We start from the raw sequence: 922,746 nt of genomic DNA, 5'->3' as shown, positions 1-922,746 counted from the left end.
AGGTAGGTCGGGTAGCTGAATTCCGGGGCCTTGGGCACTTGCTCCAGCACGCCGTTTTCAAGGTAACTGTGCACGACGCGGGTACGGAAATAGCCACTGCCGCCGTTTTCCAGAATGTACTGCAAGGCCAGCGGGCCCAGATTGAAACTCAGCGCAGCCTTGGCTTTTTCCGGGAGCGCGGCATCGTGCTGGCGTCGGAAGTCCGGCCCCCAGTCGATATACACATAGGGATCAGGCCGCGTCGGATGGCGGACGAGGATGAGTTTTTCTTCGAGAATCTGCTCGACTTGCAGACGCGGCCAATATTCGGGTTGATAGACCAGCGCCGCATCCAGCACCCCCAGTTCCAATTGGCGCAGCAGGTTTTCGCCGTCGCGAATCTCCATGCGAAGGGCATGGCTGGAGATCTTCTCGCGCAACTCGCCGGCCCAACTCAGCATCAGCGGGTTGCACAGGCTGACTTCACCGCCGATGTGCAGTACATCGTGATAACCCTCGGGCAACGGCAAGTCCCGGCGCGCGGCTTCCCAGGTTTCCACCAGTTGATTGGCGTACACCACGAAGGCTTCGCCATTGGGCGTCAGGCGCGCTCCGGCACGGTTGCGCACGAACAGGGTGCTGCCCAACTGGCTTTCGAGTTTCTGTACTCGGGCGGTGATTGCAGTTTGAGTGACGTGGAGTTTTTCGGCGGCGGCGGCAAGGCTGCCGTGGCGGACGATTTCCAGGAAGGTGCGGGCGAGATCGATGTCCATGGGGCGGCCAGAGCGGAGAATGCTGGCATTGTAAGAGCGCTATCCCTTGCAGGCTACAGGCGCTTGAAACGACGAATCCCGCCACAAGGGCGGGATTCGTATCAAGCCAGTCGCACTCCCGAAAGTCGGGAGCACTGTGCTTAGCTTGGGAACAGCTCGGAAAGTTTCATTGCCAGCATCATGTCGCCTTCAGCGCGCAGTTTGCCGCCCATGAACGCTTGCATGCCGTCAGTCGAACCATCGACGATGCCTTGCAGGGTTTCGCCGTCCATCACCAGGGTCACCTGGGCGTCCGGGTTCTCGCCTTCCTGCAGCTCGCAGGTGCTGTCCTTGACGATCAGCGAGAAGTTCTTGGTGTCGTCGATGCGGAAACCGAAGACCAGGTCCAGGCCGGCGGCAGCGGCTGGGTTGAACTTGGCTTTCATTGCTTGTACTGCATCTGCTACGGAGGTCATGGTTCGATCCTTTTTCTGGTATTAAAAGCAGGGTAATGAGAGCTGGGTGAATACAGCCAGGGTCACAATAGTCCGGACTCAACGGAAAGTGATGAGTTCCGGGGCCTTCAGCAGTTGCAGGTGCGCATGACTGTTGAAGGAAGCCAGAGCCACCTCGCGACCGCGAAACTTCAGCTGGTTGAGCGAGGTGTTGACGATTTGCCAGTTCAATTCAAAAGCCTGTTTGGCAGGCATTTGCGTAATGAGGTGGAGCAGGGCAGTGATGGTGCCGCCGGAAGTGAACACGGCGATCTTCTGCGTATTGTCGGCCTGTTCGAGGATCCGGTGCAGACCAGCCTGCACACGTTCGACAAAGCCCAGCCAGCTTTCCAGGCCTGGTGTGTCATAGGTGCCGGCCAGCCAGCGCTCGATGATCAACGCGAAGATGCGCTGGAACTCGCCACGGTTTTGCGCGGCATTGCGCAGGATGTCCAGGGCTTCAGGTTCGTCCGGCAGCATGGCGGGCAGCAGCGCGCGAATCACCGCATCGGCATCGAATTCATTGAAAGCGGAATCAGTCTCGAGGATGGGAACCGGCAGCCCTACCGCCGCAAATTGTTCCAGTGCACTGTTGGCCGTGTGCTGCTGGCGACGCAGGTCGCCGGCAAGGCAGCGATCGAAGCTGATGCCGAGACCGGCCAGATGCTGGCCGAGGATTTGCGCTTGACGAATACCGGTCGGCGACAGGACGTCATAGTCGTCTGCACCAAAGGAGGCTTGGCCATGTCGAATCAAATAGATACTGCCCACGTCCGCGTCATCCCGGTACGTTGAAGTTCTGGCGAGGTTATGAGGATGGCGGTGAGCTGTCAATGAAAAAACATACGCTTGTTTGAAATGCCCGTTACAGGCATGTTGCCAGAGGTTTCACGGCTGGTCGCAAGGCCGGCGCATGGGTATGCTGGAGGCATCCCGCGCGCGTAGATGTCGCGCATCGTTTGAGGAGTCCCTGTGGAGTTTTTTTCCGAGTACGCCGTTTTTCTGGCCAAGACTGTGACCCTGGTGATCGCCATTCTGGTGGTCCTGGCCAGTTTTGCGGCATTGCGCAGTAAGGGTCGCCGTAAAACGGCCGGCCAGTTGCAGGTCAGCAAGCTCAATGATTTCTACAAAGGACTGCGTGAACGCCTGGAGCAAACCTTGCTCGACAAGGATCAGCTCAAGGCCCTGCGCAAGTCCCAGGTCAAGACCGAGAAAAAACAGAAGAAAAAGCCCGAGGCCAAACCACGGGTTTTCGTGCTGGATTTCGACGGTGACATCAAGGCGTCCGCCACTGAAAGCCTGCGTCACGAAATCACTGCACTGCTGACGCTCGCCACACCGAAAGACGAAGTGGTGCTGCGCCTGGAAAGCGGCGGCGGCATGGTCCACAGCTACGGCCTGGCGTCCTCGCAACTGGCGCGTATCCGCGAAGCCGGCGTGCCGTTGACCGTGTGCATCGACAAGGTGGCGGCGAGCGGCGGCTACATGATGGCGTGCATCGGCGAGAAGATCATCAGCGCACCGTTCGCGATCCTCGGTTCGATCGGCGTGGTTGCGCAGCTGCCCAACGTCAACCGACTGCTGAAAAAACACGATATCGACTTCGAAGTGCTGACCGCCGGCGAGTACAAGCGCACCCTGACCGTGTTTGGCGAAAACACCGAGAAGGGCCGGGAGAAGTTCCAGGAAGACCTGGACATCACCCATCAATTGTTCAAGAACTTCGTGGCCCGCTATCGCCCGCAATTGGCCATCGACGAAGTGGCTACCGGCGAAATCTGGCTGGGTATCGCGGCGCTGGACAAGCAACTGGTGGACGAGCTCAAGACCAGCGACGAATACCTCGCGGAGCGCGCCAAGCAGTCCGAGTTGTATCACCTGCACTACGCCGAGCGTAAAAGCCTGCAAGAGCGCATCGGCATGGCGGCCAGTAGTTCAGTCGATCGCGTGCTGATGAACTGGTGGGGGCGCCTGACACAAAATCGTTTCTGGTGACGCTTGAGACGCAACTGTACTAAACGAAACCGCAGCAGACGCTGCGGTTTTTTTATGAGATAAAAGTTGAATGGCTTAAATAAAAAACACACGACTACGAAGTTTGATAAATATTTTGTGCTTATTAAAGATGTTTATTTTTCAGAGGGTTTGATTAGAATCGGCTTTCCCTAATCAGCAGCAAGGAAGTTGCACAATGGAAATGATCGCTCACTACAATGTTAATCCGGATGACTTCGCTCTTTTTGTAAAGTTACTACCGCAAAAGCTCATGTTTCTTGTCGATTCACGGCCCGACAGGGATCACAAGGTTGTCCATCGATCCGCGAATGATGAGATATTGATCACCTTTATCAGGCGCCATCAGCCCAGTGCGTGGAAGCCGGAGTTCAAGGTTTTCATCGAAGGCGAAAACTGGGGAAGTTTGAACGGTACGTTGTTTGATGATGTCGCTGCACTGGCATATGCCATTCAAAAAAGAGGACTCCAGCAAGTCGAGTTTTAATCCGTTCTTATAAGCGAAAGTGTATTGCAGATGTAAAAAAGCCTTGATGACCAAAGTCATCAAGGCTTTGTTTTATTAACGACGACGGAACAGCGGTAGCGGCTCGTCGGTGGCGGCCTGATAGGTCACCGAGAAGTCCTTGAGACCTTCCAGCGCTTCATACGGGTCCTTGTCGGCGCGTACAGCGAACGCATCGAAACCGCAGCGGTGCATGTAGAACAACTGATCGCGCAGCACATCGCCAATCGCCCGCAGTTCGCCTTTGAAACCGTAACGGTCACGCAGCAGGCGGGCGTTGGAGTAGTTGCGGCCATCGGTGAAGGCCGGGAAGTTCAAGGCGATAACCTGGAAATTCGCCACGTCTTCGCCAATTTCTTCGGCTTCTTCATCGGCATCCAGCCAGATGCCCAGGCCGCCGTCGCGGGCCAGAAGCATGCGGCTGTGTTCGCGCCACAATTGCAGCGGGACAATGTAGTCGTCGCAGTTGCTGATCTCGTCGATGTTGAAATCCTTGGGCAGCAGGTGCCAGGTTTCGTCGACGACGGCGTTGTTCTTAATGATTCGCTGCATAGACGCGTTCCTTGAAGAGGTCGATGCCAATACGCTGATAGGTGTCGATGAAACGCTCGTCTTCGGTACGTTGTTCGATGTACACGTCGATCAGCTTCTCGATCACGTCCGGCATGGCTTCCTGGGCGAAGGACGGGCCGAGGATCTTGCCCAGGCTGGCGTCACGGCTGGCGCTGCCGCCGAGGGAAACCTGGTAGAACTCTTCACCTTTCTTGTCCACCCCGAGAATGCCGATGTGGCCGACGTGGTGGTGACCGCAGGCGTTCATGCAACCGGAGATGTTCAGGTCCAGTTCGCCGATGTCGAACAGGTAGTCCAGGTCGTCGAAACGGCGCTGGATCGATTCGGCAATCGGGATCGACTTGGCGTTGGCCAGGGAGCAGAAATCGCCGCCCGGGCAGCAGATGATGTCGGTCAGCAGGCCGATGTTCGGCGTGGCGAAACCTTGCTCGCGCAACTCGCCCCACAGGGTGAACAGCTTGTCCTGCTCGACGTCGGCCAGGATGATGTTCTGTTCGTGGGAGGTGCGCAGTTGACCGAAGCTGTAGCGGTCGGCCAGGTCGGCGACAGCGTCGAGCTGCTTGTCGGTGATGTCGCCCGGTGCAACACCGGTCGGTTTCAGGGACAGGGTCACGGCAACATAGCCCGGCTTTTTGTGGGCCAGGGTGTTGCGCACGCGCCAGCGAGCGAAGCCCGGGTTTTGCTGGTCGAGCTCGGCCAGTGCGGCGTTCTGGTTTTCCAGGGCCTTGTAGTCCGGGTCGACGAAATGCTTGGCAACGCGATGCACTTCGGCTTCGGTCAGTGTGGTCTGGCCACCGCGCAGGTGTTCCATTTCCGCATCGACTTTCTGGGCGAAGACTTCAGGCGTCAGCGCTTTTACCAGAATCTTGATCCGCGCCTTGTACTTGTTGTCACGACGGCCATAGCGGTTGTAAACACGCAGGATGGCGTCGAGGTAGCTCAACAGGTCTTGCCACGGCAGGAATTCGTTGATGAACGCGCCAACCACCGGGGTACGGCCCAGACCACCGCCAACCAGTACACGGAAGCCCAGTTCGCCGGCGGCGTTGTGCACCGGCTCAAGGCCGATGTCGTGGACTTCGATGGCGGCACGGTCGGAGGTCGAACCATTCACGGCGATCTTGAACTTGCGCGGCAGGTAGGCGAATTCCGGGTGGAACGTAGTCCACTGGCGGACGATCTCGCACCATGGGCGCGGGTCGATCAGTTCGTCGGCAGCGACACCGGCGAACTGGTCGGTGGTGACGTTGCGCAGGCAGTTGCCGCTGGTCTGGATCGCGTGCATCTGCACGGTGGCCAGTTCAGCGAGGATGTCCGGGATGTCTTCCACCGCCGGCCAGTTGAACTGCACGTTCTGCCGGGTACTGATGTGGGCGTAGCCCTTGTCGTAGTCGCGGGCAATCTTGGCCATCATTCGCATCTGGCGCGAAGTCAGTTGGCCGTAAGGCACCGCCACTCGCAACATCGGTGCGAAACGCTGGATATAGAGGCCATTTTGCAGGCGCAGGGGGCGGAACTCTTCTTCGCTCAGCTCACCTGCCAGATAGCGTCGGGTCTGATCACGGAACTGCTTGACGCGGTCCTCGATGATCCGCTGATCGTATTCGTCGTATACGTACATATAAGTCCTGTTCTCAGGCTTGGGTCGCTCGGATACAGCTGCGTTTTTTGCTTGCCGCAGTCCAAGAGCCTCTGCAATTCTGCGCGCACGGCCGCGCACTCCTTATGGAGCCGGGGCAAGATACCAGTTTGCAGTTATGCGCAAAAGTGATGTTTGAGTATATGTAAAGAACCAAATCGCCTAACGATGACTGTTATTAGCTAATCCACATTTGTCGTGCGGACAATCATCGTCTTAACTGTGGTCGAGTCCTTATGCAATCACCGATAAAACCGACAAGAGGCGATGCAATGAGCAACCCAACCAAAGCAAGGAAAAGCGATAGCTCCGTCGATGCCTGGGCGATTCTGTTCCTGATCATTCTGGTCGTCGGCACCGCTGTATTCTGGGTGAGTCACCAGTAAACGACACGACCGGGCCTCGGTCCGACGATTGTCGGACAAAAACCGGAATAATCGCCGTTTTGCGGACGTTCGCTGGCTATAATGCGCAGCGAATTTCCGGGGCCTGGTCGACAAAATGTTGAAGTTTCTAAGTGGTGTGGTGCTGGCGCTGGGCATGGTCGCGGGACCGTGCGCTCAAGCAGCGTCGGTATTGTTCCTGAACCCGGGAACCACCAGGGAAGCTTTTTGGGTCAGTTACTCGCAGTTCATGCAGGCCGCCGCCAGGGATCTGGGCATGGACCTGCGCATCCTGTATTCCGATCGGGTGCCTGAAAACATCATCAAACAGGCGCGCGAAGCGCTTCAGGGACCCAATCGTCCCGACTACCTGGTGTTCGTCAACGAGCAATCCGTCGCCCCCGAAGTGCTGCGCCTGGCACACGGCAGCGGCGTGAAACTGTTTATGGTCAACAACGCCCTGACCGTGGATCAGATAAAATTGCTCGGTGCCCAACCCGACAAGTACCCCGACTGGATCGGCAGCCTGGTGCCCAACGACGAGGAAGGTGGCTACCTGATGCTCAAGGAGTTGATTCGGTCGCATGCGCCAGTAGCGCCAGGCCAGACAATTGACCTGCTGGCTTTCTCCGGTTTGAAAATCACGCCGTCGGCGCAGTTGCGCGAGCAAGGCATGCGCCGGGCGCTGGCCGAACATCCAGAAGTGCGTTTGCGGCAATTGGTGTATGGCGGCTGGACACGTCAGCGCGCTTACGAACAAGCCAAACTGCTATTCAAGCGTTATCCGCAAACCTCACTGGTGTGGGTCGCCAACGACGAAATGGCGTTTGGTGTCATGCAGGCGTATGTCGAAGCGGGAGGGGTTCCCGGCAAGGATGCGTTGTTCGGCACCATCAACAATTCACCCGCGGCATTGCAAGCGTTACTCGACAATCGCCTGAGCGTGTTGCTGGGCGGGCATTTCAGCCTGGGTGGCTGGGCGATGGTTGAGTTGCATGACTATGACGAGGGCGTCGACATCAGCCAATACGGCGGCCGGGACCGAGAGATTCCGCTGTTGCAACTGATTAACCGAACGCAAGCCAGGCGACTGTTGGCGTTGAGCAACGCACAGGACTTCGGGGTGGACTTCCACAAGCTATCGGCCAAGGGGCGGCCAACGTCCTATCGCTACCCGTTCAGCCTGCAAACCCTGATGCACTGAGCCGTTTCAGATCCCTGCCAGCAGCAGCACCAGTTTGACGATGCCAAACAGGGTCAGGGCAAACACCGTGGTGAACAAAATCCCGAGGACCACGAAATGACTCGGCTTGCCGTGGGTGAAGTCCCGCGCCCGGTTCTTGCCGCTCTGCACCCCGAACGCTGCCGCCATGACGCTGTGCAGCATCTGCCAGAAGGTCGGCGGTTTGTTGTCGACTGGATCGTCCATAAATCCCTCGCCTGTCAGTAAGTCCTCAAAGCATAGACAATCTGCCGGCCTGCGGATCGACGCAGTTTGAAATCAGTCTGGGCCGATGCGGTAATTATCTACCGCCAATACGGTTCACTGAAATGTTGTCCTGTCGTTCCATTTTCAGGAGCGACACCATGTCTAGCCATCCCCCCTCTGTGCCCCGTGAGCCTCTGATTGCGGGCCGAAGCAGCATTCATAGCGAACTTGTCGAACAGCTGACGCCTGATTGGTTGATCGACGCCACGCCGCAGCGGCGGGCAGCCATAAAAGCCAGCGGCTCGCTCCCGCCGCCGTGGTACTCGCGAGCATCCAGCGCGCAACAGCAGGCGCTGCAAGAGCGCTTCAACGACAGCTTCGTGTCCCAGTCCCGGCTCGACAAAACCGTGTCGTCGCTACCAGACGCCGAAAGCTTTGCCGAGCCGATACTGCGCAAGGCGCTGAAGGATCAGTTCGGGGTCGAAGCCGACGTCAACAAAACCTTCATATGTCTGAGGCGAGCGCTGGAAGTCAGCGATTTTCAAATTGAGATCAACTCGTTCGAGGTGTTGAAGCTTTCGTTGTTGCAGGCGGCACTGCATAACTTCGAAGCGGCCGAATGTGAGCCAGGCGCCTTTCATCGCGGGTCGGGGTTTGTGGTCGAGACGTCGACGCCTGGTACGTTCGAGGTCGAGGCCCTCAACGTGTCGGTCACGCAATTCCTCTCGCTCTGCCGCCAACTGGATATCGGCGCGCAGTATCAAACCCGCGTGGAGGGCTTTTTTCAGACAACGGATGCGCAGAAGGACACGACCCTGACCGAGCAATTCGTTGCCAGCCAGAAAGCGGCAATGAGAGCGGCCGCCGAATGGGCGCTGCTGAAAAACGACATCGAACCCGACGATTACACAATGATCCTTTCGGTGATTGATGACGAAATCCATCCCCGGGTTGGCAACCGGCCGGTCTGGTTTCGTGACCTGAGCCTGATGAAGCGCAGGATGACCGGCTGCGTGGTGTTCAGCATCAGTGAACAGTATCGCTATACCAGCGATTTCATCGTCTACATTCCCCACGATCCCGAGCACCCGCTCAAACGCTACACCTCCCAACAGATGCGCGAAGAGTTCAAGCGCCAGTTCACCGCCCGCGACGCGTTGCCCGCCAGTGACAGCGGGCCGACCGCCCACCAGCGCTTCTTCAGCCAGTTTGTGGCCTACGCCGATCGACCTTATTACTTCAGTCAGTTCACCCGCAAGGCTACCGACCCTGCGACCGACCCTTTGCATTCATTCTGGTTGAAGGTCGCTCAGTACGTGCCCCCGTTTTCGGCCGTCGCCCGGATCAAGGAACTGCCGCCAGAGCCTGCGGGTAAACGTGAGCCGGTCGACGATCCTTATCTCAATCCTTTAGGGATCGTTCGCGAAGGTGTGGCGGGCATCTGGTCCGCCAACAGCAACCTGTGGACTTATCTCTACCAGCAAAACCGCAAAAAAGTCATTGCCGACGCCCGCAGCCACGCGGTGCCCACGGCAGACGTCGATGCGCGAGTGCGGGCGGAAAAGCTCAATCATCTGCTGGAAATCGGCTTGCTGGGCCTGAACATGGTGTCGATGTTCGTGCCGGTGCTGGGGGAGGTCATGCTGACGGTCATGGCCGGTCAACTGCTGTACGAGTCGTTCGAAGGCGCGATCGAGTGGAGTGAGGGTGATCGCACGGCGGCCAAGGCGCATCTGGTCGATGTGGCTGAGAATCTGGCGCTGATCGCGGTGATGGCCGGGGCGGGCAAAGGCTTGGCCAAGCTGGGGGCGGTCAAACCCGAACCGGTGGTCGAGCGTCTGGAGCCCGTCAAGCGCGCCGACGGCGAGGCCCGCTTGTGGAAGCCGGACCTGAGCGCCTATGAAAGTAAAATCGAGCTCGATCGCGATTCAGTTCCTGATGGGGCGGGGCAGCATCGGGTCAATGGCAAAGCCTTCATCCGGCAGGGTGGCAAGGTCTATGAAACTGTCTTTGATCCGGCACTGAAGAAGTGGCGCATCAAACATCCTGTCGACGATCAGGCGTGGCAACCCATCCTTGAACACAACGGGCTTGGCGCCTGGCGTCACACGCTGGAGCGTCCCCGCACATGGAATCGCCTGACACTGCTGCGGCGCATGGGGCATATCACCGAGGCATTTACCGATGAGCAACTGCTCGACATCGCCGAGGCCTGTGCCGTCGAAGACAATGCCTTGCGCAAAATGCACATGGATCACTTTTCGCCCCCGCCGGCACTGGCCGATGCCTTGCGGCTGTTCGAAGGCGAGCCTGGCATTGGCGCAGCCCTGCTTGAAAAACTGCAACGTGCCTGTCCGGGGCTGAGTAATGCCGCCGGCCGCAGGGTTCTGTTGGATGCCAATGCCGAAGAGCTCTCTCGTCTGAGAAAGACGCGTCGAATTCCACTGAAAATGCTGGAGGAGGCGCGTTGGTATGTGCGACAGGGGCGTCAGGCCCCGGCGTTCACTGGCCAATTATCGCCAGTGCTGGAACAGCGCAGCGGCCGCGACAAGGCATTCAAGCCACCCGTACGCGTAACGGAACGCAGGGTGGGCTATTACGCCAGCGGGCGCGGGCAGGGCATGAATCCTTCGCTGGTGACCCGGGTTCAGGACGTCTATCCGGCGTTGAGTGATCAGCAAGCCAATGGATTTATCCTGGCGCAACTGCGCGCGGGCAAAACCGACGCACAGATTTATAACCTGTTGCAGGCGCGTTTGCGCGAGTGGGAAGTACTCGAGTCGACCCTCGATCAATGGGTCGGCGAACCCGTCCCGGCATCTGAATTGCAGTTCATGTTGGGGGGCAAGGCGTCGGTCGCGCAGAACATCAAGCAATGTTGGCGCAACTCACCGTTGGCAGAGGAGCAGGCCCGGTACAGGTTGCTGGAACTGGTTTGTGACGATCCAATACCGCCGTTGACCGCGCAATTTTCCCATGTGAGTGATCTGTATGTCCGCGGTCGGTGTATCACGGACGCCAATGCCGATGGGCTTCTGGCCACGTTTCCCAATCTGAAAAGACTGCGAATCAATGCCACGGGAGATGAGTTCAGCAACGTACCCATGGCCTTGAGCACCATGCCGGCGCTCAAGGACCTGAACCTGTATGCCGTCGCTCCGTACGCCGCCGACATGCCCGCAAGGTTGAACAGACTGACCACACTTGAGGCGCTGAGTGTCAGTTCCTCCGGTTATTCGCCGATGGCCCTCGATGTCACTGGCTTGCGCGAATTGCGCCGACTGGAAGTGCTCGCGCCTGCGATGGTGGAGTGGCCCGCCGGAGTGTTCGAGCTACCCCGTCTGGAGCGATTGAACCTCAAGGGAACGGGAATCAGAACGTTGCCTGACGGTATCTTCAAAGGGCATGAAAAACTCTGGTCCGGGCTGTCGCTGGATTGGTCGATCTTCCTGCGTGAGCACTTCAAACCGGCCTACGAGTATGTGAAAAATCACCCCTTGCACCTGGTTGATCTGGAAGAAATGGTCAGGGATTACAGCAAGGGTGAACTGCGACGACTTGGCGAAGGCATCAACGATTCCTTCGAGGGTTTGTTCAATCAGTTTGTCGAGCAATGGCCGAGCGCCAAGGCAAGGTTCGACGCGGTCGAGGCCTTGAGTCAGGAGTATGCGGTGCTCGACCGACGACTCGACAACTGGTCCCATCGCGCCGCGCAGTCACCGATCGATGTCAAAGAGGTGATGGGGCGCATCTGGGCGGCAAACACCCTCAGGGCCAGTTGGCGTGACGGGGTGTTCAAGCGCTATGGCGCGACCGTCGACGCGTCGATACTCGACCTGCCGAACCTGGAACTCAGTGCATTTCCCGACCTGCCGGCCGGCGCGTTCCAGCATGTGCAAACGTTGTATCTGAAGGGGAATAAAGCGGCGGCGGAACAGATTCAGGCGTTCCTCGCCGGTTTCACTGAAGTTGAAAGGCTGGAGTTGAGTCACAACAATCTGACGCAGGTACCGATTGCGCCGGGTGACCTCGGGAAGCTGACCCACCTGAATCTTTCCGACAATCGCATCCTCGACAGTTCTGCGGTGCGGCAGAGTTTCAATGGGCTTCAAAAGCTCGAATTCCTCGACCTGCATAACAACCCGCTGAGCGCACTGGATGTCAGTGCCATGACTCGCCTCAAGGCGCTGAGTTTGCGGGCGACAGACCTCCAGGTATGGCCGGTAGGCGTGCAAGATCTGCCGGACTTGACCTGGCTGGATTTGCGCGACAGCAAAATCGCCTCGATGCCTGCGCAGATTCCGGATGAGATGTTGCTCAAGACCGACCTGGCCGGCAGCCCTTTATCCGATCCCGCGCTCGCCGCGATCAAGTCGGCTCGGCAGCGACTGGAGATTGCCAAAGTCCTGCCGGACGGGGTTCTGCAACGATTCAGCCGGGAAGAAGTGCCGGCGCTGTTCCCACCGCTGGAAAGTGGGTTTTCGATTGCACGGCATCTGCTGGCGTTCTCGGAAATCCCGTCGGGGGAAGGCGTTGCGAACCTGACGCACCGTTTGCGACGGCTCAAACCGGCACTCGCCGATGATGACGCTTTGGAGCTGATCGAACAGTTGCGCCGAAGCGGGTCGACGGATGTGCACATCAGCGAGCAGCTTGCCGGATGGGAGCAAACCTATGAGGCGCTCACCCGGCAACTGAATGGCTGGTTGTATACGCGCGGCGTTCGCGGCGCTGGCTGGATCCTGTCGTCCAGCACCCGCAGGCAGGGTGCCTTGCGGATTCTGGAATGCTGGCGCGCAGGCTTGACCGGCAACGAAGGGGTTGCGGACACGGTACTGAATCTCAATGGCCTGCAACTGGGCGATCTTCCTGCGTTGCCGGCAGCGTTCGAGCATGTCACCCGACTGAACCTGACCAGCGTGAAACTGAGCGGTCGGGGCTCTGACGAGTTCCTCAACGCGTTCACGCAATTGCAGACGCTGGAACTCAATGGCAATGATCTGGAGATCATCCCCGAGCCGGTCAGGCACATGGACAAGCTCGAACGCCTGGAGCTGTCCTCGAACCGGCTGGACGATAGCGAACACTTGCATGCCGCGCTCAGTCCCCTGCAGCGCCTGCAATGGCTGGACCTGAGCTACAACGAACTGGAGGCCTTTGATGTCACGGATTTCGAGGCATTGGAGACGCTTGATCTGCGCAACAACGATTTGACCGAGTGGCCGCAAGGCGTGCTCGATGCCAGTCGCCTGAGGACGCTGAATCTGAGCGGCAACGGCATCGTTTCCATTGCGCCGCAAGCGCTGGATGGCAGTCATGACCTGCTCATGGCCGGCACCGACCTCACCGACAACGACGACATGTTGTTAGAAAGTCTTGAGCGGTTGCGGGCTTACCGCGATGCGGGCGCTCACGAGACCGTGCTGGGCTTTTCACGTGCGGATCTGGACCTGATGATTGATGACGCACACAACTTCGGGGAAAGCAGCACGGAAAGCATCGAATCGGATGAAGAGCTACCTGAAGACGAGCCGGACTCAGAACAAAAAACACCCTGGCTCGCCAATGCCCTCCCTGAGGAGCTGGCCACCAAAAGCGAAATCTGGAGTCAACTGGCGGCAGAGCCGGACAATGCGGCGTTCTTTCATTTGCTCTCGCGATTGCAGGATACGCGGGAGTTCCGGGTGGCAAATGCCGACCTGACTCGGCGAGTGTGGACTGTGATGGAGGCCGCTGTCGGCAACACCGAGCTTCGAGAGGTCCTGTTCGCCAGCTCCGCCACCCATGGCACCTGTGTCGACGGTCGAATCCTGACGTTCAGTGGGCTGGAAAGCAAAGTGTTCACGCACAATGCCTTGCTCGAGATTCCTGCCGGACGCGTGGGCGTCAAAGCCGAGGCACTGTTGAAGTTGTCCCGGCAGTTGTTCCGGCTCGATAAGGTCGACGAGTTGGCAACGAAAGCGGCGAGTCATAGCGGTCGGGATGAAGCCGAGGTACGCCTGGGCTATCGAATTGGCCTTACCGATGGTTGGGACGATGGCTTGAGCCTCCCCGGGCAACCGAAACACATGACCTATGCGTCAGGCGTCACCCCCCAACAACTGGCGGCCGCACGCCTGGAAGTCGTCGCTGCCGAGCGGTCCGATGGCTTTTTTGAGGAATTGATCCAGCGCGATTACTGGGTGGCTTACCTCAAGGAGAAACACCCTGACGTGTTCAAGGCGCTCGATGAGGTGGAGGTTATGGATGTGGATCAGGATGCGGGCGCTGATGACCCTGCTTTCTTGAGTCAGCTCTTTGATCACGCCGCAGCGCGCAATGCGAAGTTGATAGAGCTTTCTCGCAAAGAGGTGGCTGACATTGAGTCGTCCACCCGCGGTGCCGGTTCATCCGTGAGTGCGTAAAACGCTCTCCAGGCGCCCTCGCCAGCAAGCTGGCTCCTACAGGAAATACGTATTTCTGCAGGAGCCGGCTTGCTGGCGATAGTGGTTAACGCTTACGCGTACAGGCTGGCAACACGCGATGCACCGATCAGTTGTCGTAACCGAGATTGGGTGCCAGCCAGCGCTCGGTCACGCTCAATTCCTGGCCTTTGCGCGACGCATAGCTCTGCACCTGATCCTTGTCGATCTTGCCCACGGCGAAGTATTGCGCCTGCGGGTGAGCGAAGTACCAGCCGCTGACGGCAGCGGCCGGGAACATTGCGTAGTGCTCGGTGAGGAACACGCCGCTGCGGCCGGCACGCATTTCCTCGGCTTCCGGATCGAGCAGGGCGAACAGCTGGGCTTTCTCGGTGTGATCCGGACAGGCCGGGTAGCCCGGGGCAGGGCGGATACCGCTGTACTGTTCCTTGATCAGTGCTTCGTTATCCAGTGCTTCATCCTTGGCATAACCCCAGTAGTCTTTGCGCACCTGCTGGTGCAACCATTCGGCGCAGGCCTCGGCCAGACGGTCGGCGAGGGCCTTGACCATGATCGAGTTGTAGTCGTCGCCAGCGTCCTGATAGGCCTTGGCCACTTCTTCGGCACCGATGCCGGCGGTGGTGATGAATCCACCCACGTAGTCGGTGAGTTCGCTGTCCTTGGGCGCGACGAAGTCGGCCAGGGAGAAGTTCGGCTTGCCGTCGGTCTTGATGATCTGCTGACGCAGGTGATGCAGCTTGGCTAAAGGCTTGCCGTCATCGCCGTAGAGTTCGATGTCGTCATCGCGCACCTGATTGGCCGGCCAGAAACCGAACACCGCACGGGCGCTGATCAGCTTCTCGTCGATCAGTTTGGCGAGCATTTCCTGGGCGTCGGCATAGAGCGACGTAGCCGCTTCACCCACCACTTCGTCCTGCAGAATGCGCGGGAACTTGCCGGCCAGGTCCCAGGAAATGAAGAACGGCGTCCAGTCGATGTATTCGGCCAGGACCTTCAGATCGATGTTATCCAGCACCTTGGTGCCGGTGAATGTCGGTTTGACCGGCGCGTAGGTGCTCCAGTCGAACTGCGGCTTCTTCGCGATCGCCGCCGCGTAGCTCAAGCGTTCGGTGCGGGCACTGCGGTTGGCGGTGCGCTCGCGGACATCGATGTAATCCAGGCGGGTTTTCTCGACGAAACCGGCCTTGAGTTCCTTGGACAGCAGCTGGGTGGCCACACCGACCGCACGGGAGGCGTCGGTGACGTAGATCACCGCATCGTTGCTGTACTTGGGTTCGATCTTCACCGCGGTGTGCGCCTTGGAGGTGGTGGCACCACCGATCATCAACGGCAGGTGGAAGTCCTGGCGTTGCATCTCGCGCGCCACGTGGACCATTTCATCCAGTGACGGTGTGATCAACCCGGACAGGCCGATGATGTCGCATTTTTCTTCCTTGGCCACCTGGAGGATTTTCTCCGCCGGGACCATCACGCCGAGGTCGACGATGTCATAGCCGTTGCAACCCAGTACCACGCCCACGATGTTCTTGCCGATGTCGTGTACGTCGCCTTTTACGGTGGCCATGAGAATCTTGCCCTTGGCTTCCGGTTTGTCGCCTTTTTCCAGTTCGATGAACGGGATCAAGTGGGCCACGGCCTGCTTCATTACACGGGCGGATTTCACCACCTGCGGCAGGAACATTTTGCCGGCGCCGAACAGGTCGCCGACGATGTTCATGCCGGACATCAACGGCCCTTCGATCACTTCGATCGGGCGCGCGAACGACTGCCGCGACTCTTCGGTGTCTTCGACGATGTGGGTGGTGATGCCTTTGACCAGCGCGTGTTCCAGACGCTTGTTGACGTCCCAGTTGCGCCACTCTTCGGTTTCCGCTTCCTTGACGCTGCCGTCGCCCTTGTACTTGTCGGCGATGGCGAGGAGGGCGTCGGTGCCCTCCGGGGTGCGGTTGAGGATCACGTCTTCCACGGCATCGCGCAGTTCTGCCGGGATCTGGTCGTAGATCTCCAGTTGACCGGCGTTGACGATACCCATGGTCAGGCCGGCGCGGATCGCGTACAGCAGGAACACCGAGTGGATCGCCTCGCGCACCGGGTTGTTGCCGCGGAACGAGAACGACACGTTGGACACGCCACCCGAGGTCAGCGCGTACGGCAGCTCGTCGCGGATGTAGGCACAGGCATTGATGAAGTCCACAGCGTAGTTGTTGTGTTCTTCGATGCCGGTGGCCACGGCGAAGATGTTCGGGTCGAAGATGATGTCTTCCGGCGGGAAGCCGACTTCGTTGACCAGGATGTCGTAGGAGCGTTTGCAGATTTCTTTCTTGCGCGCTTCAGTGTCGGCCTGGCCGGCTTCGTCAAACGCCATCACCACGACTGCGGCGCCGTAGCGCTTGCACAGTCTGGCGTGATGAATGAACTGCTCGACGCCTTCTTTCATGCTGATCGAGTTGACGATGCCCTTGCCCTGGATGCATTTCAGGCCGGCTTCGATCACTTCCCACTTGGAGGAGTCGATCATGATCGGTACGCGAGAGATGTCCGGTTCACCGGCGATCAGATTGAGGAAGGTCACCATGGCCTTCTTCGAATCGAGCATCCCTTCGTCCATGTTGATGTCGATCACCTGGGCGCCGGCTTCGACCTGCTGCAGGGCGACTTCCAGGGCTTCGGTGTAATTGTCTTCACGGATCAGGCGGGCGAATTTGGCGGAACCGGTGATGTTGGTACGCTCGCCGACGTTCACGAACAGCGAGTTGCGATCAATGGTGAACGGTTCCAGGCCCGACAGGCGGCAGGCCTTTGGGATGTCCGGAATCTCACGCGGCGCATAACCGGCCACGGCTTTGGCGATGGCTTCAATGTGGCCCGGCGTGGTGCCGCAGCAGCCGCCGACGATGTTGAGGAAGCCGCTTTGGGCGAATTCTTCGATGACCTTGGCGGTTTGCGACGGCAGTTCGTCGTACTCACCGAATTCGTTCGGCAGGCCGGCGTTCGGGTGCGCGGAAACGTGGGTGCTGGCCTTGTTCGACAGTTCTTCCAGGTACGGGCGCAATTCGCTGGCACCGAGGGCGCAGTTCAGGCCGACCGAGATAGGTTTGGCGTGGGCCACGGAGTTCCAGAACGCTTCGGTGGTCTGGCCGGACAGCGTGCGGCCGGAGGCGTCGGTGATGGTGCCGGAAATCATGATCGGCAATTCGACGCCCAGCTCTTCGAACACCCCTTGCACGGCGAAGATTGCCGCTTTGGCGTTGAGGGTGTCGAAGATGGTTTCGATCAGGATCAGGTCGGCGCCGCCTTCGATCAGGCCTTTGGTGGCTTCGGTGTAGTTCTCCACCAACTCATCAAAGGTGACGTTGCGGTAGCCAGGGTTGTTGACATCCGGCGACAGCGAGCAGGTGCGGCTGGTCGGGCCGAGTACGCCGGCGACAAAGCGCGGCTTGTCCGGGTTCTCGAGGGTTTTCGCATCGGCGACCTTGCGCGCCAGGCGAGCGCCTTCTACGTTCAATTCGTAGGCCAGTTCTTCCATGCCGTAATCGGCCATGGAGATCCGGGTGGCGTTGAAGGTGTTGGTTTCCAGAATGTCGGCGCCGGCATCCAGGTAGGCTTTCTCGATGCCGCCAATCACGTCAGGACGGGTCAGCACCAGCAGGTCGTTGTTGCCTTTGACATCGCTCGGCCAGTCGGCGAAGCGTTTGCCACGGTAATCCTGCTCCTCGAGCTTGTAGCTCTGGATCATCGTGCCCATACCGCCATCGAGAATCAGGATGCGCTCTTTGAGGGCGTGCTTGAGAGCTTGAAGGCGAACACTGCGATCGGACATTAGGACTACTCGGAAAGACCATGACGAAGGGCCGGGATAATAGCAAACCTGTGCGGATTTAGAGCATGTCCGGGTTTTGCATGAATATCGTTCATGTTGAGGTGGGTGCCAGACCGGTAGAATCGCGGCGTTTTTTAAAGGATCGGGACCAGGGACATGTCGTATCGCGTTGTCATCAGCAGTGTATTGCTGTTTTTAAGCTGGGGCGCCGTGGCGCAAGGTCCGGGGATATCCTCTGGCAGTTCTTCTTCCATTTCCTACACCCGCGACATCCAACCGATCTTCACCGAGAAGTGTGTAGCCTGCCATGCCTGCAATGACGCAGCCTGCCAGCTCAACCTCGGCAGTGGCGAAGGTGCCGCGCGCGGTGCGACCAAAGTCCCGGTGTATGACGGTGATCGCAGCCAGGCCGTGGCACCGACCCGATTGTTTTATGACGCGAGCGGCAAACAGGGCTGGCAGAAAATGGGCTTTTACTCAGTGCTCGATGCCCAGAGCAATCAGGCTGCCCTGATGGCGCGGATGCTTGAGCTGGGTCACCGAACGCCGCTGCAACCCAATGCCAAATTGCCCGAAGACATCGTCCTGGGCTTGAACCGGGAAAACATGTGCGCGATGCCGGCCGAGTTTGATGGCTACGCGGGTGCCCACCCTAGGGAAGGCATGCCGCTGGCGGTCACCGGCCTCACCGATCAGCAATACCAGACGCTGCAACGCTGGCTGGCCTCCGGTGCACCGATCGATGAGCAGGGCCTGGTGCCGAGCGCGAAAGAAGCGTTGCAGGTGGTGCAGTGGGAGAACCTGCTCAACTCGCCGGGTGCCCGGCAGAGCCTCGTAGGGCGCTGGCTGTACGAGCACTGGTTTCTCGCGCACATCTATTTCAAGGATGGCGAGCCGGGGCATTTCTTTCAGTGGGTGAGATCGCGCACGCCGACCGGGCAGCCGATCGACATGGTCAAGACCCGTCGTCCGAACGATGATCCGGGCAGTCAGTTCTACTACCGTCTGTGGCCGGTGCAGGGCGTGATCGTCCATAAAACCCACATTACCTACCCGTTGAGCGCGGCGAAGATGGCCCGGGTCAAGAGCCTGTTCTACAGCGGTAACTGGCAGGCCACTGCGCTGCCGGGCTATGGGCCGCAAAGCCGGGCCAACCCGTTTGCGACCTTTGAAGCGATCCCGGCCCAGGCGCGTTATCAGTTCATGCTCGATAACGCCGAGTATTTCGTGCGCACCTTTATTCGCGGCCCGGTTTGCCGGGGGCAGATCGCCACTGACGTGATCCGTGACAACTTCTGGGCACTGTTCCAGGCGCCGGAGCACGACCTCTACGTCACCGACCCGAACTATCGCGGCCAAGCCACGCCGTTGCTGGCGATGCCGGGGCAGAACGACGATGTCGGCAGCGTCTTGAGCCTGTGGCACGACTACCGCGACAAGCGAAACGAGTACGAAGCCCTGCGCCGCGACAGCTACGCCGATGTGCCGGCGCCGAGCTGGTCGACGCTGTGGGCCGGCAACGACAATGCGTTGCTGAGCATTTTCCGCCATTTCGACAGCGCCGCCGTGACCAAAGGCTTGATCGGCGAAGTGCCGCAAACCCTGTGGTTGTTCGATTACCCGTTGCTGGAGCGTACGTATTACCAGTTGGCAGTGAATTTCGACGTGTTCGGCAACGTCTCCCATCAAGCGCAGACGCGCCTGTATTTCGACCTGATCCGCAATGGCGCCGAGCAGAACTTCCTGCGCCTGATGCCGGCGGATTCGCGCGAGGGTTATCTTGACGACTGGTACCAGAACAGCGGCAAATTCAAGATGTGGCTGGACTACGAGACCATCGACAACGACAAGCCGACCGCGCTGAAACTGGACGAAAAAGACCCCAAGCGTGATTTCGCCATGCAGTTGCTGGCGCGTTACGGCGATCTCAACGCCAATCCTGACCCGATCAATCGCTGTGACGGCGCCTATTGTTCGCGGCCTAACATTGATCCCGAGCTGCAAAATGCCGAACAAGCCTTGAGCACGCTCACGGCGCGACCGGCAGCCGGGCTCAGGGTCATCGATCAACTGCCGGAAGCCACAATGTTGCGTATCGAAACGTCGAGCGGAACCCGTGTGGTCTACAGCCTGCTGCGCAACCGCGCCCACAGCAACGTGGCTTTCCTGCTCGGCGAATCACTGCGTTATCAGCCGGGGTTGGACACCCTGACGATTTTCCCGGGCGTACTGAGCAGCTATCCGAATTTCATGTTCAACATCCCGGCCGGAGAGGTTCCGGCGTTTGTGGCAGCGATGGAAAATGCCAAGGACGTCGATCGTTTGGAGAAAATCGTCGAACGCTGGGGGATTCGTCGCAGTCATCCGCAGTTCTGGCAGTACTTTCATGATTTAAGCCGCTACATCCACGAAACCGAACCGGTGGAAGAGGGCGTGCTGGACATGAATCGCTACGAAAACCTGTGAAAAACCACCGATCCTCCGGCAGCGCGTGCTGGGGGATCGTGGCAATCTTTCCCGACAAAAATACTAGGACTTTGTCCGCGGCGATGATTGGCGTAAACTGCGCCCAAGCCTGCGAGGAGTTTCCATGACCGCTATTACCATTACCGACGCCGCCCACGATTACCTGGCCGATCTGCTTTCCAAGCAGAACACCCCGGGCATCGGCATCCGCGTCTTCATCACCCAGCCTGGCACCCAGTATGCAGAAACCTGCATTGCCTACTGCAAACCAGGCGAAGAAAAACCTGAAGACACCGCTTTGGGGCTGAAAAGCTTCACGGCCTACATCGATTCGTTCAGCGAAGCGTTCCTGGACGACGCGGTTGTCGACTACGCCACCGACCGCATGGGCGGCCAACTGACCATCAAGGCGCCAAACGCCAAAGTACCGATGGTCAACGCTGATAGCCCGGTCAACGAGCGCATCAACTACTACCTGCAAACCGAGATCAACCCGGGGCTGGCCAGCCACGGCGGTCAGGTCAGCCTGATCGATGTGGTCGAGGACGGCATTGCCGTTCTGCAGTTCGGTGGCGGTTGCCAGGGCTGCGGCCAGGCAGACGTGACCTTGAAGGAAGGCATCGAGCGTACCTTGCTCGAGCGCATCCCGGAGCTCAAAGGCGTCCGTGACGTAACCGACCACACGCAGAAAGAAAACGCCTACTACTAAGGTGTTCGCTGCGACCTAAAAAACGGCGCTGTGGCGAGGGAGCTTGCTCCCGCTTGATGGTGTAGCCATCACAATACAGCCGATGCATTTCCCGTGATGAGTGCGTTGGCTGATGTTGGGACCGCTTTGCGGTCCAGCGGGAGCAAGCTCCCTCGCCACAAGTGTTTCAGGGTCTATAAAGATGCGCATGTCCCGCGCGATACAGTGACGACTCGCTGAACTGATCACTGCCCAATACTCGACCTACCAATATCAACGCCGTGCGTCGAAACCCTTTTTCTTCAACCTTCCCGGCAATGTCCTCAAGCGTCCCCACCACCCAGTCCTGATCCGACCAGCTCGCGCGATGAACCACCGCAATCGGGCAATCGGCGCCATAATGCGGCAGCAGCTCCTCGACAATCTTCGCCAGATGATTAACCCCTAAATGAATCGCCATGGTCGCCCCGTGCTGCGCCAGACTGGAAAATTCCTCGCCTTTTGGCATCGTGGTTTTGTCGGCGTAGCGAGTCAGGATTACGCTCTGTGACACGTCCGGCAACGTCAATTCCGCCCCCAGCAGCGCGGCGCAGGCGGCGGTTGCGGTCACGCCGGGGATGATCTCGAAAGGAATGCCGAGTTCGCGTAGAGGGCGGATCTGCTCACCGATGGCGCCATACAGGCTCGGATCTCCCGAGTGCACCCGCGCCACATCCTGGCCGTTGGCGTGGGCAGTCTTGATCAGTTCGATGATCTGTTCCAGATGCAATTCGGCGCTGTTAACCACGGTTTCGGCCTGATGGCCTTCAAGCACCGCAGCAGGCACCAATGAGCCGGCATAGATAATCACCGGACAGCTGCGAATCAGCCGCTGGCCTTTGACGGTGATCAGTTCCGGGTCGCCGGGACCTGCGCCAATGAAGTAGACGGTCATCGTCGATTCCTGTGGGTAAAAAGGGGCTGGGCAAGGCTTCAGATGAAGATTGCTCATGATCGGATACGTGGATTATCGGGGATTTTACGCAGGGCAGGCCAATGCCAGAGTGGCCTGGGCATACTTTTGTCGCGAGATCAGCAGTTTTGCCGGTGCATTGGTCAATTGTTCGGCCAGCGCGAGGGCGGCACTTTCTGCCACGCCGTAGCATCCGGTGCGCTCGAAAGCGATCTGCGAATGGTGACTGAGTTGTGGCTGATAAGCGGCCAGTTGTTCACTGCTGAAATACATGAGCGGTAGCGCCAGTTGAGCGGCCAACTCGCTCAGCGCCGGTTCGTCGCGTTTCAAGTCGATGCTGGCCAGGGCCATGATGTCATGCAGTTCGATTTGATGCGCTTGCAGTGCCTGATCCAGCAGCGCCCGCAACGTATTGACGGGGCAGCCGCGCTGGCAGCCCAGGCCGACCACCAGGGTCGGCGCTGTGCGGGGATCCATCATGCGTGGTATTGGCCATCGCTTTTGCGGCGGAACAACCAGGCGCTGATCAGGCCCAGGGCCAGCCAGAACGCGACGTTGGTCAACTGCGAAGCGATTTTGAACCGGGTTTCCAGTGCTTCGGGTGCCAGCATCGAATGCACTTCCGGTTGCGGGGCGCCAATCACGTGGGGAACGGCAATGATCGCCGCGCCGAGGATTTTCATCAGCCAGTGACGGCTGAACACGATCAGCGCGATACCGACTGCAGTGGAGGCCGCAGTACCGACCCACCAGAACTGCCGTTGCGCCAGATCGGCGGCAGCGGTGCCTGGCAACTCAGGCGGCAGGCCGAGTGTCGGCGCGAGCACGAAGGTTGCGTAGCCGGCCAGACCCCAGAGCAAACCCTGGGACGTTTTGGTCGGCGCACGCAAGGTGTACAGGCCGGCCAGCATCAGGGCGAAACCGACGGCCACCACCAGGTTGCCGCCGGTGGTCGACAGCACGCGCTGCCAGCCGTCTTCCGGCTCCCAGGCTTCGCCATCGTGGGTGTGAGCGGCGACGGCGCCTTCGCTGTGTGCGTGTTCGTGGACTTCAACAGCGGCCGGTTCGGATTTCTCGTAAGTCTCGGCCTGCAAAATCAGCGGGGAAACCCAGAAGCTTTGCAGCAGGGTGAGCAGCAGGGCGGCGAGCAGCCCGGTGAAACCTGCGGTTTGCGCAATACGCTTGATCATCTCGGCGGGTCTCAATGGCACGGGAACGCGGCGCTGTGACGGGTATCGTGGGCGGCGTTGTGCACCGCTTCGATGTGCGAGAAACCGGCGAAGTACACCAGGCACGCGCCGAGGATCGACGCAAAAACGGCGGCGGTCAGGCGTTGAGTCAGGGTGGTGGTGGCGCTGGCGGAGCTGCTGTGGCCGGTGCTGCTGATGGTCGACATGGCGTTTCCCTCTGGTCTGTCAGCGGGGAATCTAAAGCGCATGCAAGATCCTGCACACGAACGGGCGCGCAGGGATTCGAACAGCGCCCGCCCACCGCGGGTTTGTCATTCAGTGATTGTGTTTTCACTTTGTGTTGCGGGCCGGTCTCCGGGCTCACGAGGGGCACAGGCTTTCGCCTTGACCTGCAAACGTCACCTTCCCATGCCGGATGGGCACAGTGGATCTGACGCTTCGCTCGCTTACCGTTGCGGGGGCAGCACCGGACTGACATGGCCTTGAGTAAAGCACATGATTCACCGGTTTCCCGTTTCACCCTGTGAAGGGCACCCGTAACAAGATGCGTAGGAGAGCATGGGCGAGGGCTGGGCGTCAATTGGCAAGGGTTCTCGTTTGAGGTACCACATCCCCTGTGGCGAGGGAGCTTGCGCCCGCCGGGTTGCGAAGCGACCCCCGGCATTCTTTCTGGAATACCTCGTCAGCAGGTATTACGACGGCTTCGCCGCCGAGCGGGAGCAAGCTCCCTCGCCACAGACGACCGTGATGCACGGCGGACATTGACCCGCCCCAATACCATGCGTAGCCTTGCGCTTTCGAGGTTCTTCGGCATCTGTCGAAGCTAAGAAGGGAACGCGGTCAATGCCGCGGCTGCCCCCGCAACTGTGAACGGTGATGTTCGCTGCCACGCCACTGCACGCTCAACCCTTGAGCCCGCGGGAAGGCGCAGTAAACGCCAGTCAAGCGACTGGCACACCGTCAGCCAGGAGACCTGCCTCGATACAGATTCTCACTACAACCGGGCGGGGTGATCCGGTGGCGAACGCTTCCGGCGCGCATGTGCGTTGCCGGTTCTCGTCCCGTATGCCCGCCACCTTGCCAAAGGGCATCCGATGAAAACACTGGCCAAACTCCCTGTCACCATCGTTACCGGCTTCCTCGGCTCGGGCAAAACCACGTTGCTGCGGCACATGCTCGACAACGCTCAGGGGCGCCGCATCGCGGTGATCGTCAACGAGTTCGGCGAACTGGGCATCGACGGCGAAATCCTCAAGCAGTGTTCCATCGGTTGCACCGAAGAAGAAGCCAGCGGTCGTGTGTACGAACTGGCCAACGGCTGCCTGTGCTGCACCGTTCAGGAAGAGTTCTTCCCGGTGATGCGCGAACTGGTCGCCCGTCGCGGCGACCTCGATCACATCTTGATCGAAACCTCGGGCCTGGCACTGCCAAAACCACTGGTGCAAGCCTTCCAGTGGCCGGAAATCCGCAGTGCCTGCACCGTCGATGCGGTCATCACCGTGGTCGACAGCCCGGCCGTGGCGGCTGGCACCTTCGCCGCATTCCCGGATCAGGTCGACGCCCAGCGCAAACTCGACCCGAACCTGGATCACGAATCGCCACTGCACGAACTGTTCGCTGACCAACTGTCCAGCGCCGACCTGGTGATCCTCAACAAGGCCGACCTGATCAGCCCGGAAGACCTGGCCCGCGTACGCCTGGAAGTTGCCGAAGAGCTGCCGCCCGCGGTAAAAGTCATCGAAGCCAGCAGCGGTCGCCTGCCGCTGGACGTGCTGATCGGCCTCGGCGCCGGTTCCGAAGAGCACATCGATAGCCGTCACAGTCACCACGATCACCATCACGATGATGACGATCATGACGACCACGATCACGACGCTTTCGACTCCATCTCCATCGAATTGCCGGCATCCGATGAAAGCCTGCTGATGGACGCGCTGACGCAACTGGTGGTCCAGCACGGCATCCTGCGCGTCAAAGGCTTCGCCGCGATCCCGAACAAACCGATGCGCTTGCTGATCCAGGGCGTGGGCACGCGTTTCGACAAGCACTTCGACCGTCAGTGGGGCGCTGAAGAAGCTCGCACCACGCGTCTGGTGCTGATCGGCCAGGCGCTGGATGCCGCCTTGCTCGAAGCGCAATTGCGCGCCGCGCTCAGCGTATAAGCCATGCACCTGCTCAGGACCCAGCCCGGCGGTTTCGTGTCGGATGACAACATTGCCGACCTTGGACAAACCCCCGCCGAGCTGGTGATCCTGTGCAGCGGCGATTCCAGTCTGGCGCTGCTCGCCGAAGCGGCGCAGCAGTTGCCCGACGATTACCCGAGCGTGCGCCTGGCCAACCCGATGCAGGTGCAGAACCATGCGTCGGTTGATCTGTATGTCGATGAAGTCTTGCGCCACGCCAAGGTCATTCTGATCTCGCTGCACGGCGGCATTGCCTATTGGCGTTACGGCGTCGAGCGGCTGGTGGAGTTGTCGCAGCGTGGTGTGCAGTTGATTCTGGTGCCGGGGGATGATCGCCCGGACCCGGAGCTCAGTGACCTGAGCACTGTCGATGCCGAAGATCGAGACCGACTTTGGCAGTTTCTGCGCCAGGGCGGCATGGGCAACGCGCTGGACTTCTTCCGCTGCCTGGCCAACCGTTGGCTGGCGCGGGATTACGCCTGGGACGAGCCGCAAGCATTGCCGCGCACGGCGATTTACCATCCGCAAAAACACACCCCCGCATTGAGCGACTGGCAGGCCGATTGGCAGGCCGGTCAACCGGTGGCGGCGGTGCTGTTTTACCGCTCGCATTTGCAAGCGGCGAATACTGGTTTCATCGATGTTTTTTGCCAGCGGTTGCAGGCAGCGGGGTTGAATCCGTTGCCGATTGCCCTGGCCAGTTTGAAAGAGCCCGGCTGTCTGGCGGCAGTCGAGGATTGGCTGGATGAAGCAGAAGCCGGAGTGATCCTTAATACCACCGGTTTTGCCCAATCGAGCCCCGAAGCGCCGCATTTGCGTCCGTTTCGCCGCAACATCCCGGTGATTCAGGCCATTTGCGCCCAGGACAACGAACCGGGCTGGCGCGCCAGCGATCAAGGCCTCGGCCCGCGGGATCTGGCAATGCACATTGCCTTGCCGGAACTGGACGGGCGGATCATCAGCCGGCCGATCAGTTTCAAGGATCTGGCGTGGCGCAGTGAGCGCAGTCAATCGGATGTGGTGTGCTACCGGCCGCAACCCGAGCGCATGGACTTTGTCGCCGAACTGGCGCGGCGCTGGATCGATCTGGCGCGCCTGCCCAATGCGCAAAAGCGCGTGGCGCTGATCCTCGCCAATTACCCGACCCGCGACGGCCGCATCGGCAACGGCGTGGGCCTGGACACGCCAGCGGCGGCGCTGAACATTCTCCGCGCGCTGCACACCGAAGGCTATCCGCTCCCCGCCGAACTGCCGGACAGTGGCACCGCGTTGATCCAGCAACTGCTCGGCGGCGTCAGCAATGATCTGGACACCCTCGACCAGCGTCCTTGCCAGCAAAGCCTGGGCATGGATGAATACCTGACGATGTTCAACGCGCTGCCCCAAGCCAATCGCGCCGCAGTGATGGAGCGTTGGGGCACGCCGGAAAACGATCCGATGTGCCGCAGCGGCCGGATGATGATCGCCGGGTTGCGTTTCGGCCTGACCTTTGTCGGCATTCAACCGGCGCGCGGTTATCAAGTGGACCCGAGCGCGGTGTATCACGACCCGGACCTGGTGCCGCCCCACGGCTATCTGGCGTTCTACTTCTGGCTGCGCAACACCTATGGCGCCCACGCGCTGATCCACGTCGGCAAGCACGGCAACCTCGAATGGCTGCCGGGCAAAGGCGTCGGCCTCTCGGAAAACTGCTGGCCGGATGCATTGCTCGGACCGTTGCCGAACATTTATCCGTTCATCGTCAACGATCCGGGTGAGGGCGCCCAGGCCAAGCGGCGGACTCAGGCGGTGATCATCGATCACTTGATGCCGCCGCTGACCCGCGCTGAAACCTACGGTCCGCTGCGCAATCTCGAATTGCTCGCCGACGAATATTACGAAGCGCAATTGCTCGATCCACGCCGCGCCCGGGAGTTGCAGCGCGACATACTGCAACTGGTGCGCGAGACCCACATCGACCGCGAACTGCAACTGGACGAAAAGCTCGACAGTGACGCAGACGCGGCGATCTGGTTGCCGCGTCTGGACACCTACCTGTGTGACCTGAAGGAATCGCAGATCCGCGATGGCTTGCATGTGTTTGGCGAGTCACCGGTGGGGCGTTTGCGCATCGACACCTTGCTTGCGTTGTTGCGCATTCCCCGGGGTGATGGGCGTGGCGCGCAATCGAGTTTGCTGCGGGCGCTGGCCAAAGCGTTCGCGCCGGGCTTCGATCCGCTCGATTGTGCGCTGGCCGAGCCGTGGACCGGGGCGCGGCCGGAGGCCTTGTTGTCAATCAGCGATGACCCTTGGCGCACCACCGGCGATACCCGCGAACGCCTCGAACTGTTTGCCACGCAACTGATCTCGCGAGTGTTGGAAGGCCCCTGTGGGAGCGAGCCTGCTCGCGATGGAAAAATATCAACTGACACAGCGCTTTCGCGAACAGGCTCGCTCCCACAGGAGGCGAACTGGTCTGAAGTGAGCGCCATTCTCGACAACTTGCGCGAAGTCGTCGCGCCGCGACTGGACGCCTGCGGTCCCGCCGAAATGTGCGGTCTGCTCGACGCCCTCGGCGGCCGTTTCGTCCCGGCCGGCCCCAGCGGCGCACCCAGCCGTGGACGCCTGGACGTGCTGCCCACCGGCCGCAACTTCTATTCGGTGGACGTGCGCAACCTGCCGACCACCACCGCCTGGCGCATCGGTTTCCAGTCAGCCAACCTGATTCTGGAACGCCATCTGCAAGACCACGGCGATCATCTGCGTCAGCTCGGCCTGTCCGTTTGGGGCACTGCGACCATGCGCACCGGTGGCGACGATATCGCTCAGGCCATGGCGCTGATGGGCGTGCGCCCGGTGTGGGCCACCGGCAGTCAGCGCGTCGACGATTTTGAAATCCTGCCACTGAGTTTGCTCGACCGTCCGCGAGTGGACGTGACCTTGCGCGTGTCCGGTTTTTTCCGCGATGCCTTCGCCAATCTGATTCGCCTGTTCGACGCGGCCGTGCAAGCGGTCGCCGCGCTGGACGAACCGGCCGATCTCAACCCGTTGGCGGCCAAGGTTCGCGCCGAGCGTGAAGCGCTGCTGCAATCCGGGCTGGATGCAGAAGCGGCCCGGCGTCAGGCCGGGTGGCGGATTTTCGGGGCCAAACCCGGCGCGTATGGTGCAGGCGTGCAGGGCGCTATCGACGGCCGGCTGTGGCAGAGCCGCGAGGATCTGGCCGAGGTTTATCTGAACTGGGGCGGTTACGCGTATGGCGGTTCCGATGAAGGCACTGCAGCCCGTGAGCAATTCGCCCAGCGCCTGAACCAGGTGCAGGCAGTGCTGCAAAATCAGGACAACCGCGAGCACGACTTGCTTGATTCCAATGACTACTACCAGTTTCAGGGCGGTATGCTCGCGGCGGTGGAAAGCCTCAGCGGCGCGGCGGCAGCCAGTTATCACGGCGATCACAGCCAACCGGACTTGCCAAAAATCCGCACGCTGAAGGAAGAGTTGAACCGGGTCATCCGCTCACGGGCGGCCAATCCCAAGTGGCTCGACGGGGTCAAGCGGCATGGCTATAAAGGCGCCTTCGAAATGGCTGCGACCGTGGATAACCTGTTCGCCTTCGACGCCACCACGCAGTTGATCGACGATCACCAGTACGCCTTGCTGGCCGATGCCTACTTGCTCGACCCGGCGACTCGCGAGTTTGTTCGCGAGCATAATCCACATGCCTTGCGCGACATGACTGAACGGATGCTGGAAGCGCAGCAACGGGGGATGTGGAAGGAGCCGGGCGAGTACCGCGAGGCGCTGGAAAACCTGTTGCTGGATATAGAAGAAGACAGCTGAGACTGCGCAACCTGTGGCGAGGGAGCTTGCTCCCGCTCGGCTGCGAAGCAGTCGTAAACCAGGCAATGTAGTGTGTCTGAAAAAATGTGCATTTTGAGTTGGGGGCTGCTGCGCAGCCCAGCGGGAGCAAGCTCCCTCGCCACAAAGTAAATACCGACCATGATGAGAACCCTGACATGACCGATACCCCGCATTTCCCCCTCTCCGCCGTGGTCGGCGCTGACGATTTGAAGCTGGCGCTGTACCTGACCGCCATCGACCCGAAGATCGGCGGCGTGCTGATCGAAGGCCCGCGTGGCATGGCCAAGTCGACCCTGGCCCGTGGCCTGGCGGATTTGCTTGCCAGCGGTCAGTTCGTCACCTTGCCCCTGGGCGCCACTGAAGAACGCCTGGTCGGCACCCTCGACCTGGATGCCGCACTGAGCGAGGGTCGCGCGCAGTTTTCCCCCGGTGTGCTGGCCAAGGCTGACGGCGGCGTGCTCTACGTCGATGAAGTCAATCTGTTGCCTGACCATCTCGTCGATCTGTTGCTCGACGTCGCCGCCAGCGGTACCAACCTGGTCGAGCGTGACGGCATTTCCCATCGGCATTCGGCGAAGTTCGTGTTGATCGGCACCATGAACCCGGAAGAGGGCGAGTTGCGTCCGCAGCTGCTTGACCGCTTTGGCTTGAACGTGACCCTCGGCGGCCACACCGCACCGGCAGAGCGTGGCCAGATCATCCGTCGGCGTCTGGATTTCGACAGTGATCCCCACGGCTTTTGCACCGAGTGGGAGCGCCAGCAAGCGGACCTGCGCGAGCGCTGCCAGAAGGCGCGCAGCGCTTTAGCGACCATTCCCCTCGACGATGCAACGCTGGCGCAAATCACCGAACGTTGCTTTGCCGCCGGCGTCGACGGCATGCGCGCCGATCTGGTCTGGTTGCGCGCGGCACGTGCTCATGCGGCCTGGCGTGGCGCTACCGCCATCAGCATCGAAGATATCGACGCAGTCGCCGAATTCGCCTTGCGCCATCGTCGCCGTGCACTTCCCCCGCCGACACCACAATCGGCACCAACGCCGCAGTCGTCTTCGCCCCAGACTGCCAACCCGGGCGAAGGCCAGGGCCAGTGGGGTGAAATGCCTGCTCAGGCATTGCCCGTCGGTGCCCGCCGTGAAGTGCCGAGCTGGCCAAAAAAGCCTTAGGCATTCGCCCCCGATCTGATGCGGGGGCGAATGCCAGACCCCGCGCCGGACGGCTCGATCACGGCAAACAGGGCAAGCGTCATGCCGCCCGCAGCGGCTCGGTCAATTGGCCCGGCACCTTGCTCAATGGTCGCCCACGCGTACGTCAGGATCTGTTGTTCCACCTGCGCACACGCTCGGCGCATGAGCTGTGGCTGGTGATTGTCGATGCGTCGGCGTCGACCCGTCGGCATCACGCCTTGAGCGATGCCAAGGGGTTGCTCGCGCAACTGTTCGATGACGCCTATCGCCAACGCGCCCGGCTGGCCTTGCTGACTGCCAGTGGTGCCGCGCCAAAGTGGCAGGTTCAAGGCTTGAAGGCCTCCGGCGGATTGCGTCATTGGCTTGATGAGCTCGGCGCAGGAGGTGGGACACCGTTGCTGGCAGCGCTGGCCGAAGCGGGGCGATGGTTGAGTGTGCGGCAGAAGCGTTTCCCGGCGGAGCAGCAACGCTTGCTGGTGGTGACCGATGGACGGCTCAAGGACGGGGCCGCTCTGGCGCCACTGGATTGTCCGGGGTTGCTGATTGATATCGAGCGTGGGCCGATTCGACTCGGACGCAGCAAAACACTGGCGGCGCAGTTGCAGTCCGAGTATCGGCATATCGACGAATTGCGTTGACGCGTAAAGATCAGGCGACCGATGTCGTCGGCCGATGGGTGTTGATCGCAGGAATCGGATGACGCATCAACGTCCCCACCACCAGCGCAGCCACCAATCCCGCCAACCCCGCGACCCACAGCAACAGACTGAAGCCACCGACAAAGGCATCGCGAGCCAGTGGCTCGACCACCGGCCGTGCGTCCTGAGGCAACAGTTCCAGCGCCGCCGGCATGTCGCCGGCAACCACCCGCGATGCCACCGCCTGGGTATGTTCCAGCCATTGGCTGCCTTGGGCCGACAGGCTGTCGTGCAGCAACTGTTCGCTATGGCCCGACAGCAACGCACCGTAGATGCCGACGCCGAGCATCACCGCGCTGAAGCGCATCGTGGTGCTCATGCCCGAGGCCATACCAGTGCGCTCGCGGGGTACGCAGGCCATGATGTTCTTCTGCGTGTCGCCGTTCAGCAGTCCTGCACCAGCACCGGTAACGGCAATCGCCAGGGCGAACGGGAGATAGCCGCCACTGTTGACCGCCCAGGCGCTGAGCAGATTGCCGCAGCCCACCAGCGTCAAACCGATCGCCATCAGGTTGGCCGGGGTGATGCGCCCGGTCAGTCGAGCACCGATGCGCGGGAAAATCAGCATTGTGATGGCGAACGGCAACATACCGAGTCCCGCCGCGATCGCGGTAAAACCCAGGCCGTTCTGTAAGTAGAACGGCAGCATCGTCATCATCACCTGGGCGCACGCAGCGTAAGCGAACATGCCGAGCAGGGCGCCGATGAAGCGCGGGTGACGGAACAGTTGCAAGTCAACCATTGGCCGCTGTTGCAGCCGTTCGATCACCACGAACAAGCCCAACAATAGCGCGCCGCCGACTAGCCGCGCATAGGTCATCGGGTTGTCCCAGCCAATCCGGTTGGCTTCGATCAATCCCCAGATCAAACACAGCAGGCTGGCGCTGAAGGCCAGGCTGCCCCATGGATCAAGGCGTGCCGCTTGCGCATCGCGTGATTCCGGCACCGCACGCCAGACCATGTACATCAGAAACAGGCCGACTGGCAGGTTGAGGTAGAAAATCCAGCGCCAGCCGACGTATTCGGTGATCAACCCGCCCAGGGTCGGCGCGGCGGTCATGGCGACGCCCATGCAGCCACCCCAGAATGCCCAGGCCTTGGCCCGTTCGGCTTCATCGTGAAAGGTGTGGCCAATGGACGCCAACGCCGAGGTCAATAGCAATGCGGCACCAACCCCTTTGATCGCGCGAGCGATATCGAGAAACAGCGCGTTCGGTGCCGCACCGCAGCCCAGCGAGGCGAGGATGAAAATGCCCAGGCCCCACATCAGGGTTTTCTGCCGGCCAAAACGGTCAGCCAGGCTGCCGGCCGGCAACAGCAACGCGGCGAACGCCAGCATGTAGGCACTCACTACCCATTCGATGTCGGCGAAATTGGCACCCAGATCACGGGCAATGCTGGGCAAGGTAACGGCGACAATGTTGGTGTCGAGCACGATCAGCGAGCACACCGCTGATGCGGTGAGCAAAGTCAGACGCGGACTTGCCTTGGGTTTGACGGACATGGCCAGGGTTCTCTACTGTGACGGTCGGTGCAGCTTATCGCTGGCTGTCGGTGTCTTTGTTAGGCGCGCCTCATCACTTCATTACCTTTGAGCTAATGCATCATGGACATCCGCCACTTCCGCTATTTCCTCGCCGTCGCCCGGCAGCGCAATTTCACCCGCGCTGCCGAGCAATTGGGCATCGCGCCGCCGACCCTGACCCGGCAGATTCAGGACATGGAAGCGGAACTGGGGACACGCCTGTTTTTGCGTCAGTCGCGGGATGTCAGCCTGACCGAGGCGGGTGCGGCGCTGATGATCGAAGCCGAAGCCACGGTTCGACAATTCGAGTCTGCGCAACGCAATGCCCAGCGCGCCGGTCGCGGCGAAGTCGGGCATATCGAGCTGGGTTACGTGGCTTCGGCGGTGTACTCCGCAATGCTGCAAAAACAGGTACAGGGTTTTGCCGGCGAATTCCCGGATGTCACCCTCAATGTGCGGGAAAGCCCCATGGCCAGCCTGCCGAACATGATCCTTGAGGGGCGTTTCGATCTGGGCTACGTCCGCTGCCCGTTGGCTTTGCCCGACGGTATCGAAAGTGTCCGGCTCAATGAAGAAGGCTTTGTGTTGGCGCTACCGGTCGATTCGTGGCTCAACCGGTTGCCGATGATCACGTCGGTGCACCTGCAAAACGAAAACTTCATCCTCCCGGAGCAAATGGCCGGTACCTTGCAAGTGGCCGCGCAGGGTGGGTTTGTACCGAAGCTGGGGGCGCAGCCGGGTGGACTGGTCGCGGTGATCGCGTTGGTTTCGCTGGGGCAGGGCGTGGCGGTGGTGCCGGCGTCGGTGGTTGGGCATGTCTGTTTGCCGAATGTGGTGTATCGGCAGATCGCGGATTGCCAGGCGATATCGTGGTTGGCGTTGATTCATCGGCGGTTCGAGAAGTCGCCAGCCGTAAACCGGTATATCGAGCGGATCAAACATTCGGCTTAACCTGGTCTTCTACAGATCTTGAAATGATTTCAGGCTGTAGGATTTGTCACTTTCACCTGTACGATTCAAGTTCTTTTTTCCTTTCAGGACTTGCATGAACACCCTCACGGAGCCTCCCAGTTATCCTTTCCCCACGTGCCATTACGCGGTTTTGACGCACGCTAAATCCCCGGTCTTTCGGCTTCCGCTATCCCCTGACATTGCAGCTCAACGGCCTCTGCGCCGCGCTTTGCCGTGCCCGGCATTCTGAATTCACTGAAGAGATCGAGACGTTTTTATGGAATGGTTAGCTGACCCCACCGCTTGGCTGGGCTTGTTGACACTGATTGTGCTGGAACTGGTACTGGGCATCGACAACCTGGTGTTTATCGCGATCCTCGCGGACAAATTACCGCCGCACCAACGCGATCGTGCGCGGATCATCGGTTTGTCCCTCGCGTTGCTGATGCGCCTGGGCCTGCTGGCGAGTATTTCCTGGCTGGTGACCCTGACCCAGCCGCTGTTCGAGGTGTTCGACAAGAGCTTCTCCGGACGTGACCTGATCATGCTGTTCGGTGGTGTGTTCCTGTTGTTCAAGGCCACCATGGAATTGCACGAACGGCTGGAAGGCCATGTCGGCCAGCGTTCGTCGAATACGGCGTATGCGCTGTTCTGGCACATCGTTGCGCAAATCGTGGTGCTGGACGCGGTGTTCTCCCTCGACGCGGTGATTACCGCCGTGGGCATGGTCGATGAGCTGTCGGTGATGATGATCGCGGTGATCATTTCCATTGGCTTGATGATCGTTGCCAGCAAGCCGCTGACCCGATTCGTCAACGCGCACCCGACGGTGATCATGCTCTGTCTGGGCTTCCTGATGATGATCGGCTTTGCGCTGACCGCCGAAGGCCTGGGCTTCCATATTCCGAAGGGCTATCTGTATGCGGCCATCGGTTTCTCGATCCTGATCGAAGTGTTCAATCAGATCGCCCGGGCCCGGCGCAAGCGCTCGATGCAGGGCGTGCGACCGATGCGCGAACGTACCGCCCACGCAGTCATGCGCCTGTTGGGCGGGCGCAAACTGGCGGCGGAAGAAGTCGGTGAGGAAATCGCCGACATGCTCGACAACGGCGAGGCGCCGAACGAAGAGCTGTTCGACCGCCGTGAGCGGGTGATGATCAGCGGTGTGCTGCAACTGGCTGAACGGCCGATCCGCACGTTGATGACGGTGCGCGCCGATGTCGATCTTATCGACCTGGCCGACAACGCCGAGGCCATTCGCACGCGGCTGATGCATTCGTCTTACTCGCGCTTGCCGCTGATTCGCGACGGTGCCGTCGATGAACCGCTTGGCTTCGTGCACAAGAAGGAGCTGTTGAAGGAGTTTTTGGCCGGTAATGAACCGGATCTTGCGCACCTGGCGCGCCAGACCATCAACCTGCTGGAGAGCTATTCGATCCTTAATGCCCTGGAGCAGATGCGCAAGGCGTCGACGCACATTGCGTTCGTGGTCAATGAATTCGGTGACTTCGTCGGCGTGTTGACCATGACCGACATTCTCGAGTCGATTGCCGGTGAATTGCCCGACGCCAGTGAAATCGAAGGCCCGGACGTGGTCGAGGAGAAGGGTGGGTTTGTGGTCAGCGGCGCATTGAACCTGGCGCGGGTTCGACAGCGCACCGGGTTTGCTGCCGAGCCTACAGAGGACTATCAGACCCTCGCCGGTTTGGTAGTGAGCTTGCTCGATCGCCTGCCGATGATCGGTGACAGCCATGAGTGGGAAGGCTGGCGGATGACGGTCCTCAAGGTTGAAGAACGGCGGGTGACGCGGGTGCTTTTGGCGCGCATCGGCGGGTGATTCCGCGGTGGGGTTGAGGGCCTCATCGCTGGCAAGCAAGCTCCTGCAGGGGGATCGCAGTGGGGCTAGCGATGCTGGGAGTAACCGGGGCCGCCACGAACATCGTAGTGACGGTCATGGTGGCCGCCGCCGTGGGGGAATACGATGCAGCCGCTCAGGGACAGCAGGGCCAGCAGGGGAATCAGCAGTGTGATTCGACGCAACATTTGTAACTCCTCATGGTTAACGCCGCAGTGAAGCCAAAACGCTTCATCGGCTGTAACATGAGACCCCGTTTGCAGCGCCCCATCCCCTGAAAACGGTAAGGGCTTGGCATGCATTCGGATACAAAGTGGATACATTTATTCAGATTCAGGAACTGCTAATGACCCAGTCGCAACGTTTGAAATATTCGATTCTGATCTCCCTGGTGGTGCTGGCGATCATGTTTGGCCTGTCGTATTTGCAGAACACCGGCGTCATCAGCGAAAAACTGTTCCAGTACATCGCCATTGGCGTGGCGGTGGTCGTGGTGGTTGTCAATGGCGTGATGCGCCGCAAGGTCAAGCCCTGAGCCGCGAGGCCCCGGGCCAGGCTTGATCAATCGATGTGCAGCGCGGCAGCGGCCCGAGGGTCGAGGCTGTAGCTTTTGTCCGGGTTGAGGACAATCACGCCTTCGCTGCACAGACGTTTCAACACTTCGCGCACGCTCAGAAAGGACAAGGGAATATCCAGCTCCAGCAGATGACTGTGCACGCCGCGCACGCCAAGACTGCGCTCGCTTTCGGCAGCTGTCAGAAGGGCGTCGATGACTTTCAGGCGAATCAGACTGGTTCGCAAGCCAAAGCTTTTGAGCAGGAAGCGAATCCGCTCGTTGCCATGGCGCTCGGTACGCTGGTCGAAAACACCGACCCCAATGGAAGATCCCTTTGGCGCGTTGCTACCGTCCGTTGGCAGATGCGAGTTGTACATTGCAAAACTCCTTTTCAGAGCCTGATCAGGAAAAATGGGGCGCTCTTACATAACAAGACGTATGAGCGACCCGAATCATGAAGACTTAGATGTAGAAATTTCGTCGTCATTACGTCACCGGTCTGTCAGACGCCTGTAAATGGCGGTTCAATCTCCTAAATATTTGTCGTTTGCTTCGTCCTTAAAAGGATGCGCGGCCTGCGTGTCAGTACGCAGAACTGTGACCATCGTTTTTCGATCAGGAGCGAGTGTGATTATTTCCAGCCAGTTAACCAGGTTGAGCCTGGCGGGTTTGTTTGTCGGGCTTAGTCTTGCGGCCAATGCGCGCAGCCAGCCCGAGCAGGCGAGTGCCGAGATCCGCCGGACCAGTTTCGGCGTCCCGCACATTCGTGCGCAGGACGAGCGCGGGCTCGGTTACGGCATCGGCTATGCCTATGCTCAGGATAACCTGTGTTTGTTGGCCAATGAGATCGCCACGGTGAACGGTCAACGGTCGCGTTATTTCGGTCCGGACCAGTTCACGCTGGAAGAACGTGAAAACCTGGTCAGCGACCTGTTTTTCAATTGGTTGAACACCCCAGAGGCTGTCTATGCATTCTGGCGGGCTCAAACCCCGGACGTGCGCGAACTGATGGAAGGTTATGTGGCCGGCTACAACCGTTCCCTGACGGAGCGTCGGGAGCAGGGACTGCCGGCGCAATGTCAGGGCGACTGGGTGCGTGATATCTCCAGCACGGATCTGGTCAAGTTAACCCGCCGTTTGTTGGTCGAAGGCGGTGTCGGGCAGTTTGCCGAAGCGCTGGCGGGTGCGACGCCTCCGGCCACCGTTGCCGGTAAAGCCGGTCATCAAGCGTCCTATCAACTGGCCGCTTCGCGCATCCAGCGTTTCGCTCTCGATCGCGGCAGTAATGCGGTGGCGGTGGGCAGCGATCGTTCCTTTAATGGCCGCGGCATGTTGTTGGCCAACCCTCATTTTCCGTGGGTCGGCGGCATGCGTTTTTATCAGATGCACCTGACCATTCCCGGCAAGCTGGACGTGATGGGTGCCGCGTTGCCTGGGCTGCCGTTGATCAATATCGGCTTCAACCAGCACTTGGCCTGGACCCACACCGTGGACTCGTCCAAGCATTTCACTTTGTATCGCCTGCAACTCGATCCAAAGGATTCGACGCGCTATATAGTCGACGGCAAGTCGCTGCCGATGCACAAGCAAACGCTTATGGTCGACGTGAAACAGTCCGATGGTACGGTCAAGGCCATTTCCCATGTGGTGTACAGCTCGCAGTTCGGTCCGATCGTGCAGTGGCCTGGCAAACTGGACTGGGACAACCAGTTTGCCTACAGCCTGCGTGACGCCAACCTGGAAAACGATCGGGTGTTGGCGCAGTGGTACGCGATGAACCGCGCCGACAGCCTTGAAGCGTTTCAGGACAGTGTCCACAGGATCCAGGGCATCCCCTGGGTCAACACGCTGGCGGCGGACGACAAGGGGCAAACGCTGTACATGAACCTGTCGGTGGTGCCTAACGTCAGCGCCGAGAAGCTGGCGAAGTGCAGCGATCCGCGCATCGGCCTGCAAATGATCGTTCTCGATGGGTCCAACAGTGCTTGCGCCTGGGACATCGACCCACAGGCCGCGCAAAAGGGCATTTATGCGGCGGGTAAACTGCCGCAACTGTTGCGTAAGGACTTTGTTCAGCATTCCAATGATTCGGCATGGATGGCCAACCCGGCGCAACCCTTGACCGGTTTTTCGCCGCTGATCAGCCAGGACAGCCAACCATTGGGCCTGCGTTCGCGTTTCGCCCTGGACCGATTGAACACACTGGCCAAGGCGGGCACCCTCGGCGCGGCGGACCTGCAGCACATGGTGATGGATGATCAGGTCTATCAGGCGGCACAAGTCATGCCCGACCTTCTGCAATTTTGCGCCACCGAGCTGGGGGCCGATGTGAAAACGCTGGCGCCGCTGTGCGCCAGTTTCAAGGCTTGGGATCGCAAGGCGAATCTCGACAGCGGCCTGGGCTTTGTGCATTTTCAGAATGTCATGGAGCCTCTTGAGCAAGCGCCGGATGTCTGGCGTGTAGCGTTCGATGCCAAGGATCCGCAACACACACCCCGCGGGCTGGCGATCGATCGTCCGCAAGTGGCGCAAGCGCTGCGCCAGGCGATGTTGGCCTCGGTCGAACAGGTCAACGCATCCGGCCTGAAGCAGGACAGTCGCTGGGGCGATATTCAGGTCGTCAGCAGCGGTGGCCAGCAAACACCGATTCACGGTGGACCGGGTTCACTGGGTGTCTATAACGCGATCCAGAGTGTGCCCCGAAGCGATGGCAAGCGTGAAGTCGTCAGTGGTACCAGCTATCTGCAAGTGGTGACGTTCGATGAGAAAGGACCGCAGGCCAAGGGATTGTTGGCGTTTTCGCTGTCCAGTGACCCGGCGTCGAAATATTCCCGGGACCAGACCGAGGCATTTTCCAGGAAGCAACTGAGTGTGCTGCCGTTCACCGAGCAACAGATCAAGGCTGATCCGCATTATCAGGCCCGGACAATTCGCGAGCAGGATGAAAAAGCCGGGAAGGTAGCTGCCCAATAAACACAGCAGACGTTGCTGCAGCAATAAAAGAAGGCCGCGCCCCGCAAGGGTCGCGGCCTTTTAGCTTTTTGGTGGTTGTTGCGGGATCGAGTTGAGGACCGGGTTGCCCTCTTTGTTGCGAGTCAGGTAGACCGGCAGCACCTTGGGCAGGGTCGCTACCAGGGTGTTGAGTTCCTTGATGTTGTAAATGCCACCGATGCGGATCGTGCCAGTGTTGTGGTCGGCAACCATCAACGGGGTTTCCAGGTAACGGTTGATCAATGGCAGCGCATCGTTCAGCGCCAGGTCATCGAGTACCAGTTTGCCGTTGAGCCAGGCCAGCGAATTGTCGTTTTCGTAGGTCTGACTGATTTGTGGAATGTAGTCGCCATGACGATAGCTCGCCTGCATCGACGGGCCGAGTCGCAAGCCGTCCCCCGGCAAATCATCATTGCTGCTGACCAGCACCGAGCCTTCGATCAGGTTCACTTTCACCTGATCTTCATACATCCAGACGTTGAATTTGGTCCCGGTGACGCGGATCTTGCCTTCGGCCGCCTTGACGACGAAAGGGTGCCTGCTGTCGTGGCTGACGCTGAAAAACGCCTCGCCTTTTTTCAGGGTGACCTGGCGATGATCCTTGTAATTGCTGTAGACCAGCTCGCTGCCCAGGTTCAGTTCGACTTTGCTGCCGTCATTCAGAGTTACCTGGCGTACGTTATGGGTCGCTTCGAAGTGCTGGTACGAGTTGGGCAGCCATCCCAGATTCCAGCCGCTGTAGGCTGCCATCGGCAGTGCCAGTGCACAAACCGCGGCGGCCATGCCGAAGGTGCGCCATGGTGTCTGCGCTTTATCCGCCACCATCGGCACGACCACGGGCTCCGGACGAGGCAGATCGCCGGCGACATCCCAGATTTCCAGCATGGCCTCGTACTCGAACGCATGAAGCGGGTGCGCATCCCGCCACTGCTCGAACGCCAGACGCTCCTGCGCGGTGCAGTCTTCGGCGTGCAGACGCATGCACCACTGCGCGGCGGCATCGGTGATAGCGTCATATTCGGCTTGCGAGAGAGAATTATCGGTCATTGACTCATCCTGATTTCCCGCATTCTAACCTTTGGCGGAACGCCGAGAGAACATCGGTCATGGCAATTACCCATCAACGTGTATTTTTTTTATCGGAACAGGCTGTAAACAGCGCATTGCCGAGGTGTATTCATTGCCAGTGTGAAAACACTTTCATGCGCAGATCAACGGATCTGCGCATGTTTTTTGGAGACTCAGGCCGATGAAGTGGATGCAACCGGCACCGGGTCCAGTTGCCGGCCCATCTCGCAGATCAGAAAAGCAATCGAGTCGGCATTGCGCAAAATGACGTCGATGCGTTTTTCCGCGTTCTGCGGGTTGAGAAACGCATTGCGGGCGGCTTCCATGGTCTTGGTGCCGGTGACCTTGAGGATTTCTTTGCCAACGTGCGTCGACCCCGGAATCAAATCCAGGCTCAGCCATGACTGCAATTCGTTGTCCCAGCGCGCGAACAGTTCTTCCCTTGGCGTCTGCAGGGACAAAGCTTCGCGCTGAAAAGCCATCTGACTTTGCTTCATTGCCCGACCATAACCGGTGATGGGTGAGACCAGGTCACTGAAAGGCCGCCTGGCCTCCAGGGACGCTATATCCACGGTTTTTGAGAAAAGGTGTGAAAACTCATGGATCAGCGTGGCTGCCTGGCTGTGGCCTTCGATATCGAAGGGTTCTGTCAGACAAGGCTCGTAACATTCGAGTTGCTGATCAAAGAACTTCTCGGTGAAATGCACATTCTTCTTTGAATCGCCCGAAACGACGAAGGCGATGATGCTGGCTTGCTGGTTTTTGTTCGATCCGACGACAAAACGCTCCGTGTTCATCAAATCTTCATCGGGATCCACCAGCGCCGTGCAGATGGGCAGGATGGTCTGCTTGATTTTGTCGAGCAGGGCCGCGTCGACACCGCTGACATCAAAAAAACGCTTGAACAAGCCATCCAGTCGCGTTCCGGGGGTGAGCTTTCTTTGCTGCGCCAGATTGTGCAGGCTGTTGAAGGCGTAATAGCGTGCCATATCGATGGCCTGCACAATCATGCGAGCCTTTTCCGGGTGGTTGGCGCGGATGTTTTCCATGCCGCGTGCTTCGATGTTCAAAACCCGGTTGGCTTCGTAGCGGGTGATGTACTCATTACGCATTTTTGACAGGGCTTTTCCGTAGTGCACGGTGTGCACATCGGGGTCGATGACCATTTGCTTTGTCGATGTGGTGGCGAGCGTAGGGCCATCCTGTTCGGCGTTGAGGATTTGCCACGCAGCACCGGGTTTGGCGACGCGATAAACCTTGCCGGCGACAGGCGCGTAACGTTGTTGACTGACCGAATCGAGGTAGGTGCCATCGTCTGCATTCCTGGTCAGATCTTTCAAATTGACGGTCGGTGCTTCAAAGGATTGCAATGACGTGCGTAACGGCGCCGTCGGTTTTAACTCAGACCATTTCGGTTGCGTCACGGGGGTTGCGACCGGCTCTGTTGTGGTCGTTGCCTGCGATGTCACGAGCTCGTCCTCCAGCGACAATCGCCCCAGTGAGACCATCTGCGCCGCGCCGGCAATGAATTCCTGCATGGCCCGTTTCCAATGGTGGTCCTGCAACGCTTCGGCGGAGGCTTCGAAGTCCTTGAAGCTGTGCCATAAAAACTGCAGGTAGGCGAGTTTGCCCGGCAACAGCCCGGAAGCCAGTTTGATGCCGGAGCTGAACAGGTGCTTGACGGCCTCCCAATCGGACTGGGCAGTCGCCTTGGCTCGACTGCCGAGCATCCGCTCGATAAGACTGGCATTGTCGCTGTACAAACGCCCCAACAGGTTGCCGTCAATGGGAGACGAGGCGAGGGTGATTTCGCTGACTTGGCCGACCGTGCTCTTGAGCAGATGACTGAAGGTCGACTGTTGTGTGTCGGGGAGTCGTCGAATAACGAGATCCTGCAGCGCCCCCGGGGTATTGATCGCCGCAACAACACTGGCCTCGTTCTCGAATTCGCTGAAAACCGGGCCGGGGAAATAAGGCGCATACAGAATGTGCGGCCCCTGTTTACCGGCACCGGGACTGATCAGATACAGGCCCAGGGTTTTGACGGCGGCGGATCCGGCTGTCTTGATCAACTCAAGCGGTCGGACGATAGCGTGCGCACCTTCCACGGTCGCCCGAGCAGTGGCATCGGGCATATCAAGCACTTGGCTGATCAGGTCGAACGCATGGGTGGAAAGACGCTGCTGCAACTTCAAGGCATGGGCGTGTTGTAGCAACTGCCAGGGCAGTTGCTGAGCAAAGCGCCGCTTGCGAATGTCAGTGTCAGTGCCGGTCAACTTTTCGAACACCAACTTTGCAAAGTCGCTGTCAATGTTCAGTGACTGCAATAGCTGTTGGACGGCGTCTCGATTCAGGCCTTCTGGCAGGGTTTTGGTGGTAGTCGAGGTGATCTTGAAACCCGTGCCCTGGGCAATATTGATGTGATTCAGTGCAAACTCAGTCAAGGTCCGGGCCGGACCGACCAAGGCCAGATTGGGGGTGATTTCGATTTCGTCGGGGGCGAGTGAGTCCTTGGGGAAGCGGCTGGCAAGCAACGACTTCAATCGATTATGGGTGTAGTCCGACAGCGTCTGTATGCCGTGCAGGTAGTCTTTGTCATCGGTAACGCTGTGGCGGTATTGCTCCAGCAGTTCGATGTGTAACTGCTGCTCTTCGATCGGCGCCATGCCAAGCCAGGCGGGTAGCGACTGCTGTCGGGACATTGCCTTGGCGATGCGTGAGGCTCTGCGCAAGTTGGTGTCGATAGCGCGCTGGCTCAGTTCGTTAAGCGCTTTGTTCTGTTTGGCGTGCGCAAGCTCGCGCGACCGTATGTGCTCGCAGGCAGCCAGAAAGTGCTCGATGGACCATTGCGAGAGGTGCTGCAAAACATTGCCCTCGATCAACCGCAACGAGTTGATTGAGTAGTGTTGATGAAAGTAACGCCCGGACGGGGGCAGGTTTTCCAGCAGCTCCAGGCGTTTGCGAGCGTCGAGCAGGCGGCGATTCAGTGCCTGCTTCGCTCGGTTGAGCGAATCGAAGACCTCAAGCCCGGTTGCGGGAGTCCATAAAATAACCCGCCCCGAATGCTGGTTATCCAGCCCGCCCCGTTCAGTCAGCAGCACGCAATTGGCCAAAGGCAGCACGTCTTTCTGTCCCGTGCATTCAAGAATCAGCCTATAAGCGTCAGGCCGGAATCCGTTGAGTGCGAGGCGACGATGGCGATCCGGATGATCCGAATTCAACACCGTATCGACGATCGCCTTGTCAGCGCCCCGTAAGCTGGTGTCCAGCACTCGCAGGCTGGCTTCCCCACGAATACCGACGGAGAGGGAATGGGTCAGTTGGGCTGTCATCCTCTCCAGGTAGACCCGTTGCAGAGCCAGTGAGGTGAGCGGTTGGGCGGCGAAGTCCGCGTTGATCAGTGCTTCAATATCGCCGAAGGTTTTCACGTAGGCCGCCGCGGTGTCGGCTCGCACGGCGGAGGGTTGTTGATTGCCGACCAGTACAGGGCGTGTGCCCCAGCGGCCATGGGCATCCAGCGAGAGCATGCGTTCGCTGATCATCGAGCGGATATCCAGCGCTTTGTCGAACAAGGCATGGATGTTCACCGTGCCATCGCTGTGGCGAAAAACCTGCAGGGCGTATTCGATGTTTTGCCGTTGTTTGGTGATGATCGCCTCGAACAGCACGGCAAATATCGGGCCGGAGATAACCTCTCCGGAGACGTGCGGCTGATTGAAACCGATGAAACGGTTGCGTTCATCCAGACTCAGCAGGCCGTAGAGTTCGTCCTCGTGACCGCTGGCGCTGAACTTGCTCAGCAACGTTGCTTTCAAGTCCTGATAGTCCTTCAGCACCTGCAATCCCTGAGTGGGGGTGTAGAGACAGGCGTTGGTGTGACTGATCATCAGCGAGCCTGCCAACGACACGTAATTGGCTTGCTGTTCCCACAGGCGCACCGTCTCCAGGGTAGGGCGCCGGGTGGAAAGGGCCGTCTCTTCGAACAACGACTGCAAGGCTTGGCTTTGTTCGGGGCTGATGATCTGCGCCTCGCGTTTGAGCAGAATCTCTGCTCGCGCCTGCTCACGGATCGCTCGACTGAAAAACGCCCGACGCGAAGCGCCGTCGCCGGTTGTCGGTGCCTCCCAGTACGACTCCAGACGCCGGAACAGCAGAGGAACCAGTTTGCTGGAGGCGCTTTTTATCGCGGTCTCCCAGTGTTGCTGGTCGGTGCTGGCGGGTGTTCGTTTCGGATGGGTGAAGGCGTGGGTCTGTCCGATGGGCCATCGCTGATGACGGTAATACTGCAAAACCGCGTCGCGCAATGACATTGAACTGTGCCAGCGTCGTGTCGGTTCACTGTCCTTATCGACGTTATCGCTGACCATCGTCGTGTAGAAATTAACCTGGGTCTTGCTTTGATCCAGACCTGGAAACGTCGGCTGCAGCAATTCATCGAGTATTCCATCGAGCAGGGACGCGAGGGTTGGCAACGCTGCCAATTCATCGAGTATGGCCTGATGATTCAATTGCTGATTATTGGCGACGACCTTGCGCAGGTCGTCAAACACGTCACCCTCAATGACTTCATAGGTCACGCGGACATTGTCGCTGGCGGCGAGGTTTTTACGCGCGGCCAGCGACATCAGCGCCAGCAGCTCGTCGTCCTCGCCGGCATTGTTCAGTGTCTGGACGAGTTGCTCGCTCAACGCCGAACGACTGTCGAACTTCTGAATTCCGCCATAGGGGGTATAGACAATGACCCCGTTGGTTTCCGGGGTGGGACTCAATACGAAACTGCCGGCCAGAGGGATCGGCGCTTGATCAGCCGTCGTCAGCAGGATTTTTTCGGCAATCATTGGTGGCTTTTGCTCGCCGCGTAGCGATTGGCTGGCCAACTCCACGTGGCTGAACCATTGAAAGTCGCGTTGCGTGAGCCCGTGCGTTTTACCCAGTTCGGTCCAGCGACCGGGCGAGTTCAGGGCTTCGGAAAAAAACAGTCGGGCAGGCGGTGTGGGCATCGTCGGGTCTCGTTCGAGGCGCCACTGAAGGCGCCTGTTGATGGAGCAACGAGACTAAAAGCCGTCGCCTTGGCGCAGGCGGTAGATAGTTAATGCACGGGCTATGGGTATTCGTGCAAACACGCGCAATCGAAGGGTTGACAGCCTACCCGCGGCGCGTGGTTAATCGGCGGTCTACGTACGCTGTAGCCCCCTCCAATAATTAGTCTGGAGCTTCAGATGTCTGCGCCACACGATCATGTGTCTACTGTTGTCTCGCAAACCCTGTCCCTCGAAGAGCTGACGGCATTGCTTGAGAAGATATTCCTGCGCCATGGCACTTCGCCCGACGTCGCACAGGTGCTGGCGCAAAACTGCGCCGGTGCCGAGCGTGACGGCGCTCACAGCCACGGCGTGTTCCGTATTCCCGGTTATGTGTCGACGCTCAACAGCGGTTGGGTCAACGGCCAGGCTGTGCCGCTGGTCGAGGACGTGGCCTCGGGGTTCGTCCGGGTCGACGCCAACAATGGTTTTGCGCAACCGGCGCTGGCGGCTGCCCGGCCCTTGTTGGTAGAGAAGGCTCGCAGCGCCGGCATCGCGGTATTGGCGATTCGTAACTCCCATCATTTCGCCGCGCTATGGCCGGACGTTGAGCCTTTTGCCTATGAAGGCCTGGTGGCGCTCAGTGTGGTTAATAGCATGACGTGCGTGGTGCCCCATGGTGCGGATCGGCCGTTGTTCGGCACCAACCCGATTGCCTTCGCCGCCCCTCGGGCCGACGGTGAGCCGATCGTTTTCGACCTGGCCACCAGCGCCATTGCCCATGGCGACGTGCAGATTGCCGCGCGCAAGGGCGAACGCCTGGCACCGGGCATGGGCGTGGACGGTCTCGGCCAGCCGACCCAGGACCCGAAGGCGATTCTTGAAGGTGGCGCGTTGCTGCCATTTGGCGGGCACAAGGGCTCGGCGTTGTCGATGATGGTGGAATTGCTGGCGGCGGCGCTGACCGGGGGTAATTTTTCTTTCGAGTTCGACTGGAAAAACCACCCGGGAGCCAAGACGCCCTGGACCGGTCAACTGTTGATCGTTATCGACCCGAGCAAAGCCGCCGGGCAAAGCTTCGCCGAGCGCAGCCAGGAGCTCGTGCGGCAGATGCATGGCGTGGGGCTCAAGCGGTTGCCGGGGGATCGTCGTCATCATCAGCGCGCCAAGTCGCATTCCAGTGGCATTGCGCTGGATGAGCGGACGCTTGCGGATTTGCGGGAGTTGGCGGGGGGCTGACGCTGCGCAGGCAATTCTCACTCTGTGGCAGCCGGCTTCCTGGCGATGGCGCTCTTGAAGGCGCCATCCCAGCCAGCCGGATCCTGCCCGTGTGTTTAACGGCGTGCCAGCAGCAACCCGACCACCAGGCCGAAACCGGCCGATACCGCCACGGTTTGCCAAGGATGCCCGCCGATGTAGCTTTCGGTGGCTTCGACCGCCGGTTTGGTCCGGTCGCGTACGCTGGTCACCGAATCCCGGGCCTGCTGTAGTTTCAAGGCAATCTGTCCCCGCAGGGTCTCCGCTTCCTCCCCGACCAGTGAAGCGCTGCTTTTGAGTAGTTTTTCCGATTCTTCGATCAGCGCCTGAAGCTCGCTGAAGGCTTGGTCCTTGATTTGATCTTCGGCAGCCTGTGCGGCGGTTTTCCGGGCCATTGAAGTACTCCTTGCAGTTAGTTGAACAGTGAACAGTGGAGTCCGCTGCACGGGAAAAAGTTGCAGCGATTTCTCACGTCAGCCCGATTCCGAAGAAATCCAGAGCAGGACGTTTCGTCCTACAGTGTAAGATGTCGCCTATTTTACGCAGCAGGAAAATCCCATGAGCTTCAATCTGGCCGACAAATCCCTTGCCGAGCGCGCTGCGCTTGAAGATGAAAAATCCCGTCTGTTCGAACTCTGGCAAAACAACCTGGGCAAAGCCAAGGGTGAGGCTGCCCGGTTGTTCGGCGAGCGTGCCAAGCGCAAAGGCAAGTGGGCCGAGTGGGTTCGCGCCGAGCTGGACGGTATGTCGCCACCTGAGTACTCGAACATGGTGCGCAGTGAAGTCAATCGCCTGATGGCTGCCAGCAAGTAAATCCCTAGGCAAAACTCGCCACAATCGCCTCGCGCACTTTCAGCATCATCGGGTCGAGCTGGGTGCTGGTACGCCAGCCCAGTTCGATCGGGTAGCGCGGCAAATCCAAAGGGCAGGGCAGCAGCGCCAAACCACTGAGTGCCGCAATACTGCGGGCCGCATGCGCTGGAATGGTCGCCACGGCCTGACTGCCCTTGAGCAAATGCGGCAGCGCGGCAAAGTGTGTGGTCGAGGCGCAGACCCGGCGACTCAAGCCCAACGCCGCCAGCCCCTCGTCAGTGATACCGATAAAGCCGCCTGAGGAGACAAGGATGTGCTCGCGGCCGACGAATTCCTCCAGGCTGATGGTCTGCTGCCCTTCGGCCAGACTGAGCGGGTCGACCAGACACAAGTAATTTCCTTCCCCCAGTACCTGACGGCTCAGCAAGCGTTCAGCGAAGCCGCCAGCGGTAATCGCCAGGTCAATGCTGCGTTCCATCAAGGCCTGGGCGACGATCTGGCTGTGGGTCTGGCGAAAGATCAGCCGCAGTTTCGGCGCGCAGCGAGCGATTTCTTCGATCATCCGGCGCCCGTAGGCAATCTCGAAATCATCCGACAAGCCAATGCTGACCGAGCGTCCTTCGTAATGTTGGGTCGTCGGATCGACCATCGCCAGGCTCTGCCGACATTTGTTCAGTGCATCGCTGACCACCGGTTTGAGCTGATTGGCCTTGAGCGTCGGCGCCAGACCCCGACCGGTCCGGACAAACAGCTGATCGCCATACACCTCGCGCAAGCGGCGTAGTGCGGCGCTGACCGCCGATTGCGTGACACCCAGGCGCAACGCCGCTCGACTGGCGCTGGATTCTTCGTGCAGGGCTTCAAAGACTTTCAGCAGGTTGAGATCGATGTCTGCGATATTCATTTGGTTCATATCATTTAGCAGTTAACTGGGCTTTTTTCATGATCCTGTGTCGCCGCAAAATCAGCAACATCTGACCCAACTGGAGTTACCGCGATGCCCAAGTCAATCGTTGCTGCACTGCAAATTGGCGCCTTGCCCGGCGGCAAGGCCGACACGCTGGAGCAGATTTTGTCGTATGAAGGCGCAATCATCGAATCCGCGGCGGCACTGGTGGTCATGCCCGAAGCGTTGCTCGGCGGATATCCGAAGGGTGAAGGTTTCGGTACTCAGTTGGGCTATCGCCTGCCGGAAGGGCGCGAAGCCTTTGCCCGTTACTTTGACAATGCCATTGATGTGCCGGGTCCGGAAACCGACGCATTGGCCGGGCTTGGCGCGCGTACTGGCGCCAACCTGGTGATCGGCGTCATCGAGCGCTCCGGCAGCACGCTGTACTGCACTGCTCTGTATTTCGATCCGCAGGCAGGGCTGGTCGGCAAGCACCGTAAATTGATGCCGACCGGCACCGAACGGCTGATCTGGGGCAAGGGCGATGGTTCGACGTTACCGGTGATCGACAGCCAGGTGGGGCGGATCGGGGCGGTGGTGTGCTGGGAAAACATGATGCCGCTGCTGCGCACGGCGATGTACGCCAAAGGTGTGGAGGTGTGGTGCGCGCCGACGGTCGACGAGCGGGAGATGTGGCAGGTCAGCATGCGGCACATTGCTCACGAGGGGCGTTGCTTTGTGGTCAGCGCCTGTCAGGTCCAGGAATCGCCACAGGCTTTGGGCATCGACATCGCCAATTGGCCATCGGATCGGCCGTTGATTGCGGGCGGCAGTGTCATTGTCGGGCCGATGGGCGACGTTTTGGCTGGCCCCCTGCGAAAGGGTCCCGGTTTGCTGACGGCAGAAATTGACACCGATGACCTGATCCGCGCCCGATACGACTACGACGTGGTCGGCCATTACGCACGCCCGGACATCTTCGAATTGACAGTGGACGAACGGACCAAACCCGGCGTTCGATTTAACTCATAACCCGCTGCATGAATCAGGGTTGCCGGCTGCCAGTTGTCGGTCCTGGCAGGCTAAGTTTGCCACTGTCGACGAAACGCATCGTGCCGAACAAGCCTCCCGCCAGTTTGCCGCGCAGGATGTAGGGCATGTTGTTGAGGGTTTGCGTCCGACTCAGGCCTACGGTCTGGCGCAGTACCGAGAATGCCGAGACGCTGACCGGAACCGTCAGCACCGTTTCGGAGAAACGCGCAATCGAACCTGACTGATCGCTGACGCCCGCGGCGAAGGGTTGGCCGTTGATGTCCAGGTCCAGGGCCACACCGTTGAAGTTGATCGAGCTTTCATTGGGGTTCTGCACGCGAATCTTCACGGCGAAGCGGATCTCCATGTCCTGGCTTGGCAGCGGTTCGATGCCCACCACATTGATGTTCAGCGGATCATGCTGGGGAAGCAGGGCGCAGCCGCTTAGCGAAAGCAGCAGCAGCGAGAGGGTAAAAGCAAGCAGTCTGCGCATGATGGAAAACACTCGACAGAAAAAGGGACCGAGCCGCCGACGGCTCAGCCTTGAGCAAAGTTCGGCGGCTCTACTGTGCGACCATACACCCTGAGAGGGGTTCGCCCCATACTGTCCTGATCACCATCAAAAGTAATCTGTAGCCGCTGCCGAAGGCTGCGCCAACTGCTACAGAAGCAGGTTTAGCGGTTGACCAGTTTTGCCGGCAGGGCGATCACCAGGAAGCTGCTGAGGATCAGGCAGCCGGCGAAGAACCACAGGGCGCCGGCGCTGCTGCCGGTGACGTCGATGGCGACGCCCATCAGCGAGTTGCTCACCAGCCCGGCGATGTTCGCCACCGAGCAGGCGAGGGCGAAGCCGGTCGCGGCGGCCGTACCTTTGAGGAAGGTTGCCGGCAGGCTGAAAAACACGGGCACGGCGCCGATGATGGCTGCCGAGGCAATGGCGAACAACGCCACGGTCGCTACCACGTTGTGCACAAAGAACGGCGCGCTGGCCATTGCGGCGGCACCGACGAGGAACGGCACGATGATGTGCCAGCGACGTTCGCGGTGTTTGTCGGAACTGGCGCCGATCAACAGCATGCCCAGTAGCGCGGCGATGCTCGGCAATGCGGTCAGCATGCCAATGTTGAAGGTGTCGACAATGCCGGCGTTGCGGATGAATGTCGGCATCCAGAAACCCATGGCATAGGCGCTGAGCAGAATCGAGAAGTCGATACCGCCGAGCATCCACACTTTCAGGTTGAAGAAACCGTCACGGAAGCTGTGCTTGCTGCCGGAGGCGTCGGCATCGTCGGCGCGCAATTCCTGTTCCAGCAGGTTTTTCTCGTCATCGTTGAGCCATTTGGCCTGGCGGTAATTGTTGGGCAGCGCCCAGAAGGTCAGGATGCCGAGCAGTACGCTGGGGATCGCTTCCAGCAGAAACAGCCATTGCCAGCCACGCAGGCCACCGGCGTTGTCGAAGTGGCCCATAATCCAGCCGGACAGCGGGCCGCCGATCACGCTGGACAGCGGCAGGCCGATCATAAACAGGGCAATGATGCGCCCGCGCCGATAGGTCGGGAACCACGTGGTCAGGTAATACAGCACGCCCGGCAGAAAGCCCGCTTCAGCGGCACCGAGCAGAAAACGCAGGATGTAGAACTGGGTGGTGGAGGTCACCAGCATGGTGCAGGCCGAGAGCAGGCCCCAGGTGATCATGATGCGGGCGATCCAGATTTTTGCGCCGACTTTTTCCAGCACCAGGTTGCTTGGTACTTCGAACAAAATGTAGCCGACAAAGAAAAGCCCGGCACCGAGGCCGAACGCGGTTTCGCTGAATTGCAGTTGGTCGAGCATCTGCAATTTGGCGAAGCCGATGTTGATCCGGTCGAGGTACGCGGCCAGATAGCAAAAGCACAGGAACGGGATCAGCTTCCAGGTGATCTTGCGGTAAAGCGCTTGAGTCGGGTCGGCGACGGTGGTCGCGGTTGTTGCATTCGCAATGGGCATCGGGTGTCTCCTGGCGGTGACTTATGGTTTTTATACAGCCGCTTTTTCCAGCACTCTGGCGTGCTGAATAGCGACGTCCAAAGGCAGTGACAGAAGATGCAGAGCGAGCAGGCTCGCTCTTACAGGGTTTTCAAGACCACGCTCTGTGTCGTGGTTCTTTGTGTAGCCTTATTGCTCCTTGAAATGCGCGATGGCCTCCTGCTTGCTGACGACATCGCCATATTTGCTGTTGATGTCGAACAGATTCGCTTCATGGGGCGCCGGGTGCCGGTCCCCGACGCACTCGCGCACGACGATGGTGCGAAAGCCGTGCTGCACTGCATCGACGGCGGATGCCCGAATGCAGCCGCTGGTGGAGCACCCGGCCAACACCACGGTATCGATGCCCTGGGAATGCAGCATCGAGGCCAGGCTGCTGCCGAAAAAAGCGCTGGCGTATTGTTTGCTGATCACCACTTCATCGTCCTGTGGCAGTACTTGCGGGCAAAACGCAGCCAGGGGATTGCCTTCGACCATGTCCTTCATCACCGGGGCTTTTTTAACCCAGATCCCGCCATCGGCGAAATGGCCGGGATGGTAGCGGATATTGGTGTGCACCACCGCTATGCCGTGCTCGCGGGCGCTGGCCAGCAAGTCGACACTTTCCGCCACGGCGCTGACCACGCCGGGGGCAAACAGGGGCGCGCCTTCGGTGGTGTAGCCGCGCATGAAGTCAATCATCAGCAAGGCGGATTTTCGGCCGAAGCCAATGCGCTGCCCCCACACACCCTGATAGTTATCGTTGACGCTTTGTTCACTCATGTCACGTACCTCAATAGGCGCCGGAGAGCAGGGCGCCAGCGCCGGGAACGATCGGTTCCAGGTCCAGCGCCTTGAGCATGGCGTAGGTCGTGGCGATGGCGGCGGTGAGCACCGGTTTGCCGGTTTGCGCTTCAACTTGCGCCACCACCGGCAGCGACTGCATCTGCACGCAGGCCGACAGCACGATCACATCGACACCATCCAGGTTCATCCCGGCAACGATGGCCGGCAGGTTGGCCGGGTCGTGGCGGGCAACGGCGAGGTTGTCGGGAATCTCCAGGGCGCGCCAGTCCACCACTTCAAAGCCTTCTTCGCGGATGTAATCCACCACCAGTTCGGTCAGCGGCTTCATATACGGCGCGACGATAGCGATGCGTTTGGCGCCCATCACTTTCAGGCCTTCGATCAAGGCGCCGGCACTGGTGATGACCGGGGCATTGGCGTCGTTATCGGCGGTGGCCTTGCGCAGCCGCTGTTCGGATTTTCGGTGGTAACCCAGACCCATCGCCATGATCGCCACCAGGCAGGCGTAACCGAGCACGTCGACTTTCGCGTCGCTCAACTCCACGGCGCAACGGTCGGATTCACCGTCCATGGCTTCCAGTTCCTCCTTGCGCACTTGCTTCATACGCATGCGGCTGGAGTGAAAGGTGAAGCGTTCCGGGCGGATCATCTGGCGCGCGGTGAGCATCGCCGGGATCTCGGTTTCCATTGTGGTGTTAGAACTCGGCACGATCTGGCCGATGCGGTAAGGCTTGAGCATAAAAATCTCCAGATGCGTTGCTTAAAGGCGTGGGCCGAGGAAATCACCGAAGGCGCTGAAGAAGCCTTCGAGGTCATCCCAGGGAATCATGTGTCCGGCGTTTTCCACGTGGACGGTGCGAATGGTCGGTTGCAGGGCAAGTATTTCTGCTTCGTCCTCAGCCGTGATTACACCGCCGCGCCCCGCGATCATCAGCAGCGCCGGGGCTTCCAGCCGTGGCAGGTCCTGATGGAAATCCACGTCATGGAAATCGTTGAACGCCCTGACGATGGCCGGCTCGTAACAGGTGTGCAGCCACTCGGCGCGCAGTTGCAATTGTTCATCGGTCCAGGTCGCGCAAAAGCTGCGCATCGCTTCGGCGTCCATGCCCAGCAATGACTGACGGATCGAATCGACGTACCACGGCAGTTTGCTTGGGTACTCACGCCGTCCCGGCCCGGAAACGGGCGGGTCGATCAGCACCAGGCGCTCGACACCGGCCGGATGCAATACGGCGCTGCGCACGGCAAAGCGTGCGCCCATCGAGTGGCCGACCAAATGGTAGAGGTCGAGCTTCATGGCTTTGGCGAAAGCGCTGATGTCGTGGGCGCAGGTCTCGGCGCTGTAATCGAGTTCCGGCCCGGTCGAAGACAAACCGCGACCGCGAACATCGAGTACATACGTGTCGAAGTGCTCGCCCAGGCGTTCGGCCACGAAGCCCCAGGTGATGGCCGGGCTGGTGATGCCGGGAATCAGGATCAACGCCGGACCTTTGCCACCATAGCGCAGGTAATGCTGGCGGATGCCATTGGCCTGGACGTTGCCGCCGTGGACAAAAGTACTCACGCCGCCACCCCCGATTTCAATTGCTGGGCGTACAGGTCATAGCCATAGACCCAGGCCGGATCTTCCTGGGTGCGCAGCCAGGTGTTGGCGTTGGACACGGCTTGCACCCGCGAGGCGCGTTCCTTGCGGTTGGCTTCATACAGTTCGAATGCGGTGCGGTAGTCGCTAAGGCCGGTTTCCTGCAGGCAGCGGGTCAGCATCGCGGCATCTTCGATGGCCATGCCTGCACCTTGGGCCATGTGCGGTTTCATCGGGTGGCAAGCATCGCCCAGCAATACCAAGCGGCCACGGCTCCACAGCGGCAACGGGTTGCGGTTGCGCAATGGCCATTTGGTGACGCTTTCGGTTGACTCGATCAGGGCCTGGACCGTCGGGTGATAACCCTGGAAGGCTTCGAACATTTCTTCACGGCTGCTATCGACGAACGCGCCCTGGAAATCCCATTCCGGGTGTGGCACGCCGGTCACGTAGTAGTACTCGTCACGCTTGCCGGTGGTGTAGTAGACCATCATGTGCCGGTCCTCGGTCCACCACTTGATGCAGTCTTCGAACTTCAGGTCGTACTTGGCCAGTTGATCGCCACGGATCAACGCGCGGTGCGCCACCCAGCCGCTGTACAGCGGTTTTTCCGCGCCGAGCAGTTCTTCGCGAATCTTCGAATTGATGCCGTCTGCACCGATGACGATGTCAGCGTAGGTCACCTCGCCGTCGCTGAACGTCAGGCGTACCTGGTTATCGGTTTCTTCGAGGGTTTCCAGGCGTTTGTTGAAATGTACGGTGCCAGGTTTGATCGTCGACATTTGCAACGCGTGCAGATCGCCACGATGCACCGTGATGTAGGACGCGCCGTACTCCCTGCGAGCGAAATCACCCAATGGAATGCGCGACAGATAGTCGCCGCTCAAACCGTCACGACTGAACCAGTGATCCGGGTGCGAGCCCATCAGGTCGAGCTGCTGCTCGATGCCCATGCGCCGGAAAATTTTCATGATGTTGGGACCCATGTGAATCCCGGCGCCGAGGCGGGAGAACTCGGGTGCCTGTTCGTAGATGTCCACCTCAAACCCGGCTTGTTGCAGCAGCGTCGCGGCAGCTGCACCGCCCAGACCGGCACCGACGATGGCGATTTTTTGTTTGCTTGCCATGGGGGTAGTTCCTCTTTTTCGAATGGTCACTGGCGATGTCGTCGCAAGGTTTTTAAAGTGTATACGCTATAAAATTGAAATGAAAAGAGCCTTTCAGAAAAAATAATTTTCAACCGTTTTTATCGATGGTTACCAAATGTAGCCCGTAAATACGCTGTTTGTGTGAGTTGGTAACGTTGTGATCTGGCTCTTGCGGTCCGCCGTGTTTTGAGGTCTCATCGTGATTAAGTGGTGTGTACGCTACAAATATGCACTGACAAGAGGCGCGACGCCTCGACTTGGTGCGCAGCTGACGATTGAGGAGAAAGGAAAATGCCGGTAAGCGATTGCGAACTGACCCAGATGTTCGAACACGTGCTGAAACTGTCGAAGGTCGACCCGACCCAGAGTGTCGCCGTGCTCAAGAGCCACTATTCCGACCCGCGTACCGTGCGTGCCGCGATGGATGCTGCCCAGCGCCTGGGGGCCAAGGTTTACGCAGTGGAATTGCCGTCGTTCAACCACCCGACGGCGATGGGCAATGACATGACCGCTTACTGCGGCGACACCGCGCTGACCGGCAATATTGCGGCGCAGCGGGCGCTCGAAGCGGCGGACTTGATCGTCGATACCATGATGCTGCTGCACTCACCGGAACAGGAGCAGATCCTCAAGACCGGCACGCGGATTCTGTTGGCGGTCGAGCCGCCGGAAGTGCTGGCGCGGATGCTGCCGACCGAAGCCGACAAAGTGCGGGTGCTGGCGGCGGAAAAGCTGCTCAAGCAGGCACGCTCGATACACGTCAAATCCCGCGCGGGCAGTGATTTCCGAGCGGCTCTGGGCCAGTACCCGGCGGTGACCGAGTACGGTTTCGCCGATGAGCCGGGGCGCTGGGATCACTGGCCCAGCGGCTTTCTGTTTTCATGGCCCAATGAAGAAACCGCCGAAGGCGTGCTGGTGCTGGATGTCGGCGATATTGTGCTGCCCTTCAAGAACTACACCCGGGAGAAAATCACCCTGGAGATCGAGAAGGGCTTCATCACCTCGATCCACGGTGGCTTCGAGGCTGAGTATCTGCGCGACTACATGAAGTACTTCAACGATCCGGAGGTGTACGGCATCTCCCACATCGGTTGGGGCCTGCAACCCCGGGCGCAGTGGACCGCCATGGGCCTGCACGACAAGAACGACGGCATGTGCATGGACGCGCGAGCGTTCTACGGCAATTTCCTGTTCTCGACCGGGCCGAACACCGAAGTCGGCGGCACCCGCAAAACCCCGTGCCACCTGGATATCCCGCTGCGTCATTGCGACGTGTACCTGGATGATCAGGCGGTTGTAATAGGTGGGGATGTGGTGGCGCCGGAGGCCTCGCGGGTTTATTAAACCCGCATGATCGCCCCGTAGGAGTTGCTGAAGGCTGCGATCTTTTGATCTGGATTCTGAAAAAACAAAGTCAAAAGATCGCAGCCTTCGACAGCTCCTACGGGGGCGGGACGCCAGCAGGTCTCTCGTCACTTGAGTCCGTTAACCAATCTGTCCATCATGCTCTCCAACCTTTCATCGTCTTTCGAGTCTGTCGTGTCAGAAATTCCTGATTCTTCCTACGTTTTTTCCGAACAAGTCGGGCATTTGCTGCGCAAGGCCTACCAGCGGCACATGGCGATCTTTCAGCAAAATGTCGGTGACTCCCAACTCACCGCCGTGCAGTTCGTCACCCTGTGTGCCATACGCGATCACGGTCCCAGCTCCCTGACCGAACTGGTCAAGGCCACGGCCGTGGACCAGGCGACCATTCGCGGCATCGTCGAGCGGCTCAAGGCGCGCGATTTGATCACCCTGGAACCCGATCCTCAGGACCGGCGCAAAGTCGTTGTAGGTTTGTCCGCGGATGGCGACCGCCTTGTCCAGCAAACCGTACCGTGCGCTGCCCGTATCAGCGAACTGACCATGAGCAATCTCAACCCGGCGGAACAGGTCGCGGTGCTGTTTTTGCTGCGCAAGATGATCGACGACCCACAGGATTGAATTCTGTTTTAAGCGCCCGGATTTGCTGCTGGCATCGTTCTTGCTCTCTTTTCATGTAGTAGCCACTTCACCATTTGAGTGTGTCGCGACGCCACACACCTGGTAATGACCAGGTCGACCTCGCGACTTTTTCTTTGCTCTTTTGGTGTAGTGGGCACTTCATAAAATGACGCGGACGAAGTGAATGACAAGCCAGGAAATTACCGTAGCGCTTGAGGTCAACGGCCAAACCACGACTGTTACCGCCATGGCGGATACCCCGTTATTGCTGATCCTGCGCAATGACCTGCAACTCAACGGCCCCAAATATGGCTGCGGCCTGGGCGAGTGCGGCGCCTGCACGGTGATCATCGATGGCGTCGCCGCGCGATCGTGCGTATTCCCGCTGGCGGGCGCCGCCGATCGGCAGATCGTCACCCTGGAAGGCCTCGGCACTCGTGCCGAACCGCACCCGGTGCAACAAGCCTTCATCGACGAGCAGGCAGCGCAATGCGGCTACTGCCTCAACGGCATGATCATGACCGCCAAGGCATTGCTCGACCGCATCCCCGACCCCAGCGAAACCCAGATCCGCAATGAGCTTTCGGCCAATCTCTGCCGTTGCGGCACCCATATCGAAATCCTTCGCGCGGTGCTGCGTGCCGCCCGTCAAACGCCTTGAACGTGGATCGATGAACATGACCGACGCAATCCCAACCCGCGACCAACTGCTGGCCAAGACCGGCGTTTTGCTGATTGTCGACGATGTGCTGCCGCCGTCCGGGCCGGTGGCCAAGGGCGGTATACCGACGATCAAGCCCAAAGAACTGGCGATTTTCATTGCCGTCAGCGAAGACGGTCGAGTGTATGCCTTTAACGGCCATGTCGACCTCGGCACTGGCATCCGCACCTCATTGGCCCAGATCGTTGCCGAAGAACTGGACCTGAACATTGAGCAGGTCTGCATGGTGCTGGGCGACACCGAGCGCGTGCCGAATCAGGGCGCAACCATTGCCAGCGCCACCCTGCAGATTTCGGCGATCCCGCTGCGCAATGCGGCAGCAGAAGCACGGCGCTTTTTGCTGGCGCGCGCGGCAGGGTGCTGGGCAGTCGAGGTGGCGGGTCTGAAGGTCGAGGCTGGGGTGATAACGGCCACCGACGGACGCACCACCACCTACGCCGACCTGGTGCGCTCCGAGCACTGGGAACTGCGCATCTCCGGCGACGCGCCGCTCAAAGACGCCAGCGACTATCGATGGGTGGGCAAGGGTGCCGCGCGGGTGGATATTCCGGCCAAGGCAACCGGCGAGCTGACTTATGTCCATGACATGCGAGTGCCGGACATGCTCCACGGTCGGGTGGTTCGCCCGCCCTATGCCGGGCTCGATTGCGGAAACTTTGTCGGCAACAGCCTGTTGGCGGTCGATGAAGCGTCCATCGCCCATATTCCGGGGATTGTCGCGGTGGTGGTGATCCGTGATTTTGTCGGTGTGGTGGCGCTGCGTGAGGAGCAGGCGATCAAGGCCGCACGGGAACTTCGGGTCAGTTGGAAAGCCTGGGACCAGGCATTGCCGGACATGAGCAATGTCGAGCAGGCGATCCGCGACAATCCTCGGGTGCAGCGAGTGGTGCTGGATCAAGGCAATGTGGATGAAGCGTTGGCCGGTGCCAGCCAGCGTCTGTCGCGCAGCTATTTATGGCCTTATCAGATGCACGGCTCGATCGGTCCTTCCTGCGGCGTGGCGGATTACCAACCTTCGGGTTCGCGGGTGTGGTCCGGCACGCAGAATCCGCATTTGTTGCGTGCTGATCTGGCCTGGTTGCTGGAGTGCGCGGAGGAGTCGATCGAGATCATTCGCATGGAAGCCTCCGGTTGCTACGGACGCAACTGCGCTGACGATGTCTGCGCCGATGCCTTGCTGTTGTCTCGGGCGGTGGGCAAACCGGTGCGCGTGCAGTTGACTCGCGAGCAAGAGCACGCCTGGGAACCCAAAGGCACCGCGCAACTGATGGACGTCGACGGCGGGTTAAACGCCGATGGCAGCATCGCCGCCTATGACTTTCAGACCAGCTATCCCTCTAACGGCGCCCCGACACTGGCCCTGCTGCTGACCGGGCGGGTCGAGCCGGTTGCCGCGATGTTCGAGATGGGCGATCGCACCTCGATCCCGCCCTATGACATCGAACACATGCGCGTGACCATCAACGACATGGCACCACTGGTGCGCGCCTCGTGGATGCGCGGCGTATCGGCGTTGCCCAATACCTTTGCCCACGAGTCCTACATCGATGAATTGGCCTTCGCCGCCGGTGTCGATCCGGTCGAGTACCGGTTGCGCTATTTGCGTGACGAGCGCGCCATTGACCTGGTCAAGTCCACCGCCGAGCGCGCTGCCTGGAGCCCGCGCACGGCGCCGATGCAAACGGCGAACGAAGATCAGTTTTTGCGCGGTCGCGGCTTCGCTTACGCGCGCTACATCCACAGCAAGTTCCCCGGCTTCGGTGCCGCGTGGGCAGCGTGGGTAGCGGATGTGGCGGTGGATCGCCAGACCGGCGATGTCTCGGTCACGCGTGTGGTGATCGGGCATGACTCGGGGATGATGATCAACCCTGCAGGCGTGCAGCATCAGATCCACGGCAACGTCATTCAGTCCACCAGCCGAGTGCTCAAGGAACGGGTGACCTTCGAGGAGTCCACGGTGGCGAGCAAGGAGTGGGGCGGTTATCCGATCCTGACCTTTCCCGAGGTGCCGCAGATCGACGTGATGATGATGCCGCGTCAGGACCAGCCGCCCATGGGCGCCGGTGAATCCGCGTCGGTACCGAGTGCGGCGGCGATTGCCAATGCGATCTACGACGCCACCGGGATACGCTTTCGTGAACTGCCGATCACCCCGGAGCGGGTACTGGCGGCACTCAACGCCGGCACCGAGGCTGATCCGCCGAAATCCCCGGCCAAGCGTTCGAAGTGGTTGTTCGGCTCACTGTTTGCCGCATTCGGCGCGGTGCTCGGTATGGCGGCGACGGCATGGCCGTTTCACGCTGAAATAGCGCCGATTGCGCCACCGAGTGCCGGCACCTGGTCGGCGGCGACCCTGGAGCGCGGGCGTCTGCTCGCTGCGGTTGGCGATTGTGCGGTCTGCCACACCGCGCCCGGTGGTGCGACCAATGCCGGTGGGTTGGCGATGGAAACACCGTTCGGCACGTTGTACAGCAGCAACATCACCCCGGACGTGAAAACCGGGATTGGCAATTGGTCGTACCCCGCCTTCGAGCGGGCGATGCGCGATGGCATCGGCAGGGATGGGCGCAATCTGTACCCGGCGTTTCCGTACACGGCGTTTCGCAACATCAATGATGCGGACATGCAGGCGCTGTATGCCTACCTCATGTCACAGGCGCCGGTCAGCCAGGAACCCAGGGCCAACGACATGCGTTTCCCGTTCAATCTGCGGCCGTTGATGGCCGGCTGGAATGCCTTGTTTTTGCGACGCGGCGAGATCAGCGCGCAGCCACAGCGTAGCGAGCAATGGAATCGCGGCGCCTATCTGGTCAACGGGCTCGGCCATTGCGCGGCCTGCCATTCGCCGCGCAACGTGCTGGGGGCCGAGAAGGGCGGTGCCGCGTTTCTGGCGGGTGGCATGGTCGATGGCTGGGAAGCGCCGGCGCTCAACGGGTTGTCGAAAGCGCCGACGCCCTGGACGGAAAACCAACTGTTCGACTACCTCAGCACCGGTTATTCCGACGCCCATGGCGTGGCGACAGGCCCGATGGGCCCGGTGGTCAGTGAGTTGGCAAAATTGCCGAAGACGGACATCCGGGCGATGGCGGTGTACCTCGCTTCACTCAACGAAGCGCAGGCCGATTCGCCAATGGTTGAACCCGCCGCGCAACCTGCCCCGACGTTGTCATTGAGCAACGGCCAGCGTGTGTTCGAAGGTTCGTGCAAGGCCTGTCACGCCGATGGTCTCGGTCCGAAGCTGTTTGGCGTAAGCCCGTCGCTGGCCAGCAACACCAATGTCCACAGCGATCAACCGGACAACCTGATCAAGGTCATTTTGCAGGGCATCAATGCCCCGGCCACCAAAGACCTGGGCTACATGCCCGGTTTCAAGGACAGTCTGTCCAACACCCAGGTAGCGGAACTGGCGGCGTATCTGCGCAGCCGGTTTGCGTCATCGGCACCGCAGTGGCAAGGCCTGGAACAGAAAGTGGCGCACCTGCGGGCCAAACCGGGGAGTCATTGAACGTATCGCGGGGAGTCAACCTGGCAGTTGCATAACGCCCCGCACTACCAGGTCCTTGATAAACCCCAACCAATCCTGCTGTTGCGATTTAGCCGCCAGATCCTCACCGAGAAACGAGCTGAGGGTATGGCGGTTGGAGTTATAGAAGTAGCACAGCGAGGCAATCATCAAATACACGTGTTTGATGTCCAGGTCCTGGCGAAACAACCCCTGCGCCTGACCCGCTTCGATGATCGGCTGCAGGACACCGACCGCTTCACCGGACAGCCGCCGCAATTCACTCGATTGTTGTGCATGCTTGCCGTTGTGCAGGTTTTCGTTGCTGAGGATGGCGACGAACTCCGGGTGCGCGATGTAGTAGTTCCAGACGAAAGCCACCAGATCCTGTAGCGCCACCAGCGGTTGCATCAGGTCCAGTTTGAGGCGGCTTTCGGCTTTGTTGAACTGCTCGTAGGTGTGTTCCAGCACGCAGATAAACAGCTGCTCTTTACTGCCGAAGTAGTAATAGAGCATGCGGTCGTTGGAATCGGCCTCGCGGGAAATACTCTCGACCCGCCCGCCGGAGTAACCGTCGCGGGTAAACACTTTCACCGCGGCTTCGAGAATCCGCGAGCGGGTCTGTTGGGCCTGTGCAGCCCGGATGCCGGTTTTCTTGTTCAACGCGCTCAACCTTGTGCCAAACCGAGTCGCAGCGAATGTAGCACGGTAGCTTCAGCGATTGAGCGGTGCGACGGGTTCCGTCACCTGTGGATTTTCCATGACCTGCAAAATCGACGCTTCAGGATCGAAATCGTCTTCCTCCAGCTCGATGAATTCTTCCGGCAGGAAGATGTTCAGCACAATGGCGCACAACGCGCCGACGGTGATCGGCGATTCGAAAATGTTGTGCAGCGCCTTCGGCAGCTCACGCAACACTTCCGGCACCGCCGCCACGCCAAGACCCATGCCTATGGAAATCGCCACGATCAGCATGTTGCGCCGGTGCAGGCCGGCTTCGGCGAGGATCTTGATTCCAGCCACGGCGACCGTGCCGAACATCACCAGTTCGGCGCCACCGAGCACCGGTTTCGGCATCAGTTGCAGCACCGCGCCAATCATTGGAAACAGCCCCAGCACCACCAGCAAACCGGCGATGAAAAACGCCACGTAACGGCTGGCCACGCCGGTCAACTGGATGACGCCGTTATTCTGCGCGAAGGTCACCATTGGCATGCTGTTGAACACCGCCGCCATCGCTGAGTTTAGGCCGTCGGCCAGCAATCCGGATTTGATTCGGCGGATGTAGACCGGGCCTTTGACCGGTTGCCGGGAAATCATCGAGTTAGCGGTCAGATCGCCGGCCGCTTCCAGTGGCGACACCAGGAAAATCACCGCCACCGGCACGAACGCCACCCAATCGAAGGAGAAACCGTACTTGAAAGGTACCGGTACGCTCATCAGCGGCACGGCGGGCAGGCTGGCGAAATCAACGTGGCCCAGGAGCCAGGCGACGACATAGCCAAGGGTCAGGCCGATGACGATTGCCCCGAGGCGAAGGAACGGCACGTCCACGCGGTTCAGAACCACGATCGTGCCCAGCACCAGTGCGGCCAGGCCCAGATGGCTGGCGGCGCCGAGGTCAGGCGCGCCGAAGCCGCCGGCAATGTCGGTCATCGCGACCTTGATCAGCGACAACCCCATGAGCGTGATGATGGTGCCGGTCACCACCGGGGTGATCAGCATGCGCAGTTTGCCGATGAACTGGCTCAACACGACTTCGATGAACGCGGCGAAGAAGCACACGCCGAAGATCGTCGAGAGGATCTCATCGGTGCCGCCGCCCCGGGCCTTGACCATGAAGCCGGCACTGAGGATCACGCTGATGAACGAGAAACTGGTGCCTTGCAGGCACAGCAACCCTGAGCCGACCGGCCCGAAGCGTCGCGCTTGAACAAAAGTGCCCAGGCCGGAAACGAACAGCGCCATGCTGATCAGGTACGGCACTTCGCTTTGCAGACCGAGGGCGCTGCCCATGATCAGCGTTGGCGTGATGATGCCGACGAAACTCGCCAGCACATGTTGCAGGGCCGCGAACACGGTAGCCGTCAGATGAGGGCGGTCGTTGAGGCCGTAGATCAGGTCGTTATTGCGCGGGGCAGGCGATTTTTCAGAGACGGTCATGGTGATGTGCGGGCCAAAGGGCAGGCCGGGTCGGAAAATGGAGGCGCAGGATGCCAGAACAGTCTGGCTACAGCAAAAGAACAGATCAAACACTGCGAGCCAATCCTCGTTGCCTGACTCGCAGCCATCGCCAGCAAGGCGGCGCCTACACGACTAGTCAGGCCACCGGGATTATCGGCAGGTCCAGGGTTTCCCCGCCGCTGAACCGCGAAAACGAGCCGGAAATGCTTTCATGCGGTACACCTTTGGCCACGTCACTGACACGCTCCAGACGCGCCAATTGTTCTGCACTCAATTGCAGATTCAACGCACCCAGCGTCGCATCCAGTTGCTCCCGTGTCCGCGAGCCGAGGATTGGGATCAACGCCGTGGTCGAGCGCTTGGCCTTGTCCCGAAGCCAGGCAATCGCCACATGGGTCGGGCTGCTGCCCAATTCCGCAGCAACGGCCAGCAAGGTGTCGAGGAGGGCGGTTTCACGGGCGCTTTTCTCGGCGTGAACCAGCATGCCCAGCTTGCTCGCGCGGTTATCGCCCTCGCTGTTGCGGTATTTGCCGGTGAGGAAGCCGCCGCCCAGTGGCGACCACAACGTCGCCGCCAGGCCCAGCGCTTCGGCCATCGGCAATTGTTCGCGCTCGGCGGTGCGTTCGGCGAGGCTGTATTCCACCTGAATTGCAGCAATCGGCGCAAAACCGCGCACTTCTGCCATGAGGTCGGCACGCGCGATGCGCCATGCCGGGAAATTTGACAGCCCGGCGTAATGGATCTTCCCGGCCCGTACCAGATCGTCGAAGCCACGCAGAATCTCTTCCATCGGCGTCACGCCATCGCTCATGTGCGCCCAGAACAGATCGAGGTGATCGGTTTTCAGTCGCGTCAAACTCTCTTCAACGGCGCGAACCATGTTTTTGCGGTTGTTGCCGGTATGGGAAATGCCGTCGGCCGGCGTAGTCCCGAGTGTGTATTTGGTCGCGATGACCAACCGATCACGTTCGGATGCAATGAACTCACTGAGCATGGCTTCGGATTGGCCACCCTGATAACCGTTGGCGGTATCGATGAAATTGCCGCCTGCCTCCAGGTAACCGTCAAAAATGGCTTTGGCTTCGTCACGCTCCGCACCATGCCCCCAGCCAGTGCCGAAATTGCCGGCACCCAAGGCCAGTTCGGAAACGCGCAAGCCGGTTTTACGGCCAAAGACCTTGTAATGCATGGGGCAGACTCCTGAAGAAAGCATTGCGGTTTATATTATTAAGACCATCTATTAAATATGATGCGAATAATTTTAAACGTCAACACGCTTTTCCCTGAGGCGCAAAGCCTTCGATCAATGGTTGTGTGCTACTGCCAGTTTCTGACAGGGGCCTCTGCTAAGTTCCGACGAATTTCCCTACAGAGTGGCCGATCGTGTCGCGAACCACCCGCCTGTTGACTTTGCTGCAAGTACTTCGCGGTAAGAGCCGTCCGGTGACGGCAGCAACGCTGGCCGGTGAGCTGGAGATCTCCGAACGCACGCTCTACCGCGACATTGCTGAACTCACCGCGCTCGGCGCACCGATCTATGGCGAGGCGGGAATCGGCTACGTGTTACGCAGCGGTCTGTTTCTGCCGCCGTTGATGCTCAATGCCGATGAAACCGAAGCCATCGTACTGGGCTTGCGTTATGTCGATCAGCGAGGGGATGAGGTATTGAGCAAAGCCGCCGCCGATGCCCTGGCCAAGATTGCCGCAGTGCTGGCGCCGGAAGCGCTGGACGCGCTGCACAACCCGACTGTGATGCCGGGGCCGTCCGGTTATGGTTTTGCGCCGAATGCGGTGCCGCTGAACGTATTCCGTCAGGCTATTCGCACTCAGGCCAAATTGCACATCGATTATGCTGATGCCCGGCAAGTGCCCAGCCAGCGGCTGATCTGGCCGTTGGCTTTGGGCTTTCTCAATGAGGTGCGCATCATCGTCGCCTGGTGCGAATTGCGCGGCGCCTATCGCACCTTTCGCACCGACCGGATTTCGGCGGCGAGCGAGCAGGGCGAGCGCTATCCGGGGCGGCGCAGCGACCTTTTGCGCACTTGGCGCAAGCAAATGCAACTGGACGATTCCGGGCGTTTCACTCCTGACAAGAACTGACACTCACCTGTTCTAGCATGGCTCCAGAATCAACCAACAAGGAGTCGTACCATGTCCCATTCAGCCTCTGCACTGGCGCCGGCCATCGCAGCCTACATAGATGCCGCCAACGCTCGTGACACATCGCGTGTCGGCAGTTTTTTCGCTGAAGATGCCAATGTGTTCGATGAGGGCCAGCACCAGATCGGCACCCAGGCCATCGCCCAATGGATGCAGGACACTGCCGAACGCTACCAGCCTCGGGTTGAAGTGCTGGGAGTGCAGCAGCGCACCGGCAAAGTGCTGGTCAATGGCCTGATCTCCGGCACGTTTCCAGGCAGTCCACTGGAATTGCGCTACATGTTCCGCCTGAATGACCAGGGCAAGATTGCCCGGCTGGACATTTCACTTTAGCTGTCGCGATCTGGTGGCATACTGCCGAGCATGAATGTCGACTCTCCCCTCAGCGCCTGGCAACACGCCATCGAACAGAAGGGCTTCGTCCAGGACGAAGCCCAGGAACACGCCGTCTGGGCCTTGCAGAAGTGCCATGAAGCGCTGCATGAAGGGCGCAAACCGGTCATGGGTGTTTACCTGTGGGGGCCGGTCGGGCGTGGCAAAACCTGGTTGATGGACCAGTTTTACCAGCACTTGCGGGTGCCGGCCCGGCGTCAGCATTTTCACCATTTCATGGGCTGGGTGCACCAGCGCTCGTTTCAGCTGACAGGCACGGCTGATCCGCTCATGGCGCTGGCCCGTGAACTGAGCGAAGAAGTGCGAGTGCTGTGTTTCGATGAGTTGTTCGTCAACGACATCGGTGACGCAATCATTCTCGGGCGCTTGTTCCAGGTGATGTTCGAACTGGGCGTGGTGGTGGTCTGCACCTCTAACCTGCCGCCGGATCAACTCTACGCCGATGGCTTCAATCGCGACCGGTTCACGCCGGCCATCGCCGCGATCAAACAGCACATGCAGGTGGTGGCGGTGGACGGCGGCGAGGATCATCGCCTGCATCCTGGCCAGGGGCTGCAACGTTACTGGGTTGCCGAACCCGGCCAACCCAGCGCGCTCGCGGATGTGTTCAAGGTCTTGACCCTTGGCCAGGCCGTCTCCAGCGAACCGATCAACGTCGGTTACCGTTCGCTGGCTGTGGTGCAAGCCAGTCAAACCGTGCTTTGGTGCCGTTACGCTGACCTCTGCGAACAGCCGTTCGCCGCCATGGATTTCATGGCTTTGTGCGACACCTTCAGCACTATTCTGTTAAGCGACGTGCCCAACCTCAGCGCGCAAAAGCGTGCCGGACGAATCGCCCGGGGCACCGAAGACGCGGCCGAGCGCGTGGAGGCGGGCGATCGCGAACTGCCGCAGTTATCGGTGCACGACGATGGCGTCCGGCGGTTCATTGCCCTGGTGGATGAATGCTACGACCGAAAAGTGCCGTTGTACCTCGAAGCGCAGGTACCCATGGAGGCGTTGTATACCGAGGGCTATCTGGAATTCCCGTTCCGCCGCACGCTCAGTCGTTTGCAGGAAATGCAGCTGGAACGTTTCGCCGAGTCATGAGACCCAGGAGGAATGACCATGAATCAACCGCTTTCGCATCATTTGCTGACCATGGCGTATCAGAACGCCTGGGCCAATCACCGGCTGGCCAAGGCCTGGAGCCAATTGAGCGAAGATGATCTGCAGGCGCGCCGCGTCAGTTTCTTTCCCGGTATCCGCATCACCCTGAACCACATCCTGACCTGCGACTGGTTTTACGTGGACGCCCTGGAGCGGGAACTGCGCGGCGATGATCCGCATCCCGAGTGCTATGTGTTTTTCCAGGAAGACGAGCCATTCACCACAGCTGACGACCTCAAGCGTGAACAGGCTCACGTCGACCGACGCCTGGTCGCCTATTGCGAACAGATGCGCGATGCCGATCTAAGCAAGGTGGTCACCATTGCCCGCGATACGCCGCAGTACGACAGCCGTTTGCGCTTGCTGTCACATCTGTTTGAGCACCAGATCCATCATCGTGGGCAGGTTCACGCGATGCTCAGCGGAACGTGGGTCAAGCCGCCGCAACTGGACGAGTTTTTCTGTGCGGGTGAGGCTCGGTTGCGGGCAGAGGACTTTGCAGAGTTGGGATGGACCGAAGCTTTGATTTGGGGGCATCAGGGTTAAAAGATCGCAGCCTGCGGCCGCTTCTGCAGGGGCTGCGATCTTTGATCTTGCGCCCGCATAGCGCTCGCGATAGGGTCGCTGTCCGTTGCCAATTGCGCACCGGGAATACTTTATGTAATCGAGGATGGAAATGGATTCCGCAGAAATTCTTGTACTGCAAGCCAGCTACACCAACCCGGTGCATGCCGAGGCCATCGGGCTGGTGCTCAACAGTTACGCTCAGGACCCAATGGGCGGCGGTCATGCTTTGCCCGCCAGTGTGCTGGAGCATCTGCCGGGCGAGCTGGCCAAGCGAGCCCATGCGTTTAGCGTGCTGGCGTTCGTCAGCGGCGAACCGGCCGGGCTGATCAATTGTTTTGAAGGCTTCTCCACTTTTGCCTGCCGGCCCTTGGTCAATGTCCATGATGTGGCGGTGGTGCCGAAATTTCGCGGGTTGGGCTTGAGCCAGCGGATGCTGCAAAAGGTCGAAGAAATCGCCCGCCAGCGCGGTTGCTGCAAAATCACCCTGGAAGTACTGGAAGGCAATGCGGTGGCGCAGGCTTCGTACGGCAAGTTCGGCTTTGCTCCCGGCGAGTTCGACCCGGCCCACGGGCGCATGATGTTCTGGATCAAGCCACTTTAATCCGCACGAAAAAAAGGGCGTCCATCGGGACGCCCAACAGGTCTTATCTGACTGAAGAGCAAGCAGTCAGCGGTGGAACAATCATTTCGGCTTGTAGTTCTCGGTCATTTGCGCGGTCTGGTCGTCCGGGACCCGCAGTTCACGGGCCTGGCTTTGCGTGATATTGTCCAGCGCCAGTTGCTGGTTGTAGCGCAGCGTTTCGAAGTAGTACCTCATGCGCTCGGCGCCGCCTTCAGCAAAAGCGCTGGCGGAGCCGAATGTCATGAGTGCGGCGAGAATGAATGTTGTGCGTTTCATGGTGTGCCTCCCACTTACAGATGTCGGATGCCTGTCGTCCATGAGTCAATGAATCAAAGTCGAGCGCTCATTATCCGCCGATTTCGTTAAATGGGAATGAATAACCCCTGGCGTTTGTAGTCCAGGTTCGCAGCACTCAGGCGTTTGTGACGAGGAGGCTTGTCGGAACGCCGCACCGTCCCGCCGGGGGGGGTACGAAGCGGCCGCAAATGGGTCTGCTGCGCAGTCCAGCGGGAGCAAGCTCCCTCGCCACAGGTACAGTGTTCGTCCTTAACCGAACAGCATTGATCTGCTACAGGGTTTAAAGGTTTATTTCTGGACGACTTCCGCGACTGCCGCCTTTGGCTTGATCAGGCTGAAATCAATCAACGGCCGCTGTTGGCGTTCGTACGGGTTGCCGATCATCAAGGGGCGTGGTTTGAAGCTGTCGCTGACCAGGCTCTTGCTGTGATCGAGTTCATCGAAACTCAGGCCCGCCAGGTCTGCCCAGGTGTGGATCAGATGGGAACTGCTGTACGGCCGACCCAGATCACCGGCAAAGCTCCAGTCGTGGGTTTCACGCCATTTTGGCGAGGCCCAGGCCATGAACGGAATGGTGTACATCGGCGCTGTCGGTTTGCTTTCGTTGCGCCCGAGCGTGCCGTGGCCCGGAGAATCGAAGACGTCTTCACCGTGGTCGGAGAGGTACAGCAAGAAGCCGTTCGGATCGGTCTTGGCGTAGTCCTTGATCAGGCTCGATACCACGAAGTCGTTGTACAGCACCGCGTTGTCGTAGCTGTTGTACGTCGGCAACTGATCGTCACGCACCCCGGCCGGCACGCCGTTGCGGTCCTTGAACTTGTCGAAGGTCGAAGGGTAGCGGTACTGGTAACTCATGTGTGTGCCGAGCAAGTGCACGACGATCAGCTTGCGCGGCGCCGCGTCGGCCAGGGCCTTGTTGAACGGCTCGATCACATCACCGTCGTACTGGGCGGCGTTCTGGTTGCGATTGTTGTTCAGGTACACCTGCTCGTCGGCCTGTTGGGAGAACGTCGTGAGCATGGTGTTGCGCTTGGTCATGGTCTGCTGGTTGGTGATCCAGAAGGTCTTGTACCCGGCCTGTTTCATCATGCTGACCAGCGACGGCGTGGTCAGGTACAGGTCTGGGTTGTCTTCGTCGGCGAAGGTCAAAACCTGCTGCAGCGCCTCGATGGTGTAGGGGCGCGGTGTGATGACGTTATCGAAGACCGCCAGTTGATCCTTCAGCTTGTCCAGTTCCGGCGTGGTTTCCCGCGGGTAGCCGTACAGGCTCATGCGCTGGCGGTTGGTGGATTCACCGATCACCAACACCAGGGTCGACGGCTGGTTGGCCATCGAGTCCTTGAGGTTGTGCAGTGGCGGGATGGTGCTGGCGCTGTTGAGCATTTCCTGCATGCCGGCCAGGGTGTCCAGATAGCGGTGGTAAGCCACGGCCATCTGCCAGGGCACTGCCGGCTCGATGCGGGTTTCGAATTTTTCGAAGCCGCTGGCAAAGCTGCCGGTGCGCAGGGTCTGCTTGACCAATGGGTAACCGATGACCGCCACCAGAATCGCGGTGGCGGCCACGAGTGCCTTGCCGCGGGGCAGGTACACCGGGCGCAGGCGCGTCCACAGGAAGTAACCGAATGCGGTGTGGGCGAGGAAGGCCGGGACCATCCACCAGGCAAAGTATTGCGTCATGTACTCGCCGGCTTCAGACACGTTCGATTCGAACATGATGAAGATGACGCTTTGCGAAAACTCCTGCTGATAGATGAAGAAGTAGCCGAGGCTGGCCATGGAGCACGCCCACAGCACCACGCCGATCACGGCAGCCATGACGCGGGTCTGGCGAGGGAACAGCAACATGGGCGCGAGCCAGATGGCGCTCATCACGAACGCCTGGCGGAAGCCGGAAAAACCGGAAGTGCCGGTCAACTGGATCAGCAGTTGGGTGATGCCGGAAAAATACCAGAAGAACACAAACAGCCAGAGGAAACCTGCCCAATCGAAACCGTTCGCAGACTTTTCGCTGCGTTTAAACCAAGACATTCACCGCTCCATCAACAATTCACTTCCACCGCCGAGCCACTGCAAAGTCGCCGACGAACGGGCGGCGCGCGCATACCGAGCGGCCACAATGAACGCGAGTATCAACAAGGGGATGTGAAAAGTTTGTGAGTTGCCAGGGCTGGCGAAGGGCTATGACGTGTCGGAAGCAGGGCAGTGCTGCTTCCGATGCAGCGAGGGATCAGGCGTGTGGGGCGCGTTGCGTTACAGGTAAGGGTTGTTGCCCCTGGATCAGCAAGCGCAATTGCGCCAGCTCCTGCTTCATTTGCTCGTGCTCGTCTTTCAACTGACGCAATTCATCGCGACGAATTGTGACGTAGAGGGTTTGTACTGGCAGTGCGGTATGTACTGTGCCCATTGCTCACCTCGCAAATGGCGTGTCTCAACTGTAGGTCCCGCCTGAAATCAGCGGCTGATCTACTATCGGCGCCAATTTTGATTTCTTTTGCCCGTGAAGGGAACTTTTTTATTTTTCATGGTCGGTGTGTCTTCGGCATGATTCCCGACGTTATCAATCAGGATCGGGCACAATGCCCGGAAACTTCACGCCTCCTCGCTGGACTAAACCGAATGAGTCGCGTTGGGCTATAACCTTTGACACACATTTATTTGTAGTAGGGAGCATCAGCACATGCAACTCGGGATTATTGGACTGGGCCGCATGGGCGGTAATATTTCGCGGCGCCTGATGCTCAACGGACATACCACCGTTGTGTACGACCGCAATACCGCTTTTGTCGAAACCCTGGCCGAAGAGGGTGCCACCGGCGTAGCCGATCTGCCGGCCCTGGTTGCTGGCCTGGCCAAACCGCGCGCGGTGTGGGTCATGTTGCCGGCCGGCGCACCGACCGAAGACACCATCGACACCCTGAGCACCTTGCTCGAAGCCGGCGATACCATCATCGACGGCGGCAACACCTTCTATAAGGACGATATTCGCCGGGCGAAAGCCCTCGCCGAAAAAGGCCTGCACTACATCGACGTCGGTACTTCCGGCGGCGTCTGGGGCCTCGAGCGTGGCTACTGCATGATGATCGGCGGCGATACCGAAACCGTTAAGCGTCTCGATCCGTTGTTCGAAAGCCTGGCACCGGGCATGGGCGATATCCCGCGCACCAAGGATCGCAAGTCCGATGACGACCGTGCCGAGCGCGGTTACATCCACGCCGGCCCTGCGGGTGCCGGGCATTTCGTCAAGATGATCCATAACGGCATCGAGTACGGAATGATGCAGGCCTTCGCCGAGGGCTTCGACATCCTCAAGACCAAAAACAGCGAGAGCCTGCCGCAAGACCAGCGTTTCGACCTGAACGTCGCCGACATCGCCGAAGTCTGGCGTCGCGGCAGCGTGGTGTCCTCCTGGCTGCTCGACCTGACTGCAGACGCGCTGGCCAGCGATCCAAAACTCGAAGGCTTCTCTGGCTCCGTAGCCGACAGCGGTGAAGGTCAATGGACCATCGAAGCGGCCATGGAGCAAGCGGTGCCGGTACCGGTGCTGTCGAACTCGCTGTTCTCTCGCTACCGTTCGCGCGGGCAGGGCACCTTTGGCGACAAGGTCCTTTCGGCGCAGCGCTTCGGTTTCGGCGGCCACGTGGAGACCTCGAAAAAATGACCCATGCGATCCGCAGGAAATCCAAGACTGAACCCGCACCACCCACCACGCTGTTTCTGTTTGGCGCGCACGGTGATCTGGTCAAGCGTCTGCTGATGCCGGCGCTGTATAACCTCAAACGTGACGGTTTACTCGGGGATGGACTGCGGATCATCGGGGTTGACCACAACGCCATCAGCGATGAAGGCTTCGCAAAAAAGCTCGAGGACTTTATCCGCAACGAGGTGGCCAACAAGGTCGGCAAGGGCAGTCAGTCTCTTGATCCGCAATTGTGGGCGCAACTCGCAAGCAACATCAGCTACGTCCAGGGCGACTTCCTGGACGACAGCACCTATCAAGCGCTGGCGGCAAAAATCGCCGACAGCGGCACAGGCAATGCGGTGTTCTACCTGGCGACCGCGCCGCGTTTCTTCAGTGAAGTCGTTCGCCGCCTCGGCGCTTCCGGCCTTCTGGAAGAAAGCCCCGAAGCGTTCAGAAGGGTGGTCATCGAAAAACCGTTCGGCTCCGACCTGCAAACCGCCGAAGCCCTGAACGCCTGCTTGCTCAAGGTCATGAGCGAAAAGCAGATCTACCGCATCGATCATTACCTGGGCAAAGAGACCGTACAGAACATTCTCGTCAGCCGCTTTTCCAACAGCCTGTTCGAAGCGTTCTGGAACAACCATTACATCGACCACGTGCAAATCACCGCCGCCGAAACCGTCGGCGTGGAAACCCGTGGCAGTTTCTACGAACACACCGGCGCCTTGCGTGACATGGTGCCCAATCACTTGTTCCAGTTGCTGGCCATGGTCGCCATGGAACCGCCGGCCGCGTTTGGCGCTGATGCGGTCCGGGGCGAGAAGGCCAAGGTGGTGGGTGCGATTCGTCCGTGGACGGTTGAGGAGGCCCGGGCCAATTCCGTGCGCGGCCAGTACACCGCCGGCGAAGTCGACGGTATCGCGCTGCCGGGCTATCGCGATGAGGACCGGGTGGCGCCCGACAGCACTACCGAGACCTATGTTGCCCTCAAGGTCATGATCGACAACTGGCGCTGGGTTGGCGTGCCGTTCTACCTGCGCACCGGTAAACGCATGAGCGTGCGCGACACCGAGATCGTCATTTGCTTCAAACCGGCGCCCTATGCGCAGTTCCGGGACACCGAAGTCGATGAGCTGGCGCCGACGTACCTGCGGATCCAGATCCAGCCCAACGAAGGCATGTGGTTCGACCTGCTGGCCAAACGGCCGGGACAGGCCCTGAAGATGGACAACATCGAGCTGGGTTTCGCCTACAAGGACTTCTTCGAAATGCAGCCGTCCACCGGTTACGAAACGCTTATCTACGATTGCCTGACCGGCGATCAGACCTTGTTCCAGCGTGCCGACAACATCGAGAATGGCTGGCGTGCGGTGCAACCGTTCCTGGATGCCTGGCAGCAGGACTCCACGGTCCAGAGTTATGCCGCCGGTGAAGATGGGCCGTCATCCGCCGAAGAACTGCTGACTCGCGATGGCCGCGTCTGGCACGGTCTGGGATGAGCCAACCGACGCAACAACCCATCCGCTTTTTGCTCAGTGACATGGACGGCACGTTGTTGCTGCCCGATCACACACTCAGCCAGCGCACCATCGAAGCCGTCCGCGCACTGCGCGAGGCCGGCGTGCTGTTCAGCTTGGCCACGGGGCGTCCACCCAAAGCAATGCTGCAGACGATTGAAGCCCTCGGCGTCGATCTGCCCACGGCGGCGTTCAATGGCGGCACCATCGTTCATCCGGATGGCAGCCTGCTGGTTGCACATTATCTACCTGCCACAGCGGCGCTGACGACATTGGCGCTGTTCGCCGATCAGCCGGGCATCGAGGTGTGGGTGTTCAGCGGCGGCGACTGGCTGCTGAAAGACCCGAATGGCCCCATGGTGCCGCGTGAACAGCACGGGTTGGGGTATCCGCCGGTGGTGGTCGAGAGCTTCGAGCCTTATCTGACGCGCATCGACAAGATCGTCGCCACCAGTAACAACCATGAGTTGTTAATTGAACTGGAAGCCCGGTTGCTACCCATGGTCGAGGGCCAGGCTCAGGTTTCGCGTTCCCAACCGGTATTTCTCGACGTGACTGCGATGCAAGCCAACAAGGGCGCAGCGCTGGCGACCCTCGCCGAGTTTCTCGGTATAGCGCTGGAGCAGACGGCCGCGATGGGCGATGGCGGTAACGATCCGGCGATGTTTCAGCGTGCCGGGTTATCGATTGCCATGGGGCAGGCGGAGGAAGCGGTGAGGCGTCAGGCCGATGTGGTGACTGGAGCCAATACCGAAGACGGTGCGGCCCAGGCCATTGAACGTCACATCCTTCCTCGATAACAACACAAAACAAAGTGGGAGCGAGCCTGCTCGCTCCCACATTTGCCTCGTGCTTACAGCCAGTAGCTCACGGCGTACCAGCCCAGTACACCCATGACCACGGTATACGGAAAGGCCATCCACACCATCCGCCCGTAGGACAGCCGAATCAGTGGCGCAATGGCCAGCGTTTCGAAATGCTCGCGGCTCATGTGTCCGGAGATGAACGCTTGCTTCACTTCGGTGATGTAAATGGTCGCGACAAACACGTTGTCACTGATGGCCGACAACTGGCTGATCAGCAGTTTTGCGGTTCACCCACCAGCGTACAAACACCACCAGCGGCGTACCCACTGCGGCTTGCATCAGCAGGCTGCGCAGGAATGCGCGGAACTGTTCCAGGTCGCCATGATGAAGGGTAGGTAAATTCTGGTCATTGCCGTATTCGCTGTCCTGACGCGGATCCTTGCCCGACGCGACGCGGTGATACACCGAGTAAAACCCCACGCCGGCACTGATGATCACGGCGGTCACCGTCAACGCATCAAGAAAGGCCGACAAAAACGCGGAGTGGAAACAGAACATCAACGCCAGCAAGACCTTGGAGCGAACCCCGAGCAGCAAGCGCGAAAACAGGAACAGCAGCAGGTCTTTCATGAAGTAGATGCCGGCCACCATGCACATCAGTAGAAAGCCTGAGCCATGGAACCGGACATCGGCTACTCCTTGTATAAAGAAGCGCGCAAATTGTCGTAAGCGGAGAAGAAGATCATGTGTAGGAAAACGACCTGTGGACTACGCCAAATACCGTGCGACAACGGCCCGATAGTTGCCATCCAATGAGTAACCGCCAACAACGATGTTGCCATCGTCCTGCACCGCAATCGACGTGGCCATGTCCAGGCTGCGGCCCAGACGCGTGCGGACCCATCCAGTGCGGTCGCCAAAGTGCGGATCGAGCTGCCCGTCAGGCTTGTATCGCGCCACAATAAAGTCGGCTTCGATACCGCCAATCGTGGCCCCGGCAGCCAGCACACTGCCATCGGGATTCAGGTGGGCGGCAGTCCATTGACAGCCGCAGCGGCCGATTTCCAATAATTGCGGCACGCCGCCGTTGCAGTGAATGTCCGGGCGGCCATTGCTGTGCACTTTCAGGGCCAGGCAATGCATCGGGTCGCGGCTGCTGCCAAAACAGTGAATAGCGCCGTTGCGATGCTGGACGATCTGGCTGATCTGGGCACTGCGCTCCTGCGTCTTGAAACTCATGAAGCCATCTACGGCAAAACTTTCATCAAGACTGCCATCGGTGTAATAGCGGGCCAGCAGCCCTTCCTCGGGAAAGTTGATCGAGCCGCCGACAATGATTCGACCATCGGACTGTAACTTCAGCGTACTGAGCCAGGTGTTCATCAGCAAATGCCTGACGATCACGAAACCCCGGCCATTGAACGATTTGTCTAGCGTGCCATTGGATTCGAGTCGTATCAGAATGCCGGCGTGGTCAGCCAGTTCGAAATGGTGATTGGCCACCAGCAGAATCCGGCCATCCTCCTGGACATTGACATCGCAGGCTTCGGCACCCGGTACGCCAGGCGGCAGCCAGGCATCGCGCACGCCATGGGACAGATTGCCCGGCAGTCGAACGACGCAATGGCCATTGTCGCCAAATTCCTGGACGGGATGACCCTGGGAGTCGAACATCGCCAGGGCCGGAAGCGAGCGATGGGCGTTTTCGTAATGCAGGCCAACCACTAACAGTCGGCCATCCGCCAGAACCTGAACCTTGCCAGCCATGGCCTCGAAGCCAGGCTCGAACTGGCCGATGACGCTGCCTTGATTGCCGAAGCCCAGATCCGCCGAGCCATCCTTCAGCAAGCGCGCCAGACCAAAACGGCTGCCGTGCGCCATGCCGACTTTCGCTGCGACCAGCAAGCGGCCACTGGAATCGATCGCGACCCCGTTGGTCATGCTTGAAAGACTGTCGGCGAAATACACTTGAGCTCTGCCGTGTGCGGCAAAGCGTGTGTCGAGGTGCCCCGCCGTAGGGGCGAGCGTCGGGAGCGCTATAACGGACTGGATTGACATGCACGCATCTCCTTGCGAGTCGTCCTTATCCGGGTTGGGGTGGCGACCGTCTAGGGAGTTCATTCAATCCCTGAATGGCTGGATGCACAACTGGTAGAACTTACAGATGGAGGGTCGTTGTGCGCCACAACAGTGTCTTTTCGAACCAAACGCCAGCCTGCAAAGAATTCAGGCGTGTTCAAGTTCAAATAAAGAAGGCTCGTAAGTGTTGATGGCTGTGCTCAACCAGGCAACTAACGAGGGGGGAAGAGGGCGCGGATTACTCAATGAGTAATCCGCAAAACGATTAGTGTGGCATCGACCACGATTGCAGCGTGTAACCTTCTTCGCTCAACTCGGCTCGGGCCTGCTCAAGCAAACGTTCGAGTTGCGCAGGATCGGTGTAGGCGCTGCTGGGAATCTGCTTGCGGCCTATACTGGTGTTGGTCCGGTCGATAACGGTCAGGCTGAGTTCGCCGTTGCCGTCCTGTGGCGCCCAGGCCACGCACTTGAAAGGTTTAAATGCGCGGTCGGCAATCAAAAGAGCTTCGTTGATACGGAGCGGGGCGTTCATAGAATGTTCTCTCAGTATGCCCAATCAAGTGATGTGCCGACGGTTGGGCTTACCGTTCGGCAGGTTACTTGTACTGATGCCCGCAACCGGGGTTCAGGTCACACACAAACAAAAGAAATTTCAACTTTCTTTCGTAAGTCCAATTCAAAGTCGCGTTTTGAAAGCTGATTGAAAGGTTGGAGTTCGTTAGGTAACTAAGCAAGTAGTTTCTTATAACTAATAACGCAACAACCCTATAGTCAAACGGTACAAGGCTACGTCAAATTCTTGCTAATGTTACAGCCAGGTCCGCCAAATGACTGTTTTTTAATAAATTTCTTAAATTTGGCGCCAAGGAACAGTCATGAGCGAAGCGCCTGCATTACGACGTTTATTAGTGGTGGACCCCTGCGACGACTGTCATCGTTTATTGCCGGGGTTGCGCTCTGTGGGGTGGGATGTTGACAGCTGTTCGCTGGAAAACGCCACGGACCGAACCTGTGATGTAGGGCTGTTGCGCTTGCAGCCGTTTCACCTCGAGCGGCCGGAAGCCGTCAAAGAACTTATAAGCCGCAGTGGTACCGAGTGGATTGCCGTTCTGAACCAGGAAGTCCTGCGATTGCAGAACGTTGGCGATTTTGTCTGCGAGTGGTTTTTCGATTTCCATACCTTGCCGTTCGACGTGTCCCGGGTCCAGGTCACACTGGGGCGGGCGTTCGGCATGGCGCGCCTGCGCGGACAAGGCACGGTCCACATCGATCAGCCTGAACATGAACTGCTTGGCGACAGCAAGCCCATACGTGAACTGCGCAAACTACTGAGCAAACTGGCGCCCACCGAATCTCCGGTGCTAATCCGGGGCGAAAGCGGAACCGGCAAAGAGTTGGTCGCACGCACGCTGCATCGACAATCCCAACGTCACAGCAAACCTTTTGTAGCGATCAACTGCGGGGCGATTCCCGAGCACTTGATCCAGTCCGAACTGTTCGGCCACGAAAAAGGTGCCTTTACCGGGGCCCACCAACGCAAGGTCGGGCGCATCGAAGCCGCCAATGGCGGGACGCTGTTCCTCGATGAAATCGGGGACCTGCCATTGGAACTGCAGGCCAACTTGTTGCGGTTCCTCCAGGAAAAACACATCGAGCGGGTGGGTGGCAGTCAGCCGATTCCCGTCGACGTGCGGGTTCTGGCGGCGACCCACGTTGATCTCGAAGCGGCGATCGAGAAGAAACGCTTTCGCGAAGACCTGTATTACCGATTGAATGTGCTACAGGTCGTGACAGCTCCGCTGCGTGAACGCCATGGCGACCTGTCGATGCTGGCTAACCATTTTTCCCATTTCTACAGCCATGAAACCGGGCGCCGCCCTCGCAGTTTCAGCGAAGACGCGTTGATTGCCATGGGCAAACATGACTGGCCGGGCAATGTTCGAGAGCTGGCCAACCGGGTTCGGCGCGGATTGGTGCTGGCCGAAGGACGGCAGATCGAAGCACGGGATTTGGGGTTGATGAGCCAGCAGGCGATTGCCACGCCAATGGGCACGCTCGAAGACTACAAAACCCGGGCCGAGCGCCAGGCGCTGTGCGATGTGTTGAATCGCCATAGCGACAACCTGAGTGTCGCCGCGCGGGTGCTGGGGGTATCGCGGCCAACCTTCTACCGGTTGCTGCACAAACATCAGATCCGCTGAACAGCAGCATCAATAGATCGCCGCGGTCGGCAGCTCAACGTACAAGGGCTACCGCCGGCGGCGATCTTTTGTTCTGCACGGTGCACAACGTAAAAGCCTGACGGCGATCGGGATCGCGGCCAGGCTTTAGGTTGTGGATCAGAAGTAGTACGGGAATTTCAGGCTGAACTGGAAGTCCGGGGCATCGTCCGTCATGCCGATAGACAGGTTCGGAACGATGGTCAGGTTGTCGGTGGCCGCAATGGTCATACCGATGTTGAAATAGCCGGCGTTAGCGTCGCTGGACGTAACCGACTCCCAATCCCCGCCATCCTGTTTGATTTTACTTTTGCGCTGCACCACATCAGACACCGAGAACGACATACTCATCTTCTCGTTCAGGGCGAATGCAATACCGGCACCGATCTGGAAGCTGTCGCCGATGTCCACTTTGCCCGGGTTTTCCTGGCCGACCGTCGAGCTGATGTCGTCGAAGGACTCCTCGAAGTTATGGGTATACGACAGGCTACCGAACAGCACGGCCGGGTCGTAGGTCTTGACCAGCGAGATACCTGGCGTGATCGACCAGACGCCGTTGCCGGTTGGCAGCGAATCAGGTACGAACAGGTTGGAGTTGGCGTCCACCTGGCGCAACTTGATGCCAAACGGATCCTTGCCGGTAGGCGCCTTGACGCGCAAGGTAACCACGGCATCGGGCGTGTTGACCGACTCGTCGAGGAACTTGTAGGCGATACCGAAGTTGACGTCGCCGATCTCCGGATCACGGGTCACGGTTTCTTCGGTTGTCACGCCTGCGGAGCCACCATTGCCGCCGCCTGACTGGTAAGTGGATTCGCGGTAAACCACCGGCACGTTCAGATCGAACTGCCAGCGGTTGTTGAAGTTGTAGCGGCCGGTGAGGTCAAACGTCCAGGTATCCGACTTGATCCGGTCAAGGTTGATGTTGCCCAGAAAGATCGAGTCCAGAGCAAGGAATCCGTTAAGGATCAGCTGGCGGGTGTCGTACCGGGAGTAGGTCAACCCGGTTTCCACACTGAATTTGCCGCCGCCGAAGAATCCGCTGGCCTCGTCATAGAGGTTGGAAACGCTTTGGGCCGGTTGCGAATCGTCTGCGAGCGACTGCCCGTAGGAACTGCCGCCCCCGGCTGCGCCCCCTGATGCGGCGGCTGCACCGGTGCCGACTGCGACTTGCGAATTGCCTTTCATGTCTGCCGGCGATTTGGCCAGGCGTTTAGGGGCGGGGGATGCCGGTTGTTCTTCTACCTGGCGGACCCGTTGTTCGAGTACCGCCAGGGCTTTTTGTTGTACTTCGTATCGTTGCTTCAACTCCAGAAGTTCCTGTTTCAGAAGCTCTACATCCGCGTCAGGTGCTGCCTGCACCATCACCGCCGGAAACAGAGTGCTCAAACACACGACTGCACGCAGTGATACTGATCGATACATGAATTAAGCCGTCCCTTGTAATGCCCATGGTCGAGAGTCAGCGTAGTTCAATATCCAAGGGAGCGAAGGGCGGTAAGTTGATTCAAGTTGCAGTCCAAAGCACCGACAGTCGGGCCATTATTATTGAGTACCACGTTGAGCTGAGTCAGGTTGCTGACCATGTTGCTGTTGCCCAGCAATCGGGTGTTTTGCAGCAGGCCGCCCTGGGCGACTTGCTGTATGGCCGAACCTTGATTGTTATTGGCCTGAATGGCCATTTGCACGCCACCGTTAGTTGCGGAAACCGCAATGCTGCCTGCGGCGCTACTACCGGTAATGGTTTGGCCTGCCATCAGCGCCTGACCTTGAGTCGGTACCAGTGCCGGTGCACGGCTGGCTTCTTTCACATCAATGGCGATGTTGTTGTAAGCGCTGTTGCCATCGCCGGCGGCGCGCACGCTCTGGTTAATGCCCTGAGTGCTGGCAAGGCCTGCGCCGCCCACCACGCTGCCGCTACCCTGTTCAGCAGGACCACCGTTACCGCTATGGCTGTAGGTTGAAACATAGAATTGGGGTTTGACCGTTGCGGCCTGTATCTGCATCGAAGTCGACGCCCCGATCAGATCGCCACTGGCGTTGCGCCAGGTACTGCTCATGACCACACCGAAGCTGATGATTCGTCCGGGCATTACGTATCGACCACGTAGCTCGGCCAGCTCCTGATCCTTTATCTCGATGGGTTTGAATCCGTTGGCAAAACCTGAGGTGCTTGCTACCAGGCAGGCAGCAGCCACCCAATATGAGGTTTTCATTTGGTGCTCCCGGAGCATCCTGCCCCAATCTTCTTGTTGGCGATTAAAAGAAGTCGCTCTGTATGAAACCAAAATCCATCAATTCAGCATCTTTGACCGGGTTGAAGTTATCCAGCTTGTTCTTGGCTGTCAGGGGTACCGGAGGGCTACGAAGTGCATTGGTTTTCTCGTAACCGGAACCAACGATAGCGAAGACAATGCCGTTCCAACCTTTGACAAAGTCATCATGGGTGTAGCGCTTGTGACCGAGTACCGGGTCGCCGATATAGACCCAGTCCTTGTCTGCACGCTGCAACACCACGAAATGCTTGTAGCCGCGAGTTTCCGTCAGTACCACCACCGGGATAGTGACTGCGTCGAGCTTTTCCGGTGGGATCTTGTAGCCACGGGCGCGCATGCCGATGCTTTCTATGTAGCGCTTCATGTCCAGCATGGAGAAACCCTGGGTGCGGACCAGGTCCTGGTCTGCATTGACCAGCATGCCTTTGATGACGTGCTCTTCATCGACGTCGAGCCAATAGGCCTGGCGCAAAATCGTTGCCAGTGCGGCGGCGCCGCAGCTGAAATCGGTCTTCTGTTCGACAATGTTGCTGAACTTGCGCTCACGCAGACTCTGTACCTGCTTGTAGATGAGTGTGCCGCCAGGAAGGGCGGCCACTGACATCTGAGCGGCCTGGGTCAGGCCACACTGGCCAGATAGGCCAGACAGGCAGAGGAAGGCGATGAGGGCAGTCTTACGCATGGTCGATACGCCTTGGGGCTGTTGGAAAAGCCCCGTTGCCGGGGCTTTCATTGCTATCGCGATTACAGGCAGGCTCTGCAGCCAGCAGCGATGGACAGCGAGTTGCTTTGTTGGTTGCCAACACCGGAAGCGTTGTTTACGCCTGAGTTACCGGAGAAGTTGTTGCCGACGTTACTGACATTAGCAGTATTGGTGACAGGGTTTTTCCATCCGTTTGGAGTCATCACTTGTTGAGTGGTTACACCAGCCAGACCGAATACACCCACGGCTACGAAATCAGACGTGGTGTCGCCGTTGCCACCGTGACCGCCACCATGGCCGCCACCATGGCCGCCACCATGGCCGCCACCGTTGCCGCCACGATCATTGTTGCGTGGGCCACCGTGACCACCGCCGTTGCCTTCGGTTGTTGCCTTGCCTGCTGCCACGAATACACCGGCAGCGTTAAAGGTGCCTGTGAGGGTATCTTTCGAGTAAGCCTGGTCAGCGTTGTTGGTAACAGTCAGGCCAGTGGAGCTTTGGTTAGCCGCAGCAGCCGCTTGTGCTACACGGCCGCCCGATACGGCGATGGCCAGGTTGTTTTTCTGTTGGTTGAAGTTGCCGGCAGCGTTGTTGACCCCCATGTTGCCGGAACCGCCATTACCAACGTTGTCGAGGCTTGCGCGAGTAGTGCTCGAGTAGTTGGCGACGGTGTTGCCACCGTTCAGTTGAGTCGCGCTGGAAGCAGCCACTGCGGTGCCGAAGATGAAGCTTTCGTCAGCAGTAGCCAGGGCAGCGGCGTTGTCTTGTTGGTTGCCGTCGCCAGCAGCGTTGTTGAGGCCCATGTTGCCGTTTGAGCCATTTGCCGAGTTTTCGACAGTGGCACGGTTAGTGGTGCCCTGGTTCAGAACTGCGTTGCCGCTGCTGCTTTGTTGATCCATGACGGTGGCCCCGGCACCGGCGGTGATCTGCAGAATTTGTTCCAGAGTCGGGCCTTTAGGCTGGTTATTGCCATGCCCGTTGCCGTGACCATTGCCATGACCGCGATCATCATCACGGCCGCCTGCTTGTGCTGCGATTGCCATCACTGCTGCGAGAGCGAAAACCAGTGGTTTTAAGGCCATTGTAGGTTTCATGGTGTTTCTCCGTGCTTATTAGTTGGTTAAGTGTTGGTACTTTCTAATCGCACTGCGTTTGGGTCAGTCAGCGACCCGGATGCTCAGGGTGTTAGCCATACGGTTTCCCACCCCGGCACTCTGGTTCACCTGAATCACCCCTCGGCTGCCGGTGAAGGCCTGGTCGCTTGTCACGACCTGGCGACTGCCGGTTGGGGTGCCAGTTGCTCCTGAGCTTGGTAGCAACGCCACGTTCTGTTGAGAAAGGGCGCTATCGTCAATCGCCTGCGGAGCAGCACTGATGCTGATGCGCATGACGTTGGCCATCTGGTTATTGGCCCCGGCGCTCTGGTTGACGCCCAGTACACCGTTGCCGTTGCTGAAAGAGGTGCCGCCGATCGTGGCCGTCGCGTTCATCGACGGATTGGCGGGGGTATTGAGTCGTTGATTGACGATGGTGGTCGCGCCGGCCTCTGTGCCGATGGCGATGGCCCGAACGTTGGTCTGTTGCTGTTGGTCACCGGCCGCCTGGTTGACGTTGAAGTTGCCTCTGTATTGCGTGCCGGAATCTTGAATGTCTGCGTTATTGAGAGACTTCACGCTGGAGTCGGCAATGGCGCTGGCGCAGCCGAGCAGTGCGAGGAGAAGGAGATTGCGATTCATGTCATTGACCTCCAGCCAGTCTGCCCAGTGGGGCGAGGCCGGAACTCATGGCGCGGTTGATGGTGCCCGAAATCGCATTGCCGCTGCCGCCCTGATGGCCGGCGCTCATGCCAGGCATGCCGTTGGGGTTGGTAACAGTGTTCAGGCCCTGCATGCCGCCCATTGCCTGGTTGTTGGCACCGCGGAATGAGGTGCCACTGGCGACGTTGGCGAAGTCGCCGTCGCTCAATTCACCGGTGATGCGTGCGGAAGGGTTGGTATTGACGGTGATCGGGTTTGGATCCTTGCCCTGATTGCGGCCAATGTGCACCGGCTGGACGGTACGTTGAAGGACAATGACGCCATCGCCTTCGGCCTGGGCAGTGAAGCTGAGCACTGAACTGGCAGCGCTTGCGATCAGCAGGAGGCAGGTCAAGCCTTTCTTGTAAGTCCCCACGATGCAATTCCTTCTTGTTGTGGGCTGGCCCTAGTCAGCGTTGTGAAGGAGAGAGCGAAAGCTGTGCCTGTTTTGGATTTTTGTTGTGATTCAAGAACTTGTGACTTTTGTCCGGGCGAGGCGCAATCAAGTTGTTTCAACCGTGAGACAACAAACGGTGCCCGCAGCAGGCTAAAGCGCTTGCGATGCTCTGGAACAGTGGTTTGCGGGAGGGTGTATCAACGGCTTAACAAACGGATCAGCAAAGGGGGGAGGGTGCTGAAACGGGCCTTTTGCGGGGAAGCGGGTGTTTCACGAATGGACACTTTTGACCCAAAACAGGGGAAAACGCTGGGTAAATACCCCCGGAATCAGGGGGTGAGGCCGAGCAACATCGCGACGGCAGTCAATGCCTGAGCTCGTCGCTCGGACCAGTCGCCGCTTAGCACTTGTACGAGTTGCCCATGCTGTTCCAGCCATGCCCGGATGTCGTTGAAGAACACCTGTCGCTCAACGAGTTCAGGTTGGCAACGCTGACCATCATCGGTCCACTCGACATTCTCGGGTGACAACAACAAGTGCAGGTCATATTGCCTGGCCAGCAATGCTTGCTCGATCCAGCCAGGGCAGTCACCGAAGAGTGTCTGGCTCCAGAGGATGTTGCTGAGCAAGTGGGTGTCGAGGATCAGCAGTGGCGGTTGCAAGGCGCGGGCTTCATCTTCCCACTGCAACTGGCCACGGGCGATGGTCGGGATATCCGCCAGGGAGGTATCTCGCGGGTTCTGTTCAATGAACCGGCGCACATATTCACCCACCAAAATCCCGCCGAAATGAGCTTGCAGCTCGGCCGACAGCCAGCTCTTGCCACTGGACTCGGGCCCCGTCAGTACCAGCACCTTCATGTGCGCAACGCCGGGGCCGCGCGCCATTCGCGCCAACCTTGTACGGCCAGCAGCAGAAACAAGCCGTACAGCGCAGCCGTCAAATACAGGTCTTTGTAGATAAACAACCCGACGAAGATCACATCCACGGCGATCCAGAGCGGCCAGCATTGAACGCGTTTTTGCGCCATCCACACTTGCGCCACCAGGCTGAAACCGGTCAGTGCCGCGTCGAGCCAGGGTTGGGCCGCGTCGGTCCAGTGCGCCATCGCGGCGCCGAGCAATAGACTGCCATTGGCACCGATGATCAATCCGATCGTCACTGATCGGCTGTCCAGCCGACTGACTTCACGACCATGACTGGCCTCACCCGCACGGGTCCATTGCCACCAGCCATACAGCTGCAGGGCGGCGTAGATCACTTGCAGGAGCATGTCCGAATACAGCTTCACTTCGAAGAAGATCCAGCTATAGATAAGCACCATGACCAGGCCGATCGGCCAGCACCAAGGGTTCTGCTTGACCGTCAACCAGACGGCAATGACACCGAGGGTGGCGGCAAACAGTTCAAGCCCGGACATGGAGGTTCCTTGAGGAAAATCGAAGAGGGTGCGGATTGTACCCGCAGAGAACAAAAGATCGCAGCCTTCGGCAGCACCTGCAGAGCAGAGGGGCTGCCTGAAGCTGCGATCTGTCGAGTGTTACACCCTGAACTGCCTCAGCAACCCGTTCAACTGCTCACTCAGCCCCTTGAGCCGCACGCTCGCCGCACTGGACTGCTCAGCCGCCAGCGCGGTGCTGTGGGACAACCCGGCGGCTTGCGTCACGTTCTGATTGATGTCCTCGACCACGTGCGCCTGCTGCAGGGTGGCGCTGGCAATCGACGCGTTCAGACCGTTCAGATTGCGCAATGCCTGGCCAATTGCATTCAGGCTCGCACCGGCAAGGCCTGCCTGTTCAATCGTCAGTTGCGAGGCGCGGCTGCTGTCGCTGATCACCTTGACCGCTGCTTCGGAATGACTTTGCAGGCGCTCGATCATCGTCTGGATCTCCGCCGTCGATTTCTGGGTACGCTGGGCCAACAGTCGAACCTCGTCGGCCACCACGGCAAACCCTCGACCTTGTTCCCCGGCGCGGGCCGCCTCGATGGCCGCGTTCAGGGCCAGCAGATTGGTCTGTTCGGCGATGGAACGGATCACTTCCAGAACGCTGCCAATCTGCGTGCTCTCGGTGGCCAGGGTGCGAATGACTTCCACGGCCTGATTGATGGTCGAGGACAAGGTATCGATCTGCTGCAGGCTGCCGTTGATGTTGATCTGGCCTTGCTGGGCCTGGGCTTCGGCGTCGCGCATTTCACTGGCGGCATGTTCGGCGTTCTTCGCCACATCCTGCACGCCATAGGTCACTTCATTGATGGCCGTGGCCACCAGTTCCATTTGTTGCGACTGTTGCTGACTGCGCTGCTGGGCCTGGGTGGCGTCGTTGCCCAGTTCGCTGGACGATTGGCCCAAGGCACTGGCGGACACCTGCAACTCGCCGATCACCTGGCGAAGCTTGGCGGTAAAGGCATTGAAGTGCCTTGCCAGCTGCGTGACTTCATCCTGGCCGTGGGTGTCGAGACTGCGGGTCAGGTCGCTTTCCCCGCTGGCAATATTGGCCATCGCGTTCACGGTGTCCTGCAGTGGGCGCACGATGCTGCGGGCGATCAGGATCACCAGCGCAACCATGATCAGCGCAATCGCCAGGCCAATAAACGCTGCTTCCCAGACTTGCCCGTAAAACTCGGCTTGCATGTCATCGATGTACACCCCGGAGCCGAGGACCCAGCCCCAGGGTTCGAACAGTTTGACGTAGGAAGTTTTCTCGACCGGCGCGCTGGCGCCCGGCTTTGGCCAACGATAGTTGATGATCCCGGCGCCTTTGCTCTTGGCCACGGCGACCATTTCGTTGAACACGGCAAAGCCATCCGGATCGCGGATGGCCGAGAGGTTCTGGCCGTCGAGTTTCGGGTTGGCCGGGTGCATGACCATCACCGGCGTCAGATCGTTGATCCAGAAGTAGTCGTTCTGGTCGTAGCGCAAGCCGCGCACGGCAGTCAGCGCCTGTTTCTGGGCAGCGTCACGCGTGAGGGTGCCGGCGGTTTCCAGGCCGTGGTAGTAACTCAGAATGCCGCTGGCCGTCTCCACCACATGCTGGGTTTTCTGAGCCTTGGCGTCGTACAGGTCATCGTGAATCTGCTTGAGCATCAAGACGCCCAAGGCCAACAGCATCATGACGGCCACGATCAAGATGAGCCACAACCGCCGGCTGATCGACATATTGCGCAAGCTGTTCATAACGCGGTGCTCCGGTTTCTTGTTTTTGTAAAGTGATCGCCTGCATCCTGTCAGGCCTGATAACGCGGCAGCGCTTTTCAGGCTTGTCTGATAGGATTTCGGCCCGGTGCGCAAAAACCTGAATCCAAAATGATTTTCACGCAATTTTCGGGGTCAGGAGGGGGCTTTGTGCACGCGGACTTCAACTACGCTGATCGCAGTGAACGCTTGGATAATACTGACGGGGCATGCGCACACGCATAGCCTTTTGGGGGATTGATGGATTTTTGGACTGCCTTTCAGGCTTTGATTCTTGGCGTTGTAGAAGGACTGACGGAGTTTTTGCCCATTTCCAGTACCGGGCACCAGATCATTGTTGCAGACTTGCTCGACTTCGGTGGTGAACGCGCCATGGCGTTCAACATCATCATCCAGCTCGGGGCGATCCTGGCGGTAGTCTGGGAGTTTCGCCGCAAGATTTTCGACGTGGTCATCGGCTTGCCAACCCAGCCAAGTGCACGTCGCTTCACGGCGAACCTGCTGATTGCCTTCCTGCCGGCCGTGGTGTTGGGGGTGATTTTCGCCGACTTGATTCACCACTACCTGTTCAACCCGATCACCGTGGCCACGGCCTTGGTGGTGGGCGGGGTGATCATGCTGTGGGCCGAAAAACGCCAGCATGAAGTTCATGCCGAAACGGTCGACGAGATCACCTGGAAAGATGCACTCAAGGTGGGCTTCGCCCAGTGCCTGGCGATGATTCCGGGCACTTCGCGTTCTGGCTCGACGATCATCGGTGGCCTGTTGTTCGGCCTGTCGCGCAAGACCGCCACCGAGTTCTCGTTCTTCCTGGCCATGCCGACCATGGTCGGTGCAGCGGTGTATTCGGGCTACAAGTACCACGAGCTGTTTGTGCCGGCTGACTTCCCGGTGTTCGCCATCGGTTTCGTTACGGCGTTCATCTTCGCGATGATCGCCGTGCGTGGCTTGCTCAAGTTTATCGCCAGTCACAGCTATGCGGCATTCGCCTGGTATCGCATCGCCTTCGGTCTGTTGATTTTGGCGACTTGGCAGTTCGGTTGGGTCGACTGGACAGCCGCCCAGCCATGAGTGATTCCAGCGCACGCAACAACCGCGGCCGTCCACCCGGAGGCGGGATTCAGAACCTTCGCTTGAAATGGCTGGTGTTTGCGACGCTGTGTGCGCTGCCACTGTCTGGTTCGATGTCGTTATGGCTGCAAGGAGTGTCGATGATTCCTCTGGCGGCCTACGGCATCGTCAGTGTGCTGGCGTTTTTGCTGTATTGGAGCGACAAGCGCAAGGCCCGCGCCGAGCAGTGGCGAACCCCGGAAAACGTGCTGCATGCGTTGGAGTTCGCTGGTGGCTGGCCGGGCGCACTGCTGGCTCAGCAGGTGTTTCGGCACAAGACGCGCAAGGTTTCGTTTCAGGTGGTGTTCTGGTTCATCGTGCTGCTGCACCAGGTGTTCTGGATCGACATGCTGTTTCTTGGCGCCCGCCTGTTTGCATTGTTTTAAAGCAGTAAGCCGATCCGGGTCCGCTTGGGCAATTTGCTGACCACCAGTTGGTGGGAGCGTTGCAACAGGCCTTGCAATTCCTCGGCGCCCAGCGGGTAGGGCGTGTTCATGATGATCCATTGGGCGCGCGCCAGATAAGGCGCCGGGTGAATGCCTGGTCGGTCGCAATGACCAAGAAACAAATCCTTGTCGACCTTGAATGCGAGGGACTCCCCCCGCAGGTTCTGCAAGGCGAACATCTTGTTCCCGGCAATCGAAAATACCCGCACGCCGCCCCATTTGTAGTCTTCCCGCGCACCCGGCAATGCAAGACAGAATGCCGCGACCTGCGCTTCGCTCATGCGTCCAGCCTTCATATCAAACGATCCCCACAGGCATTGAATGTTTCAATCAGATGGTCGAGCCAGGCGCGCACGGCCGGCATCACGCCGCGTCGATGAGGGTAGACCGCTTGCAACCAGCCACCCGGCAACGACCATTCAGGCAGCAACTGCACCAGCGAGCCGTTTGCCAATTCCTGTTCGCAGTACATCATCGGCAAAGTGGTGAAGCCCTGGCCGGCGAGGGCGCAAGTCTTGCGCACGATGAAGTCGTCTATGCCCAATCGCGCTTCAAGGGCCAGGTCATAATGCTTGCCCTGGCGGTCGACCAGACGAATGTGCACCATTCGATCGGGTTCCAGGGCGCCGAGCACGGGAAGGCTTTTCAGGTCGTCCGGGTGATTGATGTCATGCCCCTTGAGGAACGCGGGGCTGGCCACCATCAGCATCTGTGCCTGACGGAGTCTTCGGGTTACCAGCAACGGGTCTTCGTCGCCCGGTTCTCGTACGCGCAAAGCAACATCGACGCCTTCGGTCACCAGATCGACGCGACGGTTGACCAGCATGACCTCCAGCTGTACTTGCGGATATTTCTCCAGAAAACTGCTGATCACCCCCGGCAGCATTTCGTGGGCCAATCCGACGGGAGAGGACACCCGCAAGCGACCGCGTGGTTCGCTGGACATGCTGGCCACGGCTTCATCGGCCATTTCGGCTTCCAGCAACATCGCCTGGCAATGCCGCAGGTAGCGTTCACCCACGGCCGTCAGCTTGAGCTGGCGGGTGGTGCGTTGCAGCAGACGCGCGCCGAGACGCTCCTCCAGTTCGGCGATGCGCCGCGACAGGCGCGACTTGGGAATCCCCAGCAAACGCCCAGCCGCCGCGAAACCGCCGGCCTCCACGACTTTGGCAAAGTAATAAAGGTCATTGAGGTCTTGCATGAACGTCTTCTCGATTGTTCTACCAGTGAGACAAACTATCGCATTGTTGCATGCTAATCAGCTATTGGTTTCGTCGGTAGGATGGTCCCCATCAGATCGCCCTTGTGGGCGATCCTCACCTGGAGATCCCACATGAAACTGCTGCATATCGATTCGAGCATTCTCGGCGACAACTCGGCTTCCCGCCTGCTGAGTGGCGAAGTGGTCAAAGCCTGGCAAACCGCCGAGCCGTCGGCGGTGGTGACTTACCGTGACCTGGCCGCTGACGCCATCAGCCACTTCTCCGCTACCACCCTGGTTGCCGCCGGCACCAGCGCCGAACTGCGCAACGCTGCACAACAGCACGAAGCCGAGCTGAGCGCCCAGACCCTGGCTGAATTCCTTGCCGCCGACGCCGTGGTCATTGCCGCGCCGATGTATAACTTCACCATTCCAACCCAACTCAAGGCCTGGATCGACCGCATCGCCGTTGCCGGTCAGACCTTCCGCTACACCGAAGCTGGCCCAGAAGGCCTGTGCGGTGGCAAGAAAGTGGTGATCGTTTCGACCTCCGGCGGTCTGCACCATGGCCAAGCGACCGGTGTTGCTCACGAAGAGTACTTGAAAGTGTTGTTTGGCTTCATCGGTATCACCGATATCGAATTCGTTCGCGCCCACGGCCTGGCCTACGGTGACGAAGTGCGCACCAAAGCCATGAGCGACGCACAGACGCAAATCAGCGAGCAACTGTTCGCCGCAGCGTAAGGCTTGCGTAAAAGCATCAAAGCCGTTCGGGTGAAGCCCCAAAAAACTCTGTATTCTGGATACGCAAGTACCAGGTACGGAGTTTTTTGTTTCTGGTCGTTTCAGATTGTGGCCCAAGTTATGCAATCGAGGGGTCACGTCTCTTAGTCCGGTAACAAGGTGGGGCATCTCATGGTGCGTCTTTGTGCAACTTTACTGATTTGCCTGCTCAGCAGCCTGAATTCAGTGCACGCCGCGCCTGCGCCGCATCCTCACTGGAGCGTCGGCTACCATGAGATGAGCTTTCTCGATCCGCTCGACTTGCAGCCGATGCGCGCCATCGCTTTTTATCCCTCCAGCGAAAAAGAGCACACCAGCCAGTTGGAGGGCTATACGGTCGAGGCTGGTGAAGACACCAAAGTCGCCATGGGCCGTTTTCCGATGCTGATGCTTTCCCACGGCAACACCGGCACCCCGTTGGCCTTGCATGACCTGGCCACGTCGCTGGCTCGCAAGGGGTTCGTGGTGGTGGCGGTGATTCATCCCGGGGACAACTCCAAGGATCACAGTCGGCTCGGCACCTTGAGCAACCTGTACGGTCGGCCGATCCAGATTTCCGAAGCCATTACCGCCACCTTGGGCGACCGCATGCTGGCGCCGTTTGTGAATGCCGACCAGGTGGGCGTCATCGGTTATTCAGCGGGCGGGGAGACAGCGTTGATCCTCTCCGGCGCGACGCCGGATCTGGATCGTCTGCGTCGTTATTGCCAGGAACGCCCGGATGACCGCGATGCCTGTAACACCCAGGGCGAATTGATTGTCGACCGTGACGACCTGCAACCGGTAGCAGATCCGCGCGTCCATGCGTTGATGCTGATGGCACCGTTAAGCCTGAAGTTCGGTCGTCATACCCTGGCCGATGTTCATGTGCCGGTTCTGCTTTACAGCGGTGACGGCGACAAACTGGTGGCGGTCGACAAAAATGCCGCGGCGTTGGCGCGCAAGTTGCCCGTCGCACCGGATTTCAAATTACTGGCCGGGGCAGGGCACTTCGTTTTCATGGCGCCGTGCAATGACGAACAAATCGTCATCATGCCGGCCCTGTGCACCGACGCCGATGGAGTCGATCGCGAAGACATTCACCGCAATCTCAGCACCGAAGCCGGGCGCTTTTTCTCCCGTACGTTGGGCAAAGCGACGCGGGCCGGAATGCAAACCGCAGATCAATAAAGGTTTACTAATTCCTGTAGGAGCCGGCTTGCCGGTGATCCGGCCTTGAGCCATGCACCGATCTTCAGAACGCCATCGCCAGCAAGCCGGCTCCTGCAGGGTTGTAGGCATCAAGTCATGGCGCGGTGTTTCAGTAATAAGGTCAAAGCCAAGGCACCCACCGACAACACCGCCGCACTGAAGAAAATCCACACATACCCTAGATTCAACGCCACGGCGCCCATCAACGGGCCGGCAATCGCCAGTGCCAGATCGAAAAACACCGCATAGGCACTTAACCCGGCACCACGGCTGGAGTTGGGCACTTGCTTGATCGCTTCTACACCCAGCGCCGGGTACACCAGCGACAAGCCGAATCCGGTCAGCCCGGCGCCGATCAACGCATAACCGGTCGAAGGCGCCAGCCACAGCAGTATCAGGCCCACCGTTTCAATGGTCATGCAGGCAATGGCCGAGGTGAACCCGCCAAAACGGCTGATGCTGGAAATGAACATCAACCGCGCCAGGATGAAGCACACGCCAAAAACGGTCAGGCAGTAAGCTGCGCCGCTCCAGCCACGGTTGATGTAATACAAGGTGATGAAGGTGGTCAGGGTGCCGTAGCCGATGGACGCCAGACTCAGGCTCGCACCAAAGGGCGCAATGCGCCCGAACACCGCCCAGAACGCCAAGCGTTCACCGCGCACCACAGGCACCGACGGCTTGTTGCGGATCAACAGTAACGCCATCAATGCCAGCGCAGAGAGCGCGATCCCCAGGCTGGTGAAGCCCAGTTGCCCGACCATCACCACCCCCAGCGGCGCGCCAATGGCGATTGCGCCGTAGGAGGCGATACCGTTCCAGGAGATCGACCGCGCCGTGTGCTCGGCGCCGACCTGGCCCATGCACCAACTGATGGTGCCGACGCCGATCAGTCCTTGGGCGATCCCCAGCAGCAAGCGCCCGGCGATCAGGATCAACAGGCTCAATAAAGGAAAACTTTGCAACAGGGTCGACAACAAGGTCAAACCGCCGCTCAGCACAATCCCGATCAACCCGTAAACGATGGCGCGCTTGGTGCCGATGTTGTCGGACATGCGCCCGGCCATGGGCCGGCTGAGCAGGGTGGCCAGGTACTGGGAGCCAATGGTCAGCCCGGCGACAACGGCGCTGAAGCCTAGCTGTTCATGCACATAGCCCGGCAACACCGCAATCGGCAGGCCGATACAGAGGAAGGCAATAAAGGTATAGAAAACGATGGAGACGATCTGCAGGGTGATCGCCATGGAGCTTTGCGTTGGCTGTTGCTGCGCAGACATGAGGGCTCATTCGCGGGCGGCGGCGGGAGAACTGCATGATGGCGCGGCTTTGGAATAAAAGGAAGCTGGCTAACGATCTTTTGATTTTCAAAAACAGAAAAGCCCCGTCACACGGACATAATGCTGTTCATTTAAGGACGAACACTGTACCTGTGGCGAGGGAGCTTGCTCCCGCTGGGGAGCGAAGCGCCCCCAAAAATGGGACTGCTACGCAGTCCAGCGGGAGCAAGCTCCCTCGCCACAGGTTACTGATTGCTCGCTCTATCTCTTAACTGAACAGCATTACGTCACACGGACAGGGCTTTTAACGTGAAGCTTGCAGCTAAAAGCTTGAGCTGCCTTAGAACACCACACCCTGGCTACGCAGGTAATCGTCATAAGTACCGCTGAAGTCGGTCACGCCATTCGGGCTCAGCTCGATGATGCGAGTGGCCAGGGACGATACGAATTCACGGTCGTGGCTGACGAAGATCAGCGTGCCCGGATAGTTTTCCAGCGCCAGGTTCAGCGCCTCGATGGATTCCATGTCCAAGTGGTTGGTCGGTTCGTCCATGACCAGCACGTTCGGCTTTTGCAGGATCAGCTTGCCGAACAGCATGCGACCTTGTTCACCACCGGAGATGACCTTGACCGACTTGAGGATCTCGTCGTTGGAGAACAGCATGCGGCCCAAAGTACCGCGAATCATCTGCTCGCCCTGGGTCCACTGACCCATCCAGTCGAACAGCGTCACGTCGTCTTCGAAGTCGTGCGCGTGATCCTGGGCGTAATAGCCCAGCTCGGCGGCGTCGGTCCACTTGACGCTACCGGCATCCGGTGTCAGTTCGTTGACCAGGGTGCGCAGCAGGGTGGTTTTGCCGATACCGTTCGGGCCAATGATCGCCACGCGCTCGCCAGCTTCAACCTGGAAGCTGAAGTCCTTGAACAGCGTCTTGCCGTCGAAGCCTTTGGCCATGCGCTCGACGATGACCGCCTGACGGTGCAACTTCTTGTTTTGCTCGAAACGGATGAACGGGCTCACACGGCTCGAAGGCTTGACCTCGGCCAGCTGGATCTTGTCGATTGCCTTGGCGCGGGAGGTGGCCTGCTTGGCTTTCGAGGCGTTGGCCGAGAAACGGCTGACGAACGATTGCAGTTCCGAAATCTGCGCTTTCTTCTTGGCGTTGTCCGACAGCAGTTGCTCGCGGGACTGGGTCGCCACGGTCATGTACTCGTCGTAGTTGCCCGGGAACAGGCGCAGCTCGCCGTAATCCAGGTCAGCCATGTGGGTGCACACGCTGTTCAGGAAGTGACGGTCGTGAGAGATGATGATCATCAGGCTGGAGCGCTGGGTCAGCACGTTTTCCAGCCAGCGGATGGTGTTGATGTCCAAGTGGTTGGTCGGTTCGTCGAGCAACAGCACTTCAGGATCGGAGAACAGCGCCTGGGCCAGCAATACACGCAGTTTCCAGCCTGGGGAAACTTCGCTCATCGGACCGAAATGCTGCTCGATGCCGATACCCAGGCCCAGCAACAGTTCGCCGGCACGGGACTCAGCGGTGTAACCGTCCATTTCAGCGAATTCGGTTTCCAGCTCGGCAACGGCCATGCCGTCTTCTTCGGTCATTTCCGGCAGCGAGTAAATGCGGTCGCGCTCGGCCTTGACCTTCCACAGCTCTTCATGACCCATGATCACGGTATCGATCACGGTGAATTCTTCGTAGGCGAACTGGTCCTGGCGCAATTTACCCAGACGCACGTTCGGTTCAAGCATGACCTGGCCACCGGACGGATCAAGATCGCTACCGAGGATTTTCATGAAGGTCGACTTGCCGCAACCGTTGGCGCCGATCAGGCCGTAGCGGTTGCCCGCGCCGAACTTGACCGAAACGTTTTCGAATAGCGGCTTGGCGCCGAACTGCATCGTGATGTTAGCTGTAGAGATCAAAGGTTTTTCCTGCGAAGCATTCAGAGTAGCCAGGGTGGCGGCTGGACCGCGCTTGACCCGAGTCAAAGTGCGCTGAAACGGGGTTTTTCCGTCATCAACGTGGTGGCGCGTAAAGTTTGGCGGCGATTGTACTGGTCTGGCACTTCAAACGATAGGGAAATGAGGCCACACCGTCGCTTTGACGGTAGCCGTGCACAGATTTTCACTGTTATAGGTTAACTATTGGTTACAAAGTGTGGCTAAAATGCCATCTCTCACCGAGGCCGACATACGGCCTGGCTCAAACGCGGGCCAGTGGAGCTGTTGTTTCGAATTCAGACGCTGCACAAGACCCTAGAGCCGATGGCTGGCAGGGGGCGCAGTTTGTTCACTTCTGACGTGTGACGATTTCCGTGAAACTGATCATTGCCGCTATTTATGTAGTATCCATCGCGTATGTCCACCTGCGCGGTCGCGTGCGCCACAAGCTGGGTCGCCAATTGAGCGATCACTCGACGTTCCTGGCGCCGATCAATTGCTTCCTTTATATGTTCTCGAAAATCCCTAACAAGCCTTACCTCAATCCGGCGGACTTCCCGGACCTGAGCCCATTGCAGACCCATTGGGAAGAAATCCGCGCCGAAGGCCAGAACCTGCTGCGGGCCGGCGAGATCAAGCGTTCCAACCAATACGACGACGTCGGCTTCAACTCGTTCTTCAAGACCGGCTGGAAGCGTTTCTACCTCAAGTGGTACGGCGACAGCCACCCGTCGGCCATGAAGTTGTGCCCGCGCACCACTGAGCTGGTACAGAGCATCGGCTCAATCAAGGCCGCGATGTTCGCCGAACTGCCGCCGGGCTCCAAACTGGTGCGTCACCGTGACCCGTATGCCGGTTCCTACCGTTATCATTTGGGGCTGGAAACGCCGAATGATGCCGGTTGCTACATCAACGTCGATGGCGAGAACTACCACTGGCGTGATGGCGAAGCGGTGATGTTCGATGAGACCTTCATTCATTACGCCGAAAACACCACGCAGCAGAACCGCATCATTCTGTTTTGCGATGTCGAGCGTCCGATGAAGTATCGCTGGGCTGCGGCGTTCAACGGCTGGTTCAGCCGCACGGTGATGTCGGCTGCCGGCGCGCCGAACGAGGCGGGGGACAAGACCGGTGGCATCAACCGTCTGTTCGGCAAGATCTACAAAATTCGTTTGCGTGCCAAGGAACTGAAGAAGCGTAATCGCAAGCTGTATTACTTGCAGAAGTGGGCGTTCTTCGGCGGGTTGCTGGCGATTTTTGTTCTGGTTTGATTCATTCGTGTGTCAAGCCGACGCCATCGCGGGCAAGCCCGCGATGAGGCCAGTACTCCAGCCCATCACTTGCTGACTTTTTTCCGCGCTGCCGGCTTACTCGCCGCCTTGCTTTTTGCCGGCGCCTTATCGGCGCTCTTGCCCCCCAGACTGCGTTTGAGCAACTCGGTCAAATCAATGACATCCGCCGTCTTGCGAGCTTCTTCGCCGGTATCCGTTTCGACATCCTCGATCTTGCCTTCATGGGCCTTCTTGTCCACCAGCGCCATGATCTTCTCTTCAAAACCGTCGCGATAATCTTCCGGTGTCCATTCGGCGCTCATGTCCTCTACCAGGCGCTTGGCCATGTCCAGTTCACCTTTGGCCAGTTCCGCCTTGGTGACGTCCGGCCCCAACGCCAGTTCATCCAGGCTGCGGACTTCCGCCGGCCAGCGCAGCTTGACCAGCACCAAGGCCGATTCCAATGGCATCAAAGCAGCAAGGTACTGGCGGGTATGCAACACCACGCGCGCCAACGCGACCTTCTTGGTTTTGGTCAGGGTCTCGCGCAATAACGCATAGACCTTGCCACCGCGCTTATCCGGTGCCAGGTAATAAGGGGTGTCGATGTTTTGCAGCGGAATCTGGTCGCCGTCGACAAAGGCAAAAATATCAATGGTCTGAGTCGACAGCGGATGCGCCGAGCGGATTTCTTCCTCGCTGAGCACAACGTATCGACCTTTTTCATAAGCGACACCTTTGACGATGTGCTCCTTGGTCACTTCCTTGCCGGTGACTTTGTTGACCCGTTTATAGCCCACCGGGTCCATGCTGCGACTGTCGAGCCAGTCGAAATCCACCCCTTGGGAGGACGTCGCCGAGACCAGCGCCACAGGGATGTGCACCAACCCGAAACTGATCGCGCCTTTCCAGATTGCCCGTGCCATGGTCGTGTACTCGCGAGTGATGATCAGGTGACCGTGGGCTTCAAGAAAAAGTTTCAGCGGCCTGCGGCCCGTCCCAAGCGGCCGATCAACTTCGTGTTACATCTTGTTGTTGAGGTTTTGGTTAACAAATCCGAACCCGGGGCGTAGCGTGCTATCGAAGTCCTTACACGCGGGCGTCCAGAGGCAACCCATGAACAGATGCATCTTCGGCTTCATCCTGTTGGCCTTGAGCGCCATTCTTGGCCCTCTGGCCCAGGCGCAAGCCCCGTCGCTTCGTGCTCCGTTGCTGGTGGCGCAGAACCTGCCGAACAGCGGCAACAACAATCCGTATAACAGTCCGATTCGACGGGCCAATCCCAACAGCATGCAGGGCACGCAGCCCAGCGCCCCGGCCATCCGCGGACCGAATACCGTGCCCGTGCCGCGCCCACCGACGCTTGATAACGGCGGCATCGGCAATCGCTCCCGGCAGACGCCGAGTGCGCCCGCCAGTCAACCCAAATTCATACCCAATCCACCTGCTCGGGACTCGGGCCCCTCCACTCGTTAAATGGCAGGCCGCTCATTCCTGCTCACCATTCTCATGACAAAAGGAATCGTGCATGTTACGTAAATCCATTCTGAGTGCTCTCTGTGCCAGTGCAATGTTGACGGCCACGCTGCCGGTTTTGGCCGCGTCCGCGCAGGAAATGAAAAGTGAACAAGGCGCCCTTGAGGTCACGTCAATCGCCAAGGGGCTGGAGCATCCATGGTCCGTGGCGTTTCTGCCCGATCGGCAGGGCATGTTGGTGACAGAGCGGCCCGGCAACCTGCGGCTGGTCAGCCCGCAAGGCAAGGTATCGGCGCCGATCAGCGGCGTTCCCAAGGTCTGGGCCAAGGGGCAGGGCGGTTTGCTGGATGTGGTGTTATCACCGGACTTCAAGCAGGACCGCTTGATTTACCTGTCCTACGCCGAGGGTGGCGGTCAGGGTGACAAGGCCGGCACGGCTGTCGGTCGCGGGCGGTTGTCCGAGGACCTGACGAACCTCAAGGATTTCACGGTGATTTTCCGTCAGGAACCAAAGCTCTCCGTTGGCAACCATTTTGGTTCGCGGCTGGTCTTTGACCGTGACGGTTATCTGTTCATCACCCTGGGGGAAAACAACGACCGCCCGACCGCACAGGACCTCGACAAACTTCAAGGCAAGGTCGTTCGGATCTATCCCGACGGTAAAGTACCGGACGACAACCCATTTGTCGGTCAGTCCGGTGCGCGCCCCGAGATCTGGTCCTACGGTGTGCGCAACCCGCAAGGTGCGGCGCTCAATCCATGGACCGGCACCCTGTGGGAAAACGAACACGGCCCTCGGGGCGGCGACGAGTTGAACGTCATCGAACGCGGCAAGAATTACGGATGGCCGTTGGCAACCCACGGCATCAACTATTCCGGCCTGCCCATCCCTGAAGCGCAGGGCAAAACCGCCGAAGGCACCGTCGGGCCAAGGCATTTCTGGGAGAAATCACCCGGCTTGAGTGGCATGGCGTTTTACGATGGCGATCGTTTCAAGGCGTGGCAGCACAACGTCTTCATCGGCGCGTTGGTGACCCAGGAGCTCATTCGTCTGCAGTTCGACGGCGACAAGGTGGTTCACGAAGAGCGCCTGCTGGGTGAACTCGACAAGCGTATCCGTGATGTGCGGCAGGGGCCGGATGGTTACTTGTATGTGCTGACCGACGAAGAGGACGGCGGACTCTACAAGGTAGGCCTCAAATAACAGATCGCACCTGCGGCAACCCCTGCAGGAGCTGCCGCAGGCTTCGATTTTTTCAGTTTCACCGGGAATACAGAATCACCGCCGCCCGTAACTTGTCCCGCCCAAAACTGCACATCTTCTCAAATTCCCCATGGCTGACCGGCACATGCTGGCAGTCCATGGCTTGGCGATGCTGGCTATGGTCCACATCGGGATCGTGCAGATAGACGAACTCGTCATCGCAATCGGTAACGATCACCCAGTGCGGTGATTTCGAACGCGTCAGGCGATAACTGCTGATCAGCACCAAAGGCTGCCCCCCTTGTTCCAGAAGTTGCGGCAGCTTCAGCGGCCCACCGATCTCGCACTCGACATCGCTGGCCAGCAGCTGCTGCGTGAACGCCTCGTGCACCAGGCGCATTACGTCTTTTTTATGTTCGTCGCGCACACCGTCGAGGAACAATGGCCCGGCCATGCTCAACTGCAGACGCACCCGAAACCCACGGCGCCAGGCGGCCAATGCCAAACCTTGAGGGCTGCAGCCGCCGTGGCCGGAGGTCATGAACACGGTGGTTGCCTCGCGCCAAATCTGCAGTTCTTCGCGTCGCTCCAGGACATCTTTGCGTTGCAGTGCGGCCATGGCCATGATCAGGCAAGCCGGACCGCAGGTGAACTCGGTGGTTTGCGGGTAGTAGGGCACTTGAATGTTGCGCGACTCGCGGTGCTGGAGAATGCGTTTCTCCAGGCGCAGTGCATCGGCATGGTCCTGGTAGTAGTCGTGAATCACGGCAAAGCGTCGGTAGCCGTTGCGCTCATACAGGGCAATCGCCGCTGGATTGTCGATACGCACCTCCAGCCGCAAATAGGCACAATCGTGCTCCAGGGCGCAGGCCTCGACGCGATCGAGTAGCTTTTTGCCCAATCCGTTGCCTCGCGCCTGGGCGGCGATGGCGATCGAATAGAGACGTGCCAGGGACGTGCCCCGATGAAAAAGCACCACGGCGTAACCCAGCAAATGCTCACCGGCCTGCGCCACCAGCAGTTGCCCGTGGGCACGCGTAATCATCCATTGAAAGCTGCGACTGTTTAGCCGATCGGTGGTGAAACACTGCGCCTCCAGTTGCAACAACTCGGGTAAGTCTTCCAACACCGCCAAACGAAAAAATGTATTCATATGACCGCCGTAAAAGTTGCGTAACGAAACGGGACTTTCGAAAAACTTCGTGCTTAATAGAAACGGTCTTGTTCACCAAAACGGATCGATACTATGTCAGCGGTACAAGGTCATTGGCGCGAAGTATCCGAGCAAAGTTTGCCGGCGGCAATCACTTCTGAAACATATTTAAATGGCCATTTACATGAGTCAGGCAGAACTTCCAGTCAGTTGATTATCATCGTCGAGCGCAAGGAAGACTGGGCTTCTTACTTTCCCAGCGAGGACATCGTCACGGCCCAGGAGTACCTGGAGCAAACCCGTGAGAACGAACAGGGCAAGCGTGTTCAGGTCATCAATCTGTGTCGCAGCTACAAGTATCTGGGGCACGGCTATTACTGTTCACTGTTGGCTGAAGCCCGTGGGCACAAGGTTATTCCGTCGGTGCGAACCATCAGCGAGCTGACCCGTAAATCCTTGTACGGTTTAGCGCTGGATGACCTCGATAAAACCCTGGAGAAAGCCCTGAGTCACCATGCTTACAGTGATACCGAAGGCTTTACCCTGACCCTTTATTTCGGCAGGACTAATATCGAGCCGCTGCAGGATTTGGCGCGACAGTTATTTGAAGTGTTTGCTTGTCCGATCTTGTTAGTTGAGTTTCGTAGAACTAATGGTTGGCACATCGAAGGCATCAAGTCCGGCGCGCTGCACAAGTTGCGCGAAGATCAGGAAGATCAGTTTGCGCATTCCCTCGACAGTTTCAGTCGCAAGATCTGGCGTCAGCCCCGGTCCCGGCGATTGGCCCGATACGACCTGGCCATCCTGCATGATCCCCAGGAAGCCTTGCCGCCCTCCAATGCCAAGGCGCTGGATAATTTTGTCAGGGTCGGCAGGACGCTGGGCATCGACGTCGAACTGATCGAGCGCAAGGATTATTCGCGGATCGCTGAATACGACGGCTTGCTCATACGCGAGACCACCAGCGTCGACAACCACACGTACCGATTCGCCAAGAAGGCCGAGAGCGAAGGATTGGTGGTGATGGACGACCCGGCGTCGATCCTGCGCTGCACCAACAAGGTGTACCTGACCGACTTGCTCAAGAGTCACCAACTGGGCATGCCCGCGACCGAAATCCTCTACAAGGAACGACCGGAAGATTTCGAGCGGGTGGGCGAACGCCTTGGCTTTCCATTGGTGCTGAAGATCCCCGACGGATGTTTTTCCCGGGGGGTGATCAAAGTCGAAAGTCAGCAAGCGCTGCTCGAAGCCACCGCCGAACTGTTCGAACACTCGGTGCTGTTGCTGGCACAGGAATTTTTCTACACCGAATACGACTGGCGCATTGGCGTACTCAACCGCAAACCGATCTTTGCCTGCCAGTACTTCATGTCCAAGGGGCATTGGCAAATCTATAACCACAAAGCCAAAGGCCAGGACATCAACGGTGAGTGCCGGACCCTGGCCGTTCACGAAGCGCCGCGAGCGGTGGTGGAACTGGCGGTGAAGACCGCGAACCTGATCGGTGATGGCTTGTACGGCGTTGACCTGAAACAGTCGGGTGACAAAGTGGTGGTGATCGAGGTGAACGACAACCCGAACATGGACGCCGGTATCGAAGATGCCTACTTGCAGGACGATCTGTACTCGCTGGTGCTTGAGGAGTTTGTGCGACGCCTGGAACTGAAGCGACGCGGCCAGGCCTGGTGATCAGGCGATGATCAAGAGCTTTGAATTGACCCATGGCGCGTTGCACGCCGTCGACCGGCTGGACGCCCCGGTCATGCTGTTCAGCAATCCCGATGCGGCCGAGCGCGATTTGCTGCATAGCCATTTCAAACTCGATGCACACGCTCTGGCGTCGGCACTGGACCCTGACGAGGTGTCGCGTATCGAGTTTCACCCCGACAACCTGTTCCTGATCTGGAAGCACCCGGAAAGCTACTCCGGAGCCGACAGCCTGGCGTTTGAGGTGTCATCCTGTGGGTTGCTGTTCAGTCCGGATCGTCTCTTGGTCATTGCCATCGATGACGCGCCGCTTGGCGGGTTGGGCAAGCGGCAGGCCTTGAACACGCCGCTGGATGTATTGCTCGACTTGCTGTTCAACAACATCCACCACTATTTGGGGCACCTCAAAGTCATCAAGCTGGTTGCCCGGGAGTTGCAACAGAAATTCAACGCATCGATGCAGAACCAGCACCTGATCCAGATGTTCAATCTCAGCGAAAGCCTGATCTATTACATCAACGCGATCCACAGCAATGGCGCGGTACTCACCCGGCTGCGCAACCACGCGGAAAAGGAACACTTTGGCGCCCATGCCCTCGGCCTGATCGACGACCTGATCATCGAAAACAACCAATGCTACAAACAGGCGGAAATCTACTCGACAGTGTTCTCCGGGCTGATCGATGCGCGGGGCAACCTGATGAACAACAGTATGAACAACCTGTTGCGCAAACTGACGTTGATCAACGTGGTGTTCCTGCCGCTGAACCTGATCGCCAGCATCGGCGGCATGTCCGAGTTCAGCATGATGACCGCTGGAACACCGTGGTGGGTGTCGTACCCGTTGTTTTTGACGGCGATGATGCTTGGGGCGGGAGTGATGGTGATGGGGCTCAAGCGCTTGGCGAAATGAATCGGGTGAGTGTTATGTCGTGATCGCTGGCAGCGGGCTCCCACAGTGTTGTTGCGACGTCAGCAAACCTGCAGGAGCGGGCCTGCTCGCGATGTCATCTTGGAATCGACGGCGACTTACCATTGACTTGGCCCGCGCGCCCGGCTAATTTCCGGCCATGACTTCCACTGTATTGCGCTGCCAGCCAAGCATTATTACCGCCATTCCTCATTTGGCGGGCTAGCTCACGACTGCAGCACCCAACCCGCCCTAGAGGCGGGTTTTCACTTTCTGTCTCAGGGCTTTATCAGCAAGGTCGCCGACCCTGCATACCGGAGACAGCCATGAGCTACACCGCCCAACAACAAGCCTTGCTTGAACACTACGTGAAAAAAATCCTCGCGGCGCCCGTCTATGAATTGGCGGTGCGAACGCCGTTGCAAGCGGCGCCTGCGTTGTCCGAAGCACTGGGAAATCAAATTCTGTTGAAGCGCGAAGACTTGCAACCGACCTTTTCCTTCAAGATCCGTGGCGCCTACAACAAACTGGTGCAATTGACTGATGAGCAGAAGGCGCGGGGTGTCATCACCGCTTCCGCTGGCAATCATGCCCAGGGCGTGGCGCATGCCGCACGCGAGCTGGGCATTGCCGCAACCATTGTCATGCCGGCCATGACACCGGAGCTGAAGGTGCTCGGCGTTCGCAGCCGTGGCGCTGAGGCGGTGCTGCACGGTGAAAGCTTTCCGTTTGCCCTGGCCAGAGCGCTGGAGCTGGCAGAACAAAGCGGCAGGACGTTCGTGTCGCCGTTTGATGATCCGGATGTGATTGCCGGGCAAGGTACTGTGGCGATGGAGATACTGCGTCAGCACCAGGGGGCGCTCGACGCAATCTTTATACCGGTTGGGGGTGGCGGCTTGATCGCCGGCATCGCCGCGTACGTTAAATACCTTCGACCGCAGGTGCGCATCATCGGAGTTGAGTCGGAACACTCCGCCTGTTTGCAGGCCGCCTTAGAGGCTGATGAGCGCGTGGTGCTGCCCAACGTCGGGACCTTTGCCGACGGCGTGGCGGTTGCGCAAATCGGCGCTCACGGGTTTGAGGTGTGTCGGTTTTGCGTGGATGAAGTGCAGACGGTGAGTAACGATGAGCTATGTGCCGCGATCAAGCATATCTACGACGACACCCGCTCGATCACTGAGCCATCCGGCGCCTTGGCCGTGGCCGGCATCAAGAAATACGTGGCCCGCACGGGTATCCGCGGGCAGACGCTGGTGGCCATCGACTCGGGTGCCAATATCAATTTCGACAGCCTGCGCCATGTCGCCGAGCGCGCCGCGATCAGCGTCGCCTCGGCGTGAAGCGGGCAGGTTACTCGTTGACGGCCTTTTCGACCGTGCTCGATGCCGACCAGACCCGATAGCGGACTTCGATGTCCTTGGGCACATAAAGCACGACCGGCAATTTGCTGTTGTAGCGCAGCATGAAGCCGTCACCGACAACGGGCACGAAATCCTGCTTGCTCTTGCCGTCGGGGCAGGCCATCAAGGTGCTCATGGGACCGATAACCTTTTCCAGGCGGTAGAACGGATAGCCCCAGCCTTCGAGGTTCTTTTCTTCGAGCATGCCGCCCAGGCGTTGGCGATTACAGTCGACGGTGAGGGTCTTACCCGCGAGAATTTCAACCCGGAAATCGTCTTCCCGGGGTTGTGGTGCCAGGTGTATGACCTGGCGGCTGAAGCCATTTTCGGCTTTAGGAAAGGGCGCGATTTTTTCCAGGGACGCCGAGTGGGCTACGCTCGACACGGCTGCGACGAAAATGGCGAGGGATGTGCGAAAGATCGAGGGATTCATGATGCCTCCTTGCGTGTAAGACAGAGGGCGAACGCTCGCCTGCGCGCATTCTCCCTGTCGCAGGCAACCGATGCAAACGCACTATGTGAGTGCAAATTGCAGGGCCGCATGAGGCCTTTGTTGCAAAATGCATGACCGCTGTTACCTGTTGTTAAACTAAACCGTTGATTTACCGATGAGCTGCAAAGCTAAATTCAAGGCATGTTTTATGCTGTAGCTGTTCTCAAGCTGACCGGGATTTCACATGAGCCAGCCTCGATAGTTGTTTGGCAATCTCACAAAGGAGAGGGTCGCCATGTTTCTTTCTGCCTTGGAACTTCGCAACATCATTGAAAGCAGTTTTTTGCCCAAACGTTGTCAATGCTCGCTATCTCCGGAGCTGAAGATGACCGTCAAGGTTTACGCCGACGGTGGCACCGATACCCTCGATCTCTTGAGAACAGATATCGATGCCCAACATCTGAATAGTTGTCGGGAAATCCACGAATTGATTGCAGACTTGCGCACCGATCTCGGAAACCATCACGTGCAAAGCGAGCATCGTCGCGTGGTCGGCAAAGCGTTCTAACGCTCGATTTCAATGTCTTGCGAGAGCTGGGCCTGGAAAAAAACGCCAGGCCCAGCGCCAGTGCGACCGTCAGTTCTGATAACTGCAAGCGTCCGACAGTTTTCGGTAGGCCAGTTCGGCGGGTCTACCCGACTGTTCATCGATATACGTCATCTTTGCCGTGACCACTTGGCATTCCAGCGTGGTGGGCTCGGTCAGGGCTATCACTTTGCCCACATGCAGTGGCATGCCGTAATGATACGAAGCCACAGGTTGAGCGGAGGTGGTGTCAGCCAGGGCGAAACCTGAAAAGGCGACACAGACAAAGGCTGAAGAAACGAGCAAGACGCGCGTGTTCATAGGGGCGATCTCCAGTGCAGACGGAAGTCAGCTCGACGTATCGTCGAACCTGCCGCACTGGGCGTCAGAGGGCTCTGAGGGCGTGCGGTCCAGTTATTGTTGGACTGCACGATTAAGCATTGGTTAATTCACCTGAACGCCACCTGTCGCTTTGCCACTACCGTTCGGCGGATCCACCCCCGCGAATTCAGTCAATAACCAACTGTTGCCGATAAGGCAAATCCGGCCCGGTCTTGCTGCACGTCAGCGCCGCCGCCTGAACCGCAAACCGCAACATCGTCTCGATCTGCTCGCGACTCAGCTCACGCAACCCTTCAACTGAATCCAGTTGCTGCTCGGTCAGCCAGGTGATCAATGCCGCCTGAAAGGTATCGCCCGCGCCCACGGTGTCGGCAATCTTGACCGCGCAGGCCGGAACCGACCACGAACCATGCGCTCGACTGAACACCGTGGCACCCTCGCCACCACGGGTCAGGAACACCAACTGACAACGATGCTGCAACCAGCCATCAATGACCCGCGCAGGATCCTGTTCGGGATACAACAGGCTTAAATCTTCATCGCTGACCTTGATCAGGTCGGCGTGCTCGACCAGCGTGGCAATCCGCGAACGCCACAACTCGATGTTGGGCTCAGGGTTGAGGCGCACGTTCGGATCGAGGCTGATCAAGCGTTTGCCGCTTTCCCGGCGTACCAACGCCAACAGGGTGTCGGCAATCGGTTGTACCACCAGCGAAAACGAACCGATGTGCAAGCCGCGCACCTGCGGACCCAACGCCGGCAGGTGTTCCGGTTTCAACTGACGGTCAGCACAGCCTTCGCCACGGAAGCTGTAGTGTGGCGAGCCATTGGCGCCGACGGCGACCATGGCCAGTGTCGTCGGCGCGGCGAAGTCCACCAGGTAGTCGGTTTGTACGCCTTCATCCTGCAGCACTTGCAGCAGTCGCCGGCCGAGGTAGTCGGTAGACAGCCCGGCCAACAACGCCGCGTCCACTCCCAGACGGCGCAAGCCTACCGCGACATTGAACGGCGAACCGCCGGCAATCGCCTTGAAATTCACTTTGGAAGCCAGACCGCTGGCGTCGTCTTCACTGAAGAAATCGAACAGCGCTTCGCCACACACCAGATACATAATTGTTCGCTCTTTAAAGGGTTGCGACATGCTGTTGATAGCGTTCGTAGGCCTGCTGCGAGGCGACGACGTTTTCTGCAATTGGCAGGGTTTCACTGGCCAGATCGAGCTTGACGCAGCGCTCGCACAGATCCGCCAGGCTGTCCTCGTGCCCGTTTGCCCAGGACTTGCACCACGCCGCCTGAATCGCCGCCCCGAGGGCCGCGGCTTCGCTTTGTTCGGTGCAGATCACCGGCGTGTTCATGATGTCGGCGACCACTTGCCGCCATACCGGACTTTTCGAGCCGCCGCCGATCAGGCAGATGCTGCGGCTTTGTAAGCCATTTTGCCGCAACAGGTCCAGCCCGAAACGCAATCCGAAGGTGGTGCCTTCGACTACCGCGCGACACAGGTTGGCCTGGGTCAGGTTGGTCATGGTCAGGCCCAGCACACTGCCGGTGGCGTGGGGCAGGGCGGGGACGCGTTCACCATTGAGAAACGGCAGCATACACACGCCTTCCGCGCCGATGGGGGCTTGGGCAACCAGCGCGTTGAAGCGCTCGATATCAAGGTCGAACAATTCGCGAATAACCCCGGTGGCATTGGTCAGGTTCATGGTACAGATCAACGGTAACCAGCCGCCGCTGGAAGAACAGAACGTGGCGACTGCCGCGTCCGGGCTGACGGTCGGTCGATCGGCATAGGCGTATACCGTGCCGGACGACCCGAGGCTCATGGTAATGGCCCCCGGGCGAATGTTGCCGGTGCCGATGGCGCCCATCATATTGTCGCCACCACCGCTGGAGACCAGCGCCTTCGGATTGATACCCAACTGTTCGGCGATTGCCGGCAGGATCGTGCCGACCGCGGCGTGCGCGTCGATCAGTTCCGGCAGCGCCGCTTGCAGGCGTCCGCCGGGATCGATGTCGCGCAGTATCTGCAAATCCCATTGGCGGGTGCGCACGTTGAAGTAGCCCGTGCCTGAAGCATCGCCATACTCGCTGCAACTGCGGCCGGTGAGCCAGAAATTCAGGTAATCGTGGGGCAGCAGGATGTGGGCGATTCGGGCAAACACCGCTGGGTGCTGCTCCTTGGTCCACAGCAGTTTGGACACGGTATAGCCCGGTGCGATGACTACGCCCAGGCGCTCCAGCGAACCTTTCTCGCCGCCCAGATGCTCGAGCAGACGATCATTCTCTGCGCTGGTTTCGGTGTCGCACCAGAGTTTGGCCGGGCGCAGCACTTGGCCCTGATCATCGAGCAAGACCAAGCCATGTTGCTGGCCGGAGACACCGATGCCGAGGATGTCCTGGCCATCGACGTCGGCTGCGAGCAAGGCGCGGCGGGTGGCGAGGGCAAAGGCTTCCAGCCATTGAGTGGTGTCTTGCTCGCGACGGCCGTTGGCGCCGCTGATCATCGTGTGAGAGGCGGCACCGAGGCCCAGTACCTCACCGCTGACGGCGTCGAGGATGATGGCTTTGGTGCCTTGGGTGCCGCAGTCGATGCCGAGGAATAATTGTTGATTTGCCATGGCAGATCCTTAGTGTGTCAGGTCGATCCCGGTTGGCCTGATCGCGAGCAAGTTTGCTCCTGGGTGCGCGTCGAGTCACCTATCAACAAACGACACAAAACCTGTAGGAGCAAGCTTGTTCGCGATGACGGCAGTCAATTCATCGCGGCACTCAAACCAGCACCCGCTCCAGCGTCCGCGTCACCCCCACCTCGCGCAAACTGTTGCAGCACCACTCGAACGCTGCGACAAACTCCGCAGAACGCGGGATCGCCGTGCCGAATATCTCCTCGACCTCCAGCAAACGCTGGGTGATCAACACATCATCGGCCACCAACGCCTGACAGAACGCCGCTCGCGGGTCCGGTATCGAATAGGTGTCGCCATTCTCATCCACCCCCTTCAAATACAAGGCCCACGCCGCCACCACCAGTGCAGCACGTTTGGTCTCCTGGCCATCGGCGATCAGGCGGTTGATGGTCGGAATGGTGAACTTGGGAAACTTCGACGAACCGTCCGAGCACACCCGCTCCAGTTGATCGGCAATCGCCTGATTGGAGAAACGCGCCACCAGTGTGTTCTTGTAATCAGTCAGGTCAATGCCCGGCACCGGCGCCAGTTGCGGGGTGACGTCGAGGTCCATGTAGGCACGCATGTAGCGTACGAACAGTGGGTCGTTCATGGTTTCGTGGACGAAGCGATAGCCCTTCAAAAAGCCGAGATACGTCAGCGCGAGATGGCTGCCGTTGAGCAGCTTGATTTTCATGTCTTCATAAGGCGTGACGTCGTCGGTGAACTGCACGCCGACCTGTTCCCAGGCCGGGCGACCATTGACGAACTTGTCTTCCAGCACCCATTGTACAAACGGTTCGCAGACCACCGGCCAGGCGTCGTCCACCCCGTGCTTGTCCGCCAGTTGCAGGCGGTGCGCAGTGCTGGTCATCGGCGTGATGCGGTCGACCATGGCATTGGGGAAGCTGACATTGCTCGCTATCCAGTCGCGCAAACCGGCGTCACGCAGCCCGGCGAAGGCCAGCAATGCCTTGCGGGTCACCGCGCCGTTGTGCGGCAGGTTATCGCAGGACATCAAGGTGAACGCAGGCGTACCCGCGGCCCGGCGCTTGGCCAGTGCGGCGCATAGAAAACCGAATACGGTTTTCGGTGCGTCCGGGTTGGCCAGATCGTGCTGGATCTGCGGCAAATGGGCCATGAATTCGCCGTTGCTGTCGTCGATGCAGTACCCGCCCTCGGTGATCGTCAGGGATACGATGCGAATCTGCGGGTCGGCGAGTTTGTCGATCAGCGCTGCCGCACCGTCCTCGGCCAGCAACATATCGCGGATGGCACCAATGACCCGGACTTCGGTGTCATCGGTGTCACCCAACTCAAACAGGGTGAACAAGTAATCCTGTTCTTTGAGGTCTTCGCGGGCACGACGGTCTTCGGCGCGCAAGCCGACCCCGCAAATGGCCCAGTCCAGGCCTTCGCCGGTGTTCATCAGGGCGTCGGTGTAATACGCCTGATGGGCGCGATGGAAACCGCCGACGCCGATGTGGGCGATGCCTTGGCGCGTGTCGCTCAGGGCGTAGGCGGGCAGGGTCACTTCGGGGGCGAGGCGGTTGAGGTTCTGTTTATTCAGTTTCATCGCAAACTCTCGGAAATCAGGCGGCAACGCGCAGAGGACGGGTCAGCGCCACGCCGTCGGCATCGAATAAATGGCAGTGCCCGGCGTCCAGGTGCAGGCTCAGGGTTTCGCCGTAGCGGCTCGCCAGGTCGCCGCGCACGCGCATGGTCAGTGCTTCGCCGGAGGCCGCACGCACATGGCAGAAGGTGTCGCTGCCCAGGCGTTCGCTGACGTCGGCGGTGACTTGCAACGTGCAGTCGCCGGGTTTGGCCAGCTCCAGGTGTTCCGGACGAATACCCAGCGTCACCGCGCCACCGACGCTCAGGTTGGCGCCGTTCAGCGGCAAGCTGATGCGGGTACCGGCATCAAGTTGTACTTCGCAACCCTGGCCGTCGACCCGGGTGATCCGGCCTTTGAGGAAACCCATTTTCGGCGTGCCGAGAAAACCGGCGACGAACAGGTTGGCCGGCTGGTGATACAGATCCAGTGGCGAGCCCACTTGCTCGATCTTGCCGCCGTTGAGTACCACGACTTTGTCGGCCATGGTCATGGCCTCGACCTGGTCGTGCGTCACGTAGATCATCGTCGCTTGCAGGTCTTTGTGCAGGCGCAGTAACTCCAGACGCATCTGCACCCGCAGCGCCGCGTCAAGGTTGGAGAGCGGTTCGTCGAACAGGAAAATTTTCGGGTTGCGCACAATGGCCCGGCCGATCGCCACGCGCTGGCGCTGGCCGCCGGACAATTGCTTGGGCTTGCGCTCGAGCATCGGCCCCAGTTCAAGAATGCGCGCGGCTTCGCCGACTTTCTTTTCCACCTCGGCCTTGGGCACGCCGGCCAGATCGAGGGCGAACGACATGTTCTTGCGCACGCTCATGTGCGGGTACAGCGCGTAGGTCTGGAACACCATCGCCAGGTCACGTTTGGCCGGGCTGACTTCGGTGATGTCGCGGCCATCGAGTTCGATGGTGCCGCCGCTGACTTCCTCCAGGCCGGCGATCAACCGTAGCAAAGTGGATTTGCCGCAGCCTGACGGGCCGACGAAGACTACGAATTCCTTGTCGTTCACTTCAAGGTCGATGCCCTTGATGATGGAAAAACCTTCGAAGCCTTTTTGCAGATTCTTGATTTTCAGGTTGGCCATGGTGGCGCTCCTTTTGTACTTGTTCTTTGAGGGCTATTTCACGGCACCGAACGACAGGCCGCGGACCAATTGCTTCTGGCTGATCCAGCCAAAGATCAGGATCGGCGCACACGCCAGGGTTGAGACCGCCGACAACTTGGCCCAGAACAACCCCTCGGGGCTTGAGTACGAAGCGATCAACGCAGTCAGCGGCGCGGCCTTCGACGAGGTCAGGTTCAGCGACCAGAACGCCTCGTTCCAGCACAGAATCAGCGACAACAGCACCGTGGAGGCCAGGCCACCTTTGGCAATCGGCAGCAGCACCCGGACCATTTCCTGCCACAGCGTGGCGCCATCGAGGCGGGCGGCTTCGAGGATGTCCTTGGGAATGTCTTTGAAGTAGGTGTAAATCATCCAGACCACGATTGGCAGGTTGATCAGGGTGTAGATCACGATCAGCGCGATACGCGTGTCGAGCAGGCCGAAACTCTTGGCCAGCAGGTAGATCGGCATCAGTACGCCCACCGGCGGCAACATCTTGGTCGAGAGCATCCACAGCAGCGTGCCCTTGGTACGCTGGGTTTCGTAGAACGCCATGGAGTAAGCGGCCGGCACCGCGATCAGCAGCGACAGGGCCGTGGCGCTGAAGGAAATCACCACCGAGTTCCAGGCGAAGCTGAAGTAATCGCTGCGCTCGTTGATGTGCAGGTAGTTTTCCAGCGTCGGCGTGAAGATGAATTGTGGAGGCGTGGCGAACGCGTCGATTTCGGTTTTGAAACTGGTCAGCACCATCCAGAAGATCGGGAAGAAAATCACGATCGCAATGGCCCAGGCCAGGGTGCCGAGCAGCAGGCTTTGCAGGCGGCGGGATTGTTGAAGAGTCATGGCAGGCCTCAGGCTTTATCTGTCAGGTTTTTGCCGATCATCCGCACCAGCACGATGGCCGCGATGTTGGCGATCACCACCGCAATCAACCCGCCCGCCGAGGCCATGCCGACGTCGAACTGCACCAGCGCCTGGTTGTAGATCAGGTAGGCGAGGTTGGTCGAGGCGTAGCCGGGGCCGCCGTTGGTGGTGGTGAAGATTTCGGCGAACACCGAGAGCAGGAAGATGGTTTCGATCATCACCACCACCGCAATCGGCCGTGCCAGGTGCGGCAGGGTCAGGTGCCAGAAAATCGCGATGGGGCCGGCGCCGTCGAGGCGCGCGGCTTCTTTCTGTTCCTGGTCGAGGGACTGCATGGCGGTCATCAGGATCAGGATCGCGAAGGGCAGCCATTGCCAGGAGACAATGATGATGATCGACAGCAACGGGTAGTGCGCCAGCCAGTCCACCGGTTGCGCGCCGAACAGTTTCCAGACGTAGGCGAGAATCCCCGACACCGGATGGAAAATCAGGTTCTTCCAGATCAGCGCACCGACCGTGGGCATGATGAAGAACGGCGAGATCAGCATCACCCGCACAATGCCGCGACCGAGAAATTCACTGGCCTCCAGCAGTGCACTGATCAACACGCCGAACACCACGCTGATCAGCAGCACGCTGCCCACCAGCAACAGCGTGTTGGTAGCGCCGGGCAGGAAGCCGGAATCGGTGAGGAAGTAGGTGAAGTTTTCCAGCCCGACGAACTCGTTCTCGCCGGGATTGAGCAAGTTGTAGCGAATGGTCGAGAAGTAGACCGTCATGCCCAACGGCACGATCATCCATAGCAGCAACAGGGCCACCGAAGGACTGACCAGGAACCAGCCGGGGTTGGCCAGGCGACTTTTGCGCAGCGGTTGGGGGATGTCCATGTGAGCTTTGGCAGTTGAAGTATTCATGGTGATCAAACCGATTGGCTACAGGCGAATGAGATCAGCTGTAGGAGCAAGCTTGCTCGCGATTGCCACGATGCGGTCCCTCAGGTGGACCGCGTTATCGTTCATCGCCAGCAAGCCGGCTCCTACAGAGATTCGGGGTTACTTGGGGTAACCGGCGCGCTTCATCTCACGTTCGGTGGTTTGCTGGGCCGCGGCGAGGGCCTGGTCGACCGTGGTCTGGCCGATCAGCGCCGCCGAGAAGGATTTGCCGACCTGGGTGCCGATGCCCTGGAACTCAGGAATCGTCACCAATTGAATGCCGATATACGGCACCGGTTTGGCGCTCGGTTTGCTCGGGTCCGCCGCCTTCAGCGATTCAAGTGTCACCTTGGCAAACGGCGCAGCGCTCATGTAAGCGTCGCTGTAGGTCGAAGCGCGGGTGCCTGGCGGCACGTTGGCAATGCCGTCTTTCTCGGCGACCAGCGCGCCATATTCCTTGGAAGTGGCCCAGGCACTGAACGTTTTCGCTGCGTCTTTCGCCTTGGAGCTGGTCGGGATCGCCAGCGCCCAGGAATACAACCAGGCCGAACCCTTATCGGTGACTTCATGGGGCGCGTAGGTGAAGCCGACGTGATCGCTGACCTTGCTCTGGGTCTTGTCGGTGACGAACGAACCCGCGACGCTGGCATCAACCCAGATGGCGCATTTGCCGCTGTTGAACAAGGCGAGGTTTTCGTTGAAGCCGTTGCTCGATGCACCCGGCGGGCCGGATTTTTTCATGGTGTCGACGTAGAAGTTCAGCGCGTTTTTCCATTCAGGGCCGTTGAATTCCGGTTGCCACTTCTCATCGAACCAACGCGCGCCGTAGGCGTTGGCCACGGTGGTAATCAGCGCCATGTTCTCGCCCCAACCGGCCTTGCCGCGCAGGCAGATGCCGTACTGTTCCTTATCCTTGTGGGTGAGTTTGCTGGCGAACTCGCTGATCTGGGTCCAGGTCGGGCGCTCGGGCATGGTCAGGCCGGCGTCTTTGAACAGATCGGTGCGGTAGTAGGTAATCGAACTTTCAGCGTAGAACGGCAATGCATACAGCGAGCCTTTCACCGAAAGGCCTTCACGTACCGACGGGAACACGTCGTCGAGGTCATAACTGGCGGGCAAATCCTTCATGGGCTCCAGCCAACCCTTGGTACCCCACAATGCCGCTTCGTACATGCCGATGGTCAGCACGTCGAACTGCCCGCCCTGGGTGGCGATGTCGGTGGTCAGGCGCTGACGCAAGACGTTTTCTTCAAGCACCACCCAGTTGAGCTTGATGTCCGGGTGCTCGGCCTCGAAGGTTTTCGAGAGCTTCTGCATACGGATCATGTCGCTGTTGTTGACGGTGGCGATGGTCAGGGTCTGGGCGCCAAGGCTGACGCTGCTGAGGGTCATGCAGGTGAGGGCAAGCAGAGCTTTTACAGAAGGTTGCATCGTGCACTCCTTTTCTGCACCCGGCGGGTTACAGAAGGACAGTTATTGTTTTTGTGTCTTCCGAAGGCAGGAAGAATCTGTGCTGATTACAGCCTTCAATCGCGGGCGAGACAAATCATCAGTCGCACTTTAATCGATACTTTTTTGCACTGGAGTTTGAAGGCGTAGACGCAGGGAAGGGGTTTACAGCGCGGGGGCGATATCGAATACGTACAGGTTTGAAGCTTAAACACCGTACCTGCAAGAACGATTTGCGCCCACAGGTTATTCAGGTATCAGCCCAGGTTTTGTTCGGTCAATCGCTGCACCACCAATCGTCGGTAGTGCGAAGGCGTCATGCCCTTGAGTTGCTGAAAGCGCCGGTTGAAATTGGAAATGTTGTTGAAACCTGACTCGAAGCAGACATCGGTCACCGGTTTATCGCCATCCGCCAACAATTCGCAGGACTTGCTGATACGCAGCCGATTGACGAATTCGATGAAGTTGCGTCCGGTCGCCTGCTTGAATACCCGGCTGAAATAGGTCGGTTTCATGCCCAGATGCTCGGCGACTTCTTCCAGCGTCAAGTCCCGGGCGTAATGGGCAAAAATGTAATCCACCGCGCGGTTAGTGCGGTCGATGTTGTGTTCATCCGCCAGTTGCGGCGTGGTTGCGCCGGACAGCAATTGATAGTCATCAGATGCAGCAAGCACCTCCAGCAAAATGAAAAAGTGCCCGAGCCGGGTCACGCCGCTGCTATCGGCGATGCGTTGCATCAGGTCCATCGCCCTGCGAATCGTGTGCTTGCCACGAAACTCGATGCCGTACTTCGCGCGCTCCAGTAGCGGGGCCAGGGTCTTGAGTTCGGCGAACACCTGATAGCCGCTGTCGAACAACTCGTCGGTGAAGTTGACCAGCATGTCGCGCTTGGGCACGACTTCGTCTTCGGCCACCTGACTGATCCAGTTGTGGGGCAGGTTGGGGCCGGTGAGAAACAGGCTTTCGGGGTAAAAATTGCCAATGTAATCGCCGATGAACACCTTGCCCGAACTGGCGACGATCAAGTGCAGTTCGTACTCCTTGTGAAAATGCCAGCGCACCAACGGACAGGGGAAACCGTGCTGGCGATAGATGATGGACAACCCGTTGTGGTCGTCCATCAATTCATACGAAGGGTCGGTGACTCTGGCGATTCGGGTCATGGCAGGTCGCTTTTTTTTGTTTCTGCCTGTTGATCATGCCTCTTTCGACGCCGCAAATACCAGTTCGCAGTCGCCCGAAAACTTACTGCCGGTCTTGCGGCTCATGCAGGGCGTGGCCGTACACGGCTTTCATGCTGGTGGCGCTCCAGCAATAACGAACGATGTCGGACTCGTCGAAAAAGTCGGTGCTGATGATGCTGCACCGGGTGACCCAGCCACCCGTGGTGCTGAACCAATGATTGAGCTGACGCTTGATATTCGCAGGACCGCCGAGCAAGGAGTAGCAAGTCGCCGACAGTGACCAGAGAAACGTCTCGTAAGGGGCATCCTCCAGCGTCCTGGCAATGTGACGTTGCAGTTCGCCCGCATCGGTGAATGTGCTGTCGTGCCATTTGTGGGGGATGCGTGGCCAGAAATAGTCACGGTCCATGCCGGAGTGGAAAGGCGCCGCCAGGATAATCCTGCGAAGTCGGCTCGTTCGTTTGAGCTCTCCGACCGTTTTAACGGCGTCGGCGGGATGGATGGCGCGCAACCCGAGTCGACGCACCAGCCGATCACTGAGTTTCTTATGGTCGAATGAATCATCACCATCCCCCAATTGATGGAAGTCCAACACGATGAATTCGTCCGGATTTCGATCGAGAAACTGCAGCACCGCGTCGATCAACTCATCGAGGTCACGACCGGAGCGAAAGCCATTGTGGTGAAAGTAGAACTGCGGTTCCGGGCTTTGCGTGTAACCGAGACGGATATCAAAAGCCCGGGCGCCGTTAGCCAGTTGCCAGGCAAACGTATCGTTCTGGCAGCTTGTCCAGTGACCGACCACGGCATCCTGGCTGGATGCCTTTTTGTCCACACCGGCATTGTGTGCACCGGGCCAGACAATATCGGTCAGTTTTAGCTTGTCGATATCAAGGACAAGACTCATCCAGGTTTGTTTATTGAGCATTCCGCTGCCTGAAGTTGGCATGGCGATTCCTTTGTCAGAGTAAGCCCACTCCCAAGTAAAAGTGGCTTCACGTTATATGAAGCCAAACATTAGCCTGTCGAACTAACGCAGCGGTGCTATTTATTTATCGCGTTGCTGCGCCCGGATTATGTTAGCGGTGCGGCAGTTCTGCACGAGGCGCGACTCTTCGAAGAAATCCGCATTGATAATGCTGCACGAGTGGACCCAACTGTTGTCAGGATGGAACCACCGATCGAGGTGCTCCTTGATATCCAGCGGCCCCATAGCAATCGTATAGCTGGTTGCAGAGAGCGACCATGGCATTGAGCTGAAGTAAGGCGCCCGTAACACGTTTGCGATGTGAGCCTGCAACTCGCTGATGCTGGTGGTGCCAATCCCGCTCCAGAAATGCTCGATATCCGGCAGGAAAAATTCTCTGTCCAGGGCCGGGTGGCGTGCAGCAGCCAACCATACGCGCTGGACACGACTTTCCTTTTTCAATTGATCAAGAGTGAGGTGGCGATTGCTTGAGGGAATGACCCTTGGTCCCAGATGCACGGTCAAAAAGCGGTTGAATTCCCGATAGTCGAATGCGCTATTGCCGGCTGCCAGTTCGTGAAAGTCCAGCAGCACGAACTCGTCGGGGTTTGCCTCGAGGAACCGGATTAACTGCATGATCAGGTTTTCCAGCGAGCGCGATGACCGTATGCCGCTGTGCTGGAACCAGAAGGTGCCGACCCCTCTGGAGTCAATGTCGTACTCCAATCGCAGGTCCAGTGCGCGGGCGCCGTTTTGTAACTGTTCAAGAAAGGAGTTGTTCTGGCACGCAGCCCAGTGAGCAATGGCGGGGGCTGCATAAGTGGCTTTCTTGTCCACGCCACTGTTATGGGCGCCAGGTAAAATCAACTCGCCAAGTACCATCGAATCAATACTTGGAGTGGCGGCCATCCACTGGCTGTTTTTAAGGTTTTCTAACGGTACGTTATTCATGAATGCTTCCTTGCATTGGGAAAGACACACTCTCTTTCGTGTGTGTCAGGTTGATTTTGAAAGTTCGAGAAAGTTATAAATCAGCGCAACTAAAATGCCAAACGCCGACTTGATACTTAACGTATCTTGTCGGCGTTATGGGTATGGCTGAAGCTGAGTCTGATGGCGTGCCAGTTATATAACTTCGAGCGGATTTCGATTTTTTGCCTCAATCCATTGCGCCATATATTGGGTACTTTTGTGATGATGATGGCGCAACATGCTGCCGGTAAAATTATCCCGTCTTATATTCGCCAGATTTTCCTGGCATTCCTTCAGTTTTTGAATCAACGCCGGACCATGCAGGGATTGCCGATAGCGATTGGCGAGCAAGGTATTGCCATGCGCCTGTGCTGCCTGCCATCGCGCCTTGTCGGTGTGGAGTTGCACAGCGTGATCGGCGAATTCGCGAGCTGTATTTACCACGGCGCCGGGCCAGGCTTCCTCGCCGTGCATCGCTTCCGCGCCCACTGGCGTCGTCACATTAGGCGTGCCACAGAGCATCGCATCGACAATTTTGCCCTTGATACCGGCACCGAAACGTAGGGGTGCCATGCACACACGGGCCGCCGACATGACCTGCAAGGCATCTTCCGCCCAGTTCATGATGTGAAAGCCTTGGGCCGGATTATGCAGCGCTGTCGCCTTGGGCGGTGTATAGGCGCCATAGATGTGCAACTGAGCGCCGGGCAACTGCTCGCGAATCAGTGGCCAGATCGCGGTTTTCAACCACAGCACCGCATCCCAGTTGGGGGCGTGGCGAAAGTTGCCGATATGGAGAAAATGCGCGCGTTCTTCGAACGGAACGGGCGAACAGGCTGGAAGGTCGACCATCAGCGGACACCAGTGCAGCAGATTGCGCGCAAATCTGAACTGCTCGACCAGCAGTTCGATTTCCACTTGCGAAACCATCAGTGTCAGATCACAGCGATAAAAAGCCGCAATCTCGCGTTTGGCCAGGTCGGTATCGGCCATGTGCTCAAACTCTTCGCGCAACGCCGGGGCGAACAGTTCGCGAAAATCATTGTTGTCGTCACTGGCCTTCAAACGCTCCTTGAGCCGCTGATGACGGCTATGCCTGAGGCTTTGCAAGTCGCAACTTTCAAGTACGCGCAAGGCAGCGGGGCAGTGTTTTTCGACGCGCCAGCCGAACTGTTCTTCCATCATGAATTGGTCGAACAACACGATGTCGGGTTGCAGTTCGCTGATAAAGGTGTCGAAGCTGCTGTTGTTCAGCTCGATCGGCACTTCATGAATACCCAATGCCGTCAGGTCTGCGCGCTGCTCCCCGAAGCCGGCCGGGCTGCTGAAGGTGATATCCCAGCCTTGCTGCAGGAAAACCTCGAGAATTTGCATCACATGCCCGCTGGCCGCCGAAGAACGGGGCTCGGGCCAGACGTAGCCGATCACCAGGACCTTGGTTGCGGAGGGTTGAATCATTGAGGGGGGATTCCTTGATACAAACAGGACAGTAAGGGAAAGGATGAACGAGGCGGGATTAGAACATTAATGGCAAGCTGGCGCCCCGATCAAGGGCGCCATGTATCTGGCATCGGAATCCGACGCCGGTTTTTACAATCAATCAGGAAACCGGCGTTTTCTCTGCATTGAGAATATCGTTGATCCACTCTGCATCGGTCGAACCCTCCCAGACCATACCTCCGTTGGCATCAGGTCCCAACAGCATTCTTCCTTCCGATTTCCATACCATCATTTCTAATTCAAGCCTTACGGTAAACATGTATGCGGGGCAACTGATACCTCCCCACGGGTCCACGACCCAGGCATCTTTGAAAGCAGGCTCGCTGAAGTCGACGGTTTTGGCAATCGTCCCACGAGGCACGCCTACCACAGTGAACGCATGGCCCGGCATTGTCCAAACGTCGGCAATGCCTCCACTCTCATCAATGATTTTTTTGGCAGTCCAGGCCACTTGGTCACAGTTTCCCGCGCCTGTCCTTAATATCAGATCCTCAGCTTCTGGTGACTCGATCCTATTATAGGACCATATCACCACAGGATCGGCGAGCACCTGACGCTGCATATCGATCGGATCGTTCGCAACAACCTTATTAGCCGATCCCAAACCCGTAGCCTTGAACTGTGCGTCCACTTGGGATTTTGCCATTTCGGCATAGAATTGGTTTTGATCCGCGGCTGGAAGCTGGTCGAAGCCGGGCGCCTTGGTTATTGGTTCGACTCTTATGGCTTGGGCGGCGACTTCGACGTTTCCTCCGTTGCCTTTATTCCATACGGCAAGAACGAATTCACGTTTCTTTTCCTCCGTAAACAGTGCGATTTTTGCCTTCAAATTCTCGATTTTTTGCGGCGTGTAACCTTTATGCAGCACGAAATCCATATACATGGACGCCAGTGGAGGCAACGCGACAAAATCATTGTTGATTGGCCGACCCACTGCTGTGAGGTATTGATCTTTAAGTTTGCCATGTTGTTTTATCAGGCCAGTATCGAGGGAATCAGCGAAACGATAGTCTATCTTTTTGAGTTCGAGGTTGTTGACAGTCGCAGGATCGTATTCGCTATAGTAAAAGAGCGCGGCATCTGACTCCACGACCAAATAGGTTTTCATTCCCCCGTTCTGGTAGTCGTAATTGACCAGAAGCCCTCTGACGTCTCGTTGGTCGTCTATTCCGTGGACAATTCCGTCGACCCTGACCACCCGGGTCTTGCTTTCAAGCTGGGCATCAACTTGTTTTGACGGCAGCCCAAAATATTGGTCGTTGATAATGTTGCCTTTTGTTTTGGATCTGAACTGCAAAGGTTCTGTCATCGGTGCTGGAACAAGCGTTAGAGTATTTCCATTGTTAGCGATGGTAAATATCCGGCGTTCATGTACCACCATACGAGTTCCGCCACCTGTTGCACTCGATGGATACAAGCGCTTGTGTTCGATGGATTGCAGTTGTTTCTCGGCGCGGGTTGATCGCTTCTGGACTATTTTCGAAAAGCAAGTATGAGGGCTACGCTTGGCTCTGTTTCCTATACTGCAAACATCTTCAAAATCTGACAGCTCTTTGTTGTACGTGGGCGACGTTAAATCTTCGAGTACAGTGGGTCGAGCCGGATCAAAGCGAAAAACATTTTTTCCGACCACTACATCGGTGAATAACGAGTGCGGGAACGTGTGCGAGTCTTCGTTAAAGAGGCGTGAGTTGGAGAAGGCGGTTGAACCGTCCCTGAACGTTGTCCGCTCCAGCGCGATGGCGCTGTCCGGGGTGAAGTTTTCGAGTGGCGGGCCGTAGGCCTCGTTCTTGACGGGGTTGAAGTCATACCATTTGCCGCCCTTGAAAACGGCTTTGACTTTTTCAGCCTGGGCGCCGACCGACGCGGCACCGACAGTTCCTTCGGCAATATCCGCCCGTTTTGAGACGAACACCGGATCAACAGCCTGTGACGTGCCATACAGGTTTCTGAGTTGCTCAATTCCGTTGTTGGCTGCGCTATAAGCTCGGGCTCCCAGTTTGCCCACTACATTGGCCCCGGCTTTCAACAGATCGCCAACACCGTCGAGTGGATTGGCATTTTTCACTAAGTTGCTGCTAGTGAGCCAAAATATTTTTGCAGCCTTATGAGTGAACTTTGCGCCAGACTTCGCGACCTGGGCGACTTTGCCTGCGACACCGATGCCGGGGATAACAAAACCCGCTGCATCGAGCGTACAGTCCACTATTGCATCTTCGACGTCACCACTCTGAATGTTGTCAACACATGTTTTAAAAGGTACTAAATTAAAGAAAAAATTCGCGACCTTCCGCTGATGTTCCTGTTCTGCTTCCCACGTTGTTTGACCTTTTGCCAGGTCGCGTAATTGTTCCCGTCCCGTAATAAAGTGTTCATTTACGGCGACGGAGGCGATATGGCTTATCCAGGAGTCGCGTGCAAATGCATTGGGCACGACACCATCGGTATAACCGAATCCAGTGAATTTGGTTCGCATCGTTTTCGGGACTATTTCGTCAATGATCACCTTTGAATTTACATTATCCAGGGGGGAGGTGCCGTTTTTATATGCGTTCCAGTCAAAAGGTAGCAAACGAGCTCGTTCTACCTGAATGAGCCGATTGCTGTTGTCTGGATCATTTTCACGGCGAACTATTCCCCCAACAGGAAGTGCGTCAGGGAATTTTTGACGTTTGCGGATTAGCATAGATGAAGGGATTACTTCGTAGTAATCGACTTTGTTCTGGTATTCGGAACGAATCAATAATCCCTGATGACCTTTATAGTCATCCTTTATCTCCGGTGTCAGTACATCAATATCGACGATCGCCTCGCTACGCAACGAATAAAATTTTTGCGTTCCATACTCCAGGCTCCGGCGGTCTTCTATAGGTAATTGCGATACGAGGTGTTTGAATATCGACTGTGATCCGGTTTGCAAGTCGTTGTAATAATTGTTGAATTCGCGCTCAAATAGTTGGGCAGCATTCTCTAACCGCGGCAGCTTCGTTTCTACTGTTGCAATGGGTATTTCGCTATTCGATGACCTCCATTTCCCCGACTCAAATCGACCTGTGATGTAAATATCCAATAGCGAATAGCCCGGTGCCGTACTGGGCATCTGTGCAGTCCTGAAACACGGCGCTTCGAAGGGCACATTTTTACCGAAAACACGCTCCAGCTCAGCCTTCGCCAGTGCTTCTCGGGTGGGAACCGGTGCTGTCAGATAACCCCCGGCCCTTGCGAGTTCTTCCCTGACACTCTGGAACTTCTCACCGGCGATCTTCAGCTGCTCCGGTGTATATGAATCGCTGGCGTTTTTTACGATAACCCCGTTGGCGATAGCCCAATCGATGAGCGGGTTTACCGAAAGCGATTGAGCGGCGATCTCCTGGCCTACGGTAATAGGCTCCAGGTCGCCATATTTCATTATGTCCGCAAACTTCATTCCGAGAGACGCACCCGGGGACAGTTGCTCTATTTGCGATACAGCGATCCTGAACATTGTCCATGTGTGTGTGTTATAGATCAGGTTTTCCGGTATGCCTTCAACCAGAAGCTCGGGAGCAGTGCCTGCCAACAAGTGATACGCGGCGACAGGCGCTGTTCTGGCGGTTACTTTGCCTTGCGCCACAAGGTACTTCTCGAAATCCGAAACCACTTCTGAGGGTTTTCTGCCCAGGTTGGCTTCTTGCGTCAAGTCATACCCGGCAACATGGTTGCGCGGCTGGCCTGGGGTAGGATCAAGATCGAGTAGTAGCGCTGCCGACGTGTAGTCAAGCTTACTGTGTTTCGTGGGTAGAGCATCGAGTTTCACCCGCACCGTCACGTCGAGCGTGCCTGCCTCTTCAGAGTTCAGCGCGAGCTTCAGGCCCTGGGCCGGTGTGGTGAATGACTTGTCCTCCAACAGGTATTCAAGTAGCCCCCTGACTTCACTACTACCCAAGAAGTGGCTCGTTTCACGGGTGATGATATTGAGTTGACTGGGTGTCAAGGAACGCGGGTAACCCAATGCCCCCTGGAAGTTCCCTGTCTCCGGGCTAGCGGGAACAGGCGTGGTCAGGACTTCCACCAGATTACGTGCCTGGGCGACGTTCGTTGGCACTGTCCAGCCACTGGCAGTGATATACCGACGTGCAGTGACCATCTTTTGGGCTTCTACCGGGTGCTTGAGCGCGAACGTTGAATCAGGCGAAGCACCTATCGAAACATCATCGAGTTTTACGCGGGCATCATCGGACTTCCCCTGAATGAGACTGTTCAAGCCCGTCACCAATTGGTGATGGCTGTAAAGATCCCCGAGATGTTGTTTTAAGCTTTTAACGGCAGCTTCGGATCTAAGCTCTGCGGGCCTGAGAGGGTCATCAGCCGGGAGCTGGAAAAACGCCCCGTTTGCGATCAGCTCTTTGGCACGCCATTGAGCACTGGCCTTGTCCGGCAGTTCGCGTTCTCCATAAAAGCCCGCTACTTGCTGGATTGGCACGGCCCCACCGGGAAGGGGGTATTTCACGGTGTGATGCGTGGGGCTGATGACTCTGGCTGCCTTGAATATCGGGCCAGACACTTTGTCCAAGCCGGAACCGTCCGTCAGGGTGAATTGCGTCCGATGCCCATTGGCCCTGCCGGAGATTCTATGGGTGTCGAGGTGAACCTTCACCGTCGCCAGGTCCAGTCCGACCTTGGCAGCCCACTCTTTAAAGAACGGGTTCGTGATCGCCATTTTAAAGTTCAGGTAGGGCTGACCGAATGTGGAGTGTGTCGGCACCACGACAGTGGCGTCCGTCATCGGGAACTCCTGGGACGCGAGTACCTTTTCGGTGTATCGGGTCAACAATTCCTTGTCACCGGCTGCCCGCGAAGCGTCCGCCCAGAGGGCATTGCGCCTGCCACGTAACAACACGATCACATCGCGTGCGACGCTCAGAGCGGGGTCATCAGCGGTGCCGATATCATTTTCGATCTCCAGATCAGGAGCGACCTCAGGATTTTGCAGCGCAGCCATTGTTGCCAGGTACTGATTGAGGCGCGTTTCGTCACTGGCGGTGCTTTCCGTGGCGTCAACATTTTCAGCGACTAACATTGCCGCCCAGTGAGTCAATGGAGGGGAGGAGGCAATAAACGTTGCTGCACGCTTGACTTTTTTTGGCCCGAGCGCGTGGCGTGGCGTGGATTGAGTCGTCGTCTGCGACTCAGGAGGCTGAGTCTGTACCGGCAAACCTGCCTCGGCCGCCAGGATCAAATCTACGTAGGTTTTTCCGGGGTCGCTTTGGGTGTGTTGGTTCAGCAGTAATGCCACCTCGTGAAGCAGGCCTTCGTCTCTGAGCAAGTTTTGCGCGGTTGACCGGTACATCCGTTCAAGAATGGTTTTTGACAGGGGCGGCTGGCCCTTGGCGAGCGGGGTGTCGACGATCCTCTCGATATTGTCATCGACCCGTTCTTGATGTGATGCAGCGGTTTCGACGATGGCGGGTTCAGCGTCCGGCATGGAATCGGCTGTTACAACGGTCGTTTCTTCATCTACTCGCTCCTGAGGGAGAGTCGTACTGTCGCGGGGCGTTGTGACTTCGCCAGACTCTGCAGTGACGGTGGTATCAACCGTTGTCTTGCGCCCGTCAGTCGTCGGGATTGCGATGGGTGTTGAATGAGTATCGACGGAAGTGGCTGTGTCCAATTCGAATTCATCATCAATCTGTTGTTGAGTCGGCGCGGGGGCTTCTTCCTGAGGCGGTGGAGTATTGGTCAACTCTTTATCAGTGGCCGGCTGTTGCGGGAGTTGCTCTTTGAAAAAAGTAAGGTAAGTCCCCAGCGCGGTGAGGATTCCTCCCGTTCCGATTAAACCCACGGTAGCGGTTGTCCCTGGATTGTTCCTGGCCAATTGATAGCCGGAAGCGGCAGCCCCGACAGCGTATCCACCAAAGGTGTTGAGCACCGAGGCTAGCTGGGAGACCAACTGATTGATTGCAGGGGCAAGGGTCTCTCGCCATGTTGGGGAAGGTTCAACGGTAGTGGCATAGGGGCCGGGAGCGTTGAGAGGATCATATTCCTCACCTTTTTCCATGGACTCCAATAGCCCACTTAAGCCCCGCTCCCCCAACGGTATGCTTTCAGGAGGCGAAGCCGAAGCCCCCGGAAATGTCAGCATACGATCGATTTCGGTTACCACTTCACTCGCCAATTGCGACAAATGTTCCAGTATCTCAATAACTGTCTCTGATGCTGATGCTGATGCTGATGCTGATGCTGATGCTGATGCCGGAGCAGGGCTCGGGTCATTGCTGATCGTTTCCTCTGAACCGGTTCCGGTTGAGGACTTTATGGACGCTATAAAGTCATTGATTTCAGCTTCCAGGCCCACCACCTGTTCCATTAATGAGCGAGGGGAGACTTGGCTTTGTTTGGGCTGTGGCTGTGGCTGTGGCTGGGGCTGCGGCCGAGGAGAGGGAGACGGAGCAGGGCTCGGATCATTGCTGATCGTTTCCTCTGAACCGGTGCCGGCTGGGGGCTTTATGGACGCTATAAAGTCGGTTCCGTCTTGTTGTGACGGCTGATTTAACCCATCCGTACCGCTAGCGTCTGTGTTCTGGTCCCTTATGTTCGATTGGCCTGTATAGGTATGAAATGAGGGGTTCAAACATTGCGTTGCGTTTTCCAGAGGGAAACCAACAGCTGTAAAAGGAAGGGGGGTTGGCTTGCTGATCCGCGCAGCTGACAGTACCTCACCGCCAATCGTACCGAACGCGTTGGCTACAAACGTCAACTTTCCCCCTAGACCTCCGGTGTATCGAGGCCCTGTAGTGTCGACTTCGCTAAAAAAACTGGCCTTGCTGTCGATTTCTTGTAACAACGACAGTAGTTCTGAGATCCCCAGCTTGTTCTGCGTATCTTGTGTAGAGGTCGAATCAGTTGGTGAGCCAAACAAGAAGTAACGAGGTGCATTTGCGGAGCGGGTTGCTCTCTGAGATTCAGTGGCATTAATTACTTCATGCAAACTACGTTCTGCGGTGTCGCCGGTCTGAATCGCGTTAATCTGGTCGCTGAGTTTCTGCGCTGTGGCAAAACCCGTGCCCCAAGGGTCAAGCTCATTCGCACCAGGCTTGCACATGGCACGGAGAAATCTATCCACCAGCATCTTGGCGTCTTTCTGGGGTGGCCGGACGTCGATATAGTCTTCAAGTAGACTCAAGGTTTCATTGAGTTGTCCGGCACTCGCAGGACGAATGAAGATTCGCGCTTGTTGAGTGAAATCACGCAGTGCTTTCCACGTGTCGTTGTCGAGCAATTCACCTGCGGTGATCTGCTGTTCTCTATGCGCTCGCGCGGTTGTCAATTCCGACTGTATATATCCATGCAGACCGCCGCTGGGAAAGTAGGTGTCTTCTCCTAAAGTATCTAACCAGTGTTCCGACGGAATGTTACAGATGCAGTCTGCAAACTCTCGCAATCGTTCGGGCGTAATTCCTGCGAGCGGCTTGATCGAGCGCATGATTGCCTCGATGAACAGATGTGCAAGCGCTTTACCAGTCGGCGTCTGAAGAATACCGGACTTGAGTGTTAGTAAAACATCCCGTTCCGTCATTGGCTGGGTCCGCAATCGACCCTCAATTGACGCCCATGCCTTGTTAAGGGAGGCTTGATCAAAAATCATCCCTTCTTCAGATCCGAACAAATTGGCGCAAAGCGCCGGAGGTGGAACCGGTGCTTGTGCGTCTAGACATGCCAGACTGTTCATTGATAAGACTTGATTAGGTAACACCTGAAAATATACGGGCGACGAACTATTGCGCGCTTGCACACTGGAAAGTTTATTGGCCGGTGACGACATAGCTGTCTGGTTTGGGTTTGGAACCGTAGGGAAGGCTGTTGCAGTAGCGTTGACGGGCGGCATGGGGACTCTTATCGATTCGCAAGACGAAGTTAATCCTGGCCCCCCACGAAATCGGGCGACCAAGGCATCAAGCGCAGAAAGGTAAGCGATCCACTTTTTTGAAAGTTGATGAGACTATTTGTAAATTCTCGTGTGTCAGGCAGGCATGCTGTTTTCAGTGGCCAAGAATCCCTTTGACCTTGTCCCGCAACTGATCAATGGAAAACGGTTTGCCAATGATATGCATGCCCACGGGCGCATCGATATTTTCGGCATAACCACTGGCAAACAGGATGGGCAATGCTGGCCGCAGCAGGCGCGCCTGAACTGCCAGCTCACGACCATCCATCACCGGAAGGCCGACGTCGGTCATCATCAAATCGATGTGCTGGTCTTCGTCATTGAGAAACTCCAGCGCCTTTTCGCTGCCGTCGGCCTCAAGCACCCTGAACTCCAGCTCCTCCAGCACATCGACGATCAGCATGCGAACGATGGCATCGTCTTCAACTACCAGGATGATGGACGCGTCGGAGGACATAGTAAGGGTTCCCAAAAAATGAAATTCGCGGTTGCCGGCCAATCGAAAACGCCGGTCTCTTGCATGAGTAAGTGGCGGCTCCCGACAAGTTCCCAAGGAAAGGAAAAAGAATGGCCGCGCAAGTCAGGCAAGGATAACCCGCGCCCACGAACTGGAGCAGCGGAATGTAGGACCTTGGGCTAAAACATGTGAGAAAAATGGATCCATGGACCACTTTTGGGGCAAACTCGCGCAATTCTGATAGTTCGAAAGGCCTGCCCCATGACCTCAGCGTCTTTGGTTGATGAACAACGATTCCGCAAGCTCCTGAGCCGCAACATCGGCCTTCCGCTGGGTGTTGGCGCCATCAGTGCTGTTTTCTTCGTGTCGCTGATTACCTATTTGCTCTCGACGATCCAATGGGTCGAGCACACCGACCGGGTGATCAATAACGCCAATGAGGCGGTCAAGTTGACGGTCGACCTGGAAACCGGGATGCGCGGGTATCTGCTCAGTGGCGACGAAAAATTTCTCGAACCCTATGAAACGGCCAAGCCCCGCGTTGAAGTCGTGCTCAACACGTTGCTCGAATTGACGGCTGATAATCCGGTTCAGACCGACCGTCTGCATCGCCTGCAATCCTTACAGCAGGAGTGGGCCAGCTACGCGCAAACCATGATCGACTTGCAGCGAACCAGCGGCGACTACCGCAGCGCGGTCCGGGCCGGGAAGGGCAAGCGCTTGACCGACGAGGTCCGCAAGCAGTTCGAAGACGTGATCGACATGGAGCAGCAGCTGCGTGCCACGCGTAACGAAGAGGTGCGGCGCACCACGATCTGGAGCATCGGCCTTTATTTGGTGTTCATTGCCGCCATCAGCGCTTTGCTGGCCTATATCGGTCGCCGCGACCTGATGAACCTGTCGCAAAGCTACGCCGCCACACTGGCTGCGCAGCAGGCCAGTGCCCTGCGCCTGGAACAGCAAGCCTGGCTGCGCAATGGCCAGACAGAACTGGCCGAGCAAGTGTTGGGGCAACTGTCGCTTAATTTGCTGGGGCGCAACATCCTGCAATTTTGTGCGCAGTACCTCGGCAGCGCTGTGGCGGCCATCTATGTTCGCGAAGAACACGGTGGCTTGCGGCGCGTAGCGTCTTACGGTTTCTCCCGTGAACAGGAGTCCCTTGAGCAACATATTTATAGCGATGAAGGCATCGTCGGCCAGGTGGCGCAACAGGCACGCCTGATTCGACTCGACAATGTGCCAAGCGACTATTTCAAGGTCAGCTCCGGCCTCGGCGAAGGCCTGCCTCGCAGCGTGCTGGTGGTGCCGACCAGCGAAGATGACCGGGTCAACGGCGTTATCGAACTGGGTTTCCTGCGCCCGTTGATTGATCGGGACATTGAACTGCTTGAACTGATTGCCGGTAACATCGGCACGTCGATTGAGGCGGCGCGCTATCGCCAGCGTTTGCAGGAGGTGCTGGCCGAAACCCAGCAGCTCAACGAAGAGCTGCAAGTGCAGCAGGAAGAGCTGAAAACCGCCAACGAAGAACTGGAAGAGCAGTCGCGGATTCTCAAGGAATCCCAGGCCCACCTGGAAACCCAGCAGGTCGAGCTGGAACAAACCAACGAGCAACTCGCCGAACAGGCCGAAGTGTTGGCCGCACAACGCGACGCCATGGACCTGAAGAATACCGAGCTCAATCAGGCCCAGAGTCAGCTTGAGGAGCGCGCCGAAGAGTTGCAGCGCTCCAGCAAGTACAAGTCCGAATTCCTCGCCAACATGTCCCACGAACTGCGAACGCCGCTGAATAGCTCGTTGATCCTGGCCAAGTTGCTGGCGGAAAACCCCCAGGAAAACCTCAGCGCCGAGCAGGTGAAATTCGCCGAATCGATTTACTCCGCCGGCAATGACCTGCTCAACCTGATCAACGACATTCTCGACATCTCCAAGGTCGAGGCCGGCAAACTGGAGATCCGCCCGGAGAACACCAGCGTTGCGCGTCTGGTGGAAGGTCTGAGCGGGATGTTCCAGCCATTGGCGGCGGACAAGCAGCTCGCGTTCCATGTCGAGTTGCAAGACGGTGCGCCCGCCATGATGTTCACCGACCGCCAGCGTCTGGAACAGGTGATCAAGAACCTGCTGTCCAACGCGGTGAAATTCACCGAGAAAGGCAGCGTCAGCCTGAGCGTCGCCGCAGCGCCGAACGACGGGATTGCCTTCAGCGTCCGCGACTCCGGGATCGGCATCGCCAACGATCAGCACGAAAGCATTTTCGAAGCGTTCCGCCAGGCCGACGGCACCACCAACCGGCGTTACGGTGGCACCGGTCTGGGGCTGTCGATTTCCCGCGATCTGGCCGCACTGCTGGGCGGTTCCATCAGCGTGACCAGCACGCCGGGGCAGGGCAGTGTGTTTACCCTGGTGTTGCCGCAACAGTACGTTGAACAGGGCGAAGAAGCCGTGGTGCCGATGCGGGCCATACCGGTGGCGACGCCAACTTATGTGGCACCCATCGCATTGGCGCCGTTGATGAACGAAGAGATTCCACGCTTCGACGATGACCGCGGCAAGGCACCGTTCACCAGTCGCTGCATCTTGGTGGTGGAAGACGAACCGAATTTCGCGCATATCCTCTACGACCTGGCCCATGAATTGGGCTATCACTGCCTGGTGGCCCACGGTGCCGACGAAGGTTATGACCTGGCCCGGCAGTTCATTCCTGACGCTATCCTGCTGGACATGCGCCTGCCGGACCATTCCGGTCTGACCGTGCTGCAGCGCCTGAAGGAACATGCCGAAACCCGGCACATTCCGGTGCACGTGATTTCGGTCGAGGACCGGGTCGAAGCGGCCATGCACATGGGCGCGATTGGTTATGCGGTCAAACCGACCACCCGCGAAGAACTCAAGGATGTATTCGCGCGTCTGGAAGCCAAACTGACCCAGAAGGTCAAACGCGTGTTGCTGGTCGAAGACGATGACCTGCAGCGAGACAGTATTTCCCGGTTGATTGGCGACGATGACATCGAAATCACCGCCGTCGGTCTTGCCCAGGATGCACTGGAGTTGCTGCGTACGACGATCTTCGATTGCATGATCATCGACCTCAAGTTGCCGGACATGCTCGGTAATGACTTGCTCAAGCGCATGTCCACCGAGGATATCTGCTCGTTCCCGCCCGTGATCGTCTACACCGGCCGCAACCTCACTCGGGATGAGGAAGCCGAGCTGCGCAAGTATTCGCGCTCGATCATCATCAAGGGCGCGCGTTCGCCCGAGCGTTTGCTGGATGAGGTGACACTATTTCTGCACAAAGTCGAATCACGGTTGTCCCATGAGCGACAGAAGATGCTCAAGACCGCCCGCAGCCGCGACAAGGTCTTCGAGGGTCGCAAAGTGCTGTTGGTGGACGACGATGTACGTAACATCTTCGCCCTCACCAGTGCACTGGAGCAAAAGGGCGCAGTCGTGGTCATTGGCCGTAATGGCCGGGAAGCGATTGAACGATTGAATGAAGTCGAAGACATCGATCTGGTGTTGATGGATGTGATGATGCCGGAGATGGATGGTTTTGAAGCCACCATCGAGATCCGCAAGGACCCGCGCTGGCGCAAGCTGCCAATCATCGCGGTGACGGCCAAGGCCATGAAGGACGATCAGGAGCGCTGCCTGCAGGCGGGTTCCAATGATTACCTGGCCAAACCCATCGACCTGGACCGGTTGTTTTCGCTGATTCGTGTGTGGTTACCGAAGATGGAACGTATCTAGTGGAACGCAATTATTCAGGGGAGCGAAGCAGCGAAATCGAATTGCGCCTGTTGATTGAGGCTATCTACCTCAAATACAGCTACGATTTTCGTGATTACTCCGGTGCATCGATCAAGCGTCGGGTGAGCCATGCGCTGACGCAGTTCGAATGCAGCACCATTTCGGCATTGCAGGAAAAAGTCCTGCATGACCCGACGGCGTTCATGCAGCTCCTGCAATTGCTGACGATTCCGGTCAGCGAGATGTTCCGCGACCCCTCGCACTTCCTGGCCATTCGTGAGGAAGTGGTGCCGCTGCTCAAGACTTACCCCTCGATCAAGATCTGGATCGCCGGGTGCAGCACCGGGGAAGAGGTCTATTCGATGGCCATCCTCCTGCGTGAAGAGGGACTGCTGGACCGCACGATCATTTACGCCACGGACATCAACCCGCGCTCGCTGGACAAGGCCAAGCAAGGCATCTTCTCGATGGAGAATGTCCGCGCCTACACGTCCAACTACCAGCAGGCCGGAGGCAAGCGCTCGTTCGCCGACTACTACACGGCGGCCTATGGTTACGCGATATTCGACAAGTCGCTGTGCGAGAACGTGACCTTTGCCGATCACAGCCTGGCGACCGACAGTGTCTTTTCAGAAACTCAGTTAATTTCATGTCGCAACGTATTGATCTATTTCAATAAAAAACTTCAAGATCGGGCTTTCGGCTTGTTTCATGAGTCGCTGTGTCATCGCGGTTTCCTGGTGCTGGGCAGCAAGGAAACCCCGGATTTTTCAGCCTTCGGCAACCAGTTCGAACCGCTGGTCAAACAAGAACGGATCTATCGCAAGTCATGAACACTGCAACGGATTTGCCTTCTGTGGAAGCCATTGTGATCGGCGCCTCGGCCGGTGGCGTCGAAGCGTTGATCAACATCCTCGGCCCGCTGCGTGAAGGCTTCGTGTTGCCGATCATTGTCGTGTTGCACCTGCCTGGTGAACGCCGCAGCCATCTGGCCGAAGTGTTCGCCCGGCGTGTGTCGATGCCGGTTCTGGAGGCCGGGGACAAGACGCCGGTCGAGGCCGGCACCCTGTATTTCGCCGCACCGGGTTATCACCTGTCGGTGGAGCACGACCGCAGTTTTTCCCTGAGCCTTGAAGACCGCGTGCACCATTCGCGGCCAGCCATCGATTATCTCTTTGAGTCTGCCGCCGACGCGTACGGTCCCTCCTTGGCGGCCGTTTTGCTGACTGGCGCCAATCGTGACGGTGCCAGCGGGCTGGCGCAGGTAAAACAGCGCGGCGGGCTGACCATCGTGCAAGACCCGCAGGAAGCGCAGGTCGCAACCATGCCCCAGGCAGCGCTGGATATTCACCAGCCTGACCACATTCTCCCTATCCGCGGCATCGGCCGTCTGCTTGTCGAGCTGGAACGAATCGCATGCTAAGTAATATCCAGGCCAAACTGCTGATCGTCGACGATCTGCCGGAGAATCTGTTGGCACTCGAAGCGCTGATCAAGCGCGAAGACCGAACCGTGTACAAGGCGCAGTCTGCCGACGAGGCCCTGTCGCTGTTGCTGCAGCACGAATTCGCCATGGCCATCCTCGACGTACAGATGCCCGGCATGAACGGCTTTGAACTGGCCGAATTGATGCGCGGCACGGAAAAGACCAAGAACATTCCGATTGTGTTTGTCAGTGCCGCCGGCCGTGAGCTCAATTACGCGTTCAAGGGCTACGAAAGCGGCGCCGTGGATTTCCTGCACAAACCGCTGGATATCCACGCGGTCAAGAGCAAGGTCAACGTCTTCGTCGAACTGTTCCGCCAGAGCAAGGCGATGAAGCAGCAGGTTGAACAACTGGAACAAAGTCGCCGCGAGCAGGAAGCGCTGCTCAATCAATTGCAGAGCACCCAACTGGAGTTGCAACAGGCGGTACGCATGCGCGATGACTTCATGTCGATTGTCGCCCACGAAGTGCGCACGCCGCTCAACGGCCTGATTCTCGAAACCCAACTGCGCAAGATGCACCTGGCCCGGGATAACGCCGCCGCCTTCACCCTCGATAAAATGCACGCGATGGTCGATCGCGACGAGCGGCAGATCAAAAGCCTGATCCGCCTGATCGAAGACATGCTCGATGTGTCACGCATCCGCACCGGTAAGCTGTCGATCCGCACGTCGATGTTCGATCTTTCAGCCCTGGTCCGCGGCTTGTTGCAGAATTTCGCGCAACAGATTGATGCTGCCGAAGCGTCCGTATCCCTCGAAGCCGAGCAACCGGTGATCGGGAATTGGGACGAGTTTCGCATTGAACAGGTGATTTCCAACCTGCTGACCAACGCCTTGCGCTACGGTGCCAAGAGTCCGATCAGTGTGAAGGTATACAGTGAGCGCGGCGAGGCGCGGGTTGAAGTCCGTGATAGCGGCATCGGTATCAGCGAAGAAAACCAGCAACGGATTTTCCAGCAGTTCGAGCGGGTATCGGCCAAACACGCCGTCGCCGGGCTGGGTTTGGGATTGTTTATTTCTGAACAGATTGTGACCGCCCATGGCGGTACCATTACCGTCGAAAGCCGGATTGGCGAAGGCGCCCTGTTTCGCGTTTGTCTGCCGCTGTAGGAAAACAGCCAGATAAACGCAACCTCTGATCGACCCCACGGTCGTATCAGCAGCTATTGACCGAACAAAGGCTTCCCATGAGTGAAGATGCACAAGACGTCGTATTGATCGTCGAAGATGACCCCTCGATTCTGATGGTGCTGTCGGCCTATCTGTCGGGGGAGGGCTACCGGGTGTTGCAGGCCGAAAACGGCGAGCAGGCTTTTGCAATCCTCGCCAGCAAGCCGCACCTGGACATGATGATCACAGACTTCCGCCTGCCGGGCGGGATCTCCGGCGTGCAGATCGCCGAACCCGCGGTAAAACTGCGACCCGAGCTCAAGGTGATTTTCATCAGCGGTTACCCGCAGGAAATCCGCGAGACAGACAGCCCGATCACCCGCACGGCACCGATTTTGGCCAAGCCGTTCGACCTGGATGTGTTACAGGAAATCATGCAAGACATGCTCTCCTGATCCCTGAAGGCGCTGCCTGAGGCTGCGCCTGCAGGGTTGGGTTTCAGGCGCTGATCATTTCCCGCACCTTGGCCGTCAACAGGTCGAACGTGAACGGTTTGGTGATCATCTGCATGCCCGGATCAAGGAAGCCGCCGCGCACCGCCGCGTGCTCGGCATAACCGGTGATGAACAGGACCTTGAGGCCAGGGCGATACTGCCGACCGATTTCCGCCAATTGCCGGCCGTTCATCCCGGGCAGGCCGACGTCGCTGATCAACAGGTCGATGCGTTGCGCGGAATCGAAGATCGGCACCGCGCTGTCGGCATCGCAGGCTTCGACAAAGGCATACCCCAGATCACTCAGCACCGTGCTGACAAGTGCCCGCACGGCCGGGTCGTCTTCAACAATCAGAACGGTTTCGCCATTTTGTGCGAACAGTGGATGGTGACTGTCCGTCGGCTGATCTTGCGGCAGGTCGCCACCGTAGCGCGGCAGGTAAAGGCTCACCGTGGTGCCTTCGCCCACTTCGCTTTGAATGGCGACATGGCCCCGTGATTGTTTGCTGAAGCCATAGATCATCGACAAACCAAGGCCCGTGCCCTGGCCAATCGGCTTGGTGGTGAAGAACGGGTCAAAGGCGCGGTTGATGGTGCTTTGCGGCATGCCACAGCCATTATCGCTAACGCTGAGTGTGACGTAATCACCGGGGGTGAGATTACTGTGCAGGTCGGTGAAGGGCTTTTCCAGGCGTTGGTTCGACGTGGTCACGACTAATTTGCCGCCATCGGGCATGGCGTCGCGGGCATTGATGACCAGGTTGAGCAGGGCGCTTTCCAGTTGATTGGGGTCGGCTTCTGCCACCCACAGTTGATCGTTCAACTGCATATCCAGGCGAATGCTTTCATTGATGCTGCGTTGCAACAGCTCACCCATGGAAACCACCAGCGTATTCATTTCAACGGGTTTGGAATCGAGCGACTGACGTCGCGAAAACGCCAGCAGGCGATGGGTCAAGCCGGCCGCACGATTGGCTGAGGTCACACCGAGATCGATCAGGCTGTCCAGGTCGTCGATACGACCACGGGCCAGACGCCGGCGCAGCAGTTCCAGGCTGCCGATGATACCGGTCAGCATGTTGTTGAAGTCGTGGGCGATACCGCCGGTGAGTTGGCCGACCGCCTCCATTTTTTGCGACTGACGCAACACTTCTTCGTTGTGGCGCAACTGCGCGGTGCGCTCTTCGACCTGTTGTTCAAGGGTTTCCAGGGTGTTTTGCAGGCGAAGTTCGCTTTGACTCAAGTCGACCAGCCGATCCCTGGCTTCGTACTGTCGTCGACGCCCACGCAGGGCGGTGGTCACCAGACTGATCAACGTCTCCGGATGAAACGGTCGCTCGAGGAAGGTCACATTGCCCAGTTGCGGGCCGAAGCGTGAAGCGGGGTTCTGTTCCGGGCCACCGTGGTGCGTCAGCAGGACGATCGGCAAGTCCGACCATGCCGGCTGTTGATCGATCAGCGCCAACAGCGGTCCTAAATCACTGCGCAACAAGGCTTCGGAAGAGATCAGCAGCAGGCCGGCACCTTGTTCCAGTTCGCTGCACAGGTGCGGCAAGTCCGCGCTGATGACCCCGTCGTAGCCTGCCTCATTGAGCAACATCATTGCGATCTGACTGTCACGCCCCAGCGGCGCGAGAATGAGTGCGCGTTCGGATGTCGCCGGCTGGATCATCACTGGCCTTCATCCCCAAGCAATGGAATGGTCGCGCCCATATAAGTGGGTACACCGCGCAGCACACCCTGGAAGGCTTCCAGCGGTTCGCCGATGGTCATGCCATTGGCGCTGATGCGGTATTCGCGGATGGTCGATTCATGGCTGCCGGTGCGCTTCTTGATGATCGAAATGGCCCGGCGGACCTTGCCCAAGGCTTCGAAGTAACGCAACAGAATCACCGTATCGGCCAGGTAGGTGATGTCCACCGGGGCCTGCATGTCGCCGACGAGGCCATGCTGGGCGACGGTCATGAAGGTCGCTGCGCCTTTGCGGTTGAGATAAAGCAGCAACTCGTGCATGTGCAGCACCAGGGCATTTTCCTCTGGCATCGCCGCTTGATAGCCGTTGATGCTGTCGATCACCACGGTCTTGATGTTGCCCTCATCAACGCAGCGGCGCACTCGGTGGGAAAACTCGCCAGGGGACAATTCGGCGGCATCCACCTGCTCGATCATCAGGTTTCCACCCTCCTGCAACGCCTGCAGGTCGATGCCGATGTTTTTCATGCGCTCGAACAGCAAGCCCAGCTCTTCGTCGAAGATGAACAGCGCGGCTTTCTCGCCCCGGGCCACAGCAGCGGCGGCAAAGATCATCGTGATCAGCGACTTGCCCGTACCGGCCGGGCCGAGAATCAGCGTGCTGGACCCGGTCTCGATACCGCCACCCAGTAAGGCATCCATTTCCGCAATGCCACTGGTCAATTGCTGCCGGAGGTAGGTGCCGCGATGTTCGGCAGCCACCAATCGCGGGAACACGTGCACGCCATCGGCCATGATGGTGAAGTCGTGGAAGCCGCCGCGGTATTTCTGACCGCGATACTTCACCACGCGGATGCGACGACGCTCGGCGCCGTAGTTGGGCGTCAGCTCCTCCAGCCGAATCACGCCGTGGGCCACACTGTGCACGGTCTTATCCAGGGATTCGGTAGTCAGGTCGTCAAGCAGCAGCACGGTGGCTTCATAACGCACGAAGTAATGCTTGATCGCCAGAATCTGCCGACGGTAGCGCAGCGAGCTTTGCGCCAGCAGGCGAATTTCGGAGAGGCTATCGAGGATCACGCGGGTTGGTTTGACTCGCTCGACCACTTCGAAAATCTGCCTCGTGGCTTCACCCAGTTCGAGGTCGGAAGAGTAGAGCAGCGATTGCTGGTGCTCGGCATTGAGCACGCTTTCAGGGGGGGTGAGTTCGAAGATGTGGACATTTTCTCCCAGCTCCCAGCCGTGGGAGCGGGCGCCCTGACGCAACTCACGCTCGGTTTCAGACAGAGTGATGTACAACGAACGCTCGCCGGCTTCAGCGCCGGCCATGAGAAAGTGCAATGCGACGGTGGTCTTGCCGGTTCCCGGCTCACCCTCGAGCAAGAACACATGGCCGCGGGACAGTCCGCCATCGAGGATGTCATCCAGACCCACGATACCGGTTGCAGCTTTTTCGCTGATGAACACGTTAGATGTAGACAAAAAATGCCCTCTCTTGACTAGGGGAAGCGAGGCAGGTGACACGATTGCCACTATGGGCTGCCTGTTTCACTTGACCGCTGGCCGAGACGACGGTTCAACCATTTATGCTTCAGGTGCTTGATGCACATGAAAACAATAGCAAAAGATCGCGGCCTTACAGACCCTGCTGCAAGGCCGGATCGTCCGGATTCAGTTGTTCGAGTTGCGCCAACAGAATCTGCACGTTTTGCAGTTGGCCGCTTTCTTTCCAGTAATTGATTAGCAGCACCCGCGCCCGGCGATCGTTGGGGTGACGCTGGACGATTTCCTGCAATTGATTTTGCGCCGCCTGCAACTCCTGTTCACCGTGCAGCGTGGTGGCCAGGTCATAGCGGTAATCCTTGTTGTCCGGCTCAAGTTCCACGGCTTTGGACAAGCCGAGCAGGGCGAATTCGCTTTGGCCGTGGTGCAGCAGCCACAGCCCCAATGCGTGTTGCAAATAGGCCGAATCCGGCTGAGCCTTGAGTTGTTTGGCCAGCAGTTGGCGGGCGGCATCGTTCTGCCCGAGTTTGTCCAGCACCTCGATCTGCATCACCAGCGCCAGCAGGTTGTCCGGAGCAAGCCGCAAGGTGTTTTCCAGGGCCTGCTGCGCCTCTTTGAACTCGGCATTGTGCAGGTACAAGCGGGCCAGCTGATACTGGTTTTCGGCGCTCTGCGGTTCACGTTTGAGCGTTTGCTGCCAGGCATCGATGGCTTGCTCCAGCGGGCCGAAATACAAGCCAAGATCATCCGGCGAAAGCCCGAGCAACGCGTTGACGGCGGCCAGGCGCACACCCTGTTCGGCGTCATCGAGCAACGGCCCCAACAGCAGACTGCGTTGCCCACTGGGGACCAAGCCGCTGATGCTTTTGATCGCGGCAATGCGCACGTCTGGTGTTTCATGCTGCAAATCCGCATCGGCCAGTTTCAGCGCGACAGAACTTGGATAGTTGGGCAGCTCGGCATGCAGCCACACCCGTCGTTTCGGCGAAATGTCAGGCCGGGCCAGTTGCTGATAAAGCACCCGTGCCGCGCCCGGTTGGCCGGCACGAGCCTTCGCCAGCGCTTCGCTGTAACCACGCTTGATGGCCTCCGGTATGACGGGCGTCGAACTGCGCAGGAACGTCCACGCAAGGACGATGGCGAACAGGGCACAGAGGCTGATTAGCAGATAACGGTGGGACTTGGGCATGCAGAATCCGGGCTGGCAAGCTTTTGCAAAGTGATCAGCTTCGGTCAGGGAAGGCTGTGAGTCAAACCTTGGGCTGTTTTTGAAAGAGGATATTACGGCGGCCAAGTAAGGTGACCAGATTTGCCCCTGACGGATATGAAACAAATGCAACCTGCTTTTAACGTGAGCTCTGCAAGCAGTTCAACGCCGACGTTGTCGTTCAACCCTGAATCAAAAAATCAAAACGCGCTTTCTGTAGGCCTTTTAGGCACTCGGCAAGGCACGTATTGCATGCAAAACGTTAATGTCAGTCCGTCGACGGTTCGCGATACGCAGCTTGGCGTCGCCCCTCCGGTGCTTGATTGCTCTTCGTTTGAGCACACTCCAAAATTTTGTAACCAGGCAGAACTTGACCAGCAGTGGACGGCACTCATTGAGTACTTAAGCGGTGCAAGGCTTTGCGAGCAGGAAATAGTTGAAGTCTTAAGTTCCGGCATTCTTCAGAAAGAAACTGGAAAGGCTGTCCGCGATATATTTGCCGATGCAATGCTGCGATCGATCAAGCGCGGCGGGACGCCTTCCGGATCAAGGCTGAAAGAGATTGTGGATGTAGTTTGCCATCTGCCGCACGGCCAATGGCAAGCTGCGCTGGGAGAGCAGGTTCTGTTTACGGCCAGGCCAGACGCCAAAGGTGTCATGGCGTTCATCCAGTCCGCCCTCGATGGTCAGCGTGCAGAACGAGAGCAGAAAATCAGCGACAAGCAGTTGGTATCCAATGCCCAGTGGGATGCAATCAAGGGCATAGCCCAGGACACCAGGAAGTTCGTTCGTCAAAGCCATGCCGCTCTTGACGATGCATGGCAGATGCTCAATGAGAACTGCGAAGTGCGACCCGCTCCCAAGGAAGCACAAAAGCATGTGGCGCAAGTGATTGCTGCGCTACGCAATCCATCACCTGATGAACGAGTTCGTTGGACTGACCACTTAATCGATAAGCTCGAGGCCGTCCACAAGCAGCTAGATCCGGAGTATCAATGGGCGCCGCCAATGGCGGTGGAGACTAAGCCAGAGGTGATTTCGCTAAAGTTTTTCAATCCGCCGACATCGCAAGATCCGACTCTATTGGCACAATTGACGGACTTTGAGCGATACGCAAATTTCTATTCGAGCGTCGACACCGCGGGACCGATTATTCCAGACAGTTTTTTCGGCAAGGTGTTGTACGTCTGTAACGCTCTGGACACCGTCGGCGCCTTGAAACTGGACAGTAGCCACATAACAACCCGCCCCGTTCCACCGCCAAACAGTGATGCGTGGAAAAATGGAGCGTCGGATTTTTCACGAGTGCCGTTAGAGGTTGCTTCGCAACGACCGCAAACCGCCGATACAGAACCACTCGCCACTTGGTGGGAGTTCGCTACCCAAGTGGACGAGATTCTTAACCAGATCACCCGCAAAGTTGTGCCTTGGGACAGCGTTTCTGCTGTCGATGAACTTGAACTGCAGGAAATTCTGCAGAGTGTTCGGGTGGACCAACCTTTAAATCCAGGAGACGAACCAAATGAACACCCGCAGCACTTGATGAATGATGTCGGCGTCCAATTGAGTAGCTGGTTGGCCCGAATGAGCGGCCGTCTAGTCAGCGCTGGCGTAGCTGTTGTGGGCCGCACGGGGGATTTGTTAGAGCGAAATCCGGGTAAGGCAGCCGGTCTGTTTGCTACCTACATGGCTGTCAGCACCTTTTACACCCACTGGTTTCTGCCTGAACCCGAACGCATGATTGATCCTTTGCGAGGCTTGGAACTCACTCCCGATGCCACGCCAGATGAAAGCTCGCTGGTTGATGAAGACGTCGTCGGGGGCATTGAAGATCTATTTGAAATTCAGCCGGATTTTGCAAGTGAAGTAGAAGCACTGATCAGCGAATCCGATTATCCAGATCCCGTAGACGATCCCCAGCTGATCGAGAAACTTGAGACACTTTTGCGGCAGCCAGTACCGTCCAGCCAATATCTGACCTACCAGGATTACCTCGATGAAATCGCCGAATTGTCGGAGTTAGAAGTAGAAGCAGGTGATGAACTCGAAGACGATGGGGTGAATGGATCGACCACCGAGCCAACCCCTACCACGGAGCGCGACCGGTCGATAGCCGCTATGTCCGTAAACATTCGTCCCAAGCGCAGCGTTGATGGCCATGGGGCGTCACTGATTGATGTTCAAGGTTCTGCAGGCGGCGTATCTGCACACGCTTGCGTCCGCTTGCTGATTCGGGCGGCACAACGTTCAGCAGATGAAAAAAGCTCTATCCGACCGGGCGAAGTCATCGCACCGGGAGTCACCATAAGTCAGGCCGCAGATCTGTTTATCAAGGACTTTGTCGAGTTGCAGACTGTACTGAATCCGACATTATTCATTTTGTCGTCTGTAGAACAGATGATCACCGACTCGGATTTGCCTGCTGATCTTAAAGCACAGTTAACGTATAAAACATCTATCAGAGTCGATTACGACCTACCGCCCCCGAATGGAAAGCATGGTGGATATTTTCAACACACCAGCAGGTATGAAATGTTCACCTTGGCCGATCTGGTAATGGGTCAGCATGAAAAAAAGAAAAAATCACGCGAGGAGGTAAAAATCAGTTGGCCTTCCTCATATACAAGCGACTTCAGGGCGTCGTTGGAAGGGGCAAACCTTTGGGCGGATTATAAAACCCTGTCGGAAAAGGTTTTTTCCAAGCCTCAGACGTACGAATTATGGAAAAGCAATGTCGACTTCAAACTGAAGCATTTGATCAGTGATTATCTCGGAGGAAATAGTACTTCGAAAGAAGGTAAAGAGGTCGCTGGAAAATTTTTGGCTGGGGAAATTCGGGTTAGGCCTATCAGCATCAAACAGGGCAAATACAGCGATATGTTTCGGGTGTCAAATGCTGTGTTTTTAACCAAAAATCGTGGGCCTGAGGGGTTGTTTGTTTTCCTGGGCGGGAACGAGACTGTTATCGAGAGCCCTGTGGAGCTGTTTCAGAAAGATGGAAAGTCAATAGAGCAGTTTCCTGAGTTAAGAAACGAGTTGTCAAACCGCATACCGCTCAAAGACCTTTTGGCTCGTAACGATGATGATTTCAATTATAGTCAGGGGAAATTCGAATGGGGATGGAGCCCCGTTGATATGTTCAATGACTATAAATGGCCATATACCCCTATTATATTTGGTCGTAAAGACGGCCCCACTTACTATGGGGAGGAGCATGACGCTTTTAAAGTCATGTTCGAGGACGCAGTTGATAAAGCCAAATCCGATATGGACACATTGACCTCAACCTGGGGTGAACGCACTGTTGACAAGCTATTGGAGGTGTTAACCAATTCGTTGACGGGGCTGGCGATGATTCTTGCGCTGCCAGGAGCACCCACCGCCGCGCTTGCCTTTATGATGGGGGCAAGTTCTTCGTCAGTGCAGTATTTGCGGGGGCAGTTAAACGAGGACCCCCTCGAGTCCAATCGACATAAATCCAATGCGGTAATAGGTATGGTTGCCCAGATTGCCGGTCCGCACATCGGGAAAGTACTCGGAAAAGCATTTTCCAAAACCATAGATTCGCGCGTCGTGGGTAAGATTTTTGAGCGACTTCGGTATTCTGGTTACTTTCCCGAGGCCATTTCCAAACATTTTCCGAAATACGGGCATGTCGCCTCGCCGATGGCTACTACTGCTGGAAAAATAGAAAAATGGATTGCGCCCAGGGTTAGAAATCCCTGGACTATTCAAGATAAAGTAAACCGAAAACTGTCCAATAATGTGCTCGCGAGTCGATTGAGGTCTCTGGATAAAGGGCCGCAAATTGCTCAAAAACTCATGGATCGCTCCCGGGTTTTATACTTTGCCGGGCCTAAGGAGGGTTACGTACATCGGGGCTTCGTGATGCGTGGAGATGTGCGATCCCCACAAGACGTTTTTACGAGTGGCTTCAAATCCCATGGGCCAGTAAACAATATCAATAACATTAACGGCGTTAACCCCAAGAGTGGGGCGGACGCCGGTGTGCAAACGTCAGGTTATTACGATAACAACGGGATGGGTGCGTTTTACCAAGGAGGAAAGCAGGGGGGATACACCTATTTGATTGATGGCAGAAGTGTCAATGGCTATGACGTACTGAGGAATAAAAACTGGATGGCTGCATCGGGAGCAAGATTAGGCTCTAATCCATATCAAATTAATTATGCGAACGATATTCCGGGTTCAAAGGTGCTTGGTGCCTACGACAGCGCTGGTCAGTTCATCCCCAATCCGAAAGCGCTGAATCGCGCCATTGAAAAGAGCATTCCAAATCCTTTTGTAGAAGCAGTGCCTTTTCCATTAAAGAAATTTGTCCAAAATCAAAACGCAACTCTAGCGTCGGGCGGGTTGCCCCAGTAAAGGATTGGCTGATCAGCCAGATAAGCCATTGTCAGTCTCCGTCCCGGCATTTCACGGCTTGCGGACGGAGTTGCAGACAAAACCTTCCATCAATCCATGCAGTGTCTACGCTTGCTGAACATAAGTCAGCGAGCACTACATGCAAGCGCTACTGCAATACTTCAAAGCCATCCTCCACCCCGGCCCCGGGGTGTTGCTGTTTGCTTTGCGGACCATTGCCGCCGGGCTGCTCACGTTGTACCTGGCATTTGTGTTTGACCTTGAGCAACCCAAGTGGTCGATCATGGCTGTGGTCATCATCAGTCAGCCCTTGGCCGGCATGGTGTTGGCCCGCAGCTTTGGCCAGGTCATCGGCACTACCCTGGGGGCGGCTGTGGCGGTGGTGATCATGGCGATCTTTCCCCAAGCGCCGGTGCCGTTCCTCATCACGCTGTCCCTGTGGCTGGCGTTGTGTACCGCAGGCGGCACCTTGTTGCGCTACACCAGTTCCCAGGCGTTCGTGCTCAGCGGTTATACGGCGGTGGTGGTGGGGCTGCTGGCCGTGCCGGAACCGGACGGCACGTTCTTGCTGGCCGTGACCCGGGTCACCGAAACACTGCTGGCGGTGGCTTGCGTTTGTGTCGTCAGCCTGTTGACCGCACGCCCGGAGGCCGTGGCCAAGGATTACTTCGCCCGGATCGATCAGGTGATCAAGCTGCTGGCCACCCATGCCAGCGCCGTGATTCGTACCGAGGAAAGCGAGGCCGAGTTCCACCGTCGACAAATGCAGCTGCTTGGGCAGATTGGCGCGCTGGAAGGCGTACGTCGGCATCTGTATTACGACGCGCCGCGTTTGCGCAGTGCCGATGATCTGGTGCAATTGCTGGGCAACCAACTGGTGCTGTTGACGGCACGGCTCACCGCGTTGCGCCATCAGCGCGAACTACTGCTGGAACGCTGGGAGGGGGAGATCCCTCTGGAGATTCGTGAGCTGCTCACGGAAGAACTGGAATTTCTCGATGAATTGGCCCGGCAAGGGCGTGCGCTTCCGGCGGAGCAACGGCGACAGTTTGCAGTCCTGCAAAAGCGCTTCGATGCGCTGGCCTACCGTTCGGAACAGCTCACCGAACCGTTGAAGGCCACATTGCGCTCGCTGTCGTGGTCTTTACGTTGGGAACAGGCGCGAATGCTGCAGCAGATGGAAACCATTCTGGAATTGAGTGACGCGATCCAGAGCGGACGCGGTGCCAGCAGTATGTTTCGCGGTCAGAAGAACCCCTTGCATCTTGATTACACGCTGGCGGCAATGAACGCCATCCGCGCCTACAGCGCATTGATGGTCGCTGGCCTGATCTGGATCGAAACCGGCTGGGACGGCGCCCGGGGCGGGATGATCGTGACCGGCATCCTCTGTTCGTTGATGGCGACGTTTCCCCGGCCATTGCTGGCGGTCCAGAGTTACGCCCGGGGGCTGGGACTGGCGCTGGTGGTGTCGGCGCTGCTGCAGTTCGCCCTGGTGCCGATGATCAGCAGTTTCGAAATGCTCGCATTGCTGCTGGTGCCCTTGCTGTATGCGGTCGCAGTGGGGTTGTCCAGTCCAGCCACCACAGGGACCGGGATTGGTCTGGGGCTGACGACGTTTTTGCTGTTGGGTCCGCAAAACACCGGGTTGGGGCAGAACACCGCGATGCAATGGTTCGAATTTGCCGGTGCTTACGTATGCGCCGCCGCACTGGCCTTGAGTGTCTATGCGTTGATTTTCCCTTTCAGACCCGGCCTGCGCCTTCGGCGGTTACACCAGGAAAACTGCGAGCAGGTTTACGCCTTGCTGAAAATGCCGGCCACCGATGAAAACCAGTTCGCCTTTGAAAGCCGCATGGTCGATCGCCTCACGATGATGCTGGGTCTGCTGCCAGCCATTGAAGACACGTCTGCGCGAGATCTGTTTGAAGTCAGTCTCGGCAGCATGGCCCTGGGCATCGCTTTGAATCAACTCAGGCAGCAGGCGCAGAACAACAGCCTGTTGAGTCCGGACACGCAAAGTCGCGTGCTCGCCACGGTACGCGAAACCGGGCGCTTGGTCGCAGCCCGGCCCGACATCGAAGTCGACAGCCTGCTCGACAAGTTGCGTGCCTTGGGCGATGAACTGGACGCGTTGCATTCAAGTGTCCATGAACATCTGTGGTCGGTGTTTCGCATGCGCGTGGCGTTGTTGATCGTAGTGTCATTCCTGGAGCGCCACCGTGGCCACTTTGAATCCCCGCAACCCCAAGGAGCGCCAGCACTTGCCCATTGATCTGGAAATAGGCGGTGTCTACCTGCCGCCGATTGCCCAGGCGCTGTTGCTGGGCGTGCCCATTTTTTTGCTGCTGGACTGGATCCTGCGGCGCCTCGGCGTGCTGCGGTTCGTCTGGCATGAAGCCTTGTTCGAAGGTGCGTTGTACGCCTGCGTGTGCGCGACCTTGATTTTGTTGATGGGAGCCTGATGCCTTGAAGACGATTCTTGCCCGACTCTCGACGGTAGCCGTGGTGGTGCTGGCGTTTGTGCTCGGCTGGTTTGCCTGGGAGCACTACACTCGCGCGCCATGGACCCGGGACGCGCGGGTGCGCGCCGATGTGGTGACGTTGTCCGCCGATGTCGCCGGACGCATTGTCAAACTCTACGTGCAAGATAACCAGCACGTGGACAAGGGCCAGTTGTTGCTTGAAATCGATCCCTCGCGCTACAGACTGGCGGTGGAACACGCCAGGCGTGCGGTGGAAGTGTCCAAGGCGTCATTGGGGCAATCGCAAGCGACGATTGTCGCCAGCCAGGCATTGCTCAAACAGCGGCAAAGCGAGGAACGCCGCCGGCGGACCCTCAAGGAACGTTCGGCGATTTCCGGCGAAGAGTGGGAGAAAGCCAATACCGACGTGTCGGTGGCCGAAGCCGACTTGCTGCGCAACCAGGCCAACCTGGGGTTTGCCCAGGCCAACGTGCAACTGGCGATTGCCGCGCTGGCCGAGGCTGAACATGATCTTGAACGCACCCGGGTGCAATCGCCGATCAGTGGCTTTGTCACCAATCTGCTGACCCGCCAGGGCGACTACGCGACTGCCGGTGGTCCGCTGGTGGCGTTGGTGGACAGCGACTCGTTTTATGTCAGCGGCTACTTTGAAGAAACCAAATTGCCAAGAATCGGGGAGGGTGACCGGGTCGACATCGAGTTGATGAGTGGCGAACGATTTGGCGGCACCGTGCAAAGCATCGCCTTCGCCATCGCCGATCGGGAAAACCTGCCCGGCGGACGCTTGCTGGCCAACATCAACCCCAGCTACACCTGGGTCAAACTGGCGCAGCGGGTGCCGGTGCGGATCAAGATTGACGACGAATACCCCGGCAAAGACAAATTGCGCGCCGGTACCACGGCGACCGTGACGGTGCAGGAAAACCACCCGTCTGAAGAGCACCGCTAACCCTGTGGGAGCGGCGGTGAGTTCAACATTTCGTGCAGGCAAAAAAAGCCCCGCGACCGAATGATACGCGGGGCAAAAAAATTGGTTGGTTGCGGCCAACCAAAGGAGCTCTTTAGAAAACCGTGTTACTTGCTGGCCACCGTCTCCGGCTGCCAACCGCCACCAAGGGCCTTGTAGATCGCGACGATGCCGCGATACAGATCAACTTCGGCCTGGGCCTGGGTATCTTCAGCCGCCAGACGTTCGCGCTGCGCATCCAGCAGCACCAGGAAATCGGCGGTGCCTTCGCGGTAACGGATCTCGGCGAGATCGGCCGCAGAACGGCTCGATTCACTCTGGCGAATCAGCGAGATCAGCCGCTGCTGGCGTTTGCCGTAGTCGCTGAAAGCGTTCTCCGACTCTTCAAGCGCTAACAGCACTTGTTGCTCGTAGCTCGCCAGCGCGCCTTCGGCATCGGCATCGGCACCACGCAAACGGGCACGCACGCTGCCCAGATCAAACGCGGCCCACGTGATGCTCGGGCCGAGCGCCCAGGCGTTGGCCGCCGAGGAACCGATCTGCGAACCACGCCCGGCGGTGAAACCGAGGAAACCGCTGAGGCTCACCCGAGGGAACAGATCCGCCTTGGCCACGCCGATCCGCGCCGTGGCCGAAGCCAGTTTGCGTTCGGCGCTGAGAATGTCCGGACGACGTTGCAGCAGTTCACCCGGGTCACCGATCGGCAGCGCCTTGGCAATCGCCGGCAAGTCTTTCGGGCTCAAGTCCACGGTCAACTTGTCCGGGCGTTCACCCAAGAGCGTAGCGATGCGGTTTTTCTGCCGCACCTGCTCCGCCTGCAATTGCGGCACGCTGGCTTCAACCGAGGCCAGACGTGCGTCCGCGCGCTCCACATCGAGCTGATCGCCAACACCGGCATCACGCAGGCTGATGGTGATCTTGCGCGATTCCTGCTGGTTGTTCAGGTTGGCCAGGGCAATTTTTTCCCGCAACTGAGCGCCGCGCAGTTGACCGTAAGCGTCCACCAGTTCGGCAATCATGGTCACTTGCAGCTGATACAAATCAGCCTCAATCGCCTGCTGCTCGGCGTCGGCCGATTCCAGGTTGCGCTGGATGCGGCCGAACAGATCGATCTCCCAGGCCATGTCCAGACCCAAGTCGTAGCGCTCGCTATTGACCCGTTTGGTGGTCTCGCCGGGAATCTGCCCTTTGCCCAGATCACTGCTGGCCCGGCTGGTGATGGTCGGCATGGCGTCATTGCTGACATCGTCACGGATGGCCCGCGCCGCTTTCCAGCGGGCGAAGGCGACGCGCAAATCACGGTTGCCTTTGAGCGATTCGGTTACCAACTGGTTGAGCGTCGGGTCTTCGAACTGCTGCCACCAGATGCCTTCGAATCGCGAACGGTCAAAGTTCTTCTGACCGGCCGCACCCTCGGTGGCGGTGGTGATGTTGGCCGGGGCAGTGGCTGGGGTCTTGTAGTCGGGGCCAACGGCACAGGCGCTCAGTGCCAGTACCAGCAGGCTCGGCAGGAAAGCTTTCAAACTCATCAATGCGACTCCAGCTGATTTTGCAGTTTCAGCGCTTTGGCGGCCTTGCGTGCCTCACCGCGTTCGACGAAGTTACGAATCAGTACGTAGAACACCGGCGTCAGCAACAGACCGAAGAAGGTCACCCCGAGCATCCCGGAGAACACCGCCACACCCATCGCATGACGCATCTCGGCACCGGCACCGCTGGAGAACACCAGTGGCACCACCCCCATGATGAACGCGAAGGAGGTCATCAGGATCGGCCGCAGACGCAGACGGCAAGCTTCCAGTACCGCAGCCAGCGGACTCATGCCTTCTTCCTGTTTGTCCTTGGCAAACTCGACGATCAGAATCGCGTTCTTACAGGCAAGCCCCACGAGTACGATCAAGCCGATCTGGGTAAAGATGTTGTTGTCGCCACCGGAGGCAATCACCCCGGTAATGGCCGACAGCAGAGTCATCGGTACGATCAGGATCACCGCCAATGGCAGGCTCCAGCTTTCGTACTGAGCCGCCAGTACCAGGAACGCCAGCAGTACGCAGAGCGGGAACACGAACAGCGCGGTGTTGCCGGACAGAATCTGCTGGTAGGTCAGGTCGGTCCATTCGTAGGTCATGCCGTTCGGAAGTTCTTCCTTGAGCAGTTTCTCGATGGCTTTTTCGGCCTGGCCGGAGCTGTAGCCGGGGGCTGCGGCACCGTTGATTTCCGCGGTGACGAAACCGTTGTAATGCGAGACGCGATCCGGGCCCGAGGTGTCGCTGACCTTGATAAAGGTCGCCAGCGGGATCATTTCGCCCTTGTTGTTACGCACTTTCAGCTGACCGATCTGGTCGGATTCGAGGCGGAATTGTTGCTCGGCCTGAACGTTGACCTGATAGGTGCGACCGAAGCGGTTGAAGTCGTTGGCATACAGCGAACCCAGGTAGATCTGCAGGGTGTCGAAGATGTCGCTGACGGCCACGCCGTGGGTCTTGGCTTTCTCGCGGTCGATGGCGGCATCGACTTGCGGCACGTTCACGGTGTAGCTGGTGAACAGGTTGGCCAGTTCCGGAACGTTATGGCTCTTGGCGATGACGTTCATGGTTTCCTTGTACAGCTCTTCGTAGCCCAGGTTGCCCCGGTCTTCGATCTGCAGGCGGAAACCGCCAATGGTGCCCAGGCCTTGTACCGGCGGCGGCGGGAAGATCGCCATGTAGGCTTCCTGAATCCCGGCGTACTGGCCGTTCAAGGCACCGGCAATCGCCCCGGCGGACATGCTCGGGTCTTTACGCTCGTCGAACGGTTTCAATGTCACGAACACGATGCCGGCGTTCGGGCTGTTGGTGAAGCCGTTGATCGACAGGCCAGGGAAGGCCACGGCACTTTCCACGCCAGGCTGTTTCAGGGCCAGGTCGGACATGCGCTTGATCACGTCTTCGGTGCGGTCCAGGCTCGCCGCATCCGGCAATTGCGCGAAGGCCACCAGGTATTGCTTGTCCTGGCCGGGTACGAAACCGGTCGGGGTGCTGGAGAAACCGAAGAAGGTCAGGACCATCAGGCCGGCGTACAGCAGCAGGGCGATACCGCTTGAGCGGATCACACGGGCAACGGTGCCGACATAACCGTGGCTGGCTTTTTCAAAGAAGCGGTTGAACGGACGGAACAACCAGCCGCCAAACAGCTTGTCCAGCACTTTGGAGAAGCGGTCTTTCGGCGCGTCGTGGCTTTTGAGCAATACCGCCGCCAGGGCCGGCGACAGGGTCAGCGAGTTGAAGGCCGAGATCACCGTCGAAATCGCAATGGTCAGGGCGAACTGCTTGTAGAACTGCCCCGTCAGGCCAGAGATGAACGCTGCCGGGATGAAGACCGCACAGAGCACCAGCGCCGTGGCGATGATCGGGCCGGTTACTTCGCCCATGGCTTTTTTGGTCGCTTCGACCGGTGTCAGTCCGAGCTCGATGTTGCGCTCGACGTTCTCCACCACCACGATCGCATCGTCCACCACGATACCGATCGCCAATACCAGGCCGAACAGCGACAGGGCGTTCAACGAGAAGCCAAACAAATGCATTACCGCAAACGTACCGATCAACGAAACCGGCACCGCCACCAACGGAATGATCGACGCACGCCAGGTTTGCAGGAACAGGATCACCACCAGCACCACGAGGATCAGCGCTTCGAAGAGGGTGTGAACCACCGCCTCGATGGAACCGCGCACGAAGATCGTCGGGTCATAGACGATGCTGTAGTCCATGCCCTGCGGGAAGTTTTTCTTCAGCTCATCCATCTTGCCCCGAACCTGGTTCGAGATGTCGATGGCATTGGAGCCAGGACGCTGGAAGATCGGGATCGCCACCGCCGGCTGGTTGTTCAGCAGCGAGCGCAGGGCGTACTGGCTGGAGCCCAGCTCGACCCGGGCGATATCTTTCAGACGAGTGATTTCACCGTCGTCGCCGGAGCGAATGATGATGTTTTCAAACTCTTCCTCGGAAACCAGTCGACCTTGAGTGTTGACCGACAGCTGGAAACTTTGGGCATTCGGGGCAGGGGGCGCTCCCAGTGCACCGGCAGCCACTTGACGGTTCTGTTCACGAATCGCGGACACCACATCCGTCGCCGTCAGGTTGCGCGAAGCGGTCTTGTTCGGATCGAGCCACACTCGCAGCGAGTAATCGCCCATACCGAACAGTTGCACGTCACCGACACCGCCCAGGCGCGCCAGCTCATCCTTGATGTTGAGCAGGGCGTAGTTGGACAGATAGAGCATGTCGTAGCGTTTGTCCGGCGAGGTCAAGTGCACCACCATGGTCAGGTCGGGCGACGCCTTGTCCACGGTGATACCGATGCGCGTCACTTCCTCGGGGAGTTTCGGCTCCGTCCGGGTCACGCGGTTCTGCACCTGCACCTGAGCGTTATCCAGGTCAGTGCCCAGCGCAAAGGTGATGGTCAGGGTGATCTTGCCGTCAGCCGTCGACTGCGAGGACATATAAAGCATGTTCTCGACGCCGGTGATCGCCTGCTCCAACGGAGCGGCCACGGTTTCACCGATGACTTTTGGGTTGGCACCCGGGAAGTTGGCGCGGACCACAACGGTCGGCGGCACAACTTCCGGGTATTCGCTGATCGGCAACTGGAACAGCGAGATCGCGCCGGCGATCAGGATCAACAGCGAAAGCACCGCTGCGAAGATCGGCCGTGAAATGAAGAATTGGGAGAAATTCATCGGAGTCGTTATCCCTTAACCGCGTGGGTTCGCTGCAGCCAGTTTCACAGCCGTACCCGGCGCGACCTTGGCAGGCGCGACTTGGGGCAGGTTGCTGGCTTCCAGCGCTTGTCGTTGTTGTGCAAGGGCCGCGAGGGTTTGTTCGCTGGCCATCGGGATGACTTCAGGGGTGACTGGCGAGCCAGGACGCACTCGTTGCAGACCCTTGACGATGATGGTGTCGTCCTTGTTCAGGCCATTGCGCACGATGCGCAGACCTTCGATTTTCGGACCCAGCTCGACCGCGCGATAAGCAGTTTTGTTGTCGGCATCCATCACCAGTACGAACTTCTTGCCCAGGTCAGTGCCGACGGCTTCGTCATTGATCAGCATGGCGTTGTAGGTGCCGCTGCCCACCAGTTTCAGGCGTGCATACAGGCCCGGGGTGTAGCTGCCGTCGCTGTTATCGAACACGGCGCGACCACGGATGGTGCCGGTTTTCGGGTTGACCTGGTTGTCGATGAAGTTCATCACGCCCTGGTGCGGGTTGCCGTCTTCATTCGACAGGCCCATGTAAACCGGTGTTGTGGCACCGCGTTTGCCCTGGCGGGCGAGCTGGGTGTACTTGAGGAACACGCGCTCGTCAGCATCGAAATAGGCGTAGACCTTGTCGGTGGACACCACGCTGGTCAGCGGGGTGGTATCGGCGGTCACCAGGTTGCCGGCGGTGATTTCGGCACGGCTGACGCGGCCGCTGATGGGCGAGGTGACGCGGGTGAAGCTCAGGTTCAGCTTGGCGAGGTCCAGTTGCGCTTGCAGTGCGCCGACAGCGGCACGGGCTTCTTGCGATGCGCTGGTCCGCGAATCGGCCAGCTCGGCGGAAATCGCGTTGCTGGTGCGCAGGCGCTCACCGCGCTGGGCTTCGTTTTCGCTGCGAGTGGCGTTGGCACGAGCCTGGGCGACCAGCGCTTCGAGGCGGCGGACCTCGGCCTGGAACGGACGCGGGTCGATCTGGAACAGCAAGTCGCCTTTCTTGACCAATGCACCTTCAGTGAAAGCCACTTCATCGATCTGGCCGGAGACCCGTGGACGAATCTCTACCGTTTCCGGCGCTTCAAGGCGCCCGGTGAACTCGTCCCACTCATTGACCGGTTGCTCCAGCACCTTGGCCACGCTGACTTTCGCCGCCGGCATCGTGGCGGCAGTTTCGGGCGCCTTGCCGCAAGCGCTGATCACCACCATGGCCAATAAAGCCAACGGGAAGCGCAAATGTTTGAATGACTGTTCCATGGATGCATCCGCCAATGTGTTGAGATTGGCGAATGATGCTCGGCAGGGTGGTATCGCACGAATCGAATGAGCCGAAGGTAACTATCATCCGGAATGATATAAGACCCGACTCAGCCCTCTAGCCTGCACCTCTGGTTAGCGGGCTATCAATTGGCTTGATGTTAATTCTGTGTTGCCGAAAACGCATTAATAAGGCTTGAGGCCGAGGTGCGTCCATCGCTGGCAGGCTAGCTCCCAGTGTCTATGTCGCGTTCACTAATCCCTTGTGGGAACTAGCCTGCTAGCGATGGGCCATTCGAGTCAATGCTCATTCCGGATCAGGCCAGCCTTCACTGATAACACGATTCTGAACGGCCCCCAATGGTTCTCCCCCGTCCTGTGGCTTTTTGGTAGATAAGTCCAGTAAGTTGTGGCTAAAGTCAGAAATCAAGTGTTAAGCCACAGATTCAGGGAATAACGTCGCTTGATAGGGATCTACGTTAATTCTATAATTTTGGGAATTAACTGGCACAAAATGGGCTGGATACACACTATGTTGGATTTAAGCTTCAGCAAGCCAAGTGAGGTCGTCAAGCGCCTCTGCGATCGCTTGCGCACAGAGCGCTTGGCGCTGGACATGACACAAGCCGACTTGGCCGGGCGCGCCGGCATCGGTACCAACACCGTGTCCAACCTTGAAGCCGGGCGCAACGTCGGGTTCGAGAACGTGGTCCGGGTGGCGATGGCCCTTGGCCGAACCAAGGAACTCGAAGGCCTGTTCCTGCCAAAGCTGGACAGCATCGAGGATATTCGGCGCTATGAAAACAGCGCCAATCGTCTTCGTATAAAGAGGAAGTCCGGCAATGCTTGAGCAGGTGAACATCTTCTACGAAGGCTGGGGTGAGCGATGGCAATGGGGCACGCTGGTCTCCACGACCGCCCTGACCGGTCGCCCGTTGATCGTGTTCGAGTACAGCAATGAAGCCAGGCAAAGGGGCTTGGAACTGTCCTCCTACACGCTGCCGCTGGAGGGGGCTCAGTTGCGCCGAAATTTTCCAGACCACCAACTGTACTTGCCGGGGCCTGTTTACGACTCGTTGCCGGATGGGTGGGGCATGTTGCTGATGGACCGTATGTTCAGGCGCCGCGGGCTCACCACGGCGCGCATCGGGTCACTGGAACGGCTAGCCTACATCGGTAGCAATGCGATGGGTGCCTTGACGTTTGAGCCCGTGGCGCCCGAAGGTCAGGAATCTGAAGTCCACATCCCGCTCGAACAGCTTGCTGCCGAAGTACGGGAAGTGCTCCATGGAGACGGTGGCGAGTTCCTGCAGACGTTGCTGCTGGTGGGCGGCTCGCCTCAAGGTGCAAGGCCTAAGGCCCTCGTCTATCGCGATCCCGAAACTGGCGGGTTTACCACTGCCGTTACGCCGGGCTTTGAAGCATGGTTAATTAAGTTCCCGGCCAAAGAAGAACATGCCGAGGTGTGCGCTATCGAAATGGTCTACGCCGAGTGCCTGCGCATGTGCGGTATCGAGACCCCTGACACGCAGTACTTAAGTCTGCCTAATGGGTTGGCAGCGTTTGCCAGTAAGCGATTTGACCGCCGGGATGGTCTGCGCGTACCCATGCAAAGCCTCGCGGCCTTTACGGGGGCAAATTACCGATCTCCGGGGGTGTTGGACTACGTCAACTTCTTGCGGGCAACACAGATGTGTACCAATGACGTGCGAGGGATGGCGGTGGCCTTCGAACGTGCCGTCTTCAATGTTGCATTCAACAACAGAGACGATCATCCCAAGAATTTTGCCTACATCATGTCGCAAGAGGGGCAGTGGCGACTGTCGCCGGCTTACGACGTGACCTTTTGCGAGGGGCCAGGTGGATACCACCAGATGGATGTGATGGGAGAGGCGCTGGCAATTTCCCGCGCGCAAATGCTTCGGCTTGCCGAGGAAGCGGAGGTGCCCCGGGACGCTGCAGGCAGAGTGATTGACGGCATTTGTGATGTGGCGAGCCAATTTGCAACCATCGCCGAGAGTCTGTACCCACAGGTTATTACTCGAGACACCTTGCGAACGATCCAAGACCGCATCGATCAGAACGTAGCCCGGTTACACGACGGTCACGCGGACAGCGGTCGCCGTTGAAGATTGGCAGGACGGGGCTGACGGACCTCAGGCTGGGGGCATCCTTTTCAAACCATCCAAAGCATGCCCTCAGATGTGCCCCCAATGTAGCAATCCACTGGAAGTGGATGGAGCTCCATGGTTTGTGGAAAGGCAAAAATGAGCAGCTAAACAGCCTGCCCGACGACGCCTAAAGACTGTCAGGATCCCCGAAAAACATCTGAATCCGCGAGCGTAACCATCGCTCGCCCGGATCGTTATCCTGCGACCCGCGCCACGCCATGTGCAATTCAAAACTGCGCACCGGCAACGGCGGTTCTTCTGCGCGTACACCGCCAGCTGCCGTGAGGGCTTCGGCTGTGTAGTCGGGCACGGTGGCAACAATGTCGGTGCCGCTCAACAGCGTACTCAGCCCGTTGAACTGCGGTACTGCGAGGACTACGTGGCGTTTGCGCCCGAGTTTTTCCAGCTCTTCATCAATAAAACCGCTGAGGTCACCGGCGAACGACACCAGCGCATGGGGCCGTGCGCAGAAGTCATCCAGGCTCAACGGCCCCGGTACGGTATCGGCGCGCAGCAGTTTGGGCAAACTGCGGCGCAGGACTTTGCGCTTGGCGTTCGCCGGCAGGTCGGTGGTGTAGCTGACGCCGATGGAGATTTCGCCGGACGCCAGCAATCCCGGCATCAGGATGTAGTTGACGCGCCGCACCACCAGTACGATCCCCGGGGATTCAGCGCGCAGGCGCTTGAGCAGCATCGGCAGCAGGGCGAACTCGACGTCGTCTGACAAACCGATACGGAACACCGCGGTGCTGGTGGCGGGGTCGAACTCGGCGGCACGACTCACGGCGGTGGAAATCGAATCCAGCGCCGGAGAGAGCAGGGCGAAGATCTCCACGGCCCGGGCAGACGGTTCCATGCTGCGGCCGGTGCGCACAAACAACGGATCATCGAACAATCCGCGCAGGCGCGAGAGCGCCGCACTGATGGCTGGCTGGCCGAGGAAAAGCTTCTCTGCAGCGCGGGTCACGCTGCGCTCGTGCATCAGGGTTTCGAAAACGATCAACAGGTTGAGGTCGACACGACGCAGGTCATTACGATTCATCTGGAGTCCTGGCGGAGTCAGTAAACTTGACGTGAGCGGCCATATGAGAACAATGGCCAGCAGGAATATTACGGGGAAAGGCTGGTACTCTGCACCGAGTAATTCAGATTTCCTACAAATGCTGCTGCGGTTTCTTACGACATTTGACGATGTTGCCGCTCATGCGGAATCAATGACAGGCATGTCGACTATTAATAGCCACAGATAGTGTTGGGTTGAAAGCCCAGCTAGAGTTCATGGCATTAGAGGTTCAATTGGCGAGGTTTGCGATGTCCCGCACGATCCGTTTTCACAAGTTTGGTCCGGCCGAGGTGCTCAAATGCGAAGAGCATGCGGCCGCTCTGCCTGCACCGGGTGAAGTGCAAGTGCGCGTCGAAGCCATTGGTATCAGCTGGTATGACACGCTCTGGCGTCAAAACCTGGCGTCGTCCCGCGCTCAACTGCCATCCGGCCTTGGTCAGGAAATGGCCGGTATCGTCACCGCTGTCGGTGACGGTGTCGAAGACTTGGCTGTTGGTGACAAGGTCGCCAGCTTCCCGGCTCAAAGCCCGAACGATTATCCGGTGTATGGCGAGTTGATTGTGCTGCCGCGCTCGTCGCTGACCCGCTACCCGGACGTGCTCAGCCCGATTGAAGCCAGCGTGCATTACACGCCGCTGTTGATTGCCTATTTCGCCTACGCCGATCTCGCACGGGTCAAACCCGGGCAATTTGCCCTGGTCACTGACGCCAGCCACTGCGCCGGCCCTTCGTTCGTGCAATTGGGTAAAGCCTTGGGTGTACGGGTGATTGCCGCGACCAAGTCGGCGGATGAACGTGAGTACCTGTTGTCGCTGGGTGCCGAGAAAGTGATTGTCACCGAGGAGGAAGATCTGCTGATGCGGATCAACAAAATCACCGACAATCGCGGCGTGGATGTGGTGTTCGATGGCCTTGGCGGCCCACAGATGTCGCTGTTGGGCGACGTCCTTGCACCGCGCGGCAGCCTGGTTCTGTACGGTCTGCAAGGCGGTAACCAGACGCCATTCCCGGCCTGTGCGGCATTCCAGAAGAACATTCAGTTCTTCGTGCACTGTATCGGTAACTTCACCGGCAAGCCGGAACTGGGCATCATCCAGGACCAGGTCGCGCTGCAACGTGCCTTGCGTGACATCAACCAGCTGACCGCCGACCGTGTGCTGCTGCCGCTCAAGACTCGGGTGTTTCCGTTTACCGAGTTTGTCGAAGCTCACCGCTACATGGACGAATGCCCATGCCGCGAAAGGGTTGCGCTCCAGGTCGAGCCAGCCTGACGTTCTTAAAGAGTCCGTGCCATCACGGACTCTTTTGCTATCAGTACTTTCCTACATGAGACCTTCCATTGATCTATCAGTGGAGCCGTTCAGCAACTGAACTGGTTTTTGCTCTCAATCTGTAGCTTCTAATCAGCATCTAAGCCCTGATAATTGAATGATTACTTTCATCTCAAGGAATGAGCTATGGGCCGCATTCAGGCTGATACTTTTCAATGCTCGCTGCTGATAAATATCCAACAATTAACGGGCGCTTGTGCAGTTGCCGGACAATTGTTGGTTACTTCTTTCTTTATTTCTTGTGTTAAACGTCTGTGGGACGCTGTCGGACATTTCCTAGGACATCGAAGGTCGTCCAGAAAGCCCCAGTCAATGCGGGCTACAAGGCTGGTCGACGGTGTGCAGTGTCAGCATGGCCACCCACGTGCCCAAGTGTTGATATGAACATTTAAGTGCTAGCATTTCCCCATATAACCAGTATTCAAACCATGTTCAGGTCAATCTCCTGCGCTGCGCGTTCAGCTATGTGCGCGATATTGAACTACGAGTATCAGGTACATAAAGATGACCAATATCCATGAACAAGCCATGAGCAATGTCTACCAACAAGTGCTGCAGCGATTGTTGAGTTTCTTTTCCCGGGCTGAACGCACGGCACTGCAGTTGTTGATTCAACGCATGGGGGTGGCCGCTGGCGGCATGGAGCAAATCGGTGACTTCAAGGTATTGGCGATTCAGACCGGCTCTCGCGACAGTTGCTTCTCCCTGGCGTTGCTGCGTGCCGCACAATTGACCATCGCCAGTCGGTCGCCGGCAACGTTCCAGCTACGCGTGGCGACCTTGCGCCTGAGCAGCACCAGCCCGGTAGCCCTGGAAAACATTCATCGCACCTACAGCGCCTTGTTCGTCTACGACGATCCGCGGGTTGAAGTGTTGATGGTCGATAACCGCGAGGTCCTGCCGTTTGACCCCCTGGCGCCGATGACCATGGAGGGCCGTGAGGCCGACCGCACTCACCTGCTGATGATCGGCCATGTGCGGCCCATGGATGGACCACTTGACCTGTGGGACAGCGGCTACCTGGCCACCGGCGAGTTCTATGGTCAGATTACTCGCTGGAAACATGGCGTCGACGCCTTTATCAGCCACGACGCACCTCGCCAGGAGAAGCGATTTATCGAAGCCCTGAAACGGGCTGCTGCAAAGGCCGGTCATGACACTTCCAGGCATCACGCCCCCGGCTATGAAGGATTGTTCCCCCTGCTTGACGACCTTGGCGCTCATGGCTATCAGCGCTTTTATTCGGAAGCGGGCCGTCAACCCTGGCGCCCGGCGGAAGACTTTGAAACCTGCCGCCGCGCAACGCTGATTGATATTCACGACCTGCTGGTCAGCAAACTGGAGGAACGATGGCCGCTGCTGACCGAGTTTCTCGGTTACCAGGCGGACGATCTGGCAGCTCACCTCTGTGACAATTACTACAGCAGTCTCCCGGTCAGCGCACACATGCGAGGGCTGCACGCCTGTTTCGTGCAAGGGCGCACCTATGAAGAGGGTGTTGGCGTATACCTGCAACGGGCCTTGGTGATGATGCGCCGTAAGCAACTGCCGGAACGCTGGTGCGATCTGGCGGTGGAAACATTTGGCAGCCCGTTGGCATTTACTGAGCGACGGGCAGGGACTGCCATTGAACTGCAACGCAACATGGGTTTGAGCGAGGCCCAGTTGGTGTGCCTGCTGTTTGCGCCTTTTGTCGACAACGGCGCCAGCCTCGAGCGTTTCCTGCGCCAGTGCCACCCGGGGATGATGGTGGCGTTGCCTGATTTGCATCGGGCCATGCAGGGGCATCAGGTTGCAGATCAGATCCTGCAATGGCTGACCGAGGTCAGTGGTCTGCCGGTCAATCTGGTCAGCGCGCTGTATCGCATGAAGTCCGTGGCTGTGAATGGGGGCAGGGTGGCCGGACCGACAATCGGCGATGCCGACCCAGATACAGCCAAAGATCACTCGTCCGTGCCGGGTGAGTCGTCAGCCGGTGGTTGAAAGTGATCCTTCGTCACCACGTATGCGGCCGTCGCCCATGAAAAGGCCGCGTGAAACCGACTTCGCATACCAGGCTGTGTATCGTTACCTGACCCACCTCATCGGCGAAACATCCAGCGATGCACGTTTACGTCTGCCTTCGTTGCGGCAACTGGCGGAGCGGCTGAATGTGTCGATCTCGACCATTCAGTACGCCTACGCACTGCTGGAAAAAGAAGGCCGCGTGTACTCAGTGGCCAAATCCGGCTATTTCGCGAAGCCGGTGCCCGCTGCGAACACCCTATACAGCGGTAATGACTTGCTCGAGAGCCTCTACGTCAACGCGCGCCGCCCCGGCATGCTGGTGCTGAGTGCCGACGATCCGGCGATGTTGCAGCCTATCGACAGCCCGCTGTTGCTGTTGGAAAGAGAGTTACTGCGTCAGTATCCACGCCAGCCGCAAGCGCACTTGCAACCCTGGGGCGAACTCGAGCTGCGCATGGCATTGGCCGCGCGCTACACCACTTCGCCGCTACGTTGCTGGCACGCTGACGACATCTACATCGGGGCGGACCTGCGGGGTGTGCTGGAAATTCTGATTGCGGTGCTGGACCTCAAGGAAGAGACGATCGTGGTCGAATCACCCTGCGACTGGGGGATTCTGCGTTTGCTGGAAGCGGCAAGCGTTCGGGTCATCGAGTGGCCGGTCATGGCCGATGGCGGCCTGAACCATGATCTTCTCAAGGACCTGCTGGAAATCGAGTCCGTACGCCTGGTGATGGTTTCATCCGGCCTGAATATGCCCAGGGGCAGCCAGGCGCCGGATGACAATCGTGAGGCCATCGCGAAGCTGTTGAAGGGGCATGACTGCTGGGTCCTGGAGAACGACTGCTATGGCGAACTTGAATTCGAACCCGTTGGGCCAAGATTCCGGGAGCTGCTGACACCGGAACGTCTGATCGTGTTTTCCACGTTCGAAAAAATCATGGGGCCGGAAGCGCCCTTTGGTTACCTGCTTTCGCGCCACATGAGCATGGAGTTGCAGCGACATTTTCTGCTGCGCGCGTTTCGTTTGTCTGCCATTCGCCAGAAAGCCATTGCCCGCTTGTACAGCAACGGACGCATCGACCAACACCTGCAATTGCTGCGGCGTCGTCTCAAGGACGGCAAGGTGCAGATGATTCAGTTACTGCAAGAGCGGCTGTCCGATGCCTTGCATTTCGTCGAGCCACAAGGGGGTGGAACCATCTGGGTACGCCCGTTGCGACGGGTCAACGTACGCAACGTGTTTCAGCGCCTGCTCAAGCAGCAAGTGGTCATCGCGCCGGGAGAACTGTTCAGTCTTCAGGGTTTACATGCTCAACACCTGCGTTTGAGTCATAGCGTCGGCGCTGAACAGGATCTGGCGAACGCCCTCGGGCTGCTGGCGGATGCGCTGCGTTTGGAGGCGGTCGAGTGAGTGCCGCTCTCTGTCTGGCGCAATGCTCGACTTTTATAACGTTGTGCTTGGGCCTGGGACGGGATCGATAACGTCGCGCGGCGGTCAAACTGCCAGTAAACTGCGTTCCAACTCCTGAACCCTTCTATTCCAGAGGTTTTGCATGACACTCAGTCAATATGCGGGCAAACCGGCACCGGCAGAATTGTTGGTCGACATCCCGCGACTGGTTACGGCGTATTACACCGGCCAGCCAGATGCCGCCATTTCGACCCAGCGCGTGGCGTTCGGTACGTCAGGGCACCGAGGCAGCTCCTTCGACCTGAGTTTCAACGAATGGCACGTTCTGGCCATTAGCCAGGCCATCTGTCTGTATCGCGAAGCCCAGGGCATCGACGGCCCGCTGTTCGTCGGCATCGACACCCATGCGCTGTCCACTCCAGCCGGCGCCAGCGCCCTGGAAGTGCTGGCCGCCAATGGCGTGAACGTGATGATTGCCGAAGGCGACGAGTACACCCCGACGCCGGCAATTTCCCACGCGATTCTCTGCTACAACCGCGGGCGCACCACGGGCCTGGCCGACGGCATCGTCATCACGCCGTCCCATAACCCGCCGCAAAGCGGTGGCTACAAATACAACCCAACCAACGGCGGTCCGGCCGATACCCACATCACCAAGTGGATCGAAGCCAAGGCCAACGAACTGCTGGGCAACAAGCTCGCCGGCGTCAAGCGCATCAGCTATGAACAAGCGCTGAAGGCCAGCACCACCCATCGTCACGATTATCTGAACACCTACGTTGCCGACCTGATCAACGTCATCGATTTTGACGCGATTCGCGATGCCAAGCTGCGTCTGGGCGTTGATCCGTTGGGCGGAGCAGGGGTGCGCTACTGGTCGGCGATTGCCGAACATTACCGCCTGGACCTGGACGTAGTGAACAAAGAGGTCGACCCGACTTTCCGCTTCATGACCGTCGACTGGGATGGCCAGATTCGTATGGACCCGTCGTCGACCCACGCCATGCAGGGCCTTATCGGCCTCAAGGAACGCTACGACGTGGCATTCGCCTGCGACCCTGATCACGATCGTCACGGCATCGTTACGCCGTCCGGTGGCTTGCTGGCGCCGAACAACTACCTCGCGGTGTCCATTGATTACCTGTTCCAGAACCGTCCGCAGTGGCGCGCCGATGCCGCCGTCGGCAAAACCGTGGTCAGCAGCGGCCTGATCGATCGTGTGGCCAAGCGCCTGGGTCGTCGCCTGTACGAAGTGCCGGTCGGCTTCAAGTGGTTTGCCGATGGCCTGTTCGATGGTTCGTTGGGCTTTGGTGGCGAAGAGAGCGCCGGCGCATCGTTCCTGCGCAAGGACGGTGGCGTCTGGAGTACCGACAAGGACGGGTTGATCCCGGCATTGTTGGCCGCCGAGATGACCGCTCGCACCGGCCGCGATCCAAGCCAGGCCTATCGTGCGTTGACCGATGAGCTGGGCGAGCCGTTCTCGGTGCGCGTCGACGCCAAGGCCAACCCGGAGCAGAAAGCCCTGCTGAGCAAGCTGTCGCCGGCACAGGTTACTTCGACCGAACTGGCAGGCGAGGCAATCCAGAGCATTCTCAGCCACGCGCCAGGTAACGACCAGGCGATCGGCGGCTTGAAGGTCATGACCGAGAACGGCTGGTTCGCGGCGCGTCCGTCGGGTACCGAAGACATCTACAAAATCTATGCGGAAAGCTTTGTCAGCGACGATCACCTCAAGCAGTTGGTGGCCGAAGCGCAGACATTGGTGGATGGCGCCATCTCCACTAAATAACTGTAGGAGCCGGCTTGCTGGCGATAGGTGGCCCGCGTTTGGTCAGGTGCTGGGCGTCATCATTAACGACCATCGCCAACAAGCCGGCTCCTACAGATTGCGTGCAGCACAGAAAAGGGGCGACCAGAATGGGTCGCCTCTTTTTTTGCCCCGCAGTTATCAATCAAGCCAGATCCACCAACACGATTTCGCTGTCCTCGATCGCCGTTACCCGCAATACCTGTTCATCGGCAACCGCAACACCGTCGCGAGCTTGTGCACGCAAGCCATTGACGTCAATGACGCCAGTGGCCGGAACCAGGTACGCGCGACGGCCGCTGTCCAGTTGGTATTCAGCCGTTTCGCCGGCCTTCAGGTTCGCTGCCACCAGCCGCGCATCGGCGCGAATACGCAGGCTTTGATCATCGCCGGCCTTGCCGCTGGCCAGGGTGACGAAACCTTCGCGCTGGCCAGCGGGGAACGGCTTGGCGCCCCAGGACGGTGCCAGGCCGGATTCATTGGGAATGATCCAGATCTGGAAAATCTTGGTCGGCGTCGCTTCCAGGTTGTATTCGCTGTGGGCGATTCCGGTGCCTGCGCTCATGACCTGAACGTCACCGGCTTCAGTGCGACCCTTGTTGCCCAGGTTGTCCTGATGAGTAATCGCGCCTTCACGTACGTAAGTGATGATCTCCATGTCCCGGTGCGGATGCTGGGGGAATCCGGTGCCGGGGGCGATCACGTCGTCGTTCCATACCCGCAGGTTGCCCCAGTTCATGCGTTTGGGGTCATAGTACTCGGCGAACGAAAAGTGATGATGGGCATCCAGCCAGCCGTGGTGGGCGCCGCCCAGCGAGTTGAAAGGCCTGAGTTCAAGCATGATCGTCTCCTGAAAGGTTCGTCATGGCGCTTGATGCGCGAGCCATGAAGCGAGACCGGTGGTTGATGACGGTCATCATCCAGCAGGCAACCATCGATAAAAAGCGTAAAAAATGCCTCATAACAATCGAAAGGCTTGATATGAAAACCGCTAAAACGTTCTCATACAGCCTTCACTTCATCGCATAAGCCAATGACTCATAAGCATTTGACTAGAACTCAACGGCAAATGCAGACACCATAGCCCTCAACAGTCTCAGACCCTGGAGTCCGTCCGCGTGGCGCAACACACCCCCGATCTTCCACCTGAACTTCGTCCTCTGGCCGAGATGCCGCTGCTCAAACGCCTGGCCGCCCGGTTTTTTGGCCATGGCTTGACCCGCTTGCGCGCACAGCACCGCGCGTCCTGGCTGCACGGCCAGGCGGACGGTTTCCGCAGCGGACACAGTGCCGGGGTGGATTACGGCTACAAGGAAGGCAAGCTGGAAGGGCTGGAAGAAGGCCGTCAGGTGTTGCTGATACGTGACTCGCGAAGCACCGAGCATCGGCCGCCCAACATTGATGACCACTTGTTCGATGATTGGCGCTTGCCGCTGACCGCCGAGCTTAAAAAGCGCATGAAGGCCGACGTTGCCCGACTCCTGCCGCCGCACGCTCAACCGAGCACTGCGCAATGGAAGATGATTTTCAGTGATACGCCGTCTACATCGGTGATTGCCGGCGCCGGTGCGGGCAAGTCGACAACGCTGGTGCTACGCATTGTGTTGCTGACGCAGTACCTGGGGTTCGAGCTGAGTTCGATGACGGTGGTGACCTTCACCCGCGAATCGCGCAAAGACTTCATCAATAAACTGATCGAGTTGTTCGCGCTCTGGGGGCGTGCGCTCAGCTTCAAGGAAGCCCGTGACCTGGTGCGAACCTTCCACTCGCGAATCCTGCCCTTGGTGCGCAGCCTGCCGGGTTTTGAGCGTTTGCAAGCCTTCGAGAACCTCAGCCACAGAGCTCAAGGCACCGACGAAGAGGTGGACAGCAATCCCTTCGACCTGCGCATCAACGATGCCCAGCGCCAGCAACTCAATGCCTGTTATCACGCGTTGCACACCCGCGACGAACGCTTTCGCGAGCTGATCAAGCCATTATCGCGCCATGCCTTGCAACTCAAGGAACTGGAGCGCGATCACCCGGATGTGCAGAAACGCGTGGCGGTGACCGAGTTGGCCGCCAAGCGTGATGAGGAACTGTGCGACACGATCGAGGACTTGTGGTTGCGAGCCAAAGCCTGGCCGATCAAGGGGATAGAGCCTAATCGTCAGACGTTTGATATCAATGGGTCGACGTTCCATTGCCACGGCTATATTCCGTCGCTGGACGCCTGGGTGGTGCTGGGCTTTGATCCCCGGGAAAACCCGCAGGTGACGCGTCCCAATGCCAAATTGAGCGTGCGCGCGGAATGGGCGGTAAAACGCACCCTGTTTCAAGCTTTCTGTCGTAAGCCATTGATATGGCTGGATAGTTACGAGTCGTCAAAGCGTGTTCTGGCTTCGCTGGCAGGGGATGCGAGTGCCGGGCCGGGCTTCGATTACAAGGTCAAGGGTGAACTCGCCTCCGCACCGTTGCTCGACTGTTTCGTCGCCGCCGCCGGGTTTATCGAGAACCTCGGCCTGGATGTACCGACCGCCGTGGGCCAGATGAGTTTTGGCAAGGACGACCCGGACCGGTTCTTCTTCGAAGCCTTGAGCCTGTACTGGCGAGCGCTGGAAGATCACTTGCTCGACCAGAAGCCACCGATCATGACGTACAACCGGATGTTCGCCCTGTTCAGCGAGCACTCGCCAGAAAACCTCAAGTTGCTCAGTGATGAACTGCTGCGGCCACTGTCGCATTTGATGATCGACGAATTCCAGGACGTATCACCGCAGATCGTCTCGTGGATCCGCGCCAGCCTGACGGAAATACGCAGTCGCGGCCCGGCCATGCACGTCGGGCGTGGCGCGCAACGCTCGTCATTGCTTTGCGTAGGGGACGACTGGCAGTCGATCTACGGATGGCGGGGCAGTTCGCCGAGTTACTTCATGGAGTTCAACAAGGAGTTTTCGTCACCGAGCACCACCAAAGTCATGCTCAGCGATAACTACCGCAGTCATCAACACATCATCGACGCCGCCGAACACATCGTGCGTGCCGCGCCGGCGATCCCCGGCAAGAAGGCCAAGGCCAGTGGTGAGTCGAAGCCGTTACTGCCGGTCAACGTACTGGACCGGGATGACCAAGGCATGGCGCAAAGGCTGATGGAGCATTACCGAAAAGGCGATTCAATCTTGATGCTCTATCGAAAAAGTAGCGATAAGTCATTGATTGAGGAGCATATTCAATCGGTAGTTAATGTTGATTCTAGCTTGCCGTATGAAGCCAGGCGCTTGAAACAGCTAACCTATCACAGCGCCAAGGGGCTGCAGGCCGACGCGGTGTTCCTGCTCGGCGATTGCCAGCACTTGACCAGTTCGCCCTACAAGAATCAGGTGTACCGCATGGCGGGCCTGGGCAAGGCTGGCGACAGCGAACCGTACGACAATGCGCAGAAAGACGAAATCCTGCGCCTGGCTTACGTGGGCATTACCCGGGCAGTGAGCCATTGCTATTGGTATGTCGATGGGCAGGATACCCAGGCGGTGAATATGCCGAAGGCTTCGGACCGGATCGGTAAGGGCAAGCCCTTCTTTGTCGATCATCGCCAAGGGAAGGCTGCGACCCTTTGATTCACCCAACAAAAAGCCCACATCAAGTGGGCTTTTTCATGACTATCTACCTTCAGGCTACCTTCAGGCATAACTCCTGAGGGCCACCGGGGGAATGAATGCCTCAAGCTCATCCTCCACGGCTTCGATTATTCGTTCCACATCGGCGGCATTCATCACCGTCGCACAGGGGATACCGGCAATGGCGATCATGGTTTCGCCAGTGGCTCGATCAAACAAACGGGCGATCATGCTACCCGGCGCATCCATGCTCGCCTCGAAACCCATGGGATGAAAATGCCAGCGCATCAGCTGGCAGGCGTTTGGAAAGGTGACTTTACTGAACCCTTTATTCATGTGTTGCCCGCCTTCTTCATCGAGCGCTTCCGTTAGCTCACGTTAGGAGGGAAGAGCCTTCAATGGCTCAACCGATGACAGACCTTAAAAGTAGCAGCTTGATGTGAAAATAATGTGTAATTTTCAGGCCATTTGGCGATTGCTTCTCATTTTTTATTCACACCCGGCTGCGCAAACGTTTTCGAAATGCCGGCGCGGTTTGTTTAGTCATTGATGCACCAGCCGAAGTTGGGCAAGCTCGGCTTTTTCACGTCGAGACCTTTATGCACGCCGAGGATGATGGCCCGCAGCAAACCCAGGCCACGGGCGAGACGGTCATGCGTTATCACTTGCGCTGGAAACACCGGGATCTGGAGGGCGTCATGGCGCTGTATCACCCCGATGTCCAGTACAACGACTTTTTCCAGAACCGCGTCATGGGCCTTGAACAGTTGCGCGAGTACGTGCGCAGCAGCATGCCCCGCGATCCGGACGAAGCGCTGGAGCATTCGGACCGCATCCGCCTGGATGGCAACACGGCGTTCATTCAGTACCGCATCACCCTGCGCGGCGGCGAGGGGCTGGTGTCGTTTCGTGCCAGTGAAGCGATCACCGTCAAGGACGGGCTGATCTGGCGGGTCAACGAATATGCCTCGCTGGTGCATGAGCAACCCAGCAGTAAAAGCAGCGGCACTCAGCGGCCGGCGGTCAGTCGACTCGGCTTGTCACCGCGCCAGTTGAGTTTCATGGCCGATGACCTGCAACAGTATTTCCAGCGCCAGCAACCCTATCTCGACCCTGAGCTCGACCTGCAACGGGTGGCGAAGGAGTGTGGCTACAGCCGCAACCAGATTTCCTACTTGCTCAATCAGGTGCTGGGGCAGAGCTTCTATCGCTACGTGAACCAGGCGCGCCTGCAACACCTGCTCGCAGCCCTGGACCAGGCTGCGCCGCCGCTGCGCATCGATGAACTGGCGTTCGCTGCCGGATTCAATTCGCTGTCGGCGTTCTACAGCTGTTTCCGCCAACACACCGGGCAGTCGCCCAAGGCCTACGCCAAACAAATTTCTTTGCGTGCACGCGCGCAAGACAACGCCTGAGCCCTCGCACTAGGATCAGCGCCAACGAAGTTTGATTGGCGGAGTCTTGCATGCCGGCGTGGCGCACTATCAGTTTGTGGATGGACCAACTCGACGAGCCGTTGCTGGCGCGTCCGGCACTGGAACAGGATCTGGACATCGACGTCGCGATCATCGGTGCCGGGTACACCGGCCTGTGGACGGCGTATTACCTCAAGCGTCAGGCCCCTGACCTGAACATCGCCATCATCGAGGCGCAAACCGCCGGATTTGGCGCATCGGGTCGCAATGGCGGCTGGTTGATGGGCAATTTGCTGGGCGAGGATCGGCTTCTGGCTGGCCTGTCACCCGAGCAACGACGGGCCTCTTACGATCTGTTGCACGCCATTCCGGATGAAGTAGAGATTGTCCTGGAGCGTGAAGGCATCGACTGCGATTACCGCAAAGGGGGCGCGCTGTACTGCGCTGCCCGCTATCCGGAGCAGGAAGCCAGCCTGCGCCAGTATCTGGACAAGCTCTACAAGCAAGGGCTCAACGAAAGCGATTACCGCTGGCTCAGCCCGGAGCAATTGGCGCAGCAGATCCGGGTCGCAAGACCCTTCGGCGGCATTTACGCCCCCCACGTGGCGACCATTCACCCCGCCAAACTGGTACGCGGGTTGGCGCGGACGGTGGAGCGCATGGGCGTGCGCATCTATGAGAACAGCGCGGTGACCCAATGGCAGTCTGGCAGCCTGCGCACGGCGAAAGCCTCGGTGCGCAGCCGTTGGATTGTGCCGGCGGTAGAAGGCTACTCGGTGACGCTGCCACCGTTGGGACGTTATCAGTTACCGGTGCAAAGCCTGATCGTCGCCACCGAACCCCTGTCCGCCGCCACTTGGGACGAAATCGGCCTGAGTCGTGGCCAGGCGTTCAGTGAAAGCAGCCGCCAGGTCACGTACGGCCAGCGCACCGCGGACAACCGGCTGATCTTTGGCGCCCGGGGCGGTTATCAGTTTGCCGGCCAGTTGCGCCATGACTTCGACCTGACGCGCAGCGAAATCGAGCTGCGGCGCTATCTGTTCGGTGAATTGTTCCCGCAACTGAAGAACGTACAAATCACCCACGGCTGGGGCGGCAACCTTGGCATGTCCCGACGCTTCAAGCCGCACATGCTGTGCGACCGGGCCAGTGGCATCGCCCTGTCCGGCGGTTATGGCGGGGAGGGCGTCGGCGCCAGCAACCTGGGCGGACGGACCCTGGCCGACCTGATCCTGCAACGCGATACCGAGCGGGTGCATCAGCCGTGGGTCATTGCCCAAGGCGGTCTCGATGCACTGCGGGCCTGGGAGCCCGAACCCTGCCGCTGGCTCGGTTACAACGCGATCATCCGCAGCTTTGTCCACGAAGACCAGACCCTCGCCAACCCGGCCACTGCCCCTTGGCGGCGCAAACTTGCCAGCGGGGTGGCGGGGTTCATGGAAGGTTTCATGCAGTAAACGGCGCGTTTCACAACCACAGGTATTCCCATGAGCATCACGCAATTCAAAAACACCGCAAATCTGAAGCTGGAAGAGTCGAACCCGGTCGCCGTGCCACTCGGTACGCCGGTGGCTGTGGCTTCGACCACCAGTGTCGAGCGCGACGACGGCGTCGAAACCGGCGTCTGGGAATGCACCCCCGGTCGCTGGCGGCGGCAGATCGTCGCCCAGGAGTTCTGTCACTTCATCCAGGGGCGCTGCACCTTCACCCCGGACGATGGCGAAACCCTGCACATAGAAGCGGGGGACGCACTGATGTTGCCAGCCAACAGCCTCGGCATCTGGGACATCCAGGAAACCGTGCGAAAGACTTACGTTTTGATTTTTTGATCCCTTGATTGCCTGCCAACAAAAACAACCCCTACAGGAATCGACTCATGATCCGAAAGACACTGACACTGGCCCCGCTGATGCTGGTCGCCGCCATCAGCCAGGCGGCTGAGACCGTCAAAATCTATAACTGGTCGGACTACATCGCGCCGGACACCACGAAAAACTTCCAGAAAGAAACCGGCATCGACTTCACCTACGACGTCTACGACAGCAACGAAACCCTCGATGGCAAGCTGATGACCGGCAAATCCGGTTACGACGTGGTGTTTCCGTCCAACCACTTCATGGCGCGGCAGATCGAAGGCGGGGCGCTGAAGAAACTCGACAAGTCCCAGCTGCCGAACTGGAAGAACCTCAATCCGGTGCTGCTCAAGGCCCTGCAAACCAACGATCCGGGCAACGAGCACGGCTTCCCGTACCTGTGGGGCAGCACCGGCATTGGCTACAACATTGCCAAAGTCAAAGCAGTACTGGGTGATAACGCGCCGGTGGATTCCTGGGACTTGATCTTCAAGCCGGAAAACATGCAAAAGCTGCAAAAGTGCGGCGTCGCCATCCTCGACAACGGCCCCGAATTGTTACCCGCGGCGCTGAATTACCTGGGCCTGCCGCATCACAGTAAAAACCCGGACGACTATAAAAAGGCCGAGGCCTTGCTGATGAAGGTCCGGCCTTATATCAGCTACTTCCATTCGTCCAAGTACACCAGCGACCTGGCCAACGGTGATATCTGCGTGGCTGTCGGCTTCTCCGGCGACATCCTGCAGGCGGAAAACCGCGCCAAGGAAGCCAAGAATGGCATCGACATCGGGTACTCGATTCCCAAGGAAGGCGCTGCGATCTGGTTCGACATGGTCGCCATGCCTGTCGATGCGCCGGACGAGAAGGCCGGTTACGCCTTCATGAACTACCTGCTGCGCCCGGACGTCATGGCCAGCATCAGCAATTACGTGCATTACGCCAACGGCAACGAACAGGCAGACAGCCTGATCGACCCAGCCATCAAGAACGACACCAAGGTCTACCCGAGTCCGGAAATGATGGGCAAATTGTTCGCCCTGGAAGCCATGCCACTGAACATCGACCGGATTCGGACGCGGGTCTGGAACAAGATTCGTACCGGTAGCTGATCAGGTCTGACGGTAGCGACTATCAAGGTCCCCTCGCGAGCAGTCTCCCCCCTGGAATTGAAAAACCTTGCGGAGCGAGACTGCTCGCGATGAACGAAAACTCGGTCTTCAGTCTTCCTCGCGAACGGTCGCCACTTCGTCAGCCTTGACCTTGACCTTCGCCCCGGAAATATCCTCGAACTCGTAGAAGCCATCCTTGGTCTTGGTTTTCGGCATGTCCTTGGTCAAATACTGGGTGCCGTTCTGCAGGGTTACCACGGTTGGCGTCGAGCAACCGGCGAGGGCCAGAAAGGCTGCTGCTGCCAGGGGCAATCCCAGAGTCTTGATATTCATAACCACCTCTTAATCAAAAAAAAGCTGCGACGGTTGCGCACGACAGCACCTGTAACGCGGTTGGTTCCATGGATCGGCGGAAAGTTCTGCGCGCCCAAAAAAATAACCTGTCAGCGCCGCCGCTTATCCTTTTCCGTTTGCGCCAGGCGGGTAGTTGCTGGTATCTGTACGCATAACCAGTACTCGCTTGCCATGGCCTTTATTTCCTGTGACTGCAAATCCCCTCGACGATCCGTTCTATTACTTGAATAACTTCATGCAAGTCATTGATTGGCTTGAGCATCGTTATGCAGACGTGCTGAGCGACGAGGAGCAATGCTTCATTCGCGACTTCAAAGGCTTGCCACGCGAGTCCCGGGCATTACTGGTCCGCATGATCATGCGCAAGGGTATTCACTTCAGGGCTGGCAAACTGCATTACACCGAGATCGGCGACATCGCCATCGCTGCCAGTCCGTTGCTGGTCCTGGGGTGGGTTGATGAACAGATGCCTCTGACGCTGGAGGAACTGTTCGAGGTGCTGCTCAAGGCCGAGATTCTCCAGTGCCTGGGCTCGGCCATCGATCAACCCAAAGGGAAAAAGACCGACTGGCTGCCGGTACTGAGTGAGCAATTCCCCGAGGCGCGTAGTTTCAACCAGTGGAGCCCGGCGCTCAACGACCGCTTGCTCAGCCTGACCATCATGGGCCTGTGCGATCGCCTGCGCTTGATGTTTTTCGGCAACCTTTACCAGGACTGGTCGGAGTTCGTGCTGGCGGACCTCGGCATCTTTACCTACGAAAAAGTCGATTTCTGCGCCGAATCCCGAGGCCTGCGCAGCCGTGAGGACGTGGACGCCTGCATGTTCCTGCACCAATGCCAGCAACTGTTCGAGGCCGGTGAGGCGCTGGCCGATGTGGTCGGGCTGGTCAACGGGCTGACATTGAGCAATCCATGGCTGCAAAGGCGCCGGGACAAACTGCTGTTCCAGATCGCCCAGCATTGCGAACGCATCGCCGATTTCGCGTCTGCGCTGGCGCTTTATCGCCAGTGCAAATATCCCGGCGCGAGACTGCGGTTAATCCGCGTGCTGGAGCGCTGCAGTGAATTTGAATTGGCGCTGGAACTGGCCATCCAGGCCGAACAAACGCCAGAAAGTGCCGCCGAACGACAAGTGCTGATGCGGATGCTGCCAAGGCTGCGGCGCAAGCTCGGCGGGCCGCCGATGAAACGCCCATCGCCCCGGGAAATGCTGCGCCTTGACTTGCACTTGCCGCGCAGCGACCTGGAGTTATCGGTCGAGCAGTACGTCCAGGCCCATCTCTCGGAAGACGAGGCACCGGTCCATTACGTCGAAAACACGTTGATCAACTCGTTGTTCGGCCTGTTGTGCTGGCCTGCGATTTTCGCGCCGTTGCCCGGCGCCTTTTTCCACCCGTTCCAGCGTGGACCGGTGGATCTGCTCAACGAGGATTTCCATGAGCGTCGGGCAGATCTGTTCCAGGCATGCCTGGCAGAACTCGACGACGGTCGTTATCGGCAGACCATCCGTGAACGCTTTATCGATAAATGGGGCGTGCAGTCGCCGTTCGTATTCTGGGGCGTGCTCAACGAGGCGTTGCTCGAGCAGGCGCTCGACTGTTTGCCGGCAGAGCATCTCAAGCACTGGTTCCACCGGTTGTTGCTCGACATCAAGGCCAATCGCGCCGGCATGCCCGACCTGATCCAGTTCTGGCCGCAGCAAAAGACCTACCGCATGATCGAAGTCAAAGGGCCGGGGGACCGCTTGCAGGATAACCAGCTGCGCTGGCTGGAATTCTGCCATGAGCACCGCATGCCGATTGCCGTTTGCTACGTGCAATGGGCGGAGCAAGAGGCTTGAGCTACAGCATTGCCGTGCGGGCGCTGTGTGAGTTCACCGCCAAGGTCGGGGACCTTGACCTGCGCTTCACACCGTCGCCAACGGCGCTGGAAGGTATTGTCGGCCATCGCACGGTGGCATCCCGGCGCAGCCAGGGCTACCAAAGTGAAGTCGCCCTCGAAGGGCTGTTCAAAAGCCTGAAGGTCAAGGGCAGGGCGGACGGCTACGATCCGGCGCAAAACTGCCTGGAGGAAGTCAAAACCTACCGTGGCGACTTGAGCAAGCAACCGGCCAACCACCGTCAACTGCATTGGGCGCAAGCAAAGGTCTACGGCTGGCTGATGTGCCAGAAACTGCAGCTTGAGCAGATCAATCTGGCGCTGGTCTACTTCGACATCGTCAGCGAAAAAGAAACCTGCCTGGTCGAGTGCTTCAGCGCCGGGCAACTGCAGGCGTTTTTCGAGCAGCATTGCCTGCTGTTTTTGCACTGGGCCGAACAGGAAATGCTCCATCGCGAAAGGCGTAATCGCGCGGCGCAGCAACTGAAATTTCCCCATGCCGGTTTCCGGCCGGGCCAGCGTCATCTCGCCGAATCAGTGTTCAAGGCAGTCAGTACCGGCCGTTGCCTGATGGCCCAGGCCCCGACCGGAATCGGCAAAACCGTCGGTACCTTGTTCCCGATGCTCAAAGCCCTGGCGCCGCAGCAACTGGACAAGGTGTTTTTCCTCACCGCTAAAACACCGGGACGCAAACTGGCACTCGACGCCGCGCAGGTGATTCTCGACAGCACCGATGCGCCGCCCCTGCGGTTTCTGGAGATGATCGCTCGGGACAAAGCCTGCGAGCATCCGGACAAGGCTTGCCACGGCGAATCCTGCCCGCTGGCCCAAGGTTTCTACGATCGCTTGCCAGCGGCGCGTCAGGCGGCCAGTGAAGTGAGCCTGTTGAACCAGAGTGCACTGCGCCAGATTGCTCTGGAACATGGGGTTTGCCCGTATTACCTGAGCCAGGAAATGGCCCGCTGGGCCGACGTGGTGGTCGCCGATTACAACTATTACTTCGACTTCAGCGCCTTGTTGTTTGGACTGGCCCAGGCCAATAACTGGAAAATCGCGGCGCTGGTGGACGAAGCCCACAATCTGGTGGAGCGTGGCCGTCAGATGTACAGCGCCAGCCTCGACCAATCGACCCTCAATGGCGTAAGAAAAACCGCCCCCGAAGCATTGAAAAAGCCATTGCAACGGGTCAACCGCGAATGGAATGCCCTGCACAATCAGCAGGCGGGCGCTTATCAGGCCTATGACAAGCCACCGGACAAGCTGCTGCAGGCGTTGTCGTCGTGCAGTGCGAGCATCGGCGACTATCTGAACGATCACCCACAAGGACTGGACAGCGCGCTACAGAGCTTCTATTTCGAGATGCTGCAGTTTTGCCGGGTGGGCGAGCTCTTCGATGAGCAGTTTCTGTTCGATATCAACAAACGCGACCTCGATCGCAAAAAAAGCCTTTCGCAGGTCTGCCTGCGCAACGTGGTGCCCGCCGGCTTCATTGGGCCGCGTTTGACGGCTGCACGCAGCACCGTGCTGTTTTCCGCGACGCTCAGCCCTCGGCACTATTACGCTGATTTGCTGGGAACGCCGGCAAGCACTGTGTGGATTGACGTGGAATCACCGTTTCACGCCGACCAGTTACAGGTGCACATCGTCAACCGGATCTCCACGCGGTTCGTCCACCGGCAGGCGTCGCTGGCGCCGATCGTCGAGCTGATCGCGCAACAATTCAGCCGGCGACCCGGCAATTACCTCGCGTTCTTCAGCAGTTTCGATTACTTGCAGCAAGTCGCGCAGCTATTGGCCGAGCGCTATCCGCAGATCAATCTGTGGTCGCAATCGCGCGGGATGGCAGAGGAGCAGCGTCAGCAGTTTCTCGATCAATTCACCGCCGAAAGCCAGGGAGTTGGCTTTGCCGTATTGGGCGGGGCGTTTGGCGAAGGCATCGATTTGCCCGGTGCACGCCTGATTGGCGCGTTTATCGCCACACTTGGGCTGGCACAACTCAATCCCGTCAATGAACAAATGAAACGACGCATGGCGGCGATTTTCGGGGCGGGCTACGACTACACCTATCTGTATCCCGGCGTACAGAAAGTGGTGCAGGCCGCGGGCCGAGTGATTCGCACCCAGCAGGATCAAGGGGTGGTGATGTTGATCGATGACCGCTTCGGCGAGGGCAAGGTCAGGCAATTGCTGCCTCGCTGGTGGTCAATAGAACCGACGCTTTTTCACCCCGCCCAGTAGGATTTATTACCTTTCAAATCATGGACATAAGTTGAATCAAACCGCGGTTTGAACAATCACTGGAAACGCACTTTATTGAAATGGCCGGGTATCACTTTCACCGGCTCTTCGATAAGGAAGTCGAGCGATGTCAGAAGCACCGAAATACAGGGTCAAGGAATGTCACCAGTCGTTGCTCAAGACCGGAACCCATGCCAGGGAGGTACCTGATTTTGTCTATAACGACCTGTATGCCTACATCGTGAAGTACGTTTACCGTTAACCGCTCGTTTGGTGGTTTTACGCCTTTCCAAATTTCTGGTTTGTCGCATACTCCCCACATAAACCAACACAGAGGGATCAATGAGCGAAGATCAAACCCATACCACGGCTTTCGAGGACAAGCGCTTTCGTTTGTTGATCGATGCGGTGATTGACTACGCGATTTACATGATTGATCCCGACGGCATCATCATCAGCTGGAATGCTGGTGCGCGGCGTTTTAAAGGGTATGAAGAAGCCGAGATCATCGGTCAGCACTTTTCGCGCTTTTACACCGATGACGATCGCCGTGTCGGCAAGCCGCAAAAGGCCCTGGACACGGCGATCCGCGAGGGGCGTTTCGAAGGCGAGGGCTGGCGTGTGCGCAAGGACGGCACGCATTTCTGGTCCCACGTGGTGATCGACCCGATATACGACCCTTCGGGCCAATTGCTCGGTTTTGCCAAGATCACGCGGGATTTGACCGACCGTAAGATGGCGGAGGAAGTCCTCAAGCAAAGCGAACAACAATTCCGCCTGCTGGTGCAAAGTGTCACCGACTACGCGATCTACATGCTTGCCCCGGATGGACGCCTGACCAACTGGAACCCGGGCGCTCAGCGCATCAAGGGCTATGCGCCCGAAGAGGTCATCGGCCAGCATTTTTCGATGTTCTACACCCCTGAAGACCGCGTGGCCGGCGAACCCCAACGAACTCTCGATATCGCTGTGCGTGAGGGCCGGTTTGAAAACAAAGGCTGGCGCGTGCGCAAGGACGGCACCCGTTTCTTCGCTCATGTGGTGGTGGACCCGATCTGGGGCGAGACGGGCACCTTGCTCGGGTTTGCCAAGATCACCCGCGATATCACTGAGGTCACGCAAGCGCAGCAAGCCCTGGAACAAACCCGTGAAGCGCTGTTCCAGGCGCAGAAGATGCAGGCTATCGGCCAGCTCAGCGGCGGTATCGCCCACGACTTCAACAACTTGCTGACCGTTATCCTCGGTAATCTGGAAATCGTCCGTAAGCGAATTACAGACGACCCGAAAATTACCCGGCTGCTCGACAACGCCACTCAGGGCGCCTTGCGAGGCGTCTCCCTGACCCAGCGCATGCTGGCCTTTGCCAGACGTCAGGAGCTCAAATCCGAACCCGTCGAGATACCGGCACTGGTGCAAGGTATCTCCGGGCTGTTGCGCAGCTCGCTCGGGCCTTCAGTGATCCTCGAGACCCGTTTTCCCCCAGCGCTCGAACCGGTGCTGGCCGACGTCAACCAGCTTGAGTTGGCCGTACTGAACCTGGCAACCAATGCCCGTGATGCCATGCCTCACGGTGGAAAAATCGTTATCAGTACCCGGACAGAAGACGTTTGTGATGACGTTCGACCACCTATGGCGGCTGGTCAGTATGTGTGCCTGTCTGTCACCGATACGGGAGAGGGCATGGATGACGCGACGCTGGCATCGGCAATGGACCCGTTTTTCACGACAAAGGGGCTGGGCAAAGGTACCGGGCTGGGGTTATCGATGGTCCACGGTTTTATCGAGCAATTGGGAGGGCGGTTCGTCCTCAAAAGCAAGAAGGACCACGGAACAACCGCAGAGCTATGGTTGCCCGTCGCGAGCAGTAACGCGCCCCGCAACGCTGTTATCGATGAGCCGGTCACGCCGGAGGTGCCTCGGCTGAGCGTGCTGGTGGTGGATGACGATAGTCTGGTGCTGACCAGCACCTGTTTGTTGCTTGAGGATCTCGGCCATCGGGTGATCGCGGCGACATCGGGCGTACAAGCACTGGAGATGTTGGAAGGCGATCAAGCCATCGACCTGGTCATCACCGATATGGCGATGCCGCAGATGAGTGGCGCGCAACTGGCGGATGCCATCCGTAGGCTCAAACCGGACATGCCGATTATCCTGGCCACCGGGTATGCAGAGCGTCTTGAAAATTTTGAGGCCGGGTTGCCAAGGTTGTCGAAGCCGTTTACCCAACTCAACCTGGTGGAGATCATTGCGTCGGCAATGAAGTAATTGCGAATTACAGCTGTTCTTGTGGCGAGGGAGCTTGCTCCCTCGCCACAGGTTTTCGTCAAGCAGCCATGTTAGGCGAACCGAGCTCTTTCTTCAGTTGAGCTTTCAGCGTTTCCATTTGCGCTCCAAGCGCTTCCAGTTCAGCTTTGCCGAGCAGTTTTTTCGCCTGAGGAAACATCTCTGTCTCCTCTTCCTCGATGTGGTGTTCAAGTAACTCTTTGACCACTTTGACGCGACCGGCGAATTCGGGGGTCGACGGATCAGTGACTTTCAGGTCCGGCAACACCAGTGAATCAACGGTGCGGTGTTCTTCCTTGGCTTCGTAATACATGACGTCCTGTTCTTTGCCGCCAGCTTTTTTATAGGCCGGGTACAAGACTTCTTCTTCCAGGCGGGTGTGGATGGAAATTTCCATTTCCAGCTTGGCGAGTAACTCAGTGCGTTTTTTAACACCGCGTTCGGTGGATTCGCTCAGTTGGCTCAGGATGCCTTTCACGCGTTCATGATCGGCTTTCAACAGGTCTATGGCGTTCATGGTGAGGTCTCTCAAGTCGTCACGGATGGGTGGGGCGCGATCGGTCTCGATGCCGAAATTCGCTCATGGGACTTGAGCATTTGTCGTGCCGTTTTTGATTGGCCGGCAAATCACCGCAATATCAGAGACATACGTTAAATGCTGGCGAAAAGAGGTCATGCAGGGTGCATGAGTTGGAAAATTGACTCATGCAGTTCGCGGATCAACGTTTGGCTTTTTACGCTGCGCATAACGGGCGAGGACAGGTTGGGTGCTGATGCCGTGGACCAGAATGCTCAGCGCCACCACGGAGAGCGTCAGGTCAGTACACAGGGTCGCCACCGAGGGGGCCAACCCATGGTTGAGAACATAGAACAGGTAAAATAAGCTGCCGATCCCGCGAATGCCGAACCAGCCGATCAGCAGTCGTTGCCGACCGTCGAGCAAACCACCCCATGGAATGAGCATCACGCTCATGGGGCGAATCAGGCAAAACAATACGCCGCCGATGGCGAGGGCGCGCCAGTCCCAGTGTTCCATCAGCACGACGCCGAGCAGCGTCACCAAAAACACTTCCATGGCCCGTTCCACCAGGCTGCCAAACGACAGCATGTCGCCGATCATAATCCCGGCGGCAACCTGTGTGTCTTGCAAATGCTCCACATCGCCATGCACCGCAGCGTCGGGCTCAACGTTCTGGTGGCCAACCACCGCTTGCACCAGATGTTCCGCCGGTGGCTGGGCATTTCCCGTGGACTTGACCTCGGCACCGCGCAAGCCCAGCGCTGCGGCGAATACCGAGAGAAACCCATAGCCGTGAACCGCCTCAGCCGCGACATAAGCCAGTGCGATCAGCGCGAAGGTCAGGTAATCGTTGGGGGAGAGCGTGCTGTCGGCGTTTCTGATGCGCATCGACAAGGTCAGGCGCCCGATGCCACGGCCCATGAAATAGCCGACCAGCAAGCCCGCAGGCACTGCCCACAACAGCCGTTTGAGCGCCCAGTCATCGAGCCAGGCCGTTGAAGAGGCTTCGCCCTGTTGAATGAACAACAGACCGAGAATGACAAAGGGAAACGCGATCCCGTCGTTCAGGCCGGCTTCACCAGAGAGCCCAAAGCGGACTGGGTCGTCATCCTTGGCATCATTGACCTGAACCAGCGAAGCCAGTACCGGGTCGGTCGGCGCCAGTATGGCGCCGATCAGCAGCGACGGCCCCCAGGCCAGGTCGAAGGCAAAATGCAACAACAGGCACACGCCGGTGATGCTCAGGAGCATCACCGGTCCCGCGAGCCCGTACGCCACGCGCCATTTGCGATCCTTGAGCGGCAGCCGCAACTTGAGTCCGCAGACGAACAAAGAAAAGAGCACCGCGACTTCAGTCAGGTGCTCCATCCAGAACGATGCGTCTTTGATATCCAGCCTGAGCCAGCCGAGCCCCGCCGGCCCGATGGCCACGCCCAGCACCAGGCAAACCGCCGAGGTGGTCACCGGCATCCAGCGCAGGTACGACGAGGTGAGCGCCAGCGTCAGCAGCACGGCACCCAGCACGGCGACCCAGGCGATGAAGCTCATGGCCTGGTTAATCAACCGACTGTGGCGCGTAAATACTCAGGCGTCAGGACGTTGAACCACACCAGGATCATTTCCACCAGAATCGTGACCAGCACCAGCAGCCCGACACCCCAGACGCAAGCAGCGTTGAGCAGGCCCTGTTCCTTGCGCTCATGCATGAACGTCGGCAAACCCACGAACAGCAGGAAGGTCGAGTATGCCGACGCTGCGCCTAGCACCAGAATGGCCAGCCAGCGGCTCGGGTACAGCCCCGCAAGGCCGGCGAGGAAAAACGGGGTGACGGTGTAGGCAGCGAAACCGATGCATTGGTTGACGGTGGGCCGTGAATCGAAGGTGCGCGACATCCAGCGAATGAACAGCCCCATCAATGCGACGCCCACCAGAGTGCTGATGTAAAGCAGTACGCAGAGTTGCAGCGCACTGGCGGCGCTGAGTTTGACCGTTTCGTTTTCCGCCAGGCTCCAGCCGACGTAGGTGGTCCCGATGAACAGACACACCGGCGGGATCAGGGCGAGTAACAGCAAATGGGCCAGGTAATGGCGTGGATGCGCTTCCTCCTCTTTGCGGATATCCGTCCAGGCGAAGTTGGGTTGGGTAAACAGCTTGACGATAGGTGCGGACATGGCGACCTCCAGATATCGAAAGGCCCGCCAGTGGAGGGCCCTATAAAGTGTTGAGCGCAGCCAATGTCCACGGGTTCATTTTTTTCCGCGGCAGCTCAAAGGATCGGTTTACCGCCGGTCACGCCAAAGCGCTGGCCGGTGATGTAGCTGCCTTCATCTGAGGCCAGCAACACATAGATCGGCGCCACTTCCACGGGCTGACCCGGACGGCCAAGGGGGGTGTTGGCGCCGAAGTTCTGCACGGTTTCCTCGGGCATGGTGGAAACGATCAGCGGTGTCCAGATCGGACCGGGGGCGACGCTGTTTACCCGGATGTTCTTCGGCCCCAGCATCTGGGCAAGGCCGGCGGAAAAGTTGGCAATGGCGCCCTTGGTCGTGGCGTATGCCAGCAGTGTCGGGTTAGGGAAGTCCGAGTTGACTGAACTGGTGTTGATGATCGAACTGCCCGGCTGCATGTGTTTCAACGCGGCCTGACAAATCCTGAAGATGGCGGTGATGTTGACGTCGAAGGTCATCACCCATTCTTCGTCGGGGATCTCTTCGAGGGTTTCGTGGGTCATCTGGAACGCGGCGTTGTTGACCAGCACATCGATGCGCCCGAAGCGCTCAACGGTTTTCTCTACCAGTGCCTGGCAATGCACCTTGTGCGCCAGGTCGCCGGGCAGCAGCAGGCATTGGCGGCCGGCCTGTTCGACCCAACGGGCGGTTTCTTGCGCGTCTTCCTGTTCATCGAGGTAGGCGATGGCCACGTCCGCGCCTTCACGGGCGAAGGCAATCGCCACCGCGCGGCCGATGCCGCTGTCACCACCGGTGATCAGCGCGATCTTGCCCTCCAAACGCCCCGAGCCTTTGTAGCTTTGCTCGCCGCAGTCCGGGTAGGGGTCCATTTTGCGTTGAGAGCCGGGGACGGGTTGTTGTTGCTTGGGGAAGGGTGGTTTTGGGTAGTCGTTCATCATCAATCTCCGAACAGCGGGTCGTGTTCGGGGTTGACTGTGGGGCTTTGGCTGGAGTTCGCTTGGATTTCAGATGTCTTGCTGTACGCAAAACACTGTGGGCGGGCAAGCCCGCTCCCACAGGGATAACGATTGCCTTAGGCCATATCAGCCCTTGAGGTGCCGCAAACTGCGCTCCATCCGCGCAATGCCTTCTTCCAGCAGTGACCGTGGGCAGCCGAAGTTCAGGCGCACGAATTGCTGGCCGTCATCACCGAAGTCCAGGCCTGGGCTCAAACCGACCTTGGCTTGTTCGAGGAAGAACTGGTGCGGGTTGTCCAGCCCCAGCGCCGTGCAATCGAGCCAGGCCAGATACGTGCTTTGCGGCACGTTCATGGTGATGCCCGGCAGGCGCGTGCGCACGGCGTCGACCAGATAATCACGGTTGCTTTGCAGGTAGTCCTTCAGCGCGGCCAGCCAGGGCCCGGCTTCGCTGTAGGCGACACGAGTGGCTTCCATGCCCAGCGGATTGACGCTGTCGACCATGCCGCAGCGGGCGTGGTTGACCTTCTCGCGCAGGTGGCGATCCTGAATGATCATGAACGAGGTTTTCAGCCCGGCGATGTTATAGGCCTTGCTCGCCGACATCAGCGTGATGGTGCGCTGGGCAATTTGCGGGCTGAGGGAAGCCATCGGGACGTGCTGGCGGCCGTCGAAGCACAATTCGGCGTGGATCTCGTCTGAGATGATCCAGGCGTCGTGCTCCAGGCAGAGGTCGGCGATCGCTTGCAGTTCGGAACGGGGAAACGCCTTGCCCAGCGGATTGTGCGGGTTGCTCAGCAGCAGGGCGCCGCCACCTTGCAACGACTGGCTCAAGGCAGCCAGTGGCGTGGTGTAGGTGCCGTCGGGTTGCGGGTCGAAATTCAACTCGACCTTGTTCAGGCCCCAATGCCCCGGTGCATGGCGCAGCGGCGGGTAGTTCGGCACTTGCACGACCACGTTCTGTGGCGGCTGGACCAAGGCCTTGAGGGCCATGTTGACGCCCGATTCGACACCCGGAAGGAAGATCAGCTCTTGTGGCTCGATACGCCAGGCGTACTTGTTCCACACATCGGCAACGATGGCCTCGCGCAGACTGTCCGGCGCCACGCTGTAGCCGACCATCGGGTGTTCCAGCCGTTTTTGCAGGGCCTGGATGATCATTGGCGGCGCAGCGAAATCCATGTCGGCAACCCACATCGGCAACACGTCGGCCGGGTAGCGGCTCCATTTGGTGCTGCCGGTGTTGTGGCGGTCGAACACCTGATCAAAATCGAAAGTCATGCGCGGTCTCGTAACAGCGGGTGGGTGATGATCGCCATGATAATCGCCAATCCCTGTGGGAGCGAGCGTGTGGTTGGGTTGATGACCGCGTGTGTCCAACGGTCGGCTGTCATGGTGATTTCGACAGCCTTGTCTAGAATGCAGATGTCGGCAGCCCGGCTGCCGCAACCGTGTTTGTCCAGAAGAATCCGGCAACGCACCGGATTTCCACCTGATCAGGAGTGCACGATGGACCTCAGCCGTCGTCAGTTCTTCAAGGTCGCTGGTATCGGCCTTGCGGGCTCGAGCCTGGGCGCGTTGGGCATGGCCCCGACGCAGGCCTTCGCCGAGCAGGTGCGCCACTTCAAGCTTGCCCACACCCGTGAAACCCGCAACACCTGCCCGTATTGCTCGGTCGGTTGTGGGTTGATCATGTACAGCCAGGGCGATGCAGCGAAGAACGTTGCGCAAAACATCATCCACATCGAAGGTGACGCTGACCACCCGGTCAACCGCGGCACCCTGTGCCCCAAAGGCGCAGGCCTGCTGGACTTCATACACAGCCCCGGTCGCCTGCAATACCCGCAGGTGCGCAAGCCCGGCAGCACGGAGTGGACGCGAATCTCCTGGGATGAAGCGCTCGATCGCGTTGCCGACCTGATGAAGGCCGACCGCGACGCCAACTTCATCGAGAAGAATGCCAACGGCCAAACGGTGAATCGCTGGGTGACCACCGGTTTCCTCGCGGCATCGGCGGCGTCCAACGAAGCGGGTTACATCACCCACAAGGTCATTCGCAGTCTCGGCATGCTGGGGTTTGATAACCAGGCGCGTGTCTGACACGGCCCGACGGTGGCAAGTCTTGCCCCGACGTACGGCCGTGGTGCCATGACCAACCACTGGACCGATATCGCCAACGCGAATCTGGTTCTGGTGATGGGCGGCAACGCAGCAGAAGCGCATCCGTGCGGCTTCAAATGGGTGACTGAGGCCAAGGCGCACAATAAAGCGCGCTTGATCGTGGTCGATCCGCGTTTTACCCGGACCGCCTCGGTGGCCGACTATTACGCTCCCATTCGCACCGGCACCGACATCGCCTTCATGGGCGGGCTGATCAATTACCTGCTGACCGAGGACAAGATCCAGCACGAATACGTGCGCAACTACACCGACGTGTCCTTCATCGTCAAAGCCGGCTATGGCTTCGAAGACGGTATTTTCAGTGGCTATGATGCGGCCAAGCGTCTGTACACCGACAAGTCCGGCTGGGGCTATGAGCTCGGCGAAGACGGCTTCGTCAAGGTTGATCCAACCTTGCAAGACCCGCGGTGCGTCTATCAATTGATGAAGCAGCACTACAGCCGCTACAACATCGAACTGGCGAGCCAGATTTGCGGTATGCCGGTCGATGCCATGCAGAAAATCTGGGAGGAAATCGCCACTTGCTCGCAACCGGGCAAGACCATGACCATCCTCTATGCCTTGGGCTGGACCCAGCATTCTATCGGCGCGCAAATCATCCGCAGCGCGGCCATGGTGCAATTGCTGCTGGGCAATGTCGGCATGCCGGGCGGGGGCGTCAATGCCTTGCGCGGGCACTCCAATATCCAGGGCCTGACGGACCTTGGCCTGCTGTCCAACTCGCTGCCCGGTTACCTGACGTTGCCCGGCGACGCCGAGCAGGAATACGCAGCCTTCATTACCAAACGCACGCAAACGCCGTTGCGGCCGGGGCAGTTGTCCTACTGGCAGAACTACAGCAAGTTCCACGTGAGCTTGATGAAGTCGTGGTACGGCGCCAACGCCACGGTTGAAAACAACTGGGCTTACGACTATTTGCCGAAACTTGACATCCCGCAGTACGACATCCTCAAGGTGTTCGATCTGATGGGCCAGGGCAAGGTCAACGGCTACATGTGCCAGGGTTTCAACCCCATCGCCGCGTTGCCCGATAAAAACCGGGTCATGGCGGCGCTGGCCAAGCTCAAGTGGCTGGTGGTGATGGACCCGCTGGCGACTGAAACGTCTGAGTTCTGGCAAAAGGTCGGGCCGTTTAACGACGTCAACAGCGCCGAGATCCAGACTGAAGTGATTCGCCTGCCCACCACCTGTTTTGCCGAGGAGGACGGTTCGCTGGTCAACAGCAGTCGCTGGCTGCAATGGCACTGGAAAGGCGCCGACGGCCCCGGCGAGGCGCGCACCGACGTGCGCATCATGAGTGAACTGTTTCTGCGTCTGCGCCAGCGTTACCAGGCCAATGGCGGCAAGTTCCCCGATCCGCTGCTCAAACTGTCGTGGCCGTACAAGATTGCCGACGAACCTTCGCCGGAGGAACTGGCCAAGGAAATCAACGGATCAGCCACCATCGACTTCACCGACGCCACTGGCGCGGCGATCAAGGCGAATGCGCAACTGGCCGGTTTCGGCCAACTGAAGGACGACGGCAGCACCGCGTCCGGTTGCTGGATTTTCTGTGGCAGCTGGACGGAAATGGGCAACCAGATGGCCCGCCGCGACAACAACGACCCGTTCGGCATGCATCAGCATCAAGGCTGGGCGTGGGCCTGGCCGGCCAACCGGCGGATTCTCTACAACCGCGCTTCCTCCGACTTGCAAGGCAAGCCATGGGACCCGAATAAACGCCTGGTGTGGTGGAACGGCAAGGCCTGGGGCGGTACCGATGTGCCGGACTACAAGGCGGATGTGCCGCCGGAAGCCGGGATGAATCCGTTCATCATGAACCCCGAGGGCGTGGCGCGGTTCTTCGCCGTCGACAAGATGAACGAGGGGCCATTCCCCGAGCATTACGAACCGTTCGAAACGCCGATCGGCATCAACCCGTTGCACCCGAACAACAAAAAAGCCACCAGCAACCCGGCGGCGCGGATCTTCGATTCGGTGTGGGACACACTTGGCGTGGCCAAGGACTACCCGTATGCCGCCACCAGTTACCGGCTGACCGAGCATTTCCACTTCTGGAGCAAGCACTGCAAGCTCAATGCGATTACCCAGCCTGAGCAGTTTGTGGAAATCGGCGAAGTGCTGGCCAAGGAGAAAGGCATTGTTGCCGGTGATCGGGTGCGGGTCAGCAGCAAGCGCGGCTTTATCGAAGCAGTGGCGGTGGTGACCAAGCGGATTCGGCCGCTGCAGGTCAACAATCAGGTGGTGCATCAGATCGGCATCCCGCTGCACTGGGGGTTTACCGGCCTCACGCGTCACGGTTACCTGACCAACACCCTGGTGCCGTTCCTCGGCGATGGCAACACACAGACCCCGGAATCCAAGTCATTCCTGGTCAACGTGGAGAAAGTCTAAATGGCCAGCCAAGACATCATTGCCCGCTCGGCCACCACCACACCCGCGCCGTCGGTGCGCGGCGTGGAGGAAGTCGCCAAGCTGATCGACACCACCAAATGCATCGGCTGCAAGGCCTGCCAGGTTGCCTGCTCGGAATGGAACGAGCTGCGTGATGAGGTTGGTCACAACCTTGGCACCTACGACAACCCCCATGACCTGACCGCCGACACCTGGACGCTGATGCGCTTCACCGAGCATGAAACCGATGCCGGCAACCTGGAATGGCTGATTCGCAAGGACGGTTGCATGCATTGCGCCGAGCCCGGTTGCCTGGCGGCATGCCCTAGCCCCGGGGCGATCATCAAGCACGCCAACGGCATCGTCGACTTCGACCAAGACCATTGCATTGGTTGCGGCTATTGCATCACCGGTTGCCCGTTCAACATTCCGCGCATCTCGCAAAAAGACCACAAAGCCTACAAGTGCACGCTGTGTTCGGACCGGGTCTCGGTAGGGCTGGAGCCGGCCTGCGTGAAAACCTGTCCGACCGGTGCCATCGTGTTCGGCACCAAGGAAGACATGAAGGAACACGCCGCCGAGCGCATCGTCGACCTGAAAAGTCGCGGCTTTGACAATGCCGGCCTGTACGACCCCGAGGGGGTCGGCGGCACCCACGTGATGTACGTGCTGCACCACGCCGACACACCAAGGCTGTATGCCGGGTTACCCAATCATCCGGCAATCAGTCCGTTGGTGGGGTTGTGGAAAGGCATCAGCAAACCCCTGGCGCTACTCGCCATGGGCGCGGCGGTGCTGGCCGGGTTCTTCCACTATGTGCGTATCGGACCGAACCGGGTCGAGGAAGACGAGCACCCGCAACCGCCGGATACGTCGGTGCATCAGGTCGATCCGGCGGTGCACACCTTTGATCCACGCGGGGAGGGCAGGCCATGAACAAGACGATCCTGCGCTACACCAGTAACCAGCGTACCAATCACTGGCTGGTGGCGATTCTGTTCCTCATGGCCGGCCTGTCCGGACTCGCGTTGTTCCATCCGGCCATGTTCTGGCTGACCAACCTGTTCGGCGGCGGCCCGTGGACGCGCATCCTGCACCCCTTCATGGGCGTGCTCATGTTCGTGTTTTTCCTCGGTCTGGTGTTCAGCTTCTGGCGCGCCAACTTTTTCATTGGCAATGATCGGCTGTGGCTGAAGCGCATCAATCGAGTGATGGCCAACAATGAGGAAGAGGTTCCTCCGGTGGGCAAATACAACGCCGGGCAGAAGCTGCTGTTCTGGACTTTACTGCTGTGCATGCTGGTGTTGCTGTTCAGCGGCCTGGTGATCTGGCGTGCTTATTTCAGTGAGTACTTCGGCATTACCAGCATTCGCTGGGCCATGCTGCTGCACGCGGTGGCGGGTTTTGTGCTGATCCTGAGCATCATCGTGCACATCTACGCCGGCATCTGGATCAAGGGTTCGGTGAGCGCCATGATGCACGGCTGGGTCAGCCGCGCCTGGGCGAAGAAACACCACGAACTCTGGTATCGCCAAGTGACGCAGGACGCGCCGCGCGACGAAACTCCCGAGCGACCGATCACTAAAAAGGGCTGACCCTTGCCAACCATTCTTGAACCCGGACAAATCGAAGCGGCGGCCAGTTCGCCGCCGTTTCTGTACCTGCCGCCACCTAATCTGTTCAGCCTGCGTGCACAACGCCTTGAGCTACTGGCCGTGGATCATCCGTTGGCCGATTACCTGTGGTTGATCGCAGGCTTGTGCCGGGTACAGCAACAGCTTCTGGACGACCCGCCGCCAGGTGCACCACTGGACATGCAGCGCATCGAACTGTGCCAGCAACATGGCTTGCCACCGTTCGCCGCCGACAGCCTGACCCGCGAGGACGACTGGCAACCGTATCTGGACGCGTTGTTGCAGCGTTACGCGCCGCCCGCTCAACCGGCCGTGATCGAGGCGTTGGCAACGTTGCGCGCAGCCAGCTCCGGCCAACGTCGTGCCTGGGCTGTGGCGCTGGTCAGCGGCCAATATTCACTGGTGCCGGCGGCGTTGGTGCCGTTTCTCGGCGCCGCCCTGCAAGCGGCCTGGAGCCATTGGCTGTTGAGCACGCCCAACCTGCAACTCAAGCCCGGTGACAGCCTCAGCCAGTGCCCGTGTTGCGGTTCGCCGGCCATGGCCGGGGTGATCCGCAATCGCGGCAAACACAACGGTTTGCGCTATCTGGTCTGTTCGTTGTGTGCCTGCGAGTGGCATGTGGTGCGGGTTAAATGCGTGTATTGCGAGCAGAGCAAAGGCCTGGAATACCTGAGCCTGGAAGACGATCGCCACGCCGCCAATCAGGCACCGCTGCGCGCCGAGGTGTGCCCCGGCTGCAACAGTTATCTGAAATTGATCTACCTGGAAAATGATGCGGCCGCTGAAGCGTTGTCGGCGGATCTCGGCAGCCTGATGCTGGACATGCGCCTGGCCCAGGACGGCTACCAGCGTCTGGCGCCGAATCTGTTGCTGGCTCCCGGAGACGAATGACCACAGCGTCTACACTCTGGCGCGACGGTCTTTCGATTTCAGGAGTGCCAGATGTCCGCCAGCGGTGCCAGCCCCCACCTGCGTTTGCCTTCCATCGACAGCCTGTTGCGTCATCCGGCGTGTCAGCCTTTGGCCGAGCGCTATGGGCGCGACGCGTTGCTGAAGACGTTGCGGCAGTTACTCGATGAATTGCGCGAAGCCGTGCAACAGGGTTTGGTCCAGGCGATTGAAGTCAGCCCTGAAGTGCTGGCGGGTCGTGTGGGCGAACGTCTGCAGGTTCAACACCGCAGCCATGTGCGCCGGGTGTTCAACCTCACCGGCACGGTGCTGCATACCAACCTTGGGCGGGCATTGTTACCGGATGAGGCGATAGAAGCGGTGCAAATGGCTGCGCGCTATCCACTGAATCTGGAGTTCGACCTTGACAGTGGCAAGCGCGGGGACCGCGACGATCTGATCGAAGGCTTGATCCGCGAACTGACCGGCGCCGAAGCGGTGACCGTGGTCAACAACAATGCCGCCGCCGTGCTGCTGAGCCTTAACAGCCTGGGTGCACGCAAGGAAGGCATCATCTCCCGGGGCGAGCTGATCGAAATCGGCGGAGCCTTTCGCATCCCCGACATCATGGCCCGTGCCGGGGTCAAACTGCATGAAGTCGGCACCACCAACCGCACCCACGCCCGCGACTATGAAGCCGCCATCGGACCGCGCAGCGGTTTGATCATGCGGGTGCACGCGAGCAACTACAGCATTCAAGGCTTCACCACCTGCGTACCGACCGCCGAGCTGGCGCAACTGGCGCATCAGCACGGTTTGCCGCTGCTCGAAGACCTCGGCAGCGGCAGCCTGCTGGATTTGACCCGATGGGGTTTGCCCGCTGAGCCGACGGTGCACCAGGCACTGCTTGATGGCGCGGATATCGTCACCTTCAGCGGCGACAAATTGCTCGGTGGCCCGCAAGCCGGGTTGATTGTCGGGCGCAAGGAACTGATCGGTAAAATCAAGAAGAACCCGCTCAAACGCGCCTTGCGCGTCGACAAGCTGACCCTCGCCGCCCTTGAAGCGGTGCTCGGCCTGTACCGTAATCCGGACCGTCTGGCCGAACGTCTGCCCAGCCTGCGCCTGCTGACCCGACCACAGGCCGACATCCTTGCTCAGGCCCAACGCCTGCAATCAACCTTGGCCAGACAATTGGGCGAAGGCTGGAGCGTCAGCGCGTTGCCGGCGCAGGGCATGATCGGCAGTGGCAGCCAACCGGTGGCGCGTTTGCCAAGCGCTGCGTTGTGCTTGCGCCCCAACACCAGCAAACGCCTGCGGGGCCGATCGCTGCTGGCGCTGGAGTCGGCACTGCGAGGGTTGCCGATTCCGGTGCTTGGCCGCATCGATGACGACGCGCTGTGGCTGGACTTGCGGCAACTCGACGACGAACCGGCATGGCTGGCGCAGCTCGATCAATTGAAGGTGGAGGGCCGGGCAGGGTGATTGTCGGCACGGCGGGGCACATCGACCACGGCAAGACAGCGTTGCTGCAGGCCTTGACCGGCCAGGCGGGTGATCGGCGCCGGGAAGAGCGCGAGCGCGGTATGACCATCGACCTCGGCTATCTCTACGCCGAGCTGGAGCCAGGCGCGCCCCTGACCGGTTTCATCGACGTGCCGGGGCACGAGCGCTTCACCCACAACATGCTGGCCGGGGCGCAAGGCATTGATCTGGTGTTGCTGGTGGTGGCCGCCGATGACGGCGTGATGCCGCAGACACGAGAGCATCTGGCGATTGTCGAGCTGCTGGGTATTCCTCGTGCCGTTGTGGCGATCACCAAGTGCGACCGGGTCGAGCCACCCCAAGTGGACGCCGTGCGCGAGCAAGTCACTGCATTGCTGGCACCCGGGCCTTACGCCGCTGCGCCATTGATTGCGCTGTCGAGCGTAACCGGGCAGGGCGTCGACACCTTGCGTGAGGCGCTGCTGCAAGCTCAGCACGAGGTCGAACAACGCCGTCTCGAGGGGGGGTTCCGGCTCTCTATCGATCGCGCATTCAGCGTGGCTGGCGCCGGTATCGTGGTCACCGGCACGGCCGTGTCCGGGCAGGTTGCGGTGGGCGATACGTTGGTCCTCGGCCCGCTCGGCAAATCCGTGCGCGTGCGCGGCCTGCATGCGCAGAACCAGGCCGCTGAAGTCGCGAGTGCCGGGCAGCGTGTGGCGTTGAACCTCAGCGGTGAACGCCTGGCGCTGGAGCAGATACATCGAGGTCAGTGGCTCGCGGCAGAGTGGCTGTACGCGCCGACTCAACGCCTGGACATCGACTTTCAATTACTGCCCGGTGAGTCGCGCGCGTTTGAACATTTTCAGCCGGTTCACGTGCACATCGGTACGCAAGATGTCACCGGCCGCGTGGCGCTGCTGGAGGGGGCGACCCTGGCACCGGGCGAGCGGATGATCGCGCAGATCCTGCTCAATTCACCGGTGCAGGCGGTGAAGGATGATCCGCTGATCCTGCGCGACCAGAGTGCTCAACGAACCCTGGGCGGTGGCCGCGTCCTCGATCCGTTCGCCCCGAGCCGACATCGCCGTAGCCCGGAGCGCTTGGCCCAGCTACAGGCGTTGGCGGCGAGCAGTCGCCTGGAAGACGTGCTGTCGGCGTTGCTGGCCAACAGCGAAACCGGGCTCGATCCGCAACGCCTGGAACGTCAGTTCAATCACCCGCGAGCGAATTGGTTACTGCCTGAAGACGTGTGCCTGATTGAAACCCGGCAGGCGCCGGTGTTGTTCAGTAGCCTGCGGTGGCAAACGTTGCAGGATGAACTGTTGCAGCACCTGGCGCGCTTTCACCAATTGGAACCGGATCAAATGGGGCCGGACCGCGATCGCTTGCGCCGTTTCACCGGGAGCGCGCTTGAACGCTCAACGTTCATGAGTCTGCTCGACCTTCTACTCGCCAAGGGTGCGATTGCCGCCAACGGGGCATGGTTGCATTTGCCAGAACATCAGGTGCGTCTGAGCGAGGCGGATGAAGCGCTGTGGCAGCAACTGCAACCGCTGTTCGACGCGGCGGGCTTTGATCCGCCGTGGGTACGCGAGCTAGGCCACGACGAGGTGGCTGTGCGTTCGTTGCTGCGCAAGATGGCCAGGCTCGGGTTGGCGCATCAGGTGGTCCGTGACCTGTTTTATCCCGACGCAACGATCCAGCGTTTGGCGGCTATGCTGTTGCAACTGGCCGATGATAATCCGGTGATACAGGTTTCGGCGTTTCGTGATGCCGTGGGGCTGGGCCGCAAGCGCAGCATCCAGATTCTCGAATACTTCGACCGGCTCGGCCTGACAAGGCGCTTTGGCGATCGCCGCCAGATACGCCTGGACAACGCCTTGGCCCGGCAATCCGGGCACTGAATTCAAGGAAGGTAATCGCGCCCGGTGGCGCGGCCGGGCTTCAAACCCGGTTGGGGACGGCATCCGTTCCCGGGCAGGTTCGACTCCGGCTACCTTCCGCCATTTTCCTGTGCTGAATATTGACGCTTACACGAGCATCACGTTTGCCGATGTGCGTCTATGCTGGGCAAACGACTTCCTACCTTCGCAGTGCACTGTAAGGAGATTTCCATGGTGCCTATACCGCTGTCAGAGAAGGCCTTGTCCCGCGGATTGCTGGATGTGCTGATCCGCGCCGGACTGATTGTTGTGCTGGTGTTGTTCTGTTTCGAGATATTCAGCCCGTTCCGTGACTTGATGCTGTGGTCGGTGATCCTGGCGATCACGTTGTATCCGCTGCAACAGCGACTCAGAGGGCCATTGGGGCACAAGGACGGCCGCATTGCGACGGTGATCGTGCTGGTGGCGATCATCATTCTCATGGTGCCGATCTATCTGTTGGGCACGTCGATTGCCGACTCCGTGGAAGGCGCGATGAGCGTCGTCAAGGAGGAGGGGGTGCGTATTCCGGCGCCGGCGGAGTCTGTGGCGCAATGGCCACTGATCGGCGACAAGGTGTATGCGCTGTGGCAACAGGCGGCCACCGATCTTCCCGGGCTTACAGCCAAATACATCCCGCAAATCAAAGGCTTCAGCCTCGGCTTGCTGGGCAAACTGGCCGGTGTCGGCATGGGTTTCCTGACCTTTATCTTTTCGTTGATCATCGCCGGGATTTTCATGGCCTACGGTGAAGCCGGCAGCCGTGCTTCGGTACAGATTGCCTCGCGGATCAGCGGGCCGGACAGAGGCCCCAGCATCGCGGCCTTGTGCACGGCAACCATCCGTGCGGTAGCGCTTGGCGTGGTGGGTATCGCCTTCATTCAAATGCTCCTGGTCGGGCTCGGCTTTGTCCTGAAGGGCGTTCCCGGCGCTGGCCTGCTGGCACTGGCGGTGCTGTTGCTGGGCATCATGCAACTGCCGGCGACGCTGATCACCGTGCCGGTGATTGCCTATGTCTTCGCCACCGAAGGCCCCAGCACCGTCACCATTGTGTTCGCCATTTTCGTGTTCGTTGCCGGCCTGGTGGACAACGTGCTCAAGCCATTGCTGCTGGGGCGTGGTGTGGACGTGCCGATGCCGGTGGTGTTGATTGGCGCGCTGGGTGGCATGGTCACCAGCGGCATCATTGGTTTGTTCATTGGCCCGGTGATACTGGCGGTCGGTTATCAACTGTTTTGGCAGTGGGTACGGGATACACCGCCAGCCGCATTGTGATCAACGTGCGTTGGCTGAGCCGTACGGCCTGAACTTCAGCCCGTCGGCTCAGCCGTGCAGTTGAGCATTCCCGAGCCGGGCTTCTGGAACAGGACGGCATTGCCGTCTTGCCGGAAGCTGTAGCTTCCCTGCGCATCCTTGCCGATGTATTGCGTACCGACATCACTCGGCACCTGGGTCAGCGTGATCGAGCTATTCGCCCATGCCAGGTAAACCACACCTGGTTGCGTGGTGAAGAACGTCGCGGCAACCAGAGCATTCAGCCCAGTGCAGCGAAATGCCAGGGGGCCTTCGGTGAGTCTGTACGGGTCTTTGGTCCTGACAATGGCCGAGCCTTGGCGCAGTTGGTGCGCGCGCTTGGCATAACTGCTGATCGTGCAGCCTCGGGGATCAGACCCGGAGGCACACTGGTTACGGGCATCCATCCAGAACTGTTGGTCGATCAGCACTTTATCCGGGCGCGGGACGGAATGCTCATCCGTCAGCGCCAGGCGATAAAGGCGCATCAGCTCGATATCCATCTGTGCCAGTTGCGAGTCGCGACAGATGAGCTTTTCTACAGTCGCTGTTGCCTGGTTGCAGTCGTAGCTGGTGGTGAAGGACGCAGCGTGTGCGCAAGGAAGCGTCACCAGGCAGGCGCTGGCAGCGAATAAAGAGATGAAACAGGCCATGACCGTTTTCATGTTGGCGTCACACAGATCACCGGAGTGGCTGGGGTGTATCGCAGTGTAAGTCAGTGTTCAGAACTTGCCACGTCGGCTGACGGCTGGGTGGCAGGAAAGGGCTATCCTGAATGGGCGGATCCAGGTCCGCGGCAGTGTGGTGATCATTGGCCCGAGCGGGAGATACCTGATGTTGTCCTTGTTCACTGAAAGCCCGTTAATGGGCGGCCTGGTCTTGATCCTGATCGACATGGTGATGTGGCGAGTGGTCGCTTCCCAGCGCTACAACTGGAAAGTGCTGGCGCGGGTGGTCATTTTTTCGTTGTACAGCGCGCTGTTGTTCCACCAAGGCCTGAGCCCGTGGGAGCCGGCCCCCCCGGTCAGTGACACAACGCTGCAGATTGCGACCACGTTGCTGCAGATTATGTGGTGGCTGTTCGGCGCACGTACCCTCACGGTGATAATCGGCGCGGTCATGATGTACCGGGTAGGGCACACCGGGCGTTTGCTCCAGGACCTGCTCGGCGCGGTGATTTTCCTGGTCGCGGTGATCGCCGCTCTGGCCTATGTGCTCAATCTGCCGGTCAAGGGCGTGCTGGCGACATCCGGCGCCCTGGCGATCATTGTCGGTCTGGCCCTGCAAAGCACCCTCAGCGATGTGTTTTCCGGGATCGTCCTCAATACCACCAAGCCCTATCAAATCGATGACTGGATCGCGATCGACGGCACCGAAGGCCGGGTGACCGATATCGATTGGCGCGCAACGTTCCTGCAGACCTCCCAAGGCAACATGATCGTGATCCCCAATTCAATGGCAGCCAAGGCCAAGATCACCAACTTCAGTCGGCCCACCGACATGTTCGGGGTCTCGATCAGCTTGCTCATCAGCCCCCTGGTGCGCCCGAACCGGGTGTTCGATGCCCTTGAACGGGCAGCCCAGGGGTGCCGCATCCTGCTGACCAAACCGGCCCCCAAAGTGACAATCAAAAGCACCGGCGGAAATGGCGTGGAATACGAAGTCAGCGGTTTCGTGGTGTCGATGGATCAGAAACGCTCGGTGCGCAACCAGCTCTACGATCTGGCGTATCGGCATTTGCAGGCGGCCGGCATCAACTGGTTGTCGACCGTTGAATCGAGCTTGCCACCCGTGCAGTCAAAAGCACGGGGATTGCTGGACAACGCGAGCATTTTCGCGACGACCTTGAGCGAGGAAGAAAAGGACGATGTCAGCCAGGCCATGACCCGGCAGATCTTTCAGCCGGGTGAAGTGATTTTGCCCGCCGGACAGGTCAGCGAGCACCTGTACATTATCGAATCAGGGGTGGTGACGGTGGCCCTGAGCCGGGCCGGCGTGAAGTTCGAAGCCGGGCGCATGGGGCCGGGCGAGGTGATTGGCGAAGGCGGGATCGTCTCGGGCACGGCGTTACCGGCGGAGTTCGCCGCGCTGACATTCTGCAATCTGTACCGGATCGAAAAGGAATTCTTCAGACCGTGCGTGGAAGCCCGCCATGACATTGGTGAAGCGATGAAAGCGTTGCTGGATTTCCGTTTGCAGATTGCGCACACGATGACTCAGGAAGAGCCGAAAGCTATTGAGAAGAGGGGGTTCCTGCAGTGGTTGCGTCGGCGGGTTTGATTGGAAACGCGCTTATGACCTGAACAAAACAGGGGCCTTCGAGGCCCCTTTTGCCGACTGTCAGCCGCGTACAAACGCCAAGATATCAGCATTGATTTCAGCCGCATTCGTCGTCGGCATGCCGTGTGGAAAACCGGCGTACGTTTTCAGGGTACCGTTCTTCAACAACTTGACGGATAGAGGCGCAGAGTCCGCGTATGGCACGATCTGGTCATCATCACCGTGCATGACCAGCGTCGGAACCTCGATGCTCTTCAAGTCCTCGGTGAAGTCTGTTTCAGAAAACACCTTGATACAGTCATATTGGGCTTTGGCTCCACCCATCATGCCCTGGCGCCACCAGTTCTCAATAGTGCCTTGCGAGACCTTGGCGCCTGGACGATTGAAACCGTAGAACGGGCCGGTTGGAACGTCCAAATAGAACTGCGCGCGGTTTTCAAGCAATGCCTTACGAAGTCCATCGAAGACCTCGATGCCGAGTCCCCCTGGATTCTTATCCGACTTGACCATGATCGGAGGCACGGCACTGACAAGCACCGCTTTGGCAACACGACCCGGCTTGGCGCGGGCGACATAGCGAGCCACTTCGCCGCCACCGGTGGAGTGGCCGACATGAATCGCACCTTTAAGGTCCAGTGCATCGGTCAACTCGGCGACATCGGCGGCGTAGGTGTCCATGTCATTACCTGTCCACGCCTGCGTCGAGCGTCCGTGACCGCGACGATCGTGCGCAATGACGCGAAAGCCTTTTTCCAGGAAAAACATCATCTGGTTGTCCCAGTCATCGGCACTGAGTGGCCAGCCGTGGTGAAACATGATCGGGGTCGCATCTTTTGGGCCCCAGTCTTTGTAAAAGATCTCGGTGCCGTCTTTTGTTGTGATCGAGGTCATGGTGTCATTCCCTGCTGTTGGTGGTTGAGCTTTGTTTTGCGCGGCAGCCAACATTCCGCAAGTAAATGTTGGCGAGTCAGGTGGTTAAAACGGCCCAAACTTGATCGGGTATTCGATCACGATATAGATCCTGTCGATGTCATCACCGCCTTGAGCGCTGTTTGCCCGATGTGTCACATGGGAGAGTTGGAGCGACAAGTCCTTGGCCGCCCCCGACTGCACAACGTAGCGTAGATCGATATCGCGCTCCCAATGGCGCCCTCCATCGCCTTGTTGGGGCACGTACTGTCCCAGTGCTTCATCGAAAGGGTTATAGCCACCCCCTTGTGGCGCGTGGGTTCCGTCGATACCGCGCCCGGTGACGTAGCGGGTCATGAATTTCAACCCGGGCGCGCCAAGGCTGCTCAGGTCAAGGTCATAGCGCACCTGCCAGGAACGCTCGCGCGGGCCATTGAAGTCGGCGTACTTGATGGAGTTGGCCAGGTAAATGGAGTCGCCACCCACGAAGTCAAACGGCGTGTCGCCGTTGATCTTTTGATAGGCGAGGGTGAAGGCATGAGCCCCGGCGGTGTACTTTCCGGACAGGCTGTAGGCGGTATTATCGATGGCCCCGGCGACGGCATCGCCATAATCGGTTGTGTGATAAACGTTGCTGTCCAACAACACCCCGGACTGCTTCATGTGCAGGTTGGCGTAGTACTGGCGCCATGTGTCGCTCAGTTGTGAAGCGTAAAGGGCGCCGCCCAGCGGGCGCTCTTCAAAAAGATTGGCGCCGATGAAATCGATACTCCCGGTTTCGGTACTGACACCGTAGCCGGAGAAGTTGCCTTTGCTGGTCGAAGCGTTCTGATTCTTGAAGGCGGTGAAGTGGCCTGCGAGCCAATGCACGTCATTGCTTTCACGGCTATCCACCAGAAAACCAGTGGCGTACTCGGGCTGCAGGCGTTTGTCCGCGGTGTCGAACACTGGGGTTTCCACCATCATTTCGCCGAACGCCAAGGTGGTACGGGAGGCGCGCAACTTAAGGGCGCCTCCTGCGCTGGAGTAATCGTCTTCGCTTCGACCCTCCTGATCGAGGGGCAGCAGTCCCGTTCCGGAATGCCCCTTCCCACCGTCCAGTTTCAACCCCAAAAAAGCATGGGCATCCAATCCGACACCAACGGTGCCGCCGGTAAAACCGGATTCAAATGAGCTGATGAAACCCTGGGCCCATTCTCGGGTGTAGTTCTTGCCTGAAGGCGAGGGGGCTCGAAAGTCATTGTTGAGGTAGAAATTTCGGCTGAGTACTTCAAATGACGAGCCGTCCCGAAACCCTGGCGAGCTTTCAGTGGTGTCGGAGGCCAAGGCTGTTCCGCTGCGGGCGCAGATGGACAAAAGCAGGCAACACGTGACGCTTCGAACAATCACTTGTTGCCCGCCGAGTCATTCATCGTTTGCATGGCCATCGTCTCCTGGTAGTCCGAAAAATGGTCGCGCATCGTGTACATCAAGAATTGAGCAGACGTGCTGTTTTTTAGGGGGGGCGCAATCACTTCATTTGGGCAGCGTTTAGCGCATGTAAATGCGAATACGTATCAAAGGCTGATGAGTTGGTATACCATGCGCCGCATTTCATTGGCACGAATGCCGTCCCATTTGGCTCTTATCACAAGGTTTTTTCGATGCGTCGTACTTTGGTCTCTGTCTGTGTGCTTCAGGCGTTTTCCGCGGCTTCTTGGGCGGAGCAGGTGACAACCGATAAAGCCAGTCTGGAGCTGCAAGCGACCGACATCGTTGGTGTTGCGGACTTTGAAACAGCGTTAGGGCCGGTGGATGGCTATCGGGCGACGCGTTCGGCCAGTGCGACTCGTACCGACACGTCGATCCATGAAACACCGCAATCGATCACGGTGGTGCCCAAGGATGTCGTGGAGGACATCAGTGCCACCCGTTTGCAGGACGCGCTCGACTACGCTGGCGGGGTGGGGCGGGCCAACAACTTTGGCGGCCAGGGCCTGACGACTTTCACCGTGCGTGGGTTTACCACCGGCGAGTTCTATCGCAACGGCTTTCCGATCAATCGCGGTTATCCGAACATGCCTGATGCGAACACCATCGAGCGACTCGAAGTGCTGCGAGGGCCGGCGACCATGCTCTACGGCCGAGGTGATCCGGGTGGCACCTTCAACGTCATCTCCAAGCAACCACTGGCCGTGCCCACGGTCACGCTGGGCAGCCAACTCGATGACCAAGGCATGAAGCGGGGCACGCTGGATGCTTCCGGCCCGCTGGATGAAGAAGGTCGCCTGGCTTATCGCCTGAATGTGGTGGGTGAGGGCGGTGATACCTTCCGCGATCATGTTGAAACCGAACGCTATGGCGTGACACCGGTTATTTCCTGGCAGGCCAACGACGCCACCAAGGTGATCTTCGAGGGCGATTTCATGCGCAATAATCACCCGCTGGATCGTGGCGTGACGCGCTATCCGAATCAGATCGGCACCGCGTCGCGTGACACGTTCTTTGGTGAAAAAGACGTTGGCAAATTGCACAACGACAACAACATGGCGCAGTTACGTTTCGAGCATCTGCTGAGCGATAACTGGACCTTGGGCGGTGGTTTCCAATGGCTCGATGGCACCCTTGAAGGTAATGCCGTAGAGGCCAATGGGGTTGCGGCCGACGGACGCACCCTGGGCCGCAACTTCAACTACAGGAAGCTTGAGTGGACGGACAAGGACACTCAACTGAACCTCACGGGGCATTTCTCCATCGGTGGGTTTGATCACACCCTGTTGACCGGTGTCGAATACGAAGATTACGACTACAAGTCGATCATCCAGCGTTCCAGTGGCGCGGTCAGTGCCTACCCGATTGATATCTTCAACCCGGTCTATGGCCAGCCTCGTCCAGCCCTGACCCGCACGCCCACCCACGACAAGGAAAACCTCAAGACCTACGCGGCCTTCGTCCAGGATCAGGTGGCGTTGACTGAGCGTCTGAAAGTCCTGGTAGGCGCCCGTTTCGAGCGTTTCGAGCATGACTACCAAACCTTTGTGCCGGGTGGTCGAAGCTGGGAGGCGAGCGACAATGCGGTGACGCCGCGACTCGGGGTGGTTTATGACCTGACCGATACCGTGGCGGTCTATGCCGATACAGCGCGTTCCTTCAAACCCAATACCGGAGCCAGCCGAGAGGGTGGTGGCTTTGATCCGGAAGAGGGCAAGTCCTATGAAATGGGGATCAAATGGGAAGCGCTGGATAGCCAGCTGAGTGTTGACGCGGCGATCTACCAGATTGAAAAACGCAACGTCCTGACTACCGATCCGGTGGACTCGACCTTCAGCGTGGCCGCTGGCGAGGTCCGTAGCCGTGGCTTTGATCTGAACGTGGCAGGTAATCTGACCCCGCAGTGGCGGGTGATTGGTGGCTACGCGTATGTCGACGCCGAGGTCACCAAAGACAACGTGATCCAGTCGGGCACCCGATTGATGAACATTCCGAAGAACAGCTTCAGCTTGCTCAACGTTTACGAATTCCAGGATGGCAATCTGAAAGGACTGGGATTGGGCGTGGGCGGCAAGTACGTCGATGAGCGTGCAGGCCAGACGGCTAACACGGCGTTTTCGATGGGCAGCTACACCGTTGTCGACTTGCTCGGCTTCTACAAAGTAAACGACAAGGTCAGGCTTAATCTGGATGTGAAGAACGTGTTCGACCGAGACTATGAAGAAGGCGCCTTTGGTAATGTCTACGCTTACCCCGGTGAGCCGAGAACAGTTCAAGTCGGTATTTCTTACACCTTATAAGGCCTGTCACAGCCTTTTGCGGTGGGTGTTATGGGGCGGGGTGGACTGCGTAATCGAACAAAAAAACCGGCCTTGCGCCCAATGCTGCTCAGTTAAGAGATAGAGCGAGCAATCAGTAACCTGTGGCGAGGGAGCTTGCTCCCGCTGGACTGCGTAGCCGTCCCATTTTGGGGGCCGCTTCGCGCCCCAGCGGGAGCAAGCTCCCTCGCCACAGTTACAATGTTCGTCCTTGACTGAGCAGCATTAGGCCTTGCGCCGGTTTTCCTGTTTCTTTGAGGCTTCCTTGATCGAGATTCAGAGCGCGGCTTTCACCTGCAAACCGAGCACCAACGCATTGTCGATGTCTTGCCCGGAAAACGCGCCGGGTTCGATGATGTATTGCACATTCGGGCGCAACGTCAGCCAAGGCGTAGCCTGGTAGCCGTAGCCAAACTCGATCAGTTGTTCGGCACTGTCCAGATTCGGCAATGCTGTGCCATTGGCGAGCGCGGCGTCCTGCTGCACATCCCGGCTGCGCGGATTGGGCACGGCCCGGCCATAGCCCAGAGCAACGGTGTCACGCGGGCGACCTTCGAACGGTTTGTACAGAACCATGCCGGCGCCGTACCACTTGCTGAACGGTGAAGCCGCTTCGCTGGCCGCCGAGTATTGACCGAAGGCATGCAGACTGCGGCCCTCGGAGGATTGCGAGCTCCAAACGGCCTGATCAATCAGCAGGTAATGACCGCCGCGGCCGGACACTTCTTTATCGCTGCCGATACGTTTCACGTCGGAACTGTCGTAGTAGTAGCCCACCTTGTACTCGCCGGGTAACTCACCCGCGTGCTTGTACACCAGTTCGATCGGCACCACGGTGCCGGTGGTATGTTTCGGGCCCAGATGCCAGGCACGGCTGGAATTGCCGTTGCTTTCAGGATCGACATTGAAGGCCGCCACACGCAGTTGCCAGGACGACGACAGGTCGTACTTCACGCGTACGCCCAAGTGGGCGTTGGGGTAGTTGGTCCAGCCACTCCCGCCGGACATGTTCAGCGGATGACCGCAGAAACCGGCGTTCATGAAGTTGCAGAGAATGCCACTGTCCAGGCCACCGAGGTCGTTGCCCATGGCCATGTAACCGAGCTTCACGTTAAGCGCCGGGGTGAACAGGCTGCGCTCGTAACTCAGTTCAGTCAGCCGAGTGTAGAGACCGCCGTAGTTTTCCTGAATGGGCAGACGGTTGCCAACCAGATCCTCGGAGGCGCTGTTGCCGCGTCGGTCGTTGATGGTCAGCTGAATCTTGCCCGCGTTATCCACGCCATACAGTTTGCTCAGGTCGAACTGCGCGCCGAGCTTGATGTTCTGCGAGTAACGGGCCGAACGGTGCAGCCCGCCATCGGCGTTGTAGGCGGTTTCGCCGCTGTAATCGCCGGTGAATTTAATGCCTTCCTGATCCATCTGGTGGCGGAGGCCACCCCAATCACCGGTCAGCGTATGGCGGGTCAATAGATTCGAGTCGGTATCGGCGAAGGCGGGAAGGGTGGTGCTGCAGGTCAGGCCCAATAGCAAGCCGTTAAGCCAGCCTGCATGAGAAAAGCGGACAGCCAAAAACATGTGAATCGTCCTGGTGGAATCTTGAATGATTTCGCAAAGCGGCGCGGCACCCGCAGGTGCCGCGCCCGGGGAGAATGCCCGCCAGCGAGGCGGGCACCGCGGCTTACGGCAAGGCGTAAGCCATGACGTAGTCGCCGCGATCGGTCGACTGGCGCGCACCACCGGCAGTGATGACGACATATTGCTTGCCGGTCTTCGGTGAAACGTAGGTCATCGGGCCGCCCTGGCTGCCGACGGGCAGGCGGGCTTTCCATACCTCTTCACCGTTACCGCTGTTGAAGGCGCGCAGGTAGAAATCCTGAGTACCGGCGATGAAGATCAAGCCACCTTGAGTCGAGAGGGTGCCGCCGAGGGTCGGCAGACCAATCTTGATCGGCAGGTGCATGCGGATACCCAGGGGACCGGTGTCTTCAACGGTGCCGACCGGAACCTGCCAGGCGACTTTCTGTGTCTTCATGTCGATGGCGGTCAGTGTGCCGAACGGTGGTGCCTGACAAGGAATGCCGGCCACCGACAGGAAGCGGTTTTTGTTCACGGCGTAAGGCGTGCCCTTGAGTGGAACGGCGCCCATGCCAGTGTTCAACGCTTCGCCACCGGAAGTGGCCTGGCCTTTGTTTTGCGACGGGATCATCTGAATCCACAGACCCAGACGCATGTCGTTGACGAAGATGAAACCGTGCACCGGGTCAGTGGAGATGCTGCCCCAGTTCATGCCACCCAGCGACCCCGGGAAACTCAGCGACTTATCGGTGCCCGGCGCGGTGTAGAGACCGTCATAACGCATCGATTTGAAATCGATACGGCACAACAGCTGGTCGTACGGCGTTGCACCCCACATGTCGGATTCGGTCAGGTGCTGGGCACCGATCTGCGGCATGCCCACCGATTTCGGTTGGGTTGGCGAGTATGGTTCGTCTGGGATGTTTGCCGCTTTGACCGGTACTTCTTTAACGTCGGTCAGCGGTTTGCCGGTCGCACGATCGAGCACATAGATCTGCCCGGCCTTGGTGCCGATGACCAGCGCCGGTACGGTTTTGCCGTCCTTGGCGAAGTCGATCAGGCTTGGCTGCATCGGCAGGTCGAAGTCCCAGAGGTCGTTGTGAACGGTCTGGAACACCCAGCGCTCTTCACCGCTGGTGGCGTCCAGCGCCAGGATCGAGGCGCCGTAGGTGTGATCGAGCTTGCTGCGTTCAACACCATAGATGTCGGTGGACGAACTGCCCATCGGCAAGAATACGGTGTTGGTCGCCGGGTCGTAGGACATCGGCGCCCAGCTGTTCGGCGTGCTGCGCGCATAAGTGCTGCCGTCGGCCGGTGCATTGCGATCCTGCGGGTTGCCCGGGTCAAACGCCCAACGCATGGCGCCGGTGATCACATCAAACCCACGGATCACGCCGCCCGGCATGTCGGTTTGCACGTTGTCGGCCACGCGACCGCCAACCACTACGGTGGTGCCCGCCATCAGCGGTGCGGAAGACAACTGATAATAGCTGTCCGGCACATCACCCAGGCCTGCCTTCAGGTCGACCTGACCGTTGTTGCCGAACCCCTGGCAGAACTCGCCGGTGTCGGCATCGACTGCGATCAGGCGAGCATCAATGGTATTGGTCAGCAGTCGGCGCTGGCAGTTGGCTGCCGGGGCAGGTTTGGCTTCGATGATGCTCGAATTGCCTGGCTGAGCGATTGCCTTAGTGGCATCGAAATAGGCCATGCCACGGCAACGCTGCCAGACTTTTGACTTTGCGTTGATCGCGTTTTTCCAGAGTTCCTTGCCGGTGTCGGCATCCAGTGCGATCAGGTTGTTGTGCGGGGTGCAGATGAACACCTTGTTGCCGACCTGCAGCGGGGTGAGCTGGTCTTCGGCGCCATTGCCATCGCTCTCGGCGACGTCACCGGTGTGGTAGGTCCACGCGACCTGCAACTTGTCGACGTTGTTGCGGTTGATCTGATCCAGCGCAGCAAAGCGGCTACCGCCCTCGGTATTGCCGTAGTGAGCCCAGTCCTTTTGCGCGTTGGCTGGCTCGACGGGCGTCAGGCCCGGGCCAGTGCCGGTGGCGGCGACCGTCGGGTGCGCAACAAACATGTTGCCAGCGGCCACCGCCAGCGCAATCGCCAACACAGCAGCGATGCCATAGGCGCCGCGGCCAGGGACGCCACCATCGGCGCGCTTGAGCAGCGGGTAGACCAGCGTGACCGCCAGGCCAACGGCGCTGAACATGAACAGGCGCGAGAAGACCGGCCAGAACTCCAGCCCGGCATCACTCACAGCCCAGATCGCCGTGCCCACCAAAAACGCAGCGAACAGCCACGCGCCGGCTGTTTTGAAGCGGGCGATCAGCAGACCGGAAATGGTCATCACCAGCCCACCCACCAGGAAGTACCACGACCCTCCCAGGCTAACCAGTTTCACGCCACCTGCAGCCAGTGCCAAGCCGAGGAGGGCGATGATCACGCCCAGCCCGACCAGAATGAATTTTGATATGCCCGAGAGGCGTTGACTCTGCTTCACGTTAAATGTCCCGTTGAAATGATGGGTGCATTATATAGATAGCTAACTACCTAGTTAAATCATAAATTATGATTCAAGCGTAGTTCGCTGCTCAATTTCGCGCCTGAGCGAAGACCCGCGCGCCTCACGGATTTGCGCGATCATTGAAACGTTAGCAAAAGGCTTTGTTATGTCAGAGATTTGCGGATTTGTGACAGGTATGGATCGAGTAGTACTGCGCGATCCAGCCCTGGACGTTGAGACTCGTTAGCCAGAAACCGGGTTAGACTGGTCATCAATGTCTGCTCATAAGCTCCCTTCACTCGATTCACGTAGCCGCGCCACGCAGTCTCAGCGAACGAACAGGGCAAAAAAACCGTATCTCTATCGTTATGTGAAAAATGAATCGTCCGCTGTTTGTTTCTCTGGATGGGCCCAAGGGCGCTGGCAAAACCACACTGTTGGAGGCCGTTACGAAAGCACTAAGGGCCGACAACAAAATGGTGATCCGGCTATGCGAGAGAAAAAGCGATCCCCATAGGGGTGAAACAATGGCCCTCGTAAACAAACTCGTCAGAAATCCCACCCGCAATCTGGAATTGGAGATTTGTCAGCGCCTTGCTGATAGCCGCAGCTGGATTTCCCGGCACGTGCTACCTAAACAGCCACCAGGCAGCATCATCTTGATTGATCGCTGGTACCCGTCTGATGCCGCGTTTCGCCGGATAGTCCCGTTTGCTGAGATTCTACAATTGAACATTGATCGAAACGTGCGCGTGCCAGACCTGCATGTCGGGGTGGTTACCGCCCCTGAAATTTCATGGGCGAGGGCAGCGGCACGACGGCGTGGGCTAAGCAGCACGGTGATGCACACGCTGGAGGAACATGTCGCTTGTACCACGGCGTTCGAGCAAGCGACTTCGGATAACGGCTGGTTTTTATGCCGTAATGAAGGAACGATCGAAGACGCAACGATGCAGGTGGTTTCGGAAATCCATAGGGTCCTTCGATGCCACGCAGGCGAGTCTGGCTGCGCAGGTGTAGATGCAGTGAGAGTGCCGTAGATCCCAATCACCGTTCATCCACTGCGCTGCACTTGTACCGCTTGGCCGTTTCTCATGTACAAGCACGGACATCCCGCGCATGAGTACGGAGGTTCAGCATGGACATTGACGAGAACGCACCTGGCAACAAATCTCAGCAGCCCGAAACGCGCACGACAGACAACGAAACCGGCCATGACCCAAGGCGGGATGCGGCCGAAGTTCCGCTGCCGCCGGATGACGAGGCGCCTGTCGCCGAAGACATGACTGACGTGGATGCAAATAACTCGGTATCGAGTGAGCATCCAGAAGCTGGACGCAGCGGTCGAGTCGATAACCCTGACGCCGACCCACAGATGAACGATCAGGACGAAACCGATTCGGAGGTTCGCGGTATGCCTGCGAGTGACCCTGAATCAGGTGCCTGAAAAAGTACGGGTACGGCCCTATTGGGTAGGCATCACACCCCTGGGTTGGACAAACTCGCTTGGGAGGATTCGTGCATTCATAACAGTTATCTGATTAGCTCATGAATGCTCTCCGAGCGAGGGCAGTAGCATTACTTCGCTAATAACCATCAGAGAACTATCAATGCGGAAATCAGCCCTGCACGTCACTGTTGTCATGAGTTTTCTTTGGGTGGGATCAGTGCTTGCCGCACCGCCGCCAGAAAAGGTCGTGCGGATTGCGCAACTGGTGATTGATCCGGCGCAACTGGCGGCCTATCAGGTTGCAGTCAAAGAGGAAATGGCCGACTCCGTTCGTCTTGAGCCGGGTGTTCTGGCGATTTATTCGGTTGCGGAAAAAGAACACCCAAATCGGCTGCACTTCTTTGAAATCTACGCAGATGAGGCCGCGTATCGAAGCCATATCGCGTCTGCGCATTTTCAGAAGTACGTGAAAACGACCCAGTCGATGATCATTTCGAGAGTGTTAGTCGAAACCGAACCTGTTCAACTCAGCACTCAGCCCGGTCGATGATCGATTGCCCGGAAGTGGCTGGCGGGTAGGAGACTTCCGCGCTGTTCAAGCTGGTTTTCAACGGAAGAAAGTGATGAAGAATGTGAAGGTAATGGCGATTGCGAGGGCGGGCCTGGTGCTTTTTTGAACGCAGCCATCAAGAAATCGATAGCACTTTTCACTCTCACCTTCCTCCAATGACATGTGCGTTTCTCCTGACAACCTGGAGGTCTATATGTCGACTCGCAAGATCGTTCTACTTTCCTGTCTGGGTTTGGCACTCGCTGGGTGCGCTGGCTCAAGCCAGGAACCCCCTCCCACCACCATGCAAGTCGACCTGAAAAAATACCAGGGCACCTGGTACGAGCAGGCCAGATTGCCGATGTTCTTTCAGCGCAATTGCCAGCAGTCAGAAGCGCATTATGGTCTACGTGATGATGGCCGCATTGACGTCACCAATCGTTGCAGGGAACAGGATGGTGACTGGAAAGAGGTACAGGGAATTGCCGAATCCCAGCAGCCAGGAAAGACTGACAAACTGTGGGTGCAATTTGATAACTGGTTCAGCCGCATTGCACCGGGAGTAACCAAAGGTGAGTATTGGGTGCTTTACCACGACCCCGCCTACCAGTACGCACTGGTCGGCCACCCGAACCGGGAATATCTATGGGTGCTTTCACGCGCATCTGAGATTGACGGCGTCAACCGCGAACAGCTGCTAAAGATTGCTCAGCGACAGGGGTATGACATCAGCAAACTAATCTGGCGTCCGGCAGCTCCGACCAAGCCCTAGTCAACTTGTAATGGTGCTCAGGCAGCAGTCTGCCGATTGCTGCCTGACGTGGGGCAAGTCGGTGAAATACCCGCCTCAGTTCAGCGCCTCCAACAAAAAAGGAGCGGCCTGTTCTTCGCATCGAAGGGGACAATAAACGAATATTTAGAGCGAGAAAGCCACCCGTAAAATACCCTCAAGATCTTCCGGCTTGCGACCCAACAGTTTTTCAAGCGCATCACTGCTCTCGTCAAAAGCACCTTTATCAATGGCATTACCCCAGCCGCTGAGGAACTTCGCGACTGCGGACGGCCAGCCGTCACTTTCGCGAGCAGCGATGAATGCTTCAACGGAAACGGGTTGGTAACCGATCGGTTTGCCCGTTATCCGAGCCAACGCGTCAGCGATGTCCTGAAATGACCAGGTCTGTCCGGCATTCAGCAGGCAAGTGCGATTTTCATACCCTGTTTGGGTTAGCAGTGCAGCTCCTGCCTCTGCAAGCTCTGCATAAGTGGCGAAGCTGGCTCGACCTTTACCTGTAGGGGCGCTGAAGGTTTGATTTGCAGCATTTGCACCAATGAGGAGTGGCAAATCGTTGGCGTACAGCGGATGTTGAACAATCGTATACGTGAGGCCTGACTTCTCAAGGAATCGCTCCGTAGCGATATCGCTCTCCGTCACCCCTTCGATAGGTGCCAGCTCATCGTTGATCCGTTGAATGCTGGTGTACACCACATGGCGAACGCCCGCCCGGCCGGCAGCAGTGATCACGTTTTTATGCTGGGCAAGACGATCACTGAACGCTACGGCAGACACCAAGTAGACTTTTTCCACCCCTTCGAACGCCGCCACCAGCGAGTCGTAGTCGGTGTAATCCCCTTGGCGCACTTCTATACCCAATGCGGCCAGAGGCTCAGCCTTTTCAGTATCTCGTGCCATCGCCACTACATCTGATGCCGGGATTTTTTCTACCAGTGAACGCAACACAGCAGTGCCCAATCTGCCTGTCGCGCCCGTAACGAGAATTTTTGCCATGATGTTTTGCTTTCCAGTCTTGATATCAGGAGGAAGCCCATCATGACCAAAGCATCAAGGTTTAATTAGTCTTCAATAGGTAGAATCATCTTCAACCAAAAGTTGGAGGTGATCATGGAAACTCTGGGCAATCTTGAATCCTTTGTTCGTGCTGCAGAATCCAGGAGCTTTTCCGAAGCCGCACGGCGCATGGGGATTTCTGCTGCCGCCGTCAGTAAAAATGTGGCGCGACTTGAAGCCAATCTGGGTACGCGATTGTTCCACCGCAGCACTCGAAGTCTCACCCTCACCGAGGCTGGAGAGTTGTTTTACCAAGAAGTCGCGCGAGGCCTGGATACCATCCAGGGGGCCATTAACCAGTTAGGCGATACTCGAGAAGCCCCGGCGGGCCGACTGCGGGTAAATTTGGCACCGTCTTTCGCTTACGATTATGTCTTGCCACTGCTCAAGGAGTTCAAGCAGCGTTACCCCGCTGTGGTGCCGGATTGGCACTTGGAAATCCGTCGCGTGGATTTGATAGGTGAGGGTTTTGATGTCGCTATCGGTGGCGGCATGGAGTTGTCACCAGGCGTCGTGGCACGAGAATTGGCCAAACTGCATCTCGTGGCTGTCGCTGCTCCGTCATGGCTGGAAGGCAAGCCGCTCCCCACTACGCCCAGCGAGTTGCAGGGGGCTGATGGCATCGTAATGCGTTCGACCAACTCAGGGCGTTTGCTGAACTGGACGCTTCGGGATTCCGGGGAAGGGCGGTGCGACCTCAATCTAAAACCTGCAGCCATCATGAACGATCCAGAAGCGCTGTGTAGCTGTGCCGTGATGGGGCTAGGTGTCGCGCTGCTACCCCTGGATCGCGCCTGGCCTCGATTGCAACGCGGTGAGTTGGTTCGATTGTTACCTGACTGGTATGTAGACTTGGGGGTGGTCTCGATTTACTACTCTTCGAAAAAATCGTTGCCTGCGAAAACACGGGTGTTCGTCGATTTTCTATTGGCGCATTTTCAAGAATCGCTCTGCCAACACTTCCGTGCCGATTGACGCATAGCGTAAGAGAACCCATCGGCCCAAGGTGATCGGCCCGTTTTGGTTAATCAGTCAATCGTCATTCCGGTCCACTGTTCTGATATGGACCAAAGGCGTTCGGCAAAATGCGGATTGCTTGCCCATTTGGCAACGCCGTGGCGTCCGGAGTCCGGTTCGTTAACAGGCGCGATATTACTGTCTTCGCAATAGACACCGCCCAAGCCGTTCAGCGTAGTGCTGGTCGCGCACCAGAGGCCGGTCGCAGCGCCTTGCTCAAGCGATTTCAATCCCGTCTCGGGCGATACTCGTGGTCGACCGTGTTCATCCAGCACATCAAATGCGGCAATTTCTTCGACACTCAAGTGGCGTGCAAGATCAGTCAGAATTTGACCTGGATGCAGCGAAAAAGCCCTCACGCCTTGCGCACAGGCGCGTCGGTCCAGTGCCATTGCAAACAGCGCGTTGGCAGTCTTTGATTGGCCATATGCTACCCACTTGTCATAGGGGCGATGTATGAAATCAATGTCTTCGAAATCGAGCCCTGCGATCTGGTGTCCTCGCGACGAGACTGACACAACTCTCGCGGCACCCGCCGCAGTCAGGGCAGGCCATAGGCCGCAGGTCAGGCGGTAGTGACCAAGATGATTAATAGCGAACTGCCCCTCGTGTCCTTCGCTGTCGCGTTTGAGTGGGGTCGCCATCACCCCTGCGCAATTGATCAAGAGTGAGACAGGGTAACCGCGACTGACGATGCTTTGGCTAAACGCTTGAACCGAATCGGGCTTGATCAAATCCATGTCCTGCACGGCAACGCCCTCAATACCAGCGAGGGCGGTGAGGGCGCGTACCGGATCCCGGGCCGGCACGATAACTTGCGCACCGGCCTTGGCCAGGCTTTTCGTGGTGATCAGACCGATTCCAGAATAACCACCAGTGACGATGGCGAGTTGCCCGGTCAGATCTACGCCTGCCATGACGTCCGCTGCGGTACTGGCGGCGTTGAATGGCGTATGAATGGGTTTTTGGGGACTGGCCATGAGAAGTATCCTTGGTGGGTATCGGAGGACACCATTCTTCTCTAAGCTCAGCGGACGAAACAGGTCAATTAATCCGGATTTCTATCTTGATCATCCAAAATCCCACCTCCGATCCGTTATCCGATGTGTTAGCCCTGGCGGGCTTGCGCACTGCTTGTTCCGTGCGTTTAGAAGCCGGCGGAGACTGGGCCTTACGTTTTCGTCCTATCGAGTTGAAATTCAACGTAGTACGCCGTGGCGAGTGTTGGCTGATCATGCCCGACATGCCGCCCTGTCTTTTGCGTACAGGTGACTGCTTCGTGGTCACTCGAACCCCATTCATATTGGCCAGCGCGCCGGGAGTCGAACCTATAGACGCCGCTGAGATCTTTTCTCACGCGGGTGCCTCAGCAACATTTGGTGCGGGTGACACTGTAGAGCTACTGGGCGGCAGCGTTTCTCTTTGCAATCCAGGGGCCGTCGACCTGATCGATCTGTTGCCGTCAGTAGTCATCATCCAGGCCAAGTCTGGAGCTGCATCCTCTTTTGCCTGGTTGCTCGATGAACTTGATCGCGAGTGGCAGTCCAGTCAGGTGGGCGCGTACGCAATGTGCAATGATCTTCTGCGGCTGATCTTTGTGCACGCGCTACGACATCACATCACGACCGCCGATGCGGCTTCTCTGAATTGGTTAAGTGGCCTGCGAGAACCCGCTACCGCGGTGGTGCTTCGAGCAATTCACAACCAGCCCGAAAAAATATGGCGCCTCGATGAAATGGCGAACATCGCCTGTATGTCCCGCTCCAGCTTTGCGGCGTTGTTCAAGACGCGAGTGGGTCAGTCTCCCGTGGAATATGCCACTCGTTGGCGGATGCGGGTGGCGGCGTCTCGCTTGCGCAACAGTGTCGATAGCGTCTCGACGATTGCCGCCTCGCTAGGTTATCTGTCCGATGCCGCCTTCGGCGTCGCGTTCCGACGCGTTCATGGCACATCGCCGGGAAGATACCGGCGCGATTGTGAGTAATTCGTCGACCACATTGTCGAGGGGCTGCAAGTGCATCCGGCCTTTCGACCGGATGCTCGTCGAACGATTACCGTGACCGCCCCAATGACGGTTGCAAGCATTCGTCATTGGGCAGTGGCAGCCGCTTCAATCAAGCTGGCAACAACCTTCGGATTGGATACCATCACGACATGGGATGCGCCTTTGACCGCGACGGTCTTTTTGGCGTGTGCACGTTCAGCCATGAACACCTGAGCTTGCGCAGGGATGTTCTTGTCCTTGTCGCCGTAAACGAACCATGAAGGAATGGTTTTCCACGCGGGCTCACTCGACTTTTCGTTGAGCGCCTCTGCGGTCACAGGACGTTGGGTCGCAGCCATCAACTTGGCGTCGGCGTACGACACGTCTGCGGCGAACTGATCGTGAAACTTGTCTTGTTGGATGTAGAGGTCCTTGCCACCATCGGCCAACTCAACCGGAGGTGCCAGGGTTGGGCCCAGTGTGTTACCGAGGAAGCGACCCGCCAGGTCAGCAGTGGATTCACCTGCATCGGGTGCAATCGCAGCGACGTAGACCAAGGCTTTGACGTTGGCATTTCCGTAGGCAGCTTCACTGATGACCGGACCGCCATAGGAGTGCCCGACCAAGACAACCGGGGTCTTGATGCTCGCCAACACATCAGCGACAGACTGTGCGTCGCCCTTGAGCGAGCGAAGCGGGTTAGAGGCTGCGATCACCGGATAGCCGTCCTTTTCCAGAATCTTGACCACACCGTTCCAACTGCTGGAGTCGGCGAAAGCGCCGTGCACCAACACAACGGTTGGTTTGACCGGAGCGGCCATTGCAGCTGTCGAACCGATCATGGTTGCTGCGAGAGCAAGGCCTGCAAATAACTGTTTCATCGAATGTTCCTGTGTATAGAAGATTGACGCAGTCAGGCTAATTTGAAACGGGTGCGGAAGGGTCTGCGCTTTGATCGGCAGGGAGTTGGCGCAACGTCTATAGAGCGTTTCAGAACCTTTTTTGCGCCGTCAAGAAGCCCATGGGTCATCGAGCATAGACATCCGTTACCTGTTACGAATCGATCGACTGCGGGGGCCATGGTCTTCTTGTATCAATTGCGTGAGAACGGCCAAAAAGGACAATCTAATATTTCACCGTGTGAAATGCCCGGGGCTTGGGCCAAAGGGATACGCTAAATTTCGCGACGCAGTTTCCCCGGCGCTTCCCCGTAAAACGCCTTGAATTTCTTGCTGAAGGCCGACTGCGACTGGTAACCGACGTGTAAGGCAATATCGCTCAACCCCAGATGGGAGTGGCTCAGCAGATTGAACGCCAACTCCATGCGGACCTGGGTCAACAGCACCCAGGGTGATGCACCGGCCACCCGTGCGAAGGCGCGCAGGAAAGTTGCCCGGGACATGCTCGCCATTTCTGCCAGACCTTCAATGGTCCACTCGAATGCGGGGTCGGCCAGCATCGCCTGCCAGGCGCGTCCGAGGCGTTTATCGCTGAGCAAGGCCAATGAGCCGGTGGTCTGGCCATCGCTTGCCAGGTGTGCTCGCAGGATGAGGGTGAACAGCGCCTGGGATAGCGCGTCGAGCATGAATCTGGAGCAGACCTGGCCGCCATCCGCTTCGCCACGCAGCATCTCTACCAGCGCAGGCAACTGCCCATTGGCGGTGGACGGGATGAACAAATACTCGGGCAGCGCGGCAAACAGCAGTGACGTGCGATTGAAGTGAAACCCGCCACAGAGCATGTCGAAGTCGCGACTTGCCCCGCCGATACGATGAATCGGCACCCCACCATCACCACCACCGGTGACTGTCGGCACGGTCGGCGCTACCGTTTTACCGGGACTGTGCATCACATGCGGCACGCCTCGTGGAAGCAGCAGAATATCTCCGGGCTTCATGGGTACGCGCTGACCATCAGGAAAATCTACCCGGCACTCACCCGCCAGCACAATGTGATAGGGCGCCTTGCCCAAAGCTTCTTGCTCATGCTCGCGTGCCCATTCCCCCTCGAATTGGCAGCGCAAATCCAGGCTCCCGCGAACATTGGCCAAGCTGATGAGTTTATCGATTGAGTTCATGTTGAGTCTTTCGCAATAAAAGCCGAGCCGATTGAACAAACCCGGATCGCGCCACTGGAGAAGCATTCGATACGTTGAAAAAAAGGAGTCCGATATTGCGTTCACAATAAGCCCCGGCCCCGTAAAGCGCCGGGTTTTTTATGTCATTGAACCGAAGTCACGTTGAGATGATCAAGCAACAACTTGAGCATGACGAACAAAAGCACCGTTCGCCAAACCCGCAGACTGGCTCCCACATTCAATGTACTGGAGAAGTCTCATGCTCACCTCATTTGCAACCTGGTTACGGTTCCTCAGTAAAGTGGATACCTTTGGCGCTTCGCTCATGCGGCTGGCAATTGGCATCGTTTTCCTGTGGATCGGCGCACTCAAATTCGTCCCGTACGAGGCCGATAGCATCACACCATTTGTCGCCAACAGCCCCTTCATGTCGTTCTTCTACGAACACCCGCAAGAGTACAAGGCGCACCTGACCCATGAAGGCGAACTGAACGCGGACAAGCGCGCCTGGCAGACAGCCAACAACACCTACGGGTTTTCGACCGGTCTGGGCATTGTCGAACTTCTGATTGGGCTGTTGGTGCTGTCCAACCCGATCTCACGACGCACCGGCTTGCTCGGTGGTGCGTTGGCTTTCGGTACGCCGCTGGTGACTTTGAGCTTTCTGATCACCACGCCCGAAGCCTGGGTGGGTGCCCTGGGCGACGCTCAGCACGGTTTTCCCTACCTGTCCGGTGGCGGTCGCCTGGTGCTTAAAGACGTATTGATGCTGGCAGGTTCTCTGACTGTGATGGCCGACTCCGCCCGCCATCTGCTCAGGGAAAGGCGCGCATGAGCCATCAACGCCTCGCTGGATAATTTCACTCAGCACAATTAAGTCATGACATCCCTGCTGGTTCTCTAATTGCCCATAGATGGTGAGACTGAACCCAGAAGCCTTTACCCATTTCGGGTTAATGCAGTGTCCATTCGGGGAGTCTCCACATGATTGATGTTGCTCATTCCTGCGACGGTAACCCTTGGCTGGAGACTTCAGCCATGACCCCTGGCGAATACGAAGGTGGTTTTTTGCTGCCCCAATTGATGGGCGCGCTGGCCAGCGAATCCAGAGCCGCGCCTGTCATGCACAGATCCAATACCCACCAGAACAAGGTTTCGGTCTTGAAACGCTGTGTGCCGATTTTGCGTGCATTGAAACTTCGTTTTTCTGCCCTTTAACGATGGTTGGCCACACCTGTGCTGTGCGACCTTGCAGAGAATTGAGATGACCTACGACTTTGATTTATTTGTGATTGGTGCAGGTTCCGGCGGTGTCCGTGCCGCGCGTTTTGCCTCAGGGTTCGGCGCGAAAGTGGCGGTTGCCGAAAGTCGCTACCTCGGTGGTACCTGCGTGAATGTCGGTTGCGTGCCAAAGAAACTAATGGTCTACGGCTCCCATTTTGCCGACGACTTCGAACAGGCCGAGGGTTTTGGCTGGACGCCCGGCAAGGCGCAATTCGACTGGGGAAAATTGATCTCCAATAAGAACCGCGAGATCGAACGACTCAACGGGGTTTACCGCACATTGCTGATCAACAGCGGCGTGACCTTGCTCGAAGGTCATGCACGGCTGACCGATGCCCATCACGTCGAAATCAACGGCCTTCGTTACAGTGCCGAACGCATCCTGATCGCCACCGGTGGCTGGCCACAGATTCCGGATATTCCGGGTCGCGAGCATGCCATCACCTCCAATGAAGCCTTTTTTCTCACGCAACTGCCCAAACGGGTTTTGGTGGTCGGTGGCGGATACATCGCCGTCGAATTTGCCGGGATCTTTAATGGCCTGGGTGCCGACACCAGTCTTCTGTATCGCGGTGATCTATTCCTGCGCGGGTTTGATAAATCGGTTCGTACGCACCTTGTGCAAGAGCTGACCAAACGCGGTCTGCAATTGCAGTTCAACACCGATATCGTGCAAATCGACAAACAGGCGGATGGCAGTCTGCTGGCGACGCTCAACGACGGTCGTCAACTGGAGACCGACAGCATTTTCTACGCCACTGGCCGGCGGCCGATGCTTGACAATCTGGGGCTGGAAAATACCCGTGTCGAACTCAATGACAAAGGTTACATAGACGTCAACGACAACTTCGAAACCCGCGAGCCATCGATTCTGGCATTGGGTGATGTGATAGGGCGGGTGCAATTGACCCCGGTCGCCACGGCGGAAGGCATGGCGGTCGCGCGTCGCCTGTTCAAACCTGAAGACTATCGCCCGGTGGATTACCGCCACATACCCACGGCGGTATTCAGCCAGCCCAACATTGGCACCGTAGGATTGACTGAGGAACAAGCGCTGCAAAATGGCCATAAAATATTGGTATTCGAGAGCCGATTCAAACCGATGAAACTAACCCTCACGCAGTCGTCCGAGCAGACGCTGATGAAGCTGGTGGTGGATGCCCGGACGGATCGCGTGTTGGGCGCGCACATGGTCGGCCCCGATGCTGGAGACATCATTCAAGGGCTGGCCATCGCGCTCAAAGCGGGGGCCACCAAGCGCCTGTTTGACGAAACCATCGGTGTGCACCCAACCTCGGCGGAAGAATTTGTGACGCTGCGAACACCTGTCACCGACAGATAACGGCAGCCGGCCACTCTTGTGTCGTTGGTTCGATAGCGACCAAGACCGATATACAATGCAGCGCATAAGCAGGGCCTATTGAGGGGGGGGAATCCCATGCTGCTCCGACACTTGCGATATTTGTTGGCGGTCGCCGATAACGGCGGCTTTACCCGCGCTGCCGAGGCGTTGCATGTTTCCCAACCCACCTTGTCGCAACAGATCCGGCAGCTGGAAGATACGCTTGGCGTTGTGCTGTTCGACCGGACCTCACGCACGGTCAAACCGACTGATGCGGGGCAAGCCTACATCGAATGCGCCCGTCGCGTATTGGTAGAGCTGGAAGCTGGCAAGCGCGCACTGCACGATGTGAAGGATCTGTCACGCGGCACCCTGCGCCTGGCCATGACACCCACCTTCATGGCGTATCTGGCAGGACCGCTGATGCGCGACTACCTGGCACTCTATCCCAATATCCATCTGGAGATCTCTGAACTCTCCATGGCCGATATCGAAACCGGCCTGGCGGAGGATTCACTGGATATCGCCATTGCGTTTGATGAGGTGAGAAACCCGGACATCGAAACCATCCCGGCTTTTGTTGAAATCCTGGGGCTTGTGGTGGGGCGCGATCACCCGTTATACGACTGGAAGAAACCCCTGACCGCCGAGCAGGTCGCGCAACTGAACTTCGCGTTGCTGACTCCCGACTTCGCCACCCGGGTCTGTATTGACGAATACTTCGCCAAGACGCAGATCACCCCTAACGTGGTGATCGAGGTCAACTCGGTCAACACTTTGCTGGAAGTCATGCGGCACACGGCGGTCGCCACGATGCTTCCAGAACCCATCGCTACCCAGGACCGCGCCCTGCGCAGGATCGCGCTGCTGGACAAGGGGCCACAGCGTGGAGCCGCCTTGTTGCGGCGCAAAAACAACTACCACAGCGCAGCGTCAGTTGCCTTTATGGAGTTGATGCTGGGTGAATCGGTGCCTCGCTAGGCTCGAAAAAAAGCGATGATCATTACATGCAATGAAATGCTGGATTGTAATTGGTGGTCATTCCGCTGTTTATGAGAGGAGGGCAAGATGACTCCATCGACGCGATGACCGGGTCGAACTCAAAAACAATCGGAGTACGTCATGTCCCAGCAAGCGATCAAACTTTATCGTCACCCGCTGTCTGGTCACTCTCATCGGGTCGAATTGATGCTGTCCCTGCTCGGCCTGCCGACGGAATTGGTATTTGTAGATCTGATGAAAGGCGCACACAAAGCGCCTGAGTTCCTGGCCCTGAACCGCTTTGGCCAAGTGCCGGTGCTCGATGATAGCGGCACCGTCTTGGCGGACTCCAACGCCATCGTGGTTTATCTCGCCACCAAATATGGCAAGGGACAATGGCTGCCGACCGATCCGGTAGAGCAAGCCAAGGTTCAACGCTGGTTGTCGGTGGCCGCCGGTCAAATCAGTTCGGGCCCAGCCACCGCGCGATTGATCACCGTGTTCGGTGCCGGTTATGACGCCGAAGAAGCGATCAAACGTTCCCATGCCCTGCTTAACGTCATGGAAGAGGAACTGGGTCAAAGCAGATTCCTGGCCGGCGACAAGCCGACCGTCGCCGATGTTGCCGCCTACACGTACGTGGCCCACGCTCCAGAAGGTAACGTGGCGCTGACTGACTACCCGAATGTACGTGCCTGGTTGAGCAGCATCGAAGCGTTGCCGAACTTCGTTGGCATGCAACGTACCGCCGTAGGCCTACAGGAGGCTTGATTCGATCCTGAAGGAGCTTGCCGGGAGAATACTTCCGGCAAGCTCTTTTTCATGGGTTGCGCAGGTCGCTCAGGATTACTGTCGGTACGTACATCCAGCCCGACGGCGCGTGCGAAAGTCGCTTTGGCCGACGATACTGGCAACCAGGTCTTACCGTCTGAGCGGCCAGACTCGTTGCTGTCCTCTCATAAAGACAGGGTCGACTATGGATCGCTTTCAAGAAATGCAGATATTCATGGCAGTAGCCGAGGAAGAAGGCTTTGCCGCAGCCGCCCGCCGCTTGAACATCTCTCCCCCCAGCGTGACTCGTGCCATCGCCGCGATGGAAGAGCGTATCGGCACACAGCTCCTTTCTCGAACCACTCGCAGCCTGCATCTCACCGAAGCGGGTCAACGCTACCTTGAGGATTGCCGGCGTATCCTCAGTGACATCGACGAAGCGGAAGAGGCGGCGGCTGGCAGTTATTCGATACCGTGCGGGCATTTGACCGTGACCTCGTCGGTGCTGTTTGGCGAGTTGTTCATCGCGCCGCTGCTGGCCGACTACGTGGACCAGTTTCCTTCGGTGCACCTCAATGCCTTGCTGGTGGATCGTGTCGTGAATATGGCTGACGAGGGAATCGATGTGGCTATACGCATCGGCCATTTGCATGAGACTAATCAGCACGCCATCAAAGTCGGGGAAGTACGCCAGGTGATCTGCGGTACCCCCGACTATTTCGAACGCAACGGCAGGCCGCGTCATCCCGGTGAGCTCAGTACCGCCAACATCGTCATGTCTTCGGCCAGCCATTTGCTAAGCGACTGGCAATTCGTCAACGACGGCAACGCACTGAGCTTTCGATTCGAACCGCGATTGGTGGTCACCGCCAATCAGGCCGCGATCAATATCGCCAGCCTGGGCTGGGGCGTTACGCGTGTCCTGTCCTATCAAGTGGCCAACCAGGTGGCGGCAGGCGAACTGGAATTGGTGCTGGAAGACTTCGAACCGCCTGCGCTGCCCATTCAAGTGGTCTACCTCAAGAGCACCCGAATACCGGCGAAGATTCATACCTTCGTGGATTTTCTCGCGGATCGACTCGGCAAGGATTCGGCGCTCAAGGCTGTGGTGAAGGGTTCCAACTGATGGATCGCTACCATGAAATGCTGATGTTCGAAGCATTATCGGAGCGACCCAGCCTGGCTGCTGCGGCCCGTCGTTTGAACGTGTCAGGACCTACGGTCATGCGCGCCATTGCACGGCTGGAGGAGCGTCTCGGCGTTCCGCTGTTGCTTCGAAGTACCCGCGGGGTCTCGCTGACTGAGGCCGGCGCCGGCTTCATGGCCGATTGTTCACGCATTCTCAACGCCATCGAAGACGCAGAGGCTTCGGCCAAGGGCTTGCACGTCCAGGCCAAAGGCAATCTCACGGTGCTGATGCCTTTGCTGTTCAGCCGTTACGTCATGACCTCGATTCTGACGGACTACATGAGTCTTTATCCCGAGGTAAAAGTCTTTGCGCATTACCATGATCATTTTCCGAACATGAATGAAGAGGGCATCGATGTGGCGGTGCTGGTCGGCCATCTGCCCAGTTCGTCATTGATCGCACGACAGGTGGGCCATGTGCGCTCGATGGTATGCAGCAGTCCTGCGTATCTGGCTACTCACGGTGAGCCTGGCGTACCGGAGGATCTGCGTAATCATCGCCTGGTTGCCACCCACGCTTATCGAGATACGGTCCAATGGGACTTTCACCTGAACGGCGAGGTGAATCACTTGAAAGCCCGGACACGGATAAGTTGCGCGACAGTGCAGGCGGCCATCGATGCGACTGCACATGGGGCCGGCATTACCCGCTGCCTGAGCTATCCGTTGTACGAGTATTTGAACACCGGGCGATTGCGCCGTGTATTGCAGCCCTATGAATTACCGGCGCTGCCGGTGCATGTGGTGTACCGCGAGGGACGCAAGGCCTCGATGCGGGTACGCAGTTTCGTCGACCACATCGTCGAGGCCCTGCGCGAGCATCCAGCCATGCAGCCGGATGCTCTCTGAATGTTCACAGCGAATGCAGCAGCGAAGGTCGCTGCTGGGCATACCTGGCAGTCTTCATCACACTGATACAGATGCCTATCGAGCATTTCAGTGAGCGAAATAGTGGATTGTATTTTGTGGTCGTTCTTTGTACGGCGGTTAAGGCAGAGCATAAGCACACACTCTCTCCCATGCTGTACAGCAGAGGTTCATGACCGATGAAACGCGTGCTTATGTTACTGGCCAACGGCGTAGAGCCCTTGGAAATGGCCGCTTTTACCGATGTGCTTGGCTGGGCCAACCTGCTGGGGGATCACCCTGTGGAGCTGCTCAACGCCGGCCTTCGCAGAAAGATCGTGACCACCTTCGGTCTCACGCTCAATCCGAGGTTTTTATTGAGCGATCTGGACGTGGGCAGCTTCGATGCCTTGGCATTGCCAGGTGGTTTTGAGCCGTCGGGTTTTTACGAGGAAGCCCTGAGCGAACCCTTCCTGGCGACCATCCGGCATTTCGTCGAAGCCGGTAAACCCGTTGCCAGCGTATGCGTGTCTTCCGTGTGCCTGGGCGTGGCCGGCGTGCTGCGTAACAGGAACGCCACGACCTACCACCAGGAGGGGGGCAAGCGTAAAAACCAACTACTGGAAACCGGTGCACGCTTTGTCGATCGGCCGGTGGTTGTCGATGACCAGATCATCACTTCAAGTGGGCCAGGCACCGCCACCGAAGTTGCCTTCGCGCTGCTCGAAAAAATAACCAGCGTCGAAAATGCCGCTTTTATTCGCAAGAAAATGCGCTTCGCCACCCCCGACCGTGATTGGTACGAAACGCCGCAAGTGCCCTGAAATGATCCACCCAACTGGAACGGCACTTGAGCGACACCAGCTTGCTCAAGTGCGGGCAGGGGCTGTCTTTGGCTTCATGAGGTTGCAAAGCACAGCGTTGATGAATCCCGGCAATTGCGAATCAGCCCCGGCTACCCGGGATTCAACCATTGCTCGCCGGGCGGCGGGTGAAGGCCACCTGTTCACAAATGCGTAGAGGTGATCATGAATCAATCGGACGCGCCAGGGGCATCCCCTTGGCATGCGGGTGAGCGAGAATTGCAGGAACGCGTCGGCGTCGCCGATCAAATGGAGATATTCGGACGCAAGGTCGTACGTGACCACATGCCTGATCAGCATCGATTGTTTTATAACCAGTTGCCTTACCTGGTGGTGGGCGCTGTCGATGAACAAGGGATGCCTTGGGCCACATTGATCGAAGGCCCACCGGGCTTCATCCATTCACCCGATCCGCGAGTGCTGCAGATCGACCGCCTGCCCGCCGCGGGTGATCCGGTCAGGGCGGCCCTTAAACAGGACGCTGCGGTGGGGCTGCTGGGCATTGACCTGAAGACCCGAAGGCGCAATCGCATGAACGGCAACATCAGTACCGCCTCGTCAGGCGGTTTTGCCGTTTCTGTGGTGCACGCTTTCGGCAACTGCCCGCAATATATTCAGTTACGAGGCGTTGAACCGGTCAGCCTTGGCCAAGCCTCATCGGATGTCGCGGCCGAATGTCTCAGCGAACTCGATGAAGCCGCCAAGGCAGCCATCAGCAAGGCCGATACCTTTTTTATCGCCAGCTACGTCGACCTGGATGGTGATGCATCCCGACGCTCGGTGGACGTTTCGCACCGGGGTGGCAATTCAGGTTTCGTCAGGATCGAAGGCAACGTGCTGACGATTCCCGATTTCGCTGGCAACCTGCATTTCAACACCTTGGGTAATTGCCTGCTCAACCCGCGCGCGGGGCTGGCATTCATCGATTTTGAAACCGGCGACATGCTGCAAGTCAGCGGGCGCACCGAGATCGTTCTCGAAGGGCCGCAGATTGCTGCCTTTCAGGGGGCCGAGCGGCTCTGGACGCTGACCGTGGAACAGGTGGTTCGACGTCAGGCCGTGTTGGCCCTGCGTTGGCGGTTTGAAGGTTTCTCGCCTAACAGCCTGATGACGGGCAGTTGGGAGCAAGCTGAAGGCCGATTGCAAGCCGATAGCCTGCGTGATCAATGGCGGCCGCTGAGGGTGACGCGGATCGTTGACGAGAGCAGTACCATTCGCTCCTTCTACTTTGAACCGGCCGATGGCGCGGGCGTACCTCGGTTCGAGGCTGGCCAACATCTGCCGGTGCGCTTTTGCCTTGCGCAAGGACAGGCGCCTCTGGTCAGGACCTACAGCCTGTCGAGCGCGCCGTCGGACAGTTTTTTCCGCATCAGCGTCAAGCGTGACGGACTTGTCTCGTCCCATCTGCATGACCGCATTCAGGTCGGGGATCTGGTTGAAGCCCGTGCCCCTCAAGGGCGCTTCACGGTGCAAGCCGATGAGTATCGACCGTTGGTTTTACTGGCCGCAGGCGTGGGTGTGACCCCGCTGCTGTCGATGCTGCGTGAAGTGATTTATGAAGGCGAACGGATCCGTCGCACTCGTCCCACCTGGTTCATCCAAAGTGCGCGCAGCCTGGGGGAGCTCGGGTTTCGCGATGAGCTCTACGAACTGGCGACCCGTGCCAAGGATAAAATTCGCGCGCTGCGTCTGCTCAGTCAGCCGGAAACGCATGCTCGCGTTGGTGAGGATTTTGAGGTGGCGGGGCGGGTGGATGTCGAACTGCTCAAGGCATTGCTGCCCCTGGACGATTACGACTTTTACCTGTGTGGCCCTGGTGCTTTTACCCAGGCGCTGTACGACGGCCTGCGTCAGTTGCGTATAGGCGATGATCGTATTCACGCGGAGACTTTCGGTCCTTCGACCCTGGTCCGCCAACGGGATCATTTAACCCCGGCGGTCGAGCAGATACCCGCGGCAAGCAGCCCGGTCAAAGTGCTGTTTTCGGCGTCGGCGAAGGAAGCTCGTTGGGAGCCGGGTGGCGGGAGTTTACTGGAACTGGCCGAGAGCCGTGGCCTGAACCCGGACTTCAGTTGCCGGGGCGGATCCTGCGGTACATGCCGGACCCGGTTAGTCAGTGGTCAAGTGCATTATCTGAACCTGCCGGCTGAGATGCCGGCCGAAGGGGAGGTACTGATTTGCTGTGCGGTGCCAGCGCAAGCCAAGGAGGGCGAGGCCCCCCTGGTGCTGGATTTGTGATTTGGCGTCATCGGTACTCATCCCGCCATGCGCGGGCTGAGTACCACGTCGATGCCGCCTTCGCTTTCAAGTTGAGTCAGGTCATCGAAGCCACCAACGAGCCTATTGCCGAAGAAAATCTGCGGGACCGTACGGCGACCGCTTCGGCTGACCATTTCGTTCTTCACGCCGAGCGGGCGCACATCGATTTCTTTGTACGCAATCCCTTTGCCGTCTAGCAAGCGCTTGGCCTTGCGGCAGTAGGGGCATGTCGTGGTGGTGTACATAGTGACTTCCAGCATGTTCAGTACTCCTGAAAATGACAGGCTGATTCAGGCAACAGCTTTGGCTGGACGGGCATGAACGGCAACGGTGTTCGGATGCTTGACCAGAGACTTGAACGTCTTGTTGTCGGCGTCCAGGGCGTCGATTGAACCGGTCCCGATGTCGTAGACCCAGCCATGCAGATTCACCTGACCTTTTTCCTGAGCCAGTCGCACGCTCGGATGAGTCTGAATGTTGGCCAACTGGGCGATGACGTTTTCACGCACCATCGAACTGACTTTGGCGGCTTCACTGGTGTGAGGACGCGATTCGTTGATGACTTTCGCCGACTCGGCATGTTGCAACCAGCCGGCGACCGCAGGCAGGTGATCCATGCACGTGCACTTGGCGACAGCGGTCATGGCACCGCAATCGGAATGGCCGCAGATCACGATATCGGTCACGCCCAGTACGGCGACAGCGTATTCGACAGTGGCAGACACACCACCGGAATGTGGGCTGTAGGACGGCACGATGTTGCCGGCGTTACGGATCACGAACAGCTCGCCTGGCTCTTGCTGCGTCAGCAGTTCCGGAACAACCCGGCTGTCGGAACAGGTAATGAATAACGTGCCTGGATGTTGTGTGGTGGCCAGGTGTTTGAACAGGTCAGTGCGTTGTGGGAATGCTTCTTTCTGGAACTTCAAGAAACCTTCGATGAGCGCTTTCATGGTGTGTACCTTCAATAAGTTGTGTTTTGGTAACGATCAGTTGGTGCAGCCGCTGCCGATCACGGTGTATTCCAGAACATGGGTTTCACCATGGGAATCGCGGTAGGTCATTTGCACCGGTGTCGGGCCGCAGACATCCGCCGCCGACGTGATATTGACGACCTTGGCGATATCCAGATGCATGCCGTACGCAAATGGAACGGCCTCGGGTGCGACCACGGCTGGCTGGGCGTAGGCCGACAGCGAAGCGGTCAGAGACAGGGCCAGCGACAGAATTTTTCTCATGATGAATCCTCCATTCAAATGTGGTGATTGATCGAAAGGGCTTAGTCGTGTTTTGAAGCAGGCCCGCAAGGCTGCGGGCCGATTTACAGCTGTGGTTGCATCCTTAGAAAGGACGCAGTGGCAGGAACTTGCCGTCGAGGGTGATCACTGCGCGGTGGCCGCCTTCAGGGTCTTCGACTTTCTTCATGTCGAGCTTGAAGTTGATTGCGCTGATAATGCCGTCGCCGAACTGCTCGTGAACCAGGGCTTTCAACGTGGTGCCGTAGATCTGGATCATTTCGTAAAAACGGTAGATGGTCGGGTCGGTCGGGACACCATTGAGGCTGCCACGCAGCGGGATGATTTGCAGGCGGGCCACCGAATCGGCATCCAGCTCCAGTTTTTCACCGATCACTTTGGCAGCGGCTTCAGGCAGCGGGTGCTGGCCGAGGAGGGCGGCGGTGACGTAAGCGAGGCCGAGGCCGGTGCCTTCAGTCACTTGTTCGAAGGACAGATTCTTGCGCGCCTTAGCGTCGAGTATTTTCGCGGTCAGTTCGAGGCTGGTGTCGTTGTAAGCGTGGGACTGTTGCATGGTGTTTCTCCTATCCGGTTTGTTCGGTTGATGTTGCTTGGGTGTGAAGCAATCTTCTGCCGTTTGATCAATAGCGTCCAAGACCGATAAACAATCCTTCGCATAAGTCCTACCTATAGGTGCATCCCGGAGTGCTCACAAACGTTGAAGACTCAGAAACGCTACCGTTGACCTTCAACGGCTACCCGGTTCGGATTGACGTGGCTGAGGAAAGCGTCACCACGCACTCATCGGACCCGAAACGACCACCAGCAATCATTCCTGCGAATCGACACAAGTTCGACGCAAGCCTCAAATATGAAAGTGAATGACTCGACAGCGCAATGACACTCGGCTGTTCCCAGGAGCAAGCGACGCAGGAGGCGGGTTTATATGGGGTATTACAGTTATGTTCGACGATACAAGGGGGCATAAAAATCAACCCACCGTGGGCCGCAACTTCTGCGCCAGTTCAATCAGTGCGCGCAATCGCGCTGGTACGAAGCGATGGCCCGAGTAGTAGAGCCTCAACCCGCCAAATGAAGGGCACCACGGCATCAACACCGGCACCAGTGCGCCGCTTGCCAGTTCATCGACGATGAACCACTCGGAAATAAATCCAATGCCAAGGCCCAACAACACGGCCTGTTTGATGGCCAGCAACTCGTTGGAGGCGAAGCGCACCGGCAGATCCATCTGCAACTTTTGGCCATCACGCTCCAATTCCCACTGGTAGAGGCCACCATGGGCCATGCGCATGCCGATGCTCCGGTGGGTGAGCAGGTCTCGCGGATGCTCGGGTACGCCGTGGCGTTCGAGGTACTCGGGCGTTGCCACCACGAGCATCCGGATGTCACCTGACAGTGCCACGGCGATCATGTCTTGCGGCACAGACTCTGCCAGGCGAATCCCGGCGTCGAAGCCACCGGCGATGATGTCGACCATGCTTGATTCGCTGACGATGTCGATGCGCACTTCGGGATAGCGCTGAGCGTACTGCTTGAGCAGCGGCTCCAGCAGCAGGTAGGCCGCGCCATGCGGCGCATTGATGCGCAATGTGCCGCTGGGTTCATCGGGGCCGACGCTGGCTTCTTCGTCGGCACTTTTGATCTGGGCCAACGCAGGTGCGATGCGTGCCACATAGCGTTGCCCGATGTCGGTGAGGGCAACGCTGCGCGTGGAGCGATTGAACAGGCGAACTTTCAGGCGTGCTTCCAGGCCGGCCACCGCGCTGCTCACGGCGGTAGTGGACATGCCCAACTCCTGTGCTGCGCCGCGAAAACTGCTGCGGCGCGCAACGGCCAGAACCACTTCCAGCTCGGTCATTCCTGTTCTGTGCATGGATAGTCCTGAATATAGGGATTCTTCATAAGCCAAAAGATGGCTTATCGGAATAATGAACCCTTCTTAGACTTCATCACAGAGGCTCGCTTCGGGCGAGTCATTTTGAGCGAGGAGTCGCCATGCAACGCGTTGAACATATCTACATCAACGGTGAGTTCGTCATTCCACACGGTCAGGAGTGGTTCGACCTTCATAACCCGAGCACCGAAGAAGTTATCGGGCAGGTTCGGCTGGGCGATGCACTTGACGCACAGCGTGCGATCGCCGCCGCCAAGGTTGCGTTCCCGGCGTGGGCTCGTACTGGCCGGGAGGAGCGCATTGCGGCACTGCAACGGATGCACCGGGCCATGGCGGCAAGGGAGGAAGAACTGCTGGAGGCCATCCTCGTGGAATACGGCGCACCGTCGGTTCGCGGGCGGTGGATGGCGACTTATCCGGCTGATGTGATCGCCCAAGCAATCGATGCACTGGAAACGTTCGATTTCGAGGAACAGGTCGGCATGGCCAGGGTGATTCTGACGCCCGTGGGCGTGACCGGTCTGATCACACCCTGGAACAGCAATGCGGGCTTCATTTGCAACAAACTGGCCACCGCGCTGGCGGCAGGCTGCACTGCCGTCATCAAACCCAGCGAGATGAGCGCGCTACAGACGCAAGTCGTGGTCAGGGCGTTGCACGAAGCGGGGCTGCCACCGGGTGTTTTCAATATCGTCAACGGACGGGGTGATGTGGTTGGCGAGGAGATCGCCCGACATCCCGACGTTGCCAAGATCTCGTTCACGGGGTCGTCCGCTATCGGCCAACATCTGGTAAAAGCCGGTGCTGACACCATGAAGCGCGTGACGCTTGAACTCGGCGGAAAGTCGCCCACCGTGGTGCTTGATGATGCGGATTTTCAGGCCGTCATGCCGCTGGTGCTGCAAGCGGGATTTCTCAACAGCGGCCAGGCTTGCATCGCAGGCACTCGCATTCTCGTGCCGCGCAGTCGGTTGGCAGAGTTCGAGCGGATTGCGAAGGAGGGTGTCGCACAGATTCAATCGGGCGATCCACGCAACGCCGACACTGACATCGGTCCGATGGTGAGCCAGAAACAATGGGAACGGGTGCAGCGCTACATCCGTATCGGCCAGGAAGAAGGCGCGAGGTTGCTGGCGGGTGGCGAAGGTCGCCCGGAAGGCTTGCACGCCGGATGGTTCGTGAAGCCCACGATCTTCACTGATGCCAACAACCGGATGCGCATCGCGCGTGAGGAAATCTTCGGCCCCGTGCTGACGATCATCCCCTACGAGGATGATGCTGATGCGATCAGCATTGCCAACGATACGGACTATGGACTGAGCGCCCTGGTGCTGGGAAAAAGCTCCCAACGTTGTATGAACGTCGCCCGGCAGATCGATTCGGGGCGCGTGCTCATCAACACGCTGGCCCACGAACCACGTGCCCCCTTCGGTGGATTCAAGCATTCAGGCCTTGGGCGCGAAATGGGCAGGTGGGGGATGAGCGCGTATTTGGAGCCGAAGACGTTGATCAGGTATGACCCGTTGAAATGACTGGGTCAGGTCCCTGTCTGGGAGCACTAGATGGGGATGGGCAGTTAGCGTCCGCTAATGGCCGATTGCTATCCGTCGCGAAAGGCTGAAAACGGCCAGGAACTGCTACTCAGATCACCATTAAGACTGTTTTACACGTTAACCAAGCACCCCAGAACAGACTGCTGAAAAGCGGGTAGCGTCCCCAAAAACCGCATCATGCAAAAGCTTCTGAACAGCCGCCTCAGAATGTGGAGGGTCAGCGCCTTGAAGAATTTTTCCAAGTTTGACTTTCACTTCATCCGGACTAGCTCCGTGCCGCCGCCAACGTTGCGTATAGACATCGAGGAGACCGGCTGAGTGGCATAGGCATATTAATCAAAAACAATAAGCCAAGTGGATCGACTTATTTTTCCTTTGGGTGGATGCATAAAAGATACCTGAATAAACCCGGATGGTATCCGGGTTTATTTAAGCGTTAATCCGCGTGCAATATGTGGCCACCCTTAAAATATTTCATTTCATGTTGCCTCCTGCCGGTTTGCCGAAGCGGGTTCGAGTATGATGTCCTGAGTCACCAACTTTGGCTTTTCGGGCATGAACCATATAACGCATGCCGAGACGAAAAAAAATCCGGCGCAAACCATCAAACCAGCCGCCAAACTGTAGTATGTTGCGATACCGCTTAGCAATAACGGCGCAAGAGCGGCCAAGCCGCGCCCGGCGTTGAAGCAAAACCCGGCGCCCAGCGTTCGAACGTGAGTAGGATACAATTCGCTGAAATATGCACCGAACAAACCCGCGAAGGCGATGAAAAATGCATACAGGGCACCAAGCCAGAGCAGTGTGTTTGCCTGGGAGGCATAAATATAAACTGGTAACATTACCGTGGTGCATACGAGGGAAATGATGATAACTTTTCGCTTTCCAATAATGTCCGCCAAGTATCCGAAGAAATTCAGACCAATAAAGTTGCCAATATTTAGTATGGCCATGAAGGTTGCCATGGAACTCAAACTCAAGCCTCGTTCTTGGACTAGATAGGTAGGTAGCCACGTATTGGCACCCCAGTAGCCGAGCAGGGCAAAACTGGCTGCTGTAGTACCCAGTAGAGTCGATTTTATGAGCGCCGGTGAGAAAATCTCAGTAATCGTAGCGCTTTTTTTGAGGCTAAGATTCTGCGCCTTGGCTGCCTTCCATGCAGGTGTTTCTGGAACCCAGAAATAGATGTAAAGCACAGGAATAACGACCATGCCGCCTGCGTAAACAAACATGGTCCGCCATTCGGGTAGCATGTATTTTGCCGCTAATGACGCCGCGATAGCACCAATGGCAAACGCGCTGATTGCAAGTGACGTCGCTCTGGCCCGTTGATGTGATGGCCAACTTTCAGCGATGTATACTGCGACAATTCCCCACAGGCCGCCCAGCCCAAGTCCGGAAAGAAAGCGCAGACCCATGAATACATAAAGATTTTCAATGCTCGAGAGTATCGCTGTTAATGAACCAAACAGTAGCAAACAGGTAAGCATAGCCTTTCTTCGCCCAAAGGTGTCTGCGTACCAGCCAGCAATAACACTACTTACTCCAATACCTAAAAGAGTGGCGGTTGCCAAGAGTCCCCCTTGGTTAATATTGAGGTCCATGTCCTGCCTGATCACTGGCAGTGAAAGTGAAAGCATTACAATTTCGATCGCATCAAAGAAATATGCTATAAAGCAACCTATCAATACATGCCATTTCGATATTTTATTCATTTTTATTTTCCTATCTGTTTGGATGTGGCGATTGACATATTTATGCATTGGTAGATTGGCAATGGTCAATGTGACACGTTGCCTAATGCAATCAATCATAGAGCCGAGAGTTTTTATTTTGGCGTTGAAGGGATGTGGAACGTTAATGAGTTTTACTTTTTGGGAAGATGAGTTTTCAAATCTAGCGCAAGTGCCATTTTAATGTGAGGTTTGGATGATCGGGCTCTAATAATCTGCGTCAGCGGATCTAGATGTGTGGAATAGTCATATTCAAGCCTTATTTTTAATTATTATGTGCAAAAGTAGATCTGCTTTGAGGACAAACTAGAGGCTAAGGAAGCTGGAAACAAATAATCTGGTTTATGCTTATGAATAAATCTCGTTTATAGGATGAATGCGAAGGTACATGCGGAGACTGCCTCCTTGGTCAATGCGTTATAAAACGGCCACTTAGCGCATTTTCTGAGCCTTGTGGGAGTGCTGACGTCCTTCAGGAGCGGTCACGGAAATTGGTAACTGAATGTGTAATATTTGATGGTGACCCGAAAGGTCGCGGTTTCAAACCAGACAAACGTCACTCCAAGCGTGAGAGGCGAGATTTTAGCTGCCCTTCCATACTCGTCTTCCCAAGATGAGTTGGCTGACTCTCGTTAAACGGGCTGAGCCAATCTCATAACTGAACGTGTTTCAGCCTGGCATTCACACCATTGGCCAAGTCGGCTAGAGCGTCGCTGGCCCTGCAGGTCTGAAAGGAACGCACCGCTGATTGTGCGGATAAGTCGCGGATGCGTACCAAATTGCTGTCCACCTCATGCGCCACTTGCACCTGTTCTTCATAAGCGCTGGCAATCACGGTGTTGCGCTCGTCAATGGCCATCACCGAACTTGCGACCAAGGCTGTAACTGCTGAGCATCAACGCGCTCATTTCGTGGGTGGCCGAGGACAGCTGGTTGGCGGGATCACCCGCATGAATCAGGGTGCCGCGAAGGATTTTCCGCATGCGCTCCATGGATTTCAGCAACAGGGCCGCCCGTCGCTGCCGGTGATGTGGATACGAGAAGGGCGCAGGTCACCGCCGGCGACCGTTTCCGATGCAGTCAGTGTCTGGCTGATGGGCAGGCCAAACTCAGGGTCAATCGCAAGGCCAGCAACAGAGTGGTCCGTTTGGCATTCAGGTAAAACTGCGTGGCTTCGGTGCTGGACTTGATTTTCGACGCGTCGTGAAGTTGTTCAAGCTTTTCCAGTTGATCGATCATGGTCCGAGCGACCTTGTCCATGTCGGCCCACGCCAACTGAAGACCTGCATCGCCTCGGCCGTTTTTGATCAGTTCATGAATCACATCCGCCTGGCTGACGCAGCGTTGGTAAGTGATTTTGAATCCCTCGATCAGCGCCCGTTCCTCCGGCTAGGTCACCAGCAGTAGGTTGTTTCCAGGGCTTTGTTCCGCGAGCAAGCTAGCTCCTGCAGGTTTTATTTTAGCAGGAGCGAGCCGGCTGGCGATGGACTCTAGCGGATGATAGGCCAAACGGTGGCGCCGTTCGCTTAGCCTTTGGCCGCCATGAAACTACCCAGCAGGTTGCCATAGAATGGCAGGTGTAAGCCCATGATCTGGGCCAGTGTTTCGCCGGTGACGTTACGCCAGTCCGCTTGCAACTCGGCGGCTACTGCGACCCATGTCATCGGAACGACACCTGCCTGGACCATGCGGGCGAGGGCGACTTCCTGCACCAGCTTGTTCCAGGTACCCGATGCATCAATCACCGCGTACACGTCATAACCGGCCTTGATCGCCGACAACGCGACGAAGGTGACGCAGACTTCGGTGGAAACGCCCGCCACGATCAGTTTCTTGCGGCCGGTTTTCTCGATAGCCTCGACAAAGGCCGGGTTACCCCACGCATTGATTTCACCCGGGCGGTGAATGATTGGAGCATCGGGCAGCGTCTGGGTGATGATTGGCAGCACCGGACCGTTGGGGCCATCTGCGGCGCTGGTGGTGATGATTGCGGGCAGGTTGAAGGCCTTGGTCAGCTTTGCCAAGGCGGCCACCGCAGTCATGTATTCGGGCAGGCTTTGGTCCTGCACGCCGTTGGACAGGCCGGTCTGGTGATCGACAAACACGACGGCGGCGTTGTCAGCTGACAGACGATCGTAGCTCATGGGGTTTCTCCTGGGTTTTCAGTCGGCTTGCAGCCGGTGATGCGGCCATGGAATCCATGGCCGTTGCGACGATTCGTGGATCGCCGGGATGATTTCAGTGAGGTTCAGAGGGGAGGCAGTTTGCCCATCTTTCCTTCCACGTAGCGGGAGTAGGCGGCCTGGAGTCCGGCCTGATCGTTCATGATGAATGGGCCGTACACCGCCACCGGCTCTTGTGGGTCGAAGCCGGAAAGAATCAGCACATGGGCGTCTTGGTCAGGGACAAGGTGTACATCTTCCGGCTGCGACAGACTTCGGGCGGCAATCGCTTGATGTGCCGTTAATGATCGTTGTTCGCTAAAGGCGCTAAGAGTGAGAGCACCCGACAGCACGTAGATCAGGACGTTTTGCCCGTTGGGTACCGAGTAGGTGAAGCTGGCGCTTAGGGTCACATCCAAGAAAGTAAACGGCTCAACCGGCGCGATGGGCCCTTCGATTTCATTGAAGCACCCCGTCAAAATCCGTACCCGCGCTCCTTGCCCGGTGACCACGGTCGGAACCTGGTCTGCGGATGCATGGATCACGCGCGGCGGCAGATTTTTGTGCGACCGGGACAGGTTGACGAACAGTTGCAGTCCGTGTACTTCCTCGCCGTTGACGGCAGGGTGCTCATCGTGGACCACGCCGTGGGCAGCTTGGGTCCAGACCATGGCGCCGGGCTCGATGACCAAGTCGTGGCCAAGGGAGTCTCGGTTTCGCAGGCCGCCAGTGGAGTCTTCGAAGAGATATGACACGGCGGAAAAACCGGCATGGGGGTGCGGTGCAAAGGTCGGGCCGCTCGCACGGAAATGATCAAATCCCATGATTGGGGCGCTGAACCCCGTCAGTGCGTCCAAATCAAGGCGATGTGCGGAAAATTGAGCACCCAGTTCAGCCTTTTTGGCTTCAGCTATTGGGGAAAACTTGATCGACATCTTTGTCATCCTTCGCACGTATTTATAGCGCTGTTTTCATGCGATGAACTGTAAACTAGGCATTAATCATCGATAAGATGGTCAAATCACCCAAGACTGTTGCAGGGCAGCACCAATGATTGATGACCTCAATGACCTTCAATACTTCGTCCTCGTGGTGCGCCATAAAGGCTTTACCGCTGCCTCAAAAATCTCGGGTGTTGAAAAAACGCGTTTAAGCCGCAGGGTGGCTATCCTCGAGTCGCGTCTGGGTGTACGCCTGCTAAACAGAACTACCCGTCAAATTGCCTTGACTGAGGCAGGCTCGCACTTTTATGCGCAATGCCTGACCGTGGTCGAAGGGGCCAATACGGCGTTCGACAGCATTGCCAACCTGCAAATCGAGCCGGCGGGTATGGTCCGGCTCAGTTGCCCGCAAGTGATGGCGGAGACGTATTTGTCGCCGATTCTGCCGGGCTATCTGTTGATGCATCCCAAGGTACGCCTGGAACTCAATGCAACGGATCGCGAGGTCAACTTGATCGAGGAGGGCTTCGACCTCGCGCTCAGGGCCCGCCCGCAAATCGAAGATTCGGCCGGACTGGTTGCGCGAAAACTCGGCGTGGCTCGGCGTGTGCTGGTGGCCAGCCCTGCATTTATCGCACGTTGTGGCCAGTTGGAGTCGCCAGAAGATCTCAAGCAAGTAGACACACTTTGCCGTCCGGGAGACGTTCAGGATGGTAAGGGGAGATGGTTGCTGGAAAATGGGGGAAGCAGTTGTCTGGCTGCTCACACGCCGCGGTTATTATCGGATGACTTGAGGATGCAACTTGAGGCGTCGATTCATGGTCTCGGTGTAGCGCTCCTTCCAGAACCCATCGCTTCATCAGCTGTTGCACGCAATCAAGTGGAGTTGGTACTTCGTGGCTGGACAGGTGCGGAACATATTATTCACTTGTTGTTTCCAAAGCCGAAGGGAATGCTGCCATCGGTAAGGAGCTTGATTGACTACCTTTCCATCCATTTGCCCGCGAGCATTCAAGAACACAGCGTCGTTATCTGAGTTGAATATTATTCAATGACCAACGTTCAGGTCATTGAAGATGAACGCCTGGACTCTTTTAGTCTTGGGTTATTTCCACGTCCTGCTGCGATCACGCTGACACGAACGCGATGGGGTGTCAGCGACTGGGTCAAGGCTCGGCTCATGCGGATCAGGCTACTGTTGGGCCGCAGACATGGATTGGGTTCGCTTATGGCGCTCGGTGGCGGCTCAATGGTCACAATACTGCCGCCATGTTCGCTATTCATCATGTGTAAATTGGTGCAGTGGACGATGTGATCGTTCAGTGGAGTGTATTCGTGTTCGCCGCTGTTGTTGATCAGTACATCGACGTTGCCCAAGCACTCTTGAATCGTTGCCAGCGCTGCCTCCACACTGACACGGCATTCGCTGTTTAGGCTGACGGTCAACACCACGGCGCCTTCGCAGCGCAGATCCGCCGCCAGTTGAACCAGTTGCCAGGAATGCTGTGCACCAATGGCCACCTGCGCTCCGGCGCGGGCGATGAGGCGAGCGAAACGCGCACCCAACCGGGTTGAGGCATCTACGACCCATACGACTTTTCCTTCCATGGAAAACGATTGCTGCGGGTCGGTCATCGGCATAGTTCCCTTGGCACGACTCTTCGAGTAATGGAAGGTCGGCGGTCTGGTACACCGGCCACAGCGACTAGAGTGGGGCTGAGCATTCTCATCACCAGTTCGGAGTAATGTCGGATCACCTCATCGATGCCCCAGCGTTCATCGGCCTGATACCAGACACAAGCGTGGGTCAGCATATTGAGCAAGGTGCGCGCCATCTGCTTTGAATCGGCGCAAACGAAAGCCCCCTCCCTCGCGCCCTGCTCGAGTAAGTCCTGCAAGGTTTTCAGGTATATCTGTCGAGCCTGGCAAACCTGTGATAACGATTCCTCGTCCAGGCTTCGGAGTTCGAGGTTGCCTAACATCGCTTGGTCTTGATGTTCCAGGTGGTAGCGTATATGGCACGAAATAAAGGAGCGCAGTTGTATGCTGGCGCTGACATTAGCGGCGGGGCAGTTGCGATTCCACTCGTGACCCAGACTCTGGAGGTACTCCAGGATTAGTTCCAGCAGTAACTCACTTTTGCTTTTGTAATACAGATAGAGCGTCGAGACATTGACCCCGGACTCAGCCGCCAGTTGACGAAGACTCATCGACTCATAGCCGTTACGGGAAATCAGTTTGATGGCAGCCAAGCGAATGGTGCTTTCAGTCCTGTTCATGATGTGATCCTGCGGTCATCCAATTCAACCAGTATCGTTTCGCCAACAATCGCTTCGTCATGAGCAGTCGGGGAGTGGTGCGCGCCATACTTGGCAGTTTTGAATAACTTAATCAGCCCTTCCATCATTGAAAGAGCTGATTCGGTCGCGTGTTACAGGCTCAGGCAGAGGTATTTGATTTCCAGGTAATCTTCGATGCCGTACTTGGAGCCTTCACGCCCCAGGCCCGACGCCTTGATGCCGCCGAACGGCGCGACTTCGTTGGAGATCAACCCGGTGTTGACGCCGACCATGCCGTATTCCAGGGCTTCGGCCACACGGAACACACGGCCCAGGTCGCGAGCGTAGAAGTACGAGGCCAGACCGAACTCGGTGTCGTTCGACATCGCGATCACATCGGCTTCATCTTTGAAACGGAACAGCGGCGCCAATGGGCCGAAGGTTTCTTCCTTGGCGACGGCAGCGTTGTTCGGCACGTTGGTCAGGATGGTCGGCTCGAAGAAGTTACCTTCCATCGGCTTGCCGCCGGACAGCACGGTGGCGCCTTTGTCAACGGCGTCAGCGATGTGCTCTTGAACTTTGGCGACCGCTTTTTCGTCGATCAGCGGACCGGTGGTGGTGCCGGCTTCCAGACCGTTGCCGATCTTCAGCTTGGCGACTGCCACTTTCAGCTTCTCGGCGAATGCGTCGTAGACCGAATCCTGAATGTACAGACGGTTCGCGCAGACGCAGGTCTGGCCGTTGTTGCGGTATTTGGAAATGATCGCGCCTTCGACGGCCTTATCCAGGTCCGCGTCGTCGAACACGATGAACGGCGCGTTACCGCCCAGTTCCAGGGACACTTTCTTGATGTCCTTGGCGCATTCCGACATCAGTTGACGACCGATCTCGGTCGAACCGGTGAAGGACAGTTTGCGTACGATCGGGTTGCTGGTCAGCTCGCTGCCGATGTCGCCGGCACTGCCGGAAACAACGCTGAACACACCAGCAGGAATGCCGGCACGCTGGGCCAGTTCGGCCAGGGCGAAAGCGGAAAACGGAGTTTGCGAAGCAGGCTTGAGTACCATGGTGCAACCGGCGGCCAGGGCCGGGCCGGCTTTACGGGTGATCATCGCGGCCGGGAAGTTCCACGGGGTGATGGCAGCGGTCACGCCGATCGGCTGCTTGATCACGATCAGGCGCTTGTCTGGCTGGTGGCCCGGAATCACGTCACCGTAGATGCGCTTGGCTTCTTCAGCGAACCACTCGATGAAGGAAGCGGCGTAAACGATTTCACCCTTGGCTTCGGCCAATGGCTTGCCTTGTTCCAGGGTCATCAGGCGAGCCAGGTCGTCCTGGTTCTCGATGATCAATTCGAACCAGCGACGCAGTTTGCCCGCACGTTCTTTGGCGGTCAGTGCACGCCAGGCCGGCAGCGCCTTGTCAGCGGCTTCGATCGCACGGCGGGTTTCGGCAGCGCCCATTTTCGGCACGGTGCCCAGAATTTCGCCCGTTGCCGGGTTGTTGACCTTGATCGTCTGACCATTGTCCGCATCGACCCAAGCGCCATCGATGAAGGCTTGCTGGCGGAACAACTGGGTGTCTTTAAGCTGCATCATGAACTCCAGTGTTGTCATTGAACGCGGGCGGCACGGCATCGCGGCACCGCCCCTGAGATTGAATGATGATAGAAGGATCAGACCAACGCGCTTCTTCTCTTGAGTTCGCTGTTGAGAATGAAATCATTCTCCGAGTAGTCCACGGGGCAATCGATCACGTGCACACCCGGCTCACTGATGCAGCTCTCCAGCAGTGGAAGGAAGCCTTCGGCGCTTTCTACCCGGTGGCCTTTAGCGCCATAGCTTTGTGCATACATGACAAAGTCCGGGTTGCCATAGTCCAGACCGAAGTCGGTGAAGCCCATGTTCGACTGCTTCCAGCGGATCATGCCGTAGCCGTCGTCGCGCAGGATGATGACCGTGAGGTTCATCTTCAAACGCACGGCCGTTTCCAGTTCCTGGCTATTCATCATGAAACCACCGTCACCGCACACGGCGACTACCGGGCGGTCCGGGTAGACAAGATGCGAGGCCATGGCCGACGGCAGGCCCGCGCCCATGGTCGCCAGGGCGTTGTCCAGCAGCACGGTATTGGGCTTGTGGGCCTTGTAGTTACGCGCGAACCAGATCTTGTAGATGCCATTGTCCAGGGCGACGATGCCTTCTGACGGTAAGGCGCGACGCACGTCAGCAACGAAACGCTGCGGGTAAATCGGGAAACGCTTGTCGTCCGCGCCCTCGATGATCTGTGCTTCGTTGGCTTCGCGGATCGCCATGAGGCGACTGAAATCCCAATGAGTCTGGATCTGCAGCGCTTCACCGATCTGCCACACGGCGTTGGCAATGTCGCCCACCACCTCGATTTGCGGGAAGTACACAGGATCGACTTCGGCAGAACGGAAGTTGATGTGGATCACTTCGGTACCGCCACGGACCATGAAAAATGGCGGCTTTTCAATGACATCGTGGCCGATATTGACGATCAGATCGGCGGCTTCGACAGCGCGGTGCACGAAGTCTCCAGCGGAAAGGGCAGCGTTGCCGAGAAAGCGTGGATGACGCTCATCCACCACGCCCTTGCCCATTTGCGTGGTGACAAAGGGGATGCCGGTGCTGTCAATCAATTGCTTGAGCACCTTGGCCGTCATCTTGCGATTGGCACCTGCACCGATAACCAGAATCGGGCTACGGGCCGCCTGCAGTTTCTGAACGGCTGCTTCGATGGATTTGTGCTCGGCCAAAGGGCGTCGATGCAAGCTCGGCGGGACAGGCAGGCTATCCGTCTGCTCGGCGGCGATGTCTTCTGGCAACTCCAGGTGCACGGCACCGGGCTTTTCTTCCTCCGCCAAGCGAAACGCTTCGCGTACACGGGACGGAATGTTGTCGGCAGAAGCGAGCTGGTGGGTGTACTTGGTCAGTGGCTGCATCATGCCGACCACATCGAGGATCTGGAAGCGACCCTGTTTGGACTTTTTGATCGGTTTCTGGCCGGTGATCATTAGCATCGGCATGCCGCCCAGGTAGGCGTAGGCTCCGGCGGTGACCAGGTTGGTGGCCCCTGGACCAAGAGTCGACAGACTCACACCAGTCTTGCCTGTCAGCCTTCCATAGGTGGCAGCCATGAAGCCGGCGGACTGTTCGTGGCGAGTCAGTACCAGCTTGATTTTCGATTTTCGCAGGGACTCAAGCAGATCGAGATTTTCCTCGCCAGGAATGCCGAATACAAACTCGACACCTTCATTTTCCAGACATTGCACAACGACATCGGCAGCCTTGGCCATTTTATTGATCTCGAATTAAGGGGCAGCGGATTGAGGTTCCATTAAAGACTCGCGAAGCTGAAAAACGGTTAAGTGGGTAACACCATTGTCCTCCAGCATCTGCCACATGATCCCTGCAATCGGACCGGCGAACGGTTTTCCACTTAAACGAACCTCAACATACAACGAGGATTTAACTCATTTTTATGGGGGGAATAATCCTCGCGCCGCCGCATAAATAATAAAAGCGAATTGTACGCATTGATACTATTTGCTTTTGTTATATATATTAAGAGGCCCGATTCAACCCTCTGGTCATTCCTGATATTTAAACCAGCGAAACCATTTCGGGCACAGCTTCAAACAGATCAGTCACCAGCCCGTAATCGGCCACCTGGAAGATCGGCGCTTCTTCGTCCTTGTTGATCGCCACGATCACTTTGGAGTCTTTCATGCCGGCCAGGTGCTGGATCGCGCCGGAGATACCGACCGCGATGTACAGCTGTGGAGCAACGATCTTGCCGGTCTGACCGACCTGCATGTCGTTGGGTACGAAACCTGCGTCGACCGCGGCGCGCGAAGCACCGACGGCAGCGCCCAGCTTGTCGGCCAGGGCGTACAGGTGTTTGAAGTTGTCGCCGTTCTGCATGCCGCGGCCGCCGGAAACGACGATCTTGGCAGCGGTCAGTTCAGGACGATCGGACTTGGCCAGTTCTTCGCCAACGAAGCTCGAGGTGCCAGCGTTGTGCGCAGCAGCAACCGCTTCAACAGCAGCCGAACCACCTTCAGCAGCCACCGGGTCGAAACCGGTGGCACGCACGGTGATCACTTTGACCGCAGCGTTCGACTGAACGGTAGCGATGGCGTTACCGGCGTAGATCGGGCGCTTGAAGGTATCAGCGCTTTCCACCGAGATGATCTCGGAGATCTGGTCAACTTCCAGCTGAGCGGCAACGCGCGGCAGGATGTTTTTGCCGTTGGAAGTCGCGGCAGCCAGGATGTGGCTGTAGCCAGCGCCCAGCTCGGCTACCAGCGGCGCTACGTTTTCCGGCAACTGGTGAGCGTAGGCAGCGTTGTCGGCCACCAGCACTTTGGCCACGCCAGCGATTTTCGCAGCGGCTTCAGCCACGGCGCCAGCGCCCTGGCCAGCGACCAGAACGTGGATGTCGCCGCCGATTTTGGCAGCGGCAGCCACGGTGTTCAGGGTGGCCGGAGCCACTACCTTGTTGTCGTGTTCAGCGATTACCAAGATAGTCATGATTAGATTACCTTCGCTTCGTTTTTCAGTTTCTCGACCAGTTCAGCCACCGACTTGACCTTGATACCCGCGCTGCGTGCAGCAGGCGCTTCGACTTTCACGGTCTTGTTGGTGGAGGCGGTGGAAACGCCCAAAGCGTCCGGAGTCAGCACTTCGAGAGGCTTCTTCTTGGCTTTCATGATGTTTGGCAGGGACGCATAACGCGGCTCGTTCAAACGCAGGTCGGTGGTGACGATGGCCGGCAGTTTCAGGGAAACGGTCTGTGCGCCGCCGTCGATTTCGCGGGTCACGGCAACGCTGTCGCCGGACACTTCGACTTTCGAAGCGAAGGTGCCCTGACCGTAACCGCTCAGTGCAGCGAGCATCTGGCCAGTCTGGTTGTTGTCGCTGTCGATGGCTTGTTTGCCAAGGATTACCAGCTGAGGCTGTTCCTTGTCGACAACAGCTTTGAGCAGCTTGGCAACGGCCAGGGAAGTCAGATCTTCAGCGGATTCGACGAGGATGGCGCGGTCGGCACCCAGAGCCAGCGCGGTGCGCAGTTGCTCTTGAGCGGTGGACGGGCCGACGGAAACGACGACGATTTCAGTCGCAACACCTTTCTCCTTCAGGCGTACGGCTTCTTCCACTGCGATTTCGCAGAACGGGTTCATCGACATCTTGACGTTGGCGAGGTCGACGCCGGAGTTGTCCGCTTTCACGCGGATCTTGACGTTATAGTCGACCACACGCTTGATCGATACCAAAACTCTCATAGCAGGGGGCCTCCAAACAAATTTCATGCGCAGTATCAGTGGGCGATATCGGTGTCGGCCATGGAGCCCGCGTTGCTGGGCTCACAGACCGCGTGAATACCTCCTGAGTTACCGCCGCCGGTGGGCGTCGTGGGCGTACCGGCGGAGGCAACTCTTTATGGGTGTCTTTTAAATCGGGTGTATTCGGACGTATCAGCGATCAGCGTCAGGCTTCGTCGGTGTGGTCCATGCACTCAGGGACAGAAATTGCCTAGCGCGCGCCATCACCGGGGCATCGATCATTTCGCCATCGAGTCTGAAGGCGCCTCGGCCATCGGCCGCATCGAGGACGTGGCGGGCCCAAACCAGTTCTTCCTCCGTCGGTGCCAGGGCGGTGTGAACCACGGCAACCTGTTTCGGATGAATACACAGCATCCCGGCGAAGCCCATATTGCCAGCGGTGCGGGCGTAATGTTGCAGACGCTCGCTGTCTTCGATGTTCGAGAACACGCTTTCCAGCGGAGCGGCCAGGCCGGACAGACGAGTCTGCAACAGCAAGGAGTACCGAACTTGATCGAACATGCGTTCTGCGCCATAGCTGGTCACGTCCAGGCCCAGATCCAGCCCAAGGTCCAATCGGCCGTAGGTCAGGCGCACGACACCGGGTACGCGTGCCATAGCCGGTAGCGCATCAAGGCCCAGGGCACTCTCAACGATAGGAATCATCATCTTGCCCGTCGCAGATACCCGCAGCAGTTGCTCCGCCGTTTCAGCCTTGGGTAAAAAGATGCCTTCGACGCCTGGGTGACAACACATTTCCAGGTCGGCTTGATGTTCGGCATGGCCGGCCATATTTACCCGAACCCAGACGCGGGCAGTGGTGTTGGTGTCAAGGAACGCGCTCAGGTTGGCGCGCGCCTTGGCTTTTTGTTCTTCTTCGACCGCGTCTTCGAAATCAACGATAACGATATCTGCGCCGCTGATCAGCGCCTTCGTAAAGCGCTCCGGGCGATTCCCCGGAACGAAGAGGGCAGAACGCAATGTTGGGTTATGCATCGGCATCTTCCCTCAGAACGAGCGGGGCAACTCGAGCAGATGCTCGGCCACGTACGACAGGATCAGGTTGGTTGAGATCGGTGCAACCTGGTACAGACGGGTTTCGCGGAATTTTCGCTCTACGTCGTACTCGCAGGCGAAACCGAAGCCACCGTGGGTTTGCAAGCAAGCATTAGCCGCTTCCCAGGACGCCTTGGCTGCGAGGTACTTGGCCATGTTGGCGCTTGCGCCGGCGTTGATTCCGCTGTCGTATTCTTCGCAGGCGCGCCAACGCATCAGGTCAGCCGCTTCGATTTCGATGTGGGCTTCCGCGATCGGGAACTGCACGCCCTGGTTTTGTCCGATCGGACGGCCGAATACCACACGGTCGCGGGCATAGGCGCTGGATTTCTCGGTGAACCAGCGTCCATCGCCGATGCACTCGGCAGCGATCAGGGTACGCTCTGCATTGAGGCCATCAAGGATGTAGCGGAAGCCTTTGCCTTCTTCACCGATCAGGCTGTCGGCCGGCAACTCAAGGTTGTCAAAGAACAATTCGTTGGTTTCGTGATTGACCATGTTGGCAATCGGCTGCACGGTCAGGCCCTTGCCGATGGTCTCGCGCAGATCGACGAGGAAAATCGACATGCCTTCAGACTTCTTCTTCACCTCCGCTAGCGGTGTGGTGCGGGCGAGGAGGATCATCAGGTCGGAATGTTGGATACGCGAGATCCACACCTTCTGGCCGTTGATCACGTACTTGTCGCCCCTGCGCACGGCGGTGGTCTTGATCTTGGTGGTGTCGGTACCAGTGGTAGGCTCGGTCACACCCATCGATTGCAGGCGCAGTTCGCCACTGGCCAGTTTCGGCAGGTAGTAGGTCTTCTGCGCGTCGCTGCCATGACGTAGCAGCGTAAACATGTTGTACATCTGGCCGTGAATGGTGCCGGAGTTGCCGCCACAGTAATTCACTTCTTCCAGGATCACCGAGGCTTCGGCCAGGCCCAGGCCGGAACCGCCGTACTCTTCGGGGATCATTGCCGACAACCACCCGGCCTGGGTCATGGCGCTGACGAAGGCTTCAGGAAAACCTTTTTCTTCATCGATCTTGCGCCAGTAGGCAGCGTCGAACTCGGCACACAGGGCGCGGACGCCTTCACGGATGGATTTGATGTCTTCGCTGTTACGGTGGCTCATGGAGCGTTCCTCGAATTGGGCGTCCGCGACCAAGGCGGGCGCATTTTTTATAGAGTCAGTCGAAATGCACTTCGGCTTGCTGGCAAAGGCCGCTCGCATTGCTTGCCCACAGTTCGGCGGTGCCGGAACCCGTGTGTCGTCCACCGAGTTGGAAGTCGTCCGGGGCAATCAGCGGACGCAGCCCGCGGAAACTAAAGCGGCGCACGCGGGCCAGGGGATTGGCGCGCACGAAAGCAGTCATGCTCAGGGTGGCGGTCAATGGGCCATGAACTACCAAGTTGGGGTAGCCTTCGGTCTCTGTGACGTAGGGCCAGTCGAAGTGAATGCGGTGGGCATTGAAGGTCAATGCGGAATAGCGGAACAGCAACACCGGAGTGGGGCTAAAGTTCTCCCTCCACTCGGATTCAGGCACTGGCTCACCTTGCCCCAGCTTGGGTGGGCTAGGCTCGCGGTAGACAATGTCTTGTTCTTCCGAGATGCATAGCTGGCCGTCCTGCCAATACTCATGCTTGAGTGTCACGAACAGCAGCGAGCCCGTGTGACCGGTCTTTTCCGCGATCTTTTCGATCCGGGTCTTGCGGGTGGCTTGCAACCCCACGCGCAACGGCTCGATGAAATCCAGGCGCCCGCCAGCCCACATCCGGTTGCGACCATGAGCCGGCGGCATGAAAGTGCCGAGTGCCGGGTGCCCGTCCGTACCCAGATCGCTGCTGTCGGCTGGCTCCGTAAAGAAGCACCAGTGCCAGAGCCACGGAAGTTCTTCACCCTGACCAGGAACATTCACGTTGAAAGTCGCGGCAATGCGCTGGATCAGGTTACGGCTGAACTGGTCGTGGGCTTCCTGGGTACGTCCCAGCCATTGGGATGGATCGAAACTGAGCATGTCTGGCATCCGCTGATGTTGTGCGATGCATGATGCTAGGAGCGTGGCGAGAGGGGGAATTAGCTTTTGCGGAAGAGGGGGTCAACTAATGGCTAAGGAGGTAGGCCATTCAGTTTTAGCGGTGAGGGTTTTAGCGGTGAGGGTTTGAGCGGCAAGGCAAACGCATCCGCTGGATCACAGGCACAACTCAGGAGCTTAAGCCAGGCGAAACGCGGGCTTTCGCGATGCAAAATTGCCGGCGCGTTCGTTGACCGCCCATGCTGTGCGCATTGCCCCCATTGAGGTTGAGCTGCAATGAAAAACGCGCTGATCGTTTCGCCCCTTCGCACACCCATCGGCAAGTTTGGCGGCGCGCTGGCTCCGCTCACAGCCGAGCATTTGGCCTCGTTCATGATTAGCCAGGTGATGGCGCGCACGGGAGTGCCGGGACACTCACTGGACGAGGTGATCGTCGCACAGTCCTACGCCTCCAGTGAGGCACCGTGCATCGGTCGATACGCTGCGTTGTCCGCGGGCCTACCTGTTGAGGTGCCGGGCTACACGCTGGATCGTCGTTGCGGCTCGGGCCTGCAGGCGGTGATCGATGCTTCCATGATGGTCAAAACTGGCAATGCCGAAGCGGTGCTGGTGGTTGGTGTAGAGAGCATGAGCAACATTGAGTACTACAGCACCGACATGCGCTGGGGCGCGCGAGCTGGCAGCGTGCGCTTTCATGACCGCCTGGAGCGCGGTCGCGAGCGTTCGCAGCCTTCCGAGCGATTCGGGCACATTTCCGGGATGCCGGAAACCGCCGATAACCTGGCCCTGGACTATGGCATTAGCCGCGAGGAAGCGGATAGCTTCTCCGTGCGCAGCCACCAGAATGCCGCGGCTGCCTGGCGAGAAGGGCGCTTCGCCGATGAAGTGGTCGCGGTAGATGTGCCCGGCAAGCGCGGCGCCGTCACGCGGGTAACAATAGACGAGGGCATTCGTGAGGACGCCAGCCTCGAAAGCATGAAGGCCCTCCGCCTCATTCGCCCCGAAGGCGTGTGCACGGCGGGCAATTCCAGCCAGCAGAACGACGCGGCAGCGGGCTGTCTGGTGGTGTCGCCGGAGTACGCCGCGCGTCACGGATTGACGCCAATGGCGCGTCTGGTGGACTGGGCCGCCGCGGGTTGCGAACCCTCGCGTATGGGCATCGGGCCAGTACCTGCCACGCAAAAGCTGTTGATGCGAACCGGGTTGAGCCTGGCCGAACTGGACTTGATCGAGCTCAACGAAGCCTTCGCTGCCCAGGCCCTGGCGGTGCTCAAGGCCTGGGGCCTGGACGACTTGTCCCGGGTGAACGTCAACGGTTCGGGGATTTCGTTGGGCCACCCCATTGGGGCCACGGGTGTGCGCATTATGACCACGCTGTTGCACGAAATGCGTCGGCGCGAGGCACGCTATGGCTTGGAAACCATGTGCATCGGTGGCGGCCAGGGACTGGCGGCGTTGTTCGAGCGCGTTTGATCGACCGATGCCGTTTGCGCGGCTGTACACTCGCCTTAAGCGCTTCTTAAGGTGCTGTTAACGAGATATCAACTGCGCAGTCGGTACCGGCAACGGATAATCCGGAAAAACCAGCGGCACAGCCGCGAACTAACAAAAACCGTTGAGGTACAAAGCCATGATGCAGTCCCGCATGATCGGAGACATTAAAGTTACCCGTATTCTTGAATACGCGGGCCCGACCCATGATCCCGCGTTCCTGTTTCCGGGCATGGAGGAGGGTGTACTGCAACAGCACCGTGACCTGATGGCGCCAAATCACTGGATCGAGCACATGAACAAGTTGCTGGTCACTATCCAGTTCTGGATCGTGCACGTGGGCAGCAACATCATTGTGATCGACACCGGCGTCGGTAACTTTAAGCCGCGGCCGGGCATTGCGCGCATGAACATGCTCAACACCCTGGTCAAGGAGTGGATGATCGCCGCTGGCGCACCGCCCGAGAAAGTCACACACGTGGTCATCACCCACCTTCACTCCGACCATGTGGGCTGGAACACCACCTGGCAGGACGGCCGCTGGGTGCCGACGTTCCCCAATGCGCGTTACTACCTGCCCAAGGACGACTTCGATTTCTGTCACCAGGGCAAGAACAAGGAAGCCGGCGTGATTGACGTGTTCGGAGAGTCGTTTTTCGACAGCGTGATGCCGATCGTCAACGAAGGCCTTGCAGAAATGATGTTGCCAGGTGAAGAAATCGCCGATTGCCTGGTGGTCGAAGCTGCGCCGGGGCACAGTCCTGGTCAGGTGGCTTTCCGTGTGCGATCTCAAGGGCAAGAAGGTATTTTCTGTGGCGACATCCTGCACAGCCCGATCCAGATCGTGCGCCCGGACATCAACTCCGGTTACTGCATCTGGGAAGACATCGCTCGCCGCACCCGTCTGGAATTTCTCAATAACGCGGCCGACCGCGAAGCGCTGATCATGCCGGTGCACTTTGGTGAGCCGCATTGCGGTTTCATCCGTCGCCAGGGCAACGGCTTCGTGTTCGAGCCGTCGCACTGGGTTTGATACCGGCTTGTTTGCCGTGCTTGTAGTTTGCCGTGCTTGTAAAGTAGCCGCGACCGCGCCGGTCGTGGCTATGTTGAATGCCACTAGGCAGACTCAATGTACTGTGAGTACAGTAAGTCTCACTTGGCAGGAACCGTCCGACCATGGCGATGCATTTCGATATCACCGATTTCCGTCTGTTCATCAACATCGCGGAAACCAGCAGTCTTACCCGCGGCTCCGAGCGCTCGTTCCTTTCGGTGCCCGCAACAAGCAACCGTATCAAAAACCTGGAAGAAAACCTCGGCGTGCGCTTGCTCGAGCGCTCGCCTCAGGGTGTGACCCTGACCAACGCCGGCAAGACCTATTTACAGCACGCGCGGGTGATCCTATCCCAGCTGGAAATGCTCACCGGCGATCTACAGCAATACACCGACGGCCTCAAGGGGCAGTTGCGCCTGCAAGCCAACACCACCGCGATTACCGAATACCTGCCGCCGGTGGTGGGTGAGTATCTGATCAGTCATCCGGATGTGCACATCGACATGCGCGAGCGTCTCAGTGACGACATCGTGCGTGCCGTTCGCGAGGGCAGCACCGATCTGGGCATCGTGTCCGGGAGCGTGGTCACCGACGGCTTGCAGAGTGTGCCGCTGGTATCCAGCCGTTTGATGGTCATCGCGCCGCTGGATCACCCAATTCTGTTGCGCGGTGATGTGTTTTTTAAGGAAACCCTGCAATACGCCTTTGTATCGTTGCTCGAGGGCAGCGCAATCAATGTGTTCCTCAGCCGCGCCGCCGCCGCGTTGCACCTGCCGCTGACCATTCGGGTACAGGTTGCCAGTTCCGACGCCATCTTCCGTATGGTCGAAGCAGGGGCCGGTATTGCCATCGTGCCTCAGGCCAGTTACGACCGGCTCAAGGGGCGGCAGGGTATCGGTGCCTGTCAGTTGCTTGATCCCTGGGCGGTGCGGACCTTCCAGCTCTGTTCCCAGGATTTCGACGGCCTCTCGACCTTCGCCCGCGAATTCGCCGACGCGCTCATCGAGCGTTACCGCACGGTCTAGATCCGCCTGAATTGCCTCCCCATAGATGCAGAAATCCACTGTAGGAGCTGCCGCAGGCTGCGATCTTTTGATTTTGTTTTTAAAAATCAAAAGATCGCAGCCTCGTTGCACTCGATAGCTTCTACAGGGTTTCGCGCATGTTACGCAGGCAGCCATTAATCGATCGTTAATTCGCCCTTTCGAAGTCCGAAATTGTGGGCCTCGGGCCGCACTGGCAAGCTGATTCAAACGCGGGGTAGCGCCTTGCACTGCTTGCCAGACTCCGGCCTGGCCCCAAGAACGAGAAAGGATGTATAGCGATGATCAACAAGCTGTTGCCTAGCGCCATTGAAGCGCTGGCGGACATTCCCGACGGGGCTGTGGTGGCCGTGGGCGGCTTCGGCGGCGCTGGCATGCCCGACGACCTGATTCAGGCATTGATCGCTCAGGGCGCGACCGACCTGACTCTGGTCAGCAACAACGCCGGCCAGGGCGATACCGGTTTGGCCGCGCTGCTCAAGGCGGGCCGCGTTCGCCGGATCCTTTGCTCCTACCCGCGAATGAACGGTTCTCATGTGTTCGAGACCCTCTACCGTGCCGGAAAAATCGAACTGGAGATCGTCCCTCAGGGCAACTTGGCCGAGCGCCTGCGGGCCGCCGGCTGCGGCATCGGTGGTTTTTACACGCCGACTGGCTTTGGCACCTTGTTGGCCAAAGGCAAGGAATCGCGCACCATCGACGGCCGCAACTACGTGCTCGAATACCCCATCCACGTTGACTTCGCCTTGATCAATGCTGAGGAGGGCGATCGCTGGGGCAACCTGGTGTACCGCAAAACCGCGCGCAATTTCGCCCCGATCATGGCCATGGCCGCGCACAACACCATTGCTTCGGTCGGTCGCGTGGTGGAGTTGGGTGAGCTTGATCCGGAGCGGGTAATCACCCCCGGTATCTTCGTCAAACACATTGTCCAGCGCACCGATGTTGCGCCGGCACAGCAGCAGGTGGGATGAACAAAAATGGACAAAAACATTCGCAACGCAATGGCGGCTCGCGTCGCCCGCGACATCCCTGAAGGCGCCTACGTCAACCTGGGCATCGGCCTGCCAACCCTGGTGGCCAACCACCTGCCACAGGAGAAGGACATTTTCCTGCACAGTGAAAACGGCGTACTGGGGCGCTGGGTGGCCGCGCTTCCCGGTCAGGAAGATTGGGACATGATCAACGCCGGCAAAGAGCCGATCCAGCCGCTACCGGGCGTCGCATTCTTTCACCATGCCGACTCCTTCGGGATGATGCGCGGGGGCCATCTGGACATCTGCGTCCTTGGCGCATTCCAGGTCGCAGCCAACGGCGACCTGGCCAACTGGCATACCGGCGCTAAGGATGCCATTCCCGCAGTAGGCGGTGCGATGGACCTGGCGATCGGCGCCAAGCGCATCTTTGTGATGATGGATCACCTGGGCAAGGACGGTCAGAGCAAGTTTTTGTCCGCCTGCACCTACCCATTGACCGGGCTGGGCTGCGTCAGTCGGGTCTACACCGACATGGCCACCCTGGAACTGACCGATGACGGTGTGTTGGTGCTGGAGCTGATTGGCGATGTCACTGCCGAACGTCTGCAGGAGCTGACACCCGTGCCACTGGACTTTTCCATCCTCAACTTAGCATCAATGGCTAAGATATAAGGCGCCGGTCATGGAGCTGCATACCTCTGGACAGTACTGGGATCAGCGGGACCTGACCGAATTGCTTGCGCTGGATCTGGATGGGCAAAACCGATACCGCAGCCATACCAGTGACGTCGACAACCACGGACATGTCTATGGCGGACAATTGATCGCCCAAACGCTTTGGGCGGCGGCGCAAGGCTTGGAAGGGCGCAGCCCCAGTCTGTTGCAAATGACCTTTCTCAATGATGCCAGCCCGCTGGACACCATTGAGTACAGCGTGGAGTTGCTGCAGGACGGCCGATGCTTCTCCAACCGGCATATCTATGGCGTGCAGGGCACCGGCCTGGTGTTGAGCGCCAACGCGTCATTCCAGAAAACCAGCACTGACAGTGGCAGGGTCTATCACTTGGACCGCCTGCTGCCGACACCCGAAAGCCTGCCGACTCTCGCCGAATCGGCCGCCAGTCAGATGCATCAGGGCCACGCTCTTCGTTTGCGCTTAATTGACCGGCCTGTTCTTGACGTGCGGCCAATCCACGCTGAAAGAGCGGGCGGGCGACCAGACGATCAGCCCGAGGTCGGCTACTGGGTGCGTTTGAACCAGCCGCTGCCGAACGAAGGTTGTCTGCACCCTGCGGCGCTGGCCTATATGTCCGACTGCTGGCTCAACCGATGTCTGGTGCCGTCGCCTTCGATGCCTGATCCGTGGCAGCACGGCCGCGTCAGTCAGCTCAATCACAGTCTGTGGTTCCACAGCTCGTTAATCGATGCCAACGACTGGCTGCTTTTTCTGAGCGAGCCTGTTCGTAGCCTGGCCGGTCGCGGTTTGGTCACGACCCACATTTATCAGCGTTATGGCCGGCTTGTCGCGAGCATGACTCAAGACATGTTGCTGTCGCCGTTGGTTGCGTGAATGAGATGGTCTTAGCTATTGCGAAAGAGGGACTTCCACAACGGCAAATGGGCAGAAGCAACGAACTCCCTCATGCTGCGAATGCGGATTGCGCATCGGTAACAGAAACACCCATGGCGTTGCTCTGAGGCCATGAGCAGTTCACCAATAACAATAAGGAAGGTCATCATGTTCGATTGGTACAGGAAAGGCTCGCCTCGTGAACGCAAGACATTCTGGGCCTGCTACTCCGGCTGGGCGCTGGATTCCTACGACATGCAGATGTTCAGCTTTCTGCTGCCAACGATCATTGCCCTGTGGGGGCTGACCAAGGCCGAAGCCGGCATGGTCGGCACTGCCGCATTGCTGTCGGCGGCCATTGGCGGTTGGGCCGCCGGTATTCTCAGCGACCGCCACGGTCGTGTGCGCATCCTGATCTTCTCGATTCTCTGGTTCACTTTTTTTGGTGTGGTAGCCGGCTTCGCGCAAAACTTCGAACAGTTGCTGATCGCCCGGACCTTGCAAGGTTTCGGCTTCGGCGGTGAATGGGCGGTAGGTGCTGCGCTGATGGCTGAAGTGATCAACCCGAGTAATCGCGGTCGCGCGATGGGCTTTGTGCAGTCGGGCTTCGCACTGGGTTGGGCAGGCGCGGTAATTATCATCACCGTCATCCTCAGCCAGTTCCCGGCGGAACTGGCTTGGCGTGTCGCGTTCTGGTTCGGGGTCATCCCGGCACTGATGGTGTTGTTTATCCGCCGTCACGTCAAAGACTCCGATGCGTTTGTTCAGGCCGTTGCAAGCAAGGCGCCCAAAGCCTCTTTCTCGACCGTGTTCAAACCGCAGTACCGGCGGCTGACAATGCTATCGAGCATTCTGGTGGTCGGTCTGCAAGCGGGCAGCTACGTGATTCTGGTGTGGATACCGTCGTTGCTCAAGGACCGTGGTGTGGAGTCCGGTTCGTTGATCGCTACCATCCTGGTCATGGCGCTGGGCTGCTTTGCCGGTTTCGCCAGTACTGCTTATCTGGCGGACAAACTGGGACGGCGTCCGACGCTGATCGTGCTGTCGCTGATGTCGTGGATCGTGACCGTCACCTACATGATGATCCCGCTCAATCCACTGGTCACCCACGTCATGGGTTTCCTGGTGGGCTTCGCCGCCATTGGCATGTACGCGGCGCTGGGGCCGTTTCTCAGTGAATTGTTTCCCACCCATGTGCGCACCACCTGCATGGGCTTTTCCTACAATGTCGGCAAGTCGGTCGGTGCCACGGCGATCACAGGCGTCGGTGTGCTCTCGGTGCATGTCGGCCTGGCGCAAGCGATCGGCCTTTTTTGCCTGTGTGCTTATGCAATCTCCGTGGTGGCCTTGTTGCTGCTACCGGAAACCAAGGGCATCAGCATTGAAGTGCTGGATGCACAAGACCCGGCCGCTGACGCTGCCGCCCCTACAAATTCCACAACGCCGAAGACCGCCTGAGCGCCGTTCTTTAGCCATTCATCGAGGTCCCCATGATTCGTATCCTTTATCTGTTGGTTAAACCGGAAAGCATGAGCCACGAGCAGTTTCGAAAAGAGTGCGTGGTGCATTTCCAGATGTCCGCCGGAATGCCGGGGCTGCACAAATACGAAGTGCGACTGGTTGCCGGTAATCCTACGGATACCCACGTGCCGTATCTGGACGTAGGCCGTATCGATGCGATCGGTGAATGCTGGTTTGCCAGTGAGGAGCAGTATCAGGTCTACATGGAATCCGATATCCGCAAGGCCTGGTTCGAACATGGTAAGTATTTCATCGGCCAGCTTAAGCCCTTCGTCACTGAAGAGCTGGTTTGAGGTTTCGCGCCGCCGCTGGCAGGGGGCGCTCGTTCAACAACAATATCTGGAGTTCAACATGCTGTATTGCGTAGAAATGACCGTCAGTATTCCCCGTGACATTCCGCTGGACGAAGTGGAGCGGATCAAGGCGTCGGAGAAGGAAAGGGCCATCGACATCCAGGAGTCGGGCAAGTGGCCCCACCTGTGGCGCGTCGTGGGCGAGTACTCCAACATCAGCATCTTTGACGTCGAAGGTAACGATGAACTGCACAGCCTGCTGTCGAGTCTGCCTCTGTTCCCTTTCATGAAGATCAAAGTCACCCCGCTGGCCAAGCACCCGTCGTCGATTTTCTGATTGTCGCGGCGGCCCGCAACGGGCCGCCATTTTCCATTTGAGCCCTGTCTGCCTTGGGTCCTGTACCACAGGGCCCGGCTCGCTATTGCCAGGGTTTTGCCATGCCTCTCGAATTACAAGCCAATGCACCGGACCTCTCCAGCCTGATCCGACCCGGGGACACCGTGTTATGGGGACAGGCGAACGCCGAGCCGCTGACCCTGACCCGTGCGCTCATGGCACAGCGTCATGATTTCAAGCGCATCCGGGTGCTGCTGGGCATTGCCAACAGTGACACCTGCCGGCCCGAGCATGCCGATGCCGTGGACTTTCTCGCCTATTGCGGTGCCGGCGCAAATCGTGCGCTGGCTGACGCCGGTGTGCTGGACATTCTTGCTTGCCACTACTCTGAAATGGCGTCGCAGTTGAGTTCTGGGCAATTGCGCGTCGATGTTCTGATGCTGCAGCTTTCGCCGGCGGATGCCAACGGCCGGCACAGCCTCAGTCTGGCCAGCGAATACTTGCTCTGTGCGCTGGAACAGGCGGCCGTGGTGATCGGGGAGGTCAATCAACAGGCTCCCTGGACCTATGGTGAGCGTACCCTGGGTCTGGATGAACTGGACGCTGTGGTCTACACCGACCGTGCGCCCCTGGCGAGCGAAAGCGCGAGCATTCGCGAGGTAGACATGAAAATCGCCAGGAACATCGCCGACTTGGTCGAAGACGGATCGACCCTGCAGACGGGCATCGGTGCCATACCGGATGCAGTGCTCAGCGCCTTAAATGACCACCACAATCTGGGTGTGCATTCGGGCAGCATCGGCGACGGCGTCATGCGGCTCATGCAAAGCGGCGTGGTCAATAATTCACGCAAGAGCAGGGACGCCTGGCTCAGCGTGGGCGGCGTGCTGATTGGCAGCCAGGCATTGGCGCAGTTCGCCCATCGCAACCGGTCAGTGCATATGCGTTCCAGCGCCTATACCCACGACGCTCAGGTGCTGGCCAGTCTGGATCGTCTGGTGGCGATCAACTCCGCGGTGGAGGTCGATCTCACCGGGCAAGTGAACTCTGAGGTCGCGGCAGGCAGTTACCTGGGCGCGGTAGGGGGATCACTGGACTTCATCCGCGGCGCCCATCGTTCACGGGGCGGTCTGCCGATCATCGCACTGCCGTCCAGCGCACGGAGCAACAGTCGAATCGTTGCCCGCCTCAATGGTCCAACGACCATTCCCCGCAGTGATGCCGGGCTCATCGTCACCGAGTTTGGCGTCGCCGACCTGCGTGGACTGACCATGAAGCAAAGGGTCGACAAAATGCTCAGCATCGCCGCCCCGCAGCACCGAGCCGATCTGGAGGCGGCGTGGGCGCGGGGAGGGCTCGCAGGATCCTGACGGTACCGACAGTCCCGAGCGAGGGCGGAGTCAGTCGTCGAAAACCACTTCCTTTCCTGGCAGATCGTGGGGCAGCGCGGCGCTGACACCCGGTTGGTCGTTCTCGAACAAGGTACGCACGGTCTGGCGAATCCATTGGTGACGCGGGTCGTTCTGAAACCGCGCATGCCAGTACTGCTTGATGTCGTAAACCGGAAAGCCGTCGGGCAATTCGACGCTGCGAACATTGGCGTATTTCGCGTAAAGGCTGGCGACGGTCCGGGGCAGCACGACCACTAGGTTCGACCGCTCGATAATTGAAGCCGTACTCATGTAGTGACCCATCTGCAAAACGATATTTCGCTTAACACCGGCCTTAGCCAGGTAGCTCTCATACATCTCCTGATTACGCCCGCCATCGCGCACTTGTACATGTTCCAGGGTGCAGAATTCATCCAGGGTCAATTGTTCGTGCCGGATCTTGTGCCCCCCTCGGATCAGGCAGACCAGGTCATGGGAGAACAATCTTTGCTGATAGATGTTCGCCGCGCCGAGGTCAGGAAAGTAACCCATGACCAGGTCGACCTTGCCTTCGCGCAGATGCTCGTCCACGTCCTTGGCGGCCAGACTCAGGCTGCAAATCTGCGCAAGCGGCGCGACGCTGCGAAGGTGCCCGAGCAGCATCGGTAGAAAGGCGATTTCGCCAATCTCGCTCAAACAGAACATGAAGGGGGCGGTGCTGGTGGATGGGTCGAACACCGGATTGCTGAGGATGTCGCGGTCGATGATGTCGATCACCTCCCGCGTGCGATCAATGATGCTTTGGGCTCGTGGCGTTGCGGCCATTGTCTGACCCGAACGTACGAACAGCGCGTCTCCCAGTGACCGCCGCAAACGGGCCAGTGCCGCGCTGGCGGCTGGTTGACTCATGCCTAGACGTTGTGCCGCGGCGGTCACGTTGCCGGCTTCATGGACGGCCAGAAGCACTCTGAGAAGATTCAGATCGGTTTTCATGGGTATAACCAAAACAAATAAAATGAATAAAGATAATTTGCTATTTTTATTTTTGCCGCGACGCGAGGATTAAGTCCACATAAAAATAACGTTCGAGGCCGCTTCATGATCAATCTTCACGACATCCGCTATGTCCGTCTGGGGACGCCGGATCTGGAACAAACCCGCCTCTATGCCACCCAGATTCTGGGTCTGGAAGTGGCCCGGGTTGCCAATGGCGCCATCTATTTCCGATCCGATGATCGCGACCACACTTTGTGTTACTACGAAGGTGACCCGCAGGAGGCCACCGCGGCTTTCGAAGTGAGCACGCCCGAGGAGATGGACCATGCCGCGCAGGTGCTCGAAGATAATGGCTTTGCTGTTCGTCATGGCACTCGCGAAGACATCGAGTTGCGTGCGGTCAATGACCTGATCCAGTTCCGCGACCCGAGTGGCAACCGCATCGAATTGGTGCTCGGCCCTCATGCCAGTGGCGTGCGGCATTTCCCCTCGCGGGATGCCGGCAATACCGGTTTCAACCACATCGGCCTGCGTACCACCAACGCAAAACGCGACGAAGCGTTCTGGACACGCCTGTGCAACGCCAGGGTCAGTGACCGCATCGGCGAGGCGGCGCTGCTGCGCATCGATGAGGTGCATCACAAGATTGCGCTGTTTCCGTCCTCGCATGCGGGCGTGCAGCACATCAACCATCAGGTCGAAACCGTCGATGACATCATGCGCGCCTGGTACTTCCTTCGCGAGCGTGGCATTCGGATTCTCTTCGGCCCCGGTCGCCATCCGACTTCGGGCGCCTACTTCCTGTATTTCGAAGGGCCCGATGGCATGACATATGAGTACTCCTCGGGGGTCAGGCACATCAGCGCCGAGGAGGAAGCCGGTTACCGGCCACGGCAGTTCCCGGCGGTCCCTACGTCGTATTGCTGCTGGGGGTCGAAACCCGATATTGCGGAATTCCGTTCGTGAGTGGCGTGACCGCCACGGCCGCCCAGCAACGAGAAGTGCGGCTAGCGGCACGGGCATTGGCTCGGGCGGGCCTGGTGCATGCCTATGGTCATTGCAGCCTGCGCCTGGACGCGCATCACTTCCTGGTGTGCGCAGCCAAACCGATGGGGCTGATCGGCCCGGGAGAACCCGGTGTGGTGGTCCCCGTCGAGGGCCCGTTGCCGGAAGGCGTGCTGGGTGAGGTGCGAATCCATCAGCAGATCTATCAGCGTCGTGCCGATGTCGGTGCAGTGATTCGCAGCATGCCCGATCAGGTCATGACGTTGTCCTGCGCCGGTATTACGCCAAAGTCACGGCATGGCGCTGGCGCCTATTTTCACTCGTCCATACCTCTATGGGATGACCCGCAACTGTTGCGCGATGACGTTCAGGCGGCGGCGCTGGCCGAGCAACTGGCGGACGGTCCGGCATTGGTGATGCGCGGCAACGGCGCCGTTGTGGCCGGTGCCTCGCTGGTCGAGGCGCTGACGCTCAACTGGTACTTGGAGGATGCCGCTCATATCGAGTTGCAGCTGCATGCCGCGGGGCTGGCTGACCGGGTGCCGCCACTTGACGATGAGCAAACACGACAACGAGCGACTTACTCCGGTCGGATCTTCGAACGTATGTGGGATTACCTCACTGCCGGTGACATCGAGGCGGTCGAGCTCACACAGCAAGGAAACTGAACATGGCCACACTGCCTCTTAATGAGTTCCGCAATTTCATTGATAACCAATGGTGCGAGGGCGTTCGCACGTTCGATAACCGCAACCCCGTGGACAATAGCCTGATCGGCAAGGTCCACGAAGCCGGCCAGGCACAAGTGGACGCGGCGGTCCAGGCAGCCCGGGGCGCCTTGCAGGGCCCCTGGGGCAGTATGACCGCTGCGCAACGCATCGCTATTTTGCACAAGGTCGCCGAAGGTATTGAAAGTCGTTTCCAGGAATTCGTCGCCGCGGAAATCGCCGATACCGGTAAGCCTTACGATCTGGCCAGTCACCTGGACATTCCCCGTGGCGCGGCGAATTTCAGGGTGTTTGCAGACCTGCTGAAAAATGTCCCGAACGAATGTTTCACCATGGACACCCCCGATGGTGGCAAGGCGGTCAATTACGCCGTACGTGCACCGCGCGGCGTCATCGGGGTGATCTGTCCGTGGAATCTGCCGCTGTTGTTGATGACCTGGAAAGTCGGCCCCGCGCTGGCCTGCGGCAATACCGTCGTGGTCAAACCGTCCGAAGAGACGCCGGCGACCGCCACTTTGTTGGGTGAAGTCATGCTCGAGGCGGGGGTCCCGGCGGGTGTCTACAACGTCGTGCACGGCTTTGGTGAAAACTCGGCCGGTGCGTTTCTGACCGCTCACCCGGACGTCAACGGCATCACCTTCACCGGTGAAACCGGCACCGGCGAAGTGATCATGAGGGCAGCGGCCAAGGGCCTGCGTCCGGTGTCCCTGGAGCTGGGCGGCAAGAATGCGGCCGTGGTATTTGCCGATGCCGATCTGGAAAAAGCCGCCGCGGGCGTCGCTCGTTCGGCCTTTGAGAACAGCGGCCAGGTCTGTTTGGGCACCGAGCGCGTGTATGTCCAGCGTCCAGTGTTCGAACGTTTTGTCGCAGCGCTCAAGACAAAAGCTGAATCCCTGCGCGTGGGCATCCCCTACGAACGGGGGGTGAACATGGGCCCGCTCATTTCTCTGGGCCACCGTGAAAAAGTGCTGGGTTACTACCGTCAGGCCGTCGCCGATGGCGCTACCGTGGTCACCGGCGGAGGCGTTCCTGAGTTCAATTCCGAGTTGGCAGAAGGTGCCTGGGTACAGCCCACCATCTGGACCGACTTGCCGGAAAACTCAGCGGTGATCCGTGAGGAGATTTTCGGCCCGTGTTGTCACATCGCCCCCTTCGACGAAGAAGACGAGGTGGTGCGTCTCGTCAATGACACGCCGTACGGCCTGGCGGCCAGCGTCTGGACCTCCAACCTGCAAGTGGCCCACCGCATGGGCTCGGTTCTCAACGTCGGTGTCTGCTGGATCAATTCGTGGTTCCTGCGCGATCTGCGCACCGCTTTTGGCGGTGCGAAGCAGTCGGGTATCGGCCGAGAGGGCGGAGTGCATTCCCTGGAGTTCTACACCGAATTACGCAACGTTTGCGTGCGCCTGTGAGGTCTTTCATGAATACCCAGACACTGCATGCCTTGGGCAGCGAGTTGCACAATGCACTGACCAGCCGTGAGGCGATCGATCCCCTGAGTGAACGGTATCCGCAGCTGACGATTGAAGACGCCTACCAGATCCAGCTGGGCATGATCCAGGCGCGACTGGATGCCGGTCAGACCATCATCGGCAAGAAGATTGGGGCCACCAGTAAGGTCGTGATGGACATGCTGGGTGTGGATCAACCGGACTTCGGCCACCTGCTCAGCGGGATGTTGTACAGCGACGGTGCGGCGATCGAATGCGCCGGACTGATCGCCCCCAAGGCTGAAGGGGAAATCGCATTCGTGCTCAAACACGATTTGACCGGCCCCGGTGTCACGGTGGCGGATGTCATTCGGGCCACGGACTTTGTCATGCCTTGTTTCGAGATTGTCGATTCGCGCATTCGAGACTGGAAAATCCGCATTCAGGACACCGTCGCCGATAACGCTTCGGCCGGTGCATTCGTGCTGGGCAGCGAGTGCGTCGATCCACGGGATGTCGACCTGGCCTGTGTCGGCATGACACTGGAAAAAAATGGCGAACTGATTGCGACGGGCGCTGGCGCTGCGGCACTGGGTCACCCAGCCAATGCCGTCGCGTGGCTGGCCAATACGCTGGGGCGCTTGGGTATCGGCCTGAAGAAAGGCGAGGTGATCCTGTCCGGCTCACTGGCCGCCATGGTGCCGGTCAAGGCCGGTGATCAATTGCGCATAAGCCTGGGCGGTATCGGCTCTGCGTCCGTTCGTTTTGTTTGAGGGGATCCCATGAAACTGACACACGAGACGGTCATCGAGCTGGCCCTGCATCTGGAAAGAGCTGAGTTGACAGGTGTGGCCGTGACCAAAATAACTGACAAATTCCCTGATATGGACTGGGAGGACGCGTATGCCATTCAAGACACGATTCGCCGCCACAAAGAGCAGCGAGGTGTGCGCATCGTCGGGCTAAAGATGGGGTTGACCTCGTTCGCAAAAATGAAACAGATGGGCGTCAGTGAACCGGTCTACGGCTTTCTGACGGACTACGGTTCGTGCATGGATGGCTCGGCTATCGATGTCGATCATTTGATCCACCCCAAGATCGAGGCGGAAATTGCCTTTGTCCTCAAGCACCCATTGAAGGGCCCAGGCTGTCATGTGGGCGATGTGCTGGCCGCCACCGACTTCATTATTCCCGCCGTGGAAGTGATCGACTCGCGGTACGAAAACTTTCGCTTCGACCTCAAGAGTGTGATCGCCGATAACACCTCGGCGGCGCGCTTTGTTGTGGGCGGCAACGCCCTCGACCCCAAAGGGATCGACCTCAAATGCCTCGGCGTGGTGCTGGAAAAAAACGGCGAGGTGGTGGCAACCGCCGCAGGCGCGGCGGTGCTGGGGCATCCGGCGCAAAGCGTGGCCATGTTGGCCAACATGCTGGGCGCGCGGGGCCGTGAGCTGCCCGCGGGCACTTTCATCATGACTGGAGGCATGACCGAAGCGATCGCCGTTCAGGCGGGCGATCAGATCAATGTGCGGTATCAACATCTGGGCAGCGTTTCGATGCGCTTTCAGTCCAGCCTTCTGTGAGAACAGTCCCATGCCAATCATGCAGGTATTTCTGGTCGAAGGCCGCAGCGAGGAACAGAAGGCTCGATTGATAGCCGCACTGACCGACGCGGCCGTGAGCTCGCTGCAGGCGCCCATCGAATCGGTGCGCGTCATCATCAACGAAATGCCGAAGACAGATTTCGGTATTGCTGGCAAAACCGCCAAGGCGCTCGGGCGTTAGGTGCGAGGAAACCGTTATGAATACAAACAAGAAGAAAGTCGCGATTTTGGGTTCGGGCAATATCGGCACGGACTTGATGATCAAGATACTGCGCCAGAGTCAGCACTTGCAGATTTCGGTGCTAGTGGGCATCGATGCAGCTTCGGACGGCCTGGCGCGAGCCAGAAAAATGGGGGTGGCGGTGTCCCACGAAGGCGTCGAAGGCTTGATCGGCATGCCTGAGTTCGCCGACATCGAATTTGTCTTCGATGCCACCTCTGCCAGTGCCCATCTGGACAATGAAACCTTGCTGCGTCGACATAAACCCGACATCCGGATCATCGATCTGACACCGGCGGCGATCGGTCCGCTCTGCGTTCCGGTGGTGAATCTGGAACAGAACCTCAGCGCCACCAACGTCAATATGGTGACCTGCGGCGGCCAGGCGACCATTCCCATGGTGGCAGCCGTGTCTAGGGTAGCCGAGGTTCATTACGCGGAAATCGTGGCCTCGATCAGCAGCAAATCGGCTGGGCCCGGTACCCGTGCCAATATCGATGAGTTCACCGAAACCACCTCCAGGGCCATCGAAAAAGTCGGTGGCGCAGCCAAGGGCAAGGCCATCATTGTGCTCAATCCGGCCGAGCCGCCGTTGATCATGCGCGACACCGTCTACGTGTTGTCCGCGATGGCCAATGAGGACGAGGTCAGGAGATCCGTGGAGGAGATGGTCCGTGCCGTCAACGACTATGTTCCGGGTTATCGGCTCAAGCAGCGTGTGCAGTTCGAGCAGATTCCAGTCGACGCACCCGTGAACATCCCTGGGCATGGACGTTTCAGCGGGTTGAAAACGTCGATCTTTCTCGAAGTCGAGGGTGCCGCACATTACCTGCCGGCCTATGCGGGCAACCTCGACATCATGACTTGCGCCGCTTTGGCCACCGCAGAGCGCATCGCGCGTTCGATGGTTAACTAAAGGAACACACCATGACGTTCAATCCCGGAAAAAAACTCTACATTTCTGACGTTACGTTGCGTGACGGCAGCCATGCGATTCGTCATCAGTACTCCATCGACAACGTCCAGACCATTGCCCGTGCACTGGACAAGGCACGTGTGGACAGCATCGAAGTGGCGCATGGCGATGGCCTGCAGGGCTCCAGTTTCAACTACGGCTTTGGCGCGCACACCGACCTTGAGTGGATCGAAGCGGTCAGCGATGTGATTTCTCACGCGAAGGTCGCCACGCTGCTGTTGCCCGGCATCGGCACCGTTCACGACCTCAAGGCAGCGTACAACGCCGGCGCACGAATTGTCAGGGTCGCCACCCATTGCACCGAAGCGGACGTTTCGCGCCAACACATCGAATATGCGCGCGAACTGGGAATGGACACCGTAGGTTTTCTGATGATGAGCCACCTGACCAGCCCGCAGAATCTCGCGACCCAGGCCAAGATCATGGAGACCTATGGTGCCACCTGTATCTATGTGGTGGACTCCGGTGGCGCGATGAGCATGCAGGACATTCGCGAGCGGTTCCGCGCGCTCAAGGAAGTGCTCGACCCTACGACACACACCGGCATGCACGCTCACCATAATTTGTCGCTAGGCGTAGCCAACTCGATCGTCGCCGTGGAGGAGGGCTGCGACCGCATCGACGCTAGCCTCGCAGGCATGGGCGCCGGCGCTGGAAACGCGCCGCTGGAGGTCTTTATCGCCGCCGCCGATAGGATGGGTTGGCATCATGGCACCGACCTCTACACCCTGATGGACGCCGCCGATGACATCGTCCGTCCGCTGCAGGACCGGCCGGTGCGCGTCGATCGCGAAACCCTGGCGCTGGGGTATGCCGGCGTCTATTCGAGCTTCCTGCGCCATGCTGAAGTCGCCGCCAGGCGATATGGTCTCAAGACTGTGGACATTCTGGTGGAGCTCGGCCAGCGGCGCATGGTGGGTGGCCAGGAAGACATGATTGTCGATGTGGCGCTGGACTTGCTCAATTGTCCGAAGATCTACCCGACCTGAACCCCGGGCTTGATTGGTGCACTGGCGCAACAGGCTTTGGTGATTTTGCTGTATTGCGGTATCAGGGCGCGGAAAATAAAGTCGGGTGAAAGAAAACAACAACAAAAACGAGGATTGCTGGATGAATTACGCAATGAAAGCGATGTTTGACTGTGTCGACAGCAAAAACATCGAAGGCTTCCTGAGCTACCTGGCGGATGACGTCGAATTCCGCTTTGGCAACGCACCGAAACTGGTGGGCAAGGTGGCGATCAAGGACGGTGTGGGCGCCTTTTACTCGCAGATCCAGGGCCTTGAGCATGTCATGACCGGCGTGTGGGAACTCGATCACGTGACTATTATCGAGTTCGACAGCTACTACACCAAACACACGGGCGTCACCGTTGGCGTGCCGTGTTGTGTTGTCCTGCGTTTCAATGCCGATCGACTGATCAACGATTACCGGATCAACATCGACCTGTCCCCGGTGTTCGCTAGTGTGCCCGACAGTCATCTGATCCGCGCCACCGCCTGACCTTCGTTCCAGGTTCCCCTGCCAGTGACCTGCCAGCTGCCTCTCTCGAGGCCGGCAGGTCGCCGGCGTTCTGGAAAGACGTGATCAAGGCACCGTGATGAAAGATCTGAATTTGCTGTACATCTTCGAAGCGCTTTGGCGGGATCATTCGACGTCAATCGCAGCGCAGAACCTGGGCGTCACTCAGTCGGCCGTCAGCAGTAGTCTCAAGCGCCTGCGCCAGACCTACAGCGACCGGTTGTTTACGCTGGTCGGCCGGCGGATGGAACCTACACCTTTTTGCGCTCAAATCGCGCCGCGCCTGTTGCAGTCACTAGCCCTGATCCGGGCTGCGGAAAGCCAGATGCTCGAGTTCGATCCGGGACTTTGCCGCAAGTCGTTTACCGTTAGAATGCTCGATGTGGGGGAAGTGGTGTGCCTACCGCCGATTCTGAAAAAGCTGGCCGCCGATGCCCCCCTGGCGCGCATGAACACCGTCGGAGGCGGCGTGGAGGAAACCCTCAACGGCTTGGCCACCGGCAGGATCGATCTGGCAATGGGCTTCATGCCGACTTTGCAAACCGACATACATCGATTGCCGGTGTTTTCCCAGCACTACGTGTGTGCCATGCGCCGCGACCATCCCTTGGCCAACAAGGTAATGTCCCTGGACGAGTTCATCGCTTGCGACCATCTACTGGTGGAGGCGGGCGGTACCGGCCATCAGGCGCTGGAGCGTGCCTTGATCGATGCGGGGGGCGCGGACTGCGTCAAGATGCGCGTGCCTCATCATCTGTCCAGTCCGCACCTACTGCTGGACAGTGACCTAATCTGGACGCTGCCATGTGCGCTCGGCAAGACGCTGGCGCGCTTTTACCCGTTGGCTATCCAGCCCTTGCCGCTGCAGATTCCTTCGTTCGAGATTGATCTGTACTGGCACGATCGCTTTCATCGAGACCCACAGAATAAATGGCTGCGCGAAATGATGGGCCGGGTTTTGAAGAGTCAGCAGGCGCAGTGGCAATAACTCAATCGGACGCTTTGCCGCTCAGCGTGCCATCGAGTATGAGCTGCGGCAGATGTAGGCTCAGGTAGTCGATCACACTGCGCACCGAGGGCAACATGCCCTTGGGTTTCGGATACAGCAGATGAATCAGGTGGGGCGGTCCGGCCCACGAGGGCATCACCACCTCAAGCGCACCGCTGCGCACCCACCCTACGACGATCGGCTCCGGCAACATCGCAATGCCTAGGCCATTGAGCGCGGCGTCCAGCTGCATGCTCAAATCGTCGGAAATCAGGCAGGGCAGATGGGGCATCAGTCGTTCTTCGTGAACGCCGTTGTGCAGCAGCCAGCGGCCGAAACCATCGTGCATGTCCGCTGGCAGGCACAGGGTCGGCAGGCCCGATAAGGCCTTGAGGGTGTCGGGGCGGCCCACGCGATCGAGCAGCGTCGGGCTTGCGACCATTAATCGCCTGGCGCTGCCCAGGGTTTTCGCCACCAGCCCGGCGGTTTCGTCGATATGGGTGCGGGCACGCAGAGCGATATCGAGTCGCTCCTCATACAAATCGACCTCGCGGTCTACCGCGCTCAGCTCCAAGCGAACCTTTGGGTACTTCGCCATGTAGCTGGGCAGGAGCGGTGACACGTAGGTCTTGGCCATGACCTGAGGGCAACTCAAGCGCACCAGACCTACGGGTTCACGGCGCATGTGCTCGACGCTCTCATAGGCGGTCTGCGCGCCCTCGACCACAGCCTGGCTCAGTGCAAAGAAATGTTGGCCGGCTTCCGTCAGCGACACCTGGCGCGTGGTGCGGTGCAACAGGCGCGCACCAATGCGTTTCTCCAGAAGGGCAATGTGCCGGCTGAGCAGGGTTTTCTCGATGCCCGTGGCCCTGGCCGCGGGTGAAAACCCTCCATGCCTGACGACAAGGACGAAGTAGTGCAGATCGTTCAGGTCATTCATGCAACGTCCCCCCTTTTTCGGAACCAATAGCAACCCTGTAGGAGCGAGCACGCTCACGATGGACGTCAACGATAACGCGTGCCCGCAGGATGAACGCGGCGCCCTTGAGTTCCTCGCGAGCATGCTCGCTCCGACAGGGATCACCGTGCTCACGATGATCGTGTTCGCGCCGCATTGGAGCATGGACCCCTTCGGCAGTGGAAGGGTTTTGCGGCATTTCATTGGTGCATTAAAGCAACAGTCTTTAGTGATTTATTCATCTAGTCAGTGACCGGTCGCCTACCTAAAGTTGAACCACTGACCAGCCCCCGATGTTGGGCAGCAGCATCACCGAAGGCAGTCATGGTTGTTGGCCAGATTCAGTGCAAGGGCTTAATGCGGCACTTGGCCAGGAACGAGATGAATAACAAAAAAGTCGCCAATGGAAGCTAGCTATGAGTGATTTGAACCAACGCAATATCATTGTCACTGGCGCATCCGGTGGCATCGGCAAAGCTTCGGTCATTGCGTTTGCCGAGGCCGGCGCCCGGGTCATCATGCTGGACCGCGATACCGCCGGTTTGAACGATATCGTTGAAGTGGTGCAGTCCTGCGGCGGTGCCGTCCATGCCATACCTTGCGATATCACCGACGAAGCCGCGGTCAAAGACGCCGTCGACGAGGTGATCAGCCGCTTCGGTGTGCTGCACGGCGCTTTCAACAATGCTGGCATCGAACAGAGCCACCTGCCGCTGCATGAAATCTCCGCCGAAGCCTGGGACCGCATCATCAAGGTCGACCTGACCGGCGTCTTCTACTGCATGAAGCATCAGATCCGAGCCATGCTCGCCTCCGGCGGCGGCTCTATCGTCAACACGGCATCAGCCCTGGGTGCGGTGGCCATCGCCGCCGCCTCCGACTACATCGCGGCCAAGCATGGCGTACTCGGCCTGACCAAAGCCGCCGCCGTTGATTACGGCCCGCAGCGAATCCGCGTGAATGCCGTCCTTCCCGGAATCATCGAGACCCCGATGATTCTGCGCCTGAGCCAGGAAGACAACTTTGCCAATCAGTTCCAGGCATTGCGCGAGCGCCACCCGATAGGTCGCTTCGGCAAGCCCGAGGAAATCGCCGCCGCTGCGTTGTGGCTGCTGTCAGACAAATCCAGTTTCGTGACCGGGACATCCTTGTCCGTGGATGGCGGCTACCTCGCCATCTGAAAACCGCTGTTGTGTGGTGTGCGGCCACTCATGAACGGGCGGCCGCGTCATTTGAAAATAAAAAGGTGAGCAAGATGATCATTGTAAGTAAGCGTCTGGAAATCAATCCGGCCGGTGAAGTTGAGTTGACCCGAGCCCAGGTCTGGGAAGGTCTGGAAGAAAAGGCGCGCAATCCTATCGGTTATGTCGGCCCGATCGAGCAATGCACGATCGTTGAAGAAGCCGAAGGCCGCAACCCATTCATTCGCGAAGTGGTGCTGCACGGTGAAACTCTGCAAGAGCTAATCACGCTTTTCCCGCAAGAGCGTGTCGAGTTCGTGCGTATTTCCGGCGGCGCACGCGGCATCATCAAGAACATCATCGAAGAAGAGAACGGCACGCTGTTCCTGCGCTTTACCTTCACCTTTTCCCTGGAAGGCGTGAAGGCTGGCAGCCCGGAAGAAAAAGCCTTTGCCGAAGGCATGGAAATCTCTTACTGCGAAGCGGTAAACACCACGCTGGGCCGTATGCGCGCGAAAAAAAACGTCGCCTGACGGACGAGGGCAAGCGGTGCGGCGATGGCAAGGTCACGCAGGACCTCGGGTTTGATCTCAACCTGTTCTGGGTGAACGGAGAATGAGAACCCGACCTTGTCCATCGCTCGCTTTGCGCTCTGCCATCAACGGTTGATCGCAACGGAGGCGACCGTGACACGTTGACTTCCCATCAAGCAGGAGAACGTCATGAGTGATCGTCTGAAGGGTAAGGTTTGTATCATCACCGGCACCGGTGGTTCGATGGGACGAGCCGCAGCACTTATGTTCGCCCGCCAGGGCGCAAAAGTGGTCGGCTGCGATATCAACCGCGAGTCGGCTGAAGCGACGGTCGACGAAGTGCTGTCGTTCGGGGGGGAGATGGTGTCCCTGAGCGAATGTGACTTGACCGATACGCTGCAATGCAAGGAACTGGTTGAACTGGCCGTCTCGACCTATGGTCGTGTCGATGTCCTGTTCAATAACGCGGCCATGGCCTATTTCGGCTGGGTCGACGAGATTTCCGACTTCGATTGGCACCGTACAATCGACCAGGAGCTGAATCTGGTTTTCCACCTGGTACGAGCCGCCTGGCCTGAGCTGATCAAGACGCCGGGCTCGTCCATCATCAACACTGCATCGGTGTCCGCCTGGTCGACCTATCGCATGTTGCCCGGCATCGCGCATTCCGCAGCCAAAGGCGCCGTGCTGTCGATGACCCGACAACTGGCGATGGAAGGCCGTACCTATGGATTGCGTGCCAACAGCATTTCACCCGGCTTGATCGAATCCAAGCAAACGCTTCCGCTGCTGGAAGATCCGGAGTGGGTCGATGTGATGGTCGGCAAGATCATGTTGGGTCGTATCGGCAAGCCCGAGGAAGTGGCCGCAACTGCGCTGTTTCTGGCCTCGGAGGAAAGTTCGTTCATCACCGGCACGGATATAAAAATCGACGGCGGAACTACCGCGTGGTGAAACACGCAATGTGCTAAGTCGCTAACTTCAAGGGATTGTAAATCACTAAAAATATCGCTGTCTTTATGGCCAGCGAGCGTCACGGCTTCTTCAAAACCAAGCACTAATAATAACTAAGTTGGTGAAGAGAAAATGATCGTCAAGAAAACAAGAGAGTCAGGTGCGCTTGCGTGCGCGCAACGTCAGGATTCGGAAAGTCATCAGTTTCAACACCGGGCGCTGGCGTGTGCCGTTGTGACCGCGATGACTGCATTCGCCGCCCCCATGGCCAGTGCGTTCGAGTTCAATACCGGCGTCGAAGATTTGAAGATTCGCTGGGACAACACGATCAAGTACAGCGCCGCCTGGCGTGTAAAGGATCAATCTTCGAAGTTGACCGGCGACGCCAACCAGGACGACGGTGACCGCAACTTCGACAAGGGCATGATTTCGAACCGGATGGATCTGTTTTCCGAATTCGACCTGACCAAGAACAATATGGGGCTGCGCGTGAGCGGCGCCGGCTGGTATGACAGCATCTACAACCGCAAGAACGACAACGATTCACCGTTCACCAATAACTCGCGCTCTGTGGACTACAACGAGTTCACCTCCGAGACCGAGAAACTGCACGGTCGCAAGGCGGAACTGCTGGATGCGTTTGTCTTCGGCAAGACCGAAATCGGCGACATGCCCACGACCATTCGTGTCGGTCAACATACTGTCCTCTATGGCGAAAGCCTGTTCTACGGCGCCAACGGTATTGCGGGAGGCCAGGCACCGACCGATATCGTCAAGTTGCTGTCTGTACCGGGTACGCAGTTCAAGGAACTGGTGCGTCCGGTGCCGCAGATCTCCGGGCAAATCCAGCTGCGGGACAACCTAGCACTCGGCGCGTATTACCAGGTGCATTGGGAAGCAGATCGCTTACCAGCGGCGGGCAGTTACTTCTCCACTGTGGACATTCTCGATGACGGCGGTGAACAGATTCTCGCTGGTCCCGGTTCGAGTTTTATCCGTGGTAAAGACAAAAAGGCCAGCAACTCCGGCCAGGGTGGTTTGCAACTGCGCTTTCGGCCAGAAGATATCGACGGCGAGTTTGGTCTCTATGCCATTCAATACAACGCCAAGAGCCCGGTGGTGCATGCCAGTCTGAGCCCGGCCTTTGCGCCGGACACGTACGAGCTGGTGTACCCGGAGAAGATCAAGGCCCTGGGTGTCAGCTTCAGTACCACGGTGGGTGACACCAACGTTGCCGGTGAGTTTTCGGTGCGGGACAATATGCCTCTGGTGCCGCACGCCGGTTCGGTGACCGTGTTGCCAGGGGAACAAATCAACAATAACAACCACCCTTTGTATCCCGTCGGCCGTACTGCTCACGGCCAGGTCTCATGGATTGCCTTGCTCGACGCTGGCCCGTTGTGGGAAGGCGGTAATTTTCTCGGTGAAGTGGCGTGGAACCGCCGCCTGAGCATCACCAAGAACGCCGACGCACTGGACCCCAATGCCACCCGCGATGCCGGTGCGGTGCGCATGATTTTCGAGCCTGCCTACTACCAGGTGCTGGACGGGGTCGACCTCACGGTGCCGATCGGCGTGGGCTATGGCCTGTTCGGCAAGTCCTCGGTGATCAACCCGGGTTTCAGCGTCAATCATGGCGGTGACTTCAGTGTCGGGCTCAAGGCCGACTACCTGAAAACATGGAAGCTCAGCCTGATGTACACCACGTTCTTCGGCACTGAAGAAACCGGCGTGGTGCCGGCCAACTCCGCGGATCAATCCTACTCCTACGACCAATCCCTGAAGGATCGCGATTTCATCGCGTTCTCCGTGCAGCGTTCGCTCTAGTAAAAACAATAAGCCGAGCAGGAGATGTGAAGATGCAAGCAAAACACACGATTTTATGCGCTGCGTTGTGGAGCGTGATGTTCGCGACACCACACGTTCTGGCGGCGGTGTCCCCTGACGAGGCCGCACAGCTCAAATCGACCCTGACCCCCATGGGGGCGGAAAAGGCCGGCAACAAGGAAGGCACGATTCCCGCTTGGGATGGTGGCTACACCACGGTGCCGGCCGGTTACAAAAACGGCGACTCACGGCTGGACCCCTTCGCCAGCGAAAAGCCGCTGTACACCATCGATTCGAAGAACATGGACAAGTACGCCGACAAGTTGAGCGATGGCATCAAGGCCATGTTGAAGAAGTACCCGGACAGCTATCGCCTGGACGTGTATCCGACTCACCGCACGGCGGCGGCACCACAATGGGTCTACGACAACACCTTTGCTAACGCGACCCGCGCCAAGTTGACTGACGACAAGGTCTGGGTCGAAGGCGCCTATGGCGGCATTCCATTTCCGATTCCGAAAAACGGCGCCGAAGCCATGTGGAATCACAAGTTGCTCTATGCCGGGGAGGCGACCTCATACGCCTTCAACAACTACGTCGGCACGCCGGACGGCAAGCTGGTGCTGTCGGTGCGGGGCTATAACAAGGCCATGTTCCCGTACTACAACAAGAATGGTTCGCTTGAAACCTTCAAGGGCCAATCCACTCTTTTGCGCGTATGGATGACTGATCCACCCATCAAGTCCGGTGAGCAGTTCGTGCTTATCGACTCGACCAACAAACCGCGTCAGGCCTGGCAATACCTGCCGGGGCAACGTCGCGTGCGCAAGGCGCCGACCCTGGGTTACGACACGCCTTCGGATGTGAACTCGGGGATGGAATATTACGACGAGTCGTACATTTTTCTGGGCGACCTGGACCGTTACAACTGGAAGCTGGTCGGGAAAAAAGAGCTTTATATTCCCTATAACAACAACAAGTTCCTGCAAAAAAACGTGTCGATCGACAAGCAGTTGATGCCCCACCACATCAACCCGGATTCGACCCGTTGGGAACTGCACCGTGTCTGGGTCGTGGAAGCCGATCTGGCGCCAGGCAAGCGGCATGTGGTGCCCAAGCGTCGTTACTACCTGGATGAAGACACCTGGGGCGCGATTCTGGCGGATGGCTGGGACGGTCAGGGGCAACTGTGGCGTACCCAGATCTCGTTGCCTTTCCTGATCCCGGACGGTCCTTTCGTGTACCCGAACCTGCAATGGTCGACCCACAACCTGCAAACCGGCGGCTGGAGCGGCGAGGGCGCGACAGACTGGAGCAATCCTTCCTACACCTTCCACCTCAAGATGCTGACCGATGCCAGGTCCGGCGATTTCACGCCTGAAGCGATGTCGGGCGAAGGCGTGCGTTAAAGCAACCTGCAATTCCCCGTAGGAGCGAGCTTGCTCGCGATGGACGTCGACGAAAGCGCGAAGCTTCTGGATTAACGCGTCACCTTTGAGTCCATCGCCAGCACGCTCCTGCAGGGCCCGATAAAAGGTTGTAGATCCGCGTCAGATAACAATTATAAAAAAAGCTGGAGAATGTCTATGCGCTGTAATCGAACGGTCGGTGATTTGCTCACTGCCGCATTTTTGCTGGCCTCGTCCTGGTCCGCTCAGGCAGTCGTTCCCGGACCGCTTGAGCGTCCGGCACAGCTTTCGCCCCATGCCGAAAACTCAGTGCTGGTAGCCGTGACCTCGACGCCTGATCGCCTGGTAGCGGTGGGCGAGCGGGGCATCGTCGTGCTGTCGGACGACAACGGCATCTCCTGGCGCCAGGCGAAAGTCCCGGTAAGCGTGACACTGACCTCCGTGCAGTTTGTCGACGCGAAACAGGGGTGGGCCGTCGGTCATGGCGGTGTTGCATTACATAGCAAGGACGGTGGCGAAACCTGGGAAAAACAGTTCGACGGTATCGAATTGGCCCAGACCCTGTTACGTATTGCCAAAGAACGCCAGCAGAGCAACAACGGCGATCCGGATGAGCTTGAGCGCCAGGTGAAGGCCGCCGAGCTAATGGTATCCGATGGTCCGGACAAGCCATTGCTGGACGTCTATTTCGTCAACAGACGCACCGGCTACATCATCGGTTCCTACAACCTCATTTTGCGTACGGACGATGGCGGCCATAACTGGCAGCCATGGCAGGCACACGTCGACAACCCGACCGGGTTGCACCTCTATGCCATGGGAGGCAGTGGTTCGAGCCTGTACATCGTCGGTGAGCAGGGCAGCGTGTTTCGCTCGCAAAACGACGGCGCCGAATTCGAGGCGGTCCAGACGCCTTACGAGGGCAGCTACTTCGACTTGATAGTGGACGCCAACGACCAACTGCTGGTCAGCGGCCTGCGTGGCAGCACCTACCGCTCCAGCGACAGTGGCGCCGACTGGACCAAGGTCGAGGTGCCGTCCAGCGCTTCGATCACCGGCAGCGTGCGCTTGAAGGACGGCGGTTTTGTTTTGGTCAATCAGTCCGGCCAACTTCTGCTCAGCCGCGACAAGGGCAACAGTTTCCAGTTGTCGCCAATGAAACAACTGCCGCCGCTGGCGGGCATCACCCAGGCAGCCGATGGCGGCCTGGTCGTGGTGGGTATGCGGGGTGTCACGAAGGTCAGCTTGTCCAGCGTTGTCGGGAGTAAGTAATGAAATTTGATAATTGCGCGGACGGCAAACCCGTCATTTGCAACCTGGAAGACTTTGACAAGCAATCCGGTTCGATCGTGGAGCGCCTGTTCTTCAATCATCGGATGATAGTGCTGGTGGTGTGCCTGCTGGTCACCCTGGTGCTGGGTTTTTACGCGACCAAACTGAAGCTAAATGCCGATTTCGAAAAGATGATCCCCACGGGGCATCCGTACATCGAGCAATACCTCAAGCACAAAGGCGATATGAAGGGCTTTGGCAACGCGGTGCGCATCGCCGTCGAGGTCAAGCAAGGCACGATTTTCAATGCGGCGTATCTGGAGACCCTGAAGGAACTCAACGATGAAGTGTTCCTGATCCCGGGTGTCGATCGTGCGTTCCTCAAGTCGCTGTGGACTTCGAATACGCGCTGGCTGGGGGTGACCGAAGAAGGGCTGGACGGTGGTCCGGTGATTCCGGACAACTATGATCAGTCGCCGCAAAGCATCGACCAGACCAGGACCAACGTCGAGCGTTCGGGAGATGCCGAGCAATTGGTGGCCTCGGACTACAAGTCCAGCATCATCTTCGTGCCGCTGCTGGACGTGAATCCTGAGACAGGCAAAGCCCTGGACTACAAGCAATTCTCCGAGCAACTGGAAACCCTCAGGGACAAGTACCGAGGCCAGGGTGTCGAACTGCACATCACCGGTTTTGCCAAGGTCGTGGGGGATCTGATCGATGGCATTCGCCTGGTGCTGTGGTTCTTCTTTCTGACTATCGTGATCGCCGGTGCCGCGGTGTACTGGTATACCCGTTGCGTGCGCAGCACCTTGCTGGTGGTCGTCACCTCACTGATTGCGGTGACCTGGCAGATGGGCATCTTGCCGTTGCTAGGCTTCGAACTGGATCCCTATTCGATCCTAGTGCCGTTCCTGGTCTTCGCCATTGGCATCAGCCATGGCGCGCAGAAGATGAATGGGATCATGCAGGACGTCGGCCGTGGCATGCACAAGCTGGTGGCGGCGCGCTTCACCTTTCGCCGGCTGTTTCTCGCAGGTCTGACGGCGTTGCTTTGCGATGCAGTGGGCTTTGCCGTATTGCTGGTCATCAACATCCGGGTGATTCAGGAACTGGCGATTACCGCGAGCATCGGCGTGGCGGTGTTGATCTTCACCAACCTGATCCTGCTGCCGGTGTTGCTGAGCTTTACCGGGGTCAGCCGCAGTGCAGCCGTGCGCAGCATGAGGGACGAGGCGGGTGAGGCGGCCGGCGTCGAAAAACATGTGGTCTGGCGTTTTCTCGATCTGTTCACCGAGCGCAAATGGGCCAGTGTGGCGGTGGTGGTTTCGATCATTCTGGGCGTGGCAGGGTTCATGGTCAGCCTGCATCTCAAGGTCGGTGATCTCGACCCAGGCGCACCGGAGCTGCGTGCCGATTCGCGCTATAACCTGGACAACGCGTTTATGGCCAAGGCCTATTCAGCGAGCAGTGACGTGCTGGTGGTGATGGTCGAAACGCCGAATGATCAATGCACCGCCTACAAGACTCAGGCGCTGGTGGATGCGCTCGAGTGGGAATTGCATGACGTGGCGGGCGTGGAGGGTACCAATTCGCTGCCGTTGCTCAGCCGCCGGATCACCGTAGGCATGAACGAAGGCAATCCGAAGTGGTATGAACTGGTGCCCAACCAATGGACGCTGAACACCGTGGCCAACCGCACGCCGCGGGAAATCTTCAACCAGGGCTGCAACCTGCTGTCGCTGTTCGTGTACCTGCAAGACCACAAGGCCGACACCCTAGCGGGCGTGGTGGACAAGGTCGAAGCCTTCGCTGCGAAAAACAACACCGACGGCGTGAAGTTCGTGCTCACGGCGGGCAACGCCGGCATCGAAGCGGCGACCAATATCGTAGTGAAAAAGGCCAGTCACGAAATGCTGTTCTGGGTGTATGGCGCGGTGATCCTGCTGTGCTTTATCTCCTTCCGCTCCTGGCGCGCCGTGGTCTGCGCCGTGGTGCCTTTGGCCTTGACCTCGATCCTGGCCGAAGCCTTGATGGTGTCCCTGGGGATGGGCATCAAGGTTGCGACCTTACCGGTGATTGCGCTGGGCGTCGGGATCGGCGTGGATTATGCGCTGTATGTGCTGACCATCGTCCTGGGGCAACTTCGCCAGGGTTCCACGCTGTCCGAAGCCTATTACCGGGCACTGACCTTCACCGGCAAAGTGGTGATGCTGACTGGCGTGACACTGGCGCTGGGCGTGGCGTCCTGGGCGTTTTCGCCAATCAAGTTCCAGGCCGACATGGGGATTCTGCTGGCGTTCATGTTCATTTGGAACATGCTCGGTGCCTTGATCCTGTTGCCGGCGCTGGCGCACTTCCTGTTGCCTCAGGCGCAGGTATCGTCCGAACCGTCACGCGGTGAACCGGCCACCAAGGTCAATCTTGCCACGGCGAGCAAACCGGGCATTTGCCCGCCCCATCAAGCGACCTCGTCGGCGATCACGCTGTCGTGAGCGCTTGAACCAGAGCTGGCAACCCGGCGCCCACTGCGCCGGCCTCCCGGCAACACATTCTTCCGCAGCTTTCGGTTTGTGACTGGTTCACAGGCCGATTTTTGCGTCAGCCCCAAGGGCAATACCGACCGTTGAAAACAGGGAGACAGTATGAACAGCCAACATAACCCCGAGATCGGCCGTAGCGTTCAAACCGGGTCCATCATGACCAATTACCATGATGTGGGCAGTGGAGAGCCGATGCTGCTGTTGCACGGCTCCGGTCCCGGCGTAAGTGCCTGGGCCAATTGGCGCCTGAGCATTCAGAGCCTGCAATCGGACTTCCGCTTGCTGGCCCCGGACCTGGCGGGTTTCGGCTTCAGCCAGACGCCGGCGGATATCGTCTATTCGCGCAACCTCTGGCTGGAGCAGATCGTCGCGTTTCTGGATGCCACCGGCGTCGATAAAGTCAATGTGATCGGCAATTCGTTCGGCGGCTCCATGGCCCTGGCCCTGGCGATCCACCACCCGCAGCGCGTCAACCGGCTGATCCTGATGGGCAGTGTCGGCGTGCCGTTCGAGCTTACGCCGGGCCTGGATGCGGTTTGGGGGTACGAGCCGAGTGAAGACAACATGCGCGCCATCATGCAGGTGTTCGCCTATGACCAGGCGCTGGTGGGGGATGACCTGGTGCGCATGCGCTATGAGGCGAGCAACCGTGCCGGGGTTCAGGAAGCGTTTTCAGCTATGTTCCCGGCGCCACGCCAGCGTTGGGTGGAGGCGATGGCGCATCCTGAGGCCGATATACGCGACATCGGTCACAAGACGTTGTTGATTCATGGTCGTGACGACAAGGTAATACCTCTTTCCACCTCGCTGACCCTGCAGCAATGGATTGATGACAGTCAGTTGCATGTGTTTGGCCGCTGTGGGCACTGGACACAGATCGAGCACGCGGCGGCGTTCGCGCATCTGGTTACGAATTTTCTCAAAAGTACCTGAGTGGGCGCGAACCCCTTGTAGGAGCGAACTTGATCGCGAATAACACCCGTGCAACGCGGGCATTCAGGCAGCCAACGTCATCGTTAACGAGCATCGCGAGCCTGCTCGATCCTAGAGGTTCCGCAAACGACAAGGCCCCATCATTGGATGGGGCCTTGTCGTTCGCGCTTTACAGATACCGCAAGATCATTGGCCGGCGCGTGGACGCTGGCTGCGGTGTTCATCGTCGGCGTTGACCGCCGGTTGCAGAACGAAGTCGAATTCGAGTTCAGCGAACTGTCGCCCGTCCAGACCATGGGCTTTCGAGGCGTCGGCGTTGTCGAGCAGTCTGGCTTCGCCGACCAGCCCTTCACGGGTGGCGTAGGCGAAGTCGTCCCACAGGTATTTGTCGCCGGCAAGGTTGATCTGGCTGGTCAGATGACGATGTTCCGGTGCGGAAACGAACACATGGATATGTGCCGGGCGCTGACCGTGGCGGCCCAGGGCGCTCAGGCATTCCTGGGTCGGCCCTTCGGGATTCACACCGTAACCGCTCGGAATGATGCTGCGCGCGGTGTAACGGCCTTCAGCGTCGGTCTTGATCCGGCGACGCAGGTTGAACGCCGACTGACTCTCGTCGAAGTAGGAGTAGGTGCCATTGGTGTTGGCGTGCCACAGATCAACGATCGCACCGGCCACCGGCTTGCCGTCCGTATTGAGGACCGTACCCTTGATGAACAGCGGGATGCCGACGTCATCTTCACTGCCATCATCCATGCGCGCAAAACCTTCGCTGAGCGGCGCGTTAGCCACGTACAGAGGCCCTTCGATGGTCCGCGGGGTCCCGCCGGCCAGGCCTATCTGCTGGTCCTTGGCGTCCTGCAGCAGGTCCATGAAGTGCTCCATGCTCAGGCCCGGCAGCAGCAAGCCGAACTCAGCGTGGGCGCCGACCTTGTTCAGGCGATCCACCGCCAACCAGAATTCGTCTTCGGTCACTTCCAGGTCTTCGATGATCTTGAAGGCGTCGCTGATCAGGCGATGCATCAGTTGCTTGAGGCGCGGGCTGCCCTGGTCGCTGTTGAAACCGGCGGCCTCCTTGATCAGGTCCTGCACTTCAGCGGTGTGGCTGATTTTTACGGTCATGTCTCAGTTCCTCGTTTTTTGTTTTAGATTCGGCGAGCTATCAAGGGCTGCGCGTTAAATCGCCTTAGCTACCGGCGACGAAACAGCGCGAGGCGTTCTTCATCCAGGCTCACGCCAAGACCCGGTGTATTGGGGACGTGCAATTCGAAATCGCGGTAAACCGGTGCCTCGTTCACGATCTCTTCGGTCAGCAGTAGCGGGCCGAACAACTCGGTGCCCCAGGCCAGCTTCTTCAAGGTCAGGAAGGCATGGGCGGAGGCGAGGGTGCCGATGGCGCCTTCGAGCATGGTCGCGCCATACAGCGCGATGCCCGCCGCTTCAGCGATCTGAGCAGTACGCAGTACCGCGCGTGGACCGCCGTTCTTGGCAATCTTCAGGGCGAACACGCTGGCCGCGCCATCCGCTGCGAGACTGAATGCGTCCTCCACCGATTCGATCGATTCGTCGGCCATGATCGGGGCCAAGCTGCGCTGATTGAGGCGCACCTGGCCGGCACGGTTGATCCGCGAAATCGGTTGTTCGATCAGGTCAATGCCGTTGTCGCCCAGCACCTGGCAGCCACGAATCGCCTGCGCTTCATCCCAATACTGGTTGACGTCGACCCGCACGCTGGCTCGATCGCCCAGGGCCTGCTTGATCGCCACCACGTGCTTGAGGTCCTGCTCCAGCGGATTGGCACCTATCTTCACTTTGAAAATGCGGTGGCGGCGCACATCGAGAAAATGCTCGGCCTCGGCGATGTCCCTGGCCGTATTGCCGCTGGCCAGAACCCAGCCCACTTCCAGGCTGTCGCGCACACGACCGCCCAGCAATTGGCTGACGGCCACACCCTGGCGCTTGCCCTGGGCGTCAAGCAAGGCGCTCTCCAGGCCGGACTTGGCGAAGGTGTTGCCCTTGGCAATCCGGTCCAGACGTTGCATCGCGGCATTGAAGTTACTGGCGTCCATACCGATCAAGGCCGGCGCCAAGTGCACGTCGATATTGGTCTTGATGCTTTCCGGGCTTTCGTTGGCGTAGGACAGCCCGCCGACCGTGGTCGACTCGCCCAGGCCTTCGATACCGTCGCTGCAGCGCAGGCGAATGATCACCAGGGTCTGCTGCGAAATGGTGTGCATCGCCAACTTGTGCGGGCGGACGGTGGGCAGATCGACGAGGATCGTCTCGATGCTTTCGATTTTGGCTTGGGTCATACCGGCTTCCAGATGCAGGTTGCAAGAACGTCAGGGGTCATTACGGATTGGCCTGTGGCACGGAGGAGGGCGACAACGGTTGAACGGCCTTCACGTCCGGGTCGGTGGGGCGCTGGCGCCTGACCCGAATCAGGAACAGTCCGATCGCCCCGGCACCGATCAGCCCCGGGACAGCGAAAGCCAGAAAGGAAAACTGCAACGGCAGTTCCGCGGCATGCATGGCCGCCCCGAGCATCGGGCCGATGATTGCGCCGATGCGGCCGATGCCCATGGCCCAGCCCAGTCCGGTGGAGCGGATGTGCGCCGGGTAGTACTGCACCGCGAAGGCATTGGCGAGGATCTGCGCGCCAGTGGTGCCGCCGCCGGCTATGGCGATCAACACATAGAGCACCGACAGTGGCGCCTTCACCGCCATCAATGCCAAGACCAGCGCACTGGCGGTCAGGAAACACAGGAGCACCCGGCCGAGACCGAAGCGGTCGGCCAGCCAGCCACCAAACAGAGAACCGAAGATCGCGCCGAAATTGAGCACCAGCAAAAAGCCGATGCTGGAGTTGATGCCGTAACCGGCGGTGTTCATCAGCTTGGGCAGCCAGGCACTGATGCCGTAGATCATCAGCAGGCTGCAGCAGAACGCCAACCAGAGCAGCAGGGTATTGATCAGGCGTCCGTCCTGGAAGATCTGCACGACAGAGACCTTGGGGGCCTGGCCAGCCTCGCGATGCAGTTCGTCATCCATGTGCGGGATGTATTCAGGTTCTGCCCGGTGCAGCAAATGCTGGGCATCTATGACCCTAGTCTTGCGCAGCAGAAAGTTGATCGACTCCGGCAGCTGGCTGACCAACAGGGGCAACACGACCAATGGCACGGCTGCGACTAAGAACACCGACGACCAGCCATATTGCGGAATCAGCCACATGCCAAGCCCGGCGGACAACATGCCGCCGACGGAATAACCGGTGAACATCACGGCGATCAGCGTACCCCGCAACTTTTTCGGCGCGTACTCGTTCATCAGCGCGATGACGTTGGGCATGACCCCGCCGATGCCGATACCGGCCAGAAAACGGAAAAAAGCGAACTCTTCAGGGGTGCGGGCAAAGCCGTTGATTACGGTGATGCCGCTGAACAGCACCACGCACATTGTGATGGTCTTGCGCCGGCCGATTCGATCCGACAATTGACCGAAAAACAGCGCGCCGACCATCATGCCCAGCAGCGCGCAGCTACCCAACAGACCGGCCTGCAACGCAGTGAGGCCCCAATCCTTCATCAGGGCGGGCAGCACCACGCCGTAGATGACCAGATCGTAACCGTCGAAAATTATGATGAGCGCACCCCAGAACAGCAGGCGTGCGTGAAAGGCATTGAATCGGGCCCCGTCGAGCAGGGTGGCTACGTCGATAGTTCGCATGGCATGGCTCTTCTTGTAATTGTTATTTGAGCCGGGGTGTCGCCTGGGCGCACCCCGGTTTGAGCGCAGACGATTAGGATGCGTCTGACGGCATCCCCCAGCCCAGACGCGCGCGCGCCTCGACCACATCGGTTTCCGGGTCGTGGTTCCACAACCAGTTGAAACGGCTTTCCAGCTTGGCCGCCAGGGCCTGCTCATCAGCGCCGATCTCGGGGTCGCGCATCTCGTACAGCTCGCCTGCCTGCCAGGAGGTGCGTTGTACCTTGCACGCTCGCGGACGGCGCAGTTCGTCGTAGGTGGTGAGCACGGCGGGGAGGTTGTCGGCGGTCAGCCGCGAGTCGCCCAACAGGCGTGCCAGGAAGTAAGCATCTTCCAGGCCCTGGCCGGCACCGGCACCCTGGTGCGGCAGCATGGCGTGGGCGGCGTCGCCGATCAGCACCACGCGGTTGTGCACGTAGCCCGGCAACTCGGCCAGGTCATGCAATGCCCAGTAGGTCGGCTCGGGAATGCACTCGAGTAGCGTGCGGGCAGCCTCACCCCACTCGGCGAAGTCTTCGAGCATCTGCGCCTGGGTGGTCTTGCGCACCCACGGGGCGTCGGCCGGCCATTGCGGGGTGGCGCTGGAGCGGTCGGAAAGGAACGCCACCACGTTGATAATGCGACCCTGTTTCACCGGAAAGGTCAGGATGTGCCCGTCCTTGACCAAGTACATCTGCGGCACGTCCACCAGATGAGTATTGATGCCCTTGGCGCGGTAGGCGGCACGCAGGGTGTCGCTGTCGATCATGCCGCGATAGGCGCAGGTGCCGGTGAAGCGCGGCTCGGCCGGTTCAGCGTTGATACCTTCGAGTACGTGAGCGCGCAGCGCCGATTTGATGCCGTCTGCGGCAATCAGCAGGTCGCAACGGTAGTCGGTACCGTCGGCGAACGTGACACGGGCCTCGTTGCCGTTCTGCTCAACACCCACGGCGCGTTTATTGAACTGCGCGATACCCGCAGGCAGGTGCGTGGTCAGCACATCGAGGAAGTCGGCGCGGTGCACCGTAGACTGGCCCATGCCCGGCATTACGGTGGTCGCCAGGTACTTGGATTCGCCGGTGCCGTGGCGCCATTCGAACCAAACGTCTTCCCAGGGGGCAGGGGTGCGGTCTTCGACTTTGCGGTAGGCGTCGCCGATACCGAGGCCGTTGAGAGCACGCACCGAGTTAGCGCCGAACGCGACACCGGCACCCACTTCACCGAAGGCCGGTGCAGCTTCAAACAGCTGCACCTCGACGTCACTGTTGCGGCAGAGATCAAGGGCCAGGGCGACGCCGGAAATGCCGCCGCCGACGATACCTATACGCAGGGATTGCTTGGAGCTGTTGTTATTCATTGGGATACCCATGACGGAAATTCTTGTTGTGGGAACCATCATGAGTAACGCAGTGACATTGATAAATGCACTGACCCGTATAAGATCTATCACCAGTCTGAATATTACTTTTGCGGACCTGCCCAGCCCCGATTTAGAGCGTAACCATGGAACTGCATGACCTGGATTTGAACCTGCTGGTGGTTTTCAACCAGCTGTTGCTCGACCGTCGCGTCTCGACTGCGGCGGAAAACCTCGGGCTTACGCAGCCGGCGGTAAGCAATGCGCTCAAGCGCCTGCGGGCGGCGCTGGGGGATGACCTGTTTGTGCGTACTTATCACGGCATGCAGCCCACACCGTACGCCGAGCAACTGGCCGAGCCGGTGTTGCAGGCCATGGACACGCTGCGCGATGCCTTGAGTCGGGCCAACACCTTCGACCCCCTAAGCAGCGCGCGGACATTCACCGTGGCGATGACCGATATCGGGGAGATCTACCTGATACCCCGGTTGATGGATGCCCTGGCGCGCCTGGCCCCCGGTTGCAAGATCAGCACCGTTCGCGACAATGCGATGAGCCTCAACGAAGACTTGCAGAATGGTACTGTGGACGTTGCAATCGGCCTGATCCCGCAATTGCGCGCAGGCTTCTTCCAGCGTCGTTTGATGCGCCAGCACTATGTGTGCCTTTGCCGCAAGGATCACCCCGCAACCAGGGAACCGCTGACCCTGGAGCGGTTTTGTGCCTACGGTCACGTGCGGGTCGTTGCGGCCAACACCGGCCACGGCGAAGCGGATACACTGATGATGCGCTTGGGCATCGAGCGTTCGATTCGCCTGGAAGTGCCGCACTTCGCCGCCATCGGCCACATCCTCAAACACACCGATCTGGTGGCCACGGTGCCGGAGCGTTATGCCACGGTGAACCTCGAACACTTCGGCCTGACGGCGCTGCCGCACCCGGTGGACATTCCCGAGTTCACCATCAACATGCTGTGGCATGCGCGGTACCACCGCGACCCGGCCAACCGCTGGTTGCGTCAACTGATGTTCGAGCTGTTTTCCGAGGCCTAACGGTCGACCCGCTCTCAGTCTGCAAGGGACTCGCGCAGGGCGGCCGCCAACATCTCGCGAAACCATTTGTTCTGCGGATCGCGGTGAAAGCGGTCATGCCAGTAGAGCGCGATGTCGAATTCCGGCAGCACCAGGGGCAGGGGTTTGAGTAGCAGGGGAAAGAATCTCGACAGGGTCTTGCCCAGCACGTTGGGCACTACCCACAGCATGTCCGACTCCAGCAACAGGTGCGGGGCCGAGAGATATTGGGGAATGCGCACACCGATGTTGTGGCGCGCGCCGGCTTCGATCAGCGCGCGCTCGAGCAGCACGTGCCCGGTGCCGCCGGTTTCCACCAGCAAGTGTTGCTGCGCCAAGAAGCGCTCTAGGGTCAACTCTGCGTCGGCCAACGGGTGGCCCCGGCGCAGCGCACAGACGTAATGCTGCGAAGACACGATAGTCCGGTGGATGTCCGTCTTCAGAGTCGGCAGGTAACCAATCGCCAGGTCAATGCGACCCGTGGACAGTCCGATCAAGGTCTCTTCGACACTGCTGGCGACGGTATTGATGCGGCTCATAGGCGCCTGGGTTTGCAGCATCTTCAGAATCGTCGGCAGGCACACGGCCTCGCCGATGTCTCGTGTGCGCACGGTGAATACTTTGCGGCAGTGCTGCGGGGAAAACTCAAGGGCGCGGCTCTGTGCCTCGCGCACCAGGTCCAGGGCTTCGAGAAGCGTCGGTGCGATTTGCACGGCGAACGGCGTGGGTTCCATGCGCCGGCCTACTACAGTGAACAGACGGTCGCCGTACTCCTGGCGCAAGCGTTTTAGCGAACTGCTGACCGCACCCTGGGTGACCCCCAGATTATCGGCTGCGATGGACACAGAGTGGTCACGCCACAGTGCCTCGAACGCAAACAGCAGGTTCAAATCCTTCATCGCAGCGCCTCGTATCACTCTCATTACTAGTTATAAATAACTCAGGCTATTTGTTCTCGATCAAAGCCGCGCCTAAGTTAGCAGCCAATGACGCGTTGCGGTGTACAACCGCAACAATAACAACAAGAGAAGCCTAAAATGAGCGCTATCACTATCGGAATGGTGGGTATCGGCCAACTCGGCCTGCCCATCGCAAGTAACCTGCTCGCTGCCGGATATCGAGTGGTTGGTTACCGTCGCCGTGACCGTGAACCCTTTGTGCAATTGGGTGGTATTGCCCTCAACAGTCCTGCCGAAGTCGCCGCCGAGTCGGACTTCATCCTCACCTGCTTGCCGAGCGAAGCGTCCCAGATCGAAATCATGGAGGGGCCTGACGGACTGCTCGGTGCCTTGCGCCCGGATCACACTCTGATCGAGATGGGCACCTATGAGCGCGACTTCAAAGTGCAGATGGCCGAGCGCATTCAAGGCAAGGGCGCCCGCGTGCTGGAAGCGGAAGTCAGCGGTTCTCCACCCCTGGTGCTCGCCCGCAAGGCGTCGCTGTTCCTGGGAGGTGACGAGCAACTGATCGAGCACTGCCAACCGGTGCTCAGTGCCATCGCGGACATCCAGTTCAGGATCGGCGAGTTCGGCAGTGCCGTGGCAATGAAGCTGATCGCCAACTACCTGCTGACCATCCACACGCTCGCCGCCGCTGAGGCCATGAACCTGGGCGTACGCGCCGGCTTCAGCGCCGAAAAAGTGGTCGAAGTGATCCGCCAGAGCGCGGGCAGTTCGACCATGTTCATGGTGCGTGCCCCAATGATGGCCAGCCGCACCTTCCAGCCAGCGCCAGGCCCGATCGTGACGCTGGAAAAATACCTGCACATGGCCGGTGACCTGTCCGCGGACCTGGGCTGTGCATCGCCGCTGTTCAGTGCAGCCCAATCCTACTTCAACCGTGCGCTGGACTTGGGCATGGGTGAAGAAGATATCTCCGCCGTGATCAAGCTGATCGAAGCCGATTCCCGTGTACGTCCCCAACAAGAGTGAACGACATGCTTATTGAACAACGCACCTACCAACTCAAGCCTGGCACCCTGAATGAATTCCTTCGTGTGTACCAGGCCGAAGGCCTGAAAATCCAGAGTGAAGCGCTGGGTAACCTCATTGCCTACCTCAAGCCTGAAACCGGTGACGTAAACAGGGTCATCCACATCTGGGGCTTTTCCAGCTATGAGGACCGCGCTCAACGGCGCGCCGCTCTGTCGGGCAATCCGAAATGGCACGAATTCCTCGGCAAGGCAGGGCACATGGTGACGGCGCAGCAGGTCGAGTTGCTGACCGGCGCACCGTTTTCCCCGATTCAGTAAAGGAGATACCGTCATGATCCGTTTTCTTCATCACGTAGGTTTGTCTGTTCCGGATCTGGAAGTAGGGCGTGCGTTCTATGAGGCCTTCGGCCTGGAAGCGCGCGTATCGGGCGAGCATCTGGTGCTGCGATGCAAAGGTCGCGGCCAGGATCAGATTCGCTTGATGCCCGGCAGCCCTAAGCATTTGAGTTACGTCGCCTATGGCACCGATGCCGCCGGCATGAAACAGGTGCGCAAAAACCTTAAGAGCCATAACGTTACCCTTGAAGATGCGCCGTTCAATATCGATTCAAAGGGCATCTGGTTCCGTGATCCGAGCAACGACTGGGTCCACATCTGTGAATGCGTAGAAGCTCCTGCGGCGCCACGGCCTACCCCGGAAGTGAACACCCATGGCCGTTATCGCCGGATCGGTCAGCGTGCCTGCGACCTGACCTCGTCGTCGCGCATCGCTACACCGCTGCGCCTGGGCCACCTAATCAAGTTCAGTCCGGACGTGGACAAGTCCATCGCGTTCTATACCCAGGTGCTTGGCATGAAGGTGTCCGATCGCGCCGGCGATATCCTCGGTTTCCTGCGTTTCGGTTGTGGTGGCGATCACCACGCGCTGGGCCTGGCCAAGAGTTCCCACAGCGGCCTGCACCACCTGAGTTTCGAAGTGATGGACATCGATGAAATCGAGATGGGTGCCCAGAGCCTGATGGCCAAGGGTTACATCAGCGCTTTCGGCCTGGGTCGCCATGTTGGCGGCTCCAACTACTTCCACTACATCCGCGATCCGTGGAATAGCCTGGTGGAGTACTTCTGGGATATCGACGTGATCCCCGAAGATGACAGCGACTGGGTCGTGTTGAATGCTGCGGGCCCGCATGAGCTGGCCGCTGTGTGGGCTGTCGGTCCACCCAAGGAAGACTTCGCCCACAACTACGAAGTGCCTGATGGTGCTGAGCAAGGCCCGTCCATGGCTCTGAATGAGGCGCTCGCCCATGGCTGACACGACTCCGGAGCAAGCGTTGCTTGCCGGCATGCTGAACAAACCCCTGTTCGTGGCTTTTCGTACGCCCAAGGACTTGACACGCATGTCGGAGTTGTTGGGGGCCCACCTGCAGTGGGCCATCGCCGCGCAGAATCGTGGCGAGCTGTTTGCTTCCGGGCCGTTTGTCTCCGAGCAGTACGCGCCGGGGCAACTGGGCGGCATGACCATTCTGCGGGCTGCGGACCAGGCTGAGGCTGAACGGCTGGTCCAGGCCGACCCGTTCATTGCCAACGGTGTGTTCGGTGCGGAGGTACGCAAGTGGATGCTCATGGAAGGCGGCATCACCGTACACATGACCTTCTCGGATAAACGCGGTTCGCTTCTTTAAGGTGACTTATGAAATATCAACTTTTCGCCTATCAGTCCGAAGCTGTCGTTCCTGCGACAGGGCTGTTGGTCGGTGAGCGGGCCTACGACTTGGGCCGGGCGGCAAAGTCGGCTTCGGTTGATCTGCAGGTGATCGCGATCGATGGTTTGCTGGAGGACTGGGCAGGCGCCAACGAGCAGCTTCAGATTCTTGCTGACAGCATTGCGGCCAACCCGAGTAATTTTGATGCTCATCTACTCGACTTGCAGGCACTGGAACTAGCGTCACCCTTGCAGCGGCCGGGCACTATCTACGCGGCCGGTGCCAACTACCGCGATCACGTGGCAGCCATGGCCTTGGCCTTCAATATGAACCTGTCCCTCGATCCGCGCGCCGATGGCATTGCACCTTGGCATTTCATCAAGGCCGGCCGTGGCAGTCTGGCGGCGCACAAACAGATCGTCGAGATGCCTGAGGGCACCAAGAAACTCGACTGGGAAGCCGAACTGGCGGTGGTGATTGGACGCCGCGCGTATCGTGTCAGTGCTGACAAAGCGCTCGATTATGTCGCCGGCTACACCTGCGCCAATGACCTTTCGGCTAGGGACAGCCTGGTGCGTGACGCGGTCGATGCCAGTTCGCCGTTCCGCTTTGACTGGATCGGTCACAAGGTTTTCAATGGCGCGTGTCCGCTGGGGCCTTACCTAACACCGGCACAGTTCGTCGCAGACCCGGAAAACCTCGACATCAAATTGTGGCGTAACGGCACGATCGAGCAGGACTCCAACACCTCCAACCACCTGTATGGCATTGCTGATCAGATCGAATACCTGAGCCAACGCGTCGAACTGTTTCCAGGTGATGTCATCCTGACCGGCACGCCGGCCGGTGTGGGCATGGAGAAGGGCGTGTTCCTAGCCCGGGGCGACGTGCTGAAAGTCTGGATCGATGGTCTGGGAGAGTTGGAAACGATTATCGCCTGATATCAGTGCGAACTGCCGATCGCTATTGATCGGCAGGTTTTATGCCACAAGGTTGCACACTTTTTAAATAGCGAGACTATTTATTAAGTCGATGCCAACATGTCTGTAGCTCCAAATATCAGTAGTTCCCAAATCAGGGAAGGGTTTGGTGCTGCCTGTAAATGGCAAGTAAGCAAGAAACGACCGCTATAAAAAATACAACAAGGTATATAAAAATGAAGCCTGTAGTCCGATTCTCCAACACTGAGTCCAAGTACTTTGCCGCCTTGCTGTTGGCCGGCGTAGTACTTCCTTCTAGCGCCCAAGCGACGGAAGGCGGTGGAAGTGTTTATCCGGTTGGCGTCAATACCGTAGCCTCCGGAAGGTTGCCACCGCCGGGCCTGACGTCGTTCTGGTATCTTAGTGATTATGTTGCCAACTCGACCAAAGACAGCGACGGTCACGACAAAGCCGGCATCCATAATTTCGATCTGAACGTGCAGGCCATTTCTCTGCGTCTGGACTATGTCTATACGGATTTCACTTTGTTGGGCGCCAAGGTTGAGACCCGCATGGCATTGCCGCTGGTCAAGGGCGAAATCAGTTTCGACGTGGACACTCCGCGCGGCCGGGTGCACAAGACCGAGCATCAGGACGGCATGGGCGATCTGACGCTGGTTCCGCTAATCCTGAGTTGGAGTACTCCACGGTTCCACCAACTGCTAGGTCTGGATATCGTCGCGCCGATCGGTTCCTACGACGAAGATCGGCTCTTCAACCCGGGTCGAAATACCTGGTCTTACGGGCCGTGGTATTCGTTTACCGCTTATCCAATAGACAACTTGGAAATAAGTTCCAAGATGGTCTATTTCGTTAACACCAAGAACGATGCAACCAACTATAAATCCGGTGACGAATTTAACGCCGACTACAACATTGGTTATAACGTCACCAAGGAATGGCAAGTAGGTGTCAACGGCTACATCTACAAGCAAATCACCGATGATGAACAAAATGGTGAAACCTATCTGGACGGAAACAAGGGGCAAGTATTTGCCATTGGTCCGGCCGTTAAATATCAAACGCCGCAATGGGGTTTCGCCATGAAGTGGCAGCATGAAATGAAAGTGGAAAACCGGTCCGAAGGTGATCGTTTCTGGGTGCAGGCGGTCTTTCGCTTCTGAAGCTGCGCTGTTTCACAGTTGAGTTGGGCTCGGGAAAGGAATCACGGGCTCGGCAATCTCGACATCTTCGACCAAAGCCACGAAATGAATCTTTCACTGCGAAGCAAATGCCTGCTGATCTGCATTGTGCCTGTCGTCGTTTTGGCGAGCTTGCTCGCCAGCCTGTCCATTATTTTTTTGCAGCGGACCACTGACGCGCGGGTCCGTCGCCACAAAACGGTGTCGAAAAAATGATCCACTCCATCCGTAGCAAACTCGTGTTGTTGTGTATCGTCCCTGTCGTACTCCTTGCCAGCATCATCACCGCGGTATCCATCGTACTGTTGCAGCAGGTTACGGATGAACAGGTGCTTCATACCCGTGAAGTCCTGATCAACGAGCGCAAAGTTGCACTCGAGCAAGCCATGCAGGTCGCGCAAAGTGCCATTGCGCCGATCTACGCGGCTTCGGCGCAGGGTGACCTGGCAGCACGGGACAAGGCCGTGGCGATACTTAAGCAGCTGCACTACGGTATCGATGGCATTTTTTTCGGTTATGACAGCCAGAGCACCCGCGTGTTCTGGGCAGACAAGGACCTGAAAATCGGTGAGAGCTTCAGGAATCTGCGTGACGCCGACGGTGTCTACGCCATCAACGAACTGATCCGGAAAGCCAAGGAAGGTAGCCACTACCAGAATTACAAAATCCCGATGCCTGACAGCGGTCGCATAGTCACGAAAATCGGATACGCCGTGTACCTGGAAAAGTGGGACCTGATCATTGGCTCCGGCCTGAGCCTGGATGACGTCGAACCCAAACTTGCCGACACAACTGTGCGGATCAAAACCCTCAGCGAGCAATTCATCACCGTCATGCTCGGCCTTACCGTGGTGTTGGCCGTCAGCCTGGCGTTCTTTGCGTTGTGGATGGTTCGACGCTTGCTGTCACCGCTTAAATTGCTCAGGACCCAAATGGAACAGGTGGCTGCCGGCGATGGCGACCTGACCCGTCGACTGCAGGTCCTTCGCAACGACGAGGCGGGGCAACTGGCGGGCTCTTTCAACCGTTTTGTGGACAAAGTCCATGGCCTGATCCGGCAAATCACCCACATGTCACGGGAACTCAATGTGTTGATCACCGATGTCGCCGAACAAGCCAGCCGATCGGAAAAAGCCATGAACATGCAACGCCAGGAAACCGAACAAGTGGCCGCAGCGATCAACCAAATGTCCGCCACCGCATTGCAAGTGGCGCGTAGCGCGCAAGAAGCCGCCGAAGCGGCGAGTCAGGCGGAAGGCGAAGGCGCTTCGGCCAGCCGTGTGGTGGATGCCAGCGTGGACAATATCTACACCCTGGTTGGCAATCTGAAAATCAGTGGCGAATCCCTGGACCACCTGCAACACGATGTTGGATCGATCGTCGGCGTACTCGGGGTCATTCGCTCCATTGCCGAACAGACCAACTTACTGGCGCTCAATGCCGCCATCGAAGCCGCCCGCGCCGGTGAGGCGGGGCGCGGGTTCGCGGTAGTAGCCGATGAAGTGCGCGCCCTGGCCGGTCGCACGCAAACCAGCACCCAGGAAATTCAGGCCATGATCGATCGGCTCAAGCGAGGCACGATCGACACCGTCAACGCCATGAAGCAATCCAGTGACGCCGGCAGCCGCACCAGCGAGCAGGCTGCGCATGCCACCGCGTCGTTGCGCGTCATCGCGACCCAGATCGAAACCATCAACACCATGAACACGCAGATCGCCAGCGCGGCCGATGAGCAGACCATGGTCTCCGAAGACATCAATCGCAGCATCCAGCAGATCGCACAGGCAGTCGAAACGGTCGCTCAGGAAACGCAACACGGCGCTCAGACTGCGCGGGACCTGGCGAGTTTAAGTGAGAGCCTGAACCTGGCGGTCAAACAGTTCCGGGTATGATCCCGGTAGTGATCGTACTGGGCATGCACTCATGAACGTAACGAGCTGCGCCCTCTCGGCAAGTGCCATTCGATGGTACTTGCCGAGAGGGCGCAGCTCGAGGGGCGATGGTTTACGGCTGAACGTCTATCAACACTTTGCCCTTGACTGCACGGGTCTCCAACGCCCCATGCGCCTGCGCGATTTGCTCCAGCGGTACCGTCAAACCGATCGTAGGTTTGTACGCGCCTTGGGCAATACACGATGTCACATCTCCAATTGCACGACGCTTGGCTTCATCGGGAATGTTATAGACCAGTACAAAGCGCAACACGGAGCAGTTGCCCATGGATTTCATGACGGGAATGGATAATTCTGCATCTGGTGTAGTTACCGCGTAAACACTAATGGTGCCGCCCCTGGCCAGACAGTCCATGTCGATTTTCAGGTTGGCGATTGGGTCAACCTCGATGATACGGTCGACGCCTTTGCCATGGGTCGCTGCTTTGATTGCCACACTGACATCCTCCTCGCGCATGTTGATGATCAGGTCTGCTCCCGAGGCTTTTGCCGTTTCTACATCTCTGGCATGGCGAATTGTGGTTGCTACCCACGCGCCAGTCCACTTCGCCAACTGAATCGCCGCTTCGCCCACTACGCCTGCGCCACCCTGAACCAATACTCTTTTGCCAGTGAGTTCGCCATCGGCGAACAGGCAATAGTGAGCAGTGAGCGCAGCAATGCCGAGGCTCGCGCCGGTTTCGAAAGAGACGTCATCGGCCAGACGAACGACGTTGCCTGCGGGCAGCACCACGAACTCGGCGGCGGTACCGAATGCGCGGCCCGATTGAGCTTCGAACATCCATACCCGTTCGCCGATTCTGGATTCGCAAATTCCTTGTCCCACCGAGTCGATGACACCAGCGCCATCCTGATGAGGAATGATGCGTTTGAAAGGCATGGCACCTTTGAAGCCGCTCCGGCCCTTGATGTCGCTAGGGTTCACGCCGGACATGGCCACTTTGACCCTGACTTCTCCAGGGCCGGGAGCCGGCGTCGGAACATCACCGACTTTCAGTACTTCGACCGCAGTTCCCAGTTGATCGTAATATGCAGCTTTCATACAAAGTGTCCTTGAGTAGTAATAATGCGAACACCTTATTGGTCACTGACTCAGGTTATTTCACAAGTAGGCACATCACTGATATATAGGGAAAAAATGTATACCAACGGGACCGTAAATGACTGAGAGAACAGCCTATCGTTGTGGCGTAAAAGTGATGCTCGAGGTAACAGGAGGGAAGTGGAAGCCGCTGGTGTTGTACCACTTGCTCAGCGGTACGAAGCGCTTTGGCGAGTTGAAAGGCCTCATTGGCGAGGGGATTACGCAACGCTCGCTGACTCTGCAACTTCGCGAACTGGAAGCCCACGGGGTTCTCGCGCGAAAGGTGTACGCCCAGGTGCCTCCCCGGGTGGAATACACACTGACTGATCTGGGGCTTACGCTGGGGCCGGTCATGCTGGCGATGAAGGAGTGGGGTGTTGCGTTTCAGGCGCATGTGGGCATTTTTCCGCCTGATACGGTGTTGAGTTTTGACGACTGAAAGCACAAAGCAGTGTCGCGGACTGGTCCACGCAGTCCTCAAGGTAGCCAAAGAAAGGCCCGCGTAAAGCGGGCCTCCTGCAGGTAATCGCCAGTGATCGAAACACGCAGGCTGGCGTAGATTGATGAATTGACTATTACAGGCCCAACTCGCTAAGGCCGGGATGATCGTCAGGGCGGCGTCCCAGCGGCCAGCGGAACTTGCGCTCCGATTCCTTGATGGGCATGTCGTTGATACAGGCAAAACGGTGCGCCATCAGACCGTTTTCAGCGAACTCCCAATTCTCGTTACCGTAGGAGCGGAACCAGTTTCCTGAGTCATCATGCCATTCATACGCATAGCGAACGGCGATACGATTATCCGTGAAAGCCCACAGTTCCTTGATCAGTCGGTAGTCCAACTCTTTGTTCCATTTACGCGTCAGGAATGCTGCTGCTTCGGCCCGGTTGGTTGCGAAGTCGACACGATTTCGCCACTTCGTGTCGGGTGTATAAGCCAGCGATACTTTCTGCGCATCACGGGTGTTCCAGCCATCTTCGGCAAGACGGACCTTGAGCAGAGCGGTTTCACGAGTAAAGGGAGGGAGAGGGGGGCGGGTTTCAGAATCAGCCATGCTTAAAACTCCAGTGGGTGAATAACGGAGAGCATTTTCATTAACTTCAAGCGAGTGTAGGCGAGGATATACTCGCATACATTATTTTTTAAGTTGCCGAATTTTGATGTTCGCGCTGATGGCAATACTGGTGCAGGGTTATTTAATGTATTTTCAATAGTTATAGATATGTATGGCTGTCGTTAATAGATATCGATAATTCGAGTTGTTGATTGCTCTTTTCCAGAGTGCAACTCATCCGCCGTGTCGAGTTGTAGCAAACGCTATCGCATTGTTGCGATCAGTGACCTGGTGTCAAGGGTGAGTGGACGTACCTTGCTAATACAGCGCCCCTTGCAAATGCCCGATCGCCTCTTCAACAAACTTGCTGACTGCCAAGGGGATTTGATTGCGGCTGGGGAAGACGATGAATAAATCATTGGTTTGCTGGCCGTAGTCACACAGCACCTCCGCCAGAATGCCACTGCCCAGGCTTGCACGCAGAATGGGGTCCGGCAAAAAGCAGATGCCCAATCCGGCTACGGCTGCTTTCAATTGCGCCTGGGCGCTGCTCGCGCTGAATCGGCCGGTCACGCTCAACTGTGTGGCGCCGTGGGGGCCGACAAGGTGCCAGGTGGCTTGACCCGACGGGTGCGCCGGAAAAATGCAGTTGTGTTCGCTTAACGACTGAATATCCTTTGGCACACCATAAGCTTCGAGGTATCGCGGGCTGGCTGCGAGTATTCGGCGACCGGTGTTTATTTTGCGCGCGACCAGGCTCGAATCGGACATGACGCCGGACCGGAACGCGATGTCGATACCTTCGGCAATCAGATCCACCCGCTGGTCACTCAAGACAAAATCCAGGCTGACCTTGGGGTAACGGGCCAGGAAATCCGCGACGAAATCCATCTGGAATACTTCAAAAAAATCAGCCGGCGCCGCGATCCGCAGCCTGCCGACCGGTTCCCGAACCCCACCGATGAGTTGACGGCTGAGCTCGAACAACTCGTTTATCTGGCTGGCGCTTTGCCTATAGAGCGATTTTCCAGCGTCGGTCAGTACCAGCTTGCGGGTGGACCGATGCAGCAGTCGCACGCCCATGGATTCTTCCAGCTGCTTCATGCGCCGGCTCAGCGTGTTGGCGGATGCGCCGGTGCGACGGGCCGCATCGGCAAAGCTACCGGCGTCGACGATCTGAATGAAAATGGCGACGTCGTTCAAGTCGAACATTCGATTAGGCCAAATATGGATGAGTGAAACTCTACTCTAGCCGCTAATCAAACGAATACCGACTGTCTATGATGAATTCACGTTACAGGTCACCGCAGATTGACTCCGGCGCTTGTGGGTACTCACATCATCAGAGGACATCGCATGAACCTCACCGCCCTTCGCAACACTGGCCATACTCGTCAAATCAGCCACCGCAACTCCGGAAGTAGCCACGGCCCCATCGTCCGGCTGATGAGCCCCTCGGATTTCGGTCAGTTGCTCAAGCCGTTCGTGTTCCTGGACCTGTTCGATGCGCCCAGTTCATTTCTGGGGCAGATGCCCGTGCATCCGCATTCGGGCATCGCGACAGTCACCGTGATCACTGAAGGCAACATGCACTTCGATGATCCGGACGCCGGCAGCGGAACCATTGGTTACGGAGGCGTTGAATGGCTGCGAGCGGGGGCAGGGGTCTGGCATGGCAAGGAACTGTCCAGTGGCACATCCGCGCGAGTACAGGGTTTTCAGCTGTGGCTTGCCCTACCTGCTGAGCTCGAGAGCGCTCCGGTCGACAGTCAGTATCTGGAGGCGAGTGCAACGCCCCAGGTCGGTCCTGCTCGAGTCATCGTCGGACGCTACGAAGGCGTGCAAAGCCCCATCCGAGCGCCTGCAGGCGTGAACTATTTGCTGGTGACAATACCTGCCGGCGAGTCTTGGACCTACACACCGCCCAAAGGACACCGCACGTTGTGGCTATGCGTCAGCCGAGGTGCTGTTCACACGCCAGATAAGATCGAATCCGGGGAAATGGTGGTCTTCCAGCCAGGTCATCAGGCGTTAACGCTGGAAGCCGGGAACAGGGACGCCGTATTCGTCCTGGGGTCGGCCTTTCCTCACCCGTACGATCTCAAGCTTGGCTACTACTCGGTGCATACCAACGACGAAGCCTTACGCGCCGGTGAGGCGAAAATCGCCGAGATTGCCAATCGGATGCGTCAGCAAAAAACGGCTCGCCAGGCTTCGGCCTCCATTCCCGTTTTCAAGTAGCGTTTTGCGCAGTAGATCCATCACCCATAACGGGCAATGTTGCTCGTCCATAGCGATTCAGGAGAAAGCACGATGGCAAAGGTACTGGTTCTTTATTATTCGATGTACGGCCATATCGAGGCCATGGCTCACGCTGTCGCCAAGGGCGCCCGCAAGGTGGCCGGGGTGGAAGTGACCGTCAAGCGCGTCCCGGAAACCATGGACCCGCAAGCGTTCAAGGCCGCTCACGGCAAGACCGAGCAACAGGCGGCCGTTGCCTCGCCGAGCGAGTTGGGCGATTACGACGCGATCATCTTCGGCACGCCCACACGCTTCGGCAACATGGCCGGGCAGATGCGTACGTTCCTGGATCAGACCGGCGGCCTTTGGGCCAAAGGCGCGCTGGTGGGCAAGGTAACCAGCGTGTTCACCTCCACTGGCACCGGTGGCGGTCAGGAGACTACCATTACCTCCACCTGGAACACCCTGGCGCACCACGGCATGGTGATCGTGCCCATCGGCTACGGCGACCCGGCGCTGTTCGATATTTCCCAGACGCGTGGCGGCTCACCGTACGGCGCGGCCACCATCGCCGGCGGTGACGGCTCGCGCCAGCCGGATGCCAAGGAACTGGGCATCGCACGGTACCAAGGTGAGTACGTGACGAAGATTGCCGCGAAACTCGCCGCGTCCTGAATGTAGTGAAACTCACACCGGCCTGAACGCCTTTCTGTAGGCGCGTGCTCGCTCCTACAGTCAGGCAACGTGGAGCAGATCGATCAGTTGGCCGACCATCTGAGCTACCTCCTGTCCCGGTCCGAAGCAGGCCTTGACCCCCCGTTGCAGCAACAGTCGTACATCGGCCTGCGGAATAATGCCGCCGACGACCAGCGGAACGTCAATCCTTCGTTGATTCAACAAACCCAACAGTTCAGTCAGCAGTTCCGTGTGCGCTCCGGCCAGGCTTGAAACGCCGATCAGATCTGGTAAATCGGCATCGTCCAAGACGTCCAGCACCTGCGCCGGCGTTTGAAACAGCGGCAACAGGCGCACCTCGAAACCGGCATCGGCCAGCGCTGCAGCCATCAAGCGAATCCCGCGGTCATGCCCGTCCTGGCCCAGTTTAGACAGCAGGATCCTGGGCCGGCGACCACTCTGGGCGACAAAGGTCGACAGGCGCTGCGCAACGATCGCCCAATCGGGCTGCTGACTCATAGACGGTCCATAGTGCCCCACACTGAAATCCAGCCCTTGCCTGAACCGAGGCCAGACCTTTTCCAGTGCCTGGGTGCACTCACCAAGTGTCGCCCGCGCGCTGATGGCCGCCACGGTATTCTCCAGCAGATTCCCCTGGCCCGAGCGTGCGCACTCGGTGATCGAATGCAGCTGCGCCTCAACCCGAGCGTTGTCGCGCTTGAGTCGCAGGCGGTTGAGGCGTTGGCCCTGGCGGGCGCGCAGTGCCTGACTGTCCACGGGCGTCACCGGCTCCTGCGCGGGTTCATTTGCAGCGACACGCCGTGCAATCCCGCTATCGAGACGTGCCTGGGTAGCCATGGCCTGATGGTGAATGGCCCGGTTGATCGCGCCGGACTCAATCGCCTGGAACACACCACCCAGGGCATCGATCTCGGCCATTTGCAGACGCGCCTGTTGCGCCAGCTGCGCCGTCAAGGCTTCCATCATGTAAGACCCCGCCCACGGGTCGACCACGTCGCACAGGCCGGTTTCCTGTTGAAGGATGTGCTGGGTATTGCTCGCCAGTCTCGACGAGGCCTCACTGGGCAGCGTCAGGGCTTCATCCCAGGCATTGGTGTGCAGCGACTGGGTGCCGCCGAAGACCGCGGCCATGGCCTGGACGGTGGTGCGCACGACATTGTTCAGCGGGTCCTGAGCGCTAAGGGACCAGCCGGAGGTCTGGCAATGCATGCGCAGCGCCTGGCCTTTATCGAGGGTGACTCCAAGGTCCCGGGTAATTTCCCACCACAACAGGCGTGCCGCACGACACTTGGCGACTTCACTGAAAAAGTCGCTGCCGATGCCGAAAAAGAAACTGATGCGTTCGCAGAATCGCTGCACGTCCAGGCCGTTGTTTTGCACTTGCTCGGCGTAAGTCCTTGCGTTGATCAGGGTCAGTGCCAGCTCCAGCACGGTGTCGGCCCCGGCCTCTTGAAAGTGATAACCGGACACCGAAATCGGATTAAACCGAGGTACGTGCTCATTCAAGTAGCTGATCACATCAAGAGTGATCTGCATTGAAGGTTTCGGCGCAAAAATGTAGGTGTTGCGAACCATGAACTCTTTGAGAATGTCGTTCTGGATCGTGCCACTGAGCCGTTCCGGCGCGACGCCGGATTCCTGAGCGGCAACGATGAAGGCCGCCAGCACTGGCAGTACCGCGCCGTTCATGGTCAATGACACCGAGACCTGGTCCAGGGCGATGCCGTCCAGCAACTCGATCATGTCCTCAACACTGTCGATGGCCACGCCTGCCTTGCCGACGTCGGCTTGCCAGTGTGGATCGCTGGAGTCGTAGCCGCGATGGGTCGGCAGATCGAAGGCGAGCGACAGGCCGGTGGCGCCTTCGGCCAGGCGCTGGCGCAGGCGCTGATTGCTCGCCTCGGCGCCGGCGAACCCGGTGTATTGACGCACGGTCCAGGGCTTTTGCAGGTACATGCTGGCGTAGGGGCCACGCACAAAGGGTGCCTTGCCGGGCAGGCTGTGCAGGTGCTCAAGACCTTCGACGTCACTGCTCTGGTACAACGTCTTGAGTCGCAGACCTTCGGGTCGCCAAAGGGGAGAATGGCTCATCGGCTGCAGTCCGAAAGATGGTGTTTGCGGGTGAACACATCGGCCAGCTTGAACCCGTCGCTACGCCGAAATACCTCGCACCAGTGAAGCTCGCGATGGCTTGGCGATGTCGTGTGCAAAAGCAGTTGCACGCTGTCACCGATATTGAGGTTGCCGTAGAAATGCAGCTCGCGTTGGCGGACATGACCTGGGCGGCGCAACCCTAGCAGGGCCCATTCGGCACGCTCGACCATGGCCTGGAAGTTGGCGAAGTACAGCAGGTCGGCACCGTTGAAATCGATGTCGGGGCAGGGCGTGAAATCGAATGCCTGCGCCGCGGTTGCCTGGCGATCGATACCGTAATGACTGTGCCAATTCCCGCTGCGTATCCGACGGTTGTCGACATGCAGCACTTGCAGTGCCTGCGGCAGCTCGGTCACTGCTGCCGTCGAGCCCCTGAGGCAAGCCTTGCTGACACTGCGATTGTCCCCCGGTACATGCCGGCTGATGAAGGTCGACAGTAGCGCCAGTTGCCCCACGACGCGATCGCCCAGCCAGACTTCATGTTCGCTGAAATGCCGGGCCTGGCCGCCGCGACCGATCCGGGTATGAATCCGGAACTCGCGATTTTCGATGATCGCTTCCAGCTTCAAATCCCAAGTATTGACCGCCGTGAACGCGGCGTAGGCGATGCGTCCTTGGTCATCGACGAAATCAGGCAACGCTCGATCATGCAATTGCGCCAGGGCGAGCCAGTGTTGATGGCCGCACTCTTTCAACAACCAGTTTTCCGACAACCCGGTGAAGGCCAGGTTGGGCATCGAAGCCAGGTAGGTTTCTGTACGGGAAGCGATGAGCGTGGTGGCTGTTGGCATGGCAGGAATCCGTCGTTTCGCCGCGGAGGGCGGCTGACGGCTACCCAATTGCGAATGACGTACCACTTTGTTGGTGATTTCATATCGTTATGATTAATAACGGTATTTTTGATTTGTGGGACGTTCCGTTCTGAGCCGGCCCGCTACGTAACTCCGTAGGAATACGACATTTCGTAGCGGGTTTTACGAAGTTGCGTGGCGACCGGGCCCACGCTTTATTCGAGCTTGATCTCCAGCCGTTTGAACCGCGACGCCAATGTCGTCGGTTTCAGTCCCAGCAATTGCGCTGCGCCGCCTTTGCCGAACAACTTGCCATCCGCCGCCTTCAATGCGGCCTGCATGTTGCTGCGTTCAAGTTCGCGAATTTGCGCGTCAGTCATGATCGCAACTTCGGAGGAGGGTTGCTGTGGTGCAGGCAGGCTGGTTTTGGGCTCGTCCGGCAGGTCCAGGTTCAGGTCGGCGCCAATCGAGGTGATCAACGCGCGCTCGATGACGTTTTGCAGTTCGCGAATATTCCCCGGCCACGAATAGCGTTGCAGGCGTTCGATATCGCTATTGCGCAGGCGCCGGCCGGGCATGTTCAGGCGTTTGCCAGTCTGCTTGAGGAAGTGCGCGGCCAGGGCGCCGATGTCCATCAGGCGATCGCGCAACGCCGGGGACTGGATCGGGAACACGTTGAGGCGGAAATACAGGTCTTCACGAAAGTGCTTGGTCGCCACTTCCTGGCGCAGGTCGCGGTTGGTCGCGGCGACGATCCGCACATCGACCTTGCGCGTGCGCTCTTCGCCGACCCGTTCGAATTGCCCCTCCTGCAACACACGCAGCAGTTTGCTTTGCAGCTCAAGGGGGATTTCGCCGATTTCATCGAGAAAGAGCGTGCCGCCATCCGCCAGCTCGAAGCGGCCGACCCGATCGCGCACGGCGCCGGTAAAGGCGCCGCGGATGTGGCCGAAGAATTCGCTCTCGAACAGTTCTGCGGGGATCGCCGCACAGTTGACCCGGATCAGCGGGTGGCCGTTACGGCGGCTGGCCTGGTGAATCGCGCGGGCGATCAGTTCCTTGCCTGTGCCCGATTCACCGTTGATCAACACGCTGGCATCGGTGGGCGCGACCACGTCGATCTGCCGGATAATTTTCTTGATCGGTTCGCTCTGGCCGACGATCTCGCGGTAGTTGTGCTCGATGTGAATCTCTTCCTGCAGATAGGCGTTTTGCTCTTCCAGCCGATCCTTGAGCACCTTGAGTTCTTCGAGGGCGCTTTGCAGCTGGTTTTCCGTGCTGCGCCGCTCGGTGATGTCACGGAACACCACCACGGCTCCAACGATACGGCCATCGGAGATCACCGGGGTGCTGGTGAATTCCACCGGGAACGAACTGCCGTCGCGGCGCCAGAAAATCTCCTGACGACCTTCGTGGATCACACCGTCGTGCACCGCTTTGTAGATGGGGCACTGTTCCACCGGGTAATGGCTGCCATCGGCATGGGTATGGTGGTGAATGCGGTGGATGTTCTTGCCGATCATGTCCTGGGTTTCCCAGCCCAGCATGCGCGCGCAGGCTGGATTGACGAAGGTGGCCAGGCCTTCGCTGTCGATGCTGTAGATGCCGTCGCCCACGGAGCTGAGCAGCAACTGGTTATCGCGCTCGTTTTCCTGGAACAGGTTGAGGATATTGCGCCACTCGATCAGCCCGCCGCGCATGGTGCGTTCGGTGTCCGCCTGGTCGCGCTGGTACTTCTGCAGGCTGAGTTCGCGCATTACCAGAATCAGCTGCTGCTCGCCCTTGACCTGCAAGGTGGTGGCGGAGATTTCCAGCTCGATGCGTTCGCCGCTCTTGCAGTTGCAACTGAGCTCGTCGCTCCAGCCGCGTCCCTTGTCCATCACCGCCTGGGTGAAGACGATCAAGTCTGCCAGTTGATGACCGAAGAGTTTGCTCACCGGCAGTTCAAGAAGCTCCTGCCTGGGATAGCCGAGCAGTTTGCAGGCGGCGATGTTGAGGTCCACCAGCCGATCTGCGTAGGGATTGAGCAACGCGATGGCTTCGGCGCAATGCTCGAACACCATGTGCCGCGAGGAATACGCCAGGTCGGCCCAACCGCTGAGGGAGTCTGCTTCGTTCATGGCTACGAAATCTCGTGTTCTGTGGCTACGAATATTCGTATTTCTACGGGAATGCGTGGTTCGGCGATAGCATCAGATGCTGGAAAAAAAACCGGATCAGATTGGTATCTTCATATAAATCAGATGCTTAACCCACTGCAGAAAAACGTTTTATTTTCTGGCACGGCGTTCGCTCTATCTCCTGCAACCCGGCAGCCAACTCAGGCTGACGTTCAAGCACGAAGACACTGGAGAGCGACACTATGCCAACCGTGGACATCCCCCATTACAAAGACGGCGACTTCCTGGTCAATTACGAAGAGAAAGTCTTCGAGGACATCAAAGCCGAACCGGGCGAAAAAGTACTGATCACCTTCCACACCATCGCCTTTGAAGGCTCCATCGGCCTGGTCAACATGCTTCAGGCCAAGCGCCTGCTGCGCAAAGGCTTCGAAACAAAAATCCTGCTGTACGGGCCGGGCGTGCAACTGGGCGTGCAACGCGGCTTCCCGACCTTGGGCGCCGAGGCGTTTCCCGGGCACCTGGCGGTGAACAAGCAATTGATGCAGTTCATGGAGGAGGGCGGCGAGGTGTACGCCTGCCGCTTTGCCCTGCAAGCCCTGTACGGCCAGACCGAAAAAGCCCTGATCGAAGGCATCCGCCCGATCAACCCGCTGGACGTGATGGACCTGCGCCTGCTGATGCGCCGCGAGGGCGCAATGATCATTGATACCTGGACGGCCTGACAGCGCCGCTGAAATACCCCTATGGCGAGCGAGCTCGCTCGCCACAACAGCGACATCGATCTTGTGAACACACAACACTTCAGGACCCCCATCATGCCCATCATTCGCGCAGCAGCCGTTCAACTGAGCCCCGTGCTTTACAGCCGCGAAGGCACCGTGGACAAGGTCTGCCAACAGATCATCGCTTTGGGCCAGCAAGGCGTGCAGTTCGCCGTGTTCCCGGAGACGGTGGTGCCGTACTACCCGTATTTTTCCTTTGTGCAGCCGGCCTTCACCATGGGTGCCCAGCACCTGAAACTGCTCGATCAATCGGTCACTGTACCGTCCGCCGCCACCCTGGCCATTGGCGAGGCGTGCAAGCAGGCGGGGATGGTGGTGTCCATCGGCGTCAATGAGCGCGATGGCGGCACGATCTACAACGCCCAGCTGCTGTTCGACGCCGACGGCACGCTGATCCAGCATCGCCGCAAGATCACCCCGACCTACCACGAGCGCATGGTCTGGGGGCAGGGCGACGGCTCCGGCCTGCGCGCCGTCGACAGCGCCATCGGGCGCATCGGTTCGCTGGCGTGCTGGGAGCATTACAACCCGCTGGCGCGCTACGCCTTGATGGCCGACGGCGAGCAGATCCACGCGGCGATGTTTCCCGGCTCCCTGGTGGGCGACATCTTCGCCGAACAGATCGAAGTCACCATTCGCCATCACGCCCTGGAGTCCGGCTGTTTCGTAGTCAACGCCACTGCTTGGCTGGATGCCGATCAGCAAGGCCAGATCATGCAGGACACCGGTTGTGGCCTGGGCCCGATCTCCGGTGGTTGCTTCACTGCCATCGTTTCACCTGAGGGCAAGTTGCTCGGCGAGCCGCTGCGTGCCAACGAAGGCGTGGTGATTGCCGACCTCGACCTGGCGCTGATCGACAAGCGCAAACGCATGATGGATTCGGTCGGGCACTACAGTCGTCCGGAACTGCTCAGCCTGCTGATCGACCGCACGCCCACGGCCTATGTGCATGAGCGTGCTGCCCATTTGGCAACGGCTGCTACCGAGGAGCTCGATCATGCAAACAAATGAACTGCTGGCCGAGTTGCAGTGCCACGGCGTGCGCTGGCCAGCGGCGCAAAACGGCCTGTCCCGCCAGGGCGGCGCCGGGCCGTCGGACCACAAGGCGCTGACGTTCGGCAGCCGGACCATGATGGTGCCGATCCTCAACCAGGCCTCGCAGACCTCGCCTTACCAGGCGCAACCCAGTGCTGATGGCAGCCAGGCGTTGATCTTCCGTGAAGGCTTGCAGGTCGGTCAGGTACAGATGCCCGGAGTGCCGAACTTCTACGGCTTGAGCACCGCCGACGGCATTCCCTACTGGAAAATCGCCACGCTGCACAGCCGCGACGTGTTGGCGACCACGGTATTGCAGCACTGCATTCGCTTCAACGATCGCGGCAGCTCCTGCCAGTTCTGCGCTATCGGCCAGTCGCTGGCAGCGGGCAAGACCATCGCTCGCAAGCGTCCGCAGCAATTGGCGCAAGTGGCGAAGGCCGCGGTGGAGCTCGATGGCGTCAAGCACATGGTGATGACCACCGGCACGCCGCAAACCCCGGACCGCGGTGCGTCGATCCTGTGTGAATCCGCCGCAGCCGTGACAGCGGCAGTCGACCTGCCGATCCAGGCGCAGTGCGAGCCGCCGGACGATGATCGCTGGTTCCAGCGCCTGGCCGACAGTGGCGTGGTATCCCTAGGCATGCACCTGGAAGCGGTCACCGACGAAGTGCGCCAGCGGATCATGCCGGGCAAGGCCGAAGTACCGCTGAGTCGTTACTTCGAAGCCTTCAGCGCAGCGGTCGACGTGTTCGGTCGCGGCCAGGTCAGCACCTACATCCTCGCCGGCCTGGGTGACAGCGAAGCGGCCATCAGCGAGATGAGCGAGCGTTTGTGCGCCCTTGGCGTGTACCCGTTCGTGGTGCCGTTCGTGCCCATCGACGGCACACCGTTGGCCCATCACCCCAAACCCGACAGCGCCATGATGGCTCGCCTGTATCCGCAGATCGGCGCGAGCCTGCGCCGTCATGGTCTGCACTCCGATCAGATCAACGCCGGCTGCGCCAAATGTGGCGCGTGCTCGGCCCTGAAAAACTACGAATAAGCCGGAGAACTCCCATGGCCCATTCCGTCTTTGCTTTGGTCGACAGCACGTTCGAGCCGTTTCGCGCCGGTGAGTTGCTGGTCAAGCCCGCCCGTGAACACTGGGAGAAACAGGCGTATTTCGCCCTGCGCCGCTCGGTGTTTTCCGATGAGCAACAACTGTTGGTGCAGGACAAGGACAGCCATGACTTCCAGGCAATTGCCATCGTCGCCCTGGCCGGCAATTGCGGGATCGCCGATCAGGTGGTGGGCGCGGTGCGCATCTACCAGCCGGATCCGGGTCTGTGGTTTGGCGGACGCTTGTGCGTGGCGCCGGCGTATCGGCGGCACAGCATGATCGGCAAGGCGTTGGTCAACGAAGCGGTGTCACGGGCCAAGGACCTGGGCTGCGAGGTGTTCCGCGCCACGGTTCAGGCGCAGAACGAAGGCTATTTCCATGGTTTGCGCTGGCACAGCCTGGAACAACTGGAGTTGCTCGGCCAGCCTCATTGCCTGATGCAGGCGGATCTGGCGAGCTACCCGTTGATGCCGCGTCAGGTGTCGTTGCGGGCGCTGAAGGTGGCGCGCCATGAATGATCTCGCGATTTTGATCGACACCCTGCGCAGCACCCCCGCGATGCTGTCGAAACAGGCGATCCAGCAGCCGGCGGCGGTCATGGGCAGCACTAAACAAGCCCTGACCCGTGAACAGCTGTACGCCTTGCCCGGCGACGACACCGCGGCCATTGCCTGTGGCAATCACTTTCAACTGCTTGCCATCGAAGGCATGTTGCCGGCCTTCGTCGAGGCGGCGCCGTGGTTTGCGGGATGGTCGGCGGTCATGGCCAATGTCAGCGACATCACCGCCATGGGCGGCCGCGCGACGGCGGTGGTTAATGCCTATTGGCACCACGACAACGCGGCTGCGCAGCAGATTCTGGCGGGTATCTGTGCGGCGTGTGAGGCCTACGGCCTATTGCTCGCCGGAGGGCATACCAGCCTCACCCGCGGTAACCCGACGGCGCTGGCCGTGGCGATTACTGGCACAGCGCAACACCTGTTGTCGACCCTCCATGTCGCGCCAGGGCAGGTTATCGCCATGGCCGTGGATCTTGAAGGTGCCTGGCACGCTGACAGTACCTATTGGAAGGCATTCGAAGGCGTGCCCGCCGAACGCCTGCGCAGCAAGCTCGACGTGCTGCCGCGCCTGGCCGATGCCCGATTGCTACACGCCGCTAAGGACATCAGCAACGCCGGGGTTCTGGGCAGCCTGTTGATGCTGCTGGAAACCACCGGTTGCGGCGCGAGCGTCGATCTGGCGGCGCTGCCGTGCCCGCCGGATGCCGACCTTGTGCGCTGGCTGCAGGTGTTCCCCAGCTACGGCTTTCTGATGACCCTCGATGAAGGTGACTGGGACCAGGTCCAGACCGCTTTCGCCTTCGAAGGGCTGCGCTGTGAGCGCATTGGCGCGGTCGATGCCAGCGGCGTCATGACCGTCCGCCACGGCGAACAACGCGGCCTGTTCTGGAATCTGCGCGAGCAGGCCTTCACCGGTTTCAGCTATCCCCATCTGGACCTGACCCCTTTAAACCTCAAGCAACAGGAGCACTGACATGCCCGCCGTCAACTTCAAGATCCGCTGGCCCAATGGCCGCGAAGCCACCGGTTACTCGCCTTCAACGGTGATTTTCCAATACCTAGAAGAGGGCGCCAGTTACCCGCTGCCGGACTTTTTGCAGCGCATCGAAAGCGCGCTGAACAACGCCTCGGAACGGGTCAAGGAGGTCAAGGGGTTCTATTGCAGTTCGGCCATGGACACCTTGAGTTCGCTGAAGGGTCAGGCCAGTTATCTGGTTGAACCGGCCGACGTCGAGGGGCGGGTGAACGTGATCAGCATGCGCACCGAGGGCGCGGGGCAAGTGATCGGTGCGGGCTGGAGCTCGTTCTGATTTTTCTGAATTTTTATCGTCACCGATGACCGGAGCAACGTTATGACCAGCCACCTCACTTCCATCAAAACTCAACACCACAGCGTGATCGTCGTCGGCGGCGGGCAGGCCGGATTGTCTGCCAGCTACTACCTGCAACAGGAAGGGGTCGATCATCTGGTGCTGGAAAAGCACAGCGTCACCCACACATGGCGCAACCAGCGCTGGGATGCCTTCAGCCTGGTCACGCCGAACTGGCAGTGCGCCTTACCGGGTTACACCTACGTCGATGATTTCAAGGGCGCCGATCCTCACGGGTTCATGAAAAAAGACGAGATCAACGCGTACCTGGCGGGCTTCGTTAAAGCGGTGAATGCGCCGGTGCGCGAGGGCGTGACAGTACAGCGCGTGGTGCCGCGCGCCATCGGTGGTTTCGAGGTGCATACCTCCCAGGGCGAGTTTTCGGCCGATCAGGTGATTGTTGCTTCGGGTGGTTATCACACGCCAATCATTCCGCGCCTGGCCGAGCGTCTGCCTGCGGGCGTTCATCAGTTGCATTCGGAGCAGTACCGCAATCCCGCGGCCTTGCCTGCCGGGAATGTGCTGGTGGTCGGATCTGGACAATCGGGGGCGCAAATCGCCGAAGACCTTCACTTGGCCGGGCGCAAGGTCTTTCTGGCGGTCGGTGATGCACCGCGTTGCGCACGCTTCTACCGGGGCAAGGACGTGGTCGATTGGCTGGCGGAAATGGGCTACTACGAAATCGGGGTTGACACCCATCCGTTGCGCGAAGGCGTTCGCGATAACACCAACCACTACGTCACCGGGCGTGACGGCGGGCGCGACATCGACCTGCGCAAGTTTGCCGTGGAAGGCATGGAATTGCTCGGTCGACTAGAAGGCTTGCAGGGCACGCGGATGCAGTTCGCGCTTAACCTAGCGGAGAGCCTCGACAGCGCCGATGCGGTGTACAACCGCATCAACGGCTCGATCGACAACTACATCGAACAGCACGGCATCGAGGCGCCGGCCGGTGAGCGCTATGTTCCCAACTGGACGCCTGAGCAAGAACGCAGTGAAGTGGACCTTGTGGCGGCTGGCATCACCAGCATCATCTGGTGTATCGGCTTCAGCCCGGACTTCACCTGGGTCGAGGCACCGGTCTTCAATGGCCGTGGCCATCCGGGCCATCAGCGCGGCGTGACCGCGCAGCCGGGGTTGTACTTCCTTGGGTTGCCTTGGTTGTACACCTGGGGCTCGGGGCGGTTTTCCGGGGTGGCCAAGGATGCGCGTTACCTCGTGGACCAGATCAGCTCTGACCGGGCCGAGAGCTTGATTCAGGGAAAACGGGCAGCGGCGAGGTGATTGAGCAAAGGTTTTGAGCCATGCCTCAGACCCAATGGGAGCAAGCAGGCGCTGACGATGATTGAGCAAGTTGGTTGATTGCCAGTTCGCACCGACCTCCGGTAACTCGGTCATTCTGGCAGCCTGCGTCCCTGTGGGAGCGAGCCTGCTCGCGATGGTCTCATAGACGCTGCGGATAACCAGACGAAGCCCGTTATCACTCGCGGCGACCGGGTTTGTAATTCCGCGGATCAATGTTCCATTTGCGCAGGCGTGAGGCCAGGGTGGTCGGTTTGAGCCCCAGCAGTTGCGCAGCTCCGCCTTCGCCGGAGACTTTGCCTCCAGTGCGTTTGAGCATCGCCACGGTGTTCAGGCGAAGTTGCTGTTGCACAATCTCATCGCGCAGCGGTTCGCTGTCGTCCAGCGGTTCTACGGGTGTCTCAATCTGCTCGCGAGCGGCGGCCGGCAATAGCTCATCGAAGCGTAAGCGGCCATCCTGCGAGACGATGATCTGTCGCTCGATCACGTTTTCCAGCTCTCGAATATTGCCCGGCCACGGATAACGCTTGAGCACCTCGACCTGGGTCAACGGCAGACGCACTCCCGGTTTGTTAAAGGCCTGGCAGGCGCGCTCAAGAAAGTGGCCAGCCAACAGCGGTATGTCGCCCAGGCGTTCGCGCAAGGGCACCGAACGCACCGGAAACACGTTCAAGCGGAAGTACAAATCTTCACGAAATCCGCCAGCGGCGACCATCTCCCGCAGGTCGCGGTTGGTGGCGGCAATCACCCTCACATCCACCGCTCGGGTCAGGTTATCGCCCACCCGTTCGAACTGCTGGTCCTGCAGCACCCTTAGCAGTTTGCTTTGCAGCTCCAAGGGGATTTCGCCCACCTCATCGAGAAACAGCGTGCCGCCATCGGCCAGTTCAAAGCGTCCGACCCGATCATTGGTGGCCCCTGTGAAGGCGCCTTTGACGTGACCGAAAAACTCGCTTTCGAACAAGTCCCGAGGAATCGCCGCGCAGTTGACGCGAATTAACGGGCGGTCGCTGCGCCGGCTGCTTGCGTGGATCGCCCGAGCAATCAATTCCTTTCCGGTCCCGGATTCGCCAGTGACCAGCACGTTGGCGTCGGTTGGCGCCACCAGTTCGATCTGGCGGATCAGGTGCAGCACCGCAGGGCTGTCGCCAACGATCTCGTGGTGATTGCGCTCCGCCTTGATCTCTTCCTGCAGGTATTGGTTTTCCAGCTCCAGACGTTGCTTGAGTTGCTCCACTTCATTCAAGGCTTCGCGCAACCGCAGTTCGGCCCGCTGCCGCTCACGAATGTCGCGGAACAACACCACCGCCCCCACCAGGCGGCCCATCTCGAAAATCGGTGTGCTGGTGTACTCCACGGGTATGGCTTCGCCGTTCTTGTGCCAGAACACCTCGTTGTCGACACGGCGCACCTGGCCGTCGCTGAACGAGGTGTGAATGGAGCACTGCTGTACTTCAAACAGACTGCCATCACTGTGGCTGTGGTGAAACAACTGGTGGGCGTCATGGCCGACCATGTCCCCTGCGCTCCACCCGAGAATCCGTTCGGCGGCCGGGTTGATGAAGGTGGTTTGCCCAGCGGCGTCCAGCCCGTAGATGCCTTCACCTACGGCGCCGAGGATCAGGCGGTTCTGTCGCTCGATGCGTTCGAACACTTGAGTGATGCGCTCCCAGCCAACGTGGCCCAAGCGATGTTGGCGGCGGGCTTCGGAACGGTTGCGGCGGGTTTCCAGCTGATCGCGGTCTTGGATCATCAGCAGGATGCGCTGGCCATCCTCCAGTGCCCGGGCGTTGACTTCGACGGCGTGGTGTTTGCGGGTCAGGTCGAGCAGGCTGAGATCGTCGGACCAGGCTTCGCCCTGAGTTAGCACCTCGTCGGTGAAGCTGACCCACAGTGCGATGGCGCTGCCGAAGAAATGGCTGAAGCGGGTGAGGGAAGTAGCATTCTCTTCGCAGCCAAGCAGAGCGAGGCCGGCGGCATTGACCTGGACCAGAGCGTCCGATGCCGGGTCCACCACCAGCATGGCGAGCGGAGCGTAAGCAGCGGATATTTTGTCGATGGCGGTGGACATGGTCCGGGAGACCCTAACTGATACGGTACGTCGAATATACGGAAAATCGTAAATTAATTAACCAAGTTTCGTTATTTACGATAATTCGTTAGTTTCTTTTGAAACTATTCTGAGAATAAACCTCTAAAAATCAACGTGATAAGAATAATTTAGCAATTGGCACGACTCTCGCTATCTCTCCAGTATCGCTAAAACCCACAAGAGAGATCTTCAACATGAACAAAGTCGAAATGCATCACACCATCATGGCCGCCAAGGCTCGCAAGGAAATGACCTGGGACCACTTGAGCGAACTGGTCAGAAAGGCGCCGGTGTGGCTGGCCTCGGTGTGCTACGGCATGAACAGCGCCTCGCCGGATGTCGCCGCGCGTATTTGTGAGGTGCTGGAGTTGGGTGAAGACGTGGCCATAGCCATGACCGAGTTCCCGGTCAAGAGTTGGGAAAAGACCGTGCCCCAGGACCCGCTGATCTATCGCCTGTACGAGGTGGTGGGTGTCTACGGCCCGACGCTCAAGGACGTGATCCAGGAAAAATTTGGCGACGGCATCATGAGCGCCATCGACTTCTCCATGCATGTCGAAAAAATTGAAGACCCCAAGGGCGATCGCGTCCTGCTGACCCTCAATGGCAAGTTCCTGCCTTACCGGTCCTGGTGATCGAGCAGCCGTTCCGCTTTTGAAAAATCAGCTACGAGGAAAGCCCAATGTCCTATCTACTTCCATTCGAATTCGTCACCAAGATGCTCGATGCCGGCGAATCGAAAATTCACATGTCGACCCGCGACACCCTGATTCGCAGTTTCATGGCGGGGGCGATTCTGGCTCTGGCCGCAGTGTTTGCGGTCACCATCGCGGTGCAGAGCGGTTCCGCGCTGCTCGGTGCGGTGCTGTTCCCCGTGGGCTTCTCGATGCTGTACCTGATGGGTTTCGACCTGCTGACTGGGGTATTCATGCTCACGCCACTGGCGCTGCTGGACAAGCGTCCGGGCGTCACCGTGCGCGGTGTGTTGCGCAACTGGGGGCTGGTGTTTGTCGGTAACTTTGCCGGTGCGCTGACCGTGGCGTTCATGATGGCGTTCGTCTTTACCTACGGCTTCAATACCGGTCCGGGCGCGGTCGGGGAAAAGATCGCCAGCATCGGCGAGGCCCGCACCCTGGGTTATGCACACTATGGCGTGGGCGGCTGGATCACGATTTTCCTGCGCGGCATGCTGTGCAACTGGATGGTCTCCATGGGTGTGGTCGGCGCGATGATCTCGACCTCGGTGAGCGGTAAGGTGATCGCCATGTGGATGCCGATCATGCTGTTCTTCTTTATGGGGTTCGAGCACTCGGTGGTCAACATGTTCCTGTTTCCGTCGGCGATGATCATGGGTGGCGGGTTCTCGGTGATGGACTACCTGGTCTGGAATGAGATCCCGACCGTGCTGGGCAACCTGGTTGGTGGCCTGGCGTTCACCGGGTTGACGCTGTACAGCACCCACATCAAAACGGCGGCCAAGCGCGCTCTGGCGTGATATGAAAAGTCACGCCAAGGCGACAAACGCTCACCGCTGATTATTTTTACAAGGCGTGAGCGTATGGTTAGGCGGCAGTTGTGATTCATGAGCTTGAGTCGACAGGAACGCACCAGTGCGGGGTTCTCGAACTTTGCGAGCTAGGCGTCATCGTGGAAAACCTTGGAGGTGTCGTGAATCCAGACGAAGTCGATGCTGTCCACGTCCATGCACGTAAAGCGATCCTCGAACGACTTTTAGCTAACGCCTTCGGAGTAGTCATACGGGGTGCCTTCGCCAACTCGCTCTACAGGGATTCACAAACTCGCTATTGACGCCCCAGCATTTCATTTTCTGAAATGCTGGATTGCATTTTGTGCCCATTCCGCCACAGGCACTTCAGCGTCAACATGCGCCTGACTCAGTTCACCTCCACGTTTGAGGTGACGAAGCAGACAGACCGTTACGGCGGGCGCAAGGGGAAAGCGAATGGACGACACCTCAAAACCTCGATCTTCACCTTGGCATGAAGGTGAATTGACTTTACAGCGCGCCGTCGGTGCAGTGGACATGATGGTGGGTGTCGGTCAGCGGCAGATGTCGCGGACGTGGATGCCGGACCAGCATCGCGAGTTTTATTCGCAACTACCTTTTGTGGTGTTGGGCGCCGTGGATCGGCAAGGCGATGTGTGGGCCACCCTTCGCACCGGGCAACCGGGCTTCATGATCTCTCCCACACCGGAAGTTTTACAGATCAAGCTCGAACCACAGCCTAACGATCCTGCTCATGAAGGCATGCAGCCGGGCGATGCGATAGGTATGTTAGGCATTGAGTTGCACACTCGCCGCCGCAATCGTATGAATGGCAATGTACTGCGGGCGCTGGACGATCGTATCGAGATCGTCGTGACTCAAGCCTATGGTAACTGCCCACGCTACATTAATCTGCGTCAGTACGAGTTCGTCGAAGAGACGGCAGACATCGCTCAAGAGCTGACCGTGACCGATCCACTGATACGCCGCATGGTCACATCGGCGGATTCGTTTTATGTAGCGACCTACGTCGTGCGTGATGGTCAGAACCAAGTCGATGCCTCTCATCGCGGCGGCAAGGCTGGTTTTGTACGAATGGAAGAAGACGGCTCGCTCACTATCCCGGACTTTTCCGGCAACCTTTTTTTCAACACCCTGGGCAACATCTTGCTCAACCCCCGTGCCGGGCTGACGTTTATCAATTTCGAGAACGGTGACCTGCTACAAATGACCGGCACCGCTGAAGTACTGCTAGACGACCCGGAAATCGCCGCGTTCCAAGGCGCCGAGCGGCTCTGGCGTTTCACGCCGCAGCGCATCGTTCACCGTCAGGCTGCGCTGGCATTGCGCTGGGCCGACCAGGCCGAAGGCGAATCACTCAACTCGACAATGACAGGAAGTTGGGAGCAGGCTGCGGAGCGATTGGAGGCCGAAGCCCTTCGTACTCACTGGCGTCCGCTGCGGGTGGCGCGCATCGTCGATGAAAGCCGCAGTATTCGTTCGTTCTATTTTGAGTCGTGCGATGGCGTTGGTTTGCCCAGATTCGAGCCGGGCCAACACATGCCTGTGCGGCTGTTGCTGGATGGGCAACCGCCGACGATTCGTACCTACACCGTGTCCAGTGCACCCTCGGATCAATTTTTGCGCATCAGCGTCAAGCGTGATGGCGTGGTGTCTTCACATCTGCACGATCGGATTCAGGTCGGTGACTTGATCGAAGCGCGGGCACCCCAGGGGCATTTCACGGTTCAACCCTCGGAGCGGCGTCCTCTTGTGCTTCTGGGGGCGGGCGTTGGCATTACGCCGATGTTGTCGATGCTGCGGGAAGTAGTCTACGAAGGAAAACGCATTAACCGCATGCGCCCGACCTGGGTGTTACAAAGCAGTCGCTCGGTGGACGACCTGGCCTTTCGCGAGGAATTCGAAGAGTTAGTGGCGAGGGCAGGGGACAAGGTCAAAGTCCTGCGGGTGGTCAGCCAGCCGCCGACCGAGGGCGGTGGCGAGAGTTATGACCTGGCCGGCAGGATCGATGTCGAACTGCTCAAGACCCTGCTGCCGCTCAACGACTACGACTTTTACCTGTGCGGGCCGGGGAGTTTCACCCAGGCGTTGTATGACGGCCTGCGCAAAATGCGCATCCCAGATGACCGCATTCATGCCGAGACATTCGGACCGTCCACGCTAGTGCGTGACGCCGAAGTCAGCGTTCCCGCCGCACTGCAGGTGCCTATCGCCAGTGAGCCTGTGAAGGTGCTGTTCGCCACTTCCGGCAAGGAAGCGCGCTGGGAGCCAGGCACCGGGACTCTACTGGAACTGGCGGAAGCCCGCGGCCTTAACCCTGAGTTCAGCTGCCGTGGCGGCTCCTGCGGCACCTGTACTACCAAGATGACCAGTGGGCAGGTCCACTACCTCAACACCCCGGAACAAGGCTTGGCGGCGGATGAAGTACTGATCTGCTGCGCCGTGCCGGCCGCAGGCAGTGAGACCCTAGTACTGGACATCTGATTCTCACAGCAGACCGAGTTCTCCTGTAGGAGCGAGCTTGCGAGCGATGGGTGTCTACGATAACGCAGGGCAACTGCCTCTATAGTGCTGGATGAGGCAGAACTCTCGACGACGCAGTTCCCCTGACACTGTATGCGGCCTTTACGAACAACCGTCGGGCCTGGGTTGCTGGCACAAGACTATGGTTGCGTCGCGCGCGCTTTAAGGATGCGCTTAAAAGGATAAAGACTTCAGTCAGAGCGGTACTAGTCGACAACCATCACGATTCGGCAACCTCCATCGGCCCACTAGTCAGCCGCGCCCAAGTTGACCGCGCACAACATTTCATTCGATGGCGCGCAACCACGCGAACCGAGTCCATCCGCTCCATCAACGGTGAAACAAATTTACTCGCGACACTTCATCCGGCCCTTAGGGATTTTCAGCCACTGTCAACGCTTGCACTTGGGAAATAGCTGATGAAGTGAGTGGCCGACTTGTCGCCAACTCCCCAAAGGAATCTGCCGTGTCGATGTAGCGCATGGCTGACTTCATGTCCTTCCAGCCGACGTACGTCATCATCGCTTTGATATCCCAGCCATTGGCCGCTGCCCAGGTGGCGAAGCCGCGACGTAATGAGTGACTGGTGTAAAGATCGCCAGACACCCCCGCGCGATTAAAAATTCGCCGCAGCAGTGGAATCAGGCTGTTAGCGTTAAAGCCGTCTTCAGCTAGATGCCCCCAACGATCGAGCTTTCTGAAGACTGGGCCATGTGCAATGCCGGCGATGGTGATCCAGTTCACATAGGCTTGCACCGGACAAAGCTTCTTCAAGGCAGGTGTACGGAACGTCGTGCCGCGGTGCTGGCGATCGCCCTTGCTGTGCGGTAGGTAGAAGGTAATGCCCACCCCTGCCTGCGCTTGGGTGTTCTCAATCTGCAAGCGCGACAACTCATCCCCGCGAAAACCACGCCAGAACCCGATCAGCACCAAGGCCATGTCACGCCGGCTGCGCAGCAGGGTGGTCAGATCCTGGCGGGCAGCTGCTTTCTCCGCGTCCTGCTCCAGCCACTGAACAGCTTGTTCCAGGTGCTGCAGGAGCAGGGGAGTCGCTTGTTTCTCCTGAGCGGGATGCAACGCGCGGATGCCCTTGATCATCTGCCGCACGGTAGGTGTTTTGGTGGGGTCGGGGAATCCCTGCGTGATGTGCCATTGGGCGAGGGCGGCCAGGCGCTGCTTCAGCGTGCTGATGGTGTGCTTGTCCGCGTACTCGGCGAGGTAGCGCACGATGCCATCGCCCGTCGTGGGGAGGAAGCCACCCCAAGTCACTTCGAAATGTTCCACCGCTGCACGATAGCTGCGCCGGGTATTTTCCCGGGTGCCGGCCTGCAGGTAGCGATCCGCCATGTTCATATCGTTCCTACGCCAAACGTACCTTTTCCCACGCTGGAAAAAACGAAAACCAGCTCTATGATGCGATAACGCTCGATTATATCTTGCCAGTTGTCGGCAACTTTCCAGCAAAGTTTGGCTTTTTTGTATTATGTAATTGCATGACATGTGGCATGACACGAAATCATCTGGAGGGTGTATGGCGCGAGGCGGCGTTAACCTAGCGGTGGTACAAAAGGCCCGGAACAGTCTGCTAATGCGTGGTGTTTATCCCAGCATTGATGCAGTCCGGGTGGAGATTGGAAATACGGGTTCAAAGACTACGATCGCTCGGTATCTAAAGCAGCTGGAATCACCAGGATCAGAAGCGAACCCTCGTGAACGTATGAGCGGCGCGCTGCGCGGGGTCGTCGAAAGCTTGTTGGATCAAGTCCAGGAGGAGGGCAGCCAGGCCTTTCTTGAGGCACGAGCAGAGTTCGAGCACGAGCGTAAGCTATTGGTCTCCCGAGCCGAGGCACTTGAGAGCGAACTGAATCGCCCCGGATTCTCTAGACACCTTGCAAGCTCATTGCGTAACGTTTTTCAAACTCTACCGGTGACAGCTGATTGTTGAAACCATGGCGGCGTTTTGGGTTGTAGAACATCTCGATGTAATCGAACACATCACTACGAGCATCTTGCCGTGAGGTGTAGATTTTCCGCTTGATTCGTTCCCGTTTCAGAAGCTGGAAAAAGCTCTCAGCCACGGCGTTGTCATGACAATTGCCTCGGCGGCTCATGCTGGCAACCAAATTGTTTGCCTTCAAAAAACTGCGCCAATCGGAGCTGCTGTACTGGCTGCCCTGGTCGGAGTGAACCATCACCTCTTGTTTCGGTTTTCGCCTCCAAACCGCCATCAATAACGCATCAATGGCCAAATCACTGGTCATCTGCGACTTCATTGACCAGCCAACGACCTGACGAGAAAACAGATCCAGCACCACCGCCAAATACAGCCAGCCTTCATACGTACGAATGTAAGTGATGTCGGTGACCCAAACTTTGTTGGGTTCTACGACATCGAACTGGCGCTTCAGTAAATTGGGTGAGGCGACCGCTGGCTTACCGCCGTATTTGCCAGGACGGCGTCGATACCCTGTCTGAGAGCGCAGACCTTCAAGACGCATCAGCCTCGCCACACGATGCCGACCACAATCCTCACCGACTTCGCGCAGATCGTCATGGACTTTGCGATAGCCATAAACGCCACCGCTCTCCAGCCAGGAATGCTTGATCAAACCCAGCAGTCGCTGGTCGTCTTTGGCGCGTACAGATTGCGGCTCAGACAGCCAGGCGTAATAACCGCTGGGATGGACTTTCAGCGTCAGGCAAAGCCGTCGAATCGAATAGTCGCCCGCTCGCTGCTTGATAAAGGCGTACTTCAACCGCACTCCTTGGCAAAGTACGCGGCGGCCTTTTTTAAGATGTCTCGCTCTTCGGTGACCCGCTTGAGTTCGGCTCGCAGACGACGCAGTTCAGCGTGCTGATCATCGTCTTGCTGCCGTTCTGCCTGAGGTTTGCTGTAGCGCTTTATCCAGGCATAGAGGCTATGCGTCGACACGCCAAGACGCGCCGCCACATCAGCGACAGGCAACTTCTTCTCGGTCACTTGATTGACCGCTTGGATTTTGAATTCTTCGGGATAACGTGGGTTGCTCATGGCACCTCCTGATTGGCCTTAGTTTAAGGCATGGAGGTGTCTACGAAACCCGGGGCGATTCACAGCGTGGCGAGCCGCTGAGAGGCGTCCAGGTTATCCGCCTCCGCGAGTCCTTCAATCAACGCAGTGAAATGGCGAACAGAGACATCAGGCTCATCGAGCATCGCGATTGACTTCTGAAACCGAGACTGAAGAGTCTTGCTCACGTGCTGGTGCTGGAGCAATCCGTCAGCGAGCAAGCCCGCCATGTAATCGCCATTCCACTCCTGAAAGGAAATTCGCTCATCGGTAAGCCTGCTGATCAAACCTGTCAGGTTGTCCCTCACAGCCTCTTTCACACTACCGCCGAAGCACAGGCAAATGACGATCTTCAGTGACTCGTACTGCGCAGAGATCCGCTTGGGGATATAGACGTCAATGATGTCGTTGATCGAGGTTCGGACTCCCTGGGGTACCGCATCCCACTCGGCCCGGGTCAAATCTCCCTGCTTGATTGTAAAGAGGTAAAGCTTCTGCTCGCCGTCCACCTCCGGGCTGATAGCGGCAACGTCTACCCCAAATTGGCGTGGCCCCGTCGATGGACGCGAGATCACGTTGAAGCCGAGCTCGCTTAAGAGATCAGGCAAAACTACGTCCAGCTCATTGCGTTCGCGGAGCGAGGCGAGGTACTCACGGAAGACGAGTTTCATTGCGATCGCGTCTCGTACAAAAAGTTGAGGATCTGGAGCTCCAGCGTGGAGGGTTCTAGAACCGAATGCCGCGCTAACTGGAAGGAGTGTTGAATAGTGGCGAGCGACTGCTCCATGCGGCGCATAGGCCCCGGTTCACCTTCGGCCACACCCTGCGGTGGTGGGAATTCCGGTATCCAGCTGGCCATGCCAGTGCCATAGAGCAGTATTTTCTCACTGCCCAGGCTCGCTATGAATGAAGATTTGCGGGCCTCTACCATTTGACTTTGCATTTCTTCATTACGTCGATGATGCTCCAGTTGACGCTCACGCTCCGACGGCTGCAGCTCGCGGATGTGTGCGTTGCCGAGGCCGTCCAGGTACATCTGTAGCTCCAGCAATGCTTGCTCGACTGCCCGCGAAGCGGGATCGGTGGCATCGGCCGCTATCTTGTCTAGATAATCTGATCGCAAACCTGAATAGTTGATCAGAACAGGATCGAACAGAAGGGACTGCAACGCCGCCATGGTTGCATCCTCGGCATTACGCATCAGGCTGACTATCAGGGATGCCATGTAAACGGGCTTTGAGAAAAAGACTCCAAGTGCTTTGCGTGCGATGTACAAGTAATCGCTATCCGGCACATCCAACGTTAGGCGGAAATCGAACGTGAATATTCGCCCCTCACAGGCTGCAAATAGGCCTCGCCTGAGCGCCGTGGAGAGGCGCACTGACCCTGACTGAAGCCAAGACACCACCCACTCATCCAAGACTGTATTGTCGCCGCTCTCGAGTTGACGTAGCACAGAGCTGAAACGTGTGAATGGGACGCCGGGCTCATCAAGGATGAACTTTTCGATCACCTGGCGAACCACCAACACCTCACCGTTCCTGATGAGACCAGCCAAGACGACATCCAACAGCTGTACGATTTCATCCTCTGGTTGACCTGACGCTACAAGCGCAAGTAGATCGCGACGGACTTGGGCGGTGTATGGATTTGAGTTGCCCAGCAGCTCACGGGCGATCGTCTGTTTCGCCGTCAGAGTGACAGGGCTGGCAGCTTGCGTGATCAGTTCGTACGTTGAGTGATGAAGTTCCGACGGGGCATCCTTGTGCCATGCAAGTGCCAAGGTGAGCAGGGCGTCCCGCACTGTTGATTCGGTCTCACGCTCGACCACAGCGAGGAGGGTATCAACCAAACCAGCATCCGAGCTTCGTACCTCAGCAGATAAATTGCAGAGAGCTCTGGCAGCTTGGGCACGCTGAGGGGCATCTCCATTGTGGAGAAGCTCTAGCGCCTGGCCCAAGTAGAACTCAGCATCGGATTTCAGTCCGGCACTGATGCATGCCTGGACGCAATGAAATCGCTGAGTAAGCGGGGCGCCCGATTTGATAAGGTGCAGCAACTCAACGAGGCGCTCTTGCGAAGCCTGGCACCAGTTCACTATCACCGCGTAGGAGGAATGGCTGAGCATGGGGTCATCGTAAGGGATTGCTCCAGCTATTAGCTCAAGCAAATCCGCACAGCTCGTAGCGAGGGAGCTCAATGCCGGCAGAAGAATTTCAGTCCCGAGATACCATTCATTGCCCGTAGACCTAGACGGTTCTAGCAGGGGCAGCAAAGCGCGAAGATCGATCTCCTTTGCGTTATGAGCATCGATCAAGGACTGAGAAAAAGGCGCGGTGTCATACCGCCAGCTGTCCTTGAAAATCAGATCAATCAGGCCGCCGTTTGCCGCGGCCCCAATGATGTCCTCTCGCGATGGGGTGGTCATCTCAACTCCTTCCAAGCAATCCATTGCTCAGGCATAGCCGAGCTCGGTCGTGATCCAGATGATACGGTCTTGGCAAGAAAGAGGCGAGTGGCCGGCATATGGGTCAATTTGAATTACTATAGATAACCCGCTTTGACAGCAGGCGCTGCGCGAGACTTCATGCGCACGCTACACATGTGAAGCTTAGGATGGGCCGCCAAGCCACATTTACAGCGGTTCGCTGTTCGAGCCCGTGCATAGTCCAGTCAACCTGGATACTGCTTGTCGCCAAAGCCACGCAAAGACTCTGTCGGGCTAGGTCGCCTTACAATTATATTGTAATTTGATCTGTCCTTGTTTGCCGACAAGAGCAGGGCAGCACGGCTCGATTATTTACTGAATAACGATGCTGCTAACGACTTTTCCGCTTCACATTAATTCGAACATCGCAGCGCCGTGCTCCGTCGTTCAAAGCTTAAGAGATCGTGATTGCCGCTTTAGTTTATGTATTTGTGAAAGTTTGAGAATGGGTTGTTGCGCATGTACCCCGCTCGCACAAGAGTGACAAAGCAAGAATTGCACCATCCTATTATCCGCCCCACGCGTGCTACTTGAGTAGCTTTGTCGGGGACTCCTCGATAAAACGGACGCCAGGTCTGATTGATCCTGAATTTCGGACCCCCATATAAGCCGTTATCCCTAAGCGCGCGTCCTTGCACCACCCATTCAGATGGAGGGTTTAGACAGAATACGTAAAACTGCTCCACCTCATGTTCCGAGAGATCAGCCGCATTTTTTTTCAGAATCAACAGAGCCCAAAGCGTCAGCTTCTCGAAAGCCATGAGCTTTAATCGGCTGGAGTCTAGCCCCGCCAATACATCAAAAAAAGATACGGCATCCCTACAGACGTCAACATCCAAAGCCTTATTGAGTTCAACCAGTATATTGACCCTAATTAAAGTACTCAGAGGCGTAAAGCTCCGAGAGGACATGCTGAAAAGAGGGGCTGGTGTCACCGGGAAGCTGGGGAGATTTTCCTTGGCGACTAAAAATATTTCTTGAAATGCTCGATGAGTCTGCTGCTTGTCACTAACTCGCTTCCTGAAGCGCGCGGATGCTTCTATTTTAACTATTTGCTCAGCTTTAGTTTTTCTCTTGCAGACCACGCAAATCGAGAATAACGATTTGAGTATCTGAGTCGGTGGATAGCTATCAGGGCTTAGATCCGGTAGTTCACAAGTGAAATTCACTAGAGCCCTACGCGTAAACATTGCATGCGGCTCTGTGGACTGTGGATACTTAGAAAGCCCTAGATACTGCCTCCAACGAAAGAAGAATTTCATATAACTGATAGGTAATTCCCGCTCTAACATTCCGGTGCTTGTGGCAAGTTTAAACGAGCCACCTCCAGCAGCAGTCAGTAAAAAACACCTCATACCAAATTCATCGCAATATTTTGCCAACTCACCGTGACTAATGCGCAGATAAAACGAAGTTGCAAATAAAAACAGACCCCGTTCACTAGCAGCCCTACCTGGCCGATATTGCTCAAGTCTCTTAATGTACTCCAAAGCGATTTTTTCTGCATTTTGACAGCAGCACTGTCTGACTGTGTTTTTTTTAGCTGGAGGAGGGCGCATGACAAGACCGACGACTCCGGAGCCAAACCTCAGAAATTTATTCAAAGTAAAACGCACACGCTCATAATCCACTACTGAAGTGGAACATGGACGCCACATTGGATTTGACCTCGACACACCTCGTTCGGCTACAAACCGCTTGGCTCCCCTTGTACCTAGCCAATCTCCAGGTGGTGCTATTAAAAAATCAATGAATTCTGCAACATCTACAACGGTAAGGATGCGAAGAGAGATCTGCTTTACAGAAAAACACCACAGAAGCAGTCGTTCAATTACGTATAGTTCTGCCCTCGTATCAACGCGCTTTGACTTGGTTTCCTGATAATAATCCAACAGGAGCTTATAGCCTTCTTGAGCATGCAGCGTTGAGGGAAGCGATCTTAGATAGTCCTGTATCAACCAGCTCTCGGTTGCGGAACTCTCAGAGCCAACTGCCGATGGTAGCCCCAGGTTCGTCAGCAAAGGGTGAAATGAAACGTCCATCTGAGCCCACCAGTGGAAATGATCATTCACTGGAATGTACGTAATGTCGCGAGGTGCGGCAATCATAACGTCGAGTTCTTGATCGAGGCCAAACTTTCTTCCGATTAAGTCTCGGCAAGACGCGAAGGTGCGCATGTATCGCAGCTACAAACTCGTCGGATTTTAAGATGAAAATCAACTAGCTGTGCAAGTTGAACGAGGCTGACTTTTCGTTCTTCCGATTAATTATCAAAGCATGCTGAGGTGACGAGGCAGGTTTGCATTTTTCTTTAGCACATCATCGGTTTGTTTCGAAGATCAGGAAAATCAGTGGGTTAGGTAAAACTGGGTTCCGTTTATTCGTTGCACGCTGGAGATGAGAATCCTCAGAAATATGCTTAGGTAAGCAGCGCAACTGCGCGACCTGAAAGGCTTTCCGCGAAACCAGCGGTGGTTTCCGATTAACTGGTAACACCCACATCTGGTTTTCGGGGGCTGGTGACAGCATAGGAAGTTCCGCCCAAACACATCGTTTAACATAATATACATTATGCGTAACAAAGTATTACAGCATCAGGCTCGTTGCACGCAGATTTCAAGGCTCCAATCGTCCCCCTGAAACTTCATCGGTCTGTCAGACTTTCAATCAATCCCAAATGCTCTGGGAACTGCTCGCTCAGTTTTCGTCGGCTCCCCATTTCCATATCCGCAAAATCAAACCCTGGCGAAACTGCTTCACTGATCAAGCCGAATCCCGAAGAACCCGCCATCAGCCGTGATGCTTTCCAGATACCGCCCGGTACGTGTAACTGCAAACTTTGCCCAGCGATTACGTCGCTGCCCATCACCATCGTTTTCAATCTGCCGTCTGGAAAAATCAGCGTGTATTCGATTGCATCACCCAAATGGTAGTAATGCACGATGTCTGACTTGTTCAGGTGGAAATGACCTATGGGTGAATCCTGGGTCAGCAAGTAATAGATAGACGTCATGCGGTATCGCGGGCCGCCCGTAGTGCTCAGCATGGATTGAGCGTCGGACTGAAACGTTCGGCGGTAATAGCCGCCTTCCTGATGTCGAACCAGATCGAGTGCGGCGATTAATTGCTTGGTAGCGTCTGGTATCGTCCTGCTCACGTACTTTTCCTTTGTCAGGATTTTGCTGCATTTAATAGATGTTAGCCGACGTTTGGCGATTAACTCGACTAAACAGGCATTTAGCGTAGTTATCGGGAATTGGACCTCAACTTTCAAACCAGTCAGTTCGGGTCCAGCAACCCTCCGCTCCAATTACGTGACACCTGGTTGCCGGTGAACTTCGCCACCACCACGCCCTGCGAGATCAATCGATCGCGATAACGGGTGACCATGCGCCCGGTTTGTTCGGCCACCAGCACCACTTCTGAGGTCGGATCCCCCGGGCGGCGCAGGATCCGTGCGAACCGCTGGCCTCGTTCCACGATGTCACCCAGCTCTTTTTCAAAGATCAGCACACCTGGTTGTGGCGCGAGGATGGTCTCCATTTGCGCCATGTCCTTGACCTCGACGGGCCACTCGGGCCGTGTGGTTGCGCCGTCGATAACGCCGAAACCGCAGAGCCAGGCGTACAGGCCTTGTGCATCTTGCGTGGCGTACCGGTCGCTAACGTCGCCCTGCCCTCGCAATTCCAGGGTCGCGGCCAGTCGGCCCTGTGTGGTGCCTTCGCGCAACCACGGCGCAATGATGGTTTCCTCAAAGGAGCCATCGCCACCTTCGTCCCAGATGATCGCCAGTTCCATCTTCATTGCCGCCGCCAGTTCATGGCCTTGGGGCCAGAAGCTTCGGTGTACATAAATATAAGGAAGTGCTTCGTCATCGGTGTGCAGGTCGAGCATGACATCTGCCGGTGCGGCCAGTTGCACCAGTTTCTTCTGCCATTCATGGACATTGGTGGACGGTTGCTCCATCGCTGCAGACTGGTCAAAGCCTCGATTGAAGTTATGACCGGTGGCATCGTGAAAGCGTCCCAGAATCCGTCCTTGGCGAAACTGACCGATGCCCAACGGGTTGGCCTGTGGCACCACGGTCACGCTGCCGTTGAGTCGGCCCTCGGCCTCCGCTACCGCAAGCTGCTGCATCAATAAATGCAGGACCAGCATCCCGGCAATTTCATCGGCATGCACTCCGGCCTGTAGATGCACCTTCGGCCCGTCGCAGGCGCCTTGGAAACGCCAGGCGCCCACTTGCACCGTATCGCCATTGTTGTTGCGAATGTTGAACGAAATATCCTGCGCCATGCCATTGTCCTTCCTACGTGAACGTCATTAACCGAAGCGCCGATGTGGAGGAAGGTTTCGCGCCCCGACACGCGCCTGGCAGCAATCGGTCTATCGGCGATGCTCGACGGACTCTGGATCGAGTGGTGCGTCAACCCCTTCAGTCTGGCCATCGGGCTCCACATCTGCCGCTGCTGGATAAAGCGGCTGCGACACGGAGCATTCAGCACCGACGACGTCCTGTGCGGGATGCCGGCCGAAAATCATCGCCAGGGTGCCACTGACCGCGATCAAACCGGCGCCGATCATCAGCGACACATCCATCAGCGTGCCCCAGATCATGCTCGACAGCAGGAATGCCCAGATCAGTCCGGTGTACTCAAACGGCGCCAGCACCGTCGCAGTGGCGCGCTGGAAACTGGCGAACAACAGGAACTGGCCGATGCCACCCAACAGCCCTGCCCCCAGCATGCCCAGCCATGCCGGCGTCGGCGCCGGCGTATGGGTCCAGGGCAAAGCCAGCGCCATGCAGATGACGAACACCACATTGGTGATCAGCATCTGCTCCAGCACCGAGGTCTGGTCATCCACCTGGCGCAGCTGGATATAAGTGAACGCCCAGCACATCGCCGCCAGCAACGTCAGGACAATCGGCACCGGATTGGCCAGGTTGTTCGGGCGGCAAGCAATCACCACGCCGACAAAACCGATGATCAGGGTGAACCACTGCCAACCGGTGACGCGCTCCTTGAGAATCGCCGTCGCCAGCACCGTGACCATGATCGGCGCCGAAAAATACAGCGTGGTCATCTCTGCGAGCGTGAGATCACGTGCCGCCGTGTAGTACAGCAACCACGCGGCAATCGACAGCAACCCGCGCACCACCAGCAAGCGTCGGCTGGACGAACGCCACGCTCGGCGCACCAGTGACAAGCGCCCTATCAACAAACACGCAATCGCCACCACCAGCGCACGCCAGAACAAAATGGTGACCACCGAATAGTCGGCCACCAGCCACTTGATTCCGGCGTCCTGCAACGACAGGAATGCGTAGCCCAGTGTGCACAGGCCAATGCCCTGTAGCGAGCGGTCAACCAACGGTTTATTCATCATGCAGACCTGCGTACCGGCGTGCCCCGGCGTTCTACAAAGGCAAACAAGGCTTCGATGAGGAACGTCAGGCAGACGTAGACCCCGGCCACCAACAGCAACGGCTCGTACACTTGCAGGGTTTGCGCGCGAACGACGTTGGCCGCGCCCAGCAAGTCGATCACCGCGATGGTCGAGGCCAACGCCGTGGACTTGAGCAACATCACGGTTTCCCCGGCCAGGGTCGGCAACAGTAAACGCAGTGCCCGGGGCAACCGCACGCGCAACAGTGACTGGCGAGCGGTCATGCCAAACGCGGAGGCGGCTTCCATCTCGCCTTTGGGTACCGCCAACAGGCCGCCGCGAATCACTTCGCCGACATAGGCACCCACTGACACCACCAGGGCAAACACGATGTACCAATAACCATCACGCAGGTACGGCCAGAGGAAACTGCCGCGAATCAGCGGGAACTGCGCAAACAGGCTGCCGAGGCCGTAGTAGAAAATGTAAATCTGAATCAGCAACGGCGTTCCGCGGGTCACGCTGGTATAGAACAGGCTGACCTTGGCGATGAGCTTGTTTTTCGAGATCCGTGCCAACGCCACCAGTACGGCCAGGACAAAACCGAAGACACTGGAAATCAGCAGGATGGCGATGGTGGTTTGCAGCCCCCTGATCAACAGCGATGCGTATTCAATGGTCCACGCTGGAATCATTTCATTTACTCAGCCGGTTTAGTCAGCAAGGGGCATCCAGCGACGAATGCGTCGCTCAAGCCGTCCCGACAGGTAGTTGGACACCAGCGTCACCGCGTAATACAACGCCGCGGCCGTGAGGTAGAACAACAGATAGTGACGCGTCGAACCCGCCGCTTGTTTGGCGGTGTACAGCAATTCATTGGTGCCGACCACGCTGATCAGCGCGCTGTCCTTGATCAGGTTGATCCACAGGTTGGCCATCCCCGCCATCGCGTAGGGCGCCATGATCGGCAGCGTGACACGACGGAACAGGCCGAAACCGTGCAACCCGAAAGCCTTGGCCGCTTCGATCTGGCCATAGGGAATCGCCTGGATTGCCGCGCGGAAAATTTCCGAGGCGTAGGCGCCCTGCACCAGGCCCAGCACCACGATCGCTGCCAGCGGACCGCTGACATTGACCACGTCGTAACCGAGCGAAGTCATCAGCGAATTGAGCAGCATGGAACCGACGTAATACAGCAGCAGGATCAGCAACAACTCCGGCACCGCACGGAACAACGTGGTGTAACCGCGAGCCAGTGCGGCAATGGGTTTGGGCGCTCCCAGCTTGAGGCAGGCCACCACCAAGCCGATCGCCAGCCCGAGCACGAAGGCACCGGCCGAAATCTGCAGGGTCATCCAGAGCCCCTTGAGCAGCGCCCCGCCCCATCCTTGCTCGCTGAAATTGATCAAATCAAACATGGCTGGCATTCGAATCTCCGGTTGGCAAACGCGATCCCTTGCAGGAACTGGCTTGCCAGCGATGGCGGTGTGTCAGGCACACCGCGTTGTGGCGATCGCCAGCAAGCCGGTTCCTACGGTCAGAACGTCGGTTTTACGCTGGTTCCGAAGTAGCTCTGGGAGAGGTTGTCATAGTCCTTGCTCGCCAGCAGTTCCTGGATTGCCTTGTCGAGTCTGGCCTTGAGTTCGGTGTCGTCCTTGCGCATGCCGGCGCCCACGCCTTTGCCGAAAATCGGGTCGTATGGCACCGCGCCGAGATAGGCCAGGTCTTTGGCATCCGGGGTTTTGACGAAAGCGGCCATGGCTGTGCCGTCGGCCATCATCAAGTCGATACGGCCGGCAATCAGGTCAGCATTGACCGAGTCCTGGGTATCGTAGTACTTAACGTCAGCAATTTTTTCGTAGTAGGTCTTCAGGTAACTCGCACTCACCGTCGAGTTCTGCACGCCGATGGTCCTGCCCTTGAGGTCATCCGGATACTTCTTGACGGAGGCGTCTTTAGGCCCCACCACCGCGACCACCGAGTCGTAATAAGCCTTGCTGAACGCGATCTGTTTTTCCCGCTCTTCAGTCACTGACATTGACGAGAAAATCACGTCGATCTTCTTCGCCAGCAACGACGGAATGATCCCGTCCCACGCCACCTCCTTGATCTCGCACTCGGCTTTCATTTCGCTGCACAGCTTGTGAATCAGGTCGACTTCAAAGCCCTTCCACTCACCGTTGGCTTGTTTCTCGGTGTACGGCGGATAGGGTTCGGCCGCGACCGCGAAGCGAATGGGCTGTGCCTGTGCCGCGCTCATGCCGGCCAGCAGTACGCAGGCGGCGCCGGTCAACCAGTGTGCAAAACGTCGATTTCCCATGGTGTTTTCCCGTCTTTTTATGTGGCGTTAGCGAGTTTGATGAGCGTTGACGAACTGCCGGCAACGCTCGCTGCGTGGGTGTACGAACACTTCGTCCGGCGAACCGGTTTCCTCGATCAGCCCTTGATGCAAGAAGGCGACTTTGGAAGAGACATCGCGTGCGAAGGCCATTTCGTGGGTCACCAGGATCATGGTCCGGCCTTCTTCGGCGAGGGAGCGGATCACCCGCAGCACTTCCCCGACCAGTTCCGGGTCCAGTGCCGAGGTGGGTTCATCGAACAGCATGACCTTGGGCCGCATGGCCAGGGCCCGGGCGATGGCCACCCGTTGTTGCTGTCCCCCGGAGAGAAACGCCGGGTACTCGTTGCGCTTGGCTGCCAGGCCCACGCGTTCGAGCAAGGCTTCGGCCCGTTCGGTGGCCTCCGCTTTGCTTTCGCGAAGGACCTGGGTCGGCGCTTCGATGAGGTTTTCCAGCACCGTGCGATGGGGCCAGAGGTTGAAGTTCTGGAACACCATGCCCAGGCTGGAACGGATGCGCACCAGTTGCCTGGCGTCGGACACCAGCGGGGCGCCGGGGCGGGTGTGGTTGAGGTGAATGCTTTCGCCGTCCACCAGGATGCGCCCCTGATCCGGTACTTCGAGCATGTTGATGCAACGCAGCAAGGTACTTTTGCCCGAGCCACTGGCGCCGATCAGCGAGATCACTTCGCCTTCGCGAGCGGTCAGCGATACGCCCTTGAGCACCTCGATATTGCCGAAGCGTTTATGCAGGCGATCGACTTCGATCATGGTCCGCGCGGCAACCGGCTCGACCGCTGCCTCGGTGGCGACGCTGGTGATCACCGGTCGCGGCGCTTCGCCTTTCAATACCAGGACGAAATCACGAATGCGCTGACAGGCCTCGGCCAGTCGCTCTTCCCCCAAGGTGAAGGACAGGCGCACAAAACCTTGCGCCGGTTCACCGAACGCGGCCGCGTCCAGCACCGATACCTTAGCTTCACGCAACAGCCGCCAGGCAAACTCCAGCGAAGTCAGGCCAGTGCCGCGCACGTCCACCAGCACGAACATCCCGGCATCAGGTGCCAGCACTGATATGCCCGGGCAATCGGACAACCCGGTTATCACCCGATCACGGCGACGGCGATAGATCTCGCGCATGCCGTGGGTCACTTCATCGTGGGCTTCGACAGCCTTGAGTGCGGCTTCCATGACGAATCCCGGCAAGCCGTAGAGCATGCTCAGCACCAGGGTTTCGGCATGTGCGATCAGGGCCGGTGCGGCAACGATCCAGCCGATGCGCCAACCGGTCATGGCGTGGGATTTCGACAGGCTGCCGATGACCACACAGCGCTGGGCCATACCGGGCAACGCCGCCAGGCTAAGGTGCTCGCGCTCGAAAGCCAGGCTCTCATAGACTTCATCGACGACCACCCACAGGTCATGAGCGATTGCCAGGTCTGCGATGGCTTGCAGCTCTTCTCGGTTAAGCACGACGCCCGTGGGGTTGTTGGGATTGGACAGGAAAATCGCTCGGGTTCGCGGGGTAATGGCTTTGGCCAGCACGGCCGCGTCGAGGCGGAAATCATCCATCGCCGAACACGGCACCCGCACCAACGTGGCGCCCGAGCCTTTCAGCGTCGCTTCGTAGGTCACGTACATAGGATCGAGCGCGATCACCTCGTCACCCGCACTGAGCAGGCACATCGAGGCGACGAACAAGGCGTTCTGCGCGCCGGCCACGGTAATCACGTTTGCAGCCTGCACCTCACGCTCAAACAATTTGCCGTAGCGCGCAGCGATGGCGTCGCGCAACGCCTGGCGGCCGGCGATTTCAGTGTAGTGGGTGTCCCCTTCTCGCAGCGCCTGGATGGCAGCGTCGGTGATGAAATCAGGCGTCGGGAAATCCGGATCGCCGACACTGAGAATGATCAAATCCTCACCATTGCGGCGGGCTTCGAACGCCGCATTGTGAATATCCCAGGCAGCAACGCCTTGTCCTGAGATCCGCTCAACAAAGGGTGAAAACCGCATGCCAGTGCCTCGTCCAATAGAAGAAACGCAAGCCCGCAACCAGCCGGGAAAGAAGGTGGAACGAACATAGACCAGGCTGAACACTCGTTCAACAGAAAACTCACGACGGTTCGCGTTCAGCGTAAACAGGTCGTTTTTACGACAGTGGTGGCGTTTTTGCGCAGCGCGGCGTTGAAACCGGGCGGACGCCATTCTTGCGTCTATGCTGCTGTGATGTTTATTGGTTGGAAGACGCGTGATGCATACAGGTACCCGCCAGCTGCTGCTGTCTGCCGTGCTTGTCCTCGGCGGTTGCGTGCGGTTGGGGCCGGACTTTCAACCGCCGGGTGAAGCGTGGGTCGACCACTGGAACACCCCGGCCCTCGATCAAGCCAGCCAACGCGCGGTGAACCCGGACATCCGCCAGTGGTGGCAAGTGTTTGCCGACCCGGCGCTGAACCAGTTGATCGCCGAATCGGATGCCCACAACTCCAGCCTTAAAATTGCCGGGTTGCGCGTCATGGAGGCCCGCGCGCAATTGGGCATCGCCCAAAGCAACCTCTACCCGCAACTGCAGCAGGTCAGCGCTGACAGCCTGTATGTCAACCGGCGGCAATACGGTGGCAATAACCCGGTCGACAGCCATTTCTGGCGGCACAGCGGCGGGTTCGATGTGGGTTGGGAGCTGGATTTCTGGGGGCGTTTCAGCCGCGCGATCGAGTCATCCGATGCCAGTTATTTCGCGGCCGAAGCCAATTATGAAGATGCGCTGGTATTGCTGCGGGCCCAGGTTGCCGACACCTATTTTTCCCTGCGCACCACCGAAGCGCGGCTGCGCGTGGCCCGGGAGAACGCCCGTCAGCAACAGCGCAATTACGAGATTACGGAAAAACTGTTCAACAGCGGCCAGACTGCCGAACTCGACCTGCAACAAGCCAAGACCCAATACCTTGGGACTTTGAGCACCATCCCCGGGCTTGAGGATCAGATCGGTCGTATCCGCAATGCGCTGGGTGTGTTGATCGGTCGTCCGCCGGGGGCGCTCCCGCTGATGGCCGAAAACACCGGACTGATTCCGCTGGTGGACCGCGCCGTGTTGCAGGATGTCCCGGCCAATCTGCTGTTGCGCCGGCCTGATGTGCGGGCTGCCGAACTGAATGTCGCCGCACAATCGGCGCTGATTGGAGTGGCCGAAACCGACTTTTACCCGTCGTTGACGTTGCTGGGCAGCATTGTCTGGTCCACCGACACCCTGAGCGGCACGTCCCGCAGTCTCGATCTGGTGGGTGGCCCCAGCCTGCGCTGGAACGTATTCGACTACGGGCGCATCAGCAACAACGTGCGCGTGCAGGACGCGCGGTTGCAGCAGCTGATCGAAGCCTACCGCGACAAAGTACGCCAGGCCGCACGCGAAGCGGATGACGCGGCCAATGGCCTGACGCGCTCATTGCAGCGCGAACGCATCCTGCGCGAGGCCGAAGGTGCTGCCAAACGCTCATTGGAGCTGGCCAACGCGCTGTACCGCGAAGGCTATTCGGATTTTCAGCGCGTGCTCGATGCACAACGCGCGCTGCTCGAACTCCAGGACAGTTACCTGCTCAGTCGCGGCGATGCCGTGAGCAACGTGATTGCCCTGTACAAGGCCCTTGGTGGCGGTTGGTACAGCGCCCAAGCCAAAGTCGACTCCACGACGCGCAAGCAGATGGAACAACGCACGGACTGGGGCAATCTGCTGACTGAACCCGCCGCCCCGCCCGCCTACCCTTTGCCCGATCAGGTGAAAGACCATGAGTGAAGCCGCGCCCGTAACTCCCGACGCGCCCTCCCCGCCGCCCGCTGAAGCGGCTGCCGACCCGACCAGAAAAGGCATCAAGTGGGTACTGCTGCTGATCGTCATCAGCCTCGCGTGGTACCTGCTGGCTGACCGCTTCACGCCGTATACGCAACAGGCGCGGGTGGGTGCGTTCGTGATCCCGGTGGCGGCGGAAGTCGCAGGTAGAGTGATCCGCGTCAATGTGCGCAACAATCAGGACGTCAAGGCCGGGGAAGTGATTTTCGAGATCGACCCGCAGCCGTATCAGATTGCCGTCGACCGGGCTCGAGCGGACCTGGAATCCACCCGCCGGCAGATCGGCGCCAGTACCGCCGGCATTGCTTCGGCGCAGGCCAACTTGCGCGCGGCACAAGCCAACGAGCTCAAGGCGCGTCAGGACAATCAGCGGCTTGAAGGGTTGTACCGCGAGGACCCGGGAACCATCTCCGTGCGCCTGCTGGAAGTCTCGCGCGCCAACCGGGAGGCGGCGGTCAGTCAGGTTGCCGCGGCCCGCGCCGAGGTGCAACGCGCCCGAGAAACCGAAGGTGGCAGCGCGGAAGACAACGCCCTGTTGCGCAGCGCCGCGACCGCGTTGTCGAAAGCCGAACTGGACTTGTCGAACACGCAGATCCGCGCTCGCTCGGCCGGGTTGATCACCGACCTGCGCACCGATGTCGGTCAATTCGCGGCGGCCGGTAATCCGGTCATGACCCTGATTGCGATCCACGATGTGTGGATCAGCGCCGACATGACCGAGAACAACCTCGCCCTGGTCAAACCTGAAACCCCGGTGTCCATTGCCCTCGACGCGTTGCCTGGCGAAGTCTTCCAGGGGCGTGTGCGCAGCGTTGGCTACGGCGTCAGCGTGGGCCAACCCGCCGCCCCCGGCAGCCTGCCGACAGTGCAGAACAGCCGCGACTGGTTGCGCCCGGCGCAACGCTTTCCTGTGATCATCGAGTTCTCGCCAGAATCCTTGACCGTGCTCAAGGACAACCGCGCCATCCGCTCCGGTGGCCAGGCCGAAGTCATGGCCTTTCCGTCCGAGGGCAATGTCCTCAATCCCCTGGGCCGGGTGTTTCTGTGGCTGATGAGCTGGCTGTCGTATGCCTACTAAGCGCTCGCCAAGGGTTCAGCGCGCGCTGCGCCTGGCCAGTGGCACGGCGTTGTGTCTGGGGGCGAGTTTCGGCATGGGCATGCCAATCCCCTTTCTGGCGCCGGTGCTGGGGGCGTTGTTGCTGGTCAGCATCAATCGTCCGTTGCCGTTCAAGGCCACCCTGGTGCTGGCACTGACCGCGATGCTGACCACTGGCATCGGCCTGCTGCTGATTCCGGTCCTGCGTTACTACGCCTTCAGCGGCGTGCTGTTGATCGGCCTCTGTCTGTTGATGGTCTTTCGATATGGCCAACGTGGCGGCAACAACCTGGTGGTCACCTTTCTGGTGATCGGCCTGACCATGATTCCTGCGGCGGGCGTGGTGGACTTTGGTCTGGCGGCAACGGTGATCAAGGCGTTGACCAGCGGGTTGCTCCTGGCGGTGATGATCGGCAGGTTGAGTCACTGGCTGTTCCCGGAGCCGGACAATGCACCGACTCCCCCACCCGCCCCGGCATTATCGGCGCAAGATGTCGACCGTGTGGCGTTGCGGGCAACCCTGATCGTGATGCCGACGTTTTTGCTGGCACTGATAGATCCCGCGAGCTACATGCCCATCGTGCTGAAGGCGGTCAGCCTGGGCCAGCAAAGTTCCACCACCCATGCGCGCGATGCCGCACGCGAGTTGATTGGCTCGACGTTGCTGGGCGGGCTGCTCGCGATCCTGTTCTGGAGTGCACTGACGTTGTTTGTGCACCTATGGATGTTCTTCCTGTGGATGCTGCTGTTCGCCCTGATCCTGGCGCGCAAGCTGTATGGTTTGAGTCCGGGCCGGTTGAGTCCGGGGTTCTGGCTCAATACCCTGATCACGCTGATCATCCTGTTGGGCCAGTCGGTTCAGGACAGCCTGGCGGGCAAAGACGTCTACACCGCATTTGCGGTGCGCATGGGCCTGTTCATCGCCGTCACGTTGTATGCCTGCCTGATGGTGCATCTGCTCGAGCAGCGGCAATCGGCACGATCCACTGCTATCACCGAATAACCCTGTGGCGAGGGAGCTTGCTCCCGCTGGACTGCGCATCAGGCCTTTTAACGAAGAGGCCGCTTCGCGACCTGGCGGGAGCAAGCGCCCTCGCCACAGGGGTGACGGCTCGTTTATGGATTGACCTGGTAGCCTTTGCCTTGCAGGCAACTGGTGTAGGCCGTCGCCGTGTTCGCCGTGTTGGTCTTATCTTGCGCACGACGCTCCTGACGCTGGCGCGAACCACCGACCACGGCACCGGCCGCAGCGGTCTGCTTGGCGCGGTCCTGCCGGTAATCCTGTTTGTTGTCGTCATCGACGCGATCATAAAACTCGTCGTGCTGACGCCCGCGCACCTGCGCGGCGGTCGCGCCGGCAGCAGCGCCTGCCGCGGCGCCCTTGATTCGACCGCCGGACGGTGTCGACGAGGTCGAGGCCGTTTGGCTCGCCGCAATGTTATTGCACTCGGTGATGTCTGTCTGGGTCTGTTGCGAACTCTGGCCTTTCATCGGCACCACCGTTTGTGCCCATCCCGGGACACTGAAAAACGACAATGCGACGCACAGGCCGATGGGCGACAATCTGTTCATGATGTCCTCCGGATGGGCGCGACTGGCCCTCAGAGAGTGTAGATCAGTCCTCCTCGCCAACCTCCATGACCAGACAATTTTCAACTTATTGCACCGGAACCGCCTCCACGTCGACCAGGTGACGGTGCTGGTGTTGTTGCTGCTGGGTCCCAATTTTGAGTAGGCACTCGAGCCCATGTGTGCGAGCTTGCTCGCGATGGCATCAGGCCAGGCAACATTGATGTCGAATGTGCCGGCCCATTCGCTGCTGGCAAGCGAGTTCCTACAGGTTGGGTGGTGTTATTGGAGCAGCAGCCAATGTTTGTCATCGAACTGCGGCAGCCTCGGAAACAGCAGCGACAGGTCACCCTGAGATTCCTTTCACCCTATCAGTTCTGCTAGTACCCGATCCTTTTCAAACCCTTGATACTCAGATCCTCCAGTCCTTGAAAGCCCGGGGTGCCAAATGTCCCAATCCAAACAAGCCTGGCTGATCCGCTATCACTATGACCCGCTGGATCAAATCACCTGCCATACCCTGTCGAGTACCCCCACTCGTCATCGCTTTTATTGCAAAAACCGGCTAACCACCGAAATTCAGGGTGCAATCGGGTACTGCATCGTGCAGCACGACGACTTGCTACTGGCTCAGCAACAGCACCTACAAGATGTACACGACACAACATTACTGGCTACTGACCTGCAACGCTCGGCGCTGCATACACTCAAGAAAAACACCCAAACGCAGCCTATCGCCTACTCCCCTTACGGATATCGTTCCGTCGTGAATGGGTTGCTCAGTCTGCTGGGCTTCAATGGCGATCGGCCAGACCCTGTGACCGGGCACTATTTATTGGGCAATTACCGGGCTTTTAATCCCGTGTTGATGCGGTTTAACAGCCCGGACAGTTTGAGTCCGTTTGGCAAGGGTGGGTTGAACGCGTATGCGTACTGCACGGGAGATCCAATTAACTACACAGACCCTACAGGCCACTTTACTTTTGGTCGACTCGCTAAGCATTTAGGTTTGAAATCGACTACTTATAACAACACCCACACTTCCAAATGGGGCGTAAGCAAAAATAAAAGTGACAAAGTATTCGAAAAAATACAAAGCCTCGAAAACAAAATAAAAGAAACTGTAGCCAAGGCACAATTCGAAACATTCAAGCAGGACAGGATGGATATATTGTCAGCAGGCGCGCCTGCCAAGGACATGAGGACAAACCTTCAGCAAATTGCTTATAATAAACTTTTTCCTGGCAGCAAAAATATTCAGAGCAATAGTGATATAGAGCGCGCCCATCAAAAACCTTATGCAGCAGTAATCAAAAAATCAGCCGAAATAGAGCTAAGTGAATATCACTCCACTTTTGAAAAGCTTGGCAACTTTCCAGAGCACTCAAGGACTTTTGACAATACCTTGAAATGGTTGGAATTTAATTCCAGCAAACGCTTCCCGGACGACATTCAACTTCAGAATTACATACAGCGAATAAACTCAATCATTCCAGAAAAGACTGTGCAAATCAGATCCGAAATAAACAGATTATCCAGCAAGTATTTCAAACGCCAATAGGTCACAAATGACAGCAAGATCAACGCATATTTGGTTGTTCCCGCGCATAAAGCGCGGGAATAACTAAAATTTCAATCGCGTACAGCAACGTTATCGGCAAGCGGATAGAGCTTGTCATCAAACTGCGCCAACTTCGGAAACACCAGCGGCTGGTCATCACTCAGATGTTGCAGGCGCTGGTCGTAATCAATCAAAAACTGCTGACGCGCCTCTTCACTGATGTACGGCACATGCCAGGCCACGAACGGTTCCAGCACGTCGAAACCGACGTACGCCAATGTCCCACGCAGGATCGGGCGCAGCATGTCTTCCAGCGGTCCATGAATGGCGTCCTCACCGAACATGTGCTCGCGGCCGCCCAAGGTCACGGTCACCAACGCTTTTTTGCCGGCCAGCCCGCCCTGATCGTAGAAACGCTTGCCGCCATAGCAAATCCCCGACACCAAAACCCGGTCTATCCAGCCCTTGAGCATGGCCGGGGCGGAGAACCAGAAGATCGGGAAGTTGAGGATCAGCAGGTCGGCCCACAGCAGTTTGTCCAGCTCTGCCTGGATATCCGCCGCCAGGGATTGGCTCTTTACGCCCAGACGTTGTTCGAGGGCGTAGACCAGGTATTCCGGGTTTTCCCGATTCGAGAAGTCCGCGTCGCTGGCCACCGGGTTCCAGTTCATTTTGTACAGGTCGCTGACCTGCACTTCATGGCCCTGGGCTTCAAGGGAGGCGACCGCCTGATCGCGCAGTGCAGCGGTGAAGGATTTCGGCTCCGGATGAGCGTGGACGATCAATACTTTCATGGTGATTCCTTAGACTTTTTCCAGCGTAGGGTTTGAATGCGTGGCACGGCTCGCCAGCAAGCGGTCGAGCCAGTCCGGGTCCATTTGTGGTTCCGAGGAGAACAACAGCCCGGTGTAATCCTGATGCGGTGGTGTAAAGATTTCGCTGCGTGAGCCGTGGTCGACCACCCTGCCCCGCTGCATCACCAGCACCTCATCGGCAATCGCCCGCACGGTGGCGACGTCATGGGTGATGAACAGGTAAGCGACGCCCAGCTGTTGCTGAATGCGGTTGAGCAGTTTGAGCACGCCTTCGGCCACCAGTTGATCGAGGGCCGAGGTCACTTCGTCGCAGATGATCAATTGTGGGTCGGCCGCCAGCGCCCGGGCGATGCAGATTCGTTGTTTCTGCCCGCCGGACAACTCCCGGGGCTGACGCTCCATGAAGGTCGCCGGGTCCAGCTCGATCATCTCCAGCAACTCGGCGACCCGCGCGCGCATGGCCTTGCCTTTGAGGCCCAGGTAAAAGGTCAGTGGCCGACCGATGATGTCGACGATGCGCTGACGCGGGTTCAACGCCGTGTCCGGGATCTGGTAGATCATCTGGATGCGCCGCAGTTGCTCCTTGCTGCGCTGGCGAAAGTCCGCCGGCAACGGTTGGCCGTCGTACAGCACCTCGCCATAGGTGGGTGGCAACAAACCCGTGATCAAGCGCGCCGTGGAGCTCTTGCCACTGCCGGATTCGCCGATCACCGCCAGGGTCTGCCCGCGATAAAGCTTCAGCGAAACATCATGCAGCACCGGTTGGTGGCCGTAACTGGCGCAACTCTTGCGCAATTCCAGCAGCGGTTGCTCCTGCTGTGGCAATGCCTTGGGCTCGGTGCGGAAACTGCGCACCGCCCACAATGACTTGGTGTAGTCCTCCTGCGGGTCACCGAGCATCTTGCGGGTTTCGGCCTCTTCCACCAGTTTGCCGTGGCGCAGCACCATGATGCGGTCGGCCATTTGCGCGACGACTGCCAGGTCGTGGCTGATGTAGATCGCGGCACTGCCGTAGGTGGCCACCGCATCGCGAATCGCCGCCAGCACTTCGATCTGCGTGGTGACATCCAGCGCAGTGGTCGGCTCGTCGAAGATGATCAGGTCCGGGTGACAGGCCATGGCCATGGCGGTCATCACGCGCTGCAACTGACCACCAGACACTTGATGCGGATAGCGCTGGCCGATGGTTTCGGGATTCGGCAAACGCAGTACGCGATACAGTTCGACAGCTTCGGCCATGGCTTGATCACGGCTCATGCCACCGTTCTTCACCGCCGTTTCGACGTGCTGATCGATCAGCCGATGAGCCGGGTTGAACGAGGCCGCTGCGCTCTGTGCCACATAGGCAATGCGCAAACCGCGCAACTTGCGCAGGGCTTCGGGTTTGGCCTTGAGCAAGTCGATGCCGTCAAAATGCACCGAGCCGCCGGTGATCCGGCAGCCATCGCGGGTGTAGCCCATGGCTGACAACCCGAGGGTCGACTTGCCCGCGCCGGACTCACCGATCAGCCCCAGCACTTCGCCGCGCTGCAGGGTCAGGTCGATGCCCTTGATCAGCGGGTGCCAGGCGTCTTCGTAGTGGCCTTCGATGTGCAGGTCGCGGATTTCCAGCAAAGGTTTGGTTGTCGTCATGTTCAGCACTCCTTGAGGCCACTGGATTTGTGCAGCATCCAGTCGACGACGAAGTTGACGCTGACCGTGATCAACGCCACGGCCAGGGCGGGCAGCAACGGGCTGATGTCGCCGAAGGTGATCAGTACGGCGTTGTCTCGCACCATGCTGCCCCAGTCGGCGGTTGGCGGCTGGATGCCCAGGCCGAGGAACGACAGCGCACTGATGAACAGGAACACAAAGCAGAACCGCAGCCCGAACTCGGCAATCAACGGCGCCGCCGCGTTCGGCAGCACTTCGCGGGTCACCAGCCAGTACAGGCCTTCACCGCGCAGGCGAGCGGCTTCGACGAAGTCCTGCACCACCACGTTCATCGCCACGGCCCGAGACAGGCGAAACACCCGTGTCGCGTCCAGCAGCGCGATCACCAGCACCAGCGAAGTCGCGGTGGTGCCGACCACGCTGAGGATCAGCAAGGCGAAGATCAGCTGGGGAATCGCCATCAGAATGTCCACCACCCGCGACAAACCCTGATCGACCCAGCCGCCCTTGATCGCCGCGATCAGGCCACAGGAACCCCCGAGCAAGAATGCCAGCGCCGTGGTCAGGAACGCGATGCCCAGGGTGTTGCGCGCGCCATAGACCAGGCGGCTGAACATGTCGCGCCCCAGGTTATCGGTGCCCAACAGGAACTGCCCGCCCCACGGTGCGAAGCCCTCGCCCACCACCTGGGTTTCGCCGAACGGCGCCAGTACCGGCGCGAACAGGGCCACGAGGATGTACAGCAGGATGACCAATAACCCGAACTTGGCGCTCAGCGGCGCCCGCCACAATGGTTTAAGCAAGCTCATGGTTTACCCCTTCGGATGCATCAGGCGTGGATTGCTGGCAATCGACAGCACATCGGCGCTGGTGTTGAGCAGGATGTAGGTCGCGGCGAAGATCAGGCTGCAAGCCTGCACCACCGGAATGTCGCGCTTGGCCACCGAGTCCACCAGCAACTGGCCGAGACCCGGATAGACAAACACCACCTCGACCACCACCACGCCGACCACCAGGTATGCGAGGTTCAGCGCCACGACGTTGACGATCGGCGCCAGCGCATTGGGCAGCGCATGGCGGAAGATGATCCGCGACTGGCTGATGCCTTTGAGCCGGGCCATTTCGATGTAGGGACTGGCCAGCAGGTTGATCAGCGAGGCGCGGGTCATGCGCATCATCTGCGCGATGACCACCAGGCTGAGGGTTGCCACCGGCAGTACCGAGCGTTCCAGCACGGTGCCGAGGGACGCGTCCGGCGACAGGTTGGAAATGCTCGGGAACCAGCTGAGCTTCACTGCGAACACCAGAATCAGGAGGTAGGCGACAAAGAACTCGGGAAACGACACCGCGCTCAATGCCGAGGTGTTGAGCAAACGGTCGAACCAACTATTGCGGTACAGCGCAGCGAGCATCCCCAGCAGCAACGCCAGTGGCACTGAAACCAATGCCGCCAGCAACGCGAGGCTGAAAGTGTTGCCCAAACGCGAGCCGACCAGGTCGGCAATGGGCCGCTGGTTGGCCAGCGACACCCCCAGATCGCCGTGCAGCAATTGCCAGATCCAGTGGCCGAAACGCGTCAGCGGCGGCAAGTCCAGGCCCAGTTGCGCGCGGTAGGCCGCCACGGTTTCCGGCGTGGCGGACTGGCCAAGCATCGCCTGGGCGATATCGCCCGGGAGCAGGCCGACGGCGAGGAAGATGATGATTGAAACGGCGAACAGCGATAACAGGCCTAATGCCAGGCGCTGCCCTAATAGCTTGAAAATACTTCTCATCGTGCGGTTCCTTGAATGGGCACGCGGGTGAAGATTGCAAATTCCACTGTGGGAGCTGGCTTGCCAGCGATACCGGTTTGTCATCCAATATCTATGTCGACTGTCACGGCGCCATCGCGGGCAAGCCCGCTCCCACAGCGATCTTCACTGTTTGATAGATCCCGGTTTACGCCTGCCACCACCGCTCAATCACCCGCAACCCATCCAGCTCGCCATACGGCGCTGTCTGCCCGCCGTGGGCCACCTTGTTGGAGCGCGCCGCCACCGAACTGGCAAACAACGGCACGATCGCCCCGCCCTCGTCGCGGCACAGGCTCTGCATTTCGTTGTACATCTCGCGGCGCAGCGGTTCGTTCATCTCGCCACGGGCGGCGTTGAGCAATTGGTTGAAACGCGGGTTGTCCCAATGGGTTTCGTTCCACGCCGCGCCTTTGGCATAACCGATGCTGAACATGCGGTCGGCGGTCAGGCTGCTGTACCAGAACGACGTGGTGAACGGCTGCTTCATCCACACGTTGGAAAAGAAACCATCCGCCGGTTCGCGCACGACATCGATGTCGATCCCGGCGGCACGGGCCTGTTCCTTGAACAACACCGAGGCGTCGACCGCGCCGGTATACGCCGCGTCAGAGGCTTGCAGGCGAACCTTGAGCGAATCCAGGCCGGCCTTCTTCAGATAGAAACGCGACTTGTCCGGATCATAAGTACGCTGCTCCAGCGCGGTGTTGATGAAGCGGCTACCTGGCTGGATCGGGTGGTCGTTACCCACCAGCCCGTAGCCGTACAGCACTGATGCAAGCAAGGTTTCACGGTTGATTGCGTGCTTCATCGCCATGCGCACGTCGTTGTTCTGGAACACCTGGCTGTCGGTAAGCATCGGGAAGGTGTAGTGCTGCGCGCCCTTGGTTTCTTCGATCACCAGGTTCGGGTTGCGCTTGAGCAACGCCACGGTTTTCAGGTCGACCTTGTTGATCACGTCCACTTGCCCGGTGACCAGCGCGTTGATGCGCGCGGCGCCATCGCCAATCGCGATCAGCTCGGCACCGGCGAAGTGCGCACGCCCTGCCTTCCAGTAATCCGGACTGCGTTCCAGGGTCATGCGCACACCCGGTTCGAATTCCTTGAGACGGTAACCACCCGTGCCGACACCGGCTTGCCAGTCCGGCACGCCGTCCTTGCTCGGCATGATCACCAGATGGTAATCGGCAACCACGTAGGTGAAATCAGCGTTGCCGGATTTCAGTTCGAACACCACGCTGTCGCTGCCATTGGCACTGACCTTGTCCACATCGCCCAACACGGTTTTCGCCGCCGAACTGGATTTTTCCCCAAGGTGATGCTGGATTGAGGCGACCACATCGTCGGCGGTCAGGGTCTTACCGTTGTGGAAGGTCACGCCCTGGCGCAATTTGAAAGTCCAGACCCGTGCGTCCGGGGTCGAGGTCCAGCTTTCCGCCAGTTCCGGGATCGCCGTGCCGTCGACGGCAATTTCGGTGAGGGTGTTATAGATCGCCGAGAACCCGACGAAGGTGAAGGTATCGACCCAGGAGCCGGGGTCTTTCGAATCGGTGGTGCTGCCACCTGCCAGGCCCAGACGCAATACGCCACCGGGTTTCGGCGACGACTGCGCCGCCATGGCGCCAAACGGCAGCCCCATCGAAAACGCCCCGGCCACGGCTGCGGCAGCGGCGCTGTACTTCAAGAAGTCGCGACGCGGGAAGCTGAATTCATGGTTCGCTTGAGTAATCTTGTTTTTGTTATCGCTCATTGCATTGCCCCTGATAAACGCTAATGAAATACCCATTCAAAGCCACGCCAGACACCGGGCCATGGCCCGGTGCGTACAACGTTTGAATCGCCAACAGTCACACCTGGATCGCCTTCACTTCGACGAATTCGTTCAGCCCTTCTTCCCCCCACTCCCGACCATTACCCGATTGTTTGTAGCCGCCGAACGGCGCCTGATAATTGAACGCCGCGCCATTGAGGAAGCACTGGCCAGCCCGCAGTTGCCGCCCCAGATGCAGGGCGCGCTCGGCACTCCCGGCCCAGACACCGCTGGACAGGCCAAACAGCGAGTCATTGGCGATCTGGATCGCGTGGGCTTCATCGTTGTAGGGAATCAGGCACAGCACCGGGCCGAAGATTTCTTCCTGGGCGATGCGCAGGCGGTTGTCGACATCGGCGAACAGCGTCGGGCTGACGTAATAACCGCGTTCGAACGCCGGTGCTGGATCCCCACCGCACAGCAGGCGCGCGCCTTCCTGTTGCCCAACCTTGATGTAATCGAGCACGGTGCGGCGTTGCCCCGCCGAACACATCGGCCCGAGAAAACTATCTGGGTCGAGCGGATCGCCCATTTTCAGGCTCAGGGTTTCGGCCAGCGCCAATTCCAGCGCTTCTGCGTAGCGACTGGCCGGCAGCAGCATGCGGGTCAACGCGGTGCAGGTTTGACCGGAGTTGATCATCACGTCCTGCACGCCATAGCGCACCGCAGCAGCCAGATCAGCGTCTTCGGCGATCAACAGCGGCGACTTGCCGCCCAGTTCCAGACACACGCGTTTCACTGATGGCGCTGCCGCTTGCGCCACGCGAACACCGGCGCCGGTAGACCCGGTGAACGACACCATGTCGACGTCCGGGTGTTTGGCCAACGCTTCGCCGACTTTCGAACCCGGCCCGCTGACCAGGTTGAATACCCCGGCCGGCAGGCCGATGGCTTCGATCATCTGTGCCAGCAAAAACGCATGCAGCGGCGTTTCCTGGCTCGGCTTGACCACCACCGTGCAACCGGCAGCCAGTGCCGGGGCGAGTTTGCCGATCAACTGATGCAGCGGGTAATTCCACGGATTGATAAAGGCGCAGACGCCCACCGCTTCACGCATCACCAGCGAGTTGCCGACTTCTCGCACTTCGTCCATCAGGCGGGCCAGTTCGACGTATTGCTCAAGGCCAATGATCGGCCCGTCGACCTGTACCGAGCGGCACCATTGCACCGGCATGCCCAGTTCAGTGGTGATGACCGCGGCCATTTCATCGGCACGGCTGCGCAGTTGTTCAGCCAGTGCACGGAGGTACCCGGCGCGAACGCTGGACGGTGTACGCGACCATGAATCGAAGGCTTTGCGCGCGGCGGCTACTGCGTTGTCGACGTCTCGCTCATCGCCCAGCGGCACGCTGCCGGCCACTTCTTCGGTGGCCGGGTTGATCACCTCGGCGATCCCCTGCCCCGACGGCGTTTGCCAGCGGCCATCAATAAACAATCTCTTGTGGTTAAGCATGAACCTCGGCCTCCATCAATTCCTGGGCACATCGGGCAATGCGCTGGCAGGCATCACGCAACGGTTCGGCGCCGACCACCAGCCCCAGACGAATATGCCCCGCAGCGCTCGGGCCGAAAGCTTCGCCGGCCAGTACAGAGACGCCATGGCGATCGAGCAAGCGGTCGGCAAACGCTTGGGCGCTGAGCCCGGTTTCGCGGATATCCACCATCACGAACATTCCGCCATCGGGCTTCAAGGCGCGCACGCCCGGGCATTCGGCGAGGCTGTCGCACACCAGATCGCGACGCTGGCGATAGGCTTCGCGCATGGCTTGCAGTTCCGGCAGGTTGCTTTCCAGCGCGATCACCGCGGCGTCCTGAATGAAATCCGGCGAACCGTAGAGCATGCACAGCGCAAGGTTTTCCAGGTGCGCGGCCAGTGACGGCGGCGCCACCACCCAGCCGACGCGCCACCCGGTCATGGCGTGGGACTTCGACAGGCTGTTGAGGGTCGCCGTGCGCTCGGCCATTCCCGGCAAACTCGCCGGGCTGACGTGCTCGCCTTCAAACAGCAGTTCGCTGTAGACCTCATCGGAAATCAGCCACAGATCGTGGGCGATGCACAGTTCGGCCAGCGCCTGCCAGGTGCTGCGCGGCAGGCTTGCGCCTGACGGGTTGTGCGGGCTGTTCAAGGCCAGCGCCCGGGTACGAGGCGTGATCCGCGCGGCGACGTCTTCGGGCAATACGCGAAAACCGTTTTCCGAACGCACCGGCACCGGCACGACCACGGCACCGCAGGCACCAAACACCGCTTCGTAAGTGACATACATCGGTTCGGCGACGATCACTTCATCGCCCGGGTTCAGAACGCATTGGGCAACGGCGAACAGCGCACACTGCGCGCCGGCCAGCACCGTGACCTGATCCGCCGAGACGGCTTGCCCGCTGCGTTGCCGATGACGCCTGGCGATGGCTTCACGCAGGGCACGCTTGCCGCGTACTTCGGCATAGTGCGTGTTGCCGTTTAGCAGGCTGTCGATAGCGGCCTGCACGATGGGTTGCGGTGTGTCGAAATCCGGGTCGCCCACGGACAGCAACAGGATGTCTTCACCCTGCTCGCGCAGTGCCAGGGCTCGGTAGTGAATATCCCAGGCGGCGGCGCCGTCCCCGGCGATACGTTGAGTCAGATCGGAAAAGCGCATGGCTTCATCCCCCTTAAATACAGATCAATGGGCGCAGGCATGCTTGAGTTCGATCAGCGTCACGCCGTTGCGCTTGAAGCCGTGGCGCAAGTCGGTTTGCAACTCCGCCAGGCTTTGCGGCTGAGTCACGGTGCAACCGAACGCGCGCGCAAGGGCGGCGAAATCCGGGTTGCGCGGCAGCACGCCGATCGGCTCGATATCGAGGCCGAGCATGTCGTCGCGGATCTGCCCCAGTGCGTCGTTGTTCCACAGCAAAACGACCAACGGACTGTCGAGTTCTTCCACGGCGGTGGCCAGTTCCTGGGCGGTGTAAAGGAAACCGCCGTCGCCCACCAGCACCAGGCCCGGACGTTGCGGCGCGCCGAACTTGGCGCCGATGCCGGCGGGCAAGCCGTAGCCCAACGTGCCGTAGCCGGTCGGGTGCAGCCAGCTGCGGATGGCCAGGCTGTCGAAGGCGTAGTTGCCGGTGTAGGCGAGTTGGGTCATGTCGGTGCTGATAAACGCGTTTTCCGGCAACTCCGCAGCAATGCGCTCGATAATTGACTGATGGATCCGTTGCAACGGGCCATGGCTGGCCTTGACCGCTTCACGCAATGCCGCAACCGAGGCAATCGCCGCGCTGGCGTCACGTACGCTGGATGGCAGGCGCTCGAGCAAGCCGCTGAGGGTTTGATGCGCGTCGCCATGCAAGGCCACGGTGCACGGGTAGAAGTCGTTGAACTTGCGCGGATCGATGTCCACTCGCAGCAGTTCAGCGTTGAGCGGCAAGCGCTCACGCCAGAAATCGGTGTCGGCCATTTCGGTGCCGACCGCCAGCACCACGTCGGCTTCGGCGATCAGGTTCCAGCCGGGTTCTACGCACAGCGACGATCCGGCGTTCAACGGCGCATCCGGTGGCAGCAGGCCTTTGCCGGCGACACTGGTAAACAGCGGCGCCGCGAGTCGAGTGCTGATGTACTGCAGCTGCGAGGCGGCCTTCAAGGCGCCGCCACCGGCGATGATCATCGGGCGTTTGGCGCTGTTGAGTTTGGCCACGGCTTCATCGAGCGCCGTGGCGGATGCCGGACCACGCCCCGGACGACGCACCACGTCGTTGCTCCAGTCATGAGCAATCGGCGCCGACAACACATCCAGCGGCACCGAAATGTGCACCGGACGCGGACGCTCGCCGTCGAACACCGCATAGGCGCGGGCGATCAGTTCCGGCAGGTCTTGCGCGGTCAGTGCCACGGCGGAGAACGCCGTGATCGGCGCAGTCATCGCCCGCTGATCCTGACACTCATGCAGGCTGCCCCAGCCCTTGCCGAGGCTGGCGCTGTGGTTGACGCTGGAAATCACCAGCATGGGAATAGAGTCGGCGTAAGCCTGCCCGATTCCCGTGGCGGCGTTGGTCACGCCGGGGCCGGTGATGACGAAACATACGCCGGGTTTGCCGCTGACCCGCGCGTAACCGTCGGCCATGAAACTGGCGCCTTGTTCATGCCGAGTCAGCACGTGGCGAATGCCGCTGCCGGGCAAGCCGCGATACAGCTCCAGCGTGTGCACGCCGGGAATGCCGAACACGGTATCGACGCCGTAATTGGCCAGCAGGCGCACCAGCGCCTGGCCACCGGTCAAGGTTTTGCTTTGCATGTTCAGGTCCTCACGCATGGCCAAGGCGAATCAACGCATCGACCGCAGTCGTGCCATCGGCGCCGACCAACAATGGGTTCACATCGAGTTCCAGCAATTGCGCGACGTTTTCGCAGGCGTAATCGGCGACCGCGCGAATCGCGGCCACCAGCGCTTCCAGATCCGCCGCATCACGGCCACGGAAACCCTGCAGCAACGGTGCACTGCGCAGACTGAGCACGGCGTTGCGGATGGCGCCGTCGGTGGTCGGCAGCAACAGGCTGCGACTGTCCTTGAGCAATTCCACCAGAATGCCGCCGGCGCCAATCACCAGGGCCAGGCCGAAATCGTTTTCGCGTTTGATGCCGACGATCAACTCGGCCAACGGCGGTTTGGCCATGGGCTCCAGCAGCAGTTGATCGAACGCCACGCCCGGCGCATACGCGGCGATGCTGGCGCGCATGGTTTCCAGTGCTGCGCTTAATGCGGCGCTGTCCTTGAGGTTCAGTGCCAAGGCGCCGGCTTCGGTCTTGTGCGGCAATTGTGCGCTGACGGCTTTCACCACCAGCGGGTAGCCCAGCACTTCGGCGTCTTTCAAGGCATTGGCCGGGGTGCTGAGAACGCCGTTTGGCGTCGGCAGACCGAAAGCGCTTAATGCCTGTTTGGAATTCCATTCATTGAGCAGCTCACCCTCGCCGGTCAATGCTTGCGGACACAGCGGCAGCAACGCCGACTCACCCAGTGCCAACAACGCCTGACGATTGCGCTGGTAACCGGCGATTCGACCCCACGCCGCCAAACCATCCTCGACGCCTTGCAACGCCGCCACGCCTTGGGCATGCAGCCGCTCACGGGCGTGGGCCGGCAGTAATTCAGGGAACGCCGAAGTGACAAAGCCGCTCTTGCCATGACGCTTCAATGCTGCACAGTACAGCTCAAGCAGCAGGTCGCACTCCTTGCGCTCGCCGGTGAACTCGGCGGGGTAATCGAGCACCAGCATCGCCGCGTCGGCGGGCGTGCGCAGGGCGCTGTCGAGCATGCGATTGAGCGCCGCGCCATCGCCCCAGATCGCGGTGGTGAAATCCAGCGGGTTGACCAGATTGGCGTAACCGGGCAACACCTGCGCCAGTTCGCCGACCTGCCCGTCATCGAGTGTCGGCAAGCCCAGTTCATTGCGTTCGGCGTAGTCGGCAATCAGCCCGGCATCGCCACCGGAACAAGCCAGCGCGATCAGGCTGTTGCCCGCCGGTAGATTGCCGCAGGCGGCGGCTTTCAGGGTTTCGACAAAACTCACCGGGCCACTGACGCGAATCACGCCCAGGCGCTCGAACAACGCGTCGTACAGCGCATCGGAACCGGACAGCGAACTGGTGTGACTCAGGGCCAGTTCGGCGCCGATCTGCGACACGCCGGTTTTCAAGGCGATGATCGGAATGCCCTTTTCCAGGGCCTTGTGCGCGGCGCGGGCGAACCCCGGGACGTTTTTCAAACCTTCGAGGTGCAGGCCGATGGCGGTTACGCGCGGCTCGTCGAGCAGCACATCCATCAGTTCCGCCACGCCCAGTTGCGCCTGATTACCGACCGACGCCATGTAGGCCACCGGCAGCGAACGGTCGCTCATCGACAGGTTGTAGGCGAAATTGCCGCTCTGGGTCAGCACTGCCACGCCCTTCTCCACCGCTTTGCCGCCGTGGGCCACCGGCCACAGCGCGGCGCTGTGCAGATAGTCGAGCAAGCCGTAGCAGTTGGGGCCGAGCAACGCCATGTCGCCGGCGGCTGCAAGCAGTTGTTGTTGCAGCGCCTGGCCTTCGGCGCCCGTTTCGGCGAACCCCGACGCATAGCAAATCGCGCCGCCGGCACCGATGGCGGCAAGTTCGGCGACGCAGTTCAGGGTCAAATCACGGTTGGTGGCGATGAACACCGCGTCCGGCCCGCAGGGCAAATCGGCAATGCTGCGCACGCAGGGCACGTCTTCAAGGCTGTCGTGCTGCGGGTTGACCAGCCACATTTGCCCTTGGTAGCCACCGTCGGCGCAGCGCTTGAGGGCGCGCGCCATGCTGCGGCCGCCGACAAACGCCACGTGTTGTGGCGCGAGCATGCGCTGGAGGTTGTCGCGAATGGTTTGGGACATGGCAATTCTCCAGGCCGATCAGCGCAGCAGTGGCCGCAACAACTCGCGGGAAATGATGTGGCGCTGGATTTCCGAAGTGCCTTCCCAGACTCGCTCGATCCGCGCGTTACGCCAAATGCGCTCCACCGGGCTTTCATCCATCAGGCCCATGCCGCCAAAGATCTGCACGGCTTCATCCGCCGCACGTCCGAGCACTTCACTGGCGAACAACTTGGCCATGCCGGCCTCGCCGTCGGTCATGGTGCCCTGGTCCATTTTCCACGCGGTGTGCAGGGTCAGCAGTTCCGCGGCACGGATCTGAGTCGCCATGTCCGCCAATTTGAACGACACGCCCTGGAAGTGACCTATGGCCTGGCCAAACTGCTTGCGGTCGGCCGCCCATTGCAGCGAGCAATCCAGTGCACGCTGGGCCTGCCCGACACAGTTGGCCGCGACCATCACCCGCCCGGCAGTCAGCCAGGCGTTGGCGACGTCCCAGCCTTTGCCGACTTCACCCAGCACTTTGCTGGACGGCACGCGGCAATCGTCGAAGAACATTTCGAAGGTGTGGTAACCACGGTTGCTCACGCATTTCGGGCCACGGCGGATGGTCATGCCGGGGGTGTTGCGGTCGACCAGGAACGAGGTCACGGCGTTGCGCTTCTTGCCATTTTGTTCGTAGGTGTCGGTCACCGCGAAGACGATGGCGAAATCAGCGTGGCCGGCGTGGCTGATGAAATGCTTGCTGCCGTTGAGGATGAAGTCGTCGCCTTCACGCACGGCGCGGGTCTTGATCGCATTGGCGTCGGAGCCGGCACCCGGTTCGGTCAAGGCGAAGCAGTCGATTTTCTCGCCCTGGATGCACGGCAGCAGGTAGTCGTTGATCTGGTCGCCTTTGCAGGCCATGAGGATTTTCGAAGGCCGCGCGACAAACACGTGCAGCGCCCAGGACACTTTCGACAGCTCACGCTCGATCAGCGCCTGGGACAGGTAATCCAGACCGCCGCCGCCGACGTCTTCCGGCATGTTGAAAGCATAGAAACCGGCGGCAATCGCCTTGCCGCGTATCTGGGCGGCCAGTTCGGCAGAGACTTCGTCGGCACGGTCGACTTCGGTCTCATAGGGCAGCAGTTCCTTCTCGACGAAGCTGCGTACCGAGTCCACCAACATTTCTTGTTCTTGGGTCAGTTGGAAATTCATGCGGCTACCTGTTGTTCGTGTGCTGATAGGTGGATGCGGGGCTTAGCGACCAATGAAGCGTGCCGGGCGTTTTTCCATGGCGGCGCGCAGGGCTTCGCTGCCGTCGGCGCTGCGACCGCAGAGCAACCCGGCGGCGAGTTCGGCTTGCAGATGTTCGGCGAGATTGCGTTCGGCGCCTTCGCGCATGAGTTTCTTGGTTTGGGCGAAGGCGAAAGTCGGCCCGATAGCCAGGCACGCAGCCAATTCGCTGGCGACGGTCAGCAGTTGATCATCGGCGCAGACTTCGCCGACCAGACCCGCGGCCAGCGCACGGTCGGCGCCCCACAATTCATCGAGGAACAGCAGACGCTTGGCTTGTTCGCTGCCGATCAGCCGTGGCAAGTGCCAACTGGCGCCGGCGTCCGGCGAGTAGGCCATGCTGGTGTAGCCGGCCTTGAATCGCGCCGATTGCCCGGCGATGCGCAGGTCGCAGCACAGGGTCAAATCCATGCCGGCGCCGACGGCGGTGCCGTTGATGGCGGCGATGGTCGGTTTTTCCAGGCTGTGAAGACGGGTCATCAAGGCGTGGGCGGTTTCGGTCCAGCCGTAGGTTTCCAGCGCACCGCGGGCTTCGGCGTCGGCCCACTCGTCGAGGTCAGCGCCGGCGCAGAAACTGCGACCGCTGCCGGTCAACACCACCACGCGTACCGCTGGGTCGGCGTTGAAGCTGTCGAGCAACCCATGCAGGGCGTTCAGGGTCGGGATGTCCAGCGCGTTGCGCTGAGCGGCGCGATTGAGCGTAATCCAGGCAACGCCTGCTTCGACCTGACTGAGCAGCGAATCATGAGTAGTCATGCGAATCCTCGAATTATTTTGATTGGTCTGAGGTGATGCGACTTGAGGCCATACTAAACGAGTGTTCAGCAAGGCGGCAATCGTGGAAGCATTGAGCTGTAACGATCTTCTGTAATCGTTAACCCATTGGTTTTATTGGTTTATTTGTTGTTTTTTGGAGTTAGGCCAGTGCCGCTGTTACAACTTCGAACAACTGCCGACAAGGCATTGCGACATTCGAAAACCTGTAGGAGCCGGCTTCTGGCGATTGCGGCATCACATCCAACATCTCTGCTGACTGATACACCGCTATCGCCAGCAAGCCGGCTCCTACGGGGGATGCGTGCGGCAGGAAGAATTTTGAATCCACCACATAAAAGGTAGGAGCCGGCTTCTGGCGATTGCGGCATCACATCCAACATCTCTGCTGGCTGACACACCGCTATCGCCAGCAAGCCGGCTCCTACGGGGGATGCGTGCGGCAGGAAGAATTTTGAATCCACCACATAAAAGGTAGGAGCCGGCTTGCTGGCGATTGCAGCGTCACATCCAACATCTCTGCTGGCTGATACACCGCTATCGCCAGCAATCCGGCTCCTACGGGGATCAGGCTGTCGGCAGGCTTGGTGCCAACACGGCCTGACGCTTGCGATGGATCAGGAAATACGCGCCATAGCACAGCGCGATGAACCCGAAGCCCCAATACAGCGATGGACGCTGGGTTTCATCCAGGGCCAGGAACACGAACAGCGAGCAGCACAAGGTGATGCACATCAGCGGCAATACCGGGAACCACGGTGCACGGTATTTCAGGTCGCTGAGTTTGTTGCCGTCACGCAGCCAGGCCTTGCGGAACTTGTACTGTGCCAGCGCGATGACAATCCAGGTTACGGTGCCGGACATGCCGCTGATCGCCATCAGCACCATGAACAAGGTGTCGGCCGCGACGAAACTGGTCATCAACGACACCAGGGCAAAGCACAACGTGATGCTCAATGCACGCAGCGGCACGCCACGCTTGCTCAGCGGCGACAGGCTCTTGGGCGCCATTCCGGTTTTCGACATCGCCCACAGAATGCGCGTCGAGGCATACAGGCCGGAGTTGCCCACCGACAGAATCGCGGTGAGGATCACGAAGTTCATCAAGTCAGCCGCGTATGGAATGCCGACCATATCGAACACCTGCACAAACGGGCTTTCCATCAACCCGGCCTGCTGCCATGGCACGATGGCCGACAGCACGATGATCGCCAGCACATAGAAAATCAGCACGCGGAACACCACGTTGCGCACGGCTCGCGGGATGCTCTTTTCCGGCTGATCGGTTTCGCCGGCCGCCACGCCCATGATCTCGCAACCCTGGAAGGCGTAGACCACAGTCATCATCACTGCGAACACCGCCGACAACCCATTGGGGAACAACGAATCGCCAATCAGATTGCTCGCCATCGGCGCGGGCGCGCCGCTGCTCAGCGGTATCGCGCCAAAGATCACCAACACGCCAACCACGATAAAACCGAGAATCGCCGCGACCTTGATCCCGGAAAACCAGTATTCCGCCTCACCGAATGCGCGGGTCGCCATAGCGTTGATGCCGAACAACACCACCACGAACAGCGCCGACCAGTACCAAATTGGCACTTCAGGAAACCAACGGGTCATCAGCATGCCGGCGGCGGTGAATTCCAGGCCAACGGTGGTCGCCCAGCTCATCCAGTAGACCCAGCCGATCATGAAGCCGGTGGCCGGCCCGATGTACTGGGTGGCATGGGTTTGAAACGAGCCCGACACCGGCATCTGTACCGACAGTTCACCGAGGCAGACCATCACCAGATACATCAGGAAACCTGCGACCAGGTACGCCAGAATCGCGCCCACCGGGCCACCCTGATTGATGATGACACCGGAGCCCATGAACAGCCCGGTGCCAATCACCCCGCCCAGGGACAGCATGAAGATGTGCCGGCTTTTCAGGGCCCGGGTCAGTTGGATGCCTTTGCGATCAGTATTTTCGTTCATGTCTGCACCTCAGCAGTCGGTGAGGTGCGCAGTGCATGACAGGACGTCAGGGCACGGGGAGGAATCAGCTTTACGGCAATTCATTATTATTATCTCCAATAAGCTTCGAAGACCGCGCTGCGGCGGTTGCGTCGATTATTGGAAAGCCATGTAAGGTCGCGTTGTACGTAAAGATCGAAGTTGTGAAAAGTCGTAACAAATTTGTACGTCAGCTCTGCAACAGCTGTTCCAGCGTGTCCAGCGAGCGTTGGCATTGCCCGTCGATCTGCGGTGCGAGCAAGCGGACCGCCGCTTCGTCGTTGCTCCGTGCCGCGTCTTCCAGCCATCGCAGCTCATTGGCCAAGGCACGAAAACCCAGCGAATCGCAACTTCCGGCCAGTCGGTGCGCCAGATGCGCGACTTCGGTGCCGTCATCGGCGCCAATGGCTTCGCGCAACGCCTGACGATGCTGCAGGATCGAATCGCGCAGCACGGCCAGCAGTCCCTGCACTTTCTGCTCGCCCAGCAAGGTGCGATGGGTTTGCAGCAACGGCCAGTCCATCGCGCTGTCTTCCTGCAGCGGCTCGGGCGTCAGTGGCTGTTCACTCAAGGCTTTACGCAGCTGGTCCAGTTTCAGCGGTTTGGCGAGCACGCCGTCCATGCCGGCATCCAGATACCCGCGCACCAGCGCCGGCTGCACGCTGGCGGTCAGGGCAAAAATACGTGCGGTTCGGTTCGGCCCCTCGAGGCTACGCAGTCGTTTGCACAACGCCACACCGCTCATGCCCGGCAGATGCACGTCCAGCAGAATCAGATCGAATGCCTGCGCGGCGCATTGCAGCAGCGCCTGTTCGCTTTCTTCGGCCAGCCAGACCCGATGGCCATCCCGTTGCAGCAAACCGCTGACCACTTCGCGATTGAGCGCCACGTCCTCGACCACCAGAATATCCAGCGCTGGCCCCGGCACATCTATCGGCAGCTGAGCCGTCGCACCGACGGCAGGTTGCAGCGTCAGCTCAAACCAGAAACAACTGCCCCGATCGACTTCACTGGTAACGCCGATGCTCCCGCCCATCTGCTCGACCAGGTGTTTGCAGATCGCCAGTCCCAGCCCGGTACCGCCAAAACGCTGCGCCACTTCATCGCTGGCCTGGGTGAAACGCTCGAAAATCTTTGCCTGCATGGCCGGCGCGATGCCGATGCCGTTATCGGTGACGCTCACCCGCAAGTGATCTGCGCGACTGCCTTCAGCCTGTGTGAGCAACGCCACGTCGACACTGACCTCGCCGTTTTCGGTGAACTTGATCGCGTTGGCCAGCAGATTGCTCAAGACCTGGCGCAAAAACTGTTCGGCGCCGTGATACCGCTCGGCCACCCGCTGATCGACTCGACAGTGCAGCACGGTGTCATTGGCCAGCGCCTTCGGTTCCAGCAAGGTCAGCACTTCATCGAGCAATTGGCGCACCGAGAAATCCACCGGCTCCGGCAGGCTTGCGCCCTCCTCCAGCTTGGCGAAGAACAGCACTTCGTTGAGGATGGTCAGCAAGCCTTCGCCGGCCTTGTGCAGCGCATCGAGTCGCTTGCCATCGCGCTCGTCGAGACGCGCGTCGCGCAACAGTTCAGCCATGCCGAGAATGCCGTTGAGCGGTGTGCGCAACTCATGGCTCATGGTCGCCAGGAACCGTGACTTGGCGAGGTTGGCTGCTTCGGCTTCGTCCTTGGCGCGCATCAGGCTGGCGGTCCGCCGTTCGACCATTTTCAACAACTCGTCGCGGTTGTCCTGCAAGGCCAGCCGATCGGTTTCGCGGCGTTCAATGTCACTGAGGATCGCCCGACGCATGTCATCGAGCGCGTTGGCGACCGTGTCGATTTCGTCTTCGTTGGCGCTCCGGCTCTTGCCCAGGCGCAGGGGCTCCTGCCACTGCCCGGCCGCAATGCGCCGGGCAAATTCGGCCATGACCTGCAAGTGCCGGGTCACCAGGCGATAAAACAACCCAGACAACGCCACCGCCAGGCCACACAGGAACGCGCCCATCCACAACAGGCTGGTCAAGCCGCTGGCATACAGGCGCTGATACACCGCCCCCAGATCGGTGCTGACTTCCAGCTCCCCCAGTTGGCGCAACGGCCCGGACGGAGGCTGGTAATCCAGCACAAAACGCTCGACCCGCAGCGGCCCGACCGGTTGCGGATTGCCCTGCACCAGATCGAAATCGCTGCTGATCAGATGCACCCGGGCGACGTCAGAGAAATCCACCAGCCCGCGCAACTGCACGTTCAACTGTTCCTGGTTGAGATCCCACAAACTGCGCTCCAGACTCGCCAGATACCCGGCGCGGATCAGTTCCATGCGTGAATCGATCTCGCGCATTTCCCGGCGGTACTCAATGTAGAGCTGCACGCTGCTGGCGAGTACGGTGAAGCACAGGCTGAACAACAGAATGAACAGCAGCAGACGCCGCAACAAGCCACCGGATCGGCCACGGATCATGGGCTGTTCACCGGCAAATTGATCATGTCGCGGTAGGTCACTTCGCTCTCATTCAGCAGACGCTCAATGTCACCGGCATCGACCATGCGCTGCAGTTGCGCATCGATATCCGACAAGCGTTCAACCAGAGGCGAGCGACGGGAAACGGCGACCCGCAGGTAGTCAACGCTGAGGGCGGTGGGCAACGCGACAATGTCTTGCGCGCCCGCCAGGCTTTCGACGTACAGCTGACCGGTGCGGCGTTCCTGGGTGATGAAGTCGATGCGCCCGCGAATCAGCTTGCCGAAGTTCTGGCGGCTATCGGAGACCCATTCGATGTTGTTGTTTTGCGCGACCATGCGATCGAACTCCACGCCGTAGCTTTCACCGAACAGCAGGCCGCCACGGTAACGGGCCAGGTCTTGCAACCGTTCGAACTTCACCGGGTGTTGGCGATTGATGAACAGCGCCACTTCTTCACGCAGCACCGGGACTTTGGAAAACAGCATGCTTTGTTCGCGTTGCGCGGTGCTGTAGGCCAGGACCACGTCGACCCGGCCTTCGGCGGCGTCGAGCAGGCAGCGTTTCCAGTTACCCAGCACCACGACTTCAACTTGGTAGCCGAGCTGGCCGAACAGGTTTTTCACCACACTCGGTGCCAGGCCACGCACCTGTTTGCCGTCGCTCCAGGAAATCGGTGGGTACACCGGATAATCGCAATAGCGGATCTTTTCCGCTGCCTGGGTGGTGCCCGCCAGCAGCATCAGCAGCCAGAGCAGCCGCCCCAGCGTCATCACGCCGCCAGGCTGGCGGTAAACAGATAACCGGCGCCGTGAATGGTGATGATCAACTGCGGCTCGGCCGGATCGTCATGCAACTTGCGGCGCAAACGGCCGACCAGCACGTCGATGGAGCGATCGTTGGGCACCCATTCGCGGTTGCGGATCTGATCCATCAACTGATCGCGACTGAGGGTGTGGCCGCTATTGCGCAGGAAAACGCTGAGCAACTGATACTCGCCGTGGGTCAGCAGGGTTTCACTGCCGGACGGATCGATCAGCCGACGGCGGTCGGTGTCCAGCGCCCAATCGGCGAACTGTTTGACAGGTTTGGCAACGGTGGCAACCGGTGGCGGGATCTGCGCATGGCGAACCCGGCGAATCAGGTTTTTCGCCCGGGACACCAACTCGCGCGGATTGAGCGGCTTGATCACGTAGTCATCGGCACCGCATTCGAGGCCGACGATGCGGTCGATTTCATCATTGCGGCCGGTGATCAGGATGATGCCCACTTCCGAACGCACCCGCAGCTCGCGGGTCAGGGTCAGGCCGTCCTTGCCCGGTAAGCGGATATCGAGCATGACCAGGTCGACGGTCTGGCTGGCCAGGAAGGTTTCGGCCAGTTCCGCCGTGGCGGCGCTATGCACCTCATAGCCTTCCTGGGACAGGTAGGCATGCAACAGTTCGCGAATCAGCGGATCGTCATCGACGACCAGTACCCGAGGTGTCATTGCTGGTGTCCTGCTTGTTTCTTATTAGAGGGGGGTTGCATCAACGCCAGAGAGTAGCCACAGCTGAACGGGCGATCAACAGCTACTCGTCTGTCTGCAAAATCGCTGGCGGCCACCGGCCTGCAAACCGTCGACCCAGGCTTCACAAATCTGGATGCCCTGCTCCGGGGTGAAGGTGCCGGGGTTGAGTCCGGACTCCAGCCACAAGCCATCGAGCAACGCGCTGAGACTGATCGCGGCGAGATCGGCGTCAAAGTTTTCCCAGTGCTCTTCCTGTGCCAGTTCCATTAGCACCTTGCGCAGGATTGCGCGGTACTCGCCATAGGAATGATCGTGGGCCTTGTTGATGGCCTCGGCGGTTTTCACTGCACCCCAGAATGCCAGCCAGGCGTCGATCAATTGCGGGTCGAGCAATTCGGCGGAGAACGAACCGCGGAAAAAGGCTGACAGGCGCTCGCGGGCGTTGGGTGCGGCTTGTTCCATCGCGTCACGCAGCAGGGTCATGACCCGCCCGGTGATCGCCATGTAGGCTTCGGCCACCAGTTCGTCCTTGCCGGAATAGTGGTGGCTGATCAGGCCAACGGAGACACCGGCCTCGGCGGAAATCTTGCGGATAGAGGCGCCCTGGAAGCCATGACGCTTGAGGCACGTCAACGTCGCCTCGATCAGGTTGGCCTTGCGCAACTCCGGTTCCATGCGGGAAAAACGGGCTTCCTGATTCATGGGCGACACGCTCCTTAGGCTCATTCGTTTAGGCCCGCACGGGTTAGCTGCGGGCTGAACGACTGTACAGCAACAATGTGGCTTGGCGTAAGCCTGAGAAACCGCGGCGCCTGCATCGCCAGCAAGCCGGCTCCTACGGTATTGGGCTCGTTCACAATTTCCGCGTACACCCACAAACCCTGTAGGCGCTGGCTTGCCAGCGATGGCGTCAACAAATTCAGAATGGGTGTTGCCTGACACTCCGCTATCGCCAGCAAGCCGGCTCCTACGGTATTGGGCTCGTTCACAATTTCCGCGTACACCCACAATTCCTGTAGGAGCTGGCTTGCCAGCGATGGCGTCAACAAATTCAGAATGGATGTCGCCTGACACTCTGCCATCGCCAGCAAGCCGGCTCCTACGGTATTGGGCTCGTTCACAATTTCCGCGTACACCCACAAACCCTGTAGGAGCTGGCTTGCCAGCGATGGCGTCAACAAATTCAGAATGGACGTCGCCTGACACTCCGCTATCGCCAGCAAGCCGGCTCCTACGGTATTGGGCTCGTTCACAATTTCCGCGTACACCCACAACCCCTGTAGGCGCTGGCTTGCCAGCGATGGCGTCAACAAATTCAGAATGGATGTCGCCTGACACTCCGCTATCGCCAGCAAGCCGGCTCCTACGGTATTGGGCTCGTTCACAATTTCCGCGTACACCCACAAACCCTGTAGGCGCTGGCTTGCCAGCGATGGCGTCAACAAATTCAGAATGGGTGTTGCCTGACACTCCGCTATCGCCAGCAAGCCGGCTCCTACGGTATTGGGCTCGTTCACAATTTCCGCGTACACCCACAAATCCTGTAGGAGCTGGCTTGCCAGCGATGGCGTCAACAAATTCAGAATGGGTGTCGCCTGACACTCTGCCATCGCCAGCAAGCCGGCTCCTACGGTGGGCTCGTTCACAATTTCCGCGTACACCCACAAATCCTGTAGGAGCTGGCTTGCCAGCGATGGCGTCAACAAATTCAGAATGGGTGTCGCCTGACACTCTGCCATCGCCAGCAAGCCGGCTCCTACGGTGGGCTCGTTCACAATTTCCGCGTACACCCACAACCCCTGTAGGAGCTGGCTTGCCAGCGATGGCGTCAACACATTCAGAATGGGTGTTGCCTGACACTCCGCTATCGCCAGCAAGCCGGCTCCTACGGTATTGGGCTCGTTCACAATTTCCGCGTACACCCACAACCCCTGTAGGAGCTGGCTTGCCAGCGATGGCGTCAACCGATTCAACACCGGGCTTCGGTCAATCCCGATACCCGGGCGCGACCCGATCCAACAACCTCAACATCGCCGCCCAAGCCAATTGCATCGCATCCGGATCACTCAACTCACCCTCTTCCAGCGGCCGCCCCGGATCATTGAACTGCCGCTCGGTATGCGCGCACACCTCATGTGACGGCAAAACAATTTCGCCGGCCGCCTGCGCTGCCAGCTGAATTTCACAGGCTTTTTCAAGGTAATACATACGCAAAAACGCCTGGCTCACGGTTTCACCCACGGTCAGCAAACCATGGTTGCGCAGCATCAATACCGGCTTGTCGCCCAAGTCCGCCACTAACCGCTGTTGTTCGCTCATGTCCAGCGCCACGCCTTCATAGTCGTGGTAGGCCACGCGGCCATAGAACTCCATGGAAATCTGGTTCACCGGCAATAACCCACACTTCAACGCCGCCACCGCGCAGCCGGATTTGGTGTGGGTGTGCAACACGCATTGCGCATCCTCCCGGGCGCCATGGATCGCGCTGTGAATCACGAAACCGGCCGGGTTCACCGGGTAAGGCGACGCTTCAACGGCGCGGCCATCCAGACCAATCTTGACCAGATTCGACGCCGTAATCTCATCAAACATCAGCCCATAGGGGTTGATCAGAAAATGATGCTCCGGCCCCGGAATGCGCACCGAGATGTGGGTGAAGATCAAATCGGTCATCCGGAAGTGTGCGATCAGCCGATAACAGGCGGCGAGCTCTTCACGCAGGCGTTGCTCAATGGCACTGCGTTGCGGCGCGGTCAGAGAAGTAGCGATTTTATTCATTGTTGTGGTCTCCAGGCTGAAATCGGCTGGGTAGGACAGTAAGGCCGGTCGTGTCACATCGTCCAGCCGACGATTCACGCTAACGCAACCTAAAGTAAAGAAACAAGTTGATTTTTTACTACAGGTAAATTTCTATAGAGCAATAATAACAACGCCGAAACCCGGCCTTTCGGCTTCAGCCTGCCTGGAGTATCCGCACCATGCCGACCTCGACCCCTGCCTTCGCGCACCTGTTCGAACCCCTGGAGATTCGTGGCAAACGCCTGAAAAACCGCATCATGTCCAGCGGGCACGACACGTCGATGCCCACCGACAACCTGGTCAACGAGCAACTGATCGCCTATCACCGGGCGCGCGCCGAGGGCGGCGTCGGGCTGATCGTGCTGCAAGTGGCCGGCGTGCATGACAGCGCGCGGTACACCTCCCATGTGCTGATGGCCACCGACGACGCATGCATCGAGGGTTATCGCAAACTCGCGCAAACCTGCCACGCCCACGGCACCGTGGTGTTGTCCCAGGTGTTCCACCCCGGACGGGAAATCATGGAGTCCAGCGATGGTCTGCTGGCGGTGGCCTACTCCGCTTCGGCGGTGCCCAATGAACGCTTCCGGGTGATGCCCCGTGCGCTGGATCAGGCGATGATCGACGAGATTGTCGCCGGCTATGCCGCCGCAGCCCGACGCCTGCACCAGGCCGGGATCGATGGCGTTGAAGTGGTCGCCAGCCACGGTTATTTGCCGGCGCAATTCATCAATTCACGGGTCAATCGCCGTACCGATGGCTACAACGGCGGGCTTGAGCAGCGCCTGCGGTTTCTGCGAGAAATCATCGCGGCGATACGGATCGCCACTGACGAGCAGTTCATCATCGGCCTGCGGATCTGCGCCGATGAGCGAGATCCTGAAGGCCTGACCGAAGACGAGTCCCTGGCCGCCGTCCAATCGCTGCAAGCACAACTCGATTACGTGCACATCGTCGCCGGCACCTCCGCTTCGTTGGGCGGCGCGGTGCACATCGTGCCGCCGATGGCGATCGAGGCGGCTTACCTGGCCAAGGAAGCCGGGACGTTCAAGGCCCGTCTGGATATTCCGCTTTTCGTGACCGGGCGCATCAACCAGCCCCAGGAAGCCGAGCTTATTCTGGCCCGGGGCCAGGCCGATGTCTGCGGCATGACCCGCGCATTGATTTGCGACCCACAGATGCCCAACAAAACCGACACCGGCCGCGCCGAAGATGTGCGCGCTTGCATCGCCTGCAATCAGGCGTGTATCGGGCACTTCCACAAGGGCTTGCCGATCTCCTGTATCCAGCACCCGGAAACCGGCCGTGAGCTGATCTTTGGCGAGCGGCAACCGGCTAAAACCCGCAAGCGCATTATGGTCGCCGGTGGTGGTCCGGCCGGCATGAAAGCGGCCGCCGTCGCCGCGCAACGCGGGCATGAGGTGACGTTGTACGAAGCCAGCTCACAACTCGGCGGTCAGGTGTTGCTCGCGCAATTGCTGCCACGGCGCAGCGAGTTCGGCGGGGCCAGCACCAACCTGCAACGGGAGATGGAACTGGCCGGTGTTCAAGTGGTTCGCAATACCCGCGTCGACCGCACCCTGGTGGAACAGGAAAAGCCGGACATGGTGATCATCGCCACCGGCGCCGAACCCTATTGGCCAACGTTCGAACGCGGTGGCGAGTTGCAGGTGGTGGACGCTTGGCAAGTGCTGCGTGGCGAGGTGCAGATCGGCCGTTCGGTGGTGGTGGTCGACTGGCGCTGCGACTGGATCGGCCCGGGCATCGCCGAGCATCTGACCCGCGCCGGGCATCAGGTGCAACTGGCGGTCAACGGCACCCATTGCGGGGAAAACCTGCCGTTGTATGTCCGCGATCAACTGGCCGGTGAACTGCACAAACTGGGCATTGCGATTATTCCGTACGCCCGGCTGTATGGTTGCGACGACAACACGGTGTACCTGCAACACACCGCCAGTGGCGAGCCGATGCTGCTGGAGAATATCGACACGCTGGTGTTGTGCCAGGGACACCAGCCGGTGGACACGCTGGGAGCTGAGCTGCAAGGGCTGGTGGAGTTTTACCGGATCGGCGATTGCCTGGCGCCACGCACCGCCGAAGAAGCGATTTATGAAGGCCTGAAAGTCGCCTGGCAGCTTTAAGGCTGTTTATACTCCGGGGCTTTCACCGCTGTGCTTTGTAGGAACTGGCTTGCTAGCGATGGACGTTAACGATAACGCGTGCGGACTGGATTAACGTGGTGTCGGTACCTCCATCGCTGACAGTCAGATCCTAGAGAGAGCGGTAAGTCACCACCTCCCCGGTTCGGAATTTTCCATGAGCAACAACAGCAAATCACAGCCCGCAACCGGCGCCGCCGAGCCGCACTTCCTCGGCACCCGCATCCGCGGCCTGCGCAAGCGTCGGGGCATGACCCTCGCGGAACTGGCTGGCTTGAGCGAACTGACGGCCGGCTACATCAGCCAACTGGAACGCAACCTCGCCTACCCGTCGATCCCGGCACTGTTCAACATTGCCCGCAGCCTCGGCGTGACCATCCAGTGGTTCTTCGCCAGCGAGGCCAACACCGCACCCGAGGACGACGGCGTGGTGGTGCGCAAGAACAGTCGCCTGAGCGTGCATTACGAAGACGGCATCGTCGACCAGTTGCTGACACCGCAACCCAATCAACAGCTGGAAATGCTCCACTCGCGTTTTCCACCCGGCACCTACAGTCAGCAAAGCTACAGCCACGAAGGCGAAGAAGCCGGGTATCTGCTGTCGGGCAGTTTCGAGTTATGGGTCGGCGAGCGCCACTTTCAGCTCAGCGAAGGCGACAGTTTCAGCTTCTCCAGCCAGGAACCGCACCGCTACGGCAACCCCGGCGAGGTCGATGCAGTGGTTATCTGGGTCATCACCCCGCCAACCTTTTGAGCGTAAAACTCACACCTGATAAAACTGGCGATACCACCGCACAAACTGCTCCACACCAGCTGCAACCTCCACGCGCGGGGAAAAGCCGACCCAGTCTGCCAGCGCCGAAACATCAGCCCACGTATTGACGACATCGCCTGCCTGCATCGGCAAAAAGTTGCGTTGAGCTTTTATGCCCAACGCCGATTCCAGGCAGTCGACAAAATCCAGCAGCGCGACCGGTTGGCCACGCCCTATATTGAAAATCCGATTGACGCCCTTGGCCTGCGTGTCTGGCAGCGGCGGCTTCGGACACAAGCGGACAATGCCTTCGACAATGTCGTCGATGTAGGTGAAATCCCGCGCCATCTGGCCATGGTTGTAAATATCGATCGGCCGGCCCTGGAGGATCGCTTCGGTGAACTTGAACAGCGCCATGTCCGGCCGCCCCCAAGGCCCGTAAACGGTAAAAAACCGCAGCCCGCTGGCCTGCAGCCCGTAGAGGTGGCAGTAGCTGTCGGCGAGCAACTCGTTGGCGCGCTTGGTGGCGGCGTACAGGGAAACCGGATGCTCGACCGCGTCATCGACACTGAAGGGCAGTTTGCTGTTGGCGCCGTACACCGAGCTGCTCGACGCGTAGATCAGATGCGCGGGCCGAAAATGCCGGCAGGCTTCCAGTATGTTCAAGAAACCAACCAGATTCGATTGCGCGTAGGCATCCGGGTTATCCAGTGAATAACGGACCCCCGCCTGGGCGGCCAGGTGCACAACCTCGGTGAACCGCTCGGCTTCGAAAAGTGCCATCAAGGCAGGCTTGTCGACAATATCCATGGTGTGGAAACGGAAACCCTGTAGTCCACTCAACTGTTTGAGCCGTGCCTCTTTGAGTTCGACGCTGTAGTAATGGTTGAGGTTGTCGATGCCGACGACTTCATGCCCATCAAGGCATAAGCGTTTGACCGTGTGATACCCGATGAAACCCGCAGCGCCAGTCACAAGAACGGTCATAGTCCCTGCTCCACATTCAACTCGATAGGCGGATAGTTATAGCGTTACGCGTGCGAGCGGTCCACACCTCATAACAATCCCCCACTATGGGTAATTGACCAAGGAAGCGCCCACGTCAACAGCGACTACAGACGATGGAAAAAGTTTTTATCGATTAGACGAGCGGAAGATGATCTTTTAAAACAACAACTTGTAAGCTTGAAAAATCAGAAGTCGATCAATGGCGTGTTTTTTGACTGGGAACGTTTGACAGACAGCAAAGACTGGCCGATAACTATCAAGGTCTGTTCGAACATGGCACGAGTACTCTTTTTTCTTGCTGTCCATTGTTCCAAAGATAATTCTTGAATTCCTTATACACCGGTCCGATGTGCAGACCGTGCGGTAGCTTTGACCTTTGAAAATTTAAACCGTGGGTATACCAAATAAATGTGCTGTATAGCAGCACGCGATAAAGTCGCGCACTCTTGTGAAGCGTTTTGTGATTCATTTTTGATACACACTTGCGTCCCCCCCTAAAAAGAACAGATATCTGCTGATTGACATCTCAAGGCTCTAATAGAGTCCCTGCCTGTATAAACTTCGCCAACTTCAGAGTTTACCAGCATGTCATCTATCAGCCCGGAACAGCCTAATTGGTATCTGTTGCAATGTAAGCCACGCCAGGATGAGCGTGCCCACCTGAATCTGCTTCAGCAGAACTATGTGATTTTCCATCCCCAACTCATGAGTGAACGCGTCATCCGCGGGAGAAGACAGCGGGTGCTGGAATCACTCTTCCCCGGCTATTTGTTTATTCAGCTCAGCCGTACAGACAATTGGGCGCCCATACGTTCCACCCGGGGCATCAGTCGCATTGTCGAATTCAATCATGGTCCTGCGACGGTGGCAGAACACGTCATCGAGCATTTGCGTGAGCGTTGTGTCGAGTCCTCGGCATCGAGCGCGGACGAGGCCCTTAAACCGGGCGAGCCTTTGCAGTTCATCAGTGGTCCGCTGTCGCCACTGGAGGGCGTGTTCATTGCCCCGCAAGGTGCCGAACGGGTGATGATCCTGATGCAGTTTCTTAATCGGGAACAATCTGTTTGTGTGCCCTTGAACATTGTCGAACGTCAACACCGCGCACTTCATACAAACAACTAATTACTAGCCTTATATGCTTTTCGCCAGGAGCTATAAAATGGTCTTGAAGTCACGCTGCCCTTTTGCACTGATCATGGCCTCCCTATACCCTGGAATTGCCTGGAGTACTAATCCGCAACCTATTGATATCTACGGATTCGATTTCACTCCAACTTTCATATTTGCAGAAAGTTATGACGACAACTTTCGCGAACTGGAAAGTAATGTACAGGAGTCCATGATCACCAAACTGGCACCCTCCTTCGAGCTGAAGGCTGAAGACCGCAACAGCGCCACTCGATTGACTTGGCAGCCCACCCGGTACATTTACCACGAGCACACCAGCGCCTCGAACACGGCACAGCGCGTTCGCGCGGACAGCGTCATGGAGTTCACCGACCGACATCGCCTGGCACTCGACGCCGAATACCGCAAATGGCAGCGCACCGAATCGACGGCGGTCGAAGGCGAAAATGACAAGCTCAACAACAAACGGGTGGGTGGCCTCTACACCTACGGCGCCAAGAGCGCGGACAACCAGATCGATTTCGGCGCCAACTACGCAGAGCTTCGCTATGACAATGGCGATGGCGTCAATGACGACAAGGAACGTGATACCACCTCAGTCACCAGCACCTGGTACCACCGCATCGGCAGTAACACCCGCGGCCTGTTGGAATACAACTACTCCAACTTTGATTACCTGCAAGCCAACAGCCAGCGCAGCAGTAATTCCAATGCCGTACTCGCCGGTGCCGTCTGGGACATCACCGCCAAAACCACCGGTAAAGTCCGCATCGGCTACGAGAAAAAGGACTTCGACAGCAGCGAATCCAAAGACCTCGACAACCCCACGTGGCAAGTGGATATGCAATGGAAGCCACGCACCTATTCAACCTTCACCTTCGTCGCCCGCCAGGCGCTGGCCGAGGGCGACGACGGTGCCGATGCCGTGAAGTCGACCTTCACCCAGGTCGGTTGGCGCCATGGCTGGACTGAACGGATCACCACCGTGGCACAAGCCGGGTTCGGCCGATACGTCTACGAGGGCCAAAGCCGCACGGACGACCGGCAGGATTACAACCTGGCCGTGGTGTATGCGATGCGCCGGTGGCTGGATATCGAAATGGGCTATCGGTACCGCGATAACGACTCGGATGCCGACAACGAAAGTTTTACCCGCAACGTTTTTCAGATCAGCTTCAACGTCAGCCTTTAAGAGGGTTTCGCCATGAAATCACACACTCTTGGCCTGTTGTTCGCCTTGGCAGTTTTCCCCAATACCTATGCCGCAGACCCCGGCACCCAGTACAAGCTGGCCGCCGGCGATGTCTTGCGCATTATCGTGTTTGGCGAGCCGGAGTTGAGCCTGAAAAAGATCCGCCTGAGCGATGCCGGCACCTTTTCCTACCCCTTTCTGGGTGAGATTTCCGCCAAGGGACTGACCCCCGGCCAAGTCGAAAAGATCATCGTCGACGGACTCAAACAAGGGTACCTGATCGACCCGAAAGTCAGTTTGAGCCAGATCGAATACCGCCCGTTCTACATCAACGGCGAAGTGAAAAAGCCCGGCAACTACCCCTTCATACCCGGCCTGACCCTGGAGAAAGCCATCGCCCTGGGCGGCGGCTTGACCGAACGGGCCTCGATCAAGCGCGTGACCATCGTGCGCGGTGATGGCGCCGCCACACTCACCGACGAAGTGACACGCAGCACCACGATTGCCCCCGGCGATACCATTTCCATTGCACAAGGCTTTTTCTAATCATGGACAACAGCCCTAGCACCTACGTCGAACGTCCTCTGCAAACGCATCTGCATCAGCAGTACAGCGAAGACAAGGACACGATTGATCTTCTGAAACTCTGGAGGGTGATCTGGCGCGCCAAATGGAGCATCGGATGGCTGGTCCTGGTCAGCTGTCTGCTGGCGATCATTGTGGTCACGAACATCACGCCGCAATACGTCGGCAGCACCACCTTGCTGTTCAACGATAAAACGCCACCGCTGATGTCCTTCCAGCAAGTCAAGGAATCAGGCAGCAACGCCACCGATTACTTGCAAACACAACAAGCGCTCCTGCAATCACGAGACCTCGCCGAACGCGCGGTGAAAACACTCGACCTGACCACCCACCCGATCACCGACCCGCGCCAGCAACCGAAACCCTGGTTCACGCCGCGCAAATGGCTGGCCGACCTTCACCTGGATCAATGGATTCCGGAACTGGGTCGGATGATGCCGGTGCAACAAACGCCAACTGAAGAGGACGTCTTCAACATCGTCACCCAGAACCTGATGCTGCACACCAGCGTGAAGTTCGTCGGCAAGAGCCAGTTGCTGGAAATCGAGGTCGAGCTCCCGGACCCGGTTCTGGCGGCAGCGGCGGCCAACGCGCTGGCAAAGGGCTTTACCGACAGTCAGCTCGACACCAGCGAGAAATCCTCGCAAACCACGACAGCCTGGATGAACACACGCCTGGTGGAGCTGCGCAATAACTTGCGGGCGGCCGAGAAGAAGCTTCAAGGCTATCGGGAAGAGCAAGGTCTGGTCGACGTCGGCGGGGTCGCAACCATCAGCGCCAACGAACTGGAAATGACCGGCAATCGCATGGTCGACGCCCGTCGCAACCGCGCTGAAGCGGAGAGCGAGTACCGTCAGGCGAAGTCCCTGAGCAACGGTGATCTGAGCCGACTCTCCAGCGTGCCTGCAGTCTTGAGTAACCCATTGGTCCAGCAATTCCAGGCTGAACGGGCCAAGGCACAAGCCAAGGTCGAGGAACTGTCGGGGCGCTATGGCCCTAAACATCCGAGCCTGGTGTCCGCGCAATCGGAACTGCGCACTGCCACCACCAGCCTGCAACTCCAGGTGCAACAAGTGGTGGCCGGTATCGAACGGCAATACCAGCTCGCCTCCGCCAGCGAAGCCTCGCTGCGTCAATCCTTCAACAGCAACAAGGCGCAGATCCAGGACATTGCCCGCAAGGAGTTCCAGTTGCGCGAGTTCCAGCGTGAGGTCGACAGCACCCGCGCGCTGTATGAAACCTTCGTCACCCGGCTGAAAGAAACCACGGCCACCGCCGACATGGACTCGACAAAAGTGCGCATCGTCGACCCGGCCATCGTACCTACCGAAGCGAGCAAGCCCCGTAAAACATTGATTGTCGGGATCGTCGGCTTAATCGCTGCGGTGATCGGCGTGGCCCTGGCCCTGCTCTTCGAGAGCCTGAGCAACACCTTCAAAACCGATGAAACGATCGAAAGCGCGCTTAACATTCCTCTGCTCAGCGTCGTGCCGCTGGTGAGGAAAAAAAGCCGCCGGCAACTGGCCCGTTTGTTCGAAGACAACGACAACCCGCGCTTTAGCGAGACCATTCGCAATCTGCGCACCTGGCTGATGTTGCAAGGCAGCGAAATGCCGTCGCAGGTAGTGCTCGTGACGTCGACCGTCGCCGGCGAGGGTAAAAGCACCATCGCCAACAACCTGGCCAGTTCGCTCGCTTCACTGGAGCGCGTGCTGTTGATCGATGCGGACATGCGCCAGCCAACCCTTTCGCTGAACTTTGACTTTCCGCCCGACAGCCCGGGGCTGGCCAATGTCATTGCCGGCACCGCAAGGCTCGAAGACTGTATCGTTTCGGTAGGCAATCTGGACATGCTGCCGGCCGGGATGGTCATCCCCCCTTCGCTGGATCTGTTCTCTGCGCCGCGCCTGCCGTCTCCAGCTGACGCGCTCAACCCGGCACGCCAGCCTCCGCCGCAGGATCTGCTCAGTTCACCGCGCATGGCGCGCATGCTCGATGCGCTGAAATCGCGTTACCGCCACATCATTATCGACTCGCCGCCTGCGGAGATGATCAGCGACGCGCTATTGCTGGCCAAGCATTCGGACGCGGTGATCTACGTGGTCAAGGCAGACAGCACGCCGATCAGCCAAGTGCAGAGAGGCATTGCCATGTTGCAACAAAGCCAGGTGTCGGTATTCGGTACCGTCCTCAACCAGGTAGACCTGCGCAAGGCGCGCAAATACGGCTACCACCATTCCAAAACGTTTTATGACTATGACTTCGCCCCCCGGTAACGCCTGACCGCCCTGGTCTGTCGCTACGCCTTTTACTGCCATCACAACCGTTCGCTTCACCTCTGCCGAGCTACGGAAAGCCTGCGGGAGCTTCGCCGTGCCCGCTCCATCAGCGCTGATGAATTCATTGCCTCGAGGTCAAGCCCATGACACCGCTCTATACCGCTCACATGACACACCGCCGAGGCCTGACGTTCTGGGGCCAGTGGTTGTGTGCGATGACACTGACCATCGCGCTTTTGATGCTGCTCGTGCACTGGCGAGTTGGCAGCCTGACCAGCGAATACCGCACCCTGATGATCCTGACGGTGCTCGGCTCGGTGCCGATCTACAGCATGATGCAGGTCTTCCACAAACGTCATGGCCTGGTGGTCGGGATCGGCCGCTTACTGGCCGGCTGGTTGATCCTGCTGGCCGTTCTGGCGGCCATTGCCTTCATCACCCAGACCAGCGCGATTTACTCGCGCCAGGTCATCGTGGCCTGGGCGGTGCTGGGATTTCTCGTCCAGGTGGCCAGTTTTCTGCCCCTGCATTACTTCGCCCGACTGCATTCGAAGATGATCTGCAACGGGCGTCGTTCAGTGATCATCGGCACCTGCCCGACGGCCCATGAACTGGCGAAAAAACTCTCCAGCCCCAACCGCGCGCTGGCGCTGGGATTCATCGCCACTGCCCATGACAGCGGCCCCGCTCCCAGCATCCTGCCGCTGCTCGGCCACGTTGACGCGATTCGCGAAATCCTTACGCGCCTGGAGGTGCGGCGCGTCTACATCGTGCTGACCATGGAGCATGCCGCCACCATCGAAGCGCTCTACATCGACCTGCTGGACATGAATGTCGACGTGGTGTGGATCCCGGATTTCGGCAGCATGGTGCTGCTCAACCATTCGATCTCTGAAATAGAGCGAATGCCGGCCATCTATCTCAACGAGAGCCTGCTCAGCTCGCACCCCGCCAGTCTGTTTTGCAAGGACCTGTTCGAACGCAGCCTGGCGGCGATGGCCATTCTTGTCCTCAGCCCGTTGCTGTTGGTGGTGGCGATTACCGTCAAGCTGACCTCCGCCGGCCCGGTGTTGTTCATGCAAAATCGCCACGGCTGCAACGGCGAAGTGATCAAGGTCTGGAAGTTTCGCTCGATGCGCCTGCACGACGACCGCGACGTGCGCCAGGCCACCCGTGACGATGATCGGGTCACGCCGTTCGGACGCTTCCTGCGCCGCAGTTCCATCGATGAATTGCCGCAGCTGTTCAACGTCTTGTCCGGCCAGATGGCCCTCGTCGGCCCCCGCCCGCACGCCGTCACCCACAACATTTATTACACCGGCAAAGTCCGCGCCTACATGGCCCGCCACCGCCTCAAGCCTGGCATCACTGGCCTGGCCCAGATCACCGGGCATCGAGGCGAAACCGAAACCGTGGAAAAGATGCAGCTGCGCGTCGCCCAGGACCTCAACTACATCAACCAATGGTCGCTGTGGCTCGACATCAAGATCCTCATCAAGACCCCCTTCACGCTGTTCTCGAAAAACATCTACTGACCCCCCGCCCCATCGCAGATCACTGTCACGACGACCTGAGGTTTGACCATGAATGTGAGCGTATTCGGTATTGGCTATGTGGGCCTTGTACAAGGTGCCGCACTGGCAGAGGTCGGGCACAACGTGCTCTGCGTCGATGTCGACACGGCCAGGGTGGAGGCACTGAAGGAAGGCACGCTGCCGATCTACGAGCCCGGCCTGAGAAGCCTCGTGCGCGAGAACTATCAAAGCGGACGGCTGCGGTTCGGTACAGACCTGGCCAGCGCTGTTCACCATGGCGACGTGCTGTTGATCGCCGTCGGTACGCCGCCTGACGAAGATGGTTCGGCGGATCTGCAATACGTGTTGAGCGTGGCGCAGACCATCGCGCTGCACATGGACCGTCACCAGATCGTCGTCGACAAATCCACCGTGCCGGTCGGTACCGGTGACCTGGTGCGCGCATGCATCGAGCAGGTGCTGGTCGATAACGATCGCAGCGACCTGACGTTCGACGTGGTCTCCAATCCGGAATTTCTCAAGGAAGGCTGCGCGGTGGAAGACTGCATGCGCCCCGACCGGATCATCATCGGCACCGACAGCCCGCACGCCGAAGCGGTCATGCGCGAACTGTACGAACCGTTCAATCGCAGCCGCGAAAAGATCATCGTCATGGACGTTCGCAGCGCCGAACTGACCAAGTACGCCGCCAACTGCATGCTGGCGACCAAGATCAGCTTCATGAACGAAATGGCCAGCCTCGCCGAAAAGCTGGGCGCCGATATCGAGATGGTGCGCCACGGCATCGGCTCCGACCCACGCATCGGTTATCAGTTCATCTACCCGGGCCTGGGCTACGGAGGTTCGTGTTTTCCCAAAGACGTGAAGGCGCTGATACATGCCGCCACCAGCGTCGACATTGATGCCCGGTTGCTCAAGGCCGTCGAGGCACGCAACCAGGAACAGAAAGCCAGCCTGTACAACAAGATCCTTGATCACTTCGATGGCGCGCTTCGCGGCAAAACCTTCGCCCTGTGGGGCCTGAGCTTCAAACCCAACACCGACGACATGCGCGAAGCCCCCAGTCGGGTATTGATGGAGGCCCTGTGGCAGGCCGGTGCCCGCGTCCAGGCGTTCGACCCCAAAGCCATGGAAGAGGCCCAGCGTATTTATGGTGCGCGCGATGACCTGACACTGGCGGGTACCAAGGAAGCGTCACTGAAAAATGCCGACGCACTGATCATCGTCACCGAGTGGCAATCGTTTCGGGCGCCGGACTTCGACCTGCTGGCGCGGCAACTCAAGCAACCGCTGATCTTCGATGGCCGCAATCTGTTTGACCCGCAGCGTTTGAGCAAGCGCGGCTTTACCTACATTTCCGTGGGCCGTCAGACCCCTTCCGTCTTTCAAGAAGGAGTGGCGCCATGATCAGGCTGGAATTGATCGGGCAATTTTCCCCGAAGCTGCTGGACGCGAACCAGGCGTATTCCTTCATCAACTTTGCGTCCATTGGCAGTTTCTTCGAAAAAGCCCCGAGCTCCGTCGCCTACTTTTGCGACGGCATGTTGATGTCGACGTTCATGTCCCGGGTGACAGGCCGCACGATCGGCCGGGTCAGCTTTGACTTCACGTCCATTGCCCACCTGGTACTCGGCAGCGCCGAGCAACAGGGCAAACGCGTGTATTTCGTTGGCGCCCGACAGAGCGAACTGGAGCTGTTCATCAGCAAGATCAAGGCGCTCTACCCATGCCTGACCATCGCTGGCTATCACAACGGTTACTTCAATGCGGCCCAGGCCGAAGGCATTCAGGCCGACATCTGCCGCAGCGAGGCAAACATTCTGATCGTCGGCCTGGGTGCCGGACTGCAAGAGCAGTTCGAACAGGACGCGATGCGCGCAGGCTTTCGCGGTGTGGCGTTCACCTGTGGCGGGTTCATTCGCCAGGAAGCCCTGGCCACGCGGCAATATTACCCGGCGGTGATCGATCGCCTGCATATGCGCGCGTTTTATCGAATGTACCGCGAACCCCATACGATCAAACGCTACTTCATCGACTACCCAAGCAACTTCCTGCACCTGCTGGCGATGCTCGCCCGGCACAAAGTCGCCATCAGCGTTGGGGAATGACCATGCACATTCTGTTCATTCTCAAGGATTTCAATTCCGGCGGCGGCGTTGAGCGAGTGCAGCAACGGTTATCCGAGCAATTTCTCAAGGATGGCCAGCGCGTGAGCTTCTTCGTCATGAACGGTGAGACGCCGGACACCACAGGCGCAGAACGCCATAACAACGGCGGTGGCAACGGAATCGTTGGCCTGCTCCGGTCGATCGTTCTGTTACGCCGGCTGATTCGTCGCGAGGGCGTCACCCACCTCATTTCCGCCAAGGAACAGGCCAACGTCTGCACCTGGTTCGCCACCTTGGGCAGTGCCTGCAAAGTCATCTATAGCCGACACGTGACACTCGATTGCACCGAGCAGAAAACCGGCCCCTCAAGCCTGCGCCTGCTCTATGCCTTGTACCTCTGCGGCAGCGGCAAAGTGGTGACGGTCTCCACGGCATTGCGCCAGTCCCTCGTCGACTTGCTGCCGTGGGGTCGACAGCGAGTGCGCTATTGCCCCAACGCGGTCATCACCGAGCAGCTGTTTCAAGCCGCACAGGCGCCACTGCCCGCCGGGTTACCCGGTGACTACTGGTTGGGCCTGGGCAGGTTGACGCAACAGAAAGGCTTTCACCTGTTGCTCGATGCCTACGCCATGGCGCTGCAACGCCAGGCGCTGCCGGACCTGGTGATCGCCGGCGACGGCCCGTTGCGCGAAGCACTGATCGCCCAGGCACAACGCCTGGGTATCGGGCAGCGGGTGCACTTCACCGGTTTCCTGCGCAACCCCTATCCCCTGCTCAGGCATGCACGCCTGTTCATTCTCAGCTCTCTTCATGAAGGCATGCCGACCGTACTGATCGAGGCCTTGGCGCTGGGTACGCCGGTGCTGGCATGCGACTGCGAGACCGGTCCCAGGGAACTGCTGGACAACGGCCAGTTGGGCCTGTTGGTCAAGGCCAACGATGTTCCGGCATTGGCCGATGGCATGCGGCGAAGCCTGACATCAAGGGGGCAAGTGGCACCCAGCGAAAAAATGCTCACCGAGGCCATCCGCCCCTACACCAGCCAGCACGCGGCGCAGGCGTATTACCAGGTATGGAACCAATGAAAAAGTTACTGATTATCCTGCATGACCTCAGCGCCGGCGGGGCTGAAAAAATGATGATGCGCCTGGCCGCAGCGCTGGTCGACGCAGGCAATGACGTGACCTTGTTGCTGCTGACCGGCGGCGGGCCCAATGCAGCGCACCTCGACCCACGTGTCAAAAAAGTTGAATTGCGCAGCCCACGCACTTCGCGCGCGGTGCCGGCACTGGCGCGGTTTCTTCGCGCCAATCGCTTTGATGCGCAACTGGCGGCCCTCACCCACGTCAACGTGGTGGCAATCGCCGCTGCCCTGCTGTCCGGCACCCTGGCGCGGCTGCATGTCAGCGAGCGCAATGCCTTCTCCCATGACAAACACGTTAACCCCGACTTCATGGTGCGGGTCGCGTATCTGTTGGCACCGCTGCTGTATCGGCTGATTCCCAACCCGGTGATCTGCGTCTCCCGCGGTGTCGCCCAGGACCTGATCGATACCACCATTGCGCGCCGACGGGACGTGACCACCGCCGACAACCCGGTACTCGACGACAACTTCCGCGAGAAGACGCCGGGGCTGCCAAGCCACCGCTGGCTGCTGGAAAAGTCCGGCGCGGTGATTGTCGCCGTGGGTCGCCTGGCGCCGCAAAAAGGCTTCGACACCCTGATCACGGCATTCGCCGCGTTACCGGACAAGGGCGTGCGCCTGATCATTTTTGGTGAAGGCGCACTCAGGGTCCGATTGCTGGAACAGGCACTCACATTGGGCGTCGCCGATCGCGTCGACCTGCCGGGCTACACCGACGATCCCCTGGCAGAAGTGGCAGCGGCCGATTGCTTTGTGTTGTCGTCTCGGTTCGAGGGCAGTCCCAATGCGCTGGTAGAAGCCTTGTCCACGGGCACCCCGGTGGTCGCGACTCGCTGCCCCCATGGCCCCCAGGACATCCTCATCGACGGCGTGGTTGCACCGCTTGTTGCCGTCGACGACCCGATCGCACTGGCGCAGGCGATTGCCCTGCAACTCGCCACACCGCGCAACCTGCAACGTCATGAACGCCTTGAGGCAGCCGCCCGATTCAAGAATGCCAGCGCGGTGCAAACCTACCTCGCTGCGTTGCTCGGGAGCCGGGCATCATGAGCACACTCCAGGTCAGATACTCGACGCTACGCGATGGCTTCACCCTGTTCGGCTTGCTGTTTTACATCCAGGTGCTGACATTTGTGCTCGGACTGGGTGGCGGATCCGGCTTCGGCGACATCGGTAAAGATCTCGAAGGCAACGTCGCCAATCAGGTCTGCGGCCTGATCACACTGCTGGTGCCCTTGTACTTCTTCATCCGCAACAAGGTGTTCCTGAGCAAAACCTTTTACCGCAGCAATTTTTTCCTGCTGGTGTTCTTGCTCTGTGTCATCGCATCGATCGGCTGGTCCTACGACCCGATGCTCAGTCTCAAGCGGTTCATCGCGATGCTCGGCGTGGTGTTCTTTGCCGGGTTCATTGCCTATAACTACCCCCTTGAAAAAATCACCTTCATGCTCGGTTGTGCCATCGGCGTAGCGGCGCTGATCGGCTTGATACTCGCCGTGGTCATGCCAAGCGCCGCGTTTTTATCCGGTGGTATCCGTGACGGCGCCTTCAAGGGGATTTTTACCGAAAAGAACGCCGGCGCACGGCTCAACGCGATCGCCATCCTGTTGTTGCTGCCGATGATCCGCCAGGGCAACCGCTGGGCCCTCTTCTGCTCGTTTTTTTCCCTGGTCGCCGTCCTGCTCGCCCAGTCGGCGACCGGCGTGGCATTGATCGTTTCGGGGACGGTGAGCTACGGGTACTTCCTCACATTGATCCGCTTGCGGATCAACCGCTCGCAGTGGCTGTTCTTCGGTTGCACGCTGGTGTTTCTGCTGGCTTGCCTGTTGCTCTACAACCACATTGCGTGGCTGCTGGAGGTGGCCGGTCGCGATCCGTCACTGACGGACCGCACGCTGATCTGGGAGTTGCTTGCGCCCTTTGTCGACCAGCAATGGCTCAAGGGCTACGGCTTCGGCGCCTTCTGGGCCAGTTCCGACGCCGATGCGTTCATCACGCGCTGGGGCTATATCGGCAACGCCCACAGCGGCTACATGGAAACCCTGCTCAGCGGCGGCGTCATCCAGCTGATTGCCCTGGTGCTGCTGCTGGGCGAGGCGCTGCTCAAGCAATATCGCGCCGTGACCGCGAACCAGGCGGCACAGTTTCGCGCCAGCGCCCTGGTGATCATCGGCTTGTTCGCCGTCACCAATTATGTGGCGTACGTGATTCCCAACTACCGCTCTGCCGAGTTCCTGGTGTTCTGCACCCTGGCCCTGTCCTTTCGGCGTCACTACGCGCCCTGCCCCGAATCAACACCGACAACCCTGCGCCAGCGTCCGTCCGGCCAGGCATTCGCGCGCGATTGCGCCAAGGCGTAACCCAAGGCTTAAAACAGGAGAAACACCCGTGCGAAACCAAGCCCCTGCTTCAGCGCATACAGTGTGCGTGGTCATCCCGATGTACAACGGCGCCGCCAGCATCGAGCAAACGCTGGTGTCCCTGGCCAAGCAAACCCGCCTGCCCGATCACGTCATCGTCATTGACGACGGTTCCACCGATGACGGCCCCCAACGGGTCAAGGACTTCACCGCGCCGTTTCGCCTGACGCTGCTGCAGCAAGCCAACGAAGGCCAGGCCAGCGCCCGCAACCACGGCATGCGCCACTCTCAAGAGACGTTTGTGGCGATGCTCGACGCCGATGACCAATGGCGTCCACAAAAACTGGAGCTGCAGCTGGCGCTGTACGACGAGCTGACTCATCAGGGTCGCAAGGTCGGGTTGGTCGACTGCTACACGCAGGTCAACTACAGCGACGGCAGGCGGCAACTGGACAACCTGCTCAAGAACGGCATGCATTTCTACGATTTCATCCGCGCCAACGTCCTCAATGGCGTTTCCGCCGCACTGGTCAGGCGCGACGTGATCATGGAACTGGGTGGCTTCGATGCCGGCCTGCGTTACTGCGAAGACCGCTTCATGTGGACCCGAATCGCCGAGCACTGGGAGATCCACACCGTGCCGCAGGTGCTGCTCGAGCGCACGGTCAACAGCGGCAACATGACCGCAAACCCGAAAAAGCACTATCAGAACAAAATCAGGTTCATCGAGGTGTACCTCGACCGCTACGCCGCGCAATTGAGCAAGCAGCAACAGATCGAATTCGTGCTGGCCAATCACACCGACTTTCTTAATACGTTTTCCCGAGGCGGCGAGCATGTCGAGGTGATCGACGTGTACCAGCGAATGTTCAAGCATTCCTGGCAAACCCTGTTCTTCGATCACGGCAAACCGACCTTGCGCTACCTCTACGCCTGCGCCAAAACATTGCGCAAGCCAACGGCGTCAACCACCGCTCATTGAACCGGTATCCGCCATGGCCAACCGTCGCCTCACTACCCTGGGCTGGATCTTCACCGAGAAGTTCGGCCTGATCTTCCTGTCGATGATCACCTTTGTCGTGTATGCCCGACTGCTGTCTCCGGCAGAGCTGGGTGTGGGCACGATCATCATTGCCATCGTCGAGTTGATCGGGCTGATTTATTCATCGGTGCTGGAAGACCCGCTGGTGCGACTCGAGCGGCTGGAGGACAAGCACATCAGCACCGCCTTCTGGGCGGCGGTACTGGTGAGCCTGGTTTCGATCGTGGTCATCTCGGGCGCGGCGACGCTGTACACGTCCGAGCCGCTGCTGCAATGGATGACGGCGGTCGCGTCCGTGAAAATCCTCTTCACCATGATGGCGCGCGTCTATGTCGCGCAAATGCGCCGCAACGGCGACTTCAAGACGCTGGCGTCGCGAACGTTACTGGGCAAGGTGTTTGGTGGCGTTGGCGGCATCGCTGTCGCGCTTTGGGGGTTGGGGGCCTGGGCGGTCATTGCCCAGGCCCTGATCATGGAGTTGGTGTCCATCATCGTATTGATGCGCGCAGACCCGCGGCGCATTGCCTTTCATATTGACGGTCCGGTCCTGCGCAAACTGTTGAAGGCCGGTACACCGGTTGCCATCAACGCACTGAGCTCTCAAACCCTTCAGCGCGGGGTCAACGTGGTGCTCGGGATGGCGGCCGGTGCGAACGCGGTCGGCATGTTCAACATGGCGATGCGCATCATCGATCTGCCACGCACGGCGATTTATAACGGTCTGCTGAGCTATGCACTGCCGGCGTTCTCCCGGCGCAGTGCGGAGCCGTCGCGATTGCTCGGGATCATTGACGACTCGACCGCCGTCAGCGGCTTTCTGTTGACGCCGTTGTTCCTGGGGATCGCGCTCACGGCGAACGACGTCATCCTGTTGATCTTCGGCGCCAAGTGGGCCGACGCCATTCCCCTGCTGCAAGTGCTGGCCTGCGCGGCGGCCATTGGCAACACCGCCATGTACGCCACCACCGCACTGGTGGCGGTCAACCGCAGCCACCTCACGATCAAGGCTGAAGTGGTGACCACGGTGCTGGCGCTGGCACTGGTCTACGGCCTGGGCAGCGTTTATGGCGGCATGGCCGCGGCCCTCGCCCTGCTGGCGCGGATGCTGATCATCACGCCGTTGCAAATCCGCGGCCTCAACGCCGCTATCGGTTACGGCTGGCGCCGGTTCTTCGACTGCAATTACCGCAGCGTGATTGCCTCGCTCGTCATGGCAGCGACCGTGTTGTACGTGTCGTCGCTCTCAGGTTTTGAAGGTTACCTGCACCTGATCTGCAACATCGTGGCAGGCGCGCTGAGCTATGCCGTGGCGTATAGCGTCATGCACCCGCGCTGGCCGCAAGAATTCAAATCGGTTTTCACCACCCGCTGAATTCAGTCCCTGAAACAGGAAGGCCTCACCATGCGCAAAACTACGTTGATTACTGGCGGGGCCGGCTACATCGGCTCTCATACCGCCGTGGCGCTCATCAATGCCGGACACCATGTGCTGGTTCTCGACAACCTGTGTAACAGCTCTCGAGAGTGCATCTCGCGCCTGGAACAACTGACCCTGACCCGGGTGGAATTCATCAAGGGCGATATTCGTGATTCGAACTTGCTGGACGACCTGTTCAGACGCTATGACATCGACGCCGTGGTGCACTTTGCCAGCCTCAAATCCGTCGCAGACAGCGTGCGCAAGCCGCTGGATTACTACGCCAACAATGTCTGCGGCACGCTTGAGCTATGCCAGGCGATGGCGCGCAATAACGTGTTCCAACTGGTGTTCAGCTCATCGGCCACGGTGTACGGCGAGCCCACACGTATACCCATCGCCGAAGAGGTCGGCACCGGCAAACCGGTCAATCCCTATGGCCGCACCAAGCTCATGATCGAAGAATTGCTCACCGATCTGTGCCATTCCGATCCACGCTGGAGCATCGGGCTGTTGCGCTACTTCAACCCGATTGGCGCCCACGAAAGCGGGATGATCGGCGAAGACCCCAGGGGCCGTCCCAACAACCTGTTGCCGTGCCTGACGCAGGTCGCCATCGGCCGGATGCCCGAACTCACGGTGTACGGTAACGACTATCCCACCGTGGACGGGACCTGCGTGCGAGACTACATCCACGTGGTCGACCTTGCGATCGGCCACCTCAAGGCTCTTCAGGTGTTGCAGCACAACAGCGGCATCAATGTCTGGAACCTCGGCACCGGTACGGGCTACAGCGTGCTGCAAATCATCCAGAGTTTCGAGGACATCACCGGCATCACCATTCCCTACCACTTCGCACCACGACGCGAAGGTGACATCGCCCAATGCTGGGCCGACCCCGCCAAGGCCGGACGGGAGCTGAACTGGACCGCCCAACGGGATCTTCATCAGATGATCGTCGATACCTGGCGGTGGCAGTCGTGCAACCCGCAGGGTTATCAGGCTTCCTTCGAAATCCCCGCGCTGATCGCCGTCAAATGATCTACAAAGGATCCCTGCTGACTCTGCTGCTGTCGGTTTCGATAGCCTGCAACGCGGCACAAGCGCCCGGCGTTCCCACCACCGGGCTCGTGCTGTGGCTGGATGCGGCGGATGCGTCGACCATGACCCTGGATGCGCAAAACCAACTCCAGCGCTGGAACGATAAATCCGGAAAATCCAGTCACGCCACTGTCGACGATGGCGCCTCGCAGCCACAGCGGATCGCCAACGCCCTGAATGGCCATTCGGTGGTGCGTTTCAGTGGCGTATCGGGGTTGCTGGGTAAACCCATCCGCACTGCCAAAGGCCCTGTGACCGTATTGATCGTGTCCCGTCGATTACCCGGACAGCCTGACGGTGATCCCTGGCAACGCTTGTTCAGCTCACGCCCGCAAGCCGCCCACAACGATAACCTGTTGCCCAATTTCGCCATCAGCCTGCCACAGACCAGCGCGTATGCGCCGAGCGTTTCCGTCCTGGAGCTTTACGACGTGCCGATTGGCCCATATGCAGTCGGGCGCAATGCCGTCGGCAACGCCGAGAACTTTCGCGGCGACATCGCCGAAGTGCTGGTCTACGACCGCGCGTTTGCTTCCCTCGCGGAACGTCAGCAAGCCTTTCAGTACCTGGCGGATAAATGGTCCATTGCCATTCCCAAACTAGCTAATACCTGGACCCGGGTCGGACCACTGGGCCCATTGCCAAGCCGGTCGAATGCCGAGCTGCCGCTGTCTGATCAGGCCAATGCCGGGCAGTGGATGCTCAACCGCAAACTGTCCGACGACTTCAACGGCACCACCCTCGATCTCGAACGCTGGCACGTCAACAATGGCATAGGGAACGAGTCGCTGGGACGCAAACCGGCGCTGTACACGCCGAACAATGCCATCGTCGAGAACGGCAACCTGAACATTATCTTTCGCAAGGAAACCTTGCCGCAGAAGTACGTCAAGCTCGGCTTCAAGGACTACACCTCAGCGATGGTCCGAACCAATGAACGCGGGTTCTACGGCTACTACGAAGTCCGCGCCAAACCCATGAACTCCGCAGGTTCCAGTGCATTCTGGCTGGCGTGGACAGGCATGGCGGACAATGCCACCGAAATCGACATCTTCGAAATCGCCGGCAAGACCAAAAACGGCGCCTTAGACCACTCGTACAACATGAATGCCCACCTGTGGGCCACGCCGCAAAGCAACGAACACATTGAAAATGGCAGCATCTGGATCAGTCCATGGCGCCTGGCGGATGACTTCCATGTCTACGGCTTCGACTGGCAGCCCGACACCCTGCGTTGGTACGTCGACGGGGTGCTGGTCAGGGAATCGAAGAACTCGCACTTCTTCTTCCCGATGGAGGTGAACCTCGACAGCGAGGCCATGTGGAAATGGTTTGGGGTGGTCGACGATGCCGACCTGCCCTCCACCTTTGAAGTCGACTACATGTACATGTGGCAACGCTCGCGATAGCGCCACACCAGACTGAGGCGCTCTCAGTCTTGATCCATTGCACCTTCAATTGAAGTCCATGAGGCGCGACGGCTGTTACGCCGTGTGCCTTGGGTCACATTTCAATCGGCAAGGAGGTTCGTTCTTAAACCGCGCTAACACATCTGGAGCGCACTGCATGATTAAACGCCGGCTGAAAGAATTGGATTTGCTGCGCTTTGTTGCTGCTATTGCCGTAGTGTTCTTTCACTATGCGTTTCGCGGGTATGCAAAAGGCGACATGTCCACAATGCCCTACCCACTATTGGCCGAGCCTGCCAAATACGGTTACCTGGGCGTCGAACTGTTTTTCATGATCAGCGGTTTTGTCATTCTGATGACCGCCTCGAGCAATAACCTCAAAGTGTTTTTCATATCCCGTATCGTTCGGCTCTGCCCTGCTTTCTGGGTGTGCTGCACCATCACGTTCCTGATGACGCTTGCCATTGGCCAGCCGAGATACACCGCTGACCTTTATCAATACGTAATAAACATGACCTTTCTAAGCGACTTGTTGGGCGTACCGTCAATAGACGGCGTGTACTGGTCTCTATTTGTAGAAATACAATTTTATTTGATGATATCCATTGTGTTGGGATGGAAGAAAATAGAAAAAATAGAGACCTATTTTGTGTACTGGCTAGTGATCTCTGCCACAGCGGAGATACTCACTGTCGAGAAGCTGCGCTCGATACTGATCACCGATTACGCCGCTTATTTCATAGCCGGCGCCACGTTCTACCTCATATGGGCCAAGGGCGTCACGAGAACACGAGTGCTGCTGTTGGCGGGTGCATGGGCACTGGCCAACTACACCGCCATTGCATGGGCCGAATTGCTCGAAAGCAAATATTCAACTGATTACAACCCACTCATTGTATGCAGTCTGATCCTGCTGTTTTTCATGACGTTCTATTTGATCGCGACGAATAAAACAGGCGCCGTCGGAGCATTGAACTGGACTGTATTAGGCGCGCTGACTTACCCGCTGTACCTGTTACACCAAATGATCGGCTTTATGATATTCAACATTGCTTATCCGGTGATAAACCCGCACGTATTGCTGTGGAGCACCATCGCCGTGATGATAGGTCTGTCTTATCTCATCCACAAAGAGATAGAAACGCCCATGGCAAGAGTTATCAAAAAACTCCTCTCGTTGTCCTTCACCCGTGTCAGAGGCTGATCAACGCATCAGTAACGACGCAACCTGCTAACGCCGCTGGCCACCAGGCTGCGCGGCGCTCGCCCGCTTCAGGGTATCGCTGGGCAACTCTTTGAACAGCGCGCGATAGCTGCTGGAAAACCTCCCCAAATGCCAGAACGACCAATGCATCGCCACTTCGGCGACGGTGGTCTGAGTTGGCGTGCGGCTGAGTAATTCGCGGCGGGCACTGTTCAGGCGGCGCAGGCGCAGCCATTGGGTCGGCGCCATGCCGGTGTAGGTCTTGAACGCATGCTGCAACTGGCGCAGTGAAACCCCGGCGACCAGCGACAGCTCCAGCAGGTTCAGGTGTTCTTCCGGCGTATCCGCCGCCCACTCCCCCACTCGTTTCATGATCGCCCGTTCCCCGGCGCGGCGCTGCAGTGCGCCGTGGTCAAGGCAAACGCAAGCGTTGTCGAGAATGAACAGGCAGTCATCCAGCAATTGCTGAGTGAGCGCCTCCCGAGTCGGCGGATCGAACGTCTGCGACAGTCGCGTCAGCGTGCCGCTGAGCCAACGGCAGAACAACGCGTTCTGCTGCGAATTGAGCGGCGCCATGAACAGCCCTTCGAGCCGGGCGACATCGAGGCTGTTGCGCTGCACGAACTCCGGACCGAACACCACGGCGATTTCCTGGTAGTTCTCCGGGGTGATCCAGATGTTGCGGCTCTCGCCATTCAACACATACAGCGCGTTGTCGCTGCGATCGAAACAGAACGCCAGTGAACCCTGTGGCGCACTGAAATTCTGCTCGACGCGGGTATTCATGTGCTCCTCGTAAATCTCCACGCCCTGTAAATCCAGATAGCGCACCAGACCTGCGAAATGCCCTGGCGACATCTGTTGGTAATGCTGGGTCCAGCCCGGCGTGGCGCGGATTTGCTCGGCCACATCGGCGGTGCTGAATGCTTGAACCTGTAGTGAATTGCAGTGTGTCATGGGTGACCTTGCGCACTCTTTTGGTGCGCTTTGTGCTGCTTAAAGTGGATAGATGGAACGTTGAGCCTCGCCCAAGATAGACGTCAACGCGCTACAGGGGAAGTGTCCGGCGGATGAAACTGGCCTCTCCTGGCGTTAATAAAACCAATAACGAGGTCTTTATGAATGTCCCTTTCGATCAGCTGTTCACGTGGCTGAAAGATCACAAGATTACCGAAGTCGAGTGCGTCGTCAGCGACCTGACCGGCATTGCACGCGGCAAAATCGCACCCACCAACAAGTTCCTGCATGAGCGAGGCATGCGCCTGCCGGAAAGTGTGCTTTTGCAAACGGTAACCGGGGACTTTGTCGACGACGACATCTACTACGACCTGCTCGACCCCGCCGACATCGACATGGTCTGCAAGCCGGATGCCGATGCAGTCTACGTGGTGCCATGGGCCATCGAGCCAACCGCCATCGTGATCCACGACACCTTCGACAAGTTCGGTAACCCGATCGAACTGTCGCCGCGCAATGTGCTGAAAAAAGTGCTGCAGCTGTACACCGATAAAGGCTGGCGGCCGATTGTGGCGCCAGAAATGGAGTTCTACCTGACCCAGCGCTGCGAAGACCCGGACTTGCCGCTCAAGGCCCCGATGGGCCGTTCGGGCCGTGCTGAAAGCGGTCGTCAATCGTTCTCGATCGATGCCGCCAACGAATTCGATCCGCTGTTCGAAGACGTCTACGACTGGTGCGAATTGCAGGGTCTGGACCTCGATACGCTGATCCACGAAGACGGCCCGGCGCAGATGGAAATCAACTTCCGCCATGGCAACGCACTGGACCTGGCCGACCAGATCACCGTGTTCAAACGCACCATGCGCGAAGCCGCGCTCAAGCACAACGTGGCGGCGACCTTCATGGCCAAACCGGTCGGCGACGAACCGGGCAGCGCCATGCACATTCACCAGAGCGTGGTGGACATCGCCACCGGCAAGCCGATCTTCGCCGATGCCGATGGCAACATGAGCGAGTTGTTCCTGCACCACATCGGTGGCTTGCAGAAGTACATCCCGAAAGTGCTGCCGATGTTCGCGCCGAACGTGAACTCGTTCCGCCGGTTCCTGCCGGATACTTCGGCACCGGTGAACGTCGAATGGGGCGAAGAAAACCGCACCGTCGGCCTGCGTGTACCGACCTCAAGCCCGGACGCCATGCGCGTGGAAAACCGCTTGCCGGGCGCCGACGCCAACCCGTACCTGGCCATCGCGGCCAGCCTGTTGTGCGGTTACCTCGGCATGGTCGAGCGTGTTGAACCGAGCGCCGCTGTCCAGGGCCGGGCTTATGAACGCCGCAACCTGCGCCTGCCGATCACCATCGAAGACGCCCTGACCAAAATGGAAGAGTGCGAAACCATCGGCCGTTACCTGGGCGACAAATTCGTACGCGGCTACGTCGCGGTCAAACGCGCCGAGCACGAAAACTTCAAGCGGGTGATCAGCTCGTGGGAGCGCGAGTTCCTGATGCTCAGCGTCTAAAGCGTGCACTTCCGAGGGGATCACACATTCCCTGTGGGAGCGGGCTTGCCCGCGATGAGGCCGGTACATTCAAACACCCTCTTTGACTGACAGGCCGCCATCGCGGGCAAGCCCGCTCCCACAGGGATAGCGAACACCAAAGAATCACCTGAAAAAAATCCAATAATTCCAAGAAGGTATCGATATGCGTCTTTTGAAATCCATGGTCCCGGCCGCGCTGGCGGTCCTGTTCAGTGCCGTTGCCCAGGCCCAGCCCCAGGTCAGCGTCTACAACTGGACTGACTACATCGGCGAAACCACCCTCGCCGACTTCCAGGCCAAAACCGGGATCAAGGTGATCTACGACGTTTTCGATTCCAACGAAACCCTGGAAGGCAAACTGCTCGCCGGCCGCACCGGCTATGACGTGGTCGTGCCGTCCAACCACTTCCTCGCTCGCCAGGTCAAGGCCGGCGCGTTCCTGAAACTGGACCGCGAGCAACTGCCGAACTACAAGAACCTCGACCCGAAACTCCTCGCTCTGCTGGAGAAAAACGACCCGGGCAACGAGCACTCGGTGCCGTACCTGTGGGGCACCAACGGCATCGGCTACAACGTTGAAAAGGTCAAGCAAGTGCTGGGCATCGACCACATCGATTCCTGGGCCGTGTTGTTCGAACCGGAAAACATCAAGAAGCTCAGCGCGTGCGGCGTGTCGATGATGGATTCGGCGGATGAAGTGTTCCCCGCCGTGCTGAACTACATGGGCATGGACCCGCGCAGCGAGAATCCTGAAGACTTCAAAAAAGCCGAAGCCAAGCTGTTGAGCATCCGCCCGTACATCACCTATTTCCACTCGTCCAAATACGTTTCGGACCTGGCCAACGGCGACATCTGCGTAGCCTTCGGTTACTCGGGTGATGTGTTCCAGGCCGCCAATCGCGCCAAGGAAGCCAAGAACGGTGTGAACATCGCCTACGCCATTCCCAAGGAAGGCGCCAACCTGTGGTTCGACCTGCTGGCGATTCCCGCCGATGCCAGCAACCCGAAAGAAGCTCACGCCTTCATCAATTACCTGCTCGACCCGCAAGTGATCGCCAAGGTCAGCGCGTCGGTCGGTTACGCCAACCCGAATCCGGCCGCCAAGCAGTACATGGACCCGGAACTGGTCAACAATCCCGAGGTTTACCCGCCGCAGGACGTGCTCGACAAACTCTACATCTCCACCACGCCACCCCAGTCGCTCATGCGTTTGATGACCCGTTCCTGGAGCAAAGTGAAGTCCAACAAATGAACCAGTACACCCAGGAACACACGCGCTCGTATTACGCCGCTTCGGCCCATGGAATGGCCAACCGTCCCGAGCTGACGTCAGACCTTGTCGCCGACGTTTGTGTGATTGGCGGTGGGTTCACCGGTATCAACACCGCCATCGAACTGGCCCAGCGCGGGCTCTCGGTGATCGTGCTGGAGGCTCGGCGGATCGGCTGGGGCGCCAGCGGACGCAATGGCGGGCAACTGATCCGCGGCATCGGCCACGACGTCAGTGGCTTCGCCAGGCATATCGGTGCCGAAGGCGTGCGTTATCTGGAGCATGCCGGGACGGAGTCGGTGCAAGTGGTGGGCAATCGCATCCGTGAACACGGCATCGATTGCGATCTGCGCTGGGGGTTCTGTGAGTTGGCCAACACCCCGGCGCATTTTGCCGGGTTGAAGGCTGAGTACACAGCACTCCAGGCGTCGGGTTACGCCCACGAGACCCGCCTGATCGAGCCGGAGCAGATTCGTCAGCAGGTGGTGAATTCAGGCGTGTATGCCGGCGGACTGGTCGACATGGGTTCAGGTCATCTGCACCCGTTGAATCTGGTGCTGGGCGAAGCAAAGCTCGCGCAATCCCTTGGCGTGCAAATCTTCGAGCAGAGCCCGGTGCTGGAGCTGATCCACGGCAGTACCGTGCAGGTGCGTTGTGCCGGGGGCACGGTTCGCGCCGGCAGCCTGGTGCTGGCCTGTAATGCACACCTGGAAGAACTCGAGCCAAAACTCAGCGGTAAAGTGCTTCCGGCCGGCAGCTACATCATCGCCACCGAACCCTTGTCGGAAGACGCGGCCAGGCAATTGATCCCGCAGAACCTGGCACTGTGCGACCAGAAAGTCGGCCTGGATTACTACCGGCTCTCGGCAGACCGGCGTTTGCTGTTCGGTGGCGCCTGCCATTATTCCGGGCGCGATCCGGCGGATATCGCCGCTTACATGCGTCCGCAGATGCTCAAGGTCTTCCCGCAACTGGCGCACGCGCGCATCGATTACCAGTGGGGCGGCATGATCGGCATCACCGCCAATCGCTTCCCGCAGGTCGGGCGTTTGAGCCAGCACCCGAACGTGTTCTACGCCCAGGGTTATTCCGGCCATGGCCTGAACGTTACCCACTGGTGCGCCAAGTTGCTGGGCGAGGCTATCCATCTTGGCCACAGCAAAGGTTTCGACGTGTTCAGCGCCGTGCCGCACATGACCTTCCCGGGCGGCCGCGCCCTGCGCTCGCCACTGCTGGCACTTGGCATGTTGTGGTATCGGATGCGGGAAATGCTCGGCTAGGTTGGGCAGTCATCCTCGTACAAAAGACTGTGGCGAGGGAGCTTGCTCCCGCTCGAGTGCGCAGCACTCGCAAAAAAGGCAATTGTTGCCGGATAGTTTGGGGCCGCTCCGCGACCCAGCGCGAGCAAGCTCGCTCGCCACACATTCCCGCTTGTCCTACCCTTCCTGCGCTGTACATCCCATGGTTTCGCCTTTCGATTTGCTCAATTGCGAGTCGCTTCTATATTGAGGGGGTGCTCATCCTTTTCTGCCCTCTGTCGAGCCTGGCCCATGGCATCTACTGATCAACTGATCATTTGCGAGCACTGTGATTGCGTGTACGAAAAAGTGACGCTCGCCAAACATCAGAAAACCCTGTGCACGCGCTGCGGTGGCGTGCTCCAGCGCTATAACGGCCTCACGGTCGAGCAGCGTCTCGCATTGACGTTCACCGCTTTGATGTTGTGGATCTTCGCCAATTTCTATCCGGTCATGAGCATCAGCCTTAAAGGCTTGAAAAACAGCGCAACGCTCTGGGATTCGGTGCTGGCGTTGAGTCTGGGCCCCATCACCTTCATAGCCCTGGTGGCGGCGATCGCCATGATCATCGCGCCCATCATCCAGTTGCTGCTGCTGATCTGGGTCTTGAGCTTCGCGCTCGGCAACAAACGCTCGCCCGCCTTCAAATTCTGCATGCGCTGGCTGGAAACCCTCCGGCCCTGGAGCATGCTGGAAGTGTGTCTGTTGGGGGCCATGGTGGCGGTGATCAAACTCGCCGGGCTGCTGGATGTGCTGCCGGGCATCGGCTTGTTCGCCCTGGCCATCCTCAGCCTGATGATGATCCGCATTGCCGGCCGCGATATCCGCGAACTGTGGGACATCCAATGACCACGCCCCCGGTCGCCGACGACCTTAACCTGTGCCTGTGCCACACCTGCGGCCTGGCTTGCGATATGACCCATCACCCCGACGAATGCGAGCGTTGCGGAGCCCCGCTGCATCGGCGCAAAACCAATTCGTTGACCCGGACGATGGCCTACATGATTGCGGCGCTGGTGTTTTACATTCCGGCCAATCTGTTACCGGTGATGAACACCAAAATGGTCGGCAACGGCGCCGACAGTACGATCATGAGCGGCGTGCTGGAGTTCTGGGAAGCTGGCGCCTGGGACATCGCCTTGATCATTTTCATCGCCAGTATCGCGGTACCGGGCGTCAAGTTCGTGGCGATCACATTACTGCTGGTCACCGTGAAACGTGACAGCGCGTGGGCACGCAAGGAGCGCTCGCAGCTGTACCGCTTCGTCGAGGTCATCGGTTATTGGTCGATGCTCGATGTGATCGTGGTCGCGCTGGTGGCTTCGCTGGTGAAATTTCAAGCCTTGGCCGACATCGAGCCGCGCCCGGGCATTCTATTTTTTGGTCTGGTGGTGGTGTTTACCATGCTATCGGCGATGAGTTTCGACCCGCGGTTGATTTGGGATAAAGAACGGGAAGTTCCACACAATCAGGAGGTCACGGATGCAGTCGCCAATCACTGACGAATCACGCGCCCCGGGGCAGGCCCCGATCAAGACCCGGCGGTTCAGCATTTCGCTGGTGTGGATCGTACCGATCGTCGCGGTGCTGGTGGGGATTTCACTGGTGGTGCACAGCATCATGCAGGAAGGGCCGACCATCGTCGTCACCTTCAAGACCGGTAACGGCCTGACGGCGAACAAGACCGAGGTCAAGTATCGCAACGTGGTCATCGGCCACGTCACTGACGTGGAACTGAGCAACGATCAGAAGAGCGTCAATGCCACGATCAAACTGATGAAGCAGGCTGAAAGCTTTACCCGTAAAGACTCGCAGTTCTGGGTGGTGAGACCACGAATCGGGGCTGGCGGGGTGTCGGGTATCGATACGCTGCTGTCAGGCGATTACATCGGCGCGGATATCGGCCAGGAAAATGCTCGCGCCAAGCACTTCAATGGTCTGGAAAACCCGCCAGCCATCACTTATGGCGAGCCGGGTAAACGCTTCACCCTGCATACCTCGGACCTGGGGTCGCTGGATATCGGTTCCCCGGTTTATTTCCGCAAGATTCCGGTCGGCCAGGTGGTGGCCTATGAGCTGGATCCGGACGGCAAAGGCGTCAACATCGAACTGTTCATCCATGCGCCCAATGATCAATACGTCACCGAAAACACCCGGTTCTGGAACGCCAGCGGGATTGACGTGAACGTCGGCGCCAATGGTTTTGCGGTGAAGACCGAATCCCTGTCCTCGATCCTGGTAGGCGGCATTGCCTTCCGAGCGCCGGAATACAGCCCCAACGACAAGCCGGCACCTGAGGAATACGCCTACGAACTGTTCGACGACCAGCAGACCGCCCTCGCCCCTCCCAATGGCAAGCCGCAGTATCTGGCGTTGCGCTTCGATCAGGCGCTGCGTGGGCTCAAGGTCGATGCCCCGGTGGAATTCCTCGGAATCGAAATCGGCAAAGTGGTGTCGATCAATCTGGATTTCGATGCAAAAAAACGCTCGTTCCCACTTAACGTCGGCATCGTGATCTACCCGCAGCGTCTGGGTCAGGCGCACATAAAAATGCTCGCCGCGCTCAACCATGACCCCAATGATGAAGCCGCAGGCGTGCGCTTGATGGGCACCTTCATCGAAAACGGCCTGCGTGCGCAGGCCCGCACCGGCAACCTGTTGACCGGCCAGCTCTACATCGCCATGGATTTCTACCCCAAGGCCGAGAAAGTCGCCTTCGACGCCACGGCTCGCCCGGTCATGATCCCGACGGTGCCGGGTAGCCTGGAGCAGTTGCAGGAAAAACTCGAAGCCATGGTCGACAAGATCAACAAACTGCCGGTGGAGCGGATTGCCGGCAATCTGGATGGCAACCTTGTCGAGATGCGCAAAACCCTGAGCCAATTCAACAGCAAGACACTGCCCGGCGTACAAAGCACCCTGTCGAACGTCAGCAAGACGCTGGAATCGGCCGACACCACGCTGAAATCGGCCAACTCAACCCTGGCCGAAGATTCGCCGCAACGCGAGCAACTGGGGCAAACCCTGGACGAGCTCGGGCGCACGTCGCGGTCCTTGCGTGATCTCGCCGATTACCTGGGCCGTCATCCGGAATCGCTGATTCGCGGCCGCCCCACAAATGCTGCGCCCATGGATCTGCAAGGGCCACCGAGCAAATGACTACAGGAGTAACACCCATGGCTTTTCCATTGAAGTTGACTCTGGTCGCCACGTTGTCTCTGCTCGCCGCCTGCCGCAGCGATCCGATTGAGTTTCACACCTTGACGCCCGCGCAGTTGCCGGGAAATACCAAGGCCGCGACGGATATCCAGATCGAAGGCCTCACGGTTCCACCACAGGTCGATCGACCGCAAATCGTGGTGCGCGAGGGCAACACCGGCATGGCCATCCTCGAAACCCAATGGTGGGGTGCCAGCCTCGTGGATGAACTGCGCAGCGCCCTGCTCGACCAGATGATCAACAACAATCCGCAACGTAGAGTGTCGGTGCGACTGGAGGTGCAGCGCTTCGACTCGATTCCCGGTCAGTACGGGCTGATCGATGTGAAGTGGCGCCTGCGGGGCGCCAGCGGCGACGAAAACTCACTGCTGTCCTGCCGCAGCACGTTGCAGACCCCTTCGGGGCCGTCCATCGACGAATTGGTGGCTGCTCAGCAAAACAACGTCAAGCGCCTGGCCGCGGTGATCAGCCAGGCAGTCAATAGCGCGCAGAAAGGTTGCCCGTCGACCCCATGAATTGACGAATGCTGTACATGTCTCGACCATCGGCCATGCTCATGTATTGAGTTGGGGGCTTAATCGCGCGGAAGGCTCAAAGATCAAAGCGGTCAACCGCCCGACGCCGCTCGTTATCATCGCGCACATCGTAGTTGGCGGTGGTCTGGATGTTGCTGTGATGGGCAAGCTTCTGAGCGATCGACAGATCGTGTTCTTCAATCACCCGGGTAATGAACGAGCGGCGGAAATCATGGGGCATGATTTTCACCCCGACCTGCGTTCCCCGCTGCCGGGCAATGTAGTAAATCGCATGTTTGGTGATGCGCTCGCGGGTGATATGGCTGCCGCGCCGGATGCGATTGAACAGGAACGGGTCATCCTCTTCGCCTTCCTTGAGCATCGAACGCCGCAGCTCCAGCCACGCGTCCAGCTTGGCGAAAGCCCAGGCCGGGGCGTACTTGATCAACTGTTTGTTGCCCTTGGCGGTCACCCGCAGGCTGCGCTCGGCGAAGTCGACCTGGTTCAGGTCGAGGTCGACCGACTCTGACTTGCGCATGCCCGAACCATACAAAATCCCGATGATCGCCGCGTCCCGCAGGCCCTGCGGACGCGGATCGGCGGCGCAGACTTCCATCAACTCCTGAATCAGCGTGCGCCGCAGGTTGCGGCCCTGGGACAGACGCGTGCCGGCAATGCCCTTGACCGAACGCATTTTCAGCAGATGTTCCTGACTGATCAGGCTCATGCGCCACGCTTCGTTCATCACCCCGCGCACGGCGTTGACGTAAAGCGACGAGGTGTTTGGCGCGTAGCCATCGGTGCGCAAAGTGGCAACCAGGGCAATCACGTCTTCGGGTTGCAGGTTATGCCAGGGAATCTCTTCGATGTTCACTTCATCGAAGCCCAGGCGATCGGCAGCGTCCTGCAGCACATAGCGCATGGTGAGTTGGCTGGAGGGCGCCAAACGCGCCAGATAGACGGTCAGCGGGTTGGTCTTGAGAGTACTTGAATCAGCAACAGGTAAGTCAGTCAAACGAAACGGCCTTGAAAAAAGAAGTCGCAACAAACGGTGAGCAAGCAAAGATGGCCGTTACGCTGCCGGTCATGGCCGATAAAGTCAAATTACGCCGACAAGGACCAACGGCCAGGCAATAGATGAATTGAAACATGGCGATGCAATTCTGTTTCCGAGTCGATCGCGGCAGGAGCAAGCCATGAAAATCAGTGTGTTTGGTAGCGGTTACGTAGGCCTGGTTCAAGCAGCCGTCCTGGCTGAAGTCGGTCATGACGTCGTGTGCATGGACATTGACCCGAACAAAGTCGAGCGGCTGCAACAGGGGCACGTGAGCATATTCGAGCCCGGGTTGGCCAGCCTGGTGCGCGAAAGCATCGACGCCGGGCGCTTGCAGTTCACCACCGATGAAAAACTCGCCGTGCAACATGGCCAGGTGCTGTTCATCGCCGTGGGCACGCCGTCCCGGGAGGACGGCTCGGCAGATTTGCGCTACGTCATGTCAGTGGGCGACGCCGTGGCGCGTCATCGCGAGCAACCGGTGATTCTTGTGGAGAAATCCACGGTGCCGGTGGGCACCGGCGACAGTTTGCGCGCGCACATCGACAAATGCCTGATCAAGGTCGGGCGCTTGCTGCAGTTCGATATCGTCTCCAACCCCGAGTTTCTCAAGGAAGGCTCCGCCGTGGCGGATTGCCGGCGCCCGGACCGCATCATCATCGGATGCGAACGCGATGAGGTGCGCGAGGTGATGCGTGACCTGTACTCACCGTTCAATCGCAATCATGATCGCATCATGTTCATGGACCTGCGCAGCGCCGAACTGACCAAGTACGCCGCCAACTGCATGCTGGCGACCAAGATCAGCTTCATCAACCAGATCGCCGAACTCGCCGAACACCTGGGTGCGGACATTGAGTCCGTACGCTTGGGCATCGGTGCCGATTCGCGCATCGGCTACCACTTCATCTACCCGGGCTGCGGTTATGGCGGCTCGTGTTTTCCCAAGGACATGCGCGCGCTGATCCACAGCGCGGAAGAAGCCCACTGCTCCAGCGATCTGCTGCAAGCGGTAGAAGCCATCAATCAGCGGCAGAAACACAAGCTCTTCGAGCGCATCAAGGCCTATTACAAGGGCGATTTACGCGGCAGGACGTTCGCCGTATGGGGCCTTGCGTTCAAACCCAACACCGACGACATGCGCGATGCTCCAAGCCGCGTATTGCTCGAATCGCTATGGGCGGCGGGTGCCAACGTGCGGGCGTTCGACCCGGAAGCCATGCAGCAAACCCAACAGCTGTATCCCGATGAAAGCCAGCTGATGCTCATGGGGACGCCGGAATCGGTATTGAACGGCGCGGACGCATTGATCATCTGCACCGAATGGCAACAGTTCAAGGCGCCGGACTTTGATCTGATTCGCCAACGACTCAATGCACCGGTGATCTTCGACGGCCGCAATCTGTATGACGCCGAGCGACTGGCCCGCAATGGTTTCATATACTTCCCGATGGGCCGGGGCGAGTCACGCAAGTTGCCGATACCCTTGCAACGCTGGCCAACCGTGTCGGTGGCTTGAGGACACTGTTTGCGATAACTGCAATTCTTGTGCTTCATGAGCGGACGACGCGTGGCTTTACATCAGAATTAATGAACTGAAGCTTCATTAATATGAATTTGTCAGCATCAGAAATGATCGGCAAACTGTCGTCGTTCCTCCCCCAATAGTTGGAGCAACTTCAAGGGCTTTCTGGATATCCCAGATAAGCCTTTTTTTTTCCTGAATTTTTCTATTGGAACATTCGCCATCATGCTTGCTCGCTGGTTGCCCGCCGCCATCAACACCCGCCCCTCCGAATGGAGCCGCGCCGCCATCGGCATGGCCCTGGGCACCCTGCTCAGTGTCTGGCTGTGTGGCCAGGTATTTGGCATCGAAGTGGCGCAACACCTGATCGGGCCGCTGGGGGCGTCGGCGGTGTTGCTGTTTGCTGTGTCGTCCGGTGCACTGGCGCAGCCGTGGTCGATTGTGGGCGGTTACCTGAGCGCCGGTGTGGTGTCGCTGCTGGTGGCCCATGTGCTGGGGCGGACACTGGGCAGTGCGTGTCTCGCGGCGGGCATGGCGCTGGTGCTGATGTGCTGGCTACGTTGCCTGCATCCCCCGGCCGGTGCTTTGGCGCTGACCCTGGTGCTGGCCGACCCGGCCACCATTGCCATGGACTGGAAGGCCCTCGGCCCGGTGATGCTCGGTGCGTCGATCATGCTGCTAAGTGCCCTGGCCTATAACAACCTGACGCGCATCCGTTACCCCAAGCGCGCCGCTGAGCCGGTAACGGTGGTGCCTGCCGATCATCCTCCTGTGGAATCCCAGGCCATCACTGCCGAGGACCTGAAACTGGCCTTGGCCGAAATGGAAGCCTTCTTCGATGTCACGCCAGAAAACCTCGAACAATTGATCCATGCCAGTGAACTGCATGCCAAACGCCGCAGCATCGCAGAGGTGTTGAGCCGCAGCGCCTGACAACACTGCCCATTGTGGCGGTGAACATCATGCAAAAATGCAGTGAGCAGCTGCACATATCCCGGTTGTACATCACAAATTTGCACTGTTACGATCCTGCATCGCTCGCGCGCGAGCTTCTCTTATAAAGAACAATAAAAGCAGGGAGTTAGTGATGACTGCTCAGGTTTCATCGAAGGGCACGCAGTCCATGGAGGCCACGCAAAATGAAGTGCTGGCCGAGGTACGCAACCACATCGGGCATCTGACCCTCAACCGCCCCGCCGGCCTCAACGCCATTACCCTGGACATGGTGCGCAACCTGCACCGCCAGCTCGATGCCTGGGCGCAGGATGCGCAGGTGCACGCGGTGGTTTTGCGCGGTGCCGGTGAAAAGGCTTTTTGTGCCGGTGGCGACATCCGCTCGCTGTACGACAGCTTCAAAAGCGGCGACACCCTGCACGAAGATTTCTTCGTCGAGGAATACGCCCTCGATCTCGCGATTCACCATTACCGCAAACCGGTGCTGGCGCTGATGGACGGTTTCGTCCTCGGTGGCGGCATGGGGCTGGTACAAGGCGCCGATCTGCGGGTGGTCACCGAGAAAACTCGCCTGGCGATGCCGGAAGTCGGCATCGGCTATTTCCCGGACGTCGGCGGCAGTTACTTCCTGCCGCGGATTCCCGGCGAACTGGGGATTTACCTGGGGGTCAGCGGCGTGCAGATCCGTGCCGCGGATGCGCTGTATTGCGGATTGGCTGACTGGTACCTCGACAGCAGCAAACTGGCCGCGCTGGACGAAAAACTCGATCAGCTCGAATGGCGCGATACGCCGCTCAAAGACCTGCAAAGCCTGCTGGCGAAACTCGCCGTACAGCAATTGCCGGATGCGCCATTGGCGACTTTACGCCCGGCCATCGACCACTTCTTCGCCCTGCCCGACGTGCCGAGTATGGTTGAGCAAATGCGTGAAGTGACGGTCGCCGACAGCCACGAATGGGCGACAGCCACCGCCGACCTGCTGCAGACCCGTTCACCGCTGGCCATGGGCGTGACCCTGGAAATGCTCCGTCGCGGACGGCACCTGAGCCTTGAACAATGTTTTGCCCTGGAGCTGCACCTGGACCGCCAGTGGTTCGAGCGCGGCGACCTGATCGAAGGCGTGCGCGCCTTGCTGATCGACAAAGACAAGAACCCGCGCTGGAACCCGCCCACCCTGCAGGCGCTGGACGCCGAACACGTCGCGAGTTTCTTCAACGGTTTCGATGAGAGCGGGAGCTGAGCCATGCATGATCTCGAATTGACCGAAGAACAAATAATGATCCGCGACATGGCCCGGGACTTTGCCCGCGGCGAAATCGCGCCTCACGCCCAGGCCTGGGAAAAGGCCGGCTGGATCGACGACGCGCTGGTGGCGAAGATGGGTGAACTGGGCCTGCTCGGCATGGTGGTTCCCGAAGAATGGGGCGGCACCTATGTCGACTACGTGGCCTATGCGCTAGCGGTTGAAGAAATTTCCGCAGGCGATGGCGCAACCGGCGCCTTCATGAGCATCCACAACTCGGTGGGCTGCGGGCCGGTGCTCAATTACGGCAGTGAAGAACAGAAGCAAACCTGGCTGGGGGATCTTGCCAGCGGCCAGACCATCGGCTGCTTTTGCCTGACCGAACCCCAGGCCGGTTCCGAAGCGCACAACCTGCGCACCCGCGCCGAACTGCGCGACGGCCAGTGGGTCATCAACGGCGCCAAGCAATTCGTCAGCAACGGCAAACGGGCGAAACTGGCGATCGTGTTCGCGGTGACCGATCCGGACCTGGGCAAGCGCGGAATTTCGGCGTTCCTGGTGCCAACCGACACCGCCGGTTTTATCGTCGATCGCACCGAACACAAGATGGGCATTCGCGCCTCGGATACCTGCGCGGTCACTTTGAACAACTGCACCATTGCCGAGGCCAACCTGCTGGGTGAACGCGGCAAAGGCCTGGCCATCGCCCTGTCCAACCTCGAAGGCGGCCGCATCGGCATCGCCGCGCAAGCGCTGGGCATCGCCCGCGCCGCTTTCGAAGCGGCACTGGCCTATTCCCGCGATCGCGTGCAGTTCGACAAACCGATCATCGAGCACCAGAGCATCGCCAATCTCCTGGCCGACATGCACATGCAGTTGAACGCCGCACGGTTGATGATCCTGCATGCCGCACGCCTGCGCACGGCGGGCAAACCCTGCCTGTCGGAGGCTTCGCAAGCCAAATTGTTTGCGTCGGAAATGGCCGAGAAAGTCTGCTCGTCAGCGATTCAGATTCATGGCGGATATGGCTATCTGGAGGATTACCCGGTGGAGAAGTACTACCGGGATGCGCGGATCACCCAGATCTATGAAGGGTCGAGCGAGATTCAACGGATGGTGATCGCCCGCGAACTGAAGAACTATCTGGTGTGAGGCCTTAAAAGCATCGCTGGCAAGCCAGCTCCTACAGGTTCCGACCGGTTCACAACATTTGTGGACGAACGAGAACCCTGTGTGAGCTGGCTTGCCAGCGATGGCGTCAACGAAGACGCCACATTACTTGCCGACGAACTGCGCCTCACGCTTGGCAATAAACGCCGCCATTCCTTCCTTCTGATCCTGCGTCGCAAACGCGGCATGGAACACACGACGCTCAAAGCGCACGCCTTCGGACAGGCTCACTTCAAAGGCGCGGTTGACGCTTTCCTTGACCATCATCGCAATCGGCAATGACTTGCTGGCGATCAGTGCCGCGACTTTCAGTGCTTCGTCCAACAACTCATCGCTCGGCACAATCCGCGCCACGATCCCACAACGCTCCGCTTCCACCGCATCGATCAAGCGGCCGCTGAGGCACATTTCCATGGCCTTCGCCTTGCCCACGGCGCGCGTCAGGCGCTGGGTGCCGCCCATGCCCGGCAGCACACCAAGGTTGATTTCCGGCTGACCGAATTTGGCGTTGTCGCCGGCCAGGATAAAGTCGCACATCAACGCCAGTTCACAGCCGCCGCCCAAGGCGAAACCGTTGACCGCGGCGATGATCGGCTTGCGGCGGTTGGCCACGCGATCGCTGTCGCTGAACAGGTCGTCGATGTAGATCTGCGGATAGGTCAGCTCGGCCATTTCCTTGATGTCGGCACCGGCGGCAAAGGCTTTCTTCGAACCGGTCAGCACGATGCAGCCGATGTTCGAATCGGCTTCCAGGCCATCGAGGGCATGGTTCAGCTCGCTGACGATCTGCGCGTTCAACGCGTTCAGCGCTTGCGGACGGTTCAGGGTGATCAGGCCAACACGGCCCTGGGTTTCCAGCAAAATCGTTTCGTAGCTCACGTAGGGGTTCCTTCTTTCAAAGATTGCGCGAAATGACCATGCGCTGAATATCGCTGGTGCCTTCGTAGATCTGACAAACCCGCACGTCGCGGTAGATCCGCTCCAGCGGGAAGTCGTTCAAGTAACCGTAACCGCCGAGGGTTTGCAAGGCCGAGGAACAGACTTTCTCAGCCATTTCCGAGGCGAACAGCTTGGCCATCGACGCTTCGACCAGCGCCGGTTGACCGCTGTCACGCAGGGCGGCGGCGTAATGCACCATTTGCCGCGCGACGGCGATCTGGGTCGCCATGTCAGCCAGTCGAAATGCGACAGCCTGATGCTCGATGATCGGCTTGCCGAAACTCTCGCGCTCACGGGCGTAATCGCGGGCCGCTTCGAACGCGGCGCGGGCCATGCCCACCGATTGCGAAGCGATACCGACGCGTCCGCCTTCGAGGTTGGCCAGGGCGATCTTGTAGCCCTCGCCTTCTTCGCCCAAGCGGTTGGCCACCGGGACTTTGACGTCCTCGAAGAGAATCTGGCAGGTGTCCGACGCATGCTGGCCGAGCTTGTCCTCGACCCGCGCGACTTTGTAGCCCGGCGAGTCCGTGGGCACGATGAAGGCGCTGATGCCGCGCTTGCCAGCAGCCGGGTCGGTCACCGCAAACACAATCACAACCCCGGCGTTTTGCCCGGAGGTGATGAACTGTTTGCAGCCGTTGAGTACGTAGTGATCACCGTTCAGTCTGGCGCGGGTTTTCAGGCCGCTGGCATCGGAACCGGCTTGCGGTTCGGTCAGCGCAAATGCACCGAGCATCGCGCCGCTGGCCAAAGGCTTGAGGAAGCGTTCTTTCTGCTCATCGTTGCCGTAATGCAGGATCGGCACGCAACCCACCGAGTTGTGCACGCTCATGATGGTCGAGCAGGCACCGTCGCCGGCGGCGATTTCTTCCAGGGCCATGGCGTAGGCCAGGTAGCCGGTGTCGCAACCGCCCCACTGCTCCGGCACCAACATGCCGAAGAAACCCAGCTCAGCCATCTCGCCGATGGCTTCCTTGGGGAAACGGTGCTCACGGTCCCACTCGGCGGCGAAGGGTTTCAGCCGCTCCTGGGCAAAGTCCCGGGCCATGTCTCGGATTTGTTGTTGGTCGTCATTGGGGATCATGGTGAATCCTTACAAATCTTGAGCAAAGAAATGGGTTGAAACACAGAACCTGTGGGAGCGGGCTTGCCCGCGAAGAGGCCGTACCAGCCAACATAAATGCTGTCTGACCCACGGCCATCGCGGGCAAGCCCGCTCCTACAGGGGATAGCGTGAGGCTTAGTAAAGGCATTCCACGGCCATGGCCGTCGCTTCGCCACCACCGATGCAGATCGCTGCAACGCCACGTTTCAGGCCTTTCTGGCGCAATGCCGAAAGCAACGTCACCAGAATCCGCGCACCCGACGCACCAATCGGGTGGCCCAGGGCGCAAGCGCCACCGTGTACGTTGAGTTTCTCGTGGGGGATTTCCAGATGGGTCATCGCCGCCATGCCAACCACGGCGAAGGCTTCGTTGACTTCCACCAGATCCACTTCATTGAGCGACCAGCCGGTTTTCTTCATCAACTTTTTGATGGCGCCAATCGGTGCCACCGGGAACAGGCCCGGCGTATCGGCGAACGCCGCGTGGCCATGGATCACCGCCAACGGCTTCAGCCCGCGCTTATCGGCTTCGGAGCGACGCATCAGCACCAGCGCCGCCGCGCCGTCGGAGATCGAGCTGGAGTTCGCCGCCGTCACGGTACCGCCTTCGCGGAACGCCGGTTTCAGTGAAGCGATCTTGTCCAGTTTGGCCTTCGGCGGCTGTTCGTCATTGCTGATGGTCACCTGCTCTTTGCCGACGGTCACGGTCAGCGGCACGATCTCGTCCTTGAAGCTGCCGTCCTTGATCGCCTGTTGTGCGCGGGTGGTGGAAGCAATGGCAAAGGCATCCTGCGCCTCGCGGCTGAAACCGTTGGTTTCGGCGCAATCCTCGGCGAAGGTGCCCATCAGGCGGCCCTTGTCGTAGGCGTCCTCTAGGCCGTCGAGGAACATCGAATCCTGAACCTTGCCATGGCCCATGCGGTAGCCGCTGCGGGCGCGATCCAGCAGGTACGGCGCGTTGGACATGCTTTCCATGCCCCCGGCGATGACCACTTCGGCGCTGCCGGCAACCAGCATGTCATGGGCCAGAATGGCCGCTTCCATGCCCGAGCCACACATCTTGTTGAGGGTGGTGCAGCGGGTGGATTTGTCCAGCCCGGCGCCCAGTGCCGCTTGGCGCGCCGGGGCCTGGCCGAGGCCGGCAGGCAGTACGCAGCCGAACAGCACTTCATCGACCGCACCGCTGGCGACACCGGCGCGTTCGACCGCAGCCTTGATCGCCGCAGCGCCGAGTTGCGGTGCGGTGAGGCTTTTCAGATCGCCCTGAAAACCACCCATCGGGGTGCGGACGGCGCTGACGATGACAATCGGATCGTTGGAAAGGCTCATGACAAATCCTCCTTATTTCGCGGCCATGCGCAAGGCACCGTCGAGACGGATCACCTCGCCATTGAGCATGCTGTTTTCAATGATATGCCGCACCAGCGCGGCGTACTCGGCAGGCTTGCCCAGACGCGGCGGGAACGGCACACCGGCGGCCAGGGAATCGCGCACTTCCTGGGTCATGCCGGCCATCATCGGCGTTTCGAAAATGCCCGGGGCGATGGTCATCACACGGATGCCGAAGCGCGCCAGTTCCCGGGCGGCAGGCAAGGTCAGGCTGACAATCGCACCTTTGGACGCCGCGTAGGCCGCCTGGCCGATCTGGCCATCGTAGGCCGCAGCGGATGCGGTATTGATGATCACGCCGCGCTCACCATCGGCGTCCGCCTCGGTTTCGGCAATTGCCGCCGAGGCCAGGCGCAGCATGTTGAAGCTGCCGATCAGGTTGACGTTGATCACCTGACTGAAGCTGGCCAGCGCGTGCGGACCGTTCTTGCCGAGGACTTTCTCGCCGCGCACGATGCCGGCGCAATTGACCAGGCCATTAAGGCCGCCAAACGCTTTGACCGTCGCCTGCACCGCTGCTTCAGCCGCCGCTTCATTGCTGATGTCCGCGACCACGCTTTGTGCGCCCAGGCGCTGGGCCTGAGCTGCAACCGCTTCGGCATTCATGTCCACCAGCATCACCTTGGCACCGGCCGCGACCAACATTTCAGCGGTGGCCGCACCGAGGCCGGAAGCGCCGCCGGTGACGAGAAAAACCTTGTTTTCGATCTGCATCATTGTTTCCTTGGATTCAAGCTGAAACGTTCTTCGCCGCGGCCTCTTGAGCCTTGGCGATCTCCTGATTGCGCAAGATAAAGCGCTGCAATTTGCCGCTTGGGGTTTTCGGCAACTCGCTGACAAATTCGATTTCACGGGGGTACGAGTGCGCCGCCAGGCGTTTGCGCACATGTTGACGCAGCTCTTCGGCCAGCTCGGGTTCGGCGCGGTACTGCGGGTTGAGCACGACGAAGGCTTTGACCAGCTCGGTGCGCTCGGGGTCGGGCTTGCCGACGACGGCGGCTTCAACCACGGCCGGGTGTTCAATCAGCGCACTTTCCACATCGAACGGACCGACGCGGTAACCCGAGGTGGTGATCACGTCATCGCTGCGACCGACAAAGCTGATGCTGCCGTCCGGGTTCCACTCGACGGTATCGCCGCTCAGGTAGTAATCACCGACGAAGGCCTTGGTCGGCGCGCCTTCGTAACCGGCGAACCAGCACATCGGCGACTGAGTGCGGTCGATGGCGAGGATGCCCGGCTGGCCGACATCCAGTTCTTTGTATTGATCGTCCAGCACCACGATGCGGTGTCCCGGCGAGGCAAAACCGGCAGCGCCCATGTGGATCGGGTGTTCCAGCGCGTGGTGATTGCACAGCACCATGCCGAGTTCAGTCTGGCCGTAGTGGTCGTGAATGACCACACCGAGCTGGTCGGCGAACCAGCGGATCACCTCAGGGTTCAACGGTTCGCCAGCGCTGCTGACGATGCGCAGCTTGCCCTTGATCGACTTGGCGAACTCATCGCCGCCGGCAATCAACAGACGATAAGCCGTCGGCGAACCGGTGAGATTGGTGATGCCGTATTTGTTGATGACGCGGCAAGTGCTTTCGACGGTGAACGGGCCATCGTAAAACGTGATCGGGTGCCCCATGGCCATCGGGCCGGTCACACCGAAATAGATGCCGTAGGCCCAACCCGGATCGGCCACGTTCCAGAACGCATCTTCCGGGCGCAGATCGACGGCGTCGCGGGTGTAACTCTGGAACGCGACGATGGCTTTGAGCGGTACCGACAGGGCTTTCGATGGGCCGGTGGTGCCAGAGGTAAACATCAGCAGGAACGGATCTTCGCCGGTCAACATCACCGGTTCGCAAACATTGGCGTAATTGGCCAGTTCGGCCCAGAAGCTGAAGTCGCCCTGGACGATGCCTTGGCCTTTTGCACCGCCGACGGTGACGATGGTCGGGCAATCGGCGACGTCGGCGAGTTTCGAGCGGTTGACCGCGTCAGTCACCACTACTTTGGCGCCCGAACTGGAGAGGCGATGTTCGATGGCCTTGGGGCCGAACGCCGTGAACAACGGCTGGTAGACCGCGCCGATGCGCCAGGTGGCGAATACGGTGATGAGCAATTCGATGTTACGGGGCAACAGGCCGGCGACTTTGTCGCCTTTTTTCACGCCCTGGGCCAACAGGAAATTGGCAAAGCGCGCGGCTTTGTCTTGCAGGTCGGTGAAGGTGTACGTGGCGCTGGCGCCGTCGCGTCCTTCCCAAAACAGTGCGATTCGACCGGGCAACGCATGGCGGTCGCAACATTCGACGCAGGCGTTGAGGGCTGTCAGATCACCCGCGAGTGCGGCGTCGACGGTGTGCTGATAATTGAACTGTGAAACAGCAGACAAATAATCGCGCATTGCCAGAATCCCTCAGTATTTTTATTAGGTGGGGGGAACCGTAACTAACAGGGAAATACTCGCTCTGCGCTGCGTGTCGGGCAATGGTCAAAGTTATCAAGTTGCTTGACTGGTTTGGCCAAGATCCAGGAAGTGCAGTGCCTGTGAGGGCCTCATCGCGAGCAAGCTCGCTCCGACGTCAGCCCGGACGATGCAAATCCTGGATCAATGGGATTCGTTGAGAATCAAACTCCGGTAATGCCCCGGATTGGACCCCGACCACTTGCGAAACGCCTTGTAGAACGAACTCGCATCGGCAAACCCCAGCCGCGTGGCGATGTCGGCGAAGCTGATGCTCGGCTCGGCCAGCCAGACAATCGCCAGCTCCTTGCGCACGCTGTCCTTGATTGCTTGATAGGTCTGGCCTTCCTCGGACAACCGACGACGCAGGGTCGAAGCCGACATGCACAGGCGTTGCGCCAGGGCTTCGGTTTCCGGCCATTGCTCGGCGGGCAGTTGTCGCAAGTCGTGCTTGATCCGGCTGGCGAGGCTTTGCGGATCGCGATACTTGACCAGAATGTTGGCCGGCGCATGCGCGAGGAAACGCTGGAGTTCTTCCGCCGTGCGCTTGATCGGCAGGTCGAGGCAATCGGCAGAGACAATCATCCGCGTGCGTGGCCGGTCGAAACGCAGGTTCTCGGAAAACATCACCTGATAGTCATCGCAAAAATCCGGCTGCGAGCAGCGCAACTCGATGGCCAGGATCGGAATCCGCCGCCCCGCCAGCCAGCACGCCACGCCGTGCACGATCATCCAGTAGGTGAAATAGGTGAAGGCGCGGCGTGGATCATGGTCGTCCTCCAGCAGGACGATTTCTGCCAGGCTTTGCTGACGGACCAATTCGGCGGGCATGCGTTCAAGCATTAACGACAGGAAGCCCAGGCCGCTGGTGAGCCCCACCGCCACGCTCGGCTGGATCATGGCGCAGCGGCACAGAAACTCGAAGCTGCCGGACTTGAGCTTGCGCGGGTCCATGCCGAAAAACTCATCATCCCCACGCTGGGCCAGCAAGCGCCAGAGTCGCGCGTATGCCGTGGCCGGGACCCGCGCGGCGCTGTTGTTCAACAGCAAAGGCTCGATGCCGACCTTGTGCAACACCTCGTCGGTGACAACGCCCGGGGCGCAGCTTTGCAACAGCGCTTCACGCACCAGTTGGATGGAGATGGTGTCTTTTTCCGACATTGAGCGCGGCAAGCCCTGTTCTTGTTTGAGTGGTGGGCATATTAGCGCAGCCCGTATGTGCAAAGGAGATCCTTGTGGCAGCGGGCTCTCACAGGATGCTGCGTGATCTTGCAAACTGTTCAGCTTAGGTTCAGCTAAATGTCAATCAGTCCCATATGGTAATGAGTGTCATTATGTTACAACTTAGCACCCTATCTAAATCCGTGACGGTGCTGAATGCTCGTTCCTTTTCTGATCATGCTGCGCGAAGGTATCGAGGCGGCGTTGATCGTCGGCATCATCGCCAGTTACCTCCAACAGACCGGTCGCGGGCAATGGATGCCCGTCGTGTGGATCGGCGTCTTTCTTGCCGCCGCCCTCGCCCTGCTGGTAGGCGGAGGCCTGGAACTGGTCAGCGCTGAATTCCCGCAAAAACAACAGGAACTGTTCGAAGGTGTGGTCGGCCTGGTGGCCGTGGGCATCTTGAGTTCCATGGTGTTCTGGATGCGCAAGGTGGCGCGTTCGATCAAACATTCGCTGCACGCGGCCCTCGATCAGGCACTGACCGGCTCCAGACACCAGGTGACCGCACTGATCGCCATGGTGTTTTTCGCCGTGGCCCGGGAAGGCCTGGAAACGGTGTTCTTCCTGCTCGCCGTATTCCAGCAAAGCGAAGGCCCGGCGGCACCGATCGGCGCCCTGCTCGGCCTGATCCTGGCCATCGTCGTCGGCTTCCTGATCTACACCGGCAGCATGCGTCTGAACCTCGGCGCGTTCTTTCGCTGGACCGGGTTGTTCATCCTCGTGGTGGCTGCCGGCATTCTCGCCAACTCCGTGCAGGCGCTGCATGAAGCCGGGGTGTGGAACCACCTGCAAACCGTGCTGTTCGACATCAGTGCGACGCTGCCGATGGATGGCCCGCTGGGCTCGGTGCTGGCCGGCATGTTCGGTTATCAGGATGCGCCAACCCTCAGCACCCTCGGTGCTTATCTGGGTTACCTGGCGGTGGCGCTGGTGATGTTTTTCCTCCCGGCCCCTGCCCCATCCAGACAGTCTTCTTCCGTTTCCAGCCAGTAAGGGCAACCATGCCAAACCAACCTCCTTCCCAGGCCTCCCCTCCCCGCGCCTTGCGCTGGGCGGTGGCCGGTTCGGTGATCGTGATGATCGCCGCCGGTGGCCTGTTCTACTACGCCTCGAAAATGGCCGCCGCCAAACGCCAGGCCAACCACAACGAAGTGCTGGTGACCATTCACCCGCACAACTGCGAACCCAATGCGCTGACGGTGCCGGCCGGTCGCGCCAGTTTTCGCATCGTCAACCGCTCGGATCGGGCCGTTGAATGGGAAATCCTCGACGGCGTGCTGGTGGTCGAGGAACGCGAGAACATCGCGCCCGGACTGAGTCAGGTGATCAACGCCAACCTCGTGCCTGGCGACTATGCGATCACCTGCGGCCTGTTGAGTAACCCACGCGGCACCCTGCACGTCACGCCGACGGCGGCGTCCGATGCAGCGGCCAAGGCCAGGCCATCGATGGTGGCGTTTGTCGGGCCGCTGTCAGAGTTTCGCGTGTACTTGAGCCTCCAGGGCACAGTGCTGATCAAAGCTGTGACCGCCCTCGAGCAAGCCATCGAAGCCGGCGACTTGAGCGAGGCTCAGGCCCTCTATCTGCCAGCCCGTGCGGCATATCAACGACTGGCCCCCGCCGCCCAACGCATGGCTGAGCTGGACAACGCGATCAACGTCCGCGCCGATTACTTCGAGAAGCGCGAGCAGGATCCGGGTTTCATCGGCTTCCATCGCCTCGAATACGCGCTGTTCCAACAGCGCGACATCGATGGACTGGCTCCTGTCGCCCAGCGTCTGCTCGCCGACGTCACCCGCCTCAAACAACAACTGCTGGCCCAATCGCTGCCGCCGGAACAGCTGGTGAGCATTCTGGTGCGCAACCTCAACGGCCTTGCTGAGGTGCGCGCCATTAGCGGCGAAGAGGAACGCTACAGCCACACTGACTTGAACGGTTTCATCGGCAACCTCGACGCCGCGCGCAAAGTCGTCGAACTGCTGCGCCCATTGTTGACCACGTCCGCCGCCGAGCTGCTGCCGACCATCGATACCGCGCTCAATGCATTCGATACCGAGCTCAATGGCTTCAAGGTCAACGACGCTTACGCCAGCTACGACAGCGTCAACGCCGAACAGCGCACACAGATCGCCGACAAGGCCAAGGCCCTGGCCGACGCGCTCGATGGCATTGATCCCGCCCTTGGCCTTTCCGGCCTGTAAGCAGAAGAGCCTTTTCAGATGAACGATTCAGAGCCATTCAACCTTCAACGTCGCCGGGTACTGATGGGCATGGGCGCCGCCGGTGTCGCCCTGGCCGGTACAGCATTGAGCTGCCCCGCCATGGCCGCCAGCCCCGCGCAGGTCACCGAAGCCCCACGCAGCGATACAACCGAAGACCATCACAACTTCCACGGCACACATCAAAGCGGCATCGTCACCCCGCGCCCGGCGTCCGGCATGTTGGTGTCGTTTGATGTACTCGCCACTGATCGCGAAGACCTGGAACGCCTGTTCCGCACCCTCAACGAGCGCATCGCGTTCCTGATGAAGGGCGGTCCGGTGCCTCAGGTCGACCCGAAACTGCCACCGGTGGATTCAGGGATTCTCGGCCCGGTCGTGACGCCGGATAACCTGACCGTCACCGTCTCGGTTGGCGAGTCTCTGTTCGACGAACGATTCGGCCTGGCCGACGCCAAGCCCAGGCGCCTGATCCGCATGGTCGGTTTCCCCAACGATGCGCTCGACGCCGATGGCTGCCACGGCGACCTGAGCCTGCAGTTTTGCGCCAACACCGCCGACACCAATATTCACGCCTTGCGCGACATCGTGAAAAACCTGCCGGATCTGTTGCTGGTGCGCTGGAAACAGGAAGGCAGCGTGCCGCCCCAGGCGCCTGCGAAACCCGGCGTGCCAGCGCAGAGCGCACGCAACTTCCTCGGTTTTCGCGACGGTTCCGCCAACCCCGATTCCAACGATGCCAAGGCCATGGACAACATCGTCTGGGTCCAGCCCGGCAGCGACGAACCGGCCTGGGCCACGAACGGCAGCTATCAGGCGGTTCGGATCATCCGCAATTTTGTCGAGCGCTGGGACCGCACGCCGTTGCAGGAGCAGGAAAGCATTCTTGGCCGAGTCAAAAGCAGCGGCGCGCCCATGGGCGGCACCCATGAAACACAAGTTCCGGACTACGCCAAGGACCCCGAAGGCAAGTTGACCAAACTTGACGCGCACATCCGCCTGGCCAACCCGCGCACTGCCGAGACCCAGGCCAACCTGATCCTGCGTCGGCCGTTCAATTACTCCAACGGCGTCAACAAGAACGGTCAGCTCGACATGGGCCTGTTGTTCATCTGCTACCAGGCGGATCTGGAGAAAGGCTTTATCACCGTGCAAACCCGCCTCAATGGCGAGCCGCTGGAGGAATACCTCAAACCGGTGGGCGGCGGTTACTTCTTCACCCTGCCCGGCGTGACGGGCGACCAGGACTTCATCGGTCGCTCCCTGCTGGCTGCTACGCAACCCACAAAAACCGCATGAACACCGCAACACGGAGCCGTCCCATGAAGAAGTCGTCACTGGCGTTAATGCTGACCCTAGGCTTGCTCAACACCCCGTTTTCAGCGTTCGCGGCCACGGCGCCGCTGGCGTTGGTGCAGCCGATTTCCGACTACAAGATCTACGTCACCGAGCAACTCGATGAGCTGGCCAGCCACACCCGGCAGTTCACCGATGCCGTGAAAAAAGGCGACCTGGCCGCCGCAAAAAAACTCTATGCGCCGACCCGGGTTTACTACGAGTCAATCGAGCCGATCGCCGAGCTGTTCAGTGACCTCGATGCCTCCATCGACTCCCGTGTCGACGACCATGAAAAAGGCGTGACCGCCGAAGACTTCACCGGTTTTCACCGCATCGAATATTCGTTGTTCTCACAGAACAGCACCAAGGATCTGGGCGACCTGGCGGACGGTTTGGACAAAGACGTCAAAGACCTGCAAACGCGCGTCGCCGGCCTGACTTTCCCACCGGAAAAAGTTGTCGGCGGTGCCGCCGCGCTGCTCGAAGAAGTGGCGGCCACCAAGATCTCCGGCGAGGAAGATCGCTACAGCCACACCGACCTGTATGACTTCCAGGGCAACATCGACGGCGCGCAGAAAATCGTCGACCTGTTCCGTCCGCACATCGAAGAACAGGACGCTGCGTTCGTCGCCAAAGTCGAGAAGAACTTCACCACGGTGAACACCATCCTGGCCAAGTACAAGACCAAGGACGGCGGTTTCGAGACTTACGACAAAGTGAAAGAAAACGACCGCAAGGCGCTGGTCGGGCCGGTCAATACACTGGCTGAGGATTTGTCGACGTTGCGGGGGAAATTGGGGTTGAACTGAGGGTTGAGATCACCACCGGCCTGCGACTGATATCAATATCAGTCGCAGGATTTCTGGCTTCATGGATGGCGATAGGGTTGCGGATGGGTTCTTGTCGGTGTGTTTCTGATCGACCCTAGGCCGTCAGCTCCATGAAATTGTCGAGCGCCCGGCCAATCGGGTTGCCGTTTCTATCCAGCGCATACCATTTTCCGTTTTCCCGAATCGCCTTTATTTCGGTACCGTCGACAATGCCGCTGACATTATTGACAACTGTGTTCACCCGACTGGGTTGAAATGGCGCAGCGGCCGCGCCGGCATGACCACCAAAAAACGCCCTGAGGCGATCCGTGCACGCCTGCATACGCGCAACTCCGTCTTTGGTCAACGCGAACACGCCACTCTTGAATAGCTTGGGCAAACCGCTAACGGCTCTTGCGACCCCTCCTGTGACAAGGCCTGAGACCCCTACGAACACGCCTCGGACACCGTCCAGCGGGTTAATCAATGAAACCATGGTCTTCCCGGCAATTTTGAACGCTTTAACGGCCTTGGCCGTGGTAGAGGAAGCAGCCCCTACTGCAGCCACCCCCTTGCTCATCCCACTCGCGATCGTGTTCAGGCCGGAAATTGCATCCGCAAAACAACCAAAGGCTCCGTTTATGAAGCGCATTCGCTCCCCTGATTGCAAATCTGTGACAGCGGCATAGAAAGGAATAAGCTGCAGCAGAAAATTCTTTAATTTTTCCTGATCTGCACGTTTTTCCTCTTCGGTGGTGGTGCCGTGGGCTTTTTCAAACAGTGAATCCCATTCTCCTTTAAGCAGATTGTCGTTAACGATTCTGTCGACAATATCCAGGGTCCTTTTTGAAAAGTAACTGTCTGGCACGGACTGACGCTCTTCCACTCGAGACGCGTCGGCGGGAAGGGCTTCACCCAGTTTTTCGATAATAAGCTTTTGCGATACGGTGCCAGCTATCGGCACGGAGCCTCTTGCATAGGCGGAAAAATCAAACGGCAAGGCAGTTCCGCGTTGTGAAGTCGTCGCGACCGTCTGTCCCCTACCCGTTCTCACCCGATCGTATTGCTTTTTACCATCGAGTGGTAACTCATAAGGTAAATCCGTGCGTTTGATAATTGACATCCGCCCCGGAAACACTTCGAAATAGCTAACCTTTTTAGCTTCGCCGTCTGGATACTCGCAGCGCAACAGTGTTCCTTGGCGCCCAAGGAATGCCGCCCGGTGCTTTGGTTCTTCATCTTCTTCAGGCATTCCCGTTTCTTCGCGCAACGTAAAAAACTGCACTTTTCCAAACTCAAGGCTCTGACGATCTTCCAGCGGCAACGTCGCAATCAGGTTTTTTGTCGCGGTAACAAAACCGTGCTTGCGCGCATTAAAAAAGCTATCTACGGATGTCTTCAAGCCTTTATGCAAATCGGGCAACTTCCCCCAGCCGGCGTCAAACTGCGCATCCGTCATCTGTACATTTCGCATTTCCCAAGCGCCTGAAGAAATTTTTCCCTCCATGTAAGCGTCGACGAGCGATTTCGTTTCGCCCTGATACGCTATATTGAACTCTTCAATACCCCGCGGGCCGATCATTACTTTATCAATGGGTACCTGTTTCCCCTGCGTTGGTTGCGGTCTTCCCTCCGAAGATTCCAGTGGCATCTCGGGTGTATTGGGGAAAGCACGCCTGAGTTCTTTAGCTGCAATTTCTCTTCGTGTCACCAGTTCGCGCTCGAACCCTTCCACTGCTTGAGAATATTCCGCTCTCTGGGTCGCAAACTTTTCCGCGGCGATCATATAGTCGCTGGCAGAATACGAAGATGCCCCGCGCTGTTGAACAACACCGTTCATCGCTGCCCATGTCATCAACGTATCAAACGCAAGGCTCCTGAACAGAAATTGCAGCTCAGGCGTAGTGGGCGCGAGCATCGCAAGTGATATCAACTGTTCGATGGTCATAATGCGCGAACTCCCGGGATTCACAGACTCGGCAATAGCGACCCCCAGGCTTAAAGTCACCCAGGTCGCCGTGCCCACCTGAATCCCTAAGCTGGGACCCCGCGTGAGAAATTCCGGGGCTACGTCTGCCAGAAACAAATGCGCAATCAGTGGCGCAGCCTGCGAACTCACACCCTTTTTATCGATAAGGTGTTGTTCAATCTCTAAACGCACTTCTGCCAAATCACGCCCCAGATTTTTTGGCTGGTAGACGTTATAGCCAGCAATGTTTCCTGGCACGCCGGGAGCGTCAGGATCGACTTCCAGTTTAATCGCCGCCAGCAACAGATTCTGATAGTGCTCGGGCGAAGCCGTTTCTCCCGCGCCATACCAGTTCAGCGCCCCGAGCAATTGGCGCCCACAGACAGCGGATTGGTTTTTTTCAAGTATCTGGCTCAGTAACTCATCGGCGCTATTGCGCCGCCATTCCACGGATGTTTTTTGCAGCAGGTCCGCGCCCAGTTCATCGATAATTGAGCTGGAACTGCTTGAAAACCCGCTTGCCACACTAATAACTTTCGCTCTTTCGGCTGCGGTGAGCTGTATCGGTGAAGGGTCTTTCGCCAGTAACTCGGCGCCGTAGTCGCCCAGTGGCGTGGCCTGAGGTAAAGACGTTTGCAGCCATCGAATAATATTGCGGACTTCGCCTACGGTTTTGGGGGCACTAAATCCGCTGAAGGTGAGTATCTGCGGAAAATCAAAGTTCAACGGAGCGTACAGCGCATTTCCCGTGTCCTTCACCATGCGCAGCAGCGCATTGAAAGGGCCAGTCAATGTACTTTGACGGTTGACCAGATCTGTCAGGTCATACCATTGTGAGTCGTGAATAAAGACCTCGATTTTGTTCTCACTGATCCTGACAGGCAGCAAACTGGCATCGATATTCTCGCCCGCACAGAGCGTAATCATTTCCGGCAGCTCGAAAAAATCATTCAAGTGATGAAGTATTGCCAAGCTCTTGTGCGCCAGCGGCGAGTCGCCGGCACTTTCACTGTATTGACCGGACAACGACAGGTTCATTTTGTCAGGCTTGTCTTTGACCCACTCTCCCAACTCTTTGATCAGCGTTTCCCGTGCTTTCGCCTCTCTGATCAACTCCTTGACGCTATGACACTCTTTACCCAGCGCGATCCTTTCTTCATCAGTGATTTCAGGCCATCCCTCCCGTTTGAGTCGATTGGCGAGTTCGCCAGCTTCCTCCTCGGAGGTCGGCGGCGCTACCCCATAAAAATCAAGCATGACGTTACACGGGACAAGCTTCTGCTCTTCATTCACATAAGGTAAACCGAAGTCGCCAAGATCAAGTACCTCCCTGGCGGCGAGCACTTGTTTTGATACCTGCCACCATCCTGAGGTATCGCACAAGGTAAACGTTTCGATGCGGCTCGGATCGTCACGGGAAGTGCGACCGGATACCGAGCCCTCATGGACCTTCACTGTATCCAGCGCCAAGCCCTTGGATTCGAACCATGCAAGCACCTTGGGATCATTCAAGGCTTGTTTATAAAGTTCCAGCGGTTTATCGATCAAACAGCCTGCCGGAACTGGCAACGAAATATTTTGCCCGGATTCCAATTGCCTAAGCATGCTCGTTTGTAAGGCTCGATCAGCTTGTGAGGAGATATCCGAATCACTTGCCAGGATGAGCACCGTGTTCGGAAGCTGTTCGCCTTGTTGTCTGCCGTCGGGGGGTTGGGTGATTTGCCCGTTTCCATTTCGGCCAGGCACTACGCTCAACACTTGCTGATTGCCGTCAGTGCTCGATGGGATCGGCTTTAGGTTATTTCCGCTGCTTTGCGTGCCCGAAAGCGACTGGGAGATTCGGGTTGTTGGCGTGGAAGAATCAGGTTCGTTCCGAGATGTTGCCATGGTAGTGGTCGTACTTATAGCGGCAGGTGACGCTGGCATCTTTTCAGCTTCCTTTCAAATGAATACGTGACGCCAGCCTAAAACGCACGCCTGAAAGGAACTATAAAATTACGCTCTGCCGCTAATGGGTTCTCCCGTATCGCCGCCCCGCAGAACGGCTACAAAATTCGATAGAGCAACCGCTCGATCCGCACCCGGCTGACACGTTTGAGAAACTTCGCAACCCCCGCCGGGTATTCCGGCAAGGTCTCCAGGTCCTGATAACGCTCGATGCGCCGGGTGTGCTGGAAGATCTGCGCGAGTTCCGTTCGCCGTGGCTCCAGCAGCTCGCCTTTGGGATCATCGATCAGCAAGGCGTTTTCCAGATCGAGGCGAAACGCTCGCGGGTTGAGGTTGTTGCCGGTCAGCAAGGTGTAGCGCTGATCGATCCACATGCCCTTGAGGTGGTAGGTGTTGTCGCCATCCTTCCACAGGTGCAGGTTCAACTGACCGCTGTCGATGTTGCGCTGATGGCGCTTGGCGAAGCGACGCAGGCTGATTTCGTAGAGGTAAGGCAACGCCGAGATCACCTTGAACGGCTCGCTCGGCGGGATGTAGAAATCGTTGGCGGTCTTGTCGCCGACCACGATGTCGATCTTCACACCCCGCGCCAGCGCCCGGTTGATTTCCCGGGTGACGGCCAACGGCAAATTGAAGTACGGCGTACAGATGGTCAGTTGATGCTTGGCGCTGCCGATCAACTCGCCGATCACCCGGCTCAGCGGATTGTTCTTGCCCACGCCCAGTAACGGACTGACGGACAGACCGCTCTTGTCCGTGGAGCCCTGGGTGGTGTCGTACGCGGCGTGCTTGAGGCGGCTGCGCAGATCGCCAATGTCGTTGCGCAAGCTGCGGGTGGTCGGGAGGTTCGGCAGGTCGAGGCGATGCACCGCTTTGGAGGCCACCAGGCCATGCTGAACAAGATGCTGCATCGAGTCAGCCAAAGCGCTGTTGTTCAACAGGTGATAACGGTCGTAGCGGTACTTGTCGAGTTTGTGCAGGTAGACGTTGTTCAGGCTCGCACCGCTGTAGATCACGCAGTCATCGATAATGAAACCCTTCAAATGCAACACCCCGAACAACTCGCGGGTTTGCACCGGCACGCCATACACCGGCACTTCACTGGCGTGGGTACGGGTCATCTCCTGGTACCAGGCCGAGTTGCCCGGTTGTTTTCCGGCACCAATCAAACCGCGCTGGGCGCGCAGCCAGTCAACGACCACCACCACGTCCAGTTGTGGACGCGCCAGTTTGGCGGCGTGCAAGGCATCGAGAATTTCCTGACCGGCCTCATCCTGTTGCAGGTACAGCGCAACGATGTAGATGCGCTGAGTGGCGCTGGCGATTTTTTCCAGCAGGCAACGACGGAACTCGGCGGCGCCAGAGAGGATGGTGACGGCATCGGCGGTCAGCGGGAAACTGCGCAGTTTAGGCAGCAGGGAGCGTTTGAAAAGCGACGGCATAGGGCTCGCAATGGGTCGAATCCAGAGAGTTTGTGAGCTTACACCATGGATCGGCCCGGGTCTTGTTACTGGCTGTAATGACGCCATCGCTGGCAAGCCAGCGCCTACAGAGAAACGCGATCCCCTGTAGGAGCTGGCTAGCCAGCGATAGCGATTCATCAATAGAGCAAAAATAATATTTGACTAAGGAGAACGATCGTTCTACTGTTAGCCGCATGAACGAATTCACTAGCAACGACACACGCGACATCATTCTGGATGTCACCGAAAAGTTGATCTATAAAAGTGGCATCGCGGCCACTGGCATGGACCTTCTGGTGAAGACCGCCGGCGTCTCCAGAAAAAGTATCTACCGCTACTTCGCCAACAAGGAGGAGCTGACCGTCGCCGCCCTGCAACGCCGCGACCAGCGCTGGATGCACTGGTACAGGACCGAAGTCGGACAGGCCGAAACCCCGGCCGACCGCCTGCTCAATCTGTTCACCGTGCTCAAGTCCTGGTTTGTCTCCGAAGGCTTTCGGGGCTGCGCGTTCATCAACACCAGCGGGGAAACTGGCGACCCGCAAGACCCGGTCCGGCGGGTTGCCAAGGACCACAAACAAAAGCTGCTCGACTTCGTGTGCGAGCTGTGTACCGAATATGGTGCCGAGGATCCGCAGTTGCTGGCCAAACAACTGCTGATCCTGATTGACGGTGCCATTACCGTGGCGCTTGTAATGGGTGATCACAGTGCCGCCGATAATGCGCAATGCATGGCGCGAAAGTTATTGGACCTGTAGCCACTTAATCGAGCCCGACAACGTGTTTACAACTTTAAATTGACTCGGAGATTTAATAATGTCCAACGCCGAAGTTCGTCCGCCATTGCCGCCCTTCACCCGTGAATCGGCCATCGAAAAAGTTCGCCTGACCGAAGATGGCTGGAACTCCCGCGACCCGGCACGCGTGTCACTGGCCTACACCCTGGACACCAAGTGGCGTAACCGCGCCGAGTTCGCCTACAACCGAGAAGAAGCCAAGGGGTTCCTGACCCGCAAGTGGGCCAAGGAACTGGACTATCGCTTGATCAAGGAACTGTGGGCATTTACCGACAACCGCATCGCCGTGCGTTACGCCTATGAATGGCACGACGATTCGGGCAACTGGTTCCGCTCCTACGGCAACGAGAACTGGGAATTCGACGAGAATGGCTTGATGGCTAACCGGTTTGCCTGCATCAACGACATGCCGATCAAGGAAAGCGAGCGCAAATTCCACTGGCCGCTGGGTCGTCGTCCCGATGATCACCCAGGCCTGTCGGATCTGGGCTTGTAAACCTGGCGTGTCAGCCCTTTATTTAAGGGCGGACGAGCACTGTGGCGAGGGAGCTTGCTCCCGCTGGGCTGCGAAGCGACCCCAACATCTTGTGAGCGCTACGCACTCAAGCGGGAGCAAGCTCCCTCGCCACAAAAGCTTGCAACGCCCGAAGCGTCAGCCAATAAACGGGCCGGAACGCAAGTGATGCAGGGCTTATCCGTCAGTCTTCGCGTGCAGGCCAGACGGCTCGCCGCATCAGTTGGATACAGGTAACATACCGGCCCTTCCCCGCAGCCCTTTTCTGCGCCCCTGCCGATTAAGCCGATCCTACATGCCTTTCGAACTCAGCGTAGACCTCAGCACCCTGGCCATTCTGGCCTTCGTCGCATTCATTGCCGGTTTCATCGACGCCATTGCCGGCGGTGGTGGTCTGTTGACCACCCCGGCCCTGCTCACGGCCGGCCTGCCACCGCACCTGGTGCTTGGCACCAACAAACTCAGCTCGACCTTCGGTTCGGCCATCGCCAGTTTCACCTTCTACCGCCGCAAATTGTTCCATCCCCGGCAATGGGTACACGCTATCGTTGGCACCTTGGTCGGCGCGCTGACCGGTGCCGTGGTCGCGCATTACCTGCCGGCAGAATGGCTGAACAAGATGCTGCCGGTGATCGTGTTTGCCTGTGGCCTTTATCTGTTGTTTGGCGGCACGCCGAAAGCGCCGCTGGACAGCAACGCACCGATCAAGAAAAAGTGGCAATCGACCCAGGGTTTCACCCTCGGTTTCTATGATGGCGTGGCCGGTCCCGGCACCGGTGCGTTCTGGACCGTCAGCAGCCTGCTGATGTATCCGATCGATCTGGTCAAGGCCAGCGGCGTGGCGCGCAGCATGAACTTCGTCAGCAACGCGGCAGCGCTGTCGGTGTTCATTTTTTCCGGGCAAGTGGACTGGATCATCGGCCTGAGCATGGGCCTGTCGGTGATGGTCGGTGCCTTTTTCGGGGCTCGCACCGCCATCAGCGGCGGCGCGAAATTCATTCGTCCGGTGTTCATCACCGTGGTGCTGGGGCTGACCGTGCGGCTAGCCTGGCAACACTGGTTCAGCGTGGCCTAAACGCCGCGCCACGTAGACGTCGATCAAGTAACGTGCAATCGAGCGTGATGCCGGCAACGGCGGCAGTTCGTGCACGTTGAACCACTGGGCGTCTTCGATTTCGTCTTCCTGGCAGACGATTTCCCCACCGGCATACTCGGCATGGAAGCCGAGCATCATCGAATGTGGGAACGGCCAGCACTGGCTGCCCATGTACTGGATGTTCTTGACCTCGATCCGCACTTCTTCACGCACCTCGCGAATCAGGCAGTCCTCGGCCGATTCGCCCGGTTCGGCGAACCCCGCCAAGGTGCTGTAGACCCCGGTAACGAACCGTGGCGAGCGTGCCAGCAGCACTTCATCGCCACGGGTGACCAACACGATCATGCTCGGCGAGATCCGTGGGTAGCTGCGCAGATCGCACGGTTGGCAATACATTGCCCGTTCGCGCGGCACCTGGGCCATGGCTTGACCACAATTACCGCAAAAACGATGCTCTCGGGCCCAGGTGCCGATCTGCGCGGCGTAACCGAGCACCTTGTACACCGTGTGATCGCCTTCGAGCATGAACGCCCGCAAGCCTTTCCAGTTGCAGCCTGGTACTTCAGCGGGGCTGCGTAACTCCAGCAGGTACACCGGCTCGCCGTCGAGGTGGCCGATGCCATGTTCGGCGAGAACCGGCAGGTCCTGGCGCTTGAGCCATTCCCGGGGGAACAGCGCCCCGTTGTCATCGAACAGGAAGCCTTCCGGGCTACGCGCCACGGCCCAGCCGCCGGGTTGGTCGGTGTCCAGTACTGCAGTGGTCCAGCGTGAAGTCATTTTTCAATCAATCCAGAAATTCGGGTTTCTGTTTGCTCATATGGGCGGCCATGGCCACGCGCAAGTCAGTGGATTGCAACATGGCGGCGTTCCAGGTGGCGACGTATTCGAGGCCGTCATCGATGCGGTGATCGCGCATGTAGCTGATCATTTCCTTGGTGCCGGTGACCGCAATCGGCGACTTGCTGGCAATTTCGCGGGCAATACCCATGACGCCGTCGAGCAGGCTGGCGGTGTCGCTGTAAACGCGATTGACCAGACCCATGCCGCGCGCTTCGTCGGCGCCGAAAGTGCGACCCGTGTAAGCCAGTTCACGCAGCATGCCGTCCCCGATGATTCGCGGCAAGCGTTGCAGCGTACCAACGTCGGCGGCCATGCCAATGTCGATTTCCTTGATCGAGAATTGTGCGTCTTCGGCGGCGTAACGCATGTCGCAGGCGGCGATCAGGTCGATGGCACCGCCCAGGCAATAGCCCTGGATGGCGGCGAGCACCGGTTTACGGCAATTGTCGACGGCGTTGAAAGAGGCTTGCAGGGTGAGGATTTTGCGTCGCAGCAGGCGCGCGTTGCGCCCGACGTCCTTGCCCAGTTCATTGGCCACACCGGCCAGCATCATCAGATCGATGCCCGAGGAAAAATGTTTACCGGCACCGCTGAGGACCACCACGCGCACTTCGTCGGTGTCGTCGATCCACTGGAAAATCTCGACGATCTCACTCCAGAACGCAGCGTTCATCGAATTGATCTTTTCCGGGCGATTGATCTGTACATGTGCAATTTTATCGACCAGTTCGACGGTGAACGCAGTGTATTGAGACATGCCAGTGATCCTTTAGCGGGCAAAAAAGAGGCCCGAACTATAACAAGGCATTGTGGTGGGCAGTAAGGCAGTGGTTCGGCCAAATGCGGGACCAAATCACCTGCGGGAGCTAGCCTGTCAACGATAGGCCGCACCGCCGATCTGATCTGTCTTTACGTACAACAGCAAAAAAAATGAATAAATGTTCACGCTGGCGTGTTCACGTTTTGACAGTCACCCTGACACCCATGGAGCTTCACTTTGGTTCGCGAGCACCTGGGTGAAGCCTGCGTAATCAAGGGTCAACTGGATCCCGCACAGGAGCAGTTGCAGCCGATCAAACTGATGTGCCCGACTCATCGAAAACCTGACCAGTCAAACACGCGGAGGTCGCCATCGCCAGCGATCAGGCAATAAGGGCAGAACTGGGCCAGCATCTGGCGCGCTTGTGGCGTTACGGACTGCTGTTGTCCCGACAAAGGCATGTGGCCGAAGATCTGGTGCAGGCCACCTGCGTGCGGGCGCTGGAGCGGGCCGCGCAGTTTGCGCCGGGTACGCGCATGGACCATTGGCTGATGAGCATTCTGCATTCGATCTGGCTCAACGAAATACGCGCCCGTCGGGTGCGTCACGGGCAAGGCACGATAGAGGGTGAACAGGTGTTGTCGTTCGACGGTGAGTACGCAGCGCAAACCCATGTGATGGCGGCGCAGGTCATCCGCCGCGTCGATGCGCTGCCGGAAACCCAACGGGAAACCGTGTTTCTGGCTTATGTCGAAGGCTTGTCCTACCGCGAAGTCGCGGAAGTGTTGCAGGTGCCCATCGGCACTGTGATGAGCCGCCTGGCCACTGCCCGGGCCAAACTGGCGGAATACCCGCCATTGCAAGCCGTACCGAACCCCTCCACTCACGGAGAACGTCGATGAACGTGAACCCCACGGACGAGCAACTGGTGGCGTACCTCGACAACCAACTCGACAGCGAACAGCGCCAGCGCATCGACGCCGCCGTGGCCGAAGACCCGATGCTCGGCCTGCGCCTGCAATGGCTCAACCGCAGCAGCCTCCCGTTCAAGTCCGCCTACGACGAGTTGGCAAGCCAGGCTCCGGTGGATTGCATGCAAGCCATGCTCGACACCTTGCCTGCGGCACCCCGCCCGCCCCTCAGTCGCCGCTGGTTCCTCGCGGCGGCAGCCGGGCTGGTGGTGAGCGGCGTGCTCGCGGATCGTTTGTTCCTCGGCTGGCAAGCCAGTCAGGAAAACGAGAACTGGCGTCAGTTGGTGGCCGATTACATGGTGCTCTACATCCCGCAAACACTCGACCATTTGCCCAACGACGAAGCCGCCCAGCGCTCGCAATTGCGCACGATCGAGACCAGCCTGGACCTCAGCCTTGCACCGGCGCAGCTGGCGTTGCCTCGCGCTGAAATCAAGCGTGCGCAAATCCTTGAATACGACGGCGTGCCCATCGCCCAGATAACCTACCTCGACCCGGTCCACGGCCCGCTGGCGCTGTGCATCACTCGCTCCAACAGCGGCAGCCGGCATTTTGCCCGGGAGCGTCGGCACGGCATGAACATCGTTTATTGGGCCGGTATGCAACACGCGTGGATGCTGATCGGGCGCAATTCCATGACCGACCTGGAAACCATGGCCAAGTCACTACGCAGCCGATTCAGCGCCTGACCTTCCAGTATGTACGGGCTTCTGTGGCGAGGGAGCTCGCTCCCGCTCGGCGGCGCAGCCGTCGTGAATCCGGCTTGCGCGGTGTCACTGAAAGAATGCCGGGGCCGCTTCGCGACCCAGCGCGAGCAAGCTCGCTCGCCACAGGGTGATGATCTTGAGAAACCGATGAACATGGCCTGACACTACGCAGTCGATTCAGTGCCCGATCTTCTGGTATGCACAGCTCTCTGTGGCGAGGGAGCTCGCTCCCGCTCGGCGGCGCAGCCGTCGTGAATCCGGCTTGCGCGGTGTCACCGGAAGAATGCCGGGGCCGCTTCGCGACCCAGCGCGAGCAAGCTCGCTCGCCACAGGGTGATGATCTTCAGAAACCGATGAACATGGCCTGATACTACGCAGTCAATTCAGTGCCCGATCTTCTGGTATGCACAGCTCTCCGTGGCGAGGGAGCTCGCTCCCGCTCGGCGGCGCAGCCGTCGTGAATCCGGCTTGCGCGGTGTCACTGAAAGAATGCCGGGGGCCGCTTCGCGACCCAGCGCGAGCAAGCTCGCTCGCCACAGGGTGATGATCTTCAGAAACCGATGAACATGGCCTGATACTACACAGGCGATTCAGTGCCCGGTCTTCTGGTATGCACAGCTCTCCGTGGCGAGGGAGCTCGCTCCCGCTCGGCGGCGCAGCCGTCGTGAATCCGGCTAGCGCGGTGTCACTGAAAGAATGCCGGGGCCGCTTCGCGACCCAGCGCGAGCAAGCTCGCTCGCCACAGGGTGATGATCTTCAGAAACCGATGAGCATGGCCTGATGCAAGCTCGCTCGCCACAGGGGACGGTCTGTCAGTACGTGTTGGTGTCGGCAGACTTCACTAAATCTTGCACCCTTGGACACTCTCCCGCTGGCCCCGTCATCAGGGTGAATTTAACCTTGTCGCCCACCTGGAAACAGTCGTGGCCATCGGCCGTGAGATTGGTCCCGATGCGTACGGCCAGCCTGGAACAGCCGTCATTCGGCAGGACCATCGCGAACCGGGTCGACGTCGAATCGATCCAGACGTTTCTGATGGCACTGATCGTGCCGTTGCCTGTTGTTTTTATTGTGGGTGTTCCCATCACTCGCCTCCGGTCATCAGTGGGTGGCGCGACAGCTTGACTGCGTGTTTTCAATGAAACGCCGAATTGCCGTGGTTGGCTACTGACAGGAATGACAGGTCGAGTAACACTAAACCGGTGTTGGCAACCACAAGCGAAACCTGGCGCCACTCAGCGGAGAAGCCTCGACCGTTAACGTACCGCCCTGCGCCTCAAGCGCCCGTCGACTGATCGCCAGCCCCAGGCCAAACCCACCGGTGGCCCGGTCGCGGCTGCGGTCGAGGCGGTAGAACGGTTCGAAGATCCGTTCGCGCTCGTCGTCCGGAATACCGATACCATCGTCGTCCACCCAGATTTCACAGCCTTTGGGGCAGACCTGCACGCCGATCTGGATACGCTTTTCGCAGTAGCGCATGGCGTTGCGCAGCAGGTTTTGCAGGGCGCGGGCGGTCAGCCGCGGGTCGAGGGTGAAGCGTTCGAGCTGGCCGTGGAGCAACACGTCGATGACGATGTCCGGCGATTGCTCGTCATCGATACTGCCCAGGATGCTGTCGATGAACTCATCCAGCGACACCTCGACCTGTTCCGGCACCCGCGCCGGATTTTGCAGGCGACTGTAAGACAGCAACTCCAGGACCAGCTCATCGAGCTCACGAATGTGATCGACCAAGCCTTGCAGGCGCTCGCGGCTGGTAGCGGGCAAGTCGTCGGAAAGCGCCAGTGCGAGGCCGAAGTCCAGACGGGTCAGCGGCGTGCGCAGCTCATGGGAGACCGCGTTAAGCAAATCCCGCTGCTGGTTAAGCAGATTTTCGATGTCACCGGCCATGGTGTCGAACACGTTGGCCAGGCTGCCGATGTTGGAACTGGCGGCGATCCGCGTGCGCTCGCTCAGATGGCCCTTGCCGAATCGCTCCGCCGCGCTTTTCAGGCGTTCCAGATCACGCCAGTGCGGGCGCAACCACAACAACAGACACGCGAGCAGGGTCGCGCCGATCAGCACGTTGATGCTCCAGTACAACAGGCTCACGTCCATCGGGTCCGGCGGCACCACCATCTGCACCACCGTGCGCTCGTCCAGCGGCGCCACCGCCAGGGTGCGCCAGCCCCAATCCCCCACGCGCACAACGTATTCGCCGCGTTTCAAACGTTGCTGCTCGTCTACGGACAGCCCGGCGTCGTCATTCCCGCTGAGGACGATGTGCAGTGGTTGAAATTCCTTGTCCATTTGCGCCGCCAGCGCCGGCCATTGCTCACTCGGTACGGCTTTGAACTGTTTGACGATGAGGGTTTGCAGGCCTCGGGAATAATCAAGGTTGTACGTGACAAAGCGCTCGTGAAAGACCTTGATCACCAGGTCCGGCACCAGGTAGATCGCCGCGCTGAACGAGACAATGGTCACCAGGTACAGGCGAAAGAGGATTCTGAACATCGGCTCAGCATTCCCACTCGGAACGGCTGAACAGATAACCCTTGCCCCACACAGTCTTGATCTTTCGCGCCTCGCCGGCGTGGTCGTCGAATTTGCGCCGCAGCTTGGAAATCGCCACGTCCACCGAGCGGTCGGTGCCGTTGAACTCGATGCCGCGCAGGCGTTGCAGGATCTGGTCACGGCTTAGCACTTCGCCGGCATGCCGGGCCAGCACCACCAGCAGGTTGTATTCGCCGCTGGACAGCTCGACCAACTGATCACGCCAGGTCACCGTGCGCTCGGACAGGTCGATGCACAGGTTGCCCATGAGGATGCGGTCGTTGGCGGTCTGCGGTTCGCTGAGGCTGCTACGCCGCAACAAGGTGCGCACCCGAGCCAGCAGGACCCGCGGCTCGCAGGGTTTAGTCACGTAGTCATCGGCGCCCATTTCCAGCCCCAGCACCTGATCGTGGCTGTCGTCGCGGGCGGTGAGCATCAGTATTGGCAACGCGGCCGAATCGGCACGCAGCAAGCGACAGACTTGCAGGCCGTCGAGGCCGGGCAGCATCAGGTCGAGGATCACCAGGTCCGGCGGATTGAGCCGCGCCCGCTCGCGCACATGGTCGCCACGGCCGATCACGCTGACGGAGTAGCCGTTGCGTTCCAGATAGCTGGCAATCAGTTCGGCGAGGGCGGTGTCGTCTTCGACCAGGAGAATGTTGGGCATCAGGTGCTTCCAGAAAGTACGGTGGCGCCCGTCAGGTCTCATCGCTGGCAAGCCAGTACCCACTATGTGTGTACAGCCTCAACCACTGTGGGAGCTGGCTTGCCAGCGATAGCGGCCTGACAGGCGCTGAAAGAATCAAGGCTTGAAGGATATACGCCAGCACACGGATCTGAGTAAAACCCTTACACAATTTCACACAGCGCCTACAAAGCTTCACCGCTACCCTCGCCGACGCCCAGTAGGATGCTGGGGGTCATTATTGGGGTCATTCATGTCAAAGAATCTGTTAGCCAGGCTCAGCCTGATCGTACTGGCATTGGCGCTGAGCGCGTGCGACAAGGCTCCGACAGCCGAAGAACAGCCGCCACTGGCCAGTGTTCGCATCGAAACCATCGAAGCCCGGCCACTGTCGATCAGCAGCGAACTGAGCGGACGAATTGCCGCGCCGCGCATCGCTGAAGTGCGCGCGCGGGTGGCTGGCGTTGTCCTGCAACGCACCTTCCACGAAGGCACCGACGTGAAAAAAGGTGATGTGCTGTTCCGCATCGACCCGGCACCGTTCAAGGCTGACCTGGACAGCGCCGAAGCCGCGCTGCGCAAGTCCGAGGCCAATGCGTTTCAGGCAAAGCTGCTGGAACAGCGATACGCCCAACTGATCGAAGGCAATGCCATCAGCGGCCAGGACTACGACAACGCCCGGGTCGCCGTTCGGCACACCACCGCCGATGTCGCCGCCAACAAAGCCGCTGTCGACCGGGCGAAGCTGAACCTCGGCTACGCCACCGTCACCGCGCCGATTTCCGGGCGCATCGGTCGTGCGCTGGTCACCGAAGGTGCGCTGGTGGGCCAGAACGAAACCACGCCACTGGCGTTGATTCAACAGCTGAACCCGATCCACGCCGACCTGACCCAGTCGACCCGTGAACTCAACGACCTGCGGCGGGCCTTCCGTTCCGGTCAGTTGAAAGAAGTCGGCCAAGGGCAGGCCAAAGCCACATTGATTCAGGACGACGGTAGCCTCTACCCGTTGCCGGGCAAGTTGCTGTTCAGCGACATCAGCGTCGACCCGGGTACCGGCCAGATCATTCTGCGCAGTGAATTCCCCAACCCCGACCTCGACCTGCTGCCGGGCAGTTTCGTGCGCGTGCGCCTGGAGCAAGCGGTCAATCAGCAAGGCATCAGCGTGCCGCAGCGGGCGATCCAGCGGGACAGCGCCGGCATTGCCCAAGTGCTGCTGCTCGACGCCGAACAGCGCATCAGCCAGCAACCGGTTGAACTGGGCCAGGTGCAGAACGATCGCTGGGTCGTGACCAATGGCCTCAAACCCGGCGATCGCATCGTCATCGAAGGCCTGCAACACGCCCGCGCCGGCGAAAAAGTGCAGATCGACGACTCCCCTCTTCCACTTGCCCAGGTTTCTGGTCAGTAAGCAGGACGCTTGTTTATGCCGCAGTTCTTTATCGACCGCCCGGTATTCGCCTGGGTGGTTGCGCTGTTCATCCTGCTCGCCGGTGCCCTGGCCATTCCGCAGTTGCCAGTGGCGCAGTACCCCGACGTCGCGCCGCCGCAAATCGAAATTTACGCCGTCTACCCGGGCGCTTCGGCACAGACCGTGGACGAAAGCGTGGTCAGCCTGATCGAGGAAGAACTCAACGGCGCTGATCACCTGCTGTATTTCGAATCGCAAAGCAGCCTCGGCAGCGCCACGATCAAGGCGACTTTCCAGCCGGGTACCGACCCGGAGATGGCCCAGGTGGATGTGCAAAATCGCCTGAAAGTCGTGGAGTCGCGCCTGCCGCAAGCAGTCAACCAGCAAGGTTTGCAGGTGGAGAAAGTCTCCGCCGGTTTCCTCCTGCTGATCACCCTCACCTCCAGCGACGGCAAGCTCGACGACGTGGCGCTCAGCGACTATCTGGCGCGCAACGTGATGAACGAAATCAAACGTCTGGACGGCGTCGGCAAGGCGCAGTTGTATGGCGCCGAACGGGCGATGCGCATCTGGATCGACCCGCAGAAGCTGATCGGCTTCAACCTCACGCCCGCCGACGTCAACGCCGCCATCGTCGCGCAAAATGCTCAGGTTTCGGCCGGCAGCATCGGTGATTTGCCGAGTCGCAGCACCCAGGAAATCACCGCGACGATTCTGGTCAAAGGCCAGTTGTCGACGCCGGAAGAATTCGCCGACATCGTGCTCAAGGCCAATCCCGATGGCTCCACGGTACGCATCGGCGATGTGGCGCGGGTCGAGATCGGCAGTCAGGAATACCAGTTCTCCACGCGCCTGAACGGCAAGCCGTCCACCGCCGTCGGCGTGCAATTGTCGCCGGGCGCCAACGCCCTGAACACCGCTACCCTGGTGCGGGCGAAGATGGACGAACTGTCGCGCTACTTCCCGGCGAACGTCGAGTACAAGATCCCGTACGACACGTCGCCCTTCGTCAAAGTCTCGATCACCAAAGTGGTCTATACCCTCGGCGAGGCGATGCTGCTGGTGTTCGCGGTGATGTTTCTGTTCCTGCAAAACATCCGCTACACGCTGATCCCGACACTGGTGGTGCCGGTGGCGTTGATGGGCACCTTTGCGACCATGTTGGCCCTGGGGTTCTCGATCAACGTGCTGACCATGTTCGGCATGGTGCTGGCCATCGGCATCCTGGTGGACGACGCGATTGTGGTGGTGGAGAACGTCGAGCGGATCATGGCCACCGAAGGCCTGTCGCCCAAGGAAGCCACGCGCAAAGCCATGAAGCAGATCACCGGGGCAATCATCGGCATCACCCTGGTGCTGGTGGCTGTGTTCATCCCGATGGCGTTCATGCAGGGTTCGGTCGGGGTGATTTACCGGCAGTTTTCGCTGTCGATGGTCACCTCGATCCTGTTCTCGGCGTTCCTCGCCCTGACCTTGACCCCGGCGCTGTGCGCGACCCTGCTCAAGCCGATCGCCAAGGGTCAGCATCACGAGAAGAGCGGTTTCTTTGGCTGGTTCAACCGTCGGTTCGAGCAACTGACTGACCGATATCAAGGCTGGGTCGCCTATGCACTCAAGCGCACTGGCCGCTATCTGCTGATCTACGGCGTGCTGCTGATCGGTCTGGGGCTGTGCTTCGCGCGCCTGCCATCCTCGTTTCTGCCCGTGGAAGACCAGGGTTACACCATCACCGATATTCAGTTGCCGCCGGGCGCAACCAAGAACCGGACGGTGCAGGTGGCCGAACTGATCGAGGCCCACAACGCAGGCGAACCCGGCGTCGGTGACAGTGTGGTGATTCTCGGTTTCAGCTTTTCCGGTAGCGGGCAGAACGCGGCGCTGGCGTTCTCGACGCTCACGGACTGGTCAAAACGTGGCAGCGACGACTCGGCGAGTTCGATTGCCGATCGCGCCAACATGGCCCTCAGCCAGATCAAGGACGCCATGGCCTTCGCCGTGCTGCCACCACCGGTAGATGGCCTCGGTACGTCGAGCGGTTTCGAGTTCCGCCTGCAGGACCGTGGCGGCCTCGGCCATGCCACGTTGATGCAGGCACGCGCCGAGTTGCTGGCCGCGGCTGAAAAGAGCCCGATCCTGATGAACGTGCGCGAAAGCGCCCTGGCCGAGGCACCGCAGGTGCAATTGATCGTCGACCGCAAACAGGCCAATGCCTTGGGCGTGTCCTTTGCCGATATCGGCAGTGTGCTGTCCACCGCCGTCGGTTCGACCTACATCAACGACTTCCCCAATCAGGGGCGCATGCAGCGTGTTGTGGTGCAGGCCGAAGGCGACCAACGCAGTCAGGTGGACGATCTGCTGAAGATCCACGTGCGCAACAACAACGGCAAGATGGTGCCGCTCTCAGCCTTCGTCCAGGCCAAGTGGATTCAAGGTCCGGCGCAGCTCACCCGCTACAACGGTTACCCGGCAATCAGTATTTCCGGTGAGCCGACGCCCGGCCACAGCACCGGCGAAGCCATGGCGGAGATCGAACGGCTGGTGGCGCTGGGGCCGGCGGGGCTTGGCCAGGAATGGACCGGCCTGTCGTTGCAGGAACGCCTGTCCGGCAGTCAGGCGCCGATCCTGCTCGGGTTGTCGTTGCTGATTGTGTTCCTGTGTCTGGCGGCGTTGTACGAAAGCTGGTCGATTCCGACCTCGGTATTGCTGGTGGTGCCGCTGGGTGTGCTCGGCGCGGTGCTGGCGGTGACCTTGCGCGGGATGCCCAACGATGTGTTCTTCAAGGTCGGGCTGATCACCATCATCGGCCTGTCGGCGAAGAATGCGATCCTGATCATCGAGTTCGCCAAGAGCCTGTACGACGAAGGCCATGACTTGATCGACGCCACGCTGCAAGCGGCACGTTTGCGATTGCGGCCAATCGTGATGACCTCACTGGCGTTCATTCTCGGCGTGGTGCCGCTGGCCATCGCCACCGGCGCCAGCTCGGCGAGCCAGCAAGCCATCGGCACCGGGGTCATCGGCGGGATGATCACGGCCACCCTGGCGGTGGTGTTCGTGCCAGTGTTTTTTGTGGTGGTGATGAAGCTGGTGCGTAAACGCCACAAATAAACCTGACCCAACACAAATCCCTGTGGGTGCAGGCAAGCTGCCACAGGGATCTCATCGTCTTCGGATTGTGGTCATGACAGACTGCCCTGGGCTTAGGTGTTTACACCGTCCGCCCAGTCGTTGATCGGTGTTCTGTGCAACACAGCGATACTCGGATTCTCGATCAACATCGTCGCCGGGCTGTTCAACTGACGGCTGCACAAACGTTCTAGTCATCGCCCTCGGTGCGGGCGTTAAATAGACCGGCAAATCCGCCGCGCAGGTGCCCCATGACTTCTCACAACTGGCTCGATCTGGCCCAGGACGCCGATACCGGCATCGAGACCCTGCGCGCGCATTTCGAAGGCCACGCCTACGACCCGCATTGGCACGACAGCTATCTGGTGGGCGTCACCGAGCAAGGGGTTCAGCAGTTCAACTGTCGACGGGCCAGGCACCAGAGCACGCCGGGCAAGGTGTTTTTGCTGGAACCGGGCGACATTCACGACGGTGAGGCACCGACCGCCGACGGATTTACCTATCGCATGCTGTACCTCGACCCGCAGTGGTTGCAGCGTGAGCTCGGTGCTGTATTCAACAACGCACCGGACAACAGCGAGTTGAGTTTTGCCAACACCCTGGCCAGCGATCCGCGCCTGGCCCACGCCACCAGCCTTGCCTTCGAAACGCTGCACCGTGGTGAATTGAAGATCGTCCGCCAAACCGCGCTCGACGGCTTGCTTGAACGCCTGACCAGCCACCTGCACTGGCGCACGCGCTATGGCGAAGACCCGCGCCTGCCGCTGGTGGCGCAAAAGGCTCGGGACTATCTGCACGCCAACGTACAACTGGACATTGGCCTCGATCAACTGGCCGCCGTTACCGGGGTCGACCGCTTTCGGTTGACCCGTGCGTTCAAGGCCGCCTACGGCATCGCACCGCACGCGTATCTGGTGCAATTGCGCCTGGCCACGGCGCGTCGGTTGCTCGCCCGGGGTGCACAACCGGCAACGGTGGCCATTGCCCTGGGCTTTGCCGATCAGAGTCATCTGGGCCGCTGGTTCGTGCGCGCCTACGGCCTGACACCGGCACTCTACCGCAAGCGCTGCTCAAATCTTCCAGACAGCCAAGCGCCTGACTGGTGAAGATCAGCTTCAATGATCTTCACCGGAGTTTGCCTGCGATGCTGTCCTCTTTTCCGACGTTGCTGCCCTTTCTGCTGTTCGCCTTTGTGGCTTCGATCACCCCCGGCCCGACCAACGTTCTGGTGCTGAGCAACAGTGCCCGATTCGGCTTGGCGGCGGCCGTCCCGATCATTCTTGGCGCCTGCGCCAGCGCCGCGCTGCTGGTATTGCTGGTGGGCACGGGCGCCGGGACATCACTGACCGAGTGGCCGCGGCTGCAAGCCCTCATGCAATGGGCCGGCGTGGCATGGCTGAGTTATCTGGCCTGGCAGATTTTTCGCGCGCCTGCGGTCGCCATGGCCGCCGAAAATGCCGAGAAGCGCCTCGGTTTGCTGGGCGCGGCCAGCCTGCAATGGATCAACCCGAAAACCTGGATGATGGCGCTGGCCGTGGTCAGCGTGTTTGCCGGCGCGGGTGAAAACCGCTTGGCGCATGTGATGTATTTGTCGCTGGCATTTTTTCTGGTTTCGCTGCCGTGCCTCGGGGCCTGGGCATTGCTCGGCGCCGGTTCCGCGCGCTGGTTGCGCTCGCCTCGTGCCATGCAGCGCTTCAACCGCTGCATGGGCCTGTTGCTGCTGGGTTCGGCCTGGCTGAGCGTGCTGTCCTGAGCGCCGCTGGTCGGCTTTTGTCGAGCGCTAATTCATCCAGCACTTGACGGACGATTCATTTCTGGTGTCTTCTGAAACCGGTTTCAGCGCCCTGCGCTCAGCCTTATAAATCCAATAAGAAGGTTTCTGACCGTGAACGATTTCTCCGCCGCCCAGCGCAGCCGTGTGACCATGCTCGACGTGGCCGAACACGCCAAGGTCTCCAAGGCCAGCGTTTCGCGGTTCATCGGCGAAGACCGCGCTTTGCTCTCCGATGCCATTGCCCGGCGCATCGAACAATCCATTGCCGAACTGGGCTATCGCCCGAACCAGATGGCCCGCGGCCTCAAGCGCGGGCGTACCCGCCTGATCGGCATGCTGGTGGCCGATATCCGCAACCCTTATTCGATTGCCGTGATGCACGGGGTGGAAACCGCCTGCCGTCAGCACGGCTACAGCCTGGTGGTGTGCAACACCGACCGCGACGACGAGCAGGAACGCCAACACCTGGCCCTGCTGCGCTCGTACAACATCGAAGGCCTGATCGTGAACACCCTCGGCCATCACCGTGACGAGTTGCATGAACTGCACCGGGAAATGCCCCTGGTGCTGGTCGATCGCAAGGTCGCGAACCTCGAAAGCGACATGGTCGGGCTCAACAACCCGCAGGCCATCGACATGGCACTCAATCATCTTGAACAACGCGGCTATCGCGATGTGTTGCTGGTCACAGAACCGGTTGATGGCACCAGCTCGCGAATCGAGCGGGTCAGCAGTTTCAAGGCGCAAATTGAGCAACGTCCTGCTCTTCGCGGCTCGCACATCGAAACCGGTCGCGATCTGAACGCACAACTGAAGACCTTCCTCGACACGCCAGGCCCTGGCCCGAAAGCGCTGTTTTGCGCGAACGGGATTGCGGCGTTGGCCAGCACCCACGCGTTGCGTGAACTGGGGTGCAATCTGTTCGAAGACGTGGGGCTGATTGCCCTCGATGACCTGGATTGGTACCCGCTGGTGGGCAGCGGCATCACCGCCCTCGCCCAGCCGACCACGGAGATTGGCGCCAGCGCGTTTGAGTGTCTGCTCAAGCGCTTGCGCGGCGATAACGGGCCGGTGCGGACGCTGGATTTTTCGGCGCGGTTGGTTGTTAGAGGGTCGACCTTGGGAATTTTCGAGTGACTCTACTGGCCCCATCGCTGGCAAGCCAGCTCCTACAGGGGTTTGATGTGAACAAAAATTTTGTGAACACCACAGATACTGTAGGAGCTGGCTTGCCAGCGATGAGGCCCAATGGTCACCCTTTTTTTGAACAAAAATGAAACCGGTTTCAGAGGTAGAAAAACAATGAACAAACCCGCCGTTTCCATCAGCCTGTCCAGCTACGGCGCCGATCTGGTGCGCCAACGCGGCCAGGGCAGTTTCATCTCAGTGCTGGCTGCCGCCGGGGCCACACGCATCGAATGGCGCGAAGAGCTGCTGACCTTTGAGAACCCCGAGCACCTGGCCGACGCGACTCAGGCCGAGGGCCTGGAAAGCGTGTACTCATCACCGATGGAACTGTGGCTGGCCGGTCAATCCAGACCTAATCCCGAACTGATCACCGCCCTGCAGCGCGCCCGACTGTTCGGCGCCAAATGGCTGAAAGTGTCGCTGGGTTACTTCACTGACAACAGCGACCTGCAAAGCCTCGCCCGCCTGCTCGGCGACAGTGCCGTGCAATTGCTGGTAGAGAACGACCAGACCCTGCACGGTGGCCGCATCGAGCCGTTCCAGCGGTTCTTCAATGAAGTCGAGCAACACCAGCTGCCGATCAAAATGACCTTCGATATCGGCAACTGGCAATGGCAGGACCAGTCTGCCGCCAGCGCTGCGCGTTTGCTCGGTCGGCACGTCGGTTATGTGCATTGCAAAGCGGTCACGCGCCGCGCCGACGGCAAACTGGTTGCCATTCCACCCGCCGCCAGCGACTTGCAACAGTGGGAACACCTGCTGCGGCACATGGCCCAAGGCGTCATGCGCGCGGCGGAATATCCGCTGCAAGGTGAAGACCTGGTGCAACTGACCACTGAACACGTCACCGCCCTCGCCCACCTCGGCCAAGCACCGCTGGAGACCGCTCATGTCTGAGATCGATGTCCTCTCGTTCGGCGAGACCATGGCGATGTTCGTCGCCGAGCAGGCCGGCGAGCTGACCAGCGTCAACGCCTTCCACAAACGCATTGCCGGCGCCGACAGCAACGTCGCCATTGGTCTGTCGCGTCTGGGCTTCAACGTGGCATGGCTGAGCCGCGTCGGCGCCGATTCGCTGGGTCGATTCGTGATTAACACACTGGAGAAAGAAGGCCTGGATTGCCGCCACGTCGACATCGACCCCGCGCACCCCACAGGGTTTCAGCTCAAGTCGCGCACCGACGATGGCAGCGACCCTGTGGTCGAGTACTTTCGCCGTGGTTCGGCGGCCAGTCACTTGTCGCCACACTCGATCGTGCCGGACTTGCTCAAGGCCCGGCATCTGCACGCCACGGGCATTCCACCGGCACTGTCGGAAACGGCGCGGCAGATGTCGTTCGAATTGATGACCCGCATGCGCGAGGCCGGGCGCAGCGTGTCGTTCGACCCGAACCTGCGCCCGAGCTTGTGGGCCAGCGAACAGCAGATGATCACCGACATCAACCGCCTCGCCGCCCTCGCCCATTGGGTGCTGCCGGGGCTGAGTGAAGGGCGCCTGCTGACCGGGTTCGAAGACCCGGCCGACATCGCCGCGTTCTACCTCGACCAGGGCGCCGAAGCCGTGGCGATCAAGCTGGGGCCGCACGGTGCTTACTACCGAACCCATCTTGATCAGGGGTTCGTCGCCGGCGTGCCGGTGGAAACGGTGGTCGATACGGTCGGTGCCGGCGACGGGTTTGCCGTCGGCATGATCAGCGCTCTTCTGGAAAACCACAGCTTTGCCGAAGCCGTGCAACGGGCCAACTGGATTGGCAGCCGCGCGGTGCAGAGCCGCGGGGACATGGAAGGATTGCCGACCCGGTCTGAAATGGTCAGCGAATTTGAGGCCGCCATCGCGGGCAAGCCCGCTCCCACAGGGGATTTGTGTCGAACATAAATCAAATGTGGGAGCGGGCTTGCCCGCGATGAGGCCAGCACAGTCAAGCAAGATCTAAACACCTGCTGCGACAAAAACAACAAGCTCAGGAGCATCACCCATGAAAACCGCAACGCTCGCCACCCGCCGCTGGTGGTACATCATGCCCATCGTGTTCATCACCTACAGCCTGGCGTATCTGGACCGCGCCAACTACGGCTTCGCCGCCGCCTCCGGGATGGCTGCCGACCTGATGATCACCCCGGGCCTGTCGTCGATGCTCGGTGCGCTGTTCTTCCTCGGCTACTTTTTCTTCCAGGTGCCGGGGGCGATCTACGCGCAGAAACACAGCGTGAAAAAACTGATTTTCGTCAGCCTGATCCTCTGGGGCAGCCTGGCGACGTTGACCGGGATCGTCTCCAACGCTTACTGGCTGATCGTCATTCGCTTCATGCTCGGCGTGGTCGAAGCCGCGGTGATGCCGGCGATGCTGATCTACCTGTGCCACTGGTTCACCCGTGCCGAACGCTCGCGGGCCAACACTTTTCTGATCCTCGGCAACCCGGTGACCATGCTGTGGATGTCGGTAGTCTCGGGCTATCTGGTGCAGCACTACAGCTGGCGCTGGATGTTCATCATCGAAGGTTTGCCGGCTGTGCTCTGGGCGTTCATCTGGTGGCGCCTGGCCGATGATCGTCCGTCCCAGGCCAAGTGGCTCAATGACCAGGAAAAACAGGACCTGGAAAGCGCACTGGCCGCCGAGCAGGTCGGCATCAAAGCGGTGAAAAACTACGCCGAAGCGTTCCGTTCACCGAAAGTGATCATCATGGCCTTGCAGTTTTTCTGCTGGAGCATTGGCGTATACGGCTTCGTGCTGTGGCTGCCGTCGATCCTCAAGGCCGGTGCACAAATGGACATGGTCGAGGCCGGCTGGCTGTCCGCGCTGCCGTATCTGGCAGCGGTGATCGGCATGCTGTTGGTCTCATGGGGTTCGGACAAGTTGCAAAAACGCAAACGCTTCGTCTGGCCACCGCTGCTGATCGCCTCGATTGCTTTCTACGGTTCCTACGCCCTGGGTGCCGAACACTTCTGGTGGTCCTACACCTTGCTGGTGATTGCCGGTGCCTGCATGTACGCGCCTTATGGCCCGTTCTTCGCAATCATCCCGGAAATCCTCCCGGCCAACGTCGCCGGTGGCGCCATGGCGCTGATCAACAGCATGGGTGCCCTCGGTTCGTTCGGCGGATCCTATCTGGTCGGTTACCTGAACAGCTCCACCGGCTCGCCCGGAGCCTCGTACCTGTTGATGAGCGGCGCGTTGATGCTCTCGGTGGTCCTGACGATTTTCCTCAAGCCCGGTGCCAGTGATCGGGAGCGGCCCACGGTCGCCTTAAAACCCACCACTGCACATTCCTGATTGAGACGATGACGATGAAAAAGCAGGTTGTTCTGTACAAGAAACTCTCGGCGCCACTGATGGCTCGCCTGCACGAGCAGGCCGAAGTGACGCTGATCGAAAGCCTGGATGCCGAGGGCCTGGCCAAACTGCGCGACGCCCTGCCCCGCGCCCAAGGCTTGCTCGGCGCCAGCCTGAAACTGGATGCCCGACTGCTCGATCTGGCGCCCAGCCTGGAGGCCATCGCCAGCGTTTCGGTGGGCGTCGATAACTACGACATCGCCTACCTCACCGAGCGGCGCATCCTGCTCAGCAACACGCCGGACGTGCTCACCGAGACCACCGCCGACACCGGTTTCGCGCTGATCCTGGCCACCGCGCGGCGTGTGGTGGAACTGGCGAACATGGTTCGCGACGGCCAGTGGACCCGCAACATCGGTCCTGCGCATTTCGGCAGCGATGTGCACGGCAAAACCCTGGGCATCATCGGCATGGGCCGGATCGGCGAAGCCCTGGCCCAGCGCGGGCACTTCGGTTTTGGCATGCCGGTGATCTATCACAGCCACTCGCCGAAACCGGCGATTGAACAGCGATTCAATGCCCAATACCGCAGCCTCGACGAATTGCTGCAGCAGGCCGATTTTGTCTGCCTGACGCTGCCGCTGACCGCCGAAACCGAAGGGCTGATCGGTGCGCGGCAGTTCGCGTTGATGCGGCCAGAGACCATCTTCATCAATATTTCACGGGGCAAAGTCGTGGATGAAACGTCGCTGATCAAGGCCCTGAGCGAACGACAGATTCGCGCCGCCGGGCTGGACGTGTTCGAGCGTGAACCGCTCAATCATGATTCGCCGCTGCTGCAACTGAACAACGTGGTGGCGACCCCACACATCGGCTCGGCCACCCATGAAACGCGGGAAGCGATGGCCAAGTGTGCGGTGGACAACCTGCTGGCGGCGCTGGCGGGCGAGCGGCCGGCTAATCTGGTCAATCCCGGGGCGTGGAAGGCTTGAGAGAATCGTTGCGCTTGAGGTAGCTATCGCGAGCAAGCTCACGCCTACAGTGATCTGCGGTGAACACGAGAATCGTGAACACTATCGAACTGTGGGGGCGAGCGTGCTCGCGATGGGGGTCTACAAAAGCATTGGTTTTACATCAAGCCCGCCGCGCAATCAGAAAGTCTGGAATTTTTCTCAGCGAATATTGAGATTCCTCAAACGCGCCATTCCCTGCTTGATATGGCCCGCGTTGTGACCGATCGCATCGAGCGCCCCCCGAATATTCACTCCTACATCAGCGGAGCCCCGCTGTTCCACCAAGATTGTTAGCTCCATCACTGCCGCTTCCAGTGCCAATTGGTTGTGGTAAATCCTTTCAAGAACTTCTGATAACGAATAATTTTCCGACATATTTCAACTCCTTTGAACAATTCAAGCATCGCAGCGAGGCTGCTCGTGTAATAACTTCATAAGTGTTTCTTTTATTTCAGAGGGGAGAAGCCGGCTAGTTCACAACAAAATAGCCGATGAAATTTGACCGATAAACAAAAAATAAATCTCGAATTTCCTGGCTAGTTACTGTTAGTCGGGACATTACTTAGCCCCGGACGATCACCAGCTATATCGCACGCCCACATTCGCCCCCCACGGCTGTTCAATCTTGTTGCCATTGCTGTAATCGAAGTCGGCATGAATCGACACCTTGTCGCTCAGCGACATGGCGACACCGGCACCCAGCTCCCCACGGGAACCCGAGAGGTCGTTGTTGAAGGTGTTGTTGTTGACCTTCACATCGTTGTTGTTGGCGAACTCGTGCACATACGCTGCGCGAAGGTAAGGCTGCACGGTCATGTCATCCCACTGGAAGTTACGCCCGGCGGTAGCGCCCGCCTTGGCCAGCAACGAATGAGTACGATCGCCTTCAGCGGACAGGCCGTTATCCAGGTCGTAGTCCTTGCCCTGAATGACCACGCCGGAGAGTTGGGTAAAGGGTTCAACAAAATAATCGTCAGCCAGTTTGATGTGTCGACCGAACTCCAGGGACGCACCCACGCCATGGCTGTCGTAATCACCCTTTGCTTTTGTGCCGTCGCTCAGGCGCACATCGGATTCGTTCTCGAAGCGGTTGAACTTGAGCACGCCGTCGAAGTAGTAGCCGCTCGACTCATCCAGCCAGGTGGTGTAGGCACCCAGGTAGTAGCTGTCGATGGTGCCGCTGGTACCACGGCTCATGTCCAGGTCCGATTGGCTGTAACCACCCAGCACACCCACCAACCACTGCCCGTCACCCATCGGCAACGGCGCATCGGCACCGAACGACAGGCCTTGCTGAACTTGCTGGTAGGCGACGCCCGAACTGGCGTCAACATTGAACTTGTTGCCGTAGGCACGTATCCAGCCACCGGCCTTGCCGTGGTCCATGCGCACTTCGCCCATGCGGCTGCGCAAGGTGCTGAGTTCGCCATACCAGGCCGTCGGCGCTGCGTTGAACAGCGCGATCACCGATTGGGTGCCCGGGCTGATGGTGCGCGAGAGCGTATTGAGGTACCAGTCGTTAGCGCTCAGTTTGACCAGGTCATAGGAGAACGCTCCCAGGTCGACGGCGCCACCGGCGAGGCTGAAGGTGGCATCACCGCCACCGATGTGCACCACCGGAATCGCACCCGCGCGCACTGGCTCCGAACCACTGGATTTAAGGTCGATGGTGTGGTCGCCGGTGGCGTTGCCGGTTACGGTCAGGGTATCGATCTGACCGGTTTTGAAGTCGTGGTGCATGAAGAACGTACCGCCGGTGCCCGACAGCGTGCCGACGGTCAATTTGAAGAAGTCGCCGGGGTTACCGAACTTGATGGCACCGCCATTCATGTTGAGGTTTTGCACCGAGCCGTCACCCACCATCACCCAGCTCGCGTTGCTGTTGATGCCCAGGTCCCGCACGTTCTGCAAGCGACCGGTCAGGGTCGCGGATTCTTCCAGCAATACATTGGCCGTGCTGCCGCCGTCCGCGACGATATCGCCGGTGAGGGTGCTGTTGCCAACCCGCAAGTTACCTTCCGCGCCGCTGCGCACGTCCATCAGGATGCCGTTGCTGGCGTTAAGCGTCGAACCATTGAGGACCGCAATATTGGCCTGGGTCGGGCCAGTACTTAGGGAGTCGACAACAATCGCCGAACCATTCAAACCGGTGACATGGCTTTTGTTCAATTCGAGCGTGCCCGGACTACCGACCACCGGGTCGGGCGACATCTCGATGCCATGCTGATTGCCGGTAATGTTGCTGCCGCTGGCTTCGACCGAGCCGCCGAAAATCCGCATGCCGGATGCGGTAACACCGGTCCCGGCGACAGTGGAGCGAAGCAGCGTCAGCTTGCTCAGGCCCGTGATCGATACACCCGTTGCTCCCCCGCTGATCGTGCTGTCACTCACGGTTGCGGTGGACCCTCGCGTGGCCGCCGCGTTACGGGCAACCGAAAGACCGGTTCCATTGCTGGAAATAGTGCTGCGGGCAATGTTTGCCAAGCCCGCATTAAGCCCCACACCAATGGCGCTCCCGGTAGCCTGTACGGCGCTGCCATTGAGGTTGAGGGTGGAGTTGTTGACGGTGATGTCACGGGTCTGCGCGCCATTGGCATTGAGCGTCGAAGCACCGTTCAACACGTAGTTATCCAGCGCGGTGGTGCCATCAATGGTCAGGACCTCGCCCGGGACAAGTACCCGTGCATGAGCCATTTCACCGACCAGCAAAAAGGGCGTAATGGATAACAGCTTCAGGGTAATGGCGAGCGGATGAAGCTTGAACGATTGAACCTTGGACATATCGGCACCATGAGTGAGCAAAGATCGAAAGCGCCGCAGGCTATAGATCGGGATTCAACCGGTATGTAGGACTAATCCGAAGGAACTTGACCCAGCCACTGCTACTGCCCTTGCGGGCGATTTGCAGTCTGTATTTATCTGTTCTACCGGCGGGCGGAAAGCTGCCGAACCACTCGGCAAGGGTGATGATTTGATTGGTATTGAGTTTTTCCCAGGGAATAAGCCCAGTGGCGTCCCGGTCAATCACAATAGACCTCACGTCCGGCTCCTGGACGTCCAGCGGCTCTGTCCCACCGGAAGTGGATTGGCCTGCCGCAAGCTGCTGCTCTTTTTTATCTGAACCTGCCATGTTGTCGCTCTCCGCATTCAACACCTGGCGCCATGGATTGCCATGGTGCTTGGGCCGGAAAAGCAGACCGAATACTACCGGGCACTACCCAAACGCATCCCGTCGTTCTGCGCTTGGGAGGAGTAAACCGTGTTTTATCAAAGTGCGTAACTGTCAAAGTTGACAGGTAGCGCCACTTTTTTTTGCGTGACAAGGGCGATGCGACGCCGCCGTTTAACAGCGTTTAAGGACACTTCCGGAAAGCCACAAGACTTTGCGCCGTTGCCTACGGGCACGCCAGAATCCGCCGGCTTGTGCGATTTGGGGGCCATCGGTAACTTGATTCGTGTCACTGCTCATCAGTGATCGGGTTTAGCAGCCTGGGGTTGTAACCAAGGTGCACAAGCGCCTGTCAGTCAGGTATTTCCATGCCTGCACTTGATTGTGGCTGTGCGCAGGGAGCCTTCGGGCGCGCCGGCTTTGCTAGCTTCCCCGGTCTGCTAACCTGCGCACAGTTGCCTCCTTCTCGTTTAGCAGCAAGAGGGTTGGCACCCCAATCAGGGAAGCAAGCTTATGTCCAAAGTAACGCCAAACCCGCCTGACACCGATCCAACCTCCCCGTACGAACCCGACTCCACAAAACTCAACGAAGCCGCCGAGCGCGCCCTCAATTTCCACTTCCCCTCGACCGCCGACATCAAAGCCACGCCGCGTAAGGTCAGCACCCTGTTCACCGTCGACCCGCAAGCCTCCACCGAAACGCTGATGGTGTATCTGGTGGAAACGCTGGCTTCGGTGGACGTGATGGTCCATCAGTTGGTCGATCATCTGGACGGCGGCTCACGCAATGCACTGCTGGGCATTTCCAACAGCGTGATGCTGGCGGAGATCACGGCCAACCGCATGCTGGATCAGATTGATCCACCTGAATAGTCCCTGTTAAGGGAACCTCTGTGGCGAGGGAGCTTGCTCCCGCTCGGTTGCGCAGCAGCCGCCGCTGTTTAGGGCCGCTTCGCAGCCCGACGGGAGCAAGCGCCCTCGCCACAGGTGAGTCAGCGTTGGCGGACAGCCACTTGCCAGACTCGTCCAATGTCCATCGCTCGCTCACGCAACAGGCGCGGCGCCTCGGCACACGCCTGTTCCAGCGTCATCGGACCGCTCGCCAGGGCAAACGCGGCGTCGATGCCATGCGCATACAACGCCTGATAGCCCTCGCCCAACGTACCGGCGATAACGATGACCGGCACGCCGCGCAGTTGAGCAATGCGCGCGACACCGAACGGTGTCTTGCCGCGCAGGGTTTGTGCGTCGAAACGCCCTTCGCCGGTGATCACCAGATCAGCATTTTCAACCGCGTCCGCCAGGCCCACCAGCTCGGCAACCACCTCAACCCCGGCCTTGAATTGCGCCCCCAGGAACGCCTTGGCGCCAAAGCCCAAACCACCCGCCGCACCGCTGCCGGCTTCATCGCGCAGGTCTTTTTCCAACACCTTGGCGCAGTGATCGGCGAAGTGCCCCAGCGCCAGATCTAGTTGCTGAACCTGCTCGGGCGATGCACCTTTTTGCGGACCAAATATCGCCGAGGCGCCGTGAGGGCCGCACAGTGGATTGTTCACATCCGCCGCGATGTCGAAACGCACGTCGGCCAAACGAGGGTCGAACTCGCTGAGATCAATGCGCGCCAATTGCGCCAGCGCCAAGCCGCCCGGCGCCAAAGGCTCACCTTGTGCATCCAGCAGCTTCACGCCCAATGCCTGCATCGCACCGGCGCCACCATCATTGGTCGCACTGCCACCGATGGCCAGAATCACCCGTTGCGCGCCGGCATCCAGCGCCGCGCGAATCAGCTCACCGGTGCCGAAGGTACTGCTGATGCACGCATCACGCTGCCCCACCGGGACCAATTGCAAACCGCTGGCTTCGGCCATTTCGATGATCGCGGTGTGGCTGTCGGGCAACCAGCCCCAGGCGGCATTGACCGGCGCACCCAATGGCCCGCGAACCCCAGTGCGGCGCAGTTCGCCATGACAGGCCGCCAGCACCGACTCGACCGTCCCCTCCCCGCCGTCGGCCATCGGGCATTTGATCAACTGCGCATCGGGCCAGACCTCGGCGAGTCCAAGGGCGATAGCATCAGCAACGCCTTGAGCACTCAGGCTGTCCTTGAACGAGTCGGGGGCGATGACGATTTTCATGGGTACTCTCCGGTTGTTATGGAGATCATGCTGCCAGCAGGCCCGAACAATAACGCCAGTCCGCTGCACAAGCCGCACAGAGGATTATTGTTCATTTCCACAAAAAGCCGTATTCACACGCCCGGGATCGTGTTCAGCTCTGGGGTAATAGTTGAACGCCGAGATACAACGCCAGCATGCCGTCCAGCTTCAACGGATCAACGCCGCTGAGTTCAGCAACGCGCTCCATCCGATAGCGCAAACTGTTGCGATGAATACCCAAGGCATCAGCACAGGCCTGGCTCTGGCCGTCGTGTTCGCACCAACTGCGCAAGGTCGCCAGCAACTGGCCGTTGTTGTCCTTGGCGATGACTTTGCGCAGTGGATTGAGCAACTCGTCCAGCGCATCGTCGTTGCGATGTCGCCAGAGCATCACGGGCAATCGATAACGGGTCAGCGTCAATAAGCGCGATTGGGGCAGTACATCACGCCCGTAGGCCAGCAAGTCGCCGACCCGACGGTAACAACGGCGCAATCCTGTGAGCCCGTCGGCCTGCCCGCCCACGGCAATGCGCAGGATGTTCCAGCCCAAACCGTCGAGCTTTTCCAGCAGCCGATCATTTTCGATGGACTGGTTGGCCGGTCGGCACCACAGCAGCGAGGACTTGGCTGAACTCACGCACCAACTGTCCGGGTAGCGCGAAGTGAGCCAGGCGCTGAGTGCCTCGACGGTTTGCCCCGGCCCGTGTTCCATGCCCAATTCGAACAGGTACGGCACTCGCGTCATTTGCGGTTTGAGGCCGAGCTGTTGCGCCTCGTCGATCAGGCGCGGTGAGCTGCCGGCGTCACTGAGCAGCAACGCCAGCAGGTCATCGCAACGCTGGCGCCGCCACTGCTGCTCGGCTTGAAGGTTGCGCTGGCCCACCAGCATCTCGGCGGTCATGCGCACCAGTTCAGCGTAGGTGCGTAACTGCTCGGGTTCGCCAGTGATGCCGAGCACGCCGATCAAGCGCTGGTCGAGCATCAGCGGCAGGTTGATCCCGGGCTGCACGCCTTTGAGGTGAACCGCGGTTTGCGCATCGATCTCCACCACGCGGCCATTGGCCAATACCAGTTGCGCGCCTTCGTGGCGGGTGTTGACCCGCTCCGGTTCGCCGCTGCCGAGAATCAGCCCCTGACTGTCCATGACGTTGACGTTGTACGGCAAGATGGCCATCGCGCGGTCGACGATGTCCTGGGCCAGGTCGTGATCGAGTTCGAACATAACGGTGATCCTTGAAAGCGTGAGGGCCAAGCGGTTGTTCACCCGCACAGGGCTTGGTAGCAAACCCTGTGCTCAGGCACAAAGACAGCAGCCCCGAGGGTGGTCGAGACTCTCTGGGCGATCAACGTTACCCTTGCATCGCAAAAAATCATAATAAAGAGAGAGCCGCCATGTCACAGAGCGCCGCCGCTACCCAGGCCATCGTTGACGAGAAAAACGCCGTCTACAAACGCATTACCCTGCGTTTGATCCCCTTCATTTTCATCTGCTACCTGTTCAACTACCTCGACCGGGTGAACGTTGGATTTGCCAAGCTGCAGATGCTCGACGCGCTGAAATTCAGCGAAACCGTGTACGGCCTCGGTGCCGGGATTTTCTTTATTGGCTACGTGCTGTGCGGCGTGCCGAGCAACCTCGCCCTGACCAGATTCGGCCCACGACGCTGGATCGCGCTGATGATGATCACTTGGGGCACGCTGTCGACCTGCCTGCTGTTCGTCACCACCCCGACCGAGTTCTACACCTTGCGCCTGTTCACCGGCGCGGCCGAAGCCGGGTTCTTCCCGGGCGTGGTGCTCTATCTTTCGCAGTGGTTCCCCACCTTCCGCCGTGGCCGCATCATGGCGCTGTTCATGTCGGCGATCCCGGTGTCGGGCCTGCTCGGCAGCCCGTTCTCTGGCTGGATTCTCAATCACTTCGCCGCTGGCCAGGGCGGTTTGGCCGGTTGGCAGTGGATGTTTTTGCTGCAAGGCGTGCCGACTGTTGTACTCGGTGCACTGGCGTATTTCCTGCTCAGCGACAGCTACGCCAATGCCAAATGGCTGACGCCGTTCGAGCGCTCGGTGCTGGAAGCCGACCACGCCGAAGACCTGGCCAACAAGCCGAAAACCACCACCGATTCCCTGCTGGCGGTGTTCAAGAACCCGGCGATCTGGGCGTTCGGCCTGATCTACTTCTGCATTCAGAGCGGCGTCTACGCGATCAACTTCTGGCTGCCGTCGATCATCAAGAACCTGGGCTTCAGCGATAACCTGGTGATTGGCTGGTTGAGTGCGATTCCGTACCTGCTCGCGGCGCTGTTCATGTTGTTCGTGGGCCGCTCGGCCGACTTGCATAAAGAACGCCGCTGGCACTTGGTGGTGCCGATGCTGATGGGCGCGCTCGGTCTGCTGATCGCCGTGAACTTCGCCGCCAACCCGGCCATTGCCATCCTTGGCCTGACCATCGCCACCATGGGCGCCCTCACCGGCCTGCCGATGTTCTGGCCGGTGCCGACCGCGCTGCTCAGTGCGGGCGCTGCGGCGGGTGGCCTGGCGCTGATCAACTCCATGGGTCAAATGGCAGGTTTCCTCAGCCCGTACCTGGTGGGCTGGGTCAAGGACAGCACCGGCTCGACCGATGCGGCGTTGTACTTACTGGCAGGCGTGATTGTCTGCGGTAGTTTGCTGGCGTTGCGCATGACTCGCACCCTGCGCGTCTAAGCACAGCAAATCCCCTGTGGGAGCTGGCAGGCTCCCACAGTTGTTTCGTGCGTGTGTATGAGATTTGCGTTTGCTCCCGGCGGTGGTTCTGGTATTTGATTGAGCCTTTCCCTCCGGCAAAAGGATTTCCTCATGAGCTACCGCACACTGGGTCATTCGGGCCTGCAAGTGTCTACCCTGACCCTGGGCACCATGATGTTCGGCGAACAGACCAGCACCGAAGAGTCCCTGCGAATCATCGACAAGGCCTGGGACCAAGGCATCAATTTCATCGACACCGCCGACGTCTACACCAACGGCCGCTCCGAAGAAATTGTCGGTGAGGCCATCGCCAGCCGCCGTCATGAGTGGGTGCTGGCGACCAAGGTCGGCTTCGGCCCGGTGGACGGCGTGCCGAACCGCAGCGGTCTGAGCCGCAAGCACATCTTCAATGGCATCAACGCCAGCCTGACGCGCCTGGGCACTGACTATCTCGACATCTACTACCTGCACCGCGAAGACCACAACACGCCGCTGGACGTCACGGTATCGGCCATTGGCGACCTGATTCGCCAGGGCAAAATCCGCTATTGGGGCCTGTCGAATTATCGCGGCTGGCGCATTGCCGAGGTGATTCGCATCGCCGACAGACTGGGCATCGACCGGCCAGTGATCAGCCAGCCGCTTTACAACATCGTCAACCGCCAGGCTGAAACCGAGCAGATCACTGCGGCGCAGAATTATGGTCTCGGTGTGGTGCCTTACAGCCCCTTGGCGCGCGGCGTGCTCAGCGGCAAGTACGCGCCGGATGCAAAACCCGATGCCGACAGCCGAGCCGGCCGCGCCGACAAGCGAATTCTGGAAACTGAATGGCGTGTGGAATCGCTGCGCATCGCTCAGCAGATCCAGCAATACACTCAGGAGCGCGGCGTCGGCATTGTCGAGTTCGCGATCGCCTGGGTGCTGAACAACGCCGCCGTCACCTCCGCCATTGTCGGCCCGCGCACCGAAGCACAATGGGACGCCTACACTAAGGCACAAGCGGTGAAGATCACGCCTGAAGATGAAGCCTTCATCGATTCGCTGGTGACACCGGGGCATGCCTCGACACCGGGGTTCAATGATGTGAGCCATTTCGTGTCGGGCCGTAAACCGCGTACTGCCTGACGACTTATGTACCCTGTAGGCGCTGGCAAGCCAGCTCCCACAGGTTATTTATTGATTGATCGGTCAATGTCCGGCTGAAAAAACACGTATCCTCTGCGCCCGTTTCACACTCACTCAAAATCACGCGAGGACAGTTTGTCTAAAGGTATCGCTCTATCGGTTTCAGCCTCGGTGCTGTTTGCCGTCATGTATTACTACACGTCGCTGCTCACACCTTTGAGCGGCGTGGAAATTTTTGGCTGGCGCATGCTGCTGACCGTGCCCTGCATGACCGTGTTCATGCTGGTGTCCGGGGAATGGCGGCGCGTGATCGACCTGTTGCGGCGCATCGGCGCGCAACCCAAGTTGATCGCCGGCCTGCTGCTCTCTTCGGCACTCTTGGGCGTACAGCTTTGGCTGTTCATGTGGGCGCCGCTCAACGGCTATAGTCTCGATGTGTCGCTTGGGTATTTCCTGTTGCCGCTGGCCATGGTGCTGACCGGGCGCATCGCCTACGGTGAACGCCTGTCGTACCTGCAAAAAGTCGCGGTGTTTTTCGCCACGCTGGGCGTGGTCAATGAGTTGTATCAGGTGGGCGGTTTTTCCTGGGCCACGCTGCTGGTCGTCGTCGGTTATCCGTTGTATTTCGTGCTGCGCAAATGGCTGAAAGCCGACAACCTCGGCGGGCTCTGGCTGGACATGACCCTGATGCTACCGATCGCCTACTGGTTCGTGCACGGCGGCGAACAAGGCTTTGGCGTGTTCGATCAGCATCCGGCGCTGACGTGGCTGATCCCGCTGCTGGGCTTGATCAGTGCGTCGGCTTTGGTGGTCTACATCATCGCCAGCCGCTTGCTGCCGTTCAGCCTGTTCGGGTTGTTGAGCTATGTTGAACCGGTGCTGTTGCTGGGCGTGGCATTGTTGCTGGGCGAAAGCATCAAGCCGACCGAATGGCTGACCTATATCCCGATCTGGATGGCGGTGCTGGTGTTGGTGTTTGAAGGGTTCAAGCATTTGATGCGGCAAAGACGCCCGTAAGCTCACCCAAAAACAAATGTGGGAGCGAGCCTGCTCGCGAAGGCGTCGTCAGGTTCAACATGGATGTTGACTGACAGATCGCTTTCGCGAGGAGGTTCGCTCCCACAGTTTTATCGGTGTAACGGCTTAGTCGGTGGCGAGAACACCACGACGAACCTGGTCGCGCTCGATCGACTCGAACAGCGCCTTGAAGTTGCCCTCACCGAAACCATCGTCGCCTTTACGCTGGATGAACTCGAAGAACACCGGGCCCATCAGGGTTTCCGAGAAGATCTGCAACAGCAGACGCTTGTCGCCCGACTCGGACGAACCGTCCAGCAAAATGCCCCGCGCCTGCAGTTCGCCCACCGGCTCGCCGTGATTTGGCAAACGGCCTTCGAGCATTTCGTAGTAAGTGTCCGGCGGCGCGGTCATGAAGCGCATGCCGATGCTCTTCAGGTGATCCCAGGTCTTGAGCAAGTCATCGGACAGGAACGCAACGTGCTGGATGCCCTCGCCGTTGAACTGCATCAAAAACTCTTCGATCTGCCCGGCGCCCTTGGACGATTCTTCGTTCAACGGGATGCGGATCATACCGTCCGGTGCAGTCATCGCCTTGGAAGTCAGGCCGGTGTATTCGCCCTTGATGTCGAAGTAACGGATTTCACGGAAGTTGAACAGCTTCTCGTAGAAGTTCGCCCAGTAGGCCATGCGACCGCGATACACGTTGTGGGTCAGGTGGTCGATGATCTTCAGGCCGGCACCGACTGGGTGACGGTCGACGCCTTCGATGAACACGAAGTCGATGTCATAGATCGAGCTGCCTTCACCGAAACGGTCGATCAGGTACAGCGGCGCACCGCCAATGCCTTTGATCGCGGGCAGGTTCAGCTCCATCGGACCGGTTTCAATGTGGATAGGCTGGGCGCCGAGTTCCAACGCACGCTTGTAGGCTTTTTGCGAATCCTTGACGCGGAACGCCATGCCGCACACCGACGGGCCGTGCTCGGCCGCGAAGTACGAAGCGACGCTGTTGGGTTCGTTGTTGAGGATCAGGTTGATCGCGCCCTGGCGATACAGGTGCACGTCTTTGGAACGGTGGGTCGCGACCTTGGTGAAGCCCATGATCTCGAAGATCGGCTCCAGGGTGTTCGGGGTCGGCGATGCGAGCTCGATGAATTCAAAGCCCATCAGGCCCATCGGGTTTTCGTATAAATCTGCCATGGTTGGCGCCTCATCATGCTTTTAGAAATTAACAAACGTTAGTTGCTAGCAATGCTGAGACCGGTGGGTGGCGCGCAGGAGATGCCCCGCACGCTGCGGGCGAGGAAATCACCGTAGATCAATTGAAACCCAAATATCTTCATTGTCGACCCAAGGCTATTGCGGGCGAGGCTTCTGCTGCCAGAAGACGATTATTCTTGTATGCGTAACCTGATTCTACACAGCGTAAATCAGTTTGTCCGCCCTCTCTATAAAATCCGCCTTTTTCCCGCACGTGCAAGGGGTTTGTTGCACAGACATATCCCGACCACAATCGGCCTTTCCCCCAATACTTCGCCAGTGTAAGTTGCTCGCCCAGCAGCAGCGCGGCCTGGCCGTGCTCGACCAGCGCCAGGCATCACCGGCGACGCTGGCCTTTATCAAACCGGCTGAACGACTGGATTACCGTTGAGCGGCAAAATGGCCATACGCGAACTATCATGGCTCGTACCTGAACTCTTTTTGGAAGGCATTTGGCCCTGCCAGCATTTGAGAGCTCCATTTCATCGCTACAGGTTCTGCGAATGCCACTAAAAACCAAACCCCGAAAACGCCGGCTCAAGGTTGCGGTGACCTTGCTCAGTGGCTTGCTTCCGGTACTGTTGGGCTCTGTCATCCTCTACATGCAGGCCGGGCGGGCACTCGAACAGAATGCACAAGAAACCGCCGAAGAAGCCATTCGCCAATTTGAACTGATGCTCGACAACACGGCTCAGGCGGCGCGCGAGTTGTTGCCAATGGCAGGGCAAAACTGCCTGGACGTCAACCTCGCCCTACGCGAGCAAGTCACCCGACGGCCCTTCGTGCGTTCGACCAACCTGATGTGGGCCGACACTATTTATTGCAGCTCCCTGTTTGGCGACTATCACGAAAAAGTCGCTTCCGGCGACTATGCCGGTGGCCGGTTGTTACTGATGAAGGGCAATCCGGTCACGCCCGATACCGCCTTGTTGGTCTATCGGCTCGAGGATGGCAAACGCGGTGCGTTGGCGACGCTGGATGGTTACCACTTGAGCAACGTACTGCGCCTGATTGGCCGGCATACATTGCTGATACTGCAGGTCGGCAGTCACTGGCTAACCGCCGATGGCCGTGTTCACGATGAGCCCCTGCCCGACTTTCCCGTCGCCCAAAGCATGCTCAAATCAACCCGGTATGATTTCAGCGTGGCGGCTGGCTTCCCGGAAGGCGAAACCTGGCGCTACATGACCAGTGAATACCCGCCGCTGTTCAGCTTACTGATCTTTTTCGGGTTCATTTCCGGCGCGATCGGCCATGTTCTTCAGAAGCGCTCAACCTCCCCCACCCTGGAAATGCAACGAGCGCTGGACGCTGCAGAGTTCGTTCCTTATTTTCAGGCTGTGGTGCATGGCGACAGCAAGAAACTCTCGGGCATCGAAGTATTGATGCGCTGGAATCATCCGAAGGAAGGCCTGGTGCGTCCGGATCTGTTCATTCCGTTTGCCGAACATTCCGGGCTGATCGTGCCGATGACCCGTTCTTTGATGCAGCAAACCGCAGCCCTGCTGGGCCCGCTGTCCACTTCGTTTGCCGAGCCCTTTCACATTGGTATCAACATCACTGCCAGCCATTGCCAGAACCTCGATCTGATTCAGGATTGCCGCCAGTTCCTCGGTGCTTTCGCACCCGGCTCCATTCACCTGGTACTGGAGTTAACCGAGCGCGAACTGATTGAACCCACTGAGCTCACTCATCAACTGTTCGACCAGTTGCATGAACTTGGCGTGATGATCGCCATTGACGATTTCGGCACCGGGCATTCCAGCCTCGGCTATTTGCGCCAGTTCAATGTCGACTTCCTGAAAATCGACCAGAGCTTTGTCGCGATGATCGGCATCGACACACCTTCCAGCCATATTCTCGACACCATCATCCAACTTGCCGGCAAGCTCGAGCTGTCAATGGTTGCAGAAGGTGTAGAAACCCAGGAGCAAAGTGATTACCTGACAACGCTTAACGTTAACTTCCAGCAAGGCTATCTGTTTGGCCGGCCCATGCCTGGCGCTGAGTTCATTAGTGCATTAAGCGATCATTAACCCTTGGGCTTATGCGACGAGACGGCTAAAAGACGCACCAATTTGATTCAAAAGACTACTCTTGTTACATGAAGAAAAAGACATGATTTACTCTTGGTCAATTAACTACTACAATTTTTCATGCCTGCGGTAATTTGGCAGGTGAGCCACTTATCACCGAGTCGCTTCAAGGCTCTTGGCTTATAGCTTTGTTTGCGGTTGGTATCAGCCAAACACACTATTGGAGTAAAGATATTGTCCAGACTCGCTGAATTTCGTGCAGCTGAAAAGGCCCTTCAAGAACAGCTCAAGCAGCTTGAATCCCTGAAGAACGATGCCGGGCTCAAGAAAGAAATCGAATTCGAAGAAAAGCTCCAGGGGCTGATGAAAACCTACGGCAAGAGCCTGCGCGACATCATCGCCATTCTCGACCCGAACCCGGCTAAATCCGGCTTGCAACAGGCCACTGCACCTAAAACCCGCCGCGCTCGCGTGGTCAAGGTTTATCAGAACCCGCACACCGGTGAACTGATTGAAACCAAGGGCGGCAATCACCGCGGCCTGAAAGCCTGGAAGGAACAATACGGTGCTTCCACCGTTGACTCCTGGCTGCGCGGCTAACATTCGCGTTGTAAAAAAAGCCCTGCTAATGCAGGGCTTTTTCATCAATACCCTCTAAATGCAACGATGTGTCTCGATCAACTCGCTACTTGCCGACTAACTTTGTGCTTAATCCATTGGGTATCTAAAAATTTCAGTGCCCGCTGTGCAAAGCCTGCAACCACTAAAGTCTTCAGCTAAAGTTTCAAGCCGTTTCGTACCGCTTCTATTTCATCCTGACTGCCCCTATAAGCCTCAGCCTGCCCTGCGTAGGAAAGAACATAGGCCTTATCAGCATCCACGGCGGCGACCAAAGTTTGAGAAAGCACATGCCGTCCGTTTTGTGTGATGGTGCAGGTGGATTCCAATGCAGATAAACGGCTCAACGTTGTCGGATGAATCCGGTTGCAGACACTTTGATAGCCACTTTGAAAGAAGTCTTTTTGCACCGACTTGCGCATTTCGAGCAACACGCCTTCCAGGTTCACCTGATGTCCGCTTTCAACCCGCGTCATGGTCAACTCCATCACCATGACTGGCGTGCCGTCCTGATCGTTTTTCACCGCACGCTGACGAGATACACCGGACGCCGCCTCGCTTTGCTCAATCTCTTCGACCTGCCAGCCGGCAGGCCAGGTCATGACCGGCGCTTCGGCGCGAGCAGTGGCTATCGCGCACAACACGCCCATCAAGATGAATACCGATTTGCCGATTCGAATCATTGCCCTGAACACTCACAAGATGAGCCGTGGAGTCTGAGCCTCGACCGATCGTCAGGCAAGAGCCGACGCTTTAGGTTTGGTGATGTCGCATCCCTTGCGTATCATTGTCGCCAATCGTCAGCCCCACTTATTTTCCGGAGGGCCCATGAGCCTGCAAGAATTGAACACCTTCCCCGGCGTTACCGCACAACCTGACACCGCCACCCAGAAGTTCGTCTTCAACCACACCATGCTGCGGGTCAAGGACATCACCAAGTCCCTGGACTTCTACACGCGCGTGTTGGGTTTCTCGCTGGTGGAAAAACGCGACTTCCCGGAAGCCGAATTCAGCCTGTACTTCCTCGCACTGGTCGACAAGGCCCAGATCCCGACCGACGCCGCTGCACGCACCGAGTGGATGAAATCGATCCCTGGCATCCTGGAACTGACCCACAACCACGGCACCGAAAACGACCCGGACTTTGCCTACCACAACGGCAACACTGACCCGCGCGGTTTTGGCCACATCTGCATCTCGGTGCCGGATATCGTTGCTGCGTGCGAGCGTTTCGAAGCACTGGGCTGCGATTTCCAGAAGCGCTTGACTGATGGCCGCATGAAGAGCCTGGCGTTCATCAAGGACCCGGATGCCTATTGGGTCGAGATCATTCAGCCCGCGCCGCTGTGATGCATGACCCCATCCTGCAGGAGCTGGCTTGCCAACGATGGCGCCCTTGAAATCGCCATTGCCAGCAAGCCGGCTCCTACAGGTATGCGAATACAAAAAAACCCCATGATCACTCATGGGGTTTTGTTTTTTCAGCGTCCGGAATTACGCCGGGGCTGAGGTCCGGATCAAGTGGTCGAATGCGCTCAGGGAAGCCTTGGCGCCCTCGCCTACCGCGATCACGATCTGCTTGTACGGCACGGTGGTCACGTCGCCGGCGGCGAACACGCCCGGCAGCGAAGTCTCGCCACGTGCATCGACAATGATCTCGCCGCGAGGTGACAGCTCGACGGTGCCTTTGAGCCAGTCAGTGTTCGGCAGCAAACCAATCTGCACGAAGATGCCTTCAAGGTTGATCGTGCTGAACTCACCCGAGTCGCGATCCTTGTACACCAGACCGTTGACCTTCTGGCCGTCACCTTTCACTTCACTGGTCAGTGCACTGGTGATGACGTCGACATTGGGCAGGCTGTACAACTTGCGTTGCAACACCGCATCGGCGCGCAGCTTGCTGTCGAACTCCAGCAGCGTGACGTGGCTGACAATGCCCGCCAGATCGATCGCCGCTTCAACACCGGAGTTACCGCCGCCGATCACCGCTACGCGCTTGCCTTTGAATAACGGGCCATCGCAATGCGGGCAGAAACAAACGCCTTTGGCTTTGTATTCCTGCTCACCCGGCACGCCCATTTCGCGCCAGCGTGCGCCGGTAGCGAGGATCAGTGCCTTGGTTTTCAGTGTGGCACCGCTTTCGAAGCGAACTTCATGCAACTCGCCGGGATTTTTCGCCGGGATCAACGCGCTTGCGCGTTGCAGGTTCATGATGTCGACGTCGTATTGCTTAACGTGTTCTTCGAGGGCACTGGCCAGTTTCGGTCCTTCGGTTTCCTGCACGGAGATGAAGTTCTCGATGGCCATGGTGTCCAGCACCTGCCCACCGAAACGCTCAGCCGCCACACCGGTACGAATGCCTTTACGGGCTGCGTAGATCGCCGCCGAAGCGCCGGCCGGGCCACCGCCGACAACCAGTACGTCAAAGGCTTCCTTGGCGCTGATTTTCTCGGCTTGGCGTTCGATACCGCTGGTGTCGATCTTGGCGAGGATTTCTTCCAGGCCCATGCGGCCCTGACCGAAGTTCACGCCATTGAGGTAGATGCTCGGCACCGCCATGATCTGGCGCTCATCGACTTCTGCCTGGAACAGCGCGCCGTCAATGGCAACATGGCGGATGTTCGGGTTCAACACGGCCATCAGGTTCAGCGCCTGGACAACGTCCGGGCAGTTCTGGCAAGACAGCGAGAAGTAAGTCTCGAAGCTGAACTCACCCTTGATCGAACGGATTTGTTCGATGACTTCGACACTGGCTTTCGAAGGGTGGCCGCCGACTTGCAGCAAGGCCAGCACCAGGGACGTGAATTCGTGGCCCATCGGGATGCCGGCGAAACGCAGGCTGATATCGGCACCCGGGCGATTGATCGAGAACGATGGCTTGCGTGCATCGTCACCGTTATCGAGCAAAGTAATCTGGCTGGAAAGACTGGCAACGTCTTTCAACAGTTCAAGCATTTCCTGGGATTTCGCACCGTCGTCGAGGGATGCAATGATCTCGATCGGCTGGGTGACCCGTTCCAGGTACGATTTCAACTGGGCTTTAAGATTGGCGTCCAACATACGGGCGATTTCCTTTGTATTCACAGACATAAAAAAACGCCCGAGCGAATCTCGCCCGGGCGTTTTTATTGGGCGGTGCAGCTTGCTTAGAAGGTGCGGATGTCCGCCCTGATGAAGCGCGTCACAGACTTAGATCTTGCCGACAAGGTCCAGGGACGGAGCCAGAGTGGCCTCGCCTTCTTTCCACTTGGCTGGGCAAACCTGGCCTGGGTGGGCAGCAACGTATTGAGCAGCCTTGATCTTGCGCAGCAGCTCGGATGCGTCACGGCCTACACCGCCATCGTTCAGTTCAACGATTTTGATCTGGCCTTCAGGGTTGATCACGAAGGTGCCACGGTCAGCCAGGCCTGCTTCTTCGATCAGCACGTCGAAGTTGCGGGAGATGGCGTGGGTCGGGTCACCGATCATGGTGTACTGGATTTTGCCGATGGCTGGCGAAGTGTTGTGCCAGGCAGCGTGAGCGAAGTGAGTGTCGGTGGAAACGCTGTAGATCTCGACGCCCAGTTTCTGGAATGCGTCGTAGTTGTCAGCCAGGTCTTCCAGCTCGGTTGGGCATACGAAAGTGAAGTCTGCTGGGTAGAAGAAAACGACAGACCACTTGCCTTTCAGGTCAGCGTCCGAGACTTTTACGAAGTCGCCGTTTTTGAATGCGTCAGCTTTGAACGGTTTTACTTGGCTGTTGATGATAGGCATCGTTGACTCTCCGTCAGGGGTTAAGAAGTTGATGGAGAGAACTTTACCCACTCGATCGATAGAAGGCTCATTGGCAAACTTGATGCTGCTGATGGGTTTTAGCTATTAGCCCACAGTATTAATAGAAGAAATCTGAATTTAAGTAGCCAACGGCTTTTCGGGCAAGCGAGTCATGCCCAGGAACGGACTGGCCTCGATGTAGCGCATGGCCGACTTCATGTCCTTCCAGCCGACGTAGCTCATCAACGATTTCAGGTCCCAACCGGCTTGATGCGCCCAGGAAGCAAAGCCGCGACGCAACGAGTGACTGGTGTAGAGCTCGGCGGCAATCCCTGCGCGTTCCAGCGCTTGTCGCAGTAACGGAATCACACTGTTGGCGTGCAGCGCCTCCTCACTCAAATGCCCCCAGCGGTCGATGCCGCGAAACACCGGCCCGCGTACCAGCGCAGCTTCGGTGATCCAGTCGATGTAGGCCTGCACCGGACACAAGCGTTGCAGGGCGGGTGTCTGGTAAGTCTTGCCGAGATTTTCGCGATCACTCTTGCTGCGCGGCAGGAACAAGGTGATCCCCGAACCGGCAGTGGCTTGCACATGCTCGATCTGTACGCGGCACAACTCGTCGCTACGAAAACCGCGCCAGAAACCCAACAGGATCAGCGCACTGTCGCGCTTCGCACGCAGCAAACCGGGACGATCACCTGCCGTTCTGGCAACGACCGCCTCCTGCTCGAGCCAGCCGATCACTTGTTCCAGATGCTGAAGCTGCAGCGGTTGCGCCTGTTTTTCTTGAGCCGGGTGCAGTGAGCGAATGCCCTTGAACACCTTGCGCACCACGGGCGCCTTGGTTGGGTCGGCGAAACCCTGACTGCTGTGCCATTGCGCCAGCGCCGATAAGCGCAACTTGAGCGTGTTGATCGACAACACACCGGCATGCGCAACCAGATAGCGCGCGACGCTATCGCCGGTGGCCGGCAGAAACCCGCCCCAACTGACTTCGAAGTGCTCGATGGCCGCCCGATAACTGCGACGGGTGTTATCGCGGGTGGCGGCGTGCAGGTAGCGGTCCAGCTCGGTCATGGCGCAGATCTCAAAAACGTACCGTTTCAGCGGGTATTTCGCCGATAGATGTTGTCACACGGGGTAATACCAGTATATCCCGTGTCAAAAACGTCTTGTATTTAACTTTTAAAATTGGATGGTACAATGTGTATTCAGGCAGTACGTACCACATTACGAAATCGTAGGAGTAGTCATGGCCCGTGGCGGTGTAAATAAGGCAGTCGTGCAAGCGGCCCGTTTGGCGATTCTTGCCCGCGGTGAGAACCCGAGCATCGATGCAGTACGTATCGAAATGGGGAACACCGGTTCAAAAACCACGATTCATCGCTATCTCAAAGAGTTGGATGACGGCGCTCAGCGTGTTGAAGCCGAACCCGCTGAACCGATCGACGATGAGCTCCTGGCGCTGGTGACACGACTGGCCCAACGCTTGAAAGAACAGGCGCAAGAGCCGATTGATCAGGCCCGCGAGCAGTTCGAAGAACAACGCAAGGCCCTGGAGACCCAGCTGGCGGAAGCACAGGAAACCAATAACGAACTCCACGAGCAGTACGAAATCCAGAGCCTGGCGCTGACCCAGGAACACGAAGCCCTGCAGGACACTCTTGCCACGCTGCAGACTGAACAAACCCGCAATGCCGGGCTCAATCAGGCACTGGCAGATTTCGAATTACGCTTGCAAGACAAGGATGAGCAGATCCGCTCTCTGGAAGAAAAACACCTGCATGCCCGTGACGCGCTGGAGCATTACCGCAATGCCGTCAAGGAACAGCGCGAGCAGGAACACAGCCGCCATGAAACTCAGGTGCAGCAATTGCAGATGGAGTTACGCCAGGCGCAGCAAAGTGCGCTGGTACGCCAGGATGAAATCACTCAGTTGCACCGCGACAACGAGCGCTTGCTGACGGAGAACCGTGGGACATTGCGTGAGCTGAGCCTGTTGCAGGATCAACTCAAGCAAAGCAATAACCGTCAGGATCAGCTACTGGAACAAGCCACCCGCGTCGATGCCGAGCGCACCCTCCTCCAGGAACGCCTGCGCGTTGCGCTACTGGAAAGCCAGGCGCAAAAACAGAACATCGATGAGCAGTCGCAGATCAACAAAGCGCTGGAAATTGAACTGACCAAAACCCAGGTAGAGCTTGAAGAAAGCCAGCGTCTGGCCGCCGCCGTTGCAGCAGCGGCAGACGCCGCCAAGGACGATTAGCCGGCGACCGGGGTACGCATGGTGACGAACTCTTCGGCGGCCGTCGGGTGCACGCCGATGGTTTCGTCGAAGTGGCGCTTGGTGGCGCCGGCCTTCAAGGCGATCGCCAGACCCTGGACGATTTCACCGGCATCCGGCCCGACCATATGGCAGCCCAGCACCTTGTCGGTCTTGGCATCTACCACCAGCTTCATCAGCGTACGCTCCTGGCATTCGGTCAGGGTCAGCTTCATCGGTCGGAAGCGGCTCTCGAAGATCTGCACCTCGTGGCCAGCGTCGCGCGCCTCTTCTTCGGTCAAGCCGACGGTGCCAATGTTCGGCAAGCTGAACACCGCCGTCGGGATCATCTTGTAGTCCACCGGGCGATATTGCTCTGGCTTGAACAGGCGTCGCGCAATGGCCATGCCCTCTGCCAGGGCTACCGGAGTCAGCTGCACACGCCCGATCACGTCGCCAAGAGCGAGGATTGAAGGCTCGGCGGTCTGGTACAGCTCATCCACGTCAACAAAGCCTTTGTTGTCGAGCTTGACGGCAGTGTTTTCCAATCCGAGATTGTCCAGCATCGGCCGGCGGCCAGTGGCGTAGAACACGCAATCAGCTTCCAGCTGACGACCGTCCTTGAGCGTTACTTTCAAGCTGCCATCAGCCTGCTTGTCGATGCGCTCGATGTCGGCATTGAATTGCAGGTCCATGCCGCGCTTGGTCAGCTCTTCCTGCAAATGCTTGCGCACCGAACCATCGAAGCCACGCAGGAACATTTCACCGCGATACAACAGCGTAGTCTGCGCACCCAAGCCGTGGAAGATCCCGGCGAACTCGACCGCGATGTAACCGCCGCCAACTACCAACACACGCTTGGGCAACTCTTTGAGGAAGAAGGCCTGGTTGGAACTGATCGCATGCTCATGCCCCGGAATCTCCGGAATCTGCGGCCAGCCGCCAGTGGCGATCAGGATGTTTTTAGCGGTGTGGCGCTCGCCATTGATCTCGACGGTATGCGGATCGACGATCTTCGCATGCCCTTCATGCAGGGTTACGCCGCTGTTGACCAGCAGGTTGCGGTAGATCCCATTCAGGCGATTGATCTCGCGGTCCTTGTTAGCGATCAGCGTCGACCAATCGAACTGCGCTTCGTCCAGGGTCCAGCCGAAACCGGACGCCTGTTCGAAGTCTTCGGCAAAGTGCGCGCCGTAGACCAGCAATTTTTTCGGCACACAGCCGACGTTCACACAAGTACCACCCAGGTAGCGACTCTCGGCCACCGCCACCTTCGCGCCGAAACCGGCCGAAAATCGAGCAGCCCGCACACCGCCAGAACCGGCACCAATCACATAAAGGTCAAAATCGTAGGCCATTTTCAATCTCCTCGGCAGGCCAACAGCATACCTGCAGTCATCTGTTGGGCAAGCGTTGCAATCGATATGGAGTCAGAAAATGAAAAAGCCACCCGAAGGTGGCTTTTCAATACAAGCAACTAACGCGCTATCAGTAAGCCTTGCCAGTCTTGTAGAAGTTCTCGAAGCAGAAGTTGGTTGCGTCGATGTAGCCTTCGGCGCCGCCGCAGTCGAAACGCTTGCCCTTGAACTTGTAGGCCATTACGCAGCCGTTCTGGGCTTGTTTCATCAGGGCGTCGGTGATCTGGATTTCGCCGCCCTTGCCTGGTTCGGTCTGTTCGATCAGGTCGAAGATGTCCGGGGTCAGGATGTAGCGACCGATGATGGCCAGGTTCGACGGCGCATCTTCAGGTTTTGGTTTTTCAACCATGCTGTGGACGCGGTAGATGTCGTCGCGGATCATTTCGCCGGCGATTACGCCGTACTTGTTGGTTTCTTGCGGATCGACTTCCTGGATGGCCACGATCGAGCAGCGGAACTGTTTGTACAGTTTGACCATCTGGGTCAGTACGCCGTCGCCTTCGAGGTTGACGCACAAGTCGTCCGCCAATACCACGGCGAAAGGCTCGTCACCGATCAGTGGGCGACCGGTCAGGATGGCGTGGCCCAGGCCTTTCATTTCGGTCTGGCGGGTGTAGGAGAACGAGCAGTTGTCGAGCAACTTGCGGATACCGACCAGGTATTTTTCCTTGTCGGTGCCCTTGATCTGGTTTTCCAGCTCGTAGCTGATGTCGAAGTGGTCTTCAAGAGCGCGCTTGCCACGACCGGTGACGATGGAGATTTCGGTCAACCCGGCATCCAGTGCTTCTTCGACGCCGTACTGGATCAGTGGCTTGTTTACCACCGGCAGCATTTCCTTGGGCATGGCTTTAGTCGCTGGCAGGAAGCGAGTACCGTAACCGGCTGCTGGGAACAAGCATTTCTTGATCATATAAGTCCTTGAAAGGGCTGTGTGTACGAGTTTCGGCGCAGTCTAATCAGGCGGCGGGCACCTTACAATGCCCCGCGCTGGCTAACCGATGTCAACATAGAGAAATATTCGCACGGATAGTTCCGCACAGATCCGCGCAGATCGCTGCGTCGCTCCTTATTGATAGCAGAGACCGGCCAACTTGCACGGTTATCATTTGTCGGCAATCGGACCCACCCTACACCCATTGGCACCCGTCAGGTGCGTTTGGCGCTATTATGGCGCGATTGAACCAGCCAACGAGGCAGATAGATGTCGGCAGCAAAAAGCGTCAACGGGTACTTGATCAACAAGGCGAAGGACGGCCAATGGTGGGTAGACAGCGCCAACGGCGAGAATATTGCCGGGCCTTTCCCTACCGAAGCCATGGCGGTCGAAGTGGCATCGGTGTTGCAGCTTGAGCATCCGGAACCCAAGCGACGCGGCAAGGACAAGAACTGATCGAGGCCTGACACGCCCACAGCCCTGCCATTGCGCAGGGCTTTTTTTGTGCTTTATCGCGGGAAGTGGCCTATGGCTATAACCTTTTGCGCGTGACGCTGTCACAGCACTTGCCCACCCCTTTTAAAGACGACTACGACATGACTAAATTTTTACCGCTGTTGGCGGTATTGGCCCTCGGTGGCTGCGCAACATCCGAAACCACTTACCTGAACAACGGCGAGCAAGGCCTGGCGATTGATTGCTCCGGCGAAGCCAACTCCTGGGCGACCTGCTACGAAAAAGCGGATGCGTCCTGTGCGGGTACCGGTTATCGCATCGTCGGTACCGACGGCAGCCCAGCCCCTGCGGAAAGCGACAAGACCCTCGGCGTCGACGTCGGCAACTACAAGAACCGCAGCGTCGTGGTGGTCTGCAAGTAAGGCACCCTGCTCGCCTTACATGTGGATTTCGGCGAATTTGATTCCGAGACCGCGCACGGTCTCGATCAGATCGTCGAGACTGCTGAAGGATTCGACTTCGTCGTTGTCGTCGACCAGAAAAAAACTGCGACCGGCGCTTTTCTTGAAAAACACGATCCATTCCTCCGGATCTGCCGGATTTTGAATCACATGGGTGGCAGAGATATGTCCCTCTGCGTGCCGCTCCCGTACCCGCTCTCGCTTCATGCCTGACTCCAGAAATGACAATGCCGCCAAAAGTGTCGCTTTGGCGGCATCGATGTTTATGGCCGACAGTTTATCAGCCAGAAATGCAGGCTGTGGCAGCATTGCGCACATCCCAAGGGCGTAGCGGCACATTGGAGATACGCTCATGTAACTTGATGCTGCTGCCACCGGACCGTTCTTCGATATCAAAAACGGCGGCCGGACCGGACGAAAGTTTTTGCGGAACGATCACCCGCACACCGTCTTTCTGCGGCTCGACTTGCAAGGCGCCTCGACTGCTGGCGAGCTTTTCGCTCAGGCATTGCGCGTACTCGTGGGGTTTCTTGCCTGAAATCACACTCATGGTGGGCAGCGACTCGTTAATGTCCTCGACGCTTGCACAACCATTCAATGCCAAGACCAATGGCAGGACCCACGCACCCCACTTCATACAAAACCTCCGATAAAGACCCTCCGACAGCACCGATGCGGTTTTTCTCCGAGGCCTGGTGCATTTATCTCTCACCGGATGCGAAATAACTGTTTTTAATTGTCAAACCGCAGCCCGGTGGCCGGATTTTCAGACGCCAGGGCTGATAAACTGCGCCCATTGACCTGTATGGTTTTGATTTCGTAGTAAAAGCCCTTCTGGAGGCGCCCATGAAATTTATTCACCAGCGCGAGCACCTCAACGAAGACGACATCGTCGTCATTCAATGCTCGCAGATGTGCAACATCCGTTTGATGAACGACGCCAACTTCCGCAGCTTCAAAAATGGCGGCCGCCACACATACCACGGCGGCGCGTTCGATACTTTTCCGGCCCGCATCACTGCGCCGAGCACCGGTTTCTGGAACATCACCATCGACACCGTCAACCGTCGGGCGATCAGCGTGACCCGCAAACCGACCCTGACCCATTCGATCAAGATCATCCGCCGCTCCAGCACTAAACTGAGCTGAGTGACGCTTCACTACGCACATAGACAGGTATGACCGTGGCTCAAACGACCAAATACGTCATCAAGTACAAACTCAACGGCGAACGCCGCTTCGAATTCGCCCAGCTGGAAAATGGCACCGAAGCAGAAGCCAAAGCTGCGCTGGATGCCCTTCACGGCCAAAGTGACGACGTCATCAGCGAAATCAGTGTCAGCAAAGCGCTGTAATTCAAACACCATGAAACCGCCCCTTCTCGATTTGTTCGCTGACGCGCAGCCGCAGCAGGCGCCCCGTAACGAGCAGATCGGCGAACAATCCTGGGTGCTGCGAGGCTTTGCCTTGCCCTGGCTCGACCGCTTGCTGCCTGCACTGAAGTCGGTATTGGCGGCCGCGCCGTTTCGGCAGATGGTCACGCCCGGCGGCTTCACCATGTCGGTCGCCCTGAGCAGTTGCGGCACACTGGGCTGGACCACTGACCGCAGTGGTTATCGCTACAGCCGCTACGATCCGCAGACCGGGCACCCGTGGCCAGCCATGCCGGAGGTGTTTTTGCAGTTGGCACAAGCAGCGGCTCGGGAAGCAGGGTTTGCTGAATTCGTCCCGGATTCCTGCCTGATCAATCGCTATATCCCCGGCGCGAAGATGTCTTTGCATCAGGACAAAAACGAAACCGCCTACACAGCGCCCATTGTTTCGGTATCGCTGGGTTTGCCGGCGATGTTCCTGTTCGGCGGTTTTGAACGAAGCGACAAGAGCCAAAGAGTGCCCCTGCTGCACGGCGACATCGTGGTTTGGGGCGGGGTCGATCGCTTGCGCTATCACGGCGTTCTGCCGATCAAGGAAGGTCGTCATCCGCGTCTGGGTGAACAACGGATCAACTTTACCTTTCGTACCGCGGGTTGAGGCCTTGGAGTTTGACCGCAAGCAGCGGAGTGTGACGACGCTGTTGCGTGGTTAATCTGCAGGAAACGGGTCAAAGGACATATCGCCATGACAAGCCAATCGCCAAAAGTCGCCATCGAAAACGATCCTCGCTGGGCCGCCGTGGTAGCGCGTGACGCGCAAGCCGACGGGCAGTTTGTCTACGCCGTGAAAACCACCGGAATCTACTGCAACCCCAGCAGCCTGGCTCGACTGCCAAAACCGCAGAATGTCGAATTCTTTGATAGCGCCGAGCTGGCACAAGCAGCGGGTTACCGGCCGAGCAAACGCGCGGCCAAGGATCAAAGCGACATTGCCGCGCAGCACGCCGCCACCGTGGCCGCCGCGTGCCGGCAGATCGAAAACGCTGAAACGCTCCCGGCCCTTGGCGAGCTGGCCAACCTCGCCGGCCTTAGTAGCTTCCATTTCCACCGGGTGTTTAAAGCCGTCACCGGCCTGACGCCGAAAGGCTACGCCGCTGCCCACCGCTCCCGTCGGGTGCGCGAGCGTCTGGCGAACGGCAATTCAGTGACCGAAGCGTTGTACGACGCGGGCTTTAATTCCAACAGCCGTTTCTATGAGACCGCGGATCAGCTACTGGGCATGAAACCCGCCGAGTATCGCGCAGCCGGCCACAACAACGACATTCGCTTTGCCGTCGGCCAGTGTTCCCTTGGGGCTATTCTGGTGGCGCAGAGCGAGCGCGGGGTCTGTGCGATTTTGCTGGGCGATGATCCGCATCAACTGGTCTGCGATCTGCAGGACAAGTTTCGCCGGGCCAATCTGATTGGCGCCGATCAAGACTTCGAGCGCCTGATCGCCCAGGTTGTTGGCTTCATCGAAGCCCCTGCCTTGGGCCTGGACTTGCCGCTGGACGTACGCGGCACGGCGTTCCAGGAGCGGGTCTGGCAAGCCTTGCGAGAGATTCCCGTCGGCAGCACCGCCAGCTACGCCGATATTGCTCAGCTCATCGGTGCGCCTAAAGCGGTTCGCGCCGTGGCGCAAGCGTGTGGCGCTAACTGTCTGGCCGTGGCGATCCCTTGCCATCGCGTGGTGCGTAGCGATGGGAATCTGTCGGGGTATCGATGGGGGGTGGAGCGCAAGCGGCAGTTGCTGGAGCGGGAGTTACGTTGATTGTGCAGATCAGAAGATCGCAGCCTTCGGCAGCTCCAGGGGGCCAGCCGAAGGCTGCGAAGTGTTTAGCGATTCACGTCGACGACGACCCGTCCGCGTAACTGTCCGGCGAGCAAACGTGGTGCCGCATCGATCGCTTCGCTCAATGCGATTTCGTGGCTGATCAGCGGCAACAGACTGAAGTCCAGATCCTGGGCCAGACGACGCCAGGCTTCCACACGTTTGGCCTTGGGTTGCGTCACGCTGTTGATGCCCGCGAGGGTCACGCCGCGCAAAATGAATGGTGCAACGGACGCCGGAAAATCCATGCCTTGCGCCAGCCCGCACGCTGCCACCGTGCCATTGGCTTTGGTGCTGGCACAGGCGTTGGCCAGGGTGTGGCTGCCGACTGAATCGATGACCGCCGCCCAACGTTCCTTCGCCAAGGGTTTGCCTGGCTCCGACAACGTTGCGCGGTCAATGATTTCACTGGCACCCAACTGTTTAAGGTAATCGTGCTCGGACGTGCGCCCGGTAGACGCGACCACTCGATAACCCAACCTGCTCAGTAGCGCGATGGCAAAGCTGCCAACGCCGCCGTTGGCACCAGTGACGAGGATTTCACCTTGCTCGGGCGTCACACCGTTGTGCTCCAGCACGAGGATGGACAGCATCGCCGTGTAACCGGCCGTGCCGATGGCCATCGCCTGAGCGGCGGTGAATGCCGCAGGCAGCGGGATCAGCCAGTCGCCGTTCAGGCGCGCTTTCTGCGCCAGACCGCCCCAATGCCCTTCACCGACACCCCAACCATTGAGCAGGACTTTGTCGCCAACTTTGTAGTCCGGATGCTCACTGACTTCGACGGTTCCAGCCAGATCAATACCCGGCACCATGGGGAATTTTCGCACCACCGGGCTGCTGCCAGTAATCGCCAGACCATCCTTGAAATTCAACGTGCTGTACGCCACGCGCACCGTTACATCGCCTTCGGGCAGTTGATCGTCGCTGATCTGTTGCAGTGTGGCCCGGTAACCGCTTTCGTCTTTATCGATCAAAATACCTTGGAACATGACTGCCTCCTGGTGAGATCACGTGTTGTGCGGTGATCTAAATACCACGTCGCTAAAAAAATGCCGTACTCGACTTTAAGCCAATTCTCCTTTCGGATGAAAAATCGACCGTTCGGTGGCGGGGGCCAATTGCATCGACGCTGACAGTCGTGGCCGGGCGAAAACATGGCTGGCCTTGGGTCAGTCATTGCTGCTACAAAACGCTTCTACCGCCCTGCCCGGTTTCAATGTCGGAGAACAGTCAACATGAGCCAATGGCCAGACCCCCGTATTCTTGACCTGCTCGGAATCGAATTGCCGATCATCCAGGGCCCCATGGCTGGCGCCACCCACTCGTCGATGGTCATCGCCGCCAGTAACGCCGGCGGCCTGGGGTCGATGCCCGCCGCCCTGCTGAGCATCGAGCAACTGCGCGAAGAGTTGAAGACCATTCGGCAACACAGCCAACGGCCACTCAACGTCAATTTCTTTTGCCACCATTCGCCGCCAGTCGATGAGCAGCGGGCGCAAGACTGGAAAAATCTGCTGGAACCCTATTATCGGGAACTGGGCGTCGACTTCGACGCGCCGACACCGGTGTCAAATCGCGCACCGTTCGATCACGCAAGCTGTGAGGTCGTCGAGGAGTTTCGCCCGGAAGTGGTGAGTTTCCACTTTGGCCTGCCGGAAAAATCCCTGCTCGATCGGGTAAAAGCCACCGGCGCCAAAGTGCTGTCATCAGCCACCACCGTCGAAGAAGCCATCTGGCTGGAACAGCATGGCTGTGACGCGATCATCGCCATGGGTTATGAAGCGGGCGGACACCGCGGGATGTTTCTCAGCGACGACCTGAGTAGCCAGGTGGGTACTTTCGCCCTGGTGCCACAGGTTGTCGATGCGGTGAAAGTCCCGGTGATCGCCGCAGGCGGGATTGCCGATGCACGCGGTGTCGCAGCGGCTTTCATGCTGGGGGCTTCGGCGGTGCAAGTGGGCACTGCGTATCTGTTCACGCCGGAAGCCAAGGTCAGCGCTTCGCATCACAAGGCATTGCGTACTGCCAAGGAAAGCGAGACGGCGGTCACCAACATTTTCACCGGGCGCCCGGCGCGGGGGATTCTCAATCGGGTAATGCGCGAGCTGGGGCCGATGAGCGCCAAGGCACCGGCCTTCCCGCTTGCCGGTGGCGCACTCATGCCCCTGCGCGGCAAAGGCGAAGCGGATTTCAGTAACCTCTGGGCGGGCCAGGCGTTCACCTTGGGTATGGAATTGACCACCGCAGAACTGACCCGGCGCCTCGCCGAAGAAGGCTTGGCAAAACTGCTCCGCCGTTAAGCTTGATGGCGAGGGAACAACTTCTCTCGCCAAACCCGTTACCACGCGTTCCGTTTGCAGGCATTCCGCTATATATTCTGGTATATAGCGAATCACACCCTTGCAACACATGTTTTAACGGAGCCGTTCCATGTCCATTGGTGCCTCACGTTTTGCCCCTGGTTGCCTGGCAACCCTGCTTTGGGTTTCAGCTTTTGGCTCGGCCCAGGCTGACGAAGTCCAGGTCGCGGTCGCGGCCAACTTCACCGCGCCGATTCAGGCGATTGCTGCCGATTTCGAGAAAGACACCGGTCACAAACTGGTGACTTCGTTCGGTGCGACCGGACAGTTCTACACTCAGATCAAGAACGGCGCGCCGTTCGAAGTGTTCCTTTCGGCAGACGACACCACCCCGGAAAAACTCGAAAACGAAGGCGAAACGGTCAAGGGCTCGCGCTTCACCTATGCCATCGGCACCCTGGCACTGTGGTCGGCCAAAGAAGGCTACGTCGATGCCAAGGGCGAAGTGCTGAAAATGAATGAGTACAAGCACCTGTCCATCGCCAACCCGAAAACCGCGCCTTATGGCCTCGCGGCAACCCAGGTCCTGGCAACGCAAGGCCTGACCGACAAGGTCAAGGACAAGATCGTCGAAGGCCAGAACATCACCCAGGCCTTCCAGTTCGTATCTACCGGCAACGCGGAACTGGGCTTTGTTGCCTTGTCGCAGGTCTACAAAGACGGCAAAGTCACCAGCGGTTCGGCGTGGATCGTTCCGGCCCAATTGCACGACCCGATCAACCAGGATGCGGTGATCCTCAACAAGGGTAAGGACAACCCGGCCGCCAAGGCACTGGTTGACTACCTCAAGGGGCCAAAAGCCGCTGCTGTCATCCAGTCCTACGGTTACCAACTCTAAATGACGCTGACGAGTGCCGATTTTTCCGCCATCTGGCTGACCCTGAAACTGGCGTCCCTGACGACCGTCATCCTGCTGATCATTGGCACTCCGCTGGCGTTATGGCTGTCGCGTACCCAATCCTGGTTGCGCGGCCCGGTCGGGGCGGTCGTTGCCCTGCCCCTGGTGCTGCCGCCCACGGTGATTGGTTTCTATCTGCTTCTGGCGCTCGGCCCTCATGGGTTTGTCGGCCAGTTCACCCAATCACTGGGGCTCGGCACCCTGACGTTCAGTTTTGCGGGGTTGGTGATCGGCTCGGTGCTGTACTCGATGCCGTTCGTGGTCCAGCCGCTGCAAAACGCCTTTTCCGCCATTGGCAGCCGTCCACTGGAAGTGGCCGCGACCTTGCGCGCCAATCCCTGGGACACGTTCTTCAGCGTGACGCTGCCACTGGCCCGCCCCGGGTTCATCACCGCCGCCATCCTCGGCTTCGCGCATACCGTCGGTGAGTTCGGTGTGGTGCTGATGATCGGCGGCAACATTCCTGACAAGACCCGGGTGGTCTCTGTGCAGATCTACGATCACGTCGAAGCCATGGAATACGCTCAGGCCCATTGGCTGTCCGGAGCGATGCTGGTGTTCTCTTTTGCGATCTTGCTGGCGTTGTACTCCAGCCGCAAAACCAAAGCGGGCTGGAGCTGATCAATGATTCACACACGCTTGAAGCTGAGTTATCCGGGGTTCGCCCTTGACGTTGATTTGCAGCTACCCGGCCGCGGTGTCACGGCGCTTTATGGTCACTCCGGTTCGGGCAAGACCACCTGCCTGCGCTGCATCGCGGGCCTGGAAAGAGCCGATCAGGGATTTATCCAGGTCAACGACGAAGTCTGGCAGGACAGTGAAAACAAGATCTTTGTCGCGCCGCACAAACGCGCCTTGGGTTACGTGTTTCAGGAAGCCAGTCTGTTTCCTCATTTGTCGGTGCTGGCCAACCTCGAATTCGGTCTTAAACGCATCCCCAAACAACAGCGCCGGGTCGACATGGCCCATGCGACTGAACTGCTGGGCATCGGCCACCTGCTGGATCGTCATCCGCAACATCTTTCAGGCGGCGAGCGGCAACGAGTGGGGATCGCCCGCGCCCTGCTCACCAGTCCCAAATTGTTGCTGATGGACGAACCGCTGGCGGCGCTGGACGCCAAGCGCAAAGGCGAAATCCTGCCTTACCTGCAACGGCTTCACGATGAACTGGACATCCCGGTGTTGTACGTCAGCCACTCCCAGGATGAAGTCGCGCAACTGGCCGACCACATTGTCTTGCTCAGCGAAGGCCAGGCGCTGGCCAGCGGCCCTATCGGCCAGACGCTCGCGCGCCTGGACCTGCCACTGGCAATGGGGGGTGACGCTGGCGTGGTGATCGAAGGCCGTGTCAGCCACTATGACAGCGAATACCAACTGCTGACCCTGCAACTGCCCAATACGACGCTGACCCTGCGCGTTGCCCATACACCCATGGCCCCGGGCCAGGCATTGCGCTGCAAGGTTCAGGCGCGAGACGTCAGCCTCAGCCTGCACGGTGCCGAGCAAAGCAGCATCCTCAACCGCCTGCCGGTGACCGTCGTCAGTGAAATGAATGCCGACAACGCTGCCCATGTGTTGCTTCGGCTGGACGCTGCGGGTACGCCCCTGTTAGCGCGTATCACCCGCTACTCGCGCGATCAGTTGAACGTCCATCCGGGCCAGCAACTCTGGGCGCAGATCAAGGCGGTGGCCGTGCTCGCATAATTTCGCTGGCACCACTGCGTTGGCGTGGGGTCAATGGCTGTAACGGCCCCTGATCCCTTGCCAAGGACAATCGCCATGCCCGATGCGCTGCCCTCCGACCTGCACTACGTCGATGACACCCTGCCCGGAATCACCCGCAGAAAGCTGCGCGGTAAATTCTGCTACTTCGATCCGGCGGGTCAACGTATCACCGACCCGGAGGAAGTCCGGCGCATCAATGCCCTCGCCGTGCCACCGGCCTACACCGACGTGTGGATCTGCACCGATCCGCGCGGTCATTTGCAGGCCACCGGCCGCGACGCCCGCGGCCGCAAACAGTATCGCTATCACCCGCGCTGGCGCGAAGTGCGCGACACCGACAAATACTCGCGCTTGAGAGATTTCGGCCAGGCCCTGCCGAAACTGCGCAAGCAACTGGAAGCGTTGCTGGCCGCGCCAGGCTTCAGCCGCGACAAGGTCATGGCCACCGTCATCACCTTGCTGGATGCCACGCTGATCCGTGTCGGCAACACACAATACGCACGGGACAACCGTTCCTACGGCCTGACCACCTTGCGTAGCCGGCATGTGGAGGTCAATGGCAGTGCGATCCAGTTCCAGTTCCGCGGCAAAAGCGGCGTGGAACACCAAATCACCGTGAAAGACCGGCGTCTGGCGCGGATCATCAAGCGCTGTCAGGAGATCCCCGGGCAAAACCTCTTTCAATACCTCGATGAAAACGGCGAGCGTCACACCATCACTTCGGCCGACGTCAACGCTTACCTGCAAACCTTGACCGGCGCCGACTTCACCGCCAAGGACTACCGCACCTGGGCCGGCAGCGTGCTGGCGCTGGCGGTATTGCGCAAGTTGCAGTGGCAGCCGGAATCCGAAGCCAAGCGCCATATGGTGGAGATGGTAAAAAACGTCGCCAAACAGCTAGGCAACACCCCGGCGGTCTGTCGCAAGTGCTACATCCATCCCGGTGTGCTCGACGGTTTTTTACTGGGCGCGTTGGCACAACTACCCAAACCGAGAACTCGCAAGGGCTTGCGCGCCGAAGAAGTCGCGCTGGCGATGCTGTTGGAGCAACTGGCTTCTGAACCGACGAATTGACCTGCCTATTTTTTGCACGATTACAAATGACTTCTATAGTTGATCTGTACATGAATCAGCTGCGGTGAAGCCATGGAAGACATATTCGTCGTAAAGCGCTGCAACAAGATCATCATTCATGGCCGTCGGGCCGGAGAAACCGACCACCAGCCGCCTGACGCTGCCGTCTGGTACCGCATCAAAGACACCCGCACCAATGGCTTCATCGGTGACGGCTACGATCTTGAAGAGGACGCGCGGCGTTATTGCCGACAGCTGAACGCAAAATCACAAGTCACGGCGCGGCAGGGCTGATGAGCCTTGACGGGCCTTTAACGGGTCTATACTGAAGAGAGCTGAAGGACCGGCGCCCATCGGTAGAAAGCTCGCTCCCAGCGGGCTTTTTACTGCCCTGCCAGGTGTCTTCAACGGAGGTGTTTCCCATGTCCGAAAAAGAGTCCATCACCACCCTGCTCACCCTGCTTGATACCCGCCAGGTTCGCTTGGCCGCCGCGTGCAAGGAAATTGCCGATTGGGTCGACCATCAAGGTGGCCATCCGACTGCCCTGAGAATCCGCGATCGTCTGAACGACATCGAAAAGGACACGCCGCTGATCCGTAACACCTTGTCGTCGCTCAAACCTGTTGAGCCACCGCTGCCACGGTTCAGATGATTTGATCCGGACACTTGATGCAAGACACAGCCTGATGCGGGACACGTGATCGGCGACAACTCCGTCACCGCGCATGTGCCTGCCTGACTTTTTCGTGCTACTCCCCACCCAGCCACGCGCTGGGATTTTTTTGCCCGCGGGCAAACAGCGAACGTCAGTGTTTATGTGAGGTCCAACGAATACACGTCGCCAAGGAGACGTTCGATGGTTACTCACTTCAAAATCAGCGGTCATCTGGCCTGCGGTCACAAAGGCAGCAACCTCACCTCAACCCGAGAACTCAATCGGGTGAAATGCAGGAGCTGCCGCAACACCGAAGCGTTCAAGGAAGCACGTAAAACCGAGCGCAACGCAGCACGACGCGCCGCGCGCAAGGCCAAAGCCATTCACACGGTCAACGACTGGCGCCAGGCCTGGACAGAACGACTCACCGCCATGGCCGGCCAGCAACGGCTTCCCCGAGGCTTCACTGGCCAACCTTTCGTTTGATTCATCGGTTTGGCGGTTAGGTCGATTGATTCGATTAGCCGCCAAACACCAGCAAACAGATGGAACGCAGAAGCCGATTGCATTTCGAATCCTGTAGAACCCCTGCACCAAGGGGCTATCGGAGAGGAAATTCGCATGAACAGTCGACTCTTGCTGTTGATCGTCAGCTTGTGCCCTGCCGTGACACTCGCCCAGGGCTGTGACGTCATCACCCGATCCCAGAGCCCTTCCGTCCCGGTTATCGAATCCCACACCTGCTATGAATATGAAAACATGCCGGTCGACGCCATCGATTGGTCATGCAGCAACGAGAGCAAGGAAATGCTCAGCAGCACCAAGAAAAAAGTCGCCCAGTGCGGGGATCAATACAAAGCCACGTGCCTCGGCACGCTGACCGCAGAGTCGCTGGCCAACCCGCAATCGACCAGCAAAGACAAGAACAGCAACCCACCCAACATTCCCGCCAACGCGCAGGTGTCGACGTATTACTACAACGCCGAAAACCTCGCGCAGTCGAAAATCGATTGCGAGACCGGCGGTGGCAGCTGGAAAGCCAAATAGCAGGATCCGTCCGACGCGCTGCATTGGCGGCATCAGGCTTCCTCGTCTAGGGTCTCTTTCGTATCAATTGCAACGCCGACATGGGCGGGAGCCCGATCCAGGAGGAAGCGATGTCATCCATTCGTAGTGCCGAACACACCTATCGCCAGTGGTCCAGCCCGATCCTGCTTGAGCTCAAGGAGCGGGAGCATCAACTGGCCCCCACGGATCGCCAGGCGCTGCAAAACATTTTGCTGGAAAGACGCCTGATAAACAGCGGCAACCCCGCAGGTGAAGATCGCCGCAAGCCGAGCTCCATGGGGAGTGCCAAACATCCGTGATGTAAATACAAATAAGGGCTTGCATGAATAAAGTCATGCAAGCCATTGATAATTAACAAACATTTGATAGCAACATCACAGGCGAGCAATTTCCAGTGTCGCGCGCAGCCCCAAAGGGCTACGGTTTTCCAGTTTGACCTGCCCACCCAGGCGAGCTGCAATGGCCTGCACGATGGTCAGTCCCAATCCTGCCCCTTGGTCATTCCCGCGGCTATAGAAACGCTCGAAAAGCCGATCGCGGTCCTGCTCATTGATACCTGGCCCTTCGTCTTCGACGGACAGTTCATAGCCGTTTTCCGTCGCCTGCAGGCTCACGGTGATCAGTCCATTGGGCGGAGAGAAATTCGCCGCATTGGTGACAAGGTTGTTCAGCGCAATATCGATGGCCGTAGGGTCGACCCTCACAAGGCCGATGTCGTCAGTGGCGTCGAAAATCAATTCCAGCTCCTTGCTCAACAACCAGGGCGTCAACTGAACCAGGCTGGCACGAACGGTGGCTGCCAGATCAATAGGGGCCGGCGGTTGTGCACTTGCTTGAGGTTCGATACGAGCCATCGTGAGTAATTGATTCACCAGCCGACTGGTCCGGTCCACGCCGGCAATCAAGTGTTCAAGCGACGCACGACGCTCACCTTCACTGCCCGCTTCCATCAGATTTTGCGCATGCACCCTGAGCACAGCGAGGGGTGTACGCATTTCGTGGGCTGCATCCGCGATAAACCGTCGCTCACGTCCCATGACTTCCTGAATCTGGGCGAGCATTCGGTTAAGGGCCGCCTGCATCGGCTCCAGCTCAGTGGGCAGCGGCGTTAATTGCAGAGGTTCAAGTGAGCCGGGCGGCCTCGCCCGGAGTGTCGCCGCCATGTTGACCAGCGGTTTCAATCCCCAGCCGATGGCCAGCCAGATCATGGCGGCCAGGATCAAACTCCCCAGGATATTGGGCCACAACGTGTGGCGTACGATTCGATCAACTAAATCCGACCGGACGTCATCTCGCTCGCCCACCCAGATGCGCAAGTTGTTCTGTTTATCTTCGAGCAGGAAAGCGCGCCAATGGCGATTGTTCAGGTCACTGACATCGCTGAAACCTGGCGTTCGCGGCAGCGCTTTGAATGAGGGAGCGCTCGCCGTGTGTACCAGCACCTGACCGTTGAGATTCCAGACCTGAAAGGCAATCTTCGTTTCATAGGGATGACCGTCGATCCTCGGTTCCGCCTCGCTCAGGGCCTGATTGAAGGCCTGATACAGATCGGCGTGTTCCTTGCTGGCCATGGGCATGCGCATGACGCCTTGTAACAATCGAGCATTCTGCGCCAGCTGAGCATCGTAGACTTCAGCAATTTCATGGTTACTGTCGTGCAGGTTCAGTACGCTGATGAGCGTCAAACCGGCGAGCATCAAGCCGATAATCAACGTCAGCGTGCGACGCCTGATCGAGGTCATCGACGTTCCTCCACCAGGTATCCGATTCCTCGGATGGTGCGGATCAGGTCAGCCGAGAACTTCTTTCGCAGATGATGGATGTGCACCTCGAGGGTGTTGCTTTCTGCTTCTTCGCTCCAGCCGTACAGCAGCTGCATCAGGTGATCACGAGTCATGACCCGTCCGGGTGGCGAAAGCAATTCATGGAGCAACTGATATTCCTTGGGGGTCAGCGCGACCGGTTCGCCCTTGTAGCTGACTTGCTGGGTGCCAGGGTTGAGACTGATACCAGCGTGTTCGATCAACGATTGCGCGCGACCGGCACTGCGCCGAAGAAGAGCACGGATACGGGCTTTGAGTTCCGCCAACTCGAATGGCTTGATCAGATAATCATCGGCGCCGGCATCCAGCCCCGCGATGCGGTCTTCGGTGGCGTCACGCGCAGTCAGTATCAGCACGGGCAGCCTGGAGCCGCTATCACGCAGGCGCCTGAGCACTTCGAGCCCATCCATGCGGGGCAGCCCCAGATCGAGTACCGCCAGATCGAATGTTTCGCTGAGCAGCGAGTGCAAAGCACTGCTGCCGTCCTGCAACCAGTCGACGGTGTAACCTTCGCGACTGAGGGCCTGATGAATGCCCTCCCCCAGCGCCCCGTCATCTTCTATCAGTAATAAACGCACAGGGACTCCTGTCAGCCGAGTTTCTTGTTCACGTCCACCAACAGCATTTCGATCTCTTTGCGGCGCCCGGCATCAGCGGTTTCTCGCCCGGGGCGCGGCGCGGCCATCAGGGCTTTCTGCAGTGCCGCTTTAGCTTCACTGTATCGCTTTTGACGGTAGAGGTGATCGCCCCAGAAGTACAGGCTGTCGATGCCATTCGGATTGAGTTGCAAAGCTGTTTTGAGCAACTGTTCGGCCTTGTCCGAGTCGCCGAAACCGATGGGCCAGCCGGGTACCCGGTCGTAAAGCGCGCCGAGGCTGGTATAGGCCGAGCCTTGCAGCGCCTTTGGGTCCAGAGCCAAGGCTTTCTCCAGATCGACTTTCGCGTCCTTGACCTTGCTCAACGCTCCCAAGCCTCCCTGGGCGCCCGCCCAGCTGCTGGTGACGATGCCCGACCAGATCCAGGCTTCAGCCACCGTCTGGCGTTCCTGTGTGAAGCTTGAAGCTTGGGCGGCGAGCTTTTCGAACGCTGCGGTTCGTTGACTTTCCGGCAACTCGTACTGGATGTGCGCCCAGCTTTGTTGAATGCCGCTGAGGCGTTGCTGGTCGGCGGCATCCAGTGCCCAGGCACTCTGGCTCAATGCGCCGAACATCAGGCAGGCGATGATCTTGTTCATGGTTTGAGATGCTCCTGATCGGGTTTCTGACTCAAGCGACGTATCAATGGCAATTGCTTGCGCAGGCCACGGTCCACCAAATGCGGTAACAGGCTGTTGAGGCGTACAAAAAAACGTTCGGGCCACCCCAGGTACAAGTCGCGTCGGTCACCGGCTATGGCGTGGATCACTGCGGCTGCCACGGTTTGCGGATCGTCGACATTGCTCTTGAGCGCATCGTTCAGCGCTTGGGCTGCCGGGCTGTTCATGCTGGTACGGGTAGCACGCGGGGCGACGTAGAGCACGCTGACCCGGGTGTCCGCCAGCTCCCGACGCAGCGCTTCGGAGAACCCGCGCAAGGCAAACTTTGTCGCGCAGTAAGTGGCGTAGCCAGGGTAGCCAATGGAGCCGTAGGTTGAACCGACGTTCACCACCATCGCTGAGTCGGCCTGTTTAAGCAGCGGTAATAGCAACCTTGTCAGGCAGATCGGCGCACTGATGTTCACCGCCAGCATCGCGTTGATCTCACTGTCTTCGAGCTGTTCCAGCATGGCAAAGTGATTGACCCCGGCCGCGTTGATCACCAGGTTGATGCCGCCAATGCTTTCTGCCTCTGCCAATACATCTCGTCGGTCTGACTGGGACGTCAGGTCTGCACCGATCCAGAACAGGTTACGAGGATAACGCTCAAGCAATGGCAACAACGGCTCCCGATGTCGAGCGACCGCCAATACCCGGGCACCACTGGCGCACAGCGCCGTGGCGATGGCCAGGCCGATACCGCCGCTGGCACCCGTCAATACGACGCGAGCTTCAGTCAGGCGCATGCGGGTTCTCCCCGTCACGCGGCAAGCCACGGAACATATCGGTGTAGAGCGAGTACACCACTTTGGACGCGTGAATCACGGCAGCCTGGTCGGCCGGGTCTTCCAGTTTGTTCATCAATTGGCGGTAAGTCTGCATGTGCTCTATATCCAGCGACCCGTGTGAACTGAGGTAGCTGAAGGCGCTTTCCGGCAGATCCAGACGCTCGCGAATACTGTCGGCGGCATGGGTGGCCAGGGCGATGCTGGTGCCTTCGAGTACGTTGACCATACCGAACAGTCCCACCGGGTTGTCCCTGGCGATCTGGTCGTAAAGGAAGCTGACCATCAACTCAATCGGCAAGGATGGGCGTCCGTCCGTTACGGCGGCCCTGTCGCCCCCGCAAACTTCTATGTCATTGAGTATCCACTGCTCGTGACCATACTCGTCCTCGATATATTCGCAGACTGCTTTGCGCAACCACTCCAGGCGCAATGGCAAGCGCGCGCCGCACGCCATCATCAATGGCACGGTATGGCGCACATGGTAATAAGCCTGCGTCAGAAAGGCCCGGTAACTTGCCAGGCTGACCCTGCCCTCAAGCGCATCACGAATGATTGGCAGGTTGAACAATTCCATGCGCTCGTGTTGCGTGGCTTCTTGCAGCGTGTCAAAAAAACTCATAGTGCGGATTCCTCGGAAAAGACAGATTCGGTCAATGCATCCCGGTAGCGTTCGACGATGGCATCACGGCGAGGCCGGCCATTGGCGGTGAGCAAACCGTTGTCAGGCGTAAAAGGTTGAGTGAGCCGGGTCCATCGCCCGACCTGCGCGTACTCGGGCAGCGCCGTGTTGGCCTGGGCCACGGCAGCGGCCAGTTGCTCGTCGGTACAGTCCGGATGATGCGGCCAGAGCAGCGCGTGGTTGTGAGGCATGGCTTCGCCATAGACGAACGCCTGAGCGACGGGGCCGCGCTGGGTCAATTCGGCTTCAACCCACTCGGGGTTGACGTTGCGCCCGAAACTGGTCACGAACTGATGCTTCTTGCGGCCCTTGAGGTAGAGAAAGCCTTCGGCATCGAACTCGCCGAGATCGCCACTGGGCCACCACTCGGCGCTGCGCGGAGCTTCTCCCTGATAGCCCAGCAAGGCTGAGCCCTTGATCAGTACTTCGCCGTCGTTTGCCAGTTGAACCTGAACATGGGGCAGCGGCTTTCCAACGCTACCCGGACGCCGCGCGCCCGGGCGATTAAGGCACACCACCGAGGCGCACTCCGACAGTCCATAACCCTCATAAACCGGCAATCCCGCGCGCTGGGCACGCTGCAGCAAATCTTCAGAAACCCGCGCGCCGCCGACGGCAGCGAAACGCAGGTGCTGCGGATTGAACGCTTTCTGTTCGGCCGCGCTGACCAGCATCAACAGCAACTGCGGCACCAGAATCAGGCTCTGAGGCGCCCGGCTGGCAAGGCATGCCAACCACTTCGCCACATCCACGCTGCTGGCACCCCGGATGCCCAGGGCTTTCTGTCCGGGCAGACTCAAGGTCGCACCGGCGTACAACGCGGCATAACAGCCGATGTTTTCCAGCAAGATGGCCAGCGGCAGCAGGGCCAAGTGATGCTGCGGATCGGTGGGTTTGCTCGCCAGATCCAGCTCGCGGGTGACTTGCAAAATAGTCTCGGCACTCAAGCACACACCTTTCGGGGTGCCGGTAGTCCCCGAGGTGAATGTGAGTTTGGCCGTTCCTTCAGGCATGCCGTTGGAACCACTAAAGGTGCGACACCAGAACTCGCCACTCTCTTGATACCCGGCTGCTTGTAATTCATCGCGCAGCCACGGCTCGGCGATCACGCGTTCGGCGTGGCTTTGCTCCAGGCAATGCCGGCGTTGCGCCGGACTGAAAAAAGGCGGCAAGGTGACACAGACGAGGCCTTCGAACAGTGCGGCCAAATCCCACAGCATCGCCTCGACGCCATTTTCCAGTGCCAGTGCGATCACCTTGACCTGCTCATCGCGCAGGCGCTCCTGGCGATAGCTGACCTCGGCATAGAGCGTGGCGTAGTCCAGTTTCAGCTGATCGCCCCACAATGCGGTGACGCTACCCTTTCGCTCAGCGTGGCTGCGCAGGGTCAGATGGAAACGCTGCATTTCAGGCGACATGGGAAGCGCCCTCAATAGAGGTCGGCAAGCCCAGGCGACTGAACAAACCGTTGTTGCGCAAATGAATGAATCCGGCGCGAATATTGCCAACATGAACCCAAGGCTTGCTTTCGTAGTAGCTGCCCCAGGTGTGGCGCTCCTCGCCGAGTCGCGCCGGATCGGCGGCGCACAGGGTCACTGGCTTCAATCCCAGGCGATGAAAGCTGTTCACCAACCCGAGACTTCCCGTAAAGGCCACCCATTCCAGCCCGCCCATGGCCAGTAGATAAGTCATCACGATAATGCTCAACCGTGCGCTTCCGGTGTCGCTGGCCGCCAGATTGCCGACTTCGACGACGGATGTGCGAGCGACGGATTGTCCTGCAGCAGCACTGATCAGCGGTTCAATCGACTCATCCAGGTACCCCTCCAGAAACAGTGGGCCGTCGCTCGCCAGCCGTACGCCGACTACCGCGGACAACGTGCCGCTCATATCGCTCATGCCAAACAGTTCCGGCATGAAATGGCGAATATCGGCACCGTGGGCCTTACGAAAACGTTGCTGGATAAAGGATTCCAACGTGGACCGAAGCGTGTCCTCCGGCAACGCTCTGACGAATTGCATTTGCGGCGCTTCGGCTTGGCCGAAATGCAACGGCAACTGAATATTCCAGTTGAAATCGGACATTGCAAAATACCTCCCCGTGACAATTGGGGTGAAGTATCAAAGGCAATTCTTAACGAAGTCTGAAGGTGAGGAAAATTTGACGCGAGCCATCTTCAGGTTGGCTTGATGCTCGGCGGGGATGGTGATTCGCGACGCATCACCTATTGCACGGAACAGACTATTTATCGGCGTGTTTAGGGGATGACGGAAAGGTGGCGAAAAGAGCTTTGATTTTCGCGAAAAAAAAGGGCTTGCATGAGGTATGTCATGCAAGCCCTTGATATTCATGGTGCCCGAAGCCGGAATCGAACCGGCACGCCCTTACGAGCGGGGGATTTTAAGTCCCATGCGTCTACCAGTTTCGCCATTCGGGCGGTAGCGCGGTGAATCAGAGGGTGGAAATATATACATCCCTTCCCGGTGAAGCAAGGACACATTGGTATTTTTCGAGACTAATTCTTGCTGGCGCGAAAAATAAAAAAGCTTCGTAAATCATGGATCTACAGAGCTTCTCTACAGTGGTCACCGAAGTCGCAATCGGCGCAACGCACCAGGTTTAAACGCTGCCCAATAAAAAACCCCGGAGATCATCGATCTACGGGGTTGTTTATGAGTGGAGGCCGAGGTCGGAATCGAACCGGCGTAGGCGGATTTGCAATCCGCTGCATAACCATTTTGCTACTCGGCCTCAAAACATTTGCTGTCAGTAGCGCGACATCAAATGCGTACAAACTTGGAGCGGGAAACGAGACTCGAACTCGCGACCCCGACCTTGGCAAGGTCGTGCTCTACCAACTGAGCTATTCCCGCGTCTTGGTGTGGCGCATTCTATAGAATCCAGAAGCCCCGTCAACCCCTTGATTCAAAAAAGTTTTATTTCTTTTCAACGTCGGTCTTCAGATGCGGCCAGGCAGCCCGCAGGTACTGGACCATGGACCACAAAGTCAGACCGGCAGAGACCATCAACAGGGTGTAACCCAGCAGTACCCAGAAACTGAAGTTGGACGGATTGGCCAGCAGAATCACCAGCGCGAGCATTTGCGCGGCGGTTTTCCATTTACCCAGGTTCGATACGGCCACGTGGGCACGGGCGCCGAGTTCTGCCATCCACTCGCGCAGGGCCGAGACAACGATCTCGCGGCCGATGATGACCGCAGCCGGCAGCGTGAGCCAAAGATTGCCATGCTCTTGCACCAGCAGCACCAGGGCAACGGCAACCATCAGCTTGTCTGCAACAGGATCCAGGAAGGCACCGAATGGCGTGCTTTGCTCCAGACGGCGGGCCAGATACCCGTCCAGCCAGTCTGTGGCGGCGGCAAATGCGAAGACCGACGCGGACGCCAGGTAGCTCCAATGGTACGGCAGATAAAACAGCAAAATGAAGATCGGTATGAGCAGGACGCGTAAAACGGTAATCAGATTAGGGATATTCATCGGCACAACTGGCTACGAGGTGAGGGGGCATTCTACTCGCTGTGCAGATTTGCATAAATCAACTCTGCGAGCTTTTTACTGATCCCGGGAGCTTTGGCGATCTCTTCGATGCTGGCACGAGACAGCTCCTGCAATCCACCAAAATGTTTCAATAAATCGCGACGGCGTGTCGGCCCTACCCCGGCAACGCCTTCGAGCGTAGACGTTCGGCGGGTTTTGCCACGTCGGGCGCGGTGTCCGGTAATGGCGAAGCGGTGAGCTTCGTCACGAATTTGCTGGATCAAATGCAAGGCGGGCGAATCACCGCGCAAGGTAAATTCGTGGGCGGCGTCGTTCAGGTAGAGCGTTTCGAACCCGGCCTTGCGCGTTGCACCCTTGGCGACACCCAGCAGGATCAGATCAGGCACCGCCAGTTCATTGAGCACGTCCCGCGCCATGGACAACTGCCCTTTGCCGCCGTCCACCAGCAGAATGTCCGGCAGCTTGCCCTCCCCGTCCTTCAACTTGCTGAAGCGCCGGGTGAGCGCCTGATGCATCGCTGCGTAATCATCGCCGGCGGTAACGCCTTCAATGTTGTAGCGACGGTAGTCCGCCTTGATCGGACCTTCAGGACCAAACACCACACACGACGCCACCGTTGCTTCGCCACTGGAGTGGCTGATGTCGTAGCACTCGAGACGCTGCGGCGGTTCGTCCAGCTTCAGCACCTCTGCCAGCGCATCGAAACGCGCCGTAATGTGCTGACGGTTTGCAAGGCGTGCGCCGAGGGCCTGCTCGGCGTTGGTCACCGCCAGTTGCTGCCAGCGTGCTCGGGTGCCTCGTACCCGGTGACTGATGGTCAGCTCACGACCGCGCAGTTCTTCGATGGCCGCAATCAGTGTCGGGAAGTCTTCATGAACCACGTTGACGATCAATTCGCTCGGCAAGTCGCGCTCAGGACTGCTGATGAAGTACTGGCCAAGAAACGCCGCCATGACCTCGGACACGTCCTCTTCTATACCGACCTGCGGGAAGAAGTTCTTGCTCCCCAACACCCGTCCGCCACGTACGCTGATCAAGTGGACGCAGGCCCCGCCCGGATTGACGAAAGCCGCGATCACGTCGACATCACCGGTTCCGCCTTCCATGCTCTGCTGGTCCTGAACCCGGCGCAGCAGCGAGATCTGGTCGCGCAACTCGGCGGCGCGCTCGAACTCGAGATTGATGGCCGCCTCTTCCATGCCGGCAGACAACTCATCGGCCAGCGCATTACTGCGGCCTTCGAGGAACATCACCGAGTGCCGCACATCTTCGGCATACACCTCGGGCTCCACCAAGCCGACACAAGGCGCCTTGCAGCGCTTGATCTGATATTGCAGGCAAGGACGCGTGCGATTCTTGTAGTAGCTGTCTTCGCACTGCCGAACGAAAAACGCCTTCTGCAACAGGCTGAGGCTTTCGCGGATGGCCCCTGCGCTGGGGTACGGACCGAAATACTTGCCCTTGGCCTTTTTGGCGCCGCGATGGATGCTCAGGCGCGGAAACTGGCCGTCCGAGAGGAAAACGTAAGGGTAGGATTTGTCGTCACGCAGCAGGATGTTATACGGCGGGCGCCATTCCTTGATCAGCGTTTGTTCAAGCAACAGGGCTTCGGTTTCGTTGGCGGTGATGGTCGTTTCGACTTGTGCGATACGCGCCACCAGCGCTGCGGTTTTCGGCGCCAGGCCGGTTTTGCGGAAGTAGCTCGACAGGCGACTTTTGAGGTTTTTCGCCTTGCCGACGTAGAGCAGGCGCGCATCGCTGTCGAACATGCGATAAACACCCGGACGCCCGCTGACGGTTGACAAGAAGGCGCCTGGATCAAAGGAATCGGTCATTTTTTTTCAGAGACTGGCATCGACCATGCCGTGACGTACCGCCAACAGCGTCAACTCGACATCACTGCTGATCGAAAGCTTTTCGAAGATGCGGTAACGATAGGTATTAACGGTTTTCGGCGACAGGCACAACTTGTCGGAAATGATTTGTACTTTCTGGCACCCGACGATCATCAGGGCGATCTGGATTTCCCGTTCGGACAAGGCATCGAACGGCGAATCATTGGTCGGCTGGAAAGACTTGATCGCCAGCTGCTGGGCAATTTGCGGGCTGATGTAGCGTTGACCGGCAAAGACCAGGCGGATGGCCTGGACCATCTCCGGCAAACCGGCGCCCTTGGTCAGATAGCCTGCCGCACCTGCTTGCAACAGCCGTGTAGGAAACGGGTCTTCCTCGCATACGGTGACTGCGACGACTTTGATGTCCGGGTGGCTGCGCAACAGTTTGCGAGTGGCTTCAAGACCACCGATGCCTGGCATTTTGACATCCATCAACACCACATCGGGCTTGAGCTCACGCGCCTTGAGCAGGGATTCCTCACCTGATTCAGCCTGGCCGACCACTTGCAGGCCATCGATGTCAGCCAGCATTCGTGTAATGCCTGTACGAACGAGATCATGGTCATCGACTACTAGCACCCTAATCAAGCAGACACCTCGCGATATGGTCTTATTGGGTTGCCGACACCTTAGCAAAAAGCGACTGGCAGACCTAGCGGAAAGCAGCATATAAAAAGTATCAATTCATCTTGAAAGGCTTGTGGCATGCGTGTTTCAGCGATACGAGACCTTGACGTCACGCTGCATCATCAGGAAACACTCGTCCACACCCACCACCTGTAGTCCCTTTCTTTCATACATCGCCCGCGCGGGGTTATTTTCAAACACGGTCAACCGCAATGCAGGACGTCGCTCTGCGATGGCAAGAGCAAAAACCTGATCGATCACCCAGGAGCCCGCCCCCTGTCCCCGAAACGCTTCGACAATCTGTAATTCGCGAATGTACAAGGCCCTGGCGTCACGACTCAGGCTGACATAGCCGAGCCGCACGTCGTCGCTCACGATCAAGCGGTTGTCTCGCCCCGCCCAAGCCGCATCGAACGCTTCGTCCTGCCACAACAGATCGTGCTGAATGTAGTAGCGCAGCATATTGCTGCAGGTCAGGTTTCGCGCGAATTGAAGATCATGATCGGTCGCTGCTTGCCATTCGAACTTCATCGAGCCACCGCGACGGCATCGGCTGAACGGTTCAGGTCGTCAGTAGGTTGGCGTGCAGTCTGGATCATGGCGTCTTGTTCGTCCGGTTGATGCTGTTGTTTTGAAGGAGCGTGAAGTGTGTCACAACCTTCGGACCGCTCAATCGATAGAAAGCGCCATCGATGAGCAATAGCATTTTCTGATTGAATCCTCGCACCGGCCTCTAGTAAGCTCGGCGCATCCATCGGAGACAGACCATGTTCAACGCCCTCTCACAGCTTTCATCCTCCAGCGCCCTGCGCTCGGATGCGGCTGCCCGGGTGAACGACGTTTGCGCTCCGGTCAGCTTTTATTTTGGGTATTGGTTTAGCCACTGGCGCGCCTGATACCCACACGGCGCCCACTTTAAACGGGTCGCCACCAGAGAATTCTCAACCCCCGGTCGGCCTCCCGACCGGGGGTTTTGTTTTTCTGCACTGAAGCAAATAGCCCCAAACACGTTTAGCGACACTCCAGACAATTCGAGGATTCACGACATGAACTACGCCACCTATTACCGTTACGACACTTTTACCGCCTGGCGATTTACCACCCTCCGCTCGGGACAGCCTGCCGCCTCCGATCGGTCACCTACAGGTGGCAAGCACACACACGCAGCCAATCCGGCCAATTGTCGAACACCCCACTAGGGCCGAGCGCGCGGGAACGAACCCGCCGCCAGCCCAGGAAGCCTGAACATGAACTCGTCCGTCTCTGCTCTGCCACTGTCCACCCTGAGCCCTGCCAATGAAGCGCTGACCCTGCGTCTGCCCAGCTCATTGCAACTCAAACAGCAACTGCCACTCACCAACGCCCAGACCCAGCAAGTCGCTGCCCACCGCCAGGCAGTCCGCGCGATCCTCAATGGTGAAGACTCTCGCCTGCTGGTCATTGTTGGCCCTTGCTCGATTCACGACCCACAATCTGCGCTCGAATACGCCGGCAATCTCGCCCGACTGGCCGCCGAGGTCAGTGACGACATGCTGCTGGTCATGCGCGCCTATGTCGAAAAACCCCGCACCACCGTCGGCTGGAAAGGCCTCGCCTACGATCCGCACCTCGATGGCAGCGACGACATGGCCGCCGGCCTGACCCTGTCCCGCGAACTGATGCGCGAAATGCTCCAGCTGGGGTTACCGGTGGCAACCGAACTGCTGCAACCCATGGCGGCCGGCTACTTCGACGACCTGCTCAGTTGGGTCGCCATCGGCGCCCGCACCACGGAGTCGCAAATCCACCGGGAGATGGCCAGTGGCTTGAGCATGCCGGTCGGTTTCAAGAACGGCACCGATGGTGGTGTAGCCGTGGCCAGTGACGCCATGCGCTCGGCCGCCCACCCGCATCGCCACTTCGGTGTCGACAGCCAGGGGCATCCGGCAATCATCCAGACCCCGGGCAACGCCGATACCCACCTGGTACTGCGTGGTGGTCATCAGGGTCCGAACTACGACCGCGTCAGCGTTGCCAAGGTGCACAACGACTTGACCAAGCTGAAGATCCCCGCGCGGATCATGGTCGATTGCAGCCACGCCAACAGTGGCAAAGATCCGTTGCGTCAGCCGGCGGTGTTCAATGACGTGCTTGAACAACGCCTGCAGGGTGATCGTTCGCTGATCGGCATGATGATCGAAAGCCATTTGTTCGAGGGTTGCCAGCCGCTGAGTACGTCGTTGAAATATGGCGTGTCGGTTACCGATGGTTGCCTGGGGTGGAGCGGGACGGAAGCATTGTTGCGTCACGCTTCTGATCGCCTCCGTGCACAGCGATTCCCCCGGTAATTTTTCCCATCGTCCACCAACCAGTCCTCGCGCTGCGACGGGTTGGTGGCCAGCAGTTTCAGGACCGCACCTGCACCAACACCACCTCTGACTCCTGACTGACATCGTCAAGACGCTCAACCGAGTAGGCGACCCGAATCGTCGTGTCACTATGCTCCCGCCAAAACCTGTAGGGAACGACAAACACCAGTGGCTCGCCGGCCATTTCCCTTGTTATCTCGCGGTCATCGCGATGATTGAAATAGTCGCCATCGCACTTCAGATACACCAGCTCGCCCTCTTCAGCCCGAGCGCCGTTGATCACGACGGTTATGCCATCCATCGCATCCTGCAGATCCAGCCAGCCCTCATCAGCCTCCAGAATCAACGGTGGCAACAGGGGCTCGCGCGACAACGGCCCGATCAGCAATTGCACCAGCTCAGAGTATCGAGGGGCCTGATCCGCTTGCTGGACGCAGTAACTGAGGGTGACGGTTGACCCAAGGTTGGGGGCGATACAGTCCGGATTGATCCAGAAGGACAGTTCACTGCCCACGGCAAACGCCTCTATTTTCAGCGTGTCGTCGAAGCTCGCTTGCGAAGAAACACCCGCCCACGCCAACAGGATCTGGTCCCCTTCGGCCATCCGCGCGTAAGGCCTGATCGTGACAAGCGAACCTTCGGGTACGCGGTCCGGGTCGATCGTCCCGCCCACTGCATCAGCGGCAATGGCCGGCAGCAAATCCGCACTCACGTCGCCAACGCTCAACTGCAACCGCGCTGAATGCACCGGAACCGCCCGCAGGACACTTTGCAGTGTGTAGAACACCTCCAGCGAACCACCATCGAGGGCGGCAATGTGAGTGGCCGGCACTACAAATACAGTGTCGAGGCCGACCTGCTCTTCGCTGACGAAGCGAGTCACTTGATGCTGGTAGAAGAGGCCTTCGACGTCCAGCCCCTGCCAGTGCAACAGCAGTTTGTCGCCACAGGCCATACCCGGATAGGGACTGACCCTGATGACGGCCCTTCTTTCCGAGGGGTCCAGGACTGCGTTCTCCGCCGGTTCCAGCAGCGGTGGCGGTAACGGTTGCTGGGCAATGCTTGCTTCATGAGTGGTCATTAAATGGCTCCGGTCCTTGGAATCAGTGCTGCCTTGAGGGTCAGGCAACGAACGAAACCTATTGAACCCGATGCCCGCCATTTTCGATGCCGGAGATCCTCTTTGCAGGGAGAGGAAAAAGGACACGCGTGAAGTAGGTCGTTGTTCACGCAAGCTCAGGACTCGCTAAAAGGATGTCTGGATCTTCCGATCAAGGCTTCGTACATGTCCGAACTTTCTTACGGCTTCTATTACGGTTTCATCAACTTACAGCGGTTTTTTCATACATCGCTCGCCCGTCCGAGTGCTTTAGAGTGAGGCGCATCGCACCTCCTCAACCCCCTGAAAAAGGTAAATTCCATGCAACGGAATGCAAACACCCAGTATCCAGTTCTGCTCGTCCATGGACTGTTCGGCTTTGACCGGATCGGTACGTTCGAGCTCTTCCACGACGTAAAACAGGCCCTTAGAAACGCTGGAGTGCGGGTTTTCGTGCCGCATTTATCGGCCACCCACAGCAACGAGGCACGGGGCGAGCAATTGCTGGCGCAGATTCAACGGGTGCTGGACGGCACAGGCGCGGGCAAAGTCAACCTGATCGGACACAGTCAGGGCGCACTCGCTGCCCGTTACGCGGCGGCGGTTGCTCCACAGTCGGTTGCTTCGGTGACCTCAGTCAGCGGACCGAACCACGGCTCGGAGCTGGCAGATTTTCTGTGCAAGGCCCTTGAACCGGGACGCCTGCCAGAACAGATCGCGGAAACGGTCGCGACCTTGTTCGCAGACTTCCTGTCGTTGCTCAGCGGTCACCATCGCCTGCCGCAGAACGCCGTCGCCGCGTTGAATGCCCTGACCACCGCAGGTGTGGGCGAATTCAATGACAAATACCCTCAAGGTTTGCCAAAAACCTGGGGCGGCAAGGGCCGGGAGCTGGTCAATGGCGTGCGTTACTACTCCTGGAGCGGCATCCTGCCGGACAATGTCCTGGATGAAGGAATCAATGCCCTGGATCCTGTTCACGTTTTCCTCCGGGCGCTTTCGCGATACTTCATTACAGAAGCCGAGCAAAACGACGGCATGGTGGGCCGCTACAGCTCGCACCTGGGCACGGTCATCCGGTCCGACTATCCACTGGATCATCTGACGGTCATCAGTCCATCAGCCGGCATGATCAGCAAAACCATCGACCCGATTGACCTCTACGTACAGCACGCCGTCCGCCTGAAAAAGGCTGGTCTGTAAAGAGTGCTGGCGCTCCAGGCCGCATGCAGCGGAACTTTGAGAAGAAATCGCTCACTGAATCCGGTAGGCTCACCACTTTACCGAATATTGAAAGGAGTATTTCCCATGGCTAAAGCCACTGCCCGCCACATCCTTGTTGCCAGCGAAGACAAGTGCAACGAACTCAAAGCCCAAATCGAGGCTGGCGCAGATTTCGCCGAAGTCGCCAAGTCTAACTCCACCTGCCCTTCCAGCCGTCAGGGCGGTGACCTGGGTTCGTTCGGTCCTGGCCAGATGGTCAAGGAATTCGACACCGTAGTCTTCAGCGCACCGATCAATGTCGTGCAAGGCCCGGTCAAGACCCAGTTCGGTTATCACTTGCTGGAAGTGACCAGCCGTCAGGACTGATCGACGCCTGATGCCCGTACGCGACGGCCCGCCTTTTGGTGGGCCGTCGTGTTTCAGATACGTAATAGGCTGGCGAGGGACGCGCCGCTAGCGTACAAATTGTCGTTAACGACCACCCGGCTCTAAGGCTGACAATGCGACTGGCTTTCCCAACTTTGTTATTCACTGCCGTGGCCCTGCTGATGGGCGCCGCGGGTGTGAACGCCGCACCGCAACATGCGTTGACCGTCTACGGCGAACAGGCCAAGTACCCTGCCGGTTTCAGTCACTTTGCCTACACCAACCCGCAAGCGCCCAAAGGCGGGACGATGCGTCGCTCGGCAATCGAGATCGGGCATTTCGACCATGTCTTGCCGTACATCGACAAGGGCATTGGCGTCTCGCAGATTGACGGCCTGCTGTACTCGCCGTTGGCCCAGCGCTCGCTCGACGAGCCTTACACGGTGTATGGCCTGGTGGCGCAGAAGATGGAGCGCTCCGATGACGGGCTGTCGCTGCGTTTCTATCTCAACCCCAAGGCGCGTTTTGCCGATGGCAAGCCGATCACCGCCGAGGACGTGCGCTACACCTTCGACTTATTGATGACCCAGGGCAGCCTGCGTTATCGCACGCAATTCGCCGACGTCAAAGGCGTCGAAGTGGAGTCGCCACTGTCTGTGCGCTTCGACTTCAAGAACAACGAAAACCGCACCTTGCCACTGGATATCGCCACCTTGCCGGTGTTCCCCGAGCACTGGTGGAAAACCCGCGACTTCGCCGGTGGCGGCGGGTATGAGCCGCCGCTGGGCAGCGGCCCCTATAAAGTAGGCAAGGTCGACTCCGGGCGCAGTATCACCTTCGAGCGCAACGCCGACTGGTGGGGCAAGGACTTACCGGTCAGCCGGGGCCTGTACAACTTCGATCACTTCAGCATCGAATACTTCGGCGATACCGACGTTGCCCGTCAGGTGTTGCGCGGCGGTGCCTATGACTACAACCGCGAGTTTTCCGCCACCGGTTACTCCATCGGTTACGACAGCCCGGCCCTGAGCGATGGTCGACTGCAAAAGGCCCACCTCGCCATCGAAGCGCCGCAACCGTCCCAGGGCTTTGTGTTCAATCTGCAAAAGCCGATATTCCAGGACCGCCGGGTGCGTCAGGCGCTGGTGATGCTGTGGGATTTCGAATGGAGCAATCGGCAGATGATGCGCAACATGTACATCCGCCAGCAGAGCTTTTTCTCCAACACCGACCTCGCCGCCCGACAGCTGCCGGACGCTGGCGAACTGGCAATTCTCGAGCCGTTGCGCGGGCAGATCCCGGATGAAGTGTTCACCCAGGTGTTCCAGGCACCGAAAACCGATGGCAGCGGCATTATTCGCGACAAACAGTTGCAAGCCCTGGCGTTGCTCGAACAGGCCGGCTGGACGCCCAAAGGCGATCAACTGGTCAACGCCGACGGCGAGCCGCTCAGCTTTACGTTCCTGGTCAGCCAGAACGGGATGGATCGTTTGCTGCTGCCCTACAAGCGCACCCTCAAGCAAATCGGCATCGACCTGAACATCCGGCGCATTGACTCCTCGCAGTACGTCAACCGCCTGATGAGCCGTGACTACGACATGATCGTCACGGGCTACCCGGTCACTACTTCCCCGGGCGGCGAGCTGTTCAACTACTTCGGTTCGGCCGCGGCCACCGATTCCGGCTCCAACAACTACATGGTGTTGAAGAACCCGGCGGTAGATACGCTGCTCACCGGGTTGGTCCGCGCAAATACCCAGGCCGAGATGCTGCGTTATGCCCATGCGCTGGACCGGGTGCTGCAATGGAACTACTACTGGATTCCCAACTACTACCCGCCAGGAACGTCCACCGTATGGTGGAACCGCTTCGGCATACCGAACGTGCAGGCCAGCAATGACGAAGCCATCGAAAGTTGGTGGGAAGTGAGCAGCACGCCGCTGACCAATCAGGAAATGACCGCCGAGCTCATCCGCCGTGGCAGACCCGGAGGGCCGCATTGATGTGGGGCTATATTCTGCGGCGTTTGCTGCTGATCATTCCGACGCTGGTGATCATTCTTCTGGTCAACTTCGTTATCGTCCAGGCCGCGCCAGGCGGGCCGGTAGAACAGGCGATCGCGCACTTGCAAGGCATTGGCGGCGCCAGTGTCGGCGGCGGTTCGAGCGAGACCATGACCAGCTCCCGGGCTAGCCGCGGCCTCGATCCGCAACTGATCAAGGACATCGAAAAACAGTACGGTTTCGACAAGCCCGCGCACGAGCGCCTGTGGCTGATGCTGACCAGTTACGCTCAACTGGATTTCGGTAAAAGCTTTTTCCGTGGCGCCACGGTCACCGACCTGATCCTGCAGAAAATGCCGGTGACCATCTCCCTGGGCCTCTGGGCAACGCTGATCACTTATCTGGTATCGATCCCGCTGGGCATCCGCAAGGCTGTGCACCACGGCAGTCATTTCGATATCTGGAGCAGCACGGCGATCATCATCGGCTACGCGATGCCGGCGTTCCTCTTTGCCATGTTCCTGATCGTGGTGTTTGCCGGGGGCACTTCGCTGAACTGGTTCCCGGTACGCGGGCTGGTGTCGGACAACTTCGAATCGCTGTCGACCGTGGGCAAAATCGCCGACTATTTCTGGCACCTGGTGTTGCCGGTGACCGCGTTGGTGATCGGCGGCTTCGCGACCCTGACCATCCTGACCAAAAATTCGTTCCTCAATGAAATCACCCGTCAGTACGTGGTCACCGCACGCGCCAAAGGCCTGAGCGAACGCCGGGTGCTGTATGGACACGTGTTTCGCAATGCCATGTTGCTGGTGGTATCCGGGATTCCCCAGGCCTTCATCAGCGTATTTTTTGCCGGTTCACTGCTGATCGAAGTCATCTTCTCTCTCGACGGTCTGGGCCGCATGAGCTACGAAGCGGCAGTGTCGCGGGACTATCCCGTGGTGTTCGGCTCGCTATTCATCTTCACCCTGTTCGGCCTGCTGATAAAACTGGTTGGCGACCTGTGCTACACCCTGGTCGATCCGCGTATCGACTTCGCCGCGAGGAACGCCTGATGTTCAAGCTTTCGCCGTTAGGCCGACGTCGTTTCGAACGCTTCAAGAAAAACCGCCGTGGCTGGTGGTCGCTGTGGTTGTTTATCGGCTTGTTCATGCTGACCCTGGGGGGCGAACTCATCGCCAACGACAAACCGCTGGTGGTCAGTTATCAGGGCTCGTTGTACTTCCCTGCCTTCAAGCGCTACACCGAGCAGGAATTTGGCGGACAGCTGCCGTTCCAGGCTGACTATCGCAGCGACTACGTGCAGAAACTGATCAAGAAAGACGGCGGCTGGCTGTTGTTCCCGCCGATTCCCTTCAGTGATGACACACCCAACTATGACCTGAACAAACCCGCCCCGAGTCCGCCGTCGGAGGTCAACTGGCTGGGCACCGACGACCAGGCCCGGGACGTCCTCGCCCGGGTGATTTTCGGTGCGCGGGTGTCGATTCTGTTTGCCTTGATGCTGACCTTCGTCAGCGCGCTGATCGGCATCGCCGCCGGTGCCCTGCAAGGTTATTACGGTGGCTGGGTGGATTTGCTTGGCCAACGGTTGCTGGAAGTCTGGTCCGGTCTGCCGGTGCTGTACTTGCTGATTATTCTGTCGGGGTTTGTCGAGCCGAATTTCTGGTGGCTGCTGGGGATCATGGCGCTGTTTTCCTGGCTGGCGCTGGTAGACGTGGTGCGCGCCGAGTTTCTGCGCGGGCGCAACCTGGAATACGTCAAGGCTGCCCGGGCACTGGGCCTGAGCGATCGCAAGGTGATCGTGCGGCACATTCTGCCCAACGCCATGAACGCGACCTTGAGCTATCTGCCGTTTATCCTTACCGGCGCCATCTCGACTCTCACGGCGCTGGATTTCCTCGGCTTCGGCATGCCGGCCGGCAGTGCGTCCCTGGGCGAGTTGATCGGTCAAGGCAAGCAGAACCTGCAGGCACCCTGGCTTGGGCTGACGGCGTTTTTTACTCTGGCGCTGATTCTTTCTTTACTCGTGTTCATTGGCGAAGCCTTGCGCGACGCCTTTGATCCGAGGTCGTGAGGCGGACTGTTGATATGACCAATCTGATCGAAATCCGTGACCTCAGCGTGGCTTTCAACGGCCAGACCGTAGTGCGCAACCTGTGCCTGGACATCCACCCGGGCGAATGCCTGGCGCTGGTGGGCGAGTCGGGCTCGGGCAAATCGGTGACCGCCCACTCGATCCTGCAATTGCTGCCCGAATGCGGCACTGAAACCACCGGCAGCATCCGTTATCGAGGCCAGGAACTGGTGGGCGCGGACACCAGGAAATTGCGCGAATTGCGCGGCAACCGGATTGCGATGATTTTCCAGGAGCCGATGACCTCCCTCAATCCGCTGCACAGCATCGAAAAGCAGATTGGCGAAACCCTGCTCGTGCACAAAGGCTTGGCCGGCAAAGCCGCACAGGCGCGGATTCTGGAATTGCTGCATCTGGTGGGCATCCAGAAACCCCAGGAACGGCTCAAGGCCTATCCCCATCAGCTGTCCGGCGGTCAGCGTCAGCGGGTGATGATCGCCATGGCCCTGGCCTGCGAACCGGATTTGTTGATCGCCGACGAACCCACCACCGCCCTCGACGTCACCGTACAGCGCAAGATTCTGTTGCTGCTCAAATCATTGCAGCGGCGACTTGGCATGTCGCTGCTGCTGATCAGCCACGACCTCAATCTGGTGCGCAGCATTGCCCAGCGCGTGTGTGTGATGAAGGCCGGCGAGATTGTCGAGCAAGCCACCTGCGAGACCATCTTTACCGAACCAAAACACCCTTACAGTTGCGTGCTGCTCAATGCCGAGCCCGAGGGTCAAGCCCTGCCCCGGGAAGAACGCGAGAACGTCCTGGAAGTGGACGACCTGCGCGTGCAGTTTGCCGTGGGTGGCGGTCTGTTTCGGCGCAAGACTTACTTCAAGGCTGTCGATGGCATCAGCCTGAATATCCAGCGGGGCAAAACCTTGGGGATCGTCGGCGAATCAGGTTCCGGCAAGTCCACGCTTGGCCAGGCAATCCTGCGCCTGCTCGACTCCGAAGGCAGCATCCGTTTCCAGGGTGAAGCGCTGGACGGCTTGTCGCAGAAGCAGCTACGGCCGTGGCGCAAGAAAATGCAGGTGGTGTTCCAGGACCCCTACGGCAGCCTCAGCCCGCGGATGTCCGTGGCGCAGATCATCAGCGAAGGTCTGGAAGTTCATCGTCAGTTGAACCCTGAGGAATGCAACGCCGAGGTGATCCGGGCGCTGCAAGAAGTCGGCCTCGATCCACAAAGCCGTCATCGCTACCCCCACGAGTTTTCCGGTGGCCAACGCCAGCGCATCGCGATTGCCCGGGCACTGGTGTTGAAGCCGGCGCTGATTTTGTTGGACGAGCCGACCTCGGCGCTGGACCGCACCGTGCAAAAACAGGTCGTCGCCCTGCTCCGTCAGCTTCAGGAAAAGCATGGCCTGACCTATCTGTTTATCAGCCATGACCTGGCGGTGGTCCGCGCCCTGGCGCACGACATGATCGTGGTCAAGGATGGCAAGGTGGTGGAAAGCGGTGCCAGCCATGATGTATTCGATGCGCCGCAGCACCCCTACACCAAGGAGCTGTTGGCGGCAGCGCATGTAGGGCAGGCATAATCCGGCCAGACCGCGTCGCGACCTTCGCGAGCAGGCTCGCTCCCACAGGTTTTGTGTGATTCCTGCTCGCGATGAGGTCGGTACTGGCAACCTAAATTCAGGACCGATATCCATGAACACCACCGAAAGCCTCAAGGACTACCAGCGCGTGCGCCTGCTGGCGATCCGTTCGTTGTTCGAGATCATCGAGCAGTCGAGTGAAGGCACGGTGATCGTCGACCGCGACGCCAACATTGTCTGGATGAACGAGCGTTATGCCCGGCGATTTGGCCTGCAATCGGCCGAAGGCGCGATTGGCAAAGCCTGCGAAAGCGTGATCCCCGGAAGCCTGCTGCGTGAAGTGGTGCGCACCGGCCGGCCGATCCTGCTCGACATGCAGGACACCCCCAAAGAACCCCTGGTGGTCATGCGCCTGCCGATACACGACGACGCCGGCGAGGTGATCGGCGCGATCGGTTTTGCCCTGTTCGATGAACTGCGCAGCCTGTCGCCGATGCTCAAGCGCTACATGAGCATGCAAGAAGAACTGGCGTCGACCCGTTCGCTGTTGCGGGCGCGGCAGACCAAATACAACTTTGCCCATTTCATAGGCACCAGCGCCGCCAGCCTGGAAGTCAAACGTCGTGCCCGGCGCAGTGCCAGCACCGAGTCGCCGGTGCTGCTGCTGGGTGAAACCGGCACCGGCAAGGAATTACTGGCGCAGGCGATTCACAATGCTTCGCCGCGAGCACACAAGGCGTTTGTCAGTATCAACAGTGCGGCGATCCCGGAATCGTTGCTGGAGGCCGAATTCTTCGGCACCGCCCCCGGCGCCTTTACCGGCGCTGATCGCAAGGGCCGTGCCGGCAAGTTGCAGATCGCCCAGGGGGGCACCCTCTTCCTCGATGAAATCGGCGACATGCCGCTGCCGCTGCAAAGCAAACTGCTGCGGGTGTTGCAGGAGAAGGAATTCGAGCCGGTGGGTTCCAACGAGGTGATCCAGAGCGATGTGCGGGTGATCGCTGCAACTTCGACTGATCTGGAAGCGGCAATCAAGCGCGGCGAGTTCCGTGCCGACTTGTATTACCGCCTCAATGTCCTGCCGATCCAGGTGCCGCCGTTGCGCGATCGCCTGGACGATCTACCCGCCCTCAGCGAAGCCATTCTTGAGGAACTGCGCAGCCAGCATGAACTGCACAGCGAAGCGCTGGCCTTGCTAAGTCAACACGCCTGGCCGGGGAACATTCGCGAACTGCGCAACGTACTGGAACGGGCCGCTTTGCTCAGTGATGACCTGCGGCTTTCGGCAACCGACATCCGCGCGGCTATCGGCACATTTACCCCCGTTGAACGCCCAGCGCCATTGACCCTCGAGCCGCTGGAACACGAGACGTTCAGCGCGGCGCGGGAGCGTTTTGACCGGCAATTGATTGAAACCACCCTGGCGCAATGCGGGGGCAAGGTGATTGAAGCCGCGGCGCGATTGGGGCTTGGGCGGTCGACGTTGTACAAGAAGATGGTGGCATTGGGGATTGTAGATTCTCTGTAAAGAGACTCTGGTCTCTTTTTGTAGAAACGCCCCGAGAGCGCTTTACACCCATCGCCAGCACGCTGGCTCCTACAGGTTTTGAGTGTGCGGCCATCCGTGGTTCACCCTTACCGCAGGAGCCGGCTTGCTGACGATGAGGCCCTGAGCCTCAACAGAAATCCCGATACAGAGACAAAAATCTCACAACTCACTGGCCAATCTAAAAATATTCATATATTTCAATGCGTTACAGAGTTGGCACGCATCTCGCTATTGCCCCTCCCCACAACAGAACCACCCTTACAAAAATAACAATCCCAGGAGACACACCATGAGTGTGATCATTGCCTTGGCAGCTCTTACGCTGCTGATGCTGGCTGCCTACCGTGGCTACAGCGTTATCCTTTTTGCCCCGATTGCCGCCCTCGGCGCCGTCCTGCTGACCGACCCTTCCGCCGTCGCACCTGCTTTCACCGGTGTGTTCATGGAGAAAATGGTCGGTTTCATCAAGCTGTACTTCCCGGTATTTCTGCTCGGTGCGGTGTTCGGCAAACTGATCGAACTGTCCGGTTTCTCGCGCTCCATCGTCGCCGCCGCCATCCGCCTGCTCGGTACCCGTCAAGCGATGCTGGTGATCGTGCTGGTCTGCGCCTTGCTGACTTACGGCGGCGTGTCGCTGTTTGTGGTGGTGTTCGCGGTCTATCCGTTTGCCGCTGAAATGTTCCGCCAGAGCAACATCCCCAAGCGCCTGATCCCGGCGACCATCGCCCTGGGTGCGTTTTCGTTCACCATGGACGCCCTGCCCGGCACCCCGCAGATCCAGAACATCATCCCGAGTACGTTTTTCAACACCACCGCCTGGGCTGCGCCATGGCTGGGTGTGATTGGTACGATTTTCGTGTTCTGCGCCGGCATGCTGTTTCTCCAGCGTCAGCGCAACAAGGCTCAGCGCGCCGGTGAAGGTTATGGCACCGAACTGCGCAACGAGCCGGAAACCGCAGCCGACATTAAGCTGCCCAACCCGTGGATCGCCCTGTCGCCGCTGTTGGCCGTGGGCATCATGAACCTGCTCTTCACCCAGTGGATCCCCCAGTGGTACGGCAAGACCCACAGCCTGGCGCTGCCGGGCATGTCCGCGCCGGTGACTACTGAAATCGCCAAACTCACCGCCATCTGGGCGGTGCAGGCTGCGCTGCTGGTCGGCATCCTCATGGTGCTGGCGTTCGGCTACAAGGCCATCGGCAGCAAACTTGCCGAAGGCAGCAAAAGTGCGGTCAGTGGTGCCTTGCTGGCGGCGATGAACACCGCTTCGGAATACGGCTTTGGCGCGGTCATCGCTTCCCTGCCCGGCTTCCTGGTGCTGGCCGACTGGCTGAAGAACATTCCCGATCCGCTGGTCAACGAAGCGATCACCGTCACCTTGCTGGCGGGGATCACCGGTTCCGCGTCGGGTGGCATGAGCATCGCCCTGGCGGCCATGTCCGAACAATTCATCGCGGCAGCCCACGCCGCCAACATCCCGCTGGAAGTGCTGCACCGCGTGGCCTCGATGGCCAGTGGCGGCATGGACACCCTGCCGCACAACGGCGCGGTGATTACCTTGCTCGCGGTGACAGGCCTGACCCACCGCGAAGCTTACAAAGACATTTTCTGTATTACGCTGATCAAGACCCTGGCGGTATTTGTAGTGATTGGCACTTTCTACGCCACTGGCATTGTGTGAGGTATTGATGACGACTCTTTCGGGCAAGACCGCACTGGTTACCGGTTCCACCAGCGGCATCGGCTTGGGGATCGCCCTGAGCCTGGCCAAGGCTGGCGCCAACCTGATCCTCAACGGTTTCGGCGATGCGTCAAAAGTGATCGCTGAAGTCGAACAGTTCGGCGGCAAGGTCGGCCATCACCCGGCCGACGTCAGCGACCCGGCGCAGATCGCCGACATGATCGCCTACGCCGATCGCGAATTCGGCGGCGTCGATATCCTGGTCAACAACGCCGGCATCCAGCACGTGGCGCCGGTGGACGAGTTCCCGGTGGAACGCTGGGATTCGATCATTGCGATCAACCTGTCATCAGTGTTTCACAGCACCCGCCTGAGCCTCCCGGGCATGCGCGCCAAGGGTTGGGGCCGGGTCATCAACATTGCTTCGGTGCATGGCCTGGTGGGTTCAACCGGCAAAGCCGCTTACGTGGCCGCCAAGCACGGCGTGATCGGCTTGACCAAAGTGGTGGCCCTGGAAACCGCCACCACTAACGTGACCTGCAACGCGATTTGTCCCGGCTGGGTGTTGACGCCGCTGGTGCAGAAGCAGATCGATGACCGCGCCGCCACCGGGATCGACCCACAGCAGGCGCAACATGACCTGCTGGCCGAGAAGCAACCTTCGCTGGAATTTGTCACCCCGCCGCAACTGGGCGAACTGGTGCTGTTCCTGTGCAGTGAAGCCGGGGCTCAGGTACGGGGCGCGGCGTGGAATATTGATGGTGGGTGGTTGGCGCAATAAGGCGCCGCTGTACCCTGTGGCGAGGGAGCTTGCTCCCGCCGGGTGGCGAAGCCGGCCCAAGTGATTCCCGGACAAAACCGGCTGCCTGTGTTGCGACTGCTGCGCAGCCGAGCGGGAGCAAGCTCCCTCGCCACAAAAAGCCTGTGCGTGTGTAATAAGAAAAAAGGGGGACACCCATGTCAGAAATTCTGTGGCAACCCAGTGCCGAACGCATCGGCAAGACCCGCATGGAAGCCTTCCGGCGCTTCATCAATCAGCGGCATCATCTGCACATCGACGACTACCCGGCCCTGCATCAATGGTCCATCGATCAACGCCAGGACTTCTGGCAAGCCATCGTCGACTTCTTCGACCTGCGCTTTCATCAGCAACCCGACGCGGTGCTGCTCGAAGGTGCGCAAATGCCCAGCGCCCAGTGGTTTCCCGGCGCCACCCTGAACTTTGCCGAACACTTGCTGCGCCGTCGCGACGATGCGGTGGCCGTGGTGGCCGTGGCGGAGAACGGTCAGCGCGAACAATTGACCTGGGCCGAACTGGCAGAACATGTCGCCGGTTTTCAGAACGGTTTGATCGCCGCAGGCGTCGGCGTTGGCGACCGGGTGGCGGCGTGCATGCCCAATACCTGGCAGACATTAGTCGCCATGCTCGCCACCACCAGCCTCGGCGCGATCTGGTCCTGCTCTTCGCCAGACTTCGGCACCCAAGGAGTGATCGACCGCTTCGGCCAGATCGAACCCAAAGTGCTGGTGACCTGCGCCGGTTATCGCTACGCCGGCAAAGAGATCGACCAGCGTGCCAAGGTCAACGAAATCCTTGAGCGACTGCCATCGTTGCAGCAACTGGTCATCGTGCCTTACGCGCGGCCGGAGGCGCACATCGAAGACTTCCACACAGCCGCCAACGTCACGCTGTGGGACGACTTCTACTTCCCCGGCGGCGAGCCGGATTTCACCCCGGTGCCCTTCGATCATCCGCTGTACATTCTCTATTCCAGCGGTACCACCGGCGTACCCAAATGCATCATCCACAGCACTGGCGGCGTGCTGCTGCAGCACGTCAAGGAACACGGCTTGCATTGCGATCTCGGCCCCGGAGAACGCCTGTTCTACTACACCACTTGCGGCTGGATGATGTGGAATTGGCTGGTCTCGGCCCTCGCGGTCGGGAGCGCCGTGGTGCTGTACGACGGCTCCCCCTTCCAGCCAGACCCCGAGCGTTTGCTCGACCTGATCGACGACGAGCGCATCAGCGTCTTCGGCACCAGCCCCAAGTACCTCGCCACCCTGGAAAGCAGCGGCGTCAAACCCAAGCACAGCCATGATCTGGGCAGCCTGAAAACCCTGCTCTGCACCGGATCGGCCCTCTCGCCCCAGAGTTACGATTACGTCTATCGCGACTTCAAGCCGGACGTGTGCCTGGCCTCGATGTCCGGCGGTACGGACATCGTCTCCTGTTTCGTCAACGGCAACCCGATGTCGCCAGTCCGGCGCGGCGAAAACATGGGCAAGAGCCTGGGCATGGCCGTCGAAGTATGGAACGACAACGGCCAACCGGTGATTGGCGAAAAAGGCGAACTGGTCTGCACCCGCCACTTCCCGGCGATGCCCATCGGCCTGTGGCATGACCCCGACGGCGAAAAGCTCAAGGCCTCGTATTTCAGCCAATTTCCCGGCGTGTGGGCGCAGGGCGATTACGCCGAGCAACTGGCCCATGGCGGGATGATGATCCACGGCCGCTCCGACGCCGTGCTCAACCCCGGTGGCGTGCGTATTGGCACGGCGGAAATCTACCGCCAGGTGGAAAAAGTCCCGCAGGTGCTCGACAGCGTCGCCATCGGCCAGCAATGGCAAGACGATGTGCGGGTGGTGTTGTTCGTGCGCCTGACGGAAGGCGTCGAGCTGGATGAAGCACTGCAGCAGCAGATCCGCCAGGTCATTCGCGCCAACACCACGCCGCGTCATGTGCCGGCGAAAATCGTCGCGGTGACCGACATCCCTCGGACCATCAGCGGTAAAGTCGTTGAACTGGCGGTGCGTAATGTGGTGCATGGGCAGAAGGTGAAGAATACCGATGCGCTGGCCAATCCAGAGGCATTGGAGCAGTTCCGGGACCGCCCCGAACTCGACACCTGAAAAATCGCCTGCAGGGGGACTTTTGTCAGTCGACGAGTCCCCAATCGCCTGGCGGTGCGTGGGCGTTGGGTGTGGCTTCGGCATGTAGTTTCAAACGCAAGCGCAAGTTGTTCACCGAATCGGCATGTTTGAGCGCCTCTTCCTCATCAATCACGCCTTCGACGACCAGTTCGAACAGGGCCCCATCGAACGTCTGCATCCCCAGCGCCGTTGATTTCTCCATCACGCCCTTCAATTCGGAAAACGCGTTGCGCCGAATCAGATCGCCGATCGTCGGCGTTCCCACCATCACCTCCACTGCCACCCGTCGTTGTCCATCGCGGCTGCGCACCAGCCGTTGGGAAACACAGGCCTTGAGATTGTTGCCCAGATCATTGAGCAATTGCCCGCGCCGCTCCTCGGGAAAGAAGTTGATCATGCGGTCCAGTGCCTGATTGGCGTTGTGCGCGTGCAGCGTGGAGATCACCAGATGCCCGGAGTCGGCAAACGCCAGCGCGTGCTCCATGGTGTCGCGATCACGGATCTCGCCGATCAGTACCACGTCCGGCGCCTGACGCAGGGTGTTTTTCAACGCGGCATGAAAACTGCGGGTGTCGACGCCAACCTCGCGCTGGTTAATGATGGATTTCTTGTGCCGGTGGATATACTCGATGGGGTCCTCAATGGTGACGATATGGCCACTGGCATGCCGGTTGCGATAATCGATCAGGGCCGCCAGCGAGGTAGACTTGCCGGAATCGGTGGCGCCGACGAACAACATCAAGCCTTGCTTGAGCATCACCGTTTCCAGCAATACCGGCGGCAGCTTGAGGTCTTCGTAGCGCGGGATGTCGAGTTTGACGTTGCGCACCACCATTGAAGTGTCATTGCGCTGCTTGAAAATATTGACCCGGAAGCGACCAATTCCCGGCAGGGAGATCGCCAGGTTCATCTCCAGCTGACGATCGAACTCCAGTCGCTGTTCGGCGTCCATGATGGACGCGGCAATCGCTGCAATTTCTCCCGGCTTGAAGGGCGGGTCGGCAAGGGGTGTCAGAACACCGTCGAACCGCGCACTGGGTGGTGCGCCGGTGGACAGGTAGAGATCGGAGCCATCCTGGCTGGCCAGGCGTTTCAACAATGCATCGATTTCCATGGCAAAAAGCACCCGCAAAGCATTCAATGAAAAAATGACCCGAAACCGGTCATTCAGCGTCTAGCCGTAATAGTAGACGCCGCCACACCGACTTTTGTGCAGGACACCTTGATGAACGCATCACCGACCGGCAGCGATGCCCAGGCCTTGATTGCCCGACTGGACTGGGCGAACAGTCCGCTGGGGGCCGCCAGTAACTGGCCGCAAAGCCTGCGAACCGCCGTGGATATCGTGATTCACTCGCCGATGCCGATGTTGCTGCTCTGGGGTCCGCAGCTGACGCAGATCTACAACGACGGCTTCGCCCTGCTTGCGGGCAGCAAGCATCCGCACGCTTTCGGACAGCCAACACACCAAGTCTGGCCAGAACTCCAGGACTTTACCGACCCGATTTACAGCGCCGTCCTACAAGGTCAGGTACGAACCTACAGCGAGCAGCGGTTCACCCTGCAACGTAACGCCGTCGATTCCGACTTCTGGCTTGATCTGACCTACAGCCCGATCCGCGACGAAAACGCTGAAGTCGCCGGAATTCTGGTCACTGCCATTGAAACCAATGAGCGCCGACGCATCGCCCTGGAACTGGAGCAGCGCTCGGCCGCCAGCCTCAAGGCGCAACAGGACACCGAAGAACGCTTGCAATTGGCCCTCTCCGCCACCGACGCGGTGGGTACCTGGGATTGGGACATCAGCGAGGACCGTTTCATTGCCGATGCGCATTTCGCCCAATTGCACGGCATCGATCCGGCCATGGCCGGCCAGTTACCGATCAGCGACTATCTGCACGGCGTTCACCCCGAAGACCGCGCCATGATTGCCCGCAACATCAAGCACTGCATCACTCACGGCACCGAATACGCCGAGGAATATCGCCTGTTGCAGCCCGATGGCCAATTGCGCTGGGTGTTTGCCCGCGGGCGTTGCTACAAGGACCATCACGGCCGGCCGATCCGTTTCCTCGGCGCGGCCCTGGACCTGACCGAACGCAAAAACACTGAGCAGGCCCTGCGCCAGAGCCAGACCGAGTTGCAGCTGATCATCAACGCCATGCCGATCCTGATCAGCTACGTCGACCGCGAGGAACGCTTTCGCCTGAACAACGCCGCGTATCTGGACTGGTACGGCCTGACACCTCAAGAGCTCTATGGCCGGACAATTCTAGAAGTCCTCGGCGATGAGGCCTACGCCCTGCGCGCCGAGCACATTGCCCAGGCGCTGAGCGGCAAGCCGTGCTGTTTCAGCATCAATACGCCGCACCGCGACGGCAGCATCCGCCACGCCTTGATGAACTATTTGCCGCGCCACGGTGCCGACGGCGCGGTGAACGGTTTCTACATCTTCGTGATCGACGAAACCGAGCGTAAACAGACCGAAGAAGCCCTGCGCAATCTCAACGAAACCCTCGAAGAACGGGTCGCCGCCCGCACCCAGCAACTGGCCGAAAGCAATCAGCGCCTGCAAAACGAAATGTTCGAACGCGAACGCGCCGAAGATGCCTTGCGCCATGCGCAGAAAATGGAAGCGGTGGGCCAGCTCACGGGCGGCATTGCCCATGACTTCAACAACATGCTCACAGGTATCATTGGCAGCCTCGATCTGATGCAACGCTACATTGCCGAAGGGCGAACCGAAGAAATCGGTCGTTTCACCGAAGCTGCGGTGTCCTCGGCCAACCGCGCCGCCGCCCTCACCCATCGCCTACTGGCGTTTTCCCGACGACAGTCGCTGGATCGCAAACCGCTGAACGCCAACGACCTGATCCACTCCCTGGAAGACCTGCTGCGGCGAACCAAGGGCGATCACATCGAGCTCATGCTGCAACTGACCGAAGATGCCTGGCCGGTCAGCACCGACGTCAGCCAACTTGAAAACGCCCTGCTCAACCTGGTGATCAACGCCCGGGATGCCATGCCCGATGGCGGTGAGCTGCGCATCGAAACCGCCAACGTCTTCCTCGACAGCAGCGACATCAACACCCTGGAACCGGTCAAGGCCGGTGATTACCTGATGATCGCCGTCAACGACAACGGCACCGGCATGACGCCCAAAGTGCTGGCCAAGGCGTTCGACCCGTTCTTCACCACCAAACCCATCGGCCAGGGCACCGGGCTCGGACTATCGATGATCTATGGTTTTGCGCAACAGTCGGGCGGCCACGTCAGCCTGTTCAGCCTGCCGGGCCAAGGCACCAGTGTGCGCTTGTATTTGCCGCGACTGCATGCAATGGAGCAGGAAGACGTTTTGAAGCCGGTCATCAGCGAAGCGCCACCGGCGATTGCCGGGGAAACCGTGGTGTTGGTGGAAGACGACCCGGCGGTGCGCATGCTGGTGCTCAACCTGCTCAAGGAGCTGGGATATCACGCCCACGAAGCCGAAGATGCGAAATCCGCCCTGCCCTTGCTGGAGTCAGGGATGCGGGTCGACCTGCTGGTGACGGATGTCGGCCTGCCGGGAATGAACGGACGGCAATTGGCGGAAATCGCCCGCCAGCATCGTCCGGGACTGAAAGTGTTGTTCATGACCGGGTACGCGCAGATGGCTGCCGAGCGTCAGGGGTTTCTCGAAGAAGGCATGGACATGGTGGCCAAACCGTTCTCCATTGATCTGCTGGCCCACAAGATTCGCACGATGATCGGCCAAGCCGGGTGAGTTAGGGCATAATCCCGCGCCCCGCCGTCAACACCGTTACAAGGTACTTGCCCCATGAAAGCTCAAGCGCGCCACATTCTGGTGAAAACCTCGGAAGAAGCCGAGCAGCTCAAACAACGCATCGCCAAGGGCGAAGCCTTTGATGTGCTGGCCAAGAAATACTCCACCTGCCCGTCCGGCAAGCGTGGCGGTGACTTGGGTGAAGTGCGGCCGGGGCAGATGGTCGGCGCCATTGATGCGGTGATCTTCAAAAAACCGCTGCGGGTGGTGCATGGGCCGATCAAGAGCAAGTTCGGTTATCACCTGGTGCAGGTGTTTTACCGGGATTGAGTGGTTGGCTTTCGGGCCTCATCGCGGGCAAGCCAGCTCCCACAGGATGTGTGAGTGACCACAGATTTCAGCTGCAGCAAAAAGCCTAGGGGAGCCAAGCTGCCAGCTCCCACAATGTTTGAGGGTGTGGCTGTAACTCATGACAACCCGCTAATCCCTGTGGGAGCTGGCTTGCCAGCGAACCGATGGCGCAGCCAGCGGCCATCCTGCTCTTACCTTGGAATTAAAGCTCCCGGCACCTGAATCACCCGGCTAGCCAACCGGTGTCCTGCCTCGGCGGCCTCCACCGGGCTCGCGCCCTTGAGCCGTGAGGCCAGATACGCGGCACTGAACGAATCCCCCGCCGCCGTCGTGTCCACCACCTGCTCGACCTTCTGCGCCGGCACCTCGAAGGACTCGCCCGCACAACGAATCAGACATGCCTCGGCACCACGCTTGAGCACCACTTCCGGCGTGCCGATCTGCTCGTACGCCTCAAACACTGCCTCGCAATCGGCAAAATGGAACAGCGCCTGCTCGTCATCGACGGTCAGCAGCGCGAGGTCTACGTACGGCAAAACACTGCGATAGGCAGCCCGCGCCTCTTCAACCGAAACCCAAAGCCGCGGCCGGTAATTGTTATCGAAGACGATCCGCGCATCACGCTGCCGGGCCTCGTTCAGGGTTTCGAGCAACTTTTCCCGGCCTTTCACGCCCAGTACCGCCAAGGTGATGCCACTGAAATACAGCACATCGTAATCCGGCAGCGCTGCCAGGATCGGCGCGGCGGCCGGGGTGGTGAAGCAATCGCGCACGGCGGCTTCGTTGCGCCAATAGAGAAAACGGCGTTCGCCGGCGGCGTCGGTCTGAATGCAGTACAAACCCGGCAAACGCCCGGGCAAACGCTGGACCATGCCCAAGCCGATGTTTTCGTCGGACCAGCTCTGGCACATGGCATCGCTGAAACTGTCGTCGCCCAGGGCGGTGACATAATCCACGCGGCCGGCGGCGCCCAGCTCACGGGACAGGTAGACCGCGGTGTTCAAGGTATCGCCGCCGAAGCTTTGTTGCAGGCTGCCGTCGGCGCGGTGTTGCAGTTCGATCATGCATTCGCCGATCAGGGCGATGCGTGGGGTGTCGGGGCCAAGGGTGCTGATGATGTTCATTATTGTCGGGTCTCTGGTGTATCGGTGTTGTCTGGTCAGGCCTCATCGCGGGCAAGCCCGCTCCCACAGGGTCAGCGAAAACCCTCTGGGCGCTGGCTTGCCGGCGATGGCCGCACCTCGGTCGCAAACCTTAGAAACAGGTTTCCATGGTCTCGATGACATTCAACTGCTCATCCACCAGACACCCCACGCGCCACTTGTCGAACGTCAGGCACGGGTGCGAAGTGCCGAACGAAATGATATCGCCCACACGCAATTCAACCCCAGGCGCCACGGACATGAATGCATGCTGGTCCATCACCGCCGTCACCTTGCAGGCACCGACATCGTCACCCGTGGCCGGCACCACGCCAGCCTTGTAACGCAGCAGCGGCACCGGCAAACCGGCGTCGTAGGCCACGTCGCGTTTACCCAGGGCAATCACCGCAAAGCCCGGCTCCGGCAACGACTGCACGTGCGCCCAGACTTCCAGCGCTGGCCGCAGGCCTTCGTGTAAATCGCTGCGACGGTCGAGGACGCAGCATTGCGCCTCTTTGTAGATGCCGTGGTCATGAGCAACGTAGCTGCCTGGACGCAACACGCTGAGGAAGCGACCCGCCGCGTTTTGCGCCTCGAACTCTTCGGCAATCAAGTCGTACCAGGCCGAACCGGAAGCGGTAATGATCGGTTTGGCGATGGCGAACGCGCCGCTGTCCTGCAGCTGCACCGCCAGGCGCACCAAAGACCCGGCAAACGCGCGGATGCCGCTGACAGCGTGATCACCGTGAATGACGCCTTCGTAGCCTTCGATCCCGGTCAGGGCCAGCGCCGGTTGCGCTGCAATGGCCTTGGCCAGGTCGAGCACTTCCTGCTCGCTGCGGCAACCGCAACGCCCGCCCACCACGCCGTACTCGATCATCACGTTCAGCCGCACGCCGCGCGAGGCGAAATACGCGCCCAGGTCAGCGACGTTGTCCGGGTGATCGACCATGCAATAAAAGTCGAAAGTCGGGTCAGCCAACAGATCCGCAATCAACGCCATGTTCGGCGTGCCGACCAACTGGTTGGCCATCAACACCCGGTGCACGCCATGGGCGAAGGCCGCGCGGGTTTGCGTGGCGCTGGCCAGGGTGATGCCCCAGGCACCGGCGTCCAGTTGTCGACGAAACAGCGCCGGGGTCATGCTGGTTTTGCCGTGGGGCGCGAGTTCAGCGCCGCTGTTGCTGACAAAGTCCTGCATCCAGCGGATGTTGTGTTCCAGCGCTCCGCGGTGCAGCACCAGCGCCGGCAGGCTGACGTCGCGTACCAGGTTAGCGCCCGTATGGGCAAAGCCCTTTTCCACGGCGGCAGTATTTTTGGCAGAAGACATGGTTGAACTCCTCACATTCGCGGCCGCAGTCAGCCGCTACTATTCGTTGATGCGACGGGCCAGGCTGTTGGCGCTGTCGATCAGCACCCGGCGGTAGTCGTTGTAATTGTTCTTGGCATCGGCCCGGGGGGCAACGATGCACAGGGTCGCGATGGCCACGCCGTTGGGGTCTTTGACCGGGGCGGCGAAGCAATGGGTAAAGGTGTCGGCGACGCTATCGAAAGAGAAAAACCCATCGAGCCCGGCCTGACGGATTTCTTTCAGAAATTGCTCCAGCGGCAAACGTTCGCCGTCGGGCAAAATGAAGTCATCGTGGTCGATCAGGTCAACGATTTGCTGGTCACTGAGGTGCGCCAGCAACAGGCGCCCGGACGCGGTCCAGGGAATCGGTGCGTTTTCGCCGATGTCCGAAGAGATGCGGAAATGCCGCTCGCCCTCCTTCATCAATGCCACGGTGTATTTGCGGCCGTTGAGCAGGCACATCTGCGCGGTTTCACGGGTCTGGCTGACGATTTCCTGCAGGGCGTGATCGGCCTCGCGGGTCAGGTCGAAATGCCGCAGATGCGCCTGCCCCAGGAAGTACAACTGGCGACCGAGGTAGACGTGACCGTCTTTGCCGACCGGTTCCAGAATCCTGCGCTCAAGCAAAGACGCCACCAGTTCGTAGACCGTGGATTTGGGGCTGCCGATGCCATTGGCGATGTCGTTCGGGCGCAGGGGCTGGCCGACTTCCTTGAGGAAGTCGAGGATATCGAACGCCCGGTCCAGACCGCGTGCCCGGCGCTTGATGGTGTCTTCGGTCATTTCAATGGTTCCCATTCAGAGTGCCGGGAGTTTACCGAGAGTGCAGCGTTGAATGTTGGGCCGCCATCGCTGGCAAGCCAGCGCCCACAGGGATACTGGGTGTGCGGGGCAGCACACAACACCTGTAGGAGCTGGCTTGCCAGCGATGCAGGCACCGCCGATTCAAGCCTTTTTCTTGTACGCAATGCAGTCAATCTCAACCTTGCAGTCGACCATCATGTTCGCCTGCACGCAGGCACGGGCCGGGGCGTGTTCGGGTTTGAAATACTCGCTGAAGACCTTGTTGAAACTGGTGAAATCCCGCGGGTCTTCCAGCCATACGCCAGCACGCACTACGTCTTCCAGGCCATAACCGGCTTCTTCGAGAATCGCGATCAGGTTTTTCATGGTCTGGTGAGTCTGTTCGACGATGCCGCCAGTAATGATCTCGCCGTCCACCGCCGGCACCTGCCCGGAAACGTGCAGCCAGCCATCGGCTTCAACGGCGCGAGCGAAAGGACGAGGCGTGCCGCCTGCAGCGGCGCTGCCGGTGCCGTAACGAGTGATGCTCATGAGTGTTTCTCCTGTTTGAAAATTGAAGGCTCAAAAACGCGTGTTTTTGAGAAATTCCGCCAGACGCGGCGATTGCGGGCGCTCGAACAGTTCCTTGGGAGGCCCCTGCTCTTCGATGCGCCCCTGATTCATGAAAACGATCTTGTCCGAGACCTCGAAGGCAAAACGCATTTCGTGGGTCACCAGGAGCATGGTCATGCCGTCTTCGGCCAGGCCCTTGATCACGTTGAGCACCTCGCCCACCAGTTCCGGGTCGAGGGCCGAAGTGACTTCGTCGAACAACATCAGGCTCGGGTTCATCGCAATCGCCCGGGCAATTGCCACGCGCTGTTGCTGACCGCCGGACAACTGACCGGGAAAGTGATCCCGGCGCTCCAGCAGGCCGACCCGCTCCAGCCATTTCTCCGCCAGGGCCACGGCCTCGTCCTTGTGCAGTTTCTTCACCTTGAGCAAGCCCAGGGTGACGTTCTGCAGCGCGGTCAGGTGCGGGAACAGGTTGAACTGCTGGAACGCCATGCCGGTCATGGCGCGATGACGGGCAATGACTTTTTCCGGGTGGCGGATACGCTTGCCGTTGACTTCGTCATAGCCGATGGACTCACCGTCGAGCAGGATCTGCCCGCCCTGGAATTCTTCGAGCATGTTCACGCAACGCAGCAGCGTGGTCTTGCCCGAGCCGCTGGAACCGATCAACGTCACCACGTTGCCGCGCTGCAGGGTCAGGTCGACGCCCTTGAGCACATCGAGCTGGTCGTAACGCTTGTGCAGGCCACGAATGTCCAGCAGCGGCTGGCCGTTTTGGGTGTTGGATTGAACGTGAGTCATGGCAAGGCCACCCGCTTTTCAATGTGCCGGCCGAGTAATTCGATGCCGTAGTTGATGACGAAGAACAGAAAACCGGCGAACAGGTAAAACTCCAGGGTCATGAAGTTGCGAGCGATGATCTGCTGAGTGCTGAGCAGCAGCTCGGCCACGCCGATCACCGACAGCAGCGTCGAAGCCTTGACGATCTCGGTGGACGAGTTGACCCAGGTCGGCAGGATCTGCCGCAGCGCCTGAGGCAACAGCACGTAGCCAAGGGACTGGTAGAACGTCAGGCCGATGGCCTTGCTCGCTTCCATCTGCCCACGGGGCAAAGCCTGCAACGCACCGCGCACGATCTCGGCGACGTGGGAACCGCAGAACAGCGTCAGTCCCAATGCACCGGCCTGGAACGCGCTGATCTGCCAACCCAGTGCCGGCGCCATGTAGAAGCACGCCAACACCAGCACAAACACTGGCGTGCCGCGAATCACGTCCACGTAAAAACGAAACGGAGCGCGCATCCAGAACTTGCCGTAGGTCAGCACCAGACCGGCAAACACGCCGACCACCGTGCCGAGCAAAATCGCCAGCGCCGACACCTGCACACTGGTCAAAAAGCCTTGCCAGAGCGGCTCGCGTGCGACCCACAACTCATGCAACCAACTGGGGGATTCGTACATGGGGCCTCCTATCGGCGGATCGCCAGACGCTGTTCGAGGTAACGCAGCATCATGGCAATGAGGTAGCAGGCCGCGACATACAACGCCGTAGTCACCAGCCAGGTTTCGATCACCCGGTAGCTTTCGACATTGATCTTGCGCGCGTAATAGGTCAGCTCCGGTACGGCAATTGCGGCCGCCAGCGAGGTGTCCTTGAACAGCGAAATGAAGTTGTTCGACAGCGCCGGCAGCACATTGCGCAGCATCACCGGCACGGTGACGTAGGCCTTGACCTGCCACTCGCCCAGGCCGATCGCCAGGCCCGCTTCACGCTGGCCCTTGGGAATGCTCAGCAGCCCGCCGCGGAACACTTCGGTCAGGTACGCCCCGGCATACAACGACAGGGTAATGATGAACGACGGGATCTTGTCCAGACGAATCCCCAGGCTCGGCAACGCAAAGTAGATCAACAGGATCAACACCAGAATCGGCGTGTTACGGACCACCGTGACATACACCGATGCCAGCACCCGCAACGCGCGGTGCTTCGACAACAAAGCAAACGCCATCAGCAGGCCGATCACGCAGCCGATGGCGATCGACACCAGCGCCAGCTCCAGGCCCAGACCGAGCCCCGCCAGCAAGGTGTCGAAATCGCGCCAGACGGCGGCAAAGTTCAACTGATAGTTCATGGTCGGCAGTACCTTGAGCGGAGCGCCTGTCGGCGCCCCACTCTCACGGGATCATTTGAATTCGACAGGGAAACCGATGGCAGGAGACGGCAGGTCTACGCCAAACCACTGCTTGAACGACGCCGCGTAAGTCGGGAACTCGACGCCGGTCATGGCTTCATGCAGGGCGGTGTTGACGAAATTCAGCCAGTCCTGATCTCCCCGCTTGACTGCGCAGGCATAGGTTTGCGGGCTCCAGGCGTAGGCCGGGCTGCGATAGCGACCGGCGTTCTGCACCATCAGGTATTTCACCGAAGACTGGTCGGTGGCCGCCGCGTCGGCGCGTCCGGAGTTCACGGCCTGATACATCAGGTCAACGCTGTCGTATTGATCGACCTTGGCCTTGGGCAACGCCTGGTGCACCAGCTCTTCGGCATAGACGTTCTGCAATACCGCCACGGTCAGGCCATCGCCGGCCGCTTGCATGTCTTCGATTTCCTTGTACTTGCTGTTGGCCGGCAGCAGCAGGCCAACGCCTTCGCGGTAGTACGGCAGGGTGAACGCCACTTGCTGCGCCCGGCTCGCGGTCACGGTGATGAACTGGCAGCTCATGTCGACCTTGTCGGTCAGCAGGTTGGGTATCCGCGCATCGGACGACTGGACCACGAACTCGACCTTGCTCGGATCGTTGAACAAGCCCTTGGCCACAATGCGCGCAATATCAATATCAAAGCCCTGCAACTTGCCGTCCGCACCCTGGAAATGCCACGGCGCATTGGTACTGCCGGTGCCCACAATCAGCTTGCCACGGGCCAGAACACTGTCGAGCTTACCGTCCGCTGCCTGGGCCGCACCCATGGCAGCAGCCGAAGCTGCGAAAAGAAAAACACACGCTTTGAATAACGAAGGTCGGCGATGCATGGCAAGCACTCCTGGATGATGTGTATTCCGCTATACCGGAACTTGGTATGTAACAACGGAATAGACAGCAGAAAGTGTGCCACAGGATGTGCAAGGAATGTAGGGGGGATTGAAAAGTGTTTTGAATCAGGGGGATGCGTCGAAAGACGAGAAAACGTTACCAAACGCTCAGGGTCAGCGAACGCTACTGTTGGCTACAGAGGGCGGGTAACGGGTTCACAGTTGGACTTCTGTGAATCATTCAGGTGCACGTTCGTATCAATGAAAATGTCTAGTCCGTCAGCATTTTTTTATATCCCTGTAGAAATCGCCGCGTGCTCTTCCCCCAGCCACCCTGATTAAGAGTTTCATCTGAGGCGCTCCCTGAAAAAAGGCGGGGAATATCCGGGTTGGACAACCCCCGATCCGACTGCTTTATTCAATACCCAAGTGATAAGCAGTCTTTACAACTGCCATGGAGTCAGCGGGGGCTGCCAGGGAGAAACTGATGTCCTTCAAAGTCATGATGGTGTTTGGCACACGACCGGAGGCCATCAAGATGGCCCCTCTTGCACGCGTTTTGCGTCAATGGCCGGGTATCGAACTGAACATCTGCTCTACCGGCCAGCACCGGGAGATGCTCAAGCAGGTTCTCGATTCGTTCGAGTTGGCGGTCGATGAAGACCTGCAAGTGATGACGCAGGGTCAGACCCTCAACGGCCTGTCGGAACAACTGTTGGAACACCTGGACTCAGCCTATGAACGAGTGAAGCCGGATATCGTGTTGGTCCATGGTGACACCACCACCAGCTTCATCGCCGCCCTCGCCGCTTTCAACCGTCAGTTGCCCATCGGCCATGTCGAGGCCGGATTACGTACCGGCAATCTGCGGGCACCGTGGCCGGAAGAAGCCAACCGGCACCTGACAGGGGTGATCGCCGACCTGCATTTCGCGCCGACCACCAAAAACGAAGACAATCTGCTGCACGAAGGCGTACCCAAGGCCAACATCGAAGTCACCGGCAATACCGTGATTGATGCCTTGGTGTGGATGCGCGATCACCAGGAAGCGACCCAGTGGCACCCCGCCGCGGATTCACCGCTGGCGGTACTGGATGACGACCGGCGCATGGTGCTGATCACGGGTCATCGCCGCGAGAACTTCGGCGGTGGCTTTCGCAACATTTGCCTGGCACTGGCCACCCTCGCCGAGCGTTACCCCGATGTGCAATTCGTCTACCCGGTGCACCTCAACCCGCAGGTGCAGAAAGCGGTCTACAGCGTGCTGTCGCACAAACCCAATATTTACCTGATCGCACCACAGGACTATCAGCACTTCGTCTGGTTGATGGGCCGCGCGCATTTTATCCTGACCGATTCCGGCGGTATCCAGGAGGAAGCGCCGGCGATCGGCAAACCGGTGCTGGTGTTGCGCGATGTGACCGAGCGGCCTTCAGTGCTGGAAGGCGGGACCGTGTTGCTGGTGGGCACCGATACCGATCGCATCGTCAAGGAGGCCAGCCTGTTGCTCGACGACCAGGCCACCTTCGAACGCATGAGTCGCGTGCACTGCCCGTTCGGCGACGGCCATGCCAGCGAACGGATCGCCAATCGCCTCGGCGTTTGGCTCAAGCACCGCGCGGCGGCGGGTAAAAAGGCATGAGTCTTGGCTTGGTCGATTTCTTCGCCTACGTGCTCTTCGGCCTCAAATACCTCGCCATTGTCCTCGCCCTGTTGATGTTCGTGCTGGGGCTCGATGATTTGTTCATCGACCTCGTGTACTGGACCCGCAAGCTGATTCGCCGCTGGCGGATCTACGAAAAATTCAAGCGCGCCGACGAGCAACGCCTGTACACCATCGGCGAAAAACCGCTGGCAATCATGGTGCCTGCATGGAACGAAGTCGGCGTGGTCGGGGAAATGGCGCGCCTCGCGGCCTCCACCATTGATTACGAGAACTATCAGATTTTCGTTGGCACCTACCCCAACGATGCGGAGACCCAGGCCGACGTCGATGCAGTCTGCTTGCACTACCCCAACGTGCACAAAGTCATCTGCGCCCGCCCCGGCCCCACCAGCAAGGCCGACTGCCTGAACAACATCATCGACGCCATCCTGCGTTTTGAAAGCGAGGCGAAAATCCAGTTTGCCGGGTTCATTCTTCACGATGCCGAAGACGTGATTTCACCGATGGAACTGCGCCTTTTCAACTACCTGCTGCCGAGCAAAGACTTGATCCAGATTCCGGTCTACCCCTATGCCCCGGAATGGAAAGGCTTCACCGCCGGACACTACGTTGACGAGTTCGCCGAAAGCCATGGCAAGGACGTGATTGTTCGCGAGGCGCTGACCGGCCAGGTGCCCAGCGCCGGCGTTGGTACCTGTTTCAGCCGCAAGGCGGTCAGCGCTTTGCTAGAAGATGGCGACGGCATTGCCTTCGATGTCCAGAGCCTCACCGAAGACTACGACATCGGATTTCGCCTCAAACAGAAAGGCATGAAGTGCATCTTCGCTCGCTATTCCGTGAGCGACCCGAAGCTGGCGCTCCAACAGCCGTGGGTGTTTGGCATGGACCGCGCATTTTCCCAGGTGATCTGCGTGCGCGAACATTTCCCTCGGGATTTGCAGCACGCGATCCGGCAAAAATCGCGCTGGATCGTCGGCATCGTGTTCCAGGGCACCAAAAACCTCGGCTGGAGCACCACGGGCCTGCTCAATTACTTCCTGTGGCGTGATCGTCGCGGGCTGATCGCCTACCTGTTGAGCTTTATCGTCAACCTGCTGTTTGTCGTGTTGCTGGCGATGTGGCTGGTGACGGTGATCGCGCCCGAGTCCTGGCGCTACCCCTCGATCCTTGCCGACAGCGCCCTGCTCAAAGCACTGCTCTGGCTCAATGGCCTGATGCTGCTCAACCGGTTGTTCCAGCGCGGCTGGTTTGTCACTCGCTACTACGGCATCGTCGAAGGTCTGCTGTCGGCGCCACGGATGATGTGGAGCAACTTCGTTAACTTTTTTGCCAACGTGCGGGCTCTGCGTCAGGTCATGGAAATGGGCGATTCGCGCCGCGTGGCGTGGGACAAGACCACCCACGAGTTCCCCGCACTGACCCAGGCGAAACGCACACCGCTGGGTCATCGACTGGTGGAAAAAGGCCTGCTCACGGAAGACCAACTGGACGCCGCCATCACCAACCCGGTCCGCCGGCGCCTCGGCCATGAACTGTTGCTGCGCGGACACATCGACACCACGCAACTGGTGCAAACGCTGGCCGAACAACTGGACATGGAATGGGCGCCGCTCAACCCGTTCAAGCTCGACAAACGCCTGATCGACGCGGTCCCGCGTAAAGTTGCCACGCACTATGGCGTACTCCCCGCCGCCGAAGAAGGCTCAACGCTGGTGCTGGCCGCCGAAGGCCCGGTCAGCCAGGTGTCGCTGGGAGCCATCAGTCGCCAATTGAAACGTCCGGTGCGTTGTCGCCTGGCCCCTCAGGGACGGGTGACATTAGGGATCCGCTATTGGTACCCCAGCCTTCGGCAAAGTGCCGATGTACATCACATGCTCGAAGTGCTTGAACAGCATCAGGACGATGAAGATCTTCTTGAGCGCGTCAGCCACCATCAGGTTTTGCTGGGCAATTTGCTGCAAGTGCGAGGCATGGTTCCACCGTCGCTGTTCAATCAGGCATTGATCGACTTCGATGCCGAGCGCATGTCGCTGGGCGAACACCTGATCTCGCGCGGCATCATCACCCGGCAAGTGCTCGAGCAGGCGCTGGAAGATCAGGCCACCGAACAGCAAGCCGCTTTCGCCATTGCCAGGGAGGTCGAATGAAGCCCGGCAATCGTCAACGCCTTCTCGTCGTCAGCCTGTTGCTGGGCCTGAGTACCCCTGTTGGGGTGCAGGCCGAGCCATTGACCGATTTTGAGCAGTTCCGCAGTTTCCCCTACATGGACCGCAGCTATCGCGAGGCGAAAAAAGGCAACTGGGCCGAAGTCGAACGGTTGATGCGGCACCTGCTCGGCAAAGTGCCAAAAAACGACGAAGCTCGAGCCTTGCTGGTGCAAGCGCTGGCTAAACAGCGACGCTACAAGGACGCGGTACAGGCGCTGCCCGACAACCCGAACAACAGCGACGCCTTGCTCAACCTGCGCCTGACCTGGATCGAACAGGATCCGCCGGGTAGCGAACAGGTCGAACAGTGGATTGCCACCAGCACCCTGAACCAGCGAATTCGCCTGTGGCAGGCCTACAGTCTGAGCCTGGCCAAGTTCGGCGGCGCGGCGCGGGCGCATGACTGGTTGGCGCAACTGGCGCCCAAAGGTGATCGACGAATCCTGCAATTGGCCAAGGCCAACTGGTCAGAGCAGTTACGCGACTGGGAAGGCACCATCAAGGAACTGGCGCCCCTGGCCGCGAACAAGCAGCTGGATGCACAAGGTTGGCAGCGGCTGGCCAACGCCTACGTGCAGCGCCTCGACGAACAACCGTTGCAACAACTGCTGCAACAGGCGCCCACGCCGGAAGCCGCGCGCAAGGCTCGACTGGCCATGGTCGACCGGGCAATAGCCATGGGGCATATCCAGCAGGCGCAACGCTGGATGCAATCGCTGCCAGCCGCCGACCTCGCCGATCCGGCCCAGCGCCAGCGTTTGTGGGAATTGGCGCGGGAAACGGGCGACAGCGCCACCGTGCAACGCTTGAGCGGTGAATTGCAGCGCCCATGCCTGGAAACGGCCGAATGGCTTTCGCGTCATGACCCACAAGCTGCGCTCACTCAATTAAACCGTTGCCAACCCAAGGACGATCCCCAGGCATGGCTGGTCCTTGCCCAGCGCCTGCAAGCCACTGACCTGTTGCAAAGCACACGCTTGCCCGAGCCTTGGGACACGCGGCGCCGCGAGCGCCTGCTGGATGTCTGGCAAAACGAAGGTCGCAACGACAAAGTCCTGGCGTATCTTGCCGACCAACCGCAAACCGCCGAAGTGCTCAAACGCCGCGCCGAAATGCTCCAGGTTTTGGGGCGTCATGCCGAAGCCGCTGCGCTTTGGGAGCGGCATTACCAGCAGACCGGCAACCTGAATTCGCTGAATCAGGCCAGTTATCTGGCGCTCAATGCCGGCCAGCGCGAACACACTCAACAACTGCTCGAAAGCGCCTACGATCGTCACGGCGGCAAGCTCCCACCCGCCACGCTGCAACGCCTGGCCGGCTTGTATGCCTCATCGACACCGACGGCCGCGCAACAGCAGCGCATGATATCGCTGCTCAATCGCGTCGACGCCGCGACACGCGGCCAACTGCTGGCGCAACTGGCGGAGAATGGCCAGTGCACGGCTGTGCAACAAGTCGTCGGCGATCACCCGTCAGGCGCGGGTGACTACCGTGCACTCGGTCGATGTGCCATGCCGCAACATCCCGGTGAAGCAGTGGTGTATTACCAACATGCGCAGAAACTCGGCGACCGCGGCAGCCGCCTGCCGCTGGCCTATGCGCTTGAAGCCGCCGGGGATTCTGCCGGTGCCCTGGCCATTTGGCGCAGCATCCCGCCCGGAGAATTGAGCGACAACGCCAGACTCACCGCCAGCCGCAGCGCCCTCAATGTCGGCGACGCTCCCGCCGCTGAACGCTATTGGCAACAAAGCCGCGAGCGTGGCGCCAACGAATGGGCATTGGGGGCAGCCATTGCCGACGCCCGTGGCGATCACGCGCTCGCCTTGCAACGCCAGCGTTCCGCGCTCCAGCAGTCGGCGGATGCCGGGCATTTCTACGCGGCATCGGTGACCGCGCAAAAGGCTGGCGACTTGCCGCAAAGCACCGCGTGGCTGGCCGAAGCCGTGCGCCGCGAACCGGACAATCCACGCTATCGCGCCGATTACGGCATGCGCCTGGCCGGTGCCGAAACCCCGGAAGAACGCGCCCGTGCAGTCCCTTATCTGCAAAGCGCAACCCGGGATTTTCCAGAGGATTACCAGCTCGGTGAAACCCTCGCCTGGCGCTACGACGAAATCGCAGACAGTGCCTCGGCCCGCAAGGAACTGCGCCGGGTCATTGATCTGGAGCAAAACCCGGTAGCGGCCAACGACGCAGAGGGCAGCATGGAGGCGCGCCGTTACCGCCAGCGCCGCGCCCACGAATCGCTCTCGCGCCGCGACACTTTCACCATCGCCAGCACCTGGTCACCGGCGGGGGTTTCGACCAACGACATCCTGCTGCCTGATGACACCACAGGCTCCAGACGCCGCTCCAGTTCGCAAAACGTGCAACTGGCGATGTGGGACCACGCACTCGGCGAGGAGCCCAGTCGCGCCGGCAGTACGTTGTCGGTCTACGGGCGCGTGTTGCTCGGAGGCGTCGGCCGTTCAAGCTACGCCGAGTCCCTCGGCACCGGTGTCGGCCTGCGCTACAAACCTTGGGGCACGGCGAACATCAATTTCTACGGCGAGATCTACAAGCAAAGTCAGTTCGATGACCAGGACAATCATGGTTTGAGTCTGGGGCAAATGCTGGTGCCGGAGAAACTCGCCGATCAGGTCGAGGATCACCGCAAGGACGGCCACACAACAACAGACTACCTGCTGCGCGCCACGGCTTCGTTTCTCGACCAGGGACGATTCCGCAACGATTGGCGGGTCGACGAGAGCGACTGGGAGGAACGCTTTCTCTATCTCGACGCGGCGTGGTGGACCAAGGCCGGTGACCATCAATGGTTGTCACGTTTCCAGCAAGGCCACACCTGGAAACTGCCGTTCAACGGCGCGCAAACCCTCATGCCTTATGGCTTTCTCGAATTCGCCAGCCAGGACCCGAGCAATGACTGGCGCCAGGACCTGCGCACGGGTATCGGCCTGCGCTGGCAATGGTGGTTTGACGACGACGTCTACAATGCCTATCGCGCTCACCTGTCCGTGCGCACCGAATACCAGCAATCGTTGGGCGGCAATTTGTATGAAGGCGGCAACGGCGTGCTGTTGGGCGTGGAGTTGAATTTCTGATGCGGCATTTCCTTTTGATTGTGTGCCTGTTGCTTGGCAGCGCGGTGACCCATGCTGACGAGCGGGTTTTCTATCAACCGCTGAACGTCGATGCCAGCCTCAGCGAATCGCAATGGCGCAACGTCTGGCGAGATACCGTCAAACAGGGCACCCGCACGCTGATCGTGCAATGGAGCGCTTACGGCGACGCCGATTTCGGTGGCGCCGATGGCTGGCTGGCCAACAGCCTGAAACTGGCGCGAGAACAAGGCCTGAACCTGGTACTGGGGCTATACATGGACCCGGCCTATTACCAACGTATCGATGAGCTCGACAGTGCCGGTTTGAGCAGTTATTGGCAGGCGCAATTGGGACAATCGCTGGCGCAACAACAACGGTTACGCAACACGTGGAAGCTGCCCGTCAGCGGCTGGTATTTGCCGATGGAACTGGACGACCTGCATTTCATGGCGGCAGATCGCAGGCAAGCCCTGCAGCGTCAGCTCAAGGATTTCGCCGGCAAACTCGATGCGCCGTTGCACGTCAGCAGTTTCAGCGCCGGCAAACTTGCGCCGCAAGTGAACGGCCAGTGGTTGGGTGAACTGGCGAACGCGGGGCTTCAGGTCTGGTGGCAGGATGGCACCGGAACCGGTCGCTTGCCTTTGCTGGTGCGCAACGGTTACGCCGCGGCATTGCCCTGCTCCATCGGCATCGTCCACGAAGCGTTCCGCCAGGTCAGCGCCAGCGGGCAACCCTTCCGGGCCGAACCTGCCAGCCCGCAGGTGTCATCGCCGGGCTGTCATCCCACAGCGGTGTTTTCCCTGCGTTACCGGCCTTGGGGAAAGGTGATTCTCGACAACCAACGCAAGCACAAGGGCGACGATGTACAAAACCATTGAAGACGAAGTCCTGAAGAAAACCGCGCCAGCCGCATTGAAAGCTGAATTTCTCCAGCATGAATTCGAACGACTGCACACATTCTGCGTGCTGATTTACCTCGCCAGCATCGCGGTCTGGTTTGCCTACGACCTGATCCTCAGTTTTATCGGTGACCAGAGCTTCACGTGGCGCTCACTGGTGTTCATCGGTGTCTTCACGATCCTGGTCGTCGTTTTGCTGTTTACCCGCAGCGCCCGGAAGTTCCAGTGGTTGAACCTGGTGTTCGTCTTCACCATCGCCTTGGGCACGCGCTTGTTGATCGAAGGTGTGCCCGAAGACCACCAACCGGCCTGGTTGCTGCTGGCGGCATCGACCACGCTGTTTACCTCCTCGGTGTTGCCGCTCAATCGCTGGGCGTTCTTCGCCGCGCAAATCATCACCTGGGCATTCCTCAATCCCTTCTACGACAGCGGGATCGAAACGCAAGAACTCAAGGGCGTGATGGCCCTCAGCTATTCGACATTCATTTGCGCACTGACCCTCTACAGTTTCATGACTTTGCGTAAAGCCAAACTCTACAATTTCATCATGTCCAAACTGCTGCTGGACCAGGCGTACATTGACACGCTGACGGAAATCCCCAACCGCCGTTCGTTCATGACACAGGCCGACAAGCTACTGCACGCGGTTCCGCGTGAGCTCGATCACTACCTGGCGATGGTGGATATCGACAACTTCAAGAAGGTCAACGATGTCTACGGTCACGACATCGGCGACGAAGTGCTCAAGCGCATTGCGCAAGACATCAGAGCGGTGATGGGCCACTTCGAGTATGCGCGACTGGGCGGCGAGGAATTTGCAGTTTATCTGGCGGGGGTTCGCCGTGACGATGTCGAGGCCTTGGCCGGCGAGCTGTGCCGGGTGGTGCGCGAACAACCGACACAGCATCCGGTGACCATCAGCATTGGCCTGACTCGGGTGCTGGAGGACGACACGTTGAACCAGGCGCTGATCAAGGCGGATGCGGCCTTGTATGAGTCAAAACATTCAGGGAAGGACCGGTTTACCTTTCATGGTCAGACTTGAGTTTTTGGTCGCGTGATCCATTGCTATCGCTGGCAAGCCAGCTCCCACAGGTTCAGCGTAAACCCTGTGGGAGCAGCTTACTGGCGATAGCGCACTGGAGGACGTCATCGACGGCAAGCCAGGCGCCTACATCTTTTGTATAACCTGGTAACAATCTCCCCTCTTATCTCGAGGGAAACCGGTCAGAATGCCATTTCCCGCACTCAATCCGAGACCCTTGCCGACATGCGAACCCATCTGCGTCTGGCTGCCTTGAGCGCCCTGTTCATTTCTTCGTTGGCCCAGGCCGCCGAACTGATCCCGATCGAAGTTCATCGCGACGCCAATTGCGGCTGCTGCAAAAAGTGGATCACCCACCTGGAAGCCAACGGCTTCAAGGTCGAGGACCATGTCGAAGCCAATATGAGTGAGTTCAAGCAACAACATGGCGTCCCTCCGCGCCTGGCGTCCTGCCACACCGGTTTGATCAACGGCAAATTCGTCGAGGGTCATGTACCGGCCGATCAGGTCCTTGCCCTGAGCAAACGCGACGATCTGCTAGGCGTCGCCGCTCCCGGCATGCCCATGGGTTCGCCCGGCATGGAGATGGACGGCATGAGCGATGCCTACCAAGTGATCGGCCTGAAAAAGGACGGCACCGATAGTGTCGTGGCGGATTACCCGGCCCATTGATTTTCGGCGCCTACATCGGTTTGTTCCTGGCGGCGTTCGGCGCCGCTACCCTGCTGCCATTGCAGTCCGAAGCGCTGCTGGTGGGTTTGCTCCTCAGCGACAAGTATTGGCTGTGGGCACTGTTGGCCGTAGCGACACTGGGCAACGTACTCGGTTCGCTGGTGAACTGGTGGCTGGGGCGCGCCATTGAGCGCTACCGTGACCGGCGCTGGTTTCCGGTCAGCCCTGCGCACCTGGAAAAAGCCCGAAACAATTATCAGCGCTATGGTCACTGGTCACTGCTGCTCAGCTGGTTGCCGATTATCGGTGATCCGCTGACCCTGGTGGCCGGCGTGATGCGTGAGCCCTTGGGGCGTTTCCTGCTGATCGTGACCCTGGCCAAGGGTGCCCGTTATGGCGTTGTGGCGCTGGCCACTTTGGGCTGGATGGGTTGAACCAAGTGGGGCGGCGATTGCCTTGTTAATGTCGTCCTAATCATTCCGATCCAGCATCGACGGATTTCCAATGGAGTTCACCCATGCCCTTGACCCGCTCATTCTGGCTTCCCGGCCTGCTGCTGACCGCATCACTGCCGGCCCTTGCGGCTGAAGGCCCAGCGTACGGCCCCGAGTTGCAAGGCTTTGAATACCCTTACACGGTCAAGCACTTCGCCTTCGAGTCCCAGGGTAAATCCCTGCAAATGGGCTACATGGACGTCGCCGCCCATGGCAAGGCCAATGGCCGCAGCGTGGTGCTGATGCACGGCAAGAATTTTTGCGGGGCCACCTGGGAAACGTCGATCAAGGCATTGAGCGACGCCGGTTACCGGGTGATCGCGCCGGACCAGATCGGTTTCTGTACGTCCAGCAAGCCTGACCACTATCAGTACACATTCCAGCAACTGGCGAGCAACACCCAACAATTGCTCAAAGCCCTCGGCATTCAGAAAGCCTCCCTGCTCGGCCACTCTACCGGCGGCATGCTCGCCACCCGTTACGCGCTGCAGTATCCCGATCAGGTTGAACAACTGGCCCTGGTCAACCCCATCGGCCTGGAAGACTGGAAAGCCATCGGCGTGCCCTACCGCAGCGTCGATCAGTGGTACGAGCGTGAACTGAAGGTCAACGCCCAAGGCATTCATGACTATCAACGCAGCACTTACTACGACGGCCGCTGGAAGCCGGAGTTTGACCGCTGGGTAGACATGTACGCCGGCCTCGCCAAAGGCCCGGGCAAGACTCAGGTCGCCTGGAACTCGGCACTGATCTACGACATGATCTTCACCCAGCCGGTGTATTACGAATTCAAGGACCTGAAAGTGCCGACCCTGTTGTTGATCGGTACGGCAGACAGCACGGCGATCAACAAAGACCTCGCGTCTCCCGAGGTCAAGGCGAAGATCGGCCGATATGACGTACTCGGCAAGCAGGTGGCGAAACTCATTCCCCAGTCGACACTGGTGGAATTCCCGGGCCTGGGCCACGCCCCGCAGATGGAAGAACCGGCGAAATTCCACAAGGCCTTGCTCGACTGGCTGAACAAAACCAACCCCGTGCGTTAAAGAGGTAAGGCTGATGGCGGTGCAGATTGCAGTGATCGACGATTGGCAGGACGTAGCGCGCAACGTGGTTGACTGGTCGGAACTGGAAAACGTCGGCCAGGTGAGTTTCATCCACGACTACCCTGCCGATCACGAAACCCTGGCGCAGCGCCTGGAAGCGTTCGAAGTGATTTGCGTGATGCGTGAACGTACGCGATTCGACGAAGAGCTGCTGCGGCGCCTGCCCCGGCTGAAACTGCTGGTGACCGGCGGCATGCGCAACGCCGCCCTCGATTTCAAGGCTGCGGCGGCGCTGGGCATTCAGGTGTGCGGCACCGACAGCTACAAGCACGCCGCGCCGGAATTGACCTGGGCATTGATCATGGCCGCCACCCGCAACCTCGTGGCCGAAGCCAATGCCCTGCGCAGCGGCCAATGGCAACAAGGCCTGGGGGGTGATTTGCATGGCAAGACCCTGGCGATCCTCGGCCTGGGCAGCATTGGCCAGCGAGTGGCGCAGTTCGGCCAGGTGTTCGGCATGCGCGTGATCGCCTGGAGTGAAAATCTCACCGCAGAGCGGGCGGCGCAGGTTGGCGTGACCTGCGTCAGCAAGCAGGAACTGTTCGAACAGGCCGATGTGCTGTCGGTGCATCTGGTGCTCAGCGACCGCTCCCGAGGCCTGGTGGACGCCAAGGCCTTGAGCTGGATGAAACCCACCGCACTGCTGGTCAACACCGCTCGCGGGCCGATTGTCGATGAAGCGGCACTGATCAAGGCCTTGCAGAAACGGCAACTGGCAGGAGCGGCGCTGGATGTGTTCGATGTCGAGCCGTTGCCGCCCCTTCATCCGTTCCGGACCCTGGAGAACGTGCTGGCGACGCCGCATGTCGGTTATGTCAGCCAGCAGAATTACCAGCTGTTCTTTTCGCAAATGATCGAAGACATCAAAGCCTGGGCCGCTGGAGAGCCTATCCGGTTGCTCAATTGATACCGGGGCATCGTTCATCGCGAGCAAGCTTGCTCCTGCAGGAATTGTTGCGAATCAACAAACCTGTGGGAGCGAGCCTGCTCGCCATGAGGCCCTGACAGCCACCACGCCAGCCAAACCCACGCACCGCAATGGTGCGCCGCTACTGTTCACCCACGCACATCGTTGTGACAGTCCTGCTTCATTTCTTTGCAAAATCTCAAAAAAACATGCCCTTCGTCGGTGCGATTGCCCCGCGATCCGGCACGTCCGTACCTCTTTGAGCCGATTGTCGAACAATTTTGCCATATGGCCTTTCCCGCTCTAAGTTCTGGCCTAGACTCATTTTCGCGGGGTAAAACCGGTCGGTCACAAAGTGAAAAAAAAGTCGAAACTTTTGCCACCGGTGGTCGGTCGACTGAACGGTAGGTGCGTTGCGACTGGTGCAATCCTTGCAATGGCTAATCCACCCATTCTGCTTCAGCGCATTGGGCAGCGCTTGCTCACTGTTGCGCAGCGTTTTAGTGCCCGGCCACAGGAATTGGCCACCCAACCGTTTGCCAGACGTGAGAATTAGATCAACAACACGGGAGATTCATATGATCAGTGCGGCTTTAGATGTACAGGGAGAACGTGCTCATCAGCATGTCGGCGAATCAAGCACCGTGAGTGGTCCCGCCGCCCAATCGATCAGTGTTCCCGGTAGCAAGACTCTGGCCCCCGTGGCCAGCCAGAATCCGAACAAGAAAAAAGTATTGTTCGTCACTTCTGAAATTGCCGATCTGGTGAAAACCGGTGGCCTGGGCGACGTTTCTGCCGCGCTGCCCCGGGCCATGGCGCATTTGCACGATGTGCGGGTGCTGATCCCCGGTTACCCGCAGGTGCTGCACAGCGAAAACCCGATTCACATCATCGGCGAGCTCGGTGGGCATGCCGCATTGCCGCCGTGCAAGATCGGGCGCATGGACATGCCCGACGGTCTGGTCATTTACGTGTTGATCTGCCCTGAGCTCTACGAGCGTGAAGGGTCGCCCTACGGCGCCAACAATGGCCGCGACTGGCCGGACAACCACATTCGTTTCGCCCGCCTGGGCCTGGCAGCGGCCGACATCGCCGCCAACCTCGCACAAATTCACTGGTGCCCGGACCTGGTGCACGCCCACGACTGGCCCGCAGGCCTTGCGCCCGCTTACATGCACTGGCGCGGGCAACGCACCCCTACGCTGTTCACCATCCATAACCTCGCGTACCAAGGTGTGACCAGCCTGGGCTCCTGCCCGGAACTGGGTATTCCCCATCACGCGCTGCAACAGGAAGGCATGGAGTTCTACGGCAAGATGTCGTTCCTCAAGGCCGGCATGGCCTACTCGAGCCACATCACCACCGTCAGCGCGACTTACGCCCAGGAAATCACCACACCGGATTTCGGCTGCGGTCTCGACGGTTTTCTTGCCGCCAAGACCCAGCAAGGATTGCTCAGTGGCATCCCCAATGGCATCGACGAAAGCTGGGACGCGGCCACTGACGCGCATCTGCTATGCCCCTTCAGCATCGGCGACTGGGATGGCAAGGCCGCCAACGCCGCCCATGTGCGCGAGCTGTTTGGCCTCGAAGACTCCGAGGGCCCGCTGTTCGCCGTGGTCTCGCGTCTGGTTTACCAGAAAGGCCTGGACCTCACCGAAGCGGTGTCCGAATACATCGTCAAATCCGGTGGCCAGATCGCGATCATCGGTCGTGGCGAGCCGGAAGAAGAACAAGCGATGCGCGAGCTGGCCCTGCGGTTCCCGGGGCAGATCGGCGTGCGCATCGGCTTTAACGAAACCGATGCCCGACGCATGTTCGCCGGCAGCGATTTCCTGTTGATGCCCTCGCGTTATGAACCCTGCGGCTTGAGCCAGATGTACGCCCAGCGCTTCGGTTCCCTGCCGGTGGCGCGCAATACCGGAGGCCTGGCCGACACCATTGAAAACGGCGTGACCGGTTTCCTGTTCGATGAATCCACGGTGGAAAGTTATCAGGAAGCCCTGAGCCGTGCGTTCAAAGTCTTCGCCTTCCCGGGCTTGTTGCATGCCATGCGCTGCCGGGCGATGGCTGCGCCATTCAATTGGTGCAAAGCCGTCGAACCCTATGCCGAACTCTATGAACAACTGGTTGCCAAGGCCTTGGGGAAATCGCACAAACAATAAGAGGTTTTGAAAATGCCGTTACGGACCCTTGAGACCTGGCCCCACGGCGCAATCAAGCTGGACGCAGAACAGACGCGATTTGCGTTGTGGGCGCCAGATGCGTTTTACGTCAGTGTCGAGTTGGAAAATGGACAGTCCTTGCCGTTGCTGCCTCAGGCCGACGGCTGGTTCGTGATCAACACTCGCTGCCCTGCCGGGACACGTTATCGGTTTAACATCGATGGCGAAATGGAGGTGCCCGACCCGGCCTCCCGTGCCCAGGCCGGCGACATCGACCAACACAGCCTGGTGGTCGACCCGCTTGCCTATCAGTGGCAACACAGCACCTGGCTGGGGCGACCGTGGTGCGAAGCGGTGATCTACGAGTTGCACGTTGGCGTCCTCGGTGGCTTTCAAGCGGTCGAGCAGCAACTGGCTCGTCTGGTCGAGCTGGGCGTCACCGCGATCGAGCTGATGCCCATCGCGCAGTTTCCCGGTGAACGCAATTGGGGTTATGACGGCGTGCTGCCGTATGCGCCCCAGGCTTCATACGGTACACCTGAACAACTCAAGCACCTGATCGACACTGCCCACGGCCTTGGCCTGGCGGTGATTCTCGACGTGGTCTACAACCATTTCGGGCCGGACGGCAACTACCTGCATCGCTACGCCAAAAGCTTCTTCCGCGAAGACAAGCACACGCCGTGGGGCGCGGCCATTGATTTTCGTCGGCGCGAGGTGCGGGACTTTTTCATCGAAAACGCCTTGATGTGGCTGCTGGAGTACCGCTTCGACGGTCTGCGCCTGGACGCCGTGCATGCCATCGAGGACCCGGATTTCCTCCAGGAACTGGCGCAACGGGTGCGTCAGCAGACCGATCCGTTACGGCATGTCTGGCTGATGGTGGAAAACGAACACAATCAGGCCAGTTTGCTCGAGCAAGGGTACGACGCGCAGTGGAACGATGACGGCCACAACGCGCTGCACGTTTTGCTGACCGGCGAAACCGACGCCTACTACGCTGACTATGGGCAAAACCCCACCGAGCAATTGGCCCGCTGTTTGAGCCAGGGCTTTGTGTTTCAGGGCCATATCAACCGCCATGGCGAGGCTCGCGGAGAACCCAGCGGGCATCTGCCGCCCAGCGCCTTTGTGTTGTTTTTGCAGAACCATGACCAAATCGGCAACCGCGCCTTTGGCGAGCGCCTGCATCAACTGGCCCATCCTGAGGCTTTGAAGGCTGCAACGGCGTTGTTGCTGCTGTCGCCGATGATTCCGCTGATGTTCATGGGTGACGAGTTCGCGGCCGAGCAGCCGTTTCTGTTTTTCACCAGCCATCACGGTGAGCTGGCACAACTGGTGCGTGAAGGACGGCGTAACGAGTTTGCCGCGTTCAGCGCCTTTACTGATCCGCATAAGCGCGAGCAAATTCCCGACCCGAATGCGCCGCCGACGTTCGAAGCGTCCCGGCCGACGCTGTCAGCCAGCGAGCCATCGGAGGTCTACGAGCTGTACCGGCACCTGTTGCAACTGCGCCACCAGCACATCATCCCGCGCTTGCCCGGTGCCCATGCGCTGGACGCCAGCGTACTGGCTCCGGGCGCGGTGAGCGCGAGCTGGCGCCTGGGCGATGGCAGCCAGCTGCGCATCGACCTGAACCTGAGCCCCAAACCGCTGCAGCACAAGCCGCCCAACGACGCGAACTGGCTGTTCGAACATCCTTCAGGGTCTGCCCGACAACTGCAACTAGGCACCCTGCCCCCGTATTGCGCGCTTGTCAGCCTCACGGCCGCAACCCCTTTGCTACCCCTTGATGGAGAGCGCCAATGAGTGATGCGCAACTTGAAATCCTTGCAAGCCGCGCCGGCCTGGCAGTCGACTGGATCGACGCCAATGGCCGCCCGCAAAAAGTCGCACCCTCAGTGCTGCGCAACGTCCTCACCGGCCTGGGCCACCCGGCCGGCAGTGCCCAGGAAATCGATGCCAGCCTGCAAGAACTGCAACGGGTACAAGATACCCGGCACCTGCCACCCCTGATGACCGTGGACGTCGGCGCCGGGCTCGACCTGGCCCGCTACTTCGAGCCGCAGACACCCTGCGAGATTCACCTTGAAGACGGCTCACGACTGAATCTGAAACTCGATGCCGAAGCGATTCTGCCGGGGCTGATCCCGGTGGGTTATCAGCACGTCAGCATCGACGGACAAACCTTTACCCTGGCCGTGGCCCCGGAACGCTGCTTCAGCGTCGGCGATGCGGTCGACAGCGCGATCCCCCGCACCTGGGGCCTGAGCGTTCAACTGTATGCCTTGCGGCGTGCCGGCGACGGCGGGTTCGGTGATACCCAGGCGCTGGAAGATCTCGCGCGGGTAGCCGGCGAGCGCGGTGCCGAAGCACTGGCGATCAGCCCGCTGCACGCGATGTTCAGCAACGATACTCAGCGTTACAGCCCTTATTCGCCGTCCAGTCGTTTGTTTCTCAATAGCCTGTACTGCGCGCCGGGGGCCATTCTCGGTGAGCGGGCCATGCGCGCCGCCATTGATGCCACGGGCCTTGGTGACCGACTCAAGCACCTTGAAGAACTGCCACTGATCGACTGGCCTACCGCCGCCGAAGCCAAACACAGACTATTGCAGGCCCTGTACGAGGGCTTCGTGCATGGCGAACACCCATTGCACGCCGACTTCAGCAGTTTTCGCCACGCCGGTGGCGAAGCCCTGGAAAACCACTGCCGCTTCGAAGCCATCCAGGAAGCCCGGGCCGCCAAGGGTGAAAGCCTCGATTGGCGTGAGTGGCCGGAACAATGGCGCAACCCGCGCAGCGCCGCGCTGGCTGAATTCGCCGAAGAGAACGCCGGGCGCATTGGTTTCTTCGCCTTCTGCCAGTGGTTGATCACCCGCTGCCTGGAGCGCGCGCAAGCCGCCGCCCGCAGCAGTGGCATGGGCATTGGCCTGATCGCCGATCTGGCGGTGGGTGCCGATGGCGGTGGCAGCCAGGCCTGGAGCCGCCAGGATGAATTGCTCGCTGCGCTGACGGTTGGCGCGCCACCGGACATTCTCAATCGCACCGGTCAAGGTTGGGGGATCTCGGCGTTTTCACCGGAAGGCCTGGTGCGCCACGGTTTCCGCGCCTTCATCGAAATGCTCCGGGCCAATTTCGCCCATGCCGGAGGCCTGCGGATCGACCACGTCATGGGCCTGCAACGTTTATGGGTGATCCCCAACGGCGCATCACCCGCCGACGGCGCCTACCTTTATTACCCGGTCGACGATTTGCTGCGCCTGCTGACGCTGGAATCCCATCGGCATCAGGCCATCGTCCTCGGCGAAGACCTTGGCACCGTGCCGGATGGCCTGCGGGAAAAACTCATCGTCCGTTCAATTCTGGGCATGCGTGTGCTGCTGTTCGAGCAGGACAACACTCACTTCAAGTCGATTCTCGAATGGCCGGACAACGCCCTGGCGACCACCAGTACCCACGACCTACCGACGCTCAATGGCTGGTGGCATGGTCGCGACATCGACTGGAACGCCCGCCTCGGCATGGTCGATGCCAACGGCGAAATCGAGTGGCGCCAACATCGCGAACGCGAGCGTGAAGGCTTGCGCCGGACGTTGAGCCAGGATCCGCAGAACTTTCGCGAAGAGTCCCACGAGACCGATCAGGTGCTCGACGCCAGCGTGCGTTTCCTCGGCCACACCCGTGCGCCGCTGGTCTTGTTGCCGCTTGAGGATGCACTGGGAATCGAGCAGCAGGCCAACCTGCCCGGCACCATCGATGCCCACCCGAACTGGTCGCGACGCCTGCCCGGTTACAGCGAAGCACTGCTCGATCACGAAGACGCCGCCCGGCGTCTGGAACTGCTCGCCTGTGCGCGACTCCAGGCGGCCGAGCGTGACCAATGAATCAAGCGACGATGCTGCCCTTACGGGCAACCCTGCGGCTGCAATTCCATAAAGGCTTCACCCTGGACGATGCGGTGCCTCTGGTACCGTACTTCGCCCGCCTCGGGATCAGCCATGTCTACGCCTCGCCCCTGCTGAGCGCCCGCGCCGGCTCGATGCACGGCTATGACGTGGTAGACCCGACCACCGTCAATCCGGAGCTGGGCGGCGAACCCGCACTGCGGCGTCTGGTCAGCGCGTTGCGCGGGCAAAACATGGGGCTGATTCTCGACATCGTTTCCAACCACATGGCGGTTGGCGGCAACGACAATCCCTGGTGGCTGGACTTGCTGGAATGGGGACGGCTGAGCCCGTACGGCGAGTTCTTCGATATCCAGTGGCACTCGCCCGATCCGTTGATGGAAGGACAGCTGCTGTTGCCATTTCTTGGCAGCGACTACGGCGTCGCCCTGCAGGACGGCACCTTGAAGCTGCGCTTCGATGAGCGCGGTGGGTTTTATGTCGAACATTACGATCATCACTTCCCCATTTGCCCCAGCCATTACGGTGAACTGCTCAAGGCCGAAGCCGAGCCGCTCAGATTACTGGCCGACCGTTTCAGCACCCTGAGCTATCAAACTGACGCCCACAGCCTGGCGATTCCGTTGAAAGACGAGTTGCGCGAACTGGCCAGCCATCCCGCGGTTCTGCAAGGCATCGAGAACAATCTGAAAGCCTACGACTCGCAGACCAGCGAAGGCTTCCAGCGACTGCACGACCTGCTGGAACGCCAAAGCTATCGCCTCGCCAGTTGGCGCACCGCCGCCGATGACATCAATTGGCGGCGCTTTTTCGATGTCAACGAACTGGGTGGATTGCGGGTCGAGCGTCCAGCGGTATTCGAGGCGACCCACGCGAAAATTTTCCAACTGGTGGCTGAGGGGCTGGTCGACGGCTTGCGCATCGACCATATCGACGGTCTGGCTGATCCACGGGGCTACTGCCGCAAACTGCGGCGGCGAGTCGACAGCTTGGCGCCGGGCCGGCACTTGCCAATCTACGTCGAAAAAATCCTTGGCGAAGGCGAAACCCTGCACCGCGACTGGTCGGTGGATGGCACCACCGGCTACGAATTCATGAATCAGTTGTCGCTGCTGCAACACGACCCCGACGGCGAGACAACCTTGGGTGAAGTCTGGCAACGCTACAGCGAACGCCCGGCCGATTTCCGCCAGGAAGCGCAACTGGCGCGGCAGCAGATCCTCAATGGCTCGCTCGCCGGGGATTTCGAAAGCGTGGCCCAGGCTTTGTTGCAAGTGGCCCGGGACGACCTGATGACCCGCGATTTGACGCTCGGCGCGATCCGGCGAGCGTTGCAGGAATTGATCGTGCATTTCTCGGTGTACCGCACTTACATCAGCGCCCTTGGACGCTCGGCCCAGGACGAGGTGTTTTTCCAGCAGGCCATGGACGGCGCCCGCCAGACACTGGGCGAGGCCGACTGGCCGGTGCTCGACTGCCTGGCCAATTGGCTCGGTGGCGAGGCCTGGCGCAAGCGCCCTGCCGGACGCCTGCGCAAGCGCCTCAAGCATGCCTGCGTGCGTTTTCAACAGCTGACGTCTCCCGCCGCCGCGAAAGCCGTGGAAGACACCGCGTTCTATCGCTCGGCGGTGCTGCTGTCACGAAATGACGTGGGCTTCAGCACCGAGCAATTCAGTGCGCCGGCGGCCGATTTCCATGAAGCCAACCGCAAGCGTCTGCAGCTGTTTCCCGACAACCTGCTCGCCACCGCGACCCACGATCACAAGCGTGGCGAAGATACCCGCGCGCGCCTGGCCGTCTTGAGTGAGCGCAGTAAATGGTACGTCGAACAGATCGGTCTCTGGCGCGCCCTCGCCCGCCCGCTGCGCGACGATGACCAGATGCCGTCTGCCGGTGATGAACTGTTTCTCTATCAAGCGCTCCTTGGCAGTTGGCCGCTGGACTTGCGCCCCGACGACCAACAGGCGCTTGAAGCCTACGCCCAACGCATCAGCCAATGGCAACGCAAAGCCCTGCGCGAAGCCAAGTTGCAGAGCAGCTGGAGCGCGCCCAACGATGTCTACGAACAAACGACCGAACGCTTCACCCAACGCCTGTTGCTGAGCCCTGAAGGTGACCTGTTGCGCACCGCCCTCGCCAAGGTAGCCCGGACGATTGCCGTACCCGGCGCCCTGAATGGATTGGCGCAAACTTTGCTGCGCATGACCGTGCCGGGTGTGCCGGATCTTTATCAGGGCAACGAGTTCTGGGACTTCTCGCTGGTCGATCCGGACAACCGCCGCCCGGTGGATTACGCCAGTCGCCAACAGGCCTTGCAGCAGCCGTTCGATCTGCCTGATCTGGTGGCGCACTGGCGCGACGGGCGCATCAAGCAAGCCTTGATTGCGCGGACTTTAAACCTGCGTGCCGAGCACGCCGAGCTGTTTCGACACGGCACTTACCAGGCGCTCGACATCATCGGCAGCCAGGCCCATCGGGTGCTTGGGTTTGTTCGCGAATGGGAGGGTAAACGCGCCATCGTCATCGTGCCGATCCGTTGCGCGCCGCTGCTGGAAAACGGTGCCGTGCCACACGTGGACGCGCCGCAGTGGGGCGATACCCGGATCCATTTGCCGTTCACCACTGCAGACGAAAATCTGAAGGGACTTTTTTCCAGCGCCACAGTCACAGAACACAAGGAGCTGTTAATCAGCGACGCGCTGGGGGATTTCCCGGTCAATCTCATTATCCAAACTATCGACACTTGAGTTCAGTTCAGGAGCATTGCGATGAGTACCGACGATAAACGCATCCGCGAGTTTGCCTATCAGATCTGGGAGTCGGAAGGAAAACCCGAAGGCCAGGAATCGCGCCACTGGGAGATGGCGCGCAAGCTGGCAGAGGCCGAAGCCCTGGCGCCGAAAAAACCGCCGAAGGCGCCGGCCAGCAAACCTGCCGTCAGCAAAACCGCCAATGGCAAGGCAGGCGAGGTCAAGGTGGCAGCGGCGAAGGCGAAAGCCAAACCGGCCGCGGCGTCTTCCGTCGTTCCTCCCGGTGAAAAAGCCGCCGCGAAAAAGCCCCGCGCGGCACGAAAACCGCCAGCGGTCTGATTTTCAGCTGTAGTCCTGAATGAGTAAGTGGCGGGTCAGCTCGCCACTGCGGGCGCGCTCATCCCCGCAAAACACCTGTGGGAACGAGCCTGCTCGCTGCCACACGTTCCGTATCCGTTTTTGTCCATTGCAGGAGCATCTATGACCCGTCCAAAAAAAGACACGCCAGCCCCCCATGCCGAGCCCTCGCGAATCCGTGAAGGCCTGCCCTTTCCGCTGGGTGCGACCTGGGATGGTCTAGGGGTCAACTTTGCCTTGTTCTCTGCCAACGCCACCAAGGTCGAACTGTGCATTTTCGATGATGCGGGCGAAGTGGAACTGGAACGCATTGAACTGCCGGAATACACCGACGAGATCTACCACGGCTACCTGCCTGACGCCCATCCGGGGCTGATCTATGGCTACCGCGTCTACGGTCCGTATGACCCGGCCAACGGACATCGCTTCAACCACAACAAGCTGCTGATCGACCCTTATGCCAAGCAATTGGTCGGCCAGTTGAAATGGTCCGAAGCGTTGTTCGGCTACACCATCGGCCATCCCGACGCCGACCTCAGTTTCGATGAACGTGACAGCGCGCCTTACGTGCCCAAGTGCAAAGTCATCGACCCTGCGCACACCTGGGGCCATGACCATCGCGTCAGCGTGCCGTGGGACAAGACCATCATCTATGAGACCCACGTGCGCGGCATCAGCATGCGCCACCCTTCCGTACCGGAAAACGTACGCGGTACCTTCGCCGGCCTGATGGTCGACGACGTGCTGGAACACATTCGTAAACTCGGCGTGTCGACCGTGGAGTTGCTGCCGATCCACGCCTTCGTCAACGACCAGCATCTGCTGCACAAAGGCATGACCAATTACTGGGGCTACAACAGCATCGCCTTCTTTGCCCCCGACCCGCGTTACCTGGCCAGCGGCAAGATCGCCGAATTCAAAGAGATGGTCGCGCACCTGCACGAAGCCAATCTGGAAGTGATCCTCGACGTGGTCTACAACCACACCGCCGAGGGCAACGAGCAAGGCCCGACCCTGTCCATGCGCGGCATCGATAACGCCTCGTATTACCGCTTGATGCCCGATGACAAACGCTTCTACATCAACGATTCCGGCACCGGCAACACCCTTGACCTGAGCCACCCGTGCGTGCTGCAAATGGTCACCGACTCCCTGCGCTACTGGGCCTCGGAAATGCATGTCGACGGTTTCCGCTTCGACCTGGCGACCATTCTCGGGCGCTACCACGACGGTTTCGACGAGCGCCACAGCTTCCTCGTGGCCTGCCGGCAGGACCCGGTGTTGCGCCAGGTCAAGATGATCGCCGAGCCATGGGACTGCGGACCTGGCGGTTATCAGGTCGGCAACTTCCCGCCGGGCTGGGTCGAGTGGAACGACAAGTTTCGCGACACCGTGCGCGCTTTCTGGAAAGGCGACGATGGGCAACTGGCTGACTTTGCCAGCCGCATGACCGCTTCCGGCGAGATGTTCAATCAGCGTGGCCGGCGGCCGTATTCCTCAGTGAACTTCATCACCGCCCACGACGGTTTCACCCTCAACGATCTGGTGTCGTACAACGACAAACACAACGAAGCCAACGACGAAAACAATCAGGACGGCAGCAATAACAACCTGTCCTGGAACCACGGCGTCGAAGGCCCGACCGACGACCCGGAAATCAACGAATTGCGGCATCGGCAAATGCGTAACTTCTTTGCCACGCTGCTGTTGGCCCAGGGCACGCCGATGCTGGTGGCCGGCGACGAGTTCGCCCGCACCCAGGACGGCAACAACAACGCCTATTGTCAGGACAGCGAAATCGGCTGGGTCAATTGGGACCTCAGCGAAGACGGCAAGGCGCTGCTCAAGTTCGTCAAACGCCTGATCAAATTGCGCCTGGCCTACCCGATCCTGCGGCGTGGACGCTTTCTGGTCGGCAATTACAACGAAGACATTGGCGTCAAGGACGTTACCTGGCTGGCGGCGGACGGCAGCGAAATGACCACCGAACACTGGCACGATGCGCACAATCGCTGCATGGGCATGCTGCTTGATGGCCGCGCACAGGAAACCGGCATTCGCCGTAAAGGCGCCGACGCGACCCTGCTGCTGGTGGTCAATGCCCATCACGACATCGTCAACTTCCTGCTGCCGGAAGTGCCGGACGGTGGGTTCTGGACCTGCATGATCGACACCAACCAGCCGTCGATCCGCGGCCAGGAGCGTTTCAAGTTCGGTCACGAGTATTCGGTCACCGGCCGCTCGCTGCTGCTGTTCGAGTTGCAACGTGAGGAAGAGGAGTAAAAACATCCGCGGTGTACCGGCCAGCTAAAAAATCGCCGTTGGGAACCTCGGACGCGACGGATAACGTTCCATGAGCAATACTCGATTCGCGGCATTCCAGGGTTGGGAATGCCGCGCATCGTTATCAACCCGCCCTCACGGGTCTTGTCAGCATCGGGCACGACTGAAGGCGTAACGACACAAGGACGTAGCCTCATGAAACCTGTTTCCCTCAACGAAGGCAGCCTGCCAGCACAGATCTGGAACAGTGCCCTGCAACTGGACAACATCCCGGTCATCAGCACGCAATCCCTGGTTCCGCCCGGTGCCCGTGCCGTGGTGATCGCCCCGCATCCCGGCGACGAAGTGGTGACCTGCGGCGGCTTGTTGCAACTGCTGAGCACGATGGGCCACCCCCTGCAATTGATTTCGATCACCGACGGCAGCGCCAGCCATCCGGGCTCGCAGCAGTGGTCGGAAAAGCGCTTGAGTGTGTTTCGTTCCCAGGAGAGCGTCGAAGCCCTGCGTCGGCTTGGGTTGCCGATGCACAGCCTGAAATGGATTCGCGGCGGCTTCACCGACAACGTCCTGGCTGAGCACGAACTTGAACTGACCCAATTCATAGCCCGTTACCTGCGCCCCGGCGACGTGGTGTTCAGCACCTGGGCTGCGGACGGTCTCAGCGACCATGATGCCGTGGGCCGTGCCAGCGCCAACGCAGCAACCATCGCCGGCGCGACATTCAACGAAGTGCCGGTCTGGGCGTGGCACTGGCCAGCGCGGGATCGCGAACTGATCCCCTGGCATCGCGCGCGCAAGCTGCGCCTGGACACCTGGACAGTCGCCCGTAAAAGCCATGCCACCCATGCTTACGCCAGTCAGCTGGACGGCGAACCCGCCATCGGCATCGCCCCGCTGTTGCCCCGAGTGCTGCTGGAGCGAATGCGTTTGCCCTATGAAATCGTGTTTGTCTGAATTGAGCGAATCCTGAATGCTGGATCCTGCTTGCTCCTGCAATTGAACGGAGCAGATCACGCGATCACCCAAACTGAACTGCCCGTCGCTGTATCAGTCGCATACATAAGCCATCCGCATTCAGAGGAGTGAACGTGACCACCCATTCCAAGTCACAGACGGCCGAGTCGGTGCCACTGGCCAATCCCCCGGCCATTCATCGCTTGCGTGTGCTGACGGTCAATACCCACAAGGGCTTCACCGCCCTGAACCGGCGTTTCATCCTCCCGGAGCTGCGAGAAGCGGTGCGCAGCACGTCGGCGGACCTGGTGTTTCTGCAGGAGGTCGTCGGCGAGCATGACGGCCATTCGTCCCGCTACAACAACTGGCCGCAGACCTCGCAATACGAGTTTCTGGCGGACAGCATGTGGAGCGATTTCGCCTACGGACGCAACGCGGTCTACCCCGACGGCCACCACGGCAACGCCCTGCTGTCGAAGTACCCGATTCGCGAATACCGCAACCTCGACGTGTCCATTACCGGCCCGGAGCGTCGCGGCTTGCTGCACTGCGTGCTCGATGTGCCGGGGCACGCCGAAGTCCACGCCATCTGCGTGCATCTCAGTCTTCTGGAAAGCCATCGTCAGTTGCAGCTGCAGTTGCTTTGCCAATTGCTCGAATCCCTGCCTGACGACGCACCCGTGATCATCGCCGGCGATTTCAACGACTGGCAACTGCAAGGCAACGCCGCCCTCGCCCGCCGCGACTATCTGCACGAAGCGTTCGAACGCCACCACGGTCGCCCTGCCAAAACCTACCCGGCGCGCTTTCCATTGCTGCGGCTGGATCGTATCTATCTGCGCAATGCCAGCAGCCACGATCCAAAAATACTCGGCAGCAAGCCCTGGACCCACCTGTCGGATCACTTGCCGCTGGCAGTAGAAGTCCATCTCTAGGCGCGCGAACCTGCGCCCTCGCCCGGTCAAATATTCAGGCGACCTGTCATTTGTGTCAGTAGCGGTGTCCGAAAACTGCTGTTACGGTCGTGACGTCCGTACCGATTCTGTTACGAACAGGAAAAACACCGTAGCCACCGTTGCCGAAGTTTCCCGAATAAGGGAAATCACTTTGCTGATGCTGTCTCGCAACCTGCGCTGCCGAAGGTGCTGATGCCTTGTCACTGTTGACAACAGGCCAGTCAGCCACTGATCAACGTGCGAGGGACTTGCATGACATCTGCTACCGACCTGCCCAAATACCGTTACAGCGCCTGCGCGTTCTCCTTCCTGCTGTTCATCGGTTGGCCTCATACCGCCCAGGCGGCGTGTACCTTCACCCCTACAGCCGGCAACGATACCCATTTGTGTGACAGTGGCACCGGCGGCCCCCTGAGCGATCTGGCCGGCAACAACACCTTGAACCTTCCCACCAACGGCACTGGCACGATCAATGGCAACGTGACGTTCGGCGCCGGCATCGACACCATCAACATGGATTCCGGGCAGATCGTCGGCATCATCGATCAGGGCGACGGCGCGGACTTCTTCAACATCAGCGCCGGGCAAGTCACCGGAGCCGTCAACCAAGGCAATGGCATCGACAATTTCACCATGAGCGGTGGCACGATCCAGGCCCTGGCCCAAGGTGATAACCGCGACTTTTTCCTGATGACCGGCGGTACGATTGTCGGCGCCTTCGAGGACGGTGATACCGCCCGAATGACCGGGGGCACCATCGGCCGGGTCGACATGAAACTCGACAACAACCTGTTCGACCTGTCTGGCGGGCAAATCATCGGCAACCTGGTCACCGGGTTCGGCACTGACACCATCATCGTTTCCGGCGGCAGGATTGGCGGCAACGTCAGCGTCAGCGGCGGCAACGACAGCATTACCGTGACCGGCGGCGAGATCGTTGGCGAAATCCGCGCCAGTGCCGGCAATGACACATTTCTATGGGACGGTGGCGGCATCATCCGCTCGGCGATCCTGATGGGCGATGACAATGACAGCGCTATTGTGCGCAACCTGAGTGAAACCACACTCGCCCTGACCCCGAGCATCGACGGTGGCCCTGGCACCGATCAGTTAACCTTTGATCACACCGCATCCGCTGGCGCCGCCCGTTACACCAACTGGGAGACTGTCAGCCTGAGCAATGGCGCCCGGTTCGACGTCGACGGTAACTTCGTGCTCGGCGACAGCGTCACCGGCAGAGGCGAGTTCAACGTCGACGGCAGCAGCGTCATAACGTCCACCCAAGGCAGCATCACGCCGTTCACCGCTGGCCAGCGTGTCACCTTGAACAACGCCGGGACCATCGATCTCGGCAGCGGTAACACCCGCACCAGCGACACCCTGACCGTGCAAGGCAATTACGCAGGTAATGGCGGCCAGTTGTGGGTGCAAAGCGTACTGGGCGACGACAACTCGCCCAGCGACAAACTGGTGGTCAACGACGGCACCTTGACCGGTTCCACTGCAATCACCGTCAGCAACCTGGGCGGCGCAGGTGCGCAAACCCTGCAAAACGGCATTCAAGTGGTCCAGGCCCAAGGCACCGCAGTCAGCAGCAATGACGCCTTCAGCCTGAAGGCGCCGGTGTCGGTGGGTGCTTTCGATTACGTCCTGTTCAAAGGCGGTGTAACGCCTGGCAGCGAGAACAGTTGGTACTTGAGTTCATCCGTGGCGGCAGCGCCATTGGTCGAAGTGCCCAACCCTGATCCAGCCTTGCCGCCGATTCTGGTGCCGCTGGTAGCGGCGCCAGTGGCAGCGGCCGGCAGCCCCGCGCTGCCGACACCCGCCCCCGGCGCCGCGCCCATTCCCCTGTATCGCCCGGAAGTGCCGACGTGGTCGGCATTGCCACCCGCAGCGGCACAGCTGGCCTTGAATGCACTCGGCACCTTCCACGATCGTCAGGGCGACCAACGCCTGCTGACCGAGACCGGTGCGTTTGCTGCGGGCTGGGGACGGGTCTATGGCAAGAACTTCGAGCAGACCTGGGCAGGCACCGTCACGCCGAAACTCGACGGCTCGCTGAACGGTTTCCAGGTCGGCAATGATCTGTTCAGTTCGCAATTGGCAGGTGGGCAAACCCAGCGTACGGGTTTCTTCGTCGGCCACAGCCGCTTGAAGGGTGATGTCGATGGGTTCAACCAAGGCTTTGAAGACAAACGCGCTGGCAAGGTCGAACTCGAAGGCGACAGCTTCGGTGCCTATTGGACATTGACCGATCCGGGCAATGCCTACTTCGACGCCGTCGCGATGTACACCCGGCTCGACGGTGACAGTCACTCCGAACGCGGCCTGAAAATCGACAACGACGGACACGCCGTGACCCTGTCTGTGGAGGCCGGTTATCCGTTCGCGGTGGCGAACGACTGGGAGATCGAACCCCAGGCGCAAATCATCCATCAACAGATCGAACTCGATGACCAGCACGACGGCATCTCCGATGTGGCGTTCGATGCCGATCCCTCCTGGATCGGCCGAGTCGGTGCTCGCCTCAAAGGTCGCTATGACGTCAGCGGACTGCCACTGGAACCCTATCTGCGGGCGAATCTGTGGCACACCTTTTCGGGCACCGACACGGTCACTTTTGCCGGTACCACCGATATCGACACCGAGCAGCAGTCATCCTGGCTCGATGTGGGCATCGGCGCGAACCTGCCCCTCGCGCCCAGCGTCAGCGCGTATGTCAATGTCGATTACAGCAGCAATATCGACAGCAATCAGCAACGGGGTGTGGTCGCTAATCTGGGAGTCAGGGTGCGCTGGTAAACACCGAGCAAAGGCTCTAGATCGTGACTTTTTTGACGATTTTTCCATTTAACAAGTACTTATAGAGGCGACGTAAATCAGTCACTTACAATCCGTAAAATACCCATACCATTTATCGGCCATTTTCTTGACGCAGTGGTGGGGGTCCACTTGACTCCACCTTACTACCCCCGGAATCACAATCAGGGGCAAGCCCCCAAGACACCCGCGTATACGGGCGGCCCCCGGCTTGCCCCCTTCCATTCGGTCGCCCCTCATTCGGGGTAGGAGAGACGCCAAGGCGAGTACGGCATGCGATAGCAAGGTAGAACCACCATGAAAACTTCACTCACCCAACAAGAGATTAAAGTCACTTTTTGCACTGTCTCGAGCTCGCTCCTGCTGTGCTCCTCCATGGAAGTTCAGGCGCAACCGGCCGAGGACGAAACAACGCCCTGGTATCGCCAGGACATCCCGGTCCTCACCTTGCCCGCGCTCGCCAGCAAATATCCCGGCCGCATCAGCGTCGCCGACACGCGAAGTAGCCAATTGACCACCGAAGATGCCACACCCAACGCCTGGGACCAGCTCTACGGAAAAGCGTCCCGCCAGGCACAAACTGACGCGCTGGCTCAAGGGTTTACGATCCCCGGCTCAGGCGAAATGAGAAGCCCGGCCCTCCTCACGCTGCAAAGCGGCAGCGGCCATACGCAACGGGTCGGCCTGATCGGTGGAGTCAGCCAGTACCAGGGCAACAGCAATGGCTTGCTGACCAACCGCGCCCTGGCCGACCCGCACAGCGACACCCTCAACCTGCAAGGCCAAAGCCTCGGCGCTTACTACAGCCTGACCGGGCCACAAGGCTGGCACGTCGATTTGTCGGCCAGCGGTGGCCGAGTCAATGGCTTCAGCCGCAACGAAAAAGGAGCGCGCCAAGCCACCGAAGGCAGCGCGGTGACGTTGTCGGTCGAAGGCGGTTTCCCGATTGGCATCAGCGAAAACTGGGTGGTGGAACCCCAAGCGCAGTTGATCAATCAGCGGATCACCCTGGACACCCCGTATGCGGGCTCGGGCAATGCGTCCTCCAGCGATCTGACGTCATGGAGCGGCCGGGTCGGCGCTAAATTGAAAGGTAGCTACGATATCAATGGCCTGCCCATCGAACCCTATGTGCGGACCAACTTGTGGCACACCGTATACACCGGCAATACCGTGACCCTCGATCAGGTCGACAAGATCAGCAGCAGTCGCAAATCGTCGACGGTCGAACTGGGCTTGGGCCTGGTAGCACGGATGACCCCGGCAGTGAGCCTGTATGTCAGCGCCGACTACAGCAGCGACGTAGATGACAATGATTTGAACGGGATCATTGGCAGCCTCGGTGTGCGGATGCGGTGGTGAGGATCAGACCTCAAGCGCTGCATGGCTGGGCTGACGCCATCGCGGGCATGCCCGCTCCCACAGGTTCAACGGTGATACCTGTGGAAGCGGGCTTGCCCGCGATAGAAGCGACGCGGTCTGGGATCAGCCCTGCGGACTCAACATCAACACCGCTAACGGCGGCAGGTTCAGCACCAGCGACAACGCCTGCCCATGGCTCGACACTTCCTCGGTCGAGGTACCACCGCTGTTGCCATAGTTGGAACCGGCGTAGGTCGCCGAGTCACTGTTGAGCAACTCGGTCCAGCGGCCGGCAAATGGCACGCCAATGCGGTAAGCCTCACGGGGCACCGGGGTGAAGTTGGCCACCACCAACACCGGTTTGCCGTCCTTGCTCCAGCGCAACCATGCGTAGACGCTGTTGATCGCGTCATCGCCGATCAACCACTGGAAGCCTTGCGGCACATCGTCCTGCTCATGCAGCGCCGGTACTTCGCGGTACAGGCGATTGAGGTCGCCGACCAGTTTCTGCACGCCTTTGTGTTCGGAATACTGCAGCAAGTACCAGTCCAGTTGCTGGTCGTGGTTCCACTCGCGCCACTGGCCGAATTCGCAACCCATGAACAGCAGTTTCTTGCCCGGGTGCGCCCACATGAAACTCAGGTAGGCCCGCAGGTTGGCGAATTTCTGCCAGCGGTCGCCCGGCATCTTGTCGATCAGCGAATGCTTGCCATGCACCACTTCGTCATGGGAAATCGGCAGGATGAAACGCTCGGACCAGGCGTAGACCAGGCCGAAACTCAGTTCGTTATGGTGATGGGCGCGGTACACCGGATCTTGCTGGATGTAATGCAGCGAATCGTGCATCCAGCCCATGTTCCATTTGTAGGCAAAGCCCAGCCCGCCCTGTTGCGTGCTCTGGCTGACGCCCGGCCACGCCGTGGACTCTTCGGCAATCACCAGCGCGCCAGGGGCTTCCAGTGCCACGACGTCGTTGAGATGGCGCAGGAAGTCGATGGACTCGAGGTTTTCCCGACCGCCATGACGGTTCGGCACCCACTCGCCGGCCTTGCGCGAATAATCGCGGTAGAGCATCGACGCCACCGCATCGACCCGCAAGCCATCGACATGGAAATGCTTGAGCCAGTGCAGCGCCGACGCCAGCATATAGCCGTGGACTTCGGTGCGCCCGAGGTTGTAGATCAGCGTGTCCCAATCCTGGTGAAAGCCTTCCTGCGGGTTGCCGTACTCGTACAGCGCGGTGCCGTCGAACTGCGCCAGGCCGTGGGTGTCGGTGGGAAAATGCGCCGGCACCCAATCGAGGATCACACCGATGTCCGCCTGGTGGCAGGCGTTGACGAACGCCGCAAACTCGTCGCCCGAGCCGTAGCGGGCACTGGTGGCGAATTGCGACAGCAACTGGTAACCCCACGAACCACCGAACGGGTGCTCCATGATCGGCATCAGTTCGATGTGGGTGAAGCCAAGCTCCTTGACATACGGGATCAATCGCTCGGCTAGCTCGGGCCAGGTGTACTGGCGGGACACTTCGCCCAGATCGTCCAGTTCGCATTGCCAGGATCCGGCGTGCAGTTCGTAGATCGACAACGGCGCGCTCGGGCGGTGACGCTCGCCACGGGACTGCATCCAGTCCTGGTCCTGCCAGTCGATCTTCAATGGCGCGGCGACTTTCGAAGCGGTGTCCGGTGGCAGGCTGGTGGCCAGCGCCATCGGGTCGGCCTTGAGCGGCAGAATGCCGTCCTTGCCGAGGATTTCGTATTTGTAGGCCTCCCCCGCTTGCAGGCGCGGGATGAACAGCTCCCAGACCCCGGTGGGATGACGCAGGCGCATCGGATGGCGGCGACCATCCCAGACGTTGAAATCTCCGACCACCGACACTCGCCTGGCATTCGGCGCCCAGACCGCGAAACGCACGCCCTCAACGCCGTCCACGGTTTTCAACTGCGCACCCAGGGCGCTGCTCAAGTCACGGTGATTGCCCTCGGCGAACAGATACAAATCCATGTCACCGAGCAACGCGCCAAAGCTGTAGGGATCTTCGGCGGTTTGTTCGCCGCCGGCCCAGCGCGTACGCAGCAGGTAGGGTTGCGCCCGATCGAAGTGGCCGACGAACAACCCGGGGGTCTGCGTCGCCTCAAGCGGGCCAAGCTCCTCCCCGGATTCTTTGGCCACCACATGTACGCTTAAAGCGTCCGGCAAGTAAGCCCGAATGAACTGCCCGCCGGCGCCATCGCCGTGGGGACCGAGAATGGCAAAGGGATCGTGATGCTCGGCACGCACCAACGCGTCGATATCCCGCGCCTTGGGTAGCAGTGCTTCTTTTTGATGCTGACCCTGTTCCTTGTTCGAGAAACTCATGACTACTCTCCACCAAGATCGGAAAAGGGTTTAAGCCCACTCAATAGTCCATATAAACCGTGCAACGGCACGGGCAGCCAGCCGGGACGGTTTTCCGCCTCATAGGCCACTTCGTACGCCGCCTTCTCCAGGCCGAACAACGCCAGCGCAGCGTCCTCGCCTTCCGGATCTTGCCACGCATGACCAAGCGTAGCTGCCGCCAGCCGATAAGCGTCGACAAATGCCTGCCTGGCTTCACTCAAATAGCGATCCGCTACTCGCTCGCGAGCCGCCTGGGCCTGAGCCGTGTTATCGACGTTGTGCACGTTGATCGTCATGGCCGCCGCGTAATCGAAGGAGCGCAGGACGCCGCTGACATCCTTGTACGGGCTGTGCTTGCCCCGTCGTTCGTGCAACGGCCGTGCGGGTTCGCCTTCGAAATCGATCAGGTACGCATCGCCCTTGATCACCAGCACCTGGCCGAGGTGCAAGTCGCCATGCACGCGAATTCGCAGGCCACCGGCAGTCTTTTTGGCCAACGCCTGCACATGGGCGAGGATGGCTTTTTTGTTGTCCAGTAAATGGCTGACCAGTGTTTTGTCTGCGGGGTTCAGTTCGTTTTGATGCTGCTTGAGCAACTTCAGGGCGTGCTCGATTTGCGCCGCGACGTCCTTGGCCGAGGCCAACGCTTCCTTCGCCGTGGTGACGTGCGGTTCGAAGTCCGGGTTGGCGCTCGGTGCCGCCAGCATCTTGTGCATTTCCCCCAGTCGCTGACCGAGCATGCCGGCGAAATCTTTCAGCTCGCCGAGGGCGTTGTAGTGCTGTTCCTGCTCGGACATGGCATCTGCCAACTCGTCACGCAGCGCCCGTTCGAGGTTGTTCTGCGTCCATTCCCAGGCGTCGCCCTGATTGCTCAAATAGCCTTGGGCGATCATCAGCAAGTTGTCTTCGCCTGCGGCGTCGCGGCGCACCACTGCACCCAACAGCGGCGAAATGTTGCTGAAACCCGCCGCCGTCAGATACGCGCTCATTTCCAGTTCCGGGTGCACGCCCGACGCTACTTTGCGGATCAGCTTCAGTACCAGGCTGTTGCCGACCACCACCGAGCTGTTGGATTGCTCCGCCGACAGATAACGCACCTCCGACTCAGCCGTCAGGCCCAGCTTGGCCAGCTCAGCGGTAGGTTCGAAACGAATTTCGCCACCGTCCGAGGGCAATACGGTGTTGCTGTCCATGCCTTGCAAAACGGCGCGGATGAAGTTTTCCAGACTGAACGCATCGGTGATCAGACCGACCTGAGGCCCACGGCGTACCCGGGACAGCGCCAGTTGCTGGGGCAATGCCGCACCGAACTGGTCTTCAGCGATGAAGCCGAACGGCAATTGATAGCGACTGGTCTGGCCGCCGCTGGTGACTTCGATCTCACTCAACAACACCGGATGCTGGGCATCGCCAAACCGCACACCATAGGCCAGCTCGACCTGATCGATAGCCGCGTCCTTGCCGGCGAACCAGCGACGGTTCTGCAGCCAGGTCGGCAAAATGTTCTGTTCCAACGTGTTGCGTGACGGCGCTTCGAGCAGTTCCTCCATGCGTTTTTTCAGCACCAGCGTGGTGAAGTCCGGCAGGCTTTGCGCCGGTTCCACGTGCCAGCTCGGCATCTGGTTCTCGGCGGCGAGGCCGAACCAATAGAAGCCGTAAGGCGCCAGGGTCAGCAGGAAATTCAACTGGCCGATCGGCGGGAAGGCATTCCCGCCCAGCATCTCCACCGGCACCATGCCGACGTACGCCGACAGGTCCAGCTCCACCGCCTGGGCACTTCGGGAAACGTTGGCCACGCACAAAATGATCTCGTGCTTGCCGTCCGCCCCGGTGTATTCGCGGGTGTAGGCCAGTACCCGGCGGTTGGTGGGCGAAAGCATTTTCAGCGTGCCACGGCCAAACGCCTTGGATTGCTTGCGCACGGCGAGCATGCGCCGGGTCCAGTTCAACAACGAATGCGGGTCGCCGGCCTGGGTTTCGACGTTGACCGACAGATAGCCGTATTGCGGGTCCATGATCGGAGGCAATACCAGGCTGGCCGGATCAGCGCGGGAGAACCCGCCGTTACGGTCGATCGACCATTGCATTGGCGTGCGCACGCCATCACGGTCGCCGAGGTAGATGTTGTCCCCCATGCCGATTTCATCGCCGTAATACAGGGTCGGCGTGCCGGGCATCGACAGCAGCAGACTGTTGAGCAGCTCAACGCGGCGGCGGTCGCGCTCCATCAACGGCGCCAGTCGACGGCGAATCCCCAGGTTGATCCGCGCCCGACGGTCGGCCGCGTAGTAATTCCACAGGTAATCGCGCTCCTTGTCGGTGACCATTTCCAGCGTCAGCTCATCGTGGTTGCGCAGGAAAATCGCCCATTGGCAGTTCGCCGGAATTTCCGGGGTCTGACGCAGAATATCGGTGATCGGAAAACGGTCTTCCTGGGCCAGCGCCATGTACATGCGTGGCATCAGCGGGAAGTGAAACGCCATGTGGCATTCGTCGCCGTTGAGGCCTTTCTTGTCGGTGTCACCGAAATACAGCTGGGTGTCTTCCGGCCATTGATTGGCCTCGGCCAGCAGCATGCGGTCCGGGTAATTGGCATCGATCTCGGCGCGGATCTGCTTCAGGACGTCGTGGGTTTCGGGCAGGTTTTCGTTGTTGGTGCCGTCACGCTCGATCAGATACGGGATCGCATCCAGGCGCAAACCGTCGATGCCCATGTCCAGCCAGTAACGCATCACCGACAGCACGGCTTTCATCACTTGCGGGTTGTCGAAATTCAGGTCGGGCTGGTGCGAGTAGAAACGGTGCCAGAAATATTGGCCGGCCACCGGGTCCCAGGTCCAATTGGATTTTTCGGTGTCGAGAAAGATGATGCGCGTGCCGTCGTACTTTTGATCATCGTCGGACCACACGTAGAAATCCCGCGCCGCCGAGCCCTTCTTGGCCTTGCGCGCACGCTGGAACCAGGCGTGCTGGTCGGAGGTGTGGTTGATGACCAGCTCGGTAATCACCCGCAGTCCACGCTTGTGCGCCTCGGCGATGAAGCGCTTGGCATCGGCCATGGTCCCGTAGTCACTATGGACGCCACGGTATTCGGCAATGTCATAGCCATCGTCGCGGCGTGGCGAGGGGTAGAACGGCAAGAGCCAGATGGTGTTGACGCCGAGTTCGGCGATGTAGTCGAGTTTGGCGATCAGGCCGGGAAAGTCGCCGATCCCGTCGTTGTTGGAGTCGAAATAAGATTTGACGTGAACTTGGTAGATCACCGCGTCTTTGTACCAGAGCGGGTCTTTGATGAAGGTGGCTGCCTTGGGTTTCTTCGCCATTTGAAACTCCTGTTGAATTCAAGGTAAGCCCCGTTGGATTGGGTGCTTTTGTGGCGAGGGAGCTTGCTCCCGCTCGGCTGCGTAGCAGTCGCAAAAAACGCTTAATCGCATGTTCCTGAAGAAAATGGGGCCGCTTCGCGACCCGGCGGGAGCAAGCTCCCTCGCCACAGGGTTGGTGGTGGACTCAAGAAGCGGTAATTCGCCAGATCCCGAACGGCTGATATGCCGGGTCGATCCGCATGAATTGATATTTGCCGTACCAGGTCCAGCGATGCCCGTTCATCAAATCTTCGCCCTGGGTGCTGGCGTCGTCGGACAAGCCCATTTCCCATAGCGGCAATTCGAAATTCGCCTCCTGGACGTTATGCGGATCCAGGTTGACCGCCACCAGAATGAAATTGCTGCCATCGGCGCTGCGCTTGCCGAAATACAGAATGTTGTCGTTCCAGGCGTTGTAGACCTTCAGCCCCAGATGCGTCTGCAGCGCCGGGTTCTGCCGGCGGATGCGGTTGAGCTGGGCGATCTCGGCAATGATGTTGCCCGGGGCGGTGAAGTCCCGTGGACGGATCTCGTACTTCTCGGAGTCGAGATACTCCTCCTTGCCCGGCACCGCTGCCGACTCACACAGCTCAAACCCCGAATACATGCCCCACAGGCCTGAGCCCATGGTTGCCAACACCGCGCGGATGAGAAAACCGGGACGCCCGGACTCGTGCAGGAATGCCGGGTTGATGTCCGGCGTATTGACGAAGAAATTCGGCCGGTAGCATTCGCGCCACGGCGACTCATTGAGCTCGGTGAAGTACGTTGCCAACTCGGTCTTGCTGTTGCGCCAGGTGAAATAGGTATAGCTCTGGGAATAACCCACCTTGCCCAGCCGCGCCATCATCGCCGGCGTGGTAAAGGCTTCGGCGAGAAAGATCACCTCGGGGTACAACGCCCGAACATCGGCAATCAGCCATTGCCAGAAAGGCAGCGGCTTGGTGTGCGGGTTGTCCACGCGGAAAATCTTCACCCCCTCCTCGACCCAGCCGACGACGATATCGCGCAACTCCACCCAGAGACTGGGGATCGCTTCAACGGCATAGAAATCGACGTTGACGATGTCCTGGTATTTCTTCGGCGGGTTCTCCGCGTATTTGATCGTGCCGTCGGGGCGCCAGTTGAACCAGCCCGGATGCTGCTTGAGCCACGGGTGGTCCTGGGAACACTGGATGGCAAAGTCGAGGGCGATTTCCAGCCCGTACTCCGCCGCTGCGGCCACCAGTCGACGGAAGTCTTCGCGGGTGCCCAGCTGCGAGTGAATCGCTTCGTGCCCGCCCTCCTCGCTGCCAATGGCATAGGGGCTGCCCGGATCGTCCGGCCCGGCGGTCAGTGAATTGTTCGGCCCTTTGCGAAAGCTGCGACCGATCGGATGGATCGGCGGGAAATACAGCACGTCAAAGCCCATGTCCTGAATCATCGGCAGGCGTGAGTGCACGTCATTGAAGGTGCCATGGCGCTTCGGATCGTCGGTGATCGAGCGCGGGAACAGCTCATACCAACTGGCGAACTGGGCGAGTTCGCGCTCAACGTCGATGGGAAACTCAGCACTAAGGCTCAGGTAGGCCCGGTGATCGGCCTGGGCCATCAACTCGGCGCTACGCTGGTGCAGGAACAACGCGACCTGCTCGGTTTCGAGCAGGCCCGACAACTCATGGTGCAACGCCGCCAGTTGCTCGCTCAGCTGGCCTTCGCTGCGTTCGGCGGCTTGCTGAACGTGCAGGCGCCCTTCCTGCAACTCCAGGCTGACCGGCACGGCGGCGGCGTGTTTTTTCTCGAGCTCATAGCGGAAACTGGCGAATTGATCGATCCAGGCTTCGATGCAAAACACATAGCGGCCCTGACCCGGCACCTGGAAGCGGCCCTGCCAACCGTTGTTGCCCAGATCGGTCATGACTTCGCTTTGCCAGGTTTCATCACCTTCAGCCCGCCAGCGCACGCGCACTGCCAGCTTGTCGTGACCGTCGGCAAACACCTTGCTGGTGACCACGATGTCCTGCCCCACCACGGCCTTGACTGCAAACTGGCCACCGTCGAGGGTCGGCATGGTGTTTTCAATGGCAATGCGCGGCAGCAACAGCGCTTGCGACAGTGGCATGTGCGGGTTGTAGCTCAGTTCAGTCGGTTTTTCAGCCGTCATCGAGCATCTCTCCTTTACGCCCCATGGACGCTCTTGTGTCTGGATGTCTTCCCGTCGGGCCAGCCGCCCGGCAATGAACTCACTTAGGTTCCGAGCGACTGCCACCGCGAAAAGTTCATAGGCAATTGGCCGGAATCAATTCCCTCGCCCAGTGGTCAATCAACTTAAGCACGACTCACGCCATGTGCCACTGGAGACAGGACGATGAACAATCCATTCCCCGCTGAAACACCCGATCCGAACATCGACAACCCGGTGATCCCGCCGAGCGACCCGCAACCGGTGCCCGAGCAAGAGCCACCCGGGACCAATCCGCCGCCAAGGGAAGAACCACCGACGACCATGCCACCGGTGATTGTTACGCCTGAATAAAGACAGTTGATCGCTTCGCTGAAGAGCCGCTACATGGCGGCTCCTACGGTTCCTGATCTTTTTCGAAGCGCTTCACCACTCGGGGCATCACGCTCAGTACCAGTAACGCCAACAAGGTGCTGAGCACTGCTGTCGACTCGCGCCCCAACCCCGCCGATACGCCAATGGCGGCGGTCAGCCACAGTCCCGCAGCGGTGGTCAGGCCTTTGACGTGGCCTTCATCGCCCTCTTCGTTTTTCAGGATGGTGCCGGCACAGAGAAAGCCGATCCCGGCAATCACGCCCTGGAGCACGCGACTCATGGCGTCCGCCTGCGAACCGGACATTTGCGGCACCAGCACGAACAGCGCCGCACCAATCGCCACCAGCATGTGGGTGCGAACGCCCGCCGCCTTGCCCTTGTGCTCACGCTCGAAACCGAGAATCCCGCCGAGTACCGCCGCCGTCAGCAGGCGCACGGTCACGCGGGTCAGCTGCGAAGCGTCGCCGATGTCGGCGAACTCCGCTTGCAGGGTCACCCATACTTCATGCCACCAGGCGTTCATTGAGGCTGTCCTTGTGAAGGGCTATGGAAGATGGACCGCAGCGACCATTAATCGGTTGCACCGAACGATGGCAGTTTCTGGCGCCCTAACGTTTCAGGCACCCGCTGAAAAAGGATCACGCCATGACCGTGCGCATCGAAAACGAAACCTGCTTTTTCACCACCGAAAATGGCGAGGAAATTCGCCTGTGTCCGGACGTCACCATTGTCACTGACGGGGCCAAAGCCATGTCGGCGGTGGACCTCAACGGCCAGCGGATTTACATCACCGAAGCAGAAGCCGACGCATTGACCGTGGCAGGTGCCATCGATGGACGCCGACACTTGAAGGCCACTGACAGTGATTCGGTGATTTGACCGATCCGGATCAACCACCCGCAAGTGTCTGAGACCGGCGTTAACGGGCTGCTGCGACAGGTGCTTCAACTTGTCGCAGCGAGGCTCGATTTCACCATCTGATCTGCCTTTTATTGCAATACCTGAGTCTGTTATGCAAACAGATCGACGCTCATAGTGCTCACGCCTGATGGAGGCTGATGAGCGAAAGACCATGAGCGAGAGAATCCCCGTCCGAACCGTAGACAGCACACCCACCATCCAGACCTATGAGCCTTCGCGTCCGAAGACGAAGGCCGCGTCCAGCGACAACCTGATCCATACCCGCAGCTTCACCGGCCTGTTCCGCACCCTGCGCATGAGCGGCGCGGGTTTTCTGTTCCTGTTGTTTTTCGGCACCGTGTGGCTGAACTGGGGCGGCCGGCAGGCAGTGCTCTGGGATCTTTCCGAAAGCAAATTCCACATCTTCGGCGCAACGTTCTGGCCGCAGGATTTCATCCTGCTCTCGGCGCTGCTGATCATTGCCGCGTTCGGCCTGTTTGCGATCACCGTGTTCGCCGGCCGGGTCTGGTGCGGTTACACCTGCCCGCAAAGTTCCTGGACCTGGATCTTCATGTGGTGCGAGAAAATCACCGAAGGCGAGCGCAACCAGCGCATCAAGCTGCAAGCCGCGCCTTGGGGCCTGAACAAATTCATGCGCCGCTCGGCCAAGCACACGTTATGGCTGGCCATCAGTCTGCTCACCGGCCTGACCTTCGTCGGCTATTTCACGCCGATCCGCCCGCTGGCCGAAGAATTGCTGACCTTGCAAATCAGCGGCGTCAGCCTGTTCTGGGTGTTGTTCTTTACCGGTGCGACATACATCAACGCCGGCTGGCTGCGCGAAGCGGTGTGCATGCACATGTGCCCCTATGCGCGGTTCCAGAGTGTGATGTTCGACAAAGACACCCTGACCATTTCCTACGACGTCGCCCGTGGCGAGAACCGTGGCCCGCGTAAACGTGAAGTCAAACCGGCCGAGGTCGGCCTGGGTGATTGCATCGACTGCCAGCTCTGCGTGCAGGTCTGCCCGACCGGCATCGACATCCGCGACGGCTTGCAGATGGAATGCATTGGTTGCGCGGCGTGCATTGATGCCTGTGATTCGATCATGGACAAAATGGGCTATGAGCCGGGTTTGATCAGCTACACCTCCGAGCGCCAGTTGCAGGGTGGCAAGACGCACCTGCTGCGGCCACGGCTGATCGGTTACACCGCCGTGCTGCTGGTGATGATCGCTGCGCTGGTGGTGGCGCTCATCGAGCGGCCGATGGTGTCGCTGGACGTCAGCAAGGACCGCGGCCTGTTCCGCGAGAACAGTCAGGGGCAGATCGAAAACATCTACAGCCTGAAAGTGATCAACAAGACCCAGCAACGCCAGGACTACCACCTGACCCTCGTCGACGCCGACGGCTTCCAGTTGCAAGGCAAGACCGGACTGAGCCTGGCCCCCGGCGAGATTGTCGACGTACCGGTGTCGGTGGCGATGACTGGCGAACGGCCGAGCAGCAGCTCGCAGAGCATCAGCTTCAAGGTGGTCGACAGTGATGATCCCGGCATCTACAGCGTGGCGAAAAGCCGGTTTGTTGCCCCGATGAACCGTTGAGCCTTTAAGATGCAGTCCTTTGTGGCGAGGGAGCTTGCTCCCGCTGGGGTGCGAAGCGCCCCTGAAAAATTGGCGACTGCTGCGCAGCCGAGCGGGAGCAAGCTCCCTCGCCACAGTTAATCGATTCGATTGCGGGATCCCGATGAAACGCTACGAAAAATTCGCCGACGACATCGCTGAACTGATCCGCTCCGGCGTCCTGGGTCCCGGCCAGCGCGTTCCCTCGGTGCGCTACGCCAGCCAGACGTACGGCGTCAGCCCGTCCACCGTGTTCCAGGCCTATTACCTGCTTGAACGTCGAGGCCTGATCCGCGCCCGGCCGCGTTCCGGCTATTTCGTCAATGCCCACGCGCCGCGCCCGTTTTCCGAGCCGGTGATCAGCAGCCAGGTCAACGAGTCCACCGAAGTCGACGTCAGCGAACTGGTGTTCTCGGTCCTCGACTCGATCAAAGACCCGAACACCGTGCCCTTCGGCTCAGCGTTCCCCAGCCCGACCCTGTTTCCGCTGCAACGGCTGTCGCGGTCGCTCGCCAGTGCCAGCCGCGATATGGACCCGCGCATGGTGGTCACCGACATGTCGCCGGGCAATCCACAGCTGCGGCGGCAGATTGCCCTGCGTTACATGGTCGGCGGACTGATGCTGCCCATGGAAGAACTGCTGATCACCAACGGAGCCCTCGAAGCGCTGAACCTGTGCCTGCAAGCGGTGACTCAACCCGGCGACCTGGTGGCCATCGAAGCCCCGGCGTTCTACGCCTGCCTGCAAATCCTGGAACGGCTGAAGCTCAAAGCCGTGGAAATCCCGGTGCACCCGCGCGACGGCATCGACCTCGGGGTGTTGGCGCAAACCCTGGAACGCCACCCGATCAAGGCCTGCTGGTGCATGACCAGCTTCCAGAACCCCATGGGCGCGACCATGCCCGAGGCGAAGAAACAGCATTTGGTGGAACTGCTGCGCAGCCATCAAGTGCCGCTGATCGAGGACGATGTCTACGCCGAGTTGTATTACGGGCAGCAGGCGCCGAAACCGGCCAAAGCGTTTGATACCGAAGGTCTGGTGATGCACTGCGGCTCCTTCGCCAAAAGCCTCGCCCCCGGTTACCGGATCGGTTGGGTCGCGGCTGGACGGTACGCGCAAAAGATCGAACGGCTGAAACTCATGACGTCGCTCTGTGCGTCGATGCCGGCCCAGGCAGCTATCGCCGACTATCTGCAACACGGTGGTTACGACCGGCATCTGCGCAAACTGCGTCATTCGCTGGAAGATCAGCAGAGCGCCATGCTCTCGGCCATCGCCCGCTATTTCCCGGCGCAGACCCGCGTCAGCCAACCGGCCGGTGGCTACTTTCTGTGGCTGGAACTGCCGGCGCAGACGGATTCATTGAAATTGTTCCAGATGGCGTTGGCGCAGGGGATCAGCATCGCGCCGGGGCCGATTTTTTCACCGGCCCAGCGCTTCAGGAATTGCATTCGTTTGAATTACGGCAGCCCTTGGACCGAGGACTCGGAAAAGGCGATGGAAACATTGGGGCGCATTGTCCGGTCGTTCTGAAAGGCTGCGATCTTTTGATGCCCGGCGCTAGCGCCCGCCACCCAAATCAACAAAAGTCCCCGTCGCATACGACGCCTTGTCCGACAGCAACCAGACAATGGCCTCGGCCACTTCGTCCGGCCGCCCGCCCCGTGCCATCGGGATCGCCGATTCCAGCTTGCTGACCCGGTCCGGATCGCCGCTCAAGGCGTGGAAATCGGTGTAGATGTAGCCGGGCCGTACCGCGTTGACGCGAATCCCCTCGCCGGCCACTTCCTTGGACAAGCCGATGGTGAAGGTGTCGAGCGCGCCTTTGGAAGCCGCGTAGTCGACGTATTCAGTGGGCGCGCCCAGGCGTGCAGCGACCGAGGACACGTTGACGATGCTGCCGCCCTGGCCACCGTGTTTGGGCGACATGCGCAGGATCGCGTGCTTGGCGCACAGCACCGGGGCCAGGACGTTGGTCTTGAGGATTTTCAGAATGCGGAATTCGGACATTTCGTCGACCCGAGACTTTTGCCCCACGGTGCCGGCGTTGTTCACCAGCGCCGTGACCCGGCCGAGTTCGGCGTCCACTCGATTGAACAACGCGATCACTTCGTCTTCGATGCTGACATCGGCGCGAACGGCAATGGCTTGGGCGCCGAGAGCTCGAACCTGCTCCAGCACGCTTTGCGCGGCTTGCTCATCGGCCAGGTAGTTGATGCAGATCCGATAACCTTGTTCGGCGGCCAACAGGGCGGTGGCGGCACCGATGCCGCGACTGCCACCGGTGATGACGATGACTTTATCCATGCAAGCTTTCCCCAATTCAAGCGTAAGCGGTCGAGGGGAAGAATAACTGTCCTTAGCGGTTTTTGCATGGACCTGTGCCACCGGTCAGGCGGTTTCCAGTTGTTCGGCGCGGTGGATTTCCAGCATGAAGCGTTCTGCCGGTAACGGATGGCCGAGCAGATAGCCTTGCAGCGAATCACAACCGAGCTGGGTGAGGAAGTCTTGCTGCACACCGGTTTCCACGCCTTCGGCAACGATGCGCAAGCCCAACGCCTGACCGAGGGCGACAATCGCCGAGACGATCGCCGCGTCATCGCTGTCGCGCTCCAGATCACGCACGAACCCGCGGTCGATCTTCAGCTCGTTGGCCGGCAGCCGCTTGAGGTACATCAGGCTCGAATAGCCGGTACCAAAGTCATCGATGGACAAGTCGACACCCATGTCCGACAGTTCCTGCAAGACCGTCATGCTCGCGTCGGCATCGCTCATGGCGGTGGTTTCGGTGATTTCCAGGGTCAGGCTGTTGGCCGGCAAATGGTGCGTGGCCAGCGCCTTGGCCACGCTTTGCACCAGCCCGGCGTGGCAGAACTGCAACGCGGAGAGGTTCACCGCGATACGCCAGTCGGTGTAACCCAGCACGTACCATTCGCGCATCTGGCGGCAGGCTTCGTTGAGCACCCAATCGCCGATGGGAATGATCAGCCCGGTTTTCTCCGCGAGCTCGATGAACTTGTCCGGCAGCAACATGCCCTGGGTCGGGTGCTCCCAGCGCAACAGCGCTTCGGCACCGACGGGGCGGCCGTTGTGGGCATCGAACTTGGGTTGGTAATGCAGACTGAATTCTTGATGTTCCACGGCATTCCGCAGGTCTTGCAACAGTTGCAGCTGCTTGCGCGCGTTGCTGTTCATCGATGCGTCGAAAAAGCTGTAACCGTTTTTGCCCGCACCCTTGGCGTGGTACATCGCCGCGTCGGCATTCATCAGCAATTCATGGGCGCTCTGGCCATTGCCCGGATACAGGGCGATGCCCACGCTGGCGGAGATCTGCAAGTCATGTTCAGCGACGCGGAAAGCCCGGGCGATCAGGCTGACCTGACGTGCCGCCAACCCCATCGCGTCATTGGGTTCACTCAACTGCACCAGCAACACAAACTCATCGCCACCGATCCGCGCCAGCGTGTCCTGGCTGCGCAAGTCTTCGCGCAAGCGCAGGCTGACTTCACGCAACAACTGGTCGCCCATATGGTGACCGAACGCATCGTTGACCGGTTTGAAGCCGTCCAGATCGATGAACATCAGGGCAAAACAACCGCCCTCGCCGTCCACCCGCGACATGGCCTGATCGATACGGTCGGCCAGCAGCACCCGGTTCGGCAGACCGGTCAGGGTGTCGTGCAAAGCCAGTTGGGTCAGCTCGCGATTGGCCTCGGTCAAGGACTGCGCCAGGCCGGCGGTGCGGGCTTCCAGGCGTGCATCGAGGATCGAGGTCAGCAAGGCGATGCTCAGCACCGCCAGGGTGGTGATCAGTACGAGGTTGTCCAGACCATTGCCGTTCAGGCCACTGGTGGCCGCGCCACAGAAGCTGCCATCGGCAAATTGCGCCGCCGCCATGCCGGTGTAATGCATGCCGACGATGGCGATCCCCATGATCACCGCCGCCCCGCCACGAATCAGCCGCACGTAAGGCGTGTGCTGACGCAAGTTGAAGGCGATCCACAACGCCGCACCGGACGCACCGACCGCGATGAACAGCGAGGTACTGAACAGCGTCGGGTCGTAGTCGATTCCCGGCTGCATGCGCATGGCGGCCATGCCGGTGTAGTGCATGGCACTGATCCCGGCCCCCATGACCAGCGCACCGAAGCCCAGTTGCCACAGCGGTAATTGCGGCTGACTGACCAGCCACAGGGCGAAGCCGCTGGAAAGAATGCCGATCAGCAGCGAGAGCAAGGTAATGGCAATGTCGTAGCCCAGATCGATGGGCAACTTGAAGGCGAGCATGCCGATGAAGTGCATCGACCAGATGCCCACGCCCATGGCAAACGCGCCACCCGCTGTCCATAGATGCACGGCACGCCCCCTGGCCGTGGCAATACGACCGGTCAGGTCGAGGGCGGTGTAAGAGGCGAGGATCGCCACACACAACGAAATGATGACCAGCGTGGGGGAATAACTACCGATGAGCATGGAAAGTTCTCAGAATCACCGCCGTATCGCTTCCATTCTCGGGGGCGCAAAACTGGCGATTGTACTGATTCCAAATGAGAACGCACTCACAAAATGAGCAAAACGCCATCAAGGCGATGAAACGCTTGTTTGATCTATCGAAGACGCTCTAAAACGGTGAATTCGCCCCCGTACGGACCCTACAACTGACCGTCCCAACCACCGCCCAGCGCAGCAATCAACTGCACGCTGGCGATCAAGCGGCTCTGCATCAAATCCAGGTTGCTGCGCTCATTGCTCAATGCCGCCGCTTGAACCACCACGACATCGAGATAAGCGATGACACCGGCCTTGTACTGATTCTGGGTCAAGCGCAGCGACTCACGCGCGGCATCCAGCGCCTGTTGCCGCACCACGGCCTCGTCCTGCAATACCTTGAGCTGCACCAGGTAGTTTTCCACTTCGCGAAAGCCGTCGAGCACGGTCTGGCGGTACTTGGCCACGGTTTCGTCGTAGGCCGCTTCACTGCGGTCCACCTCGGCCGAGCGTTGCCCGCCATCGAACAAGGTCATGGCCAGTTGCGGCCCCACCGACCAGAATCGGTTCGGTACGCTGAACAGGTCTTTGGATGTGCTACTGCTGTACCCGCCATTCAAACTCAGGGTCAGGTCCGGGTAGTACGCGGCCTTGGCCACGCCGATGTTGGCGTTGGCGGCGATGACGGAGCGCTCAGCCGAAGCAATATCCGGTCGCCGCTCCAGCAATTGCGAAGGCAGGCTCAATGGCACCTCGGGCAATACCGGAATGTTTTTGCTCTCTGCCAGGCTGAATTCCGCCGGCGGCAAGCCGATTAGCACGGCAATGGCGTTTTCGAACTGGGCGCGCTGCCAGATCAAGTCGACCATGTCCGCTTCGGTACCCTTGAGCTGCGTCTGCGCCTGGGCCACCGCGTCCTTGCCGGACACACCGGCACGGTATTGGTTTTCGGTCATTTTCAGCGAACGTTGATACGCCTCGACTGTCGCCTCCAATAGCCGCTTTTGCTCGTCGATCACCCGCAATTGCAGGTAGTTCTGCACCAGTTCCGACTGCTGGCTCAAGCGCATCGCCGCCAGATCGGCAAAGCTGGCCTGGGCATTCGCGGTGTCGGCTTCAAGACCCCGGCGCAGTTTGCCCCAGACGTCCGCTTCCCAACTGACTCCGGCCTGAGCCGTGTAGGTGTCACGAATACCGCTGGACGAACTGGTCAGGCTGGAACTGCTGCTGCCTGTGCCCTGGCTGGAGCGGTTTTTGCCCAGGGTCAGGTCCACCGTGGGGAAAAACGCGCCCCGGGCACTGCGCACCAGCGCTTGGGCCTGACGGTACTGGGCTTCGGACTGGGCGACGGTCTGGTTGGAGCTGTTCAGCTTCTCGATCAGGCCATTGAGTTGCTGATCGCCATACAGCTCCCACCACGCACCGCGGGCCAGGGAGTCGCTTGGACTGGCCTGACGCCAACCCGCCGCTTCCTTGTACTGCGCAGGTTCCGCCGTTTGCGGGCGCTGGTAATCCGGGCCGATGGCGCAGGCGCTGAGCAGAACTGCGCACAGCGACAGGCTCAGCAACCGCGAGCCTCGGGCAGTGATCAGCGGTGTAGCCAGGTTGAACAGCGAACGGTCAGTCATAGCGGAGTTTCCAAAGCAGCATCGGTACGCACCCCGCGCCAGCGGTTGAAGCGGTGGCGCAGTTTGTCGAGATAGAGGTAAACCACCGGGGTGGTGTAAAGGGTCAGCACCTGGCTGAAGATCAGCCCGCCGATGATGGTCAGGCCCAGCGGCTGGCGCATTTCCGCCCCTTCGGCGCGACTCAGCAGCAACGGCAACGCTCCAAGGATCGCCGCCAGGGTCGTCATCAGGATCGGCCGCAAACGTTGCAAACAGGCGTTGCGAATCGACTCCAATGGCGCCATGCCCTGATGACGCTCCAGTTGCAGCGCGAGGTCGATCATCAGAATCGCGTTTTTCTTCACCACGCCGATCAGCAGGAACAGCCCCAACAGCGAAATCAGGCTGAACTCGCCCCCCAGCGCGTAGATCGACAACAACGCGCCGACCCCCGCCGATGGCAACGTGGACAGAATCGTCAGCGGGTGAATATAGCTTTCATACAGCACGCCCAGTACCAGATACACCGCCACCAGCGCACCCAGGATCATCCACGGCTGGCTCTTCTGGGTAGCGGCAAAGGCATCGGCGGTACCGGCCATTTTCGCGATGACGTCTTCCGGCAGGCCCACCGAGGCAATTGCCCGCTCGATGGCAGCGCTGCCCTGCTCCACGGTCACGCCTTCGGCCATGTCGAAGGAGATGCTTTCCGAGGCGAACTGGCCTTCGTGGCTGACCCGATCGTCTTCCAGGCTGTTTTCGTAATGGGCGATGGTCGACAGCGGGATCCGTGCGCCATCGGCGGTAATCACTTGAACCTGCTTGAGGGTGATCGGGTCCTGGGCGTATTTCGGATTGACCTCCATCACCACCTGATACTGGTTGAGGCTGTCGTAGATGGTCGAAATCTGCCGCTGGCTGTAGGCGTTGTTCAGCACCGCCGTGACCATGTCCATGTCCACACCCAGGCGCTTGGCCTGGTCGCGGTCAACGATCAACGTCACTTGCTGCGCACCCCGGCCTTCGCGGGCGTCAATGGCGGTCAGTTCCGGCAACGCCTTGAGCGCGGTCACGACTTTCGGATACCACTCGCGCAGCGAGCCGAGGTCGCCACTTTGCAGAATGTAGGAAAACTGCGACGTCGTTTGCTCGCGGCCGCCACCGAACTGCAGGTCCTGATCAGCCATCAGCATCAGTTGCGCGCCGGCGACCTTGGGCATTTCCTTGCGCAGGCGTTCGATGACCTTTTGCGCGGAAATACTGCGGTCCTTGATCGGCTTGAGGCGCACCAGCATGAAGGCGTTGTTGGTGCCGTTGGTGCCGCCGATGAAACCGGCCACGCTTTCAACGGCTTCGTCCTTGAGCACGGCGCGGCGAAAAATCTCCATTTTCGGCTGCATCACACTGAACGACAGGCCGTCGTCACCGCGCACGAAACCGATCAGTTGGCCGGTATCCTGCTGCGGAAGAAACGTTTTAGGAACAACAACATACAGCGCAATGTTCACACCGATTGTCACAAATAGACTGAGCAACGTCAGGCGCTTGTGGCGCAGCACCCAATCAAGACTCGTCGCGTATTTACCGACCATCCACTCGTTCGCCCGCTGGCTCCAGCGTTGCAGGCGGTTTTCCCGGCCCGGCGTATGCGGCTTCAACCAGCGCGCGCAGAGCATCGGGGTCAAGGTCAGGGAAACGATCAGCGACACCACGATGGACGCCGCCAACGTGATGGAAAACTCGCGGAACAGGCTTTCGATGATCCCGCCCATGAACAGGATCGACAGGAACACCGCCACCAGCGACACGTTCATCGACAGCAAGGTAAAGCCGACTTCCTGCGCGCCAAGATACGCCGCTTTCATGGGGCGCATGCCCGCGTCGATGTGCCGGGAGATGTTTTCCAGCACCACGATGGCGTCGTCCACCACCAGACCGGTGGCCAGAATCAAGGCCATCAGCGACAGGTTGTTCAGGGAAAACCCGTACAGGTACATCACGGCAAAGGTGCCGACCAGCGACACCGGCACCGCCAGCGTCGGAATCAGCGAGGCGCGGAAGTTACCGAGGAACAGGAACACCACCATAATCACCAGGGCCACGGCGATCAGCAGGGTCATTTCCGCTTCGTGCAAGGTGGCCTTGATCACCGGCGAACGGTCCATGGCCAGGTTCAGTTTGACGCTGGCCGGCAGCACGGCCTGCAGCGCCGGCAACTGGGCCTTGATCTCGTTGACCGTCTCGATGATGTTGGCACCGGCCTGACGGTTGATCACCAGCAGCACCGCCGCGTCATTGTTGAAGAACCCGCTGTTGTAGCGGTCCTCGACACCGTCACTGACCTTGGCCACGTCCTTCAGGCGCAGGGCCGCGCCGTCCGCGTAGTGGATGATCAGCGATTCGTAATCCTTGGCTTTCTCCAACTGGTCGTTGGCCTGCACCTGCCAGAGGCGCTGGCCATCCTCCACCGAGCCCTTGGGCCGGCGCACGTTGGCATTGGCGATGGTTTTGCGCACATCGTCCAGGGCCACGCCGTACTGGTTCAGCGCCTGGGGTTCGAGTTCGATCCGCACTGCCGGCAGGGAGCTGCCGCCGATCTGCACTTCGCCGACGCCCTGCACCTGGGACAGGCTCTGGGACAGGATGGTCGAAGCCAGGTCATACAACTGGCCCTTTTCAAGTACGTCCGAGGTCAGCGACAGCACCATGATCGGCGCCTGGGACGGGTTGACCTTCTTGTACGTCGGCATGCTGCGCATGCCGCTGGGCAACAGGTTACGCGAAGCGTTGATCGCCGCTTGCACCTCCCGCGCCGCGCCATTGATGTCGCGGTCCAGGTCAAATTGCAGGATCACCCGCGTCGAGCCCTGGCTGGAGCGACTGCTCATGGTGTTGACCCCGGCGATGGCGCCGAAGGAACGCTCCAGCGGCGTGGCCACGGTCGACGCCATGACCTCCGGGCTGGCACCGGGCAGGCTGGCCTGCACCACGATCACCGGGAAGTCCATTTGCGGCAACGGCGATACCGGCAGCAAGCCAAAGCTCACACCGCCCAGCAGCATGATCGCCAGGCTGAGCAACATGGTTGCTACCGGGCGCTTGATGAAAGGACCGGAGAGGTTCATGGCTGCTCTGCCGCTTCCACCGGCTCAGGCTTGCGGCCCCAGCGCCGACCGAGACGGTCGAAATACAGGTAGATCACCGGGGTGGTGAACAGCGTCAGCACCTGGCTCAGCAACAGCCCGCCCACCATCACCAGACCCAGCGGCTGGCGCAGTTCCGCGCCGGAACCGGTGGCCAGCATCAACGGCACGGCACCGAACAGCGCTGCAAGCGTCGTCATCAGGATCGGCCGGAAACGCAGGAGCGCCGCCTGATAAATCGCCGTTTCCGGGTCCATGCCCTGATTGCGCTCAGCGTCGAGGGCGAAGTCGATCATCATGATCGCGTTCTTCTTCACGATACCAATCAACAGGATGATGCCGATGATCGCGATCATCCCCAGGTCGTTTCCACTCAGGATCAGCGCCAGCAAGGCGCCGACCGCCGCCGAGGGCAAGGTCGAGAGAATGGTGATCGGGTGGATGTAGCTCTCGTAGAGCACGCCCAGCACGATGTACATGGTTACCACCGCCGCCAGAATCAGCAGCAGCGTGCTCGACAACGAAGCCTGGAACGCCTCGGCCGCGCCCTGGAACTGGGTCTGCACACCAATGGGCATGCCGATGTCCTTTTGCACCTGCTCGATGATCTCGACCGCATGCCCCAACGCCACGCCGGGCGCGAGGTTGAACGACATCATCACCGCGGGGAACTGACCGATGTGGGTAATCGCCAGTTGCGCCTGCCGCTCTTCGATACGCGCCAGGCTGGACAAGCGCACCTGCCCGCCATCGGTGGTCTTGACGTGGATCTGGTCCAGCGCCTGCGGGCCGATTTTCTCGCCGGATTGCGATTGCAGCACCACGCGATACTGGCTGGCCTGGGTGTAGATCGTGGAAATCTGTCGCTGACCAAAGGCGTCATACAGCGCGTCGGTGATGTTCGACACCGACACCCCGAGCCGCGACGCCGCATCACGATCGATCACCAGATAGACCTGCAAGCCCTTGTCCTGCAAATCGCTGGCGACGTCGGTCAGCTCTGGCTGTTGTGCCAAAGCCTCGACCAGACGCCCGCTCCACAGGCTGAGCAATTCGGAGTCCGGAGACGACATGCTGAACTGGTACTGCGTGCGGCTGACCCGGTCCTCGATGGTCAGGTCTTGCACCGGCTGCATGAACAGACGGATACCGACCAGTTTGTCGAGTTCAGGCTGCAACCGCGCGATCACTTCGGTCGCGCTCAGGTCGCGGTCGCCATGGGCCTTGAGGTTGATCAGCAAGCGGCCACTGTTGAGTGTCGAGTTGTCGCCATCGACACCAATGTAGGACGACAGGCTCTCGACCGCCGGATCGGCGAGGATGACCTTGGCCAGTTCTTGCTGACGCTCACTCATTGCCGCAAAGGAAATGGACTGCGGCGCCTCGGAAATGCCCTGGATCACCCCGGTGTCCTGCACCGGGAAAAAGCCCTTGGGCACCACCATGTACAGAAACACCGTCAGCGCCAATGTGCCGATGGCCACCATCAGGGTCAGCGGCTGGTGCTTGAGCACCCACTGCAACTTGCGCCCGTACGCCGCGATCATCCAGTCGATCACGGCGCCGCTGGCCCGGTAGAAACGGCCCTGCTCCTCTTCCTTGGGCTCGCGCTTGAGCAGACGCGCGCACATCATCGGCGTCAGGGTCAGGGACACCACCAGCGAAATCAGGATCGCCACCGCCAGGGTAATGGCGAACTCGCGGAACAAACGCCCCACTACATCGGCCATGAACAACAGCGGAATCAGTACGGCGATCAGCGACAGGGTCAGGGAAATCAGGGTGAAGCCGATCTGTTTGGCGCCCTTGAGCGCCGCATTCAGCGGGCTGTCGCCCTCTTCGATAAACCGGGAAATGTTCTCCAGCATGACGATCGCATCATCCACCACAAAACCGGTGGCGATGGTCAGGGCCATCAGGGTCAGGTTATTGACCGAGAACCCCGCCAGATACATCACCCCGAAAGTGCCGATCAGCGACAGCGGCACGGCCACCGACGGAATGATCGTCGCGCTGGCCCGACGCAGGAACAGGAACGTGACCATGACCACCAGCGCAATGGCGATCAGCAGCTCGTGTTGCACGTCCTTGACCGAGGCACGAATGGTCTGGGTGCGGTCTGTCAGTACCACCACATCGAGGCCGGCCGGGAGGTTGTCGGTGATGCTCGGCAGCAAGGCCTTGATCCGGTCGACCACTTCGATGACGTTGGCACCGGGCTGACGCTGGATGTTCAACAGCACGGCCTGGTTTTCGTTGGCCCACGCGGCCAGACGCTCGTTTTCCGCGCCGTCGACGATTTCTGCCACATCCTTGAGGCGCAGCGGCGCACCGTTGGCGTAGGCCAGGATGAGATTGGCGTAATCCTTGGGCGAGGTCAGCTGATCGTTGGCATCGAGCATCGACACCCGGGTCGGGCCGTCGAAGTTACCCTTGGGCTGGTTGACGTTGGAGGCGCCGATCAATGTGCGCACGTCCGACAGGTTCAGACCGTTGGCCGCCAGTGCCTCGGGATTGACCTTGATCCGCACTGCCTGGCGCTGGCCACCGGCAATGCTGACCATGCCGACGCCGCTGATCTGGGCAATCTTTTGCGCCATGCGGGTGTCGACCAGGTCATTGAGCTTGGGCAGCAGCATGGTCTTGGAAGTAATGGCCAGGGTCAGCACCGGCGTGTCGGCCGGGTTGACTTTGTTGTACACCGGCGGTGCCGGCAGGTCCGTGGGCAGCAGATTGGTGGCCGCATTGATTGCCGCCTGCACCTGCTGCTCGGCCACGTCCATGTTGATATCGAGGCTGAAACGCAGGGTCAGCACCGACGCACCGCCGGAACTGGTGGAAGCCATTTGCGTCAGCCCGGGCATTTGCCCGAATTGTCGTTCAAGCGGTGCGGTCACGGCGCTGGTCATGACATCCGGGCTGGCGCCGGGATACAGCGTCATGACGCGAATGGTCGGGTAATCGACCTGAGGCAAGGCCGACACGGGCAGCAACCGATAAGCGATCACGCCGGCCAGGATAATGGCCAGCATGCTCAAGGTCGTCGCTACCGGACGAAGGATGAACAGCCGCGAGAGATTCATGCGCCGCCCTTTTTCGCCTTGTCGGCGGGTGCCGGTTCAGGGCTGGCCGCGGATTTGCCCTGTAGATGGCCAGCCGGGTTGGTCGGCACTTGCTGCGGATCGTTGACCACTTCCACGTCGCTGCCATCCTTCAAACGGTCAGTGCCTTCCAGCACGACACGATCACCGGCGGCCAGGCCTTCTGTGACCACGGTGTTATCACCGTCGCTGGCACCGATTTTCAACTGGCGGATCTTGACCTTCTTGTCGCCGTCCAGGGCATAGACGAACGTGCCGTTGGTGCCGAACTGAATCGCCGCGGACGGTGCGAGGACTACGCCTTTGAGGGTGTCGGCCAACAGGCGCACATTGACGAACTGGTTGGGAAACAGTGCCTGGTCGCGATTGTCGTAACGGGCCTTGAACTTCAGGGTGCCGGTGGTGACATCAATCTGGTTGTCCAGGCTCTGCAGCACGCCGGTGGCTTGCAGTTTGGTATCGCCGCGATCCCACGCTTCGGCGGGCAGCCTGGCGCCGCTGCGATAACGGGCCAGCACCACGTCGAGGCTGTTTTCCGGCAAAGTGAAGGCCACGCTGATCGGTTGCGTCTGGGTAATGATCGCCAGCGCGGTGGTGTCGTTGGCGGCCACCAGGTTACCGACGTCGAGTTGACGCAGGCCGACGCGTCCGGCGATGGGCGCGCGGATGCGGGTGAATTCGAGATTGAGCTTGGCATCGTTGACCGCCGCCTGATTGGTCTTCACCGTGCCCTGGTACTGACCGACCAGCGCTTCGGCGGTGTCCAGGGTCTGCTTGGCGATGCTGTCTTCGCGGTACAGGCCGCGATAACGCTCGACGTCGACCTGGGCGTTCCTCAGTTGCGCCTGGTTCTGCAGCAACGTGCCTTCGGCCTGGAGCAAGGCGTTCTGGTAGGGGCGTGGGTCAATCTCGGCCAGCAGATCGCCCGCCTTGACCATCTGCCCTTCCTCGAAATGGATCTTGACCAGTTCACCGCCCACGCGGCTGCGCACATTGATGGTATTGAGCGCGGTGACCGTGCCCAGCGCCTTGTAATACAGCGGGAAGTCACCGGTGACTGCCGGCGCCACACGCACCGGAACCGGCCCGGAAGCGCCACCGAAACCCGGACGCATGCCGCCCGATCGTCCCGTGTGCCCGGCCACGGCTTTCTGCCCCGCACCCTCTTTGGGCGCAGCACTGCCGGGCCAGAATTTCCAGCACAGGCCAGCGATGACCAGCAGGACTAGCAGGCCGAACAGCCAGCGACGAGGACTACGGGGAGCAGAGGATTGCATTGAGTGATCAACCATTGGGCGCGTGGGCTTGTTTTACATGAGGCTGAACGATAAGCACTGGCGGGTCTTAAGCAAAGCGCCTTTACCGGCAATTTACCTTCGGCTTACGTAACAGGAGATTTATCCAAGACACTGAAACACAAATGAAAACGGCCTGGGGAGGGCCAGGCCGTTAACAATTGTAATGCTTTACTTACTTCAGAACGGCGAGCGCGGCTTCGTAGTTCGGTTCTTCAGCAATTTCCTTGACCAGCTCGCTGTGCAGCACGTTGTCGTTTTCGTCCAGAACCACGACGGCACGGGCGGTCAGGCCTTTCAGCGGGCCATCGGCAATGGCTACGCCGTAGTTTTCGATGAACTCGGCACCGCGCAGGGTCGACAGGTTTTGTACGTTTTCCAGGCCTTCGGCACCGCAGAAACGCGCCTGGGCGAACGGAAGGTCAGCGGAGATGCACAACACCACGGTGTTGCTGATGTCGTTGGCCTGGGCGTTGAACTTGCGCACGGAGGTGGCGCAGGTCGGGGTGTCAACGCTTGGGAAGATGTTCAGCACTTTGCGCTTGCCGGCAAAGTCTTTCAGGGTGACGTCGGACAGATTGCCGGCAACCAGGGAAAAGGCTGGCGCCTTGGAACCGGCTTGAGGCAGTTGACCGTTGACTTGAACCGGATTGCCTTTAAGAGTGACTTGAGCCATGAACGGAGTCCTTCTGAACGTTGTGGTGGAAAATTTTGACGAGGCCGAAGTTAACCACGAAATTGTCCGTCGACCTACCCCGGAAACAAATCTTCCAGACAGCGCCAACCCCTGTAGGAGCGAGCCTGCTCGCGATTTCGACTTATCAGTCACCACGATAAGAAATGTACTACAGCTGGTCTAAAAATTTTTGCCATTGCTGTCGATCCAGGCGAGCGTCATTCGACTAGAACTGAATTATTCAAATCCAGCGGAGAGACCACCATGCGCTTCATGATCATCATTAAAGCAAGCAAAGACTCCGAAGCCGGTATCATGCCCAGCCAGGAACTGCTGACCGCCATGGGCAATTACAACGAAGAACTGGCCAAAGCCGGCATCCTGCTCGCCGGCGAAGGCCTGCACCCCAGCAGCAAAGGCACCCGCGTGCGCTTCTCCGGCGACAAGCGCACGGTCATCGACGGCCCCTTCGCCGAAACCAAAGAACTGATCGCCGGTTTCTGGCTATGGCAAGTGAAGTCGAAAGACGAAGCCATCGAATGGGTCAAGCGTTGCCCCAACCCGATGCCAGGCACCGAAGCCGAGATCGAAATCCGTCAGGTCTTTGAAATGGAGGATTTCGGCGAGGAACTGACACCGGAGTTGCGCGAGCAGGAAGAGCGGGCGTTCGGCAAGGGAAGAAGCCTTGACTGACCACTCAAAGACAACTGTGGCGATTGAGCAAGCTCCCTCGCCACAAAAAACATCGCCACCCGGCTACCCCTCGGAACGCCATACCGATCGGTATTTGCAGGGTTCGTAGAGCAACACCCTGCTGGGAATTCAGCAATCAATCATGCTGGGAGAGCTGGCTGTCAATCGGGTGCTGGACAGTTGCCTTTACCCAAGCCTCATCAAGCACTTGGAGCTCAAGCTTCAAACCGGATACTCATGGCGACTTCTGAACATGACGTATAGCGGGTCAATACCGGAGTCTGCCGGGAACACAACGATGTAATCGTCGAACGATGGGCCTTCAGCTTCCGGCGTAATCGACTCAAGTATCGGCAGTGGTGACGAATAAACAAAACCCAGCCGACGAGGTTCGACTACCGCTGGAGAAATACTCGCATCCTGTAGACCCGGAGCAGTCCATTGAATAGTGAGAGGCCCGGCGTCATCGACCGTTAAAACAAACGAATGCGGTTGCAGTCCACGCCGCGCAGCCCTGACCCGGACCCTATCTGCCACAGGGCTCTTTGGCGTCGAGGTGAGGTAGACCTGCGACAGCGTCTGGACTTCACGCAACCCTTTGAACATTGTGCCGGGTTTGGCAGGAACCACTGCGCTATACAACCTGAAAGGCACTTCGATCTCAGCCCTGGTTGCCGCGAGGGTGTGCCAATCCCGTCCTTCGAGCGGAACAAGTTCGATCAATGGAACGCTTACGCCATAAACCTGGGTGTCTGCACGACTGGAAAACTCGAATTGCAGCACAGCAGCACGTTCACGTCCGCCTGCTGACTCGCCGGAATTGTTCCTCCAGGTGAATTCCGCAACAGCCGAGTGAATGGCGTTTTTCAGGTCAACTTGTTGCGATGCAAACAACGGCGCCGACCCATTCTCCAGCAAGACGTCACAGCGTCTGGCAAGAAAGTCCGTTGACGCTGTGACGATGTGTGCAGCTTGAGCAGGACCTGCCCCCTCCAGCGTGCGTGCACGGATCAATTGCTCCTGCAGACTCTTCAGCAGTACTTCGGCTTCGTCATGCAACACACGATGGCGCTGGTTGATGGCTACAAGGCTTGCAGTGTAACGGTCCGAGGTTTCGTTTATCTGGTGAGCAATACTTTGCCATTGCGCTTGCTCCGACCGTGCAAAAGACAGGTTACTTTGCGCACTGGCTCTGGCGAACTCTATTCGCATCTTATGAAACTCAAACCTGTTCACGGCCATTAATGCTGCATGTTGAGCCTGTTCCAAAACGCTGATGCTGGATTCCTGCGCAGGGATTGGCAGAGGGACGATCTGCGATTGCTGAATAGCCTGCGCATAAATGTCAAATGCCGCTTGAATCGCTTGCTCCGATGCGGACACATCTGCGGCTATTGCCTGCACCTGCGCAAGGTTTCGGGCAACGGGACTCGTCGGTACCGAAGGGCGCGGCGCGGGTGGAACAGCTTCGGGTTTGAACGCTGCGACACCCTGTTTCTGATGCCAGGTCTGCACGTGATGGACAACCAGATAAGCGTCATTCCATTCAAACCGGTCGTCCGGATAGAAGAGCAAGTCAGCGCCTTTTGGATGCCCAGCTATCCGGTCGAAATGATTGATCAGCCGGTCATGCTCTTGCTTGGGTAGATCAACGGCCCATATTTTGTCGACCAGTGTCTGAAACTCCGATGCGGTGTATTCCTTGAGTGATGCTTTAAGTTCCATCCTTGGTAATTCCTTGCTTTTCTTAAGCGAGTTGCCGAAGACGATGGCACCTGCTCGATTACAAGCAAACACCATCGGTTATTGGAAAGAGTTAGTTATTCTGGCTTGAAGCCGGGCTTGTTATTGGCGGCGCGCCATTCTTTGACTTCCTTCAGGATACCTTCCGGACTGTCCTCCTGGCCCTCCTTTGGATAGAAGATGACGTCTGAACGGCCTGGGTGTTCAGTGATCAATTCAAAGTGCGCAAGCAGTCGATCAAGATATACCTCTAGATCTCTACCACTTAATCCTTCTGGATAATCATCAAACCTCCTCAGAAAGTCTAGAAACTCGGCCTCGGTATAATCCTCTAACTTCGCTTTAAAAATCATGACTTCTTCTCTCCTTATGTAGCTGTATGTGACGACTGGGCGTCATGATTGAAATATTGTCAATTCCATACACATCGCCCCCTGCCGCAACCTCAACATCGTGGTGAAGCTCAAATGCTTTACGCCCGCCAACTTGGTCTAAAACCCCAGAGTACGGAGACATGCCCTCGCGCATTCTGCGCAGGTTGCTTCCAGAGAATTGCTGTCGCAAACTTTTATCCGCCGCCACCGCCTTCCAAAACGCCTCCCTGAATCGATGGAAATTGGCAAATTCCTTCCCTCTTAATTGATCTGCAATGTGCGAAGGAATCGGCGCCCCGCCCACTCGCGCAGCCTCACCTAACCATACCCCTGAAACCACCTGCCCAATCCCGGTCGCAACACCCGGATCATCTCGTCGATCACGAAACAGTGCATCCGGCGAAGGCAGTTCCATATCCCCCGGATACCCGGGAATACTCGCACCAATCTGCCCTTCATCAATAGCCGGAAACGTCTCGTTTGGTGGTAGGACGGGGATGGCCGGGCTGCCGGGATAAATCAACGGATCGGTCGGTGTGATCGGCGATGTCGTCGAACCAAGCTGTTCACTGCCCGGCGGCACCAAGGGCGTCCATGTGCTGGCAGGCGGAACCGGCCACGGTACAACCGCGGGTACGACCCCGATCCAACCCTCGGCACTGTTCGGCACCTTGATACTGATTTGGTCGAGGTCGAAGGGGTCGGACCAGAATTGCGACCGTTCCTGATATCGCAGTTCGAACTCCCGGTTTTCACCGACCCACGTGCTTTTCGGCGCATAGGGAGCGAAACCTCGTTCGATGCGTTTTTTGTTCAGCTCATCGAACGACGATACAAGCTGGCGATGCTCTCCAAGCGTTTGCCAGAGTGCTTCGTCGAAGGCTCCGAACGAATTGAACTCCCGCCCCCGGAACTGCTCCCCGATTTGCGCCGGGACGGCAGCACCCACAGGCTGAACTGCAGTGCTCCACCAGTCTTGCGTGGCCTGCTGACCGGAGCCGGTGACGACTCCCGCCCCCATGGGCGGAACGCCGAAAGACAGATAGATCGGCTCAAGACCAGGCACGCAGACGATGCAGTCCTGAATGCGCCAATCCACACCGTCCGGTATCTCTTGAATCTGTGGTTGGGTAACGGCCAAGGGAGTCTGGCTGAAGACCTGCGCTTGAGGCGCAGTGCCTGCCATGAACTCCACATATCTGGTTGGGGAGCCGGGAATTTCAGCGATGTATGCACCGGTTAACGGGTCCAGCGATGCATTTACCACGGGTACCCAGGAATCAATATCGCCTCCGGTCCTGGCGGCAATGATTGCAGTGCCCTCATCTATGGCTAATGGCTTGAGCCGATACTCCGATTGCGCCGAACCGCCTGCGTCGGCGATTGTTTGCAACTCCACACTGTCATGAAGCTCGAGCGCGTGCGCCGGAACGGCAACAGCATGGGACAAGCGACTTCGCTGCTCGGGGGTTAACTCTCCGTTACCCAGTTCGGAGGGATAGGCCATTCCTGCGACGAATATCGCCGATTGACCCACAGTGAGCGTACCCGCTACTTCGGCTAACAAAACCACCGATCGGGATACAGCGATTGCCAGTGCATCCCCCGCGCCGGCAACCCACGTCCTGCCGGCGACGGCAAGCGCTGACATACCGGTCATCGACTGCCTGACCGGAAAACGACAGGTATTGGCGTGCTTCACTCGCTCTATGCGCGTATCTGCATCGGCCTGCCGCTTGAAACGAACACGCGCATCGCGTTGCTCAGCGTACTGGCGCTGCCTTTCCCACTCAGCAAGCCTTACAACCCACTCGGCGTGTTCACTGGTCAGCGCACTGTATTTATCGTTTAGAACATTGATCTGTGCCGACAACAGTCTGGCTTCGTGGGCTGCGCTATAAGCGCTTTCCCAAATCTGGTGACCGCTTGCAAGCGCATCGCCGAACTGCTCCAGACGAGCCATGTAATCGGTCGCTGTTCGCAAGAGCGCATCATGTCCATCGAATGAGTGTGCAACCCCGATTCTTTCATTGAGTTGTGCAGTCTTTCGGACTCTCAGTCCGTCGATTTCGCTTTTGGTTTTATTGATGGAATAAAGCTGCCAGGGCTCGCTCGAAGTGCCAACATCTGGTGCTTTGCGTACCGCCAAAACTTCATCTGCAAGTAATTGCGTGAGCTGTTCGGCCCTGACTGCGAAGTTTCGGTCGCACTCAGTCTTAAAGGCACCTTGACGCTGCGCCAACCCGGCGAGCAATTGCTGCCGCGTCTGGATACGGGCCATCTCCAAATCTTGCCGAGCTTTTGCCGCGGCTTGCGCCTTGTCCCTTTCCTCTTTTTCCTTACGCTCCCGATTGGCCTGTTTCCTGAGGGCTATGGTCTTTGCACTAGGGCCACCGAAATTGCCCGAAGCACCGACGCGATTACCTCCTCCACCACCATGCCCTCCACCTGAACCACCCGAACCACCGCCAGAAGCTGGTGGCCCGGACTTGATCACTACGTCTCCTGTTGATCCATCATTTAACGTGCTTGGTGCCATACAGTCTCTCCTTGTCTGTAGGGCACAGCATGTCGATTGGATGAAGCTCAGGTGCGGTACATATTTATAGACGTGAGATTTTTTATTAATTTTTTAGCGCACAAAAACAACGAGGTTTTGCACACAAAAACCAAGTAATTAATCACTTCGACTGGATAAACGGAGGTTAACTGCTAGCGTCAACCAGACGTGTCCTACCGCCTTGATAGCAAAGAGATTACGTCGTAACGGCCAGCAAGTGCCGAGTTGACCAATGAGCCACCAGGGAACCGGGGAATCATGTCGAACAAATTGGGGATGCACGCCTTTCTTCTGGCGACGTCGTTTGTGCCTTTCCTGTTGGCCAACGCGGATGACGCCGAGACCGCCAACAAAAGCAACAACCCGCTGAACATCGCGCCGGGGATGAGTCTGCAGGACTACTACACGCCGAAGTACTACGACTCCAATATCCACAGCAATGACGTGCTGGTGCGCGGCACCCTGCCGATTGCGCCCAACGACTTCATTGGCGTGCCGCAATTGATACGCGTCACTGCGCCAATCAGCACTCGTCCCGATCCGAACAGCGGCTACAGCACCGGTGAAGGCGATCTGAACCTGTTCGATATCTTCCTGCTCAAGACCGAAGGCGTGCAGTTGGGCGTCGGCCCGATGATCACCGCGCCGACCGCCGATCAGGACGAGTTGGGCACCGGTAAATGGCAAGGTGGCCTGGCTGCCGTAGCCATCGACGCCTCTCCCCGTGGCCTGCTGGGGGCGCTGGTGCAGTACCAGAGTTCCTTTGCAGGTGACAGCGACCGGCCTCACGTCGAAAGCGCAACCATGCAGCCTTTCATCATCCACAACCTGGACAAAGGCTGGTACCTGCGCTCGACCGGCACCTGGACCTTCGACCTGAAAAACGACACCCACTACATCCCCCTCGGTTTGGGGGGCGGCAAAGTGTGGAAATCCGGGTCAAATATCCTCAACGCGTTCATCGAACCACAGTGGACCGTGGACCACAAAGGCGATGGCCTGCCGAAATTCACGCTGTATGCGGGCCTCAACGTCACATTTGGGAAATGAGGAAATCGCCATGCACATCGCATTACTCGCAGTCGGTTTCAGCCTGATGACCATGTTCGTCAGTTGCGGTGTCGGTGCTCAGGACCTCGATACACGATGCGGCTACACCACGACCGCCGGATAACGCTCGCTTTTGCAACAAGGACGCAAGATGAACCCCCGTAATTTGCTCGTGACCGCTGTGATCCTCGCCGTCAGCACCAGTGCCTGGGCCGACTTCACCGCCACCCCGGAACAAGCCCGGGGCATCGCCAGGGAAGCCTATCTGTACGGATTCCCGGTGGTGGAGATGTACAAGACGCTCTATACCCAGGCCGTGGACAAGAAAAGCGCAAATTTCAAGGCGCCGTTCAACCAGATCGGCAACACCGCCAAAGCCTTTACCGCCAAGGACACCGCGTTCGTCACGCCCAACGCCGACACGCCCTACTCTTTCGTCTGGATGGACTTGCGCGCCGAGCCGCTGGTGCTGACGCTGCCGCCCATCGAGGAGCACCGTTATTACTCGGTGCAACTGATCGACGCCTACACGCAGAACTTCGCCTACCTGGGCACCCGCAGCACCGGCAACAACGGTGGCCATTTCATGATTGCCGGCCCCAACTGGCAGGGTCGGCAACCGCTGAACATCGACCGCCTGCTGCGCAGTGAAAGCAACATCGCCTACGCGCTGTATCGCACGCAGCTGTTCGATGAAAAGGACCTGGCCAAGGTCAAGCAGATCCAGAAGGGTTACAAGGTCGAAACCCTGAGCCATTACGACAAGCACAAGGCGCCACCCGCACAGCCGAAGATCGCCTGGCCCAAGCCCGTGGCCAACATGAGCGATACCCCGGACCTGTTCCGCTACCTGAATTTCATGCTGGCCTTCACCCCGGCCCAGGACGTTGAAAAGGATCTTCTTGCCCGGTTCAAAACCATCGGTATCGAAGCCGGCCAGCCATTCGACCTGAGCAAATTCAGCGCGGATCAACGCAAGGCACTGGAGGATGGCATCGCTGACGCGAAAGCTGCATTCGCCGAGCTCAAGAAAACCAAGGTCGATACACACGAGGTCACCAGCGGCGACTTTTTCGGCACCCGCGATCACCTCAAGGGCAACTACCTGTACCGCTACGCCGGCGCCAACATGGGGATTTTCGGCAACTCCGCCGAGGAGGCAAATTACATCGGCTATTTCGTCGACAAGGATGGGCAACCGGTCGATGCCTCGAAACACGACTACACCCTGCATTTCGACAAGGGCGCCCTGCCCCCGGCTGACGCCTTCTGGTCGCTGACTATGTACAACGGCAAAAACAAGTTGCTGGTGGCCAACCCGCTCAATCGCTACTTGATCAATTCGCGCATGTTGCCCGACCTCAAGCTCGATGCCGACGGCGGCTTGACCCTTTACCTACAAAAGAAAGCACCCGCCAAGGAACTGCAAAGCAACTGGCTTCCGGCGCCGGACGGGCCGTTCTATGGCGTGCTGCGCCTCTACCTGCCAAAACCGGAAGTCACCAGCGGCCAATGGAAAATGCCGTTGCTGACACCCGTTAATCAACAAAACCAGTAAGCGGAGTCAATCATGGTCAAGCAGTACGTAGTGCGCCCCTTGTTGGCGCTGTGCATGGTTGGCGGCAGTCCGCTGGTGTTGGCCGCCGAGGGCGGTGTCGGCCGACCGATCACCGGGCAGCAGGTTTTTTCCAATGCCGGGATCGTGCCACCGGAACCGGGCTGGGTGATGTCCCTGACCAGCATCTGGTATGACGGTGATCTGAAGGGCAACTCTCAGATACCGATAGGCGGCGCCATCAGTAGCGATCTGGATATGAAAGTCTCCTACACCATGGCCAACTTCACCCATGTCTGGGACACCGGCAAAGGTCGCTGGAACTACGCCTCGGCCATCGGCGTGCCGGTGCAACACACCGACGTCAGCGCGAGCATCACGGGTCCCCGTGGCCGCACCCTGGGCACCGAGGACAAGGCCACGCAGTTCGCCGACATGCTGGTGACGCCGATTGCCGCCGGTTATCACTTCGACGAGGTCAACCACATCTCGTTCTCGCTGCCGATCTACGTGCCCACCGGCGCCTACAACGTCGACCGGCTGGCCAACGCCGGGCAGAACACTTACACCTTCATGCCCACCGTGGCCTTCACCCATCTCGACGGCAAAGGCGGCGAGTTCACCCTTGACACCGGGCTGGAGTTCTACACGGAGAACGATGAGACGGATTACCAGAACGGCGACATCTTCACCCTCGATTTGCTGTGGACCCACGGTTTCGGCAATGGCTGGGCGGCCGGCATGGCAGCCGGTTACATCCAGCAGATCAACGATGACTCCGGGTCGGGCGCCAGCAGCGGCTTTCGCGGACGTTCGGTCGGCGCCGGCCCGGCGATCGGCTGGACCGGCAAGTTCGCCGATGCCCAGGCCAACTTCAGTCTGCGCTGGGTGCCGGAGTTCGACACCAAGAACCGGCCTGAAGGCAACGGCATCGCCGCCAACATGACCCTGGCGTTTTTCTAGGAGCAACCGTATGACTGCACTCAACGACCTCAACGCCCTGCAAGCCAGCATCGCCGAAGCTGTCCTCGGTCAGGACCAGGTGATCCGGCAGATGCTCGTGGGCCTGCTGGCCAACGGGCACTTGCTGCTGGAAAGTCTGCCGGGGCTGGCCAAGACCCGTACGGTGAAGGCACTGGCCAAACACCTGGACGCGAAGATGAGCCGCATCCAGTTCACGCCCGACTTGTTGCCGTCGGACATCACTGGTGCCGAGGTGCTGCACCAGGTCGAGGGCAAAAACGAGATCCGCTTCCAGCCCGGCCCACTGTTCGGCAACCTGATCCTGGCCGACGAAATCAACCGCGCCCCGGCCAAGGTCCAGGCTGCCTTGCTGGAGGCAATGGAAGAACGGCAGATCACCGTGGCCGGCAACAGCCATGCGCTGCCGGAACTGTTCATCGTCGTCGCCACCCAGAACCCCATCGAACAGGAAGGCACCTACCCGTTGCCGGAAGCGCAGATGGACCGCTTCCTGATGAAAGTGCTGCTGGATTACCCGAGCGTGGAAAACGAGAGCCAGGTGTTGCGCCTGTTGCGCGAAGAAGAACAGGCCCTCGGCGCCAGGAGCGCAGCGGTGCAGGGCTTGGGGCTGTCTCAGGACGTGATTTTCGCCGCACGCCGGGAAGTCAGTGCGGTACACGTGTCCCCCGCCATCGACCGCTACCTGATCGACATCATCAATGCCACCCGCCACCCGGCCGATTACGACGCCGACCTCGGACGCTGGATCAACATCGGTGCCAGCCCCCGTGGTGGCATTGGCCTCGACCGCTGCGCCCGCGCCGATGCCTGGTTGCAAGGCCAGGACTTCGTCTCGCCGGACAACGTGCGCGCCGTGGTGCACCCGGTGCTGCGTCATCGCCTGCAGCTGAGCTACGACGCTGTGGCCGACGGTGTGACGGCGGATCAAGTGCTCGATCGCCTGCTCGATAAAGTGGCGATCCCTGCATGAATGTCGACGGTCTGGTCTATGTCTCTCTGGCGCAATTAATGGCCCTGGAGTTCAAAGCCCGTAACCTGAGTTTTGCTGCGCGCCAACCCCAAGGCAGCATTCTTGCGGGCAACCATGCGTCGCGACTGCGTGGCCGTGGCTTGAATTTCGATGAGTTGCGCCGCTATCAACCGGGGGACGATTTGCGCCACCTCGATTGGCGTGCGTCGCTGCGCACGGGTAAGCCGGTGGTGCGCACCTTCACCGAAGAGCGTGACCGCCCGGCGCTGATCATCGTGGACCAGCGCATGTCGATGTTTTTCGGCTCGCAACGCAGCTTCAAATCCGCGGTCGCCGCCGAACTCGGCGCCCTGGCGGCGTGGATGGTGTTCAACGCCGGGGATCGGGTCGGCGGGCTGGTGTTCAACGATCAGCGCATCGACAGCATCGCCCCGCTGCGCAGCCGCAAACGAATAGAAGCGCTGTGCAGCCGCATCGCCCAGCAGAATCAGGAACTCAATGCGGCCAATGCCGACGCCGAAGGTGAAGACCAGCTCGACAAGGTCTTGCAACAGTGCCTGGCGCTGGCTGGACATGATCATTTGATCTGCATCGTCAGCGACTTTGCCGGTGCCGGTGAACGCACCTTGCAGCTGATGCGGCAGTTGGCGACGCATAACGATGTGATCGCCATGCAGGTCTACGATCCGCTGGCGCTGAACCTGCCGAAGAACGGCCGCCTGCTGATCACCCAAGGCCAGTTGCAGGTGGAACTGGCGGTGGAGCGTCGCCAGGTGCACCAGCCATTGGGCGATTTTCTCAGTGGTCGGCTCAAGGACGTGGCCACGCTGCTGCGGCGCAGTCAGGTGCCGCTGATGATGTTCAGCACCGCTATCGAAGCCCATGAACAATTGCGCGCCGAGCTGGGCAAGCAAGCGGGAGCGCGGCGATGAACCCGAACGTTCCGAGCATTGAGCAACTCAAGGAAATCGCCCTGCCCGCACCGGTCAGTTACGTGCCGCAAACCTGGGGTTGGTGGGTGCTGCTGGCGTTACTTGTCGTGACGGTTTTGCTGCTGAGCGCACGGCGCTATTTGCAATGGCGGCGGGATCGTTATCGGCGTGAGGCGCTGGTGCGATTGGCGCAGTTGCAAAAGCGCAGTGATGATCTGAGTGCGTTGCGCGAACTTCCAGAGCTGCTCAAGCGCACCGCCATCTCCATGCCGAACAAATCCCTTGTAGGAGCAGGCTTGCCAGCGAAGGCGGCCGCCAGAACACCACTCGACTCAAGGGCCTCATCGCTGGCAAGCCAGCACCTGCAGGGTCCCGGTGCGCTTGGGAGTGGGGATTGGCAGGCCTTCCTGCAACGGCACAGTAAAACCCCCTTGCCCGCCGAATTCAGCCAACAGCTGGCCCAACTGGCCTACGCACCCGATGCCGTATTGCGCGCCATGCCCAACGAGCAGCGCCAGCAACTGTTCAACACCTGCAAAACCTGGGTGGAGCATCACCATGTGGCAGCTTGATTACCCTTGGCTGTTACTGCTACTGCCCTTGCCGTGGCTCGGCTATCGCTACCTGCGCGATTACCGAGAGTCGCGCAGCGCGGTGCGGGTGCCGTTTTTCGCCGCCATGAGCCGCGCGGTCGGCCAGGCGCCGAGCCAGGCTGGCACCCGCACCAATCACTGGCAATTGCTGCTCAACCTGTTGGTCTGGGCACTGCTGTTACTGGCGGCCGCCCGCCCGGTGTACGTGGAAAAACCCATCGAACGCCAGCAACCGGTGCGCGACCTGATGCTCGCCATCGACATTTCCCAGTCCATGGAAACCACCGATTTTACCGACGCCAACGGCCAGCAGATCAATCGCCTGGCAGCGGTCAAGGACGTGGTGCATGGCTTTATCGACAAGCGCAAAGAGGATCGTCTCGGCCTGATCGTGTTCGGCAGCGGCGCCTACCCGCAGGCACCACTGACCCTCGATCACGCCAGCCTGTCGTTGTTGCTGGACGACACTGGCATCGGCATGGCCGGCCCCAACACAGCGATTGGTGACGCCATTGGTTTGAGCCTGAAACTGCTGGACCAGGCCCATGAACAGGAAAAAGTCGTGATTCTGCTCACCGACGGCAACGACACCAGCAGCGCCATCACGCCGGATCACGCAGCGCAAATGGCGGCGGCCAAAGGCGTGGTGATCCACACCATCGGCATCGGCGACCCTGACGCCTCCGGTGAAGCCAAGGTCAATTTGCAGGGCTTACAGCAAATCGCCACGGCCACCGGCGGCAAATTCTTCCGTGCCGAAGACCGTAACGCGCTGGATCAGGTCTACAGCACCCTCGACAAACTCACCCCGCACCAGGTGAAAACCCTCAGCCATCAACCCAAACGCGACCTGTTCTGGTGGCCGCTCGGGGTGGCGATCGGCGTGCTTGCGCTCTATCACCTGCTCGCCCTGCTGCGCCCACGCGTGTCCATAGCCCGTCAGCGGCAGGAGGCCTGAGATGGAAATCAACCTCAGCGACTTCCACTTCCTGCGTCCGCTTTGGCTGTTGCTGCTGCCCTTCGCCGCGCTGCTGCCGCTGCTGTGGCGCCGTAGCCGTGATTTGCAGCGGCGTTTACGCGGCAACATTGCCGAACACCTGCTGCCGCACCTGCTAATAACCCCCCAGGATCAACAATGGCTGCGCCCGGTGCACCTTGTCTGCGCGCTGTTGATGCTGGGCGCGATTGCCGCTGCCGGGCCGACCTGGGAACAGGATCGACCGGACTTCCTGGAGAACCGTGCGCCGCTGATCATCGCCATTGACCTGTCGCCGTCCATGGATGCCAACGACGTGCAACCCAGTCGCCTGGAGGCGGCCAAGCACAAGCTGCATGACCTGATCCAGCGTCGCGCCGGTGCGCGCAATGCACTGATCGCCTACGCCGGCAGCGCCCACCTGGTATTGCCGCCGACGGACGATCCGGCCCTGCTCGATACGTTCATTCAAGCGCTGGGCACCGAATTGATCGGCAAACCGGGGAAAAACGTCGGCGCGGTGATTGACCAGGCCAAGCGCTTGCTGGCAGCGGAAAAAACTCCAGGCACCTTGTTGCTGATCACCGACGGTGCCGACACCTCGACGCTGAACGACCTGGGCAAGAAACTCGAGGGCAGCGCGCTGCAGGTGCTGGTCCTCGCGGTCGGCAGCGAGGACGGCGGGATCATCCATGATGCCAACGGCCAGCCGCGCACCGACAGCAATGGTCGTCCGGCGCTGGGCAGTTTCGATCAGGACGCCATCAAGCAATTGGCGTCAACCCTGGATGCGCCGCTGGGCAGCCTGACGCTCAATGACGATGACCTGGATTGGGTCGACCTCCACGCCCAGCAGCATTTCCAGAGTGCCAGCGACGAACAGCGCGAATTGCACTGGAAGGATGCCGGTTACTGGCTGTGCTGGCCGCTGTTGTTGCTTGCCTTCTTCAGCGTGCGCAAGGGTTGGAGCGTGAACTGGATGGCCGGTCTTGTATTGGCCATCGGTATCGGCTATCAACCGGCACCGGCTCAGGCCAACGCGCTGACCGACGCATTTTTCACCCCTGACCAGCAAGGACGCTGGGCCTTCGAGCACGAACACTTCCCACAGGCTGCCGCGCATTTCGTCGATCCATACTGGAAAGGCATCGCCGCCTACAACGCCGCCGATTTCGACCTGGCCCTGGCCAGCTTCGCGCGGCTGGAAACGCCCCAGGCGTATTTTTACCTGGGCAATATCTACGTGCGCCGCTTCAAGTTCGACCAGGCCATCGCGGCCTATACCCAGGCACTGAAGCTGCAGCCGCAGTTTCCTGAAGCCACGGCCAACCTCGCCCTGGCGATCGCCCTGCAGAAAGACACCGAAGATGCGGAGAAAAACGCCCCCGAGGTCAAGCCCGACGAAATCAAAATGGACAAGGCGCCGGGCAAGGGCCAGAGCAAACAGGTGCAAACCGAACAGGCGGCGTCCGATGCCCAGTGGTTGCAAAACCTGACGACATCGCCGGCGAAGTTCCTGAAACAAAAGTTCAGTTTGCAGGATCAGGCGGGAGTGAAGCCATGAGCGTGATTCTGCAAGACCGCGGCGCGGCCATCGCTGGCAAGCCAGTTCCCACAGTAGATCAGTGTGCAATGAAAATCCCTTGTGGGAGCCGGCTTGCCAGCGATCGCGCCAGATCAATCACCACAATATTCAGTGCCTTGCTCCTGTTGTTCATCAGCACCGGCGCATTGGCCGCCGAACCCGAATTGCGCGTCCAGGCCCATCTGCAACCCAACGAAACCGCCATGGTCGGCAGCCTCGTCGAATTGCATCTGGACGTGCTCACCGACACTTGGTTCACCAGCGCGCCCACCCTGCCCGACCTCAAGCTGCCCGGCGCACTGGTGATGCCGCCGGATGGCCATGCCGAACACATCAATCAGACCATCGATGGCCAATCCTTCAACGGCATGCGCTACAGCTATCTGATCACCCCGAATGTCGCGCAGGGTTTCGACATTCCGGCACTGACGGTTCGCGCTACGCCCGGCCAGGCCAGTGTCGAGTTGAGCGCCGAGAGCCAGCCCTTGAACTTCACCGCGACACAACCACCCGGGTTCCAGGTCGGAGAGCCGGTGCTGGTGGCTCAAGGCTTGCGCTTCACGCAAAAAACCCACCATTCGGCGACCCCGTTGAAGGTTGGCGACAGCATCACCCGAGAACTGACGCTACAGGCCGATGGTGCTTTGGCCATGGCTTTGCCGACACCGTCACTGGGCGATGTCCGGGGCCTGAGCCGTTACCCGAAATCGCCACACGTCAGCAACCTGGACGACGGCCGCGGCAACTTCAACGGCGGGCAACGCATTGATACCGTGACCTATCGCATCGACACCGAAGGTCATCACACCCTGCCGGCCATCGAACTGAAATGGTGGGACGCCAGCAACCAGCAAATCCGCGCAGCCCAGGTCCCAGCCGTCAGCTTCGACGCCACCGCCAACAGCGCCTACAAACCGGTGTTCTCGATCACTGAAGACCTGAAAAAACTGGGTCAGGCCAATCGCCTGCACCTCTCGGGTTTCACCTTCGGCCTGCTGGCGTTGCTGTTGATTGTGGTGCTGTTCAGTTGGTTTGCCCGTCCCTATGCCCAGCGCGCATACCGCGACTGGAAGGCCCGGCGCGAGGCACGGCACACCGCCTGGCTGGCATCTGCGGAGTACGCGTGGGAGCAAATACCGCCGCAACTCGATGGCAAACCGCCACAACTGAGTGCCCTGTACCTGTGGACCCGACGCCGCCGCAAAGGATTGATCCTCATCGGTCTCGGACCGCGCCTGCAAGCGTTTCTGCGGGCTTGCTACGGCCGTGAGCCGACTAAAGATCAAGCGCTGCACCGACTCAAGGAATCCTTGACTACGCTGCATAGTCAGGCCGAACAGAACAAAGAATCAGTCGCTACTGCACTGCGACCACTTAACCCCGTTCACGAGAAGGATTTCCCATGACGAACCCGATAGCGCGCCACCAGTTCCACGGGCTGAAGCTGCTGTTTGCATTGGCCCTGAGCCTGCCATTGCTGGTCCAGGCTGCCGAACCACTGCCGTCGTGGAACGACGGTCCGTCGAAAAAGAACATCATCGAATTCGTACAAGCGGTGACCGATCAAGGCAGCAAGGATTTCGTCAAACCCGAGGACCGTATCGCCGTATTCGATAACGACGGCACCCTCTGGAGCGAGCAGCCGATGTACTTCGAACTGCTGTTCGCCCTGGAAGAGGTCAAGCGCACCGCGGCGCAGCACCCGGAATGGAAAACCACCCAGCCGTTCCAGGCCGTGCTGGAAAATGATCACAAGGCACTGGCCGCCAGCGGCCTAGACGGCTTGATGAAAATCTTCGGTGCGACCCACACCGGCATGACCACCGAAGCCTTCGACGACTACGCCAAGACCTGGCTGACCCAGGCCCGCCATCCGAAAACCGGCAAGCCCTACACCGAGATGATCTTCCAGCCGATGCTGGAAATGCTCGACTACCTGCGCAGCCAGAACTTCAAGACCTACATCGTTTCCGGGGGTGATACCGGTTTCATGCGCGCCTTTGCCGAAAAGGTCTACGGCATCCCGCCCGAGCAGGTGATCGGCACCACGTTTGTCACTTCGTTTGAATACAAGGATGGCAAGGCGTCGATCCTGCGCACACCAAAACTGGCGCACAACGACGACGGCCCGGGCAAACCGGTCAGCATCGACGCAGTGATCGGCCGTCGTCCGATTCTCGCCTTCGGCAATTCCGATGGCGATCTGCAAATGCTGCAGTGGACTGCAGCCGGGCCGGGCAGACGATTCATGGGGTTGGTGCATCACACCGACGCCAAACGCGAATGGGCTTATGACCGCCAATCGCAGATTGGCCGCCTGGACAAGGCCCTCGATGAAGCAAACAAACGTGGCTGGACCGTCGTCGACATGGCCGCCGAATGGCGCCGGGTTTATCCGTTCGATGCCGCCACAACCGGGCAAGTGCAATAAGAAAGCGTAATGCAGGACCGCAATAAACGTTTGTCGTATTCAAGCGACGCCAATGAGCAAAAAGGAGCAAGTCTTATGACTCGCATACGCAAGTGGCTACCGAAACTCGCCCTGGTCGCGACGTCGGTAATGGCGATTTCGGCAACAGCCGGGGCTGCCGACAAACCCAACATTCTCGTAATTTTTGGCGACGACATCGGCCAGACCAACATCAGTGCCTACTCCATGGGCGTGGTCGGCTACAAAACGCCGAACATCGACCGCATCGCCAAGGAAGGCATGATGTTCACCGACTATTACGCGGAGAACAGCTGCACGGCAGGACGATCATCGTTTATTACCGGGCAGACGCCTTTGCGCACGGGCCTTTCCAAAGTCGGCATGCCAGGCGTGCCGGTCGGGCTGCAGGCCAGGGATGTGACCATTGCCCAGGCACTGAAGGCCCATGGGTACGCAACCGGGCAGTTCGGCAAGAACCACTTGGGCGACAAGGATGAATACCTGCCGACCAACCACGGTTTCGACGAGTTCTTCGGCAACCTCTACCACCTCAACGCCGAAGAGGAGCCGGAGCGCCCCTACTGGCCCAAGGATGATGCCGAGTTCGTCAAGGCAGCCTCCCCGCGTGGCGTGATCCACAGTTTTGCCGATGGCAAGATCGAGGACACTGGCGCACTGACCAAAAAACGCATGGAAACCATCGACGACGAAACCACGGCCGCTGCACAGGCGTTTATCGAGAAGCAGGCCAAGGCAGACAAACCGTTTTTCGTCTGGATGAACACCACGCGCATGCACGCCTTCACGCACGTGCGTGAATCCATGAAAGGCCAAAGCGGCATGGTCGGCAACGAATACGCCGACGGCATGCTTGAGCATGATGGTGACGTGGGCAAGCTGCTCAAGACGCTGGATGACCTGAAGATCACCGACAACACAATCGTGGTCTACACCACCGACAACGGCCCTAACCAGTGGTCCTGGCCGGATGCGGCGACGACCCCGTTCCGCAACGAGAAAAACTCCAACTGGGAAGGCGCTTACCGGGTACCCGCGATGATTCGCTGGCCAGGCAAGGTCAAGCCAGGTGAAGTGTCGACCCAAATGGTCTCCGGACTGGACTGGTTCCCGACGTTGCTGGCCGCGGTGGGCGATACCGACATCAAGGATCGCCTGCTCAAAGGGGCTGACGTCGGCGGGAAGAACTTCAAGGTTCATCTGGACGGCTTTAACCAGTTGGATTACCTGACCGGCAAGACCGACAAGAGTGCGCGCAACGAGTTCTACTACTTCAACGATGACGGCGTGCTCGTGGGCATGCGCTTCAACGACTGGAAACTCGTCTTCTGCGAGCAGCGGGCACCCGGTGGCCTGCAAGTGTGGAGCGAACCTTTCGTCTGCCTGCGCGTACCCAAAATGTTCAACCTGCGCATGGACCCTTACGAGCGTGCCGATGTCGTGTCTGACCAATACTATGACTGGCTGAGCAAAAACGACTATCTGATCTTCGACGGCACCCGAAGGTCAGCCAAGTTCCTGCAAACTTTCGTCGACTACCCACCAAGCCAGCGTCCGGCGAGCTTCAGCATCGACCAGATCCGGGAAGACGTGGACAAGAAAATCGCTGAAAAAATGAAAGCTAAACAGTAAGACCGCTCGACCGCCGCTCGCCTTCACGGGCGAGCGGCCCAATTTTTGGAATGCGAACACCAACCCTGCAGGAGCTGGCAAGCCAGCTCCTGCAGGGTTGGTGTTGAATTCGGGTTTTGTATAAGGCAATCCGCAATGTCCTCACGTGTCGCCAGCAAGTCGTCGGCCATACCTGCCCCGCAAGTCGCCACCCCGGCGCTAGTGATTCCCGCTTTGCTGCTGTTTGTTTCCGGTGCCGCGGCGCTGGTGTATCAGGTGTTGTGGATCAAGCAACTATCACTGGTGGTGGGTGTTGAGGTGTATGCGATCACCACCGGCATCAGTGCGTTTTTTGCCGGACTGGCACTGGGTGGCTTGTTGTTCGGCCGTTGGGCGGATCGTCTGCAACAACCGGTTCTGCTGTATGCGGGGCTGGAAGTGCTGGTCGCCGTACTGGGCGTCGGTGCGACGTTTGCCATGAGCCTCGCGGCCAGCCCGTTTGCCTGGCTGGAGCAGCAAGTCGGCCTGTTGGCCTGGGTGCTGCCGTTTGCGCTGGTGGGCATTCCGGCGTTGCTGATGGGCGGCACGTTGCCCGTGTTGGTACGGTCACTTGCCAGCGACCCGCAACAACTGGGCAAGGCTGGCGGGCATTTGTATGCCGCAAACACTGCTGGCGCCATCGCCGGCACCCTGCTCGCCGCGTTCGTCCTGATTGTCACCCTCGGCGTGCGCGGCAGTGCCCTGGCCGCGGCGATGCTGAATCTGCTGGCTGCTGCGGGTGCCTTGTGGTTCCAGCACCATCGTTCACTGCCCGTGGAAGCGCCGGTCACCCACCACACGGACAAAGCGCCGGATCGCCTGGCGCTGTGGCTGTATTCAATTGCCGGTGGCGTGGCCCTCGGTTACGAAGTGGTCTGGTCGCAATCCATCGTGCAATTCATGAGTACGCGCACCTACGCATTTGCCGTGGTGCTGGCGACCTACCTCACCGGGCTGTTCCTGGGAAGCGCCCTGCTCTCCCGCCGGGTCGATCGCCTGCGCGATCCCTGGGGTGTATTTGGCCTGCTGATCGCCGGTGCCGGTTTGATCGCCCTGCTGGAAATCGCCTTGCTCGGGCGCTGGCTGGTGCTCGTCCAAAGCATGGTTGAAGCCTGGGTGTTGTCGCTGGGTGCCAGTGAGTTACTGGGCATGAGCGCACGCTTTGCCGTGGCGGCCTTGAGCATCGTGTTCGTGCCAACCTTGTTGCTCGGCGCGGCGTTTCCGGTAGCGCTGCGTTTGAGCGTCGGACGCGACCACGTGGGGCGCAATGTCGGTGAAGTGGTAGCGTTCAATACCCTGGGTGGAATCGTCGGCGTCATGCTCTGCGGCTTTGTGCTGATCCCGCTGCTCGGCCTGGTTCGAACCCTCGGATTGCTGGCAATGATCGCGGCCGGGATTGGCTACGTAGCGGTGCGCAAGGGGCATGGCGTGAAAAAGGGACGACGTCAGGGCGTGATCGCGGTCGGCCTGATTTCTGTAGCCCTGGCACTGTTCACCCCAACGGACAAACTGGCCAGCCTGCTGCCCGGCGCGCGCAACGGCACGCTGGCGTACTACGAAGAAGGACGTGGCGGCACCGTCGCCGTGGTCACCCAAGGCCGGGGACAAAAGACCTTCGAGCGTCTGTATATCCAGGGCGTCTCCAACACCGGCGATGCCATGCCTTCCCTGCGCTACATGCGCATTCAGGCATTGCTGCCGTTGCTGATCCATAACGGAGAACCACGCTCGGCGCTGGTGATCGGCTTCGGTACCGGCATTACCGCTGGCGCCCTGACGCAATTCCCCGGCCTCGAACATCGAGTTGTCGCCGAACTGCTGCCCTCGGTGGTCAAGGCCGCGCCGCTGTTCAAGGGTAACTTCGACGCAGCGGCCAATCCCGCCGTCGATGTGCGACTGCGCGACGGTCGCCAGGAACTGCTGCGCAATCCGCAGCGCTATGACCTCATTACCCTCGAACCGCCGCCACCCTCCGCGGCCGGTGTGGTGAACCTGTATTCCCGCGACTTCTACCAACTGGCCGCCAGTCGATTGAATGAAAAGGGTCTGGTCGCGCAATGGCTGCCGCTGCCGACGCAGAACATCGACGATTCGCGCTCGCTGGTGCGCAGCTTCCTCGAGGTTTATCCCTACGCCAACCTGTGGACCAGTGAGTTCCATGAAATGCTGTTGGTAGGTTCCATGGAACCCATTGAACTGGACGCGGCGAAGATCAACCAACGCTTCCGGCAGGACAGTGTGCGCAGCACCTTGCAGGACGTGGGCATTGGCTCGGCGGCCGCGTTGCTCGCGACCTGGGTCACCGACCGCGCCGGCCTGGAGCGTTTCGCGGCGAATGCGCAGCCGGTGACCGACGATCAACCGCGTATCGAATACGCGCCGTGGGTACGGGCCAAGGAGATCACGCGCGTGTTGCCGGCGTTACTGGATCTGCACATTGCGCCACCGCTGTTGAACGCCGATCAGGGCTTTACCGAGCGGATGAATACCCATCAGCAACGCCTGATGCAGTTCTATCGGGCAAGCCTGCATGCCTATGACGGTGATCGCGAGGCCTGGAGCCGGGATATTCGCGAAGTCATGCGCGGGGATGGCGGGAATCCGTATTTCCGGTGGTTTGTCGGGGAATGACAGTTCGCTATCGCTGGCAAGCCAGCTCCCACAGGACTTCTGAACACTCCAGAACCCTGTGGGAGCTGGCTTGCCAGCGAAGGGGCCATCAGCTTCACCACAACCATCAAACCATCATTTGACACACGCCGGCCTTCCGGCAAAGCTGCACCGAGCATTAACGCGCGCCTGACGGCAAACGCACCTGGACTACGGAAGTCGTAATGCCGAAAGATAAAAATAAAGCGGTAAACCCAAACCCTGATTCGCAACCTTCTCTGATCAGTCGCTATCTGTTCCCCGTCACCATCGGCATCCTGCTGCTGGCTGTCGCCGGTATCGGCTGGTTTCTGCTCGGCGGCAGCCCTGCGCCGACGCCGTATGCGCCCGTCAGCACGCCCGCCGTGCAACCTGTCAAACCGCAACCCAAACCGGTGGCCATGGCGCCGGCAACAATGGTCGACGAGCAGCAATGCCAAGGCTGCCACAGTGCCGAGGTCAAGGATTGGCAAGGCTCCCATCACCAATTGGCGATGCAGGCAGCCACCGTCGACACCATGCTCGGCGACTTCAACAACGTCACCTTCAAGGCGGAAAACGAAACCACCCGTTTCTCGCGCAAGGACGACGGCTTCTGGGTCAATACGCCCGGCATCGATGGCAAGAACGCCGACTTCAAAGTCGCCTACACCTTTGGCATCGCACCGTTGCAGCAGTATTTGATCGAGGTCGGTGAAGGCCGTTTGCAAGCCTTGGGCGTGGCCTGGGATACCGAGAAACACCGCTGGTTTCATCTCTATCCAGGCCAGGGCGTAACCTTCAAGGACCCGCTGCACTGGAGCAAACCGAGCCAGAACGCCAATTTCATGTGCGTCGAATGCCACACCACCGGCTATAAACGTAACTTCGATGCGGCAAAAAACACCTTTGACAGTCAATGGAACAGCCTCGGCGTGGGCTGTCAGGCTTGCCACGGTCCGGCGTCCAACCACCTGGAATGGACCGCGAAAAAAACCGACCTGATTCATGCCGGGTTTGCCGTCGACCTCAAGGACAAGAACGCCACCGTCGAGATCGAAACCTGCGCCCGCTGCCACTCCCGACGCGCGCCGCTGGGGGATGGTTTCACCGCCGGCAACCGCCTGATGGATGACTACCTGCCCAGCGTCCTGACCCGCGAACTGTACGCCCTGGACGGCAAAATCAAGGATGAAGTGTTTGAGCACGGCTCCTTCGCCCAAAGCAAAATGTTCGACAAGGGCGTGCGCTGCAGCAATTGCCACAACCCCCACAGCACCGAACTCAAGGCGCCGGGTAACGGCGTCTGCCTGCAATGCCACAACACCGCCGGTAAGACTGCGGTTGAAACCGTCGATGGCAAGGGCCTGCAAGCAAAAAACTACGATTCCATCGAACATACCCGCCACACCATGGGCCAACCGGGTTCGCAATGCGTGGATTGCCATATGCCTGGCAAGTTCTACATGGGTAATGACTTCAGGCACGACCACAGCTTCAGCATTCCCAACCCGGAGCGGGCGAAAAAACTCGGCACACCGGATGCCTGCCTGACCTGCCACCAGGGCAAGGCCGGGGACAAGGTCGCCGAGCAGTTCAAGCACTGGAACACCGCCAACGCCAGCGCCGTACAAGCCCCACGCTATGACGAAAGCCTGTGGCTGATCCGCAACGGCCAACCCGGTGCCGCGCAAGCCTTGTACGAGCAACTGCAACGCAGCAACCTGCCGGCGATTCAGCGGGCGACCCTGCTGGCCGAGTTGCCGCTGTATCCGAGCGAACAGGCACTGAAACTGGCGACCAAGGATCTGAGCAACCCGGCGCCGTCAGTGCGGGAAAGCGCCGTCCGGGCGATCAGCGCGTTCCTGCCGCCACCGGAGCGCGCGGCCCTGTTGACGCCGTTGCTCAATGACCCTGTGAAAGCCGTGCGCATTGCCGCCGCCCGCGATCTGCTCAGTGTCGCGCGTACGGGTCTGGGCAGCGCTCAGGACAGCTGGAACGCCGCCATCGGTGAGTACGAAACGGTGCAAAAGAGCCTCGCCGAACGCGCCGAAGCCAATCTCAACCTGGCCATGCTGTATCAAGCCAGCGGCCGCAGCGGCGAAGTCGAGGGGTTGCTGCGCACGGCGCTCAAACGTGATCCGGATTTCTACCCGGCGCTGGTAACGCTGGTGCAATGGCTGGAAGCCAATGGTCGCAGCCAGGAAGCGCAGGCGTTACTGGCTCAAAGCCTGAAAGAACACCCGGATGCCGCTCTCCTGCAACACACTCAGGGTCTGTCGATGGTACGTGCGGGCAAGGCCGGACAGGCCATGCCCTACCTGCGCAAAGCCGCGCAACTGGAACCGCAAAACGGTCAATACGGCTACGTGCTGGCAGTAGCACTTCATGACAGCGGCAACGTTGACCAAGCCTGTGAAGAGCTGGAAAGACTGCTGAAAGTACAACCAGCCAACCGCAACGCACGGCTGTCGCTGATCCAGTACTACCTGAACAACGGCCAGGAGCCGAAGGCCCAGGTTCTGCTGCAAGGCTGGAAGAAAATGAACATGGGTGATCCGGCGTTGAAATGATCGGGGCAAGATCCGAAGGCCCCATCGCCAGCAAGCCGGCTCCTACAGAAATATCACCAACCTGTAGGAGCCGGCTTGCTGGCGATGGCATCCAGGCTCGCACCCAGAGACGTATCACCAACCTGTAGGAGCCGGCTTGCTGGCGATGGCATCCAGGCTCCCACCCAGAGGCGTATCACCAACCTGCAGGAGCCGGCTTGCTGGCGATGGCATCCAGGCTCGCACCCAGAGGCGTATCACCAACCTGTAGCAGCCGGCTTGCTGGCGATAGCATCCAGGCTCGCACCCAGAGGCGTATCACCAACCTGTAGGAGCCGGCTTGCTGGCGATGGCATCCAGGCTCGCGCCAAGAGACGTATCACCAACCTGTAGGAGCCGGCTTGCTGGCGATGGCGTCCGGGGGGTGGGCATCAACTTCGGCAAAAACAACGGTCGCGGCTGACTCGCTTCCGCAGGGGGGCCGGTGTTTAGCTGCGTTCGCGGGGGATCAGGCTTTGCAGTTGTTGCGCCAGAAAGTTTGCGTCAAACGCAAAGGTGTCCGGGTCTTTAAGGCCATTGGTCTTGCGCCACTGCCAACTGGTGGCGGGTGGCAGGCACACCAGCGACACGCTGCCAACGCGCGCCGCGGTAAAGCCCATCACCGCCACTGAAATCTGCCCGCCAACGCCCATCACATCCGGCACGAATTCCACCGGTTTTCCGGCAATGACAATGGACAGCTTTTCAGTCTTGAACGGCGATGTCTCGACCGGCAAGCTCGGCCCTGACACGACATACGGTTCGCGGCTAACTTCCAATAAATGCGGTGTCTGCACCGGCTCCAGCCACTGCTGGATCTGGTCGAACAGTTCACCGATGCGCTTCGCCCATTCGGCCGATTGCGATTCGAACAACTGCTTCTTGTGCGCTTCGCTTTCTGCGTAGTGACGAAGCATCTCGCCCAGTTGCTGTACGTCGTCCATTGCGCTGTTCCTATGATTGAAGCCGTGTCGCGGACCCTGAGCATGGCAGATGCGCGTTGCCGACGTACGACTAAAAGCGCGAACGGTGCAGGCATTCATCCCGGGGCGAGGGTGTCAACCGGTCTTGGGGCGTCGCAGACGCGCCATGCTCAAGGTATCGACCCAGGCACCGTCGCGCACCGCGTAGTCGCGAAACAGCCCTTCGGTTTCGAAGCCGAACTTGCGATACAGCCCGATGGCGGCTTCATTGTCGGCATATACCGAAAGCTCGACCCGGTGCAGGTTCATCCAGTTGTCGGCGATATCCAAGGCTGCGGACAGCAGTTTCGAACCGACGCCCTTCCCCTGCCAGGCGCGCGCGACGCCCATGCCAAAGCTGCCGGCATGGCTACGACGAATACGTGAGAACTGTTCCAGGTTAATGCTGCCGATCACCGCGCCTTGATGCAGCGCCACCAGTTGCATCACCCGCTCGTTGTCCGACACCAGTCGCTTGCGCCAAATGTCACTGGAGGGAAACGGCAACTGCAGCGTTTGACGGGCAACCAGCGGTTCGCGGTAAAGCGCGGTGATGCCTTCGATGTGGGACTCGTTGAGGCGTTCGAGGGTGACAACAGGCTCGTTGGTAGGCATGGGTGAATCATCCTTGAGGCAGACATGGCCACTCACTCTATAACGCAAACCTCCCGAATGGCGAACACCCCTGTAGGAGCGAGCTTGCTCGCGAAGCGGTGTAACAGTCGACGACGATGTTGACTGACCTGGCGCTATCGCGAGCAAGCTCGCTCCTACATTTGGTACGGGATCAGTCCTGGAACCACTCGCGTCGCTCTTCAAAAGTGCTGAGGATCAATTCGACCAGCATCCGTACCTGCGCCTCGTCCTGGGACTGGTCATTCACCGCCAGCCATACCTGGCGTTGCATCGGCTGGTTGAACAACCCCGGCAACCCGATCAGGCCACGGTCAAAGCGGCTCATGTAGCCTGGCAGCAGGCCGATGCAGGCGCTGCAGCGGATCATCTCCAGCATCAGCTCATAGGAATGCAACTGCACCACCCCCGCCAGACGCTGTTCCACCAGCGCATTCCACGGACGGAAGCTGTCCACCTGCCGTTCGTGCTGCCATTGCACCAGGAGGAAATCGGCGAGGTCATCGAGCTTGTCCGGGCGGGCCGTCACCCGCGAATAGCGTTTGGCGATGTGCGGCTGGTAGTCCAGGCACGCCAGGCGCTGCGGTACTGTGGTGGCAAACGTTGGGCCTGGCGTCGGTGACTCGGTGCCCAGCCACAGCACCACGTCGGCGCTGACCGCTTGCAATGAGAGATCGCTGTCCAGCGAGATGATCTCCAGGCGAACACTGGCGTTGCGTCGCAACAGCGAAACCAGATCACGCCCGAGGATGTCATGCAGGAGGGTTTGCGCGACGGCCAGCCGAATCAGCGGTTGCTCGATCACCGGCAAGCTGCGCTCGTGCGCCAGGGCAAGCAACTGGACGTGCAGTTGATGGCCTTCGCGACTGAGTGTCAGCGAGCTGTCCTTGAACTTGAACAACGTCCGTTGCAGTTGTTCTTCCAGTTGGGCCAGATGCTTGCGCAGGATCGTCGGCCGGACATTGAGGCTGCGGGCAGCCTGCATGAAACAACCGCAACGGGCGCTGACCAGAAAATACTGCGCGACCTCGGTGTCGATCCCGGTTGCAAGGGCCAGCCAGGAATCGGATTTGTCATCCGGGGAGCGGTAATCGGCGAAGCGCTGAGACCCTGTTGATTCAGTTAATGACATCGATGACTCCCTGTCGATTTTTGTTGGTGTACGGCGATGCCTCGACGTGAACGGTCCCCCTGTGGCAGCGAGCCTGCTCGCGCCTACAGTTGTTCGGGTTTTGCCTCCAGGATTTTGTTGAGTTCGGCGCCGTCGATACTCAGCGTTGCCGTGTTGAGCATGCCTTCCAGATAGGCCTTGGCGATTTGTTCCTGGCGTTGCGCGCGCAGGGCCTGGGTCAACCGCTCACGCAGTTCGTCCAGGGTCGCCACCCGCGCCGGTTGCTGCTCGGTCAACTTGATCACGTGGAAGCCCATCGCACTTTGCACCGGCTCGGACACTGCACCGACCTTGAGCCGAGACACCACGCCGCGCACTTCCGGCACCAGTTGTGCCAACGGTTGCAGGCCCGTGTCACCACCGCGTTCGGCACTGTCGCGATCCTGCGAGAACTGGCCCGCCAGTGCGGCGAACTCCGCCGGGGTTGCCTGGGCCTTGCGGCTCAGTTCCTGGGCTTGCTTGCGCACGCTATCAAGGCTCTGCGGATCGTTCACCCCAAGGAAAATCTGACTGACCCGGAACAGCGCCGGCGTCATCCACTGCGCCTTGCCCGCGTCATAGGCTTGCTGCAATTCAGCGGCGCTGGGGTAATCCGCCGGCACCTGGCTGACCGATTGCAGGTAGTTGCGAAAGACGATTTGCTCGGTGGCAGCGCGGGTTTGCTCTTCGACGTCCGGACGCTGGCGCCAGCCCTGGGCATCAGCCTGTTCGAGGACGGCTTTCTCGGCCAGGCGCGAGCGAATCCAGCTCTCCAGCGTCGCGCGATTGCCGCGCAACTGGTCCCGGGATTCGGCGGGCAAGGACGCCAACAACGCTTTGAGTTCGTCGCTGTCCACCTGCTGATTGCCCAACCGCGCCACCGCCGGCTCAGTCGATGCAACCGCCAACGATTTGACCGGCTGCGGTGCTGCGACCGGGTCGTTACCCGGTCGCACACCCAACGCAACGGCCACCACCAATACCGCCAGCGCCCCCGCGCTGGCCACTACCGTACGTTTTTTCACTGGGAGGCCACCTCGTGTTCCGCGGTTTCACCAGGTTCAGCCTGGGCCTGCAACTGCGCGGCGTTCTGGCTGTAGTCGCGCAGGTAAACGATGAATTCCTGCAACAGGCGATCCCACAGTTCCAGATTGCCGCGCAGGTAATCGGCACTGACACCGGCGGCCACCACCACGTCCATCTCCATCACCAGGAACTCGCCCTGCACCGACAACCGGGCAAAACGGCGCGAGGCATTCCACAGTTCTGCCAGGCCGGCCGGCAATTCGCCCTGGACGCGCAAGGCGCAACTGAAGGTGAAATCGACATAGCTGCCCTGCTCGCCCGCCGGGTTGCCGAAACGCACGGCGTACCCGATACCCTGGCTGGCGCTGAGCAGTTGCACGATGCCGTTCTGATCGGTCTGGTTGACGCGATAGCCGGCGGCTTGCAGCACTTCGGTAAGCGATTGTGGCGATACGTGAGTAATCAATTGAGTCATGTGAGTTCTTCCCTGTTTTCAGTGAGTGATCGCAGCCTGGGGCGCGTCGAATTGGGTCTTGTAGAGCTCGTCGCCAAAGCCCTGGGCCAGTTCTTCGAACTTGACCCGCGCCGTGCCGGCAAACGGTTGGCGTATCTTCATCACTTCGGCGACGTCGATTTTTTCGTAGGCCGCGAGGATCTCCTTGGCCACGCCATACATCTGTTGATTCTTGACCGAACATTGCTGCATTTGTGTGTCACGTTCCGCCAGTTGCGTTTCGAGCCTGGCCCGTTCGGCTTCTTTGCCGCGGGCCATGACCAACAGTTCGTCGTAAGCCTTCTTGAACTTGCCGATCTGCTCGTTGCTTGCCGCCATCTGCGCCTGGGCCTGGCTTTGCAAGGTGTCCTGCTGGCTCGCCAGTTGCTCCGCCGCGCCTTTGTACTTGGCCAACTCGGCCGTTAATTGCTTGATCTGCGCTTGAGCCGCCCGGGTTTCGGCTTGCGCCGCGACCTGTGCGGCGCTGGCCTGGGCCTGCTGGCTTTGCAAGGCCTGCAACTGCTGGGTAGTGCTGCGCAGTTGCGTACGCAGGCGTTCCTCCATGCCCTCGGCGCTCGCCCCTTGGGCCACCAGCGCGCCCAGGGCAAACAACAGGATTTTCGTGTTCATGAAGCTCTCCCTGCGCCTTAGAAGCGCGTGTTGATCTCAAGCTGCAAGACGTCGATGTCGAACGGCGCGCCGTATACCGCTTCGGAACTCAACCAGCGACCGGTGGCATAGACGTTCTTGGCCAGACCGTAGTTGCCGCCCAGGAAATAGCCCTTGGCGTTGGTGCCACCCAAGTGGAACGAAGAATCGTTGAAACCGTCCGGCAAGGCATCCGGCTGGATGTATTTGTAGCCGGCGAACAGGTTCCAGTCGCCCTGCTTGCGCATGTCCAGTGCGTTGCCGAGGGTGAACTGCACCATCCACGCGTTGGCCCCGCTTTCGATGTCGCCGTCGCTGTCGATGTTGTTGACGATCTGCCCGGCAGCGCGCTTGCGCATCTCGCCTTCGTCGTAGCCCAGGTTATGAACATAATTGGCCTGGCTGCGCAGCTTGAAGTCTTCCGGCAGGTCGCTGTCCCAGACGAAGTTCAGGTCCAGCAGGTTGAACTCCGAGGCCAGGCCCACGTATTGCGGTTGCGGCGTGGTCGCCGGGTTGAGCGGGTTCGGCGTGATGTCACGCAGCAGGAACACGGTGTTGCCCTTTTGCATGAATGCCGAACGGCTGCCGTCGCTGTCGCAGCCCGGTGCACCGGCCCACGGCTCGCAAGGGCTGGAGCGCTGGCCTTCGATGTCGTCGAAGCGGTAGTAGGCCAACGCACCTTTGAGGCGGTTGCTGGAGTTGATCGCCCAGTTGGCGCCGATCTGCGCACCGAACAGCCACTTGTTGTCGCTCTCTTCCTTGTCGAAGCCGTTGCTGGAGCTGGTGTCGTTCGTGTATTCGATCGGGAATGCACCGACGGTGCCGAACATGCCCCAGTCGCGGTTGAGCTTATGGTCGAACATCGCCGCGATACCGTCGAAGTTCAGCTCGTTGGAATACAGCATGTCGGTGGAAAAGAACGGGTTGCTGAAGCGGCCACCGGTGAGGGTCAATTCGTCGGTGGCTTTCCAGGTCAGGTAACCCTGATCGAGCCAGATGTCTTTCTTGCCGAAACCGCCACCGAGGGTCTGGGTGGTCGACACCGGGCTGTTGTCGGAACCGGTGCCGATGCGGATACCCGCCGTCCAGTCCGGTGCAATCAGCGCTTTCATGCTCAGGCGCGCCCGCAGGCGCAGCATGTTTTCGCGGTCTTCACGGGTATTGAGCAACGGCGGCAGGCTGGTGCTGCTGTTGGGGTTCACGTCGTACGGACCGTTGTTGTTGAGCTTGGCGAAGTCGACGATTTCGTTGCTGTTGGTGCCCGAGTAGTAGCGCGATTCGTCACGCAGGCGGATATCGCCATCGAAGCTGACACGCGACACCCAGTCCGGAAAGGTGTTGGGCTGCGCCCAGTTTTCCTGCTTGGCAGTGGCCATGACCTCGGCCTTGACCTGATCGCGGATCTGGTCGCGCACGGCGGCCGGCACATACTGCACCCGCACATCGCCCGGTGCGGCGGCCGGACCGCTGGCGGCAACGGCGGTGGGTGCAGCGGTGGCGGCTTTGCGGGCCTGATCCGCTTCGCTCTGGGCCTGGGCGATCAGTTTGTCAGCCTTGTCCTGCTTCAACACGCCTTGCTCTACCAGCAAGCGGATCAGATTGATCGTGGCGTTCTCCGAGGGCGCAGGCGCGGCTGCGGCCTGACCGACCAGGGTCGCAATGACCATGCCGACCGCCAGGGACAATCGATTCACGTTGGAAATCATTTGCACACAACTCCTTTTGGCAAAGCTTTTGATAATGGGGTTAACCCGGACGCCGCCCTTGCAGGGCCACGCGCATGGGCACAGTGAAAGAGGCCGGTGGTCGCTGGCTCATGCGCGGCGCACCGCGCAGTGCAGCGAGTATTTGCGCGTCGACTTCGGGGTTGCCGCTGGACTGGGCCAGCTCGACCCGAGTGATGTCGCCCGAAGTGCTCATCCACACGTCGACTTGCGCCTTGTAGGCCTGGTTGCGCAGGTCCGGGTTATCGCGCAACAAGCGCTGAAAACTGACGGCCATGAACTGGTTGTACGTGCCGTTGCCCAGACGTCCGCCGCCGGAACCGGCCATGCCATTGCCCTTGCCCGCACTGATTCCGAAGTTGTCGGTACCGGACTGGGCCTCGCCGTCCATTTCCATCGGCTTGGCCAGGTCGTCCACCGGTGACGGCGGTGCTTCCTCGATCGGCTTCACGTCTTCCGGCTCCGGCGTCGGCTCGGGCTCGACCATTTTTTCTTCCACGTGAGGTTCCGGTTCCGGTGGTTTTTCCGGTGGTGGAGGCGGCGGTGGCGGCAACGGAATGATGGTCGGCACCTTCGGCGCTTCGCGACGAATGCCGCTCATGTCGTTGGCCCATTGCCACAGGAACCACGCGGCCACGCCGGCAATCAGCAACCCGGCGCCCCACTTCACGAAGCGCACGGGTGACTTCTTGACAGGTGACGGGCTGATGGGAAGTTGAGCAGTCATGGTCAGCCCTGTGTCGGTTTGCCGGTCACCAGACCGACCTGTGACAATTCCAGACGGCGCAGCAGGTCCAGTACCTCGATGACTTTCTGGTACTGCACCGTGGCGTCACCGCGCACGATGACCGGGAAGTCCGGGCTCTGGGCTTTCTCGATACGCAAGCGGTCTTCCAGCTCGGCCAGGGTCACCGGGTAGGCATCGAGGAACACCTGGCCGCCGTCGTTGACCGAAATCGCCTTGGTCTTGGCTTCGGACAGCGATACGGAAGCGCTGGCCTTGGGCAGGTTGATCTGGATGCCCGAGACCTGCGCGGTGGCGGTGAGGATGAACATCACCAGCACCACCATCAGCACGTCCACCAGGGGCGTGATGTTGATGCTGTCCACCGCTGCGTCATCGTCATCGTCATCGTCGTGGGAGGCATTTACGGAAGCCATGTCAGTGCTCCTCAGGCCGGTGCTTGGGCGTTGGTGTGGGCGTTGGCGTGATTGCCACGGCGGTGGGCGGCTTCGCTGAACTGGCTTTCGCCATGCATTTCCGCCAGGCGCGTGATGAACTCGTCGACGAACACGCGCATGTCGGCGCTGACTTCCTTGTTGCGGGTGATCAGGCGGTTGTAGCCAAACAGCGCCGGGATCGCGACGAACAGGCCCATGGCGGTAGCGAGCAAGGCCGCAGCCATACCCGGAGCGATGGCGTTGATGTTCACGTCGCCGGCCATGGCCGTACCGAGAAACACCACCATGATCCCCAGCACCGTACCGAGCAGGCCGATGTACGGCCCGCCGGCGATGGCGTTGGACAAGGTCGACAGTTTCGAGCTGAGTGCCTGGTTTTCCCGGGTGCGCACGCCGTCCATGGAGCAGCGGATCGCTTCAATGGTGGCTGCCGACACCGACGAGGTATCGGCGCCCTGCTCGCGACGGGTACGGATTTCCTTGACCGCCACCCGGTACAGGCGCCACAGCGACGAGTGCTGCAGGCGCAGGGCGAGGTCCTGGTCGTCGGCGAACATTTCCAGGCGGGTACCGACCTTGGCGAACTGCTCGCGGAACGCTTCGTTGGCTGCCGAGACACGGCTGACCATGCGGTTCTTGCGAACCATGATAAACCACGACTGGACCATCATCAGCACCAGCACCGCGATGATCACCCAGGCGTCCAGCGGCACGGCGTTGAGCAGGAAACCGAGGCTGCCGAAACCGTAACCCGATTGCTCTTCGTCAACGCCATAAGCCAGCAGTTTCGACTCGGCGCCCTGGGACGTGGCATCGGCCAGCAACTGCGCGGCAGGTCGGGCGACTTTCGACAGACGCAGCTCGTCGATTGCACCGGCAAACGGCAGGTAAGCGCTGGCGGACACGTCGGCACCAATGGCCATGACCGAATTGAATGCCGGCATCGCCACTGCCAGGCTCGCGGCCTCACGGCCATTGAGGTAGAGCGAGACCTTGCTGCCTTCAGCGGTCAGTGCCAGGTGCTGCCATTGACCGGGGTTCAGCGCCTGGGTCGACACGGCGCGCTGACCGTCGATTTCAACGAACGGCATGCCCTGATTCAAACCGACCAGCAGACTGTGTTCGCCTTCACGACGGGCCAGAACCAGTTGCTCGCCATTGGCCTGATCCAGCTTCCACCAGGCGCTGAAGGTGAACGCGCTGCCGGCGTTGTGCTGCAACGATGGACTGGCCGGCAACAGCAGCGGCTGACCGCTGAACTGCAAGGCACGATCGATCACACCGTCGATGCTCGCACCGGTGGCGCTCTGCGCGGTGTTGCCGTAGGCGGTGGTGTCCTTGGCCGGCGTACCGGTGGCACCGTCGAAATGGTAGAGCGCGGTGTAGTTCGGATCGAAGGTCAACTGACCGTTACCGGTGGCCGCTGCCTTCTGGTTGCCGTAGTACATCCAGATGTCCTGGCGCTGACCGCCCTCCACTTTCGGTACATCAACCCACACCAGCGCCATGCCCATCAGCGCGTCGAAACTTTCGATCTGGTGGTTGAGCACGGTCTTGTCATCGGCGGCGACGAAGCGCAGGTCGGAGCCGTCTTCCTTGACCCCGTCGAAAGTGAAGTTGCCGGTGTGCAGGCGCACCAGCAACGCGGTACGCCCCAGCGCCTCATTGATCGCCGCGCCCTGGGGCGTGGTGTCGACCGAGAGCTGTTTGCGGTAGTGCCAATCGTCTTGCCACCACGCCTGGGCGGTGGCCGGGAGCACGAAGCTCAGGCACATCAGGAAAGCGAGAAATATGCGCTGCATGAAAATGTCTCCGTAGGTTCAGAATGTCGCTTGCAGGTTGAAATGCAGGCGCGATTCCTGTTTCGAGGTATTCGGCCCTTCGAGCAGCGGATAGCCCCAGTCGAGGCTGCCGGACAGCCATTTGCTCAGGCTCGCGCGGGTGCCCAGGCCAACACTGGCGAGGGCGTAATCGGCGTCCTGGTCGGGAAGTTCATCGCGCAGGTACAACTGGGCGCCTTCGGCGAAGGCATAGAAGCGCCACTCCTGCACATACGTGCCGAGGTACTTGGCGAGGGATGGCGTGCGCAGTTCCTGGCTCAGCAGGTAGCCGTCGTCACCGGTGCGTTCGGCCGCCAGGTAGCCGCGTACCGACGTGGCGCCACCGGCGGAAAATTGCTCGTTGGACACCAGCGGCCCGGAGGCGAGTTGGAACGACGCCTTGCTCGCGGTCTGCCAGTCATTGCCGAAGCTGTAGGTGTATTGGGTATCGCCCTTGAGCACCGCAAAACTGGGGCTGGCGCGATAGCGTTTGTAGTCGAAGTCTTCGTCGGAACTGCCGTAGCCGAGAAAGCTGCGAGTGCCCGCCACCAGGCTCAGGCCAAGACCCAATTGCGAGCTTTCGGTGTAGCGAAAGCCGTTGTAGGCGAAGGTGAACGGCGCGTACTTGAGCGGCACCTTGTCGCTGTCGCCGGCGAAATCCAGTTGCTCGTCGAAGTCCTTGAAGTCGATGCCGGCCGACAGCGAGTTGGACCAGTTGCCGCTGGACGGCAGCGTGTAGATCGCCGACACGCCGTAGGAATGACCCTTGCCCAACACGTTGCTGCCGCCGATGGTCGCAACGTTGCTGTCGGACTGGTAACCGGCAAACTGCACGCTCCAGCGCTCGCTGAGTGGCGCGGTGTAGGAGCCGGACCAGACCTTGGCGTTGGAGGTGTCCTCGGGTGCGGTAAAGAACGTCAGCGACACGCTGTGGCCCAACTGCCACAGGTTGTTGTAGCCAAGACTGGCGACACTGCGCAGCTTCTCGGTGTCGGCGCTGTAGTCGTTGTTCAAGCCCAGGCTGGCTTGCCACGGGTCCTGGTCTTCAACCTGCAAGTCGACGTCCATGGTCCCAGGGCGTTGACCTTCGCGCACCAGCGGCATGACCTGGCGACCGGGGTTCTTGTTCAGTTGTGCCAGTTCGGTCTGCACCTGGGCGAAGTCCGGTACCTGGCCTTCTTTCAGCGCCGGTACGTCATCGCGAATTTCCACCGGCGAATAGTGCTTGGCGCCGACGACACGAACCCGACCCACCTTGGTTTCGCTGACTTGCAGATAGACGATACCGTCCTCGACTTTCTGCTCCGGCAGCTCCACGAACACCGATTGATAGCCGTTGGCCTGATACGCCTTCTGCAACGCATCGCGGGCGCCTTCGATATCGGCCAGGTATTTTTGCGGACCGAGAAAGGGATACACCGCCTCTTCGATCGTGCGGGCATCGAGCACGGTGTTGCCGCGCACGAAGTATTCGTTGACGTCCACCGGCTTGGGTTCCGTCAGCTCGGCGTTCTGCAGCGCCCATGCCGGCTGTACGCCCGCCGTCACCAGCAGCCAGCCCCACAGCGCCAGCCGTGACTTGAAAAAATCGTTCACACCACCCCCTGAATTCGAAGTACCGGTAACCGTCTGCGCTGCGGCAGGCTGGCTGACTGCCTGGCTCCCGGCGTCCCGCCATCGGCTGGAAAAGTGGCCTTTCGGCCGCCTCAAGCACGTCACATAGGCATGACCGGACTGGCGTTGTGCTACCGAACTTTTGTCATCAAAGCTTCATTTCAAAGATGGGCGGATGGCGTTGAAACGAGATTATTGAGACAGCAAAGAACCCTGTAGGAGCAAGCTTGCTCCTACAGGGTCTTGTGTGAATTTGACGCATAAAAAAGGCGACCCGAAGGTCGCCTCTGATCCTGCTTGATGGCGCGTTACAACGTCAGATTGCCGCGTTCTTCTTCCGTCAATTGCCCCCGCGCCCGCTCATCCAATGCGCCGGCACCCAGCACCTGCACCGGGCTATCGGGGTTGTAGCCAGGCGTCGGCGCACGGCTTGCGCCGTCGCTGCTCGGTGTCAGCGGTTCGTTACCCAGGCTCAGCACTTGTACCGTCACGATCGAGGGCAGGTTTTTACGTGCCGCGGCCTGTTGCTGGCGGGACATGTCCTCGGCCGCTTGCGTGGCGGAGGTGGCGGCGGAACTGGCCGAAATGATTGCGCCAGTGTTCACCGATGCCGTCACCGGAATCCCCGACGACTTGCCCTGTACCTGGATGTTCGCCGCGTTGACCACCCGCAGGGCGATGATGTTGATGTTGCCCGACACCCGGATCCCCGCCTCGCCCGCATCGATCGTACCCAGCGGTGCGATCAGGTCGATGTCGCCCGGTGGCACTTCGGCAATCGGGTTGAGCGTGGCGATACCGGCGCCGGTGCTCGGCACGGTCGGCGACAGCGTCACGTTGCCCCAGGTGTCGTAGACACGTTTGGGCGGCGTGAACACCACGGTGGTTTTCGAACCCCGGCCGGCGTTGATGTCGCCTTCGGCCGACCAGCCGAGAATGCTGCCGCCGAATGTGGTCATCACCCGGCTCTGCCCCAGCAGAATGCTGCCCTGGGAATACAGCTGGATATTGCCCTCGCCCTGGGTGACGACGCCCGAGGTGGACGGCGGCGCAGCACCTTCGACGCCGAACACCTGGCCCCCACCGGGGGTGAGCATCTGGATGTCGCCACCAAACAGCGTCTTCACGCCCGCGCCGCCGTACAGCGTGATGTCGCCGTCGTAGCGCAGGGTATTGCCCGCCACATCGGTCGTCGGGAACAGCGCGGCAATCGCGTTACGACCGCGCAGATAACTGCCTTGACGCGGACCGCCCTCATCGGCGTATTCCAGGCCCCCGGCACGCAACTCGGCGAAGTACACCTGGCGCGCGAATACCGCCTGCTCAGCACTTGGCAGTGCGGCATAGAACGCCCGCGCCTGCTCTTCGTTGCCGTTGAAGCCATAGCCCAGGGTCAGCCAGGAGCGCAGTTCTTCATCGTAGGTCTTGACCACTTTGCCCGGTTGCGCAGCCAGTGGCGTGCCGCTGACGGCGAGGTTTTTCGGGTCCAGGTAACGGGCGATGAAGCGCGTGTAATCAAGCCCTTCGGCCCCCACACCCGCCTGCAACACCAGGCTTGCACCCGGACGGTTATCCCCGGCGCGAACCGGCCCGATGCTGGTAATGCTGGCACGGTCCTCCATCTGGATATTGCGTCCGGCGGTAATCTCGAGGGTGCCGGGGCCCGCGATGTCGAAGCTGCTGTAGATGATGTCGCGACCGGCGGAAACGCGGGAGACGTCGTTTGCGTTGTTGTGGATGAACAGGTTGCCGGTGGCGGTGATGGAGCCATTACCCATCGCATTCCCGAATACTTGCACGGGCTGGCCCAGGGTCGTGCCCGAAGCAACGATATCGCGACCCGCTGACATCCATACCGGCCCGGCGGCTTCGTACCAGGTGCGTTGCGAAAGCCCGAAATTCAAGGTCTCGCCGGTACGCACACCGACCAGGTCGCCCGTTAGTGCGTAGAAACGCGCCGGCCCCTGCGTCCCCGCCAATCCTGAATAGCTGTCAGGGCCAAAGGCAAACAGTGGATGACGCTTGTTGTCTTCGGCCACCATCCCGTCGGCACCGCTGTTGGACATCAGATTTATGATCCTTGTGCCCGAGTAGGTGTAGCCATTGAAAGCCGGAGCGAATGGCGTGGTGATGGAAAGCGGGCTGGCACCCGATTGATTGATGGAGTAGCCACCCGCGTAGATGGAATCACCTGCCAGCAATTCAAGCTGCCCGGTATTCGACGGTGCCAGCAGCAGCGAATAAGACATGCCCGGGAAGTTGCTCCCTCCGCCGTAATATCCGGCGGATGAACCGACGTAGATAGAACCTTGTCCGGCGACCGCGCGCAGGATTGAAGGCACTACGAAGCGGTTATCCGTCGGCGAGGTATTACTGCCCCCCGGGATAGTCGTGTTGTTGGTGTTCTCTGCCATCAACGTACTCGGCGTGAGGTTGCCGCCCGCCGAAAACAGATCGATTGCCGTGTGATCCGTCCATAACGAGAACCCAGTCAAACCGCCTCCCGCATGCACCACACCATCTGGCGTCGTGAATGGCGTGGAGTTCTGCAACACGACCCGGCCAGGGTCCGCGGCGCCGCCCAGCACCAGATCGCCGCGGGTATTGAGGCGCATGCCCGAATCTCCCGGGATCAACACCAGACCACCGCTGGCGCTACTGGTGGTGGCCGTGAACGGATCGTAGCCTCGGGTTTCACGTTGATCCTGGAATCCGGAGAAGTAGCCATACTGCAACTTGACCCCGCCCGCCGCGGACGCCGTCAGTTGTGCATCACCCCGCAGGTTAATCAGCGCGCCCTGCAAATCGTGTTGAGGTGTGCCATACCCCGACGTGCCCGCCCTGGCCGCCAGTGACGGATTGAGTGTCCCGCCTACGCGGATGTCGATGTCGCCACCACCGGTCAATTGCACGCTACCGTCGCTGCCCACACGCCCGGTACTGCCAACGGCTACGATCAGGCCCTGGCTTCGCGGGTATTGATTCCTGGTGAAACCGTCTCCCATCGGCCTGAGCATGCCACCGTCCCCTCCCGTACGCAGGCTGATGTTACCGCCCCCCAACGTGCCGAACCCGGTGAACCCCACCAGAAAAGGTGCGGGATCTTTATCCGATGCAAGAAAGGGTTGGCTGGCGTAGCTACCAAAATTGATCCACCACGCCGTCGGTACGTCATTGTTGCCGGTGCCCTGACGCCATAGCCAGTTACCCACCGCAACGCTGGGCACTTGCTCGCGGGTCATACCCAGGGTTGTGGTGTTGCGTCCAACAACGTCACCGGAAACAGAACCGCCGGCGTTGATCGTCAGGTTACCGCCCATTTGCGGGAACCAGGCCTGATAGAGGCTATCGCTGCCGCCATCGACCCATTTTTCATAGTCGCTGCCGGTACTGCCCAGTACCGAGCCATCGTCCGAGATTCGGCCGCGCGGCTGATTGTAACGAGGGTCGATATGGCTCGACTGAGTGCCGGCGGTGTACACGCCGAAAGGTGAATCCATGCTCAGGTTACCGGCGGCCATCAGGTCCAGATCGCCGGTGCCGGTTCGCAGTACGCTGAACATTTGGGTGTGGGCGTTGACGGCGGTGCCTGGTTTGCTTTCAAGGCAAAGCGACGGATCAATATCAACGCACCAAAACATATCATCGACACTGACGGGTGAGTAATCGGGAAACCCCATGTAATTGCCAGGCGCCCAGGTCCATCGAGCCATCGGTGCACACGCTGTAGCGTCAATCTCGCAAATAATCAGGTACTCATCAGGCACAGGCTCGTACGGCGCGAATCCATAAACGTTATCCACGCCCCATACCAGCTTCGCGGCCGTCTCGATCACTTTAAGACCGTAGTGAGTATCGGCCAGGCGCAAGTTGCCCTCAGTGGTAACGGGCTTAACCGCTCGGTTGTCAGCCGCCCCCAGATCCGCCCCCGCTACCACTCGCATCGACCACGACGCACTGCCCGACGGCAACATGCTCGCCACCGCCCAGTTGCGCCCTTGCTGGGTGCCGCTCAGTGGGCGCAAGTCGATATACGTCGTACCATCCGCCAGCTTCACATCCGTCATGGACGGAATCAGCGAACCACGCAACAGTGCCAGCGAACCGTTGAGCTTCACCCCCGCCGTTGCGTTGTCGAAAAACGTACCCGGCAGCGGCACGCCTTTGGGCCACAGCATGCCTTGCATCGCGGTGGTCTTGTTCAGCCGCGTACCCGCGCCGAGAAGACTGCCCGCCGGCAAGGTGACGTCGGCCCCCAGCAACGTGCCGGCGGCGTACAACAGATTACCCGCCGCGTCATGCACCGCCCCCGCCAATACCGTGCCGGCGCTGAACGTGTACGTCTCGGCCAGCACGCCCTGAGTTGGCAACAGCGTGCCACTGGCCAGGGTCGCGGCCTGGATCGGCAAGTCGTAGTTCAAGGTGGCACCGATGGGGTATTGGGTACCGTCAGCGAGGGTCACGCCCGCGCCCGGCACAATCAGGTCGCCGCCAAACGGCTGCACACCCGACACCAGTTTCCAGCCGGTGTCGTCCACGGTTTCCGGTGGAGGTGCAAAACCGTCGTTGATGCTGCCGTAGATATCCAGATTGCCGCCGGCACGGATCACCAGGCTGCCGGACTCGCCGGAACCGTAGACCGAAGTCTTCCGGGTGTGCGGGTTGAGACTGGCGTAGCGGTAGCCGGACAAGTCCAGATCGCCTTGCACGACCAGATCGCCGTCAGCGGTTTTGCTGGCAATTTCCACGCCGGGGCGCAGGTGGAAGGCGTCGGCGTAGGCGGCGTTATTCAGGCCGGCCAGTTTGCGTTGCAGCAAATCGGTGTTGGCCAGGGCCGCATTGATGAAGGCGTTGCTGTCGACGTGAATGCCGTCCAGATAAGCCTGGTCGATGACCTGATACGGACGACCGCTGGCCGCCGGGTCGGTGCCGTCGGCGGCATCGATGTAGCGGCGCGTGGCATTGAGCCCGATGGAGCGTGCGCCCTGAATGTTCAGCGCACCGCTGGCATCGATGGCGATGTCACCGGTGCCCATGCGCGGGGCATTCAGTTCCAGCGTGCCGCGCAACTGACCGTCATGCTGACCCGGCAAACTGCCAACGTCGACGTCCGTGCCATGCCGCAAATCGATCCGCGCACCGGAAGCCAGCGTCAGCATGCCATCGCCGGAATTGAGTTCGACCATGGCGCGGTTCGGTGCGTCGATGATCTTGCCGTAACTGTCGAGCCGCAGCATGCGGCCATGGGCATCGAGCACCGCGCTGCCGGCCACGGTCAGGCCGTTTGTGCCCGACAGACGAATGCTGCCGACCCGCTCGCCGCTGGCGTCGATCAGGCCAACGACGGTCAGGCTGCCGTTGTCCACCGAGACATTGACTTCACCGGCCTTGAGCCCGTCGCCAATCACCAGGTTGCCCTGCTTGAGCTGGAAGCTGCGACTGCCGGACACCTGCCCGGCGTTCAAACGCTGGTTGAGCGCGGCGAATTCCCCGTTCAGCTCACCGCTGCCGCCCAGGTGCTGCGCACGGATGTCTACACCGCCAGCCTTGTACGGCACCCAGGTGCCGCCGGCGTCGTAATAGCCGCTGCTACTGCCGAGGATTTCCCCCTGCAGGTCCACCATCCCGGCACCCGCCGCCAATGCCACGGCACTCAGGTTACCGGCCTGGTTGTTGACTGCCGACAGGTCGATGCGCGAACCGGCGGCCTGGCGGATATTGCCGTTGCTGCTGTACAGGGCCACGTCGCCGCCCCAGCTGTATTTCTTCACATCGTTGAACGGCAGCGTGCGCCCGGCCACGTCCAGATAAGCGCCACTAGTCAGGGTCAGATCATCCTCGGCCTTGACGGCCAATTTGCCGCTGGCCAGCGCGATGCGGCCGTCCAGCACCACGTTGCGTGCTTCGAGATTCAATTGCGCGCCCAGTGCATCGGCTATGGCCGTGCGATCGGTGGTTGGCGACGTCAGGGTCAGGGTGTTGCCCGCTTTGAGCAGGTTGACCGAACCGCCCTCACCGGTGAGCAACGGCGTGCGCAGGTTGAGGTTACCGCCGCTGTAGGCATACCCCTTGACCGGGTCGTAAGCGCCCTGCTGTTCGTAAACCGCCAGGCTGCCCTTGTGGTTGGCGGTGATGCGTTCACTGGCATTGAGGTTGACGTTGGCAAAACCCAGGGCCAAACGGTTGTTCTGATCCAGGCCATTGGGCTGCGGATTCGGACCGTAGCCGAACTCGATGCGTTGCGCCTGAACGTCAAGCGTGCCATGGCCGGTGCCTGCGCCGCCGTTGACGACTGCGCCGGGGTTCTGGGTTGCGCCGTTCCAGATCAGGTTCTTGGTGCGAATGGTCGCCACATCGTTGCTACCGCCCAAGCCATAGATGGCGGGCGTCACCAGGACCAGGTTTTCCAGACGGCTCTTGCCGGTCTGTGGGTCCAGGGTGTCGAGGGTGACGCTGCCGATGAAGTTGAATGAATCACGGGTGGTCAGGCTCAGGGTTTCCAGCGCTGGCGCACCGAACTGGGTATCACCGCGCAAGAGCCGATCGAGGACGTTCTGGTTCAGGGCCAGACCGGCAGGCAACCGGCTGCCCGCCGCGGCAAGTGCCTCGGCGCTACCGGCATTTACCGCACCGACGGCCAGTGTCAGGTGCCGGGTGCCGAAGCGTACCGCTTCACCGAGCTCAAACTGGTTGTCGGTGGCCGCGCTAATGCTGCCGTTGGAATAGAGCAACGAAGGGTTGATGCAACCCCGGTCCGGACAGGTACCGATCCGAATGCTGCCGGCGCCCTCCGTACCTGAGGGGGCCTCCGGCGCCAGCGTATTGGTCCAGCCGTTGGATACCATCAACAGGCTGGCTTTCCCGGGCTGATAGATGAAACCCGCCGTGGAGTCGTATGCCACATTACCGCGACCGAGGGTGTTGATGCCCGCCCCCGCCTCGACGGTGATGCCCTCAGCGATGCCGGAGGTCCACAGGGCAACTTCAGGTGCCGAAAGCATCGCCCCCTCACGCAGGGTAATCCGCTTGGCATCGCCTCTGAATTGAATGAAGTTGCCGCCCATGTCGTATTGCACATAGGGCGTTGCCCCAAGGGTCAAGCGCCCGGCGCCTAGCTTGTTGAGGTCGTCGGCATGCAACGAAATGCCATCAAACCCCTGAGTACTGGAGGCCCCGGCCCCGAGGATCTCAATAGTCGTCGATCCCTTCACCACGGCGGTACCCAGCACACCGCCCTCGGCGGCTGCGAACAACGCCTTGCCGTCGAAATCCAGGGCAATATCGCGCTCGCTTGGTTTCAACCAGAGCGTCAGCGATTTACCGTCCAGAGACGTCTGCCCCCGTGGCACGCTGCGACGCGCCGCGTCACTCTGGACAAATTGGTTGTAACTGGTTTCGTTGTATTGAGAATAGCGGCGCAGCACATCCGCCGAGGTCAGGATGACCTGGCTGGCGAGGCTGTCCCGCAGCCCGGTGTTGGCAATCGACATCTGCCCGGCACTGGTCCAGGAGCCATTGCGCATTTTCAGCGCGCCACTGCCTGCGCTGGCCGTTGCCTGACCGTTGACTTCAACCCGGAAGGCACCGGGCAGCAAAGCAAAAGTCGATGGCAACAGCGTGTAAGTACCGGCCGCCAGACCCGGCACACCGGCGCCGATGGTGATCTGCTGACCAATGCGTGGGTCGCTGGCACCCGCCTCGCCGAGCATCGGCGCATAGGTACTTTGGTTGCCCGGGACGATGGCGTACACCGGATTGGTCGCCAGACCGGGCAGGCTGAATGTGCCATCGGCGGCATTGCGCACCAGTGGATTGAGACGCGTATCGGTTGAACCGCCACGCCCGGAGACAAAGCCGACACCGCGCAAGTCACCCCCGCCAGACAGGTCGATCAGCGAGCCCGCTTGCGCGTTGACGTACTGCCCCATCAGCACCACACCGGTCATTTCGTTGGCAATCCCCTGCACAATCACGGACTGACCGTTGTAGCGATAGTCTGTGCCATCGGTTGTGCCGCCGTAAGGCATGACCAGACCCGCACCACTGACCGACGTCACACTGCCCGGCAACACATTAACTGCCCGGGTGCTGCCATAAAAATCAGAGCCTAAGCTGATCAAGCCCAAGGGCGCACGGACGACCCCGCCCTGCTCTATGTTGCCTCCCGTAAATGCCAGCCTGCCGAACACCGAATAAGGCAGCGCTGCCGGCACCGATCCGTTGCTGCTGATCGTTAACGTACGATCGAGGTCCATGGAACCCTGGCCCTGATAACCGAAGCGCACTTCCGACCAGACCCTCGTGCCCGGATAGATCTGGGCTGCGCGCAGGTGCAGGTCGCCCGCAGTCCACAAAGAGGAACCTGCTTGCAGGTCCGGCTTACCCAGGAATCGCATGTCACCGCGACTGTCGAGGGTTACCCGATCAAAACTACGGCGGCTGACGGGCATGTCCGGCCCGGAGAGTTGCTTGATCACTCCCGCCGTGCCAAACGACAGGTTGTTACCCAGGTCAAGCAGATCGGCGCTGGCGCTGAATTGTGCAGCCGCCACCCGGTCCGTCGGATTGTTCATCACTCTTGGACGAATGCCGACTTGTTCGTCGTAGAAACCCGGGCCGGACAGGCGCATATAGGATGCCGCCAGATTGATGCGCGCGGCGTCTTTGGAACTTTCGGCCAGCGATAACGAACCGGCGTAGAGGCTCAAGCTCTGGTTCATGTGCAGGTCGACATCACCGTCGAACGTGATGAAACCATTGCTGAACAGGCTCAGGCTGTCAAAACTGCCGCTCATCAGCTTGTCCGCGCTCAGTCGGGCGTCACCATAGCGAAGCGCTCCGGCAGACTCACCCGGCTGCAATTCTGCGGGTAAAAGTTCACCGGCAGGCCCTTGGCCAATGATCATTTCCCTGGGCAAGCGTACGTCGTTGCCTATCTGGTCCCCGCGATAGGCCGGCGTATCAAGGACAATTTCCAGACGTCCACCGGCTGCGCCGCTCCCTCCCGCTGCGGCGTGCAGATCGCCCTCGATAAACAAGCCGCTGTACGAACTCAAGGTAATTCGTCCGCCATCTCGGGCGACACGAGTCTGCCCGGTTCCGGGAATATCCAGCACGGCTTCGGCCCCTGAAGCCTCCAGGCGTGCTCCGGGCCGTACGATGACAAAGGCATCGGCCGACGTCGCAGTGGCCGCCTTGGCGTCGATTTCACCGCCAATGATGATGCTGCCGCCCTTGCCCACCTGACCGTAGGCCCGGCCCTGGGCATCGACTGCTGTGTTGGCACGCCCGGCGACATCCAGCACCGCGTGATCACCGATCCAGATCGAACGTGCGTGGGCCTTGGGATCGGCAAGCTGCGAAGCGTCCGCAGCAGCGTACTGTTGCTGACGGATGTCGATGGTACCGCCCCAGGCGTTGAGTTCACCGTCAACGGTGATCTGGCCGGCACTGCGCAGGTTAATGCGTTGACCGGGGTCGACACTGATGCGCGAGCCCTGGCCGATGGTCAAGGTACTGTTGGCCGGGTCTGTCTGGTTGATCTGGCTGGTGCCCGCTTGCAGTGCCAGGCTCGCGCCTGCGCGTTGGGTCAACACGCCCTTGACCGGGTCCTCCTGGAACAGGGTGGGTGTCCACAGTTCCAGCGCGTTCAGCGGGTCGACGCCGCCGGGTTGGTCTGCTGCCGAGTCGGCGAAGCGGTAAACCGGCATCGACACGTCGACAACCGCATCTTTTGCCACTTGCAGGGTGGTCAAGCCAATGACGTTGTAGGCGGAGAAACCCTTGTTGAACGTGTCCGCTGCCAATTGCAGGGTGTGATCGGCAACAGGACCGTCGGCCGCGCCGATCAGCACCTTGTTGGCCTGGATTTTCAGCGTGCCGCCGCCCGTGACGCCGTAACCGCGCACGTCGCCGTCCATCACCAGTTGCGATTGATCCGGCACGCGCTCAGCGCTGGACTCGAGGGTAACGTCGCCGCCCTTGCCGCCACGGGTCTTGCCATTGGCCAGCACAGCGCCGCCGGACGACACGTCGATAACACTGCCACTGGCCAGGGTGATATCGCCGGTACTGCGGATCGACACCACACCACCGTTGAGCCAGGCCAGGCGGGTGACGTCGGTCGGATCATTACGCAAGTTGGCCCACACGCCACGGGTGTCCAGGTGCACGCCTTGGTCTACGGTCACCCGCGACGGCGGCAGGCTGGCTACCGCCAGGCCAGTGCCCAGATTCAGGCTACCGGCACGCGCGGCAAGGTCTGCCTTGACCTGCACATCCTGGCCGAACAGGGAGATGTCGCCACCCGTATCGACGGTCAGGTTTTCATTGACTTCGACCTTGTCCCTGGCGGCCACTTTCAACGCGCCAAGTCGAAAACCATTGACCCTATCGGTATCTAGAAACAGCTTGCCCTTGCGGGTATCGGACACCGCGCCGGACAGTCCCAGGTCATTGCCATCCGCGGGACGCTCGCCACCGATCTGCACCTGATCAAGCACGCCGAGGTGCTGATACACCAAGCCGTTGGTGGTGGCCGACCAGCTTGGTTCATAACTGCCGACGATCAACTGCGCCCGACGCGCCCTGGCCGTCTGGGCCTGGTCATAGCCATCGAGCCCTGCGCGAGGTGCCTGGATCTGGCGTTCGCCCTGGAACACTTCGCCCACCAACTGGCCATCGAGCACCGCGTTGTTGGTGGCGATCACCAGTTGCCCGGCATCGCGGCCCACGGTGTAGCCGGACTCGGCACGCCGGCTCGGAGCGATCAATGGGTTGAAGAAGTAGCTGGTCTGGCCCCAGCGCTCGCTATGGTCCTCATAACCTTTGTAGAGGCCGGTGTAGAGAATGTCGCCCGGTGCCCGCGAGATTTCATACAAACGGCCATCGGCACCGCGCAACCAACTTTGGCGAATGAAACCGCTCTGCACATCGAGGGTGCCGCCAGACAGGTTGATCACCGAGCCCTTCTCGGTCACCACGTCATTGCCGGTGAAACTGACCGTGCCACCCTGGGCCATCCACTCGCCGATGCTGTGCCCCTGAGTGCCGAGATAGCCGCCGACTTCCAGCAGACCACCGGCGGTGTACCAGCGATCAGTGGCATAGCCGTTGGTGCCGGCGGGCACGAAAATCAGCTCGCGCACATCGACCCACACGTCATTGCTGTTGAGCGCGCCGCCCTCACGGTTCACCGAAGAATCGCGCTGTTCATTGCCCTGCACGTTGATCTTGATGTTGTTGTTTTCCATCGCCACTTTGACGCCCAGCGCCCCGGACACATCGATCAGCGCGCCGTTGCGCACAAGGCTGCGTTGCCCCGCCGCCACCGCGACCTGGCCGCCCGTGGCAAGGGTGATCGAACCGTCCTGGAACTCCACGGTACCGCCGCTGCCGATGTCGATGCGCGACTGATCGCTGCGGATACGGTTATTGAGCGTCACCCCGGTCAATGCGGCATCGTGCTGACTGTCGAGGGCGGTGAGATCACTGCTGTCGAGCATGATCGCGTTGACGCTGCCCTGGCCCAGGGTCACGCTGCCGCTGGTATCGGTCGCCGGGTTGAGCAAATGGAGAGTGCCGCGGGTGTTCACCGAAGTGCTTGCCAGCAATACGCCGTTTTGCACCACCTCATGACCGGTCAGGGTGATGTCGCCGGTCGAGGCCTGGATCAACCCTGTGTTGCTGACCTTGCCCGAACCACCGGCCTTGAAGCCCGGTACGACTTCGTTGCCGAAGGTGGTGGAGAAACCATTGCCCTCGGTGCCCGAGCCTTTGCGAATGTAGAAACGGTCACCAGCGCCGAGCACGGTCTGGCCCTTGGCAGTGCTGATGGTGCCGGCGTTTTCCACCTCATTGCCGAGCAGCAGCACGTAGCCACCGGAATCGGTCGACAGCGTCGGCTTGTGGGTCTCAATCCGCGCGCCACGCTCCACCAGCACTTTGCCAGCGGCATCGGTAAAGGTCGGCTGGCTACCGGTGCTGTCGTAGTACAGGCCACGGTCGCGGAACTGCGCATCGCTGATATTCGTCGCGGCCGCCACCAGGTTGCGCACGTTGACCTGGCTGGTACCACTGAACACGATGCCGTTGCGATTGACCAGCATCACCGTGCCGTCGCCCTTGATCTGGCCCTGAATCTGGCTCGCCCGCGCGCTCGGGTCGTTGACCCGGTTGAGCGCCGCCCAGTTCGATTGCTGGGCGAATTCCACCGTGGTGTCGCGGCCAACGTTGAAGGTTTCCCAGTTGAGAATGGCCTTGTCGGCGGTCTGTTCGATCCTCACCGTGGTCTTGCCATCGGCCTGGGTCTGTTGCGGCCCCTTGGCGTTCTGCCAGCCCTGGGTCAGGCCGGTATCGACCTTCAAGCCGCCCTCGCCCAGGCCGTCCGGCACGAATTTTACGGTGGCGAACGCCGCGGCGCGTCCGGCGGCCTGCGCGGCCTGTTGCGCGGCAATGGCGGCCACGGTGTTGTTGAGTGTTTGCACCGAACGCTCCAGCTGTTGCCGGGCACGTTGCTGTTGCGCCAGCGGCGGTGTCATGCCCGGCAAGCCACCCGCCGGACGCGCTGCCGCGGCCTGTTGCGCCGCGCCCTTGGCGGCAAACCAGGTGGAACTGAACGCGGTCGCCGCCTCCGCACTGCCGGCCACCAGGCACAGCGCAATCGCCTGCGCCAGCGGCTTGAGCAACCACAGCGCCGGGTCCACCGAACGCGCAGCGTCACGGCGTACAGACAAGGAATGGGTATTGCGACGGGCTTGGCGAACGAGCATCACTACTAGGTCCTTTTCAATTGGCGCAAGAGGCCGCAGGCCGAGTAGAACCTGCTGTTACGACATAGGCGGTTGTCGAAGGGCCAGACCGAACGGATGTCACACAAACTTCATGATTGGGGAGTACCCCAAAAAAAATGGCAGCCCCAAAGGGCTGCCATTCCGATGTCACCGCGTCACCGTTCATCGCTAGCCTGCGAGCGATAGCGTCAGAACATTCAACCCTCACCAAAGCCAGGCATTAGCTAAGCACCACCACCCCACCGGGCAAATCCGTGCACTTGACGCCATAGGCATCCCGAATCAACAACGCCACACCCGCCAGCTGATCCAGGCTGAACCGGGCCTGCACCTTGCGCTTGCCCAGTTCGCTGTTGAGCAACAGCAACATGCCGGGACGGTAGCGGTTGATCTCGTCGATCACCGACGCCAGCGTGGCGTCGTTGAACACCAGTATTTGCTGGCGCCAGGCAATCACCGCCGTGGTGTCGACCGATTGCGGCGTGCTGATCTGCCGGGTGTCGTAGGTCACCTGCTGACCCGTTTCCAGACGAATGCTGCGGCCCAGGGTTTCCAGTTGCAGCGCCCCCTCCAGGCATGTGACGCACACGCTCTGATTGATATTGCGCACGTTGAATCGCGCACGACTGGCGCTCAGCCAACCGCCCCCGGCCTGGACCTTGAGGGGTGTATCAGCCTGCGCCAGGACCTCAACTTCACCGCTGAGCAATTCGAGGCCCTGGCCGCCATCGGCGCTCTGCCGATGGTTGAGGCGGGTCTGGGTATTGAGCTCCAGGCTCACGCCGTCCGCCAGATCCAACCGGCGCTGCTCGCCGACTGCAGTGATGTAGTCCGCGCCCAATCCGGAGAATCCGCCCGGCACAGTCCCACGAATAAGCAAAAACGCTGCCGAAGCCGCGATGGCGCCACCGAGGAATGCCCGCCGCCCGAAATGACGTGGCGCCTGCATCTGCTCGACCGCTGGACGCATCTGGTGCCACAACAGCTTGGCCTGCTCGAATGCCTGGGCATGCTCGGGGCTTTGCGCGCACCATTCACGCAAGGCGTTGGCATCGGCAACAGTCGCCCGGCCAGAGGTCAACAGGACCAACCAACCCTGGGCTTCGCGGGTGAGCCGATCCTGAGGCTGGACCTCAGGTGGCGAAATTCGAAAGATGTTCAAAGCGCGGGGGTACTCACGGATTATTCGGGACTCTACTTTCAAGACGGTTTTCCCGCGCCGGGACCGAACCTCTGAATGACTTTTCTTTCCAGCCGTCCGGCACAATGGCCCAAAGCGGCTTTGATTTCCTTCTCGACCATCCGTGTCGAAATGCCGAAACGCTGGGAAATTTCCAGGTGTGGCGCCTCTTCCAGGCGTGCGGCAATAAAGATTTTGCGTCGCCGCGCGGGCAACTCGTACAGGGCGCTGAGCAGCAACTGGATCTCTTTCTGCCCGCCGACCACCCGTGCCGGATCGAGCGCCTCATCGGACACCTGCAACAGTTCTTCCACCTCACTGCCCGTCAACAAGCGGGCGTCCGACTGGCGACGGTCGGCGGCGATGTTCAGCGCCATGCGATACAAATAGGCATTGGGCTGGGCGATGTCCGGCACTTCCTCCATGCGGTCGACCCGCAGGTAAGTTTCGTGCAGCACATCGTTGGCCAGATCCTCGGACCCCAGACGTCGACGCAGGCGCACCTTGAAGTCGTCATAGGAAGTCAGGAACAACCCGACCATCGATTTTTTTCCGGTGTCTTTCATCCCCCGGAAACTCCTTTCCCTTGTGAGCATTCCATGCGTTTTCCTGATGATTCCGGTAACAGAAGCAGCGTGACCGGCTGGCTCAAAGAGCTGGGTGCCGGGCGTTCGATATCCAGGTTACGCAAACTTTCCACCAGCGCGGCGTCGCGCTGGACATCCCCCGTCGAGCTGACCAGACGGCTGTGCTGAACCACACCATCGCGGCCGATCCACAGTTGCAGCAACGCACGAAAACTGCCCGGCCGGATCAATGACGAGCGGCACAGGCTGCGTTCAATCGCGCTTTGAATCGATGCCGCATAACTGCTGGCGGGCAGCGGCGAACCCTTTTCCACATGAGCCGCCACCGCCGGCACCGGCGCTACCGTTGCCTTTTGCAAGGTGAAGGCGTCAGCCCGGGCATACCGGGCCATCAATCCGCTGCCACTGAGCATCTGGCTCAGGGCATCCGTGGCGCTCAAGCGGCCCTTGACCGCGAGTGAACGTCGACCGCGGGTCAGTTGCCGATCCACCAACACAGCCATGCCAGTCGAACGACTGAACTGCTCAAGTGCGCCGGCCAGTTCCTGGGCCGGTATATCCAGCGCCCGGGGTGTCGCGGCATCCAGCGGCCCGGCCGTCGCGACCGATGCGCTCAAGCCGATCAGCAACGCCAGGCACACCTGGCGAACCTGCATCAACGCAATCTGGCGCGCGCCCCTGACTCTGCCTCGTTGCACGGCTGCCCTGCCCCTGAAAACCGTCATCCTGATCACTGTTTATGAATCTGGTGTGACGGCCCGTGCAAAAAAACCATCATGAGATAGCAAATCGCTATGTATTAGACTCAAGCGCATCCACGGCCCGTTCGGGCTGGACAGGAGGTCTTGAATGAACACGTTATCGAGCATCGCATCAGGCATTTTGCTGATGAGCGCACTGACACTGGCGCAGGCCGAGGAGCCATTGGGGTGTGTGGACGTATCGGTGGGAGGCTACAAGGCGCCGGACTACAACTGCCTGAGCCAGCAAATGGGCAACAACCCGCAAGGCGCCGCCGCTGCACAAAAAAACCTGGAAGCCATGAACGTGCCGATCAACAAGCGCCCGCCCAACCAGGTCGGCCTGGCGACCCCGGCAGCCACCAGCACACGCATGGGCAATACCTTCGGCACATCGGTAAAACCACAGCGCCCGCCTGTGCCGTGAAAACATCGCGGGCAAGCGCGCGTCCGCAAGGGCGTGTGGAGTTCATTCGCTGGGCGTCTGGCGAAAACTCACGGCCAGGCGATTCCAGCTGTTGATGGTCGTGACCGCCATGGTCAGGTCCACCAGCTCACCTTCACTGAACTGCGCCCGCGCCTTTTCATAGACGTCATCCGGCACATGGTTTTGCGAAAGCAGCGTCACCGCCTCGGTCCAGGCCAGGGCTGCGCGCTCACGCGGGTTGAAGAAGTTGCTGTCGCGCCACACCACAATCGAGTACAGGCGCCGGTCGGTCTCGCCCAGACGCCGGGCATCCACTGAGTGCATGTCGGTACAGAACGCACAGCCATTGAGCTGCGAGGCGCGGATCTTGATCAGGTGCAGCAACGCCGTTTCAATGCTCAGGCTGCTGGTCAACGCCTCCAGCGCGATCATCGCTTTCATCGCTTTGGGTGACGCGCTGTAGTAATCCAGGCGGGGGTTCATGGCAGGCCTCGTGTCACGGTAATGAACTCTCAAGGTAGTCGCTGATGCAAGCGCGTTACAGATCCAATTCTGCGAAAAAACCGTGCACCACCCGGCGCCAGACCAATTGACGGTATTTGCGCCACGCAACTTCTGCATCCACACCGGATGAGGGTAATCTGGCGCCTCGCACACGCGCCTCAATGGCTCCGGAGCCTCGCCGGTATGGAACTACATGTTGTCATCAATGGCCGCAAGGACCTGGCGGGCCAGTTGTACAAGCAACTGCGCAGCGCCATCGAATCAGGCCGTCTGGCAGCCGGGACACAGCTTCCACCCAGCCGACTGCTGGCCGAGCAACTGGGCATTTCCCGCAAGACCATTTCCGATACCTACGCGCAACTGACCTACGAAAACTTCCTTACCGGCGTGATCGGCAAAGGCACCTACGTCAATGCGCGGTCCTCCAAAGTCGAGCGCAAGCAAAGCCATACCGAGCTCGCGGGTTTCGAGGTGATCGAGTCCTGGCGCACGCTGCCGGTGTTTCTGCGCCACCCGACGCTGGAAGGCTCGCTGCGTTACGACTTTATCGGCGGCGCCACCAGCAAGGGCCAGTTTCCCCAGGATGACTGGCGACGCTGCACGTCCCACGCCTTGCGCCAGATGGCAGGTTCCAAGGGTTTCTACAGCCTGCCGGAAGGCCTGCCGGCGCTGCGCAATGCCATCGCACGGCACATCGCGTTCTCCCGTGGGGTCAATTGCCAGGACGCCGACGTGGTGGTGTGCAATGGCGCGCAACAGGCGCTGGACCTGATTTCCCGGGTGCTGACCCGCCCCGGCAGCATCGTGGCCATGGAAGACCCCGGTTATCCGCCCGCGCGCCTGCTGTTCGGCACCCACGGTGCCACTGTGGTGGGCGTGCCGGTGGATGCCGAAGGTATTGAGGTGGACAAGATCCCCCTCGGCACCCGGTTGATTTACGTCACCCCCTCGCACCAGTTTCCGCTGGGCATGCCCATGAGCCAGGCGCGTCGGGTTGCGCTGCTGGCCAAGGCCCATGAGTTGGGGGCGATCATCATCGAGGACGACTACGACAGCGAATTCCGCTATGAAGGCCGCCCCACGGACTCGCTGCAAAGCATGGATGAGCGCGGGATCGTCGCCTACGTCGGGACGTTCTCGAAAACCCTGTTGCCGGAGCTGCGCCTGGGATACGCGATCTTGCCGCCAGCCATCCACGAGGCCGTGGTGCGCGCCAAGCAACTGACCGACCTGCACACCTCCACCCTGCCCCAGTGGGCACTGGCGAAATTCATTGCCGAGGGCTGTTTGCTGAAGCATATCCGCCGTTGCCACACGATCTATGCCGGCAGACGCGAGCGCATCCTTTCGCGCATGGCCGGTGACCTGTCACCGTGGCTCGAAGCGGTCCCCAGCACGGCGGGTTTTCACATGGCGGTCATGTGCAAAGTGCCCGTTGATATCGCCCTGGTCATCGAACTGGCGAAAAAAGTCGAAGTGGGGCTTTATTCCATCGAGGGCTTTTTCTACCAGCGAACGCCTCAGGCCGGCTTTCTCATGGGTTTTGGCGCCATCGAAACCCTGGACATCGACACGGCGCTGGATCGGCTGAGGGACATTTTGCAGCAAGTCGCCTGATGGATTGGTCTGCGGTTTTATCAGGCGATTGGCTATTGGATGTCCGGGGGTGCAGGCCTATTCTGCATAGGCGTTATCCCTCAATGAGCAGGATTCGTCCGGCCTGATTCAGGAGTGTGAGCCAATGTCCTACAAAGTGATCAATACCGTTAAGGTGCAGGCCGTCGCCGGCCGCTCGGAAGAACTGGGTAAGCAACTGCAAAAGATTGTCGACACCCTGCGCGAACTACCGGGCTGTGACTCCTATATGGTCGACCGCTGCCCTGAGGACACTAACCGCTGGACCGTCAGTGCCCACTGGCAATCGGAATCGGCCATGCAGTCGCATTTCAACAGCCCGCAGGTGCAAGGCTTCATCGACCTGATCGATTGCCAACTGGCTAATGCCGTCGACTTCAACAGCTTTCCGATTCGATAGAAAACCCGTTAAAGACCGCAGCCTGTTGGCCGTTTCCGCAGCGTATGGGTACCCCTGTGGAAACAGCCGGAGGCTGCGGTCTCTTTTCTTTACCCGCGTACGCAATGGGTCCCCTGAAAAACTAATCGCTGAACGATTAACCATAAATAAACACAGCCAAATTGATTATTCGGGCGCTGTTATTTCGCCAGGCAATTAACCCGAATTATTTAAACCGAACAAAACTATCAGGCGACTGATATCCACTGACATGACTATTTCATTCCTCGCTCTCAGGTTTAGTCTGGAGCAACTGCCGATCACTTCCGGCAACTTCATCTTCCTTACTGATGTTGTTTCACTGGAGTAACACAATGAAACTTGCACTTGTCAGTACGTTAACCCTAACAACTGTTCTTTTGTCCGGCTGTTCGGTTCCCACCGCCCCCTCGGCGGGGCCTTCGCTGGAGGGTGTGTTCAGCGAACCGGTCGGTCGCAGCAACGCGACCCGTATTCCCAATGGCAGTAACGTTGCCCTGGGCCTGGTGTACAGCCACAACACCCAGGCCAACCGCGCCTATCTGCAGGATTACCAGGCCAATGCCGGCACCGGTTTCGGTCAGAGCCTGCTGGTGCAGGAGATCCATGACGCCTACGTCGCCACCTCCAAACCCGACCTCGCGGTGGATTGGGTCAAAGCGTCGCTCCAACGGCAGTTCGGTTCCGTCACGGTCTACCCGGACATGCAAAGCCTCAGGGCTGCGAAGCCGGATGTGGTGGCCATCGTCGACAGCCGCAGCCAGTTGATCACGTCGCGCAGTTCGGATGTGGAGGCAAAGGTCAGCGTGGATTTCTACGACAAGCACCTGAGTTACATCGGCACTGCACAAGGGCATGACGCCAAGGCACTGAGCCCGGTCTGGGCGGACTATAAACGCAGTGAAGATATAGTGGCCGACATTAACGAACAACAAAAAGTGCAAGTAAGAGCACTGCAGGAATTTGACCAGTCGCTCAATAATTTATTGAGCAAGCCGACAGATAAAGTGTCGATGCTTGATAATCGCAACGGCCAGAATTTGTATTAATAGAGAAGCCTCCGCAACTTGTGGGAGCCGGCTTGCTGGCTCCTACAGGTTCTGCATTGTCTGTTTTCCCGTGAAGCAAAAAAAAGCCCCGCATCTCTCAATGCGGGGCTTTTTCATTCAACGCTGACTTAAGCCAGCTCAAGCTCGGCGTTGGCCGTGGCCGGTGCCACCACCGCTTGCCCGCTCAACGCCAGGTCCAGCAGTTCACGGTTGGCCACCGCGTACATGGCGTAGTCAGTGCCGCTGGCGGCACGGATTTCCACCAGCATGGCGCGCCAGCGTTCGATCATGCTCTCGTGCTGCGCCATCCACAGCGCCAGGCGTGCTTCAACGTCCTGAGTGCCGTCGCCCTGTTGCAGGACCGAGATAGTGATCGCGCGTTGCTGCCAGTCCACATCATCACGGAACGCTTCACGGGCCAGGGCCTGCCAGTTGTTTTCAACCGGCAACGCGCTGATCTGTTGCATGTACCAGGTGATGTCCAGCGCACTGCCCACGGCGAAGTAAGCCTTGGCCACTTCAGCCGGATCCTGGCCAGTCACGTCGGACGCCTCGATGATCGGCAGCAGGGTGTACAGGTGCGAAGTGCCAGCCACCATACGCGCCAGCAACTCCGGCACACCGGCTTCGACGTAGGCCTGATAGCGGGTCTGCCAGGTTTCGCGGATTTCGCCACTGAGCAGTTCGTCGAGCTTCAGCCCCAGCTCCTTCAGGTGCGGACCGAAGTGGGCGACGTCACGGGCAGCGTTCTGCTCGTTGCGACGGGCACGCAGGAACCAGCGCGTAGCGCGACGGCCCAGACGCATCAGCTCGTCCATCAGCTCCAGTTGCACATCAGCGGAGACCTGGTAATCCAGGGCTTCGATCTGACGGAACCAGTGCGGGAGATGGAAAATGTCGCGCACGATCACATAAGCGCCCGCCACGTTCGCCGGGCTCATGCCGGTCGACTCTTTGAGTCGCTGAACGAAGGTGATGCCCATGTGGTTCACCAGATCGTTGGCGATCTGCGTGCTGACGATTTCACGCTTCAGACGGTGACGGCGCATGGCTTCGGAGAACTTGCTCACCAGGGTCGGCGGGAAAGCGGTTTCCATGTCGCGGGTCAGGTAGTCGTCGTCCGGCACCAGGGAACCCAGCAGCTGCTCCTTGAGGTCGATCTTGCTGTAGGAGATCAGCACCGACAACTCGGCACGGGTCAGGCCATGGCCTTCGGCAATGCGTTCGTTGAGTGCTTCTTCCGACGGCAGGAACTCGATGGCGCGATCCAGCTTGCCGCGGCCTTCCAGATCGTTCATCAGACGCTTGTATTCGGCAATCCGCGGCAAGGCGCGACGGGCTGCCAGGGACAGCGCCTGAGTCTGCTTGTAGTTGTTGCCCAGCACCAGACCACCGACTTCGTCGGTCATGCTCGCCAGCAACTGGTTGCGTTGCTTGTCGGTCATGTCGCCGGCCTGAACCACTTCGTTCAGCAGGATCTTGATGTTCACTTCGTGGTCGGAGCAGTCCACACCACCGGCGTTATCGATGAAGTCGGTGTTGGAACCGCCGCCATTGATACCGAATTCCACACGACCCAATTGGGTCATGCCGAGGTTACCGCCCTCGCCCACGACTTTGCAGCGCAGTTCGTTGCCGTTCACGCGCAGTGCATCGTTGGCCTTGTCGCCGACATCGGCGTGGCTTTCGCTGCTGGCCTTGACGTAAGTCCCGATACCGCCGTTCCACAACAGATCCACCGGTGCCTTGAGCAAGGCGTTCAGCAGTTCGGTCGGGGTCAGCTTCTCAGCCTTGATGTCGAAGCGTTCCTGCATCTGCGGGGAGATCGCGATGCTCTTCGCGCTGCGCGAGAAGATACCGCCACCTTCGGACATGATGCTGGTGTCGTAATCCGACCAGGCCGAACGCGGCAGGTCGAACAGACGCTGACGCTCGACGAAGCTGGTCGCCGGGTTCGGGTTCGGGTCGATGAAGATGTGCAGGTGGTTGAACGCGGCAACCAGTTGCAGCTTGTCGGACATCAGCAAGCCGTTACCGAACACGTCACCGGCCATGTCGCCGACGCCCACGACAGTGATGCTGTCTTCCTGGACATTGATCCCGCGTTCGCGGAAGTGGCGCTGTACGCCAACCCACGCGCCCTTGGCGGTGATGCCCATTTTCTTGTGGTCGTAACCGGCCGAACCACCGGACGCGAACGCGTCACCCAGCCAGAAGCCGTAGTCGATGGCGATGCCGTTGGCGATGTCGGAGAAGGTTGCAGTGCCTTTGTCCGCCGCGACCACCAGGTACGGGTCATCGTCGTCATGACGCACGACGTTGGCCGGTGGTACCAGCGCGCCGTCTTTCAGGTTGTCGGTGATGTCCAACAGACCCGAAATGAAGATGCGGTAGCACGCAACGCCTTCGGCCGCGATCTCGTCTCGGCTGCCGCCCAGTGGCAGGCGGCGCGGCAAGAAGCCGCCCTTCGCGCCCACCGGTACGATGACCGAGTTCTTCACTTGTTGGGCTTTTACCAGGCCGAGGACTTCGGTACGGAAGTCTTCTTCACGGTCGGACCAGCGCAGACCACCGCGGGCAACGTTACCGAAGCGCAGGTGCACGCCTTCAACGCGCGGCGAGTAGACGAAGATTTCGAACTTCGGCACCGGCTTCGGCAGTTCAGGGATCAAGTGCGGGTTGAACTTGAAGCTGAAGTACGACTTGTTCTGGCCGTTGGCATCGGTCTGGTAGAAGTTGGTCCGCAGGGTCGCCTTGATCAGGTCAAGGTAGCGACGCAGGATGCGGTCTTCGTTCAACACCTGAACGTCGTCCAGCGCCGTCAGGATCGCGTGCTCCAGACGTTGTTGCTTGTCGTCCAGGTCATCGCCGGTCAGCTTGCGCGCCAGGTAGAAACGGGTCTTGAACAACCGGGTCAATTCGCGAGCGATGTCGGTGTGGTTGTTCAAAGTGCTGGCGATGTAGCCCAGGTCGAAGCCCAGGCGAATCTGCTTCAGGTAGCGGGCGTAGGCACGCAGCAGCGCCACGTCACGCCAAGGCAGGCCGGCAGTCAGCACCAGGCGGTTGAACGCATCGTTCTCGGCATCGCCACGGACGATGTGGACGAACGCGTCCTGCAGGGTGTCGTTGAGTTGCTGGATGTCCAGGTCCAGGCCTTCGGCCGCGGTGAACGCGAAGTCATGAATCCAGAACTCGCGGCCATTGGTGTGACGCAGGCGGTACGGGAATTCACCCAGGACGCGCAGGCCTAGGTTTTCCAGGATTGGCAACACGTCGGACAGTGCCAGCGGGGTATCGGCGTGGTACAGCTTGCAATGCAGCTCACGCTGGCCGGACACCTGGCCCAGCGGCTGATAGAAGCTCATGACCAGCGGATTTTTCTCGCTGAGGTTCAGCAGGTGCTGCATGTCGACCACAGCCGAGTGGGCTGCGAAACGCTCGCGGTAACCCGCCGGGAAGCCTTTCGGGAAGTCGGCCAGCACGTTGGTGCCATGGGCTTCGCCGAAGGTCTCGACGGTCAGCGCGGAGTAATCGTCCTGCCAGCTGCGGCAGGCCTGGATCACTTCGTTTTCCAGCTGCTGCGGGTCGATGTCGATGCGGTTTTTCGGGTCAACGCGCAGGATCAGTTGAACGCGGGCCAGCACGGACTCGGAGAAGAAGGTCCAGAATTCGCAGTCCGAGGCTTTCAGGCGATCCATCAGCACTTGCTGGATCTTCTGGCGCACTTCGGTGGAGTAGATGTCGCGCGGCACGTAGGCCAGGCAGTAGCAGAAACGGCCGTACGGGTCTTTGCGCAGGAACACGCGGATCTTGTTGCGTTCCTGGATCTGCACGATCGACATCACGGTGCTGAACAGCTCGTCCACCGGCGTCTGGAACAGATCGTCGCGTGGCAGCACTTCAACCACCTGCGCCAACTCTTTGCCCAGGTGAGCCTTGGCCTGGAAGCCGGAGCGGCGTTCGATTTCCGCGACCTTGCGGCGGATGTACGGGATGACCCGCACGCTCTCGCCATACACCGAGGAGGTGTACAGGCCCATGAAACGGCATTCCTTGATGACGTTGCCGTCGGCGTCGATTTCACGGATCGACACGTAGTCCGGGTAAGCCGGACGGTGTACACGGCTTGGGTGTGCGGCCTTGGCGAACGACAGCAGGGTCGGTTCGCGCAGGTAGTTCACGGCGTAGTCTTCGATGCGCAGGTCATCGTAGGTCAGGCCGGCGCGCAGCAATTTGGTCAGGCCGAGGAAGGAGTCCTGGTCGTAAACAATGTGACCGCCATCGGCTTCATCGCGAACAACAAATTCTTCGTAGCCCAGGAAGGTGAAGTGGTTGCCCACCAGCCATTCCAGGAAGCTTTTGATCTCAGCTTTTTCGTCACCATCGACGGCGAACTTGCTGCTGTCCAGGTTGTTCAGGATTTCCTGGACCTTGGCTTTCATCGGCTCAAAATCGGCCACCGCAACGCGCACTTCATCGAGCACTTGCTCCAGTTCTTTGCTCAGCACGTTCAATTCAGCGGTGTTGGCGCAACGGTCGATTTCCAGGTACATCAACGACTCTTGCAGCACGTCGTCGCCCTGGGTGCCTTTTGGCAGGATTTCCAGCAACTCGCCCTTGCTGCCGCGACGCACGCTCAGCACGGTGGTCTGCAGGGTGTGGATGCTGTAGCCGCGACGGTTCAGCTCGGTACGCACCGAGTCCACCAAAAATGGCAGGTCGTGGTGCAGCACTTCGACCGCGGTGTGGGTCGACTGCCAGCCATGGCGCTCGTAATCGGGGTTATAGACGCGCACTTGCGGTTGCGCGTGATCGAAGCGCTCAAGCAGGCGCCACGCAGAAAGGGTACAGCCAGCGAGGTCGGACAACCGACGCTGGGTCAGTTCGTCCAGGGAAATGATGCCGAAGAATTGTTCAGCGAACAGCGCCACTTGTGGCAGTGCCTGTTCACTGATGTGCTGCGCCAGTGCCGCTTGCAGTTGGTGCTGGAAGTCGGCTTTGCTGGCTGCGGTGAAGAACGCCATCTGTGGTACTCCGCTTGGGCTTGTTATTGATGGAAGCGTCGCGTGCAAAACCCCTTTCGGGGCGGTCCGTCACCCGGTTCCTGATTCTCGGGCAGAGGAAACAGGGTGACAGGTGGGTGAAGCTGGACGAGACACTCGGGTCACATTCACCTTCCGTGAATGGGCATCTGCAAAAACGACTGGCTGCGGTCAGCGCAATGTCTTTACGGGTGCTCATCCGTTGCGCAGCTTAACGAGTGCGGCAAGGCCCGTGCTTGCGGTGCTGCGACATATTCGGTCAACGGCACGCAGCTTCAGGCACACGCATCGAACAACACTAGCATTCGCACAGGAAAATGACGGTTTTCCGTCCGGTTTTACGGGACATGCGTACCAGAAATGACCAGCAACACTTCCCTCGTTCACGACACATCCTCTGACACTCGGACGAGCATAAATGTGCGTGGGCTGGCAGAATCGCCGTTTGTTCGCCTTTACAACGCTCGCCGAGCCAGGAAATCCCCATGCAAATGACCACCGCCCTCTTGATCGTCAACCCGTGCGACGACGAGGAAGACAACATGGCCATGCTCTGCTGCCACAGCGACAAGGGCGAAATGTTCCTGATGAGCCGCTATCCGGACGAGGACGAGCTGGAAATCACCCTGGACGGCGAGCCTTCGACCCTCGATGGCGTGAAGGTCACGTTGAGCCCTACGCTGCTGAAGATTGAAATTGCGGCGGCGGATGCCGATGCGTTGAATGGAGATGATGTGCTGGAGATCACCTTCAACCCGGATATGGTGGATATGGATGAAGTTGCAGAGACCCTGAAGAACATCCTTGACGGCACCGGGACCTTCATCAGCCAGATTTGAGGGCACCTGAACCGGCCCCATCGCTGGCAAGCCAGCTCCTACAGTGGATCGGGTACAGCAGCGAGAGACGGGGCGGCTGTGAAGGCCCCATCGCTGGCAAGCCAGCTCCTACAGTGGATCGGGTACAGCAGCGAGAGATGGGGCGGCTGTGAAGGCCCCATCGCTGGCAAGTCAGCGCCTACAGAGGATCGGGTACAGCAGCGAGAGATGGGGCGGCTGTGAAGGCCCCATCGCTGGCAAGCCAGCTCCTACAGGGAATCAGGTACAGCAGCAAGAGATGGGGCGGCTGTGAAGGCCCCATCGCTGGCAAGCCAGCTCCTACAGTGGATCGGGTACAGCAGCGAGAGATGGGGCGGCTTCGAAGGCCCCATCGCTCGCAAGCCTGCGCCTGCAGTGGCTGATGTGTTGCACAGATTGCATGCACGCCGCCTCTACCTGTAGGAGCTGGCTTGCCAGCGATGAGGCCCTGCGAGCCATCCCAAGACTCGCGCCCCGCAAAAATCCAGCAATCCCCAACCATTTCCCCCACTTTGCACAAAATGCCGTTAGTCGCCGCCCCCCGCGATGGATTAAAGTAACGCCCCCAGCCCTGGCGATTAATCACGACCTCGGCCATCCATTTCCAGGAACAGTCATCGATGGAACATCGTGAAGCGCTGCTCGCGCTGCGAACCTTTCTTTCAACGCAGATTCTCGGCCAGGAAAAACTCATCGAGCGCTTGCTCATCGCCTTGCTTGCCGACGGCCACATGCTGGTCGAAGGCGCACCGGGCCTGGCCAAGACCAAGGCCATCAAAGAGTTGGCCGAAGGCATCGAGGCTCAGTTCCATCGCATCCAGTTCACCCCCGACCTGCTGCCTGCCGACATCACCGGTACGGAAATCTATCGCCCGGAAACCGGCAGTTTCGTCTTCCAGCAAGGCCCGATCTTCCACAACCTGGTGCTGGCAGACGAAATCAACCGCGCGCCGGCCAAGGTTCAGTCGGCGTTGCTCGAAGCCATGGCCGAGCGTCAGGTCAGTGTCGGGCGCAGTACGTACGAGCTGTCGCCGCTGTTCCTGGTGATGGCCACGCAAAACCCCATCGAGCAGGAAGGCACCTACCCGCTGCCCGAGGCGCAGCTCGACCGCTTCCTGATGCACGTGAAAATCGGTTTTCCGGACGCCGCCGTCGAACGCCGCATCCTGCAACAGGCCCGTGGCGAAGCGCTCAATGGTGAAACCAAGCCCGAACGCCGGGTCAGCCAGCAGGCAATTTTCGCCGCTCGCAAGGAAATCCTCGGTTTGTACATGGCCGATGCCGTGGAGGAATACCTGGTGCAACTGGTCATGGCCACCCGCACCCCGGCCAAGTTCGATCCGGAGATGGCCGAGTGGATCGCCTATGGCGCCAGCCCTCGCGGCTCGATCGCCCTCGACCGCTGTGCCCGCGCCCACGCCTGGCTCGCCGGTCGCGACTTCGTCAGCCCCGAAGACATTCAGGCGGTGCTGTTCGACGTGTTGCGTCACCGCATCATTCTTTCCTTTGAAGCCGAAGCCGCTGGCATCGATCAGGACCGTGTGGTCCAGCGGATTCTCGACGTCGTAGCCGTCGCTTGAGTCCGATGAACGCCCTCCTGCCGCCCGAACCGGGCATCCGCATCACGCTCGCCGAGATGATCGAGATGCGCCATCGCGTGCGCGAAGTGCAGCTGTTTTCCACGCCGAGCCAACGCAGCCCACTGATTGGCCTGCACCACTCCAAACTGCGCGGGCGCGGGGTGGATTTCGATCAGGTGCGGGTCTATCAGGCAGGCGACGATGTGCGCACTATCGACTGGCGCGTCACCGCGCGGACCCAGGAGCCGCACACCAAACTGTTCCATGAAGAACGTGAGCGGCCGATTTTCATCATGGTCGAGCAAAGCCGCCGGCTGTTTTTCGGCTCGGGGCTGATGTTCAAATCAGTGCTCGCCGCACAGGCCGCAGCGCTGATCGGCTGGGCCGCACTGGGCCACAATGACCGGGTCGGCGGGCTGGTGTTCGGCGACAACGAGCACTATGAAATCAAACCCCGACGCAGCAAACAAAGCCTGCTGCAACTGCTCAATCGCCTGGTACGGGTCAATCAGTCGTTGCACACCGAAAGCGAGCCGGATCGCGACGCCTTCGGCATTGCCTTGCGCCGCGCCCGCGAGGTATTGCGCCCGGGTAGCCTGGCGATCGTGATTTGCGATGAGCGCGCCCTGTCGGAAAGCGCCGAACAACAGCTGAGCCTGTTGTCGCGGCATTGCGACCTGTTGCTCCTGCCACTGTCCGACCCGCTGGACCACGCCCTGCCCGCTGCCGGGCTGCTGCGCTTTGCCGAACGCGGTGCGCAACTGGAACTCGACACGCTGAACTTCGACCTGCGCCAGACGTACCGCGCCCAGGCCGAAGCCCGCATTGCCCGCTGGGAGTTGCTCGCGCAAAAGCTGCGGGTATTGCTGATGCCCTTGAGTACCCAAAGCGAAATGGTGGAACAACTGCGCGAATACTTGAACCCGCAGAAGCCAGGTAAAGGCCGATGAACGGTCTAGATCAGCTGCAACCGCTGATTTCCCCACCCCCGATCGGATTCTGGCCTCCCGCGCCGGGCTGGTGGTTACTGCTGTTATTGCTGCCGATCATTGGCTTCGGCATCTGGAAACTGCGGCGTTTCATTCCCGACAAGCGCCCGGTCGTGCGCGCCGAACAACCGCTTGACCCGGTGCGCGTCGCCGCCCTGGCCGAACTGGCGCTGATGCCCAAGCCATACGACGGCGCACCGGCCGGCGCCTGGTTGCAGCAACTCAATGGCCTGCTCAAGCGCCTGTGTCGCAATCACTACCCTTACAGCCAGAGCCATACCCTCAACGGTCGCAAATGGCTGGCATTCCTCGACAACCGCTGCCCTGCAGCCGGCCTGACCCGCTGGATGGTGCTGGTTGAAGGCGCCTACAAGCCGGAATGCAAGCTTGACGACAAGGCCATCGCGGGCTTGACCCAGGCGGTCGAGACCTGGATTCGCAAACATGTTTGAGTTCGCCTGGCCGTGGATCTTTGCCCTGCTGCCCTTGCCGTGGCTGATGCGCATCGTGCTGCCGGTCGCCGACAGCGGCGAACCGGCGCTCAAAGTCAGCTTCCTCAGCGACCTCGAAGGCCTGGCCGGGCGCCGGGCCCGGGCCAATCTGCCGGCCTGGCGCCAACAGGCACCGTTCCTGCTGTTGTGGCTGATGCTGCTGACCGCCGCCGCCCGCCCGCAATGGCTGGGTGATCCGCTGCCGATTGCCGCCAGTGGCCGGGACCTGTTGGTGGCAGTCGACGTCTCCGGTTCCATGGACTACCCCGACATGCAATGGCAGGACGAGGACGTCAGCCGCCTGACGCTGGTCCAGCATTTGCTCGGCGACTTCCTCGAAAGCCGCGAAGGCGACCGGGTTGGCCTGATCCTGTTCGGCAGCCAGGCTTACCTGCAAGCGCCGCTGACCTTCGACCGGCACACCGTGCGCGTCTGGCTGGACGAAGCGCGCATCGGCATTGCCGGCAAAAACACCGCCATCGGCGACGCCATCGGCCTGGCCCTCAAACGCCTGCGCCAGCGCCCGGCGCAAAGCCGCGTGCTTATCCTGGTCACGGACGGCGCCAACAATGGCGGCGAGATCGATCCGCTGACGGCGGCGCGACTGGCAGCCAAGGAGGGGGTGAAAATCTACCCGATCGGCATCGGCGCAGACCCTGAGCAAAGCGGCACCTTGGGTTTTCTCGGCATCAACCCGAGCCTGGACCTTGATGAACCGTCCCTGATGGCAATCGCTGAAGCCACCGGTGGCCAGTATTTCCGGGCACGTGATGGCCAGGAGCTGCAAGCCGTCAAGGACACCCTCGATCAACTGGAACCCGTGACCCAGCAACCGACCCAGGCTCGCCCGGCCCAGGCGTTGTATCACTGGCCACTGGCGATCGCGCTGTTGCTGAGCATGTTGCTGGTGGCACGTGAACTGTGGCCGGACAACCCGCTGCAGCGCCTGTTTACCAAGGATCTGTTTTTGCAAACGCAATTGCCTGACTGGCGCCAGCGGCTCAGACGCCTGCGTCTGCGGAGGCGCCGATGAGCGCGCTCTGGCCGTACTGGTTCCGACCTTGGTGGTTGCTGTTGCTGCCGCTGCTCGGCTGGCTGCTCTGGCAACTCTGGCACCGGCAGAAACGCGCCGGGCGCTGGCAGATGATCCTGCCGCCGGCCTTTCATGCCGCGTTGCTCAGCGGCGGCAATGGCCGCAACAGCAAACTGCCATGGATCGCGCTGGGCGTGGCGTGGCTGCTGACCATTTTCGCCTTGGTCGGACCCAGCTGGTCGCGGGTCGAACAACTCAGTCAGAAACCGGCCGACCCGCTGGTGGTCATCCTTGAGCTGACCCCGGAAATGCTCGCGACGGACGTTCAGCCCAACCGCCTGGAACAAGCCCGGCGCAAGCTCTTCGACCTGCTGCAATACCGTAGCGACGCGCAGACCGCCATCGTGGTGTATGCCGGCAGTGCGCATACGCTGGTGCCGCTGTCGGACGACCTGTCGACCAGCCGCAACTTGCTCGACGCGCTCAAGCCGTCGCTGATGCCGGAACCAGGCCATCGCGCCGATCTGGCGGTGCACAAGGCCTTGGCATTGCTGGATCAGGCCGCGCTGGGTGACGGCCGGATCCTGCTGATCGGCTCATCCCTCTCGGAGGCCGAACGCCAAGGCATTCAGCGCGCAATGAGCGGCAAATCAACGCAATGGCTGATGATCGGCATCGGCACCGCCGAAGGCGCGCCGATCACTCAGGAGGACGGCAGTTTCCTCAAGGACGAACAAGGCGCCATTCTGGTGCCGCACCTGGATGAGCCCGGACTGAAAGCCTTTGCCAGTGATCTGGACGGGCGCTATCGCCATGCGCGTTTAAGCGACTCGGATCTGCGGGCCCTGGGCTTGCTCGACGGCCCACGCAACTTGCGCAACGACGGCCAGACCTTGCGCCTGGACACCTGGGCCGATCAGGGTTACTGGCTGCTGTTGCCGCTGTTGCTGCTGGCGGCTTGCGCCGGTCGCCGTGGCTGGTTGTTGTGCCTGCCACTGTTGCTAGCCCTGCCGCAGCCCGGTTATGCCTTCGAGTTCCAGGACCTGTGGCTGCGCCCCGACCAACAGGGCGTGCACCTGCTCAAGCAAAAACGCCCGGCCGAGGCTGCCCGGCACTTTGAAGATCATCAGTGGCAAGGCGTGGCCCTCTATGAGGCTGGTGATTACACTGGGGCCGCCCAACGCTTCGCCGAAGGCGACGACGCCCACGCCCACTACAATCGTGGCAACGCCCTGGCTAAAAGCGGTGAACTGGAGGCGGCGCTGGATGCGTACGAACAGGCCCTTGAGCGCCAGCCGGATTTGCGTCCGGCACTGACCAACAAGGCCCTGGTGGAAAGTCTGCTCAAGCAGAAGGCGGCCCCGCCCGCAGCCGAGCCCGACAAGGCACCCGACGAAACGCCCCAGGCCAACGAACAGGAAACACCGCCCGGCGCCCCGGCCCAGCCGTCGAGCAACGGCGAACCGAAAACCGCTGACCCACAGGCCAGCGCCGAAACGGAACAACCGTCGACCACGCCACCGCGCCCCGGCGCCAAAGAAGTGCCGGGCAGTGAACTGGGTGACGAGCAGCACACCACACCGCCCATGCGCCCGGCCAGCGACAGCATCGAGGGCGAGCAGCAACAGGCGCTGGAGCAATGGCTGCGGCAGATCCCGGATGACCCGGGAGAATTGCTCAGGCGCAAATTCTGGTACGAACAGCAACAACATCAGGATCAGGGAAAAACTCGATGACCCGCTTCACCGCTTTCATGATCGTCCTGCTGCTCTGCACTTCGCAGGTCCAGGCAGCCGAGCTGGTCGCCAGTGTCGATCGCGCGCGCCTGAACTCCGGCGAGACGGTCGAGCTGACCCTGGAATCCAACGACGTCACCCAGTTCGGCAAACCCGACCTGACGCCGCTGGAGCCGCTGTTCGAAGTCCGCGGCACGCGCCAGGTCAACCAGTTGAACACCCTCAATGGTGACAACCGCGCGACCACCCGCTGGATCGTAACTCTGCTGCCGTTGCAGAACGGCAGCGTGGAAATCCCGTCATTGACGTTGGGTGACGCGCAGAGCCAGCCGATTACCGTGCAAGTGGTCGAGAGCGAAGCCCAGAACAATCCGAACAAACAGGCCCCGGTATTCATCGACGCCAGTCTCGATCAAACCAGCGTCTACGTGCAGGCCCAGGCGATCCTGACCTTGCGCATCTACCATTCGGTTTCGCTGTACGACGACAGCAGCTTGCCGCCGTTGCAGATTCCCGATGCGCGCATCGAACAGCTGGGCGAGTCGCGCACCTACGAAAAAGACATCAACGGCGTGCGCCACGGCGTGATTGAAATGCGCTACGCGATCTATCCGCAGCACAGCGGTGAACTGATCATTCCGGGGCAAATCTTCAACGCCGCCCTGGTGGATGCGCACCCCACCCAGGACTCGACGGCGACATCGCCTAAATCCGGCAAACTGATGCGCGTCAGCTCCAGTGAAATCCTGCTGACGGTCAAGGCCAAACCCATCACCTACCCCGCCGACCTGCCGTGGCTGCCGGCACGTAGCCTGACCCTGAGCGAGAGCTGGAACCCGGAACCGGAACACGTTCAGGTCGGTGACTCGCTGACCCGCAGCCTGACGGTGAAAGCCGAAGGCCTGGCGAGCTCGCAACTGCCGCCCCTGCCGGGCACCGACGTCAACGGTCTACGCCGTTACCCGGATCAACCGGTGCTGGGTAACCAGAACAGCGAGCGCGGCCTGGTCGGCAGTCGCGAAGACCGCGAAGCGCTGGTTCCGTCGCGAAGCGGTTCGATCGAATTGCCGTCGGTTGAAGTGGTGTGGTGGAACACCTTTGAAGATCACCTGGAACACACCAGCCTGCCGGCCCGTACCCTGCAAGTGGCGGCCAATCCAAGCCTGATGATCGACACGCCGGCCGGCACCAACCCGGCCAATGCCAGCGTCGACAGCGAAACCCTCTGGCGCTGGAAACTCAGCACCCTGATTCTGGCCTGCACCACCCTGCTCGGCTTCGGCCTGTGGTGGCGAGCCCGCTGGCAACCGGCAATCCTGCGCGCCGCGCAAACCGGCCCGAGCCCGCGCACCGTGCTCGACGACCTCAAGCGCGCCTGTCAGGCCAACGACCCCCACGCCACGCGCCAGGCCCTCGACGCCTGGGCCCGGCAACAACCGGAAACCCTGGCCGACATGGCCGCCCGCTTCGTCCCGCTGTCGGATGCCCTCGACGGCCTGAACGGCGCGCTCTACAGCGAAACCGGCCAGCACTGGCAAGGTGAAGAGCTGTGGCGGGTGATTCGCACCCTTCCGATCGCCGAACGAGTTCATGACCCGGTGGGCGACAGTGGTTTGCCACCGCTTTATCCCAAGTAAACACCCGTTTTTATGGCAGAAAACTTGTGTGGCGAGGGCGCTTGCTCCCGCTCGGTTGCGAAGCAACCGCAAAAACCTGATGCATCATCATCGGGTGTTCGAATTGGGGCCGCTTCGCAGCCCGACGGGAGCAAGCTCCCTCACCACAGGTTCGCGGTGCGATCGTGCTTTTTTGCCAGTAAACTCTCTCCCCTTTCGCCGCCGTCATCTTTCCCCGCGGCCATCACCTTTTTTAGCGGAGTCGCCCTTGCGTCTGTTCCACACCTCCGACTGGCACCTCGGGCAAAACCTGCACGGCCAGGATCGCGATTTCGAGCACGGCTGTTTTCTCGACTGGCTGCTGCGTCAGCTCAAGCTGGATCAGCCGGATGTGCTGCTGATCGCCGGCGATATCTTCGACACGGTCAACCCGCCGGTCAAAGCCCAGGAACGCCTCTACGATTTCATCGTCAGCGCCCACGAGCAGCAGCCGTTGCTGACCATCGTGATGATTGCCGGCAATCACGACTCCGGATCGCGGATCGAACTGCCGGCGCCGTTGATGCGCCGCTTACGCACCCATGCGCTGGGCCGGGTACTGTGGCTGGATGACGGGCAACTCGACGCCGAACGTTTGCTCATACCGCTGCCGAATGCAAAAGGTAAAACCGTTGCCTGGTGCCTGGCGTTGCCATTCCTTCGCCCTGCCGAAGTCACGGGGGCGCATTTGGGTGACAACTACTTGCGCGGCATTGGTCAGGTTCATGAGTGGCTGATCGAGGCGGCCAACGCCAAGCGCAAGAAGGGCCAGGCGCTGATCGCCATCAGCCATGCGCACATGGCCGGTGGTTCGGTGTCGGAAGACTCCGAGCGCAGCCTGATCATCGGCAACGCTGAAGCCCTGCCCGCCAGTCTGTTCGGACCGAGCATCAGCTACGTCGCCCTCGGCCACCTGCACAAACCGCAGAAGGTCAACGGTGAAGAACGCATCCGCTACAGCGGCTCGCCGATTCCGTTGTCGTTTTCCGAGATTGGCTACCAGCACCAGATTCTCGACATCACACTCGATGGCGAAACCCTGGTCAGCGTGGAACCCAAGCTGATCCCGCGCGCGGTCAATCTGCAACGCATCGGCCCGGCCCCGCTGGCGGAAATCATCTTGCAACTGGCCGATCTGCCAAACATCGATCTGCTGGCGGATTACCAGCGCCAACCCTGGCTGGAAGTGCGGGTTCGCCTCGACGAGCCCCAGCCAGATCTGCGCAATCAAATCGAAACCGCCCTGGAAGGCAAGGCTGTGCGCCTGGTGCGAATCGCCGCCGAGTACGCAGGCAACGGCAACCGCGATGGCACCGATGAAGGCGGCACCTTGATCGAACTCGATCAGCTCACGCCCCAAGAGCTGTTCCGTCGTGCCTGGCAGGACAACTACGGCAGCGAGGTCGACGAGCAAACCCTCAAGGACTTTGCCGAGCTGCTGCAAGACGTACAGCTGGAGGGCGAGCAGCCATGAAGATCCTCGCAATTCGCCTGAAAAACCTGGCCTCGCTGGCCGGCCCGTTTGAGATCGACTTCACCGCCGAACCGTTGGCCAGTGCCGGCTTGTTCGCCATTACCGGGCCTACCGGTGCCGGTAAAAGCACCTTGCTTGACGCCTTGTGCCTGGCCCTGTTCGGCGCCGTACCGCGCCTGAACAACACCGGCCGTGACGCCAAGGTGCCGGACGCCGACGGCGAAATCGGCACCGGAGACCCGCGCACCCTGCTGCGCCGTGGCACTGGCGAGGGCTATGCTGAAGTGGATTTCGTCGGGGTCGATGGTCGGCGCTACCGCGCGCGCTGGGAAGCCAACCGCGCCCGGGAAAAGGCCGCTGGCAAGCTGCAAGCCAGCCGCCAGAGCCTGCGTGATATCGATCAGGATCAACTGCTGGCCAGCCAGAAAGGCGAATACAAGACTCAGCTCGAAGCCGCATTGGGCCTGAATTTCGAACAGTTCACCCGCGCCGTGCTGCTGGCACAAAGCGAGTTCAGCGCCTTCCTCAAGGCCGATGACAACGACCGCAGCGAACTGTTGGAAAAGCTCACCGACACTGCGCTCTACACCCGTCTCGGTCGCCGCGCCTTCGACAAGACCAAGGAGGCCCGCGAAGCCCACAAGCTGTTGCAGGATCAAGCCAGCGGTGTGACGCCGTTGTCTGCCGAAGCCCGCGCCGAACTGGACGAGCGCTTCAACGAGGCACAGCAGCAACTCAAGTCGCAGCAGGCGCAACTCAAGCAACTGGAGTTGCAGGACACCTGGCTGAAGCAGCTGCGCCAGGTGCAGGACGATCAGTTGGCCGCCAGCGAGCAACTGCAATCGGCCCAGGCTCACTGGGACAGCCTCGGCGGCGAGCGCCTGAAACTCAAACGCCTGGAACAACTGGCTCCGCAGCGGCACCAGTTCGCGCGCAAGACCGAGCTCAGCGCTCAGCTCACACCGCTGGCGGCGCAGATTGCGCAGTACACCCGGCAACAGGATGAACTGACCGAACGCCAGACTCGGCTCGAACAAAGCCTGAGCGCGGCCCAGGCGGCACTGGCCGAAGCACAAGGCCAACACACCCGCAGCGCCCCGTTGCTGCGCCAGGCGTTCGACGAGCACAGCACCCTCGCGCGCCTGGTCAAAGACGTGAGCCACAGTGCCGAGCAGCTGCGACAGGCCGAAGCGGCCTGCACTCAGGGCACCAGCACGATCCAGGGTTTGCTCGACCTGCAACAACGGGTCGCGGAACGCTTGCAACGCATTTCCACTGAACTTGAGCAAAGCAGCTCACTGGCCCCGCTGAGCGATGCCTGGCATGCCTACCGCGATCGCTTGCAGCAACTGATGCTGGTGGGCAATCGCCTGAACAAGGGCCAGACAGAACTGGCCTCGCTTGAACAGCGTGCGGCGCAGGCCGGCGAAGAATTGGCCGGGCAAAAGCAACACCTGGAATTGCTCTACAAAGAGGCCGGTGCCGAGCCCGAAGCGGTGGCTGAACAAATCCAGATTCTCGGCAGCCTGTTGCAAGACAATCGCAAGCAACTGCGCGGGTTTGAAGAGCTGACAAGGCTCTGGGCCAGCCAGCAGGAACTGGACAAACGTGGCGCCGATCTCCAGCAGCGTCAACTCGATGCGCAGCAAACCCGCGAGCGCCTGACCCAGGATGGTGTCCAGGCCAAGAGCGAACTGGTGGTCGCCGAACAAACCCTCAACGTCACCCGCGAACTGCTGGAACGCCAACGCCTGGCGCGCAGTGCCAGTGTCGAAGAGTTGCGCGCGCAATTGCAGGATGACCAGCCGTGCCCGGTGTGCGGCAGCAACGAGCACCCGTATCACCAGCCTGAAGCACTGTTGCAAAGCCTTGGCCGACATGACGAAAGCGAACAGGCCAATGCGCAGAAAACCGTCGACCTGCTCAAGGAGAAACTCACCGAGCTGCGTGCTGAAGTCGGTGGCGTGATCGCCCGGCAAAAAGAGTTGCTGCAACAACAGGAAGCGCTCTCGGCGCAGCAACAGAACCTGACGCCAAGCCTTGAAGCACATCCGCTGGCGACCCAATTGTTCGCCCAGGATGCTGGCAAACGCGATGCCTGGCTGGCCCAGCAAAACAGCCAGCTGAACCAGAGCATCAGTCAGGACGAGCAACGGCAAACCGCCCTGCTGACCCTGCAACAGGATGCCGCACGCCTGCAACAACAACTGCGCAGCAGTGAGACGACGAGCCAGCAGGCGACGCAGCACTTGATCAATCAGCAAAAGGAACTGGCCAATGATCGCCAGCGGCTGGATGAAGAGCTGGCGGCTTTCAGCACCCTGCTCCCAGCCGCCACGCTTGAGGCTTTACGCCGTGATCCCGCGGCGACCTTCATGCAGCTCGATCAGCAGATCGCCCAGCGCCTGGAACAACTCGAACAGCAGCGCGACGAACTCGGCGAACAGCAGCAACGCCAGCAAACCCTGGAAAAAGAACAGGATCGCCAGCAATCGCGCAGCCAACACCTGCAGGCAATGCAGCAACAGCTCAGCGCACTCACTGCGCAGCAACAGGCATGTGAGCAAACACTGAGCGGCTTGCTCGGCACCCACGCCAGTGCCGAGCAATGGCAGCAACAGCTTGATCAAGCCGTTGAACAGGCACGCAGCGCCGAAGCATCGGCCAATCAGCAACTTCAGGAGGTGCGCACGCAGCGAGTGCAACTGGCGGCCGAACTCAAGGCGCAGCAGCAGCGCCAGCTGGCCCTGGACAGCGAAGACCGTGAGCTGAGCGGCAAGATCAATGACTGGCGCGCCCTGCATCCGGAGTTGGATGACGGCGGGCTGGAATCGCTGCTGAGTATCGAAGACCAGCAGGTCAACGAACTGCGCCAGCGCTTGCTGAACAGCGAAAAAGCCATCGAGCAGGCCAAGGTGTTGCTGCAGGAGCGCGATAAACGCCTGGTCGATCATCAAGCGCAGCACAACGGCAACCTCGACGCGGAACAACTCGCCTCGGCGCTGACAGAACTGCAGGCGCAGTTCACCGCCAGCGAGCACCGCTGCGCCGAACTGCGCGCTGAACAAGCCGAAGATCAGCGTCGGCAGAATGCCAATCAGGCACTTTCCCGACAAATCGCCGATGCCTACGCCGAGTTCCAGCGCTGGGCGCGCCTGAATGCGTTGATCGGTTCCGCCACCGGCGACACCTTCCGCAAGATCGCCCAGGCCTACAACCTCGATTTGCTGGTACACCACGCCAACGTGCAACTGCGGCAACTGGTGCGACGCTATCGCCTCAAGCGCGGCGGCAGCATGCTCGGCTTGTTGGTGATGGACACCGAGATGGGTGACGAACTGCGCTCGGTGCATTCGTTGTCCGGCGGAGAGACCTTCCTGGTGTCACTGGCCCTGGCCCTCGGGCTCGCATCGATGGCCTCAAGCACGTTGAAGATCGAGTCGCTGTTCATCGACGAAGGCTTCGGCAGTCTTGACCCGGAGTCGCTGCAACTGGCCATGGACGCGCTCGACGGCTTGCAGGCGCAGGGGCGCAAAGTCGCGGTGATTTCCCATGTGCAGGAAATGCATGAGCGAATTCCGGTACAGATTCAGGTTCGCCGCCAAGGCAACGGTCTCAGCACGCTGGAGGTGAAATGACCACGCTCTACTCGTTCCGCCGTTGCCCGTATGCCATGCGGGCGCGCATGGCCCTGCGCTACGCCGGTATTGCCGTGGACATTGTAGAAGTCAGCCTGAAGGCCAAACCGCCAGAAATGCTCGCGCTGTCGAGCAAGGGCACGGTGCCGGTGCTCAGCGTCGAAGGTCGGGTGATCGAAGAAAGTCTGGAGATCATGCGCTGGGCACTGGCGCAGAATGATCCACAAGACTGGCTGCTCAAGGATGATCCGCAAGGCCAGGCGCAAATCGCCGAGCTGATCGAAGAGAACGATCAGACCTTCAAGGTGCATCTGAACCGCTACAAATACGCCGAACGCTACCCCGAGCACCCGATGGAAACCTATCGCGCCGAGGGCTCGGTGTTTTTGCACAAACTTGATCAGTTGCTGGAGCGTCGCGACTACTTGCTCGCGCAGCACCCAAGCCTGGCCGATGTGGCGCTGATGCCGTTCATACGGCAATTCGCCCATGTCGATCGCGATTGGTTCGCGCAAACGCCTTATCGCCATCTACAGGTCTGGTTGCAGCGGTTTCTGGAGTCCGAACTGTTTACCGCCATCATGAAAAAATGACAGCACTGCAATTGTGGCGAGGGCGCTTGCTCCCTCGCCACAATTGATTTCGCTGGTACTCAGGCCAACACTTCGCACATCCCGATGACCGAGCAATCAACCTGGAACGGCCCGAAAAAACTGCTTTCTGGGTCAATCGGCGGATTACCGGCCAGCATGCCCACGGCCATGCCCTTGGCGATGTCGATGTTACGCGCGATGTTGTGGTTAGCCTCGATGGCCCGTGCCACCCCGCCTATCGAGCCTTGCCCGATTCCCAGCAGGGAAAATCCATTGGTGATGAACGCCAGGAAGGCGATGATCAAGAGTTTGCATTTGTTCATGCTCCGCCGACTCCTGCGAGGTCAGCCTGATCGACCATCGCCTGCTGGGCGCGGTGTTCAAACTGGATACCAGGGTGGGCGACCTGAATCGGCGCTTCGAAGGTTTGTTGCGACTGCGGCGAAAGACTGACAATCAGCACCATGACCAGGTAAAGACCGATGGCCACATAGGCGCCGCGTTTGGCAGAAGTGATGATTGCATGGGCCATGATGAACTCCGTGGACATGTTTCAGAGTCCACAGAATCAATCAAATCAGCCCGAAGAACCAACGAGTCTCATCTATAGCGAATATCAACTTCGTTGATCATTGAAGGAGACTATTTCAGTCTTCAATAAAACTGATCATGCGCTCGCGGGCAGCGTCAGGCTCGCCAGAAACAGGCTCTGCCGCGGACAAAATAGGGGTGGAATAGAGGAAAAGCAAAACCACGGCCAGACGCATCGCCATATTGTCGATCCTTTTCTTGAGAAGGAGTCAATAAATCCGCGCCAAATTTATACCGATGGCTAGATGATATCAAGCGATACCTTGATGGCTATTTGATGCTGTCGTAAATGCGTTATGCAGGAGCGACATCACTTCGGCGCTTTTCGAGTCGTCAGCCCTCGATCGGCAAGTGACTTCGCTCCTGCATAAAGGCTGCAGAAAGGAAATTTCAGTGTTGGGCTTTGTGATCCAGCGCGGCGTAGAACTTGGCGCTTTGTTGCAGGTATTTCTGGGTGTAGCTCTGGGTGTGGGATTTTTTGTCGCTGACTTCAACGCTGGCACTGGCAGGCAGCACAACGCTGGCAGAGATGGCGGACGCGGCGATTACGGAGAAGAGATTGAAGTTCATGCTGGATTCCTCGGAGTCAGTTGGCTTACTTGCCCGGTGGGGCCGTGAAGCAAACTTAACCCCCGAGGAATGAGGCCTTGAAATGCTTTGTAGCATTACCACATATCAGCCTCATTGATAGAACGGCGCAGGCCCCGCAAACCGGGGCCTGCGGCCTATTGCCGCAGCAAAAACCTGAGATCGCTCGGGGCGTCTACCGGCAGCTTTTGCACGGTTTCGCCCAAAAGACCGGTGTTGGCATCGCGCTCGACGACGACAATCTGGTTGCTTTTCTGGTTGGCGATCAACACGAACTTGCCACTTGGATCGAGGCTGAACTCACGGGGATGGTCACCCTCCACCGCTCGGCGTTGCAGCTCCTTGAGATGGCCGGTCGCCGGGTCGATGGCGAACACCAGCAACTGATTGGCGGTGCCACGGTTGCTGACGTAGAGGAACTTGCCATCGGATGAAGTGTGCAATGCAGCAGCGGCCTTGTCGGAGACCGGTTGACCGGCAGCCAGGTCGACCATCTGCGTTTGCTCAAGCTTGCCATCGCGGTAGTCGAATACGGCGACTTGCGCGCTCATTTCCAGGGTCAGCCAGGCGTGTTTGCCATCGGCGCTGAACAGCAGATGCCGTGGCCCGCTTCCGGGCGGCAACTGGACGAAGGCTGGCGTAGCCGGGGTCAACGGCAGCTGCGGGTTGGCCTTGGGGTCGAAACGGTAGACAAAAACCTTGTCGGCACCCAGGTCATTGGAGAATACGAACTTGCCGTCGGGCGATGGCACCGTCGAATGCACGTGCGCCGACATCTGCCGCTCGGGATTGACCCGACTCGCCGGATGGCTGCTCATCTGCACCACGGGCTTGAGCGCGCCATCAGCACCGATCGGCAACAGCGCAAGCGTGCCACCCGGGTCTTCGGCTACTGAGTAATTGCTGACGAACAAATGGCTGGCATCGCCGCCAAGGCTTGAATGCGTCGGCTCGTTGCCCAGGCTCTGCACCTGATTGATCAGACTCAGCGCATGGCTCTTGGGGTCGATCGAATAGCTGCTGACACGCCCTACCGGATCGGCCTGGCCCGGGCCATTTTCGTTGACCACGAACAGGTGTCGCTGATCTTTTGAAAGGGTCAGCCAGGACGGGTTTTCGCTTTTGATCACTTGCAGCGGCCTGGCGTTGATCTGCCCGGTGGCGCTGTCGAAACTCAGCCGATAGATGCCTTCGCTTTGCCCGGCGGTGTACGAACCGACGAGCAGTTGATAGTCGTCGGCGCATGCAACCTGAACGCCCATTGCGCCGATGCTGCCGGCGATCAGCAGCGGCCAGAGCTTATTCATCCGCAGGCTCATCGTCGTCGTTATCGCCGCTGATGACATCGCCGAGGCACACCAGTCGGTGTTCACCATTGTTGTCGTTGATCAGCCAGCTCTGCAGTGTGACGTCGAAGGTCGCGGCCTGGATTTGTGCCGGGGTGAATTCCCAGTGCAGGGCATTGCGCCCATCCATGCATTCGATGTGCAGATTGTCGTCTTCATCGAGGGAGAATTCAAAGGCATGCAGCCCGTCGATTTCCACCATCCCGCAGTGTTCGAGGGCATTGAGCAAGGTGTCGGTTACAGCAGTCATGGCAGTCAATCTTTAAATGGGAAAGACGCAATGATAGCTCAATGTTTCCCACTCCCCCCGCAGGAGCTGTCGAAGACGACTCCTGCGGGGGGATGAGTCAGAGGGCGTCGCGCGATGGCTTGCCGTCAACCAGCCGCTGAATACGCAGCGGGTTGGCGTTCTTCAGCGCTTCCGGCAGCAGGTTGTCCGGGTAGTTCTGGAAGCAGACCGGGCGCAGGAAACGGTCGATCGCCAAGGTGCCCACCGATGTGCCACGGGCATCCGAGGTCGCCGGATACGGCCCGCCATGGACCATCGAATCACAGACTTCCACACCGGTCGGATAGCCATTGAGCAGGATTCGGCCGACTTTCTGTTCCAGCAACGCCGTCAGTTCGCTGAACTGCTGGAAATCCGCCTGTTCGCCAATGATGGTTGCCGTGAGCTGACCGTGCAGACCGTTCAACGCGGCGCTCAATTGCGCTTGATCCACCACTTCGACGACCACGGTGGTCGGCCCGAACACTTCCTCCTGCAGCACTTCGTCGCCGTTGCTCAACAGGCTCACATCAGCCTTGAACAACTGTGGCTGCGCCTGGCGTCCTTGTTGCGCGCTACCCGCCAGATGTTCGATGCCCGGATGATCAAGGAGCTTTTGCAGGCCTTTGCCGTAGCTGCTCAGCGTCCCGGCATTGAGCATGGTTTGCGCCGGTTGATCCGCCATCACGTCAGTCAGCAGCTTGAGAAATGCGCTGAACTGCGCGGAACGAATGCCGATCACCAGGCCCGGACTGGTGCAGAATTGACCGCAGCCTTGAACCACCGAAGCCGACAGTCCGCGAGCAATGGTTTCAGCGCGTACCTGCAACGCCTCGGGCAGGATGATCACCGGGTTGATGCTCGACATTTCCGCGAACACCGGAATCGGTTGCGCACGTGCGGCAGCCATGTCACACAAGGCCCGACCGCCCTTGAGCGACCCGGTGAAGCCCACCGCCTGAATCGCCGGATGCTTGACCAGCGCTTCGCCGACACCGCCGCCATAGATCATGTTGAACACACCGGCCGGCATCTCGGTTTTTTCGGCGGCACGGATGATCGCATCAGCCACCAGTTCGGCGGTTGCCATGTGACCACTGTGGGCCTTGAACACCACCGGGCATCCGGCGGCCAAGGCCGATGCGGTGTCGCCGCCGGCTGTCGAGAACGCCAGGGGAAAGTTGCTGGCACCGAACACTGCCACCGGGCCCAGGCCGATGCGGTATTGGCGCAGGTCCGGACGCGGCAGCGGTTGGCGGTCCGGCAATGCCTTGTCGATACGCGCGCCGTAGAAATCACCTCGACGCAGCACGCTGGCGAACAGACGCATCTGGCCGCTGGTGCGACCCCTTTCGCCGATGATCCGTGCGGCGGGCAGCGCGGTTTCGCGGCAAACCAACGACACGAAATCATCACCCAGCGCATCCAGTTCAACGGCTATCGCATCCAGAAACTGCGCGCGACGTTCAGCGCTCAGGCTACGGTAAGCCGCAAACGCCGCAGCGGCGGCCCGGGCGGCGGCGTCGACTTCTTCTGGCGTGGCCTGGATGAAATCATGGGGCAATGCATCGCCGGTTTCAGCGTCGACGCTCTGTAGCTTGACGCTACCCAACGCGCTGCGCTGACCGCCGATGTAGTTATGACCAAGAATCAGGGACATGCATTTTTCCTCAAAGTGTGCCGACGGTGCCGGGTTCAAACGCTGCTGCAACCGGTGCGATGCCATTGATCAACGGCGCGCCGAATTCGGCCTGGCTGATCTCGAACACATCCCCCGGTTGCGTGCGCACGCCATCGGCAAACGACAGCGTTGCAGTGCCGAAGAAGTGAATGTGCACATCCCCCGGGCGCAAGAACTGGCTGTATTTGAAATGATGGAACTCAAGGTTCGCCAGGCTGTGGCACATGTTGGCCTCGCCGCTGAGGAACTCGTTCTGCCACAGCACTTCGCCGTCGCGCACGATGCGGCTGGTACCGGCCAGATGCTGGGGCAATTCGCCGACCCGCAACTCCGGGCCGTAGCTGCAACTGCGCAGTTTCGAGTGCGCCAGATACAGGTAATTCTTGCGTTCCATGACGTGATCGGAAAACTCATTGCCCACGGCAAAACCGACACGATACGGTTTGCCGTCATGGCCGATGACATACAGGCCGCTGAGTTCCGGCTCTTCACCCGCGTCCTCAGCAAACGGCGGCAACGGGAACGGCTGGCCGGGACGCACGACGATACTGCCGTCGCCCTTGTAGAACCACTCCGGCTGTACACCCGCCTGACCTGCTGCAGGTTTGCCGCCCTCCACGCCCCACTTGAAGATGCGCATGGTGTCGGTCATCGCCGATTCGTCACCGGCCTGCTGGTGCATCTTGTCCCGGGCCGAGGCGCTGCCGAGGTGAGTCAGGCCAGTGCCGCTGACCAGCATGTGTGCCGGGTCCGGGTGATCCAGCGGCGGCAGAATGCGCAGTTGTGCCAGCAGTTGCGCGTAATCGTGGCTGATGCCCAGGCCCAGAGCCTGGACTTGCTGCTCAAGACCGACGCCCGCCTCGATCGCCGCCAGGGCCAGGTCGCGAACGGTGCGGGCGCCTTGCACTTCGCGCACCAGGCCATCCTCGACCACGCCAACGCGGCGCTCGCCGTTACTCAATTCGAATTGAACCAAACGCATGGATTTTCTCCTGTTTGTTGAAGCATCGCTGTTCCCTGTGGGAGCGGGCTTGCCCGCGATAGCGCTCTACTCGATACATTGATGGTGGATGTGCCACCGTCATCGCTGGCAAGCCAGCTCCCACAGGCTCAGGGGTAATTGCCTGCTTGTGTGTCAGGTACGGGTCGCCCCGCGTGCACTGGCCGCAAATTCATCCGCCGGCAACACGTGCTTGCGCTCAAGCAAGCGGTAAACCACGCCGGTCAGCACCAGACCAAACACCATCACGCAGGACAGGAAGTACAGGCCGGAAGCCAGGTTCCCGGTGTATTCCTTCAGCGCACCGATCACGAACGGACCGATGTAGCCGCCGAGGTTGCCCACCGAGTTGATCAGCGCAATCCCCGCCGCCGCGCTGGCACCGGCAAAGAACCGGCCCGGCAGGGTCCAGAACACCGCCGTGCAGGAAAACAGCGCGAACGCCACCAGGCACAGCGCCGCCAGTTGCAGCACCGGCACCGTCAGCCAGGCACTCAGGAACAGGCCGATAGCGCCCAGTACATACAGCACAGCCAGATGGCCGTAGCGATCATTCAAACGGTCGGAACTGCGCGGGATGATCAGCAGACCAATGATCCCGAAAATGTACGGCACCGAGGACACGAACCCGGTCACCAGGTCGCTGCCACCGAACTGTTTGATCAGCGTCGGCAACCACAAACCGAGGCCATAAATGCTCAGGGTCACCGGCAGGTAGAACAACGCCAGCAGCAATACGCGCTTGTCCTTGAGGGCGTGCAAAGGATTGCCGTGACGGGTCTGGCCGTACGCCTGGAGGTCCTTTTGCAGTTCGCCGGTGAGCCAGTCTTTTTCCGCCTGGTCCATCCACTTCACTTGCTGCGGGCCGTCAGGCAGCCAGCGCAATACGGGCCAGGTCAGCAGAATCGCCGGGGCGCCGATGACGATGAACAGCCACTGCCAGCCGTGCAGCCCGAGTACACCGTCCATGCCCAGCAAGCCGCCGGACACCGGGCCGGTGATCATCATGGCAATGGGTTGGGACAGGATGAATAGCCCGAGGATTTTGCCGCGATGGCGAACCGGGAACCATTGGGTGATGTAGTACAGGACGCCGGGGAAGAACCCGGCTTCGGCGGCACCGAGCAAAAAGCGCATGACGTAGAAGCTGTTTGGCCCCTGGACGAAGGCCATGCCGATCGTGATCGCGCCCCAGGTGACCATGATCCGCGCAAACCAGCGCCGCGCGCCGAAGCGGTCGAGCATCAGGTTGCTGGGGATTTCCAGCAGGAAGTAACCAATGAAGAACAGCCCGGCACCGAGACCGTAGGCCGCATCACCCAGGCCGATGTCGGCGCCCATGTGCAATTTGGCGAAGCCCACGGCGGAGCGATCCACGTAGGCGATCAGGTACAGCAGGATCAGGAAGGGGATCAGTTTCAGCGTAATGCGACGAATAAGCCGCAGTTCCTGGCTCATGAGATCGGTCTCCGATTGTTGTTTTTATAGAACCTCGGGAGACGCCTCTCGCAATAAATCGCCAGGGCAATCCCTCCGCTGAAAACGACTATATAGTAATACTAATTACCCAACAACACTTCCAAATAGGCGAATTTGCGCTTATGTTAAGCCTCAGCCCGAACAATATAGTCATACAATAAGAGAATCGATCATGTCTGATAAGAAACCCACCCTGCGCTCCGCCCAATGGTTTGGCACCGCCGACAAAAACGGCTTCATGTACCGCAGCTGGATGAAGAATCAGGGCATCGCCGACCACCAGTTCCACGGCAAGCCGATCATCGGCATCTGCAATACCTGGTCGGAACTGACTCCGTGCAACGCGCATTTCCGCCAGATTGCGGAACACGTCAAACGCGGCGTGATCGAGGCCGGGGGCTTCCCGGTGGAATTCCCGGTGTTCTCCAACGGCGAATCCAACCTGCGCCCGACCGCCATGCTCACCCGCAACCTGGCGAGCATGGACGTTGAAGAAGCGATTCGCGGCAACCCGATTGACGGTGTGGTGCTGCTGACCGGTTGCGACAAAACCACCCCTGCCTTGCTGATGGGCGCCGCCAGTTGCGACGTGCCGGCCATCGTCGTCACCGGCGGGCCGATGCTCAACGGCAAGCACAAGGGCAAGGACATCGGTTCGGGCACCGTGGTCTGGCAGCTCAGCGAACAGGTCAAGGCCGGCACCATCACCATCGACGACTTCCTCGCGGCCGAGGGCGGCATGTCTCGCTCGGCCGGTACCTGCAACACCATGGGCACCGCCTCGACCATGGCCTGCATGGCTGAAGCCCTCGGCACCTCCCTGCCCCACAACGCGGCGATTCCAGCCGTGGATGCGCGCCGTTATGTGTTGGCGCACATGTCCGGCATGCGTGCGGTGGAGATGGTCCGCGAAGACCTGAAACTGTCGAAGATCCTGACCAAGGAAGCCTTCGAAAACGCCATTCGCGTCAACGCCGCGATCGGCGGTTCGACCAATGCGGTGATCCACTTGAAAGCCATCGCCGGGCGCATCGGCGTGGAACTGGATCTGGACGACTGGACCCGCATCGGTCGCGGCATGCCGACCATCGTCGACCTGCAACCGTCCGGGCGTTTCCTGATGGAAGAGTTCTACTACGCCGGCGGTTTGCCGGCAGTCCTGCGCCGTCTCGGCGAGGCGAATCTGATTCCCAACCCGAATGCCTTGACCGTCAACGGCAAATCAATCGGCGAGAACACCAAGGACGCGCCGATCTACGGCGAAGACCAAGTGATCCGCACCCTGGACAACCCGATCCGCGCCGACGGCGGCATCTGCGTGTTGCGCGGCAACCTGGCACCGCTCGGCGCGGTGCTCAAGCCGTCTGCCGCCACGCCTGAATTGATGCAGCATCGCGGCCGCGCCGTGGTGTTCGAGAACTTCGACATGTACAAGGCGCGGATCAATGACCCGGAACTGGACGTGGATGCCAACTCGATTCTGGTCATGAAAAACTGCGGGCCGAAGGGTTATCCGGGCATGGCCGAAGTCGGCAACATGGGCCTGCCGGCCAAATTGCTGGCTCAAGGCGTGACCGACATGGTGCGTATTTCCGATGCGCGCATGAGTGGCACCGCGTATGGCACCGTGGTGTTGCACGTCGCCCCCGAAGCCGCTGCGGGCGGACCTTTGGCGACGGTCAAAGAAGGCGACTGGATCGAGCTCGACTGCGCCAGCGGCCGGCTGCACCTGGATATTCCGGATGCCGAACTGGCCGCGCGCATGGCCGACCTGCAACCACCGCAGCAATTGCTGGTGGGCGGTTATCGCCAGCTGTACATCGACCATGTATTGCAGGCGGACCAGGGATGCGACTTCGACTTCCTGGTCGGCTGCCGCGGGGCGGAAGTGCCGCGTCACTCTCACTAACCCCTGCATACTCCAGTCTCAGCAATATCTGTGGCGAGGGAGCTTGCTCCCGCTGGGCTGCGAAGCCGCCCCAATAATGGCAGTCGCGGTTTATCAGGTAGACCGGGGCGGCCGATTTGCGGCTGCTACGCAACCGAGCGGGAGCCAGCACCCTCGCCACAAGTTCACACTGACGTTGAGGACTGATGCTTCCCGCCGCGCCTGCTATCATGCGCGGCATCTCCATCGCTCAGGACAGCGCCACTCCCCATGGATTACCGCAAACCCTCCGACCGCAAAAGCATGCACTCGCGCATCGTCCAGGAATTGGGCATGCAGATCGTCTCCGGACGTTTCCTGCCGGACGACAAACTGCCCGCCGAAGCCCTGTTGTGTGAGGAATATGCGGTCAGTCGGCCGGTACTGCGCGAAGCCACGCGAGTGCTGGTTGCCAAGGGCCTGGTGTACTCTCGCCCACGGGTGGGCACGGTGGTCAAACCGCGACGGGAATGGCACATGCTCGACCCGGACGTGTTGCACTGGCTGATGCAAAGCAGTCCGCAGAATGAGTTTTTCAATCTGTTGACCAGCGTGCGCAGCATCATCGAACCGGCCGCCGCCGCCCTCGCCGCGCAATTTGCCACCGACGACGACATCGCCTCCATCGGCGAAGCCTACCAACGGATGGAAGCCGCGCCGACACCCGAAGCCTTGCTGCAACCGGACCTGGATTTCCACAGCCGCATCGCCGACGCCACCCACAACGACTTGTTGGCCAATCTGTGCAACATGTTGTCGGTGGCCATCGCCGAAGCCTTGAAGCATTCCAATCAGCGGCCGAACCTGCATGAACTGGCGTTGCCACGGCACAAGGCGATTCTCACCGCCATTGAGAACCGCGATGCCCTCGGCGCGCGGCACGCGACGCTGGTGCAGCTGGACGATGCGCGCAGTGCGTTGAATGTGGTGCTCGGTACCGATCCCTCATAAAACGTGATCCCCTGTAGGGGCTGGCTTGCCAGCAATGGTGTGTCAGACACAATGATGTCGACTGACAAACCATCGCTGGCAAGCCAGCTCCTACAGGGGTCTGGTGTGAATTTGAGATGTAAAAAAGCCGCAACCAGGGTTGCGGCTTTTGTGTTTCTGGCGCTGGATCAGTGAGCAAACAACGAATTGCCCTTCTGTCCTGCCAGTTTCTCCGGCTTGATCAGGAACCGCGCCAGTGCTGGCAGCAGCCACAGCGCTCCAAACATGTTCCACAGCAGCATGAAGGTCAGCATCAGGCCCATGTCGGCCTGGAACTTGATGGCCGAGAAGATCCAGGTGCACACGCCGATGGCCAGGCACAGACCGGTGAACAATACCGCTTTACCGGTAGACTTCAGGGTCTGGTAATAGGCTTCTTGCAACGGCAGGCCGGCACGCAGGAAGGTTTCCAGGCGGCTGTAGATGTAGATGCCGTAGTCCACGCCAATCCCCACCCCGAGCGCGACCACCGGCAAGGTCGCCACTTTCACCCCGATCCCCATGAACGCCATCAGGGCGTTGCCGAGCACGGACGTCAGCACCAGCGGCAACACGATGCACAAGGTCGCCGCCCAGGAGCGGAAGGTGATCATGCACATGACCCCCACGCAGATGTACACCAGGATCAGGATCGTCAGCTCGGACTTCTTGATCACCTCGTTGGTGGCTGCCTCGATCCCGGCGTTACCGGCTGCCAGGATGAACTCCAGGTTTTCGGTGTTGTGCTCCTTGGCGAAGTCCTGCACGGCGTTCACCGCGCGATCCAGGGTTTCAGCCTTGTGATCGTTGAGGAACACCAGCACCGGTGCCAGCGAGCAACTGTTGTTGTACAGGCCATCGGCACGAGCGATGGAGTTGTTCAGAACGTCAGGGTTGCGTGACAGGGTTTCCCACTTCAGGTTGCCCTCGTTCATGCCCTTGATCATTTGCTTGGACACGGTCACCAGGGAAATCGCCGACTGCACGCCCTCGGTGTTCTGCATCTTCCACATCAACTCATCGATCGGCGCCATGGCTTCGTAGCGCGAGCAGCCTTCGGACTTGGTCTTGACCATCACCACCAACACGTCAGAGCTGGTGGAATAGTTGCTGATGATGAAGTTGTTGTCCTTGTTGTAGCGCGAGTCCGGACGCAGTTCCGGCGCCCCCTGGTCCAGGTCACCGATTTTCAGGTTCTGGCTGTACCAGAGGCCACCGCCGAATGCGATCAGGGCCAGCGCGATCGACACCGGCGCCACTTTCGGGCTGGCGAAGTTCGACAACAGGCGCCAGAACGGATGCTCGCGGGTCGCATCCTTTTTGCTGCGGGCTACCGCGCGCTTGCTGATGCCTACATAGGAAATCGCCACCGGCAACAGGATCAGATTGGTGAACACGATCACCGCCACACCGATGGACGCGCCGATGGCCAGCTCACGAATCACGCCGATATCAATGATCAGCAGCGTGATGAAGCCCACTGCGTCCGCAAGGATTGCAATCATCCCCGGCAGGAACAGTTGACGGAACGTCCGACGCGCGGCGGTCAGGGCGTTGTCCGCCTCACTGGACTGCAGGGCGATACCGTTGATCTTCTGCACGCCGTGGGAAATACCGATGGCAAAGATCAGGAACGGCACCAGCATTGAATAAGGATCGAGACCGAAACCGAAGAAGTGCATCAACCCGAGCTGCCAGACCACCGCCACCAGCGTCGTAATCAACACCGCCACGGTACTGCGCATGCAGTTGGTGAACCAGTAGAGCAGGATCAGGGTGATGACGAAGGCGATGCCGAAGAACATCACCACCATCACCAGGCCATCGATCAGATCACCGACCTTCTTGGCGAAACCGACGATGTGGATCTTGATGTTGGGGTTCTGCGCTTCGAACTTGTTGCGGATCTTGTCTTCAAGTTCATGGGAGAACTTGCGGTAGTCCAGGGACAGCAACTTGCCTTGGTCCTGCGGGTCCGGATAGGCCTCGAGCAACGGGATGTCGACGATACTCGACTTGAAATCGTTGGACACCAGGCGGCCAACCTGCCCGGACTTGAGCACGTTGTTGCGCAGCAGGTCGAGACTGGCCTGGGAGCCGTTATAGCTCTGCGGGATCACCTCCCCCCCGGCAAAGCCCTCCTCCGTCACTTCGGTCCAGCGTACGCTCGGACTCCACAGCGACTTGAGGCCGGAACGGTCAACACCGGAAATGTAGAACACTTCGTCGTTGATCTGGCGCAGGGTCTCCATGTATTCCTTGGAGAAGATGTCGCCATCGGTGGCCTCCACCGAAATCCGCACGGTGTTGCCCAGGTTCGCCAGATCGTTGCGGTGCTCCATCATCTTCTGGATGAAGGGGTGCTCCAGCGGGATCATTTTTTCGAAACTGGTGGACGGACGGATCAGCGTCGCCTGCCAGAACAGGAAAATACTGACCAGCAGGCAGATGACGATCACTGCCGGGCGGTTGTTGAAGATCAGGCGCTCTAGGAGTGTCGCCTTTTCCTGGTGATGAGTGCTCAAGGAAGTCATAGCTGCGCCTTCTTATTATTAACCCGGCTCATTTGCCCGACTCGGTGCCGTTCGGCGAAGTGACGCGAACGCCACCCTGTCCTGCCAGAACCAGATTGCCATTGCCCGCCGCCGTGACCGCCGAGACGGAAATGCGATCCGCGCGGTTGACCACCTGGAAGGTTTCGCCATCGTCTTTGCTGCGAATCACCGAGCCGCCGTTGCCAACGATCACGATGGAACCATCCTCGAGCAGCGTGCCACCGGACAGCCCGAACTCCAGATCGCCGCGTTCGGCCTTGAGTTCGATTTGCTCCCAGTGACTGCCGAAATCGGTAGAGCGATACAGATTGCCACGCAGGCCATAGGCCAACAGCGTAGAAGGTTGTGCGGTGCCGATCACACCAAACAGCGAGCCTTCGTATGGACCTTCGAGTTTTTCCCAGGTCTGGCCCGAATCGGCGGAGCGGAACATGCTGCCCTGCTCGCCAACGATGAACAGCCCGGCATCCTTGATGGCGGCGATGGCGTTGAGGTGGAACTGGTCTTCGTTGTCGAGGCGGTCGCTGACGTCTTCCCAGTGTTTGCCGCCATCGGTGGTTTCCAGCAACGCGCCGTAAGCGCCCACGGCAAAGCCGCTGTTGACGTCCTGGAACCAGACGTCGAGCAGCGGCGATTCGCGTTTGAGATCTTCGAATTGCTTGGTCCAGGTCGCGCCACCGTCCTCGCTGGCGAGAATCTGCGCGTCATGGCCGACGGCCCAGCCGTGCTTGTCATCGACAAAAAACACCGAGGTCAGCAGTGCCCGGGTCGGCACCTTGGCTTGAGTCCAGGTCGCGCCCTGGTCATCGGAATAGAGAATATGCCCGCGATCCCCGACCGCCACCAGGCGCTTGCCGGCGTGGACGACATCGAGCATCAGGCTTTTGCTGGCCTTGGCCGATTCAATGGAATAAACAACGTCGGATGCCGGCGCAGCCGCGGCCAGCGCAGGGGCTGACAGCATGGCAGAGCCCAACAGCGAGAGCGCTGTAGCCAGCAACGCGAATTTGCGTAACGCCGGCGGGCGGCAGATACCCACACCCATGACAGGCTCACTCATAGACCTTCCCCCATTATTATTGTTAGGTCATTCAACCTTTCTGGGCGCCGTAAGGGTGCTGACCGGGATGACTGTTTCAGAGCATAGTCTTGAAACCCGCAATCCAGAGCCCCTTCGGAAGCTGGCTTATCCTATCGGTGTTTTTGAAGGGCTGACAATCGACGGCTCGTTATCTTTTGTTAACCGGGGGGGTGTTTGTTTTTTCTGAATGGTTGGGTATTAGGTGGGGTGATTGGGGTTGAGATGGGCTGGGGGCTGGGTGTGGGGGCTGGGGGCTGGGGGCTGGGTACATATCCGTTTCTTCGGTAACGGCTACCTATGGTTCCGCTCTTACAGCGGGTCACTTTCGAAAAGCGCGAAAGTAACCAAAGCGCTCTTGCCCCTTTCGTTCGGTGCCTCGCTGTGGCTCGGCATGCCCTCGCTCCGGTCCTGCTCCGTGGGCCCGCCGCCATCGGCCATCCATGGCCGGGGGCGGCTAACCCGGCATCCATGCCGGGTTGCCCACTGCGCAGAACCTCCACTCGGCCTCACGAGGGGGCGAAAACCGCCACAGCACCGCGAGGCGGCCTGCCGGCCGGCCTGTTTATCTGGTTGGTGCGCATCTCCCTTTGTAGGAGCCGGCTTGCTGGCGATAGCGGCCGTTCAGACCACATCGTTGCGCCTGACATAGCGTTATCGCCAGCAAGCCGGCTCCTACAACTGGATTACATACCCCCAGGAGATTGGTCGGCTGTCAGGCCGCTATCGCCAGCAAGCCGGCTCGTACAATTGGATTGCATACCCTCGGAGATTGGTCGGCTGTCAGGCCGCTATCGCCAGCAAGCCGGCTCCTACAACTGGATTACATATCCCCGGAGATTGGTCGGCTGTCAGGCCGTTATCGCCAGCAAGCCGGCTCCTACAACTGGATTACATACCCCCGGGAGATTGGTCGGCTGTCAGGCCGACATCGCCCGCGAGCTGGCTCATACAGGTTGGAATGCAGACCACCAAAACAAACAGGCCGGCCGGTAGGCCGCCTCGGCCCTTTTGATTTACCCGCCCCCTCTGCAGGCTGAGTGGAGGCGTTTATCCGGGGGTGGGTGCGCAGCGCCGTGCGGCGAAGCCGCACACATCGAGAGGAGGTTGAAGCGAAGCCAACCGGAGGCGATGCCCCCGGATGAATGCCGGAACGAAGTGACCCCGAGCCTTAGCGAGGGGCCGTACGCAAGGGGCGAGCGTTTTTTGCTTACTTTTTAGGCGCTTGTAAAAAAGTGAGTCGCCGTAAGGGCGAAACCCTTAGCTGCCGTTACCGAAGCAACGGATATGTACTCAGTCAGCCAAGGCCTTGGTCGGCCCAGCGGCCGCCAAGTCCAAAAGAGCCAAGATCAAGCCAAACTCTTGCTGACCACCTCAAACACATCACTGGACAACTGCCCCGAACCCCGAATCCGCTCCAGCTCCCCTTTCATCAAAGCCTGACGAGCATCGTCATACTTGCGCCAGCGAGTCAAAGGCGCCAACTGACGCGAAGCAATCTGCGGATTGAAGCCGTTCAGCTCGATCACCAGATCCGCCAGGAAGCGATACCCGGAGCCATCCGCCGCATGGAAGTTGATCAGGTTCTGCCCGGCAAACGCACCGACCAGCGCCCGCACCTTGTTCGGGTTCTTGATGTTGAACGCCGGGTGCTGCATCAACGCCTTGACCCGCTCCAGCCCACCCGGCAAGACACTGCCGGCCTGGACGCTGAACCACTGATCCATGACCAGCGGGTTGTCCTTGAAGTGCTCGGCGAAGCTCGCCAGCGCCTTGGCTTTCTGCTCTTCGAAGGGCGAGTTGACCAACACCGCGAGTGCAGTCAGGCGCTCGGTCATGTTGTCGCACGTATCGAACTGCTCCAGCGTCGCCGCCAATACTTCCGGCTTGCCGCTGAGCATGAGGTACGACAGCGCAATGTTCTGCAATGCACGACGGGCGAAATGCTCGGCTTCAGCCACGTACGGGGTTTGCTTGGACAGGTCGCGGTTGGCTTGATAACGCAGCCACAAACCTTCGAACAACGCGTCCGAAAGTTGCTTGCGGGCAAACTCGCGGGCGCTGTGAATCGCGTCGACATCGGCCACTTCGCTGATTTCGGTCAAGTACGCTTCGCTCGGCAGCGAGAGCATTTCGGCGACCATCGCCTGATCCAGCGATTCATCGGACAGCACCGAGCGCAAGGCCGAAACCAGACGCTGATCCAGCACCAGCGTTTCGCCCTTCTGCTGCTGGGCGATCAGTTCCTGCAGCACCTGCACCGACAATTGCTGCCCGGCATCCCAGCGGTTGAAGCCGTCGCTGTCGTGCTGCATCAGGAACATCAGCTGATCGCGGTTGTACGGGAAGGTCAGTTTCACCGGCGCCGAGAAACCACGCAGCAGCGAAGGCAGCGGCTGCTCAGCGATGTCGACGAAGGTGAACGTTTGCTCGGCCTCGGTCACCGAGATCACGCGGGACGTGCCTTGCGCCGACGCTTCACCGGCCAGACGCAGGGCAATTTCACCGCCCTTGCTGTCCAGCAAGCCGAGTTCGACCGGGATCACGAACGGCAGTTTTTCAACCTTGTCCGGGGTTTCCGGGCAGCTCTGGCGGAAGGTCAGGCTGTAGGTTTTAGCCGCGGCGTCGTAAGACTCGCTCACTGCCAAACGCGGCGTGCCGGCCTGGCTGTACCAGCGCTTGAACTGGGTCAGGTCGACACCGTTGGCGTCTTCCATGGCCTTGATGAAGTCATCACAGGTCACGGCCTGGCCGTCGTGGCGTTCGAAGTACAGGTCGCTGCCCTTACGGAAGCCTGCAGCGCCGAGCAAGGTGTGGATCATGCCGACCACTTCCGAGCCCTTTTCGTACACGGTCAGGGTGTAGAAGTTGGAAATCTCGATGAAGCTGTCCGGGCGCACGGCGTGGGCCATCGGGCCGGCGTCTTCGGCGAACTGGTGGGTACGCAGGTAGGCCACATCCTGGATGCGCTTGACCGTCGCCGAGTTCATGTCGGCGGAGAAATGTGAGTCGCGGAAAACGGTAAAACCTTCCTTGAGCGACAATTGGAACCAGTCGCGGCAGGTCACGCGGTTGCCCGACCAATTGTGGAAATACTCGTGGGCGACGATCGCCTCGACCCGCTGGTGCGCGGCGTCGGTGGCGGTTTCGGCGCGGGCCAGTACGGCGCTGGAGTTGAAGATATTGAGGCCCTTGTTCTCCATCGCGCCCATGTTGAAGTCGTTCACGGCGACGATCATGAAGATGTCCAGATCGTATTCGCGACCGTAGACCTCTTCATCCCAGCGCATGGATTTCTTCAGGCTGTTCATCGCGTGCTGGCATTTGTCGATGTTTTCTGGCTCGACATAAATGCGCAGCGCCACGGTGCGCTCGGTCATGGTGGTGAAGGTGTCTTCAACGCACCACAAATCACCGGCCACCAGCGCGAACAGGTAAGCCGGTTTCATGAACGGGTCTTCCCAGGTCGCCCAGTGCCGGCCGTCTTCGCCGGGGCCGCTGGCAATCGGGTTGCCGTTGGACAACAGCACCGGATAGCTGTGCTGCTCGGCCACCACGGTGGTGGTGAACTTGCTCATCACGTCCGGACGGTCGAGGTAATAGGTGATCTTGCGGAAACCTTCGGCTTCGCACTGGGTGCAGAACATCGTGCCGGACTTGTACAGGCCTTCCAGCGCCGTGTTGGTTTCCGGGTGGATCTTGACGCTGGTATCGACCGTGAAGGTAGCGCTGGTCGGGTGCAGGGTCAGGTGGTTCTCGGTCAACTGATACTGCGCTGCAGTCAGTTCCTGATCGGCCAACGTGACCGACAACAGCTCAAGCTGCTGGCCATCCAGCACCAGCGGCGGCAAATCCGGGCCGCGCTCGGGATTGCGGCGCATCACCAGTTGCGCATGGACCAGGCTGTGGTCCTCGAACAACTCGAAGGTCAGGTGCGTTTCGTCGATCAGGTACTCGGGCGCCTGATAGTCCTTGAGGTAGATCATCTTCGGTTGTTCGGTGCGCATGCTGGAGTCCTTAACTATGCACGGCGAGCTGGTAGGCCGTGTACTTACGAATGTTGATCACGCCGGTGTCGAAGATCAGGTATTGGCCTTTGATCCCCATCAGCGTGCCTTCGGCAATCGGATTCTTGTCCAGGTTGAAGCTGACGATCTTCGCCGGATACTGCTCGACCGGAAAGCGGATTTCGAGCGGATCGACGTCGGCAATCGTCTGGATCGCTTGCAGGCCGAATCGTTCCTGCAAACCTTGCAAGCCCTCGGCGCATCTGTCGAACAACTGGTCACGGATCTGCGGCAGATCCACCGACACGGCATCGCCCTTGAGCAAGGCACGCCAGTTGGTCTTGTCGGCGACCTGGCTGCGGAACAGGTCTTCGACGAAGCCTGACTGTTGACGGGTCGCGACGCGCATGATCGGCAATGCCTGACTGGCACCCTGGTCGATCCAGCGGGTCGGCAACTGGGTGGCGCGGGTGATCCCGACTTTCACCCCCGAGGAATTCGACAGGTACACGATATGATCCGTCATGCAGAACGTCTGGCCCCACTCCGGCTCCCGGCAGGTGCCGGCGTCGAAGTGGCAGCGTTCCGGGCTCATGATGCACACATCGCACTGGGCCAGTTTTGTCATGCACGGGTAGCAGTAACCCTGGCTGAAACTGGTTTTGGTCTTGCGTCCGCAATGGGTGCAATGGATCGCCCCCAGGTACTCCAGGCGCACCGTGGTGCCGATCAACGGGTTGACCGGAACCTCGACGTCGCCCAGACGAAATGCGTACTGCACGTTCGGCCCGTCCAGGCGCGCCGACATTTTACTGATTGCACCGCGGCCAATCTCAATCAATGGATGGCATCCGACTTGAACAGGATATTCGGCACCTGGATCGACTTGGAGCTGCATTCTTGCGGGCCCATGTAGCCAGTCCGCTCTTCCTCGGGCAGGTTCTGGACTTCCCAGGCGATCATCGCTTGCAGCGACAGTTCACGTTGCTCGGCGGTGAGTTTGCCACCGTCGGACCATTTACCGATTTCCACCGCCAGCTTCAGGCTCTGGTAGATATCCGGGGTGATGTTCTTGATCATTTCGTTAAAAGAGGACATTGGGTCTCCGTCTCTTTAATGCATGTTCTGAATTAGGCGGCCAGTTTACGGCGGTTATACAAACCGCCCAACAAACCGGTGAAGCATCCGATGAGTAACCCGCTGACGTGGGCCGCGTTGGCGATTTCGCCGAAGCCGATCATCGAGACCAGCCCGGACAGGCACAGCAGCAACCACACCAGCATCATCACCAGCACGCCCCGGGGCAGACGATAGGCGGGGTTCGGCGCCAGTAACTGGAAGATCCAGCAATGCCCGAGCAAGCCGTAAAGCACCCCGGACAACCCGCCAAACAGGGTCGGGCCGCTAAAAAAATACTGGATGTAGTTGGAGACGAGGCTGAACAGCAAGGTCAGGCCGACCAGATTGATGCTGCCCTGGCGCGACTCGATGCGCCGTCCCAATTCCCAATACCACATGCCATTCATGGCCAGGTGGAGAATGCCGAAGTGGATCAGCATCGGCGTAACCAGTCGCCACCATTGCCCCGACGCGAGGCTGTCAGCCAGCGGTACGAAGTGGATGTATTCGCCGACAATGCGGAAATCGAGGAACGTCAGCCAGCGCATCGTATTGAGGTTGTCGCCCAGCATCGTCATCGCACCGACGATCAAACTCAGGATCAGCACCAGCGCCGTGGCTTTCGCGTAGCGCACCTGCTCGACGAAGCCCGGTCGATTGCGGGTCTGCGCCAGCGGAATATCCAGTTGCTGATCGGGATCGCCCGCCGGGAAACGTTCATAAAGCGCAAGGACGTCGTCACTGATGTTCTGCGGCACCCACAACACTTGCTCACCGGACTCTTCGCTGACCCGATGTGGCACCTGCATGCGTTGCAGCAACTTGACGAACCCGCTCAGGTCCACCGCCAGGGGCAGTCGCAAAACCGCTACCGAACTCATTGCAGCATCTCTTTCATTGCAAAACCTCAGGCCGCTCGACATCGACCCAGACGAATTTGTGCGGGTCGAGCCGCGTTTCCTGGTCCAGGCGATAAGCGACCAGTTTGCCGTAGAGCACGGCGCTGTAATCCAGGCACGCCAGGTTGGAGCGGATCGGCGCCGGTTTGCCGCTGCGCCAGTAATGACCGACGAACAGCAGTGGCTCGTCGCTGCCGTAGCGCAGCAACATGTTTTTCTCGGTGGACGACAGCGGCTTACGGGCCACCGGGTCCGGCAAGGCGTCAGGCTGGAAGACGATATCGCCGTAGGTTTGCGGGTCGTCCTCCCAGAACTTGGTGCGGAAAAACGACCGCACCAGGCCATCGCCGCTGGTCATGGTCAGGCCATCAGGCAAGCGCATGTCGGTGCCGCGCAGCAGACGGTCGAACACGGTACAGGCAAACGAGCCCGGCTCCGCCGAAGCCTGGAGGAAGTGTTCGTCTATGCAGCCGTCAGGAAACAATGCGCGCAGCGGTTCGATCAGGCCGGCATCCCAACAGGCATGCACCACCCGGAAACGCCCGGCATCGACAAACAGCGGCAGTTCGTAGAACCACTGCTGGAAGTCATGCCAGTCGCCTGGATGCTGTTCAAATTGAGTCAGGGTTTCATGCAGCAGGCGAGCGTGGCGCGGCGTGTGTTCGCGCACAAACTGCTTGCCACTGCCGGGCAGCGCCGGTGTCACCCAGCCCAGCGCGTTGAATTCGTGGTTGCCCATGATGCACAGCGCCTGACCGGCTTCGACCATGTCGTGGACAATGTGCAGCGCCTCGCGAATCCGCGGGCCACGGTCGATGATGTCGCCGACGAACACCGCCATGCGCGAAGCATGGCGCCAGACGCCACCTTGTTTGTGATAACCGAGCCGGTCGAGCAAATGCTCAAGGGTCATTGCGCAACCGTGCACGTCACCGATCAGGTCGTAGCTACGCGCGGGATCGAGCATCAGTCGCCTCCACCACCCAACTTGCTGCCCCAGCCGAGCTTGGTCCGGCAGACTTCGTAGTAGTTGTGGTCGAGCGGATGGATCAACCGCAGCTTCTGGGCTTTCTTGCTGACGGTGATGGTGTCGCCGGGCGCACAGGTAAAGTGGTTCTGCCCGTCACACGAGACTTGCGGGTAAATCTGCATATCCTTGGACACGACGATTTTCAGCTCACTGTTGCCATCGACCACAATTGGCCGGCCCGACAAGGTATGGGGGTACATCGGCACGATTACAATGGCGTCGAGCTTGGGATGCATGATCGGCCCGCCGGCGGACAACGCATAGGCGGTCGAACCGGTCGGGGTGGCGACGATCAGGCCGTCGGCCTTCTGGCTGCAAACGAACTGGCCGTCGATGTACAGCTCGAACTCGATCATCCGCGTGGATTTACCGGGGTGCAGGACCACGTCGTTCAGCGCATCGCCCTGGCCAATGGCCTCGGCATGGCGACGGACTTCAGCCTGCAACAGGAAGCGGTTTTCCACCAGGTAGTGGCCGTCGAGCACCTCGGCGACCTTGATTTCCAGCTCATCAGGGCGGATATCGGTCAGGAAGCCCAGGCTGCCACGGTTGATGCCGAGCACTGGAATGTTGTGTTTGGCCAACGCACGGGCGGCGCCGAGCAGGCTGCCGTCACCGCCGACCACAATCACCATGTCACAGACTTCGCCGAGCATCTTGCGCGACGAGGTCTGCAGGCCGTGGCCCGGCAGGACTTCGGCGATGGTGTCTTCGAGGATCACGTGCAGGTGACGATCGAGCAGAAACCGTTTCAGTCGGCGGACGGTATCCAGCACCTGGGAACTGCCCAGGCGACCGATGATGCCGATATTGCGAAATTGCTCCATGGGGCTCCTGCTGGGAATCTGTGCGGCGACGAAAAACACGATTATGGGCGAAAGCCGCTGATAGACAAAATCCTTTCAGCCTCAAGGGTGCGCTCGCGTTTCGGGCTATGCTCGCAAGATGATCCTATTTCCAGACTTGCTCCCGTTACCCCACCAGTTGCGCCACCCCGAAGTGCGCGACCTGGCGTGGGTCATCCTCGCGCCGCCGATGCTCGCCGACACACCGTGGCCGCAACGCCACCCGCTGGCCGGCAGCGACTGGGTACAGGCTCCGGAGCGCCTGGAACAATGGCTGCGCCGGCTGGATCAGGACAGCTATGGCTTGCTGCATTGGCTGGCCCAGGCCCGTACCCGTCGTCTTGGCTTGTACTACGAGCGTCTCTGGCAATTTGCCGTGGAGCATGCGCCCGGCATCGAACTGATCGCCGCCAACCTGCCGATCCGCCGCGAAGGCCACACACTGGGCGAACTGGATATGTTGCTGCGTGACCGCGACGGCGTGCATCACCTGGAGCTGGCGATCAAGCTGTATCTCGGCCCGCAATCCGGTGATGGACACGACGCTGCGCTATGGCTCGGCCCTGGTTGCCATGATCGGCTGGACCGCAAACTGGCGCATTTGAGCCAACATCAACTGCCGATATCCGCACGCCCCGAAAGCCGCGAAGTGCTGGCGTCCCTGGACATTCGCGAGTTCAGTGCGCACCTGTGGCTGGGCGGTTATTTGCTTTATCCATGGCCGGGGCAAGCGGCGGCGCCAGGCGGTGCGCATCCACAACACTTGCGCGGTCGCTGGTTGCATCAAAAGGATTGGCCTGACTTTGTCGAGCAGAGCCCGCCGGGGCGCTGGCAACCCCTTCCCCGCCACGCCTGGCTGGCACCGGCGCATTACACGGCGGATCACACCTGGAACGCCGGGCAACTGAGCACGTGGCTGAGTGACCTCGACCCGTTGGCACCGGCGCAATTGCTGGTGCGATTGACAGAAAATACCAGCGGCGACTGGGAAGAAGCCGAGCGATTGTTTCTGGTGTCGGATCTTTGGCCGAATGTGCCGGGGCAAGGTTGAGCACCGTTGTCTGGACTACCGCTATCGCGAGCAGGCTCGCTCCCACATTTGAAATGCGTTCCCCTGTGGGAGCCCGCTTGCGATAAGGCCGACGCGGTTTAAAGAGACAACCGCAAAGCCAGCGCCGCCAACGTCGCCAACAACACTGGCACCGTCAACACGATTCCGACCTTGAAGTAATATCCCCAACCGATCTGAATGTTTTTGCGTTCCAGCACATGCAACCACAGCAACGTCGCCAGACTGCCGATCGGCGTGATTTTCGGCCCCAGGTCACTGCCGATGACGTTGGCGTAGATCATCGCTTCCTTGACCACACCGGTCGCCTGGCTGGCATCGATGGACAGCAGACCGATCAGCACCGTCGGCATATTGTTCATGATCGACGACAAAAATGCGGTCAACACCCCCGTGCCCAGCGCCGCGCCCCATATCCCGTATTCAGCAAAACCATTGAGCCAGCTTGCCAGGTAGCCGGTGAGCCCGGCGTTGCGCAAGCCGTAGACCACCAGGTACATGCCCAGCGAGAAAATCACGATGTGCCACGGCGCTTCTTTTATCACCTTGCGTGTGGAAATCTTGTGGCCGCGGGCGGCGATCGCCAGCAGCAAGGCCGCGCACACTGCCGAAATCGCACTGATAGGAATGCCTAGCGGCTCGAGCGCGAAACAGCCGAGCAACAGGATCGCCAGCACCGCCCAACCGGCGTAGAACGTCGCCTTGTCGTGGATGGCCGACGCAGGATGTTCCAGCTGCTCAGGGTCATAGTTTTCAGGGATATCGCGGCGGAAAAACCACATCAATACCACCAGCGTGGCCGCGACACTGACCAGATTGACCGGGATCATCACAGCTGCGTACCGGTTGAAGCCGATGTTGAAGAAGTCAGCGGAAACGATGTTCACCAGGTTCGACACCACCAGCGGCAGGCTGGCCGTGTCCGCGATGAAACCGGCGCCCATGACGAACGCGAGGGTCGCCGCCGGGGAAAAACGCAGTGCCAACAGCATCGAGATCACAATGGGCGTGAGGATCAGCGCCGCACCGTCATTGGCGAACAATGCCGACACCAGCGCCCCGAGCAGCACCATGTAGGCAAACAACTTGCGCCCGCTGCCTTTGCCCCAACGAGCTACGTGCAGCGCCGCCCAGGCAAAAAACCCGGCCTCGTCCAGCAACAGGCTGATGATGATCAGCGCGACAAACGTGCCAGTGGCGTTCCAGATGATTTGCCACACCAGTGGAATGTCGCTCAGGTGTACGACGCCAAAAATCAAGGCCAGCACCGCGCCAAGTAACGCGCTCCAACCAACACCGAGCCCCTTGGGCTGCCAGATCACCAGGGTAATGGTCAGCAGAAAAATCAGTGACGCTACAAGCATGCGCGGCGGCCTTCAAAGAATGGAGAAATAATCAGCAGCAACGAACCGGTCGGTCCGCCATCGCCTGCAAACGGGCCACGTCGACAGCAAGCCACTCGACATTGGCCACCAGCGCTTCTTGCAACATCGTGGTGACCCAGGGTGACAACTGCGGGTGCAGCCGGTAGTAAACCCATTGCCCCTGTCGCCGATCCGCCAGCAACCCATTACTGCGTAGTTGCGCCAGATGCCGGGAGATTTTTGGTTGGCTTAGGTCCAGCGCGGCGGTCAGTTCGCACACGCACAGTTCGCCTTCGCGTGCGATCAGCAACGCCACGCGAGTGCGTGTGTCATCGGCCAGGGCCTTGAAAACATCGACGGGAGTGCGGGAGTCGGACATGAAGAACACGCCTCTGAACAAACGAGGCGTGAATATATGGAATTTCGAATATGCAGTAAAGCGGCATTTTCGCAGCGGCCAAGGGGCTTGCGATAAAGCCCCCGCCTCTCAGATTTAGTCAGGCCTTCTTATGCTGCTCGACCCATTGTCCATATGCATTGATAAAGCTTTGCAGGAACGGTTTGACCGACTCCGACAACTTGCCCGCCTCATCGAACGCCGACCCGGCGCCGCCCAGGTAAGCCTCGGGCTGCTGCATCAAAGGCACATTGAGAAAAACCATGGATTGACGCAGGTGATGGTTGGCGCCGAAACCGCCAATCGCGCCCGGCGAAACACTGATCACCGCGCCTGGCTTGCCACTCCAGGCGCTCTTGCCATACGGACGCGAACCGACGTCAATGGCGTTTTTCATCGGCGCCGGCACAGAACGGTTGTATTCGGGGGTGACGAACAACACCGCGTCGGATGAACTCACTTGTTGTCGGAAAGTGCTGTAGGCTGCCGGCGGTGAATCACCATCGATATCTTCGTTGTAGAGCGGCAGATCGCCGATTTCGACGACAGTGAGCTTGAGATTGGCCGGCGCCAGATCGGCCAGGGCAAGCGCAATCTTGCGGTTGATCGATGCTTTGCGCAGGCTGCCGACAACAACGGCGACGTTATAGACATTGCTCATGGAAGACTCTCGATTGTCCGTGGGGGAAGCCTGTAGTTATAGATGATCGAACGACGGTTCAGCCAGTAAACGCAGGTATATCTGCGTACTGATTATTTTTTTTGAGCAGCAAAACTTACCAGGCTCGATGGCGGTCTACCAAGCCGTAAATCAAGCGTTTTATCTCCAGAGGTTCTAAGCAGATGGCAGCAGTACTCGTCGGTCAGTTCCATGCAAGAGACGCGGAAGGCCGCATTTATTCGGTACACGAGTTCCAGGAGTCCACCCCGTCTGCAGACGGTTCCGGGCCTGCAACCACGTACAAACTGGCCATTGGCGATCGCGTCAACAAGGTCGATGACAATGAATTCATGCTGGTGCAAACGGGCGTCACCATCACCCGTGAGCCGGTCACCAGCGTCGCGTCATAACTCGACGTTATGAGCAGAAGTCATATGCGCGGACTTGGGTTAGGATTCAGCGACTGACTCCTTCACCTGCTGAACATGGACTTCACGCATGCGCTTACGCCATATCGAAGTGATCCAGGCGCTCCTGCAGACCGGTCACCTGGGCACCGCCGCTGAATGGTTGCAGTTGCCGGTGGCCGAGGTCGAAGGCATTTTGCGCGACGCCGAGGGTCAGTTGGGCTTCATGCTGTTCTCGAGCGTGCGCGGGCGCTTGCAGGCTACCCGCGAGGCGCGAGAGCTGCAGACCGAAATCGCTCACGTCTACGACGCACTGGAACCGGTGCAACGCCTGGCCAATAGCCTCAAACAATACCTGGCACCACCTTTACGCATCATCTGCACCCCACCCCTTGCCCAGCAATTGCTGCCACACAGCATTGCGGCCCTGCGTCGACGCCTGCCCGATGCACCCTGCTCTCTCCTGAGCCAGCCTACCCGCGACATCGTCAGAAGCCTGTTGCTGCGCGAAAGCGATCTGGGCCTGAGCCTGCACGATCCCGATCGCGCCGAAATTGATTGCCAGGTGATTGCTCAAGGTAAACTGCAACTGCTCGCCCCCCATGGCTGGCTGCAACCAAAGCAGAAGTACATTTCACTGCAGGACCTGGCCGGGCAAGCGATGGTCGGCCTCGAAGGCCATGACCCGCTGAGCCCGGCACTGGAAAACAAGCTGAATGGTTTGCGGCCGGCGCCGGTGATCCAGACCCGCGTCCAGACCCATCAGATGATGCGCAGCATGGTCGAGGCCGGTGAAGGTTTGGCCATCGTCGACCCCTTCACCGCCCTCGGCGCCAAATCCGCCGGACTCGATGTGTGCCCGCTGTCCCCCGCCGTGCCGATCAGCCTCTACGCGTTGACCTTGAAGAACGGCGAGCCATCACCCGCCGTCCAGACCTTGTTGGCCATCATTACGGAACAAGCCGCGGCGATGCTGGCGAACTGATCGGGTTTTCCAGCGGGTTATCGAACAATCGATACCAGAAGAGCGCTACCTCAGCGGTATTGGGGTCGATGCCGCGATAGCGCAGATGGTCGATCCCGCCAATCACATAGCCGCAGCGCTCGTACAAGCGGCAAGCACCGAGGTTGTTGTTCTGGGTTTCGAGCATGATGCCCGGCAATTTCTTCTTGCGACTCCAGAACTGCGCCACGTCCAGCAGCGCCTTGGCCACACCATGACGTCGCGCCGGAGCGTGCACCGCCAGCTCGTCGATATGGGCAAAGCCGTTCCAATTGGTGCTGATCACCAGGTGACCCACCGGCTCGTCGTCGAGAAACGCCATGAAAATTGCGCTGTCGGGTGCGTCGCGAAAACTGCTGAACTCTTCGGGATCAATGCCGTAGCATTTGCGATAGGGCGTGATCGGCGTGACCCGCCATTGCGCCACCGGCTGCGCAATTTCAGGCGCTCCGTAAGCGGCGACTTCAAAACTGAAGTCGCTGCCCCAGATGTAGGCGGCAAAACCTTCGTCGGCAACACGCACCGACAGCCCTGGATGATTCGGATTCATGACCGGTTGCATACTGGGAAACGTCCTCATTCCTTGATGCAATCGACGGTGTAGTGCCGCCCATTGCCCTCGTCTTCATGTTGCAATCCGTGCACATCGGCGACGAACCCCGGAAAATTGCTGTCGAACGTGCGAGCAAACGCCAGGTAGTCAATGATCGAGCGGGTCGCGTCGGTGAACCGCTCACCCGGCATGATCAACGGAATGCCCGGTGGATACGGCACCAGCATCACGGCAGCGATACGCCCGTCCAGGGCATCGATCGAGACCGCTTCAACTTCGCCTCGCACCAGATGATCATAGGCGTCAGCCGGCTTCATGGCGATTTCCGGCATGACCGTATACATGCGCTTGAGGTGCTTGGCCGTGGCATTGCTGCGATAACAGGCATGCAACTGATCGCACAAATCACGCAGCCCCATGCCCTGATATCGCGAGACATGCTCTTGTGCCACGCAGGGCAGGCAACTGGCCAGACTGACGTTGGCGTCATAGCTGCGCTTGAACTCCAGCAACTCGGTGAGCAGCGTGCTCCACTTGCCCTTGGTGATGCCCATGGAGAACAGCACCAGGAACGAATACAGCCCGGTCTTCTCAACCACCAGCCCACGCTCCCAGAGGAATTTGCTGACCACCGCCGCAGGAATGCCACGCTCACTGAGCGCGCCACCGGCAGTCAACCCCGGCATCACCAGGGTGACCTTGATCGGATCGAGCAAAACGTAATCGTCCGTCACACCGCCAAAGCCATGCCAGTCAGCATCCGGTTGCAGCAACCAGTCTTCGGTGACCACGCGATTGATGCCTTCGGCCGAAGGCGGCTGCCAGATGGAAAACCACCAGTCATCCGCTGCGATGTGTTGACGCAAATTGGCCAGCGCGCGGCGAAAGCTCAGGGCCTCATCGAACATTTCCTGCAACAGCGAACGCCCGGCCGGCCCCTCCATCATCGCCGACGCAACATCCAGCGAAGCAATGATGCCGTATTGCGGCGAGGTCGAGATGTGCATCATGAACGCTTCGTTGAAACGGTCACGGTCCAGTTGCCGCGCACCGCCGTCCTGCACATGGATCATCGATGCCTGGCTGAACGCTGCCAGCAGTTTATGGGTGGAATGGGTAGTGAACACCAGCGGGCTGGCTTCACCACGAGAAGTGCCCATGCCATAGCGCCCGCTGAAAAATTCATGAAACGCCGCGTAGGCGTACCAGGCCTCGTCGAAGTGCAACACCTCGACACTGCTGCCCAGTTGCTGCTTGATCAGCTCGGCGTTGTAGCAGAGGCCGTCGTACGTCGAATTGGTGACAACCGCCAGCTTGACCTTGGGCGCCCGACCCTTGGTCAACGGGCTGGCGTCGATCTTGGCCTGAATCGCCTCGGGACTGAATTCGCTCAGGGGGATCGGGCCGATAATGCCCAACTCATTACGCTCCGGGCACAAGTACAGCGGGATGGCGCCGGTCATGATGATCGAATGCAGCACCGACTTGTGACAGTTGCGGTCCACCAGCACCAGGTCATCGCGGGCGACCATCGAATGCCAGACGATCTTGTTGGCCGTGGACGTGCCGTTGATGACGAAGAACGTGTGATCAGCCCCAAAGTTGCGCGCCGCCCGTGCCTCGGCTTCCGCCAGAGGCCCCGTGTGATCGAGCAGCGAACCCAGCTCTGGCACCGACACCGATAAATCCGAGCGCAGGGTGTTTTCCCCGAAAAACTGGTGGAACGCCTGCCCCACCGGACTCTTGTGATAGGCCACGCCGCCGCCGTGACCGGGAGTGTGCCAGGAATAGTTGGAGTCGGCGGTGTGCTGCACCAAAGCCTTGAAGAACGGTGGCAGCAAACCGTCCAGGTATTTGCGTGCGGCCCGCGCCACTTGCCGTGCAAGGAACGGCACGGTGTCTTCGAACAGATAGAGAATGCCGCGCAACTGATTGAGTTCGGCCATCGCGTCGGCGGGCGCGTTCTCCAGGGTCACTTGCTCGCCGAGGGCGAAGATCGGCAAATCCGGCGCACGCACCCGCGCCAATCCGATCAACTCGGCCATGTTCTGTAACAAATGGGAGTGGGCGCTGGCGTCTTCCGCCGCGATCAACATGCACGAAAGGCCGTGATGGGTAGAAGCCACCAGGCGCCCTTCGGTGTAATCCATCGCCGAGACGATACTGAAACCTTCTTGCTCCAGCTCCCGGGCGATGCCCCGCACACGGTCGCCGGCAACGGTATCAGCCTTGATGTCGCGATGGACGATCAAGACCGGGAATTTCAGATCTTTATACATGGGGCTCAGTGTCCTGAGGCGGCAGACCAGAGCCTGCCAATCACTTCAGGGTAGAGGGTTGGAGCGGATGTGGCGAGTGGGATGCCCTATCCCGGACAAGGAGCGCACTATTTTGTGGCGAGGGAGCTTGCTCCGTCGCCACAAAAACCTGTGTTTTTGATTTACGCCTGAGCTTCGGCTTCCGCCTCGGCCAACTGCAACCACAGCGCCGGAGCGCCAGCGGATTTGCTGATGATTTCCAGGCGCGTCGCGTGCTGCGCCAGGTCATCCTCACTCGCGCGAATGATGCGGGTCGGGGCGCGGCCAGCCGGCAGGCGACGGATTTCCGTGGCGGAGTTGTCCGCGCCCTCACCGGAACCATTACCGTCGGAAGCATTACCGGCCAGGGACAGGCTGGTCTGGCCGCCGGTCATGGTCAGGTAAACGTCGGCGAGAATCTCGGAGTCGAGCAAGGCGCCGTGGAGTTCGCGGCCCGAGTTGTCGACGCCATAACGTTTGCACAAGGCGTCGAGGCTGTTGCGCTGCCCCGGGTGACGCTCCCGGGCCATCATCAGCGTATCGAGAATCGAGCAGTGCTGCGTGATGTCAGCACGTTCGTGTTGACCCATCAGGGCGAATTCGTTGTTGATGAAGCCAACGTCGAACGCCGCGTTATGGATAATCAGCTGCGCGCCCTTGATGAACTCGAAGAATTCCTCGGCCACTTCGGCGAAACGCGGCTTACCCACCAGGAATTCGTTGGTGATGCCGTGGACGCCGATGGCGCCTTCGTCACTTTCGCGGTCCGGTTGCAGGTAAACGTGAAAATGCCGACCGGTCAGGCGCCGACCGATCAACTCGACACAACCGATTTCGATAATCCGGTGGCCGTCGGTCACCGGCATGCCGGTGGTTTCGGTGTCGAGTACAACGGATCTGGTGGCCATCAGGTGTTCAGCTCTCAATCGGTCAATCGTGCAAAAGCGGCGATGTTAACACGCTTGCCGGGATCTTCAGATACACCGAGTCGTCCCCTTCGCGAGCAGGCTCGCGAAGGGGACGACTCGGTCATCAGGCCTGCTTGAACCCGCGTACTTCATCCACGCCACGGTTGGCCAGTTGGTCGGCGCGTTCGTTGCCGTGATGGCCGATGTGTCCGCGCACCCACTTCCAGGTGACGTTGTGGCGGTTGACCTGTTCGTCGAGCAGCTTCCACAGGTCAGCGTTTTTCACGGGCTCTTTCGCGGCGGTTTTCCAGCCGCGTTTTTTCCAGTTGGCCATCCACTCGTTGATGCCCTTCATGACGTACTGGGAGTCGGTCACCAGCAGCACATCACATGAACGCTTGAGTTCTTCCAGGCCACGGATCGCGCCCATCAATTCCATACGGTTGTTGGTGGTGTTGGCTTCGCCGCCCCAGAGTTCCTTTTCCACGCCCTTGCACACCAGCAACGCGCCCCAGCCGCCAGGGCCAGGGTTGCCTTTACAAGCGCCATCGGTGAAAAGTTCTACGCTATCGCTCATGCAATCTATCCAGAAAATACGGTGGCTCGCCGATCGTCGATCGACAACGCCCGAGACCGGGACAACCCGGTCGGAAAATGAAAAGGGGTATTACGGCTCGATATTGCGGCGGTTGACCTTGGCCATCGGCAACGGAATCAGCTTGCCCATCGGTTCGCGACGTTCCTGACGGAGCGGTCGCAGGCCTACAACGATCTTGCGCGCGACCAATAAATAGAAGCCGCCGCCGGACAATTGCCAGTCACCGGCCTTGCGCTCCCAGCCGGCCAGACGGGTCTGCCAGGCAGGGGAAGCCAGCGGCGGACGATAGCACCCGAAGCGGCGTTTCTCCAGCGCGAAGCCCAGCAGGTTCAACCAGTCAGCCACCCGAGACGGCGAAATGCAGCGGGCCTTGCCCAACCCGTCATGGGCAAACACATGGCGCAAACCCCAACTGCTCCAGGGGTTGATGCCGATGATCAACAGATGCCCGCCGGGTCGCACACTGCTTGCAGCTTCGCGCAGCAGCCCGTGGGGCGACAGGCAGAAATCCAGCCCATGTTGCAACACCACCACATCGGCGGCATGTTCGCTGAGTGGCCAGGCCTGCTCTTCGCACACGATCTCGACACCCGGCAACGGCGCACCCAGGCGCACATTGCGCTGCACCTGCGGCGCTGATGGCGGTGTCTGGGCCGACGGGCCGTAATGCACCAGGTAGCCGCCGAAGAAGCGCCCGAGCTCGTCTTCGAGCATGCGCCGTTCTTCGTCCAGCAAAAATTGCCCGAGGGGTCCGGACAGCCAGTCGCGGGCCGTGCTGATCAACGCCAGCCAGTCAGGATCAGCCTGAGCGAACGCTTTATCGGTCATTGCATTCTCCAACGCGCCAGGAAGTTCTAAGATGCGCCATTGTTTCCAGCTTGGCGAATCCGACGATGATACAGATCACTGCCCTGCCCGCCTTCACCGACAACTACATCTGGTTGTTACAAGACCCCGCCACGCGCCACTGCGCGGTAGTCGATCCGGGGGATGCCGCCCCGGTGCAAGCCTGGCTTGTGGCCAATCCTGACTGGGCCCTGACTGATATTCTGATCACTCACCATCATCATGACCATGTCGGCGGCGTCGAGCAGTTGAAGAAAGCGACGGACGCGAAGGTTTACGGGCCGGCCAGCGAAAACATTCCGGCGCGGGACGTGGCGCTCAAGGACAATGACCGCGTTACCGTGCTTGGCCATGACTTTGATGTCATCGCCGTCCCCGGCCATACCCTGGGCCACATTGCCTATTATCACAGCGGCCTGCTGTTCTGTGGCGACACCCTGTTCGCTGCCGGATGCGGTCGTTTGTTCGAAGGCACGCCACAACAAATGCATGCCTCGCTGTCGCGCCTCGCGGCTCTTCCCGAGGATACCCGCGTCTACTGCGCCCATGAATACACCCTGAGCAATCTGCGCTTCGCCGCCGCCGTCGAACCGGGTAATCCGGACACCCTCGAACGCCTCGCCACCGTCACCCGACAACGGGAAGCCGGGGTCATCACTCTGCCTTCCACAGTGGCACTGGAAAAGCGCACAAATCCGTTTTTGCGTACCGGCGTAACATCCGTTAAAGAAAAAGCGGACGAACGGACCGGCACCGATAACTCTCGGCCCGACATGGTATTTGCGGCTCTCAGAGCCTGGAAAGACACGTTCTAAAGAGCTTGCACGAGGGTCCAAAAACGCTGAATGGTTGACCGCAGGGGGTGCGCTTTCTAGAATCGCCCGACATTTTTGCCCGGAACTTACTTCCAGCCAATGTCGTCATCCATACGTAAGTCCATCAATTCAGACGCATTGACCCGCTTGGCTCAAGCCATAGCGGTGGCTGTGTCCGCCACCTTGGCGGGCTGCTCCAGCCATGCTCCGCAACCTGAAGCGACACATACGCCGAACATTGCTGCCCGCGCCAAGCAGAAGCCCATCTGGCTCAGCGAAAAGCCGACCCCGCAGATCCCGCAGGACGTCTGGGAGCGCATGCGCCAGGGCTTCCAGTTGCAGGACAACCTGGGAGTGAACCCGCGCATCGAGCAACAGCGCCTGTGGTTTGCCAGCAATCCTTCTTTCCTCGAAAACGCCGGCGAACGCGGCAGCCTCTACATTCATTACATCGTCGAACGCCTCGAAGAACGCAACATGCCGCTGGAACTGGCGCTGCTGCCGGTGATTGAAAGCGCCTACAACCCGATGGCCTATTCCCGGGCCAATGCGGTTGGCTTGTGGCAATTCATTCCGTCCACCGGCCGTTACTTCAACCTGCGCCAGACCCGTTTCTATGATGGCCGCCGCGATATCACCGCGTCGACCACCGCCGCGATGGATTACCTGACCCGCCTGCACGACATGTTCAACGGTGACTGGCTGCTGGCACTGGCTGCCTATAATGCCGGTGAAGGCACGGTCAGTCGCGCCATCGAGCGCAACGAAAAGCTGGGCCTGCCGACCGACTACTGGAACTTGCCGCTGCCGGCCGAGACCCAGGCCTATGTGCCAAAATTGCTGGCCCTGTCGCAGGTGGTGATGGCGCCGGAAGCCTACGGGGTGAACCTCAACCCGATCGCCAACGAGCCGTACTTCCAGGTCGTCGAAATCAACCAGCGCATGGACCTTTCCAAGGTCGCCGCGGTGGCCAACATCGACGAAGACGAGTTATTCCAGCTCAACCCGGCCTTCAAGCAACGCACCACCATCGACGGTCCCCAGCATTTGCTGGTGCCGACGTCCAAGGCACAGTTGCTGACCTCCAGCCTGCAAACCATGCGTCCGGAAGAGCTGATCAGCAAGAAGCCGCTCAAACCGGTCTTCGATGACACGGACAGCACGGCAGTGGCCAGTGCCAAACGCAGTTATCGGGTCAAGCGCGGCGACAACCTGGGTTCCATTGCCAAGGCCAACAACGTCAACGTCAAAGATCTCCAGCGCTGGAACAAGCTGTCCGGCAAGAACCTCAAGCCCGGCCAGACCCTGGTCATGCAAGACACCAGCAAACGCAGCCCGGGTCGCGTCAATACCGTGGTGGCCGCCAACTCCAAGGCCAGCGCCAAGAAGCCGAAGACCCAATACAAGGTCAAACAAGGTGACTCGCTGTACATCGTCGCCAAACGCTTCAACGTTGAAATGCAGCACCTCAAGCGCTGGAACCCGCGCGTCGGCCAGGCGCTCAAGCCTGGACAGATGTTGACCGTGTCCAACCCGCATTAAAAACGAGCCCCTGATTCCAGGGGCTTTTTTTGACTTTGTACTTTGGCAAACTTTGTGGCGAGGGAGCTTGCTCCCTCGCCACAGGTTTCGCGCTTGCAGGCCCATCCCCCAGGCAATTAACAACGCATTAACCCCCCGTCTTTTTCCTGTCCATACAAGCTGTTACTGTACGGGCCACAAAGCCCAAGCCGCCTGGATCGGATTTCTTATTTGAAGCGTCCCCTGCTCCCGCTCCTGATCAGCCTGGCCTTGAGCTCCACCGCAAGCGCGACGATCAGCGAAAGCCATGGTTATGCGCAGTTCGGCACGCTCAAGTATCCGGCCAGATTTACCCACTTCGACTGGGTCAACCCGCAAGCGCCCAAGGGCGGTACGTTGCGGGTAATGGCGTTTGGCACGTTTGATACGCTCAATCCTTACACCTTCAAGGGCACCAGCCCGGTCGCCACGCCGAACTTCCTGCAGTACGGCATCAACGAGCTGAACGAACCGCTGATGGTCGGCACCGGGCAATACGCGCCGTCCGGCGACGAGCCCACCTCGAGCTATGGCCTGATCGCCCAATCGGTCGAATACAGCGAGGACCGCAGCTGGGTGGTTTTCAACTTGCGCCCGCAAGCACGCTTCCACGATGGCACGCCGATCACCGCCTACGACGTGGCGTTCTCCTACCGCTTGCTGCTCAAGGAAGGCCATCCCCAATACCGCACCAATCTTCAGGAAGTGTTGCGGGTCGACATTCTCAACCCGCAGCGCATCCGCTTCGTGTTCAAGCGTGCCGGCAATCCGTTGTTGATCCTGCGCCTTGGCGAGTTACCGGTGCTGCCACAGCATTACTGGAAGGACCGCGACTTCAAGGCCACGACCTTCGAACCGCCGCTGGGCAGCGGTCCGTATCGCATCACTTCGGTAACGCCGGGGCGGCAGATCGTTTTCGAGCGGGTCAAGGACTACTGGGGCAAGGACTTGCCGGTCAACCGCGGCAAGTACAACGTCGACCGCATGGAAGTCGAGTTCTATCGGGACAGCGACGTAGCGTTCGAAGCGTTCAAGGCTGGCGAATTCGACATCTACATCGAGCACCAGGCCAAGAACTGGGCCAGCGGTTACAACTTTCCAGCGATCCGCCGTGGCGAGGTGATCAAGGCGCAAATACCGCACCAGATCCCCACTCAGACCCAGGGCCTGTTCATGAACAGCCGTCGCCCGACCTTTGCCGAGGCTTCGGTTCGAGAGGCGCTGGGAATGATGTTCGATTTCGAGTGGACCAACCGCACGCTGTTCAGCGACGCCTACAAGCGCGCCATGAGCTACTACCCCAATAGCGAGTTCTCTGCCACCGGCCTGCCGGTCGGCCATGAATGGCTGCTACTCAAGCCGTACCGCGAGCAACTGCCTGCCCGCTTGCTGACCGAACCGTTCAGCCTGCCGCAAACCCAGGGTCAGGGCATCCCCCGGGAAACCCTGCGCAAGGCCCTGAGCCTGCTCGCCGAGGCTGGCTGGAGGCTCAATGGCCAACGCCTGCAGAACGCGTCCGGCCAGCCGTTGCGCCTGGAGATTCTGCTGGTCAACCCGAACCTGGAACGTATCCTCCAGCCCTACGTCGAGAACCTCGCCAGCATCGGCATTGACGCCAAGCTGCGCACGGTAGACCGCGCCCAGTACAAACAGCGCCTCGACCAGTTCGACTTCGACATGATCCTGATGACCCTCAGCCAGACCCTCAGCCCTGGCCTGGAGCAGTGGCAGTACTTTCACTCCAGCCAGGTCGCGGTCAAGGGCAGCAAGAATTACGCGGGTATCGCCAACCCGGTGGTCGACCACCTGCTCGACCAATTGCTCGCGGCCAAGACCCGCGACGAGCAGGTCGCCGCCGGCAAGGCCCTCGACCGGGTGCTGCTCTGGCAGCACTACATCATTCCCAACTGGTACCTCAATTATCACCGCCTGGCGTACCGCAACCGGTTTGCCTTCGTCACCACGCCGCCCTACACCCTGGGCCTGAGCGCGTGGTGGCTGAAATCTTCGGAGAAAGATCGATGAAACCCATCAGCGCCCTGCTCTTGCAGGCCAGCGCCCTGCTGTTCGCCGGGTTGGCCAGCGCCGCCCCGCAACACGCCCTGACCCTGTACAACGAACCGCCGAAGTACCCGGCGGATTTCAAACACTTCGACTACGTCAATCCGGATGCCCCCAAGGGCGGCAAATTCCGTCAGGCCGGGTTCGGTGGTTTCGACAGTCTCAACCCGTTCATCAGCAAGGGTGTATCGGCCAACGATATCGACCTGATCTACGACACCCTGGCCCGGCAGAGCCTGGACGAACCTTTTACCGAATACGGCCTGATCGCCGGCAAGATCGAAAAAGCCCCGAACAATGACTGGGTGCGTTTCTACCTGCGGCCCGAAGCGCGTTTCCATGACGGCCATCCGGTACGCGCCGAAGACGTGGTGTTCAGCTTCCAGACGCTGATCAAGGACGGCGCACCGATGTATCGCGGCTACTACAACGACGTCGCCGACGTGGTTGCCGAGGATCCGTTGACGGTGCTGTTCAAGTTCAAGCACAGCAACAACCGCGAATTGCCTTTGATCCTCGGCCAGTTGCCGGTGCTGCCCAAGCATTGGTGGGCGAACCGCGACTTCAACAAGGGCAACCTCGAAGCGCCGCTGGGCAGCGGGCCGTACAAAGTCAGTGAAGTGAAGGCCGGGCGCTCGGTGCGCTATGAACGGGTCAAGGATTACTGGGGCAAGGACCTGCCGGTGAATCGCGGTTTCTACAACTTCGATGTCATGACCACCGACTATTACCGTGACAACACCGTGGCGCTCGAAGCGCTCAAGGCCGGGCAGTTCGATTACTGGCTGGAAATGACTGCGAAGAACTGGGCCAACGCCTACAACATTCCGGCCGTCACCGAGGGTCGCTTGATCAAGGAGCAGATCCCCAACGGCAACCCCACTGGCATGCAAGGCTTCGTCTTCAACCTGCGCCGGCCGGTGTTCCAGGACGTGCGCGTGCGCCAGGCGCTGACGCTGCTGCTGGATTTTGAATGGACCAACAAGCAGTTGTTCAACGGCGCCTACGCGCGCACTCGCAGTTATTTCGAGAACTCCGAAATGGCCGCCACCGGCCTGCCGGACGCCGACCAACTGGCGATCCTCGACCCGTTCCGCGGCAAGATTCCCGAGCAGGTGTTCAGCGAAGCCTTCCAGAACCCGGTCACCGACGGCAGCGGCATGATCCGCACCCAGCAACGCAAGGCTTATCAACTGCTGCAAGAGGCTGGCTGGCGCATCGTCGATGACAAAATGGTCGACGCCACCGGCAAACCGGTGAGCATCGAATTCCTGTTGGCCCAGACCGAATTCGAGCGGGTCTTGTTGCCGTTCAAACGCAACCTCAGCGACCTCGGCATCGAACTGGTGATTCGCCGGGTCGACGTCTCGCAGTACGTCAACCGCGTGCGCTCGCGGGACTTCGACATGATCGTCGGCAGCTTTCCGCAGTCCAACTCGCCGGGCAACGAACAGCGTGAGTTCTGGATGACCGCAGCCGCCGACAAACCCGGCAGCCGTAACTCCATGGGCCTGAAAGACCCGGTGGTGGACCAGTTGGTCGAACAACTGATCAACGCCGATTCGCGTGTCAGCCTGGTCGCCCACGCCCGTGCACTGGACCGCGTGCTGCAATGGGGCTATTACGTGATTCCCAACTGGCACATCAAAACCTGGCGCGTGGCCTACTGGAACCACATCGGCCACCCGAAGGTCTCGCCTAAATACGACATCGGCATCAACACCTGGTGGATCAAGCCCGATGCGAAACCGGCCATAGAGATCGAAACCAAATTGCAAGCCGACCCTGCGGGCACGGAGTAATCAGATGCTGGCGTATATTTTTCGGCGACTGCTGCTGATCATCCCGACACTGTTTGGCATTTTGCTGATCAACTTCGTGATCATCCAGGCCGCCCCCGGCGGGCCGGTGGAACAGATGATCGCCAAGCTCGAAGGCTTCGAAGGCGCCACCAGCCGGATTGCCGGCGGCGGTGCCGAAGTGTCGGTGGCCGGTTCTGCCTATCGCGGCGCCCAAGGCCTGGACCCGGCGCTGATCAAGGAAATCGAGCACATGTACGGCTTCGACAAGTCGGCGCCGGAACGCCTGTGGATCATGGTCAAGAACTACGCGTCGCTGGATTTTGGCGACAGCTTTTTCCGCGATGCCAAGGTCATCGACCTGATCAAGGAAAAGATGCCGGTGTCGATCTCGCTCGGGCTGTGGAGCACGCTGATCATGTACCTGGTGTCGATCCCGCTGGGGATCGCCAAGGCCACGCGACACGGCAGCCACTTCGATGTCTGGACCAGTTCGGCGATCATCGTCGGCTATGCAATTCCGGCGTTCCTGTTCGCCATCCTGCTGATCGTGGTATTCGCCGGGGGCAGTTATCTGGACTGGTTTCCCTTGCGCGGGCTGACGTCCAACAACTTCGATGAGCTGAGCACGGGGGGCAAGATCCTCGACTACTTCTGGCACTTGGCGCTGCCCGTGACGGCGCTGGTGATCGGCAACTTCGCGACCATGACCCTGCTGACCAAAAACAGCTTCCTCGACGAGATCAACAAGCAGTACGTGGTGACCGCCAAGGCCAAGGGCCTGACTAATCATCGCGTGCTCTACGGCCACGTGTTCCGCAACGCGATGTTGCTGGTGATCGCCGGTTTCCCGTCGGCGTTCATCGGGATCTTTTTCACCGGCTCGCTGCTGGTCGAAGTGATCTTCTCCCTCGACGGCCTCGGCCTGATGAGTTTCGAAGCCGCGATCAACCGTGATTACCCGGTGGTGTTCGGCACGCTGTTCATCTTTACCCTGCTGGGGTTGGTGGTGAAGCTGATCGGAGACCTGACCTACACCTTTGTCGATCCGCGCATCGACTTCGAAAGCCGGGAGCATTGAGATGAACCTGTCCCCTCTCAATCGCCGCCGCTTCGAACTGTTCAAGGCCAACAAACGCGGCTGGTGGTCGCTGTGGCTGTTCCTGATCCTGTTCGGTGCCAGCCTCGGCGCCGAGCTGATCGCCAACGACAAACCGCTGGTGGTGCACTACGACGATGGCTGGTACTTCCCCGCGCTCAAGCGCTACCCGGAAACCACCTTCGGCGGCGAATTCCCGCTGGAAGCCAACTACAAGAGCCCGTACATCCGCGAACTGCTCAAGGCCAAGGACGCCTGGGTGCTGTGGGCGCCGATCCCGTTCAGCTACCAGAGCATCAACTACGACCTGAAGGTTCCGGCCCCGGCACCGCCCTCGGCGGACAATCTGCTGGGCACCGACGACCAGGGCCGCGATGTGCTCGCGCGGGTGATCTACGGCTTCCGCGTCTCGGTGCTGTTCGCCCTGACGCTAACCCTGCTCAGCTCGCTGATCGGCGTGATCGCCGGCGCGTTGCAGGGCTTTTATGGCGGCTGGGTCGATCTGGCGGGGCAGCGCTTCCTGGAGATCTGGTCCGGGTTGCCGGTGCTGTACTTGCTGATCATCCTCGCCAGTTTCGTCCAGCCAAATTTCTGGTGGCTGTTGGGGATCATGCTGCTGTTTTCCTGGATGAGCCTGGTGGACGTGGTGCGCGCCGAGTTCCTGCGTGGGCGTAACCTGGAGTACGTGCGTGCGGCCCGGGCGCTGGGCATGCAGAATGGCGCGATCATGTTTCGCCACATCCTGCCCAACGCCATGGTCTCGACCATGACTTTCATGCCGTTCATCCTGACCGGCGCCATCGGTACGCTGACGGCCCTGGATTTCCTCGGCTTCGGCTTGCCGGCCGGCAGCCCGTCGCTGGGTGAGCTGGTGGCCCAGGGCAAATCCAACCTGCAGGCGCCGTGGCTGGGCATGAGCGCGTTTGCGGTGCTGGCCTTGATGTTGAGTTTGCTGGTGTTTATCGGCGAGTCCGCTCGCGATGCCTTCGACCCGAGGAAGTGAAATGAATCAGGACAATCTGATCGAAGTGCGCGACCTCGCCGTCGAATTCGTTGTCGGCGACCACAGTCAGCGCGTGGTTGAAGGCGTCAGTTTCGATATCAAGCGCGGTGAAACACTGGCGCTGGTGGGCGAAAGCGGTTCCGGCAAATCGGTGACCGCGCACTCGATCCTGCGCCTGCTGCCCTACCCGCTGGCCCGGCATCCGTCCGGCACCATCGAGTATGCCGGGCAGAACCTGCTGGACCTGAAGGAAAAGACCATCCGCCACATCCGCGGCAACCGGATTGCGATGATCTTCCAGGAGCCGATGACCTCGCTCAACCCGCTGCACTCGATCGAGAAGCAGATCAACGAGGTGCTGGGCATCCACAAGGGCCTGACCGGCAAGATCGCGACCCGGCGCACCCTGGAGCTGCTGGAGATGGTCGGCATTCCCGAGCCGCAAAAGCGCCTCAAAGCCCTGCCCCACGAGTTATCCGGCGGCCAGCGTCAGCGCGTGATGATCGCCATGGCCCTGGCCAATGAGCCGGAGTTGTTGATCGCCGACGAACCAACCACCGCCCTGGACGTGACCGTTCAGCTGAAAATCCTCGAATTGCTCAAGGAATTGCAGGCACGTCTGGGCATGGCTTTGCTGCTGATCAGCCACGATTTGAACCTGGTGAAAAGAATTGCGCATCGCGTATGTGTCATGCAGCGCGGTTGCATCGTCGAACAGGCATCGTGCGAAGAGTTGTTCCGCGCGCCGCAGCATCCGTACACTCGGATCCTGCTGGCAGCGGAGCCCAGCGGCACACCGGCGACCAATGAAATCGGCCCGCCGATGCTGACGGTCGAGGACTTGAAAGTCTGGTTCCCGATCAAGAAAGGCCTGCTCAAGCGCACGGTGGATTACGTCAAAGCGGTGGACGGCATCAATTTCAGCCTGCCCCAGGGCCAGACCCTGGGGATTGTGGGGGAAAGCGGTTCCGGTAAATCGACGTTGGGGCTGGCGATCTTGCGGTTGATTGGCAGTACTGGCGCCATCCGTTTTGAAGGCAAGCAGCTAGACTGCCTGACGCAGCAACAAGTCAGGCCGCTGCGTCGAGAGATGCAGGTGGTGTTTCAGGACCCGTTTGGCAGCCTGAGTCCACGGATGTGCGTGAGCCAGATCGTTGGCGAAGGCCTGCGGATCCATAAGATCGGCACCGAGGCGGAACAGGAACAAGCGATCATTGCGGCACTCAAGGAGGTAGGTCTGGACCCGGAAACCCGGAACCGCTACCCCCACGAATTTTCCGGTGGGCAGCGGCAGAGAATCGCCATTGCCCGGGCGTTAGTGCTAAAACCGGCGTTGATTCTGCTGGACGAGCCGACCTCGGCCCTCGACCGCACCGTGCAACGCCAAGTGGTGGAGCTTTTGCGTTCACTGCAAAGCAAGTACAACCTGACGTATCTGTTTATCAGCCATGACCTGGCTGTGGTGAAAGCGCTGAGCCACCAGCTGATGGTGGTCAAGCATGGCCAAGTGGTCGAACAGGGAGACGCGCAAAGCATTTTTGCCGCCCCCCAACATCCGTATACACAGCAGTTGCTGGAGGCCGCTTTCCTGGCACCAGCCACTGCGCAATAACCTGAAAAGAGGAGCAACACATGGGTTTTCTCGCCGGTAAGCGCGTACTGATCGTCGGTGTCGCCAGCAAGCTGTCCATCGCATCCGGCATCGCTGCCGCCATGCATCGCGAGGGCGCTGAGCTTGCCTTCACTTATCAGAACGACAAACTCAAGGGTCGTGTCGAAGAGTTCGCACAAGGCTGGGGTTCGAGCCCTGAGCTGTGCTTCCCGTGCGACGTGGCCAGCGATGCAGAAATCGCCAAGGTCTTCGAAGAACTGAGCAAGAAGTGGGATGGCCTGGACTGCATCGTGCACTCCGTGGGCTTCGCACCGGGCGACCAACTGGACGGCGACTTCACCGAAGCCACCACCCGCGAAGGTTTCCGCATCGCTCACGACATCAGCGCCTACAGCTTCGTGGCCCTGGCCAAAGCCGGTCGCGAAATGATGAAAGGCCGCAACGGCAGCCTGCTGACCCTGTCTTACCTGGGCGCCGAGCGCACCATGCCGAACTACAACGTCATGGGCATGGCCAAGGCTTCCCTGGAAGCTGGCGTACGTTACCTGGCTGGTTCCCTGGGCCCGGACGGTACTCGCGTCAACTGCGTATCGGCTGGCCCGATCCGCACCCTCGCCGCTTCCGGCATCAAGAACTTCCGCAAGATGCTGGCCGCCAACGAAGCGCAAACCCCGCTGCGTCGCAACGTCACCATCGACGAAGTCGGCAACGCCGGCGCCTTCCTGTGCTCGGACCTGGCGTCCGGCATCAGCGGTGAAATCATGTACGTGGACGGTGGCTTCAACACCACGGCCATGGGCAACATCGAAGAGTAATCTTCGGTTAGCCGATAAAAAACCCGCCTGTTATGGCGCAATGCTGTTCAGTTAAGAGATAGAGCAAGCAATCAGTAACCTGTGGCGAGGGAGCTTGCTCCCGCTGGACTGCGTAGCAGTCCCATTTTGGGGGGCGCTTCGCTCCCCAGCGGGAGCAAGCTCCCTCGCCACAGGAACAGTGTTCGACCTTAAATGAACAGCATTACCTGTTATGGCGGTTTTTTTATGCCTGCTGCATCCCGACCAGAAATCGCAATCGCCAGCAAGCCAGCTCCTACAAGGGTGGTGGCGTAAGACAGTTCGCAAACAACTGCTGGATCGGCTGCTTGCGCTGGCTGTAACGCTGCAACAGGACAATCTCCCGGTAAAACGTCAGCTCGCCCAAACCAATCACCCGAACCTTCGCCCCATGCTCCAGCCACAACCCGGCTTCGGGCAGCAATGACACGCCCAAACCGCACTCGACCATTTTCACGATAGCCTCCAGCTCATCCAGCTCCAGGGCGACGTGCACGTCAATCTGCTGTTCCTTTAGAAACCGCGTGACCAATCGGCCACCGAACGAGTTGCGGTCGTAACGTACGTGGGGATGTTCGGCGAGTAACCTCAGCGGGTCGTCGCCTTCGAGGTCCACCGGCACGATCAGCACGAAGGGCTCGCGGCGGATCACGTGTGCCGATAACTCCTTGGGCAGTTCAAACGGCGGCTTGATCAGGATCGCCAGGTCCACTTCGCCGGTGTCCACCTGGCTCAATAGATTGAGCGAAACGCCGGGCACCAGTTTCGGCTCCAGCAAGGGTGCCTGCTGACGCAAGCGTAACAGCGCCTGAGGCAGCAACCCGGTTTGCGCAGTCGCCACGGCGCCGATCTTCAATTCACCACGGTATTCGCTGACGTCATCGCTGACCGCCATACGGTTGAAGGTCTCGAGAATCTCCCGCGCCATCGGCAGCGCACGCTGGCCCGCCGCATTGAGCAAAGCCTGGCGCCCGGTGCGATCGAACAGCTGGATCCCGAGGGCCTGCTCCAGGTTGCGCATCTGCGCGCTGACCGCCGACTGGGTCAGGCCAATGTGCATACCGGCCGCTGCGAACGTGCCGTGGCGCGTCACCGCAATGAAGGTTTTCAGTTCTCGCAGCATGATTGCTCTCGATTGATCGAAATAATTTGAGCTCGGCGCAAAAACTATCGTCCTTCGATCAAATTGCACAAGTCTAAACTCGATCTGACTTCACATGACCGAGGCTAGTCCGATGCAACTCTCCCCTTTTCATTTGGCCATTCCCGTTTACGACCTCGCTGCCGCTCGGCACTTTTATGGTTCGGTGTTTGGCCTCGAAGAAGGCCGCTCCAGTGATCACTGGGTCGATTTCAATTTTTTCGGTCATCAACTGGTGATTCACCTGGCACCGAAAAACGCCTCGCAGGAAGCGGCCCACACCAATGCCGTCGACGGTCACAACGTGCCGGTGCCGCATTTCGGTGTGGTGCTGGGGATGGCGGAGTGGGAGGCATTGGCCGAGCGACTGCAATCACTGGAGACGCGCTTCGTGATTGAACCGGGGATTCGTTTTCAGGGATTGGTGGGGGAACAGGCGACGATGTTTTTGTTCGATCCGTGCGGCAATGCGCTGGAGTTCAAGGCGTTCAAGGATATTGGGCAGTTGTTTGCCAAGTAGGTGGTGGCTGTAAGGACCTCATCGCGGGCACGCTCACTCCCACAGGGAATTGTGAGCGCCGCTGATCAAATGTGGGAGCGAGCCTGCTCGCGAAAGGGCCAGCCAATTCAGTACAAAACTAGCGCCCCATCACCCTTTCAGCCTCAGCCAAAAGCGCTTCAACCAAACCATGCGCGGCAGGGTCGTATTCGATCTGTCCAATGCTGAACCTGATGTCATAGCCACGATGCAACGTGGCATTGCGCTCATCGAGCATTTCCTCGAACCGCGCCTTGATCGCCGTTAGATCGACGCTGCCGGAGCCAGTCAGTAACGCGACAAAGGTCGCGCCTTCCAGTCGGCCGATCACATCGCTTTCCCTGAAGCCAATACGCAGCACATCCGCAAAGGTTTTCAGGGCATCGTCGCCCTCGGCACGCCCGAATAAGTAGTTGATACGCTTGAAATCATCGAGGTTGAAGAACAGCAGCGTCGCTGGCCGTACCAGGTGAGCGCAGGCATCCAGCCCCATTTGAGCCAACGCCAGAAATCCATGGCGATTGGACAGCAGGGTCAACTCATCCATGCTTGCCATCTGCACGCCCGTCAGCTCCTGCTCAGCCTTGCGGGCCAGGTCGCGCAACAACTCGCGCTCCTGTGCGGGCGTGCGCAAAGGGTCGGCGCAGACGCTTTTCTTGTGCAGCTTGCCTGAAATCAGCATCACATACTCCATTGGCGGGTATGTTCTTTAGAGCACCCGATAGCGGGTTTGACTCCCTGTTTACAGGCCGTTGGTCAGCTACCTGCCACCGGGCACGGGCCACCGGCATCGGCCCAAAGCTTGAACTGCGTGACAAAAACATCATGCGCGACCGGTACCGGTGCGCGATTGCCGCCCGGATTCCAGCCCCACAGCACCAGTTTGTCCTCGCTGACATGCTTGATCAGCGCTGCGAAATCACGGTCGCCGTTGGCTTTGCGGTCCTTGATCATGCTGCACAGCTGATCGGGTGGCAGGCCAATCCAGGCCATTTTGTGGGCCGCTGGCGGCAGGCTCCAGTGCGGCGCGCCCGGTGGCGCCTTGGGGCCGTAACTGGCCGGAGGATTGGCTTCGGCGTGGCAGCTGGCGCAGGGCAAACCGGCCGCCCCTTTGCCGTCCATCCCGCGCACCACGTTCATCGCGTGAGGCGTTCCGGCATCGAACTGCAACGGTGAATCGCCAGGAATGTGGCAATTCTGGCAGCGGGGGCTCTGGAAGACTTGTCGCACCGTGTCGAATGCTTTCAAGGCCTCCTTGTCATCGGCAAATAGCTCCGTTGTGTAGACAAACAGGCAGAACAGGGTCAGCGAACCCAGCAACCAATGATGTCGTCTCATTTCACACCCCCGACAAATGCAGTGGCAGCTCGCGCAGCCGCTGACCGGTCAAGGCAAACACCGCATTGGCCACCGCCGGTGCCGTGGGCGGTACGCCGGCTTCGCCGATGCCACCGGGTTTGTCGCTGCTGGGCACGATGTGCACTTCAACCACCGGCATCTCATTGAGCCGCAGCACTTGATAGTCGTGGTAGTTGGATTGCACCACCTGGCCATCCTTGAACGTCAGGTGACTGTGCAAGGTAAATCCCAGACCGAAGGCGATGCAGGACTCCATCTGTGCGGCGATGCTCTGCGGATTGACCGCGATCCCGCAATCCACCGCGCACACCACGCGATGCACGCGGATCGCCAGATTGTCCTGGGACACCTCCGCCACCTGCGCGACGTAACTGCCGAATGATTCATGCACCGCCACGCCCAGGGCATGGCCGTCTGGCAGCGGTGCCTTCCAGTTGGCTTTTTCCACGGCCAGGTTCAAGACGCCCAGGTGTCGCGGATGCTCTTTAAGCAGTGTTCGTCGATATTCCACCGGGTCCTTGCCCGCCGCGCTGGCCAACTCGTCGATCAACGACTCCATGACGAAAGCCGTATGACTGTGCCCCACCGAGCGCAACCACAACACACTGATGCCGGTTTGCGGCGAGTGAAGATCAACCTGATGGTTGGCCAATCCCGCCAGGTAGGGACTGTCCGCCACGCCTTCGACCGAGGTTTTATCGATGCCGTCCTTGACCATGCTCGCTTCGAGTGAAGTGCCGGTCATGATCGACTGCCCGACCATCACATGCTGCCACGCCACCGGCATTCCATCGGCCCCCAGGCCGACCTGCGCCTGGTGCAGGAAGGCCGAGCGGTAGTAACCGCCACGGATATCATCCTCCCGCGCCCACACGGTTTTGACCGGACCGCCGGCCGCTTTGGCCACGTACACCGCTTCAGCGACAAAGTCCGAGGTCGGGTTGGCCCGCCGACCAAAACCGCCACCGAGGAATTCGGTATGGATCTCGACCTGCTCGGGTTTGAGACCGGTGATTTTCCCGGCGATCATCTGGTCCAGCGTCTGGAACTGGGTGCCCGTCCAGATCTCGCATTTGTCCTGGGTGATGCTCACGGTGCAGTTGAGTGGCTCCATCGGCGCGTGGGCCAGGTAAGGCACGCTGTACTCGACATCGAGCTTCTTCGTCGCCTTGGCCAGTGCAGCCTTGGTGTCCCCTGCCTTGCTGGCCGGCAAGCCGGGGGTGGCGGCGAGCTTGCGAAAGCTCTCCAACAGTTTTTGGCTGTCGAGCCCGGCATTCGGCCCCAGGTCCCACTCGACGTGCAGGGCATCGCGGCCCAACTTCGCCGCCCAGTAATGATCGGCGATCACCGCCACACCCGTGGGCACCTGCACCACTTTGTGCACGCCGGGGATCGCCAACGCTTCAGCACCTTCGAAGGATTTGACCTTGCCGCCGAATACCGGCGAACGGGCGACCATGGCGGTCATCAAGCCGTCGAACTGCACGTCCATGCCGAACTTCGCCCGACCGGTGATTTTCTCCGGCGTGTCGAGGCGGTTGGTGGGCTTGCCAATGAGCTTCCAGTCCTTGGCTTCCTTGAGCTTGATTGACGCCGGGGCCGGCACGGGCAGCTTGCCGGCGTCATCGGCCAGCTCGCCGTACGTGGCGCGCTGGTCGCCGGCGATGACAACGCCGGACTCGGTACGAATCTGCGAAGGTGGCACGTTGAAACGCTTGGCGGCCGCCTCGATCAACATTAACCGCGCTGCCGCGCCCGCCTGGCGATAACGGTCGAACTCCATCCAGGTCGAGGTCGACCCCCCGGTGATCTGCATCCCGCCGAACCCGGCCATGCCGTAATCGGCAGCCGAGGCTGGCGAATGCTCGACTTTGATTGTCGACCAGTCGGCGTCCAGTTCTTCGGCGATCAACATGGTCAGGCCCGTCCAGATGCCCTGGCCCATTTCCGAATGGCCGAGCAATACCGTGACGGTGTTGTCATTGCCGATACGCAGGAACGCATTGGGTGCAAAGACGTTGCCCTGATTTTCCGCCGCCCCGGCAAAACGATGGCCACCGGGGATGACAAACGCGACGACCAGGCCACCACCCAACACAGCCGTGCCTTTGAGGAAACCGCGACGCGATAACGGATTGAGATCGTTCATGGCCACCTCAACCCAGCTCGGCGGCGCGTTTGACCGCCGCACGAATTCTTGGGTAGGTGCCGCAACGGCAGATATTGCCCGACAGTGCTTGATCAATGTCGGTATCCGTTGGCTTGGGGATCTTCGCCAACAATGCCGCGGCCGACATGATCTGGCCTGACTGGCAATAGCCGCACTGCACCACATCAAGCTCGGCCCAGGCTTGCTGCACCGGGTGCGAACCGTCGAGGGAAAGCCCTTCGATGGTGAGGATTTTTTGCCCGTGGGCCACCGCCGTGGCGGGCGTAATGCAGGAACGCAGCGGCGTGCCATCGACGTGCACGGTGCAGGCTCCGCACTGGGCCATGCCACAGCCGAACTTGGTTCCGGTCAGGTGCGCAACATCACGCAAGACCCAAAGCAGCGGCATGTCCGCGGGGACATCCAGCTCCTGATCCTTGCCATTGATATTCAGGGTCAACATTGCGAAGGTCCTCAGACTCACGGTGTTCTGAAGGGGCGTCGCTGTGGTGAACGGGTACCTACGCGCGCCTTGGGTTATCCATACAGCTAAGCGCAAATTGACTGGGTGACCGGGGCGTATCGACCACCGGTCACTCAGGGAGAGCCAAACAGACAGGCCGGCTTAAGCCCGAGGCCTGAGCAAAATCCCCGTAAAGCAAAGCAAAAACAGCCCAAACGCCAAACACCACAACAGCGCCGAAGCACCGAGCCCCAACCCGGAAACCGGCACCAGCAGAACCCGCGACACCCCAGCCAGCAGAATCAACCCAAACCCCAAGACAATCGCCCTGGAAGGCTGCAACAACCGCCCGGTATGCCCCAGACTCACCCGCGCGATCATCGCCAGGATCAACCCACCCACGCCCCCCACCGCCAGCGAATGAGTCGCCAGACTCTGCTGCGACATCAACCCCAGGTGCCACAACCCCATGGCAAAAATCGCCACTACCAACCAGACATAAGACAAATATAACGACCACAACAGTGGCACCCGCCACAGACCTCGGTCATGCCAACGCCACAGCCGAAACACATGCAGAACCCCCATCAACCCAAACACTGCCACCATCCAGCGCCTGGGCACATCCTGCAAGCCGAGCGCGAATGTCAGCGCCACAAACAACCCGCTCACCAGCAAAACCCGGGACGGCCAGGGAGTGCCTGCCGGTAAAGCCGGCCGATTCAAGCCACGCTGAATAAAGAACGGAATGACTCGACCGCCAATCATGCTCATCAATGCACCGACCAACCACAACGCCGCCAGCACACCACGCCGCTGCAGGCCGACATCATCGATCCAGAGGCCCCACAGCGTCATTGCCTGACATCCGATCAGCAACGTGATCATCAACAAAACCGGGTAATTCTCACGTTTGCCGGCAGCCACCAGATCGCGGCCCAGCACCCACGCAAGCGCTGGCAAAAACGGCAGTTGCAACCACAGCAACACAGTCGGCGAAACCGGCAGAAGCCAGGCAAGTCGCGCCGATAGCCAGACCAGCACCAGCCCGATCAACTGCCAGCCTTTGAGCCCCGGGCGCCCCGTCCAGTTCGGTACCGCCGTCAGCAGGAACCCGGCGATGATTGCCACGGCGAAGCCGAACGGCATTTCATGTCGATGCCAGGCAAGCATGCCGCCCAGCGGGTTCGCGCCGGGCAATCGGCCGTACAGCCACAAGGCCCAGATTGCAACCGCCAGCGCGGCGAACGCAGCTCCCGCCAGAAAGAACGGACGAAAGCCAAGACTGAAAACGGGAGCAGCCGCCAGGTTGCGCATCAGGCCAACGCCCGGCCCAGAGGTCTACTCAACCGGTGCTGGGACAACAGGCGCATGACGTAGCCGATTTTCAGCAGGGTCGGCCCTACGATGGTCATGGCATGCAACGACACCAGCGCCAGGATCGACAGATACCCCTCGTAGAGGTATGCGCCGTAGATACCTGCCAGCAGCATCGCCAGGCCGACAACGAGCACACGGCTGGACAGTTGCAGAACGTTCTGAGGATTGCTGAAGAAATGGAACATTTTCCGTACTCCTGTAGCAGTTCAGTTGTACTGGAGACGTATCAAGTCTCGTGCCAGATATTCAGCCGTTGATAATCAATTACTTAAGGAGCAGCAGTCATAACGACTCCATGCGCAAATAGTCGTTACGACTCCAGCATTGGTCATATCGACTACCTCCAACAACATTTGCTTGCACACTTGTCGATCTACGGCACCACCCGCCAGGCCGAGGCTGGCTACGCTGATAGTCCAGCATGCAAAAACCTGCCAAGGAGACCCGCCATGCTCCACGTTCAAAAACTCACGCCCTGCCTGTGGTTCGATGGCCAGGCGGAAGAGGCTGCGAAGTACTACTGCGCGATCTTCGACCACTCCAAAATCACTGCCATCACCCACTACGGCAAGGCTGGCCAAGAGGTTCATGGCCACGCGGAAGGTTCGGTGCTGACGGTCAGCTTCGAACTCGACGGACAGACGTTCACCGGCCTCAATGGCGGCCCGAACTTCAAGTTCAACGAGGCGATCTCGTTTCAGGTCAATTGCCAGACCCAGGAAGAGGTCGACCATTTCTGGGGCCGGCTGTCTGCCGGCGGGCCGGTCGAGGCGCAGCAATGTGGCTGGCTAAAGGACAAGTACGGGGTTTCATGGCAGATCGTCCCGGTGGCAATGATGGACATGCTCAAAGATCCCGACACGAGCAAATCCCAACGCGCCATGGCGGCAATGATGGAGATGAAAAAACTCGATATAGCCGCGTTGCAGCGAGCCTTTAACGGTGAGAGCTAATACACTTCGGGGCGAAGTTGCCAAGGAATGACCATGAAACTCTCCAAGCCCCGGGACACCGACAAGGCCCCGCGCTTCTGGCGCGATGACGCCCTGCCCTTCATCGAAGCGCGCGCCATCGCCGATGGCCGTGAGGTCTGCTACACCCGGCATTCCCACGAGCACTTTTCCATCGGTGCGATCACCGCCGGGCGCAGCACCTATGTCCACGAGCAGGCGCACTTCGAGGTCAGCGCCGGCACTGTGGTGTTGATGAACCCCGCCGATGTCCATGCCTGCAATCCGATCAACGACGAGCCCTGGTCGTACTTGATGCTCTATGTTGACACAGCGTGGCTGACCGGGTTGCAGCACCAGCTGGGGTTCAGCGATGACCTGGCGTTCCGCCGTTTTGCCATCACCCATACCGCTGACCCCGAGCTGTTCGCGGGGCTGCAAGGTTTGTATGAAGTGCTGGTCGATCCGCAGCAGGACGTATTGCGCAAGCACAGCGTAGCGATTGAGTTTTTCACTGACGTGCAATTACGCCTGAATCCCGTCGAGCAGCCATTGCGCGAACCGAATTTCAAACTGGAACGCGCCGCCGGGTTCATCCGCGAACATTGCACACAGATGCTCAAGCTCGAAGATATTTGCGAAGCGGCGCAGTTGTCGCCGTCCTACCTGATCCGCGCGTTCAAGCAGCATTACGGCATGACGCCCCACGCCTTTCTGGTCAACCGGCGCATCCAGTTCGCCCGTGAGCAACTGCGCCACGGCAAGCTGATCGCCGACGTGGCGCTGGAAGCGGGCTTTGCCGATCAGGCGCATTTTCAACGGGCCTTCAAACAGCATCTGGCAGCGACACCAGGACAGTATCGCGGCTAAACCGGGCTACTACAGGGTCATGGGAAAATCAGATAAACCGCACTCACCGCCAGCAACAACGCCATCACCCGGTTGAACCAGCGCATGCCCGTCGGGTTGTTCAGGTAGCCGCGCAAGAATGTCCCGGCATAGGCCCAGCAGCCGACCGACAGATAGCAAATCACCAGATAGATCGCCGCAAACTGCCACACCAGCCGCGCCGCGCCATCGGCGACAAATGCCCCCATGCCCGCCACACAGGCCAGCCAGGCTTTCGGGTTGAGCCATTGCATCACCGCGCCGTAGAGCATCGATGGCGCGCGGCCCGAGTCTTTCGCCTCCAGTTGCCCGTTGTCGGCGGCCAGTTTGAACGCCATGTACAACAGAAACGCCACGCCCGCCCACTGCACCACCTGGGTCATCGCGGGCCAAAGCTGCAACAGCTCGTGCAACCCCAACCCCATCAACACCAGCAACAACACAAACCCCAACGTCGCCCCGGCCACATGCCGCTGGCTGGCCTTGAAGCCGAAACGCGCCCCGGAACTCAAGGCGACGATATTCACCGGCCCCGGGGTGATCGACGCGGCCAACGCAAACGCCGCCATGGACATGATCAAACTCATCGCACACCTACTCTTCTCAATTGAACCAGGCCCCAAGGTAAAGAGCCCGGCGGTGGGCGTATTGAAGAAAACTGCCCTGCGCTACGCGTAATACCCCACCACCCTTTTCACTTTCAGCAACGCCTGGCGCAGCGAGACCATGTCCACCGAGCCCAGCGCCAGGCGGATGGCGTGTGGTACATGCGGGGTGATCGCAAACGGTTCGGCGGGCGACACCGACACGTGCTCGCGCATCAACGCCATGGCGATTTGGTCGGCGCGGGCGTCTTCGGCCAATGGCAACCAGATGAAATACGAAGACGGATGTGTGACCGTCTCCAGCCCCGTCAGCACTTCGCGCGCCAAGGTTTGTCGGGCCTGCGCATCCGCACGTTTTTGCGCTTCCAGTTGGTAGACGGTGCCGTCATCGAGCCAGGCGGTGGCGATCGCCGTCATTACCCCCGGCGTGTTCCAGGTCGTCGCCATCACCGTGCGCTCGAATCCCGCGACCCAATGCAGAGGTGCCGCGACAAAACCGACGCGAAACCCGGTGGCGATGTTCTTGGATAAACCGGAAACGTACACCGTCCTTTCCGGCGCCATCTCAGCCACGGGTGGCGGCGGGTTCTCGGCCAGAAAGGCGTAGGCCGCGTCTTCGATGATCATCAGGTCATGCTGACGCGCAATCGCCACCAAGCGCTCGCGCTGCGCAGTGTCCATCACCCAACCCAGCGGGTTATGCAAGGTGGGCATGGAATACACGGCCCGCACCGGGCGGCTGCGACACAGCTTGTCCAAGGCCGATAAATCCGGCCCGTTGGCCGTGACAGGAATGGGCAGTACCTCCAGGTGCAGCGTTTCGGCCAATGTCTTGAACCCCGGATAAGTCAACGCGTCAGCCGCAATCACGTCGCCGGGCTTGAGCAGCGTCATCATCACCACGGCCAGGCCATGCTGGGCGCCACTGACGATCAACACCTGTTCGGCCGACACGTTCAGGCCGCGCTCGCCCAGGTGGCGGGCCACCGAAGCCCGCTCATGCAGCCGCCCGGCGTGGGGTTGATAACGCAACAGCGACTCCAGGTCACCAGACAATGCAAGCTGACGCAGCGCCTGGCGCAACAGGTCAGCCTGACCCGGCAATGACGGGTAGTTGAAGTTCAGGTCGATCATCCCCGCCGCCACCACGGACTGGGAAATGCCCTGGCCTGGCGGCAGCGACGTCTCCCGGACAAAAGTCCCGCGCCCGGTTTCACCACTGACCAGGCCCATGCCCTCAAGCTCGGCATACACCCGGCTGGCCGTGACCAGCGCCAGGCCTTGCTCGGTGGCGAGCTGGCGGTGGGTTGGCAGCCGCGTACCCGGTGGCAAACGCCCCGAGCGAATGTCGGCGGCGAAGGTATCAACCAGAGTTTTATAGCGAGATCGAGGCATGTCGGGATGTATCCATGACAATTTTTTGATTGTATCGATAGCCCAACCCTACCATGACTTTCGGGCAACCCAACAATAAGCGAGAGCCAAATGGAACGGACTTCGAACCTGCAAAACCGGACGCTGGAGAGCAACGCCAGCGGCTGGATCAATGGATTGATCGGCGTGGTGATTTTCAGCGGCTCACTGCCAGCGACGCGGGTGGCGGTGCTGGAATTCGATCCGGTATTCCTCACCGTGGCTCGCGCCACCCTCGCGGCGATTCTGGCGCTGTGCCTGCTGCTGTTGTTCAAGGAAAAACGCCCTGCACGCCATCAGCTTGTGCCGCTGATCATCGTGGCGCTGGGCGTGGTGGTGGGGTTTCCGCTGTTGACCGCGCTGGCCCTGCAATACGTGACGTCGGCGCATTCCATCGTGTTCGTTGGCCTGTTACCGCTGGCCACCGCCGTGTTCGGCGTGTTGCGCGGTGGCGAACGCCCGCGGCCGGTGTTCTGGTTCTTCTCGGTGCTGGGCAGTTTGCTGGTGGTGGGTTTTGCAGTATCCCAGGGCCTGAGCGCCTCCCCCCAAGGCGACATCCTGATGCTGCTGGCGATTCTCGCGTGTGGCCTGGGATATGCCGAAGGCGCGAAGTTGTCCCGCACCCTGGGCGGCTGGCAAGTGATTTCCTGGGCGCTGGTACTGGCATTGCCGGTGATGGCGGCGCTGACCTGGTGGCGGATGCCGGCTTCGTTTAGCGGGATCAGCGCACCGGCCTGGTTCAGCCTGGCTTACGTCTCGCTGTTCAGCATGCTGATCGGCTTCGTGTTCTGGTATCGCGGCCTCGCCCAAGGCGGGATTGCCGCTGTCGGGCAACTGCAACTGCTGCAACCCTTCTTTGGCCTGGCGCTGGCGGCGACCCTGCTGCACGAGCACGTCAGCATCGGCATGCTTGGGGTGACGGTCGCGGTGATTCTGTGTGTCGCCGGGGCCCGGAAATTCGCCAAATGAGGCGCAAGGCTGGGTGTCTACCTTATGCGTCGTCACCGCCGGGTCGCGAAGGGGTCGAGCACTCTCCATCGCGGCCACCCGATTCCTGGCACCGCAGCCCCATTTCGAGATCACGTTGAAAGCGTCGGGAGCCAGAAAGTCAGCATTGGCTTTTTGCATCGACATACGTATATTCGGATATCCATATATTCGAGTTGCGATGATGAGCCCTCTCCCCGTTCAAAGCAGAATCCTCTTCATGTGCACGGCCAACAGTTGCCGCAGTGTCTTGAGCGAAGCCTTGTTCAATCACCTGGCCCCAGCCGGGTTTGAAGCGGTCAGTTCCGGCAGCTTCCCCAGCGGCCGGCTCAATCCTCAGGCAATACAGACGCTGCACGACCTCGGTGTTTCGACACAAGGCTTGTACAGCAAAGACTCTGATGTCTTCGCCGACTCCCCGCCCGATATCGTCATCACGGTCTGCGACAAAGCTGCCGGCGAAGCCTGCCCGGTTTACTTCGGCCCGGCAATTAAAAGCCACTGGGGGCTGGCCGACCCGTCGGAGGTCCATGGCAGCCGCGAAGACATCGAGGCCGCTTTTGCCAACACGGTCGAGATCATCAAGCGACGCTTTGCAGCGTTCTTCGCCCTTGACCTCAAAAGCCTGTCGGACGCCGACCTCAAAGCGGCCCTCGATCGCATCGGAACCCTGTGATGAACGAAGACCTGCCGAACCTCGACCTCGAACTCCTGCCGCTCACCGGCGAAAACACCCACAAGCCACGCATTCTGCTGCTCTATGGTTCCACCCGTGAACGCTCTTTCAGCCGCCTGTTGACCGAAGAAGCGGCGCGGATTCTGCGCTTGCTCGGCGCCGAAACGGTGATCTTCGATCCGTCCGGCCTGCCGCTGCCCGATGACGCACCCAACGATCATCCGAAAGTCCGGGAACTGCTTGATCTGGTGCTCTGGTCAGAAGGTCAGGTCTGGTGCTCGCCGGAGCGGCACGGCTCGATGTCGGCAGTGTTCAAGTCGCAGATCGACTGGATTCCCCTGACCATGGGCGCGGTCCGCCCGACCCAAGGCAAGACATTGGCGGTCATGCAGGTCTGCGGCGGTTCGCAATCATTCAACACCGTCAATCAACTGCGCGTGCTCGGGCGCTGGATGCGCATGCTGACCATCCCCAATCAATCATCCGTCCCGAAGGCCTTCATGGAGTTCGACGAGGCTGGCCGGATGAAGCCCTCCTCGTACTACGACCGCGTTGTCGACGTCATGGAAGAATTGATGAAATTCACCCTGCTGGTGCGTGGCCGCGAGGCGTTTCTGGTGGACCGCTACTCCGAGCGCAAGGAGAGCGCCGAAGAGTTGTCGAAGCGGGTCAATCAACGGTCGATCTGAGCACGTGGCGTCTGTGCGGAATTCTCTGTCGATTTTCCGGTGGAGACGTTCCGCCGCCGGCCTTAAGCTCAACCCATGAACCTGCACAGCACGCTACTTCCGCCCCATGCCGAGATGGTCCGCGCCATGCTCGACCGCGACACCGCCTACGAGGGGGTGTTCTTTACTGCGGTCAAGACCACCGGAATTTTTTGCCGCCCCAGTTGTACGGCGCGCAAGCCGAAACCGGAGAACGTCGAGTTCTTCGCCCACGCCGATGAATGCCTGTCGGCGGGTTACCGCGCCTGCTTGCGGTGCAAGCCACTGGACGCCGCCGCCATTGCGCCGGACTGGGTGCAAACGCTGCTCAAATCGGTAGACGCCGATCCCGAACAGCGCTGGACCGATGCCCGACTGCTGGCCGAAGGTATCGAGCCATTGAAGTTGCGCCGCTGGTTCAAACAGCATTTCGGCATGACCTTCCATGCCTGGCTGCGCACCCGGCGCCTGGGCATGGCATTGGGCGGAATCAAACAGGGCGATTCCATCGACAGCGCGGCGTTCGACTCCGGCTACGAATCCCTGAGCGGCTTTCGCGATGCCTTTCAAAAGTCCTTTCACATCACCCCGGGACGCGCCGCCAACAGCGAGCCACTGTTGTTCACCCGCCTGACCACGCCACTGGGGCCGATGATCGCCATGGCCGAACGCCGTGGCCTGGTGCTGCTCGAGTTCCTCGACCGTCCGGCGCTGACCCGGGAAGTCGAAGAGCTGCAGAACCGCTATGGCTACGCCGTGGCGCCCGGACACAACATGCATTTGCAGCAAATCGAACAGGAGCTGGCGCAATATTTCAGCGGCCAACTGAAACAATTCGAGGTGGCGCTGCACCTGCCCGGCAGCGAATTCGCACGGCAGGTCTGGGCTGAACTGGCAACCATTCCCTACGGCCAGACCACCACTTACGGCACCCTCGCGGCCAGGCTGGGCAAGCCCGGAGCCAGTCGTGCGGTGGGCCTGGCCAACGGGCAGAACCGTCTTTCGATTGTCGTGCCTTGCCATCGGGTGATCGGTGCGGACGGCTCGCTGACGGGCTATGGTGGAGGACAGCCGCGCAAGGCGTTTCTGCTCAGGCTGGAAAGCGCCGCGAGTCAGATCACCCGGCAACTGGCCTTCTGATCGCACGCTGTTTTGTCAGCCCGCAAGGATGTTCGATGCCCGAGCCCTATTTACCCGCCACCCGGTTCCTCGCGTCCATCGACGACGACTGGCAACGCCATGTCGCCGCCGTCGGCCCGTGCCTGCATCAACCCCACGCCGCGCGCGATCCGTACGAGTCACTGGTGCGGGCGATTGCCTACCAGCAACTGCACGCCAAGGCGGGTGATGCGATTGTCGGCCGGATGCTCGCGCTGTTTCCCGGACAGCCATTTCCCCGACCTGAACAACTGGTTGCCACCGATTTTGACCGGATGCGCAGCTGCGGCTTTTCCGCCAGCAAGATCGCGACCATCCAGGGCATTGCCCAGGCCGCACTGGACGGCGTGGTGCCGGATCACGCCTCGGCGCTGGCGATGGACGATGAAGCGTTGATCGAACGCCTGATCACCCTGCGTGGCGTGGGTCGCTGGACGGTTGAAATGCTGTTGATCTACAGCCTGGAACGCCCGGACATCCTGCCGGCCGATGACTTTGGCGTGCGTGAAGGTTATCGAAAGCTCAAGGGGCTGGAGGTGCAACCAACGCGCAAGCAGATGATTGAAATCGGGTTGGCGTGGAGCCCTTATCGGACGGTGGCTGCGTGGTATTTGTGGCGGGTGGCGGGCAGGTAGGCCGCGTTATCGTTCTTCGCCAGCGGGCGAGCTCCCACAGGTTAAGTGCCATACCCAAATTCCGTGTACACGTCGGACACGGCGGGCAGCTAGCCCTGCTGTTCGCGCAGACCGGCGATCAGCTCAAGTGGGTCGCGACTGGCGATGCGATTCTGGTACTGGTCTAGGCTGTTGGGATTAATCCAGGACCCGCCGGAGGTCGCCATGCAACTCGAAGGCTCCTGCCATTGCGGCGCGGTGTCGTTCAGCCTGACCAGCGTCCACCCTTACCCCTATCAACGTTGCTACTGCTCAATCTGCCGCAAGACTCAGGGCGGTGGCGGTTACTCGATCAACATTGCCGGTGACGCCACCAGCCTGAAAGTACGCGGACGCAAGAGCATCTCGATTTACCATGCGCTGCTCAAGGGCGAAGGCCAGAAGCGTGCGCACCGCAGCACTGCCGAGCGGCACTTTTGCTCGGTTTGCGGATCGGGATTGTGGCTGTTCAGCCCCGAATGGCCGGAACTGATTCATCCGTTTGCGTCGGCCATCGACACACCGTTGCCGGTGCCGCCAGTCCATACCCATTTGATGCTGAGTTCGCGGGCGCCCTGGGTCGAGGCCGAGGTAAAACCGGGTGACAAGCAGTTTGATGTGTATCCCGAAGAGTCGATTGCCCAATGGCATGAGCGGTTGGGGTTGAGCGGCTGAATTCAGTGGTGTTGCTGCTAGCGATGGGCCAGTGAGCGCAGCCGCTAATCCAGATGCGCCCAGGTCATGCGAAACGACGCCCCACCCCAGGGTGAGTCCGCCACTTCCACCTGCCCGCCATGGGACTGCGATACGCGCCTGACCAACGCCAGGCCCAAACCGAAACCTCCTGTGCGCCGGTCGCGGCTGGCATCGAGGCGCGAGAACGGCTCGAAAATTTTCTCGCGCCCCTCAAGCGGCACACCCGGGCCGTCGTCGTTGACCCGCACTTCGTAGTGATCGCCGTTACGCACCAATGACACGTCGACGCGCTCTTCGGCATAGCGAATGGCATTGCGCAGCAGGTTGATCACTGCCCGGGCCATGAAACGCGGCTCGATACGAACCTCATTGACCTGACACTCCACGATCGACAATTGCACCCCGGCCGCTTCCGCCTCCAGGGCGACGCTCCCGACCACACTGTCAAGCCAACTGAGGGCCTGGATGTTTTCCCGGCTGATCACCGTGGCGCCGCGCTCCAGGCTGGCGTAGGTCAGCAATTCGGAAACCATTTCCTCCAGTTCACCGAGGTCGGCGTACATGTCGGCGATCAGTTCGCGACTCTGGCTCGGATCAGACTGCTGCTTGAGCTGGTCCAGTTCGAATGACAGCCGCGCAATGGGCGTGCGCAACTCGTGAGACACCGCGTTGGTCAGCTCCCGCTGATTGGCGATCAGGCCCTCGATGCGCGCCGCCATCAAATTGAAGTGCTCGGCCAGGTCGCGGATGTTCGAGCGTTTTGACAGCTGGATGCGTGCCGACAAGTCGTTGTCGCCGAAACGCTCGGCTGCCAGCCGCAGCTTCTCCAGGTCGCGCCAGTGTGGGCGCACCCAGAAGAACAGGACGATGCCGATCAGCCCGGCCAGCATCAGATACGCGGCAGCAATGTAGAACGTCATCAGGCTGGGTTCGGCCGGTAGCTTGATGCTCAACAATTGCGGGCCGCCATCGATGGAGGTAATGAATTGGGTGTAGTCCTGGCGAATCACCAGCGTGCCTTCGGCCAACTGCTGTTTTTCTCGCTCATTGAGGTCCAGCTCGGTCGCGTCCACCAGGCTCAGGCCGAGCCCGTAATGCGGGCGCAGCTTTTGCAATTGCTGTTCTCGCTGCGCGGCTTCAAATTCGCGCACCTGCTCCACCAGCGACCAGGCCTGGCCGCGCACGGCTTCGCGATTGTAGGCCTGCATCTGCCCATCAAGCAGCGCGTTGAAGGTGTGTTCAACGGCTTGCAAAGCCGCCACCAGCCCCACGGCCATCACCAGGTACAAGCCCAAGAATAACCGCAGCATCTACAGCTCCCACGCGAACGGATTGAACAGGTACCCCTTGCCCCAGACCGTTTTGATGCACGCCGGCTCGCGCGGATTGTCCTTGAGCTTGCCTCGCAGCTTGCTGATGTAAACGTCCACGCTGCGGTTGAGCCCGTCGAAGGCAATCCCGCGCATGCGATTGAGGATGTCGTCGCGGGACAGAATCTTGCCCGCGGCGCTGGCAAGCAGCCACAGCAGCTCGAATTCCATGGTAGTGAGCTCAATGCTGTCGCCCGCCAGTCGCACTTCGCGACAGCTGCGGTCGATGCTCAGCCGGCCAAACTCCAGTGAACTGCACACGCCACTGTCCGGTGCCTGGCGACGTTGCAAGGCGCGCAGGCGGGCCAGCAATACGGGCGGCTTGACCGGTTTGATCACGTAGTCGTCGGCACCGGATTCCAGGCCCAGAATGTGGTCGAGGTCGTCTTCCTTCGCCGTAAGAATGACGATGGGCGTGTCGGACACATTGCGGATTTCGCGGCACACGTGCAGGCCACTTTGTCCGGGCAACATAAGGTCGAGCACGACGATTTTCGGCTTGAATTCGAGAAACGCGGCCAGAGCCAGGTCTCCACGGTGCACTTGCCGCACCTCGAAGCCGTGTTGCGCCAGGAAGTGCGCGATCAGCCCCGAGAGCCTTTCGTCATCTTCCACCAGCAATACTTTGCCAAAACCCAGGTTATCCATAACGCCCGACTGCCAACGCTTGTGTGAAGGGTCGGCATTATGCCGCCAATCACTGTCGGGACAGTGACGGCAGACAGCAAAAACCGGCCATAAAGACCGGTTTTCAGTGATGTTTCATTTTTTTAAGAGTTTTTAACAATCGGGAGTAAAGATCGCCGCCTACTGCTGCTCCAGGGTGAGCGCGAGCGGGCGACGGTGGCGATCTTTTACCGTTATGCGGCTGCCGGCACACCACTATGAAACCGGAACTCCACATCCGCCGACTCGATCAGTTCCTGCTCAGCCGCGCGAACCCTGTCGATCACCTGGGCAATATCCTTGGCGTCCCCATACTGGTAAGCCAGCTTCAGATACCCCTGGAAGTGCCGGGCTTCGCTTTTCAGCAGGCCGAAATAAAACTTCCCCAGTTCCTCGTCCAGGTGCGGCACCAGCGCTTCGAAACGTTCGCAGCTGCGGGCTTCGATGAACGCGCCGACCACCAGCGTATCCACCAGTTTCACCGGCTCGTGACTGCGCACCACTTTGCGCAAGCCCGACGCGTAACGCCCGGCGGACAGCTGGCGCAGTTCGATCTTGCGCCGCTTCATCAAGCGCATGACCTGTTCGTGATGCACCAGTTCTTCACGGGCCAGACGCGACATCATGTTGATTAAATCGACGTGGGAGTGATATTTGGCTATCAGGCTCAGCGCGGTGCTGGCAGCCTTGAATTCGCAATTCTTGTGGTCGATCAGCAAGGTTTCCTGATCGGCCAGCGCGGCCTGGACCCAGCCGTCAGGGGTGCGACAGCCAAGGAACTCGTGAATTTCGGGAAGGATCATGTGGCCCACGGGATAAAAGGTTCAAAACGAAGGGCGCCGATTATACCGGCCTGTCGGCAGACCACCAGCTACCAACCGTTGATATGCATCAAGTCGCCGAATGGCGAGCAACAACTATAGTTGAGCAACGCCATGCTTTTACTTCTTCAGGAGATCCCGATCATGCAAGCCATTCGCAGCATTCTGGTGGTCATCGAGCCCGAACACTCGGAAAGCCTGGCGCTCAAACGAGCCAAGTTGATTGCCGGGGTGACCCAGGCGCATTTGCACCTGCTGGTGTGCGATCCCAAGCACGACCACAGCGGCATGCTGAGCGTGCTCAAGGCTGCGTTGTTGGAGGACGGCTACAGTGTCACCACCGAACAGGCCTGGAATCAGAGCCTCCACGACACCATCATCGACGTGCAGCAGGCGGAAGGTTGTGGCCTGGTGATCAAGCAGCACTTCCCTGACAGCCCGCTTAAAAAGGCGCTGCTCACCCCCGCAGACTGGAAATTGCTGCGCCACTGCCCTACCCCGGTGCTGCTGGTGAAAACCGCCGGCTCGTGGAAAGACAAAGTGGTCCTGGCGGCCATTGACGTCGGCAATATGGAAAGCGAGCACCGCCATTTGCACGCCACCATCATTGATTACGGCTATGACATCGCCAGCCTGGCCAAAGCGCATCTGCACGTAATCAGCGCTCATCCGTCACCCATGCTGTCGGCGGCCGACCCGACGTTGCAGCTCAGCGAAACCATCGAGGCGCGCTATCGCGAACAGTGCAAGGCGTTTCAGGCGGAGTTCGACATCGACAACGAACACCTGCACATCGCCGAGGGCCCGGCGGATGTATTGATTCCGTTCATGGTGCACAAACTGCAGGCGGCCGTGACGGTTATTGGCACCGTGGCGCGTACCGGGTTATCGGGGACATTGATCGGTAATACCGCGGAAGTGGTGCTTGATGCGGTGGAGAGCGATGTGCTGGTGCTAAAGCCTCAGGAGGTCGAGGATCACTTGGAGGAGTTGGCAGTCAAGCATTGAAAAGGAACAGCCATTGTGGCGAGGGAACTTGCTCCCGTTGGGTTGCGGAGCACCCCCTGCGTGCTTTCAGATACACGTTGCCAGCTCTTTTTGCGACGGCGGCGACGCCCGAGCGGGAGCAAGCTCCCTCGCCACGAAAATCGGGGTTTAGCCGCCAAAGACGTCCTTGAGGAACCCCGGCGCAATGTAGCGCTGGTAATGCGCCTCGGAGAGCAGGAAAAACTCGCGGTCGATCGCGTCGCGCAATTCCGGCAGGTTCCACTCGCGGAATTCGGGCAGCAGCACCATCCCGTAGGCTTCCAGGTTGTTGATCACCCGCGCACCGCGTGCGATCAACTGGTAGGCCCAGCAATATTCCGACTGATGGGGCACAAAGCGGATCTTGCGTTGTTCCAGCTGCGTGCGGAGCAGCGCCGGGTCGAAAATCTCCACCTTGGCCGCCATTACTTGGGACAAAAGCTGCTCAAGGCGCAGCCACACCGCGCGCTTTTCTTCCTCGTTGTAACCGTTCCAGTGAATCACTTCATGGTGGAACCGCTTGCAGCCACGGCACACCAGGTCACCGTAAACAGTGGAGCAAAGGCCGACGCACGGCGTCTTGATGGTCTGATTGGGCATAGGTAGGCAAAAACGCGAAAAAGCAAAACAGGCCGGCATGTTAGCCCTTTGTCCGATAATCATCACCCCTCAAAATCAAAGGGTCAGGGTCGATGGACCTCTGCCGGGCGTCACCACCAAAGTCCAATAAACCCCGACTTACCTTTAATTTTTTTTTGCCGTAGAATCAGCCTGCCTTTTTAGGCGCCAATGTCCGTTAGAAGCTGTTTTCAAAGCGTCACGAGCACAGTCGTTCCTTCAGAGCGGTGTTGGCGAGGGGTTTTTCCAGCGGGGAAAAGCCCAACGCCAACCCTCATCAGCTCCCGTTCTGCAGGCGTAAAACTTTGAAAGCAGCTTCTGTAAGGAATTGTCGGTAATTCTGGCTAAGTGGCCCACAACGCCATGCAGCGCATGAGTACGGCAATTTCGGGATGAGCGTCCCGGACACCCATTTGGGACCACTGATGAGGGTAATAACTGTGCTTGAAGCCTACCGCAAACATATCGAAGAGCGTGCAGCACTGGGTATCGTTCCCCAGCCGCTTAACGCCGAACAAACTGCAGGCCTGGTCGAGCTGCTGAAAAATCCCCCGGCTGGCGAAGAAGCATTCCTCGTTGACCTGATCACCAATCGTGTTCCGCCTGGCGTGGACGAAGCAGCCTATGTAAAGGCCGGTTTCCTGTCTGCCATCGCCAAGGGCGAAGCCAAATCCCCACTGATCGACAAGAAGCGCGCTGTTGAACTGCTCGGCACCATGCAGGGCGGCTACAACATCGTGACACTGGTGAACCTGCTGGACGACGCCGAACTGGCTCCAGTAGCAGCCGAAGAACTCAAGCACACCCTGCTGATGTTCGATGCCTTCCACGACGTCGCTGAAAAAGCCAAGAACGGTAACGTTCACGCTCAAGGCGTGCTGCAGTCCTGGGCTGACGGCGAGTGGTTCAAGAACCGCCCTACCCTGGCCGACAAGATCAGCCTGCGCGTGTTCAAGGTCACCGGCGAAACCAACACCGACGACCTGTCCCCTGCGCCTGATGCCTGGTCCCGCCCGGACATCCCGCTGCACGCCCTGGCCATGCTGAAAATGGCTCGCGACGGCATCGTGCCTGACGCACAAGGCGTCACCGGTCCGATGAAGCAGATCGAAGAAATGCGCAACGCCGGCTTCCCTATCGCCTACGTCGGTGACGTGGTCGGTACCGGTTCTTCGCGTAAATCGGCCACCAACTCGGTTCTGTGGTTCTTCGGCGACGACGTTCCCTACGTGCCGAACAAGCGTGCCGGCGGTTTCTGCTTCGGCAGCAAAATCGCTCCGATCTTCTACAACACCATGGAAGATGCCGGCGCACTGCCAATCGAATTCGACGTATCCAACATGCACATGGGCGACGTGATCGACCTGTACCCGCATGCTGGCAAAGTCTGCAAGCACGGCACCGACGAAGTCCTGACCACCTTCGAAATGAAGACACCGGTCCTGTTGGACGAAGTTCGCGCCGGCGGCCGTATTCCGCTGATCATCGGCCGCGGCCTGACCGAGAAGGCTCGCGCCGAACTGGGTCTGCCAGCGTTCGACCTGTTCAAGAAGCCTGAAGCACCCGCCGAAAGCACCAAGGGTTTCACCCTGGCGCAGAAAATGGTCGGCAAGGCTTGCGGCGTGACCGGCGTTCGTCCGGGCACTTACTGCGAACCGAAGATGACCACCGTGGGTTCCCAGGACACCACCGGTCCTATGACCCGTGACGAACTGAAAGACCTGGCGTGCCTGGGCTTCTCGGCTGATCTGGTGATGCAGTCCTTCTGCCATACCGCGGCTTATCCAAAGCCGATCGACGTGACCACCCACCACACCCTGCCTGACTTCATCATGACCCGCGGCGGCGTTTCCCTGCGTCCGGGCGACGGCATCATCCACTCGTGGCTGAACCGCATGCTGCTGCCAGACACCGTCGGTACCGGTGGTGACTCCCACACCCGTTTCCCGATGGGCATCTCGTTCCCGGCCGGTTCCGGTCTGGTAGCGTTCGCCGCTGCCACCGGCGTCATGCCGCTGGACATGCCGGAATCGATCCTGGTGCGCTTCAAAGGCAAGATGCAACCGGGCGTTACCCTGCGTGACCTGGTTCACGCCATTCCTTACTTCGCTATCCAGAAAGGTCTGTTGACCGTCGAGAAGAAAGGCAAGAAAAACGCCTTCTCCGGCCGCATCCTGGAAATCGAAGGCCTGGACAACCTGAGCATCGAGCAGGCTTTCGAACTGTCCGACGCCTCGGCCGAACGTTCGGCTGCCGGTTGCACCATCAAGCTGTCGAAAGACTCGATCACCGAGTACCTGCAGTCCAACATCACCCTGCTGCGCTGGATGATCGGCGAAGGCTACGGTGACGTGCGCACCCTGGAACGTCGCGCTCAAGCGATGGAAGCCTGGATCGCCAACCCTGAGCTGATGGAAGCCGATGCTGACGCCGAATACGCCGAAGTCATCGAAATCGATCTGGCCGACATCAAGGAGCCTGTGCTCTGCGCGCCGAACGACCCGGACGATGCCCGTCTGCTCTCCAGCGTTGCTGGCGAGAAGATCGACGAAGTGTTCATCGGTTCGTGCATGACCAACATCGGTCACTTCCGCGCTGCCGGCAAGCTGCTGGATCAGGTCAAGGGTCAGCTGCCAACTCGTCTGTGGCTGTCGCCACCGACCAAGATGGACGCTCACCAGTTGACCGAAGAAGGCTACTACGGCATCTACGGCAAGGCTGGCGCGCGCATGGAAATGCCAGGCTGCTCGCTGTGCATGGGTAACCAGGCGCGTGTAGAGCCGAACTCGACTGTTGTGTCGACTTCGACCCGTAACTTCCCGAACCGTCTGGGTGACGGCGCGAACGTCTACCTGGCTTCGGCCGAGCTGGCGTCGGTTGCTTCCATCCTGGGTCGCCTGCCGACCGTCGAGGAGTACATGGAATACGCTGGCAAGATCGACAGCATGGCGGCTGATGTTTACCGCTACCTGTCCTTCGACCAGATCGCCGAGTTCCGTGAAGCTGCAGCGAACGCCAACATCCCGGTCGTTCAAGCCTAACGTTACAACGCAATAAAAAACGCCGCCCATCGTGAGATGAGCGGCGTTTTTTTATGCCGTGAGTTTTAGCACTGAAAGCTTATTGTGGATCATGCACTCAGCGAATAGATCAACGCCGTAATCGCCACCAGGCCCACCGCCGTCACGAAGACGTTGGAAGCCTGACCACGATAACGTGCCATGGCCGGTACCTTGCGGATCGCGTACATCGGCATCAGGAACAGGATCGCCGCGATCACCGGGCCACCCAGGGTTTCGATCATGCCGAGGATGCTCGGGTTGAGCGTGGCTACGATCCAGCACACCACCAGCATGAACGCTGCAGTCATGCGGTCCAGGCTCTTGGCGGACGGACGCTTGCCGCTCTTGACGATCAGGCCCTTGAGACCTTCGCTGGCACCGATGTAGTGGCCCAGGAACGACTTGGAAATGGCCACGAAAGCAATCAACGGCGCCGCGAAGGCGATGGTCGGGTTGCTGAAGTGGTTGGCCAGGTAAGACAGGATCGACAGGTTCTGCGCCTTGGCTTCAGCCAGTTGCGCTGGCGACAGGGTCAGCACGCAACTGAAGACGAAGAACAGCACCATCACCACCATCAACAGATGGGCGCGGGACAGGATCTGCGAGCTGCGTTCTTCGGCGTGTTCCCCATAACGACGCTTCTGGTCGACCGCAAACGCCGAGATGATCGGCGAATGGTTGAACGAGAACACCATCACCGGAATGGCCAGCCACAAGGTGTGCAGCAACGCCGACGGCGCAGGCACCTGGCTTGCGGTGGCGAGAATGCCGCCGTTCCAGTGCGGAATCAGGTACACCGCGAGAAACAGCAGCGCGACGATGAACGGGTAAACCATCAGGCTCATGGCCTTGACGATCATTTGTTCGCCGCAACGCACAACGGCCAGCAGGCCGAGGATCAGCACCAGCGACAACACGGCGCGCGGTGGCGGCGTGATGTGCAATTGATGCTCAAGGAAACTGCCCACGGTGTTGGTCAGTGCCACGCTGTAGATCAGCAGAATCGGGAAGATCGCAAAGAAGTACAACAGGGTGATCAGCGCGCCGGCCTTGATGCCGAAATGCTCTTCCACCACGTCGGTGATGTCGGCGCCTTCGCGACCGGACAGCACGAACCGGGTCAGGCCGCGGTGTGCGTAGAACGTCATCGGGAACGCCAGCAGCGCCAGGATCAGCAACGGCCAGAAGCCGCCCAGACCTGCGTTGATCGGCAAAAACAGGGTTCCTGCACCAATCGCCGTGCCAAACAGGCCCAGCATCCAGGTGGTGTCTTGGCGATTCCAGCTGGAAAGCGTCGCTGGTGTCGCTTCTACATAGCGCTTGTTGACGCTATTGGCCTGATCATTCATCCGGTGGGATCTCCACATTCCGGTCACTTGCCACCCGGCCAAAACGCGTCGGAATACCCGACAGGCAGCGCTCTGGCCGAAACAGGGGCGCGATTGTCCGGGATTAGTGAACAGAAGCAAAGACTTAGGTGAGGAACGGTGGTGCCAACTCGAGTTTATGAGGCACTGATGTCCCTGCGTATGGAGCTTGCTCGCGATGACTGCGGCCTATCCAACCCTTGATAACCTGACACACCGCTATCGCGAGCAATCTCGCGCCTACAGGGTTACGTGCAATGCCTGTGGTCGCCTTTAATCAGTTATCCCTTGTTAAAGGTTTGCCGTCATGTATTTTGAATGCACCTCTATCCCTTCTGGAGTCTGCCCATGCCACTGGTTCGCGTCGACATCAAAAAACAGCAGGATCCCACTTACGCCAAACGCATCGGGCAGTTGATCTATGCCGCGCTACGCAGCGCCATCGACGTGCCGGAAAACGATAACTTCCAGATCCTCAACGAACATGATGAGCAGCACTTCATTTTTGACCCGCAGTACCTGGGCATCCAGCGCACCGATAACCTGGTGATTATTCAGATCACGCTGAGTGAAGGCCGAACGCTGGAGAAGAAGAAACTGCTCTACAAAACCATCGTCGATGGCCTTAATGCGCAACTGGCCGTGCGTGCGGAAGATGTTTTCATTAATCTGGTGGAAGTGAAGAAAGAGAACTGGTCGTTCGGCAATGGCATTGCCCAATACGCCCTCTGACATTCAAACCTGATAACTGTGAGTGCCTGATGCCCCGAGTTTCCCGCAAGCAAGCCGACCTCAACCGCGAAATCATCGTCGAGGCCGCCACGCGGCTGTTCCGCGAGCGCGGCCTGCATGGCATCAGCGTGGTCGATGTGATGGCCGCGGCCGGCCTGACCCATGGCGGGTTCTATGGCCACTTCGAATCCAAGGAAGCGTTGGCCAGGGAGGCCAGCGAGCGGGCATTCAATCAGGTGGGAACACGCTGGCGGGAACGCGCCGCCTCGGGCGAGGACAAAGCCTCGTCACGTCGCGCCTTGATTGAACCGTACCTGTCCGCCCACAGCCGGGATAACCCGGGGGATAGCTGCCCGGTGGTGGCCTTCGCCGGAGACATGTGCCATGAAAGTGCGGAAAGCGGCTTGCGCGAGCCGTTCCTGGACGGCCTGAACAAACTGCTCGACTCCTTCAGCCAACTGATGGAGTCGAGTGATCCCGACGAAAATCGCCAGCAGGCACTGGTGCAGTATTCGATGATGGTCGGCGCCCTGACACTCGCCCGCGCCACCCGTGGCGAAGCCCTTTCCGATGAAATCCTCGAAACGGTGTGCCGTTATCTGACCGCTGCAAAACCCGACGCCCCTTCTCCCGTCTGAATTGCCAAGAGAAAACCCTCGCAGGCCTCGCCAGCTCCTACACTCAGGAGCGCGGTTGCGAGGACGTGCAGCATTGGCCATTGCCAAAAAGCCCCGCAGCCAGCAATCTCAAGTGACGTTCGAGCCCGATATTGCGATGCACACAGGAGCCAAGCATGCCCGCAACCGTTCTGGTACTGGTGGAAACCATTAATGATTACCTGCCCATCCTCGAACACCAGGGGTTTCACCTGATCCTGGCCCCGACCCCGGCCGAACGCGCTGCCGCGATTGCCCGACACGGTGGCCAGATCGACGCGGTACTGACCCGCGGCCCACTGGGGCTTTATGCCGACGAAATTGCCGCCCTGCCCGCCCTCAAGATCATTTGCGTGATTGGTGCCGGTTATGAACACGTCGACCTGCACGCCGCGGCCGACCGTCACATCACCGTGACCAACGGTGCCGGCGTCAACGCCTCTTCGGTGGCTGACCACGCCATGGCGCTGCTGTTGTCGCTGGCGCGCGATATTCCTCGCTGCGATGCGGCCGTACGCCGGGGTGAATGGCCAAAAATCATGCGCCCGTCCCTGGCCGGCAAACGCCTGGGCATTCTCGGCCTTGGTGCGGTCGGCATGGCCATTGCCAAACGCGCCAATGCCGGTTTTGACATGAGCGTGTGCTATCACAATCGCCAGCATCGCAGCGACTTGCCTTACACCTTCTGCTCGACGCCCACCGAACTGGCACGCGCTTCGGACTTTCTGATCGTCGCCACGCCGGGCGGGATCGGCACCAAACACCTGGTCAACCGACAAGTGCTCGATGCCCTTGGGCCTAACGGCTTCATCGTCAACATCGCCCGGGCCAGCGTGATCGTCACGGCTGACCTGGTGACGGCACTGGAGCAGCGACGGATCGCCGGCGCGGCACTGGATGTCTTCGATCACGAACCTCAGGTGCCGGATGCGCTGAAATGCCTGAACAACGTGATCCTCACGCCCCACGTTGCCGGGCTTTCGCCGGAAGCGACCCAAGGTACGGTCGAACTGGTGGGCAAAAACCTGGTGGCGTTTTTCTCTGGGCAACCGGTGCTGACACCCATCGAGTTACCCCTGCCGCCCGTCATCCAGCAGGTTCACTGAAGAACTCGCAGGCGCACTCAAATCCCCCCGCTGCGTGAGGGGGGAGTTGTGCCAGGTAAGGCCATGAGCAAGCTCGCACAGGGAGATTGTGTGATCTGAAGAGTCAGTGCCGCTTGAGAACCTGATCCATCACCCAATCGGTTTTCAGCGCCTCTCCGGCCACCGCCGGATGCTGCGCTTCACCGCGGATATGCGCATTCATACCCAGCACGTGATGCCATTGAATATGTGCGTGATGCTCGATGTTCAAACTGAGTTGTTCGTCTGCCTGCAACTCAACCGGATGCTCATCGAACACTGAAAAACTGATCCGGCCCTTGCTGCCAATCACCTCGACACGGTCTTCGCGGCGGTCGGCGACAAAGTTCCAGCACCCCATGCCCATCGCGCCCGAAGCGAATCGCCAACTGGCGCTGACGGCGTCTTCGGCGGCATACAAACCGGCCTGCCGCCCGGTAAACCCGGCGACTTCAACGATGTCGCCCAGCAGGTACTGGAACAGATCGAAACCATGGCTGGCCAGGTCGGCGAAGTAACCACCACCGGCAATCGCAGGGTCGGTTCGCCAATTGCCAACGCCCTGCAGATCCGTCGTCGAGGGCGTCTTCGTCAGTGTCCAGGTCAGGTGCCGGACCTCGCCGATTCGGCCCTGCTCCAGCCACTGCCGCACTTGCTGAAAGCGCGGCAGCGAACGTCGATAGTAAGAAACGAACAGATGCAGCCCGACATCGGCAAAGGCCTGGTGCATCTCGCGGCTTTGCCCGGCGCTCAGCGACATCGGCTTTTCGACGCAGCAATGCTTGCCGGCAGCCGCCACTTTCAGCGCATAGGCGTGGTGACTGTCGGGCGGCGTGGCGATGTACACCGCGTCCACTTCCGGATCGTTGATCAGGGCATCGACATCGGTGTAGACCCGCTCGATCCCGTGGCGCGCCGCATAATCGCTGACCGCCTCCAGCCGCCGCCCCATCACTGCCACCAGCGCCGAGCCAGGTGCCTTGTAGAAGGCTGGCCCGCTCTTGCGCTCGGCGACGCTGCCGCAACCGATCATGCCCCAACGCACCACGTTCATAATCACTCCCTGAGGGTTAGCCGATGTTCAGTGCACGCAAGTCCAGACGACCGTCTTGCAATGGCGGGCACCAGTAGTAGCCGCCGGTGATCGGGCGGCTGATGCGATAGAGACCGTCAGTGATGCCGTCCTCCAGACCGCTCATGCGGCGCAACTGGACTTCGAAGGCATCGAGGGAAAAGCCGAAGGCAAGGAACATCAGGCCGGCGCGTTCGTCTTCGATCCATGGCATCGAACGACGGACCACGAACGCCTCGGGCGCAAAGCTTTCCTGGGCAGTGCGTTTGACGTGGGCGGAGATCGGCGCGTCATCGATTTCTTCGTTGTCGCTCAGACGGCGACCCATGATGTCGTCCGTTTCATGGGACGGCATGGCGTGAAAACGCTTGAGGTCATGCTGCCATTGCTGGATCGCGGCGAAACTGCCGCCCACCGTACCGTCAGCGCCGTCGCTGACCAACGCGGCAGCCACAGCGGCTTCGTCGTGAGGGTTTTCGGTGCCGTCTTCATAGCCGGTCAGGTCGTGGCCGTCGCGGTGACGGAAGCCTTCAGTCACCTGCACCAGGCGCAGGGCCGGTGCCAGCGCGGCTTCAAAGGCTTTGCTGCGATTGAGCAATTCGCCACGATCCGTACCGTGCAACCAGCACCACAGCGCGTGTTGGGTCGACGGGTTGTCGACGCCCACGCCGGTCAACGCCGGGAACACGCGCAAGCCTTTGATGTTGCCATCCAGCGCCTTGACCAGAGACTCACCGAAACCGACCACCGCCGATTTGCCGTCTACGAGTTGCAGCAGTTTATCCAGCGCCGCCGGTAGTTCAGCGGCGGATTCCAGGGCGAAGAACATATGACGGGCGTGAGGCGGAACTGGGGTGGCGAGAATGCCCGGCTGGTAATGACTCATATGAACTCCTTGATAAAGAGCGCGAAGTTTAACCGCAGCACCGGCCGTTGTGTGCTCCGAGGTCAAAAGTCGTATTTCAAGATCCGGGCAAAGCGGTCTACGCTTGAGGCACAAGATCCAGATCCCCAGCCCCTCTATTCTGCCCGTCGCCACTCGATTGACTTAAAAAACCGGGTCATTAGGGCGTATAACCTTTGAAGCGATTTCCGAACGGCAAGCCATCAGCGTACGGCTGACATCTCACACGGGGTAGCGACATGAGCACAGCAGATCTCCTTGGCAACCTGTTTCCCGAGGCCGGCAACATCCCGGAAAAATACCGTCTCGACGGTCCGACCGAGCAGCGCGAATACCTGGTCGATGGCGTCCTCAAAACCTGGCCAGGCCCCCTCGCCCAGGTCCGCAGCCCGGTGTACCTGAGCGGTGCCAATGGCGACGAACAAGTGATCCTCGGCAGCACGCCACTGCTTGATGCCGAAACCGCTCTGACCGCCCTCGACGCCGCCGTCCGCGCCTATGATCGCGGCCAGGGCTTGTGGCCGACGATGCGCGTGGCCGAACGTATCCAGCACGTCGAAAGCTTTCTCGCGCGTATGCGGGAGCAACGCGACGCCGTGGTCAAATTGCTGATGTGGGAAATCGGCAAGAACCTCAAGGATTCGGAAAAAGAGTTCGACCGCACCTGCGATTACATCGTCGACACCGTCAACGCACTCAAGGAACTCGACCGCCGCTCCAGCCGTTTCGAGCTGGAGCAAGACACCCTCGGCCAGATCCGCCGCGTCCCGCTCGGTGTGGCGTTGTGCATGGGGCCTTACAACTATCCGTTGAATGAAACCTTCACCACGCTGATCCCGGCGCTGATCATGGGCAACACCGTGGTGTTCAAACCGGCGAAGCTCGGTGTGCTGCTGATTCGGCCATTGCTCGAAGCCTTCCGCGACAGCTTCCCGGCCGGGGTGATCAACGTGATCTACGGCAGCGGCCGGGAAACCGTCAGTGCGCTGATGGCCAGCGGCAAGATAGACATCTTCGCCTTCATCGGTACCAACAAAGCCGCCAGCGACCTGAAAAAACTCCATCCCAAACCCCATCGCTTGCGTGCCGCATTGGGGCTGGATGCAAAGAACCCCGGCATCGTCCTGCCAGAGGTGGACCTGGACAACGCGGTCAACGAAGCAGTCACCGGGTCGCTGTCATTCAACGGCCAGCGCTGCACTGCGCTGAAAATCCTGTTTGTCCACGAGGATGTGGTCGACTCATTCATCGAGAAATTCAACGCCAAACTCGCCACCCTCAAACCCGGCATGCCGTGGGAAAGCGGCGTAGCCCTGACGCCGTTACCGGAGTCGAGCAAGGTCGACTACCTGCACTCACTGGTTGCCGATGCCGTCAGCAAAGGTGCCAAAGTGGTCAACCCCAATGGCGGCAAGTCCCGGGCGTCGTTCTTCTACCCCGCCGTGCTGTACCCGGTGACTCCGCAGATGCGCGTTTACCAGGAAGAACAGTTCGGCCCGGTGGTGCCCATCGTGCCGTACCGTCATCTGGATACGGTGATCGATTACGTCCTGGAATCGGACTTCGGCCAGCAATTGAGCATCTTCGGCACCAACCCGGTGGCCGTGGGCCGCTTGGTCGACACCTTCGCCAATCAGGTCGGGCGCATCAACCTCAACGCCCAGTGCCAACGCGGCCCGGACACCTACCCGTTCAACGGACGCAAGAACTCCGCCGAAGGCACCTTGTCAGTCCACGATGCGTTGCGGGTGTTTTCGATCCGCACGCTGGTGGCGACCAAATTCCAGGAGACCAACAAAGACCTGATCAGCGAGATTATCAGTGGGCGCAGTTCGAGCTTTTTGACCACTGACTACATTTTTTGAATGTGACGGGAGCTTGTCGAAGCTCCCTCACCTTACTCCGTAACTTTCAGACTCGACTTTTGTGATCATGGCGACCTCAACAATCACTTCAATGAGCTTTTTTTAATAGCCCATAGAACACCCTTTATTAGAATGACGCGCCCAATAAAAGCAAAATACAACAAGGACGCTAAATGTTCAGCTCGAGCCTCAAATGTTTTCAATGCACCACCCCATTCAAACTCATACAAGCACAGACTGCTCAAGGTGATAAGCAACTAATTTACGACGACAAAAATCAGCTAGCCTATTTACTTGAAGAAACAAAAAACACGACAAATCCGGCTCTCCAGTTCAAAAAAATATCATATTCAGACATACAGAATCTGAATATAAAATCTATTACCAAAATCATTCAGTGCAACCCTGCGGAAATGCTAAAGGAACCTGGCCTGGTACGTACTGTTTTAGCTCAGTATACAAACAGCACTTCAATCCCCAATCGCTTTAGAGCAATCACCGATTTAAATGAATTGGAGAAAACACAGTATAAACAGATCTCAGAAATTCCTTCGACTGACGCGCTTCGTTGCACATTACTATCATTGATAGACGAGGATTTAAAAGAGCCCTTCCATTCGATTCTGAATGAGTGGTCAAAATTCGGTGTATCTGTCAGCGAAATTGACGTCAACACCTTTGAGAACTTCAAAGCATTTTACGATGAAGTCATGAACGACCATGCCACCCAAAAAGAAGACTACACAAAGCTTGACTTTGCCACGCAAAATATCAAGCCACGTATAACTGACAGCCGTTGCCTTGAGTCCAAACTTACACCTTTTCAAATCTTTAAGGCTGCCTACCAACTGGGTGACATTCCCGCCGTGTCAAACTTCCGATTCATGGACAACCCAGCCAGCAAAGATGACGGCAAATACAGGGAATGGATGTTTCATTTTGACAACAGTAACTACGCAGCAGAGTTCAAACTCATCACCACGCGCGTAAAAGGAACTGCGCAGGCCAACAGAGAACAGTGCCTGGCAGCGTTCCCCTATGACACCACAGCCTCCATTCGTTTCACACAAAGCGAAGCAGCCACAAAGTTTCCAAACCTGCAGGATCTGGAAACTGAATTCCGCGGTGTGCCCGGTGCGCGCTATGTAGTGATTCAGAACCCGGATAACGATACGCCACTGGAAACCGGTATTCGAACCGAGATGATTGTCCATCATCGGTCGGCCAGCAGTAGAGACGGGCAGGACCAAGGCGAATCCAGAAGTTCTGAGTTAATGACTTTTCATGGACTGGACCGATGCAAGCCTTTCCTTTCGGGCGAGGAGTTATCGCAAGCGAGAAATTTGACGCCGTTACAGACCTTCGTACTGGGCGGTTTCAAAACCACCGGCCCTGAAAAATTCATGGAATGCCTTACCTCCGAGAAACAGGCTCTCAATTCACAAGTTCGAGCGCTCATTGAGGGCCGCAAATTCAAACCTCTTCAAAGCCTGACCGTCGCAAAATTTGAAAACTCCGCCACAGTAGTGACCAACAAACTTTTGTTCGACAAGCAGATGAACACCTACGAAAACCTTCCAGAGGTACTCGAAAAAGTACCGAGCCTTGCAGATGAAAGTGCTTGGCAAGCAGGAACGCTGAGAAGGATGATTCCGAAGCTGATGAACTATGACCAGAACGCAGAGCTTAAGCCTGACTGTACAGAAAACGATGCATTCCCCGCCCGCACCCAGCTCAGAGAGAGAACCAATGAGGCCTTTTTCAAACCACTGGAAAGGGATCTCACCCAAGTAAAATTTTCTACAGAACAAAAAAATCTTCTCCCACTCGAGAAAATCATAGACGTCGCGCAAAACATCTACGACCTTTACAGCACCTACACCCCTCTTTTAAAAGCCGTCCATCCAGGCAATCAGTTTGTCAGTTTATTCGAAAGCCGCGCAGCGCTTGCGAAGGAATACATCGAACAATTTCGATCCAGGGCCACCCTGCCTGAAACCCATCAGACACTTACTCTCTTCACATACTACATGCTTGACGATCTGGACAGCGCCAGCCAGATATTTTCCGCCAACAACATTAGACTCAACATCGCATCAGACGAAATAACAAAACAAAAAACCCAATTACTCCAGCACTTCATCACCCTTCGTATATTGGAAGATAGAAATAAAATATAACCCACATCTCGTTACCTCTAGAAAAATAGAGGCACTCGCCTCTCTACTTCCAGCACAGTAAACAAGGCCAGGACCAATGATCGGCAGCGATTACAGATCAGCCGTAAATACATTCTTTCCACTCACGCCAAGGATTGAGGCGCACTCAACGCACCTGACGGAAAAAAAAGACAGCCGCGACCATACTGAAATGAACCAGGTGCGTGGACACAGCAGTAGCACTATTGAAAAAATGACTCATCCGCTTGCTCAGCCTGACGACAAGGATCATTTTTCTCCATACATGATCGATCTGCTCGGTAGAACCAGAACATTAGCCTTCGCTGAAAAAGCACTTCAAGCGCCGAGAAAACGGTTGCTTGATACACTTGGCATTGATGACACGCAACATCGAAGCCGTGAAATTCGACTGTATTCTGATCAAGCCGCGATTTCCAGATTCTACTCATACGCAGTCCAGCCGGTTGCACTGACATTGAATGGTCGCCCTTTCCTCGAACAGGTGCCCACCAATCCATACTTTCAAGGGCAAAAAATCATCACACCTGATCCCAGGATTTGCAGGAGCGAAGAGAAGTCACGGAAACTGGATCTGCTGCGTTGCAAGTCCCGGGACGATAGTGAAATAGCGTTCAACAAAGCGCCAATAGAAAGACTACAGCAGTACAACAACACAGTTTTTTTAAACGAAACCCGACGGCGCGAGAAGGAAGACCTGTCAAATAAGGCGACTTATTTTACCGAGATGGCTGAGTTCCTGATTCAGCGGGCAAAACCGGGAGATTTCATCGTCCAGAATGCCCTCGAAAGCAGCAACGATAAAAACACCCCGCACTTTCAGTTCATTCCTGATCAGGTCCCCCTCCCCATCTTCTCTCGCACACCTCCACACACAGACAATCCCAACCCACAAATACTCGATTGGCACCTGCCGTCGATGTGCGAGACGGTTGACTTGCAGCATGCTGACTGGAGAGAAAAAATCGCTCAATTACAGGCCACCTGTCAGCATCTCTTAACCGATCAGCACATCAGCACCACTCCGCTTTTTAGAATGATGGAGGATGATCAAATCAAGGTTTATCTCGTTTTCAAAAAAGACTGTTCATCCGTATGGAAAATGACGCCAGAAGATACGCAGCTATCACCCGGATGGCTGGAAGCTTGTGGCGTCTTCATCACCGATTCACCCAAATCCGAGGCATTCAATAACAACGGAGCGCAAAACTACTATGCCACTCACAGCGTGAGCACAGCGCAGATCACAACGTTCTTTGATAGCACAAACTGAACAAATTTCTTCAAGTTGTCCGCGACACACAAAAACACGGCGAAGTACTCGCTGCGCCTTGTGTGTCTTTATCGCTCACTGAGTGACAGGCCGCCGAAATTTCAGGCTCCAACCCTGCTGCATACCCGCAGCGGCCAGCAGAATCGCGGCGACTCCGACCCATTGCAGCAACTCCAGAAGGTGGCCAAAGGCGAACCAGTCTACGAAGATCGCCGCGATCGGATAGATGAATGACAACGCGCCGGTCAATGCGGTCGGCAGCTTCTGGATCGCGCCATACAACAGCACGTACATCACGCCCGTGTGCACGATGCCCAGCGTAATCAGGCTGGCCCACGCACTCGGCGATTGTGGCAAAGCCGAAAAGTGGGCAAACGGCGCGAGTAACAGCACGCCGGTGCTGACCTGAATCAGCGCGATCAGATGCGGTGGCGTGCCCGTCAAGCGCTTGATGATCAACGCGGCAATCGCGTAAAGAAAGGCTGCACCCAACGCCAGCGCAATGCCCAGCAGGTATTCGTTGCCACTCTCGCCCTGCCCTCCATGGGCACTGACAATCGCCAGCATCCCGAGAAACGACACACCCAGCCACGCCATTTTTGTCAGGGTGATTTTCTCGTTGAGGAACATCGCCGCAAGGCCCACCAGCATGAACGGCTGAACGTTATAAACCGCGGTGCCGATGGCAATCGAAGCACGAGAATACGAGGCGAACAACAGCACCCAGTTGCCGACAATCGCCCCACCACTGAGCACGGCCAGCAGGAAGGTGGTACGGGTCAGAATCCCGGGACGCAAGAAGCCAAACGCTGCACAAATCAGCAGCAAGGTGCCGGCCCCGAACACGCAGCGCCAGAACACCACATCCAGTACCGGTTGCCCTGAAACCAGCACGAACCAGCCGATGGTTCCGGAGATCAGCATGGCGGCGGTCATTTCGAACGAGCCGTGACGTATTGATTTGTCCATCTTCAAACTCCCTTGTTGATGGGCAAATTATGCCGATCAGCCGAGGCGCTTCTCCAGCGCAAAAATAAGGATAAACTCGGTATCTGCCTTTTATGCGAAGGCATTTCCGAAAATCTGCCTAATAGAGGATTCGTCATGACTGATGACATCGATCAGGTTCTGATCACGGCACTGATGGAAGACTCGCGACGCTCGCTCAAGGCCCTGGCGCAAATCAGCGGTTTGTCTTCACCCAGCGTTGCCGAGCGCCTGCGGCGCCTCGAAGAGCGTGGTGTGCTCAAGGGTTACACCGTGGAAATCGACCCGAAATATTTCGGTTACCAATTCCAGGCCATCGTGCGCATACGCCCGCTACCAGGCCAGTTGCAGGAGGTGGAACGGCAAATCATCGCCATACCCGAGTTCACCGAGTGCGACAAAGTCATCGGCGACGACTGCTTCATCGCGCGCCTGCACGTACGCTCGATGGAACAACTGGACACCCTGCTCGATCGCCTCAACACCTACGCGGAAACCAACACCGCCATCGTCAAGAAAACCCCGGTCAAGCGCCGGTTGCCGCCGATGGCCTAGGTGATAATTGATCTTGATTGATGCAAACTGACGGTCGATTCGACAAAGGACTGGCGGTATGAAAATTCAGGCAACGCTATTGGCGGTTTTGATGCTCACGGGATGCGGCACAGTCCAGACGGTGGTTCGCGGTGATGAGGTGGCGGCGAAAAGTCTAAAGGAGCAAAAGAGCTACTGTGGCGCCATTCCGCGGATCTACAGCGGCGTCACCTACGACTTTTGTGCATTGAACGCCCCGCTGCAAAATGGACGGGATGCCGACAAGCATGACAGTGCTCCGGCCATTGTACTGCTGGACGTGGTCGTTTCCGGTGCGCTCGACACCCTGCTGCTGCCCTATACCATTTACCGCCAGCAGGCCGATGGCAGCATTATCATCAGCGAGTAATCCTGAATTGCAGCCAATAAAAAACCCGCCGAAGCGGGTTTTTTGTCAGTGCCGACGATCAGTCATCGCGGCTCATGATGCCGAACAGCTGCAACAAGCTGACGAACAGGTTGTAGATCGATACATACAGGCTGATGGTCGCCATGATGTAGTTACGCTCGCCGCCATGGATGATGGCGCTGGTCTGGAACAGGATGCAGACCGAGGAGAACAGCACGAAACCTGCGCTGATCGCCAGTTGCAGGCCGCTGATCTGGAAGAAGAAGCTCGCCAGCGTTGCACCCAGCAACACGAAGAAGCCTGCAGTGATGAAACCGCCGAGGAAGCTCATGTCCTTGCGGGTGATCAGTACGTAAGCCGACAAGCCGCCGAATACCAGTGCCGTCATCGCGAATGCCGAGCTGACGACTTCAGCGCCGCCCTGCATGCCCAGGTAACGGTTGAGGATCGGGCCGAGCAGGAAACCCATGAAACCGGTCAGGGCAAATGCCGACACCAGGCCCCAAGCGGAGTCACGGAGTTTGTTGGTGAGGAAGAAAAGACCGTAGAAGCCGATCAGCACCACGAAAATATTCGGGTAGCCAACACGCATCTGCTGAGCAACGAAAGCCATTACACCGCTGAATGCGAGGGTCAGGGCGAGCAAGCCGTATGTGTTGCGCAGGACGCGGCTAACCTCTAGCTGCTCAGCCTGCACGCTGTTATTAACTGCGTAATCCTGTTCGCGCATGGCGACACTCCTGTTGGTTTGAAACGTTCAGTCGCAAAGATCATAACAGACGCCCTGTAACAAGCCATGCAGAGAGTTTGACAGTGTGTTTCATTCAGGTATTATGGCGCCCGCAACGCAAACGGAGGTGTGGCCGAGTGGTTTAAGGCAACGGTCTTGAAAACCGTCGACTGTAACAGGTCCATGAGTTCGAATCCCATCGCCTCCGCCATCTTTATACGACAAAGCCCTGATTTTTCAGGGCTTTGTCGTTTCTGGCATTCAGGAAACTGGTTCCTCTCTCTATGGATCGTTTCCGCATTTTTTTGCTTATTTGCGCAACCCTGCCCTTCTGACACCGTTACGTTCGCCCATCAAATCACACTAAGCAGAGCGCGTTGGTTGCATTGACTGTGGTCGTTAGGCAGCCACCGCCCAAAAGCGAACACTGAGCGTCACGTATTTGCCTATGGCCTATCGCGTGAGTAGAATGCGATTAATTATCAATTATGTATTTGCCGGGATTCCGATGCGCAGCGACGAAACACTAGGTACTGAAGATCTAGGGCTGCTCTATCGCACCCACCACTCGTGGTTACACGGCTGGCTAATCCGACGCATCGGCTGTCGCGATAACGCAGCAGATTTGGCGCAGGACACCTTCGTACGTCTGCTCAAATCCCGTCAGTCCAGCCCCTTGCGCGAACCACGCGCCTATTTGAGCAGTATCGCCCGCGGGCTGATGATTGATCAGTATCGTCGTCGCGAACTCGAACGTGCCTACCTGGAAAGCGTCACGTTGCTGCCTCAACACGAGGTTCCCTCGGAAGAAAGCCGGCTGATGATTCTTGATGCGCTCGAGCGCATAGACCGCATGCTCGGTATGCTAAAACCAAGAGTTCGCCAGGCGTTTTTATTTGCCCGACTCGACGGTCTGACGTGCGCGCAAATAGCCGAAAAGCTGGGTGTTTCCCGAGCGACCGTGGAACGCGACCTGGCCACGGCCCTGCAACACTGCTATCGCTTGCGTTATGTCGAAGCGTGAGCCGCAGGCGCTCGATCCGGCCATTGTTGAGCAGGCGATCCAATGGCTGGTGCGCCTTCGCTTCAATCAAGTCGATGAACAAACACAACGCACTTTTGAGCACTGGCTGCAGCAGCGCCCAGAGCATGTGCTGGCGTGGCAGCGCGTGGAAACGCTTGGGGATGAATTCGCAGGCGTGCCAGCTCAACTGGCCCGACAAACCCTTGATGGCACCCATCATGGAATGCGGCGGCGGGAAAGCCTGAAGCTACTGGGCATATTGGCTACTGTTGGCACGGCAGCCTGGCTTGGCCGGGACTACACACCCGTACCCGCCCTGCTTGCGCAGCAGCGCAGCAGCACCGGCGAACAACGACGCTTCCAACTCGATGATGGCAGCCTTATCCAGCTCAATAGCGACAGCGCTGTCGACAGCGATTTCGACCCCCAGCGACGCCTGATCATCCTGCGACGTGGTGAAATCATCGTGAATGTCGGCACGGATCAACACTCGCCTCAAGCGCGACCGTTCTGGGTGCAATCACGTGACGGGATCATGCGCGCTCAGAGTTCCCGCTTTCTGGCACGCGAGCTTGACGATGGCACTCTGGTCGCGGCTCAGGAAGGATCAGTCACGGTTTTCCCCGGCTCCAGTCAAACGCCTGCGAGCCGCACTGTCCAGGCAGGAAATCAGCTGCTGTTCACATCAAGTGGCGCCCGAACGTTCAGGGACAACGGCCTTGATCTATGGAGCTGGGGTGACGGGGTGATCAGTGCGCGCAATATGCGCCTCAATGATTTCATCGTGGAATTGTCGCGTTATCGCCCCGGGGTATTGCGCTGCGCCGAAGAGGTCGCTGATCGTCGCGTTTCCGGCACCTTCCAGCTTGCCGACAACGATCAGGTCCTGGCTTTGATCGCCCAGTCACTGCACTTGCACATTGATTACCGAACCCGATATTGGGTGACCGTGACCGCTGCCACCTGAATCCATCAGAATTTTGTACTACCTGAAATATAATGAGGTGGTTTCTCATTCTCGTTCGACCTCTAAGGAAGGCCGGAATACAGGCCAGTCTGCCGATGTCCTTTCTTGGAGCGAGTAAATGAGTTCGTCCCCTGTTTCACAGCGCCATCCATTGAATCGTGCCTTGCACGGTGCGATTTTGGGTTTGATCGTGAGCAGCTACGCATTGCCGTCGCTGGCGCAAACGTCAAGCGCTGAGCACAGCAATCAAGTCAAGCAGTGGAACATTGCTGCGGGCCCACTGGCGCCGGCGCTTGACAGCTTTGCGCGCGAGGCTGGCATCAGTCTTTCCTTCGACGCGTCGAATGTAGTGAACCGCACCACTGCTGGCGTGAATGGCACGCTCGATACGTCGGCAGCGCTGTCATCGTTGTTGCAGGGGAGCGAATTGCAGATCGAACAGCAAGGCCCGAATGCTTACCTGCTGGTCCCTCAAGCAGAGCCCGCCGGCCCGCTGGAGCTCGACGCAACGGACGTCGAGGACTACCGCATTGCCCCCCTCATCATCAATGCCAAGGTCAGGGTCAGTGCCGACGACGACGCCAACTCGGTGGTCGCCAAGGAGCTCTGGGTTGGCGGCAAGGTGGCAACCAGCATTCTCAATACACCGGCATCGGTGTCGGTTGTGACCAACAAGGAAATGGAGCAACGCAGCGTCAGCACCACGGAAGAGGCACTGCAATACACGCCGGGCGTGGTCAGTGACTTCTATGGTACGGATGACCGCAACGACTATTTCCAGATCCGGGGCTTCCAGGCTACCACCTACCGCGACGGCTTGACCTTGAGTTCGATGCGCGGCGTACGCGAAGATCCATTCGCTTATGAGCGCATCGAGATTCTGCGTGGCGCCAACTCCACGCTGTTTGGCCCTGCGGACCCGGGCGGTTCGGTGAATTTCGTGACCAAACAGCCGCGCTTCGAGCAGTTTGGCCAAGGCTATGTGACCTACGGTTCGTTTGACCATGTCGAGACAGGCATCGATGTGGGGGATGCGCTGAACGACGAGAAAACCTTGGCTGGCCGCTTTACTGCCAAAGGCCAAAACAGCGACCGCGAGTACGATCACTCACAGGACGACAACCGGTTGGTGATGGGAGGCCTCACCTGGGCACCCACGGATTACACGTCGGCCACGATGATTCTGGACTACCTGAAAACCGAGAGTTCGCCCAACAGTGGCGGTTATCCGCTGGATAAGGAGTACGACCGTAGCAAGTTTTATGGTGAGCCCACCTACAACTTCCACGATGTCGAGCGCACCAGCCTCAGCGGTAATGTCACCCATGACTTCGACAACGGCTTCGTACTGCGCAGCAATCTGCGTTACAGCAAATTGACCGATGATTTTGGCTACGTTTACCTCAGCGACAGCGCCGCACGTGTCGGTACTACCGTTGACCGCTATCAGTTTGGAACGGACAGTGAGGCCGACCAGTTCAACGGCAATCTGATGCTGCAATACGATGCCCGCTTCGAGAACATCGACAGCAGCAGCCTGGTGGGCGTGGAGTACCTCGATTCGACCACCAAGGAAAGCTCGGTCTACGCCCTGACGACCCCGATTGACATTGCAAATCCCGTGTTTACTGGCGTGTCACGCTCAATCACGCCGTATGCCGTCAACAAGCGAGACGCGACCACCAAGGCCATATTCCTTCAGCAGAACCTGTCGTTCTACGAGCGCTTCATCGTCACCGCGGGTATGCGCAACGACTCAATGGACCTTACTAGCAAAGGCTTGCAATCCACTGAGAAAGACAACTTCTCCGAAACCTCCTACCGAGGTGCATTGACCTATATCGTCAACGATGAGGTGTCCACCTATGTGAGCATGGTGGAATCCGTCTCGCCGCCGCAGGTTGGCGTAACACCGCAGACGGGCAGGCAGTACGAAGTGGGTGTGAAGTATGCGCCGATGGGGATGGACGCACTGTTCTCCGCTGCCGTTTATGACCTGACCCAGGAAAACGTCACCATCGCCGTGGTGCTGCCGAGCGGCATCATTGAGCAACAGACGGTGGGCGAATCGCGGGCGCGTGGCCTCGACCTGGAGGGCAAGGCGCAGGTGACGCAGAACCTCAGCCTGATCGGTGGCTATTCCTATATGGAGTCAGAGGTACTGCGCGGTTCGTTGTACGACGGCAGCTCCCTGAAGGGTAATGAATTCACCACGGCACCCAAGCATTCCGCTTCGCTCTGGAGTTATTACGACGTGCCCGGCACTGATGTCAGCGTTGGCTTGGGTGCGCGCTACGTCGGCTCTTATTACTTCGATGCAGCCAACTCCGGCAAAAGCGATGGCACCACGCTGTTCGACGCCGCCTTCAAATACGAGATCGCCAAGGGCACCGACCTTGCGGTGAACGTCAGCAACCTGCTGGATGAGCAGCATGTGGTCGGTTCCGGCACAGCGAACTTCTACAACCCGGGTCGCGAGATTACCGCCAAAGTGAGTTACAACTGGTAAGCAGGCGAGTAAGCCTGCCGTTCAAGTATCTGGCGTCGTCGGAGGTCAAAAACAGTGCAGCACCGGCGATTTCTTCAGGTTGTGCCATGTAGCCCAATGATGTGACAAAGAGCAGGTGCAGTCTCCCCTCTCGCCAGCTACCTTCTTATTGAACAAAAGCACGACCTGCTCAAGGCTGCTACATGGCTTGAGTGCCAATCCATGGGTCTCACGGCTGGCAAATCGTGCTGATTGATAATTGTCAGAAACGCCAACGTCTGCCGGCACTAGTGTTGTGACGAGAGCGTGACGGGGCGTCAGTCCGAACCACTCTGACAGAGCAAAGAATGGATGGCAGCATGAGCGTTGTCAGGCAGTTGGTCAGAATGCCCCTCGCCATTTTCGTCGGGAGCCTGAGTCAGGTTCCCGGTGCGTTCGATGGCTGAGCGGTGACGCGTTGCGCAAATCGAGGGGTTTCCGATGACCGATTCAAGCAAGAAAATGAGCCTCATGGGGCTCACCACACTGGTGACGGTAAACATGATGGGTTCAGGCATCATTATGTTGCCGACGAGCATGGCCCAACTCGGGGCCGTTTCTTTGTTGTCATGGATCGTCACCGCTGTCGGCTCCATGGCCATTGCGTACTGCTTTTCCCAATGTGGCATCTACTGTCTGCGCTCAGGTGGGTTATCCGCCTACACCGAAGAAGCGCACGCAAAATCAGGATTTTTCCTGTGCTCGTATCTGTATTTCCTGTCGCTGGCCATCGCCAACGTGGCGGTGGCCATCTCCGCAGTGGGATACATGACATCGTTCATGCCTTGGCTGGGAAGCGGCGCCATTCCCTTGTTCATCGGAACGGTCGGCTTGCTCTGGTTAACCACCGTGGCTAATTTTGGCGGCCCTGGCATCACGGGCAGGATTGGCGCGGTGACTGTCTGGGGGGTGATCATCCCGGTAGCAGGCTTGAGCATCATCGGTTGGTTCTGGTTCAAACCCGATCTGATAATGGCCGCCTGGAACCCGAATGACCTGCCGATATCCGAAGCGATCAGCAAAGCAATTCCTCTGACCCTCTGGGCCTTTCTCGGCATGGAGTCGGCTGCCCAGGCCTCTGATGCGGTGGAAAACCCCAAGCGCACCGTGCCGCTGGCGTGCCTGTTCGGCACACTGGGGGCAGCCGCGGTCTATGTACTATCGACGACGGTCATTCAGGGCATCATTCCCAATGCCGAACTGGCCAACTCTTCAGCCCCTTTCGCGCTCGTTTATGCGCATATGTTCAACCCCACGGTCGGCAACATCATCATGGCGCTCGCGGTGATGGCTTGTGTGGGCTCACTGTTGGGCTGGCAGTTCACTCTGGCGCAAACCGCCAAGATGACGGCTGATCAGGGCATGTTCCCAAAACTGTTCAGCAAGGTCAGCGCACGCAATGCCCCCATCGTCGGGATGCTGGTCTGTGGCGTGCTGCAGACCTTGATGGCGCTGTCGACCATTTCGCCCAACGCGAGTGCGCAGTTCGGAAAACTCGTCAGCCTCGCTGCCGTGACCAACCTGATCCCCTATGTGACGGCGGCTACCGGGCTGCTGGTCATGATGTACAAAGCCAAAGTCAGCGCAGGCGTATACACGCGCAACACCCTGGTGTTAGTGGTTGCGGTGGCCTATTCCTTGTACGCGCTGTATGCCTGCGGCAAAGACGCCGTGTTCGGCGGCGTCCTTGTCCTGGTGTTCGGCTACTTGCTCTACGGGCTCCTCGCTAAACGTTTTGTCGGCGTCTCCGCGCCCGCTTCCCTCCGGGTCGATAACCCTTGATCGCAATCTTCAGGACAGCACAGACATCTGAATTCGAGGAAACCCGCGCATGAACGTGAAACTGACAAAAGCCAACAACCTGCTGCTTGTCTGCCTGGTTACGCTGCTACCGGTAATGGCCCATGGCAATACGCTTGAGCGCATACGTACGAGTCATACTTTCACCCTCGGCTACTTGCCTGACTTCGCGCCTTTCAGTGATCAGGCAGCCGATAAAGCCAGCGGTTATGCCATCGATCTCTGCCTGAAAATAGCCGAGAAGGTCAAGACCGACCTGAATTTGCCCGAGCTGAAAATTCAGTACCAGCCTGTCTCTATGAGCGACGAGATGACTGCCGTCAGTTCGGGAAAAATCGACATTCTCTGTACGCCCACCCCACCCACACTGGCGCGGCGCAAGAGGGTCAGCTACTCGGTGCCGATCTACACCGCCGGTCTCTCGGCAGTGGTTCGCCAAGATTCATCCGATGCCCTGCTCAATGCGCTGGATGGCAAGGTGGCTCATACCGGGCCAACGTGGCGAGCCACTGTGAACCGTGGTCTGTCCAATCAGACGTACGCCGCCATCGCTGGCGGTATAACCGAGGCGTGGATACATCAGCAGATGCGATTGCTGGGTGTTGTGGCCACTCTGGTGACAGTAGAGAACGCAGAGGCAGGTCTCAAGCTGGTTGCCGATGGCAAAGCCGATGCGTTCTTCGCTGAGCGCATGATGCTCAAGCATCTGCTGAGCAGGGATTACCCTGCTGGAAACCTGGTGGTCCTGGAGCGGATTTTTGAGTACGCACCGACTGCAATGGCCGTGGATCGAGAGGATGAAGATTTCCGTCTGCTGGTCGACACCGCGCTCAGTGAAATGTATCGCTCCGGCGAGATTGAACAGGCATTCGACAAATATCTGGGCGGGGCCAGCGATGCGGCCAAAAAGCTATTCAGGGTCTATGCAATACCGTAATGACAAGCTAGAAATCTCGGGCGCTGTGAACACAGAATGCCTCTGCAATCTGGCGCATTGACTTGCATTCGCTCGCTCGAAACATCGATACGCTGCCTGACGACTATTTAGCCAGAGCGTGAAGGAAAAACCCGGCATGACGCGCGCTTTCAAGCAACTTTCAACGTCTCGACACGCACCCGCCCATCAGCCATGAGCTGCAAATACTCTCGCCATTTTTTGAAAGCTTGCTGCTGCCGGTTGCAGGCTGACAGCCACTGGGCGCCACCGATGAGTTCGACTGGGATGGACATCATTTCCCCGATTGCGAAATCAAGTTCATTGGCGAGCTCACGCCCATTCGGCAAATCGAGGATTAGTGGTCGCATGAGAAACCTGTGTTTTTATTGGGCTAACTCATCGACTTGTCAATTTGTTGAACGTGCGTGAGCTCCGACGAACGGTTAACCCTTAGATTGCCGAAAACACGCACAAAACAAAAACGCCGCTCAAAGAGCGCAATGCTGTTCAGTTAAGAGATAGAGCGAGCAATCAGTAACCTGTGGCGAGGGAGCTTGCTCCCGCTGGACTGCGTAGCAGTCCCATTTTGGGGGGCGCTTCGCTCCCCAGCGGGAGCAAGCTCCCTCGCCACAGGTACAGTGTTCGTCCTTAAATGAACAGCATTACGCTCAAAGAGCGGCGTTTTTGCGTATGGAGCCAGGAACCAGATTCACCTGTCTGCAGGGAGTCTCAGGCGTTTCAGTTCCAGGGGCGGTCTCCATTCTCGTCCTTGATGCGGGTCGGCAGGCCCATGACGTCCAGCGCCTTGAGGAACGGCTCAGCCGGCAGTTCTTCGACGTTGGCCATACGCTGCACATCCCACTCGCCACGGGCAACCAGCAGGGCTGCGGCGACAGGTGGTACGCCAGCGGTATAGGAAATGCCCTGGCTGTCGGTTTCGGCAAAGGCTTCTTCGTGGTCAGCCACGTTGTAGATGAACACTTCGCGCGGCTGGCCATCCTTGGTGCCCTTGACCAGGTCACCGATGCAGGTCTTGCCGGTGTAGCCAGGTGCCAGCGAACTCGGATCAGGCAGCACGGCCTTGACCACTTTCAGCGGCACAACTTCCAGGCCTTCGGCGGTCTTGACCGGTTTCTCGGACAACAGGCCGAGGTTCCTGAGTACGGTGAACACGTTGATGTAGTGCTCGCCGAAGCTCATCCAGAAACGCACGTTAGGCACGTCGAGGTTCTTCGACAGCGAGTGCACTTCGTCGTGACCGGTCAGGTACAGGTTCTGCGACCCTACGACCGGCAGGTCGTCGGTGCGTTTGACTTCGAACATGGTGTTGCTGGTCCACTGGCTGTTCTGCCAGCTCCACACCTGCCCGGTGAATTCGCGGAAGTTGATTTCCGGATCGAAATTGGTGGCGAAATATTTGCCATGGGAGCCGGCATTGACGTCGAGAATGTCGATCGAATCAATGCGGTCGAAATACTGTTGTTGCGCCAGTGCGGCATAGGCGTTGACCACGCCCGGGTCGAAACCCACACCGAGAATGGCGGTGATGTTCTTCTCTTGGCACTCTTCGAGGTGATTCCACTCGTAGTTGCCATACCAAGGCGGCGTCTCGCAGACTTTGCCCGGTTCTTCATGAATGGCGGTGTCCAGGTAAGCGACGCCGGTATCAATGCAGGCACGCAGCACCGACATGTTCAGGAACGCGGAACCCACGTTGATAACGATCTGTGATCCGGTTTCGCGGATCAGCGCCTTGGTTGCTTCCACATCCAGGGCGTTGAGCGAGAAGGCCTGGATATCGGCGGGCACTTTGAGACTGCCCTTGGCCTTGACGCTTTCGATGATGGCCTGGCATTTGGAGATGTTGCGCGACGCGATAGCAATACGACCGAGTTCATCGTTGTGCTGCGCGCACTTGTGGGCCACCACCTTGGCGACACCTCCTGCACCAATGATAAGAACGTTCTTTTTCAATTGCTTGATCTCTCCTTTAATTTGTCCGCTTACGAAAGGCTGGACAGGTAGTCTTCATAACCAAATTCGCGAACCACTTCGACTGTACCGTCGAGTTGTTTCACTACGATGGACGGCATTTTCAGGCCGTTGAACCAGTTCTTCTTGACCATGGTGTAACCCGCGGTGTCGATGAACGACAGTCGATCGCCAATAGCCAGCGGGCGATCAAACTGGTACTCGCCGAAGATATCGCCGGCAAGGCAAGACTTGCCGCACACCATGTACGTGTGATCACCCTCGCTCGGCGCCAGCTTGGCGTTGAGGCGATAGATCAGCAGGTCAAGCAGGTGCGCTTCGATGGAGCTGTCCACCACCGCCAGGTGCTTGCCGTTGTACAGGGTGTCGAGCACGGTCACTTCCAGCGAGGCACTGTTGGTGATCGCCGCTTCGCCCGGCTCCAGGTAAACCTGCACGCCGTATTTCTGCGAAAACGCCTTGAGGCGCGCACAGAACTCATCCAGCGCGTAGCCCTCACCGGTGAAGTGAATGCCGCCGCCCAGGCTGACCCAGCTGACCTTGTGCAGCAGCGAGCCGAAGCGCTCTTCGATGGTGGTGAGCATCTGGTCGAACAGGCCGAAGTCGCCGTTCTCGCAGTTGTTGTGGAACATAAAACCGGAGATCTGGTCGATAACGCCTTCGATCTTCGCCGGATCCCAGTCGCCCAGACGGCTGAACGGGCGCGCCGGATCGGCCAGCAGGTAATCGGAGCTGCTCACCTGCGGGTTAACGCGCAGGCCGCGGGTCTTGCCTTCCGAACGCTCGGCAAAGCGCTGCAGCTGGCTGATGGAGTTGAAGATGATCTTATCGCAGTTATCGAGCATCTCCTCGATCTCGTCGTCGGCCCAGGCCACGCTGTAGGCATGGGCTTCGCCAACGAATTTCTCGCGACCGAGCTTGAGCTCGTACAGCGACGACGACGTGGTGCCGTCCATGTATTGCTGCATCAGGTCGAACACCGACCAGGTGGCGAAGCACTTGAGTGCCAGCAAGGCCTTGGCGCCGGATTGCTCGCGCACGTAGGCAATCTTCTGCATGTTGACCAGAAGCTTTTGTTTATCGATGAGGTAATACGGTGTCTTGATCATTTCGAGGCCTCCGGCAAGGCCAGCCAAAAAAGGATGCGCATTGTGCCCGCACTGGCCGCAGATCGAAAGAGCAGCGCGCAAAAGCAGCGTTATTTGGACAACGCTGCGACGGAGGTCGTTTGGTTAATCACGTCGGTGAAACTGAACCCTTCATCCCCAACCATGGGCTTCTTCAATAAAGTGCAACACCGCGCTTGAGCGTTCATCAATACGGGAAATAAGTGACAGTTCACTGACCATTTCCGGTTGGGCCAACGGCACAATGCGAATCCCCGGCATGGTCAGTCGCGTCATCGCTTCAGGGACGATACTCAGCCCGATCCCGGCGGCCACCAGCCCGGGGATACTCATCAGTGACGGTACATACATAATATTTTCCGGGTGCAGCTGGTTTTGCCGGCACGCCTGGAGTGTGTGGGATGTCAGGCCGATGCCGGCAGTGTCCTGAAGAAAAACGAACTTTTCGTGCCGCAGCATCGCCAGGTCGCCGGTGAAGCTTTGCGCGAGTTCATGGTTGTCGGGAATCAGCAAAACCAGCCTCGACTGACTGAAATGATGGGTGCGCAAACGATCTGGCAAGTGGTCTTTGAACACCCTGGCAAACGCCAGGTCCAGCTTATGGTCGAGCAGCATGTCGAACTGCATGCGAATGCCGGCGTCCACCAGCGACACTTTGACCTCGGGGAATGTACTGAAGTAATGGCGCAGCAATTGCGGCAGGTTGGCTTCGAACAGCGCTGAGTGGTAGCCGATGTTGATCTCGCCCACTTCACCGCGCCGGGCGCGGCGTGCGGCCGCGGTAGCCAGTTCACTGGACTCTATGGACTGCCGCGCATGGGGCAGAAAGGCTTCGCCGGCAGCGGTCAGCGCCACGCCCCGGTTTTCCCGACGGAATAGCGCCAGTCCCAGCTCTGACTCCAGGGTACGCATCAATTGACTCAGTGCCGGCTGCGCGATGCCCAACTGTTCGGCCGCCCGACTGAAGTGTTGCAGATCGGCGGCCACGACAAAGGCTTTAAGGTGACGCAATTCCATCAGGCTTTCCCATAAGGCTGGCTTATTGATTTGTCGCTATTTCGATAATTATTCTGCAAGCAGGATCGGTTAACGTCTACACACTTCGACACATCCCGCGAATTGCCGTTGTTCGAGCGGGATCGTGCAGGTACCCATAACCATAAAAACAATGACGAGCATCTCTATGAGCACGATCAGTAACGAGACTCATGACTTGCGAATGCCTCGCAAAGCAGTGACCGCCGCAACCATTGGCACCGCCCTGGAATGGTTCGACTTCACGCTGTACGGCGCAATATCCGCGACCATTCTGCCCAAGCTGTTTTTCCCGGCGATGGAACCAACCGCAGGCCTGCTCGCCTCGCTGGCAACCTTCGGTGTCGGCCTGGCCGCACGCCCATTGGGTGCGATTACCTGTGGCTACCTGGGTGACAAACTCGGCCGCCGCAACCTGATGCTGGCCACCGTGACCATGATGGGTCTGGCGTCGGTGCTGATGGGCCTGTTGCCAACTTATGGTCAAATCGGCGTCTGGGCACCGATCCTTCTGGTGCTGCTGCGGGTCATTCAGGGCTTCGCGTTGGGCGGCGAGTCCACCGGCGCTCAACTGATGGCGCTGGAACACGCCTCCCCCGATCGCCGCGGACGTTATTCCGGCATGCTCGGCCTGTGCTCACCGCTCAGTCAGATATTGGCCAACGGCGTGTTAATGGGCCTGGCAGCAACGCTCTCAAGCGAGCAATTCGAAAGCTATGGCTGGCGAATCCCCTTCCTGATGAGCTTCGTACTGGTGGTGGTCGCGATCTTCATCCGCTTGAAAGTCGATGAAACGCCGGCCTTCGTTGCCTTGAAAAAGAACCCGGTCAAACAGGAAAAGAGCCCGCTGAAATCCGCCGTGGGCAGCCACTACAAAACCATCCTGCGCCTGATGCTGTTCTTTTGCTCGCCCGCAGCGCTGTTCTATCTGATCGTGATTTTCTCCCTCAGCTACCTCACCAAGCACTTGGGCTTCAGCCAGTCGACAGGCTTCATGTCGCTGATGGTGGCCAACATGTGCGCGATTTTCGGTGCGCTGGCCGGTGGTTATCTGTCCGATCGTTGGGGCCGTAAAAAGGCGCTGGCATTTGGTTCGTGCATGACCTTGCTGATCCTGTTCGTCTACTTCCCGATCCTCAATACGCTGAACGTCCCCGCCATCATGGCAATCATGGGGTTGTTCCTCGGGTTCACCCAGTTTCAGAGCGGCATCCAGCCGGTGGCTTTTGCCGAAGCGTTCCCGACCCAGGTTCGTTATTCAGGTTCCGCACTGGCCTACACCGGCGCCAACCTGGTGATCGGCGGCCCGATGCCGATGATCGCGGTCTACCTGATGAGCCAGTCGAACAACTCGCCGTGGCCCCTGGTGACGCTGTGTGCGGTGATCAACCTGATCTCGCTGGCGATGATCGTCATCGGTCCGGAAACCCGCGGCATCGACCTCAACGCCGTTGCCGAAGACGACACCGTCGACGCGCGCGCCACCGCCCTTCTTTCCAAATAACGCAGCAGGACGTCCATGAACCGCACTGTCTTCATCCTCAACGGCCCTAACCTCAATCTGCTGGGTCGTCGTGAGCCACACATTTACGGCCACACCACGCTCGAACAGATCCGGCAAAGCAGTGAAAGGCTGGCCGAGGAACTTGACCTGGTATGCGACTTTCGCCAGACCAACCACGAAGGCGTGATGGTCGACTGGATTCAAGAGGCCTTCGAGCAAGGCGCAGCAGTGATCATCAACCCGGCCGGTCTTTCGTTCCATTCGATTCCGGTACTGGACGCGCTGAAGTTGCTCGACGCGCCGCTGATTGAACTGCACCTGTCGAACATCCATGCACGGGATGAACTGCACCGCCACTCGATCATGTCTGGCGTAGTCAACGCGGTGATTTGCGGCATGGGCGCCGACGGTTATCCGCTCGCAATCCGGGCTATCGATGACTTGCTGCGTCGTCAGGCAGCCAACAACTAACCCCCTCCCCGGACGCTTACCCGCGGCCCCTCGGCAAGTGATTGCCAGGGCCGCTTGCGCCTGAAATTCAGTCGCCCGCAGTAAAAAAAACTCCTGAAAAAAATAATAATTCATAGAGAGACAACCTCCATGCGCCACACCTGCTTTCGCCGTAACGTGCCCGCCCATTACTCATTGATCGGCCTGACCCTGGCACTCAGTGCCGGCTCGGCGGCTGTCGTTCATGCTGATGAAAACAGCGGTTTTATCGAAGGTTCGACGGCCACGCTCAATCTGCGCAACGCCTACATCAATCGCAACTTCGTCAATCCCGCCTACCCGAACAGCGCCACACCGCAGAACAAAGCCGAGGAATGGACACAAAACTTTATCCTCGATGCGCGCTCCGGCTACACGCCCGGTCCAGTAGGGTTTGGCGTTGATGTGTTGGGCCTTTACTCGCAGAAACTCGACGGCGGCAAAGGCACCGCCGGTACGCAACTGTTGCCGGTCCATGATGATGGGCGCCCCGCTGACAACTTCGGACGCTTGGGCGTTGCCGCCAAGGCCAAGGTTTCAAAAACGGTGGTGAAGGTTGGCGAATGGGTCAGTACGCTGCCGATCCTACGTTCCGATGATGGTCGTTCGTTGCCGCAGACCTTTCGTGGCGCGCAGATCACCTCCCAGGAAATCGGTGGGCTGACGTTGTACGGCGGTCAAATCAGGCAGAACAGCCCGCGCAATGACGCCAGCATGGAAGACATGTCCATGAACGGCAAAGCGGCGTTCACGTCCGATCGATTCAACTTCGGTGGCGGTGAATACACCTTCAACGACAAGCGCACGACGGTCGGGCTGTGGTACGACGAACTCAAGGACATCTATCAGCAACAGTACTTCAGCCTGAGCCACAGCCAACCTGTGGGTGACTGGACATTCGGTGCAAACATGGGCTTTTTCACCGGCAAGGAAGATGGCGCCCATCTGGCCGGCGACATGGACAACAAGACCGCCTTCGGCTTGTTCTCGGCAAAACTGGGCGGCAACACCTTTTATGTCGGCCTGCAGAAGCTCACCGGCGATACCGCTTGGATGCGGGTCAACGGCGCCAGTGGCGGCACCTTGGCGAACGACAGTTACAACTCCAGTTTCGATAACGCCCAGGAGCGGTCGTGGCAGGTACGTCACGATTTCAACTTCGTCACCGTCGGCGTTCCTGGCCTGACCCTGATGAATCGCTACTTGAGTGGTGACAACGTCCACACCGGCGCTATCACGGACGGCAAGGAATGGGGGCGCGAATCGGAACTGGCTTATGTCGTTCAATCGGGCGCCTTGAAAAACCTGTCGGTCAAATGGCGCAACTCCAGTATGCGCAGAGACTTCAACAAGAACGAATTCGATGAAAACCGACTCTTCGTCAGCTATCCGATTTCCTTGTTGTAAGGCGGTTCCTCGCAGGACAACAGAAGGTTCCATCCCGCCGATACAGCGCTGTGGATTATCGGTGTGCGTGAAGGCGGTAGAACAGGCTGACCATGTCGCACAGCACCGGCCTCGCGCCGGTGTTGTGCTTTTCCTCCACAGGTTTATTGCAACCAAACGCCCTGCGCATCGGTCGACATCGAAAAGCCGGCTATTGGGTGCAGGCGTTATGGAGGCCTTCAAATGATTGGAGTCGTTGTCCCGGTGCACAATGAAGAGCGGCTTTTGAACCAATGCATCGAGTCACTGCTGGAGGCAGCGCTTCACCAGGGCCTTGACGATGAAGAGGTAAAGATCCTGATCGTGCTGGACGATTGCACGGACACGTCGTTGGACATCGCCCGGTCCTATGGGGTGATGACATTGACCTGCACCCACCGCAACGTCGGAAAAGCCCGGGCGCACGGTGCCGAGCATCTGCTGGGGGTGGACGCACGATGGCTGGCGTTCACCGATGCCGATACGGTGGTTCCCGGTACCTGGCTCGCCGATCAAGTTCGCTTCAATGTGGATGCCGTGTGTGGGCTGGTCGAGGTCAGCGACTGGTCGGAACATCCGCATGGGGTGCGGGAGCGTTACCACGCCCATTACCGCACCCTCGACGGCCATCGCCATATCCATGGGGCGAATCTTGGCGTTTCTTCGGCGGCTTATCGCAGGGCGGGCGGATTCAAGGCCTTGGCTGCCCACGAAGATGTGCAACTGGTTTCCGATCTGGAGCGCAGCGGTGCGAACATCCTGTGGACGGCCAGCAACCGGGTGACCACCAGCGCGCGTAAAAACAGCCGTTGTCGTGAAGGTTTTGCCGACTATCTGCAGTCGTTGGCCCAGTAGCTATTGGCAGGTTTCAGCGAGATCAATCGAAGTGGGTTGTCGGCTCCAGTACTCGAGCAGAAAATCCTTGTCCTCATGGCGCACCAGACGGTGCAAATGCAGGTTTTCCGCCAGCGCGGCGTGAACCTCATGGCCATCCTGCGAGCATCCCTCAATGGGATGCAGCCAATGACAGGCCAGCACGCCGCCTTCAGGGCCGAGACTCAGCAACGTGTTCTCGATCACCTGCTGCCAGGCCTTGGCATCCAGGAAGTAGCCGACCTCACTCAAGACGATCAGATCAAACGTGCCCTGCGGCCAATCTTCGGGAATGCGTGCCTGCTCGACACGGACATGGGGCAAGTGACTCAATCGCCCACGCGCAAGCGTGACGGCCTTTTCGATGATGTCCTGGCACAGCAGCGATTCACTGCGCCCGGCCAGTAGCGCACTGAACTCACCGTTAGCGCAGGCGGGTTCATAAACCCGCTGATATCGCTGGCGCGGCAGACTTGCCAGCATCAATTCACGTTTGCGCTTTTCGTACCAGCGGGTGCGGAAAGACCAGGGGTCATCACTGGCGTTGAACATCTGCTGAAAATAGTCAGGCGATACGCTCATATAAACACCAGTTCAAAGGGCTGCAACAGTCGTTCGAGGGTTTCTCGATCCAGCACCGCCGAGGCCCGGTCATCGCGGCTGATCTGCGAGACGTGGGCGTTGATCGCCTGGCGCTTTTGCGCCAATACGGCTGCATCGAGCATCAACTTGCGGGCGCGCGCCCAGGGAATTCTCGGATCTTGCGGTCGTGCCCAGTGCCAGGCCCAGACCGGGACTTCGATCAAGCAGGCATGGCGCTGTGATGCCGCGAAAGCCGCGGCCCTACCGGTCGCTTCATGATCGCAGTGCCCATCCGATCGCCAGGTGGTCACTACACGGTCACCGGGCTGTATCAATGCCAGCAGCCGCTCGACCAACTGCGGCTCATGCCCCGGCACAGCGCTGTCCGGCAGCCCCAAGCGCTGCCAGTTCAAGGCATTGCCATCGAGCCCCAATCGGTCGAGCGCGCGGGTGCTTTCCAGCGGGCGCTGTTCACGCAATCGTGAAACTGGCCACTCCCGGGAACCAGGATGACTCGCTTCGCCATCGGTCACCGCGACCATCACCACGTCGGCCTCCCTGCCCTTCATCCCGGCCAGGATGCCAGAGCAGCCGAGGACTTCATCGTCAGGGTGCGGCGCGACGACAACCACACGCCGTCCCTCTGGGATCAGTTGTTGATGGGAGAGGGTTTGCACGTCCGCCAGCGCCGGGCAGGCCTGCCATTCGGCCAGCGCGGTGCCCTTCCCCCGGATAAGGTTTTCAGCCTCAGGCGTTTCATCGCTCACAGCAGCCACCCATCAGCCGGTTGCGCAACGATCAGTTCACCCAGTGCCGCGAGATCTTTCTGCCCATGACTTTGCCGGACGAACACCGGCAAATCCGCAGCAAGCCTGGCGAAGTGAGCATCGCGACAGAACGGCGTAGCACCCAGCGCACGCCCCACCTGCTCAAGCACTACATTAACGGTGGTTTCCACTTGGGCGCGTAATCGCCGGACAGGTATTTGCGCCGAGGCCCGGGGATTGGCATCGATCCACATCGCCGTGGCCCGCATGCATGCCGCGGCGCTGCACAGCGCTGCATCGACGGCGCCAAGGTGCGCGGCGGCATGCGCGTCGTGATGGGGCTGGCGACAATGTTCGCGAAGGTAACCGGCCAGTGCACACGCCGCGCCATACCAACAGGCGGCTATCCCTCCACCGCCCTGCCAAAACCCGGGCCGATCCACATACTGGCCGGGCATCCCGACACAACGTCCCAACGCACCTTTGAACGCCACATCAACGCTGGCCGTACCGGCCATGCCAACTGCCTGCCAGGCATCGTCCATTCTGCTGATGGTGGATTGCCGCAAATCCACGGCGACCAGTTGCGGTCGATGCTGTTCATCCCAGGTCGTGAGCAACGCCCAGTCAAGCATTGGCGCGCCGGAACACCAGGCTTTGCGCCCGTGCAAATACACGCGGTCGCCTTGACGATCCATGATATTGACCCGGGCGAAATGCGGTTCGGCGGCCCAAGTGCCCCAGACGCCGGCAGGCATGGGGTCGTCGGGTTCAAGCTCGGCCATGATGGCCATCGCATCAGTGTGGCCTTCGAATAATTTGACCAACGCCAGATCGCTTGCGGCTACGGCGGCCAGCGTCCGCCATCGCTCCAGCGTCAGGCCTTGTCCGGGCATCGGCAGGGAGGCGAATCCGCTGTCGATGAGTTTCTGCATGAGCTGTGGCAGCTCGGTGTCCGGTGATGAACTCACGGGTCGGGCTGCGAACCTGGTCAGCAGATTTTGTAAGTTTGCGGCGTTGCTCATCGCCGACGCTCCCTGGTGGACGGCTGAATACGGGGGTTGCCGAGCAACTGGCGAAAGGCAGGATATGAACGCGCGTCGAAGTGCTCTTGATGATCAGAGGCAGGCGCCTTGCAGGAGTTCACTGAACCTGCGGGAAGTCTCGCTGAGCAGAGATTTCAGAGCGGCTGAGCAGCCAGACTCAGTCTGCAACCAATAAGGCTTGATGCATTTCAATGGACGGTGTTGCGCCGTCTGCACGCTGGCTATTGAGCCAGGCCCGGGTTTTGTTCACATCGAAAATCTGGCCGTGCTCCATCAACGCCAAAATCAGTTCGTCAGCGATCCTGTAGCGACCACAGTCCGGACAATCCCTCTCCTCCCACGGGCCGGGGCATTGAATGCGCTCTGCGGCCCTCACACAAATAAGACAATTCATCGCGTTCACCCTTTTTTATAATGTTGACTCGGCGTCGGGTCGGCAGGTGCGTTGCCCCATGCGAAGAGGCGTGTGATGGGTCGACCGGGTCAGGTGAGAATAGTTCGCAACGTTGACGTTTTCAGTGCAAACAGGTCGGTCAGTGATCGATAAGTGTCGACAGTGCCAATGCATTGCTCAGCGCTGCACCGCTGGCAGTGTTGTCGAACAGGCACCAAACGATGGCACCCGCGGCAGCCGCAACCCGCAGATTCTTCGCGAGGCTCTTCAGATAGGTCAGTTCATAGGCACTGTAGTAAATGCGCGGTGAACCGTGCAGTCGCCAATACTGCACGTTCTGTGCACCCGCAGGAGATGAGTCAGTGCAGATTCGCGATGGATCGACTGCGGCCTGGCTGATCCGGTATTCCATCAACAAAGCACCCGCATCCACCCACGACGGGTGCCGGGGTTCAAGTATCACGGCGCCGGAATATCGCTCTTTCAGCGTTGAGAAAAAGCTTTCAGCCACGGCTTCGTCGAACGCCAGTGACGGCGGCAGTTGTACCAGCAAACCACCCAGTTGCTCACCCAATCCAGAACACTGTTCGATGAACTCGTCGAGCAACTGCTCGCCATTCGCCAGGCGCCCTTCGTGGGTGATTCGCTTAGGGATCTTTACGCTGAATCGGAACGCGTTCGGCACGGATTCCGCCCACCGCACGTAAGTCTGACGACGGTGCGGTCGATAGAACGAGCTGTTGATTTCAACGCCATTCAATTGCGCGCCGTAGCGTTGCAGATGTGTCCCCTGCGCTGGAAATGCGGACGCCTGTTCGCGACCAACAGTCCAGCCCGCACAGCCTATGTAAATCGGCAGAGGGTTCATCATCAATCTCGAACGGGGTGAATTTTGCCGCTAAAGACTTTGAAGCCGTAGGTGTTGTAGATGAGTGTGACCGGTATCAACACAGCGAAGCCCACCAGCATGAATTTTTGGCTGGCAGGGCTGGAGGCGGCAGCTTGCAAGGTCAGGTCGGGTGGGACAATCAACGGGTACATGGCGATCATCATCAAGGCGAATGCCAACACGAAGAGGCCCAATGCGGCAGACAGCGGCAGGAAATCCCAGCGGCCTCGCCAGCTCAGGGAGAAGCCAATGATCAGGGTGAGGAACAGAGCAGCCGCCGGCCCCCAGACTAATGGCTGCGACAGACGCTGGGCATATCGAGTATCCAGTGTCGTTGTCCAGGCAACCAGCACTGCCAGCAGTACCACCGTAACGATCCCCAGGACCTGGGCCTGCAAGCGTGATCGTCGTTGCAACTCGGTTTCAGTGCGCCAATACAGCCAGCAAGCACCCAGCCACGTATAGCCAGTGACCAGAACGGCGCCGCAAAACAGGGGGAAGAGCCCTGACCATTCCCGGCCGTTTCCGGTGTACTGCCCGTCATGATTGGGTATGCCTTGCATGAGCGCACCCAGCACAACGCCTTGCGCCGCGCCGGTCAGCAGCGACCCCCACAGCAGCAAGCCATCAATACAGCGTTTGAATACATCGTTAAGCGCGTAGTCACGAAACTCCAACGCCACCGCACGCAGGATCAACGCCAGAAACATCACGATAAAGGGCAGATAAAGCGCCGGGAGCAAGATCGCGTAGGCCATCGGAAATAATGCCAGCAGGCCGCCTCCCCCCAATGCCAGCCAGGTCTCATTGGCATCCCAGATCGGCAGGATGGTCACTGCCATGGCCCGCCGTTGCCGGGCACAACGGGTGACCCCCAGCAGTACCCCGACGCCAAGGTCGGTCCCGTCGAGAATCACATAGTTCAAGACCGAGAACGCCAAGGCCCCTGCCGCCAGCAATGTTATCCAGTCAATGCCTGACATGGCGCGCCTCCTCAGGAATCACCGGTCTCATCCGCCAGCGTTGGCTGCGGCCCGGGTTGGTCTTCATGGGCAGGCTCGCGCAGGATTCGTAGAAGAACCCAAAGCCCGATGCCGAAGATCAGCAGATAAAACAACAAAATCGACCCTGTGGACGCGACCACCTGTTGATGCGATACCGGCGACAAACTGTCAGCCGTGCGCAGCAGACCGTAGACGGTGAACGGTTGGCGCCCCACCTCAGTCACTACCCAGCCACTGAGCATGGCCACAAAGCCGGCCGGCGCCAATCCCACGCAGCTGCGCATCATCCAGCGCGCATCGAACAGCCTTTGTCGTCGCCGCAGCACCCAGCTCACCACGCCCTGCCCCGCCATTAACAGACCCAGCCCGACCATGAAACGGAAGGCGAAAAAAACGATCGGTACCGGCGGGATGTCCTGTGGCGGAAACTCATCCAGGGCGACGATGGTGCCCGTCAGGTTGTAATGCAGGTACAGCGAGCCTAATCGTGGAATCGCCCATTCCCAGTGGTTACGCCTTTCGTCCATATCGGGCACCGCAAACAAGCGCATGGGCTCGCCTGCGCCTTCAGGTGGACGCGTCCAGGAACCTTCGATGGCAGCCACTTTCTGTGGCTGCACCGTGAGGCTGTGCTCAGCGTGGAAGTGACCGACAACGATTTGCGCTGGGGTGAGCACGAGAATCGTCCACAGTGCCATGGAATATTGCAGGCGAGCTCGCGGGTTATGCGGTGCCCTCAACAGTTGCCAGGCACTGGCTCCGGCGATCAGCGTGGCCGTGCCGAGCATCGCCGCCAATATCATGTGCACCAGTCGATACGGAAACGACGGGTTGAAGATGATTGCCCACCAATCCCGGGCAATGAAACGGCCATCGATACCGATGGCGTAACCGGCAGGTGTTTGCATCCAGGAGTTGGCCGACAGGATCCAGAAGGCGCTGATCAACGAGCCGCACGCCACCGCACAGGTCGCGAAGAAGTGCACACGAGGGCCGACCTTCTTCATCCCGAAGAGCATGATCCCGAGAAAACCCGCCTCCAGAAAAAACGCGGCCAGCACTTCGTAAAACATCAGAGGGCCAAGGATATCGCCTGCCTGCGTAGCAAGACGCGCCCAGTTGAGTCCGAATTGATATTCCAGTATCAACCCCGACGCGGTACCCACCGCCACCGTGAGGGCAAATATCTTCAACCAGTAGTGATAGACATCCAGATAAATGGATCTTCCACGCCACAACCACAGGCCTTCGAGCACCATGAGAAAATGGGCCAGGCCGATGGTGAATGCAGCCAGCACGATATGAAAGCTGATGGTGATCGAGAACTGCATACGCGCAGCCAGAAGCGCCGACTCAGTGGCTTCCATGACAGACACTCATGTTGAGCAATGTGACAACAACACACCTGAGCCTCTACAAGCTCGGCACCCCACGGTCAGCGAAAACCAGGCCCGGTTCAATCGTCTCGGTCAACGGTTCCACAGGCGCACCCGGGATCAGGATGACCTTGCGGCAATCTTCCTGCCGCTTGTCGAAAATCTCGTAGCCTTGGGCTACCTGCTCCAGGGACATGCGGTGCGTGACAATTTCTTCAGGACGCAAATGACCCAACTCGATGTGTTCAAGGAGTTCAGGCAGATAGCGTTGCACGTGGGTCTGGCCCATTTTGAAAGTGAGTCCTTTATCGAACGCATCACCGAACAGAAAGCCATGGATGAACCCCGCATAGACCCCCGGCACACTCACCACACCACCGCGCCTGACAGCGGCGATGCACTGGCGCAGCGCTTTACCGCTGCTGCCTTCAAGCTTGAGGGTCGCCAGGACCGTTTCAGTGGTGCTGCCCTTGGCTTCGAACCCCACGGCATCGATCACCGCGTCCACGCCGCGCATGCCGGGTGTCTGGCGAATCAGGGTGTCGGCCGGGTCGTCATCGTCATCGAAATTGATGGGGATCACCCCGTAGGTTTTCTGCGCATACGCCAGTCGGTAATCATGGTGATCAATCATGAAGATTTGATTGGCACCGAGCATTCGCGCGCACGCCGCGCTCAACAACCCGACAGGCCCGGCGCCAAAAATCGCCAGGCTCGACCCCTGGCCAATTTGCGCATTGAGCACTGCCTGCCAGGCAGTGGGAAGAATGTCCGATAGAAAAAGTACCTTCTCATCCGCCAGCATGCCAGGCACTTTGAATGGCCCGGTATTGGCTTTCGGCACCCTGACCAGTTCGGCCTGACCACCGGGAATCCCCCCGTACAACCGGCTATAGCCAAAGAGTGCGGCGCCGGGCGGAATGGATTTCTTATTGAGGTTGGCACCACGTCCGTCGTTGGTGGTTTCGCAGGCGGCGTAGAGCTCCTGCTGGCAAAAGAAACAGTCGCCACAGGCGATAACGAACGGAATGACCACACGATCCCCGCGCTGCACCTGGGTTACCGATCGTCCGACATCTTCAACGATGCCCATGAACTCGTGGCCGAAAATATCGCCGTGCTCAACCGTGGGAATCTTGCCTCGATACAGGTGCAGATCTGAACCGCAAATTGCCGTAGCTGTAACACGCAAGATAATGTCGTCAGGTTGCTCAATGATCGGGTCTGGAACGGTTTCGATCTTGACCTTGTGGGCGCCGTGATAAGTCATTGCTCGCATGTCGGTATTCCTCAGCTAAGGCAGGGATTCCTTTGAATAGGGGCAATGCGCGGCGAGCAACGGTTCCGTCGCCAAGGATTGCAACCGATCAGTGGTTGTCGAAGAGGAAAAATCTATGCTTCAGCAAATCGGCAACACCGCTTTCCAGCCGTGGCTCAGTTTTCTCGCGCGATGATTGAGCTCTTTCCATTACGTTCAATGATCGCGAACTTTTCAGTCTTCAACTTTGATCGCCCATCAACTGGCGACGATGAAAATGCGGCAGCCATTGCAAGGCGTACTCGGTAGCGTCCGATTGCACCTGACAGCGAGTACCGAAAAACCGGTGCTCGTGACTGAACACGCAATGCTCCCCACTGGCCTGAAAAGCCCAGGCAAAACAGATGGTGCCGGCGGGTATGCCGTCGACATCCTCCGGTCCTAGAATCCCGGTCGTGGCCACTGCAACATTGGCGGTGCTGTCACGCAGGGCGCCTATCGCCATCTCCCTGGCGACCTCCACGCTCGTCAGATTGAACGTAGCGATGGTGCGCGGGCTGACGTGCAACACGCGCTGCTTAGCCTGTGGCGAATACACCACATAACCGCATTCGATGAACTCGCCGCTGCCTTCCACCTCCGACAACAGTGTCACAATTTTCCCGGCAGTACAGGATTCCGCCGTTGTCAACACCAAGGCGTTATCACGCAGGTATTCAACGGTATCGTCAGCAATGGACATCAGCATTACTCACAAAGCGATTGCTCGGTGGACAGGTAACGGCGCCGAACATTCCTGAAGAAACCTTCAATGGTAATCCTCCCCCGCAACTGCCCGCAGATACGCCTGATCAGCCTCTCTGCGCAAATCCCGCCATTCATGCCAGGTCACGATACCCAAGCGATCCATCTCATCGGACTGACGCAACAGTTCATCATGGTAGGCATCTGGACAATCCATGCGCAGCCTCTTGTTTTCCAGCGCACGATGCCAGGCGTCCAGTGCCCGCAGTCGCAACTCTTGAACCGGCGTCAGCAGATCTTTGAAGGCATTCATCTCGCTAGCCCATAGAGGATATTTCTTTGTGGAGCCGAGGACTTCGCCATTGGTTCACACCATCTGACGATGTCGCCGGCACGCAAACGGGGAGGCCCAAACGCAGGCCTCCCCCCTTTTACAGCGACAGTCAGGACGTGCCCAATCCCCTGGAAAGATCCGCCGATGTGCCGGACGCGCTGGGCGGCCGGGATTCCGCCCTGGCCTCCGACTCCGTTTGATCGGTGGTCTTGGTGACGGTATCGCGCACCGCTTCATAGCCTTCCTGGGCTTGCTGCTTCACCTTGTCGACCAGGCCCGCACTGGTACGTCCCATGTATCGCTGCTCGGTCGCGGTGGTCGGCAATGCCGCACCGATCATCGCGCCCAGGGCGATGCCCGCCGCTGCCACCATCAGCGGTTGCTCCTTGAGTAAATGACTGAACTGTTGCCCCAACACCTGGGTATTGCGCGCCAGGCGATCGCTCGCGTCGTGCATGGCGTGGCTGAGGTGTTCGGTGGCAGCGCCGACGTTGTCACTCATGTGGGCAGCCTTGCCTTTGAGGGACTGGTAACCGTCCTTCAAGGTATCAGCGGTCTGATGCATATGCTCACGGGCGCTGTCGAAGCCCTCCGCGACATCATCGGCCCAATCACCCAGCTGATCCGGCCCCGTGCGATAGGCCGGCCGCGCGACGGGAGGGCGATTCTGGCTCATCATCATCCACAACAAGCCCACTGAGGTGAGCACCACAGGAACAGGATTGTTACGCACACTGGTGCCGAGGTTGCTGAGGAAGGTCGAGCCGTTGTTCTGCATCATGCCCCACGCCTGGTCGATGATCTGCCCGGGGGTGAACTTGCTTTCCAGGCGATCGACGATATTGCCGATGCTGGCGCGCTGCGCATCGATTTCACGCTCGATTTGCTCGGGGCTTTTTTCCGATTCCATCTCCAATTCGCTTTTCATGACACTTTCCTCCGCAGCGCTTCCTGATCTTTACTCAAGGCGTCCAGAGTCCGGTCAGGCTTGAAGTGGGACGGCTCGAATTGTTTTTTCCCCGACTGCAGCATGGCGAAGCCGATGATCATCACCACCACGCCAACGATCAACGCCGCCAGCCAGGGTGCCATGAACAGGCTCAAGCCGTAGACCACGGACATCAACAGGATGATGAAACCCGCCAGCAGCACAATGGCGCCGCCTGCCACCCCGGCGATGCCGGCCTTGAGGGTGGTCAGGCTGGCTTGAAGTTCGGCTTTGGCCAACGCAAGTTCCTTGGTGAACAACGCGGGGACTTCGCGGGACAACTGCCTGAGCAGGCCGACCATCGAAGCGTCATCCGTCTGGGTCACCGGTCTAGCGCCCGGCAAGTCAGAATCGTCTCTGTTCATCACAATTCTCCTTTGACGTTTGGCGAAGCAGTTGTCGATGCCCCGGCGAAGTCCGTTGGATGGTCATGCACATCGGACGAAGCCGGTGTGATGCCGGTAGCGAGCCCCGGTGAAGCATCGAAATGAGGCGCAGAAGTCTCATAGGGGCGCTGGACGCCAAAACCACCGGCTGGCGGTGTTGACGTACCTGCCGCCGGGTCGTGGTCGGCGCGCGCGGTCATGGCCGCCGAACTGCCTGCCTTGAGGAACCGTGACAGGCCAAAGCCCAGTGCAATGCTGCCGGCAATGAACAGCGCAGGGTTACTGCGAGCCAGATCAGCGCCGTCATGCAGCAGCTGTTCGGCACTTTTGCCGCGCAGATTTCCCGCCAGCCCACTCATGGACTCCGCCATGTCGGTGAGATAGTCGGACATGCCCAGCGTGTCTTTTTCCTCCAGCCCGGAGACGAAACCTTTCGCGCCCTGAGCCAAGGCTTCGATCTGGTCAGCCGCCGTATCGCGGTATTGTCCGAACTGTTCGTCGGCTTGCTGCCTCGCGCCACCGAGCGCTTCGGTGACGTCCTCCTTTAAATGTTGAAACCCTTGCTCCGGTTTGCCGCTCTCTGGATTGCCTGTTCCGGCTCCAGCCCTGCTGTCTGAAGTGTTCATGTCGTCCCTCGCCTTCCTAGATCGAAAACGCGTCGTTGGGACTACGCAGCTGAATTGCCCTGAGCCCCTCATAGCAAGGGACGGAGGAGCTCCGTCGGGAGTTCAACGTGGTTGATGAGCGAGGCGCAGAATTTTTCGCAGGCTGAAACGAGGGCGCACTTTGGCGCGTCATGACAAGACGATTTATCCGTTACCGTACTGTTGCAGATAGCTGTCGACCGCATCGTCTATCGTTGGGAAAAACGCCGCCTCCCCCAGCAACGTGTACAACCCGAACCGCTTGAGCTTGTCCTTGACCGGATCTTTCATTTCGGCCACGCACAACTCGATGCCCGCTGCGCGCAGGGTTTCGTCCAGTTCGGCGAGCATGTCGGCCGAGGTCACATCGACACTCGTGACCGGTTCTGCGGCGATGACCAGCCAGCGCACCGGCGTTGGCGAGGCCGCCAGGGCGTCGATCACCCGGTCATGGAACAGTTCGGCGTTGGCGAAAAACAAGGAGGCATCCCAGCGAAACAGCACCAGACCGGGAATCAGGCGCGCGTCGGGATAGCGCTGGGTATCGTGAAAGCCCTTGACCCCTTGCGCCTGCCCCAGCACGGCGGAATACGGACGCCAGCCATCCCACAGGAACTCAATGACCGCGATCAGGATGGCCAGGCCAATGCCTTCGATTGCGCCAAACACGGCGACGCCAACGGTGCAGACGATCGACAACCAGAACTCCCAGCGCTGCATGCGATAGATGCGTCGCAGGTCAGTGATTTCGATCAGGCCAATGGCCGATGCGATGACCACCGCAGCCAGGGCGCTGTTGGGCAAGTCGCGCAGCAGGTCGGGAGCCAGCACCAACAACAGCGCAACGGCCAACGCGCCGACCACACCGGTCATTTGGGTTTTCGCGCCGGCGGCTTCGGCCACGGGCGTGCGCGATGAACTGCTGCTGATGGCAAACCCCTGGAAGAAACCGGCGGCCAGGTTGGCGACACCCAGGCCAACCATTTCCTGGTTCGGGTCAACGTAGGTCCGGGTCCGCGCCGCGTACACGCGAGACAGCACGCTGGTGTCGGCAAAGGAAACCAGCGCCACGGCGCACCCGCCGATCAGCACGGGGACGATGTCGGCGCGGGTGATCCAGGGAATGGCGAAACCCGGCAAGCCTTGTGGGAGAGAGCCGAGCACCGAGACCCCGGCGTTTGCCGCCAGATCCAGTACGGCCACGGCGACCGTTGCGGCAACCACGGCAATCAAGATGCCCGGCACGCGCTTATGGCCCTTGAGCAGCAGGATAACCACCAGCGTGGCAGCACCGACCGCAAAGGTGATCCAGTTGGTTTTGCCCGCCATGATCGATGTCGCGATCTCCCACAGACTTCTCAACGGGCCTTCGGATTCGATTTTGAAGCCGAAGAGCTTGGGTACCTGGCTGATCAGGACCGTCAGGGCGATCCCGTTCATGTAGCCGTAGCGGATCGGTTTGGACAGAAGCTCGGTCACGAACCCCAAACGGGCAATGCCGGCCAGCACGCACACCGCCCCCGAGACAATGGCCATCGCCGCCGCCAGCGCAATGGCCCGCTGCGGATCACCTCCGGACAGCGGCAAGACAACGGCAAGGATAACCGCCGCCAGTGACGAGTCGGGACCCAGCACCAGAATCCGGCTGGGACCGAACAGCGCATAGGCCAGCAGCGGAACGATGGTCGCGTACAGGCCATAAATACCCGGCACCCCCGAGGCCACGGCGTAGGCGATGCCGACGGGCACCAGCATCGTGGTCAACACCAGGCCGGCAACCAGGTCGTGGCGCAACCATGACAGGTGATAGCCACGCAGCGTGCGCAGCCCGGGAAACCAGCGACTCCAGCCAGACTGATCGCCTGCCGCGTCCCTGCGTGCGATCCGGCCCGGTTCCGGGTCGGAAGGCGAAGCATCCGAATGGCTCATAGGACAGTGGCCCCTTTCTGTGAGTCGCAGGTTCGCTGACGGTAACGGTCAGAATTTCTCGGCGATGCGCTTGAGTGGGTAATCGGGTTCCCGATAGCCGCCTGGCTTCTGCCGCTTGGGCAGCACCACCTTCTCGCGGGGCACGTCCTTATAGGGGATGCGACTGAGCAAATCGCTGATGATGTTGAGCCGCGCGCGACGCTTGTCATTGGAGTTGGCCACGAGCCACGGCGCGTGATCGGAGTCGGTCGCTGCGAACATGTCGTCACGGGCTCGCGAGTAGTCAAACCAGCGGCTGTATGACTTGAGGTCCATGGGTGTCAGTTTCCAGATTTTGCGCCCGTCCTTGATTCGCGCTTCGAGGCGGCGGGTCTGTTCTTCGGGGCTGACTTCGAGCCAGTACTTGAGCAGGATGACCCCGGAGTCGACGATGGCGCGCTCCACATGAGGGACTGACTTGAGGAAGGTGTCCACCTGTTCCTGGGTGCAGAAGTTCATCACGCGCTCGACGCCCGCGCGGTTGTACCAACTGCGATCGAAGATCACCACCTCGCCCGCCGCCGGCAGGTGTGGCAAATAGCGCTGGACATACATTTGGCTTTTTTCACGCTCGCTCGGCGCAGGCAACGCCACCACGCGAAAGACCCGGGGGCTGACCCGTTCGGTGATGGCCTTGATCGTCCCGCCCTTGCCCGCGCCGTCGCGCCCTTCGAACACGATGCAGACCTTGATGCCGTGCTCTTTCACCCACTCCTGAAGCTTGACCATCTCGACGTGCAACCGGCGCAGCTGTTCCAGATAGTCCTTGTTCTTCAACTTCAGGTCTTCTGTGGAACCCTTCGCCGCTTTTTTCTTATCCTTTGCCATGACCAAGACCTCAAAATTGCCAGTGACTGACGTTAGGCAGCCCGTTGCTGGAGACTCGACTCGCACACTAACCGCGTGAGTCTAGTCCAAGGTCAAACGCTCGACATGGCAAGTCAGGAGAGAAATCCCGGCCCTCTTCAACCGCCCGTTGCCTGCCGATACTGGCGCGGGGTAAAACCGGTCAGCGCCTTGAACTGGCGGGTGAAAGCACTGTGGTCGGTGTAGCCGCACTGCAAGGCGACATCGGTGATCGGCATATCGGTGTGGAGCAGACGGTGCGCGTGTTCCAGGCGCACTTTCTGGATCATCTGGCGCGGCGTCAGGTGGAACACGCGCTTGCAGTACCGTTCCAGCTGCGCCACCGAAATGCCGGCGATACGCGTCAGCTCGCCCAGGCTGACGCGACGGTGAAAATGGGTGCGGATGTGTTCGTCTACCGCTGCCAGGCGCTGGTATGCCGGATGGGTGTCGCTGGCCGATTGCAGGTCAACCGAAATGCCCACCAGGCCCATGATTTCACCCTGGCGGTTGTACAGTGGCCGTTTGTGCGTGAGGCACCAACCGGGCTCGCGACTGCCGTACAGATGCAGCTCGAGCTGGTCTTCCAGGACAAGACCCTGCTCCAGCACCCGTCGATCCTGTTCGGTATAGCCAGGCCCCAATTGCTCGGGAAAAACCTCGGCGCTGGTTCTACCCAGCAACGGTTGCAACTGCTTGAGGCCGCAGCGCTGCACCAGCGTTTGATTGGCCATGACGTAACGTGCCTGAACATCCTTGATGAAGATCGCGGCGTTGGGGATGACGTCCAGCATCGGTAGCACAAGCGCCACGCCTGCCAGCAATTGCTCCATGGTTTCAGGGCGATGCTGCTCGTTGGCCTGGCACAGGATCGCAAAGGCGTTCTGCGTCATGAGTCTCTCTCCCTCGGTCCGGATCGACGAAAGTCCGGCAGCTTGCCCCAAGGCCGGAGCGCTGTCGAGACGGGATCGGCGCCACGGATCCGCGTTCGGCATTGTGCCGATTTCGTCATCGCGACTTGCACAAACCATCAATCGCACCCGCCCCGGCGAGTTCAATCTATCGCCATTGCTGCCTTCGGCGACACCGGCGACAGCGTTATCAGTGACATCACACCTGCCTATCCAATAACCCACAAGAAGGCGACCCTATGTCAGGCAACGGCAAGTTCAAAAAACAACTTTCATTGATAGACCTTACGTTTATCGGGCTGGGGGCCATCTTCGGTTCCGGCTGGCTGTTCGCAGCCAGTCACGTTTCCGCGATTGCGGGGCCGGCCGGGATCTTTTCCTGGCTGCTGGGCGGTTTTGCGGTATTGCTGCTGGGCATCGTCTACTGCGAATTGGGCGCGGCACTGCCCCGTGCCGGCGGCGTAGTTCGCTACCCGGTTTATTCCCACGGCCCGTTGCTCGGTTACTTGATGGGCTTCATCACCCTGATCGCCTTCTCCAGCCTGGTCGCGATTGAAGTGGTCGCCTCGCGCCAATACGCCGCCGCCTGGTTTCCCGAGCTGACCAAGACCGGTTCCAGCGACCCTACGGTGCTGGGCTGGCTCGTGCAATTTGGCCTGCTCTGCCTGTTCTTCCTGCTCAACTATCGCAGCGTGAAAACCTTCGCCAAGGCCAACAACCTGGTCAGCGTGTTCAAGTTCATCGTGCCGCTGCTGGTGATCGGCGTGCTGTTCACGTTCTTCAAACCGGCGAACTTCCAGGCTCAGGGCTTTGCGCCATTCGGCCTGTCCGGCGTCGAGATGGCGGTGTCTGCCGGCGGCATCATTTTCGCTTACCTGGGGCTGACACCGATCATCTCGGTGGCCAGCGAAGTGAAGAACCCGCAACGCACCATCCCGATTGCGCTGATCCTTTCCGTGCTGCTGTCGACGGCAATTTATGTCCTGCTGCAAGTGGCATTCCTCGGCGGCGTGCCGACTGAAATGCTCGCCAACGGTTGGGCCGGTGTGACCAAGGAACTGGCACTGCCTTACCGCGACATTGCCCTGGCACTGGGTGTCGGCTGGCTGGCTTATCTGGTGGTCGCCGACGCGGTGATCTCCCCAAGCGGGTGCGGCAACATCTACATGAACGCCACGCCACGGGTGATCTACGGCTGGGCGCAAACCGGTACCTTCTTCAAAGTCTTTACCCGCATTGACGAAAAATCCGGTATCCCGCGCCCGGCGCTGTGGCTGACCTTCGCCCTGTCGGTGTTCTGGACCCTGCCCTTCCCGTCCTGGGAAGCCCTGATCAACGTCGTCTCCGCCGCCTTGGTACTGAGCTATGCCGTGGCGCCGGTGACCGTGGCCGCCCTGCGGCGCAACGCCCCGGACATGCCGCGCCCGTTCCGGGTCAAGTGGATGTGCGTTCTCGGTCCGGTGTCGTTCGTCATCGCCTCGCTGATCGTCTACTGGTCCGGCTGGAACACCGTGTCCTGGCTGCTCGGCCTGCAAATCCTGATGTTCGTGATTTATCTGCTGTGTGCTCGCTTCGTGCCGACCCAACACCTGAGCCTGGCCCAGCAGGTGCGCTCATCGGCATGGCTGATCGGTTTCTACGCGGTGACCATCGTCTTGTCGTGGCTCGGCAGCTTCGGCGGCCTGGGTGTCCTCACCCATCCTTTTGACACGCTGGTCGTCGCCGCTTGCGCCATGGGCATCTACTGCTGGGGCGCAGCAACCGGTGTGCCGGCACATCTGGTTCGACTGGACGCCGAGGATGGTGAAAACGAATCCGACGTGCCACGCACCAGCACCGCTGCCGGCCCGCGCCCGATCGGCGCATCCATCCAGACATCTCGCTGATTCAGGCACCTGGTGCCCCTCTCATTGGACGGTATATGAAACAGGTACACATCATCGATTCCCACACCGGCGGCGAGCCCACTCGCCTAATAATGAAAGGCTTTCCGCAGTTGGCGGGCAGCACCATGGCCGAGAAGCGCGATGCCCTGCGCGACCAGCATGACCAATGGCGTCGGGCCTGCCTGCTGGAACCCCGTGGCAACGACGTGCTGGTCGGTGCGCTGTACTGCGAACCGGTATCACCGGATGCCGCGTGCGGTGTGATTTTCTTCAACAACGCCGGCTATCTTGGCATGTGCGGTCACGGCACCATTGGCCTGGTCAACTCGTTGCAGCACCTGGGGCTGATCGGCCCTGGCGAGCACAAGATCGACACGCCGGTCGGCCCGGTCAACGCCACGTTGCATGCTGACGGCAACGTCACGCTGCGTAACGTCCCGGCTTACCGCTACCGCCAGCAGGTGCCCGTGGACGTGCCTGGCCATGGCCGTGTCTTGGGTGATATCGCCTGGGGCGGCAACTGGTTTTTCCTGGTGTCCGACCATGGCAAAACGTTGCAGATGGACAACGTCGAAGCCCTGACCGAATACACCTGGGCGATGCTCAAGGCCCTCGAAGCGCAAGGCATTCATGGCGAAGACGGCGCGCTGATCGACCATGTCGAACTGTTCGCCGACGACGATCAGGCCGACAGCCGCAACTTCGTCATGTGCCCGGGCAAAGCCTATGACCGTTCGCCCTGCGGCACCGGCACCAGCGCCAAACTCGCCTGCCTGGCGGCCGACGGGAAACTCGCCGCCGGTGAGCGCTGGGTCCAGGCCAGCATCACCGGCAGCCGGTTTGTCGGCAGCTATGAATGGGAAGGCGAACGCGTGCGCCCATCCATCACCGGCCGCGCCTACATGACCGCTGACGCCACGCTGCTGATCGACGAACAGGATCCCTTTGCGTGGGGCATTTGAGCCCCGCGCCGGATGCCGCCCTCGCGGCGCCTACACCCTCAACAGAGCTGAATGAACGCTTCAAGGAGTTACAACAATGAGCGACAACATTTTCACTGGCTGCATGCCTGCACTGATGACCCCATGCACCGCTGAGCGCAAACCGGACTTCGACGCACTGGTGGCCAAGGGTCGCGAGCTGATCGACATCGGCATGAGCGCCGTCGTGTACTGCGGTTCCATGGGTGACTGGCCGTTGCTGACCGAAGCCGAGCGTCAGGAAGGCGTGGCACGCCTGGTTGCCGCCGGCATCCCGACCATCGTCGGCACCGGGGCGGTCAACAGCCGCGAAGCCGTGTCCCACGCGGCCCACGCCGCCAAAGTCGGCGCCCATGGCCTGATGGTCATTCCGCGCGTGCTGTCCCGTGGCGCTTCGGCTACCGCGCAAAAAGCGCACTTTGCGGCAATTCTCAAGGCGGCGCCGGGGTTGCCGGCAGTGATCTACAACAGCCCTTACTACGGCTTCGCGACCCGCGCGGACCTGTTCTTCGAACTGCGTCGCGAGTACCCGAACCTGATCGGCTTCAAGGAATTCGGCGGTGCCGCCGACCTGCGCTACGCCGCTGAACACATCACCTCCCAGGACAACGACGTAACCTTGATGGTCGGTGTCGACACCCAAGTGGTGCACGGCTTCGTCAACTGCAACGCCACCGGCGCAATTACCGGTATCGGCAATGCGCTGCCGCGCGAAGTGCTGCAACTGGTGGCCCTGAGCAAGCAAGCCGCCAAAGGCGACGCCAAGGCCCGCCGTCAGGCTCGGGAACTGGAAGCGGCCCTGGCGGTGCTGTCGTCCTTCGACGAAGGCTGCGACCTGGTGCTCTATTACAAACACCTGATGGTGCTCAACGGCGACAAGGAATACGCCCTGCACTTCAACCCAACCGATGCCCTCAGCGATGCCCAGCGTCGTTACGCCGAGAACCAGTACGCGTTGTTCCGCCAGTGGTACGAGCACTGGTCGGCCGAACAGAACGTCGCCTGACGTTCTGTTCGCCTGCACGGCGGCGCGCCGGTCGCGCCGCTTTTATTTTCGTCCCCTCCTCTTTTTTTCAGGAAATGCCATGACTCTCACAGGCAACATGCTGATCGGTCAGCAAGCAATCACCGGTCGCCGTGAAGCGATTCGGGCGATCAATCCAGCCACCGACCTGCCGCTGGAGCCGGCCTACCTCGGCGGCAGCGGCGAGCATGTCGAACAGGCGTGCGCGTTGGCATGGGCAGCCTTCGACCGTTATCGCGAGACCTCACTGGCGACCCGCGCCGAATTCCTCGAAACCATTGCCGCTGAAATCGAAGCCCTGGGTGATGAGTTGATCGATCGCGCCGTGGCCGAAACAGGTCTGCCGCGTGCGCGCATCCTGGGTGAACGTGGCCGCACCTGCCAGCAACTGCGCACCTTTGCCCGCACCGTGCGCGCCGGAGAATGGCTGGACGTGCGGGTCGACGCGGCATTGCCGGAACGCCAGCCGCTGCCACGCGCGGACCTGCGTCAGCGCCAGATAGCGCTGGGGCCGGTAGCCGTATTTGGCGCGAGCAATTTTCCGCTGGCCTTCTCGGTGGCCGGTGGTGATACCGCTTCGGCATTGGCCGCCGGTTGCCCGGTCGTGGTCAAGGCCCATAGTGCGCACCCGGGCACCAGCGAACTGGTCGGCCGCGCCGTGGCCCGTGCGGTGCAGAAGTCCGCGCTGCCAGAAGGCGTGTTCTCGTTACTGTTCGGCTCCGGCCGCGAAGTCGGCATCGCCCTGGTCAGCGACCCGCGAATCAAAGCCGTGGGCTTCACTGGCTCGCGCAGCGGCGGGATGGCCTTGATCAACGCGGCTCAGGCGCGCCTTGAGCCGATTCCGGTCTACGCGGAAATGAGTTCGATCAATCCGGTCCTGCTATTTCCCGCGGCCCTCGAAGCGCGTGGCGAGGCACTGGCGCAGGGCTTCGTCGCCTCGCTGACCCAGGGTGCCGGTCAGTTCTGCACCAATCCCGGCCTGGTGATGGCTCGCCAAGGCCCGGCCCTGGACGCTTTCATCAAGGCTGCAGCAAACCTCGTGCAGCGCAGCCCGGCCCAGACCATGCTCACCCCCGGTATCTTCAGCGCGTATGAAAACGGCGTCGAAACGCTGGCTGAAAATACCCACGCGCAAACCGTGGCCGTCGGCCCGCGCGGCGAAACGCCGAACCAGTGCCAGGCACACCTGTTCGTCACCCAGGCAGCGGATTTTCTGGCGAATGCCGCGTTGCAGGCGGAAATGTTCGGTGCGGCTTCGCTGATTGTGCAATGCGCCAGCGACGATGAAATCCGCCAGGTCACCGAGCATCTGGAAGGCCAATTGACCGCCACCCTGCACCTCGATGATGCCGACCTGGAAAGTGCCAGGGCCTTGCTGCCGGTGCTTGAGCGCAAGGCCGGCCGCCTGCTGGTCAACGGCTGGCCGACCGGTGTCGAAGTGTGCGATGCGATGGTCCATGGCGGGCCTTTCCCGGCCACTTCCGATGCACGCACGACGTCCGTCGGCACCGCTGCGATCCTGCGTTTCCTGCGGCCGGTGTGCTACCAGGATTTCCCGGACACCTTGCTGCCCGCCGCCCTCCAGCACGGCAATCCTCTGCAGTTGCGGCGTCTGCTCGACGGCCAGAGAGAGGCCTAGGACATGTCCAACGAATCCACTGCCAACAATCGCCACGACATAACCGTCATCGGCGCGGGAATCATCGGCGTCGCCTGCGCGCTGCAACTGGCGCGCCTGGGGCTGCGGGTGACGGTCGTCGACCAGCAGGAGCCCGGCCATGGTGCCTCGTTCGGCAATGCCGGGCATCTGGCGACCGAGCAGGTGTTTCCCATCGCGGATTTGTCGATCCTGAAACGCTTGCCTGCCATGCTCATGGACCCGATGGGGCCGTTGCGCCTGGACTGGAAGTACATGCCGCGCGCCCTGCCGTGGTTTGCCCGGCTACTGTTGAACCTGCGTCCGGCGCCATTCCAGCGCACGGTGGCCGGCATACGCGCGCTCAATGAAAGCAGCCTCGGCGCGTGGCAACGGCTGTTGCAGACGATCGTCCGTCCCGACCTGCTCAAGGAGGACGGTTCGTTGCTGGTGTTCGAACGCGCCGATTCGCAACCGGCGATTGAAGCGCTGCAGGCGCGCATGCGCCAGCAACAGGTGCCGGTCGAGCGCTGGCAGGCCAACGCCGTGCGCGATGCCGCACCGCAACTGAGCGAACACCTGCAGGGGGGATTGTTCTTCGAGCGCACCGGGCATTTCCTCGACCCTTTTCGCGTGGTCTGCGAACTGATCCACGCAGCTAAAGCCAGTGGTGTGCAATTTCTCAAGCGCCGGGTGCAGGACGGACATCTGGATGCTGGGGGGGTGTCGCTGATCACCGATCAGGGAGAGCTGAGCAGCCACCGGGTCCTGATCGCCTGCGGCGCCCACTCAGCGCCGCTCACCCAGAGGCTGACCGGTAAAAAGGTGCCACTGGACACCGAGCGCGGTTATCACCTGATGCTGCCTCACGAGCATGAGCGATTGCCGTTCGCCGTCACTTCGCTGGAGCGCAAGTTCATCATGACGCCGATGACCGACGGGCTGCGGCTGGCCGGCACCGTCGAGTTCGCCGGCCTCGACAGCCCGCCGAGCATGGAGCGCGCATGGCAGTTGCACCGCCTGAGCAAAGGCCTGTTCCGTCGTGACCTGAACGCTGAGGCGGCGACGCCGTGGATGGGTTTTCGCCCGTCCCTGCCGGACTCGCTGCCGATTATCGACAGCGCGTGCAACGGCAAGGTACTGCTCGCCTTCGGGCACCAGCATCTGGGGTTGACGCAGGCAGCGGTCACCGCGGAACTGATCGCCCAATTGGCCTCACCGGCGAGCATTTTCCAGAGCCATGGATTACCGACGATTGCGGCTTACAGGCTGGATCGATTTTGAGCCAACGCCGTAGAACGCCGCTTCACTGCAACGGCGAAAACTTCGCCGGCAGATAAATCGTCGAGCACATGTCCTGCAGTTGCGGGCCGGAGTTTTCCGGTGGCCAGACGCCGTCGGCGACGGCTTGGGTGCGCACTTGCAGGCGCTGTTCAAGGGTCGTCCATGGCCAGATGTGCAAGTAGCGCGGCAGCGAGCCGTCGGTGGCGTAAAAGGCCGCATACACCGGTGAATACGGTTCGGCGGTGCGTGCTTCGATGGTTTTGCGCCAACCGTCGAGGGTCGGTTGCAGGCCGCTGCTGATCAGGTCGTACACCCGCAGCTCGTAGAACGGGCCGTGCTGACCGGCACTCAGGGGCTCAAGGAAGGGAAACAGGCTGTAGTTTTCAATGCGCAAATCGGTGATGTACGCACCGATGCCAAACACGTCGCCCGCCAGCAGAAACCGCTCGCGCTCCGCTTGCCTGAGGTTTTCGTCGGCAAAACCGCGCAGCACGGCGATCTGGTTCAGCTTGCCCAGTTCCGAAGCCCAGCACCCCATCAGCTTGCCGCCCACCTCTGGCTGTGCCAACGCGAACTCGATACGCGTCAGGGCGTCCGCCACCGTGCGTACGCGCACCGTAAAAGTGATCAATTCAAAAAAACGCATAACCCACTCCGGCAATTGTCAGCCATCGACGGCTTCCCATTACGCCAGCCTATGTCAGCGCCCGGATCCGGGGTATTGAGGCAAATCCCCTTGATCACGGGATTTGCCGCATTACGCTAGGTAATACCCTTATCACAAGGAGGGTGCATAGTGAGGCGCCCTCCTCTCGTCGCACGTCCAACCGGTAAAGAATGTATCGAGCAAACTGGATGCGGGGTCTGCTACGCTTTTTTATCCTTGAATGGAGTCAGCCAATGATGGCGAAAGACTGTTTCGCGGCGCACACGCGGGGTGAGATATGAAAAGCAAAGTGCTGGGTGCCGCCCTGACCCTTTTCGTTGTGGGTGCCGGAATCTATGGGCTGAACCGCTGGGAGCAGGTCGAAAGCCAGCGCCAGGCAGCGGTGTGCCTGGCAAATCAGGAGCATCTCAAAGACCTGAAAACCCAGGCACGGGCCATGACCGCCGGTCTGTCGGTCGAAGGCTATGCCGAGGCGGAAAAAGCCGAGGCCGGCAAACTGGTTCGAGCGCTGGACACCGCCCGCAATGAAGCGGAGGTCAATGCGGTGATCGACGAACATTCGGCCGTCATCGAAGCGCAGATCGTTGCCGAAGATGCGGAAGTGAAATCCAAAGGCGACCAACCGTTCCTGGGTCAAGAGCTGAAAAAACAGCGCATCACCACGGACATCAAGCAGGAACTCAATCGGGCCGAAAAAGCGGTCGCCGACGCTTGTAATTAGTCGCTGATAACCGCTGGTCAGCCGCTCAGCACCTTCCCGTCTCCCGCTATTCCAACGTTGTACATCCCCTCCTGTGGAAGACTCGAATCATGAATCGTAAAGCCGCTGTATTCCTGCTTGCGAGCCTGATGTCGACCGGCTCGCTTTTCGCCTTCGCCGCTGAAACAGCCAGCTCTGGCTCCGCTGTTCCTCCTGCCGCCCTGCCGGGCGTCAACCATGCTCAAGGCGCTGAATCCAACGCGGACAAGGCCGACAAAAAGGGCGAAGAGGCATCGGGCTCCAACTCCGGGGCGGATACAAGTGCCGCCGAAAAAGATGCCGCGACATCGAGCGGCTCGCCAGACGAAGTCAAAGAGCCGAAGCAGTAACAGCAGGTCTGCCAACACCGCTACTCCCTTCCACGACGCCGTTCTGGCGTCGTATCCGTTATGTGCGTGACGCTGACGCAGTCGGCGCCCGTTGCACTGTGTTATCGGTTCAGCCGATGCGAACCTGCGAATTATCGATTTGTGCAGTTGATGCCTGGCCGCGAGCATGGAGCCACTTCCAACAACAAGAACCAAGGACCCGCCATGACTGCCCGATTCCACAACCCCGTCGATACGCGTTTCGGCTGGGGTAGCCTGGAGGAGCTTGTCTCCCTCACCGAAAATCAGAAAGTCACCCTCGTCACCTTCCCCGAAGCCCGGGAGCTGGGGTTGGTTGACCGAATCCACGACTTGCTCGGCGATCGCTTGATCCATGTGATCGAGGATGTGCAACCCAATCCGGATGTGGCTCAACTGCGCGGTACGTATGAGCGCTTTTGGCAAGAGGCTGGAGATTGCCATACGGTGGTGGCTGTCGGCGGTGGCAGTGCCATTGATACGGCCAAAACGTTGATCGTGGGCACCGAGTCGGGGCGTTTTGACGAATTGCTCGCGTTGCTGGCAACGGGCAAGCCTTTCACCCCGGCGCGCCGCAAACTGTTGATCGCGGCGCCGACCACAGCGGGCACCGGAAGCGAAGTCACGCCCTGGGCTACGATCTGGGACGCCGCCAGCCACAAAAAATACTCTCTGCATCTGGAATGCACCTGGCCCGCAGTGGCGATCGTCGACCCGGAATTGATGCTGACCGTTCCCGGCAGCGTCACCATCTCCACCGGGCTGGATGCTTTGTCCCATGCCCTGGAGTCGGTCTGGAACATCAACGCCAACCCGGTTTCCGACACCTTCGCCGTCTCCGCGATCTCGGACATTCTCGAATGCTTGCCGCTCCTGAGTCGTGACCTGTCCAACAAGGAACTGCGCAGTCGCATGGCATTGGCAGCGCTCAAGGCGGGATTGGCGTTCTCCAACACCAAGACTGCCCTGGCCCATTCCATTTCCTATGAAATGACCCTGCACCACGGCCTGCCCCATGGCATCGCCTGCTCCTTCACCCTGCCGCTGGTTCTCGGTCTTGCCTGGGGCCATGACGAAGCACGCGATCGCACTCTCCAGCACATTTTCGGCAATGACCTGCACCACGCCCAGGACCGGCTGCGCAACTTCCTGCACAGCCTCAATGTGAAAACCGAGTTCGCCGACTACGGCGTCACGGCCACGCAGGCCCAGCAAATGATCGATTTCGCGATGCAAGGTGCACGCGGCAAGAACTTCATCGGTTCACGAGCGGCCTAGGGCCTGCCAGCCCCCGACACAGCACTGCCAGCGGCGTAACGAGCCGCGACGATTTCCTGCTGCACCTGAAAAGAGTGCACCCCGCGATGCAAGTCGCCGGGACCCAACAAGAATAAGGAAAAGATCATGAATCGTGCCCAAACCATGCCAGGTCTTGCCGTACACACTTCATCGTTCCGGGTCGCCCAGTGGCGCATGCTGCTGGCAGCCATGTTTTGTTATTTGTTTTTCTACACCGGACGGCAAACGTTCGGCTTTGCCATACCCGGTATCCAGGCCGAGTTCGGCCTGTCCAAGGAAACCCTTGGCTGGGTATCGGCCGCCATGCTCTGGGCCTACGCCATCGGCCAGGCCATCAATGGCAACCTGGCCGACAAATTCGGTGGCCGGCGCATCATGACCCTCGGCGCGGTGCTGTCCTGCGGCGCCAACTGGGTGACCAGTTTCGCCAGCGGTTTTGCCGGGCTGATCCTGCCTTGGGGAATCAACGGCTACTTCCAGGCGCTGGGCTGGGCGCCAGGCAGTCGACTGATCTCCAACTGGTGGAGCACCGGTGAGCGCGGCAAGGTTTATGGCTTTTATGTGTTCGCGGCCGGTTGCGCCTCCGTGCTGTCCTACGTCACCTCGATCGTTGTGCTGGAAGTGATGCAACTGGAGTGGCGCTGGATCTTCCGCCTGCCGGTGTTGCTGATGCTGGCCGGCGGCATCATCTTTTATCTGGTGGCCCGTGAACGTCCGCAGGACATGGGTTTTGAACCACTGGCCGACACCGGCGTGGCCAACGCCGACGACAAAAGTCACGAAGTCGCCCACGGTGAAACCGAGACCTCCGCGCAACGCTACAAGGCCGTGCTGAAAAACTTCCGCCTGATCATTGCTGCGCTGTCCCTCGGCTTTCAGAACGCCGCGCGCTATGGCCTGATCGTCTGGGTGCCGGTGCACTTTCTCGGCGCCGACTGGAAAAGCGGCGACAGCCTGCTCGATCCGAAATGGATCACCGTTGCCCTGCCGGTCGGCATGGCCATCGGCGCCCTCAGTAATGGCTGGATTTCCGACAAACTGTTCGGCTCCAAACGCTACCTGGCGATCATGCTCTACATGGTCCTCGGTGCCGGCACCAGTCTGTGGATGTGGACCCTGGCGCCGCACAGCGCAACCGGCCTGGTGGCGTTGTTTCTCTGCGGATTCTTTGTCTACGGCCCCGCTTCCAGTTTCTGGGCGTTGTGTCCGGACCTGGTAGGTGCCAAGCGCGCCGGTACCGCCACCGGTGTGATGAACTTCTCGTCCTATCTGTTCGCCGGCCTGGCGGAACCGCTGATCGGCAGTATGCTCGACAGTACCGGCAACACGTCGTTGATCTTCATCGTGGTCACCAGTGCCTGCCTGTGCAGCGCCGTGGTCGCGCTGTTCATCAGGCGTTGATGGCGGACGAAGGGGCTAGAACGACAAGCGACGACCCAGGAACAGGATCATTTCATGTACCAGTACCACAAGTGGCTGCGTTCTTTTCACGCGGTGGCGAAGACCGGCAGTTTCACCCTCGCCGCCGAGTACCTGAGCGTCGGGCAGCCGACCGTCAGTGAACAGGTCAATGCGTTGGAGAAGCGCTTTTCGGTCGAGTTGTTCCATCGCCGGGGCCGCTTTATCGAAATGAGTTCAGCGGGTCACCAGCTCTATGCAATCACCCAGGGTTTGTTCGGCCAGGAGGATGAAGCCGTGCAATTGCTGCAAAGTTTCAAGCAACGCAAGCTCGGCATGCTGCGCCTGGGCGCGGTATCGCCGCCGATTGCGATGAACCTGACCTATGAACTGATGCAACGGCACCCGGACATCGAACTGGAAACCTCGTTCTCACCTGAAAAGGAAACCCTGGATCGCCTGTTCAACTTCGATATCGACGTGGCCATTCTGGCGCTTTCGGAATTCGATCAACGCTTCGATACCCAGTTGTACCGACGCTATCCGATCATTGCCGTGGTCCGTGACGACCACCCATGGGCCCGGCAAAAAGAAGTGCACGTCGAGCAAATCAGCGATGAAAAATGGGTCATGCGCGAAAAAAGTTCACGCACCCGTCAGCTGGTTGAAGAAAGCTGCAAGCAACTGGGTGTTGCGCTGAATTGCGTGATGCAGTTGAACAGCCGTGAAGCCATCGTGCATGCCATCGCCAAGGGCATCGGCATCGGATTCGTCTCGGCGGTCGAGTACGCCGAAACCCCGGGCACCAAACCGATCACGTTCGTCAATCACCCGTTTTCCATCGACTACCACCTGTGCTGCCTGGGCATCCGCAGGAACAGGCCGATGATCGCGGAACTGTTCGATTCCGGTCCGATACCGACCACCTGATTCCGACTCACTCTGATCCACCTCACTGGCTTACTTCTTGATCACAAGAGGGACGGCCGGCCCACAACAAAAAATGGAGAATCACCATGAATTACCAACAACCATCGCAGCTGCAAGCCGTCGTCCTTGACTGGGCGGGTACCGTTGTCGATTTCGGATCCTTCGCCCCCACGCAGATTTTCGTCGAAGCGTTTGCCGAATTCGGCGTCGCCGTTTCGCTGGAGGAAGCACGGGGTCCGATGGGCATGGGCAAGTGGGATCACATCCGCACGCTGTGCAATCAACCGCAGATCGCCGAACGTTACCGCGCAGCGTTTGATCGCCTGCCCACCGATGACGATGTCACCGCACTGTATGAGCGGTTCATGCCGCTGCAAATCGAGAAGATCGCCCTGCACTCGGCGCTGATCCCCGGCGCCCTGGACGCCATTGCGGCCTTGCGTGACAAGGGGCTGAAGATCGGCTCCTGTTCCGGTTACCCGGCGGTGGTCATGGCTAAAGTGGTCGAGCTTGCGCGCCACAACGGATACGTCGCCGATCACGTCGTCGCCACCGACGAAGTACCCAACGGCCGGCCTCACCCGGCACAGGCCTTGGCCAACGTGATTGCCCTGGGGATCAGCGACGTCGCTGCCTGCGTCAAGGTCGATGACACCTGGCCGGGCATCCTCGAAGGCCGTAGCGCCGGGATGTGGACCGTGGCCCTGACCTGTTCCGGCAATGCCCTGGGTTTGACCTACGACCAATTCAAAGCCCTGCCCTCAGACAAACTGGCGGTAGAACGCACTCGCATCGCCAAGATGTTCGAAGGGTCGCGCCCACATTATCTGATCGACACCATCGCCGAACTGCCGGCGATCATCGAAGACATCAACGCTCGACTGGCACGCGGAGAAACTCCGCAAGGCGCCTGACGCAGAAGGCGGTAAGCGGTGCTTTCCGGAGCACCGCTTACCGCGCTTTCACTCACTGGGCTCTAGAGTTTCCCCGGTCAGCTCAGACGCAGTTTCCACCAATAGCTGGCGCAACCACTGGTGCGCCGGGTCTTGCCGATAACGCACATGCCAGGCGATCTCGACGGGAAAGCTGCCGAGGTCGACAGGCGACGGCACGATTTTGAGCCGCGGGTCTTTGGCGATCTGCCGGCAAATCAGTCGAGGCAGCGTCGCGCAGTAATCGGTCATCGCGATGATTTCCGGCACCGCGAGGAAATGCGTCACGGAAATCGCCAGGTCACGTCGTAGTCCTTGTCGCTCAAGTGCCTGGAAAAGGCCGACGCGCATCCGTCCCGGCGGCAGCACGTTGACATGCCGCAACTGCTCGTACTGCTCGCGCGACAGGCTGTCGGCGATATCGGGATGGTCGGCGCGCACGACGCAGGCCAGGCCATCGTCCATCAAATGCTGAACGATCAAATTATCCGGCGGATCGATGATGCGCCCAAGCGCCATGTCGGTCGTTCCCGAGATCACCCCCGTCTCCGTCAGGTCATTGCCGTAGGGCGTCAGGGACACTTTGACCCCGGGCGCCTGCTGCCGAAGTCTGGCAATGATGCGCGGCATCAGAACAATCTCGACATAGCTGTTCGGCGCGATGTTGAACTGCCGGGTGGACGTGGCGGGATCGAAATGCTGTCGGCCGATGATCACTTCATCGAGCCTGGCCAGGGTTTCCAGGATCACCGGGGCGATCTCTTCAGCGAACTGCGTGGGTTTGATGCCATAGCGTTCACGGATGAACAGAGGATCGCGCAGCGTGTCCCGCAGCCGATTCAGTGCGTTCGACAACGCAGGCTGGGTAATGCCGAGGCGGACGGCAGCGCGGGTAACACTGCGCTCCTCCATCAGCGCCATGAACACCGGCAGAAGATTGAGATCGTATCGCATGACTCATAACGCTCTGTGAATATCTAAAATCAGATAAGTAAATTTCTCGAATATCTGGGCGTGGGGCAAAGTTAGCCCATCCAAAGGGATCCGCCAAATCCATTCCAGCCTGTTCAACTCGAGGAATTCATCATGAGCATCAAACACGTCCTGTTCATCCTGACCAACACCGCCGAAATCGGCCCGAACCAGCGTCGCACCGGGTACTTCTTCCCTGAGGTCGCTCACCCTTACGAGGTGTTCGCCGAAGCAGGCGTGGCGGTCGAATACGCGTCGCCACTGGGCGGCACGCCGCCGGAAGACGGTTACGACGAAAGCGATCCGGCGCAACGGGCATTCCGCAACAGCGCGGCGATCCGGCGCATGGCCAACAGCCGCAAGCTGTCGCAAGTGGATGTGCTGGACTACGACGCGATCTTCTTCCCCGGCGGCCTGGGCCCGATGGTGGATATTGCCAACGATCCTGACGTCAAGCGTGCGGTGGAGCGGGCCTGGAACGGCGGCAAAATTGTCGCGGCCGTCTGCCATGGCCCGGCGGCCTTCCTCGGCGCGACACTGGAGGACGGCACCCCGCTGATTCGCGGCCGCAAGCTGACCTCGTTCTCCAACGAAGAAGAAGCCGGCTACGCGCAGGCAGACGTGCCGTTCAATCTGGAAGACGCATTGCGTGCCGAAGGTGCCGAGTATTCGTCGGCCGCGGCGTGGCAGGAAAAAGTCGTGGTCGACGGACGCTTGCTGACCGGGCAAAACCCCGCCTCCAGTGCCCTGTTGGCAAAAGCCATCGTTGAAGCGTTGCGCTGAGCATGCCCTGGCGCGAGCCCTGCCGGATCACTGCGGCAGGGCTTGAATCCGGCTTCTACCCGCTTTTGCACTGTGCATGATTTCACTGAGGAATTAACCATGTCCGCCTACGTCATTTTCATCCGCGAAGAAACCAAAGACGCCGCGCAAATGCAGGCGTATGCGCAGAAAGCCCCCGCCGCCCGCACGGGCCACGACATCACCCGCGTTGCCTTCTACGGCCAGCTCGAAGTACTCGAAGGCCCCTCGGCGGAAGGCGTTGCGATCCTGCGTTTCCCCGACATGGCCGCAGCACGCGCGTGGTATGCCAGCCCGGCCTATCAAGCGGCGCGTTTGCATCGTCTGAAGGGCGCCGAATACCGCATGCTGTTGGTTGAAGGCAGCGACGTTATGCCGGCATGACTGAAGACGTTTATCGATGACGAGACTGGCTTGCCCGCCCCAACCCGTTCTCGTTCAACGAAAAAAGCAAATTTCCCATGTGCTCCCTTCGTTCATTCTTACGTCGCAATGTTCATTGCCCGTGTCTAATGTCTGGAGTTCGTTCGATGCCCTCGCCCACTTCCTTCCCCGCTGCGCTGTTGGGGCTGGCCCTCGTTTGCCCGACCATGGTCGAGGCCCAGGGCCTAGAGCTGGGGCAAGTGCTGATCGGGGCTGAGGATCAAAGTGGCGAAGATCTGTCGATCGAACAGGCCAAGGAGCGACTTGCGCAAGTGCCCGGCGGCAGCAACGTGGTCGACATGCGCCGCCCTCTGCAGGGCCGCGTCGCCAGCAATCAGGATGTGCTGGCTTACCAACCGGGGATTTATGCGCAGTCGGCGGGCAATGAAGGGGTGAAGATTTCGATCCGTGGTTCGGGGATCAACCGTGCTCCCGGCGCCCACGCCTCGGGGTTGTACGCCATGCTCGACGGTCTGCCGCTGACCGGCCCCGGCGGCACGCCCTACGAGTTGCTGGAACCCTTGTGGCTCGATCATGTGGAAGTGCTGCGCGGCGCCAACGGTTTCGACAGGGGCGCACTGGCGCTGGGTGGCGCCATCGATTACGTCAGCCACACCGGCTACGATGCGCCGAAGTTGCAAGTGCGCTACGCGACCGGCAGCCATGGCTATCAGCAACGCCAGGTCAGCTCCGGGCAAGTCCTGGGCGACTTCGATTACTACGTGTCGATGACCGATGCAAATGCCGATGGCTATCAGGACCACACCGCCAGCGACAGCCAGGGGGTGATTGCCAACTTCGGTTATCGCTTCAACCCGAACCTGGAAACCCGCTTCTACCTGCGCTACCGCCAGACCGATAACGACCTCGCCGGTCGGGTAACCAAGGACTCCATCGAACACGATCCACGGGCAGCCAACCCCGCCTACGTGTCGCGGGATGACCGCCGTGAGCAGCCCGGCAGCACGTTTATCGGCAACAAGACCACCTACTACATCGATGACGATTCGAGCATCCAGACCGGCCTTGTCTACCACGACTACCCGATGGATTTACGCGAAGGTCCGAACCGCTTGAAGGTCGCGTACACCGATGTCAGCGGCACGTTCGATTACAAGCGTCGCGATACCCTCTGGGGCCTGCAAAGCCAAAGCACAACGGGCCTGCGCGTGACCAAGCACCTGCCCAACGCCGGCGCCAGCGAGCAGGTGCGCATTCCCACCGGCAACACCGCCGGTTACGCGCCGGGCACGCACATTCGCGACTTCACCTATCAGGGTTCGGACACCGTGCTGCACGTGGGCAATGATCTGGAGATCGCCGACGACCTGTGGCTGACCACCGGCCTCGCCGCCCTCTATACCCGCCGAGAAAGCGCCGTGACCTACCCCGAAACGGGCGGCAAGACCAGCCTGAGCGATTGGGACTACGCCCCGCGCGTGGGGCTGCGCTATCAACTGACGCCCGACTTGCAGCTGTTCGGCAACCTCAGCCGCTCGGTGGAGGCGCCGCACCCCTGGTCGCTGATCTACAGCTCTAACGTTCGATTCCCGGCAGGTACTGGCCCGGCCACGGGTGCCCAGCGCGATCCGATCGAACTGAAAAACCAGACCGCGACCACCCTGGAGCTCGGCGGTCGCGGCGACAGCGCGATGGGCCAATGGAGCCTGGCCTGGTATTACGCCCAAGTGCACAACGAATTGCTCTCGGTGTTGCCGGATGCCAACGCCACCACACCCTACGAACTCAACGCCAGCCCGACCGTGCATCAGGGTATGGAAGCCAGCTTGTTGAGCACCCTGTGGTCGCCGGAGCGCGGTGGCCGTTTGAGCCTGCGCCAGAGCTACACCTTCAGTGACTTCCATTACCGCGACGACGAGCGCTTCGGCGACAACCGCCTGCCGGGCCTGCCGATGCACTACTACCAGGGCGAACTGCGCTACGACTGGCCACAGGGTTTCTTCGCGGCGTTCAACACGCAGTGGGTATCGAAGGTGGCAGTCGACTACGCCAACAGCTACTACGCCGACCCCTACGCGATATTCGGTGCGACGCTGGGTTACAACGCGCCCAAGGGCGACTGGCAGACGTGGCTGGACATGCGCAACCTGACAGACAAGCACTACGCCGCCACCGTCACCCCGGGCTACGACGACAAAGGGCTCGACGCGGCGCGATCCACGCCCGGTGAAGGCATGGCGATGTACCTCGGGGTGTCGTGGAGCCTGCTTTGAGTCAGTGCGAGTCGTCCCCCATCACCTCGTCCAGTGCCTGCTCGAGGGTGCTGACCGTACGCTCGATGTTGTGCAGCTTTTCGAGTCCGAACAGACCGATGCGGAAGGTCTGGAAGTCGGCCGGCTCGTCGCATTGCAACGGCACTCCGGCAGCGATCTGCAGGCCATGGCTGGCAAATTTCTTGCCGTTCTTGATGTCGGCATCATCGGTGTAGCTCACCACGACGCCAGGGGCCTGAAAGCCGGCAGCGGCCACGCTTTTGAAGCCTTTGCCGGTCAACATGGCGCGCACCCGGTCGCCCAGCGCCTGTTGCTCGGCGCGGACCTTGTCGAAACCGTAGGCTTGCGTCTCTTTCATCACTTCGTTGAATCGCGCGAGGGAATCGCTGGGCATGGTCGCATGGTAGGCATGCCCGCCCTGTTCATAGGCCTGCATGATCTGCAGCCACTTTTTCAGGTCGCAGGCGAAGCTGCTGCTCTGCGTCTGTTCGATGCGCTGGAGGGCCAACGAACTGAGCATCACCAGGGCGCAGCAAGGTGAGGCGCTCCAGCCTTTCTGTGGTGCGCTGATCAGCACGTCGACTGCGCATTTCTGCATATCCACCCACAGCGTGCCCGAAGCGATGCAGTCCAGCACGAACAGGCCACCCACCGCATGCACGGCGTCGCCGACGGCCCGCAGGTACTCGTCGGGCAGGATAATCCCTGATGAGGTTTCAACATGGGGGGCAAAGACAATCTGCGGCTTGTGCGCCGCAATGGCTGCCAGCACCTCGTCCAGCGGGGCTGGGGCGTAGGCCGCCTGGCGACCCGGGTCGACCGGTCGGGCTTTGAGCACCGTCGTGGCCGCCGGGATGTTGCCCATGTCAAGGATCTGGCTCCAGCGGTAGCTGAACCAGCCGTTGCGTATCACCAGGCATTGCTGGCCGGAGGCAAACTGACGCGCCACCGCTTCCATGCCGAAGGTGCCACTGCCCGGAACCACCGCAACAGCCTGGGCGTTGTAGACCTGTTTCAGGGTGCTGGAAATGTTCTTCATCACGCCTTGAAATGACTGCGACATGTGATTGAGCGAGCGGTCGGTGTAGACCACTGAGTACTCGACCAGCCCCTCCGGATCGATACTCGGATATAGCTTTGACATGGTTGACTCCTTCGGCAGAGATGTCCGTGTTGTCGACCCTGCCCTAAGCCTTGGCAAATCACAAGATGGCTCGGTACACGCATCGCCAAAGACTGGGACACCGAGGGTGTCGACAAGAGCGAGCGGCGCACCAACGCCTGGATTCTCCCCAGTGTCTGGCATAGTCATGGGTATGACGCGATGGTGGGCTTCAAAATCAACTTTTAGAGGCCGTGCGTTCGGGTGTTGAGGTCGGAGGCGAACGATCAACCCGCAACGCATCAACTACCAGCGAAAACGCCTGGGAGGGTTGTCGGCGGCTGGGGTAATACAGATGAAAGCCGCCGAAGGGTTCGCACCAGTCCTCCAATACCCGGATAAGCCGCCCGTCGGCGAGTTCCGCGGCAAACTCGTCCTCGGGCAGATAAGCGATGCCCAGCCCACCCACCGCAGCATCGGCGATATGGGTGGTGGAGTTGAATACCAGCTGGCCGTCTACACGCACTTTAAGCTTCTTGCCCAGGCGTTCGAATTCCCATGCATCCACGCCGTCATAGGTGGGAAAACGGATATCGATACAGCGATGCGCTGCCAGATCGCGAGGGTGTTGCGGGACGGGGTTTTTCGCGAAGTAGCCTGGCGCGGCAACGACCGCCATTCGAATAGGCGGGCCAATGGGCACGGCAATCATGTCCTGGGCCACCGTGTCGCTGAACCGTACGCCGGCATCGAAACGGTCGGCGACGATATCGCGAAAGCCATAGTTGATATCGAATTCCAGCTTGATGTCCGGATACATCTGCAACAGCGGCGTCAACTTGGGCAGCAGCGTTGTCTTGATGATGTTGTCACCACAGGTAATGCGTACCGTGCCGGCCGGTTTATCCCGCAGCTCGGTCAACGCTTCCACTTCGGCCTCGATTTCATCGAAGCGACGACCCACCGCTTCCAGCAATCGTTCGCCCGCCGCCGTCAGCGACACGCTGCGCGTGGTGCGGGTCAGCAAGCGAATTTTCAAACGATCTTCCAGTGCGGAAACCACCTGGCTCACAGCCGATTGCGTCACCCCAAGTTGTACCGCCGCACGGGTAAAGCTGCCCACCCGCGCCACGGTCACGAAAGCCAGCAGATCATTGAAATTGGGTTTGGCCATAGCGGGACCGCTCGATCGATTGATTAGGTAAGGTTATAGCCGCATTAAGCATTCATTAGCTAATCAAAACCTCATTATTACGTAACACTAACCCGCATCCCGGCCACTCTCCCTGAAAAGCGGCGCGCATTGCACTAACTGCCTGCGTCGCCTTCAGCTTTCCCCCAACAGGATGCCCCATGAAAAGACTGCTCGTAATGCTCGGGTTGCTCATCAGTTCATTCACCGCCTTAGGAGCCGATATGTCCAACGGTGCAGATAATTTCTTTAAAAGTGACAAGGTGACCGTGCAAAAGGTCAGCTTCAAGAATCAGTACCAGCTCAATGTCGTGGGCAATCTGTTCATGCCAAAAGGACTGGACAGCGGCACACGCAACCCGGCCATTATCGTTGGCCACCCCATGGGCGCGGTAAAGGAGCAAAGCTCCAACCTCTATGCGCAAAAACTGGCGGAACAAGGCTTCGTTACCCTGGCGCTGGATTTGTCGTTCTGGGGCGAAAGCGAAGGCCAACCACGTAACGCGGTACTGCCAGACATGTACGCCGAGGACTTCAGCGCCGCCGTGGATTACCTCGGCACGCGGCCGTTTATCGACCGCCAGCGCATTGGCGTGCTGGGGATTTGTGGCAGCGGCAGCTTTGTCATTAGTGCAGCCAAGATCGACCCGCGCATGAAAGCCATCGCCACTGTCAGCATGTATGACATGGGCGCCGCCAACCGCAACGGGCTCAAGCACTCGCAAACCCTTGAGGAGCGCAAGCGACTCATCGCGGCCGCGGCCGAGCAGCGTTATACGGAATTTACCGGTGGCAATATCGAATACACCGGCGGCACGGTGCTGGAGCTCAATGCCGACACTCACCCTATTCAGCGCGAGTTCTTTGACTTCTACCGCACCCCGCGTGGCGAATTCACCCCGGCCGGTGCCACGCCGCAACGGACCACCCGCCCGACGCTGAGCAGTAATACCAAGTTCATGAATTTCTACCCATTCGTCGATATCGAGAGCATTTCACCTCGTCCAATGTTGTTTATTACAGGTGAAAACGCCCACTCCCGCGAGTTCAGCGAAGAGGCGTTTCGCCTGGCAGGCGAACCTAAAGAGCTGGTCATTGTGCCCAACGCAGGCCATGTCGATCTGTACGACCGCGTCGACCTGATTCCTTTCGCCAAGCTGAGCCAGTTCTTTCAGGTACACCTGCAATGACCGCCGACGTCCACCTGCATGCCAGCGCCTTGAGCGAAACCGGTACGCGTACCGGTCATTGGGGCGGTGTTTATGCGATGACGCTCTGCGTATTCGCGCTGATCGCCTCGGAGTTCATGCCAGTTAGCCTGCTGACACCCTTGGCAAACGATCTGCAGGTCAGCCAAGGCCTCGCGGGCCAAGGCCTTGCCATATCTGGCGCGTTTGCGGTGCTGGCCAGCCTGTCGATCAGCTGGATCGCCGGCACCCTGGACAGAAAAACCCTGTTGCTGGCCCTGACCGGGTTGATGGCTGTATCGGGCACCCTTGTGGCACTTGCCCCGAACTACCTGATCTACATGGTTGGGCGAGCCCTGATCGGCGTCGTGATTGGCGGATTCTGGTCGATGTCGGCAGCCACTGCGATGCGCCTGGTACCGGCGGCACAAGTGCCAAGGGCGCTGGCTGTTTTCAACAGCGGCAACGCCCTCGCGACGGTGGTGGCAGCGCCACTGGGCAGTTATCTGGGCTCAGTTGTGGGTTGGCGTGGTGCGTTCCTGTGCCTGGTTCCGGTGGCGTTGATTGCGCTGGTTTGGCAGTGGATCAGCTTACCGAGCATGGCAACACAGAAGCGTACGCCGGGCGCTGGCAATGTTTTCAAACTGCTGAAAAACCGCATGGTGGCGTTAGGCATGGCCGCTGCTGGCTTGTTTTTCATGGGCCAGTTTGCGCTGTTCACCTACCTGCGCCCGTTTCTGGAAACGGTCACCCAGGTCAACGTGCCGATGCTTTCTCTGCTGCTATTGGTGATAGGCGTCGCTGGCTTTTGCGGCACAGCGCTGATCGGATCAGTGCTCAAGCGCAGCCTGTACGGCACCTTAAGTACCATCTCGCTGCTGATGGCAGTTGTTGCTGTAGCGCTGATTCCTGCGGGCACTTGGGTTATCGCGGTAGCGGTATTCCTCGGCCTATGGGGCTTTATTGCGACGGCAGCGCCCGTGGGCTGGTGGAGCTGGATTGCGCACGCCTTGCCTGATCACGCCGAGGCAGGCGGCGGCCTGATGGTGGCGATTGTTCAATTGGCTATCGCAGTGGGCTCTACCGTCGGCGGCGTACTGTTTGACACTCTCGGCTACCAGAGCACATTTATCGCCAGCGCCGCGATGCTGATGCTCGCCGCCTTGCTGATCTTTCTAACCTCACGTTCGCCGATGCCGCACACCCGGTGAGCCCTCGATTCCAAGGAGCAAGGCCTTGTTTATTGATCATTCCCCTGGATGGAAGGGCCTCTGGTTCGCGGCCTGGATGCCATTTGCGCTATCGGCTTCGCCTCTCGCCGCTGCGACAGATATCGCCGGCCCATCAACAGGCATGGAGAACAACACGATGTGGATGACCATAGGCCAACAGCGCTTCGCCATTACCCTTGAGGACAACCGGAGCACTCGGGAGCTTGCCGCCCGTTTGCCGCTCACCCTGGACATGAGCGATCTGAACGACAACGAAAAGCACGTCACCTTGCAGCGCCCGTTACCCACTCAAACTTATCGGCCTGGAACAATCCACAACGGTGATTTCCTCCTGTACGGCCCTGACACATTGGTGGTCTTTTATAAATCCTTCAGTTCGTCTTACAGCTATACCCGTCTCGGTCGCATCGACAACCCAGCGGGCCTCTCGCAGGCTCTGGGTCGGCATGATGTTCGGGTGACGTTTTCAGCGGATTAGTTTCAGTCATCTTCCGTCCGGCCAGTTATGTCACGTGGTGCGCACACCCACTCGCACGTTGATCCAGGAGCTTCTTATGCCGTCCAAGCACACTCATTCAACCCTGGCCGCATTGGCGCTACTCACCGCCAACTGCATCGAACCAACCTTCGCGGCCGAGCTGAGTCCTGCCAGCCAGAAAATCACACGTGCGGGTGAGCAGGCTTCGATGACAGGGCCTGCCGATTATTTCACTGGTCACGTGCGGGTCGATCCATTGACGACTGCAACGGCCGAACTCAACACCTCAACGGTCTACGTCACCTTTGAACCTGGCGCTCGTTCGGCCTGGCACACGCATCCTGCCGGACAATATCTTGTCGTGACAGCGGGGGTCGGACGTACTCAGGAATGGGGAAAGGCAGTGCAGGAATTACGTCCCGGTGATGTGGTGTTTTGCCCGCCAGGGGTAAAGCACTGGCATGGCGCCGCGCCATCGACTGCCATGACGCACATAGCTATCACTGGCATGAAGAACGGCAACAACGTCCGTTGGATGGAGAAGGTCAGCGATGAACAGTACTCAACCAAGTAAATATCGCTATGCCCGCTTGGGGCCGTTAGCCGGCCTGGTAGTGCTGGCCAGTGTTTTAGCTGCTCACGTATCGAGTGCCAGTACCACACACAATTCGGAGACAACGACAGTGACGGAACAAACCCTGACTGCAAAACAACTGGCTGTCGCCTCTATCGGTGCCAGCATGGCGACCGGCGATATGCCCCGTTTGCGCGATGCGCTCAATCGCGGTCTCGATGCCGGCCTGACGATTAGTGAGTGCAAGGAAATCCTGGTTCAGCTCTATGCGTATGCCGGTTTCCCGCGCAGCCTCAATGCACTTTCGCAACTGATGAGCTTGTTGCAAGAGCGCGAAGCACGTGGCGTTCACGACGAACCGGGGCGCGAACCAGGCCCTGTGCCGTCGGGCCACGCCTTGCTCGACCTGGGCACCGACAATCAAACCCGTCTGGTGGGTGCGCCGGTCTCAGGGCCGCTGTTTGAGTTCGCCCCTGCCATTGACCAGTTTCTGAAGGTTCACCTGTTCGGCGATATCTTCGCCCGAGACAACCTCGATTGGGCTGCTCGTGAACTGGCCACTGTCGGGGCACTTGCCGCGATGTCAGGGTTAGCGCCGCAGTTGGAGTCGCACCTGAAGATCAGCATGAATGTTGGCCTCACCGCGCAGCAGTTGAACCAAGTGGCTAGCGAACTCAGAAAGCGTGGTGACCAAGAGGCGGCGGAACGCATTGTCTTGGCCCTGGATAAAATCGGAGGCTGACGAGGCCAGCGATGACGACGGGATATTGATGAATTCAGCTGGAACGGCTAACTAAATCCGTGGATTGCGAGTCAGGCTCTCCTTTTGATAAAGCCTGCCCCCGTATTCCTCGCGCAGGTATAGTCGTGCCATCGACGGCGTATCACAGCCCCGTTAATTCAGGCATTCCCGGACAGCCATTCATGGATCGAAATAACGCTTTCTCTGCAACGGATTGGGTTCTGCGAAATGCCGAACCCGGGCGAATAGAACGAATCGAGGCATGGTTCGGCGGGCATGGATACGACCCGCATCGCCATGACACCTACTCCATCGGCCGGACACTGTCAGGCGTACAGAGCTTCCATTACAAGGGCGCTTTGCGCCACGGTATACCGGGGAATACGCTGGTACTGCATCCAGACGAGCTACATGACGGAATGGCCGGGACCGAGGCGGGCTTCCGTTACCGGATGGCCTATGTCGATCCCGCGATGATTCAGCAAGTACTTGGCGGAGAGTCACTGCCCTATGTTGCCGGTGGTCTGTCCAATGATTCGCGCCTGTATCACGCCAGCCAACCTTTCGCGCAGGCACTGGATCATCCGCTCGACACCCTGGAGGAGCAGGACGCATTGTTTGACCTTGCAATGGCGCTGCGAGCGGTCGCAGGCAAACCGCGCGGGCGCAAAAACCCGGACTATCAGGCTGCCAAGCGGGCAAGAGAGTTCATCATGGCCAATCTTCATGTGGGGATTACCCTGGAGATGCTCGAGCACGCCTGCGGGCGTGAACGCTGGAGCCTGTCGCGCGACTTCAGAGCGTTATTCGGCACCAGCCCCTATCGCTTTGTAACGTTGCGCCGTCTGGATTTGTTCCGCGCGCTGATTCTTGATCGCTTCACGCTCGTAGACGCAGCACTGGCAGCGGGCTTCCACGACCAGAGCCATATGACCCGACATTTCACCGCCTGTTTCGGCGTGCCGCCGATGCGCTGGCTCGAGCGCATTCGAGCCCAGCGTCAACTTGCAGGATCGTACAAGCCCGAGCCCAAGTCCCTCCGTTAGGGTAACGACTCACTTTTAACGGGGACCCACCATGCAAGACTTTCTCAAAGAACCAGGCGCGCACGCCGTCAACCTGGCCCACAAGGCTTCGCTCATCGATCAGCCATGGAGCCCACGGGTGGTTGCCGAGATGAACGACTACCAGTTCAAGGTCGTACGCATTGAGGGCGAGTTCATTTGGCACTCACACCCGGAAACCGACGAAGCTTTTTTTGTGTTAGAGGGAACGCTGCGTATTGATCTGCCCCATGGCAGCGTATATGTCGCCCCAGGCGAGCTCTACGTGGTGCCACGAGGCGTAGAGCACAGAACCGCCGCAGAGGGCGAAGCCAGACTGATGATGATCGAACCACGCGCAATACTGAATACCGGCCATGAAGGTGGCGAACGTACGGCAAATAACGACGTCTGGATCTAGACCAGGGCGCCGCCATACCTGATGGACGGCGCTGACTGTTAGATTCCCAGTCCGGCGAAAGGCTGATTCTGGCAGTAGCAGACACTCAAAATGCGTCCTGAACGATCAGGATCTCATGTCATGGAGTCATCCAGCTGTCGTACCATCGGCCCATCGACAGAACGGAGGTTGATATGGGAAATGGCCAGGGCAAACGAGTTGTTGTCATTGGTGCAGGCATCGTAGGCGCGTCATTGGCGTATCACTTGGCAGGTAAAGGCGCGAATGTCACCCTGGTCGAGGCTGAAGGTATAGCTTCGGGAGTGACTGGCAGTTCATTCGCCTGGATCAATGCCTCACACCCCGGACCTGACCCAATTGCGCAACTGCGCGGTTCTGCAATTCAGGAATACCGCCGACTCGAAACGCAGCTGCCTGATCTGCAGATACGATGGACCGGTGCCTTGTCTTATAGCGAGATGGCGAGTGGAGCGCTGCCGATCCCTGGTGACCAAGCTTCGGCAAACCGGGTGTCTCGATCGCAGATTCTCGACCTCGAACCCAATCTCAAGAACCCTCCCCAGTCTGCTTTGTATGCGGCTGAAGAAGGGGCACTGGATGCAGTGGCAGTTTCGCATGCGTTAATCGCCAGTGCCGAGGCATATGGGGCGAAGGTGCTCACTCAGACGCGAGTGCTCGGGTTTGTAACCCAGAATGCGAAGGTGACCGGAGTCGAAACAACAAACGGCGTCATTGATGCCGATATTGTGGTATTGGCAGCCGGGACAGGCATCACGAAGCTGACCGGCATGCTTGGCGTGCCCCTGCCAATAGAAGCCTCGCCTGCCATTTTCATCCGTTACAAGTCACAACCCAACCTCGTGCACACCCTCATCTCCAGCCCTGAAATGGAGGTGCGGCAAAGTTCGGATGGTGCGTTGCTGGCGGCAGAAGATTACCTGGACGACGCCATGGAAAATCAGCCGGCAGCGATAGCGCTTCGAACCGCCAAGACTATCCAGAACGAACTCCATGGTGTTGTTTCCATTGAACCGGAACGGGCTTGTGTCGGACTGAGGCCCATGCCTGCCGATGGCATCCCCGTCGTCGGATACCTACCAAAAGTGGGCGGCGTCTATGTTTGTGCAATGCACCCTGGAATTACGTTGGCGGCGGTTGTGGGACGCCTTGCCAGTGAGGAGATCATCGATGAAAAGACGTCCAGTGCCCTTCGCCCATGCCGGCCCGAGCGATTCTTGCGAGTGTAGTGAATCCTCTTGTCAGGCAGCACTGCGGCCAATAGCGGACGTTCTATCGCAGCTATTGGCCAAATAAAGTACAAACGCTGAATCAAATGACCTTGGATCGGCGGTGGAATGACGTAGAAGCGAACACTTCGACAGGAAGTCATCATGCGCAGGGATTACCTGGCTTTTTTCATTTCGTTGTTTCTGTCGCGACTGGCGGATCAGATCCTGCTCTTCGTCGTACCGTTGGTGGTCTTCCAGACCACCAACAGCGCGTCCTGGGCTGGTCTGGCGTTTTTCGTCGAATCGCTGCCGCGCTTTCTCGCGTTTCCGGTGTGCGGGGCCTTGTGCGACAAGTTCTCGCCCGTCAGGATCCTGCACATCAGCCAGATCTACCGCGCCCTCCTTTGTGGGGTGGCAGTGGGGCTCTATGCCCTCTTCGGCGGCATCGCCTGGGTGGTCATACTGTCAGCCCTCTGCGGGGTGTTGACCACCCAGGGCATCATGGCCAGGGAAGTGCTGATGCCGCATATCTTCCAGCACTACAGCTACACCAGGACCTTGTCCTACTCTCAAATCGCCGACCAGACCGGGCTAGTCCTCGGGCCATTGGCAGCGGCGCTTTTGCTGGAGGTCTGGGGCTGGCACTGGGTGGTCCTGTGGGTCGCCGGGTTGTTCCTGCTGGCTGAACTGAGCATGCGGATGTGGCAACGTTGGAGCCGCATCACCCTGGAGGTGTTCGAGCAGCACCAGGACATCTGGCTGCAACCGCTGCGTATCGCCTTCGGGCATATCCGCCAGCAGGTGGAATTGCAAAAAATCATCACGCTGGCCGCTGGCGTGAACCTGATCATCGGGGTCACCCTGGCCACATCGGCGGCCATGGTGATTGGCGAGTACGGTGGTGGCAAGGATGGCTACGCCGCGCTGCAGGCGGCTGGCGCTGTGACGACCATCGCGATCCTGTTCTTCCTCGCCCGGGTGGTGCTGCCGCTGCGAGTGTTGGGTGGTGTCGGCTATGCGATGATCACCGCCGGAGCCTTCATCAGCGCCCTGAGCGCTAACCTGGCCGGTTATGTGGTGGGTTTCCTGCTGATTGTTGGCTTCGACAAGATGTTCAACGTCTACATGCGCAGCCTGCGTCAACGGGTGATTCCGCCCCAGGACTTCGGCAAGACCGTGGGCGTGATTACCTTACTCAACAACCTGTCTCAACCGTTTGCCGGCCTTCTGGTAGCGCTACTGGCCGCACCTTTGGGGGTTGAACGCATAATCCTGTTGCTGGCCGTGCTAACCACGCTGATCGGCGCCGCGGCCATGTGCTGGTTTGCCAAGGCTCGAAGCGTCCGAGCCGCCGTCTCCTGAAGTCCGTTTTTGGCCGTCTGCTCCCCTTGGCAAGCATCGGTAGTCTCAGTCCTCGTTTAGCTGGGTCAATATCTCCAGAAAACTGGAGTGACGAGTACCAGCACCGTCAGGATTTCCAGCCTTCCCAGCAGCATTCCAACGGTGAGCAGCCATTTGGCGGCGTCCGGTAATGATGAGAAATTGCCGGCCGGCCCAATGATGGTGCCAAGCCCCGGCCCGACGTTACACACCGCCGTGGCGGCACCGCTCAACGCGGTTGTCCAGTCAAGCCCAATGAGCGCCAGGCCCAAGGCGATGGCGGCAATCGTGACGGTGAAGAAAAACGAGAAGGTCAAAAGCGAGCGCACGATCTCTTCGTCGATGGGATGGCCGTTGTACTTCTTCTGAATCACGGCTCGAGGATGGATCAACTGCTTCAAGCTGCTCACCAGTAGAGCGGCAGCCACCTGAAAACGGAAGATTTTAAGACCGCCCGCCGTTGACCCGGAACAGCCACCGACGAAGGTCAGATAGAAAAACAGCAAGACAGCGAAGCTGCCCCACAAGGTGTAGTCGCCAACGGCAATTCCGGTGGTCGTGACGACCGAGGTGACATTGACCGCCACGATACGAAACGCATCCCACCATCGGTAATCGCTGTGAAAACACAGCCAGGTCCCCACAGCCAGCCATGTGACGAGCAAGAATCCAATGAATCCGCGGACTTGATGGTCCTTGATCAGCGCGCGCCGATTGCCCCGCAATGTCGCGACGTACAAGGTGAACGGCAGGCTGCCGAAAATCATGATGACGACCGCCACCCAGTGAATCGCTGGTTGCGTCCAATGCCCAAGGGAGGAGTCCGACGTTGAGAACCCTCCGGTAGAGATCAGCGACATTGCATGGTTGACCGCTTCAAATGGCGTCATTCCAGCAAGCCAGAGCGCCAGCGTTCCAACCCCGGTAAGCCCCAGATAGAGCAAAAGAATGTACTTGGCGGCCACATGGGAACGCGGAGTCACTTTCTCCGACCAATCTGAGGACTCTGTCTGGAACAGACGCATGCCGCCTACCCGCAACAGTGGAAGGATCGCCACAGCCATGCCGATAAAACCGATGCCGCCCAACCAATGCAGCATGGAGCGCCATATCAGCAAGCCGGGCGATGAGGTATCCAGACCGGTGAGTACGGTAGAACCCGTGGTTGTGATGCCAGACATCGTTTCGAAGAATGCGTCGGTGTAGCTGATATGGCTGATCAACACCATTGGCAATGCTGCGAAAGTGCACACGACTATCCAGCTTGCGGTCGTCAGCAAGTACATGTCCCTGGGACGAAGCTGGCCAACATCCGGGCGTCCCCGCACGACCAATAGAAGGCCACAGACGAAGGTAATCAAACTCGACCAGAGAAAGGCCGACAGATCGTCGTTACGCTCATATGCCACCAGCGTGATCATGGGAATAGCCATGCTTGTAGCCAGCGTGATCAGAAAAATGCCCAGGATGAAGCCGATAAGCCGAATTGCTGCGAGTGACATGACAATAACGTTCCAGATTAGCGCCGCGCAGTATTGGATACCAAAGCTGAAGACCCCGTAAATTTTTCGTAAATTTATACGGGCAATACCACTGGCTGTCTGGCGACGCGGATCCTGCATGACGATGCAGCCCCCCCCTGCGCACTCTATGTCATCGGGTGCGCAAGGGGGCCTCGGCCTGAAACAGGATGAAACCCGCCCCTGTGACTTACTGCTGGGTGCCCGGCAGCAGTTCAAAGGTAGGGGTAAACGGGGTGATGGCGGCCATCAACTGTTCGAAGGGTTTGTGATCGCCTTCAAAGGTGGCTTTGCCCGCCGCGACCAGTTGCGCGAAGCTGGTTTTCCTTGCCATCACGCCTTCAAGATCCGAGCGGTTGAGCGTGAGGGTCAGGTCAGCCTTTTTCGCTTGCTGCCCCTTGATGGTGGTCAGCGTTGAATTGCTCAACTCAACCACAAACTGCTCACCGTTGTCGGGTGTCTTGAGATTCAAAACCAAGTGTTGATCCGCGACTTTACTGCCATCCAGGGCAATGCCGAGGTATTCCAGCCACAACTCGGTGCTCATGGCGCGGATCATGTCCGGCCCGGTGGGTTTTGGCGGCACGCCCTTGGGCATGCCATGGCGTAGTTCATACGCCGCCGTGAGAAAGCTGTTGCGCACGCCGGCACTTTCCTTCTGATACCCAACCTGCTCGTAGACGTCCGCGAGCAGATCCTTGGCCTGGGTGTTCTGGGGTTCGGCGTACACCAGTTTATTGAGAATTTCATAGGCTTCGCGGTATTTGCCCTGATCGAACAAGGACTTTCCCTTGGTCATGATCTTGTCCGCGCCGCCCATCATTTCCACGTACAACGGTGCCGAATCTTTCGGCGACAACGGCATCAGTGTCGCCGGGTTGGCATCCCAGTAACCCAGGTAACGATTGATCACCGCACGGCTGTTGTGCTCTTCGGAGCCGTGGTAGCTATGGGTCGCCCAGTTGTTTTTCAGGCTTTCGGGCAACTTGTAGACGTTTTGAATCTCGTTGATGGTGACGCCCTGGTTAGCAGCGTGCAGTACGGCGTTGTTCAGATTCGCATAGGCATCGCGTTGTGCGCGCATGACGTCCTGAATTCGCTCGTTACCCCAGCGTGGCCAGCTGTGGGAGGCGAACATGACATCGGCGTGCTGTCCGTAGCGATACAAGGCGTTGTTGATGTTCTTCGACCAGACCAGCGGATCTCGCACCAGCGCGCCGCGCAAGGTGTAAATGTTGTGGATGGTGCCGATGATGTTTTCGGCCGCCCAGAAGGCTTTGAATTGCGGAAACCAGGTGTTCATTTCCGCGGGGGCTTCGGTGCCGGGAGTGCTCTGGAACTCCATTTCCACGCCGTCGATGGTCAGGGTTTCGAAGTCTTTCGCGATGTAGCGATTGGGTTCAATCAGGCCCATGTTGCCAAGGGAGGCATTTTTTCCGATGGCCATGTCGACATGCCCATAGGGGCTGCGCGGCAACATCACGCCGTATTGGAAGAAGGCGCGTCGGGTCATGGCGTTGCCGGCGTAGACGTTTTCAGCCACGGCATGCTCCATGAAACCGGTGGGTGCGATGAGGGGGATCTTGCCGCTGCGCACATCGGCTTCGTCGACCAGACCGCGGACACCTCCGAAATGGTCGGCGTGGGAGTGAGAGATCACTATCGCCACGACCGGGCGCTTGCCGAGTTTTTCATTGATGAAATCCAGGGCAGCCTTGGCGGTTTCCTTCGACATCAAGGTGTCGAACACAATCCAGCCCGTATCGCCCTTGATGAAGGTGATGTTGGCCAGGTCAAACCCACGCACTTGGTAAATCTTTTCCGGAACGACCTCATACAGACCGAAGGCCATGTTGAGTACCGCCTGGCGCTGCAACGACGGATTGATGCTGTCGAAGTCCTTCCCGCCCTGCAGGAAGTCATAGCTCCCCATATTCCAGGCGACATTCCCCGCCTCGGCCATGATCTTGTTGTAGGACGGTGCAGCGATGAAGCCTTTCCTGGCCTCTTCAAAATCGCGTTTGTCAGCGAACGGAAGCGACTTGCGTACGGCATTTTGCGCTTCGATCGTGTAGGACGAAGGCGCTTTGCCCTTGCTGTCGAAGTGCGCGCTTTGTGTCGGGGCCGGATCAGAACTTGCGCCGTTTGCATCGGCAGCAAAGAGCATCGGGCTGACGCCGCTCCCAAGGGTGATTGCCAATGCCAGATGAAGGGTCTTGTTGTGCATGAGGGTTCCTGCGCCAGAGGGCCATGAGCGTCAATGCGGAAATTTGCGCTCGATTGTATTTATTGGGTACGCGTCAATTTGACCCGCATGGCCATGAATAGCATATTCATTTCATTCCGAAAAATTCCGTTTTATCCATTTTCGATAACATAAAGGTTATGACATGACGCCGCGTCGCTTACGTCAGTTTCTGGCATTGATCGACCATGCCCACTTTGGTCGAGCGGCCAAAGCGTTGGGGGTTTCCCAGCCGGCGCTGAGCAAAAGCATCCAGTTGCTGGAGAGTGAACTGGGGGTCACGCTGTTTGATCGACGCACGGACGGCGTCGTACTGACGGCATTTGGTGAGTTGCTGCGGGAAAAAAGCCAGCGCCTGTTGGTGGCCGAAGAGGATTTGCGGCGCGACATCACCCTGTTGGCGGGAGGCGAAATCGGTGCACTGAAAGTGGCCTTGGGTCCCTATCCGAGTGTCACCAGCGGCTACGCCAGCATCGCGCGCTTGCATGCCCGGCATCCGCAGATCAAGGTCACTGCCCACGTCGCCGGCTGGCGCGAAGTCGCTCATCAGGTCGCCACCGGTGCAGTGGACCTGGGCATCGCCGAAATCAGCACCTTGCAAGGCCGTGAAGCGTTCACCTGTGAACTGCTGGGTGAGCATGTGGGCCGCCTGTTTTGTCGCCCGGGCCATCCGCTGCTATCGCAAAAACCTTCACCAACGCTGGCGCAAACACTCGATTACCCATGGGTGGCCTCGCGCATTCCGCTGCGACTGGCGACCCATTTGCTTCCGGCTACGTTGGGTTGTGCCGGCGCCTACGATCCCTTGACGGGTGACTTTGTCCCGGCGATCGAAATAGACGTGCCCATGCAAATCGTCAAATTCGTCGAGAACAGCAATGCCCTGGCATTGGGTAATCTTTCGACGTTTGAGCAGGAAATCAGCGCAGGGGCCATCGTGCCGCTGCCCGCCCATGACCCTGCCCTGCGCACCCGTTATGGCTTCATCTACCTGAAAGAGCGTTCACTGCCACCCGCGGTAGAGATTTACATGCGGGAGGTGCGGGCTGTGGAAGCAGAAATTTGTCAGCGTGAGCGCATCCTGGCCCGGATGGGCGGTGAGTGAAATGGGCTATTCACTACTTGAAAGAGCATGCCAACTGACAACGCCTGACGGGTAACCGGGGGATTCAAGGGACCATAAATAATAGATAGTCAAGAACGCAATGCGACGTTATTGAGCTATACCCAATAGTCCCCCCCACGCACTTCTTCCAATATTGGAGGTTGGCAATGAAACCCTGTCTTCCCCTTTCAGCACTATTGATCACCGCAACTCTTTTCGGCTGTTCCAACGCCTCACACCACCAATCAATGAACCTCCCTTTGGCAGCGACCCATAGAAACCCTGGTCATACCGCCACGACCACATTGACCGGCGAAGGTAACCAAACCAATTTTGATTTCTACATCACCGGCGTTCCAAACGGGACCATCCTGCCGCCGCGCATCTACACCTTCATCAACAAAGGCAGTTGCCAGCAACCTGGGCCAGCGGCGTTCGCAATGAACGACAAGGTCAATACTGAACCCAATGCAGGCACGGGTGGATGGACCTTTTACAGGAGCGCGCCGATTCCCCTGCCAGAGCTGCTTTCCGGCAAGTACGCCATTGTCGTGCGCACTTCACCCGAGGATGGCAACGCCGATATTTTCTGTGGTGATGTAGTACATGCGACTCGATGAAATACCCAGTGTCATGCGTAGTTGAGTCGCGGTGTATGTGGCGATTGTGTTGACTGCTTTCATCGTGGTGTTAACCAGTCTGTAATTCTGGCGTTACATCAGCCAATAAAACATTGCAATCGCCCGTTCATTTAAAAAAACCGCACTAGACTCCTTCCTGCGCCTTAATCCGTGCACGGTCATGCAACAGGGGGGAAATGATTCTGTACGCAGTACCTAGGCTAATTGCTCGGTGGTCAATGCACCAAGGGTTAATAGATGTGCACTCATCACCCGGTTGCCAGCACCAAGAAACAACGAGGAATCCTGGTATGGAACAGCTATCGGATCGTTTCAAACTCTCAATAGTCTTTGCTGCGCTTTTGTCATTGAACGGACTGGCCCATGCGGCACAAACGGAAAAAACCAATATTCTGTTTATCGTCTCTGACGATACCGGCTATGGCGACCTGGGTCCCTACGGTGGCGGTGTTGGTCGAGGCATGCCGACACCCAGCATCGATCAGCTCGCGGCAGAAGGGGTCACTTTTTACTCTTTTTACGCCCAGCCAAGTTGCACACCGGGTCGTGCGGCCATGCAGACCGGGCGTATCCCCAATCGCAGCGGCATGACCACTGTGGCCTTCCAGGGCCAGGGCGGTGGCTTGCCAGCCGCCGAGTGGACATTGGCATCGGTGTTGAAAACCGGCGGCTATGACACCTACTTCACCGGCAAATGGCACTTGGGCGAAGCCGATTATGCGCTGCCTAATGCGCAGGGTTACGACGTAATGAAATACGTCGGGCTGTATCACCTCAATGCCTACACCTACGCAGACCCGACCTGGTTTCCGGACATGGATCCGGAAACCCGTGAGATGTTCCAACGGGTCACCAAGGGCGCCTTGTCTGGCAAGGCGGGGGAAAAACCGGTCGAAGAATTCAAGGTCAACGGCCAGTACGTGGACACCCCTGTCGTAGACGGCAAACCCGGCGTGGTGGGCATTCCGTTCTTTGATAACTACGTCGAAAAAGCCGCCCTGGAGTTTCTCGACACTGCGGCCAAATCGGACAAGCCGTTTTTCATCAACGTCAACTTCATGAAAGTGCACCAGCCCAACATGCCGGCACCGGAATTCGTTCACAAGTCCATGTCCAAGTCCAAATACGCCGACTCCGTCGTCGAACTGGACACCCACATTGGCCGCATCATGGACAAGCTCAAGGCACTCGGCCTGGATAAGAACACCCTGGTGGTCTACACCACCGACAACGGGGCCTGGCAGGATGTTTATCCGGACGCTGGTTACACGCCGTTCCGCGGCACCAAAGGCACGGTGCGTGAAGGTGGCAACCGGGTACCGGCGATTGCCGTCTGGCCAGACAAGATCAAGCCCGACACCAAAAACCACGAAATGCTCGGTGGCCTGGACCTGATGGCAACGTTCGCTTCCGTGGCGGGCGTGAAGTTGCCGGAAAAAGATCGCGAAGGTCAGCCGATCATCTTCGACAGTTACGACATGACGCCCGTGCTCACCGGCAGTGGCCCTTCACCGCGCAAAGAGTGGTTCTACTTTACCGAGAACGAACTGTCACCAGGCGCGGCCCGTGTCGGTAACTACAAGGCCGTGTTCAACCTGCGCGGTGATAACGGCGCGCAAACCGGCGGTTTGGCGGTGGACACCAATCTCGGATGGAAAGGTGCAGAAAAATATGTGGCCGTCGTCCCGCAGGTCTTTGACTTGTGGCAAGACCCGCAAGAGCGTTATGACCTGTTCATGAACAACTTCACCGAACGCACCTGGACAATGGTCCCGATCTCGGCCGCGATCATCAAGTTGATGAAAACCTACGTCGATTACCCACCACGCAAACTGCAAAGCATGGGTTACGACGGGCCGATCGAACTGTCGCAATACCAGAAATTCCAGTACGTGCGTGACGTCCTGAAAAAAGAAGGGGTCAACCTGCCGATGCCAGCCGGCAACTGATCAGACAGGCGAAACATGGCGGTCTTGTCAGGGGGTCGCCATTTCGGACAATGGAAAGTACCGAGGTCAACCATGCCAATCAGAACCGCTGCCTTGCCATCCGTTACCCTCCTTGCGCTGTGCTGCCAGCAAGCCTGGGCCGGCGGCATAATGCTTTACGAAATCGGCACCGATAATGCTGGCCTGGCCAACGCGGGTGCCGCCGCTCGCGCGCAGGGTCCATCGACCATCGCCAGCAACCCGGCGGGCATGAGTTACCTGCCGGGCACGCAAATCACCGGTGGCTTGCAGGTGTTGTATGGCGACTTGAGCTTCGATCGCGACGCGGGCACAAACTCTGCCGGCAGCGGCAGTGGCAACGCGCTCGATCCGATTCCCGGTGGCAGCTTCTTCATCAGCCATGAGCTGGACGATCACTGGAGTGTCGGCTTCGGCCAGTACGGTGATTTCGGTCTGGCGGTCAACTACGACAACGATTGGTCCGGGCGCTACTTCGCACAAAACTCCAGCCTACTGGGTTTGTCCCTGGTGCCCAGTGTGGCGTATCGCTTCAACGAACAATGGTCGGTGGGCGTCGGTATCAAGGCCATGTACGGCATGCTGCAGGCGCAAACCGCCATCGACCGCTCCCCCTTGGGTTTCACCGATCGTACTGATGGTCAGTACAAGTACGAGGACGGCGCCTGGGGTTATGGTGCCAACGTCGGGGTGATCTATGCCCCGCAACCCGGCACGCGTATAGGCCTCGCCTACACGAGTAAAGTCGACCTGGACTTCGAGGACCGCCTGGATGTCAAAGGCGACGGCCGGTTGCTGGAACGCATCAACGATACCAACACCAAACTCGACACGACGGTTCCGCAGACCGTAACCCTGAGCCTGTTCCAGCAACTGGACCGGCAATGGGCCCTGCTGGCCTCGGCTAACTGGCAGGACTGGTCAGAGTTCGGCGAGATCGGTGTGCAGGTCGACACCACGGCATTTGGCGCGCAGTCGAAATCGGTCGACGCCGGGTTCAAGGACACCTGGCACCTGTCCCTTGGCGCGCAGTACCAGGCCACCGAACAATGGCTATGGAATGTCGGCGTGGCCTACGACAGCAGCGCCGTCTCCGATAGCAAACGCAGCGTGATCGTGCCCATGGGCGAATCCTGGCGCATCGCCACTGGCGCTACCTACGCGCTGAACAAAGACACCGACATCAACGTCAGCTGGGCCATGGTCTGGCTCGGCGACATGCCGGTGGACCAGACCAAGGAGATCTCGGGCAATCAACTTTCCGGTGAGTTCGACAATGCCTGGATTCAAGCCCTGACCGGCAACATGACCTGGCGATTCTGAGGCGTAGTTCGGCGTGCCGCGTGGGATCACCCTGCGGCGGCCTCGAATGGTTGCCCGCTTCGACAATCAGCTTGCCGTCACGGTCAGCCACCAGCGCAGCGAACGGATGACGGCCACGCTCTTTTGATGCCTGCGACAAGGCAATGGTCTGGCGCAGCAACGCCAGATCCAGATCGCTGACCAGCTTTTCTGCTGACACTCGGGAGGCTTTTCTAAACCACAGCCTGCACGCCGGCAGCCCATGTTCGGGCTGCGGAAAGACCGAGATGAAGTAAAGCAGGCGGCAAAACTGCGGCACTGCACTTCACCTCGTTTACCCATCAACAAAAACACCCTCTCACCCCTTGGCAATCTCCGGCATCAACAACCACTCCGCACTGTCATTCCAGACATCCATATGCGTGATCTTGCCGTCACGCACTTCGAAGCGGTCCAGATAGCGGTTGCCCGAGAAGCGGCGGCCGTCCGGCCATTCGCCGAACAGTGTGCCGTTGGAATACACCACCGTGTGGTCGCCCCGGTCCATCCAGTCGAAATTTCCCAAGGCCTTCTTGACCCAGGCGTAGCGTGAGCCGTTGAACGCGGTGATCGTCTGGGGATCGGGCATGGCGCGGCCACCGGTGAACGTGATCTTTACATCGTCGCTCATGAACGTGGCTGCCCGGACCGGATCCGGAGCCATGGAGGCCTCAAGAAAATTGCTAACAATCTGTACATCTTTGTTGATTTCCGACATCGCTAAAACTCCTGACTTAAGGAATGACCAGTGACTGAAAACGCCTTTGCATGGTGCAAGCCGCCTTCTTTTGGAGCGAAAAGCGGCGTAATAGCCAGCAAAAGCGCTTGTTTTGGAGGCTGTTGTGACTGGCATCCTACTTGCTAGCAATAATTATGCAACTGCTAGCAATCAGGAGATTCAACTATGGCCATCCGGCTTCCAAACCTGCAACGTCTGCTGTTTCCCGTGGCTGCAGCAGTCACGCTCAACCTGGCAATGTCCGGTGGCGCGCAAGCGGCCGAACCGCCGATCAAGGTCGGCCTGGTCGCCGCCCTTTCGGGTCAGTCGGCCAAATCCGGCGAGGCGCTGACCCGGGGCCTGACCATGGCCATCAACGAGGTCAATGCCAGCGGCGGCGTGCTCGGGCGTCAGCTGGAGCTGGTGCGTCGTGACGACGAAAGCAACCCGTCCAAGGGCATACTCGCCGCTCGCGAACTGGTCCAGCGCGAGAAAGTCGCCGTGCTGTTTGGTGGTCTTGATACGCCGGTTTCCCTGGCCATCGTGCCGCTGGTCAATCAGATGAAAGTGCCGTTCATGGGCATCTGGGCGGCCGGTACGAAAATCACCGAGAACGGCGCAGCCGATAACTATGTGTTCCGGGTTTCCGCCGTCGATGAACTGGTGGATGAAGCGCTGGTGAAATACGGCGTGGACCACGGCATGAAGAAGCCGGGGATGATCCTCATCAACAACCCATGGGGCGAGTCCAACGAGGCTGGCTTCAAGCGCGCCCTGGAAAAACGCGGCATGGCCAACGCCGGTGTCGAGCGTATCCAGGACAGCGATCTCGACGTGGTGCCGCAACTGACCCGCTTGAAAAACGCCGGTGCGGACACCCTGCTGCTGGTCGGTAACGTCAGTCCCTCGGCACAAGTCGTCAAGTCACTGGATCGCATGGGTTGGGACGTGCCGGTGGTCTCGCATTGGGGACCGGCGGGTGGTCGCTTTGGCGAGCTGGCCGGGCCCAATGCATCTCGCGTGCATTTCATTCAGACCTACGTGTTCACCGAGAACAACAGCGCCAAGGGCGATGCCCTGCTGGCCGCGTTGAAAGCGGCTTACCCGCAAATCAAGACGCTGGCTGACGTCACGCCGGCAGTGGGCATTGCCAATGCCTACGACGCGCTGCACCTCACCGCGCTGGCCATCGAGAAAGCCGGCAGCACCGACGGCAAGGCTGTGCGCGACGGGTTTTACGCCATCAACGAATACGACGGCTTGATCAAGCAGTACAAGCAACCGTTCACCGCATCCAGGCATGACGCGCTGGGGCCTGACGACTACCTGTTCACCCACGTCGTCAACGACCAAATCGTGCCGCTCAAGCCTGAGGAGTAAGCCCATGTTCACCGCCGCCATCGTCACCGGCCTCGGCCTGGGCAGCATGTACGCGTTGCTGGCCTTGGGTTTTCACCTGACCTACGTCGTCTCGCGCACCGTCAACTTTGCCCAGGGCAGCGCCATGATGGTCGGCGCGGTGCTGGGCTACACCTTCTGCATCACCTGGGGCTGGTCGCTGTGGCTGGCCCTGCCGCTGACGCTGATTCTCTGTGCGCTGTACGGCCTGGTGATCGAGCGCTGGCTGGTACGGCCCTTCCACAGTCGCGGTTCACAGGCCTGGCTGATGGCGACGGTGGCGGGCGGCATTCTGGTGGATAACCTGGCGCTGTTTACCTTCGGCAAGGAGCCACGCCAGTTTGAAAGCAGCATGGTCAACCTGAACTTCGAGTTGTTCGGCAGCAACGTCGGTGCGCTGCAATTGCTGATTCCGCTGGCAGGCGCCGGCATTGCCCTGGCGCTGTATCTGGTGCGGCGTTACACCCGGCTGGGCAAAGTGCTGGAAGCCTGCGTGCAGAATCCCCGCGCGGCGATGCTGATGGGGATCAACGTCAATCGGGTGGTCGCCATCGCCTTTGCCGTGTCCACGGTATTCGCTGCCGTGGCGGGTTTGTTGATTGCGCCGCTGTTCAGCGTCAACGCGGAGATGGGCATGTTGTTCGGCCTGAAGGCGTTTGCGGTGGCCATTCTCGGCGGCATCACCAGCGCTGGCGGCGTGTTCACGGCGGGGCTGCTGTTCGGCCTGACGGAAGCGTTGATCACGTTGTATTTCGGCTCCGCATTCACCCAGATCTTCACGTTTGCGCTGGTCATTGTCGCGCTGGCGATTCGTCCCAACGGTCTGTTCGGCAGCCAGGCATTGGTAAAAGTATGAAAAACCTAAACACCCTGGCCGCACCGGTCTTCATTGCCCTGCTCGCCATCGTCTGCGGCGTTATTGCGTTCACGCTCGACAGCTATTCATTGCTGGTTTTCACCCTCTGTGCCCTGGCGGCGGTGGTCGGTGTGGGCCTCAATATCCTGATCGGCCTGAGTGGGCAGATTTCCTTCGGGCATATCGCCTTCTACGCCATCGGCGCCTATGTGTCGGCGTTGCTGACCCTGGCGGGCTGGCCGTTGTGGCTGGCCCTGCCACTGGCCGGTGTGGTGGCCGGGCTGGTCGGCGCACTGTTGGCCATTCCCGCACTTCGGGTCAGCGGACCGTATCTGGCGATGATCACCATCGCCTTCAGTTTCGTGGTGCATCACGGCCTGATCGAATGGCGGGACGTGACGGGCGGCTCCAACGGCTTGATGGGTATTGCGTCGCCGGAAATCGCCGGCCTTGATCCAGCGACTGTCCTCGCCCTGTTGGCCGGTGCGCTGATGATTGGCGCCCTGCTGTTCTATCAGCGCTTGAGCCACAGCAGCTGGGGCAAGGCCATGCGCGCGGTGAAAGCCTCGGAAATTGCCGCCCGCTCACTGGGTTTCAACCCGGTCATCAGCAAAACCCTGGCGTTTGCCCTGTCGGCGGCATTGACCGGACTGGCGGGCAGTTTGCTCGCACCCTTGCTGATGTTCATCAATCCTGAATCCTTCCCGTTCTCCCAGTCCATTCTGTTTGTGCTGGCGGTGATTGTCGGCGGCAGCGGGATGCTGTTCGGGCCGCTGATGGGTGCACTGCTGATTGTGCTGGTGCCGGAACTGCTGTCGGACTTTGCCGAATACCGCTTGCTGATCTTCTCGGTGTTGCTGCTGTTGGTGCTGTGGATTGCGCCCAACGGGCTGCTCGGCGCCCTCGCCCGACGCTGGATCAAACCGACTCGCTTGCTGCCGCCCACGCAGATCAATCAGCAGCGCATCGCCGCGCACTTGCGCAGCCGTGGCCCGTCTTCAGGTTTGCGGGTCACTGACATTGGCATTCGCTTCGGCGGCGTGCAGGCTGCGCAACACGTCAGCCTGCATGCACCTGCCGGCAGCATCACCAGCATCATCGGCCCGAACGGCGCGGGTAAAACCACCGTTCTGAATATGATCAGCGGGTTTTATGTACCGGACAGCGGCCAGATCGAATTGCAACAGCCGCTGGCTGGCCTGCCTGCCTGGAAAAGCGCCCGGGCCGGTATCGCTCGCACTTATCAGACCACCCTGCTGTTCGGCGAAATGTCGGTGATGGACAACCTGCTGGTAGCGATGCAGAAGGGTCGCCTGGGCCTGCCGTTCAGTCTTTCCACTGGCGAGCAGCGAAGCCTGGCGCTGGATCTGCTGGCACTGGTGGGCTACCGCGGCGAAGTGAATATTGCCGCCGAGGACTTGCCCCATGTGGATCGCCGCCTGGTGGAAATCGCCCGCGCACTGGCCACGGCGCCTGCGGTTTTGTTGCTGGATGAACCGGCAGCGGGACTCAGTCGGCGCGACACTGATCATCTGGCGTTACTGCTGCGCAAACTGGCGGATTTTGGCCTCACGGTGATTCTGGTCGAGCACGACATGGAGCTGGTGATGTCGGTGTCCGCGCACCTGTTGGTGCTCGACGCTGGCAAGCCGATCGCGTCAGGTCCTCCGGCTGAAATCCGTCGCAATCCGCAAGTGATCGCCGCGTACCTGGGCGGCACCGATTATCAGGCCACGCCGCGCGAACAGGCCTGGGATGGCAGCCGCGATGCGCGCCTGTTCGTCAAGGATCTGGTCATCGACTACGGCGCATCGGCGGTGGTCGACAAGGTCAATCTGCTGGTCAATCCCGGCGAGCTGGTGGCGATTCTCGGCGCCAACGGTGCGGGTAAATCGAGCATCCTGCAATGCCTGGCAGGCCTGCATCGCGCCAGCGGCGGCAGCATCCTGCTGGACAACGAAAACATCGAGCAGGCCAACGCCAGCACCATTGCGGCAAAAGGCCTGGCGCTGGTACCGGAAGGCCGTCAGGTATTCCCTTACCTGAGTGTGCGCGACAACCTGTTGCTCGGTGGCTATTCACGCCGCGAAGCCTTCGATGCCGACGCTGAAATCGAGGCCATCCTCAAGCGCTTCCCGCGTCTTCGCGACCGCATCGACAACCCGGCCGGGCTGCTTTCCGGTGGTGAACAGCAAATGGTCGCGGTGGGTCGCGGCCTGATGGCCAAGCCAAAGGTTCTGTTGCTGGATGAGCCCTCGCTTGGCTTGTCGCCCGCCATGATCGGCGAGTTGTACGACGCACTGGCCGCACTGCGCGACGAAGGCGTGACCATCCTGCTGGTTGATCAAATGGCCAACCTCGCCCTGCAAGTGGCGGATCGCGCTTATGTGCTGGAAACCGGGACCATTGTCAAAGCCGCCAGCGCCGCAGCGTTGCGCGACGACAAAGAGCTGGCTGCCGCTTACCTCGGTGAAGGGGCCGTCGCATGAGCGCCCTGAAAATCATCAATGCCCGGGTGGATGACGCTCACCGTAATAGCGAACTGTTGGTCGAGGACGGCTATTTCGTCGCAACCTTCAGCAAGGACGCCAGCGATTGGCAAACCCTCGACCTGCACGGCCAACTGATCATGCCGGGACTGATCGAAACCCACCTGCATCTGGACAAGGCCTGCATCATGCAACGTTGCCATCTGCATGAAGGCACGCTGGCCGAAGCGGTGGCGCAAACGCGCGCAGCGAAAGCCGAGTTCACCGAAGACGATGTCTATCAGCGCGGTGCCCAGGTGCTGGACAAGGCGATTGTGCAAGGCACCACGCACATTCGTACCCATGTCGAGCTGGACCCGCAGATCGGCCTGACCGGGTTCAATGCCATTCGCCGCTTGCAAGCTGACTATGCCTGGGCCATTAGCCTGGAGATCTGCGTGTTTCCCCAAGAGGGCCTGCTGAACAATCCGGGGACTGAAGCGCTGTTGTGCCAGGCACTGGAAAGCGGCGCTACCGTCCTCGGCGGCTGCCCCTACATGGACAGCGACCCGAACGGGCAGATCCGGCGCCTGTTCGAACTGGCGGTGCGCTACGACTGCGATCTGGACCTGCATCTGGATTTCGACCTGAACCCGGAAGGCATGACCGTCATGGAAGTCGCACGCTGTACGCTGCTGCATGGCTGGGGTGGACGCGTCACCATCGGCCACGCGACCAAACTGTCGGCCTTGCCCAAGGAGCCGCTGACAGTGCTTGGCCTGCATCTCGCCAAAGCGGGCGTACAGGTGACATGCCTGCCCAGCACCGATCTGTTCCTGACGGGCCGGGAGGCGTTTCACAACAAACCCAGGGGACTGGCGCCATTGGCGCATCTGCATGCTTGCGGCGTGACCTGTTCGGTGTCGACCAACAACATCGGCAACCCGTTTACGCCGTATGGCGATGCGTCGTTGATCCGTCAGGCCAACCTGTACGCCAACGTCAGCCAGATGGGCACGGTGGCGCAACTGCGGCAATGCCTGGCCTGGGTATCAAGCGAGTCGGCACGCCTGTTGAGGTTGGCGGATTACGGCCTGATGCCGGGCTGTCGCGCTGACTTCATTGTGTTCGACGCGCCCTCGCCTGCGGCAGTCATCGCCGACCTATGCGCGCCGGTCATGGGGTTCAAGGGTGGGAGGCAAACGTTCAGCCGGTCGGCTGCAACGTTGATGAAACCAAGTGGTTAACACTTCGGGGCAGGCGCTCGAGGGTTAATCAATCAGCGCCTGCTTGAGGTTGAACTCCTCAGGCGCACTTTCTTCCAGGGCCAACTGCCCTTCCAGTTCGTCCAGGTGTTCGAGCATCACCGCCACGGCTTTTTCGTTATCGCCATTTTCCAGCGCGGTGATGATCTCCTGATGTTCATCCGAAGCACAGGATGGCACGTCATTGCGTTGATACAGCGCGACGATCAACGAACTGCGCACCATCAGGTTGGCGAGGATGTCGCTCAGCACGGCATTGCCGCTGATCTCGCCGAGCAGCAGGTGAAATTCGCTCAGCTCGCGGACGATGGCACGTCGATCCGTGTCGTTGGTGGCTTTGCGCTCGTTGTTCATATGTTTGGCGATACGCTGGCGCTGCTTGCGCATCACCGCCGGCGTGATGGCCTCGACAATCGCCCGTTCAATGGCGCGACGAGCGCTGAAAATATCTCGCGCTTCCCTCGCGGTCGGCTGGGCAACCATAGCGCCGCGATTGGCTTCGATGGTCACCACTTTTTGCATCGCCAGACGCTGCAACGCCACCTGCACATGATTGCGGTTGGCTTGCAGGGTTTCGACGATATGTGCTTCTACCAATCGAGTGCCCGGCGGCAGGCGATGCTGGGCGATAGCCTTGAACAACGCATCGACGATACGTTGCACCTCAAGCTGTTTGGCGGTGACAGTGCTCAAGCCCATCCTTTCCTCTGTTGTCCAGAAAGCCTCAGGCCAATACACAAGGCTGCGGATGGCGGGCAATCGGCGGCATTATCCGCCAGCGGCACCCACCCGGCAAATACTCGGTTCAACCATCAGTACGCCTGACCGAGACCCGTGCCCTCGCCCCGTGGATCATGCATGGCGCTGCGTCGGTCATCGGCATCGATGGCGATGATCCCGGCGTGGCCGGTCATGGGGCTGCGGACAGGGATGATTTCCACTTCATGCCCCAGCATCCCGAGGCCTTCAATCGTCGCGGCAGCCATGTCGCCTTCCAGCTTGAGGTTGTCAGTGCTGTCGAAGAAGCTGCGGCCCAACAGAAAGCGCGGAGTGTGCAGCGCCTGATCAATGGGCTGCTGGTAGTCGATCAGTTGGGTCGCCAGGACCATTTGTGTCTGCGGTTGACCATCGCCCCCTTGCGTGCCGAAGAACCAGCGTCGGCCATCGTCAGCCAGGTAGCAGGACGGGTTGAGCGTGTGCGCCGGACGCTTGCCCGGGGCCCAGCCATTGACGTGCTCGGGGTTGGCGTTGAACCCGGCAGCGCGGTTCTGCCACAGCACGCCAGTGTCACCAAGAATGCAGCCCGAGCCGAAGTCGTGAAACAGGCTCTGGATCAGACAGGCCGTACGGCCCTGGGCATCGGTTGCGGCCATCCACACGGTATCGGCGGGACGCCCCGGCTCGCTCCACGGAGCCGCGCGCTGGTCGTCAATGGCATCGGCGTAAGCCTGAATCTGCACGCTGTCGAGGCTGGCAGCAAAATCCCAGGGCTTGCTCTGCGGATCGCACAACTGCGCATTGCGCCGCAGCAGGCCTTGTTTGATTGCCTCGACCAGATAGTGATAGTAAAGCGCGCTGCCGTTGTCGACGTCCGCCAGCGGCTTGTGTTGCAGTGCGGCCATGGCCTGCAAGGTGTACAAGCCCTGGCACGGCGGCGCGACATTGTAGAGTCGGCCTTCGCGGTATCGGACCGAAATCGGTGCGACTTCAGGGGCGCGGGTTGCGGCCAGGTCGGCAGCCGTCAAGCCACAACCGAGGCGATCAAACGCAGCCCCGAAAGCCTCGGCCAGTTCACCGTGGTAGAAATCCTCGACGCCGTGTTTCGCCAGATGCCGAAGGGTGTTGGCCAACTCGGGCTGGCGCAGGGTATCGCCCTCGCGTAGCCAGCGCCCGTCGGTTTTGCACAGGCGATGCAGGTCCGGCAATTGCTCGATCAGCGGCTGACGCAGGGTCTGCCAGAACAGTTGCGATTGCGAAACCACGACACCTGCATCCGCCACGCTGGCGGCGTCTGTCAACAGGTCCGCCCAGCCCAGCCGGGAGCCCCATTCCTGGCGGCTGATGTCCGCTGCGGTCTTCCAGCTCGCCATCGCGCCCGCCGTGCTGGCCACCGACGCCGCACCGCGCAGGGTGATGGTCCCGCCCTCGGGCAGACGTTGCCCGGCCTGGCCGATCCCCACGATGGTGCGCACCTGGCTGTCGTGGATCATCCATAGGGCATCGCCGCCCAGACCGGTCATGTGCGGAAAAACCGCTGCAAGCATGGCACTGGCCGCCAGCATCGCATCAATGGCAGTGCCACCCGCGTCGAGAATGCGCATGCCGGCGGCGCTGGCATCGGCATGGGGCGTACAGATCACAGCACGACGGGAGGTAGCGATCATGGTTCAAAGGCTCTCTTTTGCTAGCTATCGATAATTTGATTGTTAGCAAAAGCAAGATGTATGCCTTCTGTGTGCTGTGGGAAAGGGGTGGTGCCCTGACCTCACCCCGGCCTCAGGGCTTCGCTGTTCCCAGCAATTGGGCGCGCAGCTCCGGGTTGCGTGTTCGCGGGTCTAGCCAGATCGCAAAAAAAGCTTTGGCAAACGCAGCATCCCTGACCACGTGTTGTAGTTTCTCGCCGACGTAAAAACGTGCGCCCTCTCCAGGTTTATAGACTCCGGTGATGCGGTCACCTGCGCGCACATCGACAAACGCCTGCTGCATTTCCCATTCCCAGCGCGTCAACAACTCTGGAGTCAGAGAATTGGGCGACAGGCGACGGATTTCCTTGATGCTGGCCTCGACCAGATCATCGCGACTTACATCACGACGGTAGGTCAGCTCCAGTGCAAAAGGCACATCCGCACCCAGCGGTTGACCGGCAATCAGGCGCGGGCTCCAGAACTGCGCGCTGTAGATAGAGAAACCAAACACGCGCAAGTCCCCGCGCCCCAACAGACGAGCATCGGGTAAAGCCTCACGCCAATCGGCAAACAGTTCTGCGCTCTGGAGCATCAGAACAAAACAGATAACGCGGCGGATTAGGCCGTCCGGCTGCCTGGTCATGCGAAGGCCTCGATAAGACTCAATGAACGTCCTTAAAACTTATACCAAATAATGAATTTGTATAGTTTCTATCTCAAATTCGAGTGCCCCCGAAAAAACGGCCACCGACGACATGTACAAATGATGCAGGTGCCAAGGGGCTCAGCACGATTCGCCGTCGCTGACGCGCACATCGAGCTGCCGTGGGCATTGGCTCATGGTTATCACCGCGCAACAATGACGCACATTGTCAGCTCGTTTTTTTAGGACTATCTTAGTAAAAACCTATACACACCAACATCGTATGTACAAGTAAACGCGAGGCAAGGAGTACATCTTGAACCTGCAAACGTTGAGCGAATGCGCCACGAAGGGTGAAGTACGAGAGTTGGAATTGCTTTCGCTGGAGGGCGGTTTTTATCTGGCGCGAGTAAGCTTCGATCACGGCCAGTTCACCTTGCTGGATGAAACAGCGAAGCCATTGCACCTTCGCTCCGTCAATCACCTGCGCGAATTATTGCAGCTTGTCCCTCCTTTTCCCTGCGTACTTGTTCAGCACTGCGTTCACGATGAGATGTGCGGCTCACGTGACGGGCCCGTCGAGCCAATGCGCATTCCTTTCTCGCTGGCAGCGCCCTGGTGAGTCACATTTGGCCGGGGACCGTTAAATGAGCAACGTTCGCCGACTGTGCCTGGTTCTGGGCGACCAACTGTCGTTCGACCTGGCCTCATTGCAGGGGCTGGACCCCGAGCACGATACGGTGCTGCTGGCGGAGGTGATGGAAGAAGCCAGCCATGTGCCCCACCACCCGCAAAAAATCGCACTGATTTTCAGCGCGATGCGCCATTTTGCCGAGGCGCTGAGGCAGCGCGGTCTGCGCGTGCATTACGTCACCCTCAATGATCCACACAACAGCGGATCGTTACCCGGCGAATTACGGCGTTTGCTGTCACTGCTGCAACCCCAGGAATTGCACCTGACCGAGTGCGGTGACTGGCGCCTGGAGCAGTCGTTCAAGGACTGCGGTTTAGCGATACAGTGGCACAGCGATAGCCGTTTTCTTTGCACCCGCGCCGAATTTTCGTCCTGGGCCGAAGGCAAAAAGCAGCTGCGCATGGAGTTCTTCTACCGCGAGATGCGCCGTAAAAGCGGCTTGCTGCTCAATGGTGATGGCAGCCCGGTCGGCGGCGCCTGGAACTTTGATGCCGAAAACCGCAAAGCCCTGCCCAAAGGCATGGGAGCGCCCTCGCCCGTGCGCTTTTCGGCCGATGCCATCACCCAGGATGTGCTGGCGCTGGTGGCAGAAAACTTCTCCGGCCACTACGGCGCGCTCGACACCTTTGACTACCCGGTGACCCACGCCGATGCCCAAGCCTTGTGGGACTACTTCCTCGATTGGGGTCTGGCGGCCTTCGGCGACTATCAAGATGCAATGGCCAGTGACGAGCCTTTCCTGTTTCATGCGCGAATCAGCGCCGCGCTGAATATCGGCCTGCTGGACCTGCGTCAGGTGTGCAGCGACGTCGAGGCGGCGTACTGGGCGCACCGGATTCCCCTGAACGCCGCCGAAGGCTTTATCCGTCAACTCATCGGCTGGCGTGAATATGTAAGGGGCGTCTACTGGCTGAAAATGCCCGACTACGCCGGCGGCAATCTGTTTGGCAACAGCCGGCCGCTTCCGGAGTTCTACTGGACGGGCGACACCCAAATGCACTGCATGGGTCAGGCAATCGGCCAGAGTTTGAAACATGCCTATGCCCACCATATTCAGCGGCTGATGGTGACCGGCAACTTTGCGCTGCTGGCTGGCATTTCGCCAAACCAGATTTGCGACTGGTACCTGGCGATCTACATGGACGCGTTCGACTGGGTTGAACTGCCCAATACCTTGGGCATGGTCATGCACGCCGATGGCGGTTACCTGGGCTCCAAGCCGTACTGCGCCAGTGGCCAATATATAAAGCGCATGTCGGATTACTGCCGTAGCTGCGCGTACAAAGTCAATGAAAGCACGACGGACGATGCCTGCCCTTTCAATGCGCTTTACTGGCATTTCCTGATGCGTCACGGCGACCTGTTGCGCAGCAATCAGCGCATGGGCATGGTCTACAAAAACCTCGACCGCATGACTGAACTCAAGCAGCAAGCACTTTGGGAACGAGGCGAGCAACTGCTCGCCAAACTGGATGCCGGGGAGTCGTTTTGACGCGTCATCCAATGGCTTGCCGCTTGACCTGAAAGGAGACCAGGGATTTTACAGGGGAAACGCCAGGCAAAAGCTTGTCCCGCTTTCAGAGCTGTCAACACTCACGCGACCGCCATGCACTTGCATGATCGACCGAACGATTGCCAAACCCAGGCCGCCGGAATCGTCCGGTTGATTTCGTGATGGGTCACACCGGTAAAAGCGTTCAAACAATCGTGGCAGGTGCTCCGGAGCAATCGGATCACCGTGGTTGTGCACGCTGAGTTCGAACATGTTTTCCCGAATCTCGCTGGTGATGGTTACTGCAGTACCGGGCGTTGCATGGCGCAGCGCATTGGCAAGCAAGTTAGCCAATGCTCGACGGATCAAGATCGGATCTGCCACCAACTCACCCTTGGTTTGATCAATGAGCTGGACGTCCCGCTCTTGCGCTACGCCTTCGAAATACTCGCACAACTGCGCACCTAGTTCGGGTAGATCCACGCGCTCAGGCTTGATCGAGATATGTGATTGCTCGGTCCGCGCAAGAAACAACATGCTGTCAATCATTCGCGCCAGTCGCTCGTATTCTTCCTGGTTGGAGACCAGCAGGTTCTGATACTCATCAACAGTGCGGCCATGCCTGAGCATATGCTGGGTATGGCCCATCAGGTTGCTCAATGGCGTACGCATCTCATGAGCGAGATCTTCCGAGAAACGGGAGAGTTGGGCAAATCCGTCTTCAAGTCGCGCCAACATTTGATTGAGGGCTTTGCTGAGAACTCGGAGCTCGCTCAGTTCATTGAAGTCATCCAGCCGCAGATGTAGATGCTGAACATCAATTCCAGCGGCACGCACAGCCAGTTGGCGCACCGGTCGCAAGCCACGCTGACTGACCCACCAGCCGAGCGCAAAGGCGAGTAAAGCGCCGACGGATAAGGTTAGCCAAAGCTTGAATCGGTAGACGCTGAGCATCTGCTCGCGCTCAATCAGCAACTTGGCGGCAATCAGGGTTAGATGGCGGTCTCCATTGACGACCGTCAGCCAGGCCAGACGGACGGGCTCAGCGTAGTCGCCGTCACCCAGTTGCGCCGTTGGGGTAGCCTGCAATTTGGGCAAGACCAGATGTGCAGGGTTGATTTCGATTAACACCTTCTCAGCGTCATCGACAATCCATAACAGGTTGTCACGATTTCCCAGCATGTTTTCATAAAGCTTTGGCCGGCCGCGCAGCGTTTCGATGCTGTCGCTGTCGTTGATCAACGCTTGCATGCGTTGTAACCGTCCAAGCAAAGCCTGGTCATCGCGCCAGGCTATCTCTCGCTGTAACGATTGATAAAGATAAAACCCGATAGAGCCCATCAGTAGCATGCTGACCAAGGCAAACATGACGGCAAGGCGCACACTCAAGGCGCTCGGCACGAGTTTCAAGATTGCACCTCAAGCAAGTAGCCAATACCGCGAACGGTATGGATCAGCTTGAGCGGGTAAGGATCGTCCACCTTTGCCCGCAGCCGGCGGATGGCAACGTCAACAACGTTGGTGTCGCTGTCAAAGTTCATTTGCCAAACCTGGGAGGCAATAAGCGCGCGCGATAGCACCTCTCCTTCTCGACTGAGCAATAGATGCAGTAGCGCGAATTCTTTGTTGGTCAGGGTAAGACGCTGGCCACTGCGAGTGACCTTACGCCCCAATAAATCCAGACTCAGATCGGCAACGAGAAACTGTTCAACCTCGCGAGGCGGCCCCCTGCGCAACAACGTACGCACGCGCGCCAGCAGCTCCGCGTAGGAAAAAGGCTTGACCAGATAATCATCTGCTCCCAGTTCCAATCCTTTGACCCGGTCGTCGATGGAGTCACGTGCAGTGAGGAACAACACGGGCGTTTGCCACTTGCGTCGGATGATCTGAAGTAATTGCCAGCCGTCCAAGCCGGGGAGCATTACGTCAAGAATGATCAAGTCGTATTCACTTTCTTGCACCAGGTGCTGGCCATCCAGACCATTCAAGGCGACGTCCACTGCATACCCGGACTCACTCAAGGCTTTGTGCAGGTAATCGGCAGTTTTCGCTTCATCTTCAACGATCAGGATACGCATCTTTTCCTCCAGAACAGGCGCATAGGCTAAGCCGATATGCCGCCCTCTCACATTACAAATTGGTAATCCGGGGGCAATCATCCTGTCGGGATGAGCGGATCATTATGCCGAACGATTTTTCAGCCACGCTCAACCAAGGGGAAAGGCATGCGTGTAACCGGATCAACCTTATTGCTGATCACATTGGCGGTGAGCTCTACGTTTGCAGTTGCGGCACCCGACAGTCAGGTTGCGCAGCGCAAGGATATGACGCTGACGCTGGCTAATAACCTGGCCAGTGCCGCATTGGCAGCCTGCCATTTGGAAGGCAGAACAGGCGTTGTCGCTGTCGTCGACCGTGGAGGTAATTTGGTCGCCGTACAACGCGACGACAACGTCGGTCCGCACAACACGCTGGCCGCTCAGCGCAAAGCCTATACGGCTCTGTCGACCAAGACCCCAACGAGGCTGCTGGCAGAACGTGCTCGCAGTACTGCCGATGCCGAAAATCTGAACACTGTGCCTGAGTTGTTACTGCTCGGGGGCGGCGTGCCGGTGTTGGTCGAGGGAGAGGTCATCGGTGCAATCGGTGTCGCCGGTGCCGGAGGAGCGGCATTCGACGAAGGATGTGCACTGACAGCCATTTCAAAAATTTTAACTGCCACTCATTAAGAGACAATCATGAAAGTATTGAAATTGTTTTTCGCAGGCGCCGTATTGAGCGCGCTCTCCTCGCTGGCATCAGCTGCGGCGAATCCCCTGAGCGTACATGTATTGAATCTACAGGACGGATTACCTTCCCCGGCAGTCAAGGTGACCCTGGAGAAAAAGAATGGCCAGAACTGGGATATGCTCAACACTGCGTCAACCAACGATCAAGGTCGGATCCCTGAGTTCTATCCGGATGGAAAGTCATTAGAGAAAGGCATTTACCGGGTAACGTTCAAAACCGGCGAATGGTTCACTGCACACAAGATGGCCAGCTTCTTTCCGGAAGTACCGGTTATTTTCGAAGTGGACGGTACTGTTCCCCACTACCACATTCCGTTGCTGCTCAGCCCTTATGGCTTTTCCACTTACCGTGGAAATTAAGGAATAGGCGAGAATAGATAAGAGCCCGAATGCAGAACCGGGCTCTTTTTATGTGCCAGCATCACTTGAGTTCGAAATCCGGCCAAAGAACAGACGTGCGGACCGATTTTCCTTTCGAATCAGAAACTCGCTTTTACCGAAACCATGAAGTTACGCGGATCCCCATAGTAGTTACCGAAAGCCTCGGTCCCGATGGTCGCGTAGTAGCGCTTGTCGAAGAGGTTATTGCCGTTGAGCGCCACCGACCAGGTGTCGTCGATGCGGTAGCCGATGCGGCCGTTCCAGATCGCATAACCTGACTGGCTGATTTTCTCGCCACTGGACGGAGACACCCGGAAGTTGTCGCTTTGCGCGTTCACACCGGCACCGATGGTGAAGCGTTCCAACGATCCGCCCAACGCGTAGTCACCCCACATCCGCAGCATATGCCGAGGCACATAGCTGTTGAACGCGGCGCCGTTCAGGCTGCTGTCGATGTCATCCAGGGTTTTGGTCTGGGTGTAGGTGTAGCCCGCCAGCACTTGCAGGCGTTCGATGACTTCACCGCTGATCTCGGCCTCAAAACCCTGGGCGCGAACCTTGCCGGCATTGACGTAGCAGTAACCGTCGGAGGATGGGCAAGACGAGTTGAAGTCCGTCTGTGCCTGATCTTTCTGGATCGTGCGGAACAGGTTGAAGGAGCCGTTCAGACGACCGTCGTACCAGGCGCCCTTGATCCCCAGTTCATAGCTCTGGCCAACCAGCGGCTTGAGCGCCGAGCCGTCCTCGGAGCGGTAGTTGCCTTGCGGGGTAAAGATGTCCGAGTAGCTGGCGTAGGCCGTCAGGTTCTCGTTGAGGTCCAGCAGCACGCCGGCAAATGGCGTGACTTGCCCGGTCTCGGTGGTACTGGAGTGTTCCGAAGTCCCCGTGTTGATGAAGTCGGAGTCGGTATCGGAGTTGTACCAGCTCACCCGAGTGCCGACCACAAAGGTCAACGGATCGGCCAGTTTCAACCGCAGTGTCGAGTACACGCCCTTCTGTTTGGTCACTGAATTGACCGGCCCGCCGCGAGACGAGTTATCGATGAAGTAGCTGTCAGCCGGCTCCGGGATATGTTTGTCGGGGTTGAACACGTTTTGCCGTTGCGGCAGAAACGCCACCGAGTAGAAGTCGTCCTTTTTCGAACGGCTGGCGTTGAAGCCCACGACCAACTCATGTTTCTGACCGAACGCGTCGAACTTGCCATCGACGTACGTATCGAGGCCGTAATCGACCTGATCGTAATCGTACATACTGCCCAGCATGCCGGTGGTGTTCGTGCCGGGAGTCACCGCGCCGGAAGCGAATGCGTACTTGATGTCCTGGGTGTTTTTTGTATAGACGCTGGCGACCTTGAGGCTCCAGTCGTCGTTGATCTGATGCTTCAGATCACTGAAAACCGTGGTGCGCTTGCTGCGCCATGTATTCCACGAAGGATCGAGACAGGTCGAGCGGCTGAGCTTCAAGTCGCTGCGATCCCGGTAACGCGGCAAGCCGCCCCAGCAAGGGTTGGCGTCCACGTCTTCATAGGCCACGCCCAGCCCGAGGGTCGTGTCGGGGCTCAGGTCGGCGTCGAGCGCGCCGTAATACACCTGATCCTTGCGGCTGGCGTCATCGACGAAGTAATGCCGGCTCTGCTCGGCCACCACCGCCCGCCCGCGCAAGGTGCCGGTTTCGTTCAGCGGGCCACCGGTGTCGACCTGGCCACGGTAGTTGTCCCAGCTGCCGCCGGACAGCGTGATTTCGGTGTGCGGGGTCATCTGCGCGCGTTTGCGCACGAAATTCACCCCGCCAGCGGTGCCACCCGAGCCTTTCATCATGCCCGCCGCACCACGAAGGATTTCAACGCGGTCGTAATAGGCCATGTCACCGCTGAAACTGTCGGCCTGAACATAGAGGTTGCCCATGTCCAGCGGAACGCCGTCGTACTGATACTGGCCGGACATCCGGAACCCGCGCGAGTAAAAGTATTTGCCGCCCATGGTCGAGTCGTAGACGGTGATGCCCGGGGTCTTTTCCATGACCTGGTCGATGGTGTTCAGGTTCTGGTCATCGAGCATCTTGCGGGTCATCACCGTGACCGATTGCGGCGTCTCCCTGAGCGAGTGTTCGCCCTTGCCGATGGTCACCGCCCCCGTGGTGTATGACCCGCTGTTTTCCGTGGTCGCACCGAGCATTTGCCCATTGATGTTGGTGGCGCCCAGTTCCAGCGCCGAGCCGGTCGCCGGTGCGGGACGCAGCACATAAGTGCCATTGCCCTGGGGTTCGGCTTGCAGGCCGCTGCCGGCCAGAATCCGCGCAAACCCTTCGCTGATACCGTACGCACCCTGGAGCCCGGAGGATTTCAAGCCATCGGTTTGACGCGCATCAAACGAAAGCGCCGCACCCGCCGCACTGGCGAAATGACTGAGGACTTCGGTCAGGCTGCCGCCCGCGATGTCAAAGGCCTTGACCGAGTTTTGCTGTTGCGCCGGCAACTGAGCCGCCATCGTGACGTTTGACCACACGCCTGCCGTCGTTGCCGCCAATAGCCCGACCTTGACTGCGGTCGTCAACCGACCCGGTTTGTACACCCGAAACATGCTTACCCTCCCCCAAAAGACGATCTGTAAAAACTCATTGAGGGATGAGCCGAACGGTGCGCATGAAAAGTGCAAACCCACACACACTTTTTTCAATTCACTGGAAAATCGCATTGGCAGGTGGCGACACGGTGACCCAATAACGGCTGTACCGCGCGATGCGCAGGGAGAACCCGCTCTCCAGCGCCGCCAGTGCCAGGTCAGTGTCATTAATGGGAAATGCGCCGGACACCTTGAGCTGTGCAATGCGCGGATCACAGCGCAACACGCCGGTGCGATAGCGAGAAAGATCGGCCAGCAACTCGCCCAAGGGACGATTGATCGCAATGATGCTGCCCTGCTGCCAGGCACCGACGGAAGCGTCGTTGCGCCGGAGCGCGCCCACCGAGTGGCCATCGAAATCCAGGGACTGCCCGGCCTCCAGGCGCACCGCCGAGCCACCACCCGCCGAACGGACCTCCACAGCCTTCTCGATCACTGCCACCCCTCCACTCTGCTCGGCACAACGGACGATAAATCGCGTCCCCAGTGCCAGCACCTCTCCATGACGAGTGAAGACCTTGAACGGCCGTTGCGACGGATCGACGGCGGTTGTCACCAGGATTTCGCCGCGCAACAGTTCGAGCGTACGTTGACGACCATCGAATCGCAGGTTGACCGAGGTATCGGTGTTCAGCAGCAAGGAGGTGCCATCCGCCAGGCGAAACTCACGGCGTTCACCCACTGCGGTGTGAAAATCGGCAAACAGGTCCTGGGAGGTTTCACTGCGCCAGCCCAACCAGCCCAGTGAACCGGCTGACGCGAGGACCAGCACACTGCGCAACACCTGACGCCGGGTTTGATCAGCGCCGCGTAATGCGGGTGCAGCCAGTGAGCCCGGCACACCCGCCATCTGCTCGCCGACGTCGACCATGCGCTGCCAGGCCTGGCGATGAGAAGGATCCGACATCAGCCAGTCATTCCAGGCAGCCCGATCGGAATCGGTCGCGACACCCGAGCGCAGCCGGGCGTACCACTGCGCGGCGACACCAATCACTTTCAACTCGGCAGGCGAGAGGCTCATGCCAACTCCAACCGGATCTGCATCAGGCAGCAATGTTCCATGGCCTTGGCCATGTAGTTATTGACTGTGCGGGAACTGATGTTCAAACGCTCGGCGATCTGCGGATAAGTCAGGCCGTCGAATTGGGACAGGATGAACGCCTGCTTGACCTTCGGCCCCAAGCCTTGCAGCAGGCGATCGATTTCCACCAGGGCTTGCAACAGGATCGCCTGCTCCTCCAGCGACGGCTGCTGCCATTCGGGCATGGCGGCCAAGGCTTCCAGATAAGACTGTTCCAGCGAGCGTCGACGAAACAGATCGATCAACAAGCCTTTGGCGATCATCGACAGGTACGGTCGCGGCTCGCGAATCTCCAGCGCGTTACGTGCCTTGATCACCCGAACGAAGGTGTCCTGCGCCAGATCCGCCGCATCGAACGCATTGCCCAGGCGCTTGCGTAGCCATCCATTGAGCCAACTGTGATGGTCGCAATAGAGATCGTGAACGGCGCTACGCAGGGATAATTCGTTGGCGGACATGACGAGGGTGGTCATTCGTTACTGATAATGACTCTTATTGTCATGCGCACTGCGAGTGATTTGCAATAGCCATATGGCGTTGCCAGGGAAACTCGCAGCCACCTGCTTTCAAAGTCACCTCTTTGATCCCCCCGCTGCGTTATTCACGCGAAGACCTACGCGATGTATATTTATTGACATACGCAGTGAATGCGAAATAGCATGAACTCATACGGGACGTATGCTCTACCCACTTCAAGGAACGACATCCTCGAAACCCGCAGTAAATCTGGAGCATTTATGATCGACAGCCTCGCTGGATACCAGTCACCGTCCCTGATTACCGATGCAGCCACCCGGGAATCGCTCAATGCGTTTATCGCCAAGGTGCTTGAGGGCCTTTCCACCCCTGGCTCAGATGTCGCCAAGTACTTCGCCGACCCCGACGTCGCGATCGCCGGCTCTGGCCTGGACGAGTACTTCATGGGGACCGAGGCCGTTCAAAATGGCGTGACCTGGGTGAGCACCTTGAACATTCGCTGGGAGCCAAAACGGGTGGTGTCCTGGATGCGCGCAGACATTGCCTGGGCGCAGATCCGCATTGACGGCCACACGATTGAAAATGGCGAGCCGACGGTCGTCCAGTACGTCGCAACCGGGGTCTTCCAGCGCAATGGCGACAGTTGGACCTGGCTGTACTGGGGCGGCGGCGAACCGCAGAAAGTAGCCCGGCTCTAAGATATTTCGAGCAGAGCCCGTTCGCTGGAGACCGGCCGCGGGCCACGACGCAGGGCCTTGGTTACTGAGTGAAATATCTGAATCGCGCGGCTCACGCATTGGTCGGTATCCTGTGCTGAATGGCGGTACTTCGGAGCCTTTGAGCCCATCTGTCAGGCTCATTGCATACGCAACTGATGTTAAATTTTATAGAGGTAGACGAGCGATGGCGCAGAAGCGTGCGGACATGATTGCGGAGACTCGCGGCAAACTGATCAAAGCTGCGCGAGAAGCGTTCGCCGCCAAGGGATACGCGGAAAGTTCGATGGACGACTTTACCGCTCAAGCGGGCCTGACCCGTGGCGCGCTGTACCATCACTTCGGTGATAAGAAGGGCTTGCTGCAGGCGGTCATCGCCCAGATCGACGGGGAGATGACGGAGCGCCTGTCGGTCATTATCGAAGCGGCGAGCACCACCTGGGACGGGTTTATCGATGAGTCCATCGCTTACATCAAGATGTCCCTGGAGCCGGAAATCCAGCGCATCGTATTCCTCGATGGGCCGGCGGTGCTGGGCGACCCATCGCAGTGGCCGAGCCAGAGTGGGTGCATCCGCAGTACGCAACGCAGCATTCAAAAGCTGATGGATGAAGGGATCATCCGGGAAGTCGACAGCGAGGCAACAGCGCGCCTGATCATGGGTGCCCTGCTCGGTGCTTCCTTGTGGATTGCGCATGCAGACGACCCGCAAACCGCCTCCGAGAAAGCGGGCGAGAGTTTCATTGCATTGGCGTCCGGGTTGCTGAAGTCCGGCGAGTCGGTAAAGTAACAAACAGGCGGTTGGCGCGTACTTGAAGCGGATGCTGGCTGAGGACAGTCCTACAAACGGCGCCAAATGCTTTGGTCAAACGCCGCCCCACCATTGCCTCCCAAGGAAACTCCAATGCCCCCTGGCAAACGTGAAATGGCGCGGATCGAGCGCCGGTTGATTACTACCCTCACCGAAGCGTGCGAAACAGCAAAAGCTGAAATCAAAGGCTTTACCTGGCTCACCCATACCGCCGATTTGAACGCGCTGACTGAAACACTGAGGATCACCTGGGTGTTCGAAACCCTGGCCGATAAAAAACTCGCTCAGGCCAACGCAAAGCCGCGCATCTATGAGCTGACAGCCATGGCGTTGATCGAGGCAAACATCGACCTGACGCCATCAGATCTCACTGTCCGCTTCGATTCAGAGGAAGAGTGCCAACGCACTCACCGGGGCGACTGGCAAAAGCGTCTGGCCAAAGGTGATTGACGATGGCAAAAGAAATCGAAAACCCCTGCATCTCGGTTTGCCAGTTGAGCGGCGACCTGTGTGTGAGTTGCGGAAGAAGCAAGGAAGACATCAAAAAGTGGAAACGCATGAAGCGGCCGGAAAAGATGGCTGCAGTGCAAAGGGCGAATATGCGTTTGAAAGGCCTGAAGAAAATGCAGAGTTAGTCAGCGAAGGACGAAAACGCGTACCGGCTTGGCTAAGGGCGGGCCGCTCTTTCGCACGACAATCACCGCGCCGGGAGCCTTGATCGCGCAAACACGAACGTTACCGTCCCACCAACTACCCCGGAACCCCGCCACTGCGCAGAGGTCACTACCCATGATGGCCTCGCAACCGATCCCGAAACCTCGGGCAGATTTCATTCAGAAGCGACGCTGCATTTCACACACTTTAGGGTGCGCCGGAGAACGTTCAGTGCATTCGGTTCCTGTCTGAATCAGGTGCTGAACGCTGAGTCCATCCACTGCTCCCTTTTCGGAGTACAGATATGACCCAGTCATCGCGATTCATCCTGTCGTTGTTCTTCGCCGTTGCATCACTGGCATCCGTCAGTTTCTTGAACACTGCAGGAGCGGCCACCGCCGAAGACCTGAACACCGATTCTCGACAAGCATTGCAAACGCTGTACAAGACCAATCCGTTTTCCGAAACCATTTCCCATAAAGCCAAGGCCATTCTCGTCTTCCCGAAAATCATCAAGGCCGGTCTGGTATTCGGCGGCAGTTATGGCGAAGGCGTGCTATTTGAAGGCACCAAGGTCAAGGACTATTACAACTCCGTCAGCGGCTCATGGGGCTTGCAGGCAGGCGCCCAATCATACGGTTATGTGGTTTTTCTGATGACCGACAAAGCGGTCAAATATGTCGCAGAGACAAAGGGTTGGGAGATCGGCGTAGGGCCTACAGTGGTCGTGGTTGATGAAGGGGTTGCCAAGAACCTCTCCAGCTCGACGCTCAAAGATGATGCCTATGCGTTTATCTTCGACCAGCAAGGCTTGATGGCCGGGATCAGCATTGAAGGAACGAAGATTTCCCTCATCAAACGTTAAGCCGCCTGTTTTCAGGAAGCCGTGCACAGTTGCGCGGCTTCCATGGCTCTAACGATCTCAGCGCTAAGCCAATAATTCGGCAATCCATCGGGCTTGCCGGGCGACGTCCTGGACCTTGTCCTCAGGTACAGCCTGTCGCGCTTTGGCAAATTGACTGAGCGTCTTGTGCTTTTGTCGCAGCAAACGCTGCCACTTGCTCAGGAACGCTGGGCTGCGCTCCTGCATTTGCAACGGTCCGAAGTACAGCTCCTCGGCGCTATACCGCACCGGTCCGGCGCTTTCGGCGACGATGACCTCGTAGTCGAAGCGGTTTTCTCGCAGCACTTGCTCGAAAATGATGCGGTAGCCATTGTCCATCAGCCATTGGCGCAATGGCTGCTCGCCGCCGTTGGGTTGCAGGATCAGTCGCTCCCGCCCGCTCAGGCGTGTCTTGCCGGCGTCGAGAATGTCACGGATCGTCTCGCCGCCCATGCCGCAGATGCTGATCGCGGTGATTTCGTCTTCCGGCTCGATGGCCGCCAGGCCATCGGCCAGACGCACAGTGATCTGCAAGTCCAGAGCGTTCTCACGCACGGTGCGCCTGGCCGCGTGGAACGGCGTCAAGGCCACCTCGCCCGCCACCGCCGCCGCGATGACGCCACGCCGCAGCAGCGCGACCGGCAGGTAGCCGTGATCCGAGCCGATGTCGGCCAGTCGCGAACCTGCTGGCACCTGCGCTGCCACGCGCTCCAGGCGCATGGACAATGTCTGTTCGTTCAAAAGCAGCCCCTGTCGCTAAATTGAAAGGACGTATCGGCACTCGTCCCCGGCTTCGTGGTTGCCAGAGGGTTGGTCTGCGAGGAATCCGCAGCGATCCAGGACTTTCATGGAACCCTCGTTCTGCGCAAACACGTAAGCCACCAGTTGCGTGAGGTTCCAACGCTCTTGCGCCTCCTGGATCAGATGTTTCAGCGCCTGCGTTGCCAGCCCCTGGCCACATACCTCTTGATCAACCCGATACCCTACTTGCGCGGTCTTCGTCGGCAAGTCGATGCTTTTCAGATTTGCCCGTCCCACGATTTGCCCAGCATTGTCTTCGATGACAAACGGGTGCCAGGCGCCGGCAGCAAAGTCGGCCAGGTAGCTTTCGATATGCTCGGCGACACCCTGCAACGAGTAAAAAGAAGGGTCGCGCGCATCGATATGGGACTCGAACCACTCGCGGTTACGCACTTCGAATGCCAGCAACGCTTCAACATCGGTACTTTGCAGTTCGCGGACGCTAAATGAGTTCATTGATCACACTTCCTGTGTTTGAGGCTCCATAGACCGCGTCACTCAGTTCTCAGCCGGAACCGTCGGTTCTTGAGTGCTTTCTTCCGCCAGCTTCAACCGGTCGGCCTTACTGATGTATTTAGGCTTTTTCGGCGCCAGTTTGGCGCTGGCCTTTTTGGCCTTTTCCTTGAACAGCTGCTGTAACTTCTTTTGGCGATTCATAGTTTTCTACTCGGCGATCCTTGGGCAACTTGAGCGCCACTTTAGCAAACGCGCTGGACGGCAGGGAAACCAGTGAGCCATTTTCAGGCTCACGTGCCTCTGCCCTGCCCAAGCGGCCGTTAATCGTAGAACGGTTCGACCAATGTCCGGCTGCCGACAAAAAAGCTGTCGGCAACCAGGCGCAGTGGCTGGAGGTCCAGGTCACTGGCTTTGTCGCCGATCAGCTGTTGGAAGTGTCGATACACCGCCGCGTACTCGCCCTCCTCCGATACGGTCTGGCGCACGCCGTCAATGCTCAGCAGCGCGCCGCCGTTATCCAGTCGCAGGACGCCTTCGGTGCAGCGAACCTCGATGCTCCAGAGTTCGTCATGACCATGATCGAAATCGAATTCCGCGCGGACATCGAGGTGGCGTGCGTCAGACATTTTGATCGACGCGGCAATCGGCGATTGGCAGTTGTCAGGGACGCGCAGTTCAGCGGACTCGACAAACAGCGGCAGCGCCAGCAGATGGGTGACAATCGACAAGGCGTTGATACCCGGATCGAAAACGCCCAGGCCGCCGGGTTGCCAGATCCAGGCCTGGCCGGGGTGCCACTTGCGCACGTCTTCCTTCCAGTCGATCTGCACGCTTTGCAGGGTGCGGCTGGCCAGCCAGTCACGGGCAGCTTCGATGCCTGGCGCGTAGCGTGAATGCCAGGCGAACAAACCGCTGACGCCTTGCTCGGCGGTCTGATTAACCAGCGCCATGGCTTCGCCGAGCGTGGCACACGGCGGCTTTTCCACCAGCACATGTTTGCCCGCGGCCAGCGCTTGCTGCACCAGCGCAAATCGCCCTTGCGGCGGCGTGCAAAACGCTATCGCATCGACCTGCGGGCCGTTTTCCAGCAGCTCGCCAAGGGAGTGGAAATTCTCTACGCCGGCGCAGGGCTGCCCTTGCGTGGCGACAGCCACCAACTGGAACGCCGGGTTGGCGAGGATAGCGGGAACGTGTTGATCCTGAGCAATCTTGCCGTAGCCCACCAGACCGAGACGGATCGGTTGCATCAATGACTCCTGATTTGTTCGTTTTGTTTTGATCAGCGAACTGGCGAGATTACGTTTGAATCGCGAGGAAGTCATTGATGGCGTGCTCGCGGATGAAAGCGGCCTGTCCTCGAAGGCCTGTTGCATGCCGCGCAACGGCTGAAACCAGGGTGGCGAACCGGGTCGCTCTGTATCACTGTGTATCTCAATCCGGTCCCGATACACGGGCTTGCACCTGGCCAGCGATTCGACACAGGCCAGATACGTCACCGCATTCAAATGCATGCAAGGTTTGAAGGGGCTCAGCCAGCCCCCTGGCCAATGGCTTGCAATGGAGACATCACCATGAAGATGGCAGTGCAGAACAACACCAAAGGCAAAACCCGCCGCCGACTGGTGGGTTCGTCGATCCTCGCATTTACCCTGCTCGGCGCTTTCGGCGTGGCCCAGGCGCAAACGGCCGCCACCGGACAACCCGCCGCGGCCACTGCCGGCACCCGTTATTCGGCCCCCTCTCCGTTCGGCCCGCTCAAGCATGTCAACGCCGGCCTTCTGAGCGTGGCGTACGCCGAAACCGGTCCGGCCGACGGGCCAGTGGTCATTCTTCTGCACGGCTGGCCCTACGACATTCACAGCTATAACGACGTCGCACCACTGCTCGCAGCCAAGGGCTATCGCGTACTGATGCCGTATGCCCGTGGTTACGGCGAGACACATTTCCTGTCGGAAAAAACCCTGCGCAATGGCCAGCCCGCCGCCCTCGCCAGTGATGTCATCGACTTTATGGATGCGCTGCACATCAAGCAAGCCGTGCTCGGCGGCTACGATTGGGGCGCACGTTCGGCCGATATCGTCGCGGCGCTGTGGCCAGAGCGGGTCAAGGCGCTGGTTTCGGTCAGCGGCTACCTGATCGGTAATCAGGCGGCCGGCAAGAACCCGTTGCCGCCCAAGGCTGAACTGCAATGGTGGTATCAGTTTTATTTCGCCACGGACCGTGGCCGCGCGGGTTACGAGAAAAACACCCACGATTTCGCCAAGTTGATCTGGCAACTGGCTTCGCCGAAATGGGCGTTCGACGACGCGACCTTCGACCGCAGCGCCAAGGCGCTGGAAAACCCGGACCATGTTGACATCACCGTGTACAACTACCGCTGGCGCCTGGGCCTGGAACAAGGTGAAAACCGATACGACGCGCTGGAGCAGAAACTCGCCACCGCGCCTTCCATCAGCGTCCCGACCATCACCCTTGAAGGCGACGCCAACGGCGCGCCACACCCTAACCCAGAGGATTACGCCAAGCGCTTTACCGGCAAGTACGAGTTCCGCCTGATCACCGGCGGCATCGGCCACAACCTGCCGCAGGAAGATCCAAAGGCGTTCGCCAAGGCTGTGATTGACGCAGATCACCTCTAAGGTCGATCCGGAACGCGCAGAGGCCCTGTCCTCTGCGCGTTTTCATGGTTGATCTTCAGTACGTCCCGTGCTGTCCCGATCACGCTCATATCGCCGCATAGACGGGAATGCCGGCAACCAGGACTCGCGCCGAAGGGTCCAGAGTTCGTAGGTGGGCGTCAATTGATCGGGAGCATCGAGGGCACCGAGGCTGACTTCGATCTCATCGGCGCTGCGTCCGAACACGGACGAGCCACAACGCGGACAGAAATGCCGCCCGGCGTAGTCGCGGGTCTCACCTTCGATACTCACCGCATCCTCGGGAAAAATCGCCGACGCCTGAAACAACGCACCGCTGTGCTTGCGGCAGTCAAGGCAATGGCAAACGCCCACCCGGTACGGGCGCCCCGACGCCACAATCCGTACGCTGCCGCAAAGGCAACCGCCCGTGAATCGCTCCATGTTGCGTCTCCTCTGAAATAAAGCCTCGAACGCCCGTCACGAACCTGTCATTGACGCCTGCTAACGTCCCGGCGCGTCCCTGAGTCGGGGGCCATCCCCTTCCTCAAGGTGACAGTCCAGGTGTATTCAAGTTCGACCCGCAAACAGATCATCCTCAGATCCAGCGACATGCGCTGCGACGACTTCGGCGCGTTGTTCTCGAAAATGTTCGGCAATCTCTATTCCGATTCTCCGCCACTACCAAAAAACATCCTCATCGGCGGTGTCTACGGCAGGCACGACGGGGTCAGTTTCCGCCGCATGCATTATCGTGGCGACTTCTCGGTGGCCTTTCCCGCCCCCCTCGACGAGATCACTTTCGTCATCCCTACCGCCGGCAAGATCATTTTCAATCATGCCACCGAGTCGGTTGGCCTGACCCACGTTGGCCTGGCCATCGATAAGGCCGACGTGCGCTCGGTGCGCTTCATCGACAATCATGCGCAGCACGGCGTTTCGATCAGTCGTTCGCTGTTGACCGAGCGCCTCTCGACGCTGCTGGGCAAGCCGATCGTGAAAAAAGTGGTGTTCGAACCCGTGGTGGATCTGCATGCTTCGGCGTTCCAGAGCATCAGGGCGTTGGTGGAGCTGGCCACTGGCGCCGAGTTCGACCTGCTGATGAATACCGGTTCGCTTGTGCCTTCGCGTCTACGGGAAATGCTGATTGATGCTGTGCTGGAGGCCTGGCCGCACAACTTTACCGAAGCCCTCCAGCGCCCTGCTCCGCTGATTGCGCCGCGCCATGTGAAGCTGGCGGTCGAATACATTCAGGATCATCCCGACTGCCTGGTCAGCGGAACTGAACTGGCACGCATGACCAACGTCAGCCTGCGCGCATTGCAGGACGGTTTTCGACATTTCGTCGGCACCTCGATCGTTGCCTATCAGCGGCAGGTGCGCCTTGAGCGCGCATATGATGTGCTCACCCGAAGTGCCTCGCCTTCCGTGACCGATGTGGCATTGCAGTACGGATTCAGCAACGTCGGCAGGTTTTGCCAGTACTTCCAGTCGGCTTACGGCGTCAGTCCTGCCGAGGTCAGAAAGGGTTTGCGACCGCGATGCCTGTAGCGTTGACCCAAGCCGCCGCGTCCATCGCGGCCCGGGTCAACGGCCAGCCATCAGAACAGATAGCTGGCCTTGAGTCCGCCACTGAAACCGTGGCTTTCGCCGCCGCCGCTGGCACCGACTTCGGCCCCCACGCTCAGCGCTCCCAGGTTGGCCATGAGGTTGACGCCGCCGGTGAACTGGTCGCGATTGTCGAAGGCCGCGCGCTGCTCGATATCCAGCCCCAACAGGTGGCCTTGACTGTCGACCTGGTGATCGCCAAGCACATGTTCATAACCGACCTGCACACCCGGCACCCACTGCCAGGCGCCTACGCTCACCGGTGCAAAGGTCGCGTTCAGATTGGCCACGGCACTGCGTCGGGTTTCCTGAATGCCATCGACGTCGAGGGCCAGCTCGCTGCCTTTTTCCTGGAAGCCCGACAGGTCCAGATGACTGACGCGCATGCCCAGGCTCGGTTCCAGTGTCACGCTGCTGAGCGGCAAACGATACCCCAGCGCCAGCGTTGCACCGGTGAGGTTGCCATGGCTGTCGCCCTTGGCCGTGCCCAGGCCGCCACCGAGGTCGCGCTTGCTGTCGTAATCAAGCCAACCGGCGCTGGCGTGCGCATCCACAAACAGCCCGCGTTCCAGACCGTCCGGCGCGAAGCGCGCACCCGCGCTGAAAAATGTCAGGTCGGTATCGGCCTCGCCACCCGCGCCGCCGACACTGCCCCGGCTGTAGCCGAAGCCGGCGTGAGCGCTGAGCTGATCGGAGAAGCGTTGGGTCAAGCCGACCATCAGGCCCTGGCTGTGTTCGTTGCTGCTCTGGGCCTGGGAGGAACCATCGGTGCCCAGGTAACCCGCCAGACCCGTGCTCCACAAACGGTACTGCCCCGCCTTGAGGTCGGTGCCGCTGGTGAACGGTGCGGCGGCTTGTTCGATCATCGCGCCCTGGCGCAGCAAGTAGCTGGCGGCGTCGGCGTGTACCTGGCCGCCGACGGTCGATTGCACGCCCGCCAGATCGCCGGCATCAATGGCCGATTGCAGGTAATAGTTGTAAGCGCTGTAGGTGCCCGACAGGTTGCTGTCCTGCAGTTGCTGCAACAGCTGCGCACCGGCGGCATCGTTGCCCAGCAGGCCCGCCTGCCCCGGCAGACTGTTGTAATAAACCATCTTGCCGCGAAGCACATAAATGGTTTCCTGGGACAAGCCCAAACCTTGCTTGAGGTAGTTGTCCATGCTGCCGTACTGCGCGGTCACCTGATCCAGGCCCGCTTGCAGGTAACTGGCCTCGACGCCGAGCAGCGGCGCATAAATGGCCGCCATGCTCGCAGGCATCGCCGCCAGGGTGGCCGCCACACGCGCGGCGGTGTAGTCGTTGGACGCCAGGTAATTGCTCATGATGGTCGAGCTGTCGACCCCGGCGATGCTCAGCAACACCGCGGCAGTCCAGCCCGTGCGGTCCTTGCCGGCGGTGCAATGGAACAGCGCGGCGCCATCAACGCCGGCCAGCTCATTGAACAGTTGGGTGAACTGACTTCGCATCCCCGCGTCGCTGACAAAAGCGCGGTTGGTTTCCTGCATCATGGCAACCGCTTCAGCGGCGCTGTGAAACGAGATGCTGGTGATGTTCGAGCCGGAGGTGGTGGCACCGATGATGTCGATGTTGCTGTAGGTTGCGCCCGCGATCAGCGTGTCGGGAGTGGCGGCGATTTCGCTGGGAGTGCGCAGGTCGTAGATCGCCTTGATGCCCAGGCTGTTCAGGGTCGCCAAGTCGGCCCCGGAAGGCGTCAGCGCATTGGAGCGATAGAACACGCCGGAGCGCAGGGTGCCGTCGTTGGCCGTGGAATAAGCACTGGTAGTCCCGGCAAGGTCACGGAAGTTGTCGATGCCCTTCAGGCGCGGAGTATCGAGCTCGTAGGTTTCGGCAGCCTGGGCGGCCGCGATGGAAAGGCTTAAAACCGACAGTGAACACAAAAGACGTTGAAACACGATGCAGCCTCATTCAATGCGTTGGGCTGGCTACTATCTGTGCCGAAGAGAGACCGAATATGACAAATTGGCGGGCGCTGAGAATCCCTGCGCGATTGGTCCGCCAGGTGCGTGTTCTGTCCTTTGTGCGAGCCACGAACGCGGACCGTCAGCCTTGACTGACCATCCCACTGAGATCGGTTTGAAACCGTTTTAAAGACAATCGTCCAAGACTCGCGTGTTACCTGCCGAGTGATTGAAATCTGGATGATGATAAGAAAATGGCAGGGGCGGCTGGATTCGAACCAACGCATGGCAGGATCAAAACCTGCTGCCTTACCGCTTGGCGACGCCCCTGTAGCTGTTGCTGTGAGTGCCTGGCACTCATTTCTGACTTCGCAGCTTGCAAGCCCTGGGAGGGCCCCTGCGAAAGTGCGCGAAATTTAACAACTTTCGTGACGTCTGGGAAGCCCCACACCGAAATTTATTTGAATTAAAACAGCCAGTTAGTGATGTCTCGCATGGCGCCAATGCCCTTGCGGCGAGGCAGCACCTGCGTTCTGGCCAATATTCAGACTTCGCCACGCTTCAGCCGCCAACAGGTACGGCTCGAGAGCACTATCCGCCCAAGCCTCCAGGCATTCTCTAAAACTGAACGAAAGCTTCTTAATTATTCAGTTTTGCAAAAGACCACCGACTATTACCTTGGGTCCAGGTTTGACAGGCACACCGGCCTGAATCGCCCTTTTTCGTACGACTCGAGGTAGCTCCCATGTCTGAACAATCCCTGGCTGTGCACTCCCCTTTCGATGGCGCTATCGTCGGTCACGCGGCGGTTTCCACCGAGGCCGATGTCGAGCAGGCGCTGAGTGTTGCCCATGGCATCTTCCGCGACCGCAGCCAGTGGTTGTCCAAGCCTCGGCGGATTGAAATCCTGCAGCGCGCAGCCGAATTGATCATTGCGCGCAAGGTGGCGATTGCGACCCAGGCGGCCAGCGAAGGCGGCAAGCCGCTGAGAGATTCGATCACCGAGGTCGAGCGTGGTATCGACGGTATCCTCAATTGCATCGAGGTGCTGCGCACCGAAGGCGGCCACGTGATCCCGATGGGACTGAACGCCAGCTCGGCCAACCGGGTTGCCTTCACCCAATACGAACCGCTTGGTGTGGTCGCGGCCGTTTCGGCATTCAACCACCCGTTCAACCTGATCGTGCATCAAGTGGTACCGGCCATTGCGGTCAGTGCGCCCGTGGTGGTCAAGCCGGCGGCCAACACACCGCTGAGCTGCCAGACCTTGCTCGATATTCTCGCCGAGGCCGGCCTGCCCGATGGTTGGGCGCAAATGGTGCTGCCGACCGACAACGCGGTCACCGGCAAACTGGTGTCCGACCCACGGGTGGGTTTCTTCAGCTTTATCGGCTCGGCGGCGGTGGGCTGGATGCTGCGCTCGACCCTCGCCCCGGGGACCCGCTGCGCGCTGGAGCACGGCGGCGTGGCGCCAGTGATTCTCGCGGCCGATGCCGACCTCGACGACGCCCTGCCGCGCATCGCCCGTGGTGGCTTCTGGCACGCCGGTCAGGCGTGCGTCAGCGTGCAACGGATTTTCTGCCATCGCAGCATCGCCGAGCAGGTCGCCGGACGACTGGGCCAATCGGCCGACGCGATGGTAGTGGGTGACCCGACCGAGATGGCGACCGACGTCGGCCCGCTGATCGCCGAACGTGAAGTCATGCGTGTGGGCCAATGGGTGAACGACGCCGTTGCCGGTGGCGCCCGCTTGATTGCCGGTGGCCGCGCACTGGGCAACAACTGCTATGCGCCCACTGTGCTGCTCAACCCGCCTATCGATTCGAACGTGATGCAAAAAGAAGTCTTCGGCCCGGTGGTGGCGGTCTATGCCTACGACGACCTGGCAGAAGCGATCCAACTGGCCAACGCTCTGCCCTATGCCTTCCAGGCCGCGGTGTTCACCCGGGACCTGGACACCGCCATGCAGTGCTATCAGGACCTCGACGCCACGGCCGTGATGGTCAACGAAAACACCCTGTTCCGCGTCGACTGGATGCCGTTCGCCGGTGCACGCCTGTCCGGCCATGGTGTGGGCGGTATTCCTCACACCATGAAAGAAATGCAGGTCGAGAAAATGATGGTCTGGCGTTCGCGAGCGGTGCGCGGCTGAACGGCGTGCTGTCAACTTCCACCTGTCCTTCAAGGAGGCCGATTGATCGAACTGCCGGCCTGAGTCACCGGCAGATCTACATACCAAAGCGTTAGTTTCAAACACCCATGTCTGGTGGTCAGTGCCGTGCTTTGTCCATAAATTTTCCACATCCGGGGAAACATCCTCGGGGCCGGGCCGGCGCTCCCTCTAGAACTCACATGAGTAATGAACATGACTGACGAGACAAGCGGAACCACACGCCGTGGTTTGATCACCACCGGAGCCATGGCTGCAGCCCTGGCGGTGACATTGCCTGCGCTGGCGGCGCAGCAGACATCGGCATCGACTACCGCCGCTGCGGGCGGCAAAAGCGACGGCAGTGCCAGTGGTTCGGGGATGATCACCGTCAAGGACGGCACGCAGATTTTCTACAAGGACTGGGGCAGCGGTCAGCCGATCGTATTCCACCACGGCTGGCCACTGTCCAGTGACGACTGGGATGCGCAAATGCTGTTCTTCCTCAGCAAGGGTTTTCGCGTCATCGCCCATGATCGCCGTGGTCATGGCCGCTCCTCCCAGACCTCTGTCGGCAACGACATGGACACCTACGCCGCCGACGTCGCTGAACTGATGGCGCACCTGAATATCAGGAATGCCGTGCACATCGGTCACTCCACCGGTGGCGGTGAAGTGGCCCGTTATGTGGCGCGACATGGCCGCGGTCGCGTGGCCAAAGCGGTACTGATCGGTGCGGTACCGCCGATCATGCTGCGCACCGCGAAAAATCCGGGCGGCATTCCAATGGACGTCTTCGACGGCTTGCGCAAAGCCGTGGCGGAGAATCGCACGCAGTTTTATCGCGAGTTTCCGAGCGGGCCGTTCTACGGCTTCAATCGCCCCGGCGCGAAGGTCTCCGAAGCGATCATCGACAACTGGTGGCGCCAGGGCATGACCGGCGGGATCAAGGCGCAGTACGACTGCATCAAAGCCTTCTCGGAAACCGACTTCACCGATGACCTGAAAAACATCGAGGTGCCGACCCTGGTGCTGCACGGTGAAGACGACCAGATCGTACCGATCGCTGACTCGGCGCAGCTGTCGATCAAACTGCTGCGACACGGCACGTTGAAAACCTACCCGGGCCAGCCCCACGGCATGTGCACGACCCATGGCGACGTGATCAACGCAGACCTCCTGGCGTTCATCAAGGCTTGATGCCCTTGGGCGGCGGCAGCATCGCAAGAGCCGGATCATGCTGAACGTCATGTCCGGCTCCCCGCGCGGCACGGCAAAGTGCCTGGCGCTATGGGCAACCACGTTCGCGATATTTCTCGTCGATACCCTCACGGAACTGCATATCGCGGTGGCGGTGCTGTACGTCCTGGTCATCATGATGGCCATGGACTGCTGCTCGATTCGCGGACTGCGCCGGGTGGCACTGACCTGCGCGGTGTTGACGGCTGCCGGGTTCTTTGTTTCCCATCACGAGCATCCGTTCAGCGCCGCACTGGCGCGCTGCCTCGTCAGCCTGACGGCTATCGGCATTGCCACCTGGCTGGCTTTGAAAAATCGGCGCACCAGCGATGAACTGCAAAAGCAATTCAGTTTGTTGGCCCATACCCATGATGTGGAAGCGCAGTTGCATCGCGCGCAAATCGAACTCGCCCACATCAGCCGCAATACAACGATGGGCGAACTGTCTGCGTCCATCGCCCACGAAGTGAATCAGCCTTTGGCAGCCATCACCTCCAGTGCCGAAGCCGCCCAACGCTGGCTTGACCGACCGGTTCCCGACCTCAAGGAAGCCGGCGCTGCCATCGCCAGGGCAGCCAGTAATGCGCGTCGTGCGGCCGAGGTGATAAAGCGCATTCGCGACCTGACCCGCAAAAGCGATTCGCACTACGAAGAACTGGATCTGCAATCCGTAGTGACGGACTCACTCGCCCTGCTTGAACGGGAAATCCAGAGTCATCAGGTGCGATTGTTGTGCACGTTCGCGCGCCATTCACCCAAGGTGTCAGGCGATCGTATCCAGCTCCAGCAGGTGGTGATAAACCTGATCGTCAACAGCCTGCACGCCATGAGCGGCCACCGAGACTCGCCGGGTGAGTTGCATGTAGGCGTTTATTGGCAAGAGGACCGTGCAGTGGTGCAAGTGCACGATAACGGCCCGGGGATTGACCAACAGCACCTTGCGCTGCTGTTCGATGCGTTTTTCACCACCAAGGAAGATGGCATGGGGATCGGGTTATCCATTTGCCGCTCGATCATCGAGTTGCATGGCGGATCCATCCGGGCAGACAGTCAGCCCGACCAGGGCGCGACCTTCTCGTTCTCCCTCCCGCTTTCGACAGCGAATGGCCAACCCTCGAAATAGCGTCACGATCTGTCCTGAATGACGCTGCCCAGCGGGCGTTACGCCGCACAACGCAGCCACCTTTTGGTTGGAAACGATCACCCTAAAGCCTGAGGGATCTATACCTGCGTATGGTATCGAACGCGGTACTTCGGGATGCACACTCGTTCTCCAGGCGATCGGTCGCTCTCGCAGCGAAACAGCCGCTTTCGCCAACGACTTTTGACCCAGGCAAACGGAGAATGAGCATGACAACGCATCTGGACTACCCCACCCAACAGGCTGGAGCACATCCGCCAGGCAACGGTCAGCAGCAGGCAACAACACTCGTCGGTGGAACGGGATTCGAGGAGTTGGTTCCTTCGCGCTACGCCGTGCGGGTCGGCGAGATTGACGTGCTGGTGATCAGCGATGGCGTGCTGCCTCTGCCAACCTCGACGATGTCCACCAACGCCGACCCGGCCGCCCGTGCGGCCTGGTTCAAGGACATGTTCCTGGGGCCAGACGCCTTCGATTGGGCGCTGAACGTCCTGGTGATACGCAGCGGCGAGCAAATCATTCTCGTCGACGCCGGGCTGGGCGGGCAATTCCCCGGTTTCCCGAGGGCCGGACAGTTTCCCAAGCGCCTGCAGGCTGCCGGTATCGATCTGGGTTCCGTGACTGACGTGGTGATTACCCACATGCACATGGACCATATCGGCGGGCTGCTGGTCGACGAGGTGAAAAACAAGTTGCGGCCAGACGTACGCATCCACGTTTCAGCGACCGAGGTCGCGTTCTGGGAGTCGCCCGATTTCGCCCACACCGTCATGCCAGAGCCGGTGCCGGACGTCCTGCGGGCAACCGCCAAACAGTTCATCAATGATTACCGCAGCAACGTGCGGACCTTCGAAGACGAGTACGAAGTCGCACCGGGTGTGGTCGCCAAAGTTACCGGTGGCCACACCCCTGGGCACTGCGTGGTCTACGTGAACTCCGGCGGCGAACGCCTGACCTTTGCAGGCGACGCCCTGTTCCCGGTGGCCTTCGAACACCCCGACTGGCACAACGGCTTTGAACACGACCCTGAGGAATCGGTGCGCGTGCGGGTCCGGCTGATGCAAGAAGCGGCAGCCAGCGGAGAGCTGTTTGTCGCCACGCACCTGCCGTTCCCTTCGGTTGGCCGCGTGGCCATCGATGGCAACGCGTTTCGCTGGGTAGCGGCTTTCTGGGATTACTGACCGTTTTCAGGTGAGTCCGGCCTCTGCAACGCTCGTGCGTGGGGCGTAGAGGCCGGACGAAAGCCCTGAACCCGTCTAATCTGATTAGTACAGATTCAACACGCCTGCTGCCTCTTCTAAAGGGGAAACGCAATGACGAGTCAACACACGCACCTCTGCTCGTCATGGCACCTCCCTGCCCTGCTCGCTATCAGCCTGGCGTTGAACGCCGGATGTTCGGGCAAAACGTCTACGACTCACTATGCATCCTCGAACATCGGTTCAGCCTGCTATGCGAAAGCCCTTCCCACGGTCGGCGAAGGTGGCCTGGCCTGGGGCGACACCCTGACCATGGCGCGGCAGAAATCCCTGAGCAATTGCGCGCGCTATGCCGGCCGTTCCGGCGGCACGCCAAGTACCTGCCAAGTGGTGCTGGCGGAATGCAAGCATTGAAAAAGCGGATTTTTCGTTTCTGCGCCGCTTTTGCATTTCTGTGCGACACATCCCACTTCCGGGGCTCCCGTTTCACACACTCGTGGTGTTAGCTTGGAGATGTTTCTGATTAAACGATCAGATATTTCCCACAAACTGCCTGCAAAGGAATGCCCCCAGCAATGGACTTTTCACTCAAGCACCTGGCCGCGACCACCCTGATGATCGCCAGCCTGTCGACGTTCACCACCGCTGCCCACGCCAACATCACACCGCAACAGAGCGCGATCATTCTCAAGACCTTCGGCGATGCCTCGGTCAAGGACTTCCGGCAGTTCCTTGGCAGCCTGGCCAAAAGCGATATCGCCAAAACCGACGACCTCGGCCCGGCCATCAAAGCCTTCCTCGACAACAAGACGCTGACCGCTGAGCAACAGAACGAAATCCATCGTTTGCTAGGCCTGTATGCGCGGCTGAAATACGGCAGCGCCGCCACCGAAACCTTGAAGGAACTGGTGGCCATCCCGACCGTGCGCGTCGACGGTGTGGAACAGCATGACAACCCTGAATTCATCAAGATCGCCGAGAAGATCAAAGGCCTCGCCCAGGCGTTCAACCTGAACTTCCGCAACATCGATAACCGCGTCTATGAAATCTCCCTCGAAGGCAGCGGCGCTGAAGTCGTGGGCATTCACGCCCATGCCGACGTGGTGCCGGTCACGCCGGAAAACTGGGTCCTGAAGGACGGCACCCGCCTCGATCCGTTCAAGGTCACGCTGATCGGCGACCGCATGTATGGCCGCGGCACCGAGGATGACAAGAACGGCATCGTGGTGGCGATGTACGCCATGAAAATCATCAAGGAAGAGAAACTGCCGCTGGCGAGGAACTTCAAGCTGCTGGTCGACACCACCGAAGAAACTACCGGCGACGCCATCCCCTACTACTTCGAACGCAACCCTACGCCCAACTACAACCTGGCGCTGGATGGCGGCTATCCGGTGGTCATCGCCGAGAAAGGCTACGGCACGGTCATGGCCAGCTTCGCCAAGCGTGAAGCCCAGGGCAAAGGCGCGGAAATCATCTCGATGACCGGCGGCCTGGCCACCAACCAGATTCCGTCGACATCGGTCGCCACGCTGCTGACCGACAAGCCCGCCGAACTGGCCGCCAGCCTGCAAACGGCCGGGGCCGATTACGTCAAGCGCAACGGCGGCAACTTCGAGGTCGCGGCCAAGGTCGACGGCAAGGACGTCAAGCTGACCGTCACCGGTGTTTCCGCGCACTCCTCCGAGCCTGAATCCGGGGTCAACCCGGTGGCGAGGATGCTCGACTTCATCAATGGCCTGGACGGCAAGGTTGCGCTCAAGCACAACCAGATCACTGATGCCGCCCGCTATGCGGCCGACAACTGGGGCCTGGATTACCTGGGTGGCAAATTGGGCGTCGGTTTTTCCGATGAGTTCATGGGGCCGCTGACCACTTCCCTGACCTATGTCGGGGTGGATGACAAAGCGTTCAAACTGGCGGTCAACCTGCGCGTGCCGAAGGGAAAATCGCCGCAAGCGCTGAAAGCGGAAATCGCCGGCAAGCTCGACGCCTGGAGCAAGAAAAGCAAGATCGCACCGAACTTCGACTACTCCATCGCCGAACCGATGTACCGCAACCCCGAGGGTGAATGGGTCAAGGCCCTGCTCGCCGTGGCCAGCGAAAACCTCGGCATGGAACACAAGTTCGGCACCTCCGCCGGCGCCACCTCGGTGCACGAACTGCCCAACGGCGTGCAATTCGGCCTGGCCATGCCAGACGTGAAATACACCGGCCACAACGACAACGAGTTCAAGACCACCGAGCAATTCCTGCTCGACCTGCAGATCGTGACCGAAATGATGGGCCGCATCGGCCAGTTGCCAAAGCTCTGATCCGCCTTCGCTGATGCTGGCGGGGACGAAAGTCCCCGCTTTTTTTTGGTGATGGGTGGGTGTGGGTGAGTTTTTTGCCCACGGATTTCATCCAGCCAGACCCTACCCGTCATCGTTAACGACCATCGCCAGCAAGCCGGCTCCTACGGAATTCGCGTTACCTGCATTCCCCGGGATTGCGTGAACAACCTGAAAAATCGCAGCCTCCTATTGCGTTAAACCCTGGCAAATTCTGGTTCGCTGCTACGATTAAGGAGCGCCAACGAACTGAGGCCTGCGGCTTGCACAGTCGGCACTGACCTCCCTGAAGTTGATCCTCTCATTTCGAGCCTGCCCGACCCCAGGGAGGGAGTAATGCGTATTCCATTGTTTTACGCGATGTCGGCTGTTCTGTTTTTGAGCGGAACGCCCAGCCTGGCGCAATCGGCGCAGACCACCGCACTGGCCCCGGCAAACGCTGCCGAGACCCCGCCCGCGCCTGCACCTGCGCCTGCCCCGGCGCCCGTCAAAGACGCGGTGTTCACCCAGGAGCAGCTGGATCAAATGCTGGCGCCTATTGCGCTTTATCCGGACCCCTTGCTGGCGCAACTGCTGATGGCTTCCACTTACCCCGGGGAAATCGCCGAGGCGGTGAAGTGGTCGAAAGCGCACCCGGACGCCAAGGGCGATGATGCAGTCAAACAAGTGGCGAATCAGACCTGGGACCCGAGCGTGCAGGCGCTGGTCGCTTTTCCGCAAGTGCTGGCCACGCTGGGACAGGATCCCGTCTGGGTCCAACGCCTGGGTGATGCTTTCCTGGCGCAGCCCGATGACTTGATGGACGGCGTGCAACGCCTGCGTCATCAAGCCCAGGCGGCAGGCAATCTGCAGAGCAATCAATATCAGAACGTGACGGTTCAGGCAGCGCCGGCACCCGCCCCCGCCACTCCGGCGCCCGCCCCTGCACCGGCCAGCAGCACCTCCACTATCATCATTCAGCCTGCCGATCCGCAGGTTGTGTATGTGCCCACGTATAACCCGACAACCACTTACGGCACTTGGGCCTACCCGGCGTCGCCCCCCGTGTATTACCCACCGCCACCGGCCTATTACCCCGGTTCGGCATTGGTGGCCGGGCTGGCATTCGGCACCGGTGTGGCGATCATCGGGTCGTTGTGGGGCGATTGCGACTGGGACAACAACGACGTCGACATCGACGTCAATCGCTACAACAACATTAATCGCAACAACCAGATCACCAACAACAAGTGGCAACACAACTCTGCTCACCGTGATGGCGTGCCCTACCGTGACACCCGCAGCCGCGAACAGTATGGCCGACAATTGAACGGTGCCAGCCAGCGTGACGCTTATCGAGGCGACAACGCCCAACGCGCCCAGGCCCGGGAAAACGCCCGCAACTCAATGGACAAACACGGTATCGAGCGCCCCGCCACCAGCAACCGCGAGGCCCGCGATCAAACCCGCCGAGCCCAGTCGGAAAACACGGTCAACAATCGGATGCAGTCCGGTACAGACAGGCCGAGAACGTCTGACAGAGCCCAGAACACCGCCAGAAATACCCGCGAGAATCAGCAGCCCAGAAGAGAGGCCGGCCAGGTGAATCAACGCACCCAGGATCGCTCGCAGGACCGCTCACAAGTGCGCCAGACATCCCAAAAAAGACCGGCCGCCAGCGCCGGCAGTGCCCGCAACAACGCATTCGCCGGCGCACGCTCACCGTCGCAGACCAACGTACAAGCTGCACGTGGCCGGGCCAGTCAGGCATCCGCCATGCGCCCCAGTGCCGCACGATCCGCCGGCCACCCGATCAGTCGGCCATCCGCACCAGCGCGTCAAAGGGGGGGCCGTCGTTGAAAAACCTACTTCCTGTAAAGGCACTCATGGGCTTGCTGCCGCATGTTCTGGCGATCACTGCCGGGCTGGTCTGGTCGAGTATGGCGTTGGCACAGCAGGCATTTCCGACACCCGAAAAAGCCGCGCAAGCATTCGTCGAGGCACTGGGCACCGAACACGCTGATCAGGCGCGCCTGACAGAGTTGCTCGGTGAGGACTGGCGCACTTACATCCCGCGTGAAGGCGTGCAGCGCAGTGATGTGGATGCGTTTCTCAAGCAGTACCACGAGCAACACAGCATCGAAAAAGCCAACGAGCGCAAGGCCCACCTGGCCGTCGGCAGTGATCACTGGACCTTGCCGATCCCCATGATTAAAGACGCCAAGGGTTGGCGTTTCGACCTCAAGGCCGGCAGCGTGGAAATCCGCGCGCGCCGAATCGGTCGCAACGAACTGGCCGCCGTGCAATCGGTGCTGACCTATCACGACGCGCAGATGGACTATGCGTCTGTCGATCGCGACGGTGATGGCGCACTCGAATACGCGCAAAAAATCCTCAGCACCCCCGGCCAGCACGACGGCCTCTATTGGGAGGACGACGACAGTGGCCAGATCAGCCCGTTGGGACCACTGTTCGGCAAAACCATTGCCGGCGAAGACTGGCACGGCTACCACTTCCGCATCCTTGACGGCCAAGGCCCTTCGGCACCGGGTGGTGCCTACAGCTACCTCATTGGCGACAAAATGAGCCGCGGTTTTGCCCTGATTGCCTGGCCGGCGAAATACGATGACACCGGTGTCATGAGTTTCATGATCAGTCATGACGGCCAGGTGTTCGAGAAAGACCTCGGGCCCGGGGGCGACAAACTGGCGAAAGCGATGAAGCGCTTTGATCCGGATGACAGCTGGAAGGAAGTGGCTGCCGATCAGGACTAAGGCGCAATTGGCTGCAGACGGCTGAACTGACTGAGGACGAGTGATGACTTTTCTTGTTTTTCTACTGGCCTGCGGCGCCGCGGCGAGCACGGGCCTCATTTTCAAACCGGGCCCGTGGTACGAGTCCCTCATCAAACCCCGCTTCACCCCACCCAACTGGGTGTTTCCGGTCGCTTGGTCGACCATCTATTTGCTGCTCGCCTGGGCCGGGTACCGGTTGACGCTGATACCTGCAAGCCAGCCGGTGCTGGCGTTATGGGCGGCGCAGATTGCGCTCAATACGCTGTGGACACCGGTGTTCTTCGGTGCGCAACGCATTCTCGCCGCGATGGTGATCCTGGCAGTGCTGTGGCTGGTGGTCGCGGCCATGGTGGTGATGGCGCTGCGGCTTGACCTGATCACTGGCTTGATCCTGTTTCCTTACCTTGTGTGGCTATGTGTGGCCGCCGCTTTGAATTTTTCCATCCTGGTAAATAATCGTTGATGAAGCGGTCCAAACGGCGTCCTAGAGCCTCCAACACATCTGCTTACAAATGAGCCATTCGCGGAAAGCCTGATCGGCGACTAACACTGATAGGTTAGCGCGCTTTATTGGGCCATGAGATGCCTAGCCTTACTATGCGCATCAAACTACCCGGCGTCCCCGCCCTCGGTGCTTGTCTCGCACTGCTCTGTCTCTTTGCGACCGCATGGCTGCTCAACCCTGCCAATACGCATTCTTCATTTGCCCTGATGAAACCGGCGATGGCCGTGGCCAATCAGGTCGCCAAGCCCATCTATACCAGCCGTTTCGCTTCGTCCGGGCTGGTGGATTTCGTGCATTCCTCGGCCGTCACCGCGTTGCCTGATGGCAGTTTGATGACCGCCTGGTTCGCCGGCTCGCGCGAAGGTGCCGCCGATGTGGAAGTGCGTGCCGCCCGATTCGACGCGAAAACCGGTGAATGGGGGTCGGAGCAGGTACTGGCAACCCGCCGTTCGACCCAGCAAGGCACCCAACGCTATATTCGCAAGCTGGGCAACCCGGTGATCGCCCTCGCGCCGGATAACCGTCTGTGGTTGTTCTACGTGTCCGTGTCCATGGGCGGCTGGGCCGGCAGTGCGGTCAACGTGATGGTCTCTGACGACTTCGGTGGACATTGGTCCGCCCCTCGCCAGTTGATCACTTCGCCCTTTCTGAATATCAGCACCCTGGTCCGCTCGGCACCGGTGTTTCATGCTGACGGGTCCATCGGTTTGCCGGTCTACCATGAGTTTTTGGGCAAGTTTGCCGAATACCTCTATCTGAGCGCCGACGGCGATGTGATCGATAAATACCGCATCAGCCACGGCATGAACTCATTGCAGCCCACCGTCGTTCCGCTCGACGGACAGCGCGGCATCGCCCTGTTGCGCTATGCCGGCAACACCCATCACCGGGTTCTGGCGACCCGCACCGAAGACGCCGGGCAAACCTGGAGTGAGCCGTATCCGCTCGACCCCTGGAACCCCAACTCTTCGCTGGCGGCCGTCGCGACGCCTGAGCACGGCTTGCTCGTAGCGCTCAATGACCTGCAGGAGGGTCGTTTCAAGCTGAGCCTGTATGGCACTGACGCGAAGATGGACGACTGGCGCTCGTTGCGGGACCTGGACAAATCACCTGATCCAGCGGGGGCGCCGTTTTCGCCCAAGGCCTACAAGGAAATCATCGGCAACGAATTTCGCGATTCCAGTGGCGCGCTCCGCCAACCGTTGGAGGCGCAATTCCTGAGCAATCTCGACACGCGGGTCTGTAACTCCCTGGGCTGCGAGTTCGAATATGAGTATCCCTACTTCATCCGCAGTCCCGACGGCATGTATCACCTGGTTTATTCCTGGAACAACACCTTCATCAAACACGTCACTTTCAACGATGCGTGGCTGTCCGAGCGTCTCAAATGATCAACCTTTGGCAAGCCCACATCACCTTCGCGATGATCATCTTCCTGCTGCTGCCAGCCTTTGGTTTGCACCGGTACTGGCGTGTCGCGCTACTGGTCGCCTTGTTGGCGGCCAGTTTCATTCGGCTGGACGGGTTGTCCCTGGCGGTGTACTTGCGCAGCCACATCGATGACCTTGCGATTACGACACTGGTCTTCATGGCGTGGGGCTGTTTGCGTCGGCTGGACTTGCTGGCGCCGGCACAGCGGAACAAAACCGGTGTGTTGATCCTGTTCGCGGCAATGGGGCTGGTGCTGTACCCGGCGACGCTCGGCCTGAGTGACATGGACCCGTATCGTTTCGGCTACAGCCCGCGGCCGATGCTGGTTCTCATGGCGCTGCTCACGTTCGGCCTGTTTTACCTGCGCAACTCTCTGGCCGTGGTGATGCTGGCCAGCGCCACCCTGGCCTTCGTCGCCGGGATAAAGCCTTCGCAAAATTACTGGGATTACCTGGTTGATCCGCTTCTGGGTCTGTACTGCTGCGCCGCACTTGCACTGCTTATCATGCGCTGGCTGTTCGGCAGCCTGCGCAAGTGGCGAGTTTCAGCACGGGACGTATCCCGATCTTCTTGAGATTCGACGACATTTTTTAACAGGGGAACATGGATGGGTTGGCTGCAATCGAGACGTTTGCACTATTGGCTAGGCGCGACAGCGATTCTGTTCGCGCTGTTTGCCGTGCTACGGGTGGTGTTCTTTTTCGGCTTTTCCGGCTTCGACGCTAAAGCGCTGTCCGGCGACGATACCGTCCTGGAAACCCTGGGCATCGGCTTTCGTTTCGATCTGCGCCTGGCCATCCTGGTAATGCTGCCGGTGGCGCTGCTGGCCTGGATTCCTCGCTGGAACCTCATCGGCAGCCGACTGCTGCGCGGGATCGCACGCCTCTACCTGGTGGTAACGCTGGCTGCCCTGCTGCTGATCTACATCGTCGATTTCGGGCACTACGCGTACCTCGGCATGAGGATCAATGCCACCGTTCTGCGCTTTATCGAGGACGCTCAAATTTCCCGCGACATGGTCTGGCAGACCTACCCGGTGGTGTGGATTACCCTCGGCTGGCTGGCAACGCTCGCCTTGGTGATACTGGCCCTGGTGCGCCTGGAACGCGTGACGCTGGATCGCATTCGCCAACCGATTCACCCGCTTTCCGCTACATGGGGCGGTGCAGTGATGGTGGTGTTGGTACTGCTCGGGATTTTAGGCCGTGTCGAGAACATGAACCTGGAAAACCCGGTGCCGTTGCGCTGGAGCGACGCGTTCTTCTCGGGCAATAACCAGATCGCCGCGCTAGGGCTGAACCCGGTCATTTTCCTCTATGACACGGTCAAGGTCGGTCAATCGCGTTATGACGAAGCTCAGGTGCGTGAACACTATGCGGTAATGGCCAACTACCTGGGGGTCGATCAGCCGGATCCGCAAAACCTGAATTTTGTCCGCCACCAGGCACCGCAACCTTACAAAGTACCGGGGTCGCGACCGCCGAACGTGATGTTCGTCATGCTTGAATCCTTGGGCACCAGCGCCGTCGGCGCCTACGGCAACCCGATCAACCCGACGCCCAATATCGATCGCCTGGCCACCCAGAGCTGGTTCTTCGAACACTTCTACGTGCCGGTGACCGGGACCGCGAAAACCGTCTGGGCCAGCATTACCGGGGTCCCTGACGTCACGCGCCAGGAAACGGCGACGCGTAACCCGTTGATCACCAAACAGCACTCGCTGATCAACGCCTTCACCGGTTACGAGAAGATCTACACCATTGGCGGCAACTCCGGTTGGGCCAACATGAACGCCTTGATCCGCCAGAGCATCGACGGCGTGCGCCTGTTTGAAGAACGCGACTGGAAATCACCGGTGGTGGACGTCTGGGGCATTTCCGACCTGGACCTGTTCAAGGAAACCGACCGCATCCTGCAAGCGCTGCCCAAGGACAAACCGTTCTTCGCGTACGTACAGACCGCCGGTAACCATCGTCCCTTCACCATTCCCAAAACCAATGATGGATTCGAGGTCAAGCACCCTACCCTTGAAGAAGTCCAGGCCGCCGGTTCGCGCAGTGTCGAGCAGTACAACGCCGTGCGCCTGCTGGACTTCAACATCGGTCGTTTGATGGAAATCGCCAAGGCAGGCGGCTACTACGACAACACCATTTTCGTGCTGTTTGGCGACCACAACACCCGTATCGCCCAGATCCCTTTCCTGGCCCCGGCCTACGAGCAACTGGGTCTGGAAAGCAATGCGGTGCCGATGATCATCCACGCCCCGGGCTTGATCGGGACGCGCAAGGTCGGGGAAGCGGTGGGTCTGGTGGACTTGCTGCCGACCGTGGCAGGCATGGCCGGCCTTGAGTTCCGCAACGGCGGCATGGGCCGTGACATCCAGCAGCCAGCGCCCGAGGGTGAGCGCGTGGTACCGCTGGTGCTGCGTGAGGGGACGTTCCCGTTGATTGCCGGCGTGACCCAACATTACATGGTGCAAATGGAACACGACGGCAGCTCGCCCACGCTCCACGACCTGGCGTCGATGACGCCCACCGACAACGTGGCTGAGCAGAATCCGGAAGAGTTCAAACGCCTGATGCAATTGACCCGCGCGATGCACGAAACCTCGCGATTGATGCTGTACCAGAACGTGCGGGAGTAACCGCTGACCCTGCCATCGCAGAGCAAGCTTGCTCGCGATGGCGGACGGTCAGCCGACATCACCGCTGAATGACCCGCCGCGATCGCCAGCAAGCCGGCTCCTACAGGTTGATATCTGTGGGCACGCAAATTTTGTGTGCGACCCAACCCCCTGTAGGAGCAAGCTTGCTCGCGATGGCGGACGGTCAGCCGACATCACCGCTGAATGACCCACCGCGATCGCCAGCAAGCCGGCTCCTACGGTTTGATAGCTGTGGGCCCGCAGATTTCGTGTGCGCCCCAATCCACTGTAGGAGCAAGCTTGCTCGCGATGACGGAGTGTCAGCCAACATCATCGCTGAATGCCCCACCGCGATCGCCAGCAAGCCGGCTCCTACGGTTTGATAGCTGTGGGCACGCAGATTTCGTGTGCAACCCAATCCCCTGTAGGAGCAAGCTTGCTCGCGATGGCGGACGGTCAGCCGACATCATCGCTGAATGACCCGCCGCGATCGCCAGCAAGCCGGCTCCTACGGTTTGATAGCTGTGGGCACGCAGATTATATGTGCAACCCAATCCCCTGTAGGAGCAAGCTTGCTCGCGATGACGGACGGTCAGCCGACATCATCGCTGAATGCCCCACCGCAATCGCCAGCAAGCCGGCTCCTGATATCCGTGGGCACGCAGATTTCGTGTGCGACCCAACCCCCTGTAGGAGCAAGCTTGCTCGCGATGGCGGACAGTCAGCCGACATCACCGCTGAATGCCCCACCGCAATCGCCAGCAAGCCGGCTCCTACGGTTTGGTATCTGTGGGCACGCAAATTTTGTGTGCAACCCAACCCCCTGTAGGAGCAAGCTTGCTCGCGATGGCGGACGGTCAGCCGACATCATCGCTGAATGACCCGCCGCAATCGCCAGCAAGCCGGCTCCTACAGTTTGATATCTGTGGGCACGCAGATTTCGTGTGCGCCCCAATCCCCTGTAGGAGCAAGCTTGCTCGCGATGGCGGACGGTCAGCCAACATCATCACTGATTGCCCCACCGCAATCGCCAGCAAGCCGGCTCCTACGGTTTGATATCTGTGGGTACGCAGATTTCGTGTGCGACCCAATCCCCTGTAGGAGCAAGCTTGCTCGCGATGGCGGACGGTCAGCCGACATCATCGCTGAATGACCCGCCGCGATCGCCAGCAAGCCGGCTCCTACAGGTTGATATCTGTGGGCACGCAGATTTTGTGTGCGACCCAACCCCCTGTAGGAGCAAGCTTGCTCGCGATAGCGGACGGTCAGCCGACATCATCGCTGAATGACCCGCCGCGATCGCCAGCAAGCCGGCTCCTACGGTTTGGTATCTGTGGGCCCGCAGATTTTGTGTGCGACCCGATTCACTGTAGGAGCAAGCTTGCTCGCGATAGCGGACGGTCAGCCGACATCATCGCTGAATGCCCCGCCGCGATCGCCAGCAAGCCGGCTCCTACAGGTTGATATCTGTGGGTACGCAGATTTTATGTGCAACCCAATCCCCTGTAGGAGCAAGCTTGCTCGCGATGGCGGACGGTCAGCCGACATCATCGCTGAATGACCCGCCGCGATCGCCAGCAAGCCGGCTCCTACGGTTTGATATCTGTGGGTACACAGATTTCGTGTGCGACCCAATCCCCTGTAGGAGCCAGCTTGCTGGCGATTGCGGATGGTCAGCCGACATCACCACTGAATGACCCACCGCAATCGCGTCATCTCAAAAAAATCTGCGCGGCTGAAAACTTGCGAAAAGCGACAGTAGGCTAAGCTTACGTCAGCTTATTGCCCACGATGCTCGCGGCGGCGGTTGTTGGAATTTCTGGAGAGCGTCTGCAACAGCTATCTCAGACAGTTCCACACAATTTGCGCAGGATTGCCGTGATGACCGAGCCATTCCTCAGTTTTGACGAACTCAAGCGTGCGGCCCTCTCTGGCGAGATCGATACCGTGCTGGTGTGCATGGTCGACATGCAGGGACGGCTGGTGGGCAAGCGATTCCAGGTCGAGTTTTTCATCGACAGCGGTCATGAAGAAACCCACTGCTGCAACTACCTGCTGGCCGACGACATCGACATGGAGCCGGTGCCGGGCTACGCCGCTGCCAGTTGGAGCAAAGGCTACGGCGACTTTGTCCTCAAACCCGACATGCGCACCCTGCGCAAAGTGCCCTGGCTGGAATGCACGGCGCTGGTGCTGTGCGATGTGCTCGACCATCACCACCGCCAAGACTTGCCCCACAGCCCACGGGCGATCCTGAAAAAACAGGTCGAGCGCCTGCGCGAACGCGGCTACACCGGCATGTTCGCCTCGGAGCTTGAGTTCTACCTGTTCGACGAAAGTTACGAGGCCATCCACAGGCGCAACTACCACAAGCCAAAAACCGCCGGGCATTACATCGAGGATTACAACATCCTGCAGACCACCCGTGAGGAGCCGGTGCTACGGGCGATTCGCAAGCACCTTCAGGCCAGCGGCATTCCCGTGGAAAACTCCAAGGGTGAATGGGGCCCGGGCCAGGAAGAGATCAACATCCGCTACGCCGACGCCATGACCATGGCCGACCACCACGTCATCATCAAGCACGCCTGCAAAGAGATCGCGCAGCTACAAGGCAAGGCGATCACCTTCATGGCCAAGTGGCGCTACGACGCCGCCGGCTCCAGCAGCCACATCCACAACTCGCTGTGGGACAAGAACGCCAGGAAGCCGCTTTTTTACGACGCCAAGGCCGAGTTCGGCATGTCCAGGCTGATGCGTTCGTGGGTGGCCGGACAGCTCAAATACGCCAATGACATCACCTGTTTCCTCGCGCCCTACATCAATTCCTACAAGCGTTTTCAGGCCGGCACCTTCGCCCCGACCCGCGCGGTGTGGAGCCGAGACAACCGTACCGCCGGTTTCCGGTTGTGCGCTGAAAGCAGCAAGTCCATTCGCATCGAATGTCGCATCGGCGGCGCCGACCTCAACCCCTACCTGGCCTTCGCCGCCCTGATCGCAGCGGGGCTGGCGGGCGTCGACGAAAAACTCGAGCTCGCCCCACCCTTCGAAGGCGATGCCTACCTCGACGAGCAATTGCCGGAAGTGTCCAAGACCCTGCGCGAAGCCAGCGCCGCGCTCCAGGGCTCAAGCATGCTGCGCGAGGCGTTCGGTGATGAAGTGATCGACCACTACGTGCACACCGCCGAATGGGAGCAGAAAGAGTACGACCGGCGGGTCACCGATTGGGAACTGCAGCGCGGCTTCGAGCGCTATTGAGATCGACATGACTTCGACTATCCAACTCATCTCACCGGTCGATGGCCGGGTTTACGCTGAACGCCAACTTATCGATGCGGCGCAACTCGAGCAGGCACTGGTGGCAGCCGCAACCGCACAAGCACAGTGGAAGCGCCGGCCACTGAACGAACGTGCGGCTTTTTGCAGTGCGGCGGTGGACGCGATGCTGGCCATGAAAGAGCAAATCGTCCCCGAACTGGCCTGGCAAATGGGCCGGCCGGTGCGCTATGGCGCCGGCGAACTGCGCGGTTTCGAAGAACGCGCGCGGCACATGATCGCGATTGCCCCTGAAGCCCTGGCAGCGGTTGAACCCGTGCCCATCGCTGGCTTTCGGCGGTATATCAAACGTGAACCACTGGGGACGGTGCTGGTGGTCGCGCCCTGGAATTACCCGTACCTCACGGCGGTGAATACGATTATCCCGGCACTGATGGCGGGCAACGCCGTCATCCTCAAACATGCCTCGCAAACCCTGCTGGTCGGTGAACGGTTCGCCGAGGCCTTTCGTCGCGCCAACCTGCCGCCAGGCCTGTTCCAGAACTTGCTGCTCGATCATGGCCAAACCGCCGCGATTATTGCCTCTGCACGGGTGCAGCAGGTGAACTTCACGGGGTCGGTGGCCGCAGGCAAGGCCATGGAAAACGCCGCCAGCGGACGATTCCTCGGCATGGGCCTGGAACTCGGTGGCAAAGACCCCGCCTATGTCCGGGCAGACGCCAACCTTGAACACGCCGTGGAAAACCTGGTGGACGGCAGCTTTTTCAACGCCGGACAAAGTTGCTGCGCCATCGAGCGCATCTATGTCGATCAAACCCTCTACCCGGCGTTCGTCGAGCGCTTCGTCGAGTTGACCCGCCAATACGTGCTGGGCAACCCGTTGGACGAAGCCACCACCCTCGGTCCGCTGGTGACACCCGGCGCGGCTTCTTTTGTCCGTGGCCAGATCGCCGACGCGGTGGCCCAAGGCGCGAAGGCGCTGATCGATCCGCAGACGTTTGCCGCCGATGCACCGGGCAGCGCCTACCTCGCGCCGCAGGTGTTGATCGACGTCAGCCATGAAATGTCGGTCATGCGCGATGAAAGCTTCGGGCCAGTGGTGGGCATCATGCCGGTGTCCAGCGATGACGAAGCCATTGCCTTGATGAATGACAGTGAGTTCGGGCTCAGTGCGTCGATCTGGACCCGGGACCTTGCTGCTGCGCAACACCTGGGCGACGCCATCGACACCGGCACCGTGTTCATGAACCGCTGCGACTACCTGGACCCGGCCCTGGCCTGGACCGGAGTAAAAAACAGTGGGCGCGGGGTCACCCTGTCGCGCCTGGGTTATGAACACCTGACCCGCGCCAAATCCTTCCATTTGCGCCACGAGACCTGAACCATGAGCCTGACCGGAAACTGGAATTACCCCACCAGCATTCGCTTCGGTGCCGGCCGCATCAGCGAGCTGGCCGAGGTCTGTCGCAGCCAGGGTATTCAGCGACCGTTGCTGGTCACCGACAGTGGCCTGGGCCGGGCGCCGATCACCACCGCCGCCCTGGATTCACTTCGTGACGCGGGGCTGGGTGCTGCGCTGTTTTGCGACCTCAAACCCAACCCGGTCGAAGCCAATCTGGCCGGCGGGCTCGATGCCTGGCGCGCGGGCAATCACGATGGTGTGGTCGCCTTCGGCGGCGGCAGTGGCCTGGACATGGGCAAGCTGATTGCATTCATGAGCGGCCAGACGCGGCCGGTCTGGGATTTCGAGGACATCGGCGACTACTGGACCCGCGCCGATGAAAGCCGCATCGCCCCGATCATTGCAGTGCCGACCACCGCCGGCACAGGCTCGGAAGTCGGCCGTGCGGCGGTGATCATCGACGACCGCACGCACACCAAACGCATCATCTTTCACCCGAAAATGATGCCGCGCGTGGTCATCAGCGACCCGGCGCTGACCGTCGGCATGCCGGCCAAAGTCACCGCCGGGACAGGCATGGATGCATTGGCGCACTGCCTGGAAGCCTACTGCGCGCCCGGCTTTCACCCGATGGCTGACGGCATCGCCGTGGAAGGCATGCGTTTGGTGGCGAATGCCTTGGTGCGCGCCGTGCATATGCCTTCCGATCTCGATGCCCGGGGGCAAATGCTGGCCGCGGCAGCAATGGGCGCGACCGCATTCCAGAAAGGCCTTGGCGGGATGCACGCCCTCGCCCATCCGATCGGCGCGCTGTACGACACGCACCACGGCATGACCAATGCGACCCTGATGCCGTACGTACTGAAATTCAATCGCCCGGCCATCGAGGAACGCATCACGCGCCTGGCGGCTTACCTGCACCTGCCCTCCCCGGGCTTCGACAGTTTCATGGCCTTCGTCCTCAAGCTGCGCAAAGACATTACCGTCCCGCACACGCTGTTTGAGCTGGGCGTGGATGACAAGCAAGCCGAGCTGATTGCAGACATGGCGGTGGTCGACCCTTCGGCCGGTGGTAATCCGTTGCCGCTGACCAAGGCCGGGGTGACGGACATTTTCCACGCGGCCTACCACGGACGCCTGTAGCGCAATCGACGGTCCATGGTCGATACGCCAGCAGGCGGCATGGACACGTTTCATCGTTACAACAGGAGCAGTACGACAAGGGGTTGAAGGCCAGCCCATCTGGAGGCCCGGATGGATGCGTATCAAAACCTGAAGGGGCACCGACAATGAACCCAGCAAGCCAGCCCGGCACCGACACGCCGCAAGATGACGACGACGTCAAGGTGCTGCACAGCATGGGCTATGCCCAGCAGCTATCGCGACGGATGGGCGTTTTCTCCAACTTTGCGATTTCCTTTTCAATCATCTGCATCCTCTCCGGCGGCATCAACTCACTCGCCCAGGGCACCTCGGGCGCGGGCGGTGCCTCGATCGGCATCGGCTGGCCGATCGGTTGCCTGATTTCCGGGGTGTTCGCCCTGGCCATGGCGCAGATTTCCTCGGCCTACCCCACCGCCGGCGGCCTGTATCACTGGGGCTCGATCCTCGGCAACCGTTTCACCGGCTGGCTCACGGCCTGGTTCAACCTGCTGGGGCTGGTCACGGTGCTGGGGGCCATCAACGTCGGCACTTACTACTTTTTCTTCGGCGCCTTCGGCCCGGCACTGGGCATGGAGGACACCACCACAACCCGGGTGATTTTCCTCGCCATCCTCACCGGGCTCCAGGCCTTGTGTAACCACTTGGGCATCGGCCTGACCGCCAGGCTCACCGACTTCTCGGGCTACCTGATTTTCGCCACCGCACTGGCCCTGACCATCGTCTGCCTGATCTCGGCCCCCAGTTACGAGTTCGCCCGACTGGTGACCTTCGGCAACTACTCCGGCGAGGCCGGCGGCAGCGTCTGGCCACAGGTGTCCAACGGCTGGGTGTTCATGCTCGGCCTGCTGTTGCCGATCTACACCATCACCGGCTATGACGCGTCCGCGCACACCTCCGAAGAGACCCGCAATGCCGCCATCTCCGTGCCCAAGGGCATGGTCATGTCGGTGGTCTGGTCGCTGCTGTTCGGCTGGGTGATGCTCAGCTCGTTCGTGCTGATGCTGCCGAACATGGACGAAGCGGCCAGCAAAGGCTGGAGCGTGTTTTTCTGGGCCATGGACACCCAGGTCAACCCGACCTTGAAGCTCGCGTTGTACGTGGCGATTTTTATCTCGCAGGTACTTTGCGGATTGGCGACGGTGACCTCGGTTTCACGGATGATCTTCGCCTTCTCCCGCGACGGCGGCCTGCCCTTCTCCAAAGCCCTGGCCTCGGTCTCGCCAACCTTTCGCAGCCCGGTAGCGGCCACCTGGACAGGGGCGACGCTGGCAGTGTTGTTCGTTTGGGGATCGTCGGTGATCTCGATCGGCGAGACACCGGTCTACACCATCGTGGTCTCCTGCACGGTGATCTTCCTGTTTTTCTCTTTCATCATTCCCATCGTGCTCGGCCTGTTTGCCTACGGAACCTCGAAGTGGCCGACCATGGGTCCCTGGAACATGGGCCGTTTCTGGTACACGGTGTTCGCGTTGCTGTCGGTGCTGTCGATGGTGATCATTTTCATCATCGGCATCCAGCCGCCAAACGATTGGGCGCTGTACATCACCATCGGCTTCCTGGTGCTGACGGCCATCGTCTGGTTCGGCTTTGAGGCCCGGCGCTTTCAGGGGCCGCCGGTGGGCGACGTGATCGCCAGACGCCAGGCGGAAATCGCCGCGGCGGAAGCGGCGTTGAACAAACATTCAGGGATCTGATGCCACGCAGGGAACAAAGACTTTTGTTCCAGTGAGTCCGACCGTTGCTGGATCGCGGAAAATGACGGCAAGGACCTGACCAGCCAGACGTGGGCTCGGGACCTGTAGCCCTGACTGCTGGGTCCTTGTCTAGTACGCATTTGGGGTTTTACGGAACGCAGCTGCGGATCAGGCTGTCACCTGTACACGACGCGTGTTGTGTCGCCACACCACGAAACAGAGGTGAACAACCATGAACAACATTATCTACATCGTTGGTGCCGTTGTGATCGTCCTGGTTATTCTGTCGTTTGTCGGAATCGTGTAATCATCCAAATGCCTACACCCGAAACAATCCTGCTTGAAAGCTGGCACCACAATAGCCATGCCTGGATCGAAGCCATCCGCAGTGGCAGCATCGAAAGCCGCCTTCAGGTTACCGATCAGGCCATCCTGCTGGCGGTGCTTGGCCGCCAGCCTGAACGCGTGCTCGACCTCGGGTGCGGAGAGGGCTGGCTGCTAAGGTCTCTGACCGATCGCGGCGTTGAGGCAGTGGGGGTTGATGGCGATGCGACGCTGGTCGAGGCTGCCCAGACTGCGGGCTCAGCTTCGGTGTATGTGGCGAGTTATGCAGAACTGGTCGATGCCAACGTTGAGGTCGGGCGTGACTACAACCTGATCTGCGCCAACTTTTCCCTGCTTCACCAGGACATCATTCCCCTGCTCGCGGCCATGATCGCCCTGCTCGCCCCGGGCGGTGCATTGGTGATCCAGACGCTGCACCCGTGGGCCGTTGCGGCGGGCAATTATCAGGACGGTTGGCGGGAGGAGACTTTCAGCGGGTTCCAAGGGCAATGGCGGCCGATGCCGTGGTACATGCGAACCTTGTCCAGCTGGATCAACGCCCTGGATATGGCCGGATTGCGCTTGGCGAGCTTGCAAGAACCCCAGCATCCACAAAGCCCGATGCCGCAATCGTTACTGCTGGTGGCCGAGCCGCGAGGTGAATAGCCAGCTCAATTGAATATCGCTTAAGACCGGGTGGCAGCGAACGTTCCTGAAAATACTCGCAATACGGGGCCGGTGAGAATGACTGAGCCTACGCCATCCCATTGCACCGTTACCGTTCCGCCATCACATTCAACCGCAACAGTGTTGTCCAGCAAGCCGCGACGAATGCCGTTTACAACCGCGCCACAACAGCACGAGCCTGAACCGAGCGGAATCCCTCCCCAAAGCCGACACCGCGATTGCGATCCCCCATTCGCCGCGCGATGTCCGCGGTCATCGAGTTGCCCGCATTACGTGAGTCGACGATAACAAAATCATCGCCATTGGCATGCATCTTGTGAAAACTCAGCGACATGAAAGGCCTCTGATAACGAATGATGGAAAAATCTCGGTGCGGCCAACATCACTTGAAAAAATGACTGGGTGTCTTGCCGAACTGTTTCTTGAACATGGTCGTGAAGGCACTGGGGCTGTCGTAACCCAGTTCACCGGCGATATCGATGATCTTCTCGCCAACCGCGATGCGCTCCAGCGCCAGCAGCAATCGCGCCTGCTGTCGCCATTGCCCGAACGTCATGCCGGTTTCCTTGTGAAACAGCCGCTGGATGGTTTTCTCATCGAGATTGAGCCGCACGCTCCAGTGCGCCAGGGTCGAGCCATCGCCGGGGTCGCGCTGCAACGCCGAACACACCACCTTGATGCGTGGATCGGTCGGTTGCGGCAGATGCAGCGGCAAGGTCGGCAAAATCGTCAGTTCATCGAGGATCAGACGCATGACCCGGCCCTCGCGCGACGCCGGCTCGTAGGGCGGCTTGATATCGACCGAGACCTTGATCAGCTCGCTCAGCAGCGCAGAAATGCTCACCGCCCGAGGCTCGCTCGGCAACTCGGTCAACGGGTCGGGCCGCACAAACACGCTGCGCATTTTCAGCGGCCCCACACAGCGGATCGAGTGGACGTGCCCGCTCGGCATCCAGATGCCACGACTGGGTGGCACGGTCCATTGGCTTAATCCCGAATGCACGACCATCACCCCCTCGATGGCGTAGATCAACTGATGGGCCTCATGGGAGTGCGGTTCGATCAGCCAGTTTTCCGGGTAATCCGTCGCGCTGCTGCTTACCTTGCAGGGGCGTTGGTCGATCTCTCTGAGAAATTCTGCCAGCGGTTTGATGATGACGCCCTTTTTGCGATAGTCGGTTCCCGGATTGCGCGAGACAGGCAAACCAGCGAAAACCTAGGATAGCGCCGAACCCTGAAATGGGTAGCGCTTTTGTACCCCACACCTGGCGCCCCGCCGTGCGTTTTTGTCTGGAAGATCTGCCATGTCCATCAGTACCACCGCTTCGCCCGCGGCCACCCCTTCGGTGGCCAGTCAAGCCAGCCCCTTGGTGATGCGCGTCATTGGCGCCTGTGCCCTGGCGCACCTGATCAATGACCTGATCCAGGCCGTGCTGCCGTCGATCTACCCGATGCTGAAAACCACGTACGGCCTGAGCTTCACCCAGGTCGGGCTGATCACCCTGACCTTCCAGCTGACCGCTTCGCTGCTGCAACCCTGGGTGGGTTATTACACTGACCGCCACCCAAAACCGTGGCTGTTGCCAGCCGGTATGGTCTGCACCTTGATCGGCATTCTGATGTTGTCGATGGTCGGCAGCTTCCCGGCGATTCTGCTGGCCTCGGCGATGGTGGGTATCGGTTCGTCGACCTTTCACCCGGAAACCTCCCGCGTCGCGCGCCTGGCTTCGGGCGGCCGCTACGGCCTGGCGCAGTCGACGTTCCAGGTCGGTGGCAACGCCGGCAGCGCGTTCGGTCCATTGCTGGCGGCGGCCATTGTCATTCCGTATGGCCAGGGGAACGTCGCCTGGTTCGGCCTGTTCGCGGTGTTCGCCATCCTCGTGCAGTACGGCCTGAGCCGCTGGTACCGCAACCACCTGAACCTGTTCAAGCTCAAGCAAGGCAGCAAGGCCACCCACGGCTTGTCGAAAAGACGGGTGACCTTCGCCCTGGTGGTGCTGGCGCTGCTGGTGTTCTCCAAGTATTTCTACATGTCCAGTTTCACCAGCTACTTCACCTTCTACCTGATCGAGAAATTCGACCTGTCGGTGGCCAGCTCGCAGCTGTACCTGTTCCTGTTTCTCGGCGCCGTCGCGGCCGGTACGTTTTTCGGTGGGCCGATTGGCGACCGCATCGGGCGCAAGCAAGTGATCTGGTTTTCGATTCTCGGTGCGGCACCTTTCACCCTCGCCCTGCCCTACGTCGATCTGTTCTGGACCAGCGTGCTGAGCATGATCATCGGCTTCATCCTCGCGTCGGCGTTCTCTGCGATCGTGGTCTTTGCCCAGGAACTGGTGCCCGGTAACGTCGGCATGATCGCCGGGGTGTTCTTCGGCCTGATGTTCGGCTTCGGCGGTATCGGCGCCGCGCTGCTCGGCCATCTGGCGGACATCCACGGCATCGAATACGTGTACACGCTGTGTTCGTTCCTGCCGCTGCTGGGGATCCTGACCATTGTGTTGCCATCGACCAAAGGCGTTTAAGGGCCAGCGACGTTCATCGGAAACACTGCCAGGTTTCTCGAACTCGCTGGCATGCGCCGCTTCCAATAATTAATCACTGGAGGCGCGCGCCATGAACAACGAAGACCGTGAAACCGCAGAAAACGAAGATGACCTCACGCCACCTGCAGCACCTCAGACGCCGGAAGAGGAAGAAGAGGCGCGCCGCCGCAAAATCGCCGAGATAGAACGCAAGGTAGCGGACGGAAACTGATTGCGTCAGCCCGCGCTTTCCCTGAGCAAGTGGTCGACCACCGCTTGCAGATGGCGCTTGGGGTCCGGGTCTCGGGCGCCGGCCTCGGCGTGGCACGCCCGCTGACGCGTCGCGCTGTTGCCGTGCAGCAACAGGGCTTTGGCTTGATCGAAAATCTGTGGTTCGCCCATTTGTTCCGCCGTTTCGGAAAACAGCAACTGTGCCCGGTGCAACCATTGTCCGGCACTGAGCACGGTGCCTGCGGCATCTATTGCGAAACGTCCTTGCAGCCCGTGACGCTTGGCCTGCCAGCGGTTCTCCACGAGTAGCCAGCGCACCGTAGCGTCATGCCCGGCGCCTGGGTTGGCGCAGGTGATGGCATGCGCCACCAACACGCGGAACAGGTTCGCCAACAACAGCGCGTCACTGAGTCGGGGGCAGGCATCGGTCATGCGCAGTTCCAGCGTCGGGTAACGGCTGGCAGGGCGAAGTCCCCACCAACCATTGCCGCCCGGTTCAATCGCGCCGACCCGCTGCAGCAAATCCAGATAACGCTGATACTCGCGCTCATTCTCGAAGTGTTCCGCAATCCCCATGCGTGGCCAGCCGTCGCAAACCACCTGGCGATAACTCTGGAAGCCGCTGTCAGCGCCCTGCCAGAACGGAGAAGAACAACTGAGCATGAGCAACAGCGGCAACCAGGGGCTTACTTCATTCATCACCGCAATCCGGTCGATGCCCTTGGGAATTTCCACGTGCACATGCAGGCCACCGAGCACGCTGCGTTGTGCCACCGTTTGATATTCCCGGAACAACTGATCGAAGTGCGGCAGCGGTGTGGCCCGCTGATCACGCCAATGCGCGAGGGGATGGGTGCCGGCGCAGAGCAAGCCCAATCCGTGGCCACTCAATGTGCGGTTAAGTCGCGAGCGAACACCGTGAAGATAATCAGCCGCCTCAGTTATCGAGGTGAATATCGGTGACGCGACTTCAAGCTGTCCCTGGAACATCTCATAGGCAAAGCCTGTGCCGATCGCTTCCCGGCATTCGGCCAACAGCGCGTGGCCAGGTTCAGCCAGCATCTGCCGAGTGGTCAGATCGGTGAGGAAGTACTCCTCCTCAATACCGAAACGCGGCCCCTGCCTCATCGCGGCCACTGTGGTCAATGCCGTCGGGTCACGGTCAATGCCACGACAGCGATGCGCTCTACCCGTTCGTAACCGGGTTTGAGCAATTCCTCGCCGAACACGTCCGGATCCAGCTCTCGATACGTCCAGCCGACCGCATGATCAGCCAGCATCGACTGGATGGCTTCAAGAAACGGGTCGCGTCCCCCAACCATCGCCACGCCGGTGTACAGCACCAGGCTGCCGGCCTTCTGCAGACGCGGTAACGATTCCCGAACGATGCGCAGCGACAGGGCTTCACCCAGGGCCCCGCCGCCATGGCGATAGGCGCGCTGCTGGCTGTCGTTCATGTAGGGCGGATTGGCGACGATCAGGTCGAACTCACCTTCGACGCTGCCGAGGATGTCGCTCTGGTACACGCTGATGTTGTCGACACCCGCCAGTTCGGCATTGACCGCCGACAGCCGCAGTGCTCGCGGGTTGATGTCCACCGCCAGCACTTCGGCAAATGGGTGTGCCCGAGCGACCACCAGCGCGCCGACGCCGGCCCCGCAGCCGATGTCCACGGCCCGGCGCACAGGCTCGAAACGCTGTTGCAAATGCGCGTCGATCATTTGCGCAAAACGGTAGCTGTCCGGCCCGAAAAATACCGCGTCAGCCTGTGAGGTCGGGTACGCCGAATGGGCAAACAACATCCCGTCAAGGCTCGACCAACGTACAGTGCTGCTCCACAGCGGGCCATCTCGTTCGACGATCTCGGCCTGTTCCAGGCCAGCCAGCATTTCTCGCGCAAACAGCGTGTGATCAAACGGCATCGACCAGCCGAAAACATCGCGCAGGTCCCTGGCCAACGGTGGTGTAAAACGTTGGTACACGCGATCGTGAGTTGCCGGGGTCGGGGTGATGAAACGATAGTCTTCACTGAGCAGGTGCCTGCCCAGCGCCAGCATGGCCTGATCGGCGATGTGTTGTTTGGACATGCAAGTCACTCCTGGGCTCAGCGCAAGCGGGCTAGCGTTTCAATAAAACGCCGGGTGGCGTAGAGCCCCGCCGGACGGCAATGCCGCTGGGCCGAGAGCCACGGGATCAGGGTTTGCAGCTGCTGCTGCGGTGCCTGATCGCCCAGGGTTTTTAGCAACGCGATGAGTTCCGGGTCGTGGGTTTCGCTCGCGTCGAGGGCGTCACTGGCGCTGTGATCCCGCGCTATCGGCTTGGGCCGTTGCGGGTCCTGCCAGTCACCGGCAATCCAGTCGTGCAGCAATTGTTTTTCGTAGCCACTGAACACCCCGAACATGGCCGCGGTGTTGCCCTCGATCAGACGCCAGAAGCGGCTGTCTTGCGGCGACCGGTTTCGCTTGATCCAGCCCTTTTGCTCCAGCGCACCAAGAAAGCCGGCAATCTGCCCCGGCGACGCCAGCCATTGATTGACGGTTTTGCCTTCGATCTGACAATAGTCGGAATGCATGTGCTGGCCGAAATAGCGTTTGCGCTCGAGCATCGCAATCACTTCCCGTTGCAACTCAAAGCCGGCAATCACCGCCGTCGTACCCATTCCCAGATCGTTCAGGCGATAGCCCACAGCGACACGCCGGAAAAACTCGTCCCGCCCCTGTTCCATGGGCAGCAGTTCCAACAGCGACTCAACAGCCTTGTGCCCGTGACCACTGCTGGCGTTGTCGATCGTCACGTGCAGGGTGAAGTAATACGGATCGATGCCCAGCTCACGCAGTTCATAAGCGCTGATCAGCAGGTGCAGCGGCAGTTGCTCATAACCGAGGTTATAACCGATGACTTCCGGCATGAATGCGTCGCCGCATCGGCCCAACGCGAGTTGAATCGCGCCTTGAACAAAGTGCTCATCGGCCAGCCCTTGTTTGTCGCCACAGTCGTGGGTGGCCAGCAGATTACGGTAGATCACCACGTGATTCTGCCGAGGATCGCCCCTGCCCAGTTCTTCCAGATAAGTGTTCAGGAGTCCGTCGTAGCGCACGTCCTGCCAGTGTTCCAGCACGCCGGACAGCCAGGCGCCGTCGACCTCTTTGGTCGGTGCGACGCGTTGCAGGAAATACAGGGCATGAGCCTTGTTCGAAAAATATCGGCGCGCCCCGCCCTGCTTGCGGTCCTCAAGGTAACCGGCGTAATCCTGCGCCACTGCCGCGCAACGGGCTTGCGCCCATGCCGACAACTGCTCCGGCGCCTCGGGCAAATCACACGGCAGTTCAGCGGCGAGGGCCATTTGCTCGCGCAGGAAAGCCTCCGCCTGCAGCCCGGCATCAGCGCCGTTGCTGTAGAGCACATCGTACAGTTCTCGATAGCGCCCAGCGGCAACGGGGCCTGACAGCGCTGAAGGTGTGCCGGACAGGGGCTCGAACAAAGTCATGGACGTTTCTCTCCTGGGCGGTGCATTTCGCTGCGTCCCTGGAATCAGGTGCCGACAACACGAAACGCTTACTCGTTGAAGAGAAGATTTAGCCCTGAGCGGAAAATTCAATCGGCTTGCAGGAGAGCGTGACCGGTGGCATACGCCAGGCAAGAAAAAGGTTCTTCACGGACTTCCGGGGAACACAGGTAACGCGAAATCCGTAGGAGCCGGCTTGCTGGCGATGGTCGTTAACAACGACGCGCCTGGTCTGGTTAAACGCGGCGCATTCATCGCCAGCAAGCCGGCTCCTACGAGGTTGCCAAAGGGAATGGCGTGCGATCGAGTAGACGAGCCGCGGCTGGCACCGTGTAAATACCGCGCTGCACTAGTACATCTCCGCCGCCAGCAAGTTAACCAACGCCGCCGCCGGCATTTCCCGAACCAGTGGCGCGCCCTGCCCGGCCCACTGCACGGCGAATTCACTATTGGCCTTGGCCGCTGCCGCCGCATTGAGCGCCTTGTTCGCGTCGTAGGCAATCGGGTAGTCCGGCAAGGCCGGGGCATTGGCCTCAAGGCTGGTGAAGTTGCGATTGACCATGCCCCGGGCAGGTCGGCCGGAGATGACGCTGGTGACACGCGTCAGATGCGCGCGCGGCCCTTTCAGGGCTTCGCGGTATGCCGCATTGGCCGAGGACTCGGGGCACAGGATGAAAGCCGTACCCAATTGCGCGGCACTGGCACCCAGTTGCATGACGGCCCGGATGCCCGCGCCGTCCATGATGCCGCCCGCGGCAATCACCGGCAGCCGGCTGGTTTCGGTCAGCACACGCACCAGGGCAATTGTGCCCATCTCGCTGTCCTGCTGCGGATCGAACACACCGCGATGCCCTCCGGCCTCGTAACCTTGCGCCACCAGCGCATGCACGCCGGCGCGTTCCGCCCATTGCGCTTCGGCCAGGCTGGTCACGGAACACAGCAGCACAATACCGGCGTCCTTGAGGGCATCGATGGCCGGTTGCGCGGGCAAGCCGAAGTGGAAACTGACCACCGCCGGTTTTTCCTCCAGAAGCATCTGCAGCATGCCGGCGTCTTCGACAAACGAGGTGTAGATCTCGCGCAATGCCGTTGGCGCTGCGGCCTCGAACTCGGCAAAGAACGGGGCGAGAAACGCCAGCCACTGCGCCTCACGCGCAGCGTCATGAATGGCCGGCGCGTGGCAGAACAGATTCACATTGAAGGGCTTGTTGGTCAGCGTAGCCGTCTCGCGCAACATGGCCCGCGCCTGTTCGACGTTGCTTGCCCCGATACCGATGGACCCGAGCCCACCGGCATTCGACACCGCCGCGGCGAGTCTGGGCGTGGAGACGCCCACCATCGGCGACTGAATGATCGGCAGTTCAATGTTCAAAAGGGACAGCAGAGGGTTGGACATGGCAGCACCTTGAATGGGATGAGTGAACGTGGAGCGCTAGAGCTCCCCGGTCAAAAATTGCGCGCGGCCGCCTCCGAACGACCAGTCCGCATCGCTGTTTTCCACCAGCGAAACGATGAGATCGTCCGCCGAAAGGTCGCAATCGACTTGCAGGTGTTCAGCCAGCAAACGGTAAAACGCGATCTTCTGCGCCTGTGAACGCGGTCGGGAAATCACCGTCAACAGGACCACGTTGGCCGAGCGGGGATAACCCAATCCGGTGTCGTGCAGGATCAGTTCTCCCGCAGCGTGTTGCGTGACGCTTTGATAACGATCACTGAAGGGCACCTCGAACGCCGTAACCATGGCCTGATGGGCTGCATCCAGCAACGTGCGCAGCTGTTCATCGGTGCGCCCGCGGATAATGTCGAACTTGAGCAATGGCATCGCGATTCACCCTGGGAAAAAATCGGGGACGAAGGAGCTCGCCCCCCCGGGACAAAAGAATGGCGTACAAGCCCGCGCCAGTACGCCTTCCAAACCCGAAAGCGTCAAAGTCTATTTCGAGGTGGGCATGGCAAACTCGGCGCCCTTGGCAATGCTGTTCGGCCAGCGCTGCATCACCGACTTCTGCTTGGTGTAGAAGCGCACGCCCTCTTCGCCATACGCATGCATGTCACCGAACAGCGAACGCTTCCAGCCACCAAAACCGTGCCATGCCATCGGCACCGGAATCGGCACGTTGATGCCGACCATGCCCACCTGAATACGGGTAGCGAATTCACGGGCGATGTGGCCGTCACGGGTATAGCAGGCGGTGCCGTTGCCGAATTCATGGGCATTGACCAGGTCGACCGCCTCGGCAAAATCCTTGACGCGCATGCACGCCAGCACCGGGCCGAAGATTTCTTCTTTGTAGATTTTCATCTCGGGGGTGACGTGGTCGAAAATCGTCCCGCCCAGCCAGAAGCCTTCGGCACAATCAGCACCGGCCTGCGCGCCATCAAAGCCACGGCCGTCGACCAGCATTTCGGCGCCTTCAGCGATGCCCTGCTCGATGTAGCCGGTGATGCGTTGCAAGGCGGCAGACGAGACGATCGGGCCCATTTCCGCAGCCAGGTTCATGCCCTCCAGAATCTTCAATGTGCGCGTGCGTTCGACCAGTTTCGGCATGACCTTGTCGGCCACATCGCCGACAAACACCGCCACCGAAATCGCCATGCAGCGCTCGCCGGCCGACCCGAAGGCCGCGCCGATCAGGGCATCGACGACTTGATCGATATCGGCGTCGGGCATCACCACCATGTGGTTCTTCGCGCCGCCCAGTGCCTGCACGCGCTTGCCGTGGCGGGCGCCGGTTTCGTAGATGTAGTTGGCGATCGGCGTCGAGCCGACGAAGCTCACGGCTTGGACTTGCGGGTGATCGAGCAGCGCATCCACGGCTTCTTTATCGCCCTGCACCACGTTGAACACGCCGTCGGGCAACCCGGCTTCCTTGAACAGTTCGGCAATCAGCAGCGAGGGCGAAGGATCGATCGGGCTCGGCTTGAGCACGAAGGTGTTGCCGCAGGCGATGGCCACCGGGAACATCCACATCGGCACCATCACCGGGAAGTTGAACGGCGTGACACCGGCCACCACACCCAGCGCCTGGCGCACGGTCCAGTTGTCGATATTGGTGGAGACCTGTTCGGTGTAATCACCCTTGAGCAGTTGCGGAATACCGCAGGCGAACTCGACCACTTCGATACCGCGGGTCACTTCGCCCTGGGCATCGGTGAACACCTTGCCGTGCTCCGAGGTAATCATCCGCGCCAGGGTGTCACGGTGCTCGTTGAGCAGCGCCAGGAACTTGAACATGATGCGCGCACGGCGCAGCGGCGGCGTCGCCGACCACGCCGGAAACGCGGCCGCGGCCGACCGAACCGCTGCGTCGACTTCAGAAACATTGGCCAGGGCCACCTTGCCGAGCACCGAACCGGTGGCCGGATTGGTGACGTTCTGCGCGCGCCCGGAAGTGCCCGGTACGGCGCGGCCGTGAATGTAATGTGCGATGTCTACTGGCTGGTTGCTCATGGCGGGTGTCCCCTGCTGGTGGATAAGAGCCATCTCTTTTTGTTTTTCTGAAACGCCAGGCGCGGCGTTGGCGCGGCTGGCAGAGCCAAGGTAGGCCAGGTGTTTAATCATGTAAAATGATGATTAATGATTCTTTGGATCAGAAATGGTGAAGGGTAATGGGTAGGGACTTGGGTCGATAAACTTGTGAGAAAGGCTCACACCCGCGCGTTAAACACACAATAAAAGCGCCTGTTTAAAGGCGTATGCGGTTACTGGATGAGGGCTACAAAACCTTGCGTCATTGCCTACGGGTACGCCAGAATCCGCCGGCTTGTGCGCCTTGGGGGCCATCGGTAACTTGATTCGTGTCACTGCTCATCAGTGATCGGGTTTAGCAGCCCGGGGTTTCACGAGGCGCTTCTGCATCCAGAGAGTCAGGTCATTTCTTGCCTGCACTTCATGGTCGCTGTGCGCAGGGCGCTCTCGAGCGCGCCGGTTTCGTGTCTCCCCGGTCTGCTAACCTGCGCACAGCTGCCACCCTTCGTTTAGCAGCGACGCGGTGACGGCTCCATATTTTGGAGACAGAACTATGTTCAAAGTAACGCCGAACCCGCCAGGCACCGATCCAGCCTCCCCCTACGAACCCGATTCAAACAAACTCAACGAAGCCGCCGAACGCGCGCTCGATTACCACTTCCCGTCGACTGCCGATATCAAAGCCACGCCGCGTACCGTCAGCACACTGTTCACCGTCGACCCGGAAGCCACCCGTGAAACGCTGATGGTGTACTTAGTGGAAACACTGGCCTCGGTCGATGTCATGGTCCATCAACTGGTCGATCACCTAGAGGGTGGAGATCGCAATGCCCTGCTGGGTATTTCCAACAGCGTGATGCTGGCAGAGATCACCGCGAACCGGGTGCTGGATCAGATTGATCCGTCGGAGTAACGCAAGCCCCCAAGCCCTCCAGGCCGGCCAGCAGGCCGTCATCGCTGGCAGGCCAGCTCCCACAGAAATCGGGTACGACCACAACATCGAGGTCGCTGTCAGGCCGCCATCGCTGGCAAGCCAGCTCCTACAGGAATCGGGTGTGGCCACAACAGCCAGGTCGGCTGTCAGGCCGCCTCGCTTTTGATTTGGCTTTTGATTTTCTTGCCCCATCGAGAGGCCGAGCGTAGGTTCTGCGCAGTGGGCAACCCGGCATGGATGCCGGGTTAGCCGCCCCCGGCCAAGGATGGCCGATGGCGGCGGGCCCACGGAGCAGGACCGGAGCGCGGGCATGCCGAGCCACAGCGAGGCACCGAACGAAAGGGGCAAGAGCCCTTTGGTTACTTTGGGGCTTTTCCAAAGTGACCCGCTGTAAGAGCGGAACCCTAAGCAGCCGTTACCGCAGCAACGGATATGTACTCGGTCAGCAACATCGAGGTCGGCTGTCAGGCCGCCATCGCTGGCAAGCCAGCTCCTACAGGAATCGGGTACGACCGCAACATCGAGGTCGGCAGTCAGGCCGCCATCGCTGGCAAGCCAGCTCCTACAGGAATCGGGTACGACCGCAACATCGAGGTCGGCAGTCAGGCCGCCATCGCTGGCAAGCCAGCTCCTACAGGAATCGGGTATGGCTGCAACATCGAGGTCGGCAGTCAGGCCGCCATCGCTGGCAAGCCATCTCCTACAGGAATCGGGTGTGGCCACAACAGCCAGGTCGGCTGTCAGGCCGCCTCGCTTTTGATTTGGCTTTTGATTTTCTTGTCCCCTCGTGAGGCCGAGCGCAGGTTCTGCGCAGTGGGCAACCCGGCATGGATGCCGGGTTAGCCGCCCCCGGCCATGGATGTCCGATGGCGGCGGGCCCACGGAGCAGGACCGGAGCGCGGGCATGCCGAGCCTAGGCGAGGCACCGAACGAAAGGGGCAAGAGCGCTTGGTTACTTGGCGCTTTTCCAAGTGACCCGCTGTAAGAGCGGAACCCTAAGCAGCCGTTACCGCAGCAACGGATATGTACTCGGTCAGCAACATCGAGGTCGGCTGTCAGGCCGCCATCGCTGGCAACCCAGCTCCCACAGGAATCGGGTACGACCGCAACATCGAGGTCGGCAGTCAGGCCGCCATCGCTGGCAAGCCAGCTCCTACAGGAATCGAGTATGGCTGCAACATCGAGGTCGGCTGTCAGGCCGCCATCGCTGGCAAGCCAGCTCCTACAGGAATCGGGTACGACCGCAACATCGAGGTCGGCTGTCAGGCCGCCTCGCTTTTGATTTGGCTTTTGATTTTCTTGTCCCCTCGTGAGGCCGAGCGCAGGTTCTGCGCAGTGGGCAACCCGGCATGGATGCCGGGTTAGCCGCCCCCGGCCATGGATGTCCGATGGCGGCGGGCCCACGGAGCAGGACCGGAGCGCGGGCATGCCGAGCCTAGGCGAGGCACCGAACGAAAGGGGCAAGAGCGCTTGGTTACTTGGCGCTTTTCCAAGTGACCCGCTGTAAGAGCGGAACCCTAAGCAGCCGTTACCGCAGCAACGGATATGTACTCGGTCAGCAACATCGAGGTCGGCTGTCAGGCCGTCATCGCTGGCAAGCCAGCTCCTACAGGAATCGGGTACGGCCGCAACATCGAGATCGACTGTCAGGCCGCCATCGCTGGCAAGCCAGCTCCTACAGGAATCGGGTGTGGCCGCAACATCGAGGCTGGCTGGATCAACCAACGCTATCCACACGTTTCTGCAAATACTTCGCCCGCTCCGACAAACGCCGCTGCCAGTCCGGCGCCAAACCATGGGTCACTGCCAACGCCAGCAAATCATCAATCACCGGCCGATGCGACAACTGCACCTGCCAAAACCGGTCGATGGAAAACCGCTCCGTATACCGCTCAAGCAGCTCAATCCCAGCGCCCACTTCAAAGTACCCGGGCTGGATCACCCGGTAGTACCAACCGGTGATGCGCTCCTTGGCGACAAACATCGACATGTGTTCAGCATCAAAGCGGTGATTGATTTTCCAACAGGGGCTGCGAGGCTGAGACACCTGCAAAACCGCGCTGCCGACCTGGAACACATCACCGATGTGCACGTTGACTTCACTGAGCCCGACCGCCGAAATGTTTTCCCCGAGGCTGCCCGCCTTCAGCTCAGAGGCACTGCCGGGAAACGCTTGCGCCAGCCGCTCATAGTGTTGCGCAGCGTACTGATGAATGGCTTTTTCCGGGCCGCCGTGCACGCGGGGATCGCCATGCTGATCACCTACAATGCCGAGCATCTCAACCCGCACCGGGCCTGCATGCCGTTGCTTGAACATGCCGGTTTGCTGGCCTTCGGGTAGCAAGACGCCCAAGCCTCCTGCATACACATGGTCAATCTTTGAAGTCAGTTTCATGGGCCGAATCGCGCTCGTTTCATATCGTTTCGAGCACTTTACTAATCCGCAGAAAAGCTCGTAAAGTGATCATTAAATATAACCAGAATCACTTTTTATGATGGGTGGTGACGATCATGGAAATGCGCCAACTGAAGATTTTCTGCGCCGTCGCTGAACTGGGCAGCTTCACCGCCGCAGCCTTGCAGGTGAACACCGTGCAATCCAACGTCACCATGCGCGTGAAGGAGCTGGAAGCGGAGCTCAATCGCGAGCTGTTCATCCGCAAGAAGTCCGGGGTGGTGCTGACTTCGGCAGGCGAAACCTTCCTCGGTTACGCGCGGCGCATTCTGCAATTGACCGAAGAAAGCCGCAGCGCCTTGATGGACACCGGCAGCCCCACGGGTTTGCTGCGTTTGGGATCGATGGAGACCACCGCCGCCATCCGCTTGCCGCAGGTGCTGACCAAGTACCGCGAGCAGTTTCCAGAGGTGCAGTTGTCGCTGCTGACGGGCACCACGGTGGAACTGATCAAGGCGATTGAAGCGCATCGGCTCGATGGTGCGTTTGTCGGCGGATTCCACCAGAACTCGGCGCTGGCCCAGGAAGAGGTGTTCACCGAAGAGCTGGTGCTGGTCAGCAGCAACCACTTTGAAACCCTGCCTGCACTCATCGAAAAAATGCCCCAGCAAACGGTACTGGTGTTTCGCACCGGGTGCTTTTATCGCTCGACGCTGGAAAACTGGTTTTACCAGGTCGGCTTGGTGCCGAACCAGATCATGGAACTGGGCACTCTCGACGGCATCCTGTCATGCGTCGCGGCGGGCATGGGCGTGACGCTGCTGCCCAAGTCCATTGCGGAAAATTGCAGCGTGCGCCATGCCATCCGCTGCCACACACTGCCGGCGGAATTTGCCAATGTCTCCACGGTGTTCATTCGCCGCAACGACACCATGATCACCTCCGCCATGAGTGCCTTCATCGGCCTGGCACAACAGCAAATCGCCCGGCCGGCGGTGGCGTGAACCCAAACAGGTAGGAGCCGGCTTGCTGGCGATAGCGGTCTCTCAGGCAACATCTCTGTTGAATGGGCTTCAGCCATCGCGAGCAGGCTCGCTCCCCCATTTTGTTATTGCCAACCGAGTGACCTTCTCTGCTCACTCAAGAACCGCCCGGTCGTGGCATAGTCGGTGAAGTCGCTCCCCGTATCCGGCACCGGCACCAACCCGCGCGCCAACTCCGCCACGCGTTCTGCCGCCGGGATAACGCTATGGATCTTGCCCACGCCCTGCCCCGCATACAGCGACAGTTTCTCGGCCATCCGCGGTTTGTCGATCGCCCGGGCGCCGCCGCCGATAAAGCGCAGCAGGTTCCATTTATCCCGATTGGGAATCACGCGATGCGGCGTGCCGTAGGTCCAGCCAAACGAATAGCCGGTGCGGTACTCGGTGTCGTCCGTGGTCGCCTCGACGATCTTCTGTTTGTACAACGGATGGGCATTGGATTCATCAGTCGCGATGAACGCCGTGCCCACCACCACCCCGCAAGCACCCAGTGACATCAGCGCCCGCACATCGTCGCCTTGGGTGATGCCGCCCGCCGCCAGAACCGGCCGGCCTTCGCAGACCGCAAGGATCGAGGTCAACAACGGCATGATGCCAATCGTGCCTCGATTGAGATGCCCGCCACTCTCACTGCCTTGGGCGATGATGATGTCGGCCCCCTGGGCAATGGCGATGCGGGCCAGTTCCACCGACCCTGCTTGCACCATCACGATCAGCCCGGCGTCCTTGGCCCGGGGGATCATGTCGGCGGCATATTTTTCGGCGTAAAACAGCGACAGCAGCTTGGGCTTTTCCTTGAGGATCACCTGAAACTGCGCCTCGAACACATCCGGGCCACCGAACTGCGGCACCAGGTTCACGCCGAACGGCTGGTCCGTCAGTGCGCGGGTTTCCTGTATCCAGCGGCGCAAGGCCAAGGGCGGCAGTCGCAAGCCGCCGAGGACGCCCATGCCCCCGGCATTGGCCACGGCGGCCACCAATTGCGGGCCGGAAATCCCCGCCATGCCGCCGAGAAAAATCGGGTACTTCACGCCGCAGAGCCGGGTAATGGCGTTACCGGCGAAATCAAGTCTGTCCTGGTTCATGACTCACAGCTCCACATGTTTGCCCAGCATCCGCTTGAGCGTGTTGTTCTTCAGGAGAAAGTGATTTTTGACCGCGCCGAAGATGTGCAGCGCCAGGCCCGCGAGGAACGCCGAGGCGCCGATGTTGAACAGCACGTCAACCACATGCCGCAGTGAATCATTGACCGGCAGGAGGCTCGGAATCCACCACCCTCCCGGCAATTCCACCACTTGCCCGGCGGCGCAGCGTGAAGCCCACACCGCAATCGGCAGCAGCACCATCGCCAGGGCGAGCGACACCGCCACCGAGCGGCTGATGATCACTTCGATCGGGTTCGGCGTGCCCACCGGCAGCGGATGGTATGAAGTGATCCGCGCCCAGAACCGATAGCTCGAGACAAGGAACAGAATCAGGCCCAGCAGGTTTTGCAGCCTGCCGGACTCAAGTTGCGAGGCAGCGCTGGAGGCGTTATCAATCAACAGTTGCAGGCCGAAAATCGCCAGCAGGGAGAACGCCACGACCCAGTGCAGGGCAACCGTGATGGGGGAAAATCTCAAGCCATTGTCTCTAAGTTGCATGGCTGACTCCTTTTGCAAAGGTCGCAAATCAGGAAGGGATTGACTGCGTAAGTCTTAGTGGTTGACCGCCTGCGCGGCACCGAGCCCGGTCTGGGCACGGATCAGCTGATCATCGAAACGCTCGCGCTCAAGCACTGCACCGTGACTGCGATCGGTGACCGAGCCCAACCAGGTGAAAAGGAACGCCACGTTCATTGAGATGATCGCCGGATAGTCATAAGGGAAAATCGCCTCGGCATTGCCCAGCACCTTGACCCAGACTGCCGGCGAGAGAATCACCAACCCCACTGCAGTCACCAGACCCGCGACACCGCCGATCAACGCACCGCGCGTGGTCAAGCCTTTCCAGTACATCGAGAGCACCAGAATCGGGAAGTTGACCGACGCGGCCACGCCAAAGGTCAGCGCCACCAGGAAGGCGATGTTCTGGTCCTTGAACAGAATGCCCAGCACCACCGCGACGATGCCGATGCCTACCGACGCGATGCGCGATACGCGACGCTCGTCCCTGGCATCGGCTTTGCCCTTTCGGACCACCATCACATACAGGTCATGGGAAATCGCCGACGTACCCGCCATGGTCAGCCCGGACACCACTGCCAGAATCGTCGCGAAGGCCACGGCGGAAATGAAGCCGAGCAGCAGATCGCCGCCCACGGCTTTGGCCAGGTGCATCACCGGCATGTTGCCGCCGCCAATCAATTTGCCCGCCAGGTTCCCGCCCTCGTAGAAGGCCGGGTCCTGCCCGACGATCACGATGGCGGCCAGGCCCAGCACCGCCACGATCAAGTAGAAAAAGCCAATGAAACCTGTGGCGACGAACACCGATTTGCGCGCCTGTTTGGCGTCCGGCACGGTAAAGAAGCGCATGAGAATGTGCGGCAGCCCCGCCGTGCCAAACACCAGCCCCAACGACAACGAGATCAGCGACAGCGGGTCGGCCACCAGTTTGCTCGGCAGCAGAATCCGCTCGCCATCGCGGTGCGCGGCCACGGCTTTTTCGAACAACAGATCGAAGGAAAAACCGAACTTGCTCAGCGCCAGAAACGCCAGCAGCGTGCCGCCCACCAAGAGCAACCCGGCCTTGATGATCTGCACCCACGTGGTCGCGACCATGCCGCCGAAGGTCACGTAGACCGCCATCAACAGACCCACGGCAATCACCGCATAGTTGTAAGGCAGACCGAACAGCAGCTGAATCAACTGCCCTGCCCCCACCATCTGCACGACCAGATAAAAGCACACCACCGTCAGCGAGCCGAACGCCGTCAGCGTGCGGATGCGGTTTTGATCGAGGCGGAACGAGGCGATGTCGGAGATGGTAATGCGCCCCAGATTGCGGATGCGCTCGGCGAACAGAAACAACAGCAGCGGCCAGGCAACGAAGAAGCTGATCGAGTACAGCACGCCGTCGAAGCCGTTGAAGAAGATCATGCTGGTGACCCCCAGCAGCGCCGCCGCCGACATGTAGTCACCGGCCAGTGCCAGACCGTTCTGGAAGCCGCTGATGCCACCGCCTGCCGTGTAGAAATCGTCCATGGATTTGGTCTTGGAGGCAGCCCAGTAGGTGATGCCCAAGGTGGTCACGACGAAGACCAGGAACATGCTGATCGCGGTGATGTTGATTGGCTGTTTTTCGACGTTCTGGATGACATCGCCGGCCATGGCGCGCGCCGCGAATACGCACAGCAGAACGGGAAGGATGAGGTTGCCGAGGATGCGTTTCATACGATGGCCCCCGCGCGGATTTCTGCGGTCAGGTCATCGAACTCACCATTGGCGCGATGGATGTAGAGACCGGTAAACAACCAGGCCCCGACAATGAACACCGCCCCTAACGGCCACCCGATGCTGATGATGCTGGTGGCGGAAAGCTTCGTCGCTAAAAGGTGCGGCGCGAAGGCGGCGACGAGGATGAACGCGAAGTACGGGACCAGGGTGGCGGCGGTAAGACTGGCGACGAAACGTCGTTGCCGTGAGACCAGGTCTTTGTACCGGGGATGATTACGGATTCTGGCTGACTCAGTTGCATGATTCACGTTGACTCCGTGTAGCAGTGGTTGCGTTATTGTTGTTCCACAGCCTCAGATTCAGACTCGATCCGCCACTGGCTGCGGTATCTGTGCCCCTTCAACCTATGCCTGCCAAGTGATCATGTAAAATGATCAATAATGATTCCGTTGATCGTTTTTGGTGAATCGAAACCACCGTTTGACTTGTCATCTCCGCGACGCGAATCTAATCTCCATCAGGCTTTAGCCATGGCAATGGCTATTACTTTTTGAGATAGGTGATTTGATGGATGTAGCGGATCTCAAGGTGGTGGACGCCGTAGCGCGCCACGGCAGCATGAACAAGGCCGCCAGCGAGCTGAACACCGTGCAGTCGAACGTTTCGGCGCGGATTCGCTCGCTGGAGGATGAGCTCGGGATTGCGTTATTTCAGCGCAGCGCCAAAGGTGTTCAGGTGACGCCCGCCGGTCGCCGCATCCTGCCCTTCGCTGCCCGTTTATCGAAACTGCTGCTCGACGCTTCAAGCGCTGCCCGCGATGACGGCCACCCCAAAGGCGTGATGGAAATCGGCACGCTGGAAACCACCCTCGCCCTGCGTCTGCCCCAGCTGATCGCGCGGTTTGCCAAGGCTTATCCCGAGGTTCGTCCAGTGGTGCGCACCGGCACCACGTGCAGCCTGATCCAGGATGTCATCGACTGTAAGCTGGAGGGTGCATTCGTGGTCGGTCCGGTCAATCATCCGGAGCTGCATACGCAAGCCGCGTTTCGCGAGGAGCTGGTGTTGATCACCTCACCGGCGGTGCTGCGGTTGGACGATATCGCCGGTATCGAGAATCTCAAGACCGTGGTGTTTCGCCTCGGCTGCTCCTATCGCCAACGCCTGGATACGCTGATGACCCAACTCGGCGTCCTGGCTCCCGAGCCGCTGGAATTCGGCTCGATCGAAGCCATCATTGCCTGCGTGTCCGCCGGCGTCGGCATCACGCTTTTGCCCAGAGGCGTCATTGCCGACGCGGCACATGCGGGATTGGTCGCGGTGCATGAACTGCCCCCGGAACTGGCCCACGTGGAAACCGTGTTCGTGCGCCGCATTGACGGTTATTTTTCCAGTGCGCTGGCGACCTTTCTGCACAGTGTGCGCGTGGAGGGTGTCACTGCCCCGCTGTAACGACGGGCATCGCATGGAAGCGGGTTTTCACCCAGCCGTTGACTGCGGCGCATAACACCAGCAGCGCACCGGTCACCAGAAACACCTGATGCAAGCCGAAATGCGCACCGATCTGACCGCCGATCAATGGCCCGATCACCTGCCCGGAAAACTGCGCCGATTGCAGATAGCCGAGGATTTTGCCGGTGTTGTGCTCCTGCACCGAATGGCGGATGAGCTTGGCAATCGCCGGCAGCAGCCCGGCAATGCTCATGCCCATCAGCCCGCGTAACACCGCCAGTTGCCACCATTGCGTGACGTACGCTTGGGGAACCATCACCAGACCAGTCACCAGCAAACAGCCAATGATGACGTTCCAGCTGCCGACCCGGTCGGCCAGCGCCCCCAGCTTGGCGGCGGTCAAAATACTGCCCAGCGCCGAGCAGGCCATTACCACGCCGGCGATCCGCGCCTGCTCATCAAAGACGACGCCAAGGTGGCCGATGTAAACGGTGATGATGGGTTCGATCGACATGTTGGCCAGCAGCACCATCATCGCCGTGAGCAACAGTGCACCGATGACCGGCCAGCGGGAACGGTCGGCCGGTGTTTGAGTGTTATCGGTCCGTCGCGAGCCATCCGACTGCCGATTGAAGTCCTCGCGGATCAGCACGATGGTAGTGATCGCCGCCAACGCAATCATGGCGCCACCGACGAAGAAAGTGCCGCGAATACCCACCCATTGCGGCAGAAACCCGCCCACCAGTGGCCCAATCAAATTGCCGGACAGTGCCCCTGTCGACAGCACGCCCAAGGCCCAACCCGCCTTCTCCCTCGGCACCTGGGAACCGATCATCACGATAGAAGCCGAGGCATAGCCGCCGATAAGCCCGGCGATCAATCGCAGCACCACCAGATCGGAAACGTCCCGTGCCAGCCCGATCAGCGACATCACGATGGCCATGCCGATGGCCGCCCGCACCAACATCGGCTTGCGCCCGAACCGATCCGCCAGCCGTCCCCAGAGCGGCGCGGTCATCGCCGTGCCAAAAAACGTTGCGCCGAATGCCACGGCGGACCACTGCACGACATCGGCCTGGTTCGTCACGCCCAGTTGTTGCACATACAGCGGCAGAAACGGCAACAGCATGCTCAGGCTCACCAGCGTGGTGAACGAACCGAACACGCAAACAGCGAGGTTGCGGCGCCAATAAAGACGATTGCGATCAGCGTAATTCACTTCAACAGATGCTCCGGTGTCGAACGTTGAACCACCGCCACTACATCGATCACGAAGGCGAGCAACATGGCCGATGTGCCGATGAGAAACAGCAGGCTGTAATTGCCACCGCTATAGGAAAACAGGAACGACAGGCCATAGGCGGCGACCGCCTGGAACAGCGCAAATCCGACCGTGGCGGTCTGCCAGGCCGACGCCTGTCGAGCCGGATGATGGGCGAGGATTTCATGAACCCGGCCCAGTACCAGCGGCACGGTGCCGGTGACAAACGCACCGACGATCACACTGGAGATCATCAGCCAGACACTGCCAAGCCCGAGCGCCGGCACTGCAACGCAAATGGCCTCGATGATGAACGACACCCGCAATGCGCGACCGAAGCCGACCCGGTCCGCCAGCAGCCCGGCCAACAACGGCCCGACGGTGGCGCCAACGCCGAACAGCACCCAATATTGCGCCCCGGTTTGCAGCCCCTGACCCAGACCGCGAGCGACGAAATCCACCAGGAAAATCATGTGCGGCACCCAACCGGCCGCGTTGAGTGCGTATTCGACATACAGCGCCTTGAGGGTGCCGCTGGGAGCAGCGTGACGGTGATGGGTGGTGGTGGCCACCGGAGCCTCCGCTGTCGGCCAGCCCCACCAGGCCAGCAGCGTCAACGCCAGGGAGATCAGGCCGAGGCCAAGCCAGGTTTGTTCAAGCCCCTGTTGCAACAGCAGCGGCACCAGTGTCCCCGACGCGGCGATCCCGACGCCCACCCCCATGAAAATCAGGCCACCGACCAAGCCCCGGCGCGATGGCGGAACGTGCGCCAGCACCGTTGGCGCGGCCAGGACCATCAAGGCGCCACCGGCAACGCCCGAGAGGAATCGCCAGGCAAAAAACCAGGCAAAAGACACCGGCCACGCACAGGCGAAAAACGCGATGCTCGCCAGCAGCATCATCGCCCGCAGGGTAAAGCGGGTTGAGGTTTTCGACGCCAGTGAGCGGCCGAAAAGAGCACCGGCCAGATACCCGGCAAGGTTTGCCGCACCGAGGTAGGCCGCCCTGGAAGCATCAAACCAATGCGCTCCGACAAGGGCCGGCAGCAACGGCGTATAGGCAAACCGCGCCAGACCAATCCCCACAAGACTCGCCGAAAACCCGGCCACGGTCCCCCGCCAGAGGCTGGCCGGTTGTAACGCAGCACCGGCTGTTGTTGGCTTCACAGTGTTCATCGTCTGCCCTTCCATTCATCAGTCAGGGCCGACTGTACGCGCGAGCAAGGTATCTCAAGAAACGAATTAAATAGACAGCCGTTATCTTTATTAATGATATGCAACCCATCCCGTACAGCAGCCTGCCTGTTGGCTCCTGCACGGGATTGGCCGGGAGCGTTAGTTACACGGTGTATCAACAGTAATTCCGAAACGACCGTATACCTTCACCCCGGGGCTTTTTTACAGTGACCGATGCACTGCGTTCTTTCACTCCACGAGCGAACCTCCATGCCCCACAACGTGAATCATCTTGATGCCGCACTGACGGCCTATCCACGGGCGGCCCTGCTTGAAGGCCCGACACCGATCCAGAAACTGACCCGCCTGAGCCAGTTGCCAGAACTCAATGGTTGCAACCTCTATGTCAAACGCGATGACCTCACCGGGCTCGGCGGTGGCGGCAACAAGCTGCGCAAACTGGAGTTCCTGCTGGGTGAAGCACTGGCCGAAGGCGCCGACACGCTGGTGACCTGGGGTGGTTTTCAATCCAATCATGCGCGGCTGACCGCAGCGGTAGCCGCGCGCCAGGGCCTGGCGTGCGAACTGATTCTGACGCCGTCAGCCGTGCGCACCGATAACGATTTTTGTCACAACGGCAATGTCCTGCTGGATGATCTGTTCGGCGCGAAAGTACACCGGCTACCGCGGGGCGTGACACCGAACACCTACGCAGACGAATTAGTCGCGAAGCTCAAAGATCAGGGCAAAAAACCTTTCGTCATGCCCTTGGGCGGCTCGAGTCCCCGGGGCAGTCTCGGTTACGCGGCCTGCGCCGCAGAGATCCTGCACCAGGCTGACGCGCTGGGCCTGCAGTTCGATCAGATCATCGTGCCCAACGGCAGTGCCGGTACCCACTCGGGATTGCTCGCCGGTGTAACCCTCGCCGGCTCGGCAACGCAGATTCTCGGCTACTCGGTATTGGCAGACGAAGACCAGGCACAAACCACCACCCAGGAAAAAACCCGGCAGACACTGCACCTGCTTAATCCCCAAGCAACGGTGGGCGAAAGCGCAATCAACGTCGACGGCAGCCAACGCGGTGAGGCCTACGGCGCACCCACCGAAGCGATGCTTGAAGCCGTGCGCCTGCTGGCTTCCCAGGAAGGCTTGCTGATCGATCCCGTCTACGGCGGAAAAGCGTTCGCCGGAATGCTCGCCGCCGTGCGCCGAGGCGATTTCCCGGCCGGCAGCAATCTGCTGTTTGTCATGACCGGTGGCTTGCCCGGCCTGTTTGCCTACCGCAGCGCTTTTGCCTGACAGGCCACTTCAACCGCCATAAAAAAAACCTCCCCGGGCGCGAACCCGGGGAGGTTTTTTACATTTGCATCAAGCGATCAGTTTTGCGCTTTGCTCATCTTGGTAAACAGTTCGGTTGGCACTTTCTTGCCATTGGAGGTGAACTGGTTGGTGCGGAATTTGTACACCTCGCCTTCGGAGAGGAAACCATCGCCGTTGGTGTCCATCGCTTTGAACTCTTCAGCACCTTGCGGAGCTACAGCCAGCAGTTCCTTGAGCGAAACACGGCCGTCGTGGTCAGTGTCGGTACGAGCGAACGAAGCATCACCGCATTTACCTTCACCGCACTTGCCTTCGCCGGCCTTGGTCACCTTGGCGCCGGCTTCGTCAGCACCGCACTTGCCTTCACCACATTTGCCTTCGCTGGTTTTTTCCGCGGAGGCCAGTTGGTAGCCCTGAGGCAGAGCGTCTGCAGCAAAAGCGGTCGAAGCGAGGTTCATGCTGCCGGCCAGTGCAACAGCGATCAGGCCAATACGGGATTTATTCGACATACGGGACATGGTGATTCTCCGGATACGGTGTGCGGCCAAGCCGCTAAGGTCATTGCCACTAAGGGCGATAAGCCGTGGTGCGAGGCGCATCTGCTTTCTCGCTAAGGCAGGGCTATTTGACTGCAACCGTGTATCCCGGATGTATCCGGTTCGAGGGCATTTGTAAGCCAGTCTCCGTACAGCGGGTCCGGATACACAGCGATACACACGCCCCTCTGCCTTCACGCAATCACTTTCGCAAACACCGATTTGTCGACGTTGGCGCCGGACAGAATCACGCCCACCCTTTTTCCCTTCATCGCTTCACGTTCGTGCATGAGCGCCGCCAGGGCAGAGGCGCCCGCGCCTTCGGCGAGGTTGTGGGTGTCGGTGTAATACACGCCCATGGCCTCGGCGATCTGCTCGTCACTGACCGATACGATCCGCGCTGCACCCTGCGCGTAAACGGCAAAGGCTTCAGCAATGGGTTTGCGCACCGCCAGGCCATCGGCAAAGGTATTGGCCGTGGCGGTTTCGCAGATGGCTCCGGCTTCGAACGACAACTTTGCGGCGGCCGCTGCGCTGGAAACCACGCCCACCACTTGAGTCTTCAGGCCCAGCGCGTCGCGGGCGGCGATCACTCCGCAAATCCCCGATCCACAGCCAATCGGCACATACACCGTATCCAGGTCCGGCGCCGCGTTGAAAAGCTCCAGCGCGTAAGTGGCCACGCCTTTGACCAGCTCGGAATGGAACGGCGGAACCAGAAAGAGGCCATGGGCTTGTGCCAGGCGTGCGGCCTCTTCCCGGGCCTCGTCGAAATCGCGGCCGTATTCCACCACTTCACCACCGAAGCCGCGCATGGCGTTGTTCTTTTCCAGCGAATTGCCTTGCGGCACGACAATCAACGCTCGCAAACCCACCGCGCCTGCCGCCAGCGCCAGGCTCTGTCCATGATTGCCCCGAGTAGCGCTGACGATGCCCTTCACTTCGGGATGCTCACGCTTGAGCCAATGCATGAAGGTAATGCCACCGCGCACCTTGAAAGCACCGGTCGGCGTGTGGTTTTCGTGCTTGACCCACACCGTGCAACCCAGCCGTTGCGCCAGCAACGGCCAAGCGTACTGGGCGGTCGCAGGCATGACCTGATAAACACGTTGGGCTGCTAGTTCAATGTCGTCGCGTGTCAGTCTGTGCATGAGCTGTCCCCCTGAGGTTTTGCCCAGTCTAGACACGACCCCCGCTGCCGGCTTTCAGAAAACTGACCTGACTTTTGCGCCCGCTCTTGTTTAGTATGGTTTTCATGAGCCATCGAACCCGCCTGCCGCCAGCCCCTCCGCCTGAACCGGTCCGCCGGGTCGAGGCCGGGCCGTGGCTGATCGAATTGCTGCCCGGCTGCGCCTACGCTACCCGCTATGTGGCGGCGCAATCGGCGATTGGCTTTGCCTTCGACAGCCAGCGCGGCCTGCACGCCATCGGCAGCGACCGGGTACTGCCCTTCGATGCGATACCTGACGGCCTGGCGTTTGTGCCGGTCGGCTGTGACGTCTTGTCCGAATCGCCCAAGGGCGGTGAATACCTGCGCGTGCTGCGCACTGACGGTATTGCCTTGGCGGGAGACCGTGCCTTCAACAACCGCATCGACCCACAAGCCACGATCCTCGCCCAGCGGATGCGCAGCGCCTTGTTGCGGGCGTCCGTGGAGGATGACTGGGAGGCTTGGGCACTGGCCCTGGCTGAACGAACGACGCAAACCGCTACGAGCTCATCGCCGCATCCAGGCTCGATAACCGGCAGCCGGATGCGCTTGCTCGATGAGTTCATCGACGCAGGCCTGGAGGGCCCGCTGGCTGTACCGGCAATGGCGCAGTTACTGGGATTGTCCGAAGGTTACTTCATGCGGGCATTCAAAAGCGCCACCGGCAAAAGCCCCCATAGTTACCTGATCGACCGACGCCTCGCCAAAGCCCGCGCCCTGATGCGAGATTCGGCCGCCACCCTGACAGAAATCGCCTACCGCTGCGGTTTCAACTCCCAGGCGCACATGACGACCGTGTTCAGGCAACGCCTGGGAGTGAGTCCGGCGCAGTTGCGAGGCAGCTCGCGCAGATGACCGGGGTGCTTGGGCTGCGCAATACCCGCCATCCGCAACTCACAATCAAGCTGCGGCCAGTCCTCCATCAATCAGGTAGATCGCGAAAGAAAAAGTCACGATCGACAGTACCGTACTGACCAGGATGGAGGTCGCAGCTTCACTCTGATAGGCGCCGGTCTGGTTCGCGAACATCGCCGGGATGGTCGCCGACGGGAGCGCGCAAAGCAGGATCATCTGTTGGGCGTAAAGCCCATGGGTGCCCAGTACCACAGTGGCGGCGAACATCAACACCGGGTGAACGAGCAACTTGAGCCCAAGGTTGCCCCACACCTCACCCGACATTTTCAGTTTCTCGGACGACATGATCAGCCCCAGACACAGCAGGGAGACGCCAGGCGTTGCCTTGCCGAGAAGATTGAGTGACTCCGCAGCAATCGGCGGCAGCTTGACCTGCAGCAGTGAAATCAGAATGCCAAGGGCCGGTGCCCACATCAGCGGACGGCGTACCGCTCCCGACAGGCTCGACACGAACGCCTGGGTGCCGCTGCCCTTTCCATCGGCGATGGTCAGCAGCATGGTCGTCAGCGGAATCATCACCAGGCTCGCGACCAGGTTGAGCACCAGCACCGAATAAATGCTGCCGGCGCCGTACATCGTTGCGAGGATCGGGATGCCCATGAAGGCCGCGTCCGGGTAGCCGTTGACGAAGCCCTTGAGCGTTGCGACTTTTAGATTGCGCGTGGTGAACCAGCCGATTGCGAGCGCTATCGCGTACATGCCCATGATGCCGATGAACGTCGCCGCGACGAATTTGAAGTCGAGAAGCTGTTCACGAGGCGTGCTCGCCATCCCGACGAACAACAGTGCCGGGAAAATCCAGCCGAGTACCAACCGGCTGATCAGCAGGCTGTCCGAATGGGTCAGTCGTCCGCGTTTGCCGGCGATGTAGCCAAGCGCGATCACAAAGGCGACGGGCAAAATGGGTCCTACGATTCTGTCTAACATGTGCTCAATCCTCGTATTTATTTTTATCAAGAATGTGGTCGTGGCTGAACGAGGCCGACACGGCGGTGGCCGCGTGGGCATCGAACAAGTGGTCGATCAGGGTTTGAAGCGGTAGTCCCGAATGACGTCCTGGTCCGGCTCGATGCCAAGCCCGGGCCCTTGCGGTACATCGATGCGGCCGTTACGCGGAATAATGGCGTCGCCATAGAGCTGCGCTTCGAGGTCGAAGTAACGCCATTCGACCAGGGACTTCGCGCCGCCGAGGGCGGCACTGCCATGCACGGCGGCCAACAGGCCCGGGCCGTCATAAAAGGCGTGGACCATCACGGTGACGCCATGCGCATTGGCCAGCGCATAGACTTTTTGCAGTTCGGTAATGCCGCCCATCTTGGCCGGGCTAGGCTGGATGAAATCGACCGCGCCGGCTTCAAGCAGGTGCTGGAAGTCCATCAGCGTCGAAGCGTTCTCGCCGGCGGCAACCGGGATGCCACCGTGCTGGCGTACCCGCGCCAGGCCCGCGTAGTCTTCCGGCGGCCACACCGGTTCTTCGATCCAGCGCAGGTTCAACGGGCGCAGTTTCTCGGTCATATCCAGTGCTTCACGCACCGACCACGGGGCGTTGACGTCAAGGGTGATTTCCACGCCGGGGCCTGCGGCTTCGCAGGCGGCGCGGATCACATCGGCATTCACTTCATGCAGCTTGAGGTGACGGAAACCACTGTTGACCGCGCGCTGCACATTGACCCGAATCAGCTCAGGGTCGGCATAGCGGATCAAGCTTGCATAGGCCGACAGCGACGTAGCCTCGCTACCCCCCAGCAACTGGTAGATCGGCTTGCCGGCCGCTTTGCCGGCGATATCCCACAGCGCGATGTCAATCGCCGACAGGCCATAGATGAATGCGCCGCTGCGACCGAAGACGTGAAACTTCTTTTGCAGATCGCCCTGGAGTTTCTCGCGGCGCGTCACATCAGTGCCGATCAGTTCAGGCGCGAGGATCGTGTCGATCACGACTTTCACTGCCGGTATCGCGGTGAAGCCGAAGGTTTCGCCCCAGCCGACAATCCCCTCGTCGGTGGTGACTTTAACCACCAGGGAATCGACCATTTGCAGGTCTTTCGGGCCCCAGACCCCACCGGCCGACGGCCCGCCCGTAGTGAAGGGAATCCGAAGCGGAATGGTTTCGATGCTGGCAATTTTCATAGGACTTCGCCTCAAACAGGTTGCAGGGTTGGCGCGGCGATTTTCGATTCGCGCGAGCCAGGTTGAGGACAACGTACATGACGTCCTGTTGTCCTTCAACTGAACAACTGATGATTTCGGCATACTAACGCCTGAAAAATAGTCAACTCATTGTTTTTATTGATTTATATTTCTTATGTCGTCAATGAACTTTAGTTTCAACTGTTGGGAACAAGTCTTCTGATGTAGATTAAGAAGACAAGTGAAAGGGAGGAAAAGAATGAGTGAAATGAATGTGCAACCCGTGGCGCGGCGTCCTCATCTGGCCGAGCACATCGCCCGCTCGTTGAGCGACGAGATTGCTTCTGGCCGACTGCGTCCGGGAGACCGGTTGCCAACCGAGCAATTTCTCTCGCAAAACTTCGGCGTCAGCAGGAACGTCGTGCGCGAAGGAATTGCCACGCTTCGGGCTCAGGGCTTGATCCAGTCCCGTCAAGGCGTGGGCGTGTTCGTCTCGGCCGCGCCCCAATCGGCGGAACCTTCCCCCCAGCGCGAGCGCACGCCTTTGCTGGACGGTGACAATACGATTCGCAACATGTTCGAAGTGCGGGCCGTACTGGAAAGCCAGGCTGCCGCACTCGCAGCCTCGCACATGACGCCCCACAAGTTGAAAACGATCCAGGCTGCGGTCCTGAGAATGCAATACGAAGGCGAACCGACGCTGGACACGGTGAACGCCGACCTCGACTTCCATCGCGCCGTGGCCGCAGCGTCTGGCAATGACTATCTCGAGACGATGATTCGCACCGTGCTTGAACCGATGCGGGCCCTGATCACCATGAACTTCGCGCGACGGGGCCCGGTGTTCAGCAATATTCCGCATGCAGCACGCGGTGAGCATGAAGATCTCGTGCAGGCGTTGACTGACCGGAATGCAGCGGCGGCGCGTCAGATCATGGGGCAGCATATCGTCAGCGCAGCGTCACGGTTCGGCTACGAAATTGATTTTTTCTGATGTCGATTATTAGATGGCAGTTGTCTCGTTATCCTACAAGTGAGCTGCCACTCCCCTTGTGCGACCTTTCATGCTGGCTGCGTGTCTTGCGACGAGAAAGCAGGATAATCGATATAGCCTTGAGCCCCACCGCCGTAAAACGCTTCACGACCTGCTTCGGCCAATGGCCAGCCATGCCGCAAGCGATCGACCAGATCGGGGTTGGCAATGAAGGGTCGACCGAAAACCGCCAGGTCTGCCAACCCGTCATCGATGGCTTGTTGCGCGGTTAGATGGGTGAACCCGCCCGACAGTAGCAAGGTGCCGGAGTAAGCCCCGCGGATGGCTTTTTGAAACTCAGGCGTACCCAAGTGGCTGGCATGCAGATAAGCGATCTCGCGCTGGGACAGGGCTCCGGCCAATGCAAGCCACGTTGCCTCTTCTTCATCGAACGCGTGCAGATCAGCCAGTCGCGCAAAAGGCGACACGCGCACACCCACCTTCGAGCTGCCGATCTGCGCGCTTACGGCATCGACTGTCTCAAGCAGCAAACGCAGGCGATTGGCAATCGTGGCGCCACCGTAACGGTCTTCCCGGGTGTTGAAGCCGCCGTTGATGAACTGTTCAAACAGGTAGCCGTTACCCGCATGAATTTCGACGCCGTCAAAACCCGCGGTCATGGCATTTTTCGCGGCCATTCGAAAGTCTGCGATGACCTGCCGAATACCCTCGATATCCAAAGCAACGGGCGCGCTCACTGGCACCTGCGCAGGCTGACCTTCACTGTCATAAGCGTGTACCAACGTTTGCGCGGCAGCCACCGCCACAGGTGCGACCGGCGCCCGCCCCTCCAGCAAGGAGGAGTGAGAGACCCGCCCCACATGCCAGAGCTGAATGACAATGCGCCCCCCGGCATGATGAACCGCGTCAGTCACGCGCTTCCAGCCTTCAATCTGCGCGGCTGTGTGGATCCCCGGGGTGAAGAGGTAGCCCCGGCCCTGCGTCGACACCTGGGCGCTTTCGGTGATGATCAGGCCTGCTCCCGCACGCTGGGCATAGTAGATCGCCATATCCGCAGACGGCACGGTGTCCTTGACGCGGGCGCGGGTCATCGGCGCCATGACGATACGATTGGACAGTCGCTGCCCCGACAGATCGTAAGACTCAAAAAGAGATGACATGTAGCGATCCTCCAAGGGTGGGCCAAGCTCAAACATGCGACGGGAAGAGCGGCAAGATGTGCTCAGCGAGTTCGTCAAGAATCTCGCCGTAGGGTTGCCTGCTGACCTTGGGGTTGAGCGCGATATGCGAAATACCGGCAGCCTGTGCTTGCTCCAAGTAGTTACGCAGGCCATTACGCCCCGCCCGGAAGCCTCCCTGGATGCGCTGGAATGGCTGGTCCGGGTTGTCGCTGAGGTCGAAGTAGCCGCCGAGCCCTAATGGTTTGAAAGCGTTTCGCCCTTCGATTTCACGCACTTTGGCGTGCCAGCTCTCGCCCAACGACGCCAACCGCTCGGGGCTTTGCACGCCAGCCAGGTAGCCATCAAGGTGTTCAGCCAACCACTCGATGCTCTGCTGCGCCTGGCCGACAGCGATTGAAGGGACGCGTCCAAACGGCGCTTTCGGCACCAGGTCGAGGTTGCCGTATGAGCCACCGAATCGTTCGGAACGAAAGCGCGGAAAGTCCTGCTCAATCAGGGTGCGAAACACCGAGAAGGCATCGCGGTAGCGATCGCCACGGGTTTCATAATCGATACCCAGCATCGGGTAGTCGCTGTAACGATCACCCGAGGACAACCCCAACACCAGGCGTCCTTCGCTCAATTGATCCAGGGACGTCGCTTGCTTGGCCAGGTACATGGGCTCATGGGTAGGCAGTACGATGCCGGTGGTTCCCAGGACGATGCTGCGTGTGGCGGCGGCCAGGAAACCGATGTAAACCAGCGGCTCAAAGATGTGCGCCACATCGTTGTAATCCGGGTCGTAGAAAGGAATGTCACGCATCCACAGCGCGCCAAAACCAAGCGCCTCGGCGCGTTGCGCCATTTCCACGTGACCACGCATGGTCGGTGCCGCTCGGCCAGCATGGGTTTCGAGGGGCAAAATCAGGCCAACCGTCAGCGTCTGTGGTTGAAACAGGCGTTGAAAACCGGGGTGACGCTCAAGCAAAGGATCGGCGGTCGGTAAGGCGGCAGGTTGCACTTGCGGTGAGAGTTGGGTGGCGATAGGCATAATGGCAGTCTCGGTGAGTGACGATGACTGACATATTTATTGAATCCTCAAATCGGATAAATAACACCCACAGACCATCACCCGGTCCAATGAATCCCCAATATCCTCAGGTTTCCCAAGGCACTCCTGATTCCCAGCGCTCAATCAACAGATCAATAAACGCGCGGACACGCGGCGACAACTGACGCTTGCTCGGGTACACAACCCGTATGGGGTCGGGCGCTGCACGATAAGGTTTGAGTACTTCCACCAATGTCCCGTCGCGCAAATCGTTACCGGTGATATAGGTCGGCAAGTGAATCAGGCCAATGCCCGTCAGCGCCGCTTCGCGCATGGCTTCAGAACTGTCGATGTTCAGCCGCCCGGGTTGTTCATATAAATAAAGGCCGGTGGGTGTCTGGTAACGCCAGACACTGGCCTGGCCACTGATGAACGCAATGGTGTCGTGCCCCGCAAGATCTGCAGGTGTTTGCGGTACCCCGCAACGGGCCAGATAAGAGGGCGAGGCACACGTTGCGAACTGCTGCCAACCCACGGTTCTGGTCAGCAGTTGTGAATCGTCTTTTGGCGTGCCAATGCGGATGGCGATGTCGACTCCCTCTTCGACGAGGTCGACAAAGCGATCGGTGAACCAGACGTCCGCACGAAGTTCAGGCCACTGTTTCAGATAAGCATCCAGAATCGGCAAGATATGGCGCTGACCGAAGGAAAGGGGCGCTGTGAGTTTAAACGTGCCGGTCGGCCGTCCACGGCGCAAGGCCATGGTTGCATCCACCTCATCAAGATCTTCGAGAATTTGCTTCCAGCGTTCATAGGCGACCTGCCCCTCGTCAGTCAGGCTCAACTTGCGCGTCGTGCGATTCAGAAGCCGTGCTCCCATCCGACCTTCAAGACGAACGATACTTTTACCTACAGCCGATCGGGTCAGACCAAGGGAGGTAGCCGCGGAGGTAAAACTTCCAGCCTTCACGGCGCAGACAAAAGCAGCGATGTCCCCGAATCGGTTAGCTTCCATTGGTAGCTTTACTCCAGTGCATACTGACGTTTTAGAGGAACATACACCCCGAAAGACTGGTTTTTTGCCGCTGCCGGGCAATCACAATTATTACCTCTGCCCAGGCGCTAGTGCCACAGAATCCCAGGCAGTGTCGAATCAGGTTTTATCTCCTGCTGATTGGCCAATGAGCACCGGATTGTTGTTGTCGGCGATTTCATCCGTGTTTGTGACTTGCGAGCCAACCTGTCGCTGCTACGCTTGAGCATTCGGCGCTGCCGGCGCAAGGCGACATGTATCGCCCCCCTGGATCGCGGTGTTCCCGGATCTATCGAGCCACTTGCCAACTTCAGCCGCTGTCGATTCGCGGTCGCGCCACCGGCGTTGGCAGTGAGCTGGCACTGGCCAGCGACATGCGCTTTGCCAGCCGCGAGAAAGCCATCCTTTCGCAATGGGAAATCGGTGCGGCCCTTGTGCCCGAAGGCGGACCGATGGCGCGTCTGCCACAGCTGATGGGCCGTGGACGCCCACTGGAAGTGCTGCTGTCCGGCAACGACATCAATGGCGAACTCGCCGAGCGTTAAGGCTACGTCAACCGTGCCTTGCCCGATGCCGAATTCGACAAGTTCGTCGACACCATGGCCCGGCGCATCGCGCGGTTCGACAAGCAGTCGATTGCTGATAGCTGCGCCAGGAGGCGTATCTGCTGAATTTGCAAACGGCTGAGTGCGCAAAGCCCCGAAAAATCGCGGCTTTGCGTGTCGGCAACAGGAATCATCCCAGGCATCGGAGCCAAAACCCACTCTGCTGATTTGGAGGTCTCCAATGAGTAACAGTACCGAAATAACGTCCTTCACTGGCTGGGCCGCAACAGCGGCCGGCGCTCCACTGGAGAGCTACAGCTACGACCCTGGTCCATTGGGGGACGACGAGGTGGAAGTCTCAGTTGAATATTGTGGAGTCTGCCACTCCGACCAGTCGATGATCGATAATGAATGGGGCTTGAGCCAATACCCTTTTATCCCCGGTCATGAGGCGGTCGGCAGTATCGTCCGAATCGGTTCCCAGGTACGCAGTCTCGAATTAGGGCAACGAGTGGGGATTGGTTGGTACAAGGGCAGCTGCATGCATTGTTCATCGTGCATGGGTGGCTCGCATCACCTGTGCGGTACAGTCAAACCCACCATCATCGGCAGCAACGGTGGCTTCGCCGATCGCCTCCGCTCTCACTGGGCCTGGGCCGTGCCGCTACCGAAAGAACTCGACCCGGCCATGGCCGGACCGTTGTTCTGCGCAGGGTCGACGGTGTTCAATCCGCTCTTGCAGTTCAACGTCAAACCTACTGACCGGGTGGGTGTCGTCGGCATCGGAGGGCTCGGTCATCTTGCTCTACGCTTCCTCAACGCCTGGGGGTGCGAAGTCACCGCTTTTACATCGACGCTGGCCAAGCAAGACGAAGCCAAGCGACTGGGAGCACACAACGTAGTCGCCTCGACTGACAGTACTGCGCTGAATGCCATTGCCGGCACCCTGGATTTCCTGCTGATCAGTGCCAGTGCAGACCTCGACTGGCCGGCCATGCTGGGAACGCTGCGCGGCAAAGGTCGCCTGCACTTTGTCGGCATCGCCCCCAGCGCTATCCCCGTGCACGTCTTCAACCTGATTCCACAGCAAAAAAGCCTGTCCGGCTCGCCGATTGGCTCGCCCGGTAACACGGCGACTATGTTGGAATTCTGTGCCCGCCATCAGATCCTGCCGCAGGTAGAGATGTTTCCAATGAGCCAGGTCAACAAAGCCATCGACCATCTGCGCAGTGGCAAAGCTCGCTACCGCGTAGTGCTGGACGCAAGCAAGTGACCAAACGGCGCGTCGGCTAAAGCCGCACGCGCCGTCACTACCAGTGTTTGAACCCTTCCCCCGCTGCAGATCACCGCCTCGTCAATCACACCTTCGAATTCAACGGATTCGACCCGTAAAGTGTTGCACCCAACTAGTTCCACCATGTATCAACTGATATGTAAGATCACCCGTTTATCTAAAAACTCAACATAAATATAGTGCCCCCATCGTTCTCCAGAAACACGCCAGGATCAATTTTCCTTAAACAATCATCCGCCGCTGTTGGCTGGCCGGCAGAAGACGGGTATCAAAAAGTTGAGCACTCACATGACCACAAAAGTTGCTGTCATCTATCACAGTGGATATGGCCACACCGCCAATGTCGCCAAAGCTGTAGCCCGCGGTGCGGTCAGTGTTGAAGGCACACAGAGCCTGCTCGTACAGGTCGAAGATATTGACCAGCACTGGGACGCCCTGGAAAAGGTCGATGCCATCATCTTCGGCTCACCTACCTACATGGGTAGCGCATCGGCGCAGTTCAAAACCTTCATGGATGCCACCTCTCGCCACGTATTCGCCAAGGGCGGTGTCTGGGCTGACAAGGTTGCTGCGGGATTCACCAATGCGGCATCGCGTTCGGGCGACAAACTGGCAACGTTGCAGCAACTGAGCATTTTCGCTGCCCAGCACGCCATGCACTGGGTCAATCTCGGTCTGCCACCTGGACACAACAGCTCAACCACCACAGAAGAAATGCTCAACCGCGACAGCTACTTCATTGGTGTGGGTGCCCAGTCCAATTTCGATGAAGGACCGGATGTAGCCCCCAAAAATCCCGACATCCTGACCGCTGAGCACCTCGGCGCCCGTGTGGCACGCGTAGCCCGAGAGCTTGTAGAAGGCCGTCGCAGCCTCGCCCAACGATTGGTTTGAAAAGCAGAGGACTCGTTATGAGCACGCCTATCCGCATTGATTTCATTTCCGACGTTGTCTGCCCCTGGTGCGCAATCGGCCTGGGCGCCTTGGAACAAGCTATTGAGCGCCTGGCAGAAGAAGCCGTCGTCGAGATCAATTTCGAACCTTTCCAGTTGAACCCGAACATGCCTCAGGGTGGGCAAAACGCGGTCGTGCACATCATGCAGAAGTACGGAAGCAATGCCGCAGACATCGCGCGAGGCCAGAACAGTATTCGCGCTGGCGGTAATAGCGTTGGATTTCACTTTGATTTTGATAAAAGAACCCATTTTTACAACACGTTTGATGCGCATCGATTGATATTTTGGGCGGGTTTTGAGGGATTGCAGCGCCCACTTTCCCATGCGCTTTTTGCTGCTTACTTCACCGATGGCCAAGACATCAGTTCACACAAAGTGCTGGCCAGAATCGCGAGCAGTGTCGGTCTGTCTGAAGACCTGGCCAACGAGGTTCTTTCTTCAAATCTGTATGCCAACGAAGTACGTGAGCGAGAGTTCTTTTTTACCAGTCGCGGCATTCATTCCGTTCCTGTCATCGTACTCAATGGCCGTCAACTAATCACTGGCGCTCAAACGGCGGACTACTACGAGCAGTCGCTTCGAAAGATCGCTGCTGAAATTTGAGGCACATGTCGCAATCGTTACAGCCAAAAGCTTCGAAGATCACCCGGATCGCTCGCTTGCCAGGTCGCACAACAGAAAATTGACTCGAGGAGACACCACGTCAGGCGTAATCACGCTTCTGCCAGCTATTGAATCGCGATTTATCCTTTTTGGTCACCGCAGAACTCCACCTTACGCTGCGGTGACCGTTTTAGGTGTGCGGCTAATCAGCTCACCTCCCTCTACATTTTGAAGTCGGCATTGTCGACCTTCTCCCAAAAAGCAGAGAACGAGAAATGTGCACGCAGGCAAACGTTTCGGAAGGCAACTTTCTGAAATCACGCTTAGCGTGAACATGACAGGTTCAGCAGCAATCATCGCGCAATAGAAGCCAGGTGCAGTGTCTATTTGATCCTTGGTTTGTTGACCCCGCGATTCCGAGCACAATCTAACCCCGGGCAACACGTAGCTTGATCTAGGCTTAGATGACATCCCGCGGGAGTAACCCTCATGTCCCTCGCTCTCGGAAATCTGACGGCCATTACGTTGGCTGCGTTTTTTTGCTCAGCCGCGACTGGTCAAGCAGTCGACACCCACCCGCCGCCGGCGATTCTGCCCCTGGAATCCGAATCGGTACCAAGCCTCCTTGCCTATCCGCCGCTTGCCGAGCCGCTCGCGCGCGGTGTTGTCATCATCCAGTATCGAACGGAACACGCCAGGATCATGCCGGTATTCGGTAAAGCGGCGGCTGATGTATCACCTCGTCTGAGCCATCTTCACGTGACCGTCGACGACTGGAAAGGTACATGGGCGCACACCAGTGAAGACCCGATTATCCTGGTCGGACTGACACCCGGCCCTCACAAAGTGCTGCTTGAGATCGCCGACCCGACTCATAAAGTCCTCACCAGTACCACCGTGAGTTTTAACGTTCCGCCGAAGAAACCCTAGCGATCAGGGCCGGGTTCCCGGCCCTGAATTCACGCCTGCTTCAACGCGCTATCGAACGTCGGCGTCAACCCCGACAACTCCAGCTTGCGGACAAAATCGCCGAGACGCTGTTGTTTGTAGGCGTCCACGTCGAGGTCGCGGTAGTCGTAGAAGCCCTGGCCATCGCGCAGGCCGTTGCGGCCGTTTTGCATGTGGTCGGCAATGATCTGCGGCGACTCGAAGCGCGGAGACAGCGCGCCACTGAGGTAGCGCGAGGCGTAATGGAGGATGTCGCCGCCGCCCCAGTCGATGAACTCCAGCAGGCCCAGCACCGAGAAACGCAAACCAAAGCCGACGCGCACGGCGGTGTCGATGTCTTCCGCGCTGGCCACGCCCTCTTCCACCATTCGCGCGGCTTCGTTCATTGCCAGTGCCTGGATGCGCGGGACGATGTAGCCGGCCACGGCGTTGCACACCACAGGCACCTTGCCGATGCGCTTGAGCAGTTGCAGCAAGCGTTCGACCACGTGTGGGCAGGTCGCTTCGCTGCGGCTGACTTCTACCAGCGGCATCAAATATGCCGGATTCAGCCAGTGAGCGTTCACGAAGCGCTTCGGCTCACTGACCATTTCGCTCAACTCGGTGACCAGAAAGGTCGACGTGGTCGACGCGATGATGGTCGACGCCGGGACATGTTCGCTGACCCAGGCGAACGTCTGCTGCTTGACCCCGATGATTTCCGGCACGGCTTCGAACACCAGGTCGCACAGGCGCAGTGTCTCTGCAGCTTGGGACCGGGATTGCAGGGTCAAGCGCGATAGCGCGGTGTCCGCCTGTTCCAGCTGGAGCATGCCGAGACGGACCAGCATTTGCAGTTCGCTGCGGATGTTGTTGCGCACCCGCTCGAAGTAGCCTTGCCGCTGATCTTCGGCGCGATCCTTGATGTCGATGAGGGTGACTGGCAGGCCCGCATGGATGAACGCCAGGGCAATGCCCTCGCCCATCCGCCCGGCACCGACCACGCTGACGTGCGGCAACGCGGCGTTCATCAGTTGAAACCCTTGGTCAGCAGTTCGGTCATTTGCACCCGGTCGAGCCTGGCCAGGCCGAGGTTTTCCAGGGTACGGCCTTCGGCGAAGAGGTCTCGCCCGGCAACGACCGAGGCAATGCTCAGCAAACCCTGCGCCACCGGGGTCGGCACACCGGCCCAGCGGCCGACGGACACCAGGAAGGACAGGCCCAGGCGGGTGTCTTCGAGCATGTAGCGATGCGTTTGCAGGTCGATATCTTCGCGCCAGTCGCCGCTGTCGGTCAGCTTGCCGTGGGCGCCGCGACCGTACATCCACTCATCGCCTTCGCGGGTGTTGTAGTGGTCGGCCAAGGGGAAATGCGGCGCGCCATAGGTCAGCGCTTCGCGTACGGCCATGCGCTCGGCGTCGAGCTGGTTGGTTACGCGGCGGATCGACGGCTGGGTGCCTTCGTTGTGAATGTCCCAGGACTCGAAGTGCTCCAGGGGACCGGCGTTCATCATGATCAGCGGTGGGTGGATGATGGGGCCTGCGTTCATCAACGCACCGCTCAGGGCGTCTTCGATCGGCTCAACGCTCGGGTACGCCTCGCGCAACACCGCGAAGGCGTGCTCAGACAGGTTGCTGGGGAACACGCCGGTCGGCAGGCGGGTGGCGTAGCCACTGATCACCAGGTCGCTGGCACCATGCTTGCGCACCAGGTACGGCAGCGTGCCGGTTTCCGCGAAGGCGACTTTGCTGCCGTTGCCCGCATCGGCCATGGCTTTGGCGAACACATAGCTGCCGAACGTGCCCGGTGGCAGGAACACCACCTGGCCGTCGCGCAGGTGCGGCGCCACGTCTTTGGCCAGGGCTTCGTGGGAGGTCGACGGCAGCGGGATGAGCACCAGCTGCGCGTCGCTCAGGGCCTCGGCCAGGTTATCGGTCAACGACAGATTGTCGCCCGTTTTGCCGACGGACAGCTGGCGAGTGCCCTTGTAGTCCTTGATGGTCAGGCTGCCGATGGCCAGCAGCGCCTTGAGCGCGGCGCCGTCGCGACGCCAGAGGCGGGTTTGATGCCCCTTTTCAGCCATTTCGACAGCAGCGGCATAACAGCCGTGTCCACCACCCAACACTGTAATTTTCATGGAGCCACTCCTCTTGTAAGTGACTCGATGCTATCGAGCTGGGCGCCTGCGGACTCACCCGATTGCGCAGCCGGGTGACGGATTGCGCAGCAGCTTCAGTGCTTCTGTCGCCGCAGGGTGTCCGACGGCAAGCAGCCATAACGCTGCCGATAGGCGCTGGAAAAATGCCCGAAACTGTTGATGCCGTGACGCAACAGGATATCGGTGACGGTTTCACCGTCCCGGCCCTGCTTCAGCGATTCGTGGATCACCGCCAGGCGCCGGTCGCGGATGAACTCCACCGGCGCTTGCTGGAGAAATTGCTTGAAGCCGTTCTGCAAGGTGCGCACTGAAACGCCACACAGCTCGCTCAAGGTCGTCAGGCTGATCGGTTGGTCGAGGTGCGCCTCAATGTAGTCGCGGGCCTTCTTCACGTGATGCGGCAGCGGCGCGCGTGAGTCGATCAACAGATCCGCCGAGTAGTTGTGCGGCAACTGGGTGAGCAGCAATTGCATCAGGTATTCGGACAGGCCACTGGCCAGGCGCGAACCGTCGACGCCATCGCCGTAAAGCCGGCAGATGTAGTCCAGGGTGTGATAGAGGCTGACGACGCCGGCGCCGAGGTGGTCGACGCTGACATCAAAGATCACCGACTGCCGCAGGCTACGACCGAGCAGGCGTTGCAGTTGCGTCTCCAGGGCATCGCGGTCGACACGCAGGATCAGGTTGCGGCATTGCCCATCGGTAACGATGCGGCTTTGCGCGAAGGGCGAGGAAACGCTCAGGTAGCCCGACTGCATCGCCGCGCTCCGCCGGCCGTGGGCCACTTCGCAATGCCCCTGCAAGGTGATGCGAAACAGGTATTGATCGGCAATGTCGCCGATGGTGATCTCCACCGGCGCGCCATAGCGCAAGTCGAGCAGCGCCGAATCGCCGAAAAACACGCCGTTGAGCCGGGTGTGAATCGGCTCGTCACGCAGCACGTTGAAGCTGTGCGGGCACAGGTAGTGGCTGACCTTGTCCTTGATCTCACGGTAATCGGCCGAGCTCAGCAGACTGTGCCGTTCCAGCAGGTGTACGTCATTCAGCATCAAGGGTTCTCCTGGCCTGGAGCGCCAAGGCCCCGCTCCCTTCGAAAGGAGCGAGGCCGAGGCGCCGATCATGGACTATGCCCGATCAAGCGAGCGTCGGGTATTCCCGCGCATAGCTCTCGCGGAAACGCCGGCAACCCCGCCACAGTAGCAGCACGGTCAGCGCCGACGCACCGGCGATCACCAGCGACATCGACGACCCCACCGCCGCTGGCGTCCCGAAGTAACGGTCGGTCAACAGCGCCACCAGCGTGGTGCCCAGACCCAATCCCAACAGGTTGCTGATCAGCAGGAACACCGCCGAGACCTGCGCGCGCACCTGATTCGGCGCGAGGATTTGCATCGCCGCCGTGGACGCCGGCATCGGGAACGAGGCGAAGAACATCGCCGGCACCAACAGCGTCACCGACAGCCACAGCTGATCGACTTGCGAGAACATCACGGCCGGAACCGCCATGCCGAGGGCACCGATGACGCCGGTGCGCATGGCGGCGTCCTGATGACCTTTTTTCGCCAGATAATCGGTGAGCCAGCCACCGAACAGCACGCCGGTGGTGTTGGCCACCAACAGCACGGTGCCGAGCATGTAGCCCGCCTCCATCGGCGACAGGCCGAACTTGCGGATGTACAACGCCGGGCTCCAGCTCATCAGGCAGAACAGGGCCATGGCATAAAACGAAAAGCCCAGGTAATGGCAGGTAAAGGTGGCACGGTGGCGACCGAGAAAACGCAAGCCATCGCTCAACGAGACCTTCTTCGCCCGCCCCTGTGCATCGACCTGCAGGCCTTTGCGCGCAGGGTCACGCACGGTGAGCCAGATCAGCAAACCGACGACGATACCGGGCAGTCCGACAATGAAAAACGCCAACTGCCAGGCTTTCATCGCACCGAGAAACGCCACCTCGATGGTGTTCATGTCCTTGAGCATCGCGATCACATAACCGCCCACCAGGAACGCAAGACCACCCCCGACGAAGGAGCCGATCGAGTAGATGCCCACGGCGCGGCCGAGTTTTTCCTTGGGGAACATGTCGCTGAACATCGAGTAGGCCGACGGCGACAAAGCCGCTTCGCCGACGCCGACGCCAATGCGCGCGAGGAACATGTGCAGGAAGTTCTTGCTCAGGCCGCAGGCCGCTGTCGCCAGGCTCCAGAACACCACGCCGACGGCGATGATCTTCGGCCGGGAGAAACGGTCTGCCAGATAGGCAATAGGCATGCCCATGAAGGCGTAGAACAACGAAAAAGCCAACCCGTGCAGCAAGCTGAACTGGGTGTCGCTGATCTGCAAGTCGGCTTTGATCGGTTCGATCATCAGCGCCAGGATCTGCCGATCCACGAAGGAAAAGATGTAGGCGATCATGCACAGACCCACCACGTACCACTCGTAAAGGTAAGTCTTCTTCTGTTGCTGCAGGACCGCGTTATCGACCTGGATATTCACTAGTGTTTGCTCCTTTTGGAATCCGCTCATGCGCGCAGCGCACCGGGTGACGGTGCACTGGGCACCGACTGGGAAGTTGCGGGGCAGATGTAAAGGATGATGGGTTCGATCATGGTCAGGCCTCTTATTGTTATGGTGTAAGCACGCTTACCAGAACTTCCAGGTGTAGGTCGTGGCGACGCGGAATTCGTTGTAGTCGTAGCCGAATTTCTGTTTTACATCGATGTTGCGCAGGTCCAGCCCGAGGCCTTGCAGCGGTCCACTCTGCACTACGTAATTAAGCCCCAGGAAGCGTTCGCTTTCTTCGTTGTCGCTCAGGTTACCGCCACGGTCCCAGTTGGTGCCCTTGGTGTAGCGGGTGAAGAACTTCAGCCCCGGCATGCCCATCCCGGCAAAGTCATAGCTGTAGCGCGCCGACCAGGACTTTTCATCCGGGCGGACAAAGGCCAGCGACGACCAGTGCACCAGGTAAGGCTGCGGGATATAGCCATTCATGGTCGGGAACACGCTGTCACCGAGCATGCGCTGGTAACTGACGCCGAACATGTGAGCACCCTTGAGCAAACTGAACAAGGCACCGTAGGAGCGGTTGTCGACCTCGCCGTTTAGAGCATTGCCGTCTTCATTGTTATTGAAGTAGCGCAAGTCGGTTTTGAGTTTGTAGCCGTTGCCCAGGTCAGCCATATGCATCAGGCCGAAATAATGCTGCTGATAGATATCGTGCAGCACGCCGTAGAAATAACTGACTTGCAGGTTTTTGCTGATGTCGTAAGTCGCGCCGCCAAAATCCAGACCGTCACTGTCGAGATTATCGGTGGATCCAAACTTGTACAGCTTCTCGTGATTGGATGATTCCCGCGTCGCGGCAGACCAGAAACGGCCGCCGGTCAGCGTCAAACCGTCAACCTCCTTGGACTCGACCACAGCGCCCTGATAAATGGTATCCAGCTGACGGCTTGGGTCATCGAACGCCACCGGCAATTGCGGTCGAAGATCACCGACCTTCAACTCGGTCTTGCTGTAGCGCATCTTCAAGGTGGCACCGGCGCGGCTGTAGTCATCGGCTGTCTGCTGATCGCTCACGCTGTAGGGCAGCGAACCGTCGTTGCCCGACGAATCCAGGCGCAGGGCGTATTGCGCATCGACATCCAGGCCGATGGCCAACGCCGTGTCGGTGTAGCCGGAGGTGAATTGCGCATCGAAACCCTGGGACCAACTGTGCACTTCGGAATCCGGTGCATTGGTATTGGTGTAGTTACGGTGCAAGTAGAAGTTACGGGTATCCACTTTGAAGTGACTGTCATCAATGACATCGGCCTGTACCGCCAAAGGCGAACAGATCATCCCCAGCACGCCGGCAATACCCAGCCCGCAACAAGATTGCTTTACCTGATGCATCTAACATCTCCACATCTGTATGTGCTCTGGGCACTGTATTTATAGGAGCAGTGTCAAACTAAAAGTCGCCGGGAACTTGCGGGGCAGATAACTGCCACTTTCCGGCGCAATGCAGGGGGGATGCAGGGGACGTTTGAATCGCGCATTACCAAGGCCTCTTGTTGTTATGGGGTAAACCGCCAGACGGACTCAATGGAACAACCCGCAGCGACGACACGCCTCTTGTCTACGCAAGGTAAGTCAGTAGACGCCGCGCCGGTATTAAGACGAACAGCATCCGAAGGGGGGAAAACGCCAAGGCAGGTAAAGGTTTCCCTTAGTCGAACCGGGAGCGGAACGTCACGAGGGCGGGTGGCAAGTGCTGGAATCAGCGTGTTGCAAGCGAGGCAATGACCCCGGTCGAGGCAAAAAAAGGGTGACAGAGCGCGTCGGGTTGCGGCTTGTCAAAAACGACAAAAGCACCCGAAGGTGCTTTTGTCGTCAGTGCGATTAACGGGAGACAGACGTCACATTGGCCCGCGCCGCGTGCAGCTTTTTGTAGCTGTCGATCAGGCGCTGGTGACGGTCGAGCCCCTCGAGCTTCATGCTGGTAGGCGTCAACCCGTAGAAGCGCACGGTGCTCTCCACCGAGCCGATGGCGGCGTCCATCCGCTCGTTGCCGAACATCCGGCGGAAGTTGGCTTCGTAGTCTTCCAGCTCCAGGTCTTCGTCCAGCTTCATCTCCAGCAGCACATTCACAGCCTGGTAGAACAAGCCGCGTTCGACCGTGTTGTCGTTGTACTGCAGGAACATCTCCACCGCCTCTTTCGCCTCTTCAAATTTTTGCAGGGCGAGATAAATCAGCAGCTTCAACTCCAGAATCGTCAACTGCCCCCACGCGGTGTTGTCGTCGAATTCGATGCCGATCAGCGTAGTGATGTCGGTGTAGTCATCCAGTTCGCTGTCTTCCAGGCGCTTGACCAGTGCTTTCAGGCCGGCCTTGTCCAGGCTGTGCAGGTTCAGAATGTCAGCGCGGAAAAACAGGGCTTTGTTGGTGTTATCCCAAATCAGATCGTCGTGCGGGTAAATTTCCGAATAATCCGGCACCAGAATCCGGCAGGCGGTGGCACCGATGTGTTCATACACCGCCATGTACGCTTCCTTGCCCATGTTTTCGAGAATGCCGAACAGGGTTGCGGCTTCCTCGGCATTGGAGTTTTCACCCTGACCGGAGAAGTCCCACTCGACGAATTCGTAGTCGGAGCTGGCACTGAAGAAGCGCCATGACACCACGCCGCTGGAATCGATGAAGTGCTCGACGAAATTGTTCGGCTCGGTCACCGCGTGGCCTTCAAACGTCGGCTGAGGCAGATCGTTCAGGCCTTCGAAGCTGCGGCCCTGGAGCAGCTCCGTAAGGCTGCGTTCCAGCGCCACTTCCAGGCTCGGGTGGGCGCCAAACGAGGCAAACACGCCACCGGTACGCGGGTTCATCAAGGTGACACACATCACCGGGAATTCACCCCCCAGGGACGCATCCTTGACCAGCACCGGGAAGCCTTGCTCCTCCAGCGCCTGAATCCCGGCGAGGATCCCCGGGTACTTCGCCAGCACGTCGGCCGGCACATCCGGCAGGGCGAACTCGCCTTCGATGATTTCGCGTTTCACCGCGCGCTCGAAGATTTCCGACAGGCACTGCACCTGCGCTTCGGCCAGGGTATTGCCGGCACTCATGCCGTTGCTCAGGAACAGGTTTTCGATCAGGTTGGACGGGAAGTACACCACCTCGCCGTCCGACTGGCGCACAAACGGCAGCGAAACAATGCCGCGCTCTTCATTGCCCGAGTTGGTGTCGTACAGGTGCGAGCCACGCAACTCGCCATCGCGGTTGTAAATCTTCAGGCAATAGTCATCGAGGATTTCGGTCGGCAGCTCATCTTTCGGGCCAGGCTGGAACCAGCGCTCGTCCGGGTAATGCACGAACGCTGCGTTGGCGAGTTCCTCACCCCAGAACTGATCGTTGTAGAAGAAATTGCAGTTCAAGCGTTCGATGAATTCGCCCAGCGCCGACGCCAACGCGCCTTCTTTGGTCGCGCCCTTGCCATTGGTAAAACACATCGGCGAGTGCGCATCGCGGATATGCAGCGACCACACATTGGGAACGATGTTGCGCCACGAAGCGATTTCGATCTTCATGCCCAGGCCGGCCAGAATGCCCGACATGTTGGCGATGGTCTGCTCCAGCGGCAGATCCTTGCCGGCGATGTAAGTGCCCGCCTCTGACATCGAAGAGGGCATCAACAATGCCTGGGCATCGGCGTCGAGGTTTTCCACCTCTTCAATCACGAACTCAGGCCCCGCCTGCACCACCTTCTTCACCGTGCAACGGTCGATGGAACGCAAAATGCCCTGGCGGTCCTTGTCGGAGATATCCGCTGGCAACTCGACCTGAATCTTGAAGATCTGGTTGTAGCGGTTTTCCGGGTCAACGATGTTGTTCTGCGACAGGCGGATATTGTCGGTGGGAATGTTGCGGGTCTGGCAGTACAACTTCACAAAGTAAGCCGCACACAACGCCGACGAAGCCAGGAAGTAGTCGAATGGACCCGGTGCCGACCCATCGCCCTTGTAGCGAATGGGTTGATCGGCCACCACGGTGAAGTCATCGAACTTGGCTTCAAGTCGAAGGTTGTCGAGAAAATTGACCTTGATTTCCATGCGGGATTACCAGAATACGAGCTAAACGAATGGCCGCCATTATCCGGCTTTTCCGCCGCAAGTCTTGTGCTTTTCGGTAATGGCCGCAGCGCGCTGCGAAAGCGCTGCGGCGAAGGGCATCAACCCGACGTTTGCACCACCGTCGCTTCCCGGCCCTTGAACGCCAGGGAGAAACAGAAAAAGATCGCCAGGGCAAAACCTGCCGGGAACAGCCAGATGTGCTTCCAGTCGTGGCTGCCTGCGGTGGTCGCATAGTGATCGGTGACCTGCCCCGCCACCCAGAAACCGATCAGCATGCCGAGGCCGTAGGTAGCCAATGTAATCAGGCCCTGGGCCGAACTTCTGAACCGTTCCGAGGCTTTGGCGTCGGTGTAGATTTGCCCCGAGACGAAGAAGAAGTCGTAGCAGATGCCGTGCAAAGCGATGCCGGTGAACAGCATGAAGGCCAGGTCGCCGTTATTGCCGTAGGCAAACAACAGGTAGCGCAACGCCCACGCCAACATGCCCACCAACAGCGCAAGCTTGATGCCGAAGCGATGGATGAACAGCGGCAAAAGCAGCATGAACAGCACTTCGGACACTTGCCCGATGGCCATCTTCGCCGTGGGGTTGGTCACGCCGATTTCCGCGAGGAACGGGTTGGCATTCTGGTAGTAAAAAGCCAGTGGGATGCAGATCAGAATCGAGGCGATGAAGAACACCAGATAGCTGCGATCCTTGAGCAGACCCAGCGCGTCCAGCCCGAGCATTTGCTTGAACCCGACACGCCCCGCTTCCGGCTTCAATGGCGCGGTGCGCGGCAAGGTGAAGCTGTAGAGCCCCAACAGCAGCGAGGCGATGGCCGACATCAGGAACGTATTGCGCAAGCCGCCGGAAGAAATCGCCGCTTGCGAATCCCAGGCGAACACAAAACTGATCACCACACCGGCCACGATCCAGCCGATCGTGCCCCACACGCGTATGCGCGAAAACTCCAGCGCCGGGTCGCTCATCTGGCGGAACGCGACCGAGTTCACCAGGGCCAGGGTCGGCATGTAGATCATCATGTAGGCCAGCACATACGGGTAAAACGTGCTGAAGTCCGGCGCGCGATACAGCTGAAACAGCAACACCGCGCCGATCAGATGCAGCACCGCGAGGATGCGCTCGGCATTGAAGAAACGGTCGGCAATCAGCCCAATCACAAAGGGCGCGATGATCGCCCCCCAGGACTGGGTCGAAAACGCCATGCCGATCTGCCCGCCCGTGGCGCCCAGATTGCTGGCAAGGAAGGTACCGAGGGTGACGAACCAGCCACCCCAGATAAAGAACTGCAGAAACATCATTGCGCTGAGTCGCGCATTCATCAAAGTCATAACAGTCACCGTCTTATTGTTGTTTTTTAGCAGCAAGGGACCCGCATCAAGCGTCGGGCAACCCCAGCAATCGCCGGTTGAAACGTTCATCAGCAGACACACCGGCGAAATCGTCGAAGGCCTTGCGCGTCCTGGTGATCATGTGTCGCTCGATGAACGCCGCACCTTCCGCAGCACCCTGCGCGGAATCTTTCAGGCAGCATTCCCACTCGAGCACGGCCCAACCGGAAAAGTCGTATTGGGTCAGTTTGCTGAAGATCGATTTGAAATCGATCTGGCCATCGCCCAACGAGCGGAAACGCCCTGGCCGTTCGACCCAGCCTTGATAACCGCCGTAGACACCGGAACGGGCATCGGGGCGGAACTCGGCGTCCTTGACGTGGAACATACGGATGCGGTCGTGGTAACGGTCGATGAACCCCAGATAATCCATTTGCTGCAACAGCAGGTGGCTCGGGTCGTAAAGGATCGCGGCGCGGGGATGGTGATTGACCGCCTCGAGAAAACGCTCGAACGATGCGCCGTCATGCAGGTCTTCGCCGGGGTGAATCTCGTAGCACAGGTCGACACCCGCGGCTTCGAAGCAGTCGAGGATCGGCAACCAGCGCTTGGCCAGTTCGGCGAAACCTTGCTCGACCAGACCGGCCGGACGCTGCGGCCACGGGTACATGTACGGCCACAGCAGTGCGCCGGAAAACGTCGCGTGCGCCTTCAAGCCCAGGCGCTGACTGGCGCGTGCAGCCAGTTTCAACTGATCAATGGCCCAGGCGGTGCGCGCCTCGGGCTGGCCGCGCAGATGCTCCGGCGCGAAGTCATCGAACAGCGTGTCGAACGCCGGGTGCACCGCCACCAGTTGGCCTTGCAGGTGAGTCGACAGTTCACTGATCTCGACACCCGCCGCGGCGCATACCGCTTTCAATTCGTCGCAGTAACTCTGGCTTTCGGCGGCACGTGCGAGGTCGATGAACTGCGTTCCCGACGTCGGCAACTGGATGCCCTTGTAGCCCTGGGAGGCCGCCCATTGGGCGATATTGGCCAAGGTATCGAACGGGGCCTCGGCAGACATGAACTGCGCGAGGAAAATCCCCGGGCCGCGCAGCCCGGCTGAGATTTCGGAGGGAGTGGTCACGGAAGTCTCCAGGGTCATGGGGTGCAGACCAGTTCGGTCCATTTGCTGTCGCCGCGATGGTTGGCGATAACGGTTTCGATGAACGCCATGCCACGCAAACCGATGTTGATGCCGGGCACACCGGGGGCATCATGGCCGGCAACCTCGCCACGAATCGCATTGGCAAAGTCGCCATAAAGATTGGCCATGGCTTCGAGATACCCTTCGGGGTGCCCGGCGGGCAGGCGCATGCGCTGGCTGGCGGCTTCGCACAACCATGGCTGGCCGACACCGGAGCGCAGGATACGCAACGGCTGATCAAGGGCGCGATGGACCAGGCTGGCGGGTTCTTCCTGCCGCCATTCCAGGCCGCCCTTGTCGCCGTAGACCCGGATTTTCAGCGGGTTCTCTTCACCCGCGCAGACTTGACTGGCGATCAGCACACCACTGGCGCCATCGGCCATCTTGAACAGCATCGAGGCGTCATCGTCCAACTGCCGGCCTTCGATGTGCACGCCCAGCATCGCGCACAGGTGCTGGATGGGTTGGTCGGCGACAAACTCGGCCAGGGAAAAGGCATGGGTGCCGATATCGCCGATGCATCCGCCCACCCCGGACTGCTCCGGCAGATCACGCCAGGCAGCCTGCTTGTTGCCCTGCGCGGCCACGTCCTGGCTCAGCCAGCCTTGGGGGTACTCGACAATCACCTTGCGCACCGCACCGATCACCCCGCTGCGCACCATCTCCCGCGCTTGCCAGACCATCGGATAGCCCAGGTAAGTGTGGGCCAGGCCATAGAGACGATTGCTGCGAGAGACGACGTCCTTGAGCGCCAGCAGTTCGGCCAGATTCAACGCCGCTGGCTTTTCGCTGAACACGTGAAAACCCGCACTCAGTGCCTGGCTGGCCACCGGTGCGTGCAGGTGATTGGGGGTGACGATGACCACCAGTTCCATGCGCTGCCCAGCGGGCAAGGCGCGCTCGGATTCGATCATCTGCCGCCAGTCGCTGTAGCAGCGTGACGCCGACAGGCCCAGTGCCGCGCCAGTACTTTGGTTGTTTTCGGCATCGCGGCTGAACGCACCGCACACCAGTTCAAAGCGCCCATCGAGCCCGGCGGCCTGACGATGAGCCTTGGCGATAAAGGCCCCTTCACCGCCTCCGACAAAACCCATTCTTATTTTTGGCACGGCAGCGTTCATTGCAATTGTTCCCTGATTAAAGCGGATTTCAGGTTGGAATCCGGCCATGATGTAACCGGTTACATCATGGCGGAAATTTAGGCTCTGTTGGGTGACGTGTCAAACCCCGGTTTAACGTCCACGAACATTTCAGCCCATGGCCGACCTGCGGTAAGCTCGCCGGCCGCGCTGTTTGAAAACGAGGTGGTCTTGTCCAATATCCGCGAAGTAGCCCGGCTGGCCGGTGTCTCGGTGGCCACGGTGTCCCGAACATTGAAGTCGCCCGAGCGTGTGCTCCCCGAAACCCGGGACAAGGTCAACGCCGCCGTGGAACAGGCCGGTTATCGACCGAACCTGATGGCGGTGCAGTTTCGCTCGCGCCGGACCGGCAACCTGGTGATTCTGGTGCCGGCCATCGCCAACACTTTTTTCGCCCGGGTCATCAGCGGGGCGCAACAAGCCGCCCAGGCGGCCAACTATCGTTTACTGCTGTGCGACACCCAGGGCCGCGAGGAAATCGAACGGGAGTTCGCCGAGCTGGTGTACAACCATCAAGCCGACGGCGTGATCCAGTTGCGCGCCTACGACCCGTTCCAGGCACCCTTCCCCAGCGCCGAGCTGCCGCCCATCGTCAACGCCTGCGAAGTCATTCAGGGCGGTCGCCATCCGACCATCAGCCTCGACAACCGCGCCGCCGCCAAGGCCATGACCGAACATTTGATCGGACTCGGCCACCGCCGCATCGGCCTGATCAAAGGCCCGAAAAGCAGCCCTCTGACCCGCGATCGCGTGGCGGGTTATCAGGATGCCTTGCAGCACGCCGGCATTGCCTGCGACCCGGAATTGATCTGTCACGGTGACTTCAGCCTCAAGGCCGGTTATGACGGCGCGGCAGCGATGCTGAAACTGCCTGATCGTCCCACTGCGTTGTTTTGCGAAAACGATGAGATGGCCATCGGCGCGCTCAAGCACCTCAAGCAACAGGGTCTGCGCGTTCCGCAGGATGTGTCGCTGGTGGGGTTCGACGATATCCCGTTCGCGGCCTATTGCGATCCGCCGCTGACGACCATCGCGCAACCGGCCGAAATGTTCGGCCAGAAAGCCGTGGAGATGTTGATCGCGCTGATCGAGAAAAAGCCGTTGGCGCAGCGGCATGTGGTGTTGCCGTTCGAGCTGACGTTGCGCCAGAGCACGGCCGCACTCAAATAACCCAGCTTGCAGGAGCCGGCCTGGTCGCGCAGTGGCCGGGACTGATCGAGCAGGCTGCGAATCGCCTGATCGTTTTATTCGGAGATCCGGCTTTAGACGGTTGCTTAAAGGCATTCCTGTGCGGCGCGTTCGAGCCGCGAAGGGCCAAAGGTCGACGCCAGCAGGGTACGTTCATACAAGAACACCTTGCCCTTGTACGCCTCCAGAACATCGTTGGCCGCGACCTTGCTCGAAACCACAATCCGGTAGCTGCGCGGGGTTTCCGAGACGGTGGCGTGCAGCGCGCCTTCATGCAGTTTTGGCAGCACACACTGAGCGTAATCCTCAGGTGCTTTTTTTGTCTGCAAGGTCAGCGTTGGGTCGTTTGGCGTTGAGGCACAACCTGCCAACAGCAAGGGGGCGAAAAGCGCCAGTCGAGTTAATTTTTTCATCGCGCCGGTTCCGGTAGAAGCATTTCAGATGGGCGCGATTTTCCTTGTTTGCCGCCAGCAACAGAACTTGTGATCGGTGATGGTCACTATTATTCGAACGAATAGTTGGCGTTAACGCATCAATGATCCGAAGCCTGCGGCGGCGTCTCACTGTTCGAGTTTGTCGGCCATCGCCCCGCGCTTGCCCTTGAAGGCTTCGCGCCGTGCCGCGCGCTCTTCGACGTAGGCTGGCTCAGGTTCGCTGATCAACGTTTCGCGGCTCAGCAACTCACCGCAATGTCCGCACAACGGCCCCAGCCCCGCGGGCTGGCCGCAGGTCTTGTGGGTGTAACGCACGGCCAGGCCTTCATCCACGGACTTGCACCAGGTCTCCCCCCAGGCACGCAACGCTAATACCACCGAGTAAAACGCCTCACCCTTGGCGGTGAGGTGGTACTCGTAGCGCGGCGGCCGTTCGCTGTAGGCGCGGCGCTCGACCATGCCGTCAGCCTCCAGGCTTTTAAGGCGCGCCGCGACCATTTGCGGGGTGCCGCCTGTCTGCGCCTGAATCTCGTCATAACGATGATTGCGCATGAACAATTCGCGTAAAACCAGCACGGTCCAGCGATCGCCGACAATGTCCTCGGCCCGCGCAATCGGGCACAACGTTTCAGGACTATTCTTCTTTACCGCCATACGGGCTTGCCTCTTTCCTAGCTACTATGATTATCATATTAACACCATACCAAGGCAATCCCATGGCATGGGTCAGTCTAAATCCCTGGAGAATCAGTCATGTCCAACGCAGCCTACCCGCTTGATCGGACCGCTTACCTGCTGGTCGATCCCTACAACGATTTCCTGTCCGAAGGCGGCAAGATCTTCCCCCTGCTCGAACCCATCGCCAACCAGGTCGGCCTGCTCGACAACCTGCGCAGCCTCGACCGCACCGTCCGCGCCCTCGACATCCAGGTGGTCATCGTACCGCACCGTCGCTGGGAGCAAGGCGACTACGAAAACTGGGATCACCCCAGCCCCACCCAATGCAAGATCCAGCACATGCACCACTTCGCACGCGGCGAATGGGGCGGTGAATGGCATCCCGATTTTGCGCCGCAGGACGGCGACATCATCGTTCAGGAGCATTGGGGTTCCAGCGGCTTTGCCAATACCGACCTGGATTTCCGCCTCAAGCAGCAAGGCATTACCCACGTGATCATCGTCGGCTTGCTCGCCAACACCTGCATCGAAGCCACTGCCCGTTACGCACAAGAGCTCGGCTACCACGTCACCCTGGTGCGCGACGCCACCGCCGCTTTCAAGCCGGAAATGATGCACGCCGCCCATGAACTCAACGGTCCGACGTACGCCCATTCGATTGTGACGACCGAGCAATTGATCGCCACCCTCAAGTCGTGAGCTGAACATGAAACTGACCGGAAACCTGTTAATCGGCGCCAACGAAGTCCCCGCCAGTGCCGGGACCATGAAAGCGCTCAATCCCACGACCAATCAGCTCATTGAGCCGGACTTTGCCTTCGGTGGCGTGGTAGAAGTGGACATGGCGGCGAACCTCGCCGACGAAGCGTTCGATCAGTACAGCCATACCTCGCTGACTGAACGGGCGGCGTTCCTCGAGCGCATCGCCGATAACCTCGATGCAATCGCCCTGCCCTTGGCAGCACGGGCCGCGCTGGAAACCGGCCTGCCCGAGGCGCAACTTCAGGGCGAAGCGGCGAAGGCCGCGACCCAGTTCCGTCAATTTGCCGAAGTGGTGCGCAAAGGCCGCTTCCTGCAACTGGCCATCGATCCAGCCCAGCCCGATCGCCAGCCACGACCGCGCATGGATCACCGTTTGCAGAAAATCGCCCTCGGCCCGGTGGCCATTTTCGGCGCGAGCAACTTCCCCATCAGTTACTCGGTGGCCGGTGGCGATACCGCCTCGGCACTGGCGGCCGGCGCGACGGTGGTCGTCAAAGCGCACAACGCGCATCCCGGTGCTTCGGAGATTCAGGCAAAGGCCATTCGCAAAGCCGTGCAGGACAGCGGTTTGCCTGAAGGCGTGTTCTCCATGGTGCGGGGCGGCGGCAATGCCATCGGAGAGGCGTTGGTTGACCATCCGCTGATCAAGGCCGTGACGTTCACCGGTTCCGAACAGGGCGGCATGGCGCTGTATCGCCGCGCTCAACGGCGACCTGAGCCGATCCCGGTGTTTACCGAGATGACCAGCGTCAACCCGACATTCATTCTGCCCCAGGCAATGACTGCTCGCGGCGCGCAGATCGGTGACGGATTCATCGAGCGCATGTTGGTCAACGTTGGGCAAGCCTGCCTCAAGCCGGCGATCCTGATTGCAATCGAGGGCGACGGCTTCGATGCGATGCGCGCGGCCATGATCAAACGTGTGGCAGATGCACCGGCGCGTCCTATGTTGACGCCGGGCATTCACGCGTCCTACCTCAACGGTCTGGACCAACTGCAAAGCGCTGGCGCCCGATCTGTGGTTGAAGGCTCGGCAGCGGTGGCGGACCTGGACAGCCAGTCAGCCTTGATGGAAGTGGACGGCGAACGCTTTCTCAGCGAAGCGGCCCTGGCCCATGAAGTCTTCGGGCCGGCAGCGCTGCTGGTGAAGGTAACGGATCAAGCGCAAATGCTCGCGGTGGCTCGTGCACTGCGCGGTCAATTGAGCGCGGCCATGCATCTGGAAGAGGACGATTTTGATCTGGCCCGGCGATTACTGCCGATTCTGGAACGGCGGACCGGACGGATCGTGGTCAACGCTTTTGCCCATCCGCAGGAAGTGTCATACGCGACCATTCACGGCGGACCGTTTCCAGCATCGTCAGACAGCCGCTTCACCTCTGTGGGCATGACGTCGATCGAACGCTTTTTGCGTCCGTTGTCCTATCAGGGCTTCCCTGACGCGTTGTTGCCCGAGGTCCTGCGAGACAGCAACCCCCTCGGCGTGCCGCGCAGCGTGGACGGTCAGTAACCGCCCTTCAAAGTCCGGCGCAACGCAATCGCAGGTTTACGACTGCAGTGCCGGGCTTTGATGCAGGGCTTGCACTTGATTGCGACCGTTGCGCTTGGCTTCATACAACGCGTCGTCGGCGCGGGTCACCAGGCTTTCCAGGTTATCGCCGGGCTCGGCGAAGGCGACACCGAACGACGCGGTGATGGTATCGAGCACCGTGTCGGTGCCACGCGCCTTGATCCGCAACGATTGCACTTTCAGGCGCAGCTGTTCGGCGTAGGCGCGGGCGCTGGCCAGATCGGCGCAGCCTTCCAGCACGACGCAGAACTCCTCACCGCCGTAACGTCCGGCGAACGCATTGGCGGGCAGCGCGCCGCGCAACACCTGCCCGACATGCTGCAAAACGCGGTCGCCCAAGGGGTGGCCGTACTGATCGTTGAACTGCTTGAAATGGTCGATATCCAGCATCACCAGCGCTACTCGCCGGGAGGCCTTGCCCAGCGCCTGCTCCAGCAAGCGCGTAAACGCCGTGCGGTTGAGCAGTTCGGTCAGGCCATCGAGGGTCGCCGCCCGTTGGGCGCGTTCCAGTTTGTCGCGCAGGGTCTTGATTTCGTTTTGCGCCGACTGCAACTGGCCGAGGAAGCGCTCCTGCTGGCTCTGCATCACGCGGGTGCTCTGCTGCAGCTCACTGAGAATGCCCGGCAAACGGTCGCTGACCGGTTCGTCGAGCATTTCCAGGCACTGGCCCAAGCGGTTCTGGAAGTTCTGGCTGCCCATCACACTGCGCGAAACGTCGCGCTCCATACCATCAACCAGACTGAAGACCTGTTGCTGCTCGGCGCGAACGTCTTCGAGTTCGTCACGAATGATGTATTCGCGAAACAGCCGGGACGCGGATTCCGGCGGGCAACCGTCGAAGTCGCGGAGAACCCTGTCCAGGTGCCGGTTGAGCTCCGGATCCTGACCTTTGCTGTAGGTGTACCAGAGCGCGTAATGCACGGGATTGGGTGGAATGTTGTGGCGAACCATCAGGGGGACGGCTTGCTTGAGCAACGCCGCTGCCTCGCGGGAGTCTTCCGGATACAGCGCTAGAACATTCGCACGCGATTCTGATTGGCTCATGGCATCACTGTAGTTATTAATCGATGGCATTCAGACGACGCGCAGAGCATACCGATACCCCCGACAAACGGCTATCCCGCTTTGGTTTGGGAAGTCATGGGCAAATGGCAATTCCTACAGAATTTTCATGCTCAAGCACAACAATCAACATTATTTGTCATAAAAAGATGTCACAATGACACTACATAACTGCCGTACAGATTCGGCAGTCACGAAAAACGTCGGCAGCGTGAGAAAACACCATGTCCCTGAAAGCGCTGTTCATTTACTGGCCACTGTTGTCCATCGCCACTGCCGCCGTGCTGTGTCGCCTGATTCACAACGCCAAACTGGCTGATCGTGCACTGCAAGCACAACGGCGAGACTCCACGCCTGGCGAATGCAAGGTTGAGGCGCAGCGTTCGCACAGTGATGATGACTCGGATCGCCTTGCGGCGTGATTCGAGGGCTTTACAACATCGCGCATAAAAAAAACCGGCCTGTTCAGGCCGGTTTTTTTATTCACTCAACAACACTTCGGTCCAGCCTTGCTGCCGTAACGGGCCTCCTGGCGTTCACGAAAGAACGCCTCGTAGTCCATCAGCGGTTTGTCCGGGTGTTTGGTCTGCATGTGCTCGACGTAGTTGTCGTAGTCGGGCATGCCCACCATCAGGCGTGCGGCCTGACCGAGGTATTTGCCGAGACGACTCAGGTCATTGAACATGATCAGGCATCCGGCAGCGCTTGGTAGGGCGCTTCTTTATCCGTGCGTTCCTTGGTGCCCCAGGCGGCGATGCCGACCTTGAGCGCAAAGAACAGGATGCTGAACACCACGAACAGGAACAAAGCGGTCAGCGTTGCATTGGTGTAAGCGTTGAAGATCACGTGCTGCATCTGGTCAACGCTCTTCGCCGGGGCCAGCACCTGACCATTGGCCAGCGCATCGCTGTACTTCTTGGCCAGGGCCAGGAAGCCGATTGCCGGATTGGCGTCGAACAGCTTGATGAAGCCTGCGGTGGTGGTGCAGATCAGCAGCCAAACAGCCGGCAGCAACGTCACCCAGACATAACGCTGGCGTTTCATCTTGATCAGCACGACGGTGCCGAGCATCAGCGCGATACCGGCCAGCATCTGGTTAGAGATACCGAACAGCGGCCACAGGGTGTTGATGCCACCCAGCGGATCGATCACGCCTTGGTACAACAGGTAACCCCACATCGCCACGCAACCAGCGGTTGCCACCAGGTTGGCGGTCCAGGATTCGGTGCGTTTCAACGCCGGCACGAACGAGCCAAGCAAATCCTGCAGCATGAAACGACCGGCACGGGTACCAGCGTCGACTGCGGTGAGGATGAACAGCGCTTCAAACAGGATCGCGAAGTGGTACCAGAACGCCATGGTGTTTTCACCCGGCAGCACGCTGTGCAGAATCTGCGCGATACCGACTGCCAGGGTCGGCGCACCACCGGCACGGGCCAGAATGGTGGTTTCACCGATGTCATGGGCGACCGCTTGCAGCGCTTCCGGGGTGATTGCAAAGCCCCAGCTGCTGACGGTTTGCGCGACGGTAACAGCATCGGCACCGACGACGGCGGCCGGACTGTTCATGGCGAAGTACACACCCGGATCGATCACCGAGGCAGCCACCATGGCCATGATCGCCACGAACGACTCCATCAGCATGCCGCCGTAACCGATGTAACGGGCATGACCTTCACTGGCCAGCAACTTCGGGGTGGTGCCGGAAGCAATCAGCGAGTGGAAACCGGAGACCGCGCCACAGGCGATGGTGATGAACAGGAACGGGAACAGACCGCCCTTCCATACCGGACCGGTGCCGTCGACGAACTGGGTCAGCGCCGGCATTCTCAACTCAGGCATGGTCACCAGAATACCGATGGCCAGGGCGACGATGGTGCCGATTTTCAGGAACGTCGAGAGGTAGTCTCGCGGTGCCAGGATCAGCCACACCGGCAGAACTGCAGCGACAAACCCGTAGCCGATCAGCATCCAGGTAATTTGCACGCCGGTGAAGCTGAACGCCTTGGCCCACACTGGATCGGCAGCAATCTGCCCGCCCAGCCAGATCGAACCCAGCAGCAGCAATACGCCGATGACGGAAATTTCACCAATACGGCCCGGACGGATGTAGCGCATGTAAATGCCCATGAACATCGCGATCGGGATAGTCGCCATGACGGTGAACATGCCCCACGGGCTTTCAGCCAAGGCTTTCACCACGATCAACGCCAGCACCGCAAGGATGATGATCATGATCAGGAAGCAGCCAAACAGCGCGATGGTGCCGGGGATGCGGCCCATTTCTTCGCGGACCATGTCGCCCAGGGAACGACCGTTGCGGCGGGTGGACATGAACAGGACCATGAAGTCCTGAACGGCACCGGCCAGCACCACGCCGGCGATCAGCCACAGCGTGCCGGGCAGATAGCCCATTTGCGCCGCCAGAACCGGACCCACCAGTGGCCCAGCACCGGCAATGGCCGCAAAGTGGTGACCAAAAAGCACGTGCTTGTTGGTCGGGACATAGTCCAGGCCATCATTATTGAGTACGGCGGGGGTGGCGCGATTGGGATCCAGCTGCATCACTTTATTGGCGATGAACAGGCTGTAATAGCGGTAGGCAACGAGGTAGATGGCAACAGCTGCGACGACGATCCACAGGGCGTTGATCGCTTCGCCGCGGCGCAAGGCCACGACACTCAGCGCAATCGCTCCCAGGACAGCCACGGCAAACCAGCCGAGGTGTTTAGCCAGACGGGGCATAGAGGGTCTCCTGCCGACAGCTCGTGACTGCGGCGGTAATTTTTATAATTGTGTCCGCTGTGCGGAGCTGGCCCAATATCCGCGCATGCCGTCCACAAATAAATCCGCGTTACTACGTACGCGCTCTCTACGTAGTTCTACGTAGACGGGATGGATCCCACAGGTTTGGTCTTTCAACTCAATGACATCCCGCTCACCGGTCATTCCGTCCAGCCGCGCTACTGGCCCGCCCTCGCTTTGGCATATGATGCCGAGCCTTCGCCCTCCCCGGCCCCGCCAGGATTAGAGATGCAGCTCAAACACAAGATCGTCGCCCTCGGGATTCTGCCGCTGGTGCTGGCCATTGCCGTCATCTGCGCGCTGGTGATTTCCCTGAATCGCCAACTCGGTGATCAGCAGGCTCAGTTGATCGAAGACAGCATTCTGGCGAGCAAACGCGCGGAACTGAAAAACTACGTCGAAATGGCGCAGAGCCTGATCGAGCCGCTTTACGACGACGGTCACGGTGACGTCCACGCCCAGCAAAAAGTGCTCGAAGAGTTGCGCAAACTCAGTTTCGGTATCAACGGCTACTTCTTCGTGTACGACCACGAGGGCCGCAGCCTGATGCACGCGCGGCAGTCGGAACTGGTGGGCAAATACCTCTGGGACATGAAAGACCCCCATGGCCTGCCGGTGATCCAGGCGCTGCTCAAAAGCGCGCAGTCGGGTGAAGGCTTTCAACGCTATGCCTGGAACAAACCGTCCTCCGGTCAAGTGACCGACAAGCTGGCCTACGTGGTGATGCTCGATCGCTGGGGCTGGATGCTCGGCACCGGCATCTACCTCGAAGACGTCGAGCGCGCCACCCAACAGGCCCGTGACGAAGTGGCCATGGGCATCCGCAAGACCATGATGGCGATTGCCGTGGTCGCCCTCGTTGCGGTGCTGTTCGTGTTCGCCACCGGCATGACCCTCAACGTCAGTGAGCACCGTCTGGCGGACAAAAAGCTGCAGCGCCTGACCCAGCGTATCGTCAGCCTCCAGGAGGAAGAACGCTCACGGGTCTCCCGCGAGCTGCATGACGGCATCAGCCAGGTGCTGGTCTCGATCAAGTTTCAGTTCGAACTGGCCAGCCATCTGCTGGAAAACGGTCAGGCTCAAGACAAAGGCCTGGGCACGTTAAGAGACGCCACCGAACGGCTGGGCGAAGCGATTGGCGAGGTGCGCAGCCTGTCCCACGACCTGCGCTCATCCTTGCTCGACACCCTTGGCCTGTCGGCGGCAATCGGCCAATTGGCCGCGGAATTCGAACAGCGCAGCGGACTCACGGTGACCTATGACGACAATGAGTTCGACTGTCAGCTGGTGGATGGCGCCGCTGTTGCGTTGTTCCGCATCGTGCAGGAAGGCCTGACCAATATCGAACGTCATGCCGCGGCAAAAAACGTTTCCATTACCCTGCGCGGCTGTGAACAATCCGTGCGGCTGACCGTGGTAGACGACGGTGTGGGTTTCAACGTCGCCCAGGTCGAACGGCGTCACGCCGGCATCGGCCTGCGCAATATCCGCGAACGTGTCGAGCATTTTGGTGGCCGCTTCGAACTGATTTCGATGGCGGGACGCAGCGAGCTGGATGTTCTGCTTCCGATGCAACTGCCCACCCGCCAACGCTGATACCCCTGAATAACAAGAGTGAAGCCTTGCATGAACCTGCCCTCCCCGATCCGCGTTGCCCTGGTCGACGATCACTCCCTGGTACGCGATGGCATCAAGGCGCTGCTGGCCGTCATGTCGCCACTGGAAATGGTCGGCGAAGCGGAAAACGGCGCACAGGCCATCGAGATGGTTGGGCGCTGTAAGCCGGACCTGCTGCTGGTGGACATCAGCCTGCCGGACATGAACGGCCTGGAGCTGACCCGCGTGCTGCGCAGTCAGTACCCGTCGCTCAAGGTGCTGATGCTGAGCATGTACGACAATTACGAATACGTCAGTGAATCGGTGCGTTCCGGTGCCAGCGGCTATGTGCTGAAGAATGCTCCGTCACGGGAAATCATCGCCGCCATCGAAGCCATCACCAGCGGCGGAACCTTCTACAGCGCGGAAATCGCCCAACGCTTGATCGCCGACAGGAACACTGACAACGAGCTGACCCCAAGGGAAAGCCAGGTACTCGCCAAAATGGCGCAAGGCTTGAACAACAAGGAAATGGCCCGGGAACTGGACATCAGCGTCCGTACGGTGGAAACCCATCGCCTGAGCATCCGCCGCAAACTCAACATCGACAAACCGGCGGCGCTGGTCAAATACGCCCTCGATCACGGGCTTATTTCTCGCTAACCCAAAGAACCCCGCAGGCGCGGGCTTGCTCGAGGCATCGAAATCGACTGGCCTTGCCACAAGAAGTGTTTCTGCTCGATCACGCCATTAACAACGGACTGCTTACCGACCCGCCGCCCCAGGCTGTCGTATCGATAAAAACCGCTGCTTTCCAGCTTGCCATTGACCAGCGTCTCGGCCTTAACCAAGCGGTTTTCGCAGTCATAAACAAACGTCTGCAGTTTGCCCATGCCGCTGCGTTTTTCGATCAGGTTGCCCCACGCATCGTAGGCATATTCCTGATCCCGCCAGCGTTTGAGGCGGTTGTCTTTGACGTGATCGAACTGGCTGGTGTTGAAATTCAGCCGGTTCGCCGCGGCGTCGTAGCGGAATTCTTCGCTGTCGACAAGCTTGCCGGTGTCACGGCTGTGCAACTGGCCGTTGGCTTCGTACTCGTACTTGATCTCGCCGCGCAGTTTGTCGAGGGTTCGGATCAGTTCGCCGGCCGGGTCATACTGGTGACGGCGGTGGATCGGGTTGTAGGCGTGCTCCACCAGCAGGTCGGGCTGGATGCCGGGGTTGTGGATGCGCGAGAGTTTTTCCGCTGGCAGGCGCGAGGCGAACTGCCAGCTTTTGTCCATGGCGCCGCTGTCGAAACACTTTACACACAGGCTACAAAGTTCAGTTTAATTATCGAAGTATATTTTTTAGTCAGCCGTAAACATTAATCTCTTGAGCCTTCTCAATAAAAATATCAAGGAGATCACCTTGAATTTCCTCTCCGTGACACGTGACAACAAAGTCTCCATCTATACCATCAGGGAAATGAACGCCATCCAGCACCCCCAAGACCACCGAAGCACTGTCAGCAATGATGACGTTAAAAAAAGCAAAAATATTGGCCCTATCGCGCTCGCTAAGCGTAGCCAAGGCATTTCTGACTTTGGCAAAAGGGTCATTTTCGTTATTGAGCGGCTTAGTTAATGATTTCTTATATTGTTCTAAATTTTTAGTATACAGCTCATTAAATATTGCCAATACAAATTCTTGATCAGATTTCATAACCCATCTTCATTAGCGCATTTCGAGGCACATTGCTTTAATTAGAGACATGAGTTCTTGAAGCTTGCACTGGGTACAATTATTCGATTCTTCATCACCCTGATATGCGACTCACCGTAATCCGACTTTGAGCTCTAATTCACAAATTGACCTCCAACTCGTCTCATTATTAGTCAAGTTAAAAGCTTTTTTAACGCTTCGGACAATGAGTATCCAATCGCTTTTTGAGCGAATTTAAGTCAGCGTCACTTATTTTAGTGATTGGACTTTGACATTTGCAGCCCCCCATGTTTATCTCCTTACTATCAAGTCGTGGAGGCGCTATTTGGAGTTCGCCACTTGAGCCACCCCTTCAAAACAAGATTGCACCCCCGCATAACGATTAATAACTTCGCGCAACTTCCTTAAAGGCGACCCCTCTCAGACCTAGCGCTTCTACAGTGTCTTTAAATACTTGACTTACATATAGCACTTGCGGATTTTCAGGAATGCGAAAAATCTCACGCACATGACTCTCTGAAATATTTAAAACCGCCTTATAAACGACGTAACCGCCCTCCCCCCTATCATAATCGGATTGTTCAAAGTCAAATGCATTTGATACCAACTCGGTAATAAATACGGCGACATCCCCTGTACGCGGGCCTAGCAGTTTTATTCTAGGAAAACCCTGCAGAAATTTTAGCGCATCATATGCTTTTTCTGAGACAACCAAGACAGGCCTGAAGAAAGTAAAAAAATCAGAAAGTTTTGATTTTTTTTTATCATCACTATTATACACGACCTGAAAAATTTGTTTCTCAGGCACTAAAGTAGTTTCACCATACGCTAGCTGTGTAGCGAAATCTTGCAGACCTTCCGACTGATCCGCGTCGACCAATGTTTTATATCTGTCATCTTGTGTTATCGAATAAATCTTCATAGATCACCCAAATAATCCGGACCATTGCGCATCGCGCGGACTCGAAAGTAATGTATTACGAATTCTATCGATCGTTTTCAAAACCATCGGCTTGCCACCTGCTTTATCCGCACTAATTATAAGCTGATTTACATTTTCAAAATAAGAGTTTGGATGCTTACCATTATGCAGAATCCCCGGCACGCTCGAATCAACGTTATTTCGATTAGGCAAAAATACTCCATTGACCGCATCGTCCACATGAATATCATGCTTTGCCAAGACCGCTCTCGCAGGAGCTGCAAGCTTAGCGGTGTCACCAACGATATGATGAGCAGCTGAATTTGCAGGGCGGGGTGTTCCACCTTTTGTCATATTATTCTTAACGCTTTGGAACAAAGCCCTAGTGGATCAATCCACCCAGTAGGATCAGGAGCATATTTGTATAAGTTATATCCCCCATCCAACCCAATCGGATCCTGCGTTACAAACCGCCCCACCTCCGGATCGTAATACCGAAACGTGTTGTAGTGCAGCCCCGTCTCATCGTCAAAATACTGCCCCTGAAACCTCAGGTTCTGCTCGACGGCATTAACCGTCAGCTTCTCAACCGAACCCCACGCCTTATACGTCGCCTGCCAGACAATCTGCCCTTCACGGTCAGTCATCTCCAGCGGCGTACCAATCTGGTCGGTATGGAAGTAATAAAGCTTCTGCTCTTCACCCTCTGCCTGATCCAACCGCGCCAACGGCGCATAACTCCCCGGCTCGTACAGGTACAAACTGCTCTGCCCCGGACGCTCCTCCCGCAGCATCCGCAGGCCTTGCCACAAGAAGTGTTTCTGCTCGATCACGCCATTAACAACGGACTGCTTACCGACCCGCCGCCCCAGGCTGTCGTATCGATAAAAACCGCTGCTTTCCAGCTTGCCATTGACCAGCGTCTCGGCCTTGACCAAGCGGTTTTCGCAGTCATAAACAAACGTCTGCAGTTTGCCCATGCCGCTGCGTTTTTCAATCAGGTTGCCCCACGCATCGTAGGCATATTCCTGATCCCGCCAGCGTTTGAGGCGGTTGTCTTTGACGTGGTCGAACTGGCTGGTGTTGAAATTCAGCCGGTTCGCTGCGGCGTCGTAGCGGAATTCTTCGCTGTCGACAAGCTTGCCGGTGTCGCGGCTGTGCAACTGGCCGTTGGCTTCGTATTCGTACTTGATCTCGCCGCGCAGTTTGTCGAGGGTTCGGATCAGTTCGCCGGCCGGGTCATACTGGTGACGGCGGTGGATCGGGTTGTAGGCGTGCTCCACCAGCAGGTCGGGCTGGATGCCGGGGTTGTGAATTTTTGAGAGTTTTTCCGCTGGCAGGCGCGAGGCGAACTGCCAACTCTTGCGGCCCATGGCGTCGTAGCCGAAGCAACTGGTGAGTGCGCCTTGGGTGCGCAGGTCGTCGCGTTCCTGCGAATCGTTGCAATCATTCGGTTCCTTATAAACTTGATATGTGACCGCACCACAATCGACTTTGAACTCTACACAGATCGACCTCCGACTCGCCTTTCAATCCGTCAACAAAAGCGTCAAACGAACTTGCAAGCGAACGAAAGGCTTTTGCATGATTGGCAGCATAGTTGCTTTCCGAATCAAAGGAATCAGTAGCGTAAAAACACACATTGCCGCCGGTCAAATCCAGACAAAAAAGTTGCCACCACCATCAATTGCAAACGATAGTAAGGTTTTAGGCATCCCCCCTTGGTGATCATTACCGCGTAACAATCGCCTCAATATTTCGACTCATCAGCATCAGAGACACCACATGCGGTAACTGCATTAAACTTCTTTACTCGAACTGACTCATACTCATCACTACTGCCCCACCAATCTCTGTCCGCGACCCCACCATTATGAGTCATGTAAAAGCTTAAAAATCGCTGGGCAATGTATATCCAACCTCATTTTCCAGCGACTTTAAATTAGAGTCACTTATTTTCGGATCAGACTTTGGCATTCGCAGCGTACCTTAAGATGAGAGTTTCTTAGACTCGAAAAAGCAGATTTTGTGGCTTTGTATACATACCTTTCCAACTCTGCCCATTCCATAACACCTCTCACCTTCCTTCGCAGATACCTCAGTCAGGAATGTCGCCTTAGAGTCTTATTGAGTCCGTTAGCTCATTACATCTTTCAGTTGATACTTGAAACGCCAACTCTACGACACTCCCAGTTTTTTTATACTTAATCAAATAGCTCCCTGGTTCAAAGTTAATGACAACCCCTTGAATAGAGTCAGAACCATCAGGCTCAAGATCACCACCAGTCGCATCTTCACCTGCACCGACGAACACTTGTCCAGAAGGAAAACCAAGATGCAACACTCCAAACCCGGCAGCTATGTCATCGACAATCGCTATTTTGTAGCTGCCATCTTGTCCAACCCCCAAGAAAGCCACATTTCCCGCATTGGTCTCTTGAAGTTCATCCTCAACAATACTCCACCAATCAGGAGTATCCGAAATCCTGTGCCTTATTGCCGCAAGGTCGAATATTGCGACTGTTGCTGTATCAGTAAAGATAGAAAATTCTTGTGCCATAATCTTTCTCACTTGAAAATTATCGAACTAATTTTATCACCGGGCTGCAAGCCTGCTTTCCTACCGGCATTTTTTAAGGAGCTACCAACGCTTTTGTTTATCGTCTCATTCAGCATTTGCAGCCTCTGAGTCGCTGAGCCGCCGACTATGAGATCTACAGGGTGATCGGCGTTAAGTTTACTTAAGTCAGGGGCTTGTCCAAACATTCGCTCAAAGCGAGCAGCAACCGCTTTTCGGTAGGAAGCTTGTACAGACGATATTCTCACATCATGAGTCCCAGGAGACCATATGAGTTCACCTCTCTTAGCAGCTCGATTCAATGCATTTTGTTTTTTCATGAATTGCTTTTCAAGAAAACTACGTTCCGCGCTTGAAAGTTCTGAGTTACTCAATACTTTCGGTTTGTTCACGGTCAAAGTGGTTGAACATGTCCATCCCAAAGGATCAATCCAACCGGTAGAGTTTGGCGCATAATTGTAAAGATTGAAACTTCCGCTCAACCCAATCGGATCCTGCGTTACAAACCGCCCCACCTCCGGATCGTAATACCGAAACGTGTTGTAGTGCAGCCCCGTCTCGTCGTCAAAATACTGCCCCTGAAACCGCAGGTTCTGCTCGACGGCATTAACCGTCAGCTTCTCAACCGAACCCCACGCCTTATACGTCGCCTGCCAGACAATCTGCCCTTCACGGTCAGTCATCTCCAGCGGCGTACCAATCTGGTCGGTATGGAAGTAATAAAGCTTTTGCTCCTCACCTTCCGCCTGGTCGACGCGAGCCAGCGGCGCATAACTTCCCGGTTCATACAGGTACAAACTGCTCTGCCCCGGACGCTCCTCCCGCAGCATCCGCAGGCCTTGCCACAAGAAGTGTTTCTGCTCGATCACGCCATTAACAACGGACTGCTTACCGACCCGCCGCCCCAGGCTGTCGTATCGATAAAAACCGCTGCTTTCCAGCTTGCCATTGACCAGCGTCTCGGCCTTAACCAAGCGGTTTTCGCAGTCATAAACAAACGTCTGCAGCTTGTGCATGCCACTGCGTTTTTCGATCAGGTTGCCCCACGCATCGTAGGCATATTCCTGATCCCGCCAGCGTTTGAGGCGGTTGTCTTTGACGTGATCGAACTGGCTGGTGTTGAAGTTCAGCCGGTTCGCTGCGGCGTCGTAGCGGAACTCTTCGCTGTCGACAAGCTTGCCGGTGTCGCGGCTGTGCAACTGGCCGTTGGCTTCGTATTCGTACTTGATCTCGCCGCGCAGTTTGTCGAGGGTGCGGATCAGTTCGCCGGCCGGGTCGTACTGGTGACGGCGGTGGATCGGGTTGTAGGCGTGCTCCACCAGCAGGTCGGGCTGGATGCCGGGGTTGTGAATTTTTGAGAGTTTTTCCGCTGGCAGGCGCGAGGCGAACTGCCAGCTCTTGCGGCCCATGGCGTCGTAGCCGAAGCAGCTGGTGAGCGCGCCCTGGGTGCGCAGGACTTCGCGGTGCAGGTCGTCGCGCTCGATGTCGCTGATCAGCTGACCGTCGAGGTTGAGTTGGTGCAGGTGGCCGCTGCCGTAGTACAGGTGATTGAGGTGTTGGCCGGTGGGCAACGTCAGGGTGGTGAGGTTGCTCAGTGGATCGTACTCGTAGGACAAGGCGCCTTGCGCCGTGGTCTCCTGGATCAGACGACCGAGCAGGTCGTAGGAGAATTCGAGCGTTTCCTCACTGACGCCGATTTGCTTGCCCTGCGCGGTCGGCAGGCGCTGGATCGACAGCAAACGGTCGCCGTCGTCATACGCATAATCTTGTCGAGCATCGGCATTGAGCTTGGCCAGCAGCCGGCCAATGCTGTCGCGCTCGAACTCGGTACGGCGTTGTGGCCGTTCACCGCGTTCGCCGTAGCCGGTTTCGTCGACTTGCGTCAGATGCCCACCCAGGTTGTAGCTGAAGCGCCGGGTCAGGTTGTCGATGCGTTTTTCTTCGACCAACCGGTCGGACGCATCGTAGGCAAACTGGTACGCCGCGTTGTTTTCGTTGACCAGTGCAGTCAGGCGAATCGCCGGGTCGTATTCGTAGCGGATGCGCTGGCCCTTCGCGTCCTGGCGGCTGCTCGGCAAGCCACGGGCGGTGCGCAGCAGGCGCGTGGTCTGGCCTTTGCTGTCGGTGTCAGGGACTGGCTGGGGGCAGCAGGGTCTTGGCCTGTATTCTGTGCCCCCGCCACTAGGAAATGTACTGTCCAGATTAATCTAGATTCTTAAAGAGCGGACAAACTAGCCAACTTAAAAAATCTTAAATGCGTTATTTTCGTAGTAAAATTTAAACGCTTGGCTTTGTGTGCATGCCTTCCAAAATTTCTCTGATGCCATACGACTTAACATCACCCTCATTATATGCAACTTTGAAAGTTTTACTACGCCGCACTGCTCAGAATAGAAGTTTTTCAGACGCAACTTTCAATGCAAACCCACTACAATAAAGCCTTGCGCAAAAGCACTCAAAGTGTTTTCACAGACTATAGCCATCCTAGACCTCACGCATCGAGCTCGATTTGCTTCTCAACCTGTTTGAACAAAAAACACCCCTTCCCCGCTCCCATTTTTTTTCAAAAACAAATACCCAACTGCATCGGTGAGATAAAAAACATCTTTAAAAGGCTCTGAAAAATCTGATGAATACAGCTGACAGATAAAATCATATTCTACAGTTAAAGTCTCAGGAACGATCATTCCATGAGGGGCCGAATCTGAAAACATAGAGAAAACGGGAAACTCCTCCTCTTCTACTTGCCTATCTTTTAACTCTGCCACCACCTCTGGAATACTATCTACAGGGCTTGTTTGAAACACACCGCCTTCACTGCGCACAACTAGCGTATATCCACTCAAAATAGATTCTAACTCTGAAGGATCTCCACTGTACGTTATATTCTCAAGAAAATAGTCAGACTTACTATAAGTCGAAAAGACGTACAACACACCTGCACTTGGCAAGCTGTTATTTTTTATATCGCCTTTAATTTTAGAGCAATCTATCGAAGCAACTAGGGTAAGAGGATCTCCATCAGGGTTAACCGGCCATGCTACGACCTCCGCTGCCTGCCCCCCAAACGTGATACCCGAAGTAACAGTACCACCATCAGAAGGAATAATTTGTTTTACTGTTATCATAATGACCTCATCCACATGTACTTAGACTGCTATGAAATTTTTTCGCCATTCTTTTTAGCTTCTTAACCCGCGAGCTAGGTACCCCACTTTTTCTAAGAGCGCCAGACGTTATATCTAGTTCTCGTTTAAGTGAAGTCGCAAACTCATTTCTGCCGAGACCTTGACTTTCACGAATTTGCGTTTCATGCCAGTGAGTACCACCAATCCCCCTAGTGTCTTTTAATGGCCCTCTAGTGTGATGGTCCAAATCAAGAGCAATAGATGGATTACCTGAAAGCCTAACGCCCTTTTCTGCAAGATTCTGTTGCACCAGATACTCGTGACGGAGAAGTTCGTGTGCCTGCAGACCATCTCCGACATGTGCTGTCCCGTTTAGTCCCCCATATGTTCCTAACTCAAAAAGCGTGGCTAGCCCCTGAGGATCTATCCAGCCTATAGCGCTGGGTGCATACTGGTACAGATTGATACCTCCGAATATCCCTATCGGATCCTGCGTAACAAACCGCCCCACCTCCGGATCGTAATACCGAAACGTGTTGTAGTGCAGCCCCGTCTCGTCGTCAAAATACTGCCCTTGAAACCGCAAATTCTGCTCGACGTCATTAACCGTCAGCTTCTCAACCGAACCCCACGCCTTATACGTCGCCTGCCAGACAATCTGCCCTTCACAGTCAGTCATCTCCAGCGGCGTACCAATCTGGTCGGTATGGAAGTAATAAAGCTTTTGCTCCTCACCTTCCGCCTGGTCGACCCGCGCCAACGGCGCATAACTCCCCGGCTCATACAGATACAAACTGCTCTGCCCCGGACTTTCCTCCCGCAGCATCCGCAGGCCTTGCCACAAGAAGTGTTTCTGCTCGATCACGCCATTAAGAACGGACTGCTTACCGACCCGCCGCCCCAGGCTGTCGTATCGATAAAAACCGCTGCTTTCCAGCTTGCCATTGACCAGCGTCTCGGCCTTGACCAAGCGGTTTTCGCAGTCATAAACAAACGTCTGCAGTTTGCCCATGCCGCTGCGTTTTTCAATCAGGTTGCCCCACGCATCGTAGGCATATTCCTGATCCCGCCAGCGTTTGAGGCGGTTGTCTTTGACGTGGTCGAACTGGCTGGTGTTGAAGTTCAGCCGGTTCGCTGCGGCGTCGTAGCGGAATTCTTCGCTGTTGAGCAACTGGCCGGTGCACCGATACTAACTGGCACATTCCAGCCTGCTATTAACTAATGTCTCGGCCCGAAACAACCGATTCTGACCGTCATTACATCACGTTTCACCTAACTAAAAATCATCCCATGGTGCGTATCGATAATCATCATCTATCTTTTTAAAGGTAAGACCCTGGATTTTCTTATCAACACATTCACTCAGAAAACGAGCAGAGCATGCAACCTCATGAATCTCTTCAAAATAGAACAAATCAGATTCCACCCCACTTGAAACAACAAGTTTATCAATACGCTCATAACTTGAACCCTTCGAATCGAATGAGCCTGACTTCACATTACTATCCAGCACGAAAGAGGAACTTCCCAAATCCATAGCTCTCAATCTTTCAATAACAGCGAAGAAAAAATATGACTTATCTTGTTTAACCATACCCTGAGTAAAAAGCTCAACTGGCCTGCTAACGTACTTGCACTCGAAAGCATCGCAGACAGCCAAAAAATTTTCGGACGCCAAAAAATGATCTGGCAACCAATCTGCTGTTAATTTGGAAGTATCAGCCACTGCTCGATAGCAGGTACTCAAAGCACCTTGCACTGGGTTTTCGGAGGGATAATGAAAGGTTGGCAAATCGGGAGTCCAACTCAAATCAAAAAAGTATGGAGCTCCATCACCATCCGGCTCATAACTAATGATATATATATCCTTCATTTTTCCACCTTTAAAGCAACCGACCGGTTATGGAATCAAGTTTAAATAGCCCGCCTTCTAGACCCTGAGAAGCCCACGTTTGAACATTTTTCACGCCCAGCGCCAGATCTATATCGGTCAAGCTATTCAGGTTATTGTTAAGTTTCACCAACTTGTTTTTTACAGCTTCAGTGTATTGACCGTGATTCGACCAGTGCCCCGGCATGCCAGTAGTTTTGGCTAGGTCTTTTGACCCAGGTAGGAAAATCCCATTGGATGACCCATCCGGATCCCAACCAATTTTTTTCAACCTACCAAACATATTTTGGAACTGAGTGCTTTTTATCAGCTCTTCGGGTATCAAATGGTGATTTGCCATTCCATCGCCGGGGCTTGCTCCCATGTTGTTACCTAACTTCGTAGAACACCAACCTAACGGATCAACCCAGTTATTAGGGCTTGGCGCATATGAGTAAAAATTCATGCCTCCTGATAAAGAAATCGGATCCTGCGTTACAAACCGCCCCACCTCCGGATCGTAATACCGAAACGTGTTGTAGTGCAGCCCCGTCTCGTCGTCAAAATACTGCCCCTGAAACCTCAGGTTCTGCTCGACGTCATTGACCGCCAGTTTCTCAACCGCCCCCCACGCCTTATACGTCGCCTGCCAGACAATCTGCCCCTCTCGGTCCGTCATCTCCAGCGGCGTACCAATCTGGTCGGTATGGAAGTAGTAAAGCTGCTGCTCTTCACCTTCTGCCTGATCGACACGCGCCAGCGGCGCATAACTGCCCGGTTCGTAAACGTACAGACTGCTCTGCCCCGGACTTTCCTCCCGCAGCATCCGCAGGCCTTGCCACAAGAAGTGTTTCTGCTCGATCACGCCATTAACAACGGACTGCTTACCGACCCGCCGTCCCAGGCTGTCGTACCGATAAAAACCGCTGCTTTCCAGCTTGCCATTGACCAGCGTCTCGGCCCGGACCAAGCGGTTTTCGCAGTCATAAACAAACGTCTGCAGTTTGCCCATGCCGCTGCGTTTTTCAATCAGGTTGCCCCACGCATCGTAGGCATATTCCTGATCCCGCCAGCGTTTGAGACGGTTGTCTTTGACGTGGTCGAACTGGCTGGTGTTGAAGTTCAGCCGGTTCGCTGCAGCGTCGTAGCGGAATTCTTCGCTGTCGACAAGCTTGCCGGTGTCGCGGCTGTGCAACTGGCCGTTGGCTTCGTATTCGTACTTGATCTCGCCGCGCAGTTTGTCGAGGGTTCGGATCAGTTCGCCGGCCGGGTCGTACTGGTGACGGCGGTGGATCGGATTGTAGGCGTGCTCCACCAGCAGGTCGGGCTGGATGTCGGGGTTGTGGATGCGCGAGAGTTTTTCCGCTGGCAGGCGCGAGGCGAACTGCCAACTCTTACGGCCCATGGCGTCGTAGCCGAAGCAGCTGGTGAGCGCGCCTTGGGTGCGCAGGACTTCGCGGTGCAGGTCGTCGCGCTCGATGTCGCTGATCAGTTGACCGTCGAGGTTGAGTTGGTGCAGGTGGCCGCTGCCGTAGTACAGGTGATTGAGGTGTTGACCGGTGGGCAACGTCAGGGTGGTGAGGTTGCTCAATGGATCGTATTCGTAGGACAAGGCGCCTTGCGGCGTGGTCTCCTCGATCAGTCGACCGAGCAGGTCGTAGGAGAGTTCGAGCGTTTCCTCACTGACGCCGATTTGCTTGCCCTGCGCGGTCGGCAGGCGCTGGATCGACAGCAAACGGTCGCCGTCGTCATACGCATATTCTTGTCGAGCATCGGCATTGAGCTTGGCCAGCAGCCGGCCAATGCTGTCGCGCTCGAATTCGGTACGACGCTGTGGCCGTTCGCCGCGTTCGCCGTAGCCCGTTTCATCCACTTGCGTCAGATGCCCACCCAGGTTGTAGCTGAAGCGCCGGGTCAAGTTGTCGATGCGTTTTTCTTCGACCAAACGGTCGGACGCATCGTAGGCAAACTGGTACGCCGCGTTGTTTTCGTTGACCAGTGCAGTCAGGCGAATCGCCGGGTCGTATTCGTAGCGGATGCGCTGGCCCTTCGCATCCTGGCGGCTGCTCGGCAAGCCACGGGCGGTGCGCAGCAGGCGCGTGGTCTGGCCTTTGCCGTCGGTGTGCGCACGTCTGTAACAGATGGAGGGGGCAGAGGCCTCGATGTCAACGAGGAACTGGAAGCGCTCATTATCACTGGTCCAATGTTCCACCATACGTTGCCAGTTGCGAATGTATTCTCACTGACAATTAAAGATCGGGGTCAGGGCATTGCTGTGGTCGGCGATCAAGTCGTCGCCGCAGTTGAAACGGCGTGCTGAATCGTCAAATACCTAATGATCTACATTAATAAAGAGCGAAGCATATATATATACTCATGCTAACGGAGAGCCAACACCCACCGCCGACAAAAGATAATATAAATCATCCACCACAACTCAAATAACGATTATTTTTTTATTATAAAATCCAACAGGCCAGCGACCAGAGTAATATAGCTTTATTATTGTCGCCCATCGACCACCAAGCCCGTAATAACTTTCAGATACATATTGCCTAAAGGCAAAACACACCCCATTTCTTGCAGCAACACTAAAATCATGCGGCGCACAAATGAACTTACTCTTATCAATATTTTTAGTAGCCGCCATTACTGCCTTATTCACCTTCATGCGCATAGCTACCAAGTCTGATGGCGGTTTCGGAACATCATAAAACGGATCGGGTTGGGTTGGGGCTGTGGGCAGCCATTCAACACCATGATAGCACCCATGAAACTCAGATTCAGAAGGCTCTACGAAAACCTTCTGAACGCTCTCTATATATATGTAATTAGTATCTTCAGGCCCGCCCCCCATATTAGAGAAAAACTCAAATCCTTCGATTTTTTTACACTCTTCATCAATATCAATCACATTACAATCTCAGATCAGTTATTGTACCAGGCGGCAGAGCCTTTCTTCCTTGTTGAATTGTGGTCCTAAGAACACCACCTGCGGCATGCTTGCCTGGAATTCCAGGCAAGGAATGATTTGGCAATGCGCCATGTGTTGGCATCAGATTCCACCATTTATTCGCGCCACCACTTTCCAAAGGTATGATGTGATGGGGAGTTGCACCAGATAGCCATACTTTACCGGTGTTAGCTTCCCATTGCTTCATCAAATAGTTCTGACTGCCCACAAATTCTTTCCGTGCCATCTGATTTTGAAACACAGTACGTCGCTGAACAACGGGAAGATTTCCTTTCAAGATCTGAGCTTGCTTGGCCGTAATTTCCCCTTCGCTGTCGAGCAACTAGCCGGTGTCGCGGCTGTGCAACTAGCCGTTGGCCGGGCCGTACTAGTGACGGCGATTGATCGGATTGTAAGTAAACACTAACTGGGTCTCCGGGCGCCTAGATCAAACAGAAAAAACGATATACTTCAAGCAGAATCAAACGGTGGCCGATAGATCACCTCAGCCACCAAACACCTCATATTAATAGAGTCCGAGAAATGTTATCTCGTTGTTAATTGCGAGCAGACCCAAGCCATTTTTCAGCGCTGAACCCGATTAAGCCCAAAAAAATGGAAAAATAAATACCCGATTAACTTAATTCAAAAAAACTCTCCAAGAACCCATTAAAACTTGCCCACTGAGGTTTGATCCTACCCTGCTTAAATTCGGCTAATGAGTCACCAAGAGAGATTTCAACCACCTCTCCGGTTAACCTATTATAAAAAAAACCACTTTCACCCTCAAAACTATCCAATGGAAGATAATCCGAGGGAACTCCGAGAGTCTCATGCGTTCGTTTCAGTGCAAAACCAAAGTTAGTATTTATTGAAAACCAACAGATATGATAAATCTCCTTACCGCGACTCACAAAAGTCGGTCCATCCTCAACGTGAAGATAAAACTGAGCAAAATCGCTAGACGCATCAACACCTAACTTTTTAAGCTCCAGTTCATACTCAACGCTGACATCATCAAACCACCAGCCCTGCCTTTTACAGAAATCAATCACTTTTTTCGATAGCATATTTTCACCCGCAACTCACAGATCCTCTAGAGCGGCTAGAGTTTCGATTATTAATTTCCGATTGCGCTCGTCCTTTCCAATATGCCTCTCGATCCCCATTGAATAAATCTCTGTCTACAGGATTTAAAGGGTGTTGACCAGGCAGATGCGGGTGGAGCGCATTAGTTTTGCCAAATTTTTGGTGGGTATCAGCAGACAGTTCGAACAAAGAGCCCAAGCCATCCTGTTTTGAGTGGTGCAAATTAAGTTGCGAGTAGCTACCATTCTTTACTACGAAAGGGCTCTTTCCTTCCGACGCCAGATCGAGGTTAGTCCTTATGCCACTTCGAGTGTTCACAGGGAGATCCCAATCGATAACCTGTTGATACACCGTATGGACGCTGCCAGAAGGTGCTGTGAATATAGACGGAGAGAAAAACCCGGTCAATCCGAAAGGGTCTATCCATCCGGTTGAGTTTGCAGCATATCGATAAAGATTGAACCCACCACTAAGTCCAATCGGATCCTGCGTTACAAACCGCCCCACCTCCGGATCGTAATACCGAAACGTGTTGTAGTGCAGTCCCGTCTCGTCATCGAAATACTGCCCCTGAAACCGCAAATTCTGCTCGACGTCATTAACCGTCAGCTTCTCAACCGAACCCCACGCCTTATACGTCGCCTGCCAGACAATCTGCCCTTCACGGTCCGTCATCTCCAGCGGCGTACCAATCTGGTCGGTATGGAAGTAGTAAAGCTGCTGCTCTTCACCTTCTGCCTGGTCGACGCGAGCCAACGGCGCATAACTCCCCGGCTCGTACAGGTACAAACTGCTCTGCCCCGGATGCTCCTCACGCAGCATCCGCAGGCCTTGCCACAAGAAGTGTTTCTGCTCGATCACGCCATTAACAACGGACTGCTTACCGACCCGCCGTCCCAGGCTGTCGTATCGATAAAAACCACTGCTTTCCAGCTTGCCATTGACCAGCGTCTCGGCCCGGACCAAGCGGTTTTCGCAGTCATAAACAAACGTCTGCTGTTTGCCCATGCCACTGCGCTTTTCAATCAGGTTGCCCCACGCATCGTAGGCATATTCCTGATCCCGCCAGCGTTTGAGGCGGTTGTCTTTGACGTGATCGAACTGGCTGGTGTTGAAATTCAGCCGGTTCGCCGCGGCGTCGTAGCGGAATTCTTCGCTGTCGACAAGCTTGCCGGTGTCACGGCTGTGCAACTGGCCGTTGGCTTCGTACTCGTACTTGATCTCGCCGCGCAGTTTGTCGAGGGTTCGGATCAGTTCGCCGGCCGGGTCGTACTGGTGACGGCGGTGGATCGGGTTGTAGGCGTGCTCCACCAGCAGGTCGGGCTGGATGCCGGGGTTGTGAATTTTTGAGAGTTTTTCCGCTGGCAGGCGCGAGGCGAACTGCCAGCTCTTGCGGCCCATGGCGTCGCTGTCGAAACACTTCAAATATAGGCTGCAAAGCTCAATCTAATCATTGAAGTATATTTTTTTAGCCGTAAACATTACTCTCTTGGGCCTTCTCAATAAAGATATCAAGGAGATCACCTTGAATTTCCTCTCCATCACACGTAACAACAAAATCTCCGTCTATACCATCAGGGAAATGAACGCCATCCAGCGCCCCCAAGACCACCGAAGTACTATCAGCAATAATAACTTTAAAGAAATCAAAAACATTAGCCCTATCATGATCGCTAAGCGTAGCCAATGCATTTCTGGCTTTGGCATAAGGGTCATTTTCGTTATTAATAGGCTTAGTTAATGAATCTCTATATTGCTCTAAATTTTTTGTATATAGCTCATTAAATATTGCTAATACAAATCGTTGATCCGTTTTCATAAACCATCCTCGTTAGCGCATTTCTGGGTACATTGCTTTATTGAGAGATATCAATTCTTGAAGCTTTGCATTGGGTACATCAGGATACACACGCCTGAGCTCTCTTATGTCGCGAGCCACAACATCACGCGCACTGGTAAATGGTAATCCTGTCTTTCCATTCACCCCACTCCTTGACAAAATACCTACTCCTTCTTTAGAAACAGTATGCCCCACACGAGGCACTAACATTGCAGGAGCAGTTGCTGGATCGTAGCCCTCAACCAAATCTTTCATAAGATTTTTTTGTCCAACATGGTGAGAGTCTAATCCCAGATTTTTACCCTTTACAGCACTTTTATTGCCTTGATGTGAGTTCACATCCCATTTTTCACAAGCAAGGCCTAAAGAGTCGATCCATGCATTTGGATTAGGCGCATACTGGTAAAGATTTTCTCCTCCGTATAACCCTATCGGATCCTGCGCAACAAACCGCCCCACCTCCGGATCGTAATACCGAAACGTGTTGTAGTGCAGCCCCGTCTCGTCGTCAAAATACTGCCCCTGAAACCGCAGGTTCTGCTCGACGGCATTAACCGTCAGCTTCTCAACCGAACCCCACGCCTTATACGTCGCCTGCCAGACAATCTGCCCTTCACGGTCAGTCATCTCCAACGGCGTACCAATCTGGTCGGTATGGAAGTAGTAAAGCTGCTGCTCCTCACCTTCCGCCTGGTCGACGCGAGCCAGCGGCGCATAACTGCCCGGTTCGTAAACGTACAGACTGCTCTGCCCCGGACTTTCCTCCCGCAGCATCCGCAGGCCTTGCCACAAGAAGTGTTTCTGCTCGATCACGCCATTAACAACGGACTGCTTACCGACCCGCCGTCCCAGGCTGTCGTATCGATAAAAACCACTGCTTTCCAGCTTGCCGCTAACCAGCGTCTCGGCCTTGACCAAGCGGTTTTCGCAGTCATAAACAAACGTCTGCAGTTTGCCCATGCCACTGCGCTTTTCAATCAGGTTGCCCCACGCATCGTAGGCATATTCCTGATCCCGCCAGCGTTTGAGGCGGTTGTCTTTGACGTGGTCGAACTGGCTGGTGTTGAAGTTCAGCCGGTTCGCTGCGGCGTCGTAGCGGAATTCTTCGCTGTCGACAAGCTTGCCGGTGTCGCGGCTGTGCAACTGGCCGTTGGCTTCGTATTCGTACTTGATCTCGCCGCGCAGTTTGTCGAGGGTTCGGATCAGTTCGCCGGCCGGGTCATACTGGTGACGGCGGTGGATCGGGTTGTAGGCGTGCTCCACCAGCAGGTCGGGCTGGATGCCGGGGTTGTGGATGCGCGAGAGTTTTTCCGCTGGCAGGCGCGAGGCGAACTGCCAACTCTTGCGGCCCATGGCGTCGTAGCCGAAGCAGCTGGTGAGCGCGCCTTGGGTGCGCAGGACTTCGCGGTGCAGGTCGTCGCGCTCGATGTCGCTGATCAACTGTCCGTCGAGGTTGAGTTGGTGCAGGTGGCCGCTGCCGTAGTACAGGTGATTGAGGTGTTGACCGGTGGGCAACGTCAGGGTGGTGAGGTTGCTCAATGGATCGTATTCGTAGGACAAGGCGCCTTGCGCCGTGGTCTCCTGGATCAGACGGCCGAGCAGGTCGTAGGAGAATTCGAGCGTTTCCTCACTGACGCCGATTTGCTTGCCCTGCGCGGTCGGCAGGCGCTGGATCGACAGCAAACGGTCGCCGTCGTCATACGCATAATCTTGTCGAGCATCGGCATTGAGCTTGGCCAGCAGCCGGCCAATGCTGTCGCGCTCGAATTCGGTACGGCGTTGTGGCCGTTCGCCGCGTTCGCCGTAGCCCGTTTCATCCACTTGCGTCAGATGCCCGCCGAGGTTGTAGCTGAAGCGCCGGGTCAGGTTGTCGATGCGTTTTTCTTCGACCAACCGGTCGGACGCATCGTAGGCAAACTGGTACGCCGCGTTGTTTTCGTTGACCAGTGCAGTCAGGCGAATCGCCGGGTCGTATTCGTAGCGAATGCGCTGGCCCTTCGCGTCCTGGCGGCTGCTCGGCAAGCCACGGGCGGTGCGTAGCAGGCGCGTGGTCTGGCCTTTGCCGTCGGTGTGCGTCAGTACCTGGCCGAGGGTGTTGTAGGTGAACGATTCGGCGCTGCCGTCCGGGTGCTGGATGCGCAGCACTTCGCCGTCGGGTTTGCGTTCCAGGGAAGTGGTCTGCCCCAACGCGTCGGTGACGGCGACCAGGTGCTGGCGTTCGTCGAAGCGATAGGTGGTGGTTTTACCCGAGCAATCCTGAAAGCGCTCGACTTGGGCCAGAGTGTTCCACCACAGGTATTTGGATTTGCCGGTCGCATCGATGATGGTGTGTGGCAGGCCGTCGTCACCGTTCAGGTACTCGGTGGTGTGACCGAGGGCGTCGACTTCGGCGATGAGATTGCCCTTATCGTCGTAGCGGGCTTGCCAGGTGCTGCCGTCCGGGTAGTCCACCTGCGTGACCAGCGTAGTCAGGTGGTGATAGCGGTATTTGATCGCGCGCCCGAGCGGATCGGTCTCTTCGAGCAGGCGTGAGTATTCGTCGTACTTGAGCGTGACCCGGTTGCCATCAGGCAATGTCAGGCCCGTCATGTTGCCGCTGTCATCGATGTCGATGACATAGTGCTCGCCCCCGAAGTCGCGACTTGAGGTGACGCGATGATCGGCGTTGTAATGAATCTCGGCTTCACGCCCGAGCACATCGTTGATCCATGTGGTACGGGCTTTTATGTCGTAGCGGAATTGGTACCGCTCGCCATCGCTGGTCCAGTGCTCCACCACGCGTGGCTGGCCGCCAATCTGTTCCCAACGGTAGTTACAGGTCAGGCCCAAGGCATTGCTATGACTGGCCATCACGCCATCGACATAGCTGAAACGGCGTACCGAATCGCCGTTGCGGTTGATTACTTCGTTGAGCTGGCCGTGGTCGTCGTAGCGGTACTGCACCAGGGTTTCAACGGCCTGGTTGTCGACCACGCGTCTGACGTCGGTCAGGCGACCCAGCGGGTTGTCGTAATGCAGGTGCACCCGCACGCCACCGGTGGCGCTGATATCGGTAAGCGTGCCCTCGGCGGTGCGGGTGAAATGCAGGAAATGGCCCAGTGCATTTTCGATGCGTTGCAGCGGCACGGGGATGTTGTCGTCCGCCACTTCACCGAAGTAGAAGAAGGTGTTGTCGAGGGTTTGCAGCAGATAGTGGCCGCCTTCGGTGCAGACCAGATGCACCTGCTCATGGGGGTTGTAGATGCGCTCCCCTGGCTGCACGTCGACAAACGGAACGCTGCGGCCCTGATTGTCGGTGAGATAAACGAAGGCGCCGCTGCGCCGCAGGCTCTGCTCCCAGGGCAAGACCCAACCCTTGCCAAGCACGCTGTCGACGCTCAGGTCGCTGGCATAGAAACGCGACCATTGAATGGGCATCAGGCCCGGGAGGCTGAAGTCGGTTTCGTCGGTGATGACCTTGCGGCCGGTGGTGGCGTCGACCGGATTACCGACCAGGCCACCCACCGCACGCTCGATCGCAGGCCCCACGACGTAACGCGAAGCGACCTCGCCGGCGACGAACCCGGCGGTGAATTTCAGGACACAGGGCATGACGGCTTTCATGCCGGCCTGGGTTCCGGCCTTGATCAACTGGGCGATACCACCCGCCGCACCCGCGACCGCCATCAGAATGTCGACCGTGGTCCGCAGCCAACCGGGAATTTCGTCGTCCACCGGCAGGTAGCGATAGGTTCCGCCACCGATGAAGACATTGTCCGAACCGCTCGAGAGCGTTGCGCCGCAGGTCAGCTTGTCACCCTTGCGGGCGGCCGCAGTGCCGTTGATGAAGACGTTGGTCGAACCCTCGGCGACCTTCACCGGGCCGGGATGCTTGTCGCAGGCGCCGGTGCTTTTCTCCACATGAGCCGCTTTGCGACTGTTGATGAAGACGTTGGGCGACGCGGTGACGATGGTCCCCGCGGGTGAAGAAAACATGCTGCCTATTTTCTCCCCGGCCGCGGTCAGCAGGCTACCTCCGACGCCTGCGGCCAAGCCCGCCAACAATGCCACGCCAAACCCACAGGTGAACGTCGCGATCGCCACCGTGGCGATCAGCGCGATACCCAGTGCTGCACCGATGAGAAACCCGCCCAACGCACTGGTGTGCGACAGCTCATCACCAAACCTTGCGGCTTCAAACATGACCGTTACTCCTGGGGGCTGGAGTCGGTCATCGGGGCGCCCGGCTGGCGAGGCTGAAAGCTTGCCAGCAGGTCCATCCAGTTCTGGTTCTGCTCGCTGCTGAAGTCAGCCTGGGCGGTGGTGGAGAAAATGATCGCGCGTCCGGGTTCGATCAGAAACGCTGCCTGGCGCTGATAGAAAGGACGGCCATCGGTCATGTAATACGCATCGATCTGCACGCCGTCGATCGGCGCGGTGGCCGACAGCGCTACGGCTTTTTTGCCCAGTAGCGTGTAGCCGCGCAGCTTGGACGCGAGCATTTTGATCTGACGCTCGACGTAGGCTTTGAGCACCTCGCCGGGCAGCAATGTGTCGCGGGAAATGGTGATGCTCAACGGCGCTGGAATGCTTGCTCCCAGCACGAACATGTTGACGGTTCGATCCTGGAAACCCTGTGGCAACACAATGCTGCCTTCCTGCAACTCATAATCCATGTGATGTAAATTCCTGAATTCAAAAAAAGGGCATTTCAGCGGGCCGCGAGGCCATCGAGCATGCCGTCAAAATCAACCAGCCAGAGACTGAGCGCGGGTCTGGCCGGATCAATCTCGCAACCGATGCTCAGCCATTGCATATCTTCACGTCCGGCGACCGGCACAAGCGCCCCGACCAGACGCGCGTGTCGATCGGCATGGCCGCTCTTGAAATGCAGATCCGCCGACTTCGCCGCACTGCCGGCCACGTTGACATCGCGCTGGCGGATGATGCGCACGTCCGGATGATCCTCGCGAAACGCCTGCAACGCGGCCTCGAAAAGCTGCTCCAGTGTCTGCCCCTGTTGCACATCGCGTCGCTTGATCGTCAGGCTGACCGGCTCGCCTTCGTGCTCGATGGTGGTCTGGATCTCACGGAAATGGAACCCCGCCGGGAATGCCAGATTGAAACCCGCGAAGGTGAAATGGCTGGGCGTGTCTTGCAGCGCCACAACAGGCGCGGGTTCCGGCTCGGGCTCAGGCTGGGCGAGAACCGCGTTCTGCTGGGCAAGGCGTTCAGCCTCCTCCTGCGCAATACGCTTTTCGGAAATGCGATCGTAGAGACTGACTCTGGTCATGGCGCCGTTACCTCAATCATTGACCCTGACCTCGGAGCCGGTGATCTGGGTCGTGCCGGTGCTCGTCGTAGTGATCGCCTTGCCTTTGATCTCGATGCCGTCCGGCGTGAGGATGATGCTGCTCTCCCCTACCTGAAGAATGATGTGTTGCTTGGCGTTGACCTGAATGAACTGGTTGTCGACCTGAATCGTCAGCGACCCTTCCTGGACGTTCATCACCGTGTCTTTCTTGATCGTTTCAGTGTGCGTGCCACCCACCGTGATCGTGCGGTTGCTGCCGACACTGTGGCTCTCGTCGACCTCGATCTCGGTGTCCATGTTGCGCTCGGCATGCATGATGATCTGCTCGGCACCGGCCTTGTCTTCGAAGCGGAAGAAGTTCGCCGTACCGCCATTGCCTTTCATCGACCGGGTCAAGAAACCACTCTGGGTCTTGTTTGCCGGGAGCGACCATGGCGGCGTGTTCTGGCTGTTGTAGAGGCTGCCCATGACCAGCGGGCGGTCAGGGTTGCCATCGAGGAATACCACGACGACCTCGTCGCCTACACGAGGGATCTGAATGCTACCGAAACCGCCGCTGGCTCCAGATTGGGCGACGCGGACCCAGCAGGAGCTTTTGTCGTTGAACTCGCCATAGCGGTCCCAGTGGAACTGCACTTTCACTCGGCCCATTTCATCGGTGTAGATTTCCTCACCGGGCGGGCCAACGATAATGGCGGTTTGTGGGCCGGAAATCGCGGGCTTGAGCAGGTCCATCTGCGGACGGAACTTGATCTTTTTCCGTACGCAATAAAACTTATTACCGTAGCCAGCCTGACTTCCCGAGGTGTAATTGTTGCTGCCACGGTGCTCGATGTTCATCACCAGGAACTGCCTGTCATCGGCAGAACCCGCGTCATGTTCGTAATGCTGCGTCAGCTCAAACGTATGGCCTGGACGCATAGCGCGACAGTTACTTGACCCTACAAATGTCTTGCCTTTGAGCTCAAGCGCCTCGATGCGGTTGCGCACCAGAAGTTCGCCATCTTCAGGCGTTCCGTGGGTGTATTGGCCCATGTAGTCGAAGATTTCATACGACGGAACATCGCCTTGTTGATTGAGGCTGTTCATCGTGACGGGAATTCGATTTCCCGGCTGTCGATAATCGAAGGTTTGCACGGAGATCTTTCCGGCCTGGAACTCCCGGGCGGAACTCCAGTGAGTGATGGAGTCAGAGTTTTCGGTCACTGATGCTGTGTGGAAGCGCACCTGCGGCTGCTCAGGCAGTGGCGTCAAAACACTGGAGTCGTCCATGATGATGAGCGTGTGGCTGTCGGCCGTGTGCTCGAAGTAGAAGAACAACCCTTCTTGCTCAAGCAGCCGCATGACGAAGTGACTGTCGCTTTCGCGGTACTGAGTGATGTAGCTGTGTGGCTTGAGTGTACGGTTGATGCGGAACTCGTATTTCGCGAGCCCTTCATAGCGACCGAAGACCTTTCTGATCACCTGCTCTACTGTCTGATCCTGATAGATCTGAGAGTCATAGCGCTGCGCAACCAAGCTCAACCATGAACCCACATAGGCTGAGTAGCGTGACATGCCCCCATCGCTGCCATTGTTCCCGAAGCTCAGCACATGGCCGTTGATATAACGGCTACCGCCGGTAGCAAGTTCGATTTCAATCGTCGCGGCCTGCCCGATGGCGGACTTGAGTTTTACGCTCGCGTCCTCGGAAATCAGATCAAGCTGAAACCCGAAATCAGTCGATAAACCTTCACTCCCGGCAAAGGATTCAAGCAACAACTCCTGGCCGCCCTTGAGGGCCATGGTCAGCTTGAACAGGCGCCTGTTCTGCGCGGACAACAGTGAGGAAAGATCCATCGCTTCAACTACTCCTTAAACCGGTAACACGTCATCAGGCTTGGGCGGCCTGCACGTAGTGATCATCGAAAATCAGACACCCGGCGACTTGCGCCAGGAAGCGAACCACTTGAACAATCTGCTCAACCACCAACGACTGCGCGCTTCGCGAATGTCGTCGATTTGCATGAAGGTGTACGGGGTGGGCATGGTTTTTTCTTGGATGCGGAGGGTGCGCAGGCCTCTGATTATGTGGCGTGCGTAGAATAAAAATGTGACGGAAACAGCGAGCATCCCAAACAGGGCAACCATACCGGTAGTGAGGAAGCCGGCTGATTTAGTAAAAATACTCGCCGCCAAGGTGGTTGCGCCAGCCACCAAAAGAGGGCTATATGCGGCCGATGTTTTTTGCTTGTTTTGCGGACGTGGCTGCACCTTGATTCCATCATATTCGAATGGATGAAATGACGATTTGCCATTTGCCAGGACCAAATATGTTAGCAATGTGACGCCCATTGGAAAAAGCCCTACCATGAGGGCAGCAATACTTGTCTTCCCCCAGAAACTTGCACCAATCACATAAGCTGCCGTACAGGCCAAATAGGAAAATGCGCCTGCGACCGCAACAAGTATCGAAGTTAAATAAAAAGTAATTTTCTCACATACATAAACAAGATATATAGTACACATGAATGCAAGCAACGACATAACAAAAAATGCCTGCCAAAAATACTTTAAATTTGAAGGCCCGAATACCATAAAAAAAACCAAGAACCCAAAAAAACCCCAACTAATTTTTTTAATATTCTGGGAATCGATCATTCGTCATCCTTAATCTTCAACGCGTCGCTGACCGTCTTATCAAGTCCGGTTTCAACTATGACCCATTGTACAAGTACACCTGCAACAAAGCTGACGGCCACCACCGCTACCAAGGGCGCAGCAGGAAGCGCAAGGGCAGTCGCACCAGCTGTCATCAACCAACCAGCGCCAACTCCGGCAACTGCCGATGCAATGTTAGTTGGCTGACTTTGCACAGACTTGTTATAGAACTCCGTACCTGTTGTTGAACTTGAATAATCCAGAAATGCCTGCGGCCCTACAGCCAGAGCAGCACCGACAGAATTCCCCCCCAAGAACTTCAACATGCCGGTAGCGCCATTCGCATGCAGATGTGTACGTTGGTTCAGTGAAGCCTTGGTATTCCCGATAGGGATATGAGCGGCAGAAGGCCCCACCGCACCTAATATTTTATAATGCTTCGCTACGGCCGTCACAGGCACTTCAAAAAACAACTGACCTTCTTTAGCAATGATTTTTATGCTGCCTTTAAATGTTTTACCGGCCGACTGTGCGCCGGGGGTTCCTCGGCTATTGGCCCACGCATGAAGCTTCGCTTTTTGCGCGGGAGTCATGTCCAGAAGATCAGTAACCTTCCTCGCCTTAGCTGCTGCCATGACGCCACCCGCTGCAGCCGCAATGGTTCCGGGCAAGTTACCTCCCGAAAACATCAGAGGTCCAATTACTGGAATTTTTTCGGCAGCCTGTTGCAGGGCTTGCAGCGCTTCAACCGATACATTAGTCGCGAACTTCAGCTTCTGCAGAAGCTCGCGGAGCAGCAGAGCAGCACGTCTGAATTCATCAGGGCTCATATCCTCGTCGCGAGATGACAACTGATGTACCAGGTACACCGCAGCCGTGTAATCATCGGTCGCGTATTCTCCGGCGAATTGCCCAGGCTGCATGTAGAAATCCATTGCGGACTCGCCTGCAAACCCCTGATGCCCACGCCCTAGTAGGCCCGGTTGCCTGCGCTCACATCGCATGCTGGCCGAAGTGGGAGGTCTCAGAAAGTTACTCATGCGTGCTCCTTCACTGTCTGCCCGGTCAGGTTCTGAACCGCGACATCAATCGATCCAGTCGTGCTCCACAATTCGCACCCACGACGCAGATCGATATTTTGCAATCGCTGGCAATATGACGGTGTAAGCAGTCTAGAGATGTCCATATTTCTGCATATATCCTTGGATACGACCGCAATGCCACTGCGCTGGAGTGACGCGTCGAGGCGTTGGAGAACCACACTCGGAACGCTAAAATTAACGCTTCCAGCGAAACGGTCCTACTGCTGGCATCGCATCGAACTGTACTAAAGCCCTAGAACTCTGTAGGACAGAGGCTACAGCCTTCCGCGCACCATCATGCTGCTTTCGGCAGGCGTGTGTCTCACCGGACTGAACCGCTGAGACATGGGAAAGTACCATCAGTGCTACAAAAAAAAGAAAGTGGACACAGTTGCTTTAACGTTACACCCCAATTGCCCAAATGAGACACCGCTGAGCCGATGGTGTCAACCTTAGGACGATCAACTTCAGCATGCTCAGACGCAATTCTGGAACTTTGACACCCAATGCGCAGAGGTGAAACTTAGGAAAATCATGCGCTAGGGTACCTTTGAACATCGAGTCGCAGCGAACGCAAGACTGGATGCTCTTCGACAGATATTGTGGGACGCATTTGAACGGATCTGAACTCAGACGATATGTCGTGACAGATCATTGCCTGATGCCGTGAACATGTCAGTGACATGGTTGGCGGTGACCCTTTCAATGTCGCCAATGGTTCGCGCCTTGTATCCCCGCCCCTGATCATCAACGCTGGCGAATACAAACACAGAAATATCGACGATATGTAACGCCACATCCGCCATGGGGCAGTCGGCGACGATCGAGATCGAACTGGCTACGGGCGCAAGTCGCTACATCGTAAGCGATCCACGAACTACACCTACCTCCAGATGAGGCAGTCGTTTACCGTGGCATCTCTGGCGAGCAGTTCCACGGCAACAACGCTTCGTAGTCGGCGACCGACTGCGCATGCGGCAGTCTTTCCAGTAGGCCGAGCGCTAGATAAGGAGTCTCTACAACGGGAGCGTTTCGGTAAATGCGTCCGTAAATTGGGAGCACGTTTTCATAAAGCCAATACAGGGAAAAAACGCCCGTGAGTATCATGAAGAAGGCAAAGGCCAAAGCACCTAGTCTGAAGGCCAGAGGAGACATGGAGTGCGCAGATACGCATGATTTATTGTTCATAAGTGATCTAGACTTCAAAAAAATTTCAATTTTGATATATTTGGTAGTTCCGGAGCTTTTGGCCAGCTAGGTAATGGAAGGTCGTTGGGCTGTATTTTCCGGACAATCCAGGATTTTGTTTCGTCGTATGCTTGATCAATAAGTTCGCCTATGCCGAATACCACCACCGCTCCAACTGCGACCGGAAATGCGGCGGCGGTAAAAAGCGCCCCTGCCGCCATTGCAGCCGCATACCCAATCGCAGTCGCTATCCCTGCTTTAATTAACTCAACGCCAACGCCTGCAAAAAGATCAGAAAGTACAGCCTCGTCATTAAATACCCATTCCAATAGTTCAATGCCAACCGCGACATAGCAAGTAAGTTTAAAGCCTTTTACTGAAGATCCTCGAATCCCATATTTGCCTATTCCAACCTCAACTAACTGAGCATTTCGAATCCCGTAACGAGTTCCTTTCAAGCGGTTCCGCAACCCCGGATATCCGGTTAAAACGACATATCGCTTTCCGTTTTTAATTAAGACGCGAATCTTGGTTCCAATTCCGCCAATGTCACTGAGCAAGCGGCCAACGTTGTACGCATCATAGGCGCCCAACGCTGCCGGTACTCCCCAGTTCGTATTGACGAAAGAATGTACGGTCGCGTTGTAGATTGATTGCGTGTTGCCCAAAGACCATCCAGCATTTCCGGTTGGGTCCTTGAGCACATGGTTGGTGGCTGGGTGCCAGTATCTGCGGTGCCGTTTCGTTGTGCTATCAACGCGTTTGCGTCATCCATGCTCAGAACGACCATTTCATGTTGATTGCTGTCCATGTCACGGCCCAGCTGATCGAGTTGTGTATCACTCAAACTCATGACGAACTCCCTGTAAGCCTGTCTACTCGCCTTACGTGGCAAGCGTCTGAAGTGCGGGGTGCACTGACCGAAAAATAAAATCAAACAGGCAAATTGCCATCACTGAGAAGTGTTTCGTTACCTTGACAAAGAACTTTCAAGAGGTTTCCATCGCTGACTTGAGGCCAATTTTTGCAGGATGCAACGAATGATAACGGGCAGTTGACCGCCCAGAAAAATCAGCTAATCGCCTTCGATTCCCCGCTACCTACCGACCAATAACCGATTCTGGTGATCTTTGGCGGTCAGGAGGGGCTTGAGATTTTTGCGATTGTCATTGCGGCAAGCTGAGCCATGACAGGGTTTGAAAGTATTTCAAAAGCGAAATAATCAGATGTGCGACCGCGCAGGATCCAGGGATTTTCACTTTTTAAAGGAGCTGTTGCATGAATAATGGACTTTATCCCTGTACGGCCGCCGATCCAATGGGTGTTGGCCCCCACGATGGGTTGTTAGGTGAGGGGGCACTACCATGGCCAAGTGAAATTGCTTCCCGAGCGTTTCCTTCTTCATTGGCTATCGGAGGGCTCTACTCTACCGATGATCTGAGTGCTGCTGAGTTCCTCATAAAGGAATTGAGTTCACCTGAGGCAGAGTTGAGTGAAGACGAATATGAGGAATACTGGATACTGCTGATCTCCCTTATTGCTAAACTGAAAAAGGCTGTAAATGTCACGGCAGAGCAATTTGCAAAGATACAGAAAAAGGCAGTTTCAATTCCTGTAGTTGGACCATTGCTGTTTTCACCGGCGAACCTGCCCGGTACCTTGGCAAGTGTTGGGGGGCTTATTCATGCTGGCTCGCGAGCAGCCAAGATTTAAGACCTTCTTGATATTGATAAATCAACTAGGAAGCAACTTAAAAAATGGATTGCCTCGCGTGGCAAATCTGGTAGTGTCTCAGCAAAGAAAACATTTCGTGGGCGAATTAAAGTTGTTCGAATAGCGGGTGCGCTTTATCTCGAAATACCGGCATCAGCCAAAGCCAGTATCTATAGAGTCGCTGGCAAAGTAGTGGGTGATGTCATTCATATACCTACTCATAACGCAGCCAAGGCGTTGCGGGCGACAAGTCATGTTGATGCCGCTGCGTATGGTCAAAGGGGCGTGGGTCGCGTACTTGTTGGCAATGCAGCTGGGCTGCTGCTTGCATTTGGTCCCCAACTCGTCATGGATATTAGAAGTTCAGAGAGTACCGATGAATTCCTTGAAAAAACTGCTTACAGTCAGCCTACCAATGGTTTGGTTTTTGCCAGTGGTGTAATTATTGGTGCAACCGTTAGTGCCCCTGCAGTTGTGGTGATTGCGTTGGGTATTGGAGCAGGCTTGTTGATACAGGTGGTCATGAGTGATGAAGTTACAGGTTGGGGGACTTCTTTCGGAGATGTTCTTTTGGGGAAGGATTGACTATGTTTAGTGTTGAGTCTCAGCGGTTTTTGTCCACGGTGTTCGGTACTTGGTTTTTGTTTTCTTTGCTGGCTGCATTCTCGATTGGGATTCTGCCGGAAATTATGACTTTGCCTGCAGTTTTTGCTGTCCTATGGTTAACGTATTGGTGCATAAATTGTGCTTATCGGACGGAAAGGTTCACCAAATACGCTAGCCTTCGGCTATTTACCAATCTTGCCATTGCGCCTGGTTTTGCATTTGTCGCTGCGTTGGTGACTTGCTACAAGCAATTAAAGTTGAATGCTCCGTTAGCTGTTTTTATAAGTTTCGTTCCCGTATTCTTGTCCTTGATTGTCTATGGCTTCCTATACCGGTGGCGTGGAGGTCATAGCCCTTTAGTCGTTCGAGGGCAGCGGGTCGAGGTGATAGGGGCTATCCAGGAAAATCATTGGTTATTAGGTGTGGTTGGCGCTGCTTTGGGTTCTTTAACCTATCCAGTTTTTTACGCATATAAGTCGTCGACTTCAATGCTGGTGTTTCTTTTTATTGTCATATCGTTGTTTATGCTGTTTTATCACCGCTCCAGTATATCTGCGTTAAGAACCCTGAAGGAGCAGGAGGCGCGAGAAGGTTCTTGTTTTACATTTATGAATATTGAAGAGATTCGTAAAAAGCGCGCTTCCTCTTTGATTGGTCGGATGTTCACTGCAAATATTGATCGTTGAGATTTATCAGATTTCAGTTTCAAGGAGAGTGAAATGTTAATGGACTTGCTTGCGATGATGAGCCCGCAAAATAAACGGCTCTTCAAACTCAACACGTTTGCCCAGCCCGGAGACGAAGAACTGCTGCTGGAATACTTCTCCGGAGCTGAAGCATTATCGAAGCCTTTCTCCCCGAACACTTGTTCAGTAACGAAAAGGCGCTCCATATGTCCCGGCTACTCACGATGCCATCACTCCGCGCCACTAATCTGACACTTCTCCCACGACCTTTACTTATCAGCAAGATTTGGCGTGCATCAGATGAACCGGTTCACCTTTTTTAAAATTATTTTCAGTTAAAAATTGGATCCACAGCCTCTCTGAAACCATTGAATTGACTGGCTTTCGGAACTGTCTGACAGACACATCCATCAAGTAGTGGCAAGCGGACATCATTGCGGCGTGTAACAAAAACGAGAAAAAATCCGTTTCCGAATGAACTTTTCGATACGACGTGTTGCCATACACGACGTTACTGGCAACTCAATATCCATATGCCAGCATCGCACTCCCGGTTATCCCCGGCAGTGTGTTTCCGTGATGACGAACATCAGTAATTAACCTCTCGTGGATCGATGTCCATGGAGAATCAAGTCACTCGACATGCTCCGGTTTTTATCCAGGAAGGCGTGGAGTGTTCAAGGACGATGTACCGATGACTCAAGCGTTTTTTGATGTTGAAGCATTGATCAAGCTGCGAAGCCAGACCCGGGCCATTTCCGATGCGCTGAAGGCGCAGGCCTCGGATTATCTGGCGACCCTGGCTTTGCTGATTCGTCCGCAGACGTTTTTCGGTGAGTACCTGCAGGGTGCGCAACGCAGCAGCGGGCGCGAGACCCAGCACCATTTCAAGGAGCTCAAGGAGCTCTACGACCGCATCGGCTCGACCGCTCCATTCCAGCTGGTCAATGAGCTCGAAGTCCCCCTTAACCTGCTCAGTACTACCCCGCAATTGTTTGCGCTGGAGTACGACAAAGTGCTGAGCGCAAGCGGTCAAACCATTCGCATCACCAGCCCGGTGCGCTGGGTGGTCGGGTTCAGTTCTTTCGACCTGGCCCGCTTCCGCACCATCATCAAAGACCCCAATCGCAGCAGCGCCGAGTTGTACCGCTTCGTGGTGCATTACCTGGTGCTGTTCTACTGCCTGAGCAAATCGCCCGGCATCAGCCGCTTGCTCGAAGGTTTGCGTTTCCCCGTCAGTTTCGAACGCTTGAAGGAGTTCGGCGACCTGCCCTTCTGCGTCATCAGCTCGCCGGTTCGCTCGCAGTTGCCCGACGAGGCCGTGATCCGCAGCAGCACCCAGATTGCCGGCAACACCAGTTTCGAAGAGCTGGTGGGGCACGCCAACATCATGGAAATGAACGATGAAATCCGTCAGCGCCTGCTGCTGACGATCGAAGGAATGTAACGCGCTCGGCCAACCATTGAACCGACACGCAAACGACTTGCAGCGAATTGTTCGCACAGGAGATCACGATGGCGAAGAAGGAAAGTACCCAGCACAAACTCGACCGCGTTCGCGCGCCTCGGGTCCATATCACCTACGACGTGGATATCGGTGACGCTCAAGAAAAGAAAGAGCTGCCCTTTGTCGTCGGTGTGCTGGGCGATTTCTCCGGCAACCCGCTGGAGCCGCTGCCGAAGCTCAAGGACCGCAAGTTCATTTTCATCGATCGCGACAACTTCAATGGCGTGCTCAAGGGCATCAAGCCGCGCCTGACCTACCGCGTCGACAACACCCTGGCGAAAAACGGCACGCAGCTGGGTGTCGAGCTCAACTTCAACGCACTGGAAGACTTTGAACCGCAGAACGTGGTCAAGCAGGTCGAGCCGCTGCGCAAACTGCTGGAAGTGCGCAACAAGCTGGCGGACCTGCGCAACAAGATGGGCGGCAACGACAAGCTCGAAGAGCTGTTGATGGACGTGTTGCAGAACACCGAGAAGTTGAAAACCCTGGGCAAGGAATTCGGTCGCGAAGCCGCCATTCCAGCCACCGACGGCAAAGCGTAGGAGCCTGACGATGAACGACAAGCAAACCGTGACTCAACAGGACAGCGAACTGGTTGAAGTGGAAAACTTCACCGCGCAATCCTCGCTGCTCGACAGCATCATTTCGCAAAGCCGCGTCGCCCGCTCCGAAACCGAGCGCAGCCGCACCCGCGACCTGATTGGCGAGTTGGTCAACCAGATCCTTGAAGGCGAAATGACGCCGAGCAAGGACCTGATCGCCGTGCTCGATGCGCGCATCGCCGAAATCGACGCGATGCTTTCCGAGCAGATGAACGAGATCATGCACGCCAGTGAGTTCCAGCAGCTGGAAGCGTCCTGGCGCGGCCTGAAGTATCAGGTCGACCAGACAGAAACCAGCACCACGCTGAAGATTCACTTGCTCAATGCGTCAAAAAAAGACCTCGTGCGCGACCTCAAGGCCGCCTCCGAGTTCGACCAGAGCGCGCTGTTCAAGAAGATCTACGAAGAAGAGTACGGCACCTTCGGTGGTGCACCGTTCGGCATGCTGCTGGGTGACTATGAGTTCAACCGCAGCCCGGAAGACATGTACCTGCTCGAAGAGATTTCCCATGTCGCCGCGGCCGCCCATGCGCCGTTCATCTCGGCGGCCTCGCCTGAGCTGTTCGGCTGGGACTCGTTTACCGACATGTCTGGCCCACGGGATCTGGCGAAGATTTTCGATACCGTTGAATACGCCAAGTGGAAGTCGTTCCGCGCCTCCGAAGACTCGCGTTACGTCGGCCTGACCCTGCCCCACGTGCTGGGTCGCCTGCCGTACGGCCCGGATACCACACCGGTCGAGGAATTCAACTTCGTCGAAAGCGTCGATGGCCGCGATCACAACAAGTACCTGTGGATGAACGCCGCCTACGCGCTGGGCACCCGGGTCACCGATGCGTTTTCCCGTTACGGCTGGTGCGTGGCCATCCGTGGTGTCGAAGGGGGTGGCCTGGTTGAAGGCTTGCCAACCCACACCTTCAAAACTGACGACGGCGAAATCGCCCTCAAGTGTCCGACCGAAATCGCCATCACCGACCGCCGCGAGAAAGAGCTGTCGGACCTCGGTTTCATTCCGCTGGTGCACTGCAAAGGCACCGACTACGCCGCGTTCTTCGGCACCCAGTCGGCGCAGAAGCAGAAGCAGTACAACACCGACATCGCCAACGCCAACGCCCGCCTTTCCGCGCAGTTGCAGTACATCTTCGCCACTTCGCGCATCGCGCACTACATGAAGGCGATCATGCGCGACAAGATCGGCAGCTTCGCCTCGCGCAAAGACGTCGAGCTGTTCCTCAACAAGTGGCTGTCGAGCTACGTACTGCTGGACGACACCGCAAGCCAGGAAGCCAAGGCCAAGTTCCCATTGCGCGAAGCCCGTGCCGAGGTGTTCGAAGTGCCAGGCAAGCCAGGTGTCTACAAGGCCGTGACGTACTTGCGCCCGCACTATCAATTGGACGAACTGACCGCATCGTTGCGTCTGGTCGCTGAATTGCCGCAATCGACCCGCGGCTGATCGAGCACATTGCCAGGGAGGCAATATGACAAGTCAACACAAGCTGTTGCCATCGCTGCTGGACCGATTGCTGGACGATCGTCCGCATCAGTCCATCGAAGCGTCATCGCAACGCTTGTGTTCGCTGGCCGATTACAAGGCCAGCATCGTTCGCGACCTGGAAATCCTGGTCAACACTCGCCAGTCCCTGGTCGCCAACGAGCTGGACGGTTTCGTCAATCTGAGCGGCAGCATCCTCGATTACGGCATGCCGGATTTCACCAGCCGCAGCGTGCTTGATCCAAAGGATCGCCTGTTGATTCAGCGGCAACTCGAGAAAGCGATCAGCGTCGGCGACCGGCGCTTTCGCAGCGTCAAAGTCCAACTGCTCGCGCAACAAACCGGCCAACGCATGCTGACCTTTCGCGTGGATGCCGTCTTGCGTCTGCAAGACATCACCCGCCAGGTGTCCTTCGACGCCGTGCTGCAGGTCAACACCCAGGAATACAAAGTGCAGAACCTCAACTGATGCTCGACGATCTGCTGCCCTATTACGAAAAGGAACTGTCGCACCTGCGCTTTTTGGGCCAGGAGTTTGCGAGCCAGTATCCGAAAATCGCTTCGCGGTTGCTCATCGAGGGCGATAACTGCGAAGACCCGCATACCGAGCGCTTGATCGAAGCGTTCTCGTTCCTCTCTGCGCGGGTGCACAAAAAACTCGACGATGAACTGCCGGAAATCGTCGAGTCGTTTCTTGAAGTGCTGTACCCGCATTACCTGCGCCCTACCCCGTCGATGTCGATCGTCGAGTTCAACCTGGGCAAGCAGGAAAAAGTCACCGAAGCCTTCCGCGTTCCTCGGCACACAGAGCTCAGTGCCAATCCGATCGAAGGCGTGGTGTGTAAATTCCGCACCTGCTACCCGGTCGAACTGTGGCCGGTGGCGGTGCAACAGGCGTCGTTCATCGAAATGGAGCGCTCGGCGTTCAACGGCCACAGCGCTGACCTGGTCGCGCGCTTGCGCATCGGCCTGGCGGCGACGTCCGATGTGATGTTCGGCAAGATGGAGCTCGACAGCCTGCGGTTTTTCCTCGACGGCGAAAGCACGTTGATGCTGCAACTGTACGAACTGCTGTTCAACAACCTGGCCAAGGCCACGTTGACCTTCGAAGATCAGGGACGTACCCGAGAAGTTGCCTTGCCCGCCGGCGCATTGAAAGCCGTCGGCTACAGCCTGGACGAAGGCCTGGTGGACTACTCGGAGCGTTCGTTCCTCGGTTATCGCTTGCTGCACGAATACTTCACCTTCCCCGACAAGTTCATGTTCTTCGACCTGTCCGGTTTTGCGCGCATTCTGGCGGGCAAGGAGATCGAGAAAGTCGAGGTCAATTTCTACTTTTCCGACTACGACCTCAGCGATCGCCTGGCGCGCCTGACGCAAAATATCGGCCGCAATAACTTCAAGCTCAATTGCACGCCGATCATCAACCTGTTCCGCCAGCAGGCCGAGCCGGTCAAGTTGACCCACGCCCAGCACGAGTACGCGGTGACGCCGGATGTGCGTCTGCAAAGCTCGGCCGAAGTGGTGTCGATTGACCGCGTGCGGCGCGTGCGCAAGGTCGGCGGTATTGATCAGGTGGGCACTTGCCATCCGTTTTTCGAACCCCGGGGCGATCAGGGTCCCGGCCAAAGTTTCTGGATTGCCCGGCGCCGCGCCGTGCACACCGGCCAGCGTGATGGCTCGAACGTGTTTATCCGGGTGGTGGACCGTGAACTGGGTTTGCTGGAGGCCAACAACGATACGTTGAGCATCCGCCTGACCTGCAGCAACCGCGACTTGCCGCTGATGTTGCCGTTCGGGGGCGAGCGCGGCGATTTCAGTATTCCCGGCAACTCGGTGATCAAAGACATCCGCTGCCTGCGCAAACCTACCGCCACCGCCCGGGTGCCGCTGGGCAACGGGGTGATCTGGCGGCTGATTTCGCACCTGTCGCTGAACCACATGTCGCTGGTCTCCCGGGGTCGCGAAGTGCTGCTGGAGCTGTTGTCGCTCTACAACTACCGCAACGTGTCGGCCATCCGCAAACAGATCAACGGCATCGTCTCGGTGAGCAGCGAACCGGTGGTTGCACGCATCGGTCACCCGCGGCCGAACTTCGTTCGCGGCGTGGGCATCACCCTCAATTTCGATGAAAGCCAATACACCGGCAGCGGTGTGTTTTTGTTCGGCATGGTGCTCGACCATTTCTTCGGTCAGTACTGCTCGATGAACAGCTTTACCCAATTAACCCTTCGCACCTTGCAGCGCGAAAAGAGAGTCGTCCAATGGCCACCGCGAACCGGCGATCAACCCCTGGTCTGATTGACCAGGCACGGGCTGAGCCGCACCGATTCGAGTTTTTCCAGTTGGTGCGCTTGCTTCGCCTGCATTACAGCAGAACCGGGCGCATGGACCTGGAAACCCGACCGCACGAAGACCCTCTGCGTTTTCGCTCGCAGCTGTCGCTCAACTTCCCGGCCAGTGAAGTCAGC

The 922,746-nt window shown here is 59.2% G+C and carries 778 protein-coding genes, 6 tRNA genes, 16 pseudogenes and 2 riboswitches (2 of these 802 only partly in view); of the genes and pseudogenes, 414 read left to right on the top strand and 386 right to left on the bottom strand.

What is annotated here, in order from left to right; translation table 11 throughout:
* The 3 genes from KHO07_RS15030 to KHO07_RS15020 form a co-directional block, all read right to left on the bottom strand.
* A protein-coding gene (locus KHO07_RS15030; RefSeq protein ID WP_150732764.1) for a LysR family transcriptional regulator crosses the window boundary here: on the bottom strand, positions 1-752 show its 5' portion. It extends 112 nt beyond the left edge of the window; the window shows 752 of its 864 coding nt (coding positions 1-752); it begins with the start codon at positions 750-752; its stop codon lies off the left edge, out of view.
* Positions 753-892: 140 nt separating this feature from the next.
* Complete coding sequence (locus KHO07_RS15025; RefSeq protein WP_007946492.1) at positions 893-1,207, bottom strand: SCP2 sterol-binding domain-containing protein; 315 nt, start codon at positions 1,205-1,207, stop codon at positions 893-895.
* A 78-nt stretch (positions 1,208-1,285) separates the two neighbouring features.
* Entirely contained in the window at positions 1,286-1,996 is a 711-nt protein-coding gene (locus KHO07_RS15020; protein WP_212624722.1) for a histidine phosphatase family protein, read from the bottom strand.
* A gap of 201 nt (positions 1,997-2,197) precedes the next feature.
* Between KHO07_RS15020 and sohB the strand changes: the two genes are divergently transcribed.
* Positions 2,198-3,220 (top strand): protease SohB, encoded by a 1,023-nt coding sequence (gene sohB / locus KHO07_RS15015; RefSeq protein WP_150732766.1) that lies wholly within the window; start codon positions 2,198-2,200, stop codon positions 3,218-3,220.
* Between the two features lie 196 nt (positions 3,221-3,416).
* Positions 3,417-3,725, top strand: coding sequence for a hypothetical protein (locus tag KHO07_RS15010; RefSeq protein WP_212624721.1), 309 nt, complete (start codon positions 3,417-3,419; stop codon positions 3,723-3,725).
* Between the two features lie 75 nt (positions 3,726-3,800).
* Here KHO07_RS15010 and KHO07_RS15005 read toward each other — a convergent pair whose 3' ends face one another.
* Both KHO07_RS15005 and KHO07_RS15000 read right to left on the bottom strand, forming a co-directional pair.
* Complete coding sequence (locus KHO07_RS15005; protein WP_150732768.1) at positions 3,801-4,295, bottom strand: DUF934 domain-containing protein; 495 nt, start codon at positions 4,293-4,295, stop codon at positions 3,801-3,803.
* Positions 4,279-5,937: a nitrite/sulfite reductase gene (locus KHO07_RS15000; RefSeq protein ID WP_150732769.1), complete on the bottom strand. Its 1,659-nt coding sequence runs from the start codon at positions 5,935-5,937 to the stop codon at positions 4,279-4,281. Before KHO07_RS15000 ends, KHO07_RS15005 begins: the two co-directional genes overlap by 17 nt.
* 519 nt (positions 5,938-6,456) lie before the next feature.
* Here KHO07_RS15000 and KHO07_RS14995 point away from each other — a divergent pair.
* A complete protein-coding gene (locus tag KHO07_RS14995) occupies positions 6,457-7,542 on the top strand; it encodes an ABC transporter substrate-binding protein (protein ID WP_150732770.1) in 1,086 nt (361 codons plus the stop codon).
* Between the two features lie 6 nt (positions 7,543-7,548).
* On the opposite strand, the gene KHO07_RS14990 is transcribed toward KHO07_RS14995, so the two are convergent.
* The gene (locus KHO07_RS14990; protein WP_150732771.1) at positions 7,549-7,767 is read right to left on the bottom strand and encodes a DUF2970 domain-containing protein; all 219 of its coding nucleotides are present in this window, start codon (positions 7,765-7,767) and stop codon (positions 7,549-7,551) included.
* 158 nt (positions 7,768-7,925) lie between these two features.
* Here KHO07_RS14990 and KHO07_RS14985 point away from each other — a divergent pair, with 158 nt between their 5' ends.
* A complete protein-coding gene (locus KHO07_RS14985) occupies positions 7,926-14,171 on the top strand; it encodes an NEL-type E3 ubiquitin ligase domain-containing protein (RefSeq protein WP_212624720.1) in 6,246 nt (2,081 codons plus the stop codon).
* 127 nt (positions 14,172-14,298) lie between these two features.
* Here KHO07_RS14985 and metH read toward each other — a convergent pair whose 3' ends face one another.
* Positions 14,299-18,009, bottom strand: coding sequence for a methionine synthase (gene metH / locus KHO07_RS14980; protein ID WP_212624719.1), 3,711 nt, complete (start codon positions 18,007-18,009; stop codon positions 14,299-14,301).
* Positions 18,010-18,165: 156 nt separating this feature from the next.
* Between metH and KHO07_RS14975 the strand changes: the two genes are divergently transcribed.
* On the top strand, positions 18,166-20,475 hold the full coding sequence (locus KHO07_RS14975) for a fatty acid cis/trans isomerase (protein ID WP_212624718.1): 2,310 nt from the start codon (positions 18,166-18,168) through the stop codon (positions 20,473-20,475).
* Positions 20,476-20,599: 124 nt separating this feature from the next.
* The gene (nfuA, locus tag KHO07_RS14970; RefSeq protein WP_003225494.1) at positions 20,600-21,184 is read left to right on the top strand and encodes a Fe-S biogenesis protein NfuA; all 585 of its coding nucleotides are present in this window, start codon (positions 20,600-20,602) and stop codon (positions 21,182-21,184) included.
* A gap of 166 nt (positions 21,185-21,350) precedes the next feature.
* Here the strand turns inward: nfuA and cobM are convergent, their stop codons facing one another.
* The 4 genes from cobM to KHO07_RS14950 all read right to left on the bottom strand — a co-directional run bounded on the left by cobM (position 21,351) and on the right by KHO07_RS14950 (position 23,511).
* A complete protein-coding gene (gene cobM, locus KHO07_RS14965) occupies positions 21,351-22,097 on the bottom strand; it encodes a precorrin-4 C(11)-methyltransferase (RefSeq protein WP_212624717.1) in 747 nt (248 codons plus the stop codon).
* Between the two features lie 84 nt (positions 22,098-22,181).
* On the bottom strand, positions 22,182-22,595 hold the full coding sequence (locus tag KHO07_RS14960) for a cobalamin biosynthesis protein (RefSeq protein ID WP_150732776.1): 414 nt from the start codon (positions 22,593-22,595) through the stop codon (positions 22,182-22,184).
* The gene (locus KHO07_RS14955; RefSeq protein ID WP_212624716.1) at positions 22,592-23,305 is read right to left on the bottom strand and encodes a CbtA family protein; all 714 of its coding nucleotides are present in this window, start codon (positions 23,303-23,305) and stop codon (positions 22,592-22,594) included. The genes KHO07_RS14960 and KHO07_RS14955 overlap by 4 nt, the downstream gene beginning before the upstream one ends.
* 11 nt (positions 23,306-23,316) lie before the next feature.
* On the bottom strand, positions 23,317-23,511 hold the full coding sequence (locus tag KHO07_RS14950) for a CbtB-domain containing protein (RefSeq protein ID WP_150732778.1): 195 nt from the start codon (positions 23,509-23,511) through the stop codon (positions 23,317-23,319).
* Positions 23,512-23,632: 121 nt separating this feature from the next.
* Positions 23,633-23,858, bottom strand: a riboswitch (cobalamin riboswitch).
* A gap of 230 nt (positions 23,859-24,088) precedes the next feature.
* Positions 24,089-24,301: riboswitch (cobalamin riboswitch) on the top strand.
* A gap of 98 nt (positions 24,302-24,399) precedes the next feature.
* Here KHO07_RS14950 and cobW point away from each other — a divergent pair.
* The 4 genes from cobW to KHO07_RS14930 all read left to right on the top strand — a co-directional run bounded on the left by cobW (position 24,400) and on the right by KHO07_RS14930 (position 31,147).
* A complete protein-coding gene (gene cobW / locus KHO07_RS14945; RefSeq protein WP_150732779.1) occupies positions 24,400-25,467 on the top strand; it encodes a cobalamin biosynthesis protein CobW in 1,068 nt (355 codons plus the stop codon).
* Positions 25,468-25,470: 3 nt separating this feature from the next.
* Positions 25,471-29,304, top strand: coding sequence for a cobaltochelatase subunit CobN (gene cobN, locus KHO07_RS14940; RefSeq protein ID WP_212624715.1), 3,834 nt, complete (start codon positions 25,471-25,473; stop codon positions 29,302-29,304).
* Between the two features lie 176 nt (positions 29,305-29,480).
* Positions 29,481-30,488, top strand: coding sequence for an AAA family ATPase (locus tag KHO07_RS14935; protein ID WP_212624714.1), 1,008 nt, complete (start codon positions 29,481-29,483; stop codon positions 30,486-30,488).
* Between the two features lie 2 nt (positions 30,489-30,490).
* On the top strand, positions 30,491-31,147 hold the full coding sequence (locus KHO07_RS14930) for a VWA domain-containing protein (protein ID WP_212627638.1): 657 nt from the start codon (positions 30,491-30,493) through the stop codon (positions 31,145-31,147).
* Positions 31,148-31,157: 10 nt separating this feature from the next.
* On the opposite strand, the gene KHO07_RS14925 is transcribed toward KHO07_RS14930, so the two are convergent.
* Positions 31,158-32,711, bottom strand: coding sequence for an MFS transporter (locus KHO07_RS14925; RefSeq protein ID WP_212624713.1), 1,554 nt, complete (start codon positions 32,709-32,711; stop codon positions 31,158-31,160).
* Positions 32,712-32,813: 102 nt separating this feature from the next.
* Between KHO07_RS14925 and KHO07_RS14920 the strand changes: the two genes are divergently transcribed.
* Together KHO07_RS14920 and KHO07_RS14915 are read left to right on the top strand one after the other, a co-directional pair.
* Positions 32,814-33,683 (top strand): LysR substrate-binding domain-containing protein, encoded by an 870-nt coding sequence (locus tag KHO07_RS14920; protein ID WP_212624712.1) that lies wholly within the window; start codon positions 32,814-32,816, stop codon positions 33,681-33,683.
* 277 nt (positions 33,684-33,960) lie between these two features.
* Positions 33,961-35,520 carry a TerC family protein gene (locus KHO07_RS14915; RefSeq protein ID WP_212624711.1) on the top strand — a complete coding sequence of 520 codons (1,560 nt, stop codon included), beginning with the start codon at positions 33,961-33,963 and terminating at the stop codon, positions 35,518-35,520.
* A gap of 65 nt (positions 35,521-35,585) precedes the next feature.
* On the opposite strand, the gene KHO07_RS14910 is transcribed toward KHO07_RS14915, so the two are convergent.
* The gene (locus KHO07_RS14910) at positions 35,586-35,726 is read right to left on the bottom strand and encodes a hypothetical protein (protein WP_212624710.1); all 141 of its coding nucleotides are present in this window, start codon (positions 35,724-35,726) and stop codon (positions 35,586-35,588) included.
* A 158-nt stretch (positions 35,727-35,884) separates the two neighbouring features.
* Here KHO07_RS14910 and KHO07_RS14905 point away from each other — a divergent pair, with 158 nt between their 5' ends.
* Positions 35,885-36,073, top strand: a complete 189-nt coding sequence (locus tag KHO07_RS14905; protein ID WP_150732786.1) for a hypothetical protein — start codon at positions 35,885-35,887, stop codon at positions 36,071-36,073.
* A 26-nt stretch (positions 36,074-36,099) separates the two neighbouring features.
* Here KHO07_RS14905 and KHO07_RS14900 read toward each other — a convergent pair whose 3' ends face one another.
* Positions 36,100-36,471, bottom strand: a complete 372-nt coding sequence (locus tag KHO07_RS14900; protein WP_150732787.1) for a fe2+ zn2+ uptake regulation protein — start codon at positions 36,469-36,471, stop codon at positions 36,100-36,102.
* Between the two features lie 250 nt (positions 36,472-36,721).
* Here KHO07_RS14900 and KHO07_RS14895 point away from each other — a divergent pair, with 250 nt between their 5' ends.
* Entirely contained in the window at positions 36,722-39,067 is a 2,346-nt protein-coding gene (locus KHO07_RS14895; protein WP_212624709.1) for an acylase, read from the top strand.
* Between the two features lie 60 nt (positions 39,068-39,127).
* On the opposite strand, the gene KHO07_RS14890 is transcribed toward KHO07_RS14895, so the two are convergent.
* Together KHO07_RS14890 and KHO07_RS14885 are read right to left on the bottom strand one after the other, a co-directional pair.
* Positions 39,128-40,132, bottom strand: coding sequence for a FecR family protein (locus KHO07_RS14890; protein WP_212624708.1), 1,005 nt, complete (start codon positions 40,130-40,132; stop codon positions 39,128-39,130).
* 194 nt (positions 40,133-40,326) lie between these two features.
* Complete coding sequence (locus tag KHO07_RS14885) at positions 40,327-45,153, bottom strand: DUF6543 domain-containing protein (protein ID WP_212624707.1); 4,827 nt, start codon at positions 45,151-45,153, stop codon at positions 40,327-40,329.
* 219 nt (positions 45,154-45,372) lie between these two features.
* On the opposite strand from KHO07_RS14885, the gene KHO07_RS14880 reads away from it, so the two are divergent.
* The gene (locus tag KHO07_RS14880) at positions 45,373-46,413 is read left to right on the top strand and encodes an Ldh family oxidoreductase (protein ID WP_212624706.1); all 1,041 of its coding nucleotides are present in this window, start codon (positions 45,373-45,375) and stop codon (positions 46,411-46,413) included.
* A 95-nt stretch (positions 46,414-46,508) separates the two neighbouring features.
* On the opposite strand, the gene KHO07_RS14875 is transcribed toward KHO07_RS14880, so the two are convergent.
* Positions 46,509-46,826, bottom strand: coding sequence for a DUF883 family protein (locus KHO07_RS14875; RefSeq protein WP_150732792.1), 318 nt, complete (start codon positions 46,824-46,826; stop codon positions 46,509-46,511).
* Positions 46,827-46,989: 163 nt separating this feature from the next.
* Between KHO07_RS14875 and KHO07_RS14870 the strand changes: the two genes are divergently transcribed.
* Entirely contained in the window at positions 46,990-47,244 is a 255-nt protein-coding gene (locus tag KHO07_RS14870) for a hypothetical protein (protein ID WP_150732793.1), read from the top strand.
* 4 nt (positions 47,245-47,248) lie between these two features.
* On the opposite strand, the gene KHO07_RS14865 is transcribed toward KHO07_RS14870, so the two are convergent.
* The gene (locus KHO07_RS14865) at positions 47,249-48,157 is read right to left on the bottom strand and encodes a LysR family transcriptional regulator (protein WP_212624705.1); all 909 of its coding nucleotides are present in this window, start codon (positions 48,155-48,157) and stop codon (positions 47,249-47,251) included.
* An 84-nt stretch (positions 48,158-48,241) separates the two neighbouring features.
* On the opposite strand from KHO07_RS14865, the gene KHO07_RS14860 reads away from it, so the two are divergent.
* A complete protein-coding gene (locus KHO07_RS14860; RefSeq protein ID WP_212624704.1) occupies positions 48,242-49,165 on the top strand; it encodes a carbon-nitrogen hydrolase family protein in 924 nt (307 codons plus the stop codon).
* Between the two features lie 13 nt (positions 49,166-49,178).
* On the opposite strand, the gene KHO07_RS14855 is transcribed toward KHO07_RS14860, so the two are convergent.
* From KHO07_RS14855 to KHO07_RS14830, 6 genes are all read right to left on the bottom strand, one after another.
* Positions 49,179-49,658 (bottom strand): LEA type 2 family protein, encoded by a 480-nt coding sequence (locus KHO07_RS14855; RefSeq protein WP_150732796.1) that lies wholly within the window; start codon positions 49,656-49,658, stop codon positions 49,179-49,181.
* 182 nt (positions 49,659-49,840) lie between these two features.
* Entirely contained in the window at positions 49,841-51,151 is a 1,311-nt protein-coding gene (locus KHO07_RS14850) for an MFS transporter (protein WP_150700549.1), read from the bottom strand.
* A 168-nt stretch (positions 51,152-51,319) separates the two neighbouring features.
* Positions 51,320-51,952 carry an N-carbamoylsarcosine amidohydrolase gene (locus KHO07_RS14845; protein ID WP_212624703.1) on the bottom strand — a complete coding sequence of 211 codons (633 nt, stop codon included), beginning with the start codon at positions 51,950-51,952 and terminating at the stop codon, positions 51,320-51,322.
* 10 nt (positions 51,953-51,962) lie between these two features.
* A complete protein-coding gene (locus tag KHO07_RS14840) occupies positions 51,963-52,715 on the bottom strand; it encodes an Asp/Glu racemase (RefSeq protein WP_212624702.1) in 753 nt (250 codons plus the stop codon).
* Between the two features lie 21 nt (positions 52,716-52,736).
* Positions 52,737-53,540 (bottom strand): alpha/beta hydrolase, encoded by an 804-nt coding sequence (locus KHO07_RS14835; protein WP_212624701.1) that lies wholly within the window; start codon positions 53,538-53,540, stop codon positions 52,737-52,739.
* Positions 53,537-54,685, bottom strand: coding sequence for an FAD-dependent monooxygenase (locus tag KHO07_RS14830; RefSeq protein WP_212624700.1), 1,149 nt, complete (start codon positions 54,683-54,685; stop codon positions 53,537-53,539). The genes KHO07_RS14835 and KHO07_RS14830 overlap by 4 nt, the downstream gene beginning before the upstream one ends.
* A gap of 312 nt (positions 54,686-54,997) precedes the next feature.
* On the opposite strand from KHO07_RS14830, the gene KHO07_RS14825 reads away from it, so the two are divergent.
* The 4 genes from KHO07_RS14825 to KHO07_RS14810 all read left to right on the top strand — a co-directional run bounded on the left by KHO07_RS14825 (position 54,998) and on the right by KHO07_RS14810 (position 60,918).
* Positions 54,998-56,050, top strand: a complete 1,053-nt coding sequence (locus KHO07_RS14825; protein WP_150732802.1) for a 2,5-dihydroxypyridine 5,6-dioxygenase — start codon at positions 54,998-55,000, stop codon at positions 56,048-56,050.
* A gap of 204 nt (positions 56,051-56,254) precedes the next feature.
* Complete coding sequence (locus tag KHO07_RS14820; RefSeq protein ID WP_150733166.1) at positions 56,255-56,692, top strand: MarR family winged helix-turn-helix transcriptional regulator; 438 nt, start codon at positions 56,255-56,257, stop codon at positions 56,690-56,692.
* Positions 56,693-56,876: 184 nt separating this feature from the next.
* Positions 56,877-57,353: a (2Fe-2S)-binding protein gene (locus tag KHO07_RS14815; RefSeq protein WP_150732803.1), complete on the top strand. Its 477-nt coding sequence runs from the start codon at positions 56,877-56,879 to the stop codon at positions 57,351-57,353.
* Between the two features lie 16 nt (positions 57,354-57,369).
* A complete protein-coding gene (locus KHO07_RS14810) occupies positions 57,370-60,918 on the top strand; it encodes a molybdopterin cofactor-binding domain-containing protein (protein ID WP_150732804.1) in 3,549 nt (1,182 codons plus the stop codon).
* A 15-nt stretch (positions 60,919-60,933) separates the two neighbouring features.
* Here KHO07_RS14810 and KHO07_RS14805 read toward each other — a convergent pair whose 3' ends face one another.
* The 3 genes from KHO07_RS14805 to KHO07_RS14795 all read right to left on the bottom strand — a co-directional run bounded on the left by KHO07_RS14805 (position 60,934) and on the right by KHO07_RS14795 (position 64,288).
* Complete coding sequence (locus KHO07_RS14805; RefSeq protein WP_212624699.1) at positions 60,934-61,578, bottom strand: TetR/AcrR family transcriptional regulator; 645 nt, start codon at positions 61,576-61,578, stop codon at positions 60,934-60,936.
* Positions 61,579-61,629: 51 nt separating this feature from the next.
* Complete coding sequence (locus tag KHO07_RS14800; protein ID WP_212624698.1) at positions 61,630-63,078, bottom strand: nucleobase:cation symporter-2 family protein; 1,449 nt, start codon at positions 63,076-63,078, stop codon at positions 61,630-61,632.
* Between the two features lie 157 nt (positions 63,079-63,235).
* A complete protein-coding gene (locus KHO07_RS14795) occupies positions 63,236-64,288 on the bottom strand; it encodes an aldo/keto reductase (protein ID WP_212624697.1) in 1,053 nt (350 codons plus the stop codon).
* Positions 64,289-64,482: 194 nt separating this feature from the next.
* Between KHO07_RS14795 and KHO07_RS14790 the strand changes: the two genes are divergently transcribed.
* From KHO07_RS14790 to KHO07_RS14770, 5 genes are all read left to right on the top strand, one after another.
* Positions 64,483-65,199: a YafY family protein gene (locus KHO07_RS14790; protein ID WP_150732808.1), complete on the top strand. Its 717-nt coding sequence runs from the start codon at positions 64,483-64,485 to the stop codon at positions 65,197-65,199.
* 51 nt (positions 65,200-65,250) lie between these two features.
* The gene (locus KHO07_RS14785; protein ID WP_150732809.1) at positions 65,251-65,592 is read left to right on the top strand and encodes a nuclear transport factor 2 family protein; all 342 of its coding nucleotides are present in this window, start codon (positions 65,251-65,253) and stop codon (positions 65,590-65,592) included.
* Positions 65,593-65,622: 30 nt separating this feature from the next.
* Positions 65,623-66,741, top strand: a complete 1,119-nt coding sequence (gene zapE / locus KHO07_RS14780; RefSeq protein WP_150732810.1) for a cell division protein ZapE — start codon at positions 65,623-65,625, stop codon at positions 66,739-66,741.
* 18 nt (positions 66,742-66,759) lie between these two features.
* Entirely contained in the window at positions 66,760-67,347 is a 588-nt protein-coding gene (locus KHO07_RS14775) for a DinB family protein (RefSeq protein WP_212624696.1), read from the top strand.
* A gap of 130 nt (positions 67,348-67,477) precedes the next feature.
* Positions 67,478-67,969 (top strand): GNAT family N-acetyltransferase, encoded by a 492-nt coding sequence (locus KHO07_RS14770; protein WP_150732812.1) that lies wholly within the window; start codon positions 67,478-67,480, stop codon positions 67,967-67,969.
* 81 nt (positions 67,970-68,050) lie between these two features.
* Here KHO07_RS14770 and KHO07_RS14765 read toward each other — a convergent pair whose 3' ends face one another.
* The 3 genes from KHO07_RS14765 to KHO07_RS14755 form a co-directional block, all read right to left on the bottom strand.
* A complete protein-coding gene (locus tag KHO07_RS14765) occupies positions 68,051-68,266 on the bottom strand; it encodes a hypothetical protein (RefSeq protein ID WP_212624695.1) in 216 nt (71 codons plus the stop codon).
* A gap of 309 nt (positions 68,267-68,575) precedes the next feature.
* Complete coding sequence (locus KHO07_RS14760) at positions 68,576-70,315, bottom strand: phosphoethanolamine transferase CptA (RefSeq protein WP_212624694.1); 1,740 nt, start codon at positions 70,313-70,315, stop codon at positions 68,576-68,578.
* A 199-nt stretch (positions 70,316-70,514) separates the two neighbouring features.
* Positions 70,515-70,691 carry a DUF6026 family protein gene (locus KHO07_RS14755; RefSeq protein WP_191635203.1) on the bottom strand — a complete coding sequence of 59 codons (177 nt, stop codon included), beginning with the start codon at positions 70,689-70,691 and terminating at the stop codon, positions 70,515-70,517.
* A gap of 273 nt (positions 70,692-70,964) precedes the next feature.
* Here KHO07_RS14755 and gnd point away from each other — a divergent pair, with 273 nt between their 5' ends.
* The 3 genes from gnd to KHO07_RS14740 are packed head-to-tail and all read left to right on the top strand — an operon-like array spanning position 70,965 to position 74,283.
* The gene (gene gnd / locus KHO07_RS14750; RefSeq protein WP_150732815.1) at positions 70,965-71,945 is read left to right on the top strand and encodes a phosphogluconate dehydrogenase (NAD(+)-dependent, decarboxylating); all 981 of its coding nucleotides are present in this window, start codon (positions 70,965-70,967) and stop codon (positions 71,943-71,945) included.
* Positions 71,942-73,465, top strand: coding sequence for a glucose-6-phosphate dehydrogenase (gene zwf, locus KHO07_RS14745; protein ID WP_212624693.1), 1,524 nt, complete (start codon positions 71,942-71,944; stop codon positions 73,463-73,465). Before gnd ends, zwf begins: the two co-directional genes overlap by 4 nt.
* Positions 73,462-74,283, top strand: a complete 822-nt coding sequence (locus KHO07_RS14740; RefSeq protein WP_212624692.1) for an HAD family hydrolase — start codon at positions 73,462-73,464, stop codon at positions 74,281-74,283. The genes zwf and KHO07_RS14740 overlap by 4 nt, the downstream gene beginning before the upstream one ends.
* A gap of 53 nt (positions 74,284-74,336) precedes the next feature.
* On the opposite strand, the pseudogene KHO07_RS14735 reads toward KHO07_RS14740, so the two are convergent.
* The 3 genes and pseudogenes from KHO07_RS14735 to KHO07_RS14725 form a co-directional block, all read right to left on the bottom strand.
* Positions 74,337-74,952 (bottom strand): annotated as a pseudogene (locus KHO07_RS14735) (SLC13 family permease); the annotation flags it as partial.
* Positions 74,953-75,057: 105 nt separating this feature from the next.
* Positions 75,058-76,347, bottom strand: coding sequence for a hypothetical protein (locus KHO07_RS14730; protein WP_212624691.1), 1,290 nt, complete (start codon positions 76,345-76,347; stop codon positions 75,058-75,060).
* Positions 76,348-76,633: 286 nt separating this feature from the next.
* Positions 76,634-76,900: a hypothetical protein gene (locus KHO07_RS14725; protein WP_150732819.1), complete on the bottom strand. Its 267-nt coding sequence runs from the start codon at positions 76,898-76,900 to the stop codon at positions 76,634-76,636.
* Positions 76,901-77,243: 343 nt separating this feature from the next.
* Between KHO07_RS14725 and KHO07_RS14720 the strand changes: the two genes are divergently transcribed.
* Complete coding sequence (locus KHO07_RS14720) at positions 77,244-78,569, top strand: sigma-54 dependent transcriptional regulator (RefSeq protein WP_150732820.1); 1,326 nt, start codon at positions 77,244-77,246, stop codon at positions 78,567-78,569.
* Between the two features lie 138 nt (positions 78,570-78,707).
* Here KHO07_RS14720 and KHO07_RS14715 read toward each other — a convergent pair whose 3' ends face one another.
* From KHO07_RS14715 to KHO07_RS14675, 9 genes are all read right to left on the bottom strand, one after another.
* Complete coding sequence (locus KHO07_RS14715; protein WP_212624690.1) at positions 78,708-80,012, bottom strand: hypothetical protein; 1,305 nt, start codon at positions 80,010-80,012, stop codon at positions 78,708-78,710.
* 47 nt (positions 80,013-80,059) lie between these two features.
* Positions 80,060-80,821: a hypothetical protein gene (locus KHO07_RS14710; protein ID WP_212624689.1), complete on the bottom strand. Its 762-nt coding sequence runs from the start codon at positions 80,819-80,821 to the stop codon at positions 80,060-80,062.
* A gap of 25 nt (positions 80,822-80,846) precedes the next feature.
* A complete protein-coding gene (locus tag KHO07_RS14705) occupies positions 80,847-81,545 on the bottom strand; it encodes a C39 family peptidase (protein ID WP_212624688.1) in 699 nt (232 codons plus the stop codon).
* 62 nt (positions 81,546-81,607) lie between these two features.
* The gene (locus KHO07_RS14700) at positions 81,608-82,660 is read right to left on the bottom strand and encodes a heme utilization protein (protein WP_212624687.1); all 1,053 of its coding nucleotides are present in this window, start codon (positions 82,658-82,660) and stop codon (positions 81,608-81,610) included.
* A 63-nt stretch (positions 82,661-82,723) separates the two neighbouring features.
* Positions 82,724-83,302: an adhesin gene (locus KHO07_RS14695; RefSeq protein WP_212624686.1), complete on the bottom strand. Its 579-nt coding sequence runs from the start codon at positions 83,300-83,302 to the stop codon at positions 82,724-82,726.
* Between the two features lies 1 nt (position 83,303).
* Complete coding sequence (locus KHO07_RS14690) at positions 83,304-83,738, bottom strand: hypothetical protein (protein ID WP_150732824.1); 435 nt, start codon at positions 83,736-83,738, stop codon at positions 83,304-83,306.
* Positions 83,739-84,088: 350 nt separating this feature from the next.
* Positions 84,089-84,619, bottom strand: coding sequence for an AAA family ATPase (locus KHO07_RS14685; RefSeq protein WP_212627637.1), 531 nt, complete (start codon positions 84,617-84,619; stop codon positions 84,089-84,091).
* Positions 84,616-85,179, bottom strand: coding sequence for a nicotinamide riboside transporter PnuC (gene pnuC / locus KHO07_RS14680; RefSeq protein ID WP_212624685.1), 564 nt, complete (start codon positions 85,177-85,179; stop codon positions 84,616-84,618). Before pnuC ends, KHO07_RS14685 begins: the two co-directional genes overlap by 4 nt.
* A 120-nt stretch (positions 85,180-85,299) precedes the next feature.
* Entirely contained in the window at positions 85,300-86,934 is a 1,635-nt protein-coding gene (locus KHO07_RS14675; protein ID WP_212624684.1) for a methyl-accepting chemotaxis protein, read from the bottom strand.
* A gap of 258 nt (positions 86,935-87,192) precedes the next feature.
* Here KHO07_RS14675 and KHO07_RS14670 point away from each other — a divergent pair, with 258 nt between their 5' ends.
* Both KHO07_RS14670 and KHO07_RS14665 read left to right on the top strand, forming a co-directional pair.
* Positions 87,193-88,023, top strand: a complete 831-nt coding sequence (locus KHO07_RS14670; RefSeq protein WP_212624683.1) for an undecaprenyl-diphosphate phosphatase — start codon at positions 87,193-87,195, stop codon at positions 88,021-88,023.
* Positions 88,020-88,448, top strand: coding sequence for a DUF1294 domain-containing protein (locus tag KHO07_RS14665; protein ID WP_212624682.1), 429 nt, complete (start codon positions 88,020-88,022; stop codon positions 88,446-88,448). The genes KHO07_RS14670 and KHO07_RS14665 overlap by 4 nt, the downstream gene beginning before the upstream one ends.
* On the opposite strand, the gene KHO07_RS14660 is transcribed toward KHO07_RS14665, so the two are convergent.
* Positions 88,445-88,804 (bottom strand): MmcQ/YjbR family DNA-binding protein, encoded by a 360-nt coding sequence (locus tag KHO07_RS14660; RefSeq protein WP_150732829.1) that lies wholly within the window; start codon positions 88,802-88,804, stop codon positions 88,445-88,447. The two genes, KHO07_RS14665 and KHO07_RS14660, sit on opposite strands and share 4 nt — an antisense overlap.
* Positions 88,801-89,709: a LysR substrate-binding domain-containing protein gene (locus KHO07_RS14655; RefSeq protein WP_150732830.1), complete on the bottom strand. Its 909-nt coding sequence runs from the start codon at positions 89,707-89,709 to the stop codon at positions 88,801-88,803. The genes KHO07_RS14660 and KHO07_RS14655 overlap by 4 nt, the downstream gene beginning before the upstream one ends.
* A 132-nt stretch (positions 89,710-89,841) precedes the next feature.
* On the opposite strand from KHO07_RS14655, the gene KHO07_RS14650 reads away from it, so the two are divergent.
* Together KHO07_RS14650 and KHO07_RS14645 are read left to right on the top strand one after the other, a co-directional pair.
* Positions 89,842-90,453 carry an FMN-dependent NADH-azoreductase gene (locus KHO07_RS14650; RefSeq protein WP_150732831.1) on the top strand — a complete coding sequence of 204 codons (612 nt, stop codon included), beginning with the start codon at positions 89,842-89,844 and terminating at the stop codon, positions 90,451-90,453.
* A 171-nt stretch (positions 90,454-90,624) separates the two neighbouring features.
* Positions 90,625-91,662 carry a dienelactone hydrolase gene (locus KHO07_RS14645; RefSeq protein ID WP_212624681.1) on the top strand — a complete coding sequence of 346 codons (1,038 nt, stop codon included), beginning with the start codon at positions 90,625-90,627 and terminating at the stop codon, positions 91,660-91,662.
* Positions 91,663-91,772: 110 nt separating this feature from the next.
* Here the strand turns inward: KHO07_RS14645 and KHO07_RS14640 are convergent, their stop codons facing one another.
* A complete protein-coding gene (locus tag KHO07_RS14640; RefSeq protein ID WP_212624680.1) occupies positions 91,773-92,960 on the bottom strand; it encodes an MFS transporter in 1,188 nt (395 codons plus the stop codon).
* A 340-nt stretch (positions 92,961-93,300) separates the two neighbouring features.
* Positions 93,301-94,887, bottom strand: a complete 1,587-nt coding sequence (locus KHO07_RS14635) for an ABC-F family ATPase (RefSeq protein WP_077183320.1) — start codon at positions 94,885-94,887, stop codon at positions 93,301-93,303.
* Positions 94,888-95,279: 392 nt separating this feature from the next.
* Between KHO07_RS14635 and lpxO the strand changes: the two genes are divergently transcribed.
* Positions 95,280-96,179 (top strand): lipid A hydroxylase LpxO, encoded by a 900-nt coding sequence (gene lpxO / locus KHO07_RS14630; RefSeq protein ID WP_212624679.1) that lies wholly within the window; start codon positions 95,280-95,282, stop codon positions 96,177-96,179.
* Between the two features lie 65 nt (positions 96,180-96,244).
* Here lpxO and KHO07_RS14625 read toward each other — a convergent pair whose 3' ends face one another.
* Positions 96,245-97,105, bottom strand: a complete 861-nt coding sequence (locus KHO07_RS14625) for a Ku protein (protein ID WP_212624678.1) — start codon at positions 97,103-97,105, stop codon at positions 96,245-96,247.
* Positions 97,106-97,295: 190 nt separating this feature from the next.
* On the opposite strand from KHO07_RS14625, the gene KHO07_RS14620 reads away from it, so the two are divergent.
* Both KHO07_RS14620 and KHO07_RS14615 read left to right on the top strand, forming a co-directional pair.
* Complete coding sequence (locus KHO07_RS14620) at positions 97,296-97,655, top strand: hypothetical protein (RefSeq protein ID WP_150732836.1); 360 nt, start codon at positions 97,296-97,298, stop codon at positions 97,653-97,655.
* A 52-nt stretch (positions 97,656-97,707) separates the two neighbouring features.
* Positions 97,708-98,859: a PQQ-dependent sugar dehydrogenase gene (locus KHO07_RS14615; protein ID WP_212624677.1), complete on the top strand. Its 1,152-nt coding sequence runs from the start codon at positions 97,708-97,710 to the stop codon at positions 98,857-98,859.
* Between the two features lie 58 nt (positions 98,860-98,917).
* On the opposite strand, the gene rimI is transcribed toward KHO07_RS14615, so the two are convergent.
* Positions 98,918-100,012, bottom strand: a complete 1,095-nt coding sequence (gene rimI, locus KHO07_RS14610) for a ribosomal protein S18-alanine N-acetyltransferase (protein ID WP_212624676.1) — start codon at positions 100,010-100,012, stop codon at positions 98,918-98,920.
* A gap of 93 nt (positions 100,013-100,105) precedes the next feature.
* Here rimI and KHO07_RS14605 point away from each other — a divergent pair, with 93 nt between their 5' ends.
* The 3 genes from KHO07_RS14605 to ilvA all read left to right on the top strand — a co-directional run bounded on the left by KHO07_RS14605 (position 100,106) and on the right by ilvA (position 103,972).
* The gene (locus KHO07_RS14605; protein ID WP_244858219.1) at positions 100,106-101,704 is read left to right on the top strand and encodes a RimK family protein; all 1,599 of its coding nucleotides are present in this window, start codon (positions 100,106-100,108) and stop codon (positions 101,702-101,704) included.
* 7 nt (positions 101,705-101,711) lie between these two features.
* Positions 101,712-102,635: a magnesium transporter CorA family protein gene (locus KHO07_RS14600; protein WP_212624675.1), complete on the top strand. Its 924-nt coding sequence runs from the start codon at positions 101,712-101,714 to the stop codon at positions 102,633-102,635.
* Between the two features lie 323 nt (positions 102,636-102,958).
* The gene (ilvA, locus tag KHO07_RS14595; protein WP_212624674.1) at positions 102,959-103,972 is read left to right on the top strand and encodes a threonine ammonia-lyase, biosynthetic; all 1,014 of its coding nucleotides are present in this window, start codon (positions 102,959-102,961) and stop codon (positions 103,970-103,972) included.
* 10 nt (positions 103,973-103,982) lie between these two features.
* On the opposite strand, the gene eco is transcribed toward ilvA, so the two are convergent.
* Positions 103,983-104,465 carry a serine protease inhibitor ecotin gene (gene eco, locus KHO07_RS14590; RefSeq protein WP_212624673.1) on the bottom strand — a complete coding sequence of 161 codons (483 nt, stop codon included), beginning with the start codon at positions 104,463-104,465 and terminating at the stop codon, positions 103,983-103,985.
* A 295-nt stretch (positions 104,466-104,760) separates the two neighbouring features.
* Between eco and KHO07_RS14585 the strand changes: the two genes are divergently transcribed.
* On the top strand, positions 104,761-105,033 hold the full coding sequence (locus KHO07_RS14585; protein ID WP_150732843.1) for a DUF1652 domain-containing protein: 273 nt from the start codon (positions 104,761-104,763) through the stop codon (positions 105,031-105,033).
* A 69-nt stretch (positions 105,034-105,102) separates the two neighbouring features.
* On the opposite strand, the gene KHO07_RS14580 is transcribed toward KHO07_RS14585, so the two are convergent.
* The 14 genes from KHO07_RS14580 to KHO07_RS14515 form a co-directional block, all read right to left on the bottom strand.
* Positions 105,103-105,372, bottom strand: a complete 270-nt coding sequence (locus KHO07_RS14580) for a DUF2790 domain-containing protein (RefSeq protein WP_150732844.1) — start codon at positions 105,370-105,372, stop codon at positions 105,103-105,105.
* A 187-nt stretch (positions 105,373-105,559) separates the two neighbouring features.
* Complete coding sequence (locus tag KHO07_RS14575; RefSeq protein WP_212624672.1) at positions 105,560-106,504, bottom strand: carbohydrate kinase; 945 nt, start codon at positions 106,502-106,504, stop codon at positions 105,560-105,562.
* A gap of 13 nt (positions 106,505-106,517) precedes the next feature.
* The gene (gene xylB, locus KHO07_RS14570; protein ID WP_212624671.1) at positions 106,518-108,014 is read right to left on the bottom strand and encodes a xylulokinase; all 1,497 of its coding nucleotides are present in this window, start codon (positions 108,012-108,014) and stop codon (positions 106,518-106,520) included.
* 151 nt (positions 108,015-108,165) lie between these two features.
* Positions 108,166-109,638, bottom strand: a complete 1,473-nt coding sequence (locus tag KHO07_RS14565; RefSeq protein WP_212624670.1) for a mannitol dehydrogenase family protein — start codon at positions 109,636-109,638, stop codon at positions 108,166-108,168.
* Between the two features lie 16 nt (positions 109,639-109,654).
* Entirely contained in the window at positions 109,655-110,758 is a 1,104-nt protein-coding gene (ugpC, locus tag KHO07_RS14560; RefSeq protein ID WP_212624669.1) for a sn-glycerol-3-phosphate ABC transporter ATP-binding protein UgpC, read from the bottom strand.
* A gap of 33 nt (positions 110,759-110,791) precedes the next feature.
* Entirely contained in the window at positions 110,792-111,622 is an 831-nt protein-coding gene (locus tag KHO07_RS14555; protein WP_150732849.1) for a carbohydrate ABC transporter permease, read from the bottom strand.
* A gap of 8 nt (positions 111,623-111,630) precedes the next feature.
* Positions 111,631-112,530, bottom strand: a complete 900-nt coding sequence (locus KHO07_RS14550; protein ID WP_244858307.1) for a sugar ABC transporter permease — start codon at positions 112,528-112,530, stop codon at positions 111,631-111,633.
* Between the two features lie 165 nt (positions 112,531-112,695).
* On the bottom strand, positions 112,696-114,006 hold the full coding sequence (locus KHO07_RS14545) for a sugar ABC transporter substrate-binding protein (RefSeq protein WP_212627576.1): 1,311 nt from the start codon (positions 114,004-114,006) through the stop codon (positions 112,696-112,698).
* 275 nt (positions 114,007-114,281) lie between these two features.
* Positions 114,282-115,187 (bottom strand): AraC family transcriptional regulator, encoded by a 906-nt coding sequence (locus tag KHO07_RS14540; protein ID WP_150732852.1) that lies wholly within the window; start codon positions 115,185-115,187, stop codon positions 114,282-114,284.
* A gap of 82 nt (positions 115,188-115,269) precedes the next feature.
* The gene (locus KHO07_RS14535; RefSeq protein WP_212627575.1) at positions 115,270-116,157 is read right to left on the bottom strand and encodes a phospholipase; all 888 of its coding nucleotides are present in this window, start codon (positions 116,155-116,157) and stop codon (positions 115,270-115,272) included.
* A 99-nt stretch (positions 116,158-116,256) separates the two neighbouring features.
* A complete protein-coding gene (locus tag KHO07_RS14530; protein WP_212627574.1) occupies positions 116,257-117,126 on the bottom strand; it encodes a phospholipase in 870 nt (289 codons plus the stop codon).
* A 174-nt stretch (positions 117,127-117,300) separates the two neighbouring features.
* The gene (locus KHO07_RS14525) at positions 117,301-118,605 is read right to left on the bottom strand and encodes a glycosyltransferase (protein ID WP_212627573.1); all 1,305 of its coding nucleotides are present in this window, start codon (positions 118,603-118,605) and stop codon (positions 117,301-117,303) included.
* 142 nt (positions 118,606-118,747) lie between these two features.
* Positions 118,748-126,511, bottom strand: coding sequence for a hypothetical protein (locus KHO07_RS14520; RefSeq protein ID WP_212627572.1), 7,764 nt, complete (start codon positions 126,509-126,511; stop codon positions 118,748-118,750).
* Between the two features lie 154 nt (positions 126,512-126,665).
* Complete coding sequence (locus KHO07_RS14515) at positions 126,666-127,028, bottom strand: response regulator (protein WP_212627571.1); 363 nt, start codon at positions 127,026-127,028, stop codon at positions 126,666-126,668.
* 261 nt (positions 127,029-127,289) lie between these two features.
* On the opposite strand from KHO07_RS14515, the gene KHO07_RS14510 reads away from it, so the two are divergent.
* From KHO07_RS14510 to KHO07_RS14490, 5 genes are all read left to right on the top strand, one after another.
* On the top strand, positions 127,290-130,778 hold the full coding sequence (locus KHO07_RS14510) for a response regulator (RefSeq protein ID WP_212627570.1): 3,489 nt from the start codon (positions 127,290-127,292) through the stop codon (positions 130,776-130,778).
* Positions 130,778-131,611 (top strand): protein-glutamate O-methyltransferase CheR, encoded by an 834-nt coding sequence (locus KHO07_RS14505; RefSeq protein ID WP_150732859.1) that lies wholly within the window; start codon positions 130,778-130,780, stop codon positions 131,609-131,611. Before KHO07_RS14510 ends, KHO07_RS14505 begins: the two co-directional genes overlap by 1 nt.
* On the top strand, positions 131,608-132,201 hold the full coding sequence (locus tag KHO07_RS14500) for a chemotaxis protein CheB (protein ID WP_212627569.1): 594 nt from the start codon (positions 131,608-131,610) through the stop codon (positions 132,199-132,201). Before KHO07_RS14505 ends, KHO07_RS14500 begins: the two co-directional genes overlap by 4 nt.
* Positions 132,195-133,376: a hybrid sensor histidine kinase/response regulator gene (locus KHO07_RS14495; RefSeq protein ID WP_150732861.1), complete on the top strand. Its 1,182-nt coding sequence runs from the start codon at positions 132,195-132,197 to the stop codon at positions 133,374-133,376. The genes KHO07_RS14500 and KHO07_RS14495 overlap by 7 nt, the downstream gene beginning before the upstream one ends.
* Before the next feature lie 77 nt (positions 133,377-133,453).
* Positions 133,454-133,831 (top strand): response regulator, encoded by a 378-nt coding sequence (locus KHO07_RS14490; RefSeq protein WP_150732862.1) that lies wholly within the window; start codon positions 133,454-133,456, stop codon positions 133,829-133,831.
* A 43-nt stretch (positions 133,832-133,874) separates the two neighbouring features.
* On the opposite strand, the gene KHO07_RS14485 is transcribed toward KHO07_RS14490, so the two are convergent.
* The 3 genes from KHO07_RS14485 to KHO07_RS14475 all read right to left on the bottom strand — a co-directional run bounded on the left by KHO07_RS14485 (position 133,875) and on the right by KHO07_RS14475 (position 138,254).
* Positions 133,875-135,542, bottom strand: a complete 1,668-nt coding sequence (locus tag KHO07_RS14485) for an ATP-binding protein (protein WP_191635205.1) — start codon at positions 135,540-135,542, stop codon at positions 133,875-133,877.
* On the bottom strand, positions 135,542-137,044 hold the full coding sequence (locus KHO07_RS14480) for an ATPase domain-containing protein (RefSeq protein WP_150732864.1): 1,503 nt from the start codon (positions 137,042-137,044) through the stop codon (positions 135,542-135,544). Before KHO07_RS14480 ends, KHO07_RS14485 begins: the two co-directional genes overlap by 1 nt.
* 154 nt (positions 137,045-137,198) lie before the next feature.
* Positions 137,199-138,254 (bottom strand): tetratricopeptide repeat protein, encoded by a 1,056-nt coding sequence (locus KHO07_RS14475; protein WP_212627568.1) that lies wholly within the window; start codon positions 138,252-138,254, stop codon positions 137,199-137,201.
* Between the two features lie 120 nt (positions 138,255-138,374).
* Here KHO07_RS14475 and KHO07_RS14470 point away from each other — a divergent pair, with 120 nt between their 5' ends.
* The 4 genes from KHO07_RS14470 (at position 138,375) to KHO07_RS14455 (ending at position 146,093) form a co-directional block, all read left to right on the top strand.
* Positions 138,375-142,658, top strand: a complete 4,284-nt coding sequence (locus tag KHO07_RS14470; protein ID WP_212627567.1) for a hypothetical protein — start codon at positions 138,375-138,377, stop codon at positions 142,656-142,658.
* A gap of 139 nt (positions 142,659-142,797) precedes the next feature.
* Positions 142,798-144,933: an FUSC family protein gene (locus tag KHO07_RS14465; RefSeq protein ID WP_212627566.1), complete on the top strand. Its 2,136-nt coding sequence runs from the start codon at positions 142,798-142,800 to the stop codon at positions 144,931-144,933.
* Positions 144,923-145,123, top strand: coding sequence for a DUF1656 domain-containing protein (locus tag KHO07_RS14460; protein ID WP_150733168.1), 201 nt, complete (start codon positions 144,923-144,925; stop codon positions 145,121-145,123). Before KHO07_RS14465 ends, KHO07_RS14460 begins: the two co-directional genes overlap by 11 nt.
* 4 nt (positions 145,124-145,127) lie before the next feature.
* A complete protein-coding gene (locus KHO07_RS14455) occupies positions 145,128-146,093 on the top strand; it encodes an HlyD family secretion protein (protein ID WP_150732869.1) in 966 nt (321 codons plus the stop codon).
* Between the two features lie 125 nt (positions 146,094-146,218).
* Here KHO07_RS14455 and KHO07_RS14450 read toward each other — a convergent pair whose 3' ends face one another.
* Genes KHO07_RS14450 through mexE form a run of 3 tightly spaced genes read right to left on the bottom strand, consistent with a single transcriptional unit; the run spans position 146,219 to position 152,097 of the window.
* Complete coding sequence (locus KHO07_RS14450; RefSeq protein ID WP_150732870.1) at positions 146,219-147,640, bottom strand: TolC family protein; 1,422 nt, start codon at positions 147,638-147,640, stop codon at positions 146,219-146,221.
* Positions 147,640-150,828, bottom strand: a complete 3,189-nt coding sequence (locus KHO07_RS14445; protein WP_150732871.1) for an efflux RND transporter permease subunit — start codon at positions 150,826-150,828, stop codon at positions 147,640-147,642. The genes KHO07_RS14450 and KHO07_RS14445 overlap by 1 nt, the downstream gene beginning before the upstream one ends.
* Before the next feature lie 15 nt (positions 150,829-150,843).
* Positions 150,844-152,097: a multidrug efflux RND transporter periplasmic adaptor subunit MexE gene (mexE, locus tag KHO07_RS14440; protein WP_150732872.1), complete on the bottom strand. Its 1,254-nt coding sequence runs from the start codon at positions 152,095-152,097 to the stop codon at positions 150,844-150,846.
* 532 nt (positions 152,098-152,629) lie between these two features.
* On the opposite strand from mexE, the gene KHO07_RS14435 reads away from it, so the two are divergent.
* Positions 152,630-152,947, top strand: coding sequence for a helix-turn-helix transcriptional regulator (locus KHO07_RS14435; RefSeq protein WP_019471141.1), 318 nt, complete (start codon positions 152,630-152,632; stop codon positions 152,945-152,947).
* Positions 152,940-154,226, top strand: a complete 1,287-nt coding sequence (locus tag KHO07_RS14430; RefSeq protein ID WP_212627565.1) for a type II toxin-antitoxin system HipA family toxin — start codon at positions 152,940-152,942, stop codon at positions 154,224-154,226. The genes KHO07_RS14435 and KHO07_RS14430 overlap by 8 nt, the downstream gene beginning before the upstream one ends.
* A gap of 169 nt (positions 154,227-154,395) precedes the next feature.
* Here KHO07_RS14430 and KHO07_RS14425 read toward each other — a convergent pair whose 3' ends face one another.
* On the bottom strand, positions 154,396-155,310 hold the full coding sequence (locus KHO07_RS14425; protein ID WP_150732875.1) for a LysR family transcriptional regulator: 915 nt from the start codon (positions 155,308-155,310) through the stop codon (positions 154,396-154,398).
* Positions 155,311-155,579: 269 nt separating this feature from the next.
* Here KHO07_RS14425 and KHO07_RS14420 point away from each other — a divergent pair, with 269 nt between their 5' ends.
* The 4 genes from KHO07_RS14420 to pgm all read left to right on the top strand — a co-directional run bounded on the left by KHO07_RS14420 (position 155,580) and on the right by pgm (position 161,872).
* Positions 155,580-156,602: a zinc-dependent alcohol dehydrogenase family protein gene (locus KHO07_RS14420; RefSeq protein WP_150732876.1), complete on the top strand. Its 1,023-nt coding sequence runs from the start codon at positions 155,580-155,582 to the stop codon at positions 156,600-156,602.
* 564 nt (positions 156,603-157,166) lie between these two features.
* Complete coding sequence (locus tag KHO07_RS14415) at positions 157,167-158,645, top strand: hypothetical protein (protein ID WP_212627564.1); 1,479 nt, start codon at positions 157,167-157,169, stop codon at positions 158,643-158,645.
* Between the two features lie 37 nt (positions 158,646-158,682).
* Positions 158,683-160,083, top strand: a complete 1,401-nt coding sequence (locus KHO07_RS14410; RefSeq protein ID WP_212627563.1) for a PLP-dependent aminotransferase family protein — start codon at positions 158,683-158,685, stop codon at positions 160,081-160,083.
* A 142-nt stretch (positions 160,084-160,225) separates the two neighbouring features.
* Positions 160,226-161,872: a phosphoglucomutase (alpha-D-glucose-1,6-bisphosphate-dependent) gene (gene pgm, locus KHO07_RS14405; RefSeq protein ID WP_212627562.1), complete on the top strand. Its 1,647-nt coding sequence runs from the start codon at positions 160,226-160,228 to the stop codon at positions 161,870-161,872.
* 163 nt (positions 161,873-162,035) lie between these two features.
* Here the strand turns inward: pgm and KHO07_RS14400 are convergent, their stop codons facing one another.
* The gene (locus KHO07_RS14400; protein ID WP_212627561.1) at positions 162,036-162,731 is read right to left on the bottom strand and encodes a pirin family protein; all 696 of its coding nucleotides are present in this window, start codon (positions 162,729-162,731) and stop codon (positions 162,036-162,038) included.
* A 277-nt stretch (positions 162,732-163,008) separates the two neighbouring features.
* Between KHO07_RS14400 and KHO07_RS14395 the strand changes: the two genes are divergently transcribed.
* Positions 163,009-165,486 (top strand): UvrD-helicase domain-containing protein, encoded by a 2,478-nt coding sequence (locus tag KHO07_RS14395; protein WP_212627560.1) that lies wholly within the window; start codon positions 163,009-163,011, stop codon positions 165,484-165,486.
* A gap of 63 nt (positions 165,487-165,549) precedes the next feature.
* Here the strand turns inward: KHO07_RS14395 and KHO07_RS14390 are convergent, their stop codons facing one another.
* Positions 165,550-165,822, bottom strand: a complete 273-nt coding sequence (locus KHO07_RS14390) for a DUF1652 domain-containing protein (RefSeq protein ID WP_034148820.1) — start codon at positions 165,820-165,822, stop codon at positions 165,550-165,552.
* A gap of 263 nt (positions 165,823-166,085) precedes the next feature.
* Here KHO07_RS14390 and KHO07_RS14385 point away from each other — a divergent pair, with 263 nt between their 5' ends.
* Genes KHO07_RS14385 through KHO07_RS14370 form a run of 4 tightly spaced genes read left to right on the top strand, consistent with a single transcriptional unit; the run spans position 166,086 to position 169,863 of the window.
* Positions 166,086-166,901: a helix-turn-helix domain-containing protein gene (locus KHO07_RS14385; protein WP_150732880.1), complete on the top strand. Its 816-nt coding sequence runs from the start codon at positions 166,086-166,088 to the stop codon at positions 166,899-166,901.
* A 50-nt stretch (positions 166,902-166,951) separates the two neighbouring features.
* On the top strand, positions 166,952-168,358 hold the full coding sequence (locus tag KHO07_RS14380) for an FAD-dependent oxidoreductase (RefSeq protein ID WP_150732881.1): 1,407 nt from the start codon (positions 166,952-166,954) through the stop codon (positions 168,356-168,358).
* Positions 168,359-168,388: 30 nt separating this feature from the next.
* Positions 168,389-168,730, top strand: a complete 342-nt coding sequence (locus KHO07_RS14375) for a cupin domain-containing protein (protein ID WP_212627559.1) — start codon at positions 168,389-168,391, stop codon at positions 168,728-168,730.
* A gap of 47 nt (positions 168,731-168,777) precedes the next feature.
* Entirely contained in the window at positions 168,778-169,863 is a 1,086-nt protein-coding gene (locus tag KHO07_RS14370; RefSeq protein ID WP_212627558.1) for a polyamine ABC transporter substrate-binding protein, read from the top strand.
* A gap of 108 nt (positions 169,864-169,971) precedes the next feature.
* On the opposite strand, the gene KHO07_RS14365 is transcribed toward KHO07_RS14370, so the two are convergent.
* The gene (locus KHO07_RS14365; RefSeq protein WP_150732884.1) at positions 169,972-170,196 is read right to left on the bottom strand and encodes a YgdI/YgdR family lipoprotein; all 225 of its coding nucleotides are present in this window, start codon (positions 170,194-170,196) and stop codon (positions 169,972-169,974) included.
* Between the two features lie 256 nt (positions 170,197-170,452).
* Here KHO07_RS14365 and KHO07_RS14360 point away from each other — a divergent pair, with 256 nt between their 5' ends.
* The 4 genes and pseudogenes from KHO07_RS14360 (at position 170,453) to KHO07_RS14345 (ending at position 176,598) form a co-directional block, all read left to right on the top strand.
* Complete coding sequence (locus tag KHO07_RS14360) at positions 170,453-172,057, top strand: VRR-NUC domain-containing protein (RefSeq protein WP_212627635.1); 1,605 nt, start codon at positions 170,453-170,455, stop codon at positions 172,055-172,057.
* The gene (locus tag KHO07_RS14355) at positions 172,054-174,333 is read left to right on the top strand and encodes an ATP-dependent DNA helicase (protein ID WP_212627557.1); all 2,280 of its coding nucleotides are present in this window, start codon (positions 172,054-172,056) and stop codon (positions 174,331-174,333) included. Before KHO07_RS14360 ends, KHO07_RS14355 begins: the two co-directional genes overlap by 4 nt.
* A 151-nt stretch (positions 174,334-174,484) precedes the next feature.
* Positions 174,485-174,595, top strand: a pseudogene (locus KHO07_RS14350) (Zeta toxin); the annotation flags it as partial.
* A gap of 80 nt (positions 174,596-174,675) precedes the next feature.
* A complete protein-coding gene (locus tag KHO07_RS14345; protein ID WP_212627556.1) occupies positions 174,676-176,598 on the top strand; it encodes a PAS domain-containing sensor histidine kinase in 1,923 nt (640 codons plus the stop codon).
* 58 nt (positions 176,599-176,656) lie between these two features.
* Here KHO07_RS14345 and KHO07_RS14340 read toward each other — a convergent pair whose 3' ends face one another.
* The 5 genes from KHO07_RS14340 to KHO07_RS14320 all read right to left on the bottom strand — a co-directional run bounded on the left by KHO07_RS14340 (position 176,657) and on the right by KHO07_RS14320 (position 181,562).
* Positions 176,657-177,133, bottom strand: coding sequence for a hemerythrin domain-containing protein (locus KHO07_RS14340; RefSeq protein WP_150732888.1), 477 nt, complete (start codon positions 177,131-177,133; stop codon positions 176,657-176,659).
* A gap of 186 nt (positions 177,134-177,319) precedes the next feature.
* Complete coding sequence (locus KHO07_RS14335) at positions 177,320-178,684, bottom strand: sodium:proton antiporter (protein ID WP_212627555.1); 1,365 nt, start codon at positions 178,682-178,684, stop codon at positions 177,320-177,322.
* Between the two features lie 11 nt (positions 178,685-178,695).
* On the bottom strand, positions 178,696-179,307 hold the full coding sequence (locus KHO07_RS14330; protein WP_212627554.1) for a Yip1 family protein: 612 nt from the start codon (positions 179,305-179,307) through the stop codon (positions 178,696-178,698).
* 95 nt (positions 179,308-179,402) lie between these two features.
* Positions 179,403-180,260 (bottom strand): SDR family oxidoreductase, encoded by an 858-nt coding sequence (locus KHO07_RS14325; RefSeq protein ID WP_212627553.1) that lies wholly within the window; start codon positions 180,258-180,260, stop codon positions 179,403-179,405.
* Positions 180,261-180,407: 147 nt separating this feature from the next.
* On the bottom strand, positions 180,408-181,562 hold the full coding sequence (locus tag KHO07_RS14320) for a PatB family C-S lyase (RefSeq protein ID WP_212627552.1): 1,155 nt from the start codon (positions 181,560-181,562) through the stop codon (positions 180,408-180,410).
* Positions 181,563-181,790: 228 nt separating this feature from the next.
* Between KHO07_RS14320 and fdnG the strand changes: the two genes are divergently transcribed.
* The 8 genes from fdnG to KHO07_RS14280 all read left to right on the top strand — a co-directional run bounded on the left by fdnG (position 181,791) and on the right by KHO07_RS14280 (position 192,060).
* Positions 181,791-184,856, top strand: a complete 3,066-nt coding sequence (gene fdnG / locus KHO07_RS14315) for a formate dehydrogenase-N subunit alpha (protein WP_150732891.1) — start codon at positions 181,791-181,793, stop codon at positions 184,854-184,856.
* The gene (gene fdxH / locus KHO07_RS14310) at positions 184,857-185,792 is read left to right on the top strand and encodes a formate dehydrogenase subunit beta (RefSeq protein WP_212627551.1); all 936 of its coding nucleotides are present in this window, start codon (positions 184,857-184,859) and stop codon (positions 185,790-185,792) included.
* The gene (locus tag KHO07_RS14305) at positions 185,789-186,451 is read left to right on the top strand and encodes a formate dehydrogenase subunit gamma (RefSeq protein WP_212627550.1); all 663 of its coding nucleotides are present in this window, start codon (positions 185,789-185,791) and stop codon (positions 186,449-186,451) included. Before fdxH ends, KHO07_RS14305 begins: the two co-directional genes overlap by 4 nt.
* Before the next feature lie 3 nt (positions 186,452-186,454).
* Positions 186,455-187,381 carry a formate dehydrogenase accessory protein FdhE gene (fdhE, locus tag KHO07_RS14300; protein WP_212627549.1) on the top strand — a complete coding sequence of 309 codons (927 nt, stop codon included), beginning with the start codon at positions 186,455-186,457 and terminating at the stop codon, positions 187,379-187,381.
* Positions 187,382-187,432: 51 nt separating this feature from the next.
* Positions 187,433-188,863, top strand: coding sequence for an L-seryl-tRNA(Sec) selenium transferase (selA, locus tag KHO07_RS14295; protein ID WP_212627548.1), 1,431 nt, complete (start codon positions 187,433-187,435; stop codon positions 188,861-188,863).
* Entirely contained in the window at positions 188,860-190,767 is a 1,908-nt protein-coding gene (gene selB / locus KHO07_RS14290; protein WP_212627634.1) for a selenocysteine-specific translation elongation factor, read from the top strand. Before selA ends, selB begins: the two co-directional genes overlap by 4 nt.
* A gap of 6 nt (positions 190,768-190,773) precedes the next feature.
* Positions 190,774-190,869 (top strand) — tRNA-Sec (locus tag KHO07_RS14285).
* A gap of 108 nt (positions 190,870-190,977) precedes the next feature.
* Complete coding sequence (locus tag KHO07_RS14280) at positions 190,978-192,060, top strand: AI-2E family transporter (protein WP_212627547.1); 1,083 nt, start codon at positions 190,978-190,980, stop codon at positions 192,058-192,060.
* 35 nt (positions 192,061-192,095) lie between these two features.
* On the opposite strand, the gene KHO07_RS14275 is transcribed toward KHO07_RS14280, so the two are convergent.
* Positions 192,096-192,743 carry an MliC family protein gene (locus KHO07_RS14275; RefSeq protein ID WP_212627546.1) on the bottom strand — a complete coding sequence of 216 codons (648 nt, stop codon included), beginning with the start codon at positions 192,741-192,743 and terminating at the stop codon, positions 192,096-192,098.
* 169 nt (positions 192,744-192,912) lie between these two features.
* Here KHO07_RS14275 and KHO07_RS14270 point away from each other — a divergent pair, with 169 nt between their 5' ends.
* Entirely contained in the window at positions 192,913-194,358 is a 1,446-nt protein-coding gene (locus tag KHO07_RS14270) for a mechanosensitive ion channel family protein (RefSeq protein ID WP_212627545.1), read from the top strand.
* A gap of 60 nt (positions 194,359-194,418) precedes the next feature.
* Here KHO07_RS14270 and KHO07_RS14265 read toward each other — a convergent pair whose 3' ends face one another.
* Both KHO07_RS14265 and KHO07_RS14260 read right to left on the bottom strand, forming a co-directional pair.
* On the bottom strand, positions 194,419-195,249 hold the full coding sequence (locus KHO07_RS14265) for an alpha/beta hydrolase (RefSeq protein ID WP_212627544.1): 831 nt from the start codon (positions 195,247-195,249) through the stop codon (positions 194,419-194,421).
* An 84-nt stretch (positions 195,250-195,333) separates the two neighbouring features.
* Positions 195,334-196,656, bottom strand: a complete 1,323-nt coding sequence (locus tag KHO07_RS14260) for an OprD family porin (protein WP_244858295.1) — start codon at positions 196,654-196,656, stop codon at positions 195,334-195,336.
* 254 nt (positions 196,657-196,910) lie between these two features.
* Between KHO07_RS14260 and KHO07_RS14255 the strand changes: the two genes are divergently transcribed.
* On the top strand, positions 196,911-199,037 hold the full coding sequence (locus KHO07_RS14255; RefSeq protein ID WP_212627543.1) for a TonB-dependent siderophore receptor: 2,127 nt from the start codon (positions 196,911-196,913) through the stop codon (positions 199,035-199,037).
* Positions 199,038-199,331: 294 nt separating this feature from the next.
* Here KHO07_RS14255 and KHO07_RS14250 read toward each other — a convergent pair whose 3' ends face one another.
* Both KHO07_RS14250 and KHO07_RS14245 read right to left on the bottom strand, forming a co-directional pair.
* Positions 199,332-200,630: a carbohydrate porin gene (locus KHO07_RS14250; RefSeq protein ID WP_212627542.1), complete on the bottom strand. Its 1,299-nt coding sequence runs from the start codon at positions 200,628-200,630 to the stop codon at positions 199,332-199,334.
* Positions 200,631-200,733: 103 nt separating this feature from the next.
* Positions 200,734-203,139, bottom strand: a complete 2,406-nt coding sequence (locus tag KHO07_RS14245; RefSeq protein WP_212627541.1) for a glucose/quinate/shikimate family membrane-bound PQQ-dependent dehydrogenase — start codon at positions 203,137-203,139, stop codon at positions 200,734-200,736.
* Positions 203,140-203,519: 380 nt separating this feature from the next.
* Here KHO07_RS14245 and KHO07_RS14240 point away from each other — a divergent pair, with 380 nt between their 5' ends.
* The 4 genes and pseudogenes from KHO07_RS14240 to KHO07_RS14225 all read left to right on the top strand — a co-directional run bounded on the left by KHO07_RS14240 (position 203,520) and on the right by KHO07_RS14225 (position 205,914).
* A complete protein-coding gene (locus KHO07_RS14240) occupies positions 203,520-204,182 on the top strand; it encodes a dTMP kinase (RefSeq protein WP_212627540.1) in 663 nt (220 codons plus the stop codon).
* A 98-nt stretch (positions 204,183-204,280) separates the two neighbouring features.
* Positions 204,281-204,472 (top strand): annotated as a pseudogene (locus KHO07_RS29425) (hypothetical protein); the annotation flags it as partial.
* Positions 204,473-204,752: 280 nt separating this feature from the next.
* Positions 204,753-205,142 carry an antibiotic biosynthesis monooxygenase gene (locus KHO07_RS14230; protein ID WP_244858294.1) on the top strand — a complete coding sequence of 130 codons (390 nt, stop codon included), beginning with the start codon at positions 204,753-204,755 and terminating at the stop codon, positions 205,140-205,142.
* 214 nt (positions 205,143-205,356) lie between these two features.
* Complete coding sequence (locus tag KHO07_RS14225) at positions 205,357-205,914, top strand: lipocalin family protein (protein WP_212627538.1); 558 nt, start codon at positions 205,357-205,359, stop codon at positions 205,912-205,914.
* A gap of 144 nt (positions 205,915-206,058) precedes the next feature.
* Here KHO07_RS14225 and KHO07_RS14220 read toward each other — a convergent pair whose 3' ends face one another.
* Complete coding sequence (locus tag KHO07_RS14220; RefSeq protein WP_212627537.1) at positions 206,059-206,928, bottom strand: SDR family oxidoreductase; 870 nt, start codon at positions 206,926-206,928, stop codon at positions 206,059-206,061.
* Positions 206,929-207,042: 114 nt separating this feature from the next.
* On the opposite strand from KHO07_RS14220, the gene KHO07_RS14215 reads away from it, so the two are divergent.
* A complete protein-coding gene (locus tag KHO07_RS14215; protein ID WP_150732909.1) occupies positions 207,043-207,963 on the top strand; it encodes a LysR family transcriptional regulator in 921 nt (306 codons plus the stop codon).
* A 53-nt stretch (positions 207,964-208,016) separates the two neighbouring features.
* Here the strand turns inward: KHO07_RS14215 and KHO07_RS14210 are convergent, their stop codons facing one another.
* Positions 208,017-208,985 (bottom strand): oxidoreductase, encoded by a 969-nt coding sequence (locus KHO07_RS14210; RefSeq protein WP_212627536.1) that lies wholly within the window; start codon positions 208,983-208,985, stop codon positions 208,017-208,019.
* Positions 208,986-209,071: 86 nt separating this feature from the next.
* Here KHO07_RS14210 and KHO07_RS14205 point away from each other — a divergent pair, with 86 nt between their 5' ends.
* Positions 209,072-209,989, top strand: a complete 918-nt coding sequence (locus KHO07_RS14205) for an AraC family transcriptional regulator (RefSeq protein WP_244858293.1) — start codon at positions 209,072-209,074, stop codon at positions 209,987-209,989.
* A 104-nt stretch (positions 209,990-210,093) separates the two neighbouring features.
* Here KHO07_RS14205 and KHO07_RS14200 read toward each other — a convergent pair whose 3' ends face one another.
* Positions 210,094-210,870 carry an alpha/beta hydrolase gene (locus KHO07_RS14200; RefSeq protein ID WP_212627535.1) on the bottom strand — a complete coding sequence of 259 codons (777 nt, stop codon included), beginning with the start codon at positions 210,868-210,870 and terminating at the stop codon, positions 210,094-210,096.
* Between the two features lie 293 nt (positions 210,871-211,163).
* A complete protein-coding gene (locus tag KHO07_RS14195; protein WP_212627534.1) occupies positions 211,164-212,066 on the bottom strand; it encodes an AraC family transcriptional regulator in 903 nt (300 codons plus the stop codon).
* A 259-nt stretch (positions 212,067-212,325) separates the two neighbouring features.
* Here KHO07_RS14195 and rclC point away from each other — a divergent pair, with 259 nt between their 5' ends.
* The 9 genes from rclC (at position 212,326) to KHO07_RS14150 (ending at position 221,579) form a co-directional block, all read left to right on the top strand.
* The gene (gene rclC, locus KHO07_RS14190; protein ID WP_150732913.1) at positions 212,326-212,901 is read left to right on the top strand and encodes a reactive chlorine resistance membrane protein RclC; all 576 of its coding nucleotides are present in this window, start codon (positions 212,326-212,328) and stop codon (positions 212,899-212,901) included.
* Positions 212,902-213,050: 149 nt separating this feature from the next.
* The gene (locus KHO07_RS14185; RefSeq protein WP_212627533.1) at positions 213,051-213,284 is read left to right on the top strand and encodes a hypothetical protein; all 234 of its coding nucleotides are present in this window, start codon (positions 213,051-213,053) and stop codon (positions 213,282-213,284) included.
* Between the two features lie 46 nt (positions 213,285-213,330).
* Complete coding sequence (gorA, locus tag KHO07_RS14180) at positions 213,331-214,692, top strand: glutathione-disulfide reductase (protein ID WP_212627532.1); 1,362 nt, start codon at positions 213,331-213,333, stop codon at positions 214,690-214,692.
* A gap of 96 nt (positions 214,693-214,788) precedes the next feature.
* Complete coding sequence (gene cynR, locus KHO07_RS14175) at positions 214,789-215,673, top strand: transcriptional regulator CynR (RefSeq protein WP_212627531.1); 885 nt, start codon at positions 214,789-214,791, stop codon at positions 215,671-215,673.
* Between the two features lie 141 nt (positions 215,674-215,814).
* A complete protein-coding gene (locus KHO07_RS14170) occupies positions 215,815-216,444 on the top strand; it encodes a glutathione S-transferase (protein ID WP_150732917.1) in 630 nt (209 codons plus the stop codon).
* Between the two features lie 205 nt (positions 216,445-216,649).
* Entirely contained in the window at positions 216,650-217,570 is a 921-nt protein-coding gene (locus KHO07_RS14165) for a LysR substrate-binding domain-containing protein (protein ID WP_212627530.1), read from the top strand.
* The gene (locus KHO07_RS14160) at positions 217,570-218,481 is read left to right on the top strand and encodes a LysR family transcriptional regulator (RefSeq protein WP_212627529.1); all 912 of its coding nucleotides are present in this window, start codon (positions 217,570-217,572) and stop codon (positions 218,479-218,481) included. The genes KHO07_RS14165 and KHO07_RS14160 overlap by 1 nt, the downstream gene beginning before the upstream one ends.
* 197 nt (positions 218,482-218,678) lie before the next feature.
* On the top strand, positions 218,679-219,302 hold the full coding sequence (locus KHO07_RS14155) for a DJ-1/PfpI family protein (protein ID WP_212627528.1): 624 nt from the start codon (positions 218,679-218,681) through the stop codon (positions 219,300-219,302).
* A gap of 204 nt (positions 219,303-219,506) precedes the next feature.
* The gene (locus KHO07_RS14150; RefSeq protein ID WP_212627527.1) at positions 219,507-221,579 is read left to right on the top strand and encodes a pyridoxamine 5'-phosphate oxidase family protein; all 2,073 of its coding nucleotides are present in this window, start codon (positions 219,507-219,509) and stop codon (positions 221,577-221,579) included.
* 17 nt (positions 221,580-221,596) lie between these two features.
* On the opposite strand, the gene grxC is transcribed toward KHO07_RS14150, so the two are convergent.
* The 5 genes from grxC to KHO07_RS14125 all read right to left on the bottom strand — a co-directional run bounded on the left by grxC (position 221,597) and on the right by KHO07_RS14125 (position 224,729).
* A complete protein-coding gene (gene grxC / locus KHO07_RS14145) occupies positions 221,597-221,860 on the bottom strand; it encodes a glutaredoxin 3 (RefSeq protein WP_212627526.1) in 264 nt (87 codons plus the stop codon).
* A gap of 30 nt (positions 221,861-221,890) precedes the next feature.
* A complete protein-coding gene (locus tag KHO07_RS14140) occupies positions 221,891-222,553 on the bottom strand; it encodes a carbonic anhydrase (protein ID WP_212627525.1) in 663 nt (220 codons plus the stop codon).
* A gap of 36 nt (positions 222,554-222,589) precedes the next feature.
* A complete protein-coding gene (locus tag KHO07_RS14135) occupies positions 222,590-222,838 on the bottom strand; it encodes a DUF2790 domain-containing protein (protein ID WP_212627524.1) in 249 nt (82 codons plus the stop codon).
* A 103-nt stretch (positions 222,839-222,941) separates the two neighbouring features.
* A complete protein-coding gene (cynS, locus tag KHO07_RS14130; protein ID WP_075944500.1) occupies positions 222,942-223,409 on the bottom strand; it encodes a cyanase in 468 nt (155 codons plus the stop codon).
* A gap of 417 nt (positions 223,410-223,826) precedes the next feature.
* The gene (locus tag KHO07_RS14125) at positions 223,827-224,729 is read right to left on the bottom strand and encodes a LysR family transcriptional regulator (RefSeq protein ID WP_191625126.1); all 903 of its coding nucleotides are present in this window, start codon (positions 224,727-224,729) and stop codon (positions 223,827-223,829) included.
* Between the two features lie 122 nt (positions 224,730-224,851).
* On the opposite strand from KHO07_RS14125, the gene KHO07_RS14120 reads away from it, so the two are divergent.
* Entirely contained in the window at positions 224,852-226,282 is a 1,431-nt protein-coding gene (locus KHO07_RS14120) for an aldehyde dehydrogenase family protein (RefSeq protein WP_085702110.1), read from the top strand.
* A gap of 109 nt (positions 226,283-226,391) precedes the next feature.
* Here KHO07_RS14120 and KHO07_RS29180 read toward each other — a convergent pair.
* From KHO07_RS29180 to KHO07_RS14095, 7 genes and pseudogenes are all read right to left on the bottom strand, one after another.
* Positions 226,392-226,653 (bottom strand): annotated as a pseudogene (locus KHO07_RS29180) (SAM-dependent methyltransferase); the annotation flags it as partial.
* Positions 226,654-226,782: 129 nt separating this feature from the next.
* Positions 226,783-228,018 carry an MFS transporter gene (locus tag KHO07_RS14115; RefSeq protein WP_212627523.1) on the bottom strand — a complete coding sequence of 412 codons (1,236 nt, stop codon included), beginning with the start codon at positions 228,016-228,018 and terminating at the stop codon, positions 226,783-226,785.
* A gap of 670 nt (positions 228,019-228,688) precedes the next feature.
* Positions 228,689-228,895 (bottom strand): hypothetical protein, encoded by a 207-nt coding sequence (locus KHO07_RS14110; RefSeq protein ID WP_075944504.1) that lies wholly within the window; start codon positions 228,893-228,895, stop codon positions 228,689-228,691.
* Positions 228,885-229,019: a hypothetical protein gene (locus KHO07_RS29395; RefSeq protein ID WP_256574619.1), complete on the bottom strand. Its 135-nt coding sequence runs from the start codon at positions 229,017-229,019 to the stop codon at positions 228,885-228,887. The genes KHO07_RS14110 and KHO07_RS29395 overlap by 11 nt, the downstream gene beginning before the upstream one ends.
* A 97-nt stretch (positions 229,020-229,116) precedes the next feature.
* Complete coding sequence (locus KHO07_RS14105; protein WP_139315735.1) at positions 229,117-229,296, bottom strand: hypothetical protein; 180 nt, start codon at positions 229,294-229,296, stop codon at positions 229,117-229,119.
* 266 nt (positions 229,297-229,562) lie between these two features.
* The gene (locus KHO07_RS14100; protein ID WP_075944506.1) at positions 229,563-230,180 is read right to left on the bottom strand and encodes an isochorismatase family protein; all 618 of its coding nucleotides are present in this window, start codon (positions 230,178-230,180) and stop codon (positions 229,563-229,565) included.
* Positions 230,181-230,284: 104 nt separating this feature from the next.
* Positions 230,285-231,133: a pirin family protein gene (locus KHO07_RS14095; protein WP_075944507.1), complete on the bottom strand. Its 849-nt coding sequence runs from the start codon at positions 231,131-231,133 to the stop codon at positions 230,285-230,287.
* Positions 231,134-231,248: 115 nt separating this feature from the next.
* Between KHO07_RS14095 and KHO07_RS14090 the strand changes: the two genes are divergently transcribed.
* On the top strand, positions 231,249-232,175 hold the full coding sequence (locus tag KHO07_RS14090) for a LysR family transcriptional regulator (RefSeq protein ID WP_178134545.1): 927 nt from the start codon (positions 231,249-231,251) through the stop codon (positions 232,173-232,175).
* A gap of 26 nt (positions 232,176-232,201) precedes the next feature.
* On the opposite strand, the gene KHO07_RS14085 is transcribed toward KHO07_RS14090, so the two are convergent.
* The 9 genes from KHO07_RS14085 to KHO07_RS14045 form a co-directional block, all read right to left on the bottom strand.
* Positions 232,202-232,774 (bottom strand): SDR family NAD(P)-dependent oxidoreductase, encoded by a 573-nt coding sequence (locus KHO07_RS14085; RefSeq protein ID WP_085702107.1) that lies wholly within the window; start codon positions 232,772-232,774, stop codon positions 232,202-232,204.
* The gene (locus tag KHO07_RS14080) at positions 232,771-233,418 is read right to left on the bottom strand and encodes a TetR/AcrR family transcriptional regulator (protein WP_075944509.1); all 648 of its coding nucleotides are present in this window, start codon (positions 233,416-233,418) and stop codon (positions 232,771-232,773) included. Before KHO07_RS14080 ends, KHO07_RS14085 begins: the two co-directional genes overlap by 4 nt.
* Before the next feature lie 152 nt (positions 233,419-233,570).
* Positions 233,571-235,013: an NADP-dependent succinate-semialdehyde dehydrogenase gene (gene gabD, locus KHO07_RS14075; protein WP_212627522.1), complete on the bottom strand. Its 1,443-nt coding sequence runs from the start codon at positions 235,011-235,013 to the stop codon at positions 233,571-233,573.
* Positions 235,014-235,093: 80 nt separating this feature from the next.
* Positions 235,094-236,737: an acetolactate synthase large subunit gene (locus KHO07_RS14070; protein WP_075944511.1), complete on the bottom strand. Its 1,644-nt coding sequence runs from the start codon at positions 236,735-236,737 to the stop codon at positions 235,094-235,096.
* Positions 236,738-237,044: 307 nt separating this feature from the next.
* Entirely contained in the window at positions 237,045-237,974 is a 930-nt protein-coding gene (locus KHO07_RS14065; protein ID WP_075944512.1) for an FAD-binding protein, read from the bottom strand.
* A gap of 2 nt (positions 237,975-237,976) precedes the next feature.
* On the bottom strand, positions 237,977-238,726 hold the full coding sequence (locus tag KHO07_RS14060; protein ID WP_075944513.1) for an electron transfer flavoprotein subunit beta/FixA family protein: 750 nt from the start codon (positions 238,724-238,726) through the stop codon (positions 237,977-237,979).
* A gap of 192 nt (positions 238,727-238,918) precedes the next feature.
* Positions 238,919-239,761 carry a CoA ester lyase gene (locus KHO07_RS14055; protein ID WP_075944514.1) on the bottom strand — a complete coding sequence of 281 codons (843 nt, stop codon included), beginning with the start codon at positions 239,759-239,761 and terminating at the stop codon, positions 238,919-238,921.
* A gap of 12 nt (positions 239,762-239,773) precedes the next feature.
* Positions 239,774-240,937: an acyl-CoA dehydrogenase family protein gene (locus tag KHO07_RS14050; RefSeq protein ID WP_075944515.1), complete on the bottom strand. Its 1,164-nt coding sequence runs from the start codon at positions 240,935-240,937 to the stop codon at positions 239,774-239,776.
* Between the two features lie 55 nt (positions 240,938-240,992).
* A complete protein-coding gene (locus tag KHO07_RS14045; protein WP_212627521.1) occupies positions 240,993-241,820 on the bottom strand; it encodes a MaoC family dehydratase N-terminal domain-containing protein in 828 nt (275 codons plus the stop codon).
* A 294-nt stretch (positions 241,821-242,114) separates the two neighbouring features.
* Here KHO07_RS14045 and KHO07_RS14040 point away from each other — a divergent pair, with 294 nt between their 5' ends.
* From KHO07_RS14040 to KHO07_RS13995, 10 genes are all read left to right on the top strand, one after another.
* Positions 242,115-243,311 (top strand): acetyl-CoA C-acetyltransferase, encoded by a 1,197-nt coding sequence (locus KHO07_RS14040; protein WP_090321802.1) that lies wholly within the window; start codon positions 242,115-242,117, stop codon positions 243,309-243,311.
* A 157-nt stretch (positions 243,312-243,468) separates the two neighbouring features.
* Positions 243,469-244,362 (top strand): MBL fold metallo-hydrolase, encoded by an 894-nt coding sequence (locus tag KHO07_RS14035; RefSeq protein ID WP_075944518.1) that lies wholly within the window; start codon positions 243,469-243,471, stop codon positions 244,360-244,362.
* 143 nt (positions 244,363-244,505) lie between these two features.
* The gene (locus KHO07_RS14030) at positions 244,506-245,408 is read left to right on the top strand and encodes a LysR substrate-binding domain-containing protein (RefSeq protein ID WP_075944519.1); all 903 of its coding nucleotides are present in this window, start codon (positions 244,506-244,508) and stop codon (positions 245,406-245,408) included.
* A gap of 299 nt (positions 245,409-245,707) precedes the next feature.
* Complete coding sequence (locus tag KHO07_RS14025) at positions 245,708-246,400, top strand: 3-oxoacid CoA-transferase subunit A (RefSeq protein WP_085702103.1); 693 nt, start codon at positions 245,708-245,710, stop codon at positions 246,398-246,400.
* A 6-nt stretch (positions 246,401-246,406) separates the two neighbouring features.
* The gene (locus tag KHO07_RS14020; RefSeq protein ID WP_075944521.1) at positions 246,407-247,075 is read left to right on the top strand and encodes a 3-oxoacid CoA-transferase subunit B; all 669 of its coding nucleotides are present in this window, start codon (positions 246,407-246,409) and stop codon (positions 247,073-247,075) included.
* A 10-nt stretch (positions 247,076-247,085) separates the two neighbouring features.
* Positions 247,086-247,973 carry an acyl-CoA thioesterase domain-containing protein gene (locus KHO07_RS14015; protein WP_075944522.1) on the top strand — a complete coding sequence of 296 codons (888 nt, stop codon included), beginning with the start codon at positions 247,086-247,088 and terminating at the stop codon, positions 247,971-247,973.
* A gap of 168 nt (positions 247,974-248,141) precedes the next feature.
* Positions 248,142-249,431 carry an MFS transporter gene (locus tag KHO07_RS14010; RefSeq protein WP_075944523.1) on the top strand — a complete coding sequence of 430 codons (1,290 nt, stop codon included), beginning with the start codon at positions 248,142-248,144 and terminating at the stop codon, positions 249,429-249,431.
* Between the two features lie 32 nt (positions 249,432-249,463).
* Complete coding sequence (locus tag KHO07_RS14005) at positions 249,464-249,787, top strand: 4-methylmuconolactone methylisomerase (RefSeq protein ID WP_075944524.1); 324 nt, start codon at positions 249,464-249,466, stop codon at positions 249,785-249,787.
* 58 nt (positions 249,788-249,845) lie between these two features.
* Complete coding sequence (gene catC, locus KHO07_RS14000; RefSeq protein WP_075944525.1) at positions 249,846-250,124, top strand: muconolactone Delta-isomerase; 279 nt, start codon at positions 249,846-249,848, stop codon at positions 250,122-250,124.
* Positions 250,125-250,225: 101 nt separating this feature from the next.
* Positions 250,226-251,494, top strand: a complete 1,269-nt coding sequence (locus KHO07_RS13995) for an acetyl-CoA hydrolase/transferase C-terminal domain-containing protein (protein WP_075944526.1) — start codon at positions 250,226-250,228, stop codon at positions 251,492-251,494.
* Positions 251,495-251,524: 30 nt separating this feature from the next.
* Here KHO07_RS13995 and KHO07_RS13990 read toward each other — a convergent pair whose 3' ends face one another.
* Entirely contained in the window at positions 251,525-252,487 is a 963-nt protein-coding gene (locus tag KHO07_RS13990; RefSeq protein WP_075944527.1) for a LysR family transcriptional regulator, read from the bottom strand.
* A gap of 105 nt (positions 252,488-252,592) precedes the next feature.
* On the opposite strand from KHO07_RS13990, the gene KHO07_RS13985 reads away from it, so the two are divergent.
* From KHO07_RS13985 to KHO07_RS13940, 10 genes are all read left to right on the top strand, one after another.
* Positions 252,593-253,456 (top strand): VOC family protein, encoded by an 864-nt coding sequence (locus tag KHO07_RS13985; protein WP_075944528.1) that lies wholly within the window; start codon positions 252,593-252,595, stop codon positions 253,454-253,456.
* Positions 253,453-254,163, top strand: coding sequence for a class II aldolase/adducin family protein (locus KHO07_RS13980; RefSeq protein ID WP_231977883.1), 711 nt, complete (start codon positions 253,453-253,455; stop codon positions 254,161-254,163). Before KHO07_RS13985 ends, KHO07_RS13980 begins: the two co-directional genes overlap by 4 nt.
* 2 nt (positions 254,164-254,165) lie before the next feature.
* Complete coding sequence (locus KHO07_RS13975) at positions 254,166-255,635, top strand: 2-hydroxymuconic semialdehyde dehydrogenase (protein ID WP_075944529.1); 1,470 nt, start codon at positions 254,166-254,168, stop codon at positions 255,633-255,635.
* A gap of 8 nt (positions 255,636-255,643) precedes the next feature.
* Positions 255,644-256,426 carry a 2-oxopent-4-enoate hydratase gene (dmpE, locus tag KHO07_RS13970; RefSeq protein ID WP_075944530.1) on the top strand — a complete coding sequence of 261 codons (783 nt, stop codon included), beginning with the start codon at positions 255,644-255,646 and terminating at the stop codon, positions 256,424-256,426.
* A gap of 9 nt (positions 256,427-256,435) precedes the next feature.
* A complete protein-coding gene (gene dmpH / locus KHO07_RS13965; protein WP_075944531.1) occupies positions 256,436-257,236 on the top strand; it encodes a 2-oxo-3-hexenedioate decarboxylase in 801 nt (266 codons plus the stop codon).
* Positions 257,237-257,246: 10 nt separating this feature from the next.
* Positions 257,247-257,438 (top strand): 2-hydroxymuconate tautomerase, encoded by a 192-nt coding sequence (locus tag KHO07_RS13960; RefSeq protein ID WP_075944532.1) that lies wholly within the window; start codon positions 257,247-257,249, stop codon positions 257,436-257,438.
* Between the two features lie 16 nt (positions 257,439-257,454).
* Complete coding sequence (locus KHO07_RS13955; protein ID WP_075944533.1) at positions 257,455-258,393, top strand: acetaldehyde dehydrogenase (acetylating); 939 nt, start codon at positions 257,455-257,457, stop codon at positions 258,391-258,393.
* An 11-nt stretch (positions 258,394-258,404) separates the two neighbouring features.
* Positions 258,405-259,442, top strand: coding sequence for a 4-hydroxy-2-oxovalerate aldolase (gene dmpG / locus KHO07_RS13950; RefSeq protein ID WP_085702100.1), 1,038 nt, complete (start codon positions 258,405-258,407; stop codon positions 259,440-259,442).
* A gap of 121 nt (positions 259,443-259,563) precedes the next feature.
* On the top strand, positions 259,564-259,956 hold the full coding sequence (locus KHO07_RS13945) for a nuclear transport factor 2 family protein (RefSeq protein WP_075944941.1): 393 nt from the start codon (positions 259,564-259,566) through the stop codon (positions 259,954-259,956).
* A 97-nt stretch (positions 259,957-260,053) separates the two neighbouring features.
* Complete coding sequence (locus KHO07_RS13940; protein WP_085702099.1) at positions 260,054-260,962, top strand: LysR family transcriptional regulator; 909 nt, start codon at positions 260,054-260,056, stop codon at positions 260,960-260,962.
* Position 260,963: 1 nt separating this feature from the next.
* Here the strand turns inward: KHO07_RS13940 and KHO07_RS13935 are convergent, their stop codons facing one another.
* A complete protein-coding gene (locus KHO07_RS13935; RefSeq protein WP_085702098.1) occupies positions 260,964-261,902 on the bottom strand; it encodes a LysR substrate-binding domain-containing protein in 939 nt (312 codons plus the stop codon).
* Between KHO07_RS13935 and KHO07_RS13930 the strand changes: the two genes are divergently transcribed.
* The 9 genes from KHO07_RS13930 (at position 261,901) to KHO07_RS13890 (ending at position 272,572) form a co-directional block, all read left to right on the top strand.
* Positions 261,901-262,173: a hypothetical protein gene (locus tag KHO07_RS13930; protein WP_075944537.1), complete on the top strand. Its 273-nt coding sequence runs from the start codon at positions 261,901-261,903 to the stop codon at positions 262,171-262,173. The genes KHO07_RS13935 and KHO07_RS13930 overlap by 2 nt on opposite strands.
* A gap of 163 nt (positions 262,174-262,336) precedes the next feature.
* Complete coding sequence (locus tag KHO07_RS13925; RefSeq protein ID WP_075944538.1) at positions 262,337-263,101, top strand: SDR family oxidoreductase; 765 nt, start codon at positions 262,337-262,339, stop codon at positions 263,099-263,101.
* Between the two features lie 74 nt (positions 263,102-263,175).
* Positions 263,176-263,634 carry an SRPBCC family protein gene (locus tag KHO07_RS13920; protein WP_075944539.1) on the top strand — a complete coding sequence of 153 codons (459 nt, stop codon included), beginning with the start codon at positions 263,176-263,178 and terminating at the stop codon, positions 263,632-263,634.
* A gap of 189 nt (positions 263,635-263,823) precedes the next feature.
* A complete protein-coding gene (locus KHO07_RS13915) occupies positions 263,824-264,588 on the top strand; it encodes an SDR family NAD(P)-dependent oxidoreductase (protein ID WP_075944540.1) in 765 nt (254 codons plus the stop codon).
* A gap of 243 nt (positions 264,589-264,831) precedes the next feature.
* The gene (locus KHO07_RS13910; protein WP_075944942.1) at positions 264,832-266,415 is read left to right on the top strand and encodes a DUF1302 domain-containing protein; all 1,584 of its coding nucleotides are present in this window, start codon (positions 264,832-264,834) and stop codon (positions 266,413-266,415) included.
* 32 nt (positions 266,416-266,447) lie between these two features.
* Positions 266,448-267,824: a DUF1329 domain-containing protein gene (locus tag KHO07_RS13905; protein ID WP_075944541.1), complete on the top strand. Its 1,377-nt coding sequence runs from the start codon at positions 266,448-266,450 to the stop codon at positions 267,822-267,824.
* 177 nt (positions 267,825-268,001) lie between these two features.
* On the top strand, positions 268,002-269,096 hold the full coding sequence (locus tag KHO07_RS13900) for a YCF48-related protein (protein ID WP_075944542.1): 1,095 nt from the start codon (positions 268,002-268,004) through the stop codon (positions 269,094-269,096).
* On the top strand, positions 269,096-271,591 hold the full coding sequence (locus KHO07_RS13895; RefSeq protein WP_075944543.1) for an MMPL family transporter: 2,496 nt from the start codon (positions 269,096-269,098) through the stop codon (positions 271,589-271,591). Before KHO07_RS13900 ends, KHO07_RS13895 begins: the two co-directional genes overlap by 1 nt.
* Before the next feature lie 150 nt (positions 271,592-271,741).
* On the top strand, positions 271,742-272,572 hold the full coding sequence (locus tag KHO07_RS13890) for an alpha/beta hydrolase (protein WP_075944544.1): 831 nt from the start codon (positions 271,742-271,744) through the stop codon (positions 272,570-272,572).
* Positions 272,573-272,758: 186 nt separating this feature from the next.
* On the opposite strand, the gene catA is transcribed toward KHO07_RS13890, so the two are convergent.
* The 4 genes from catA to salA form a co-directional block, all read right to left on the bottom strand.
* A complete protein-coding gene (gene catA, locus KHO07_RS13885; protein ID WP_075944545.1) occupies positions 272,759-273,694 on the bottom strand; it encodes a catechol 1,2-dioxygenase in 936 nt (311 codons plus the stop codon).
* 68 nt (positions 273,695-273,762) lie between these two features.
* A complete protein-coding gene (locus tag KHO07_RS13880) occupies positions 273,763-274,884 on the bottom strand; it encodes a muconate cycloisomerase family protein (RefSeq protein WP_085702094.1) in 1,122 nt (373 codons plus the stop codon).
* Positions 274,885-274,924: 40 nt separating this feature from the next.
* Entirely contained in the window at positions 274,925-276,298 is a 1,374-nt protein-coding gene (locus KHO07_RS13875; protein ID WP_075944547.1) for an aromatic acid/H+ symport family MFS transporter, read from the bottom strand.
* A 73-nt stretch (positions 276,299-276,371) separates the two neighbouring features.
* Positions 276,372-277,673 (bottom strand): salicylate 1-monooxygenase, encoded by a 1,302-nt coding sequence (salA, locus tag KHO07_RS13870; RefSeq protein WP_075944943.1) that lies wholly within the window; start codon positions 277,671-277,673, stop codon positions 276,372-276,374.
* Positions 277,674-277,819: 146 nt separating this feature from the next.
* Here salA and KHO07_RS13865 point away from each other — a divergent pair, with 146 nt between their 5' ends.
* On the top strand, positions 277,820-278,725 hold the full coding sequence (locus KHO07_RS13865; RefSeq protein WP_075944548.1) for a LysR family transcriptional regulator: 906 nt from the start codon (positions 277,820-277,822) through the stop codon (positions 278,723-278,725).
* Between the two features lie 14 nt (positions 278,726-278,739).
* Here KHO07_RS13865 and KHO07_RS13860 read toward each other — a convergent pair whose 3' ends face one another.
* Complete coding sequence (locus KHO07_RS13860; protein ID WP_075944549.1) at positions 278,740-279,642, bottom strand: LysR family transcriptional regulator; 903 nt, start codon at positions 279,640-279,642, stop codon at positions 278,740-278,742.
* A 138-nt stretch (positions 279,643-279,780) separates the two neighbouring features.
* On the opposite strand from KHO07_RS13860, the gene KHO07_RS13855 reads away from it, so the two are divergent.
* The 7 genes from KHO07_RS13855 to KHO07_RS13825 all read left to right on the top strand — a co-directional run bounded on the left by KHO07_RS13855 (position 279,781) and on the right by KHO07_RS13825 (position 286,393).
* On the top strand, positions 279,781-280,674 hold the full coding sequence (locus KHO07_RS13855; protein ID WP_075944550.1) for an NAD(P)-dependent oxidoreductase: 894 nt from the start codon (positions 279,781-279,783) through the stop codon (positions 280,672-280,674).
* 5 nt (positions 280,675-280,679) lie between these two features.
* Positions 280,680-280,994: an NIPSNAP family protein gene (locus KHO07_RS13850; protein ID WP_075944551.1), complete on the top strand. Its 315-nt coding sequence runs from the start codon at positions 280,680-280,682 to the stop codon at positions 280,992-280,994.
* 13 nt (positions 280,995-281,007) lie between these two features.
* Entirely contained in the window at positions 281,008-281,988 is a 981-nt protein-coding gene (locus KHO07_RS13845) for a VOC family protein (RefSeq protein WP_212627520.1), read from the top strand.
* Positions 281,981-282,358 carry a YciI family protein gene (locus tag KHO07_RS13840; protein WP_075944553.1) on the top strand — a complete coding sequence of 126 codons (378 nt, stop codon included), beginning with the start codon at positions 281,981-281,983 and terminating at the stop codon, positions 282,356-282,358. Before KHO07_RS13845 ends, KHO07_RS13840 begins: the two co-directional genes overlap by 8 nt.
* Positions 282,359-282,366: 8 nt before the next feature.
* Complete coding sequence (locus tag KHO07_RS13835) at positions 282,367-283,320, top strand: fumarylacetoacetate hydrolase family protein (protein WP_212627519.1); 954 nt, start codon at positions 282,367-282,369, stop codon at positions 283,318-283,320.
* Positions 283,321-283,535: 215 nt separating this feature from the next.
* Positions 283,536-284,483 carry a transporter gene (locus tag KHO07_RS13830; RefSeq protein WP_075944555.1) on the top strand — a complete coding sequence of 316 codons (948 nt, stop codon included), beginning with the start codon at positions 283,536-283,538 and terminating at the stop codon, positions 284,481-284,483.
* A 230-nt stretch (positions 284,484-284,713) separates the two neighbouring features.
* Positions 284,714-286,393: a methyl-accepting chemotaxis protein gene (locus KHO07_RS13825; RefSeq protein ID WP_085702093.1), complete on the top strand. Its 1,680-nt coding sequence runs from the start codon at positions 284,714-284,716 to the stop codon at positions 286,391-286,393.
* Positions 286,394-286,505: 112 nt separating this feature from the next.
* Here the strand turns inward: KHO07_RS13825 and KHO07_RS13820 are convergent, their stop codons facing one another.
* On the bottom strand, positions 286,506-287,495 hold the full coding sequence (locus tag KHO07_RS13820) for an NADPH:quinone reductase (RefSeq protein WP_075944557.1): 990 nt from the start codon (positions 287,493-287,495) through the stop codon (positions 286,506-286,508).
* A gap of 118 nt (positions 287,496-287,613) precedes the next feature.
* On the opposite strand from KHO07_RS13820, the gene KHO07_RS13815 reads away from it, so the two are divergent.
* Positions 287,614-287,976 carry a helix-turn-helix domain-containing protein gene (locus KHO07_RS13815; RefSeq protein ID WP_075944558.1) on the top strand — a complete coding sequence of 121 codons (363 nt, stop codon included), beginning with the start codon at positions 287,614-287,616 and terminating at the stop codon, positions 287,974-287,976.
* A gap of 136 nt (positions 287,977-288,112) precedes the next feature.
* On the opposite strand, the gene KHO07_RS13810 is transcribed toward KHO07_RS13815, so the two are convergent.
* Both KHO07_RS13810 and KHO07_RS13805 read right to left on the bottom strand, forming a co-directional pair.
* Positions 288,113-288,589, bottom strand: coding sequence for a nuclear transport factor 2 family protein (locus KHO07_RS13810; protein ID WP_075944559.1), 477 nt, complete (start codon positions 288,587-288,589; stop codon positions 288,113-288,115).
* 318 nt (positions 288,590-288,907) lie between these two features.
* Entirely contained in the window at positions 288,908-289,801 is an 894-nt protein-coding gene (locus tag KHO07_RS13805) for a LysR family transcriptional regulator (protein WP_212627518.1), read from the bottom strand.
* 144 nt (positions 289,802-289,945) lie between these two features.
* Between KHO07_RS13805 and KHO07_RS13800 the strand changes: the two genes are divergently transcribed.
* Entirely contained in the window at positions 289,946-290,830 is an 885-nt protein-coding gene (locus tag KHO07_RS13800) for a pirin family protein (RefSeq protein WP_075944561.1), read from the top strand.
* 72 nt (positions 290,831-290,902) lie between these two features.
* The gene (wrbA, locus tag KHO07_RS13795; RefSeq protein WP_212627517.1) at positions 290,903-291,505 is read left to right on the top strand and encodes an NAD(P)H:quinone oxidoreductase; all 603 of its coding nucleotides are present in this window, start codon (positions 290,903-290,905) and stop codon (positions 291,503-291,505) included.
* 60 nt (positions 291,506-291,565) lie between these two features.
* Here the strand turns inward: wrbA and scpA are convergent, their stop codons facing one another.
* The 3 genes from scpA to KHO07_RS13780 all read right to left on the bottom strand — a co-directional run bounded on the left by scpA (position 291,566) and on the right by KHO07_RS13780 (position 296,591).
* Positions 291,566-293,617 (bottom strand): methylmalonyl-CoA mutase, encoded by a 2,052-nt coding sequence (gene scpA / locus KHO07_RS13790; protein ID WP_075944563.1) that lies wholly within the window; start codon positions 293,615-293,617, stop codon positions 291,566-291,568.
* Entirely contained in the window at positions 293,614-294,471 is an 858-nt protein-coding gene (locus KHO07_RS13785; protein WP_090321786.1) for a Pnap_2097 family protein, read from the bottom strand. The genes scpA and KHO07_RS13785 overlap by 4 nt, the downstream gene beginning before the upstream one ends.
* A gap of 215 nt (positions 294,472-294,686) precedes the next feature.
* Positions 294,687-296,591 (bottom strand): sigma 54-interacting transcriptional regulator, encoded by a 1,905-nt coding sequence (locus KHO07_RS13780; RefSeq protein WP_075944564.1) that lies wholly within the window; start codon positions 296,589-296,591, stop codon positions 294,687-294,689.
* Between the two features lie 242 nt (positions 296,592-296,833).
* Here KHO07_RS13780 and KHO07_RS13775 point away from each other — a divergent pair, with 242 nt between their 5' ends.
* From KHO07_RS13775 to KHO07_RS13745, 7 genes are all read left to right on the top strand, one after another.
* Positions 296,834-297,316, top strand: coding sequence for an MSMEG_0572/Sll0783 family nitrogen starvation response protein (locus KHO07_RS13775; protein WP_075944565.1), 483 nt, complete (start codon positions 296,834-296,836; stop codon positions 297,314-297,316).
* 93 nt (positions 297,317-297,409) lie between these two features.
* Positions 297,410-298,387, top strand: coding sequence for a Nit6803 family nitrilase (locus KHO07_RS13770; RefSeq protein ID WP_075944566.1), 978 nt, complete (start codon positions 297,410-297,412; stop codon positions 298,385-298,387).
* A complete protein-coding gene (locus KHO07_RS13765; RefSeq protein ID WP_085702088.1) occupies positions 298,374-299,456 on the top strand; it encodes an MSMEG_0568 family radical SAM protein in 1,083 nt (360 codons plus the stop codon). The genes KHO07_RS13770 and KHO07_RS13765 overlap by 14 nt, the downstream gene beginning before the upstream one ends.
* 14 nt (positions 299,457-299,470) lie before the next feature.
* Positions 299,471-300,031, top strand: a complete 561-nt coding sequence (locus tag KHO07_RS13760; protein ID WP_085702087.1) for an MSMEG_0567/Sll0786 family nitrogen starvation N-acetyltransferase — start codon at positions 299,471-299,473, stop codon at positions 300,029-300,031.
* The gene (locus KHO07_RS13755) at positions 300,024-301,046 is read left to right on the top strand and encodes a sll0787 family AIR synthase-like protein (RefSeq protein ID WP_075944569.1); all 1,023 of its coding nucleotides are present in this window, start codon (positions 300,024-300,026) and stop codon (positions 301,044-301,046) included. The genes KHO07_RS13760 and KHO07_RS13755 overlap by 8 nt, the downstream gene beginning before the upstream one ends.
* Position 301,047: 1 nt before the next feature.
* The gene (locus tag KHO07_RS13750) at positions 301,048-301,383 is read left to right on the top strand and encodes an MSMEG_0570 family nitrogen starvation response protein (protein ID WP_075944570.1); all 336 of its coding nucleotides are present in this window, start codon (positions 301,048-301,050) and stop codon (positions 301,381-301,383) included.
* A 42-nt stretch (positions 301,384-301,425) separates the two neighbouring features.
* Positions 301,426-302,727, top strand: a complete 1,302-nt coding sequence (locus tag KHO07_RS13745; RefSeq protein ID WP_085702085.1) for an MSMEG_0569 family flavin-dependent oxidoreductase — start codon at positions 301,426-301,428, stop codon at positions 302,725-302,727.
* 196 nt (positions 302,728-302,923) lie between these two features.
* Here the strand turns inward: KHO07_RS13745 and KHO07_RS13740 are convergent, their stop codons facing one another.
* Positions 302,924-304,816 (bottom strand): sigma 54-interacting transcriptional regulator, encoded by a 1,893-nt coding sequence (locus KHO07_RS13740; protein ID WP_085702084.1) that lies wholly within the window; start codon positions 304,814-304,816, stop codon positions 302,924-302,926.
* A gap of 215 nt (positions 304,817-305,031) precedes the next feature.
* Here KHO07_RS13740 and cynS (KHO07_RS13735) point away from each other — a divergent pair, with 215 nt between their 5' ends.
* The 3 genes from cynS (KHO07_RS13735) (at position 305,032) to KHO07_RS13725 (ending at position 308,849) form a co-directional block, all read left to right on the top strand.
* Positions 305,032-305,472, top strand: coding sequence for a cyanase (gene cynS, locus KHO07_RS13735; protein WP_085702083.1), 441 nt, complete (start codon positions 305,032-305,034; stop codon positions 305,470-305,472).
* Positions 305,473-305,519: 47 nt separating this feature from the next.
* Positions 305,520-306,332 carry a formate/nitrite transporter family protein gene (locus KHO07_RS13730; protein WP_085702082.1) on the top strand — a complete coding sequence of 271 codons (813 nt, stop codon included), beginning with the start codon at positions 305,520-305,522 and terminating at the stop codon, positions 306,330-306,332.
* A 468-nt stretch (positions 306,333-306,800) separates the two neighbouring features.
* A complete protein-coding gene (locus tag KHO07_RS13725; RefSeq protein WP_090321783.1) occupies positions 306,801-308,849 on the top strand; it encodes a pyridoxamine 5'-phosphate oxidase family protein in 2,049 nt (682 codons plus the stop codon).
* 411 nt (positions 308,850-309,260) lie between these two features.
* Here KHO07_RS13725 and KHO07_RS13715 read toward each other — a convergent pair whose 3' ends face one another.
* Entirely contained in the window at positions 309,261-310,241 is a 981-nt protein-coding gene (locus KHO07_RS13715; RefSeq protein ID WP_085702080.1) for a site-specific integrase, read from the bottom strand.
* A 145-nt stretch (positions 310,242-310,386) separates the two neighbouring features.
* On the opposite strand from KHO07_RS13715, the gene KHO07_RS13710 reads away from it, so the two are divergent.
* Positions 310,387-310,833: a DNA-binding protein gene (locus KHO07_RS13710; RefSeq protein ID WP_348532546.1), complete on the top strand. Its 447-nt coding sequence runs from the start codon at positions 310,387-310,389 to the stop codon at positions 310,831-310,833.
* On the opposite strand, the gene KHO07_RS13705 is transcribed toward KHO07_RS13710, so the two are convergent.
* The 11 genes from KHO07_RS13705 to KHO07_RS29390 form a co-directional block, all read right to left on the bottom strand.
* Positions 310,769-311,919 (bottom strand): IS3-like element ISPsy29 family transposase gene (locus tag KHO07_RS13705; RefSeq protein ID WP_094991499.1). Its coding sequence is split into 2 segments (ribosomal slippage): positions 310,769-311,685 and positions 311,685-311,919, totalling 1,152 coding nucleotides; the frame shifts between segments, so codons are not numbered across the junction. The genes KHO07_RS13710 and KHO07_RS13705 overlap by 65 nt on opposite strands.
* Positions 311,920-311,978: 59 nt before the next feature.
* Complete coding sequence (locus KHO07_RS13700; RefSeq protein WP_212627516.1) at positions 311,979-312,608, bottom strand: hypothetical protein; 630 nt, start codon at positions 312,606-312,608, stop codon at positions 311,979-311,981.
* The gene (locus tag KHO07_RS13695) at positions 312,605-314,365 is read right to left on the bottom strand and encodes a hypothetical protein (RefSeq protein WP_212627515.1); all 1,761 of its coding nucleotides are present in this window, start codon (positions 314,363-314,365) and stop codon (positions 312,605-312,607) included. Before KHO07_RS13695 ends, KHO07_RS13700 begins: the two co-directional genes overlap by 4 nt.
* Before the next feature lie 476 nt (positions 314,366-314,841).
* Complete coding sequence (locus KHO07_RS13690) at positions 314,842-316,533, bottom strand: hypothetical protein (protein ID WP_212627514.1); 1,692 nt, start codon at positions 316,531-316,533, stop codon at positions 314,842-314,844.
* Positions 316,534-317,069: 536 nt separating this feature from the next.
* Positions 317,070-317,582: a cupin domain-containing protein gene (locus tag KHO07_RS13685; protein WP_244858291.1), complete on the bottom strand. Its 513-nt coding sequence runs from the start codon at positions 317,580-317,582 to the stop codon at positions 317,070-317,072.
* Positions 317,583-317,704: 122 nt separating this feature from the next.
* Positions 317,705-318,721, bottom strand: a complete 1,017-nt coding sequence (locus tag KHO07_RS13680) for a succinylglutamate desuccinylase/aspartoacylase family protein (protein WP_212627513.1) — start codon at positions 318,719-318,721, stop codon at positions 317,705-317,707.
* A gap of 90 nt (positions 318,722-318,811) precedes the next feature.
* Positions 318,812-319,810, bottom strand: a complete 999-nt coding sequence (locus tag KHO07_RS13675; RefSeq protein WP_212627512.1) for a DMT family transporter — start codon at positions 319,808-319,810, stop codon at positions 318,812-318,814.
* Complete coding sequence (locus KHO07_RS13670) at positions 319,810-320,508, bottom strand: ABC transporter permease subunit (RefSeq protein ID WP_150733027.1); 699 nt, start codon at positions 320,506-320,508, stop codon at positions 319,810-319,812. Before KHO07_RS13670 ends, KHO07_RS13675 begins: the two co-directional genes overlap by 1 nt.
* An 18-nt stretch (positions 320,509-320,526) precedes the next feature.
* Positions 320,527-321,240 carry an ABC transporter permease subunit gene (locus tag KHO07_RS13665; protein ID WP_212627511.1) on the bottom strand — a complete coding sequence of 238 codons (714 nt, stop codon included), beginning with the start codon at positions 321,238-321,240 and terminating at the stop codon, positions 320,527-320,529.
* A 110-nt stretch (positions 321,241-321,350) separates the two neighbouring features.
* Entirely contained in the window at positions 321,351-322,133 is a 783-nt protein-coding gene (locus KHO07_RS13660) for a transporter substrate-binding domain-containing protein (protein WP_212627510.1), read from the bottom strand.
* A gap of 27 nt (positions 322,134-322,160) precedes the next feature.
* A complete protein-coding gene (locus KHO07_RS29390; protein ID WP_212627509.1) occupies positions 322,161-324,164 on the bottom strand; it encodes an aminotransferase class I/II-fold pyridoxal phosphate-dependent enzyme in 2,004 nt (667 codons plus the stop codon).
* 238 nt (positions 324,165-324,402) lie between these two features.
* On the opposite strand from KHO07_RS29390, the gene KHO07_RS13650 reads away from it, so the two are divergent.
* Genes KHO07_RS13650 through KHO07_RS13640 form a run of 3 tightly spaced genes read left to right on the top strand, consistent with a single transcriptional unit; the run spans position 324,403 to position 328,091 of the window.
* Positions 324,403-325,938, top strand: coding sequence for a TolC family protein (locus KHO07_RS13650; protein ID WP_212627508.1), 1,536 nt, complete (start codon positions 324,403-324,405; stop codon positions 325,936-325,938).
* Positions 325,931-327,070: an HlyD family secretion protein gene (locus KHO07_RS13645; RefSeq protein ID WP_212627507.1), complete on the top strand. Its 1,140-nt coding sequence runs from the start codon at positions 325,931-325,933 to the stop codon at positions 327,068-327,070. The genes KHO07_RS13650 and KHO07_RS13645 overlap by 8 nt, the downstream gene beginning before the upstream one ends.
* The gene (locus KHO07_RS13640; protein WP_212627506.1) at positions 327,060-328,091 is read left to right on the top strand and encodes a DUF2955 domain-containing protein; all 1,032 of its coding nucleotides are present in this window, start codon (positions 327,060-327,062) and stop codon (positions 328,089-328,091) included. Before KHO07_RS13645 ends, KHO07_RS13640 begins: the two co-directional genes overlap by 11 nt.
* 113 nt (positions 328,092-328,204) lie before the next feature.
* Here the strand turns inward: KHO07_RS13640 and KHO07_RS13635 are convergent, their stop codons facing one another.
* Entirely contained in the window at positions 328,205-328,660 is a 456-nt protein-coding gene (locus KHO07_RS13635; protein WP_212627505.1) for a YMGG-like glycine zipper-containing protein, read from the bottom strand.
* A gap of 445 nt (positions 328,661-329,105) precedes the next feature.
* Between KHO07_RS13635 and KHO07_RS13630 the strand changes: the two genes are divergently transcribed.
* Positions 329,106-330,218, top strand: coding sequence for an RHS repeat-associated core domain-containing protein (locus KHO07_RS13630; RefSeq protein ID WP_212627504.1), 1,113 nt, complete (start codon positions 329,106-329,108; stop codon positions 330,216-330,218).
* A gap of 71 nt (positions 330,219-330,289) precedes the next feature.
* Here KHO07_RS13630 and KHO07_RS13625 read toward each other — a convergent pair whose 3' ends face one another.
* From KHO07_RS13625 to KHO07_RS13540, 18 genes are all read right to left on the bottom strand, one after another.
* The gene (locus tag KHO07_RS13625) at positions 330,290-331,012 is read right to left on the bottom strand and encodes an NAD(P)H-dependent oxidoreductase (protein ID WP_212627503.1); all 723 of its coding nucleotides are present in this window, start codon (positions 331,010-331,012) and stop codon (positions 330,290-330,292) included.
* Positions 331,013-331,021: 9 nt separating this feature from the next.
* The gene (locus KHO07_RS13620; protein WP_150733036.1) at positions 331,022-332,665 is read right to left on the bottom strand and encodes an ABC transporter ATP-binding protein; all 1,644 of its coding nucleotides are present in this window, start codon (positions 332,663-332,665) and stop codon (positions 331,022-331,024) included.
* A gap of 2 nt (positions 332,666-332,667) precedes the next feature.
* Positions 332,668-333,495 (bottom strand): ABC transporter permease, encoded by an 828-nt coding sequence (locus KHO07_RS13615; RefSeq protein WP_150733037.1) that lies wholly within the window; start codon positions 333,493-333,495, stop codon positions 332,668-332,670.
* A gap of 3 nt (positions 333,496-333,498) precedes the next feature.
* A complete protein-coding gene (locus KHO07_RS13610) occupies positions 333,499-334,458 on the bottom strand; it encodes an ABC transporter permease (RefSeq protein WP_212627502.1) in 960 nt (319 codons plus the stop codon).
* Between the two features lie 166 nt (positions 334,459-334,624).
* Positions 334,625-336,226 carry an ABC transporter substrate-binding protein gene (locus KHO07_RS13605; RefSeq protein WP_150733039.1) on the bottom strand — a complete coding sequence of 534 codons (1,602 nt, stop codon included), beginning with the start codon at positions 336,224-336,226 and terminating at the stop codon, positions 334,625-334,627.
* A gap of 97 nt (positions 336,227-336,323) precedes the next feature.
* A complete protein-coding gene (locus tag KHO07_RS13600) occupies positions 336,324-337,739 on the bottom strand; it encodes an aldehyde dehydrogenase family protein (protein ID WP_212627501.1) in 1,416 nt (471 codons plus the stop codon).
* A complete protein-coding gene (locus tag KHO07_RS13595) occupies positions 337,732-338,922 on the bottom strand; it encodes a pyridoxal phosphate-dependent aminotransferase (RefSeq protein WP_150733041.1) in 1,191 nt (396 codons plus the stop codon). The genes KHO07_RS13600 and KHO07_RS13595 overlap by 8 nt, the downstream gene beginning before the upstream one ends.
* A 24-nt stretch (positions 338,923-338,946) precedes the next feature.
* A complete protein-coding gene (locus KHO07_RS13590; protein ID WP_212627500.1) occupies positions 338,947-340,554 on the bottom strand; it encodes a 5-guanidino-2-oxopentanoate decarboxylase in 1,608 nt (535 codons plus the stop codon).
* A gap of 10 nt (positions 340,555-340,564) precedes the next feature.
* Positions 340,565-342,664 carry an acetate--CoA ligase family protein gene (locus KHO07_RS13585; protein ID WP_212627499.1) on the bottom strand — a complete coding sequence of 700 codons (2,100 nt, stop codon included), beginning with the start codon at positions 342,662-342,664 and terminating at the stop codon, positions 340,565-340,567.
* Between the two features lie 18 nt (positions 342,665-342,682).
* A complete protein-coding gene (locus tag KHO07_RS13580; protein ID WP_212627498.1) occupies positions 342,683-343,843 on the bottom strand; it encodes an acyl-CoA dehydrogenase family protein in 1,161 nt (386 codons plus the stop codon).
* Positions 343,844-343,885: 42 nt separating this feature from the next.
* A complete protein-coding gene (locus KHO07_RS13575) occupies positions 343,886-344,677 on the bottom strand; it encodes an enoyl-CoA hydratase-related protein (RefSeq protein WP_212627497.1) in 792 nt (263 codons plus the stop codon).
* A 585-nt stretch (positions 344,678-345,262) separates the two neighbouring features.
* Positions 345,263-346,675 (bottom strand): amino acid permease, encoded by a 1,413-nt coding sequence (locus tag KHO07_RS13570; RefSeq protein ID WP_212627496.1) that lies wholly within the window; start codon positions 346,673-346,675, stop codon positions 345,263-345,265.
* Positions 346,676-346,883: 208 nt separating this feature from the next.
* Positions 346,884-349,145 (bottom strand): ATP-binding protein, encoded by a 2,262-nt coding sequence (locus KHO07_RS13565; RefSeq protein ID WP_212627495.1) that lies wholly within the window; start codon positions 349,143-349,145, stop codon positions 346,884-346,886.
* The gene (locus KHO07_RS13560; RefSeq protein ID WP_212627629.1) at positions 349,142-349,912 is read right to left on the bottom strand and encodes a transporter substrate-binding domain-containing protein; all 771 of its coding nucleotides are present in this window, start codon (positions 349,910-349,912) and stop codon (positions 349,142-349,144) included. The genes KHO07_RS13565 and KHO07_RS13560 overlap by 4 nt, the downstream gene beginning before the upstream one ends.
* Positions 349,913-349,917: 5 nt before the next feature.
* Positions 349,918-350,634: a response regulator gene (locus tag KHO07_RS13555; protein WP_212627494.1), complete on the bottom strand. Its 717-nt coding sequence runs from the start codon at positions 350,632-350,634 to the stop codon at positions 349,918-349,920.
* A 75-nt stretch (positions 350,635-350,709) separates the two neighbouring features.
* On the bottom strand, positions 350,710-351,357 hold the full coding sequence (locus tag KHO07_RS13550; protein ID WP_150733049.1) for a TetR family transcriptional regulator C-terminal domain-containing protein: 648 nt from the start codon (positions 351,355-351,357) through the stop codon (positions 350,710-350,712).
* Between the two features lie 20 nt (positions 351,358-351,377).
* Positions 351,378-352,628, bottom strand: a complete 1,251-nt coding sequence (locus KHO07_RS13545; protein WP_212627493.1) for a hypothetical protein — start codon at positions 352,626-352,628, stop codon at positions 351,378-351,380.
* A gap of 13 nt (positions 352,629-352,641) precedes the next feature.
* Entirely contained in the window at positions 352,642-353,433 is a 792-nt protein-coding gene (locus KHO07_RS13540; protein WP_212627492.1) for a class II aldolase/adducin family protein, read from the bottom strand.
* A 200-nt stretch (positions 353,434-353,633) separates the two neighbouring features.
* Here KHO07_RS13540 and KHO07_RS13535 point away from each other — a divergent pair, with 200 nt between their 5' ends.
* Both KHO07_RS13535 and KHO07_RS13530 read left to right on the top strand, forming a co-directional pair.
* The gene (locus KHO07_RS13535; protein ID WP_212627491.1) at positions 353,634-355,595 is read left to right on the top strand and encodes an FAD-dependent oxidoreductase; all 1,962 of its coding nucleotides are present in this window, start codon (positions 353,634-353,636) and stop codon (positions 355,593-355,595) included.
* A gap of 175 nt (positions 355,596-355,770) precedes the next feature.
* Positions 355,771-356,367, top strand: a complete 597-nt coding sequence (locus KHO07_RS13530; protein ID WP_212627490.1) for a cupin domain-containing protein — start codon at positions 355,771-355,773, stop codon at positions 356,365-356,367.
* 9 nt (positions 356,368-356,376) lie between these two features.
* Here KHO07_RS13530 and KHO07_RS13525 read toward each other — a convergent pair whose 3' ends face one another.
* Complete coding sequence (locus KHO07_RS13525) at positions 356,377-357,354, bottom strand: NAD-dependent epimerase (protein ID WP_212627489.1); 978 nt, start codon at positions 357,352-357,354, stop codon at positions 356,377-356,379.
* Between the two features lie 606 nt (positions 357,355-357,960).
* Here KHO07_RS13525 and rfaH point away from each other — a divergent pair.
* The 15 genes from rfaH (at position 357,961) to KHO07_RS13450 (ending at position 375,879) form a co-directional block, all read left to right on the top strand.
* Positions 357,961-358,497: a transcription/translation regulatory transformer protein RfaH gene (gene rfaH, locus KHO07_RS13520; protein WP_212627488.1), complete on the top strand. Its 537-nt coding sequence runs from the start codon at positions 357,961-357,963 to the stop codon at positions 358,495-358,497.
* Between the two features lie 13 nt (positions 358,498-358,510).
* On the top strand, positions 358,511-359,695 hold the full coding sequence (locus KHO07_RS13515) for an outer membrane beta-barrel protein (protein WP_348532544.1): 1,185 nt from the start codon (positions 358,511-358,513) through the stop codon (positions 359,693-359,695).
* Positions 359,696-359,707: 12 nt separating this feature from the next.
* Positions 359,708-360,241, top strand: a complete 534-nt coding sequence (locus tag KHO07_RS13510) for a polysaccharide biosynthesis/export family protein (protein WP_150733057.1) — start codon at positions 359,708-359,710, stop codon at positions 360,239-360,241.
* A 2-nt stretch (positions 360,242-360,243) separates the two neighbouring features.
* The gene (locus KHO07_RS13505) at positions 360,244-362,556 is read left to right on the top strand and encodes a GNVR domain-containing protein (RefSeq protein ID WP_212627487.1); all 2,313 of its coding nucleotides are present in this window, start codon (positions 360,244-360,246) and stop codon (positions 362,554-362,556) included.
* 146 nt (positions 362,557-362,702) lie between these two features.
* Positions 362,703-364,094 (top strand): undecaprenyl-phosphate glucose phosphotransferase, encoded by a 1,392-nt coding sequence (locus KHO07_RS13500; RefSeq protein ID WP_150733059.1) that lies wholly within the window; start codon positions 362,703-362,705, stop codon positions 364,092-364,094.
* 48 nt (positions 364,095-364,142) lie between these two features.
* Positions 364,143-365,501: a UDP-glucose/GDP-mannose dehydrogenase family protein gene (locus KHO07_RS13495; RefSeq protein ID WP_150733060.1), complete on the top strand. Its 1,359-nt coding sequence runs from the start codon at positions 364,143-364,145 to the stop codon at positions 365,499-365,501.
* Positions 365,498-366,202 carry a WecB/TagA/CpsF family glycosyltransferase gene (locus tag KHO07_RS13490; RefSeq protein WP_212627486.1) on the top strand — a complete coding sequence of 235 codons (705 nt, stop codon included), beginning with the start codon at positions 365,498-365,500 and terminating at the stop codon, positions 366,200-366,202. Before KHO07_RS13495 ends, KHO07_RS13490 begins: the two co-directional genes overlap by 4 nt.
* Before the next feature lie 2 nt (positions 366,203-366,204).
* Positions 366,205-367,287 (top strand): glycosyltransferase, encoded by a 1,083-nt coding sequence (locus tag KHO07_RS13485; protein ID WP_212627485.1) that lies wholly within the window; start codon positions 366,205-366,207, stop codon positions 367,285-367,287.
* Positions 367,284-368,396 (top strand): glycosyltransferase, encoded by a 1,113-nt coding sequence (locus KHO07_RS13480; protein ID WP_212627484.1) that lies wholly within the window; start codon positions 367,284-367,286, stop codon positions 368,394-368,396. The genes KHO07_RS13485 and KHO07_RS13480 overlap by 4 nt, the downstream gene beginning before the upstream one ends.
* The gene (locus tag KHO07_RS13475; RefSeq protein ID WP_212627483.1) at positions 368,393-369,706 is read left to right on the top strand and encodes an O-antigen ligase family protein; all 1,314 of its coding nucleotides are present in this window, start codon (positions 368,393-368,395) and stop codon (positions 369,704-369,706) included. Before KHO07_RS13480 ends, KHO07_RS13475 begins: the two co-directional genes overlap by 4 nt.
* 28 nt (positions 369,707-369,734) lie before the next feature.
* Entirely contained in the window at positions 369,735-370,688 is a 954-nt protein-coding gene (locus tag KHO07_RS13470) for a glycosyltransferase family 2 protein (protein WP_150733065.1), read from the top strand.
* 13 nt (positions 370,689-370,701) lie between these two features.
* The gene (locus KHO07_RS13465) at positions 370,702-372,120 is read left to right on the top strand and encodes an oligosaccharide flippase family protein (RefSeq protein ID WP_212627482.1); all 1,419 of its coding nucleotides are present in this window, start codon (positions 370,702-370,704) and stop codon (positions 372,118-372,120) included.
* A 30-nt stretch (positions 372,121-372,150) separates the two neighbouring features.
* Positions 372,151-373,206, top strand: coding sequence for a UDP-glucose 4-epimerase GalE (galE, locus tag KHO07_RS13460; RefSeq protein WP_212627481.1), 1,056 nt, complete (start codon positions 372,151-372,153; stop codon positions 373,204-373,206).
* Complete coding sequence (locus KHO07_RS13455) at positions 373,203-374,675, top strand: family 16 glycosylhydrolase (protein WP_212627480.1); 1,473 nt, start codon at positions 373,203-373,205, stop codon at positions 374,673-374,675. The genes galE and KHO07_RS13455 overlap by 4 nt, the downstream gene beginning before the upstream one ends.
* Positions 374,676-374,832: 157 nt before the next feature.
* The gene (locus KHO07_RS13450; RefSeq protein WP_212627479.1) at positions 374,833-375,879 is read left to right on the top strand and encodes an acyltransferase; all 1,047 of its coding nucleotides are present in this window, start codon (positions 374,833-374,835) and stop codon (positions 375,877-375,879) included.
* Positions 375,880-375,906: 27 nt separating this feature from the next.
* Here KHO07_RS13450 and KHO07_RS13445 read toward each other — a convergent pair whose 3' ends face one another.
* Positions 375,907-376,836: a helix-turn-helix domain-containing protein gene (locus tag KHO07_RS13445; protein WP_212627478.1), complete on the bottom strand. Its 930-nt coding sequence runs from the start codon at positions 376,834-376,836 to the stop codon at positions 375,907-375,909.
* 161 nt (positions 376,837-376,997) lie between these two features.
* Here KHO07_RS13445 and KHO07_RS13440 point away from each other — a divergent pair, with 161 nt between their 5' ends.
* The 7 genes from KHO07_RS13440 to KHO07_RS13410 all read left to right on the top strand — a co-directional run bounded on the left by KHO07_RS13440 (position 376,998) and on the right by KHO07_RS13410 (position 384,679).
* Positions 376,998-378,356, top strand: coding sequence for a glutamine synthetase family protein (locus KHO07_RS13440; protein WP_056855297.1), 1,359 nt, complete (start codon positions 376,998-377,000; stop codon positions 378,354-378,356).
* A gap of 184 nt (positions 378,357-378,540) precedes the next feature.
* Complete coding sequence (locus KHO07_RS13435; RefSeq protein ID WP_212627477.1) at positions 378,541-379,629, top strand: polyamine ABC transporter substrate-binding protein; 1,089 nt, start codon at positions 378,541-378,543, stop codon at positions 379,627-379,629.
* Positions 379,626-380,927: an FAD-binding oxidoreductase gene (locus KHO07_RS13430; protein WP_212627476.1), complete on the top strand. Its 1,302-nt coding sequence runs from the start codon at positions 379,626-379,628 to the stop codon at positions 380,925-380,927. Before KHO07_RS13435 ends, KHO07_RS13430 begins: the two co-directional genes overlap by 4 nt.
* 270 nt (positions 380,928-381,197) lie before the next feature.
* Complete coding sequence (locus tag KHO07_RS13425; protein WP_150733073.1) at positions 381,198-381,794, top strand: paraquat-inducible protein A; 597 nt, start codon at positions 381,198-381,200, stop codon at positions 381,792-381,794.
* Entirely contained in the window at positions 381,791-382,447 is a 657-nt protein-coding gene (locus KHO07_RS13420) for a paraquat-inducible protein A (protein WP_212627475.1), read from the top strand. The genes KHO07_RS13425 and KHO07_RS13420 overlap by 4 nt, the downstream gene beginning before the upstream one ends.
* Positions 382,428-384,104, top strand: a complete 1,677-nt coding sequence (locus KHO07_RS13415; RefSeq protein ID WP_212627474.1) for an MlaD family protein — start codon at positions 382,428-382,430, stop codon at positions 384,102-384,104. The genes KHO07_RS13420 and KHO07_RS13415 overlap by 20 nt, the downstream gene beginning before the upstream one ends.
* Positions 384,105-384,121: 17 nt before the next feature.
* Positions 384,122-384,679, top strand: a complete 558-nt coding sequence (locus KHO07_RS13410; protein WP_212627473.1) for a PqiC family protein — start codon at positions 384,122-384,124, stop codon at positions 384,677-384,679.
* 76 nt (positions 384,680-384,755) lie between these two features.
* Here KHO07_RS13410 and KHO07_RS13405 read toward each other — a convergent pair whose 3' ends face one another.
* A complete protein-coding gene (locus tag KHO07_RS13405) occupies positions 384,756-385,694 on the bottom strand; it encodes a tyrosine-type recombinase/integrase (RefSeq protein ID WP_150733077.1) in 939 nt (312 codons plus the stop codon).
* A 181-nt stretch (positions 385,695-385,875) separates the two neighbouring features.
* Here KHO07_RS13405 and KHO07_RS13400 point away from each other — a divergent pair, with 181 nt between their 5' ends.
* The 4 genes from KHO07_RS13400 to KHO07_RS13385 all read left to right on the top strand — a co-directional run bounded on the left by KHO07_RS13400 (position 385,876) and on the right by KHO07_RS13385 (position 390,607).
* Positions 385,876-387,252 (top strand): UDP-glucose/GDP-mannose dehydrogenase family protein, encoded by a 1,377-nt coding sequence (locus tag KHO07_RS13400; protein ID WP_212627472.1) that lies wholly within the window; start codon positions 385,876-385,878, stop codon positions 387,250-387,252.
* A 231-nt stretch (positions 387,253-387,483) separates the two neighbouring features.
* Positions 387,484-388,191, top strand: a complete 708-nt coding sequence (locus KHO07_RS13395; protein WP_212627471.1) for an HPP family protein — start codon at positions 387,484-387,486, stop codon at positions 388,189-388,191.
* A gap of 154 nt (positions 388,192-388,345) precedes the next feature.
* Complete coding sequence (locus tag KHO07_RS13390; RefSeq protein ID WP_150733080.1) at positions 388,346-389,452, top strand: enoyl-CoA hydratase/isomerase family protein; 1,107 nt, start codon at positions 388,346-388,348, stop codon at positions 389,450-389,452.
* 3 nt (positions 389,453-389,455) lie between these two features.
* Positions 389,456-390,607 (top strand): acyl-CoA dehydrogenase family protein, encoded by a 1,152-nt coding sequence (locus KHO07_RS13385; protein ID WP_212627470.1) that lies wholly within the window; start codon positions 389,456-389,458, stop codon positions 390,605-390,607.
* A 123-nt stretch (positions 390,608-390,730) separates the two neighbouring features.
* Here the strand turns inward: KHO07_RS13385 and KHO07_RS13380 are convergent, their stop codons facing one another.
* The 6 genes from KHO07_RS13380 to KHO07_RS13355 all read right to left on the bottom strand — a co-directional run bounded on the left by KHO07_RS13380 (position 390,731) and on the right by KHO07_RS13355 (position 397,674).
* Positions 390,731-391,504 carry an enoyl-CoA hydratase gene (locus KHO07_RS13380; protein WP_150733082.1) on the bottom strand — a complete coding sequence of 258 codons (774 nt, stop codon included), beginning with the start codon at positions 391,502-391,504 and terminating at the stop codon, positions 390,731-390,733.
* Between the two features lie 16 nt (positions 391,505-391,520).
* Positions 391,521-392,648: an acyl-CoA dehydrogenase gene (locus KHO07_RS13375; protein ID WP_150733083.1), complete on the bottom strand. Its 1,128-nt coding sequence runs from the start codon at positions 392,646-392,648 to the stop codon at positions 391,521-391,523.
* A 156-nt stretch (positions 392,649-392,804) separates the two neighbouring features.
* Positions 392,805-393,998: an acetyl-CoA C-acyltransferase gene (locus KHO07_RS13370; protein WP_212627469.1), complete on the bottom strand. Its 1,194-nt coding sequence runs from the start codon at positions 393,996-393,998 to the stop codon at positions 392,805-392,807.
* A 12-nt stretch (positions 393,999-394,010) separates the two neighbouring features.
* Positions 394,011-394,772, bottom strand: a complete 762-nt coding sequence (locus KHO07_RS13365; RefSeq protein ID WP_212627468.1) for an SDR family NAD(P)-dependent oxidoreductase — start codon at positions 394,770-394,772, stop codon at positions 394,011-394,013.
* A 16-nt stretch (positions 394,773-394,788) separates the two neighbouring features.
* Positions 394,789-396,453, bottom strand: a complete 1,665-nt coding sequence (locus tag KHO07_RS13360; protein ID WP_212627467.1) for an AMP-binding protein — start codon at positions 396,451-396,453, stop codon at positions 394,789-394,791.
* Positions 396,454-396,657: 204 nt separating this feature from the next.
* Positions 396,658-397,674: an AraC family transcriptional regulator gene (locus KHO07_RS13355; RefSeq protein ID WP_212627628.1), complete on the bottom strand. Its 1,017-nt coding sequence runs from the start codon at positions 397,672-397,674 to the stop codon at positions 396,658-396,660.
* Between the two features lie 216 nt (positions 397,675-397,890).
* On the opposite strand from KHO07_RS13355, the gene efeU reads away from it, so the two are divergent.
* Genes efeU through efeO (KHO07_RS13335) form a run of 4 tightly spaced genes read left to right on the top strand, consistent with a single transcriptional unit; the run spans position 397,891 to position 402,103 of the window.
* On the top strand, positions 397,891-398,730 hold the full coding sequence (gene efeU / locus KHO07_RS13350; protein WP_212627466.1) for an iron uptake transporter permease EfeU: 840 nt from the start codon (positions 397,891-397,893) through the stop codon (positions 398,728-398,730).
* An 8-nt stretch (positions 398,731-398,738) separates the two neighbouring features.
* Positions 398,739-399,938 carry an iron uptake system protein EfeO gene (gene efeO / locus KHO07_RS13345; RefSeq protein ID WP_212627465.1) on the top strand — a complete coding sequence of 400 codons (1,200 nt, stop codon included), beginning with the start codon at positions 398,739-398,741 and terminating at the stop codon, positions 399,936-399,938.
* Between the two features lie 18 nt (positions 399,939-399,956).
* A complete protein-coding gene (efeB, locus tag KHO07_RS13340; protein WP_212627464.1) occupies positions 399,957-401,255 on the top strand; it encodes an iron uptake transporter deferrochelatase/peroxidase subunit in 1,299 nt (432 codons plus the stop codon).
* A gap of 23 nt (positions 401,256-401,278) precedes the next feature.
* On the top strand, positions 401,279-402,103 hold the full coding sequence (efeO, locus tag KHO07_RS13335) for an iron uptake system protein EfeO (protein ID WP_150733090.1): 825 nt from the start codon (positions 401,279-401,281) through the stop codon (positions 402,101-402,103).
* Between the two features lie 115 nt (positions 402,104-402,218).
* Here the strand turns inward: efeO (KHO07_RS13335) and KHO07_RS13330 are convergent, their stop codons facing one another.
* Together KHO07_RS13330 and pssA are read right to left on the bottom strand one after the other, a co-directional pair.
* A complete protein-coding gene (locus tag KHO07_RS13330) occupies positions 402,219-405,959 on the bottom strand; it encodes a hypothetical protein (RefSeq protein WP_212627463.1) in 3,741 nt (1,246 codons plus the stop codon).
* A 158-nt stretch (positions 405,960-406,117) separates the two neighbouring features.
* Positions 406,118-407,461: a CDP-diacylglycerol--serine O-phosphatidyltransferase gene (gene pssA / locus KHO07_RS13325; RefSeq protein WP_212627462.1), complete on the bottom strand. Its 1,344-nt coding sequence runs from the start codon at positions 407,459-407,461 to the stop codon at positions 406,118-406,120.
* A gap of 215 nt (positions 407,462-407,676) precedes the next feature.
* Here pssA and KHO07_RS13320 point away from each other — a divergent pair, with 215 nt between their 5' ends.
* The 3 genes from KHO07_RS13320 (at position 407,677) to KHO07_RS13310 (ending at position 409,868) form a co-directional block, all read left to right on the top strand.
* Positions 407,677-408,240, top strand: a complete 564-nt coding sequence (locus tag KHO07_RS13320; protein WP_212627461.1) for a TetR/AcrR family transcriptional regulator — start codon at positions 407,677-407,679, stop codon at positions 408,238-408,240.
* Between the two features lie 58 nt (positions 408,241-408,298).
* Positions 408,299-408,775, top strand: coding sequence for a nuclear transport factor 2 family protein (locus KHO07_RS13315; protein WP_212627460.1), 477 nt, complete (start codon positions 408,299-408,301; stop codon positions 408,773-408,775).
* A gap of 313 nt (positions 408,776-409,088) precedes the next feature.
* On the top strand, positions 409,089-409,868 hold the full coding sequence (locus KHO07_RS13310; RefSeq protein WP_150733094.1) for a TSUP family transporter: 780 nt from the start codon (positions 409,089-409,091) through the stop codon (positions 409,866-409,868).
* On the opposite strand, the gene nudC is transcribed toward KHO07_RS13310, so the two are convergent.
* Both nudC and KHO07_RS13300 read right to left on the bottom strand, forming a co-directional pair.
* Positions 409,836-410,666 (bottom strand): NAD(+) diphosphatase, encoded by an 831-nt coding sequence (gene nudC, locus KHO07_RS13305; RefSeq protein WP_150733095.1) that lies wholly within the window; start codon positions 410,664-410,666, stop codon positions 409,836-409,838. The two genes, KHO07_RS13310 and nudC, sit on opposite strands and share 33 nt — an antisense overlap.
* A gap of 7 nt (positions 410,667-410,673) precedes the next feature.
* On the bottom strand, positions 410,674-411,486 hold the full coding sequence (locus tag KHO07_RS13300; RefSeq protein WP_150733096.1) for a crotonase/enoyl-CoA hydratase family protein: 813 nt from the start codon (positions 411,484-411,486) through the stop codon (positions 410,674-410,676).
* Positions 411,487-411,890: 404 nt separating this feature from the next.
* Between KHO07_RS13300 and KHO07_RS13295 the strand changes: the two genes are divergently transcribed.
* Together KHO07_RS13295 and KHO07_RS13290 are read left to right on the top strand one after the other, a co-directional pair.
* Positions 411,891-412,391 (top strand): sigma-70 family RNA polymerase sigma factor, encoded by a 501-nt coding sequence (locus tag KHO07_RS13295; RefSeq protein WP_197678095.1) that lies wholly within the window; start codon positions 411,891-411,893, stop codon positions 412,389-412,391.
* Positions 412,388-413,149: a transcriptional regulator gene (locus KHO07_RS13290; protein WP_212627459.1), complete on the top strand. Its 762-nt coding sequence runs from the start codon at positions 412,388-412,390 to the stop codon at positions 413,147-413,149. Before KHO07_RS13295 ends, KHO07_RS13290 begins: the two co-directional genes overlap by 4 nt.
* Before the next feature lie 830 nt (positions 413,150-413,979).
* On the opposite strand, the gene KHO07_RS13285 is transcribed toward KHO07_RS13290, so the two are convergent.
* From KHO07_RS13285 to KHO07_RS13275, 3 genes are all read right to left on the bottom strand, one after another.
* Positions 413,980-414,252, bottom strand: coding sequence for a hypothetical protein (locus KHO07_RS13285; protein ID WP_212627458.1), 273 nt, complete (start codon positions 414,250-414,252; stop codon positions 413,980-413,982).
* Between the two features lie 109 nt (positions 414,253-414,361).
* Positions 414,362-415,660 (bottom strand): ATP-binding protein, encoded by a 1,299-nt coding sequence (locus KHO07_RS13280; protein ID WP_212627457.1) that lies wholly within the window; start codon positions 415,658-415,660, stop codon positions 414,362-414,364.
* A 4-nt stretch (positions 415,661-415,664) separates the two neighbouring features.
* A complete protein-coding gene (locus KHO07_RS13275; protein WP_150733100.1) occupies positions 415,665-416,366 on the bottom strand; it encodes a response regulator transcription factor in 702 nt (233 codons plus the stop codon).
* A 271-nt stretch (positions 416,367-416,637) separates the two neighbouring features.
* On the opposite strand from KHO07_RS13275, the gene KHO07_RS13270 reads away from it, so the two are divergent.
* The 10 genes and pseudogenes from KHO07_RS13270 to KHO07_RS13225 all read left to right on the top strand — a co-directional run bounded on the left by KHO07_RS13270 (position 416,638) and on the right by KHO07_RS13225 (position 428,147).
* A complete protein-coding gene (locus KHO07_RS13270) occupies positions 416,638-417,795 on the top strand; it encodes an efflux RND transporter periplasmic adaptor subunit (protein ID WP_150733101.1) in 1,158 nt (385 codons plus the stop codon).
* A 15-nt stretch (positions 417,796-417,810) separates the two neighbouring features.
* Positions 417,811-420,903 (top strand): efflux RND transporter permease subunit, encoded by a 3,093-nt coding sequence (locus KHO07_RS13265; RefSeq protein ID WP_212627456.1) that lies wholly within the window; start codon positions 417,811-417,813, stop codon positions 420,901-420,903.
* 111 nt (positions 420,904-421,014) lie between these two features.
* Positions 421,015-421,095, top strand: a pseudogene (locus KHO07_RS13260) (DUF1345 domain-containing protein); the annotation flags it as partial.
* 77 nt (positions 421,096-421,172) lie between these two features.
* Complete coding sequence (locus tag KHO07_RS13255) at positions 421,173-422,027, top strand: AraC family transcriptional regulator (RefSeq protein WP_212627455.1); 855 nt, start codon at positions 421,173-421,175, stop codon at positions 422,025-422,027.
* A gap of 38 nt (positions 422,028-422,065) precedes the next feature.
* Positions 422,066-422,674 carry a LysE family translocator gene (locus KHO07_RS13250; protein WP_212627454.1) on the top strand — a complete coding sequence of 203 codons (609 nt, stop codon included), beginning with the start codon at positions 422,066-422,068 and terminating at the stop codon, positions 422,672-422,674.
* A 132-nt stretch (positions 422,675-422,806) separates the two neighbouring features.
* Positions 422,807-423,832 (top strand): LacI family DNA-binding transcriptional regulator, encoded by a 1,026-nt coding sequence (locus tag KHO07_RS13245; protein WP_280519546.1) that lies wholly within the window; start codon positions 422,807-422,809, stop codon positions 423,830-423,832.
* A 165-nt stretch (positions 423,833-423,997) separates the two neighbouring features.
* Positions 423,998-424,780, top strand: coding sequence for a TIM barrel protein (locus tag KHO07_RS13240; protein WP_150733106.1), 783 nt, complete (start codon positions 423,998-424,000; stop codon positions 424,778-424,780).
* Positions 424,773-425,817: pseudogene (locus KHO07_RS13235) on the top strand (sugar kinase). Before KHO07_RS13240 ends, KHO07_RS13235 begins: the two are co-directional and overlap by 8 nt.
* Positions 425,818-425,859: 42 nt before the next feature.
* Entirely contained in the window at positions 425,860-427,155 is a 1,296-nt protein-coding gene (locus KHO07_RS13230; protein WP_212627452.1) for an MFS transporter, read from the top strand.
* 14 nt (positions 427,156-427,169) lie between these two features.
* Positions 427,170-428,147, top strand: coding sequence for an NAD(P)-dependent oxidoreductase (locus KHO07_RS13225; protein WP_212627451.1), 978 nt, complete (start codon positions 427,170-427,172; stop codon positions 428,145-428,147).
* Between the two features lie 180 nt (positions 428,148-428,327).
* On the opposite strand, the gene KHO07_RS13220 is transcribed toward KHO07_RS13225, so the two are convergent.
* From KHO07_RS13220 to KHO07_RS13210, 3 genes are all read right to left on the bottom strand, one after another.
* Positions 428,328-428,543, bottom strand: a complete 216-nt coding sequence (locus KHO07_RS13220; protein ID WP_150733110.1) for a hypothetical protein — start codon at positions 428,541-428,543, stop codon at positions 428,328-428,330.
* Between the two features lie 201 nt (positions 428,544-428,744).
* On the bottom strand, positions 428,745-430,949 hold the full coding sequence (locus KHO07_RS13215) for an autotransporter outer membrane beta-barrel domain-containing protein (protein ID WP_212627450.1): 2,205 nt from the start codon (positions 430,947-430,949) through the stop codon (positions 428,745-428,747).
* A gap of 40 nt (positions 430,950-430,989) precedes the next feature.
* Positions 430,990-431,298, bottom strand: coding sequence for a hypothetical protein (locus tag KHO07_RS13210; protein ID WP_212627449.1), 309 nt, complete (start codon positions 431,296-431,298; stop codon positions 430,990-430,992).
* A 552-nt stretch (positions 431,299-431,850) separates the two neighbouring features.
* Between KHO07_RS13210 and KHO07_RS13205 the strand changes: the two genes are divergently transcribed.
* The gene (locus KHO07_RS13205; RefSeq protein WP_212627448.1) at positions 431,851-432,210 is read left to right on the top strand and encodes a DUF6124 family protein; all 360 of its coding nucleotides are present in this window, start codon (positions 431,851-431,853) and stop codon (positions 432,208-432,210) included.
* 119 nt (positions 432,211-432,329) lie between these two features.
* On the opposite strand, the gene KHO07_RS13200 is transcribed toward KHO07_RS13205, so the two are convergent.
* Both KHO07_RS13200 and KHO07_RS13195 read right to left on the bottom strand, forming a co-directional pair.
* Complete coding sequence (locus KHO07_RS13200; RefSeq protein ID WP_212627447.1) at positions 432,330-433,472, bottom strand: glycerate kinase; 1,143 nt, start codon at positions 433,470-433,472, stop codon at positions 432,330-432,332.
* A 133-nt stretch (positions 433,473-433,605) separates the two neighbouring features.
* A complete protein-coding gene (locus KHO07_RS13195) occupies positions 433,606-434,715 on the bottom strand; it encodes a sugar diacid recognition domain-containing protein (RefSeq protein ID WP_075944679.1) in 1,110 nt (369 codons plus the stop codon).
* Between the two features lie 170 nt (positions 434,716-434,885).
* On the opposite strand from KHO07_RS13195, the gene KHO07_RS13190 reads away from it, so the two are divergent.
* From KHO07_RS13190 to rarD, 3 genes are all read left to right on the top strand, one after another.
* Complete coding sequence (locus tag KHO07_RS13190; RefSeq protein ID WP_212627446.1) at positions 434,886-436,196, top strand: MFS transporter; 1,311 nt, start codon at positions 434,886-434,888, stop codon at positions 436,194-436,196.
* 132 nt (positions 436,197-436,328) lie between these two features.
* Entirely contained in the window at positions 436,329-437,342 is a 1,014-nt protein-coding gene (locus KHO07_RS13185; RefSeq protein ID WP_212627445.1) for an aldo/keto reductase, read from the top strand.
* A 135-nt stretch (positions 437,343-437,477) separates the two neighbouring features.
* Positions 437,478-438,359 carry an EamA family transporter RarD gene (gene rarD, locus KHO07_RS13180; RefSeq protein ID WP_212627444.1) on the top strand — a complete coding sequence of 294 codons (882 nt, stop codon included), beginning with the start codon at positions 437,478-437,480 and terminating at the stop codon, positions 438,357-438,359.
* 126 nt (positions 438,360-438,485) lie between these two features.
* Here the strand turns inward: rarD and hppD are convergent, their stop codons facing one another.
* Positions 438,486-439,562: a 4-hydroxyphenylpyruvate dioxygenase gene (gene hppD / locus KHO07_RS13175; protein WP_150733118.1), complete on the bottom strand. Its 1,077-nt coding sequence runs from the start codon at positions 439,560-439,562 to the stop codon at positions 438,486-438,488.
* A 563-nt stretch (positions 439,563-440,125) separates the two neighbouring features.
* Here hppD and KHO07_RS13170 point away from each other — a divergent pair.
* Positions 440,126-441,658, top strand: coding sequence for a cyclic diguanylate phosphodiesterase (locus KHO07_RS13170; protein ID WP_212627443.1), 1,533 nt, complete (start codon positions 440,126-440,128; stop codon positions 441,656-441,658).
* A 234-nt stretch (positions 441,659-441,892) separates the two neighbouring features.
* Positions 441,893-442,258, top strand: coding sequence for a histone-like nucleoid-structuring protein, MvaT/MvaU family (locus KHO07_RS13165; RefSeq protein WP_095194748.1), 366 nt, complete (start codon positions 441,893-441,895; stop codon positions 442,256-442,258).
* Between the two features lie 176 nt (positions 442,259-442,434).
* Here KHO07_RS13165 and KHO07_RS13160 read toward each other — a convergent pair whose 3' ends face one another.
* Positions 442,435-442,959: a DUF4946 domain-containing protein gene (locus KHO07_RS13160; RefSeq protein WP_212627442.1), complete on the bottom strand. Its 525-nt coding sequence runs from the start codon at positions 442,957-442,959 to the stop codon at positions 442,435-442,437.
* Positions 442,960-443,104: 145 nt separating this feature from the next.
* On the opposite strand from KHO07_RS13160, the gene gloA reads away from it, so the two are divergent.
* Complete coding sequence (gloA, locus tag KHO07_RS13155) at positions 443,105-443,626, top strand: lactoylglutathione lyase (RefSeq protein ID WP_150733121.1); 522 nt, start codon at positions 443,105-443,107, stop codon at positions 443,624-443,626.
* A 144-nt stretch (positions 443,627-443,770) separates the two neighbouring features.
* Here the strand turns inward: gloA and ahpF are convergent, their stop codons facing one another.
* The 3 genes from ahpF to KHO07_RS13140 all read right to left on the bottom strand — a co-directional run bounded on the left by ahpF (position 443,771) and on the right by KHO07_RS13140 (position 447,106).
* Complete coding sequence (ahpF, locus tag KHO07_RS13150; RefSeq protein ID WP_212627441.1) at positions 443,771-445,336, bottom strand: alkyl hydroperoxide reductase subunit F; 1,566 nt, start codon at positions 445,334-445,336, stop codon at positions 443,771-443,773.
* A gap of 129 nt (positions 445,337-445,465) precedes the next feature.
* A complete protein-coding gene (gene ahpC / locus KHO07_RS13145; RefSeq protein WP_007975937.1) occupies positions 445,466-446,029 on the bottom strand; it encodes an alkyl hydroperoxide reductase subunit C in 564 nt (187 codons plus the stop codon).
* Positions 446,030-446,167: 138 nt separating this feature from the next.
* On the bottom strand, positions 446,168-447,106 hold the full coding sequence (locus KHO07_RS13140; RefSeq protein ID WP_212627440.1) for a site-specific integrase: 939 nt from the start codon (positions 447,104-447,106) through the stop codon (positions 446,168-446,170).
* A gap of 175 nt (positions 447,107-447,281) precedes the next feature.
* On the opposite strand from KHO07_RS13140, the gene KHO07_RS13135 reads away from it, so the two are divergent.
* Positions 447,282-448,295: a DNA-binding protein gene (locus KHO07_RS13135; protein ID WP_212627439.1), complete on the top strand. Its 1,014-nt coding sequence runs from the start codon at positions 447,282-447,284 to the stop codon at positions 448,293-448,295.
* On the opposite strand, the gene gorA (KHO07_RS13130) is transcribed toward KHO07_RS13135, so the two are convergent.
* On the bottom strand, positions 448,292-449,650 hold the full coding sequence (gene gorA / locus KHO07_RS13130) for a glutathione-disulfide reductase (RefSeq protein WP_212627438.1): 1,359 nt from the start codon (positions 449,648-449,650) through the stop codon (positions 448,292-448,294). The two genes, KHO07_RS13135 and gorA (KHO07_RS13130), sit on opposite strands and share 4 nt — an antisense overlap.
* 130 nt (positions 449,651-449,780) lie before the next feature.
* Positions 449,781-450,620 (bottom strand): UTP--glucose-1-phosphate uridylyltransferase GalU, encoded by an 840-nt coding sequence (gene galU, locus KHO07_RS13125; RefSeq protein WP_008065368.1) that lies wholly within the window; start codon positions 450,618-450,620, stop codon positions 449,781-449,783.
* Positions 450,621-450,911: 291 nt separating this feature from the next.
* Between galU and KHO07_RS13120 the strand changes: the two genes are divergently transcribed.
* Together KHO07_RS13120 and KHO07_RS13115 are read left to right on the top strand one after the other, a co-directional pair.
* Positions 450,912-451,100 carry a hypothetical protein gene (locus KHO07_RS13120; RefSeq protein ID WP_075944691.1) on the top strand — a complete coding sequence of 63 codons (189 nt, stop codon included), beginning with the start codon at positions 450,912-450,914 and terminating at the stop codon, positions 451,098-451,100.
* Between the two features lie 140 nt (positions 451,101-451,240).
* The gene (locus KHO07_RS13115; RefSeq protein WP_150733126.1) at positions 451,241-451,522 is read left to right on the top strand and encodes a hypothetical protein; all 282 of its coding nucleotides are present in this window, start codon (positions 451,241-451,243) and stop codon (positions 451,520-451,522) included.
* Positions 451,523-451,537: 15 nt separating this feature from the next.
* Here KHO07_RS13115 and KHO07_RS13110 read toward each other — a convergent pair whose 3' ends face one another.
* Positions 451,538-451,768 carry a hypothetical protein gene (locus KHO07_RS13110; RefSeq protein ID WP_212627626.1) on the bottom strand — a complete coding sequence of 77 codons (231 nt, stop codon included), beginning with the start codon at positions 451,766-451,768 and terminating at the stop codon, positions 451,538-451,540.
* A 73-nt stretch (positions 451,769-451,841) separates the two neighbouring features.
* Complete coding sequence (locus KHO07_RS13105) at positions 451,842-452,198, bottom strand: hypothetical protein (RefSeq protein ID WP_212627437.1); 357 nt, start codon at positions 452,196-452,198, stop codon at positions 451,842-451,844.
* Positions 452,199-452,407: 209 nt separating this feature from the next.
* On the opposite strand from KHO07_RS13105, the gene KHO07_RS13100 reads away from it, so the two are divergent.
* From KHO07_RS13100 to ada, 4 genes are all read left to right on the top strand, one after another.
* Positions 452,408-452,710 carry a DUF1883 domain-containing protein gene (locus tag KHO07_RS13100; RefSeq protein ID WP_007912251.1) on the top strand — a complete coding sequence of 101 codons (303 nt, stop codon included), beginning with the start codon at positions 452,408-452,410 and terminating at the stop codon, positions 452,708-452,710.
* A 29-nt stretch (positions 452,711-452,739) separates the two neighbouring features.
* A complete protein-coding gene (locus KHO07_RS13095) occupies positions 452,740-452,916 on the top strand; it encodes a hypothetical protein (RefSeq protein ID WP_191635210.1) in 177 nt (58 codons plus the stop codon).
* A gap of 10 nt (positions 452,917-452,926) precedes the next feature.
* On the top strand, positions 452,927-453,592 hold the full coding sequence (alkB, locus tag KHO07_RS13090) for a DNA oxidative demethylase AlkB (RefSeq protein WP_212627436.1): 666 nt from the start codon (positions 452,927-452,929) through the stop codon (positions 453,590-453,592).
* A gap of 87 nt (positions 453,593-453,679) precedes the next feature.
* Positions 453,680-454,744 carry a bifunctional DNA-binding transcriptional regulator/O6-methylguanine-DNA methyltransferase Ada gene (gene ada / locus KHO07_RS13085; RefSeq protein WP_212627435.1) on the top strand — a complete coding sequence of 355 codons (1,065 nt, stop codon included), beginning with the start codon at positions 453,680-453,682 and terminating at the stop codon, positions 454,742-454,744.
* 65 nt (positions 454,745-454,809) lie between these two features.
* Here ada and KHO07_RS13080 read toward each other — a convergent pair whose 3' ends face one another.
* Entirely contained in the window at positions 454,810-455,793 is a 984-nt protein-coding gene (locus tag KHO07_RS13080; protein ID WP_212627434.1) for an MDR family oxidoreductase, read from the bottom strand.
* A gap of 246 nt (positions 455,794-456,039) precedes the next feature.
* On the opposite strand from KHO07_RS13080, the gene KHO07_RS13075 reads away from it, so the two are divergent.
* The 10 genes from KHO07_RS13075 (at position 456,040) to KHO07_RS13030 (ending at position 462,884) form a co-directional block, all read left to right on the top strand.
* Positions 456,040-457,104, top strand: a complete 1,065-nt coding sequence (locus KHO07_RS13075; protein WP_212627433.1) for a nitronate monooxygenase family protein — start codon at positions 456,040-456,042, stop codon at positions 457,102-457,104.
* A 130-nt stretch (positions 457,105-457,234) separates the two neighbouring features.
* Entirely contained in the window at positions 457,235-458,002 is a 768-nt protein-coding gene (modA, locus tag KHO07_RS13070; protein ID WP_244858290.1) for a molybdate ABC transporter substrate-binding protein, read from the top strand.
* Positions 458,003-458,683: a molybdate ABC transporter permease subunit gene (modB, locus tag KHO07_RS13065; protein WP_212627432.1), complete on the top strand. Its 681-nt coding sequence runs from the start codon at positions 458,003-458,005 to the stop codon at positions 458,681-458,683.
* Between the two features lie 3 nt (positions 458,684-458,686).
* The gene (gene modC, locus KHO07_RS13060; RefSeq protein WP_212627431.1) at positions 458,687-459,766 is read left to right on the top strand and encodes a molybdenum ABC transporter ATP-binding protein; all 1,080 of its coding nucleotides are present in this window, start codon (positions 458,687-458,689) and stop codon (positions 459,764-459,766) included.
* A gap of 57 nt (positions 459,767-459,823) precedes the next feature.
* Positions 459,824-460,861, top strand: coding sequence for a DNA topoisomerase IB (locus tag KHO07_RS13055; RefSeq protein WP_212627624.1), 1,038 nt, complete (start codon positions 459,824-459,826; stop codon positions 460,859-460,861).
* Positions 460,862-460,933: 72 nt separating this feature from the next.
* On the top strand, positions 460,934-461,155 hold the full coding sequence (locus tag KHO07_RS13050) for a hypothetical protein (protein WP_075944701.1): 222 nt from the start codon (positions 460,934-460,936) through the stop codon (positions 461,153-461,155).
* A gap of 128 nt (positions 461,156-461,283) precedes the next feature.
* On the top strand, positions 461,284-461,514 hold the full coding sequence (locus tag KHO07_RS13045; protein WP_150733137.1) for a hypothetical protein: 231 nt from the start codon (positions 461,284-461,286) through the stop codon (positions 461,512-461,514).
* A gap of 204 nt (positions 461,515-461,718) precedes the next feature.
* Entirely contained in the window at positions 461,719-462,003 is a 285-nt protein-coding gene (locus tag KHO07_RS13040) for a hypothetical protein (protein ID WP_150733138.1), read from the top strand.
* Between the two features lie 135 nt (positions 462,004-462,138).
* Positions 462,139-462,564 (top strand): hypothetical protein, encoded by a 426-nt coding sequence (locus tag KHO07_RS13035; RefSeq protein WP_212627430.1) that lies wholly within the window; start codon positions 462,139-462,141, stop codon positions 462,562-462,564.
* Positions 462,565-462,674: 110 nt separating this feature from the next.
* The gene (locus KHO07_RS13030; protein ID WP_150733139.1) at positions 462,675-462,884 is read left to right on the top strand and encodes a hypothetical protein; all 210 of its coding nucleotides are present in this window, start codon (positions 462,675-462,677) and stop codon (positions 462,882-462,884) included.
* A 75-nt stretch (positions 462,885-462,959) separates the two neighbouring features.
* Here KHO07_RS13030 and KHO07_RS13025 read toward each other — a convergent pair whose 3' ends face one another.
* The 14 genes from KHO07_RS13025 to KHO07_RS12960 all read right to left on the bottom strand — a co-directional run bounded on the left by KHO07_RS13025 (position 462,960) and on the right by KHO07_RS12960 (position 473,741).
* Complete coding sequence (locus KHO07_RS13025; RefSeq protein WP_212627429.1) at positions 462,960-464,327, bottom strand: ATP-binding protein; 1,368 nt, start codon at positions 464,325-464,327, stop codon at positions 462,960-462,962.
* A complete protein-coding gene (locus KHO07_RS13020) occupies positions 464,324-464,986 on the bottom strand; it encodes a response regulator (protein WP_212627428.1) in 663 nt (220 codons plus the stop codon). Before KHO07_RS13020 ends, KHO07_RS13025 begins: the two co-directional genes overlap by 4 nt.
* A gap of 11 nt (positions 464,987-464,997) precedes the next feature.
* Complete coding sequence (locus tag KHO07_RS13015; protein WP_150733142.1) at positions 464,998-465,642, bottom strand: tetratricopeptide repeat protein; 645 nt, start codon at positions 465,640-465,642, stop codon at positions 464,998-465,000.
* The gene (locus KHO07_RS13010; protein WP_150733143.1) at positions 465,639-466,448 is read right to left on the bottom strand and encodes an SDR family oxidoreductase; all 810 of its coding nucleotides are present in this window, start codon (positions 466,446-466,448) and stop codon (positions 465,639-465,641) included. The genes KHO07_RS13015 and KHO07_RS13010 overlap by 4 nt, the downstream gene beginning before the upstream one ends.
* Positions 466,435-467,109: an iron-containing redox enzyme family protein gene (locus tag KHO07_RS13005; protein WP_212627427.1), complete on the bottom strand. Its 675-nt coding sequence runs from the start codon at positions 467,107-467,109 to the stop codon at positions 466,435-466,437. The genes KHO07_RS13010 and KHO07_RS13005 overlap by 14 nt, the downstream gene beginning before the upstream one ends.
* A complete protein-coding gene (locus tag KHO07_RS13000) occupies positions 467,106-468,587 on the bottom strand; it encodes an AMP-binding protein (RefSeq protein WP_212627426.1) in 1,482 nt (493 codons plus the stop codon). The genes KHO07_RS13005 and KHO07_RS13000 overlap by 4 nt, the downstream gene beginning before the upstream one ends.
* Entirely contained in the window at positions 468,577-469,254 is a 678-nt protein-coding gene (locus KHO07_RS12995; protein ID WP_212627425.1) for a thermostable hemolysin, read from the bottom strand. Before KHO07_RS12995 ends, KHO07_RS13000 begins: the two co-directional genes overlap by 11 nt.
* A 266-nt stretch (positions 469,255-469,520) precedes the next feature.
* Positions 469,521-469,607: transfer RNA gene (locus KHO07_RS12990), tRNA-Leu, on the bottom strand.
* Between the two features lie 240 nt (positions 469,608-469,847).
* Positions 469,848-469,921: transfer RNA gene (locus KHO07_RS12985), tRNA-Cys, on the bottom strand.
* Between the two features lie 46 nt (positions 469,922-469,967).
* A tRNA-Gly gene (locus KHO07_RS12980) sits at positions 469,968-470,043 on the bottom strand.
* A 63-nt stretch (positions 470,044-470,106) separates the two neighbouring features.
* Entirely contained in the window at positions 470,107-470,667 is a 561-nt protein-coding gene (gene pgsA / locus KHO07_RS12975; protein WP_075944714.1) for a CDP-diacylglycerol--glycerol-3-phosphate 3-phosphatidyltransferase, read from the bottom strand.
* A gap of 32 nt (positions 470,668-470,699) precedes the next feature.
* On the bottom strand, positions 470,700-472,523 hold the full coding sequence (uvrC, locus tag KHO07_RS12970) for an excinuclease ABC subunit UvrC (RefSeq protein WP_150734259.1): 1,824 nt from the start codon (positions 472,521-472,523) through the stop codon (positions 470,700-470,702).
* A 6-nt stretch (positions 472,524-472,529) separates the two neighbouring features.
* A complete protein-coding gene (gene uvrY / locus KHO07_RS12965; protein WP_008015884.1) occupies positions 472,530-473,171 on the bottom strand; it encodes a UvrY/SirA/GacA family response regulator transcription factor in 642 nt (213 codons plus the stop codon).
* A 126-nt stretch (positions 473,172-473,297) separates the two neighbouring features.
* Positions 473,298-473,741, bottom strand: coding sequence for a GNAT family N-acetyltransferase (locus KHO07_RS12960; protein WP_212627424.1), 444 nt, complete (start codon positions 473,739-473,741; stop codon positions 473,298-473,300).
* A gap of 236 nt (positions 473,742-473,977) precedes the next feature.
* On the opposite strand from KHO07_RS12960, the gene KHO07_RS29385 reads away from it, so the two are divergent.
* Positions 473,978-474,106 carry a hypothetical protein gene (locus KHO07_RS29385; RefSeq protein ID WP_263597126.1) on the top strand — a complete coding sequence of 43 codons (129 nt, stop codon included), beginning with the start codon at positions 473,978-473,980 and terminating at the stop codon, positions 474,104-474,106.
* Between the two features lie 351 nt (positions 474,107-474,457).
* Entirely contained in the window at positions 474,458-475,537 is a 1,080-nt protein-coding gene (locus KHO07_RS12955; protein WP_150734261.1) for a 3-deoxy-7-phosphoheptulonate synthase, read from the top strand.
* A 58-nt stretch (positions 475,538-475,595) separates the two neighbouring features.
* Here the strand turns inward: KHO07_RS12955 and KHO07_RS12950 are convergent, their stop codons facing one another.
* Entirely contained in the window at positions 475,596-476,639 is a 1,044-nt protein-coding gene (locus KHO07_RS12950; RefSeq protein WP_212627423.1) for a hypothetical protein, read from the bottom strand.
* 339 nt (positions 476,640-476,978) lie between these two features.
* Between KHO07_RS12950 and KHO07_RS12945 the strand changes: the two genes are divergently transcribed.
* From KHO07_RS12945 to KHO07_RS12900, 10 genes are all read left to right on the top strand, one after another.
* A complete protein-coding gene (locus tag KHO07_RS12945) occupies positions 476,979-477,860 on the top strand; it encodes a triacylglycerol lipase (protein WP_212627422.1) in 882 nt (293 codons plus the stop codon).
* Positions 477,861-477,965: 105 nt separating this feature from the next.
* Positions 477,966-478,247, top strand: coding sequence for a peptidylprolyl isomerase (locus KHO07_RS12940; protein ID WP_212627421.1), 282 nt, complete (start codon positions 477,966-477,968; stop codon positions 478,245-478,247).
* Positions 478,248-478,381: 134 nt separating this feature from the next.
* Positions 478,382-480,250, top strand: a complete 1,869-nt coding sequence (locus KHO07_RS12935) for an extracellular solute-binding protein (protein ID WP_212627420.1) — start codon at positions 478,382-478,384, stop codon at positions 480,248-480,250.
* Positions 480,250-481,308: a microcin C ABC transporter permease YejB gene (locus tag KHO07_RS12930; RefSeq protein WP_150734265.1), complete on the top strand. Its 1,059-nt coding sequence runs from the start codon at positions 480,250-480,252 to the stop codon at positions 481,306-481,308. The genes KHO07_RS12935 and KHO07_RS12930 overlap by 1 nt, the downstream gene beginning before the upstream one ends.
* Complete coding sequence (locus KHO07_RS12925) at positions 481,308-482,330, top strand: ABC transporter permease (protein WP_212627419.1); 1,023 nt, start codon at positions 481,308-481,310, stop codon at positions 482,328-482,330. Before KHO07_RS12930 ends, KHO07_RS12925 begins: the two co-directional genes overlap by 1 nt.
* 14 nt (positions 482,331-482,344) lie before the next feature.
* Positions 482,345-483,922, top strand: a complete 1,578-nt coding sequence (locus tag KHO07_RS12920) for an ABC transporter ATP-binding protein (RefSeq protein ID WP_212627418.1) — start codon at positions 482,345-482,347, stop codon at positions 483,920-483,922.
* A gap of 112 nt (positions 483,923-484,034) precedes the next feature.
* A complete protein-coding gene (locus KHO07_RS12915) occupies positions 484,035-485,450 on the top strand; it encodes a sigma 54-interacting transcriptional regulator (protein ID WP_212627417.1) in 1,416 nt (471 codons plus the stop codon).
* A 310-nt stretch (positions 485,451-485,760) separates the two neighbouring features.
* Positions 485,761-487,152, top strand: a complete 1,392-nt coding sequence (locus tag KHO07_RS12910; RefSeq protein ID WP_212627416.1) for a GntP family permease — start codon at positions 485,761-485,763, stop codon at positions 487,150-487,152.
* A gap of 7 nt (positions 487,153-487,159) precedes the next feature.
* On the top strand, positions 487,160-487,933 hold the full coding sequence (locus tag KHO07_RS12905) for a 3-hydroxybutyrate dehydrogenase (RefSeq protein WP_212627415.1): 774 nt from the start codon (positions 487,160-487,162) through the stop codon (positions 487,931-487,933).
* 176 nt (positions 487,934-488,109) lie between these two features.
* Entirely contained in the window at positions 488,110-490,065 is a 1,956-nt protein-coding gene (locus KHO07_RS12900; RefSeq protein ID WP_212627414.1) for an acetoacetate--CoA ligase, read from the top strand.
* Positions 490,066-490,090: 25 nt separating this feature from the next.
* Here KHO07_RS12900 and KHO07_RS12895 read toward each other — a convergent pair whose 3' ends face one another.
* Positions 490,091-491,200 (bottom strand): PilT/PilU family type 4a pilus ATPase, encoded by a 1,110-nt coding sequence (locus tag KHO07_RS12895; protein ID WP_212627413.1) that lies wholly within the window; start codon positions 491,198-491,200, stop codon positions 490,091-490,093.
* A 111-nt stretch (positions 491,201-491,311) separates the two neighbouring features.
* Between KHO07_RS12895 and KHO07_RS12890 the strand changes: the two genes are divergently transcribed.
* Complete coding sequence (locus tag KHO07_RS12890) at positions 491,312-493,849, top strand: PAS domain-containing protein (RefSeq protein ID WP_212627412.1); 2,538 nt, start codon at positions 491,312-491,314, stop codon at positions 493,847-493,849.
* Between the two features lie 54 nt (positions 493,850-493,903).
* Positions 493,904-494,179: a peptidylprolyl isomerase gene (locus KHO07_RS12885; RefSeq protein WP_007933743.1), complete on the top strand. Its 276-nt coding sequence runs from the start codon at positions 493,904-493,906 to the stop codon at positions 494,177-494,179.
* A gap of 212 nt (positions 494,180-494,391) precedes the next feature.
* On the opposite strand, the gene KHO07_RS12880 is transcribed toward KHO07_RS12885, so the two are convergent.
* The 8 genes from KHO07_RS12880 to KHO07_RS12845 all read right to left on the bottom strand — a co-directional run bounded on the left by KHO07_RS12880 (position 494,392) and on the right by KHO07_RS12845 (position 501,083).
* The gene (locus KHO07_RS12880; protein WP_212627411.1) at positions 494,392-495,324 is read right to left on the bottom strand and encodes a sugar kinase; all 933 of its coding nucleotides are present in this window, start codon (positions 495,322-495,324) and stop codon (positions 494,392-494,394) included.
* A gap of 130 nt (positions 495,325-495,454) precedes the next feature.
* Positions 495,455-496,672, bottom strand: a complete 1,218-nt coding sequence (locus tag KHO07_RS12875) for an amino acid deaminase (protein ID WP_212627410.1) — start codon at positions 496,670-496,672, stop codon at positions 495,455-495,457.
* 39 nt (positions 496,673-496,711) lie between these two features.
* On the bottom strand, positions 496,712-497,476 hold the full coding sequence (locus KHO07_RS12870) for an IclR family transcriptional regulator (RefSeq protein WP_150734277.1): 765 nt from the start codon (positions 497,474-497,476) through the stop codon (positions 496,712-496,714).
* 162 nt (positions 497,477-497,638) lie between these two features.
* On the bottom strand, positions 497,639-498,028 hold the full coding sequence (locus KHO07_RS12865) for a RidA family protein (RefSeq protein ID WP_103393151.1): 390 nt from the start codon (positions 498,026-498,028) through the stop codon (positions 497,639-497,641).
* A 30-nt stretch (positions 498,029-498,058) separates the two neighbouring features.
* On the bottom strand, positions 498,059-498,853 hold the full coding sequence (locus KHO07_RS12860) for an amino acid ABC transporter ATP-binding protein (protein WP_212627409.1): 795 nt from the start codon (positions 498,851-498,853) through the stop codon (positions 498,059-498,061).
* A complete protein-coding gene (locus KHO07_RS12855; RefSeq protein WP_212627408.1) occupies positions 498,850-499,512 on the bottom strand; it encodes an amino acid ABC transporter permease in 663 nt (220 codons plus the stop codon). The genes KHO07_RS12860 and KHO07_RS12855 overlap by 4 nt, the downstream gene beginning before the upstream one ends.
* An 8-nt stretch (positions 499,513-499,520) precedes the next feature.
* Positions 499,521-500,183 carry an amino acid ABC transporter permease gene (locus KHO07_RS12850; protein WP_075944736.1) on the bottom strand — a complete coding sequence of 221 codons (663 nt, stop codon included), beginning with the start codon at positions 500,181-500,183 and terminating at the stop codon, positions 499,521-499,523.
* 51 nt (positions 500,184-500,234) lie between these two features.
* Positions 500,235-501,083, bottom strand: coding sequence for a transporter substrate-binding domain-containing protein (locus KHO07_RS12845; RefSeq protein ID WP_212627407.1), 849 nt, complete (start codon positions 501,081-501,083; stop codon positions 500,235-500,237).
* A 487-nt stretch (positions 501,084-501,570) separates the two neighbouring features.
* On the opposite strand from KHO07_RS12845, the gene wecB reads away from it, so the two are divergent.
* The 19 genes from wecB (at position 501,571) to KHO07_RS12750 (ending at position 530,732) form a co-directional block, all read left to right on the top strand.
* Positions 501,571-502,725: a UDP-N-acetylglucosamine 2-epimerase (non-hydrolyzing) gene (gene wecB / locus KHO07_RS12840; protein ID WP_212627406.1), complete on the top strand. Its 1,155-nt coding sequence runs from the start codon at positions 501,571-501,573 to the stop codon at positions 502,723-502,725.
* Positions 502,722-504,896, top strand: a complete 2,175-nt coding sequence (nrfB, locus tag KHO07_RS12835; RefSeq protein WP_212627405.1) for a cyclic di-3',5'-guanylate-activated glycosyltransferase NrfB — start codon at positions 502,722-502,724, stop codon at positions 504,894-504,896. Before wecB ends, nrfB begins: the two co-directional genes overlap by 4 nt.
* The gene (locus tag KHO07_RS12830; protein ID WP_212627404.1) at positions 504,893-508,057 is read left to right on the top strand and encodes a phage receptor; all 3,165 of its coding nucleotides are present in this window, start codon (positions 504,893-504,895) and stop codon (positions 508,055-508,057) included. The genes nrfB and KHO07_RS12830 overlap by 4 nt, the downstream gene beginning before the upstream one ends.
* Positions 508,057-508,935 carry a DUF4434 family protein gene (locus tag KHO07_RS12825; protein ID WP_212627403.1) on the top strand — a complete coding sequence of 293 codons (879 nt, stop codon included), beginning with the start codon at positions 508,057-508,059 and terminating at the stop codon, positions 508,933-508,935. Before KHO07_RS12830 ends, KHO07_RS12825 begins: the two co-directional genes overlap by 1 nt.
* Positions 508,919-510,001 carry a GGDEF domain-containing protein gene (locus tag KHO07_RS12820; RefSeq protein WP_212627402.1) on the top strand — a complete coding sequence of 361 codons (1,083 nt, stop codon included), beginning with the start codon at positions 508,919-508,921 and terminating at the stop codon, positions 509,999-510,001. The genes KHO07_RS12825 and KHO07_RS12820 overlap by 17 nt, the downstream gene beginning before the upstream one ends.
* A gap of 225 nt (positions 510,002-510,226) precedes the next feature.
* Entirely contained in the window at positions 510,227-510,673 is a 447-nt protein-coding gene (locus tag KHO07_RS12815) for a DUF411 domain-containing protein (RefSeq protein ID WP_212627401.1), read from the top strand.
* Complete coding sequence (locus KHO07_RS12810; protein ID WP_150734565.1) at positions 510,673-511,107, top strand: YqaA family protein; 435 nt, start codon at positions 510,673-510,675, stop codon at positions 511,105-511,107. The genes KHO07_RS12815 and KHO07_RS12810 overlap by 1 nt, the downstream gene beginning before the upstream one ends.
* Before the next feature lie 83 nt (positions 511,108-511,190).
* Entirely contained in the window at positions 511,191-512,213 is a 1,023-nt protein-coding gene (locus KHO07_RS12805) for an alpha/beta hydrolase (RefSeq protein WP_150734282.1), read from the top strand.
* A 13-nt stretch (positions 512,214-512,226) separates the two neighbouring features.
* Positions 512,227-513,180, top strand: coding sequence for a D-2-hydroxyacid dehydrogenase family protein (locus KHO07_RS12800; RefSeq protein WP_212627400.1), 954 nt, complete (start codon positions 512,227-512,229; stop codon positions 513,178-513,180).
* A 578-nt stretch (positions 513,181-513,758) separates the two neighbouring features.
* Positions 513,759-515,345: a glycogen synthase GlgA gene (glgA, locus tag KHO07_RS12795; RefSeq protein ID WP_150734284.1), complete on the top strand. Its 1,587-nt coding sequence runs from the start codon at positions 513,759-513,761 to the stop codon at positions 515,343-515,345.
* Between the two features lie 12 nt (positions 515,346-515,357).
* Positions 515,358-517,154: a malto-oligosyltrehalose trehalohydrolase gene (gene treZ, locus KHO07_RS12790; protein ID WP_212627399.1), complete on the top strand. Its 1,797-nt coding sequence runs from the start codon at positions 515,358-515,360 to the stop codon at positions 517,152-517,154.
* Complete coding sequence (malQ, locus tag KHO07_RS12785; RefSeq protein ID WP_212627398.1) at positions 517,151-519,229, top strand: 4-alpha-glucanotransferase; 2,079 nt, start codon at positions 517,151-517,153, stop codon at positions 519,227-519,229. The genes treZ and malQ overlap by 4 nt, the downstream gene beginning before the upstream one ends.
* Positions 519,226-521,997, top strand: a complete 2,772-nt coding sequence (locus tag KHO07_RS12780; RefSeq protein ID WP_212627397.1) for a malto-oligosyltrehalose synthase — start codon at positions 519,226-519,228, stop codon at positions 521,995-521,997. The genes malQ and KHO07_RS12780 overlap by 4 nt, the downstream gene beginning before the upstream one ends.
* Positions 521,998-522,018: 21 nt before the next feature.
* Positions 522,019-522,339 (top strand): DUF2934 domain-containing protein, encoded by a 321-nt coding sequence (locus tag KHO07_RS12775; RefSeq protein ID WP_212627396.1) that lies wholly within the window; start codon positions 522,019-522,021, stop codon positions 522,337-522,339.
* Between the two features lie 141 nt (positions 522,340-522,480).
* Positions 522,481-524,640 carry a glycogen debranching protein GlgX gene (glgX, locus tag KHO07_RS12770; RefSeq protein WP_212627395.1) on the top strand — a complete coding sequence of 720 codons (2,160 nt, stop codon included), beginning with the start codon at positions 522,481-522,483 and terminating at the stop codon, positions 524,638-524,640.
* A 195-nt stretch (positions 524,641-524,835) separates the two neighbouring features.
* Entirely contained in the window at positions 524,836-525,594 is a 759-nt protein-coding gene (locus tag KHO07_RS12765) for a PIG-L family deacetylase (RefSeq protein WP_150734290.1), read from the top strand.
* A gap of 134 nt (positions 525,595-525,728) precedes the next feature.
* Positions 525,729-526,529 carry an endonuclease/exonuclease/phosphatase family protein gene (locus tag KHO07_RS12760; protein WP_150734291.1) on the top strand — a complete coding sequence of 267 codons (801 nt, stop codon included), beginning with the start codon at positions 525,729-525,731 and terminating at the stop codon, positions 526,527-526,529.
* Between the two features lie 273 nt (positions 526,530-526,802).
* Complete coding sequence (locus tag KHO07_RS12755) at positions 526,803-529,352, top strand: autotransporter outer membrane beta-barrel domain-containing protein (RefSeq protein WP_212627394.1); 2,550 nt, start codon at positions 526,803-526,805, stop codon at positions 529,350-529,352.
* Between the two features lie 315 nt (positions 529,353-529,667).
* Positions 529,668-530,732, top strand: a complete 1,065-nt coding sequence (locus KHO07_RS12750; protein WP_212627393.1) for an autotransporter outer membrane beta-barrel domain-containing protein — start codon at positions 529,668-529,670, stop codon at positions 530,730-530,732.
* A 123-nt stretch (positions 530,733-530,855) separates the two neighbouring features.
* Here KHO07_RS12750 and glgB read toward each other — a convergent pair whose 3' ends face one another.
* From glgB to KHO07_RS12735, 3 genes are all read right to left on the bottom strand, one after another.
* A complete protein-coding gene (gene glgB / locus KHO07_RS12745; protein WP_212627392.1) occupies positions 530,856-533,090 on the bottom strand; it encodes a 1,4-alpha-glucan branching protein GlgB in 2,235 nt (744 codons plus the stop codon).
* Positions 533,091-533,092: 2 nt separating this feature from the next.
* Positions 533,093-536,434 (bottom strand): maltose alpha-D-glucosyltransferase, encoded by a 3,342-nt coding sequence (treS, locus tag KHO07_RS12740; protein ID WP_212627391.1) that lies wholly within the window; start codon positions 536,432-536,434, stop codon positions 533,093-533,095.
* Positions 536,435-536,618: 184 nt separating this feature from the next.
* Positions 536,619-538,616, bottom strand: coding sequence for an alpha-1,4-glucan--maltose-1-phosphate maltosyltransferase (locus KHO07_RS12735; RefSeq protein ID WP_150734296.1), 1,998 nt, complete (start codon positions 538,614-538,616; stop codon positions 536,619-536,621).
* Between the two features lie 204 nt (positions 538,617-538,820).
* On the opposite strand from KHO07_RS12735, the gene KHO07_RS12730 reads away from it, so the two are divergent.
* Entirely contained in the window at positions 538,821-538,988 is a 168-nt protein-coding gene (locus KHO07_RS12730) for a hypothetical protein (protein WP_191635249.1), read from the top strand.
* 43 nt (positions 538,989-539,031) lie between these two features.
* On the opposite strand, the gene KHO07_RS12725 is transcribed toward KHO07_RS12730, so the two are convergent.
* Positions 539,032-539,532, bottom strand: a complete 501-nt coding sequence (locus KHO07_RS12725; protein WP_212627390.1) for an MgtC/SapB family protein — start codon at positions 539,530-539,532, stop codon at positions 539,032-539,034.
* A 122-nt stretch (positions 539,533-539,654) separates the two neighbouring features.
* Between KHO07_RS12725 and KHO07_RS12720 the strand changes: the two genes are divergently transcribed.
* The 3 genes from KHO07_RS12720 to mapR all read left to right on the top strand — a co-directional run bounded on the left by KHO07_RS12720 (position 539,655) and on the right by mapR (position 543,064).
* Positions 539,655-539,888 (top strand): DUF3203 family protein, encoded by a 234-nt coding sequence (locus tag KHO07_RS12720; protein WP_075945100.1) that lies wholly within the window; start codon positions 539,655-539,657, stop codon positions 539,886-539,888.
* 193 nt (positions 539,889-540,081) lie between these two features.
* On the top strand, positions 540,082-541,512 hold the full coding sequence (ccoG, locus tag KHO07_RS12715) for a cytochrome c oxidase accessory protein CcoG (protein ID WP_150734298.1): 1,431 nt from the start codon (positions 540,082-540,084) through the stop codon (positions 541,510-541,512).
* Between the two features lie 142 nt (positions 541,513-541,654).
* Positions 541,655-543,064, top strand: a complete 1,410-nt coding sequence (gene mapR, locus KHO07_RS12710) for a GntR family transcriptional regulator MpaR (protein ID WP_212627389.1) — start codon at positions 541,655-541,657, stop codon at positions 543,062-543,064.
* A 27-nt stretch (positions 543,065-543,091) separates the two neighbouring features.
* Here mapR and KHO07_RS12705 read toward each other — a convergent pair whose 3' ends face one another.
* From KHO07_RS12705 to tpx, 7 genes are all read right to left on the bottom strand, one after another.
* Positions 543,092-543,838 (bottom strand): SDR family oxidoreductase, encoded by a 747-nt coding sequence (locus KHO07_RS12705; RefSeq protein ID WP_150734300.1) that lies wholly within the window; start codon positions 543,836-543,838, stop codon positions 543,092-543,094.
* An 84-nt stretch (positions 543,839-543,922) separates the two neighbouring features.
* Complete coding sequence (locus tag KHO07_RS12700; RefSeq protein ID WP_212627388.1) at positions 543,923-546,004, bottom strand: EAL domain-containing protein; 2,082 nt, start codon at positions 546,002-546,004, stop codon at positions 543,923-543,925.
* A gap of 179 nt (positions 546,005-546,183) precedes the next feature.
* Entirely contained in the window at positions 546,184-547,647 is a 1,464-nt protein-coding gene (locus KHO07_RS12695; RefSeq protein WP_212627387.1) for an efflux transporter outer membrane subunit, read from the bottom strand.
* On the bottom strand, positions 547,644-550,751 hold the full coding sequence (locus KHO07_RS12690) for an efflux RND transporter permease subunit (RefSeq protein WP_212627386.1): 3,108 nt from the start codon (positions 550,749-550,751) through the stop codon (positions 547,644-547,646). Before KHO07_RS12690 ends, KHO07_RS12695 begins: the two co-directional genes overlap by 4 nt.
* Positions 550,748-553,852, bottom strand: coding sequence for an MdtB/MuxB family multidrug efflux RND transporter permease subunit (locus KHO07_RS12685; protein WP_150734304.1), 3,105 nt, complete (start codon positions 553,850-553,852; stop codon positions 550,748-550,750). Before KHO07_RS12685 ends, KHO07_RS12690 begins: the two co-directional genes overlap by 4 nt.
* Positions 553,849-555,162 carry an MdtA/MuxA family multidrug efflux RND transporter periplasmic adaptor subunit gene (locus KHO07_RS12680; RefSeq protein WP_212627385.1) on the bottom strand — a complete coding sequence of 438 codons (1,314 nt, stop codon included), beginning with the start codon at positions 555,160-555,162 and terminating at the stop codon, positions 553,849-553,851. Before KHO07_RS12680 ends, KHO07_RS12685 begins: the two co-directional genes overlap by 4 nt.
* Positions 555,163-555,340: 178 nt before the next feature.
* A complete protein-coding gene (gene tpx / locus KHO07_RS12675) occupies positions 555,341-555,841 on the bottom strand; it encodes a thiol peroxidase (RefSeq protein WP_075945110.1) in 501 nt (166 codons plus the stop codon).
* A gap of 264 nt (positions 555,842-556,105) precedes the next feature.
* Here tpx and KHO07_RS12670 point away from each other — a divergent pair, with 264 nt between their 5' ends.
* Positions 556,106-556,534 (top strand): YciI family protein, encoded by a 429-nt coding sequence (locus KHO07_RS12670; RefSeq protein WP_212627384.1) that lies wholly within the window; start codon positions 556,106-556,108, stop codon positions 556,532-556,534.
* 222 nt (positions 556,535-556,756) lie between these two features.
* On the opposite strand, the gene KHO07_RS12665 is transcribed toward KHO07_RS12670, so the two are convergent.
* The 3 genes from KHO07_RS12665 to KHO07_RS12655 all read right to left on the bottom strand — a co-directional run bounded on the left by KHO07_RS12665 (position 556,757) and on the right by KHO07_RS12655 (position 561,190).
* Positions 556,757-558,259: an S-type pyocin domain-containing protein gene (locus KHO07_RS12665; protein ID WP_212627383.1), complete on the bottom strand. Its 1,503-nt coding sequence runs from the start codon at positions 558,257-558,259 to the stop codon at positions 556,757-556,759.
* 95 nt (positions 558,260-558,354) lie between these two features.
* Positions 558,355-558,630, bottom strand: coding sequence for a bacteriocin immunity protein (locus KHO07_RS12660; RefSeq protein WP_150700588.1), 276 nt, complete (start codon positions 558,628-558,630; stop codon positions 558,355-558,357).
* Complete coding sequence (locus KHO07_RS12655) at positions 558,620-561,190, bottom strand: S-type pyocin domain-containing protein (RefSeq protein WP_212627382.1); 2,571 nt, start codon at positions 561,188-561,190, stop codon at positions 558,620-558,622. The genes KHO07_RS12660 and KHO07_RS12655 overlap by 11 nt, the downstream gene beginning before the upstream one ends.
* 279 nt (positions 561,191-561,469) lie before the next feature.
* On the opposite strand from KHO07_RS12655, the gene KHO07_RS12650 reads away from it, so the two are divergent.
* From KHO07_RS12650 to KHO07_RS12590, 13 genes are all read left to right on the top strand, one after another.
* Positions 561,470-562,261, top strand: coding sequence for a hypothetical protein (locus KHO07_RS12650; protein ID WP_212627381.1), 792 nt, complete (start codon positions 561,470-561,472; stop codon positions 562,259-562,261).
* Between the two features lie 151 nt (positions 562,262-562,412).
* Entirely contained in the window at positions 562,413-563,819 is a 1,407-nt protein-coding gene (locus tag KHO07_RS12645) for a DUF1254 domain-containing protein (protein WP_212627380.1), read from the top strand.
* Between the two features lie 12 nt (positions 563,820-563,831).
* Entirely contained in the window at positions 563,832-564,779 is a 948-nt protein-coding gene (locus tag KHO07_RS12640; RefSeq protein WP_212627379.1) for a transporter, read from the top strand.
* A gap of 10 nt (positions 564,780-564,789) precedes the next feature.
* Positions 564,790-565,770, top strand: a complete 981-nt coding sequence (locus tag KHO07_RS12635) for a MoxR family ATPase (RefSeq protein ID WP_212627378.1) — start codon at positions 564,790-564,792, stop codon at positions 565,768-565,770.
* Positions 565,767-566,702: a DUF58 domain-containing protein gene (locus KHO07_RS12630; RefSeq protein WP_212627377.1), complete on the top strand. Its 936-nt coding sequence runs from the start codon at positions 565,767-565,769 to the stop codon at positions 566,700-566,702. The genes KHO07_RS12635 and KHO07_RS12630 overlap by 4 nt, the downstream gene beginning before the upstream one ends.
* Positions 566,699-567,274 carry a DUF4381 domain-containing protein gene (locus KHO07_RS12625; RefSeq protein ID WP_212627376.1) on the top strand — a complete coding sequence of 192 codons (576 nt, stop codon included), beginning with the start codon at positions 566,699-566,701 and terminating at the stop codon, positions 567,272-567,274. Before KHO07_RS12630 ends, KHO07_RS12625 begins: the two co-directional genes overlap by 4 nt.
* Complete coding sequence (locus KHO07_RS12620) at positions 567,261-568,253, top strand: VWA domain-containing protein (RefSeq protein WP_212627375.1); 993 nt, start codon at positions 567,261-567,263, stop codon at positions 568,251-568,253. The genes KHO07_RS12625 and KHO07_RS12620 overlap by 14 nt, the downstream gene beginning before the upstream one ends.
* Position 568,254: 1 nt before the next feature.
* Positions 568,255-569,835, top strand: coding sequence for a VWA domain-containing protein (locus KHO07_RS12615; protein ID WP_212627374.1), 1,581 nt, complete (start codon positions 568,255-568,257; stop codon positions 569,833-569,835).
* Positions 569,832-571,262: a BatD family protein gene (locus tag KHO07_RS12610; protein WP_212627373.1), complete on the top strand. Its 1,431-nt coding sequence runs from the start codon at positions 569,832-569,834 to the stop codon at positions 571,260-571,262. Before KHO07_RS12615 ends, KHO07_RS12610 begins: the two co-directional genes overlap by 4 nt.
* Positions 571,259-572,287: an HAD family hydrolase gene (locus KHO07_RS12605; RefSeq protein WP_212627372.1), complete on the top strand. Its 1,029-nt coding sequence runs from the start codon at positions 571,259-571,261 to the stop codon at positions 572,285-572,287. Before KHO07_RS12610 ends, KHO07_RS12605 begins: the two co-directional genes overlap by 4 nt.
* A 75-nt stretch (positions 572,288-572,362) precedes the next feature.
* On the top strand, positions 572,363-573,937 hold the full coding sequence (locus KHO07_RS12600; RefSeq protein ID WP_212627371.1) for an arylsulfatase: 1,575 nt from the start codon (positions 572,363-572,365) through the stop codon (positions 573,935-573,937).
* A gap of 135 nt (positions 573,938-574,072) precedes the next feature.
* Positions 574,073-576,586 (top strand): fused MFS/spermidine synthase, encoded by a 2,514-nt coding sequence (locus KHO07_RS12595; RefSeq protein ID WP_212627370.1) that lies wholly within the window; start codon positions 574,073-574,075, stop codon positions 576,584-576,586.
* Positions 576,587-576,789: 203 nt separating this feature from the next.
* Positions 576,790-579,156, top strand: a complete 2,367-nt coding sequence (locus tag KHO07_RS12590) for a tetratricopeptide repeat protein (RefSeq protein WP_212627369.1) — start codon at positions 576,790-576,792, stop codon at positions 579,154-579,156.
* Positions 579,157-579,623: 467 nt separating this feature from the next.
* Here KHO07_RS12590 and KHO07_RS12585 read toward each other — a convergent pair whose 3' ends face one another.
* The 15 genes from KHO07_RS12585 to KHO07_RS12515 all read right to left on the bottom strand — a co-directional run bounded on the left by KHO07_RS12585 (position 579,624) and on the right by KHO07_RS12515 (position 605,643).
* Positions 579,624-580,118, bottom strand: a complete 495-nt coding sequence (locus tag KHO07_RS12585) for a hypothetical protein (RefSeq protein ID WP_150734313.1) — start codon at positions 580,116-580,118, stop codon at positions 579,624-579,626.
* Between the two features lie 114 nt (positions 580,119-580,232).
* Positions 580,233-580,751, bottom strand: a complete 519-nt coding sequence (locus KHO07_RS12580; protein ID WP_212627368.1) for a GNAT family N-acetyltransferase — start codon at positions 580,749-580,751, stop codon at positions 580,233-580,235.
* 172 nt (positions 580,752-580,923) lie between these two features.
* Complete coding sequence (locus KHO07_RS12575; RefSeq protein ID WP_212627367.1) at positions 580,924-581,901, bottom strand: LysR family transcriptional regulator; 978 nt, start codon at positions 581,899-581,901, stop codon at positions 580,924-580,926.
* A gap of 83 nt (positions 581,902-581,984) precedes the next feature.
* Positions 581,985-582,944, bottom strand: a complete 960-nt coding sequence (locus KHO07_RS12570) for a peptidylprolyl isomerase (RefSeq protein WP_150734316.1) — start codon at positions 582,942-582,944, stop codon at positions 581,985-581,987.
* Positions 582,941-583,420 (bottom strand): YbjN domain-containing protein, encoded by a 480-nt coding sequence (locus KHO07_RS12565; RefSeq protein ID WP_212627366.1) that lies wholly within the window; start codon positions 583,418-583,420, stop codon positions 582,941-582,943. Before KHO07_RS12565 ends, KHO07_RS12570 begins: the two co-directional genes overlap by 4 nt.
* Positions 583,421-583,438: 18 nt before the next feature.
* Positions 583,439-584,068: a DNA repair protein gene (locus KHO07_RS12560; RefSeq protein ID WP_150734318.1), complete on the bottom strand. Its 630-nt coding sequence runs from the start codon at positions 584,066-584,068 to the stop codon at positions 583,439-583,441.
* Between the two features lie 17 nt (positions 584,069-584,085).
* Positions 584,086-585,792, bottom strand: coding sequence for a putative porin (locus KHO07_RS12555; RefSeq protein ID WP_212627365.1), 1,707 nt, complete (start codon positions 585,790-585,792; stop codon positions 584,086-584,088).
* A gap of 40 nt (positions 585,793-585,832) precedes the next feature.
* A complete protein-coding gene (locus tag KHO07_RS12550) occupies positions 585,833-586,537 on the bottom strand; it encodes an energy transducer TonB (RefSeq protein ID WP_212627364.1) in 705 nt (234 codons plus the stop codon).
* 2 nt (positions 586,538-586,539) lie between these two features.
* A complete protein-coding gene (locus KHO07_RS12545) occupies positions 586,540-586,971 on the bottom strand; it encodes a biopolymer transporter ExbD (protein ID WP_212627363.1) in 432 nt (143 codons plus the stop codon).
* 11 nt (positions 586,972-586,982) lie between these two features.
* The gene (locus KHO07_RS12540) at positions 586,983-588,794 is read right to left on the bottom strand and encodes a MotA/TolQ/ExbB proton channel family protein (protein WP_212627362.1); all 1,812 of its coding nucleotides are present in this window, start codon (positions 588,792-588,794) and stop codon (positions 586,983-586,985) included.
* Between the two features lie 18 nt (positions 588,795-588,812).
* Entirely contained in the window at positions 588,813-590,408 is a 1,596-nt protein-coding gene (locus KHO07_RS12535) for a ShlB/FhaC/HecB family hemolysin secretion/activation protein (RefSeq protein WP_212627361.1), read from the bottom strand.
* 326 nt (positions 590,409-590,734) lie between these two features.
* Positions 590,735-603,196: a filamentous haemagglutinin family protein gene (locus tag KHO07_RS12530; RefSeq protein ID WP_212627360.1), complete on the bottom strand. Its 12,462-nt coding sequence runs from the start codon at positions 603,194-603,196 to the stop codon at positions 590,735-590,737.
* Positions 603,197-603,437: 241 nt separating this feature from the next.
* Entirely contained in the window at positions 603,438-604,379 is a 942-nt protein-coding gene (locus tag KHO07_RS12525; RefSeq protein WP_212627623.1) for a FecR family protein, read from the bottom strand.
* Positions 604,380-604,417: 38 nt separating this feature from the next.
* Entirely contained in the window at positions 604,418-604,963 is a 546-nt protein-coding gene (locus tag KHO07_RS12520) for a sigma-70 family RNA polymerase sigma factor (RefSeq protein ID WP_150734325.1), read from the bottom strand.
* Entirely contained in the window at positions 604,960-605,643 is a 684-nt protein-coding gene (locus KHO07_RS12515; RefSeq protein WP_212627622.1) for an STN domain-containing protein, read from the bottom strand. The genes KHO07_RS12520 and KHO07_RS12515 overlap by 4 nt, the downstream gene beginning before the upstream one ends.
* Positions 605,644-605,833: 190 nt before the next feature.
* Here KHO07_RS12515 and KHO07_RS12510 point away from each other — a divergent pair, with 190 nt between their 5' ends.
* The gene (locus KHO07_RS12510; RefSeq protein WP_212627359.1) at positions 605,834-606,151 is read left to right on the top strand and encodes a hypothetical protein; all 318 of its coding nucleotides are present in this window, start codon (positions 605,834-605,836) and stop codon (positions 606,149-606,151) included.
* A 42-nt stretch (positions 606,152-606,193) separates the two neighbouring features.
* Here KHO07_RS12510 and KHO07_RS12505 read toward each other — a convergent pair whose 3' ends face one another.
* A complete protein-coding gene (locus tag KHO07_RS12505; RefSeq protein ID WP_212627358.1) occupies positions 606,194-606,634 on the bottom strand; it encodes a carboxymuconolactone decarboxylase family protein in 441 nt (146 codons plus the stop codon).
* Between the two features lie 204 nt (positions 606,635-606,838).
* Here KHO07_RS12505 and KHO07_RS12500 point away from each other — a divergent pair, with 204 nt between their 5' ends.
* From KHO07_RS12500 to KHO07_RS12490, 3 genes are all read left to right on the top strand, one after another.
* Positions 606,839-608,272 carry a PLP-dependent aminotransferase family protein gene (locus KHO07_RS12500; protein ID WP_212627357.1) on the top strand — a complete coding sequence of 478 codons (1,434 nt, stop codon included), beginning with the start codon at positions 606,839-606,841 and terminating at the stop codon, positions 608,270-608,272.
* Positions 608,273-608,396: 124 nt separating this feature from the next.
* Positions 608,397-608,690 carry an antibiotic biosynthesis monooxygenase family protein gene (locus KHO07_RS12495; RefSeq protein ID WP_212627356.1) on the top strand — a complete coding sequence of 98 codons (294 nt, stop codon included), beginning with the start codon at positions 608,397-608,399 and terminating at the stop codon, positions 608,688-608,690.
* Positions 608,691-609,043: 353 nt separating this feature from the next.
* Entirely contained in the window at positions 609,044-609,757 is a 714-nt protein-coding gene (locus KHO07_RS12490) for an ATPase (protein ID WP_212627355.1), read from the top strand.
* A gap of 128 nt (positions 609,758-609,885) precedes the next feature.
* Here the strand turns inward: KHO07_RS12490 and KHO07_RS12485 are convergent, their stop codons facing one another.
* The gene (locus KHO07_RS12485) at positions 609,886-614,781 is read right to left on the bottom strand and encodes an NAD-glutamate dehydrogenase (protein WP_212627354.1); all 4,896 of its coding nucleotides are present in this window, start codon (positions 614,779-614,781) and stop codon (positions 609,886-609,888) included.
* A 503-nt stretch (positions 614,782-615,284) separates the two neighbouring features.
* On the opposite strand from KHO07_RS12485, the gene KHO07_RS12480 reads away from it, so the two are divergent.
* From KHO07_RS12480 to KHO07_RS12435, 10 genes are all read left to right on the top strand, one after another.
* Positions 615,285-615,638, top strand: a complete 354-nt coding sequence (locus KHO07_RS12480) for a hypothetical protein (protein WP_212627353.1) — start codon at positions 615,285-615,287, stop codon at positions 615,636-615,638.
* 638 nt (positions 615,639-616,276) lie between these two features.
* Positions 616,277-617,236: a MoxR family ATPase gene (locus KHO07_RS12475; protein ID WP_003218556.1), complete on the top strand. Its 960-nt coding sequence runs from the start codon at positions 616,277-616,279 to the stop codon at positions 617,234-617,236.
* A gap of 5 nt (positions 617,237-617,241) precedes the next feature.
* Positions 617,242-618,186, top strand: a complete 945-nt coding sequence (locus tag KHO07_RS12470; RefSeq protein ID WP_075945143.1) for a DUF58 domain-containing protein — start codon at positions 617,242-617,244, stop codon at positions 618,184-618,186.
* Positions 618,183-618,677 carry a DUF4381 domain-containing protein gene (locus tag KHO07_RS12465; protein ID WP_212627352.1) on the top strand — a complete coding sequence of 165 codons (495 nt, stop codon included), beginning with the start codon at positions 618,183-618,185 and terminating at the stop codon, positions 618,675-618,677. Before KHO07_RS12470 ends, KHO07_RS12465 begins: the two co-directional genes overlap by 4 nt.
* Positions 618,670-619,749 (top strand): VWA domain-containing protein, encoded by a 1,080-nt coding sequence (locus KHO07_RS12460; protein ID WP_212627351.1) that lies wholly within the window; start codon positions 618,670-618,672, stop codon positions 619,747-619,749. Before KHO07_RS12465 ends, KHO07_RS12460 begins: the two co-directional genes overlap by 8 nt.
* Positions 619,746-621,485, top strand: coding sequence for a tetratricopeptide repeat protein (locus KHO07_RS12455; protein ID WP_212627350.1), 1,740 nt, complete (start codon positions 619,746-619,748; stop codon positions 621,483-621,485). Before KHO07_RS12460 ends, KHO07_RS12455 begins: the two co-directional genes overlap by 4 nt.
* A complete protein-coding gene (locus KHO07_RS12450) occupies positions 621,482-623,122 on the top strand; it encodes a BatD family protein (RefSeq protein WP_212627349.1) in 1,641 nt (546 codons plus the stop codon). Before KHO07_RS12455 ends, KHO07_RS12450 begins: the two co-directional genes overlap by 4 nt.
* Positions 623,123-623,369: 247 nt before the next feature.
* Entirely contained in the window at positions 623,370-624,614 is a 1,245-nt protein-coding gene (locus KHO07_RS12445) for an exonuclease SbcCD subunit D C-terminal domain-containing protein (protein WP_212627348.1), read from the top strand.
* Entirely contained in the window at positions 624,611-628,252 is a 3,642-nt protein-coding gene (locus tag KHO07_RS12440; RefSeq protein ID WP_212627347.1) for an AAA family ATPase, read from the top strand. The genes KHO07_RS12445 and KHO07_RS12440 overlap by 4 nt, the downstream gene beginning before the upstream one ends.
* On the top strand, positions 628,249-628,845 hold the full coding sequence (locus KHO07_RS12435) for a glutathione S-transferase (protein WP_150734339.1): 597 nt from the start codon (positions 628,249-628,251) through the stop codon (positions 628,843-628,845). The genes KHO07_RS12440 and KHO07_RS12435 overlap by 4 nt, the downstream gene beginning before the upstream one ends.
* 59 nt (positions 628,846-628,904) lie before the next feature.
* Here the strand turns inward: KHO07_RS12435 and KHO07_RS12430 are convergent, their stop codons facing one another.
* The 9 genes from KHO07_RS12430 to KHO07_RS12395 form a co-directional block, all read right to left on the bottom strand.
* The gene (locus KHO07_RS12430) at positions 628,905-629,168 is read right to left on the bottom strand and encodes a hypothetical protein (protein WP_212627346.1); all 264 of its coding nucleotides are present in this window, start codon (positions 629,166-629,168) and stop codon (positions 628,905-628,907) included.
* Positions 629,165-629,377 (bottom strand): hypothetical protein, encoded by a 213-nt coding sequence (locus tag KHO07_RS12425; RefSeq protein WP_212627345.1) that lies wholly within the window; start codon positions 629,375-629,377, stop codon positions 629,165-629,167. The genes KHO07_RS12430 and KHO07_RS12425 overlap by 4 nt, the downstream gene beginning before the upstream one ends.
* Before the next feature lie 115 nt (positions 629,378-629,492).
* A complete protein-coding gene (locus tag KHO07_RS29380; RefSeq protein ID WP_263597127.1) occupies positions 629,493-629,618 on the bottom strand; it encodes a hypothetical protein in 126 nt (41 codons plus the stop codon).
* A gap of 208 nt (positions 629,619-629,826) precedes the next feature.
* The gene (locus KHO07_RS12420) at positions 629,827-630,006 is read right to left on the bottom strand and encodes a hypothetical protein (RefSeq protein WP_150734342.1); all 180 of its coding nucleotides are present in this window, start codon (positions 630,004-630,006) and stop codon (positions 629,827-629,829) included.
* 155 nt (positions 630,007-630,161) lie between these two features.
* On the bottom strand, positions 630,162-631,331 hold the full coding sequence (locus KHO07_RS12415) for a lactonase family protein (RefSeq protein WP_212627344.1): 1,170 nt from the start codon (positions 631,329-631,331) through the stop codon (positions 630,162-630,164).
* Complete coding sequence (locus KHO07_RS12410) at positions 631,324-631,620, bottom strand: DUF5629 family protein (protein WP_150734344.1); 297 nt, start codon at positions 631,618-631,620, stop codon at positions 631,324-631,326. Before KHO07_RS12410 ends, KHO07_RS12415 begins: the two co-directional genes overlap by 8 nt.
* A gap of 97 nt (positions 631,621-631,717) precedes the next feature.
* Positions 631,718-633,298, bottom strand: a complete 1,581-nt coding sequence (locus KHO07_RS12405; protein ID WP_212627343.1) for an aldehyde dehydrogenase (NADP(+)) — start codon at positions 633,296-633,298, stop codon at positions 631,718-631,720.
* A 10-nt stretch (positions 633,299-633,308) separates the two neighbouring features.
* Positions 633,309-634,301, bottom strand: a complete 993-nt coding sequence (gene araD1 / locus KHO07_RS12400) for an AraD1 family protein (RefSeq protein ID WP_212627342.1) — start codon at positions 634,299-634,301, stop codon at positions 633,309-633,311.
* Positions 634,302-634,454: 153 nt separating this feature from the next.
* On the bottom strand, positions 634,455-635,777 hold the full coding sequence (locus tag KHO07_RS12395; protein WP_150734347.1) for an MFS transporter: 1,323 nt from the start codon (positions 635,775-635,777) through the stop codon (positions 634,455-634,457).
* 193 nt (positions 635,778-635,970) lie between these two features.
* On the opposite strand from KHO07_RS12395, the gene KHO07_RS12390 reads away from it, so the two are divergent.
* Together KHO07_RS12390 and KHO07_RS12385 are read left to right on the top strand one after the other, a co-directional pair.
* Positions 635,971-637,707, top strand: a complete 1,737-nt coding sequence (locus tag KHO07_RS12390; RefSeq protein WP_150734348.1) for an IlvD/Edd family dehydratase — start codon at positions 635,971-635,973, stop codon at positions 637,705-637,707.
* A 249-nt stretch (positions 637,708-637,956) separates the two neighbouring features.
* A complete protein-coding gene (locus KHO07_RS12385; protein ID WP_150734349.1) occupies positions 637,957-638,676 on the top strand; it encodes a FadR/GntR family transcriptional regulator in 720 nt (239 codons plus the stop codon).
* 167 nt (positions 638,677-638,843) lie between these two features.
* On the opposite strand, the gene KHO07_RS12380 is transcribed toward KHO07_RS12385, so the two are convergent.
* The 8 genes from KHO07_RS12380 to KHO07_RS12345 all read right to left on the bottom strand — a co-directional run bounded on the left by KHO07_RS12380 (position 638,844) and on the right by KHO07_RS12345 (position 650,209).
* The gene (locus KHO07_RS12380; RefSeq protein WP_150734350.1) at positions 638,844-641,228 is read right to left on the bottom strand and encodes an RND family transporter; all 2,385 of its coding nucleotides are present in this window, start codon (positions 641,226-641,228) and stop codon (positions 638,844-638,846) included.
* 28 nt (positions 641,229-641,256) lie between these two features.
* Positions 641,257-642,309, bottom strand: a complete 1,053-nt coding sequence (locus tag KHO07_RS12375) for a YCF48-related protein (protein WP_150734351.1) — start codon at positions 642,307-642,309, stop codon at positions 641,257-641,259.
* Between the two features lie 1,367 nt (positions 642,310-643,676).
* A complete protein-coding gene (gene pepN / locus KHO07_RS12370; RefSeq protein WP_212627341.1) occupies positions 643,677-646,334 on the bottom strand; it encodes an aminopeptidase N in 2,658 nt (885 codons plus the stop codon).
* Between the two features lie 10 nt (positions 646,335-646,344).
* On the bottom strand, positions 646,345-647,175 hold the full coding sequence (locus KHO07_RS12365; protein ID WP_212627340.1) for a DUF2797 domain-containing protein: 831 nt from the start codon (positions 647,173-647,175) through the stop codon (positions 646,345-646,347).
* Positions 647,172-647,432, bottom strand: a complete 261-nt coding sequence (locus KHO07_RS12360) for a DUF1315 family protein (RefSeq protein ID WP_150702118.1) — start codon at positions 647,430-647,432, stop codon at positions 647,172-647,174. Before KHO07_RS12360 ends, KHO07_RS12365 begins: the two co-directional genes overlap by 4 nt.
* A gap of 32 nt (positions 647,433-647,464) precedes the next feature.
* Positions 647,465-648,334: a rhomboid family intramembrane serine protease gene (locus KHO07_RS12355; RefSeq protein ID WP_212627339.1), complete on the bottom strand. Its 870-nt coding sequence runs from the start codon at positions 648,332-648,334 to the stop codon at positions 647,465-647,467.
* A 13-nt stretch (positions 648,335-648,347) separates the two neighbouring features.
* Entirely contained in the window at positions 648,348-649,319 is a 972-nt protein-coding gene (locus tag KHO07_RS12350) for a metallophosphoesterase (protein WP_150734355.1), read from the bottom strand.
* Complete coding sequence (locus tag KHO07_RS12345) at positions 649,319-650,209, bottom strand: NAD(+) kinase (protein ID WP_011333623.1); 891 nt, start codon at positions 650,207-650,209, stop codon at positions 649,319-649,321. The genes KHO07_RS12350 and KHO07_RS12345 overlap by 1 nt, the downstream gene beginning before the upstream one ends.
* Positions 650,210-650,327: 118 nt before the next feature.
* On the opposite strand from KHO07_RS12345, the gene KHO07_RS12340 reads away from it, so the two are divergent.
* Entirely contained in the window at positions 650,328-651,278 is a 951-nt protein-coding gene (locus tag KHO07_RS12340) for a DUF1853 family protein (RefSeq protein WP_212627338.1), read from the top strand.
* Between the two features lie 98 nt (positions 651,279-651,376).
* Here KHO07_RS12340 and KHO07_RS12335 read toward each other — a convergent pair whose 3' ends face one another.
* The 3 genes from KHO07_RS12335 to KHO07_RS12325 all read right to left on the bottom strand — a co-directional run bounded on the left by KHO07_RS12335 (position 651,377) and on the right by KHO07_RS12325 (position 653,718).
* Positions 651,377-652,660 (bottom strand): arsenic transporter, encoded by a 1,284-nt coding sequence (locus tag KHO07_RS12335; RefSeq protein ID WP_212627337.1) that lies wholly within the window; start codon positions 652,658-652,660, stop codon positions 651,377-651,379.
* A gap of 31 nt (positions 652,661-652,691) precedes the next feature.
* The gene (locus KHO07_RS12330) at positions 652,692-653,039 is read right to left on the bottom strand and encodes a metalloregulator ArsR/SmtB family transcription factor (RefSeq protein ID WP_150734358.1); all 348 of its coding nucleotides are present in this window, start codon (positions 653,037-653,039) and stop codon (positions 652,692-652,694) included.
* A gap of 118 nt (positions 653,040-653,157) precedes the next feature.
* Positions 653,158-653,718, bottom strand: a complete 561-nt coding sequence (locus KHO07_RS12325) for an NADPH-dependent FMN reductase (protein WP_150734359.1) — start codon at positions 653,716-653,718, stop codon at positions 653,158-653,160.
* Positions 653,719-653,900: 182 nt separating this feature from the next.
* On the opposite strand from KHO07_RS12325, the gene KHO07_RS12320 reads away from it, so the two are divergent.
* A complete protein-coding gene (locus KHO07_RS12320; protein ID WP_075945171.1) occupies positions 653,901-654,128 on the top strand; it encodes a hypothetical protein in 228 nt (75 codons plus the stop codon).
* Positions 654,129-654,216: 88 nt separating this feature from the next.
* Positions 654,217-655,110 (top strand): LysR substrate-binding domain-containing protein, encoded by an 894-nt coding sequence (locus KHO07_RS12315; protein ID WP_212627336.1) that lies wholly within the window; start codon positions 654,217-654,219, stop codon positions 655,108-655,110.
* On the opposite strand, the gene KHO07_RS12310 is transcribed toward KHO07_RS12315, so the two are convergent.
* From KHO07_RS12310 to KHO07_RS12290, 5 genes are all read right to left on the bottom strand, one after another.
* Positions 655,076-655,690, bottom strand: coding sequence for a GNAT family N-acetyltransferase (locus KHO07_RS12310; RefSeq protein WP_150734362.1), 615 nt, complete (start codon positions 655,688-655,690; stop codon positions 655,076-655,078). The genes KHO07_RS12315 and KHO07_RS12310 overlap by 35 nt on opposite strands.
* A gap of 14 nt (positions 655,691-655,704) precedes the next feature.
* Positions 655,705-657,960, bottom strand: coding sequence for an arginine/lysine/ornithine decarboxylase (locus KHO07_RS12305; protein ID WP_212627335.1), 2,256 nt, complete (start codon positions 657,958-657,960; stop codon positions 655,705-655,707).
* A 161-nt stretch (positions 657,961-658,121) separates the two neighbouring features.
* The gene (gene dnaQ / locus KHO07_RS12300) at positions 658,122-658,886 is read right to left on the bottom strand and encodes a DNA polymerase III subunit epsilon (protein WP_150734364.1); all 765 of its coding nucleotides are present in this window, start codon (positions 658,884-658,886) and stop codon (positions 658,122-658,124) included.
* 124 nt (positions 658,887-659,010) lie between these two features.
* Complete coding sequence (gene rnhA / locus KHO07_RS12295; RefSeq protein WP_008062270.1) at positions 659,011-659,463, bottom strand: ribonuclease HI; 453 nt, start codon at positions 659,461-659,463, stop codon at positions 659,011-659,013.
* A 90-nt stretch (positions 659,464-659,553) separates the two neighbouring features.
* The gene (locus KHO07_RS12290; RefSeq protein WP_212627334.1) at positions 659,554-660,312 is read right to left on the bottom strand and encodes a methyltransferase domain-containing protein; all 759 of its coding nucleotides are present in this window, start codon (positions 660,310-660,312) and stop codon (positions 659,554-659,556) included.
* Between the two features lie 65 nt (positions 660,313-660,377).
* On the opposite strand from KHO07_RS12290, the gene gloB reads away from it, so the two are divergent.
* The 8 genes from gloB to fabI all read left to right on the top strand — a co-directional run bounded on the left by gloB (position 660,378) and on the right by fabI (position 671,094).
* Complete coding sequence (gene gloB, locus KHO07_RS12285; protein WP_150734366.1) at positions 660,378-661,145, top strand: hydroxyacylglutathione hydrolase; 768 nt, start codon at positions 660,378-660,380, stop codon at positions 661,143-661,145.
* Positions 661,146-661,244: 99 nt separating this feature from the next.
* The gene (locus tag KHO07_RS12280; RefSeq protein WP_212627333.1) at positions 661,245-662,687 is read left to right on the top strand and encodes a transglycosylase SLT domain-containing protein; all 1,443 of its coding nucleotides are present in this window, start codon (positions 661,245-661,247) and stop codon (positions 662,685-662,687) included.
* A gap of 210 nt (positions 662,688-662,897) precedes the next feature.
* Positions 662,898-664,730 (top strand): extracellular solute-binding protein, encoded by a 1,833-nt coding sequence (locus KHO07_RS12275; RefSeq protein WP_212627332.1) that lies wholly within the window; start codon positions 662,898-662,900, stop codon positions 664,728-664,730.
* Positions 664,727-666,568, top strand: coding sequence for an extracellular solute-binding protein (locus KHO07_RS12270; protein WP_150734369.1), 1,842 nt, complete (start codon positions 664,727-664,729; stop codon positions 666,566-666,568). The genes KHO07_RS12275 and KHO07_RS12270 overlap by 4 nt, the downstream gene beginning before the upstream one ends.
* A gap of 4 nt (positions 666,569-666,572) precedes the next feature.
* Positions 666,573-667,646, top strand: coding sequence for a microcin C ABC transporter permease YejB (locus KHO07_RS12265; RefSeq protein ID WP_150702098.1), 1,074 nt, complete (start codon positions 666,573-666,575; stop codon positions 667,644-667,646).
* 1 nt (position 667,647) lies between these two features.
* A complete protein-coding gene (locus tag KHO07_RS12260) occupies positions 667,648-668,667 on the top strand; it encodes an ABC transporter permease (RefSeq protein WP_150734370.1) in 1,020 nt (339 codons plus the stop codon).
* Between the two features lies 1 nt (position 668,668).
* Complete coding sequence (locus KHO07_RS12255) at positions 668,669-670,279, top strand: ABC transporter ATP-binding protein (RefSeq protein WP_150734371.1); 1,611 nt, start codon at positions 668,669-668,671, stop codon at positions 670,277-670,279.
* A 20-nt stretch (positions 670,280-670,299) separates the two neighbouring features.
* Complete coding sequence (gene fabI / locus KHO07_RS12250) at positions 670,300-671,094, top strand: enoyl-ACP reductase FabI (protein ID WP_034146538.1); 795 nt, start codon at positions 670,300-670,302, stop codon at positions 671,092-671,094.
* A gap of 274 nt (positions 671,095-671,368) precedes the next feature.
* Here fabI and KHO07_RS12245 read toward each other — a convergent pair whose 3' ends face one another.
* On the bottom strand, positions 671,369-672,235 hold the full coding sequence (locus tag KHO07_RS12245; RefSeq protein WP_212627331.1) for a LysR family transcriptional regulator: 867 nt from the start codon (positions 672,233-672,235) through the stop codon (positions 671,369-671,371).
* Between the two features lie 112 nt (positions 672,236-672,347).
* On the opposite strand from KHO07_RS12245, the gene KHO07_RS12240 reads away from it, so the two are divergent.
* Positions 672,348-672,773, top strand: a complete 426-nt coding sequence (locus KHO07_RS12240) for a VOC family protein (protein ID WP_212627330.1) — start codon at positions 672,348-672,350, stop codon at positions 672,771-672,773.
* 118 nt (positions 672,774-672,891) lie between these two features.
* Here the strand turns inward: KHO07_RS12240 and KHO07_RS12235 are convergent, their stop codons facing one another.
* The 6 genes from KHO07_RS12235 to KHO07_RS12210 form a co-directional block, all read right to left on the bottom strand.
* On the bottom strand, positions 672,892-673,473 hold the full coding sequence (locus KHO07_RS12235) for a GGDEF domain-containing protein (protein WP_212627329.1): 582 nt from the start codon (positions 673,471-673,473) through the stop codon (positions 672,892-672,894).
* 74 nt (positions 673,474-673,547) lie between these two features.
* A complete protein-coding gene (locus tag KHO07_RS12230) occupies positions 673,548-674,129 on the bottom strand; it encodes a hypothetical protein (protein ID WP_212627328.1) in 582 nt (193 codons plus the stop codon).
* Between the two features lies 1 nt (position 674,130).
* Complete coding sequence (locus KHO07_RS12225) at positions 674,131-676,299, bottom strand: xanthine dehydrogenase family protein molybdopterin-binding subunit (RefSeq protein ID WP_212627327.1); 2,169 nt, start codon at positions 676,297-676,299, stop codon at positions 674,131-674,133.
* A gap of 7 nt (positions 676,300-676,306) precedes the next feature.
* Positions 676,307-676,762 carry a (2Fe-2S)-binding protein gene (locus tag KHO07_RS12220; protein ID WP_150734377.1) on the bottom strand — a complete coding sequence of 152 codons (456 nt, stop codon included), beginning with the start codon at positions 676,760-676,762 and terminating at the stop codon, positions 676,307-676,309.
* A gap of 162 nt (positions 676,763-676,924) precedes the next feature.
* Positions 676,925-678,079, bottom strand: coding sequence for an NnrS family protein (locus KHO07_RS12215; protein WP_212627326.1), 1,155 nt, complete (start codon positions 678,077-678,079; stop codon positions 676,925-676,927).
* Complete coding sequence (locus tag KHO07_RS12210) at positions 678,079-678,327, bottom strand: transmembrane sensor/regulator PpyR (RefSeq protein ID WP_150734379.1); 249 nt, start codon at positions 678,325-678,327, stop codon at positions 678,079-678,081. Before KHO07_RS12210 ends, KHO07_RS12215 begins: the two co-directional genes overlap by 1 nt.
* Before the next feature lie 264 nt (positions 678,328-678,591).
* Between KHO07_RS12210 and KHO07_RS12205 the strand changes: the two genes are divergently transcribed.
* On the top strand, positions 678,592-679,095 hold the full coding sequence (locus KHO07_RS12205; protein ID WP_150734380.1) for a VOC family protein: 504 nt from the start codon (positions 678,592-678,594) through the stop codon (positions 679,093-679,095).
* A gap of 33 nt (positions 679,096-679,128) precedes the next feature.
* Positions 679,129-679,962, top strand: coding sequence for an AraC family transcriptional regulator (locus KHO07_RS12200; protein ID WP_150734381.1), 834 nt, complete (start codon positions 679,129-679,131; stop codon positions 679,960-679,962).
* Between the two features lie 17 nt (positions 679,963-679,979).
* On the opposite strand, the gene KHO07_RS12195 is transcribed toward KHO07_RS12200, so the two are convergent.
* Entirely contained in the window at positions 679,980-680,567 is a 588-nt protein-coding gene (locus KHO07_RS12195) for a LysE family translocator (RefSeq protein WP_212627325.1), read from the bottom strand.
* An 81-nt stretch (positions 680,568-680,648) separates the two neighbouring features.
* Positions 680,649-681,980 carry a PLP-dependent aminotransferase family protein gene (locus tag KHO07_RS12190; protein WP_212627324.1) on the bottom strand — a complete coding sequence of 444 codons (1,332 nt, stop codon included), beginning with the start codon at positions 681,978-681,980 and terminating at the stop codon, positions 680,649-680,651.
* 90 nt (positions 681,981-682,070) lie between these two features.
* Here KHO07_RS12190 and KHO07_RS12185 point away from each other — a divergent pair, with 90 nt between their 5' ends.
* From KHO07_RS12185 to KHO07_RS12160, 6 genes are all read left to right on the top strand, one after another.
* The gene (locus KHO07_RS12185) at positions 682,071-682,967 is read left to right on the top strand and encodes a DMT family transporter (protein ID WP_212627323.1); all 897 of its coding nucleotides are present in this window, start codon (positions 682,071-682,073) and stop codon (positions 682,965-682,967) included.
* A 238-nt stretch (positions 682,968-683,205) separates the two neighbouring features.
* Complete coding sequence (locus KHO07_RS12180) at positions 683,206-683,661, top strand: arsenate reductase ArsC (protein ID WP_244858289.1); 456 nt, start codon at positions 683,206-683,208, stop codon at positions 683,659-683,661.
* Positions 683,661-684,350 carry an arsenical resistance protein ArsH gene (gene arsH / locus KHO07_RS12175; protein ID WP_212627321.1) on the top strand — a complete coding sequence of 230 codons (690 nt, stop codon included), beginning with the start codon at positions 683,661-683,663 and terminating at the stop codon, positions 684,348-684,350. Before KHO07_RS12180 ends, arsH begins: the two co-directional genes overlap by 1 nt.
* A 75-nt stretch (positions 684,351-684,425) precedes the next feature.
* Entirely contained in the window at positions 684,426-685,508 is a 1,083-nt protein-coding gene (locus tag KHO07_RS12170) for a bifunctional transcriptional activator/DNA repair protein Ada (protein WP_150734386.1), read from the top strand.
* A gap of 35 nt (positions 685,509-685,543) precedes the next feature.
* Positions 685,544-686,161, top strand: a complete 618-nt coding sequence (locus KHO07_RS12165; protein ID WP_212627320.1) for a DNA-3-methyladenine glycosylase — start codon at positions 685,544-685,546, stop codon at positions 686,159-686,161.
* Positions 686,162-686,365: 204 nt separating this feature from the next.
* Positions 686,366-686,854, top strand: coding sequence for a GFA family protein (locus KHO07_RS12160; RefSeq protein WP_150734388.1), 489 nt, complete (start codon positions 686,366-686,368; stop codon positions 686,852-686,854).
* A 44-nt stretch (positions 686,855-686,898) separates the two neighbouring features.
* Here the strand turns inward: KHO07_RS12160 and KHO07_RS12155 are convergent, their stop codons facing one another.
* The 3 genes from KHO07_RS12155 to miaE all read right to left on the bottom strand — a co-directional run bounded on the left by KHO07_RS12155 (position 686,899) and on the right by miaE (position 689,714).
* On the bottom strand, positions 686,899-688,185 hold the full coding sequence (locus KHO07_RS12155) for an ATP-binding protein (protein WP_212627319.1): 1,287 nt from the start codon (positions 688,183-688,185) through the stop codon (positions 686,899-686,901).
* Positions 688,186-688,893 (bottom strand): winged helix-turn-helix domain-containing protein, encoded by a 708-nt coding sequence (locus KHO07_RS12150; RefSeq protein WP_150734390.1) that lies wholly within the window; start codon positions 688,891-688,893, stop codon positions 688,186-688,188. It lies immediately after the preceding gene.
* Between the two features lie 212 nt (positions 688,894-689,105).
* Positions 689,106-689,714 (bottom strand): tRNA isopentenyl-2-thiomethyl-A-37 hydroxylase MiaE, encoded by a 609-nt coding sequence (gene miaE / locus KHO07_RS12145; RefSeq protein WP_150734391.1) that lies wholly within the window; start codon positions 689,712-689,714, stop codon positions 689,106-689,108.
* Positions 689,715-689,876: 162 nt separating this feature from the next.
* Here miaE and KHO07_RS12140 point away from each other — a divergent pair, with 162 nt between their 5' ends.
* A complete protein-coding gene (locus tag KHO07_RS12140; RefSeq protein ID WP_150734392.1) occupies positions 689,877-690,740 on the top strand; it encodes a universal stress protein in 864 nt (287 codons plus the stop codon).
* Positions 690,741-690,887: 147 nt separating this feature from the next.
* Here KHO07_RS12140 and KHO07_RS12135 read toward each other — a convergent pair whose 3' ends face one another.
* On the bottom strand, positions 690,888-691,358 hold the full coding sequence (locus tag KHO07_RS12135) for a DUF1289 domain-containing protein (protein ID WP_212627318.1): 471 nt from the start codon (positions 691,356-691,358) through the stop codon (positions 690,888-690,890).
* Positions 691,359-691,816: 458 nt separating this feature from the next.
* On the opposite strand from KHO07_RS12135, the gene acnB reads away from it, so the two are divergent.
* Entirely contained in the window at positions 691,817-694,417 is a 2,601-nt protein-coding gene (gene acnB, locus KHO07_RS12130; protein WP_150734568.1) for a bifunctional aconitate hydratase 2/2-methylisocitrate dehydratase, read from the top strand.
* A gap of 89 nt (positions 694,418-694,506) precedes the next feature.
* On the opposite strand, the gene KHO07_RS12125 is transcribed toward acnB, so the two are convergent.
* On the bottom strand, positions 694,507-695,787 hold the full coding sequence (locus KHO07_RS12125) for a serine/threonine transporter (RefSeq protein ID WP_150734394.1): 1,281 nt from the start codon (positions 695,785-695,787) through the stop codon (positions 694,507-694,509).
* A gap of 366 nt (positions 695,788-696,153) precedes the next feature.
* Between KHO07_RS12125 and KHO07_RS12120 the strand changes: the two genes are divergently transcribed.
* The 3 genes from KHO07_RS12120 (at position 696,154) to KHO07_RS12110 (ending at position 698,299) form a co-directional block, all read left to right on the top strand.
* The gene (locus KHO07_RS12120) at positions 696,154-696,537 is read left to right on the top strand and encodes a tautomerase family protein (RefSeq protein WP_150734395.1); all 384 of its coding nucleotides are present in this window, start codon (positions 696,154-696,156) and stop codon (positions 696,535-696,537) included.
* Positions 696,538-696,566: 29 nt separating this feature from the next.
* Positions 696,567-697,175, top strand: coding sequence for a TetR/AcrR family transcriptional regulator (locus KHO07_RS12115; RefSeq protein ID WP_212627317.1), 609 nt, complete (start codon positions 696,567-696,569; stop codon positions 697,173-697,175).
* Positions 697,176-697,330: 155 nt separating this feature from the next.
* A complete protein-coding gene (locus KHO07_RS12110; RefSeq protein ID WP_212627316.1) occupies positions 697,331-698,299 on the top strand; it encodes a 2-hydroxyacid dehydrogenase in 969 nt (322 codons plus the stop codon).
* 103 nt (positions 698,300-698,402) lie between these two features.
* Here KHO07_RS12110 and KHO07_RS12105 read toward each other — a convergent pair whose 3' ends face one another.
* Positions 698,403-699,371 (bottom strand): Gfo/Idh/MocA family oxidoreductase, encoded by a 969-nt coding sequence (locus KHO07_RS12105; RefSeq protein WP_212627315.1) that lies wholly within the window; start codon positions 699,369-699,371, stop codon positions 698,403-698,405.
* Positions 699,372-699,387: 16 nt separating this feature from the next.
* Positions 699,388-700,275 (bottom strand): Dyp-type peroxidase, encoded by an 888-nt coding sequence (locus KHO07_RS12100; protein ID WP_212627314.1) that lies wholly within the window; start codon positions 700,273-700,275, stop codon positions 699,388-699,390.
* Between the two features lie 257 nt (positions 700,276-700,532).
* Here KHO07_RS12100 and KHO07_RS12095 point away from each other — a divergent pair, with 257 nt between their 5' ends.
* The 3 genes from KHO07_RS12095 to KHO07_RS12085 all read left to right on the top strand — a co-directional run bounded on the left by KHO07_RS12095 (position 700,533) and on the right by KHO07_RS12085 (position 705,629).
* Positions 700,533-702,158, top strand: a complete 1,626-nt coding sequence (locus KHO07_RS12095) for an NADP-dependent glyceraldehyde-3-phosphate dehydrogenase (protein ID WP_150734400.1) — start codon at positions 700,533-700,535, stop codon at positions 702,156-702,158.
* 173 nt (positions 702,159-702,331) lie between these two features.
* On the top strand, positions 702,332-704,338 hold the full coding sequence (locus KHO07_RS12090; RefSeq protein ID WP_212627313.1) for a hypothetical protein: 2,007 nt from the start codon (positions 702,332-702,334) through the stop codon (positions 704,336-704,338).
* Between the two features lie 76 nt (positions 704,339-704,414).
* Positions 704,415-705,629 carry a hypothetical protein gene (locus KHO07_RS12085; RefSeq protein WP_212627312.1) on the top strand — a complete coding sequence of 405 codons (1,215 nt, stop codon included), beginning with the start codon at positions 704,415-704,417 and terminating at the stop codon, positions 705,627-705,629.
* Positions 705,630-705,704: 75 nt separating this feature from the next.
* Here the strand turns inward: KHO07_RS12085 and KHO07_RS12080 are convergent, their stop codons facing one another.
* On the bottom strand, positions 705,705-706,598 hold the full coding sequence (locus KHO07_RS12080; RefSeq protein WP_212627311.1) for a DMT family transporter: 894 nt from the start codon (positions 706,596-706,598) through the stop codon (positions 705,705-705,707).
* Positions 706,599-706,733: 135 nt separating this feature from the next.
* On the opposite strand from KHO07_RS12080, the gene KHO07_RS12075 reads away from it, so the two are divergent.
* Positions 706,734-707,171 carry an Lrp/AsnC family transcriptional regulator gene (locus KHO07_RS12075; RefSeq protein WP_150734403.1) on the top strand — a complete coding sequence of 146 codons (438 nt, stop codon included), beginning with the start codon at positions 706,734-706,736 and terminating at the stop codon, positions 707,169-707,171.
* A gap of 58 nt (positions 707,172-707,229) precedes the next feature.
* A complete protein-coding gene (locus KHO07_RS12070) occupies positions 707,230-707,559 on the top strand; it encodes a YceK/YidQ family lipoprotein (RefSeq protein WP_150734404.1) in 330 nt (109 codons plus the stop codon).
* 58 nt (positions 707,560-707,617) lie between these two features.
* Here the strand turns inward: KHO07_RS12070 and KHO07_RS12065 are convergent, their stop codons facing one another.
* Positions 707,618-708,289: a Bax inhibitor-1/YccA family protein gene (locus KHO07_RS12065; RefSeq protein ID WP_008006561.1), complete on the bottom strand. Its 672-nt coding sequence runs from the start codon at positions 708,287-708,289 to the stop codon at positions 707,618-707,620.
* Positions 708,290-708,412: 123 nt separating this feature from the next.
* Between KHO07_RS12065 and KHO07_RS12060 the strand changes: the two genes are divergently transcribed.
* From KHO07_RS12060 to KHO07_RS12035, 6 genes are all read left to right on the top strand, one after another.
* A tRNA-Ser gene (locus tag KHO07_RS12060) sits at positions 708,413-708,500 on the top strand.
* A gap of 297 nt (positions 708,501-708,797) precedes the next feature.
* Positions 708,798-709,313 carry a sigma-70 family RNA polymerase sigma factor gene (locus KHO07_RS12055; protein ID WP_150734570.1) on the top strand — a complete coding sequence of 172 codons (516 nt, stop codon included), beginning with the start codon at positions 708,798-708,800 and terminating at the stop codon, positions 709,311-709,313.
* The gene (locus tag KHO07_RS12050) at positions 709,300-710,280 is read left to right on the top strand and encodes a FecR domain-containing protein (RefSeq protein WP_212627310.1); all 981 of its coding nucleotides are present in this window, start codon (positions 709,300-709,302) and stop codon (positions 710,278-710,280) included. The genes KHO07_RS12055 and KHO07_RS12050 overlap by 14 nt, the downstream gene beginning before the upstream one ends.
* Before the next feature lie 118 nt (positions 710,281-710,398).
* The gene (locus tag KHO07_RS12045) at positions 710,399-712,789 is read left to right on the top strand and encodes a TonB-dependent siderophore receptor (RefSeq protein ID WP_212627309.1); all 2,391 of its coding nucleotides are present in this window, start codon (positions 710,399-710,401) and stop codon (positions 712,787-712,789) included.
* Positions 712,790-713,248: 459 nt separating this feature from the next.
* A complete protein-coding gene (gene potE, locus KHO07_RS12040; RefSeq protein ID WP_212627308.1) occupies positions 713,249-714,589 on the top strand; it encodes a putrescine-ornithine antiporter in 1,341 nt (446 codons plus the stop codon).
* Between the two features lie 49 nt (positions 714,590-714,638).
* A complete protein-coding gene (locus KHO07_RS12035; protein WP_212627307.1) occupies positions 714,639-715,544 on the top strand; it encodes an amino acid ABC transporter substrate-binding protein in 906 nt (301 codons plus the stop codon).
* Between the two features lie 149 nt (positions 715,545-715,693).
* Here the strand turns inward: KHO07_RS12035 and KHO07_RS12030 are convergent, their stop codons facing one another.
* The 4 genes from KHO07_RS12030 to KHO07_RS12015 all read right to left on the bottom strand — a co-directional run bounded on the left by KHO07_RS12030 (position 715,694) and on the right by KHO07_RS12015 (position 719,680).
* On the bottom strand, positions 715,694-715,912 hold the full coding sequence (locus KHO07_RS12030; protein ID WP_150734466.1) for a hypothetical protein: 219 nt from the start codon (positions 715,910-715,912) through the stop codon (positions 715,694-715,696).
* 370 nt (positions 715,913-716,282) lie between these two features.
* Positions 716,283-717,518, bottom strand: a complete 1,236-nt coding sequence (locus tag KHO07_RS12025; protein ID WP_150734467.1) for a saccharopine dehydrogenase family protein — start codon at positions 717,516-717,518, stop codon at positions 716,283-716,285.
* A gap of 29 nt (positions 717,519-717,547) precedes the next feature.
* On the bottom strand, positions 717,548-718,645 hold the full coding sequence (locus tag KHO07_RS12020) for a carboxynorspermidine decarboxylase (RefSeq protein WP_212627306.1): 1,098 nt from the start codon (positions 718,643-718,645) through the stop codon (positions 717,548-717,550).
* Positions 718,646-718,795: 150 nt separating this feature from the next.
* Positions 718,796-719,680: a LysR family transcriptional regulator gene (locus tag KHO07_RS12015; RefSeq protein ID WP_150734469.1), complete on the bottom strand. Its 885-nt coding sequence runs from the start codon at positions 719,678-719,680 to the stop codon at positions 718,796-718,798.
* Positions 719,681-719,846: 166 nt separating this feature from the next.
* On the opposite strand from KHO07_RS12015, the gene KHO07_RS12010 reads away from it, so the two are divergent.
* From KHO07_RS12010 to KHO07_RS11995, 4 genes are all read left to right on the top strand, one after another.
* Positions 719,847-721,202, top strand: a complete 1,356-nt coding sequence (locus KHO07_RS12010) for an MFS transporter (RefSeq protein ID WP_212627305.1) — start codon at positions 719,847-719,849, stop codon at positions 721,200-721,202.
* A gap of 15 nt (positions 721,203-721,217) precedes the next feature.
* The gene (locus KHO07_RS12005; protein ID WP_212627304.1) at positions 721,218-721,673 is read left to right on the top strand and encodes a type II 3-dehydroquinate dehydratase; all 456 of its coding nucleotides are present in this window, start codon (positions 721,218-721,220) and stop codon (positions 721,671-721,673) included.
* A gap of 129 nt (positions 721,674-721,802) precedes the next feature.
* Positions 721,803-723,098 (top strand): OprD family porin, encoded by a 1,296-nt coding sequence (locus KHO07_RS12000; RefSeq protein ID WP_150734472.1) that lies wholly within the window; start codon positions 721,803-721,805, stop codon positions 723,096-723,098.
* Between the two features lie 222 nt (positions 723,099-723,320).
* Positions 723,321-723,971, top strand: coding sequence for a glycosyltransferase family A protein (locus KHO07_RS11995; RefSeq protein ID WP_150734473.1), 651 nt, complete (start codon positions 723,321-723,323; stop codon positions 723,969-723,971).
* On the opposite strand, the gene KHO07_RS11990 is transcribed toward KHO07_RS11995, so the two are convergent.
* The 15 genes from KHO07_RS11990 to KHO07_RS11920 all read right to left on the bottom strand — a co-directional run bounded on the left by KHO07_RS11990 (position 723,972) and on the right by KHO07_RS11920 (position 738,108).
* The gene (locus KHO07_RS11990; protein ID WP_150734474.1) at positions 723,972-724,571 is read right to left on the bottom strand and encodes an SAM-dependent methyltransferase; all 600 of its coding nucleotides are present in this window, start codon (positions 724,569-724,571) and stop codon (positions 723,972-723,974) included. It abuts the gene before it with no gap.
* Positions 724,568-725,338 carry a PIG-L family deacetylase gene (locus KHO07_RS11985; RefSeq protein ID WP_212627303.1) on the bottom strand — a complete coding sequence of 257 codons (771 nt, stop codon included), beginning with the start codon at positions 725,336-725,338 and terminating at the stop codon, positions 724,568-724,570. Before KHO07_RS11985 ends, KHO07_RS11990 begins: the two co-directional genes overlap by 4 nt.
* On the bottom strand, positions 725,335-726,273 hold the full coding sequence (locus KHO07_RS11980) for an acyl-CoA dehydrogenase (RefSeq protein WP_244858306.1): 939 nt from the start codon (positions 726,271-726,273) through the stop codon (positions 725,335-725,337). The genes KHO07_RS11985 and KHO07_RS11980 overlap by 4 nt, the downstream gene beginning before the upstream one ends.
* Before the next feature lie 644 nt (positions 726,274-726,917).
* Complete coding sequence (locus KHO07_RS11975) at positions 726,918-727,646, bottom strand: DUF72 domain-containing protein (RefSeq protein ID WP_212627621.1); 729 nt, start codon at positions 727,644-727,646, stop codon at positions 726,918-726,920.
* Positions 727,647-727,648: 2 nt separating this feature from the next.
* Complete coding sequence (gene cydB, locus KHO07_RS11970; protein WP_212627301.1) at positions 727,649-728,650, bottom strand: cytochrome d ubiquinol oxidase subunit II; 1,002 nt, start codon at positions 728,648-728,650, stop codon at positions 727,649-727,651.
* An 11-nt stretch (positions 728,651-728,661) separates the two neighbouring features.
* Entirely contained in the window at positions 728,662-730,038 is a 1,377-nt protein-coding gene (locus KHO07_RS11965) for a cytochrome ubiquinol oxidase subunit I (protein ID WP_212627300.1), read from the bottom strand.
* Positions 730,039-730,084: 46 nt separating this feature from the next.
* Positions 730,085-731,326, bottom strand: a complete 1,242-nt coding sequence (locus tag KHO07_RS11960) for a zinc-dependent alcohol dehydrogenase (RefSeq protein WP_212627299.1) — start codon at positions 731,324-731,326, stop codon at positions 730,085-730,087.
* Positions 731,327-731,546: 220 nt separating this feature from the next.
* Complete coding sequence (locus KHO07_RS11955) at positions 731,547-732,047, bottom strand: CinA family protein (RefSeq protein WP_212627298.1); 501 nt, start codon at positions 732,045-732,047, stop codon at positions 731,547-731,549.
* 66 nt (positions 732,048-732,113) lie between these two features.
* Complete coding sequence (locus KHO07_RS11950) at positions 732,114-732,362, bottom strand: hypothetical protein (protein ID WP_212627297.1); 249 nt, start codon at positions 732,360-732,362, stop codon at positions 732,114-732,116.
* A 130-nt stretch (positions 732,363-732,492) separates the two neighbouring features.
* Positions 732,493-733,311 carry a DUF3618 domain-containing protein gene (locus KHO07_RS11945; RefSeq protein WP_212627296.1) on the bottom strand — a complete coding sequence of 273 codons (819 nt, stop codon included), beginning with the start codon at positions 733,309-733,311 and terminating at the stop codon, positions 732,493-732,495.
* Positions 733,308-733,736, bottom strand: coding sequence for a phage holin family protein (locus KHO07_RS11940; protein ID WP_212627295.1), 429 nt, complete (start codon positions 733,734-733,736; stop codon positions 733,308-733,310). Before KHO07_RS11940 ends, KHO07_RS11945 begins: the two co-directional genes overlap by 4 nt.
* The gene (locus KHO07_RS11935) at positions 733,736-734,383 is read right to left on the bottom strand and encodes a hypothetical protein (RefSeq protein ID WP_212627294.1); all 648 of its coding nucleotides are present in this window, start codon (positions 734,381-734,383) and stop codon (positions 733,736-733,738) included. The genes KHO07_RS11940 and KHO07_RS11935 overlap by 1 nt, the downstream gene beginning before the upstream one ends.
* Positions 734,384-734,566: 183 nt before the next feature.
* Positions 734,567-736,330, bottom strand: coding sequence for a sulfate permease (gene sulP / locus KHO07_RS11930; RefSeq protein ID WP_212627293.1), 1,764 nt, complete (start codon positions 736,328-736,330; stop codon positions 734,567-734,569).
* A gap of 48 nt (positions 736,331-736,378) precedes the next feature.
* Positions 736,379-737,197 (bottom strand): polyphosphate kinase 2, encoded by an 819-nt coding sequence (ppk2, locus tag KHO07_RS11925; protein ID WP_212627292.1) that lies wholly within the window; start codon positions 737,195-737,197, stop codon positions 736,379-736,381.
* Positions 737,198-737,334: 137 nt separating this feature from the next.
* The gene (locus KHO07_RS11920; protein WP_150734479.1) at positions 737,335-738,108 is read right to left on the bottom strand and encodes an AraC family transcriptional regulator; all 774 of its coding nucleotides are present in this window, start codon (positions 738,106-738,108) and stop codon (positions 737,335-737,337) included.
* A 257-nt stretch (positions 738,109-738,365) separates the two neighbouring features.
* Here KHO07_RS11920 and KHO07_RS11915 point away from each other — a divergent pair, with 257 nt between their 5' ends.
* The 5 genes from KHO07_RS11915 (at position 738,366) to KHO07_RS11895 (ending at position 744,936) form a co-directional block, all read left to right on the top strand.
* Positions 738,366-740,012 carry an APC family permease gene (locus KHO07_RS11915; RefSeq protein ID WP_212627291.1) on the top strand — a complete coding sequence of 549 codons (1,647 nt, stop codon included), beginning with the start codon at positions 738,366-738,368 and terminating at the stop codon, positions 740,010-740,012.
* Between the two features lie 35 nt (positions 740,013-740,047).
* Positions 740,048-740,974, top strand: a complete 927-nt coding sequence (locus KHO07_RS11910; RefSeq protein ID WP_150734481.1) for a 4-hydroxyproline epimerase — start codon at positions 740,048-740,050, stop codon at positions 740,972-740,974.
* Between the two features lie 76 nt (positions 740,975-741,050).
* A complete protein-coding gene (locus tag KHO07_RS11905; RefSeq protein WP_212627290.1) occupies positions 741,051-741,998 on the top strand; it encodes a dihydrodipicolinate synthase family protein in 948 nt (315 codons plus the stop codon).
* 79 nt (positions 741,999-742,077) lie between these two features.
* Positions 742,078-743,655 (top strand): aldehyde dehydrogenase (NADP(+)), encoded by a 1,578-nt coding sequence (locus tag KHO07_RS11900; RefSeq protein ID WP_150734483.1) that lies wholly within the window; start codon positions 742,078-742,080, stop codon positions 743,653-743,655.
* 3 nt (positions 743,656-743,658) lie between these two features.
* Entirely contained in the window at positions 743,659-744,936 is a 1,278-nt protein-coding gene (locus KHO07_RS11895) for an FAD-dependent oxidoreductase (RefSeq protein WP_212627289.1), read from the top strand.
* Positions 744,937-744,958: 22 nt separating this feature from the next.
* On the opposite strand, the gene KHO07_RS11890 is transcribed toward KHO07_RS11895, so the two are convergent.
* Positions 744,959-745,582 (bottom strand): NIPSNAP family protein, encoded by a 624-nt coding sequence (locus KHO07_RS11890; RefSeq protein WP_212627288.1) that lies wholly within the window; start codon positions 745,580-745,582, stop codon positions 744,959-744,961.
* 298 nt (positions 745,583-745,880) lie between these two features.
* Between KHO07_RS11890 and KHO07_RS11885 the strand changes: the two genes are divergently transcribed.
* From KHO07_RS11885 to phnX, 6 genes are all read left to right on the top strand, one after another.
* Positions 745,881-746,324, top strand: a complete 444-nt coding sequence (locus tag KHO07_RS11885; RefSeq protein WP_244858288.1) for a hypothetical protein — start codon at positions 745,881-745,883, stop codon at positions 746,322-746,324.
* Between the two features lie 89 nt (positions 746,325-746,413).
* On the top strand, positions 746,414-746,692 hold the full coding sequence (locus KHO07_RS11880) for a hypothetical protein (protein WP_212627287.1): 279 nt from the start codon (positions 746,414-746,416) through the stop codon (positions 746,690-746,692).
* Between the two features lie 204 nt (positions 746,693-746,896).
* Entirely contained in the window at positions 746,897-747,988 is a 1,092-nt protein-coding gene (gene psrA, locus KHO07_RS11875; RefSeq protein WP_212627286.1) for an iron-containing alcohol dehydrogenase PsrA, read from the top strand.
* Between the two features lie 126 nt (positions 747,989-748,114).
* Complete coding sequence (locus KHO07_RS11870; protein ID WP_212627285.1) at positions 748,115-749,410, top strand: MFS transporter; 1,296 nt, start codon at positions 748,115-748,117, stop codon at positions 749,408-749,410.
* 54 nt (positions 749,411-749,464) lie between these two features.
* Complete coding sequence (locus tag KHO07_RS11865) at positions 749,465-750,337, top strand: LysR substrate-binding domain-containing protein (protein WP_150734489.1); 873 nt, start codon at positions 749,465-749,467, stop codon at positions 750,335-750,337.
* Positions 750,338-750,423: 86 nt separating this feature from the next.
* The gene (phnX, locus tag KHO07_RS11860; protein WP_150734490.1) at positions 750,424-751,251 is read left to right on the top strand and encodes a phosphonoacetaldehyde hydrolase; all 828 of its coding nucleotides are present in this window, start codon (positions 750,424-750,426) and stop codon (positions 751,249-751,251) included.
* A gap of 48 nt (positions 751,252-751,299) precedes the next feature.
* Here the strand turns inward: phnX and KHO07_RS11855 are convergent, their stop codons facing one another.
* Complete coding sequence (locus KHO07_RS11855; RefSeq protein WP_212627284.1) at positions 751,300-752,223, bottom strand: LysR substrate-binding domain-containing protein; 924 nt, start codon at positions 752,221-752,223, stop codon at positions 751,300-751,302.
* 132 nt (positions 752,224-752,355) lie between these two features.
* On the opposite strand from KHO07_RS11855, the gene KHO07_RS11850 reads away from it, so the two are divergent.
* The 3 genes from KHO07_RS11850 to KHO07_RS11840 all read left to right on the top strand — a co-directional run bounded on the left by KHO07_RS11850 (position 752,356) and on the right by KHO07_RS11840 (position 755,699).
* On the top strand, positions 752,356-753,024 hold the full coding sequence (locus KHO07_RS11850; RefSeq protein WP_212627283.1) for a type 1 glutamine amidotransferase domain-containing protein: 669 nt from the start codon (positions 752,356-752,358) through the stop codon (positions 753,022-753,024).
* Positions 753,025-753,123: 99 nt separating this feature from the next.
* Positions 753,124-753,426 (top strand): DUF1330 domain-containing protein, encoded by a 303-nt coding sequence (locus KHO07_RS11845; protein ID WP_150734493.1) that lies wholly within the window; start codon positions 753,124-753,126, stop codon positions 753,424-753,426.
* Positions 753,427-753,572: 146 nt separating this feature from the next.
* Positions 753,573-755,699 carry a TonB-dependent receptor gene (locus tag KHO07_RS11840; protein ID WP_212627282.1) on the top strand — a complete coding sequence of 709 codons (2,127 nt, stop codon included), beginning with the start codon at positions 753,573-753,575 and terminating at the stop codon, positions 755,697-755,699.
* 1 nt (position 755,700) lies between these two features.
* Here KHO07_RS11840 and KHO07_RS11835 read toward each other — a convergent pair whose 3' ends face one another.
* Positions 755,701-756,843 carry an aminotransferase class V-fold PLP-dependent enzyme gene (locus KHO07_RS11835; RefSeq protein ID WP_212627281.1) on the bottom strand — a complete coding sequence of 381 codons (1,143 nt, stop codon included), beginning with the start codon at positions 756,841-756,843 and terminating at the stop codon, positions 755,701-755,703.
* 196 nt (positions 756,844-757,039) lie between these two features.
* On the bottom strand, positions 757,040-757,975 hold the full coding sequence (locus tag KHO07_RS11830) for a LysR family transcriptional regulator (RefSeq protein ID WP_212627280.1): 936 nt from the start codon (positions 757,973-757,975) through the stop codon (positions 757,040-757,042).
* Between the two features lie 179 nt (positions 757,976-758,154).
* Here KHO07_RS11830 and KHO07_RS11825 point away from each other — a divergent pair, with 179 nt between their 5' ends.
* From KHO07_RS11825 to KHO07_RS11785, 9 genes are all read left to right on the top strand, one after another.
* On the top strand, positions 758,155-759,183 hold the full coding sequence (locus KHO07_RS11825; protein ID WP_212627279.1) for an alpha/beta hydrolase: 1,029 nt from the start codon (positions 758,155-758,157) through the stop codon (positions 759,181-759,183).
* Positions 759,180-760,391, top strand: a complete 1,212-nt coding sequence (locus KHO07_RS11820) for an MFS transporter (RefSeq protein ID WP_244858287.1) — start codon at positions 759,180-759,182, stop codon at positions 760,389-760,391. Before KHO07_RS11825 ends, KHO07_RS11820 begins: the two co-directional genes overlap by 4 nt.
* Before the next feature lie 25 nt (positions 760,392-760,416).
* Positions 760,417-760,890 carry a cyclophilin-like fold protein gene (locus KHO07_RS11815; protein WP_244858286.1) on the top strand — a complete coding sequence of 158 codons (474 nt, stop codon included), beginning with the start codon at positions 760,417-760,419 and terminating at the stop codon, positions 760,888-760,890.
* Between the two features lie 76 nt (positions 760,891-760,966).
* Positions 760,967-761,464 (top strand): cupin domain-containing protein, encoded by a 498-nt coding sequence (locus KHO07_RS11810; RefSeq protein WP_212627278.1) that lies wholly within the window; start codon positions 760,967-760,969, stop codon positions 761,462-761,464.
* Entirely contained in the window at positions 761,442-762,206 is a 765-nt protein-coding gene (locus tag KHO07_RS11805) for a carboxymuconolactone decarboxylase family protein (RefSeq protein WP_212627277.1), read from the top strand. Before KHO07_RS11810 ends, KHO07_RS11805 begins: the two co-directional genes overlap by 23 nt.
* A 182-nt stretch (positions 762,207-762,388) precedes the next feature.
* Positions 762,389-763,252, top strand: coding sequence for an AraC family transcriptional regulator (locus KHO07_RS11800; protein ID WP_212627276.1), 864 nt, complete (start codon positions 762,389-762,391; stop codon positions 763,250-763,252).
* Between the two features lie 31 nt (positions 763,253-763,283).
* Positions 763,284-763,670 carry a cupin domain-containing protein gene (locus KHO07_RS11795; RefSeq protein WP_150734502.1) on the top strand — a complete coding sequence of 129 codons (387 nt, stop codon included), beginning with the start codon at positions 763,284-763,286 and terminating at the stop codon, positions 763,668-763,670.
* Positions 763,671-763,843: 173 nt separating this feature from the next.
* Positions 763,844-764,917, top strand: a complete 1,074-nt coding sequence (locus KHO07_RS11790) for an FAD-binding oxidoreductase (RefSeq protein WP_150734503.1) — start codon at positions 763,844-763,846, stop codon at positions 764,915-764,917.
* 144 nt (positions 764,918-765,061) lie between these two features.
* Positions 765,062-766,261, top strand: coding sequence for an MFS transporter (locus KHO07_RS11785; protein WP_212627275.1), 1,200 nt, complete (start codon positions 765,062-765,064; stop codon positions 766,259-766,261).
* A gap of 65 nt (positions 766,262-766,326) precedes the next feature.
* Here the strand turns inward: KHO07_RS11785 and KHO07_RS11780 are convergent, their stop codons facing one another.
* Both KHO07_RS11780 and KHO07_RS11775 read right to left on the bottom strand, forming a co-directional pair.
* Positions 766,327-767,781 (bottom strand): TrkH family potassium uptake protein, encoded by a 1,455-nt coding sequence (locus KHO07_RS11780; RefSeq protein ID WP_212627617.1) that lies wholly within the window; start codon positions 767,779-767,781, stop codon positions 766,327-766,329.
* A 208-nt stretch (positions 767,782-767,989) separates the two neighbouring features.
* Positions 767,990-770,026 carry an alkyl sulfatase dimerization domain-containing protein gene (locus KHO07_RS11775; protein WP_212627274.1) on the bottom strand — a complete coding sequence of 679 codons (2,037 nt, stop codon included), beginning with the start codon at positions 770,024-770,026 and terminating at the stop codon, positions 767,990-767,992.
* Positions 770,027-770,189: 163 nt separating this feature from the next.
* On the opposite strand from KHO07_RS11775, the gene KHO07_RS11770 reads away from it, so the two are divergent.
* The 4 genes from KHO07_RS11770 to KHO07_RS11755 all read left to right on the top strand — a co-directional run bounded on the left by KHO07_RS11770 (position 770,190) and on the right by KHO07_RS11755 (position 775,080).
* Entirely contained in the window at positions 770,190-771,149 is a 960-nt protein-coding gene (locus tag KHO07_RS11770) for a LysR family transcriptional regulator (RefSeq protein WP_212627273.1), read from the top strand.
* A 167-nt stretch (positions 771,150-771,316) separates the two neighbouring features.
* Positions 771,317-771,769, top strand: a complete 453-nt coding sequence (locus tag KHO07_RS11765) for a hypothetical protein (RefSeq protein ID WP_150734507.1) — start codon at positions 771,317-771,319, stop codon at positions 771,767-771,769.
* A gap of 311 nt (positions 771,770-772,080) precedes the next feature.
* Positions 772,081-773,739 carry an arylsulfatase gene (locus tag KHO07_RS11760; RefSeq protein ID WP_212627272.1) on the top strand — a complete coding sequence of 553 codons (1,659 nt, stop codon included), beginning with the start codon at positions 772,081-772,083 and terminating at the stop codon, positions 773,737-773,739.
* A 72-nt stretch (positions 773,740-773,811) separates the two neighbouring features.
* Positions 773,812-775,080, top strand: coding sequence for an OmpP1/FadL family transporter (locus KHO07_RS11755; RefSeq protein WP_150734509.1), 1,269 nt, complete (start codon positions 773,812-773,814; stop codon positions 775,078-775,080).
* Between the two features lie 4 nt (positions 775,081-775,084).
* On the opposite strand, the pseudogene KHO07_RS29165 reads toward KHO07_RS11755, so the two are convergent.
* A pseudogene (locus KHO07_RS29165) lies at positions 775,085-775,279 on the bottom strand (nucleoside deaminase); the annotation flags it as partial.
* 138 nt (positions 775,280-775,417) lie between these two features.
* Positions 775,418-775,816, bottom strand: coding sequence for a nuclear transport factor 2 family protein (locus tag KHO07_RS11750; protein ID WP_212627271.1), 399 nt, complete (start codon positions 775,814-775,816; stop codon positions 775,418-775,420).
* Between the two features lie 186 nt (positions 775,817-776,002).
* On the opposite strand from KHO07_RS11750, the gene KHO07_RS11745 reads away from it, so the two are divergent.
* Genes KHO07_RS11745 through KHO07_RS11730 form a run of 4 tightly spaced genes read left to right on the top strand, consistent with a single transcriptional unit; the run spans position 776,003 to position 781,785 of the window.
* Positions 776,003-777,196 carry an ABC transporter substrate-binding protein gene (locus KHO07_RS11745; protein WP_150734510.1) on the top strand — a complete coding sequence of 398 codons (1,194 nt, stop codon included), beginning with the start codon at positions 776,003-776,005 and terminating at the stop codon, positions 777,194-777,196.
* Between the two features lie 4 nt (positions 777,197-777,200).
* Positions 777,201-778,070, top strand: a complete 870-nt coding sequence (locus KHO07_RS11740) for a branched-chain amino acid ABC transporter permease (RefSeq protein ID WP_150734511.1) — start codon at positions 777,201-777,203, stop codon at positions 778,068-778,070.
* Positions 778,067-780,559, top strand: coding sequence for an ATP-binding cassette domain-containing protein (locus KHO07_RS11735; protein WP_212627270.1), 2,493 nt, complete (start codon positions 778,067-778,069; stop codon positions 780,557-780,559). Before KHO07_RS11740 ends, KHO07_RS11735 begins: the two co-directional genes overlap by 4 nt.
* Positions 780,556-781,785, top strand: coding sequence for an amidohydrolase family protein (locus KHO07_RS11730; RefSeq protein WP_212627269.1), 1,230 nt, complete (start codon positions 780,556-780,558; stop codon positions 781,783-781,785). The genes KHO07_RS11735 and KHO07_RS11730 overlap by 4 nt, the downstream gene beginning before the upstream one ends.
* Positions 781,786-781,809: 24 nt before the next feature.
* On the opposite strand, the gene KHO07_RS11725 is transcribed toward KHO07_RS11730, so the two are convergent.
* The 3 genes from KHO07_RS11725 to KHO07_RS11715 all read right to left on the bottom strand — a co-directional run bounded on the left by KHO07_RS11725 (position 781,810) and on the right by KHO07_RS11715 (position 784,800).
* Positions 781,810-782,502 carry a GntR family transcriptional regulator gene (locus KHO07_RS11725; protein ID WP_212627268.1) on the bottom strand — a complete coding sequence of 231 codons (693 nt, stop codon included), beginning with the start codon at positions 782,500-782,502 and terminating at the stop codon, positions 781,810-781,812.
* Positions 782,503-782,615: 113 nt separating this feature from the next.
* On the bottom strand, positions 782,616-784,187 hold the full coding sequence (locus KHO07_RS11720; protein ID WP_212627267.1) for a gamma-glutamyltransferase: 1,572 nt from the start codon (positions 784,185-784,187) through the stop codon (positions 782,616-782,618).
* 112 nt (positions 784,188-784,299) lie between these two features.
* Positions 784,300-784,800 carry a chalcone isomerase family protein gene (locus KHO07_RS11715; RefSeq protein WP_212627616.1) on the bottom strand — a complete coding sequence of 167 codons (501 nt, stop codon included), beginning with the start codon at positions 784,798-784,800 and terminating at the stop codon, positions 784,300-784,302.
* Between the two features lie 367 nt (positions 784,801-785,167).
* On the opposite strand from KHO07_RS11715, the gene KHO07_RS11710 reads away from it, so the two are divergent.
* Complete coding sequence (locus tag KHO07_RS11710) at positions 785,168-785,473, top strand: DUF6482 family protein (protein ID WP_150734519.1); 306 nt, start codon at positions 785,168-785,170, stop codon at positions 785,471-785,473.
* 25 nt (positions 785,474-785,498) lie between these two features.
* A complete protein-coding gene (locus KHO07_RS11705) occupies positions 785,499-787,037 on the top strand; it encodes a cryptochrome/photolyase family protein (RefSeq protein ID WP_212627266.1) in 1,539 nt (512 codons plus the stop codon).
* Positions 787,038-787,085: 48 nt separating this feature from the next.
* On the opposite strand, the gene KHO07_RS11700 is transcribed toward KHO07_RS11705, so the two are convergent.
* Together KHO07_RS11700 and KHO07_RS11695 are read right to left on the bottom strand one after the other, a co-directional pair.
* Positions 787,086-788,447 (bottom strand): heavy metal sensor histidine kinase, encoded by a 1,362-nt coding sequence (locus KHO07_RS11700; RefSeq protein WP_212627265.1) that lies wholly within the window; start codon positions 788,445-788,447, stop codon positions 787,086-787,088.
* Positions 788,444-789,115 carry a heavy metal response regulator transcription factor gene (locus tag KHO07_RS11695; protein ID WP_150734522.1) on the bottom strand — a complete coding sequence of 224 codons (672 nt, stop codon included), beginning with the start codon at positions 789,113-789,115 and terminating at the stop codon, positions 788,444-788,446. The genes KHO07_RS11700 and KHO07_RS11695 overlap by 4 nt, the downstream gene beginning before the upstream one ends.
* 147 nt (positions 789,116-789,262) lie before the next feature.
* On the opposite strand from KHO07_RS11695, the gene KHO07_RS11690 reads away from it, so the two are divergent.
* Together KHO07_RS11690 and uraH are read left to right on the top strand one after the other, a co-directional pair.
* Positions 789,263-789,766, top strand: a complete 504-nt coding sequence (locus KHO07_RS11690) for a heme-binding protein (RefSeq protein ID WP_212627264.1) — start codon at positions 789,263-789,265, stop codon at positions 789,764-789,766.
* 9 nt (positions 789,767-789,775) lie between these two features.
* Positions 789,776-790,186, top strand: a complete 411-nt coding sequence (gene uraH / locus KHO07_RS11685) for a hydroxyisourate hydrolase (protein WP_150734524.1) — start codon at positions 789,776-789,778, stop codon at positions 790,184-790,186.
* Positions 790,187-790,305: 119 nt separating this feature from the next.
* On the opposite strand, the gene KHO07_RS11680 is transcribed toward uraH, so the two are convergent.
* The 3 genes from KHO07_RS11680 to KHO07_RS11670 form a co-directional block, all read right to left on the bottom strand.
* Complete coding sequence (locus KHO07_RS11680; RefSeq protein ID WP_212627263.1) at positions 790,306-792,786, bottom strand: TonB-dependent receptor; 2,481 nt, start codon at positions 792,784-792,786, stop codon at positions 790,306-790,308.
* Between the two features lie 97 nt (positions 792,787-792,883).
* Positions 792,884-793,849, bottom strand: coding sequence for a FecR domain-containing protein (locus KHO07_RS11675; protein WP_212627262.1), 966 nt, complete (start codon positions 793,847-793,849; stop codon positions 792,884-792,886).
* On the bottom strand, positions 793,846-794,367 hold the full coding sequence (locus tag KHO07_RS11670; protein WP_150734575.1) for a sigma-70 family RNA polymerase sigma factor: 522 nt from the start codon (positions 794,365-794,367) through the stop codon (positions 793,846-793,848). Before KHO07_RS11670 ends, KHO07_RS11675 begins: the two co-directional genes overlap by 4 nt.
* 279 nt (positions 794,368-794,646) lie before the next feature.
* Between KHO07_RS11670 and KHO07_RS11665 the strand changes: the two genes are divergently transcribed.
* From KHO07_RS11665 to KHO07_RS11645, 5 genes are all read left to right on the top strand, one after another.
* Positions 794,647-795,084: a nuclear transport factor 2 family protein gene (locus tag KHO07_RS11665; RefSeq protein WP_212627261.1), complete on the top strand. Its 438-nt coding sequence runs from the start codon at positions 794,647-794,649 to the stop codon at positions 795,082-795,084.
* 205 nt (positions 795,085-795,289) lie between these two features.
* Positions 795,290-795,892, top strand: coding sequence for a TetR/AcrR family transcriptional regulator (locus tag KHO07_RS11660; RefSeq protein ID WP_212627260.1), 603 nt, complete (start codon positions 795,290-795,292; stop codon positions 795,890-795,892).
* Between the two features lie 114 nt (positions 795,893-796,006).
* On the top strand, positions 796,007-796,363 hold the full coding sequence (locus KHO07_RS11655; protein ID WP_212627615.1) for a hypothetical protein: 357 nt from the start codon (positions 796,007-796,009) through the stop codon (positions 796,361-796,363).
* Between the two features lie 2 nt (positions 796,364-796,365).
* Entirely contained in the window at positions 796,366-796,548 is a 183-nt protein-coding gene (locus tag KHO07_RS11650; RefSeq protein ID WP_150734532.1) for a DUF1289 domain-containing protein, read from the top strand.
* Between the two features lie 323 nt (positions 796,549-796,871).
* Positions 796,872-797,432 (top strand): lipid-binding SYLF domain-containing protein, encoded by a 561-nt coding sequence (locus KHO07_RS11645; protein WP_150734533.1) that lies wholly within the window; start codon positions 796,872-796,874, stop codon positions 797,430-797,432.
* Positions 797,433-797,495: 63 nt separating this feature from the next.
* Here the strand turns inward: KHO07_RS11645 and KHO07_RS11640 are convergent, their stop codons facing one another.
* The 4 genes from KHO07_RS11640 to KHO07_RS11625 form a co-directional block, all read right to left on the bottom strand.
* Positions 797,496-798,191 (bottom strand): tRNA (adenine(22)-N(1))-methyltransferase TrmK, encoded by a 696-nt coding sequence (locus KHO07_RS11640; protein ID WP_280519544.1) that lies wholly within the window; start codon positions 798,189-798,191, stop codon positions 797,496-797,498.
* Positions 798,192-798,206: 15 nt separating this feature from the next.
* Positions 798,207-798,707, bottom strand: coding sequence for a GNAT family protein (locus KHO07_RS11635; RefSeq protein ID WP_150734534.1), 501 nt, complete (start codon positions 798,705-798,707; stop codon positions 798,207-798,209).
* 42 nt (positions 798,708-798,749) lie between these two features.
* A complete protein-coding gene (locus KHO07_RS11630; RefSeq protein WP_150734535.1) occupies positions 798,750-798,908 on the bottom strand; it encodes a DUF2986 domain-containing protein in 159 nt (52 codons plus the stop codon).
* A 119-nt stretch (positions 798,909-799,027) separates the two neighbouring features.
* Positions 799,028-799,954, bottom strand: coding sequence for a Gfo/Idh/MocA family oxidoreductase (locus tag KHO07_RS11625; protein WP_212627259.1), 927 nt, complete (start codon positions 799,952-799,954; stop codon positions 799,028-799,030).
* A 324-nt stretch (positions 799,955-800,278) separates the two neighbouring features.
* Here KHO07_RS11625 and KHO07_RS11620 point away from each other — a divergent pair, with 324 nt between their 5' ends.
* The gene (locus tag KHO07_RS11620; RefSeq protein ID WP_212627258.1) at positions 800,279-801,346 is read left to right on the top strand and encodes an alpha/beta hydrolase; all 1,068 of its coding nucleotides are present in this window, start codon (positions 800,279-800,281) and stop codon (positions 801,344-801,346) included.
* Positions 801,347-801,388: 42 nt separating this feature from the next.
* On the opposite strand, the gene KHO07_RS11615 is transcribed toward KHO07_RS11620, so the two are convergent.
* Positions 801,389-801,787 (bottom strand): GFA family protein, encoded by a 399-nt coding sequence (locus KHO07_RS11615; protein ID WP_212627257.1) that lies wholly within the window; start codon positions 801,785-801,787, stop codon positions 801,389-801,391.
* A 120-nt stretch (positions 801,788-801,907) separates the two neighbouring features.
* Here KHO07_RS11615 and KHO07_RS11610 point away from each other — a divergent pair, with 120 nt between their 5' ends.
* Positions 801,908-802,894 (top strand): AraC family transcriptional regulator, encoded by a 987-nt coding sequence (locus KHO07_RS11610; protein WP_212627256.1) that lies wholly within the window; start codon positions 801,908-801,910, stop codon positions 802,892-802,894.
* 50 nt (positions 802,895-802,944) lie between these two features.
* Here KHO07_RS11610 and KHO07_RS11605 read toward each other — a convergent pair whose 3' ends face one another.
* Positions 802,945-804,864 carry a tyrosine-protein phosphatase gene (locus tag KHO07_RS11605; RefSeq protein WP_212627255.1) on the bottom strand — a complete coding sequence of 640 codons (1,920 nt, stop codon included), beginning with the start codon at positions 804,862-804,864 and terminating at the stop codon, positions 802,945-802,947.
* Positions 804,865-805,125: 261 nt separating this feature from the next.
* Positions 805,126-805,200, bottom strand: a tRNA-Gln gene (locus tag KHO07_RS11600).
* 415 nt (positions 805,201-805,615) lie between these two features.
* Between KHO07_RS11600 and KHO07_RS11595 the strand changes: the two genes are divergently transcribed.
* The 17 genes from KHO07_RS11595 (at position 805,616) to KHO07_RS11515 (ending at position 828,808) form a co-directional block, all read left to right on the top strand.
* Positions 805,616-807,022, top strand: a complete 1,407-nt coding sequence (locus KHO07_RS11595; protein ID WP_212627254.1) for an aldehyde dehydrogenase family protein — start codon at positions 805,616-805,618, stop codon at positions 807,020-807,022.
* Between the two features lie 378 nt (positions 807,023-807,400).
* Entirely contained in the window at positions 807,401-808,219 is an 819-nt protein-coding gene (locus tag KHO07_RS11590; RefSeq protein ID WP_212627613.1) for an alpha/beta hydrolase, read from the top strand.
* Positions 808,220-808,256: 37 nt separating this feature from the next.
* On the top strand, positions 808,257-809,381 hold the full coding sequence (locus KHO07_RS11585; RefSeq protein ID WP_244858285.1) for an ATP-binding protein: 1,125 nt from the start codon (positions 808,257-808,259) through the stop codon (positions 809,379-809,381).
* A 227-nt stretch (positions 809,382-809,608) separates the two neighbouring features.
* Positions 809,609-810,580: an MBL fold metallo-hydrolase gene (locus KHO07_RS11580; RefSeq protein WP_212627253.1), complete on the top strand. Its 972-nt coding sequence runs from the start codon at positions 809,609-809,611 to the stop codon at positions 810,578-810,580.
* 132 nt (positions 810,581-810,712) lie between these two features.
* Positions 810,713-811,012, top strand: coding sequence for a hypothetical protein (locus KHO07_RS11575; RefSeq protein WP_212627252.1), 300 nt, complete (start codon positions 810,713-810,715; stop codon positions 811,010-811,012).
* A gap of 161 nt (positions 811,013-811,173) precedes the next feature.
* Positions 811,174-812,913: a dipeptidase gene (locus tag KHO07_RS11570; protein WP_212627251.1), complete on the top strand. Its 1,740-nt coding sequence runs from the start codon at positions 811,174-811,176 to the stop codon at positions 812,911-812,913.
* A gap of 354 nt (positions 812,914-813,267) precedes the next feature.
* Complete coding sequence (locus KHO07_RS11565; RefSeq protein WP_212627250.1) at positions 813,268-814,770, top strand: DUF3300 domain-containing protein; 1,503 nt, start codon at positions 813,268-813,270, stop codon at positions 814,768-814,770.
* 26 nt (positions 814,771-814,796) lie between these two features.
* On the top strand, positions 814,797-815,684 hold the full coding sequence (locus KHO07_RS11560; protein WP_150734579.1) for a DUF2950 domain-containing protein: 888 nt from the start codon (positions 814,797-814,799) through the stop codon (positions 815,682-815,684).
* A gap of 43 nt (positions 815,685-815,727) precedes the next feature.
* Complete coding sequence (locus KHO07_RS11555; protein ID WP_212627249.1) at positions 815,728-816,168, top strand: TspO/MBR family protein; 441 nt, start codon at positions 815,728-815,730, stop codon at positions 816,166-816,168.
* 134 nt (positions 816,169-816,302) lie between these two features.
* Positions 816,303-817,601 (top strand): sialidase family protein, encoded by a 1,299-nt coding sequence (locus KHO07_RS11550; RefSeq protein WP_212627611.1) that lies wholly within the window; start codon positions 816,303-816,305, stop codon positions 817,599-817,601.
* A complete protein-coding gene (locus KHO07_RS11545) occupies positions 817,598-818,215 on the top strand; it encodes a hypothetical protein (RefSeq protein WP_212627248.1) in 618 nt (205 codons plus the stop codon). Before KHO07_RS11550 ends, KHO07_RS11545 begins: the two co-directional genes overlap by 4 nt.
* Positions 818,216-818,248: 33 nt before the next feature.
* Positions 818,249-820,285 (top strand): LTA synthase family protein, encoded by a 2,037-nt coding sequence (locus KHO07_RS11540; RefSeq protein WP_150734548.1) that lies wholly within the window; start codon positions 818,249-818,251, stop codon positions 820,283-820,285.
* 1,881 nt (positions 820,286-822,166) lie between these two features.
* Positions 822,167-823,540, top strand: a complete 1,374-nt coding sequence (locus KHO07_RS11535; RefSeq protein WP_150734550.1) for a glutamine synthetase family protein — start codon at positions 822,167-822,169, stop codon at positions 823,538-823,540.
* 7 nt (positions 823,541-823,547) lie between these two features.
* Positions 823,548-824,939, top strand: coding sequence for an aldehyde dehydrogenase family protein (locus tag KHO07_RS11530; RefSeq protein ID WP_212627247.1), 1,392 nt, complete (start codon positions 823,548-823,550; stop codon positions 824,937-824,939).
* A 3-nt stretch (positions 824,940-824,942) separates the two neighbouring features.
* Entirely contained in the window at positions 824,943-826,103 is a 1,161-nt protein-coding gene (locus KHO07_RS11525) for an iron-containing alcohol dehydrogenase (protein ID WP_212627246.1), read from the top strand.
* 146 nt (positions 826,104-826,249) lie between these two features.
* Positions 826,250-827,818: an amino acid permease gene (locus tag KHO07_RS11520; protein ID WP_212627245.1), complete on the top strand. Its 1,569-nt coding sequence runs from the start codon at positions 826,250-826,252 to the stop codon at positions 827,816-827,818.
* Positions 827,819-828,133: 315 nt separating this feature from the next.
* The gene (locus KHO07_RS11515; RefSeq protein WP_212627244.1) at positions 828,134-828,808 is read left to right on the top strand and encodes a class I SAM-dependent methyltransferase; all 675 of its coding nucleotides are present in this window, start codon (positions 828,134-828,136) and stop codon (positions 828,806-828,808) included.
* Positions 828,809-828,828: 20 nt separating this feature from the next.
* Here KHO07_RS11515 and KHO07_RS11510 read toward each other — a convergent pair.
* Positions 828,829-829,163: pseudogene (locus tag KHO07_RS11510) on the bottom strand (hypothetical protein).
* A 48-nt stretch (positions 829,164-829,211) separates the two neighbouring features.
* Complete coding sequence (locus KHO07_RS11505; RefSeq protein WP_150734581.1) at positions 829,212-829,985, bottom strand: helix-turn-helix transcriptional regulator; 774 nt, start codon at positions 829,983-829,985, stop codon at positions 829,212-829,214.
* A gap of 148 nt (positions 829,986-830,133) precedes the next feature.
* Here KHO07_RS11505 and KHO07_RS11500 point away from each other — a divergent pair, with 148 nt between their 5' ends.
* Positions 830,134-831,351 (top strand): MFS transporter, encoded by a 1,218-nt coding sequence (locus KHO07_RS11500; RefSeq protein ID WP_150734556.1) that lies wholly within the window; start codon positions 830,134-830,136, stop codon positions 831,349-831,351.
* A gap of 91 nt (positions 831,352-831,442) precedes the next feature.
* Positions 831,443-831,583 (top strand): hypothetical protein, encoded by a 141-nt coding sequence (locus tag KHO07_RS11495; RefSeq protein WP_212627243.1) that lies wholly within the window; start codon positions 831,443-831,445, stop codon positions 831,581-831,583.
* 5 nt (positions 831,584-831,588) lie between these two features.
* Here the strand turns inward: KHO07_RS11495 and KHO07_RS11490 are convergent, their stop codons facing one another.
* The 6 genes from KHO07_RS11490 to KHO07_RS11465 form a co-directional block, all read right to left on the bottom strand.
* Positions 831,589-832,710 carry a carboxylate-amine ligase gene (locus tag KHO07_RS11490; protein ID WP_212627242.1) on the bottom strand — a complete coding sequence of 374 codons (1,122 nt, stop codon included), beginning with the start codon at positions 832,708-832,710 and terminating at the stop codon, positions 831,589-831,591.
* 14 nt (positions 832,711-832,724) lie between these two features.
* Positions 832,725-833,669: a class I SAM-dependent methyltransferase gene (locus KHO07_RS11485; RefSeq protein ID WP_212627241.1), complete on the bottom strand. Its 945-nt coding sequence runs from the start codon at positions 833,667-833,669 to the stop codon at positions 832,725-832,727.
* A 17-nt stretch (positions 833,670-833,686) separates the two neighbouring features.
* Entirely contained in the window at positions 833,687-835,069 is a 1,383-nt protein-coding gene (locus tag KHO07_RS11480; RefSeq protein WP_212627240.1) for an iron-containing redox enzyme family protein, read from the bottom strand.
* Positions 835,070-835,436: 367 nt separating this feature from the next.
* A complete protein-coding gene (locus tag KHO07_RS11475; RefSeq protein WP_212627239.1) occupies positions 835,437-836,483 on the bottom strand; it encodes a nitronate monooxygenase in 1,047 nt (348 codons plus the stop codon).
* A gap of 36 nt (positions 836,484-836,519) precedes the next feature.
* A complete protein-coding gene (locus KHO07_RS11470; protein ID WP_212627238.1) occupies positions 836,520-836,909 on the bottom strand; it encodes a tautomerase family protein in 390 nt (129 codons plus the stop codon).
* 111 nt (positions 836,910-837,020) lie between these two features.
* On the bottom strand, positions 837,021-838,538 hold the full coding sequence (locus tag KHO07_RS11465) for a CoA-acylating methylmalonate-semialdehyde dehydrogenase (protein WP_150734562.1): 1,518 nt from the start codon (positions 838,536-838,538) through the stop codon (positions 837,021-837,023).
* Between the two features lie 571 nt (positions 838,539-839,109).
* Between KHO07_RS11465 and KHO07_RS11460 the strand changes: the two genes are divergently transcribed.
* The 3 genes from KHO07_RS11460 to KHO07_RS11450 all read left to right on the top strand — a co-directional run bounded on the left by KHO07_RS11460 (position 839,110) and on the right by KHO07_RS11450 (position 840,855).
* Entirely contained in the window at positions 839,110-839,469 is a 360-nt protein-coding gene (locus KHO07_RS11460) for a DUF6124 family protein (RefSeq protein ID WP_212627237.1), read from the top strand.
* A gap of 453 nt (positions 839,470-839,922) precedes the next feature.
* Positions 839,923-840,333, top strand: a complete 411-nt coding sequence (locus KHO07_RS11455) for a hypothetical protein (RefSeq protein WP_212627236.1) — start codon at positions 839,923-839,925, stop codon at positions 840,331-840,333.
* A gap of 180 nt (positions 840,334-840,513) precedes the next feature.
* The gene (locus tag KHO07_RS11450; protein WP_212627235.1) at positions 840,514-840,855 is read left to right on the top strand and encodes a hypothetical protein; all 342 of its coding nucleotides are present in this window, start codon (positions 840,514-840,516) and stop codon (positions 840,853-840,855) included.
* 352 nt (positions 840,856-841,207) lie between these two features.
* Here the strand turns inward: KHO07_RS11450 and KHO07_RS11445 are convergent, their stop codons facing one another.
* Positions 841,208-841,885, bottom strand: coding sequence for an MOSC domain-containing protein (locus KHO07_RS11445; protein ID WP_212627234.1), 678 nt, complete (start codon positions 841,883-841,885; stop codon positions 841,208-841,210).
* A 116-nt stretch (positions 841,886-842,001) separates the two neighbouring features.
* Between KHO07_RS11445 and KHO07_RS11440 the strand changes: the two genes are divergently transcribed.
* Positions 842,002-842,889 (top strand): LysR family transcriptional regulator, encoded by an 888-nt coding sequence (locus tag KHO07_RS11440; protein WP_075949459.1) that lies wholly within the window; start codon positions 842,002-842,004, stop codon positions 842,887-842,889.
* Between the two features lie 104 nt (positions 842,890-842,993).
* Here KHO07_RS11440 and KHO07_RS11435 read toward each other — a convergent pair whose 3' ends face one another.
* Genes KHO07_RS11435 through KHO07_RS11420 form a run of 4 tightly spaced genes read right to left on the bottom strand, consistent with a single transcriptional unit; the run spans position 842,994 to position 846,610 of the window.
* A complete protein-coding gene (locus KHO07_RS11435; RefSeq protein ID WP_212627233.1) occupies positions 842,994-844,013 on the bottom strand; it encodes a nitronate monooxygenase in 1,020 nt (339 codons plus the stop codon).
* A gap of 3 nt (positions 844,014-844,016) precedes the next feature.
* Complete coding sequence (locus KHO07_RS11430; RefSeq protein ID WP_212627232.1) at positions 844,017-844,571, bottom strand: cytochrome b/b6 domain-containing protein; 555 nt, start codon at positions 844,569-844,571, stop codon at positions 844,017-844,019.
* A 54-nt stretch (positions 844,572-844,625) separates the two neighbouring features.
* Entirely contained in the window at positions 844,626-846,299 is a 1,674-nt protein-coding gene (locus KHO07_RS11425; protein WP_150736302.1) for a cation acetate symporter, read from the bottom strand.
* Positions 846,296-846,610: a DUF485 domain-containing protein gene (locus KHO07_RS11420; RefSeq protein WP_150736303.1), complete on the bottom strand. Its 315-nt coding sequence runs from the start codon at positions 846,608-846,610 to the stop codon at positions 846,296-846,298. Before KHO07_RS11420 ends, KHO07_RS11425 begins: the two co-directional genes overlap by 4 nt.
* A 259-nt stretch (positions 846,611-846,869) precedes the next feature.
* Between KHO07_RS11420 and KHO07_RS11415 the strand changes: the two genes are divergently transcribed.
* Positions 846,870-847,751 (top strand): LysR family transcriptional regulator, encoded by an 882-nt coding sequence (locus KHO07_RS11415; RefSeq protein WP_150736304.1) that lies wholly within the window; start codon positions 846,870-846,872, stop codon positions 847,749-847,751.
* On the opposite strand, the gene KHO07_RS11410 is transcribed toward KHO07_RS11415, so the two are convergent.
* Both KHO07_RS11410 and KHO07_RS11405 read right to left on the bottom strand, forming a co-directional pair.
* Positions 847,735-848,970 (bottom strand): MFS transporter, encoded by a 1,236-nt coding sequence (locus KHO07_RS11410; protein WP_212627231.1) that lies wholly within the window; start codon positions 848,968-848,970, stop codon positions 847,735-847,737. The two genes, KHO07_RS11415 and KHO07_RS11410, sit on opposite strands and share 17 nt — an antisense overlap.
* Positions 848,967-850,187: a YbfB/YjiJ family MFS transporter gene (locus KHO07_RS11405; RefSeq protein ID WP_212627230.1), complete on the bottom strand. Its 1,221-nt coding sequence runs from the start codon at positions 850,185-850,187 to the stop codon at positions 848,967-848,969. Before KHO07_RS11405 ends, KHO07_RS11410 begins: the two co-directional genes overlap by 4 nt.
* 270 nt (positions 850,188-850,457) lie before the next feature.
* Between KHO07_RS11405 and KHO07_RS11400 the strand changes: the two genes are divergently transcribed.
* A complete protein-coding gene (locus KHO07_RS11400) occupies positions 850,458-851,486 on the top strand; it encodes a D-cysteine desulfhydrase family protein (protein WP_212627229.1) in 1,029 nt (342 codons plus the stop codon).
* Between the two features lie 77 nt (positions 851,487-851,563).
* On the opposite strand, the gene KHO07_RS11395 is transcribed toward KHO07_RS11400, so the two are convergent.
* Positions 851,564-852,025 carry a hypothetical protein gene (locus KHO07_RS11395; RefSeq protein WP_075949467.1) on the bottom strand — a complete coding sequence of 154 codons (462 nt, stop codon included), beginning with the start codon at positions 852,023-852,025 and terminating at the stop codon, positions 851,564-851,566.
* Positions 852,026-852,237: 212 nt separating this feature from the next.
* Positions 852,238-853,194 (bottom strand): threonine dehydratase, encoded by a 957-nt coding sequence (locus KHO07_RS11390; protein WP_212627228.1) that lies wholly within the window; start codon positions 853,192-853,194, stop codon positions 852,238-852,240.
* Between the two features lie 95 nt (positions 853,195-853,289).
* On the opposite strand from KHO07_RS11390, the gene KHO07_RS11385 reads away from it, so the two are divergent.
* The gene (locus KHO07_RS11385; protein WP_212627610.1) at positions 853,290-854,108 is read left to right on the top strand and encodes an AraC family transcriptional regulator; all 819 of its coding nucleotides are present in this window, start codon (positions 853,290-853,292) and stop codon (positions 854,106-854,108) included.
* A 45-nt stretch (positions 854,109-854,153) separates the two neighbouring features.
* On the opposite strand, the gene KHO07_RS11380 is transcribed toward KHO07_RS11385, so the two are convergent.
* Together KHO07_RS11380 and KHO07_RS11375 are read right to left on the bottom strand one after the other, a co-directional pair.
* A complete protein-coding gene (locus KHO07_RS11380; protein ID WP_244858284.1) occupies positions 854,154-855,068 on the bottom strand; it encodes an AEC family transporter in 915 nt (304 codons plus the stop codon).
* Positions 855,069-855,191: 123 nt separating this feature from the next.
* Positions 855,192-856,298, bottom strand: coding sequence for a mandelate racemase/muconate lactonizing enzyme family protein (locus KHO07_RS11375; protein WP_212627227.1), 1,107 nt, complete (start codon positions 856,296-856,298; stop codon positions 855,192-855,194).
* Between the two features lie 259 nt (positions 856,299-856,557).
* Between KHO07_RS11375 and KHO07_RS11370 the strand changes: the two genes are divergently transcribed.
* Entirely contained in the window at positions 856,558-857,292 is a 735-nt protein-coding gene (locus tag KHO07_RS11370) for a FadR/GntR family transcriptional regulator (protein ID WP_212627226.1), read from the top strand.
* Positions 857,293-857,360: 68 nt separating this feature from the next.
* On the opposite strand, the gene KHO07_RS11365 is transcribed toward KHO07_RS11370, so the two are convergent.
* The 3 genes from KHO07_RS11365 to KHO07_RS11355 form a co-directional block, all read right to left on the bottom strand.
* Positions 857,361-858,452, bottom strand: coding sequence for an alkene reductase (locus KHO07_RS11365; RefSeq protein WP_212627225.1), 1,092 nt, complete (start codon positions 858,450-858,452; stop codon positions 857,361-857,363).
* Between the two features lie 28 nt (positions 858,453-858,480).
* Positions 858,481-859,503 carry an LLM class oxidoreductase gene (locus tag KHO07_RS11360; RefSeq protein WP_212627224.1) on the bottom strand — a complete coding sequence of 341 codons (1,023 nt, stop codon included), beginning with the start codon at positions 859,501-859,503 and terminating at the stop codon, positions 858,481-858,483.
* Positions 859,504-859,609: 106 nt separating this feature from the next.
* Positions 859,610-860,518: a LysR family transcriptional regulator gene (locus tag KHO07_RS11355; RefSeq protein ID WP_150736314.1), complete on the bottom strand. Its 909-nt coding sequence runs from the start codon at positions 860,516-860,518 to the stop codon at positions 859,610-859,612.
* 272 nt (positions 860,519-860,790) lie between these two features.
* On the opposite strand from KHO07_RS11355, the gene KHO07_RS11350 reads away from it, so the two are divergent.
* The 5 genes from KHO07_RS11350 to KHO07_RS11330 all read left to right on the top strand — a co-directional run bounded on the left by KHO07_RS11350 (position 860,791) and on the right by KHO07_RS11330 (position 864,864).
* Positions 860,791-861,081 carry an enoyl-CoA hydratase/isomerase family protein gene (locus KHO07_RS11350; RefSeq protein ID WP_244858283.1) on the top strand — a complete coding sequence of 97 codons (291 nt, stop codon included), beginning with the start codon at positions 860,791-860,793 and terminating at the stop codon, positions 861,079-861,081.
* A 241-nt stretch (positions 861,082-861,322) separates the two neighbouring features.
* Complete coding sequence (locus KHO07_RS11345; RefSeq protein WP_212627223.1) at positions 861,323-862,354, top strand: NAD(P)-dependent alcohol dehydrogenase; 1,032 nt, start codon at positions 861,323-861,325, stop codon at positions 862,352-862,354.
* Between the two features lie 309 nt (positions 862,355-862,663).
* Entirely contained in the window at positions 862,664-863,269 is a 606-nt protein-coding gene (locus tag KHO07_RS11340) for a flavodoxin family protein (protein WP_150736315.1), read from the top strand.
* A gap of 17 nt (positions 863,270-863,286) precedes the next feature.
* Positions 863,287-863,934, top strand: a complete 648-nt coding sequence (locus KHO07_RS11335; RefSeq protein ID WP_212627222.1) for a DsbA family oxidoreductase — start codon at positions 863,287-863,289, stop codon at positions 863,932-863,934.
* Positions 863,935-864,423: 489 nt separating this feature from the next.
* Positions 864,424-864,864: a DUF6130 family protein gene (locus tag KHO07_RS11330; protein ID WP_212627221.1), complete on the top strand. Its 441-nt coding sequence runs from the start codon at positions 864,424-864,426 to the stop codon at positions 864,862-864,864.
* A 29-nt stretch (positions 864,865-864,893) separates the two neighbouring features.
* Here the strand turns inward: KHO07_RS11330 and KHO07_RS11325 are convergent, their stop codons facing one another.
* From KHO07_RS11325 to KHO07_RS11285, 9 genes are all read right to left on the bottom strand, one after another.
* A complete protein-coding gene (locus KHO07_RS11325) occupies positions 864,894-865,892 on the bottom strand; it encodes a 3-hydroxybutyryl-CoA dehydrogenase (RefSeq protein WP_212627220.1) in 999 nt (332 codons plus the stop codon).
* Positions 865,892-866,998 carry an NAD/NADP-dependent octopine/nopaline dehydrogenase family protein gene (locus KHO07_RS11320; protein ID WP_150736319.1) on the bottom strand — a complete coding sequence of 369 codons (1,107 nt, stop codon included), beginning with the start codon at positions 866,996-866,998 and terminating at the stop codon, positions 865,892-865,894. The genes KHO07_RS11325 and KHO07_RS11320 overlap by 1 nt, the downstream gene beginning before the upstream one ends.
* Positions 866,999-867,093: 95 nt before the next feature.
* A complete protein-coding gene (locus KHO07_RS11315) occupies positions 867,094-868,068 on the bottom strand; it encodes an AraC family transcriptional regulator (protein ID WP_150736320.1) in 975 nt (324 codons plus the stop codon).
* A gap of 85 nt (positions 868,069-868,153) precedes the next feature.
* Positions 868,154-869,512, bottom strand: a complete 1,359-nt coding sequence (locus KHO07_RS11310) for an MFS transporter (protein ID WP_150736321.1) — start codon at positions 869,510-869,512, stop codon at positions 868,154-868,156.
* A 147-nt stretch (positions 869,513-869,659) separates the two neighbouring features.
* Positions 869,660-870,910, bottom strand: coding sequence for an OprD family outer membrane porin (locus tag KHO07_RS11305; RefSeq protein ID WP_212627219.1), 1,251 nt, complete (start codon positions 870,908-870,910; stop codon positions 869,660-869,662).
* Between the two features lie 489 nt (positions 870,911-871,399).
* Entirely contained in the window at positions 871,400-873,604 is a 2,205-nt protein-coding gene (locus tag KHO07_RS11300) for an OsmC domain/YcaO domain-containing protein (RefSeq protein ID WP_212627218.1), read from the bottom strand.
* 119 nt (positions 873,605-873,723) lie between these two features.
* On the bottom strand, positions 873,724-874,959 hold the full coding sequence (locus KHO07_RS11295) for a nucleoside permease (RefSeq protein ID WP_150736324.1): 1,236 nt from the start codon (positions 874,957-874,959) through the stop codon (positions 873,724-873,726).
* A 46-nt stretch (positions 874,960-875,005) separates the two neighbouring features.
* Entirely contained in the window at positions 875,006-876,106 is a 1,101-nt protein-coding gene (locus KHO07_RS11290) for a sugar phosphate isomerase/epimerase family protein (protein ID WP_212627609.1), read from the bottom strand.
* Entirely contained in the window at positions 876,103-877,269 is a 1,167-nt protein-coding gene (locus KHO07_RS11285) for a Gfo/Idh/MocA family oxidoreductase (protein ID WP_212627217.1), read from the bottom strand. Before KHO07_RS11285 ends, KHO07_RS11290 begins: the two co-directional genes overlap by 4 nt.
* Positions 877,270-877,458: 189 nt before the next feature.
* On the opposite strand from KHO07_RS11285, the gene KHO07_RS11280 reads away from it, so the two are divergent.
* Positions 877,459-878,457 (top strand): LacI family DNA-binding transcriptional regulator, encoded by a 999-nt coding sequence (locus tag KHO07_RS11280; protein ID WP_212627216.1) that lies wholly within the window; start codon positions 877,459-877,461, stop codon positions 878,455-878,457.
* A gap of 104 nt (positions 878,458-878,561) precedes the next feature.
* On the opposite strand, the gene KHO07_RS11275 is transcribed toward KHO07_RS11280, so the two are convergent.
* Entirely contained in the window at positions 878,562-878,888 is a 327-nt protein-coding gene (locus KHO07_RS11275) for a hypothetical protein (protein ID WP_150736328.1), read from the bottom strand.
* Between the two features lie 147 nt (positions 878,889-879,035).
* The gene (locus KHO07_RS11270; protein WP_150736329.1) at positions 879,036-879,563 is read right to left on the bottom strand and encodes a helix-turn-helix domain-containing protein; all 528 of its coding nucleotides are present in this window, start codon (positions 879,561-879,563) and stop codon (positions 879,036-879,038) included.
* A gap of 99 nt (positions 879,564-879,662) precedes the next feature.
* On the opposite strand from KHO07_RS11270, the gene KHO07_RS11265 reads away from it, so the two are divergent.
* Entirely contained in the window at positions 879,663-880,286 is a 624-nt protein-coding gene (locus tag KHO07_RS11265; RefSeq protein WP_075949489.1) for an isochorismatase family cysteine hydrolase, read from the top strand.
* Between the two features lie 7 nt (positions 880,287-880,293).
* The gene (locus KHO07_RS11260; protein WP_212627215.1) at positions 880,294-881,859 is read left to right on the top strand and encodes an aldehyde dehydrogenase (NADP(+)); all 1,566 of its coding nucleotides are present in this window, start codon (positions 880,294-880,296) and stop codon (positions 881,857-881,859) included.
* Positions 881,860-881,895: 36 nt separating this feature from the next.
* On the opposite strand, the gene KHO07_RS11255 is transcribed toward KHO07_RS11260, so the two are convergent.
* Positions 881,896-882,963: a GGDEF domain-containing protein gene (locus KHO07_RS11255; protein ID WP_191635306.1), complete on the bottom strand. Its 1,068-nt coding sequence runs from the start codon at positions 882,961-882,963 to the stop codon at positions 881,896-881,898.
* Between the two features lie 242 nt (positions 882,964-883,205).
* On the opposite strand from KHO07_RS11255, the gene KHO07_RS11250 reads away from it, so the two are divergent.
* Complete coding sequence (locus KHO07_RS11250) at positions 883,206-883,403, top strand: hypothetical protein (RefSeq protein ID WP_212627214.1); 198 nt, start codon at positions 883,206-883,208, stop codon at positions 883,401-883,403.
* Positions 883,404-883,468: 65 nt separating this feature from the next.
* Here KHO07_RS11250 and KHO07_RS11245 read toward each other — a convergent pair whose 3' ends face one another.
* Together KHO07_RS11245 and KHO07_RS11240 are read right to left on the bottom strand one after the other, a co-directional pair.
* Positions 883,469-883,666 carry a YbdD/YjiX family protein gene (locus tag KHO07_RS11245; protein ID WP_034150399.1) on the bottom strand — a complete coding sequence of 66 codons (198 nt, stop codon included), beginning with the start codon at positions 883,664-883,666 and terminating at the stop codon, positions 883,469-883,471.
* A gap of 2 nt (positions 883,667-883,668) precedes the next feature.
* Positions 883,669-885,726, bottom strand: a complete 2,058-nt coding sequence (locus tag KHO07_RS11240) for a carbon starvation CstA family protein (RefSeq protein WP_075949493.1) — start codon at positions 885,724-885,726, stop codon at positions 883,669-883,671.
* Positions 885,727-886,014: 288 nt separating this feature from the next.
* On the opposite strand from KHO07_RS11240, the gene KHO07_RS11235 reads away from it, so the two are divergent.
* Entirely contained in the window at positions 886,015-887,382 is a 1,368-nt protein-coding gene (locus KHO07_RS11235) for a cache domain-containing protein (RefSeq protein ID WP_212627213.1), read from the top strand.
* A gap of 30 nt (positions 887,383-887,412) precedes the next feature.
* Positions 887,413-888,045, top strand: a complete 633-nt coding sequence (locus KHO07_RS11230) for a response regulator transcription factor (RefSeq protein WP_075949495.1) — start codon at positions 887,413-887,415, stop codon at positions 888,043-888,045.
* 50 nt (positions 888,046-888,095) lie between these two features.
* On the opposite strand, the pseudogene KHO07_RS11225 reads toward KHO07_RS11230, so the two are convergent.
* The 26 genes and pseudogenes from KHO07_RS11225 to KHO07_RS11110 form a co-directional block, all read right to left on the bottom strand.
* Positions 888,096-888,659, bottom strand: a pseudogene (locus tag KHO07_RS11225) (type IV secretion protein Rhs); the annotation flags it as partial.
* A 76-nt stretch (positions 888,660-888,735) separates the two neighbouring features.
* Positions 888,736-889,086, bottom strand: coding sequence for a hypothetical protein (locus KHO07_RS11220; RefSeq protein ID WP_150736167.1), 351 nt, complete (start codon positions 889,084-889,086; stop codon positions 888,736-888,738).
* Between the two features lie 382 nt (positions 889,087-889,468).
* Complete coding sequence (locus KHO07_RS11215) at positions 889,469-890,008, bottom strand: hypothetical protein (protein WP_212627212.1); 540 nt, start codon at positions 890,006-890,008, stop codon at positions 889,469-889,471.
* Positions 890,009-890,011: 3 nt separating this feature from the next.
* A complete protein-coding gene (locus KHO07_RS11210) occupies positions 890,012-890,362 on the bottom strand; it encodes an AHH domain-containing protein (RefSeq protein ID WP_155292778.1) in 351 nt (116 codons plus the stop codon).
* A 14-nt stretch (positions 890,363-890,376) separates the two neighbouring features.
* Positions 890,377-891,450 (bottom strand): annotated as a pseudogene (locus tag KHO07_RS11205) (RHS repeat-associated core domain-containing protein); the annotation flags it as partial.
* 674 nt (positions 891,451-892,124) lie between these two features.
* Positions 892,125-892,568 carry a DUF6386 family protein gene (locus KHO07_RS11200; protein ID WP_150700966.1) on the bottom strand — a complete coding sequence of 148 codons (444 nt, stop codon included), beginning with the start codon at positions 892,566-892,568 and terminating at the stop codon, positions 892,125-892,127.
* Positions 892,569-892,576: 8 nt separating this feature from the next.
* Positions 892,577-894,712 (bottom strand): annotated as a pseudogene (locus KHO07_RS11195) (RHS repeat-associated core domain-containing protein); the annotation flags it as partial.
* 390 nt (positions 894,713-895,102) lie between these two features.
* On the bottom strand, positions 895,103-895,714 hold the full coding sequence (locus tag KHO07_RS11190; protein ID WP_212627211.1) for a DUF1963 domain-containing protein: 612 nt from the start codon (positions 895,712-895,714) through the stop codon (positions 895,103-895,105).
* A 7-nt stretch (positions 895,715-895,721) separates the two neighbouring features.
* A pseudogene (locus KHO07_RS11185) lies at positions 895,722-896,900 on the bottom strand (RHS repeat-associated core domain-containing protein); the annotation flags it as partial.
* Between the two features lie 90 nt (positions 896,901-896,990).
* Positions 896,991-897,587: a hypothetical protein gene (locus KHO07_RS11180; RefSeq protein WP_212627209.1), complete on the bottom strand. Its 597-nt coding sequence runs from the start codon at positions 897,585-897,587 to the stop codon at positions 896,991-896,993.
* Positions 897,588-897,597: 10 nt separating this feature from the next.
* Positions 897,598-897,903, bottom strand: a pseudogene (locus tag KHO07_RS29420) (AHH domain-containing protein); the annotation flags it as partial.
* 90 nt (positions 897,904-897,993) lie between these two features.
* Positions 897,994-899,712, bottom strand: a pseudogene (locus tag KHO07_RS11175) (RHS repeat-associated core domain-containing protein); the annotation flags it as partial.
* 309 nt (positions 899,713-900,021) lie between these two features.
* On the bottom strand, positions 900,022-900,498 hold the full coding sequence (locus KHO07_RS11170; RefSeq protein ID WP_244858282.1) for a hypothetical protein: 477 nt from the start codon (positions 900,496-900,498) through the stop codon (positions 900,022-900,024).
* A 1-nt stretch (position 900,499) separates the two neighbouring features.
* Positions 900,500-900,880, bottom strand: coding sequence for an HNH endonuclease signature motif containing protein (locus tag KHO07_RS11165; RefSeq protein WP_212627208.1), 381 nt, complete (start codon positions 900,878-900,880; stop codon positions 900,500-900,502).
* Between the two features lie 292 nt (positions 900,881-901,172).
* A complete protein-coding gene (locus KHO07_RS11160) occupies positions 901,173-901,607 on the bottom strand; it encodes a hypothetical protein (RefSeq protein ID WP_150736164.1) in 435 nt (144 codons plus the stop codon).
* Positions 901,608-901,611: 4 nt separating this feature from the next.
* Positions 901,612-901,860: pseudogene (locus KHO07_RS29160) on the bottom strand (HNH/ENDO VII family nuclease); the annotation flags it as partial.
* A gap of 171 nt (positions 901,861-902,031) precedes the next feature.
* A pseudogene (locus KHO07_RS11155) lies at positions 902,032-903,033 on the bottom strand (RHS repeat-associated core domain-containing protein); the annotation flags it as partial.
* Between the two features lie 61 nt (positions 903,034-903,094).
* Positions 903,095-903,445 (bottom strand): hypothetical protein, encoded by a 351-nt coding sequence (locus KHO07_RS11150; protein ID WP_212627206.1) that lies wholly within the window; start codon positions 903,443-903,445, stop codon positions 903,095-903,097.
* Between the two features lie 12 nt (positions 903,446-903,457).
* The gene (locus tag KHO07_RS11145; RefSeq protein WP_212627205.1) at positions 903,458-907,648 is read right to left on the bottom strand and encodes an RHS repeat-associated core domain-containing protein; all 4,191 of its coding nucleotides are present in this window, start codon (positions 907,646-907,648) and stop codon (positions 903,458-903,460) included.
* 5 nt (positions 907,649-907,653) lie between these two features.
* Complete coding sequence (locus tag KHO07_RS11140; RefSeq protein WP_150736170.1) at positions 907,654-908,121, bottom strand: DUF1795 domain-containing protein; 468 nt, start codon at positions 908,119-908,121, stop codon at positions 907,654-907,656.
* Between the two features lie 35 nt (positions 908,122-908,156).
* Complete coding sequence (locus tag KHO07_RS11135; protein ID WP_212627204.1) at positions 908,157-908,738, bottom strand: DcrB-related protein; 582 nt, start codon at positions 908,736-908,738, stop codon at positions 908,157-908,159.
* Between the two features lie 12 nt (positions 908,739-908,750).
* Positions 908,751-910,598, bottom strand: coding sequence for a type VI secretion system tip protein TssI/VgrG (tssI, locus tag KHO07_RS11130; protein ID WP_212627203.1), 1,848 nt, complete (start codon positions 910,596-910,598; stop codon positions 908,751-908,753).
* 72 nt (positions 910,599-910,670) lie between these two features.
* Complete coding sequence (locus tag KHO07_RS11125) at positions 910,671-911,399, bottom strand: hypothetical protein (protein ID WP_212627202.1); 729 nt, start codon at positions 911,397-911,399, stop codon at positions 910,671-910,673.
* Positions 911,396-912,334 carry a hypothetical protein gene (locus KHO07_RS11120; RefSeq protein ID WP_224791307.1) on the bottom strand — a complete coding sequence of 313 codons (939 nt, stop codon included), beginning with the start codon at positions 912,332-912,334 and terminating at the stop codon, positions 911,396-911,398. The genes KHO07_RS11125 and KHO07_RS11120 overlap by 4 nt, the downstream gene beginning before the upstream one ends.
* Before the next feature lie 776 nt (positions 912,335-913,110).
* Complete coding sequence (locus tag KHO07_RS11115) at positions 913,111-913,287, bottom strand: hypothetical protein (RefSeq protein ID WP_212627201.1); 177 nt, start codon at positions 913,285-913,287, stop codon at positions 913,111-913,113.
* A gap of 396 nt (positions 913,288-913,683) precedes the next feature.
* Complete coding sequence (locus tag KHO07_RS11110) at positions 913,684-914,337, bottom strand: hypothetical protein (RefSeq protein ID WP_244858281.1); 654 nt, start codon at positions 914,335-914,337, stop codon at positions 913,684-913,686.
* Between the two features lie 610 nt (positions 914,338-914,947).
* On the opposite strand from KHO07_RS11110, the gene KHO07_RS29150 reads away from it, so the two are divergent.
* The 9 genes from KHO07_RS29150 to tssG all read left to right on the top strand — a co-directional run.
* Positions 914,948-915,382, top strand: coding sequence for a hypothetical protein (locus KHO07_RS29150; RefSeq protein WP_244858280.1), 435 nt, complete (start codon positions 914,948-914,950; stop codon positions 915,380-915,382).
* A gap of 192 nt (positions 915,383-915,574) precedes the next feature.
* A complete protein-coding gene (locus tag KHO07_RS29145) occupies positions 915,575-915,967 on the top strand; it encodes a hypothetical protein (protein ID WP_244858279.1) in 393 nt (130 codons plus the stop codon).
* Positions 915,968-915,969: 2 nt separating this feature from the next.
* Positions 915,970-916,674 carry a hypothetical protein gene (locus tag KHO07_RS11100; protein ID WP_150705102.1) on the top strand — a complete coding sequence of 235 codons (705 nt, stop codon included), beginning with the start codon at positions 915,970-915,972 and terminating at the stop codon, positions 916,672-916,674.
* 694 nt (positions 916,675-917,368) lie between these two features.
* The gene (locus tag KHO07_RS11095; protein ID WP_150736217.1) at positions 917,369-918,121 is read left to right on the top strand and encodes a hypothetical protein; all 753 of its coding nucleotides are present in this window, start codon (positions 917,369-917,371) and stop codon (positions 918,119-918,121) included.
* Positions 918,122-918,189: 68 nt separating this feature from the next.
* On the top strand, positions 918,190-918,723 hold the full coding sequence (gene tssB, locus KHO07_RS11090; protein ID WP_034150990.1) for a type VI secretion system contractile sheath small subunit: 534 nt from the start codon (positions 918,190-918,192) through the stop codon (positions 918,721-918,723).
* Between the two features lie 10 nt (positions 918,724-918,733).
* On the top strand, positions 918,734-920,236 hold the full coding sequence (tssC, locus tag KHO07_RS11085; RefSeq protein WP_075949369.1) for a type VI secretion system contractile sheath large subunit: 1,503 nt from the start codon (positions 918,734-918,736) through the stop codon (positions 920,234-920,236).
* 25 nt (positions 920,237-920,261) lie between these two features.
* A complete protein-coding gene (gene tssE, locus KHO07_RS11080; protein WP_150736176.1) occupies positions 920,262-920,744 on the top strand; it encodes a type VI secretion system baseplate subunit TssE in 483 nt (160 codons plus the stop codon).
* Positions 920,744-922,576: a type VI secretion system baseplate subunit TssF gene (tssF, locus tag KHO07_RS11075; protein ID WP_150736177.1), complete on the top strand. Its 1,833-nt coding sequence runs from the start codon at positions 920,744-920,746 to the stop codon at positions 922,574-922,576. Before tssE ends, tssF begins: the two co-directional genes overlap by 1 nt.
* On the top strand, positions 922,540-922,746 hold the beginning of the coding sequence (gene tssG, locus KHO07_RS11070) for a type VI secretion system baseplate subunit TssG (protein ID WP_150736178.1). The gene runs 864 nt beyond the window's last position; only the first 207 of its 1,071 coding nucleotides appear in the window; it begins with the start codon at positions 922,540-922,542; its stop codon lies beyond the right edge, outside the window. Before tssF ends, tssG begins: the two co-directional genes overlap by 37 nt.

The sequence above is a fragment of the Pseudomonas sp. PP3 genome, assembly GCF_905336995.1.
Lineage (GTDB): Bacteria > Pseudomonadota > Gammaproteobacteria > Pseudomonadales > Pseudomonadaceae > Aquipseudomonas > Aquipseudomonas reinekei.
This window is presented reverse-complemented; position numbering and strand designations above follow the sequence as displayed.

Excerpts from the sequence above, each read along its gene's own strand:
- KHO07_RS15025 (WP_007946492.1), bottom strand. The coding sequence starts at position 1,207 with ATGACCTCCGTAGCAGATGCAGTACAAGCAATGAAAGCCAAGTTCAAC.
- KHO07_RS15010 (WP_212624721.1), top strand. The coding sequence starts at position 3,417 with ATGGAAATGATCGCTCACTACAATGTTAATCCGGATGACTTCGCTCTT.
- KHO07_RS15005 (WP_150732768.1), bottom strand. The coding sequence starts at position 4,295 with ATGCAGCGAATCATTAAGAACAACGCCGTCGTCGACGAAACCTGGCAC.
- KHO07_RS15000 (WP_150732769.1), bottom strand. The coding sequence starts at position 5,937 with ATGTACGTATACGACGAATACGATCAGCGGATCATCGAGGACCGCGTC.
- KHO07_RS14995 (WP_150732770.1), top strand. The coding sequence starts at position 6,457 with ATGTTGAAGTTTCTAAGTGGTGTGGTGCTGGCGCTGGGCATGGTCGCG.
- KHO07_RS14990 (WP_150732771.1), bottom strand. The coding sequence starts at position 7,767 with ATGGACGATCCAGTCGACAACAAACCGCCGACCTTCTGGCAGATGCTG.
- KHO07_RS14985 (WP_212624720.1), top strand. The coding sequence starts at position 7,926 with ATGTCTAGCCATCCCCCCTCTGTGCCCCGTGAGCCTCTGATTGCGGGC.
- metH (WP_212624719.1), bottom strand. The coding sequence starts at position 18,009 with ATGTCCGATCGCAGTGTTCGCCTTCAAGCTCTCAAGCACGCCCTCAAA.
- KHO07_RS14975 (WP_212624718.1), top strand. The coding sequence starts at position 18,166 with ATGTCGTATCGCGTTGTCATCAGCAGTGTATTGCTGTTTTTAAGCTGG.
- nfuA (WP_003225494.1), top strand. The coding sequence starts at position 20,600 with ATGACCGCTATTACCATTACCGACGCCGCCCACGATTACCTGGCCGAT.
- cobM (WP_212624717.1), bottom strand. The coding sequence starts at position 22,097 with ATGACCGTCTACTTCATTGGCGCAGGTCCCGGCGACCCGGAACTGATC.
- KHO07_RS14960 (WP_150732776.1), bottom strand. The coding sequence starts at position 22,595 with ATGATGGATCCCCGCACAGCGCCGACCCTGGTGGTCGGCCTGGGCTGC.
- KHO07_RS14955 (WP_212624716.1), bottom strand. The coding sequence starts at position 23,305 with ATGATCAAGCGTATTGCGCAAACCGCAGGTTTCACCGGGCTGCTCGCC.
- KHO07_RS14950 (WP_150732778.1), bottom strand. The coding sequence starts at position 23,511 with ATGTCGACCATCAGCAGCACCGGCCACAGCAGCTCCGCCAGCGCCACC.
- cobW (WP_150732779.1), top strand. The coding sequence starts at position 24,400 with ATGAAAACACTGGCCAAACTCCCTGTCACCATCGTTACCGGCTTCCTC.
- cobN (WP_212624715.1), top strand. The coding sequence starts at position 25,471 with ATGCACCTGCTCAGGACCCAGCCCGGCGGTTTCGTGTCGGATGACAAC.
- KHO07_RS14935 (WP_212624714.1), top strand. The coding sequence starts at position 29,481 with ATGACCGATACCCCGCATTTCCCCCTCTCCGCCGTGGTCGGCGCTGAC.
- KHO07_RS14925 (WP_212624713.1), bottom strand. The coding sequence starts at position 32,711 with ATGTCCGTCAAACCCAAGGCAAGTCCGCGTCTGACTTTGCTCACCGCA.
- KHO07_RS14920 (WP_212624712.1), top strand. The coding sequence starts at position 32,814 with ATGGACATCCGCCACTTCCGCTATTTCCTCGCCGTCGCCCGGCAGCGC.
- KHO07_RS14915 (WP_212624711.1), top strand. The coding sequence starts at position 33,961 with ATGGAATGGTTAGCTGACCCCACCGCTTGGCTGGGCTTGTTGACACTG.
- KHO07_RS14910 (WP_212624710.1), bottom strand. The coding sequence starts at position 35,726 with ATGTTGCGTCGAATCACACTGCTGATTCCCCTGCTGGCCCTGCTGTCC.
- KHO07_RS14905 (WP_150732786.1), top strand. The coding sequence starts at position 35,885 with ATGACCCAGTCGCAACGTTTGAAATATTCGATTCTGATCTCCCTGGTG.
- KHO07_RS14900 (WP_150732787.1), bottom strand. The coding sequence starts at position 36,471 with ATGTACAACTCGCATCTGCCAACGGACGGTAGCAACGCGCCAAAGGGA.
- KHO07_RS14890 (WP_212624708.1), bottom strand. The coding sequence starts at position 40,132 with ATGACCGATAATTCTCTCTCGCAAGCCGAATATGACGCTATCACCGAT.
- KHO07_RS14885 (WP_212624707.1), bottom strand. The coding sequence starts at position 45,153 with ATGCCCACACCGCCTGCCCGACTGTTTTTTTCCGAAGCCCTGAACTCG.
- KHO07_RS14880 (WP_212624706.1), top strand. The coding sequence starts at position 45,373 with ATGTCTGCGCCACACGATCATGTGTCTACTGTTGTCTCGCAAACCCTG.
- KHO07_RS14875 (WP_150732792.1), bottom strand. The coding sequence starts at position 46,826 with ATGGCCCGGAAAACCGCCGCACAGGCTGCCGAAGATCAAATCAAGGAC.
- KHO07_RS14870 (WP_150732793.1), top strand. The coding sequence starts at position 46,990 with ATGAGCTTCAATCTGGCCGACAAATCCCTTGCCGAGCGCGCTGCGCTT.
- KHO07_RS14865 (WP_212624705.1), bottom strand. The coding sequence starts at position 48,157 with ATGAACCAAATGAATATCGCAGACATCGATCTCAACCTGCTGAAAGTC.
- KHO07_RS14860 (WP_212624704.1), top strand. The coding sequence starts at position 48,242 with ATGCCCAAGTCAATCGTTGCTGCACTGCAAATTGGCGCCTTGCCCGGC.
- KHO07_RS14855 (WP_150732796.1), bottom strand. The coding sequence starts at position 49,658 with ATGCGCAGACTGCTTGCTTTTACCCTCTCGCTGCTGCTGCTTTCGCTA.
- KHO07_RS14850 (WP_150700549.1), bottom strand. The coding sequence starts at position 51,151 with ATGCCCATTGCGAATGCAACAACCGCGACCACCGTCGCCGACCCGACT.
- KHO07_RS14845 (WP_212624703.1), bottom strand. The coding sequence starts at position 51,952 with ATGAGTGAACAAAGCGTCAACGATAACTATCAGGGTGTGTGGGGGCAG.
- KHO07_RS14840 (WP_212624702.1), bottom strand. The coding sequence starts at position 52,715 with ATGCTCAAGCCTTACCGCATCGGCCAGATCGTGCCGAGTTCTAACACC.
- KHO07_RS14830 (WP_212624700.1), bottom strand. The coding sequence starts at position 54,685 with ATGGCAAGCAAACAAAAAATCGCCATCGTCGGTGCCGGTCTGGGCGGT.
- KHO07_RS14825 (WP_150732802.1), top strand. The coding sequence starts at position 54,998 with ATGCCGGTAAGCGATTGCGAACTGACCCAGATGTTCGAACACGTGCTG.
- KHO07_RS14815 (WP_150732803.1), top strand. The coding sequence starts at position 56,877 with ATGACAAGCCAGGAAATTACCGTAGCGCTTGAGGTCAACGGCCAAACC.
- KHO07_RS14810 (WP_150732804.1), top strand. The coding sequence starts at position 57,370 with ATGACCGACGCAATCCCAACCCGCGACCAACTGCTGGCCAAGACCGGC.
- KHO07_RS14800 (WP_212624698.1), bottom strand. The coding sequence starts at position 63,078 with ATGACCGTCTCTGAAAAATCGCCTGCCCCGCGCAATAACGACCTGATC.
- KHO07_RS14795 (WP_212624697.1), bottom strand. The coding sequence starts at position 64,288 with ATGCATTACAAGGTCTTTGGCCGTAAAACCGGCTTGCGCGTTTCCGAA.
- KHO07_RS14785 (WP_150732809.1), top strand. The coding sequence starts at position 65,251 with ATGTCCCATTCAGCCTCTGCACTGGCGCCGGCCATCGCAGCCTACATA.
- zapE (WP_150732810.1), top strand. The coding sequence starts at position 65,623 with ATGAATGTCGACTCTCCCCTCAGCGCCTGGCAACACGCCATCGAACAG.
- KHO07_RS14775 (WP_212624696.1), top strand. The coding sequence starts at position 66,760 with ATGAATCAACCGCTTTCGCATCATTTGCTGACCATGGCGTATCAGAAC.
- KHO07_RS14770 (WP_150732812.1), top strand. The coding sequence starts at position 67,478 with ATGGATTCCGCAGAAATTCTTGTACTGCAAGCCAGCTACACCAACCCG.
- KHO07_RS14765 (WP_212624695.1), bottom strand. The coding sequence starts at position 68,266 with ATGAAACGCACAACATTCATTCTCGCCGCACTCATGACATTCGGCTCC.
- KHO07_RS14760 (WP_212624694.1), bottom strand. The coding sequence starts at position 70,315 with ATGTCTTGGTTTAAACGCAGCGAAAAGTCTGCGAACGGTTTCGATTGG.
- KHO07_RS14755 (WP_191635203.1), bottom strand. The coding sequence starts at position 70,691 with ATGGGCACAGTACATACCGCACTGCCAGTACAAACCCTCTACGTCACA.
- gnd (WP_150732815.1), top strand. The coding sequence starts at position 70,965 with ATGCAACTCGGGATTATTGGACTGGGCCGCATGGGCGGTAATATTTCG.
- zwf (WP_212624693.1), top strand. The coding sequence starts at position 71,942 with ATGACCCATGCGATCCGCAGGAAATCCAAGACTGAACCCGCACCACCC.
- KHO07_RS14740 (WP_212624692.1), top strand. The coding sequence starts at position 73,462 with ATGAGCCAACCGACGCAACAACCCATCCGCTTTTTGCTCAGTGACATG.
- KHO07_RS14730 (WP_212624691.1), bottom strand. The coding sequence starts at position 76,347 with ATGTCAATCCAGTCCGTTATAGCGCTCCCGACGCTCGCCCCTACGGCG.
- KHO07_RS14725 (WP_150732819.1), bottom strand. The coding sequence starts at position 76,900 with ATGAACGCCCCGCTCCGTATCAACGAAGCTCTTTTGATTGCCGACCGC.
- KHO07_RS14720 (WP_150732820.1), top strand. The coding sequence starts at position 77,244 with ATGAGCGAAGCGCCTGCATTACGACGTTTATTAGTGGTGGACCCCTGC.
- KHO07_RS14715 (WP_212624690.1), bottom strand. The coding sequence starts at position 80,012 with ATGTATCGATCAGTATCACTGCGTGCAGTCGTGTGTTTGAGCACTCTG.
- KHO07_RS14710 (WP_212624689.1), bottom strand. The coding sequence starts at position 80,821 with ATGCTCCGGGAGCACCAAATGAAAACCTCATATTGGGTGGCTGCTGCC.
- KHO07_RS14705 (WP_212624688.1), bottom strand. The coding sequence starts at position 81,545 with ATGCGTAAGACTGCCCTCATCGCCTTCCTCTGCCTGTCTGGCCTATCT.
- KHO07_RS14700 (WP_212624687.1), bottom strand. The coding sequence starts at position 82,660 with ATGAAACCTACAATGGCCTTAAAACCACTGGTTTTCGCTCTCGCAGCA.
- KHO07_RS14695 (WP_212624686.1), bottom strand. The coding sequence starts at position 83,302 with ATGAATCGCAATCTCCTTCTCCTCGCACTGCTCGGCTGCGCCAGCGCC.
- KHO07_RS14685 (WP_212627637.1), bottom strand. The coding sequence starts at position 84,619 with ATGAAGGTGCTGGTACTGACGGGGCCCGAGTCCAGTGGCAAGAGCTGG.
- pnuC (WP_212624685.1), bottom strand. The coding sequence starts at position 85,179 with ATGTCCGGGCTTGAACTGTTTGCCGCCACCCTCGGTGTCATTGCCGTC.
- KHO07_RS14675 (WP_212624684.1), bottom strand. The coding sequence starts at position 86,934 with ATGAACAGCTTGCGCAATATGTCGATCAGCCGGCGGTTGTGGCTCATC.
- KHO07_RS14670 (WP_212624683.1), top strand. The coding sequence starts at position 87,193 with ATGGATTTTTGGACTGCCTTTCAGGCTTTGATTCTTGGCGTTGTAGAA.
- KHO07_RS14665 (WP_212624682.1), top strand. The coding sequence starts at position 88,020 with ATGAGTGATTCCAGCGCACGCAACAACCGCGGCCGTCCACCCGGAGGC.
- KHO07_RS14660 (WP_150732829.1), bottom strand. The coding sequence starts at position 88,804 with ATGAAGGCTGGACGCATGAGCGAAGCGCAGGTCGCGGCATTCTGTCTT.
- KHO07_RS14655 (WP_150732830.1), bottom strand. The coding sequence starts at position 89,709 with ATGCAAGACCTCAATGACCTTTATTACTTTGCCAAAGTCGTGGAGGCC.
- KHO07_RS14650 (WP_150732831.1), top strand. The coding sequence starts at position 89,842 with ATGAAACTGCTGCATATCGATTCGAGCATTCTCGGCGACAACTCGGCT.
- KHO07_RS14645 (WP_212624681.1), top strand. The coding sequence starts at position 90,625 with ATGGTGCGTCTTTGTGCAACTTTACTGATTTGCCTGCTCAGCAGCCTG.
- KHO07_RS14640 (WP_212624680.1), bottom strand. The coding sequence starts at position 92,960 with ATGTCTGCGCAGCAACAGCCAACGCAAAGCTCCATGGCGATCACCCTG.
- KHO07_RS14625 (WP_212624678.1), bottom strand. The coding sequence starts at position 97,105 with ATGGCACGGGCAATCTGGAAAGGCGCGATCAGTTTCGGGTTGGTGCAC.
- KHO07_RS14620 (WP_150732836.1), top strand. The coding sequence starts at position 97,296 with ATGAACAGATGCATCTTCGGCTTCATCCTGTTGGCCTTGAGCGCCATT.
- KHO07_RS14615 (WP_212624677.1), top strand. The coding sequence starts at position 97,708 with ATGTTACGTAAATCCATTCTGAGTGCTCTCTGTGCCAGTGCAATGTTG.
- rimI (WP_212624676.1), bottom strand. The coding sequence starts at position 100,012 with ATGAATACATTTTTTCGTTTGGCGGTGTTGGAAGACTTACCCGAGTTG.
- KHO07_RS14605 (WP_244858219.1), top strand. The coding sequence starts at position 100,106 with ATGTCAGCGGTACAAGGTCATTGGCGCGAAGTATCCGAGCAAAGTTTG.
- KHO07_RS14600 (WP_212624675.1), top strand. The coding sequence starts at position 101,712 with ATGATCAAGAGCTTTGAATTGACCCATGGCGCGTTGCACGCCGTCGAC.
- ilvA (WP_212624674.1), top strand. The coding sequence starts at position 102,959 with ATGAGCTACACCGCCCAACAACAAGCCTTGCTTGAACACTACGTGAAA.
- eco (WP_212624673.1), bottom strand. The coding sequence starts at position 104,465 with ATGAATCCCTCGATCTTTCGCACATCCCTCGCCATTTTCGTCGCAGCC.
- KHO07_RS14585 (WP_150732843.1), top strand. The coding sequence starts at position 104,761 with ATGTTTCTTTCTGCCTTGGAACTTCGCAACATCATTGAAAGCAGTTTT.
- KHO07_RS14580 (WP_150732844.1), bottom strand. The coding sequence starts at position 105,372 with ATGAACACGCGCGTCTTGCTCGTTTCTTCAGCCTTTGTCTGTGTCGCC.
- KHO07_RS14575 (WP_212624672.1), bottom strand. The coding sequence starts at position 106,504 with ATGTATCTGGTGTGTGGCGAAGCGCTGTTCGATTTCTTCAGTGAAGAC.
- xylB (WP_212624671.1), bottom strand. The coding sequence starts at position 108,014 with ATGGCAAATCAACAATTATTCCTCGGCATCGACTGCGGCACCCAAGGC.
- KHO07_RS14565 (WP_212624670.1), bottom strand. The coding sequence starts at position 109,638 with ATGAAACTGAATAAACAGAACCTCAACCGCCTCGCCCCCGAAGTGACC.
- ugpC (WP_212624669.1), bottom strand. The coding sequence starts at position 110,758 with ATGGCCAACCTGAAAATCAAGAATCTGCAAAAAGGCTTCGAAGGTTTT.
- KHO07_RS14555 (WP_150732849.1), bottom strand. The coding sequence starts at position 111,622 with ATGACTCTTCAACAATCCCGCCGCCTGCAAAGCCTGCTGCTCGGCACC.
- KHO07_RS14550 (WP_244858307.1), bottom strand. The coding sequence starts at position 112,530 with ATGGACATCCCCCAACCGCTGCGCAAAAGTCGCCTGGCCAACCCCGGC.
- KHO07_RS14545 (WP_212627576.1), bottom strand. The coding sequence starts at position 114,006 with ATGCAACCTTCTGTAAAAGCTCTGCTTGCCCTCACCTGCATGACCCTC.
- KHO07_RS14540 (WP_150732852.1), bottom strand. The coding sequence starts at position 115,187 with ATGACCCGAATCGCCAGAGTCACCGACCCTTCGTATGAATTGATGGAC.
- KHO07_RS14535 (WP_212627575.1), bottom strand. The coding sequence starts at position 116,157 with ATGCCAACTTCAGGCAGCGGAATGCTCAATAAACAAACCTGGATGAGT.
- KHO07_RS14530 (WP_212627574.1), bottom strand. The coding sequence starts at position 117,126 with ATGAATAACGTACCGTTAGAAAACCTTAAAAACAGCCAGTGGATGGCC.
- KHO07_RS14525 (WP_212627573.1), bottom strand. The coding sequence starts at position 118,605 with ATGATTCAACCCTCCGCAACCAAGGTCCTGGTGATCGGCTACGTCTGG.
- KHO07_RS14520 (WP_212627572.1), bottom strand. The coding sequence starts at position 126,511 with ATGCCGCCCGTCAACGCTACTGCAACAGCCTTCCCTACGGTTCCAAAC.
- KHO07_RS14515 (WP_212627571.1), bottom strand. The coding sequence starts at position 127,028 with ATGTCCTCCGACGCGTCCATCATCCTGGTAGTTGAAGACGATGCCATC.
- KHO07_RS14510 (WP_212627570.1), top strand. The coding sequence starts at position 127,290 with ATGACCTCAGCGTCTTTGGTTGATGAACAACGATTCCGCAAGCTCCTG.
- KHO07_RS14500 (WP_212627569.1), top strand. The coding sequence starts at position 131,608 with ATGAACACTGCAACGGATTTGCCTTCTGTGGAAGCCATTGTGATCGGC.
- KHO07_RS14495 (WP_150732861.1), top strand. The coding sequence starts at position 132,195 with ATGCTAAGTAATATCCAGGCCAAACTGCTGATCGTCGACGATCTGCCG.
- KHO07_RS14490 (WP_150732862.1), top strand. The coding sequence starts at position 133,454 with ATGAGTGAAGATGCACAAGACGTCGTATTGATCGTCGAAGATGACCCC.
- KHO07_RS14485 (WP_191635205.1), bottom strand. The coding sequence starts at position 135,542 with ATGATCCAGCCGGCGACATCCGAACGCGCACTCATTCTCGCGCCGCTG.
- KHO07_RS14475 (WP_212627568.1), bottom strand. The coding sequence starts at position 138,254 with ATGCCCAAGTCCCACCGTTATCTGCTAATCAGCCTCTGTGCCCTGTTC.
- KHO07_RS14465 (WP_212627566.1), top strand. The coding sequence starts at position 142,798 with ATGCAAGCGCTACTGCAATACTTCAAAGCCATCCTCCACCCCGGCCCC.
- KHO07_RS14450 (WP_150732870.1), bottom strand. The coding sequence starts at position 147,640 with ATGAGTTTGAAAGCTTTCCTGCCGAGCCTGCTGGTACTGGCACTGAGC.
- KHO07_RS14445 (WP_150732871.1), bottom strand. The coding sequence starts at position 150,828 with ATGAATTTCTCCCAATTCTTCATTTCACGGCCGATCTTCGCAGCGGTG.
- mexE (WP_150732872.1), bottom strand. The coding sequence starts at position 152,097 with ATGGAACAGTCATTCAAACATTTGCGCTTCCCGTTGGCTTTATTGGCC.
- KHO07_RS14435 (WP_019471141.1), top strand. The coding sequence starts at position 152,630 with ATGTTGGATTTAAGCTTCAGCAAGCCAAGTGAGGTCGTCAAGCGCCTC.
- KHO07_RS14430 (WP_212627565.1), top strand. The coding sequence starts at position 152,940 with ATGCTTGAGCAGGTGAACATCTTCTACGAAGGCTGGGGTGAGCGATGG.
- KHO07_RS14425 (WP_150732875.1), bottom strand. The coding sequence starts at position 155,310 with ATGAATCGTAATGACCTGCGTCGTGTCGACCTCAACCTGTTGATCGTT.
- KHO07_RS14420 (WP_150732876.1), top strand. The coding sequence starts at position 155,580 with ATGTCCCGCACGATCCGTTTTCACAAGTTTGGTCCGGCCGAGGTGCTC.
- KHO07_RS14415 (WP_212627564.1), top strand. The coding sequence starts at position 157,167 with ATGACCAATATCCATGAACAAGCCATGAGCAATGTCTACCAACAAGTG.
- KHO07_RS14410 (WP_212627563.1), top strand. The coding sequence starts at position 158,683 with ATGAAAAGGCCGCGTGAAACCGACTTCGCATACCAGGCTGTGTATCGT.
- pgm (WP_212627562.1), top strand. The coding sequence starts at position 160,226 with ATGACACTCAGTCAATATGCGGGCAAACCGGCACCGGCAGAATTGTTG.
- KHO07_RS14400 (WP_212627561.1), bottom strand. The coding sequence starts at position 162,731 with ATGCTTGAACTCAGGCCTTTCAACTCGCTGGGCGGCGCCCACCACGGC.
- KHO07_RS14390 (WP_034148820.1), bottom strand. The coding sequence starts at position 165,822 with ATGAATAAAGGGTTCAGTAAAGTCACCTTTCCAAACGCCTGCCAGCTG.
- KHO07_RS14385 (WP_150732880.1), top strand. The coding sequence starts at position 166,086 with ATGCACGCCGAGGATGATGGCCCGCAGCAAACCCAGGCCACGGGCGAG.
- KHO07_RS14380 (WP_150732881.1), top strand. The coding sequence starts at position 166,952 with ATGCCGGCGTGGCGCACTATCAGTTTGTGGATGGACCAACTCGACGAG.
- KHO07_RS14375 (WP_212627559.1), top strand. The coding sequence starts at position 168,389 with ATGAGCATCACGCAATTCAAAAACACCGCAAATCTGAAGCTGGAAGAG.
- KHO07_RS14370 (WP_212627558.1), top strand. The coding sequence starts at position 168,778 with ATGATCCGAAAGACACTGACACTGGCCCCGCTGATGCTGGTCGCCGCC.
- KHO07_RS14365 (WP_150732884.1), bottom strand. The coding sequence starts at position 170,196 with ATGAATATCAAGACTCTGGGATTGCCCCTGGCAGCAGCAGCCTTTCTG.
- KHO07_RS14360 (WP_212627635.1), top strand. The coding sequence starts at position 170,453 with ATGCAAGTCATTGATTGGCTTGAGCATCGTTATGCAGACGTGCTGAGC.
- KHO07_RS14345 (WP_212627556.1), top strand. The coding sequence starts at position 174,676 with ATGAGCGAAGATCAAACCCATACCACGGCTTTCGAGGACAAGCGCTTT.
- KHO07_RS14340 (WP_150732888.1), bottom strand. The coding sequence starts at position 177,133 with ATGAACGCCATAGACCTGTTGAAAGCCGATCATGAACGCGTGAAAGGC.
- KHO07_RS14335 (WP_212627555.1), bottom strand. The coding sequence starts at position 178,684 with ATGAGCTTCATCGCCTGGGTCGCCGTGCTGGGTGCCGTGCTGCTGACG.
- KHO07_RS14330 (WP_212627554.1), bottom strand. The coding sequence starts at position 179,307 with ATGTCCGCACCTATCGTCAAGCTGTTTACCCAACCCAACTTCGCCTGG.
- KHO07_RS14325 (WP_212627553.1), bottom strand. The coding sequence starts at position 180,260 with ATGAACGACTACCCAAAACCACCCTTCCCCAAGCAACAACAACCCGTC.
- KHO07_RS14320 (WP_212627552.1), bottom strand. The coding sequence starts at position 181,562 with ATGACTTTCGATTTTGATCAGGTGTTCGACCGCCACAACACCGGCAGC.
- fdxH (WP_212627551.1), top strand. The coding sequence starts at position 184,857 with ATGGCCAGCCAAGACATCATTGCCCGCTCGGCCACCACCACACCCGCG.
- KHO07_RS14305 (WP_212627550.1), top strand. The coding sequence starts at position 185,789 with ATGAACAAGACGATCCTGCGCTACACCAGTAACCAGCGTACCAATCAC.
- selA (WP_212627548.1), top strand. The coding sequence starts at position 187,433 with ATGTCCGCCAGCGGTGCCAGCCCCCACCTGCGTTTGCCTTCCATCGAC.
- KHO07_RS14280 (WP_212627547.1), top strand. The coding sequence starts at position 190,978 with ATGGTGCCTATACCGCTGTCAGAGAAGGCCTTGTCCCGCGGATTGCTG.
- KHO07_RS14275 (WP_212627546.1), bottom strand. The coding sequence starts at position 192,743 with ATGAAAACGGTCATGGCCTGTTTCATCTCTTTATTCGCTGCCAGCGCC.
- KHO07_RS14270 (WP_212627545.1), top strand. The coding sequence starts at position 192,913 with ATGTTGTCCTTGTTCACTGAAAGCCCGTTAATGGGCGGCCTGGTCTTG.
- KHO07_RS14265 (WP_212627544.1), bottom strand. The coding sequence starts at position 195,249 with ATGACCTCGATCACAACAAAAGACGGCACCGAGATCTTTTACAAAGAC.
- KHO07_RS14255 (WP_212627543.1), top strand. The coding sequence starts at position 196,911 with ATGCGTCGTACTTTGGTCTCTGTCTGTGTGCTTCAGGCGTTTTCCGCG.
- KHO07_RS14250 (WP_212627542.1), bottom strand. The coding sequence starts at position 200,630 with ATGTTTTTGGCTGTCCGCTTTTCTCATGCAGGCTGGCTTAACGGCTTG.
- KHO07_RS14240 (WP_212627540.1), top strand. The coding sequence starts at position 203,520 with ATGAATCGTCCGCTGTTTGTTTCTCTGGATGGGCCCAAGGGCGCTGGC.
- KHO07_RS14230 (WP_244858294.1), top strand. The coding sequence starts at position 204,753 with ATGCGGAAATCAGCCCTGCACGTCACTGTTGTCATGAGTTTTCTTTGG.
- KHO07_RS14225 (WP_212627538.1), top strand. The coding sequence starts at position 205,357 with ATGTCGACTCGCAAGATCGTTCTACTTTCCTGTCTGGGTTTGGCACTC.
- KHO07_RS14220 (WP_212627537.1), bottom strand. The coding sequence starts at position 206,928 with ATGGCAAAAATTCTCGTTACGGGCGCGACAGGCAGATTGGGCACTGCT.
- KHO07_RS14215 (WP_150732909.1), top strand. The coding sequence starts at position 207,043 with ATGGAAACTCTGGGCAATCTTGAATCCTTTGTTCGTGCTGCAGAATCC.
- KHO07_RS14210 (WP_212627536.1), bottom strand. The coding sequence starts at position 208,985 with ATGGCCAGTCCCCAAAAACCCATTCATACGCCATTCAACGCCGCCAGT.
- KHO07_RS14200 (WP_212627535.1), bottom strand. The coding sequence starts at position 210,870 with ATGAAACAGTTATTTGCAGGCCTTGCTCTCGCAGCAACCATGATCGGT.
- KHO07_RS14195 (WP_212627534.1), bottom strand. The coding sequence starts at position 212,066 with ATGAACTCAATCGATAAACTCATCAGCTTGGCCAATGTTCGCGGGAGC.
- rclC (WP_150732913.1), top strand. The coding sequence starts at position 212,326 with ATGCTCACCTCATTTGCAACCTGGTTACGGTTCCTCAGTAAAGTGGAT.
- KHO07_RS14185 (WP_212627533.1), top strand. The coding sequence starts at position 213,051 with ATGATTGATGTTGCTCATTCCTGCGACGGTAACCCTTGGCTGGAGACT.
- gorA (WP_212627532.1), top strand. The coding sequence starts at position 213,331 with ATGACCTACGACTTTGATTTATTTGTGATTGGTGCAGGTTCCGGCGGT.
- cynR (WP_212627531.1), top strand. The coding sequence starts at position 214,789 with ATGCTGCTCCGACACTTGCGATATTTGTTGGCGGTCGCCGATAACGGC.
- KHO07_RS14170 (WP_150732917.1), top strand. The coding sequence starts at position 215,815 with ATGTCCCAGCAAGCGATCAAACTTTATCGTCACCCGCTGTCTGGTCAC.
- KHO07_RS14165 (WP_212627530.1), top strand. The coding sequence starts at position 216,650 with ATGGATCGCTTTCAAGAAATGCAGATATTCATGGCAGTAGCCGAGGAA.
- KHO07_RS14160 (WP_212627529.1), top strand. The coding sequence starts at position 217,570 with ATGGATCGCTACCATGAAATGCTGATGTTCGAAGCATTATCGGAGCGA.
- KHO07_RS14155 (WP_212627528.1), top strand. The coding sequence starts at position 218,679 with ATGAAACGCGTGCTTATGTTACTGGCCAACGGCGTAGAGCCCTTGGAA.
- KHO07_RS14150 (WP_212627527.1), top strand. The coding sequence starts at position 219,507 with ATGAATCAATCGGACGCGCCAGGGGCATCCCCTTGGCATGCGGGTGAG.
- grxC (WP_212627526.1), bottom strand. The coding sequence starts at position 221,860 with ATGCTGGAAGTCACTATGTACACCACCACGACATGCCCCTACTGCCGC.
- KHO07_RS14140 (WP_212627525.1), bottom strand. The coding sequence starts at position 222,553 with ATGAAAGCGCTCATCGAAGGTTTCTTGAAGTTCCAGAAAGAAGCATTC.
- KHO07_RS14135 (WP_212627524.1), bottom strand. The coding sequence starts at position 222,838 with ATGAGAAAAATTCTGTCGCTGGCCCTGTCTCTGACCGCTTCGCTGTCG.
- cynS (WP_075944500.1), bottom strand. The coding sequence starts at position 223,409 with ATGCAACAGTCCCACGCTTACAACGACACCAGCCTCGAACTGACCGCG.
- KHO07_RS14125 (WP_191625126.1), bottom strand. The coding sequence starts at position 224,729 with ATGCACAGAACAGGAATGACCGAGCTGGAAGTGGTTCTGGCCGTTGCG.
- KHO07_RS14120 (WP_085702110.1), top strand. The coding sequence starts at position 224,852 with ATGCAACGCGTTGAACATATCTACATCAACGGTGAGTTCGTCATTCCA.
- KHO07_RS14115 (WP_212627523.1), bottom strand. The coding sequence starts at position 228,018 with ATGAATAAAATATCGAAATGGCATGTATTGATAGGTTGCTTTATAGCA.
- KHO07_RS14110 (WP_075944504.1), bottom strand. The coding sequence starts at position 228,895 with ATGGCCATTGACGAGCGCAACACCGTGATTGCCAGCGCTTATGAAGAA.
- KHO07_RS29395 (WP_256574619.1), bottom strand. The coding sequence starts at position 229,019 with ATGCGGAAAATCCTTCGCGGCACCCTGATTCATGCGGGTGATCCCGCC.
- KHO07_RS14105 (WP_139315735.1), bottom strand. The coding sequence starts at position 229,296 with ATGGACAAGGTCGCTCGGACCATGATCGATCAACTGGAAAAGCTTGAA.
- KHO07_RS14100 (WP_075944506.1), bottom strand. The coding sequence starts at position 230,180 with ATGAGCTACGATCGTCTGTCAGCTGACAACGCCGCCGTCGTGTTTGTC.
- KHO07_RS14095 (WP_075944507.1), bottom strand. The coding sequence starts at position 231,133 with ATGTCGATCAAGTTTTCCCCAATAGCTGAAGCCAAAAAGGCTGAACTG.
- KHO07_RS14090 (WP_178134545.1), top strand. The coding sequence starts at position 231,249 with ATGATTGATGACCTCAATGACCTTCAATACTTCGTCCTCGTGGTGCGC.
- KHO07_RS14085 (WP_085702107.1), bottom strand. The coding sequence starts at position 232,774 with ATGACCGACCCGCAGCAATCGTTTTCCATGGAAGGAAAAGTCGTATGG.
- KHO07_RS14080 (WP_075944509.1), bottom strand. The coding sequence starts at position 233,418 with ATGAACAGGACTGAAAGCACCATTCGCTTGGCTGCCATCAAACTGATT.
- gabD (WP_212627522.1), bottom strand. The coding sequence starts at position 235,013 with ATGCAGCTTAAAGACACCCAGTTGTTCCGCCAGCAAGCCTTCATCGAT.
- KHO07_RS14070 (WP_075944511.1), bottom strand. The coding sequence starts at position 236,737 with ATGGCCAAGGCTGCCGATGTCGTTGTGCAATGTCTGGAAAATGAAGGT.
- KHO07_RS14065 (WP_075944512.1), bottom strand. The coding sequence starts at position 237,974 with ATGACTATCTTGGTAATCGCTGAACACGACAACAAGGTAGTGGCTCCG.
- KHO07_RS14060 (WP_075944513.1), bottom strand. The coding sequence starts at position 238,726 with ATGAGAGTTTTGGTATCGATCAAGCGTGTGGTCGACTATAACGTCAAG.
- KHO07_RS14055 (WP_075944514.1), bottom strand. The coding sequence starts at position 239,761 with ATGCATAACCCAACATTGCGTTCTGCCCTCTTCGTTCCGGGGAATCGC.
- KHO07_RS14050 (WP_075944515.1), bottom strand. The coding sequence starts at position 240,937 with ATGAGCCACCGTAACAGCGAAGACATCAAATCCATCCGTGAAGGCGTC.
- KHO07_RS14045 (WP_212627521.1), bottom strand. The coding sequence starts at position 241,820 with ATGCTCAGTTTCGATCCATCCCAATGGCTGGGACGTACCCAGGAAGCC.
- KHO07_RS14040 (WP_090321802.1), top strand. The coding sequence starts at position 242,115 with ATGAAAAACGCGCTGATCGTTTCGCCCCTTCGCACACCCATCGGCAAG.
- KHO07_RS14035 (WP_075944518.1), top strand. The coding sequence starts at position 243,469 with ATGATGCAGTCCCGCATGATCGGAGACATTAAAGTTACCCGTATTCTT.
- KHO07_RS14030 (WP_075944519.1), top strand. The coding sequence starts at position 244,506 with ATGGCGATGCATTTCGATATCACCGATTTCCGTCTGTTCATCAACATC.
- KHO07_RS14025 (WP_085702103.1), top strand. The coding sequence starts at position 245,708 with ATGATCAACAAGCTGTTGCCTAGCGCCATTGAAGCGCTGGCGGACATT.
- KHO07_RS14020 (WP_075944521.1), top strand. The coding sequence starts at position 246,407 with ATGGACAAAAACATTCGCAACGCAATGGCGGCTCGCGTCGCCCGCGAC.
- KHO07_RS14015 (WP_075944522.1), top strand. The coding sequence starts at position 247,086 with ATGGAGCTGCATACCTCTGGACAGTACTGGGATCAGCGGGACCTGACC.
- KHO07_RS14010 (WP_075944523.1), top strand. The coding sequence starts at position 248,142 with ATGTTCGATTGGTACAGGAAAGGCTCGCCTCGTGAACGCAAGACATTC.
- KHO07_RS14005 (WP_075944524.1), top strand. The coding sequence starts at position 249,464 with ATGATTCGTATCCTTTATCTGTTGGTTAAACCGGAAAGCATGAGCCAC.
- catC (WP_075944525.1), top strand. The coding sequence starts at position 249,846 with ATGCTGTATTGCGTAGAAATGACCGTCAGTATTCCCCGTGACATTCCG.
- KHO07_RS13995 (WP_075944526.1), top strand. The coding sequence starts at position 250,226 with ATGCCTCTCGAATTACAAGCCAATGCACCGGACCTCTCCAGCCTGATC.
- KHO07_RS13990 (WP_075944527.1), bottom strand. The coding sequence starts at position 252,487 with ATGAAAACCGATCTGAATCTTCTCAGAGTGCTTCTGGCCGTCCATGAA.
- KHO07_RS13985 (WP_075944528.1), top strand. The coding sequence starts at position 252,593 with ATGATCAATCTTCACGACATCCGCTATGTCCGTCTGGGGACGCCGGAT.
- KHO07_RS13975 (WP_075944529.1), top strand. The coding sequence starts at position 254,166 with ATGGCCACACTGCCTCTTAATGAGTTCCGCAATTTCATTGATAACCAA.
- dmpE (WP_075944530.1), top strand. The coding sequence starts at position 255,644 with ATGAATACCCAGACACTGCATGCCTTGGGCAGCGAGTTGCACAATGCA.
- dmpH (WP_075944531.1), top strand. The coding sequence starts at position 256,436 with ATGAAACTGACACACGAGACGGTCATCGAGCTGGCCCTGCATCTGGAA.
- KHO07_RS13960 (WP_075944532.1), top strand. The coding sequence starts at position 257,247 with ATGCCAATCATGCAGGTATTTCTGGTCGAAGGCCGCAGCGAGGAACAG.
- KHO07_RS13955 (WP_075944533.1), top strand. The coding sequence starts at position 257,455 with ATGAATACAAACAAGAAGAAAGTCGCGATTTTGGGTTCGGGCAATATC.
- dmpG (WP_085702100.1), top strand. The coding sequence starts at position 258,405 with ATGACGTTCAATCCCGGAAAAAAACTCTACATTTCTGACGTTACGTTG.
- KHO07_RS13945 (WP_075944941.1), top strand. The coding sequence starts at position 259,564 with ATGAATTACGCAATGAAAGCGATGTTTGACTGTGTCGACAGCAAAAAC.
- KHO07_RS13940 (WP_085702099.1), top strand. The coding sequence starts at position 260,054 with ATGAAAGATCTGAATTTGCTGTACATCTTCGAAGCGCTTTGGCGGGAT.
- KHO07_RS13930 (WP_075944537.1), top strand. The coding sequence starts at position 261,901 with ATGCAACGTCCCCCCTTTTTCGGAACCAATAGCAACCCTGTAGGAGCG.
- KHO07_RS13935 (WP_085702098.1), bottom strand. The coding sequence starts at position 261,902 with ATGAATGACCTGAACGATCTGCACTACTTCGTCCTTGTCGTCAGGCAT.
- KHO07_RS13925 (WP_075944538.1), top strand. The coding sequence starts at position 262,337 with ATGAGTGATTTGAACCAACGCAATATCATTGTCACTGGCGCATCCGGT.
- KHO07_RS13920 (WP_075944539.1), top strand. The coding sequence starts at position 263,176 with ATGATCATTGTAAGTAAGCGTCTGGAAATCAATCCGGCCGGTGAAGTT.
- KHO07_RS13915 (WP_075944540.1), top strand. The coding sequence starts at position 263,824 with ATGAGTGATCGTCTGAAGGGTAAGGTTTGTATCATCACCGGCACCGGT.
- KHO07_RS13910 (WP_075944942.1), top strand. The coding sequence starts at position 264,832 with ATGACTGCATTCGCCGCCCCCATGGCCAGTGCGTTCGAGTTCAATACC.
- KHO07_RS13905 (WP_075944541.1), top strand. The coding sequence starts at position 266,448 with ATGCAAGCAAAACACACGATTTTATGCGCTGCGTTGTGGAGCGTGATG.
- KHO07_RS13900 (WP_075944542.1), top strand. The coding sequence starts at position 268,002 with ATGCGCTGTAATCGAACGGTCGGTGATTTGCTCACTGCCGCATTTTTG.
- KHO07_RS13895 (WP_075944543.1), top strand. The coding sequence starts at position 269,096 with ATGAAATTTGATAATTGCGCGGACGGCAAACCCGTCATTTGCAACCTG.
- KHO07_RS13890 (WP_075944544.1), top strand. The coding sequence starts at position 271,742 with ATGAACAGCCAACATAACCCCGAGATCGGCCGTAGCGTTCAAACCGGG.
- catA (WP_075944545.1), bottom strand. The coding sequence starts at position 273,694 with ATGACCGTAAAAATCAGCCACACCGCTGAAGTGCAGGACCTGATCAAG.
- KHO07_RS13880 (WP_085702094.1), bottom strand. The coding sequence starts at position 274,884 with ATGACCCAAGCCAAAATCGAAAGCATCGAGACGATCCTCGTCGATCTG.
- KHO07_RS13875 (WP_075944547.1), bottom strand. The coding sequence starts at position 276,298 with ATGCGAACTATCGACGTAGCCACCCTGCTCGACGGGGCCCGATTCAAT.
- salA (WP_075944943.1), bottom strand. The coding sequence starts at position 277,673 with ATGAATAACAACAGCTCCAAGCAATCCCTGCGTATAGGTATCGTCGGC.
- KHO07_RS13865 (WP_075944548.1), top strand. The coding sequence starts at position 277,820 with ATGGAACTGCATGACCTGGATTTGAACCTGCTGGTGGTTTTCAACCAG.
- KHO07_RS13860 (WP_075944549.1), bottom strand. The coding sequence starts at position 279,642 with ATGAAGGATTTGAACCTGCTGTTTGCGTTCGAGGCACTGTGGCGTGAC.
- KHO07_RS13855 (WP_075944550.1), top strand. The coding sequence starts at position 279,781 with ATGAGCGCTATCACTATCGGAATGGTGGGTATCGGCCAACTCGGCCTG.
- KHO07_RS13850 (WP_075944551.1), top strand. The coding sequence starts at position 280,680 with ATGCTTATTGAACAACGCACCTACCAACTCAAGCCTGGCACCCTGAAT.
- KHO07_RS13845 (WP_212627520.1), top strand. The coding sequence starts at position 281,008 with ATGATCCGTTTTCTTCATCACGTAGGTTTGTCTGTTCCGGATCTGGAA.
- KHO07_RS13840 (WP_075944553.1), top strand. The coding sequence starts at position 281,981 with ATGGCTGACACGACTCCGGAGCAAGCGTTGCTTGCCGGCATGCTGAAC.
- KHO07_RS13835 (WP_212627519.1), top strand. The coding sequence starts at position 282,367 with ATGAAATATCAACTTTTCGCCTATCAGTCCGAAGCTGTCGTTCCTGCG.
- KHO07_RS13830 (WP_075944555.1), top strand. The coding sequence starts at position 283,536 with ATGAAGCCTGTAGTCCGATTCTCCAACACTGAGTCCAAGTACTTTGCC.
- KHO07_RS13825 (WP_085702093.1), top strand. The coding sequence starts at position 284,714 with ATGATCCACTCCATCCGTAGCAAACTCGTGTTGTTGTGTATCGTCCCT.
- KHO07_RS13820 (WP_075944557.1), bottom strand. The coding sequence starts at position 287,495 with ATGAAAGCTGCATATTACGATCAACTGGGAACTGCGGTCGAAGTACTG.
- KHO07_RS13815 (WP_075944558.1), top strand. The coding sequence starts at position 287,614 with ATGACTGAGAGAACAGCCTATCGTTGTGGCGTAAAAGTGATGCTCGAG.
- KHO07_RS13810 (WP_075944559.1), bottom strand. The coding sequence starts at position 288,589 with ATGGCTGATTCTGAAACCCGCCCCCCTCTCCCTCCCTTTACTCGTGAA.
- KHO07_RS13805 (WP_212627518.1), bottom strand. The coding sequence starts at position 289,801 with ATGTTCGACTTGAACGACGTCGCCATTTTCATTCAGATCGTCGACGCC.
- KHO07_RS13800 (WP_075944561.1), top strand. The coding sequence starts at position 289,946 with ATGAACCTCACCGCCCTTCGCAACACTGGCCATACTCGTCAAATCAGC.
- wrbA (WP_212627517.1), top strand. The coding sequence starts at position 290,903 with ATGGCAAAGGTACTGGTTCTTTATTATTCGATGTACGGCCATATCGAG.
- scpA (WP_075944563.1), bottom strand. The coding sequence starts at position 293,617 with ATGAGCCATTCTCCCCTTTGGCGACCCGAAGGTCTGCGACTCAAGACG.
- KHO07_RS13785 (WP_090321786.1), bottom strand. The coding sequence starts at position 294,471 with ATGCCAACAGCCACCACGCTCATCGCTTCCCGTACAGAAACCTACCTG.
- KHO07_RS13780 (WP_075944564.1), bottom strand. The coding sequence starts at position 296,591 with ATGAACGAAGCAGACTCCCTCAGCGGTTGGGCCGACCTGGCGTATTCC.
- KHO07_RS13775 (WP_075944565.1), top strand. The coding sequence starts at position 296,834 with ATGCCAACCGTGGACATCCCCCATTACAAAGACGGCGACTTCCTGGTC.
- KHO07_RS13770 (WP_075944566.1), top strand. The coding sequence starts at position 297,410 with ATGCCCATCATTCGCGCAGCAGCCGTTCAACTGAGCCCCGTGCTTTAC.
- KHO07_RS13765 (WP_085702088.1), top strand. The coding sequence starts at position 298,374 with ATGCAAACAAATGAACTGCTGGCCGAGTTGCAGTGCCACGGCGTGCGC.
- KHO07_RS13760 (WP_085702087.1), top strand. The coding sequence starts at position 299,471 with ATGGCCCATTCCGTCTTTGCTTTGGTCGACAGCACGTTCGAGCCGTTT.
- KHO07_RS13755 (WP_075944569.1), top strand. The coding sequence starts at position 300,024 with ATGAATGATCTCGCGATTTTGATCGACACCCTGCGCAGCACCCCCGCG.
- KHO07_RS13750 (WP_075944570.1), top strand. The coding sequence starts at position 301,048 with ATGCCCGCCGTCAACTTCAAGATCCGCTGGCCCAATGGCCGCGAAGCC.
- KHO07_RS13745 (WP_085702085.1), top strand. The coding sequence starts at position 301,426 with ATGACCAGCCACCTCACTTCCATCAAAACTCAACACCACAGCGTGATC.
- KHO07_RS13740 (WP_085702084.1), bottom strand. The coding sequence starts at position 304,816 with ATGTCCACCGCCATCGACAAAATATCCGCTGCTTACGCTCCGCTCGCC.
- cynS (WP_085702083.1), top strand. The coding sequence starts at position 305,032 with ATGAACAAAGTCGAAATGCATCACACCATCATGGCCGCCAAGGCTCGC.
- KHO07_RS13730 (WP_085702082.1), top strand. The coding sequence starts at position 305,520 with ATGTCCTATCTACTTCCATTCGAATTCGTCACCAAGATGCTCGATGCC.
- KHO07_RS13725 (WP_090321783.1), top strand. The coding sequence starts at position 306,801 with ATGGACGACACCTCAAAACCTCGATCTTCACCTTGGCATGAAGGTGAA.
- KHO07_RS13715 (WP_085702080.1), bottom strand. The coding sequence starts at position 310,241 with ATGAACATGGCGGATCGCTACCTGCAGGCCGGCACCCGGGAAAATACC.
- KHO07_RS13710 (WP_348532546.1), top strand. The coding sequence starts at position 310,387 with ATGTGGCATGACACGAAATCATCTGGAGGGTGTATGGCGCGAGGCGGC.
- KHO07_RS13700 (WP_212627516.1), bottom strand. The coding sequence starts at position 312,608 with ATGAAACTCGTCTTCCGTGAGTACCTCGCCTCGCTCCGCGAACGCAAT.
- KHO07_RS13695 (WP_212627515.1), bottom strand. The coding sequence starts at position 314,365 with ATGACCACCCCATCGCGAGAGGACATCATTGGGGCCGCGGCAAACGGC.
- KHO07_RS13690 (WP_212627514.1), bottom strand. The coding sequence starts at position 316,533 with ATGATTGCCGCACCTCGCGACATTACGTACATTCCAGTGAATGATCAT.
- KHO07_RS13680 (WP_212627513.1), bottom strand. The coding sequence starts at position 318,721 with ATGGCGCAGGATATTTCGTTCAACATTCGCAACAACAATGGCGATACG.
- KHO07_RS13675 (WP_212627512.1), bottom strand. The coding sequence starts at position 319,810 with ATGAATAAACCGTTGGTTGACCGCTCGCTACAGGGCATTGGCCTGTGC.
- KHO07_RS13670 (WP_150733027.1), bottom strand. The coding sequence starts at position 320,508 with ATGATTCCAGCGTGGACCATTGAATACGCATCGCTGTTGATCAGGGGG.
- KHO07_RS13665 (WP_212627511.1), bottom strand. The coding sequence starts at position 321,240 with ATGCCAGCCATGTTTGATTTGATCAATTTCAGCGAGCAAGGATGGGGC.
- KHO07_RS13660 (WP_212627510.1), bottom strand. The coding sequence starts at position 322,133 with ATGGGAAATCGACGTTTTGCACACTGGTTGACCGGCGCCGCCTGCGTA.
- KHO07_RS29390 (WP_212627509.1), bottom strand. The coding sequence starts at position 324,164 with ATGCGGTTTTCACCCTTTGTTGAGCGGATCTCAGGACAAGGCGTTGCT.
- KHO07_RS13650 (WP_212627508.1), top strand. The coding sequence starts at position 324,403 with ATGCATACAGGTACCCGCCAGCTGCTGCTGTCTGCCGTGCTTGTCCTC.
- KHO07_RS13645 (WP_212627507.1), top strand. The coding sequence starts at position 325,931 with ATGAGTGAAGCCGCGCCCGTAACTCCCGACGCGCCCTCCCCGCCGCCC.
- KHO07_RS13640 (WP_212627506.1), top strand. The coding sequence starts at position 327,060 with ATGCCTACTAAGCGCTCGCCAAGGGTTCAGCGCGCGCTGCGCCTGGCC.
- KHO07_RS13635 (WP_212627505.1), bottom strand. The coding sequence starts at position 328,660 with ATGAACAGATTGTCGCCCATCGGCCTGTGCGTCGCATTGTCGTTTTTC.
- KHO07_RS13630 (WP_212627504.1), top strand. The coding sequence starts at position 329,106 with ATGTCCCAATCCAAACAAGCCTGGCTGATCCGCTATCACTATGACCCG.
- KHO07_RS13625 (WP_212627503.1), bottom strand. The coding sequence starts at position 331,012 with ATGAAAGTATTGATCGTCCACGCTCATCCGGAGCCGAAATCCTTCACC.
- KHO07_RS13620 (WP_150733036.1), bottom strand. The coding sequence starts at position 332,665 with ATGACGACAACCAAACCTTTGCTGGAAATCCGCGACCTGCACATCGAA.
- KHO07_RS13615 (WP_150733037.1), bottom strand. The coding sequence starts at position 333,495 with ATGAGCTTGCTTAAACCATTGTGGCGGGCGCCGCTGAGCGCCAAGTTC.
- KHO07_RS13610 (WP_212627502.1), bottom strand. The coding sequence starts at position 334,458 with ATGAGAAGTATTTTCAAGCTATTAGGGCAGCGCCTGGCATTAGGCCTG.
- KHO07_RS13605 (WP_150733039.1), bottom strand. The coding sequence starts at position 336,226 with ATGAGCGATAACAAAAACAAGATTACTCAAGCGAACCATGAATTCAGC.
- KHO07_RS13600 (WP_212627501.1), bottom strand. The coding sequence starts at position 337,739 with ATGCTTAACCACAAGAGATTGTTTATTGATGGCCGCTGGCAAACGCCG.
- KHO07_RS13595 (WP_150733041.1), bottom strand. The coding sequence starts at position 338,922 with ATGCGCTTTTCCGATCTGACTCAACGTATCGCCGGGGACGGCGCCGCC.
- KHO07_RS13590 (WP_212627500.1), bottom strand. The coding sequence starts at position 340,554 with ATGCAAAGCAAAACCTTGACCGGTGGCCAGGCGCTGGTGCGCCTGCTG.
- KHO07_RS13585 (WP_212627499.1), bottom strand. The coding sequence starts at position 342,664 with ATGTCCCAAACCATTCGCGACAACCTCCAGCGCATGCTCGCGCCACAA.
- KHO07_RS13580 (WP_212627498.1), bottom strand. The coding sequence starts at position 343,843 with ATGAATTTCCAACTGACCCAAGAACAAGAAATGTTGGTGGACTCGGTA.
- KHO07_RS13575 (WP_212627497.1), bottom strand. The coding sequence starts at position 344,677 with ATGACTACTCATGATTCGCTGCTCAGTCAGGTCGAAGCAGGCGTTGCC.
- KHO07_RS13570 (WP_212627496.1), bottom strand. The coding sequence starts at position 346,675 with ATGAACGAAAATACTGATCGCAAAGGCATCCAACTGACCCGGGCCCTG.
- KHO07_RS13565 (WP_212627495.1), bottom strand. The coding sequence starts at position 349,145 with ATGATCCGTGGCCGATCCGGTGGCTTGTTGCGGCGTCTGCTGCTGTTC.
- KHO07_RS13555 (WP_212627494.1), bottom strand. The coding sequence starts at position 350,634 with ATGACACCTCGGGTACTGGTCGTCGATGACGATCCGCTGATTCGCGAA.
- KHO07_RS13550 (WP_150733049.1), bottom strand. The coding sequence starts at position 351,357 with ATGAATCAGGAAGCCCGTTTTTCCCGCATGGAACCGGAGTTGCGCAAG.
- KHO07_RS13540 (WP_212627492.1), bottom strand. The coding sequence starts at position 353,433 with ATGAATAAAATCGCTACTTCTCTGACCGCGCCGCAACGCAGTGCCATT.
- KHO07_RS13535 (WP_212627491.1), top strand. The coding sequence starts at position 353,634 with ATGCCGACCTCGACCCCTGCCTTCGCGCACCTGTTCGAACCCCTGGAG.
- KHO07_RS13530 (WP_212627490.1), top strand. The coding sequence starts at position 355,771 with ATGAGCAACAACAGCAAATCACAGCCCGCAACCGGCGCCGCCGAGCCG.
- KHO07_RS13525 (WP_212627489.1), bottom strand. The coding sequence starts at position 357,354 with ATGACCGTTCTTGTGACTGGCGCTGCGGGTTTCATCGGGTATCACACG.
- rfaH (WP_212627488.1), top strand. The coding sequence starts at position 357,961 with ATGTCATCTATCAGCCCGGAACAGCCTAATTGGTATCTGTTGCAATGT.
- KHO07_RS13515 (WP_348532544.1), top strand. The coding sequence starts at position 358,511 with ATGCTTTTCGCCAGGAGCTATAAAATGGTCTTGAAGTCACGCTGCCCT.
- KHO07_RS13510 (WP_150733057.1), top strand. The coding sequence starts at position 359,708 with ATGAAATCACACACTCTTGGCCTGTTGTTCGCCTTGGCAGTTTTCCCC.
- KHO07_RS13505 (WP_212627487.1), top strand. The coding sequence starts at position 360,244 with ATGGACAACAGCCCTAGCACCTACGTCGAACGTCCTCTGCAAACGCAT.
- KHO07_RS13500 (WP_150733059.1), top strand. The coding sequence starts at position 362,703 with ATGACACCGCTCTATACCGCTCACATGACACACCGCCGAGGCCTGACG.
- KHO07_RS13495 (WP_150733060.1), top strand. The coding sequence starts at position 364,143 with ATGAATGTGAGCGTATTCGGTATTGGCTATGTGGGCCTTGTACAAGGT.
- KHO07_RS13490 (WP_212627486.1), top strand. The coding sequence starts at position 365,498 with ATGATCAGGCTGGAATTGATCGGGCAATTTTCCCCGAAGCTGCTGGAC.
- KHO07_RS13485 (WP_212627485.1), top strand. The coding sequence starts at position 366,205 with ATGCACATTCTGTTCATTCTCAAGGATTTCAATTCCGGCGGCGGCGTT.
- KHO07_RS13480 (WP_212627484.1), top strand. The coding sequence starts at position 367,284 with ATGAAAAAGTTACTGATTATCCTGCATGACCTCAGCGCCGGCGGGGCT.
- KHO07_RS13475 (WP_212627483.1), top strand. The coding sequence starts at position 368,393 with ATGAGCACACTCCAGGTCAGATACTCGACGCTACGCGATGGCTTCACC.
- KHO07_RS13465 (WP_212627482.1), top strand. The coding sequence starts at position 370,702 with ATGGCCAACCGTCGCCTCACTACCCTGGGCTGGATCTTCACCGAGAAG.
- galE (WP_212627481.1), top strand. The coding sequence starts at position 372,151 with ATGCGCAAAACTACGTTGATTACTGGCGGGGCCGGCTACATCGGCTCT.
- KHO07_RS13455 (WP_212627480.1), top strand. The coding sequence starts at position 373,203 with ATGATCTACAAAGGATCCCTGCTGACTCTGCTGCTGTCGGTTTCGATA.
- KHO07_RS13450 (WP_212627479.1), top strand. The coding sequence starts at position 374,833 with ATGATTAAACGCCGGCTGAAAGAATTGGATTTGCTGCGCTTTGTTGCT.
- KHO07_RS13445 (WP_212627478.1), bottom strand. The coding sequence starts at position 376,836 with ATGACACACTGCAATTCACTACAGGTTCAAGCATTCAGCACCGCCGAT.
- KHO07_RS13440 (WP_056855297.1), top strand. The coding sequence starts at position 376,998 with ATGAATGTCCCTTTCGATCAGCTGTTCACGTGGCTGAAAGATCACAAG.
- KHO07_RS13435 (WP_212627477.1), top strand. The coding sequence starts at position 378,541 with ATGCGTCTTTTGAAATCCATGGTCCCGGCCGCGCTGGCGGTCCTGTTC.
- KHO07_RS13430 (WP_212627476.1), top strand. The coding sequence starts at position 379,626 with ATGAACCAGTACACCCAGGAACACACGCGCTCGTATTACGCCGCTTCG.
- KHO07_RS13425 (WP_150733073.1), top strand. The coding sequence starts at position 381,198 with ATGGCATCTACTGATCAACTGATCATTTGCGAGCACTGTGATTGCGTG.
- KHO07_RS13420 (WP_212627475.1), top strand. The coding sequence starts at position 381,791 with ATGACCACGCCCCCGGTCGCCGACGACCTTAACCTGTGCCTGTGCCAC.
- KHO07_RS13415 (WP_212627474.1), top strand. The coding sequence starts at position 382,428 with ATGCAGTCGCCAATCACTGACGAATCACGCGCCCCGGGGCAGGCCCCG.
- KHO07_RS13410 (WP_212627473.1), top strand. The coding sequence starts at position 384,122 with ATGGCTTTTCCATTGAAGTTGACTCTGGTCGCCACGTTGTCTCTGCTC.
- KHO07_RS13400 (WP_212627472.1), top strand. The coding sequence starts at position 385,876 with ATGAAAATCAGTGTGTTTGGTAGCGGTTACGTAGGCCTGGTTCAAGCA.
- KHO07_RS13395 (WP_212627471.1), top strand. The coding sequence starts at position 387,484 with ATGCTTGCTCGCTGGTTGCCCGCCGCCATCAACACCCGCCCCTCCGAA.
- KHO07_RS13390 (WP_150733080.1), top strand. The coding sequence starts at position 388,346 with ATGACTGCTCAGGTTTCATCGAAGGGCACGCAGTCCATGGAGGCCACG.
- KHO07_RS13385 (WP_212627470.1), top strand. The coding sequence starts at position 389,456 with ATGCATGATCTCGAATTGACCGAAGAACAAATAATGATCCGCGACATG.
- KHO07_RS13375 (WP_150733083.1), bottom strand. The coding sequence starts at position 392,648 with ATGATCCCCAATGACGACCAACAACAAATCCGAGACATGGCCCGGGAC.
- KHO07_RS13370 (WP_212627469.1), bottom strand. The coding sequence starts at position 393,998 with ATGAGCCTTTCCAACGATCCGATTGTCATCGTCAGCGCCGTCCGCACC.
- KHO07_RS13365 (WP_212627468.1), bottom strand. The coding sequence starts at position 394,772 with ATGCAGATCGAAAACAAGGTTTTTCTCGTCACCGGCGGCGCTTCCGGC.
- KHO07_RS13360 (WP_212627467.1), bottom strand. The coding sequence starts at position 396,453 with ATGCGCGATTATTTGTCTGCTGTTTCACAGTTCAATTATCAGCACACC.
- KHO07_RS13355 (WP_212627628.1), bottom strand. The coding sequence starts at position 397,674 with ATGTCGGAAAAAGACACCATCTCCATCCAACTGGTGCGTGAAGCGCTG.
- efeU (WP_212627466.1), top strand. The coding sequence starts at position 397,891 with ATGCTCGTTCCTTTTCTGATCATGCTGCGCGAAGGTATCGAGGCGGCG.
- efeO (WP_212627465.1), top strand. The coding sequence starts at position 398,739 with ATGCCAAACCAACCTCCTTCCCAGGCCTCCCCTCCCCGCGCCTTGCGC.
- efeB (WP_212627464.1), top strand. The coding sequence starts at position 399,957 with ATGAACGATTCAGAGCCATTCAACCTTCAACGTCGCCGGGTACTGATG.
- efeO (WP_150733090.1), top strand. The coding sequence starts at position 401,279 with ATGAAGAAGTCGTCACTGGCGTTAATGCTGACCCTAGGCTTGCTCAAC.
- KHO07_RS13330 (WP_212627463.1), bottom strand. The coding sequence starts at position 405,959 with ATGGCAACATCTCGGAACGAACCTGATTCTTCCACGCCAACAACCCGA.
- pssA (WP_212627462.1), bottom strand. The coding sequence starts at position 407,461 with ATGCCGTCGCTTTTCAAACGCTCCCTGCTGCCTAAACTGCGCAGTTTC.
- KHO07_RS13320 (WP_212627461.1), top strand. The coding sequence starts at position 407,677 with ATGAACGAATTCACTAGCAACGACACACGCGACATCATTCTGGATGTC.
- KHO07_RS13315 (WP_212627460.1), top strand. The coding sequence starts at position 408,299 with ATGTCCAACGCCGAAGTTCGTCCGCCATTGCCGCCCTTCACCCGTGAA.
- KHO07_RS13310 (WP_150733094.1), top strand. The coding sequence starts at position 409,089 with ATGCCTTTCGAACTCAGCGTAGACCTCAGCACCCTGGCCATTCTGGCC.
- nudC (WP_150733095.1), bottom strand. The coding sequence starts at position 410,666 with ATGACTTCACGCTGGACCACTGCAGTACTGGACACCGACCAACCCGGC.
- KHO07_RS13300 (WP_150733096.1), bottom strand. The coding sequence starts at position 411,486 with ATGTCTCAATACACTGCGTTCACCGTCGAACTGGTCGATAAAATTGCA.
- KHO07_RS13290 (WP_212627459.1), top strand. The coding sequence starts at position 412,388 with ATGAACGTGAACCCCACGGACGAGCAACTGGTGGCGTACCTCGACAAC.
- KHO07_RS13285 (WP_212627458.1), bottom strand. The coding sequence starts at position 414,252 with ATGGGAACACCCACAATAAAAACAACAGGCAACGGCACGATCAGTGCC.
- KHO07_RS13280 (WP_212627457.1), bottom strand. The coding sequence starts at position 415,660 with ATGTTCAGAATCCTCTTTCGCCTGTACCTGGTGACCATTGTCTCGTTC.
- KHO07_RS13275 (WP_150733100.1), bottom strand. The coding sequence starts at position 416,366 with ATGCCCAACATTCTCCTGGTCGAAGACGACACCGCCCTCGCCGAACTG.
- KHO07_RS13270 (WP_150733101.1), top strand. The coding sequence starts at position 416,638 with ATGTCAAAGAATCTGTTAGCCAGGCTCAGCCTGATCGTACTGGCATTG.
- KHO07_RS13265 (WP_212627456.1), top strand. The coding sequence starts at position 417,811 with ATGCCGCAGTTCTTTATCGACCGCCCGGTATTCGCCTGGGTGGTTGCG.
- KHO07_RS13255 (WP_212627455.1), top strand. The coding sequence starts at position 421,173 with ATGACTTCTCACAACTGGCTCGATCTGGCCCAGGACGCCGATACCGGC.
- KHO07_RS13250 (WP_212627454.1), top strand. The coding sequence starts at position 422,066 with ATGCTGTCCTCTTTTCCGACGTTGCTGCCCTTTCTGCTGTTCGCCTTT.
- KHO07_RS13240 (WP_150733106.1), top strand. The coding sequence starts at position 423,998 with ATGAACAAACCCGCCGTTTCCATCAGCCTGTCCAGCTACGGCGCCGAT.
- KHO07_RS13230 (WP_212627452.1), top strand. The coding sequence starts at position 425,860 with ATGAAAACCGCAACGCTCGCCACCCGCCGCTGGTGGTACATCATGCCC.
- KHO07_RS13225 (WP_212627451.1), top strand. The coding sequence starts at position 427,170 with ATGAAAAAGCAGGTTGTTCTGTACAAGAAACTCTCGGCGCCACTGATG.
- KHO07_RS13220 (WP_150733110.1), bottom strand. The coding sequence starts at position 428,543 with ATGTCGGAAAATTATTCGTTATCAGAAGTTCTTGAAAGGATTTACCAC.
- KHO07_RS13215 (WP_212627450.1), bottom strand. The coding sequence starts at position 430,949 with ATGTCCAAGGTTCAATCGTTCAAGCTTCATCCGCTCGCCATTACCCTG.
- KHO07_RS13210 (WP_212627449.1), bottom strand. The coding sequence starts at position 431,298 with ATGGCAGGTTCAGATAAAAAAGAGCAGCAGCTTGCGGCAGGCCAATCC.
- KHO07_RS13205 (WP_212627448.1), top strand. The coding sequence starts at position 431,851 with ATGTCCAAAGTAACGCCAAACCCGCCTGACACCGATCCAACCTCCCCG.
- KHO07_RS13200 (WP_212627447.1), bottom strand. The coding sequence starts at position 433,472 with ATGAAAATCGTCATCGCCCCCGACTCGTTCAAGGACAGCCTGAGTGCT.
- KHO07_RS13195 (WP_075944679.1), bottom strand. The coding sequence starts at position 434,715 with ATGTTCGAACTCGATCACGACCTGGCCCAGGACATCGTCGACCGCGCG.
- KHO07_RS13190 (WP_212627446.1), top strand. The coding sequence starts at position 434,886 with ATGTCACAGAGCGCCGCCGCTACCCAGGCCATCGTTGACGAGAAAAAC.
- KHO07_RS13185 (WP_212627445.1), top strand. The coding sequence starts at position 436,329 with ATGAGCTACCGCACACTGGGTCATTCGGGCCTGCAAGTGTCTACCCTG.
- hppD (WP_150733118.1), bottom strand. The coding sequence starts at position 439,562 with ATGGCAGATTTATACGAAAACCCGATGGGCCTGATGGGCTTTGAATTC.
- KHO07_RS13170 (WP_212627443.1), top strand. The coding sequence starts at position 440,126 with ATGCCACTAAAAACCAAACCCCGAAAACGCCGGCTCAAGGTTGCGGTG.
- KHO07_RS13160 (WP_212627442.1), bottom strand. The coding sequence starts at position 442,959 with ATGATTCGAATCGGCAAATCGGTATTCATCTTGATGGGCGTGTTGTGC.
- gloA (WP_150733121.1), top strand. The coding sequence starts at position 443,105 with ATGAGCCTGCAAGAATTGAACACCTTCCCCGGCGTTACCGCACAACCT.
- ahpF (WP_212627441.1), bottom strand. The coding sequence starts at position 445,336 with ATGTTGGACGCCAATCTTAAAGCCCAGTTGAAATCGTACCTGGAACGG.
- ahpC (WP_007975937.1), bottom strand. The coding sequence starts at position 446,029 with ATGCCTATCATCAACAGCCAAGTAAAACCGTTCAAAGCTGACGCATTC.
- KHO07_RS13140 (WP_212627440.1), bottom strand. The coding sequence starts at position 447,106 with ATGACCGAGCTGGACCGCTACCTGCACGCCGCCACCCGCGATAACACC.
- KHO07_RS13135 (WP_212627439.1), top strand. The coding sequence starts at position 447,282 with ATGGCCCGTGGCGGTGTAAATAAGGCAGTCGTGCAAGCGGCCCGTTTG.
- gorA (WP_212627438.1), bottom strand. The coding sequence starts at position 449,650 with ATGGCCTACGATTTTGACCTTTATGTGATTGGTGCCGGTTCTGGCGGT.
- galU (WP_008065368.1), bottom strand. The coding sequence starts at position 450,620 with ATGATCAAGAAATGCTTGTTCCCAGCAGCCGGTTACGGTACTCGCTTC.
- KHO07_RS13120 (WP_075944691.1), top strand. The coding sequence starts at position 450,912 with ATGTCGGCAGCAAAAAGCGTCAACGGGTACTTGATCAACAAGGCGAAG.
- KHO07_RS13115 (WP_150733126.1), top strand. The coding sequence starts at position 451,241 with ATGACTAAATTTTTACCGCTGTTGGCGGTATTGGCCCTCGGTGGCTGC.
- KHO07_RS13110 (WP_212627626.1), bottom strand. The coding sequence starts at position 451,768 with ATGAAGCGAGAGCGGGTACGGGAGCGGCACGCAGAGGGACATATCTCT.
- KHO07_RS13105 (WP_212627437.1), bottom strand. The coding sequence starts at position 452,198 with ATGAAGTGGGGTGCGTGGGTCCTGCCATTGGTCTTGGCATTGAATGGT.
- KHO07_RS13100 (WP_007912251.1), top strand. The coding sequence starts at position 452,408 with ATGAAATTTATTCACCAGCGCGAGCACCTCAACGAAGACGACATCGTC.
- KHO07_RS13095 (WP_191635210.1), top strand. The coding sequence starts at position 452,740 with ATGACCGTGGCTCAAACGACCAAATACGTCATCAAGTACAAACTCAAC.
- alkB (WP_212627436.1), top strand. The coding sequence starts at position 452,927 with ATGAAACCGCCCCTTCTCGATTTGTTCGCTGACGCGCAGCCGCAGCAG.
- ada (WP_212627435.1), top strand. The coding sequence starts at position 453,680 with ATGACAAGCCAATCGCCAAAAGTCGCCATCGAAAACGATCCTCGCTGG.
- KHO07_RS13080 (WP_212627434.1), bottom strand. The coding sequence starts at position 455,793 with ATGTTCCAAGGTATTTTGATCGATAAAGACGAAAGCGGTTACCGGGCC.
- KHO07_RS13075 (WP_212627433.1), top strand. The coding sequence starts at position 456,040 with ATGAGCCAATGGCCAGACCCCCGTATTCTTGACCTGCTCGGAATCGAA.
- modA (WP_244858290.1), top strand. The coding sequence starts at position 457,235 with ATGTCCATTGGTGCCTCACGTTTTGCCCCTGGTTGCCTGGCAACCCTG.
- modB (WP_212627432.1), top strand. The coding sequence starts at position 458,003 with ATGACGCTGACGAGTGCCGATTTTTCCGCCATCTGGCTGACCCTGAAA.
- modC (WP_212627431.1), top strand. The coding sequence starts at position 458,687 with ATGATTCACACACGCTTGAAGCTGAGTTATCCGGGGTTCGCCCTTGAC.
- KHO07_RS13050 (WP_075944701.1), top strand. The coding sequence starts at position 460,934 with ATGGAAGACATATTCGTCGTAAAGCGCTGCAACAAGATCATCATTCAT.
- KHO07_RS13045 (WP_150733137.1), top strand. The coding sequence starts at position 461,284 with ATGTCCGAAAAAGAGTCCATCACCACCCTGCTCACCCTGCTTGATACC.
- KHO07_RS13040 (WP_150733138.1), top strand. The coding sequence starts at position 461,719 with ATGGTTACTCACTTCAAAATCAGCGGTCATCTGGCCTGCGGTCACAAA.
- KHO07_RS13035 (WP_212627430.1), top strand. The coding sequence starts at position 462,139 with ATGAACAGTCGACTCTTGCTGTTGATCGTCAGCTTGTGCCCTGCCGTG.
- KHO07_RS13030 (WP_150733139.1), top strand. The coding sequence starts at position 462,675 with ATGTCATCCATTCGTAGTGCCGAACACACCTATCGCCAGTGGTCCAGC.
- KHO07_RS13025 (WP_212627429.1), bottom strand. The coding sequence starts at position 464,327 with ATGACCTCGATCAGGCGTCGCACGCTGACGTTGATTATCGGCTTGATG.
- KHO07_RS13015 (WP_150733142.1), bottom strand. The coding sequence starts at position 465,642 with ATGAACAAGATCATCGCCTGCCTGATGTTCGGCGCATTGAGCCAGAGT.
- KHO07_RS13010 (WP_150733143.1), bottom strand. The coding sequence starts at position 466,448 with ATGCGCCTGACTGAAGCTCGCGTCGTATTGACGGGTGCCAGCGGCGGT.
- KHO07_RS13005 (WP_212627427.1), bottom strand. The coding sequence starts at position 467,109 with ATGAGTTTTTTTGACACGCTGCAAGAAGCCACGCAACACGAGCGCATG.
- KHO07_RS13000 (WP_212627426.1), bottom strand. The coding sequence starts at position 468,587 with ATGTCGCCTGAAATGCAGCGTTTCCATCTGACCCTGCGCAGCCACGCT.
- KHO07_RS12995 (WP_212627425.1), bottom strand. The coding sequence starts at position 469,254 with ATGTCCGATTTCAACTGGAATATTCAGTTGCCGTTGCATTTCGGCCAA.
- pgsA (WP_075944714.1), bottom strand. The coding sequence starts at position 470,667 with ATGAATATCCCTAATCTGATTACCGTTTTACGCGTCCTGCTCATACCG.
- uvrC (WP_150734259.1), bottom strand. The coding sequence starts at position 472,523 with ATGACCGATTCCTTTGATCCAGGCGCCTTCTTGTCAACCGTCAGCGGG.
- KHO07_RS12960 (WP_212627424.1), bottom strand. The coding sequence starts at position 473,741 with ATGAAGTTCGAATGGCAAGCAGCGACCGATCATGATCTTCAATTCGCG.
- KHO07_RS29385 (WP_263597126.1), top strand. The coding sequence starts at position 473,978 with ATGTTCAACGCCCTCTCACAGCTTTCATCCTCCAGCGCCCTGCGCTCG.
- KHO07_RS12955 (WP_150734261.1), top strand. The coding sequence starts at position 474,458 with ATGAACTCGTCCGTCTCTGCTCTGCCACTGTCCACCCTGAGCCCTGCC.
- KHO07_RS12950 (WP_212627423.1), bottom strand. The coding sequence starts at position 476,639 with ATGACCACTCATGAAGCAAGCATTGCCCAGCAACCGTTACCGCCACCG.
- KHO07_RS12945 (WP_212627422.1), top strand. The coding sequence starts at position 476,979 with ATGCAACGGAATGCAAACACCCAGTATCCAGTTCTGCTCGTCCATGGA.
- KHO07_RS12940 (WP_212627421.1), top strand. The coding sequence starts at position 477,966 with ATGGCTAAAGCCACTGCCCGCCACATCCTTGTTGCCAGCGAAGACAAG.
- KHO07_RS12935 (WP_212627420.1), top strand. The coding sequence starts at position 478,382 with ATGCGACTGGCTTTCCCAACTTTGTTATTCACTGCCGTGGCCCTGCTG.
- KHO07_RS12930 (WP_150734265.1), top strand. The coding sequence starts at position 480,250 with ATGTGGGGCTATATTCTGCGGCGTTTGCTGCTGATCATTCCGACGCTG.
- KHO07_RS12925 (WP_212627419.1), top strand. The coding sequence starts at position 481,308 with ATGTTCAAGCTTTCGCCGTTAGGCCGACGTCGTTTCGAACGCTTCAAG.
- KHO07_RS12920 (WP_212627418.1), top strand. The coding sequence starts at position 482,345 with ATGACCAATCTGATCGAAATCCGTGACCTCAGCGTGGCTTTCAACGGC.
- KHO07_RS12915 (WP_212627417.1), top strand. The coding sequence starts at position 484,035 with ATGAACACCACCGAAAGCCTCAAGGACTACCAGCGCGTGCGCCTGCTG.
- KHO07_RS12910 (WP_212627416.1), top strand. The coding sequence starts at position 485,761 with ATGAGTGTGATCATTGCCTTGGCAGCTCTTACGCTGCTGATGCTGGCT.
- KHO07_RS12905 (WP_212627415.1), top strand. The coding sequence starts at position 487,160 with ATGACGACTCTTTCGGGCAAGACCGCACTGGTTACCGGTTCCACCAGC.
- KHO07_RS12900 (WP_212627414.1), top strand. The coding sequence starts at position 488,110 with ATGTCAGAAATTCTGTGGCAACCCAGTGCCGAACGCATCGGCAAGACC.
- KHO07_RS12895 (WP_212627413.1), bottom strand. The coding sequence starts at position 491,200 with ATGGAAATCGATGCATTGTTGAAACGCCTGGCCAGCCAGGATGGCTCC.
- KHO07_RS12890 (WP_212627412.1), top strand. The coding sequence starts at position 491,312 with ATGAACGCATCACCGACCGGCAGCGATGCCCAGGCCTTGATTGCCCGA.
- KHO07_RS12885 (WP_007933743.1), top strand. The coding sequence starts at position 493,904 with ATGAAAGCTCAAGCGCGCCACATTCTGGTGAAAACCTCGGAAGAAGCC.
- KHO07_RS12880 (WP_212627411.1), bottom strand. The coding sequence starts at position 495,324 with ATGAACATCATCAGCACCCTTGGCCCCGACACCCCACGCATCGCCCTG.
- KHO07_RS12875 (WP_212627410.1), bottom strand. The coding sequence starts at position 496,672 with ATGTCTTCTGCCAAAAATACTGCCGCCGTGGAAAAGGGCTTTGCCCAT.
- KHO07_RS12870 (WP_150734277.1), bottom strand. The coding sequence starts at position 497,476 with ATGACCGAAGACACCATCAAGCGCCGGGCACGCGGTCTGGACCGGGCG.
- KHO07_RS12865 (WP_103393151.1), bottom strand. The coding sequence starts at position 498,028 with ATGAGCATCACTCGTTACGGCACCGGCAGCGCCGCTGCAGGCGGCACG.
- KHO07_RS12860 (WP_212627409.1), bottom strand. The coding sequence starts at position 498,853 with ATGACTCACGTTCAATCCAACACCCAAAACGGCCAGCCGCTGCTGGAC.
- KHO07_RS12855 (WP_212627408.1), bottom strand. The coding sequence starts at position 499,512 with ATGTACGAATCCCCCAGTTGGTTGCATGAGTTGTGGGTCGCACGCGAG.
- KHO07_RS12850 (WP_075944736.1), bottom strand. The coding sequence starts at position 500,183 with ATGAACTATCAGTTGAACTTTGCCGCCGTCTGGCGCGATTTCGACACC.
- KHO07_RS12845 (WP_212627407.1), bottom strand. The coding sequence starts at position 501,083 with ATGCATCGCCGACCTTCGTTATTCAAAGCGTGTGTTTTTCTTTTCGCA.
- wecB (WP_212627406.1), top strand. The coding sequence starts at position 501,571 with ATGTCCTTCAAAGTCATGATGGTGTTTGGCACACGACCGGAGGCCATC.
- nrfB (WP_212627405.1), top strand. The coding sequence starts at position 502,722 with ATGAGTCTTGGCTTGGTCGATTTCTTCGCCTACGTGCTCTTCGGCCTC.
- KHO07_RS12830 (WP_212627404.1), top strand. The coding sequence starts at position 504,893 with ATGAAGCCCGGCAATCGTCAACGCCTTCTCGTCGTCAGCCTGTTGCTG.
- KHO07_RS12825 (WP_212627403.1), top strand. The coding sequence starts at position 508,057 with ATGCGGCATTTCCTTTTGATTGTGTGCCTGTTGCTTGGCAGCGCGGTG.
- KHO07_RS12820 (WP_212627402.1), top strand. The coding sequence starts at position 508,919 with ATGTACAAAACCATTGAAGACGAAGTCCTGAAGAAAACCGCGCCAGCC.
- KHO07_RS12815 (WP_212627401.1), top strand. The coding sequence starts at position 510,227 with ATGCGAACCCATCTGCGTCTGGCTGCCTTGAGCGCCCTGTTCATTTCT.
- KHO07_RS12805 (WP_150734282.1), top strand. The coding sequence starts at position 511,191 with ATGCCCTTGACCCGCTCATTCTGGCTTCCCGGCCTGCTGCTGACCGCA.
- KHO07_RS12800 (WP_212627400.1), top strand. The coding sequence starts at position 512,227 with ATGGCGGTGCAGATTGCAGTGATCGACGATTGGCAGGACGTAGCGCGC.
- glgA (WP_150734284.1), top strand. The coding sequence starts at position 513,759 with ATGATCAGTGCGGCTTTAGATGTACAGGGAGAACGTGCTCATCAGCAT.
- treZ (WP_212627399.1), top strand. The coding sequence starts at position 515,358 with ATGCCGTTACGGACCCTTGAGACCTGGCCCCACGGCGCAATCAAGCTG.
- malQ (WP_212627398.1), top strand. The coding sequence starts at position 517,151 with ATGAGTGATGCGCAACTTGAAATCCTTGCAAGCCGCGCCGGCCTGGCA.
- KHO07_RS12780 (WP_212627397.1), top strand. The coding sequence starts at position 519,226 with ATGAATCAAGCGACGATGCTGCCCTTACGGGCAACCCTGCGGCTGCAA.
- KHO07_RS12775 (WP_212627396.1), top strand. The coding sequence starts at position 522,019 with ATGAGTACCGACGATAAACGCATCCGCGAGTTTGCCTATCAGATCTGG.
- glgX (WP_212627395.1), top strand. The coding sequence starts at position 522,481 with ATGACCCGTCCAAAAAAAGACACGCCAGCCCCCCATGCCGAGCCCTCG.
- KHO07_RS12765 (WP_150734290.1), top strand. The coding sequence starts at position 524,836 with ATGAAACCTGTTTCCCTCAACGAAGGCAGCCTGCCAGCACAGATCTGG.
- KHO07_RS12755 (WP_212627394.1), top strand. The coding sequence starts at position 526,803 with ATGACATCTGCTACCGACCTGCCCAAATACCGTTACAGCGCCTGCGCG.
- KHO07_RS12750 (WP_212627393.1), top strand. The coding sequence starts at position 529,668 with ATGAAAACTTCACTCACCCAACAAGAGATTAAAGTCACTTTTTGCACT.
- glgB (WP_212627392.1), bottom strand. The coding sequence starts at position 533,090 with ATGAGTTTCTCGAACAAGGAACAGGGTCAGCATCAAAAAGAAGCACTG.
- treS (WP_212627391.1), bottom strand. The coding sequence starts at position 536,434 with ATGGCGAAGAAACCCAAGGCAGCCACCTTCATCAAAGACCCGCTCTGG.
- KHO07_RS12735 (WP_150734296.1), bottom strand. The coding sequence starts at position 538,616 with ATGACGGCTGAAAAACCGACTGAACTGAGCTACAACCCGCACATGCCA.
- KHO07_RS12730 (WP_191635249.1), top strand. The coding sequence starts at position 538,821 with ATGAACAATCCATTCCCCGCTGAAACACCCGATCCGAACATCGACAAC.
- KHO07_RS12725 (WP_212627390.1), bottom strand. The coding sequence starts at position 539,532 with ATGAACGCCTGGTGGCATGAAGTATGGGTGACCCTGCAAGCGGAGTTC.
- KHO07_RS12720 (WP_075945100.1), top strand. The coding sequence starts at position 539,655 with ATGACCGTGCGCATCGAAAACGAAACCTGCTTTTTCACCACCGAAAAT.
- ccoG (WP_150734298.1), top strand. The coding sequence starts at position 540,082 with ATGAGCGAGAGAATCCCCGTCCGAACCGTAGACAGCACACCCACCATC.
- mapR (WP_212627389.1), top strand. The coding sequence starts at position 541,655 with ATGAAACGCTACGAAAAATTCGCCGACGACATCGCTGAACTGATCCGC.
- KHO07_RS12705 (WP_150734300.1), bottom strand. The coding sequence starts at position 543,838 with ATGGATAAAGTCATCGTCATCACCGGTGGCAGTCGCGGCATCGGTGCC.
- KHO07_RS12700 (WP_212627388.1), bottom strand. The coding sequence starts at position 546,004 with ATGCTCATCGGTAGTTATTCCCCCACGCTGGTCATCATTTCGTTGTGT.
- KHO07_RS12695 (WP_212627387.1), bottom strand. The coding sequence starts at position 547,647 with ATGACTGACCGTTCGCTGTTCAACCTGGCTACACCGCTGATCACTGCC.
- KHO07_RS12690 (WP_212627386.1), bottom strand. The coding sequence starts at position 550,751 with ATGAACCTCTCCGGTCCTTTCATCAAGCGCCCGGTAGCAACCATGTTG.
- KHO07_RS12685 (WP_150734304.1), bottom strand. The coding sequence starts at position 553,852 with ATGAATCTCTCGCGGCTGTTCATCCTTCGTCCGGTAGCGACGACCTTG.
- KHO07_RS12680 (WP_212627385.1), bottom strand. The coding sequence starts at position 555,162 with ATGGTTGATCACTCAATGCAATCCTCTGCTCCCCGTAGTCCTCGTCGC.
- tpx (WP_075945110.1), bottom strand. The coding sequence starts at position 555,841 with ATGGCTCAAGTCACTCTTAAAGGCAATCCGGTTCAAGTCAACGGTCAA.
- KHO07_RS12670 (WP_212627384.1), top strand. The coding sequence starts at position 556,106 with ATGCGCTTCATGATCATCATTAAAGCAAGCAAAGACTCCGAAGCCGGT.
- KHO07_RS12665 (WP_212627383.1), bottom strand. The coding sequence starts at position 558,259 with ATGGAACTTAAAGCATCACTCAAGGAATACACCGCATCGGAGTTTCAG.
- KHO07_RS12660 (WP_150700588.1), bottom strand. The coding sequence starts at position 558,630 with ATGATTTTTAAAGCGAAGTTAGAGGATTATACCGAGGCCGAGTTTCTA.
- KHO07_RS12655 (WP_212627382.1), bottom strand. The coding sequence starts at position 561,190 with ATGGCACCAAGCACGTTAAATGATGGATCAACAGGAGACGTAGTGATC.
- KHO07_RS12650 (WP_212627381.1), top strand. The coding sequence starts at position 561,470 with ATGTCGAACAAATTGGGGATGCACGCCTTTCTTCTGGCGACGTCGTTT.
- KHO07_RS12645 (WP_212627380.1), top strand. The coding sequence starts at position 562,413 with ATGAACCCCCGTAATTTGCTCGTGACCGCTGTGATCCTCGCCGTCAGC.
- KHO07_RS12640 (WP_212627379.1), top strand. The coding sequence starts at position 563,832 with ATGGTCAAGCAGTACGTAGTGCGCCCCTTGTTGGCGCTGTGCATGGTT.
- KHO07_RS12635 (WP_212627378.1), top strand. The coding sequence starts at position 564,790 with ATGACTGCACTCAACGACCTCAACGCCCTGCAAGCCAGCATCGCCGAA.
- KHO07_RS12630 (WP_212627377.1), top strand. The coding sequence starts at position 565,767 with ATGAATGTCGACGGTCTGGTCTATGTCTCTCTGGCGCAATTAATGGCC.
- KHO07_RS12625 (WP_212627376.1), top strand. The coding sequence starts at position 566,699 with ATGAACCCGAACGTTCCGAGCATTGAGCAACTCAAGGAAATCGCCCTG.
- KHO07_RS12620 (WP_212627375.1), top strand. The coding sequence starts at position 567,261 with ATGTGGCAGCTTGATTACCCTTGGCTGTTACTGCTACTGCCCTTGCCG.
- KHO07_RS12615 (WP_212627374.1), top strand. The coding sequence starts at position 568,255 with ATGGAAATCAACCTCAGCGACTTCCACTTCCTGCGTCCGCTTTGGCTG.
- KHO07_RS12610 (WP_212627373.1), top strand. The coding sequence starts at position 569,832 with ATGAGCGTGATTCTGCAAGACCGCGGCGCGGCCATCGCTGGCAAGCCA.
- KHO07_RS12605 (WP_212627372.1), top strand. The coding sequence starts at position 571,259 with ATGACGAACCCGATAGCGCGCCACCAGTTCCACGGGCTGAAGCTGCTG.
- KHO07_RS12600 (WP_212627371.1), top strand. The coding sequence starts at position 572,363 with ATGACTCGCATACGCAAGTGGCTACCGAAACTCGCCCTGGTCGCGACG.
- KHO07_RS12595 (WP_212627370.1), top strand. The coding sequence starts at position 574,073 with ATGTCCTCACGTGTCGCCAGCAAGTCGTCGGCCATACCTGCCCCGCAA.
- KHO07_RS12590 (WP_212627369.1), top strand. The coding sequence starts at position 576,790 with ATGCCGAAAGATAAAAATAAAGCGGTAAACCCAAACCCTGATTCGCAA.
- KHO07_RS12585 (WP_150734313.1), bottom strand. The coding sequence starts at position 580,118 with ATGGACGACGTACAGCAACTGGGCGAGATGCTTCGTCACTACGCAGAA.
- KHO07_RS12580 (WP_212627368.1), bottom strand. The coding sequence starts at position 580,751 with ATGCCTACCAACGAGCCTGTTGTCACCCTCGAACGCCTCAACGAGTCC.
- KHO07_RS12575 (WP_212627367.1), bottom strand. The coding sequence starts at position 581,901 with ATGTCATTAACTGAATCAACAGGGTCTCAGCGCTTCGCCGATTACCGC.
- KHO07_RS12565 (WP_212627366.1), bottom strand. The coding sequence starts at position 583,420 with ATGACTCAATTGATTACTCACGTATCGCCACAATCGCTTACCGAAGTG.
- KHO07_RS12560 (WP_150734318.1), bottom strand. The coding sequence starts at position 584,068 with ATGAACACGAAAATCCTGTTGTTTGCCCTGGGCGCGCTGGTGGCCCAA.
- KHO07_RS12555 (WP_212627365.1), bottom strand. The coding sequence starts at position 585,792 with ATGATTTCCAACGTGAATCGATTGTCCCTGGCGGTCGGCATGGTCATT.
- KHO07_RS12550 (WP_212627364.1), bottom strand. The coding sequence starts at position 586,537 with ATGACTGCTCAACTTCCCATCAGCCCGTCACCTGTCAAGAAGTCACCC.
- KHO07_RS12545 (WP_212627363.1), bottom strand. The coding sequence starts at position 586,971 with ATGGCTTCCGTAAATGCCTCCCACGACGATGACGATGACGATGACGCA.
- KHO07_RS12540 (WP_212627362.1), bottom strand. The coding sequence starts at position 588,794 with ATGCAGCGCATATTTCTCGCTTTCCTGATGTGCCTGAGCTTCGTGCTC.
- KHO07_RS12530 (WP_212627360.1), bottom strand. The coding sequence starts at position 603,196 with ATGCTCGTTCGCCAAGCCCGTCGCAATACCCATTCCTTGTCTGTACGC.
- KHO07_RS12520 (WP_150734325.1), bottom strand. The coding sequence starts at position 604,963 with ATGAAAGACACCGGAAAAAAATCGATGGTCGGGTTGTTCCTGACTTCC.
- KHO07_RS12510 (WP_212627359.1), top strand. The coding sequence starts at position 605,834 with ATGAACACGTTATCGAGCATCGCATCAGGCATTTTGCTGATGAGCGCA.
- KHO07_RS12505 (WP_212627358.1), bottom strand. The coding sequence starts at position 606,634 with ATGAACCCCCGCCTGGATTACTACAGCGCGTCACCCAAAGCGATGAAA.
- KHO07_RS12500 (WP_212627357.1), top strand. The coding sequence starts at position 606,839 with ATGGAACTACATGTTGTCATCAATGGCCGCAAGGACCTGGCGGGCCAG.
- KHO07_RS12495 (WP_212627356.1), top strand. The coding sequence starts at position 608,397 with ATGTCCTACAAAGTGATCAATACCGTTAAGGTGCAGGCCGTCGCCGGC.
- KHO07_RS12490 (WP_212627355.1), top strand. The coding sequence starts at position 609,044 with ATGAAACTTGCACTTGTCAGTACGTTAACCCTAACAACTGTTCTTTTG.
- KHO07_RS12485 (WP_212627354.1), bottom strand. The coding sequence starts at position 614,781 with ATGGCGTTCTTCACCGCAGCCAGCAAAGCCGACTTCCAGCACCAACTG.
- KHO07_RS12480 (WP_212627353.1), top strand. The coding sequence starts at position 615,285 with ATGCAAATGACCACCGCCCTCTTGATCGTCAACCCGTGCGACGACGAG.
- KHO07_RS12475 (WP_003218556.1), top strand. The coding sequence starts at position 616,277 with ATGGAACATCGTGAAGCGCTGCTCGCGCTGCGAACCTTTCTTTCAACG.
- KHO07_RS12470 (WP_075945143.1), top strand. The coding sequence starts at position 617,242 with ATGAACGCCCTCCTGCCGCCCGAACCGGGCATCCGCATCACGCTCGCC.
- KHO07_RS12465 (WP_212627352.1), top strand. The coding sequence starts at position 618,183 with ATGAACGGTCTAGATCAGCTGCAACCGCTGATTTCCCCACCCCCGATC.
- KHO07_RS12460 (WP_212627351.1), top strand. The coding sequence starts at position 618,670 with ATGTTTGAGTTCGCCTGGCCGTGGATCTTTGCCCTGCTGCCCTTGCCG.
- KHO07_RS12455 (WP_212627350.1), top strand. The coding sequence starts at position 619,746 with ATGAGCGCGCTCTGGCCGTACTGGTTCCGACCTTGGTGGTTGCTGTTG.
- KHO07_RS12450 (WP_212627349.1), top strand. The coding sequence starts at position 621,482 with ATGACCCGCTTCACCGCTTTCATGATCGTCCTGCTGCTCTGCACTTCG.
- KHO07_RS12440 (WP_212627347.1), top strand. The coding sequence starts at position 624,611 with ATGAAGATCCTCGCAATTCGCCTGAAAAACCTGGCCTCGCTGGCCGGC.
- KHO07_RS12435 (WP_150734339.1), top strand. The coding sequence starts at position 628,249 with ATGACCACGCTCTACTCGTTCCGCCGTTGCCCGTATGCCATGCGGGCG.
- KHO07_RS12430 (WP_212627346.1), bottom strand. The coding sequence starts at position 629,168 with ATGAACAAATGCAAACTCTTGATCATCGCCTTCCTGGCGTTCATCACC.
- KHO07_RS12425 (WP_212627345.1), bottom strand. The coding sequence starts at position 629,377 with ATGGCCCATGCAATCATCACTTCTGCCAAACGCGGCGCCTATGTGGCC.
- KHO07_RS29380 (WP_263597127.1), bottom strand. The coding sequence starts at position 629,618 with ATGGCGATGCGTCTGGCCGTGGTTTTGCTTTTCCTCTATTCCACCCCT.
- KHO07_RS12420 (WP_150734342.1), bottom strand. The coding sequence starts at position 630,006 with ATGAACTTCAATCTCTTCTCCGTAATCGCCGCGTCCGCCATCTCTGCC.
- KHO07_RS12415 (WP_212627344.1), bottom strand. The coding sequence starts at position 631,331 with ATGAATAAGCTCTGGCCGCTGCTGATCGCCGGCAGCATCGGCGCAATG.
- KHO07_RS12410 (WP_150734344.1), bottom strand. The coding sequence starts at position 631,620 with ATGACTGCTGTAACCGACACCTTGCTCAATGCCCTCGAACACTGCGGG.
- KHO07_RS12405 (WP_212627343.1), bottom strand. The coding sequence starts at position 633,298 with ATGTCCCTGATTCTTGGTCATAACTACATCGGCGGTCAGCGCAGCGCG.
- araD1 (WP_212627342.1), bottom strand. The coding sequence starts at position 634,301 with ATGCGTTTGGTTCAATTCGAATTGAGTAACGGCGAGCGCCGCGTTGGC.
- KHO07_RS12395 (WP_150734347.1), bottom strand. The coding sequence starts at position 635,777 with ATGAGCCAGGAACTGCGGCTTATTCGTCGCATTACGCTGAAACTGATC.
- KHO07_RS12390 (WP_150734348.1), top strand. The coding sequence starts at position 635,971 with ATGTCTGATAAGAAACCCACCCTGCGCTCCGCCCAATGGTTTGGCACC.
- KHO07_RS12385 (WP_150734349.1), top strand. The coding sequence starts at position 637,957 with ATGGATTACCGCAAACCCTCCGACCGCAAAAGCATGCACTCGCGCATC.
- KHO07_RS12380 (WP_150734350.1), bottom strand. The coding sequence starts at position 641,228 with ATGACTTCCTTGAGCACTCATCACCAGGAAAAGGCGACACTCCTAGAG.
- KHO07_RS12375 (WP_150734351.1), bottom strand. The coding sequence starts at position 642,309 with ATGAGTGAGCCTGTCATGGGTGTGGGTATCTGCCGCCCGCCGGCGTTA.
- pepN (WP_212627341.1), bottom strand. The coding sequence starts at position 646,334 with ATGCGCACCGAACAACCGAAGATGATCTACCTCAAGGACTATCAGGCG.
- KHO07_RS12360 (WP_150702118.1), bottom strand. The coding sequence starts at position 647,432 with ATGTCCTCTTTTAACGAAATGATCAAGAACATCACCCCGGATATCTAC.
- KHO07_RS12355 (WP_212627339.1), bottom strand. The coding sequence starts at position 648,334 with ATGAGTTCGGTAGCGGTTTTGCGACTGCCCCTGGCGGTGGACCTGAGC.
- KHO07_RS12350 (WP_150734355.1), bottom strand. The coding sequence starts at position 649,319 with ATGCTCGATCCCGCGCGTAGCTACGACCTGATCGGTGACGTGCACGGT.
- KHO07_RS12345 (WP_011333623.1), bottom strand. The coding sequence starts at position 650,209 with ATGGAGCAATTTCGCAATATCGGCATCATCGGTCGCCTGGGCAGTTCC.
- KHO07_RS12340 (WP_212627338.1), top strand. The coding sequence starts at position 650,328 with ATGATCCTATTTCCAGACTTGCTCCCGTTACCCCACCAGTTGCGCCAC.
- KHO07_RS12335 (WP_212627337.1), bottom strand. The coding sequence starts at position 652,660 with ATGCTTGTAGCGTCACTGATTTTTCTGCTGACCATTACCCTGGTGATC.
- KHO07_RS12330 (WP_150734358.1), bottom strand. The coding sequence starts at position 653,039 with ATGTCCGACTCCCGCACTCCCGTCGATGTTTTCAAGGCCCTGGCCGAT.
- KHO07_RS12325 (WP_150734359.1), bottom strand. The coding sequence starts at position 653,718 with ATGAGCAATGTCTATAACGTCGCCGTTGTTGTCGGCAGCCTGCGCAAA.
- KHO07_RS12320 (WP_075945171.1), top strand. The coding sequence starts at position 653,901 with ATGGCAGCAGTACTCGTCGGTCAGTTCCATGCAAGAGACGCGGAAGGC.
- KHO07_RS12315 (WP_212627336.1), top strand. The coding sequence starts at position 654,217 with ATGCGCTTACGCCATATCGAAGTGATCCAGGCGCTCCTGCAGACCGGT.
- KHO07_RS12310 (WP_150734362.1), bottom strand. The coding sequence starts at position 655,690 with ATGCAACCGGTCATGAATCCGAATCATCCAGGGCTGTCGGTGCGTGTT.
- KHO07_RS12305 (WP_212627335.1), bottom strand. The coding sequence starts at position 657,960 with ATGTATAAAGATCTGAAATTCCCGGTCTTGATCGTCCATCGCGACATC.
- dnaQ (WP_150734364.1), bottom strand. The coding sequence starts at position 658,886 with ATGGCCACCAGATCCGTTGTACTCGACACCGAAACCACCGGCATGCCG.
- rnhA (WP_008062270.1), bottom strand. The coding sequence starts at position 659,463 with ATGAGCGATAGCGTAGAACTTTTCACCGATGGCGCTTGTAAAGGCAAC.
- KHO07_RS12290 (WP_212627334.1), bottom strand. The coding sequence starts at position 660,312 with ATGACCGATAAAGCGTTCGCTCAGGCTGATCCTGACTGGCTGGCGTTG.
- gloB (WP_150734366.1), top strand. The coding sequence starts at position 660,378 with ATGATACAGATCACTGCCCTGCCCGCCTTCACCGACAACTACATCTGG.
- KHO07_RS12280 (WP_212627333.1), top strand. The coding sequence starts at position 661,245 with ATGTCGTCATCCATACGTAAGTCCATCAATTCAGACGCATTGACCCGC.
- KHO07_RS12270 (WP_150734369.1), top strand. The coding sequence starts at position 664,727 with ATGAAACCCATCAGCGCCCTGCTCTTGCAGGCCAGCGCCCTGCTGTTC.
- KHO07_RS12265 (WP_150702098.1), top strand. The coding sequence starts at position 666,573 with ATGCTGGCGTATATTTTTCGGCGACTGCTGCTGATCATCCCGACACTG.
- KHO07_RS12260 (WP_150734370.1), top strand. The coding sequence starts at position 667,648 with ATGAACCTGTCCCCTCTCAATCGCCGCCGCTTCGAACTGTTCAAGGCC.
- KHO07_RS12255 (WP_150734371.1), top strand. The coding sequence starts at position 668,669 with ATGAATCAGGACAATCTGATCGAAGTGCGCGACCTCGCCGTCGAATTC.
- fabI (WP_034146538.1), top strand. The coding sequence starts at position 670,300 with ATGGGTTTTCTCGCCGGTAAGCGCGTACTGATCGTCGGTGTCGCCAGC.
- KHO07_RS12245 (WP_212627331.1), bottom strand. The coding sequence starts at position 672,235 with ATGCTGCGAGAACTGAAAACCTTCATTGCGGTGACGCGCCACGGCACG.
- KHO07_RS12240 (WP_212627330.1), top strand. The coding sequence starts at position 672,348 with ATGCAACTCTCCCCTTTTCATTTGGCCATTCCCGTTTACGACCTCGCT.
- KHO07_RS12235 (WP_212627329.1), bottom strand. The coding sequence starts at position 673,473 with ATGCTGATTTCAGGCAAGCTGCACAAGAAAAGCGTCTGCGCCGACCCT.
- KHO07_RS12230 (WP_212627328.1), bottom strand. The coding sequence starts at position 674,129 with ATGAGACGACATCATTGGTTGCTGGGTTCGCTGACCCTGTTCTGCCTG.
- KHO07_RS12225 (WP_212627327.1), bottom strand. The coding sequence starts at position 676,299 with ATGAACGATCTCAATCCGTTATCGCGTCGCGGTTTCCTCAAAGGCACG.
- KHO07_RS12220 (WP_150734377.1), bottom strand. The coding sequence starts at position 676,762 with ATGTTGACCCTGAATATCAATGGCAAGGATCAGGAGCTGGATGTCCCC.
- KHO07_RS12215 (WP_212627326.1), bottom strand. The coding sequence starts at position 678,079 with ATGCGCAACCTGGCGGCTGCTCCCGTTTTCAGTCTTGGCTTTCGTCCG.
- KHO07_RS12210 (WP_150734379.1), bottom strand. The coding sequence starts at position 678,327 with ATGTTCCATTTCTTCAGCAATCCTCAGAACGTTCTGCAACTGTCCAGC.
- KHO07_RS12205 (WP_150734380.1), top strand. The coding sequence starts at position 678,592 with ATGCTCCACGTTCAAAAACTCACGCCCTGCCTGTGGTTCGATGGCCAG.
- KHO07_RS12200 (WP_150734381.1), top strand. The coding sequence starts at position 679,129 with ATGAAACTCTCCAAGCCCCGGGACACCGACAAGGCCCCGCGCTTCTGG.
- KHO07_RS12195 (WP_212627325.1), bottom strand. The coding sequence starts at position 680,567 with ATGAGTTTGATCATGTCCATGGCGGCGTTTGCGTTGGCCGCGTCGATC.
- KHO07_RS12190 (WP_212627324.1), bottom strand. The coding sequence starts at position 681,980 with ATGCCTCGATCTCGCTATAAAACTCTGGTTGATACCTTCGCCGCCGAC.
- KHO07_RS12185 (WP_212627323.1), top strand. The coding sequence starts at position 682,071 with ATGGAACGGACTTCGAACCTGCAAAACCGGACGCTGGAGAGCAACGCC.
- KHO07_RS12180 (WP_244858289.1), top strand. The coding sequence starts at position 683,206 with ATGTGCACGGCCAACAGTTGCCGCAGTGTCTTGAGCGAAGCCTTGTTC.
- arsH (WP_212627321.1), top strand. The coding sequence starts at position 683,661 with ATGAACGAAGACCTGCCGAACCTCGACCTCGAACTCCTGCCGCTCACC.
- KHO07_RS12170 (WP_150734386.1), top strand. The coding sequence starts at position 684,426 with ATGAACCTGCACAGCACGCTACTTCCGCCCCATGCCGAGATGGTCCGC.
- KHO07_RS12165 (WP_212627320.1), top strand. The coding sequence starts at position 685,544 with ATGCCCGAGCCCTATTTACCCGCCACCCGGTTCCTCGCGTCCATCGAC.
- KHO07_RS12160 (WP_150734388.1), top strand. The coding sequence starts at position 686,366 with ATGCAACTCGAAGGCTCCTGCCATTGCGGCGCGGTGTCGTTCAGCCTG.
- KHO07_RS12155 (WP_212627319.1), bottom strand. The coding sequence starts at position 688,185 with ATGCTGCGGTTATTCTTGGGCTTGTACCTGGTGATGGCCGTGGGGCTG.
- KHO07_RS12150 (WP_150734390.1), bottom strand. The coding sequence starts at position 688,893 with ATGGATAACCTGGGTTTTGGCAAAGTATTGCTGGTGGAAGATGACGAA.
- miaE (WP_150734391.1), bottom strand. The coding sequence starts at position 689,714 with ATGATCCTTCCCGAAATTCACGAGTTCCTTGGCTGTCGCACCCCTGAC.
- KHO07_RS12140 (WP_150734392.1), top strand. The coding sequence starts at position 689,877 with ATGCAAGCCATTCGCAGCATTCTGGTGGTCATCGAGCCCGAACACTCG.
- KHO07_RS12135 (WP_212627318.1), bottom strand. The coding sequence starts at position 691,358 with ATGCCCAATCAGACCATCAAGACGCCGTGCGTCGGCCTTTGCTCCACT.
- KHO07_RS12125 (WP_150734394.1), bottom strand. The coding sequence starts at position 695,787 with ATGAATGATCAGGCCAATAGCGTCAACAAGCGCTATGTAGAAGCGACA.
- KHO07_RS12120 (WP_150734395.1), top strand. The coding sequence starts at position 696,154 with ATGCCACTGGTTCGCGTCGACATCAAAAAACAGCAGGATCCCACTTAC.
- KHO07_RS12115 (WP_212627317.1), top strand. The coding sequence starts at position 696,567 with ATGCCCCGAGTTTCCCGCAAGCAAGCCGACCTCAACCGCGAAATCATC.
- KHO07_RS12110 (WP_212627316.1), top strand. The coding sequence starts at position 697,331 with ATGCCCGCAACCGTTCTGGTACTGGTGGAAACCATTAATGATTACCTG.
- KHO07_RS12105 (WP_212627315.1), bottom strand. The coding sequence starts at position 699,371 with ATGAACGTGGTGCGTTGGGGCATGATCGGTTGCGGCAGCGTCGCCGAG.
- KHO07_RS12100 (WP_212627314.1), bottom strand. The coding sequence starts at position 700,275 with ATGAGTCATTACCAGCCGGGCATTCTCGCCACCCCAGTTCCGCCTCAC.
- KHO07_RS12095 (WP_150734400.1), top strand. The coding sequence starts at position 700,533 with ATGAGCACAGCAGATCTCCTTGGCAACCTGTTTCCCGAGGCCGGCAAC.
- KHO07_RS12090 (WP_212627313.1), top strand. The coding sequence starts at position 702,332 with ATGTTCAGCTCGAGCCTCAAATGTTTTCAATGCACCACCCCATTCAAA.
- KHO07_RS12085 (WP_212627312.1), top strand. The coding sequence starts at position 704,415 with ATGATCGGCAGCGATTACAGATCAGCCGTAAATACATTCTTTCCACTC.
- KHO07_RS12080 (WP_212627311.1), bottom strand. The coding sequence starts at position 706,598 with ATGGACAAATCAATACGTCACGGCTCGTTCGAAATGACCGCCGCCATG.
- KHO07_RS12075 (WP_150734403.1), top strand. The coding sequence starts at position 706,734 with ATGACTGATGACATCGATCAGGTTCTGATCACGGCACTGATGGAAGAC.
- KHO07_RS12070 (WP_150734404.1), top strand. The coding sequence starts at position 707,230 with ATGAAAATTCAGGCAACGCTATTGGCGGTTTTGATGCTCACGGGATGC.
- KHO07_RS12065 (WP_008006561.1), bottom strand. The coding sequence starts at position 708,289 with ATGCGCGAACAGGATTACGCAGTTAATAACAGCGTGCAGGCTGAGCAG.
- KHO07_RS12055 (WP_150734570.1), top strand. The coding sequence starts at position 708,798 with ATGCGCAGCGACGAAACACTAGGTACTGAAGATCTAGGGCTGCTCTAT.
- KHO07_RS12050 (WP_212627310.1), top strand. The coding sequence starts at position 709,300 with ATGTCGAAGCGTGAGCCGCAGGCGCTCGATCCGGCCATTGTTGAGCAG.
- KHO07_RS12045 (WP_212627309.1), top strand. The coding sequence starts at position 710,399 with ATGAGTTCGTCCCCTGTTTCACAGCGCCATCCATTGAATCGTGCCTTG.
- potE (WP_212627308.1), top strand. The coding sequence starts at position 713,249 with ATGACCGATTCAAGCAAGAAAATGAGCCTCATGGGGCTCACCACACTG.
- KHO07_RS12035 (WP_212627307.1), top strand. The coding sequence starts at position 714,639 with ATGAACGTGAAACTGACAAAAGCCAACAACCTGCTGCTTGTCTGCCTG.
- KHO07_RS12030 (WP_150734466.1), bottom strand. The coding sequence starts at position 715,912 with ATGCGACCACTAATCCTCGATTTGCCGAATGGGCGTGAGCTCGCCAAT.
- KHO07_RS12020 (WP_212627306.1), bottom strand. The coding sequence starts at position 718,645 with ATGATCAAGACACCGTATTACCTCATCGATAAACAAAAGCTTCTGGTC.
- KHO07_RS12015 (WP_150734469.1), bottom strand. The coding sequence starts at position 719,680 with ATGGAATTGCGTCACCTTAAAGCCTTTGTCGTGGCCGCCGATCTGCAA.
- KHO07_RS12010 (WP_212627305.1), top strand. The coding sequence starts at position 719,847 with ATGAGCACGATCAGTAACGAGACTCATGACTTGCGAATGCCTCGCAAA.
- KHO07_RS12005 (WP_212627304.1), top strand. The coding sequence starts at position 721,218 with ATGAACCGCACTGTCTTCATCCTCAACGGCCCTAACCTCAATCTGCTG.
- KHO07_RS12000 (WP_150734472.1), top strand. The coding sequence starts at position 721,803 with ATGCGCCACACCTGCTTTCGCCGTAACGTGCCCGCCCATTACTCATTG.
- KHO07_RS11995 (WP_150734473.1), top strand. The coding sequence starts at position 723,321 with ATGATTGGAGTCGTTGTCCCGGTGCACAATGAAGAGCGGCTTTTGAAC.
- KHO07_RS11990 (WP_150734474.1), bottom strand. The coding sequence starts at position 724,571 with ATGAGCGTATCGCCTGACTATTTTCAGCAGATGTTCAACGCCAGTGAT.
- KHO07_RS11980 (WP_244858306.1), bottom strand. The coding sequence starts at position 726,273 with ATGCAGAAACTCATCGACAGCGGATTCGCCTCCCTGCCGATGCCCGGA.
- KHO07_RS11975 (WP_212627621.1), bottom strand. The coding sequence starts at position 727,646 with ATGAACCCTCTGCCGATTTACATAGGCTGTGCGGGCTGGACTGTTGGT.
- cydB (WP_212627301.1), bottom strand. The coding sequence starts at position 728,650 with ATGTCAGGCATTGACTGGATAACATTGCTGGCGGCAGGGGCCTTGGCG.
- KHO07_RS11965 (WP_212627300.1), bottom strand. The coding sequence starts at position 730,038 with ATGGAAGCCACTGAGTCGGCGCTTCTGGCTGCGCGTATGCAGTTCTCG.
- KHO07_RS11960 (WP_212627299.1), bottom strand. The coding sequence starts at position 731,326 with ATGCGAGCAATGACTTATCACGGCGCCCACAAGGTCAAGATCGAAACC.
- KHO07_RS11955 (WP_212627298.1), bottom strand. The coding sequence starts at position 732,047 with ATGTCCATTGCTGACGATACCGTTGAATACCTGCGTGATAACGCCTTG.
- KHO07_RS11950 (WP_212627297.1), bottom strand. The coding sequence starts at position 732,362 with ATGAATGCCTTCAAAGATCTGCTGACGCCGGTTCAAGAGTTGCGACTG.
- KHO07_RS11945 (WP_212627296.1), bottom strand. The coding sequence starts at position 733,311 with ATGAAAAGCGAATTGGAGATGGAATCGGAAAAAAGCCCCGAGCAAATC.
- KHO07_RS11940 (WP_212627295.1), bottom strand. The coding sequence starts at position 733,736 with ATGAACAGAGACGATTCTGACTTGCCGGGCGCTAGACCGGTGACCCAG.
- KHO07_RS11935 (WP_212627294.1), bottom strand. The coding sequence starts at position 734,383 with ATGAACACTTCAGACAGCAGGGCTGGAGCCGGAACAGGCAATCCAGAG.
- sulP (WP_212627293.1), bottom strand. The coding sequence starts at position 736,330 with ATGAGCCATTCGGATGCTTCGCCTTCCGACCCGGAACCGGGCCGGATC.
- ppk2 (WP_212627292.1), bottom strand. The coding sequence starts at position 737,197 with ATGGCAAAGGATAAGAAAAAAGCGGCGAAGGGTTCCACAGAAGACCTG.
- KHO07_RS11920 (WP_150734479.1), bottom strand. The coding sequence starts at position 738,108 with ATGACGCAGAACGCCTTTGCGATCCTGTGCCAGGCCAACGAGCAGCAT.
- KHO07_RS11915 (WP_212627291.1), top strand. The coding sequence starts at position 738,366 with ATGTCAGGCAACGGCAAGTTCAAAAAACAACTTTCATTGATAGACCTT.
- KHO07_RS11910 (WP_150734481.1), top strand. The coding sequence starts at position 740,048 with ATGAAACAGGTACACATCATCGATTCCCACACCGGCGGCGAGCCCACT.
- KHO07_RS11905 (WP_212627290.1), top strand. The coding sequence starts at position 741,051 with ATGAGCGACAACATTTTCACTGGCTGCATGCCTGCACTGATGACCCCA.
- KHO07_RS11900 (WP_150734483.1), top strand. The coding sequence starts at position 742,078 with ATGACTCTCACAGGCAACATGCTGATCGGTCAGCAAGCAATCACCGGT.
- KHO07_RS11895 (WP_212627289.1), top strand. The coding sequence starts at position 743,659 with ATGTCCAACGAATCCACTGCCAACAATCGCCACGACATAACCGTCATC.
- KHO07_RS11890 (WP_212627288.1), bottom strand. The coding sequence starts at position 745,582 with ATGCGTTTTTTTGAATTGATCACTTTTACGGTGCGCGTACGCACGGTG.
- KHO07_RS11885 (WP_244858288.1), top strand. The coding sequence starts at position 745,881 with ATGAAAAGCAAAGTGCTGGGTGCCGCCCTGACCCTTTTCGTTGTGGGT.
- KHO07_RS11880 (WP_212627287.1), top strand. The coding sequence starts at position 746,414 with ATGAATCGTAAAGCCGCTGTATTCCTGCTTGCGAGCCTGATGTCGACC.
- psrA (WP_212627286.1), top strand. The coding sequence starts at position 746,897 with ATGACTGCCCGATTCCACAACCCCGTCGATACGCGTTTCGGCTGGGGT.
- KHO07_RS11870 (WP_212627285.1), top strand. The coding sequence starts at position 748,115 with ATGAATCGTGCCCAAACCATGCCAGGTCTTGCCGTACACACTTCATCG.
- KHO07_RS11865 (WP_150734489.1), top strand. The coding sequence starts at position 749,465 with ATGTACCAGTACCACAAGTGGCTGCGTTCTTTTCACGCGGTGGCGAAG.
- phnX (WP_150734490.1), top strand. The coding sequence starts at position 750,424 with ATGAATTACCAACAACCATCGCAGCTGCAAGCCGTCGTCCTTGACTGG.
- KHO07_RS11855 (WP_212627284.1), bottom strand. The coding sequence starts at position 752,223 with ATGCGATACGATCTCAATCTTCTGCCGGTGTTCATGGCGCTGATGGAG.
- KHO07_RS11850 (WP_212627283.1), top strand. The coding sequence starts at position 752,356 with ATGAGCATCAAACACGTCCTGTTCATCCTGACCAACACCGCCGAAATC.
- KHO07_RS11845 (WP_150734493.1), top strand. The coding sequence starts at position 753,124 with ATGTCCGCCTACGTCATTTTCATCCGCGAAGAAACCAAAGACGCCGCG.
- KHO07_RS11840 (WP_212627282.1), top strand. The coding sequence starts at position 753,573 with ATGCCCTCGCCCACTTCCTTCCCCGCTGCGCTGTTGGGGCTGGCCCTC.
- KHO07_RS11835 (WP_212627281.1), bottom strand. The coding sequence starts at position 756,843 with ATGTCAAAGCTATATCCGAGTATCGATCCGGAGGGGCTGGTCGAGTAC.
- KHO07_RS11830 (WP_212627280.1), bottom strand. The coding sequence starts at position 757,975 with ATGGCCAAACCCAATTTCAATGATCTGCTGGCTTTCGTGACCGTGGCG.
- KHO07_RS11825 (WP_212627279.1), top strand. The coding sequence starts at position 758,155 with ATGAAAAGACTGCTCGTAATGCTCGGGTTGCTCATCAGTTCATTCACC.
- KHO07_RS11820 (WP_244858287.1), top strand. The coding sequence starts at position 759,180 with ATGACCGCCGACGTCCACCTGCATGCCAGCGCCTTGAGCGAAACCGGT.
- KHO07_RS11810 (WP_212627278.1), top strand. The coding sequence starts at position 760,967 with ATGCCGTCCAAGCACACTCATTCAACCCTGGCCGCATTGGCGCTACTC.
- KHO07_RS11805 (WP_212627277.1), top strand. The coding sequence starts at position 761,442 with ATGAACAGTACTCAACCAAGTAAATATCGCTATGCCCGCTTGGGGCCG.
- KHO07_RS11800 (WP_212627276.1), top strand. The coding sequence starts at position 762,389 with ATGGATCGAAATAACGCTTTCTCTGCAACGGATTGGGTTCTGCGAAAT.
- KHO07_RS11795 (WP_150734502.1), top strand. The coding sequence starts at position 763,284 with ATGCAAGACTTTCTCAAAGAACCAGGCGCGCACGCCGTCAACCTGGCC.
- KHO07_RS11790 (WP_150734503.1), top strand. The coding sequence starts at position 763,844 with ATGGGAAATGGCCAGGGCAAACGAGTTGTTGTCATTGGTGCAGGCATC.
- KHO07_RS11785 (WP_212627275.1), top strand. The coding sequence starts at position 765,062 with ATGCGCAGGGATTACCTGGCTTTTTTCATTTCGTTGTTTCTGTCGCGA.
- KHO07_RS11780 (WP_212627617.1), bottom strand. The coding sequence starts at position 767,781 with ATGTCACTCGCAGCAATTCGGCTTATCGGCTTCATCCTGGGCATTTTT.
- KHO07_RS11775 (WP_212627274.1), bottom strand. The coding sequence starts at position 770,026 with ATGCACAACAAGACCCTTCATCTGGCATTGGCAATCACCCTTGGGAGC.
- KHO07_RS11770 (WP_212627273.1), top strand. The coding sequence starts at position 770,190 with ATGACGCCGCGTCGCTTACGTCAGTTTCTGGCATTGATCGACCATGCC.
- KHO07_RS11765 (WP_150734507.1), top strand. The coding sequence starts at position 771,317 with ATGAAACCCTGTCTTCCCCTTTCAGCACTATTGATCACCGCAACTCTT.
- KHO07_RS11760 (WP_212627272.1), top strand. The coding sequence starts at position 772,081 with ATGGAACAGCTATCGGATCGTTTCAAACTCTCAATAGTCTTTGCTGCG.
- KHO07_RS11755 (WP_150734509.1), top strand. The coding sequence starts at position 773,812 with ATGCCAATCAGAACCGCTGCCTTGCCATCCGTTACCCTCCTTGCGCTG.
- KHO07_RS11750 (WP_212627271.1), bottom strand. The coding sequence starts at position 775,816 with ATGTCGGAAATCAACAAAGATGTACAGATTGTTAGCAATTTTCTTGAG.
- KHO07_RS11745 (WP_150734510.1), top strand. The coding sequence starts at position 776,003 with ATGGCCATCCGGCTTCCAAACCTGCAACGTCTGCTGTTTCCCGTGGCT.
- KHO07_RS11740 (WP_150734511.1), top strand. The coding sequence starts at position 777,201 with ATGTTCACCGCCGCCATCGTCACCGGCCTCGGCCTGGGCAGCATGTAC.
- KHO07_RS11735 (WP_212627270.1), top strand. The coding sequence starts at position 778,067 with ATGAAAAACCTAAACACCCTGGCCGCACCGGTCTTCATTGCCCTGCTC.
- KHO07_RS11730 (WP_212627269.1), top strand. The coding sequence starts at position 780,556 with ATGAGCGCCCTGAAAATCATCAATGCCCGGGTGGATGACGCTCACCGT.
- KHO07_RS11725 (WP_212627268.1), bottom strand. The coding sequence starts at position 782,502 with ATGGGCTTGAGCACTGTCACCGCCAAACAGCTTGAGGTGCAACGTATC.
- KHO07_RS11720 (WP_212627267.1), bottom strand. The coding sequence starts at position 784,187 with ATGATCGCTACCTCCCGTCGTGCTGTGATCTGTACGCCCCATGCCGAT.
- KHO07_RS11715 (WP_212627616.1), bottom strand. The coding sequence starts at position 784,800 with ATGCTCCAGAGCGCAGAACTGTTTGCCGATTGGCGTGAGGCTTTACCC.
- KHO07_RS11705 (WP_212627266.1), top strand. The coding sequence starts at position 785,499 with ATGAGCAACGTTCGCCGACTGTGCCTGGTTCTGGGCGACCAACTGTCG.
- KHO07_RS11695 (WP_150734522.1), bottom strand. The coding sequence starts at position 789,115 with ATGCGTATCCTGATCGTTGAAGATGAAGCGAAAACTGCCGATTACCTG.
- KHO07_RS11690 (WP_212627264.1), top strand. The coding sequence starts at position 789,263 with ATGCGTGTAACCGGATCAACCTTATTGCTGATCACATTGGCGGTGAGC.
- uraH (WP_150734524.1), top strand. The coding sequence starts at position 789,776 with ATGAAAGTATTGAAATTGTTTTTCGCAGGCGCCGTATTGAGCGCGCTC.
- KHO07_RS11680 (WP_212627263.1), bottom strand. The coding sequence starts at position 792,786 with ATGTTTCGGGTGTACAAACCGGGTCGGTTGACGACCGCAGTCAAGGTC.
- KHO07_RS11675 (WP_212627262.1), bottom strand. The coding sequence starts at position 793,849 with ATGAGCCTCTCGCCTGCCGAGTTGAAAGTGATTGGTGTCGCCGCGCAG.
- KHO07_RS11670 (WP_150734575.1), bottom strand. The coding sequence starts at position 794,367 with ATGTCCGCCAACGAATTATCCCTGCGTAGCGCCGTTCACGATCTCTAT.
- KHO07_RS11665 (WP_212627261.1), top strand. The coding sequence starts at position 794,647 with ATGATCGACAGCCTCGCTGGATACCAGTCACCGTCCCTGATTACCGAT.
- KHO07_RS11660 (WP_212627260.1), top strand. The coding sequence starts at position 795,290 with ATGGCGCAGAAGCGTGCGGACATGATTGCGGAGACTCGCGGCAAACTG.
- KHO07_RS11655 (WP_212627615.1), top strand. The coding sequence starts at position 796,007 with ATGCCCCCTGGCAAACGTGAAATGGCGCGGATCGAGCGCCGGTTGATT.
- KHO07_RS11650 (WP_150734532.1), top strand. The coding sequence starts at position 796,366 with ATGGCAAAAGAAATCGAAAACCCCTGCATCTCGGTTTGCCAGTTGAGC.
- KHO07_RS11645 (WP_150734533.1), top strand. The coding sequence starts at position 796,872 with ATGACCCAGTCATCGCGATTCATCCTGTCGTTGTTCTTCGCCGTTGCA.
- KHO07_RS11635 (WP_150734534.1), bottom strand. The coding sequence starts at position 798,707 with ATGAACTCATTTAGCGTCCGCGAACTGCAAAGTACCGATGTTGAAGCG.
- KHO07_RS11630 (WP_150734535.1), bottom strand. The coding sequence starts at position 798,908 with ATGAATCGCCAAAAGAAGTTACAGCAGCTGTTCAAGGAAAAGGCCAAA.
- KHO07_RS11625 (WP_212627259.1), bottom strand. The coding sequence starts at position 799,954 with ATGCAACCGATCCGTCTCGGTCTGGTGGGCTACGGCAAGATTGCTCAG.
- KHO07_RS11620 (WP_212627258.1), top strand. The coding sequence starts at position 800,279 with ATGAAGATGGCAGTGCAGAACAACACCAAAGGCAAAACCCGCCGCCGA.
- KHO07_RS11615 (WP_212627257.1), bottom strand. The coding sequence starts at position 801,787 with ATGGAGCGATTCACGGGCGGTTGCCTTTGCGGCAGCGTACGGATTGTG.
- KHO07_RS11595 (WP_212627254.1), top strand. The coding sequence starts at position 805,616 with ATGTCTGAACAATCCCTGGCTGTGCACTCCCCTTTCGATGGCGCTATC.
- KHO07_RS11590 (WP_212627613.1), top strand. The coding sequence starts at position 807,401 with ATGATCACCGTCAAGGACGGCACGCAGATTTTCTACAAGGACTGGGGC.
- KHO07_RS11585 (WP_244858285.1), top strand. The coding sequence starts at position 808,257 with ATGCTGAACGTCATGTCCGGCTCCCCGCGCGGCACGGCAAAGTGCCTG.
- KHO07_RS11580 (WP_212627253.1), top strand. The coding sequence starts at position 809,609 with ATGACAACGCATCTGGACTACCCCACCCAACAGGCTGGAGCACATCCG.
- KHO07_RS11575 (WP_212627252.1), top strand. The coding sequence starts at position 810,713 with ATGACGAGTCAACACACGCACCTCTGCTCGTCATGGCACCTCCCTGCC.
- KHO07_RS11570 (WP_212627251.1), top strand. The coding sequence starts at position 811,174 with ATGGACTTTTCACTCAAGCACCTGGCCGCGACCACCCTGATGATCGCC.
- KHO07_RS11565 (WP_212627250.1), top strand. The coding sequence starts at position 813,268 with ATGCGTATTCCATTGTTTTACGCGATGTCGGCTGTTCTGTTTTTGAGC.
- KHO07_RS11560 (WP_150734579.1), top strand. The coding sequence starts at position 814,797 with ATGGGCTTGCTGCCGCATGTTCTGGCGATCACTGCCGGGCTGGTCTGG.
- KHO07_RS11555 (WP_212627249.1), top strand. The coding sequence starts at position 815,728 with ATGACTTTTCTTGTTTTTCTACTGGCCTGCGGCGCCGCGGCGAGCACG.
- KHO07_RS11550 (WP_212627611.1), top strand. The coding sequence starts at position 816,303 with ATGCGCATCAAACTACCCGGCGTCCCCGCCCTCGGTGCTTGTCTCGCA.
- KHO07_RS11545 (WP_212627248.1), top strand. The coding sequence starts at position 817,598 with ATGATCAACCTTTGGCAAGCCCACATCACCTTCGCGATGATCATCTTC.
- KHO07_RS11540 (WP_150734548.1), top strand. The coding sequence starts at position 818,249 with ATGGGTTGGCTGCAATCGAGACGTTTGCACTATTGGCTAGGCGCGACA.
- KHO07_RS11535 (WP_150734550.1), top strand. The coding sequence starts at position 822,167 with ATGACCGAGCCATTCCTCAGTTTTGACGAACTCAAGCGTGCGGCCCTC.
- KHO07_RS11530 (WP_212627247.1), top strand. The coding sequence starts at position 823,548 with ATGACTTCGACTATCCAACTCATCTCACCGGTCGATGGCCGGGTTTAC.
- KHO07_RS11525 (WP_212627246.1), top strand. The coding sequence starts at position 824,943 with ATGAGCCTGACCGGAAACTGGAATTACCCCACCAGCATTCGCTTCGGT.
- KHO07_RS11520 (WP_212627245.1), top strand. The coding sequence starts at position 826,250 with ATGAACCCAGCAAGCCAGCCCGGCACCGACACGCCGCAAGATGACGAC.
- KHO07_RS11515 (WP_212627244.1), top strand. The coding sequence starts at position 828,134 with ATGCCTACACCCGAAACAATCCTGCTTGAAAGCTGGCACCACAATAGC.
- KHO07_RS11500 (WP_150734556.1), top strand. The coding sequence starts at position 830,134 with ATGTCCATCAGTACCACCGCTTCGCCCGCGGCCACCCCTTCGGTGGCC.
- KHO07_RS11495 (WP_212627243.1), top strand. The coding sequence starts at position 831,443 with ATGAACAACGAAGACCGTGAAACCGCAGAAAACGAAGATGACCTCACG.
- KHO07_RS11490 (WP_212627242.1), bottom strand. The coding sequence starts at position 832,710 with ATGAGGCAGGGGCCGCGTTTCGGTATTGAGGAGGAGTACTTCCTCACC.
- KHO07_RS11485 (WP_212627241.1), bottom strand. The coding sequence starts at position 833,669 with ATGTCCAAACAACACATCGCCGATCAGGCCATGCTGGCGCTGGGCAGG.
- KHO07_RS11480 (WP_212627240.1), bottom strand. The coding sequence starts at position 835,069 with ATGACTTTGTTCGAGCCCCTGTCCGGCACACCTTCAGCGCTGTCAGGC.
- KHO07_RS11475 (WP_212627239.1), bottom strand. The coding sequence starts at position 836,483 with ATGTCCAACCCTCTGCTGTCCCTTTTGAACATTGAACTGCCGATCATT.
- KHO07_RS11470 (WP_212627238.1), bottom strand. The coding sequence starts at position 836,909 with ATGCCATTGCTCAAGTTCGACATTATCCGCGGGCGCACCGATGAACAG.
- KHO07_RS11465 (WP_150734562.1), bottom strand. The coding sequence starts at position 838,538 with ATGAGCAACCAGCCAGTAGACATCGCACATTACATTCACGGCCGCGCC.
- KHO07_RS11460 (WP_212627237.1), top strand. The coding sequence starts at position 839,110 with ATGTTCAAAGTAACGCCGAACCCGCCAGGCACCGATCCAGCCTCCCCC.
- KHO07_RS11455 (WP_212627236.1), top strand. The coding sequence starts at position 839,923 with ATGTACTCGGTCAGCAACATCGAGGTCGGCTGTCAGGCCGCCATCGCT.
- KHO07_RS11450 (WP_212627235.1), top strand. The coding sequence starts at position 840,514 with ATGTACTCGGTCAGCAACATCGAGGTCGGCTGTCAGGCCGCCATCGCT.
- KHO07_RS11445 (WP_212627234.1), bottom strand. The coding sequence starts at position 841,885 with ATGAAACTGACTTCAAAGATTGACCATGTGTATGCAGGAGGCTTGGGC.
- KHO07_RS11440 (WP_075949459.1), top strand. The coding sequence starts at position 842,002 with ATGGAAATGCGCCAACTGAAGATTTTCTGCGCCGTCGCTGAACTGGGC.
- KHO07_RS11435 (WP_212627233.1), bottom strand. The coding sequence starts at position 844,013 with ATGAACCAGGACAGACTTGATTTCGCCGGTAACGCCATTACCCGGCTC.
- KHO07_RS11430 (WP_212627232.1), bottom strand. The coding sequence starts at position 844,571 with ATGCAACTTAGAGACAATGGCTTGAGATTTTCCCCCATCACGGTTGCC.
- KHO07_RS11425 (WP_150736302.1), bottom strand. The coding sequence starts at position 846,299 with ATGAAACGCATCCTCGGCAACCTCATCCTTCCCGTTCTGCTGTGCGTA.
- KHO07_RS11415 (WP_150736304.1), top strand. The coding sequence starts at position 846,870 with ATGGATGTAGCGGATCTCAAGGTGGTGGACGCCGTAGCGCGCCACGGC.
- KHO07_RS11405 (WP_212627230.1), bottom strand. The coding sequence starts at position 850,187 with ATGAACACTGTGAAGCCAACAACAGCCGGTGCTGCGTTACAACCGGCC.
- KHO07_RS11400 (WP_212627229.1), top strand. The coding sequence starts at position 850,458 with ATGCCCCACAACGTGAATCATCTTGATGCCGCACTGACGGCCTATCCA.
- KHO07_RS11395 (WP_075949467.1), bottom strand. The coding sequence starts at position 852,025 with ATGTCCCGTATGTCGAATAAATCCCGTATTGGCCTGATCGCTGTTGCA.
- KHO07_RS11390 (WP_212627228.1), bottom strand. The coding sequence starts at position 853,194 with ATGCACAGACTGACACGCGACGACATTGAACTAGCAGCCCAACGTGTT.
- KHO07_RS11385 (WP_212627610.1), top strand. The coding sequence starts at position 853,290 with ATGGTTTTCATGAGCCATCGAACCCGCCTGCCGCCAGCCCCTCCGCCT.
- KHO07_RS11375 (WP_212627227.1), bottom strand. The coding sequence starts at position 856,298 with ATGAAAATTGCCAGCATCGAAACCATTCCGCTTCGGATTCCCTTCACT.
- KHO07_RS11370 (WP_212627226.1), top strand. The coding sequence starts at position 856,558 with ATGAGTGAAATGAATGTGCAACCCGTGGCGCGGCGTCCTCATCTGGCC.
- KHO07_RS11365 (WP_212627225.1), bottom strand. The coding sequence starts at position 858,452 with ATGTCATCTCTTTTTGAGTCTTACGATCTGTCGGGGCAGCGACTGTCC.
- KHO07_RS11360 (WP_212627224.1), bottom strand. The coding sequence starts at position 859,503 with ATGCCTATCGCCACCCAACTCTCACCGCAAGTGCAACCTGCCGCCTTA.
- KHO07_RS11355 (WP_150736314.1), bottom strand. The coding sequence starts at position 860,518 with ATGGAAGCTAACCGATTCGGGGACATCGCTGCTTTTGTCTGCGCCGTG.
- KHO07_RS11350 (WP_244858283.1), top strand. The coding sequence starts at position 860,791 with ATGTATCGCCCCCCTGGATCGCGGTGTTCCCGGATCTATCGAGCCACT.
- KHO07_RS11345 (WP_212627223.1), top strand. The coding sequence starts at position 861,323 with ATGAGTAACAGTACCGAAATAACGTCCTTCACTGGCTGGGCCGCAACA.
- KHO07_RS11340 (WP_150736315.1), top strand. The coding sequence starts at position 862,664 with ATGACCACAAAAGTTGCTGTCATCTATCACAGTGGATATGGCCACACC.
- KHO07_RS11335 (WP_212627222.1), top strand. The coding sequence starts at position 863,287 with ATGAGCACGCCTATCCGCATTGATTTCATTTCCGACGTTGTCTGCCCC.
- KHO07_RS11330 (WP_212627221.1), top strand. The coding sequence starts at position 864,424 with ATGTCCCTCGCTCTCGGAAATCTGACGGCCATTACGTTGGCTGCGTTT.
- KHO07_RS11325 (WP_212627220.1), bottom strand. The coding sequence starts at position 865,892 with ATGAACGCCGCGTTGCCGCACGTCAGCGTGGTCGGTGCCGGGCGGATG.
- KHO07_RS11320 (WP_150736319.1), bottom strand. The coding sequence starts at position 866,998 with ATGAAAATTACAGTGTTGGGTGGTGGACACGGCTGTTATGCCGCTGCT.
- KHO07_RS11315 (WP_150736320.1), bottom strand. The coding sequence starts at position 868,068 with ATGCTGAATGACGTACACCTGCTGGAACGGCACAGTCTGCTGAGCTCG.
- KHO07_RS11305 (WP_212627219.1), bottom strand. The coding sequence starts at position 870,910 with ATGCATCAGGTAAAGCAATCTTGTTGCGGGCTGGGTATTGCCGGCGTG.
- KHO07_RS11300 (WP_212627218.1), bottom strand. The coding sequence starts at position 873,604 with ATGGAAATCAAGGTCAATTTTCTCGACAACCTTCGACTTGAAGCCAAG.
- KHO07_RS11295 (WP_150736324.1), bottom strand. The coding sequence starts at position 874,959 with ATGACTTTGATGAATGCGCGACTCAGCGCAATGATGTTTCTGCAGTTC.
- KHO07_RS11290 (WP_212627609.1), bottom strand. The coding sequence starts at position 876,106 with ATGACCCTGGAGACTTCCGTGACCACTCCCTCCGAAATCTCAGCCGGG.
- KHO07_RS11285 (WP_212627217.1), bottom strand. The coding sequence starts at position 877,269 with ATGAACGCTGCCGTGCCAAAAATAAGAATGGGTTTTGTCGGAGGCGGT.
- KHO07_RS11275 (WP_150736328.1), bottom strand. The coding sequence starts at position 878,888 with ATGAAAAAATTAACTCGACTGGCGCTTTTCGCCCCCTTGCTGTTGGCA.
- KHO07_RS11270 (WP_150736329.1), bottom strand. The coding sequence starts at position 879,563 with ATGGCGGTAAAGAAGAATAGTCCTGAAACGTTGTGCCCGATTGCGCGG.
- KHO07_RS11265 (WP_075949489.1), top strand. The coding sequence starts at position 879,663 with ATGTCCAACGCAGCCTACCCGCTTGATCGGACCGCTTACCTGCTGGTC.
- KHO07_RS11260 (WP_212627215.1), top strand. The coding sequence starts at position 880,294 with ATGAAACTGACCGGAAACCTGTTAATCGGCGCCAACGAAGTCCCCGCC.
- KHO07_RS11255 (WP_191635306.1), bottom strand. The coding sequence starts at position 882,963 with ATGAGCCAATCAGAATCGCGTGCGAATGTTCTAGCGCTGTATCCGGAA.
- KHO07_RS11250 (WP_212627214.1), top strand. The coding sequence starts at position 883,206 with ATGTCCCTGAAAGCGCTGTTCATTTACTGGCCACTGTTGTCCATCGCC.
- KHO07_RS11245 (WP_034150399.1), bottom strand. The coding sequence starts at position 883,666 with ATGTTCAATGACCTGAGTCGTCTCGGCAAATACCTCGGTCAGGCCGCA.
- KHO07_RS11240 (WP_075949493.1), bottom strand. The coding sequence starts at position 885,726 with ATGCCCCGTCTGGCTAAACACCTCGGCTGGTTTGCCGTGGCTGTCCTG.
- KHO07_RS11235 (WP_212627213.1), top strand. The coding sequence starts at position 886,015 with ATGCAGCTCAAACACAAGATCGTCGCCCTCGGGATTCTGCCGCTGGTG.
- KHO07_RS11230 (WP_075949495.1), top strand. The coding sequence starts at position 887,413 with ATGAACCTGCCCTCCCCGATCCGCGTTGCCCTGGTCGACGATCACTCC.
- KHO07_RS11220 (WP_150736167.1), bottom strand. The coding sequence starts at position 889,086 with ATGAAATCTGATCAAGAATTTGTATTGGCAATATTTAATGAGCTGTAT.
- KHO07_RS11215 (WP_212627212.1), bottom strand. The coding sequence starts at position 890,008 with ATGAAGATTTATTCGATAACACAAGATGACAGATATAAAACATTGGTC.
- KHO07_RS11210 (WP_155292778.1), bottom strand. The coding sequence starts at position 890,362 with ATGACAAAAGGTGGAACACCCCGCCCTGCAAATTCAGCTGCTCATCAT.
- KHO07_RS11200 (WP_150700966.1), bottom strand. The coding sequence starts at position 892,568 with ATGGCACAAGAATTTTCTATCTTTACTGATACAGCAACAGTCGCAATA.
- KHO07_RS11190 (WP_212627211.1), bottom strand. The coding sequence starts at position 895,714 with ATGATAACAGTAAAACAAATTATTCCTTCTGATGGTGGTACTGTTACT.
- KHO07_RS11180 (WP_212627209.1), bottom strand. The coding sequence starts at position 897,587 with ATGAAGGATATATATATCATTAGTTATGAGCCGGATGGTGATGGAGCT.
- KHO07_RS11160 (WP_150736164.1), bottom strand. The coding sequence starts at position 901,607 with ATGCTATCGAAAAAAGTGATTGATTTCTGTAAAAGGCAGGGCTGGTGG.
- KHO07_RS11150 (WP_212627206.1), bottom strand. The coding sequence starts at position 903,445 with ATGAAAACGGATCAACGATTTGTATTAGCAATATTTAATGAGCTATAT.
- KHO07_RS11145 (WP_212627205.1), bottom strand. The coding sequence starts at position 907,648 with ATGTTTGAAGCCGCAAGGTTTGGTGATGAGCTGTCGCACACCAGTGCG.
- KHO07_RS11140 (WP_150736170.1), bottom strand. The coding sequence starts at position 908,121 with ATGGATTATGAGTTGCAGGAAGGCAGCATTGTGTTGCCACAGGGTTTC.
- KHO07_RS11135 (WP_212627204.1), bottom strand. The coding sequence starts at position 908,738 with ATGACCAGAGTCAGTCTCTACGATCGCATTTCCGAAAAGCGTATTGCG.
- tssI (WP_212627203.1), bottom strand. The coding sequence starts at position 910,598 with ATGGATCTTTCCTCACTGTTGTCCGCGCAGAACAGGCGCCTGTTCAAG.
- KHO07_RS11125 (WP_212627202.1), bottom strand. The coding sequence starts at position 911,399 with ATGATCGATTCCCAGAATATTAAAAAAATTAGTTGGGGTTTTTTTGGG.
- KHO07_RS11120 (WP_224791307.1), bottom strand. The coding sequence starts at position 912,334 with ATGGATTTCTACATGCAGCCTGGGCAATTCGCCGGAGAATACGCGACC.
- KHO07_RS11115 (WP_212627201.1), bottom strand. The coding sequence starts at position 913,287 with ATGGCGGATGTGGCGTTACATATCGTCGATATTTCTGTGTTTGTATTC.
- KHO07_RS29150 (WP_244858280.1), top strand. The coding sequence starts at position 914,948 with ATGAATAATGGACTTTATCCCTGTACGGCCGCCGATCCAATGGGTGTT.
- KHO07_RS11100 (WP_150705102.1), top strand. The coding sequence starts at position 915,970 with ATGTTTAGTGTTGAGTCTCAGCGGTTTTTGTCCACGGTGTTCGGTACT.
- KHO07_RS11095 (WP_150736217.1), top strand. The coding sequence starts at position 917,369 with ATGACTCAAGCGTTTTTTGATGTTGAAGCATTGATCAAGCTGCGAAGC.
- tssB (WP_034150990.1), top strand. The coding sequence starts at position 918,190 with ATGGCGAAGAAGGAAAGTACCCAGCACAAACTCGACCGCGTTCGCGCG.
- tssC (WP_075949369.1), top strand. The coding sequence starts at position 918,734 with ATGAACGACAAGCAAACCGTGACTCAACAGGACAGCGAACTGGTTGAA.
- tssE (WP_150736176.1), top strand. The coding sequence starts at position 920,262 with ATGACAAGTCAACACAAGCTGTTGCCATCGCTGCTGGACCGATTGCTG.
- tssF (WP_150736177.1), top strand. The coding sequence starts at position 920,744 with ATGCTCGACGATCTGCTGCCCTATTACGAAAAGGAACTGTCGCACCTG.